Genomic DNA, 672,350 nt, shown 5'->3' with positions numbered 1-672,350 from the left:
AAGGAGCACCTGAAACTCGCGCTGAAAGCCCCCGACCGAGGCGACCTCCGCCACGCCGTCCACGGCGGCGAGTTCAAAGCGCAGGAACCAGTCCTGAAGGGCGCGCAAATCGGCGAGGTCGCGCTGGCCCGTGCGGTCCACCAGGGCGTACTGATAGACCCAGCCGACACCTGTGGCGTCGGGACCGAGCTCCGGCGTCGCGCCGGCGGGCAGTTCGGCCTGCATGCGCGAGAGCGCCTCGAGCACGCGGGAGCGCGCCCAATACTGATCCACCCCGTCCTCGAACACCACGTAGATGAAGGAGGAACCGAACATGGAGACGCCGCGCACGTCCTCTGTCCGCGGCAAGCCCAGCAGCGCGCTCGCCATCGGATAGGTGACGAGGTCTTCGACCAGCTGAGGGCTCTGGCCGGGAAACTCGGTGCGTACGATGACCTGGGTGTCGGTCATGTCCGGCACCGCATCGAGCGGCGTCGACTGGACCGCGCGAACCCCGCCGACCAGCAACACTACCGCGCCGATCAAGACCAGGAGCTTGTTCTGGATCGACCAGGAAATGAGGCCGGCGACCCAGCCCTTGGACGGGTCGCGAAGCCCGGAGTCAGTGGTTTGCATGACCACCCCCGGCGCGCATGGCGTCTTCGCTCATCTCTTCGGCTTGTTCACGCTCCGGCGCGGCTTCCGGCCACGACACCCGTCTTGCGTCTTCATCGCCGTAGGGGTTGAACGGCCGGGCGCTCCCGGCCTCAAGCCAGGCGCGCCCGTCAGCTTCATAAATCGACAGGCCGAGCGCTTCATAGCGTTGCGGCCGGCTCATCAGCCAGGGACGGATGGTCTCCACCAGAGCGTCCAGACCGCCTTGAAGTTCGAACGCGGTCTCCGCCTCGGTCAGATCCTGCAGAGTCGTAACCGACTCTTCCATGATCGATCCCAAACGCCCCGGATAGCGACCTGCGATCATCTCCGCTGCGTCGATCGCAGGCTGGAAGAAGGACGGCTGGACCTCGTAGCCGTCGCGCAGCGCCTCGTGGACGTAGAGCGCCGCGTCAACGACATGATCCACCATGGCGAACTCGGCCTCGGACAGTTCAAGGGCGCTCATGGGCGTGTCTGCGCCTTGCATGCGCGCAAAGCTCTCCCGCAGTCGGCTTTCACTGTCGATGAGGAACTGGCCGGAGGCGACGACCGTCTCGCCCTCCGACAGACCGCGGCTCACCTCGGTGAAGCCATTTTCGCTGAGCCCGGTTTCGATCGCACGTGGCTCGAAACGGCCGCCGCCACGCGCGACGACGACGCGCGCGCCATCCTCGCTGTAGAGCACCGCTTCGCTGGGAACGGCGAGCCGGCGCTCGCTGTCGCCCGCAAACGTGAGGCTGGCGAACGCGCCGGGGCGCAGCGCGCCGGACGGGTTCGGCACGACCACGCGAACACGACCTGTCCGGGTGCGCGCATCAAAGGTCGGATATATGTAGTCGACTGCGCCGCTGACCGCCGCGCCGCCGCGAGCCAGCCGCACATCGGCGCCCTGCCCCTCGGCCAGGTGCACCAGGTCGCTCTGCGGCGCCTCGGCGATCACCCAGACCGTCGAATAGTCCTGCAGCGTCAGAACGTCCGCGCCGACCGGCAGGTAATCGCCTTCCGCGACGTTCATCTCGGAAACGACACCATGGCGTTCGGCGAAGACTGGGACGATGCGCAGGGGCTCGCCGCGCTCGCGCATCCGGGCGATGGCGATCGGCCCCATGCCCAGCGCCTCAAGCCGGCGCAGCGACGCCTCGGCGCGCCGCGCATTGGAGGCGCGCGCCGAGAAGTAATCCATCTGCGCGGCCACAAGCTCGGGGCTGTAGAACTCGAACAGCAGATCGCCGGTGCTCACCTCGTCGCCGACGGCGCGCACGTAAAGCCGTTCGATCCAGCCCGGCGTGCGGGTGGAGACAGCCGACTGAAGCCGCTCATTGGCTGCGATCTGGGCGAACGCTTCGATACGGCCCCCGAACTCAGTGCGCTCGACCTCGGCGATCCGCACGCCCACAGTCTGGAGCATGGCGGGTGAGATGGTCACAGCCGGACGCGCGCCGGCCAAAATCCCACTTTCGGCGTCCGCTCCGCCACTCTCCATCGGCACCAGATCCATACCGCAGATCGGACAGCTCCCCGGGTCGTTCGAGATGTAATGGGGGTGCATCGGACAGGTGTAGCGCTGCTCGCCATCCTCAGACGATCCGGCCTCAGGCGATTGCGCGTGAGCGGCCGTCGCGGCGCCGAAGAACGGGGCCGGCGCGGTGAGAACGGCGATCGCCGCCGAAAGCATGAGCAGTGTGCGTTTCATCGGATCAATCCAGCGTAAGGGCGTGCATACGGGCGGCCGCGCGGTCGGCCTCCAGATCCAGCTGAAGCAAGCGAATCTCAACCTCGAGCGCAGTTGTGCGCGGTTCGAGAACCGGGCGCAGATCCCCATAGCCGGCCTCGTACTCGCGTTGTGCGGCGGCGGCGAGCGCCTGAAGGGCTTCGATGCGCCCTTCCAGTGCGCTGCGCGAGCGGCGGGCCGCGGCGTAGGCCGCCGTCGCCGCCCGAAATTCGTCAAGCGCGCTACGCCGGGCGTCGGCGGTTCTCAGTGCAGCCGCATCGGCATCACGCCGCGCCGCCTCCAGCGCAGGCTGCTGGTTCCACCGCGACCAGAGCGGAACCGAAACCCCAACCCGCGCCGACACCCAATCGTCCCCGTCGAACATCGCCCCCGACTCCCGCTGGAAATAGCTGACCGACACCTCGTAGCCGAGATCGAAATCGCGTTCGCGGATCTCGACGCCCGCCTCGGCCGCGCGCGCCTGAGCCTCGGCGAACGCGACCTCATGGAATCGGAGCTGCCCTTCGCTCATCGGCGGCTCGATGGTTTCAAGGTTTGGCGGTCTATCGACAGCGCCCACAAGGCTTTCCAGACGGCTGCGCGCCTGGGCCGCCATCCGGGCGGCGTCGGCGGCGGTCGTATCGGCGGCGGCGCGGTCGGCGTCGATATCGGCCAATGCAACAAACCGGCTTTCGCCCGCCGCCGCCGCGCTTTCCAGCACTTCGGCCAGATCGTCGTAGACCGCGAGCTGACGGGCGACGAGCTGTTCGATATCCTCAGCTGCGTCGATCTCCCGCAGCGACACACGAAGTGCGGCTTCAAGCTGGTCGCGGCGCATGCGCATCATCGTTAATGCGACGTGCGCGCGCGCCTCTTCGGCGGCCGAGCGGGCCTCACGCAGTCCACGGCTCGGCAGGGCCTGAGTCACCGTGACCGATTTCGAACTCGGCAGGTATTCGTCGAACTGAAGCGGGTCGTTCACGGGTACGTTGTTGACCCCGAGCGCGACGCTGGGGTTCGGCAGACCAAGCCGGCTGCGACCGTCAAGACGGCGAGCCTCAGCCTCGACCGAAAGAGCGGCGAGCGCTGGATGCTCGTCGAGGCGCGCGCTCAACGCCGCGATGTCAGGCGCGGGCGTCGCGGAAAGGGTGGCTGCCACGGTTGCGAGGATCAGCATGAGTAGTCATCCTGTGTGTTTCACTCTCCCCTACGCGCCGGGAGGCGGCGTCCCTCACTCGGCGTGCGGAATAAGCAGCTGGCCGATATAGATGTGAGGGACGACGCGCCGGCGTGCGTATCGTAGGCATGGACATGCACGGGAGCCGCGCGATGACGGATATCGACTGCGTACTCAAGAAGATCGCTGAAGAACCGGTTGAGGCCGACCTCATAACGATGGAGGCCGAGGTCTGGGAGCGCATCGAGAAGGAGCGGTTCTACGCCGAAACAGGGCTGACAGGGTTCTCGGGACCGGTCCGGATTCTGACCAGTCCCGCCGCGGCGATCCTTTCGGCCCTCCTTATTGGCGCGATGATCGGCGCCACTAGCCTTCAGGGTGCAGGCCCGGCCAGCCCCATGAGCGCCTTCTCAGCCTCGACGCCGTACGCACCCTCGACACTGCTTGGAGGCGCGCCGCGATGAGCAAGCTCGGCTTCTACCAGGCGCTCTGCGTAGTCCTCGCACTGGCCGCCGGCGCGCTCGGCGCTTGGTGCGTGACCCATTATTTTGCGCCAGCTGACACAGGTCCCTCTCTTCACCAGATGGTCCATAACGAGCTTGACCTTTCGGCCGACCAGGCCGACGCCATCGCCGGCATCGAGGCGCGCTACCAAACACGGCGCCGCGCCCTCGAAAGCGAAATGCAGGCGGCCAACACCCGCCTCGCCTCGGCGATCGACTCGGACAAGGCCTATACCGAAGAGGTCCAGGCCGCTATCGAGGACTTTCACGGCACCATGGGACGGCTCCAGCGTGAGACCATCGTCTTTGTTCTGGAAATGCGAGAAGTGCTGACCCCCGAGCAACAGGCGCGCTTCGACGCGACCGTCACGGCGACCCTGACCCAGACCGGGCAGTGATGCGCGACGCCGATGCATCGGACGGCGACCTGGCGGCCAGGGCGCTCGCCGGGGAGGACCGGGCGTTCACCCTGCTCATGCGCCGGACCAAGGAGCCGCTATACCGGTTTGCTCGCCGCCATATCGGCGATGAGGACCTCGCCTACGATATGGTCCAGCAGGCGTTCGTTGCGGCCTGGCGGTCTCTACGCAAATACGATCCCGCCTATCCCTTCGAGACTTGGATGCGCACCATCGTGCGCAACAAGTGCCGCGACGAACAGCGAAAGGCGCGCGTGCGCCGCTGGATCAGCCTCAGTCCGGTGTCCAGTTCCGGCGCAGAATGGGACGCGCCGCAAGACACCGCCGACCCGGAACGCGTAACGGTCGACCGAGACCAGCTCAAGCGGGCGAAGACGGCGATCAGTGCTCTACCAGATGGGTTAAAGACCCCGCTCATCCTCACCGCCTTCGAGGGGCTCACTATGGCCGAAGCCGCCAAAGAACTCGGCCTTACGGAGAAGGCGGTGGAGAACAGGCTATACCGGGCGAGAAAGAGATTAACCGCAGCGCTGATCCGCAGAAATTGATTAGCCCTTGTGAGGTTCGGGGTCGCATTCAACGGCCGCTGAAGAGACCCTCGCGTCCTCGCTAGCAAATTTCGTTGCACGCCGCAGCTCTTTTCTGACACTCCGCGCAGCCGGACTATAAACAATCGCAAAAGAAAGCCGGCTCAAAGAGCCCGGTCCTTCGGGTGTAAGCCACCCCTGAAATCGATTTGAACCATATGGGGTCGATCAGCCTCCAAGGAGCTTCGCCGAAATCGCATCAACCGCTGCGGCGTCGGCCTCCGGGTCGCGGAAGAGATAGCCGTAGATGTCGAACGTGACCTGAATCGAGCTGTGGCCCATTAACTCCTGGATGCGCTTGGGTCCCATGCCCTGCTCGATGAAGAGCGCAGCAGCTGCGTGGCGCAGATCGTGGAACCGAAAAGCTGGCTTCTCGACCTTCTTGCCGGTGTTGCCTACGACCTCGGTCGTCAGGCCGACAGCCTTCATCGCCGGAATGAAGACACGTTGCCTGATGTTTGAACCACTTTCGACATTCCCGTTGCCGTTCGGGAAGACGAGGCCCTTGCCTCCGACCGGGCACTGCAGTCGCCACTTTTTTAGCTCGAGACCGAGGACACCACTGATCGGGATGTCTCGATAGCCGCTAGCCGACTTCGTACCCTTCACTGATCCGTCTGAGCGGCTGGCCTTGCGCACACGGATGATGCGCTCATCAAAACGGACATCATCCCATGTCAGAGCGCGCAGCTCGCCCAAACGCATGCCGGTCAGCATCGCGGCCATCAGAAGGACTTGCCCCCGGTCATCCGTGTTCGCGAGTAAGCCGCTCAACTCATGGCGCTCAGGCATCCGCTTTACATACGGTTCGGCGCGGGGAGCCTTGATCGACTTGTCGGCGATGATGTTGCGGCCCACAAGATTTCGGCGCTGGGCATCCTTGATTACCCGGTTCAGCGTGCCAAGCACGCGTTTGGCCATGGCCGCCGACTGCCCTTCTACAATGTCGTCTAGAAATTCTTGGATCATCGGCTCGGTGAGCTTGGTCAACAGCACGTGGCCGAGGTGCGGTTTTATGTAGAGCCGGACGTGCTGCTCGTACTGGTCCTGCGTGCCCGGTTCGAGCGCGCGGACCGAAGCGCTTCCAAGATGCAAGTCTGCTGCCTCGGTGACGGTACAGGTGGCCTTGTCGTGGACGAACGTGCCCTCGCCAAGCTGGCGGCTAACCTCTTCTAGAAAGGCTTGCGCCTCTTTTTTCCGTCCGAAGTTTTTGTATCGCCATTTGCCCTGAGTGTCCTTGTACTTCGCCGTCCAGCGTTTCGCACCAGCGGGGGTGGTGATCGAATAAATTGCCATCAATCGTTCCTTATTGTCAGTCAGTGTTGATTTCCTATTGACGCAGATAACAATGTGAGGCATACATTCCCGCGCCGCCCATCGGTCAGTCCGGTGGGCACGCGGATACATTCCATTGTCTATGAGAGGCGTCAAGATGACTTTGTTGGACAGAGAGAAATTTTCCGATCCCGACTGGGTGGCAGACCAGTTACGGCTGGACTGGCGTGAGCGTCAATTCTTGACCGATGACGAGGCGACCGGCGCACCGCTGAAGGATGTGGCGACGCGCAAGGGCAAGGCAATCGCTCACGGTGGCGGAACCCTGTCTCGGTTCGCGACCGAGGCGGCGCTCAAGCACCTTCAGAGCGCCGGATGGATCACATGCCAGAAGTCTCGCAAGATCGACCTAGACACCTACACGCCGGTACGCGGTTGGATGCGGCTGTGGGAGCTGGATCAACTGCTCAAGGCCGAGATGGTTATGACGTTGGCGGATTTCGCCGACCTCTCGTTCCTGCGGCTTGCTGATCTGCTTGCGGCCGTGCCTGGACCGCAACATGATGAAAACGGCGATCCGATACCGCTGGCGATCAGCCTCGCAGAGCAATGGGTCGATTATGTGCTCTACTGGTTCGGCCTCGACAGCGGTGATGCCGCTGCGCGACGGGAAGCAAAGCAGGGAATCTCTGCAGCCCCTGCGAGCCAGATTGGTGCTGATCGCTCCCAGGACGCCCGGCTTCTTCTAATCGACCGACGCTGGCTTTTTGCGCGAGTACGTGATCTCCCGGACAGTCTTGGCGAGCCTGAGCTTGGCAAGAACAGCGAAAAGCTACTGCCTGGAGACGGCTGGCTTTTGCTCGCCGACATCCGCTCGCTTCGGTCCGCGAATTTCGACCTCGACTGGCTTCTGCACGCCTACCAGAGACATCGGACGGACGAGGGTACGTTTTTCTACACCTTCACAGACCCGCGCTGGGACGAGGCGCAGACCGCTCGCAAGCATGCGGCGGTCCGCATCGAACTAAACTTAGCCGAGCCACTGCGCCGCTTTATCCACCGCAACAGAAAGGAGGCTGAAGAACAATAAGTTACCTACCGCCTTGGCGCTCTGAAAAGAACTCGCGCAAGGATCAAACCTATCTGAAAACCATTATGAAGGGAGCTTCAAAACTCAAATGCTTAACAAGAAAACCATCGACGGCGAGTACATCGCCGCTCTCCTCAACCTCCCCCCCCACCTGGCCCGCGATCTCCAATTGGCGTCGATCAATCATCAAGCCCTTACCGCTCACGAGGGGGAGGTCACCTGATGATCATGACAATGACTACTGAACTGTCCCAGGCCTTGTGCGGTGGCAGCGACTACCTGTGGGGCGCTAAGGCTATAGCCGAGTATCTCGGCCTGTCTGAGCGTCAGGTCCGCTACGCAGAAGAACGTGGCGAGCTGCCCATCGGGCGCTCTTGCGGGAAGCTGTTTGCTTCGAAGCGCTTGCTCGACGGACACCTCGAAGAACTCGCCTCCGGACTGCAAGGGTACAAGGAAGGAGGTGCGGTATGAGTCTCGACCTGAAAGAGCGGATTCGCACGACCCGTCGCCGCATCCATGAGCAACTACGCCCTAACCAGCCGTTCATTGAAGAGAGGCCGCCGAAAGGGGGCGCTCATGAGCGCTTCATGCGTGACAATGATCAAGTGGTGGTCGCTGGTACGGCGATCAATACGAAGGAACGCGCTCACTGGCTTCTGAAGGCCTTAAAAGTTCCCCTTGGCGAAGATGGGCTGCCGCAGCAGGAAACGGATATGGAGGCGAAGCTGAAGCGTGAACGCGCGAGCAGCTGGATCGACAGGAATGGCGATCTGGTCCATGCGCCGCCACGTGCTCGTGATTGCTTCGGGCTGCCGCGGTTCGCCAAGCGGAAGTGGAAGTGCGACGATTGTAGACATAGGGTCACCTGCCAAGACGTTGTCGATGCTCGGCTAACCTTTGGAGGGCGCCAGCAGTTCGACGAACTGCTGGACGAGAACGGTCGGTTCAATCCTATCAATGCCGGTGCTCTCGGGGCTATTTCCATCCTTCGCGGCTGGGAGCCCCAGCTCGGAGACTGGCGCCTTCGTCGCGACGTTGAAGTCCAAGCGCGGTGGCGGCAAAAGATCGAAGAAGATGCGCTCGAACACAAGCTTGCATCCAGCATTGAGCGGCAGAAGCGTAAGGACCAGTTTCAGGCGCTGGTGGCGCAGTCCCTAGACAAAGCCGCAGCTGAATTTGAATCCAAGGAGATCGAGCAGAAGCTCACCCTCCTTGCGTCGTCTGGCTGGGTTCGCAATGCCTCGACCCGCCGCGCACTGACTGACCAGTTCGACCGGACCTGTGCGGTATGGAAAGCGGAAAAGACTGTTGTGTTGGCTGGAAAGTCACCCGACAAAAGGGGCTTCGTCGCAGAGGTCGCCAAAGCTTACGCCACCATCTCCGGTGATAGCCGAACTATGCAGTCTTGCCGCAGCACCGTGCAAGGAGCCTTGAATGCTCTGAACATACTTCGCGAGGCCGGAGAAGATGTGTAAAAAAGCGGAGGGTGAAATGCCCTCCGCACGCCTCCATGGAGATCAAAAACGGTACCGAAAAAGCTTCTTCTTATATATAGTATTATATTATATATAATAATTACTATAATTATATTTATAATTTATTATATAATAAACGAGGCCAGATTCGGTACCAGCCTTATCCACCCAACACTGACTCTTCTTTACAAGGCGCAATACTAAGCCATCCCTCCGGTCGAGACATATCCGGTCATGGCATTCGGTCAAACCAGAGAAGAAAACACCTCATTCGCATTGCAGCGCTCTTGGCTCTCCTGTTCACCCTCCCGGTCTCCGGCTGCCAGAGCTTCGTTCAGAATATCTATGACAAACAGGAGCGCCATGACCTGCCCGGCATCGAGGCTTTGTGAGCTTGCATCCACGGCCAGGAACGCGAACGCATCGAGCGGAAAAACCTGAAATCAGAGCGTGGCCCCTTAAAATGCCGCCATTCGCCCCTCAGAAGCTCACAGAGACGCGTTCTCCGCCCCGGATAGACATACCTACCCGAAGCAAAGAATTGCTCTCAGCGGCCATCTGAGAGCGAAATTTGGGAATTAGCAAAATATAGATTTCCCAAGAGACATTCACATTACTATGAATACACTTTCCTACGCGACGCAAATTTACGCGTTTCTATTTAAAGCTGAAGGAAAACATGAGCAACTCCAATTTAGATCGCCATCAAGACATCAATGACGTTGATGCGAGCTCTGCGCTCGCCGAATGGCTGAACGAGAACCTGAACGAGCGGTCGGGCCTAGCAAACGACGAGATCGCCACAGAGCTTGGCTATAAACGCGCCAACATCTGCGCAATGTGGAAGACCGGAAAGGCCCCCATCCCGCTTCACGCGCTGAAGCGGATCGCCCAGCTCACGAACACGCCGTTGGAACAGCTCTTTCCGATGTGGGTAGAACAATACGCGCAGGAGAAGCGCATGAAGGCAAAGCCCTACAGGGAGATGCTTTCGCGGATCGTCACGCCCGCCGAGTACAAGCTGGTTGAAGCTGTCCGAGGAGGCGGCCTAACGTGCGAACACCTGACCGACGACGAAAAGCACATCCTGTCGCTGATGCTGATCGGCCCGACAAGGCGGGCGGAGCTGTTCAGGGAGGACTAAAGGGGATTACAAGGCCGGAAGCTGAGGAAAGTTGTATAGAAGTATCGGTTTTTTCTCCGCTTTCGGCACTCCTCGGCAACCAGCAGCATCGCCACTCGCACCCTGCTGATCTTGGGCGCGCATTTTGAAGTCACCAGCTGGTCTGAATAGCAAACCGCGGCATGCACCCTGTGAGCCTCTAGCGAGGGTCAAAGGTGTGTAAGTCTGTTTTCTAGATTGCTGTGATGCGCATTCACGCGTCACAAAGCGCTTTATCGTAACGTCGCGTCGTTATTGTCGCCCACACACTCGGGAATCGCATAGTCCTTTAACTCCGCGCTGAGGCTGACCATTGGCCACGCTGACACATGGCGCGGCAACAAACCGAAATCGACGTGCAAACCAAGATTTCGCGCGATAGGGTCCCTGAAAACACCCAATTCGCGAGTCCGCAGACCACATGACTGATAACCTGGCCAGCCTGATCTATTCCCTGACCCCTGAAGATGGCTCCTCCATCGGCAACGGCGCGATGATTGCGCTGAGATTGCAAGCGCCTTACAGGCTTCCCGAAATTGGAGAGTTCCTGCGAGACTTATAATGGCCTGTCTGCAATTAGCGCTTTTTCGCAGACGAGAGGCGCGCTGAAATAGTTTTGCGCGTAAGCTAATCACACCATTCCATGCAGCATCCGTGCAGCACGGAGCAGCCGTCGACGCGTGTAAGTCGTTGGAATCGTGTGGAACCGTGCAGCACTCTGCAGCAGGTAGCGCTCCACATCCCCAACGGGCATCGCAACGCGATAAGCGTTTGATTTTATTTAGGGAAGAATGGCGCGCCGGGGAAGATTCGAACTCCCGACCCCCAGATTCGTAGTCTGGTGCTCTATCCAGCTGAGCTACCGGCGCCTGTTTCGTCGATGGGGGCGCGATGCGTCCCTGTCAGCGAGGCGCGGAAACTAGCCAAGGGATTTGGGCTTGGCAAGCGTCCGGGCTGCGCTTTTCTCACCTTTACTGCAAACGGGCCGGCTGCAGCCGAGACGCGGGGTCCCTTCACTGCCACCGACCCGCTTAAAAGCCTTACGCTGCGCGAACGGCGGAGAGGAATTCGCGCACCCGGCTGGCCAGCCCGCCCGCTTCCTGGCGGACAGTGGCGGCGGTTTCCTGCACGGTGCCGGCCTGACCGCTGGTCTCGTCCGCAGAACGGCTGACCTGTTCGATATTGGCGGACACGCGCTGGGTTTCAGACGCCGCGCTCTGGGCCGAGCTGGCGATCTCGTTTGACGCTGCGCGCTGCTCGTCGATGGCCGCATTGATGGCCGAGGCCACGTTCAGCATTTCCTCGATCACGCCGCGCACTTCATCCATGGCGCTTTCCACAGCGCCCGTGGCGGACTGGATCTGGGTGATCTGATTGGAGATCTGCCCCGTCGCCCGTCCGGTCTGTTCCGCCAGCGTCTTCACCTCGCTGGCCACGACCGCAAAGCCCTTACCGGCTTCACCGGCGCGCGCGGCCTCGATGGTGGCGTTCAGCGCCAAGAGGTTCGTTTGTTCGGCGATGTCGGAGATCAGCTTGACCACCTGGTCGATTTCATTGGCCGCGCTGGTCAGTTGGGTCATCTCCGAAGAGGCGCGCTCCATCCGGTCCTTGGCCTGGCCCGACACATCGCTTGAGCGTTCGACCTGAGCCGCGATCTCGGAGACCGAGGCGGACAGCTCTTCCGCCGCCGAAGCCACTGTCGCCACAGCTTGGGACGCCACGGCGCCGGCGCCGGAGACTTCGCCTGCGCGGCTGGTGGTGTTGGCGGAGGCGCCGACCAGAACTTCAGCGGTTTCCTGCAGCGCGCTGGCGGACATGGTCACCGCTTCCAGCGTGCGCTCCACAGCGGAGTCAAAGTCAGCGGCGAGGCTTTCGATCTTGCGGGCGCGTTCGGCTTCGGCCTCGGTCGCGCGTTGACGCTCTTCCTGCAACTGGAAGGCTTCCTGGCCGCTATTGCGGAATGTCTCGAGCGATTCAACGATCGAGCCCAGCTCGTCAGAACGCTTCAAATGGGTCACGTCGACGGTGTAATCGCCCGCCGCCAGCTTCTGAGTGGCGCTGGCGATGGATTTCACCGACCGGCTGACAGCGCGGCCAAAGCCGAAAGCGACCCCGGTCAGCCCCAGCGCCACCAGCAAGGTGACCAGGGCGAACATCCATTTGGTCTGCACGGCAGACGCCTTCGCGGCCTCCGCGCCGGCTTCCGCATCGGCGACAGCGCGCTCGCTGATCAAAACGATGTCAGCGTTCATCTGCGCGAAGACTTCGTCAAAGGGCTCGACGAAACCCACAGCGCTGGCGAAATCCATTTCCAGCATGGAGCCCACGACCTCAAGGCCGCCGGCGTACAGCTCCAGCTGTTCATCCAAATTGGCGAACACGGCCTGGCTTTCAGCGTCCGCCTCAGCCGCCATCGCGGCGAAGTTCGTGCGCAGCTCGCCCACGCGGGCGATATAGCCGTCAAAGGCGGTGAACACGTCCACCGATTGCCCTGCGGCGACGGCGGTCAGCGTCTGATAGACGTCGGCGTTCAGGGATTCAGTTTCAGTTCTCAGCGAGTCGAGCGCTATGACGCCCGTCAGTCGTTCAACGGTGGCTTCCTGGCTTTTCGCCACCCCGTTGAGGGCGAACCCGCCCATCAGGGCGATGCCGATCAGCGCCAGAACCGCCAGAGCTGGCGCGACGCCGAACTTGAGCGAAAACGGCCAGTCATTAAATCTCAGACGCTTGAACATGATAGCGCGACCCCTTGAAATCTCAGCGCGAGCATATGGTTATCACCAACCTAAGCCTGATAGTTTAATAGGTTATGGATGCTCGTCGTGGCGTTCGCCGCCCCGTCAGAGACGAGGCGGCGACGCAAATCAGGCCTTTTAGAAGTTCGCCCGCAGGCTCACCCAGTACCGCGCCTCGGTCTCATAGACCGGGCTGATCACTTCGCCATCGCCGAAGTTGACGTTCTGGGCCGTCAGGGACAGGTCCAGATTATCAGTCAGGGCGTAGCTGGCGCGACCAGAGAAGGACACGTGTCCATCAATCTCACGCGATTGCGCATTGCCGAAGTTTGGTAAGAAGGGCGACGTGGTGTCGGACGCAAAGTTCACATACCCGTCCAGGCTCAGGCGGTCGCCCGTCCAGCCCACATGCGCGTTGATCAGATGTTCCGGCGTCACGCCTTCAAAATCGATCAGGTGAGCGCTTGGGAAGCCCGGCAGATCATCATCAACTGATTTATAGGTGTAATTGACATCCCAGCTCACAGCCTCGCCGATCATGCCGGACAGCGACCCTTCGAAACCCCACAGCTTGCTCTCGCCATGATTGTCGAAGGTGTAGGACGGCAGCGGCGTGTTCGGCGGGAACAGGTTCGGCGCCGTGCCGAACACCCCTTTAACGTCATCGGTCTGCTGCCAGAACAATGCCGTGCGCAACTGCACGCCATTCGACAGAGTGCGATCATAGGCGACTTCCAAATTGTCCACGATGGACGGCTGGATGTTGGGATTGCCGATCAGGTTGGCGGCGCCGATGTTGAACAGGAACCCCATGTCAAACATGGTCGGGGCCTGGACGCCCCGCGCGGCGGAGAGACGAACCGTACCGCCAAATTCAGGCGTGTAGACCAGCGCAGCATTATAGCTGAGCTCTTCAAAGCTGACATCGAAGTCTGACTGCGCCCAAGGATACAGCGCCGGGTTCGGAGCGCCGTCACGGCTCCAATCCATCATGTCGTAACGCACGGCGAACGTGGTTTCGAGCTTGCTTGAGAACTTGTGGTTCCACATGCCCGAAAACGCCAAGGTGTCGGCGTTCAGGTCCCCAGCGGTCGGGTCCGGGAAAGAGCCTGCGACCGCGCTGCGGAACTCAACAGCCAGCCGGATCGTGTCGTCTGAACCGATTTTGATCAGGTCTTGAATCTTGAAAGAGGTCAGTTCGCCCTCAAGATCGCCAAAGACATATCCGATTTCATACTCGTTACGGTACGCGCCAACCGTGATGTAGCCGAAATCCGTGTCAGCGCCGAACTCGCCCTGATATGAAGTCAGGTCATAAGAGTTTGATGTGCCGCTATAGATGGAGTTGATTTCAAGTACATCCGCTTCAGACTGGGTGTACTCGAAGGTCAGGCCCACCTTGTCGGTGAATTGAACAGAGCCGCCCAGCGCAAAATGTTCACGCTCGAAATCCGGGTTGGCGGCGCGCAGGACGAGTGCATCAGTGACATCATCCTGGGCGTCAAAGTTCCGGCCGTCTGTGCGACCATAGCTGAAGCGCAGGGCGATCTGGTCATTCAGTGCTTTGCCGCCGGCCAGACGGTATTGCTGATAGCCGTTGGTGCCCACTTCCGCCGTGCCGCTGGCGTAGTCGCCGAAAGCCGGGTTGCGGGTGATGATGTTGATCACGCCGGCCACGGCGTTGAAGCCGTAAAGCGCCGACTGGGGCCCCTTGACCACTTCGATCTGCTGGATCTCGTCCAGGGTCACCGGCAGGGTCGACCAGGCGGTGTAGCCATAGCTGTCGAGATAGACTTCGCGGCCGTTCACCAGCACCAGCAGGCGCGGGGTGTAAGGCGTGGCGCCGGAGCGGATGCTCACTTCGCCCTGGCCCATGGAGAAACGGGCCACATCGACGCCGCTGTAATGGCGCAGAATGCCGGGAATGTCGTATTCCGGCGCGCTGGCGATATCGTCCTGGGTGATGATGATCATCGTCGCAGGCACTTCGGTGGAGCGCTGCGGCGCGCCCGTGGCGCCGGTGGTGACCGGCTCGCCGAACATGTCGCCCATCATCTGATAGTCAATGGACTGGGCGTTGGCGGCTGCGGAGGTCGCGATCAGCGCCGCCGCGGAATAAAGCAGGGTATTTTTCATCGTCTCGATTCCTTAGGAGGCAGCGTTAGATTTCTTCGACCATCATGGCGAAAGCGGTGGAGAAGCTGACGGAGGCTGAGCTTGCAGCCGCGTTGTTCACCACGATGCGCACGGAAGGCTCGCTCTGGACGCCCATGACGCAATTGCCCGCCTGCACGCAGGCCATGTCGGTGGAGACCGTCATCACCCCGGCTGACGTCGCGGCCTGGACGGCGCCGGCGTCAGAGGCTGCGCCCCCGACAAACATGGCGGCGTCGACGCCGCTGACCGCCTGGCCCAGCGGGACAAGCTGACCGTTCAGGGTCACGCGGCCTGCGCTGAGACCGCCGGCCATGGCCGCGTTCAGTGCTTCGGCTTCCGCAGCGCTGCCTGGATCAAAGACGATAGCGACCGTCCGGTCGGAGCCGGACGCGCCTTCAAGGAAGCTCAGCGCACGCCCGACGACCGCCAGGTCGCGCTCAGTTGTTTGCGCGGTGGCCGCGCTGTTCAGCAGCAAGGCCAGGCCGGCTGCACTTAAAATGCGGATCATTCTCAAACCCCAACACAAGTATAGTGAACTCATTCACTGCAGGGATGGAGCAAAGCCGTGAACAGCCTCTTAATCGAGTGTTCCCCGTACAGGGGAAATGGGATAAAATCCCTTTAAAAACAATTGTATACAAATATGCTTTTTTAGTTGGTGAGTTATTGCCGCATTCATCAAGGTCGTGCTTGATGCACCGCACGGGCGATTGAACGCGTTAAGCAATCGGCCGCGAGATTCCCCAAACGAGTCAGGGTGATCGGTCGAGGCCCCTCAATTTCTCGCGCACCGCTTGCAAGACCGAACACAACATCGCCATCAACGGGAGCGTGTACCGGCCGAATCGCCCGCGCCAGTCCATCTTGCGCCATCACTGTCAAACGCCGCGTTTCGTCACGGGTCAAAGCCGCATCCGTCGCCACAACAGCCAGTGTCGTTTGCGTCCGCAGGCCGGGATTGAGCTTGGCGGCGCCCCAGTCCTCAAGATCAGCCATCTGGCTGACATCCGGACGCCGTCCGCCATATTCATCGCCAACCTCGAACGGCCAGGCCCAGTAAACATCGTCCTGGCCTGGCATGGTGACCGAGCCGAAACAGTTCACGGCGACCAGGGCCGCCACAGTGATCCCATCCTCTCCGCGCCAACTGGCGGAGCCGACCGCCCCCGGCAAGGTTCCAGCGCTTGCGCCATACCCTGCGCCATAGGCGCCGATCATGACGGGACCGCCCCGATGCGCGTCTTCAAGCGCAGCAAAGCCCAGATCACGATAAGGCGGCGTGCGTCCCCAGTCTTTCCCGCCTCCATTGGCGAGATCATACAGACAGGCCGCCGGCACGATCGGTGACGCCGGAACGCCCGGCATGTCAAACAGGGCGTATCCGCGACCGCCTTCACCCAACGCGGCGGTGACCGCATCCGCCGCCGCCAGGCCATAGACAGACCCTCCAGACAGCACGATGGCGTCGACGGTCTCCACAAGACCGCCCGGGTTCATCACATCGGTCTCCCGCGTGCAGGCGCCGCCGCCGCGCACATCGACCGCCGCAGTGAAGGGCTGGTCACAGAGCACGACGCTGACGCCCGTCTTCGCGCCGCCGTTCTCGGCCCGCCCTACGCGCAACCCTTGAATGTCGGTGATATCGTTTCGGCTGGCCGGTCCGCCCATGGCGCTGGCTCCTGTCGTAGCGACGCACGCCAGGGTCGGCGCAAGCATCATGAAAGAACGTCGATCCAAATGCGGCGCAGGCTCCCCCATAGCGCTCGGCTCGCAACCTGGATACGTTATCTCAGCATAGCCTGAAGACCGACAAAAAAAGACCCCCGCCAGAGCACTCTGACGGGGGCCGCAATCACAAACAGGTGTGCGCTTACCAGGCGTAGCGAATGCGTCCGTAGACATAACGCCCCGAAAAGCCGAACGGGCTGAACCCCGAGAACGGGAAGATGTCCGAGAACGTCCCCGCCAGATTGGGATCGAGCGACGTGGCGTCAGGATACTCGTCAAACAGATTGTTCGCGCCGAAGGACACGGTCAGCCCTTCAAACACATCGGCGGAGAATTCCGCGTCCACAATGGTCTTGGGATCGAGCACTTCATCGCCCGATCCGTCCGCCGCCGAGCCCGGATCGACCGTCTCGCCAAAGCGGGTGGCGCGCAGCACGCCGCCAAAGGCGCCGCGGGTCCAGTTGACCGAGCCGATCAGCTTGTCGTCCGGCTGGCCTTCTTCAAAGCGCGCGATCTCGCGGCGGGCGAACAAGGTGACGCCCGGAAGCACTTCAGAGCTAGGCGCCTGCGTGACCTCGGTGTCGTTGCGGTTATAGCCCAGGGTGAAGTTGAAATCGCCGTAGCGTTCGGTGTCCAGGCCATAAGTCGCCACGATATCGACGCCGCGTGTCTCGGTCTCAACCCCGTTGATGAAGAAGCGCGCGCTGGTGACGCCATTGACGCCCGCCGCCTGCAAGAGGCTCTCCACCGTCGCGCCTGAGAGGTTCTCAGACAGAACGATGCGGTTGTCGATATCAATGGCGTAAGCGTCCACGGTCAGGCTGAACCCGCCTTGGGTGAACACGACGCCGCCTGAATAGTTCACCGACTCCTCGGCGTCGAGCGGCTCTCCGCCCAGCGCTGCTGCGACGGGGCTGTCAGCGGGGAAGGTTCCCACTTCCACAGGCGTCGGCGGCGTTCCGGTGAAGACTGTCGACGTGGAGGTGAAATAGGCCTGCTGCAGCGACGGCGCCCGGAAGCCATTGGAGATCGCGCCACGCAGGGCGAAATTCTCGCTCAGCTCATAGCGCGCAGACACCCGGCCCGTCACGGTTTCGCCGAAGTCGGAATAGGTCTCCGCCCGCACGGCGCCCGTCAGCAAGAGCCGATCCGTGACATCGGCTTCGAGGTCGAGATAGACGCCAAAGGAATCGCGGTCTTCATCAATCGCATTGCTCGGCTGGAAGCCCGGGAAGACCTGGCTGCCGCCCGCTTTGGTCGGATCGCCCGTGATGTAGCTGGCTTCCTCGCCCGCTTTGATTTCATATCCTTCAAGGCGGTATTCAGCGCCAAACGCCACCGAGAGCGGCCCGGCGAACCCGTCAAGGTCATAAGACCGCACGAAATCGAGATTACCGGTGATCTGGTCATAGATCAGCGAACCAGCATCAAACGATGTCGGGCTGGACGCCCCCAGAGAGGTGTTGAGCGAGTTCTCCACGCCATAGGCCAGCTCGTTGCGGCCATAGCCCAGGGACGCGTCCCAATCCCAGCCGCCAATGACGCCGCGTGCGCCGCCAACCGCCGATAAATCCTCGATGTCGGTGGTGATCAGGGGCAGGAAGCCGTCAGGATAGATCGCCGGCACATTGCGGCTGTCCTGAGCGCGGCGATAAAAGCCGGCCGCTTCGCCCTCGCGGGTCTGATAACCCGCCCAGCCGTAGAGCTCGGTGGTCGCGTTAATCGGCAGGCCCGCATTGGCGAAGAAGGAGAACGCTTCCGCATCCGCCAGGCCGAAGCGGTGATTGATGCGATCAAAGGTCTGCTCACGCGGGTCCAGCCCGCCGCCGGACAGGCTGGGATATTGCTGGCGCGGATCGGGACCGGCGCGGTTGGTGGGCGCGCGATCGAGATATTCCGCCGACAGGGTCAGGAACCCGTCTGCGCCCAGCGGCAGCCCCACCCAACCTGACAGGTTGACGGTTTCGCCGTCGCTGGCGCTGCGCTCGCCCGTGGTCAGCGGAATGTCTGTGGCGTAGCGGCCATAAGTGGCGCTGACCTGTCCGCCTTCGCTGGCTTCGCGCAATTGAACATCGATGACACCCGCAATGGCGTCCGAGCCATATTGCGCCGAAGCGCCGTCGCGCAGCACCTGAATTTGGCCGACAGCGGCGGTTGGGATGGTGTTGAGGTCCACGGCCGCGGAGCCGCGTCCGACCGAGCCGCCAAGATTGACCAGAGCGGAGGAATGACGGCGGCGCGAATTGACCAGCACCAGCGTCTGGTCCGGCCCCAGGCCGCGCAAGGTCGCCGGGCGCACATGGTCGGTGCCGTCGGTGATGGAGGGGCTGGGGAAGTTGAACGAGGGCAAGGTGTAAGCAAGCGCCGCGTTGAGCTCGGTGATCCCGGTGTTTTCCAGCGCGCTGACATCAACCACATCGACGGGAGCGGTGGTTTGAAGCGCGGTCCGACCCTCGGACCGGGTTCCCACCACCACGATGGTGTCATCCGTGTCAGCGGATTGTGCGTAAGCCGTCGCAGCCGTCAGCGCAGCTAATGATACGGCGCCTAAAATCTTCTTCATTGTGTCACACCCTTTTGCTCAAAAGACACAAAACCAGTGCACCCCTCAATGCACGCACGACTTCGTCATAAAATATACCTGCTATATCAAATGGCAGATGTACATACGACGATGATGTCGAGCGAAACGCTAAACGATGTCGCAGCGCAACACAATTGAGCAACACTGAAGATGGATTTAGAAAATCTAACTCTTAGCCATTCCTCGCCCTTGCCGCTCAACGCCTTGCGGGCGTTTGAGTGCGTCGCCCGTCACGGAAGCGTGACCCAGGCCGCCGCGGAATTGGGGGTGACGAGCGGCGCCGTGTCTCAACAGATCCGGCTGCTTGAAGAGCTGATCGGAACGAAACTGACCGTACGCGCCGGACGCGGCATGGCGCTGACCGCACAAGGGCGCGCCACCGCCGAAATGGTCCATGACGCCTTTCAGCGACTGCGCGAAGCCAGCATCCGGTTGAGCGCGCATCATGACCCCGGACTGATCCGGCTGGGCGCGCCCGGAGCGTTCGCCGCCCGCTGGCTGTCCTCGCGCATCAACCGCTTTGAAGCCGAACATCGCGACTACCGGGTGCAACTGGTCACCGATCCTGCGCCCGAAAGCCTGCACCGGTTCCAGCTGGACCTTGAAATCCGGTTCTCGGAGACACCCCCGACCGGCGTGCAGTCCCTTGAGCTGTTGAGCGAAAGCCTGACGCCTGCGGTCTCCCCAATGCTTCTGGGATCCGAGCCCGACCTTGTGAACTGGCGCACCGCCGTTGAGACCTTGCCGCTGGTCCATCATGAGCGCACGGGCGGCGAACCGGTGGGTCCCAGCTGGGCGCAATGGCTCGCGCAGCGTGGCGTGAAACGCGCCGACACGCTGAGCGGCGACCGCTATAATCGCCACGACCATGTACTGGAGGCCGCCGCCCACCAGCGCGGCCTGGCGCTGGCGCGTCGCAGTCTCGCCGAACCCGACATCGCCGCCGGTCGACTGGTGTTCTTGATCGGCTCTGGCGTGACCCCACTTGGCTGGGGGTATCATATCGTCTGGCCAGAAGGCCGGGCGCTGCATAGCGCTGCTCGGCGATTGAAAGATGACTTGATGGACGAGGCCCGTCCGTTTGAAACTCCCGGCCTGTAAACCGGCCCAGACGCGAAACCGGCCTCCAAAGGGCTGTGAAAGGACTCCATGACCCGCTTCACCCTGCTGACCGCCGCCTCCGCCTTCGCCCTTGTGGGCTGCAATGCGCCGTCTGAAACCGAGGCGACGCCTGCGCCTGACACTGACGCCCCGGCCGCCGCGACGCCCATCGCCGGCATGGTCGCCGCCGCAAACCCGGACGCGGTCGAAGCCGGGCTCGCCGCCCTGCGCGCCGGCGGGGACGCGGTGGACGCGGCCATCGCAGTGCAGACCGTGCTCAGCCTTGTGGAGCCGCAAAGCTCCGGCATCGGCGGCGGCGCCTTCATGGTCCATTACGAGGCGGATACGGGCGAGGTCAGCGTCTATAACGGACGCGAGCGCGCGCCGATGAGCGCGGACGAAGACCTGTTCATCAATCCTGAAACCGGCGCGCCCTACCCATACGTCCAGGCCTGGCGCTCGGGCCTGTCCACGGGCGCGCCCGGCGCCATCGCCATGCTGCACATGGCCCATGCCGAGCATGGCGCGCTGGAATGGTCGGAGAATTTCAATTTCGCCATAGACCTCGCCGACACCGGCTTTGAGGTCGCGCCGCGCCTGAGCAATATTTCCCAGCGCATGGCCGGCTTCACCGACATGGAAGAAAGCGGCGCCGCCGCCCGCTATCTGTTTGACGAAAACGGCGAGGCCTGGCCCGTCGGTCATGTGCTGACCAATCCCGATTATGCCGACAGCCTGCGCCTGATCGCGCAGGACTGGCGCAATTTCTATGAAGGCGACCTCGCCGAGGCCATCGTCGCCACGGTCAATGAAGCGCCGCGCCCCGGCTATCTGACCGTGGAGGATCTGGCGAACTATGAGCCTGAAAAGGTCAGCGCTTTGTGCTCGCCCTATCGCGGCTATCAGATCTGCTCGGCCCCGCCGCCCGCCTCCGGCGGGGTCGCGGTCGGCGCCATTCTGGGCATGCTGGAAACCTTCGACATGAGCGCGCATGGACCCGAAACCGCGGACGGCTGGACGCTGTTCATCGAGGCGAGCCGCCTCGCCTATGCTGACCGCGACCATTATGTGGGCGATACCGCGTTTGTGGACGTGCCGGTCGAAGGGCTTCTGGATCGCGACTATCTCGCCGCGCGCGCCGGGCTTATTGATCCCGCCCAGGCCATTCCCGCCGTCACCCACGGCACGCCGCCGGGCGCAGACGAGCAGCCCGAAGACGCCACAGACGACCGCCCGGGCACCAGCCATTTCGTGATCATGGATGCGGACGGCGATGTGGTCTCGATGACCACCACGGTGGAAAGCCCGTTCGGGTCGGGCCGCATGGTGGGCGGGTTCTTCCTCAACAACCAGCTGACCGACTTCTCCTTCATCGCCCGCGATGAAGAAGGCCGCCTGCTGCCCAACGCGGTCCAGCCGGGCAAGCGTCCGCGCTCATCCATGTCACCCACCATCGTGCTCGATTCAGACGGCGCGTTTGAACTGGCCACAGGCTCGCCGGGCGGCAATTCGATCATCGCCTACACGGCCAAATCGCTCGTCGGCATGCTCGACTGGGGTTTGAGCCCGATCGAGGCCGCCAGCCTGCCCAATGTGGTCGCCCGCGGCGACACGGTGAATATCGAAGAGGGCTTTGACGAAGCGCTCATGGCCGAGCTGCGGGATCGCGGCTTCACCATCCAGGGCGGACGCGGGGAGAATTCCGGCATCCATATCATCCGCGAGCTTGAAGACGGCACGCTGATCGGTGCAGCCGACCCGCGCCGCGACGGCATCGCCGCCCAGCCTTAGGCAACCAACCCAGACCTAAAAAGGGCCGCGCAGCGCGCGGCCCTTTTTGCATTCAGCGTCCAGCGGACAGGCGTTTTTCAAGCCGGGTCGAGAACCACTCGACGATCGCCTTCCACAGCGCGTCTTTCAGCACCGCGCCTTCGACGGAGTGTTCGAGATTGGGATTGTCATTGATCTCCATGACCATGACCCCCGCCTCGGTCTGTTTGAGGTCCACCCCGTAAAGCCCGTCACCGATCAGGCGCGCGGCGCGCACAGCGGTCTCCACCACCTCTTGCGGGGCGTCTTCAATGGCGAGGGTGGAGGTGCGCCCCGCGGTCATCTTCCCGTTCTCGCCATGCTTGACGATCTGCCAATGCCCTTTCGCCATGCCGTACCGGCAGGCGAACAGAGGCTGGCCGCCCAGCACGCCGATGCGCCAGTCAAAGGTGGTCGGCACAAAGCCCTGCGCGATCAGAAGCGCGGTCTCGCCGAACAGGCGTTTCGCGCCCGCCTGCAGCTCTTCAAGCGTGTTGGCCTTGACCATGTCGAGCCCGAACGAGCCGTCGGGCGTCTTCAGAATCACCGGGGCGCCCAGGCGCTCGAAGACCGTCTTGAGATCAGCTTTCTTGTCGATGATTTCGGTGGGCGGGATCGGCACGCCGGCCTTTTCCAGCAATTCCTTGAGATAGACCTTGTTGGTGCAGCGGATCATCGACACCGGATCGTCGATCACCGGCATGCCTTCCTGATCGGCGCGACGCGCGAAGCGATAGGTGATGTTGTCGATGGCTGTGGTCGCGCGAATGAACAGGGCGTCAAACTCGGCCAGGCTTGGCAGGTCGTTGGTGTCGAGCACCTCCACATCCACGCCCATCTTGCCCGCGACCTCCACAAGGCGGTTGATGTCTGAGGGTTGCGAAGGCGGGGTATGCTCATTGGGATCGACCAGCACCGCCAGCGACCATTTCGCCACGGCCCGCGCCTTGGGCGAGCGCACCGCGCTGCGCGTATAGCCGGCCAACGCCTCCAGGAAGAACGCGCGCTGATCCGCGCTCATCCTGTGAAGCGGGACGGGCCGGATGCGGGTGATACGCGGCGTGCGCTCATGGCTGATCTCAAGCTCCAGCGCCGGCGTGCGGAACCAGTCGCTGACCTCACGCGCCAGGCGCCCATAGCCGGTCTGGGGCGTCTTGGAGAAGGCGATGAAGACCTCCTCCACGGGCGCGACGCCCTTGCCCAGCACATCGGCCAGCCGGGCGTTGAGGTCCGGCAGGGCGTGGGCATAGAGATCCTTGCGCGACAGCTCGACCATGGTCTGCACCGTCGGGCTGACCCGGTGCCCCCGCGCCTCGGCCAATAGCGCCGCATAATACCCCGCGCCCTGATAGGCGTAGGATCGCGCCAGATTGAGCACATAGGGCCGCCGCTCCGCAAACAGGACCGGGCTGGTCAGATAATCTGACACCCGCATCACCTTGTGCGGCGTCTCGGTCTGCTTGAGGTCTGACTCGCTCTCAACAAGGATCAGCCAGTCCGTCATCGTGTCTTCGTCTCCGCAGGTCCGCTCGGAACCTCTTTGTCCATGATCAACGCAGCCGTTCCGTCCGCGTAATGCCCGGGCATGACGCCGCGATCCTCAAACCCGCTTTTGCGATAGAGGCTGCGGGCCGCGGCGTTGTCGGGCCGCACCTCAAGGCTCAAGCGCGCGCAACCAGCTTGCACGACCAGATCGCATGCGGCGTCGATGAGCGCCTTCCCGACCCCTCGCCCCTGAGCAACCGGATCCACCGCCAGCGAATAAATGCGTGCCGTCTGCGATCCCTTGCGGGTCAGCACGACCGCCGCGCCAAGGACCTCTCCCCCTTCCGTCACCGCCACGAGAACGCATCCCTGACGCGCGATAAAACGCCGCCAGCTGCGCGCAGAAATCCGGTCGCCTTCGGGGAAAAGCGTTTCGAGATGCATCAGATCGGGTAGGTCCGCGACCGTCGCGGCGCGGACGCTGACGCCTTGCGTCATGGACGCCAAAGCTCCACAGGCTGGCAGTCTGGTCCGTGCGCCCTCGCGCGGTTCCGCCATGACGGCGGTGCTTACGCCCGAAGACTGAAACCTGCAACTGAAAACAAGGGCAGACCCGACTTTGAAACAATTTGTTTTCAAGCGCCAAAAATCTCCACTTGCCGAAAACAGAGTTCAGTCGCCATCTATTGGACGTGACGCCGCACGCGTCGCGACGCCGTAGCATTCGCCGGCGCCTATCTTGTTATGGAGAGTGTGCGCCATGCGCACGCAGTATCAGTCCTCGATCGCCAGCTCGGCCCGTTCGGCCATGTTTGGCGGAGAAGCCGCCTCTCTTTACAGACCCAGCAGCTCTGACGCCCGCCTTCATCCCGGCGCGGAAACCCCGCGACCGCGCAAGGTTCGCGCACGCGATCTGTGGGCCATGCTGTCCGCCGTCGGCCGATAAGCCCCGACCGGACGCCTCGCGGGCGGGCCGCAGACCCGCCCGTCTTCCAACCCTAAACCTTCAGGATGATCGGCCATGGCCGGATTGAAAAAAACGGGCCCCGCCCAGAAAGCCAAGAAACGTCGCGCGGCGCCGCCGTGGACGCCCAGCTATCCGTTTGAAACGGACCGCTCGGTGCGCTTCAACCCGCATCGGTGGGACACTGTCGAGCACCGCTATGATGCGGAGTATGACGAGCTCTAGGCGCTGACAGAGCGAGAGAACGGACCGGGCAGGATCACCGCCTGTCCGGTCTAGCCGCCCATGGCCGGAAGGCGCACTTCAAACACGGCGCCGGGTTCGGAACTGGTCTTGAGATAGACATCGCCGCCCATGACCCGCGCCAGCTCGCGCACGATGGACAGGCCCAGCCCGGACCCGCCCTTGGACCCTGTACGCCCAAAGGGCTCAAACAGGGTTTCCGCGATCCGGTCCGGCACGCCTGGCCCGGTGTCACACACCTCGACCAGAACATGTTCGCCCTCGCGCGACAGACGGGCGCGGACATGGATCAGGGGAGAATCTGATTTTTCCATCGCCTGCAGCGCATTGCGAAACAGGTTGAGGAAGATGCGGTGCAGATGGTCCGGGTCCGCCTGAACCTGCATCAGCGCATCAATCTCATTGCGCCAGTCCGCCGCGCCCGTGGCCGCAAACGCGTCGCCCGCCGCATCATCGAGCGCCGCGCGCAGCCAGACGGGCTGCAGCTCGGGCGGACGTTCTTCAGATCGGCCATATTGCAGCGTGTCTTCACACAGGCGGATGCCGCGATCGACCGCGCGCACAAGGCGCGCGCCCATGGCCGCGACCCGCTCGTCAGCATTGGTGGAGAGCCGGTCGGAGATCAGCTGGGCGCTGGTCAGAACATTCCTCAGATCATGATTGATGCGCGCCACCGCCCCGCCCAGCGCCGCCAGCCGCTCACGCTGGCGAAAGGCGGTGCGCACTTCATCCTGCATCGCCGCCAGCGCGCTTTCCGCCTCGCCGATCTCGTCAGAGCGGCGAGATAGCGCCACGGTGCAGGCGGGATTGCCGGGGTCTTGCTGGAACTGGGTCATCGCCTGGGCCAGCTTGCGCATGGGGCGCACGAACATGAACATCAGGCACAGATAGATCAGCCCGCCGGTCATCACCGCGATGAAGATCGACAGCCACAGAACCCGGCCTGAATAGGCGTAGAGATCGCGCTTGAGGCCCGCTTCAGGCACCACGACGCTGATCAGACCCACCTCACCCGCCATGGGCTCGTCGATGATCAGCAGATACCGCCCCTCCGGCGCCAGGAACACGCCGATCGTGTTGAAAATGCGCTCGAAGAGGTTCTCCTCCGCCAGCATCACCTCCATCACCGGCGCCGCGCCGATGCCGCCCGGGCGCGCCAGCAGCGGCACGTTCATGCCGTCATACACCCGGCCGACGATCACGGCGTCGGCGCTGGTGAGAAGATTGGCGATCATCTCATCACCCAGCCCCATCTCGTCAGCCGTCTCTACGGCCAGCGAGGCGAGATAGGCGTCATCGGTGCGCTCTGAGAGCCAGTCCGAGCGGTAATTGGCGGCGGAGGGGAAGAAGATCAGGATTTCCGCCAGCAGCACAAAGCCGATGGACAGGCCCAGCAATTTGCCCGGCATGGACAGGACCGCCTTGCGCACGGCCTTGATCGCCTGGATCGCAGCGGCCTGGCGCGCGGCGCCGTGCTGGTTGTTGACCCTGATCTCCACGCCGCCTCCCCAGCCGGTTTCGAGCTTTAATGAAAGGCGCTGAGCACGCTGGCGAGCAGTTTCGCCATCGACCCGAACACCACCGGTTCATAATAGGATCCCGCCGCACGCTTGAAGATTTCGCCGCGGGTCGGATACGGCGCCACCGGGCTTGTGAGGTCACGCACCGTGCCGCCACGCGCCATCACGCCGCCGGCGATCTGGATCAGGTCGTCAGCGCGGGCGCCCGCCGCATGCGCGCCGAGCACCTTGCCGCCCTTGCCCAGGATCAGCTTGACGCCGCCGCGCACATCCGATTCCGCAATGGCGCGGTCGTTATCGTCAAACCCCCAGCGCGCGACCTTGATTTTATCGCCATGCTCAGCGCGCGCCTGCGCTTCGGTCAATCCGACCTGGGCGATGGGCGGATCGGTATAGACCGCGCCGGGAATGGGCTGAGAGGACTGGCCCGTGCTCAGGCCATAATAGAGATTGCGCAGGATGACGCTGCCATGCCAGCCCGCCAGATGGGTCAGACCGCCCTTGCCCGCAATGTCGCCCGCCGCCAGCACGCGCTTGTTGGACGTGCGCAAACGGTCGTCGCAGACAATGCCGCGCGCATCGGTTTCAACGCCGGCGGCCTCCAGATTGAGACCATCGAGCACCGGCTTGCGACCGGTGGCGACCAGGATATGGCTGCCGGTCACGCTCTGACCATCTGACAGAGTGACCGTAACGCCCGTATCGTCATGGCTGACCTTCGTGGCGCTGAGGCCCGCATGCAAGCTGACGCCGTCGCTCATCAGGGCGTCGGTCACCCAAGCCGCATGTTCAGACTCAAACCGCGCCAGCGGCACGCCGGCTTCGATGATCGTGACGTCAGACCCCAGACGCCGGAACGCCTGTCCAAGCTCTGAGCCGATCGGCCCTGCGCCCAGCACGATCAGATGCTCAGGCAGGGTCTCCAGCGACCAGATCGTTTCATTGGTCAGATACGGCGCCGCCGACAGGCCGTCGATCGGCGGGATGAAAGCGCGTGTGCCGGTAGCGACCACGATGCGTTTGGCTTTCACCTCGACGCTGTCTGAGACGATCGTGTCCTCGTTTTCAAACCGCGCGTATTCACGCACCACCTTGACGCCGAAGCCTTCAAACCGCTCCTGGCTGTCATTGGGTTCGATGGTGGTGATGGCGGTCTGGATGGTCTCGCGCACCTTGGCGAAGTCCACGCTGGGTTCGCCGACGGTGATGCCGTATTTGGACGCTTCACGGATGGCGTGAACCTTGTGCGCGGCGGTCAGGATCGCCTTGGACGGCACGCAGCCATAATTGAGGCAATCGCCGCCCATTTCGCCCGCTTCAAACAAGACGACCTTGCGGCCCAGCTGTGCGGCGCCCGAGGCGGTGACGAGACCCGCCGCGCCTGCGCCGATAATGGCGAGATCGGCCTTGATGCGTTCGCGGCTCATGCGGCGTCTCCCTTGGATTGCGTCATCCGGCGATACACCACTGGCAGCACCGCCAGCACAGCGAACGCCACCATGGCGAAAATCAGTTCAGGCGTCAGAAGCGATCCAAAGGACGGCACGCCGGTGTCAGCGGCGCGTTTGATGGTCGCGCCGACGGTCGCATACACATAGGCGCCGGGGATGACGCCCACCAGCGTCCCCAAGGCATAGGCGCGCACCGGAACGTTGAGCAAAGCGGTCGCGATATTGATGCCGAAAAAGGGCAAGACCGGGATCAGCCGCAAGATCACGACATAGGTGAAGGCGTCGCGCGAAAACCCGTCCTGAAGCTTTTTCACATAGCCGGGAAATTTCTCGCGCACCCAGTCAGCGAAGGCGTAACGGGCGGCGAGGAAGATGATCGTCGCGCCGGCGGTCGCGCCGATCACGGCGACGCCGGTTCCCAGATAGGGACCGAACAGGAAGCCCGAGCCGATGGTGAACCACAGCGCGCCCGGCACCGAAATGGCGACCGCGAGCGCGTAGAAGATCATGTACGCGACGAGCGCCAGCACCAGATGGTCCTGAACCCAGCCGTCCACGCCGCGCAAGACGTCCTGTGCGCGCTCCGCATCCAGATATTGCGGCCCGCCCAGCGCGAAAAAGGCGACCAGCCCCGCAATCAGGACGACCAGCGGCGCCAACCGGCGCCAGAGCGGCTTGGCCGGCTTGGCCGCAGCCGGCGCGTCTTCAATGGTGTGCTCGTCCGTTTCCATCGGGAAATCCCTTTTCTCGTCTCAGCGTTGTGACTGCATATAGACCGTGGTGTCGAGTAGGGGAAAACCACATCCCCACGACCGAGCATCACCTTGGTGTGAAAGTTTATTTCAAAATCACGCGCTTATGACGCGGCTGCGTAATTCTACGTGCGCAATGAACCGGATACCGCTCCGCGCCGTCACACGGCAGCTAGGTGCGCACAGGCGGCCTCACCGCCCTTTCCCAACGCGGGCGTGATCGCGCCCTGACACGAAGGACGCGCACCATGTCACATCCCGATATCCAGCTTTTTACCGCAGCCACCATGAATGGCTGGAAACCGCTGATCTTCCTGGAGGAAGCCGGTGTGGAGTATGACCTTGTCAGCGTCGATTTCTCCACCCGCGCGCACAAGGCGCCCGACTTTCTGGCGCTGAACCCCAACGGCAAGATTCCCGCCCTGATCGACCGGGGCAATGATGATTTCGCCGTGTTCGAATCAGGCGCCATGCTGTGGTATCTGGCCGAGAAATACGGACAGTTTCTCTCGACCGACCCCAAAACCCGGTCTGAAACCCTGCAATGGCTGATGCTGCAGATGGGCGGCGTCGGTCCGGCCATGGGTCAGGCCATGTTCTTCGCGCGGTTCGCGGAAGACGCCGGTCAGGCCAGCGCAGCCGCGACTGCGCGCTTCACCGGCGAATCCCGGCGCCTGTTCGAAGTGCTCGACACTCGCCTTCAGGGGCGGGACTGGCTGGCGGGTGACGCCTATTCCATTGCCGACATGGCGATGTTCCCCTGGGTGCGATGCCATTCCTGGGCGACCATTTCCATGGACGGGCTGGACCACCTCGCCGCCTGGATCAAACGCCTGGATGCACGCCCGGCGGTGGCCCGCGCACTGCAACTTCCCACCCCGGCGCCGAAATTTCTGGCCCGGTACGACTGAAAAGCATGCTAAAAGTGCAGTTCATGGCCGCTCTCAAAGGCGGTGGGGCGCTTGACTCAAGCCCCTACCTCCCGTATCCACCGCGGCTCGAATTTTGAAGCGCCGGGGGCCCGGCCGCTGATCCCAATGGGAGCCGAACCGTGAAACGTACATTCCAGCCGTCCAATCTGGTCCGCAAGCGCCGCCACGGCTTCCGTGCCCGCGCCGCCACCAAAGCCGGTCGTCAGGTTCTGGCGCGTCGCCGCGCCAAGGGCCGTAAGCGTCTGTCCGCCTAATTCAGGCGACAGTCGACACGACGATGTATCCAGATCGCGCCGCACGGATCACCGAGCGGCGCGATTTTTTGCGCGCGCGAGAAGCGCCGCGCATCGCCAGGCCATCTGTTGTCATTCAGATGCTTGCGCGCAAGGATGACCCCGACGGGCTGACCCGCGCGGGGTTCACCGCGACCAAGAAAATCGGCAACGCCGTGGTGCGCAATCGCGCCAAGCGCCGGTTGCGCGCAGCAGCGCGCCTGTTACTGCCCCTCCACGGGCGGCCCGGAACCGACTATGTGTTCATTGCGCGCGCTCAAACGGCGAACCGGTCATGGCCGGCCTTGCTTGACGATGTCAAAGCCGCGTTGATAAGCCTCGCGCGGCGTGAGCGTGGATCGACGGGCGATCTGCGGGATCACACGCCCTCAAAGACGTAAGGGATCGTTCCTCCCATGGGTGAGAACCGCAACTTCCTGCTCGCAGCCGTTATCGCGATCGGCATCCTGCTGCTGTATCAGGTGTTCGTGCTGGATCCGATGGCCCGCGACCGGGAGGCCGCTGAAGCGGCCATAGCCGCCAGCCAGGCTGAAACCACCACTACGGACGACGCCCCACAGGCGGAACCCAGCGCCTTCGCGCCCGGCAGCGGCGAGAACGGTCTCAGCCGGACGGACGCGCTCGCCCAATCCCAGCGCATCGAAATTCGCACACCGGCGGTGTCCGGTTCGCTCTCGCTCACCGGCGCGCGCCTCGATGACCTGCAATTGCTGCGGTACGACACCGAAGTGGATTCCGGCGAGGCCGTCACCCTTCTGAGCCCTGAAGGCTCTGACGGGTATCAGTTCGCCGCCTCCGGCTGGCTGGGAGACGCCAACGCGCCCCAGGGCCTGCCGGGCCTGAGCACGCAATGGACCCTGGCGGAAGGCGATGTGCTGACGCCGGACACGCCCGTGGTCCTCGAACACCAGGCCGGCGACCTGACCTTCCGCCGCACCATCACGGTCGACGACAATTACCTGTTCACCGTGTCCGACACCGTTGTGAACAATGGTTCGGCGGCCGTGTCGCTGCGCCCATATTCGCTGGTGCGCCAGCATGGCGTGCCGGAAGATCTGCAAAACTTCTTCGTGCTGCATGAAGGCGCTGTCGGCGTCGTGGACGGCACGCACTTCTCGCGCAAGTTCAAGAAATGGGAAGATGAAGGCCTGATCGAGCGCTCCGGCCCCGGCGGCTGGATGGGCATCACCTCCAAATACTGGCTCGCCGCCGTCGCTCCTCAGGATCAGGGCAATGTGCGCGCCCAGTTCCGCGTGGTCTCGCGCCCGGACCGTCCCGTTTTTGAAGCCAATTATCTCAGCGATGCGCAAATCCTGGCGCCCGGCGCCAGCCTGGAAGCGTCGAGCTATGTGTTCGCCGGCGCCAAGAAACAGCCCATCCTCGCCGCCTATGAAAACGAGCTGGGCATTGACCGGCTGACCATGGCGATCGACTGGGGCATGTTCTGGTTCCTGACCCGGCCCTTCTTCGCCGCCCTGCACTTCTTCTACGGACTTCTGGGAAATTACGGCCTGGCGATCATGGTCGTGACCTTGCTGATCAAGCTGGTGTTGTTCCCGCTGAACAACCGCGCTTTCGCGTCCATGGCCAAGATGCGGTCCGCCGCGCCGAAGATGAAAGAAATCCGCGAGCGCCATAAAGACGACCCCCAGGCCCAGCAAAAGGCCATGATGGAGCTTTATCGCAAGGAGCGGATCAATCCGGTGGCGGGCTGTCTGCCCATCCTGCCGCAAATCCCGATCTTCTTCGCGCTGTACAAGACCGTGTTCATCTCGCTGGACGCGCGCCATGCGCCGTTCTTCGGCTGGATTCAGGACATGTCGGCGCCCGATCCGACCATGTTCGGCAATCTGTTCGGCCTGCTCCCCTACGATCCGTCCGGCATTCCCATGATCGGTCAGATCCTGGCGATCGGCATCTGGCCGCTGCTGATGGGCGTGACCATGTGGGCGCAGCAATCGCTGAACCCGCCGCCGCCGGACAAGATCCAGCGTCAGATCTTCGCGTTCATGCCGATCATCTTCACCATCATCATGGCGCCCTTCCCGGCGGCCCTGATCATCTACTGGTCGTGGAACAACACGCTGACCATCGCCCAGCAATACCTGATCATGCGCCGTCAGGGCGTGGTGACCGAGCTGGACCGCAACTTCTTCAAGGTCCGCGCCAAGCTGACCGGCTCGGCCGTGCCCGCAAAATACCAGGGCGAGGACACCCCGACCGCCACCAATCAGGTGATCGAGGGCAAGGTGGAGAAAGCCGTCACCGAACTGGCGGAAGACGCCAACGCTGACGCTGCGATCACAGACGGCGAAAGCCCGGCGAACACCGAGACCCCCGCCAAGCCCGCGACTCCGGGTCGCCGGGTCAGCTCCAACCCCGCGGCCAAAAAGCCGCGCGGCGGCAAGAAGAAATAGGAGGCGGCCCTGACCGAGCCCTCTCCAGACGCCCAGGCTGAAACGGCGGCCCGCCTCGCGGCGGGCCGCAAGCTGTTCTCCGGCGAGATCGATTTCATGCTGGGCGTGGTGTCCATGGACACCTTGCCGGATTCCGACGTGCCCGAGATCGCGTTTGCAGGCCGCTCTAATGTCGGCAAGTCCTCACTGATCAACGCCCTGACCGGTCGCAAACAGCTCGCCCGCGCCTCCACGGAACCGGGACGCACGCGGGAGCTGAACTTCTTTGACATGCAAGGCCGGCTGCGGATCGTCGACCTGCCGGGGTACGGCTTCGCCAAAGCCCCCAAGGAGGTCGCTGCGCGCTGGACCCGCCTGACGCAGAACTATCTGCGCGGCCGGGTCAATCTCAAGAGGGTCTTCTTGCTGATCGACTCCCGGCACGGCATCAAGCCGTCTGACGAAGCGATCATGAAGGTTCTTGATAGCGCCGCCGTGGTGTACCAGATCGTTCTGACCAAGACTGACAAGCTCAAGCCCAGCGAAGCGCAGAAGCGCCTTGAGGAAACCTCGCAGAAGATCGCCCGGCGGCCCGCCGCTTTCCCGGTGATTTCCGCGACTTCAAGCGCCAAGCGTGACGGGCTGGACGAGCTGCGCGGGGAAATCTCCACCCTGGCCCTGTAGCGGACCGGGACCACGCCCTACTATGCAAAACAGGCGTGTGGAGCGACGGGAGCCTTGAGATGCTGAACCGGATCATTCTGGCCCTGGTGATGATGCTGGGCCTGGGCGGCGCCGCCCAGGCGGGCCAGGTGTGCAACGAGACCAGCTTCATGGTGGAGGCGGCCAAGGCCTGGCGCACGCCATCGGGACTGGCGGTGGAAGGCTGGGCGCGGATCGCGCCGGGCGGGTGCGCCGAAATCGGCCCCGCCACAGACACAGAACAATACCTCTATGCCCGCACGACACGCGCCTATCTGGGCGGCGTGCGCGAATGGCGCGGCAGCCTGGATATCTGCGTGGATGAGGCAGATTTCTCGTTCGAGGGCGTCGCTGATTGCGACTTGCTGGGGCTGGAAACCCGAAAGTTCCGGCAATTGAGCGACGCAGAGCGTGAGAGCGCCGTGCTGGTTGAAGTCGCCGATTTTGGCGACCGGGCCGAAGAAGCGGGGCTGCAGCGCCTTTTGCAATCAGCCGGCTATGACATCAACGTCATTGATGGCTATGCCGGACGCCGCACCCGCCGCCAGGTCGCCGCCTTTGAAGCTGATCTCGGCCGCAGCTTTGGCGCAGAGCGGAGCGAGCTGATCGAAGCGCTGCATCAGCGGGCGCTGGACCGTAATTCCGGACTGGGCCTTCAGGTCTGCAATGACGCCAATCTGCCCGTCGGGGTCGCAGTGGCGCGGGCGGTTGGAGACGGGTTTGAAACCCGCGGCTGGTGGCGCATTGCACCGGGCGGCTGCGCCCAGACGCTGTCCGCCCAACTGACGGGTGACGAGACCTATGTCTACGCCCAGCTGATCGACGGCGACGCGCTGCGCCCGCTGGCGTCCGGCACGGAAGCGTTTTGCATCACGCCCGCGCGCTTCACCAGCCAGACCCGCGGAGAGTGCGAGGCGGCCGGCTTTCAGCCCGCCCTGTTCCGCGCCGCGCCGGCCGCAGAGAACGGCGGCAGCATGATGCGGCTTGATCTTGATGACTTTGAGGAACCCCTTCCGTGAACCGAACCCCTGACCTGCACCATGTGGACACCTGGGTGTTCGATCTTGATGAAACGCTCTATCCCGCCGACGCGGCGGTGATGAGCCAGGTCATCGACAAGATGACGGACTGGGTGCAGCGCGAATTCTCGATGACGCGCGAGGAAGCCCACGCCCTGCAGCAGCATTACTACACCACTCACGGCACCACGCTGAACGGGCTGCTGGTCAACAATCAGGTGAGCGATCTCGCCGCGTTTCTGGATTTCGTGCATGACGTAGATCACTCCGTAATCACGCCTGATCCTGAATTGGCCGACCATATGGCCGCCCTCAACGGTCGCCGCATCGTCTACACAAACGGCTCGCGCAAGCATGCCGAGAAGGTCATCGACCAACTGGGGCTGAACGGCCTGTTTGAAGATCTTTACGACATCGAGGCTGCAGACTTTACGCCCAAACCACACCGGGCCGGCTTTGAGCGGTTCACCGGGCATTTCTCGATCACACCGCAAAGCACTGTGATGTTTGAGGATTCCGTCAAGAATCTGCAAACCGCCCATGAGATCGGCTTCACCACGGTGCTGGTGCATCCGCCCGTGGAAGCGCTGGCGGATGGCGCCGCGCCCGAACCGCTGATACATCCCGATCATATTCACTACGCCGTGGACTGCCTGCGCACTTTTCTGGGTGACTGGCATGTGGCTGCGGACACAGCAAAGAAGACGACGCCATGAACCATGATGCGCTGAAATCGGTCATCGACGCCGCCTGGGATATCCGCGACCAGCTCACCCAACAGACCCAGGGCGAAATCCGCGATGCGGTCAACTCAGCCCTCAACCAGCTCGACAGCGGCGAAGCCCGCGTCGCCAGCCGCGGCGAAGACGGCGTCTGGGCGGTGAATGAATGGCTGAAGAAGGCGGTTTTGTTGTCCTTCCGCCTGAACCCGAACCGGATCATCCCCGGCGGCGCCGATCATGGCCCGTGGTGGGACAAGGTCGCCTCGAAATTTGAAGGCTGGGACGCTGCGGAGTTCGAGCGCGCGGGTTTCCGCGCCGTGCCCCCCGCCGCTGTGCGCCGCGGCGCTTTCATCGGCAAGGGCGTGGTGCTGATGCCGTCCTACGTCAATATCGGCGCCTATGTGGATGAGGGCACGATGGTGGACACCTGGGCCACGGTCGGCTCCTGCGCCCAGATCGGCAAGAATGTGCACATCTCCGGCGGCGCCGGCATTGGCGGCGTTCTGGAGCCGCTACAGGCCAATCCGGTGATCATCGAGGACAATTGCTTCATCGGCGCCCGCGCCGAAGTCGCCGAAGGCGTGATCGTACGCGAAGGCGCCGTGCTGGCCATGGGCGTGTATCTGAGCGGGTCCACCAAGATCATTGATCGGGCGACCGGCGAGATGTTCCGCGGCGAGGTGCCGCCCTATTCCGTGGTGGTGCCGGGCAACCTGCCCGGCGAAGACGGCAAGCCGGGGCTCTATTGCGCCGTCATCGTCAAACGCGTGGACGCCCAGACCCGCGCCAAAACCTCGATCAACGCGCTGCTGCGCGATTAAGTCAGATCCGGTCGGTCAGGCATGGCGCCGCGCGCGAAAACGCCCTAAATCTGCGCCATGCTTGATCTGTCTTCGCTCACCGACCCCATCCCGCTCGCCCGCCGCCTGATTCAGGCGCCCTCCGTGACCCCCAAGGACGCGGGCGCGCTCGACGTGTTGTCAGAGGCGCTTGAGGCGCTCGGCTTTGTCTGCGAGCGGTTCAAGTTTGAAGAGGTCGACAATCTCTACGCCCGGCTTGGAAGCGCCGCGCCGGTGTTCTGCTTCGCCGGTCATACCGACGTGGTCCCGGCGGGTGATGACGCCGCCTGGAGCCGCGGTCCGTTCGAAGCGGAAATCGCCGATGACGTTCTTTGGGGACGCGGCGCTGCGGACATGAAAGGCGCCATCGCCGCCATGGTCGCCGGCGTCGCCCGGCATCTGCAAAGCCAGGGCGCGCCTGCAGGCTCGATCGCCTTCCTGATCACCGGCGACGAAGAAGGCCCGGCGATCAACGGCACCAAGAAACTGCTCAAGGCGATCACCGACAAGGGCGAAAAACTCGATCATTGCCTGGTGGGCGAGCCGACCAATCCGCACGCGCTGGGCGACACGATCAAGGTGGGCCGCCGCGGCTCGCTGAACGGGGTGATCACGGTCACCGGACAGCAAGGCCATGTGGCCTACCCCGAGAAGGCCGAGAACCCGATCCCGATCCTGATCGACCTTTTGAACCGTCTGACCACGCGCACGCTGGATGAGGGCGCGCCGCATTTTCAGCCCTCCAATCTTGAGGTCACAACGATTGATGTGGGCAACGCCCCCCATAATGTGATCCCGGCCAGGGCGAGCGCGAAATTCAATATCCGGTTCAACACCGCCCAGTCCGGCGATGACCTGAAACAGTGGATACGTGAAGAAGCCGCCGCCGCCGAAACCGGCACGTTCTGCGAAATTGCTCTCGATCTCACCGTCACCGGCGACGCGTTTCTGACCAAGACCGGCCCCTTCACCAGCCTGCTCCGCGACGCAGTCAAGGACCACACGGGACGCGAGCCGGCGCTGACCACAGGCGGCGGCACGTCTGACGCCCGCTTCATCAAGGATTATTGCCCGGTGGCCGAGTTTGGCCTGGTGGGCGAAACCATGCATCAGGTGGATGAGCGCGTCCCCGTCAGCGATGTGACCGGGCTCGCCGCGATCTACGCAGATGTCCTCGACCGGTATTTCAAGACGTTTCCATGATCCATCAGGCCCTCAAGGATATGCGCGCGGGCGTCGATGGTGTCTTTGCGCTGCTGGCGTTCAAATCCGATTGGCGCAAGCATTTCGACATGAGCGTGACCGGCGTCGGCCGGTCCTTCATCGGCGTTGTGCTGGGCTTGCCAGCCTTCATCTTCCTGATCTACGGCATCAATTATTTCATCGCCGACAACGCCAGCTATTTCGAAGCGGAGGCGAGCTATTCGCTGCTGGACGCCCTGTTTAGCTGGGCGCGGTTCTGGATAGTCTTTCCTGTGGTCGCCATGGGCATGGTGATGGTTCTGGGCGTGAAAGACCGCTACGCGAGCTGGCTTGTGACCCATAACTGGACGGTCTTGCTGCTGGTCCATGTCCAGGCGCTGATGCTGGCGCTCTACCCCGCAGGGTTGGCCGATGCGGGGGCCATGGGGCAAGTCACCTCGCTTTATAATTTCGTGCGTCTGTTCGTGCATTGGCGCGTCGCGCACGGCGCATTGGGCCTGCCGCCGCTGCTTGCGGCTGCGGCTGCGGGCGTGCCCCTGATCATCGACTGGATGATCATGACCGTGACCTGAGGGCCGCGCCGCGCTAGTTTCCCTCTCAGATCGTCCTGGGGAGGGATTTATGAACCGCACGTTGTCACTGGCCGCGCTGCCCTTGAGCGTTTGCACGCTGGCGCTCGGCGCCTGTTCTGAACCGCTCGACCCGCAAATTGCGCGCCCAGACGCCGCCGACCGGGTGTTCACCGGCGGCCCGATCTATACCGGCGTCGAGGCTAGCCCCAGTGCCGAATTGGTGGCTGTTGATGACGGACGGATCGTCTTTGTCGGTAGCGCCGCGGATGGCGAAGCGTTTATCGGCGAAGACACCCAAACCGTAGACCTGGCGGGCGCGACGCTGTTTCCCGGTTTCACCGACGCGCATGCCCATGTCATCGGCGTCGGACAACGCGAACGGTCCCTGAATCTTGAGGGAACCGCCTCCATCGCCGACCTGCAGGACCGCGTCGCCGAGGCCGCTTCTGACGCCAGCGCCTCGATCATCTCCGGACGCGGCTGGATTGAGACCCATTGGCCCGAAGAGCGCTTCCCGAGCGCCGCCGATCTGGACGCGATCGAAGCCGAGCGTCCGGTGATCCTGGTGCGCGCGGACGGCCATGCGCTGGTCGCCAATACCGCCGCCATCGAAGCCGCGGGTATCACCGCGGACACGCCTGACCCTGAAGGCGGCGCCATTCTCAAAGACGAAAACGGCCAACCCAACGGCATGTTCATCGACACCGCCATGGCGCCCTTCGCGGCGCTGGCGGGCGAACCGGGCGCCGAAGAGCGTGAGACGCTTTATCGGCTGGGCGCTGAAGTGATGGCGTCCCACGGCTGGACCAGCGTGCACGATATGAGCGTGCCCTATGCGGACGTAGACATCATGGCCTCGTTGGCTGAAGAGGGCGCGCTTCCCATCCGCATCTCGGTCTTCGCCAATCCGGAAGATTATGACGCCGTGGCTGCCCAAGCGCCCCGGATCGAGGGCGATGGACGGGTGATCGCGCGCGGCGTGAAATTCTACATGGACGGCGCGCTCGGTTCACGCGGTGCAGCGCTCTTGGAGCCCTATGACGATGCACCGGACACAACCGGCCTGTTCCTGTCTGAAGAGGATCGCGCCGAGGCGATGATGCAGCGCGCGCTGACGGATGGCGTCCAGCTCGCCATTCACGCCATTGGCGATGCGGGAAACCGTGAAGTGCTCAACTGGATGGAAGACAGCTTTGAGGCCGTCCCCGCCGAAGATCGCGCCGTGGCGGAGCCGCGCTGGCGCGTCGAACACGCCCAGGTGCTGCACCCTGACGACATTCCGCGCTTTGGCGAGATGGATGTGATCGCTTCAATGCAGCCCAGCCACGCCATCGGCGATCTGCATTTCGCGGCCAGTCGCATCGGTCTGAACCGGCTGGAGGGCGCTTATGCCTGGCGCACGCTGATCGAGGACGGCGCGATGATCGCCGGCGGGTCAGACGCCCCGGTGGAACGCGGCGAGGCGCGGATCGAGTTCTACGCCGCCGCCGTGCGTCGCGATCTGAACGGCTTCGCTGACGATCACTGGAATCTCGACCAGGCGCTGGACCGTGAGACCGCGCTCAAGCTGTTCACGATCTGGCCGGCCTACGCCACCTTCCGCGAGGATGAGCTGGGTACGATTGAAGTGGGCAAGCTGGCGGACTTTTCCGTCTTTGACCGCGATCTGATGACCGTGCCGGACGCCGATCTGGCAGAGGCCCGCCCGGTGATGACGGTGGTGGACGGCGAAATCGTCTGGCGCGCGGAGTAACTCAGTCCTCAGCCCGGCGCGGTGATGAGGCCGCGCCGGCGAGGATGCCGCCATCCAGATGCAAATCCGTGCCGGTCATGTAGCTGGAGGCGCTTGAGGCGAGAAAAAGCGCCGCATCCGCCACTTCTTCAGGCCGGCCGAACCGGCCCATGGGGATGCCAGCCTCCACATCCGCAATGGCGCGGTCGCGGGCGTCGCCTTCGCCCAGCATATCCTCCCACATGGGAGTCAGCACGGCAGCGGGCAGGATGGCGTTACAGCGAATGTCATAGCCTGCCTGCGCGCAATAAAGCGCCACGGTGCGCGTATGGTTCAGGACCGCGGCCTTTGACGCCGCATAGGCCGCAGCAGCGGGAATGCCCACTACGCCCGAGCGTGAAGACAAATTGATGATCGAGCCGCCTTGGCGCGCCTTCATCAGCTTGATCGCCCATTGGCAGCCCAGCATGACGCCATCGGTATTGACCCGATGCACGGCGCGCCAGTCCTCCAGCGTCACATGCTCGGGGTCGTGAAGGCCCTGCTCCGCCACGCCGAACCCGGTGATCCCGGCATTGTTGACCAGAATATCTAGTCCGCCCCAGCTTTGCTCGACCCACTCCGCCGCCGCTGACCAGTCGGCAGGCTCGCCGACGTCCAGGGTCCGGGCATGCGCCCGCTCCCCCAGTCGTGCGGCCAGAGCCTCGACGCCTGCGCCATTGATATCCGTAAGCAGCACATGAGCGCCTTCACGCACGAACGCTTCCCCGATCGCGGCGCCGATGCCGCGCGCAACGCCAGTGATCAGAGCGGTTTTGCCTGTCAATTGAGCCATGGGCGTCTCCTGTCGTCAGACAGGCTGCTTACCCGGTTCCAGCGCGTTGCGGAACCGGGCGCTCAAGCCAATGACTGAGCGAACGCTGACATTCGGCGCTTACTGGCGCGCTTGGCACTCGCCCTCATGCACGATGCTGGCGCCCGCAGCGGCGGCCGTACACGCATTGCCATAGGTCTCGCCGTCACAGCCGCAGACCGGGCGATATTCTCGCGTACACATTTGCGGGCGCGCGGTGCAAACGCCCATCTGGTCCGCGGCGCCACATTGGGCCGTAGGCGCATACGCGCAATAATTAGCGCCAGCGTCCGCGCCCTCGCACCTGACACCGGCCATGCCGCCGCAGGCTTCACCCAGCCCGACGACACGCCAGTCGCCGCCGTTCACGGGACCGCCATTGATCGGGCCGTCGTCCGGAGTCGCAGCGCTACAGGCGCCCAGCACAAAAATTGCCAGTAAAGTCAGAAAGCTCCGCATCTTATTCCCCTTTGAAATATCTCAGCCTTCGCAGCCTAGCACGGCTTGCTGACCCGCACCTGAACGGCGCGCCATCAGAAAGCTGGCGTCCTGTGATTTGACGCGCGACACTGAAACGCACAGCGAGAGGATAGGTTCATTATGACTGATGATCGCCAGCAGCCCGTCGACAGCCCGTTTCACATGCGCTCCACCGCCGCAGAGGTCGCCAAGGCGGCGGATCTGGCCGGAAAGACCGTCATTGTCACCGGCGGGTATTCCGGCATCGGGCTTGAAGCGACGCGCGCCCTGTCTGACGCTGGCGCACGGGTGATCGTCACCGTCAGAACGCCCGACAAAGCCCGAGCCGCGCTTGACGGACTGCCGGTCGAAACCGTGACGCTCGACCTGATAGAGCCTGACAGCGTAAAGACGGGCGCACAGGAGTTGCGTGAGGTGACGTCGGACGGCATCGACATCCTGATCAATAATGCCGGGATCATGGCGACGCCCTTGCGGCGTAATTCCAAGGGTTGGGAAAGCCAGTTCGCCACCAATCATCTGGGTCATTTCGCCCTGTTCGCCCAGCTCTCCGACCTGCTGCTCAAACGCCCAGGCGCCCGCGTGGTGGCGCTGTCCTCGATCGCGCATCGCCGCGCAGGCGTTGATCTCGAAGACTGGAATTATCAGACAGGCGAGTACGAGAAATGGGAGGCCTATGGCCGCGCCAAAAGCGCCAACGCCCTGTTCGCGCTGGAGCTGAACCGCTGCTATGAAGATCAGGGGCTGAAAGCCTATTCCGTGCATCCCGGCGGCATCGCCACAGACCTGCAGCGCGATCTGGATATGGAAGAGATGCGCGCCTTCGGCTGGTATGATGAAAACGATCAACCACACCCAATGTTCAAAACGGTCGAACAAGGCGCCGCTACCACAGTATGGGCCGCGACCTCGCCGCTATTGGCGGATCGCGGCGGGGTCTATTGCGAGGATTGCAATATCGCTGCGCCCAACCCGCCCGCAGACGCCTATAGCGGCGCTCACCCCCATATCCGTGATGCAGACCTCGCCCAGCGTTTGTGGACGCTGAGCGAAGAGATTACAGGGCTGAAGGCGGTGTAAGGCTTTTACTCCGACGCACTTCGGTCTAGGTGCAGGCCCGTAACCTGACAGCATTGATATTGAGCCATGACCCTACGCCTCGCCTTCATGGGCACCCCTGAATTCGCCGCCGCCTCGCTCGCCGAAATTGTCGGCGCAGGTCATGATGTGGTCGCGGTCTACACCCAGCCCGCCCGTCGGCGCGGACGCGGTCAGGCGACGGTCAAAACGCCCGTGCATCAGCTCGCCGAGTTGTTCGGCCTGACCGTCCATACGCCCGAAAGTTTCCGCGACCCTGAGGTGATCGCTCAGTTTGAGAGCCTTGATCTCGATGCAGCGTGTGTGGTGGCCTACGGTCAGATCCTGCCGCAACAAGCGCTCGATGCGCCGCGTCTGGGCTGCCTCAACCTGCACGGCTCGCTCCTGCCGCGCTGGCGCGGGGCCGCGCCCATTCAGCGCGCCATCATGGCGGGCGACGAGATCACCGGCGTTCAGATCATGCAGATGGAGGCGGGGCTGGATACCGGCCCTGTGCTAATGAGCGAAGTGGTTCCCATTGCGGAGACCGACACAGCCTCCACCCTGCACGACCGGCTGATGAGTACAGGCGCCCAGCTCTGGCCGCGCACCCTCGCCGCGCTCGAGCGCGGCTCGCTCAGCGCAACGCCGCAAAGCGAGGACGGCGTCACCTACGCCAGGAAGATCACCCGCGAGGATGCGCGCATCAATTGGAGCAAGCCCGCCGGCGAAGTCGCCGACCAGATCCGCGGCCTGTCGCCTGTCCCCGGCGCGTATTTCGAACTGGAAACCGAGACCAAGCCGGTGCGCGTGAAGGTCCATTTCGCCCAGCCGGAAAAAGGCGACGGCGAGCCCGGCGAAGTGCTGGACGACGCCTTGCTCATCGCCTGCGGGCGCGGCGCAGTGCGCCTGACCCGGCTCCAGCGCGAGGGCAAGGGCGTGATGGACGCGAAGGCGTTCCTCAACGGCACGGACGTGCCCGCCGGGACGGTTTTGCGCTAATCATGCCGCGCTACAAGCTCACCATCGAATATGACGGCGGCCCGTTCGTGGGCTGGCAACGTCAGAAGAACGGACCCTCCGTGCAGGGCGCGCTGGAGCAGGCGGCGGAAAAGCTTGATGGCGCGCCGCGCGAGATTTACGGCGCGGGCCGCACCGATTCCGGCGTTCATGCCCTGGGCCAGGTCGCGCATGTGGATCTGGACAAGGATTTGCCCGCCGACAAGGTCCGCGATGCGCTGAACCATCATCTCAAACCTCACCCGATTGCGGTGGTGGAGGCTCAGCGCGTCAACGATGACTTTCACGCCCGCTTCAAGGCGAACCGGCGCGGCTATATCTATCGACTGCAAGCGCGCCGGGCGCCGCTGACCCTGACCCGCGGTCAGGTCTGGCGCGTCTCGCAAGACCTTGATGTGGCGGCCATGCACGCCGCCGCCCAGCATCTGGTCGGCACGCATGACTTTACGACATTTCGCGATTCCCAGTGCCAGGCGGACAGCCCCGTCAAATCGCTCGATCAGATCGCGGTGTTTCAGTCTGTCGCGGAAATCCATGTGACGGTGGAAGCGATCAGCTTCCTGCATCGTCAGGTGCGCTCGATCGTTGGGTCTTTGGTGGAAGTCGGCTTCGGCAAATGGACGCCTGAGGATTTCAAGGCGGCGCTTGACGCAGCGGATCGCACGCGCTGCGGTCCTGTGGCTCCGCCGGACGGGCTCTATCTGGCGTTTGTGCAGTATCCAGGCGGGTTTGAGGCCTAGTCTTCGGCGCCCCAGGGCGCGGGCGGGGTCTCGACCGGCTCGGTGAGGTCAAACGCCACTGCGAAATGCCGGTTCGGACGGTCCAGCGCGTAGATGAAGCTGTCTTCTGACAGCGTAATCGACCAGACATTCGCCATGGAAACCGGGATGCCTTCGCGCTCGAACAGCGCCTGGCTTTCGGCGTCCGCCGGGAAATCGGCGCGGATCGCGCCGGCAGGGCCAACCGTATCGCCGCCATACTGGGTCAGCACATCTTCAGAGCCGTCTTCATGACGGTGATCATGCTTGAGGCGCAATCCGCCTTCCGGCAGGCGTGTGATCACCCAGGTGCGCGAGCGGTCCTCGCCCACATGAAACGGCACGCGCAGCTCGGTCTCGCCGCATTCGCGCACATGCATGACAAGGCGCTCAGACGCAAAGTCCGCATCGCGCTCATCTTCTGACGTGACTTCGCCCTCAAACGCCTGACCGCAATAAGCGCTCAAGCGATCAAACAGGTCCGGGTCTGACTGGGCGGCAGGCGCACAAGCGACAAGGGTCAACGGCGTCGCCGCCATCAGAACGCGTGACAGGGTCATTCCGCCGCCTCTGCGGGCGCGCCGCGTTGCTTGACGAGTTTCTGGACTTTCTTGACCGCCCGCTCGCGCTTGAGCCGCGACAGATAGTCGATGAACACCACGCCTTCGAGATGGTCCATCTCGTGCTGGATGCAGACCGCAAACAGGTCTTCGGCGATCAGCTCGCGCTTTTCGCCGTCATAGTCGAGGAACTCGACCTTGACCTTTTTCGGACGCTCCACGCTGTCATAGATATCAGGCACGGACAGACAGCCCTCCTGATAGGGTTTGAGATCTTCTGTCAGCGGCGTGATCACCGGATTGACGAAGAAGCTCGGCGTGGTGCGTTCATCCGTCAAATCCATGACGATGACGCGCTTGTCCACGCCCACCTGGATGGCGGCCAGACCAATGCCGTCCGCTGCGTACATGGTCTCGACCATGTCATCCATCAGGTCGCGAAGTTCATCATCCACCGCGTCGACCGGTTTGGAGACCAGCTTCAGGCGCGGATCGGGAACAGTGAGGATTTCTCGAATAGCCATGTCGCTTAGGTAATCGTGCAAAGGGTTAGGTTCAAGTTTGTCGCGCTGTCTCAGCGCCCCGATCAAACAAAGCGCTGGCCAACCTCGCCGGACGCGATAGCGTCAGACTTCAACTTGAGGGGATCATACCATGAAGGCGCTCATTCTGGCAGGCCTGCTGGCCGCGGCATCATCTACTGCGGCCCTCGCTCAAAGCCCGCAACCATTGTCCCAAAGCGACATCGTCATTGGTGAGAGCTTCGTTCTGGACGCGCCAAGCCTGGGCGATGAGCGGGAGGTCAATGTCTGGCTGCCGCCCTTTTATGACGAGCTGGAAGAGCCTCTCAACGTGGTCTACCTCGTTGACGGCGCGCAGGATCAGGACTTCGTCCATATCGCAGGGCTGGCGCAGCTGGGCGCGCTGAGCTGGCAGTATGAACCGTTCATCCTGGTCGGCGTTCAGACGAAAAATCGTCTTCAGGAACTGACGCGGCCCGCAGCCGATCCGCGCTATCAGGCCCAGTTTGCAGACCAGGGCGGGTCGGAAGACTTCCTCGCCTTCCTCACAGAGACGGTCATCCCCTTTGTCGAAAACCGCTATGAGACGTCTGACCGCCGGGCGGTGATCGGGGAGTCTCTGGCGGGATTGTTCGTCACCGACACCTTCCTGAACGCGCCGACGAGTTTCACCGATTACATCGCCGTCAGCCCGTCATTGTGGTGGGATGAGCAGGCGGCGGGCTTGGCGGCCGCGACCCGCCTTTCCGCCCATGACGACGCCGAGCGAAGCCTCTACCTCACCATGGCCGATGAAGGCGGGACCATGCAGGCCGGCCTTGATCACCTTCTGGAAGCTCTGGAAAACCACGCGCCGGAGGGGCTCGACTGGATCTATGTGGACCGCTCACAGACCGAAACGCATGCCACCATCTTCCATCCGGCGGCGCTGGACGCGTTCCGCACCTTCTTCACCCTGCCGCCCTATGAGTATGGCGAAGCGCCCTGGTATCTGGTCGAAGGCGGCGAACCGCCTGCGGAGGAGAATGCGCCCGATCAGCCCTGATCCGTCTCCGGCGCGGACAGAAGACGCGGCGATTCATCGACCTGGGCGGGCGGCTCCACCAGCTTCATCTGGCCATTGAGCTGGGCCATGTCGCGCGCCTTGGGCAAGACGCGGCTGTCAAACGAGCCCACGGCCTTGTTGTAATTGAGCGTCGCCGTCTTCAGCCCCGCGCCCACGCGGCCCAGATGGTCGGTGAAGGTCGTCAGGCGGCTATACAGCTCATCGCCCAGCGCGGCGACTTTCTGGGCGTTGTGTTCGAGCTTTTCCTGACGGAAGCCGTACGCCACCGCTTTCGCCAGCGCCAACAGGGTTGCTGGCGTGGTGATGATCACATTGGCCTTGATGGCGTCGTCAAACAGGCCCGGATCTTCCTCAATGGCGGCGGAATAAAAGCTCTCGCCGGGGATGAACAGCGCCACAAAGTCGATCGCGCCGTCCACGCTGGCGGCGTACTCCTTTTTGGCGAGCTGTTTGACGTGGGTCTTCACCTGAGCGGCATGGCGGCGCAGGGCGTCGCGGCGGGTGGCTTCGTCCTCCGCTTCCACAGCATCCAGATAGGCGGTAAGCGCCACTTTTGAATCCACCACGAACCGGCCCCCGCCCGGCAGCTTGATGACGAAGTCCGGCCGCAACGCCGCGCCTTCGCTGTCGCGGGTCTGGTGCTGGGCGTCGTAATCAATGTTCTTGGTCAGGCCCGCCAGCTCGAGAATGTTTTCCACCGTGCGCTCGCCCCATTGCCCGCGCATCGTGGATTTGCGCTGCAAGGCGTTCACCAGCTTGGAGGTTTCCTTGTGCTGGTCGTTAAGGCCCTGGGACAGCTTGGTGATCTGCTCGGCGATCGCGCCGGAATTCTGGATCCTGTCACGCTCGAGCTTCTCCACCTGCTGGCGGAACTGGCCCAATTGCTCGCGGATCGGGTCGACGAGCGTCTTCACACCGCCTTCGGCTTTTTCGTGCTGGGCCTTGAAGCTTTGCTGGGCCTGTTCGAGCAGTTTCTTGGAGGACGCGTCCAGAGCCTCGCCGGCCAGCGTCTTGAAACGGTCCTGCATCTCCTGGCTCAGCGCCGTCAGGCGATCACGCTCGGCTTTCACCGCAGCTTCGCGCTCTTCGAGACGTTCTTTCAACGCCCGGAGTTCTGACGAGGCCCGGGTCTCCGCCTGACGGGTCGCCTCAAGCTGCTCTTCCAGCCCGTCCACGCGGGACGCGGTGGTTCGCGCCTCCGCCAGCGCCTTCTCGGCGGCGTCACGCATGGCGCGTTCGCTGGCGAGTTCGGCTTTGAGTTCATCCACCCGCCGCGCCTCGGTCTGGGCTTCGCGCAACTCCAGCTGGGCCTCAGACAAGGCGCCCTGAGCGTCGCTGAATTGAGCGCGCAAGCCATCCGCCTCGCCCCACGCCTTGCGCAGGACCAAAGCGCCCACGATTCCCAAAACGAGACAGGCGCCGCCCAGGGCGATCAAGGCGATTGAAACGGGATCCATGGCGTACCTCGGCGTCAGACCAGAACGAAACAGGACCATACATGAGTCCCGTTCGGCGCGCGCCTTGCATTTTCACCTGCAAGAAGACTTCAGGGGGTGAACATGCGTCTGTTTGATACGCCTTTGTCAGCACTGGGTGTCCGCGATCTCGACCGCTGGCGCGATCTGGCACGGCCGGACGGTCGGCTGACCAGCCCCTATCTCCTGCCCGATTTCGCCCAGGACGTGGACGCCCAGCGCCACGACGTGCATGTCATCATCGCCGAAGAGAACAGCGCCCCGATCGGCTATTTCGCCTATCATGCGCCCCAGGGCGGCATTGCGCGCCCCGTCGGCGCGCCGCTGTCAGACTATCAAGGCTTCGCCGCCATCCCCGGCTTCAAGGTCTGTGAGAAAGCCCTTCTGTCGGCCATGGGCGCGGACGTTCTGGTCTATGACAACTGGCAAGGCGAGGCCCTGGGCCAGGTGCGCAGCCAGACCCGCTCTTCGATCATTGATCTCAGCGAAGGCGTTGACGCCTGGATGGCGCGCAAAGAGCAGACCCAGCACAAGCATTTCAAGAAGCTGCGCCAGCGCCAGCGCAAGGCCGAGCGCGAGTTCGGTCCGATCCGCATCGTTTTCGGCGACCCGCTGGGCGAACGCTTTGAAACCCTGCGCGCCTGGAAAAGCGCTCAATACCAGCAGACCGGGCTTCTGGACCTGTTTGACATCAAATGGGTGGACGCACTGATCCGCACTTGCGCCTCACGCAGTTTCGGACCGTTTCGGGGCCTGGTCGCCTCGCTCTATCTGGGCGACCAGCTGGCCGCGGTGGAAATGGGCATTGTCGCGGGAGACATCTATCATTCCTGGATGCCCGCTTACGACCCGGCCTTTCGCGCCGTCTCCCCTGGCCATCTTCTGTTGCAGGGCATCATTGAAGCCGCGCCTAATATGCGCATCAACCGCATCGATCTGGGTGGCGGCGAGTACGCCTATAAAGACGCCTACACTGATTATGAGACCGTGCTGCAAGGCGGTCGCGCCATGAAACCCAGCACCGCCATGGCGAGCCTGAAGGCGTGGGACAGTGCGGAAGCCGTCTGCAAAATCCTGCCCGGTCCGCTGTCGAAAGCCCCGCTGAAGCTGCGTCGGCGTTGGGCGCATACGGCGGCGGCGGAGCCTGTCCTGTCCCAACGCGTCAAGCGCATGGGCGCAGCCTTCCTCAAGGCGCCTCAGCGACTGACCGCCTGACCCCGCGCTGATTGCGTGTTTCATTTGGCGTCTGATCGCCTATCTTCCCCTCAAGCCAATTAGGGGAGAGCGCCATGATCCGTTTCGCCGCCGCCAGCCTGAGCGTGCTGGCCCTGTCCTGTGCAGCCCATGCCCAGGATGTCATTGAAAGCGAACAAGCCGACTTCATCATCGAAACCGTCGCGGGCGGACTGGAATATCCCTGGTCCATCGCCTTCCTGCCCACCGGCGAATATCTGGTGACCGAGCGCGAAGGCCGGTTGCGGGTCATTGATGCGGACGGCCTGAGAGACGCGCCGGTGAGCGGCCTGCCCGACGATCTTCTGGTCGAACGCCAGGGCGGTCTGCTGGACGTGGCGCTGGCGCCGGATTTCGCTGACAGCCGCATGGTCTATTTCAGCTATGCCGAAGGGATTGCGGGCGCGAACAACACCGCCCTCGCCCGCGCGCAGTTGAGCGAAGACCTGACGGCGCTGGAAAACGTCGAAGACATCTTCCACGTCAACTTTGAAAAAGCCGGCGGGTTTCACTTCGGCGGCCGGATTCTCTTCAACCCGGACGGCACGCTGTTCCTGACCCTGGGCGAAGGCGGCAATTATCAGGACGAAGCCCAGAACCCGGACAATCATCTGGGCGCGGTGGTTCGCCTCAATCTTGACGGCTCCATCCCGGGCGACAATCCGGTGATCGAGAACGGCGCGCCGGGCGTCTACAGCTTCGGCCATCGCAACGCCCAGGGCATCGCCCGCAATCCCGCCACCGGCTCGGTGTGGGAGCTCGAGCATGGCGCGCGCGGCGGCGACGAGATCAACATCCTGGCGGCGGGCGACAATTATGGCTGGCCGGTGATCACCTACGGCATCAATTACGACGGCACCATCATCACCGAGGAGCGTGAGCGCGACGGGCTGACCCAACCGATCTGGTACTGGAACCCGTCCATCGCACCGTCCGGCATGGATTTTTACACCGGCGACGCCTTTGAGCACTGGCAGGGCGATCTCTTCGTGTCCGCTCTGGCGGGCAGCAAGGTCGAACGTCTGGAGATCGACGGCGACCGGGTGATCAGCGTCGAGCCGCTATTGGCGGATATGGGCCAGCGCTTCCGTGATGTGCGCACCGGGCCGGATGGCGCGCTGTACGTGCTGACCGATGATTTTGAAGGCTCTGTCCTGCGTCTGGTTCCGGCCGAGGCTGACTAGGGCCCTCGCCTGTCCTCCTGTCGGGCGCCGATAAAAGAAAACCCCGCCGGTCAGACCGGCGGGGTTTTTTCGTCTCGTCCGGCCTTGGCCTAGAACTGCTTGCGCAGCGTCACGCCATAGGTCCGCGGCTGGTTCGGATAGCCCGAGAAAGAGCCAGCCTGCAGCGTCGTCGGGAAGCCTGACGTGTAGTACTCGTCTTCATTGAGGTTGCGCGCCCACAGGAGCGCTTCCAGACCGTTATCCAGATTCACGCCGACCGCTGCGTTCAGCGTGCCGACCTGACGCGTGATGTTGTCTGGCAGGTTGTCGAGCAGTTTGACTTCTGACTCGTACTGGTAATCGGCGCGAATGAACGCCTCACCGGCAGAGAACTGACGCATATAGGTGAAGCCGAAGGAGCCCGCGAACTCAGGGATCCCCGCCACATCCTGGCCGCTCAAATCGCCTCGGCCGTCAGCAACGCCGTCCGCGACGTCGATATCGCTGCCCGTCACCACAGGTGCGCCGGCATAATCGTCATATTCCGCATTCATCCAGATGCCCGACAGGGTCAGGGTCAGCCCCGGAATGGCGGGCGGGTTGATGGTGGCGTCAAACTCCAGCCCCTGGCTGGATTGTTCACCCGCGTTGATGACGGCGAAGCCCGCGCCCTGGAAGACCGAAGACTGGAAGTCTTCGATATTCTGATCAAAGATCGCCACATCCAGCGACCCCCAGGAGAAGCGCGTCTTGAAGCCGACTTCCAGCGTGGTGGTGATCTCAGGACGTGCAAAGCGCTGATTGCCGGCGACGCCGAGCGCTTCAGCCGTATTGACCACGGTCGGCAGGCCCAACGCATTGTCAGCCGCCAGTTCGCCAGCGGCGCGCAGGGCGGCGATGTCGGCGCTGTCCGGCCGCGTATCGGGCGTCAGGTTCCACGACGAGGCTTTAAAGCCGCGCGCATAGGACACGTACACATTCGTCCGGTCCGTTGCGTCATACGCCAGGCGGAAGGTGTAGGGCACGTCATTGTCGCTGGTTTCGCCCGACTCCACAGAGTTCGGGAACGGCGTCAGCGCGCCCAGCGGCTGCAGCCCCAGCTGGAAGAAGTCCAGCAGCGGGTTGGCCAGAGGCAGACCGGTCAGCGGATCGACCACCACACCGTTCACCAACACGCCGCCATTGTTCAGAGCGACAGAGTTGAACGTGGTCGAGGCATTGACAAATGCACCGAAAACGCCGGGCTGAGCGGCCGCAAATGCGCCCACTTGCGTGGGATCATTGGGATTGACGCCAACGCTCTGCAAGAAGCTGCCCAGACCCAGTTGAACGAAGTTCAGGTCCGAGAAGGGGTTCGTGCGGATGACATTGGTGAAATCGATTTCCTTGTTGGTCTCGAAATACGCAAGCCCCGCAGTCAGAACCAGACGTTCAGTCAGGTTAAAGTCCACCTGGCCGAAAATCTGAAACTGTTCGTCCGTTTGCTCCGCCGTAAATCGCGTGCCGCCGCCTTCTGCATAGAAGGTGCCCGGCGCAAAGCCGAGCGGGGTCTCAAACGCCGCGAGAGCGCCGCCGGTGAGAATGTCCACATAGGCGCGCGAGTCCGCGCCATAGATGCGGGCGTCCTCGACCGTCATGTTTTCGTCGGAATAGAACGCGCCGAGCAAGAAGAAGGCGCGATTGTTCCAATCCCCGGTCAGGCGGAATTCCTGGGTGAAGGTGTCCACATCCAGGCCGCGGATATTGGTGCCCAGAATATCAAGATCGGTGAAGTCGCCTTCATAATCGACGAAGTCTTCATACTGCCGGAAGGCGGTGATGGAGCTGAAGGTCAGACTGTCGCTAAGCTCCCAGTCCGCTTGCAAGGAAATGCCCGAATTCTCAATCTGGTTCTGGTTCGCCACATTCGTCGCGATCTGATACTCGAAATCGGGACCTGCAGAGGTCTGGCCGCCCAAGAGCCCCCGGATGGCCGGGCCTGCCGCCCCGTCAGTGATCCGGTCGGTCCCGCAGCACTGCTCGTCGATTTCGTCGTAATCCACGATCAGGCGCAGCTCGAGATTATCGGTCGGCAGCATCAGAAGCTGACCGCGGACCGCATAGCGGTCGCGATCATTGTAATCGCCGCCCGTGCCGACATTGTCATAATAACCGTCGCGCTGGTTCATGCTGCCGGACAGCGAGAACGCGACATTTTCAGACAGGGGCCCGGTCACAGATCCCTTGAAAATGGACTGGCCGTAATTGCCGAACGTCACTTCGCCCTGGCCGCCCCACTCAAACGCAGGCTGCTCGGTGACGATGCTGACCACGCCAGCGGTGGCGTTCTTGCCGAACAGGGTCGATTGCGGCCCCCGCAAGACCTCAACGCGCTCGATCCCCATCAGGTCAGACAAAACAGACCCTGCACGCGGGCGGAACACGCCGTCGATATACACAGCCACGGACGGCTCGATGCCGGGATTGTTGGCGCCATTGCCCTGGCCGCGAATAATGAAAGTGGCGTTGGAGCTGCGCTCCAGCTGGCTCACCCGCAAGGACGGGACGACAGACTGAAGGTCGATCGCGTCGATGATCTGTGCGTTCTGGATGGTTTCAGCCTGCACGACGGACACCGCGATCGGCACTTCCTGCAAGGTCTGTTCACGCTTTTGCGCGGTCACCGTAATGACGTCAGGCTGCTGAGCTTGAGCGATGCCGGTCAAACCGGCGGCGAGAGCGGTTGCGCCAAGCGCGACCGACCTGATCGAGTGCTTCATACTGTCCTCCCCGTCGCCCGGCAGCTTTGGTGCTGCACACTTTGTTTTGGCGATAGTAAGGTGAGGATAGTAATATCATCATTACGTTAGCAAGCAGGGAGCCCTATAAAAGCTCAAATTTGGGAACAGTGCGCTATTGATGCCTCAGCAGCAGGCGCAGCAAACACACTATGCTTAATCTCAGTGTTTATTGAAAATGCAGGAAGAAACAGCGCTTCGCACTGCACGATCCAATGACGCCGACGCGGATCTCCACTCAAGCGCAAGCGCGCTGACCCGCGCCAAAGTCGCCCCATTAGAGCCAACCCTTGTGGCGGAACCACCAGACCAGTCCGCCGGCCAGCCCCAGACACGACGCGCACACCAGCGCGAAAGCGTAGGGCCAGTGCGCGCCGGGCAGGCCGCCCACATTGATTCCCAGAAGGCCCGTCAGAAAGCCCAGCGGCAGGAAAACAGCGGCGACGATGCTGAGCAGCAACATCGCGGCGTTCATTTCTTCGGCGCGTGCATCCACAATCTGGTCGTTGAGGATGGAGCTGCGCTCTCGGATCATGTCGAGCTCTTCCACCAGACGTGCGATCCGGTCGGCGGTTTCCCGCAAGGTCACCCGCACATGAGGGTGATGCAACGGCCCCACATCCTCGAGAGACAAACGGGCCAGGATATCGCGTTGCGGCGCCAGATAGCGTCTGAGCGCAATGGTGGTCCGTCTGATGTCAGCCAGCTCGCCGCGCAACCGTGACGCCCGGTCCACGCTGCGCTCTTCCAGATCGTCGATCTCATCGACCAGCGCCTCCAGCACCGGCTCCATCCGCACTGTGAGCCCCTGCGCCAGGGCGCACACCAGTTCGGCGGGCGCAGCGGGACCTGAGCCTTCGGCCATGCGGTCAGCGATCTCGGACACCGCCATCAGGCGGCGCATCCGCGTGGTGATCACAAGCCTGTCCGTCACCCAGACCCGCAGCGAGACCATGTCTTCAGGGTCTGAGTTAGGGTTCAGATTGACCCCGCGCATCATCAGGATCATCCCGTCAGCATGTTCAGACATGCGCGGCCGCGTATCCGTGCGCATCAGCGCTTCCGCCACCACCGGATCAGCCTGTTCGGATATCCACGCCAGAGCGCCAGGATCGCTCAGATCCAGATGCACCCAGCGATACCCACGATCCGGCAAAGCCGCGTTCAGATCACGGACGGCGCTGGCGACGCCAGCATCTGAAACATCAAAAGCGTGAATAGGCGTGGGAGCAATCATCAGACATCCTGCCTGGCTGGGAACAGTCCGCGTCGAGGCTAAGCGGCGCACATACAGCCCGTACCATTGCACGTGAAGGGCGCGCACGAAAAAGCCCCGCGCCATAGGGCCCGGGGCTTTTTCAATCAGACCTGTCGAAAGACTAGGCGCTTGCGGCGCTGATCTCGTCAGCCGGATCGCGCAGCACGTAGCCGCGGCCCCAGACCGTTTCGATATGGTGGTCGCCATTGGTGGCCGAAGCGAGCTTCTTGCGGAGTTTGCAGATGAAGACGTCGATGATCTTCAGCTCCGGCTCGTCCATGCCGCCATACAGATGGTTGAGGAACATTTCCTTGGTCAGGGTCGTGCCCTTGCGCAGCGAGAGCAGCTCCAGCATCTGGTATTCCTTGCCGGTCAGATGCACGCGCTGGCTGTTCACTTCGACGGTCTTGGCGTCGAGGTTCACGGCGATGTCGCCCGTCTTGATGATCGACTGGGAATGACCTTTGGAGCGGCGCACCACAGCGTGGATGCGGGCGATCAGCTCTTCTTTATGGAAGGGCTTGGTCATGTAGTCGTCAGCGCCCGAGCCGAGGCCGCGCACCTTGTTGTCGATGTCGGCATTGCCGGACAGGATCAGGATCGGCGTATCCACCTTGGCCACGCGCAGGGTTTTGAGCACGTCAAAACCCGGCATGTCCGGAAGATTCAGATCCAGAAGAATGATGTCATAGTCATAGAGTTTGCCGAGATCGACACCCTCTTCGCCAAGGTCCGTCACATACGTGTTGAAGCCCTCGGACTTCAACATCAGCTCGATACCTTGCGCTGTCGCGCGATCATCTTCGATCAGCAGAACCCGCATCGGTTCCCTCCCATGTCCGACGCACGAATCACCGCCTTCGTACGACGTCACAACCGTTAACCTTGTTCGCTATGAGAGGCGAGAAACCCTTATGGGAAGTTAACGACTGTTTGACTCGACGAGTGGAATCGAGTCCTGCACGATGAGTCGCGCAATAAATCCTATTTTAATCATGAGCTTGGTTTTTTCAGAAAAAACTCACGAATCTTAAAAAAGCGCCCGCGGGAGCACCGCGGACGCTTTTCAAAATCGTGGAAAACTCGGAAAAATTCAGCCCTATTCCGCCGCCTGCAAAAGCGCCGGAGCGAGCGCCGCCAGCAGAGGCGCCCATTTGTCGCCAGCGTCATGAACGCGGCCGTCATAGAGGATGCGATCCTCGTATCCGCTGATCCATAAAGCGTCCGGATTGCGCCGCGCGATGACGATATCGCTCTGACGATCCGAGTATGGCGTGCGGTGCAGTCGGAAGATCACGAGGCCATCCGCCAGCGCCTCGCCCAGCTCGCCGCCCAAGGCGCGCAGACGCTCATCACCGTCGATGACCGAGACCATCTCCATCTTGCCCGCTTCGGTGGACAGGGCGAAGCGCGAGCGCTCGATCCCTGACAGGCCGTGCTGGCTTTCAGCATGCAGCTTCCAGGCTTTTTCCACCGGCACGGCGAAGGCGCGAAAGCCCTCGATCTCGCGACACTGGAAGAAATAATGGTTGTTGACGCCCATGCGCTTCAATTCGCGCTGCATCAGGCGCAAAGCGTCCGCGTCATCATTGACCCCGTCAATGATCGGCGTCTGGTTCTCAAGCGTCACGAAGGGCCGGGATTTGAGCCGTGTCGCCGCGCGCTCCACCAGCGGGTTTCGCAGATAGCCGCCGCGCTCATTGCGCACATACTCGCCCGCATCATTGAGTCGCAGGAATTCATCCGCGTGCGTGAAGTGAACCATGAAGGCGACCAGCACATTGGGGTGCACCTCATGGAAAAGGTCCAGCATCTCAAAGAAGTTGTCGTCAAAGCGCTCGGGGAAGAACGCCATCTCCTTGGTGCCGATGCGGATCACCTCGACCCCGGCTTCGGCCAGGCCGTTCAGATAGTCAAAGAGGTTCCGGTTCGACAAAACCATCGGATCACCGCCCGATAGCAGCACTTCGCGCACCTTGGGTTTGTCGGTGATCTCGCCGCGCTCGACCCTGGCGTTATGGGTCTCGATATAATCCTTCACCTCGTGGATCGAGGCGGTGTCCTTGCCGGTCTTGCCGGTAAGGAAATCGGAGCGGTAGCAATACCGGCACCAGCTTGAACAGGTGCGCACCACATAGACGAGGCACAGCTCGTATTTGTGCAGCAGGCCCGGCATAGGGCTGTATTTGAGCTGGTTGGACGGATCCGCCTCGCCCGACAGATCATCCATCTCCTCGGGACGGGCCTTGATCAGGTTCTTCACCGCATCCGAGCGTTTGGCGAGATCAAGATAATAGCCCGTCGCGCGCGGCGGCAGGCGATCAGACACCCCCGCCTCTTCCAGCGCGTCCAGTTCGTCAGCGGAATAGATCGCGGCGCCGCCCTCGCTGAGATATTTACGATAGCGCGGAAGATCGTGGACGACGTAGCGATTGAACTTGCTCTCGTCGATGCGCGCATAAAGATTGTCTTTGTTTTGACGCGAAACGGCTTTTTTCTTCGGGCGCGATCCTGCGATGCGCACAGTCTTGGCGTTGAGCGACATGTGGCTTCCTCGTCGTCGAATACTCGGCGGCGGCGTCTGCGCCAGCGATGTGAACTAGTGAGAAACGCCGAACGGCGGTCTCTCTCACGCGCGTCAGAGCTTTTCGCAAAAGCCTCGATCAGCGGCGTATCGGCTCGCAATCAGGCGCGTGGTCGCGTCAGCGCGTCACGGCGGCCCCTAAAGCCAAGGGGAACATAGCCATTCGCACTCAAAAGAAAACAGCCCTACGGTAGTTTCTTGCGCATGCGGTTCACGCATTTTCGCATCGACGTTTACGCGGCTGAAACCGCGTTTGGGTTAAGCAGGGGTTCAAGACGGGCAAAACGCCCGCAAGCTAACGCGAGAAGTGCGGTGGATAGCCTGATCGACCGGATCTCCAATCTGGAGACCCGAACGTTCAAAGGCCGCGTATCAGCGGTCAACGGCCTGTTGGTCGAGGCGGAGGGGCCGGCGATGGCGCTGACCCTGGGCGCACGCGCACATCTTGATGGTCCTGTGAAAGCCAGTTTCGAAGTCGTCGGGTTTCGGGGCGAGACCGCCCTGATGATGGCCTATGACGATCTGACGGGCGTCCGCCCCGGCGCCATTGCGACGCTGGACCCGCGCGGGGCCGCCATTCGCCCGCACAAGGCCTGGCTGGGCCGGGTGATGGACAGCTTCTGCCGCCCGCAGGACGGGCTGGGTTTTCTGCCCGAGGGCGATGTGGAGTATGCGCTGAAGGGCCGTCCGCCCAGCGCCCACACCCGCCAACGCCTGGGTGATCGCCTGGATCTGGGCGTGCGCGCCATGAATGTCTTCACGCCGATGCGGCTGGGACAGCGTCTGGGCGTGTTCGCAGGCTCGGGCGTCGGCAAGTCCGTGCTGATGTCCATGCTGGCGCGCGGCAGTGAAGCGGATGTCATCGTCATTGGGCTGATCGGCGAACGGGGCCGTGAAGCGCGCGAATTCGTTGAGGACGTTCTGGGTCCGGAAGGCCGCGCCCGGTCAGTCGTCATTACTGAAACCTCTGACGCGCCCGCGCTGGCGCGGCGCCGGGCCTGTTACACGACCATGGCGGCGGCGGAGTATTTCCGCGACCAGGGTCTGAACGTTCTGTGCCTGATGGATTCAGTCACGCGTTTTGCGCTGGCCCAACGCGAGATCGGCCTGGCCGCAGGCGAGCCGCCGACCACGCGCGGCTACACGCCATCAGTGTTCGCCGAGCTGCCCGGCCTTCTGGAGCGCGCAGGTCCCGGCCCCAAAGGCACCGGCACGATCACAGGCCTGTTCACCGTGCTGGTGGACGGCGACGATCACAACGAACCCATCGCGGACGCCGTCCGCGGTATTCTGGACGGCCATATCGTGATGAGCCGAGCCATCGCCGAGCGCGGGCGTTTCCCTGCGATCGACGTTTTGAAATCGATTTCTCGCTCCGCGCCCGAAGTCTATGCGCCCGAAGAGGCGCCGCTCGCGCGTGAAGCTCGAAAACTCCTCGCCGCCTATGCGGATATGGAGGAGCTGATCCGACTGGGAGCCTATTCCAGCGGATCGAACCCGGAGGTGGACCGGGCCATTGCGGTCAATGAACCGCTTGAAGCATTCCTGGGTCAGGGAAAAGACGAAACCTCGTCCATTGAGGAGAGTTTCGCGAACCTGGCCGGGATATTGGGTGATGGATAGGGATAAGACATGGCGACACGTTCTCACGCACCGCTGATCCGGCTGGCCCGGTTCAAAGTGGAAGAACTACAAAAGCAAATGGCCGAGATCGAACGCGCCCGCGCCTCGATCAACGACCAGATCGACCGGCTTGAGGAAAGCGTTCCTGAAGAGCAGGCGATCGCCGATGAAAACCGCGACGGCTATCTGGCCTATGGCAGCTATGCGCGCTCGGTGATCCAGCGCAAGGACAAGCTGCGCACGTCATTGGGTGAAGTTGACGCCCAGGCGGATGAGCTGCGCGGACGTCTTGAAGCGGCCTTCGCCGATCTCAAGAAATACGAATTGCTTGAAGAGCGGCGTTTGCTGCGCATCCAGGATGCGCTCAAGGCCGCCGAGCAAGCCGAAATGGACGAGATCGCAAGCCAGATGCGTCAACGCGCCCAGTAGGGCCGCTTGCGTTCGGCCTGACTTCTGATTCTCAAAGGCGGCGCACGCCTGACAGGAGAGTTTTAACTTGCCCCCATATGTTACCGAGGTATTAATGCCTTGGGGATGAATGACTTGGGCAGGTCTATGACGGGGCGTCGCATACTGGAGCTGAGTTTGGCCGCCATCATTGGCGGCGGCGGACTTTTTGCGGCTTTTGTTCCAGGGGCCGCACCCGAGACGCCCTCGCACGATCTCAGCTCCGAGCTGACGGGGCGCTCCCTGCCCACGCCGAGGCTCAACCCCGCCTCGCTTCAAAACCCTGATTTTTATCGGGACTTGCGGATTTCTGACACCTCTCGCCGGGTCGCCAATGCGATCATGGCGCCGTCGTCCAGCCCCCAGACCGTCACCAGCAGAACAAGAACCGACGCTCCAGAACTAACCATGGAGGGGTTTGCGGTGTCACCGCGCGCCCAGTCTGAATCCGGTGATGGCTGGTCAGCGACCGCGCTTGGCGTGCAGGTCCGTGTGACGCCGGACACCGGATCAACCGAACCGCAATGGTGGATTGTCGGCGGCGCAGGCCGTGAAAGCTATGCAGTCTCGCCCGGAAGCCTGCGTGAATACACGGTGGCGCCCTTCTCGTCTGAAACCGTGATCGGCGACACCCATCTGGGCGTCGCCGTCAAACTCTCAGACCGCGCCCACGCCAGTTTCGGCTATGTGCGCGAAAAGCGGGAGTTTCACCTTGGGCGCGAAGACTGGGAGGAAGATGAACACTTCCTCGGCGTCGGCCTGCATGCGCGTTGGTGACGAGACATCAGGCGGCGTTGGTCAGCTTCGCCGCCATCGCCGGCTTGGCGTAAAGTCCGCGATGCCCGCTGATCGGACGCAGATTGTCGGTCAGCCCGACAACCGTCTCCGCAGCGCCCAGCAGCAAGAAGCCGTCATCCGCCATTAGAGACGCCAGCCGATCCAGGATTTTCGCCTTGGTCTGGATGTCGAAATAGATCAGCACATTCCGGCAGAAAATCACGTCCATGCGGCCAAAGCGCGAAAAGTCATCCAGCAGGTTGGCCTGCTCAAAGCGCACTTTCTGACGCAGCTGGGGTTTGATGCGCCAGGAATCGCCCACCTGATCAAAGTTCTTCACAAGACGCTGGATCGGCAAGCCGCGCTGCACTTCAAACTGAGTGTAGATGCCGGCCTTGGCCTTCTCCAGAACGGGCGCGCTCATATCGGTCGCCAGAATGTCTGCGTTCAAGCCCGGAATTTCGTCCAGCAGCATGCCCAGGGAATAAGGCTCCTGGCCGGAGGACGCAGCCGCACACCAGATCTTCAGCGACCGTCCCATACGGGCCGACTTCAGCGCCGGAGCAATGACGTTTTCAAACAGATCAAACGGCGTCTTGTCACGGAAGAAGAAGGTCTCGTGCGTCGCCAGGGCTTCGCTGGCGGCCACGCAAATCCGGCTATCGCCCCGCATCATGGCGTCGATCAACGCTTCGACAGACGCAAAGCCTTCCTTCCGCGCAAGCGGGCCCAGCCGACTATCGACCAGATAGGCTTTTTCCTGCCCCAGAACCAGGCCGGAGCGCTTGCGGACATCCTGACAAAGAAAGTCAAACTTATTGGAAGGCAGAGCGCTCATAGCGATCCTTTCAGGCGCCGGGTCAGCTCCGGGCCAATGTCTTTCAGGCTTAAAATCTGGTCTGCGAGTCCCGCTTCGGCCACCGCGCCGGGCATGCCCCAGACCACGCTGGACGCCTGGTCCTGAGCGATCACCTGGCCGCCGGCTTCGCGGATGGTGCGAGCGCCGTCGCGTCCGTCATGACCCATACCGGTCAACACGACAGCGAGGACGCCATTGCCTGCGACCTTGGCGCAGCTGTTGAACAGCGGATCCACGGCGGGACGGCAGAAATTCACGGGCGGGGATTGGTCAATATGGGCGCTGATCACCCCATTGGCTGACCGCAGAGTCATGTGGAAATCACCCGGCGCCAGATAGATGCGCCCCGGACGCAGCGGCTCGCCTTCCTTGGCTTCAGCCGCCGGCATTCCAAGCTTGCTCAGGTGTTCAGCCAGAATGGCGGTGAACAGCTTGGGCATGTGCTGGGTGATGACAATCGGAACATTGGTGTCACGCGGCAGGGCGGCGATGACTTCGCGCAGCGCCTGAGGACCGCCGGTCGACGATCCGATGGCGATCAGGCTGGGCTTGCGCGCAGGCGCGACGGGCCGCGGCGTCGCCGGGCGCACAGCCGCCGGACGCGGCGCAATGCCGGCCGAACGCGGGCTGAGCGCGACCAGCTTTTCGAGCAATTCCTTACGGTAGGCTTCAGCCCCGGCCACGCGCCCGGCTTCAGGTTTGGGCGCATAATCCGCCGCCCCCAGAGACAGGGCGCGCATGGTGATTTCGCCGCCCTTCAGGGTCAGCGTCGACGCCATCACCACCTTGGCCTTTGGGCAGGCCTTCAGGATCTGCGGCAGGGCGGTCAATCCGTCCATGCGCGGCATCTCGATATCGAGCACCACGATGTCAGGCTGCAGTTCAGCCGCCTTGCGCACGCCGACTTCACCGTCTGCGCAAGTCGCCGCCACCTGTAATCTGGAATCGGCTTCAATCCAGCGCGAGACCAGACCGCGCACGACAGCGCTATCGTCAATGATCAGGACGCTAGGCAAACCGCTCCGGCTGGCTGGAGAAGGAGAAACGCTCACGCAAGCATCCGTTCTAGACCAGGCCGGTCTCAGCAAATTTGGATTCGATGATGTCGCCGTCAAACGGCTTCATGACGTATTCGTCAGCGCCCGCGCGCAGCGCCTGGGTGATGTGGGACATGTCGTTTTCGGTGGTGCAGAACACCACGACCGGCTTCTTCCCATTCGGCTCTTCACGCAGTTTGATCAGGAAGTCGAGCCCGTTCATGACAGGCATGTTCCAGTCCAGAAGCACCGCGTCAGGCATGGTTTTCTTGCAGAAATCCAGAGCCTGCTGACCATCGGCCGCCTCTTCACAGGCAAAACCGAGATCCTCGACGATTTTCCGCGCCACTTTCCGGATCACCCGGCTGTCATCCACTACAAGGCAGGTCTTCATACCCATGCTCCTCGATTAAGCCGCAAGACCGGCTTGCCAGGCGATCAGCGCTCTGATGTCCAGAACCGCCAACAGATCTTTTTCCAAGCGGTGCACCCCTTTGAGCAAGGCGCGCCATTGCGGGTCCAGGTGTGCCGGCGTGGGCTCGAGCGTGTCGGGTTTAAGCCGCATCACTTCGCCAACCTGATCCACCAGCACGCCAAACAGCTCGGTGCCCTCCTCAAGACCCAGCGCCATGGCCGAGGCGTCAGGTTCACGAGGCGGCAGGCCCAGACGATGGCGCGCGTCCACGGCGGTGACGATACGACCGCGCAAATTCAAAAGTCCGGCGATCTCGCCCGGAGCCCGGGGCACAGACGTGACATCCTGCGGAGAAAACACCTCCCGGATCTGCTTAACTTCGACGCCGAACAGCTGATCGCCGATCCGGACCGTGACGTATTCGAAGCTATCTTCAACAGACATGCCTGTTCTCCTTTAGGCCGCGCTGCGCGCTGCTTGGTCCAGCGCTGCAATCAGGCCGCCACGATCCCCTGCCGGCATGATGGCGACAAAACCATCACTCGGCGTCGCGTAATCGTGCTCACCCACGCCCAGTCTAGGCACATTGGTGTAAACGCCTTCTTCCTGAAGACGCGCAAGTGCAGCCGGATCTCCGACCAATACGTCGTATTCTGCGCCCATGGTCGCAGCGTCGCGTGCTTCATGCAGACCGCCGGCGACCGTGACGTCATAGCCCGCCGCCGCCAGAAGCGGGGCCAGCATGCGCCGGGAGAAGGCGTCCGCCTCAACCAGCAGCACCGCATTGCGGCCCGTGCCGGTCCGACCCTTGCGTTGCGGCGCGCCAGCCCAGGCGCGCTGCATGTGCCAGGCGATGTCGAGCACTTCAGTGGCTTTGCCCTTGATGATCGCGGAACCGATCACGCCGGGACGTTCGGATCCCATTTCCAGGTCGAGACGCTCTTCCACCACATCGAGGATTTCGTCCACGGCCACGCCCGCTGAGCGGCCGTCTTCGGCGAACACGAGCACCGGCTGGCGACCTTCGGTCTTGAAGGTGTCCATGCCGCCTGCGTGGGCCAGAGGCAACAAGCGACCGCGATATTGCACAACGTAACGACCATCGGTCTGTTCGATCGTGCTGGATTCAAAGTCTTCGAGACGGGTGATGAGGCTGACCGGAACCGCCTTGGGTTCTTCTCCGCCCGCACGCACCAGCAGCAGACGCTGGCGGCCATTGGCCGCTTCGGCGGCTGCGGCCTCGTCGCTTGCGGCTTCGCTCTTCTCTTCGTCTTCGGCGGACGAGGTTTCCTGAGCCAGGCCATTGGGATCAAGGATCATGATCACCGAACCATCGCCCAGAATGGTCGCGCCGGAGAACACGTTGATGCTGCGCAGCGGCCCGGAGAGCGGTTTGACCACAATCTCTTCGGTATCCAGAACGTCATCGACCACAAGGCCGATCTTGCGTCCCGCCGCTTCCAGAACGATCACATAGCCCGTCATTTCCTCAGCCGAGGTATGCGGGGCCGTGTTCAACACTTCGGTCAGCGCGATGACGGGCAGCAAACGGTCCCGCAGGCGGATCATGTTGGCGCCGTTCAGGGTCTCGACCGCCACGGATGAACCCGCGCCGACCCGCACCAGCTCTCGCACGGAGAGCTGAGGCGCTGCAAAGCGCTGTTCCCCCGATTTGACGATCAGAGCGGAAACGATCGCCAGCGTCAGCGGGATCTTGATCGTGAAGGTGGTGCCTTTGCCCTGTTCGGAGAACAGTTCAATGGACCCGCCGATCTGTTCGATATTGGTCCGGACCACGTCCATGCCGACGCCGCGGCCGGACAGGTTGGTGACAGCCGCCGCGGTGGAGAAACCCGGAGCGAAGATATAGCGCTGGATTTGCGCCTCGCTCATGGTCTCAAGTTCGGCTTCCGTGGCCAGGCCCTTCTCAATGACCTTTTCACGGATTTTCGCTGCGTTCAGACCCCGGCCGTCATCAATGATCTTCATGATGATGGCGCCGCCTTCGTGATAGGCGGACAGCTTTACGGTGCCCATTTCGCTCTTGCCGGCGGCCACCCGTTCTGCGGGGGTCTCCAGACCATGATCGCAAGAATTGCGGATCATGTGCGTGAGCGGGTCACGGATCAGTTCGAGAACCTGACGATCCAGTTCGGTGTCTTCGCCCTCTTGCACCAGGCGGATCTTCTTGCCGACTTCCTGGCTGACATCGCGCACGATGCGCGGCAGTTTGCGCCAGGCGTCTCCCACCGGCTGCATGCGGGTCTTCATCACCCCGTCCTGCAACTCCGCCGTGACGGAGGACAGGCGTTGCAGCGGCGTTTTCAGGGCCGAGTCATCGGAATCACGAACGATCTGATGCAGCTGGTTACGCGCCAGAACCAGTTCGGACACCGTCGTCATCAGGTTTTCAAGCGTGTCCACATTCACGCGGATCGTCGCCTGGGAGCGGTGCGAGGTTTGCTGTCCGGCATCGTCATTGGCGGGCGCCTTGGCCGCCGCAGCCGGGGCGGTCGCCGCCTTGGGCGCAGGCTCCGCCTCAGCTTTCACCTCGGCCTCGAGCTCTTCCGCCTCAGCGTCATTGTCAGATTCGGCTTCGGCTTCAGCGTCCGCCTCAAACTCCGGGCCGGGCGTCGACATGAAAGCCGCTTCCAGATCAGCCAGCGAGACTTCGCCCGGGCGCAGATCGCGTCCCAGATCGACGTCAAAGCCCGTCGGCGCTTCTTCAGCAACCACTTCAGGTTCGGGTTCGGGTTCCGGCTCGGGTTCAGGTTCGGGCTGAACTTCCGGCTCTGGCGCAGCTTCAGCGACCGGAGCGGCGGCGGCGCCAGCCTCTCCAGGATCGCCCTTGCCCATGGACAGCGCTTCAAGACGGTCGATCAGATCGCGATCTTCCCCTGCCGGCTCAACGCCGTTCTGTTCGAGGCCGTTGGTGATCTCTTTGATCCGGTCAAGGGATTTGAGGACCACGGTCACCGCCGTGGAGTCCGCAATCATGTCACCGTCGCGGAACTTGCCCAGCAAGGTTTCGCCTGCGTGGGCGATGGCTTCCAGTCTTTCCAGACCCAGGAAGCCGCACGTCCCCTTGATGGTGTGCAAGAGCCGGAAAATATTATCCAGCGTGGCGCGATCCGTTGGATCCGCCTCAAATTTTACAAGCTCTTCGTCAATGACGTCGAGGCTTTCCGACGTCTCTGCGAGAAACTCGCCGATCAATTCATCCATGGTCAGCCCCGGTGTTACAAAGCGGCTTTGTCACCAAGAGTGTCACGACCAGAGTTAACGCAAGGTTGGGAACCTGCGCATTCCGACAAAAGATGTAATGATTTATTCTGCGGCCTGAATCTGACCGCCATCAGGGCCGATCAAAGCCGCCAGTTCAACCCGGTCGCCTTCCAGCTGCGCTTCCGCCCGACCGCCGCTCTCACGTGCGATCAGTCCTGCATAATAGGGCTGCACGGAGCGACCGTCATACCCGTCTTCGGGGCGCTCGCCTCGGATGGCTTTCTGATAGGCTTCGTCCAGCCGCAAACGCGCGCCTTTGGCGATGACCCGCAAACGCGCGCCCCCGTCTGCACTGGCGGACGTTTCAACAATCACTTCGCCGCCGCGTGGCAGGCTGTCCACGCCGATCCAGATCAGGTTCAGCAGGACACGGGCTGCAGTCTTGCTGATCGCGGTGTTCTCTGACGGCCAGACAAGATCAGGGCGTGAATCCTCAAACATGGGATTCGCAAGGGTTTTGATCTCAGACAGCGCGACTTCACCGCCCCGGGAGCCAGCGGCGCCAAAACACACACGTGCATATTCCAGCTTGGCGCGGATCTGCTTTGCGCCCGTGCGCAACAGCGCAATGGCGTCGTCGCGCATGTCCAGCGCACTGTCATCGTCCAGAACGGACAGGGCTGCGCCCATGGCGCTGGTCGGCCCCGCTATGTCGTGACAGACGCGGGAGGACAGCAAGGCTGCGAGTTCGGCGGCGGTGGGGGCGATCTGAGTGCTCATGGCTCTATGCTTAATGCGATTCTCGACGGAAAAAGGGTTAACGGCCTGCGTCAAAATCAGACGCCTCAGGCGCCGTCGTCCAGGTCGTCATGCCCGCTGCGGCTGGAATGAAACACCAGGGCCATCAGCCCCACGCCCAGCCCGACAGTGAAGACGACGCCCAACCCCATGGCCAGCCAGCCATGCCAGCTGATGCTGAACGCAACGTCGCCGCCATCCATGCTGGTCCAGATATAGACAGAGACCCAGACCGCGCCCGCAAGCAGAACGCCCAATATGAGACTGAGGAGGAGAATACTCTTCACGGACAAACCTTTCCTGCGAACCGGCGCGGTGTCGCGCGTTCACTATCTTTGCAACCTGTTAAGCGATGCGCCCTAAATGCGAAAGACAAAGCTAACTCTTTGTCACGTCTTTGCGCGTGCGCCATGCCGAACTGGAATGAAGATTGCAGCTTAAGGCACTTCCAGATGCGTTTCAGGCGCGCTAGCATCCCCGGGCTGCTGGGGAGCAATGAGGGATAATCTGCGTACATGTCCGGATTTGATGTGCACTTGGCCGACGCCCGGCGTTCACGCTCGTTAATCTTTTTTGTCGCCGTTGGTGCAGCGCTTCTGCTGACTGTCGGCTTCCTGATCAGTCGCGATCAGTCTGACCCTCGTCTCTCCGCTCAGGCCCAGACCGAACAGGCTGAGCAGATCGAGACCGCCGCCGATACGGCGCAGCCTGCCCCCAGTTCCGAAGCCACGCCCGAAGATCAGAGCCGTTTTGACACGCCGCAAACGCTGGTGATGTCAGAACACGCCCTGTTCACGAACGCTGACGTCCGCCCCGAAGTTCAAAGCCGGGACGTCACCGTGCGCCGCGGCCAGACCTTCGCCAGCGTACTGGCGGACGCAGGCGCAGACCGCATTGACGCTGCGCGCGCGATCAACGCGCTTGATCCGCTGTTCTCGGCCCGCCTGCTGCGCGCAGGCCAGGACCTGACCTTGTTTTTTGAAACGCCCACAGCCTCAGAACTGCATCTGGCCGCGGCGACTGATGCACCCGCCGCTGAGACGCGCCTGGCGGGCTTCTCCTTCCGTCCGGATCAGGAACGCACGCTGACGGTTTCCCGCGATGGCGAGGGTCAGTTTCACGCCCGCGAAGCCACAGCCAGCCTCCAGCGCGAAGTGGTCCGGGTCACCGGCGAAGTCAGCTCCAGCCTGTATCTGTCCGCCATCGAGCTGGGCGCGACAGACCGCGTGGTGTTCGAGCTCGCAAACATTCTGGGCTTCGCCGTCGACTTCCGCACCGTGCAGCCCGGCGATCCGTTCGACGTGGTCTTTGAGCGCTTTGTGAACAGCCGCGGCGAGACCGTACGCACGGGCGACATTCTTTATGTGGTGTTCGACGGGCGCGGCGATCCGCTGGAATATTTCCGCTACGAAATGGAAGACGGCGAAGTCGGCTATTACACAGGCGAAGGCGAAAGCGCCCAGCGCCTGCTGATGCGCATGCCCATCAACGGCGCCCGCATCTCCTCATCCTTCGGCATGCGGTTCCACCCGGTTCTGAACCGGAATCGTGCGCATAACGGCACCGATTTCGCCGCCCCGCGCGGCACGCCGGTGATGGCGGCCGGCGCTGGCATCGTCGAACGCGCCAACCGGTTCGGCTCTTTCGGCAATTATGTCCGGATCCGCCACAGCAACGGCTATCAGACCGCCTATGCGCACCTGAACGGCTTCGCCAGCGGCATTCGCTCGGGCAGCCGTGTGCAGCAAGGTCAGATCATCGCCTATGTGGGCACCACGGGACGCTCGACCGGCCCGCACCTGCACTATGAAGTGCATCTGAACGGCAATCCCACCAATCCGATGAGTCTGGACCTGCCCACAGGCCGCCGGCTGGAATCTGACGAACTGTCAGACTTCATGAGCGCGCGTGATCAGCTGATCGAGATCCGTGACAGCGCACCGCCTGCGCTGGACGCCGCAGAAAATTCACCCATCCTGACGGCGGACAATGCGGGCGACGCCTAGCGCGCCCTAGCGTTGTCTCTGCAAGCGATGGCTGAGAAACGCCAGCACATCGCGCGCGGATTCATAGGTGGGTTGGCCATCCTCGGCGATCAAATCCTTTGTCAGCACGGCGTGGGGGAACGGATTGCCGTTCGGGTTCTTCGCCTCATCAGGCAGCACCCGCGTCTCCAGCTTGTCGCCCAGCACCGCTTGCAAGGCTGCGAACCGCCCGGCCTTGCAGGACGGATCACCGTCAAAGCGCAGGGCCATCACCTCAAGATCATCGCGCGCTGAAAGCGACTGCGCCTCGTCCGTATCCAGATGGACGGAATGGGCGGCGTTGAACGGCAAGGCCGGCTCACCCGCCACCGCCGCAATGACGCTCGGCTCAACCGCCACCGACCAGGCGAAATTGCCCGTCAGGCACAAACCGATCGCGCCGACGCCGGGCCCGCCGCACTCTTCATGGATCTCGCGCGCCAGCGTGCGCAGCCAGTCCGAGATGGGAGAGCCGCCGGTGCGCGCAAACAGCCGGATTTCCCGGCTGATGCAAGCGCGCGCCATGCCGCCCACCTTGCCATGGACCTGAACCAGTTCTTCGTGCGGCGTGCCGGCCGGGTCATAGAGCGCAGGCGCATAGACCCGGAAGCCCGCCGCGACCAGCCAGTGCGCCAGCCGCCAGAACTCCGGCACGAAGCCCGGCAGTTCATGCATCAACAGGACGCCCGGCCCCTCCCCGGCCACCAGGACAGGATGCGCCATGCCCTGAGCGTCCCAGTCAAACGCTTCAGTGAAGGGCGTCCGGTCATCCAGGGCCAGCACGTCAGCAAACAGGGTATGGCTGAATAGGTCTTTCGCCTGCGACATCGGGGCGCCCCTCCTGATGGTGTCCAAGCCTTGAGTTTGGCCTCTTTCTGAAGCGACGGACAGGGCCGATCCGGGGGCGGTCGCGTTTTACGGTCTATCTGGGTGCTTGACCCGGCGCGACCCAGGGCGTAAATCCCCCGCCGGGCTGGAAGCGCCCGCCGTCCGCGAGACCCTGTGGTCTTTGGTGAAGTCTTCTTTTTTCTTGTGCATGTCGTGCAGCTCATCAAGCGGCGCGGCGGCAATGCGGGCCCCGCCGAACAGGCCGCCTTGATGAAAGGCGCACACCATGACGACTCAAATCCTGCCCGACCTCACCGAGCTGAAGGCTCAGGCCAAACGCCTGCGCGCGGCGCTGGTGGATGACGGCGACTTCATCACCCATTCGGAATCCCTTGAGCTTCTGGCGAAGCAATACGGCTTTCGGGACTGGAACACGCTTCACGCTCAGGTCGGAAACCGCCCCAGCGAGCCCTACCATATGGGCGGCCAATGGGCGGGAACCTATCTGGGACAGCCCTTCACGGGCGTTATTCACGCCTTGAAAAAACTCGATGACGGGGCGCACTACGAGATCAGTTTCGACTTTGACGAAGCGGTGGATGTGGTGAAATTCGACAGCTTCTCCGCCTATCGAAAACGCGTGACCGTCACGATGGACCGCCAGGGACGCTCCCTGCAGAAAACCTCGGACGGTCAGCCTTATCTGACGCTGGCGCGGTGATCGCGCAAAAAAGAGGCGGAGCATGATGCTCCGCCTCTTCTCTTTTTGAGGCCGTCGCAGGCCTATTGAATGACCGCAGCCTTGGGCGGCTGGGCGTTCCGGCTCACGGCCTTGCCGTTCACCGTCAGCGCATCGCCTTCCGTTGAGACTTTCAACGTCTCGCCGTCATGCAGGCTGCCTTCCAGGATCAGCCGGGCCAGCGGGTCCTGCAGCTCTTTCTGGATCACCCGTTTCAGAGGCCGCGCCCCGTAAGCGGGGTCATAGCCCTTGGTCGCCAGCCATTGCCGCGCGCCGTCATCAAGCTCCAGCACCATGCGGCGATCTTCCAGCAGCGCTTCCAGACGCTTGAGCTGAATGTCGACAATCGCGCCCATATGCTCCTCGGCCAGACGACGGAACAGGATGATCTCGTCAATCCGGTTCAGGAATTCCGGGCGGAAGGCGCCGCGCACCACATCCATGACCTGATCGCGGGCGTCCTCGACATCGCCGGACAACAGGAATTCCGAGCCCAGATTGGACGTCATGATCAGAATGGTGTTGCGGAAATCCACCGTGCGGCCCTGGCCATCGGTCAGGCGGCCGTCATCAAGCACCTGCAAGAGCACGTTGAAGACGTCCGGATGGGCTTTCTCCACCTCGTCAAACAGCACCACCTGATAGGGCCGGCGCCGCACGCTTTCTGTCAGCGCGCCACCTTCTTCATAACCGACATAGCCCGGAGGCGCGCCGATCAGACGGGCGACGGAGTGTTTCTCCATGTATTCCGACATATCCATCCGCGTAATCGCAGTTTCGTCGTCAAACAGGAACTCCGCCAACGCCTTAGTCAGCTCGGTCTTGCCCACGCCCGTGGGCCCCAGGAACAGGAAGGAGCCGATGGGACGGTTGGGGTCTTTCAGACCCGCGCGCGAGCGGCGCACGGCGTCAGAGACCGCTTGCAGCGCCTCTTCCTGACCGACCACGCGTTTGCGCAATCCGTCTTCCATGGCCAGAAGCTTCTCGCGCTCGCCTTCCAGCATCTTGTCCACCGGCACGCCGGTCCAGCGGCTGACCACGGCGGCGATCTGCTCTTCGTCCACCACCTCTTTGACAAGGCTTGAGTCATTGGCGGCGCCGTCGGCGGCGTCCTCGGCCTCCTTGAGCTGTTTTTCCAGCTGCGGGATCTGGCCGTATTTCAGCTCGGACGCCTTGCCCAGATCGCCCCGACGCTCGGCGTCGGCGAGTTCAGCGCGCAGACGATCCAGCCGTTCCTTGATCTCGGTCGAAGAGGCCAGCTTGTCCTTTTCCGCCCGCCAGGCGGCGGTCAGCTCGGCGGACCGGCCTTCCAGCTCGGACAGCTCCTTGTGCAACGCCTCAAGCCGCTGCTTGGAGGCGTCATCGCCTTCCTTCTTCAGCGCTTCGGCCTCGATTTTCAGCTGGATGATCCGGCGGTCGAGCTCATCAAGCTCTTCCGGCTTTGAATCCACCTGCATGCGCAAACGCGCCGAGGCCTCGTCCATCAGGTCGATCGCCTTGTCAGGCAGGAAGCGGTCGGTGATATAGCGGTTGGACAAGGTCGCCGCCGCCACGATGGCGCCGTCCGCGATGCGCACGCCATGGTGCACTTCGTATTTCTCTTTCAGGCCACGCAGAATGGAGATCGTATCCTCCACGCTCGGTTCTTCCACGAAGACCGGCTGGAAGCGCCGCGCCAGCGCCGCGTCCTTCTCCACATGCTTGCGGTATTCATCCAGCGTCGTCGCGCCCACGCAATGCAGCTGACCGCGGGCCAGCGCCGGCTTCAAGAGGTTGGACGCGTCCATCGCGCCATCGGTCTTGCCCGCGCCCACCAGCGTGTGCATTTCGTCGATGAACAGGATGATCTGGCCGTTGGCGGACTCCACCTCGTTGAGCACCGATTTCAGCCGCTCCTCGAACTCGCCGCGATATTTCGCGCCTGCGATCAGCGAGCCCATGTCGAGCGCCAGAAGTTTCTTGTCCTTGAGGCTCTCCGGCACGTCGCCATTGACGATGCGCAGCGCCAGACCTTCGGCGATGGCGGTCTTGCCCACGCCCGGCTCGCCGATCAGCACCGGATTGTTCTTGGTGCGGCGCGACAGCACCTGAATGGCGCGGCGGATTTCCTCGTCGCGGCCAATCACCGGGTCGAGCTTGCCTTCGCGCGCCACTTCGGTGAGGTCGCGGGCGTATTTCTTCAGCGCTTCATAGGTGTCCTCGGCCGATTGCGTATCGGCCGTGCGGCCCTGGCGCAGATCATTGACGGCGGTGTTGAGCGCCTGGGGCGTGACGCCGGCCTGGGTGAGGATTTCCTCGGCCTTCTGGCCTTTCACAAGGCTCAGCCCCTGCAAGAGCCGCTCGGCGGTCACATACTGATCGCCCGCTTTCTTGGCGGCGTCTTCTGCGCTTGAGAATACTTCAGCGGTTTTCGGCGCCAGATAAATCTGGCCGGTTGCGCTCTCCACCTTTGGAAGCGCGCCCAACGCGCGTTCGGTCAGATCCACAGCCACATCGGGGCGTCCGCCAGCGGCCTTGATCAGATTGATCGCCAGCTGCTGGTCGTCATCCAGCAGCGCCTTGAGAATATGCTCGGGCGCGAAATGCTGGTTCTTGTTCTTCAGGGCCAGGCCCTGGGCCGCTTGCAAAACGCTGCGAGCCCGGTCGGTGAATTTTTCAAAGTCCATAATCATGTCTCCTGAGTGTCAGCGAGACAGGCGGGGTCGGTGACCTTCTTGGAAGCATCCCCACACCGCCTTGTCACCCTTCGAAGTAGGTGTTGCATATCCAGCACACAAGAGGCCGGGCGGGGAAAAGACGAACGGTCGCAGGGGACGGGGCAGTGGCGTTAGAGCGGGCGAAAGGCTGTTCTTCTCCCCTCCCTGAGGGGAGAGGTTAGGTGAGGGGTGAGCGGCGCTTCAACCGGCAAGCAGAATGCGTACTGAAGCGCACCCCCTCACCCGACCTCTCCCCCTTGGCCAAGGGGGAGAGGGGAAGTGACACCCAAACAAAAAAGGCGGCGCAGTCGCCTGCGCCGCCTCAACTCCGGATGCCTCGCCCTTACGCGATTTTCTCGGCGATATAGGGCGGCAGGGCGAAGCTGCCCTTGTGGATCTCGGGGCTGTAATACTTCGTCTTGATGTCGAGCGCCGCGAAGCGTTCGCGGATCGTCTCGATATCGCGATCAAAGGTCGCGCCGTCATTGGTGGCGAAACCCAGCGCCATGAAGCCGCCCGAGAAGGCCGGCACGCAGATCAGGTAAAAGCCTACGTGCTTGAACAGCGACTTGAAGCTGTCGGAGGTGGATTTCACCGGCTCGGGGTGGATCGCGGCGAGCCCGGACTGGGTGACGATGACCCCGCCTTCGTTCAGAAGCTTTGAGCAGGCGGTGTAAAACTCACGGGTGAACAGCACCGCACTCGGGCCGACAGGGTCCGACGAGTCAATCAGGATCAGATCAAACGTGTCCGTGGTCTCCTCGACATATTTCGAGCCGTCCGCGATCACCACATTGACGCGCGGATCATCGAACGAGCCCTGGGAGACATCCGGGAACCATTTTTTCGAGAACTCGATCACGTCCGGGTCGATCTCAACCAGCGTGATGGACTCAACACTGTCATGCTTGAGCATTTCGCGCATGGCGCCGCCATCACCGCCGCCCACGATCAGCACGCGTTTCACCGCGCCATGCGACAGCAGCGGCACATGGCTGACCATCTCGTGATAGATGAACTCGTCGGCCATGGAGACCTGCACCAGGCCGTCAATCGCCAGCACGCGGCCGTTCTCGGCGTTCTCGAATACGATCAGGTCCTGAACGTCCGACGCTTCCGCGTAGAGCAGTTTGTCAATGCGTAGGCCGTTGCCGATGCCCTCGCTCAGCGATTCCCGGAACCACAGATCGCCATTGGCGTCGCGATAGGTGTGCTTGGGGGTGTCGGTCATGATCGTCTCCTGAAAGTGCGTGCAGGACAGGCGGACGCGCCGCCTTGAGGGGATGGCGCGTTGCTTCGCGCTCCCGGCGTGCAAAGGCAAGAAAAAAGGAAAGGGAGCGGCTCGTGAGAACCGCTCCCATGTCTCAACCCATCGGGCGAAAAGCGCTTACGCGCCCTCGCCGCGCAGGATTTCAGTGACGCGCACCTCGGCGGCCTCAAAGGCCTCCTTGAGGATCGCCACAGCCTTGATCGGCTGGGCGTCGCCGCACATGAACACGTCGAACGCCGCATAATCGCGCTCGGGCCAGGTGTGGGTCGAGATGTGGCTTTCCGCCAGCACCGCCACGCCCGACACGCCGCCATTCGGCTCGAAGACGTGCGTATGGATGTGCAGAAGCGTCGCGCCGCAAGCGGTCACGCAATCGCGGAACGCCTGCTGGATGCGGTCTTCATCGGTCAGGTGACGCGCGCCCATCAGATCGATGATCAGATGGCGACCCGCCACCTGTTTGCCGTCGACCATGATGAAGTGATCAAGATCGTCTTTGGCGTTGGCGTCGACTGGTTCGAAGCCGGTGTTGTACTGGGGGCTGTCCGCCAGGGTCAGTCCGTCCATGAGAAGGTCCCTTCCATGTGGGAACGCGGCGCGTCGGCCGCGCTCAGTCCCGTGTTCTAAAAAGCGTCGTTGAAAAGGTCGGCGAACCGACGGCGGGGGCGCTGTTTCCAGGCGCCGCGGTGATAGACGTCCGAGACGATGACCGGGGCCACAGTGGTGGCTTCGGCGAACACCATCTGCTCCAGCGCCACATCCACCTTGCCCCAGGAACACGCTTCCTTGAGGGTCGAGGACGAACAGGCGCCGTCGCGAACGTCAGCCACGGTGATCTGCACCGCGTATTTGTGCATTTCCACGTCGTCGTGGCCGAGGATTTCTGCGCAGACGACCGTGTCTTGCGCGAAGTTCTTCGGCACGCCGCCGCCCACCATGAACAGGCCGGTCGAGCCCGCCTTGATCTTGATGTCGGTCAGTTCGCGGAAATCGGCGACGGAGTCGATGGACACATAGCCCTCGCCCGCCTTGATCCGGTTCACCTGGTGTTTGACGAGGCCGAACCCGGCCGAGCAATCAGAGAACGCCGGCACGAAGATCGGCACGCCATGGCGATAGCACTCTTCAATCAAAGAGCCCTCTTTCTTGGCGTTGCCGTCCGCGAGCCATTTGCCCATCGCCTTGATGAAAGCGCGTGAGCTGATCGGACCATTGGGCAGGCTGTCGGCGATGTCGCCGAGGATGTGGTCGCACGCCTGCAGGTCTTCCTCGTCGATATAGGTGTCATAAATGCGGTCGATATAGAGGTCGCGCAGCATCCGGTCGTCAGGAATCTCTTTGGCCTGGTAGTGCTTGAAGCCCACCGCCTCGAAGAAATCCATGTCCACGATGGACGCGCCCGTGGCCACCACGGCGTCGACCATGTTGTTGCGGATCATGTCCCGCCACACATGCATGCAGCCGCCCGCAGAGGTGGAGCCCGCCAGCGTCAGGATCACCGAGCAGTCGGGATCTTCCTGAGCCGCCTGCAGGATGCGCGCAGCCCGCGCCGCATCGCGGGAGGTGAAGCTCATCTTCTCCCAGGCGTCGATGATCACGCGGCCGTCAAAGCTCGCAATGTCGATATGTTCGACCGGGCTGGAGAGCAGCTCGGCCTTGCGATTTGAGGTGTCAGCCATCCTCAACGCCTTTTCATGATGCGGTTGCGACGGCGCCGGTTCAGGCGCGGAAAGGACACGACACGATCGCTATCGTCTTCGTGAGACAGTGCAGTATCCGCCACCGGCCGGTCATAGACGGAGACCCAAGGGAAGTCAGACACCATTTCGGTCTCCACCTCGCCAAAGCCATTGAAACGAGTGGCCATGGCGACCCCGTAAGCGCCCATCAGTGCGAACTCGATCACATCGCCCTCAGACAAATCCGCCGGCAACTCGATCGGCGCCGCGACCGCGTCAATGGCGTCACAGGTCGGCCCGTACAGCCGGAAGGCCGCGGTCTGAGCGCTCGGCTCGCCCTTCGGACGGTGCACTTCGATCGGATAGGGCCATTTCATGTGGACCAGATCAAACAACGTGCCGTAGGCGCCGTCATTGAGGTACACCTGATCGCCCTTGACCAGCTCGACGCGGGTCAGGATCGACGTTGATTCCGCACACAGCGCCCGGCCCGGCTCGCACCACAAATCGGCGTTCTCGAGGACCATCATCTCTTCGAACGCGTTTTCGATCGCGGCCACGTACTCAGACAATGGCGGCGGGGTCATGCCGGGATAGGCCACAGGAAAACCGCCGCCCACATCCACAATGTCCACGGTGACGGCCGCGCGCTTGATCAGGCGCGACACGTCCAGCATCGCTGCGCGATAGGCGCTCGGCGCCATGCACTGGCTGCCCACGTGAAAGCTCACGCCCAACTCGTCGGCATAGGTCCGCACGCGCTGGATCAGGTCCACCGCATCATCTTCGGACGCGCCGAACTTGCCCGCCAGCGGCAGGGTCGCGCCGTCATTGGAGACGGCGATCCGCACCACCAGGGTCAGATCCTGGGCATAGCCGGTCTCGGCGAGAATCTTTTCCAGCTCGGCTTCGCAGTCGAGCACGAAAATCCGTACGCCATGATCGAAATAGGCCGAATGGATGGCGCGGCGGCTTTTGACCGGATGCATGAACGCCATGGTCGCGTCCGGGCAACGTGATGCGATCAGCTCAACCTCGTTGAGCGACGCCACGTCAAACCAGCGCATGCCCGCGGCGTACAGAGTATCAATCACCCACGCGGACGGGTTTGACTTGACCGCGTAGAGCACTTCGCCGGGAAAATTGTTCTGGAACCAGGATGCCGCAATCGTCAGTCGATCGGGCCGCGCGCAGGCGACCGGGCCTTCGACAGGCCGAGAGCGGACCAGGTCCAGGGGCGTATGGTAATGAGACAACTCACGGAACCCCCTGCTTGTTGTTAACCCAATCCGGCATCGAGCGGATCGCCTCCGCCGGGACGGCGCGAATTAAATCCTGCGACCCCGCATGTAAAGCCGAAAATCCGTGCGCCTTGATTTTTTTTCGCGGCGGCGTGAGTCGATCCATCCACACATGCATCCATCAGCTTCATAAAGAGGTCACGTAATCAGACCCTTGGGCATTTCAAGGACGGCGCGCGCGCCATCCGCCAGAGTGAAGTCAATATTTGCTTGCGCGCGTGTCATAAAACTGATGCGTCCTTCACGTTAGAAGAACCAACGCTGCATCCGACGATAAGTTCCAGGAGAGACGAGATGCCTCAACTCCGCGCCGATCACCTTCTTATCGCATGCGCCGCGCTAGCGCTTATGGGCTGCGGCGAACCGCGAGAGGACATTGTGCTGCTGGACGAGCCGGCCGCGCCGGCTGCGCCGTCTGACACTGAATCACCCGTTCCAGGCGCTGGCGTCGGCGGACGAGACGGCCTGCGCATGGTGGGATCGTCCACCGTCTTCCCCTTCGCCACGGCGGTTGCGGAAAATTTCGGCGCCAAGAGCACGTTTCCGACCCCGGTTGTGGAAGCCACGGGCACGGGCGGCGGCATGAACCTGTTCTGTGCGGGCGTCGGCCTGGGCTACCCGGACCTGACAGGAGCCTCGCGCCCCATCAAGGCGACCGAATATCAGCTGTGTCAGGACAATGGCGTCGTCGCCATCACCGAAATACCGATCGGCTATGACGGCATCGTGCTGGGCAACTCGATCAGTGCGGACGCAATGGATATTGATCGTGTGCAGCTCTACCTGGCGCTCGCGGCGGAAACCCCAATGCCCATTACGGCCGAGGGCGAGTCGCTTTTTGACGAGCAGGGCGCGTTGAAAGCAGGCCGCAACTTTGGCGAGATCGCCGGCTTTTCATGTCACAGCTTCATCGCCAATCCCTTCCAGCGCTGGTCTGACATCTCGTCTGATCTGCCTGCACAGCGCATTGAAGTGTTTGGCCCGCCGCCCACCTCAGGGACGCGCGACGCCTTTGTCGAGCTCGACATGATCATGGGCGCGCAAGAGGTGGACTGCCTGGCCGCGCTGTCTGAAAGCGACGAGCACGCCTTTGAACGGCTTGCGTCGCGCATCCGCGAGGACGGCGCCTGGGTGGACGCCGGCGAAAACGACAACACCATCGTCCAGACCCTCGCCAACTCTCCGGCAGCCTTCGGCATTTTTGGCTATTCTTTTCTGGAGCAGAACGGCGACCGCATTCAGGCCGCCAGGATCGACGGGATCGCGCCGACTTACGAGAACATCTCCAATGGCGTCTATCCCGGATCGCGGTCCTTGTTCATCTACGTCAAGAACCAGCATGTGGGCGTCGCCCCAGGTCTGCTGCCCTTTGTGGAAGAGCTGACCAGCGAAGACGCTTGGGGTCCGTTCGGCTATCTGGCCGAACGCGGCCTGATCGCCCTTCCCGAAGCGAGCCGCCAGGACGCCGCACGCGATGCGCGCGCGTTGAGACCGATGCAGACCCCCGCCCAATAATCATTGCGTGCAAGGACCGTTTGGACACGCTCTGCGTTTTACACAGGTCGGACCTGCATGGACGCGGCCTCGCCAAGGCTGAGCGGGCGTGTTAGGCCGAAACGCTAGTGTACGGTTCGAACTGGGGACACCTATGGACGCGATGGATCTGAGCCTTTTGACCGCCTCTCTGGTCACATTTTTCGTGGTGATCGACCCGATTGGCGTAGCTCCGATTTTCGCGAGCCTGACCGAAGGCTCCACCCCCACGCACCGCCGGGTGATGGCGATCAAATCCGTGCTGATCGCGACCGCAGTCCTGTTCGGCTTCGCCTATATGGGCGAGTGGCTCCTCAGCGCTTTGCATGTGAGCCTGGACGCCTTCCGCGCCGCAGGCGGCGTGCTGTTGTTCATGCTGGCGCTGGACATGATTTTCGAGACCCGCTCCAAACGTCGCGAAGAACGCGCTGAAGCGCTGAACGAGGCGGATGAAGAGATCGCCGGCACCAATGAAGACATTTCGGTCTTCCCCATGGCCATTCCCATGCTGGCGGGCCCCGGCGCGATCGCCTCCATCATGCTGTTCATGAATGAAGCCGAAGGTCTGGGCGGACAGGTCATGGTGTTCGCCGGCATGGGCGCGAACCTGTTGTTGTGCCTTGGCCTGTTCCTGGCGGTGGGCGCGATCATGAAACTGATCGGCGACACGCTGGCGGCGATGATCACCCGAATTCTGGGCGTCATCCTGGCGGCGCTGGCGGCGCAGTTCCTGTTTGACGGCATACGCGGCGCGCTGCTGGCGGGCTAGTTGCGGCCTCTTACCAATTGTTAGGTGGTGCGGGTGTAAGCTCCCCTTCTGTTGATGTGGGAGCCTGCATTCCGTGTCGTTTCGCCTGATCATCCTCGCCTTCGCGGCGGTCGTCGCCATTGGCGGCCTGCTGGCGGGCGCGCTGAGCCTGATGGGCGGCGCGCTGGATCAGGCCGTGGCCTTCACCTGGCCCGGACTTGCGGGCGCGGTGGCGCTGGCGCTCATGGCCCCAGGTCGCCCCGCAAAATAAGATAGCCGCCTGGCGCTAGCCGCGGTCTTTCCAGACAATCCGGTACAGATCGAACCGGCGGTCGCGCAGATTGCGCACCGTACCCGAGCGCCGCGCCTGCACCAGGTCATCCAGGTGCAGGTCGGCCACCGCGATCGTCTCCACGTTTTCGCTGGTCTCCGCTGCAATGCCGTCCCGCGCAAACGGGAAGTCGCACGGCGTCAGGATGGCGCTCTGGGCGTAGTTGATGTCCATGTTCTCAACGCCCGGCAGATTGCCCACATTGCCCGCCGTCACCACATAAAGCTGGTTCTCGATGGCGCGCGCATGGGCGCAATAGCGCACCCGCAAATGCCCGCCCCGATCATCGGTGGCGTAGGGGGCGAAGATGATCTTCGCGCCTTCATCAGCGAGGCGTCGGGCCAGCTCGGGGAATTCGGTGTCATAACAGATCAGAACGCCGACCGGACCGCAGTCGGTGGGAATGGTGGCGACCGCGTCGCCGCCCTTGATGTTCCACCAATAGCGCTCGTTCGGCGTGGGATGGATCTTCTCCTGCGCATGCACCGAGCCGTCACGCAGGAAGACATAGGCGACGTTCTGGATGTCGCCGTCATCGGTGCGGGTCGGGTGGGAGCCGCCGACAATGTTGATGTTGTAGCGCACGGCCAGCGTGCTCATCAGCTCAACGAAGCCCGGCGTATGACGCGACAGGGCGGCGATGCTCTCCTCGGGCGTCAGCTTGCGCTTTTCGAGCGCCAGCAGCGCCACGGTGAACATTTCCGGGAAGACGCAGAAATCCGCGCGATAGTCGGAACAGACCTCGACGAAATATTCGACGTTGCGCTCAAACTCCTTGAGCGTCTCCATGGAGCGCATGGCCATCTGGATCGCCGCCACCCGCACGGTGTTGGGGGTGGGCCGGTTCACCGGACCATTGCTCTCCACATACATGGGATTGCGCCAGACCATGCGCGCCGCGGCGCCGCCTGAATCCGCATCATCGGGCAGATAGCCTTTCAGGACGCCCGCCGGCTCATACCCCATCCGCATCTGGAAGTTCAGCACCGGGTCGCGCAGCTCATTGTTGACCACGGCGTCGAGATAATCCTGCGGGGTCGGGTATTGCTTGCGCTTTCGGCGAAAGCCCGCCATGCGGCCGCCGAACACGACGCCCTTCAGCCCCCATTCCTCACACAAAGCCTTGCGCGCGTCATACAGGCGCTGACCAATGCGCAGGCGGCGGCGGCTGGGATCCACCGCCACTTCCATGCCGTACACCCAGTCTCCGTCGGGATCATGACGGGCGGCGAACCCGCCCCCGGTGATCGACGCCCAGCTATGGCGCGAGAACGCCGCCTCTTCGTCGATGATGAAGCTGGCGCACCAGCCCACCAGATCGCCTTCATACTCGACCACGAACTGGCCTTCAGGGAAGTTCGCGATCTGGCCGCGGATCATGGCGGGGGTGTCGGGGTCCCATCCCGGATAGGCGCGCTCCTGCAGGTCCAGAATGGCGGGGACGTCAGACAATGTGGCGGTGCGGACCAGAAGCTTTGCGGAGCGGCGGGTCTGGGTCATTCATAATCCCTTCTGGTCACCATAAACGGCGCCGCGCCATCTCGAAGATCGCACTGCGCCGTTGAAATGTGTCATGCCGGCGGAGGCCAGCGCGTATAAGCTTTAACGCACCGGACGCGTGAAAGTTTCCGGGCCTGCGCAGCGCCTAGAGATACAGATCCGGCCGGCGGTCGCGGAAGAAGCCCCAGGCAGCCCGAAACGTATCGAGGTCCTTGCGATTGAACGTGGCGGTCAGAACCCCGGTCTCGGTCCGGCCCAGCTCGGCTTTCACTGCGCCGGTATTATCGGTGATGAAGCTGGTGCCGTAAAACACCTGCCCGTCTTCGTCGCCGATCCGGTTGGCGGCGCCCACGGGGATGCAATTGGACACCGCGTGTCCCTGCATCGCCCGGCGCCAGGCCGCCGCCGTGTCCATTTCCGGCGCCTGAGGCTCCGCGCCGATAGCGGTGGGGTAGAGCAGCATTTCAGCGCCCAGAAGCGTCATGGAGCGGGCGGCCTCGGGGAACCATTGGTCCCAGCAAATGCCGACGCCCACCTTGCCGAATTTCGTATCCCAGACCTTGAAACCGGTATCGCCGGGTCGGAAGTAATACTTCTCCTGATAGCCCGGCCCGTCAGGGATATGGCTCTTGCGATAAACACCCAGCGCCTGTCCGCCGGCGTCCACCATCACCATCGAATTATAATACTGCGGTCCGTCACGCTCATAGATCGAGACGGGGATGGCCACGTCCAGTTCCTGGGCGAGCTTCTGCATGGCGATGACGCAGGGATGCTCCAGCGCCGGATAGGCCGTCGCGAACCAGTCCTCGACCTGGGTCTTGCAGAAATACGGTCCCTGGAACAGTTCGGGCGGCAAGATCACTTGCGCCCCCTGCCCGGCCGCGTCGCGCACCAGTTCTGAAATCGTCTTGATATTCTCGTCCATGCTGGCGTTCAGCGACGCTTGCAGAACGCCCATGGTGAAGGTGTCGGTCATTATCTCATCCGCGCGATCGCATCGTCGACGAAGGCCCCGGGGCCGTCGCCGGTGCGCATATCCATAGCCGTCGGCCAAAGCAGACGCGGCAATCCCACATCCGCATTCCATAACGCGACGAACGCAAAACCGGTTTCAGGCTCAAGCACGACCTGCGAGCCATAGCCGGCCAGCGCGCCGCCATGCACGATCAGCGTGCGCTCGCCCTGCCAGTCATAAATGCGCCAACCCAAGCCATATGACGTGTCCTGGACCCGGCCCAGGCGGCGCAGATTGCGGGTTTCCCGAAGCGAGCGGGTTTGCGGCGTATGCGCGCGCTCCACAGCGCGTGGCGACAAGCCATAGCCTTCAGGATCCATCTGCGCCTGCGCCCAGATGATCAGATCATTGAGGCTGAGCGATACGCCCGCCGCCGCCGGCAAGGTGTCATAATCGGTCGCGGTCCCGCCCAGCCTTTGCCGACGCCCGAAATGCGGTGCGGCATAGCTGTCGGCGCGCGCCAGGTTTTCCGCGCCGAACCCGGCGCTCTCCATCCCGAGCGGATCAAAGAGATAGGTCTGGACCGCCTCGGGATAGCTGAGCCCGGTCGCGTCCTCGACCAGATCGCGCACCGCGTCAAAGGCGACGTTCTGATAGGTGTAGCACCCGCCGGTCCGGCACAGGAGCGGCACTTCCGCCAGTCGCGCCCTCACCGTATGGGCGTCCTGTCCAGCCTCGATCAGATTGTCATAGGCGTTCGGCGGCAATCCTGTCTGATGGCTGGCGAGCTCGCGCCAGGTCGGCTGACGCGGGCCGCTGAGGTCGAGCACGCTCGTCGGCACCCGCGCATCCAGGCTGACCAGACCCGCTTCATCCAGAAGGCCCAGCATGGTGCCTGCGAAGGTTTTCGACACCGACGCCAGGCGGAACACCGTATCCGCCGTCACCGCCTCGCCTGAACCGCGCACGGTTTCACCAGACGTGTAGATCGCCACCGGCTCGCCGTTTTCCAGAATCGCCGCGGCGAAGCCCACCATGCGGTCATGATGGGCCACATCAGCGACTTCAAGCTGGAAGGCGTCCAGATAATCAAGCGCTTGCTCAACAGCCTGCATCGGCGCTTCAGGCTCCGGCGCAGGCGAACTCGCCGTCACATCAGACAGGGCCAGGGTCAGAACGCTGAGCGGTAAAGCGAGTGCAATCAATGTGTCATCCAGCCTGATCGGGTTGGTTACAAGTGACGCAATGGAATGCGCCGCCGCCTGTCAGGATATGGTTTGCGGGGCTGGCGACAACCTCATGATCGGGAAAAGCGTGGGAAAGTGCGCGCACCGCCGCCTCGGAATGCCGGTTATAAGCCGGCATCACCACATGGCGCGGCCCGATGATCCAGTTCATGTGAGACGCTGCGGCCGGGCCGCCATCCTCCCCCATCACAAAACCGGGGGAAGGAATTTCAATCACTGTCAAAGCCCGGCCCTTGGCGTCCTTCGACGCTTTGAGCGCGCGAACCGTGCGGGCGTAGAGCGCGGTGTTGGGATCGCCCGGCCCTGAAGGACGCTGGGTCACAACGACGCCCGGCGCTGCGAACCGCGCCAGATTGTCGATATGGCCGTCGGTATGATCTCCCGCCAGCCCGTCATCAAGCCAGATCACTTTCTCCACGCCGCAAGCGCGCTTCAGATCCGCTTCAACTTGGGCGGCTTTGAGCTTGGGATTGCGATTGGGGTTGAGCACTACGTCGCGCGTGGTGAGCACCGTGCCGTCGCCATCAAACTCCAACGCGCCGCCTTCACAAATCCAGTCGAGCGTCTCGATCTTGGCTCCGGCCTGTTTGGCGATCACGGCGCCGATGGTCTCGTCGCCCGGATATTCGTACTTGCCGCCCCAGCCGTTGAACGTGAAGCGAAGCGCTTTCAGCCCCTCTGAAGAGGTCACGAACACCGGGCCGGTGTCGCGCGTCCACACATCGCCATAAGGCGCGCGCACATAGCGGGCCCTGTCGCCCATGGCGCGTCTCGCGCTCGACTCGGTCTCGGCGTTCGCCACATAGATCGTGAGCGGCTGCGCCTTGCCGTTCGCGCCAGGGGCGGCGGCCAGGCTCAGGAAACGGGCGAATTCCTCGCGCGCGCCATCCAGCGCATCGGCCCAGTCCTTATGATAGGGCCATGCGGTATGAATGACGGATTGAGGGGCGGTTTCGTGGGGTACGGAGCGTGTGGTCATAAAACGCCAATATCACGCACCGCACCCCGGCAATAGCGGATTTATCGCTACGCTCAGACTTCCACCGCGCCGGGTTGTCCGGCTTCGATCACATACTGTTTCTGGTTGCGTGGCGCATACCCATCCCGGCGCGACACATCACCCACCACGCGCAGATCCACCTCGGCGCGCTCCCGGCTCAGACGGATCAGGCCATAGCCTTGCTCGCGGGTGTCGAAATGCTTGATATGCGGGTTATTGGGCAAGAAGGCGGCGGTGCTTTCATAGCCCCCGCGATGACTGGTGACCGCCGTGGTGACAAATTCAGAGGCCACGGTCGCCGAGTTCATGTCCGCATAATCCGCCTTCACATCGGTGACCCAGTAGCAATGCGTGTCGCCGCCCAGAATGATCGGGTTGGCGTTTTCACGGCGCGCCAGGGCGTCGACCAGGCGTTGGCGAGCCAAGGGATAGCCGTCCCACCCATCGGTCCAGACCATGGCTTCACCGGTTTGCGGATTGGAGAAATTGAACGGCGAGAACAAGGTCGGCTGAACGATGAAGCTCCAGATCGCGCCGGATCCGGCGACGCCGCGCGACAGCCAGTTCTCCTGCGAGCCGCCCAGATAGGTGCGGTTCGGGTCTGTCAGCTCCTCACAGCTCGCAGGCACGATATTACCGCCGCGATCGGTTTCGGACGGGCACGCCATCGGCGTCTTGAACTGGCGGCCGTCGGTCATGTTCACTTCCGCCAGATCGCCGAACACAGTCTGCCAGTAAATGCGCATCCGGCCCGACGCGCGCTCCAGCATGGAGCGGCGGCGCAGGGGCATGTTTTCCCAATAGGCCTGGTAGGCGGCGAGGCGACGCGCGCGGAACTCTTCCGCCGAGACAAACGGCTGCTCGCTGATATCGCCCGCGTAATCGTTATCCACTTCGTGGTCGTCCCAGGTCACAAGCCAGGGCGCGATGGCGGCGGCGGCCTGAAGATCGGGGTCAAGGCGATACAGCGCATGCACGCGGCGATAGTCTTCCAGCGTATAGGGCTCGGGCGTCACATGGCGGCGCACCTGCGGTCCCCAGCTGGATTCGTAGATATAATCGCCGGTGTGCACGATCAGGTCCGGGCGCTCTTCAGCCATGTTGCGATAGGCGTGGAAATAGCCCTGCTCGTAATGCGCGCACGAGCACCAGGCGATCTTCATCGCGTCCACGCCAGACCCATAGGCCGGGGCGGTCAGCGCACGACCGGTCGGGCTCGTCACTCCGCCCGCATGAAAGCGGAAGAAGTATTCACGTCCAGCCGGCAGTCCGTAAATCTCGGCATGGACGGAATGCCCCCAATCGGGCAGCGCCCGCTCGACGCCGGAGCGCACGATCAGGGTGAAGCCTTCGTCTTCGGCCAGCTCCCAGCTCACATCGACGGCTTCAGGCGCCATGCCGCCATCGGGATCGAGCGGGTTCGGGGCGAGGCGCGTCCACAGCACGAACCCGTCAGAGGTCGGCTCGCCAGACGCCACGCCCAGAGAGAACGGATCATTGCGAAAGACCGGTGCGGAGCCTTGCGTCACCGGCATGGTGCAGCCCGCCGTCAGGGCGGCGGCGGCGCCGGAAGCGGCGGAGGTCAGGACGAAACGGCGCGTCCATGCAGAAGCGAGAGTGCGGACCATGATCTTTTCCCATGCCAAGAAGCTGTCAGCGTGGGCTTTGCATACCGCGCAGGGGTCACAGTTTTGCGACGACCGGGACGTCGATGAAGGCCTTGCAGGCATAAAAAGAAAAGGGCGGCCCAAAGAGCCGCCCTTTCCCGTAATCCAGCCGTATCGGCGTTGGAGTTCTTAGAACTCGTAACGCAGGCCGATGCGGATTTCGTAGACCGAGTCATTGCGGTCCAGTTCGTTGATGTCGCGGCCCGCCGCCCGGAAGTCGTTATAGCGGTACACGCAAGAGGCCGCCGTGGTGCAGGTGGTGCGGATATCGTCACCACGCAGGGCGGCAGCGCCGTCAACACCGTTCAGAGCCACATCAGCCGCCGACACCAGGTCCGCATCAACTGCAGTGAACTGACCGAAGCCCGGACCATTGGTCTGGGAACCCCAATCAGAGTTCAGCAGGTTCGGGAAGTTCACGATGTCCATCACGAACTCGAAGTTGTTGTCGCCGACGAAGCGATCAACACCCGGAATGCCCGGCAGTTCCTGCGTGAAGCGAAGGTCCCATTGCTGGTTCCAGGCGCCAGAGGCGCTGTTCACCGGCATGATTTCGCCTTCAGACGCGCCTGCACGATCCACGAGGTCATAGAAGCCTGCGGTGTCGAAGCCGGTTGCGTACACAACGTTCGCATCGCCGCCACGGGTCGGGACGTAGATCGGGTTGTTGTCGTACGGGCTCTCGCCTGCGCCGGCGCGGCCGAACAGGGAGTTGGAACCGCTGACGTCGTAGGTCAGGAAGTACGGGGTGCCCGAACGGATCTGGCCGAACACGTCCACACGCGAGGTCAGATCAGAGATGATCTCACGCTCATAGGACAGGCCGATCTTGAAGGAGTGCTCGATCTCCCAGAAGGAGGTGCGCACTTCAGGATTGTTGCGGTCGATCGCAGACAGACCGCGCCAGTTGGAGACGCCGCGCGAAGAGCCGCCTTCAGAAACCCAATCCACATCCTGGTAGGCGTAGCTGGTGTAGAAGCCGAAGCCGTTCTCGTAGTCTTTCTGAACAGCGACGGAGAAGACGTGGCTGTCAGAACCGTCGGCATTGCCGAGCTCGGTCAGGTTGGCGAAGCCCAGATCGTCGAGGTCCGCATAGATGGTGCGGCCATCAGGAGCGACGCCGGTCGGCAGAGCCGCGGCCAGGTCCGTCTGAGCGCGGTTGCGCCAGATGAAGGCGTCTTGCGGGGTGGTGTAGAGCCAGGACGCGGACACCAGGTAACCATCGCCCATGCCGAAACGCTCAAGGTTGAGGTCGTAATCAACACGCAGAGACGCTTTCCAATCGGACGGGATCTCAAAGTCATCAGAGATGATGTCGATCACGCTGCCGGTGGAGCCTGCAACGCTGTCCAGCAACGGCTGGGGCACGGTCAGGCCGGCGGTCGGGGTGCCAGAGCTCTGGCGAGCAAAGCCGGTGGCGCCCTGGAATGCGTTGGAGATCCAGACTTTCGGCTCACCGCCGGCGAACAGGCCGAAGCCGCCCGTCAGGGTGGTGCGATCATTCGGCTCCCAGCGGAAGCTGGCGCGCGGCATAATCAGGTCCAGGCCGTCCAGGTTCTGGCCGGTGGTGCCAGCGCCGTAAGCGGCGTCCACATCCGCGCTGAGCGGCGGAACATCGTCCTGCTGATAGGTCTCGTAACGCACGCCGAAGCCGACTTCGAGATTGTCACGAACCTGCCAGGTGTCCTGGGCGAAGAGGGTGATCTTCTCAAGGCCGAACGCAGACGCGGCGTCATCAGCATTGTTGGTGTTGGCGTTGACGTAATCGATTTGCGGGGTGTTGTTCGCAATCTCGTCAAGCGAACGGTAGATAAAGCGACCGTTGGAGCCCGCGACGAAGAGGTTGAACAGCGAGTAGTCTTCGTACTCGGCGCCGAAGGTGATCAGGTGATCGCCCAGGATGTAGTCGCCTTGTGCGAAGAGCTGCAGACGCTCGTCGTTGAACTCGTTGGCGTGACGGAAACGGTCACAGCCGCCGACGAAGGTTTCTTCGCCGTTATCGATCAGAAGGCCTTCCAGCGGAGAGCCAACCAGATCACCCGGCGTCAGGCGGAATTCCAGATGCGCGGTGTCGGAACCGGCGCGGCAATTCTGACCGCGGATGAATTCCTTGTAGGTGGCGCGAACGGTGGTGGAGAAGTTGTCGCTCCAGTCAGAGAACACCGAACCGGAATAGGAGGTCAGTTCGACAGGAATGTCGTACCAGGCCGATTCAAAGTTCTGACGACCCGTGGAGGTGCCGCTTTCTTCCGTGGACTGGTAGGTGAACGACGCACGGTGGTTGTCGTTGATGTTCCAGTCGATCTTGCCGATCAGGCGCTCGGAGGTCACCGGGTTGGACGCGACGGTCGGACGACCGCCCATGTCATAGCCCAGGTTGTCCAGAACATACTGGTTCAGGGCGCCGTAGAAGTTGCTGTCGATGCCGTCATTGCTGTCGCCGACGGAGTAATCCGTGCCGGAAGCGGATTCAAACTCGTCATAGGACACGAAGAAGAACAGGCGGTCTTCAATGATCGGGCCGCCCAGGGTGATGCCGTATTCTTTTTCGTCAAACTCTGCAGTGGTGACAGGCTGGCCGTCGATCTCGTCGCCGAAATAGCCTTCGTCCTGATAGTAGTAATACAGAGCGCCGTCGAACTCGTTGGTGCCCGATTTGGTGGTGATGTTCACCAGGCCGCCGGTGAAGCCGGACGCGGTCACGGAATAGTCGGACGCCACCAGAGACGCAGATTCAACAGCGTCCAGGGAGATCGGCGAACGCTCGGTTGCGTAGGTGTTCGAACCCAGGCCGAAATCGTCCTGCTGCAGCGAACCGTCAATGGCCAGGCCGTTGAAGCGCGGGTTCACGCCGGCGACGTAGAGCTGGCCTTCGCCGTCAGAGAACGCCAGCGGGTCGCGCACCAGGGTGCCGATGACGTCGCGGTTGGCGGACGGCTGGTTGGCGATGTCGTCAGCGGAGAAGTTCGAACCGACGCCGTTGTTCAGGTCCGTGGTGTTGATGGCCTGGCCGGTCACCACGATCACGTCAGCGGCTTGCGGGTTCAGGGTCAGGGTCAGCGGGGACTGGTTGCCCGGACGCAGGTTGACGCCGTCCAGAGCTTCGCCCTGGAAGCCCGGCGCTGCGACGATGATGCTGTAAGGACCGCCAACGCGAAGACCGGACTGGAAGAACTGACCGGTTTCGTTGGTCACGGCGCGAGATGCGGTGCCAGACGGGCTGTGGATGATGGTGACGGTCGCGCCGGGCACCGGAGCGCCGGACGCGTCAACAATCTCACCACGCAGGTTTGCAGAAGTGGTCTGTGCGTGCACGGCGGCAACCGGCGCCAGCGCAGCAAGCGCGGCTACCGAAGCGCCGTAAGCGAACTTTTTGAACATCGCCATTGTGGAGGGTCCCCTAAAAATCGACCTGATGAAAGGCAGGGGCACTACGCCCTTGCTTCGAGGGGGGCCTTAAAATCCGGTGCTAACGATTGCGTGACGGGTATGTGAACGTTTTGCGACAGCGCTCAGGGCGCAAATCCGTCAACAGAGCGTCCCGTCTACGCCGTTAACTCAGTATTAGCGTGTTCTCGCAAGGAGTTTCAGGATTAGCTTGAAGCCGCATTAACAAAGGCAGGGTCGAAAACCCTGTTTGTCGTGTTTGTTGCTCTGCACCAAGGCGTTCTGGATCGTTGCATATAGGCCACGCTTTTTGAACGGTCCGGGAAGGGCTTTGACAGACCGGCGGCGCAGCCGCATGAAGCCTTTCATGGAAAAGTTCAGCCCCACATCCTCAGATTCGTCCTCACGCAGCTGGAGGCGTTTGACCGCACTCATCCTGGCCGGTCTTCTTGTCCTGCGCATCCTGGCTTTACTGGCTGATCCCAACAGCTTGTACGCGGACGAGACCCAGTACTGGTTGTGGTCGCGCGAGGTGGATTGGGGGTATTTCTCCAAACCGCCCATGATCGCCTGGATCATCGCCGCCACCACAGCCGTATTCGGCGACGCCGACTGGGCGGTGCGTCTGGCCGCGCCCTTCCTGCACACGATCACCGCCGTAATGCTGGGTCTGACCGCCGCGCGCCTCTTTGACGCCAGACTGGGCGCTTTCACCGCTCTGGGCTGGGCGACGATGCCGGCGGTCTGGCTGTCCTCCACCATTATTTCCACGGACGCCGTGTTGATGGCGGGCTTCAGCACGGCGCTTTATGCCCTCGTGCGCCTGCGCGATGGCCCGGACTGGCGCTTCGCGGTTTTGCTGGGCGTCGCCGCGGGATACGCCTTTCTCTCCAAATACGCCGCGATCTATCTGTTGATAGGCTTGGCCGTCAGCGTCGTCATCGACGCGCCGTCGCGGCGCGCGCTGATCTCGCTTCAGGGCGCCGCGGCGTTGGCGCTGTTCGGCATCATCATTGCGGGCAATGTGATCTGGAACGCCCAGCATGACTTCGCCACGGTCAGCCATACCGCCGCCAACGCCAATTGGAGCGGGAGCCTGTTTCACCCAGAGGAGCTGGCGGACTTCCTGTCCGGTCAGCTGGGCGTCTTCGGCCCGGTCTTCTTCTTTGTACTCATTGCGGCGGTCATCGCGGCGTTTCGCGCGACCACGCTGAAATGGGACACGGCGCGCCCCCGCCTGATGCTCGTCGCTTTCAGCCTGCCTGTGCTGATCATCGTCGCCGTCCAGGCCTTCATCAGTCGGGCGCACGCCAATTGGGCCGCTTCCGCCTATCTGACCGGGTTGATCCTGGTCATCGCGTTTCTCTTGCAAGGTCCTGTCTGGCGACGCTGGGCGCTCTATGGCTCGCTGGCGCTTCATACAATCGCGGGGCTGGCCTTGATGGCGTTCGCCGCCTCAACCCCGCTCTCAGACGCCGCAGGCCTCGCCAACGCCTTCAAACGCGTGCGGGGCTGGCCTGAAACCGTGCAGGCGGTCGAGCGCATGGCGCAAGAGCACAGCGTGGCGACGCTGGTCTATGACAACCGCAACGACTTTCACCAGATGCAACGCTATGGCCGGGGGTTTGACGGCCAGTTGTTCATGTGGGTGCGGGCGGAACATGCGCAGAATTTCGCCGAACAGACCTGGCCCCTGCCCGACAGCTATGCAGAGCCGGTGCTGATCATCTCGGAACGGCCCGAAGAAACGCCGTTGATGGATTGGGATTTCGCGCAATTTGAGCAGGTGGACGAGGTTTCGATCCCCTTGGGCGGAGACCGCTATCGCACCTATCAGGTTTTTCTGGCGCAAGGCCACCAACGGCGCGAACGCGACGCGGCCTATGAAGACCGCGTCGCAGAGATGCGCGCCGGATCGAACTAGCGGCTACTCGACGCCATTCCAGATCTGCCGCAAACGCGCATCGCGGCGACAGCCGAAGCGATAGCGCTGATAGCGCGCCGGACGCTCCAGATAATAATCCTGGTGTTCGGCGCCCGCTGGCCAGAACGTGCTCAAATCCTCGACGGGCACGATGATCGAACGCTCAAACAGGGCCTGAACCGATTGGCGGGACGCTTCGGCTGTCGCGCGTTGCTCGGCGTTGGCGGCGTAGATCCCCGGCGCATAGCCTGAGCCGCGATCACAAAACTGCCCGCCCTCATCAAACGGGTCCACATTGCGCCAGTAATGGTCGAGCAGCGCTTCATAGCTGACCACGCTGGGATCATAGATCACGCGCGCCGCTTCGTGGTGATCGCTGCGTCCACGGGCCACGTCATAATAGTCCGGGTTCTGCTGCGTGCCGCCGGCGAAACCGGACACCACTTCAACGACGCCGTCGAGCTTTTCAAAATCCGCTTCGGTGCACCAGAAACAGCCCGAAGAGAACACGGCATGGGCCAGCCCGTCCGGCAGGTCGGCGCCCGACGCCTGGGCTGGGCGGACATAGTCGTCTGACTGCGCGAGGGCGACGCCGGACAGGGCGAACGCGGCGCAAACAGCGGTGAGGACAGCTTTCATCAGGGCCTCCATAGGGGTTGATCCCTATAGAGTTGGGCCAAAGCCGCTCACCGCCAAGTCACGAAGCCGTCAGTTTTGCTGCGGCTCGAAGCCGGGCAGCCCCATCCCCAGACACAGATTCTGCATCGCCTGCACCGCCGCGCCTTTAAGGAGATTATCGAGCGCGCACACCATGACGCCGCGGCGGCCATCGTCACTGAGTGCGAACCCGCCCAGTACGGCGCCCGGATTATGCGCCCCTTCAATGACTTCCGGCGCGTCATCCTGAACCCTGATCAGCGGCTGGTCCCCGAAGGCGTCCTCATAGGCCGCGCGGAACGCGTCCGCCGTCACAGGCTCGCAGAACTCCATCTGCGCCGTCAGCACAATGCCGCGGAAAAACGCCGCCACATGGGGGCTGAAGCGCACTTCATGGCCCAGATGACGGCTCATCTCGCGCTCATGGATATGCCCCATCAGCGCATAGGGCATCAGATTGTCTTTGAGCGCGGTCACATCATTGCGGCGGTTGGGCGTGGTGCCGGCGCCGGAATAGCCCGAAACGCCGAACAGATGCGCAGGGCCCGCCAGAGCTTTGCGCATCGGGGCGACCGCCAACTGCCCGGCGGTGGCGTAACAGCCCGGATTTGAGATGCGCGTCGCGCCCTTGATCATGTCCTCGCCATACAATTCCGGCAGGCCATAGACCCAGGTCTCGTCAAAGCGGTAATCAGCCGACAGATCGACGATGACCGTATCCGGTTTCACCGCCTCGATCGCCGCCACATAGGGCGCGGCCTGGCCATTGGGCATGGCGAGGATCACGCCGTCGCACTGGCGTTGCGCCACATCTTCAGGGCTGAGCGCCTCAAACAGAAGGCCCGCAGGCGCTTCCGGGGAGAGATCAGTGACCGGTTGGCCGTCCATGGCGCGGGAGACAGCGAAGGCGAGCGACAGGTCATCGCGCTCCGCGATCAACCGGATCAGTTCGCGCCCGGTATGCCCGCGCGCGCCGACCAGTCCGAGGGTTTTCATGACCCGCCCTCCTCAAGTGTAGCCGGCAATGCAGCGATCCGTTCGACCCGCGCCGGGATTTTGGACAGATCATCCTCGCCGCGCCAGAACACCGTCCACGGCCCCGACTTCACCGCGCCGTCACAGGTCGCGAAATAGAATTCGTTGACCGGGTTATTGGTGCGCGAGCGCCAGTAGAGCCGCGGCGCATACTCGATCAGACGCCGCCAGACGGCGCCGCCCAGACCCTCGCCGCGCGCTTCATCGAGCACGGCGAACTTGTCGAGATAGACCATGTCGTCCAGGCGCGTGGTGATCGCCGCCGCCCGGTAGTTTTCGGTGACGAAGGCATGGTCAAAGTCGATGCTGTCGAAATATGAAACGACCGGCGCGCGCCCGAAGGCCTGGCGGATCAATTGCCGCGTGCGCTCTTGATCGAGCTGATCCAGCGTTTCGAGTTCCAGCATGCGTTCGCCGCGGCGCACCAGCGTTCCTGACCCGGCATGGGTGAACAGCTCTTTGGCCAGCTGATCAGGCCGGGTGATCGACACCGAGCTTGAGAGCGGCAGGTCATCGAGCAGGCGCTTGATCTCCTGCAGCTTGAGCCGCATGCCGCCCGCCACCCAGTCTGACGCCATCAGGTCATCATAATCAGTGGCGAGGTTGATCGCGGAGATCGGTTGCTTGTTCGCATCCAGCAACGCGCCCGTACCGGTCAGGAAGACCACCTTGTAGGGCTGCAGCTTGTGCACCAGTGCGCGCACGGCGCTATCCGCATTGATGTTGACCAGGCGTCCGTCAGCGGTGTCGCCCAGACAGGTCAGGATCGGCGCCTGACCGGCCTTCGCCGCCGCCGCCACCAGATCCAGCCGCACGCCGGTGGGCTCGCCCACCCGGCCCAGCCCCGCTTCGTCGATCAGCTCGGCCTCAAAAACGCCGGAGGGCACCGCCGCCGCCCGACCGCCGCAATCACGCACGGCCTGCACCAGTCTCACGTTCACCGCGGTCAGCGTGTCACGCACCACGCCAACGGCTTCAGGCGGGGTGATGCGCAGGCCGTCCTTGCGTTCTTCAGGGAAGCCCGCCGCCTCCAGCGTGGCGTTCAGTTGCGGACCGCCGCCATGCACGACGATAGGCGCGAGCCCCACCGATTGCAGGAACGCAAGCGCGGCGGCGAGCGCATCGAGATCTTCCTCGATGATCGCGCCGCCGACTTTCACGACCGCAAAGCGTTCCTGGTCGAGCTCGGAGAAGCGATTGAGATATTCGCGGATTTCCTTGCCGTCGCGCATATTGGACAACAGCTGCACGATGGCGGACCGGACCGGCGCGTTGGCGCCGCCCCGTTCAGGGAAGGATTTCACGTCCGTCATCCGTCAGAATCCTGAACCAGGCGCTCCATCATCGCCTTTTGAACATGCAGGCGGTTCTCCGCTTCCTCAATGCCGAGGAAGGCCGGGCTGTCGACCACGGAATCGGCGATCTTCACATTGCGGCGCATGGGCAGGCAGTGGCTGACGGTCGCATTGTCGGTCAAAGCCATCTTCGCATCATCGATCATGAACCCCGCCCCTTTGGCGCGGTAGGGGGCCTCCCCCTCCCAGGCGCCGTAGAACGGCAGCGCGCCCCAGCTTTTGGCGTAGACGGCATGCGCGCCGGCATACGCCTGTTCAATGTCCGTGGTGACGGAGAAGCGGGCGTTGTTCTCGCCGCAGAAGCGCTCGGCGGCGTCCATATAGCGCTCATCAAGCTGATACACCTCGTCAGGGATCAGCATGCGCACATTCATGCCCATCTTGGACGCCATCAGGATCGCGGAATTGGCCACCGCGGTGTTGAGCGGCTTGGGATGCGGCACCCAGGTCAGAAGGAAATCCTTGCCCGAGACGTCGCCATGCCGGTCCTGCAGCGCCATCATCATCGCCAGCTCCTGACACGGATGGACAATGGTCTCCATATTGATCACAGGCACCGTCGCATGCTTGGCGTAGGCGGTGATCAGCGGATCTTCGCGCTCGGCCTCCCAGTCCTGGAATCTCGGGAAACAGCGAATGGCGATCAGGTCCGCATAGCGTGACAAGACGCGCGCGGCTTCCTTGATATGCTCTTCCGGGCCGCCATCCATGACAGCGCCCTCTTCAAACTCCACCGGCCAGGTCTGGCCCTGAGCATCGAGCACAATGGCGATGCCGCCCAGTTGCTGGACGCCGATCTGGAAACTCGACCGCGTACGGAGCGACGGGTTGAAGAACATGAGGGCGACCGATTTGCCCTTCAGCGCATCGCCCATCGGGCTGGATCGGAGCTCTCGCGCACGATCAAGGATCGATTGCAATTCATTCCGGGACCAGTCTTCCGTCGACAGGAAATGGCGCATGGCTGCGGACCTTTGTCTGAACAAACAAAGTCAGCGGTGTAGTCAGAGACGACGAACTTGGCAAATACCGTGTGTAGACAGGCCGCCCCTGAACGGCTCCGCCTGTCAGGGCGAAGGGACGGTCCCTGCCTCAGCCTCGTTTTCCGGCTCGATCCCCGGCCCGGCCTCCAGCTCGCTCTCCCGCTCGCCCTCGGCGTCCTCGTCAGCCTCGGCCTGCCGCTGCTCGGGCGGGATATACAGCGGCGGGTCCGACAAGGCCGCAACCAGGGCCGCATCACGATCATACACGTCATGAATGAAGCGGATCCGCCCCAGCTCGTCAGACACAGCCGTAAAATAAAGGATATGAACCGGAACGACATTGCGAAGCCGGATCCGCCGCGTCTGGCCTGAGTCAAAGGCCTCGACCACCTCTTGAGCGCTCCACCCCTCGCCCGCCAGAATCCAGATCGCAAGGTCTTCGGGGTTCTGAACCCGCACGCAGCCAGAGGAATCATCACGCTGGGCGTTGGCGAACAATTCGCGGTGCGGCGTGTCGTGGATGTAGACATTATGCACATTCGGGAACAGGAACTTGACCCGGCCCATGGCGTTGTTCGGTCCTGGCACCTGAATGACCCGGTAGCGCCGGTTCGCCCAGTCCGCCTCATAGGGATTGACCCGCGCGCCGGTATCAAGATCCACCAGGCGATACCCCTGTGACAGGGCATAGCCAGGATTGGTGCGGAAACTACGCAGCCAGCGCGAGCCCAGGCTGCTCGGCGTCAGCCAATACGGATTGATCTCGATGATTGACATGTCTTCAGAGAAAATCGGCGTGCGCGAATAGCGCCGCCCGATCATCACCTCATGGGTGCGCACAACCGCGCCATTTTCCCACGCCTCAAGTCCGTAATCGGCGATGTTCACCCGGATATGGCGCGCGCCCAGCTCAGAGGGCAGCCAGCGCCATCGCTCCAGATTGACCCGGATCTGGTTGATGCGGCGGGCGTCTCCGGCGTTCAGCTCCGCCAGGGTGGACGCCCCGGCCTCGCCATCCGCCGCCAGATTGTGGCGGGTCTGAAACCGGATCACCGCGCTTTCAAGCCGTGCGTCAAACGGCGCGCCCGGCGCGGCCTCGCCCGACAACAGCCCCAATTGCCGCAAGCGGGCGCGCAAGGCGTCAACCCGCGGTCCCGCATCTCCCAGGCTTAGCGCTCCCTCGCCAGGGGGCACGCGTATTGGCGCGTCCTGCAAGGCCATGCGGCGCACCAGTTCAGCCCGCAAGGCCTGATAATCGGGATGAGACGGCGCGAGCGCTTCAAGGCTTTCATAAATCCCCGCCCCCTCGCGCGCCTCCGCATAAACCGTCAGCAAGTCCACATCACGGATGGGCGCGGTCCAGTCGGGATCAAGCGCGCGCGGATCAACCACGCCAAAGGCCAGGTCTTCAGCGAGGGCGAACCACACGGCGCGGGCGCGCTCATCTCGGGTTTCGCCATAGGGCAGAGCACGCAAGGCGTCAGGGTCAGCATAGGCGGACGGGTCAAGTCCATGCGTCCAGGCCTCAGACAACGCATATCCCAGCGCATCCACTTCCGCATCGGTCCAGCGCGCCGTCCAGTTGCGGCCGGCCGCCTGCGCCTGGCTGGCGCACAGACACGCCAGCAGCGCCAGACCTGCTATCCAATTTCGCCAGACCATGTCTTGTGCGCCCCCTCAGACGCCTCAGTCTTAACAGGCGTTAACGACTCACTCCAGCAAGCAAGCGTCAAAAAAAATCGCCGCCCCAGCGCGCGAACGCCAAGGCGACGAGTGAGGCAAGCTCATAGCTGAGCTGTGAGGTTACTCTGCAGCCCCGGCCGCGCCTTCGGCAGCCACCGCATGGATATAGTCGCGGCGCGCCTTGGCGGCGTCCACCTGCCCCGTGCGGTCCCCGTCGATTTCCCGGGCGATGCGCTCGTCTTCATCCTGAAGCGCCTGCGGGTCGAGTTCTGCGAAATGCAGCACGCCCATATCTTCGTAGGCGCGCTGGATTTTCGGTCCCCACAGGCCGATATCCTTGACGATCGGGACGATGCGCTGGAACAACATGGTGCGGTAGAGTTTGACGATTTCGGAGTTCTCGGTGAATTCCTGGCACTCTTTTTCGGGCAGACCCAGGACCTCATAGATTTCCTTGGACTGTGTCATGCGATCCCGCATCAGATAACAGGCTTCAACCAGGAACTCCTCGCGCTCATCGCGTTCCTTCTGGGTCAGCTGAGGATAGTAATCGCGCAGCGATAACCGGCCGAAGGCCACATGCCGCGCCTCATCCTCCATCACATAGGCGTTGACCATCCGCGCCAGCGGGTTCTGCGCCAGATCCCGGATGGTGCCGAAAGCGGCGAGCGCCAACCCTTCAATCACCACCTGCATGGCGAGATAGGTCACATCCCAGCGCGAATCTGACAGCGCGTCATTGACCAGCCTTTGCAAGGGATCGGTCATGGGATAGGCGACGCCGAACTTGCCCAGCAGCTTGCGATACGCCTCAACGTGGCGCGCCTCGTCCATCACTTGGGTGGCGGCGTAGAATTTGGCGTCAAGATCGGGCACCGCCTGCACAATCTTGGAGGCGGCGAGAAGCGCGCCCTGCTCACCTTGGAGAAACTGCGAGATATTCCAGGCTTGGGTGTGACGACGCAGCTCGATCCGTTCGGACTTGTTCATCTTGTTCCAGACATCCGAGCCATAAATGGAGACCGCCTCGTCGGGCATCTCCATCGGGTTCTCAGGGTCCAGATCCAGCTCCCAGTCGATGCGGTCCACCGCATCCCACTGCATGTCCTTGCCCTTCTGGTACAGGTGCATGAGCGTGGTGCGGCCTTCGTCGAAGCGCCAGTCGAACACGGACTCAAATTCGTTCGGCACATGCCAGTGCGGGTCGATACCGGGCATGGGATAAAGGTCACGCAAAGCCGTCATCAGGTCCTCCTGCCTGCTGCGAGAGGAGTCTGCGCGCCCGCGGATCAGCGATGAGCCGGACGCGCCAGCTCCACGCCGCCTGCTTGTCTTAGGCAAGCAATGAACGGCGTTCACTTCTCAACATTGGATCAACTGACCCATCCCTGTCCAGCGCAAGACCCGGCATTTTCAATGAAAAAAGGAATTAATTTCGCCGCAGGGCAACATAGTTCTTTCACGCAATTCACGCTGTGCGTTGATCAATATCACTATTCTTACATGCTGCACTGCACGCCTATTCAGCGGCGATGGGCGGATGCTTGTCAGACCGCGACGCCGCGCCGTCGCCTTGCTCTTCCAGCCAGCGGGCCTTCAGCATGGCGGAGGTGTCCCGGCTGCCGTCCGGCGACCAGCCCGGCGGGCCGAGCCAATAGCCCAGCACCTCCCGCGGCGAGCGGGCTGAGCGGACATCCTTTAAAATCCCCCACCATTCATGCAGGCAGATCGTCAACGGGTTGTGGGTGCCCAGATTTCGAACGATGCCATAGCGGATCTCTTCTTCGTCGGTTTCAGGCTCGAACGTGCCGAACATCCGATCCCAGATGATGAAGACCCCTCCGTAATTCCGGTCCAGATAGCGCGGATTGGTGGCATGGTGGACCCGGTGATGGCTCGGCGTGTTCATCAGCCATTCCACAGGCCCGGGCAAGCGCTTGATCGCTTCCGTATGGATCCAGAATTGATAGATCAGGTTGAACGCCGCGACGAAGGCGATCATGGCCGGCGGGAACCCGATCAGAACCAGCCAGCTGCCCAGAAAGATGAACTTCAGGGTCAGCGGGTTCAGCCAGGGCTGACGCAGAGCGGTCGATAGATTGTAGTGCTGGCTGGAATGGTGAACCACATGGTCCGCCCACCACCAGCGCACGGTATGCGCCCAGCGATGGCTCCAGTAATAGACGAAATCATCCAGCACGAAGGCGATGACGAACCAGTACCAGGCCCAACTGATGTCAAAGAGCGCAAACTGTTCGACGAAGACAAACCAGGCCACCACGATCCCGCCCAGCAGGACGCCGGACACCGTATTGCCCAGCCCCATGATCAGACTGCCGGCCGTGTCGCGCGGCTCAAACCGGGTCTTGCCTGTCATCCGGCCATAAATCATCTCGGCGATGACCAGCAGGATGAAGCCGGGAATGGCCCACAGGATCGGATCAGGCAGACTTGGCATAACGCGCCTCATTTCCGGGTGCGCCGCCCGGCGCACGCACAAAGTCTTGCAGACGGTCCGCCCAGTCTGTCGCCTGACCGTCCCGGCCCAGCTCCAGCACCGCACGCGGCAAGGTGTAATCAAAAAGCGCCAGCGTCAGGGTCGTCCCGTTCACCTGCGCCGAGCGCACATCCCCAGGACGCAGCGCGCGCACGACCGCATTGTCACCGCGCGCAAGCACCAGACCGATGCGTCCGCCATCGGCCTCGAGACACAGATATCCGCAACGGTCCGGGGTCAGAATCTGTTCAGTCCCGACTTTGAATCCCATGACGTCGCGCTTGAGAAAGCGTTGCGCCTCACCTTCCGTGTTCAGACGCAAGCGTGTCCAGCCCAGGGCCATGTTCAGCAAGATTATCAGGCCGATGCCGAACGCCGCTCCGATCAACGCCAGAACATCTGTCATGCTTTCATTCATGCCAAAAATTGAACGCCGTTCACCTCAAAAAAGCAAGGGATAAAACAAGGGCTGTCGCACAAAGAAAAACGGCGCCGGAATGCTCCGGCGCCGTCCATCCTGTCATCTATGCGCGCCTCGTTTAGAAGCGGGCCCGCAGGGTCACGCCATAGGTGCGCGGGTCGCCGGGATAGATGTTGAAGCTCGATCCCAGATAACCCACAGACGGGAAACCGCCCTTGGCGTAGTTCTCATCGCCAATGTTGCGGCCCCAGAACTGCAGCGCCCAGCTTTCATCCGCCGCCGACAGCGTCACAGACGCGTTGTACAGCGTGTAGGCGTCCTGATTGGCGATCGCGCGCGGATCCAGGCTCGCCACCAGATTGAAGTCCGAGGTGTGCTGGGCTTCGCCGCGCAGGATCAGGTCCAGACGGTCATTGACCGGATGGGTGTAGGTGCCGGTGAAGGACGCCACCAGCTCGGGATTGCCGCGCTCGACGCCGGACAGATCGTTGAAGGTGCCGGTCTCGCCACGATCATTGGTCCGCGGCGCATTACAATTGGAGAAGGTCGGATCGGCAGGATCCCAGACCGGACCGAACAGCGGCGAGCTGTCCGGGCAAGGCGCGAAGGGATATTCGCCAAACTTGTCGTCCAGCAGATAGGTGCCGCCCAGGGTGAAGAACAACCGGTCGGTAGGCGCATAGCTGAAATCGAACTCGATGCCGCTGACTTCGATGGAGCCGGCATTGTCGAGCGCAAAGCCTGTACCCACGAAGGCCTCGGACTGGAAGTCCTCGATCTCCTGATTGAAGTAGGTCACGGCATAAACGAGCGCGCCGTCCAGCAGCGAACCTTTTGCGCCCAGCTCCCAGGACGAGGCGGTTTCATCCTCGAACTCGAAAATGCCGGTTTCCGCCGCTTCATAGGACAGATTGAACCCGCCCGGTTTGAAGCCGGTGGAATAGCTCGCATAGATGTTGAACGTATCGGTCACATCATAGCTGAGGATGGCGTTGTAAGAGAAATTGTCGTCTGACCGCGAGCTCGGATACTGGCTGGCGTTGACCGGGCTGAAGTTCTGGAACGCCGAAAACCCGTTGAGCAGGTTGAAGGGCGTATTGGCCAGGAACGCCGCCACGGTCGGGTCATACACCACGAACGGATTGGAGAGCGTTGCGCCCGGAATGCCGGAGGCCTGAAGCGCGCCCTCGAGCTGAGCTGCGAGCGTCGGGTCGCCAGCCGCCTGCTGCGCCAGAACCGTGGTCAGCAGGAACGGGCACGAATTGCCGTCCGGGAAAGACGGGCAGAGCGACGCCTCAGGCAGGCGCAGATTCGCGCCCAGATCGGTAAAGCTCAGAGCCGAGATCGGATCATTGATATTGATCCGCGTCTCCATCTCCTTGTCTTCTTCGGTGTAGCGCCCGCCAATCGTCAGGGTCAGACGATCGGTGAAGTTGATGTCAAACTGACCGAAAGCCGACCAGGACGTGGTGTCGTACTGGTAGTTTTCCTGTTCGAGCGCATCACCTTCCTGCAGATAACCGCCGGTTGGCAGCAACGGCACGCCGTTCACGCCCAGCTGGTTGTTCGCGCCCACCAGGAATTCGGTCAGCGTCACGCCGCCCGTACCAGCCGGCAGGCCGAAGGCCGCAGCCAGATCGGCCACTTGATCTGCCGACGCCAGATCAAAGAACGCCTTGGTGTCCGCGCCGTAGACAAGGCGCTGATTGAACTCGAGTTCGTTCTTGTAATAGAAGCCGCCGAACATCCAGTCGATGAATTCGCCGCCATTGGAGGTAAAGCGCACCTCCTGGGTGAAGCTGTTGTATTCGTTGTCGATATTACGCGCGCCCAGCAGGTCGATATCGGAGAAATCCGCATCGATGTTCTGGGATTCGTCATAGGTGCGATACGCGGTGATCGAGGTGAAGGTGAAGCCGTCAAACTCATGATCGATCTGGGCGGACAGGCCCGCCGTATCGAGCTGGGTGTTCACATTGCCGTCGACCGCCATCTGGCCGTCAAACGGGTCTGCAGGCAGGGCCGTGCCGCCGAGCGCGACGATCGCGCCCTGGTCGATCGGGTCGTAATAACCAAACGGCGCCGCGCAGCAGTTTTCATCAATCACGCCCAGATCGGCGATGATGCGCACTTCGGTCGCGTCGGTCGGATACCACATCAGCTGACCGCGATAGGACTGGCGGTCGCGATTGTTGAGTTCCTGGCGCTGCGCCACAGGCGACACATTGTCCAGATAGCCGGTATTGGTGTGCGTGGTCGCATCAACCCGAAACGCCAGCACATCCTCGATGATCGGTCCGGTGACCGTGGCTTTGGCGACGAACTGGCCGAAATCGCCGAACGTCACTTCCGCATCGCCGCCCAGTTCAAACTCGGGCTCTTTGGTGATGAAGCTCACCACGCCCGCCGGCGTGTTGCGGCCGAACAGGGTGGATTGCGGACCGCGGATGACTTCGACGCGCTCAATCGACAGAAGGTCGTTGATGGCCGCGCCCGCCCGCGGACGGTAAACGCCGTCGACGAACACGCCCACAGAGGGCTCAAGCCCCGGGTTGAAGCTCGAGGTGCCGATGCCGCGCAGGCTGAATTCGGTGTTGGTGGACGAGGCGAACTCAGCCACGCGCAAAGACGGAACGAGAGTTTGCAGGTCCGCCGCGTCGCGAATTTGCGATTGCTGGATCGCGGTATCGGTGACCACGGCCACGGACACCGGTGTTTCCTGCAAGGTCTGTTCGCGCTTTTGCGCGGTGACGGTGATCACATCCGGTTGCTGAGCGAACGCTGGCGCAGCGACAACGCCTGCTGCGAGCGCCGTCGCCCCAAGAACGGCTGCTTTGGTCAAACGGTTCATACAGGTCTCCTCCCCTGAGTTGGTCTTGCGTCGCGATATTTTGTCTAGGATCGCTGTCCGCACTTGGTCTTAGCTTATGCAGGCTTTGATAGTTTTGTCATGCAAACTTCTTCTCACGATGACCCAAGCGTTGCGTAAACGTCACAGACACAGCCTGTGCGTGCAGTGCAGCATTTCCACCATGTAACTGAGATAAATAGTGTTTTTTGAGATAATGATTTTATGCTGCGCACAATAGGTCATGCGCCTGAGCATGACGAACAGTCATCGCCGCATCATGCGCCTTGGGACCCTACCGCCCCCGTTCGAATTAGGAATCAGTCTTTTAAGCTGAGGGTTTGGACCGAGGCGGCGCCGTCAGACGCACGAAAACCGCCCCCGCAAAGCCGCCCATGACCGCCTGGGTGAGCAACCCCGCCATGCTGCGCGCGCCCGCAATAACCTGCACGCCGAAAAACACCTCTTTCATCAAGGTCAGCATCACCAGCATGCACACCAGCCCGGCCGCGCCGAACACCCATACGCGCGGCACGGGCAGCAGGCGCCCGGCCAACGCCGCCATCGGCAGGGCGACGGCCAAGCCCAGCGCGATGAAGATCGCATAGAGCGGCCCCAATCCGGTCAGGTCGTCAACGATCATGGAGAGTGCGTCCGCTGCACCGATTTCGGCGCCGACCGCCATCAGTCCCGCCAGCACGAACAGGCTTTGCGCGATGACCGCCAGCGTCACCAGGATCAGCACCACCGCCAGATAGGCGCCGAAAACTCTGAGTATCGTCATGGCCATTCCCCCTTTGCGCGCACCGATTATAGCGCTCATAGTGCTTGGCGCTCGCGATAAAAGCGAGACTGCCGCAAACATACGCGCGAGGGAACCATCATGATCCGGCTGATCCAATCCGTCATCGCACCGAGCGGTCTCGCGCTTGTTCTGGGCGTCGTCAGCGCCTGCTCACAGGCGCCTGAAGCGGCGCCGCCCGCCACAGACCTGGACCCCGCCAGCTATCAGGTCGAACTGATTGCGGACGGCCTGCTCACCCCCTGGGACATGGCCTTTCTGCCCGATGGGTCTGCATTGATCAGCGAACGCAATGGCGGGATCAAACACCTCCGCGATGGCGTGCTCAGCGACGTTCCGGGCGGCCCGGATGACGTCTTCGCCGAAGGGCAGGCCGGCCTGTTCGACCTGGCGCTGAGCCCGGATTTTGAAACCACGGGCGTTATCTATCTCAGCTATGCTTCAGGCACGGCGGACGCCAATACGCCAGCGCTTTATCGCGCCCGTTTCGAGGCGGAGCGCTTGGTGGAGGGGGAGACGATCTTCCGCGCTGAGCCCATGCGCAGCACCAACGCGCATTACGGCGCACGCCTGGCCTTTTTGCCGGACGGCACTTTGCTGATGACCGCCGGAGAAGGCTTCGCCTATCGCGAAGAGGCGCAGGTGCGCAGCAATCATCTCGGCGCCGTTCTGAGGCTGAACCCTGACGGCTCCGCGCCCAGCGACAACCCCTTCGCCGATGAAGGCGGCGCCGCAGCCTATGTCTACAGCTATGGCCATCGGAACATGCAAGGCATCGCGCTGGACGCCGCGACGGGAACGATCTGGACCCATGAACATGGCCCGCGCGGCGGCGACGAGCTGAACGCGCTGAACGCCGGCGCCAACGCCGGCTGGCCGATCGCCACCATGGGGCTCGATTATAACGGCGCGCGCATCTCGCCCTTCTTTGATCATGACGGCTTTGACGCCCCTGAATGGGTGTGGACGCCCTCGATCGCGCCCAGCGGTCTTGCGCTTTATGACGGCGATCTGTTCGAAGACTGGCGCGGCGACCTTCTGGTCTCTGCGCTGGCGGGACAGGCGCTTCACCGGCTGGATCTCGAAGACGGGGTCGTGGTGGGCGAGGAGCGCTTGCTCGCCGAACGCCGACAACGCATTCGCCAGGTGCTCAATGGTCCGGACGGCGCAATCTGGTTGCTGGCCGAATCCCCTGACGGACAGGTGTTACGGCTGACGCCAGCGCAATGAGCGCGCTTTCATCCGAGACAGGAGAAGCCGGTTTTGACTGGCGCTCACTCTCTGAAAGGTGTTCACTCAAGGCTAACTGATTTGCCCGCCCCGCATATTGCGGCGAGATCGGGCGAACATGTTCGGGGAGAGATTGAATGAAGCGTATCCTGACAGCCGTATTGGGCGCGTTAGTTTTGCTCGGGCTCGTGGGCGCAGGCTGGTATTATAGACCCTGGTCTGCTTACGCGCCGGCGAAGATCCGGTCGCTGGACGACCCGGAGCAGTATCCGGTGACCTATCAGCGCATGGACGAATTCCTGCCGAGCACAGGGATCGACGCCGACGCCGCCGCACCCTTCCCGCGCAATGTTCAATCGCTCGACATCACCTATGAGTGGCAGGGGGAAACCAAAACGCTTGGCGAATACCTCGACGAAGCCAAAGTCACAGGTCTGACCGTGCTGTCGCGCGGCGAAGTGATCGCCCAGACCTACGCCTATGAGGCGGACGCCCAGTCTCGCTTCACCTCATGGTCCGTCGGCAAGTCCTTCGTTGCGACCCTGATCGGGAAGGCCCTGCACGAGGGCCTGATCGACAGTCTCGATGACCGGGTGGACCGGTATGCGCCGCAATACGCCGGGACAGATTATGGCGCGACCAGCCTGCGCCATCTGCTGATGATGTCGTCCGGCATGGCGTTTAACGAGGAATACAGCGCGGATGCGCCGTCTGACGTGCGGCCGCTCTTTTTCAACGCCTTCATCATGCGCCGCAATCCCGACGACATGATCGCGCTGATCGAGCGTGATCGCGAGCCGGGCGAGGATTTCCATTATATCAGCCCCAACTCCCATGTGCTCTCCGCGGTCGTGCGCGGCGTCTATGAAGGCCGGCTCGCCGAGATCATGCAGCGTGAGCTGTGGGAACCGCTGGGCATGCGCGATCGAGCCACCTGGCTGCAGCACAAGCCCGGCCCTGAAGGCGTCGCCATCGGCTATTGCTGTTTGCAGGCCAGCAGCGAGGATTATGTCCGTCTGGGCCAGCTCTACCTGCAGGACGGCGTCTGGAACGGCGAACGCCTGCTGCCTGAAGGCTGGGTGGACCTGGTGTCCACGCCGCCCACGCCGTCGCATGAACCGGGCGCAAGCCGATACGCCCATCGCGGCTATGGCCTGCACTTCTGGATTCCGGAAAACTATGACCGCGAATTCTACGCCGCCGGCGTGTTCGGTCAGTATATCTGGATAGACCGGAACCGAAATCTGGTCATCGCCCAGAATGCTGGCGACGCAGACTGGGGCGAGCGCAGCGTGGAGATGACCGCCGTCTTCCGCGCCATCGCCGAGACCGTCGCGCCGCGAGGCGTTTACCAGGAGGTTCAAAGACTGCCGCGGGACGGGGGCGACCAATGAGCCGCGCTGAGGACATGGAGTTTGATTATGTCATCGTCGGGGCCGGCTCGGCCGGCTGCGTTCTGGCCGACCGGCTCAGCCAGGATCGGGATGTAACGGTCTGTGTGCTGGAGGCCGGCGGGTCCGACAACAAGGCCGTGATCAAGACGCCCATGCTGCTGCAGTTCGCCATCACCAATCCGGCGATCAACTGGGACTACTGGACCGAGCCGCAGAAAAATCTCGACGACCGCAAGCTCTACTGGCCGCGCGGCAAGGCGCTGGGCGGCTCCTCCTCGATCAACGCCATGCATTACATGCGCGGCGCGCTTGAGAATTACGACGATTGGGAAAGCACGTACGGCGCTGAAGGCTGGAATGGCGACGCGGCGCTGGAGGCTTTCAAATCTGTCGAGAACAATGAAAATCACGGCGCACCGTTCCACGGTCAGGGCGGCCCGCTGAACGTGAAGACGATCGGCCCGCTCAACCCGTTGACCGAGCGCTATTTCGAAGCCTGCCGCCAGCGCCAGATCCCAGAGAACCATGATCATAACGGCGCCCGTCAGGAGGGCTTCGGCCCCTATCAGGTCACCCAGAAAGGCGGCAAGCGCTGGTCCGCGGCGGACGCGTTTCTCAAACCGGCCCTGAACCGTCCCAATCTCACCGTCGTCACCGGCGCCCTGGCCCATCGCATCGTGATCGAGGACGGTGAAGCCCGGGGCGTGCTGATCGAGGTCGACGGAGAGATGAAGTCCGTCACCGCCAAGCGCGAAGTGATCCTGTCGGGCGGGGCGATCAACTCACCCCATCTTCTGATGCTGTCAGGCATCGGCCCGGCCGACCATCTGCGGGAGCACGGGATCAGCGTCGAACACGATGCGCCCGGCGTCGGTGAGAACCTTCAGGACCATCTCGACATTCTGGCCCGCGCGCGCACGAAATCGGCCGTCTCCATCGGCTATTCGGCGCGCAAATTGCCCGCCACCGCCCGCGACGTCCTGCAATGGGCGCTGACGGGCACCGGCAAGTTCACCGTCAATCCGGTCCAGGGTTGCGGCTTTGTGCGGTCCAGCCGGGCGCGGGATCTGCCCGACATCCAGCTGGTGTTCATCCCCGCTCTGGCCAGCCCTCACGGGCGCGAGACCCTGACCGGGCACGGGATCAGCCTGCACGCCTGCCACCTCTATCCGCAAAGCACCGGCCGATTGCGGCTGGACAGCGCGGATCCGCGCGCGCCGATCCGCATTGATCCCAATTATCTCGACCATGAAGAAGATGTGGAAGTGATGACGGACTGCCTGGAGATCGCTCGCGATCTTCTGCTCAGCGACGCGTTTGACGGCGAATTTGATCAGCTGGATCTGCCTGCGGATCCTGGCGCCAGCCGTTCTGTACTGACCGATGAAGTGCGCCAGCGCGCCGAAACGCTCTATCATCCCACGTCCACCTGCGCGATGGGGAGCGGCCCGCTCTCGGTCACAGACCCGCAATGCCGTGTGCGCGGCGTAAAAAATCTGCGCGTAGTGGATGCGTCCGTCATGCCGCGTATAGTCGGCGGCAACACCAATGCGCCCACCATCATGATCGCCACACGCGCCGCCGATATGATCCGTGCGAGCTAGGAGACAGCCTCATGCCTGACACCAATATGCAGACCGCCACGGACTCCATCGACGCCATGCAGGCGATTTTCGATCGGCAAAAAGCCGCGTTTGAATCCGAGCGCCATCGCCCGCTCTCTGACCGCAAGGCGGATCTGGAGAAGATCGAAGAGCTGGTCAAAACCCGCGGTGACGAGTTCGCCGCCGCCATCGACGCCGATTTCGGCCGGCGGTCCAAGTCTGAAACCGCGCTGGCGGAGCTGGGCTTCACCATCGCCACGGCCAAGCACAGCCGTCAGCATCTCAACAAATGGGCGAGCTCAAAGCCTGTGTCGGTACCGATGACGCTGGCGCCGGGCAAGGCCTATGTGCGGCGTGAGCCCAAGGGCGTGGTCGGCATTGTCTCGCCCTGGAACTATTCCATGCAGCTGGCTTTTGCGCCGCTGGTCGCCGCGCTGGCCGCGGGCTGCCGGGTGATGATCAAGCCCAGCGAGTTCACCCCGCGCACCGCCGCCTTGATCAAGTCCACCCTGGGCGAGCTGTTCAGCGAGGATCATGTGGCGGTCATTGAAGGCGGCGTGGAAGAGGCGAGCGCCTTCACCGCCCTGCCCTTTGACCATCTGTTCTATACCGGCTCAACCCAGGTGGGCCGCATCGTCGCCAAGGCCGCGGCGGAGAACCTGACCCCGGTGACGCTGGAGCTGGGCGGCAAGTCTCCGGCTGTGATCGCGCCGGATTTTGACGGCGCGGAAGCGGCGAAGACCCTGGCCTGGGGCAAATTCCTGAACGCCGGTCAGACCTGCGTCGCGCCAGATTATGCCCTGGTCCCGCGCGGTTCCGAGCAAGACTTCGCCAACGCCGTCATGCACGAGACCGGAGAGATGTGGCCCGATGTCGCCACCAATGGCGATTACACAGCGATCATTTCCGAACGCCATCATGCCCGTTTGAGCGAGATGGTTGAGGAGGTGCGCCAGGCGGGCGCGGACGTGCACCAGCTGGCTTTCAACAAGGCGGACGCCGGCAATACGCGCATCTTCCCGCCCACCGTGGTGGTCAATCCGCCGCTCGACTCCAAACTGATGCAGGAAGAGATCTTCGGCCCGATCCTGCCCGTGCTGGGCCATGACGGACTGGAGGACGCTGCGCGCTTCATCAATGAGCGCGACCGGCCGCTGGCGCTTTATGTCTACGCCAAGTCCAAACAGACCGCGCGCGACTTTCTGGGGCGGACGATTTCAGGCGGCGCGGCGGTGAACATCCCGCTTCTGCACCTGTCGGTGGAAGACCTGCCGTTTGGTGGCGTCGGCGCCTCTGGCTATGGCAGCTATCACGGGGAGAGCGGGTTTCTGACGTTCACCCATGAGCGCGGCGTGTTTGAAGCGCCGGTCTGGCATCCCAGCCGACTGATCCGCCCGCCTTACGGCAAGATGTTTGAGTTCTTCAAGAAACTGCAAGCTGGCTAGTTTGCAATCGACCAGTTGATGTCAGAAATCGCCGGGGCGTCGTCCAGTTGCGGTTTGGAGAAATAATAGCCTTGAAACAGGTGAATCCCCAGATCGAGCAAGGCGCGCGCCTCGGCTTTGACCTCAATGCCCTCGGCGATGATCTTGATGTCAAAGCGCTCACAAATGTCCACCATGGCCGACAGGATCGTACGCTTGACCGGGCTGATATGGACGTTGCGGACCAAGGCCATGTCGAGCTTGATGATGTCGGGCATGACCGCCGCCAGAAGCGCCAGTCCCGCCCCGCCGGACCCGAAATCATCCAGCGCGGTCAGAAAGCCCATATCCTTGTAAGAGCGTACGATCATGGCGAAATGGTCGGGATCGTTGACCGCTTCATGCTCGGTCATCTCGAACATGATGCGATTGATCGGAAAGCCGTTCGCCGACGCCGCCGCCAACGTGGTGCGCAGGCAGGTCGCCGGATCATAGACCGCATTGGGCATCGTGTTGAGAGACAGGAGCTCGGACCGGCCAGACAGCGCTGTGCTTGCGGATTTGAGCGCCTGGATGCGGCAATGACGATCAAAGGCGTGAATATTGTCGGCGGTCACCTTGGACAGGACCGAACCTGCGGACTGTCCCTCCGCGCCACGCACCAGCGCTTCTTGCGCAAAGATGGACCGGGTCTTGAAGTCGATGATCGGCTGAAACGCAAACCGCAGGCGCTCGGGAATCGGCTCGGCGCAGCGGCAGACAGCGTCTTCACAAACAGCGACGGCGGGCTTGGGAACAGTCATGACACACCCTTGGAATTTTTCATGACTCTAACCCACACAACTTAATGAAGAGTATGGCGCTTCAAGAACAGGGCGCCTGAGTTAAAGCATCACGGAACGTCCGACTTTGGCCATGGGGAGGCCCCACATGAACACCTGGATCATTCGCATACTATTGGCGGCGCTGACGCTGGGCCTCATCTGCGTTCTGGGCGTCAGCGCCTGGATGGTGGAGCGGTTTCACGCGTCCAAACCGCGCGAGTCCGGCGAGGTCACGCTGACAGCGCTGGATCACCCCGCCCAAGTGGTGCGCGACGCCAACGGCATCGCCCATATCTTTGGAGACAGCGACGCCGATGTGATGGCGGCTCTGGGCTATGTGCACGCCAGCGAACGTTTTTTCCAGATGGACTTGGCCCGGCGCTATATGCGCGGCGAATTGTCGGCCTTGTTTGGCGAGGATTATTTGCGCGCCGACGCACAGACCCGGACCTATGGCTTCCGCCGCCTGACCGAGGAGATCGTCGCCAACACATCCGAAGACACCCGCGCGATGATGCAAGCCTATATCGACGGCGTGAACGCGCGCCTGGCCGAAGGCTCGGTCGCGCCTGAATACGCCGTATTGCGCACCGCGCCTGAAGCGTGGAGCCTGGAAGACAGCGCGGCGATTGTGGTGCTGCTGGCCCACGACCTGGCCGCCGGCGCTGGCGCTGACATGGATCGCGCCTTGCTCGACGATATTCTGTCCGCCGAGCAGCTCGCGCAGTTCACCATGAACTTCCCCGACTGGGCGCCGACCATGCTGAAGGCTGAGGACATGCGCGCCCGTTTCGGCGACGTGCAGACCCTGCCCCTGAGCGAGCCCGTGCAGCCGGGCGCGCAATCTGACAACCAGCCTGGCTCGAACGCCTGGGTGGTCTCTGGCGAGCGCTCTGAAACCGGCCGCCCATTGCTGGCGAACGACCCCCATCTTGGGCTGAGCACCCCGGCGATCTGGTATTATGTGCGCCTGAACCTGTCGTATGGCCCCGTCATCGGCGGCACCGTGCCGGGGGCGCCTTTCGTCATTCTGGGCCGCAACGCCCACGCCGCCTGGGGCTTCACCAATACCGGCTTTGACGTGATCGACATTCTCGAACGCGACCGCGACTCTGAAGAGATCACGAGCCGCACCGAAACCATCCACATCAAGGGCCGCTCCGAGCCGTATGAGCTGTCCGTCGAGGAAACGCGCGACGGCCCTGTGCTGGACCCGCAATGGTTTGACCTGCGCGGCTTTGACGAGGACGCCATCGTAGTGCGCCGCTCCACCGTGACGGCGCCGGGCAACCGGGTCGCGGACGCCACCCTGGCGATCATGCAGGCGCAGAATTTTGATGAATTTGTCGAGGCGGGCCGCGGCTGGACCGCGCCCATGCAGAACATGCATTTCGCCAGCGTGGACGGCACGATCGGGTACACTACCGCCGGCCTTCTGCCGATCCGGGACGAGACTGGCGACTGGACGGGTTTCATCCCGTTTGAAGAGCTGCCGCGCGTGCGCAACCCCGAAGGCGGCTTCATCGCGTCGGGCAATAATCTGGTGGCGGGACCGGACTATCCCTATCCGCTGCCGGGCTCATACGCGACCTATCGCGCGCCGCGGATCGAGCGTGAACTTGAAGCCCGCGAGCGCCATACGCTTGAGAGCTTCGCCGCCCTGCAAATGGATGTGACCAGCGAGCAGGCGCTGCGCCTCTTGCCGGTGCTGCTGGGCTCCGAGCCTGAAAGCCAGCTGGGGGCGGAAGCCCTGGCGCGGCTTGAAGCCTGGGACGGCGCGCTGGATATGGATGCGCCAGAAGCGCTGATCTATTCAGCCTGGCTGCGCGTGCTCTCGGGCGCGATCTGGAATGATGAGCTTGATACGCTCGCCTCCGCCTTCAATCAGCCTCGCCGCGCCTTCCTTGAAGAGGTTCTGGCGGGGGAGGCCTCGGCCTGGTGCGATGACGTACGGACGGACGCGGTGGAGAGCTGCGCCATCACCGCCGGACTGGCGCTCGACGCCGCCATGGCGGAAACCGCGGACGCGTTTGGCTCTGATATGAACGACTGGCGCTGGGGCGACATGCATGTGGCCGATTTCGACCACCCCTTTGATTCCCTGCCGCTGATCGGGTCGATGTTCGCCAACCGCGTGCCTGTGCCCGGCGACGGCGCGACCATCAATGTCGCGCATTTCAGCTATAACTCAGGCAGTTATGACGTCTATCACGCGGCCTCGCTGCGGGCGATTTACGACCTGTCTGATCTCAACAACTCGCTTTACATGTTCGCGCCGGGCCAGTCGGGCCACCCGCTTTCCCCCCATCATGGCGACCTCGCGCCACGCTGGGCGGCGGGTGAGTATTTCGAGATCCGCGATGACTGGGGCGTTGAAACCGCGCCCGAAGGCAGCCATGTGCTGACCCTGACGCCGTAACAGGACCCGCCATGATCAGCCTTGAAAACCAGACCCTTTTCGTCACCGGCGCCTCCCGCGGCGCCGGCGCCGGCATCGCTCGCCAGATTGCGGAGGCTGGCGGCAAGGTGATCCTGGGCTATGCCCGCAACTCAGACGCCGCCAAGGCCATGGCGAGCGAGCTGGGCGATCAGGCCATCGGTCTGGTGCAGGCCGATTTCTCTGACCCCGACGCCGCGGAGCCCGCCTGGGAGGAGGCGAAAACCCTCGCTGACGGCCCGATCCACGGCCTGGTGCTCAATCACGGCGTTTTTGAAGCAGCGAGCGTGCATGACCCCGCCGATATCTGGCGGCAGAACTGGGCGCGCACGCTTCAGATCAATCTGCAAAGCTGCGCCGATCTGGCCCGGTGCGCGGCTCAGGATTGGGTGGACAGCGCACAGGGCGGATCGCTGGTGGCGATCAGCTCTCGCGCCGCGCACCGCGGCGACGACGCCGACCACCCCGCCTATGCGGCCTCCAAGGCGGGCCTCATCGCGATGATCAAGACGCTGGCGCGCGCCTATTCCGGCCGGGGCCTGCTCGCCTACGCGATTTCGCCGGGCTGGATCGACACGGAAATGGCGCCGCAAGACCCTGACGACCGCAAGGCGGCCCTCGCCGAAGTCCCCTATGGCGATATGGCGAGCCCGGACGAGCTGGGACGCCTCTGCGCCTTCCTGCTGTCCGGCGCGTGCAAAAGCGCCACCGGCGCGACCTTTGACGTCAATGGCGCGAGCTATGTGCGGTAACCCCGATCACGATGTTTTCCACCTCAACGTCCCTGAGTCTCTCCGCCCCATCACATTGCGGAACTTGGGGCAGACACCACCTCTGGACCAAATGGTAGATGGTCTGCCAATGCCAGATAGCTTCGGTCCTACCTATATCGCTGTCCACTTACTGCGCTGGTATCGACGGGTGATCTCCCCAAGGCTGGGGATTCGCTGTGTCCTTGAACCAAGTTGCTCACGCTATGCAGAAGTTGCATTTCGAAATCACGGCGCCATAGTTGGCTTAAAGTTAACAATTTCTAGATTGTTACGTTGCCGCCCTGGAAAGGGGGGCGTTGATACTCAGCACTTGGGGGAGTTCTGATGCAATATTATGTCGAGCCCATCGGCGCTTCATTCGACAAGAAGGCGCGTGATCTTCTGACCGCCACGCTGAATGATCGGGCGCAGCAAGGCTATGAACTGCATACGGTGTTTCAGGTTTCAGAGCCGGGCTGTCTGGGAACGGCGCCCAGCTCCACATATCTGGCCGTATACCGTAAGCAAGACTGATCCGATCTTCTGACGGCCAAAAGGCGGACACCCGCCAACTTATCCGCCCCCTCCCAAAACTGAGCCATACTGTGCCTCGTTCCTTCCAAGGCGGGCGGCCGGCGCGTTCAGGCTGGGAGGGGCGGGATGTCCCGAGCATAAAGGCTGTAACGCGGCCTTTATGCGAAAAGGCGGGGTGTCATCGTACGGTCCAGGGCGGCGGCGTCTGATGAGGCGGCGACTGCACCGGCGGCGCGACAGCGCAGAAGTCTCCGTGCGGTGATCCCGACAAAACATCTCCAGCGCGGGAGCCGGGTTTGGCTTCCAAGACTGCACGCTATCAACACAAACGGCCCGCTCCCGCGCGACCCGTCTTTGGCTTCACCCTGCGTTTGCGCGCGGGGTTGGTGGCGCATGGGTCCCCGGGTCAAGCCCGAGGACCGAGAGAATAGAGCTTCAACATTTCGGCCTTCGGACTTGAGCCGGAGGCCCATTGGAGCGCATCACCCCTACTCCGCCGCCATCGCCTCTTGCCGCCCGGCGCGGACCAGACGCCCGGGACGCGCCTCCGTCACCTCGTCATTACGCACCACGACCTCGCCCGACACGATCGTCGCGCGATAGCCTTCGGCGTCCTGCAGCAAGCGTTGACCGCCAGCGGGCAGGTCCTTGACGAGGCGCGGCGGGTGCAGGCGCAAGCTCTGATAATCAATGACGTTGAGATCAGCCTTCATGCCCGGCTTGATGCGCCCCCGGTCTGACAGGCCCAGATAATCGGCGATGTCGCCGGTCAGCATCTGCACCGCGCGTTCGGGCGCGATGCGCGGGCCGCGGGTCCGGTCGCGGGTCCAGTAGCTCAACAGATAGCTGGGGAAGCTGGCGTCACAGACCGTGCCCACATGAGCGCCGCCGTCAGACAGGCCCGGAATGGCGAGCGGGTGCTGCATCATGGTCAGCACATTGTCATAGCTCAGCTCGGTATAGTTATAGATCGGCAGATAGATCAGCTCACGGCCGTCGCGGGTGATCACCGTGTCAAACAGCTCTTCCCACACCGAGACGCCGCGCGCTTCGGCCTTGGCGCCGATGGCGTTTTCAGGCGGCTGCTCGTAATCGGGGTTTTCCGACAGGGTGAACAGCTTGCCCGCCACCATCTCCATGTTTTCGATCAGAAGATCGGCGATGGGCGGGATCGAGCTGCCGGGACCGGCGAGCTTGTCCGATTTCTGGCTGAGGATCTTCTTGCGGAAAGCGTCGGTTTTCATCACCGCCACGCGCTCATCGAGCGGCAGATCGGCGATCTCCTTATAGGCCGGGAAGCCCATGAAGGGGTGGAAAGTGCATTGCAGCCCCAGGAAGACGCCGATGGCGCGCGGCGCGACCTGGGCGCGCACGGTGAAGCCTTCGGCATCGAGCTTTTCCAGGCCCGTCAGAATCTTGCGCCATTGATCCGGCGCGAAATCGCGCTGCATCAGGGACATGGAGAAGGGCCGCCCGCCGGCGGCGCGGACATACTCCTCGACCACTTTCCACTCCTCCTCGAAGCGGGACTGGTCGCGCTCAAGATCAAAGTCGGAGACGGCCTGGATGACGCCATGATCGCGGCCCTTGAAGGCGCTGGCGATGCCGGTGAGTTCCTTGGTGGTGGCCTCAGAGGCCGGGGTCCATTCCCCGTCTGCGGTGCGGTGCAGATCCGAGCGCCCGGTCGCGAACCCGATGGCGCCGGCGTCCAGCGCTTCAGAGACGAGGTCGCGCATTTTGGCGATCTCCTCGTCATTGGCCTGCTGGTCAAAGCTGGCGCGCTGATCCATCACATAAACCCTGAGCGGGTCATGGCCGACCATGGCCGCCACATCGAGGGTGCGCGGGGTTTTCTCCAGCGCGTCGAGATAATCGGGGAAGCTCTCCCAATCCCAGCTCAGCCCTTCGGCGAGCGCAGTGCCGGGAATGTCCTCCACCCCCTCCATCAGCTTTATGAGGCGCTCATGGTCGCTCTCGCGCACGGGCGCGAAACCGACGCCGCAATTGCCCATAATGGCGGTGGTGACGCCATGCTTGATCGAAGGCTCCATCCGGTCGTCCCAGGTCGCCTGACCATCGTAATGGGTGTGCACGTCGATAAAGCCCGGCGTGATGATGCAGCCCTTCGCGTCGATCACCTCAACAGCGTCGCCCGGCGCCTCGCCCACCGCAACGATACGGCCCGCCTTGATCCCGACATCGCCGATGTAAGGCGAGCCGCCCTCGCCCTCATGGATCATGCCGCCGGTGATTTTCAGATCATAAGTCGCCATGGAAGCCTCCCGAATAACTCGTTGTTTCAAGGCGCCGTTCGGGCGCTCTTGTGTGCGCGGACCGCATCGAGCCCGCGATAAAAACCTGTGAGCAGACCACCGCTGAACAAATGCCAGACCGCCCAGAGCGCGGTGATGGCCGCCGCCCCGCCCACGCCTTCAAACTGGCCGAGCAAGATCACAAGACCGAGCCCGGTGTTCTGGATGCCCACCTCGAAGGTCACCGATCGGCGACCCGCCACGTCATATTGCAGAGCGCGGGCGGACAGCGCCCCGACGCCGAATGCCACGGCGTTATGGATCATCGCGATCACCAGCACGGTTCCCGCCGTCGCGGTGAACAATGACCAATTGGACGAGACGCCGCCCACAACCATCGCCGCCAGCCCGAACAGACCCGCCGCCAGAAAGACAGGTCGCAAGCGGTGGGCGATGCGCGGATAGCGGTGCGCGATGCCCATCCCGACGGCCAGGGGCACGGCCAGCAACACAGTCATCTGGATGACGAAGGGAATAGGCGACACCTCGATCGCATCCACAAGCGCGTCAGCGGGGGCGTAGAGCGAGGTCCAGAACAGGATCGAGAGCGGCGTCAGCAGTGCGGCGGCGAGGCTGGAGGTCGCCGTCAGCGAGACCGACAGCGCGGTGTCTCCTCGCGACAAATGGGTGAAGAAATTGGAGACATTGCCGCCCGGGCAGCACGCCACCACGATCATCCCAAGCGCAATGGAAGGCGGCGGGTTCAACACGTAAAGAAGCCCCAGCGTCGCCAGCGGCAAGCCCAGAATTTGCGCCGCCGCTGCGCCCAGAAACCTGACGGGGCGCTGCTTGACCAGGGCGAAATCCGCCACATGCACATTCAGCGCAACCGCAAACATCAAAACGGCCAGCAGCATCGGCAAGATCACTTGCGATCCGGGCGCGAGCTCAATCTGCACGGCGTCTAACGCAGCTATGTCCATAGCGCGCTGTCTCCTCCCCTGTGACCGGGTCTGCGGGTCCCGGTACGCCCTCGCCTCTCAATCGGGCAAGTGAACGGCGTTCACTTAATCCTCGCATCCTTTGACGCGTCCTGTCGAGGCCTCGTCGTGCCGGGCTTGCACGCGTAGGGGATCAATGCACGATGCAACACAGAGAATTTCTTGTGGGGAGTCACAATGTTACGTTACTTAATAACGTCGAGCTTGGCCGCGCTGGCGATGACCGCCTGCAGCCAGCCCGCCAATACGCCAGCCGCGGAAGAGCAAGCAGAAGCCGCGCCTTCGCAAACGCAAGCCAGCAGCGCCTATCCGGCGCACCAGCCGAGCGACGCAGCCATCACCGAAGCGGATTTCGCTTATCGGATCTCGGCCCTGGCCGATGACCGGTTTGAAGGCCGCGGCCCGGCCTCTGAACATGGCGAGCAGGCGGCGACCTGGATCGCCGAAGAGATGGACGCAGTCGGCCTTGAGCCCGCAGGCGAAGAGGGCTGGTTCCAGCCGGTGCCGCTGATTGAATCCACCCTGGATGAAAGCGCATCGAGCTTTGACATCAGCATTGATGGCGAGGCCATGGGCCTTCAGACCAATGTGGACGTGGTTTTCTGGTCCCAGAACCCTGAAGAACAAGTCAGCCTGGACGCGTCCGAGCTGGTGTTCGTGGGCTATGGCGTGGTTGCGCCCGAATATGGCTGGAATGATTATGAAGGCGTGGACGTCACCGGCAAGACGGTGGTCATCCTGATCAATGATCCGGGCTTCGCAGACCCTGACGCCGGCTGGTTCAACGGCTCGGCCATGACCTATTACGGCCGCTGGACGTATAAATACGAAGAAGCCGCCCGCCAGGGCGCGGAAGGCGCGATCATCGTCCACCAGACCGCCCCGGCCGCCTATCCCTGGGGCACCGTGCAATCAAGCTGGACCGGGCCGCAGTTCACCCTGGCCTCCTCCGCCGGTCAGGAACGCGCCGACGTTCAAGCCTGGATCACAGAGGACAAGGCCGTTGAGCTGTTCTCAGCGCTCGATCTCGATTTCGCAGAGCTGAGCCAAGCCGCTGTCAGCCCTGATTTCACGCCTGTGGATATGGGCCGAGCGACGATGAGCGCGTCCCTCACCAACTCGCTGCGCACCCTGACCTCCAACAATGTGGCCGGTCAGGTCATGGGCTCAGAGCGACCGGACGAATACGTGCTGTTCATGGCCCATTGGGACCATATCGGCGTGCGTCTGAACTTCTCTGGCGACGACCAGATCTATAATGGCGCCATCGACAACGCCACCGGCGTCACCGCCATGCTGGAGCTGGCGGAAGCCTACGCCAAATCCGACACCCCGCCGGAGCGGTCCGTGATCTTCGTGGCGGTCACCGCCGAGGAGCAAGGCCTTCTGGGGTCGGAATACTACGCCCAGAACCCGCTGGTCCCGCTGGACCAGACCGTGGGCGGCTTCAACTTTGACGGCATCCTGCCCATTGGCCGCACCGAAGACATCGTGGTGATCGGCTATGGCGCATCCGAGCTGGAAGACCTGCTGCGCACCGAAGCGGAAGCGGACGGCATGTATCTCAGCCCCGATCCGAACCCGGAAGCGGGCTATTTCTACCGTTCCGACCACGTCACGCTCGCCCGTCGCGGCGTGCCGATGCTGTATGCGGATTCCGGCTCTGTCGCTGAAGAGGGCGGCGCGGAGTATGGCGCGCAGATCGAGGCCGCCTATCGCCTGCAGGCCTATCACAAGCCGGCGGACGAGTTTGACCCGAACTGGGATATGAGCGGCTTCGTGCAGTCCACCGAGCTGGTCTACCGCGTCTCGCGCCGCCTCACCGACTCTGAGGACTGGCCGAACTGGTATGAGGACAACGAGTTCCGCGCCATCCGCGATGCGATGATGGATGAGTAGGCAGTTCTAGACGCCGACAGCAGAAAGCCGGGCGGTCCTCCGCCCGGCTTTTTTATTTGCGCTGCAGCGCTTTAGCGGGTCAGGCGCAGGCGGTTGATGTCGGCGGCGATGGAGGAAAACGCCTCGGCGATGTCGAGATTTTCCACCTGATAATAGTTCTGGGGCTTGTTGGCGCAGTTGCGCATCAGATCGCGATTGGTGTCGCCGCTCAGCTGGAAGGCGATGGTGTAGATCTGCACGCCGTTCTCTTCGGCGACGTCACAAGCCTCGGCCATGTTCTCACGCGCCTGACGCGCCGAGTAAATCTCATAGCTGCGCGTGCCGGTCCGGCTACGGCCACGCCAGTCGTAATAGGTATACTCTTCGGTCCGGTATTGCGCCGTGGCCTCACCGTCGGTCATCACGACGAGGATCTTGATCGTATCACGATCCGCATAGGAGGCTGGACGATCGGAGAAACTACCGCCCAGTTGCCCGCGCCAGGCCGGGTCCAGCGCCCGAGCGCCCCACATTGTCGCCACGTCGAGACCGGTATTGCCACTGGCGCGCAGGGAGTTGATCAGGCCGCGCAAACGCCCCTCATTCTGGGAGAGGAATTCAGATTCCATATTGCTGCGCGGGCAGAACGACGAGTGATTATTGTTCCACTGGATATCGCCATTGTACTCCGTGTACGCCATCTGCCGGTAAGGCAGCTCCATCTCGATCGGATAATCTGTTCCCATATCGACACAGCCTGACCGGCGTCGCTCATTATTGCGCCCGTCAATCAGATCGTCATTCACATCGCTTGGCGTGCGCACGCCGCCATTATAGGGAATGACAGAGATCGACGTGCGTTCCGCCGCATCTGCCGCCAGCACAATTTCCACAAACTCGTTCGCCGCATCGATCAGCGCATTGATCTTGCTGCCGCCCATGGAGCCCGACACGTCGAGCACCAGGGAAATCTCCACATCGCGCACCTGTTCGATAGCTTCGGAGAAGTGTTCCAGAGTGAGAGAGTTGATGCCGACCAGGCCCAGTATGGTGGTCGGCATGGAAACGCTGGCGGTCGCGGTCACGATGCGTGAATTGAGCGAGATGTCCGCATTCACATCCAGCTGAAGGCTCCCCAGCAATTGCGGATGATCTTCCAGCGCGGCTTCCACATAGGCGCGCACCACATCAGCAGGGGCGCGATCCTGGGTCAGGGACGCCGCCGCCAAGGCGCCGGAATCCAATGCGCTTTGCAGTTCAGAGCTGACCGTGGCGCTACGTGAATAATCGAGCGCGCCGCCCACCGCCGTCACCAGAACGCCCGAGCACAGCGCCATGATGATGGCCACATTGCCGCGGCGGTCCGAAGACCAGCGAGAAAGAAAACTCAGGAGCGCCTGCATCTGAACGCCTTCGCCAAAACCGTTCCAAGCCGGAACATGCGAAGGTGGAGCTTGCAACAAACAGACCAAAAACCAGTTAAAACAATGGTTTATGAAAGATTAACGACTCTAGCGCGCCAGACGCAGGCTGTTGAGGTCCGCCGCAATGGCGTTAAAGGCGGAGGAAATGTCCAGGCTCTCGACCTGGTAATAGTTCTCGGTCTTGCTGGCGCATTCGCGCATCAAGGTGCGGTTGGTGGAGCCTGAAACCTGAAAGGCGATGGTGTAAATGTGCACGCCCGCGGTTTCCGCGTCGTCACACGCCGCTTCCATGTTCGCGCGCGCCGTAGCGGCGCTGTAAAGTTCGTAAGTGTACCAGTCGCCTTGCCAGTTTTGCGCCCGCCGATACTGGGCGGTGGCTGCGCCGTCCGTCATCACCACCAGAACTTTCATCGTGGATGTATCGTCATAGGCGGCCGGACGATCCGAAAAATCTCCGCCCAGACGCCCGCGCCAGACAGGATCGAGGGCCCGCGCGCCCCAGGCCGTCGCCAGATCAAGTCCGGTGTTCCCGCCCGCACTGAGCCCTTCGATCAGATCCAGCAAGACCGAACGGGTCTGCTCTAAAAACACCGTGGCCTCAGATTGATCCGGGCAGAATGAAGACGACCGCCAGCCGCGCTGGTCGCGATCCTGCCAGTCCAGCCAGTCATAACCATCAGACGCCAACTCCATCTCGACCGGGTCTGCGACCCCCAGCTCGATGCAGCCGCTATCATTGGGCGTGCCGGGCAACAGATCATTGGTGACCGTCGCCGGCAAGCGCACGCCGCCATTATAGGGGATGACGGACAGGCTGGTCAGGCCGTCCAGATCAGGGTCCATCATCAGAAGGACGAACTCTTCGGCGGCGTCGCGCAAAGCGGAAATCTTGGAGCCGCCCATGGAGCCTGAAATATCAAGCACCAGCGAAATCTCCAGATTGCGCACCCGCTCATTGGCTTCAGAGGTACGGTTGAGCGTCAGCGCGTCATACCCGATCAGCCCCAGCATCAAAGTGGGCACGCTGATCACGGCGTCCGCCGTCACCTCGCGTGAATTGATCGCCGTGTCCGAGCTGACCTGAACGTTCAGTCGCTCCAGCACGCCATTGTGTTCTGACAAGGCGGCGGTGATGTAATTGCGCACGACCGTTTCAGGGTCTTCGCCCTGGGTCAGAGACGCCGCCGCCAGGGTGCCGGCGTCCATCGCCGACTGGATTTCCGAGCCGATGGTGAAGGTGCGTGAATAATCCAGCGCCCCGCCGACGCTGACGACCATGGGCGCCAGCAGCATGGCGAACATCATCGCCACATTGCCGCGGGCATCACCCCAGAATTTCGCCAGCCGACAGCGCATCACCAGACCCTTCGCTGCGCCCTTGCGCAAAACGGATCCAGACTTCGCTCATCCCTGTTAAAACATTGAAAAGAAACAGGGTGAACGCCGCGTTCACCCTGTCCTAATTCAAGGCGTTAGCCCTTGGCGAAAAAGCCTTTGAGCGCGCGCGCCGCCTGACGGATACGCTGTTCGTTCTCCACCACGGCCAGGCGCACATGGCTGTCGCCGCGCTCGCCAAAGCCCAACCCCGGCGCCACCGCCACATCGGTCTCTTCCAGCAGCTTCTTGGCGAACTCCACAGAGCCCAGATGCGCGAAGCTTTCAGGGATCGGCGCCCAGGCGAACATGGTCGCGGGCGGGGTCGGGATGTGGAAGCCGGCGCGGCCAAAGCTCTCCACCAGCACGTCCCGGCGTTTTTTATAGGTCTCGCGCGCTTGCACCACATGATCCTGCGGCCCGTCGAGCGCCGCCACCGCCGCGATCTGGATCGGGGTGAACGCGCCATAATCGAGATAGGATTTCACCCGTTTCAGCGCATCCACCAGACGCGCAGAGCCCGCCGCAAAGCCCATCCGCCAGCCCGGCATGGAATAGGTTTTGGACATGGAGGTGAACTCCACCGCCACATCCTTGGCGCCCTCGACCTCGAGGATGGAGGGCGGCGGATTGCCGTCAAAATAGATCTCGGAATACGCAAGGTCGGAGATGAGAACGAGATCGTTCTCTTTCGCGATCCGCACCGCTTCCTTGTAAAAATCCAGATCGACCACCTGCGCGGTGGGGTTGGACGGGAAGTTCAGCACCAGCGCCGAGGGGGCCGGAATCGAGCGGCGGCAGGCATGCACCGCCTCGCGCAGGAAATCCTCAGGGTCCTTGAACCCCACCGGACGCACCGCAGCGCCCGCGATCAGAAAGCCGAACATGTGTATGGGATAGGAGGGGTCGGGCACCAGGATCACATCGCCCGGCGCCGTGATCGCCTGAGCGAGGTTGGCGAGGCCCTCCTTCGAGCCCAGAGTCACGCAGACTTCAGTGTCGGGGTTCAGCCCCACATCGAACCGGCGCTCATAATAGCGCGCCAGCGCCTTGCGAAGCGACGGCACGCCCTGGCTGGCGGAATAGCGGTGCGCGCGCGGATCGGCGGCGACTTCGGCGAGCTTGGCGATGATGTGCGGGGCGGGGGCGAGGTCAGGATTGCCCATGCCGAAATCAATGACGTCGCGGCCCTCGGAACGATAGGCCTGCTTCATGCGGTTCACTTCCGCAAACACGTAAGGCGGCAAACGCCGCTCGCGGTAAAATTCTTCGTCGTGGGACATCGGTCAAATCGCCCTGCTGTACTGCAACATGCAGCCTACTCCGCCCGCCCCTGAGGGCGTCAATGGGGCGCAGCTGTGGCGATGTGCAGAAATGCACGGACAAAATCACGCAAATCCGGATTTGGCGACTAAAACGCCCCGCCCGCGGGCCGCGTATCGCGCAAGGCGCGCTGACGTCGCCGCTGATCCGGCATCAACTCATCGAGCAAACGATGAAAGCGCGGCGAGTGATCCATCACCAGAAGATGGCACGCTTCGTGGGCGCAAACATAATCAATCAGCCCTTCGGGATAGGCGATCAGGCGCGCATTCATGCGGATCGAGCCGTCAGACGAGCATGACCCCCAGCGCGCCTTCTGTTCGCGCACGCTCACTTTCGGCCGCTTCGCGCCCAGCGCCTCGGCATAGGTCTCAAGCTTGGGCGTCATCAGATCGAGCGCCTCACGCTTGCGCCAGCGTTTCAGCGCGGCCAGCACCGCCTTGCGGCTTTCGGCAGGGTCGAGATGGCGGTCCACGCAAACGACCACCGCCTCCGCCTCGCGCATCACCGTGCTGCGCGCTTTGTCATGGGGGCGCACGGTCAGGCGCAACTCCTCGCCCAGCCAACCGATCATTTCGCCGTCCACGCCTTTCAGCGCCGGCGGCGTACGCGCTTGCCGTCGCTCCAGCCGGTCGATCACCCAGGACGCTTTCTCGCGCACGACGGCGTCCGCCTCGCGCACGCTCACGCGTACGGGCAAAGTCACCGTCAGGCCGTCCTCGCTGACTTTCAGACCGATCGTCTTGCGCCGGGCCGAGCGTTTGAGCGTGTACATCAGCGCCCGGTCGGCCAGCTCGATCTGGCGCATCTGCATGTCCGGCCCGGCCATGCTGGCGACCGCCTAAGCCGTGCGCGGCGCGGTCAACGCCACATAATGAAGCCCCAGCAGCATCACCGCCCCGCCCACATAGAGCCCGGCGAAGGGCGCATAGCCCACCTGCCCGACGATCAGCGCCATCACGGCCATGACCAGCCCGTACACCGCCAGCGCCAGAACCACGATCCGGCCCAGCGCGCGATCTTCCGCGCCGCGCCAGCGCGCCCGCGAGGTCCAGGTCAGAACCGGCAACACCACAAGTGCAAGGCCCAGCGCCAGATAGGCCGGCAAACCCGCGCCCGCGAGCGCGCCTTGGGCCACAAGCCCGCCCGCGCCCGCCAGCATCATCAGAACGCCCCAGACCAGGGGATGATTGATACGTTTCAACATGGAAATGAGCTTAGAGCGTGTCGTCAGACCACGCCAGATGAGGCGTTGGTCGCAGATGGGGAAAAGACGTAGGAGAAACGCCCGCATCCCGTCCTACTCGCTCGAGCGCACCGCGATCCGGTCCTGGGCGCGATCAAGCACGCCTTGGGAAAGCCCGGCCCAGAGCGGCCCCTCAAGGCGGGTTTCGATGATCTCGGCCATGGTCGAGCCCGTGGGCTCCAGATCCTCGATATAGATGATCATCAGCTCTTCGCGCGCGGTGTCGGGGTCCAGCAGATGCTTCATCGTCGCGTTGATCGTCTCCGCCGGCAGGGTGTAGCCCGCCTCGGCCAGCACGGCGCGCATCATGGCGTTATCCGAGCCGGGCTCGGGCGCATCGCTCGCGCCCTCTCCGAAACGGGCCCGAACAAAGAATTCGGCCTCGCCCAGCATGCGCGTTTCCAGATCCGAGCGGTGAAAGTCATAGCTCGCCTCGGGCCGGTTCGGCAGATAGGCCTCAAACTGGATCCAGTAGAGCCGGTCCACGATCCGGTCGGCGTCCGCCTCCACAAACAGATGCATCTCTGCATCCACAACATCATAGAGCGCCCAGCGCCGCCCGCCCGCATAGACCGCGGTCTCGGGCAGCTCAATGCGAGCGTCGGGCTGATAGGGCGAGGAGAGTTTAGCGCCTTCAGCCTGACGCATGGGCGCGGGCCAGGGCGTGTCGCAGTCAGTGGCGGCGCACGCCTGCAGGGCGAAGGTCAAAGCCATGGCGCTGAAGATCATGGGATGGTCCGATGCTGTTCAAGGATCGTAGATACAACCGTCAGCAGACCGGACAGGCTCAGCCAAAGCCAATGAAACATTGGTAAGATCAGGGGTGTGGGGCTCGGGTCAGAACCGGTTCAGCTTGCGCCCGGATACTTTCGCGCCATCACCGCCAAACCCGCAAAGCCGACCAGACCGCCCAGTTGCAGGCTGATGCCGATGACGGCAGGGCCGAAGAGCACGGCGGCGATCACGACGCTGACCAGCGCCGTCGCGAGCGCGGCGAGGCTGGTGCGGGTCCGCCAGAGGGTGGGCGCCGCGCGCCAGCGCTCACGATTGATGAAGCCGACCCCGATCAGCGCTGCGGTGCCGAGAAATGGCCCGAGCAGCGCGCTCCAGTGCGTCGTCACCAGAAGACCCGCCGAGGCGGTCCAGGCGAGACCGATGACGAGCAAAGCCGCCGCCAGCCAGTAAGGGGTCTGCAAAAGGCGTGTCATGGCCAGAGCCTAGGCGGGTTTAAGCCCCGCTTCCAGTGCGGAGGAGTCCGCCAGCGCGCCCATCGCCCAGACGCTGGCGAAGCCCAGAACCAGTTCGATCCCGAATGCAGCGAGCAAGCTGGCATCGGGCATGCCGTCAATGGCGATAGAGACCAAGCGCCCCAGCGCCCAGCCGAGCAGAATGAGGGCGCTCACTCCGCTCGCCGCTCTCATCCAGAGCCCCAAGGCGGCTGAAGCCAGCACAGACCCGCCGCCCAGGGCCAAGGCGCCGCCAGGCGCGCGCAACTCGCTGAGCAGATTGGGATCAAGGCTGAGCGTCACCCCGTTCAGCGCAAACATGGCGTGCGGGTCGGAGATCAGCATCACCCCGATCCCTGTCAGCACCACGCCGTTGATCCCCAGCAGCGCGCGAATAATCCCGTGTGTGTTCATGGCGTTTCTCCTGTCCAAAAGCCGGGAGGAGATTGCGTTCGCCGCTGCGAACAGGCCATGCTCGCCCGTCCGAGAAAATTGACCCTCCGTCCGGGGCTTTCATGAGCACGCCCAACACAGACCCTCGCCCCCGGCCCGATCCGCTGACGGCTCTGCTCGATCAGCTGAGACTGACAGGGACCTTGTATTGCCAGACCGACATGGCGGCGCCCTGGGGCATCGCCCTGCCCGCGTTTGAGGGTTTGACCCTGATCGCCATCGTCCTCGACGGCGCCTGTCAGCTGCAGCTGGAAGGCGAAGCGCCTGTGCGTCTTGAGGCGGGCGATCTGGCGCTCGTCCCCAATGGCGCGCGCCATGATCTTTTCAGCGATGGGGACGCTGAAATGGTCCCGCTGGACAAGCTGGACGTGACGCCGCTGAGCCAGAGATACGAAACCCTGACGCTGGACGGCCCCGGCCCGCGAGCGCGGATCACCTATGGCGTGGTGCGCTTTGATCAGGTGCTGGGCGCGCAATTAATGGCGCATTTGCCCAGGCTGATCGTCTCAAAAGGCGCGCAAGACGAAGACAGCTGGATCACCTCGACGCTGGCGATCATCGCGCGGGAATCCGAACAGCTCTCACCGGGCGGCGAAGCGGTGATCACGCGATTGACCGATGTGCTGGTGATCCAGCTGGTCCGCAGCTGGCTCGCGACCGAAACCCGCGCGCAGACCGGCTGGCTGGCCGCCCTGCGCGATCCGCATCTGGGCCGCGCCCTCACCGCGCTTCCTGACCAGCCGCAACGCGACTGGACATTAGAGGCGCTCGCGCGCGAAGCCGGACTGTCGCGCTCGGTCTTCGCCGCGCGCTTCACCGAACAGCTGGGCCAGTCCGCCATCAGCTATCTGACCCGATGGCGGCTCCTCCTCGCCCGCCGCGCCCTGTCTGACAGCTCCGCTTCGATGATCGAAATCGCCGAAACCGCGGGCTACAGCTCTGAAGCCGCGTTCAGTCGCGCCTTCAAACGCCAGTTCGGACACGCCCCCGGCGCCGTGCGGCGGGACGCTGATCCCGCCTAAGCGCGTTTCTCCTGCGCTTCCATGCCCGTGGCGGGCGGGAAGGGGACGACATGGCGGATGGCGGTTTTGCGGGTCTCCCAATCGTTGAGGATCGCGGCGGCGTGCAGGCTGCCGGTGGCGGCGTAATGATCCTCGATCAGGGCGCGGCAGCGGGCCTCGGCCTCGCCCGCCAGCACGTGAACGCCGACGCTTTCAGGGTTGAGGCGCGGTTCCAGCCGGTTGGCTTCATCGAGCACGAAGGCTTCCCCCCCGGTCATGCCGGCGGCGAAATTGTCGCCGACCTTGCCGAGGATCACCGCGACGCCGCCGGTCATGTATTCACAGCCATTGGCGCCGCAGCCCTCGACCACCACGGTCGCGCCGGAGTTTCGAACCGCAAAGCGCTGACCCGCCCCGCCCGCGGCGAACAGCCGACCGGAGGTGGCGCCATACAGCACGGTGTTGCCGATGATGGAATCGCCGGGGCGATGTTCCTTGCAACCGCCAAAGGGACGAATGGCGATCGTGGCGCCCGACAGGCCCTTGCCCACATAATCATTGGCGTCGCCCTCAAGCTCGATCCGCAAGCCCGTGGCCGAGAACGCGCCGAGCGATTGCCCCGCCGAGCCGCGCAGACGCAGGGTGAGCTGGCCGTCTTCGAGCCCGTCCGGACCGAAGGTGCGCACGATTTCAGAGGACACCCGCGCGCCCACGGCGCGGTCGGTATTTTTCACGTCATAGACAAGCTGCATCTTCTCACGACGTGAGAAGACCGGCTCGGCGTCTTTCAGGATCTGCTCATCGAGCGCCGGAGACACCGGATTGCGCTGGGTGCGGGTCGAGCGCGGCGGCCGCGCCTGCGGGTCCACGCGCACCAGAAGCGGGTTGAGATCAAGATCATCAAGATGATCCGCGCCGCGGCTGACCTGGTCGAGCAAATCCGCCCGGCCGATCACGTCTTCCAGACGCTCCGCGCCGAGGCCAGCGAGAATCTCGCGGGTGTCGCGGGCGATGAAGGTCATCAGATTGACCACGTGGTCGGCCAGCCCTGAGAAGCGCTTTCTCAGCTCTTCATCCTGGGTGCACACACCCACCGGACAGGTGTTGGAATGGCACTGGCGCACCATCAGGCAGCCCAGCGCCACGAGCGAGGTGGTGCCCACCCCGAACTCTTCCGCGCCCAGCATGGCGGCGATCACCACGTCGCGCCCGGTGCGGATGCCGCCATCCGCGCGCAGGGTGACGCGTTCGCGCAGACCGTTGAGCGACAAGACCTGATGGGCTTCAGAGAGGCCCAGCTCCAAAGGCGCGCCGGCGAACTTGATCGAGGTTTGCGGGCTGGCGCCCGTGCCCCCGACGCTGCCGGAAATCAGGATGATGTCGGCATGGGCTTTCGCCACGCCCGCCGCCACCGCGCCCACGCCCGCCGCCGAGACGAGCTTCACGCACACGCGCGCAATGGGGTTGATCTGCTTGAGGTCGTAGATCAGCTGGGCGAGATCCTCGATCGAATAGATGTCATGGTGGGGCGGCGGGCTGATCAGCGTCGCGCCCGGCGTCGCATGCCGCATCTTGGCGATGAAACCGGTGACCTTGAAGCCGGGCAATTGCCCGCCCTCGCCGGGCTTGGCGCCCTGGGCGACCTTGATCTCGATCTCGCGGCACTGGTTGAGATATTCCGCCGTGACGCCGAACCGGCCGGACGCAACCTGTTTGACCGCCGAGTTCATGTTGTCGCCATTGGGCATCGGGTGATAGCGCGCGGGGTCTTCCCCGCCTTCGCCCGAGACGGACTTGGCGCCGATCCGGTTCATGGCGACGTTCAGCGCGCCATGGGCTTCCTGGCTCAAGGCGCCGAGCGACATACCCGGCGTGACGAAGCGCTGGCGAATCTCGTTCACGCTTTCACAGCGCGACAAATCCACCGGCGTGCTCACGGGCCGCGGCTCCAGCAGATCGCGCAGCTGGATGGGTTGGTCCTCATGATTGAGTTTCACCACATAGGCGCGATAGGCGTCGTAATCCTCGTTCCGGACGGCCTTTTGCAACAGGCTGATCGAGGTTGCTTCCAGCGCATGGGCCTCGCCCGAGCTGCGCTGGCGATAGAACCCGCCCACCGGCAGGCGCACGGCGTCGTCATGCCGCCAGGCCCAGCGATGCAGTTCTGCGAGCTTTGATTCAAGCCCTGCCAGGCCAATGCCGGAAATGCGGCTGGTCACCCCGCCCAGATATTCGCTCGCCACGGCGCGGCTCAGGCCCAGCACTTCGAAATTGCAGCCGCCGCGATAAGAGCTGACGACGGAAATGCCCATCTTGGACATGATCTTCAGAAGCCCCGCATCAAACGCGGTCTTCATGTTCTTCGCCTTCTGCTCTGGGCTCATCCCCGACAGAGTGCGTTCGGTGCGCGCGGCCACGGTTTCAAACGCCAGATACGGGTTCACCGTGGTGGCCCCAAGGCCCACCAGCACCGCCAGCGCATGCGGATCGGTGACTTCAGAGGTGCGGGCGTTGAGCGAACAATAGGTGCGCAGACCCTGGCGGGTCAGATGCGTGTGCACCGCCCCCACCGCCAGCGCCATCGGCACAGGCGCAAAGCGCTCGTTCTGGCGCTCATCGGTCAGGATCAGGTGTTGGGCGCCGCCTTCGCTGACCGCCGCCTCGGCTTCAGCGCGAATACGATCAAGCGCCGCTTTCAACCCCGAGCCGGAGCCCGTGGCGTCAGCCGCCGGCAAGGTCACGTCAATCAGCGCGACCCCCTCGCCCAGAATGGCGCGCAGGCGATCATACATGCCGTTGGTCAGAACCGGAGAATTCAGCACGAAGACATCGGTCTGCGCCGCGTCTTCCTCCAGCACATTGCCGAGATTCTTGAACCGTGTTTTCAGGCTCATCACCCGGCCTTCGCGCAGCGGGTCGATGGGCGGGTTGGTGACCTGAGAGAAGTTCTGCCGGAAATAATGGCTGATCGGACGATAGCGGTTGGACAGCACCGCCAGCGGGCTGTCATCGCCCATCGAGCCGATGGCCTCCTTGGCGTCTTCGGCCATGGGCGAGAGGATGATCTCGATCTCTTCCATCGTCATGCCGGCGGCGGCCTGACGGCGGGCGCGTTCGGCGTCTTCAAACAGAAGCGGCTCAGGGCCGGGGCCGACCTCGGACTCGATCTCGCGGACGTTTTTCAGCCAGTCTTCATAAGGATGCTTGGCGGCGAGCTGATCAAGCATTTCGGTTTCGCGCAGGAATCCGCCCTCGGCCAGATCCACCGCGATCAGGCGCCCGGGCGCCACGGCGCCGCGTTCGATGACGCGCGCAGGCTCAAGCTCGGCCATTCCGGTTTCCGACCCCACGGTCAGAAGCCCGTCCTCAGACAGGCTCCAACGCAGCGGACGCAGACCGTTGCGATCGAGCCCTGCAATCGCCCAGCGACCGTCACACGCGATCACGGCGGCCGGCCCGTCCCAGGGCTCCATCACCGAATTGCAATACTCGTACAGCCCGCGCCAGGACCCGGGCATGATCTCGCCGCGTTTCGACCAGGCTTCGGGAATCAGAAGCGTTTTCGCCATGGGCGCCGAACGGCCCGCCCGCACTAAAATCTCAAACACCTCGTCCAGCGCCGCGGAATCCGACGCGCCGGGGCTGATCACCGGGCGGACAACATCCTCGGCGTCCTTGAACGCGGAATGCGCCATGAGGATTTCATGGCTCTGCATCCAGTTTCGATTGCCCTTCAGCGTATTGATCTCGCCATTATGGGCGAGCATGCGGAAAGGCTGGGCCAGCTTCCATTCGGGGAAGGTGTTCGTTGAATAGCGCTGATGGAAGATCGCAAAGGGCGACACGAAACGCGCATCGCGCAGATCGGGGTAGAACTGGTCAATGGCCTCGGCCAGGAACATGCCCTTATAGACCACGTCGCGTGCGGACAGCGAGCAAACATAAAGCTCCGGCACGGCCTCGGCGCGGGCGCGCTGCTCGATCCGGCGGCGCACCAGATAGAGCGTGCGTTCCAGCTCGTCCACGTTCCGGTCGGTCGCGTCCTCAAACAAAATCTGCTCGATCGCCGGACGCGTCGCAGCCGCCTTGGCCCCGAGACAGGACGGATCAACCGGCACCTGACGCCAGCCAAACAGGCGCAAGCCCGCGCGCAGCACTTCGGTCTCGACGATGGTGCGGCCCTTTTCCTGGGCGCCAAAATCGGTGCGCGGCAGGAAGACCATGCCCACGCCGATGGCGTGATCGCTGGGCTCGTGCCCGGTGCGGGCCACCGCCGCCTTGAAGAAATCCTGCGCGATCCCCAGACGCAGACCGGCGCCGTCGCCGGTCTTGCCGTCCGCATCCACAGCGCCGCGATGCCAGACCGCCTTCAGGGCTTTCAGGCCCAGCTCCACGGTTTCGCGGCGCGGTTCACCTTTGATGTCGGCGATCAGGCCGACGCCGCAGGCGGAGCGCTCGCTCTCAAGCTCATACGCGCCGGCGTCGATCAGGCGCTGGCGTTCGGTCAGATAATCAAACTGGCTCATTCGGCAGGCTCCGCAATCGGCTGCGCCTGCGCTGTGCGCGCGCCCGCCATCAGATCGGCATGGATGGTTTCAGCAGCGTCCAGGCCGTCTTTCACAGCCCAGACCACCAGGGAGGCGCCGCGCACGGCGTCGCCGCCCGCATACACGCCCGGCAGAGAGGTGCGGCTGCGATCGGTCACGCGGATCGCCCCGCGCGGGTTGAGCTCCAGCCCCTCCGCACCCAGGGTCTGTGGGAAGTTTTCCGGCTCGAACCCCAAAGCCGCGATCACCATGTCGGCGGCGCGGTCTTCTTCCTGACCGGCCATCGCCACCGGACGACGGCGGCCCGAGGCGTCAGGCGCGCCGAGGGTCATTTTCTGGATGCGTACGCCGGAGGCGGTTTCCGCATCGCCAAGAATGGCGGCGGGGGCGCTGAGCCAGTCAAACATCGCGCCCTCTTCCTCGGCGTGGACCACTTCACGGGCCGAGCCGGGCATGTTCACGCGGTCGCGGCGATACAGGCACGCCACGCTGTCCGCGCCCTGCCGGATGGCGGTGCGCACGCAATCCATGGCGGTGTCCCCGCCCCCGATCACCAGAACGCGCTTGCCGCTGGCGTTCAGGCGGCCGCCCTGTCCGCTCTCATCGCCGAAACCCGCCTTGTTGGAGGCGGTGAGATAATCGAGCGCCGGAACGAGGCCGCGTCCGCCGCCGCCAGGACAGGTCAGGGCCCGGGCCGCATAGGCGCCGGCGGCCACGTAGACCGCGTCATGGCGGGATCGAAGTTCGGTCAGGCTGGCGTCCCGGCCCACTTCGAAATTGAGCTTGAACACCACCCCGCCCTCTTCCAGACGCTGGGTGCGGCGCTCGACCACGGATTTATCGAGTTTGAAATTGGGAATGCCGTAGATCAGCAAGCCGCCGGCGCGGTCCTGCCGCTCATAGATCGTGACCTCGTGGCCATGCTGGGCGAGCCGTTCCGCAGCGGACAAACCCGCAGGGCCCGAGCCGATGATACCCACGGACAGACCGGTCTTGCGCGCAGGGCGGATCGGTTTGACCCAGCCATTTTTCCACGCGGTTTCCGTGATGAAAGTCTCCACCGAGCCGATGGTGACCGCGCCATGACCGGATTGCTCGATCACGCAGGCGCCTTCGCACAACCGGTCCTGAGGACAGATCCGGCCACAGACTTCAGGCATGGCGGAGGTGGCGGAGGAGCGTTCATACGCTTCTTCCAGACGCCCTTCGGCGACCAGCATCAGCCAGTCGGGAATGTCATTGTGCAACGGGCAACCCGATTGGCAGAACGGGACGCCGCATTGCGAACAGCGTTCGGCCTGCGCCTCACCCTGCTCCAGGCTGAAAGGCGCATAGATCTCGTCAAAGTCGGTCCGGCGCTCGTCTGCGGATCGTTTGTCCGGATAGCGCTGGTCCGTACTTGTAAACTTAAGCACAGCCGTCTCCTCATGCATGTCCGCGGCGTCTTTATGGCGCTCTTTGTCCGGACCTTCTTGCTGCATTGCATCATGAGACAGCCCGTCAGCGCAAGCGTGAGCCCGTTCAATCGAGCGTCTATCGCTTCAGATTCCAATGAAACAAGGGCGTTTACACCTGATAAACTTTTGACAGTTGCGCCCTCCGGATCGCCGTTGACACTCATTCGCAAGAATGACTATATTAGTTGCGAATGATTTGCGTACACACTCGCAACCCGCATCACGGATCAGCTCCATGTATGTCTGCCTTTGCAATGCGCTGAAATGCACCCAGTTCAAAGACGCCGCCAAGAACGGCGCCGGTGATGTGCCCAGCGCCTTCAAGGCGTGCGGCGCGAAGCCTCGCTGTGGCCGGTGCTTTGAAGAAGCGGCGCGCGTGATGGGGCATGACCGCGGGGAAGCGGCGGGAGCTGCGGCCTGATCTCGGCCTATTCGGCTGGCAGGGGCGCCGCCTGACGCTCAAGCTTGTCCGCACGATCAGCCAGCAGGGCCAAAGACAAGGGCTGCACCAGCGGCAGTCGGGTCAGCAAGGGCGCAATGAACGGCCCGCTATACCAACGCACGCCCAGCTCTTTCAGCACCATGAAACTGGTTCGCCGCGCAACGGCGGCGGCATAGGTGTCAGCCCCCTGACGCGCGGCGCGAGCAACCAGTTGCGCCAGTTTGTCATGCAGCTCTGATCCGATGGGCGAGCCGCGGGTCAGATCCTTCATGGCGCCGCCGAACGCCTGAACGCCGCACCCTTCATAACATTCAATCTCGAACTCCAGCGTATGACACTGGACCAGACATTTGATCTTCAGCGTCCGCAATGTGCCTGTGATTTCCTGCAGTCGGCTGATGGGCGCGCCGTCCGGCGTTCCGTCGATCCGGATCGTGACCGCCTTGTGCAAATGCTCGGGCAAGGCCCTCAGCCGGGCGTAGTATTCCTGCCTGTCATGAGGGTCGACCAGAGTGCGGTAATGCGGCGTCAGGCAGACGGCGGCGGAATGCCCTTTCGCCCAACACGCCTCAAGCGCGTCCAGCACCAGCATCTGAACGTCAAAATCGCGCTGCGCCGTCACATGCGCCTCAAACGGATATTCATGCCGGTGACCGAACCGCAAGACGCCACCGACATTTCGGACCGGCAGGCAAAACGATGAGATCAAGGCTTGGCGCGTCAGGTCATAGACCGGCTCATAGGCCACACGGGTTCGCAGGGTTTCAGGATGAAGCGCCTGTTCTTCCTTCTGACCTTCTGTATCGCCCGGCTTTGTGTCTGACACCTGATTGACGCCCTGGGCGGCGAAAAAGGCGGCCAGCTCGGTCTGGTCGAGCCGGAGCGCCCGGGAGCTGACCTTGAGCTTGCGGAAAATCTCGTCGCCTACGTAAAACCGGTTGAGCTCTTCAGAGATCCAGGCGGCTTGCGCTTCGGCTGCATTGGCCCGCTCGGTGTCAAAGATGACCAGAAAGCCTTCATCACACCGGAACAACGTATCACTGGGCTGCAATCGGCGCGCGATGAACGCTTCGCTGACATCGAAGATCTTTGACTTGAGATCCTCCCAGCGGCTGCCGGCTACATTCTTGATCAAGTCCAGATTGATGATCTGGAACTGCCCCAGCGCCACACTTTTCGAGCCGCGCAGCTGGTCTCGAATAGAGGCCAGGACATCTGCCGGTCTCGGCATCCGCTTCCTCCTCATCCTCAATCCATGCTGACAGCACGTCTTGCGATGCTCCACGAGTTTTCATTCTCATCGTGAAGAAAGACTGATGCATAGGAACGGCGGAAAGCGCGCAGTGCGACTTAGTTTCAGTCACGAAGATAATCCGTGCAAACCCCTTCCCTCACAGGCCGAACACGCTAACTTCGGGACCCGAATTCAACACGATGGAGACAGCCATGAAGGGCGACCCCAAGGTTATCGAGCACCTGAACAAGGCGCTGCGCCTGGAACTGACCACGGTCAACCAGTATTTCCTTCATGCGCGCATGTTCAAGGATTGGGGCTTCGCGAAGATCGCCAAGGTCGAGTACGAAGAATCCATCGATGAGATGAAGCATGCAGACGCGCTGATCGAGCGCATCCTGTTTCTCGAAGGCCTGCCGAACGTACAGGATCTGGGCAAGGTGCTGATCGGCGAAACCCTCAAGGAATGCCTGGAATGCGACCTTGAAGCGGAGCGCCGCGCGCATCCGGTCTACAAGGACGCCATCGCGTATTGCGAACAGGTCGGCGATTACGGCAGCCGTCAGCTGTTTGATGAAATCCTGAAATCGGAAGAAGAGCATATCGACTATCTCGAAACCCAGCTCGGGCTGATCGAGAAAGTGGGCGAAGCGCGCTATATGCAGAGCCAGATGTCGCCCGGCGAGATGAGCTGAGGCCGCCATTCAATCCAGACGCTGAAACGCCGCCCCTCGGGCGGCGTTTTTGTTTTCTGACCCCTTTTCAGGGGCCAAAAGTCGATCTCACAGCCCAGCGCGCTTGCCCCCTACGGCCACAGCCGCTATCAGAGTGAAACAATATAACACTCGGGTGTCCCGCTTCCGTGTCTGCCGCTTATCTCCTCACACTCAGCCTTGGGCTGACCGCCGCGCTTGTCTGTGCGTTGGCGCTGGTGCTGGTGCATCGCGCCAGCGGTTTCACGCGCGCGAACGCGCCCCTGTTCGCCGCATTCTCGGGCGGCGTGGTGGTGACCCTGGCGCTGGTGCGGCTGATCCCCGAAGCGCTGGTCCTGCATCCCTATGCGGGATGGCTGGTGCTCGCCGGGTTCGGCTTCGGACTGGTGCTGCACGTCCTGGTGGGCGCCACCATGCAAACGCAGACAAGCGCCGGACGCATGCGGGCGCTGGCGCCCGTTCTGGCGATCGCCGTGCATTCCACCCTGGACGGGACCGTCTACGCCGTCACCTCCGCGATTGATCCCTACACGGCGATCAGCACGGCGACGGGTCTGATCCTGCACGAAATGCCGGAGACGCTCATCTGTTTCTTGCTGCTTCAACGCGGCGGCTTTTCTGACCGCGCCGCGACCGTGCTGGCGTTTCTGGCGGCGGGCGCGACCACCCTTTTGTCCGCCGTCATTTCAGGTCCGTTCGCCCTGAGCGTTGATCCAGCCCTGCTGGGCATGTTGTTCGCGGTGGTCGCGGGCCTGCTGCTGCAGGTGGGCGCCTCGCATCTTTTGGGCGAAACCGCGCAGGCGGGCTGGCTCAAGGGCTTGAGCGCCGTCTTCGCCGGCGCCGCTGTCGCAGCGCTCATGACGCTTGGCCATTCAGATGGTCATTCGCATGCGCCCCATGGACACGCCGCGTCGAACCTGCCTGACTTTCGCCATTCCCAGTCCCAAGGAGACCGCTGATGCGTTTGGGTATCGCCTGCCTCACCGCCTGCCTTCTGTCTTCAACCGCTCTCGCGCAAAGCGCGGACCCGATGCGCCAGCTCGGCGCGCATGTGCATGGCGCCGCCCAGCTGGCGGTCGCCGCAGACGCTGACGGCGCGGTGCTGGCCGAACTGACGACGCCCGCCTTTAATCTGTATGTGTTCGAGCACGCCCCCGAAACGCCTGAAGACCGGGCCGTGGTCGCACAAGCGGCGCGCACGCTGGCGGAACCTTCGATGATCGGCCTGTCGCGCGCTGCAAGATGTGAGCTGACCGGAACGCAGGTGGGCGGCGGCCCGGCCGAAGCATCCGACGAACATGAGCATGAGCACGAGCACGAGCATGAAGCGGATCATGAGCACATGCATGAGGATGCCTCCGCCCACCATGATCATAATGACCACCATGACCATCATGATGACCACGATCACCATGACCATGGGGACCATGACGATCACAATGACCATTCCGGTCACGGCCATGCCGATGTGGTGGTGAGCTGGACGTTTGAGTGCGCCCGCCCCGAGCGCCTCTCAGAAGTGGATCTGTCAGGCCTGTTTGCCGCGTTCAACCAGTTTGAAACGCTGGAAGTTCAGTATTTTGACGGCGCACGCGCCGCGGCCCAGGATCTCACTCCGGCCCGCCCGGTCCTGCGGCTGGACTAGGACGCGCACTCTTTTCAGCCTCGTAACTTGCGCTTCAGCATTAGCGAGCGCATTTTGCGGGGCATGATGCGCAATCTTCTTCTCTCCGCCTTTCTGGCTGGCGCCGCGCTGACCGGCGCGACCACAGCCTTCGCCGCAGACCGCGCCGAGGCGCAGTCCACCCCTGAGTTCCTGGACCTGTCCTGGGCTGATCTCTTGCCCGAGGGCGAAGCCGAGCGCATCGCCCAGCTGCAACAGATGCAGGCGGTGCAGAATGGCATGGACCATTTCGGCGCCGAACGGATGCCCCAGGTTCAGACCTTCAACACGGTGACCGCGCTGGACGGTCAGATCGTGCGTCTGGGCGGTTACGTCCTGCCGTTTGACTTTACCGGTTCGCAGGAAATCAGCCGCTTCTTGCTTGTGCCCTATGTGGGCGCCTGCATTCACGTCCCGCCGCCGCCGCCCAACCAGCTGGTCTATGTGCATGCTGAAGAGCCCATCCGCATTCAGGGCTTATGGGACCCGGTCTACGTCAAAGGCGTGATGCACACCGACCGCCATGACAATGACCTGGGCGACACCGCCTATACGATCGAGCTGACTGAACTGCTGCCGTACGAGAGCTAGGACGCACTATTTCGTGTGCGCTTGTCCTAATTTCGGCGCCGTCTCGAACAGTTCCGGACACAGAGTTTCGCGAACGTGTATTGGCTGAGCTGCACGCTCTTTGCGTGTACCAGCTTGGGGCTCGTCTTGCGTGTACCAGCGCGGCACACAATCGTCAGAGGGGGGCGATCGAAGCCTGCGCGACCGCTCGGCGGGTCCCACCCGCGCCCGTGCCTTCATGAAGCGACGGGCCGGTCCCTCCAGTACAGCGTCACGGGCGTTCCGCTCAGGTCCGCCGTTTCCGCACGCCCGAAGCCCAGCTTCTCCGCCACCCGGATCGACGCTGTGTTCTGGTCCTGGATAATCGCGCAGGTCAGCGGCGCCTTGAGCACGTCATCCGCCCAGCCCATCACCGCCTGCATGGCTTCGGTCGCATAACCGCGGCCATGAAAGGCCGGTGAAATGACATAGCCGGCGTCCGGCACGCCTTCGATGGAAGGGGTCATGTCGCGTTTGAAATCAGCCAGACCGGCCTGCCCCACAAAGCGGCCGGTTTCGCGCTCGATCACGGTCCAATAGCCATAGCCCAGCAAGGCCCAGAGCCCCGGAAAGCGTAGCAGCCGCGCCCAGCTGTCGCTGCGGCTCGACGGCTTGCCGCTGATATAGCGCACGACGTTTTCATCACCCCAGAGCGCCGCGCTGGGCTCAAAATCCTCATAGAGCGTCTCGCGCAGGATCAGACGATCCGTCGTCAATGTCGGGCAAGCGGTCGCGGCCATAGAGGTCAGCTCCGGGATTGGCGGAAGGTGAAGAGGAGGACAAGCGGAATCACCCAGGGGAAGATCCGTTCGAACGGATCGCCGGCCACACCGGACAGACGCGACAGAAGCGCCGGAAGACCGCCCATGGACGCGCCATCCACCTGCCCGAAGACGTAAAACACCACAGTCAGCGCAAAACCGGTCAGGATCGAGGCCAGAATCGCCAGCCCTCGCGGCTCCACCGAGCAGACGCGCATCAGGATGACGGGGCCGAAGGCCGCGCCCAGCGCCGACCAGGAAAACAGCACCCGGTCAAAGATCGAAGCGGGCAGGCTGAGGGTGAGAGCCACCGCCAGCGCGCAGAGACCGGACATCACCGAGCGGCTGATCAGCATTTCGCGGCCCGGGAAACGCTGCGCCAGCCCCAGATCATTCACCGCCGCCGCCGAGGCCGCGATCAGCAGCGAATCCACAGTGCTCATCACTGCAGACAAGACGGCCGCGATGACGATCCCCGCCAACACTGCCGGCAAGACCATCGCGGCGATCTGGTAAAACAACGCCTCGCCGTCCGCGGCGTCCATGACGAGCGCCCGTCCAGACAGCGCCAGGATCGCCATGCCGGCGTGGACGATCACCCCCCAGCCGATGGCGATCGCGAAGCCGCGCTTGCGGGCCTTGTCGTCACGCACCGCCATCAGACGCGCCAGCAAATGCGGCTGGCCCAGCGCGCCCAGCCCGATTGAGGCGAGCCCGGTCGCAAAGCCGATAAAGGCGAACAGGCCGCGCCCGCCCATGGGATCAAGATAGGCGGCGGGCATGGTTGCGGACAACGTCGTCCAGACACCATCAATCCCGCCAGCACTGATCAAGGCCAGCAGCGGCAACACTACAGAGATCACCGCCATCACGCCCGCTTGCAGGGTGTCGGTCAGCGACACCGCCCAGAACCCGCCCATCAGCGCATAAATCAGGATCACCCAGGCGCCCAGCAACACGCCTTCCCAATGACTGATGTTGAACTGGCTCTCAAACGCGATCGCCGCGGCGCCGAACTGGGCGGCGATGTAGACCATGAAGGTGAGCAGCACGAGCAAACCCGCCAGGCTTCGCACCCAGACTTTCCAGCGTCCCGCGCCCGCCGCCATATAATCGCTGGCGGTGATGAGTTTGTCCTGTGCGGACGCGGCGCGCAGGCGCGGACCGAAAAACAGCCAGATGACCGCATAGGCGCCCAGAATGCCCGGCACCATCCAGAGGGCGGACACCCCCTGATCATAGACAAAACCGGTATAGCCCAGCAGCACCCAGGCCGAAGAGGTGGAGGCGGCGTAGGACAGGCCCGCCACCCACGGCCCCATCTTGCGGCCGCCCAGAAAGAAGTCGGTTTCATCATGGGTGAAGCGCGACGCCAGCACCCCGATCGAAATCAGCCCCAGCTTGTAAGCGATCAGTGTGATCAACACGACGCCGGCGGTCGATCCTAGGTCATCCATGCACATCCCCCATGCCTGCTCACCAACTATGCAAACTCAAAGCGCTGGCGCACAGCCCCTTTCTGCGCCGCAAGCGTACAGACAAAACTGGACAAGCGCCTAACCGGTCCAGCAAATGACCCGATCTGATTGCACTCACTCCCTGTCAGGCGTTCTCCATGCCGCTTTCCTCGTCTTCGCGCCCGCAAATCCCCGGCGTCGTCGTGCTGGCGGTCAGCGCCGCCATTCTGGGATTCGCGTCCATTCTGGTGAAAGCGTCAGACCTTGGCCCGCAAGCCATCGCGTTCTGGCGTTTGTCGCTGGGATTGCCGCTGCTCGCGGCGCTGCTGGGCCGACGCCTCTGGGCGAGGCGACGCGCGGGCGAACCCCTCCAGCTCAAGCCGCCGGGCTGGCGCGCCCTGGCGCTGGCGGGCGTGTTCTTTGCCGGCGATCTCGCCTTCTGGCACGCCGGAATCAAGATCACCACCGCCGCCAACGCGACCTTGCTGGCCAATCTGACGCCCATTCTGGTGGCGATCGCCGCCTGGTTCCTGTTTCAGGAACGTCCCACGCGCGGCATGTTCATGGCGGGCGTGCTGGCGATTTTAGGCGCGGTGTGCCTGGCGGGCGGCAATGTGCGCTTCGCCCCCGAACGGGTCAGCGGCGACATTCTCTCCGCCCTCACCGCCGTCTGGTACACCGGATATATTCTCAGCATCCGCGCGGCGCGCAAGGCGGGCGCAGCGACCGTGGAGGTGATGTTCTGGTCCGCCTTTGTGGGCGCGCCCATCGCGCTTCTGGTGGCGACAGGATTCAGTGAACCGCTCTTGCCGCCGGACCTGTCAGGCTGGTGGCCGCTGCTGGCGCTGGCGCTGATCGTCCATGTGGGCGGTCAGGGCGGGGTCGCCTACGGGCTGGGCCACACGCCCGCCGCCCTCGCCACCTTGATCATCCTGATCCAGCCCGTGGTCTCCGCCTTCGCAGGATGGGTTTTGTTCGGCGAAGCCTTCACACCGCTGCAATGGATCGGCGCCGCGCTGGTGATGGTCGGCGTTTACGCCGCACAACGCGCTGGCGTTCAAGTCTCGACCCCGGGCGCAGGCGCGGCTAAACCCGACCCATGACCGACACCGCTGCTTCCGCCTCCGCCCGCGCCCCAGGCGCCTCGTCCACGCCCAAGACCGGCGACGATCCGTTCCGCGCTTTGGGCGGCCCGCTGATCCGCGACATCTGGTATGTGGCGATGACGTCTGACGAGCTGAAGGCGGGCAAGCTCTACAAGAAAAAATTCCTGAGCGAACCCATCGTCATGGGACGCGACGGGCGCGGCGCCCCCTTTGCCCTGCGCGATTTATGTCCGCACCGGGCCGTGCCGCTGTCTTCAGGCCAGATGCTGGACGAGCCCGATGGCGGCAAGACCGTGGAATGTCCGTATCATGGCTGGCGCTTCCGCACGGATGGCGGCTGTGCGCACATCCCGTCTCTGGTGGAGGGGCAGCCCTTTGATCTAAGCAAGATCCAGGTGCGCAAATACGCCCTGCGCGAACAGGACGGGCTGGTCTGGATCTATATGCCCACCGACCCGGCGGGCGAACCCGACAACGAGCCGCCGCGCTTTGAAAACATGGTGCTCCACAAGGGCCAGAGCGAAGGCAGGGTGAAGTTCGTCCAGCGCGCCGAGCTGGCCTGCCATCAGGACCACGCCGTGATCGGCCTGCTCGACCCGGCCCATACGCCCTTCGTGCACAAGAGCCCGCTCTGGCGCAGCTCCAAGACCCTGAAGGAAAAAGAGAAGCATTACGCGCCCAGCGAAATGGGCTTCACCATGCTCTCTCACAAGCCGGTCAATTCCTACATTTACAACATTATCGGCGGCGAAATCCGCGTGGAGATTCAGTTCCTGCTGCCCGGCCTGCGCTCGGAATCCATCCGCAACGAGAAGTACGGCTTCATCGGGTTGGCGGCGATCACGCCGATTGACGAAAATCTGTGTGAAATCCGCGAGATCATGTACTGGGACGTGCCGATCCTGAACCTGGTCAAGCTGATCGCCCGTCCCTTCACCCATGCTTTCCTGCAGCAGGACGCCCGGATCATGAAGCTCCAGGGCGAAGGCCTGTCCTATGATCCGCCGCTGATGCAGATTCCGGACGCGGACACCTTGATGGTCTGGTATCGGCGGCTGAAACGCGAGTGGATGAGCGCGAAAGCGGAAGGCCGGGCGTTCAAGAACCCCGTCAAACCCGCCGTCCTGCGCTGGAGAACCTAGAGGCGTCTAGCGCGTCAGGATTCCCTCGATCACCAGGCGGACCCGGTCTTCCAGAGACACCATGGGGCGGTCTTCGAATTCGCTGCGGCGTTTCGCGCGCATTGCTCCCAGAAATTGATCGCTGAGCACCGCAATAATCGTGTCAGGGTTGGCATCCTGTCGCAATTCGCCAGAGGCGATGCCGGATTCAATCACGCGCCGGATAGGGCGCCAGGCCAGTTCCATCTGATCAAATGCAGCTTGATAAGTGGGATCCGCCACCATCCAGCTATGACCGACAGCGGCGGCGAACAGCTCGCTATTGCGCGACTGCGCTTCGAGCATGATCTGCAGCAAAGCGATGATCCGATCCGCCAAACCGCCCGATAGCGCAGCTTCCATCTGCTCGACGGATTCTGCAATGATCTCGACTTCATTGCTCAAAATCGCCATGAGCAGAGCGGCTTTTGAAGGTTCGGCGTTCAGCACGGTGCCCGGAGACACGCCGGCTTCATCGGCGATGGCCTTGATGGTCGCCCCTTCATATCCTTGAGACAGGAAGACTTTTTCAGCCGCTTCAAGTACTGCGGCCTTCGTCGCTTCACGCCTCATATCGCGGCGCGTTACGCGGCCTCCGGCAAGATCACGCATCTCTCTAGTCCTGGCGTTAAATGCATTCATCGATTCGCGGAGTATGAGGGCTTTCCACTCAGATGAACAGGCAGCGCCTTCATTATGCTCGTAAAAGGCGAGTTAGCACTCTCTTATCGCGGAAGTAGTGCGACCCTCTGGCTCACATCGCCCAGCGCCATTGCCTCTCCTGATCTTCCAGCCTACATGAGCGTCATGATCACATTTGTCGATATTCTGCTCTATGTCCTGCTTGCTGTTGTCTTCGTCGTCCTGTGCCTGGGCGTATTCTCCCTGTTCAAGGGCGGAGAGTTCGGCCGGTCCTGGTCCAACAAACTCATGCGGGCGCGCGTGGCGATCCAGTTCGTCGCCATTCTGGTGCTGGTCGCCGGATTCTGGCTGAAAAACCAGATGGGCGCTTAAGGCGTCTCCGCTTCCAGAATTTGCGTCAGCGCCCGCCCCAACACAGGCGACATCTGCTGGATGCGCCCATCATTGACGACGGCGGCCGCAGCGCGGCCTTGCACCGGGTCAATCCGCGCCCGGATCAGCCACATGGTGTTTGAGCCGCTATGCCCCAGCGCGCCCTCTGGCGTGACGCCCCAGCCCATGGCGTAGGCGTCCTCGCCCACCGGCTGATGCAGGACCTCCCAGCTGCGAGCACTCAGATACGGCCCGTCTTCAGCGTCCAGATGCGCCTGAAGAAAATCCAGCACGTCATCAAGGGTCATATGCGCCCGACCCGCCGAATTCAGCACCGGCGGGTTATCGGCCATCTCGTTCGGCTCTTGCGCTGACAGACCGCCAAACAGGCCCGCGCCATGACCGCGCGGCTGGTCGTTCGCGCCCACTTCGCCCGGCGGCCCCCACCCCGCGCTCTCCATGCCCAGGGGTGAGAACACCTCATCGCGCATCAGGATCTCATATAATCGACCTGCAGCCTGCTCCATCATCAATGCGGCGATGACATAACCGGCGTTGGAGTACACGAACGCGCCGCGCGACTGGGTCGGCGCTTGCGCCAGAAGGATTTCAGCGTAGCGCAAACGGTCCTCCTGAACGTCGCGGCTCTCATCTGATCCCAGAAAGCGGATTGTGGAGAACCGCCCCAGATTGGCCGGCAGCCCGGAGCGATGGTGCAGCAGATCCGACAACGTCACCGGGACGAACTCAGCGCTGATCTCAAGCCCCAAGTCTGACAGCGCCTCGCCCAGCGTGGTTTCCCAATCGATCACGCCCGCTTCCACCAGACGCGCCGCTAGCGTCGCCGTCATCGCTTTGGTGTTCGATCCCAGATGCCACAGATCGTCTGGCGTTACTTGGTCGGGCGCACCCTTGCGGCGCACGCCGGCGACCGCGACGCTGCGCGCGCCATCGCGGGTCACTCGCGCCACGCTTGCAGCCGGAGCGCCGCTTTCCGACAGCACAGAATCCGCAACTGACTGCAGCTCTGGAAGGGGCTGGGCATGAGCGACCGACAGACAAGCCAGCGCCGTCGCAGCGAAAACAACTTTCATGACAGGCTCCTCAGACATGTTACGCAAAGGTGACCTTTTGAGTTTTGCCCGCCTGGCTCGACCCCGTCAAGAGTAACTTCTAGGTGACACAAAGAGGCGACAGCCCGCCCATTGTCCAAGTCGGGCCGGCTCGATAGTTTGCCCGTGCAATCAAAGGAGGGCGCCATGGTCCGGCTCACAAAGATTTACACGCGCACCGGTGACACGGGCCGCACCCGGCTGGGCGATATGAGCGAGACCGACAAGCACGACCTTCGGGTCGAGGCCTATGGCGCGGTGGATGAGCTGAACGCGGCGCTGGGCCTGGCGGTGTGCGGCGCAGGAGACGACCACCCGCTCACGCCCGAGCTGACGCGCATCCAGAATGACCTCTTTGATCTGGGCGCGGATCTGTGCGTGCCGGACCGGGGTGAGACGCTCGACTGGGAGCCATTGCGCATGACGCCCGCGCAGACAGACTGGCTGGAAGCGCGCATCGACGCCCACAATGAAAAGCTGGAACCGCTGGACAGCTTCATTCTGCCCGGCGGCGCGGAACTGTCCGCGCGCCTGCATCTGGCCCGCACCATCGCCCGCCGCGCCGAACGCCGGACCGTCGAGCTGGCGAGCCGGGGCGACGTCGTGGGCGCGCCGGCGATCACCTATCTCAACCGGGTGTCTGATTATCTGTTCGTCGCGGCGCGGATCGCCAATGATGACGGCGCGCGCGATGTGAAGTGGATTCCCGGCGCGAACCGCTGACGCTCGAAAACGCCGCCCGCTCACCAACTCGTGAAGCGTTTCCATTCCGGAAACAACGAAATTCACGCCTGACGGGTAGCAAAGGGCGGGCGCCCCTCCCTATGTATCAGCGTGCGGCCCGTCGCCGCAGTTTCGCCGTTCACAAATAGGGACAGAGCATGATGAAGACCGCATACGCCGCCGCCTCGCTCGCGGCCTTCCTGGGCGCCGCCGCCCTCACCCCCACCGCTTTCGCCGATCCGGTCGAGTACGAGTTTGACAAGACCCACACCGCGATCCGCGCCACCTGGACCCATCTGGGCTTCTCTCATCAGGCCATCCAGTTCACCGATTTCGACGGCGTTCTGATGCTGGACTTTGAAGAGCCTGCGAACTCCACCGTGGACGTGACGTTCAACCTCGCGGACGGCTTCTGGGTCGGCGCCGACCAGGACCGTTTCGTGGGCCATCTGAGCTCGCCGGACCTGTTCAACATCGCCGAATACCCGACCGCACGCTTTGTCGCCACCGGCTTTGAAACCGAGGACGGCGAGACTGGCCAGATGATGGGCGATCTGACGCTGCTGGGTCAGACCCATCCGGTGACCCTGGACGTCACGCTGAACCAGCGCGGCCCGAACCCGTTCTCGCAAACCCCGACCGCGGGCTTCACCGCCACCGGCGAAATCCTGCGTTCAACCTGGGGTCTGGGCTATGCCGCGCCGGCCGTCTCTGATGAAGTTCGTATCGAGATCAACACCGAGCTGACTGTCGCCACTGAAGAGTAAGGGATGCGAGCTGGCTCGCATCTCTCACAATGATGAACGGCCGGCCTCCTGATGGAGCGCCGGCCGTTTGCGTCTCTCGCCCGGCTGGGTTGGAGGCGGCCTATGCAGGTGTGAAGTGCTGCGCTGCACCGTCTTGTCCGGACCTTGCCGCATGCCGCGTTGACTTATGGGGGTGGCAAGGGCAGTTTCCGCGCCTAAGTTCAAGCCTGACCATAGTCGGCGCCAGGTCTCGGGAGCAATCGGCTCCCTCGCGCCGAACAGTTCAAACGAAGAGAAACCGGAGCCGTCGATGAAGATCCTCGTCCCCGTCAAACGGGTAGTCGATTATAACGTGAAGGTCCGCGTCAAACCGGATCAGACCGGGGTCGACCTGGCCAACGTCAAGATGAGCATGAACCCCTTCTGCGAGATCGCTGTCGAAGAAGCGATCCGGCTGAAGGAAAAGGGCGTCGCCGAAGAGATCGTCGTGGTCTCCATCGGTCCGGCCCAGGCTCAGGAGACGATCCGCACTGCGCTCGCCATGGGCGCGGATCGCGGCATCCATGTGACCACGGACGCGACGGTTGAACCGCTCGCCGTGGCGAAAATCCTCAAAGGCGTGGTGGAAGCGGAATCCCCCGAGCTGGTCCTTCTGGGCAAGCAGGCGATTGACGACGATTCCAACGCCACCGGCCAGATGCTCGCCGCCCTGATGGGCTGGCCGCAGGCCACCTTCGCCTCTGAAGTCGAAAAGACTGACACAGGCTTCAAGGTGACTCGCGAGATTGACGGCGGTCTGCAGACCCTCGCCATCCCGTCCCCGGCGATCATCACCACCGATCTGCGCCTGAACGAGCCGCGTTACGCGTCTCTGCCCAACATCATGAAGGCCAAGCGCAAGCCGATCGACGCCAAGACCCCGGACGATTTCGGCGTGGACATCACGCCGCGCCTGGACGTGGTCAAGGTCTCCGAGCCGCCCAAGCGTGAAGCCGGCGTCAAGGTCGAGACCGTCGCAGAGCTGGTCGACAAGCTGAAGAACGAAGCGGGGGTGATCTAAAATGACTGTTCTGGTTATTGCTGAGCACGACAACGCGGAACTCAACGACGCCACGCGCGCCGCTGTGACTGCGGCCTCCAAGATCGGCGGCGACATCCATGTTCTGGTGGCCGGCAAGGGCGCGAGCGCTGTTGCCGACGCCGCCGCCAAGCTGGACGGCGTCTCCAAGGTGCTGCACGCGGACTCCGACACGCTCGAGAAGAAGCTCGCCGAAGCCATGGAAGCCGTCGTGGTCTCCATCGCTGGTGATTACGACGCCATTCTCACCCCGGCGACGACCGTGGGTAAGAACTTCATGCCGCGCGTCGCCGCCAAGCTCGACGTGATGCTGATCTCCGACATCACCGCCGTTGAAAGCGCCGACACCTTCGTGCGTCCGATCTATGCGGGCAATGCGATGCTGACGGTCAAATCCAACGACGCCAAGAAGGTCATCACCGTCCGCCCGACCACGTTTGAAAAGGCAGGTGATGGCGGTTCGGCGTCCGTGGAAAGCCTCGACGCGCCTGCGGCTTCCGCCAATTCCGAGTTCGTCTCCGAAGAGCTGTCCAAATCGGATCGTCCGGAATTGACCGCCGCCAAGATCGTCATCTCCGGCGGTCGCGGCATGGGCAATGGCGAGAACTTCGCCATTCTCGAAAAGGTCGCCGACAAGCTCAACGCCGCCGTCGGCGCCTCGCGCGCCGCTGTGGATGCGGGCTTCGTGCCGAACGACTATCAGGTCGGTCAGACCGGCAAGGTCGTCGCGCCTGAGCTGTACATCGCCGTCGGTATTTCCGGCGCGATCCAGCACCTGGCCGGCATGAAGGACTCCAAGGTCATCGTCGCGATCAACAAGGACGAGGAAGCCCCGATCTTCTCCGTCGCCGATTACGGCCTCGTCGCCGACCTCTTCGACGCTGTTCCAGCGTTCGAAGCCGAGCTCGAGAAAGTCGGCTACTAGGCCGCGGCTTCAGCTGAAAACAGAAAACCCCGGAAGCGGCGCTTCCGGGGTTTTTTGTGCTTTCTACCCGCTGAGCCTTAGCCGGCGGAAGCCGCGATCATGCTCACCGTGTTGATCAGCCCGTGCGCGATGACGACCGGCAGGAGATTGCGTTTACCGAACAGGAACAGCAATCCCATCAGGAAGCCCACAATGCCGGTGACCACCAGGCCATAAAGCCCCTGGGAGGGCATATGCATCACGCCGAAGGCCAGAGCGATGATCAGGCTCGCCGCGACCCCGGCCCGGCGGGTGTCTCCCAGCGCCCGCATCAGCGTATTCATCAGAAAACCGCGAAACAAGAGCTCTTCGCCAAAGGCGGCGTTGATCCACATGACCGCCAGCGACAGCGCCAGACTGAGCTGGGCGTTCGGCCCCTCCACCAGAAGCGAGGACGCGCCCTCAGGCGGACTGATCAGCCCGGCCGCACTCAGAAGGGAGACCGGCAGCGCCACCCCGGCCAGGATCAGCGCCCCGCCCACAAGGCCGGTCAGCCCGCCCTTGAGGATCGAGCGCGGACGCGACAGACCCAGACTGTCCAGCGAACCGCGGCGTTTGCACACGAACCCCATCACCCCGAGCGACAGGATCAACGACGCCCAGACGCTCCAGGAAATGGCGTAACCGCCTATGGCGGCATGTCCGAGGGTGAATTTGAGGGCGTAGCCCACGAGGAAATAGCCGCCGATGATGGCGACGATGCTCAAAGCCGCTTCACGCAGCTGAACCTGACCGTTCATGTCTGATCTCGTTTTTCTGTTCGACACAACCAACCGGCTGTGCGAGCTTACCTCGCATCTCTTTGCCGGATTGCGATTTCTTTAAATCGCATTTAAATTTATGTCAATCGAAGTTGGATTCCCAGCATGTCTCGGTCACGTCTTTTGCAAGCGGGCATTCTGCTTTGGGCCGCGCTCGTCCTGCTCGCGCATCTGTCGTACTGGTTGGGCGCCGCGCTCAATCTCGACAGCAGCTGGTTCCAGGTCGTCTACAGCCTGGGCGCGTCTGGCCCGCACCTTGGCCTGAGCGATTTCATCCTGACGAGTCTGACCACGGCGGCGCTACTGACCGTGCTCTGGCTATTGCGCGGCGCGGTCCGCGCCCTCGACACGGCGCAGGAACGCCCCGACGCCGTCATCAGCGCGATCACCCGGCTGGCGCTGGGTCTGGCGGTCTATGCCGGACTGAGTGTGATCGGAGACGTCCTGCTCGCAAGTCTCGCCAACTGGCGCGCGGGCGCCGTTGGCATCGCGCTCGTGCTGGACATGCAGTCCCTGACTTTTCTTGCGATCAGCCTTGTATTGTTTCTGGTCTGTCGTGAGCTCAGACGCGGGCAGGACGCCCTGTCTGAAAACCAGCAGTTTCTGTGACCGCCATGCCCCTGATCATCAATCTCGACGTCATGCTGGCCAAACGAAAGGTGAAGTCCAAGGATCTCGCCAAACATCTGGGCCTCACCGAAACCAGCCTGTCCCTGTTCAAGTCCGGCAAACTGAAGGGCATCCGGTTCAAGAATCTCGAGATGATGTGCGAGTATCTCGACTGCAAACCCGGCGACATTCTCGATTACGTGCCCGGTCCCTCCGAAGAGCCTTCCGACACGCCCCAGGACTAGACGCGAAAGCGCCTCGAACGCGCGCTCTACCGGCGAGCCTTCTGTTTCTGGACGCCAGACTACGGATCGGCCGGCTCGACCATCCCGTCATCCTCGTCTGGCGCAGCTGCGCTGAAGCCGCCCCGTCGCGCCTGTTCCAGAGTGGCCAGGTGCAGGATGTCGCGGGCCATCTGGGCGCCGATATAAGCGTAGGAAATCACACCGGTCACAATGGTCATGAAGGACGCCGCCAACGCGGTGAACGCCCAACCATCAAACTCCGAGGCCGTCTGATATACACCTATAAGCCCGCCCTCAATGATCTGGTTGAAGATCACGAGAACCGTTATCGGCGCCGTGAAATTGACGATGGCCGTATACCGGAACGCCGCCTCGGCCTGCTCCTTGTTCACAACCGCCAGGCCGTTGAAATAAGACAGCCCCGCGGCCCCAAGGCCTGAGAGCCCTTGCGCCAGCATCTTTGACTGATTTGAGCGCCTTAGAGCCTTCACGCGATTATTGCGCGTTCTGGCGTTGAAGCCGATCAGAGCGCCGAGATTAAACGCTGAACGAAGGATAGCGAGTACGCCATTCTGTTTCTGGGCCTGATCAAACAGGGCCTCAGCCGCTTCAATATCCTGAGATGCCGTCATTCTACATCAAACGCCCGTTCAACCGGCCAGTCCGGAGTCTCCGACCGCCAGGCCAGGCTCGCAATTTTCCACACCCCGTCCTGCCGCGCCAGCACGATGGTGTTCACGCCTGTCGCAACCGTCTCATCAGTATCAGCGCGGGTGGCCTCATAGGCGCTGAGGATCGTGGCGAGGCCGCCATAGACATGCGTCTGTCGCCGGGTCTCGGCTTCGGTGAAGCCCATCTCGGATAAACGCTCAGCATTGCGGCTGACATAGTCCTCGATGGTCAGGGTCACAACGCGCTCCCCGCCGTCGGGCATGGGCGCCAGCACGGTCATCTGAGCGCCGTCCAGGAACATCGCGCGGAACAGATCCCAGTCCCGCGCCTCGCCGACCGGGCCGGATATCACGTCATACAGAGCCTCGACGGCTTCACCCGGCGTCTCCTGAGCGTGCGCAGGCATCGCCCAGCCCAGTGCGGCGACGCCCGCGCCAGCGATCAGCAGAGTTTTCATGAGACCGTCCTCCCCAGACTGAAAGCCTCATTGGGGACGCTTCATCGCGCAAAAGGCAAGTGAAGCCGGGTTAATACCGCTCCAGCGCCGCCTCGATAAGCGCGTAGGCTTCGGGGCTGTTCCACTCGGCCTCGCCCGCAACCCGGCCGATCTCGATCCCGTTGCGATCATAGAGAATGGTGAGCGGCAGGCCGCGATTGGCGCTGCCCATCACGCCGAAAGCGATGCTCATGCCGGGATCAAAATAAAAGTTCAGATGATCCAGCTCATGCTCTTCAAAAAAGGCCTGCGGCTCTTCGATCCGGCGATCCATGGAGATGGTCACCACCTCGAACTCGTCCGAGCCGTACGCTCCTTGCAGATCGTTGAGATAAGGCATCTCGACCACGCAAGGCGCGCACCAGGTCGCCCAGAAGTTCACCAGCACGATCTTCCCGCGCTTGTCCGCCAGGGTGATTTCCTCGCCCTCGCCAGTGATCAGCGTATTGCGCGGTTGCTCGGGCGCTTCGGGCACGGTGCGGAACTTTGACATTGCGCCAACGGCATAACTGTCGAGCGGACCATGAGTGGAACTGACAAGCGCGCTGGAAATGACGTATAGGATGCCCAGCACGCCAATCGCGCCGACTGTGAGAATGCCTGTTTTCAAACTCGGCGCTTTCATAGCGACCCTCTTTTCTACCGGTTCCGCTGCAGAACCCCGCCCAAGGACGCATCGCCCATGACCGAAGATGTAAAATCCCAGAACGCAAAAGCCAGCGGCATCTGGGGCGGCCGATTTAACGCCGGACCTTCCGCCGTGATGCAAGCGATCAATGCGTCTGTGGACGTGGACAAACGGCTTTTTGAACAGGACATCGCCGGATCCCTCGCCCATGCCCGGATGTTGGCCGCCTGCGGCGTGATTTCAAGCGAGGACGAGCATGCCATCTCGTCCGGCCTCATCGCCATCCGCGATGACATCATCGCCGGGGATTTTGAGTGGAAGCCCGAGCTTGAAGACGTCCACATGAATATCGAGGCGGCGCTGCGAGAAAAGATCGGCGCGCCTGCGGGACGTCTTCATACCGCACGCTCGCGTAATGACCAGGTCGCGACCGATTTCCGCCTCTGGCTGCGCGGCGCGCTTGATGACGCCGCCAAGGGTTTGCGCGCCTATCAAGAAGCGCTGGTCAAACAGGCCGAAACCCATGCCGACTGGGTGATGCCGGGCTTCACCCATCTTCAGACGGCGCAACCGATTTCTCTGGGTCACCACCTTCTGTGCTGGGTCGAAGCGGCGGAACGCGACCGCGGCCGGCTTCTGGACGCCCGTGATCGTCTGAATGAAAGTCCGCTGGGCGCTGCGGCGCTGGCCGGGACCGCCTTCCCGATTGATCGCAGCATGACCGCCGCCGCGCTTGGCTTTGACGTGCCGATGGCGAACTCGCTGGACGCGGTGTCGTCACGTGATTTCGCACTGGAAGCGCTGGCGGCTGCGGCCATCACGGCGGTGAACCTGTCGCGCTTCGCCGAGGAAATCGTGCTCTGGACGTCGGGCCGGTTCGGCTTCGCCCAGCTGACCGACGCCTTCTCCACCGGCAGCTCGATCATGCCGCAAAAGCGCAATCCGGACGCCGCCGAGCTGGTGCGCGCCAAGCCGGGCCGGATTTCCGGCGCGTTGCAAGGCCTGATCATCGTCTGCAAGGGGCTTCCGCTGGCCTATTCCAAGGACATGCAGGAAGACAAGCAGCTGGTCTTTGACGCGTTTGACGATCTGGCGCTCGCCATTGCGGCGATGACCGGCATGGCGGCCGATCTGAGCTTTAATCGCGAGACGCTGGAAGCGGCGGCGGGGGAATCCTATTCCGACGCCACGGATCTCGCCGACTGGCTGGTGCGCGAGCTGGGCATGCCCTTCCGCGACGCCCACCATGTCTCTGGTTCAGCCGTAAAGGCCGCCGAAGCCAAAGGCCTGCCGCTCAAGGATCTGCCGCTGTCAGACTATCAGGCGATCGAGCCGAAGATCGACGACCGGGTCTTTTCGGTCCTGTCCGCGCGCGCGTCCATGGAAAGCCGCACCAGCTATGGCGGCACCGCCCCGGTCCGGGTTATGGAACAGGTCAAAGCTTGGCAGGAGCATTTCGAGTTTGAGATGGACCTGTATGACACCGGCGATGATGGAGAGATGGCATGAAACGACTGACCCTCGCCTTTCTGGGCTTCGCGGCGGCGCTGGTGCTGTCAGGCTGCGGCATTCGCGGCGATCTTGAACGCCCGCCGCCCTTCTGGGGCGCGGATGAACGCACTGCGGACGAGCGCGCCTATGAGAGCGATGAACCGGCGGAAAACGCCGAAGGCGAGTCCACTGCAAGTGAGCAAACGCGCTAGGCCATTCCCCCGTGCAAAGCCGCCCCTGACGGTCTAGCTTTCTCACCATGCGACGCGCTACCGCCTTCTTTAGAGCCCGCGCCGCGCTTTTATGGGAGCGCGCCGCCCCGGTGCTGATCGGCCCGGCGGCGTTGCTGGGCCTGTATCTGACCCTGGCGGTGTTTGGCGTTTTCGAGCGCTTGGGCGATCCATGGCGCCTGATCAGCCTGGCGCTGGCCCTTGGCGGCGCCGCCGCCTTTATCCGCTGGCGCCTGCCCGCCTTTTCCTGGCCCGATCAGACCGAAATCGAACGCCGGATCGAGGACGATAGCGGCCTGGCGGACCGCCCGTTCGAAGCACTGCGCGATGCGCCCGCTTCAGGGGACCCCGCCCTGTGGGATGCGCATATCGCCCGCATGCAGGCCCGGCTCGATCACGCCCATGCGCGCCGGCCCAAATCGGCCTGGGGCCGACTAGATCCTTATGGTCTGCGCGCCAGCCTGATCCTGGTGCTGATCACCGGCGTGTTCCTGTCCGGCGAGCTGGCGGGCCCGCGCCTGTCGGACGCTTTTGCGCCGCGCCTTCTGGCGGGCGGCGGGCAGGATGCGCGCGTGGATCTGTGGGTCGAGGCGCCGGAGTACACCAATCGACCCGCCTTGTTCCTGCGTGACCGGCGCAGCGCTGAAATCCCTGAAGGCTCGGTGCTGTTCGCCCGCATCGCCGGGCTGAACAGAGCGCCCAGCATTTCCGGCGCGCCGTCGAGCACCGAAACCCTGTCAGACGGCGTGCAACTGGCGCGCATCGAACCTCAATCAGATGGCGTGATCAGCCTGCGCGCCGGGCGCTTGCGCGAAAGCGTTGAGCTGACCCTGATCGAGGATACCCCGCCCCATCTGACCTTCGCGGCCGAACCTGAAGGTGATGCTCAGGGCCGTCTCAAACTCGAATTCGTCGCCGAAGATGATTACGGGCTGGAGACGATTTATCTTGAATACGCCGAGGCGCCGGGCAGCGACGGCGCGACCGTCTCAGACTTCAAGCGCTATGAGATCAGCCCCGGCCAGATCCGCCCCTCCGAGGAGGACGGTCTGAGCCTGGCCGAGATCGACTTGTCGCGCGATCCGCTGGCGGGCGAGCGCGTGGTGATCCGACTGGCGGGCGTGGATGGCGCTGGGCAGCGCGGGCAAAGCGGCGAGATGACGATCACTCTGCCCCAGCGCGTATTTCTGAACCCGCTGGCCCGCTCGGTCGCTGGCGAACGCCGTCGCTTTCTTCAGGTCTCAAACGATTATGCGGCCATGCCCGACGGGCCGCCACGCAATACCGGCTTTCTGGACGACCAGCCGCGCCGCCGTCTGGAACGCGCGCCGGATGAAGTTCAGCGGCTGGCCCTGGCGCTCAACGCGGCCAGCGACGCCCCGCCGCGCTATTTTGACGATCCCGTTGTCTGGATGGGACTGCGCACCGCCTTGATGGAAGTGCGCCGGGCGCGTGAGCTGGGCGAACTTGATCATATGGAAAGCGATCTGTGGGAGATCGCCTTGCGTGCGGAGCTGGGCAGTCTCGCCGATGCGGAAGCCGCCCTCGCCGCCGCTGAACGCGCTCTGGCGGATGCGTTGGCGCGCGGGGCGGACCAGATCGAGATTTCCGCCCTGCTTGATGCGTTCGAGCAGGCCATGGACCGTTATATGCAGCTTTTAATGCGTGAAGCCGCTGAAGCAGGCCGCTTCGCCGAGGGCGGCGGAGGCGGCGGCATGAGCGCGGACATGCTCGAACAGCTGCTTGAAGCCCTGCGCGAAGCGACGGAGCTTGGCGATACGCAAGGCTCGCGTCAGGCGCTGGCCATGCTCGCTGAACTTCTGCGCAACATGCAGGTGACCCTGGGTCAGGGCGATGGCGACGGCGAGGGGGAAAGCGCTGCGGCGCAGGCCCTGCGCGAAGCGCTGGAAGAGCTGAGCGACACCATCACCGAGCAACGTGGTCTGATGGAAGACACGTTCAACGCCCAGCGTGACAGCCAACAGGGCCAGAACGGCGAGTCGGGCCGTGATCCCTTGTCTGATCCGCTGGCGCCGGGCGAGGCCGAGCGCGGCGGATCTGTGGATGACGGCGAACAGAGTTTTGAACGTCAGGATGATGGCGCTGGCCCGGGCCTGCGCGATCTGGCCGACCCTCAGGAAGATTTGCCCGGCGGTTTAGGCGATGTGGACGATGCGTTGCCCGGCGGCGAAGCCGGGGAAGAGGCGCGTCAGGCGCTTGATGACGCCCGCCGCGCCATGGAAGGCGCCGCCCGCGCCCTGCGCGAAGGAAACGGCGAAGACGCGCTGGCCCTGCAGGATGAAGCTCTGGAAGGGCTGCGCAGCACGGCCCAGTCCGCCGCCCAGGCGCTGGAAGACGAGTTGAGCCAGGGCGAGGATGGCGACGGCTCAGATCCGCTCGGCCGCGGCGCCGCCGAGGGTCAGGACACGACCCTGCCCAGCGAGAGCGAGCGCCAACGCGCCCGCGATATCCTGGAAGAATTGCGTCGCCGCGCCGCTGAACGCGGTCGCCCCCAGGAAGAGCTCGATTATATCGACCGCCTGCTGGAACGCTTCTAGGCTTTAATGATGACCGGTTGCATGCGGCTCGGCCTGATGGGGCTCGCCCTGATCTGACGCGCCATGGCCGTCGTCATGTGCCGGCGTATCGTGACCATCGCCCTGCGCGCCATGAGTGTCGGCGCCGTTCTGATCATGAGACGCGGGCGCCGGATGGCTTTCATCTGCAGCGGCATCATGAGCGGCAGGGCCTTGATGCTCAGACACACCCTCTTGCGCGATGATCACCTCCACCCGGACCGCGCCTTCGGGAACGGCCTCGAGATGGGTGTAGAACCGCTCTGCGCCGCCTGCCGGCAGAGCCGCGGAGTCCAGCTGCACCGGCCAGCTGTTCAGAACCGCCCCATGTGAATCAAGCACACGGGCGTTGAGCGGCACGGTCGGGCGTTCCCCGCCTGTGATGTTTTCCAGCACGCCTTCCACATACAGCCCGCCCTCTTCAAAGCTGGCGGTCAGCATGCCCACTTCCAGGCCGTAGGGGTTGATGTCCATGCCCACCGCCGCATAGGCGCCTGCGGTTCGCGGCCAGGTCTCAACGATATTGACGCGAAAAATCACCGCGCTGATCAGGGCGACCGCGACACAGGCGGCGACCCCGGCCCAGCCTGCGCCTTCAACGGCCATGGCTTGCTTGCGGCGCTGCTGTTCGGCGCGGGCGCGCACGGCGGCGGCCGGTTTTTCCCGGATGGAGGGCGCGGGCTCTTCATCAAACTCCGCAGCAGAAGGCTCTGGCGCCGCCTCGTTCACGTCAAGGCTCGGCTCCACAGGTTCGTTCAGCGTCAGACCTTCATCTTCCACGACCCAGGAGTGTGCGCAGGCGGCGCACTTCACCTTATTGCCGCGTGCGGCCAGGGCTGCTGCATCCACGCGATATTTCGCCTCGCAGCTGGGACAGGTCACGATCATGGACGGACGCCTCGCTTGTCCTGCATAGTCGACTTCGAATTCTCGCCAAGCTGCGGTACCCCAGACCCATGAGCTCAGACCCGAACGATATGACGCCCGAAGCTCAAGCCAGTGAGACGACGGTGCGCTTTGATTCCGTGGGCATGCGCTATGGTCGGGGCCCCGAAGTGCTCAGCGACCTTAGCTTTGATTTACCAAGCGGAAGTTTCCATTTCCTCACCGGTCCGTCCGGCGCTGGAAAGTCTTCGCTGTTGCGACTTATTTATCGCGCTGAACGCCCCTCGCGCGGGTTGATCACACTCTTCGGGCGCGACGCGTCGCTCTTGCCGCGCGACGCCCTGCCCACCTTGCGCCGGCGAATCGGCGTGGTGTTTCAGGATTTCCGTCTGCTCGACCACCTCACCGTGTTTGACAATGTCGCCTTGCCGCTGCGCGTGGCGGGACAGGCGCGCGCCGCCTATGCCGAGGATGTGGCCGAACTGCTCGCCTGGGTTGGGCTGGGCGACCGTATGGACGCCTTCCCCTCGACCCTGTCTGGCGGCGAACAACAGCGCGCCGCCATCGCGCGCGCCGTCATCTCAAAGCCGGATCTGCTGATCGCGGACGAGCCCACCGGCAATGTGGATCCGGAAATGGCGCGCCGTCTGCTCCGCCTGTTTGTCGAGCTGAACCGGCTGGGCGCGACCGTTCTGATGGCCACCCACGACCTGACTTTGGTCAACAGCCTGAACGCCCCGGTGCTGGAGCTGTCAGATGGTCGTCTTGTGGGCAAGGTGCGCGCCGCATGAGTGAAAAGCAGAGCAAATCTCCACGCGTCGCCCCCTTGCTGCCCCCCGATTCGGGGCGGGATCGGCCCTTGTTCGCCGTGGCGGCCATTCTGGTCTTTCTCGCCTGTCTCTCCGCCTTTGGCGCGGCGGGCGCCTGGCGCGCCGCGGATGGCTGGACCGATCAGCTGACCGCCGAAATCACGGTTCAGATCCTGCCCGGCGATGGGCGGGACGCCGATGCGGACGCCGTTGCGGCGGCGGAGGCGATCGCCCGCCTGCCCGGCGTAACAGGGGTGACCGCGCTGGACCGGGCTGAGGCCGAGCGCCTGGTCAGCCCCTGGCTCGGCTCGGCGGACCTGCCTGAAGACCTGCCGATCCCGCGTCTGGTCGCGGTTCAGATTGATGCGGAGGCTCCACCGGCCACAGGCGCGATTGAAGCCCTGTTATCTGATGAGCCCTATGAAATTCTGGTCGATGACCATCAACGCTGGGAAGATGCGGTGCAGCGCGCCGCCAACGCCGTGCGCTATTTCGCCCTGGGGCTCGTGCTGCTGCTGACTGTCGCCGCCGCCGCCGTGGTCGCCTTCGCCGCCCGCGCCTCGCTCGCCGCGCGTTGGGATGTGGCGGAAGCCCTGCATCTTGTGGGCGCGCCGGACCGCTATGTCACCGGTCTGTTTCAGGAACGTTTCTTCTTTCTTGGCCTGAAGTCAGGACTGGCCGGCTCGGTCGCCGCAGCGCTCGCCGCGCTGGGCTTGGCGCAAGCGGGCGCGGCGTCGGGCGGTTTGTTCTTTGTTCCCACGCTGGAGCTGGGTTGGAGCGCCTTGCTGATCCCGCCGCTGGCCGCCCTGATTGCGGCGCTGATCGCCGCCCTGGCGGCGCGCTCCGCAGTCTCAAGCGATTTGAAGGCGCGATGGATATGAGCAGTGGCCGGTTCTTGCGCCTCACAGCGTTCATCCTGCTGACCGCCTTTGTGGTGGGCTTCGCCCTGTTCGTACGCCAGGCGCGCACCTTCACCCCCGAGCTTACGGTCAACGCAGAGGCCATCGTGGTTCTGACGGGCGGCCCCAACCGGGTCAGCACCGCCACCGCTTTGCTGCGAGACGGCTCGGGCGGCCGCCTGCTGATTTCCGGGGTGAATCCGGACAGCCCGCCAGCCGACATCGCCGCCGCCGCCGGCGCGTCAGAAGATTTATTCGAGTGCTGCGTGGATATCGGGCTTCAGGCGGCGGACACCATGGGCAATGCGGCCGAGACCGCCGCCTGGGCGCGGTCGCACGGCTATGAGCATCTGATCGTGGTGACCAGCGATTATCATATGCCGCGAGCGCTGCTGGAGCTGCAGGCGGCCATGCCGGATGTGCGCCTGAGCGCCTATGGCGTGCCGGCGCCGGCGCCCTGGAGCGGCGGCCACGAAGCCCGGCGCTGGATGGTTGAGTATGTAAAATACGCCGCCGTCTATGGACGTGAGCGCTTTCGCACGCTTTAAGCCCATCTGAACTATCAAGGAGATGTTTGTGGCCGCACTCAGGTCTGCGATCTTTGTATTCTGGATGTACGGGCTGATGCTGGTGATGGGGATTGCGTGCGCCCCGTTCCTGCTGGGTCCGCGCGCTGGCGTGAAGGCCTGCATGCGGCTCTATCTGAGCCTGGTGTTCGGCGGCCTGCATTGGATCTGCGGCATTCGTTACGAAGTGCGCGGTCGCGAGCACCTGCCTGAAGGCGGCGCGCTGATCGCCTCCAAACACCAGTCCATGTTTGAAACCCTGGCGTTCTGGGCGATCCTCGACGATCCCGCGATCATCTTGAAAAAAGAGCTGTCCTACCTGCCCGTCTTCGGCTGGTACGCCATGAAGCTCAAAAACATCAAAGTGGATCGCGCCGCCGGGGCCAAGGCTCTGCGCAACATGCTCAAGCAAGCGCGGGAGCGGGCTTCTGAAGGTCGACAGGTGGTGATCTTCCCGCAAGGCACGCGGCTGGAACCCGGCGCGCACGACACCTACAAACCCGGCGTGGTTGGGCTTTACAACGCCATGAAGACGCCCTGCATCCCCGTGGCGCTAAACTCGGGCCTGTATTGGCCCCCCCACGGCTTTGTGCGCAAACCCGGCTTGATCATTGTCGAGTTCCTGCCCGCCATAGCGCCAGGGCTTGGCAAAGACGCCTTCATGGCCGAACTGCAAACCCGGATTGAAACGGCGTCCGACGCGCTGTTGTCGGACACCCCCAGGAAAGACGCAGCATGATCGGCAAACCGGCCACCGACACACCGCCGTCAAGGCTTGGCCTCTACGTGCCTTTCGGGCTGCTGGCGGTCGCCATTGTCGTGCATGCCATCTACTGGGTCTTGATGTCCGGCCAGATCCATCAATCGGCGCAAGCCTGGATCGAGGACAGGATCGAAGCGGGATACGCTATCAATTACAGCGCGATGACTGTGCGCGGCTATCCGTTCCGCTTCACCCTGCATCTGTCAGACAATGAGGTCGCCGCGCCAGCGGACGCGGGCGGTTGGCGCATCGCCGTCGATCACGCCACCGCCAGCGCCCAGTTCTACAATCTCAACCACTGGATCGTCGGCCTGAACGAGCGCGTCGTGCTGGACACAGCCGTCAAAGGGGAGCCTGCGCAGTACGAACTGCTCAGCGAGCAGGCTCGGTTCAGCCTGATCACGCGGAACGGCGTCACCCGCCAGATTGGCGCTGAGATCACAGCGCTCCAGGTGCAAGCGCTGTCAGGGCCGCAACCGCTCGCCTCGGCGATAGAGCGGGTCGCCATGACGGGCCGCATCACTGAAACCGGTGAATTTCTGAGCGGGATCATCGTGGAAGGCCTGCGCTTTGACGACTCCCGATTGGACAACCCGCTTCAGGCCGCTTTTGGAGACACCGTCCAGCTCTACCAGCTCGACAGTGTCTTGACCGAGTTTGACACCTTGTCGCTGGCGGGAGATCCGCTGGCCTGGACCCGTGCGGACGGACGTCTGATCATACGCCAGACGCGCCTGGACTGGGGCCCGGCGGCGCTGACAGGGTCTGGCGAAGTGGCCCTGGACCGTCAGATTCGCCCGGCCGGACGGCTGAGCGTTGTGGTGTCTGATCCAGAAAGCCTGATCACCGCGTTGGAAGACGCCCGGCTGGTCTATGACGAACAGGGCGCCGCTTTGCGCCTCGCCGCGATGATGGCGCCGCGACGCGATGACGGCATCGCCCTGCCCTTCCTGCTGCAAGATGGCGGTCTGTTCCTCGGACCCGCAAGGATCGGCGATCTGGGCGCGCTGGACTAAGCGCCCCCGACTTTGCCCCATGAAAAAACCCCGGACGGTGACCGTCCGGGGTTTTTCGCTGGATCAGGGATGATCGCCTAGCCCTTGGCGAAAGCCTCAAGCGCGTCCACGACCGCACGATTGTGCTCTTCCAGACCCACCGAGATGCGAAGAGCGTTCGGCAAGCCATAAGGCTGCACGCCGCGCACGATCAGGCCGCGTTCGGCCAGGAATGTATTGGCGTCATCGGCGGTCTTGCCCGGCGTTTCGGGAAAATGAACCAGCACGAAATTGCACACCGACGGCGTCACTTCGAACCCGAGCCCGCCCAATTGCTGGGTCAGGAAGGCCAGAGACTGGTCGTTATGGGCTTTTGATTTCGCGACGAACTCCGCATCCTGGATCGCTTCAACCCCGGCCTCGATCGCGGGCAGGTTGACGTTGAACGGGCCGCGGACGCGGTGAATGACGTCCACCACCTCTTTGGGACCATACATCCAGCCCAAACGCAGGCCGGCGAGGCCATGAATTTTCGAGAAGGTGCGCGTGACGACCACATTGTCGTACTCATCCACCAGCGCCAGCGGATCTTCATAGTCCGGCGCGTCGACAAACTCGCCATAGGCGCAGTCAATCACCAGCAGCGTGGAGTCTGGCAGGCCTGCACGCAGGCGGCGGATTTCCGAGCCCGGAATCCAGGTGCCGGTGGGATTGTTGGGGTTGGCCAGGAAAACGATCTTGGCGTCGTCGCCCGCCGTCTCGATCAGCGCATCCACATCCGCCGTGTAATGCTTTTCCGGAGCGGAGACGATCTCGGCGCCCGATTGCATCGCCACCAGGCGATAGACCAGAAACCCGTACTGGCTTTGGACGACCTTGTCGCCCGGCGCCAGATAGGCCTTGCCGATCAGCTGCAGCAATTCATCCGAACCGGCCCCGCAGACGATCTGCTCAGCCTTGATGTTCTCCACCTTGGCGATGGCTTCTCGCAGCGCGGTGGCGCCGCCGTCCGGATAGGTATGCAGAACGCTCGCCGACGCCTTGAACGCCTCGGCGGCTTTCGGGCTGCACCCCAGCGCGTTCTCGTTGGAGGACAGCTTCACCGCCCCCTCGGGCGCAGCGGCGCCGGGCACATAGGGTTTGATGTCGAGAAGACCGGGACGGGGCTGAAGCGTCATGATGCGCCTTTCTGCTCATCTGAATGCGAGGTCGTATCTGAGCGAGGAGATAGCGCGGGCCTTGTCGCGCCTTCAAGGCTGTTTCTGCGCACACGCTGCGTCGCGCCGCCCGGACGGACCGCGCCCACATGTTTGACCGCCTCGCTCAGGATCAATCCGCCAAAGGCCGGCCAGAGCCGTTCGCCCGTCGATTCAAACGCGCGCACGGTCTTCGGGCCGCAAGCGAACCGCCAGGGCGGCGCGTAGAGCGCGCGTGACCAGGCGACCGGTTCAAACAAGGCGTCGCTGAGCAAGCCCCCAAGCTGGCTGCGCGAAAACGGGCGGCCATGGCCGAACGGGGTGGAATCCACACGGGACCACAATCCTGAGCGATGCGCGGCGATCACCAATAATCGTCCCTCAGGGGCCATGACCCGCCATACCTCACGCAGCAGCCGCGCCGGATCGGCTGCTTCTTCAAGGGCATGCACCAGGATGACGCGATCAAAGAGGGCTTCCTTGAAACCAAATCTCTGTTCATCGCCCAGCATGGTCAGTCCGCCCTTGCCGACGCCCTGGGACGGCCAGGGAACCGCGCCCTGAGCGGCGGGCATGAAGGCGATGGTGCGTCGCGCGCTGGCTCTGAACGGCTCAAGAAAAGGCGGCGCATAGCCAAAACCCAGCATGTCCAGCCCGTCCACATTGGGCCAGAGCGCCTGGATCCGGCGCTGCACCATGTCGCGCGCCGCCCGACCGGGCGGCGTGCGGTAAAAGCGGGCGATGTCCAGCGCGTCGGTTCGCATCAGTCAGCTCATGGAAACAGGGTTCAGCCCCATGCTAGGCTCTTGCATACATCTGGGTAAGGCTTGGCTCTATTCATAGAGTCCAATCTGTGAAAGGCGGCCTCATGGCGCTCGAAATCCGGCAGTTTCCCTGCCTTCAGGACAATTACGGCTTTCTGGTCCGGTGTTCTGAAACCGGCGCGGTCGCTGTTATCGACACGCCCGAAGCCGATGTGATCCTGGAGGAAGCGCAAACGCTGGACTGGCCCATCACGGCCATCTGGAACACGCACCATCACTGGGACCATGCCGGCGGCAACGCCGCCATCGCCAAAGCCACCGGCGCGCAGATCATCGCGCCGCGCGCCGAACAGGCCACAATTGGTCATGTGGATCAGCCGGTCAGCCCAGGCGACACAGTGATGCTGGGCAATGAGCGCGCGCAGGTGATTGATGTGGGCGGCCATACGCTGGGCCATATCGCCTACTGGTTCGAGGATGCGGGCGTGGCTTTTGTCGGCGACAGCCTGTTCGCCTTGGGCTGCGGACGCATGTTTGAAGGCACGCCCGAGCAAATGCAGGCCGGACTGGCGCGATTGCGCAATCTGCCGCCGGAAACCGTGATCTACTGCGCCCATGAATACACACAGGCCAACGCCCGTTTTGCATTGAGCGTCGATCCCGACAATCAGGCCCTGCAAAGCTATGCGCGCCGCGTGGACGCCCTGCGTGCGGATGATCAGCCGACCGTTCCCACCGTTCTGGCGGCGGAATGCGAGGCGAATCCGTTCCTGAGATGGGATGATGAAGGCTTGCGCGACCGTCTTGGTCTGCAGTCAGCCAGCGATGCGCAGGTTTTCGCAGAGCTTCGTCGGCGCAAGGACGCTTTTTGATCAGGCCGCCTGAGCGTGCGGCTCCAGGCTGAGCGCAGCGTCGAAATCCTCAAGCAGGCTTCGTGCTTCGGCGACCGGCAGGTCGGCCGGTTCCCGGTCCCCGACCCAAAACCGCCAGGAGGCGCACACATGCTGGATGCGGCTCATATCCTCGCCCATCTCGACAAACATGTCCGGCGCCATGATCAGAAATTGCGACAAGGCGGCGCCGTCGCCATCCTTTATGAAGCGCGAAAACTGGTCGTGGTATTGTGACAGGCGGTTTTGCACCCGCGCCCAGCGCTGACCCGCCAGCCGGGCGATGCCGCCCATAGCCTGGCGATACTCATCGCGGTCACCGGCGTTCAGCTGTCCCAGATTGAGCTGCTTCAGGGATGCGATGAAATCGGACAGTTCCGTATTGCAGCTGCCCGCGCGCCAGCAATAGTACAGCGTGCCCTTCCAGCCGTTGACGCCGTCACGATACTGTTCGGGCGACATATTCAGCGCCAGACGCAACACATCGAGCTTGGAGGAGGTATGATCCTCAAACAGGGTCGACGCCAGTTTGCGCGCCTTGGCCAGAGAGCCATCCTGGTCTGAGTTCATCGCCCGGCGAACCAGAAGATTGATCTGGCCGGCCACAAATTCGCTGATGGCGCTGAGCTCACGCTCGCTCATTTCAAAATAGGCGTCAGACACCGGCCGTTTCGCCAAACGAAAGTGATCAAACAAGAGATACGGATCAAAAGACGGCAGCTTCGCCAGCTCGCGCAGGCGCGTGATGTCATCGCGGAAACGCGGCAAGGCGCGCGATACGCCCAGATGGCTGCTCAGTTTCTCATCAAGCGCCGGGTCCTCGACGAAAATACTGTGACCGCCCGTATCCAGATTACGTTCGGAAATCGGGATGATGATCTTGGTGGCGGAGATGCGGGCGCCGCTCAGCTGTTCGCGCTCCCAAGGCCGCAAAGTGTGTTTCACAATGAAGCTGGTATTGAGGCGTTTGGTGTTGAACATGGCGGTCTTGCTGGTCATGCCCAGCGGGCCGGAGCGTTCGTGAACCGACAACAAATCAATCACACGGCTTGTCGAGCCGCCTGATTTGAGCAATTTCAGTTTTCCGAACGTGTTCTGGGCCATGGACCTGTACCTGTTCTACTCTGAGAACGTTTTGCAATATTCAGGCCAAAAGGAAGTGCATCATGACGCAATCCGGCGATCTGGGCGTGAACGAGATCATTCGCATGCTCGGCATGACGCCTCACCCTGAGGGCGGCCATTATGTCGAAACCCATCGCGCCGCGCCGGGTTCGGACGGCCGAGCGCGTTTCACGGCGATCTATTTTCTGCTCGCCGCTGATCAGGTCTCGGCCTGGCACAAGGTCGACGCCTCCGAAACCTGGCTCTGGCAGGCGGGCGCCCCCCTGTCATTAAGCTGGAGCGAGGATGGGGTCACCGCACGCAATCAAAGGCTGGGCCCCAATCTGCGATCCGGGGAACGCCCGCAACACATCATTCCGCCCCACGCCTGGCAGACAGCGGAATCCCTGGGCGCCTGGACGCTGGTCAGTTGCCTGGTCGCGCCTGGATTTGAATTTGAGGGATTTGAAATGGCGCCGAAGGACTGGCGCCCCGGCCCGGACGGCGCGCCCTGACACGCCCTGCTAGCGGTTCTGGCTTTCAAAGCTCTGTCGGATCAGGGCCGAGCTGGGCCGACCGCCATAGCCCATGGACGGCGTGATCGAGATGTCCAGAACCTGTCCGTCATAGGTGACGCGCGGACGCTCGCCCACGCCCAGCCGCACCACTTGCAAGTCACGGACAGTGCGCCGCGGCGCCAGGTCCGCGCCCCGCTGCACCATCCGCATGGCGTCCGCCATATAGGCGTTGCCTTCAGGGTCGAGCGCGGTCAGCTCAGCGCGCACTTCATTGCGCGACAGCTCGGCGAGCGCTTGCGCCATTTCGGTCGCGGCGCGTTCCAGCGCGCTGTCTTCGATAGGCTGGACTTCAAAACCCCGCGCCTGCCCGACCGGCTCCACGATTACGCCGTCAGGTCGGTCCGATGGGAAATAGGTCCAGCCGCCCAGATTGGACTGACGCAACATCACGCGGCCCGTATCGGTCAGCCAGACTTCGCCGCCGCCCGCTGCACGCGCCTGGTGCACGGCCAGCACTTCATCATCGCTGTCCGCCTGGATCAGCGGCATGCGCGCCGAGCGATCAAAAATGAAGCCGCCACGACCGTCGGCACGCTCGAACCATAACGAGCGCTCCACGGTCTGCACCTCCTGCCCCAGCATGCGCCGGAACGGGTTGGGTTGAGCGACGCCTTCTGCAGTCGCCAGCGCGCAAAGCCCGACGCTGACAGCAAGAAGGCCAAAAATACCACGTTTCATGGCGATGGAGTGTAAGCCGCTTCAGGGCGATTTCGAGGCGCAAGCAAGGTGTGTCTGCGACGGATCACAGTTAGGTCAGATACTGGCCGCCATTGGCCGTCAGCGTGGAGCCGGTGATGAACCCCGCATCGTCAGAGGACAGGAACACCACGCAACGCGCGATCTCTTGCGCTTCGCCCAAGCGCCCCACAGGAATTGTGGAGATGATCTGCTTGCGCACATCCTCAGGGACCGCCATCACCATTTCAGTGGCGATATAGCCTGGGCAGATCGCATTGACGGTGATGCCCTTGCGCGCGCCTTCCTGGGCCAGCGCTTTGGTGAACCCAAGATCACCGGCCTTGGCGGCGGAATAATTGGCCTGTGCGAACTGGCCTTTCTGACCATTGATCGAAGAAATCGTGATGATGCGTCCAAAGCCGCGCTCTCGCATGCCCGGCCATACCGGATGGGTCATGTTGAAGACGCCGCTGAGGTTGGTGTCGATCACCTCTCGCCATTGCTCAGGCGACATTTTGTGAAAGGGCGCGTCACGGGTGATGCCGGCGTTGTTGACCAGCACGTCCACAGGACCCAGCTGGCTTTCCACCTCTTTGAGGCCCTCAACGCACGCATCGTAATCGGCGACTGACCATTTGAAGCTTGGAATGCCGGTCTCTTCGGTGAATCCGGCCGCGACTTCATCATTGCCGGCATAGTTCGCGCCGACAGAGTATCCCGCCGCTTTCAGCGCAATTGAAATCGCGCGCCCGATCCCCCGCGTCCCACCTGTCACCAAAGCTGTTCGGCGCATCACGAATTCCCCTTTGTCCTTCAGACCCAAACCGGGTTATGCTGCGCAGCATAACAATGTGGCGCGCGCAGCAATCCAGTTGTGACCGCCACACTCCGACCCCTGGCGCCGCCCCCTTGATTAATGACGTTGAATTGCAGCTGAGTCGAGCCGGATGTTGTGGGACTATCGGAGTACTAGAGGGATCTTAGGGAGGACACCGCGTGACTGAGACCAAGAAGTCTGACGTCGTAACCATCAAGAAATATGCGAACCGGCGCTTATACGACACGTCCGCAAGTCGTTATGTGACGCTGGACCATCTGCGTGAACTCGTTCGGGAAGGCCGTGACTTCAAGGTCATCGACGCCAAGTCGGGAGACGATCTGACGCGCGGCGTTCTGGCCCAGATCATCTTTGAAGAAGAGTCCAAGGGCGAGACGCTGCTTCCGGTGGAGTTCCTGCGTCAGCTGATCTCGTTTTACGGCGACTCGATGCAATCCATGGTTCCCAGCTATCTTCAGATGTCCATGGACACCTTATCGCGTCAGCATCAGGCCATGCGCGACAAGATGACGGGCGCCATGGGGGATGCGATGGGCGGCAATTCCATGGCCATGCTGGAAGAACAAACCAAGCGGAACATGGCGATGTTCCAGCAGGCGATGTCGATGTTCACCCCCTTCTCCACCGGCGCCGCCATGGGCGACGCGCCCCCCGCCTCCGGCAATCCGCGCAGCGATGATGTGCAGTCCTTGCGCGATGAGCTGGAAGCCATGCGTCAAAAGCTTGATCAGCTGGCGGACAAGAACTGATCCGTTCCGTTTTGAAACGCCAACACGGTAAATGGCGCGTTTAGAGACGTAAACGAAGCGTTAAAACTGGCCTGGACCTTGCTCGGTCCAGGTCATGTTTGTTTCTGGCTCCAATTCTCCGCGCCGTCTGGCGCTGCCCGCGCCCGCCGCGTCCCGCGCTGATCAGGTCCAGCCTGCAACGCCGGGCGCGCCAAGCCGGCGTGAGGATCGCCGCACAAAAGGGCGTCCGGACCGTCGCGCCCAGCCTGACGCAGCCCCGGCCCCTCAACCCGCCATCTCGCGCGCAACAAGCGCCATGGGCGTTCAGGTGCAGGCGGACTTCCCGCATCCGCGGCGCGGCCTTCGGGCAGACGCCAGCGAGCGCGCCCGGTACGCCCGCGCCTATGACAGCGCCCAGCAAGGCCTGATCCGCCAGCCCGCCGCACGCGGCGAGGAGCGGTCGGCATGAGCGGCCTCTACACCCTCAATAATCTGCAGGACCGGTTCAGCCCGCTCTGGGACGGCTGTTGGGTGCTCGCGCTATTGTTCGTGATGATCTGAAGCAGCCTGAGCGCTTGATCCCTGATCCCAACAGCTTGCCTGAATCAAAAACGCGTGAAGGCTAGCCCGTGCCAAGGTCGCGTCGGGCCGAGATCGCCGTCACGGTGAAGCCCGCCACAACGTCCAGAAGGCTCATCACGATGAGCAGGAAGAAGGTTGAGGTGGCGAAGACCGGAACCAGCAAGAACAGCAGAATGCCCACCAGCAAGGTCGCCATGGACAGGCCGTGATTGAGCAAGGACGACGTCCCCGAGCTGGCTGATCCCACCATTTCGATGAACAGCATGACCAGAGCCAGCGTCAGGATCAGGTCAGAGGCGGACACCGCCCATTCGTCGCTGGGCAGGCCCAGGGTGAACAGCGGGTTGGTCAGCATGGATGCGCCCTCGCCGCCGAAAAAGGCGTCGCTGTAGGCGACCAAAGCGTAAACCGCCATGGGAATGAGTAATTTCGGAAAAATTGTAAACACGTTGAGCCCCCCGCTCTGTTGTACCTGCGCTTCAGAGCTGGCGAGCCCCACTGCGACACCTGAACCCGTCGGACCGGTCATGACCGTTCTCCTATCCCCGTCGCCCGTCCACCACCGACGCCGAAGACTTCGGGCGCCGGATCAGGCCTCGTCCCAGCCGCCGGGCTGACGCGCACGACTGTTGAGCCACATCATACCTAGCATATCGCTCAAAGAGGCGAAAAGACGTCCCAGGTTGGTATATTTTGATTGGCCGGCGGTGCGTGGCCTGTGGCCCACATCCCGAAAGTCCACATCAAAGCCTTCGCGCTTCATCAAGGCGGGCAGGAATCGATGCTGGTGATCAAAGAAGGGCAGCAGCAAATACGCGTCCCGCCGAAAGGCTTTAAGGCCGCAGCCCGTATCGTCGGCATCGTCATTGAGCAAGGCTTTGCGCACGCCATTGCCCAGCCGTGAGGCGGTTTTCTTCCAGGCGCTGTCCTGGCGTCCCACCCGGCGTCCCGCCACCATGCCGGTGGTCTCCGGCGCCGCCGTCAGGGCGTCGACCAGGGTGGGTATGTCAGCGGGCGGGTTCTGACCGTCGCCATCCAGCATGCAGATCAGCGGCGCCTTGGCGGCCAGAACGCCTGTGCGGATCGCACGCGACTGGCCGGCGTTCTTGCGATGGGTGACGATCCGAAGCGTCGGGATGGTGTCCTTCGCCGCCAGCAGCTCGGCCAACGTCTCATCGGTGCTGGCGTCATTGACCAGAACGATTTCGTGCGAACGGTCTTTCAGAACGCTATAGATTTCTTCGGCAAGACGCGCAGCATTACCTGCCTCGTTATGCATGGGCGCGATAATGCTCAGCTCTGGGCGGGGATCAGTCATGAAACGCTTCGTCTTGGACGGACTTGCTTGAAGAATATCTTGCCGCGTTTCATACCGATTATTCACACAGACGCACGACCTTTTTCTTTTTTCTCTGCGCCCGGGCCGTTCATGTCGTTGCAAGATCGCCTGATAAACACCGAACGGGCCAGCCTGTTCATCGCCGGTCTGGCCCTGATCGCCAGCCTTTTGGGCGTCTTCGCCCTGCCGGTTCTGGACCGCGATGAAGCGCGCTTCGCTCAGGCCAGCGCGCAAATGCTCGAGAGCGGCGATTTCGTCGAGATCCGGTTTCAGGACGAGCCGCGCCACAAAAAGCCCATCGGGATTTACTGGCTGCAAAGCCTGAGTGTCGCCGTGACCACCGGGCCGGAAGCGCGTGAGATCTGGGCCTATCGCCTGCCGTCGGTGCTGGGGGCGATCCTCGCCGCGCTGAGCGCCTTCTGGGCGGGCCGGCGCCTTTATGATCACCGCACGGGCGTTTTCGCCGGGGCGCTGGTGTCCGTCACGCTGTTGCTGGCGTCTGAAGGCGGCATCGCCAAGACCGACGCCCTGCTGTGCGCCATGACCGGGCTGAGCTTCCTCGCCCTTGTCGAGGTCTGGCTGGCGAAAACGGACTCACACCGCCGTCGCTGGGCGATGTTGATGTGGGTGTTCGTGGCGTTGGGGGCGCTGATCAAGGGCCCGGTGACGCCCGCCATGATGGGGCTGGCGGTCTTGACGCTTTGCGCGCTCGAACGCCGCGTGATCTGGCTCAAGGTGTTCTTCTACTGGCCCGGCCCGGTGCTGGCCGCGCTGATCCTTCTGCCTTGGTTGATCGGCGTGCAGCTCGCGACAGACGGCGCCTTCCTGTTTGACGCGCTGGGCGGCGACATGGCCCCCAAGCTCACCTCGGGACACGAAGGCCATGGCGCGCCGCCGGGCAGTCATCTGTTGCTCCTGCCCATTTTGTTCCTGCCCGCGATCGTCAGCCTGCCCACGGGACTGGCGAGCCTCATCAAGGATTGGCGCGACCAGACGCAAGACGCCCAGGCCGCACGCCTGCTGGTCGCTTTCATCGCGCCCGCCTGGCTGTTGGTGGAGCTGATCCCCACCAAGCTGCCCCACTACCCCCTGCCGATCTATCCCGCTCTCGCCGTCATCGCCGGGCTCGGTCTGGCCCGCTGGGGGCGGGTGGAACGCCGCTGGCGGCTTGTGGGGCTGGGATTGCTGAGCCTGGGCGTTGTGGCAGCCAGCGGCCTTCTGATCGCGCTCGCCTGGCGCTTTTCCGGCGCGCAATGGGCGGCGTTCCTGGCGACCGGGATCATGGTGTTTTGCGGGCTCGCCGCGACCTTCGCGCTCTACATGCGGCGCTATGACCTGGCGTTGATCGGCCTGGTGGTGATCGGTCTGAGCTGGCACGGGTTGGGACGCGGCGTGGTCGCGCCGTCCGCCGAAATCCTGTTCCCGTCCGCTCCCGCAGCAGCGGAAGTCGCCGACATGCGCGCGCTTGTGGGAGCTGCAGAGCTCGTGTCCACCTACACCGAACCCAGCTTCGTCTTCCTGACCCGCGGTGCGGTGCATTTGCGCGATGCGGATGAGATCGCTGCAGATCTGGCGGCGGGGCGCCTCGATTTCTCCACCCCGCGACTTTACGTATTTGATCTGAGCCGCTGGAGCGATAACGCAGCGGAGACTCTGCGCCCGTTTGTGCAGCGCGCCTGTGCGGTGCGGCTGGTGGACGGGTTCAACTATTCACGCGGCGACGACACGGTGTTGCTGATCGCCGCCACCGGCTGCGACGCCAGCGCCGCCGAAACCTCTGGGAGCTGACCATGAGCCGTTCCATCGAGATCGTTGAAGTCGGACCGCGCGACGGCCTGCAGAACGACCCGGTCCAGCTTGAAACCTCCGTAAAGCTCGACTTCATCGACCGGCTGATCGACGCCGGGGTCAAACGCATGGAAGCGGCGAGCTTCGTCAATCCCAAAGCGGTGCCCAAAATGGCGGATTCCATCGCCGTGATGGAGCAGGTCCCCCGTGACAAGGGCATGTCCTTCATCGGCCTGGCGCTCAATGAGCGCGGCATGCGCCAGGCGATCGAGTCACGCTGTGACGAGATCAATTATGTCATGGTCGCTTCTGAAGGCTTTGGAAAGCGCAACCAGAACGCCACCCCGCAAGACACCGCCGACCTTCTGGACCGGATCGCGGTGCTGGCCCATGACGCAAGCATTCCCCTGTCCGCCACCATCTCGGTCGCCTTTGGCGACCCGTTTGACGGCGACGTGAACCCCGCGATCCTGGGCGAGCTGGCCGGACGCGCTGCCGCCGCCGGAGCGAGCGAAATCGCGCTGGGCGACACCATCGGCGTGGCGACGCCCTGGCAGGTCAACCAGGCGGTGGAGATCGTGCGTGAAGCCGCACCGAAAGCGCGCCTGCGCCTGCACTTTCACAACACCCGCAACACCGCCATCGCCAATGTCTACGCCGCCGTCGAGGCGGGCGTGGATGTGATCGACGCCTCAGCGGGCGGGATTGGCGGCTGTCCATTTGCGCCCCGCGCCACCGGCAATGTTGCGACCGAGGACGTGGTCTACATGCTGGAACGCGGGGGCTTCAGCACCGGCATTGATCTCGACAAGATGATCAAGACCGCCCACTGGCTTGAGCAGGTCGCGCTCAAACATCCGATCGAATCCGCGCTCAGCAAGGCGGGGCCGTTTCCGCCGCGCTGACCCACAGGCGAAAACCGGAGCGTGCAGAACGGACGGTTTAGAGATCCGCAGCCGGCGCCTCGGCGCTCGCGCGCGCCTGCAAGCGCGACACCAGCGTGCGCGCGAGCGCGCCCACCAGGAAGATCGGCCCCAGCACGAACCCCTGCACCGGGCCGATCAGGCCGCCATGCAGGGTGAAGTAGCGCGCCAAACCCAGCGCCTTGAAGATTTCCACCTTCACCTGGCTGATCTTGGACGTTGAGCCCACATGGGCGATCTCCACGCGCGGCTCGAACACCACCTCGCCGCCCGCATCCCGAGCGCGCTTGCAGATGTCGATATCCTCCACATGGAGGAAATAGCCCTCGTCAAACCCGTCCAGCGCTTCAAATCCGCGACGGGTCATCACCATCGCCGCGCCGGAAACAGTCGGCATCTGAACCGGTTGGCTAGGCAGCGGCTCATGTTCACGATGGAAGGCGCAAGACAGTCCCAAAAACCCCGTAAAGGCGGATCCCAGCGTCAGGGCGCCGCGGCGCGCGCCGCGCTGCTCCTTGCCATCAGGCCCGATCAGACGGGCGCCGATAATGGCGGGCTCGGTGCGGCCCTGCAGGGTTTCGCGCAGACGCGCTGCGTCGCCGGGTTTCACAACAGCGTCAGGGTTCAGGAACAAGAGAACATCGCCCTGAGCCGACTTCGCCCCAAGATTACAGCCTCGGGAGAAGCCCAGATTGGCGCCGGTGTGAATCAGCCGCAATCGCCCGTCATGACGGGCGCGCTGTTCGAGCTGATCGACCATGTCGGATGGATTGTCGTGATTGACGAGCACAAGCTCGTCCACATCGGGCGCGGCCAGCACGGAATCCACGCACTCAAGCAGGACGTCACCCGTACGAAAGGTCACAATGACCGCCGAGATGCCTGATCGGACTGGTTGATCCACGTCCGTTCCCCCACTCATTCACGATCCGGCGTTTCACCCGCCGGATGTATGTAGCCTCGCCTGTCTCGCACTGGCCCCTCGCGCAGCGCCCAGACCTTCCACCACGCCGTCTTCGGGCGCGGCTCCGGGGCTGGATCATATCCCCAGCTGCCGCCAGGACGGCACCGAAGCACTCGTCCAGCCGCCAGCCAGGAACCGCGCCACAACCCTTGTTCACGCACGCAATCGGTTGCGTAGTTCGAACAACTGGGCTGGTGTCGGCAACGCACGCCAAACGCGTAAAGGATCGGAGACAGTCCGATTTGATAAGCGCGCAGCAATACCAGTCCAACGCGAGTCGGCAAGCGTTCAATTCCAGCTCGTCTACACATTAGAAGCCCAGTTCCGCACGTGATCAATCCAAAACTCGTTTCGAAGGCGTCTGTTAAGCCTGGCTGTGAGCGATTGCGGCTTCAAAAGCCTCCACCGCCGCATCAAACGCCAGCAGGATTGATCCATGACGCTGGCGATAGGCGGCGGCGGGTTGCAGGGCGACCAGGGCTGAAAATCGACCTTCGGGCGGCTCAGCCCCGTCCTTCAACATCGCCTTAAGCGCTTCGCGCGCCGCACGAATCTCGTCCTGATCCGCCCCGATCGCAGACCGGGCGAAGACGCTGGCGCTCGCCTGCCCCAGCGCACAGGCCTGCAGCTCGAGCCCAAGCTCGCAAATACGTCCTTCATCGAGCTTAAGGTCCAGCGTCAGCTCGGACCCGCAAATGCGCGACACTTTGTGGGCGCTGCCATGGGGAGCGCTCAGGCGACCGATATGAGGAATATCGGCCGCCAGTTCGAGCAGGGCATTGGAATAGATGTCGCTCATGAGCGTTATGTCCGCTCCCAAGCGGTCGATTTCAAGGCGTCAGCCTTTCAGCCGCCAGGTCGCGCCTTCCGGACCATCATCCACCTGAACGTTTTTCGACGTCAGGATTTCACGGATGGAGTCCGCCTTGGCGAAGTCCTTGGCCTGACGCGCCTCAAGACGCTCAGCGAGCAATTGGTCGATCTCTGCACGCAGCGCTTCATCGACCGTATCAAGGCCGAACCAGGCGTCCGGATCCTGATCAAACAAACCCAACAAACGCCCCGCCGCGAGCAATTCGCCCTTGGCTTGCGCCTGCTCTTGTTCACTCTCGGCCTTGTTGGCGCGACCGGCGATCTCAAACAGGGCGGCGAGAGCCTTGGGCGTGTTCAGATCATCGAGCAGCGCGTCGATCACCGCTTCAGGAACCTCGACCTCCGCCGCCTTGACCGCTTTCAAGCGCCGCAGGACGCCGTACAGACGATCCAGCGAGCGCTGGGTGACCTCAAGCAGTTTGGCGTTCCAGTCCAGCGGCGCCCGGTAATGGCCCGTCATCAGGGCGTAGCGAATGGTCTCGCCCTTCACCCCGGCCTGCAGCAGGTCATTGGGCTTGATCACATTGCCCAGAGATTTGGACATCTTCTCGGACGCCATGGAGAGGAAGCCGTTATGCAGCCAGTAATTGGCCAGCGCCGCGCCGCCATGGGCGCAGACAGACTGGGCCACTTCGTTCTCATGGTGCGGGAAGACGAGGTCGCCGCCGCCGCCATGAATATCGATGGTCTCTCCCAAGGTCGCCTCGATCATGGCCGAGCATTCAAGATGCCAGCCCGGACGTCCCGCCCCGAAAGGCGCGTCCCATTCCGGCTCGCCGGGTTTGGAGGGTTTCCACAACACAAAATCAGCAGGGTCGCGCTTATAGGGCGCGACTTCCACGCGCGCGCCCGCGATCATGTCATCCAGATCCCGCCCCGAAAGCTTGCCGTAATCGGCATAGGCGCTGACGGAAAACAATACATGCCCCTCAGCGGCGTAGGCGAAGCCGTCCGCCATCAGTTTCTCGATCATCGCGATCATCTGCGGCATGTGTGCGGTGGCGGCCGGTTCCAGTGAAGGCGGCAGGATCGCCAGAGCGGCGCTGTCTTCACGATAGATTGCGGCGTATTTGTCCGTGATCACGGAAATATCAACGCCGGCGTCAGCCGCCGCCTTGTTGATCTTGTCGTCCACGTCCGTGATGTTGCGCGCATAGACCACATGGTCCGCGCCATAGATGTGTCGCAGCAGACGGAACAGAACGTCAAACGCCACTGGCGGGCGGAAATTTCCTATATGGGCTTCAGAATACACCGTCGGACCACACACATACATCGTCACCCGCTCTGGATTGATCGGGACGAAGTCGCGCTTTTTGCGAGCGGCGGTGTCATACAGTCGAAGGACGGTCATCTGAGCTTTTCCAAAAGTCTGAGCGCAGCGCAGGGATTTGCGTTGCACCAGTGCGCCGGTCTACAACGTCGATCGCTTTGGAAAAAGACTTCTTACGGCATTGGACATTTCAAATGCCGAAACTAACTAAGCGCTGGACGCGGTGTTCACCGCTTCCCGGAGGAAACCATCTAGACCCGGCGCGCGTCGGCGGCAAAGCTCGTCACGCCCTGCTGGATCCGGAAACCGGTACTTCGTCGTCGTGTCTTGTGTGATGCGGCGGCGCCCGTCAACGAAAGGATCCGCCACTCATGGACGCCATGACTGATAAGAAAAACCTGGTGAACGTCACCGACGACAGCGTCGTCCGCCCGACCCGCGAAGAAGCCGAAGAAGCCGTGCGCACCCTGTTGCGCTGGGCCGGCGATGATCCGCGCCGTGAAGGCCTTCTGGAAACGCCCAAGCGCGTTGTGAACGCCTATAATGACTGGTTCCGCGGCTATGACGAAGACCCGCACAAGATCCTCGGCAAGCGCTTTGAGGACGTGCAGGGCTATGACGACATGGTCATGCTGACCCATATCGATGTGGAGAGCCATTGCGAGCACCACATGGCGCCGATCCTGGGCACGGCCTGCGTCGCGTATCTGCCCGACCGCGCCGTTGTGGGCATCTCCAAGATCGCCAAGGTGGTCGAGGCCTTCTCCAAGCGTCTTCAGACGCAAGAGACCATGACCGCCCAGATCGCCGATGCGATCGAAGACGCGATGAGCCCGCTGGGCGTCGCCATCTTCGTGGACGCCAAGCACCAGTGCATGACCACCCGCGGCGTGCACCACCCCAACGTCTCCACGATCACCACCATGTTCCGCGGCGAGTTCAAGGCCAACGCCGAACTGCGCCAGCGCTTCATGAATTTGTGCGAACAGTCCAAGCGCTAGGCGCGGACCACAGCGCAATCAGGCAAAAGCCCGGGAGTTTCGCTCCCGGGCTTTTTCTGTTGCAAACCGAGTTTCTCGCTATGCTGCCTACGATCTAACGGTGAATCGCGCTGGGGAAAACATGGGCTTCAATATCGGCTGGATCGGCGTTCGGTCGCCTGAGAGATCAGACATCCTGGACCTGCTTGGTGTTCAGGACACGTATGTCCATGACGAAGTGAATGAAACGCCGATGAGCTGGGCCCATCTGCCTACCGGTTGGACTATCCTGTTTTTCAACACGCCCGATGAGCGCTTTGAGCAGGCCTATACGGCCCTGGCCCAGACGTCTGATGTGATCGCCTGCGTCGCGCTGGAAACCACGATGGATTGCCACGTCCTTCGCGCTTGTCGTGGCAAGGCCCTCTGGAGCTTGCTCTATCAGGCCGAGCAAAAGCATCTTGGCGTGCAGGTTGGAGGAACGCCCCCTTCCTGCTTTCAGTTAATCCAGCAGAGTTTGGGTGAGGCTCAGGCTGTCTCTGATGCAAACGGAGACGATGTCGACCATCTGTTCGAGATCCCTCTACAAGTCGCCGAGCAGGAAACAGGCTATGCGTATGGTCGTTCGCGTTTTGACTGGGGCGAACCCCGCTTTACCGAGCTTCGATAGACGGCAAGCAAGACGGCCCGGCTAATCTGCCGGGCCTGTCTCTGGCTCAAAGGCTCGCCCCGAGAGCGCTGGCCCGCTCCAGCGCCGCCTGCATGCTTGCCTGAAAGCGGTCATCGGCGAATTCCTGATACTCCACCCCCACATGCTCGACCCGGTCCGCGCCCAGATAGCCCGACACCGCTTTCACATGACCCACCAGATGGCCCTGCCCGTCCCGCACGCCGCCCGGCTCAAAGCCGAACTCGCCCCAGGCAGTCGCGAGAACAAGCGTCTTGCCGGACAGGATAGGTTTCAAGGGAAAGTCGCCGCGCGCCAGATCAAACGTGAAGGTCTCGTCCTTGCGTACGACGCTGTCCACCCAGGCCTTGAGCCCCGCCGGCATGCCGTAATTATACATGGGGGCTGTGATCAGGATGATCTCCGCCTCGCGAAGCTCGGCGATGGCCTGATCACTGCGCTCCAGCAGCTGAGACTGCGCGGCGCTTCTGTCTTCTCGGGGCGTGAAGGCGGCCGCCACCCAGTCGGACGTGATGATGGAGGGCGGGTTCAGCCCCACATCGCGTTCGGTCAGTTTGACCGTGGGATGAGTTTTCCGGAGAGACTCCATAAAGGCGTCTCCGATTTTCCGGCTCAACGAACCATCCTTGCGGACACTCGCATCCACTCTCAAGACATGCATGTTTTTCACCTCTAGGACTTGCAGGGTTGAAAGAGGCTTATGAATTTCCTCATATTGTGATGTTGCGCTATAGAGATGACTTCATTCAGAGATGAGATTTTCTCATGGCGACTCACATCTCCCATCGCGGATTGCGAGCGTTCGAGGCCGCCGCGAGGCACGGAACCCTGGCGCGCGCCGCTGAAGAGCTGGGCGTGACGCCAACCGCGCTGTCACACGCCATCAAGGCGCTGGAGGCGCAGCTGGGCCTGCCCTTGCTGATCCGGTCTTCGCGGGGCGTGAGCGCCACGGCCGAGGGCCAGCAGCTGGCGGAGCGTCTGGCCGGCGCCTTCAGGGATATCGATATCGCCCTGTCCGAACTCAAACCTCAGTCAGGACGCATAACCCTGTCGGTCACGCCCGCCTTCGCCAGCCTCTGGCTTGCGCCCAGGCTTTCCCAGCTCGAAACGGAGCTTCCCGGTTTGAGCGTCAGGATCGAAACCTCCTATGCGCCTGTTGACCTGAAGCGCGCGACACAGATCGATCTCGCGATCCGCTATGGGCCGGTGAACGAGGACGAAGAGACCCTGGTCGAGGATGAGTTCGGCGCCTTCGCCACGCCTGCCCTACGCGACAAGGTGCTGGCGGGGCGCAGCGTGGATCTGCTCAGCCCAAGCTGGCGCATGCCCATTGGTGCTGCTCCCGCATGGCGAGACCTGTCAGAACATACGGATCTGCGGCTCAAGATCGCGCAGGACCGCGCCTTCGAGGACGAACAGTTCGCTGTTCAGTGTGCGCTCGCGGGACAAGGCGTGCTCTTGGGCAGCCCCCATCTGCTGAGCCTTCTCATCCAGCGCGGCTTGCTGGTCCCGGTGAGCCCCGTCATGCGGTTGAAAGGCCCCGCCTACAAGATCGCCGGTCGGGAGGAAGCGCTTCAGTCCGGAAAGGTCCGCAAATTCCTGCGCTGGCTCCGCTCTCAGTTTCAGGACTGACCCCCAACAAAAAGGCCCGGCTAAACCAGCCGGGCCTTCTCGTAACAGGGGTGCGTCAGCCTATTGGCTGATGCGGAAGGCGTTGCATTCCACGCAGCTGGCGTAAACGCCGTTGGGATCGTTCATCATGTTGATGGTTTCGATCTCGTCCTGCGCGTCGCGGGCCATATCACCCAGCCAACCCGAACCCAGCAGCCCTTCGCCGAACACGGCGAGACGGGCGTCCTGACCCAGCATTTGCAGGATCTGGGCGAAGGGGTCGACCTCGTCGCGGAATTCCACGACCCGGTAATCACCCTCTTCCAGACCCGCGCGCTCGGCGGCGGCGGCGATGGCGTCGTCATATCCGCCGAGGGAATCCACCAGGCCGCGGTCAAACGCTTGCTGACCGGTCCAGATACGGCCCTGAGCCACGGCGTCCACTTCGTCACGGGACATATCGCGCGACTCCGCCACTATGGACAGGAAGCGCTCATACCCCGCCTCGATGGAGCTTTGCAGCACGGTGTCCCATTCCTCGGTCACGCCACCCGTCATGGACGGCTGGCGTGCGATCTCCGTCGTGGCGACGCCGTCTTCAAAGACACCGATCTCGGCCAGAGAGTCCTCGAAGGTCGGAATGAAGCCGAAAATTCCGATCGAACCGGTGATGGTGGTCGGCTCCGCCCAGATCTCATGGGCCGGAGTCGCGATCCAGTAGCCGCCAGACGCCGCCACGCCGGCCATGGAGGCGATGACGATCTTGCCTTCAAGGCGGGCCAGTTCCAGCTCTTCGCGGATCAGTTCAGAGGCGAAAGCCGAGCCGCCGCCTGAATCGATGCGCAGAACAATGGCGCGGACATTGTCGTCCAGGCGCGCCCGACGCACCAGCTCGGCATGCTGATCACCACCGATCACGCCGCCATCGCCATTTCCGTCCACAATGCCGCCGACAGCCCTGATCACGACGATCTTGTCCGCCGGAAGCAACTGGAACTCACGGTTGGCTTCGACATAGTCAAAGAAGTTGCTGGCGACGATGCCGCCGTTTTCGCTATCGCGGCCAAAGCGCTCTTCGAGCAGGTTGCGATAGGCGCCCCGGCCGATCACATGGTCGACAAGGCCGGCGTTCAAGGACACTGCAGCCGTGTCGCCGCCCTGGGCCACCAGAAGTTCCGGGAACTCGTCAGCATGGGTTTGCAAGGCGCCGTCAGACAGGCCGCGCGCGGCTTCGACACGCTCCTGATAGGCGTCCCACAAATCGCCGAAGACGTAGAGGTTCGCTTCGGCGGCCGGTTCCGACATCTCATCGCCCAGATAGGGTTCAAGAGCGGATTTGAACGTGCCGACGCGGTATACGTTCAACGTCACATTCAAACGATCCAGAAGCGAGCGGAAGAATGTGCGATAGACGGCGTAGCCGTTGACGCTGGCGCCCCCCATGTCGTGCAGGTAGACCTCGCTGGCGTGCGCCGCCAGGAAATAGCCGCTCATCGAGAAATTATCGCCATAGACGATGATTTCCTTACCGGCCTCGCGGAAGGCCTCCATTTCGTGAGCGACCTGATGCAGGGCTGCGGGATAACCGCCGCCAAAGCGCTCCAGATTCATCACAATGGCTGTGATGTCATCATCTTCAGCGGCCTGGCGGAACCCGTCGACGACATCGCTGAGCAGCACTTCTTCGCCCGGGCCGCCGCCCAGCAAGGACGCGGTGAAGGCGTCATTGGGCGACAAGGTCGTCGGCTCTTCGACGATCGGGCCTTCGGGCGCGAAGATCAGAACGCCGCTATCGGCCATGTCGAACTCGTCACTGGAGAACAGACTGCCGATGAAGGCGATCAGGAAGAACGCGATCACGAAGATCCCGAAGACGCGCAAAATTCCGTGTTGGAATGCGCCGATATAGCGCCAGATGCGCGCCACAATATTTTCGTCAGACGACATGGGAACCCCTTATTTCACCCCCCGCACGAGCCTTCAAACTGGCCTACGGTCATGGCCCTGTCTAGGCGTATGAACTTTAAATTGACGCAACACCCGGTCAGACGCCGTCCAGTCGCTCGACGGCGGGGACCGCCCCGCCGGACGCCGGCGTCACCCGCCAGCGACTGTCCAGTCCCGCTTCAAACGCCGTATCCTTGATCGTGGAGACCGTCACGAAGTCGGCGACCGCTTCATCCGGCGTCAGGGTCAGCAAGACAAAGCCCTTGGCGTACACGCTGTGGTGGAGGATGTGCGGATTGGCCTGCAAGGTCATCTGACCGAAATCCACGCTGGGCGCATTGACGAATTCATAATCGGACGGGCTGGTCACCGAGGTGACGCCAAACTCGACTCCGACACGCTCGCCGGCGTCGGTCTTTAGATCCACCGTCCAGTAATTATGGCTGTCGCCGGTCAGCACGATGAAATCGGCGTTGGCGTTCCGAGCGGCTTCAAACAGACGCTCGCGTTCCGCCGGAAAGCCGTCCCAGGTGTCCAGCGTCATGGGAACGCCGAACTGGGTCTGACGGGCAAAATCCCAGATGTCGCCGCCCGCAAGCCGCATGCCCCAGCGCAGCCAGAACGGCGTCTGCCTGGTGTAATCCGGCGCTGTGGCCGACCCCATCAGCACCTGATTGGCGAAGATCCGCCACGGCTTGCCAGCCGCGACCGATTGTTCAAGCGTGCGAATGACGAAATCAAACTGTTCCGCGCCCAACAAGGTGCGGTCCTCGCCGCCGACCGTCTCATCCAGCCAGGCTTGCACTTGCGCCTGCACCTCGGGGTCCTCGGGATCGGAATCGAGCGGGATGGGGAAGCCCTCCATCGTCATTTCCTGAGAGCGCGCCAGCAGTCGGCTTTCCAGGAAAATCAGGGTGGCCAGATCGCCGATCTCCAGAGCGCCATAACGCGCCAGACGATTGTCAGGCTCGCGCACCGGCAGCCAGCCATAATAGGCGCGCATGGCGTCATTGACCCGCACAGGCCAAGGCCCCTCGCCTTCATCAGGATCATGATTTTCCGCGCCTGTGCGATGGGCGTTGTTCGCCGTCTCGTGATCGTCCCAGATCGTCAGCCAGGGCGCGGCGGCTTTCAGCGCCTTGAGGTCCGGATCGGCGTTATACTGAGCGTAGCGCAGCACATAGTCTTCATAGCTGACGATCTCATGGGCGGGTTCGACCACCCGGCCCAGGCGCTCATCATCGTCCATGGCGTATCCGCCGCGGCCATATTCGTAGAGATAATCACCCAGATGGACGACCAGATCGATATCGCCGCGCTCGGCGGCGACGCGATAGGCGTTGAAAAAGCCCGCCGGATAGTTCGAGCATGAGAACGCGGCGATCTTGAAGCTGTCTACTGCGCCTTCAGGCAGGGTGCGAGTCTGACCGGTTTCGCTCAGCTCCCCACCGAAGGAAAAGCGATACCAATAGGTCCGGCCCGGCTGCAGCCCGTCCGCCAGCAGCTTGAACGGCGTCATGGCGCGAACGGCCTCTGCGGCGGGCGCGGCCTCGGCGTCGATCAGGACGGACTGGAAATCGGGATCTTCAGCCAGCTGAACCCGCACCGGGGCGTCAAGGCTGTCGGCTGTGATCGCTGTCCACAGCATGATCGAGCTCTGGTCGGGATCGCCGCTGGCGACGCCATGTTTGAAGGGACCCTCTGCGGGCGGGCGCGGCGCAAAACTGGGCGCGGCGTCCTCGCGGCTGCAGGCGGTGGCCGCCAGTCCCAGACCGGCGACGCCCGCCAGCGCCGCCCGGCGCGTGAGTTTCATTTCGTCCGACATGGTCTTCCCCCCAAATTGCGCTCGCCCGCGACGAGTCGCGGAAAAGTAGAGAACAAATAAGAAGGCCGGCGCAAGGCCCCTCTCCTCGCGCCGGCCACAGCCCCGTCCCCCCGGACGAGCCTTTTTCGTTCAGCCGACCTAGAAGGTCGCGCCGACGCGGAAGCCGTAGGTCAACGGCGAACCGGCGATGAAGGTAGGCAGACCAAAGCCGGCGCCGGTATTACCGGCGTCGATCAGGTATTCCTCATCGGTCAGGTTGTTGCCGTAGACTTCAGCATAATAGCCTTCATCGGCGCTTTCGTACCGCACGCGCGCGCGCAGCAAGCCATAGGCGTCCTGGCGAACGCCGACGAAGTTATCATTATCGTTGTCGGTGAAGACGTGCGACTGCCAGGAATAGCTCGGCAGCACGGTCAGATTGCCCCAATCGCCCGCGGCCACTTCCCAGCGTGCGCCCAGTGCGACCGAATGCTCAGGTGCATAACGGAAACGGTTGCCGCCCAGCGCCTGTGGCTGGCCGCCCGACGTGTCGTTGAACTTGGCCATGTTGTAGGAATAGCTGACCATCAGGTCGAACGTGTCGGTGACGCGGAAATCGCCCTGGATCTCGGCGCCGGTCTGGGTGGCTTCACCATTGTTTTGCGGGGTGAAGGTCGCCGTCAGCGGATCAAAGACCGAGGTGCGGAAGTTTTCGTACTCGGAGCGATAAACCGATGCGGTCAGCGTGCCGCGGTCGAGGGTGACGAAGGCGCCCGCTTCCAGCGAGTCCACGATCTCCGCCGGGGAGGTCGAGAACAGGGTCGGTGAATTGCTGTCGAGCGACAGAAGGTCCGGGCTGCGGCCGCGGGCATAGCTGACCCAGGTGTTGATACGGTCGGTCAGCGTGTAGGCCGCGTTCACACGGTAGGTCCAGGCGTCGAAATCGGCGCTGTCGGTGAAGGCTGCGCCGCCCGGCGTCGCGGTCAGGATCAGAGCCTGACCGAAGGTCACGCGGTTCGGGCCCATAGCCGTGCCGCCATAACCGGTCGAGCTCTTGCTCTCATCGGTGTAGCGCACGCCGGCAGTCAGGGTCAGACGATCCGTGACGGCGTAGGATGCGTCCGCGAAGAAATCGAGCGCTTCGGTCGAGCCGGCGTTGGCGGATTCTTCGTAATAGTTCGGACGCAGCGGCACCTGACCCAGACCGCTGGTGAGGGCGGCGATGGAGAACGGGAACGGGTTGGTCACATCGGTGATGGCCGAAACCGGAACGCCGAGAGCGCCGGCGATGACAGCCGGATCACCGAACGAGCCCGCGCCGACGAAGAAGGCCTGCACAGCGGCTTCATTGTAGATGCCCGGAATGCGCTGGGTGTTGGCTTCGTAGAAATAGGTGACGCCGCCGAACGCGGTCAGCGGACCGCCATTGTCAAAGCTGAGGCGCATTTCATGGCTGGTCTGACGGCCGGTGGCGTCTTCAGCAAAGTTCAGGAACTCGATGCCGCCGCCGATCGGATCAAAGATCTCAAGGGAGTCGTATGCGCGGTAGCCGGTGACCGTGGAGAGGTTCCAGCTTGAGTTGATGTCCCAGCTCGTGAGCGCGGTCACGCCCCAAACCCAACGGTCCAGGCCCAGGCCCTGATCGCCGAGAAAGCCGTCGATCACACGCAGATCGGCTGCGGTGTAAGGCGAGGTGTCGCCGCCCACGGGCGCCAGAACGCCGGACTTGAACGAGGTGCCCGGACCGCTGTCCTGCTGCCAGTTGGCGATCAGGTCGAAGCTGAAATTGCTCATCGGCTCGCCCGACAGAACCAGACGGCCCGCCAGGACGTCACGGCCCTGCAGGTCGTCGCCGTCGCCGAGATTGTCGATATAGCCTTCGCGCACACGGTTCACCGCGGCGAAGCGCAGGCCGTAATTGTCGCTGAGCGCGTAGTTTACATGGCCGCCGACTTCATAGGCGTTGAAGTTGCCAAGGCCCGCAAAGCCGCTGGCGGAGTTTTCAAACTCGGCCTTGTTCTGGATGATGTTGATGCCGCCGATCAGCGCGCCGCGACCAAACAGGGTCGGCTGCGGGCCTTTGGCGACTTCCAGACGCTCGATGTCAAACAGCTCCACATAAGAGCCGCGCGAACGCGAGATGGACAGGCCGTCCTGGAACATGGCCACGCGCGCTTCAGCGGTGGCGACGCCGCTATCGGTGGTGATGCCGCGCAGGGAGTAGCCGGTATTGTTCGGGCTCTGCTCTTGAATGACGAGACCCGGGGTGAACAGGGCCATGTCTTCGAGATTGCGGATGTCGAGACGTTCGATCAGCTCTTCGTTAAAAGCCGAGACGTTGATCGGCACATCGGCCAGAGACTGTTCGCGGAACTGCGTGGTCACCGTGATCACGTCAGTGACCTGGGAATTGACCTCTTGTGCGAAGGCGGGCGCGGCGGGCGCAAGCGCGATCAGCGCAGCGCACGCAGACAAGCGAGCTTTGAACGTCATTGTAAGGACCCCTGAACTTGTTACATAGCGTTCACCGAGGCGAACGCTGACCTGGTGCTGTTAGGGGCGAAGTGTGACGCTTCGCTAACGGCTTCATCAAAGAATGATTACGCTATGAAGCAATGCAGCAGATGTCACCCAAAAGCCACTTAATATGCACATACGAATAGGCTCATTCATTTGAAACTGAACGAAAATACGCCAAGAGAACAGGTTGCGGAGCCTGAGGACGCAGGCGCGCGCCTCGATCGCTGGATGGCGCGTGTGTGGGAGGATTTGTCCCGCTCTCGCTGCAAGGCGCTGGTCGAGCAAGGCTGTCTGCAGATGGATGGGGAGAGCTTGACCGATCCCTCCGCCAAGGTGCGCGAAGGCGCCGTGTATCGCCTTGAAGTGCCGGCCCCGGTCGAAGCGACGCCGAAACCCGAAGACATCCCGCTCGACGTTCTGTTTGAGGATGACCAGCTCATTGTCATCAATAAGCCCGCCGGCATGGCGGTGCATCCTGCGGCGGGTCACTGGACCGGCACGCTGGTGCACGCGCTGCTGTTTCATTGCGCCGGATCGCTGTCGGGCATTGGCGGGGTGGAGCGCCCCGGCATCGTGCATCGCCTGGACAAGGACACCTCCGGCGTCATGGTGGCCGCCAAGACCGACAAGGCGCATCAGGGCCTGTCCGAGCAATTCGCGGCCCACACGGTCGAGCGCGCCTATCTGGCTTTCACGCGCGCCGCGCCACAGCCCCGCACAGGGCGGATCGAAACGCGGCTGGCGCGCTCCAGCCATGATCGCAAGAAAATGGCGGTGATCGACAGGCCGGATTCGAACGCCGGCAAGCACGCCATCACCAATTACGAGACGCTGAAGACTTTTGGCCAGGAGCCCGGCAAATCCGTAGGCCATCCCATGTGCGCGTTGGTGCGCTGCCGTCTTGAAACCGGGCGCACCCACCAGATCCGGGTGCACATGGCCCATATCGGCTGCCCGCTGCTGGGCGATCCGGTCTATGGCCGGGGCCGCTCCACCCCGCTGGCGAAACTCGACAGCGGCAAGGACTTCAAGGATTTCCGCCGTCAGGCGCTGCACGCCTCCGTGCTGGGGTTCACACATCCGGTGACCGGCGAGTCTGTGCGGTTTGAAACGGACCTGCCCAAGGACATGCAAAGGCTGGAAGGCTTTCTGGAGCGGATTTAAATGACTTTTGTTTACTGCCGGAAGTACGGAGAAAGAGTTTGCATTTGGTCAGACTTCGTGGTGACCGATGATAACAAAGGAAAAACAGAAGTATTTCCCGGAATGCTAAAATCCATAATTATTAATCACACATGTACAATAGCATTTTCAGGAAATATTAATCATGCAGTTGAGGCAATACAGTCCACAAAAAACATCAATAAAATAACTGACATCAGAAAGATCCTTTTAGATGCTAGCGCAGAAGTTGATTTTATTTTTGTTTACCACGAATCAGGCGCTTTCGTAGAAAAAATTTCTAATGCACAAGTCTATAAAATCGATAGTGAATGCTGGATAGGGAACCCTTCAGCATCAGCACTGTTTTCTAATCCTGACGAGTTAGAAATCGATGAGATACCCGACTTCATAGAAACCCACGAGATCAACATCAATAATTCAATTAGGAAATTTTTCTTCGATAAAGGTTTCAATCAGAATGACGGCTTCGGATACTTTTATTGCCAAACCATATGCTCCCCCTTTGGCCATTGTTACGAGAATTCCGCAATGGTATCTCACTTCGATACAATTGACCTAGATACAGGAATAACAAAACAGCAGGAGCACAACGCAAAAACCGGCGTGACCCAATTATCCATAAATAAGAATGGAGGAAGTAGAGGAAGCCACATATTTGGCGTTTATTTCGAACAAATAGAATTTGCCGTAGTTTACGACATTATGATATATAACTATAATGACAACTGGGGATTTAAGAAATTTAGAGGCTTAAAACTCTCAGAATTCACAAGCCAATTAAAACTCGAAAGCAAAAAATACGAATTAGACGATAATGAAGTTCATTACAGCGTGAGATCAGCCTATAATTTGAGAAAAATCGCGCATACCTTCTAATTCGTCAGCTTCAGCACTCAGTATTCATAGATGCGCCAGCGCATCGCCCTGACTCTGGAGCGGATCTAGCGCGCCATCGCCCGGGCGCGCACAGCCGCCTTTGACCAGCGCCGCGCCCACAGGATGAACACGCCCGCCGTGGCGAACATCATCAGGCCGTAGATCGCGGCGGGCATGGCGTAGTCGATATCGCCCAGCAAGGAACTCGCCACCACAATGGCGAGCGTGGCGTTCTGCAAGCCGCATTCGAGCGTCAGCGCGATGCGCTGGCGCATCTTGAACGCCATCCAGCTCGACACCGCGAACGCCACCGCCATGGCCGCCACATTCAGCGCCAACGACACAGCGCCCGCCTGCGTCAGGCGGCGCAGGGTCTCGCCGAGACCTTCATTGATGATCGTCGCCGCAACAACTGCGGTGAATACCAGGGCCGACATGAAGCGCGAATTGCGCTCAAGCGCCAGAGCCGCACCCGGAGCGACCTGTCGCAACACCATGCCCAGCGCGACCGGGATCACCGTCAGCGCAAAAATCACCACACCCGTGGACACCATGCCCACCTGGGGCGCATCCGGCCCCATGAACAGCGCCAAAGCCACCATCAGAACCAGCGGCACGGTCACGACGGACGCCAGCGACGTGACGGCGGTCAGAGAGACTGACAACGCCACATCCCCGCGCGCCATATGGGTGAGCAGATTGGAGGTGGTTCCCCCCGGACACGCCGCGAGCAACACCACGCCCACTTTCACGATCGGCGGGATCGGCAGGAACGCCACCAGCACGATGGCGATCAGGGGCAGGGAGATGAACTGAAGCGCCGTCCCCACAAGAAACGCCTTGGGCTGCAAAGCGATGCGTTTGAAATCGGCCGGCGTCAGTCCCACCCCGAGGGTGAACATGATGAAGGCCAGGGCGAGCGGCAGCAGAACTTGGGCGAACAGAGTATCCATGCCCACACCCTAAAGCGCTTAAGAGAGCGCATAAAGGCATATTTCAATTGTGGTTTTTGCGGTTCCTCGGGGGCCCTCAAACCGTCAGCGCCAACACCCAGTCATCATAGATGCGCCCACCCACATCAAACTGGCGAACACCGATTTTCTCAAACCCCATACGGTCATAAAAGGCGAGCGCACGGGTGTTGTTCTTGTAGACGCCGAGTAGAAGGCGCTTGGCGCTCACAGCGACGGCATGATCAATCGCCGCGTCCAGAAAACGCCGCCCCAGACCCGAACGATGCAGGCTCGCCAGCACATAGATGCGCTTGATCTCAAGATCGTCAGCGCGTGTTTCAACCGGCAGATCAGGAGCGGTCAGGTGCAGATACCCCACAGGCGCCGCGCCGGGGTCTTGCTCGGCCAGCCAGAGCGCATGGCCGGGCGTTTCCAGCGCCTGCGCATACACCTCCGGCGTATGCCGCTCGGCGCAATGGCGGATGATGGCGCCCCCGTCCACGACGCCGGCATAGCTTTCCAGAAATGTCGCTGCGCCCACCAGAGCCAGCGCATCATGATCGCCCGGACGGGCCTGTCTCACTGAAATAGTCATGCGGTGAGTTTTCGCGAGGCTCGTCCTTCAGGGCAATACATTCTTTCCGCGCCAGGCCTTAATCCGGGCGCCATTTTCTGTTCTAGTCTGCGGGCCCGAAGGATTGTGTTTCAGCCTCACTGGCTTGTGACCCCTGTTAATCTGGAAATGGGCTACCTAAATGAACGCGGCGCTGGTCATGTTGTCGGCGCCAAGGGCTCACTGGGGAGTGACACATGGCGAATATGAAATCAGCGCTGACAATGTCGCCGGAAGCCGGTCTGTCGCGGTATCTCGCGGAGATCCGCAAATTCCCCATGCTGGAAAAAGACCAGGAGTTCATGCTGGCCAAGCGCTGGCAGGAACACGAGGATTCTGACGCCGCCCACCAGCTTGTCACCTCGCACCTGCGCCTCGTCGCCAAGATCGCCATGGGCTATCGCGGCTATGGCCTGCCGATCGCGGAAGTGATCAGCGAAGGCAATGTGGGCCTGATGCAAGCGGTGAAGAAGTTTGATCCCGACAAGGGCTTCCGCCTGGCCACCTACGCCATGTGGTGGATCCGCGCCTCGATCCAGGAATACATCCTGCGCTCCTGGTCGCTGGTGAAAATGGGCACCACCGCAGCCCAGAAAAAGCTGTTCTTCAATCTGCGCCGGATGAAAAGCCAGATGCGCGCCCTGGAAGAAGGCGATCTGCACCCCGATCAGGTCGAGCATATCGCCACCAAGCTGGGCGTCACCGATGATGATGTGATTTCCATGAACCGGCGCCTGTCTGGCCCCGACGCCTCGCTCAATGCGCCGATGCGCGCGGACGGCGAAGCGGAATGGCAGGACTGGCTGGCCGACGACAATGCGGACGATGCTGAGGAAGAGCTGGCGGAATCTGATGAATTCAGCACCCGCATGACTTTGCTTCAGGAAGCCATGGGCGCGCTCAACGAGCGTGAGCAGAACATCATCCAGGAACGCCGCCTGACCGAAGAACCGAAAACCCTCGAAGACCTTGCGCAGGTCTATGGAGTCAGCCGCGAACGCATCCGCCAGATCGAGGTGCGCGCGTTTGAAAAGCTGCAAAACGAGATGAAACGGCTCGCTGAAGAACGCGGCCTGATGCCCGCCTAGGCGGAGACTTCCGTGTTCACAGTCTGAGCTTTCGCCCCGGCCCTGGCGCGCACCACGCCCAGGGTCAGGCACAGCTGCGCAGCGTAATAGGTGACCCAGACGATCACCCCGCCCCAGTCGAGGCTGTCTTCAAAGACCAGTACGTCGCGGAACCAGCGCATCGCGATGACGGAATCTGACACCACGAACAACAGCGCGCCGATGACGATGAGATTGGACGCCTGGACCAGGCCCGCCGCCATCGCCATCACCAGGATAATCCCCAGATAGAGACTGACGGGTACGGTCAACGCCCCCATGCCAGGGCTGAGCCACAGCCACATGGCGACGCCGAAGACGAACAGCCCCCCCGCCAGAACCAGCCCCTCGCGCTTGAGGCCGCCCCCCATCACCATCAGGGCGAAGATGGCGATATAGGTGAGATGCGCCGCACCGAAAAAGCCGATCCCGGCCTCCAGCTGCGGCGGTTTCATCGCCAGCGCATAATCCCCACCCGCTGACAGCATCAGGGCCAGCGCCAGCACGGGCGCACGTTTCAACAGCGCGTAAACACCCAGCAAGATAATGCCCAGGGCCTTGGTCAACGCCAGTCCCGGCATGGAATACGTGGTCAGGTCCAGACCCAGATAAATCACCGACGCCGCCACCGACACCCACAGATAGATGGGCGCCGCCCAGTCCGGAAACAAAGGTTCTGTGCGGGCGTAGCGATCAGAGGCAGGGTCGGTCATAAACGGTCTCGTCATGTTTGGGCGCCAATCAGGTCAAAGGCGTGCCGTTTTCCTGCGCAAGCGTCAAGTCACCGAGCCATTTTGCAGGTCCGGGGGTTTGTCACATTTCGTCGAGTGTGTTTATTTTCCTATCTCTGTCTGGAGTCCGCCGCCGATGATCTTGCCCGCTCTCGCCGCCTCCGCGCTCGCCCTGTCTCCGGCGGAGGGTCTGGAGCCGCCCTATCAGGCGTTGCTGACGGCGGCGGCGGCTGAAGAAGACGATGCGATTTTCACCAATGCAGTGAGCGTGTTGGCGCTGACCCGGTCTGCAGAACGCATTGCAGCGGGGGCCGCGCGCATCTCACACCGCCATGGCGTGACCGCCCGTCGCATTCTGGGCTTGCCAATAGCGCCCGTGACCCCGGCGCCGGAGCCGGCCGTAATCGCCGTCGGGACCGACGCGGCCATGGACACGGCGCAGGCCGCCAAGCGAGACCCGTTCTGGATCGCCGCGCCAGCCAGCGCCGTTCAGCTGATCAGCCGGGCGCAATCTGAACTCTGGACGGGCAAGGTGCGTCTGGGCGTGCGTGCGGATAGCGGTGACACCGAACGTCTGGACTATACGCTGGGTCTGGGCGCGGAGCGCGAACTGGTGGGCTGGGGGTTTGAGACCAGCGCGACCTATTCCTATTCCGAAGTCGACGACAATGTTGGCCGGGACGAATTGATCCTGAAAGCCCGCGGGGAACGGGAAGCCGGCGAGCGCTGGACCCTGTTCAGCAACACCGAATGGGAGCGTGACCAGGTGTCAGGCTTTGACTGGACGGGTTTTCTGGGCGTCGGCGCCGGTTATCGCGCGCTGCAAGGCGACAAGGTGGAGTGGACGCTGCGGGCCGCGCCAGGCGTGCGCTATATCAGCGAAGTCGACAATGGCGACTATCTGGAAGGCGCGTTCGACCTGTTGTCTGACATGGAGCTGCAGCTTAGCGACACCATGCGCCTTGAATCAGAGACGCGGCTTCTGGCCTCCAACAGCGCACGCGCTGACCAGCTATTCCGCCTGAACACGGATCTGGGCGAGCTGTGGTCCTTGGAAGTGCGCTATCGCTTTCGCTATGAATTTGATCCCGAACCCGGGTTTGAGGCCGGTGACAGCCGCACCGACCTCGCCCTGATCCGGGAATTCTAGGCGCGCCCTACTTCTTGACCGGTTCGGGCTTTCCGGGCTTGCCAGGCCCTTGCGGCCGCAAGCCGCCATTGCCGATGCGCCCCGCCGCAAAATCCTCGACCATCGGCGTCCAGCGGTCTGATCGCGCGGCGATGTAGATGAAAGGGCCGTCGGGGTTGGAGCGGAAGTTTGAATCCGTCGCCACAATCCGCCATTCGCCATTGCGCTCGGTCATGAACGGAGAGCCGGAATCGCCCCGTGTGGTGTCGCAATTATGCGCCATCGTATTGTCGTCAAAGACCTCGATGATGCGGCAATCGAGATTGCCTGACAGGTTTGTGCCGGTGTCCCACGAATAGCCCGCCTGGCGGATCGGCGCGCGCAAGGCGGCGCGCGATCCTTGATCATCGATCAGCGCTTCATAACCCACATGACCCAGCTCCGCGCCCAGCGGCTGGTCCAGACGCAGCATCGCCCAGTCGGTGCCATCCAGCGTATCGCCCGCGCTGAACTCCGCCTCATCCCAGTTTTCATCCATCAGATAGTCGATCACGCGCGCCGAACGCGGGCCGTCGGGCAGGTTCTCGCCCGTGTGGAACACGCCAGCCGCGTCGATCCGACCGTCTTCAGAAATGCAATGCGCCGCCGTGATCAGCACATCCTCGCCAATCAGGGTCGCCGTACAGGTTCCGCCTGCATCAAACTCGATATACCCCACCACGCTCCACGGAAACACGCCGGTATCCATCAAAACCCGGTCATCATTGCCGAAATAGTGGTCCTGGATCGTCATCGGGCGCTCGCGGCCAATGCAGTCCGCCCGATCTGAACGCTCTTCACACGCGCCATTGCCGACGCCCGGCTCTTCACAAATGCCGTTAAAGGCCGTGTCACACCGGTCATTGCGAAAGCGCAATTCGATCAGCGGGCCGCAATCGGTGCGGTCGGTGGCCTGAACGCAGGCGCCGGTGCCGAAGCCCGGCTCATCGCACTCGCCGTCATTGGCCCATTGGCAGGAATCGTCCTCGATCCCTTCCATCAATCGCCAGCAATCAGACCGGTCGGTGCCCGCTGTACACGCGCCCGTGCCCAGTCCCGGCTCGTCGCATTCATTGTCATTGGCGTAGCGACAGCTGTCGTCACCAGCCACGGCGCTGGCTCCGGCGACAGGGTTGGCCCCCGGCTTGGTCACCTGGTGCAGAAGGCGCTGATAATCGCGGCTGGAGAACGCGTCAGCCGCGCCTTGCGGCCAGTCGAGCTCCTGAGCCTGCGCGGCGCCCGCAATTAGCATGAGGCCCGCCGCGGCGGCCAAAACGGATTTGATCATATGGTGGTCCCCAGTACGTCTGTGGCGCGCCCCCTTGCGCCTTTGACCGACAGTATCATTCATCTGGTTGAATAGAACATGAAGGCATAGCCCAGCCCGCGTTCAGGTGCGAACCCCCAGAGTGCTCCCATCAGGCCGCCAGGCCAACGATGAAGGAGAGACACCATGCATATGTTCGCCAAACTTGCTGCGGCCGCCGCCTTCGCGGGACTGGCCGCCACCGCAACCCCGGCCGTCGCGCAGACGGCGACCGCCAGCGTCACAACGGCGGCAACTGCGACCGTTCAGGGTTATGGCCGCAATCGCGGACATGAACCGCATCATCGCGGCGGACGCTGGAACGGCCCGGAAGGTCATTTCGTCGTGTACGCCCGGACCTGCCCGGATCTGCGCGAAGACCGTCGCGACCGCCGCTATGACACCGGCTGGCGCGACCGCCGTGAAGATCGCCGCGACCGCCGCGTCATCGACTGCCCGGCGCGGTCATGGGAGTACGTCCCCAGCCGTCGTGAATTGCGCGAGGGCCGCACCGGCGAACGCCTGCGTCCTGATCGCGCCTATCTGGACCGCCGCACGGGCGAGTTCTTTGTGGAGACCCGCTGGGGCCAGGTCCCGGTCCAGGTGGTGCGAGGCCGTCAGGGCCGCGATCACCATGCCCGCGGCCGAGGCCGGGATTGGGATCATAACCGCCGTGGACATGGCCGCGGTCGCCACTAGAGCGCGCTAGATCCGGATGACGCCATCCAGATACCGTTTGGCGGATCCGACCAGCAAGACACGGCCCGCAGCTCCGGCGACCACTTCCAGTGCGCCCGGGCGCGGGCCGACTTGCCGGGCTTTCAGCGCCGTTTTTCCCAAACGGTCAAACCAGTACGGCGCCAGCGTGCAATGCGCCGAGCCCGTCACCGGATCTTCATCCACGCCGCTGGCCGGCCCGAAAAAGCGCGACACGAAATCAGAGGCTCGACCCGGCGCTGTCGCGATGACATTGGTGCGCGTCGCCGCCAGCGCCTTGATGTCGGGATTGAGCCCGACCACGACTGCTTCATCTGCATAGACCAGCATCTGGTAGCGATTGCCGTGCACCCGCTCGATCTCGTAAACGGCTTCGGGCGCCTCCTCCGCGCCCATCGCGGCGATCACAGCGGCGTCGCCCTGCCCTGGCTCGAACCCGATCTGCGGGAAATCCATCTGATACCGGCCAGCCTCCAGCGCGGTGACTTTCAATAGGCCCGACAGGGTGTGAAAGCGCGCCTCAGGGCCGATCACCCGTCCGGTTTCAAACAGCCAGGCGGCCGAGGCGAGCGTCGCATGCCCGCACAGCTCCACTTCCAGCCCCGGCGTGAACCAGCGCAGCGCCCATTGGTCCTTCTCGCCCATGGCCTTCAGATAGGCGGTCTCAGACAAATTGTTGGATTGCGCAACGCCCAGAAGGTCCGCATCGGGCAAGTCGCGATGCAGCAGCACGACACCTGCCGGATTGCCGGTGTGGGGGGCCTGTCCGTCGGGAAAGGCGTGTATCTCGGCGTAGGGAAATTCCATCAGTGCTCCACCCTGTAGCGTTCCAGGAAGCGGCCATCGAGCCAGCGTTTGAGTTTCAAGGCCGGCTTGCCCTGGAACGCCAGATCGCCATAGCGCGCCAGTCCGGTGCCATCGCCCACATCCAGAATCGACAGCCAGCGTGATTGCGGCGTGTAGTGACGACGCGCCTGACGCCCCATCGCGGCGTCGATCAGATTCTGGATCAGAATCGGCGCGGCGCGCACCCCGAACACGCCCAGCTTGGGGCGGGGATGTTTCACCATGCACGCGCAATCGCCAATTGCGAAGACCGCCGCGTCCCTGGTCCAGGATAAATCCGTGTTGATCGGCAAGCCCGCCTCTGACGCATCCAGCCCGTCTGGCACATTGGCGCTGAGGCCGGTCGCCGCCACCAGGATGTCCACCGGCGCGACCTTGCGCTGCCCGAAATGCACCAGGCCCAGCGACAAATCCTGCACGCGGTGGGGGACATATTCCACGCCGCAGCGGGCCATCGCCTCCAGCGCCAGACGCCGCGCCCGATCCGGCCAGCCCGGCATCAGCTCTGGCCCGGCCAGCAAGGTTTGCGGCCGCGCGCCCAGGCGTCGCTGCAAGCTGGCCATGGACAAGGCGATCTCGACGCCCGTCGCGCCAGCCCCCGCCACCGCCAGTCGCAACTGACCGAGATTGGCCTCCAGCGTCGCGCGCAGACCCGCCAGGGCGCTGACAGGTTTGGCCGGTATCGCCCCCGCCGCCAGCAAGGGCGTCTCGGCGATGCGGCTGCCCGTGTTCAAGGACAAGACATCATAGGCGCGGCGTTCGCCGTCCTCCAACGTCACGGTCTTCGCGTGCGGGTCCACCGAAACCACGCGCTGGCGCACATGCTCAAACGGTCCCCCCAGATCGGACGGATTCAGGCGGGCGGCGTCCGGTTCCAGCGCCCCCGACAAGACGCCCGTCGCGGCGCCGGAATACCAGAAGGCGCCCGGATCGATCAGGGTCAGAGACAGACCGGCGTTGGCGAAACGGCGCGCCTGCCTCAGCGCCTCCATATGGGCGTGCCCCGCACCGACCAGCACCACATGGCGTGTCATGGGGCGGGCGCCTCGGCGTAGACGGCGAGAAAGTCCGCAAACTCCTGCGGCCGACGCGAGCGGGCGGTGCGCCAGTCATAGGCGCCGCCGGGATTGATCACGCGGCCGTCGCCATCCGCCACGATAATGGCGGGGGCGCCTTCAACCTTGTCCAGTCCATAGCTGGCCGCCAGATCGATATTCTTGTCATACCGGCCCACATCGATCAGCACGACCTCATAGCGTTCGCTCAGAAAGTCCTGCAGCTGCGGCAAGGCGAGCACGCTGGCGAAGCGGCGTGCATCCGGGCACCAGTCCGCGCCAAACACCGCCAGCACTCGCTTGCCCGAGCGGGCTGCGTATTCAGCGTTTCCGAGCGCGCCCCTGGGATCAGGCGCAGAGCCATACGGCGTCGCCATATCCGCTATGTCAGTCGCGTCAGGCAAAATTGGGCGGTTCATCGGGGCGCTCCGGACTTCAGCGTCAAAATCTGCATCCAAACCTGCGCCCTTCAAGTGGAAAGGTCCAGATTGAGACGGCGCCGCCTGTGGTCACACCTGTGTCAGACGCTGAAAATCACAGTGAAGACGTTACGCCTCGCTTGCCCGCTGGTCGCTCCCTCCGCTACCACCCTCGGCCATGAACGAAGACAGGCCTCGGCCCGGCTGGCCTTGAGGCCGGTGACGGGCCATATAAGGCTGCAAGAGACGAAGAAGGATATCCTCATGGCGGCGAAAGACACCGGCCTCAGCTTTTCCTGGGAAGACCCGCTGCATCTGCAGCAACAGCTGAGTGAAGACGAGCGCATGATCGCCGACAGCGCGCGCAGCTATTGCCGCGAGAAGCTGTTGCCGCGCGTGGTCGACGCCTATCGCGAGGAAAGCTTTGATCGCGCCATCATGACCGAGATGGGCGAGATGGGCCTTCTGGGGGCGACCGTGGCCGAGGAATACGGCGGCGCGGGCCTGTCCCATGTGGCCTACGGCCTGATCGCCCGCGAAGTGGAAGCGATTGATTCCGGCTATCGCTCGGCGATGAGCGTGCAGTCCTCCCTCGTCATGTATCCGATCGAGGCCTTCGGCACCGAAGAGCAGAAACACAAATACCTGCCCAAGCTCGCCAGCGGCGAATATGTGGGCTGTTTCGGCCTGACCGAGCCCGATGGCGGCTCTGATCCGGGCGCCATGCGCACCACCGCCAAGAAAGTCGATGGCGGCTATGTGCTGAACGGCGCGAAGATGTGGATCACCAATTCGCCGATCTCTGACCTCGCCGTAGTCTGGGCCAAGCTCGACGGCGAAATCCGCGGCTTCATCGTCGACAAGGGCACTGACGGTTTTGATTGCCCCAAGATCGAAGGCAAGCTGAGCCTGCGCGCCTCGATCACCGGCTCAATCTCGCTCAATGACGCATTTGTTCCGGAAGAGAACCTGCTGCCGCATGTCAAAGGCCTGCGCGGTCCGTTCTCCTGCCTGAACAAGGCGCGCTACGGCATCGCCTGGGGCGCCATGGGGGCGGCCGAGTTCTGCCTGCACGCCGCCCGCGATTACGCCATGGACCGCGTCGTGTTCGGCAAGCCGATCGCCGGCACCCAGCTGGTGCAAAAGAAACTCGCCGACATGCAGACCGAGATCGCGCTGGGCTATCAAGGCGCGCTGCAGCTCGGGCGTCTCATGGACCAGGGCGCCTGGCTGCCTGAAGCCATCTCCATGATGAAGCGCAATAATTGCGGCAAGGCCCTGGCCATCGCCCGCGAGGCGCGCGACATCCATGGCGGCAACGGCATCGCCGAGGAATACCATATCCTGCGCCACGCCATTAACCTGGAAACGGTGAACACCTATGAGGGCACTCATGACGTTCACGCCCTGATCCTGGGCCGCGCCATGACCGGGCTTCAGGCGTTTTCCTGAGCCCCGCCTTCGCCGTCACAACAAAAAACCCCGGCGCCGAAGCGCCGGGGTTTTTTTATAGGGTCTGTCCGAGGATGAGCGCTTAAGAGCGCGTTTCCCAGTACGGACGCCGTCCCGTCAGGTTCAACGCCAGCGGATCCGGCCGTGTCAGCCGGCCAGTGGCGAACAGGACGACCAGGGTCAGCGCCATGCCGACCAAGGCCAGTAGGCTTGTCACTTCAGCTGACGCCAGACGCGGCGCCAACACAGCAAAAGCCAACCAGGCGGCGATCAGACCCACACCAACAAAATGAGACATGTGGACCTCCATTGATTGCTCACCGTTATAAAACTGTCACTTTACGGTTCGGGTGTCAAGTTTTTTGACAGGACACGGACAATTTTTCTACTCCGGAGACATTACGTCTCACCCCTAGTTTCTTGACGATTCACTGCAATCTGGCGCAAGAAACAATTCAGTTCGGAAAGCGTTCCAGGGCAAAACCATGCACGATGAACCGGTCTATCTCACCCGACACGACGCGGTCGCGTCATTGGTGCTCAATCGGCCCGCCAAGCATAATGCGCTGACTGAGGCGATGTGGCGGGAGATTTCCGAGCTGTTGGCGGAAGCCGAAGCTGACAGCGACATCCAGGTTTTGATTGTACGCGGCAAAGGCGGCGCATTTGCGGCCGGCGCGGACATCTCCGAATTTGAGGACGTCTACGCCACGCCCGAACGGGCAGAGGCCTATTCGCGCGCTATCGGAGACGCGCTGGACGGGCTCGCCCGCTTTCCCAAACCCACAATCGCGTCCATTGAAGGCGCCTGTGTGGGCGGCGGCTGCGCCCTCGCCCTGGCCTGTGATCTGCGTTTCGCCGCTCAGGGCGCGCGCTTTGGCGTCACCCCGGCGCGGCTGGGGCTTGTGTACCCCTTCAATGATACGCGCCGACTGGTGAACGCGGTGGGGTCTGCAGCCGCCAAAGATTTGCTGTTCACCGCGCGGTTGATTGATGCGGAAACCGCGCTGCAGATCGGCCTGATCAACCGGCTGACGCCGTCAGGCATCCTCAAGGAAACCGTCAATGATTACGCCAACCACATCACCCGCGCCTCCAGTCACACCGCCAAGGTGACCAAACAGATGATCGCATTGATTGAGGCCGGGCAGGACCAGGACTGCGAACGGACACGGGCGCTGTTTCTGGAGGCGTTTTCCGGCGAGCATTTCCAGGAAGGCTACAAGGCCTTTCTGGACAAACGGCATCCGGATTTCCCCAAACCCTGATCCTCGTGTTGCCCTGCACCATGCAGGCGCGCCTCGCATTCCTGGATGCAGCGATTATGTTAGCGGCGTCTTTTCAGGCGGGAGAATCCTGTGTCCGATCATTCAGGCGTAGAACCGATTTCCAGTGCGCCGCGCTATATGACGCTGGCGGAAACCCTTCGCTCCGGGATCGCATCCGGCCATCCGGCGGTCGGCGAGCTTTTGCCCACCGAGCACGCCCTCACTGAACAATATGGCGTGTCGCGCCATACTGTGCGTGAAGCGCTGCGCCTGCTGGCCGAGGCGGGTCTGATCGCGCGACGCCGCGGCGCCGGCACGGTCGTCGTCGCGTCCGAAGCGCGCGCGGGCTACGCGCAGCGCCTGGGCAGTGTGGACGATCTGATGCAGTACACGCGCACAGCCCGTCTGAAACCGATCCGTCAGCATACAGGCCCGCTGGACCCGGCGGTCGCGCGCGCCTTCGGCGTGGCGCCGGGCAGCGATTATCTGCATGTGCATGGTTTGCGCGGGCAGCCCGATCGGGCGCCGCTCGCCCTGACTGACATGTATATCCGGTCCGACCTGGCGCCGCCGGTGGACGTGTTCGTCGAGCTGAACGGCGGCGTCACCGAATGGATGGCGACCGAACGCGGCGCGCCCACCGCACGGATCGAGCAGACGATCTCTGGCGGGCTTCTGACCGATACCGAAGCTGAAGCGCTGGATGCGGAAGCCGGCACCGCCGTGTTGCGCACCATGCGGCGCTATTACGACAAGGGCGGGCGCATCATCGCCTTGTCCGACACCGTACATCCGGCGGATCGCTTCACCTATGAAATGACCATGCAGCGCGAAGTGGACTAGCCTATTCCGCCGCCTGGTCCCCATGGGAGTCTGACAGCATTTCATCGAGAATGGCGCGGGTGTCCTCGCCCAGCTTGGGCGCGCGGCGTGTCGGCGTCGGCGCGCCGTTGATCCGGAAGGGATCGCGGATCATTTTCAGCCCGTCTGGCTTATCGGGATGCGGCACGGTCTCGATCATGTGTCGCGCCTGGGGCGAAGACAGCGCGCACGCCATGGAATTGACCGGGGCCACGGGCGCCACGCCGCCCAGCACCGTCATCCATTCCGCCGTCGTTCGCGTCGACAAGAACGCGTCCAGCTCATCCTGCAGCTTCGCCCGGTTCGCCCGGCGCGCCGCCATGTCGGCATAGCAAGGATTATCCAGAAGATCTGGCCGCCCCACCGCCTTGCAGAACGCGCCCCAGAATTTCGGCAGCTGGCACATCACGAAGATCCAGCCATCCGCGGTCCGGAACAGCTGGCTGGGAGCGACCGAGGGATGGGCGGAGCGTTCAAGCCGTTCGGCGCACTTTCCCTCATTGAGAAACCATGTGGCCGAATAGGAGAGCTGGTGCAGGGCCGCGTCAAACAGCGATACATCCACATCACAGCCGCGGCCCGTGCGCTTGGCGCCCAGCACCGCCGAAACCAGCCCCAGCGCCATCATCGTGCCGCCCATATAATCAATCATCGACATGCCAAAGCGCGTGGGCGGCGTGTCCGGCTCTCCGGTCATCGCCATCAAGCCCGCTTCGGCCTGCATCAGATAGTCATATCCTGGCCAGTGCATACGCGCGCCCTGCCGGCCATAGGCGGACAGGTGCGCACAGACGATATCGGGCTTCACCGCGCTGAGATGGGCGTAATCCACCTTCAATTCCGCGGCCTGATCACCGCGCAGATTATTGGCGCAGGCATCCGCGCTCATCACCAGACGATCAAAGATCCTGCGATCACCGCGATCCTTGAGATCCAGCGACATGGAGCGCTTGCCCCGGTTGAAGGTCTGGAAAAACTCGCTGTCATGATCGCCGAGAAAATAAGGACCCGCGAGGCGTGCGCTGTCGCCGCCCACGGACGGGTTTTCGATCTTGATCACGTCCGCACCCAGAGAGGCCAGCAATTGCGTACCGTAAGGCCCTGCGCCGTATTGTTCGAGGGTTAGAATTCGAAGACCGCTCAAAGGCTGATGCATGGGGAACCCACAGTCTCACTTTCCATTTCCCGAAAATGTTAACGGAAAGACAGGAAGTGGCCAAGCACGTCTACGACTTTAGCGTGAATAGTCTCAATATCATCATGTTTTCAGCTGGTTGATTTTGGGTTCGTGCGAGACAGAGGGTCGCATTCCCCCGTTACACAGAGCCTGACAAGGTGGGAGCACGCCTTCAAAAAGAGATATTGAAATGAATCACAAGCACCGCAAAACCCTGCACGCCCTGTTCGCTCACCCGGAGCCCGCCAACCTCTCGCCCGCCGATGTGGAGCATGTTCTGATGGAGCTGGGCGCCGAGATCAGTGAGCGGTCCGGCGCGAAATTCGCTGTCACTCTGGGCGGCCATACCGCCAATTTTCATCACGCCTCTCACGCCCTCCCCAAAGATGAAGTCCGGCAGATCCGCAAATTCATCGAAACGGCTGGCGTGGATCCAGAACGCGACTACCCGCTTTAATCCCGCATGGCGGCCACTGGCCCTGCCCGGCGCAGGGTCAGTCCGCCAACAAGCGCCTGGGGCCGCTGCCCTGTTTGCCCATTTTGTCCCCGGGATTGTAGAGCTGGCAGGTTTCCAGCGACAGGCACCCACAGCCGATACAGCCGTCCAGACGGGTTCGGATGCGCTCAAGCTCTGCAATGCGGGCCTCCACCCGCACCTTGATGCCCTTTGAAATCCGCGACCAGTCCGCCTTGCTCGGCGTCCGTCCTTCGGGAAGATGCTCAAGCGTGCTGCGTATCTCCTCAAGGCTCAGCCCCAATTGCTGCGCAATCAGAATGAAGGAGACACGGCGGATATCGGCGCGCGCAAACCTCCTTTGACCAGCATTGGTGCGATAGGCGTGCACCAGCCCGCCATCGGCGTAATAGCGGATGGCGGAGACGGCGACTCCCGTCCGCGCAGACAGCTCTCCAATGGTGAGAAGTTTTTGACGCGGCGCCATCAGATTGTTTTTCCTTGACTTTAAAACCTTGACCTCAAGTTAGCTTGAGAAATTACGCTTGCCAACATCACAAGTCTGAGTGTTGGAGTTTCCCATGACCGCCGCCCTTGATTGCCCTCAACCGCATGTCCGCAACTGGCACGCGGATCGCGCCTTGTCCCAAGCCGCTGGAAGCGCGTTGAAGACCCGCTCCGATTATCGCCATCATGACGCAGCGCTCGAGCGTCTGGACGCGCTCTCACCGGCGCTGACCAACGGCTATTACAATCATGCGCCCATGGTGGTGGAGGCCTTGAGCGCCATGGGGCAAGGGCGCGAAGCTCTGGCCTGGCTGGACCGCGAACAGGACAGCTTCACCCCGGTGGAGGCTGAGACCGGTCCCATCAATCCCGACGACTGGCCCGACCTGATCGCCGCTCGGGGTCACTACGCGGACTGGCGTGCGTATTTTCAGGACGCCCTTGAGGCCCAACCCTGGCGGGAAGTCGCCGCCGTCTGGGTGAACCGGCTCGCATTCGGCTTTTCAAGCTCGGCCGCTCATGGCGTGCTTCAAACCGCGCACGCCGTGCGCGCCTTGCAGTCTGACGCCACGCCCGCGCGCTTGCGCGCTCTCGCGAACGCGCTGGCGGGATGGGCGAGCCGCCATAGCTCGCTGCCCATCAAGGACCAGCCAAACCAGGGCGTTCTGGATTTTCAGGCGGCTCTGAGCTGGATCAAGCCGTTAAGCGATGACCATGCGCCGGGCGAAGGCGCGATCACCACCGGATACGCCCAACTGGTCCACGCGCCAGGTTTCGCCGAGGAGGTGAGCCTTGTGGATCTGTCCGGCGATCTGAACGCCCGATTTGACGCGCTCATGGCGGTGATGGCGAAACTCTTTCTGTCGCTGGCGCGCACGCCCTACACCGTCATTGTCTTCACCCATGCAGTGACCGGCAGCGCCGCCGCCCGAACCCTGTCGCAGATCGTTCCTGACGCTGTCGGCCGGCAGCTCCTGTTCAGAGCCTTTGAGCATGGCGCGGCGCTGAAAGCGGCGTTCACTGCGCTAGCGCTACAAAGTGAAGCCCCGCGCAAGGCCCTGCCGCCCGGCGACCCCGCCCGGCGCGCCGCCCGGCATGGCGACGATCATATGATCAAGCTGACCGAGGCCGTGCTGGACGCCTACAAGCGCACGCATAACCCTGTGTTTCTGGACGTGATCGCTCAGGCGTTCGCACTTCTGCCGGGAGCGGACGCACACTGACCTGCCGCCCTGACTTGGCGAAACCGCGTCAGAAGGGGATAAGGCGGTATGTCCGCTGTCCTCAGCCCTCTTCTGACCCTGACCTTGCTGGGCGCCCTGATCGCCTTGTCGGTGATTGACGCCCGGCGGTTCATTCTGCCAGACCGGATCACCTTGCCGCTGATTGCGGGCGGGGTGATCGCCGCGGCGCTTCTGGGCGCTCCGGTCTGGCTGCATGCTTTGGGAGGGATCGCAGGGTATTCCGCCCTGGTGCTGATCGAGAAAAGCTATGAGCGCCTGCGCGGACGGCCCGGCCTGGGGCGGGGCGACGCCAAGCTGTTCGCCGCCGCAGGCACCTGGTGCGGCGCGCTGGCCTTGCCGGCGGTCTTGTTGTTTTCAAGCCTGGCGGCGCTGCTGTACGCGCTCACCTTGAAGCTCGTTTTACGCAAGCGCGTCACCGCTGACAGCATGATCGCCTTTGGCCCGTTTCTGGCCTTCGGGATCGCTCTTGTCTGGCTGTTGCAGCGCAGCGGCCTGTCCGGTCCCGCCGGGTTCTAGAGCCGCGACGCTGCGAGACGATCCGCGCCTTGGCGGCACGAATACACGCCGCCCAAAGGCCGCACGGTTTCAGAGCCATCGCTCTCGCGCACCCGCAACAAGACATTGGTCAGTCTCGGCCCGGATCCGGTCTCCTCGGCCACCTCGCCGCTCAGGGTGAAGGTCTGCGCGCTGGCCGAGGTCGTATACACCCGGGAAAAGCTCTGCCCCATAACGAAGGCGCCCGTTTGAGACGCCACGCCCAGCTCATGCACGGCGCCGTCATGAACGATCAGGGCGCGTCTTTCCCGTTCGTTTTCAAACACCACAAAGGGATGGCGCTCACCCACGCCAAACAGGAAAACGCCGCATGCCCCGTCCTGCAGCGATTGCGGCGGCAGGCTGGTCACGCGCTCAGGCGTGCTCTGAGCCGGCGCAGGCGCCGAACTGGGCTGGAGCGGGGTCGCAGCGCAAGCGCTCACCGCCAGCGCACTCAGACCTGCAAGAATCCACCGCATGCTCATCCCTCTCCCATCGCGCCGCTTTCGGCGACCCAGTCCGCACCCTCAGCCTGAAAGCCCAGCAGTGATAGCACCGGACCTGCCGCCGGGTCATGCGGCGTCGCCCGAACACGATATGACGGCTGAGGCGCACTCAGCACGATCATACCGTCCAGATCCAGCGTCGGGCCTGATCCTGTCAGACTGAGCGCCACATGCTCGCCTGCGCAAGACAGCGACATGTCGACGATCGGCAGATCCACATCATAACGCACGCCCAGATCGGCGAGCGCCGGGCTCATCATCGCGCCCTCAGCCGACAGGCATCGCCCGTCTTGATCAAGACTGACATCCACCCCGTCCAGCTGAACGACAGCATCTCCAGCCAGGCTGAAAGCCGGGATGGCGGCAAAGCCCGGCCAGGCGGACAATGCGACCACGCCTTGCGCGTCGCGAATATCGATCCTGTTGGACCCCACGCCGATGACGGCACGAAGCTGAACGCGCGGGTCCATGATCTCGGTCTGCACGCGCATCCCGCCCGAGAGCAGCGCGCCCGGATCAAGCGCGGTCTGCACCCGCTGAAGCTCCAGATCACCGCGGCGCGCCCGAAGCGCCTGCCCGTTCCAGACCGTGCCCTGCACCAGTCCCGCCTGCACGCCAGAGGGGGCAAGCGCGTCATAGACCAGACGCGCCGGCGCAGACATGATGAGCCCGGCGATCAAGGCGATGACGAACAGCACACCCAGAAAAACGCGCATCAATTCGCCTCGCTCACACGGCGCAGCGTCAATTGCGCCCGCACCCGTTCATCGGCCTCGCGATCCAGGCTGATCCGCTCAACCACCACGCCCTGCTCGCGCGCCAGAGCGTCCAGCCAGGCCAGGACGGCGTTGGCGTCCGCCTGCTCCATCCAGACGCCCAAACGACCATCTTCAAGAGGCTGAACGCGACTGATCGCCAGTGCGCGCTCGCGCGCTGTACGATCCGCCAGGGTGCGTAAGGGCTCTTGGTTTTCCGGCGCTGTGACCTGAGCGGCCAACGCGCGATACTCCTCGATCTGAACCAGCAGGGTTTCATAGCCTTCCGCCGAGCGTGAGAACGCTCGCAGCGCATCAGAGCGCCAGCTGATCACCGGCCCCAGAATCCCGAACCAGATCACGGTCAGCGCCAGCAAGGCCGCAAGGCCCGCCAACAGAACCTGCTCGCGCACAGTCCGCGCCAGAAAGGCCCGCCGCAGGGGCGTCAAAACATCTTGCCCGCTCATGGCAGCCTCACCGTAAATTCAGCCGATACGCCCGCCGCGCTCTGGCGCGCGCCGCCATCTTCCAGCACCACGCCGCGGGCTTCAGCCGCGCTGCGCAAACGCTCGAAATCGCCAAAGCCGGAATAGAGCGCGGTCACCGACAACTCGCCGCGGCTGGCGTCATAACGCACCGAATCCACCCGCACATCGTCAACATCGCGCATCATGTCAGCCAGCGCGGACGCCAACGGCAGAAACCCGGTCCCGCCGTCTGCGCCGCCGCGCATCGTATTGAGCGCCTGACGCATTTGAGTCGAGACATTGACGATGCGCGCATCGGGAAACAGCGTGCGGAAGGCCTCAGCCTGCGCCGCCTCATAGCGTTCGGCGCGATCATCCAGATACGCCGCCTGCACCGCCATCAATGCAGTCGCGCTGATCAAGGCGGTCAGCGCCAGCCCGGCCGCCCAGCGCCAGGGTTTGAGCAAACCCGCCCAATCAAGGCTCGTGGCGAACTCGTCGCCCAGCACGCGCGGCAGGCTTTCAAGGTGCGAGACGGTCAGGGCGGCCGCCTCAAGACGCAGATCAGGCGCCTCGATGCGCGTGGCGGAGACAGATGCGTCGCCCTGCGCCAGGGCTGCGAAGTCCAGATCAGGACTGATCAGAATACGACGCGGATTGAGACGGCGCCCGAGCCCGGACAGGACGGGAGCCAGCACTGGCGGCTCAATCGCGCCGCACACCGGATCCGACAACGCCGCTTCCAGATCGCGCGCCGGCGCGCCCTCGGCCCCGGCCAGATCGCCTGTCCGCGTCTTGAACACAATACGATCGCCATAGCTCATGACCGCCAGATCCGCGTCTTGACCCGTCAGCGCCAGGGCGTCGCTCAGCGCATAAACCGGCTTGACCAGAACCCCCGAGAGCATCTCACGCCATGCCTTCAGCGCGGTGCGGTCCACCGCCGTCAGCCAACGTGCGCCATCAGCGCCGACTGGTCCCAACGCGACTTGCACATCTTCAAGAGATTGCGCGAGATGATCTTCGATCAGGAACGGCGCCGCCCGGCGCGCATCGCGTTCAGACTGGCCCGGCACCGGAAGTCGGCGCACGAACACCTCTTCAGCTGGCAGCAACACGACGGCATGGTCGATCTGCACCGTCCGGGGCGGCTCCAACATGTCGCCTGGCGACAGAACGCCTTCAGCGATCACCGCGCCAGACCGGATCACGCTCCAGCCAAGGCCGGTCTGCTGCGCCCTGGCGCGGGGCGGCTGAAGGATCAGCACGTCAGTCATCAAAAGGCTCCAAAGCGCTGGCTGCGGCGGCGCAGATCATTGCTGTCGCGCAGCTCGGCCAGCTGCTCAAGTTGAAATTGCGTATCGGCGAGACGCACGCTCACCTCCATCCGAAACCAATGGCTGCGCAAGCCCAGCCGCGCCTTCGCCTCATCGCTCAGCTCAAGCGCGGCGATCAGGGGATCAGTCCAGACTTCCTCAAGGCTCTCATACCCTGCGGGCGGGCGGCGAAACAGCACAGTCTCAGCGTCGCCCGGGGTCAGACCGGCATCCAGCAGCACCGCCAACAGCACTGCGCGGTCCAGCGACACGGTGTTGATGTTGAGCGGCGGCTGCTCAGTCAGCGGCAGGACGCACAGATAGGGTTGGTAAAGCGCATAAAGCTCTGGCGACATGGCAGGCAGAGCGCGCAATTCCTCCAGCTCGACGAAGCGCTGATTGGCCGCCCGATAGGGCGGCGTGAATGCGGCGTAGACGCGATCTTCCGCGCCGCCCGGCTCTGTGGAGCCATCAATATCCACCCAGTCTATGATCTGGGCGAGCACGCTTTCGGCCTCGCCCGGCCCAACGCCGATTTCAGCAGACAGACGCAAGAAGCCCTGACGCAAATGTTCGGTTTCCAATTGCGCGGCCTCTGTTCCGAGCCGGTCTTCGCCCGAGGTTTCAGGCCGCACCAGAGCGTTGATGTTCAGACAGTTGTTAAGATCAAACACCTGCCCGACCACCTGGCCGTTCTCGAGCGGAAACACCACGGGACCCGCCAGCCAGGCTTCATCTGGGCGCATTATAGAGCGGCCGGGCTCGCCTGCGTTCAGGAAGGCCGCTTCGGCCAGCTCGCGGGCGCCGCGCGCCGTCCACAGGGCCTGGGCGCGCTGATCGATCTGGGCGGTCCTGAAGGCCGCGAAACGCGTCACATCCATCAGCTGCACGGCAACCGCCGCCATCAGCGCGACCAGCAACAAAGCCGCGATCAGCGCCGTGCCGCGCTCAGAGCGCCAGTCTGTCTGCTGCGCGCTCATGCGCCCCGCTCCGCTGCAGGCGACAACACCACATGCTCCATCGGCCCCAGCTCGGCCTGCGTATAGGACAGACGCAGCGCGCGTGGCGCCTGGCTGGTCCCCTCGCTGTTGGGGACAGGCCGAACCTGGACGATGTCGGTCCATACCGCGCCCATCAGCGCCGACAGGCGCAAATCTGAAACGCCCGACGCGATCAGCTGGCGCACCGGGGCCGCGCCGCGCGCCTGATCCGGATAGGCGCCCGCTTCACGCCACAGCTGGTCGCCGTCATAGATCCACGCCACACGCTGCAAGCCAGAACGCGGCTGCACGCCGCCCGGATTGGCCCAGCCTGTACGCGTCAGCACCAGAATTTCTCGCGCCTCGCCCTCACGCGCCGGCGCCAGCGGATCGGCGCCCTCGACATCCAGCGCGAACAGGCGCGGATCGGTCAGCCCGTCTTCATCGCGCACCGTGCGCATCACCATCTGCCCGACATCCTCGGCCATGAGCGCATGAATGCGCTGCACCGCCGCCAGATCGGACAGCACGGCTTCAGACGTCTCCTTCGCGCGTAAAGACGTGGTCAGCAGGCCGACGCTGATCGAACTGATCAACGCAAAAACCATCACAGCGGCCAGCACTTCGACCAGTGAGAACCCCGCTTCACGACGCCCGCTCATGACGTCCTCCGCAGGGTTTCAAGCGCCTGATAGACGGACTCGGTTTCAGGGTCGGAGACCACCAGACGCAGGCGAACAAGATCAGGCTGACCGGTGGCTTCGATCTCCAGCGTCCAGGAGAAGTTCAGCCCGCCCAGCGCATACTCGCCCGTCCGTTCACGCATCTGATCTGGATCTGTGTCGAGGATCTGTTCACTGAGAAGGTTCTGCGCGGCGATCTGCGCCAGGGTCATCTCCCGCGCCAGAGCGGCCGAGCGCGTGGACGTGGTCAGCGCGTTCATCAACGCCACGCCCGCCAGCGCCAGAATGGTCAGCGCCGCCAGCATCTCGATCAGCGAGAACCCGGCTTGCAGACGCCCGGTCATGACGCCGTCCCCGGCGTTTCAGGGTCCATAAGGCTCAGATGCCCCTGCCCGTCCCGCGCAATGCGGCGCACGCCCAGCGCGCTGCGCAACTCATAGACGAAGGGTTGGTCAAAGCCCGTCGGATCAAACCAGACTTCAGGCGCGGGAATGTCAGGAGCGCCGGAGGACAGACCGGTCTCGTCCCGTCTTGCGATCGCGCCGGACTGCACCGTCAGCACCAGATCAGGGTCTTCAAAGCGATGCGCGTCAAAGGCTGGATGGTCAGTGCGCACACGCCAGAGGCCGTCCTCAAACTGGAAGAACTGATAGCCGCGACCGTCAAAGCGCGCCGCAAAACCCACATGCCGCCCCGTCACCAGCGCATCCTGCCGCGCTTCATCGAGCGCACGCATTAGCGCCTCGCCCTCAATCTGTTCGGGCGCGTCTTCAGGGCGCAGCATCACCACGGCCACGCCCGTCACCAGCGCGATGATCGCCAGCGCCGCCAGCGTCTCCACCAGCGAGACGCCCGCCTGACAGGATCGGGGCGCAGTCCGGGTCACTACGACTCTTCAGTCCAGTTGCCGATATCAGCGTCCTCGCCCTCGCCGCCTTCACGACCATCCGCGCCATAGGTCCAGACGTCAAAACGGCCATGCTCGCCGGGATAGAGGTAGAGGAATTCATTGCCCCAAGGGTCGGCCGGCAGATTGTTGATGAAGCCGCCTTCAGGAAACCGGGTCGCCAGACGCGCATCGGACGGCGGGGTCACCAGAGCCTCAAGCCCTTCGTCGGTGCCGGGATACCGCCCCATGCGCAGACGATAGGTCTCCAGCGCCTGCTCAAGCTGGCTGATCTGGGTGGCGGCGGTCGAAGAGTTCGCCTGGCCCAGCATGGGCAGGACGTTCATGGTGATGATCGTGGCCAGAAGCCCGATGATCACCACCACAACCATCACTTCAACCAGGCTCAGCCCGGCTTCGTCGTCCTCGAGACGGCGCGCGTCATGATCGGTGAGCAGCATGTCTCAGTCTCCTTGCTGGCCGCACTATCCCAGCGCGGCGGTGTTCAGTTGCAGGATCGGCAACAGGATCGATAACACGATCCCGACCACCACCACGGCCATGGCGATGATGATCCCCGGCTCCAGAAGGCTCAAACCCACCGTGATGGCGCCGTCCACATCCGCTTCCATATGTTCGGCGGCGCGCTCAAACATCTCCGCAAGACGGCCTGAGCGTTCCCCGGCGGCGACCATGTAGACCATCAGCGGCGGGAACCAGCGCGCCTGACGAAGCGCATCGGCCAGCCCTTTGCCGGTCTCGACCTTGTCGATCACGCTGCTCATCATATCCTGAAAGGGCAGGTTGTCAGACGCCCGGCGCGCCGCGCGCAAAGCTTCCGGCAGCACAGCGCCGGCATTGATCAGGATCGCCATGGTGCGCGCAAACCGCGCCGCCTCGACCTTGCGGGCGAACCCGCCCAACCCCGGCAGCCCCAGTTGCGTGCTCTGCACCGCGCGCTTCACCGGCTCGCGCCGGATCGCGACCGCATAGACCAGCCCAGCCCCCAGAAGCAGCAACAACAGAACCGGCCAGCTCGCCTGCAAGCCATTGGACAGCGTGATCATGACCCGCGTCAGCAGCGGCAAGGTCATGTTCATGGTGTCAAACTGCTCGGCGATCTTGGGCACGATTGCCACAAGAAGCACGCACACCACCAACAGCGCCACGGCGCCCAGGACGCTGGGATAGATCAGCGCCGCGCCGACCCGGCGCTTCAAGGCGCCCGCCTTTTCCAGATACTCCGCCAGCCGGTCGAGCACGCGGCCCAGACCGCCTGCGCCTTCACCGGCCGCGACCATGGCGCGATACACGCCGGGGAAGCTGTCAGGATAGGCGGCCATGGCCTCTGACAGGCGTTCGCCTTCCGTGACCTTCTCGCGCACGCCCATCAGCACGCGCTCCACCTGCGCCTTGTCAGCCTGACCGCCAATCAGTCCGACTGCTTCTTCAATCGGCATGCCGGCGTCGATCAAGGTTGCGAGCTGGCGCGTGACGCCCGTCAGATCCTCTTCAGACAAGCCTTTAGGCTTAAACAGGGTTTTTAGAACGCCGCTCTCTGAACGATCGCTGGCGCGACCGACCGACAGCGGCGCCAGTCGACGACGACGCAACTCCTTGCGCGCAGCGGCTTCGGAGTCCGCAGACAACAGGCCTTTGGTGCGCTTGCCCGCCGCGTCCAGGGCTTCGTACTCAAACGCCGCCATCGCGCTCGCCATCCTCGCGACACACCCGCATCACTTCGGCCAGGCTGGTTTCACCAGCCTTGGCCAGCTCAACGCCGGACCGCCACAGCGTATGGCGTGTCTTAAAGGCGTGGCGCGCAATCTCGTTTTCGCGCGCATCCTCGTGGATCATCGAGGCGATAACGTCATCCACCACTAAAAGCTCATACACGCCCCGACGCCCGGAAAAGCCCGAACCGCCGCAGGCGTCACAGCCTTTGGGCCGATAGAGGATCGCGCGCTCGCCCTCGCCAAGCTCCATCATGCGGCGCTCACCCGCATCCGGCTCATAGGCCTCTTTGCAGGACGGGCACAGCCGACGCACCAGACGCTGGGCCACCACCGCCTTGATCGTGGTGGCCAGCAAATAACTCTCAACGCCCATATCGCGAAGGCGCGTCACCGCGGCGGCGGCGGAATTGGTGTGCACGGTCGACAGAACGAGGTGCCCCGTGAGCGAGGCCTGAACCGCGATCTCGGCGGTCTCCACATCGCGGATCTCGCCCACCATCACCACGTCGGGGTCCTGACGCAGGATCGCCCGCAAACCGGCGGCGAAGGTCATGCCGACCTTGGTGTTGACCTGGGTCTGGCCCACGCCCTCGACGGCATACTCCACCGGGTCTTCCACGGTGAGAATGTTGCGGGTCTGGTCATTGAGAAGGTTGAGTCCGGCATACAGCGTCGTGGTCTTGCCCGCCCCCGTCGGGCCGGTCACCAGCACCACCCCGTTGGGCTGGGCCAGCACGGCCTGAAAATCTGCAAGCTGCGCCGGGGACATGCCCAGCTGATCGAGAGTGAAGCGCGCGCTGTCCTTGTCCAGAAGGCGCAGCACCACGCGCTCGCCATAGCGCGAGGGCAGAGTCGACACGCGCACATCCACGCCCTTGCCCGCGAGCGTCAGTGTCAGGCGCCCGTCCTGGGGCACACGTTTCTCGGCGATGTCGAGACGCGCCATCACCTTGATGCGGCTGATCAGAGGCGGGGCGAGCCGCCCGCTCAGCGACACCATTTCGCGCAAGACGCCATCCACACGCAGGCGCACGGACACCCGGTCTTCAAACGGCTCCACATGCACGTCAGACGCGCCCGACCGCACGGCCTCGGCGATCAACCCGTTGATCAGGCGAATGATCGGCGCATCAGAGGCGCTGTCGAGCAGGTCCGCGGTCTTGGGGATGTCGTTGATGATGTCAGACAGGCTCTCGCCCGCCGCATCCTCAACCGTGTCGGACATGGAATGAGCGAGGCCGTCAAAGGCGTAGATTTCTGACAGGGCGCGATCAAAGGCGCGCGCATCCAGGGTGCGCATCTCGAGTGCGGCGCCCGCCGCCCGACGCGCTTCCAGAAGCGCCAGCGGATCAAAATCCTCGCGCAGCAAGAAGACCGGGGCGTCCCCGGTCTGGAGCGCCACGCCGCGCTCGCGCGCAAACCCGTAATTCAGAGGCTTCAAGACTTACTCCTGCCCCGCATCCGCGTCCGGCAACGGACGCGCGAAGGGGTCGCCGCCGCCCATCATCATGTCCACAATGGATTCAAGGCTGGACTCGCCACCCGTGGCGTCACGCTGCTGGCCGACCGCATAATCATAGCTGCTGCGGGTGACGTCGCGCATGCTCGCCGCGTCCCGCACAATGGTGGGGCGGATGAACACCATCAGATTGCGACGCGTGGTGGAGCGGCTGTCATTGCGGAACAGACGCCCCGCGCCCGGAATACGGCTCAGCCCCGGCACGCCGCTTTCCGCTTCCTGCTCGTCGGTCTCGATCAGACCGCCCAGCACGATGATTTCGCCATCATCGGCCAGTACGGTCGTCTCGATCTTGCGCTGATTGGTGATCAGTTCAACGAAATCTGCGCTGACCGGACCGGCCACCGAGGAGACCTCCTGACGGATCTGAAGCCGAATGGCGTTGCCGTCATTGATCTGGGGGCGGACATAGAGCTGCACGCCGACGCTTTCGCGTTCGATCTGACGGAAGGGGTTGGCATTGTTCGAGCCCAACGCCTCGCCCGTGGTGATCGGGATTTCCTGGCCCACCATCAGATTGGCTTCCTCATTATCGAGGACCATCAGCTGAGGTTTGGAGAGCACGTTGGAATCTGAATCCGTATCGAGCGCATTGACGATGACGCCGAACAGCGAGCCGTCATTCAGCTCGCCGCCAAACCCGAAGGCCCCGCCGCGGGCGTTCACCAGCGAGGACAGCGCCAGATTGCGCAAATTCACATCCGTGCTGCTGGTCGAGTCACCGTCCGATGTCAGCCCGCCGGTCAGAAGCGCGCCGGTCAGCGCCAGAAGGTCCGGCTGCCGGGTCGAGCCGTAGCGGGTATAGGCGAAGGGCGTGGCGTCATCGCCATCACCCGCCAGCAGAAACTGGACGCCCAGATCGCGCGCGGTCTGGTCAGATATCTCAACGACGATCGCTTCCACCTGAACCTGAGGGCGGCGCACGTCCAGGCGGCGGATGACCTGTTCAAGGTCGCGCAGCACGTCCGGATCTGCGTTCATGATGATGGCGTTGGTCGCGGGATGGTGCGCGATGGAGACAGGACGCCCGCCCGTGTCAGACGCGTTCATGGTTTCGGTGAACTGCTCGAGGATCGGCAGCAGATCATCACCGCGAGCATGGTTCAGCGCCACAACGCGGAAAGTCTGGTTGGAGGCGCTGACCGCATCAATGCGGCGCACCAGCGAGACCATCTCGCCCACCGCCGCGGGTTCGCCGCGCAACAACAAGGCGTTCGAGGACGGCACCGCCGCCATGGTGATATTGGCGGGCGCCTCCCTCTCAGAACTTTGAGAGCGCACCTGAAGCCGCCCGATAATCTCCGCCATCTCTTCCGCGGGAACGTTCTCCAGCGTCAGCATTTCGACTGTTGAGGTGTCACGATCCACTTCACGCAACGCCGCCTCGATGGCGCGCACATTGGAGACGAAATCCACGATCACCACCAGATTGCCCGATGCGATGGAATTGGCTGCGCCATACTCGCTGAGCATGGGCACGATCGCGCGCACCGCATCCAGCGCGGCGGCGTTCTGCAGGCGGTACACCGAGCTCAGCACGACGGAGTCAGACCCTGACGCGGACAGAGGCGCGCCCATGCGCACGCCGTCTGTCGCAGGGATGATCTGATAGACGCCCGGCGCCATCGGCAGGGCGGTGTATCCGTTCACCCGCAGCGTGGAGAGAAACACCTGAAAGGCTTCATCAGAGGTCAAAGGCGTTTGCGAGACGATGGACACCCGGCCGCGCACCTCGGGGTCAACGACGAAGGTATAGCCGGTCATCAAGGCCATATCGTCGATCACCGCGCCGATTTCGGCTTCACGGAAATTCAGGGTCTGGCCAGAGGATTGAGCGTAAGCCGGCGCCAGGGCCGCAAACGCTAGAACCATCGCTGTCGCGATGCCGGAAAATGATGTCATGATCGCCTGCATGATGCTTGGCCAGTCCCCTAGAGCGCCGCTAACGCAGCGACGTTTCCACAGTGATTTCTTCGCCGTCGCGCCAGATGCGCACAACCGCCATATCGGCGGATTCCAAAAGCGCGAAAGCGCGCACAGCCGCGGCTTCGCTGGTGAGCGGCGCCGCGTTCAAACTCAGCACCACATCACCGGGCTCAAGCCCCAGATTGGAGAGCTGACCCGTGTCGCCGTCCACGCGCAAGCCGCGCACCGCGCCGTTTTCATAAACCGGCTCAAGGCTCAGCCTCGACAGCCAGCCATGGGCCATTTCCCGTTCGCTCATCTGCACATTCGCGCCTTCAGGCGCGATGGACGCGGCGGCGGCCGGCGGCGCTGCGCCGGACTGGGCGCGGCGGCGGCCCGCATCGGTCAGAAACAGGCTTTCAAGCACGCCCCGGCGATTGATCACCACCCTGTCGGCGTGAACTTCCTCCAGCACGATGTTCGCACTCAGGGTTTCACCTGCGGCGACCCGCAGCTGACCTTCGCCGGGAATGTCGATGATGGCGGATCCGTCACCGGGCGCCGCGCCGACGCGCACCCCGCGCAAGGTGAAGCCGAGCCGGCTTTCCGGAGCGACGGGCGCCGTATTCTGCGCAAGAGGGGCGAACACGCCGCTCAGATCGCCGATTGTGTGCGGCGCAGACGCTGCGGACCGGGCTGCGCCGCTCAAGGGGCTGACATCCGCGCGCAAGGCGTCAGAACCATACAATCCAAACCAGACCGCCTGCGACACGACCAACGCAATCACGATGACCAGCACAGCCTCCACAGCGTGACGCAGCAAGGCAAGACTCGAGTTCGCCTCGGGTCTGCTGGCTGCGGTCTTGCTGGCGTGTGCGGTAAGCATCTGTGCGTTCAGGCCTCTGCGGCGGGATGGTGCATCGTACACGGACGTTGGATCGACGCGAACCCGTGATTTCGCGTCCCGCGTGTACGGCACGCTCTGAAAGCAGAGACAAGCGCGCAGACCATAAGGTCCGCCCGCTTGCATCCGTGTAGGATCGTCAATGTCATGACGGGGCGGCGCAAGGCCGCCCCGTCAATCGTCCTAGAACCGCGCCGTCAGGCTGACAGACACGGAGCGCCCGCGGGCATAGGTGTTGAACTGGGTCTCACCAATGCCTTCGCTGACCTGATACTCGATGTGATCTTCATCGAGCAGGTTGCGTGCATTGATGCTCAGCGACAGGCCCTCATAGATGTAGTTGAGGTCCCGGCGATAAGTGGCGTCCAGGATCACGCCCGGATCTTCCATCACGTCGGGAAGCTCGGCGCCAGGCTGGCTCAGACCCCGTTGCAGAACGCGGTCATCCACCCAGTTGAGAAGCAGGTTGAACTCGTCCTGATCACTCGCCCAGCCCAGCTGTGCGTTGATGATGTTCTCAGGCGTTCCCTGCAGCACAGACCCGTCGAGATTATAGGTCGAGGCCGCCTGCAAGCTCTGGCTGATCGGATCAAAGATCAGATCGCCAGCGCCCGCTTCAACTTCTGAGTCGGTGTAGGTGTAGTTGATGCCGAAGCGCCAATCGCGGTCCGACAGGAAGAAGATGTCGCCCGGAATGTTGAACTGGGTGCGATATTCCAGCTCGATGCCCTGAACGACAGCTTTGGGCGAGTTGATGAAGGTGGTTTCGAACACGAAGGTCGAGGTCGAGAACTGCACTTCTTCAATCGGGTTGGTCAGCTCTTTGTAGAACACCGCGCCGGTGATGAACTGATCGCGGCCCAGATAGTATTCCACACGCGCGTCATAGTTCTTGAACTCGGTGTCCACGAGGCCCGAGTTACCGCGATAGGCGCGGCCGGATTCAGGATCGAAATAGCTCGAACGCGCCAGTTCACGGAACTGCGGGCGTGCGATGGTTTCCGAATACCCGACCCGCAGCTGAAGGTTCTCAGCGAACGTCCAGGTGCCGGTGAAGGCCGGCAGGGTGTAGTCGTTCTCAAGATCGACCGTGCCCGCGCCCAGATTGCCGAAGCGATCAAAGGTCTGCACCGACTGGGTCGCTTCTTCACGACGCACGCCGAAGGTGGCGCGGATATAGTCGGTGAACTCCACATCGGCCTGGGCGTAGTACGCATCCACGTCCAGCTTGCCGGTATAGGAGTCGTTCGTGGTGGACAGTTCTTGCAGGATGAACCGCGTCGGCGCGATGTTGTCCGGCGAGAACAGGAAGTCAGGACGCGCCACACGCACATCGTCGGGCAGCGAGTTGCCGCCCACGAAGCGGAAGGTGTACAGATTGTACTCGCGTTCGGTGCTCGAGGTGTCGAAACCGCCCGAAAGAACCGTGTCCCAACCCATCAGATCGAGATTGTAGACCGCGTCGCCGCCAAAGCTGGTGGCTTCATCGGTCAGATCGCTGAAGCGGATGTCGTAGCTGTTGGCCACGAGATAGCTCGGCTGACCCGTCGCAGGATCGATCAAGCGACGCAGCGTGCGCTCATAAGGCGCGTCGCGGGTGGATTCCGCATAAGCGCCGCGCCAGCTCAGTTCCAGATCACCGAACACGTGCTCGCCGTTCAGCTGGAACATGGTGAGCTCGCGCTCATACCAGCCGGTCTGCTCGTCATGGATCTCACCCGTCGCGCCCGGCGCGTTAAAGTCCGTGCCAGTGGTGATTTCAGAGCGCTTGTCAGTGTCGTGCGAATAGAAGACGAGGCCCTGAACTTCATGGTTGTCCAGACCCGCAGACAGGGCGACCAGAGCGTTCGTGGCGGCTTCAAAACGGCCTTCTGCCGCCGTCTGGTCGTTACCGATGATGCCGCCCAGCACGCGCTGGCGGCTGGCTTCGCGGTATGACCAGTCGCTGTCATAGCCAGCGGTCGCCACAACACCCACTTCAAGCTGGCCCAGCATACGCGAGGCGCCGGCCTCGAAACTGAACGAGCCGGTCGGCAGGTATTCGGTGTTCTGGATGACGTTGACCGGAGAATTGGTCAGGCTCTCGCCAGCGTTTTCGATATAGTCATCGCTTTGGCTGTTGAGCGGCTGGCCCGAGGCGATCAGATCCGACAGCGGAGACGGCATGCTGCGCAGGCCGTCATCATAGCCGGTCCAGTCCTGATCCGCGCCCGCATGGGTCAGACCGTCCTGGAACGTGGCTTCGCTGTTGTAGGACACGCCGGCCTTGAGGCTGAAAAAGTCCTCATCGGGGCGGCGCACGGTGCTCATATTGATCAGACCGCCGCCGAACTCGCCCGGCAGGTTTGCGGAGTAAGTCTTCTGAACCTCGATGCCGTCCAGAAGGTCGGACGGGATCAGATCCAGCGGCACAGTCCGGCGAAGCGGTTCGGGGCTCGGAAGCACCGATCCGTTCAGCAAGGACGAGGAGTACCGGTCACCGAGACCACGCACATAGGCGAAACGGCCGCCGACAATGCTCAGACCGCTGACGCGCGCCAGAGCGGCGGCGGCGTCGGAATCGCCTGTCCGGGCCAGGTCGTCAGCAGACAGAAAGCTCGCAACCTGAGAGGTGCGACGCTGGGGTTCGGGGACGTATTGGTAGCGCACGACCACCACGTCTTCGACTTGGTTGGAGGCGGAGGCCGCCTCCTGATCCGTCTGCTGCGCGAAGGCCGCGGACGGGGCGAGGAGAACGCTCGAGGCGAGCAGCGCTCCACGCATGAGTTTCATCGTATTCATCATCAGAACCTTTTGTCAGGTCGTCACCAGCAGGCTGCAGAAGGCGGGGCCGCCGACGCTTTGCGTCGACGGCCCGCGCTCAAATGCGCTTAGCAGGGAGAGGACGCTTCCAGGCCGCAGGACCAGCCAGCCCACCAGCGGTCAGAGCCGTTCTCGACAGCGCCGATATAGGTGACCGGCTCGAACCAGCTATCCAGAGCGTTGGCGTCGAACACGGTCGCTGCGGTCTCGGCGGTGCCGTTCACGAAGACGCCCGTCAGCGATGAAGCCACAGCGGTGGTGTTGTTGCTGCCCTGATCCACTGCGCCTTGAGCCGCAGCTGCGTCAGAGTTCGAGGTGGCCAGGCCGCCATCGCAATCAAACAGCACGGAGTCAAAGCGCGGATCGTTGGCCAGGGAGTAGCCGGCGACGCCGTCACCCGCGCTGTCCTGGAAGCGGAAGCACTCTTTGCCGTAGTCGACCACACCGTTGAGGTAGCGGCCCACAGTGCCCGTGTTCAGGCGGAAGGCGTTGGTGCGGTTACCGATGAAGGTGAAGTTGGAGATCGTCGCGTTGGACAGCGGCGTAACGCCGTTACCGGCACTGGACGCTTCCACGATGTTGTCGCCGAGGTCAGCGTTCTGAACAACGATCGCGAACTGGATGTTGCCCTGATAGCCGTTATCGGTGTCGATGGAGTCGTCTTTGTTGCCGGTCAGGACCAGGTGACGAACATTGACGTTGCCGCCGAAGAACTCGACGCCGTCATCTTCGTTGTTGTGGACCTGGACGTATTCGACCGTGGTGCCGCGACCAATGCCGCCGAACGTGATGCCGTTCAGCTCGTTGCCCGCGGTGTTGATCGCGAAGCCGGCATATTTCAGCTGCATGAAGCGCAGAGCGCCGGAATTGTCGTCTGCGTCTGCACCGCCGTAACGCGCATCCGGGTTGGTCACGCCTTCAACGATGTTTTCGCAAGCCGCCGTACCCGGGGTCGCCGAGCCGCTCAGGCAGCGGTTGATCGGCGCCTGGCCCAGAAGCACCAGACCGCCCCATTCCGCGGTTGCGGTGTCGGGATCAACCTGGTTGCCGGTCAGATCGTTCTCAGAGGTGAGGATCACCGGGTTTTCACGGGTGCCGTTTGCGAAGATCTGGGAGCCACGGTTGACCACGATGTAGTCAGCGCCGCTGTCGCCGAACAGGGTCACGCCCGATTCGATGGTCAGCACCGCAGTGTCGCCGCCAGCGGCGGAGCCGTCAGCGCCGACATCGATGCCGACATCCACGCGACCGGAGATTTCGTAGACGTTGCCGCGCGTCAGGCGCAGATCGTCGGTCAGAACACCGGAAACGCGGCAGATGGTTTCGCCATTCAGCTCAAGACCGGTATCCGCGGTGCCCGTCGGGCAAGCAGCTTCCGGGAACAGGCCGAAGGTCCAGCCAGACGCCCAGTTGGAGGTCTCGGTTTCAGACGCGCTGAATGCGCCGGCATAGCTGGCCGACTGGAAGAAGGAGCCCAGCGTGGTCGGATCGACCGGCGTGATGCCTTGCTCGACCGGACCCGGGAACAGGCGAGAGGCCAGCGAGTTGGAGCCCAGGAGGTTGTTGCTGTCCGCAGCAATCGCTGCGTCCGGGACGCCTGCGACAGAGTTGGACGTGGCCACGCCCGCGTCGCAATCAAACAGAACCGAACGGAAGCTCGGATCGGTCGCTGCGTTGAAGCTGGTGTTGCCGTCGCCAGCGCTGTCCTGCCAGCGGAAGCATTCTTTGCCGTAATCAACGACGCCGTTCACATAGGTGCCGACGGTGCCGGTGTTCAGGCGGAAGGCGTTCGTACGATTACCAACAAAGGTGAAGTTGGAGATCGTCGCGTCAGAGGCCGGCAGGGCGCCCGGGGCGACGCTGGAGGCTTCCACGATGTTGTCGCCGATATCGTCATTCTGAACAACGATCGCGAACTGGATGTTGCCCTGGTAGCCGTTATCGGTGTCGATGGAGTCGTCTTTGTTGCCGGTCAGAACCAGGTGGCTCACATTGACGTTGCCGCCGAAGAACTCGACGCCGTCATCTTCGTTGTTGTGGACCTGGACGTGATTGACTTCGGTGCCTGCGCCGATGCCGGCGAAGGTGATGCCGTTCAGCTCGTTGCCCGCGGTGTTGATCGCGAAGCCGGCGAAACGGATCTGAAGGTAACGCAGGATGCCTGAATTGTCGTTGGCGTCGTCGCCACCGTAAATGGCGTCAGGGTTGGTCACGCCTTCCACAATGTTTTCGCAAGCGACGGTGCCCGGTGCGGCCGCGGCGCTCAGGCAGCGGTTGATCGGCGCCTGGCCGAGCAGAACCAGACCGCCCCATTCCGCAGTGTTCGAACCGCCAAGGTCGTCGGCGTCAGCAGCGCGACGCTCAATGTCAGCCTGGCTGGTCATGATGACCGGCTGAGTAGCGGTGCCCAGCGTTTCGATCTGCGAGCCGCGGTTCACAACGATATAGTCAGCGCCCGAAGCGCCGTAGACGACTGCGCCCGGCTCGATGGTGAGGCGTGCGGACTGGCCGCCCGCCTTGTTGCCGTCTGCGCCGATATCCGCGCCGACATCAATGCGGCCGTTGATGCGATAAGCGACGCCATCAACAGCTTCCAGGGTCAGGTTCGACAGGATCTGGCCGCTGACTTCACAAGCCGTGAAATCGCCGACAGAACCGGTTTGGGTGAAGCCGGTCGGGCACGAAACCGTGCCGCCATTGCCGCCACCGCCATTGCCGCCGCCGCCCGGAGGCGTGCCAGGGGCCGACGGGCCAGGAGAAGCGATATCGGATCCTTGCGAACACGCAGCGATCACGGCGAAGGACGCACCTGCAAGCAGCAGTTTCAGCTTGGACATTTGAACTTTCATCAGAACCCCCCGAGGGACTTTATGTGGCGCAACACTCAAAACACGCCGCGCTGGCTACAAGCACAGGCGGTCGCTCGGGAGGTGAAAAGACAGCAAGATTGTTACGTAGGGTTCTCAATTGCGTGACGAAGCCGTGACACGCTTTTTGAGGCGGTTCATTCCCGCATCGAACACATGCGCCGCCCCTGAAGAACGCACGCATTCACCAGCCCTGACTGGCGCTCACGCGAGTGTGGCGCCTATGCACGTCTCGTTAAGGCTTTTGTGAAGTTTGGATGACGAAGGGCGTTTTCACCGTTGACGAGAAACGTCTCAGGCTCCGAATCCGTAACGAGTCTCGAACGCGCTGCAGAACGGCGACAGGTCATGTCCCGCCGCTCGCGCCAGAGCGATCACGTCATCCGCCGGTCGGTCTTGCGACTGAGCCAGCGCCCATCCCAGCATGGAACGCGCGCCAGAACGGCAAAAGCCCAGCACTTTTCCGGACGCCTGTCGGGTCATCTGATGAATCTGGGTGATGTCGTCTTCACGGATCTGCGCCCCCTGCATGGGAGCGTGCAAATAGTCCAGGCCCGCAGCACGAGCCGCCGCCTCGATCATCGCTGAAGAGGGCTGCCCCGGCTCTTCGCCGTCCGGCCGGTTGTTGATCAGCGCGGTAAAACCCTGATCGGCGAACGCTTGCACCTGGTCGGGCGTGATCTGGCCCGAAATGAAGAAGTCAGACGTTACCGGAACACAGGCCATCGTCTCGCTCCTAAAGCGCGTCGAAGGGGATTTTCAGATAATGGACGCCATTATCCTCGGCGGGCGGCAATTCACCGGCGCGCATATTCACCTGCACGCTGGGCAAAATCAGATTGGGCATGTCCAGCGTCGCGTCACGCCGTTCGCGCATGGCGACAAAGCTGTCTTCATCTACGCCGCCGCCGACATGGATGTTGGAGTCTCGCTCCTCCGCCACCGTGCTTTCCCAGGCGTATTCATCCCGTCCCGGCGCCTTGTAGTCATGGCACATGAACAGGCGCGTCTCGTCAGGCAGGGCGAAGATTTTCTGGATGGAGCGATATAGCGTACGAGCATCACCCCCGGGAAAGTCGCACCGCGCCGTGCCAAAGTCCGGCATGAACAAGGTGTCGCCGACAAAGGCCGCATCCCCGATGACATAGGTCATGCAGGCCGGCGTGTGCCCCGGCGTATGCATGGCGCGCGCTTCGAGTTTGCCGATGAAGAAGCGTTCGTCGTCTTCAAAGAGATGGTCAAACTGGGAGCCGTCACGCCGGAACGCATCCTCGGCGTTGAACACATCACCGAAAACCGACTGAACGGCGCGGATATTGGCGCCGATCGCCAGTTGTCCGCCCAGCTGGGCTTTCAGATAAGGCGCCGCGGACAAATGATCGGCATGAACATGGGTTTCCAGCACCCAGTCCACATCCAGCCCATGCTCTTTCACATAAGCGATGACGGCGTCCGCGCTTTTATGCGCGGTGCGTCCCGACTTGGGATCGTAATCAAGAACGGAATCAATGATCGCCGCTTTCGAGGTGGCCGGATCTGAGACCACATAGCTGATCGTGAACGTGTCCGGGTCGAAAAAGGCTTTGACCGTCGGATTCAGAGTTGAAGCAGGATCTGTCATCTTTAAACAACGCCTCCTTTGGAAACCTGGGGGCCGAAGGCCTGACACAAGGCCGACACCAGCTTCTGGATGCGCACATCCGCCAGGCTGTAATAGACGTGCTTGGCGTCCCGGCGCGGCAAGACCAGGCCGGCTTCCCGCATGCGCGCCAGGTCCCGCGACAGGTTGGGCTGGCGCACGCCGGTGCGCGACTCGATTTCAGAGACCGAGCACTCGCCTTCCATCAACTCGCAGGCCACCAGCAAACGCCCCGGATGAGCGAGGATTTTCATCAGGCTGGCGACTTCATCCGCGCGGTCGCGCAACTCAACCAGATCTAATTCGGCGCCCATGGATCGGGACCCTTGTCTACTCGATTTGAACTTTCGTATTTTGATAATTGAAATCCTGGCCGCCAGTGACAAGTCTTCCTCACAGTCGAACTTTCTGATCCTATGACGCAGGCGAGCACCGCGTTCGCGTCAATGACGCATTTCCCGTGACCGGAGGTCGCCGAGCCAATGAACCCCATCCTCCTGCTCACCCTCAATCTCGGCTTTGTTTTACTATTATTTTCAGCGCTTTGGACGCTCGCCCAATTCAACCGCGACCCCAGTTTCATTGACGCCTTCTGGGCGTTCTCCATCGTCCTGATCGCGGTTCTGAGCTTCACTCTCAGCCCGGGCGCGACATGGCGACACATGCTGATCGTCGGGCTCACGGGCCTGTGGGGGATGCGGTTGGGCGTGCATCTGTTGATGCGCTGGCGGCATGAAGGCGCAGACCGGCGCTATACCAAGTTGCTCAGTGATGTGCGCGAAAAGCGCGGCTGGAGCTATGCGCGGACCACGGCGCTGTTCGTTTTTGCGCCCCAGGCCGTTCTGTTGTGGCTGACCAGCCTGCCCGTCCAGCTCGGCCAGGCGTTCGCCAGCGAAGCGTCGTTGAGCGCTCTGGGCTATGCCGGAGCGGCTTTGGCCGTGTTCGGAATTGCGTATGAAAGCCTCGCGGACGCCCAGCTCAGCCGGTTCAAACACGATCCCTCCAACACCGGGCAGGTGCTTGAAAGCGGAGTCTGGGCCTGGAGCCGGCATCCCAATTATTTTGGTGAAGCGTGTGTGTGGTGGGGGCTGTGGCTGATCGCGGCGGAAACCGGCTGGGGCGCGCTTGCCCTGCCTGGTCCGGTCTTTGTGACCTTTACGCTGCTCAAACTGTCGGGCGTCACGCTCCAGGAAGCGGACATTGAAGACCGGCGTCCAGACTATGCGCGCTACAAGGCAAGGACCCCAGCGTTTGTGCCGCGTCCGCCCAGATCAAAGTCTTAAATCGAGGAATCAGGTCCGGCGTGTGGGCGGGATGTTGAAGCCGTCAGGCGCGCTTTCAAGGAAGCGCTCCACAAAGCGCACGGCGTCTTCCGCCCGGCCTTGCGACATATCAGAACAGAACCCGTAGAGTGCAGTGCCGCTGAGTGCGAGACTCAACAGGCCGACGCTCGCCATCACTACCAGTAGCCGCATATCGCCCTCCCCGGCGTTTACGGGGAAAGACTAACATTACGCGATGTTCATTAACAAGCGGAAAGGTTCAGGTCAGACCGAATCCCGGTCTTCTTCCTCAAACATGTCGCTCGCAGACGGCGTGGCCATTGCGGAGCTGGCGCTCTTGAGCGCTTGCAAGGCTTCCTGGACGCTCGTTTCCATCAAGGCTGCAGCGCTTTCCACGCGCTGACTGGCGGCGTCATAGCGGTTCACGTCCAGCTGGCCGACCGCAGCTTCAATCCGCTGCGCCGCGCCATCAACACGTTGGCCGATTTCACCGGACAAGGTTTCAAGGCCCGCACGGAAATCCGACAGCGCCGCATCCATGCCGCCCGAAGGAATGGACTGGGCGATCGTTTTCATCTCTTCACGAAACGCGCTCAGTTCAGCTGCGATGTCGACCTGACTTCCAAGGCGGGTCTCATGCAGCGCCGAGGCCGCGATGTCATCAATATCGACCGTATCCGCATTTTCATCCCAGATGCGCGAGGTGGCGTTGATCTCGTCGAGCGCATCTTCCAACACGTTGGCGAGTCCGGCGTCCGGCGCCATCGCATCAAGGTCCGCCGCGTCATCCAGATCATCCCGCGCCAGAACAAAGTCATCATCTTCGCTGTGGTCGAGCGAGCCATTGGCGTCTTCCGGCGCGTCTAAAGCGAACGCACCCTCATCAACGTCCACGTCGTCTGCGCTGTCGTCACCCGCGTCGGCCAGCTCAAACTCTTCTTCCGCGTCAGCGCTCGCTTCATCATCTGCGTCGGTTTGATCCTGCTCTTCGAAATCAGCCTCTTCACCGGTCAGGGACGCGTCTGAAACCTCTGTCTCAGCTTCCGGCTCAGCTTCCGGCTCAGCCTCAGCTTCAGCCTCAAGCTCAGTGTCTTCAGAGCCCTCATCAAGGATCACGACCGGGTCTTCATCTATGGGTTTGACGAGATCCCAGTCATCGTCTTCAGACGCGTCAAAAGCATCAAGATCAATCGTCGGGTCATCCAGATCGAAGCTGTCTTCATCCGGGTCCGCAGCCGGATCTGCGCTCTCGGGTTTTGCGTCGAGATCCCATTCGTGTTCGGCCAGGTCCTGCATCACCGCTTCGCCCTCTTCATCAGACAGCGCCTGGTTCTGAATGCGGTAATCTTCCTGTCGGGGCTGGTCTGGCTGTCGCGCCAGATGGACGGCCTCGCTCGCCGGGTCACCAAACAATGTGCTGGCCAGCTCATCACAGGCGGCGTCCACATCGTCCACATGCTCAGTCGGCGCGCACAACGCCCAGGTCAGAGCGCCAAGCGGGGAAAAGCGCACCTGGTCGCTGACCGCCCGCTCCAGGAACAAAGACGTGAAGCGATCCAGTCCTGAAGCCAGCGCGTCCGCGTTCGCGGTTTCCGGCGGTCGCAATTGCAGAATGAACGCGGCCTCGCCCTCGCGGGGTTGAACAGCATCTGCGGTGGCGAGCTCCATGAGTCCCTTCCCGGAGCGAATCACCCCGGTCCCTGCGTCAGTTAGACTGACACCAGATCGCACTCACCTTGCGAAGGTCTTAACATAGCGTGAAATGGATTAATCGAAGCCTATGGCGCTAGGCAGGCCCTGACCGCCGGGCGACATCGCCACCCCGTCCGCATGAATGATCGCCACGGGATTCTGTCCCAGATGCGCGCCGCGCATGGAGGGCGCATCATCAATGGCGTGCACCACCAGACCCGGCGCGAAGCGCGGCTCCTGGCGTGGAGCTTCCGGTGCGATTTCAGCGCGCGACACCTGCAACAAGGTCAGGTTGGACAAGGCCCGCACGTCCGCATCCACCCCGGCGCCGGTCTCGATGACCAGCCGGTCCGCATACACCCGCAAGGGCGCCTGCGCATTCACGGGCGTGTTGTTGATCGCCAGGAAGGGCCGCTCCACCGGGCCGGAACGACCATTATCGGTGCTGGAGAACACATAGGTGAGCGGCGCGTTGGAGGGCGCGAACAAGGCCAGCGCATCCGCCGTCACACGCGCCATGACCAGCCTCTGCGACGCACTCATCACGTCGGGCAGCCGCACTTCCAGACCGTCCGCAAACCGCTCGGGCAAATGGGTGAAACCCTGACCCGCTTGCGCGCTTTCAAACAGGAGCGCGCTGTCGCTCGCCAGCTGGACCGGATACCGCTGCTGGGAAATCTCACACCCGCCATCATCGCGCTGGCGCTGCAGGGCTATGGCGACATCATTCAAAAGACCCTGCCGCGCCGTCGGCAATTCCACGCGATAGCGGTTCTGGCCCGAACCGTTCAGCCGGCGAGAATCAATCAGCTCACCATTCAGCGCGACATGAGCGACAGTCGTCACCCCCGTCGGACCATCCGGCAGCCGGAAATCAAGTCCCACGGCATCGGCGACCCGGCCTTGCGGCGACTCCGCCAACACATAGCTGAAGCGCCATTCGCGACGGTCCGCGACCTGCTGCACGCTGGTGTCCACGCCCAGCCGGTCAAGCGTCAGCACCGACGGGCCTTCAGCAGACAGGAATTGAACCGGATTGACCGAAATCCCACGGGCGATGGCAGACAGCTCGCTGGTGAGAAAGCGCACGGTGTCGATACGCTCCGCATCCGTGACGGCGACCATGGTGTGCCCGGCGCGCCGCCACAGGCTGGCGCCCGCAGGCGCACGCTCATCCACTGACAGAAACCCTGCGCGCTGCAGGTTTTCACGCGAACCCGCCAGGATCACGCCTTCCGCGCCCGCTTCCACGACCGCCGACGCGTCGGCGAGATTGATCATGGTGACCGCAAAACCGTTCCGATTGAGCCGCGCGCCCAACCGGGTCGCGAGCTCGAACCAGGCTTCGCCGTCATCCATGGCGATCACCACCTGGCGCGGGGTCAAGGCCAGCACATCCCGCACCGACGTGAGCGGTCCCTCCAGCTCGATCTCCAGACCGGAGGTCGGAGCCAGGCTGAGCACAGCGCCCATGGAGCGGTCCGAATGACAGACCTGGGCGGACACGTCTCCTGCCAGCTGCACGCCGACGCGTGCATCCGCGGCGCCTTCAAGCTGTTCGGTCAGGTCAAACACCCAGGTGAAATCCCGTTGGCCTGGCGCCAGCACGCGCTCCATCACGCGTCGGCCATTCACCGTCACCCGCAACGCCGTCACGGCGTCCACACTCACATCCTGACGGCCGCTCAGAACGAGCCGGACCGCACGCGATCGCTGATCGCGCACCAAAGGCAGGCTGGCGGAGGCGTAAGAGGGGTATCCAGACACGACGAGGCCGTCTTCATGGCCCGCGTCAGCCAGACTGATGTCATAAAGACCATCACGGCCCAGCGCGGCCTGCGCGCTGGTCATTCGATCAAAGACCTGGCGCACGAATAATCCGAACTCGCCCTGTCCGGCGTTCAGCTGCCCCGAGACGAAGAGCGTCGCCACGCTGGCGAGCGCGACAATGCCGAGGGATGCAGAAAACCAGGGGAATCTGCGCTTGTACTCACGATTGGTTTTCATGCTGGATTAGCCCCGGACCTGTCGCCGCCCCCGCAGCGATAAAACGCCTCACGACAAGGCCTGTGAGCCTTCGACGCGTTTCTTACCCAACCCTTAAAGACGTCAAGTCGGGCGGCGTCCCGGCGATACTGTGTCATCATTGTGGTGACCGATCATATCCGGAAAGAAAAACCGGCGCGGAAGGTGGCGCCGCCATAATCGCGGGTCTGGATATTGGACTCATTGTCCAGATATCCAGCCGCCACAAACGCGCTGACCCGCTCTGCGATCTGGCGCTCGTAGCGCGCCTCGATCTCAAAGCGCTGATCTGAACGCGCGACCGGCTGAAGCGCCGAAAACGCGTCGTCATAATCGCGGTCACGATAGTCAGCGACCAGAGCTGCGGAGCTTTTGTCGTCGAGCGACCAGATCACTTCACCGCGCAAGCGGGTTTCATCAAAGGAAAAGCGGTCTTCATCCGCTTCGGCCTGTTCGAAATAGGCCGAGATGCGCAGCACCAAATTGTCATCCACAGGCCGGAAAAACTGCTCGAGACCGACCCGCACTCGCTCTGAGTCCAAGCCCTGAAGATCGGCGCGCTCGAAATCATAGGCGTTGGCGCGCACGCGGAAGACGGTTTCAAGTCGCTGATCGCCTTGCGGACGCCAGCGCAGCTGCGCCTCGGCTTCGGGCCGCGTCCAGTGCGCATCGCCATCCCGGCTCAGCGCGCTATAGCCCGCCGCCAGACGCACCTGCAGGCGGTTGTCAGCGGTCGTGTTCCAGTATTGAACCCGCGGCGTGACCAGTACGGAATTGAGTTCGTCCCGGTCAGCGTATCCGCGCACGCGCAGTTGCCCCTCAAACCGAAGCACCTGCCGACCTGAAAGCGGCTGCACGCGGCGCAGCCAGGTGTTTGAGTCAACACCTGTCTCAAGATCGAACACCGCCGGACCTGCGTAGGCCAGCTCCTCATCAGCTGAAAACGGATCAGACCGGGCGATCATATTGGTCGATTGAAGCTCAAAACGCCCCTCAGCCTGAGCGGCGCCGGCGCTGACAACAGCAAGTCCAGCCGCCAACATGCTGGTACGCATGGAATTCGTCATGATGTCACCCGTCTTCACCCGTCAGTCCGGATGAATTGCCCTTCCGAATTCCGACTGTTAATGCTTCGTTAAAAGCTGCAGTCAACCAGTACGCGATCAATTCTGAACGCGCCATGAAGCGGTAGGGCGTCCCGACCATGCTCAAAGACACCGACCCGCCGCTTCGCGATTCCACTCGCAAGGCGCATGCCGCAGACGCACAGACCGAACCGGTCCTGAAACGGGACGCTCCGCAGATACGTCTGGATGATCAGGGGCGTAAGGCGGACTTCTTCCGCTCTGTGGACTCCGCGCCCGTCGGCGTCTCCGTCGCGCGGCCCAGAGAGGTTCAGGACTTCGCCCTCGCCGCGTTCGCTTTCTTCTCCATCATCCTTCTGGCGCTGCCCGAGCTGAGCCGCGCCCTGTTTGACGTCGCCATACCGCGAGACTTCGTCGGCTTCACCGCAGACCGGATGAATGCGGTTCTGCCGGTCCGCACCTTTCTTCTGAGCTTTTTTCTGACCTATGCGCTGTTCGCCTATGGCACGCCGGGCAAACGGGTCGTGCTGGCGATGAGCTTCCTGCTCAAGCTTGCGCTGGCCTGCATTGTGATCGACCTGGCCGCCTGGCTGAGCTGGCGATGGGTGAGTGCGGTCTGGCCGGTCCATTTCCAGCAATTTCTCGCCGGCATGGCCGGGCTGATCATCTTCCCGCACACCCTGATCAGCCAGGCGCGCCTGCCGACCGCTTCAGGAACTCCGGTGCTGCGTGACGGCAAGCTTTACGAATACAGCCTGTTGTTCGTCACCGGCGGCGTTGCGGCGATCGTCGCCATTCTGGTGTCGTCCGTGTTCCAGCCTGAAGCTGATTACTTGCGCTCGATCGCGCTGCTGGGCGGGATGGGCCCCGGCGTGTTCCTGGCCCAGCAAGTGATGGGGGTGCAATTGGCCGTTCTGGGATGGGGACGCAACCAGATCTCACGCCGCCGCGCCTTTTCGCCCCCGGTCGCCGTGATGATCCCGGCGCACAATGAAGCCCACCAGATCCGCGAGACGCTTCTGGCTGTGGATGCGGCGGCGGCGCGCTATGACGGCGATGTGCGGGTGATCGTGATGGAGAACTGCTCGCACGACGACACCGCGCAACTGGCGGAGACGACCCTGGCGCGGTGCGAAAACCTGGCGGGCTGGCGCGTGGACACGAGCACCATTGCGGGCAAGGCCCGGGCGCTCAATCGAGGCCTGGACCTGATTGAGGAAGGCTTTGTCGTCCGCATCGACGCCGACACGGTGATTGCGCCCAACACGCTGAAAACCGCCATGCGCCATTTCGCCCGGAATGCCGTGGGCGGCGTCGGCGGGCTGCCTCTGCCGCATGCGGACGAGGGGCTGTTGTCCAAGGTGCGCGCCATCGAAGTGCTGATGCGCCATGGCTTCGTGCAAGTGGGCTTCGGCGCGTTCGGCGGGGTGTTCGGCCTGCCCGGCATGTTCGTGATCTATCGCAAATCGGCGCTGGACGAGGCGGGCGGCTTCACTGAAGGCATGAATGGCGAGGACACCGACATCACCTTGCGCATGACCTCGCTGGGCTATCGCATGGTCGCGGACCCCAAGGCGAAATTCTACACCGAGACGCCGGACACGCTCGCTTTCCTGCGCGAGCAGCGCACACGCTGGTTCCGCTCGCTCTACCATGTCACCGCGCACAACCGGGACATGCTGTTTCGCAATGGCTCGGTGATCGGCAATGTCGCCTTGCCGTTCACCCTGCTCAATGGCGCGCGGCGCGCGATGATGACGCCGCTGCTGATCTACGGCCTGATCGTGTTCTTCCTGTTTGGCGGCGTGTACGGCCACCCCGGCTTCGCCACTGTCGTGGCCGTGGTGATGGGCATGCCCTTCGTGCTGGCGCTGTTCGTGCTGATCGTCTGGAGACGGCTCGACCTCATCCCGATCCTGCCGCTCTATATGGGCTTCAGGTTCCTGCGCTCGTATTACACGCTGGGATCGACGCTTTCGCTGATCTTCCCGAGCCGGAAGGCCGAGCGCGCCTTTGACGCCCCCAAGCCGCGCCAGAAACCGCCGCTTGTCGGCTAGGCCGCCACCTCGTCATCCTTGATCCTGAAGAACAGGGCGTAGAAGACCGGCGTGGCGATCATGGTCAGGATCGTCGCGAAGGCGAGACCGCAGATAATGGTCACCGCCATGCCCTGGAAGAAGGCGTCAAAGATCAGGGGCGTCATGCCCAGGATCGTCGTCCCCGCCGCCAGCAGCACCGGCCGCAAACGGCTGACCGAGCCCTTCACCATGGCGTCAAAGCGCGGATCGCCGCGCGCAATGCGCTGATCGACCTCGTCCACCAGCACGATGGCGTTCTTGATCAGCATCCCGGACAGCGACAACAACCCTAACAGCGCGGTGAAGGAGAAGGCCACATTGGTGGCCAGAAGCCCCATGCTGACGCCGCAGATCGCCATAGGAACGATCAGCCAGATGATCAGGGGCTGGCGCACGCTCTGAAACAGCACGAAGCTCGTCATCAGCATCACCAGCAAGCTGACGGGCAAGACGCCGCCCAGCGATTCATTGGCTTCGCTGGAGGCTTCGTGTTCCCCGCCCCATTCGACCGAATAGCCATGAGGCAGGTCAATGCCGTTGATCACTTCTGCAAAGCGGGGGAATGCCGAGGCCGCGGTGGTGTCTGCAGATGCGGGATTGCCCTGCACCGTCAGGGTGCGCACCCGGTTGCGACGCTGGATCAGGCTTTCATGGGCCTCCAGTTCGAACCCGCTGACCACCTGGCTGACCGGCACATAGGCGTCCTGGGAGGGGCTCCAGATCAACCGGTCGGTCAGGCTGTCAGGCTGAACCCGCTCATAGTCAGGCGCGCGCGCCACGATGGGGATCAGCAGATCCCCCTCACGGAACACGCCCACTTGCGAGCCTGAGGTGGCGTAGCTGAGCGCATCCGCGACATCCGCGCGGGTGACGCCGATGGTTCTGGCGCGATCAGGCAGGATCTGCGGCACCAGCACCAGCTCGCGATTACGCCAGTCCGTCCGCAGGTCGCGGAACTCGCCCGCCTCGCTGAGCCGCCGTATGGCGTCTTCGGTCAGCGAGCGCAAAACTGCGGCGTCCGGCCCCATGAAGCGCGCCTCCAGCTGGGCGCCGGAAGGCGGGCCGAACACGATCCGCTCCGACCGGGCTTCGAGCTGAGGGTAGGTTTCGGTCACATACGCCATGATGGCGTCCGCCAGCGGCGGAATTTCGTCCAGCGCTTCGGTCTGCACGATCAGCTGGCCATAGGCGGGATTGGGCTGTTCGCTGGAATAGGTCAGCATGAAGCGTGTGGCGCCGCGCCCCACAAACGCATCCACCGAACGGGCGTGCTCCTGTTCGCCGGCAAAGCGCGCCACGTCGCGGATCACCGCGTCTGTCGCCAGAATGTCCGCGCCCTGGGGCATGGTCATGTTCACATAGAACATCGGCGTGTTTGAATTGGGAAAGAAGGCCTGCTTGACCGAGCCGAACCCGATGATGGAGGCCACGAACACCGCCACCAGCGCGGCGACCGTGACGATCCTGTGCTTGAGCGTCCTCACCAGCATATTGCGGTAAAGGCCATAAATGCCGAGCCCATGCGGGTCGTCAGGATTGGCCTTCTCCCCCTTGAACAGATGATAGGCGATCATCGGGGCGACCGTGATCGCCAGAATCCAGCTCAGCACCAGCGAAATGCCGATGACGGCGAAGAGCGAAAACAGGAACTCGCCCGTTGAGTCAGGCGACAATCCGATCCCGGAGAACGCCATGATGCCGATGATTGTGGCCCCAAGCAGCGGCCATTGGGTGGAGGAGACCGCGTCTTCGGCCGCCTTCATCCGGTCGTCGCCACGCTGCACGGACACCTGGATGCCTTCGGTCACGACGATGGCGTTATCCACCAGCATGCCCATGGCGATGATCAGGGCGCCCAGCGAGATGCGCTGCATGGTGATGTCAAAGGCGTTCATGAAGAACAACGTGCCCAGCACCGTCAGCAACAGCACGACGCCCACCGTCACCCCGGCCCGCCAGCCCATGAACAGGCACAACACGCCGATGACGATGGCGACCGACATCGCCAGATTGACCAGAAACCCGTTCGTCGCTTCCGCCACGACCGTGTGCTGCTCATAGATCGGCTTGAGCTCGACGCCGACCGGCAGATCCTGCTCCAGCTCGGCCAGCCGGGCTTCCACAGCTTCCCCCACATCGACGATATTGGCGTCTTCAAGCCCCGCAACGCCCAGGGTGAAGGACGGCTCGCCATTATGATAAATGTAGACATCCGCCCGCTCGACGGGCGCGCGCGTCACGTTTGCGATGTCGGATAAACGCAGCGTCTGGCCTGCATCACGGGGTGAAATCAGCAGGTTCTCGATGGATTCAACGCCGCCGATGGACTGGGGCATTTCAATGCGCAGCAAACGATCGCCCGAAGGCGCTTCGCCGGCTGAGACCACCGCGTTTTCATTGGAGAGCGTGGAGAGCACAGCCTCGACCGGCAGCCCGAGACGCGCGAGGTCTTCCTGTGATATCTCGATATAGATGCGTTCTTGAGTGACGCCGGCGACCTCAACCTTGGAGACCCCGTCCACCACCAGCAATTCACGGCGCAGATCATCAGCGATATCGCGGATTTCACGATCGGAATATCCCGGCGCGGTGACGGCGTAGAGAATGCCGTAAACATCACCAAAATCATCAAGAACCTGCGAGGTTCCAGCACCGGGCGGCAAGGTTGGCGCGGCGTCCCTGACCCGTTTTCTCAGCTCATCCCAGATCTGCGGCAATTGTGAGCCGTCAAATTCATCACGCATGCGCACGTGAATCTCGCTGACGCCCGGCGAGCTTTCAGAGAACACCTCGTCAAGCTGGCTCATCTGCTGGATGGCGGTTTCCAGCCGCTCGGTGACCTCGTCTTCAACTTCCTCCGCCGTCGCGCCGGGATAGGGCGTGATGACGATGGCTTCCTTGATGGTGAAGGCTGGATCTTCCAGGCGCCCGACCGACATGAACCCCTGGATCCCGCCAAACAGGCAAAACAGTATGACAAGCCAGGTCAGAACCGGACGTTCGATGGACAGTCGGGCAAGATTGAACTTGCCGCCGACCCCGGACTGGGCGGTTTCGGTCATGATCAGACGCTCCGTGTCTCGGTCGGTCAGCGATTGCTGGGCGTGATGGGGCGCACGAGCATCCCCTCATAAAGCGCGTTCACACCGGCGGTGACGATTTCATCTCCCGGCTCGAGCCCCGTATGGATGACCACCTGCCCCCCCTCGATCGGGCCCGCGAGCACAGGCTGACGGCTGACGGCGCCGGACTCCGCGTCAAAGACCCAGACCGAGAAACTGCCGTCGGGATTGGACGCCAGCGCGGACAGCGGCGCGACGACGCCCTGCGCCTGGTTTGACAGGCTTTGCGGCAGATTGACCGTCACAGAGGCGGTCATCCCCGGCAGAATGTTGGCTGGCACGGAGTCGGGCAGGGCAAACAGAGCGGTATAGGTCTGAGAGGCCTGATCCGGCTCGGCCACCAGCTCACGATACTCAAGCTCGAAGCTCTGGTCGGGCAGGAACGGGAAGCGCGCAACCATCTCCGGCTCGTCACCGCGGTCCACCTGAGCAATCAGGCTTTCGGGCACCTGAATGGCGACCCGCAGCTCACTGACGTCCTGGATGCGCACCACAGGCTGGCCTGCCGAGACGGTGGTGTAATTGTCTACAAGCCGTCGGCTGATCAGCCCGTCAAAGGGCGCGTTGATCGTCGCGTACTCCAGGTTCTGACGAGCGGTGTCGAGGGCGACGGCGCGCAGATCGTAAGCTGTCTGCGCATCTTCCAGCGCAGCGTCAGACGCGATTCCGCGCTCATTCAGCGTACGTTGCCGATCCAGATTTTGACGCGCCTGTTGCAACTGAACCTGCGTTTCGCGACGGGCGCGTTCGAAATCCTGGGTTTCAAGCTGGGCGACCAGTGCGCCCTGCTCGATCAGCTGGCCTTCCGACACCGGAAACTCCGCCAGGCGACCGCCGACCTGAAAGGAAAGGTCGACGGTGAGGCGCGCTTCCACACGTCCCACGAATTCTCTTTGGTTAGACGTCGCAGCCGCCTGCACGGTTTCAATGCGCGCGGCTCTGGGCGGCGCCTGTTCTTCCGTCTCCGCGGGCGAGCACGCCGCCAGAACGCCCAGGGCGCTCGCTGCCAGCAACAGGTTACGTATGATCATCGGGGAGGCTCCGTCACAAGAGCGATCAGGCGAGCTTCTATGGCTTCGCGCTCATCAGTCGAACAGGTTTCAAGGCCAAGAATTTCCGCGAAATGAAGTCCGTCCGCAGCCAGCATGGCGATGCGGGCGAGCACTGCGTCCTTAGCTTCCGCCAGAATGTCTTCGCGAATTTTCTGATGCACCTGGCTGACCGGTTTGATCAGCTCGGGATTTTCCGCGAGCGCGGCCAGAAGGCCCATATAGACTTGGCGATCCACGCTCTTGTCATCAAAGAACGCCCGGAACAGGGCGGAAGCTGACGGCGCGCCTTGCGCTTGAGCCGCAGTCTTGGCGTCTTCATGCCGCTGCAGGAATCCGTGGGTCATGCGGGCGATCATCCCTTCGATCAGCGCCTGCTTTGACGGGAAATTGTAAAGCACCCCGCCTTTTGAAAACCCGCTTTCGCGCACCACCGCATCAATCGTCAGATGAGCGCCGTCGCGCGCGACTACGCGCTCGGCGGCGTCCAAAATCAAATCCGAGGTGCTGACTTTTTCAGTCGGCGCAGCGTCAGGGGCGGCGTGCTTCAAGACCGGGGCTCCAATTTCACGCGATTATGCTGCACTGCATCTATACCGTCTGGACGGTTTTTCAAGCCCAAACCGACCAGACGGTACACACTTTGTTTCAAAGGGCGCCCGTTTGGACCCTCATGTGACAGAATCTTGAAAAAGACGGCTCCAGCCGATGCTTTGACTTCCCGCATCGCCTCGCCCTTGCTATCGGGTGGCGCACAACAGCGCTCCGGTGCTGCGAGGGGCCTGAACAATTAGGATATGATCTCATGGCGGATCTTGGTCAGCTGGGCGTTTTCGGGGTCCCGCTATTTGGCTTGATAGGCTTTATGTTCGCCGCCTACGCCATCGTGGCGAACGATGTCATCCAGACACTGGGAACATTTCTGGCCTCAAACGCCAAACGCCCCTGGCTGGTGCTCTGGGCCTTCGCCGCCGCCATCATCGTCGCGGTGATGCTCTACGGATATTTCGGCCATGACGGCGATATCGCCTTTGGACGCCTGAACCGCATCCCCTATCCCGAAACCGGCATTCAATGGTGGCATATCCTGCCGCCGCTTGTGTTGTTGATACTGACGCGGTTCGGTATCCCGGTCTCCACCACCTTCCTCGTTCTGACCATTTTCACCCTGACCGGCGGCTCAGCCACGGCGGGCGTGCTGGGCAGCATGATGATCAAATCCCTGCTGGGCTATCTGGTCGCCTTCGGCGCCGGCGCGGTGCTCTTCGCGCTGATCTCACGCATGTTCGAGACCTGGGTGTTCAAGACGGATGTTGAAGACCATGGCGCACCCAACTGGGCCATTCCCATCGTCGCCGGCCTGACGGCGCTGCTTGTTTATCTTCTGGTGAACGGCCCGACCCTGCCGGACCTCGCCAACGCCAACTGGATCGCCACGGGACTGGTCCTTGTCGGCAGCATCGCGGTGGCCCTGGCCACGCATCGCTTCAACACCTGGTACGTTCTGCAATGGCTTTCGACCGGCTTCTTGTGGTCGCAATGGCTGATGCAGGATCTGGCGAATATTTTCGTCTACCTGCCGCGCGAGACCGTTGTGGACCCGGTGTCCGGCGATGTCAGCGTCACCTTCTCGTTCGGACTGCTGATCTTCGCAACCTTGCTGATGCTAGGCCTGCACGCTCTGATCTTCGCGGCCCGGGGCGGCGAGATTCAAAAGATCGTTTTGTCCAAAACCAACACCGTGGATGTGCGCGCAGCCACCGTCGTTGATTTCGCCTTTGGCGTCATCTTGATGTATTTCAAGGAGATCAACGATATCCCCATGAGCACCACCTGGGTCTTCCTGGGCCTGCTGGCGGGGCGCGAACTGGCCATTTCCTGGGTTGCGAAACTGCGCGGCGTTAAAGACGCCGCCTTTGACGTGACCACTGACATTATCCGCGCATTGATCGGTCTTGTGATTTCAGTGGCCATGGCGCTGGGCCTGCCCTTCCTGGCCACAGGCCATCTCCCCAATATCGGCGAGGCTCTGGGCTTCGCACAGGTCGAGTCGACTTCATCTGAGGCTTCCGACCTGGCGCAGGCGTCTGAAGCGAGTGCTGACGTGCGCTGACACCCCGCGCCGGGGTGTCCTTTCAAAGACCCCGCCACCCGGCGGGGTCTTTTTTTGGCGTCGCTTCTCCTCTGAGCTGTAAAAATCGCCATTCAATGATGGCGGGTCTTCAGGTCCGTGCTAAATCCGATCCGGGCAGGATTTATAAGGGGATTGGTTGGGCATGCAGATCTCGACCAAAGAGGATGGGGCCGAGCCGGAGAAATCAGGCTGGGTCGGCTGGATACAGATCGCCGCGATCGTTGCAGTCATCATACTCGCCATGATCATGACAGCGGTCTTATCGTCTGGCGGCGGGCGCGAGCCCCAGGCCGCGCCAGAACGCGCTGCAACGCCCGTGCAGATCATCCGCCCGACGCAAGCCGCCCATCAGGTGGAAATCGCCCTGACCGGGTCCGTCGCCTCCCCGTCTGACGTCACGCTGACTCCGCAAGTCAGCGGACGCGTCATTGAGGTGTCGGAGGCCGTGCGCGCCGGCGCTCACTTTGAGCCGAACGAGGTCTTGTTTCGCATCGATCCACGCGATTACGAAGTTGCGGTGTCCCGCGCACAGGCCAGCCTCGCTGATGCGCGCAGCGCACTCGACCAGCTTGAGGCTGAAGCCGAAATCAACCGCGCTGAATGGCGCCGCCAATACCCTAATCGCGAGATCACGCCCCTCGCCGCCCGCGAGCCGCAACTGGCCGCGGCGCGGGCGCGCGTCGCCTCCGCTCAAGCCGACCTGTCCCAGGCCCGCCTCAATCTTGAACGCACCGCGATCAGTTTTCCCTTCCGCGGCCGTGTGATTGATAGCCGCGTCGAAGCGGGGCAACTGGTCAGCGCCGGTCAGAGCTATGGCTCGGTCTATGACATTTCCCGCCTGGAAATCGTCGCTCCGATCGCTCCTGCTGATCTGGAACGCCTGACCCCGGCTGTGGGACGTCAGGCCGAGCTGTCTGTCGGCGAGAGCGCCGTCACGCTTCAAGGTGAAATTGTTCGAGAGGGCGCCAGCCTGAATGCGCGCACCCGCTTCATCGACCTGTTCATCGAGCCGACGTCCCCAGACGCCCTGCGTCCCGGGCAGTTCGTTGATGTTCGGGTCTCTGGACCGGATCTGGATGAGAGCGTCGTGGCGCCTGCGTCCGCGCTCGCAGGCCTGAACCAGGTTCGGATCGTGCGCAACGGCCGCATCGAGGAGATCGAAGTCGTCGTGCTGGATCGCGTCGGCGATCAGGTCTTTCTGCGCCCCTTCGATTTCGGGCAGGGCGTGATCATCACCCCCGTCCCGGAAAACGCTCTGGGACGCCGCGCCAACATTCTCACCGCTGACGGGGCGGCTCAGTGACCGACCCTGTTCTGCCCCCTTCCGCGCATTCAACCTGGCCCGGCAAAGGCTTGATCACCTGGTTCGTCCGCAATCCCGTTGCGGCCAACCTGTTAATGATCCTGTTTCTTCTGGGCGGCGCCATCACCGCCTGGACCTTGCAGACCGAAGTGTTTCCCACCTTGCAACCGCGCAATGTGCAGGTGGCGGTGATCTATCCCGGCGCAACGCCCGGGGATGTGGAAGATTCCATCACCCGCCGCATCGAAGAAGCGGTGATCGGGCTGGAAGGGGTGGACCGGGTCCGCTCGGTCGCTTCGGAAGGTCGCGGCACGGTGACCATCGAGCTGCAGGACTTCGCCGACGCCCAAGTGGTCAAGGACGACGTGGAAACCGCCGTTTCCGCCATCGCTGATTTCCCGCCCGCTGACGCCGAGCAGCCCCAGATCCGCGTGCCCCAGCCTGTCACCACCATTCTCACCTTCGCGCTGACCGGTACGGTGGATGAAGCGTCCTTGCGTGAGACAGGCTCGCGCATTGAACGCGACATGCTGGCCGAAGACGGCATCTCCACCGTGCGTTTGCGCGGCGTGCGGGCGCTGGAGATTTCGATCTCTGTCTCCGAAGATGCTCTACGCCAGTACGGGCTGACCTTCTCGGAGGTCGCCAACGCCGTGCGCGCGGCTTCCGTCGACCTGTCGGGCGGAGAAATCCGTACCCAGGCCGGCGACATCCTTCTGCGCACCAACGCCCGACGCGAGACCGGCGCCGAGTTTGAAAACATCATTCTGCGCTCGTCTGAAACCGGGGCGCGGGTCCGTCTGGGCGATGTGGCCGAGATCAATGACGGGTTTGAGGAAGACCCGCTGATCTCACGCTTCAACGGTCATCCCGCGGTCTTCATTGATGTCCAGACCCAGGGCTCTGAAGATCTTCTGGGCGTGCGCAACACTGCCATGGCGTTCGCGGACGCCCTGGACTTGCCGCCCGGCGTGCAGATGGAGCTCGTGGTCGATCAGTCCCAGATCTTCCGCGACCGGATCTCCTTGCTGGCGCGCAACGCCATCATCGGCTTCACCCTGGTGTTCCTGCTTCTGGTTCTGGTGCTCGATCTGCGCCTGGCCTTCTGGGTGTCCATGGGCGTGCCCATCTCGTTCCTGGGCGGGTTCGCCCTGTTCGGCATGGCCGGGGTGACGCTGAACTTCATCACCACATTCGGCCTGATCGTTGTTTTGGGGATCGTGGTGGATGACGCCATCGTGGTGGGCGAGAACACCGACCGCGAACGACAGAAGGGCCGTTCTGACGAAGACGCTGCCATCGCGGGCGTCACGGGTGTGGCTGCGCCGGTTCTGGTCGGGGTTCTGACCACCATGGCCGCGTTCGGCCCGCTGATCTTTTCCGGCGGCACCTTTGGCGAGATCACGCGCCCCATCCCGATCGTCGTCATCTCGATCCTGGCGGTGTCCCTGATCGAAGCCTTCCTGATTCTACCGTCCCACCTCGCACACGGCGGTCATTGGTCGCGCGGTCCGCTGGCGCGGATTCAGGAGCGGGTGGCCCGGCTTCTCACCGCCTTCGCTGATGGAACCGTCAGCCGCTGGGCGCGCTTCGCGGCGCGCATGCGCTGGCTGGTGGCGGCCGCCGGCATCGCCATCCTGGTTCTGGTGATGTCGCTGGCCTCCTCGGGGATCGTCCGCTTCGTGTTCTTCCCGGCGATTGAATCAGAACAGATCACCGCCGATATCAGCCTTCCCGACGGGGCGCCCTTCACAGCGACGCGTGACGCCGCCGAACACATGATCGCCGCCGCGGAAAGCATCCAGCGCGAATACGCCGAGAACGGCGAACCGGTGTTCAAATCCATCGAAGCGACCATTGGCGGTCGCACCAGCCTGTTTGGCGGGCCAGGCTCCAGCTCGACCACGACCATCGCGTCCAACGCCGCCCAGATCCAGATTCAGCTGACCCCGTCCGCCGACCGGACCACCAGCTCGTCCGAACTGGAAGCGCTCTGGCGCCAACGCACCGGCCAGCTGGCGGGCGTGGAGCAGCTCTCCATCATCTCCTCGGCGGGTCCGCAGGACTCAGACATCGCCTATGAATTATCCCACCCTGACACCCCGTCTCTGGAAGCTGCGGTGCGCCAGCTCGCGGAATCCCTCGCCCAGCTCGACGGCGTGTCAGAGATCGAGGACGGGCTCGACATCGGCAAGCGCCAGCTCAACTTCACCCTCACCCCGGCGGGCGAGGCGGCGGGCCTGAGCCCGCGCGATGTGGCCCGACAAGTGCGTCAGGCGTTCTTCGGTGAAGAAGTGCAACGCATCCAGCGCGGGTCCGATGAGCTGCGGGTCTTTGTCCGCTATCCAGAGGACGAGCGTGTCGGCCTGTCAGACCTGACCGATCTGCGCATTCGCACCGCAGACGGACAGAGCCTGCCGCTCAGCGTCGCCGCCACCCTCACCGAAAGCCGCAGCTATACCCGGATCGAACGCATTGACGGACGCCGCATCGTTGAAGTGACCGCCGATGTGGACGAAGCGCGCCTGACCCCTGGCGAAGCGCGAGCGCTGGTTGAAACCAACATGCTGCCGCAACTCGTGGAGCAATATCCAGAGCTGCGCTGGACCCTGGCGGGCGCCGGGCGCGAACAGGCCGAGGATTTCGCGAGCCTGGGCCGGGGTCTGCTGATCGCCATCGTGATCATGTACGCCCTGCTCGCCACCCAGCTGCGCAGTTATGTGCAACCCATCATCATTCTGATCGCCATTCCGTTCGGCATTGGCGGTGCGATTCTGGGGCATTTCATCCTCGGCTATCCGCTGTCCTTCCCATCCATTTTCGGCATGGTGGCGCTGTCCGGCGTGGTGGTGAACGCCTCGATCGTGCTGATCGACCGCTATAATCTCAACCTCGCCGAACGCAGCATGTCGTCCGTGGACGCGATCGCCGAAGCCGCCGGCCGCCGCTTCCGCCCCATTCTGGTCACGACGCTGACCACCGCGCTCGGCCTGCTGCCGATCATCGCCGAGCAAAGCCCGCAAGCGCAGTTTCTGGTCCCCATGGCGGTGTCGCTGGGCGCGGGACTGGTCTTCGCCTCCATCTCCATCCTGATGCTGTTGCCGGCGCTGGTGCTGATCATCGACGATCTGCGCAGCGCGCCCCTGATGTCACTGGCCGGGATCGCCGGACTTATCGCCGCGCTGGTCCTGCTCAATGTGGCGGGCGTGATCGGATTACTGGTGCTGGCGGCCGTCGGCGGCGGGATCGGCTGGCGGGTCTGGCGACGCCGTCAGCGCGCCCCGGCGCTCTGACCATCCCACTCCTTGCGCATGCACACAAAAACGCCGGCCCGATGGGCCGGCGTTTTCTCTTGCTGCTACGCGCAGTCTATTCAGGCTTCGGCAAATCCGCGCGTCCCGATTGCTCCTTGGCGATGCGGGCGATCAGGTCTTCGACCTTCATCGTGCCCAGATCGCCATGATCGCGGTGACGCACGGCCACTTCGCCGTTCTCCGCTTCCGCATCGCCGACCACCAGCATGTAAGGAATTTGGCGGTTCTGGGCGTTGCGGATTTTCTTCTGCATCCGCTCAGAGGCGAAGTCCGTTTCGACACGGACACCGGTGTTCACCGAATCCACCTCGGCGAGGAAGAGCTTGTCCTTCACCGCCTGCGCATACTCCTCGTGACGATCCGCAATCGGGATCACCACCGCCTGGGTCGGGCTCAGCCAGGTCGGGAACTTGCCGGCGTAATGCTCGATCAGGAAGGCGGTGAACCGCTCATGGCTGCCCAGCGGCGCACGGTGGATCACATAGACCGGCTTTTTATCGCCATCAGCGGCGGTGTACTGAAGCTCAAAGCGCTTGGTCGCCATGAAGTCGAGCTGGTTGGTGGAAATGGCGTATTCGGTGCCCACCACCGACTTCACCATGAAGTCGACTTTCGGACCGTAAAAGGCCGCCTCGCCCTCCACTTCCTTATACGGATAACCAGACTCGTCCATGGCCTGCTTGAGGATGTCGAGCGCCGTCTTCCAGCCCTCGGCGTCATCGACATATTTATCGAGGTCTTCCATGTCCGGCAGGGACAGGCGCATCCAGAAATCGTCGATGCCGAACAGGCGATAATAGTCCGCATGCATGTGCATCACATCCAGGAATTCGTCCTTGGCCTGGTCAGCGCGACAATAGATGTGCGCATCGTTCTGGCAGAAACCGCGCACCCGCATCAGGCCCGACAGACCGCCGGACGCCTCATAGCGATAAACCTGGCCGTATTCGGACAGACGCACCGGCAGATCGCGATAGGACCATTGGTCATGCGCGTAGATCATGTGGTGGTGCGGGCAGTTCATCGGACGCAGATAGTATTCCTGCTCGTCGATCATGATCGGCGCATACATGTCGTCCGCATAGAACGGCAAATGCCCCGAGCGGTGATAGAGCTCGCCCTTGGTGATGTGCGGGGTGGAGACGCGGCGATAGCCTGCGCGGTGCTCGGTGATGCGGGCGAGCTTCTCCAGCTCGTCCCGGATCACATTGCCCGCGGGCAGCCACATGGGCAGGCCGGCGCCCACTTCTTCCACCAGCGTGAACAGGCCCAGCTCCTTGCCGATCTTGCGGTGATCGCGCTTGGCCTGTTCTTCCAGGCGGGTCACTTCCGCCTCAAGCTCGTCCTTGGTCTCGTACGCCAGGGCGTGAATACGCTGCAGCTGGGCGTTCTTGGCGTCGCCGCGCCAATAGGCGCCGGCGATGGAGCGCAGCTTGAACTCACCCACCTGGCCGGAATGGTCCACATGCGGTCCGCGGCACAGATCGACGAAATCGCCGGTGCGATAGAAGGTGATCTCGTCCAGACCTTCACCCGCGACGGATTCATCACCCGTCTCCTTGGCGATGGCGGTCGAACCCTTGTCACGCAGCAGTTTCAGAAGCTCGACTTTGAAGTCCTGGCCTTCCTTGGCCATGTAGTCGATGGCTTCGTCAATGCCGTGCGCTTCGCAATAGAATTTCTTTTTCTTCTTGCGCAGCTCTTTCATGCGCTTCTCGATCTTGGGCAGATCCTCGACCGTCAGCGGCTCTTCGAGCTGGATGTCATAGTAAAACCCTGTGGCGGTCGCCGGACCCACGCCAAACTTGGCGTTCGGCCAGAGGTCCTTGATCGCCGCAGCCATCAAGTGAGCTGCGGAGTGACGGCGCGTCTCTACCGGGAAGTTATCCTGCGACATGATTTTCAGGCTTCTATGACAAAAAGAGGTTGGGATGAACGTAAGAACATTACGCTCATCTCCGTTTAAATCCTCACTTCGGGCCTGTCCATAAAGCGTGCTGCGCCGCACGCCTTCAAATTCCTAGACCGAGACCGAATGCCGGGCTGCGCTTGAGGCGAGATAACCGTCAAACGCCGCCGCCACGAGCCGCGCCAGCGGACGGTAGGCCGGGTTGACGATGACCCGGCCGCTCTCGATCGTCACCACGCCGGATCGGGTCAGAGCCTCAAGATCCGCCCGGGGCGCAGGCAAGCCATAGCAGGCCGCCACCGCTTCCGGATCAACGCTGAGATAGGTCATCACCTGTTCGATGATCACAGCGCGCATGGCGTCTTCCCGGCTGACCATTACGCCTTTGCCGACAGGCAGGCGCCCGGCCTGCACATCCAGCATCCAGCTGCGCACATCGGCCTTGTTCTGCATATAGCCCTGCGGCGTCTGACCGATGGCGGACGCGCCCAGCGCGATCAGGGTCTCGGCCTTGTCCGTGGTGTAGCCCTGAAAATTCCGGCGCAGGGTTCCGGTTTCAAGCGCCCGCGTCATGGGGTCATCCGGGCGGGCGTAGTGATCAATGCCAATCAACGAATAACCGCACGCCGCCAACGCCGCCTCCATGGCGTCCGCCTGTTTCAGGCGCGCCTTGGCGGCGGGCAGATCCTCATCCTTGATCAGACGCTGATGCGATTTCATGTGCGGCACATGGGCGTAGCCGAACACCGCCAGACGGTCCGGGTTCAACGCCGCCGCAGCCTCCGCACTGGCGCGAGCGCTATCCTCGGTCTGAAGCGGCAGACCATAAAGAAGATCGGCGTTGATCTTCATCACCCCGGCCTCGCGCAGCCTGTTGAACGCCGCTTCCACCACTTCATAGGGCTGAATGCGGTTGATCGCGCGCTGCACCGCCGGATCAAAGCTCTGCACGCCCGTTGAGGCGCGGGTGAAGCCATTGCGCGCCAGACCCTGGGCGTCGTCGCGCGTGAAATGCCGCGGATCGATCTCGATGGCGAGCTCCGCGTCCGCTACAAAATCAAACCGCTCACGGATCGCACTCATCAGGCGGTCCATCTGTGCAGGGGTCAGGATCGCCGGCGTGCCGCCGCCCAGCGCCAGATGCGACACCGTCATCCGGCCCGGCAAGCGATCCGCGACCAGCGTCAATTCCTGCAAGAGGACCTTCAGATACGCCTCGACCGGCCCGTCCTGAGTGGTCGCACGGGTATTGCAGCCGCAATACCAGCACAGGGATTTGCAATACGGCACATGAAGATAGAGCGAGATCGGTTTGCCGCGATCCAGCGTGTCCAGCCAGTCTCCATAGACGTCGGCATTGACGCCCTCATGAAAGTGCGGGGCGGTGGGATAGCTGGTGTAGCGCGGGCTTCGCTCTTGGCCATAGCGCAGCAAAGTATTGATCCGGGACGCCATGACGGGCTCCACTTCTGTACAAGATGGCCCCGCTGTAGCGTGCGAGGCCCGGACAGAGCAGAGGACCGGACGTCGCACGCGGCGACCGGTCGCAGGCCTTAACTGAGGGTGCGGCGCACCGCGTCATGCCAGCCCGCCATCTGGCGCTGGCGCGCGGCGTCTTCCAGCTGCGGCGCGAACGCCCGTTCGGCCTGCCACAGCGTCGCGGCTTCAGACAGGTCCGAGAACATGCTGATCCCAAGCCCCGCCAGGAAGGCGGCGCCCCAGGCGGTGGCCTCGGCGTTCACCGGGCGCACGGTCTCGACCGCGCAAATGTCCGCCAGGCGCTGCATCAGCGCGTCATTGACGGCCATGCCGCCATCCACTTTCAAGGTGCGCACATCCACCCCGTCACTGGCCACGGCCGTCAGAAGGTCCTGGGTCTGGTACACGGTGGAATCAAGCGCGGCGCGCGCGATCTCCGCCCGGCCCGCCCCGCGGCTGAGCCCACACAACAGGCCGCGCGCATCGGGATCCCAATGCGGCGCCCCGAGCCCTGAAAAGGCGGGCACCAGATAGACGCCGCATTCGGGGTCTGCGCTTTGCGCCAGCGCTTCGATCTCAGACGAGCGTGCGATCATCCCCAACCCGTCACGCAGCCATTGCACTGTCGCGCCCGCCGACAGGATCGAGCCTTCCAATGCGAAGGCGGACTGGCCGTTCAACCGCCAGGCCGTGGTCGCCAGAAGCCGGTTTTCAGACCTGACGGGCGTGTCGCCGGTGTTCACCAGCAAGAACGCGCCAGTGCCATAAGTCGATTTCACCTCGCCGGGATGCAGGCAAGCCTGCCCCAGCGCCGCCGCCTGTTGATCTCCCGCCGCAGCGCAAATGGGTATCGCCCGGCCCAGAATGGACGCGTCGCTCTCGCCATACCGGCCCGCGCTGTCCACGACGTCCGGCAGGACCGACCGCGGGACATTGAACAGGCGCAGCAAATCCTCATCCCAGTCCGCGGCCTCTAGCGCGTAAAGGCTGGTGCGGCTGGCGTTGGTGGCATCGGTGATGTGAACACGGCCGCCCGTCAGGCGCCAGATCAGAAAACTGTCCACCGTGCCAAAGGCCAGCTTGCCCGCCTCAGCCTTCACCCGCGCGCCGGAAACGGAATCGAGGATATAGGCGAGCTTTGACGCGGAGAAGTAGGGATCAAGCACCAGCCCCGCCCGGTCGCGCACCAGCGCTTCGGCGCCTTCGGCGCGCAAATTGGCGCAGGTTTTGGCCGTGCGCCGGTCCTGCCAGACAATGGCGTTGTGGATGGGCTGACCTGTCTCGCGGTCCCAGACTAAAGTCGTCTCGCGCTGATTGGTGACCCCAATGGCCTGAACCGTCCACCCTTGGGATTCCGCAGCGCTCATGGCTTTGCGGGCGGTGGACAAGACCGTCGCCCAGATCACTTCGGGATCATGCTCAACCCAGCCCGGCTGGGGATAGCCTTGGGCGAACTCTTCCTGGGCTGTGGCGATCACACGCCCGGTCTCGTCAAAGACCAATGCACGCGACGACGTCGTGCCCTGATCAAGAGCCAGCAATGCAGGACGGGACATGGTGAAACGCTCCGGGCAGTCTATGGTAGAGGTCAAGCTAAGCTGTTCTGACCGGATGGAGAATGCCCTCATGGCGTTTGTTGCGGAAACTTTTGAAAGCCCCACGGGCGCAAGCCTGCGCCTGCATGTGCAAGAGGCCGAAGGCCAACCGCTGGGCGTCATTCAGATCCATCATGGCCTGGCCGAACATTCCGCGCGTTACGCCCGCTTCGCCGCCTATCTGGCGGGCCGCGGCTTTCATGTGGCCGCCCATGACCATCGCGGCCATGGCGAAACCACAGCCGAAGACGCACCCCGCGGCGTGTTCGGCGCGCCCAAGGGCTGGAACAAGGTCATCCAGGACGCGTTGGCGGTGGAAGACCATCTCAAGGCGCGCTTCCCCGGCCTGCCCCATATCGTCTTTGGTCATTCCATGGGCGGGGTCGTGGCGATGAACCACGCCATGGAACGCAAGGGCGAGATTGCAGGGCTTGCGGTCTGGAACTCCAATCTGGCGATTGGCGGCCGGGCGGGCCTGATGCGCGGCGTGCTCAATATCGAAAGCCTGTTCAAGAAACCCCAGTCGGCGTCCACCTGGCTGGAAGGGCTGACCTTCAAAGCCTGGGGCAAGCAGGTCAAAGGCCATCGCACTGACTTTGACTGGCTGTCGCGCATTCCCGAAGAAGTGGACGCCTATATCAATGATCCTGATTGCGGGTGGCCGGCCTCGATCTCGCTCTGGCGCGATCTGATCGAGGGCACGGAGCTGGGTGAAAGCGAGAACCGTTTGCGCGCCATGCGCACAGACCTCGCCATCCATCTGGCGGCGGGCGGCGAAGACCCCGCGACCGACAAGGGCCAGGCGGCGAAAGTGCTCGCCTCGCGGCTTTACAATGCGCGCTTCTCTGACGTCACCATGCGGCGCGATCCGCAAGCGCGGCACGAGACGCTCAATGATATCGGGTATGAAACCGCGCAATCTGACTTCGCCGACTGGGCGGAACGCGTGGCCCGCCAGCAAGGCTAGGAGACTTTCGCCTCTCCCGGCAGTCCAGCGTCTTCGGTCTTTGACTGCGCGCCGGGACCCGTGTTCTCGGAAGGCGAGAGCCCAAGCGCTTCACGGTCCATCATCGCGCCGTCAAATCGCGCCGCATGGGTGGACGCGCCATCAAACGCCGGCAGGAAGGCGCGACCTGTATTGCCGGTAAAGGCGCGCAAATCGGCTGATTTGAAGATGGCGTGATTGAGATTGCAGTCCTTGAAGTTCACACCCTTCAGATTGGCGCCGGTGAAATTGGCGCCGCGCAGATCAGAGCCGGCGAACACAGCGCCGATCAGGGACGCGTTGGAGAAGTCCATGCCGACCGCGCAAACCCCGCGCAGATTGGCGCCGATCAATCCTTTCTCACGAAAAGCCTGACCGAGAACGCGCAGGTCTTCGCCCTCGAAATTACCACGCTGCCCCTGTTCGCCGCGGGAGCGTGTGTAAAGATCGCTCATCTCGAGCATTTTGCGAAGATCATCGGCGCGCGACAACGCCGCCTCAGCCGGGTCACGGACGACCTTTTCCAGATTCGCGCCGTCCAGACGTGTGCCGTTCAGATCCGCGCCCGTCAGGACTGCGCCTTCAAAATTTGCATCGCGCAAATCAGCCTGGTTCAGTTTGGCGCCGTCCAGCATGGCGCCAGAAAAGTCTGCGCCCTTAAGCTTGGCTGCGCTCAGTCGAGCGCCTCTTAGCGTGCAGTCGCGGAAGTCCACGGCGCCATCACGGCCATCACCCTCCGCGTCAATCAGCCAGTCATTGTGCTTGAACTCGGCGTCGCGCTCGTCCTTGTACAGAACCGCCTTGCGGAAGTCCGCGCCGTCCAGATTGGCGCGATACAGATCCGCACCGCGCAAGATCGCGCCCCGCAAATCCGCGCGCGATAAATCCGCGCCTCGCAGATCGGCGCGCTTCAGGCTTGAACAGTAAAAGGAGGCGGTCACCAGCGAGGCCAGAGCAAAGCTTGATTCAGATAGGTCGCAGCCGATGAACTCAATGCCGTCGAGCTTGCGCTTCATCAAGGACGTGCCAGCGAGATCCTGAAAACGGAAATACGCGCGGCAGCCGCCGGCGCGGCCAGCGATGAACGCTTCATGAGCCGCGATGACCGACAGGTCCAATGGCATTCCAGTCTCTCCCAAAATCTCCTTCCAGTCTCAACAGTTGAACTTAATGTTCCGTTCCACGCCTGATTGAAGACCCGCGAAACGGCCACGAAGCGCTTGTCACATCGAAGAAATACGGGAAGGCTATTTGTCAGGACATTGATGGAGAGAAGCGTGATCGAACGGGTTCCCAAACAGAGCGCCGTCAGCATCCGGCGCCTTCTGGCGCGGCACATGGCGCGCACCGCCGGCAAGACAGTGATGTCGCCTGAAAACCCCAGGCAAATCGCCCGCAAGCGCATGGATGCAGGCGCGGACCGTTTGCCCACGCCCGATGACGTCAAGATCGAAAGCACGACACTCGCCGGTCTGAACGCGCTGAGCTTCACGCCCGATGATCATCGGCCCGGATTATTGCTGTTCCTGCATGGCGGCGGATACTGCCTGGGCTCGTCCAAAAGCCACCGCCCCCTGGTGACCCGTCTCGCCAAGGCCCTGAAGATCAAGGCGATCTCTGTCGATTATCGCTTGGCGCCTGAGCATGTCTTTCCCTGCGCCGTCGAAGATGGAACCTCTGCGCTCAACTGGGCGATGTCGCACAGCGACGGCCCCGTCCTGATCGCGGGCGACAGCGCCGGCGGCGGTCTGGCGCTGGCCAGCATGTTGCGACAGCGAGAGCAGGGGCGCCCCATGCCACAAGGCGTCTACCTGATCTCTCCGTGGACGGACATGACGGCCAGCGGCGAAAGCACGCGGACGCGCGCCAAGTCCGATCCGATGCTCAAGCCGGACTGGCTGATGGCTGGCGCTGCGCTCTATCTTGAAGATACGCCCGCGGACACCCCGGAAGCCTCGCCGCTCTTTGCAGAGCTCACAGGATTTCCGCCGGTCTTCATTCAGACCGGGGATGCGGAAATCCTGCGCGATGACTCCATCCGGTTCGCCGAAAAGCTCGAACAGGCGGGCGTTCCCGTTCAGTGCGAGATCTGGGAAACGCTCTGGCATGACTTCCCGCTGTTCGCGCCCCTCCTGCCCGAAGCGGATATGGCGCTGGAGCGCTTGACCCAATGGGCGGAGCCGATCCTGACCGCGTCTGCGGACTAAGGCGCTTCGAGCACGAAAGCGTCTGTGTCCCGCCCCGATAAAGCCAGCGCATACCGGCTTGCGGGACCGGCCCAGTTGCTGACGATAATCCCGTCCGGGCTCTTGTACCAGGACGGGCATTCGCCCGCCCATACGGTCTGGTCAAGACGGTTTTGAAGACTCGCATTGAACGCGGCTTGCGCCTCGGCTTTCACTTCAAGGCTGATCGCATCCGCGGCCAGCAACCGCATGATCTGACGACGGACAAACTCGGTCTGGCGTTCAATCATGAAGATGATCGAATTGTGTCCCAGATTGGTATTCGGTCCATACAGGGTGAACAGATTGGGAAAACCCGACAGGGCCACGCCCTTATAGGCGGTGGGGCTGTCGCCCCAGACGGCTTTCAGGCTCTGCCCGCCCCTGCCCCTGACATCCAGATTGGGAAGAAACTCGGTCGCCTTGAACCCTGTGGCGAGGATCACAAGATCAGCGTCGATGGCCTCGCCGCTTGTCGTCACCACCCCCGTGGATGTGAAGCGCTGCACCCCGTCAGTCACCAGACGTACATGAGGCTGGCTCAGGGTTTCAAAAAAGTCATTGGAGAGCAGGATGCGTTTACACCCCGGCGCATAATCGGGCAGCACCTGGTCCAGCACCACCGCGTCCTCGACCTGAGATTTGATCCGCCGGGTCAGGCGATGACGGGTATAGGCGGCCGCAAGACCGCCCGACCGAAAGGCTGGCCAGCGCAACTCATGCAACGCAAAACTGCCCATACGGTAGAGCCAGTGATACCCGGGCAAATGGCGAAACAGCCATTTCTCCACGCCCGTAAAGGCCCGGTCAGGCTTGGGAATGATCCAGTTGGGCGTCCGCTGGAACACCGCCAGCGCGGAAGACGCCTTCGCCGCATGCGGCAGGACCTGAATGGCGCTCGCGGCGCTCCCGATCATCACCACGCGTTTGCCGGTCATGTCGATGTCCGGCGTCCACTGCGCCGTGTGAACGATCTGGCCCTGGAACTGATCGCGCCCTTCGAACGCGGGCGAAAACGGCTCTGACAATTGGCCCACGGCGCTTATGACGGCGCGCGCGATGAGCGTGTCGCCATTGTCGAACTCGACGCGCCAGACGCCTTCAGGCTCTTCGTAAGTCAGTGCACGGACACTTTTGTCGTACCGGATGTGCGGTTCAAGCCCGAATGCTGCGCTGGCGCGCTCGAAATAAGCCTTGATCTCGGCCTGGGGCGCGAATTTCCGGCTCCAGTCCGGATTGGGATAGAACGAGTAGGAATACAGATGGCTGGGCACATCGCACGCCGCCCCGGGATAGGCGTTGGCGCGCCACACGCCGCCCGGTCCGTCTGCGCGTTCGGCGATGAGGAAATCCTCCACCCCGGCGCGCTTGAGCTGGCGGCCCATGGCGAGGCCGGACATGCCGGCCCCGATAATGAGAACCTCAGTGCGCTCAGGCGAACCCGCCTCAGTCATGGGCTTCGGCATACATTTCGTCCACAAGCGCCTGATTGCGAGCGGTCACCACATTCCGCCTCACTTTCAAGGTCGGCGTCAGCTCCCCCGTCTCCACACTGAGCGGCGCGTCGAGCACCCGGAATTTGCGGATGTTTTCAACGCGGGCATAGCGCTCGTTCATCTCATCGACCGCCGCTTGCAATTGCGCCTGAAGCGCCTCGCTCTGGCGCGCCTCCTCCACGCTCAAGCCTTGCTTTGAAGCAAAATCCGCCAAGGCGTCCTCACTCAAGGTCAGAAGGGCGCTGAGATAAGGACGCGCATCCCCGACCACCACCGCATGCTCCACCAGAGGCGCATTCATCAGATCGGTTTCGAGGTTTGCGGGCGTGATATTCTTGCCGCCAGACGTGATGATGATGTCCTTGATCCGCCCCGTGATGAAGACAAAGCCGTCCTCGTCAATGCGCACCACATCACCGGTCTTCATCCAGCCGTCCCGAGTGAAGGTGTTCTCGGTCGCTTCGTTGTTATTCATATAGCCGGCGAAGACGTTCGGCCCGCGCACCTGAAGCTCGCCCTCTTCGGAGACCCGAGCCTCCATGCCGTCAATCATCTTGCCGACCGAACCGATCCGGACAGAACCGGGCATGCTGAACGCCGTGGGGGCGCTGGTTTCAGACTGGCCATAGCCTTCACAGATCAACAGATCGAGCCCGGTGAAAAAGCGCAGGACTTCGGGGCTGATCGGGGCCGCGCCGGAAATCAGCAAACGCGACTCTTCAAGGCCGAGGGCCGCCTGCACCTTTTTGACCACCAGCGCATTGGCGAGGGGCTTCTGCATCGATACGAGAGGCGAGGGCGAACGACCATCCAGCACGGCTTCATGCCATTGGCGATTCACGTCCATCGCCCATTTCGCCAACGACGCCTTGACGCCAGACGCCTCGGACAGGCGCGCGCGGATGGTTTCAGACATCTTCTCCCAGACCCGCGGCACGCCGAAAAACACGTTCGGGCGACACGCCTTCAGGTCGTCGGCCAGGGTCTCCATGGACTGGGCGAAATGCATGATCGCCCCGCTCATCACATGGTTGTGGACGCTCGATTGCTGCTCCGCCACATGGGCGATCGGCAGATAAGAGAGGGTCCGGTCGCCGGGCTGGGCCTTGAACATCTCGCTGAGCTTGGCGGCGCTCCATGAAATATTGCCATGGCTGAGCATCACCGCCTTGGGCGGTCCTGTGGTGCCGGAGGTATAGATCAGCGAGCCGACGCGGCTCTCATTGATCGCCGCCATGCGGGCGCTGACGGCGTCGTGATGGTCTTCCACGCCCAGCGCCATGAATTGCGCCCAGCTGAGGACGTCCGCATGATCGCCCGCCACGCCATCCATGACGATGATGTGCTCAAGCGCCGGACAGTCCGCTTTCAGCGCAAGCGCCTGCTCCACATGCTCTTCGGTCTCCACCAGCAGCATAGGCGCCTGGGAGTGTTGCAGGATGTAGGCGATCTCGGGCGGGGCGCTGGTCCAGTAGACGCCGGCCGGACGACCGCCCGCCATCATCGCGGCGATCGCCATGATCGTCCATTCAGGGCGGTTATAGCCCAGAATGGCGACGGTCTCGTCTTCGCCCAGTCCCAACGCAACAAGCGCACGGGCGGCGGTCTGGACCTGATCGGCATAATCCGACCACGACGTATAAGCCCAGCCCTCGCCCTGCCGCACGGCATAGGCGGGGTCCGAGCCTCGCGTTTCAGCTTTTTCCAGCAATCGGGCCGGGGTGGACGGATACCAGTTGTCCGCCCCTATACGGGGCAAATCACTCGCGCGCGCCTCCATGCGTCTCCTCCCTAAAGAACATGTCAGGCATGAGCGGTCTCCGCCGCGTTCAGGCCCATAATTTCGCGCGCCTCAGCAGGCGACGCGACCTCACGCCCGGCGTTCCGGGCGCATTGCGCCAGAGCCTCGATCAAGGCTCCGTTGCCCGTGGCGCGTTCGCCATCAGGTAGATAGAAGGTATCCTCAAGTCCGGTGCGAAGCATACCGCCAAGATCGGCGGTCGCCTGATGAACCGGCCAGATCTCCTGGCGTCCGATCAAGGTGGTCTGCCACGGATCGCCTTCGCGCTTGTAATCGAGCAGCAATTTGAGAAGCCGCGCATCCACCGGCATGCCCGAGGCGACGCCCATCACGAAATTATAATGGGCGGACGGCGCCATGCCGTTCTCGATATACATGTTCACACAGCGCACGATGCCCACGTCAAAGCACTCAAACTCAGGGTGCGCGCCCACCTCGGCCATGGCGTCCAGCATGGCCTGAACCTTCTCGACCGGATTATCGAACATCATCGGCGGCCAGGCCCAGGACCCGTCACGCTTGAGCTTGAGATAGTTGAGCGAGCCGGCGTTACACGCCGCGATTTCCGGCTTCACGCGCTTCACACAAGCGGCAGGACCAGACACGTCGGGTCCGACAACGCCTGTCGTCGAATTGATGATCACGCCCGGGCAGGCGGCGCGGATCGCATCCACCATGCTGGCCGCCACTTCAGGGTCCCAGCTGGGGAAATGGCCGTGATCTTCATCCTGCATGCGGTAATGGACATGCATGACGCTGGCGCCGGCGTCATACGCTTCGCGCGCGCTGGCGGCCATCTGATCAGGCGTGACCGGAACGGGATGGGTTTTCGGATTGGTCAGCACGCCGTTCAGCGCGCAGGTCAGAACTGCCTTATCCATCGGTCTACTCCTGCGTTTCTATATTTAGCTCAATCAAAACAGCACCGTTCGCGGCTTGCCCGCCCTGTTGGGCGTTGACGGCGGCGACTTCGCCATCCGCCTGCGCGGTCAGGCGCATCTCCATCTTCATGGCTTCCATCACCATCAGGACGTCCCCCGCCTTCACCCGGTCGCCGGGTTTGACGGTCACCGCCACCACAGCGCCGGAGACGGGGGCTGTGATCCTGGACGGGTCAGACGCCGCGTCCGCGCCCCAGGGCGAGGCTTCTTCCAGCACGATGATCTGCGCACCCAAGGCGATATGAAGCGCGCCGTCCGCCGCGCGCGCCACACGGGCGCGGGCGTCCACGCCGTCAAGACGGTAGGCGATCTCGCCGGGCGTCTCTTCGCCCAAGAGCGCAACCATGCTGGAGGCGTCTTCATTTTCGAACCCGACGCTGACAGCATCCGGTCCCGTCTGCTCCAGCCGCACCGTCAGCGCGTCGCCATTGACCGTCAAAGGCAGATCAAACCGGCTGACAGAGCCGGACCGGATCACGCCCTGAGGCGCTGCGCCCAGAAGCGCGGCGCCGAGCGCGACCGCCCTGCGGTCCGCATCAGGCTTGGTGAAGGGGCCCGCGCCCTCTTCCGCCCATTGATCCAGATCCACCGTACAAATCTCGCCCTTCCGGAAAGGCGCGCCGTCCAGCAAAGCCAGCAGGAAATCACGATTGGTGGTGACGCCCAGAAGCGGGTCATCCATCAAGGCGGCGCGCAGGGATGCAATGGCTTCTGCGCGCGTCGCGCCCGTGCCGATGACTTTTGAAACCATCGGATCGTAATCGGTTCCGATCCGTCCGCCGGTTTCAACGCCAGCATCCACGCGTCCGCCGGCGCTGGAGACATCCCCGTCATAAGACAGGATCAGGCCCGATTGCGGCGCAAAACCGTTATAGGGGTCTTCCGCGTACAGCCGGGCTTCGATGGCCCAGCCGTCCAGCGACACGTCGTCCTGGCTCAGCGGCAGCGGCGCGCCGGAGGCCACCTCAAACTGCCATTGAACAAGGTTGGTCCCGGTGACTTCCTCCGTGACCGGATGTTCCACCTGAAGCCGGGTGTTCATCTCGAGAAAATAATACCCGCCACTCTCATCAAGCAGGAATTCGACCGTACCGGCGCCCACATAGCCCACGGCTTTCGCCGCCGCTACGGCGTCCGCGCCCATCTTTGCGCGCAAATCAGCATCAACCGCCGGGGACGGCGCTTCCTCAATCACCTTCTGACGGCGACGCTGAGCCGAGCAATCGCGTTCGCCCAGATGGATGGTTTTGCCATGCTGATCCGCGAAGACCTGCATCTCCACATGGCGCCCACGCTCGACGAATTTCTCGATCAGAACCGCGTCATCGCCAAAGGCGGATTTCGCTTCGCGGCGCGCCGAAGCCAGCGCGTCTTCAAACTCGGACGCCTGGCGGACAATGCGCATGCCGCGACCGCCGCCGCCCGCGACCGCCTTGATCAGGAGCGGATAGCCGATCGTGTCGGCTTCGGTCTTCAGATTGGCGTCCGATTGGTCCGCGCCCTGCCAGCCCGGCAGGGTGGGCACGCCCGCCTTGATCATCAACTCCTTGGCGCGCGCCTTGTCGCCCATGGCGTCAATCGCTTCGGGCGGCGGGCCGATCCAGACCAGCCCCGCCTCGATCACCGCGCGGGCGAAGGCGGCGTTTTCAGACAGGAAGCCATAGCCGGGATGGATCGCCTCGGCGCCGGTTTTTCGGGCCGCATCCAGCACCGCATCAAAATTGAGATAGCTCTCGCTGGCGAGCGCCGGACCGATGCAGACCGCCAGGTCCGCTTCACGCACATGCAAGGCGCCGGCATCCGCCTCGGAATAGACAGCGATGGCCGTACGGCCGCTATCGCGCGCTTCGTTCAGCACACGGACAGCAATCTCGCCACGATTGGCGACCAGCACGCTGTTGAAGGGCGTTTCAGCCATGACTTATCCCTCTTGAGCCCAGCGGGCGGGACGTTTTTCCAGAAAAGCGGTCATGCCTTCAGCGCCTTCGTCAGACCGCGCCGCCTTGGCGAACGCCGCGGCCGCGTCCTGAACCAGGCTGGCGGGCGCTTCCAGACGCGCCCGACGCATCAACGCCTTGGTCGCTGCGATGGCGTTCGGCGCGCCCTTGCGGATTTGCGCAAGCTCGGCCTCCAACGCCGCATCCAGATCGGCTGCAGGATGCACGGCGTGCACAAGGCCGACATCCAGAGCCTTCGCGGCATCCAGCTTGCCGCCGGTCACCGCCAGGCGCCGCGCTTCTGAATAGCCAAGGCGCTCCACCAGGAAAGGCGCGATCTGGGCCGGCACGATCCCGAGCCCGGTTTCCGGCAAACGGAACAGAGCCGTCTCGGACGCCAGCACCACATCAGCCACGCAAGCAAGCCCGAAGCCGCCGCCCATGACCGCGCCCTCAACCACCGCCACCACAGGCAAGCCGGTGCTGGCGTAGGCCACGCACAATTCGCCGAAGCGGACGTTGACGTTTGCGATGGGGTCGACGCCGTCTGAGACAGGCTGGCCTTGAGCCGCACCCATATCCTTGATGTCGCCGCCCGAACAGAAATGCCCCTCGGCGCCGCGCAGGACGATGGCGCGATCGCCAGCCTGTTCAGCGTCGGCGAGCGCATTGATGAGCTCGTCCACCATCTCAAGCGACATGGCGTTGCGCAGGGCGGGCCGGTTCAGCGTCACATGCAGAACCCGGGCGCGGCGCTCGACCAATAGAGTACGCGGCGCGGACATGGCTATTTATTGCCTTCAGGCTTGCGGCGCTTGGGCAGCGTGCCTTCAAGCTTGGCGATGATGCCGAGCATGATCTCGTCGGCGCCGCCGCCAATGGAGATCAGGCGGCCGTCGCGGAAGGAGCGGCTGACGAGGTTGTCCGCCGTGTAGCCCATGCCGCCCCAGAACTGCAGGCAGCTGTCAGACACTTCACGCGCCAGACGTCCGCATTTGAGCTTGGCCATGGAGGCGAGCTTGGTGATGTCCTTGCCCTGGTTGAAATCATCCACGCAGCGATATGTCAGTGACCGGAGCATCTCGACTTCAGTGCGCAACTCGGCGAGGCGGAAATGGATCGCCTGATTGTCCAGAAGCGGCTGGCCGAAGGCGTGCCGGTCACGGGTGTACTCGATGGTCAGATCGATCTGCTTGTCGAGGCTTTTCAGAGACGACGCCGCGCCATAGATGCGCTCTTCCTGGAACTGCAGCATCTGATAGATGAAGCCTGCGCCCTCATCGCCGATGCGATAGCGCTTGGGCACCCGCACATCATCAAAGAACAATTGCGCGGTGTCAGAACTGTGCATGCCGATCTTGTGGATCTTCTGCTTTTCAATGCCTGGCAGGTCCATCGGCACCATGATCAACGACTTGCTCTCATGAGGCTTGCCGTCGGACGTGTTGGCCAGCAGGCAGCACCAATCCGCCTTCAGGCCATTGGTGATCCACATCTTGGTGCCGTTGATGATGTAATCATCGCCGTCTGATTTCGCATTGGTCTTGACCGCCGCCACGTCCGAGCCGCCGCCCGGCTCGGACACGCCGAGACAGCCCACCATGTCGCCTGCAATCGCCGGCGCCAGGAATTGCTTGCGCAGATCGTCAGAGCCGAACCGCGCCAATGCCGGGGTGCACATGTCGGTTTGCACGCCGATGGCCATGGGCACGCCGCCGCAATCAATCATCCCCAGCTCTTCGGCCAGGACGAGCGAATAGGTCATGTCGAGACCGGCGCCGCCAAACTCCTCGGGATAGCGCAGGCCCAGAAGGCCCAGATCGCCCATCTTCTTGAAGACTTCATGAGAGGGGAACTGGTCGGCCGCCTCCCATTCATCCACATACGGATTGATCTCGTTGGCGACGAACTTGGCGACGGTGTCGCGAAGCTGTTCGTGTTGCTCGTTGAACTGCATGGCGTGTCCTCCCGTTGGTGGGCCGCGTCTTCTCAGAACCGCGCGACTCCGAACGTGTTGGGGTTCAGCTGACGGCGATCCGCCTCAGCACAAATATTCAGGCATTCGATCAGCACCGCGCGCGTGTCGCGCGGATCAATGATCCCGTCATCCCAGAGCCGCGCCGTGGCGAAGAGCGCCTGGCTCTGCTCATCAAGGCTCTGGGTGATCATGGCGCTCATCTGGGCGAGCGCCTCTTCATCGGTCTCCACGCCCGCGCGCGCATTCTTGCCGCGAGTGACGATCTCCATCACCTTCGCGGCCTGCGCGCCGCCCATCACCGCCGTACGGGCGGTGGGCCAGGCGAAGATGAAGCGCGGATCAAACCCGCGGCCGCACATGCCGTAATTGCCGGCGCCGAAGCTGCCGCCAAGCACGATGGTGATCTTGGGCACGCGGGCATTGGCCACGGCCTGGATCATTTTCGAGCCATGCTTGACCGCGCCGGCGCGTTCCGCCGCCGACCCGACCATGTAGCCGGTGGTGTTTTGCAAGAACAGGATCGGGGTTTGCGACTGGTCGCACAGCTGGATGAACTGGCCCGCCTTGGTGGAGCCTTCCGGCTGGATCGGGCCGTTATTGCCAATGATCCCGACCGCCTGGCCGCCGATGCGGGCATGCCCGCACACGGTTTCAGACCCGTACCGCGCCTTGAATTCCAGAAAGTCCGAGCCGTCCACCACGCGCGCGATCACATCACGCACATCATAGGGCGTGCGGTCATCAGCCGGCACGATCCCCATCAGCTCTTCAGCATCATAAAGCGGCGCTTCGCCGCCCCCGGACAGGGTGGCTTCGCTCCAGTTGAGCTTGTCCATGATGTCGCGCGCATAGGCGAGCGCCTGCGCATCATCATCAGCGACGTATTCGCCCAGCCCCGTCACTTCGCCATGAAGGTCGGCGCCGCCCAGAGACTCGTCATCGGCGTCCTCGCCAATCGCGGCTTTCACCAGCGGCGGGCCGGCGAGGAAGATTTTCGACTTCTCGCGCACCAGCACCACATAATCGCTCATCCCCGGCAGATAGGCGCCGCCGGCGGTGGAGCTGCCATGCACCACCGCGATCTGGGGGATGCCCGCCGCGCTCAAGCGCGCCTGATTGGCGAAGCTGCGCCCGCCATCCACAAAGATCTCGGCCTGATACAGAAGGTTTGCGCCGCCCGATTCCACCAGATGGATCATCGGCAGCTTGTTTTGCAGCGCAATCTCCTGCGCTCGCAGGGATTTACGCAAGCCCATGGGCGCAACGGTGCCGCCCTTGATGGCGCTATCGGACGCCGCGATGACGCAGCGTTTGCCCGAAACAACGCCGATGCCGATCACGGCCCCGCCGCCTGAAGCGCCGCGCCCGCCGTCATCATCATGCATTTTCAGACCGGCGAGCGGCGCAATCTCGAGAAAGGACGCATCGCGATCCACCAAGCGCGCCACGCGCTCACGCGGCAAAAGCTGGCCGCGCTCGTCAAAGCGGGACTTCTTGGCGGCGGAGTTGGAGCGCACCTGCTCTTCCGCGTCACGCGCCTCGTCGAGCTTCTCGGCCATATTGGCCCGCGCCGCGGCGAAGTCGTCAGAGCCCGGATTGATCCGGCTTTGCAGAACCGCCATTACTCTGCTCCCTCACCGCGCAACACCGCCGGATCCACCGCCCGGTGAAAGCCGTTGAAGACCTCTGATTTGTCATGCGCGGTCAGCGGATAGTGCCGCTCGCCCAAAGGCGCGCCGCCATCCACTTGCAACTGAACACCCGTGATGAAAGCCGCGCCCGGCGACAACAGATAGGTCACCGCCGCCGACACTTCGGCTTCCGATCCCATGCGTTGCGCGGGCAAGTTCTGCTTCAATAGCGGGATCATCGCCCGGAAGGCGCCGCCATAAGTGTCCATGCCCGAGCTGGCGATCCAGCCTGGCGCGACGGCGTTCACCCGTACGCCCTTGGGCGCCCATTCAAACGCCAGTGTCTTGGTCAGATTCTCCATCCCCGCCCGCGCCGCGCCTGAATGCGCCATGCCCGGCATGCCGTGATGCATGTCGGCGGTGATGTTGACGATGGCGCCGCCATGTTCAGCCATTGAAGCCTTGAAGACCTCGCGGCTCATCAGAAAACCGCCTGTCAGATTGGTCGCGATCACCGCGTCCCAACCCCTTTTGGAGATGTCTTCAGCGTTGGCGGGAAACTGCCCGCCGGCATTATTCACCAGGCCATGGATGCGGCCGTGCCGCGCAGCCATGGCAGAGATGGCCGACGCCACCGCCTCTTCATCGCGAATATCAAACGACGCGGTCTCGCACGAGCCGCCGTCATGGGCGATCTCTTGCGCGACGGCGTCGAGCTTTTCGGGCTTGCGCCCCACCAGAATAGCGTGCGCGCCGAGCGCTGTCAGCTCATGGGCGATGCAGCGCCCGATCCCCGATCCGCCCCCGGTGACGATGATCACCTGTCCTGAAAACAGGTCTGGCCGAAATACGCTGTCATAGCGGGCGTGTGTGGCGTTATCGCTCATTGTGCGCCCGTCTCCTCCCTGACTGGTCCGGTCTGTGTTCGCCGGTGTTGAGGAGAGCTTCGCAGGGCTTAACGTATACGTCAAGTGCATCTTGTTTGCGGCAAGACTTCATCGTATGAAGGAGGCGCATAAGGACAGGCATCATGACTCACGCGCCCGACACCAAGACCCACGACACCCTGTTCGGCATCGCCGAGCTGGCCGATGCGTTCGGCATCACCACGCGGACGATCCGGTTTTATGAAGACAAGGGGTTGCTCAAACCCCAGCGCGTGGGCGGGCAGCGGGTCTACACCGAAGCCGACAAGAAGCGTCTCGCCCTGATCCTGCGCGCCAAGACGATCGGCACCAAGCTCAGCGACATCAAGACCTTCCTCGAGCTCTATGGCCAGGAAGGCGAAGGGCGCGTGCGCCAGCTCGAATTCGTGATCGAGATGACCGCGAAAGAAATCGAACGGCTGGAAGAAAAAAAGGTCGAGATCGAAACGACGCTCAATGAGTTGCGCGTCATTCATGACGGCTCGAAAGCGCGCCTGGCCCAGCGCAAAAGCTCAACAGGCCAGACGCGCTGATCGGTTAGGCGATGCTTTTCGCCGCCTGATCGAGTTTGAACGTCGCCTCTCGCGAGGCTTCGGACGCCTGGGCGATTTCCGAGACATTGCGATTGACGGTCTGCACGCCTTCAGCGGCGGTTTGCATATTGGAGGAGATGTCCGCGGTCACCGCCGTCTGCTCCTCCACCGCTGTGGAGATGCCCGTTGAGATCTCACTGAGCGTATCAATCACCTTGCGGATCTCCTCGACCGTGCCGACCGCCTGACGGGTATTGCCCTGCACGGTCTCAATCTGTTTGGAGATCTCGTCGGTGGCCTTGGCCGTCTGACTGGCGAGCGATTTCACTTCGCTGGCCACGACCGCGAAGCCCTTGCCCGCCTCGCCGGCGCGCGCCGCCTCGATCGTGGCGTTGAGCGCCAACAGATTGGTCTGCTCGGCGATATCGGTAATCAGACGCACCACTTCGCCGATAGACAGGGCTGCGCCTTCCAGCTTGGAGATCACCTCCTGGGCTTCCCCCGACTTTTCGACCGCGCTTTGCGAGATGCTGGCGGCGTCCGCCACCTGGCGGCTAATTTCGGCGATGGAGGAGGCCAGCTCTTCCGCGCCGGACGCGACCGCCTGCACATTCTCGGAGGCGGCATGAGTGGCGCCGGCGGAATCATTGGCCAGCTGAGAGGATTGCACCGAGGCTGCGGCGATCTCGGAAATTTGCTCCGCCATTTCCGCCATGACGGTCTGGCGATGCTGACGCGCTTTGACCGCTTCAGTGACGTCAGTCGCGAACTTCACGACCTTGTAGACCCGCCCCTCATCATCGAGGATCGGCGTATAGGTCGCCTGAATGAAAATGGGCTGGCCGGACTTGGCGATCCGCTTGAACTCAGCCGTCTTCGCGACGCCGCCAGCCAGTTCTTCCCAGAACTCCCTGTACTCTTGTGTGCCGCGCATCTCGGAGGGAACGAACAAGGCATGGGACTGCCCCACAACTTCATCAAGCTGATAATCCAGCGTTTTCAGGAAGTTCTCGTTCGCGTCCAGAATCTCGCCATTCGGCTTGAATTCGATCACGGCCTGGGTTCGGCGGATAGCGTCCACCTGCCCGCGCAGATCACGCTCCCGCCTGAACTGATCGGTGATGTCCGTCGCCAGTTTGACGACTTTGGTCACCTTGCCGGACTGATCGCGCACAGGCGTATAGGTCGCTTGCAGATAGACGCTCTGGCCATCCTTGCGCAGGCGCTGGAATTGATCGGTCTGGGCTAGGCCGTGCCGCAGATCCGTCCAGAACCGTTCATAGGCTTCAGTATCGCGCTCGGCTTCGCGCACGAAGATTGAATGATGGCGCCCGACGATCTCGTTCGCGCTATAGCCCATGGTTTTCAAGAAAACGTCGTTGGCGGTCAAAATACGCCCGCTCGGATCAAACTCGATCACCGCCTGCGTGGCGTTAATCGCGTCTATCATCGCGCCTGAACTCTTGTCTTTGAAGAACATCCTTGTCCCCCCCTGCGTCACGGGGAAGAGCCACGGATGATGCCGTCTATTCGTCCCCAAAAACAGGGGGGCGCAATCACGCTTAATAAAACAATAACTTCGTACTTCCAGAACGTTTTATTAAGACTAAATTACCTGAGGTGGCTCGAAACTCCCCTTGCGGTAGCATATTACCGCCGCGCCGGATGCCGAATCGTTTGTGTCTCCCGACGGGTCAACCATCGCACCATCGGGGCGGGCGAAAACCGCATCAGCCACATCACTCGGCGCATGGCCGCGCCGGTAATCACCTCTGACGCGCCCCGGTCATAACCTTTGAGAATATCAGACGCGACCTCGCCCGCCGTGGTGGCGCTGAAGCTTGAGAAGGTGCGCACATCCTTGGCCGCCGCACGCTCCTTGAACGGCGTGTCTGAGACGGCGGACGGACACACCGTCATGACGCGCACCGCACTGCCGCTCTGCTCCAGTTCCTGGGAGAGCGCGTTTGAATAATGCCGGACGAAGGCCTTGGTCGCCGCATAAGCCGCGAGCCCCGGTGTCGGCACGAAAGCAGAGTTGGACGCCACATTGATGATGGTTCCGCCGCCCGCCTGCTCCATCAGAGGCAGGAAAGCCCGCGTCATTGCGTGCAGGGCGCGCGCGTTGACGTCAATCATGGCCTGCTCGGCCTCGACCGCCATGTCCCTGGACGCGCCATAGACGCCAAAGCCGGCATTATTGACCAGAAGGTCGAGCCCGCCTTCGCCCTGCGCCCATTGCACCAGCCGCGCCACCGATTGCGGATCAGCGAGGTCCATCGCCCGGCCTTCAATCTCGGCGTCGGGATGACGCGCCAAGAGCGATTGGCGTGCGCGAGTTATTTCATCGGCGTCCAGCGACACCCAGAGCAAACGATAACCGCGCTCCAGAAGGCGTTCAGACAGGGCCAGGCCAATGCCGCTGGACCCGCCCGAAATCAAGGCTGTCCCGCTCATTGGAGACGATCGGGAAGGGCATAGGCGTCCACGCCGTCACGCTCCAGCCCCGCCACCCAGATCTGGCCGCGCCACGGGGTCACCGTCGTGACGCCGAAAGGCGCATCATCCGGCCCATACAGCGCATGGACAGGTTCGCCATCGGCGTTGACGGCCATTCCCATAACGGGACGTGGCGGGAAGGGCGGCAGTCCGGCGATCTGGATCCACCGCCAGGCGAGGCGCTTCATGAAGGGGTTGGGATGCAGGCTCTCGATCTGGGGCGAGCGTTGCGACGGCAAGGCGATCCAGATGAGCCCGGTCTCTTCATCAAAGGCGAGATTGTCAGGATAGCCCGGCAATCCATCGATCAGCACAGCGTAATCGCCGGTTTCAGGATCAAGGCTGATCACCCGGCCCGCCCAGGTTTCGTTGACGAAGACGCGGCCCGTGCTGGGGTCATGGTCGACGCCATTGATGAAACCAAAGCCTTCCGCGAGCACCTCATACTGGTCTGGCGCCGTGACCTTGTAGATGACCCCCGTCTGCTCGCCTTCCAGCAAAGAGGTCATGTACTCGCCATAGCCATAGCGGCGCGAGGCGTCGGTCAGGATCACCGCGCCATCGCTCAGCACGGTCAGATCGTCTGTGAAGACCAATGGCCCGCCTTCGCTCTCATCGGCCAGCCAGACATCGAACGCGCCATCGCTCTCCAGCCGCAGCAAGCCCTTGAGCGCATCCGCGACAAACAAGGCGCCGTCCGGCGCGAACGCCAGCCCGAGCGGACGTCCATTGGTGTTGGCGTATTCTGACCAGCCGCCGTCTGTCTCCCGCACCATGATGCGGCCATCGGCCAGGCTGGCGTAAAGCCGGCCGTCAGGTCCGGGCTCAAGGTCTTCCGCCCCGTGCAAATTTGGAACTTCACGGCGCTCAGGCTCGGCGACCGTCTCGTAAAGCTCCATCAATGCAGGATCGGGCGCAGTGGGATCAAACTTGTAAGCTTTCAGCGCGCCCGGCCCGTAGGCGGCGACGACCAAGATCACGACAAGGACGGCGAGGCCGCCCAGAATCCAGCGCAGCATCGCGCCCTCCCCTGATGTTTTTTCTTTTACTCTGGGGGAGAAGCGTGAAACGGGCAAGCGCGATCAAGTCACCGCTTTTTTGGCGAGGAATTTCGGGTCGTCCCATGCGCCGGACTGGATCACATCCGCCAGCGCCTGGGTTGCATCAAAGACTTCTGCATAGGAATTATAGAGCGGGTTGAATCCGAACCGCATCAGGTCCGGCGCGCGGAAATCACCGATAATCCCGCGATCAATCAGCGCCTGCACAATGGCGTAGCCCTGCTGATGGCGCAGCACCACATGGCCGCCGCGCCGCTCGCCCGGACCCGGGCAGGCATGATCCAGCCCCAGCGCCTCCGCTTGCGCGAGCATGATGTCGCCCAGCGCGATGGCCTTGGCCTCCACCTGCGCCATGTCCACGCCGTCATAGGCGCTGACCGCGCCGTCTAGCGCGGAAAGCGCGAGGATGGAGGGCGAGCTGGTGCGCCACCGCACAATGGTGTCGTCGGGCTCGTACGCGTCTTCAAAACCAAAGGGACGTTTATGGCCCAGCCAACCCGAAACCGGATGCTCCAGCGTCTGGATCTGATCTTCCGCGCAATACAGGAAGGCCGGCGCGCCGGGGCCGCCGGAGAGGAATTTATAGCCGCAGCCCACCGCGTATTTCGCGCCCCAGTCAGACAGCTTGAGATCAACGAGACCGGTGGCGTGGCTGAGATCCCAGATAATGCTCAGCCCGCGCGCCGCCGCTTCACGCTCATAGCCTTCAAAGTCGGCGATCTGGGCGGATTTGTAGTGCACGGCGGACTTTATGAAGACCTTCACGCCGTCTGGCAGGTCTTTGGGACGGGTGTTGGGCGCGACCCGGTGCATGGGCGCGCCGGTGATGCGGGAGATTCCCTCCATCACATGGTTATCGGTGGGAAACTCGCCCGCTTCCGCAGCAATGCCGCCGCCATCGCGCGCCTGCAAGGCCGTGGCGAGCTTGAACAGATTGATGGTGACGGTGTCGACCGCAATGACTTCGGAGGCTTTGACGCCCATCAGCCCGGCGAGCTTGGCGCCGAGCGTCAGCGGCAGGTCCATCCAGCCGGCGTCGTTCCACGACCGGATCAGACCCACCGCCCATTCGGATTCAGAGGCTTCACGCAAACGCGCGAGCGCCGCCTTGGGCGGCACGCCCAGCGAGTTGCCGTCCAGATAGATCACGCCCTCAGGCAGCGCGAACAGATCGCGTTTGTCTTTCAGCGGATCAGTCTGGTCCAGCGCCTCGCAGGCCTCGCGCGTCAGCATGTTTTCTTTCCCTTACAGCGGTCCACGCTGGGTGATGCCGCCGTCCACAACAAATTCCTGGCCCGTCATATAGCTTGATGCGTCACTGGCGAGGAAGTGGATTGCAGCGGCCATGTCTTCAGGTTGGCCGACGCGCTTGATGGAGAAATTGCGGTTCATCATGTCTTCAAGGTTCGGATCGGACGTCAACGCCGAAGCGAGCTTGGTTTCGGTCAGACCCGGGCACAGCGCATTCACCCGCACGCCCAGATGGCCGCACTCCTGGGCCAGCACCTGAGTGAGGGAAATGACGGCGGCCTTCGAGATCGAATACGCGCCCTGAAAATACCCCGGGCGAATGCCGTTGATCGAGGCGACATTGACGATCGAGCCTTTGCCCTGATCCTTCATGAAGGTGTTGATCGCAAGGCTCGACAGGAAGAACGGGCCTTTGACGTTGACTTCAAACGTCTTGTCCCAGGCGTCTTCGGGCGTGTCCTTGGCTTCGCCGAAATACGGGCTCGTCGCGCCGTTATTCACGAGCACGTCCAGACGGCCTTCGGTCTCCTTTATGTTGGCGATCGCCGCTTCGCGATGATCAGCTTCGCCCAGGTGCAACACCATGGCGCGCGCCTTGCCGCCCTCGGCCTTGATCTCTTCAGCGACGCGTTCGCAATCGGCGATCTTGCGGCTGGAGCAGATCACCATCGCGCCATTGCGCGCCATGCGCTTGGCGGCGGCTTCGCCAATGCCGCGGCTGGCCCCGGCGACCAGAACCACTCGGCCTTCAAGAGACAGGTCTTTCTCTGACATGATTGTCCTCCCGTTCACGTCACTTAATGCGTTAAGCGCCACGTTAGCGGCGGAATGAGGCCATGGCGAGGGGGCGCCGATGCGGATTTCATATCCTGTCGCCCCGCCAGTCCAAAAAGATAAAGGGAGGCGTTTCCGCCTCCCTTTTCCAGCGCCTTAGTCGGCGTCTTCAAGTCCCAGCCGCTCGGCCAGGTCGAGCTCCGGCGCCGGCGGCTCGCCGCCTTCGCCTTGCAGATAATGCTGCATCCAGCGCTGCACCCGCAGACCATAATCATACTGGGCGGCGGCGCGGCGGTTGCCGTGGCCTTCGCCCGGATAGGTGACGAGCCGCACCGGCGCGTCAGAGGTCTGTTTCAGGATGCGGTAGAGGATGAAGGACTGGCTGGTGTCCACCCGCGTATCCGCTTCACCGTGCAGGATCAGCGTCGGCGTGGTGGAGCCCGGCGCATGATAGGTCGGGCTGTGCTCGAGATAGCTCATCCAGTCCTCCCAGGGCGGCTGCATGAAGTGCACATCCACCATCTCGATCGGAATCTCGGTGGTGCCGTAAAAGCTGATCAGATCGGTCAACGCCACGAAGGGGGCGGCGGCGGCGAAATGCTCGCTGGCCACGGTCGCGCCCCAGGCCGAGGCGAACCCGCCATAAGACCCGCCGGTGACGCCCACACGGTCCGCATCCACGATGCCGGCCTCGGACAATGCGCCGATCGCATCCACCAGATCCCAGAACTCCTCGCCCGGCGCATCCAGATGGTCGAGCTTGGCGAAGCGTTCACCGCGACCGGTCGAGCCGCGATAGTTCGGATAGAAGACCGCAAACCCCTCACCCGCGCCGATATGGCCCAGACGCGAATAGCCGTTCACCCAGCCATTGCTGTCATGAGCTTCCGGGCCGCCATGCACGGTCATGATCATCGGCCAGCCCCCTGCAGGCGCGTCGCCCTGCGGGGTGACCAGAACGCCTTCAATGCGTTCACCGTCACGCGCTTCAAACTCATACACGCGCTGATCGCCCCAGGCGATGTCTTCGAGCTGCGGGTTGTGATTGGTCCACTGACGCAAATTGCGGCGGTCGCCGACAAACAGCTCACGCGGATGGGTCGCCGCATGCACCGTCGCCGCCAGGACCCGGTCATCGCGATCATAATCCATGGACGCGATCACGCCGGCCTCTGTCGGGGTGCGCCGCTCTTCACGGCCATTGATATTGTATTCGACGAGCGCCGTGCCCGTGCCCACGCTGGCCAGGGTCAGCACGGAATTACGATCAATCCAGGCGAGCTGGTTCACATGTTGCTCGGCGTCGCGGGCGATGGCCATGTATTCGCCGGTCTGCGCATCCGCGATGTGCAGCGTGCCTGCCGTGGGGTCGGCGCGGTCGGCGCCCGCGATGAAGGCGAGACGCGACGCGTCCGGCGAGAACGCCGCCATGCCGATCTTGCCCGGCGTCTCGATGGACGAGACCACTGAACCGTTTGCCGCGTCCACGACAGTCCACTGACGCTCCATCAGCGAGTCGTCCACCAAAGTGGTCGGCGCCAGCGCCACGGCGAGGCGAGAGCCGTCTTCGCTCAAGGTCAGCGAGGAGGCGTGACCCGGCAGGTCAAAGCGAACCGGATCGGCGTCGGGTTCGGTCAGGTCGGCGCGCCAGACATAGGAGAAGATGTCGCTCTCTTCATAGACATTGGCCATGAACCCGCGATCATGCAGCGTCTGCTGCATGGGATCGGCCTTGTCGCGTGCAATGAAATAAAGGCTCTGGCCATCGGGCGCGATCACATAGGACTGGATCGACTCGTCATGGCTATAGATCCGGCGCGCTTCGCCGCCATCCGCCGCAATCTCATACAGCGCCGATCCGCTGTCGCCGTCGCGCCGCGCCAGAAAGGTCAGCGCATCGCCATCCGGCGTCCATTCCACACCGCCGACGCCGCCCTCAGTGATGAAGGGGCGCGCAGCATCCGGGCCGGACGCGATAAACAGCGCCGATTGCGGCGTCCCGTCGTCCTCACCGGCCACCACATTGCGCGGCGTGGACACGGTGAAGGCGACATGGTCGCCATCAGGCGAGATGTCGATTCCTGACACCTGGCGAATTTCGAACAGATCTTCCAGCGTCAAAGCGTCTTGCGCCTGCACCTGCGCGCCGAGCGCACAAGCTGCAGCAAAACCCAGAACGCCGGTGAACAGTGGACGGTTCATGGCGAAAGCTCCTTGGTCAACAGAAGGCGCAACCTAAACAAGGCGAGGTTTGCGCGTCGAGGCCCGGCGCCATCAGCGCCGGTCGCAATGCTGCAGGGTTCAGACCCCGCATATTGCATATCCTAACGAAATCTTAATCGCGCTTGGGGGCTTTGGAAAATGCGGCGTATTTGTTCTTCTTCTCGCGCACTTCGTCCGCGCCCTCGATCACGATCACGGCTTCGCCCTTGGGCGGATCGACAAGCCGGGCTTCAAGCTCGGACAATGTTCCGCGCCAGACCCGCTCAAAGCGCTTGGTCAGCTCCAGGCTCAGCGCGGCGCGGCGATCGCCCAGCACGGCGCGGGCGTCCGCCAGGCATTCCGCCAATCGCTGCGGGCTCTCCATGACGATCAGGCTGGCGGGCAGCTCGCCATACATCTCAAACAGCGCCTGTCGCTTGCCGGATTTGCGGGGCGGGAAGCCCAGAAAGGTGAAGCGATCCGTCGGCAGGCCCGAGATCGACAGCGCCATGATCACCGAGGACACCCCCGGCGCAGCGCTGACCGTCAGCCCTGCATCGACCGCCGCCTGCACCACCCGAAAACCGGGATCGGAGATCGCCGGCGTGCCGGCATCACTGACCAGGGCCACCGTCGCGCCATCCTCGATCAGCTTGACGATGCCGGCTGCGCTCGCCGTCTCGTTATGATCATGACAGGCGATCAAGCGTTTGTCGGTGACGCCGCCATGCTCCAGCAATCGGCGCGTCGTGCGCGTGTCTTCGCAAGCGATGGCGTCCGCTTCACGCAGCACATCCCAGGCGCGCGGCGTCATATCCCCCAGATTGCCGATAGGCGTGGTCACAAGCACCAGGCGCGGCCCGGCCTCGGGCGGGGCGTCAAGATCGGCGGATATCGCGGAATCACTCATGTCTGCACCCTAGTCGAGCCGAGCTCAGAATGCAGCGCCAGCGGCTGCGCCTCTACCATGTTCCCGACCGCCAGGCGCGAACGAGATCGGTCCAGCGGGCGGCGCCAGACAGGGTGCGCATGACGCCATCGGCCGGCGCTTCATAAAGCAAAGCCCGCAAGCCCGCCGCCGCTTGGCGCGGGTCGCGCCGGATGATCATTTCGATGCGCGCCGTCGATAACCGTGCGGACAGGGGCGGCGGCGACGGCGCATGCAGGCTGAGCCCATAACTCAACCGCCGCGCCTGTACTTGCGCCCAATCATGCAAGCGGAGCGCCGCCATGCCTGGGGCGAATCGCAAGCCATACGCATCCGCCGGCGCCAAGACGACGCGCCCGCCCTGACGGTTCAAGGCGCGATAGCTTAAAGGCCACACGCCCTGGGCGTGACGCACATCTTCCAGTCGCCCGCCCCATTGCAGCACTGCATCTGCATGCGACTGCGGCGGCAGCTCCGGCGGAGGCGCCAGCACAAAACGCGCCTGCTCATGCACCACTCGGTCCCGGCTCAGGCTTAATTGCTCAAGGCCTGGAGACTCAGATCCCATGAGTTTCAGACAGAACCGTTCTTCATGCCCGCCTTCAACAGGAGCGGTCATCAGGCGAGACAGCTGCACCACCCGGCCCGCCGGCATGCCCACATCCTCGAGCGGTCGCGTGTCGACCAGCCAGCTGGTTCGGACCCGGCCATCGCTGGTCTCCAGCGCCACGTGAGCGCGCCCGGCTTGCACCTGATCAACGCTGACCCCTTCCTCCAGCACCATACGCGGTTCGGCGGCGACAGCGTCCAGCGCCGCCTCCTGCACCGTCTGTGCAGGAATCCGCGCCAGGATCATCCGCTTCAGAGGTCGATGCAGCACGGCGCCGGTCGGGCTCTCCACCTCGAACCCGGTCAGGCGGCTGCTCTCGTATCGGCGCAGCCCATGCTCGGGCGCAGCTGGAAACATCCAGTGTCGCGGGTTCGGCGCAAGACGTCTGGGCTCGAGGATCAAGGTGCGCAAGCGGCGGCCGCTCCGGGCCACCGCGCTCGCCAACGCCAGCCCGGACAGCCCGGCTCCCAGTATGACAAGGTCAAAGCGTTCAGACATGACGTCCTTGATAGACAGGCCGATGCGCGTCACAGGCAGGCGTGAAAAGGTTATTCCACAACATGTGCTTGGCGCGATCACATTAACAGGCTTTAATGTTGGGACGTATCTCGACGAACGACATCCCCATCAGACCGGGACTGAAGACAGGCGAACGAATGAACCTGCCAACGACAAAACGTGCGCGCCAGAAAGCGGCGACCCGAATCGCGGTCTTGCGCGCGGCGCGGGAGGAGTTTCACCGGCAAGGGTATGACCGCGCGAAAATCGTCGACATTGCTTGCGCGGCCAATGTCTCTCCGGGAACGGTGCTGAATGCGGCGCCCACCAAGATCGCCTTGCTGTGTGAGGTGATGGTGGATGATTTCGAACGCTTGCGTGTTGAAAGCGCTGAACTGGCGAGGCGCTGTGACGGCGATGTGGTCACCTGCGTCACAGCCGTGCTGGACTATCATCTGGATCGCCACGTCAACGATCTGGAGCTTTTCCGCGCCGCCATCGGCCATAACTGGCTGACCAATGAAGCCGATTTCAAAGCCCTTCATATCGGCCTGGAATCCGCATGGTCGCCCGTTCGGGACGTATTGACCCGCGCCGCCCATGACCCTGCAGTCGACCTGCATGAATGCCCGGACTTGCTGACGGAAAGCCTGCTTGATCTTTACCTGGGCGTTTTGCGGCGCTGCGTGATCTATAAGTTGAGCCCGCAAGAGGCCCGCAGTCAGATGCACCGCCGGTTGAGCGTGGTGTTCCACTCGGAAACCATGTCCGGGCGCGCGCCAAAAAAATACGGCCGACACGAGGGGGCGTCGGCCGCACAAGGACGCGCTGGTTAATGTCTGGCGCCAGCGCAGGGGAGCCCTTCAGGGCGGCGAAAAGCCCGGCCCGCCGTTAGACGCGCCAGGCCAGCCGCATCAGAAGGGGTATTTCGTGGAAAGCGTGGCGCGGGTGATCGTCCCGCTCTGGCCATTCTCCAGTTCGCGTTCGCCGAACAGGATTTCCGCTCCCATGGTCACAGGACCAACCGGGAAGAAGTAAGCGCCAAAGGCCGACCAGGTGCTCTTGGTCACGCCAGTACCGGTCAGCGTGATGTCATTATCCGCTTCCAGCATCGAGTAACCGACCGACAGTCGGCGACCCTGACCCAGCTGCTGACGCCAGGCCACCAGCCCGCCATAGACCGGAATGGCTTCCAGATCGCCCGACGCCGTCACCACAGCGCCATTCACGGCGTTCAGGCCGATATAGCGGCCGATGCCTTCACCGCCGGTCAGCGAGAAGCGCAGGTCTGAGCCGTCACCCACATTCACGCGGCCGGACCAGTTGACGCCCCAGCCGAACGCTTCGCCATCTACGCCGCCGCCTTCATAAGCGAGATTGCGACCCAGCGCCGAGACGGTCATGGCGCCGAAATCGCCGCTCCAGTTATAGCGCGCCACAACGTCGGGAAGCGCGCCGTCGCCGCCATCGATCCGACCGCCGCCGCCAAACGGGGTGACCGTGGTGTCCGGGTTCTCAAGCGCGAACTGGAAACCGCCATTGGTGTAGCGAATCTGCGCCTGGCGTCCGAACAGCATGCCGTCCGAGCCCACAAGGAAGCTGGCGCTTTCAGGAATCACGGCGGTGTTGGTGAAGGTCGACCAGTCCTGACCCACGCGCCAATTGCCGATCTGGGCCCAGGCGACGCGCATGCGCGGATTGTAGGAGTTTGACACTCGCTCATCCCCGCCGGGCGAGCCCAGGAAGTCAAATTCGATCCGCCCGGTCACCGTGCCGATGTCTGATTCGGTGGATGTGGCGAAGAAGAAGCGGCTGGACTTGGCGGTGAAATCAAAATCGGTTTCGCCATCGCCCGTCCCGCCGACCGGCGTCGCGCCGGAGATATAGAAATCGCGCGCAATCGAGGTCGCCCCGAAATCTCCGTCGCTGAGGTCTGTCACATGAGCGTCCAGATCCACAAACCCGCCATAGGTCACTTGGGTGTTGCCCATGGTGAAGCCGCGATCAGACGACGACGCCGCGGCCGGCGCCGCCGGCGCCGAGGCCGTTCGCTGTTCGATTTCAATAACCCGGTCAGTCGCAGCATCCGCCTGGGCGCGCGCATCCTCCAGCTCATTGCGCAAATCCGCCACCATGGCTTCCAGCGCTGCAAGTCGGTCTTCAAGAGCGGTGACGTCCTGCGCCTCTGACGCCGCCGTCAGAACCAGCGCCGAGGCGGTCGCCGCCAAAACGCTTCTAATACCTAGCTTAGTCATAGAGATGTCCCTCCCAAGGATAGCCATGAGGCCCGTGCCGATTTTTCGGCTTTATTATGAAAGTATCGTTGTACAGGGGGCCCTGCGGTATGGGACGTTCGTCGAAATTTAGGACTTCACATGTGCTACTTTTTGCTCAGACGACGGCCCTGGACGAAGCCCTTTAGACTTCACCTTCAGACGAGGAGGCGTGTGTGATCCCAGACTCCGCGCAAAGCCGGGTCATTCTGGCCGATGACCATCCGCTATTCCGGGGCGCGCTCAGCACTGCGGTCAGCAAAGCTGCGCCTGGACGCACGCTTGTGGAGACCAGCACGCTGGCGGAAACCCTGAGCGCCCTGAAAGACGGTCAAACCGATCTGGTGTGTCTGGACCTGCACATGGCCGACAGCTCCGGCTTTATTGGTCTGGCGGAGCTGCGCAAAAGTCACCCCAGCGCGCCGGTGGTGGTCATCTCCGCCAGCCAGTCGCCGGGCGTCGCGGCGCGCGCGCTGGAGTTTGGCGCATCGGGCTTCATCCCCAAAACCGCCAGCATGGCTCAGCTGGTGGAGGCCCTGACGGCGGTTCTGAACGGCGATGTCTGGGCGCCCGATGAGAGCGGCGACCCCCAGGCGCAGGAGGCGGCGGAAGCGGCGTCGAAAATCGCCCAGCTCACCCCGGCGCAAATGCGCGTGCTGCATGGCCTGGCTGCAGGGCGCCTGAACAAGCAGATCGCTTTTGACATGGGCATTTCCGAAGCGACCGTGAAAGCGCATGTGACGGCGATTTTCAGAAAGCTCGACGTGATCAACCGCACCCAGGCCGTGCTGGTGGCTCAGGCGCTTAACGTCGAACCGCCCGCCGAGCAGTCGGTCTAACCCGCCTCTATTTTTCGTTTGAGCGAAGTGAGGCTGGCGCGCAGAACAGCCGGAGACGCGGGCTTTCGCACCAGATCCAGCCCTGCCGCACGCGCCTCATCCCCGGCGGCGTCATTGCGCTCCGCGGTGACCAGAAGCCCCGGCGGACGTCGCCCCCAGTGCGCGCACAGCGACTCATACAATTGCGGCCCGGTCATCTCTTCATTCAGCTGATAGTCCAGAATCACCAGATCTGGCGCATGATCTGAGACAGCGGCGATCGCCGAGGCGGCGTCCTGGGCACCACGGACATCGCATCCCCAACGCTCCAGCAGCGTGCTCAACGCCTGCAGCACGCCCGGATCATCATCCACACACAGAACGGTCAGCCCCGCCAGGTCGCCGGGGCGACGCCGCGCCTGAACCACGGTCTGCCGGTCCCGCGAGGCCGCGCGCGGCAATATCACTTCAAAGGTCGCGCCTTCTCCCAAGGCGCTTTTCAGGGTCAGCTTGTGACCCAGAGACGCGCAAATCCGGTCCACCACCGCCAGACCCAGCCCCAGACCCTGGTCTTCCCCGGCGTCAACCACGCCGCGGTGGAACTCCCGGAAGATCGCCTGCTGGCGATCGGGCTCGATACCCGGCCCGGTGTCGATCACCTGCAGGCGCACCTGATCCCCCTGACGCCGGACCCCCACCAGCACCTTGCCGCTGGGCGTGTAGCGGATGGCGTTTGAGATGAGATTTTGCACCACGCTGGTCATCAGGCCGCGGTCTGACAAGACGGCCAGCCGGCTCGGGACGACCCGCAGCTTCAACCCCTTCACCAGGGCGCGCGCCTGGAACTGGGCGGCGGTCTCTTCGATCAGCTCATCAATGGCGAACACGCTGGGACGCGGCGCGACGCCGCCCGCATCCAGACGTGAAATATCCAGAAGCGCGCGCAGCAACCGGTCCGCATGATCAATGGCGCGTTCGATCTGATGGGCCAGATTGCGATTGCCTTCAGACCCGCTTTCGCCCAGCGCGCCTTCCAGAGCGCCGGCATAGAGCCGGGCGGCGGACAAGGGCTGCAGCAAATCATGACTGGCCGCAGCCAGGAACCGGGTCTTGGACTGGGTGGCGGCCTCCGCCTCGCGCCGGGCCGCTTCCAGATCCTGCGCCAGCTGCAGCCGCGCCTCGCTTTCCGCCTTCAGCGCCGCCGTGCGTTCCTCCACCCGCGATTCCAGCATGTCGTAGGCACGTTTGAGCCCTTCTTCCGCCTCGCGTCGGGCAGTGTTGTCCTGATAGACGCCAAAATAGCCCACCACCTCGCCGTTCTCGGTGCGGGGCTGGTAGACCACCTGCCAGGAGCGAGCGCGACCGCCGCCCTTGCGGCGTGAAATGTCAAACACCTGGCGCTCGCCATTCAGCGCCGCCTCCATATGCGGCCGACGCAGGGCGTATTCGTCCTCGCTCATGAATTCGGCCAGCGGACGACCAATCACGGACGCATCCAGATCAAAGAAATCCAGATAGCCCTTATTGGCGAAGCGCAGACAGTAATCGCGGTCGGCATAGCTGAGCAGGACCGGCAGATTGTCGGTGTAAAACCGGATCGAGCGTTCGCTTTCCTTCAACCGGTCCTCGGAGGAGCGCAATTGCTCAGCGGTTTCGTCAATCAGCTTGACCACGTCGCCGGGGCTGACGCGAGCGCCACGCAACACACGCGTCATCAGGATGCGGGCGGAGGCTGCGCCCACCGCACGCGCCAGACGCGCTTCGGCCAGCCCGGCCACCGCAGAGGTCAACGCATCTCCCTGCCGCAAGGGTCTGGCGACCGCCCGAGACAGGTCTGATAACGCCAGCGCCGCCTGATGGGCGCCCAGAACCCGCACCAGCACAATTTCGAGATCTGAAATGCGCGAGCCCATCGCGGGCGCGGTCTCCAGCGGACGCACGCCTGTGAAGGCGTCCGCCTGCAATTCATCCACCAGCCCCGAGGACGAAAACGCCACGGCGACAATGAAGGCGATGATGTTCGCGGCGAGGCATATGATGGCCGCGAAGGCGAACGGGTCCACGCCCTGAGGCGCAGGCGGCGGAGCGCCGGCATAGCTGGGGATCAAGATCAGCGCGACCCAGAGCCCGATGCCGGCGCCCATGCCCGCCAGCGCGCCGGCGCGGTTCGCCTTGCGCCAATACAGCCCGAACAACAAGGCGGGGGCGAGCTGGGCGACCCCGGCGAACGCCACCAGACCGATACCGGCCAGCGCCGCCTGTTGATCCAGTCCCAGATGAAACAGATAGGCGAGCCCGACCAGCCCCAGAACCATGGCGCGCCGCCACATCAGGAACCGCTTGGCCAGTCCGCCGCGTTGAACCTCCGCCAGAAACAAAGGTCCCACCAGGTTGTTCACCAGCATGGTGGACATGGCGAGCGCCGTGACGGTCACCATGCCCGCAGCGGCGGAAAACCCGCCCAGAAACACTAAAACCGCCAGACCTTGCGCATCCAGCTCAAGCGGCAAGGCCAGCACATAGGCGTCCGGATTCGGGCCATCCAGCAGCGTGCCGCCCGCCCAGGCGATCGGTGGAACCAGTATGGCGACCAAAGCCAGATACGCCGGAAAGCCCCAGCGCGACAGGTTGGAGTCTCCGGGTTTGGAGGCCTCCACCACCATCATGTGAAACTGACGCGGCAGACACAGCGCGGCGAACGCGCCCAGAACGGTCAACACGACAAACCGGAAATCCACGCCCGGCGCCGTCAGAGGCGATTGCGCCAACGCTTCCAGACGCATTTGCGGCGAAGCGTTCACCCACACCTCGACTGCGAGCCAGCCCACAGCCAGCATGGCCGCGAGTTTCACAAGGGATTCAAACCCGACCGCCAGCACCAGCCCCCTGTGACTGGCCGCGGTGTCGGTATGGCGCTGACCGAACACCATGGCGAAGGCCGCCAGACTGATCGCCACCGGCAAGCCCCAGCCGCGCCCCAGAGGATCGCCGGTCAGAAGGTCAAGCGAGGCCGCCGCACTTTTGAGCTGAAGCGCGATATAGGGGATCAGCGCCAAGAGCAGCGCCAGCGTCGCCAGCGCGCCCACCGCCGCGGATTTGCCATAGCGCAGAGACAAGAAGTCTGCGATCGAGCTGGTGTCGTGCTCCCGCCCCAGCGCCACAAGGCGGCGGATGATGGGAAAGCCCAGCAAGAACACCAGCGCCGGCCCCAGATAGATGGGCAGATAGTCCCAGCCTGCGCGGGCGGCCTCGCCCACCGCGCCATAGAAGGTCCAGCTGGTGCAATACACCGCCAGCGCCAGCGTATACAGAACGGCCCGGCGCTTGGCGGAGCGGTCAAAGCGCGCCGAATGCGCGTCCCCCCAGGCGGCGAGCACGAACAGCAAGGCCACATAGGCGCCAAGCACCACTAGCGCGAGACTGAGCGGCAAAACCTCTCCTCCCTGCCCGTCCGGATTGAGTGTTCTGGATCAGACGGTCTTGAACGATAGACGGATTTCCAAAGCGCTGACCAGCCAGCGCCCCGATCACACACAAACGCGGCGGCTCTGAGAGCCGCCGCGTCCGGTTACAGACAGTGGGTCAGGCTATTCAGCCGGGCCCGCAGCCTTGGTGTGCGTGACATGGGTGACGGAGGACGGCATGCGAATGTCCTCCACCATGTTCTGGATCTCGGCTGGCGGCGCCTTGGTCGCCAGAGCCACCACCGTCGCGATGATGAAACTGATCACCATGCCGACCGAGCCAAAGCCCTCCGGCGACACGCCCAGGAACCATTGATCGGTCGTGCCTTGGGGAATGTTGGGCAAGATGCCGAACAGACCGCCCAGGAAGATCAGTCCGAATACGATCGAACCGATCAGCATGGGCCGGGTCTCCCCCTCCTCCTTGAGGCCGAAATACATGATCAGCAGGATGACGCTGATGATCAGGGCGACCACGCCGAGCACGATCGGGCTGAAGCCGATCTTGAAGTGCACGATATAGGCCGCAGTGATCGACAGACCGACCACCATGCCGGCGATGGCGCCTTCCTTGTTCATGCGTTTCCAGAAAATCCCCAGGAAGATCACCGGGAAGAAGCTGGCGGCGGCCAGACCGAAGGCGAAGGCCACGACCGCGGCGACGAAGCCAGGCGGATTGATGCCCGCATAGATCGCCACGACCACCGCGCCCACGGCCGCAATCCTGGCGACCAGAAGCTCCTGGGTGTCGGTCATGTTCTTGATCAGCACCTTGCGGCACAGATCGTGTGACACCGCCGAACTGATCACCATCAACAGACCCGCAGCGGTGGACAGGGCAGCCGCCAAGCCGCCGGAGACCACCAGACCGATCACCCAGCCCGGCAGGCCGCCGATCTCGGGATTGGCCAGCACGAAGATGTCACGGTCGAGCGTGGTCACCTCGTTCACATCCGGGTCGGCGCGATACTGGATCTGGCCGTCGCCGTTCTTGTCGGTGAAGCCCAGAAGACCGGTGCGCTCCCAGTTGTAGAACCATTGCGGAGTTGCGCCCTCACCCATTTCCGAGGCGCGCGCCTGCTGAGCAGCGACCTCGGTGGAATAGGTGCTTTCATTGACCGTTTCGATGAAATTCGTCCGGGCGAACACCGCCACCGCCGGAGCCGTGGTGTAGAGCGCGGCGATGAAGATCAACGCCCAACCCGCCGATTTGCGAGCGTCAGAGGCGCGCGGCACGGTGAAGAAGCGGATGATCACGTGCGGCAGACCCGCCGTGCCGACCATCAACGCCAGAGTGATGGCGAAGACGTCGATCATGGACTTCTGCCCCTCGAGATAGGAGCTGAAGCCCAGTTCTGACAGCGTCCGGTCGAGATTGACCAGCAGGGGCGTTCCATCCGCCGTATTGCCGATAAAGCCCAGCTGGGGGATCGGCGTGCCGGTGATCTGAAGGCTCAGGAAGACCGCCGGAACGGTGAAGGCGAAGATCAGCACGCAATACTGCGCCACCTGGGTGTAGGTGACGCCCTTCATGCCGCCCAAGCCCGCATAGAACAGCACGATGATCGCGCCGATGATGACGCCCATCTCGATCGGCACGCCCAGGAAGTTGGAGAAGGCGATGCCGGTGCCGCGCATCTGGCCGGCGATGTAGGTGAAGGAGATGAACAAGGCGCAGATCACCGCCATGATGCGGGCCGCCTGGCTGTAATACCGGTCGCCGACGAAATCGGGCACGGTGAATTTGCCGAACTTGCGCAGATAGGGCGCCAGGAGCAGCGCCAGCAGCACATAACCGCCGGTCCAGCCCATCAGGAAGACTGAACCGTCATAGCCCATGAAGGCGATCAGCCCCGCCATGGAGAGGAATGAGGCGGCGCTCATCCAGTCTGCGGCGGTGGCCATCCCGTTGAAGACCGGGTGCACGTCATGGCCGGCCACATAAAAGTCTTCCGTGGTCGAAGCGCGCGCCCAGATGGCGATGCCGATGTAGAGGCCGAAGGTTCCGATCACGAAAAACGCGGTCCAGAACAAGGTGGTGTCGAGACCCAGAATGGTCGATTCCATATCAGCCTCCCTGACCGTTTTCAGTTTCATCGTCGTATTTGCGCTCGATGCGATGCATCAGCGCGGAATAGACGAAGATCAGAATGACAAAGACGTAGATCGCGCCTTGCTGCGCGAACCAGAACCCCAAAGGCGCGCCGCCTATGGAGAAATTGTCCAGAATGTCACGGAACAGGATCCCGAATCCGTACGATACGGTGAACCAGATCGCGAGAAGAATCCCCATCAGGTTGAGGTTTTCCTGCCAATAGCGCTTGTAGCGCTCCTCGGTGATGTCGTGATCCCGGGGCGGCCCTTTTGGCGGCTCGCCCGTGGTCGGATGGTCTGAATCAGCCATCGTGCTCCTCCCTTTTCATCGGGGTTTTCCCCGTATGACCAGAAGGGTGTCAGTCAGACACCGGAGCGGGCAGCCCGACATTGGTCGAAGCCGGATCAATGATCCTGAGGGCTTTCGGGGCGCTCGAACAGCGTAGCAAGATGGAGCGACGTCAGTAGGCGCTTATATTTTTCAGCGCTTTATGACGAGGGACTGAGAGCCTCTAAAATCTCAAAGCCATCAGAGCGGGTTTGCCGCACGCCAAACACTTCGGCCAAAATCTCGTCGCTAAGCGCCTGACACGGGCCGGCGGCGATGCGCAGGCGCCCGCGATCAAGAACGGCGATCTGATCGGCGTGGCGGCGGGCGAGCTCGAGATCATGAAGGGCGCAGATCACCGTCGCGCTCTGATCCGCCTGTCGGCGCAAGACCGCCATGGCTTCCAGCTGATGGCGCGGATCAAGCGCCGCAATGGGCTCGTCCGCCAAAAGGATCGGCGCATTGGACGCCAGCGCGCGCGCCAGATGGAGCCGCGCCTGTTCTCCCCCCGACAGATCATGAACCAGACGGTCTTTGAGATGGCTGGCGCTGGCTTGCTCGAGCGCCAGGTCGACCTGAGCCCGGTCATCGTGAGACAAGCGATCATACGCCGCCCCGCCCCAGGCGAACCGTCCCAACGCCGCCAGATCCCCTCCCGTCATGGACCAGGCCAGACTGCGGTCTTGGGGCAGATAGGCCATGGCCCGCGCGCGCGCCTTCGCAGACAACATTTCAACGGGGGCGCCATCCACCCATACCGCACCGCTCTCGGCCTTCAGCAGACCCAGTAGAGTCTTGATCAAAGAGGACTTGCCCGCCCCGTTCGGTCCGACCAGAGCCGTCAGCTGACCGCGCTCCGCGACCAGACTGACATCGTCGAGCACGCTCACGCCGTGGCGTTTCACGTTCACATGATCCAGAACAATGCTGGTGGTTCCCGCCTCGCTCATCGTCCCATCCCCCGGCTGCGCGCGGCGATCAGGATAAAGACCGGCGCGCCGATCAGAGCCACCATGACGCCCAACCGCAACTCCTGATCAAGCGGGACCAGACGCAACACCAGATCCGCCAAGCCGATCAGGACGCCGCCCAGAAGCGCGCTGGGCCAGACCAGGTCAGACGGGTCATGCCGCACAAAGGGCCGCACAATGTGGGGCGCGACGATGCCGACAAAACCGATCACGCCTGAAATCGCGACGGCGGCGCCGGTCAACAGCGCCGCTGCGTTGATGACCCCGGTCCGGGTGCGTCCCAGATCAACGCCCAGGGTCTGCGCCGTCTCTTCGCCCAGCGCTAAAGCGCGCAGATGCGGCCCCGTCAGCACGGCGAGTATGGCGCCCACGACCCAGAACGGAGCAATCACAACCAGATCATCCATTGAGCGATTGGTGACCGATCCCAGCATCCAGGTCACCATGTCCGCCAGCGCAAACCGGTTCGGCGCCAGATTCATCGCCAAAGCGCCCAACGCGCCGGCGAAACTTGAAAGGCCGACCCCCGCCAGGATCAGCTGCACCGCACTGATCCGCACCATGGCCAGAACACTCAAGACACAGGTCGCCGCCAGCGCGCCCGCAATGGCGAAAACCGGCACGGTGAATGCGCCCAGTGCGCTGATCCCGAAATAGAGCGCGATAATCGCGCCCAGGGAGGCCGAGGCCGACACGCCCAGAACGCCCGGCTCCGCCAGCGGGTTTCTGAGCAAGCCTTGCATCAGCGCCCCCGACGCACCCAGCGCCATGCCGACGCCCAAAGCGGCCAGCGCCCGCGGCAGGCGGATCTCCCAGACGATGATGCGCGAGGTTTCATCGCCGCCCCCCCACAGCGCCGCAAACGCCTGCGTCATGGAAAGCTCCGAGCTTCCCAACAGCGCCGAGGCCAGCATCACCAGCACGGCAAACACCCCCAAGGCGGCGGACAGGGTCAGTCGCGTCATGTCTCGGTCTCGTCCATATCCAGGACCAGCGCATTGGCGGCCTGCCGCGCCCGAAGCGCCTCATCCGCCATGAACCAGGCCCCGCACGACAACGCCGCAGCATCCAGTTCAATGACAGGCGTGGTCTCCATCATCCGCCGGAAAACGGAATGCCGGCTGGCCGACCAGCTGTCGATCGGCGCGGTTTCGCCATCAAAGAACGCCGCGAGAATAACGTCCGGCGCCTGCTCATGCAGCTGTTCAAGCGGCACATTGATCCAGCCGGCCTTGCCCTGCTCGGCGATGATGTTCTCAAAGCCCGCCGCCGCCATGAAAGCGTGCATCAAGGTGCCTGACCCGGTGGTAAGCCCTGACGGCGTCATATACAGCGCGCGCAGTCGCGGCCCTTCAGCGGCGCGCGCCAGCTGGCTGCGCATATGCGCGATACGCGCCTCGCCGCGTTCCAGCTGGCCGAGAGTCTGGGCGGTGCGCCGGATTATGGCTTCCACATCATCAAACCCTGCGCTGAAGCCCAGCTCGAAAGTTTCAAGACCCAAGCGCTGGTAGTATGCGCCGGCGCGGCCGCCCGCGTCATAGCCGCGCACGATCAGGTCCGGCGCGAGCGCCAGAACGTCTTCGGCGTCATCTCGAATTTGGGGCAGACCACGCGCTTGGTCGCGCAGATAGGAATGACGATCATCGGCATGGGTGGAAACCGCCGCGATCGCCTCCCGGTCCGCCAGACCCAACACATACTGATCCGCGCAATAGTCCAGCGAGACCACGCGCGGGGAGAGCGCCGCCGCCGAACTGACGACGGCGCCCCCCAACATCAAGCCGACAACAAAGAGCGCCGCCCGGATCATTACGGACGGAACCGCAGGCCGAGCGTCACCGCACGCGGCGCACCGGCGAACCCGGCGGCGGGTTCATAGGTCTCATTAAAGAGGTTGCGGACGCCCAGCACCAATTGAAGCTTCTCGCGCACATCCAGAACCCCGGTCAGATCGACGGTCTCATAGGACGGAACGGCGCCCGATCCGCTGACATAATACCCGTCATCATCATAGGTGGCGTCCACGCGTTCGCAGACAGAGCGCCAGGTCGCGCTCAGCGACGCGATTTCGATGGGCCGCCAGGTCCCGGTCACCGCCCAGCTGTCTTCAGGACGGCGCAGCAATTGCGCCCCCGTGCTGGCGTTGGTCGCATCGGTATGGGTGTAGTCCACACGCACCGAGGCCTGGTCAACCGGGGCCCATTCGGCGAAGGCTTCATAGCCTTGAATATCCGCTTCACCGACATTGCGGTTCTGGCCGATGAACAACGCGCCGTCATAGACATACTCGATCAGGTCCTCGATCTCGCTGTCATACCAGACCGCGCCAATGCGCAAGGCGTCTTCGCTCCCGAACAGATCAAACGCGCTGTCAAAGCCGATCTCAAAGGTCTCGCCCTCTTCCGGCTCAAGGTCGGGATTGGCGGCGACATAGGCGGAACTGGAAAACCGTTCAGACAGGCTCGGCGCCTTGAAAGACGTGCCATAGCTGGCGCGCAGGCGCGTGTTGAGCACGTCCAGACGATAGACCGCCCCCAGATTGTAGGTGGTCTGGTCGCCGAACGCTTCGTAGTCATCGAGACGGATCGAGCCGGTGACGTCAAACCGCTCCGTCAGTCCCGCCTGCACCGCGGCGTAGGCGGACCACAGGTCCTCGCTGACCGACAAGGGCGCATTGAACGCGGTGGTGGTGTCCGCCTCCTCATCCTGAAAATCGACGCCAAAGCTGATTACAGGCTCGATCAGGGCGGACAGGGCGTCCGGCGTCCAGACATTGGACCACTGGAGGAAATCGCGCGCGCCGTCATACGCATCAGTCGCCGCGCCGTCATTGAAACTCTCAAGCGACATCTCCACGCGGCCCGCGCGCAACCGGCTCTCAAAATTCTGGGCCGGGCGGGCATAGACGAGCCCGAGGCTCCACAGCGTCTGGGAGTCTTCACTGCGCAGATCCGTGTCGTCGGCGCGCTGGAAGCCCGTGGGTCCACCGGAGAACGTGTCGAAATCCACCTCGGACTCGCGATGCCGGATCAGGGCCTCAAGGCTGAGCGTCTGGGTGAAGGCAAACCCGCCATTGGCCGAAAACACGGTGAATTGCGACGGATCCGGATCGCCTGTGCGGGTCGAGATGCGATCCGGCGTCACGTCATAGCCGTCGCTGTCTTGATATTCTGCGGTCGCGGCGAGATTGAACCGCCCCTCGCGCACACCGCCGCCGATCAGAGCGTGATAGGTGTTGAACTCACCCACGGACGCTTCGCCGTAAAATTCAGACCCGCTCTCGGGCGCCCGGCGTGGCAAGATGTTGATCACGCCGCCCACAGCGTCTGAGCCATACAGCGAAGACAGCGGGCCGCGCACCAGCTCGATCCGGCCGGCGTCGCCCACCAGATCAGAGCCGAAATTGAACGCGCCATTGGACGCCGACATGTCATTGAGACGGATGCCGTCATACAGCGCGAGGATATGTTTGGAGTTCGACCCGCGCACAAAAACGCTGGCGGTTGATCCGGCCGGGCCGGACTGAACCACGGCGAGACCCGGCGCAGCGGACAGCGCTTCGACCAGCGTGTTCTGATTGTTCAGATCGAGCGCGGCGCGATCAATCACGTCCAGCGTGGCGGGCAGGCGCTCCAACAGGCTGGGCGCGCGCACGCCGGTGACGACGACGGTGTCCTCGGGCTGGTCTTCAGCGAAAGAGGGAGCCGTTGACAGTGCGACGGCCAGCGCCGCGAGAGAGATTTGGGCTTTCATCAGGAAGCCTCCGTTGGCGCCGGGAGCGTGAGCGGCTCTCGGCGTACAGCGATGCAACGGCGCTTCGCTCCGACGGAATCGGAACGACGCTCGACGCGCCGGTCGTCGCTGCAAACGGAAGGCGTCCGCGTTCTCCTGGTGTGTTCCCGCACCCAGAACGAGCGACCGCGATGGCAGGTCTCCTGGCTTGCGGGTCAATGCGATGCGCCGCCTTCCCAGATCTGACGATCCAGTGGCATGAGGCGCATCCCTCGCCGCTCACAGTTGCGGGTACAGCCCCGGACCAGACGCTTGCGCGTCGCACCGGTGTTCCCTCTTCGCTCCCTCGCGGGAGAACCGTCGCGTAATCAGGGTGTTTAAGCGGGGCTTGGACCCAAGGTCAAGCGCGCTAGCCCTGCTCTTCAGGCAAACGCACGATCAGGCCGTCGAGAGTCGCGCTCACCTTGATCTGGCACGACAGACGTGAGGTCTCCTGAACGTCGCTGGCGAAATCGAGCATGGATTCCTCCATGGAGGAGCGCTCGCCCGTCTTGTCCGTCCAGGCCGGGTCCACATAGACATGGCAGGTGGCGCAGGCGCAGGCGCCGCCGCAATCGGCGTCAATGCCGGGGACCATGTTGCGGATCGCGCCTTCCATCACGGTCAGCCCGTCCTGAACATCAACCTGATGCTCGGTTCCGTCATGCTCGATATAGGTGATCTTGGCCATGGTAGAGGTCTTCCAGAATCTGTGAGGCAGGCTGCGCCCGCGTTTGGGCGCTATTTAGGACAGGAAGTCGCGCATCGCCACTCCGGGATCGCGCAAGCGGTCCGGATCAGGCTCGGCGTTCGCAGCGATCATGCGCTGAGCAGCCATGTATTCAGGGCCGCAATTGACCGCCTCGCAGGCGATCAGGCGTCCGCCCATCAGGTGAAACAGCGCGAACTTGCCCTCTTCCGGGTCGCCGCGACGGATCATCTGGTCCGCGCCCTCGATCAGGCCGGCGATTTGCAGCTTCATGTCGTACTGGTCTGACCAGAACCAGGGCACGGGATCATAATCGACCTCGAGCCCGCATATCGCCTGAGCCGCCGCCTTGCCCTGATCAATGGCGTTCTGCACCGATTCCAGCCGGATCGAGCGTCCATAGCGTTTGGAATGAAAACGCGCGACATCGCCAATGGCGTAAATCCGGTCATCGCCTGTGCGGGCGGTCTCATCCACTAAGATGCCGTTCTCGCACTCAAGCCCCGCGGCGCGCGCCAACTGGTCGTTCACCGTCAGCCCGGCGGCCACCAGCACCGTATCGGCGGTCACGATCTCGCCATCGGCCAGTTCGACGCCGGTGACCTTGCCGTCCTCGCCAGCAATCGCCTTCACCGGCGCCTGAACGCGCAGATCGACGCCATAGCCGCGGTGGATCGCCCCGAACCAGCCGCCCAGAAGCGCGCTCGCCGTGCGCGCCATTGGGCGATCAGCGGCTTCCAGCACCGTCACGTCCAGACCGCGCTTGCGGGCGGACGCGGCGACTTCCAGCCCGATATAGCCCGCGCCGATGATGGCGATGGAGCGCGCGTCATGAAAGGAGGCTGCGAGGTCTTCGGTTTCCGCCAGCGTGCGCAGCACATGCACGCCGGGAAGGTCCGCGCCCGGAATGGGCAGGCGGCGCGCCTCCCCGCCCGTGGCCAGGATCAGACGGTCATAGGCGATGCGTTCGCCGGTATCGGTGATGACGTCGCAGGCGCTGCGGTCGAGGGCGGTGACGCGCACGCCGGTGCGCAGATCAATCTCGGCCTTGTCATACCACTCAGCCGGTTTGAGCCAGAGCCGGTCCACCGGCAGTTCACCCGCCAGATAGGATTTAGACAGCGGAGGGCGCTGATAGGGCGCTGCGGCTTCGCCCGCCAGAATGATGATCGGCTGATCATATTTGCGCTTGCGCAATTCAGCCGCTGCGGACAGGGCGGCCTGGCCGCCTCCGATGATGACCGTTCCGGACACTGCGATCCGCGCTCCCTGTCTGTCTCGTTTCTTATGGGTCCATGGCGCCGCGCCCTTGGGTCCAAGTCAAGCGCCGGACTGCGCAAACGAGGCTACGCCAAGTCTTGCCGCCATGCGCAAGCCGTCCTATCAGCCTCATCATGACCGTCCTGACCCTGACCTTGCCAGACCCTGAAGCCAATGCGCGGTTGGGCGCGCGCCTGGCGCGCCTGCTCCAGCGCGGCGACGCCGTCTTGCTCGAAGGCGGTCTCGGCGCTGGCAAAACCACGCTGGCGCGCGGCGTGATCAAAGCGCTGACCGGCGAAAAAGATGCGCCCAGCCCCACCTATACGCTCGTCCAGCCCTATGAGACCGATCAGGGCCTCATGCTGCTGCACGCCGATCTTTACCGGCTTGAGGATCCCGAAGAGCTTGATGAGCTGGGGATGGACGAAGCGCTGGATCATGGCGCCGCCCTGATCGAATGGCCTGACCGCATGGGACGCTGGCGTCCGGCGGACCGGCTTGAGATAATCCTGACTGAAACCGAGGCTGGCGGGCGCACCGCACGCCTTGAAGCTTTTGGAAGCTGGGAGACACGCCTTGGCGGACTTGCAGACTGACGCCCGCGCGCAAGCGCGCGCCGACTTCATCAAAGCCGCAGGCTGGGGCGATGCGGATGTGCGCGCCTTTCCCGGCGACGCCTCCAGCCGGTCCTATTTTCGGCTGAACCGCGGCGACGACACCGCCATACTGATGGACGCGCCCGGCGGATCAGAAGCCCCCGCCTGCCCGATTGACGCCAGCGACGCTGACCGGCAAGCGCTGGGCTATAACGCCGTCGCGCGCCTGGCCGGCAACAACACCGCTGCCTTCGCCGCTATCGCCAACGCCCTGACCGCGCGCGGATTTTCCGCGCCGCGCATTTTTGAGGCCGACATTGATCAGGGTTTTCTGATTATCGAGGACCTGACCGACGCCCTGTTTGCGCGCCTGATCCCGAGCGTCGCTCATGAAGGCGCGCTCTACGCCACTGCGGTCGAGACGCTGGCGGCGATCTATCGCTCCTCGATTGAGCGCGAACCCACAGCTTTTGGCCATAGCTGGACCCTTCAGGACTATGACGCGCTGGCGCTCAGCGCGGAGACCGAGCTGTTCACCGACTGGTACGCCCCCCATAAGGGTCAGACCCCGTCCGAGGCGGACAAGACGGACTGGCGCAAAGCCTGGGCGCAAGTCCTGCCCGCCCTGAACGCCCATGCGCCGGGGCTGGTGCTGCGTGATTATCATGCCGAAAACCTGATCTGGCTGCCCCAGCGCGAGCATGAGGCCAAGGTCGGGCTTTTGGACTTCCAGGACGCGCTGTTCGGCCATCCCGCCTATGATCTGGTCTCCCTGATCGAGGATGCGCGCCGTGATGTGGCGCCCGATCTGGCGACGCCCTTGACGGACCGCTTCTTCAACGCGGCGGGCCTCAGTGATCGCGAGGCGTTCGACGCTGCGGCAGCCGTACTGGCCGCCCAGCGCAACGCCAAGATCCTGGGGATTTTCGTGCGCCTCGCCCAGCGCGACGGCAAACCGCGGTATCTGGATCTTCTGCCGCGGGTGGAGCGCCATTTCGCACGCGATCTCGCCCATCCGGTTCTCGCTCCCGTCCGGGCCGTCGCCAGCGCCCTGACTCCCGCCCTCTTCGAGAAGGCCTGAGCATGATCCCGACGCCGACCACAGCCATGGTGATGGCCGCAGGCCTGGGCACCCGCATGCGCCCTTTGACGAATGATCGCTGCAAGGCGCTGGTGGAGCTCGACGGCAAACCGCTGATCGACTGGACGCTCGACACGCTCGCTCAGGCTGGCGTTGATGCCGCCGTGGTCAATGTCCATCATTTCGCCGACCGGCTTGAGGCGCACCTTGCAAGCCGCACCGCGCCCAGGATCGTCATTTCCGACGAGCGCGAACACTTGCTGGAGACCGGCGGCGGCCTCGCCAAGGCGGCGCCGCTATTGGGCGAGACGCCGATCTTTGTGGCGAATATCGATTCCGTCTGGCTTGAGACGGGCGGATCGAGCGAATTATCAAAGCTCGCCCAAGCTTTTGATCCCGAGCGCATGGACGTTCTGCTGCTGATCACGCCGGTTGAGAACACGCTGGGTTTTGACGGGCCGGGGGACTTTTTCCTTGAGTCGGATGGCCAGCTGACTCGCCGGGGCGACCGCCCGACCGCCCCCTATGCCTATACTGGCGTTCAGATTCTGCATCCGCGCGTCCTGAAGGGCCTGACCGTCGAGCCCTTCTCCACCAACCTGATCTGGAACACGGCGCTCCAGGCCGGGCGCGTCCATGGCTGCGTGATGGAGGCGTTCTGGATGCATGTGGGCGATCCTGATGCGCGTGAAGCGGCCGAGAATCGGCTACGCTCGCTCGCATGAGCGCTGATCATCTGTTTTCACATCCTTCGCCGCGGGTTTTCACCCTGCCGCCCGCCGCGCCGTTCCTGACCGAACTGGCGCGCGGGCTGAAAGACGCCTTTCCCGATCCTGACGCGCTGAGCCGGGTGACGGTTCTGATCCCCACCCGCCGCGCCGGGCGTGAGCTGGCCGAAGCGTTCACCCGATTGTCGCCAGGCGCGGCGCTGTTACCGATGATCCGTCCCATCGGGGATGTGGACGCGGACGAGCCGCCGTTTGAACCGGGTGAGCTCGCCGACATAGCCCCCGAAGCCGTCTCGCCCGCCCGTCGCCGGTTCGAGCTGGCCAGCCTGATCCTGCAAAAGGAAAAGGCGGTTGGGCGGTCCATGGGCGCGGGCGGCGCTCTGGCGCTGGCGGATGATCTGGCTCGCCTGCTCGATGATCTCGCCACCGAGGATGTGGACGATCTGGGCGCGCTGACCGAACAGATCCGCGCCGCCCTCCCCGCCCATATGCAGGAAGCGGCGCTGTTTCTCGATATCGTGCTGGAGGCCTGGCCCGCGCGTTTGAAAGAGATGCAGCGTGTGGACCCGGCCCGGCGACGCTCGCTTCTACTCAAGGCGCTGGCGGCGCGCTGGCGCGAGACCCCGCCCGCCGATCCCGTCATCGCAGCGGGGTCGACCGGCTCCATCCCCGCCGCCGCTGAGCTTTTGAGCGCGGTTGCGAGCCTGCCGCAAGGCTGTGTGGTCCTGCCGGGCTTTGCGCGCGACATGGATGAAGACGCCTGGGCGGCCATTGATGACGGCCACCCCCAGCGCGCCATGAAAACCCTGATCGAGCTGATCGGCCTTGATCGCGATCAGGTCCGTTTCTGGCCGGGCGCCGAGGAAGGCCGCCAGGACGCCCCGCGCGCCCGCGTGATCGCCGAAGCGCTGCGTCCCGCCGAAGCCACGGCGGACTGGCTGCGCCGGGTGGACGATCTGAAAGAAGCCTGGGGCGAGAACGTCTTTGAAACCGCGCTTGCGGGTCTGAGCGTGATTGATGCGCCTGCGCCCGCAGAAGAAGCGCGCGCCATCGCGCTTATGCTGCGTGAAACACTGGAGACGCCGGGCGCACGCGGCATTCTGGTGACGCCTGACCGGAACCTCTCGCGCCGGGTCATCACCGAAATGGCGCGCTTTGGCGTGACGGTGGATGATTCCGCCGGTCAGCCCTTATCCGACACCCCGTCCGGGGCCTTCCTGATCCGCGTTTTGCAGGCCGCGCTCGACCCCGGGTCAGCGCTGGCGTTTTCTGCGCTGGCTGCCTCGCCGCTGTTTGCGCTGGGCGAAGAACGCGCGCCCTTGCGCGCTGTGCTGGGGGCGATGGAACGGCGCGCCCTGCGCGGTCGCCGTCCGGGCTATAGCTGGATGGCGCTGGCCGGGCATGTGCGTGACGCCGCCGGCGATGATGAAGACCGCCGCGACCGTTGGGGCGGGATTATCGACACGTTGGCGCAGGCGCTGTCGCCGCTGAGCGCGCTTGAGGGCGCGCACACAATGCGCGCCTGGACGCAGGCGCTGGTTGAAAGCGCTGAAGCGCTGGCGCGCACGGACGATATGGCGGGCGCAGACCGCCTCTGGGCGACCGATGCAGGTGAGAACGCCGCGCTGCTGATGCGCGAATTCATGGAAGAGGCCGAGGCGCTGCCGCCGCTGAGCCTGCATGACTTCGCCCGCGCCGTGCTGGAAACGGCCCGCGCCCGTCTGGTCCGGCCCCGCTATGGCGCGCATCCGCGTTTGCAGATCCTGGGGCCGCTCGAAGCGCGTCTGGCGGAAGCCGACCGGGTGATCCTGGCCGGGCTCAATGAAGGCGTCTGGCCCGCCGCGCCCAAATCAGACCCCTTCCTCAGCCGCGGCATGCGGATGGCGGCGGGTTTGTCCGCGCCCGAAGAACGCTTTGGCCTGGCCGCCCATGACTTTGCACAACTGGCCTGCGCCAGCGATGTCACCCTGACCCGGTCCGCCAAGCTGGATGGCGCGCCCACGGTCGCCTCGCGCTGGCTATGGCGCCTCAAAACCCTGGCGCGCGGCGCGCTGGGAGAAGCTTCTGAGCAGGCCCTGACGCCGAAGCGCGATTATCTGGCGCTGGCCGAAGCGCTGGACGCCACCACGGCTCACACCTTCATCAAGCCGCCTGAGCCCGCCCCGCCGGTCGAGGCGAGACCCCGACAATTGAGCGTCACCCAGATCGAGACCTGGGTGCGCGACCCCTATTCGATCTTTGCGCGCAAAATCCTGCGCCTCGACAAGCTTGACCCGCTGGACCGCCCCGCCGGTCCACCCGAACGCGGCACGGCCTATCACGCCGCGCTGGAAACCTGGGTGCGCAGCCTTGGCGATGCCGACACCCTGCCGCGCGATGCGCTGGAGCGATTGCTGAAAGAGGGTGAAAGCGCGCTGATCCAGGCCGGGTTCAGCGACAATGCGCTGGGCGTCGAGATGAAGCGCTTCGAGCGGGTGGCGCAATACATGATCGTCTTCGAAGAAGAGCGGCGCGATTACGGCTTTCTGCCGACCGCCCTTGAAGCGCTGGGCGACATCACGTTTGAAGCGCCCGGCGGGCTGTTCACCCTGACCGCACGCGCCGACCGGATTGATCTCAGGCCCTCGGGCGCGCTCGACATCGTGGATTACAAGACCGGACAGCCGCCTTCAGCCAAGGAAGTCGCCGCAGGCTTCGCCCCGCAATTGCCGCTGGAGGCCGCGATGGCCGCACGCGGCGCGTTTGAAGATGCGCCCAGCCATGAGCCGGGCGATCTCATTTATGTGCGCCTGTCCGGCGGGCGCGTGCCGGGCGAGCCCAAATCCATGGTCAGAAATCCCGATGGCGACGATGCGGGCATTCTGGCCGAGCAGGCTTTGGAACGTCTGGTGAAATGGGTGGCGAATTTTGATGATCCACGGCGCACCTATCCCAGCCAGCCAAGGGTGAAATTCGTCAATAAATGGGGCGATTACGACCATCTCGCCCGCCGCAAGGAATGGGCGAGCGCGCCCGGCGACGATAATGGAGAGGGAGGCGCGTCATGAGCCAGCCCGGATTTGATCCCGCCATCGTCTCTAGCGCCAGCGCGGCGCAATCTTTGGCCGCGGACCCGTCCGCCAGCGTCTTTGTCGAGGCGAACGCCGGCTCGGGCAAGACCCGCGTTCTGGTGGATCGGGTGGCGCGCCTGCTGCTCGCAGGCGCCAAGCCTGACCGCATCCTGTGCGTGACCTTCACCAAGGCCGCGGCCGGCGAGATGCAGACGCGCCTGTTTCGCAAGCTGGGCGATTGGTCGACCCTGCCCGATGACGCGCTGACCGCAGAGCTGGATGCGCTGGTCACCGAAGGCCAGCGCCCGGAGCTGGCTGAAGCGCGGCGCCTGTTCGCCCGCGCGCTGGAAACCCCTGGCGGTTTGAAAATCCAGACCTTGCACGCCTTTTGCGAACGCCTGCTGCGGCGCTTCCCGCTGGAAGCGGGCCTGCCGCCAGGTTTTGACGTGCAGGATGATGCAGCCGGTCAGGCGCTGCAGGCTGAAGCGCTGGATGCATTGTCGGGACTGGCGCACCAAGACCCTGAAGGTGAAATCGCACAGGCGATCGCCGCGCTGATCGACAATGCCGGAGCGGACGCCCTGCCAAGGCTCGCCAGCTTCGCCATGTCCAAACGCCACGAAATCAATCAGGCGCTGGCGCAAGCGGGATCGCTGGACGCTTTGCTGGAACAGGCGAGCGCGCTTCTGGGCGTGGACCCCGAGCTTGATGTGGACCAGGTGCTCGCCGAAGCCTGGGCGGACACCGATGTGGGCGCGCTGGAAGCGGCCTTGAGCGCGCTGCAGACCGGCGGGACGAAAACCGATCAGGCCAGCGCGCAAGCGCTGCTGGAAGTGCTCGATGTGGCCGATGAAGACGCCGCCGAGGCCTTTGATTATTATATCGAGTTTCTGACCACCAAGACCGGCGCGCTGAAAAAGCCCAAATCCATCTTCTCCAAGAAGACCGGCGAGAATTACCGCATCCTGGTGACCCTGTTCGGCGATGAAGGCGCGGAAATCCACCGGGTGGGTGATGAAATCCTGCCCAAGCTGGCCGCCGCCGCCGCCAACCGGATGACCCGCGCCGCCTTGCGACTGGCTGAGCGCTTGCTGAGCGATTACCAGGCGCGGCTCAACCGTCTGCGCCGGGTGGATTTCTCTGACCTTGTAGAACGCGCGCGCCTGTTGCTGACCGATTCCGAAGCGCGCGGCTGGGCGCTCTACAAGCTCGATCAGGGCCTGGACCATGTGCTGGTGGATGAAGCTCAGGACACCGCGCCTGAACAATGGTCGGTGATCAATGCGCTGACCGAGGAATTCTTCGCCGGTGAAAGCGCCCACGCCGATCAGCATCCCGGCGCGCTTCAGCGCACAGTGTTTTGCGTCGGCGACGAGAAACAATCGATCTATTCGTTCCAGAACGCTGATCCGCGCGAGTTCCTGGCCCAACGCCAGCGGCTTCAGACCGAGGCCCGGCTGGCGCGCCTGCGGTTTGAGAGCCCGCCGCTCAATGTCTCTTTCCGCTCCAGCCCCGAAATCCTGGCGGCGGTGGACGCCTGCTTCGCCGCTGAAGCCGCCGCCCTCAGCCCTGAGCGCAAGGATGTGGTGGAAGGGCTCGAAACCAAGCTGTTGATGAGCGACCCTGAAACGCTTGAGCGGCGCGATCCGCTGGCGTTTCATCGCTATGACGGCCACCTCGCCGCTCGCGCAAACGCGCCGGGCTGTGTGGAGATCTGGCCGGCGGTCCCCAAACCTGAAGGCGGCCAGGAGGACGAGCTTGATCTCAGGCCCGTGGACGCCGAGCGCAAGGATTCCGCGCGCAATCAGCTGGCGGAAGCCGTGGCCGCTGAGATCGCCGACATTCTCAAACGCGGCGACGGCGTGTGGGAAGAGGGCAAGCCCTGGCGGCTGCGCCCGGCCCATGCCGGCGACATCATTGTGCTGGTGCGACGCCGGGGCGGATTGTTTGAAGAGATCATCCGGCGACTGAAGCTGAAAAACGTGCCCGTGGCGGGCGCGGACCGGATGACCCTGCCTGACCAGCTGGTGGTGGAGGATTTACTCTCCCTCGCCCGTTTCGCGCTGTTGCCCGAAGACGACCTGTCGCTGGCCGAAGTGCTGAAAAGCCCCTTCTTCCATCCCGTGGACACGCCCGCTCCGCCCATTGACGACGACGCCCTGTTCGATCTCAGCCGCAAGTCCGGCGCGCGGTTGTGGGACAAGCTGCGCCAGAGTGAGGACCCACGCTTCGCCGAGGCCCGCAGCGTGCTCGACAAAGCCCGCGCGCGTGTGGAGACGGACGCCCCTTACGCTTTCTTCGCGCGCTTTCTGACCGAAGCGAGCCCTACAGGGGAAAGCCGTCTGGCGCGGCTTTATGCGCGCCTGGGCGAAGAGGCTCGCGATCCGGCGGAAGAGTTTCTCAACCGTGCGCTCGCCCATGAAGTGGAAGGCGCACCGTCGCTGTCGCGCTTTGTCGCCGAGTTGCAAGCCGATAACGCCCAGATCAAGCGCGAGATGGAAGCGGGCCGCGGCGAAGTGCGGGTGATGACCGTTCATGGCGCGAAAGGTCTGGAAGCGCCGATCGTCTTCTTGCCCGACACCACCCAAATGCCCAAGGACCGCTCGGGCGGCCTGTTCGCCCATGAAGAGGCCGGGCTTCTATGGGCGCCGGACATGAAAACGCCGCCGCCGCTGATGGCGTCCATGGCCGAGCGCAAGGAGCTGGACGCCGATGGCGAATATCAGCGCCTTTTATATGTCGCGATGACCCGCGCCCGCGATCGCCTGATCGTCTGTGGGCATACCCATGGCGTTGCGGGCAAGGTGGATGCGGGCAGCTGGTATGACCGCTGTCAGCGCAGCTGGACCGGCGAAGACTGGCGTCCGGTACGCACGACGCTGGACGCCGTGGCCGAAGAAAACGGATGGACCGTCAGTGAGGGTCTGCGCTTCGGCGCCGATCCCAAACCGCTGGTGGCCAGCTCTGCGCCGCCGCCTGCCCCTGTGACCCTGCCCGATTGGGCGACCAAGCCGCCGCCGGTTGATCCGGCGCCCGTGCGTTCGGTCGCGCCGTCACACCTTCTGGGCGAGGAAGACACAGGGTTTGAATCCGCCTCCCTGTCCCCTCTGGCCGAGGGCGGGCAATCGCGCTTCCGCCGTGGCGAGCTGATCCACAAGCTCTTGCAGACCCTGCCCGATATCGAGGAGAGCCGCCGCGAGGCCTCGGCCCTGCGCTATCTTCAGAACCAGACCGATCTTGAGGACGCCCAGCGCCGCGAGATCGCCTCTGAAACCCTGAGGGTGATTTCTGATCCCGCCTTCGCCGCCCTGTTCCAGCCCGGCTCACGCGCCGAGGCGGCGGTGGCGGGCCAGGCGGCGGGATTGCCGGGCGGCATGGTGATCAACGGCCAGATCGACCGGTTGGTGGTCACCGATCACGAAGTCCTGATCGTCGATTACAAAACCAACCGTCCGCCGCCCACACATGTCGAGGACGTCCCCCGCGCCTATCTGGCGCAAATGGCTGCGTATCGCGCGCTATTACAGGGACTTCACCCCGACAAACCGGTGCGTTGCGCCCTACTTTGGACAGATGCGCCGCGTTTGATGGAACTGCCTGGAGACCGGCTGGACGCGGTGCTCAGCCGCGCCGGGCGCCCAGCGGATGCTTGACCGATGCGCTGGGGCTTCCTAGGTCTCCGGTCAACTTCAAACCCGCAGCCGCGCCGATTCCGGGCGGAGACGGACATTTTGGATTTTTGTTAAGGAGCAAGGCTCATGGCGACCCAAGCGGTGACCGACGACACGTTTGAATCTGATGTTCTGAAAGCCGACGGCCCGGTGCTGGTCGATTTCTGGGCGGAATGGTGCGGCCCCTGCAAGCAGATCGGCCCGGCGCTCGAAGAGATCGCCGCCGACAAGGCAGGCGCGCTGACCATCGCCAAGGTCAATATCGACGAAAACCCGATGGCCCCCAGCAAGTACGGCGTGCGCGGCATCCCGACCCTGCTGATCTTCAAGAACGGTGAAGAAGTCAGCCGCAAGGTCGGCGCCATGGCCAAGTCCAAGATCGAGGAATGGATCAACGAAGCCGTCTAGGCGCTGATCCTTTTTGCGAACACAGAAAACCCCGGAAGCGGCGCTTCCGGGGTTTTTCGTGTCAGGCTTTCGCCATCTCGTCGGCGATCGCTTGCGCCGCCGCGAAGGGATCATCGGCCTGGCTGATGGGGCGTCCGATCACCAGATGCGAGGCGCCCGCCTTGAGCGCGGCTTCAGGCGTCGCCACGCGCACCTGATCACCCAGCGCCGCGCCCGCCGGACGCACGCCCGGCGTGACGATCAGAAACTCATCAGGCACACGGGCGCGAATGGCCTCAGCCTCCTGCGGCGAGGCGACAACCCCGTCCAGTCCGCAATCGAGCGCCTGGTCGACGCGGCGCATCACCAGATCCCGCGCGCCATAGGCATAGCCCATCTGGGTCAGCATCGGATCGTCATAGGCCGTCAGCACGGTGACGCCGAGGATTTTGAGATCAGACCCCTCACGCCCCTCCACCGCCGCGCGCATGACGGGCGGTTCAGCGTGGACGGTCAGAAGATCGGCGCCGGCTTGCGTGATCGAGCGCGTGGCTTTCTCGACGGTGGCGGGAATGTCATGGAGCTTGAAGTCCAGAAACACGTCATGACCACGCGCCTTGAGCGAGCGCGCCAGATCCATGCCGCCAATGGGCAGAAGCTGGAGCCCGATCTTGTAGTGTGCGCAGGCCTCGCCCAGCGTCTCCACCAACGCCTCAGCATCTGAAATGGTGGGCAGGTCAAGCGCAGTGATCAGGCGGCGGTCGGTCATGGTCACCCCTAAGGCAAAGATGGTCGCAGCGACCTAAACCGCTGCGCCAGCATGATCAAGCGTCAGGATGCGGCGTTGGCCTTGGCCTTCGCGACCATGCGCTTTTCCTGCATGCGCATGATCGCCTGCCCCACAGGGTCAGGCAGAACACGCGACACCGCGACGAGGAATTTATACCAGGCGCCCGGCACGCGCAGCGGCACGCCGCGCTCCACCGCGTCATAGCCGGACACGGCCACGTCCTCGGCGGTCAGCATCCAGAAAGACGGCAGGTTGGAAACGGTGCCGCGCGCGCCGTTCACATCGTGAAATTCCGACCAGGTATAGCCCGGCGCCACGGCTGTGACGTGAACATTGCGGTCCTTGAGCTCGAGCCCCAGCGCTTCGGACACCTTGATCAGAAGGCTTTTCGCGCCCGGATAGAGCGTGCCTGAATAGCGGGTATGGGCGTTGGCGGCGGGCAGCAGCGCGGACACCGAAGCGATGTTGATGATGCGCCCAAACCCGCGTTCAGCCATGGGCTTGGCGACCAGATGCATCAGCTTGAGATAGCTGGTGACCATCAGCTCCATGAACTGGGCCTGATCCTCCCAGCTCAGCTCGACAAACGCCCCCGGACGTCCCACGCCGGCATTGTTGACCAGGGCGTCGATCTGACGGCCTGCATCGGTGACCGCCTTGACGATCGCCTCCGGCGCGTCAGGCTTGGACAGGTCGGCTGCGATCACCAGGCTGTCCACGCCGAACTGGGCTTTGAGCTCCTCGGCCATATCCTTCAGCCGGTCTTCGCGACGCGCCACCAGCGCCAGATCCCAGCCCCGACGCGCAAATTCACGCGCAAACGCTGCGCCAATACCGGAAGACGCACCTGTCACAAGAGCGAGACGACGGGCCATGAAATCTCCAATCCGCAGATAATTTTCAGATCAGGAGGGTGACCGTTCCGCCCTGCTCTGTCCAGAACCAAGCGCGAGGCTCAGTCTGTACACGCCTGATCAATCAGGGTCCGGGTTTCCTCGATAAGGATCGCGCGCGCCGCAGGCGACAGCGCATGACCCGCTGCGCCATACTCTGCTGGCGAGCCGGTCTCGCTGTCCTCAAAAATATGATCCACGCCGGGCACGATGACGGTGCGGGTAGGATGGTCGCCGCGCGCCTCGATCAACGCGGCCTGCGCCGCGTCAGGCAGCACCTGCAGATCACGCTCGGCGAACAGCGCCAGGATCGGGCCGTCATACGCGGCGGCCGCAGCGCCGGGATCTGCGTCAAACATGGCGACCGCATAGGGCTGCCCCCAGATCGCGCCCTGCTGCCGGGCGAAACTCTCTGGCATTCCTGCCTCTGTCAGCGCCGACTGGATGGCGCCGGGCGCCTCACCCGGTCCGGCGTTCGCAATCGCCTCAAACACCAGAGTCTGCAGCTGACGGTTCGCCTCGACAGCCGCCTCATCCTGCCCGGACGCCCGGATCAGCGCTTCTGACTGGTCATAAAGCAGCGTCTCCATGTCCTGATGCTGACCGGCGAGCGTGATGATGAAATCGGCATCGGACCTCTGCGCCGCCAGCAGCCCCAGAAAACCGCCTTCGGAATGACCCAGATAGCCGACGCAGGACAGCTCCGTTTCTGCTTGCAAAACGTCCAGCGCCGTCGCGGCGTCCGTCGCCAGCTCGGACGGCGCCTCCGGGGCAGGCGCCTGAGACCCGCCTACGCCGCGATCATCCAGACGCAAGCTGGCCACGCCCGCTTCACTGAGCGCATCGGCGATGGCCGCGTAGAGAGGATGTCCGGCGATGTTGCCGTCACGGTCCTGCGGGCCGGAGCCGCTGATCAGCACCAGGCCCGCGCGGGGCGCGTCCGGCGCGGTCAGCGTACCGGCGAGCCGCCCATCCTGAAGCGGAACGACGAGCTCCCGACCGGGCCCCGGCGTTTCGGCGCGACCAGCGTCAAGCGTTGAGCCATCGGCTTGAAGGGGCTCAAACACCAGGGGCGCGCTCAAACCACCTTGATTGAATGTGCCTGTGATGACGCCGTCTTCGAGCACGCCGTCATACTGCAAGGCCATTCCCGGCGTTGAGATATGCAGCTGCACGCCGTCAAACCGGACGACAGACATGGGCAAGCGGGCGCCGCCCTGATCCACAGAGATCAGGATGACCGAAGGCTCAGCGCCGGACAGGTCAATCTCCAGCTCCAGGCGCAATTGCTCTGCGCCAGCGTCAAGAACCCCGGCCCAATCTCCGGCGAAGCCCGGATCGGCTGGCGTTGCATCCGCCGCCATTTCGCTGTCTGGCTGCGTTTGGGGCGGCGATTGAACAGGCTGGGCATCACAGGCAGCCACCAGCAATAAAACAGGCAACAGGGCGATCGACGTGCGGATCATCAGGGGCCTCCATGATTTGAGGCCCCAAACTTAGCATTGACGCTAATTAGCGTCTAGGCTAAATAAAACACATGAGCGATGTCTTCTCCGCCCTGGCCCATCCCGTCCGACGAGAGGTGTTGCGCTTGCTGCGCGACGGCCCGATGACAGCCGGCGAACTGGCGGCGCAATTCGAGGTGGCCAAGCCCACAATGTCGCGTCATTTCGCAACCCTGAAAGAGGCGGGTCTGATTCAGGCGGAAAAAGTCGGCAACACCATTCGCTATCGGTTGAACGCCAGCGTCGCTGAAGAACTGCTGGGCCTGATGATGGGTTTGTTGCAATCGCCAGACGCCAAAAAGGAGTCCTGAAATGATCCGCAAAGGTTTTCTGTACGCGCTGCCGCCGCTCGCCCTCATCCTGGCGCTATCGGTCTGGGGTTGGGTCGGCATAGGCGAGGCAACGCAAGTCCCCGTGCATTTCGGGATGGACGGAACACCAGACCGCATGGGCGGCAGGCTGGAAGGCTTTGTCTTGCTGCCTGGCGTCGCACTGGCGCTGTGCGGTCTGTTCGCCCTGATGCCGCTGATCGATCCGCGCGGCGACAATCTGCGGCGCTCCGCGCCTGCTGTCCTGACGGTCTGGGCGGGCGTGTTATGGGTGTTGGCGGCGGCGCAAGCGCTGATCACGCTGACCGCGCTCGACCATCTGCAAACGCTGGATAATCCAGGCGTCCTTGTCGGGTTCGCCAGCACAGTGCTCCTGGCGGTCATCGGCAATGTCCTGTCCAAGACCCGGCCCAACTGGCTGATCGGCATCCGCACGCCCTGGACATTGTCGTCGGACAAATCCTGGGACGTGACCCATCGTTGGGGCGGCCGGCTGATGACCCTGGGCGGCGCCCTGTCGGCGCTTTGCTTTCTGTTCGCGCCCACACAGATCGCCTTCACGGTGCTGGGGGTCACGGTCATCACCATGGTCGGCGTCAGCCTGGTGCTGTCTTACTGGGTCTGGAGAACGGACCCGGACCGGGATGTCTACTCCGCGGCTTCGGAATGAGCCTCGTCCAGCCGATCACCAAACATCAGACGCCGCGCGACTTGCGTCGCCGCGCTGAGCGCCTCGCGGTCTTCGTCTGAAAAACGGAAAAACGGCGCAGTGTCCACAATCGCCATGGCTCCAATGGTCTGCCCGTCCGGCGACACCAGAGGCTGACCGCAATAGGCGCGGACAAAGGGCGGATTGACGGCGGCCGGATGCTCGCTGAGCTCCGGGTGGGTGGACAGGTTCAAGAGTTCGACGGGCGCATTTTCGCATACGACTTGCGTACACAGAGACTCGTTCAGCGCCACCTCACACGCATCCAGACCGAACTTGCCGACAAAGTGGACCGCCGTGTCGCTAACAAGCGAAATCACGCAAATCGGCGCCTTGAAGGCGAACGCAGTGAGGCGCGCCAGATCATCGAGATCCTCACGGTTCTCAATCCCCTTGCTGATCAGGGCCTCCAGCGCATTCAGGCGGGACGGCTCGGTGATGATCGAGCAACATGGCTCCTTAGGCGCCTCAGTCACGTTTGAACTCCTGTGTTGTTATACCAGCATGCATGTTCAGCCTTGTGAGTCAGTTAAGCGACTGACGCTTTCGCTGCACCGCCGCAGGGTCTAGATTGCCGCCCGTTTGAAACCTCGTACTCCGGGACGCGCCATGAGCCAGAACATCAAGAAAATCGTGCTCGCCTATTCAGGCGGGCTGGACACCTCAGTCATTCTCAAATGGCTGCAGGACGCCTATCAGGCCGAGGTGGTGACCTTCACCGCCGATCTGGGCCAGGGCGAAGAGCTGGAGCCGGCGCGCCGAAAAGCCGAGAAGGCCGGCATCAAGGACATCTTCATCGATGATCTGCGCGAAGAGTTCGTGCGCGACTATGTCTATCCCATGGTGCGCGCCAACGCGGTCTATGAAGGCCAGTATCTCTTGGGCACCTCCATCGCCCGGCCGCTGATCTCCAAGCGCCTGGTCGAGATCGCCCACGAAACCGGCGCCGACGCCGTCGCCCACGGCGCCACCGGCAAGGGCAATGACCAGGTCCGCTTCGAGCTGGGCGTGGCCGCGCTCGACCCCAGCCTGAAAGTCATCGCGCCCTGGCGCGAATGGGATCTCAATTCGCGCACCAAGCTCATCGCCTACGCCGAAGAGAACGGCATCGAGGTGCCGTCCGACAAGCGCGGCGAAGCGCCGTTCTCCGTCGACGCGAACCTCTGGCACACCTCGTCTGAAGGCAAAATGCTCGAAGACCCCGCCGAAGAGGCGTTCAACGAGGTCTGCCTGCGCACCTGCCATCCGGAAGATGCGCCCGATCAGCCTGAATACGTCACCATCGGTTTTGAGCGCGGCGATGCAGTCAGCATCAATGGTCAGGCGATGAGCCCGGCGACCATCCTGACCAAACTCAATGATTTGGGCGCCAAGCACGGGATCGGCCGTCTGGATCTCGTCGAAAACCGGTTTGTCGGCATGAAATCGCGCGGCATCTATGAGACGCCCGGCGGCACGATCCTGATGACCGCGCATCGCGGCATCGAACAGCTGACGCTCGACGGCGGCGCCATGCATCTCAAAGACGAGCTGATGCCGAAATACGCCAAGCTTGTTTACAATGGCTTCTGGTTCAGCCCCGAGCGCGAAATGCTGCAGGCCGCCATCGACCATTCCCAGCGCCATGTGACGGGCGAGGTTCGCCTCAAGCTCTATAAGGGCAATGTGCTGGTGGTGGGCCGGTCGTCGCCGAGCTCGCTCTACTCGCTCGAGCACGTCACCTTTGAAGAAGATGATGTGTACGACCAGAAGGACGCGGAAGGCTTTATCCGCCTGAACGCTTTGCGTCTGAAGCTTCTGGCTCAGCGCAAGCACCGCTTGGGCGACAACGACTAACACGTCTGGCCAGAATCGATGCGTCCCCGGCTCCCAGAAACCGGGGACGCACGCGCCAGCGGGCTGAACAACGATGCGGTGGAGCGCCCCTCAACGCTCCGCCAGGCATCTACTCCGCCGGCAGGGTCTTGGCGCGGGGCCGCAGCACCGGCGCGATCAGCGCCGTGCCGTGATCCACAAACATGCGCAGCGCTTTCTCCATCGGTCCTTGCTGGAACCGGGAGAGCCACAGATTGCACGTCACGATGATGAAGCCGCCCGCCGGGATCATCAGACCCCACAGGGCGACGCGGTCAAACCGGCCGTAAAGCTCCAGCCCGAACCCGGTGAACAGCCACAGCATCATCAAAGAGCTGCCCATATAGGCGGTCAGCGCCATCTTGCCGACCGGCTCGAAGATCACTTTGCTGATATGAGCGAACAGCTCGGACCGCATGGCCAGCACGAAACCGGCCAGCATGGCGATGACGATGAAGGGTTTGGAAAAGCGCATCACCGGGTGAAGGCTGGCGTCAAAGATGAAACCGGAGAGCGCCGCATGGATCGCCGTGCCTGCAGCCAGCGCCACGCCCACGGCGCCTGAGATCGAGACGACGCGCACCAGCGTTTGCGAAGACAGATTGAGCGCGCCCGAGCGCATCAGCCCCAGACCCAGCAGCATATAGCCGCCTGCTTCCGCAATCCGGCCCAGCACCGAGGCGTTGGTCATCATCATGATCCAGGTCTCAACTGAGGCCTGGACATGAGGCCAATAGCCCTCGGCATGGGCGGCCTGAACCGCCATCATTTCGGCATAGGTCGGGGTTTCGGTGGCGATGTCGCGATAGCCGGCATAGGCCACGACCACCGCCCAGCCCACAGCCGCGAAGGCGAACAGATAGCGCGGCGGCAGCCAGGACAGGATCAGAACGCCCATGCCCGCAACCGCGTAGATCGCCAGAATATCAGAGGACCAGGCCAGAAGGCTCATATGCACGACGCCCAGCACCAACAGGCCGATACAGCGCACCAGAAAACCCGCCCGGCGGGTCAGCATGTCGCCGGAGCCTGACAGGATGATCGCCATGGAGGCGCCGAACAGGCTGGCGAACACGCCGCGCATCACCGCGTCGATGAAGACCGCTTGCGTCCCCCAAAGCCCCATCTCCCAGGGCGTCCAGCCCAGAAGACGCGGATCGGAAAACGCGAAATTCGTCCCGCCCGTGGAGGGGAAATGCGCGATCAACAAACCCAGCACGGCAAAGCCGCGCAGCGCGTCCAGAACCCGAATTCGATCTCGCATTGGCACACCTCCATAAACGCATTCACGTTTCATCAAGGTGTCTGCAAGCGGCGGGCCACGGCAAGTCCAGGCTAAGCGGAACAGAGAGAGACAGACACGCCCATACGCCTCGCGCCCAAGGGGCCGAGGGGCGAACGCGGGAAAGCCGGTCCGGCTGGATAGTCTGGGGTGAACTTGCGAAAGCGCCGATCCGGCCGTCCCTTCGGCTGGCCTCGCCTGTCACACGCAAGGCGTCGCCGACAGCTTGCGCCGCCTCTCCTCGCCCCTCCCGACGGTCGCGATCCGCCCTCTCACAAGCGAAGAGAACGTCAGCATAGAGCAGGATGAACAGGGGGCGGATAAGCGGGATATTCCCCTCTCCCCTCAAGGATGGGAGAGGGGCGCGCACCCGCGTCGCAGTGTTCCAACGCAGGTCGACGCTTTGAAAGAGCCCTAAGCCACGCCGCGCGAATGATAGAGCGGCATGTCGTCGTCGAGATCGCGGGCGATGTCGCCGGCGAGATCGGGCAGGAGGGTGGTCGCCATTTCGTGGCGGATAATCCCCTCGCCGCGCTGACGGCGCCAGTAATTCCAATAGGTCGTCAGATGGGTCAGCGCCGCGACGTCATCGCCGATCCGGCTGAACAGGTTCGGCGCTTTGAGCAGCAGCATCCGCATGGCGATGGGGTCGCCGTCATCAAGGAAGGCCGAGACCACGCGGTAATAATTCTCCCGCCCGGCCTTGAGGTCTTCCCAGCGCAGGCGGATCGAGCGGCGAATACGGCTGATGGGCGCCGCCAGCGGACGGAAGGGCGCGGAGCCGTCTTCCTTTTCCAGGCGCGCCAGATCGCGCAGGAAGCCCGCCAGCTCGTCGGTGATGATGTTCATGCGCCACAGATAATAGAGCAGCCCCTTCCACCCGAAGACGCCGACGGTGAAGTCTTCGGGGTCCATGCGCAGGGCGTTGCGCAAATCCTCACGCTGGGCGTGGCTCTTGGCGTTGAACAGAACGGCGGCGAGGCGTTCGGGGCGTTTGCGCGTGGTGGTCTCGCCCAGGGCCTTGGCGGAGATGTCGGCCATGTGCCGGGCGGCGAACATCTTGAACTCGGCCTCGTCGGCCTTGGCCATGGTGAAATAGCGCGGGTCCAGCTCGCGCTCTGGGAACAGGGCTTCCAGCAGGAAGGGATCAAACGCCGGCGCGGATTTCAGCCGCGACAGCGTGCGAACATCCTCGGAAAACTCTTCTTCGTAGAGATTGCGGTCCCGCCCCAGCGCCTCTTCAAGCCAGGCTTCCAGATTGGGCGCTTCGATAAAGGTCCAGAACGCGCCCGCGCCCGGATCCTTGGGGTCGATGGGCAGAACCAGCTTGGTCACGATATTGCGGCCCGAGCGCACCAGGGAGCGCTCATTACGGCGCAGATTGTGCTTGATCAGGAAGCACCGGTTGAGACCGCGATGGCGGAACAACGGATTGGGGGTCTGTGCGAGATCCGGGAAACGCTTGTGCAGACCACACAGGTCGAGCACGCGCGGCGTTGAGCCGCCACGCATCAGGTTCTTCAGATCATATGGACGGCGGCTGAACATGAGAGCCGGTCTCCTACCCCACTCAACATGTGAGCATGGGCGGAAAACCGGCCCTGGCGCCAGCAAATCCGGGCGGCAGGGTTAATGGCGCGATAAGCCCGTCAGTCCCGGTGTTCAGGCAGGAAGATCTCGCGCTTGCCGGCATGGTCGGCGGGACCGATCATGCCCTCGTCCTCCATGCGTTCGATCAAGGTCGCGGCGCGGTTATAGCCGATCTGAAGACGGCGCTGGATATAGCTGGTGGACGCCTTGCGATCGCGCGCGACCACGGCGACAGCCTGATCAAACAGGTCATCGCCCGAGCCGCCGCCCACAAGATCAAGCGCGCCCTCGCCGCCCTCTTCATCCAGGTCCTCGGTGACCGCGTCGAGATATTCCGGCGTGCCCTGGGATTTGAGGAAATTGGCCACATCCTCGACTTCGCGATCGGACACGAACGGGCCATGCAAGCGCCGGATGCGGCCCCCGCCCGCCATGTACAGAAGATCGCCCATGCCCAGAAGCTGCTCGGCGCCCTGCTCGCCCAGAATGGTGCGCGAGTCGATCTTGGAGGTGACCTGATAGCTGATCCGGGTGGGGAAGTTCGCCTTGATGGTGCCGGTGATCACGTCCACGGAAGGCCGCTGGGTCGCCATGATCAGATGGATGCCCGCCGCCCGCGCCATCTGCGCCAGACGCTGGATCGCGCCCTCGATATCCTTGCCGGCGACCATCATCAGGTCGGCCATTTCGTCGATCACCACGACGATATAGGGCATGGGATCAGGCTCGATGATCTCGGTCTCATAGACGGGCTCGCCGCTTTCCTTGTCAAAGCCCGTCTGAACCGTGCGGCTGAGCACGTCATTCTCTTCACGCGCCTGACGGGCCTTCTCGTTGAAGCCCTTCATGTTGCGCACGCCGACCTTGGACATCTTCAGATAGCGCGACTCCATCTCGCGCACGGTCCATTTCAGCGCTGCGACGGCCTTCTTGGGATCGATCACCACCGGGCTCAGAAGATGCGGAATGCCGTCATAGACCGACAATTCCAGCATTTTCGGATCGATCATGATCATCCTGCACTCTTCAGGCGGCAGCCGGTACAGAAGCGACAGGATCATCGCGTTCACACCCACCGATTTACCCGACCCGGTGGTGCCCGCGATCAGAAGGTGGGGCATTTTGGCGAGATCGGCGGTGAAGGGTTCGCCGCCGATCGTCTCACCCAGCGCCATGGGCAGCTCGGCCTTGGCGGCCTCAAAATGTTTGGACGCCAGCAAAGCGCGCAGGAACACCGTCTCGCGATGCTGGTTGGGCAGCTCAATCCCGATGGCGTTGCGGCCCGGCACGACCGAGACCCGGCAGGCCACCGCCGCCATGGAGCGGGCGATATCATCGGCCAGGTTGATCACGCGGCTGGTCTTCACGCCCGGCGCCGGCTCCAATTCGTACAGCGTCACTACCGGGCCGGGGCGCACTTGCACCACTTCACCCTTTACGCCGAAATCCGCCAGCACGCCGGTCAGAAGCTCGGCGTTCTGGGCCAGGGCGTCCGCATCCACGGTGTCGGCGCGCGGCGGCGCCGGCGACAACAAGTCCAGGCGCGGCAGCTCAAACCCGGACGAATCGCCGTTGAAGGGCAAGGCGCCCTGGGCCTCGCGGGCCTCACGATCAGATTCGCGCACGCTTTTCTTGCGCGCCACCTTCACAGGGCTGGGACGCGCCGGTGCGCCGGTGCTGGGCATGTGAGCATCATCATACCCGTCATCATCGTCGTCAGACACGGGCGCGCGATTGATGCGCGGCGCAGCTGTGTCTGACTTGCGCGCACGCTTTAAAAACGCCGGCGCGGTTTCCGCGCGGCCATCTGGCGAAGCCGGGGTCTGCACCTCGATCTCGCCGCGGCCCCAGGCGCGCGGAATGGCGCCCAGAACCTGATCGATCCAGACCCGGACCGTCGCCCAGACCAGCTCGGCGGCGTCGCGCGCGGCGGTCAGATCACGAACGGTCAGGCCAAAGCAGAAAAACACGCCAAACACCGCCAGCGTCAAACCCAGACCGCCCGCGATCACCCGTCCGCCCGGCGCATTGATCTCTTGGGTCAGCGCCTGGATCAAGCCCAGCAACCCGTCGCCGACCAGCCCGCCCAGACCGGTCGCGAACGGCCAGTTCGCGGGCATGGGCAAAGCCGAAACCGCCATGGCGAACCCGCAGACGCCGAGAAAACCCGAAATGATCCGAAACGCCGAAACGGTCTTTGTGCGGCCGCGCGGGCCCCGAACCAGCAAGATCAAACCCCAGCCCATCAACGCCAGCGCCGCCGCAGCGCCCGCCCAGCCCGACACCTGCAAGACAAGATCAGACGCCACGGCGCCCGGCCCGCCCATCCAGTTTGTAGCGGCCTGGCCCGTCGCCGCGTTAAAGCTGGGATCAAGGGGGTTATGGCTCAGCATGGACACGATCACGAACGCGCCCAGAGCGGTCATCACCGCGCCGATCAATGCGGTGCGGACACGCGCGATCAGCCCCGGTCTGCGTCGCACCGGGGTTTCAGACTCCAAAGAAGGATCGGCCGCCATGGTCATGGCCTCCAGACTGCCTCAAAGAGTCTTCCCGACGGGTTAATCCCCGTTAACCGACAACAGTATTTACGGGATCGGAAGCGCCAGGATCACCGGCGAACGCCGCGGCCCGTCCGGCGCCGCGCCGTCGGCGGGAAACTGGTCCCAGGGCGCATCCGCATTCACAAACAGACGATCATCCGCGATCCGCGCCGTCGTCGGCTCGCCCAGACGCGCATCACCCGTCAAAACCGGCTCAAGCCCGACAAGCTGGTTTGCGTCATCAAACACCAGTTCAAAGACGCCCGCAGGCGCTGCGCCATTGCGCACCACGAACAACCGCCCCAGCCGATCCGCCACCAGACCGTCCATCCCGATCAGGCTGGCGCCGTCCGGGCTGGGTTGCAGATGCGCGACCCGGCTGACCGGATCAATCCGCCACACCCCCACAGCGTAATCGATGACCCACAAAGCGCCGCGCGCCTGAGCCAGACCTTGCAAAGATGCAAAGCGCTCATCCTCGGCATAAAGCTCCAGTTCGGCGCGAGGGCCGTTCAGCCGATAAATCCGCCCGGCGTCAGCATCAGACACGAACACCACGCCGTCGCGCACGGTCAGATCGCCCATGCGCGCGGCGCCCTCGATCGTATGGCGCGCAATCAGCTCCCCGGTTTCAAGGTCCAGCACAAGCAAGGCCGTGCCAGGCTGTTCGCCCGGAGCGAGCGGGGTCTGATCCACCACGCCCTCAACCGCATAGAGCCGGCCGTGCCGTCGGTCCGCGACGAGCCCGAAGATCGAGCCGATGGGCTCATCCTCGCCCGCGAAGACTTCAAACTCATCGGGCGCAAACGGTTCGACGCGATAGATGCGGCGTTCAGCGACCCCGCCCAGATACAGGCGCTCGGTCTCGTTATCGACCGCCAGCGCTTCAATCAGCGCATTGCGCAAGGGCGGCGTGGCCACAGCCACCGCCTGACCGACAGGCGCAGCGTTCTCAGCGAGCGCCTCGCGTATGGCGTTCAATCGCTCAGGGTCAGCGGCCTCAAGCTGCGCCAGATTACGAACCGCCGCCTCCAGGTCATAACCGAGACCAGCGCGAGCGAGGGTCTCTAGCGCCTCGAACTGATGCTCCGTCTGCCCGGCCATGGCCCCCAGCAGCACCGCATTGTTCAGCAATCCCGGATGGCCGGGCTGCAGCTCCAGCGCCGCCGCATTCATGCGATGCGCCGTTTCGAAATCCTCGATCTGAGCTGCCGCCCGCATCTCTTCACGCAGCAAGCGTGACAGATCGAGCGCAGATCGCGATTGAGCCAGAGCGGAGGCCGAGACGCCCAGAAGCAGGGCGCATGCGGCGAGACAAGAGGTTAGCGCTTTCATGAAAACAGTGTGCCTAATCGGGAAGGGCGTCAGCAAGGCGGCAAAGCGGCAAGAGCGTGCAAAAACGTCCCAAAGACCGATCCGGCGCTATGCGGGCTCGATCATCAAGGCCTCAAGCGCCTTGCGGCCCTCTTCGGGGATTGGCGCGGGCTTTTTCCCGTCGGTGTTCACCAGCACGGATTCGCAGGCGCCCACGCATTGGCCGTTTTGAAACAGGCCCTGACCGATCGTGTAACTGGACCCGCCAATGCGCAGAATGCCGGATCCGACCACCAGGTCGCCAGGGTGGAACGCCTCGGCCAGATAGGCGATGTGAACGTCCGCGATCACCATGCGCATCTTGTTGGCCTTGCGCAGATCCAGCGAGAACGCCTTTCGGTTCAGCGCGCCGCGCGCTTCTTCATAAAACGCGCCGATCGCCACATTATTGATATGCCCCAAAGGGTCGAGATCCTGAAACCGGCTGGGAACGGACACCACCAATGGATAAGTCTCTAGGGTAAGGCGATACGCGTCAGGCTTCATGATGATTTTCCGGGAACTGAGTGTGCTGCAGTGCGTTATGCCGTGAGCGACCGGTCTTGAAAAGGCGCGCGCCCTTAAAAGTGGAAGGGCCTTTTACCCATCGGGCTTCGAGGCGTAGAGTGCCGGCATGATCGAGTTTCTGACCGACCCCGCAGTCTGGGCCTCCTTCGCCACGCTCGCCTTTCTCGAAATCGTGCTGGGCGTGGACAACATCATTTTCGTCGCGGTCATGGCCGAGCGCCTGCCCGAGCACCAGCGCGCCCTGGCGCGGCGGCTGGGCCTTTTACTCGCCCTGGGCTTTCGCATCGCCATGCTGGCGGGACTGGTCTGGATTGCGCGCCTGTCCCAACCGGTCTTCGAACTCTTTGATCACGGGTTCAGCTGGCGCGACATCCTGATGCTGGGCGGCGGCGGCTTTCTGCTGGCGAAGTCCACGTTGGAAATTCACCATGATGTGGAAGGCGATAATGAAAGCCATGGCGGCGGGGCATCCGGTCTCTTGCCCATGGTGATCGTGCAAATCGCGCTGATCGACATTGTCTTCTCACTCGACAGCGTCATCACGGCGGTGGGCCTGACCGACCGCCTGCCCATCATGATCGCCGCGGTGATGCTCGCGATCGGGGTGATGATCCTCGCCGCCGACAGCGTCGCAGCCTTCATCGCCCGCCACCCCACCACCAAAATGCTGGCGCTGTCCTTCTTGCTGCTGGTGGGCGTGGCGCTGGTCGCGGACGGGCTCGGCTTCCATATTCCGCGCGGCTATATCTATTTCGCCATCGCCTTCTCACTGCTGGTGGAAGTGCTCAACATCCTCGCCCGGCGCAATCGCAAACCTCAAGGCTGAGGGCTTGCGCCCAAGCGGGTTGGGGGCTATCGCCAGACCATGACCCAAGCGCCAAAGCCCCGTAAAAAGCCCGTCAAACGCCGCCCGCCCGGACTGAACCGGGAGCAGGCCGAGGAAATATTCGCGCGCCTGGCCGAGGATCGCCCGGAGCCGGAGACCGAGCTCAATTACTCAAACCCGTTCACTCTGGTGGTCGCTGTGGCGCTGTCCGCCCAGGCCACCGATGTCGGCGTGAACAAGGCCACCGAGAAACTGTTCAGGGTCGCAGACACGCCCGAAAAGATGCTGGCTTTGGGCGAAGAGGGCGTACGCGAGCACATCAAGACGATCGGTCTGTTCCGCAACAAGGCCAAGAACGTCATCGCCCTGTCCAAAATGATCCTGGAAGAGTTTGGCGGCGAGGTGCCGCAAACCCGTGACGAATTGATCCGTCTGCCCGGCGTCGGGCGCAAAACGGCGAATGTGGTGCTCAATGAAGCCTTCGGCCAGCACACCATCGCGGTGGATACTCACATCTTTCGGGTCAGCAACCGGACACGGCTGGCGCCGGGCAAGACGCCTGATGAGGTGGAGGAGCGTCTGGAACGCATAACCCCGCCGCAATACCTCAAAGGCGCCCATCACTGGCTGATCCTGCACGGGCGCTATGTGTGCAAGGCGCGCAAGCCTGAGTGCTGGCGCTGCCCCATCGCCGACCTCTGCAAGTTCAAGGACAAGACGCCCGCGCCGTAATTGGAAGCCGACAGGCTTTTCCAATTACGGATGATTTTTTGTCCTCCCTCGCCTCCGCTCGGTCGGTCCTCGCTTCGCTGCGGGCGCCCAGTCGCGCTTGCGAACCTCCGGTTCGGGGAGGGAACTTGTTCATGCTCGCGCCCACGAGCCCTAAGGGCTCGCAAGGCCAAAGGCCGCCCGCAGCGAAGCGAGGAAGAACTAGAAAAGACTCAACCGAGCGGAGCGAGGGAGAACAGGAAAAAGACTCCCTACTCCGCCGCCAGAGCCTCCGGTTTGGCGCGTCCGCCGCTCCAGCTTTCATGACGCAATGCGCGGCCCAGGGGCGTTCGGCCCGCCGCAGGGGTGAAATCACCCTGCGCGTAAACCGGCTCACCCGCCACCAGCACAGTGCTCACCACCCCGTCAGAGCGATTGACCATCTGCTCATGACCATAATCCTCGCGCCAGATGAAGGTGCTGCCCGCTTCGGAATCATAACGCGCCAACGCCTCGGGATTGACGACGGTCAGATCGGCGCAATCGCCGATTTCGATGCGGCCGGCCTTGACGCCCAGAAAATCCGCCGGCTCCCGCGTCAGGCGCCGGATCTGGCTCGCCACGCGCTCCAGGCCTTCGTCCTGCGCCAGCTTGAGCGCCCGCAGATTGCCGTCATAGAAGGCCATATTGGTGATATGGGCGCCGGAATCGTTGAAGCCCGGCAAGGTCAGGGGATGGTTGATCAGCTCCCGGATCGTCTCGGGATCGCGATTGGCGGACACCGTCCACCAGCGCAGCCCCAGATCAAATTCTTCAAACAAGGCCAGTACGAAGCCGGCTTCGGTCACAGCGGTTTCAGGCAGGCGCTCAAACACGCTTTGCTCATCATGGGTGCGGGCGAAAGCCGGATCCACGCGCCAGGCCCGATAGCGATCAAAGACCTGCTGGAAGCTCTCGCCTGTCCAGATTTCCGGACCCCCAGAGTGAAAGATCATCTGCTCGAAATCGCGGTCGAACGCCAGGCTCTCCATCTTCATCATGCGCTTGAGACGGGCAGGCCCGAACCCGGTCTTACCGGTCATCCACATCTTCGAGAAGCGCGCCTGGAACGCCTTGTCTTTCAACAAGGCCTTGCGCCCGTCCACATCTTCGAGATCCAGCTCGTTCAGCTCGCGCAGGGCCGGCACTTCTTCGGCCAGAGGATTGATGGGCCCGTCCCAGAACACCTTGAACGGCGCGGCCAAAGCCTGAAACCGAAAATGCCCGTTCAAGAGCGGGGAGTTGAACAGATGGCTGAGGATCATCGCCAGTTTCTTCAACGACCGGTTCGCCGCCACGTCCAGCGCCGCCACCGCCGTCACCTTCAGCGGCCGTCCATGCAAACGCCCTGAGGTCAGAAGGAAATTACGGAACACCGCCAGCGGCTTGTCCTTGGGCGGGGTGGCCTGCCAGATCCGGTCATTGCGGCGCAGGATCGCTGTCAGACGCTTGAGTTCTTTATACTGACCAAACTGGGACGGGATCTTTACGCGGCGGTTCGGATCTTCCGACAAAAAATGGAAAGGAAGGGAGTCAGTGGAGAAGCCCGCATAGCCTTCAGTCATCGCCTGTTCGAGCAAGCTTTCCATCTCGCGCAGATCCGCTTCGCCGGCGGTGCGGCTGACCGACCCGTTCAGCCCCATCACCTGGGCGCGCAGCATGGAGTGCGGGATAAGCGGGATGACGTTACAGCCCAGCGGCAGGTCATCCAAATGGGAGAAATACCCTGCGGAACTGGTCCAGCTGGCGCGCTCGGCGACCTTGCGCAGGACCGGCTTGGGCATGTTCTCGACCCGCGCGAAACAATCCACCAGCGGGTCTTCGCCATTGCGGCGCTGATTGCCGTAAGCGAGCCCCAGCGAGCAATTGGACATCAGAACTGTGGTCGTGCCATGACGCACCACTTCGCGCAGGGCCGGGTCAAACTCCACTTCCAGATCGAGATGGGTATGGATGTCGAGCAAGCCCGGCATCACCCATTCGCCATGAGCCTCGATGACAGTTTCGGCCTGTGTCCGATCCAGATCAGGCCCGCGCGCCGCAATACGACCGTCCTTGATGGCGATATCTTCAACGGCCGGAGGCGCTCCGGTTCCATCAAACACAAGCCCGCCGACAATCACCCTGTCCCATTGATGGATCATGGCGTCCTCCCAATTGAAGGGCCCTGTTATCGAGCCTTGGGCATAGCGGACTGGAAATTCATAAATCCGTCAAGCACAGCCTTGGGGTCTTCCCAATGCGGATAGTGACCCACATGGGGCAAAACGAGAGTATCCGCATTCGGAACAAGCTCGCGGTATCGCTCGACCATGTGTGCGCCCGACACCGGATCGAGACCCCCGTCGATCACTGTCATCGGCAGCGTCGAATGGACGAGCGCCCCCACCCATCGCTCCCGGTAGCGGCGCCGCTCGGTGATATATCCTAGAAGCTTGTGTCCGATGCGCGGCATGCCGCCCTTTTCCTGAGCCAGGGCCCAGAAGGCGTCCATCTCGTCAGGGTCCGGCTGGGTATCGGGGCCGAACACTTCGCCGAGCCCTTTGGCGAATTTGTCCCGAGTCATCAAGCGCGCGAGAAACGGGCCGAGCGGCGAATGGAGCAGTTTCTGCGTCAGTGTGGCGCGATGCTGTTCAGGGAACAGGCCGCCATTGAGAAAACAGATCGACTGAAGCGTCACCGCCGCCGCATCCCCTTGCTCCAGATAGCGCGCCAGCAATTCCTGCGCGACCGTATCGCCATAATCATGGACGAAGAGATGGCACGCCCTGATCTCGAGATGCGCAAAGAAGGCGTCATGCAGATCCGCCTGATCCATGATCGAATAGTCATAGCGGACCGGCTTGTCGGAATAGCCGAAACCGATCATGTCCAGAGCTGCGACCCTGCAATCCCTACACAGATCATCCCAGAGCCGCACCCAGTCCCAGCTGGCGGTGGGAAAGCCATGGATCAGGACCAGAACCGGCTTGGAATCGTCAGACCAGTCGCCGCCGGTGCGATAAAAGATGTCGTGACCGCGATACTTGAAAAACGCGCCCGCGGCGCGCCAGGCTTGCAAACTCGCCTGTGCCTGCATGATCTCTCCCCTTATGCGAACCGCTCTGTTTCCGGCGGCTTGTCTGGGAAGAGCATGGAGCGCGGAGGCGCCAGGTTCAATGAAAACCCCGCCGCAGAGGAGTGCGGCGGGGCTGTTTGACCCTCTCACTGTCGAGCGGTGCTAGCGCATGACAGCGAGGGAAGCCTGCGTAGATGCGGTGTTCAGCTCGGCCCGGTTCATCGGATAGCTGTCTTGCGGAGCGGCGCTGGGATAAGCCTGAGCCAGCAAGGACAGGGCGTCCCGAATGCGTGCGGCGCCTTCAGGCAGCTCTGCGTCGATCATCGCTTCATGGTCTTCAAACGCCGTCTTGCCGGCATGGTAAAACCCATAGCCGTCCAGATACGGCCCATAGGCCGGGTTGTCCTGGGCGATCCGATACATATCCACCGCACGGTCGATCTGGTCTGCGGCGATGCCGGCCGCGATCCGGGCCTGAGAGGCGCCGTCATCGGGCGCCTGGGTCATCGCCTGACGCAAGGTCGCGATAATGGCGTCCGTGCGCGCGACAATTTCGTCATGGCTGGCGTCGTTGAAGACCGCCGCTGACGCGTCCAGAAACTGGCCTTCAAACGGTTCGACGCCCAGTTGCTGGAAGGTGTCTTCCATATCAAACAACACTTCGCTGGCCGGGTGCGCGAACATCTCGCCCGCCGCATCGATCTCACCCACGGCGTGGGCGTCACGGGCGGCGATCACATGCGCTTCCGCCACCGCAAGAGCCGACCCGTAGACCACGGGATCGGATGCGGCGTCTTCCACGACCACGCCGCCTTCACCCTCTCCGGTCATGCCGGGAGGCGTTGCAGAATGCTCAGAGGAAGCGGCGGCGTGCGCGTCATCCGGCGCGGACTGGGTGGCTGGCGCCTGGGCGCCGCCATCAGCGGCGGGCTCGCATGCGGAAACGAGGCCGCCGGTCAGCACAAGGCCCAGCCCCATGGCGGTGACGCGTTTGAACTGCTGTTTCATGGGAACCCCTGTTCACCCCGAAATTGGAAGGATACAGTAGAAACTGCAAATCGTTCGCAGGAAGTCAACATGCATCTGACAATCGGTAGCATCTTAAGTGCAGAGAGTTTGGCGGAGGCCCGCGCCCTGATGGACCAGCTGCGCTGGAGTGATGGCGCCAAGACCGCCGGCCCGACCGCCCGGCTGGTCAAACGCAATCGTCAGGCGGATTTGAGCTCAAAAGCCGGCGCCAAACTCAAATCCCTGCTGGAGAAAGCGCTCGTCACACACGTGACGTTTAACGCGGCCACACGTCCCAAGCGCTTTTCAAAACTCCTGGTCACCGAGACGTCAGACGGCGGCGAGTATGGCGCCCATGTGGACAATCCCTTTATGGGGCGCGGCGATGAGCGCATTCGCACAGATGTCTCCTTCACCCTCTTCCTGTCCGATCCGGAGAGCTATGAAGGCGGCGAGCTGATCATCGACCAGGCCGGCGCCACCCAATCGGTCAAAGGTCAGGCGGGCGACGTTTTCGTCTACCCCTCGACCTATCTGCATGCGGTGTCGCCCGTCACCTCGGGCGTGCGCCGGGTCTGTGTGGGATGGATCGAGAGCGACATTCCCGACGCAGGAGACAGGGAGTTATTGTTCGACCTTGAAAACCTGCACGCCAGCTTGAGCCGTCAGTATACGCCACACTCGCCGGAAATGCTCACTGTGACGAAGCTTTACGCCAATCTCAGCCGACGCCTCTCGCGCTGATCAGGCCGGCACGCGGAAGCGCCGCAAGGCTTCAACGCACTCCGGCAGGCGGCCGCAACACGGTTCGGGATCGAGTGTCTGCGCCAAGGCCTGAGCCTCGTTTAACGCAGCCTGCATCATCGCCTTGCCGCCAGTCGGCGCCGCCATGCCGATCGCTTCAACCTGCCTCCGGTTGCGCCAGGCTCCGGTCGCAGCGTTAAAATTATAGAGCGGCAGGAATTTCGCCCCCTGCTCGGCGATGAACAGCACCGCCGCGATCAGATAGTCGATCTCGGCCTTATCCATCACCCAGTGCAGGCTGAGCCGGCACCAGCCTGGACGCAGCCCGGCATAGCCCGACAGCACCGCCTTGCGATGTTCGCCTGTGGTCTGTTCGTCCAGATCAAGCAAATGATGGGCATAAGGGCCGGCGCAGGAACAACCGGCGCGGGCCTGCACGCCAAACAGATCATTGAGCAAGGTGGCCACAAATCTCGGGTGCAGCATCTCGCCGTCCCCGGACCGGATATTGAACGAGACAATGCCGATGCGCCGGTCTGGATCGCGCGACCCCAAAATGTCGATGGCCGGATCTGCGCTCCAGGCGGCGAACGCCCGTTTCAGGGCGTCCTGTTCGCGATGCTCGATACGGGCATAGCCCAGCTCACCCAGCGCCGACAGGGACAGCGCGGCGCGCATCATCTGCATCACGCCCGGCGTGCCGGCCCGCTCTCGCGCGGCGATGTCGGTGATGAAATCATGACTGTCCGGCGTGACATAGGTGACGGTCCCGCCACCGGGCAAGGTGGGCGGCAAGTCGCTACGGTACAGCGCCGCCTTGAACGCCAGAATTCCGCAAGCGCCCGGCCCGCCAATCAGTTTATGCGGCGAGAAATAGATCGCATCCGGCGCCGCGTCCGCGCCTTCGATCGGATTCATGTCGATCGGCAGATAAGGCGCACTGGCGGCGCAATCGAGACACAAGATCGCGTCATGGGCGTGCAGCAGTCGCGCCAGCCGCGCCACATCCGTGCGCATGCCGGTGACATTGGAGGCGGCTGAAAACGCGCCGATCTTCCGGCGATCAGCAAAAGCGGGGTCTGACAGGGCCTGTGCCAGATGGTCGAAATCCACGCCGCCGTCTGCATCAAGACCGATGCGGACGATCTCGACCTGCGCCTCACGCCAGGTCAACTCGTTGGAATGGTGCTCGTACGGCCCGACGAAGACAACTGGCGCGCGCGCCCTTAACGCAGCCTGGAGTCTGTCAGCCTCAGCCGGCCCCAATATCTCAACAAGCTGGGCCTCGCGCGCGGCTTTCGTCGCGGGCGCTTCGATCACGCCCAGTATCTGTTGCAGACGCTCAACGGCGCCCGTAGCGCCGGAACCGCAAGCGACCACCACATCGTCTTCGCCCGCATTGATCGCGGTCTTCAACAGGGCTTCGGCGCGATGCAGCCAGGCCGTCGCCTCACGCCCGGTGGCGCTGTCATCACTGTGGGGATTCGCGTAAAGCGGCTGCAGCGCGTGAAGCTGGTCTTCAATGCGTTGATCGCCCCGGCCCGACGCCGCGTAGTCAGCATAGACCAGCGGCTTGAGCCCGAAAGGCGTGCGCAAGACGGCGTCCCCGCCGATCAGGGCGTCGCGTGCAGCGTCAATCGGGTCCGGGGTGTGAGCATGTGTCATGACAGGGCCTTTCCATTGCCCCCATGAAACACTCGCTTGCTGAGTGATAATCGCTCAATTCTCTACTATAATGCCTGATATGTAGAGAAATTCACTCCGAAAGGCGATTTTGATGACGCTTGATGACTATGACAAAAAGCTTCTGCGTCTCATGCAGGATGACTCAGACCGGACCGTGCAGGACTATGCGGACGCCATCGGGCTGAGCGCCACGCCCACCGCGCGCCGGATTAAACGGCTAAGCGACGCCGGCGTGATCCGCAAGCAGGTCAGCCTGCTTGATCCGGACGCCTTGGGCCTGAAAACCACCTTGTTCGTCTTCATTCGCACCAGCCGACATGACGGCGACTGGCTGGACGCTTTTTCCAAGGGGGTCAAACGGATGCCCGAAGTGGTGGAGTTTTACCGGATGGGCGGGGATGTGGATTACCTGCTGAAGATCATGCTGCCGGAAATCTCTGACTATGACGCGGTCTACAAACGGCTGATCGCGATCGCGCCGCTGTCAGACGTCTCCGCTTCCTTCGCCATGGAAGCGCTAAAAAACACCACGGAATTACCGCTCTGACGGTCAGATGAAATGACAAGGACGGGCGCTTGGGCCCGCCCTTGCTGCATGCAATCCTTACTGTCCCAGGCTAAGCGGGAAGCGCACATTGAAGCGGGCCGAGTTCGCTTCAAAATCAGATTGTCCGATCCCGGACATTCCCACAGAGACCTGCAAGATGGCTCCATTGCGCAAGATGGCTGAAACTCCGAGTTCGCCGTCCGCGCGGAAATCAGAACCTTCATCCGTGAACAATCCGCTCTCGGTGAGCAGATCCGCCGGCTGGTAATCCCAAACCGCCCTCACGCGCGAGCTCAGCTCCCAGCGGGCGCCATTGCTGCGCTCATGCCGCCAGATCAGCTCAGGTCCGGCGGACAGACGGCCCAGCTGGACGCTTTGACCGGGTATCGTGATCCCCAGGCTGTCGGTATAGGCGTCCTGGCTTTCTTCAAAATGGGTGAGCGTCGCCTGCGGCCGCACCACCCAGGGACCGCGCGCGTACTCGCCGGTCAGATTGGCGCGCACCATCCAGCGATCTGTCTCGAACTCGTCCTCATAAAGCCCCAGCGGGTTGACGGTGTTTGAACTGGTTCCATACATCGCCAGGCCATCAAGAATGACCCGGTCCGCCAGTTTCCAGACCATATAGGGCCCGGCCATCCAGCCTTCGCCGTCAACGCGTGCGCCGGCAATAGCGCCCGCCTCTTCAAAGACCTCCCGAGCGGTTTCATCCATCCAGTCAAACTGGACCATCGCCCCGATCAACACATCATCGGACAGAGCCCAGTCAGCGCCGAGCTGCGCCACCCCGAAATCACTCTCTGCGCGCTCACCGGCGCGATCATCGGTGACGCCGGAAACCTCCGCCGACAGCCAGACATCCAGTCGCCCCTCATCATCGCGCATATGCGAGGGCATGCCGGGCGCGTCCGCATGACGGGACTTGGCCTGATTGCGCGCGCCTGCGAGCGACGCCGTCAGGCTCATATTATACCGCCCACGATCCACATCCGCGGCGTACAGACCCGCACCGCTTTCATTTCGTGCCCCGAGCCGGGTCGACAGATCGGGCGCCGCATCAATGATGCGGTCGGCCCGTCGCAGCATGAAGTTACGGATCGCGCGCTGGGTGGCGAGCCGGACCACATCCTCGTCACGCGCATTCTCGAAGGTGCAGACAAGGGTTTCGCCCGGATCAAGATCAAGGCTCAGAACCCCATTGGCCAGATCGGCCGCGGAGCCGCCATCGAGATCGCCCGCGCAAGTGATCGCTTCAACACGCCATCCCGCCGGAGCGCTCTGGCGGACCTCGTATACACCCTCGTCAAGCTCGACCGACGCGCTTTGCGCCTGACCGTTCACCGTCGACAGCTGCAAGCCGTCAAACGCGGCGATGCTCGACGCATAAACGAAATCTGCATCCCCCGAGACGCCCGCCGGCGTCGTCGAGATCAGCTGCACCGCGCCTTTTCGAGTGGTCAACACCAGAGTGATCGGAAAACGCGCCAGCACAACCTCTTCAACCGCCTGCGCGCGGGACGCCCCCGCAGAAGCGGCTGAGGCCGGACCGCTGACCGCTTCACGCACAATCGTCACCGTGCCGGTATAGGAGCCTGCATTGAGCGCCGCCGCCATGTCATTCACTGCGACCGAGAAATCGATGTCAGACTGCGCCGGGATCACGCCTTCCAGAGGTGTGACGGTCAACCATTCCACATCGACGCTGGCGCGGAACCGAACCAGCTCTGTGCCTGGATTGGTGACCCTGGCGGTCGCCGCGACGCCCACCGGGTCATTCTGGTCAATGTCGACTTCAACCTCGACCTCGACATCCTCAGCCACCGCGTCGACGCGAAGATCAGCGGCCGCGCTCGAATTGCCGGCGTCATCGACACTTGCGCCGGCCGCCAGTGAAAGGGTGATCTCGCCATAGGTTTGCGGAACAATGCGCACCGTAAAAGTCTGGGCGTTGACTTGCGTCACACTCGACGCGGCGCCGTTCTCAACGCTCAAAGCGTTCAAATCCGGTGTTGTAACCGCCTCGTTGAACGCCAGGGTCAGATCAAAAGGCCCGGTCACTTCAGCGGAATCCATCGTCAGCTCCGCAATCGGAGCCGTGTTATCGAGACGAATGGTGGATTCATCTGTACCCGTCGGCCCCTCACCTTCATAGGCAAAGCCGGACAGGTCCTTGATTGAGCTCGAGGCATTGACTGACAAACGCACAGCGCCATCAAGATCCGGCAGCCCGCCGCCCGACGCGATAACCTGATAGTTCGCCCCAGAGCCGGACACCGACAAGACCGCGCCATCGGCGCCCGACACTGAGAAACTGGATGCATCGACGCCAGTCACGACTTCATTGAATTCAACACCCCAGCGCACTGAATCGGCATTGGTGACGAGCCCGGTCTCAGCCGTAATGTTCGTCACGACAGGAGCGCTCTCGTCCACTTGAAGCGACAGGACGTCTGACGCCGGGTTGGGATTGCCCAGGCTGTCCGTCACCGTATCAGACGGCAGAGCAATGCTCAGATCCCCAGATGCGGGCGGCGTGATCAGGACCGAATATGCGGTCTCCGATTGCATGACCAATGGCCCGCTGGAAGCATTCACGATCGACAGATCCGACAACTCGAACCCGGTCACCGCTTCATCAAATGTGATGGTGACGGTAAAGGGTTCGAACACTTCAGCGACACTGCTGGCCAGAGTTGCGACGGGGCCGGCATTATCAAGCAAATACGTCTCCGCACCTGCCGGCGTGCCGCCTGTGAGAGGATTGGAGGCCGTATCTTCAATGCTGGCGCCGCCTGAAAGCGCCAGCCCGACCGTTCCGTTCAACTGGTCCAGGTCACCGCCAGACGCCGTCACCTGATACGCCGCGCCGGATCCCGAAACGCGCGTCACACTCGCGGTCGTACCGGACAGGGCGAAATCCTCCGCCCCGACATTGACCACATCCTCGCTGAACGCGACGCTCCAGATCAACGTGTCTGAATTGGTCAGCGCTTCAACAGGCGTCAGTCGGCTGATCGCGTTGAGGACAGGTCTCGTGGTGTCGACGACAGCAGAATCATCTGTGGTGATCGTCCCCGTCGCCGTTGCATCACCTATTGTGGCGTTGCCCGGATTGGACAGGGTGAGCACCAGGGTTTCGTCCGGCTCGATCACCGCATCGCCCGAAACCGTGACAGTGACCGTTTTGGTGGTCTCGGAAGGCGCGAAGGTCAGCGTTCCGGTGGTCGCCGTGTAATCGCTGGCGCTCAGCGCCGTGCCGTCAGACGTCGCGTAATCCACCGTGATGGTCAGGGGCGAAGCCGGGGACAGAGTGACCGTGAAGTCCAGGTTCGCTGTGCCGGCGTCGCCTTCAACAACGCTGGCATCACTGACGCTCAGTACAGGCTGGGAAACCGTCAAGCTGGCCGAAGCCGTACCGGAATTTCCCAGATTGGAGGTCAGAGCGCCCGTCGTGTTCGCATACGTGTTCACGCTCGCTGAACTGACATCCACCTGCACGGTGCAGCTGGCGCCTGTATTCACAGATCCGCCCGAATAACTGATGGTTCCTGCGCCCGCCACAGCGGTCACACTGCCCCCGGTACATGTGGTGCTGGCGTTGGGGGGCGTGGATATAGCCAGCCCCGCTGAAAGCGTATGGGAAAACGCCAAAGACGATGCAGAAACCAAACCAGCGCTATTATCAATCGTGTAAGTGAGCGTTGACGCCTGCCCCACAAGCGACGTCGTGGGTGAGAACGCCATGGAGAATGCGGGCGGCGTAGCCGATTTGGTCACAGTCGCGGCGGCGGTCTGGTTGGTGACGTTCCCGCCCGCATCCGTCAGCGTGGCGGTCAGCGTCAGGGTTCCGTTCGCAAGCCCGGAAACATCAATCGTCACATCCTGAGTAGCGGTCGTGATGGCCGCAGTGCCTGTCACCGTCGCGGCGGCGCTGTCCGTCACCGTGTAGGCATAGGTGGTCCCAACTTCCGCCGTCGTGAAGCGGATATCGGTCGCCGCCTGATTGGCGGCGGTGATCAACGCGTCCTGCCACGCGATGCCGAACGCGGCGGGGGCGACACTATCCACGGTGTGAACCGATCCGGACGTGTAGGCGTTCGGCCCTGAATTTCCTGACGCGTCCTGAATATCGGTCGACGCATCCAGATCCAGCCGGATCGTGCCGGCGCCGGAAATTGAATTCACCGTCACGGTGACGCTGGTCCCGCTGGATGCAGAAACCGACGCGATCGTGCCCGCCGCCGACCCGGTCGTGGTCAGCGAGAAGTCGTCCGTCGTGATATTGGAGGCGGCTTCGGTGAAGGCGACGGTGAATGTCACGCTGGTCGCATTGCCGGCGGGAGACCCGGCCAGCGTGATCGAATTGATCTGCGGCGCCTGCGCTTCCTTGGTTGTGGTGTCGGTGGCGGCGCTGCCGGCGTTACCCGCCGGATCGGTCAGCGTGACGGAGAGGGTCAGCGTGCCGTCTGGCAAACCGGATACGTCAATGCTCGTGATCTGATCCGTCGCGGTCGCAATCGTGCCTGTATTGGAGACCGAGCCCGCCCCGCCGGACGAGGTGATGGTGTAGCTGTACCCAGCGCCCACTTCCGCACTCGCAAAGGTGAACGACGCCGCACCCTGATTGCCTGAATTCACGGGGTCCTGGTCCAGCGTCACCGAATAGCCGGAAGGCGCGGTGTTATCGAGCGTGTAGGTTTCTTCAGACCCTGGCGTGGTGTTGCTGAGCGCATTGCCCGCCGTGTCGGTGATGTCCTGGCCGCCGGCGAAACCGAGATCCACGGTCGCGTTCAGGCTCGCCATGTCTCCGCCGGAAATCGTGATGTCATAAATGAGCGCGGAAGCCGCACTCACGCCGATGGAGGCGCCGCTGGGTCCGCTGACGCTGAAGTCCGCCGCTCCGACAGCGGTCACGGCTTCGGCGAACGTCACCCGGAATACGACACTGTCGGCGTTGGTGTTTTGACCCGCCGGAGTTTGCCGCACGATGGACGTGACCGTCGGCGCGGCGACGTCAATTGAGATGGCCAGACCGCTGGAGGCGGACGAGACATTGCCGGACGCATCTGTCGCTATAGCGGTGATCGTGTGCGACCCCGAAGACAGAGCCCCGGAGGTAAATGTCCAGTTGCCGGAGCCGTCACTTGTGGTCACGCCCAGAGTCCCGTCAGCGGACGAGCTCACCGTCACGGTCGCATTGGCTTCCGAAGTTCCCGTGAAGGTCGGCGTGGTGTCGGATGTGAGATTGTCAGTGTCGCTCGCGCCGAGATCCGAGGCGGCGCTCATGTCCGGCGTTGAGGGCGCGGACGGGGCCGAGGCATCGATGGTGATGGAGAGTCCCGAAGACGCGGACGACACATTCCCCGCCGCGTCAGTTGCGGTCGCGGTGATCGTCTGAGCGCCAGCTGACAAAGCGCCGCCGGGCGTAAAGCTCCAATTTCCCGCCCCGTTCGCCGCCGTTGTGCCCAGCGAGCCGCTGGCGGACGAGCTGACGGTGATGGTCGCGTTCGCCTCTGACGTGCCTGTGAAGGTCGGCGTCGTATCGCTGGTCAGATTGTCCGTATTGCTGGTTCCCGTGTCCGTCCCGGCCGTCATGTCGGGGGTGGAGGGGGCGCTGGGGGCGTCGCGGTCCACTGTATGCGTCGAGCCGGAGGTGAAGGCGGAAGGCCCGGAATTGGCGGAGGCGTCAGAGATATTGGTGCCGCCGTTGAGGTCCAGCCGGATCACGCCCGTGCCCGTGATGCTGTTCACGGTGACGCTGATCGGATCACCGCTGGAGGCGGAGACGCTGGCGATGGATCCGGTGGCGGAGCCCGACACCGTCGTCAGGGTGAAATCATCGGTGCTGACATTGTTAGCCGTCTCGTCAAAATCGACCGAGAACGTCACGCTCGTCACCCCTGCTGCGGGAGAGCCGGACACGGTGATTGATTGCACGGCAGGCGGCGTGGTGTCCGGCGCCACCGGAACACCAAAGGCGAAGGTGTCCAGAACCCCGGAATTGAACCCGGCGCTCGCCTGAATGATGACATGGTCGACGGAGTTGAAGCCCGAATCCGTCATCGTCAGCGTGCTGGCGCCGGTATAACTGTTGAAGGTGTCCCGGGCGACTTCTGTGCCTGAACTGTTATGGCCGGTGACGGTGATGTTCGTGGCGGCCCCCTGATTGTCATACCAGAAGGAATTGAAGTCGAAATTATCGCCGGAATAGTCGATTCTCAGAGTTTCATTCGGTGTGTCGTCAAATCCGAAAATTCCCGAGGTGCCGCCTTCGCCTCCGCTGCTGTCACTCGCGAAGGTTCCTCCGCTATAGGTAAAACTGAAGCTACTCTCTGAGTAAGGATTTGCGATCGCGCCAGTAGATCCGAAACTGAACGTCACGGTCGTCGGCGAACCCAGATCCTGCGCCTGAGCCGTCGCCACGCACGCCGCCGAGAACGCAGCGAGCACGACGCCGCGCGTTAAGGCTTTGATGAAATTAAACATATTCCCCCCGGAGCGTGCTGGCGACGCCATTCAACCTGATCCTGGCTGAGTTAACAAAGCCCTACACTACAGGAGAGCAGGGCCATAAAAAATCCCCCCATAGGGGATTTTTTTACAGTGAGTGATGATGGGGTGGGTGTGGGTGGCCGTCTGGCGAGTGCACAGGACTGGGAGAGTTCTAGTCCACGCCTAGGTCGATATCGTCATCGCTGTCATCGCGACGCTGGCGCTGTTGCTCGAGCCCCATGCCGACCGCGACACCCGCACCCGCAGCGTCCTGCACGTCTTGCCTCGGTCGTGACTGGCGCATCAGGAAACGGTACAGCACGACAGGAACGAGCACGGCCCCGGCGGCGAGAAGCGCAAAGACGACCCAGCCGCCCAGACCGACCGGTTCGATCTGCAAGAGCACCGCCAGCAGAACGATCAAGATCGCGCCAGACAGAACAAGCGCCAGGAGTCGTGTGAAAAACCGCTTCATGGGTTCACGATAACGCGGTTAACGCCGCAAGGCTTCCGGTTTTTATGACGCTCAGGCGGTTTTCGCCTCATCCGCCTGATAGGTCAGCGCCAGGAAGACGTCTTCGAGGTCCGGCTCTTCGGTGCGCAAATCGGCGATCCGAGCGCCGGAGGCGCGATAGGTTTCGATCATGTCCGCAACCGACGCTTCGCCGAACTTGTAGGTGATGGCGAGCGAGCCGTCAGGGCGGATGATTGCGTCCTGGGCCTCGAACCCGGACGGAATCGCAGCCAGCGGCTCGACCGGTTCGATCACCAGGGTTTTGGAATCCAGACGCTTGAGCAGATCCGCCTTGGGCTCACAGGCCACCACTTCGCCGTGATTGACGATGGCGATCTGGTCGCACAACTCCTGAGCTTCCTCGAGATAGTGGGTGGTCAGAACGATGGTGACGCCCTGCTTGTTCAGCTCGAGCACATATTCCCAGAGCTGGCGACGCAGCTCGATATCCACCCCGGCGGTAGGCTCGTCGAGCACCAGAACCGGCGGATTATGCACCAGCGCCTTGCCCACCAGCAGACGGCGCTTCATCCCGCCCGACAGCTGGCGCACATAGGCGTCGCGCTTGTCGTCCAGCCCCAGCGCAGTGAGAATCTCCTGCGTGCGGCGCTCGGCCTTGGGCACGCCGTAAAAGCCCGCCATCAATTCCAGCGTTTCAGAGGGCGTGAAGAACACGTCCATGTTCAGCTCTTGCGGCACCACGCCGATGGCGGCGCGGGCGCGGCGCGGATCCTTGTCGATATCCACGCCCCAGATCTTCGCCGTCCCTTCAGACTTGGTCACAAGGCCTGCGAAGATATTGATGAAGGTGGATTTCCCCGCCCCGTTCGGTCCCAGCAGCCCAAAGATCGAGCCGCGCGGGATCTGCAGGTCCACACCCTTGAGCGCCTCCTTGGCGGGCGATCCCTTGCCGCCGGGATAGGTCTTTTTCAGGCCATAGGCTTCAAGGGCGAATTCGGGTTGGCTCTCGGACATGGACGGGCTCATGATCTGCAAGCGAAGAGGGCGGGCCGCGCGTGCGCAATTGACGCCTGCACGCCGCGCGCCTTAAGACGGAGCGGACCCTAGCGGCGTGCGCAGGCCTCGTCCACGCCGCGTGGCTGTCTATCTTCTTTCACCGGACCCCTCTCAGACCGGCAGAGCACATCATGACCGACACCGCCAACGCCTCATCCCTGCCCGCCCCCGAAGTGATCGTGGTCGACCAGAAGCGCGTCATGTGCGATGGCGGCGGCGGCGCGCTGGGCCATCCCCGCGTCTGGTATGATATGGGCGAAGACGACTTCGTCGAGTGCGGCTATTGTGACCGCCGCTTCGTGCTGCGCGGCTCGAAATCCGACCCCAAGGCGTAAGCCTCACCGGCAAATGTCATTGAATTATTCCGGTTTCGATTGATCCCGGAAACCCTGCCCCTATACCTGTTTGAAACAACAGACGGGGGAGCATGATGAGCCAGGCCAATGCGTCGGCGATGCGTCAGCGTATCGGATTGATCACGGGATTGGTGCTCGCGGTCGGGCTGCAATTCCTGCCCGTGCCGGAAACCCTGGACCGCTCCGCCTGGCTGCTGGCCTCCCTCGCCTTGATGATGGCGTGCTGGTGGGCGACCGAAGCCATTCCCATCGCCGCCACCGCGCTCGTCCCGCTCGCCCTGTTTCCGGTGGTCGGCATCCTCAGCATGCGGTCCGCCTCCGCGCCCTATGCCGATCCCATCGTCATGCTGCTTCTGGGCGGCTTCATCGTGGCGCTAGCGATCGAGCGGTGGAATCTGCACACCCGGATCGCGCTCAATATCGTGGCGGCTTTCGGCTCGCGCCCGGCCTTGATGATGCTGGGTTTCATGACCGCGACCGCAGTGCTCTCCATGTGGATCTCCAACACCGCGACCACGCTGATGATGATCCCCATCGCGTTGAAGGTCGCTGATGCGCTCAAGGACGAAGGCGTGGACGCAAGTCAGTTCGCGCCCGCCCTGGCGCTGGCCGTCGCCTATTCAGCCTCTGTTGGCGGCATCGCCACACCGGTCGGCACGCCGACGAATCTGATCGCCATGGGCTTCATGCAGCGCGAATACGGCGCGGTGATCAGCTTTCCCCAATGGATGATGATCGGCCTGCCCGCCGCCGCGCTCATCATCCCCGCCATGTGGCTGATCCTGACCAAATGGGTGTTCAAGGTGGACGGCCACGCCCCCAATGAGGCGGGCCGCGAGATCATCCTGCGCCACAAGGCGGAGCTGGGGTCCATGACCACGCCGGAGTTTCGTGTCGCGATGGCCTTCGGAACCGTGGCGCTGTTGTGGATGGGACGCACCCTGCCCGGCTTCCTGATCGGCCAGCCCGAGCTCACCTTCGGCTGGAACCCGCTTCTGACCTGGATCAGTTCGCAGCTCGACTTGCCGATCGTCCTCAGCCTTGGCAATGCGCAGATCGCCATGGCGGGCGCACTCGCCATGTTCCTGATCCCGGCCGGCGGCAAGCTAGGCACAGGAAAGGCGCTGATGGATTGGGACACCGCCAAACGCATCCCCTGGGAAGTGATCTTGCTGTTCGGCGGCGGGTTGTCGCTGGCCGCGGCCATTCAGGCGACCGGGCTTGCAGGCTGGATCGGCGGGCATCTGAACTGGGTTTCCACCCTGCCCTTGCCGCTAACGGTGCTGATCCTCGCCTTCATCGTGGTCTTCCTGACCGAGCTGACCTCGAATGTCGCCACGGTCTCCGGCTTCCTGCCGGTGCTGGGCGCGGTCGCGGTCTCCGCCGGCGTGCCGCCCGAACACCTGATCGTGCCCGTGGCCCTGTCGGCCAGCTGCGCCTTCATGCTGCCCGTCGCCACTGCGCCTAACGCCATCGTCTACGCCTCTGGCGCGGCCAGCATGACCCAGATGATCAAGGCGGGTTTCCGCATCAATCTCGTCGCCGCGCCCTTGATTGCGTTGGTGAGCAGCCTGATCAGTTCGGTCGCGTTTCCGGGGTAGGGAAAAGCGTTAGCAAGGCCGCGACTTCAGGCGTGTTCCGCACTTGCGGACACAGCTCGAGATAACCTGCCCCTTCGCCGAACATGGCTTGAGGCCCGCCTCCAGCCTGCGGGAGCCATTCTGACTGTTGAGCGATTTGGCAGCTGTCCGCGTCAGCGCTTGACCCTCTCAAGGCATGCGCCAAACACAACTGGGCTTGCCTGGTATCTTCCCTCCACTGAGGCCAAATGTACTGGTGTTGCATGTTCGCAGACAGAAGCGCGACCAGATCATTGGCTTCCTCACCCGGTACCTCGCAACCACCTATTTCGGCTTTGAGTCTCAGGCGCGTGAAACGATAGGTCAGCAATTCATTGGCTGGTTCGTAGGATGGGGCGTGGCGCGATGGCGTCGTCAGAGACCGATCGACAAAGTTGACGTCTAGCGCCCCCACACTCCTCCGAGGAGCCTGACGCCTCTCGCCTAATCTTGGCTGCTCGAAGCCTTGTTCACCACGCTGCCAGAAATTCTCCTCACGACGAAGAGTCAGCTCAAGCGCTTCTGGATAATCGCCCCCCAAAACAGCCAGGTCATACTGAAGCCCAAGAATCTCACGACGCTTGTCCAGCTCATCAAGCTGATCCAAGAAGGCATAGGACTGCAGGCACTCGACCAGTGCGCTGGCGCGATCAATATGATCGCTCCTGATCGCAGCTCGCGTCAGCAAAATCAGAATGTCTGACTCAACGACCGAAAACCCTTCCGGGCAATCAAGCGGCAGGCCGCGCGAAAACCGTGAGACTTCATGGCCCCAGAGATCATATTGCTCATTGGCCGACAGCAATGAAGCATTAGCGGCGCCCGTCAGTGGGCGGAACCGGCATTCAAGATCGTTCGTTCCACAGAGGTGATCAGCCCAATACAGATACGCTTCGTAGCGGACCTGTGCATCCAGTCGGCTGATCGCAAAAGAGCGTTCATGCAATGCCATTTGATCCAGGCTACCGAAGTCGAAGCCTTCGTCTTCGGTTATGGACTGCGCGAAGGCAGAACCGCTCACCCAAAGGGCAATCACCGAAACGCCAACTAAAAACGCCTGCATCAAGAACTCTCCGCCCTCAGTTCTCGTAGTAGGCTAACTCAACTTGCCAAGCGGCGTCCAACGCACCCGCCCGATTGCCCCCTCACCCGACGCCGCATAGGGTGACGCTCCCTCGCTGACCTGCCGCCGGAGCGCTTGTTATGGCCGTCACTCGTCCTGTTGATTCATCCAGCCATGTCTATCTGGTGGACGGGTCGGGCTATATCTTTCGCGCCTATCACGCCCTGCCGCCGCTGACCCGGTCTGACGGCACGCCGGTGGGCGCGGTGCAGGGCTTCTGCAACATGCTGTGGAAGCTGCTTGAAGACCTCAAGGGCGAGGACCAGCCCACCCATCTGGCGGTGATTTTCGACCATTCATCCAAGACCTTCCGCAATGAGCTTTACGACCAGTACAAGGCGAACCGGCCCGAACTGCCCGAAGACCTGGTGCCGCAGTTCAAGCTGATCCGCGAAGCCACCCAGGCGTTCGAGCTGCCCTGCATCGAGATGGAAGGGTTTGAGGCGGACGATCTGATCGCGACCTATGCCCGCCTCGCCGCCGAGAAGGGCGCGCGCGTCACCGTGGCCAGCTCTGACAAGGATCTGATGCAATTGGTCAATGACCAGGTGACCATGCTCGATCCGATGAAGTCCAAGCGCATCGGCCATGACGAGGTCATCGAAAAGTTCGGCGTCGCGCCGAACCGCGTCATCGACGTGCAATCGCTGGCGGGAGACAGCGTGGACAATGTGCCCGGCGTTCCCGGCATCGGCATCAAGACCGCCGCCCAGCTGATCAATGAGTATGGCGATCTGGAATCGCTGCTCGCGCGCGCCGAAGAAATCAAACAGCCCAAGCGCCGCGAAAAACTGATCGAGCATGCCGATGACGCCCGCATTTCGCTGAAACTCGTCACCTTGGAGCCTAACGTTCCGATCACGGAAGAGTTGGACGTGTTCGGGGCCGCAGACCCGGATGCGGAGAAGCTCGTGGGCTTTCTCAAATCCATGGAGTTCCGCACCCTGACCCGCCGGGTCGAGGAAGGGCTGGGCGCCCCGGTCGCTGATGAAACCGGCGACGCCACCGCCCCCATCGACCGCTCCAAATACGAAACCGTCCAGACTGTTGAGGCGCTGGAGCGCTGGATCGAGAAATCCAAGGCCGCTCGCGTCATCGCGGTGGATGTGGAGACCGACGCGCTCTCCGCTGTCGCGTCGCGCCTGGTGGGCGTGTCGCTCGCCACCGCCCCGGGCGAAGCGTGTTACATCCCGCTCGGCCATGAAGGCGGCGATCTGGCGGATGGCGGCGGCAAGCCCGAGCAGATCGATGAGGGCGAGGCGCTTGGGCGGCTCAAGGCGATCTTGGAGAACGACGCCATCCTGAAGGTCGGTCAGAACTTCAAATACGATCTGGCGGTGTTCCAGCGCTATGGCGTGCGCGTCGCGCCCTATGACGACACCATGCTGATCAGCTATGTGCAGGCGGCCGGCCTTCATAATCACGGCATGGACGAACTGTCAGAGCGCTATCTCGGGCATAAGTGCATCTCGTTCAAAGAGGTGTGCGGGTCTGGCAAATCCCAGAAACGCTTCTCTGAAATCGATCTCAAGACCGCCACAGAATACGCCGCCGAAGACGCCGATGTGACGCTGCGCCTGTGGGAGCTGTTGAAAGCCGGGCTCGCCGGCAAGGGCCTGCTGACCGTCTATGAAACCCTTGAGCGCCCGCTGCCGCAGGTGCTGACCGATATGGAATTGGCGGGGGTGAAGGTGGATGTCGCCCAGCTCTCGCGCCTATCCTCGGACTTTGCGCAGAAAATGGCCGAGGCCGAAGAAACCGCGCACGGTCTGGCGGACCACAAATTCAATCTGGGCAGCCCCAAGCAGATCGGCGAAATCCTGTTTGGCGAGATGGGCCTGCCGGGCGGCAAGAAAACCAAGTCCGGCGCCTGGTCGACGGACGCCGCCGTGCTCGACGAGCTGGCCGAGCAGGGCCATGATCTGCCCAAGGCGCTTCTGACCTGGCGACAATTTTCAAAGCTCAAATCCACCTATTCAGACGCCCTCAAAGAGGCGATCAATCCCAATACAGGCCGGGTTCACACCAGCTTCTCGCTGGCCGCGACCACGACCGGGCGCTTGTCGAGCTCGGAGCCGAACCTTCAGAACATCCCCATACGGACGGAAGAGGGTCGCAAGATCCGTGAAGCCTTCACCGCCGAGCCCGGCCATGTGATCGTCGCAGCGGACTATTCCCAGATCGAACTGCGCCTGCTGGCCCATATCGCCAATGTGGAAGCGCTGAAACAGGCCTTCCGCGAAGGTCAGGACATTCACGCCCTGACCGCGTCGGAAATGTTCGGCGTGCCGCTGGATCAGATGGACCCGACCACCCGCCGCAACGCCAAGGCGATCAATTTCGGGATCATTTACGGCATTTCCGCCTTCGGCCTCGCCAACAATCTCGGCATCGGGCGCGATGAGGCCAAGCGTTATATCGACAGCTATTTCGAGAAATTCCCGGGCATCAAGGCCTATATGGACGCCATGAAGGAAGAGGCGAAAGCCAAGGGCTGCGTCTCGACCATCTTTGGCCGCCGCATCCATCTGCCCGGCATCAAGGACAAGAACCCGTCCGTCCGTCAGTTTACGGAACGTCAGGCGATCAACGCGCCCATTCAGGGCGCCGCGGCCGACATCATCCGCCGCGCCATGGTCCGCATGCCCGATGCGCTGGCCGAAGCGGGCCTGAAAACCCGCATGCTGCTTCAGGTGCACGATGAACTGGTGTTTGAAGCGCCTGAGAGCGAAGCGGATCAGGTGATCAAGCTGGTCACCGAGGTGATGATGGGCGCCGCCGCGCCCGCGCAATCCCTGTCCGTGCCGCTTGAGGTCGAAGCCAAGGCCGCGAGCACCTGGGGTCAGGCGCACTAGCCTGTCACCTAAAGCGCCGACTCTCAGACGGCCTGCAACGCACGTCCAGCATAGGCTGCAAGCTCTTCCGGAACGCCCCTTGGAAAGGCCTGTTTGAGGCTCTCCAGAAAGGCGGAGACCCGCGCACTGAGCAGTCGCCGGGACGGATACAGCGCCCAGAGCGCAATTTCAGGCGCATCCGCCTCGCCCCACTGAACCAGCGCGCCATCAGCCAGATCATGACTGACCAGAGAGACCGGCAAGCGGCCCACGCCCACACCGGCGCGGACGGCGTCACGCACCATGACAAGGGAAGACAGCCCCATGACAGGCTCTATAGCGAGACTTTCGGGGCCCCCTGAGGTTTTCATTGACCAGGCTGACCCGTCCGCCATTGATCTGACAATGGCCGGAACGGCTGCGCCCTCCTCGGGCCGCCGCAAATCGGGATGGGCCACAATGACGAGGCGATCGCGAAGAAACGCCCGCCCCACCAGGCTCTCATCGGGCGCCGGATTCACCCGAATGACGAGGTCATAGCCTTCCTCGATCATGTCTACCGGCCGGTCTTCAGTCGTCACCTCAAGTCGCACATCCGGATAGGCCTTCACGAAATCCGCCGCAATCTGGCCCAGCGCTGTCTGCGCAAACAGCAGCGGCGCGCTGATCCGCAAGCGCCCTTTTGGCGTCTCGCCGCCCGAGGCGATGGCGGTCGTCGCCTCTTCCATTTCCTGCAGCAGCCGGCTGGTGCGCGCATAAAGCGCCCGTCCCTCTTCGGTCAGCTTGAGCATCCGTCCGCCGCGTTCGAACAGCCGAAGGTCAAGCGCAGCTTCAAGCTCGGCGACCCGGCGCGACAAGGTCGCCTTGGGGCGCCCTGTAGCGCGGGCCGCCCGACCAAATCCCTCGTGGCGGGCGACCAGCGTGAAATCGGACAGTGCGAGCAGGTCCATCAGGGTCAATCCGAAGCTGTTTAGTCGGACGCTGAATGTCTCATGAGTGAGACGAGGCGTCCAGATTGAAAGACTATTGGACAGATTTTGGATCAGTAGATTTCTATTCGTCCCCAGGACGCAACACAAACACAGGAGCTTCCCATGACCATTCTTGTTACAGGCGCCACCGGCACCGTTGGCCAACAAGTCGTCCACAATCTCGTTCAACGCGGCGCGCAGGTACGGGCCTTCGTCCGCGATCCGGAAAAGGCCAACTTCCCGGCCAGCGTCGAGATCGCCAAGGGCGATCTGCTGGACGTGGATTCCATGCGGGCCGCCTTCCAGGGCGCGTCCACCCTCTTCCTTCTGAACGGCGTCGTGCCTGACGAATTCACCCAAGCGCTGGCCGCCCTCGCCATCGCCCGCGAAGTCGGAATTCAGCGGACCGTCTATCTGTCGGTGATCCACAGCGATCTGTACGTGAACGTGCCCCATTTCGCCGGCAAGTACGGGGTGGAGCGGATGATCGAGCAGATGGGCCTGAACGCCACCATCCTGCGCCCCGCCTATTTCATGGACAACGAGATCACGATCCGGGACGCGATCCAGAGCTACGGCGTCTATCCGATGCCGATCGGCGCCAAGGGCCTCGCCATGATCGACGCTCGCGACATTGGCGAGATCGCAGCCCTTGAACTCATCCGGCGCGAAACAGCGGATGCGCCGCTGCCGATGACCCGGATCAACCTGGTCGGTCCCGATACGCTGACCGGGCCTGACGCCGCCGCCATCTGGTCCGACGTGCTGGGCCGAGAGGTCGTCTATCCGGGCGATGACCCCGCCGGGTTCGAGCAAACGCTGCGCCAGTTCATGCCGTCCTGGATGGCGCTCGACATGCGCCTGATGGCCGAAGGCTTCATCAGCGAAGGCATGACGCCTGACGCTGGCGATGTCGAGCGGCTGGGAACCCTGCTGGGCCGCCCCCTGCGCACCTATCGCGACTATGTCGCGCAGATCGCAGGCTGACCTTCATTTCGCGCAGGGGCGCTGCCCCCCAAGGACAAGTATCATGATCTATTCTACCGCCACCGTGCCCGTGAACCCGCAGGGCGAAACACCCTTGAGCCGGGCGCAGGTCTGGGCCGGGCTGGAGTTGAAGGCGCGCGACGCCCGCGAGTTCCTCCCCGCCGGACTGTGCACCCGCTGCGATGTGACAGAGCAAAGTCTTACGCATTTTGTCCGTAAGGCGACCATCGGAGGGACCGATGTTCGGGAGATCATTGCGCTCGAACCCGAGAGAAAGGTCACATTCTTCCAGGCCGCCGGCCCGCGGGAAGGCGTGATCATCAATGAGATCATCGAGGATGATGACGGCCAGCTTCAGCTCAGCTTCTACTGTTATCTCGGACTGCGCGACAGGGCGCCGGGCGCCCCCGAGGAACAGGCCGAACAGGCCCGGTTCGACAGTGAAAACGGCTATAGGGCCGCACTTGACTCGACCCTGAAACGCACCCGGGATCTCGTAGTCGAGGGACGGCTCTGATGGCCATCGCCTGACAGTTTCAGGGGATAGGCCGGGTCTGGGTTGACGCGACATGCCTCGCGCGGCCTTGGCCCGGTCTGACTCGTCACCCAGCCCTAGCGCAGCGGATCGAGGGCGCCGCCGACGCTGGTGTTGACGCGGAACCAGCCCGGAATGGCGTAGCGGGTCGCGTGGGACAGGCGCACCTCGTGCGGGATGGCTTCTGACAGCATCAGCACCAGACCGCCGCCTTCAGGCTGAAGCTCCGCCACGGGCGGAACGTCATCGAGCTGGCTCATATCCGGGCGTCCGTATACGTCCAGCGGCGCGCGCTCCCACACGGCCAGCTGGCCGCCATCTTCACCGGACCAGTCGGAGTTGAGATACGCCACCATGGACACAACGCGCGAGCGTTCGGCCCGTGGTCCCGCGAAGGCGCCCGCGCTGGCGGTGGGCAGGGTGAAAGCGTCCATGTGACGGGCGTAGAACCCGCCGGGCGGATAAACCGCGAAATGCGCCTCGAACTCAAACAGCCCCAGAAACAGGCGGCGGTTCATCGCGACACGCAGGGCGTCCGCCCCGGCCATGAAGCGTTTCTGCGCCTCGCTGGCGCCGTCCAGCCAGGCGATGTGCGTCTTGCGAATGGACAGCGCGCGGGTCTCGTTCTGCGCCCGGCCGACCCGGCCCATATGGGTTTCGCCAGCCTGCTCCAGCGCTTCGGCTTCTGTTCGCAAGGCCGCGACCAGCTCCGGATCAAGCGCACCGGGCGCATGGGCCCAGCCACGCGCCTCAAGATCGGCGATCAGGGACGCCGTCAGATTGTCAGAAAAGAACGGCTGCAGGCAGACATCCATGTCCACAAAAGCGTCTCCGGGCAAAGGGTGCGCGCTTTTGAACCCGGCGCACCGCTTTGGCAAGACAATTCGCGATAGCCCGGCCTCAGCCCAAAATCATCTTGCGCAAAACATCGACGCTGTCGGCGAAGGCCGGCGCCTTGGCCCGCACCGGCGCGCGCGCCGTCACGCCGCCAAACCCGATAAAGCTGTCCGCCGCGCCCTTTTCGAACGCTTCGTAATCGGTCATGCCGTCGCCGATCATGATCGCCAGCGGCTTGCCGGTCAGGGTCTTGAGAGACGCCACGACCGGCGCTTTGCCCCCCGACCGTGACAGCGGATTCTGGCGATCAAACCCGGTTACGTCATCACCGTCAAAGACGAAGCGATTGGCGCGCATTTCGCCCTTGTCAAAGCCCAGATCGATCAAAGCCGGCTCGATCAGGTCCTGAAACCCGCCCGAGACCGCCGCCACGTCATTGCCGCGAGACCGCAAACGCTCGATCAGGTCGGCCATGCCATCGGTCAGCTGACTGCGCAGGATTTCACGCGCCGTCTCGACGGCGTTTCGGGTCAGCCCGGCGATGGCCAGCCGTTCTTCCAAAGAGCGCCGGAAATCGAGCTTGCCGGACATGCCCTGATCGGTCAGCGCCTTCAGGCGCGCGGTCCGCTCGGCCCCATCGGGCGCATGAGACAACGCATGCTCGACCGCAAAGTCGAGGCTCTCGACTTTCAAAAGTGTGGAATCCACATCAAAGACGATTAGCCGACTCATCAGGTCCTCATGCTTGCTGGGCCGTGCATGTACGTCACCTGTGACAGCCTTGGCTATAGGGATTTGCAACTTTGCGGTGGACGAACACCGCGCAATCTCGTCGCATCGGCCCCGGACATGGCCTATGAAGGCCCCATCATGACACAAGAACGCTTTGACATCTTCCTCACCTGCCCTCCAGGGCTAGAAGCCGCCCTCGCCAGCGAGCTGGCGGAAAACGGCTTCGCCAAATGCCGCCCCGGACAAGGCGGCGTCACCATCAAGGGCGGGTGGGGCGATGTCTGGCGCGCCAATCTGCAAATCCGGGGCGCCACCCGGGTTCTGGCGGTGGTGGATCAGTTCAAGACCCAGCATCTCAACCAGCTTGGGCAGCACGCCCGGCAAACGCCCTGGCAAACACTCTTCCACCCCGCAACGCCGGTGAAGGTGGAGGCGACCTGCCGCAAATCGCGCATCTATCATGACGGCGCCGCCGCCGAACGTGTGAGCGACGCCATCGCCCGCACGGCCCTGGCCGAGATCAGCGACGACGCCGAGATCACCGTCCGCGTCCGGATCGATCATGACGACGTCACCCTTAGCCTGGACACGTCCGGGGAGCCGCTGCACAAGCGCGGCTACAAGCAAGCCGTGGCGAAGGCTCCTTTGCGCGAAACCCTCGCCGCGTTGGTGCTGCGTGAAATAGGGTATGACGGGCGCGCGCCGCTGCTCGACCCCATGTGCGGGTCCGGCACCTTCGTCATCGAGGCCGCGCAGCTGGCGGCGGGTCTGGCGCCAGGCCGCGCGCGCAGCTTTGCGTTCGAGCGCCTGGCCAATTTCGACCGCAACGCCTTCATGGCCCTGCGCAACCAAAAGCCCCATGCCCGTTCGCAGGCGATCTGTCTGGGGTTCGACCGCGATCCCGGCGCCATCCGCATGAGCACGGAAAACGCCGAACGCGCCGAGGTCTCAGACCTCACCCGGTTCGCTGAAGGCGCGCTCAAGGATCTGGCTCGCCCCGATGGCGCGCCGGGCTGGGTGGTGACCAACCCGCCCTATGGCGCCCGTATCGGCGACAAATCAGCCGTCTTCAGCGCTTACAAGACGTTTGGCGAGGTGATGCGCGAGCGCTTCAGCGGCTGGCGGGCGGCGTTGATCACCACGGATGACAAGATGGCCAAAGCCACTGGGCTCGCCTTCGACACGATCAGCGCCCCCATTGATCACGGGGGTCTGAAGATCCGGATCTACGTTACAGGCGCGCTGAAATAGCGTTATTGCACCGCGTAAAAGGACCGCGCCAGCGCGCTGGATACGATGGGATGCAACGCCTGCGCCAGGGCTTCATAGCCGCTGATAGAGGACGGTTTCTGGATCAGGCAAGCCACGTTTGAAAACGTGTCCAGCTCCGGATGCTCTGACCGGTCCCCGCTGAAAACGATGACCGGGATGTCTTTGAGAGCGTCATGCGCCAGCATCCACTTGATCAGCGTGGCGCCGGACCCATCCGTCAGTTTGAGATCCACCAGCACGCAGGCGATGTCGGCAGCCGCATTGAGACGGGCTTGCGCCTCCTGAATACGGGTGACGGACACAACCTCACCGCCATACGGCAGGTCAGACAGGTGCCGACGCACAAGAAAGGAATCCTGTGGGTCATCCTCAACAAGCAGGACTCGAGGCGTGAAAGACATCATCATCACCCCTACTTCCTGACCCCAAACGGGTTACAGAGGACAATACCCGTATTGCGTGCATACGGATTTACCCATGTCAACAATTGATTAATATGTGTAAATTGGATTCAGTTGACGGGCTCACTCAAACGCAACACCTGCTGCGCTGTCGTCATTGAACTTGAGCCCATTGCAAGCTACACACTCATCGCGTCCGCACCCATAGCTCAGCTGGATAGAGCGCTGCCCTCCGAAGGCAGAGGTCTCAGGTTCGAATCCTGATGGGTGCGCCATCTTTTGTGCGGGGCCGGATCACGCCGGAGCACAAGAATCCGGTCAATCGCCTTTTGATCGCGGGCTATCGGCCTTTCATCGGTCTTGCGATCCGCCGTCCTGTTGCCGTGCTGCTCGCGGCCGGCCTGGTGCTCGCCAGTGCCGCCGTGCCGTTGTCCCGCATGGGAAGAGAGTTCATGCCGGATCTCGATGAAGGTGACATCCTCTACATGCCGAGTGCTTTCCCCGGCGTGTCGGCGGGCAAAGTCACCGAATTGCTGCAGCAGACCAACCGCCTGATCATGACCGTGCCGGAGGTCCTGACAGTGCACGGAAAGGCGGGGCGAGCCGAGACCGCCACAGACCCGGCTCCGTTGACCATGATTGAGACCACCATCCAGCTGCGACCGCGCGAAGAGTGGAGGCCGGGCATCACAATTGACGACATTCGAGCCGAACTGGATGCCGCTGTGGATGTGCCCAGCCTCACCAATGCCTGGATCATGCCGATCCGCGGTCGAATCGACATGCTGGCGACAGGAATCAAGACGCCTGTCGGTATCAAGATTGCCGGCCCGGACCTGGATGTGATTGCCGAGATTGGCGAGGAGGTGGAAGCCATTATCCGGACACTGGACGGAACCGCATCGGTTTATGCCGAACGGGTTACCGGAGGCCGGTTCGTTGATATCGACGTCAATCGGCTGGAAGCCGCCCGGTTCGGGCTGAATGTCGCCGACGTCCATGATGTCGTTCGGACTGCGATCGGTGGCATGACTGTTGGCGAGAGTGTCGAGGGCCGGGAGCGTTATCCCATCAATCTTCGCTACCCGCGTGACTATCGTAATTCTGTGGACTCGATCCGGGATCTGCCGGTGGTCACGCCGACCGGTGCCGAGATTCCGCTGGGGCGGGTTGCTGATATCTCGATCGCCGATGGCCCTGGTGTGATCCGCAGCGAAAATGCCCGTACCAATGGCTGGGTTTATGTCGATATCAATGGGGTCGATATCGGGAGCTATGTTGAGGAAGCCCAGCAGGCTTTGGCCGAGTATATGGAATTGCCGCCGGGATATTCGATCAGTTGGTCCGGTCAGTTCGAATACATGGAGCGGGCACAGGCAAAGCTGGCGGTGGTCGTTCCGGTGACCCTGGTCATCATCTTGCTGCTGCTCTTCCTGAATTTCCGGAGGCTGACCCCGGTCCTGATGATCATGGGGACGCTGCCGCTGGCTTTGGTCGGCGGGGTCTGGCTGCTCGACATGCTCGGGTATAATCTCTCCGTCGCTGTCGGTGTGGGTTTCATTGCCCTGGCAGGCGTTGCTGTCGAGATCGGGGTGTTGATGATCGTCTATCTGGAGCAAGCGCTCACCCGCCATCAGTCTCTTGCAGATGAAGACGGCCGGCCGCTGAACAGATCGGATATTGACGAGGCGGTGATCGAGGGGGCCCTGTTGCGGGTGCGCCCGATCATGATGACTGTCATTGCTACGATTGCCGGCCTATTGCCGATCATGTTCGGTGATGGAACCGGGTCTGAAGTGATGCGACGGATCGCGGCACCCATGGTCGGCGGTATGACCAGCGCCACCATCCTGACCCTTCTGGTTATTCCAGCGGCGTTCCTGATCTGGAAACGTGTGGGGCTGGCCGGGCCGACACAATCCGCCGCAGTGGCAGGAGGCGTGCAGTGAATGTGAAAGACGTCTCCCGTGCGACCGGCCTGCCCTCGAAAACCTTGCGGTATTACGAGGAGGTGGGCCTGGTCGCGCCGGCGCGGGCGGACAATGGATACCGCGTCTACTCAGAAACAGATGTTCACAAGCTCGCTTTTGTCGGTCGGGCGCGAAGTCTGGGCTTTTCGCTCGACGACTGTCGCGCTCTGCTGTCGCTGTACGAAGACCGATCGAGGGCGAGTGCCGATGTGAAGGCTTTGGCGATGGATCATGTTGCACAGGTTGATCGGAAATTGGCCGAGATGACGATGATCAAGTCAGAGCTGCAACGTCTCGTTCTGGCGTGTCATGGCGATGACCGGCCAGACTGTCCGATCATGAACGGGCTGGCCGGCGATTAATCAGAAACGTGCCGCTTGACCTTCCAGCCACTGGAAGCCTCACAACCGGGAAATCCAAAGGAGGACTGCCCGATGAGTTGTCAGCATTGCACATCAGATAAGGCCGACGAACATATGCATCACCAGCCCGTCGCGACCGATCCGGTCTGCGGCATGGAGGTGCGGCTGGGTGCCGGCAAGCCCAGCTACGAGCACGCGGGAGACGCATACCATTTCTGCTCGCAGCGCTGTCATGATCGTTTCGCTGAGGATCCCGAGCATTTTTTAAGCGGAGCCCATCGTGACGCGTATGAAGACATGCCGGCAGGTACGACATACACCTGTCCAATGGATCCCGAGATCATTCGCGACGAGCCGGGTGATTGCCCGATCTGCGGCATGGCGCTCGAGCCGATGGGGGTGCCAACCGGTCAAGAGGGGCCCAATCCTGAGTTAATCGACTTCACACGTCGCTTCTGGTTCGGTGCCGCCCTGACCCTTCCGGTCCTGGTTCTGGCGATGGGGCCGATGCTTGGTCTCGGCTTCCTGCGCGAAGCCTTGGGTGAGACCCGCGCGGCTTGGGCTGAGCTGGTTCTGGCAACACCTGTCGTCCTGTGGTCGGGTTGGCCTTTTTTCGAGCGTGGCGTGAAGTCAGTCATTAACCGTCATCTCAACATGTTCACCCTGATCGCGATGGGAACCGGTGCGGCCTATCTTTTCAGTGTGGTGGCGGTGTTGGCGCCTGGACTATTTCCGGACGCCTTCCGCCACGCGAACGGTCATGTGGGCGTCTATTTTGAAGCGGCGGCGGTGATTATCGTTCTGGTGCTGCTCGGGCAGTTGATGGAGTTGCGGGCCCGGGAACAGACCGGTTCGGCGATCCGGGCCCTTCTGGATCTGGCGCCCAAGACGGCATTGCGGGTCAATGTGGATGGGGACGACGAGGAAGTGCCTCTCGAGCATATCCGTGAGGGCGACCATTTGCGTGTCCGTCCGGGCGAAAAAATTCCGGCCGATGGTGTTGTGGTCGACGGCCGGTCCTCGGTCGATGAATCGATGATTTCCGGTGAGCCCGTCCCGGTCGAGAAGGTCAAGGGCGAGGCGGTCACCGGGGCGACGGTCAACGGCAATGGGAGTCTTGTGATTGCGGCTCGCCGGGTCGGCAAAGACACGGTGTTGAGCCAGATCGTGGAAATGGTTGCCAATGCCCAGCGCAGCCGAGCGCCCATCCAAAAGTTCGCTGACTTGGCGTCGGGTCGTTTTGTGCCGGCCGTGATCGTCGTCGCGGCGATCGCGTTCATTTCCTGGTCGGTCTGGGGGCCTGAACCGGCTTCGGCCTATGGTCTTATCGCGGCCGTTTCCGTCTTGATCATTGCCTGTCCCTGCGCCCTGGGCTTGGCCACGCCGATGTCCGTGATGACCGCAACGGGGCGAGGCGCCCAGGCCGGAGTTCTGATCAAGAATGCTGAGGCATTGGAACGATTCGCCAAGGTCGATACCCTGATTGTCGACAAGACCGGTACGCTGACCATGGGGCGCCCCGAACTCGCGGCCGTGATCGCGTTCGCGGGTTATCTGGAGGATGACGTCCTGCAAATGGCCGCAAGCCTCGAGCGCGGGTCCGAGCATCCACTCGCGGAGGCCATAGTACAAGGCGCCAAGAGTCGCGGGACGACGATGGAAGTCGCCGACCAGTTCGAGGCCATCACGGGCAAGGGCGTGACAGGCCGGGTCTCCGGAAAGGCTATTGCTCTTGGCAATGCTGCGCTCATGGATGCCGCGGGCATTTCGGTCAGCGAGACCGCAACCGCCGACGCCAATGCTCGCCGGGACGAAGGTGAGACCGTGATGTTTGTTGCGATTGAAGGCCAACTGGCCGGCATGGTCTGCGTGGTTGATCCGATCAAACCGAGCGCGGCCCAGGCGCTTGAAGATCTTCAAAAGCTGGGATTCCGGCTGGTGATGGCAACCGGCGACAATGAGCGCACGGCCAGATCGGTTGCGGCCAGGCTCGGGCTGAACGATGTGCGGGCTGATGTATTGCCGCGCGACAAGGCCCGGATCGTGGAAGAGCTCCAGGCGGACGGGTGCAGGGTCGCCATGGCCGGCGATGGCGTCAATGACGCGCCCGCTCTTGCGCAGGCCGATGTTGGCATTGCCATGGGGACTGGCGCTGATGTGGCGATTGAGAGCGCCGGCCTGACCCTTGTGAAAGGCGATCTGACCGGCATTGTCAGGGCCCGCAAGCTTGCCCTCGCGACTATGCGCAATATCCGCGAGAACCTGTTTTTTGCCCTGGTCTACAATGCTGCTGGCGTCCCGGTGGCGGCTGGCATTCTCTACCCGGTCTTCGGCATCATGTTGTCACCGATGATAGCGGCTGCGGCGATGAGCCTGTCTTCCGTCTCGGTCATCACGAACTCCCTGCGCTTGAGGTCGGTCCGCTTGGGCTGAGGGAAAACTCGTGGACGTGCGTATCTCCATCAAACCAAGGTGGAGATACGCGTGTCCGGATTTCGAATAGGCATGATGGCGGTGTGTGCCATCGTTGCAGCGGTCAGCTTTTCCGCAGGGGGGTGGAGCCATCCGCCTGCGGAACACGATCCGCCCGCTGCCGGACAAGTTGAGCCAGCGACCACGTCACGAGATGCTGAGCCAAGCGTGCGACCCGCGTCCGAACCGGCTGCGATGCAGATGGATGGGTCTGGTCATGTGCATGATGGCGAAGAAGCTCTTCATATCGATGAGCTTGATCACGCTGACGTGTTGTCCACGACGGCGGCCGGGCACGCCCATTGGGGTGAACGGGGCGCTTCGACGCCTTTCGAGCGGGCCATGTCGCGACTCGGGGCTTTCCACTCGGTTGCCGTACATTTCCCGATTGGCCTGATCCTCGCCGCTGCCCTCGCACAGGCACTCACATTGGCTGGGCGTTTGCCCGCTGGAGCGGAAACGGTCCGCTTTCTCGTTTGGACAGGCGCGGCGGCAGGAGCGCTCGCTGCCCTGCTGGGTTGGGCTCATTCGGGGCCAATGGCAGCCGGCGAGACGGGGGTGATGTTAGCGCACCGGGTCATCGGCACCGGCCTTTTGGTCGGCTTGGCCGGGCTTGCACTGCTGGGGGAATGGGCGCGCAAGACTGACAGTCAGACGCCGGCGCTTCTCTTCTCGCTGACGCTGTTCGCACTTGCCGCAGCCCTCATGCTCAACGGCTTTCTTGGCGGGGCGCTCGCCCATGGCGGCTTGCGCCACCTGTTCGGTGGCTGACACGAATTCGAGACCCGCAAAGGAGATTGATGATGCATCGTACTTTGGCTTTGACGATGGTTTTGGCTACGAGCCTTTCGACAGCCGCCCTCGCGAACGAGGTGGACGAGATCGAACAGGTTCTGGAAAACTATTCCGGCGCCCTGTCGGACGAGGATGTCGTGGCGGCCGAACGCTGGGTGATGGCGGACGGAGAAGACTTCACCATTTTCGAGGGAAGTGGCAGTGATATCGGTTGGGCCGTATATCGCGACCACCATCTCGTGCCCGAATTTGCCGCCGAGCACGTGACATTCCATGTGTACGACTGGTCAGGGTATTCTGTCCAAGTTGATCAGGAAATGGCATTTGCGACCTTCGACATCCGGATGGAGTATGAAGTCCGGGGCGAGGCCCGTGAACGGGATGCCCACGGCACCGCTATTCTGGTCCGCACCGGAGATGGGTGGAAGCTTGCCCATCTACACACATCCTGACGGAGGGCTTTGATGTCCGATGAACACATGAATGATGTCCTGGAGCGGATCGCTGCCGATCATACAAGTCTGGACCTCGAGCGCTTCCAGAAGAATGTTTGGGACGGTCTTGAAGCGCCGGCTCGTCGTGTGCCGGACATTTCGGGGCTGTCAACTGGCCTGGCGATCCGTGCCGCACCTGCCGTTCTGGCGCTACTGGTCGGTAGCGTCGTCGGGGTTGACCTGGCTCCGTCTGGCGAACCCGACTTGCTCGCTGTATTTGGCGCCCGTGCCGAATTGCCTTTGACAACCCTAATGGGCGAGGGGACTGAGCTGTGATCTGGCGCGCAGGCGTTACAGCGGCAATCTTGGGGCTTCTGGGCGGTCTGGCAGGCGTGTGGCTGGGCGCGCAGCTTGGCAATCGTCCCGATACCGTGACGGTCAGCCTTCACGCCGTGATTCACGACCAGCTCCATTTGACCCGCGATCAGGAAGCGGAAATCGAGGCCTTGGAAGCGGATTTTGCTCGCGAAAAATCTGCCTTCGACCAACGGCTGGCGGAAGCCCGGCACGCGATCGGCACGTCCTTGATGGAAAGTCGGGAAATGTCACCGGAAGTCGTCGAAGCTGCAGAGGCCCTTCATGATGTGATGGGCGAATTGCAGCTGTCCACGCTCAATCACATCCTCGCCATGCGCGCCGTGATGGACGTCGAGCAGCGCGAAATATTCGATGCGCGCCTGGCGGCGGCCCTTGATGCCGAACGCTGACGCCCCCGGTCTGACGCCCAGCGACGAACAATTGGCTTGCCGGGCGCGGGCGGGCGATCGAATGGCCTTCAATCGCCTGATGCAACGCCACGCGCCCCGGCTGGTGAATTTCCTCGAACGGCAGCTCGGCAGTCGGTCCGATGCCGACGATGTTGCGCAGAACACTTTTATCGCCATCCACCGAAACCTTCACCGCTTCGACGAGACCCGCGCCTTCGTAACCTGGATGTTTGTGATCGCCCGGAACAAGGCGAAGGACCATCATCGCCGCCGCGCGGTGCGCAACTGGATAGGCCTGGAAGAACCTTCGGTGCCCGCGCCAGTCGATCCGACCACACCTGAACGGATCGTTTCTGACCGGGATGAGCTGGCGCGCGTGAATACTGCCATCCAAGCCATGCCCGAGGGTTTGCGGACACCGCTCTTGCTTTCCGTAATCGACGGGATGAGCCACGCTGAAATCGGATCGGTCATGGGCTTGTCTGAAAAGGCTGCGGAAGTGCGTGTCTACCGGGCGCGCTGGCGGTTGCGGGACAGCTTTCCGCCTGAGGGATAACCCGATGGGCTGCGTACGGGACGTTCTGATTGCTCGCAGATCGCCCCGGAGGCCCCCATGACCGTGCTGCTTCGCTGGACCCTTCGCATTCACAAGTGGCTCGCCCTGGTGGTCGGAATTCAGATCGTACTATGGATTGCCGGCGGCGTTGTGATGAGCGCCTTGCCGCTGGACCGGGTTCGCGGGGAACACAACATCGCGGAGTTCACGGCACCGGCGCTCGATGTGTCAGGGGTCCTGCCAGTGCAGGCCGCACTCTCTGACCTCGCGATCGGAGGGGCGCTTGAAGCTATCGATCTGCGCGTATGGCAGGGCCGTGTCGTTTACTGTGTCACCGAACTGAGCGGGGCGAGCGTACTCGTGGACGCCGAGACAGGGGAACGCCTCACACCGATTTCCCGTGAAATGGCGATTGAGATAGCCAGCGCCGATCATGCTGATCGACCGGAAATCGCTGCCGTTCGATTCTTCGATGAACCGAGCTGGGAATACCGTCGCTCCGGGTCGGCCTGGCGGATCGATTTCGCGGATGGCGAGGGCACGCGCATCTATGTGTCTCCGGAGACAGGGATGGTGACTGCGCGCAGGAATGATACCTGGCGCGTCTTCGACTTCTTCTGGATGCTCCACATCATGGACTATGAGGAGCGGGAAAACTTCAACAATCCCCTGCTGATCACAGCGTCGGTGTTTGCATTGGTTACGGTGCTCGCCGGCTTGCTTTTGCTCGTCTTGCGTTTGCAGCGCTTGGTCCGAATGGAATTGGCAAAGCGCCGTTAAGCAGATCGTCGGCTTGAGGGATGCGCGCGTCCTCCGCGTATTCTGGCAAGGGCCGATGGAGGGACTGACATCGCAGGTTTGATAACGATCGGGACGGCATTCGCGGGTCGCGACAATCGGCTCACGCCGATCCGTCTGGTGTTGGCGGCTGCCGTGCTTGCTGAACATGCAATTATCGTTACGCAGGGGCCCACGTTGCCGCCCCCATTGGTCATCAATGGCTGGTCGCTCAGTTATGCGGCGGTAAATGCTTTTTTCGTCCTGAGCGGTTTTCTGATCGCCGACAGTCTCGAGCGTCGATCCAATCCATTCCAGTTCGCCGCGGCGCGCATGCTTCGGATCTGGCCAGCGTTGCTCGCTCTTTCGCTTCTGGCCGTCCTGGCCATTGGTCCAGTTGTAACAGACCTGAGCGCCGCATCTTATTTCGGCTCATTGCAGACGTTGAGCTTTCCCGTCCAAGTACTTGGCTTTCTTGATACGAGCCAGGGCCCCGCAGGCATCTTCTCGGACAATCCTTGGGCGGGCGAGTTCTCGGCGACTCTCTGGACCTTGCGCTATGAGGTGCTGGCCTATGCTGGTGCTGCGCTGATTTTCTTCTCTCCGCTGCCTTGGGGGCGGGGCGCTAAACTTTTCCTTTTTGTCGGAGTGACCGCCGCTTATTTGGTCGTCCGGTCCTTCTGGTCCGATGCGCCGGCCATGATCGAGAGCGGCCTGCGTCTGGCGTCGGCGTTCACTCTGGGCATGCTGGTTCATGTTTGGCGTGAAAAGATTCCGGTTCTTCCTTGGCCGACCCTAATTGTATTGCCGGTCTGGATTGCGTTGGGCAGTCATCCCTTGGCAGAGGTATTTCTCAACCTCACACTGGCGTCCATATTGTTTGCGGTCGCCTTTGCAGGGCTGGGGCGCTGGCCGACCGGCGCCCGCCTGCCCGACTGGTCCTATGGTATTTATATCTGGCATTATCCGGTCATGCAGGTGGTGCTGTACTGGTATCCAGCGGCGGACCCGCTGGAGGTCGCCATTTATTCAATTCCCGTTACGCTTTTGATTTCCGCCGCGTCCTGGTCCTGGATCGAGAAGCCCAGCTTGGCGGGCAAGGCTGGATTGGGCCGCTGGTTGGAGCTGGCTTTCAAGGGGATGCGGCCATCCCCCTGAGGCCGGCATGGTCAGTGGTGTGATAATTCGGCGTCAGCGATCTGGAACCCGTCCGCAGTATTCACGACGGTAATCATCAGGTGTGCACCTGGCCGGAAGAGATCGAAATCCACGGTCTCAGCTACAGAGAAGCGCATCGTCATGGCCGACATGCCCAGCTCGGTAAGAGCTTCATGACTGACGACAGCAGTGCGCCCATCAGCGTCGGCTGTCCGCACCTCCGCCGCGACCGTCGAGCTGGCCTCGGTATGCCCGTGATGGTTTCCATCGTGGCTAGGCTGATCATGGTGGTCGACTGTCGTGAAGATCAGGGCAGACGCGGCAATAAGTGTGATCATGGGGTCTCATTTCTGGGTTGATGAAGGGACTTCAGCATTACGCGCAAACTGGCGTCACCCCTCACGCAAGCAAGCCGCCAGCACGTTGGCCAGCGCCGACTTTACCCCGAGCGTAAGCCCAGCAAAACAAGATATCACCGGCCTATGAGGAAGCGCGCCGCATCACATGGGCAATCTGGCAGCTGCGGGTTTAAGGTGCATTTTGAAATAGTCCGCATCTAGTTGGTTTGGAATTTGCGGGATGCTCGAGTTCTTCCCGTAGCGCCGGGGAAGATGCGCTGTTGGTTGAACGTGTGAAACGCAAGGTGTCCCGGGCAATGACATCCATGTCTACATGAATTGACCCGACAGTGGGGAGATCGCGTTGCCAAATCGGCGCCCGCGCTTCAGCCGGCGTCTTCTTGTCAGGCGACAACTATGGGGCGTCGGTTCGCTCAACTTTCCTGTTGTCACCGCGCCGTTGCCAATTGGAACTTATTGTTTTTCTTGCATTATTGGAATTCTGTGGTATGGTCATCACAACTCTTATTCAGAAAATATGGAGGTCGCCGTTGCGGCTCTTTTGTCTCCGCCTGCCGTCGGAAGAAACGGCTATTGCGTCGCTCAGTGAGTGGGTTGGCCACGCGGGCTCGCCCAGACGCATTCCGGAATGGGTCGGTGGAAAGCGGCAGGCCCTGGATCAGCATTTCCCGTGCTTCTTCGGGCAACCTGGCAGTATCTCCCGCCGCATGGTCCGCTGCGAGCGCTTTCCAGACGATGCCGAGAGTGTTCGCATCACTCAGTCCGAGCCGTACATGCAATCGACGGAGCGGGCAGTCCTAGCCATCGCGGCGATTGAGGGCGATTGTCGTAGTTTTAATTTTGACGGTCACCTGGATGTCACTAGTGCAGAGGGATCTATCTTATTTCTCGCTGGTGAGGTGTACCGCGCCAGGAGCTATGATGCTGATCCGGTGTTCTGGCCTTGTATCGTTCAGTCGCCGGCGGACATTGGTCGAGCGACGCCATGGTTTCCCTTGATCCTGCGCCCATTCGAGCTTTCCGAGTGGTTTCGTCCTACCTACGGTCACACTGACTTGATCCGTGATCTCCCAACTGGTTCGCTACGCGTGAAGCATACGAGCTATACTGCGGAGCGACCGAGGTCGGCTTTTGAAGTGAAGCCAGCTCGCGAGGCATGGGAATCCTTTGGATAGCCTAGCCTAAGCATAGCAGGGTTTCAGCTCTCTCGGGCCCCGGCTGAAGTGGGGCGGGCTTTACGTAGTCGGCCCCACCTAAGCCGACACCTGTTCAATCTGGGTAAAATTTGGCGGGCGCGATCTACCAGCTGTGCGCGAGGCTCGTGGCGCATCGAGCTGGTGGCCGCCCTAGAAGGCTTATTGATTTGCAGGGTTGAGCGTCTATCGAAGGTTTCTGAGCCATTTCGTTGGAGTTTTTAGAACGCCAAGTGGTCTTCCCGTCAGGCGAGGTGCCTGCCCTCCAAAACGCACTAGTAGATGAGTCTCTCAATAGGATTAGATCAGGCGTCGAGAGCTTTGATCAGAAAGAGTGGATGATCAGCTTGATCAGCGACCCAGTCGCCGAGTGCGATCAAATTTAACTGTCGCATCGCGATCACTTCATCGAGCTCGTTTGCTCCCGGCACGTTCTTGTTGAGCTCTGGCGGGCCGTTGTCCGCCCAAGTAATTGAGATAACTTGCTGAGTGTCGCCGAGACCGCTCACGCCCCGTGCGATATGGTCGTGCTCGGAATATTGCGCGAAAAACTCGGCCACTGCTGAGCGTGTCCCCTCTACTTTCAGTGTCGAAGGCGAGTTGATAATAGCAGCGTATAATACGCTCGCCGCTGTTGCTTGGCCCAGCTGCTCACTTTCGCGCGGCGGAAAGCCAAGTGACGAAGCCCAAGCGCGGACCGCGAGAGCCGCGACGGACCTTGTCCTCATTTTTCCACGCGTGCCATCGCTCGGACCTAGGTGCCCTCGGTGTCGCCAGTTCCGTTGACCGTCCATTGCCAAGCTCGTCATTTCCGCAACTCGCTTAGGTCCGTGTAATGTCTCTTCAATTTCGAACTTCATTGCAGCTCTTGTCCTTGCCCAGCCGCGAGCATTAACCATAGACTAAAAAAATTTGTCAACTTCCTTAAATTGACATTGACAATTTTTACTCGTCATCGCAAATTATGGTCATGACCGATAAAGCCACATTCGCGCCGCGGGGAAGCCGCGCTTCAAAATTTCGCCAGCTCGGACTCTATCAAGGCGCGGAGCCCACGAGAACTTGGAAGCCCGGAAAGGTTTGGGTCGCACGCGACGGGATTTTCGCCAAAACTCCCAAATGCCTGAATTCATACGCGCCGTTTGAAAGCCACCTCGAAAGCTTAGGCCACCTCCTTCTTTCGGTAGACCCTCGCATTCAATACTATGTCTGCCAGCCGAATCCGCTCCTCTATTGGATGGAAAGCAATAATAGCGGGCGAGTTAGGCGTGAATACACACCTGATTTCATCGCTTTGAATAAAGACGAACGCCTTTTTGCTATTGACACGAAGGCAAGCTACTTCGCTGAAGCGGACCAATGGGTGTCGCGAGTAGCCGCTATTCGCCAAGCATATCGTTTTGATCACGGCGTTGAATTGCTCGTCTGGACGGAGCGCGACCTTTACGCAGAGCCCAGGCTGTCAAACGCGCGGACGATGTACCGCCACCGGCATGCACCGCAGGATCCGTCGAGTGAATACACGGTGCGACGTACGCTTGAAGCACACGGCGGCGTCTCAAGCATCGGCCAACTCTGCGAAGAAGCATCAATCGAAGCGCGTTGTCAGATGGCCGAGGCCTTTGGCTCGGTAATGCGCTTGGGCCTTGCCGGCGAGGTCGTACTCGCTTCAGGCGCAAAGTATGGGCGCAACACTGAAGTGCGGTTCAATGAGGCCGCTGAATGACCAGTTCTCACCTCAAATCAGTCGAGGTTCCACATGGCAATCTCTATCCCCGGCTGAGACTTGTTGTCGGCGATAGTGTTTGGATTAACGGTGAGGAGCACTTTGTCCAAAAGCGCCAACGCGACAAGTGGATACTTATTCACCTCGAGACACAAGAATTGCTGATCGAAACCGATCTTCGGTTGGTCGACCTCTATGGCTCTGGGAAACTTAAATACCGATCCCGATCATCTATGTGCCCACCCCTTTCTCCGATGGCACCGCACCTGGAAGACCCACACGCGCGAGCCGCCGCGGCGCTCAAACATGACTACGTGAAATATGTGATGCAGCATCCGACCGGATTTCGAACAAGCCGGAAGTGGCTCAAGGATCGGATCGCCGAGAAAGCCCTTGAACGCGGTGAGGAAACCTCGCCCTCGCCTACCTCGGTGCTCAACTGGAAGCGCTTGCACGACGCCCATTTCCAAGAAATCGGCCTCGCCGCTTACGCTCCGCGTCATGACCTGAAGGGAAAAAGGGGCTCAAGGCTCCCCGAAGCGAAAAAGGTCGCGCTTGATCGCGCTGTCGACCGGTACCTTCAGGGCGGTTCGATAAAAGATGCTCACCTCGAGGCACTGAGCTACATCTCTGACGTCAACCGCTCGGCGGAAGGCAAGAAATATAGCGAGTCCGCTCCGCTCAAACACCTCGACGAGAAAGGACTTCTGACGCCGCCGAGCCTGTCGACGCTTGAGCGCGAGATTCGCAGGAAGGTGTCGCCTTTCGTGAAACAGGCGGGACGTATCGGCACATACTATGCGCGTAAGAATTGCCAGAGCTACCAGACGCGTGGGTTGCCTGATCGCCCTTACGGCGAGGTTGAGGTCGATTTTACGCCTGTGGATCTCATTCTCGTCGACGACAACCGCGTCATTCTCGGACGTCCTTACCTTATCGCGTTTCTGGACCGCGCCACCCGCATGGTTGTCGGGTTTTCGATCTCGTTCGACGTCCCGGGCTACGCTTCCGTTCTAGACGGTCTGCGCAATGCAATCTTTCAGAAGCGCATTGACCATATCGATGGCCTCAATGACGAAGACTGGCCTTGTATGGGCCGGATTGAGAATCTCTACATCGACAACGGAAGAGAGTTTGCCAACGGTCACCTCTTGGCCGCTGCTGCGGACCTGGGCTTCAATCTCATTCGCCTTCCCCCGCGTGAACCCTAGCACAAGGGCCTTGTCGAACGCTTCATGCGCGAAGTGGCGCGCTTTAGCCACCGCTTCCCCGGCACGACCCACTCTAACGCGGTTCAGCACCGCGATTACGAGGAGCCGGAGGCGCCTGTTTTGACGCTGTCAGAGTTTCGTGATCTCGCGACCAAATGGATCGTCACGGACTACAATCGGCGGCCGAACCGGGGACTCGGCAGGGCGCCGGGGGTTCCAAGGGCACCGATCGACGCGTGGCGAGACAAGCTGGACCTTCTCGACAGCCCGAGCCTTCCCAGCGAGGAGCTCTTCATCGCGCTCGCTGGGCAGACCGCCGAGCGTACGGTCCAGAAGTACGGCGTTGAATGGGATCATATCAGGTACTGGTCGCCTGACCTGGATCGCATTCTCGCCCATCCCGATCACAGAGGTCAGTCGTCCAAGGCTTGTTCAGCCAAGTACCACGTCCGCCGCGATCCCTACGATGTCTCTAAGGTGTACCTCTACAACCATCACGCCAAAGAGGTCATCGAGCTTCCGGTCGTCGACAAGTGGCGGAAGTACACCAAGGGGCTCTCTGTTTTCCAGCACCGGCTTTGCCGCGAGCACGAGCTGATGCGGGAGGAACACCGCAGCGACCCGGAAGCGCTCTGGAAGGCTAGGGCGGCCCTGATAAATGCAGGGATGGGTGCCCTCCGGTCGGGCCGCCGCAAGCAACTCGAACGCAAGCTCACCCGCTATCTCTACGGCAACCGTGCCCATCCGGGCGTAAGCGAGCTCGTATTCGAGGATCAGTGTGGAGGCGAAGCAGATCTCATACCCCTGACCGCAGTCCACGAAGAGCCTGTGCTTGTGACCTCGGATCCGACCACCGGTTTGGAAACGCCTTCTACCGGCGAAACCCAAATTTCCAAGATCGAAATCAACTCGGCTGCCGGGAGCGACGACATGGACGAGATCCTCATGCTCGCCGCGCAAGTCAATTCAGGGAGTAGAAGTGATGCGTGACTTCAAGGAACGGCTGCCGGCGGATCGTCAGAGGCAGATGACAAACATCTTCGTTGACCATGCCAACCATCAGCAAGCAACGAAGGCCATTAGGCGATTCTTCAAACCCGTCGAAGGTGGAGTGCCGGGTCGGGGCAATATCTGTGCGCTGATCGGCGAAAGCCGGACCGGTAAGACTTACGGCGCATCTGAAGTTCTGGCGGAATACAAGCCGGAGATCGGAGCAGATGGGATTAAGCGCAGCGTTTTGCTGGTCGATTCTCCCATCGAGGGCGGAGCTCGCGCAGTGCTGGACAGCATCGCCAGCGGACTTGGCATGCAGGTCTCGCTGCGGATGACTAACTCCAACTTAATCCTGGCGATCCTGCGGGAACTCCAACGGTCGGAAGTTCAGTTTGTCATCTTTGATGAGGCTCAGGAGCTCTTCCCTGAGAAGAACAGGAAGGTGCTTAGTTTTTCGCGCAAACTGCTGCGCAAGATGCTCAACCTCAATCAGTTCAACATCCTTTGCATCGGACTGCCGGAGACTTATTCGATCATCGCAGAGGATTCTCAGCTCATCGGGCGCGGCGGCCTGCCTTACAAGCGGCTGCGTCCCTACGACTGGACGGACCCCGTAGACTGCCAGCATTTTCGGGTCCTTTGTCACAAGTTCGACGAGGAAATGCCGTTCGAGCTCTCTGATTTTGCCTCAATGGATTTTTCGAGCCGACTCTTCAAAGCGACAAAAGGATGTATCGGCATCCTCAAGGTCTACATGATCGCCGCGGGCGAAATCGCGCTCGAAGCCGGTTCGGATAGGCTGGAACTCTGCCATTTCGCGGAGGCATACGACGATCGCAAGCGCCCCAATGAGGTTTTCAATCCATTCCGCAACGACCCGTCGCTCTCATGACCGCGGCAATGGAAGGAAATAAGATGGTCAGTGCCCATCAAGACGTAGTGGATATCGCTAGGCTTCCCATGTCGAACTGGCCGGGTGAGGTCTATCCGCACGAGCCCGTTTACGGATTTTTGCAGCGGGCAGCGACCGCCAACTACGCGTTCAGTACCGAGGCCTTTCTGCTCTCGCTAGGCCTGAACGGACTAGACTGGGATTTCGACGAGCAGTTGGAGGTTGTGAACCAACTCCCCATCTACGGTAGCGACGAACTCGCCTGGAACACGCCCAGGCGCACGACTCAAGGCTATGAAATCTGCGGTCATCTGCTCCCCAGTCGGACGTTCTCGAAGGGTCGACGCCGGGTCTGCCCGCTCTGCCTGGAGGAAGAGCGCTATATCCGGATTTGGTTCGACATCGTGCCGGTGGCCGCATGCCCCATCCATGACGTGAGGCTGATCGAGGGACTCGACGGCGACCCGATTGATTGGCGGTACCCGGAGGCCGGCTGGACCCAGCGGGGTGTAATGATTGGCCAAGACCACGCCATACCCTACCCCGCCACCGCGTTGGATCGTCACGTCTTCAACAAGGTAACGGGGGTGGAGACGGCAGAGCCTTCTCACTTTGCTGGACAGTCCTTGCATTCCGTTCTCCGGGCTGCGGTCGTCCTGACCAAGCTCCACCGAGGGATAGAATCGCCTTCGCACACACCATGTGAGCTCCGAAATTTGGCGCAGTTCAGTTTTCCGTCACTGCTTGCGGGCCGAGACGCAATCGTGAAATTTCTCGCGGAGGCTAAGTGGCTGCAGCCTGATTCCGATCAGACTCGCTATCACTCGCGCTGCCACTACGCCCCGCAGCTCACTCGCACCATTCCAACGGAAGGCTTGCGTACGCTGGTCAGCGATTGCTTTGGCGAAGTTCGGGTTCGTAGTGGTCTTGCTACTCCCTCCGGCAGGCTGTCTCAACATGACGGCGCGGACGGGGCCTGGACTTTGGAATCAGTCGCTACTGACTTGAAGCTCGAAAGCAAATATCTGCGCAAGATTTTGGAGGCGGCGGCGGTTCCGACTCAGCGATGCGCTCACACACGGGCTTATCGCCTCAGTAGTGACAACATCGATGCTGTCAGGCGCTATATTGCCACCGCTTTATCTTTGGAGCACGTCGCGGCGGAGCTGGGCTGCACAATTGATGAGGTCGACGAGCTGGTCAGCAGGGGGACCCTCAAAATGGACTTCCGGTGTGATGGGCAGCGCTATTTCCAGGAAGACGCGATCAAAGCCTTTATCGCCCGGGCGCACCAGGGGCGGCGCGAGGGCTTCGACCCCAAGGGAATGCCTCTCGCGTCGTTTGCCGCTAAAGTCGGCATCTCGCTCCCCGCAGCCTATTCACAGCTCATTCGGAATAATACCATTGGCCTGATCGATTATGATCAAGATGCGCCGTTCTTCCATGGTGCGAGGGTCGCCTATTTCCAAAAGACACGCCTTCGGCCCGGTGCCCAGATCAAGAACGCAATCACGTTCGCGAAAGCAAAGGCACGTCTCGGAACGGAAACTGACGGTTTGGCCCAGCTGGTTGAGCTTTCTTACCTGAAGATTGTCGAGGATGAATCTGGCCGATCACGGATTTGCGAGGCGTCTCTCGATGCATTCGAGGACGCCTACGCCAGGGCGGCTGATTATGCCCCGTTGTTGAGATGCTCTGCGCGGAGCGCGCTCAAGTTGCTCAGAAAAAAAGGCGTGGAGCCGATCAACGAGTATGGGAAACGTGTAGTTTGTTTCGTCTCTCGGGAACAGGTTCACAGTCTTGTGGGCATTAGGCTAGAGAGTCGCACCGGCTTCCAAGCCCTTGAGGTACTGCGCGATGAACTTACCGAGAAGTTCGCATCGGCATCGGTGCCTGGAACAGCTCGCGTGATTACTGATCCTGCGATTGTAGTGGAGGCGACATCGCGGAATTGGTCATTCAAAGTTACCCGCAAGCCGACACTTGATCGCTATGACCTTGTGGCATTGTTCAGGTCTGTCAATGAGGGCGGCCGTTTGCGGAAGATCCTCGCTGCTGCTGTTGAGCCTGAGAAGATCTGGCCTGGAGCCGAAGTGCGGCGGGAACCTGGTGGCGGCTTCGTACTCGTTGATGGTGTTGGATTCGGTGTTTCGCCGGAGTCTGAAACCTCTCATCTCGTCGACCGAATTGTGGGTCGTGCGCACGAACTTCACCGCTACCTCTAATCGATACAGCCAAATCGTCTAAGGGCCGCCCCCAACTGGGGCGGCGCTTTTTTGCCCGATGAGAGGAAGATCCAACTTGTTCTGCTGAATGAGACGTTTTGTCCAAACTGATTTGACGTTTGGTCTAGCCAAATTGGACGCACGCTTCGGCTAAGATATTGAATGTACTTGCGCAACGTCCAACGACTTGTGACGTCCAACATCTTTTCCAGGACATTCTCGCTAAAGCTGCGGACGGGCATTCGCCCTTGCGAACCCTTTTGGTTCGCATTTTGTCCCTCAGGGCGCGCCAGTTCCCCAATGACGCCGCTCGCCCGCTCAGTCGACCCTGGAAATCGCCGGGATCAGAGGCCTCGGGCGTCATTTTGGTGGTCGAGAAACCATGCATAGGCGTCCTTGAGACCAGCCTCCAACGAGATGGAGGGCGACCAGCCCAGACTGCGAAGCTTGTCGGCGCTCATCAACTTGCGCGGCGTGCCGTCCGGTTTGGACAGGTCGTGCGTCAACGCCCCCTCGAACCCCACCACGTCCATGACCATTTTCGCCAGGTCCCGGATCGGAAGATCCTCGCCCGATCCCACATTGACGTGTTCGGCGCCGGAATAGACCTTCATCAAATGCACCAGGGCGTCAGCGCAATCGTCCGCATGCAGAAATTCGCGGCGCGGTTCGCCCGTACCCCAGATCTCAATGCTGTCGGCGCCCGCCTGTTTGGCGTCATGCGCCTTGCGAATAAGGGCTGGAATGACGTGGGAGGCCTTGAGGTCGTAATTGTCGCCCGGCCCGTAAAGATTGGTCGGCATGGCTGAGATGAAGTCCGCGCCATGCTGTTTTCGATAGGCCTGACACAACTTGATCCCAGCGATCTTGGCGATCGCATACCATTCGTTTGTCGGCTCAAGCGCACCGGTCAGCAGCGCGCTTTCGGTGATCGGCTGCTCAGCGAATTTGGGATAAATGCAGGACGAGCCCAGAAACAGGAGTTTCTCGACGCCAACCGCATGCGCGGCGTGAATGCAGTTCGCTGCGATCATCAGATTGTCGTAGAGAAAGTCGGCTGGATAGGTGTCGTTGGCCAGGATGCCGCCGACTTTCGCGGCCGGCACGAAAACGGCGTCCGGTTGCGCACGCTCCAGCCAGCGCCGCGTCGCAGCCGGATCAATCAAATCCACCTCCTGGCGGGTCACCGTCAGGAGTTCAGCGGGCTGCTCGCGCTCGAGCCGGCGCAGCAAGGCGGAGCCCACCATGCCGCGATGGCCCGCGACCCAGATACGTTTGTTGGCGAGTTGATAGGTCATGACTTACTCGACGCTGAACGGCACGGCCAGGTCATGCTCTCGCAGGAGCGCCACCCGGCGAGCCGCCTTGTGGTCTTCGGCCACCATTTCGGCGCACATCTCCTGAGCTGTGATCTCAGGCGTCCAGCCAAGCACGGCCTTCGCTTTGGAGGGGTCTCCCAGCAGGGTCTCCACCTCCGCAGGACGGAAGTAACGCGGATCAATCCGCATGATCACGTCGCCCGGCTTCAGCGCCGGCGCCAGATCCCCTTCAACGGCGGCGACCGTGGCGATCTCATCAATCCCCGCGCCTGAAAACTCCAGCGTGACGCCTAGATGCCCGGCGCTCCAGATGATGAAATCGCGGACGGAATACTGGACGCCCGTCGCAATGACGAAATCATCGGCCTCATCCTGTTGCAGCATCATCCACTGCATACGGACATAATCCTTGGCGTGCCCCCAGTCCCGCAGGGCGTCGATATTGCCCATGAACAGGCATGGTTCCAATCCCAGCGCGATATTGGATAGGCCACGCGTAATCTTCCGCGTCACGAAGGTTTCGCCCCGGCGGGGCGATTCATGGTTAAACAAGATGCCGTTGCAGGCGTACATCCCATACGCTTCACGGTAATTCACCGTGATCCAGTAAGCGTAGAGCTTCGCCACCGCATAGGGCGAGCGAGGGTGGAAGGGCGTGGTTTCTTTCTGAGGCGTTTCCTGAACCAGTCCGTAGAGTTCAGAGGTGGAAGCCTGATAGAAACGCGTCGTCTTCTCCAGTCCCAGAAAACGGATCGCCTCCAGCAGGCGCAAAGCGCCTGTCACATCCACATCCGCCGTGTATTCAGGCGCTTCAAAACTGACGGCCACATGCGATTGCGCCCCCAGATTATAGACCTCGTCCGGTTCGATATCGCTCAATAACCGTGTCAGGTTCGAGGTATCGGTGAGGTCGCCATAATGAAGCTTGAAACGCGCCTTGTCCGCATGAGGGTCTTCATAGATATGATCGACGCGCGCCGTGTTGAACAATGAAGCGCGGCGCTTAACACCATGCACTTCATAGCCTTTTTCCAGCAAAAACTCCGCCAGATAGGATCCGTCCTGCCCGGTGATGCCGGTGATGAGAGCTTTTTTCGTCATATCTTGTGTACCGTCACGTGGGTGTGGAGCGTCGGGCTGTGAGGATGAATACATAAGCAGGTGAAATAGGACAGCGTCTAATCAAGCGGCGACGTCCTTGCCCTGAAGCCTGGACAAGGGCGCAGCACGGGACCACTGAGCAAGACGGGCTTCGAGCTCTTGCAAGATTGCGTCCTGCCGCCAGACCGCGAGAGCACGCTCGCGTGCTTTGCGTCCGAAGCGCTCAATCGCGTCGAAATCGTCGGCCAGCGCCATGATCGCCTCACTCAAAGCCTGCGGGTCGCCGGGCGGAACGACCGCGCCACACTCTCCAACCTCGTGCGCCAGCCCGGAATCCTCCGGCGTCGTCGCGATCACAGGCCGACCAGACGCCAGCATGCCCGTCAGCTTGCTGGGCAACACCAGGTCTGCAGCGCCTTCAATTTGCGGCAGGAGATGGATATCAGCCGCCGCCAGCAAGGCGGAGAACTGGTCCTTGGGCTGGAAGGGGCCGAACCGCACATTGGCCAGGTCTTTCGCCGCAGCCTCGAATTCGGCCTTGGTCGGTCCATCGCCATAAATCAGGAACACCAGATCTTCGCGATCGCGCAGTCGTCGCGCCGCATCCAGCACAGTTTCCAGCCCCTGTTTGCGCGACAGGGTGCCTGCATACATCAATACGGTCTGATCAGGCGTTATGCCGAGCTCGGCCCGAAAGGCCCCCTCCTTGAACGGGGCGCACTGAATAGCCTCAACATCCGCCCAATTGCGCACCAGCGCGGTGCGGTCTTCGGGGACGCCGAACTGGTCCAGCTTGGCGAGCATCGCGTCGGAGATCGTCGTGATGTAATCGAACCTGCGCATCAAGGTCCGTTCCACCCAGGACGCCATGCTCAACAGAGATTTAGAGCGGATCAGACCTGAAGCTCCGGCCGCGCCGACTTCAAAGTCCTGTACGTGCAGAACAGCGGGAACGCCAGCAGCGCGACCCGCCGCCAAGGCTGCGGGCGCGCCAATCAAGGACGGGGCGATGGACAGGATCAGGTCCGGCGCAAATTCACGGGCTGAGCGAACAAGCGGGCCACGTGAAGCGGCGAGCCAGGACAGATGGTGGCGAATGCGATTGAGCCCTGACGGATTGGCGGGCACATAAATCTGACTGCGCCTGACATCCACGGCGTTGAGCATTTCATGATCGAGCTCGCCGGAGTCATACGGCGCCTCGACACGCCATTGGGGGTAATAGGGCCGCGCCGTGTGAACGCGAACCTGATGACCGCGCGCGGCGAACCATTCCGCCATTTCCGACGTGTATTTGCCGATGCCTACAAATTCAGGCGCATAATTGATGCCGTGGATTAAGAGACGCATTCGATCATCGCCCTGTCACTGCCCACGCATGAAGATGACTTCACGAACGGTACGGACGATTATTACGATATCGCGCCAGAGTGACCAGTTGCGAACATAAAACGCGTCAAGTCGCGCGCGTTCTTCGAACGTGGTCTCATTGCGTCCATTGACCTGCCACATGCCGGTGATGCCGGGCCGAACCCGTGTGTAGGCCTTGAAAGCCTCGCCATATTCTTCGATCTGCGGGACCGTCATGGGCCGAGGGCCCACAAGGCTCATATCCCCCTTCAGCACGTTAATGAGCTGCGGCAGTTCATCCATGTTGGTCTTGCGGATAAACCGGCCGACCCAGGTGATGCGCGGATCCTTCTTGAGCTTCTGGAACGCTTTCCATTCCTGCGCCACGGCCGGATCCGCCTTGATCATGTCGGCCAGCTTCTGTTCCGCGTTCATCACCATTGAGCGAAATTTCAGGCATTCGAAAACCCGGCCGTCCTGGCCGACGCGCTGTTGCCGGAACAGGGCGGGACCGCCGTCAGAACGGATCGCCAGAGCGATCGGGATCAGGAGCGGAGAGAAAAAGACCAGGGCGAGAACAGACAAAACCCAATCGAAGGCCCGCTTGGCCGCGCGCGCAACGCGGCGGTCAAGCGGATCATGGACTTCGATCAGCCCGATGTCCTCGGGAGGAAACTCCAGGATTTCTGCATGATTGGGAACGGGGCCGATCGGCGGCGAGAGGATGAACGGCACGCCCGCCAGCAGCAAGCGCTCAACAATCGTCGATTGATGAGGGTCGCAGATATCTGGCGCGTAGATCACCGTCGCACCCTCGCCATCGGCTTTGCACATCGCCTTCAGCAATTCATCCGGTGACTGATCATTGGTGGTGCAGACGCCGGAAACCAACGCGCCGATCTCATCACGACGATGGACGAGGGCTGAAATTTCAGCGGACCGGGAGACAGCCGTGAACAAAACCGCCGGGCTCGACCAGACATTCGTCGCGCGCAACAATCGCCGCGCCACCATACGCGCCACGATCACGGCCGGCGCCAGCAGCATCCAGTAAGAGAGCGTCAGAACGCGCGAGCCCACTTCAACAGTGGCGAATTGCGTCGTCGCCACGCACATCATGGCCAGGATGGACCCCGCCAGCACCGCGCCCAGCTGGTCGGCTAGCGCTTGCCGGCGGCGATAATGGCCCTTCGTGTTGAACCAGAAAAACAAGGCGCAGGTGAAAGCGCCGATCATGCTCAGGTGCAGCATGATCCCGGACGCTGTCAGGTCCAGCGGATCCAGGCCGACCCAGCGTCGGGCGAAATTCGTGATGGTGAAGGACGTCACAACCGCCAGCAAAGCGGCCGTCATGTCTGCGAAGACAAGGCTTGTGGTCTTGGTGCTGCGTACGGCGCGAGACGCGGGAAGATCAAGCTGCCCGAAACTGTCGATACGCATCACCCCCTCCCCTGGCTGAGCCCTCAGACGCAATTATGTCGCAACGCAATATACGCTGGCGCACAACCTAAATGCAATTTCTTTCTCTATTTTCTGGTGCGAAGCTGAGCGCGACGTCCACGAATTATAACACGCAATCAAAGCCCTTTCAGGACAAGGCGACAGCCATTCACTCGCGCGTAGCCCGCAAGGGTCGGACCAAACGCCGCCGGAAGCCTGCGACAGCGCAACCGAAACGGGCGCAAGAAAATCGCGATTGTGCACCTGCGAACGAGTGGCGCAGGCGTCGCAGATGCGCTAAACCTGAGCTTGTCGGACGTCAGGGCGCTGCAAAGCGTCATACATCTGACGGCTTTGGGGACGAGCGGGGAAACCATTGATGAGCGTGCGCTTGTGAGCCAGACCAGCGGATCCAACGCGCTTGGCCTCACCCGCCAATTGCTGCGGCGCATCAAGGCGCCAGGAGGCGCGGGCGCTGCGGGCCGTGTCGGCGCAGGCATGATCGATCAGGTCATGGCGTCAGCCGGCAATTTTCTGCTTATCATCATCTGCGCGGTCAGCCTTCCCGCCGCCGAACAGGGGCAGCTCGCCTACGCGGTGGCCCTGTCCGTGGCGGCGCGCACCCTGATGCGGCTGTCGGTGACGCAAACCCTGTTTGTCGAAGCGCCCGCCCAGGACCGAGACACCTACAGCGCGACCATGGCGGGTCTTGCTCTGGCGGTGGCGCTGGTCTGCGCCGCGCTGGCGGCGGGGCTGATCAGTTTCATTTTCGCGCCGGGCGTAGAGGGCTGGACGCTCAAGCTCGGCAGCGTCTGCGCGCTGTCTCTGTTCGTGTTCGCCTCTGCGTTGTTTGACTATCAGCGCGCCGCCGCCCTGGCCTTCTCCAGCGCCACGCAGGCCGCCGTCCTGTCCAGCGCCGTCTTCCCGCTGCGCGCGCTCGCTCTGTGGCTGGTCGCGCCCAGCGAACACGGCGCCGCTCTGTGGGTGGCCGCCGGAGTGACCCTGGCGCCGTGCGTGCTGATGGCGCCCGGGCTGGCGCGCGCCGCAGGGCGGGCGCGTCAAACCCTCACCGAGAGCTGGGCCCACCTCAAGCACTCAAGGCACCTGATTGCGTCCATGCCGGGCCTGTTCCTGCGCAATCAATCGCCGGTCTTCTTGCTGGGTGCGTTTGCGGGGCTGACGGCCAGCGGCGCGTATCTCACCGTGCGCAGCGTCATCAATCTGGGCAATGTGGGGCTGGAGTTCCTCAGCACGTTCCTCGCTTCCGGGCTGGGACGGCTGCACGCCGGGGACCGGGCTGCCTATCAACGCCGCATGCGCCTGATCGCGGTGCTGGGCGCCGCCGCCTGGTTCGCAGGCTTCATCGTGCTGATGATCGCCGGACCCTGGTTCCTCGAACGGGTCACCGGCGCGCCGGGCCAGGATCTACGCATGCTGCTGGCGCTGTTATGGGGAGCGATGCTGTTCACCTTTGTGGAGCGCCTGTCCAGCATCCATCTCAGACAAGAGCGGCGCACCGCCGTACTCGGCTGGGGGCAATATGTGGCGGCGGCGGTCACCGTTCTGGTCATCACCCTCCTGGCGGCCGAGCTGCAAGCTCAGGCGGCCGGATACGGCGTTCTCGCGGGCGCGTTGACCATCGCAACGCTTTCGCTCGCCGTCGCCCTCCGCCGTGGAGAGAGGACATGACAGAGCCGATCAAAGTCTTGTTCATTGCAGGCGCAGGGCGGTCGGGCAGCACCTTGCTGGATCGATTGATCGGCCAGTTGGACGGGTTCTTCTCCTGCGGCGAACTCCAATTCATCTGGAAAGCCGGCTATGGCGCCAATCAGCTGTGCAGCTGTCACGCGCCCTTGCGGGAGTGCTCCTTCTGGGGGGCGGCGCTGAAAGAGGCCTTCCCGGGCGATGACCTGGACGCCCTGATCGAGACCGGCGCGGCGCTGACAGATCAGGTCGGGCGCCGCAAAAGCCTTCCGGCCCTGATGGTTCCGGCGCTGCAAACCCCCGGCTTCAAACGCGCGCTCGCCCGCTATCAGGACATGACGCTGGCGTTATATCGCGCGGCCGCAGCACGCGCGGACGGCGCCATGCTGATCGATTCCTCGCTCGATCCCACCCACGCCCTGATCTTGATGGGCATCCCGGAGATCGAGCTGCACACGCTGCACCTGGTGCGCGACCCGCGCGCCGTCGCCTATTCACGCACCAAACCGAAAGTGCGCACTGCGATGGGAGAGGACGCCAAGCCCATGCCGCGCACGGCGCCGCCCGTCACGGCTGTGAAATGGACAGGCGTAAATGCGCTGAGCGAACACCTCTTGGGGCGGACGCGCTATCAACGGATCGGATATGAAGAGCTGGTCCGCGCGCCCGAAGACGCGCTCGCCCGCATTCTCGACCATGTCGGGATTGAGGCCGACATCGCACAGGCGGTGACCGGCGACCAGGCGCACCTGAACACCACCCATACCGCGCTGGGCAATCCCAACAAGTTCAAGACCGGCGATGTCACGCTGGCCGAAGACGCCCGGTGGAAAGACGGCCTGCCAAAGCTGCAGACCGGTCTGGTGAAGGCTTTGTGCGGTCCGCTGATGACCCGCTATCGGTATGACTAGGGAGGGCCGGATGTCCGCATTCGTCAACGGGATCTGGAAGTCCGGCAACAATCTGCTGCTCAAGCTTTGCAACGAGCTGGGCTTGCCGACCGCCAATCGCGGCGTAGCCACGCACCTGTTTTACGGCAAGGGCGCGCGCCTGCGCCGCCTGATCCGCTCAAGCTTTCTGGACACGCCGATCCCGGTCGGACTGGAAACCCCGTTCAATGTGGGCGAGCCCTGGCTGAGACGGCGCTTGCGCGGCGCCGCAGGAACGGCGCTCGGCGGACACGCCGCCTATTCCAGCCGGATGGTCGACGTGCTCCGGTCTGAGGGTTTTCAAGCTTTGAGCATAATCCGCGACCCGCGTGATGTACTGGTGTCATACGCAAGGTGGATACCAACCAGACCAGACATGTATTCCTTTGCTTACTTCAATGCACTTGAAGAACGAGATCGTATCAAGGCTTTGATCACGGGAGGCGCGGGCGGAGGCTTCGTTTTTGACGACTTTGGCAGCGTTCTCGATCGCGCTCAGGGCTGGATGCACGATGACCGAGTTTGTCATGTCAGATTCGAGGACCTTGTCGGCGCTTCTGGTGGTGGAGATACGTCCAAACAGCTCGAAGCAGTGGCAGCCATAGCAGCAGCACTTGACCAAAAAGACGCTGACCTTGAAGCCATTTCAGTTAGACTATTCGGCGGAACGAAGACATTCCGGGCTGGACGGATCGGTGCTTGGACAGATGTGTTTGACGATGAGTTGACCGAGCTTTTCAACGCAAGCATCGGGGCGCGTCGCCTTGCACTTTATGGTTATGAATGACTCCAGGGTGACGAGCATGAACGAGCAGACCAATACTCAGGCGGAGCCTCAGCGCGACATACCCGTCTCGGTCATCATCATGACCAAGAATGAGGAAGCCAACATGCAGGCGTGCCTGTCACGCCTGACCCGGTTTGAACAGGTCTTTGTGGTCGACAGCGACAGCACCGACCGAACCTGCGAGATCTCGAAAGCGCATGGCGCGGAAATCGTCAATTTCTCCTGGAACGGACAATACCCAAAGAAGAAACAATGGTGCCTGGAAAACCTGCCCTTCCGGCATGACTGGGCGCTCTATGTGGACGCCGACGAGCATCTGTATCCCGAACTGGCCGATGAGATCGCGGCGCTGTTAGCCGCGGGCGAGCCTGAGCATGCCGGGTATTTCGTGCGGTTTGACGGTTTTTTCATGGGCAAGATCCTGCGCCACGGCCATTTCAATCTGAAACTCGTGCTGATGCGCCGCGACAAGGCGCGCTTCATCGATGTGGAGGATCTTGACGTCGCCTCCATGTGGGAGGTGGAGGGCCATTACCAGCCGGTGATCGAGGGTACGGTCGGGCAGTTGCGCGGCCGCATGCTGCACCGCGATTTCAAAACGCTCTATCATTATTTCGAGCGCCATAATCGCTATTCAGACTGGGAAGCGAAGCTCAGATTGCGCGACGCCCTGTCCCAACCCGACGAGGCGCAATTGCCTGGACGTCGCACCCTGAAATACATCTTTGACCGTCTGCCGGCGAAGGGGATCGCCCTTTTCATCTTCAATTATTTCGTCCGCCTGGGCCTGCTCGACGGATGGGCCGGGTTCAATTACGCTATGTCACGGTCCATCTATTACTGGCAGATCGAAATGAAGATGACTGAATTCAAGCAAAATAAAGAATAGAAATAAAATGCTTCCCTCAACAGTTTCGATTCCAAAACTAATTTCCTATAGCATTTTTTTAGCGACAGCCACCTTGCTTGTGGTTGGAATTTTATCCCCTTATTCGCACAACATATTACCCGTAGCGCGACTATTTGATGCGATAATTATTTTTATTGCAGCTTTCACGATATACAAAATTAGGATTTCAAATATTGAACTGCTCGCAATAATTCTTATATCAGCATACTTTATATACTACACACTATCATCAACATTGCTCGGAAGCGCACACATACTGGATGTATTCCAGTCTTCGAAATTTATTGTCTATATTATAATATTCATAATGCTGTCCAAAGTTCCCCTAATGAGAGAACGTGAAATTAAGTACTTACTATTCATATCTTTATTCGCTTTTTTTGTAAAGTATGCATACAGTATCACATTAGAATTTACAGATAGCATGTCTAGGCGACCAGGAGTTCTGACAGAAAACAATTTTGAATTGATATATCTAGCTGGGCTATTTTTCTTTGTTAAAGACTCCCTTAAAATTAGGGAGCATGTATTATGTCTTTTGATATTGATCGCGATTATGTTGATGGGCGGATCGAGAAGCGCAATTGCATCATTCATGATTGCTTCTGCGATAATATATGTGAAAGGCAATCCCGTAAGGATGATCGCATTTATTATTCCCGGAATGGCACTATTTAGTGCAGCTTACTTCATATTTGAATCAAGGGGAGGCTTTGACCTAAGCACAATTGACAGATTTAGATTCTTCAATCTATTTATGAATGAAATGAATAATAGAAATGCTCTAAATTGGATTTTCGGCGACTCACAGCTAACACCAATGATGCCATATACGTGCCAAATGCTTTCCTTCTATGAGAAACTATTCAGCTTCAATTACGACAGCACATGCTACTCAGTCATTCTCCACTCATTTCTGTTTAGGGTTATAATTGATCATGGGTTATTCGTATATCTAATGACCATATTTATTTCATATTATGCCATAAAGAAGAATACAGGCGATATATATCTATCACTAGGAATAGTAGCACTTGTAACCGTATCGGGTCTGTCAGTTTCTTCCTTTAATAGTTCAATTGCAGCATTTATGATCTTGCTTGCCATCACATCCGAACAAAAAACTCAATCCACAGAAAGGTATGATACCGTAGATTTGACCATAGAGTAATTACCGGCCTGAGACTCGCCAATATGCAAATTATGATGATGCGGCATGGAATAGTCACTTAATACATAAGATGAGCCGACCGCCAAAGACACTGTATCCAATCCCCAATTCAATTCAGCTTTTAAATCTACGACCTGATACTCGCTCGAAACAGATAATACACTCTCCCCATTATACGTGCCGATCTGGGTGTCGCTATTGCCGACGAAGTTGAGCAGCGAGGCGCCGTTGGGGCCGTCCGTGCCGATGATGCGGGCGGCGACGCGGCCGCGCCGGTGTTCGCCCAGTTCAACCCGCAAGGACCCTTCGCCGAGATCGAGGCCCAGCGCGGCCCTGGGAAAGCTGATCTGATCACGAGTCCGCACCCCCGCCGCGCCATGGGTGGGGATATAGCTGCTGACCCAGTCGCCGGTCTCCATTTGCGGGCACGCCACCCAGACCCGTTCGCCGGGGGCGGCCTCCACCCACAAAAGGTCATTGGCCGACCGCACGCCGCCGGCAAGCCCGTCAGACTGCAAGGCGGTGACGCGCCGATACCCGTCCGCCGCGGTGAAGCCGCCGGCCTGAAGATCGGTGAAGGCCGTGCGCAACCGCCCCGCCCCGCCCCGCACATAGGCGGACAACGCCAAGGGCTGATCGTCGGGTGAGGCGCCCTGGAACTGGATGCGGGCCGGGGTTGTTCCCATTCGATTGTCGAGCATGTAGGCGCGCCCGCCAGTGATCGAATCCAGCCCCGCCGCTTCAAGAGCCTGTCCGTCTTCTTCCAGGCTCAGGGCGGCGGGCCCGGAGCCGCCCGCAATCCGCAGGCTGACCCTGGCCAGATCCAGAGGCGCCGTATAGGCGGCCAACCAATTGGTGCGCGGATCCTCTATGAGCAGGCCTGCATCGCCGACCCGGGGGGCGTCGGTCGGCGTCAGTCGCCCGCCCCGAAAGATCGAACCGCCCGCGCCGGACACGGTCCCGGCCTGAAAGAACTCCGCCTCATTGACCCAGCGCCCATTCAGGCGATAGGACCGGCGCAGGAAGTCCGCCTGAGTGCGCGCCCGGACAGGGCGCGGCTGATTGCGGGCGGACAATCCCAGACCCAGCGCGCCCATCAGACCAACCCCACAAGGCCGGTCGCTGTCGTGCCCGTGGCGCGCACGGCGCGCGCGCGGATCGCGTATTGCACCCCCGGCGCCAGGCTGGGCAGAACCCCTGCAGCCCCGGACAGCGTCACCAGGGCGACGTCGCCGCCTGTCGTGACCATCAATCCGCGGATGGGTTGGGGCAGGTCAGCACTTTCGTCAGGGACGATGTTGAAAAGCCCGATGGGCGGGCTGTCCAGCCCGGACGCGCGGTCGTGAAAATCGGTCATGTGGGTCTCCTGTTGAAGATGCGCCAAGGCTAAGCCCTGCGCATCGCCCGGGGGAGAAACCCGGTCCCAAAAGTCTTGTCAGGCGAAAGTTCTCAGCAAACAGAAAGACTTCTTCGGCTGTACGCTCAACGCCGCCCGTGGATAGGCGACGCTGCGCTGCGCACCTGTCCGCAGAGACGAAAAATCTTGAATTTCCAGCGGTGTTGGCTAGAAGAAAAAGGGGATCTCGCAGATGCGAGCCCGCAGTTGAGGGGCGAGCGCCATGTTTAGATTGTTAGTCATCGCGGTCATCTCCGTTCTGTTCAGTGTTGCGTGCACCACCACGGGCGCGCCGGGCTCCGCCGGACCCGTCGCCGCTTCGGGCGCGACCGGAGCGCAAGCTCAAGCACAGGACCAGGCGGGCGCATTTGAACCCTCCCTCGCTCCCTCCTACCGCCTGGGCGCAGGCGATCAGGTGCGCATCATCGTCTTCGGGGAAGAGGATTTGTCGGGCGAGTTTTTCGTCGATGGGTCCGGCATGGTGTCGCTGCCGCTGATCGGCGAAGCGCCCGCCGCCGGCAAAACCCTGGCGGAATTCCGGGCCGAGCTGGAAGCGCGTCTGTCTGACGGGTATCTCAATGATCCCCGCGTCAGCGCGGAAGTTCTCAATTACCGCCCCTTCTACATCCTGGGCGAGGTGGAGGAATCCGGCGAGTATCCTTACACGGACGGCCTGACGGTGATGAACGCCGTGGCCCGTGCGGGCGGCTTCACCTATCGCGCCAACACACGCGTCGTCTTCATCAAGCGCGCCGACACCGAAGCTGAAGTGGAAGTTCCGCTCACCGCCACTGTGCGCGTCATGCCGGGCGACACCATCCGCATTGCAGAACGCTTCTTCTAGACCCCGCGCGAGCGTCGGCATGCTCCGCTTGCTCTGGCCGGCCGGGCTGATTCCTGTCGCGATCTGGCTGGCCTCTCTGACGCTGGGCGCGGATCAAGCTGCGGCGTCCTTGATGTTCTCCGCGCTGTTGCTGGCGTTATGCGCAGCCGTTCTCGCCGCCCCCGGCTCGCGTCTGACAGGTCTGGGGGCTTTATGGCTGGCAGGAGCGCTGGCCCTGTTCCTTGTCGGGCTTGTTCACGGATGGGCGTCGACGGGCGCCGGGGAATACGCCTCCCTGATAGCGGGCGCCGGCATATTCATCGCCGCCCAGACAGCAGGTCGCCAGCCCGATCGGGCTCGAGCGCTCTGGACGCTGATCCTGGTTCTGGGCGCCGGACTAGGCCTTGCAGCCTTCATCGACTTCTTCATTGAGCCCGACACCGTGTTCGGGCATCGGCGCACATTCGGCTTTAATCGCCTGTCTGCTCCGTTTCTGTCCGCCAACACAGCCGCCAGCTTTTACGGCATGATCGCACTGATGGCGCTCGCCGACCTGCTGCGCGCCTTGCGCAAGGCAGGACGGATCGACGCGCGGATCCAGCGTCTGGCCCTGCCTGTATCGGCCTTGCTCGTCTGTGCGAGCTGTCTTCTGCTGTCCGGCTCACGCGCCGGGGTCAGCCTGTTCATGGTCGCAGCGCTGCTCTTGCTAGGATGGGACCGTGCGGCGGCCTGGCGGCAAGAGCTGGGCGCAAAGCCCGAGGCGGAGCAAGTGCGACGCAATCGGTCACGCGGTTGGCGGCGTTTTGTCGGCCCCGGCCTGCTCATCGCCGCCGCAATCCTCGTGTTCGGCGTGTCAGGCGGACTGTATATCGACCGGATCGAGCATCGCGGTCTGATGGTCGACAATGACGCTCGAAGCGTCATGTTCGCGCGCTATCTCGACGGCGTATGGCTCGCGCCCGTCTTTGGCGCGGGACTGGGCGGCTTCCAGTTCATCAATGACTTTCTGGCGACCGGCGACGCTGGTCGCGTCCTCACCAGCCAGAACGCCGCCCACAACGTCATTTTTCAATGGCTCTTGCAAACAGGCCTCCTCGGCACGTCCGCCGCCCTGGGTGTGCTCCTCCTGACCGTGTCGCGTCTGCGCCAGGGGCTGACCCGGCGTCGGCGACAGCGGTTATTGCTGCGCACAATCCTGATCATCGCCGTCTTCGTCTTCGCCCACGGCATGGTGGACTATGCGCTCGAGATTCCCGCCCTGTTCTGGTTTTTCGCCCTGATGCTCGGACTGGGCGTCGGCATCGCGGACGCCGGGCGCTCACGCCAGTCCGCCTCTGGCCTGCCGGCAATCGCCAAGCCTGTCGGTGTGGCGATCTTGCTGATATCCGCAGGCGCCAGCGTCTATGTCGGGCTCGACCGGAACGCCGCCGTCCGCACTGCAAGCCTCACGGACAGCGCCTTCTCCGCTCAGTATTCCGATCCGAATGCTCTGTCCGGCTCCGCTATTCGCCTCGAGGCCATCGGAGATCGCGCGCTACGCCTGGATTCCCCCGATTTCACTCTTGCCCGGGCAGCGTTCTTCGCCAGCCTGGAGCGCGAAAATCGCGACGGGAAGGTCTGGGCGAAGGCCGCCTACGCCAATTACGCCATCATCCCGATTATCGCCGGCGAAACGGAGGACGCCTTGCGGCGATCATACTATCTCACGCCCTACGCAGAGCGGGGCTTTATCGAATGGCGACTCGGCTTCATGGCCACGATCTGGCCCGGACTGCCCGAGGATTTGCGCAGTGCAGCAGAGCGAGAAGCGCGCATCCTGCCGCCAAGGGACGCGCAAGAATGGCGCGAGCGCGTGAGAGCACAAGCCATTGATAATTAATATTTTTTATTCATACTTGGAGCGTTGCAGGCAGCTTACTCCCTCACAACTTGTGTTGCGCACCCGCAACATCGCCTGAGCGGCGCACAAAAAAGACGAATCTGACTCGATAAATTCCGCAGTATTTGATAGTGTGTTCTTAAGAGTTGTTAACCATTCGGCTGAATGCTCGAGGGGACAGTTATGAAATTCTCAATTTTTAAGAACACCGCATCGGTTCTGGGTGCAGCCCTGCTCGGGTCTATGGCGCTGATCGCCGCACCTGCTGCGGCTACCGCCCAGCAGGCCAGCCAGCCAGCCTCCACAGACACAGCGCCAATTGACGCCACCGCACTGGCTTCGATTGTCCAGGCAACCATCGACGCGCTGCCGGAAGACGCCACGGAAGAACAGATCGAAGCCGCCATCGCGCTGGCTGTTGCGAACTCCGGCGCTGACGCGACGGTCACGGCGCAAGCCATGGTCATCGTCGCCACCAACAACGCGACCAACCCGGCTATTGTGGTTGCAGCGACGAATGTTGCGACCAACCCGCCGAGCCCTAACGGCAATGGCGTCACGGCTGGCGGCGCTCCTGGCGGCAATGATGGTCCAGGCGTTCCTCCTCCTCCGCCTTATAGCGGCGGCGGTAACTCGGATTACTGATCCGAACCAAACCTATGCGTAAAATTGGGCGGGGTGATCATCGCCCCGCCTTTTTCATGACAGATGACCGGCCTGTAGCGCCCGGTGGGGGATTAACCATGATGATGAAACTGGCGAGCATCGCTTTGTTGACCTTGGCCGGAGCAACAGTCACGGCCCAGGCGCAAGCCCAGACAGATCGCAACGACAGCATGTTCGCACGCGACAAGAATGTCAGCGTGCTGCAGCGCCCCCGTCCTGATTATGATGCGGGCGGCGTTCAGAACGGCGCTCTGCTCATCTACCCTGAACTGACCCTGGGTCTTGAATTCACCGACAATGTGTTCGGCACCTCCTCCAACGAGGAATCCGACACTATCGCGGTCATAACCCCGGCGATCTCGTTCGACACCACCTGGTCGCGCCACGCCCTCTCCGGCGACGCTTCGGCCACGCGTCGCGAGCATTTCGACTTCTCCGATGAAAGCGTGTGGAACTTCACAGCCGGCGCCGGCGGGCAACTCGACATCACCCGCGAAGCCAATCTCGTCGCAGGCGCACGGTATTCATCCCTGACTGAGCCGCGCACCTCCGCCGGCGCGGCAGGCCAGGCGGCCGAGCCCATCGAATACGACACCTGGGCCAGCTATATCGGCGGCGAACGCGCCTCCGGTCGGCTGCGCGCGCTGGGTCGCGTGGATTATTCCACGTTTGATTATGACGACGCCCCGCTGTTCGGCGGCGGTATCGCCGATCAGGATTTCCGCGATCGCGAGGAACTGCTCCTGACCGGCCGCGGCGATTATGCCGTGAGCCCTGACACCGCCCTGTTCGCCCGCGTGCGCTACAATGATCGCGCTTACGACCTGTCTCCGCCGGATGTGCCGCTCCTGCGCGATTCTGACGGCTATACGTTCGATATTGGCGCGGATTTCGATATTCGCGGCGTCGCTCGCGGCGTCATCGGCGTTGGGTATACCGAGCAAGACTATGAAAGCCCGGCCCTTCCTGACATTGACGGCCTCAGCGTCGAAGGCCTTGTGGAATGGTTCCCGACCCAGCTCACCACCGTCAGCTTCAACGCTTCACGTTCGGTGCAGGATTCAGCTGTGGCCGGATCAGGCGGCTTCTTCGGAACGAGCGTCGGCGTGAATGTCGATCATGAATTGCGTCGCAATGTGATCATTTCCGCCGGCATCAGCCTGAGCGAAGATGACTATTCAGGCATTGACCGGACTGACGATCGGCTCAACGTGACTGCTGGCGTCACCTATTTCGTGAACCGGACTGCCGGCATTCGCGCCAGCTACAGCTATCAGGATCAGGACTCCTCGGGCGCCGCAGGCAACCAGGACTTCTCCAAGAATGTGATCGGTCTGAGCCTGGTTCTTCGCCGTTAACACCACTCGGCCTTACACATGACCTGGCCCGCCACGTGCAACGCGTGGCGGGTCGTCCCATGCTGAAACATTGACCCATGTCCGATGTAAATACGAATAATCAATCCACGCAAATAGATGATTTGATTGACCTTCGGGAGCTTCTAGCCGTCTTTCAGAGGCGTTTCTGGACCCTGATTTCAGCCGGATTTCTGACCTTTGTGGCGGTGGTTATCTTCACCCTTCAGGCCACACCGCTCTATACGGCGACCTCCAGCGTCGTTCTCAATGTCCGCCAGTCTCAGGTCGTTGATATTGAAGCCGTGCTATCGGGCATGCCGCCGGATTCCGCGATGGTCGACACTGAAGTCGAAGTCTTGCGCAGTCGATCCCTCGCCGCGACCGTGGTCGAGCGCCTGGATCTCGTCAATGTGCCGGAATTCAACGAAGCGCTGCAGGAACCCAGCGGCCTTGGCGCCTTGGCGCAAGGCCTGAAGTCCTTCCTGTCGGCATTGCTTCCCAGCCAGACCAACGCCTCGTTGACCGCTCAGGATCGCGAACAAAGAACGCGCGAAGCCGTCGTGTCCAGCTTGATGGAGGCGCGCAATATCCGTCGGTCTGGAATGACTTATGTCATTGAAATTTCTGCGACATCAAAAACACCTCGTCTGGCGCGCGACATCGCGAACGCCTATGCCGAGGCGTATCTGACCTCTCAACTGGAAGCCAAGTTTGAAGCCACGGAGCGCGCCAATTCCTGGTTGAATGATCGCGTTGAATCCTTGCGTGAAGAAGTTCAGACCCGTGAAGAAGCCGTCGCCCGCTTCCGCGATGAAGCCGGCCTGATTGACGCGGAAGGCGCGACTGTGGCCGAGCAGCAGGTGGCGGATCTGAACAGCCAGCTCGCCATCCAGCGGGCTGAGTTGTCCGAGGCGCGCGCGCGACTGGACGCTGTCCGCAGCCAGCTGGAGCGGGGCGTCGCGTCTGACACGATCGCTGAAGTGCTGGCGTCTGAAGTCATCCGCGAACTGCGCCGCCAGCAAGCCGAAGTCGCCCGTCGACAGGCTGATCTCAGCGGTCGCTATGGCCCTCGTCACCCTGAAATCCTGACGGTCCAGCGGGAGCTGGCGGATATCAACTCCCAGATTGACGCCGAGATCAATCGTATCGTCGCCAGCCTTGAAAATGAGGTGAATGTCTCAGCCCAGCGGGTCCGGTCCTTGCAGGGCAGTCTGCTGGAGGCGCGGAGCGAACTCTCTGACAACAACAGCGCCATCGTCCAGCTTCGCGCATTGGAACGCGAAGCGGACGCGAGCCGGGCGTTGTTTGAGAGCTTCCTGAACCGCTTTCGCCAGACCAATGAAACCGGTGGCTTGACTGAAGCCGATGCGCGGGTCGTGGCTGAAGCCTCAACGCCACAAAATCCAAGCTCGCCGAATGTCATCCTCAATCTGGCGCTCGGCGTCGTGCTTGCCGGCATTGTCGGCGTCGGTCTCGTCTTTGTTCTGGAAATGCTCGATACCGGCGTGCACACCGATGCGGATATCGAAAAGCATTTTGGCCTGGCGCACATCGCATCCGTGCCGCGGCTCAAGGTCGGACTGGCGGACCGGTTTGGCGGCAAGGTCATAGACCCTGCACAGTATGTGCTCGACAAACCGCTATCCGGCTTCTCTGAAAGCTTCCGCACCATACGCTCCGCCATCCGGATCAGCGGCATCGACAATCAGAACACGATCGTGGCGATCACGTCAGCGCTTCCCGGTGACGGCAAGACCACCACTTCACTGTGTCTGGGCCGGATTTCCGCCATGGCGGGATCGCGGACACTGGTCATTGATTGCGACCTGCGTCGCCGTCTGCTGACTGAAGCCCTGACACCTGACGCGGAAAGCGGTCTTCTGGAAGTCCTGTCCAGCGCCGCCGAGCTTGATAGCGTGATCGTCAAGGACGCCCAGACCGATCTGGACATCCTTCCGGTGGCGCAAACCACCTTCACACCGCGTGATGTGTTTGGCTCGTCCGCCTTTGAGGCCCTGCTCGAGCAACTGCGCCAGCGCTATGACCTCATCATCCTGGACACCGCGCCGGTCCTGGCCGTCGCCGACACGCGCGCCATCGTCTCCAAAGTGGACGGGGTATTGCTGGCGGTGCGCTGGAAGAAAAGTGCGACGGGCATCGTCCGCAAAGCGCTTCACGAAGTGCAGGCGTCCAAGGCCAATGTATTGGGCATCGTTCTGAACAATGTCGATCTCGAGGCCCAGGCCCGGTATGGCTATGACAGATCCGGTTATTATTATCGGTCCTATCAAAAGTACTACGCCGACTAAACGCGATCTCGATTGAAAGGCCAAATTGGATAGATGAGATCCATCATCGATCTATTCCGGCGAACGCGTGCTTACGAGCCGCCGTCCCGGACCGTGTACGCCATTGGCGACATCCATGGCCGCAAGGACCTGCTTGAGCGCCTGATCGAAACGATAAAACGCCACGCCGGGCGCACAGATTACGAGCTGATTTTCCTCGGCGATTATGTTGATCGCGGACCGGATTCGGCGGGCGTCGTCGACTATCTCATCCATTCAGAGGCCTTGCAGGGTATTGATTGCACGTTCCTGAAGGGAAACCATGAAGCGACCTTGCTTGATTTCCTCGACAACCCTGAAGTCGGCGCGTCATGGAGCACCTATGGCGGCTTTGAAACCCTTCTGTCCTATGGCGTGCAAGATATCGGGCTGAGCAAGGACGAAGCCCGTTGGGCCACAACGTCCCAGCGGTTTCGTGAACAACTTCCACCCGCCCATCTCGAGTTTTACAGGGCGCTTGAAAGCTTCGCGATACGAGGCGACTACATGTTCGTGCACGCCGGGATCGACCCCGGCAAACCGCTGTCAGAGCAAACTGACGCAGATTTTCTCTGGATCCGCGATGCGTTTCTGAGCGATACGCGCCAGTACGATTACATGATCGTCCATGGACACACGCCGCAGTCTGAACCCAGCCAGGATAACAGACGGATCGGTCTGGATACCGGCGCCTACCAGACCGGTGTCCTGACGGCTGCCGCGATCAACGCCGCAGGCGTCGAATTCATTTCGACGCGCTGAGCCGCCTCACATGTCAGCCTGCCGTATAAACCTCTGCGCTGGATGGCTGCGGCTCATTTGAAACCGTAGACCATTCAAGCAGACTCGGACCGGTTTGAAGCGACCGCCACTGATACCGGGTTTGCCCCACAGTGAGGATATGAGGCGTCGTGTTATCCAGCACGTAATCACCCGCCGCCAGGCGCAAGATCAGCACCGCATGCTCGCCCGTACCCGGTGACCAGGCCGTCGCCATGCGCATACGATCCGCAGGCGCGCCCGCCTCAAGAAGCGCGGCGCGCTTTTCAAGGGCGAAGTCCTCACAATCCCCGTAAGACACGCCCTCAGAACTCAGCGGCAGAACCCAGCGCTCTTCCATGTTCCAGGTCAGCGCATCGCTGCGATAGGAAATCATGGTGTTGATCGAGGCGTTGACCACGCGCGCCATGGCCAGCAATTGCTCGTCAGAATAATCCCGAGCAGACACCGCATCAGCCGTCTCTGACATCTCCACCCCCGCACTCGGGGAAGATTTGCTCAAGTCTTTTGCAGCCGTCTCCGCCTGACCTTGCACAGGACCGCAAGCGTCCTGGTTTTCCATACAGAAGGCGAACGCGCCCACAGGAGGGGCTGTCACCTGATGGGCCACAAGATGAGGCGCGCCTGACGTGGTGGCCGAGCAAGCCGTCAACCAAAGACCTGCCAGGGCAAGGCCAAGAAGAGACAAAAGGGTGGGCCGGGAGCGTCGCTCATTCTGAGTAGACACGTTTATTCTCCTGCGTGCTTCTGCGCACGAGGAGACTGGCCTTTTAACTTATAATATCAGGAATATTTACTTGCTTAACGCACATTTACCCTAACGTTTTATTTAATTTACTTGGAGATAACCTTAATGCATCCTAAACACCAACTTAGATTTAAGATTCTGATTTTTATGAATTATCTGACACCGCCCAATCAACCCGCCCAGGGAAAATGCGCTTTGGCCGCGCTTCAGCTTCAAAGTATAGTCAAATCGCCTGGATTTATAGATAATGAGGCGTTAACCAGGCCTGACGCCTGAGGCTTGCCACCTACGGCGCTGACCGCCAGCGGACAAACGGCCCCGAAACACGCGCCTCAGCTTGCGCTGGAAGCAAGCATGAGGCTCGCACTTTCCGGACGCATTCTTTACACTGCGGCGCAACACAGGGGGCGTGGATGCGTGTACTGGTCGTTGGCGGCGCGGGCTATATCGGCTCGCACATCTGTAAAGCGCTCGCAGAAAGAGGCGATACGCCAATCGTTCTCGACAACTTGTCGAGAGGCCATCGCCATGCCGTGCAATGGGGGCCTCTGGTCGAGCAAGATGTGCGCGATGTAAACGCCGTCGCAGAAGCCCTTACAGAGCATGACATAGACGCTGTCATGCATTTCGCCGCGAATATTGAAGTGGGCGAAGGCCAGCGCGAGCCTCTGGCCTTCTGGGACAATAACGTCGCCGGGGTGGTGTCGCTGCTCAACGCGATGGAGCGCTCGAACGTCCGCCACCTCGTCTTCTCTTCGACCTGCGCGGTGTATGGCGAGCCGCAAACACTCCCCATCACAGAGGATGAGCCCCGCACGCCGGTCAACGTCTATGGCCAGACAAAGCATGTGGTCGAGCTGATGCTGGAGGATGTCTCTCGGCTGGGCGCACTGAAATACGCGGCTCTGAGATATTTCAACGCTGCGGGGGCCAGCCCTGACGGGGAAATCGGGGAGGAGCACGACCCGGAAACCCATCTGGTGCCCAACGCGCTCAAGGCCGCCGCCGGGCTGGGCGGCCCCATGCACCTGTTTGGTGATGATTACGATACGCCCGATGGCACCTGCGTCCGCGATTACATCCATGTGGCGGATCTCGCCCAAGCCCATCTGAAAGCGCTTGATCGCTTACGAGACGGCGCACCGTCTTTCGCCTGCAATCTGGGAACCGGGGCAGGCATCTCGGTCAAACAGATTCTGGACGCCGTCGAAGCGGTCACCGGCAAGCCTGTCCCCCACACCATCTCTCCGCGCAGGGCGGGAGACGCCGCGCAACTGGTGTCTGATACCCGGATGGCGCGAGACCTTCTCGGCTTTGCGCCGACCCACTCTGACGCCAAGACCATTATTGAACACGCCTGGGCGTTTCATGCCCCCCGGTGGGGCGTGTCGGCGACATGAGGCCGCATGTCGGCTTTGATGTTTCAGGGGATTACAGGCTGACATAGTCTTCAGACGGACCGATACTGCATCGACAGGCGGCGATGTCAGGCGGACGCTCTGTCGCGGACCCTGCGAACACCGTTGAAAGGCGATCCAGGCCCATGGCCGACTTCAAACGCTATTTCCCCATTTTCGAATGGGGACGCACCTATGACAGGGGCGCGCTCGGTCATGATCTGACAGCAGCGGTGATCGTCACCTTGATGCTGATCCCGCAATCCCTGGCGTATGCGCTGCTGGCGGGGCTGCCGCCTGAGGCGGGGATTTACGCCTCGATTGTCCCCATCCTTCTCTACGCCCTGTTCGGAACCAGCCGGGCGCTGGCGGTCGGACCGGTGGCGGTGGTGTCTTTGCTGACCGCCTCCACCATCGGTCAGGTGGCCGAATCCGGAACCGCCGGTTACGCCGCGGCGGCGCTGACGCTGGCCTTCCTGTCGGGCGGCTTTCTGGTGGTGCTCGGCGTCTTAAGACTCGGGTTCCTGGCGAACTTTCTCAGCCATCCCGTCATCGCCGGCTTCATCACCGCCTCCGGCGTTCTGATCGCCGCAAGCCAGCTGAAACATGTGCTGGGCGTGCCGGCCGAAGGCCATACGCTGATCGAGATGGTCATCTCGCTCGCCACCCATGCTGGCGATATACATGTGCTGACGGTCGCCATTGGATTTGGCGTGATCGCAGTCCTGTTCGGGGTGCGCTCGGGCTTGAAGCCTCTACTGACGGGGCTCGGCCTGAATGTGCGACTGGCCAATTTCATCACCAAGGCCGGGCCTGTGGTGGCGGTGGCCGCCACCACCGCCCTCGCCTGGGGGTTTGATCTTGAAGCCCGCGGCGTCGCGCTGGTGGGCGCCGTGCCCCAGAGTCTGCCGCCCCTGACGGCGCCGGATTTTTCACTGGAGCTGATGCGCGCTCTGTTCATTCCCGCCGTGCTGATCTCCATCATCGGCTTCGTGGAATCCGTCTCGGTGGCCAAAACCCTCGCCGCGAAAAAGCGCCAGCGCATCAACCCCGATCAGGAGTTGATCGGACTGGGCGCCGCCAATCTGGGCGCAGCGTTCACCGGCGGGTATCCGGTCACGGGCGGATTTGCGCGCTCGGTGGTCAATTTTGACGCCGGGGCGCAAACCCCCGCCGCCGGGGCCTTCACCGCCATCGGCCTGGCGCTCGCCGCCGTGTCGCTGACCCCGCTGATCTATTTTCTGCCCAAGGCGACCCTGGCGGCGACCATCATCGTCGCGGTGCTCAGCCTGGTGAACTTCTCGATCCTGAAGTCGACCTGGCGGTATTCCACCTCCGATTTCATCGCGGTGTTCGCCACCATTTTGCTGACCTTGTCGCTGGGCGTGGAGGTGGGCGTCGCGTCCGGCGTGGTGTTGTCGGTCCTTTTGCACATCACCAAGACCTTCAAACCCCATATCGCCGAAGTGGGACGCGTGCCGGGCACCCAGCATTTTCGCAATATCCACCGTCACGCCGTGGAGACCACGCCCTCACTGCTGACGCTGCGCATTGATGAGAGCCTGTACTTCGCCAACGCCAACTTCCTTGAGGACATGATCCTGAACCGGCTCAGCCGGGACGCCCACACGATCCGGGATGTGGTGTTGATGTGCTCGGCGGTGAACGAGGTGGATTATTCCGCGCTGGAGACGCTGGAAACGCTGAACACTCAACTGTCGGAGATGGGCGTTCGCCTGCACCTGTCCGAGGTCAAGGGACCTGTCATGGACAAGCTCAAGGACACCCATTTCCTCAAAGCCCTGAGCGGCGAGGTTTTCCTCTCCCAGCATGACGCCTGGGCGGCGCTGAGTGGCGAGGCGCTTCAGGCTGATCCAGCCTGAGACAGGCGCTCAACGGCGCCGAAGATCGCCACGGGGCGCCCGCTTTGGCGGCTCTGCAAACAAATCGTTGCAAGGCGTGTGAGCACCTGCGATAGCTGACAGGCGTTCAGGCGCCGAATTGACCATCCGGGGGAGAGCGAACATGACCAAAGTCACGCCCGTCATATTGTGCGGCGGCGGCGGCACTCGCCTTTGGCCCCTGTCCACGCCTCGTACTCCCAAGCAATTCCTGCCTCTGACCGGCCCGCAATCCATGGTCGCGGAAACCCTGGCGCGTGTCAGCGATGACGGCTTGTTCGGCCCCGCAATGGCGATTGGCTCCAGCCGCCACCGTGATGCGTTGCAGCAAGAACTGCCCGGCGTTCGTCTGGTGCTCGAACCGATGGGCCGCAATTCCGCGCCTGCGATCGCCGCGGCGACCTTGCTGGCTGATCCTGACGAAATCCTGCTCATCCTGCCGGCGGACCACCACATCAAGGATGTGGCCGCGTTTCACCGCACCATCCGCAACGCCCAGCCCGCCGCCTGCGAGGGCCAGATCGTCACCTTCGGGATCAAGCCGGACTTCCCCGCCACCGGCTACGGCTATATCGAGGCCCTGCCTGCCGACAGCGCCGCCAAGCCTGTGGCGCGCTTCGTCGAGAAGCCTGATGTAGAGACCGCGCGCACCTATATCGAAACCGGCCGGTTTTACTGGAACGCCGGCATTTTCATGTTCACCGCCCGGGTGATGCGCGAAGCGCTGGCCGCCCATGCGCCCGACATTCTGGAGAGCGTGCAGGCCGCCTTGACCGAGGACGGCCAGCTGGACCGCACCGCTTTTTCCAAATGCCGCTCTGAATCCATCGACTATGCGGTCATGGAGACCGCCAACAATATCTCCGTCCTGCCTGTCTCCATGGGATGGAGTGATGTGGGTGATTTTCGCGCCGTGCACGCCCTGCACGCCGAAGCGAGCCATGATCCGGTAGTCTTGCGCGGCGCCGTGGTCGCGCCCGGCGCCGAGCGGGTGTTCATCCAGTCCTCAGGCCCCAAAGTGGCCGTACACGGCCTGGACGCCATATCCGTTATCGCCACACGCGATGCGGTGCTGGTGTCCAGCCTGGACGGCGCCGCCGGCATCAAACCGGCCGTGTCCGCCATCCAGACTCTGGGTCAAACCCTCTTGCGCGCCGACCAACGCCAGCGTCTGGGCGATTGGCTGTGGAACACCGTGATGCCGGGCTGGGCCGCGCGGGCGATCGATCCCGCAACTGGCGGCTTTGTTGAAGGCCTCGACATGGCTGGCGAAGCCGCTAGCGGCATGCCCCGTCGCGGACGGGTCGCACCCCGGCAATTGTTCAGCTTCGCACGCGCCAAGCAACTGGGCTGGAACCCTGACGGCTCCGCCGACGCCGTCATCGAAGCCGCCATCAAATTTCTGAACGGCCCGGCGCGCGCGCCTCAGGGCGGTTGGGCGCATGGTTTTGACGGCCAGGGCCAGATCAATGATCCCCGTCGTGACTTTTACGACCATGCCTTTGTGGCGCTGGCGGGCGCGGAACTCGCCGCTTTGGGCGATGCGCGCGGGCAGGCGCTGGCGGAAGAAGCCTTCGCCCTGATCGACGAATTGTTCGGCGACAATCTCTATGGCGGCTGGGTGGATCATGAAACGGGCGGCGGCGGCAAGCTGTCCAATCCGCACATGCATCTTCTGGAAGCCAGCCTGCGCTATTACGAGGTTATGGGCGACCCCGCCTCGGCTGACCGCATCCAGACCATCGCCACCCTGTTCGAGCGCTTCATGTTCGCGCCTGAAACCGGCGCCGTGCTCGAACGTTTCGGTCCGGACTGGACGCGCATTCGCGATGACCGGATCGAACCGGGCCATTGCTATGAATGGATCTATCTGTTGAGCGAGACCGACCGCCTTGTGGGCCGCGATTGCGGCAGCTGGCTGCGCCGGATTCACGCCTTCACAGAAAGCCATGGCATCCGCGACGGCATGGCGCTGAACGTGCTGGGCAATGGCGATGTCGGCTATCGACTGTGGCCGCAGCTTGAACGGCTCCGCACCTATATCACCCTGGGTTCGCCCCAGGCGCCGGTGAAAGCGATGATCGACGAGATTCATGATCGCTTCCTCAACCCAGGACCCGCCCATGGCTGGGTGGACCGGCTGGATCAGGATTTCGAACCTGCGGTCTCTCATGTGCCCGCCAGCATGATCTACCATCTGATGACCGGCATCGCGCCCTTCGTCGCACGCCCGACATCTGACCGTTAGACGCTGCTGAATGCGCATCGCCTCCCTGCTCGCCAGCTCGACCGAGATCGTCGCCGCCCTGGGTCTGACCGAGGATCTGGTCGCGGTCTCCCATTGCTGTGACTGGCCGCCTCAGGTTCAGGACTTGCCGTCCTTGACCAGCGCGCTGTTCGAAGCGCAGACCGCGCGCGACATCGACGACGCCGTGCGCGCCAAGCTCCAGGGCCAGGACGCGATCTACGCATTGGACTCGCAGGCTCTGGCCGCGCTCAAGCCGGATCTGGTGATCAGTCAGGCCCTGTGTGATGTCTGCGCGGTCTCCGGCGCCGAGGTCAGCACGGTTCTGAGCCAGCTCAACCCGCAGCCGACGCTCGTCAATCTCGAGCCCTATTCACTGGGCGACATCCTTGAAACGATTACCATGATCGGTGACGCCGCCGGGGTCAGTGATCGCGCCGCGGCGCTCCGCACCAGCCTCCAGTCACGGATTGACGCTGTCGCCGAGCGTACGCAGGCCTTGCCCGGCCCGCGGCCACGCACCGTGCTTCTGGACTGGACCAGCCCGCCTTTCATTGGCGGCCACTGGATGCATGAGCTGATCACGCTGGCGGGCGGCGAGGATGCAGGCAATACGTCCGATCGCCCCAGCTGGACGACCAGCTGGGCGGAGGTTCTCACCCTCAACCCTGAGCGGCTGGTGATCGCGCCCTGCGGCTTTTCCGCCGCGCGCACGGTGGAAGACATCGCAGGCGATCCTGACGCCATCACGGCATTGCGCCAGCTCGAGGCTCAGGGTTGTCAGCTGACCGTGTTTGACGGCAACCGCCTGTTCAGCCGCTCCAGCCCGCGCATTGTCGACAGCCTGGAAGCGTTGGCCCACTGGCTGTGGCCCGAGCATCATCGCGCACCCGATATCGAGCCGGACATGGGGCCCGTTCACCCGCTCTCCGCCTTGGAAAGCTGATCACAGCTCGCCAGCAAGGTCCTGACGCGCCGCAGCGCACGCCTTGAGATGATGGGCGATGCGCGTTGCCGCGGCGGATGGGGATCGCCCGGCGGCATAGTGAAGGAAATAGGCCTGATCGCTGGGCTGGTCGCCATTGGCGAATACCGGCGCCAGTCGCCCGTCGCGGATGGCGTCATAGGCCAAAGGCTTGCGGCCCAGCGCGATCCCGGCCCCCTGTTCCGCCAACGCCAGCGCGGCCTGGGACTCGCTGACTTTCAAGCGCGCTTGGGCCTCAAGCCCATACCCGCCCCGCGCGCTAAGCCAGTCCGTCCAGCTCAGCCCGCTGCGGCTATCCTCGATCAGCGGCAGGGTTTCAAGCACCCCCAGCCCGGCATCCGGCTGCACAAGCCCCGGCCGCGCCAGCGGGGTCAACACTTCATCCATCAATCGCTCCGCCCCGGCAGGCGCGGCGGCGACACTGGAGCGCGTCAATGTCAGGTCCGCGTCCTCGCCTGAGGCGACCAGGCGGATCGCGACGTCGACGCCTGGCAAATCCCGGCTGAGCCAGGCGGTCATGATATCGTGATCCGCCGCCAAGGTGAGGGTCGGCGTCGCCTGCGCAGCCCGCAAGGCCGCGCTCGCCTCCCCCATCAGCTCGAACCCGCGCCGTAACGGCTCCAGCGCCGCCGCTCCGCGCTCGGTCAGGACGAGTTTGCGGCCTTCGCGCTCAAACAAGGGCGCGCCAATCAGCGCCTCCAGCTGACGCACCTGCTGACCCACGGCGGCGGGCGTGACATTGAGCTCCTCCGCCGCGCCGACAAACCCGCCCTGACGGGCGGCGGCTTCAAAAGCGCGCAGGGCGTTGAGAGGAGCGAGACCGGCCACACATCACCATAGAAAAGAATTTCTTTCTATATGACGCAAAAATACTGATTTGTAAAAAGTTCTAATGATGACGAAAGTCGGGGCCGATTTATAAGAGGCCTCTGACTATGGACCAGTTCCTGCCCGCCATCCCCCTCTCCGGCGCCCGTGTGGTGGTGCTGGGCGCCGGCGAACCCGCGCTGAACAAGCTACGCCTGTTTCGGACCGCGCCCTGTGAGCTGATCTGGTGCACGCTGGGTGTGTCGCCGACCCTGCCCTCGGACCTCAACCCGAACACGCGCATCGACACCCGCGCGCGCCCGCATGACGTCTTCAAGGGGGCGAAGCTGGTCTTCATCGGGGTCGAGGATGAAAAGCGCGCGGTGAAACTGGCGCAAAAAGCCCGCAAGGCGGGGGCGCTGGTCAACGTGGTCGACAATCTGCCGCTATGCGATTTTTACACCCCCGCCCTCATTGATCGCGGCGCCATCACCATCGCCCTGTCGTCAGGCGGTGCAGGGCCTGTTCTGGTCCGCGATCTGCGCAGCGCGCTTGAAAGCGTGATCGCGCCGGGCGTGGGCCTGCTGGCGCAAACCGCCAAGGGGCTGCGCCGCCGCGTCATGGACGCGTTCCCCAGCGTCGACGCCCGCCGGAAATACTGGGAGCGCGCCTTGCGCGGCTCCGCCGCCCAGCTCGCCGACGCCGGGGATGAAGACGGCGTGCGCGCCGCGCTTCTGGACGCCCTGAAAGACGATGCGCCCACCCCCAAAGGCGTGGTGCACCTGGTGGGCGCCGGTCCCGGCGATCCTGAACTTCTCACGGTCAAGGCCGCGCGTCTGATCCGGGACGCCGACGTGATCGTGCATGATCGGCTTGTTTCGCCAGAAATCATCGACCGCGCCCGCCGCGACGCGCATCGGATTGATGTGGGCAAGCGCCAGGGCGACCATCCGGTGCCGCAGGAGCGGATTTGCGAAATCCTGATCGAGCAGGCCCGGCTCGGCCGCCGGGTCGTGCGCCTGAAAGGCGGGGACAGCTTCATTTTCGGGCGCGGCGGCGAGGAAGTTGACGCCGTCCGCGCGGCTGGCGTCGAAGTCCATGTGACGCCCGGTATTTCCGCGGCCCTGGCCGCGGGCGCACAAGCCCAGATCCCGCTGACCCATCGTGACGCCGCTCAGGCGGTGACCTTTGTGACGGGACGTCCGAAGCTCGGCGGGCCGGACCTTGATTATTCCGCCCTCGCCGCCGCCACCCACACCCTTGTGGTCTATATGGGCGTCGCCGTGGCCGCGACCCTGTCGCGCCGTCTGGTCGAGGCTGGCCGCTCCCCCGCCACCCCTGTGGGGATCATCGAGAACGCCAGCCTGAGCACCGAGCGGCGGGTTTTCACCACGCTCGACGCGCTGGCGCACACGATTTCGTCTGAAAAGCTCAGCGGTCCCGCAGTCCTCGTGATCGGTGACGTGGTCGCATACGCGCCCGAGCACCTCGCAAGCCTGAGCCAGAAAGCGCTGGAGCACGCCGCATGAAAACCATCACAGCAAACCGCCTCACCGATGGCCGGGTCGTCTATCTGACGCCTGACAATCACTGGACCGAAAGCGCCGACCAGGCCGCCCGTCTGAACGATGATGAGGTCGAGGCTGCGCTCAACGTCGCCCTGCGCGACATCCTGCTCGTGGTCGGCCCCTACCCCATCGAGATCGATGCGGGCGCGGACGGCTTTGCGCCAGCGGGCCGCAAGCATGTGCGCGAGACCATTCGCCTGTCCGGTCCCAGCGCGGGCTCCACCAAGCTGGCCTCGAGCACGGGAGGCCCGCATGTATAAATATGACGAGATCGACCGGGCGGTGCTCGATGCACGCACAGCGGAGTTTCGCGAGCAGGTGCATGCGCGTCTCTCCGGCGCGCTGAGCGAAGACGAGTTCAAACCGCTGCGCCTGATGAACGGCGTCTATCTGCAGCTGCACGCCTATATGCTGCGGGTCGCCATCCCCTATGGCGTTCTGTCGTCGGAACAATTGCGCTCGCTCGCCTATGTCGCGCGCACCTATGACCGGGGCTATGGCCATTTCACCACGCGCCAGAACATCCAGTACAACTGGCCGGCGCTGGTGGATATTCCCGACGTGCTTGATCATCTGGCGGGCGTGCAGATGCACGCCATCCAGACCTCTGGCAACACCATCCGCAACACCACGACCGACCCGTTCGCGGGCGCTGCGGCGGATGAGATCGCCGATCCGCGCCCCTGGTGCGAGCTGATCCGGCAATGGTCCACCACCCATCCTGAATTCACCTGGCTGCCGCGTAAGTTCAAGATCGCGGTCACAGGCTCTCCCGAAGATCGCGCCGCCATCGGCGTGCACGATATCGGCTTGCGTCTGGTGAAGAACGACGCCGGCGAAACCGGGTTCGAAGTGCATGTGGGCGGCGGTCAGGGCCGCACGCCTGTTGTGGCGAAAATCATCCGTGATTTCCTGCCCCAGCGCGAACTGCTCGCCTATCTGACCTCGATCCTGCGCGTCTATAATCTCGAAGGCCGCCGGGACAATCTTTACAAGGCGCGCATCAAGATCCTTGTGGACGCCATGGGGCCGGACGCCTTCCGCGACGCCGTCGAAGCCGAGTACGCCGCGAGCCGTGGCCGCGCCCTGACCCTGCCGGTGGAAGAGATCGAGCGCGTCAGCAGTCATTTTGCCCTCCCCCCGGAAGGCCAGCCCCTGACCGACATCCCGACCGGCACGGCTTTCGCCCGCTGGCGCGCGGTGAATGTGAAGCCGCACAAGGTGAAGAACCGCGCCGTCGTGGTGATCCCGCTCAAGGCGCCCGGCGCAACGCCGGGCGACGCCAGCGCGGATCAGATGGACCTGATCGCCGACATCGCCGACCGGTTCGCCCTGAGCGAGATCCGGGTCAGCAAGGAGCAGAATCTGGTTCTGCCTCATGTGGACAAGGCCGCGCTGGGCACGCTGTTCGCGCTGCTGGATGAGGCGGGGCTCGCCACGCCCAATGCGGGCCGCGCCAGCGATATCGTCGCCTGCCCGGGGCTTGATTACTGCAATCTCGCCAACGCCCGCTCCATCCCCATCGCGCAGGCCATCTCGACCGGGCTGCACCAGGCGGGACTGGATGACGCCACCGGTGATCTGACCATCAAGATTTCAGGCTGCATCAATGCCTGCGGCCATCACCATGTGGCCAATATCGGCCTTCTGGGCGTCGATAAGGCGGGCGAAGAAGTCTACCAGCTCACCCTTGGGGGCGTCGGGGACGGCGCCGCCGCTATCGGCAAGATCCTCGGCCCCGGCCTGTCGTCGGATGACGCCGTCACCGCCGTCATCGCCTGCGTGCGGGTCTATGCCGAGCACGCTCAAGCCCAGGAAACCTTCATCCAGACCCTCAACCGTCTGGGAACAGACCCTTTCAAGGAGGCCGTCTATGGCGCGTGATGCTCTCGCCCGGGTCGAAACCCAACCCGTGGAACTCGCAGGCGACATGTCGCTGACTGAAGCCCAAACCGTCATTTCAGGCGCCGAGCGCGTTGTCATCCGATTCCCGAGCTTCAAGGATGGGCGTGGCTTTTCGCTCGCCGCGCTGCTGCGCCGCTCAGGGTTTGAGGGCGAGCTGCGCGCGGTCGGCCCCGTGCTCCCTGATCAGGTCGACGATTTGTTGCGGATGGGCTTTGACGCGGTGGATATCGAACGCCCCGACGGCCCCGCCCGCAACCGCAATACGGGCGGCGCGCCCTATATCTACCAGCCGGATCCCGGCGCTGTGAGAGCGCGCCCGACCGCCCTGCACATTCGGGCGCTGGCGGCGCGCAAGGCGACCGCCGAAGCTCTGGCGGCGGAGCTGGACGGCGCCTCGCCTGAAACCATTCTCACGCGCGCCGCCGAGGTCTATGGTGGACGCATGGCCATGCTGTCCTCCTTCGGCGCAGAGGCCGCGCTGGGGCTGGCGCTGGTGGCGCAGATCGCATCAGGCACGCCGATCCTGTTTCTGGACACCGGCCTGCACTTTCCGCAGACGCTGCGCTATCGTGATCGTCTGGTCGAGCATCTGGGATTGTCCAACCTGCATGTCCTGACGCCCGATGAAGACGAGGTGCGCGCCCAAGACCCTGACGAGACGCTGTATGACCGTGACGGCCAGGCCTGCTGCGATCTGCGCAAGGTCCGCCCGCTGGGCCGGGCGCTCGATCCCTATGACGCCCTGATCACGGGCCGCAAGCGCTATCATGGCGGTCAGCGCGGCGAGATTCCGGCGGTGGAATTTGACGGTGAGCGGGTGAAGATCAACCCCTTCGCTTTCCTGAGCCCCGAGGAGGTCTCGGCGCGTTACAGGGCGCTCGACCTGCCCCGCCATCCTTTGGCCGAAGACGGCTACGCCTCCATCGGCTGCTGGCCCTGCACCGCGCCCTCTGACGCGCCCGGCTCCCGTGATGGGCGCTGGGCTGGCCAGGACCGCGAAGAGTGCGGCATCTTTGATCCGGTTCGCGCCGCGCGCGCCAAACGCGCTGGCGCTGTCCGCCTGATCTGAGGCGGCTGATCAAAGAGGACGCATCATGACGGCAACGATTGTGGAGCTGATCGGCGATACGCCGCTGATCCGCCTGAAAGCTGCGTCTGACGCCACGGGCTGTGAGATTTTCGGCAAGGCCGAGTTTCTCAATCCCGGCGGCTCGGTGAAGGATCGCACGGCGCTTGGGCTGATCCGTGCGGCGGAAGCGGACGGATCGCTCAGGCCCGGCGGCGTCATCGTCGAAGGCACAGCGGGCAATACCGGCATCGGTCTGGCGCTGGTCGCGGGCGCGCTCGGATACAAGGCGCTGATCGTGATGCCGCGCGGGCAGAGCGCGGGCAAACGTGAAGCCCTGGTCGCAGCAGGCGCGCAGATCATTGAAGTCGACCCTGCGCCCTATTCCAGCGAGCACCATTTCGTCCACACCTCGCGCCGGATCGCCGCCAGCCTGTCCAATGCTGTCTGGGCGAACCAGTTTGACAACCCCGCAAACAAGGCCTTCCACGCCGCCACCACCGGCCGTGAGATCCTTGAACAGACAGACGGCCAGGTGGACGGCTTTATTTGCGCCGCCGGGACGGGCGGATCACTGGCCGGGATCGCCTCCGCCCTGCGCGCGGCCAAGCCGGCCGTCACGATCGGCCTCGCCGATCCCGCAGGCGGCGCGCTCTATTCGTGGTTCACCCAAGGCGAACTCAAATCAGAGGGCGGCTCGATCACCGAAGGCATCGGCGTGGGCCGAATCACCGGCCAACTGGAAGGTCTTGAGGTCGATCACGCCTATCGCATCGAAGACGCTGACTTCCTGCCTGTCCTGTTTGACCTCATCCAGACAGAGGGCTTGTCGCTGGGCGGGTCCGCCGGGGTGAATATCGCGGGCGCTATCGCCCTCGCCAAAGACCTCGGACCGGGCAAGACCATCGTCACGCTCCTGTGTGATTCCGGCGCGCGCTACGCCGGCAAACTCTTCAACCCTGACTTCCTGCGCGCCCGCGGGCTGCCGGTTCCGCCCTGGACGGAACCGGACGCCAGCGCGAACCTGAGCGCCTGACGGAGACTGATATGCTCGATACCGCCCAAGACGCTGACGTGATTGACCAAGGCGCCTTCTTCGCCTGCAAGGTCACAGAGGTGGAGCATTTCACCGATGATCTGTTCCGCTTCCGCACCGCGCGGCCTTCGACCTTGAGGTTCCGGCCGGGCGAGTTCCTGATGATCGGTCTGGAAGGCGAAAAGAAACCGGTTCTGCGCGCCTATTCGGTCGCGAGCCCGAGCTGGGACGACACGCTCGAATTTTACTCCATCAAGGTGGAGAACGGCGCGCTGACCTCGCGCCTGCGCCATATCCAGCCCGGCGACCGCGTGCTGGTGGGACGAAAGCCTACCGGCACGCTGGTGACTGACGCGCTCAAGCCCGGAAAGCGCCTCTACATGCTGTCTACCGGCACCGGCGCCGCGCCGTTTGCGAGCCTGATCCGGGAACCGGGCGTCTATGAACAGTTTGACGAAGTGGTCTTCACCCATACCTGCCGCACCAGCCCGGAGCTGACCTATTCGCGCGATCTGGTCGAGGCGCTGAAGACCGATCCGCTGGTGGGTGAGGCTGCCGCGGGCCGGCTAATCTATTTTGACAGCGTCACCCGCGAGGACGGGCCGCGCACAGGGCGCATCACGACCTTGATCGAGACCGGCGAACTCTTTGAGCTGATCGATCGTCCCGCCCTCAACCCCGAAACCGACCGCGTCATGATCTGCGGCTCCATGGCCATGCTGGGCGAGCTGAAGACCATGCTGGAAGCGCGCGGCTTTGAGGAGGGCTCGAACGCCAAACCGGGCGATTTCGTCGTCGAGAAAGCGTTCGCCGGCGAGGGCGTTTAGGCAACGCCTGCGCGCGCAGCGACCAGATATGGACGCTGGGGACGGCTTGGGGCATGGTCTCGCTAGGAATCAGTCGTCTTTACGAACGGCTGATCATCTCTGCGCGACTTGATCGGCTTCGGTCGTCCATTTTCTGACCTGACGCAGACGATGAGGTTCATAACGCCGTTCGCGCGCCCCTCGGCGTCCCGCGACGGGGAGGGAGACTGCAGGCATGACCTCGCCTGTGATCGTCACCGGCGCCGCCGGTTTCATCGGCATGCATACGGCGGAGCGTCTGCTGGCGCGTGGTGAAACCGTCATCGGAATTGACGGATTCAACACCTATTATGACCCCGCCCTGAAAGAGGCGCGCGCCGCCCGGTTGTGCGCGCACAAGGGTTTTGAGCTGGTCCGCGCCGACATTGCAGACCACGACGCGCTCCATGCGCTGGTCGCGCGCACCGGCGCCAAGCGGATCGTCCATCTCGCCGCCCAGGCCGGGGTCCGGTACTCCATCGACAATCCCTTCGCCTATGAGCGCTCGAACCTCGCCGGGCACCTGTCTGTGCTGGAGGCGGCGCGTCATAATGACGTTGAGCATCTGGTCTACGCCTCATCCAGCTCGGTCTATGGCGACCGCCCCCTGACAGGCGAAGGCTTCAAGGAAAGCGATCCCACCATCTCACCGGTTTCGCTGTACGCCGCCACCAAGCAGTCCTGCGAGCTGATCAGCCAGAGCTACGCCCATCTTTACGGCTTTCCGCAAACGGGATTGCGGTTCTTCACCGTTTACGGCCCCTGGGGCCGCCCGGACATGGCCTATTACAAATTCACCGAGATGATCGCCCGCGGCGAGCCGATCGAGGTCTATGGCCAGGGCCGCATGGCGCGAGATTTCACCTATATCGATGATATCATTGACGGTGTGATCGGCGTTCTGGATGCGCCGCCTGCACGCGGCGCGCACGAAATTTACAATATCGGCGACAGCCAGCCCGTAGGGTTGATGGATATGATCGCCTCCCTTGAGGAGGCTCTGGGCATGAAAGCGGACAAAATCATGCGCCCCATGCAACCGGGCGACGTGACGGCCACCTATGCCGACATCAGCCGGCTGAACGCGAAAATCGGCTATAAACCCAAGGTCATGCTCACCGAAGGGTTGCAACGATATGTGGTCTGGTGGCGGTCCTATAAGGGTCGCCCGGCCTAGTCTTGCCTGATTTTACGTCCATGATTTAGAGCCTGTTAATACTTTGTTTACAACGCTGGTTGGGGCTTTGTTCAGCTTTTTCGACTACCTTCGATAATCATGGAGGAACGTCATGCAGGCACACCGCAAGACTGAATCGTACGCCGGATCCGCCCCTTCCGAAGCCTCGGAGAGCGCGGTTCAAGGCGTTGTTCCTCCGTTTCCGAAAGCTGATCCATCAGCGGCCTACGCCATACCCTCTCCGGCGCACGCCCTGCAGGAGCGTCTGGAAACCGCGTTCGCCGAGCCGGTGGTTGAAAACCGCTGGAGCCCGCGGCGCACCCTCGCCTTTCTGGTCTTCACCTGCGGCGCCTTCTGGGGCGCGATGGTGGGCGGCGCGATCCATCTGTTTGGTTGAACTCCGCAACAGGTGACATCTGTCACCTGCGTCGTATGACGCGCGTCACTCCTATCTCTTGCCCAGGCCTGACAGAATTTGGTTTCAACTGAACCAAGCTGTGAGAGCCCATGACTTCATCCCCCGACATTGCGCCTGTCTTACAGGCGAGCGCGCTGACCCGGCGCTATGGCCGCAAGACGGCGCTTGATGGGGTGGACATGAGCGTGTCCGGCGCCGGCGTTCTGGCGCTTTTAGGGCCCAATGGCGCGGGCAAGACCACGTTCGTTCAAACCGCTCTTGGCCTGGTTCGTCCCAGCTCCGGCGCCCTGCAAGTGTTCGGCGCCAAGCCAGGTGACCGCGCCATCAAGACGCGTATCGGCGTGATGATGCAGGACACAGACCTGGCGCACACATTGACCGGGCGTGAATTGCTGGAGCTGTTCGCCAGCTATTACCCGGACCCGGCGAATCTCGACGCCCTGATCACGCGCTGCGCGCTGACCGATTTCATCAAGCGGCGCTACGGCCAGCTGTCTGGCGGTCAGAAACGGCGCATCCAGTTCGCGCTGTCTCTGGTAGGCCAACCTGACCTGTTGTTTCTGGACGAACCCACCACCGGGCTCGACATCGAGGCGCGCCGCGCCTTGTGGGCTGTCGTCCGCGACGTAGCGGCGAACGGAACCCTGGTGGTGCTGACCACGCATTATCTGGAAGAAGCGGACGCCTTGGCGGACCGGGTGGTCGTTCTGCAAAACGGGCGCATCATCGCCGATGATACGGCGGACGGTCTGCGCACCCGCATGGGCGGCGCGGTGATCAGCTGCGTCACCAGCCTGTCTGATGAAGCGCTTCACGCCTTGCCCGGTCTGATCGCGATGACCCGGTCAGGACGCAAGGTCCGCCTGCAAGTAAGCGAGTCAGTCGCCTTTCTCAAAGCGCTCTTGGACGCTGATCCCGCGCTCAGCGATCTCAGCGTCGCTCAACCGACCCTGGAAGACGCCTTCGAAGCGCTGACGGGCCAACCTGACCCAGAGGGAGCCTGATCTGATGGCGAATGCATATCTGGCTGAAATCAAGGCTGAAGTCCTCAAACTCTCGCGCATGCCCGAGTTTGCGATCCCGACGCTGATCCTGCCGGTGATGTTCTTCACCCTGTTTGGCGTGATCATCCCCGGCAGCCGCGACAACGCACCTTACCTGCTCTCAACCTTCGGCGTTTTCGCGGTGATGGGGCCGGCCTTGTTCGGCTTCGGCGCCGGCGTGGCGCAAGAGCGAGAGCGCGGCTGGCTGACCCTGAAGCGCGCCGTGCCGGCGCCGGCGTCCGCTTTGCTGGTGGCGAAAACCACGGCGACCGTGCTGATCGCCAGCGTGTCGCTGGCTGCGATCTACGCCGTGGCCGCATTCGCCGCCGATGTCAGCCTGCCCGCCGCGGTCTGGCTCGGTTTGCTGCTGGTTCATGTGCTGTCCGCCATTCCCTTTGTCCTGATCGGATTGGCTCTGGGCTTCGTGTTCGGGGCCAACGCCGCCGTCGCGGTCGCCAACATTCTCTATCTGGGGATGGCGGTCCTGGGCGGTTTGTGGATGCCGGTCAGCATCTTCCCGCGCATCATGGGGCAGATCGCCCAAGTCCTGCCGAGCTTCCATCTCGCCGAAATCGCGTTATCCATCAGCGGAGCCGCCGGAGACAAAGCGATGCTGGGCCATATCCTCGCAACGCTTGTGATCACGGCAATCGCAGCGGGCCTGGCGCTTCTGGCCTGGGCGCGTCAACGCTAGACGCTGGCTCTGAGTTGCGGAGCAGGGCAGGGTGAACCCTCGATCCGGCTCCGCCGCTTGCCTACAGGAAACGCGTTCATCATGGCGTCAGAACCGACCCACAAGCCCCACAGAGCGTCCGCTGGCGCCGCATCCCATGATCCAGGGCCGAAATGGACAGGCCGCGTGCGCGGCTTGTCTGAAAGCCCGGCCTTCTACCTGATCTATCTGGTTTTCTATTTCACACCCTGGTTTTTCCAACTGCCGGGGCTGCGCGATGCCCTGATCAGTTTTGCGGCCGTGGGCAGCTTCATCCCCGTCTATCTGTACGCCAACGCCGGCGACCCGTATCGCAATGGCGTGAAAACCCACCGCATTCTACTGGCCGCCGGCTACGCGTCCTTCCTGTCCCTGGCGCTGATCCCTGTGGTGGGGATGAGCGGCAATTTTCATATTTTCGCCGTCACCCTTCTGGCCGGTCTGAGGCCGCAGAAAACCGCTCTGCTGGTTATGGCGGGAGCCAGCGCGTTCTATCTGTGCGCCTCCTGGCTGCTGGATGTGACAATCTTTGAGATGGTGCTGTCGCAATTCATCGCCGTGATGGCGGGCATGGCGACGCTCGCCGGGTATGAATCCGCCGCCCGGGTCTCCACGCGCGAGCGCAATCTGCGCATGGAGGCCGAACTGGCGGCGCTGCGTGAACGCGAGCGCATTGCGCAGGATTTGCACGATCTGTTGGGCCACACGCTGACGACGATCGCCGTCAAATCCGAACTGGCCGCGCGTCTTCTGGATGCTGATGCAGACCGGGCGAAAACAGAGATCATAGAAATCCGCGACGCCGCCCGCATCACCCTCAAGGATGTTCGCGCTGCAGTGGCGGGCATGCATGTCACGACCGTCCATCAAGAACTGGCGCGCGCCCGATCCGCGCTCGCCGCCGCCGAGATCCGGTTAAGCGTCGAGGGAGAGCCGCCCGAGCTCGACCAGGCCGCCCATTCCACGCTGGGTCTGGCTTTACGCGAGGCGGTCACGAATATTATTCGCCATTCCGGGGCCCGGAGCGCCCGTATTCGTTTTGCGCCAGAAGGCGCGCTGGTCATCGAGGATGATGGCTGTGGCGGCGAGCTTCATGCCGGAACCGGACTGGACGGCATGCGTCGGCGTATTGAATCCCTGGGAGGAGAGATGGAGATCGAGAGCCGGGACTCCGGCGTGCGCGTCACCCTCAGCCTGCCTCCCGCCAAACCCGGCCAACAGAGCCTGGAGCCCGTCTCATGATTTCCATTGTCATCGCTGAAGACCAGTCGCTGCTGCGCGGCGCGCTGGCCGCCCTTCTGACCCTTGAACCCGATATCGAGCTACTGGCGCAGGCGCAGGATGGCGAAGAGGCGGTGCGCCTTGTGCAGGACCTCAAACCTGACGTTCTGGTGACCGACATCGAAATGCCGGGCCTGACCGGGATCGAGGCGTCCGAAGCCTTGCGCCAGGCGGGCAGCGAGACCCGTGTCCTGATCGTCACGACCTTCGCCCGCCCCGGCTACCTTCAGCGGGCGCTTCAGGCAGGCGTGCTGGGTTATGTGCTCAAAGACGCGCCCAGCGAGGAATTGGCGAACGCCGTGCGCCGAGTGGCGCAGGGTCAACGCGCCATCGCCGCGGAGCTGGCGGAGAGCGCCTGGAGCGCGCCGGTCATGCTGACTGCGCGTGAACGCGACATTCTCAAACTGGTGGAAGAGGGCAAGTCCAACAAGGACATCGCCCGCACCCTCAGCCTGTCGCCTGGCACGGTGCGGAACTATCTCGCCGACGCCACTCAAAAGCTGGGCGCAGCCAACCGTATCGAGGCGTTTCAGATCGCCCGCGAAAACGGTTGGCTCTAACCCTGACCCCCCAGCGCTCCGGCTAGCTCTTGTCCACAGTCGCCGCCAGCTCACGCAATTGCGTCGAGCAAATCGCGACTTTCGACAGCGTCCAGCCCCCCGTGGCGGAGATTTCCTCCAGCGCCCGGTCAGCGCGCGCCACCATCAGTTTCTGGGCTTCCGCCCAGGCGCTGACGACCTCTGAGGCCCAATCCGCATCCGGCGCGCTCAGATCCTTGACCAGATCCGGCCGCTCCGCCTTGGCGTAGGCCATCATGCCCTCGCAGATCGCCTGCTGGCTGCCATACAGATCCTCGATCAGGCGACGCATGGCCAAGCGGTCCCAGTGCAGGTTGGACGACAGCTGATTGCCCGCCGCTCGCAGCTGGTCAAACATGAAGCGGGCGCCCACAGCGTGATAAAGCCGCCCCGCCGCCGCCAGCGGCCAATCGGCCGTCTTGCCCAGATCAATCACATCCGAAGACGAGGTCAGCGGACGCAGCCGCGCCACATCGCGGGCGATATCCTCAGGGGCGCCGGCCGCCACATAAGACTGGAACCGGCCTTCCAGCGCTTCGCAATCAAACGGGCTGGCGATTTCCGTGACCAGCGGTTTCAACGCGTCCACGCCGGGCTGATAGGCCGCGATCACATCCGCAATCGGCAAAGCGTCCTGCCCCAGCGTCCGACGCGACAGCCAGTAGGTCTGGCGGCGCAGCAGACGGATCACCTCGTCATGAAGCGCGATCTGGACTTCGGCCGGAGCCTTGTTGTCCAGCGCATTGATCCGGTCGCTATAATCCTTGAACCGGAAAATGCTCCGCCCCGCCTCAAACGCCCGCGCGATCGCTGCAATATCCGCGCTGGTGCTTTCGATGGCGCGGTTCACAAACGTCGGCCCGCCCAGATTGACCATGTCATTGGCGAGGCGGGTGGCGATGATCTCGCGCTTCAGCCTGTGGCCCTGCATGGCGTCGGAGAATTTCTCCAACTTGTCAGGGAAGTAGGTCACCAAAGAGCGGTTGAAATGCGCGTCATCGGGCACGTCGGATTCCACCAGCGCATCAAACAAGGCGATCTTGGCGTAGCTGATCAGAACGGCGATTTCCGGCCGCGTCAGGCCCTGGCCCTGATCCTTGAGCTCGCGGATCTGTTCAGGGGCCGGCAGGCCTTCAACCTTCCGGTCCAGACGCCCCGCCTGCTCAAGTCGCTCCATCATCCGCTCATGCGCATCCAGATCTTCAACCGCATGTTCCTTGGCGATGGTGATCGCCAGGGTCTGGTCGTAATTATGCTCCAGCACATGGTCGGCGACCGTATCGGTCATGGATTCAAGCAGCGTGTTGCGGTCTTCGAGCTTCATCGAGCCCTCGCGCATCATCGGGTTGAGCAAGATCTTGATGTTGACCTCATGGTCGGAGCTGTCGACGCCCGCTGAATTGTCCACGAAGTCCGCATTCACCCGACCGCCATTGCGGGCGAACTCAATCCGCGCCGCCTGGGTGACGCCCAGATTGGCGCCCTCGCCGATGACCTTGGCGTTCAGCTCCTTGGCGTCGATGCGCAGTGCGTCATTTGCCTTGTCGCCGACCTGATAGTTCTGCTCGGACGACGCCTTGATGTACGTGCCGATGCCGCCGAACCACATCAGCTCCACATCCGCCTTCAGAAGCGCGCGGATCAGATTGGTGGCCGAAGCGGTGTTGCCGGTCAGCCCGGTCAGTTCGCGAATTTCATCGGACAGTTTGATCGACTTGGCCGAACGCGGGAAAATACCGCCGCCCTTGGAGATCAAGGACTTGTCATAGTCCTGCCAGCTTGACCGGCCCAGGTCGAACAGACGTTTGCGCTCTTCCCAGGTTTTCTCGGTGTCAGTTGGATTCGGGTCAATGAAGATGTCGCGATGGTCGAAGGCCGCGATCAGACGGATCGTTCTGGACAACAGCATGCCGTTGCCGAACACGTCGCCGGACATGTCGCCAACGCCGATGACGCTGAACGGTTCAGACTGGATGTCCTTGCCCATCTCACGGAAATGGCGCTGAACGCTGACCCAGCCGCCCCGCGCGGTGATGCCCATTTTCTTGTGGTCATAGCCTGCCGAGCCGCCCGAGGCGAACGCATCGCCAAGCCAGAAATCATACTCGTCCTGAGCGACGCCATTGGCCATGTCGGAGAAAGTGGCCGTGCCCTTGTCGGCGGCGACGACCAGATAAGGGTCCTCGTCATCCCAGCACACCACATTGTCGGGGCGTTTGACGGCGTCGTCGACAAGGTTGTCTGTGATGTCGAGCAGGCCGCGCAGGAAGGTCTTGTACGCTTCCTGGCCTTCCGCCAGCCAGGCGTCGCGATCGCTACGGTCGGGCAATTGCTTGGGATAGAAGCCGCCCTTGGAGCCCACGGGCACGATGACGGCGTTCTTGACCTGCTGGGCCTTCACCAGACCCAACACCTCGGTGCGGAAGTCTTCGCGACGGTCCGACCAGCGCAAGCCGCCGCGCGCGACGGGGCCGAAGCGGATATGCACGCCTTCCACGCGCGGGCTCCAGACAAAAATTTCACGATAAGGCTTGGGATCAGGCAGTTCGCGCACATCCCGGCTGGAAATCTTCATCGAGATCCACGGCTTGGAGCGCCCCTTGTCGTCGGTCTGGAAGAAATTGGTGCGCAAGACCGCTTCGATCAGGCGCAGCATCCGGCGCAGCGCCCGGTCATGATCCAGGCTCTCCACCCGCTCCAGCAGGATGCGGATGGCCTTGCTGACATCCTTGGCGTGGCTTTCGCGGCTCTCACCCCCAAAATCGAGATCGGGATTGAACTTGGTGTTCACCAGCTCCATCAGGCCGCGTGCGATTTCAGAGTTCTCCGCCAGCGCTTCTTCCTGAATGGCTTGAGACGGATCCAGGCCGGTCTGCTGGCGATAACGCGCCACCGTGCGCAGGAAGGCTGCTTCGCGCCAGCTCACACCGATGCCAAGCACCAGCTTGTTGAAGCCGTCATCCTCGGTCCGGCCTTCCAGCACGGCCAGCAGCGCGTCTTCAAACGCCTCCGCTTCCGTTTCGATTTTCTCGGCGTTCTCACCGCTCAGCGAAGCTTCGAACTCATGCACCCATACCGTGTCATCGCCAGCTTCCGAGTGGCGTTGCACCGAATAGCCCGCCTCGGCCAGCACATGCAGACCCAGATTTTCAAGCACCGGCATGACGCCTGACAGCGCGATGGGATCGCCGCAGCGATACAGCTTCACGCGCAGCCGGTCATCAGCTTCGCCCTCCACACGATAGGCGCGTGCGGCGGTCTCGCCACGCGCGGTCACGCGCTCCATCCGGCCGATATCGGCCAGCGCCTCTTCGGGGCTGAACCGCTCGCGATAGCCGGCGGAATACCCGTCCAGATAGCGCGTCACCGCCCGGCGCAAATCCGCCTCGCCCGAAGCGCGCGCCGCCTGATGCAGCTCGTCTTCCCAAGTGCGCGCCAGTGCGGCGATCTCGCCGTCCAGTTCGGACGGGTCGGGTTCGGGGTGGTTGAACGGATCGAGCCCGATGATGAAATGCACCCGCGCCAGCGGCGCATCGCCGAACTGCGGATAGAACGCCGACAGGCGTCCATTGAACGCCGCCCGAATTTTCTCGCCCGCCAGCTCGCGCACCTTGGAATTATAGCGATCACGCGGCACGAACAGCAGGCACGAGACAAAGCGGTCAAACTGGTCGCGGCGCATGAACAGCTTGGTACGCGGGCGATCATGCAGGTGCAAAATGCCCAGCGAAATGTCCAGCAGGTCCTGTTCGTCGGTCTGGAACAGCTCGTCGCGGGGATAGTTTTCGACGATGTTCTGAAGCTTCTTGGCCGAGTGCGAACCGGGTGCTTTCGCAGCCTTGTCGAGCACGCGACGCACCTTGCGGCGGATCAGCGGCACTTCACGCGCCATCTGGTCATAAGCCTCGGCGGTGAACAGGCCCACAAACCGGGTTTCGCCCACCACATTGCCGTCGGCGTCATACCGTTTGACGCCGATATAATCCATGTAGACCCGCCGGTGCACGCGGCTCTTCATGTTCGCCTTGGCCACGATCACCGGCGAAGGCGCACGCATATACGCTTCAATCGCCGGGGTCAGCATCATCGGCTCTGCGCTTTTACGCAGCACCTTGCGGTCGGGATCGCGCAGGACGCCGCGCCCGGATTCCGACTTCACTTCCGGCTTTTGCGAGGTCTCGCTGTCAGCGTCAAAGTCAAACTGATAAGTGCGGCTGCCCAGAAAGGCGAAATGGTTGTCGCGCAGCCAGCGCAGGAAGGCGACGGCTTCTTCCTGTTCTTCCTTGGACGCAGACGTGTTGGCGTTAGTCAGATGGTCGATGGCGTCGTCCATCTCCGCGCGCATGTCGTTCCAGTCCTCGACCGCATCGCGCACATCGTCGAGCGTGGCGCGGACGCCCGCTTCCAGACGCTCGCGGACATCGTCGCTGAGCAGATCGAGATGCACCTGGATCATGGATTCGTTCAGGCACCGACCGCCTGATTGCACCCGCTCGCCGTTTTCACCGCGACGCACCTGAACCACGGGGTGAAACATCGCCATGACGTCCAGGCCCTGGCTGGCGATTTCACCCATCACCGAATCCACGAGGAAGGGCCGGTCCTGACCGATCACTTCAAGAATATCGCGATCCAGGCTGCGTCCGTCCGCGCCATGGGCGGTGCGCACGCGAATCAGGATCTTGTCCGCGGCGCGCTCCTCGCCATATCGCCAGAATTCCTCGGCCAGCGAGATCGCATCCTGATCGCTCACGCTCGCCAGGTCATCCGCCAGCGCATCGCCCCAGAGCTGGTCCAGGAAACTCTCTGAATCCGGCCCGTTTTCGCCAAACGCCGCTTTAAACCGGCTGCGTGCGGCCTTTAAAAAGGCCTCTCTGTCATAAGCGTGCCTGACGCTGACCACGGCGTTCATAATAGAGGGCTCCTGAAACGGAAAAGTGGTGGACGGTGGACAATGTTCATCGAAAAAGGCTGAACATATGCTTCGCAGCCTACTCCCGCACGCGCTGGGTTCAAGCGGTACTGAGCGGCTAGACCTGCAATCATGGCTGTGCTTGATTTCAGGCTAGAAAAACAACAGATTTCCGTATCGGAGACGACCATGCCCCACGCTCTCATCACCGGCGCCAATCGCGGCCTGGGCCTTGAGCATGTCAGCCAACTTCTTAAGCGCGAATGGACCATCAGCGCCGCCGTGCGCGACCCTGAGGGCGCCGATGCGCTCAAGGCGCTCGATCCCGGCGATGGCCGACTGAACATCCTGGCCTATGACGCAAGCGATCTGAACGCCGCCAAGGCGCTCAAGGAGCAGGTCAAGGGTCCGATCGACATCCTGTTCGCCAATGCCGGCGTCATGGGACCGAAGGAACAATCTTTCGGCGAAGCCGCCAATGACGGCTTTCTGGACACGTTTCGTGTGAATACGCTGGCGCCGCTGGCGCTGGCGGAAGCGTTCGCCGATCAGGTGGCGCAGAGCCAGCTCAAGGTGATCGCCCTGCAATCCAGCCGCATGGGCTCCATCGCGGACAATGACAGCGGCGGCCGATACGCCTATCGCGCCTCCAAGGCGGCGCTGAATGCGATCGGCAAATCGCTGAGCATTGATCTCAAGGACAAGGGCATCGTCGTGCTGACCTTGCATCCGGGCTGGGTGCGCACGGATATGGGCGGGCCGAATGGCCTTTTGACGCCCACCGAAGCCGTCAGCGCGCAGCTTGACCTGATCGCTCGCGCCAATCCGGCGATGAGCGGCCGCTTCTTTCATGTCAGCGGCGAGGACCTGCCCTGGTAGGAAGATCGCTCTTTAGCGACATGAAAAACCCCGCAGCCTGAGGCTGCGGGGTTTTTTTATTTTAAGCGGCGCCGCCGGACGGGGACAGGCATGTCCGGCGGCGCCTGCAGGCCTCATCGGGCAGGCTGGGGGGACGCACTCTGAGGCCTGTAAGGCTCGCTGACAGGTTTCAGCGAATCTCGTTCATTAAGAGCTGATGTAGAGACCATTGCCCGAAGCGCAAGCGGCGACGAGGCTGACAGTCAGAAAAATTCCAGTTGCGATCACCAGTGAAACGGCGCGGGCCATGGTTGAACCTTCTTTCTTTTCTTGTTTTCGGCGTGAAGCCAATTGGCCAAGAACGGCGCGGGGAGGCGAGAAAACGCAGTTGCGTTCCGAAGCCTTCCGGTTGGGGAGGAGACCGATGGGCCCCGTTCCGTCCTTGGCGAATTCACATATGGGACGGGGCCGCCGTCATTGCCACACACCTCAGCTCACGCTTGCGTGAAATGTGTGTTTCCGGATCAGCAACACTCGGCAGAGGGCAAACGTCGCAACCGCCTCCATCAGGCGCCAAGACAAAGCACATCAAGAGATTTTCAATCCGATCAAGCAGTGCTAGTCCGCGTGAATGGCTATGGGTGTCCGCTTGCCTATGACGCGCCTTCTGGCGACGTTCGCAATCGGCCTGCAAATGATCTTGCAGGGCGCGCTTGCTGTGGGGCCGTCACACGGCTTCGACGTCACAAGCCTTTATTGCGCAAGCCCCGACCTGCAACGCGACCCGGATGTGACCGCTGCGCTGCAGGAGCTGGCGATCAGTACGGGGCTTGAACAGCCCGCCGACCAGACAGACTCCGACCATTGCCCCTTATGCGTGCTGGCACATGGCGCGCCTTTGCAGGCTCAACCCAGGCTGATCGCCCCCGGTCGTGCGCTCAGCGCCATCACGACCGCTGTGTACGAGTCAGCGTTCCACACCCTGGCCCAGGGCCCTCCACTCGGCTCCCGCGCACCACCCGCTCTCACCTGAACCTGCGTCATCCGCCCTGACCTTCAGGGCGTTCCGGCCGCGCCTCGCCGCGGCCTGCCTTGTTCTATGTGAGAGTCTCAATGAACGCGTCTATCGCCCTGCGCCTTGCAGGTATTTCCCTTGCGGCCCTGTCCGCCGTCAACTCCGCTCCCGCCCTCGCCCAGTCTTCAGCGTCTGAGGACGTCATTACGGTCACGGGCAGCCGCATCTTGCGCACCGATCTGACATCGGTCGGCCCGCTCACCGTGCTGGACGCCGATTTCATCGACCATTCCGGCGTCGTGAATCTGGAAGACCTGCTGCAGGCTGAACCCTTTTCCGCCGGTTTCGCCGGCAACGCCAATAACGCCTATTGGGTTGGCGGCGGCTGGGGCACGGCCCAGGTCAATCTGCGCGGGCTTGGCGTCAACCGCACGCTGATCCTGCTCAATGGCCGCCGCATTGTCGCGGGCGGGTCAGGCGCGAACGACTCTGTCGATCTCAACATGCTGCCGGTTTCGATCCTCGAACGCGCGGAAATCCTCAAGGACGGCGCCTCCGCGCTTTACGGCGCAGACGCCGTCGCAGGCGTGGTCAACCTCATCACCCGCCAAGACTTTGACGGCTTCCAGATCGAAGCGCGCACCGGCGTCACTGGCGAAGGAGACGGCGAACAATACGGACTGGACGCCAGCTGGGGCGGTCATACCGAACGCGGCGGCTTGCTGATCACGCTGAGCTATCAGGACAATCAGGCGGCGCCCCTGTCGCCGCGCGCGCCCTGTGCGCTGGCGGATTCCAATGGTGACGGTCAGCTGACCTGTACGCCGGGCAGTTCGTCCACCGCAGGCGGACGCGCGGTTCTGCCCAATGGCGACCAGATCAACTTCATTGGCGGCGACGCCTATGAGCCGTTCAGCCTTCAGGCCCACGGTTTCAACTCAAATCCCTATTTCAACGCCTCGAACCCGGTCGAGCGCTTAAGCTTCAGCGCCTTTGGCGATTATGAGATCAATGAGGCCGTCTCGGTCTTCACTGAAGTGCTGTTCAACTGGCGCTCCTCCACCCAGCCCGCCTCTCCCGCCACCTTGCGCGACATCGCCATCGCGGCGAACCACCCCACCAATCCGACGGGCGAGGACCTTGTGGTCCTGCGTCGCCGCACAACCGAGTTCGGCGCTCGCACGTTTGAACAGGATGTCGAGAGCTGGCGCGTGGTGACCGGTCTTGAAGGCGTTCTCGCTGGTCGCTGGTCCTATGATCTGGCGCTCAACTGGGGGCGTAACACCGCCACAGATGCGCTTTTGAACAATATCAACACCCGCCGCTTCGCCCAGACGCTGGACCCGAACCAGTGCGGCGCCAATGGCGTTCCCTGCGCCGATATTCTGGGCGAAGGCGATCTCACCGCCGAGGTCGGCGACTACGTGCTGGTCAATCAACGCGACACGGGCGGCAATGAACAGGTCAGCCTGACCGGCAATCTGTCCGGAACGGTGATGCAGGCGCCTGCCGGCCCGGTCGGGGTCGCTGTCGGGTTTGAAATCCGCGAAGACAAGGGCTGGCTGGAACCTGATTCCCTGCTGATCGCAGGCGATGTGCTGGGCAACGCCCAGGACCCGATCCGCGGTTCGATCGAGGCGCGCGAGGCCTATGCCGAGCTCAACCTGCCGCTGGTGCGCGACCTGCCCTTCGCTGACTACGCCGAGCTGAACGCCGCTGTCCGCTATTCAGATTATGATCTTTTTGGCGGCGACACGAATTACAAGCTGGGTCTGAACTGGCAGGTCATTGCTGCGCTGAAGCTGCGCGGGACATATTCCACCGCCTTCAGAACGCCCAGCGTCCGGGAGCTGTTCTCAGGCGTCAGCCAGGCCCAGCTGCCGACCACGGATCCGTGCTCGAACTATGGCGCGCTCGATCCGTCCAGCGTGATCTATCAGAACTGCCAGGCCGCCGGCGTGCCGCTGACCTATCAGCAATTCGGGTCGATCATCCTGACCAATCAGGGCGGCAATCCCGATCTTGAACCGGAAACGGCGACCACCTTCACCGCAGGCGTGGTGGTTCAGCCCGCGCAGCTTCCGGGGCTGTCCCTGACGCTCGATTATTTCGACATCGAGATCGAGGACGCGATCCGGCAGACATCGGGCTCAGCCAAGCTCGCCAGCTGCTATACGACGCCGGGCTTCAGCCACCCCTTCTGCGCCTCAAGCCAGCACACGCGCAACCCGCTGACCGGGGACGTGAACTTTCTCTCCGCCCAGAGCGCGAACACCGGCGACGAGCAGATGCGCGGTCTGGACTTTGCGCTCATGCACACCGCCGCGTTCGGTCGGTTCGAAAGCACGTTCCAGCTCAAGGCGTCCTATCTGATAGCGTACGAGACCCAGGCGTTTGAGGGCGATACGCCGTTTGACTTCACCGGCGGCGTCGGCTGTTGCGATGGGGGTTATCCCGAATGGCGCGGCCAGGCGAGCTGGACGCTTTCGGCCGACCAATGGGGCCTGACCTGGAACGCCCAGTATATCGGCGAGGCACATGACCTGTATGGCGACCCGGATGCGGTCGGCTACACAATTGATCCGGTCGTCTACCATGATGTGCAGGGCCGCTACCGGATCAGCGAGACGACAGAACTGGCGGTCGGCATCGACAACCTGTTCGATCAGGACGCGCCCTTCGTGCAATCCTGGTCAGACGGCAACACCGATACTCTGACCTATTCATTGCTGGGGCGTTTCTTCTACGCCCGGGCCAGGCTGAGCTTCTAGCAGGCAGGACGGGGTGGCGCTTGCGCCGCCTCGTCTCTCCTCAAGAGAGACATAAGTGATGATGATCCTACGCAATACTGTCCGCCTGCATAAATGGCTCGCCCTGCTGATCGGCTTTCAGGTCTTACTGTGGCTGCTGGGCGGCCTGGTCATGAGCGCTCTGCCCATTGAGCGTGTGCGCAGCGAGCATAACATCGCCAGCCATCCGCCCTTATCCGCTCAGATCGACAGGCTTGTGCCTGTATCGCAGGCTGCACAGGCCGCCGGTCTGACAAGCCTGGATGAGGCTGTGCTGACCGGAATAGCCGGACAGCCTGTCTGGCGATTGCAAAGTGGTGAGACCATCAGCGTCGTATCTGCTGTGGACGCCCGCATCCTGTCGCCGATCACTGCAACGCTCGCTGAGGAAATCGCCAATCACGATTTCTTGCCGCAGAGCGCAATTCAAAGCGTCCGATTACTGGATGCTCCCCCCTCTGAATACGGTCCGGGCGGGCCGGTCTGGCAAATCGTGTTTTCCGATCCGGACAACACCCGGCTGTATGTCGATCCGCAAACGGGTGTCGTTCGAGCTCGCCGCTCAGACACCTGGCGGCTCTTTGACTTCTTCTGGAAGCTGCATGTGATGGATTATGACGACGGCGCGGACTTCAACCATCCGCTGCTCATCGGCGCTGCGTTTCTGGGCGTTCTCGTTTCGCTCGCCGGCCTGATCATCCTGTTCTTCAGAATGCGGCGCAGCTTTGCAGTCTGGCGAAAGACACGCGGGACATGACCGATCCTGGCCTCGCCCCCCGTAAGGATGGGGCGGGGCGGATCAAGCCGTAGGCGGTCCAGAGGGATTGGAGCCGTTTGACGCCTCGGGGGAAGGCTGACGATTGATCCGCCCCGCAAAGTCCATCCTGAAACGCGGTCTGCGCCCGCCCCTGCTGATTGGCAAGAACAGGAGACGCAGCCTCAAACGCATTTCGCCGGCCCACGGGCCGGCGACTGGGGGCTTGTCCGGGCATTACGCCCGGCTGCAGGTACAAGCCTTATGGTCGTCTGAAGAAAATGGAGCGGGCGATGCGATTCGAACGCACGACCCTCACCTTGGCAAGGTGATGCTCTACCCCTGAGCTACGCCCGCTCACTACCTGCGTACAGGGTCCGGCTTGCGCCGAGGCCGGGTATATCGCTTATCGAAGTTCGTTTTGCAAGCCTGTCCTGTACAGCTTTTGCAGTATATGCGCAGCTTGCCTCATCAAACGTGTCCTGCTGAGCTGACGCCATGACCCAAACGCCCCCGCTTCCTGTCCGCCCTGTCTCACGCCAAGCCTTGTTTGAGTATCTGGATGCGCTCGGCATCCGGCATGAAACACATGAGCATGCGCCTGTCTTCACCGTCGATGAAGGCGAGGCCATCAAGGCCCGGATGCCGGGCGGCCATACCAAGAACCTCTTCCTGAAGGACAAGAAAGGCGCGCTGATCCTGATCTCGGCCCTGCAATCCACCCAGATCGCCCTCAAACAGCTTCACAAGACGCTGGAGTGCGGACGGTTATCCTTCGGCAAGGCTGAATTGCTGGAAGAGGTTCTGGGGGTGACGCCGGGATCCGTGACCGCTTTCGCCTTGATCAATGACCCGGAACACAAGGTGCGCTTCATTCTCGATCAGGCGCTCATGGACCACGACATCGTCAATTTCCACCCGCTGAAGAACGACGCCACCACCGCCATTCGCTCAAGCGATCTGGTTCGGTTTCTCACAGCGCTCGGCCGCGCTCCGGAAATTGTGACCTTGGAGGAGTGAGTGGATGCGCTTGCATCGCGGCGCTGAAGCGGCCACCTAAGAGAAAACATTTTCGCTCCCTGCAGGAGACTCCCGTCATGGAAAATTTTGGAACGAACAGTCATCAAGCGCCCGCTGGCGCTGACCTGATCAAGGACGGCGCCGACCAGACCTTCATGACCGATGTGATCGAGCCGTCCAAGGACGTGCCGGTGCTGGTGGATTTCTGGGCGCCTTGGTGCGGGCCCTGCCGTCAGCTGGGGCCGACGATCGAACGCGCCGTCACCAAGGCGGGCGGCAAGGTGAAGCTCGTCAAGGTCAATATCGACGAGAACCCCGGCATTGCGGGTCAGTTGCGCATCCAGTCCATCCCCGCCGTCATCGCCTTCAAGGATGGTCAGCCGGTCGACGGTTTCATGGGCGCGCTGCCCGAAAGCCAGGTCAATGACTTCATCAACCGCATGACGGGCGAAGTCTCTGAAGAAGAGGTGACCGCCCTGGTGGAGCGCGCGCAGGAAGCCCTGGACCAGGGCGATCTGGGCGGCGCGGCGCAAGATTTCGCCACCGCCCTTCAGATGGACAAGGACAACGCCGAAGCCCTCGCCGGCATGGCGCGCGTGCATCTGGCTGGCGGCGATCCGGTGCAGGCCAAGGCCATTCTGGACAATGCGCCCGAAACGCTGAAATCCGCCCCCGCCATCGCCGCCGTGCGCGCTTCCATGGAACTCGCCGGCGAAGCCCAGGACGCGCCAGAGGTCAGCGAGGCGGAAGCCGCCGTTCAAAGCACGCCCAACGCCGGGACCTGGCACGCCCTTGGCCGGGCGCGTCTGGGCGCTGGCGACATGGACGGCGCAGCGGATGCGCTACTTGAGTCGATTGCGCTTGATCGCGATTATGATGACGCCGCCGCGCGTCAATTATTGCTGCGCGTGTTTGAATCCGCTGGCGCCGGGTCCGAGCTGGCCAAGAATGGTCGCCGCCGTCTCTCCTCCATCCTGTTTTCCTGAACCCGCATCTGGGGACTGCAGCGCTCGACTGCGGTCCCGATCGGGCTATCTGGGTAAAGACGACAGCATGAAGAGCGACTTCCCATGTCCCAGATCATCAATCCGCCGAGCGAGATCAAACTCTTCCCCATTCGCGGCTGCATCCTGCCGCCGGGGGAGCATCTGCCGCTGAACGTCTTCGAGCCGCGTTATCTGAACATGGTCGATGACGCCTTGGCGGGCGACAGTTTCATCGGCGTCATCCAGCCTGCGCCCGGCGGCCCATCCGACAAGCCCGCGCTGGAGCAGGTCGGCGGCGCCGGTCGCATTGTCAGTCATCAGGAGACCTCCGACGGCCGCTATCTGATGGTGCTGGAAGGCGTGATGCGCTTCGCCGTCGATGAAGAGCTGGATGTGCGCAAACCCTATCGCGTCGCTCGCGCCGATTACCGCCCTTTCACCCAGGACCTGGTCGAAGCCCATCTCACGCCCATGATCGAAGTGGCGGGTCTTCTGGATCGGTTGCACGCCTATTTCGATCTTGTCGGAATAGAAACCGACTGGCCGGCGCTGGAACAGGCGCCGCTGTCACTGGTGATCAACAAGACCGCCATGGCTGCGCCATTCGATCCTGCCGCCAAGCAACGCCTTCTGGAAGCGAACTCCATCCCCCAGCGCGCGGAGCTGCTCGACAGTCTGATGCAAGACAGCCTCAGCCAGGCCTCAAGCGGCTCCACAGGCTAGACGCCCGCCAGAGGCCCGCGTAAGAAGTTGTGTCATGAGTGATGTGAAATCTGAACATGCCGTTCTGGATCCCAAATTGCTGGAGATCCTGGTCTGCCCGGTCAGCCGTGGCCCGCTCGACTATGATCGCGAGGCCAATGAGCTGATCTCAAAACAGGCCCGCCTCGCCTATCCGATCCGCGAAGGCGTGCCGATCATGTTGCCTGAAGAAGCCCGCAATCTGGACGATTGATCCATGAGTGATCGCCCCTGGCCGACCCGTCTCAGCTTCAAGGCGTCAGACGGCGTGCTGGACATCGCCTATGACGATGGGGCGCGCTACGTCATCCCGTTCGAACTGCTGCGCGTGGAAAGCCCGTCCGCAGAAGTGCAAGGGCACAGTCCCGACCAGAAGAAGCTGGTGCCCGGCAAGTCAAATGTCCGGGTCACCGCCGCCGATACGGTGGGTCGCTATGCTGTCCGGCTGAGCTTTGACGACGGCCATGACAGCGGCATTTTCTCTTGGGACTATCTGCGCGAACTGGGCGAGAACAGCGACGCATTGCTGACCGCCTATAAAGACCGGCTGAAAGACGCAGGCCTGCCGCGCTAGGCGGCTGTGCCTTCTTCCGGCGCGCTCTGGGTTTCAGGCGGCGCCAGCTGCGCCAGCAATTGCTGCACCGCCAGCATTTTCTGCTCCCCGCCCGGCGACGCCGCCGCGACCCGGCCCTCATCGCTCTCCATCATGCGCACCGCACGCGCCTGCGCATCATAGCGGCACCGCCCTTCGGGCAGCACGCCCGTGGCTGCAAGCTTGAGCAGCGCTGCGGCACGGTCGAGCACAGGCGCATTCGAGCCCGCCACCCGGTCCATGACTTTGGTGGCGTCCAGAATCGCCAGCCCCAGCGTATCAAAGGACTCAACCAGTTCACGCTTGTCCGCTTTGGGAAAGCCGCCCTTCATGGCGCGCGCCTGAAGATGGGTCACTTGTGACAGACGTTCGAGCGGCTGGCCCGCCCCGCGCAGGAAGAAATTCACCGTGGTGTTCGCCTGAACCTTGCCGCGGATATAGCTGGCGAGTTTCTTCTTGTTCTCTTCGCCCACCAGATGGTCTTCCATCGCGAACAGGCGCTCGATCTGATCCACCGGCGTGTGGGCGCCCGACAGGGCTTCCTCGATGGCGTCCGGCTGCAACAGCCGCGCCGAGCGGTGTGTGAACGCCTCCACAAGCGCATCGGGATTGAGGTTGAGATTCTGCCCGGCTGAAACGATCAGCCGTTGGGCGAGTTTCCGCGCCAGTTCGATCTCCGCCATCACAGAACGAGGGCGGAACCGTTTGGGCGCGCGCAGTTTTTCCAGGATTTGCTGGGCCAGCTCGTCGTGAGCAGCGGGCAAGGAAGCCTGCTTGATCTGGGTGGCGAGCCGACGCGCGGTTTCCGGCGCCCGGCTGAGATCAGGACTGTCAGGCGCGCCTTCATAAATCCCCGTGAGGCGCAAAACCTCGTCGCCCAGATCCACCGTATCGCCCAGAACCCGGCGCAGAGCGGAATCAAAGGACAGGATTTCAGCCATGAAGGCGTCTGTGTGCGTCGCCGCCAGGGCCCGCGCCTGAGCGTCCTCAGGCAGGTCATCATGCATGTCGAGCAGATGACGGACCTTCTCGCCCATGTCATAGGATTCAGACAGTTGATCCGCGATGGCGCGGCGCATCTGTTTTTCCGGCGCAGATTTGCCGGCCACCAGGATGGCGGTTTCTGCAAAGGATTTGCCGCGAGGCGGCTTTCCGCCCGCTTTGGCTTCCTTGCGAGATTGCTCGATGCCGCGCTGGACCAGTTCGGTGATCAAACGCACATAGGCATGCACCGATGCGTCGCTGTTTTGCGCCCGCGCGATCGCCACTTTCTGAATGGCGTGCTGCAGATCGGTGTCTGATCCGTCCAGCTGTTCGATAAGGTCAGGCCGATGCAGCAACTCCATCGGGCAAACCTGAGAGCGCTCAAGCCAGTCTGATAACGCCCGGCGCAACGTATCGCGCGCCGCAGGCCCTGACAGGTCATCCGGCGTCAGGCACGGAATGCTCGCTTCGGCCGGCTTTTCGTCGCCCGCATATTTTTCCGGGCCGACTTCAAAGATCGAACCGCCCCGAAAGCCGCCTGATTCCGCATCCCAGACTTCACGCACCACGCGGATCGACCCGCTGGAGTGATTGGACTGCAGCTTCTTGGCCAGCCCCATGGCCGCATTACGATCCTTCAGCGCCTCGACCAAGGTCCAGGACGCTTTGACGTTTTTCTTCAGAAAGACCTCGTAATGGACGTCTTCGTGCGCCATTTCCGCCTCATTCCCCAGCAGTTTCGGACAGTAATGCACTACCGGCCTTAACCCTAGGTAACCATGTCTTTGCTTGATCTTGCGCAGCAAATAGTATGAAGCGCTATAGACATCGGTTTGACCGAGAGAAGACAGGATACGAACGATGGCGACCATCGCCCTTGTGGACGACGACGAAAACATCCTCACCTCCGTTTCCATGTTCCTGGAAAACGAGGGTTATGACGTGCGCACCTTCACCGACGGCGCCGAGGCGCTGCCGCATCTGACCGAAACGCCGCCCGACCTGGCGATCTTCGACATCAAGATGCCGCGCATGGACGGTCTGGAGCTGCTGCGCCGCGTGCGTCAGTCCTCCAACCTGCCGGTCATATTCCTGACCTCCAAGGATGGTGAGTTCGATGAAGCGCTGGGCCTTGATCTTGGCGCGGACGACTACATCGCCAAGCCCTTCTCCCACCAGCTGCTGGCGCGCCGGATCAAGGCCGTGCTGCGCCGCGCCCAAGCTGACCCTGCCGGCTCGGAGGATGGCGAGACCGGAGAGCACAAGGTCATCGAACGCGGCCAGTTGCTGCTCGACCCCAATCGGCACACCTGCACCTGGGCTGGAAAGCCTGTGCGTCTGACGGTGACGGAATTTCTGATCCTGCATGCGCTGGCCAACCGGCCCGGCTTCGTGAAAAGCCGCGACAGCCTGATGGATGCGGCCTATGACGATCAGGTCTATGTGGACGATCGCACCATCGACAGCCACATCAAGCGCATCCGCAAGAAGTTCCGCGACGTGGACGACACATTCGACAGCATCGAGACCCTGTATGGCGTCGGCTACCGTTATAAGGAGGCTTAAGGTCGCGCGCCGCGCCGCCCTGCGCCTGTCCTCCCAGCTCAAACCGCTCCTGCTGTCACGCCTGGGCGCCACCATCATCCTGACCAATCTGTTGGCGCTGAGCGTCGTGATCGGCGGCATGTTCGCCATCACTGAGAACAGGCGCGGACTGGTGGAGGCCAAGGTGGATTCACTGTCCGCCCAGGCTGAAATCATCGCCAACATCATCACCGAGACCGCAGTCTACGGCGATGCGCCCGGCCCGGAGATGGATCGCGATGCGGCCCGCGAAGTGCTGAGGCGCTTGTCAGGGCTCTATGTGCCTGACGAAACGCGCGCGCTGCTGCACGCGCCGGGGCCCGTGCGCATTGCGGATTCCGATCTGATCGCAGGTGATGTGGACCAGATCGAACTGCCGCCGATCACTGACCAGTCAGAAACGCCGCTCTCCCAGGTTCAGGGTTTCACCCGCTCTGCACTGGAGCAAATCGGCCAGATGTTCCTGTCCCCACAGGATCGGGCGGCTCTGGATCGCACTCTGGCTGATGAGGTGCGCGAGGCCTTCCAGACCGGTGAGGCGCAATCGGGCGTGCGCCGCGACCCTGACGGCGGGCGCGTGGTGTCAGTGACCATTCCCATCCAGCTCATTCAGGCGGTCGTCGGCACCGTCACCTATGAATCCTATGACCTGGACGCACTGATCGCCCAGGAGCGCGCCGCCATTCTGCCCTATGTGCTGGTGGCGGCGGCTGTGTCCCTGGTGATGGCGCTGGTGCTGACCGTGCAGATCGCCTGGCCGGTGCGGCGCCTGGCGGAGGCGGCGCGCGAAGTGCGTCTGGCCGGCGGACGGCGCGTGCCGCTGCCTGACATGAAAGGCCGCCGCGACGAGATCGGGGATATGGGGCGCGCGTTCACCCAGATGACTAATGCGCTTTATGACCGGTTGGACGCGATCGAAGCCTTCGCAGCGGATGTGTCGCACGAGATCAAGAACCCGCTGACCTCGATCCGCTCCGCCTCTGAAATCCTGCCGCTCGCCAAGGATGACGCCAAACGCGCCCGACTGATCGACGTGATCCAGCACGATGTAAAGCGTCTCGACCGGCTCATCACTGACATTTCAAACGCCTCGCGACTGGACGCCGAGCTGGCGCGTGAAGACCTCGAGACGATTGATCTCGTGGTCTTGCTCAATGATCTCGCCAGCTTGCAGAACGATCCCGACGCCGATGCGCCGCGCGTGAGCGTCAGTCACGACAATGATCGACACTGGGTGCGCGGGCATGAACATCCGCTCAGCCGCGTCTTCATCAATCTGATCGAGAACGCCGTCACGTTCTCACCCGCCCAGAGCGTTGTGAAAATCACTATCGAACGCGGTCCGGGACAAACCCATCAGGTTCGCGTCGAGGATGACGGCCCTGGCATTCCCGAAGACAACCGTGAAGCCATTTTTGACCGGTTCTACACCCAGCGACCGAAAGGCGCGGCCTTTGGGGCGCATTCCGGGCTGGGCCTCGCCATCGCGCGCCAGATCGTGACCGCGCATGGCGGACAGATCGAAGCTGCAAACCGGCTCGATGATCAGGGCACGGTCCTGGGCGCCTGTTTCACGGTGACCCTGCCCGCCTATATTCGATAAGCATGTGTGGCGCGAAAACGGCGCCTGTCATCCTCGTGCAGCAGACTGTTGCACGTACGTCGCACAGGGCTTTCGCCCGACGCAAAACCGGGTTTACATGGGCGGGATACTTTTACGTCTGAGGACCAGTCTCACACCATGATCGGCATTGTCGTCGTCACTCACGGCCGTCTCGCTGACGAACTTGTCGCCGCCACTGAACATGTGGTCGGCCCGCTTGAAGCCTGCAGCGCCATATCCATCGGTCCCGATGATGATATGGAGCGCCGCCGCGATGACATCCGCGAGGCGGTGGAAAAAGCGGATCAGGGCGATGGCGTGATCATCCTCACCGACATGTTTGGCGGCACGCCGTCAAACCTGTCCATCTCGCTCCTGGAAAAAGGACGGGTCGAAGTCATCGCCGGCGCCAATCTGCCCATGCTGATCAAACTGGCTGAGGCGCGCTCCCGGTTGAGCATGAACGCGCTGGCGGAAAGCGCCAGTGAAGCGGGCAAACGTTATATCGCCGTCGCCTCCCAGATCCTGGACGGCGCGGCGTGACCACAGAGCGCACGGTCACAATCTGCAATCAGCGTGGCCTGCATGCGCGGGCCTCCGCGAAGTTCGTCGCAGAAGCCGCCCGCTATGACGCCGACATCAGCGTCTCGCGCGACCATGAACAGGTTAGCGCGGATTCCATCATGGAATTGCTGATGCTCGCCGCCGGGCCGGGCGTCCAAATCACCATCAAGGCCGACGGGGATGACGCCGCAGAGGCGGTCGACGCGCTCAGCGCTCTGGTCGAATGCGGCTTTGATGAAAACGACTAGGTCGATCATGCGCGCATGAAAAACGCCGCCGGGAAATCCCGGCGGCGTTTTTCGTTGTGTATCAGAGGCTGCGCCCCGTCAGGCGTCTTCATCCTCTTGCGACCGGCTGGGCGCGGGCGGCGCCGGCGGAGCGGGCGGCACGACCGGATTGGAAAACAGCGACAGCACCCGGCTGGTCAGTGGCGCGCTTGGCCGCAGCTCGCGCGTTTCACGCGTGGTGGGCTGCGCAGGCGCCAAGCCGTCGCCTTCGCTGTCTTCAGCCGAAGGCATGGGCGGCGGCGACGGCAGCACAATGGCGCGCGCGGCATAGCGCGGATCATTTTTCATCCGCTCGGCTTCTTCAGCCTCCAGCCCGGCGAGCTCCGGCTCAGCTTCCGGCGCGTCACCGGCTTCATCGACGGCGGGGTCCTCCGCTGCAAGAGACAGCGCAGGCTCGAGGTCTTCATCCGCTTGAGCGGTCAGGGCGTCAGCCTCAGCGTCGTTGTCGCTGGGCGTTTCAAGTTCAGCCTCGACGTCATCCGCTTCTTCTGGCGCAGCGTCGCCTGTTTCTGCGTCCGGCTCCGCAACGACGACAGAGGTGTCGACAGAGGCGTCGGCGACGATCTCTTCATCGACCGTCCCCGCCTCTTTCTCAGCTGGCGGCTCAGCCTCAACCAGGGCGGGTTCGACCTCATCCTGATCCGAACTGATGACTTCAGCTTCGGTTTCGGCGTGAACTTCAGGTTCAGCGGCGACTTCAGGCTCGACCTCAGCGTCTTCGGAGACGGCCGAGGCGTCCTCCACATGTTCAGCGTCAGCGCTCGCTTCATCAGCGCCCGGCTCAACCGGCTCAGAGGGCGCCGCGGCTTCTGCGTCTGTCGGCGTTTCCTCGGCAGGCAATATGTCAGCCGACGCGTCCGCTTCGGCGACGGCGACATCCGCGTCATCAGACAGATCCGCCACCGCCTCGTCAGCCGTCTCCATCTGGGCTTCGTCAGCTTGGGTTTCGTCAGTCTGGGGCTCGTCTGCGCTTTCGCTGAGCGCGGCGCTGACCGGGGCCGCGACGGCCGCCATCGACGCATCATCTTCGGTCGTGTCTTCGGCGGTCTCTTCAGGCGTCTCGGCTTCAGTCTCAGGTGCATCCGTGCGCGCAATGGTCTCCTCGGGCGCATGACGCTGCAGGTGATCGGCGAGCAGGGCGATGCGTCGCTCCAGACGCGCTGCATCGCGAATACGATTGATCAAGCCGCCGACAACGAAGAGCACGGCGGAGAGCCCGTAGGCGATGACGGCATCGCCCGGCGCATCGGTGACGCCGCCAAGCCCCAATGCGGCGGCGGCGACCAATCCTACAAACAAAGGCGCCCACAGCAGACGCCAGGATCGCGTGGCGAACACCACCAGCGCAGCCAGACCGGACAGGGCGTAAAACACGATCAGATCGGCTTGTTCCGCCATGGACGGGACGCTTTGCGCAATCAATGCGCTGACTGGACTGACAGTTTGCGAGAAACTCCAATTGCCCAGATCGGGCAAGGCGCTGAGCGCCAGAGCGAAAATGTTGAAGGACGGCGCAGCGCCGAACAGGGACGGGTCCACTTCAACGAGGAAGGTGCGCAGATACGGCCAGACCATCACCAGAGAGGCGAGCGCGAACAGAAGAACGGTGAGGAACCAGTTGACGTTGCGGGCGACGCCGGCGCGCGACAGCATGGCGCTGGCGCCAGGATGGGTGCGCGACCACCCCTGACGGGTGTGATTGACCACGGCGACCGGACGCGAACGACGGGACGGGCCCGTCTGCATGCGCAGGACGGAGGCCTGGTCGCCGGCTTCGAGCGCGAAATCGCGGTCCGTCACGCGCACGGTATGTTTGGCGCCGTCATAATCGGTCAGGCTGTGCTCATCGGCGCGTGCGCGCGGATCCGCTCCGCTCACCTCACCGGCGGCGGCGTAGAAATCCAGCGTCTTGCGTCCAAAATCCTGGCTCGCATAAGCGGTAGGCAAGTTCGCCATTTCAACAGTCCCCTCAGTCCGTCGCACAGGTCCGCCGCCCCTCGGCGTCTCCTGCGGCCATGCCGCACGAACCCTTATCACGGGTCCCGAGCAAAAAGCTTACCACAAAGTTTATACAGATTTAGGACCATTTTAAGAAATGGCGCGTTTTTCCCAGCCTTTTACGATGAACACGCCAGATGGTTTGCCCGTTTTGGCACGCGTGTTAAGAGGTGCGCTGTCTCAAATGGAACCATCAGGCTCTGACCTGATCGAAGTCAAAAACAAGGCGCCTTCCCATGACCCTGCTCAATGCCGCCAACACCGGTGACGACCGCTATGTCAAAGACCTTTCGCTGGCTCGTTGGGGCCGGCTGGAAATTGAGATGGCCGAAATTGAAATGCCCGGCCTGATGGCCCTGCGCGAAGAGTACAAAGGCAAAAAGCCTTTGGCCGGCGCGCGCATCGCAGGGTCGCTGCACATGACCATCCAGACCGCGGTGCTGATTGAAACCCTGGTCGAGCTGGGCGCGGATGTGCGCTGGGCGTCGTGCAACATCTTCTCCACCCAGGACCACGCCGCCGCCGCCATCGCAGAGCGCGGCATTCCGGTGTTCGCCTATAAGGGTGAAACGCTGGAAGAGTACTGGGAATACGCCGACGCCATTTTCCATTGGCCGAACGGCGAAACCGCCAACATGATTCTCGATGATGGCGGCGACGCCACCATGTACCTGCAGCTGGGCGAAAAAGCCGAAGCTGACCCGAACTTCCTGGGCGAGCCGAAGTCTGAAGAAGAATCCTTCCTCTTCCAGACCATCCGCAATCGCATCAAGATGTCCCCGGGTTGGTTCGCCAAAGCCAAGGCCGCCATCAAGGGCGTGTCTGAAGAAACCACCACGGGCGTGATGCGCCTGTATCAGCTGGCCAAGAAGGGCGAGCTGGCCTTCCCGGCGATCAACGTCAACGACTCCGTGACCAAGTCGAAATTCGACAACCGGTATGGCTGCCGTGAAAGCCTGGTGGACGCCATCCGCCGCGGCACCGATTTGATGATGGCCGGCAAGACCGCCGTCGTCTGCGGTTATGGTGATGTGGGCAAAGGCTCCGCTGAATCCCTGCGCAACGCCGGCGCTCGCGTGTCTGTCACCGAGATCGACCCGATCTGCGCCCTGCAAGCGTCCATGGACGGTTTCGCCGTGGTTCGTCTCGAAGACGTGATCGACAATATCGACATCGTCGTCACCGCCACCGGCAACAAGGACGTCGTCACCGTCGACCATATGCGCACCATGAAGCACATGGCGATCGTGTGTAATATCGGTCACTTCGACAACGAGATTCAGGTCGAGGCGCTGAAGAACTTCCAGTGGACCAACGTCAAGCCGCAGGTCGATCTGGTCGAATTCCCCGACGGCAACAAGATCATCCTGCTGTCCGAAGGCCGCCTGGTGAATCTGGGCAACGCCAACGGTCACCCCAGCTTCGTGATGTCCGCCAGCTTCACCAACCAGGTGCTGGCCCAGATCGAGCTGTGGACCCGCGGCGATCAGTACGAGAACCAAGTCTACATCCTGCCCAAGCATCTCGATGAAAAAGTCGCCGCCCTGCACCTGGACAAGCTGGGCGCCAATCTCAGCGTGCTGTCCACCGAGCAGGCCGAGTATATCGGCGTCGAGCAGAAAGGCCCGTTCAAGGCCGAGCACTATCGCTACTAGGCGCTAGTTACTCCTAAAGACGAGAAGCCCCGTCGGAGCGATCCGGCGGGGTTTTTCATGCCTCGACCTTGCCCTTCCCGCCGTCCCGTCACACTGTGCGCGCCATGCGCCAAATCCTGCCTCCGATCTGTCTCGCCCTGCCGCTTGTGCTGAGCGCCTGTGTCTCGCCAGAGGCGCTCAATCCGATTGCCGATCCGCGGTCCCAGCCCTTCATCGCCACCTCCGACATGCCCGTCCCGCCCAATGTGGAGCGGGCGGCGAGTTCGGATCAGTGCGCGGGCGAGCCCCTGCGGGCCATCGACGCCGGCCTGCCCGAGTATCCGGCGCGGGGCTGGTCGCGCGGGCTGCAAGGCTGGTCGATTGTGCAGTTTGACGTGGTGCAAGCGGGCGAGACTGAAAATGTCACCGTCGCCCGCGGCGTGCCCGGCGGCAGCTTTGACCGTGAAGCCCGACGCGCTGTGGAGACCTGGCGGTTTGCGCCCCTCAGCGAAGGCGCGCATTTGATTGGATGCGTGGTCCTGTTTGAATTCACCCAAGGTGAAGTGCGGATTCGCTGAATCTGATTAGTTTAGCAAGTATTGAACTTTAAGCCTTTATTCACCTTGTCCACAACGTAACCCGGACAAAACCGGTTCGGGATTCCACCCCCCATCGCGTCTCAATTCACCTTCCGGTAAGATGTGATTCGCACGTGTGCGCGTTTTCAGCGGGATGGCGCACCAGGCAATTGGGGATATGGCGCGACATGACCGCAGCCGAACCGGTACAACTGGCCACTCTCATCGTCACAGGCGGCTCCGTCGCCTTCGCCCTGGCGTCCTCGGTCTGGGCCTACAGGCTGACCGCCGGCGCCCGCAAAGCCCGCAAGCTCTGGCGCGACCGGATCCTGGCCGCAGAAGACCGCGCCGAACGCAATGACAGCCTGTTCGCCGCCCATCCGGGCGTGGTGGTGGTCTGGGACGGCGCGCCGCAAGCTGACGCCGAGCACTGGTCCGCGCCCAGGCTGTACGGCTCTCCCGCCGCGCTCGCCTCGCTGCTGCAATTTGCAGAGCTGAGCCAGTCTGGTGGTCCGAACGGCCAGATCGCGACCGATATCCTCGACAGCATTTCCGACTTCACCGCGCGCACGGCCAATGGCGACACCACGAGCTTCCGCGATCGCGCCCGCGCCCTGATGTCGGACGGCGCGCCGTTCTCGTTGACCATTTCCGGCCCGTCTGGACGGCAAATCCAGGTCGACGGCCGCCCGGCCGGGCGCCAGCTGGTGATCTGGCTGACCGACACCGCCTTGCGCCAGGCCGAAAACGCCGCGCAGAGCCCGGACGCCATCGGCCATGACGATCCCATCGGCTTCATGGACATGATGGGCCGCAACCCCGTTCCCGCCTGGCGCCTGGATGAAAAAGGCCGACTGACCTGGGTGAACGCCGCCTATGTCAAAGCGGTTGAGGCCAGGGATGTGGCCGAAGTGATCGAACGGCAGGTGCTTCTTGAGCCCAGCTTGGGCGATCAGGCGCGTGATGTGCTCAACGCCGTGGAAACCCGCACCAGCGCCCGCGGCGTGGTTCTGGCGGGTCAACGCCGGGTGATGTCGGTGACCAGCTATCCTGTGCAAGGCGGCGTGGCGGGCTTCGCCGTGGATGTCACTGATGGCGAAGAGGCGAAAGCCGCTCTGAACCGGTTCCGCGAAGCGCATGATCTGACGCTGAACCATATGACCGAGGCGGTCGCGATCTTTGACCGCGCCAAGAAGCTGGTCTTTTACAATCAGGCCTTCAGCCAGATGTTCAATGTGGAAGAAGCCTTCCTCAATGACCGCCCGGCTCATGGCGTATTGCTGGACCGCTTGCGCGAGAAACGCCGCCTGCCCGAACAGGCCGATTACAGCCAATGGCGCACCGCCGAGCTGGCTCGCTATGAAGCCGCGCCGGGCTCGGAAGCCGAGCCCGATGAGCTTTGGGCTTTGCCGGACGGTCGCACCCTGCGCGTGGCGCGCCAGCGTCACCCCATGGGCGGCCTGCTGGTAATCTTTGAAGACATGACCGACCAGCTGTCGCTGCAGGCGCGCTACAACACCCAGATCAAGGTGCAACGCGCCACGCTGGACAAGCTGCATGAAGCGGTTGCGGTGTTCGGCTCCGACGGGCGTCTGAAGCTGCGCAACGCCGCCTTTGAAACGCTGTGGAAGCTCGACCCCGATACGCTGGACGGCGTGCATTTCGATGATGTGGTCACCGCTTGCCAGCCGCTGTACGATAATGGCGAGGCCTGGGGGCAGCTCAAGGCGCGCATCACCGATCCCAGCCCGGAATCGCGCAAGGCGATGACGGGCGAAATTCGCCGCGCCGACAATTCTGTCCTGACCTGGCTGACCCGTCCGCTGCCCGATGGCGCGACCGTCATCGCCTGGGACGACATCACCGACAGCCGCCGCATTGAATCCGCCTTGCGCGATCGCGCCGAAGCGCTGGAAGCCTCAGAGCGCATCAAGACCGAGTTCGTCGAACATGTGAGCTATCAGCTGCGCACGCCGCTCACCACGATCCACGGTTATGCCGACCTTCTGGCGGGCGGGTTTGCAGGCGATCTGTCGGATCGACAGAAAGAGCATATGGGCGCGATCCAGACCGCGTCTGGCCAGCTGGGCAAGCTGATCGACGATATTCTGGACATCGCCGCCATCGACGCGGGCCAGCTGGAGCTTGAGCTGGGAGATGTGAATCTGCACGCCCTGGCCGAAGAATCCTCCGAACTCATCGCCTCGCGCGCCGAGCATTCGGGCATCAAGCTGTCGCTGAACGCCGACGAAGACGCCTCTCTGGTCCGCGCGGACGCCAAACGCCTCAAGCAGGTCTTCTACAACCTGCTGACGAACGCCATGGATCACGTCAATCCCGGCGGCGCGGTGGAAGTGGGCGCAGACGTCACCGGCGAGGATGTCTCCATCTGGGTGGCCGATGACGGCGTCGGCATCGCGCCTGACCGTCAGGCGAAGATCTTTGAGCGCTTTGAACGCGGTGATGGCGGCGGCGCAGGCCTGGGTCTGGCGCTGGTCAACGACATCATCCGGCTGCATGGCGGCTGGGTGGAGCTAGAAAGCGAGCCGGGCGAAGGCACGCGCGTGACCTGTCACCTGCCCCGGATCACCAGTTCCGAGACAGCCCCCGAGCTCGACCTGCCCGGCCGTCATTCGCTCAGCGCGGAATAAGCCGGGCGGGCGTCAGGCGCCCGCCGAGACAGGCTCCGCCTGATCGCCTTTCAAGCCCAGATCAGACAACAGGGACGCATCCGTGTTCTCGTCCGGGTTCGGCGTGGTCAGAAGCTCCTCACCGACAAAGATCGAGCCGGCGCCCGCCAGGAAACACAGCGCCTGAAGCTCGCGTGACATGGTTTCACGGCCCGCCGACAGGCGCACCACGCTTTTGGGCATGATGATCCGGGCCGTCGCGATGGCGCGGACAAAATCGAGCCCGTCGAGCGGCTGGGAGCCTGACAGCGGCGTCCCGTCCACATCCACCAGATGATTGACCGGCACGCTTTCAGGATGAACCGGCAAGCTCGCCAGCTCCGCCAGAAGCCCGATCCGGTCATCCTTGCTTTCACCCATGCCGATAATGCCGCCGCAGCACGTCTTCATGCCCGCAGCGCGCACCTTGGACAGAGTGTCGATCCGGTCATCCCAGGTGCGGGTGGTGATGATCTGCTTGTAGTATTCAGGCGAGGTGTCGAGATTGTGATTGTAATAATCAAGCCCTGCTGCCGCCAGGCGCTCCGCCTGTCCGTCGCCCAGCATCCCGAGCGTCATGCAGGTCTCAAGCCCCATCGCTTTCACACGGCGGATCATGTCGTGGATTTTCGGCTCGTCGCGTTCTTTGAGTTCGCGCCAGGCCGCGCCCATGCAAAACCGGGTGGCGCCTTGATCTTTGGCTTCTTGCGCCTTTTTCTCGACCTCTTCGGGATCCATCAACTTGGACGCCTTAAGACCGGTGTCGAAATGGGCGGACTGATTGCAATAGCCGCAATCTTCCGCGCAGCCGCCGGTCTTGATCGACAGCAGGCGCGATTTCTGGACCGTATTGGCGCGATGCCCAAGACGGTGCAGGCTTTGCGCGGCGAAGATCAGGTCATTGAACGGAGCGTCATGGATGGCCGCGACCTCGGCGCGCGTCCAGTCATGACGCGGGACGGCCAATTGGTCGAGATCGTTGAGAAGTTGGGACATGAGCGCCTCTGGACCTGTACAAAACGACCGCGACTGTAAGAAGCCCGCCTCCAGGCTGCAAGCCATGGAACTCAGTGTTTTGCAGGCAAGACTGGCCTTGCTGATCACCAGCGTCGCGGTTTTCGGGCTGGCGCTTTTACCTGCACACTTTGAGAGCCCCACCCTGTTCGGGGAGGACAAGCTCAAGCATATGGGCGCGTTCCTGGTGCTCACCCTTCTGGCGCGGGCAAGCTGGCCGGCCTGGCCATTATGGCGGCTGGCGCTCGGCCTTACCGCTTTCGGCGTCGCAATCGAACTGGCGCAAGGGCTGAGCGGTTGGGGCCGCACGGCGTCCCTCGCAGACCTTGTTGCGGACCTGATCGGGATCGGTCTGGGCTTTGTATGGCTCTGGGGCGTCCGCAAGGTGCGCGCAAAGAAACACGCATCCGCCGCGTAACCTGCTTTCCGAATACGGCGAAAGAAAACCCCCGGCGCGATGCGCCGGGGGTTCGGGTCCGTCGGATAAAACGATCAACCGATGATCGATTCGCCGCGTTTGACCTTCTCGTCAGCTTCGCGCGCCATGGTGGCCACGACGCCTGACAACAGAAGGATGGAAACGAGGTTCGGGAACGCCATCGACGCGTTCGCAATATCGCCGAAGCGCCACAAGGTGACGGTGTCCACCACCAGACAGCCGGCGAAGACAATCAGCACCCAGATATAGCGGATGAAGTTGTTGACCCAGTCGCCGAAAAGATAGCTGGCCGCCTGTTGAGCGTAATAGGACCAACCGATAATCGTGGTGAAAGCGAACAAGGCCAGAGCCACAGTGATCACGAACTGACCGCCAGGAATGGCGCTTGCGAAGGCCGCTGTCGTGATCGCGGAGGAGTTCAGCGTCGATTGCCATGCGTAAGAGACGACGCCGCCGCCTTCCGCCGGATAAGAGCCCTCGGCCATCAAAATGACCAGCGCCGTCATGGTGCAGATCACGATGGTGTCGATGAAGACGCCGATCATCGCGATTTCACCTTGGGCCACCGGGCTCTTGGTCTGGGCCGCAGCATGCGCGATCGGGGCCGAGCCCTGACCAGCCTCGTTGGAGAACAGGCCGCGCGCCACGCCATAGCGCACCGCTTGCATCACGCCATAGCCAGCAGCGCCGCCGACGGCTTCATGCCAGCCGAAGGCGTGGCTGAAGATCAGTCCGAAGGCTTCAAAAACATGCTCGATGTTGATGATGATAACCACGAAGGCCACGGCCACATAAAAGAGCGCCATGAACGGCACGACCTTGCCGGCCACAGAGCCGATGGACTTGATACCGCCCACGATAACCAGGAAAACCAGCGCCGCCAGAACCAGGCCCACGCCCCAGGTCGGGATGGCGAAGTTCAGCTCGTTACCGGTCTGGATCACGGATTCGGTGATCGAGTTCGCCTGAATCATGCCGCCCGTCGCAACCGCGGAGATCAGGGTGCCGATGCAGAACAGCATGGCCAGCCAGCCAAACCAGCCGCCAAAACCCGCGCGGCCTTTGTTCAGGCCGTTCTTGATGTAGAACATCGGACCGCCATGGATCCGGCCGTCAGGGTGGGTCTCACGGTATTTCACCGCCAGGCTGGATTCCGCAAAGGCGCAGGCCATGCCCAGCAGCGCGGTGATCCACATCCAGAAGATCGCGCCAGGGCCGCCTAGCGAGATGGCGGTCGCAACACCCGCAAGGTTACCGGTGCCCACCTGGCCCGACAACGCCGTTGAAAGCGCCTGCCAAGGGGTGATGTCGCCCGCTTCGCCTTGGGATTTACGACCCGCCCACAACTCTTTTACAGCGGGTACGAACCGTCGGACCGGACGTCCGCCCAGCCGCACCATGTAGTAAAGCCCAGTGCCCAGCAGGACGACTGCCAGGAAGCCCAGAGGCAGCACTTGCGCATCGCCCCAGGTACCGCCCCAGATGAAATTGGAGACGTTATTGATAAGGCCATCAAGGCCAGAAAAAAGATCGCCCACGCCGCTCCCCTTGCGTTGGTTGTGTGTAATCGTTGCGGCGGACTTTAATCGTCTTAATCAAAAGTACAAAGTGCGCAGGCGCCATCGTTATTATGTTTATGCAAAACCGACTTTGTCTGTCCAAACGGGTCCTGTCGCCACGCCGCCGCGCCATCTAGCCGCCCTCGGCGGATTACTGAGCAGGTCAGGCGAGCCGCCGATCCAGAAAATCCACAAACCGGCCTTCAGTCTCCCGGGTCGCCTGAGCGTCATACCGAAGCGTTGAGTCCGGGTGGTGGTCGGGCTCGTCAAACGCATGTGTCACCCCGCCCAGAACAGACCAGCTGATCGGCGCGCCATGCTGACGCGCGCGCATGAACACGACCGAGGCGTCCGCCTCGCTGGCCATGGAATCGCGTTCCACCAGAACTGATTCAACCGGAATGGATGGGAGCCAGTCATTGCGGACCGCCAAAGACGGCCCGCTGACATAGGGATAGACGAGAAACGCGCCCCTCACGCCCGCAAACGGGTGGTCGGGCGCATCCGCCAGCCCATCAGGCGGGCGCTTCATCTGCGCCAGCGTCAGCGCGTCCAGAAGCGTCCAGCCGCCATGGCTCCAGCCCGCCAGCGCCAGATGCTGCGGGTCGATCTTTTGATCGCGGCGCACAAGCTCCAGCGCGGCGTAGACATCAGCAGCCCGTTCACGCCCCCAGAGCCTGTGCCCCGTGCAGACCTGGGCCAGCGCCTCTTCATACGAGATGTTTCGGGCCCGGAGGCTGTCCACAATCACGGCCGCCACGCCGGACTTCACCGCCAGCGCGGCGTAATTTTCGGTCACCTGACGCACGCCGCCGCAACCGTGAAACAACAACACCGCTGGAAACGGGCCATCGCCGGGCGGATAGGACACCCGCACATAGGGCTCGAGAAAGGCGACATGGTCGGCGAAGGGCTTGCGCGCGAGATGTTGCCCGCGCAAGCGCCGGTACAAAGACCAGGCGATGTGCAGCGAAAACGCCAGAACACCGGCGCCGACGACCGCCAGAACCCAGATCAGCTTGTCCATGAAGGCTCGCCCCTGATGATCATGATACAAGACCTAAGACCATCAGAGGCGAACGCCAAGATCACAGCGTCAATCGCGCTTAGTGACGGAAGTGACGCATCCCGGTGAAGACCATCGCCAGACCGGCTTCATCAGCGGCGGCGATCACTTCTTCATCCCGCACAGACCCGCCCGGCTGGATGATGCAGCGCGCGCCGGCCTTGGCTGCTTCCAGCAAACCGTCAGGGAAGGGGAAGAAGGCGTCTGAGGCGCAGGCGGAGTTCGTCGTGCGCGGCTCGTCCCAGCCATTTTCCTTGGCGGCGTCCTCGGCCTTGCGAGCGGCGAGACGCACCGCCTCGACGCGGGAGGTCTGGCCCATGCCGACGCCGGCGGTCGTTCCGCCTTTGGCGAAGACGATGGCGTTGGACTTCACATGTTTGACCACGCGCCAGGCGAACAGCATGTCCGCCAGCTCTTCTTCGGTGGGCGCGCGTTTGGTGACCACTTTCAGGTCTTCAGCCAGCACATGGCCGGTGTCACGTTCCTGCACCAACAGACCGCCGGCCACCGCCTTTGTGGTCCAGCCCGGCTGGGTGGGGTCGGCCAGTGCGCCGGTCAGAAGAACGCGCACGTTTTTCTTGGAGGACAGGATATCCAGCGCGGCTTCGTCGGCGTCCGGCGCGATCACGACCTCGGTGAAGATCTTGGTGATCGCATCCGCCGTCTTGGCGTCGAGCGTGCGGTTGAAGGCGGCGATGCCGCCGAAGGCTGAAATCGGGTCGCCTGCGAACGCGCGCTCATAAGCGGTCGCCAGATCATCCGCCGCTGCTGCGCCGCACGGATTGGCGTGCTTGATGATCACGGCTGCGGCGCGCTCTTCGGGATCAAACTCGCTGACCAGCTCGAACGCCGCGTCGGCGTCGGCGATATTGTTGTAAGACAGCGCCTTGCCCTGAATCTGGCGCGCAGAGACGACGCCCGGACGCTGCTCGGGCGCCTGATAGAGCGCCGCATCCTGATGCGGGTTTTCGCCATAGCGCAGTTTTTCAAGCCGCGGGCCGCCAATCGTGAACCAGCTATGGGCGGGTTTTTCCACTTCCGGCTCGAACCGTGCGGCGATCGCGCTGTCATAAGCGGCGGTGCGGGCGAAGGCCTTGCCCGCCAGATGCCGTCGCATGGCCAGGGTCGTCTGGCCGTGATGTTCGGCCATCACCTCGAGCACCTTGTCGAGATCTCGCATATCCGTGCAGACCGCCACATGATTGTGGTTCTTGGCCGCAGCGCGGATCATCGCCGGACCGCCCACATCAATCTTCTGGATGCAGGCGTCGATATCGGCTCCCGAGCGTGCGGTTTCTTCAAACGGATAAAGATTGACCACCAGCAGATCGATTTGAGGAATGCCATGCTCGGCCATCGCCGCCAGGTCGTCCTCATTGTCCCGGCGCGCCAGCAAGCCGCCATGAATGCGCGGATGCAGGGTTTTCACCCGACCGTCCATCATTTCAGGATATTCGGTGACGCTGGAAACGTCGCGCGCGTCCAGGCCGGCGTCGCGCAGCGCCTGCAAGGTGCCGCCCGTGGACAACAGCTCGACCCCGGCGTCAGCCAGCTTGGCGGCGCGCTCGGCGAGACCGGTCTTGTCGGAAACAGAAATCAGAGCCCGCTTGAGCGGGGCGAGGCCAGAAGCATCCATGGAAACGTCCTCCCATTCGGCGCTCTTCAATCTACGCCAGGAACGAAGACGGCCCCATTATCACGCGTCACGCGCGGCGGGAAGCGTCTGACTGATCGCCGCGACACCCTCTGGCCAGCCGGCTTCAATCACCAGATTTAGCCGGTTACGCACCTGATCGTCATCGCGGCGTTGCGCCGCGGCGATCAATTGCTCCAGTGCGGAGTCCACGCGCGTCAGATCCAGATCCGGCGTTTCTATGCGCATCACCCCCGGCGGGCCGGCAGGAGAAACGCTCTCAAAGGCGTGGGTCAGCGCTTCGTGCAGCTTTTCACCGGGACGCAAACCGGTGAACACGATCTTCACATCGCGCTCAGGCTCCAGCCCACGCAACCGGATCAATTGCCGCGCCAACCGTGAAATCAGCACAGGCTCGCCCATATCGAGCAAGAAGATATCGCCGCCCGACAATCCGACCGCGCCCGCCTGGGCGCCCGCTTCCAGAACCAGGCCTGCGGCTTCCTCAACGGTCATGAAATACCGCGTGGTGTCGCTGTCGGTGACAGTGACGGGCCCGCCTTCGGCGATCTGGCGCTCAAACAACGGCACCACCGAGCCCGCCGAACCCAGCACATTGCCAAAACGCACAGAGGCGAGCTTCATGGGCTCGACCTTGTCGGCGGCGGCGGCCAGATACAGCTCCACCGCGCGCTTGCTGGCGCCCATGATCGAACTGGGGTCCACCGCCTTGTCAGTTGAGATCGAGACCACAGCCTCGACGCCGGCTTCAGCAGCGGATTCCACCACATTGCGGGTGCCCATCAGATTGGTGCGGACAGTCTCAGAGACATTGCCCTCCATCAGCGGCACATGCTTGAGCGCGGCGGCGTGCAGCACCACTTCGGGGCGCTCCTCGGCCATCAACACATCAAGGCCCTTGCGGTCCTTGATGTCGCCCAGAACCGAGCGCCAGCTGGGGGCGTCCTTCAAGGTCTGCAAGACCATGTCGATTTCGTAGAGATTGGGTTCAGCGGAATCGAGCAAGATCAGACGCTCCGGCCCCAGAGCCGCCGCCTGCCGCACCAGTTCGGACCCGATCGTACCGCCTGCGCCGGTGACCAGAACCCGTTTGCCCGCAATCAACCGTCGCGCGCCATCGCGCGACAGCGCGCGGGGCGGGCGGGCCAGAAGGTCTGACGCCTCAACCGAGGTGAACCCCCGCGCGCCATTGCCGCCCCGGGCGCGGCTCAACTGAACACCCGTGCGTCCCGCAACGCGCGCCACTTCATTGACCAAGGTCGCATCAGGCATCGGATCAGCCAGCACGATGCGCACCGCGCCATCCCCCGCCAGACGCTTCACCCGCAACACGGCGCGCGTCAGCTTGTCCGGCCCGCCCTCGATGGGGATTCCATACAGCGCCCGACCGCCCGCCTGGCCTTCGGTTTCCACCAGCGCCCGGAAGCGGAAGCTCGGACCTGATGCGCGGCGCAAATGCGCCTTGAGAACATCCGCCAGATGTTCGCGTGCGCCGACGAGCACCGCCATGGGGGCGCTTTCATCGCCGCGCTGGACCAGCGACCGCAAATCGCCCGACCGCCAGGCCGCCGCCGCCACCCGCGGCGCGACCAGTAAAAAGACCAAGAGGGGTGCGGACAGCGCGAAGGTTGAGCGCGGAAAATCCTCCAGCCGGTTCATCACGAAGAACACTGGCAGGAAGATCAGATGTGACAGCAGGACCGCCTGAATGATCGGCAACAGGTCCGGCATGGACATGTGTCGCCACAGACCCTTGTGTACGCCGAGCCCCAGGAAGACAGCAGCGCTGATCGGGGCGAACACGGCCGTCGCCAGATATTCCAGCGCGCCCGGCGGTTCATTGTACTGAAAAAAATGATACCGGATCACGAGGCTGGCGAACATGGCGCCTGCAGCGGCCAGCGTATCATAGAGCAGCACCAGGCTGGTGGTCAGCGCTACGCCCTTCATCGCGGACGGCGACTGGACCGCCCCTTCGGGTTTATCGCTCATATCGCCGGCTCCCCCCTGCGACAGCGAATTCGATCTGTGATCCGCCCGTCATGTCTAACCCGCCGCCCCCACGCGACCCAAACGCTGAAACGCCCATCTGACCCGGTTGGGAGGGCGTTCGCCGCCGCCATAAGGCTCGGCTTCGCCCGAAACGACGAGCTGGGTCGAACGTTCGGGCTTCCCCCCTGCCGCCAGATAGACAGACCGCTCCAGACGCACCGGGCCGCCATCGGTCCGGAACCGCCATCCATCACCATTACCCGCAACCAGAAGTGCGCTCAAGGAATCCCTTGAAAGCGACGCGCGAACGCTGGGATGAAGATGAAAGCGGATGGAGAAGCGATAGCGCAGTTCGGGATTGTCCGGCGCCCCATCCTCTACAGGTCTGAACAGGCTGTCCTCACCGCGCAGATCCCCGCCGTCAGACGCCAGAAACAGGCGTCGACGCAGCGACAATCCGAACTCGCGCCGATAGCCCTCATGGCTGGCTTCCAGCCAGACGCCCAGGTCTTCTTCATTGCGCCGGGCCTTCACCGGCTCTGGTCCCGATGCGACGCGCGGCCCCAGCAGCGACCGCCGCCAGCCTTGCGCCAGAAGCCGCGTCGAGGAGGTTTCTTCCAGCGTCAGCACTGAATGCGCCGCCGTTGCGCGCACCGCCTCCCGCCAGGTGCGGGGCTGATCCTCTGACCAGCCGCAATTGACCACCAGCCGACCGCCCGGCGCGGCGAATTCAAACGCCAGCGCGCTCGCATGCACATCAGCGGAGTGCGGCCCAGTGGGCGGACCCGCAGAATCCATGATCAACACGGCGCCGCCCGCTTGCACGCGGTTAAACCCGCTGTGCGGCGCGACATTGAAGCCGCGCCCCTCGCCGCCGCCCACATGCTTGAGCGCGGTTTCAATGGCTCGGGAGTCGCCTTCATCGCCGCCATGAAACACGCACAATCCACCGCCCGGCAAACGGCAAAACCGGATGAAGGCCGCCGCCCGGTCCATGGCGCGATTAACCTCGGCCGACAAGGTGACGCCGCGTGCATCCGCCGCCTGATCCAGTACAACAAGGGCGATCAGAACATCTGCCGCCACGCGCGGATTGCGACTGGCGTGACCGCCATCAGGCAAGAGTTGCGCGGCCAGTTCATGGTCCAGCGCCGCCTGCGCCCGCGCTTGCAGCCCCGCTGGCATGTCCAGCGTCAGCACGGCCAGCCGCAAGGTGATCGCCGCAAAGAGCCGCGCCTTGTCCTGCGGCATCAAGGACAGACAACGCGACAGCCGCAGCGTCTGGCGAACCGCGGATCTGAGCCGCTTGGGCGTGTTCTCGTCGTCCGCGGAGAAGAGCGTTTCGCTCGCCATCATCCAGGCCCACAAACGCCCTTCGAGAATATGCGGCTCCCAGCTGAACCAGTTCCATTTGCCAAAACGCGTCAGCCAGTCATCCGCCAGCCGGCGCGCCATCAGCGGCGCTTCAGGGTCCTCGACCGCTAGAAGATCAGCGAGCCAGTCAAAGCGGTGCAGGCTTTCCGCGAAGCGTTTTGAGGGCGCCGTGCGATCCCAGACAGAGTCCTGTTCAGGGATTTCCACGATTTCACCGGCCAGGGCGAAACGGCCGCCCAGCAACGCCGCGCCATAAGCCTTGTCGCCTTTGACGAACGCGCGCGGAGGCTTGCTGAGGCTCTCGGGCGCACGCTGGTTCTGCGTCAGCATGCGGTACGGGGGCGCTGCATTGAGAAGGTCTGACAACTCCCGACGACCGCGCAACGCCAGGGCTGCGGCGAGTTCGCGGGTCTTGGCCTGGCGTTTCATCAAAGCCTCATGCGCCCCGCAAGGCGGCGATGTTCTTGGCGTAGGCGTCCGGACCGCCTTTAAAAACCGCCGACCCGGCGACCAGCGCGTCCGCGCCGGCGGCCAGGCATTGCTGCGCCGTTTGCGGGTTCACCCCGCCATCCACCTCAATCATCGTGTCCAGGCCGCGACGGTCAATGGTCTTGCGAAGCGTGTCGATCTTGCGCAGCTGGGAGCTGAGAAAGCTCTGCCCGCCAAAGCCGGGATTGACGCTCATGATCAAGACCAGGTCGAGCTCGTCCAGCACATAGTCGATGCAATCCAGTGACGTGCCGGGGTTCAGCGCCGCCCCAGCCTTCACACCGTGATTCTTGATCGATTGGACGGTGCGGTGAAAATGCGGCCCCGCTTCGGGATGCGCCGTGATCATGTCCGCGCCGGCGTCAACGAAATCAGCAATGTAGGCGTCCACTGGCGAGATCATCAAATGCACGTCGAAGGGCTTTTCAGACCAGGGCCGCAGGGCTTTCACCACCGCCGGGCCAATGGTCAGATTCGGCACGAAATGCCCATCCATCACATCAATATGGATCCAGTCGGCGCCGGCGGCGTCGACGGTTTTGACTTCCTCCCCCAAGCGGGCGAAATCAGCCGAGAGAATCGAAGGGGAAATAATCGCGGAATGGGCCATGCTGATTGCGTATCAGCGGCCCGCTTTTTGGGCAAGGCGTCCCGTCCGCTTTCGCTTTGATCGCGGCAGTTGTTTCAGTCCGTTCAGAACGCTCTGAAAGGCGGATGGCCAATCCGCCTTTCAGATCCGTCTCAATGATCAGCCGATGGCGCGATGCCCCCGCAAGCGCAGGCAGTCCACAACCATCTGGCGGCGTTCGTCGCGCGTTTCGAGCGCACCGCTCATCCCGCCGACCGCCGCCCCCACAAGAGCGCCCGCCAAGGCGCCTTCCGTATCGGTGACATCATCATCAGCCAGTCCGGCGAGCGCGCCGACCCCAGCGCCGATGGCCATATCGGTTCGCGTGTCGGCGTTCATGAAAGCGCGTTCACGCGCCAATGCCTGACAGGCCTGCAAATCCGCCTGGTAAGCCACCGAGCGGGGTCCATCCACGACCGGTGCGTAATCCGCGCCGCCGCCTGCGCAGGCGCCTAACGCCAAAACTGCAACACCTGCCGCCAACAGGGCGCACCCGCCCCGCAACGCGCACAGAGCCGTGCGCGCAGTCAAACTGCGTTTCATGTTTCTCTCCTGAGGAAAAGGGCCGCCTAATCGGGCCCAGGGTCTTAGACCGCGCGCACTCCGCGCAGCGTCCGTGAGCTGTCCGGGCCGTTTCTCGGCGGACCAGAGACAGCATGCGCAGCGCCGGGCGGCGCTGACGACATCGGGTTGAAGGGCGCAATGAACGCCCGAACTGCCATGTGCGCCATCTCGGCGTCTCCTGCAGTCTCCGCCCTCCCGGTTTTCCGGCGTTCGGGCGAAAGGGTTGACCAACCAGCGGGAGCGAGGCCCCCTAGTAGACGCCGCCCTTCCAATCGAGGCGGGCCGCGCTACGTATTATGTAGCAAAGACTACCGCTACGCTTTCCGTAGCGCAAGTGACCATTTCTGGGAGAAATTGTGGCGAAACTGACCGAAACCTCGCGCCCCGTCCTGGCCCTGTTTGATGTGTTGGGTCAGAAATGGGTGCTGCGCATCATTTGGGAGCTGCGCAACGGCCCGCTGACCTTTCGCGAGCTGCGCGCCCAGTGCGACGAGATCTCGCCCACCGTGCTCAACCAGCGTCTGGCGCTCTTGAAAGACACGCTTTTGCTGGAAAGCACGGATCAAGGCTACAAACCCACCGCCCTCCTTGAAGAGCTGGGGCCTGTTTTGTACGCCTTGCGTGACTGGTCCAATAGCTGGGCGGAAATCCGTGTCGCCCATGGCCATGAGCTGTAACCTCATTTCACGCATCCGCCGCCGGACGGTTCGGGCGAAAGCGCTCCCGGTAAGACCGCACGGTCACCCCCAGATGCTTGTGAAACGCCCGACGCATGCGCTCGGCGGCGCCAAAGCCTGATTTGAGCGCGATGAGGTCAATCGTGTCATCTGACTGCTCGAGCCGCACACGCGCATCCTGAAGCCGGGCCTGCTCCACATAAGCGGCGGGAGTCTCTCCCGTCTCACGTTTGAACTTGCGCGCAAAACTGCGCTCGGACATGCAGGCCAGTGAGGCAAGGTCGGCCACGCTCAGCTCATCGGTGAGATTTGAGAGGATGTGCTCAAGCGTGCGGTTGATCGGGCCGTCATCCACCTGCTGGGCGACCAGCTGGGCGCTGAACTGAGCCTGCCCGCCCGGACGCATCATGTACATGACATTATAGCGCGCCACTTTGAGCGCCATGTCATGCCCCCAGTCGGCCTCAACCAGCGCCAGCGCCAGATCCATGCCCGAGGTGACGCCCGCCGAGGTCCAGTATTTGCCGTCGCGCACATAGATCGCATCGGCGTCCAGCTCGACCGCGGGATAGCGTTTCGCCATCACGGGGCACCACCACCAATGGGTTGCGGCGCGCTTGCCGTCCAGAAGCCCCAGCTCCGCCAGGATGAAAGCCCCGGTGCAGATCGAAATCACACGTTTGGCCTGCTGATCCGCCCAGGCCACGAACTCCATCAACCGGCGGTCCTTGAGCGCGGCCTGGGTTCCATGACCGCCAGCGATCATCAGAACATCGATGGGCAAACCGCTGCCGCGCACCTGCTCAAACGTCATATCAGGCGCCAGAGACAGGCCGGACGTGGTGCGGATCGGGGTCGTCTCAGCGGCGACCAGGGTCAACTCATACCCGCCCACGCCGCCATCGCGGAACAGCTTGACCCCGGAGAGCACCTCCATGGGGCCAGTGATGTCCAGCACATGGGCGTCAGGATACGCCACCATCACCACATGAATGAGCGGCGGCTCGGCGAGCGGAGAAGAAACAGGATATGTCATAGGCTGATAGTGCGCCCAGCACGCGGAATCCGAAAAGCCTGCAAACACGCAGATTCCGCCAAACTGCTCCTATTGCCGTCCCAACAAGATCGGCAGGACGTTTGTGACGCTGCGCAAGAGCGAACCCTTGCCCGCTGCACGCTCCAGATCATCCAGCTCGGCGCGATCAAGCCAGATCCCGTTCACCATCACAGCGTCGGGAAACTCGACCACGGCCACATCGCTCAACGGATCGCCGCTGACCAGCACCAGATCCGCGCGCAATCCCGGCGCGATCCGGCCGCGATCGGTCAGCCCCAGAACCTGCGCGCCATTCGCGGTGGCGGTCTGCAACGCCGCATGCGGGCTCAAGCCCGACATCACCAGCAATTCCAGCTCGCGCGTCATCGACCGGCCTGGAAGATTGGTGAAAATGCCCGCATCCGTGCCGGCGATCAGCGTCACGCCCGCCTCATGCATCATGCCTGTGGCCTGGCGATAGAACTGGCGTCGCGCCTCTTCCCGGACGGCTGGGTCCTGACGCGCCCAATACGCGTAAACATCTGCATCGATGCGCACATAGAGCGGATTGAGGGTTTCAACCCCAGGACGCTCCAGATAGGCGCCGCCGGTTTCCGCCACCCGCACCAGATTGTCATGGGCGATCAGGGTGGGCGTCACGACAACGCCGGCTTGGGCCATCTCGCCCGCCAGCTGCTGCATGCGTTCCGCGTTCAGACGGTCGCGCAGTCCGTGCCAGACGATGGATTCGGTATGCTCTATGGTCAGAAACCCGTCATCGAGCACGCTCGTGAAGGGGATCAGAAAATCGCGCTCCAGCGGAATGCCCGGCTCGCGCACGCCTTCAGGCGTATGGCCCGACACCGTCAGCCCCAGAGCGCGCGCTTCTTCAAGAACGCCGCGATAGGCGTCTTCGGTCAGGTTTGAATACACTTTCAAATGCCGGTAGCCCTGTTGATGCTGACGGCGGACGGCGGCGCGCGCCTCATCACCGGTCATCACCAGAACATGGTTCTGCTGGGCGTTCGGACCCGGCGAGTTCAGAATCGGCCCGGTGGTCAGAAGCGTCGGCCCCAGAAGGGCGCCGTCCTCGATCCTGTCCGCCCAGCGCAAATGCACCGGCAGCCCGGCGACATTGCGCACGCTGGTGACGCCATGGGCGAGATACCCGGCCAGCTCCGGCATATCCCAGACATGCACATGGGCGTCGATCAGCCCGGGCAACACCGTGCGACCCGCGGCGTCAATGTGCTCAGCGCCCTCAAGGCGTGGATCGCCGGCCAGGGCGCCATGAGGGACGCGCGCGGCGATGACGCCGTCGATCACCAGAATATCCTGAGCCTCAAGCGCGTCAGGCTCGCCTGCGACCATGGAGACCAGGCGCACATTTTCGATCAGGATGGCGGGCGCCGGCGCACGGCCGGACATCTCTGACGGCCATCGAAACGCCACCGCCCAGATCAGTCCGGCGAGAACGCCCAGACCGACCAGCACCCCGAAGACAATCCGCATCTCGCTCTCCCGCCTAACACCCCTTCAGTCTGGAACGCAGGCGCGCGAGACGAAAGTGCAGATTCGGACAATCTTGCTGAAAGCTATGCCGAGCGCGCCGGACCTAGTCGCTCAGTCTCGCGCGCAAAGGCGCGGGAGCAGCTCGCCCTCCGGCCCAGACCCCGCCCAGCACCAGAATCACGCCCGCCATTTGAACCGGGCTGAGGCTTTGTCCCAAAAGCAGCCAGCCGATCAGCACCGCCGTCAGAGGGCTGAGAAAACCGAGCGTGGACACTGCTGCCGGATCAAGACGCTGAACGCCGCGAAACCATAGCCCATAGGTCAGCGCTGCTCCGATGAGGCCAAGCCAGAGCAAACCCGCAATCGCCTCACGATCAAGGGACGGCAAAGGTGGCTCAAGCAGCAAGGCGAACGGCAGAAGCAGCATCCCGCCAGCGGCCAATTGCCAGGCGGTGAAGGTCAGAAGCGGAGTGTCGCGCCGCCATTTCCGGCTCAACACCGTACCTGTCGCCATCGACACTGCGCCGCCCAACCCCGCGGCGACGCCAATAGGATCAAGACCTGCGGCTGGCCCCAGGACCAGGCACGCCACGCCCAGCACGCCCGTGATACCGCCCATCACCGCCAGACGCCGCACCGGTTGGTCCAGCACCACTCGCGCCAGTCCAATGACGATCAGCGCCTGAAGCGAGCCCATGGTCGCCGCCACGCCGCCGGGCAAGCGATAGGCGGCGACGAACAGGCAGGCCCAGAAAATGGCGAAATTGACCGCCCCGAGCACCGCCGCCTCGCCCCATTGCCGCCCGACCGGCAGCCGGCGCAGGACGACCAGCAACAACAGGCCGGCGGGCAAAGCGCGCAAGACGGCCAGGGTCAGGGGATAACCCGCAGGCAGCATCTCGGTGGTGACGATATAGGTCGTCCCCCAGACCATGGGCGCGAGCCCGGTCAGGATCAGGTCAAACATACGCGGCATGATGATCCCCTTCCCTAGCGCAGGGGAAAGGCGAGCGGACGCATCGGTGCGGCGTCCGCCCCACGCAGGCGCAAACCGCCACCAATAAAGGCGAACTCATAGACCTGATCGCGCGCCAACGCCTCCAGAAACACAAGCTCGATGATCGGGGCGCCTTGTTCCGCCAAAAGATAGGTGTGCACCGGCACGTAATTGGCCGGATCTTCACTGGGGAAGGCCTCAAAGCTGAGATTGTCAGCGCCAACGATCATCGCCCCGCCCTCCTCAATCAGGAAGCGGGCGGCCTCCATGCCCAGACCGGGCGGGTTCTGCATGTAAGCTTGAGCATCGTCATACACCTGCATGCGGCCGGTTCGGATCAGCACCACATCACCTTCAGCCAGAGACACCTGTTGAGACGCGAGCGCGCCGATCAGGTCCGACCGGCTGATCCGGTACCCGTCAGCGAGCTGATCGACGCCAAGAAACGCCGGCAGATCAATCAGTACGCCGCGCGCAACGATGGGCGGCAACGCCTCAGCCCCGCCCACGCGCCAACCGCGATCTCCAAGATGCTCCTCCGCCGTGAAGCCGTTCCACACTTCGCCATTGAGCCCGAAATGGACCAGGGCGTCGATGTGCGTGCCGGTATGGGTGTACATCGAGACCGCCGCGCCCGTGTAGCTGACATGGTCGTTCATGGCGTGGCCCACCCCCAGCGGGTCATCCACGCCGGTGCCGTGCGGGGTGTGGGTCATCCAGATCCGATAATGAGGATCACCCGCGGCCTGCCAGCTGGGCATGCCGATGAAATACTCCACCGACAGATCATAGGGCGCGCCGCCCGAGATCCGGCCCAGAATGGCGGCCTGGCTGACCGGCGTCATCAGGTTGAGCCGTCCGATTTCATCGTCCGCCCCCCATGGGCTCACGCCGACTTCAGGACGATCCGATTGCGCCGTTGCGACCGCGCACAGGACTGCGGATAAAGCGGCGCCGATCAGCGCCGATGACAGCCGTGTCATAGCATTCTCCGTAAACTGAATGATTGAACGCAAAGGCCTCAGGCAGGCTCTGCGATCTTCGCGCGACCTGCGGCCATACGCTGCGTCAGCTCTGCGACGCGGGCGCCGAGCCGGGCCGCGCTTTCACGGTCCGCGGCGGGCGGGGCGAGGTCCGGTCCCTGGTCATTATTGGCCTGGGCCATGGCGCCCAGAGACGCCCCGATACGATTGAGATCGTCCACGCTGGCGGTCGAGCTGTTATTGCCGGGCAACTGGTTGAGGCTCACCCACAGCATGCCGTGCTGGGCCGCCAGCGTGGCGAGCTGGCTGAGCGTGGCGAACTTGTCGCCGGCCTGCGAGCTGGAAACGGTGAAGCCCGCCGCCAGCTTGTCCGCCCAGCTTCGCGCCAGCCAGATGGCGGAGGTCTGGTCCATGAAGGTTTTAAACGGCCCCGAGACCGCGCCCATATAGGTCGGCGAGCCAAAAATGATCGCATCTGAAACAGCGAGCACAGCCCAGCTCTCAGAGTTCATGTCGGTGACGTCGATCAACTCGGCCCGCGCGCCGGACTGGCGCTCGACCCCTTGAGCGACGGCCTCGGCAAGAACGCGGGTATGTCCGTAGCCAGTATGATAGGCGATTGCGATTTGCGTGCGCATGGCGCTCTCCCGTGTGATGACGGGTCGAACCTTACTGCACGGCAAATTGAAAATAATTCAGGCTTTTGTTGATTTATATTTCACGAAACGTGAAATATAAATCCTAGCTCTGCATCGTCCTGAAATGCTCGACCAGAAAGTCGAGGAAGACCCTCACCTTCCGTGAGACCTCGCGCTGTTCGGGATAGACGGCGTATAATGCCTGCGCTTCACCGCGCCATCCGGGCATGGCGTCGACCAGGGCGCCGGACGCCATGTCCTCACGCACATAAACATTTGGCAGAAGTGCGAGGCCCAGCCCTTGCTTTGCAGCGGCCTTGAGCGCGATCGAGTTGTTGATCCGCAGTCTCGGCTTGACCGGGACCGCTTGCATGCCGTCGGCGCTGAACAGCGGCCAGGTTTCCGGCGCTCCTGACCCGGCGAACACCAGGCAATCATGCGCACTCAGATCCTGAGGGGATGCAGGACGCCCCCGAGCTTCCAGATAGCTCGGCGCGGCGCAGACAATCCTGTCCAGATCCAGCAATTTGCGCACTTTCAGGCTGGAATCCTGCAACAAGCCTCCTCGGATCGCCAGGTCGAACCCTCCGCTGACCAGGTCCACATACTCATCGCTCATATGCAGGTCGAGAAGAATGTCCGGGTACTGACGACAGAAATCTGGCAAGGCCTCAGACAGGGTCGTCAGCCCCATCGACATGGGCGCTGACACTTTCAGTCGCCCACGCGGGCTCGCAGCTTCGGCGCGCACCTGCTCGTCAGCTTCCGCCAACGCGTCCAGCACCGCGCACGTCTGATGATAATAGGCCGCGCCCGCATCGGTCAGGTTCAGAGAGCGGGTGGTGCGCACGATCAACTGGACGCCAAGCCGGGCTTCGAGATCCTTGACCGCCTTGCTGACCGCGGCGTTGGACACGCCCAGATCCCGCGCCGCCGCGCTGAAGCCGTTACATTCGGCCACCCGCCGGAAGACCTCCAGCGTTGATAATCGGTCCATGGCCCGGCCCCTGCTCGATGCGACTCATAGGTGATCATCAATGATCGCCCACTCCTGATGCCGGACTCAAGTCAGCATCGTCAAAGCCGTCAGGAAGACGGCAAAGCTCAATGTCGCTCCCAGGGTCCGGATATGGTTCCAGGCAGTCCAGACGCGCCGATAACGCTCCCAGACATCCTCCGCACCGCCACTGGCCTCCAGCGCCTTGTTCATCGGCACATTCGCCACAAGCGTGACGCCGAAGACCAGCACCGCGTAAACACCGGCGCCCAGTCCCATAAGCCAGCGGGCAGCTGCCGGCGCCGCATCCGGCGCCCACCAGACCAGCCCGGCCGCAAACGGGATGATGAGGAAGAAGCTGGTCAGAAAGACCGATCGCAACACCGTCCGGTTCAGTCCGATCATGCCAGCCGCGCCGGCGCCGGGCGCGGCCTGAGACAGGCCGCGCATGATGAAATCTGAAAACGCCAGGAAAACGCCCGCCGTCAGGCCTGTCGCCAGAACCAGTCCCGCAAGCGCAACGACATACACCGTCATCTCACCCTCCATCATCGCTCTAGACCCGCTCAGCCGCCAGCCAGACGCCGCGAGCGGCGGTCTTGCGGGCGTACGTCTCGAAATCCGTGGCGGGGCGTCCCAGGGCGCGCTGAACGCCGTCACACACCTGGGCGTTGCGGCCGTCAAAGACCGTGGTGAACAGGTAATCCATCAACCACACCACGTCTGACGGCGCTCCGGAGGCTTTTGCGCCGTCCAGAAAGGCCTCATGAGGGATCGCAACGAAGTCGATGGTCCGGCCTGTGGCCTCAGACAGGGTTGCGGCCACATCCTTGAACGTCATCAGACGGGGACCGGTGACCTCATAGATCTCGCCGTCATGACCTGGCTGGGTCAGCGCTGCGACCGCGACTTCAGCGATGTCATCAGCGTCCACGAAGGGCTCAGGCGTGTCGCCAGCAGGCAGTGTCAGCTGGCCGGCGCGCACCATGTCCGCAAACGCGCCCTCGGAGAAATTCTGATTGAACCAGCTGGCGCGCACCACACTCGCTTCCAGCCCGCTATTGAGCACGATCCGCTCGCACGCCTGCGCTTCGGCTTCGCCGCGGCCTGACAACAGGACCAGGCGTTGCACGCCCTGCTTTGCCGCAGCGTCCACAAAGCGCGTGATCGTCGAGACCGCGCCGGGGACCGCCAGATCCGGCGCATAAGCGATGTAGACCGCCTTCACGCCGTCCAGCGCCGCCGGCCAGGTGTCCGGCTGGTTCCAGTCAAAGGAAATGTCCGCCCGCCGCGAGCCCAGACGGATCGGGTGGCCCTGCTCGGCCAGGATTTGCGCCACGCGGCCACCAGTCTTGCCGGTCGCGCCCGTGATCAGAATGGGAGAGGTGCGCGTGAACGCACGGCGGACTGCGTTGAAAATTGTCATGTCATGCTCCTTGCGCCACTTGACGCGATGTAAACTTTACACAGCGTCAAGTACGTGTCTCTTGACACGGTGTCAAGCGTAATCGAAGGTACGCCAACTTTTAGCCCCCGGAGATCCTGCAATGGCCGCCGCAGCGGACACCCGCACCAAGATCCTCAACGCCTGTTACACCCTGCTGGTCAGCGATAACGGCGCATCGACCCGGATGAGCGACATCGCCAAAGCCGCCGGGCTCAGCCGGCAGGCGGTGTATCTGCACTTCAAGACGCGTGCGGAGCTTCTGATCGCCCTGACGCGTCATATTGACGAGGTGGAGGATGTGGCGGGCCGGCTTGCGCCCAGCCGCGCAGCCACGTCCGGCGTTGATAGGCTGGACGCCTTCATCGAGGCCTGGGGCGGCTATATCCCGATCATCTATCCCGTAGCGCGCGCCCTGATGGCGATGGCCCCCAGCGACGAAGCGGCGGACCTGGCCTGGAGTGATCGCATGACCGCCATGCGTCAGGGCTGTGACGCGGCGGTCAACGCCCTCGACAGGGATGGCGATCTGCGCCCCGAACTGGATGCGCAAACGGCGGCGGACCTGCTTTGGGCCTTGTTGTCCGTGCGCAACTGGGAAGCGCTGACCCAAAGCTGCGCCTGGCCGCAAGCAAGGTATCTGCATCACATGAAAGCGCTGGCCCGAAGCTATCTGTGTTCACAGGAAGCCGCATCATGACGACCAATACCTTCACTTTTCGCCGAGCCGGTCGCGACGATCTCGTGGCGATCATCGCGCTGCTCGCCGATGACGATCTCGGGCAAAGCCGGGAACGCGTCAGCACCCCGGTTGATCCAGCCTATCTGTCCGCGTTTGACGCGATCCAGTCTGATCCCAACCAGTATCTCGCCATACTGGAAGATGACGCAGGGGTGGCCGGCTGCTTGCAGCTGAGCTTCATCCCCGGCCTGTCGCGCCTGGGCATGTGGCGCGGTCAGATCGAAAGCGTTCGCATCGCCCGGCGTCGGCGGGGCGACGGGCTGGGCCGCACCATGATTGAGTGGGCGATCGAGCAATGCCGCATCAAACAATGCGGACTGGTGCAACTGACCTCTGACAAGACGCGCACAGACGCTTTGAGGTTTTACGAAAGCCTGGGCTTCGTCAGCAGCCATGAAGGGCTGAAGCTCGCTCTATGACGCGGGCGCATCTGTTGATTCAGGCGTCGTCGGCGGGCCCTCTTTCACATCCTCAAGCCAACGGTCCATCACCACGCAGGCGGTCAGATCGCCGGTGACGTTCACCGCCGTCCGGCACATGTCGAGGATGCGGTCCACGCCCAGCAAAATCGCCACGCCTGCCGCCGGAATACCCATGCCCTGCAAAATCGTGGCGAGGATGATGATGCCCACACCCGGCGTCGACGGGCTGCCGATGCTGGCGCCCACCACAGTGATCACCAGCAGCGCAAACTGGGCGACCGACACCTCGACGCCGAACAGCTGGGCGATGAAAAGCGCAGCGACCACCTGGTACAGCGCCGTACCGTCCATATTCACGGTCGCGCCCAGCGGAATGACAAAGCGCGCAATCGGCGGCGCAATCTTGAGCCGGTCTTCAGCCACCCGCAGTGAAAGCGGCATGGTCGCCGCCGAGCTGGACGTCGAGAACGCCAGCAGCTGCGCATCAACGATCTTGCCGGCGAACGCGAACGGATTGCGGCGCCCCAACACCAGTACGATCACAAGATAGCACGCCAGCAAAGCGGCGAGCCCGATCAGAACCGAGACGATATAGGCTGATAACCCCACCAAGGCGTCAACACCGGCCCGGATGACGAAATCAGAGATCAAACCCAGCACGGCGATGGGCGCCAGGCGCATGGCCCAGCCAATGATTTTCATCGCCACTTCCTGCACGGTCTGCAGCAATCGGCTGAGCGGTTCGGACCGGTCCGGGCCGATGATCGACATCGCCACGCCAATGAACAAGGCGTAGACCACGATTTGCAGCATGTTGCCGGTCAGCATGGCGTTATCGATATTGGCCGGCACCAGATTGGCGATCTGGGCGGGCGCCGACAACAGTTCGGAGGAGCCGTCCAGAAGCGCCTCGGCGGACCCTTCAGCCTCGGCCATCGCGGCGTCTGCAAAGCGCTCGCCGTCAATAAACCGGCCTGGCTTGATCAAGGTCGCCACCGCCGCACCCAACAGAACCGCCAGTGTGGTCGTGCCGACAAAATACGGCGCGATCCGCAATCCCACCTTGCGTAGAAACGCCGGATCTCCCGCCGAGGTCAGCCCCAGAATGATCGAGCTGATGATCAGCGGGATCACCACCATCTGGATGACGTTGAGGAAGATCTGGCCGGGCAGGCGCAGCCATTCCGCCAGTTGCTCCGCGGCGGCGGGATCCAGCGAGAGCGGTCCTTCAGTCTGCGGCGAGAGCAGCAATCCGACGCCGACACCCACGACCATGGCCACAAGAATCTGCGCCCACAGGCGCGATTCGATCAGGCCGCGGATATCGCGCACCCGCAAATTGCGCCGAACATTCATGGGCAAGCTCTTGTCACCTGTCTGAAGCTATTGAGACCTGTGACGTCAAACCTGGCAAGGCTTTGCCAGAAGTCTGCACTGCGTCCGATCACCTCATCAACAGATGGCGCGCCAGTATAGCGGCCGTCTTCGCCGTCACCCCGTCCTGGTCACGGGCGGGACAGAGCTCAACCAGATCGGCGAGCGCCAGACGGGCGCCGGCCTTGGCGAGGACAAAGCCCACAATCTGCTCGATCGTCGACAGCGGTACGCCCCGCGCCGCCGGCGCGCTGACGCCCGGCGCCTGAAAATGGCTGAGCACGTCGATATCAATCGTCAGATACACATGATCATTGCGCGCGATCAGCTCGGATATGGCTTGATTTGCGACCAAAGGATCAGCGATCAGTTCATGATCGCGCACCAGCCCGACGCCCCAGTCCTGCGCGCGCTTCAGGAGCGCCTGGGTGTTCGCCTCCTCGGCATACCCTACGCACAGATAATCAAACCGCTCGGGATCAAGCGCCCGGATCTGGGCGAAGGGCGTCCCGGACGAGCCGCCCGCTTCGCCCGGCAAGCGCAGATCCAGATGAGCGTCCAGATTGATAATGCCGATCCGCGCGTCTCGATGGCGTTTGCGCAAGCCTTGATAAGACGCGAAAGCCGTTTCATGCCCGCCGCCCAAGACCACCAGCCGGTCATGGCGGTGGAGCGCGTCCGCAATCGTGTTCGCTAGCGTGTCCTGTCCCGCCTCAAGCGCGTCGCCCGTCACAGCCACATCACCGAGGTCTGAGAACGCCAGGGCGTTGTGAGGCGCTGCGAGGATCGCCAGCGCCTGCCGCAGGGCGGCGGGGCCGTCCCTGGCGCCGACCCGACCCTTATTGCGCTTCACACCGGCGTCGCACGCAAACCCGATCACGGCGCGATTGGCGTCCGGTTGCACGAGCTGATGCAAACGGATCGCGTCGGGCCCGTCTTCGGGGTCCATGCGGCCGGTCCAGTCCGGAGCTTGAGTGCGGGTGACGCTCATGCGGCGCTCCTAGAGAATGCCGGGCAGATTGAGCCCGTTCTCACGCGCGCAGTCGAGGGCGATCTCGTATCCAGCGTCCGCATGGCGCATCACGCCCGTGGCCGGGTCGTTCCACAACACATTGGCGAGGCGTTTGTCGGCGGCTTCTGAACCGTCACAACAGATCACCATGCCCGAATGCTGGGAGAAGCCCATGCCGACCCCGCCGCCATGATGCAGGCTGACCCAGGTGGCGCCGCTGGCGGTGTTCAGAAGCGCGTTGAGCAACGGCCAGTCCGACACCGCATCCGAGCCGTCCTTCATCGCTTCGGTTTCACGGTTCGGCGAAGCGACAGAGCCCGAATCCAGATGGTCGCGCCCGATCACCACCGGCGCTTTCAGCTCACCGGTGCGCACCATTTCATTGAAGGCGAGGCCCAGACGATGGCGTTGGCCCAACCCGACCCAGCAGATGCGTGCGGGCAGCCCCTGAAAGCTGATGCGTTCGCGCGCCATGTCGAGCCATTGGTGAAGATGAGGATCATCGGGGATCAGCGCCTTCACCTTGGCGTCGGTCTTGTAGATGTCTTCAGGGTCGCCCGACAGCGCCGCCCAGCGGAACGGGCCGACGCCGCGGCAAAAGAGCGGGCGGATATAGGCGGGCACGAAACCAGGGAAATCGAAGGCGTTCGCAACACCCTCTTCCAGCGCCACCTGACGGATATTATTGCCGTAATCAAGTGTCGGCACGCCATCGGCATGAAAGGCCAGCATGGCCTCCACATGGGTCTTCATGCTGGCGCGGGCGGCGGCTTCGACGCGCTTGGGATCGCGTTCACGCGCATCGCGCCAGTCCGCCACGCTCCAACCCGCCGGCAGATAGCCGTTCAGCGGATCATGGGCGCTGGTCTGATCGGTCAGCATGTCCGGGCGCACGCCGCGCGCATAGAGCTCTGGCACGATCTCGGCGGCGTTGCCCAGAAGGCCCACGGACTTGGCTTCACCCGCCCTGGTCCAACGCTCGATCATCTCCAGCGCCTCGTCCACAGAGGTCGCTTTCTCGTCCACATAGCCCGTGCGCAGACGGAAATCGATGCGAGTCTCGTCGCATTCAATGGCGAGGCAGCATGCGCCCGCCATCACAGCCGCCAGCGGCTGGGCGCCGCCCATGCCCCCAAGCCCTGCCGTCAGGATCCAGCGGCCCTTGAGGTCGCCCTCATAGTGCTGGCGGCCCGCCTCCACGAATGTTTCGTACGTACCCTGAACAATCCCCTGGGTGCCGATATAGATCCACGAGCCCGCGGTCATCTGGCCGTACATGGCCAGACCCTTCTTATCGAGTTCGTTGAAATGGTCCCAATTGGCCCAGTGCGGCACCAGGTTGGAGTTGGCGATCAGCACGCGCGGCGCGTTTTCATGGGTGCGGAACACCCCGACCGGTTTGCCGGACTGAACCAGCAAGGTCTCGTCATCCTCGAGCGCCTTCAGGCTCTCGACGATCTTGTCAAAGCTGTTCCAGTCCCGCGCGGCGCGGCCAATGCCGCCATAGACGACAAGCTCGTCGGGGTTCTCGGCCACGTCCGGATGAAGATTATTCATCAGCATACGGAGCGGAGCTTCGGTCAACCAGGATTTGGCGTTGAGCTTGGTCCCCATTGGGGGGCGGATTTCACGGGCGTTCTGGCGGCGATCGGTCATCACACACTCTCCAGGTCTGAGGGCGTCACCCCGGCGGCGTCGAGGATCGCCATGCCGCGCACCAGGCGCGCCGAGGCTTCAAGATCGGGGGCGAGATAGCGGTCCTGCAACAGCGGACGAATGTCGGCGTTGAACACATCAAGCATCGCGCAGAGCGGCGCGCTGGTGTTTAACGGCGCGCGAAAGCGCACGCCCTCAGCCGCGCAGAACAACTCAATGCCCAGAATATGGAAAAGGTTCGCCGTCATCCGCATCAGGCGCCGCGCGCCATGGGCGGCCATGCTCACATGATCTTCCTGATTGGCGGAGGTGGGCGTTGAATCCGTCGAGCAGGGATTGGCGAGATGCTTGTTCTCACTCATCAGCGCCGCGCTGGTCACTTCCGCGATCATCAGCCCCGAATTAAGCCCCGGATCGGCGGCGAGGAAGGGCGGCAGGTCAAAGCTAAGCGTGGGGTCCACCAGCAGCGCGATGCGCCGCTGGGCGATGGCGCCGATTTCCGACACGGCGAGCGCGATCATGTCGGCCGCAAACGCCACCGGCTCGGCGTGGAAGTTACCGCCCGACACGATGACGCCCTCATCGGCGAGCACCAGCGGGTTGTCGGTGGCGGCGTTCGCTTCACGCTCCAGCATGCGCGCGGCGTTATCCAGCATGTCCATCGCCGCGCCCACCACCTGGGGCTGACAGCGCATGCAGTACGGGTCCTGAACGCGTGGATCATCGGTGCGGTGGGACTGACGGATCTCGCTGTCCTCGAGCAGCTCGCGCATCACGCGTGCGGCTGCGATCTGGCCGGGATGGCCGCGCAGGGCGTGAATCTCCTCCAGCAAGGGCGCGGTGGAGGCCATGGCCGCATCCATGCTGAGCGCGCAGGTCACGAGCGCCGTCCTTGCCGCGTGGCGCGCTTCAAACAGGCCCGCGAGCGCATAGGCGGTCGAAAACTGGGTGCCGTTGATCAGCGCCAGCCCTTCCTTGGGACCCAGCACCACCGGGCTCAACCCGGCTTGCTCAAGCGCATCAGCGCCGGACAGCACCTGACCCTGAAAGCGCGCTTCGCCCTCCCCGATCATTACGGCGGCCATATGAGCCAGCGGAGCGAGATCGCCCGACGCGCCGACCGAGCCTTGCGCGGGCACGACCGGCATGACGCCCTTTTCCAGCATGGCTTCGATCAGATCGACGATGTCTTCACGCACGCCAGACGCGCCCCGGCCCAGCGAGATGAGCTTCAGGCTCATCATCAGGCGGACAACGGCTTCAGGCGTCTCTTCGCCCACGCCGCAGCAATGCGACAGGATCAGATTGCGCTGCAGCGCGGCGGTGTCTTCAGGCGCAATGCGGATGGAGGCGAGCTTGCCGAAGCCCGTGTTGACGCCATAGACGGCCTCGGACCCGCGGGCTGCGGCTTCGACCTGCCGAGCCGAGCGGCGCACGCCGTCGCGCGCGACGGGGTCCAGGCGGATCTCTCCGCCCTTGCGCCAGATATGCTCAAGCGTGTCGAGCGTTACGGAACCGGGCGTCAGCACACATCGCCTCCCAGATAACGAGCATGAAGCGGAGCGTCGCCCATGCGATAAGTGAGTTCAGCCGGGTCGGTGACGTCCCAGACCGCGAAATCGGCGAGACACCCCGCCGCCAGTCGCCCCAGCCGGCCCTGATTCAGCGCCCGGGCGGCGTTCACCGTCACCCCCCGCAAGGCTTCTTCCGGGGTAAGGCCAAAGAGCGTCGCCGCCATGTTCATCGCCAGCAGCAGCGAGGTCATGGGAGACGAGCCGGGATTTGAGTCGGTGGAAACCGCCAGGGGCACGCCCGACCGTCGGAAAGAGTCGATCGGCGGTTTCTGGATTTCTTTGAGAAAGTAGAAGGCGCCGGGCAGCATGACGGCGACGCTGCCCGCCTGAGCCAGCGCGCGTACATCTTCATCACTGACATATTCAAGGTGCTCGACGGATTTCGCGCCATAGCGCGCCGCCAACGCGGCGCCGCCCTGATCAGACAATTGCTCGGCATGCAGCTTCACCGGCAGGCCCAGCTCGACCGCCACATCAAAGACCCGCGCGATCTGGGCGGGGTTGAAGGCGATGGACTCAACAAACCCGTCCACCATGTCGACAAGGCCTTCGGCGGCGGCCTCTCTGAGCGTGGGGATGCAGACCGTATCGATATAAGCGTCCGCCTCCATGCCTTTCGGAATGGCGTGGGCGCCCAGAAAGCTTGTCACCACCCGCACCGCGCGCAACTGCCCCAGACGGCGCGCCACGCGCAGCTGTTTGAGCTCGGTCTCACGGTCCAGCCCATAGCCGGACTTGATCTCCACGGTGGTGACGCCGTCTGCGAGCAAGCGATCCAGCCGGGGCAGCGCCTGTTCGACCAACGCCTCTTCGCTCGCCTTACGGGTGGCCGCCACGGTGGAGACGATGCCGCCGCCCGCCTGAGCGATGTCGGCATAGCTGGCGCCGGACTGGCGCATCTCGAACTCACGCGCCCGGCTGCCGCCATAAACCAGATGCGTATGGCAATCGATCAGGCCCGGCGTCACCAGGCGTCCGCCCAACGAAACCGGCGTCAGATCAGCATACCGGTCAGGGAGATCAGAGCGCGACCCGCTGAACGCAATCGCATCGCCCTCCAGCACCAGAACGCCAGCATCTATGCGTCCATAGGGGGTTGGAGCGTCAAAGCCGGCCAGCACAAGATCGGTGAGAAGTTTCATGAAACGCCCATCTGAGTTTCAAATATGTCTATACATATAAAAACTGCGGATCAAGCTAGGCTTTGCTCTTGTGACAAGCGTGCTTAAAACAGCGTCATGCACCCGTATGAAATCATCCGCACCGAGATGTTGCGCCGGATCAACGACCAGACCTGGCCGGCGGGTCACTCCTTGCCGCGTGAGGATGATCTGGCCGAGGAATTCGGCGTCGCCCGCGGCACAATCCGGCGCGCCTTGTCGAGCCTGTCTGAGGCCGGGCTGATCGAGCGCAAGCGCCGGGCCGGCACGCGCGTTGTGGACCGGCGCGGACACAGCTCCACCCTGACCATCCCCATCGTGCGTCATGAGATCGAAGCCCGCGGCGCTGTCTACGGCTATCAGCGCCTGTGTGTGGATGACGGCGCGTCATCGCCGCTGGACCAGACCCTGTTCAAGGGCGCGCCGCTACGGCATGTGCGCTGTCTGCATCTGAGCGACGGCAAGCCGTTCCAGCTTGAAGACCGGCTGATCAATCTCGACACGGTGCCTGAAGCGGCGGAGGCGCCCTTTGAGACGGTCAGCCCCAATGAATGGCTGGTCCAGCGCGCACCGTATTCCTTTATCCGGACCGCGCTGCGCGCCGAGCTGGCGCACCCCATCGATCAAGCCCATCTGGGCTTGCCCGCCAGCGATCCGGTCTTCGTGATCGAAAGGCAGACACGGTTCAGGGATGCGCCCCTGACCTTGGTCCGGCTCTCGCATGCGGCGTCCGCGTTTCAGATCGTCACCGAGACCGGCGACCTGGTCTGATCCAGCAGCCCTAGTTCACATTCACCAGATGGTGGATCCATTGGCGATGCCGCTCATAATGGCGGATCACATCGCGAATGACCTGCATTTTGGAATAGCCATAGATGCAATAGTGCTGACCGCCTTCGGTCAGAAAGACCTCGCCGCGTGAGTTCTGCTGGCTCGGGCTGGCGCCCGGCGCCGGCGCCTCATCATAGCTTTTCAGCTCAACGCCATAGATGAAATCAGGCTGATCCCCATGCTGGATCGTCAGCCAGACGCGATCCTGATCCTCGCTCCACTCCATCCGGGCGCTGAGCCCCTGACGCTCCATTTCGGGGATCACGTCCTGAAAAGCAGGCTCCACGGACTCCTTCATCCAGGCGCGGACATCATCAGGTTTGGGCGTGGAGAACATCAGCTTCAGCCGGGTCCGCCAAGGCACGGCGGCTCCTTCCACCGGCAATTGCGGCGCAGACTTCGCCCCGGCCTGACGCGCCGTCTCCATGGACCAGGCGCGCAGCAGCCCGATGAAGGCGAGGAAAATCACAAACGTGAAGGGCAGCGCCGCGGCGATCGTCGCCGATTGCAAAGCCGCCAGTCCGCCCGTCAACAGCAACACCGCCGCCACGACGCCTTCCAGAACCGCCCAGAAGAACCGCTGCCAGAGCGGCGGGGTCAAATCCCCGCCAGACGCCAGGGTCGCTTTCACCAGCGAGCCGGAATCCGATGAGGTGACGAAGAAGGTGGTCACCAGGATGATGGCGAGCACCGAAGTGATGGAACTGAACGGCAGACTCTCAAGGAAGGTGAACAGAACCAGAGGCGTATCCCCGTCCCGCACCAGCTGCAGCAAAGGCTCGGCCGTGCCGCTCACCGCCTGCAGAAGCGCCGTATTGCCGTAAATCGTCATCCACAGGAAGGTGAACAGAGTCGGGCCGAACAGAACGCCCAGAATGAATTCCCGGATCGTGCGGCCGCGCGAAATACGGGCGATGAACATGCCCACGAACGGCGACCAGGAAATCCACCAGCCCCAGTAAAACAGCGTCCAGTCATTCACCCAGACGCCGTCGCCATAGGCGTCGACATTGAAGGTCAGCAGCGCCAGCTGATCGATATAATCACCGATATTCTGAACATACGCGCCGATCAGGAACAGGGTTGGCCCAGCGATAAAGACGAAAACCATCAAGCCAATGGCGAGAAACAGGTTCAACTCGCTGAGCCGTTTGATGCCCGCGTCCAGCCCCGCCAGAACAGACGTCGTCGCCAGCGCCGTGATCAGCACGATCAGGACCACCTGGACCCAGGGTGCAATCGGTATGTCGAAGAGCGAGTGGAGACCCGCATTGATCTGGCTGACGCCATAGCCGAGCGACGTCGCCACGCCGAACAGCGTTCCCAGGATCGCCACCACATCGACCGCATGCCCGATCGGACCGTAGATCCGGTCACCGATCAGCGGATAGAGTGCGGACCGGATGGTCAAAGGCAGATTATGACGGAAGGCGAAATAGGCCAGGCTCAAGCCCACGATGGCGTAAACCGCCCAGGCGTGAATGCCCCAGTGAAAGAAGGTCAGGACCATGGCCTGTTCAGCCGCCGCGACCGTTTCAGGATCGCCATTGGGCGGCGAGACGAAATGGGTCAGCGGTTCTGCCACCGCGAAGAACATCAGGCCGATGCCCATGCCCGCCGAGAACAACATCGCAAACCAGCCCAGAAACCCGTATTCGGGTTCTGAATCGTCTGGCCCCAGCTTGATCCGCCCCCAGTCTGACAGCGCCACGATGACGGCGGCGACCAGGAATATGCCGACCCCGATCGAGTAAACCCAGCCGGCGTTCTCGGTGATGACGGCGCGGACATCGCCAAACAGGGCTTCCGCCTGATCGCCCGCCAACACCGCGTATGCGACGCCGGCGAAGATCAGAACAGCGGCCGGGATGAAGACGGCGGGTTCAAACTTTTTCATGGGCGAACGGTCTCTCTTCAGGAGCGGACGGCGGGTTCGGTCGGCGCATCCCTGCGCCAGTCGTCTCGTACAGGGCCGAGCGCCTCGCGCAGCGGGTCAAGCCAGGCGTCATACGCCTTCCACTGCTCAAGGCCTTTGGTGTTGATGGGCTGGCGCACCTGCTCGGAGCTGGCGGTGCGCACTTCGCGTTTGGTCTTGTGAAAGTCCACGCAGGCCTGCTCGAACGGCAAGCCGCAATAGTCGAGGATCCGGCGCACCTGGTTCTCCAGATCGCTGACCACATCCTCGTGGATCACCCGCAAAACCTGGCCCGGCATTACGGCGTCCCAATGGTCCATCAGGTCCACATAGCCGCGATAATACGCGCCGATTTCCTCGAGCCCGTAGGTGAACTCCTGGCCTTCGGCGAACAATTGCTTGAAGCCCGACACGCAGCACGCCATGGGATGGCGGCGCGCGTCGATGATCTTCGCCTTCGGCAGGATTTTCTTGATCAGGCCCACATGGCGGAAATTGTTGGGCATCTTGTCGGTGAAGAACGCCGCGCCCTTCCGATGAATGGCGGTTTCATCGAGATAGCGCCGCCCGAGCTTGCCCAGCTGGTCTTCGTCCAGCTCTGACAGGATGCGCGGATACCGCGTCTTGTCGCTGGCGCGATCGCGGCCGCGCAGTCCATGGCTGATCGAGATGATGTTGGGCAGCTCCAGCGTGCCGTCGACCTGACTATGAGACGCCAGAATCTGTTCGAGAAGGGTCGAGCCGGCACGCGGCAAACCCACGATGAAGATCGGGTCAGGCGCCGTATCGCCCCTGGGCGCCTCAGCGCTGAAAAGCGCGGGCGTGCAAAACTGCTTTTGCGCGTCGAACTCCACCATGATCTGTTCGGTGGTGTAGCGCGTCTGGCGGGTCTTGAGCGCGTTGCCGCGCTGATAATGGTCAAACGCCGCCTCAAACTCGCCCTCATCCTCGAACGCTTTGCCCAGCGCGAAATTGAGATTGATCCGGGTCTGAAGCGTCTGTCCCGCCCGCGCTTCTTCTCGCTGCATGACAGTGCGCTCATCAGCGGAAAATCGATAGGTTTTCAGATTAGCCAGGCCATACCAGGCGTCGCCATGAGACGGGTCGGACGCCCAAGCCGCCTGATAGGACTGAATCGCCGGTTCAGACCGGCCCCAGGTTTTCAAGGCATGCCCGCGCGAGGTTAGCGTCGAGGGATCACCCGGCGCACGCTCCAGAACCTCATCAAACAAGGCGACGGCCTGTTCATAATCACCGGTTTGCATGCGCTCGATGGCGAGTTGGGAGGCGAATACCGGGTTCTCTGGGTCGCGCTCATACAGCGCTTGCGCTTCGCCCAGCGCCTTTTCAAACTTCTGGCGCTTTCGCAGGATGCGGATGTAATCAACCCGCAGATCGGCGTTGTCAGGCTCAAACGACACAGCGCTTTCCAGCAGGAATTCCGCATCTTCCAGAACCCCGAGGCGCGAGCCGATCTCGGCCAGCAGCCGCATGCCGGCCACGTCCTTGGGATGCTTTGTGAGCCAGGACCGGCACAGGCTTTCCGCTTTCAGCAGCCGGTTTTCATGCAGATGGTGCATGGCCGCCTGAAGCGCAGGCGGCAAGGTCTTGATCTGTTGAGCTTGAACGCGCGCCAATCGGGCTTCGTCCCCGTGGCCGCTCGTGTCCAGAATGTCAGCTTGCGCAGTCCAGGCGGCATGCAAAGCCGGGTTGGCGCGCACCGCCGCGCGGTAACAGGCCAGCGCGCGGTCCCCATCACCCTGATCGCGATGCAGATGCCCCTCTTCCTGCAATCCACGCCCGAAATCAGGGGCGACCCGCAAGAGATGGTCCAGCGTAGCGCGCGCAGCATCGATCTGTTTGAGATAACGCTGACAGACCGCCGCCATGTACAAGGCGTCCACCATGTCAGGATCTGATTGCAACACCGGCTGCAACGCTATGAGCGCTGCGTCGAACGCGCCGGTTCGCATCTGCGTTTCAGCGGCGCGCAAGGCTGGTGAGTGCGGATCGTCAGTGGACATCACGTCTCCATAAAACACGATGGGCGTCCCATGCCAAATGGGACGCCGCACACGTGAGAACGCCCGGCCTGCGAAACAGGCCGGGCGTCAGAGCCTAGTAGGAAATGCCGAAGCGGATCCCGTAGGTCCGCGGACGCATCACGGTGACGCGTTCACGGTCATTGATGTAATTGTTGGCGAGCTCAGCATTTTCGTTGGTCACATTGTCCACGAACAGCTCAGCGCTCCAGGTTTCAGACGTCAGACCTGTGCGCAGGCCAAGCGTCGCATAACCCTCAACGTCCGCCGCGTTGATCTCGATGATGTCCGAACGGCTGTCGCTCGAATAGATCACCTGACCTTGCACATGGGCGGTCCAGCTGTTTTCAAGCTGCCACTCATAGCGAGCGCGCGCATTGAGCTGCAGGTTCGGCGCATAGGCCAGCTCCTCGCCCACGACCACGTCATTGGTCGGCACGAGCACTTCGGTGATCTCGCTGTCGAGGATCGAGAAGGCGCTCGAGACCGTCAGGCCCGGCACATTCGCCGGCGCCCAGGTCACATCGCCTTCAAGGCCCATGATCTCAGCGTCCGCCGCATTGTCCGAGAAGAACAAGTTGACGATGGACGGATCGAAAATGGTCGTTTGCAGGTCTTCGATTTCAACAAAGAAAGCGCTGCCGTTAAACCGGACCTGATCATCGAACAGGTCGAGTTTCCAACCCAGCTCGTAATTGGTCAGCTCGTCAGAATCGATGGCGAAGGGCACGGTGTAGCCGTTCGGCCCAGGCGCGCCGCCCGGACGGTTCAGCAGACCCGGACGGAAACCTTCCGAATAGGTCGCGTAAAACAGCATGCCGGCCGCCGGCGTCCAGGTGCCGGTCAGCTTGAAGATCGAGCCTTCACTCGCTGCAACGTCAGGCGCACGCGCCGCGTTGAAGATCTGCTGGGCCTGAGCCTGGCTGAGCGCCGGGTCGATCGCCAGAATGTCGGCGATGGACTGGGTGTCGTTATAGGTGATGTGGCGGCTGGTGTCGCACGTACCCCGGAAGGTGTACTGACCGTCTCCGTTATACAGGTCCGAAATGTCGGTGCCGAACGCGTTGGCGTCGGTCCCGCCGGAGTTACAGAACGACGCGTTCGCGCTGCCGGCCAGATCCACTTCGATATCGTAGTACCGCGCACCCGCCGTCACCGCAAAGACGCCCGGAACCAGGTCATAGCTGACCTCGCCGAACAGACCCATCTGCTCATCGGTGCGTTTGACGTCATTGCGGAAGATCACAGGCTCCGGGAAGGGCCCGCCATCAGACGTAAAGCCGGTCTGGAACGGAAAGTTCGGCGCAAACGGACCAAACGGATCAGCGTCAACGCTGCCGTAATAGGTGAAATCGTTGCGCTCTTGCACTTCGGTGCTGGAGTAGAAGCCGCCCGCCGTCACACGCCAGCGCTGATCCTGCGGCGTGTTGAAGCGCAGCTCATGGCTTTCAACCTGGGTGTTCGTGGTGGAAGCCACGACCGATTCCGGGCTGTAGCAGGTGCCCGACGGCGCTGCCGCGCCCGGATAGGTCACTGAGCCTTCACAGGTGTAGTACGGGAAGTACTGACCCACGAACATATACTCGGTGTAGTCGATGACCTGCTCGGAATCACGGTCGGTGAAGGCGCCGGTATAGACCACGTCCAGCATGGCCAGACGGCCTTCGAGCGTCCAGGACGCGTTGACGAAATCATCTTCCAAGAACTCGTCATTATAACGCTGAACGTCATAATCCTCGAGTTCGGGATCCTGGAAGAAGACGCCGTCGGTATCGAGCTGCTGGCTCATCGCCGAGACGGTGAGACGCCAGTCAGGATTGAACTCGTAACGGCCCGAAACCCGGAAGCCGGCATACGTGGTGTCGTTGAAATCATCTTCGACGAGCGCAGAATTGTCCGCGTCGATGAAGGTGACGGCCGACAGATCGGCGCCGGCCTGGAAGCCGCCGCGATTGGCGTTCACAGGCACGCCGTTGGAGCGCACCGTGCCGGACGGACGGAAACGTGCGGACTCAGACGTGTTCACCGTGCCGGCGACATTGTCGATATAGCCGCCCTGATGATCCCAGAAGCCCACCAGACGGAGCGCAAACTTGTCGCTCACCGGCACGTTGACCATGAGATCTGTGGAATAGCTCGCTTCACCACCCTCGGTGAAGGACAGGCCGAAATTGGCGGCCGCTTCATAAACACCCAGCAAAGGCTTGTTGGTGATCATGCGCACGGTGCCGGCCTGAGAGGACGCGCCGAACAGCGTGCCTTGCGGACCGGGCAGCACTTCCACGCGCTCAAGGTCCACAGCGTAAACGTCAAGATTCCGGCCCGGCTGCGCCAGCGGCTGTTCGTCGAGATAGAACGCCACGTTCGGCGCGAGGCCGGCGACGCCCGCCGTCGTCAGGTTCGGCGTGGTCGATGCGACGCCGCGGATGTAAATCGTGTTCTGGCCGGGGCCGCTACCGCCGGCGGTCACGCCGGGCAGCTGGACCAGATAGTCGGCGAAGACGTCCACATCGAGTTCAGCCAGATCATTTGCGCCGATCGCGGAGACGGCGACAGGGATGCTCTGGGAATCCTGCTCGGTCTTGGTCGCGGTGACGACAATGCGATCCACCTGCGCGCTCGCCATGCCGCCCATGGCGACGCCCATGGCTGCGGACAACATGGTGCTCGCGAGAACTCGTTTTTTGAGACTCATCTTTTAGCGCTCTCCAATTGATTATGATTATGCCGATCTAGACAAACCATGAGGCGCTGACCAGAATTACTTTCAACCGTAAGCTTTTGGCGTCTTGCCAAGTTGTCCGCATGACATTTGATTGAGTTTTTTTATAACAATAAATCAACTACTTGTATGAAAAGTGGCCGAAAAACAACACAACTCTAAAGTTCCCATCGCAAGCAAGTCCGAAGTCACACCCCTGGCGATCGCTTCCAATTGAAAGTTTCTGGATGCGGTATCCATGAGCCCGATCCTTGAAGGTTGCAGCATGCCCCCTGTCCGCTCCACATCTCTGGCCACCACGATCCTGATCACCTCAATCGTGCTGTCGGCGTGCCTGTCAAAGCCGCACTCGCAGATGGAAACCTCCCTGGACGAGTCTTTTCCTGACAGCGTGAACGCCTTCGGCGACGGCTTTCCTGACGCTGGCGCACCCTGCCGTCGCCTGGGCGAGTCCTCCGCCACGTCCGCATATCTCGATCACACGCGGACGCTGGCGGGATGCCTGTCTCGATCAGACGCCGAAGCTCTGGGAGGCGAGATTGTGGGACATCTTGACGGGGTGTGGCTGATCTCAATCCCGAACGAGCGCCCAACCCCTTGACGCAGCTGACGCCCCGGCGCTGAAAACGGCTATGCGCTGACTTGGAAACAACGCTAGCATCAAAGCGGCGAAGGGGGCATGCGGCCATGATGAAGACTTCTGTGCTCTATGGCGCAGGCGATGTCGCGTTCGTCATATTCTGGCAGGGCGCAGCGCTATTTCTGCTCTATTTCTATACCGACATTGTCGGCTTGCCCCCCCTGCTGGCAGGCGGCGTGATCTTGCTCGGCCTGATCTGGGACGGCGTCACCGACCCCGTGTTCGCCGCCCTTGCGGATCGCAAAATGGCGCAAGGTTTCGGCTATCTGAAAATGATAAGCCTCATCGCGCCCATTATCGGGATCAGCTATGTCTTGTTATTCACCAGCCTGGACGGCCCCCTTTGGCTGAAAGCAGGCTGGGCCTTGCTCACCCATTTGGCGTTTCGGACCGCTTTCGGGCTCGCGAGCATGCCCTATAACGCCCTGCCCACCCGATTGAGCCTGCAATCCTCGCATCGGGATATGCTGACGGCGGCGCGCGTTGTCGGCGCCGGTCTTGGCGGATTGAGCGTGGCCATCGCAACCCCCTTGATCGTCGCCGCATTCGGGACTGGCGTGACTTCATACACGCTGGCGGCGGGACTGTTCGGCGTCGTCGGAACAGGCGCGCTTCTGACGACGGGGCGCGGACTGACCGATCCTGGCGTCGCGCCCCTCACGCCCGAAGCCGACACGCCGGTCCATCTGGCGCTGCTGGGACTTGTTCGCTCTGTAAAAGCGAACCGCCCTTTCCAGCTGCTGCTGGGCGTGATGGTGACCGCCATGCTCGGTTTCGGGGCGTTTACGACGTCACTGGTGTATTTCGTCAACGCCTCGCCCATGATGGCCGATCTGGCGCCGGCGGCCCTGGCCGCGCCGACACTTGCGAGCATTCTCGCCGCCCCTGTCTGGCCGGTGATCGCCCGGCTGAAATCCAGGCGGGCGGCGCTGGTGTCCGGCATCCTCATCGCCGCCATCGCCCTGACCTCTCTTCTGGCGGCGAACTCCGCCTTGATGGTTCTGACGGGACTGGTCGTGGCGGGCGCCGGGCTGGCCGTAATCCCGGTGATGTTATGGTCCATGACAGCCGACACGGTGGATCACGGTCATGTGCTCACCGGGGAGCGTGTGGAGGCGCGCGCTTTCGGGCTGATGACCCTGGTTCAGAAAATCGCGAGCGGCATTGCGGTGCTTATCGTGGCGGCGGGTTTCACATTTTTTGAGCCTGCAGCCGTACAGGCTGAAACCCCGGCGCTCATCGCGCGGGTGTTCATCAGCGTGTTCCCCGCAGCCTGTCTGATCCTGACGGCCTGGATCGCCTCACGCTATCCGCTTGAGGCCAGAACCCATGCTGATGCGGTGAAAGCGCTGCAGCCCTAACCGAAGCACCCGCCCATTAGGGTGATTGCAGAGCGGGTTCGGCTTGGACACACTCCAGACTGCGCCTGATCGGCGACATCCGAGCTGCGAAAGAGAGCCATGTCCGACACTCCTCCGACCGCAGATCGTGATATGCGCGCCCATTCCACAAAGCTGCACCTGGCCCAGGCCCGGCTTCTGTATCAACGCAACACATCATCATGCCTGATCGTGGAAGCGGTCATCGTGTATCTCGCTGTGCTGATGATGCTGGCGGGAGATTTCGCCTATGGCGCGCTCTGGTTTGTCAGTACGTCCATAATGGTCGGGGTGGTCTGGCTGCACTCCCATCTCACGACGCGAAACGGGCTCACAGATACAAACGCCCGGGCCTATTTGAATCGACACACGCTTATCGCCGCTGCGACAGGCCTGACCTGGTCTGCGCTGGCCATAGGATACCTTGATCAGGACTCGCTGCTGCGCCTGTTCATCACCTTGAACATCGTGTGCTCCATCACGCTGGGCGGCATGGCCCCCAGCGCAGAGTACCGCCCTGCTTTCGTCAGTCTCTCGACGGCGATGATAGTCCCGTTTTCGCTCTATTGGCTTGTCGCGCTGGACGGACCTGTCAGAGGGATCGGGATTGGCCTTCTGTTCTTTTACGGATTTGGCCTGCTCGTCAGCGCCCGGGCTGAAATCCAGACCCGAGAGACCCTGGCGGCGGAACGTCAACGCAAACTCAGCGCACGCTTGCAGGCCAAGACCGAGGAATTGGAAAAGGCCAATTTCGCCAAATCGCGCCTGCTCGCGGCGACCAGCCATGACATGTCCCAACCCCTGCAAGCGCAAGGGTTTCTGATGACCGCGCTCCGAGCCTATCTCGACAAGCCCGAGCAACACGACATGCTGAACCGGATCGAGGCGGCGTGGCGGAGCCAGAAGGAATTGCTGGATGCGGTTCTGGAAGGCGCCCGCCTGGAAGGCGGCGCCGTACGCGCACAGAAGCACTCCGTCGCCCTCACCCCTCTGCTCGATGACATCTGCTCGGTGTTTGAAAATGAAGCCGCCCGGCGCGGCGTCAGCTTGCACCGTTGCGGGTCAGACATGGCCGCCTACACAGACCCCGCGCTGCTGGCGCGGGTGGTGCGCAATCTGACCGCCAACGCCGTCAAATTCACACCGTCCGGCGGTCGCGTCGAGATCTGGTCGCGCGAGAACGGGGACGAGGTGATTGTCGAAGTGATCGACAGCGGCCCCGGCGTCTCGGAAGCGGACCATGCGCGCATCTTTGACGCCTATGTCCGCCTTGCCCCTGAAGGCGGCGAAGGATTGGGACTGGGCTTGTCGATCGTGGAAAGTCTCGCGGCCGCGCTTGAAGCGCCGTTGCATTTCATCAGCGCGCCCGGCGCCGGGACGCGTGCGGGCCTGACGCTGCCGTCCACGCCGCCGGTCACGGTGCAGACCATGGAGGCCGCGCCAGGCGAGACCCCTGACGCTCTCAGCGGCGCCCCGCTTGTTCTGGTGATCGAGGATGACGACGCCGTGCGCGACGGCCTGTCCCATCTGCTGACCGAATGGGGCTGCCGCGTCATCGCGGCTCAGAGCGCCGAGCAAGCCTTGACCTTTGTCGCCCTGCTGGCGACGACGCCGGATTTCGCCGTCATCGACAAGAGGCTTGGCGATGGGGCCGATGGCGTCACCGCCCTGAGTCAGGTGCGCGAGGCGGTTGGACAGAGCTTTCCGGCCGTGTTGCTGACAGGTGATTTGACGGGGTTTGACGCCGCCGGGACCGAGGCGGGCTTAAGCGTCCTGGCCAAACCGGCTGATCCTGACCAATTGCGTGCGCTGATCGCCAGCGCGACCACGCAAGCCAGCCAGATTCGCGTCTAGATCAGGCCGAGCTGCTGCGCCTTGCGGACTGCGCCCGTACGGGTATTTGCGCCCAGGGTTTCATAAAGGGCGCGCAAATGAGACTTCACCGTGTTCTCGCTGATGCCCAGCGTTTCAGAGATATCCCGGTTCGTCGCGCCCTGACCGATCAGGGCCAGAACCTGTTGCTGGCGCGCCGCCAGCACCGGGGCCTGGAAATCCGAGGCGAGACCCTCCGCGTCTTCCGCGGCTTCGAGGTCAAACAGCGTCCCGCCCGCCAGCAAGGTCTCGATGGCGTCCAGAAGATCATCCTGACCAGCGCTCTTGTGCAGAAATCCGTTCGCGCCAAGCGCCCGCATTTCCGCCAGCGGCGGCGCATCCGCCATGCCCGACAGCATCAGGACAGGCGCCTTGGAGCCATGCTGTCGCAAGGCTGACAGCAGCGCCAATCCGTTCATCTGCTTCATCACCAGATCCAGAATGAACAGATCGGGCGACAGGCCGTTCGCCAAAGCCTTCAGAAACACCTCTGGCGCGTCATACACGTGAATGTCGTAAGGCCGCGCTGATGCATCATTCAGCGCGACGAAGCCGTCTGCGAACATCCGATGATCGTCGATAATGACGAGCCTGGCGGGTCTTTGAGCCATTGTGTGCGGCGTCCAGGCGCGCCTGGATTCTCCTTATGAAGATGAGTGGACCATAGGTGGCGCAGGCCCCGTGTCAACGCGGTCATTTGGCCCCCACTCACCCGAAAGGGTGAGGCGAAACGGACACATAGGCAGAAGTAAACAGCACGTTAACCATCTGATGCGCCTTACGAACCGCTCACTCACCCGAACGGGCGATTGCGCGGTTCCGCCCCCTGATCATTGTCGCCTGCATATCGAAACAGGCGTTGATCCGCAGAACCTTGACCGGGCCTGCGGGCGGCGTGCGGTCCGCCCGCCCATCGGGCGCCGCCGCCAGCCATTGGGGGGAGGGCGTCATGCTTTCTAGACTACATCGCACAATCGCCACAGGCGCTATCGCCAGCTTGATCGCGCTGACCGGTACAGCCGCCAGCCTGGCGCAGCAGGTCTTTTCCGTGACGCTGCGAACCGAAGGATCATGCACGGCCTCGAACCCAACCATATTCGACGTCAGAGCCTATATTCCGACCTCCACCACCAACGACACAGGCGATGGTCGCGATCTCTGGCACTATTACCTGCTGGACCACAATAAGACGGTGCTGGGACGCAACAGCATCGCGATCACCATTCCTTATGCGAACCCGAACGCAATCCGCTCTGTGGCGACCAACGCCGACCCGGCCGTCGGTCTATTCACGGTCATGTTGCGTAACGAAGATGCTGGCTTTGATCTGAATGTGGGCGACACCGCCGACACCACCGCCTCGCTGGTGCGCGCCTTGTATCAATTTAACGCCTCTCTTTACGACTCTGATTGCCCGGGCTTGCCCGACACCACCGCCCCGAGACCCACCTCCATCGTCCGGCAGACGCCTGCAGCCGAAGCGACCAACGCGGACTCCCTGACCTGGCGGGTCAGCTTTGACGAAGCCATGCAGAATGTGGACGCTGCCGACTTCGCCGTGACCGGCACGACGGCGTCTTTGTCGATCAACCCGGTTTCCACGTCTGTCTATGATGTCACGGCTTCGGGCGGGGATCTCGCTGATCTGAGCGACTCCGCCTCCCACACCACCGTTTCCCTGGGCTTTTCAGCCGGTCGGGATCTGACCGACCTGGCGAGCAACGCTCTGTCGAGCACGACGCCCAGCGGCGCGCACGAGCACTATAACGTGAACAATCTGGCGCCCGTATTGGCCGGCATCACGCGCGCAGCCCCGTCCCAGGAACTCACGAATTCGGACGCCCTGATCTGGGAATTCGAGTTCTCACAGATCCCTGACTCGATGAGTTTGACGGCGGCGGACTTCACGCTGACCGGAACCACGGCCAGCCTCGTCGTCAACCGGTATCCAGATGGATTCAATGTCACCGCCACCGGCGGAGATCTGGCAACCCTGAACGGCACAGTCTCCATCAGCCTCAAGGATGGCTTCGTGACCGATTACGGCAACGCCATGGCGACAGGCGCGCCGTCCGGGACCAATGAAAACAGCTTTGTCGTCGACAATGCCGCCCCGACGGTCACCAGCATCGACCTGTACTCGGGCACGACCACTCCCACGGGAGCCGATGTCGTCTCCTGGCTGGTCACCTTCAACGAGGCGATGAACCCGAGCTCCATCACCAGCGCCGATTTTCAAGTGTCCGGCACCACGGCCACTCCCACTGTCAGCCATGTGACGGATTCCACTTATGAAATCTCGCTCGCCAATGGCGATATCGCTACGATGAACGGTTCGGTCGCGCTGAGCTTCGCCACTGGAGCGGTCATGAGCGACACAGTGGGCAATGCGCTCGTCAGCACGACCGTCAACGGGACGAACAACAACACCATCCAGATGGTCAACGACAGCCTCGCGCCGACCGTCACCTCCATCGTGCGCTCCACCCCGGCCACCGAAAACACCAACGCGGATTCTCTGACATGGCGTGTGAGCTTTAGCGAAGTGGTTCGGAATGTCTCGGCAGACGATTTCACGGTTAGCGGCACGACCGCCACAGTTACGACAGTCGACACGACAAGCTCACCAAGAGCGTTTGCGTCTCCGGCGTCTGCGTCGCCCAGCGGGTCCCGTTCAAGCGCTTCCTATCTTGTCACCGCATCGGGCGGCGATCTGGCTTCTGTCGCAGAAAGCACGGTATCGCTCGGCCTCTCCAGCTCCCATAACATAACAGACGACGCGTCCAACTCCCTGACCGTGACCACACCCGGCGGCGCGAACGAGAGCTATAATGTCCGCAATGCGGCGCCGGTTCTGGCCAGCATCACGAACAACACGCCCACGGCGTTGGTGACCAATGCCGACAGCCTGACCTGGGACTTCCAGTTCTCCGAGATTTCCAGCTCGATGAGCCTGGCGCCGTCTGACTTCACGCTGACGGGAACGACTGCAACACTCAGCGTCACGCGGTATTCCATCGGATTTTATGTCACAGCTTCAGGCGGCGATCTGGCGGACCTGGATGGCATCGTCCGGATCGTGCTCAATAACGGCATTGTTGATGAGTACGGCAACGCCATGGCCACGGCCGTCCCGACGGGAACCTACGGTAACAGCTATATTCTCGACAACACAGCTCCGACGATCGCCAGCGTTGACCTGGATCCCGGAACAGTCTCGCCCACGGACGCCGACACGGTCTCCTGGCGTGTGACGTTCAGCGAAGAACTGTCTCAAAACCAGCTCACAGCAGCAGATCTTGTGATCACTGGCACGACCGCCACCCCGACCATCACCTATACTCTCAGCAAGCCGGAATATTATCTGGTCACCCTCGCCAATGGCGATCTGGCCAATATGAACGGCACGATCTCTCTGGCGGTCGCGCCGGGCAACTCCATCACCGACGACGCCGGGAACACTCTGCCGAGCACCCGTGTGACGGGTGTGAACAACAACACCATCGTGATGATCAATGATGCGGACGCGCCGAGCGTGACCCTCTCAAGCAGCGCCAGCGGCGATGTTTCAGGCGCTTTCCCTGTAACCGTCCAATTCAGCGAGGCCGTCAACGGCTTCAACGCCAACGACCTCTCCGTCAGCAATGGCGTGGTCTCCGGCTTCAACGCCGTCAGCACATCGCAATACACCGCCGAAATCACACCCGACGGCGACGGCGCTGTGACTGTGAGAGTTCGAGCCAATGGCGCGTCTGACGACGCCGGCAATGGCAACACCGCCTCAAATACGCTCTCCATGACGGCGGACACTGTCGCGCCCACCGCGGTTCTGTCCGCTTCTATCGGTAAGGTGGCGTCAGGCCCCTTCGAATTGTCTGTCACCTTCTCGGAAGCCGTCAGCGGCTTCACACTCGATGATCTTGAGGTGACCGGGGCCGTCGCAAGCGATATGGCCGGTTCAGGCGCAGCCTACACGCTGGTGCTCACCCCGGATAACGCCGAGATCGTCACAGTCCGTATGGCTGCGGGCATGGCGGCGGACGCCGCCGGCAACACCAACCAGGCGGCTGAGGACTTCTCCATCAAAGTGGATGCTGACTCGCCGTCCCCGGTTCTAAGCGGCCCCGGCGAGACCGTCGAAGGCTCCTTTGACCTCTTCATCGACTTTGGCGAACCCGTCACCGGGTTCAGCATGGACGCCCTGGTTCTCAGCAACGCTGACGCCACTGACCTCGTCACCCTGGATGACGGCCGCTTCAGCGTCACCATCACCCCGCGCACAGTGGGACTGATCGACATCCGTCTGCCGGTCGGCGCCGCCAAGGACGCCGCGGGCAATGACAGCCTCGAAGCCCGTCTGGGCGTTGAAACCGTCGCCCCGCCCACTGAAGTGGTTGTGGAAGTGACCGCAGACACACCCGATCCCACAACAGTCTCCGCGCAAGCGAGCGTGACCAATCCAGGCTCCCAAGCCATCCCGTTCCGCGCCTTCGCCGATGTGAGCTGGCTGATCGTCACGCCTGACAGCGGCGTCGTCCCGCCGCTGGGCGAAATCGACTTCACGGTGGAAGTCACCAATGCGGTCAATGACCTGCCGCCGGGCGATTACACCGGCACGGTGACGGTTGTCCGCGAGAGCGCCACGGGGACCTCCAGCGTCAGCGCGCAGTCCGCCACCATCCAGGAAACGATCATCATCGAAATCCCCATCTCCCTGTCGCTGGAACCGCGGTACGGCTCGGTGACTCTGGTCGCCAAGACGGCCTCTGGCCTGTCAGGCGACACCGGCTTTAGCTATTCAAGCGACATCACGGAGTTTGACGGCCTGACCCTGACCCCGCAGACGGGTTCAGCGCAGGCTGCGATCTCCGAGCTGATGTCAGGGACCTACACGCTCACCCAGAGCATCCCGCAAGGCTGGCGCGTGGAGTCCATCAGTTGCGCAGGCGATCTGGATGGCGGCTCCAGTTTTGACGCCGAACAGGGCGTGGCGGTGATTGATCTTGATCCCGACGAAGCCCTGGTGTGCACGTTTGAAAACGCCCGTGATGAAGACCTGGTGCGGCTGGCCACCCAACGCGCCATCCGCAACTTCATGCTGCGCCGTGCTGACCGCCTGATTGAAGCCGCGCCGGACCTGTCACACCGGTTTGAAGCGCGGGAAACAACCCAGCGCGGCGCCTTCGCCGCTCAAGTGGAAGGCTCCGGCCGCTATCAGATGAGCCTGGCCGGTTCTTTGGCGGGCGCCCGCAACGCCGCAGCGCAGACGCCGTCCGGCATGAACGGCCCCGGCAACCCGGAACGCCCCGTGCTTGAAAACTGGGATGTCTGGTTCGCCGCTGAACTGTCCGGCGTGTCCGACAACCGGGCGGGTGAACGCGCGAACAGTGATTTCGGCGTCGCTCAGCTGGGGGCTGATTATCAGCTCTCTGACGATCTGATCATCGGCGCCCTGCTGCAGTATGACTGGATGGATGAGCGTGCGGGCGAAATCTTCGCCGAGGCGGGCGCCCTTCGCGGCGCACGCACCGAAGGTCAGGGCTGGATGGTCGGTCCTTACACCGTCTGGCGCATGACCCAGTCCCTGACGCTCGACGCGATGGCGCTGTACGGCCAGTCCGACAACACCGTCGACCCGCTGGGTTATTATCAGGACGATTTCGAGACCGACCGGTTGATGGTCCGCGCCAATCTCAGCGGCGAAGTCGCCAAAGGCCCGTGGCGCCTGCGTCCCCAGGCCGGGATCACCCATTTTGAAGAGCAGCAGAAAGGCTATGTGGACTCTCTGGGCTTTGACATTCCCGAGCAAAGCGTCGCCCTGGGCCGCTTCCGGGCCGGGCCTGAAATCGCCTGGCGCCGTGAAACCTCTGACGGCGGCTGGGTGGAAATCAACACCAGCGTGGCCGCGGTCTGGGATTATCGCTCAGCCGAGCTGATCAATGAGCAAGGCGGCTTTAATGGCGGAGATGCGCTCCGGGCCGACGCCCGGGTGGGCATTGCGGCGCAGACGGGCTGGGGCGCCAGGGTGCGGCTCGAAACCGGGCTGTCCGGCCTGGGAGTCGGCGAGTTTGAAGCTCGAAGCGCCCGGATCGAAGTCCGCATTCCCTTCGGCGCACGCTCCGCGGGCGGCGGCGGCGGAACGCGCTTCGCTCAGGAAGGACCGCCCGCATTCAACGAGGCTTGCCTGAACGTCCAGTCCGGATTCGAACAGGCTGTCCGCGGACATGCAGGCTGTCTCTGACGCCTGCACCCACCCGCCCGGAGGCTGCAGAACTCTACGGGCCCATGCAGGCGGGCGCCTTGAACAAAGGCGCCCGCCTCAATCGCCTGAGAGCACGAGTGAACGCAAGGTTGGGTCCTGGCCCAGCTCATCAATCAGCCAGCGTTCAAATGCGGCGACTTTCTCCAGCCCGCGCTTGGCGTAAGGCGTCGCGAAATACCAGTTTCCCGGCAAGGCGGTGCGCCGATCCGGAAACAGCTCCATCAACGCGCCGCTTTCAAGTTCGGCTTCTGCGAAGGGTTCGATCGCCAGCGCGACGCCCATTCCGCCAACCGCCGCGTTCAAAGCCAGGTCATAACTGTCAAACAGACCTTCACCGGCCGGACTGACCCCCGACAGGCCGGTCGCCGTCAGCCAGGTCGACCAATCATCAGCAGACGGATAAACCTGCAGCAAGGGATGGTCGCGCAGGTCTGACGGTTCCGAGATGGGGCCGAACCGTTTGACATACTCAGGGCTCGCCACCGGAAACACCTGGGAATTGAACATCGGCCGATAGGCGACTTGCGGGTCTTGCGGGTGCCCGATCATGATGCAGGCGTCCACCGCATCCACATTGAAATCCACATCGCTTTGTGAGGTCACCAGGCGGATGGGTTTCTGTCCGGTCGCCCGGCTGTACTTCGCCAGACGCGGCACAAGCCAGCGAATGGCGAAGGTGGAATAGGTCTGCAAGGTCAGACAATTGCCGGTGTCAGACAACAGGTCTTCGGTCGCTTCCAGAATGCGTTCGATTCCGCGCATCACGCCAAACGCATAACGCTCGCCTTGCGCGGTCAGGACCACGCCATTGCGGTCACGCTGCATGAGGCGGCAATTGAGCTCGCTCTCCAGACGGCGAATCTGGTGGCTGATGGCGGAGGGCGACACATTCAGCTCTGCAGCGGCCGCCTTGAAGCTGCGCAGGCGCACCACGGCCTCAAAGGCGCGAAGAGAAGCGAGGGGCGGCAAGCGTCGCTGCATGAATAAACGTCTGACTGGCTTGAAAAACGAACAGATAGTCGTGCTTGATGTCCCCTCGCGTCAAACACAAACATCGGAGCCTTTCATGACTGCAGCCCGCTCACGCCCGCGGCCGACCCTGGCCGGACGAAGCGGCCGCACCTTGGCGTCCTGGGTGGAACGTGAACCGCAGGCCGCACTCGCAGCGGCGCAATCAGAGCGCCTGAAGGCGCCTGAGAACCTGCTGGCGATGCATGTGGAAGTGGAGGCGACGCGCCGGATGGGCGACCCGAAGCGGGCGCTGGAACTGGCGGATGCGGCCCTTGGCCGACATATCGGACACCCCGCGCTGACGCTTGAGGCGGCGCGGGCCCTGGCGGAGCTGGGACAGCTTGCAGACGCGATCAACCGCGTTGAAGCGCTGACGAACGCCGTACCGGACTTTGCGCCAGCCTGGCGCACGTTGGCCGAGCTGCGCGAGAAAGCGGGCGACAAGGCAGGCGCGCTGGACGCCGCACGGCGCCAGGCGGAGGCCAGCGCACGCCCGCCTGAATTGATCGAAGCCGCCGAGCTGATCCAGGCCGGAAAGCTGGGACGCGCCGAACACCTCCTGCGCAGCTTCGTCAAGGCGCATCCGACCGATGTGTCCGGCATTCGCCTGCTTGCGGACGTCGCCCTGCGGCTGGGCGTGCTGGAAGACGCCAGACGGTTGCTGGAACGCGCGCTGGAGCTGGCGCCGGACTTTCACATGGCGCGGCATGATTACGCCAATTGCCTGATCAAACTGCAGAAGTTTGATGAAGCCGAGCAGGAGCTGGCCGCTCTCGCCCAAGCGGAACCCGATCACCCCGGTCACAGGGTCCTTTTGGCGCTGCTCCGCGTCAGAACCGGCCGCCATGAAGACGCTTGCGAGATTTATGCGCGTATCCTGGCTGACAACCCGCATCAGGCCCGCATTCAAATGAGCTATGGCCACGCCCTGAAAACCATTGGTCGACGCGATGACGCCATCAAGGCTTACCGCGCCGCGATCGAGGCGGAGCCGACGCTGGGCGAGGCGTATTGGAGCCTCGCCAATCTGAAGACCGTCACCTTTGACGACGCTGACATCGCGCGTATGCGCGAAGCGCTCTCTCAGGGTGAGATCAATGTCCAAGACCGCTATCATCTTCAATTCGCGCTCGGCAAAGCGCTGGAAGACAAAACTGATTTCCCTGACGCTTTCAGGGCCTACGAAGCCGGGAACGCGCTGCGCCGCAAAACCGTGCTGTATGACGCCGACCGCACACGGGCTGAAACCGATCGCGTGACGCAATTCTTCACAGCAGCGTTTTTCGAAGCGCGCAAGGATTGGGGCGATCCGTCGCCCGACCCCATTTTCATTCTCGGTCTGCCGCGCTCCGGCTCGACCTTGCTTGAACAGATACTCGCCAGCCACCCCGAGATCGACGGCACGTTCGAGCTGCCCGACATCATCTCCATCGCCCGCCGTTTGTCAGGCAAGAAACATCGAACCGATGAGTCCGTGTATCCCGGCATCCTGGAAACGCTTGGCCGGGACGAGATTCGTGCGCTCGGAACCGAGTATCTTGACCGTACGGCGACGCACCGGCAGGGCGCGCCGTATTTCATCGATAAAATGCCCAATAACTGCATGCATGTGGGCCTGATCCGGCTGATCCTGCCCAACGCGAAGATTATCGATGCGCGCCGGCATCCCCTCGCCTGCGGCTTTTCGAACTTCAAGCAACTCTTCGCCCGAGGGCAGAACTTCAGCTATGATCTGAAGGACATAGGCCAGTATTACGCAGACTATCTGCGGGTGATGCGAGCCTTTGACGCGGCGCAACCGGGGGCGGCCTTACGGGTGATCTACGAAGATCTGGTCGCAGATTTCGAGCCCAGCGTGCGCCGCCTGCTCGCCTATGTCGGTGTTGAGTTCCATCCAGATTGCGTGAACTTTCACTCAACAGATCGTGCTGTGCGCACCGCGAGTTCAGAGCAAGTGCGGCAGCCCATTTACCAAAGCGGAACAACTCAGTGGCTAAATTTTGAGGACCAACTCGGCCCCTTGAAGACTGTCCTGAAATCCGAGCTGACCCCCCAGAGAAACTGGGACAGGTGAATTTGATTCACCTATACGCGAGATTTTTCCGGTCGTCGGCCTGACCGTCCCTCCCCTATGGTCTGAGAGAAATGCGCATGAAATGACGCATCGTTAGATCGAGGGAGGACGCACAATGGCAGGTTCTGAAACGGCCCTGAACCCGCGCGCCAAAGGTGCGCGCGCAAAATGGTTGATGACCACCACATGCGCGGCTGCGCTGGGTCTGCCCGGAGTCGCGCTGGCCCAGACGACCGCTGAGTCTGACGCTGCGCCCCGCCGGATCGAAGTGATCACGGTGACGGCTCAGAAGCGCGAGGAAAGCCTTCAGGACGTGGCCTTGAGCGTTCAGGTGCTCGACAACACCTTCCTCGATCAGCAACAGATCACCGACTTTGAGGAATACGCCCAGCTCCTGCCCAGCGTCTCGTTCAACGCCGTCGGACCGGGCTCGGCCCAGATCTACATTCGCGGCGTCTCTGACGGCGGCGACGGCAACGCCTCGGGCTCCCAGCCCAGCGTGGGGCTTTACCTCGACGATCAACCCGTCACCGCCATCGGCCGCAATCTCGACGTTCACATCTACGACGTGTCGCGCATCGAAGTGCTGGGCGGCCCGCAAGGCACGCTGTACGGCGCGAATTCGCAGGCCGGCACCCTGCGCATCATCACCAATGCGCCGGACCGCAGCGGTTTTGAAGCGGGCTATGATCTGTCCACGGAAAGCGTCAGCGAAGGCGGCGTGGGATATTCCGCCGAGGGCTTCGTCAACCTGCCGCTGGGCGACCGCGCGGCGCTGCGCCTGGTCGGCTGGCATGACCAGTCCGCAGGCTATATCGACAATGTCCCCGCCACGCAGACCTTCTCACGGTCCGGGATCACCGTGGACAATGCAGCCTATGCGGAGGAGGACTTCAATGAAGAGACCACGTCCGGCGCCCGCGCCGCGCTGCAGATCGATCTCGACGACAACTGGACCCTGACCGCCCGCGCCCTGCATCAGACGCAGGAAACCGAAGGCGTCTGGGATCATGACCCTGAAGATGTGGGCGATCTGGAAGTCGCGCGGTTTTTCAATGACCGCTCCGAAGACACCTTCACCCAGGTCGGCGCGACCATCGAGGGCAATATCGGCGGCGTGGACCTGACCTATTCGGGCTCCTATCTCGATCGCGAAGTCGAGTATGACAATGATTATTCCGCCTATGCGGAATATTCGTCCTTCATCGACTATTACACCTGTTATTACGCTTATGACTCAGCGGCCGGCGCGTATGATTTTTACGCCTGTGAGGATCCGCGGATCCAGTATCAGGACCGCAGCCAGTATACCCGCGACAGCCATGAATTCCGCATCGCGACGCCCCAGCAAAACCGCCTGCGCCTGATCGCGGGCGTCTTCTACCAGCGCGCCGAGCATGATTTCGACTTCGACTGGAACATCCCGACCATCAAGCCGGGCATGGCGGTGGACGGCGGCACGGCCTATTTCACCACCAATCAGGTGCGCGAAGACACGGAAGCCGCCCTGTTTGGCGAGCTCTCCTATGACCTGACCGACAGGGTCACCGCCACATTGGGCGGACGCGTGTTTGACACCGAAAGCTCGATCCAGGGCTTTGTCGGCACCGTGTTCACCGCCAATCCTGAAGTAGATGTGGAGCAGTCTGAATCGGGCAGCCTGTACAAGTTCAATCTGACCTGGCAGCCCAGCGCCGACCGCCTGTTCTACGCAACAGTCTCTGAGGGCTTCAGGCCTGGCGGGGTCAATCGGGCCTCGACCTCCAACATCCCCGGCACGTATGACTCCGACCTGATCACCAATTACGAGTTCGGGTGGAAGACGACGCTGGCGGATGGGATCCTGCGCTTTAACGGCTCGGCCTTCCTGATGGATTGGGAAGATGTCCAGTTCACCCGCTTTGATCCGTCTGAATCCCCGCTGGGACTGACCCAGAACGCGGGTCAGGCGCAAGTGCTCGGCCTTGAAGCGGATGTCAGCTGGCTCGCGACGGACGCGCTGACCCTGACGGGCGCGGTGACGCTCTTGCAGGCGGAGCTGAGTGAAGACTTCACCCAGAACATCAACGCGGCGACGCCCGATGCGCCGGACGGTACGGAGCTTCCGTACATTCCGTCCGTCAAAGGGTATCTGAACGCCCGTTACGAGTTCGCCTGGCGCGACTTTGACGCGTTCTGGAACGTGCGCGGATCCTATGTCGGCAAATCCTACAATGACCTGTTCATCGCCTCGCGGTCCGAGCAGGACGCTTACGCCTTGCTGAACCTGTCGGCGGGGCTGAGCCGGTCGAACTGGACCGTCACCGCCTATGTGCGCAACGCCACGGATGAACGCGCCGAGCTCTATCGCAACGCGACAGATTTTGACAGCCGCATCACGACCAACCAACCGCGCACCTTCGGGCTTAGCCTGTCCCAGCGGTTCTAGTGCTTGGCTCTGACGAGCCAAAAGAAGGATCGACAATGACCCAAGACAAACCGGCGGCGCCCAAAGGCGCCGCCGCTCCGGTCGCTCTTGTCACCGCCGGCGCCTCGGGCGTCGGGCGCGCCATCGCCAAGGCCTATTATGATGCAGGCTGGGCTGTTCATGTGTGCGATGTGGATGAGCGGGCGCTGACGGACTTTCTGGAAGCCTATCCCGGCAGCGGCGCCCGGCGTGCGGATGTGTCAGACCCCGCAGCAGCCGAGTGCGTCGTCAAGGAAGTCCTGGCCTCCTATGGTCGTCTGGACGCTCTGGTGAACAATGCCGGGATCGCAGGTCCCACAGGCCCTGTCGAAGACCTTGATGCAGAAGGGTTTCGCCAGTGCCTGGACGTCAATCTCGTGGGCGCTTTCAACTTCATCAAACACGCCGCGCGGGCGATGAAGGAAGCGGGCTCCGGATCCATCATCAACATCGCCTCCAACGCCGCCCTGTTCGGCTTTCCCTTCCGCACGCCTTATGCGGCGTCCAAGTGGGCGCTGATCGGAATGACGAAAACCCTGGCCATGGAGTTGGGACCGTACGGCGTTCGCGTGAACGCCATCTGTCCCGGTTCCGTCGAGGGGCCGCGCATCGAAGGCGTCATCGTGCGTGAAGCGGCCAGCCGCGGGGTCAGCCCCGACGAGGTGCGACGCACCTATCAAAGCCAATCCTCGATGCAGACTTTCGTTCGCGCTGAAGACGTCGCCAATATGTGCACCTTTTTGAGCTCCAAAGGCGGCGAACGCATTTCCGGTCAATCCATCGCTGTTGATGGGCATACGGAATCCCTGTCCTTCCCGGTCAAATGAGGCGGCCATGAAAGCCATTTATTTCGAAGCGTTCGGCAAGCCTGAAGACACGCTGATTCTGGGCGACAAGCCTGTCGGCGAACCCGGCCCCGGCGAAGTGCGCGTCAAGATCGCCACCAGCGGCGTGAACCCGTCTGACGTCAAGAAACGCCTCGGTTCTTTCCCGAACCTGCTTGATGACGGCTATGTCATCCCGCACAGCGACGGCGCAGGCGTCATTGAAGCGGTCGGAGAGGGCGTCGACCCGTCACGCGTCGGCGAAAAGGTCTGGCTCTATCAAGCCCAGTACGGACGCCGGTTCGGCACCGCCGCGGAATACGTGGTGATCGAGGAAACGCGTGCGCCGGCTCTGCCGAACGGCGCCAGTTTCGAAGTCGGGGCCATTTACGGCATTCCGGTGATGACGGCCCATCGCTGCGTGTTCGCCGAGGGCGACCCCAGCGGCAAACTCATCCTTGTGACGGGCGGCGCTGGCCGGGTCGGCCATTACGCCATTCAATGGGCCAGCCGCGCAGGCGCGACCGTGATCGCCACCGCCAGCAACCCCGAAGACGAAAAAGCCTGCCGGGAAGCGGGCGCCGCCCATGTGGTCAATCACCGTCAGGATGGCTGGAGCGCTGAAGTGCTGAAAGCCACAGGCGGACGCAAGGTGGATCAGGTCGTCGAGGTCGAGTTCGGCGCCAATCTGGGCGAAGTGCTTGATTGCATCCGCATCGGCGGTGCGATCTGCACCTATTCCTCAGCCCAGGACATGAGCCCCACATTGCCGTTCTACCGCATGATGTTCATGGATCTGACCGTACGGATGATCATTGTTTACGCCATGCCGGAAGACGCCAAAGCTCAGGCCATTCAAGATATCGCCCGCGTGGAGTCCAGCGCCAAGGACGGGCTGATCCACAGGATCGCCGAAACCTTTCCGCTGGCTGAATGCGCCGCCGCTCATGCAGCGGTGGAGGCAGGCGACCGCCGCGGCGCGGTCATCGTCAACGTGCAAGAGGTATGATCGGTTGAAGGTTCGAAGTCTCATCACCGGGGCGGGTTGCGCCCTGCTGGCCCTGAGCGCCTGCACCACGCAGACGTCAGGGCCCCCGCGTGTAGAGACACAATCAGGCCCGCTGATCGGCCTGACCTTTAATCGTCACCCGAATGGCGGGGTGTTCAAGGGCGTGCCCTTCGCCGCCCCGCCTGTGGGCGCTCTGCGCTGGAAAGCGCCTCCCCCCGTCGAGGCGTGGAGCGTGGAGCGCCCGGCCCAATCCTTCGCCCCGGCCTGCATGCAGACCCGATCAAATGTTGATTGGTACGCCGATATCGCGGAAAGCTTCGGCCAGCCAAGAGATCGCGCCCCTGAACCGCTCAGCGTGAGCGAGGACTGCCTCTACCTCAATATCTGGACGCCGGATCTGCAACCGGGCACGAATGCGCCGGTCATGGTCTATATTCATGGCGGCAGTTATACGGGCGGCTGGTCCTACGAGCCCGATTATCACGGGAACGTCTTTGCGGACCATGACGTGGTTCTGGTCTCCATCGCCTACCGTCTTGGCGCCTTCGGTTATCTCGCTCCGGATACGCCCGACGGCACGGCGAACGCCGGATTGCTTGACCAGATCGCGGCGCTTGAATGGGTGCAGGCCAACATCAACGCATTTGGCGGCGACCCGGACCAGGTGACGATTTTCGGCGAAAGCGCCGGGGCGGCTGCGGTCGGCGCACTGATCGCGTCACCCGCCGAAGACGGCCTGTTTCATCGCGCCATCAGCCAGAGCGGCGGCTTTGAGTATGCCGCCGACCGTCCAGCCAGGACCGCCCACGCAGCTTTTGACCGTCTGGCGGAGGCGCTTGAGGGTGATCCGCTGGACGCTTCCGCTGAAGACGTGCTGCAAACCGCAGGCGAGGTTTTGCCTGACTATGATTTCGGCCCGGTCTATGGGCCCTCAGAGCTGCCTGTCTCTCCCGGAGACGCGCTCCGGCAAGGCGCGCTCAACGCGGTCCCCCTGATCATCGGGACGAACCGGGACGAATGGCGGATGTATGTGGACGCCGACCGGCTGGACGCGACGCTTGAAGGCTGGCGCGAACAGGTGGGCGACGCCGCCGTTCAGAGGCTAATCGCCGAAGAGGGCTCGCAATTGGGCGCTGTTGACCGGCTTGAGACGGCGCAATGGATGCGCTGCCCGGGTCAGGCGCTCGCGCGCGGGGTCTCGGCCCAGGGCGCGCAGGTCTATCTTTACCGGTTCGAGCGTGTGCGTGACGGAGCAGACGACGCTTTGCGCGCCTATCATGGCGCCGAACTGCCTTATGTTTTCAACACCCATGACGCCTGGATACCGACCAACACGACCGACCGTGCGCTTAGCGCATCGATGAATGAAAGCTGGGCGCGGTTCGCGCGCACTGGCGATCCGAACCCCGTTACAGAAACGACGACCTGGCCTGAATATTCAGCAACAGGCGCACTCCTGATCTGGGATGAAACAATAACCGAAGGTGCACCGCTGGACGGGGCTTTATGCCCGCGTCTCGGCTGGGAGGATGCACAATGACACAACGCGTACGCACGGACTGGATCGCTTTCAGCGTCAGCGCCGGAATTGTCGGACTGGTCTGTCTGGGCCTGATCCTTGATCCGGACGCCGGCGCTGTGTTGCTGCCGCAGATTTATGGCTTCGTCGCAGAAACGATCGGACCGCTCTATCTTATTCTGGGCATGATCCTGATCGCGTTTCTGGTCTGGCTGGCGCTGAGCCGGTTCGGCGCGGTGCGTCTGGGAGACCCCGACACGCCCGAGGAATTCAATACGCTGGGCTGGGCGTCCATGTTGTTTTGCGCCGGGATCGGCGCGGGACTGATGTATTGGGCCGGCATTGAATGGGCCTATTATTTCCAGACGCCGCCCTTCGGGCTGCCGCCCGGAACGCCTGAAGCGATTGAATGGGCGTCCGCCTATGGCCTGTTTCACTGGGGGCCGTCCGCCTGGGCGTTCTACTGCCTGCCGACCCTCGCCATCGGGTACGCCTATCATAATCGCGGCATTCCTCTGCTGAGGCTCAGTACGGGCTGCGCCGGGGTGCCCGGCTTCGGCGCGCACCAACCGATGGGCCGGATCGTGGACACCATTTTCATGGTCAGCCTGCTCGGCGGCGCCGGCACTTCGCTGGGGTTCTCAACCCCGATGATCGCCGCCCTCGCCGCCCGGATCATGGGCGTCGAAGCCAGCTTCGGGCTTGAAGTCGCAACCCTCGTGGTCACCATGGTGCTGTTCGCGCTCAGCGCCGCCGCAGGCCTGCGCAAGGGCATCCAACGTCTTAGCGATCTGAATGTCGGACTGATCTTCGCCTTTCTGGCGCTTGTCTTCATCGCCGGGCCGACCGGCCTGTTCATCGAGGCCGGCGTGACCGGCTACGGGCTGGTGGCCCAGAATTTCCTGCGTCTGAACAGCTGGGCCGAACCCTTTGGCGACACCGGTTTCGTGATCGACTGGACGATTTTCTACTGGGCCTGGTGGATCGCCTACGGGCCTGTGGTCGGCCTGTTCGTGGCGCGCATCTCACGCGGCCGGACCATCCGTCAGGTGATTTTCGGCATGATCGGCTATGGCAGTCTGGGCGCCGGACTGTTCTTCGTGATCCTTGGCAATTACGGGCTGAACCTGCAGCTGACCGGCGCGGTGGACGTGGTCGAGCGTCTGAACGCGGATGGCGGCGCCCAGGCGATCGTGGCGATCATGGACGCCTTGCCGCTGGACGTGTGGGCGATGGGATTGTTCGCCGTCGCCGCTGTGGTGTTTTCGGCCACCACCTATGACAGCGCCTCCTACATTCTCGCCTCGAGCGCGACCCGGTCGCTGTCGCCGGGCCAGGACCCCGCGCTCTGGCAACGCCTGTTCTGGGCCGCCATGCTGGGCGCCCTGCCGATCACGCTGTTGTTCGTCGGCGGCCTGCGCGTGGTGCAGACCGCCGCGCTGATCGCGTCCGCCCCGGTCGTCCTGATCGGTCTGGTGATGGCGCGATCGCTGATGGCCCAACTGATTGAAGACCAGCCTCCCCAGGGGAAGGACCGTTCTGGCGTTCCCCGCCCGCAACCACCGGAGTGATGTATTGACCGTTCAAGATCAAAAGCTGAACCGCAATGTGATCCTGACCTGCGCTGTGACAGGTTCAGGCGAGACGGCCGGCAAGACGCCGCATGTGCCCGTGACGCCCGAAGAGATCGCCAAGGCCTCCATCGAGGCCGCGAAGGCCGGCGCCGCCATCGCCCATATTCATGTGCGCGATCCGCAAACCGGTGCGCCCAGCCGTGATCCGGAACTGTTCAAGGAAGTCGTCGACCGCATCCGCGAACACGACACCGATGTCATCATCAACCTGACCACCGGCATGGGCGGGGATTTGTTCCTGGGGCCTGATGACGACCCCACGAATTTTGACCGCAAGGACACCGATTGCGTCGGTCAGGTCGAACGCATGGAGCATGTGGAGATGCTCCTGCCGGAGATCTGCTCGCTTGATTGCGGCTCGTTCAACTACAACGTCCCCAACTATGTCTACGTCTCCTCCATCGGCATGTTGCGCATCGGCGCGGAGCGGCTGCAGAAGATCGGCGTCAAACCCGAGCTCGAAGTGTTCGATCTGGGCCATATCTGGTTCGCCAAACAGCTGATGGCGGAAGGCCTGCTCGAGCAGCCGCCGCTGTTCCAGCTCTGCATGGGCGTGAAATGGGGCGCAGAAGGCCTCACCCGCAACATGCAAGCGATGGTCGACAATCTGCCGGAAGGCGCCAACTGGGCCGCCTTTGGTCTGGGCGCCAATGAGATGCCGATGGCGGCGCAGGCGGCCCTGATGGGCGGTCATGTGCGCGTGGGCCTCGAAGACAATCTCTATCTGGCCAAAGGCCAGCCCGCGACAAACGCGCAGCTGGTCGACCGCGCCAGCTCCATCGTGGAAATGATGGGCGCCAGCATCCAGACGCCTGAAGAGGCGCGCAAGACGCTTGGCCTGCGCAAGCTCGAAGAGATGAAAAAGCTGCGGGCGGCGGCATGATCGCCCCGTTCCGCGCCGTCGCGCACCCCTGGCTTTGCGATGTGATGGGGCATCTGACGACCCGCTATTACATGGCGATGTTTGATGACGCCTCCTATCACGCTCTGAACGCCGTGTTCGGCTGGTCTGGATCGGACGCCGAGGCGACCGGGACCGGGTTCGTCGATGTGCGTCATGAGCTCGATTATGAAGCCGAGGTGCGCGCCGGCGACCTGCTGGAGATCAACGCCCGTCTCGAACGGCTCGGCGGCAAATCCGTCACCCTGGTCTATGACATGATGATCATCGGCCGGGACCAGCGGGCCGCACGGATGACCGCCGTCTCGGTCTGTTTCGACACCCAGGCGCGTCAGGCCGTCTCCCTGCCAGCAGACTGGCGCGCAAGAGCGGAACGCCTTCTTCAGGCCAACGCGCAAGACTAAACGACGCGCGTCAGTCTCGGCCCGGCTTCAAGAAAGATTGACGCCGACCTGCGGTCTCAGGCACACGCGAAAGCGTATGGCGAAGGAGCCGGCCCATGACGGATCTACAACAGACCGGGGAGCGCAGCTTGCTGGGCGCTGTCGTTCAGCTCTGGGCGCTCCTGCTAGGGATCGCGCTGCTTCTGGCCGGCAACGGCTTGCAAGGCACGCTTCTGGGCGTGGTGGCCGAGGACTCCGGCTTTTCCGCCACCCTGACGGGCCTGGTGATGACCAGCTATTTCGCTGGGTTTTTCGCCGGCTCCGCCAGCGCCGAACGCCTGATCGCCAAGGTCGGTCATGTGCGCACCTTCGCCGCCCTGGCCTCGATCGGCTCTATCGCGATCCTGGTGCATGGGCTTCTGATTGATCCCATCGTCTGGTCCGGCATGCGCTTTCTGACCGGTTTCAGCTTTGCTGGCCTGTATGTGGTGGCCGAAAGCTGGCTGAACCGTGAAAGCTCCAACACCTATCGCGGGGCCTTGCTGGCGATCTACATGATCATCACCCATGGCAGTCTCGCCATCGGGCAGGGGCTGATGAACACCGCGCCCACAGCCAGCCTGACGCTCTACGTCCTCTCCTCCATCATCATTTCGGGCGCGCTGGTGCCCATATTGCTCAGCTCGGCCCCGCAGCCGCACTACATTCTGGAGGTGGAGCGCCTGACCCTGCGCAAGCTGTTCGCGATTTCTCCGCTCGGACTGACGGGCAGTTTTTGCGCCGGCGTCGCCAATGGCATCATTCTGGGCATGGGCGCGGTCTATGCGCGCCGTATCGGGCTGGAGATCAGCGGGGTGTCGTTGTTCATCGCCGCGACCCTGGTGGGCGGCGCCGCCCTGCAATGGCCCATCGGGCGGTTGTCTGACGCCATCGACCGCCGTGTGATCATCGGCGCTGTCGCTTCCGCAGCCGCCGTCGCCGCGGCGCTGCTGCCCATGGCGGCTGAGATGGGCCTGATCGCCCTGACCATAACCGGGTTCTTCGCCGGCGGACTGACCATGACGCTCTATCCGCTATCCATGGCGCACACCCATGACTGGCTTGAACCTGACCAGATGACGGCGGCGTCGAGCGCGTTGGTCATGGTTTACGGCGCAGGCGCGGTCATGGGGCCAATCGGCACAGGCGTTCTGATGGGGCTGATCGGCCCCAGCGGCTTCGCCTATTACCTGATCGGCTTGTGCCTGCTGCTCTCCGCCATCGCGGTCTACCGGATCACGCGCCGTGACGCCCCTGACGCCACCGAGGATTATCTGATGGCGCCGGCCGCCATGGTCGGCGGCGAGTACTGGGCGGAAACCGCCGTCGAGGAAGCCGCAGACGCCGAGAGCGATCCCGCCTGACGCGCAATACCCCAGGCGATGTGATCCGGTCGGCGCCGGACTGCGTAGACCGGGGCATGTTCAAACGCTTGATGGTCTGTCTCGCGGCGACTTGTGTCGCCTCTGCCTGCTCGCAGGAGCCCTCTGCCGCCTCCGGTCCATCGGACGCGGAAGGGGAGCCCAGAGGCGTCGGCGTGATCGCCGAAGAGGTGACCGTGGAGCGTGAAGCCGAGCGCATCGAGGTGCTGGGCACAGCCCGCGCCCGCGCGAACGCCACGATTTATCCTGAAACAGCCGGACAGGTGGAGGCGGTCGCTTTCTCCGCTGGCGAATGGGTGGAGGGGGGCGCGACTCTGGTGCGTCTGGAGGCAGACCAGGAACGCCTTGAAGTGCGCCTGTCCGAAGTCGCGGTCCGGGAAGCCGAGCAGCTTCTGGCCCGCTATCGGCGCATCGAAAACACCGGCGCAGTGTCAGACAGCCAGATCGACGAGGCGGAAACCGCGCTGGATGCGGCGCGCATCGAACTTGAACAGGCGCGCATCGCCCTGGCCCGCCGCACGGTCCGTGCGCCGTTTTCAGGATATCTGGGCCTGACTGATATTGACGCCGGCGCCCGCATCACGCCCAGCACCGCCATCACCGAGCTGGATGACCGGTCAGTCCTGTATGTGGATTTCGACCCATCCGAGCAGGTTTTCAGCCGTATCTCTGTCGGCGACCGCGTGCAGGCGACGCCCTTCGCCGGCCCCGAGCAAACCTATTCCGCCCGCATCATCAATGTGGACAGCCGGATCGACCCGACCTCGCGCACCTTCACCGTCCGCGCCGAAATCGACAACCAGGCCGACGCCTTGCGTCCGGGCATGAGCTTCCGGGTCGGCTTCGAGCTGCTCTCCAACGCTCGTCCGGTCGTGCCTGAAGCCGCGATCAGCTGGGGCAGCGACGGCGCTTATGTCTGGCTGGTCCGCGAGGGGCGCGCCGAGCGTGAAGCCGTCACGCTGGTCCAGCGCCGGCAGGGCCGTGTTCTGGTCAGCGGTGATCTTTCAGCCGGCGAGCTTGTGGTCGCCGAAGGGGTCCAGCGCATGCGCGAAGGCGCAGCTGTTGAACTTCTTGATATCCGCCGCCGTTCTGAAAGCGAGACACGCACATCCTCCGGCGCCGCTGCTGTGAGCGACAGCGGGCTGGCGCAATGAAAACACCCGGATCCGATCTTCCCGCCCTCGCCGTCAAGCGCCCCATTCTGGCGGTGGTGCTCAATCTGATGATCGTGATCGCCGGCCTCGCCGCTCTGCTGGGCGTCGAAGTGCGTGAATTGCCCGATGTGGACCGGCCCATCGTCACGATCACCGCCGCCTTTCCCGGCGCCGCGCCCGAAACAGTCGATGCGGAAGTCACCAGCGTTCTTGAAGGCGCCGCGGCGCGGGTGTCCGGCGTCCGTGAAATCCGCTCGTCCAGCGAGGAAAACTCCACGCGCATCCGTGTCGAGTTCAATGCGGGCGTGGATCTGGATTCCGCCGCGTCCGACATCCGCGAAGCGGTCAGCCAGGTCAGCCGCCGCCTGCCCGACCGGGTCGAGCAAGTCACGGTCGTCAAGGCCGACAATGACGCTGAATCCATTCTGAGCCTGGCCGTGCTGAGCGACGTATATGACCAGCAGGAACTGACGCGCCTGGTCGAAAATGACATTGTTCCTGAAATCACCGCCGTGAACGGCGTGGCCGCCATCAATCTGTTCGGCACGCGCGAGCGCCAGCTGCGCGTGGTGATCGATCCGATCCGCCTCAGCCGGTTCGGCCTGACGGTCGGCGATGTGGCGGACGCGCTGCGCCAGGCGCCGTTTGACGTGCCGGTGGGCAGTTTTCGCTCTGAAGACCAGCAATTGATCGTCCGCGCCGAAGCGACGGCCGCGACCCCGGAACGGGTCAAGGACGTGATCATTGAGGGTCAGACCCGCGTCGGCGATGTGGCGGAAGCCTTTTTCGCGCCTGCTGACGCCTCCAGCTTCACCCGCCTCAATGGCCGCAACATCATCGGCATGGGCGTGATCCGTCAGGCGCGGTCCAACACCATCAACATCTCGGACGCCGTTCAAGCGCGGGTCGAACAACTCAACGAGCGCTTTGACGACCTTGAGATCCAGGTCACCTCCGACGATGCGCAATTCATCCGCATTTCCGTGCAGGAAGTCATGCTGACCCTGGCGCTGACGGTTCTGATCGTGGTCAGCGTCATCTGGGTGTTCCTGGGCAAATTCCGGGCGACGCTGATCCCGTCCGCCGCCATTCCGGCCGCCCTGATCGGCGCCATCGCCGGGCTCTGGGTCTTCGGGTTCTCGATCAACCTTTTGACCCTGCTAGCGCTGGTCCTCGCCACCGGCCTGATCGTCGATGACGCCATCGTGGTTCTTGAGAACATCCACCGCCTTCAGTCCAAGGGTATGGGACGGCGCGCCGCGGCGGTGATCGGCACGCGCCAGGTCTATTTTCCCGTGGTGGCGACCACCGCGGTCCTGGTCGCGGTTTTCGTCCCGATTTCCTTCCTGCCCTCCACCGCCGGGCGCCTGTTCCGCGAATTCGGCTTTCTTCTGGCCCTGGCGGTCATCATCTCATCCTTCGTGGCGCTGACAGTCGTGCCTGCTTTTGCGGCGCGTCTGAACCTGACCGCCAATGATGACAAGCAAGGCCCGCTGCGCCGGATCGGCGGGTATCTGGATCGCACCTATGGCGTCGCGATCCGGGGCGCGCTGAACCATCCCTGGATCACCGTCGGGATTTGCGTCCTGGCGGGCGTCGGAGCCTGTTTCGCCGCCTTCGCGCTCGACCGCGAGCTGACCCCGGAGGAGGATCGCGGCGTCATCTATGTCTGGGCCGGCGGGCCGGACGGGGTGGGCCTTGATTATATGGATCGCCAGACCGACGCCATTGAAGCGGTGCTGCAGCCTTATGTGGACGATGGCACGATCCAGTCGCTGTTCACCGTGGTGGGCCGCTGGGATCCGAACCGGGTCTTCATCACGGCGCCCCTCGCCCCGTGGGAAGACCGTGACATCAGCCAGCAGGAGCTGGTTGAAGCCCTGCGCGGTCCCTTGTCTGAAATTCCCGGCGTGCGCGCCAGCCCGTTTGGACGCGGCAGTCTGAATGTGGGCGGCGGCCAGCGCAGCGGCATCGAAGTGGCGCTGACCGGCGGCGATTATCTGGAGATTTTCGAGGCGGCGCGGGCGCTGGCGGACGCGATCAACGCCCGGTCCGACATTCTGGAAAATCCCGACATCAGCTATGAGCCGACCCAGCCCCAGCTCTCCATCCAGATCGACCGCCGCCGGGCGGCGGATCTGGGCGTGCCTCTGAGCGAGCTGGCGGTGACCCTGCGCGCCATGGTGGACGGCGATAATCTCGTCGATCTGAACGTGGACGACCAGGCCATCCCGATCATCCTTGAAAGCGAAAGCGGCGCAGTGCGCGACCCTTCCGACCTGCGCAATCTCTATGTTCGGTCAAACACGGGCGACCTGATTCCGCTGTCCGCGCTGACCACCATCATCGAGGAAGGCGTGGCCGCCGAGCTGGATCGCACCGAACAACGCCGCGCCATCGAGCTGGAGGCTGACATTGTCGGCGGCGCGACCATCGCCGAAGCCGTGGATGAAATGCGGCGTCTGGGCGACGAGACCCTGCCCTCAGACATCGAAATGCTGTTTGCAGGCGAGGCGGAAACGCTGAACCAAGCCACCCGGGATCTGGCTTTAACCTACGGCTTTGCGCTGATCATCGTTTTCCTCGTGCTGGCGGCCCAGTTTGAAAGCCTGACAGGCCCGATCGTGATCCTGATCACGGTGCCGTTCGCCCTGGCCGCCGCAGTTTATGCGCTGTTCTTCACCGGTACGTCGCTGAATATCTTCTCCCAGATCGGGCTGGTCATGCTGATCGGACTGATGGCGAAAAACGGCATTCTGGTGGTGGAGTTCGCCGACCAGCTGCGCGCCGAAGGCAAATCGGTGCGCGCGGCGATCGAGGAAGCGGCGACCCTCCGCTTGCGCCCCATCGCCATGACGCTGATCTCGACCGTGCTCGGCGCCCTGCCCTTGATCCTCGCGACCGGAGCGGGCGCCGAAGCGCGCGCCTCCATCGGCTGGACAGTGTTCGGCGGGCTGGGATTGGCCGCCGCCTTCACCCTGTTTTTGACGCCGGTGGTGTATCTGGGGCTGGCGCGCTTCGGCACGCCGCGCATCGCCGCCGAGCAGCGTCTGGCCGAAGAACTCGACACGGCTGAAAAAGCCGGGATCGAGCCGGGGCCTGCGCAATGACCCTGATTCAGAAACTGTCCCCCGCCTTGCTGACGCTCCTGCTCGCAAGTTGCGCCGTCGGTCCGGACTATGTGGCCCCGCCCACCCCCGAACCGTCGCAATACAGCCGCACGCTTGAACGCGAGGCCGTCCGCCCGCTTGAAGACGCCTGGTGGACCGGCTTTTCAGAGCCGGAACTTAACGCGCTTGTCGAAACTGCCCTGACCCGCAATCTCGACATTCGCCAGAGCGCAGAACGCCTGGCCGCCGCCGAGGCGCTCGCCGGAGCGGCGCGATCAGATTTCTTCCCCACGCTGGATGCGGGCGCAGACGCCAGTGTGCGGACGTCCGGTCGGGATACAGCCTCCGCCGGCCTGAGTTTCAGCCAGATCGTGGATGTGAACGGGCAGTTGCGCCGCACCGTTGAACGCGCCCGCGCCAACGTGCTGGCCACGCAGTTCGAGCTTGCGGACATCCAGCGCCTGACCGCCGCCACAGCAGTGTCTCTCTATGTGGACGCCCGCCGCGCCCGGGCGCGATTGACGCTTCTGGACACCTCGCTCGAGCTTCAACAGCGCACGCTCAATATCGTCGAGCGTCGCGCCGAGGCGGGCCTGTCCGCCGATCTCGACGTGCGTCGGGCCACCGCCGACCTGGCGCGCACCCGCGCCCAGCGCGGCGCCTTGCAACTCCAGGAAGTCCGGGCGCGCAATGCGCTGGCGGTGCTGTTAGGGCAAGCCCCCGGCGGCGTGCTGGACGCACTGAGCGCACGCACCGACGCCCCCAGTGACGCGCTGGGCCTGTCCTATGACGCGATGATACCTGTCGGCGTTCCCGCCGATCTGCTCCGCCAGCGCCCTGACTTGCGCGCCGCCGAGGCGCGATTGATCGCGGCGACTGCAGATATCGGCGTGCAAGAGGCGGACCTCTATCCGGCCTTGCGTCTGCCCGGCGCCGTAACCGCAGACCTGTCAGACGGTCCGGGCGATGCGATCGCCGCCAGCCTGTCTGCGGTTCTGGACGTGCCGCTATTTGATTTTGGCCGCCGCCAGGCCGAGGTCGACGCGGCGCAAGCCCGCGCGGCGGAAGCGGCTTTGGCCTATCAGCAGGCCGTGTTGGGCGCTTTGGAAGAGGTCGAAACCGGTCTGGTCGCCATTGAGAGCGTCGAAGCGAGGCTCACCGATCTGGAGATCGCGGTGACCGAGAGCGAGCGCGCTTATGACCAGCTCAACGCGCTCTATCGTGAAGGTCTGGCGAGCTTCATCGACGTTCTGGACGCCCAGCGCACCCTGATCGGCAGCCGCGAGGCGCTGGTGGACAGCGAAGCGGATCTGGCGGACGCGATCATCGCCCTCAATCTCGCATTGGCCTCGCCTACGGCCTGACGTCGCGGCTCTTCATGGAAGACCTCAAATCGAGGGCGGAACCGGGGTGCACCGCAGTCCCGCCCTGATTGGATCTAACGGTCTTCGTAGGTGGCGATCTGACGGGCGGCGAAGTCGATCAGATCCCCCATGGCCACATGCATGTCCACAAGGTGCAGGCCCCAATCCTCCAGCACCTGACCATTAACCACCACATCGCCGACCAGCACGTCGGTGCGCGGATCCTGCGGGTCGGCGTTCACCGTCACAGAGAGGTATTGCGCGCCGCCTTGATCAAGGCATTGCGCGGTCAGGAAGCCCGGAAGCTTCATGAACCGCTCCTCGACCCTCGCAGTCGCCGCATCGCCTTGCTCGCCATAGGCGTCCGGCAGATTGCTCAGATACGCTTCAAGCGGAGCGGCCTCAGCCGAGCCCGGCGCCGCCGGATTGACGCAGGCCACCGCCATGCCGTCCGTCCCGCTGCGGCCAAACCGCGTGCTCGCAGGCGGCGGGACGTCATCGCGGAAGGATACGTAAGAGAGAATGCATCCGGCTTCGTCGCCAGAGGTGCAGACCGGCATGACGGAGAAATCCCCGCCTACGGCTTCGCCTTCTGGCACCAGCACATTATAGCCGATCAGATAGGCGCCGATGACCTGATCCACCGCTGGTCCCGTCTCGATTTCCTGCGCGATCAGGGTTTTGAGCATGCGCGCGCCCTGGCTGTGACCCACCAAGATGACGCCGCGCCCATCATTGTCATGCGCCATGTAATGCCGCCAGGCCTCGCGCACATCGCCATAGGCCAGCACGCCGGCGGCCATCGTGTCGCCCTCGCCGGCCATGGCGGCGCGCAAGGCGGGAATGGTCACCTGACGATACAGCGGCGCAAACGGTCGGCAGACTTCGCTGAAGCGGGCGAACTGGGCGGCGACGACCGCATGCTCTTCCGGGCCGGCCTCAAGATCGCTATTGGCGCCGGGATCGAGGGATACGGTCGGATAGACGTAAAAGCAGTCGACAGCCGGTGCGCTCGCAGCTTGGTGGGTCTCGATCGCCACGGATCCGTCCGTGGCGATGATTGCGGCGGTCAGATCAATGGCGCAGGAATCCTCCCGGCCTGGCCGGCACAGCCAGGTCGCGCCGTCATCATAATCAGGCGCGGCGGCGACGCCCTCTTGCGCCAAGGCGGGACCTGCAGCGCCCAGAACAGCGAACACAGCTGCGCTCGCCAGCGTTCTCATCACAGGTTGAAGCTTGGTTCTCATACGGGTCCTCCCCAGGACTTTTGTTATTTGAGTATGCATGAGTGTGGTTGATGGCATTGATAATGTCGACCATAAAGAGAGCCATATTGAGCCCTGCGCGCGATTGCGTCATAAGGCTCCCGAAAAAATAGAAAAACTGGTATGGCGAAACGGGGCTTGCCCTGACGCCCTTGAAAGGACCCGCCATGGCGCGCGAAGCCGTCATCGTCTCCACCGCCCGCACGCCCATCGGCAAAGCGCATCGCGGCGCCTTCAACGCTACCGCGCCTGACCGGCTCGCCGCCCACGTGATGAACGCAGCGGTGGACCGGGCCGGGATTGATCCTGACCGGATCGACGATGTGATCTTTGGCGTCGGCAACCAGTACGGACCGCAATTTTACAATCTGGCGCGCATGAGCGTCTTCACCGCCGGTTTGCCCAAAACCCTCCCCGCGACTTCAATCGACCGCAAATGCGCTTCAGGTCTGACCGCTATAGCCTTCGCGGCGCGCTCGATCCTGTCCGGAGACGCCGATATGATGCTCGCTGGCGGGGTTGAATCCGTCTCCTCGACCCGGTTGCCAGGCCTGCCGGACGCCAGCTGGCGCTCTGACAGCGTGCTCGAAGCGGCTCCCGACGCCTATATGGCCATGATCGAAACCGCCGAAATTGTCGCGCAGCGCTATGACGTCAGCCGTGAAGCGCAAGACCGCTACGCCGCCGAGAGCCAGCAACGCGCCGCGGCGGCCATCGAGGCGGGGCGTCTGGACGCGGAGATCGTGGCGCTGGAGACTGAAAAGATCGTGCGCGCCAAGGATGGCGGCGACGCCGGACGAGAAATCGTCCGATTGACCGCCGATGAAGGCGTACGCCCCGGCACGACCTATGAGGCGCTCTCGGCCCTGAAGCCGGTGTGGAGCGGCGGCGAGACCATTGCTGAGGGCGCATATGTCACAGCGGGCAACGCCAGCCAGCTCTCTGACGGCGCAGCGGCGCAAATCCTGATGGATCGCGCTACGGCCAAGGCCGAAGGCCGCGAGGTGCTGGGCGTGTTTCGCGGGTTTCAGGCCGCTGGCTGCGCGCCGGACGAAATGGGCATCGGGCCGGTCTTCGCCATTCCCAAGCTTCTGGACAGGGCGGGCCTGACAATCGGCGATATCGGGCTGTGGGAAATCAATGAAGCGTTCGCCAGTCAGATCGTTTATTGCCGTGACCGGCTGGGAATTGATCCCGAGACGCTTAATGTCAACGGAGGCGCAATCGCCGTCGGGCATCCGTTCGGCATGACCGGATCACGCCTGGTGGGCGCGGCCTTGCTGGAAGGACGTCGGCGCGGCGTGCGATATGTGGTCGTGTCCATGTGTGTGGCTGGCGGCATGGGAGCGGCCGGACTGTTTGAACTGGTCGACCAATAATAGCGGGAGGAGACCATAATGGATCTCGATTTTACCGAAAAAGACGAAGCCTTCCGCGAGGAAGTGCGCGCATTTCTCAAGGACAAGCTGCCTGCGCGGCTGTCTGACAAGGTGCGCCAGGGTCAGCACCTGACCAAGGCGGACATGGAGGAATGGCACGCCATCCTCAATGACCGCGGCTGGCTGGCCCCGCACTGGCCTGAAGACCGCGGCGGCACCAATTGGAGCGTGGTGCAAAGCTTCATCTTCGAGACCGAAACCGCGCTGGCGCATGCCCCGCGCATCGTGCCGTTCGGCGTCTCCATGCTCGGCCCGGTGTTGAACAAGTTCGGCACCGAAGAGCAGAAAAACCACTGGCTGCCCCGCATTCTGGACGGCACCGATTGGTGGTGTCAGGGCTATTCCGAGCCGGGCGCCGGCTCTGATCTCGCCTCCCTGAAGACCTCCGCCGTGCGTGAAGGCGATCATTATATCGTCAACGGGCAGAAGACCTGGACCACGCTGGCCCAATACGCGAACAAGATTTTCTGCCTGGTGCGCACTAGCAAGGAAGGCAAGAAGCAAGAGGGCATCTCCTTCCTGCTGATCGACATGGACACGCCAGGCCTGGAAGTGCGCCCGATCAAGCTTCTGGACGGCGACCACGAGGTCAACGAGGTCTGGTTCTCTGATGTGAAGGTCCCTGTCGAGAATCTCGTCGGCGAAGAGAACAAGGGCTGGACCTGCGCGAAATACCTTTTGAGCTATGAGCGCACCAATATCGCCGGGGTCGGCGCCTCCATGGCCGCGTTCGAGCGGCTGAAAGAGGTCGCGCGGACCACACGTCGCGGCGACGCCGCCTTGATCGAAGATCCGCTGTTCGCCGCCCGCATGGCCGAGATCGAGATTGATCTGGAAAACATGCGCACCACCAATCTGCGCGTGCTGGACAGCGTGGGTCGCGGCCAGACGCCGATGGCGGAATCCTCCATGCTGAAAATTCGCGGCACGGAGATCCGCCAGAAAATCACGGCCCTGATGCGTCGCGCCGCCGGGCGCTACGCCCAGCCCTTCCTGGAGGAAGCGCTGGAAGGCGGCTTCAATGGAGAGCCGGTGGGCCCGGACTGGGCGGCGCCGGTGGCCTCGCAATACTTCAACTATCGCAAACTTTCGATCTTCGGCGGCTCCAACGAGGTGCAGCGCGAGATCATCGGCAAATCGATGATGGGGCTCTAGGACATGGATTTTTCCTTGGGTGACGATCGCCGCATGATGGCGGATTCGCTGTCACGGTATTTCTCCGACACGCTGGACTGGGAGGCGCGTCAGGCGGCCGCTCACAGCGAAGACGGCTTCAGCCGCGACATGTGGTCAGGCCTGACCGAGCTCGGCGTGCTGGGCATGCTGTTCTCTGAAGAGGCGGGCGGTTATGGCGGCTCGGCGTTTGACGCCGGCGCCGTGTTTTCAGAAGTCGGCAAGGCGCTCGCCACCGGCCCCTTCCTGGCGACGCTGATGGCGGGCAAGGTGCTGGAAGCCGCGGGTGACGCGGACACTCTGGCGGATCTCATCGCCGGATCGCGCATCATCACCTTCGCCGACGAGCCTGCCATCAATGCTGACGGAAGCGTGGTCGCTCCGGTCCGTGCGACCCAGGACGGCGACACCTGGCGACTGAGCGGCGCGAAAGGCGTCGTTGACTATCTGGGCGCGGCGGATCTGATTGTCGTGACCGCTGAAACCGATGCAGGCCCCTCCACCTTCCTGATGGACTCCGATGCGGACGGCCTCAAGCGCCGGTCCTATCGGCTTGTGGACGGCGGCGCAGCCGGCGAGCTGACGCTCGAAAACACGCCTGCGCGCCTGATCGGCGAAGCGGGCGGCGCACAAGCGGTCATCGACGCAGCCCGCGCCATGGGCCTTGTGGCCACGGTCTGGGAAGCGGTGGCGATCATGGAGGTCCTGCGCGACGCCACGATCGACTATCTGGGCACCCGCAAGCAGTTCGGCGTGCCGATCGGCGCGTTCCAGGCGCTCAAGCACCGCATGACCACCGTCGCGCTGGAAATCGAACAGGCGCGTTCGTCCGCCATCAACGCGGCGGCGTACTTCGCCAAAGAGCCGGCGGTGCGCGACCGCTTCGGCTCCGCGGCGAAATACACCATCGGCAAGGTGGGCGCGCTCACCGCGGAAGAAGCGATCCAGATGCATGGCGGCATCGGCATGTCGTGGGAAATGCCGCTTTCGCATTTCGCCAAGCGTCTGATCATGCTCGACCATGTGCTCGGCGATGAGGACGCGCACATGGCACGCTATCTCAAGCTCGCCGCGTCCTGACGGCAGGACCGTCGGCGGCTCAGACGAGCACGCCGGCGGTCACCCCGCCGTCAATCACCATCATCTGCCCGGTCATCCAGGCCCCCGCCCGCCCGGCCAGATAGACCGCGGCGCCAGCGATATCGTCCGGCTCGCCAAGCCTCCGCAAGGGCGTCCGCTTTGACACAGCCGCTTCGGCTTTCGGATCTTCCCAGAGCGCACGGGCGAAATCGGTTTTCACCACCCCCGGAGCAATCGCGTTCACCCGGATATTCTGAGGTCCGGCCTCCAGTGCATAATTGCGCACCAGCTGAAAATCCGCCGCTTTGGAAATGTTGTAAGCGCCGATGGTTTCAGACCCGCGCAAACCGCCGATGGACGAGACGACGATGATCGACCCATCCTGTTTCGCGCGCATGTCGGGCAAGGCCAGCTGAATCAGCCAATGGTTCGAAATAACGTTGTTGTTCAGCACCTTGCGGAACTGCTCGTCACTGATCGTGTCCATGGAGCCGTAATGCGGATTGCTCGCGGCGTTGCACACCAGAATGTCCACCGGACCGAATGTGCTGCGGGTCTGCGCGAACAGGGCTTCAAGATCAGAATTTGACGAAATGCTCGCCGCCATCGCCATGGCGCGCTGCTCTCCATGGGTGTGGTTGATGGCGTCCGCCACCGCATCACAATCAGACTGGGTTCGGCTTGAAATGACCACGCGCGCGCCCTGCCGGGCCAGCTGCTCGGCTATGGCGCGGCCGATGCCGCGAGAGGATCCGGTGATGATCGCGGTCTTTCCGGTCAGATCAAAGAGGGACATGTCTGGATTTCCTGTTGCATCGAGTCAAAAAAAAGAGGCCGGGACTCGCCCGGCCTCAGGGGGAGATTTCCAAGACCCGCTAGAAACGCGCGGTCAGCCCCAGCCGGTAGACCCGCCCCAGCGGGTTGCCGATATAGGGATCATAGCTCAGCTCGAGCCGCGCGGCAGGCGGATCGGTGTCGAACATGTTCTCCACCCCGACCTGCAATTGCAGATCCGCCCCAAGCGCTGACAGATCCACCGAGCCCGTAAGATCGTGCTGGGTATAGGACTCCACCGTTCGCGCGAAATTGGTGTCTCCAAACTCCGGCGTTTGCGTACAGGCCGCGTTCGACGGGCAGCGGTTATCTTCCACGCCGTCGATATAGGTCACACTGTAGGTCGCATTATACCGACCCCGGCTGAGGCTGGCGAAACCGCTCGCCCGCCAGGGCGAGACCGTGCCTGGCGCGCGGTTGTAGTTTGCAAAGCCGGCCGCATCATACGCCCCGTCAAAGGTCAGGCCCTCATAGACGAACTCGCCAAACTCGTACTCGGCCGTATAGGTGGCGTTCAACCCGCCGGAAAAGGCGTACGGACCGATATCGCCGGTATAATTGAGCGAGAAATCGAACCCGTTCGTGGTCACGTCCGGACCGTTCACCACCTGCACGAGAATGCGCGAGATGTCGTTGGCGGTGGTGCTGGCGTCGCAAACCCCGCCAGCGAACACGACGAACTCGACGAACGGGCTGGCGCAATTGACCGCCTGAGTGCCGTCCGTCACCGGGCCGGGCGCGACCGCGCTGGCGATCGCCTGGACCGGCAGTTCCGTGAAGCGGCCTTCAAAGTCATAGTTCCAGTAATCGACGCTGGCGCTAAATCCGCCCGCCTGGAACAGCACGCCGAAATTATAGGTCAGCGCCGTTTCAGGCGAGAGGTTCTGATTGCCGGCGATCTGGTTGGCCTTGAAGGCGCCGCCCGCCGCATCAATGCCTTCCACAAGGGTCAGGCCGTCGCCTTCAAGATCGCTCGGCAACGGAGCGCGGAAGGTGTCGCCGACAGAGGCGCGGAGCGCCACGCGTTCGGTGACCTGCCAGCGCGCGGAGAGCTTGGGATTGAACGTGGAACCCACCGGATCGCCATAATCCTCGTACCGCACCGCGCCAGTCACCTCGAACCCGTCAAACGGTTCGATCAGGGCTTCGGCGAACAGGGCGTAGACGTCCTGCTCCACATTCACGGTGGAGTACTGCCCCAGGAAGATGAACGGACCGATCGGCAGGTCATTGTCATTGGGGTCATCCAGGCAGGTCCTCACGCCCTCGACGGCGCACGGATAGCCTTCCGGATCGCTAAAGACGTTTGCAGGCAGGGATTCATATTCGGTGCGGCGATACTGGGCCCCGAACGCGTAATCCACCTGCTGGCCGAACACCGTGTCATAGCCGCTGAAGATCAGATCAAGGATGAACTGATCCTCGGTCTGATCGGTGCCGCTGGGTTGATACATCCAGTTGATCAGATCGAGATCGTTCTCATTGCCCGGCACATAGGCGGGATTATCAAGGCCGAGCGCGGGATGACCCGGCGCGGAATTGATGAACGGGTTGAAGTACAGGCAGCCATTGGCCCCCGGCGTCGTCCCGGAGCACTCTGCTCCGCCCAGGCCATTGAGCGCGCGTTGCAGACGATCGCCCACAAAGTCGCGCACCGCATTCTTGCGATTGGAATGAATGACTGTGGCGTAGAGCTCCGCACTCAGGCTCTCGGAGAAATCATGCTCAAACCCGGCAGACAGACGCCAAGCCTCGTTCTCCGCTGACCCCAGGCCTGCGCCACGCTCATCCAGCGGATTGCCGCCCAGCGCGAAGGGACGGAAGAACAGGATGTTGGAGAGCGAGGACAGATAGGCGGGCGAGCCCGCCGGAAACGTCTGCGACAGGAAGGCGGCATAGCCTGGATTGCTAGCCGGCACGCTGAACGCGTTGGCGCTGCCCGGCCCCAGGGGCCCTTGCACCGGCGGATAGCTGGGCGAGCCGGCATAGTTGATCATCTCCATGCCGGCATAGATCGCCTCGGCATGGAAAGAGGTGGCGGGCCCCAGATCCATGTCGATCTGGCCATAGATCTGATAGCGGTCCTCTTCCTCCACCAGGTTGGTGAAGTCGACATAGGAATACCGGCACACCGGATAGGCGGTGGTCGGCGAGACCGGGAACACCCCGTCAAACCCGCCCAGCGCGTTGCAAGTATCCAGTTGCGCGCCGTCCACGCCCAGTCCGACCACGCCGAAGCCCGGGATGATCGGCAGATACGTTCCCGGATTGGACAGAAAGGAGTACCCCGTCGGGTTCACGGCGTAGTCGGCTTGTGTGAAATCACGCTCGGTGTTGGGCAATTCATTGCGGCGCTGCCAGCCTGCGCCCACCATCACGTCCACGGCGCCGAAGCGGTCACCGGCAAGCACGCTCGCCTGATAGTTTCCGTCTGATCCGTCGACGAAATTATAGCTGCCGGACACCTCGACGCCCTCAAACGCGTCATAGGTGACGAAGTTGGCCACGCCCGCGATGGCGTCAGAGCCATAGGTGGACGCCGCGCCGTCCTTGAGCACCTCGATCCGCTGGATCGCAAAGAACGGAATGAGATTGGTGTCGGTCGACCCTGTGCCGGGGCTTGAGATCGTACGGCGGCCATTGAACAGGACCAGCGTGCGCTCGCGTCCCAGGCTTCGAAGATTGATCGAGCCCACCCCCTGTTCCGTACCGGCGGCGTACTGGTTGGAATCGCCCATCACCGGCCCCACGGACGGCAATGTCTTCATGAATTCAAGCGGACTATCGATGCCGCGATTATCCAGTTCCTGAGCCCCGAACACATCCACCGGCAGCGCGCCGTCCTCGCCGCGGCCGCGGATATAACTCCCGGTCACCACAATACGGTCTGCATGGCGGGTTTCGGACTGTTCGCCCGCCGCTGCGTCTTGCGCAGTTGCAGCCGCCGTCAGCATCAACGGGACGCACACGGCGCTCAGCATGAGCTTCGCCTTGGTCTGCATATTGATCTCTCCTCCCGACCTACGTTGAGGTCTTGTTCGCCGCATCATTGGCGGCCTGCGCCTTTTCGGCGCCTTATCCTGATGGTCTGGCCGCTGAGCGCTTTCGCGCGCCGGTTGTGGCGCTTCCTCAACACTTGAGAAGGTCTGCCCCTGTGCGGCGATCCGGCTGCTGTGCTCCCCCAAAAGCCTCCATGAGGGAAACGCTACAGCTTCCATGATTGCGTTCAAGAAAAAAATAGAATGACCGGTATGTTCAAAATTCCCATACAGGGCGCCGCAATCCGCGTTTATGCTGATCCGGTTTGAACTACGAGTTTGCCATATACATATAACATGCGGCGCGCACAGCTTGGCTGTGAGCGCACGTCAGGCTCTCAAACAGTCTGGTTTTCAGACGTCCTGGATGATCCCGCGCGTAATGATCGAGGCGTAGGTCTCGATGGCCACGTCAGGAGATTGATCGGCCGCCCAACGGCGCATCTCAAACGCGGTGTTGAGCGTCGCCATGACCATCTGGGCGGCGATCAAGGGGTCTATCGCCTTGATGGAGCCTTCAGTGATGCCGTCAATCAGCACACCGGCATACCGGCGGGCCATACGGTTGGAGCGTTCGATGACGCCCGCTCGCACATCGGGCGGCAGCGCGTAAAGCGCCGTGGTGCGCAATAAGGGAGACTCGCCGTGAAGCTGCAAATCGAGCAACGACGCCACTGAGGAGCAGAGCTTGGCATGGTGGTCGCCCTCGATCCGCTCCGCCGCGCGCTGCGCCAGCGACACCCGTGCATAGCTCAGATCAAAACAGGCCAGCACCAGATCATCCTTGCTCTGCAAATGATGATAGAAACTGCCCTTGGTGACGGAGAGCTCGGCGGCGATTCGATCGACCGAGGCGCCGCGATATCCCCATTCATTGATGGTGATGGCGGCGGATTTGAGAAAGGCGATATTCATCTCGCCCAGCCCTTCAAGGGTCTCTGGGCGGTCCACCGTCAGCGCAACCGGATCCCAGCGAGGCCCCTTGGCTGACACCCCATAGGCGAGGACTTCGCTGAAACGATGGGCGACGCGTTCGAAATCCCCAAGAGAATAGCGCCGCAGCCAGGCCTGGGCCCAGAACAGGTTTTCCAGCAACACATGAGTTTGCGCCGTGGCGAGCGTCTTGCGAGCGGGTTCATCGCGATCAAAGAAAGTGCGCACCCGGCGAAACAGGGCGATGTATTTGTCGCTCAGTTGCGAACGCAGGGGCTCTTCCAGGCTGCGGATGTGTGAGAGGTTCGCCACCGGCGGCGCATCGCCTGAACGGATCGCCGCGAACAACTCCAGCACCGACCAGACCATGCAATGCAGCTTGTCATAAGGGTCGCGCTCCAGCGCAGCGCGCTCAACGATGTCTGAATAGCGCTGGATTGCGTCCGACAGGATCGCCTCGGCCAGCAAATCCTTGCGCTTGAAGTAATAGGTGATGCTGGTGGTGTTCAGATCGATGGCGTGCGCCACCTTGGTCAGGGTCATGCCCTTGAAGCCAAGCTCGTTCATCAGCTCGGTCGCGGCGGAGACTATCTGGTCGCGCTTGCGATCAAAGCGACTGGCGACGGCTGGGGGAGCGATCTCGTTCATTTCGACAGCTTATAGCGCGTCTCGCGCAAGGTCACCGCTCTAGCCCCCTTCACGTTCAGGCCGGGCGTCGCCGGACCGCCTCAGCCGCCAGGATCCGGCGCACCTCAGCCTTCAGGATCTTGCCGCTGGCGTTGCGCGGCAAGGGCGCGTCATGAACCTGGATAAGCACCGGCGTTTTAAACCCTGCGAGCCGCTCTCGCACGAAAGCCTGAAGCGCCGGCTCGTCTACCGACGCGCCATGCGACAGCGTGATGAGCGCCGCCGGCTCTTCTCCCAAGATCTGGTGCGGGATCGCCGCCACCGCCGCATCTACAACGGCGGGATGCTCATACAAACGGTTCTCCACCTCGACCGGATAAATATTCTCGCCGCCGCGGATGATCACATCCTTGGACCGGTCGACGATGTAGCAGAATCCGTCCTCATCCAGACGCGCGACATCCCCGGTGCGCACCCATCCGTCGATAAAGGTTTCGGCGGTGGCGTCAGGTTTGTTCCAATACCCCGTCACCACCATCGGCCCGCGCGCCCAGAGCTCGCCGACTTCGCCGACTCCAAGCTCGCGAGTCCCATCCAGACTCATGATCTTCAGCTCCGCCACCGCCACGGGCGGGCCGCAACTGTCGGGACGGTTGAGATAATCTTCTCCGTCATGCCGAGTGACGGTGCCGCTGGTCTCCGTCATGCCCCAGCCCGTGCCAGGCTCGCAGCCCAGATCCTCATGAAGCCGACGCACCAGCTCGGGCGCCGCCGGCGCGCCGCCATAGGCCACGCCTTCAAGCGAGGAGAGGTCAAATTCACCACGCTGAGAATGCTCAAGAAGGCTCCAGGCGATGGCGGGCACGCCGCCTGTGTAAGCGATCTTTTCGCGCTCGATGATCCTGAACGCCTCCAGCGGGTCCCATTTGTTCATCAGAACGATTTTATGGCCCACATGAAGGCTCGACAGCATGCGCGCATTGCAAGCGGTCACATGAAAGAGCGGGATCGGCAAGAGCGAGGCGCGCGGTTGCGGCTCGGGAATCGGCTCACCCCGCCGCAGCGCCGCGAACGCCCCGGCATAGGCGGTGGCCAGCACATTGCTCATTGAACTCCGGTGCGTTCCCAGAGCGCCTTTCGGGCGGCCTGTGGTGCCTGAGGTGTAAAACAGGGTCGCCGGATCATCCGCCGCGATGTCCACATCCGGCAGGGATTGATCAGGCAGAGCCGCCCAGTCGTTCGGCGCGCCGATCACGTCTTCAAGGCGATCTGCATCGACAGGGGCGTCCGCGCGGCACACCAGCGCATCCAGAGACAGGCTTGCGTTGGCGAGCACCGCCCAACGCTCAGCATCGCAGATCAGGCTTCGCGCGCCGCTATCATCTAGCGCATAGGCCAGCTCGTCCGCCGTCCACCAGGCGTTCAAGGGCACGATAATGGCGCCGACCGCGGCGGCGGCGAAAAACGCGACCGGAAACTCGGGCAGATTGCGCATGGCGATCGCGACCCGGTCGCCCTTGACCACGCCCCGCGCGCGCAGTGTTTGCGCCAGCACGGCCGCGGCGTTGCAAAACGCGCGGAAACTCACCCGGTCATCATCCAGGACCAGAAATTCGCGGTCGCCATGACCCGCCGCAGCTCTCACCAGGTCAGGCAGGGTTTGCGGGCCGTTCTTCCACACGCGCACCGGCGCGCCATTGATATCACGCACTTCAAATTCGAAAAGAGACCCCGGCTCGCACAAGCGTCGCCGCGCTTCACTCACCGACAGGACCGGCCACGCGGTTCCGCCCATCATCCACCTCCCTTTTTTATTGTATGTATTGTTTTTCTCACGTTATCCGAACCCGCAAGACCCGGCAATCGCCCCCTGTCGGCGGGCAAGTCTTGACCCCCGCGATACAGGCAATAGAAAACCGGGTATGACACTAGTCTGACAGAAGGAAGAGCGACGATGAGCGTGAACACACACATCACCAATGGCGTCCTTGTGGTGGTCTCCGACAACCCGCCCGTGAACGCCCTGTCTCACGCCGTGCGCTCTGGCCTGATGACCGCCATCGAGACCGCGCGAACCGACCCGGCGATCAAAGCCGTGGTGATCGCCTGCAACGGCCGCACCTTCCACGCCGGCGCGGACATCACCGAATTCGGCAAACCGCCGCAAGCGCCTTCGCTGCCTGACCTGATCGAACAGATCGAGGCGCTGGACAAACCCGTGGTCGCCGCGCTGCACGGCACGACCCTTGGCGGCGGGCTGGAAGTGGCGCTTGGCGCGCACTACCGCATCGCCGCGGCGGGATCGAAACTCGGCCTGCCGGAGGTCAAGCTGGGACTTCTGCCCGGCGCTGGCGGCACCCAGCGCCTGCCGCGCCTTGTGGGCGTCGAAGCGGCGCTCGGCATGATCGCCAAGGGCGATCCGATCAGCGCTGAAAAAGCCCAAGGGCTGGGGCTCGTCGACAGACTGGTCGCGCCGGAAGACTTGCGCGAGAGCGCCATCGCCTTTGCGCAAGAGAAAGTCGGCCAGCCGATCCCGCGCACGGGCGCTCGCACAGACAAGCTTTCGACTGACCGGGAAGCATTTGACGCGTTCGCCAAAGCCAATGCCCGTCGCTTCCGGGGCCTTGAAGCGCCGCAGGCCTGCATCGAGGCCGTGAAGGCCGCGACTGAACTGCCGCTGGAAGACGGGCTGAAGACAGAGCGCGCCCTGTTCACCCGGCTGATGACCGGGGACCAGTCCGCCGCCCTGCGCCATTTGTTCTTCGCCGAACGCGCCGCCGCCAAGATCTACGACGTGCCCAAGGACACGCCGCGCATCCCGGTGAAAGCAGTCGGCGTTATCGGCGCCGGCACCATGGGCGGCGGCATCACCATGAACTTCCTGTCCGCCGGCATACCGGTGACCCTGGTGGAACGCGAACAGGACGCGCTGGACCGCGGCGTCGCGATCATTCGCAAAAACTATGAGGCCAACGCCGCCAAGGGGCGACTCACCGAAGCGCAGGTCGAACAGGCCATGGCGCTGCTGACGCCGACGCTGGAGATGGAGGCGCTGTCAGACTGCGATCTCGTCATCGAGGCGGTGTTCGAGCTGATGAAGATCAAGAAAGAAGTCTTCAGCCGCCTTGATTCCATCGTGAAGCCGGGCGCGATCCTCGCCACCAATACGAGCTATCTCAATGTGGACGACATCGCGGCCACGACCGAACGCCCGGAGGCGGTGGTGGGGCTGCATTTCTTCTCGCCCGCCAACATCATGAAGCTTCTGGAGATTGTGCGGGGCGCGAAAACCTCTGACTCCGTGCTTGCCACCGCCATGGATCTGTCGCGCAAGATCGGCAAGGTCGCGGTCGTCTCAGGGGTATGTGACGGATTCATCGGCAATCGCATGCTCGCCCAGCGCCAGGCCGAGGCCAACAGCCTGATCCTGGAAGGCGCCAAGCCCTGGGATGTGGACCGGGTGCTTGTGGAGTTCGGCCTGCCCATGGGCCCCTTCCAGATGGCGGACCTCGCCGGTCTCGACATTGGATGGGATCCGGAAACAACTGCGTCCTCCACCGTACGCGAGATCCTGTGCGAGGAAGGTCGGCGCGGACAAAAAACCCAGGCCGGTTTCTATGATTACGACGCCAACCGCCGCGGCGTTCCCTCCGCCCATGTGGAAGAGGTGATCGCGCAGTTCGCCGAAAAAGCGGGTTATGTCCGCCGCAAGGTCGAAGACCAGGAAATCCTTGAGCGCCTGCTCTACCCGATGGTGAACGAGGGCGCGAAAATTTTGGAAGAAGGGATCGCCCAGCGCGCCTCCGACATCGACGTGGTCTGGGTGTACGGCTATGGCTGGCCCAGCTATCGCGGCGGTCCGATGTTCTGGGCCGACCAGATCGGGGCCAAGACGGTGCTCCAGGGTCTGGAGCGGCATGCCGATCGCCTGGCCGATGGCTTTGAGATCAGCGCGCTCCTGCGTCAGACGGCGGAAACGGGCGGCGCATTCAACTAGCGCCGCCCGCGCGCCTTACGCCACCAGATCCTGCTTGAGCTTGCGCGCGCACAGCACGAAAAAGCCTGCCGCGACAATGTAGATCAGGGCGATGGTGACCATCGAGTATTCCGTGCTCGCCGCGTTCGCCTCGACGCAGAACCCATAAAGCGCATCCGACGCTCCCGCGCTGGCCTCCCCGGCCAGCCGGGCGGCGTTTGCGGCCGTTTGCGCGGCGTCGCACGCCGCCCTGTCCACCGCAAAACCCAGATCCGCCGCACCGCGCATGCGTGTGAACCAGAAGTCACTCACCACGCCGGCGAACAGCGGGCCCAGGCCATAGCCCAGCAAATTCACCACGAACAACAGGATCGCGGTGGCCGTCGCGCGCACCCGCGTGCTCACAACGCCTTGGCCAATCGTGTATTGCGCGGCGAGATAGCCGTATTTGATGAAGCCGCCCAGAGACAGGGTGAGCACGCACAGCCAGGCGATCTCCGTCGTGAAAGCGACCAGATAGAAGGGCACGGACAAGGCCAGACCGCCTGCAGCGAGCCAGGCGATCGCGGCGGCGTTGCGCTTTTGCAGGCGCGTCGCCAGCCACCCCAATGCAAAGGTGCCGATGGCGCTGGCCAGCGCCGCGGGCGCATTGAAGTACACCGCCGCCTGCCCTGTGGTCAGCTCAAAGCTGCGCACCACGTACAGCGTCAGAAAGCTCGAAATGCCGTATCCGCAGAAAGCGGCGACCGTCGCGCCGGCGGTCATGGTCCAGTAGGACGGCTTGGCCAGAAGCTCTTTCATCGCCGCGCCGAAATCGGCTTTCTCAGGACGCGGCGCGTTCGGCGGATCGGTATAGCCACGCGGCGGCTCCTTGATGGTCAGCCACAAAATGGCGCCGATGGCGATTCCCGGCAGACCGAGGATAAAAAAGGCGGCGCGCCAGCCGAACGCATCCGTGACCGGGCCGCCGATCAGGCTGGCGAGCATAGAGCCGAGCGTTACACCCATGGCGTAATAGCCGAGCGCCGAGGAGCGGTTTTCCGGCGCATAATAATCAGCGAGCAAGGAGTTGGCGGGCGGCGTGCAGCCTGCTTCGCCCAGCCCGACGCCGATGCGGAACAGCAAAAGCAGCCAGAACCCGCCGATGACGAAGCCGAAAATCGTCACATCCATGGCCAGGCCGCAGACCGCCGTCATGAGCGACCAGAACGCCACCGAGACTGCAATGATGATGACCCGGTTCTTGCGTTCCGCCAGTCGGGCGATGGGAATGCCCGCCAGCGTGTAGAGCATGGCGAAGCCAAACCCTGTCAGCAGGCCGAAGCCGGTGTCATCGATCCCCAAATCCGCCTTGATCGGCGCTGCGGCGACCGCCAGCAAGCCCCGATCCACAAAATTCAGGATGTAGACCACGAGCAAGGCGTTCAGGACATAAAAGCGATAGCGCGGCGTACCGTAGTTTCGACCCGCCTCACTTACACCGCCGCTAACGGCTTCGCCGTCTGCATCATTCGCCATGTATACCCCCTGTATGCGCTCGTTTTCGTGCGGCGCTTATTTGGTTCATGACCATACCGTAGTTTCTGATCATTCGCGCGCAAGAGCGCCCAAGGGAATTTCAGGCGCAGGTTCGACGATCTGCGGTCCACAACGCCAAGACGCCCTCACAAGAACAACTGAGGCGAAGGCGCGCGCTCGCGACAGCTGACGCCCTCAAGAGCGCCCTTGAGAAAGTCTGCACCTACCAGTCGCATTTCAAAGCGCTTATAAGAGGATGCATGCTGACTCTGACCTGTCTAGGCGGTGCTGGAACCGTCACCGGCTCCAAGCATTTGCTGACCCATGAGGGGCGGCGGATCCTGATTGATTGCGGCCTGTTCCAGGGCTTGAAGAATTTGCGTGAGCTGAACTGGACGCCGCTGCCCATTGATCCGTCCAGTATCGACGCGGTCGTACTCACCCACGCTCATCTGGATCATTGCGGGTATCTGCCGCGCCTGATCGCAGACGGCTTTGAGGGGCCGGTCTTCGCCACACCTGCGACGTGCGACGTCGCCGAACTGATCCTGCGCGATTCCGGTTACCTTCAGGAGAAGGACGCCGAATACGCCAACCGCAAGGGCTTCTCACGACATTCGCCCGCCTTGCCGCTGTATGATCTTGAGCAGGCCGAACACGCGCTCGATCACTTCACCCCGACCGGGTTTGGAGAGGTCACGACCCTGCCGGGCGGCGCAAAGCTCTTGTTTCGCCGCGCGGGCCACATTCTCGGCGCAGCGACGGCCGAAATCGAATGGGGCGGTCGGCGCATCGTGTTTTCAGGGGATCTCGGGCGCTATGGCGACGGCATGATGGTCGACCCGGAACCTGTGGAACGCGCAGACTATGTCGTGATTGAATCCACCTACGGCGATCGCTTGCACACGCCGGGGGATCCGATCGAACAGCTGGGCGAGATCATCGAACGCACCCTGAAGCGTGGCGGCAACGTGTTGATTCCCTCTTTCGCCGTGGGGCGGGCGCAGTTGCTGCTGTATTATCTGTGGCGACTGAAGCAGGCAGGGCGCTTGAAATCAGTTCCCATCTATCTCGACAGCCCGATGGCGATTGACGCGACCGGTCTGCTGCACGCCCATATCGACGATCACCGCCTGGACCGCGACAGCTGCCGGAAAATGTGCGCCATCGCCGAATATACGCGCAGCGTCGACCAGTCGAAGGCCGTCACGGCGAGCCCCTACCCCAAGGTCGTGATTTCTGCGAGCGGCATGGCGACTGGCGGTCGCGTGCTGCATCACCTCAAAGCCCTGGGCGGGGATCATCGCAATACGATTCTCTTCGCCGGTTACCAGGCCGCCGGCACCCGCGGTCGCGCCCTTCTGAACGGCAAGCGCGAGGTGAAAATCCACGGCGAGTGGCTCGCGATCGAGGCCGAGATCGCTGACCTGTCACAGCTCTCAGCCCATGCCGATAGCGATGAACTGATCCGCTGGCTGTCCGGCTTCAAGACCGCGCCCAAAGAGGTGTTCGTCGTGCACGGAGAGCCTGAATCCTCTGACGCGCTTCGCGTACGCATCAAGCGTGAGTTCGGCTGGGACGCCCGAGCGCCGCGGCAAGACCAGGTCTTTGAACTGTAGCCAGTAAACAGGCTGACGTCTCAACGCACAGCCATGGCGGCGTTGGCGATCATGACCGCCAACGCCGCAGTCTTGGCCTCAGGCCGCGGACTTGATCTCGACCAGTTTCAGATCGAAATGCAGGTCTTCGCCCGACAGCGGATGATTGCCGTCAGCGGTGACCGTCTCGGCGCCGACTTCGGTAATGGTGAGATTCACCGTCGAGCCGTCAGGCTGGGCCGCCGTCAGGGTCATGCCCGGCTCGGGCGAATTGTCGCCCGACAATTGTGCGCGCGGGATCTCGACGATCAGGTCTTCGCGGCGCGGACCGAACGCGTCGGCGACGCCGACGGTGACCGATTCTTCGTGACCGACTTCCATGCCGTCGAGAACCGCTTCCACAGCCGGGAAGATCTCGGCGCCGCCAATGGTCAGCGCGGCGGGCTCGTTGTCATCGGTCTTTCCGACGACCCGGCCGTCAGTGGTGCGAACGACGTAATTCACCAGGACGGTGTCGCCCTTTTTTGCTGTCTGCATGATAGAACCCTTTGTGAGGGTGAACAGGACAGACGCATCAGCGAGCTGCGTTACGGGCAGCTGCATGCACGCCTACGGCCTGCTTTGGTCGCAATCTGTGCGCTCAAAGTCAAATCGTGCGGTCAGACCAATACTGACCGCCAGCGGCAGGCTCGATAGAGATTGAATAAAGAATGGCGCTGAGAATTCGGCGCTCGCGCCCCAATAATTCCCAATCAAATTACCCGAAATCTGGGCGCCCTGATCTACCGAGGCTGCACGCTTAGACTCACGCATCGCCCCGTCATTCTTGGAAAATTTCATGCCGTCAAAGAAATCCATTTAAAGCGCCTGAATCTGCGAGCGTTTCCAAACGCGGACGCCCCAACCGCGACCATTCAACAGTTGCCCTGAATTTAGATACGTTGGAGAACACGAGCAATGTTCGACACGTTTTCGACAATCGCCTACGCCATCGCAACCGGGTCCATCGGCTTTGCGCTCGCCATGGCGCTGACCCATTCAGGTCAGCGCGTCGACCGGGTCTTGTTCTTCTGCATGCTTCTGACGGCGCTCTTGGCGCATGTGCTTGGTCAGCTGCTCATTGTGTCGGGCCTGTATCGGCTCGCGCCGCATCTTGTCGGCGCCGACCTTGCGATCAAGACGCTGCTTGGACCAGCGGTCTTCTTCTACACTCGCGCCCTGGTCTCTTCTGACAAACCCGGATTCGGCGGCCTCGACTGGATGGCGCTTGCCGGTCCGGCGCTGGTCATTCTCGCAAGCCTTCCTTTTGCGGGTTTGAGCGCAGAGGAGAAACTCGCGCTTGCGGACCCGGCGACCCGAAATCCCGACCACTACAGGATCGCCATTTTCACCTGCACCGCGTCGCTAGCCATTTTCCTCGCCTCGACCGCGCTCTACCTCGTCGCCGCCTTGAGGCTGCAACGGAAGCACAGGCGGGAAATGATGGCGCAGTTCGCCAATATCGAGCGGCGATCCCTGGATTGGCTTCGCAACATCCTGTTCGTATTCGCCGCGGCCTGGCTGTTTTTCGCCGTCAAGCAAGCTCTGTGGGTGAGCGGCGTCTCGATACCGGCTTTCAACATCACTCTGGCGTTTACAGAATCCCTGGCGATCGCGGCCCTCGCCTATCTGGGCATGCGCCAGCCTGACCTGACGTCTGACCCGGCGCCCAAAGTCATGACGCCGGCCCGACGCCCGATCCTGTCCGAGCAGCGGATGGATCGAACCGCCGCCAAGCTGGTGGACGCGCTCAACACCAACAGGCTCTATGCCGACAGCGACTTGTCGCTTCGCAAGGTTTCCGACATCACGGGCGTCACCAAAAACCACATCTCGGAGACGCTCTCCCAGCATCTGGGCGTCAACTTCTTTGACTTTGTGAACAGCCACCGGACCGCTGAGGCCAAACGGCTGCTGGCGGAGACGGACCTCAGTATTCTTGAGGTCGGACTGGAGGTGGGATTCAACTCCCGCTCAACCTTCAACGCGGCGTTCAAAAAGCATGTGGGCTCACCCCCGAGCACATATCGCACGCACATACGCAACGCCCCTCCAAATGACGCTGCGAAACCCGACAGAGTGAGCGTGACGACGTCCGAATAGCCCCATCCGGACGACGGACGACTGGATCGGCGCCAGTCTCGTCTCGCCGGTGCGCGTTGCCGGCCTGGATCATTCATCGTTCTAAGGGGCCGCTCACGCCATGTCCGCCATAAACCCAGCCGAAAAATCCGCCAGCCGCATGGCCCGATTGGCCGGCTTGTCCTACGCCCTCTACACAGCAGCAGGGCTTTACATCACCTTCGGGCCGATCCCGTCCTTCAGCCGCTTGGCCGATCAGGGGGCGGAGACAGAGACGCTCGGCTTCCTGTTCCGCACAGGACTTCTGGCCGAGGTTCTGCTCTACACCTTCGTCATCGTTTCAGCGGCCGCCATGTATGTCTTGCTGAGATCTGTAAGCCAGGGCGGCGCTTTGATCGCCGCATTCTGCCGCCTCATCGAAGGCGCGATGGGCGCAACCTTCATCATCTTCAAATACGCCGCTTTCGCGGCGGTGATGAACCCGGAACTGACCCCGGCCTTTTCAGGCGAGGAACGGGTTTCACTGATGCTGCTCCTGCGGGACGTCACCAGTTCCGCGCTCTATTTCCTGCTCATTCCGATGGCGTTCGGCGGGGTCATCTTTTTCGCCCTGTTTTTCCGGTCCCGCTATATCCCGCAATGGCTGTCAGGCTGGGGCATGCTCACCTATTTCATCGTCGGAACGCTGGCCGCCTCAATCATGCTGTATCCGTCCCTGGAACAGCATGTCATGCTCTTTTTCCTGCCCGGCGCCCTGTTTGAATGGGTCCTCGCGTTCTGGCTCATCTTTGCTGGCGTCAATACTCAAAGACTGAAGACCCCGTCACCAGCCGCCGACTAGAGTCTGGCTCAGACGCCCTGCCGCAATCCCGGACCATGCCCGCGCTCAGCTTCACTGAGCGCGGGCGCAATCAATCCGGATCGGACAACGTTTCGATTGAACGCTTGCGTCATTGCGGAACGCGATCGGCGAAAGGTTCTAAGATCGCAATCAGACCAGCGTCCGCCATCTGCGGCAGAGCTTGCGGCGGCCCGCCTCTGCAGCGTCAGGCATGCGCGCCCTCTCAAGCCGCTCCGCCTTGCGGATCAGCCGCCCTCAGCGGGCACGAGCAACGCCATTGAAAAGGGAATGGCGGTGAGGGTGGGACGTACCGTCATTTTATTTTCAGCGTCATTATGCATATAGGTAATTGACCAATATGATGAAATGCGGCTCCTTGCGTCACACAATTTGTCACACATGACGCGACACAGAAATGCCCAAGAAGATTCCCAATACCATCGTCCGAAACGGTGTCTACCAGTTCAAGAAACGGATTCCCGAGGCTCTGCGCACGACCCGCGTTTTCGGAGGGAAGCAGTTCATACAGAGATCGCTCGAAACCGGCAGTTATGAGTTGGCGGTGAGGCGCGTGAATGAAGCCTTGAGGGAGTACGACGGCAAAGTCCGACTGGCGGAACTTGAGCTGGCTGGTAGTGGCCCGCGCTCAAATGCTGAAGAGGCCGAATGCTACCGCCCCACGCTGATTGATCAGACCGCCACACTTCCATCGGAGGTCATCGTGTATCGCGCTAGTCGTCACTGGCAAGCGCTGGTCGGTATTGATGCTAAGTATAGGCGAGCCGCTAGCCGCGACCCTGATGGTCTCGGTGGGGAGTGGCTTGAAGAATGGGATGAAAACCGCATCGGCATTGACAACGTTCCAACCTATCTTGCCCTCAAGAAACGCGATTACAGTGCAGTGAAGGAAGATGTTCGGTGGGCTATGAACGTCGAAGGCATTTCCGACCCGGATAGCCACCCTCAGTTCGATGATTTCTGTGAGAAATTCCTAGAAGCGACAATTGACGCCTATGAGGTGATCACAAACTTTCACCAGAAAGGGCGGCTAGAACCTCCGCCCACCCGAGAGTGGCTGCGGGACGCACCTGAAAAGCACCCAATCAGAGAAGCAATGAAGCTTCATGATCTAATGGATCGTTATTCGAAGACGATTGATTTCAGCACGGACTGGGCGAAGAAGCTCAGACTTGCAGTGGACAGCTTTATTGAACTCCACGGAGACCTGCCTGTACAGAAGATCGAGCCTAGGCATGTCCGGGCTTGGGTCGATAGCCTTTTAAAACAGGCGGCTTATCAGGGCCATCGAACAGGTGAGACTGACACAGAAGCCAAACGGAAATTATCACCGGCGACTGTTAGAGACGGTTATCTCGCGGCATTACGTCGATTGCTGGCACATGGGGTCTTCATCGGCGAAATTGAACGAAACCCCGCCGAACGCATCCAAGTCCCTCAACCAAGATCGAGAGGCGTTCGCCCGCGTCGCCCCTTTACTACAGACGAACTCAATGCCCTGTTCAGGCTTCCCGTTTTCACAGGATGCCAGAGTACAAAAAGAATAAATCAACCCGGATTGGTTCTACTTGATGACCATAGATATTGGGCACCAATTATCGCGCTTTACACTGGCGCTCGGGCTTCTGAAATTGCTCAGCTAACACTGGATCGCGTCAAGGAAAGCAGCGAGTATCCACACCTTCGGATTGATCTCGACCCTGCCGATGCTAACAGCTCTCTGAAGACAGTTGCAGCTCACAGGCTGGTTCCAATTCATCCGGACCTGCTCGAGCTAGGCTTTGACGACTATGTGAAACGGATCAGAAAGAAAGGATCGGCACGCCTATTCCCTGACTGGAAGCGGGCTAGCAATAAGCGGTACTCTGACAGCCGCAGCCAGCGGAACTTCAACGAGAAGCTCTGCACCGCAATCGCTGAGTACCAGCCCGCGCCGAGCTTCCACTCTTTCCGCCACCACATGAAAGGCCTGATGATGCGCTATAGCGTCCCGACACAGGTCCAGAACTTTCTCCTCGGGCACGAGCAGTCCGGAATGGACAAGACATATCTTCATCAACCGGGCATCGAGGAACTAACACCGCACATGCGCGCTCTAAAGTTTGAGGGAATAGACCTTACCCACTTGCTCCCTGAGAGCCGCCAGATAGCGAAGTCTTAGAAAATTCGCGCCTCTATAACCCTGATCGCTTCAACGTAAACCGCTTCCCAAAATGACTATGCCCATAGAAGTCCCGGACTTGGGCGGCATTAAACGCCGCATCTCTGACCTTCGCAGGTCGTCTGAGTTTGATTGCAATGCGCGGCTGAAAGCAGCAATCGAAGCGCTTGAAACGAGCTACGGAGATGAAGGGATCGCGGCTGCGGGAATCCTTCAAAAACAGAATCTCCTAGCTACTACGATTGATGAGCTGGCGATCCGCTATCTGCTTCCTCTGCGCCTTCACTCTCGGAAACACGATCCAAACGCGACCGGTTTCAGGAGAAAGCTTCAAAACTCCCGTCCGTCATGGCGTACACTCGCCTTCAGTATTCCTAAGAAGTCCAGTCAACCCGGACCGGATAAGCAGGCGGCATTAGATCACCCGGAATTCCTGACGAAGCCTGAACATTGCTCGGCGCACGCCTTCACGCTCGCAAATGCGACTATCTCAGAAATCGCGATGGACCTAGCCGAGGCGTATGACGCAGCGCGCAGAACTACCCGCTATTTGAATCAAAGCCGGAGCCTTGAGCTAGACGACATTGTCGTCGCGCTCGGAACCGAATTGCTGAATTTTGCGAAAATATCGCCACCAGAAGGCATCGAGAAACACCGCAAGATCGCAAATGCCTACAGGCGCTTTGAAGAAGTATCGGAAGCGGTGCGCGGGGAGGCTCTAGTTATAGAAGGAAGGAAGGCATTTGAATCAGAAGAAGAAGAGAAACATGAAACGGATGTCAGAGAGATTGTAGGGGTAAACGATAAGACCGTTTCTACTACACAGATCAGGCAGTTTATTCGGACACTAGGAAATCTTCCTGCCTATGGAACATGGGACAGGAGTGAACTTCCATCTCGGACTATAGCAATGGCAAGAGCGGTTCAGGGCCTAGGGTTCGAAGGTATCACTTTCACCCTGAACCTACACGCGGTGAACTTTGGACGGTTCCTAGGGGCATCACGCAAGACCCACTCGGCCATTCAAGATCAGCTCTATAAGAGCCTCAAGAAGGCCTTCGGTCATCCGGTGGAATTCTACTTCGTGCTGGAACAGGGCGTAGACGAATCCCCTCACCTCCACGGCGCTATCGCACTGGCCCCGGTCAAGGCAAACATCGAAGCGGTGAAAGCGTGCCTCAAGAAACTTGGACGCGCCAACCAGAAACGCAGGGCACCGGAACGCCTCGTGAAGGTTGATCCGCTCTACACTCCGGGGCGTTGGGGTGGATACGCGGTCAAGGCATCGAACGTGAGCGCGATCCGGTCTGGCGTTCAGAATACCCTCTGCGCCACGCAGGGCCTGAAGCGACAGGCCAAGGTCGAATGGGAATTGATGAGAGCCGAGCAACGCGACGCAAAGAAGGTGCTTCGCGAGACCCGGACGGCGGCATAGCCGCCAATCGCTCTCAGAAGCTCACTGGCGCGCGTTTGAGGGTCAGGCTAGGCACACCTACCTGAAAAGCTGTATCGAGCTGTACGAGCGCCATAGAGCGATTTACGAAGAGCAGAATCCTTACGTTTCCCGCGAGACCCCCTACTCATCCTGAATACACTCTCCTTCATGACGCGATTTAAAGCGTCCAGATCAACAGATGAAGGAGAAACCATGAATAAGACTGGCCCCGGACGCCCCCAGACCTCTGTGAACACTGGATCGAGCTATGCGCTTGCGGAGTGGATGAACGAAAACCTCAACGAGCTGTCCGGCATGACCAACTCCGAGATTGCTTCTAAACTAGGATATGCACGGCCAAACATCTGCGCCATGTGGAAGACTGGAAAGACTCGCGTCGCACTCCACGCTCTGAAGGGCATCGCCCGGCTTACGAATACGCCGCTGGAAATGCTCTTCCCCATGTGGGTCGAGCAATACACGCGCGAAAAAGGTGTATCTGCTCAGCCCTACCTCGAAATGCTGTCGCGGATCATTACTCCTGCCGAGTTCAAGCACATTCAGGCGATCCGGGACGCCGGTATGACGTGTGAGCACATGACCGAAGATCAGGAACGTATCATGTCGCTGATGTTGATCGGTCCGGAGGGGCGAGCGAAGCTTTTCGAACCATCTTGATTGGCCCCGCCTACACGCAATAAGCTAGTGCGCATCTACTTTGAGGAGCAAGCAATGAGCAGCAAGCTGAAAATGCATCGCGTGGCCTGGGACGGCCCACAGGATTCGTATGGTAATCCGTCGGAGTATCTCAGCTTGCTGTTCTTTGTCTCGCCAGTGAACGGAACGAACGAGAAGCAATTCATAGTGACTGTAATGACCATTGCAGCCAATGGCGTACCCGCGATCCACCGCCATATCCCGGTTGACGCTTCAAACGCTCACGACGCACTGAAATCCGTGAACGAGAAGATCGAGGCGGAATACAAGATTCCCAAAAACGGATTCCAACACATTGAGCCGCTTCAGAACCTCACTGATTGAGCGCCTCGCCTGCCCCTGAAGGTCCCAAGAAGCGATACAGCGTCGCCCGCGACACCCCTAGCTGCTGTGCGATCTGAGGCATGGAGTGCTTACCACTCGCTCTCATAGCTCGCGCCATCTCAACCTGAGCTTCAGTCAAAGCCGTTGGACGGCCAAGTTTGCGCCCCCTAACCTTGGCAGCCTTCAACCCTGCCTTGGTGCGCTCCCTTATCATCTCGCGTTCAAACTCTGCGAGCGCTCCGAAGATGTGGAAAACAAGCTTTCCACCCGGTGATGTCGTATCAATCCCCTCGGTTAGCGAAATAAAACCTATCCCGCGCTCCTGAAGGCCTTCTACCGTTTCAATCAATTGACGAAGTGAACGCGCAAGACGGTCCAGCTTCCACACAACCAGCACGTCTCCGGGCCTGAGATATTCGATTGCCTTCTGAAGTTCCGGACGCTCCCGCTGTGCTCCAGAGGCCTTCTCTTCGAAAATCCGCTCACACCCGGATTCAGTCAGTGCATCTGTTTGAAGGTGCGCTTCCTGATCCCGCGTACTTACCCGTGCGTATCCAATTTTCATCACGAACTCCGTCTCAGAAACCCATACCCATAATATTGAGACGGCATTGAGTTTCAAGACTATTTTTGAGACGTATTTTAGTTAGTCAGAAGTTCACCGTAAGTTGCTCGGAATTCGGTCTCAAAAACGTTCGTATATGAGACTCTCAGCGCCTCCCCTTATAGAAGCCGAGGCCGTGGTCTATGGTGAGGGGACAAAGAAGCAGCGAATCGAGTAGCCAGACCGAGAATGCCAAAGCCAGCCCAGACCGTGCTTGACCTCTTTTGTGGCCCCGGTGGACTTTCGACTGGGTTCGAGATGGCTGGTTTTGAGGTCATCGAAGCGTATGACTACGAACGGTCAGCCGTCGAAACATTCTCGGCAAACCACAAAGCCAACGCGACACTCGCGGACCTCGGGCAGTTCGACATGTCTGAGATGCCAACCGCCGACATCATTCTCGGCGGTCCCCCATGCACACAATTCAGTAGCGCCAAATCCAATAAGACGCGGAACGTGCTTGAAGGCTTGCTACTAGTTCAAGCTTTCCTCCGCTGCGTATACCTTAAGAAGCCTCGCTACTGGATCATGGAGAATGTGCCGACCATCCAGAAATATTTGCCGGACTCGATTCCTCTTCGCTGGATCGGGATAGATGAAGATGGTGACCTAGAAATTCCGCAACGAGTCGAGCTGATCGCTAGCGACTACGGAGTCCCGCAAAAGCGACGCAGGTTTCTGATAGGATGCTTTCCAGCACCCAAGCCGACGCACACGGCCCGAAGCGAGACTGCTGACCTCCTAGACGGCGACCTGCCACCATGGAAAACGCTTGGCAGCGTGTTGAATGCTCTACCGTCTCCATCCGGGGCTTCGACCGGAATGGTTCGCGACCCGAACTATGGCTACCAGATCGACGCCGACGATCTGACGGACCACTTCTACGATGCCTCGCTGAGCAGCCATGAGGCTCGCTCCATCAAGCGTGCGAAACTTGAGCATCCTTACATGGGCAAGCTGGCCTGGCCGGACAAACTCGATGAACCAGCTCGAACGGTAGTTGCCACCCAGCTCGGTCGAGAAACGCTTATCATCGCGGACAAGAGCCGATCCGGCGATACAGAAGAGGGCTTCAGGCGCGCCACTGTTCGTGAATGTGCGACCCTTCAGTCATTTCCAATCACCTACCAGTTTCATGGCTCATCATACACAAGCCGGTATAGGCAGGCAGGTGACGCGGTGCCGCCCATGATGGCCTATGCAATTGCACGTGAGATTGCTTGCTCAGAAGGACGCGCCGTATCGGCGCCGCTGGTCCAGTCAGAGGTGAAACAGAAATCGATAGCGCTCGGGCCAGTGTTCACCAACAAGCGCCGCAAACCGAACTTCCGCCGAAAAGTCCGCCTCATGTTGCCCGGCAAAGAGGTCCGTGGCTACAGAGCCGAACTACTTGTTCAGGAGTTCACCGATTTATCCGTTGATTGGGGAGGCTACAAGTTCAACGCACCGAGGTGGACGAACCATCTTATCCTTGGTGAAGGAAAGTCAGACACCCAACTTTATCACCCGTCGCCAGCCCTACTAGCGTCGATCCGGCAACGTCTATGCAGAGACACACTTGGAGAGCAGGCTTGGGCGAACTTTGAAAGCGAGTTTGATGACATTCTCGCATCTATTACCGACCCCGCTAGCGTGTATGCGGCGCATGTCCTTGATCGGTACGAAGGCTCGCCTCTTTGGCTTGCGGATCAGTTTTCAGCGGTCGTAGATTTCTACCTGCCGAAGCAGAAATTCTCTGAAAAACTTCTCGATCTCTCCGACATGATTGAGCACCCACGCGCGACGCGCATCCGGGTGCGGGTCGCTGTAGGTTTGATCTTGGCGGACCGCAGCGCAAAGGCACTCAACGCTCTATGGATGGCGAAAGAACGTGCGGCCAGCTGACGTGCGACCTTCAATGTACACAGTGCCCTCGATTTCGGTTGCACCGACCTCTTCAATCGTAAAGAGCTTTCCATCTTCACCAAGGTAGGGCGCTTCGTCCGAGAAGCCGTCTGGCGCGAAGCCTATATCAAGCGCAAGGTGTGAGCGTAGCTGATCATAGCGTCGAGCGAACAGCTCTTCGAACGAACCGTTTCGATTGGAGACGGGCCATATACGAGTCGAACAGTCTCGCTTGTTCAAACTTGTGATGAATACGCCTACATCGATTTCGTCAGAAACACTTAAGAACTGAAGCTTCTGAATCGCTCTGAACGAACTCGCTATGTTTCCAGTTTCAAATTCAAGTCCAACGCGCACTCGTGGCCTGCCGGACTTCACTTCGAAGCGCTCTCTGACCGTGTTGAGAAATGCAGGCATGTAGAACGCTTCACGAGTGACGAAATCGCGAAAAATCTCAGATGCTTTCAAGCCATAGGTAGCTTCGCCGCGATCTTTCAGTTCGGACAAGACACTGATGAAGCGATCTTCTCGCAACGAAAATAGCGTCACATCGAAGTCCGGAGATATCTCGGTGTAAGCGTCTATCGTTTGCCCTCCGAGAGTCTTCTCAATACTCCACCCTTGCGCTTTGAGGTCTTCTTGGAAGGCTCTAGATATATACTTTGCAGAGTTCACAACAGCGGGCTTTGGCCGACCAAGCTGGTTCTTAGCATACCAAAGCGTTGGATTGACGATGAACTCGTTTCCGCTTGTAACGACGCTCTGAAGAGCGGCCTCTACGGGCAACCGTACTAGGGACGCTATCTCATCAACTAGCCGCTCGTCTTCGTAGACCGTTTCTATCCGCACACCATAGCCCCCTTCGTTCGCTCGGAGGGTAAGTGGCGAATCGCCTACACGCCAGCGGAGAGTTGATGATGCTTCAGCTCATGACACGTTGGACAAAGGACTAAGAGTCGCCCGATCCTGCCATTTCGCCCTCGGCGCGCGTTCAACTCCGGTATCGGAGCTTCGGAATGCGTTTGGACAAGCACCGGCCAGTCTCTTCCCATCAGGTCTACGAACTTCTCTCCGCAGCCATCACATGTCTCATTCCAGCCCTCGTAAACACGACGGGAGACAAGTCTCTGCGCACGCCTCGGATCAGTCTCCAAGGCACGGTGCAGAGCGAACGGAAGCCGACCGAATTGACTATCGCCTGCCTGATTAAAAACGAGTCTCAAGTCCTCAAGCGTGAACCACTCAAGCGCGATGTGCCGGATCAACGCAGCGACCTTCTCAAGAAGCTCAGAATTGCCCCCGAAGGTCGCGATCACCTCAAGTTCAATAGGGTGAGGCGGCTCTGAAAGCACGCGCCCAGCCGCAAGGTCAGAAAGACGCCGCAGTTTCGAAGCACAAGAGGACTCGGTCCTGAGACTTGGGTGACCAGAGGCCAGCCTCGGCCACAAAGAGCGAAGCTCTCGCGACAGAGCTACCGCTGCGGCTTCGATTGACGGGTATTCGCCGCGTTCAAGGTTCCGGAGCGTCGAAAGCGCTAGGATGAACTCGTCTCGTTGCCAGTGGAGTGTCATCGCCATGAAGCTCGCGTCACACAATCAACGACACGGCGCGTCACACAGCGGCCAGATAAAACCCCTCAAGCTATTGATTTTTATAACTTGAGAGATTTATGGCGGTGAGGGTGGGATTCGAACCCACGAGACGGTTACCCGCCTACACGCGTTCCAGGCGTGCGCCTTCGACCACTCGGCCACCTCACCGTAAGGCGGCGGAAAGTAGCCAATACGCCGCGCCAGTCAAGGACCTAACGCTGCTCTATCTGCGCGAAAAACCGGTCACGGCGTCTTGCACCCGAAGCGCGGTATTCCCAATTGCTGCCCCACGCATATTTCAATCTCAAACGGACGGACGGCCACACGCCGCGCCGACCCCTCACACGACGCAAAGGTCCGCCATGTTTGACGTAAACAAAATCATCACCGCCCTTCAGACCGATCCCAACGCTCAGCGCACCGCGCTGGCGGGCGGCGGAGGCGTCGCAGCAGGCTTCGCCGCCTCCATGCTGATGGGAAAATCCGGGCGCAAGATGATGGGTAAAGCAGCCAAATACGGCGCCGTCGCCGCCATTGGCGGCCTCGCCTATCACGCCTGGCAAAAGAGCCAGCAGAACAAGCAAGGCCAGGCCGCAGCGCCCGCCACGCAGGCAGCGGCTCAGGATGCGGACTTCACGCCGGCCCCGGAGAACTCCGCCTTTCTGCCCGCCCCGTCCGATGAAGCGGCGGTCGATCAGCTCGGCAAAGCGCTGGTGCGCGCCATGATCGCGGCGGCCAAGGCGGACGGCAAGGTCGACGCCGAGGAGAAAGAGGCGATCTTCGCGCGCCTCAACACCATGGATCTGAGCGCTGAAGACAAGGCGTTCGTGTTTGACGAATTGTCAGCGCCGTTTGACATCAACGCCGTCGTCGCCGCTGCGGATACGCCCGAGCACGCCGCCGAGATTTATGCGGCGTCGCTGGTGGCGATCGAAGTCGACACCCCCGCTGAGCGCGCCTATCTGCAAATGCTGGCGGCGCGGCTGGAGCTCGACCCCGATCTGGTCAACGAAATCCACAAGGCTGCGGACGCTCAGCCCGCCTGAACGTCCAACAGGAAGATCGCCCGTCCCTAGAACCGGGCGGGCTCATCTTCCAGAGCATGCGCCAGGTGATCGGCCAGGCGTCGGGCGGCCAGTCCAGCGTCCGCCGCGGTCAGCAACACCGCTTCGGCGTCATCGAGCGGCGGCATGCGCGCGCCTTCATCGATCGCGAGGTCATCCGGCGCAAAATCACGCGGCAGCACAGCAACGCCGAGCCCCGCTCGCACCGCCGCCAGCGCCCCCGCTAGAGAGCCGCAGACATAGGCGGCTCTCGCCCGACCGCCGGCCCGACCCAGCGCTTCCACTGCGCGCTTGCGATAGACGCAAGGCTCGGGGCTCACCACCAGCGCCGTGACGCCGTCCGCTTTGAACACGCTGTCATTGGCGCCGACCCAGACCAGGGGCTCTGACCAGACGCGCTGGCCGTCCACCGCTGCGCTCGGTTCGCGCTTGACCAGCGCCACATCCAGACGTCCGGCGTGAAACATATCCATCAGGTTCAGCGTCAGGTCGCAGGTCACTTCAAGCTGAATGCCCGGATGGGCGCGGGAGAATTCCGCCAACGCCTTGGGCAAATGCGCCGTGGCGATATCTTCAGGCGTTCCCAAACGGACATGGCCGCGCGCCTCGCCCTGACGAAAGGCCGACAGCGCTTCGTCATTCAAGGCCAGCATGCGCTCGGCATACCCCATCAATCGCTCACCCGCCGGCGTCAGGGTGACCCGCCGCGCCGTTCGGCTGAACAGGCGCTCACCCACGATCTGCTCAAGCTTGCGGATCTGCAGCGAGATCGCCGACTGACTGCGAAACAACAGCGCCCCGGCGCGGGTGAAGCTTTGAGATTGCGCCACCGCCACAAAGGCGCGGAGCAGATCAAGGTCCAGACGGTCAGTGTGCATGCTATGAGTTTCTCAAATGCATGGACGCATGACAATCAATTTTTCAAATTCATCTGACTTGCTAAAACCTGCCTCACACAGCGACTGATCGCGTCCACCCGCGCCCGTCGTCTGCTCACTCACGCTGGAATGAGGAAACCCGAATGAACGTCCACGTCTCCGCCTCGAACGCCGCCTCCATGGCGACCCGCACCCCCACCCCGATCACCGTCGCGTACGGCGATGGCATCGGCCCGGAAATCATGAAAGCCAGCCTGAAAGTGCTCAACGCCGCAGGCGCAGCGCTCAAACCGGAGCCGATCGAGATTGGCGAGCAGGTCTATCTCAAGGGCGTGAGCGCGGGCATCGAGGACAGCGCGTGGGACTCCCTGCGCCGGACGAAAGTCTTCTACAAGGCGCCGATCACCACGCCCCAAGGCGGCGGCTTCAAATCGCTGAATGTCACCGTACGCAAATCGCTGGGTCTGTTCGCCAATGTGCGCCCCTGCGCCGCGCTGTCGCCTTTCGTCGCCACCCGCCATCCCGACATGGACGTGGTGATCGTGCGCGAGAACGAGGAAGACCTCTACGCCGGCATCGAGCACCGCCAGACCGATGAAGTCGTGCAATGCCTGAAGCTGATTTCACGCCCCGGCTGCGAACGCATCGTGCGCTATGCGTTTGATTACGCCCGCGCCAATGGCCGCAAGAAAGTCACCTGCTTGTCGAAAGACAACATCATGAAGCTGACCGATGGTCTGTTTCATGAGGTGTTTGACGAGATCTCCAAAGAGTATCCCGACATCAAGACCGATCACTGGATCATTGATATCGGCACCGCCAAGCTCGCCGACGCGCCGGAACAGTTCGATGTGATCGTCACCTCAAACCTTTATGGCGACATCATTTCCGACGTCGCCGCCGAGATCACCGGCTCGGTGGGCTTGGGCGGCTCCGCCAATATCGGCGAGCACTGCGCCATGTTCGAGGCCATTCACGGCTCGGCCCCGATGATCGCCGGCCAGAATGTGGCGAACCCGTCCGGCCTGATCCTCGCGGGTGTTCAGATGCTGGTCCATATCGGTCAGGCCGATGTGGCGGAAAAGGTCCATAACGCCTGGCTAAAAACCCTTGAGGACGGCGTTCATACCGTCGACATCGCCTCTGAGGGCATGACCAAGCAAAAAGTGGGCACGGACGCCTTCGCCGACGCCGTGATCGCGCGTCTGGGCCAGGAGCCGACCCATTTCACGCCCGTGCGCTACAACTCCAAAGCTGGCGGCGTCGCCATTGCGCCCTACAAGCGCCGCGAGCGCCAGACCAAGACGCTGGTGGGCGTGGATGTCTTTGTGGACTTGCCGACCCAGAACCCCGACGAACTCGCGAGCAAGCTGAACCTTGCAGCCGGCGGCGCGGCCTTGTCCTTGAAGATGATCACCAATCGCGGGGTGAAGGTGTGGCCGCAAGGCTTGCCCGAAACCTTCAAGACCGACCATTGGCGCTGCCGCTTCATGGGCGATGGCGTGCGCAAGAACGCCGACGTGGTCGATCTTCTGGCCCGGCTTGAAAAAAGCGGCGTCGACTTTGTGAAAACCGAACAGCTCTACGAATTCGACGGCAAGCCCGGCTACTCGCTGGGTCAGGGCCAGTAAGGACCACATCCAACACAAAACCCCGGCCCGCATTGCGGATCGGGGTTTTTCGTCACATCCAAAGAAGAGACTTACGCCTTCACCAGCCTTGCGATGTAAAAGCCGTCCATGCCGCCGCGTTCATCCCACATATCGGGACGGGTGCGGACGGCGCCGTCCGGGCGCAGCGCTTCTTTCAGGCCCGGCAGCTCGTCCGCCGTCACCGGATCAAGGCGCGCGTCCGGTGTGCGCTTGAGGAAGGCCGCGATCTGGTCTTCGCCCTCTTCAAGCTCCAGCGAGCAGGTGCAATAGACCAGCCGCCCGCCCGATTTGAGCTGGGCGAAGCTGGCGTCCAATAGTCGGCGCTGAATGTCGGCCAGATTGGCGATGTCGCCGGGCTCTTTCGCCCAGGCGGCGTCCGGACGACGGCGCAGCGTGCCGGTGGCCGAGCAGGGCGCATCGAGCAGAATCGCGTCCATGGGCTCCGGCGCCGTCCAGTCCGCCACATCGGCGGTGACGATCTCGGCTTTGAGTTTGGTGCGTTCGAGATTTTCCGCCAGACGCTTGAGGCGTTTCGGCGAGGCGTCGACCGCGATCACCGACGCGCCTGTTGTGGCCAGCTGCAAGGTCTTGCCGCCCGGCGCCGCGCAGAGATCGGCGACCTTTTCACCGGGTTTGACGTTCAGAAGGCGCGCCGGCAGAGCCGCGGCCACATCCTGAACCCACCAATCGCCCGCTTCAAAGCCCGGCAGGCCGTCCACGGCGCCAATGTCCGGGCGACGGATCGTGCCGGTCTCCAGAACCTTGGCGCCGATTTCGTCGGCGAAGCCCTGAGCGTCAAAGCCCGGCTTGGCGGTGAGATCGAGCGTCGGCGGGACCGAGCGGGCGATAGCGATGGCGCGCGCGACCGGCTCGCCATACGTCTCCACCCATCGCTCGGCCAGCCAATCGGGCAGGTCTTCAAGCGGATCTGAATCCAGAAACGCGCCTTTGCCCTGATCAACAACGCGGCGCAATACGGCGTTCGCAAGGTTCTTGAACCGGGCGGTGTTGGGGTCCTGCGCCATCAGGCTGACCCAGGCGTCCACGGCGGCGTGGGCCGGGGTCTCAAGGATCAGGCGCTCGGCCGCGCCGCAGCGCAGGATCAGATGCGCCTTGATCTCTTCATCCGGCAAAGGCTTGTCGAGCACCTGCATGAGGGCCGCGTCAAGCGCGATCGGGCGACGGATCACGGCGGAGGCGATGGCGCGCGCAAAGGCGCGATCGCGCGGCTCCATGCGTTTCCATTCCGGGCGACCGGCCAGAGCGCCGTCGAGCGGCACGCCCTTGGCGAGCACGCCTTCGACCGCGCCGAGCGCGGTGCCGCGAGGCATCAGGTTCTTGGTGGAGGATTTGGGTTCGGGCCGATGCGGCCCTTTGCGCATCTCAGTCATGACGAGGCGGTAGCACGCATAGGCCTTTCAAGAAAGCGCATCCCGCACGGTCCGGTCTAAAGCGCAGGCTCTTCGCCGCGCCTGAACCAGCCCGTAATCGCGTAGCGTGCGCCTTTAGCGAAGGGAGAAACAACACTGACCAGATGGGGTTGAGGCACTTTGAACAAGGTGAGTCGGTTGAACGCCGGCGTCAGTCCTGCGCGCACATCCCCCGCTTCATCGAGAAGATTGAGCACGCCGCCATAATCAGCGCACCAGTCCCGCGTGAGATTGAGGACGAAGGCGGCGCTGCGGTTCTTGCCCTGCACGCCGTCATCATGACGGGTGAGGAAATGCCCCGGCCTGTAACGGGTGAGCTGACAGTCGGCGAACGTGATCGCCTCATCCCCGGTCAGCGCCCGTCCCATTTCGATGAACGCGGCGGAACGGGTCAGCTCAAAAGCCGCCTTGAAGACGGCGTTGGTTAAACGCCCTCTCATGCCAGCGTCATAGAGCGGCACATTCTCAAAGAGATAGCCGAAACCCGATTGAGCTTCGCGCAGGACCAGCTGATCAAATGGGGCACGGCGCGCGGGCTCTAGCCTATCCATCTCAGCGCCGACGAAATCGCGATGCTGGCCCTCTATCAGGGCGACAAGATTCCACTCAGCCCAGTCTGACGCCGCCTTGTGCAGTCGGCGGGCGTCGGGCGTGACCAGCACGTCGTTCACCGCTGCAAAACCGGACCTGGCGTAGGCTTGCGCAGCCTCCGAACACTCAAGCTCGGGATTGAGTTTGATTGGTAAAGCCATGATCTGGCGGTACGCGATCAGACGGCGAGACGCAAGTCGCCATAGGCCTGTGATCGCCCCGAACCCTCCCTGACCTCAAGGCTTAATCCTGAGACGCCTGATCTTCCTGGTCGGCGTCTTGTTTCGCTTCAGCTTCGCGTTCCAGACGTCGGCGTTCACTGGCCCGAACTTTCTGGCTTTCGCTTTTCAGCTGTCCGCAGGCGGCGAAGATATCGCGGCCCCGCGGCGTGCGGATCGGGCTGGCGTAACCGGCCTTGTTCACCACATCGGCGAAGGCTTCGATCTGATCCCAGTCCGAGCATTCATACGGGCTGCCCGGCCAAGGGTTGAACGGGATGAGATTGATCTTGGACGGGATGCCGCGCAGCAGTTTGACCAGCGCCCGCGCCTCGGCGAGGGAGTCGTTCACGCCTTTCAGCATCACATACTCGAATGTGACGCGCTTGGCGTTGGACAGGTCGGGATAGGCGCGAATGGCGTCCATCAGCTCCGCGATCGGGTATTTCTTGTTCAGCGGCACCAGTTCGTTGCGCAGCTCGTCATTGGTCGCGTGCAGGCTGATCGCCAGCATGGCCTTCGTGCGTTCACCCAGCTCAGGAATTTTCGGCACCACGCCGGAGGTCGACACCGTGATGCGGCGGCGGCCGATGCCGATGCCTTCATGATCGGAGATCACGTCGATGGCGTCCGACACCGTATCAAGGGTGTAGAGCGGCTCGCCCATGCCCATGAAGACGATATTGGTGATCTGGCGGTCCTCATTGGAGGTCGGCCATTCGCCCAGATCATCGCGCGCTATCATCACCTGGGTGACGATTTCAGCAGCGGTCAGATTGCGCACCAGCGGCTGGGTGCCGGTATGGCAGAAGGTGCAGTTGAGCGTGCAGCCCACTTGAGAGGACACGCACAACGCGCCCGAACGACCGACGCCGGGGATGAAGACGGTCTCCACCTCGATGCCGCTTTCCAGCTTGATGAGGTATTTTCGGGTGCCGTCCACGCTGACCTGGCGTTCGGTGATCTCGGGACGGGCCAGCGTGAACTTCGCCTTGAGCGTTTCGCGCAAGGTCTTGGACACATTGGTCATCTCATCGAAATCGGTGACGCCGTGATGATAGATCCAGCGCCAGAGCTGCTCGGCGCGCATCTTCGCTTTTTTCTCTTCCACCAGGTCATGCGCGATCAGCACGTCGCGCAATTGCGCGCGCGTCAGACCGGCGAGCGGAACCGGGCCGGACATCTCTGGCCGGTTGGAAAAAGACAGGTCGAGTGTTTTCAAAGGTGCGTTCATAGCGCCGTCGTATACTGGAAAACTGAACAAACTTCGAGAGGCGAGAACGCATGGCGGGCTTGCGCCTGCAGACACGCTTGTTTGTTCGCTGTCCCGAGCCAGCCTCATCCGGACCGATTGTCAGCGTCAGCCGCCGTCGAGCGCCTTATTTGCGCACCAGCGGCCAGAGCAGCTCGCGACCGGCGCTGACCGGCGCCATGCCTTCAATACCGAAGGTTTCGGGATAGCGGCGGGTGATTTTCGCGGTGCCGAACAGCACGTCCCAGAAGAACAGCAAATTGCCGTAATTGCCCTTGTAATGGGTGACGCCGTCCTCTTTGTGCAGGCCATGATGGGCGCTGTGGGTGGCGGGCGTCGAGATGACGCGTTCCAGCACCCACATCACCGGGGCGAAGACGGGAATTTTGTATAGCGCCGCATCCCAGCGCCAGGATGAATGCGCGCCGAAAATCACCGTCATCTTCACCACCAGATACACGGCATAGACCGGGTAGAACCCCAGATGCACCAGGACGGCGGCGATCCACAGCCCCGGCATGAACAGGTAATAGAAGAGATTGTTGCGATAGGCGGTGCGGATCGACAGATAGGCGCCGGAATGATGCGCCCGGTGCAGGTTGTAGAGCATGGGGAAGGTGTGGCTGGCGCGATGCCACCAGTATTGGGTCATGTCATCACCGACCAGCAAGATCGCCACCATCAGATACCAGGGCAGAAAGGCTAAAGCGTCTTTCGAGCCGGGCCGGGTCACCTCCACCAGCATGGGCGCCACAGCGAAGATCACAGGCACGGTGACCAGGACGATGGTGAGCGAGGACAGCACCTCGATGATCACGTCCCGGCGCGAACCGCGCTCTTTTTGCAAGAACCGACCCGTCACCGCCTCCAGCACGATGAAACCGGCGAAGATGGCGGGTACGAGGATTTTTTCGTTGATCATGGCGAACGCCTCCCGCACTCAGCCTCACGGGTTCATGGCATAACTTCCAATACAAGTTTTGCATTCTTCCATAACCAATGGCTATATTTAAGCATGCTCAGCCTGCGCACCGCCCGCCTGTTTCTCACCGCCGCCGACGCCGGCACGCTGACCGCAGCCGCCGACCGCCTGCATGTGAGCCAGCCTGCCGCCAGCAAGGCGTTGGGCCAGCTTGAGAGCGATCTGGGCGGCGCCTTGTTTGATCGCGCCGGGCGCAAGCTGGTCCTGACCGCGCTGGGTGAAGCGCTTTTGCCTCGGGCGCGCGCCCTGATCCAGCAGGCCGAGGACCTGAAAGCCGAAGCGGAGCGCTGGCGCGCAGGCGAAGATGGGGTTCTGAGCGTGGGCGCCGGCCCAAGCGTCACCTATCGCCTGCTTCCCGAAGCCGTGGCGCGCTTTTACCGGGCTGGCCGGACGGTTCAGCTGACCGTGCGCGCGGGCGCAGCGGGGACATTGGTTGATCAGGTGCGCCGCGGCGCGCTCGATCTGGTCGCCGCAGACATGGGGGACGCCATCAATGATCCGGAGCTGGTGGTGCATCCCCTGCCCGAAGAAGGCGTGACAGCGCTGGTGCGTCCCGATCACCCCGCGCTGAAAGGCGAAGCGCTTGCCGGGTTTCCGCTGGCGACCGCCACGCCGCCCGAACGCCTCAGCCGGCAGCCTCTGCCCTGGGGGCGGGCGCGCCCGGGGCTGGTATGTGATGATTACACCGTGCTGGCGCTGGCCTGCTCAGCCTCTGATCATATCCTCGCCGCGCCGCGGTCTGTGGTGGACCGGCTGACCGCCGAACATGGCCTGATCCCGCTGGCGCCCTCCTCACCGGATCTGGTGGTGCGACCGGCGCTGATCTATCGCGCCAACGCGCCGCACAGCGCCGCCCGCCAGCATCTGTTTGAGTGTTTCGAGGCCGTCGCGCGACGCGCCTAGCCGCACAAATCGTCTACTTGCTCAAGCGCCGCCGTCACGCCCAGAAGTGAAAACGTATAGGCCGTGGCGGTCCCGCGAGCGCTGGTGGCCTCCACGCGCATATTCGAACCCCGGCGCATGGCGCGCACAAGCTGGCTTTCCTCGCCCGGTTGTTCCAAGAACCCCTCCTGTTCAGACACGAACATCTCAAACCGGTCCGAGCCGACCCGCACGCGGGGCGGGCTGTCAGGGCGCAAGGCGTATCCGGCGAGGAAGCTGGGCTGGTTCTCGGCGGCGCCGCTTTGCCAGCTCGCGACCAGGAAAAACACGTCGCCATGGTCCACATTCGCCGGCAAGGCTTCCTGAGGGCGGCTGAGCGCGTAACACACCTGACCGTCACCAGAGCCGCGCGTGAAGACGCGCCAGTCACGGTGCGCCCCCTGAAATTCAGGTTCGGACGCCTCCTGCGCCTGCACAGGCGACAGTGCGGAGACGGTCAGACACAGGCTGGCAAATAGAACGCGCATGTGGATTTCCATTCAGATATGAGCGGTTTGACGCTGGCTTGGTCGACTGGCGCCGATCCGTGTTCCTGTTTAAAGCGGTCTGAGACGGCAGTTTCAAGGCAGGATCTGGCTTGATCGTCATGTGTGCGGATGTGAGAGTGATCTGCAACGAGCTTCAAGGGTGAAACTTGCCTGACGCCCCCTTTTCCACTGGCGCAAAGCCGGATCGTGCGACCCTGAACTCGCTTGTGCTGGCCACCGCACAACGTGACCGGCAGGCGTTCGCGGCGCTGTTCAATTTCTATGCGCCGCGGGTGAAAGCCTATCTGCTGCGCCTGAACGCGCATGACAGCCTGGCTGAAGAACTGGCGCAGGAGATCATGCTGACGGTCTGGCGCAAGGCCGAGCAGTTTGATCCTGACCAGGCGTCGGCCTCCACCTGGATTTTCCGCATTGCGCGTAACCGCCGCATCGACGCGGCGCGGCAAGCCAACAAACCTGCGCTCGACGGCGAGGATCCCAGCCTGCGTCCGCCTGACATCCAGCCGCCCGACGACGCCGCTCATGAAAATGATCGCGATGACCGGGTGCGCGAAGCCATGCTGGATCTGCCAGATGAACAGGTGGCGCTGCTGCGTCTGGCGTTTTTTGACGGCCTGTCCCACCGCGACATCGCCGACCAGCTCGGCATGCCGCTGGGCACTGTGAAATCAAGGCTTAGACTGGCTTTTGACAAGCTCAGACGGGTGCTTGATTCTGAAACCTTGTAAGAAATAATGCACGCACGCGCATTAAAAGACGTTCCATCACTTGACGTCAGACTGAACTGATCAATATCCGCCACGCTGTACCAGACGCCGACTTAGAAGAAGACCATGACGAACCATCCGCTGGGTGACGAAATTTACGCCGCATACGCTTCGGGCGCCCTGTCGGGTCCGATGCGCCTGCTGCTGGACGCGCAATCGGCTGTGAATGTCGAGGTTGCGCGCGCGCGTCAAACCGTCGAGGCCGCCGCCGGCGTCTTGCTTGAGAGCGAAACCCCCGCCGAGATGGCGCCGAATGCATTGGCGACGCTGTTTGACATCATCGACACCGAAGAAGCGGGTCTGGGCGAAGCCGGTCCGGCGCGTTTTACCGCTCGCACCGGGTCTGAAACCTCTCGCAACGCCGCCCAGAAGGCCGGCCAGGCGATTGATGAACTGCTGGATCTGCCGGGCTCCGTCCGCGATCTGGCGCTGGAAGCTGGCGGCTGGTCTTTCGCCGGCCCCGGCGTCCGCACCATGCCGCTGATGACCGAAGACGGCGCGAAAGCCGAGCTGATCCGCATCGAACCGGGCCGCGGCGTGCCCCATCACGGCCATGACGGCACGGAATTCACGCTCGTCCTGTCCGGCGGCTTCAGTGACGGTCGCGGCAGCTATGCCCCCGGCGATGTGTGCATGGCCAATCCCGACACGATCCACAAACCAATCGCCGACGAAGGCGAGGTCTGCATCGTGCTCGCTGTCACCGACGGCCCCCTCGCCTTCACCGGCGCCCTCGGCTGGATTCAGCGCGCGCTGAGCCGGTAGGCTCCCTGCGGCGCCGCGCCGCTTTCTTTCGGCGGGGGCGTTGTTATCTTAAGCCCCATGAGCAAACCGATCTTTTCTGGCGATGTGGTGATTTCCGGCGGCGGGCTCGCCGGTCTCACTCTGGCGCTGGCCCTGCATAAAGCCGGGCTGGCTGTGGCTGTTGTGGACGCGATGGAGCTGTCTGATCAGGTCGCGCCTGAGCATGACGGTCGCTCCTCGGCGCTGGCCTACACCTCCATGCGCATGCTCGATACGGTCGGCGCCGGCCAGCATCTGCGCCCGCATGTGCAGCCGATTGAAGACATTCTGGTGGTTGATGGTCGCCCCTATGATGGGCTCAAACCCGGCGGCCCCGGCCCGGACCAGCTGCATTTTGACCGCCGCGAAATCTCGCCCGAGGATGACGGCGAAGCGCTCGGATACATGGCCGAGAACCGCTGGACGCGCGTGGCGCTGGCCAAGGCCGCCGATGAGGCGGGCCTGACCGTGTTCGCCCCTGAACGCGCCAGCCATATGGAAACGGACACGACGCCCGGCAAGAACCGGCTGGTGCTCGAAAGCGGCAAGGTGCTGGAAGCGCCGCTGATCGTGGCCTGCGAGGGTCGCCAGTCCGGCCTGCGCCGTCAGACGGGCGTGCGCACCATGGACCATGCCTATAACCAGAAAGCCGTGGTGCTGACCGTCGAGCATGAACACAGCCATGAGGGCGTGGCCTATGAATGCTTCATGCCCACCGGCCCGTTCGCCATCCTGCCCTTGCCGAACAACCGTTCAAGCCTGGTCTGGTGCGAGAAGCCCAAGGCGGCGGACGCGCTGAAAGACATGGATGACGAAGGCTTCCAGGAAGCGCTGGAAGCGCGCTTTGGCGATTTCCTGGGCTGGGTGAAGCCGGTCAGCCCGCGCTGGACCTATCCGCTGACGCTGAAATTCTCCGAACGCTTCATCGATGACCGGCTGGCGCTGGTGGGCGACGCCGCACGCGGCATTCACCCCATTGCCGGACAAGGCTTCAATCTGGGGGTCCGCGACGCAGCGGTGCTGGCCGATGTGCTGGTGGACGCCAAACGCGCCGGGCTCGATCTGGGCGCCCCCGCCACCCTGCAGCGCTATGAGCGCTGGCGGCGGACGGATTCCGTCGCTGTGGGGCTGGGCTCGCACGTGTTCACCTGGCTGTTCTCCAATGATCACAGCCTGATCCGCACCGCGCGCGGGCTGGGCGTGTCGATCGTCGATCAGATTCCCATGGCGCGGCGCTTTTTCATGCGCACAGCGGGCGGTGAAGTGGGCGATCTGCCGGCGCTGCTGCGCGGAGACAGCCTGCACCTTTAGCGGTCAGGACGACGGGTTTCGCGCCACGCCCCAGAACACCAGCTCCCAGATCAGGCTGGCGTTTGCGGCCTGCCGTTCCGCCTTCAGCCGGGCGTCGAGCCCCTCGATGCGCTCGGGGTCATCATCGACGACGCCCTGCGCCACCAGCCTCGGCCAGACGGCGCGAACGATCCCCTCGATGGGATAGTCTGTGGCGGGCGTCAGAATATTGGCCCGCGCCTCGATACGCTCGACCTCCAGTCCGGCTTCAACATACGCGGCGTAAAGATCATGCCCCATGGCGAGATGTGCGTGCTCGGCTTCCAGCATGGCGCGCAGCCAGGACCGCACTTCTCGATGCAGCGGCAGGTCTGCGCGGGGGTCATCCGCCATCGTCATGTCATGCTCGTGCAACAAGACAGCGCCGCCTGGACGCAAGGCAGCGCGCAAGGCCGACAGCGCCGCCGCCGGCTCGGCCTGATACATCAGGACGCGACGCCCCATGACGCCGTCCCATTGCCCGCCATCAAGCGGAGCCGCGTCAAACCCGGCTTGCTGGAAGGAGACGCGGTCGGAGAGGCCGTTCTGAGCAAACCGATCCTGCGCCAGCGCCAGCATGGACGGCTCGATATCGGCGCCGCACACATGTCAGTCCGGGCCGACGCGCTGCGCCAGCATTTCCGTGACGACGCCGGGGCCGCAGCCGATATCGAGCCAGCATTGCCCTGGCTCAGGCCCCGAAGCGTCCAGCCCGTCACATGTGATCTGATCGACGATAGTCACGCCACGCTCCGTTATAATATTACAGAGCAACCCTGCGGCCTGCTATCTGTGGCGTCAAGCGGGCTGACGCCAGAACCGTCAGGTGCGCTTCTTGGGCGCGCCCCAGATGTGCGCCTTGTCCTCCAGCGGCCCCCCCGGCATGACCGGGCGCTCTGGGTAGCCGCCCAGACATAGCGTGCGGTCATACAGCGCGATGGCGGCGGCGACCGACAGGTTCACGCAGAACTTGGTGGGGATTTTCACCACATGTGAGCACCGCGCGAGCATGGCCGGGCTGAGATCGCCACGCTCCTTGCCCAGCACATAGGCGGCCATGCGCGGATGGCGGAAGCTCGGCAGTTCGACCGCATCATCGGTCAGCTCCACCCCGACGATCTGGCAGCCGCGCGGCAAGAGCATGTCGTCCACGCTCTCCCAGTCGTAATAGGGCAGGTTCTGGGTGGTTTTTGCGGTGTCGGTCTGAAACATCTCGCGCGCGCGGTTGGCCGCGCCCACGGTGAACACGAAGCTGCCGCCAAAGGCGTGCGCCGTGCGCATCACCGCACCCAGATTGCGCGCCTTGGAGATACCCTCGACGCCGACTGCAAAATAACCTCTCATGAAAAGGGATTTAGCCGCGTCCACGAGCGGAGGCAAACCGCTCTTTACACACAAAAACGCCCCCTGCGCGAGCAGAGGGCGTTCGTTCAGGGATAAACCGAGCCTTAGTGTACGCTGACCGGTTCAGCGCCGTGATCGCGCGCAGCCGCAAAGGCCGCCTCGCGGTCAGAGAACACCGCCATGCGCTGGCCGTTCTCGTCGTGAATGGCGTACAGCGTGGCGTCAGAGTCCAGTTTGACCCCGGCGTTCGCCGCCTGCTCCATCACTTCAGACGCGTCGATCGTACGCACGTACACTGTCGGCGTCGTATCCAGTGTCAGATCTGTTTCCATATCCATCCAACGCCTCATGCATAGTCATCTTGGAATATCACATGGGTTTTCTTGTCAAAACGTTCAAGGCATGCGTCTGCGGTGTGATCGCGGCAAAGAAAAACCCCCGCGCGCAGCGCAGGGGTTCTTTATTTGGTGGAGCCAGACGGAATCGAACCGACGACCTCTTGCATGCCATGCAAGCGCTCTCCCAACTGAGCTATGGCCCCGAAACGCTTTACGATGCGGGCGGGATAGGGACCCCGCCGTTTCGAGAGCGCGGACGTTATCCGCGCCTTTGACTGCAATCAAGCCTGTTTTCAGCACTTGGCGCAGTCAATGACAGTCGCTCTGATCAGACGTCGTCCTCGTCATCCTTGAGCGCGATGTCGTCATCCAGATCGTCATCATCATCGCCGAGAAGGACGCTGTCATCATCGTCATCCTCGAGATCGGCTTCATCATCAGAGAAGCCGTCCAGATCGTCATCGGCGGGCGTGGCGCGCTTGGCGACCGGCGCCTCGTCCTCATCCTCATCGCCGCCCAGATCAATGGGCTCTTCATCGAGTTCTGGAGCGTCGTCGTCTTCATCCTCGTCAGAGGAATCATCGGCTTCCGGCTCGGCCTCTTTCTCTTCTTCCGGTTCAGGCTTGGGGGCCTTCTTCGTCAGAGTCGCGGAGACTTCCTCGTAGTAGGAAAGCGGATATTCCATTCCCGTGAACGGCGACACAATCGGGTCTTTGTTCAGGTCGTAGAACTTTTTTCCGGTTTCCGGACAAACGCGCTTGGTGCCAAGTTCAGCTTTCGCCACGAGTCCAAATCCTTTCACAGAGAAGGGCGATAAATCGGCGCGCCAGTTGCCATGTTCTGGAGCGGCTGTCAAAACCCGATTGAAGCCTTCCCACATCTGCACACTTGCGGAGTCCGCATGACCCACGCCACGCCCACACCGTCCTCAGCCGCAAACGGGCCAAAAACCGCCCGGCCTGTCAATGCCCTGAAAGGACGCCTTCAGGCTGCAGCCGATAAATCATGCTCGCATCGCGCACTGATATTTTCTGCGCTGGCGGATGGGCAAAGCCGCATTGAGGGCCTGCTGGAGAGCGAAGACGTGCTGGCCACCGCCGGCGCCGTCGCCGCCCTGGGAGCAAAGGTGGAGCAAGACGGGCCCGGCGCCTGGCGCGTCATCGGGCGAGGCCGCTGGACCAGCCCGGCCCAGCCTCTTGATCTTGGCAATTCAGGCACGGGCGTGCGTTTGCTGATGGGCGCTGCGAGCCGGTTTGACCTCAAGGCGGAGTTTGTCGGCGATGAAAGCCTGTCTTCGCGCCCCATGGCGCGGGTGCTCGATCCGCTGGCGCGCATGGGAGTCAAAAGCCAGGCCAGCGATGGCGGGCGCTTGCCGGTGACCCTGCGCGGCTCAAACCACCTCAATCCAATCGACTACACGCCGCCCGTCGCCTCCGCCCAGGTGAAAAGCGCAATCTTGCTGGCCGGGCTTGGCGCGCAGGGAGAAACGATCGTGCGCGAGCCGCGCGCCACCCGCGATCACACAGAAATCATGGCTCCGGTCTATGGCGCGGAAATGAGCATGGAGCGCGAGGGGGCGGGGCTGATTGCCCGCGTGCGCGGCGGCAAGACGCTGACCCCGGCGAACGTCTCCATCCCCGGCGATCCGTCATCCGCCGCCTTCCCCCTGGCCGCCGCCCTCGTCACGTCCGGCAGCGAGGTCACGATCACCGGCGTCATGACCAACCCCGCACGCTTCGGCCTGTATCAGGTGCTGAAGATGATGGGCGCCGACATCCGTTTGACCCCGGCGGGCGAACGCTGCGGCGAGCAGCTGGTGGACATCCGTGTGACGTCTGGCGCGCTCAAGGGCGTGGAAGTTCCGGCCGCCCTCGCCCCGTCCATGATCGACGAATATCCGATCCTGTCCGTCATCGCCGCCTTTGCGGACGGCGTGACGGTGATGAAGGGGCTGGAGGAATTGCGGGCCAAGGAAAGCGATCGCCTTGCGGCCAGCGCCGCCCTGCTGGAAACCAATGGCGTGAAGATCGAGCTGGGCGAGGACAGCCTGATTGTTCACGGCTGCGGCAAAGACGGCGTTCCGGGCGGCGGAAGCGTTAAAACCCATCATGATCATCGTCTTGCCATGAGCGCCCTGGTCATGGGCTGCGGCGCGCAGGCGCCGGTCGGCGTCGATGATGTCAGCATGATCGCCACCAGCTATCCTGACTTTTTCGATCACATGGCCGCTCTGGGCGCTGAGATCGGCGCCGTTTGAGTCAGCATCATGGGGCGGCGCGCCTTGCTCTGACAGCAAATTTGCGGTAAGTCCGCGCGCGATTGTCTTACTGCGCCCTCAAGGCGTCAGCAGGCTGATCGTTCGCCGGGCGGGCGATGTTCCGCGGCCAGGCGTGCGCATCCTTCATGTTTGTCGGTTCAGACCCTCGGCACGATGTGCGCCGCCCTGTCGTTTCGCTCCGCTCATTTTGAAAGCGTATTCCGGCCGTTCGCGGCTGCTTTGGAGATTTCCAGCCGCTGCGTGCGGCAAGACCGCCGGAACCAACCGGCCGGCCGGAAACGACGACAACCCCTGGAGCCATCCTCTAATATGTCTGACACCCAAACCTCGGCCCCGAGCCGCGATGATTTCGCGTCAATGCTGGAAGCGAGCCTTGCCGGCCGCGACCTGATGGAAGGCGCTGTCGTGCGCGGCACCGTCACCGCCGTGCTGCACGACACCGTCGTCATCGACGTCGGTCTGAAAACCGAAGGCCGCGTGGCCCTGCGCGAATTCACCGGTCCTGGCTCGGAAGCGCCGAAACTGGGCGAACAGGTCGACATCTACCTTGAGCGCATCGAAAACGCGCTCGGTGAAGCCGTCCTGTCGCGCGACAAAGCCCGTCGCGAAGAAGCCTGGGACCGTCTGGAGACGACGTTCGAATCCAAAGAGCCGGTCAACGGCGCGATCGTAGGCCGCGTCAAAGGCGGCTTCACCGTGGATCTGGGCGGCGCTTCGGCCTTCCTGCCAGGCTCTCAGGTGGACATCCGTCCGGTGCGCGACGTCGCGCCGCTGATGAACAAGGAACAGCCGTTCGCGATCCTGAAAATGGACCGTCCGCGCGGCAACATCGTGGTCTCCCGCCGCGCTGTCCTGGAAGAATCCCGCGCCGAACAGCGTGCTGAGCTCGTCGGTCAGCTGGCCGAAGGCGAAGTGCGCGAAGGCGTCGTCAAGAACATCACCGATTACGGTGCGTTCGTGGATCTGGGCGGCATTGACGGCCTGCTGCACGTCACCGACATGAGCTGGTCGCGCGTTGGCCATCCGAGCGAAGTGGTCGAAGTCGGCCAGACCGTTCAGGTGCAGATCATCAAGATCAACAAAGAGACCCAGCGCATCTCGCTCGGCATGAAGCAGCTGCAGTCCGATCCGTGGGACGGCGTGGCGCTGAAATACCCGAACGGCGCTGTGTTCAAGGGCCGCGTGACGAACATCGCCGAATACGGCGCGTTCGTGGAGCTGGAGCCGGGCGTCGAAGGCCTGGTGCACGTCTCCGAGATGAGCTGGACCAAGAAGAACGTCCATCCGGGCAAAATCGTCTCCACCTCTCAGGAAGTGGACGTGATGGTGCTCGACGTGGATCCGGACAAGCGCCGCGTTTCGCTGGGCATCAAGCAGACCCAGCGCAATCCGTGGGAAGTGTTCGCTGAAGCGCATCCGGTCGGCTCTGAAGTCGAAGGCGAAGTCAAGAACATCACCGAATTCGGTCTGTTCATCGGCGTCGACGACGAAATCGACGGCATGGTTCACCTGTCCGATCTCGACTGGGATCGTTCGGGCGAAGACGCCATCCAGGACTACAAGAAAGGCGACTCCGTGCGCGCCAAGGTCCTGGACGTGGATGTCGAGAAAGAACGCGTCTCCCTGGGCGTCAAGCAGCTGGGCGGCGATCCGATGGACGAAGGCGGCTTCAAGCGCGGCGAGACCGTGACCTGCACCGTCACCGAAATCACCACCGGCGGCGTGGAAGTCAGCCTGGGCCCGGACAACCTGGTCAAGGCGTTCATCCGCAAGTCCGACATCTCCCGCGATCGCGCCGAGCAACGTCCCGAGCGCTTTGCGGTCGGCGACAAGGTCGACGCACGCGTCACCAATATCGACAAGGCCTCTCGCCGCGTTTCCGTGTCCATCAAGGCGCTGGAAATGGCGGAAGAGAAAGAAGCCGTCGAACAGTACGGGTCTTCTGACTCCGGCGCGTCCCTGGGCGATATCCTGGGCGCCGCACTGAAAGGTCAGGACGAGGAGTAATCCTCTGACCGGCTGAACCTCCCCGTCTGAGGGAGCTGGAACCCCCAATGCCCTGCATTGGGGGTTCTTTTTTGCCTGCAACACGGGGTTGATGATTGACGTCGCTCTTGTGGTGTTCCTACACTGATCATATCCAAGGGGACTGCACCATGATCAAATCCGAACTCATCGAGAAGCTCGCCGAAGACAATCCGCACCTCTACCAGAAGGATCTGGAGCGGGTGGTCAACACGGTGCTGGAAGAGATCACCCAGGCGCTTGAGCGCGGCGATCGTGTGGAATTGCGCGGCTTCTGCGCCTTTTCCGTCCGCAACCGTCCGCCGCGTCAGGGCCGTAACCCACGCACCGGCGACCCGGTGTCGGTGAAGGAAAAGCACGTGCCGTTCTTCAAGACCGGGAAAGAACTGCGCGAACGCGTGGACGGCAAGGCCTAGGCCTTAACCCGCATTACCAAAGCTTTAAGGGTTGTGCTCCATTCTCTCCGGCAGGTTGTATCTGTCGGGATGATCCATGGCGCTTTCGCCCGTGAGCTTGGGCGGCGCCGATCCGGCCTACACAGGCGGACCGGGCGTCGCCTTCCCAACGCGTGAGCTGACCGCTCAAGCGAACAGGCTGACTCCATCCCCTGATCGCTCCACGGCTGCGGCTTCGCCCCGCACGGCGATCAATGATCCGGTCTCCCTGTCCGCCGCCGCTCAACAACTCAGCGACCCAGCCTCCGCCGCACAATCCTCCAGCGCCGCCAAGGCCTCGCAGCCGGGGGAGCAACTCTCTGACGCTGAGCAAAAACAGGTCGCCGAATTGAAAAAGCGCGATCGTGAAGTGCGCCAGCACGAGCAGGCGCACCAGGCGGCCGGCGGCCAATACGCCAGCGCCCCGTCTTACAGCTTCCAGCAAGGCCCCGACGGCAAGCAATACGCCGTCGGCGGCGAGGTGCAGATCGACGCCAGCCCCATTCCCGGCGACCCGGCCGCCACCATCGAGAAAATGCGCGTGGTCAAGGCCGCCGCCCTGGCGCCGGCTGAACCGTCTGGTCAGGATCGCAAGGTCGCCGCCGCCGCTGACGCCGCCGCCCAGCAAGCCCGCGCCGAGCAGGCCGCGCAGGACCGTGAAGAACGCGAGGCCGTCGCGCGCGGGGATGCGCCGTCCGATCCGTCACAGCCTTCGACAGGCCCGCAATCGCCAGATACCCAGAGTCCGTTCGCAGGCCCAAGCGCCGAACAGGCGGACGGACAAGCTGCGCCCTTCGGGTTCAGCGGCGGCGCCCAGCCCGCCCAGATCAATCAGGCCAATGGCGCTTATTCCGCTACGACACGGGCTCAATCGGTCAGCCAGCTTGTGGGTCTGGTCGCCTAAAGCCAACACACAGTCCTGACTTGGCGGGACCGCGCTTCAGCGCTACATCCGGCGCATGACACAGACGCGCACGCCCCTGATCAAGATTTGCGGCCTCAACTCCGCCGACGCCGTGGACGCCGCAGTGGACGCAGGCGCGGATTATCTGGGCTTCATTCATTTTCCCAAAAGCCCGCGCCATCTCTCGCTTGAGCAAATGGGCGCGCTCGCCAGACGCAAAGGCGCCGCCAAATCGGTCGCCGTGCTGGTGGATCCCGATGAAATGCTGATGGGCGAGGTGCTGCGCCATATGCGGCCCGACTTTATCCAGCTTCATGGCGGGGAGAGCCCGATGCGGTGCCTGGATGCGCGCCATTATGCCGAAATCGGGGTGTGGAAGGCCTTGGGCGTCTCCACGTCAGACGACCTTCAAAAAGCCCTGACCTACAAAGACCATGTGGACGGCTTTGTGTTTGACGCCAAGCCGCCCAAGGACGCGGACCGGCCCGGCGGGCTCGGGCAAGCGTGGGACTATGGCGTGCTCAAGGATTTTGATCCCGGCCAGCCCTGGCTGCTGGCGGGCGGACTGACGGTTGAGACCGTCCCCGACGCCATCTCTCAATCCGGCGCGCCGGGGGTGGATGTGGTATCGGGCGTCGAAGCTGAGCCGGGCGTAAAAAGTCTAGACAAAATCAAGGCGTTCATCACTGCAGTCAAAGCGCTCTGACGCCTTGCGCCGCCTCGCTTTACCGGCTTCTCTGAAGCTGACCTTTAGAACCTGTCAGGGCTGCGCGCCTCGCGCCCCTGAGCGTCGTGAAAGACCGCTGTCATGACCCAACCCAACGCCTTCTCCCAACAGCCTGATGCTGAGGGCCGTTTCGGACAGTTCGGCGGCCGCTATGTGGCCGAGACGCTGATGCCGAACATTCTGGCGCTGCAGGAAGCGTATGAGCACTACAAGACCGACCCTGATTTTGTGGCCGAGTTTGACGAGTTCAGCCGCGATTTCATCGGCCGTCCGAGCCCGCTCTATTTCGCCGAGCGCCTGACCGAGGAATTTGGCGGGGCGAAAATCTGGTTCAAGCGCGACGAGCTCAACCATACCGGCGCGCACAAGATCAATAACTGCCTGGGTCAGGTGCTGCTGGCGAAACGCATGGGCAAGACCCGCATCATCGCTGAAACCGGCGCCGGCCAGCATGGCGTGGCGACCGCGACCGTGGCGGCTCGCTTCGGCCTGCCCTGCGAGGTGTTCATGGGCGCGACCGACGTCGAGCGTCAAAAGCCCAATGTCTTCCGCATGAACTTGCTGGGCGCGAAGATCCACGCCGTCACCTCCGGGCGCGGCACGCTCAAGGACGCCATGAACGAGGCGCTGCGTGACTGGGTCACCTATCCCGATGAGACCTTCTACGTGATCGGAACGGTGGCGGGCCCCCACCCCTATCCGGCGATGGTGCGTGATTTCCAGTCCGTCATTGGTCGCGAAGCGCGCGAGCAGATGCTTGAACGCATCGGACGCCTGCCCGACGCCGCGGTCGCCTGCATTGGCGGCGGATCGAACGCCATGGGCCTGTTTTATCCGTTCCTTGAAGACGAGGGCGTGCGCCTGATCGGCGTGGAAGCCGCGGGCAAGGGCCTTGATACGCCTGACCATGCCGCCAGCCTCAATGGCGGCCGCCCGGGCATTCTGCACGGCAACAAGACCTATCTTTTGCAGGATGCGGACGGCCAGATCACCGAAGGCCATTCCATCTCCGCCGGTCTTGATTATCCCGGCATCGGGCCGGAACACGCCTTCCTGCATGATGTGGGACGGGCGGAATACCGCTCGGCCACCGACGCCGAAGCGCTTGAGATGTTCCAGCTCTGCTCACAGAAAGAGGGCATCATCCCCGCGCTTGAACCCGCCCACGCCCTCGCGCGCGTGCGCGGTCTCGCGAAAGAACTGGGCAAAGACGGCGTCATCTTGATGAATATGTGCGGCCGCGGTGACAAGGATGTCTTCTCCGTCGCCGATGCGCTCGGTGTGGAGCTTTAAGACCATGACCCGCCTCGCCCCCACCTTCGCCGCTTTGAAAGCTGACAACCGCGCCGGGTTTGTCGCCTATGTCATGGCGGGTGATCCCGATGCCGACACCACGCTCAAGATGATGCAGGGCCTCGCCGATAAAGGCGCGGACGTCATCGAGCTGGGCGTGCCCTTCACCGACCCCATGGCGGACGGGCCGACCATCCAGCGCGCCGCGATCCGCGCGCTGGCGGGCGGCATGACGCTTCGCGGCGTGCTGGGGATCGTCAAACGCTTCCGCGAAACCCATGCCGACACGCCCGTGGTGCTGATGGGCTACGCCAACCCCTTCTTCTCTTACGGCTACGCTGAGTTCGCTGCTGACGCCGCCGCGGCGGGTGCGGACGGGGTGATCTGCGTGGACATCCCGCCCGAGGAGGACACGGAGTTCCGTAGCGCGCTGGACGCCAACGGCCTGTCCTTTGTGCGCCTGGCCGCCCCCACCACCGACGACAAGCGTCTGCCGCAAGTGGTCGCACACACGTCCGGATTTGTTTATTACGTATCCACAACGGGCGTGACCGGCGCTGGATCGGGCGCGACCGGAGATATATCTGCGGCTGTGGCGCGGGTGCGCGCCGCGTCGGGTTTGCCGGTGGCTGTGGGCTTTGGCGTCAAGACGCCCGAGCGCGCCGCCGAGATCGGCAAGGTGGCGGACGCGGTCGTGGTCGGTTCGGCGATTGTCGAGGAACTGGCGCAAAACGGCGTGGACCAGGCCTTGCATCTCGCCGGATCCCTGGCGGACGCCGCCCATTCCGCACGCTAGCGGGTCGGGCGCTCAGCCGGGTGTTTTAGAACGTGTTTGAAGAGGTGTGACGCGATATGAGCTGGCTTCAGAAACTGACCCCGCCGGGCGTCCAGAAAATGTTCGAAAAGCGCGACACCCCGGAAAATCTCTGGGTGAAGTGTCCGATTTCCGGCGAGATGGTCTTTAACAAGGATCTGGAAGCCGCCCAGCACGTCACCCCCGCCGGCCACCATATGCGCATCGGCCCGGCCCTGCGGTTCAAATACACGTTTGACGGCGATTACACCGAAGTGGAGCTGCCCGAGGTCGCCAAGGATCCGCTGAAGTTCAAGGACGACAAGCCCTATACAGGCCGCCTCGCCGCTGCCCGCAAGAAAACCGGGCGCGAAGACGCGATGGCGATCGGCGTGGGCTCGATCAAATCCATCGAGACCACCGTGCTGGTTCAGGACTTCTCCTTCATGGGCGGCTCTCTGGGCATGGGCGCAGGCGAGGGCTTCCTCAAGGCTTGCGAAACGGCTGTCGAGCGCCGCACCCCGCTGGTGGTGTTTACCGCCGCAGGCGGCGCGCGCATGCAGGAAGGCGCGCTGTCGCTGATGCAGATGCCGCGCACCACGCTGGGCGTTCAAATGCTTAAAGACGCCAAGCTGCCCTATCTCGTGGTCCTCACCGATCCGACCACGGGCGGCGTCACCGCGTCTTACGCCATGCTGGGCGATGTGCAGATCGCAGAACCGGGCGCCCTGATCGGCTTCGCCGGTCCACGCGTGATCGAGCAAACCATCCGCGAGAAACTGCCCGAAGGTTTCCAGCGGGCGGAATACCTTCTGGACAAGGGCATGGTGGACAAGGTCGTGCATCGTCACGAGCTGCGCACCGTGCTGGGCAATCTGATGCGGACTCTTCTGAAACGTCCCGCCGCCGCGGACAACACCCCGGCGCGCACCGAGTAAGCGGAGAGAGCATTTTGGCGACCGCTGAAACCATTGAGGCGGCGCTGCAACGCCTCTCGCGCCTGCATCCCAAAAAGATCGACCTGTCGCTGGGCCGGATCGAGCGCCTGCTTGACGCGCTCGGACGTCCGCAAGACCGACTGCCGCCCGTCATCCATGTGGCCGGCACCAATGGCAAAGGCTCCACCTGCGCCTTTCTGAAGGCGATTTCTGAGGCCGCCGGCGAGCGCTGCCATGTCTATACCTCCCCGCATCTGGTGCGCTTTAACGAGCGGATCGTGCTGGCGGGCGAGATCGTCGATGACGCCCGGCTTGAAGACGCGTTCGCGCGGTGTGAAGCCGCCAATGGCGATCACGAGATCACTTTCTTTGAAATCACCACGGCGGCGGCCTTCTTGCTGTTTTCCGAAACGCCAGCCGAGCGCCTGATCCTTGAGACCGGCCTTGGGGGCCGGGTGGACGCCACAAACGTTCTGGCCAAGCCCCAATGCACGGTGATCACCCCGGTCAGCCTCGATCATCAGGACTTTCTGGGCGACACCATCGCGGACATCGCCGCCGAGAAAGCCGGGATCATCAAGCCGGGCGTACCGGTGATCGTCGGGCCGCAAACGTCAGACGCCGAGGCTGTGATCCGCCGGGCCGCCGAGCGCCTCAAGGCGCCGCTCTCGATCTGGGAGCAGGATTTCCGCGCCTACACCGAACACGGTCGGCTGGTGTTCGAGGCCGAAGACGAGCTGTGGGACCTCAACCCGCCCAGCCTTGCGGGGTCGCACCAGATCACCAATGCGGGCGTCGCCGCCGCCACGGCCCGTGCGTGCGGCTATAGCCCTGAAGCGGTCAGCACGGGGCTTGAAACCGCGCGCTGGCCCGCGCGCCTGCAGCGCCTGACCGAAGGGCCGCTGGCCGGGATCGTCTCCGAGGGCGAAGGCGCGCTCTGGCTTGATGGCGGGCATAACCTCTCGGCCGCAGAATCCCTCGCCTCAAGCCTAGGGGAGATGGAAGCCGGGCGCGAGCGTCCGCTGGTGCTGATCTGCGCCTTCTCCAACAACAAGGACGCGACCGGTTTTCTGGCGTATTTCGAAGGTCTCGCCGCCCGCGTCATCGCCATTGATTTTCAAGGCGGACGCGACGGCGCGCAAAGCCCTGGCGCCGTCGCGGAAGCCGCCCGCAACGCCGGTCTTCCCGCCCAGACCGCGTCTGACCTTACAGAAGCAGTGCGCGACGCCATCAGCGATTATCCGGGCGCGCGCGTGGTGATCTGCGGCTCGCTTTATCTCGCCGGTCAGGTGCTGGCGCTGAATGAAAACGGATCGGTGCAGACCACGCCGGGCTAGTCATAGGCTTTTTCGATCAACTTGATCAGAAGCATTCATATGACAAATGGAATACGGCTCTCTATCTTCCTTCTTGCGAACAGTTCGCATAAGGAAGCGCGTGATGACCGAAATTCTGCAATCCATTCCCCGGACCGCCCTGCCGTTTGAGCTGCCGGTGCGGGCATTCAAGCCAGTGACCTACGGCCTCATGCACCTGATCGTCGCGATCAGCGTGGCCTATGCGTTGACACAAAACTGGAAAGCGGCGCTGGCGATCGGCCTGATCGAACCAGCGGTGCAAACACTCGCCTATACGGTTCACGAACGCGCCTGGAGCCGGTCAGGCGTCTAACGGGGGCGCGATTGCACGGGACCACTGACTTGCGCCGGTCGGCACCAGGGGCCGTCTTCGCCATAGGGCACGGCCAAATCCGCCGCCAGCAAAGCGTCCGACAAGCCCGCAGGCTCTGACCCCGTCGGCGCCTGTGCGCGCAGGTCGGCGATCACCCGGCCAGCGAAACTGCCCAAACGCACATTATGCAAGCTGATGTCAGGGTGAGCGTCCAGCCAGGCGCGCGTAAAGGCGGTCGCTTCATGGCCCGCCGAGCGCTCGGCTTCGCACTCAGGCCTGCGGGTTTCGGGCGTGTCCACCCCATCAAGACGCACCCGCGTCTCCACATAATGACCCGGCCAGATATGCGCCCTGACCGCAATTGTATCCCCGTCGATCACCTCAACGAGTTCTGCGGCGACAGGCCCTGCAACCTGGCTTGCACCCTGAAGGTGCATTGAAGCGTACATGCTCGCAGTAAGGGCGACAAATCCGATCATATCGCCAGTATAGGAAAATTATCTGAGTCGGAAAAGCGACACTGCCGCCTGTCCCGCAATCAATCCGTCAGACATTCAGGGCGCTTTAGTACGCGCGGCGCTCGGTCCAGTGAGGGCGGTGATGGGTGCGAACCACGATGATCCGGGGCGGAGCTTGCTCGACGCCGCCGGTCAGCGGACCGTAAAAGAACCCAGCGTCCAGCCGGATCGGATCACCGGCCTTCACGCGATCAACGGCGTCATCCGGCGCTGTCACGGCGCGCGTCTGACGCCCATAGGCTGAAGACTGATAGGTGTAAGCGCTCCCATGATGCTCCTGAACGACGCGGGTCTGAACGCGCGCCACCTCCGGTCCGCCCAGCAAGGGCGCGGGATCGGTGACGATCAGGGCGAGGGCGAGAAGACAGCTCATTGTTCCAATATAGCACACAGGGCGCAGCGATGAAGCGACGAAGAAAGCGCCTCAAAAATCGTAGGTGATGCCTTTTTTCTCCCAATCGCCAAAGCGGGTCGGCTCCGGCCCTTTGGGACCGCCAAGCTCTTTGGCGCGTTCGGCCTCCGCCTCCGCCTCGCGGCGGCGCTCTTCGGCCTCAGCCAGGGCGCGTTTCGCCGCCTCGCTCAACGGCTTGCGAGGGGCCTCGTCTTCAGGCGCTTCTGCATCGCTCATCTCTTGCAGTCCTTCTTGTCTACGCCCAATTACCTAAGTCGCGGAGGCCGCTCCGCCAAGACAGGTGACGCCATCAATGACTGCTAACACGCTTCGCACTTTCGTTCTGCTCGCCGCGCTGAGCGCCCTGTTCATGGGCGTGGGGTATCTGATCGGCGGACCTGGCGGCGCGATGATCGCGCTGGTCCTGGCCGGCGCCATGAACCTGTTCGCCTATTGGAATGCGGACAAGATGGTGTTGCGCATGCATGGCGCGCGCGAGATCACGCCTGATGAACGCGATCCGGTCTTGCGCCAGTTCGCGTCTGACACGGTGGGCATGGCTGACCGGGCCTGCCTGCCCTATCCGCGCGTTTATGTGATCGAGAGCGATCAGCCCAACGCCTTTGCTACCGGACGCGACCCGCAAAACGCGGCGGTCGCGGCGACCACAGGGCTTCTGAGAACGCTGAACCGGCAGGAAGTGATGGGCGTCATGGCGCATGAGCTCGCTCATGTGCGCAATCGCGACACCCTGACCATGACTGTCACCGCGACCCTGGCGGGCGCCATCGGCTTCCTGGCCAATTTCGCGCTGTTCTTTGGCGGCGGACGCGACCGCGGCGGGTTTATCGGCGCGCTCGCTCTGGCGATCCTGGCGCCGATGGCCGCTGGCCTGGTGCAGATGGCGATTTCGCGAGCGCGTGAATATGACGCGGACAAGGGCGGCGCCGAGATTTGCGGTGATCCGCTCTGGCTGGCCTCGGCGCTGGAAAAGATCGAACGCGGCGCGCGTCAGACGATGAATGTCGCCGCTGAGCGCAACCCGGCCACCGCCCATATGTTCATCATCAACCCCTTGAACGGACAGGGCGCAGACAATCTGTTCTCGACCCACCCGGCCACCGCGAATCGCATCTCGCGGCTGCGCCGTATGGGCGGCGCTGCGCCGTCATCGGCTACGGGCCCCTGGGGGGATTTCGGGCCCTGGAGCAACACCGGATCAGACGAACCCTCTTCTGGGGGGAAGTATGGCGGCCCCTGGGGTTGAATCGGACAAGACCTCAACCAGTGCTTAACAATATTGGCGCATCCCTGAATGAAATCATTCAGGGAATCCGACCATATGGCGAAGCGCCTTCCACAAATCTGTCTGGGCCTGATGGTCGCGTTGATCACCACTGTACCGGTGACCGGCGCCATCATGGACGCCCCGGATCAGGGTCAGGCTGCTGTCTTCCTGGATCCGCGCCTGAGCCGCTCTGAACAGCTTGTCCGCATCGCGGAGGCTGGCGCGGAACTGGTGCGGTTCGGCGCCGCGCCTGGCGCCGTGATCGTCAACATCACCGACACATCCAGCCCCGCATCGCTGCGCGCCGCCGGGGCCTGGATCATTGCGGATCCAATCATTCTGGGCGGATGTTCCGTCAGCGGATCCCAAACTGGGGGACTCTCCTAAATGACCCGTCTCGAAGCCCTGCAAGCCAAAGCGATGATGGTGCTCGTCGGCATCCAGGTCGCCGCCATTCCTGTCTATCTCGCCAGGGCGCTGTTCCTGGACGGCGGCAAGGCTCTGTTCGGCGCGATTGTGCTTGCCCTGATTGCGGGTCTGTCGGCCTTCGTCTGGAAAACCGCCCCGCGTGAGGCGTCCAGCCGCATGGTCGTCGGGGCCGGCATGGTCGGACTGCCCGCCGCCCTGACCTATATGATGGGTGGGCAAGCCTGGCAGATCGACATGCACATGACCTTCTTCGCCGCGCTGGCGATGGTCACCTTGTTGTGCGACTGGCGCGCTCTGGTCGCGGCCGCCGGCGTCACCGCCGTGCATCACCTTGGCCTGAACTTCATCCTGCCCTCCGCGCTCTTTCCGGGCGGCGGCGATGTACTGCGCGTTATCTTCCACGCGGTCGTCGTGGTGGGTGAAACCGCCGTGTTGATCTGGCTGGCCCACGCGGTGTCCAAAGCGCTGACGGACGCCGATCAGGCGATCACCGAGGCTGAAGCCGCCAATATTCAGGCGCGCCAATTGTTTGAGGCCGACAAGGAACGACAGGCGCAAAGCGATCAGTCGCGCGAAAACATCTCCCACATCGCCAATAATTTTGAGCAGACGGTCGGCCAGGTGCTGGATCGCCTGCAGACCGCATCGGGTGAGCTGAGCGAACTGGCGGGACAATTGCGCACGGATTCAGGCGCGACCGCGAGCAGCGCCGGCTCCGCGTCGGATCAGGCCCATCAGACAAGCGGACATGTGGAAGCTGTGGCGTCCGCCGCTCAGGAGCTGGCGGCGTCCATCGCAGAAGTGACGCGCACCCTTGAAACCTCTGATGAGATTTCTGTCCGCGCCGAGTCTGAAGCAGGCCGGGCGGACGGCTCCATGCAGGAGCTTCATACCGCCGCACGCGAAATCGAAGACATCGCCAAGCTGGTGAGCGATATCGCCGAGCAGACCAATCTGCTGGCGCTGAACGCCACGATCGAGGCCGCGCGCGCCGGCGAAGCGGGCAAGGGCTTTGCGGTCGTCGCCAGCGAAGTGAAGGAGCTGGCCGACCAGACTGGCAAGGCCACCGAGGACATCCACAAAAAGATCAACGCCATGCGCAGCGCGGCGGAATCGGCCAGCTCTGCGCTCAACCAGATTGGTTCGACCATCGGCGATATCCGCGACGCCTCTTCCAGTGCGCGCGACGCGTTCAGCCAGCAAGCCAGCGCCACAGACGAGATCGCGCGCCTGGCGGCGGACGCCGCCCAGTCCACCGGACGGGTCAGCGATGAAGTCACAGCCGTGTCCGGCGCCGCTGAGCGCGCCAACCAGGCGGCGGGTCAGTTTGATGAGGCTGCGGAAGGTTTGCGATCTGCGGCTCAACACCTGTCAGAAGAACTTGGCAAATTCCGCACGGATCTCGATTCAGCGGCCTGATCCAGACCCGACCGCGACACCCTTCTGAATAGATGCGGCGTTGAGAAAATCCCCAAAAAAGGGAATTTTTAGTTGCAGTGAGGCGTCCGTCTGTCACTCTCCCTAACTCAAAAGGGAGGGACGTATGGACGCCTATATTTCAATGATCACCCCGTTCGGATGCAATTTCATCATCCGCAATTGGGGCGCCTGCGCCGGCGGCATTATCGCCATCAGTCAGAATAACGCGTTGTTTTCACTGATCAGTGATTTCTATGGCGGCGATGCGCGCACGACTTTTGGACTGCCTGACTTGCGCGGGCGCGCACCCGTAAACTTCGGGACCGGTCCAGGCTTGAATCCTGTCAGTCTCGGGCAAAGGGCTGGTCTGGAATATACAAGCATCGGCACTCATAATCTGCCGCCACACAATCACGCATTCAACGCTACGGGCGCTACGAGTAGCGAGGTGACCTACTTGCCTGTTTCGGCAGATCCTGCGTTCAGCACCGACCCGAACGGCAACTATCTGGGCATGACCCCCTCAAGCACCCGGATTTACGCCACCACACTCTCCACACCCCCTGGTGAGATGGGTCCGATCCCCATCCCGTCCCAGTCTGTTTCAATGTCCGGCACCACGTTCAATACCGGGCTCGGAGACGATCTCTATGTGCGGTCCCCGTATCAGGGCGTGAACTTCCAGATTTGCATGTTTGGCCTCTACCCCTCGCGCAGCTAGCGCTCACCCGTTCCGTCAGCCTTTCTGACGGGGCTCAATAGCGCCTGACAGCAAGGCGAACTCCTGTGAATGGAGACTTCCATGAACACATTCATATCGATGATCTCGGCGTTCGGCTGCGGGTTCATCATCCGCAACTGGGGCTATTGCGGCGGCAACCTGCTCTCAATCGCGCAAAACTCCACACTCTTTTCGCTGATCGGCACACAGTTTGGCGGCAATGGCCAAGTCACTTTCGGGCTGCCTGATCTGAGAGGGCGCGAGCCCGTCAACCACGGCGCGGCGCCGCCCTTTAATCCAGTCCTCATGGGACAAAGGAGCGGGATTGAAAACACCCAACTGACTCAGCTGGATATGCCGCCTCACGCCCATAGCTTCCAAGCAACCGGGCAGACGACGGGCGGTTCAACGACGATGCCCGTCTCCAGCGACCCTGCCTTCGGCACGTCGCCTGACAACGCCTATCTGGGCGTTACTTCATCGAGCACCCGAATCTACGCAACCACCATGTCCGACCCAGCCGGAATGATGGCCCCCATTCCCGTCCCTCCCCAGCCATTTAATGTGAACAACATCACGGGGACGACTGGCGATGGAGATCCGCTCTATGTCCGCTCGCCCTATCAGGGCGTGAACTTCCAGATCTGCATGTACGGCCTCTATCCGTCGCGCAGCTAATCAAGAAAGACCTGATATGACCACGATCGAAAAGCTGACAGCAGACGTTTTCAAACCGCTTGTGGGTGAAACCTTTGACATGGAAGGCCGCAGCCTGACGCTGAAGACCGTCACCGAAGGCAAGGCGCCGACGCCGTCCCTGCCGGCGCCGTTCACGCTGGAATTCAGCGGACCGGAAGACTTCCACCCGATGAGCGCCTATGCGCTGAGCCATGATGCGATCGGATCGCACGATCTGCTGATCCATAGGGTCGGACCGAGCGACGAGCCGCTGTTCGAAATCATCTTCGGTTAAGTCGGTGCATTACGGGGATTGCGCCGGACCATGGCGCAATCCCAAAGCTCTGAGCTAAACAGGATTCCCATGTCTGCGCCCCAAACCTCACGACCGGATGTCAATCCGCTCGACATTCACTTGCGCCCCGCTCAGGCCCGGGACGAAGCCTTTTTACGCCAGGTGCATGATGCGGGTCGGGCCTGGGAGTTTGAAATGTTGCGCGGGCAGGTGGACGATCATTTGCTCGCAACCGTCTACAAACAGCAATACGGCGCGCAACATGACGCCTATTTCAACGCCTTCACGCTGGCCAAATACGCTGTGATCGAATGGTGCGGCGCCCCGGTCGGGCGCGTATACGCCGACTTTCGAGATCACGAGATCCGTCTGCTCGACATCAACGTCCTGCCCGCCTATCGCGGTCGCGGGATTGGTGAAATCGTCATTCGCGGGCTCTGCGGCGCCGCTTCCCAACAACGCGTTCCGCTGACCCTGCAAGTCAATCCGCTCAACCCGGCGCGTGCGCTTTACGTCAGGCTGGGCTTCATCTCTCAAGGGCTCGCAGGCGAGGGTTCGCCCGGCGCCGGGGCCTTTATCGAAATGGCCTGGCGCGACCCGCTGACGACGCCTGATCAGACTGAAATCAGCCCAGGCTGACGCTTTGCGTCGGGCTGCTCAATCGGGAAACAGGATCGCGCCGACCCGCTCGGCGATCACAGAATTGGATTCGCCAACCACATCCTTGGCTTCTTGCGCGATGATCCGATCGGTCAGTGCGGGCTCCATCACGGAACGAGCGACACCCAATGCGCGCGGCGCAGCCAGAATGATCAGCTCCCCAAAACGCTTCGCCTCGGCCTCAGCGTTCAAATGACGAATAAAGTCGCTGACAAACTCGGTCTCGGCGAGATCATGCGCGCTGGCATGCTCGACGCTGGACGCGCCAACCGCCACGCCCTTTGGCAGCCCGGCGCCGCCGCTGCGCCCGGCGCCGTCCGCGAGACGTCCCGGCGCGTCACTGACCTGATCGCGATCCGGCGGATTTTCGATCTCGAACTCCGCTCGCACAGCCAGATCTGGCGCCGTGCGGGGGCCGGTGTTTTCAAAGATCCTCGCCTTGCCGCCATCAAACGCAGCGACCCAGAGCGGCTCCTTGTGCAAAGACATCGGTCTGTCCTCCCTATCAGGATGGGAAAACCAGTGTATCGAAAACGCAGAGAACGCCCAGCGGGCGAAAAGTCGCGGCGCTGATCAGCTGGATGAGGCGACCGGCGCAAACGTTTGCAGGCAAGCGTCCGACAGGCGCCAGCCATCAGGGCCTTGCTGATACCGGCAAGCGATAGAATCGAGCCCCGGCCGACCACGCTCCAGCCCCTCAAGGTCAGGATTCTGCAAGGCCTGGAATCGCGCTTGCGGGAACACATAGCTGATCCGCTCGCCATTGCTTTCAGGCCCGTCGACAACGCAAAGCGGCGGCTGCATCAGCACCGTACGCACTGCGGCATCGCCCATGCGAACGCCGAAAATCTGCGCTTCCACGCGCGGGTCCAGAGCGCGCACCCGCTCCGCGCCAGGGCCTTGCGCCATCAATTGCGCCAGACGCGCTTCATCATGCGCGACCAGAGCGCCAAAAGCGGCGCGTTCGCCCATCTCCGCCGGACGACACACTGGCTCGGAGGTGGCGCAGGCGGTCAGGGCGAGGCCGGATGCGGCGCACAGGACAAGCGAACGGATGATCATGGGCGGCTCCGGGGCAGGCGGTGAAACTTCAGGCACTTTGCCCAATGCCGCTCCGCCCGCCAAGCCCTAAACCCCGAGCGCTCAGCCGCAGCCGCCGCTCATCGCGTCAATCCAGGCCGCGATCAGCGCCACACCCTCATCATGGCTGAGCGCGCGGCCAAGCTCTGGCATCATCACATCAGACTGCACGCTGGCCAGACGGTGGCTGAGAATGGACTCCTCTGACGCGCCCGGCACAATGTCATAGCGGCGATTGCCTGTACCGCGGCCCGCCGCGATCGGCAGCTTGCACACCCCCAGATGGGGCCCCACAGGCTCTGACGCCTCCAGATACAGGCCCGACGTGTCACCCGGGCCTGTGCGTGAATGGCAATGAGAGCAATTGATGTCGAGATAGGCGCGCGCCGCCTCATCAAGAGCGACGCCCGCCAGCGGCAGCTCGCCATGCCACGACGCATTGCGCGGCGCGTCTTGTGATGCTGGCGCACCCGCCAGCAAACCCAGCTCAGACCAATGGTCAATCTGGTTCGCCACACCGTCAAAATACTCAAAATCGGTGTTCATATGCCGCGCCCGGGGGCCGATCGGGCGCGCGCCGACGCCGTCAGTGGTATCGGTCTCATGGCAGCCTGCGCACTGGTTCACATTCGGCACCAGATAGCCCAGCGCTTGCTCGCCCGCTTCTGAAACCAGCGTCAAATCAACGAACGCCCCGGCTCGCGACAGGCGCGCCTCGGTCTGATCGTCATTCCACACATAAGGCAAGGTTTCCCAGCCGGTCTCGCGATGCACCAGCACCCGGGTTTCGATCAGCCGGACGGCGTCCAGATCGATCTGCCGTTCCGAATAGTGCGCCATGCCGGGCCCGGCCTTGAGCACACGCTCAAAACCCCCCGTCGCGCGCGGATAATAGAAGGTCTTGGTGATCACCGTACCCACGGGGAAATCAAAGGCGACCTCCGGATCATACCCGGCCGGCCCGGCGCTGGCGGGAATCCAGACCGTGCGCAATTTCTGGGCGTAGTCGGTGAACAGCCCTGTGGCGAGCGTATAAGGCGTCACCTGGTCGCCCAGCACCAGCACCCCGCCGCCGACAGCCAGCTGACCCCAGTCCGACAGCATTTCAGGGCGACCGTCGGCGATAAAACTCGGTTGAGGCGGCGCGGGCGGCGCCTCCTGTGCGCAAGCGGCCAGAAGGACGCTCACACACAGGCTCAGGACAAAACGTCTGATCACAGATCAAGCTCCACCGCGGGGCGCGGATCATGGCTGCAGTCAAACAGGGCGGCGTCCGCCATCTGCGGGCTGGAGAAATCGTTCGGCGCGTCCGCATTCAGCACCTCGGCGTCGGTCACGCACAGGCGCAGGTCGTCAGGAAGCGAACCGTCGACCATCTTGGCCTCATCCACATACCCATCCCAAAGCACGCCCGGCAGTCGACCGGTCGGGCCGAACAGCGCAACCCGCAAAGCCTGCAGGTCCAGGCCGTCAGGATTGCCGCCGCCGCCTTCATAAGAGTTGGAATGGATGTGGATGGTCTCAGGGTAGGGATCAAAGCCTTCGGTGACGCCGAGATCTTCATAGCCGGAGGTATAAAGCGAAGAGATGATCACATGGGCGGTGCGGTTATCGCGCAGCCGGTTGTTGAAAATCTCCACATCATCATTGGAGTTGATCAAGATGCCCGAGCCGGCGGGAACGCTGGCCACCGGTGTGCCGGCATGGCCGAAATTGCCGGTGTTGTTCTCAAACACGTCATTGTCGAACACCCGCGTGCCAGCGCCGGGACGCGGCAGATTGGGCATGTTGAAAATCAGGATGCCGCCGGTGTTGTTCGTCGCCACATTGCCGTAGACGTCAGCATTGTTGCAGTTCTCGATCTCGATGCCGGCCACATTGTATTCGGCGCGCGAATTGCGAACGATGACGTTTTCAGACTGGCCCACATAGATGCCGGCGTCCGACGCCCCGATCGCCACCGCGCCCTCGATCAACACATTGCTCGACTGGACCGGGTAGAGGCCGTAAGCGCCATTGTCCGTTGACGGACCATTGGTCCATTCCACGCGAACATTGCGGATCACCACGTCTGTGGAGTCCGAGATTTTCACGGAATCCCCAACCGTGTCCTCAAAGGCGAGGTTTTCCAGAGTGAACCCGTCCACCCCGGACACCAGAAGCCCTTCTGCGCCCTGGCGCTGTTCGGCGAAGGAGAGCACGGTCTCCTCCATGCCCGCGCCGCGCAAGGTGACATTGTCCACGGTCAGCGACAGGCCGCGCTCGATGATGAACTCGCCCGCCGGAATGTCGATGACGTCGCCGGGCTGGGCGTCCAGAAGCGCGTTCATCAACGCGGTCTGGTACTCCCGGTCAAAACCCGAGACATCCCGGCTGTCTTCAGGACCGCCGCACGCCGCCAGGGTGAGAATGCTCGTCGCGATCAGGATTGATTTGAACTGTTTCATGATTTCGTCCTCTTAGGGGTCTAGTAGCGAATCCGAAGATCCACGCCCCACATGCGCGGCGGAGTGATCTGGGCGTGCGTCGTACCGAACGTGTCCGCGGTCAGACTGCCCACGCCGTCGAGATATTGCTCATCAAAGACATTGTTGACGTAGGCGCCAAGCTGGAACCGGTCCGCGCTGTCGCGCCAATAGGCTCGCAGATCGAGCCGCTGCTGGGCTTCGCCATTCTGAATGCCGGCGATCACCGCACAGCCAAGCTGCTGGCGCGCTTCCTCATTGCAGCGGTTTTCGCTGGTGTAAGCGTAAGCGCCGAGCACTTCGAACTCGGAGCCGTTTGACAGCGACCAGGTCTGGCTGGCGCCCGTGGAGATCGACCATTCCGGCGTGCCGGTGGGCTGACCGGACAGATCCAGTCCCGACCGGGTGATCCGCTCGTCAAAGGTGACGTCGATATATTGCAGGTTGAGGTAAGCCTCGAACCCGGCGAGCGGCGCCCAGTCGACCTGGAAGTCCACGCCCGTCCCGCTCTCGTCACTGGTCTCCACCACATATTGCGGCACGCCCGATCCGCCCACATTGGCCACCAGGCGCACGGCCTGTTTGTCCTTGTACAGATAGTGGAAGATCGAGGCGGCGATGCGCATGGAGCGATCCGGAGCGGTCCATTTCAGACCGGCTTCGAAATTGTCCACGTCTTCATTTTCAAAGCGCGATCCGACCTCGACGCTGTTATAGCCGCCGGCCTTGTAGCCTTGGGTGTAGGACGCAAAGAGCAACAGATTGTCCATGGCGTTGAAGTTCGCCACCAGACGCGGGCTGATATCATCCCAGCTGTCTGAGCGTTCGCACAGAACGCCCTCGGCCACGGTTACGCCGTTATCACAGGCGAGCCCGGCGGCCCCGGCCAGATCAAACACGATATCGAACCCGAAATCGGACGGGCTGACGCCGGCCAGACCCAGCACGCCCAAGGCGTCCAGCTCAGCCAGCGCCTGATCCAGATCCGGCGCGACACGCGGGCCGTTGAGCCAGGAGAAAGTCTTCTCGTCACGCGTATAGCGCGCGCCGCCGATCAGGGAGAAGCGGTCGGTCAAACGCAATTCCACGTCGGCGAAGGCGGCGAAGGCCGAGAAATCACCGCGATTGTACATGGACTCGGTCCATTCGTGCCCCAGCAGGCGCTGCGGCAGGTCGAACGGGATCAACAAGCCGTTCTCAAGATCGCTGAAGGGCGTACCCGCCCCCAGATTGAACAGGGCGGTTTCGATCGAATTGGTGAACGCGCCGGTTTCGCTGACCTGGGTGGCGTTTTCATCGTAATAGCTGACGCCGGCGACCCAGTCGAAACGGTCATTGGCGCCGGACAGGCGGAATTCCTGATACCAGCTCTGGTTCTGCTCGATATTGTTGGTGTCGAAATAGAGCTCGATCCGGTTGGTGCCGTCCTCATCCTGACGGTTGGAGGTCTCGAAATACCGGAAGGCGGAGATGGATTGCAGGGTGAAGGCCCCGAAATCATGGGTGACATGGATCGAGGCTTCATCCAGATCACGCTGTTCCAAATTCGGTGAGACGTCATTGTAGATCGGCGTCTCGAACGGGTTGAGCAGAACTGAGACATCCACGGGCACAGCCGGACGACCAGGCGCTGCAGGCAGCGGCGTGATGCCGATGGCGGGACGAGCATCCTCATCCAGCTTTTCACGGGTGTAGCGGAAAATCACATCGGTCATCTCGGTCGGGGTCCATCCGACCGCCGCCCGCACCGCCCAATTGTCCTGGCGGTCATAATCTTCGCCGGTGGCGGCATCGGTCAGAATCCCGTCGCGCTTGTTGACCACCATGTTCAGGCGCAGGGCGAAATCCTCGGCGAAGGGAATGTTCAGCAGACCCTCGAAACGCCGCAGATTATTTTCGCCCATCCGCAAGGCCAGCTCGGCCTCCACCTCATCAGAAGGCGCATTGGACGTGATCGAAATTGCGCCCGCGGCCGAGTTGCGGCCAAACAAGGTCCCTTGCGGTCCCTTGATCACCTCGACCCGGCTGACATCATTGAAGGCGAGCAAGGACGCGCCCGAGCGCGCCGCATAAATCCCGTCCACATACACGCCCACCGCCGGGTCCGTGCCGACGCCGAAATCGGATGTGGAAACGCCGCGAATGGCGAAACGCGGCTGGGTCGGACTGCCGCCGCTGACATTCAGGCCCGGTACGAACTGGTCAAGATCGCTGAGATTGGTCGCGGCGATGGCGTCGATGTTTTCCGCCGTGACCACTTCGATCGCCAGCGGCACGTCTTGAATATCCTGGGTGCGTCGCTGAGCCGTAACGGTGATCGTGTCCACGCCTGTATTGGACACGCCTTCCTGGGCCACAGCCGACGTCATGGGCGCCGCCAGAACGAGCACACTGGCGGATACGCCGATAAAGAGCGCATATTTCATAGTTTTTCTCCCCCTAGAGACCGGCGGGGTTTTTCCCTCTGTCCGGTATCAGAAACAGAATACTATTCTCATTTTGCAAAACTGATCAAGCCACACTAGTTACTGGCGTCAAACAGCAAGGATCATCTCGTGCCCGGAACACCCGCCAATGACATAGCGCCGCGACAAACCCGGTTGCGCGACAAGCCTCAGCAACGCCGTGCGCGGCAACGGCTCGACGCCCTGTTGACCGCCGCAGAGGCGCTGGTGGAAGAGATGGAGGCGGAAGCGATCACCACAAACCTGATCGCGGATCGCGCCGGCGTGCCCGTCAGCTCGGTGTATCGCTATTTCAAGAACGTCTCGGCGGTCTTCGCGTATCTGTTTGAAGACCTGAACGAGGAAATCATCGCCGTCATCGAGGACGCCCTCGCCCAGTCACAACCGGGATGGGATGACTGGCGCGAGGTGACCGGATCGATCATCACACGGCTGCATGGCTTCCTGATGGATAATCCCAGTTACTGGAAACTCTTGCTGGTGATGCAATCCAGCCAGGAATTGCGCGACGCCAAGGCCGCCATGATCGACCAGGTGGCCGGCATGTTGAGCGCCCGCTGGGCGCGCGGGCTGGACGGATTTGCGGGGGGCGACCCGTCGCTCGTCGGCCGGTTCACCGTCGAGATTTTCATGTCCATCGAGACGCGCTGCGCCCAGCTGCAAGACCCGGCGGACGTCGAGGAAATGTTCGTCGAACTGGTGAAGGCGCTGGAAGCGTATCTGTCGCTCTACCTCAACAAGGTTCCGCCGGGCCCCGATGGACGCCCGGCGGACTAGCCTCGCCTAGCCGGACGCCAGCACCAACAGCACGTAGAAGACAAACGGCAGGGCCAGAAGCGCAGGAATCACCAGCACGGTGAAGCCGAACAGCGCCACCAGAACCCCCAGCAGCAGCGCCAGGTTCAGGAGCAAGAGGGGCACGCCGCGATGCGGATCGCGCCCCGCCTCGCGCAGCAAGCCGCCCAGCAAAGGCACATAGAGCAACAGACGGCCCAGCCCCATCACCGCGCTATCGAGCCATTCACCGGGGCGCACATGCAGCACCGCCGAGCGGGTGGGACGCCGCGCCGCGACCATCACGCCCGCCATCATAAGACCGCCCAGACCCACGGCCAGCGCCGTGATCCAGCCCTCGCCTGACTGCTTGAGGAAAGCCACCGCCAGCACGGACACGACCAGCGTCAGCGGCGCCATGGCCCGCTGCACCCAGCGCGCAGGGCCCCAGACCGGCAGGACTTCACCGGCCTGACCGCTCATGGAATTGGCCACAAAGCCCAGCCCGGCGATGTAATGAAACAGCACCAGCGGCAGAGAGACCGCCACCAGAGAGGCGGTCAGCGGGGCATCGGTGATGCCGGGTTTGTCGCCGGGAAAGGCCATGAAAAGACCGGCCCAGAGCACGAAGGGCAACAGCATGAAGCCGCCGACCCAATAGGGGAGATATCGCATGAGGTCGTCCGTTCTTATGGTTTTGATGCGCTGTATCTAGACGCAGAACGACCGCGCCGGGATGCGACCCTGGCGCGCTTAATAATTATAGGAATATGAGAAGTAGGGTTATGGGGGCATGAACTGCGTCCATGCCCCTGGCTCTCTTACAAGAACATGCCGCCGGAGGCCTCGATCCGCGTCCCGGTGATCCAGCGCGCCTCATCCGAACACAGAAAAGCGACCACCCCGCCGACATCCTCAGGCACGCCCACCCGACCCAGCGCGGTCTGGGCGGCCAGCGCCTGGTTCAGATCCGGAGTGTCGCGCACCGCACCGCTGTTGAAGTCAGTCTCGATAGCGCCCGGCGCCAACACATTCACCCGAATGCCGCGGGCTCCGAGGCTTTTGGCCATGTATTTGGTCAGGGTTTCCACCCCGCCTTTCATCGTGGCGTAGGCGTCATAACCGGGATAGCTGAAGCGAGTGAGCCCGCTTGAAATATTGACCACGCCGCCGCCATTATTGAGCAACTCCAGCGCCCCCTGGGTGAGGAAGAACGCCGATTTGAGATGCACGTTCATCATCAGGTCGAAGTCCTCGACCGTTGTTTCCTGGAACGGCGTGTTGAGACCCACGCCGGCATTGTTGACGAGATAGTCAAAACGCTCGGCGTCAAACACTGAACGGAGCGCGGCGCGCACGGTTTCAAAAAAGGCCGGGAAAGCCTGTGCGTCCGCCACATCAAGCGGCAACGCATGGGCGCGACGTCCCAGAGCCGTGATCTCGGACACAACAGTCTCCGCCGCCCCGGCGTTGCTGACATAAGTCAGAAGAACGTCATGGCCAGACTGCGCCAGTTTCAGCGCCATATCCCGGCCCAATCCGCGGCTGCCGCCGGTTACAAGTGCGATGCTCATTGTCTTGCTCCTGAAAAGCTTGCGATGACCGGGTTGTAAATCGGTCGACTTTTCAGAAACAGACAGGCAAATTTGTCTTCACTTGTCGAAAATAGCGAACAATTAAATGGACCGTATTCGTCAGTACCAGATTTTCATCCAGATCCTTGAGAGCGGGAATTTCACACGCGCCGCCGAAGCGCTCGGCCTGCCTCGATCAACCGTCTCCACGACCTTGCGCCTGTTGGAAGACAGGCTGGGCGAGCAATTGCTGCACAGGACCACAAGGCAGGTCAGCGCCACGCCGCAAGGTGAGCAATTCCTGCAGATCGCCCGCGAACTTGTGGAGTCTGTAGATATTGCCGAGAGCCTGTTTGACGCCAGCGGCGGCCCGGTCAGCGGACGCTTGCGCGTCAACATGACCAGTCAGCTCGCCACTCAGATCGTCTTGCCACACCTGGCCGCGTTTCAGACCCGACACCCCGCCCTGGAACTGGAGCTGAGCGCCAGCGACCGATTGATTGATCCGGTCTATGAAGGGGTGGATCTGGTGGTGCGGGCCGCGGAGCTGACGGATTCAGAGCTGATCTGCCGCAAGATCGGCGATATCGCCATGGCCAGTTGCGCGTCGCGCGCCTATCTCGATCAGCATGGCGTCCCGGAAACGCCGGAGGATCTGAGCCGTCACTTCATCGTCGGCTACGGACCATGGGGCGGCGCGGACACCCATCTCTGGGAGGGGTTAGGGCCGAACGGGCGCGTGGCGTTGACGATGAAGAGTCTCGTCACGGTCGACAACACCGAGGCCTATTCCGCCGCAGCGCTTTATGGTCGGGGCATCGTGCAGATTCCGCGCTACCATCTGGCCCTGAAGGCGCAGTCCGGCAGCCCGCTCGTCGAAGTGCTCGCCGATTATCCGCCGCCGAACCTGCCGCTTTCCTTCGTCTATCCACGCCGACGCACGGTTTCGCCGCGCCTCACGGTCTTTATGGACTGGTTGAGCGCGCTGGTGAGGTCAGAAGGCTTCATCACCCCCTGACCTCACGACAGATCAGACCTGACCGGTCGAGATCTTGTGACCTTCGATCAGGTCATCGACCACGCCGGGATCGGCCAGAGTGGAGGTGTCTCCGAGTTTGTCATATTCGCCCTCGGCGATCTTGCGCAAAATCCGGCGCATGATCTTGCCCGACCGGGTCTTGGGCAGGCCGGGCGAGAACTGGATCACATCCGGCGTGGCGACCGGCCCGATCTCCTGACGCACATGGGCTTTGAGCGTTTTCTCGGTCTCGCCCGTCGGCTCCAGCCCCGCCACCAGCGTGACATAGCAATAAATGCCCTGGCCTTTGACGTCGTGGGGATAGCCGACCACCGCCGCTTCGGCGACCAGATCATGAGCCACCAGCGCGCTTTCGATCTCGGCGGTGCCCAGGCGGTGGCCGGACACGTTCAGAACGTCATCCACCCGTCCGGTGATCCACCAGTATCCATCCGCGTCACGGCGCGCGCCGTCGCCGGTGAAATACATGTTTTCATAGGTGGAGAAATAGGTCTCGACGAACCGTTGATGATCGCCATAGACCGTGCGCATCTGTCCCGGCCAGCTGCCCAGCAACACCAGATTGCCTTCCTGCGCGCCTTCATCGGGCAGAAGATTGCCCTCAGTGTCCACCAGAGCCGGCTGCACGCCGAACATCGGGAAGCTCGCAGAGCCCGGCTTGAGGGCATGCGCGCCCGGCAGCGGCGTGATCAGATGCCCGCCGGTCTCGGTCTGCCACCAGGTGTCGACGATCGGGCAGCGCTTGTCGCCCACCACCTCATAATACCAGCGCCACGCCTCGGGGTTGATCGGCTCGCCGACCGAACCCAGAAGCCGCAAGGACGAACGGTCATGCTTGCTGACCGGCTCATCCCCCTCGCGCATCAGGGCGCGAATGGCGGTGGGCGCGGTATAGATGGTGGTGACCTTGTGCTTGGCGACGATGCGCCAGCACCGGTCCGGCCCCGGCCAGGTGGGCACGCCTTCATACATCAAGGAGGTCGCGCCGTTCGCCAGCGGGCCATAGACGATATAGGTGTGCCCGGTCACCCAGCCCACATCGGCGGTGCACCAGAACACGTCGTCCTCGCGATGATCAAACGTGTATTCATGGGTCATCGACGCCCAGACGAGATACCCGCCCGTGGTGTGCAGCACGCCCTTGGGTTTGCCGGTGGAGCCTGAGGTGTAGAGGATGAAAAGCGGGTCTTCCGCCTTCATCGGCTCGGGCTCGCATTTGGCGTCCACTTCCAGCGCCAGATCATGGTGCCAGAAATCGCGACCTTCGACCCACGGCACCTGGGCGCCGGTATGGCGGATGCAAAGCACCGCCTTGACGCCCGGCGCCTGCTCGAGCGCCTTGTCCACATTGGCTTTCAGCGGCACGCCCTTGTTGCCGCGCACGCCCTGATCGGCGGTGACGACGAACTCGGACTGGCAGTCATTGATCCGGCCCGCCAGCGCATCGGGACTGAACCCGCCAAACACCACCGAATGCACCGCGCCGATGCGCGTACAGGCCAGCATGGCGTAGGCGGCCTCGGGGATCATCGGCATGTACAGCGTGACCCGGTCGCCTTTCTTGACGCCGATCTTTTTGAGCTCGTTGGCGAAGCGGCACACATGATTGTGCAGTTGGGCGTAGGTGATGGAATGGTGAAAGGCCGGATTATCGCCTTCCCAGATCAGCGCAACCTTGTTGGCGCGCTTGGGCAGGTGCCGGTCAATGCAGTTATAGCTGACATTGAGGACCCCGTCCTCGAACCAGCTGATATGCAGGCTGTCCTTGGCGAAGGACACGTCCGAGATTTTCGTAGGCTCGGTGTACCAGTCCAGACGCTTGGCCTCATCGGCCCAGAACGCGTCAGGGTCGTTGATCGAGCGCGCATACATCTCTGTGTAGCGCTCAGCATTGATCTTGGCGTCCGCAAAGCTTTGCGGCACTCCGATGATGGTCTCGGACATGGTCTGCTCCTCCCTCGGGATTAGTCTTTTCCCTAGATGTGCGCCACGCGCCGCGTCCTCGCAAGACAGACGAACGTGTTACGCGCGCTTGTGAACGGGCGGCGTCTGGTATCCAGTCCTGTGACGCATCGTCTTGTCCGGAGTCTGTTTCATGCTGTTGCACACCGCCGCCTGGCCTGAAATCGAAGCCTATCTGAAAACCAGCACCGGCATCATCATTCCCATCGGCTCAACCGAACAGCATGGCCCGAACGGGCTGATCGGCACGGATGCGATTTGCCCGGAAGTGATTGCGCGCGAAGCCGGCGACGAGGCTGGCGTCCTTGTGGGACCCACCTTCAATGTGGGCGTCGCCCAGCATCATCTGGGCTTTCCGGGCTCGATGACCTTGCGGCCGACCACCATGATCGCGGCGCTCAATGACTGGATCGACTCCCTCGCCCGGCACGGATTTGAGAAGATCTATTTCCTCAATGGTCATGGCGGCAATATCGCCACCATCGGCGCGGCGTTTGCGGAAAGCTATTCCAACTGGTCGTTTGACGGCGAAGCCTGCCCCTATGAGCTGATGCAGCGCAATTGGTGGGATCTGCCCGGCGTCATGGATGTCTGCCGGTCGCTGTTTCCGGTGGGAGAAGGCAGTCACGCCACCGCCTCTGAAGTCTCGGTGACCTATTACGCCTATCCCGAACACGTCAAAGACGTGGCGATGGATCCCAAGATCGCCCCCAATGGGCGCTTCACCGATGCGGATAATTACCGCAAGACCTTCCCCGATGGCCGGATCGGGTCCGACCCCGCCCAGGCGACGCCGGAAAAGGGCGCGACCATCGTTCAGGCAGCGCGCAAGGCGGTGATCCAGGATGTGACGGCGTTCTTCAGCCGCTAACCGCGCCTGGCGTGTTCAGGCCGCCACCACCTGACCATCCACAACTGTCACCGCAACCGGTTTCAGGACGGATTTGCCAGCCGGCCCGCCGACGCAGGCGCCTGTGGCCACGTCAAAGCTCGCGCCATGAAACGGGCAGACGAGATACCGGCCTTCGCTGACCAAGGTCTTGCCCGAGGGCAGAGAGAACGGCCGGCCCGCATGCGGGCAGACATTGAGATACGCCGTCACCGTCTCGCCCGTTCGCAGGATGACGATAGGCGTCGGCGCGAAATCCGCCGGCAAGCCGCCCGGATCGGGAATATCGCTGAGTGTTTTGAGCACCGTGCCCGGCGCGGGCAGAACGGTTTCGGTCTCGTCGGACATCTAGAGCCCCTCCGGCGCCTTCACGGTCCATTTGAACGGAATCCAGAACACGTCTGAAAACAGATCCGCCTTGGCGTAAGGGTCGGTCGCCAGAATATCGCGCAACGCCGCTTCATCCTCAGCCTCAACAACGAGAAGCGAGCCGACGGGATCCCCCTCAGCGCTCAGCAAAGGCCCCGCCATCTTGACGGGCGAGTCCTCTCCTGACGCCCAGAGCAAGTGCTCGGAGCGGTGCTTCAGGCGCATATCCAGCGCGCCCAGACGGTCGGTGCAAGTTACGGCAAACAGCATAAGTCTTTCCCTGATCAGTCAGTTTCAGGCCCGAACGGGCGATTGAGCAACGCCTGTATCGCGTCATCGACGCTGATGCGCCCCGCCAGCACGGCGTCCACGGCGGCGCAAATGGGCATGTCGACGCCTTGGGTCTTCGCCATCGCCACCACGGCCGGCGCCGTCGCGACGCCTTCAGTAACCGCCTTTCGGGCGCCCAGAACGCTTTCCAGCGTCTGGCCCTGCCCGAGCGCCAGTCCACACGACATGTTGCGCGATTGCGGCGAGGAACAGGTCAGAACCAGATCCCCAAGGCCGCACAGCCCGGTCAGGGTTTCGCGTTTGGCGCCCAAAGCCAGCCCAAGGCGGGTCATTTCTGCAAAGCCGCGCGCGATCAGCGCCGCATGGGCGGACTTGCCAAGGCCCCGGCCTTCCACGATGCCGGCGGCGATGGCGAGCACGTTCTTGACTGACCCGCCGACTTCCGCGCCCACAAGGTCACCCGACCAATAGGGGCGGAAGGTTTGCGAGCCCACAGCCTCCATCAGCGCTTCACCGGTGTCGCGATCCTCGCACGCCAAAGTCACCGCCGTCGGCAGGCCTTTCGCCACATCAATCGCGAAGCTGGGACCAGACAGAACCGCCGGAATTGCGTGCGGGACGGTCTCACGCAAGACGTCCGTCATCAAAGCCAGGCTCTCGCGCTCGAACCCCTTGGCGCACAGCAAAACCGGCGCGCCTTGAGCAATGTGCGGGGCGAACCGCTTCAGGATGCCGCGGGCGTGCTGGGCGGGCGCCACCATCAAAAAGGCGTCGCAGTCCGAAAGGTCTGACGGATCGGAACTGGCGGTGATGGCGGGATTGAGCGGCGCGCCGGGCAGGAAGACCGTGTTTTCATGAGCGGTGTTGATCGCCTCGACCACCTCCGGCTCATACGCCCAGATTTTCACAGAGCGGCCCGCCTGAGCCGCGGACTGGGCGAGCGCGGTGCCCCAGGCGCCCGCGCCGATCACGCCGATGGTTTGATAACTCGCCATGTCCGTCCCCTTCATTCGCGCGCTTACGCTTTTGGCCCTTTTCGGCCCGACCCGCTGGCGGGATCGTGTGCGGCGGCGTCCTGATCCAGCGGCCAGCGTGGCCGCGCGGGTGCGTCGAGCCCGTCTGTCAGACCTAACGCCAGTCGCTCCGCACCGGCCAGCGCGATCATCGCCGCGTTATCGGTGCAGTATTTCAGCGGCGGCGCAATCAGCTCGAACCCATGGCGCTGCGCCTCGGCCTCCAGCGCTTCGCGCACGGCGGTGTTTGACGCCACACCGCCCGCCGCAACCAGCGGCAATGGGCTACCCAGAGACTCAAAGCGGCTTTTGAAAATCTCCATCGCCCGACCCGCCCGCTGCGCCAGATGACGCGCGATTGCGGCCTGCATGGACGAGGCGAGGTCGGCGCGGTCCTGATCATTGGGCGCATCCAGCCCGTCCCAGTGTCGACGCGCCGCAGTCTTCAGGCCCGCGAACGAAAAATTGCACGATGCGTCGCGCGCCAGCATCAGCGGCAGGGGAAAACGGTCCGGCGCTTCGGCGTCTTGCGCAAAGCGTTCAACCGCCGGGCCGCCGGGAAAGCCCAGCCCCATGACCTTGGCGGTCTTGTCGAACGCTTCGCCCGCCGCATCGTCAAGCGTGGAGCCGAGCCGCGTCATCCGGCCCACGCCTTCCACGATCACCAGCTGGGTATGCCCGCCCGAGACCAGAAGCAGCAGATAGGGAAAGGCCAGAGCGTGGGTCAGGCGCGGCGACAGGGCGTGACCTTCCAGATGATTCACCGCCAGCAAGGGCAGGTCAGCGCCCAGCGCGATGCCCTTGGCGGTCATCAGCGCCGCCATCACCCCGCCGATCAGGCCCGGCCCGGCTGTCGCGGCGACGCCATCGAGATCAAATGGGCTCAGCCCCGCCTCGTTCAGCACGCCTGCAGCCAGACCGTCCATGCGCTCGGCATGAGCGCGAGCGGCGATCTCGGGCACCACGCCGCCAAATGGGGCGTGGGCGCTATTTTGTCCCACCACCGCTTCGGCCAGAATTTCGATGCGGCCATCACCATGACGGCGCAGCACAGCGGCTGCGGTGTCATCGCAGCTCGATTCCAGACCGAGCACGGTTAAAGCGCCCTGCGGCGCCGCGCCCGGTTGCGGGTGGACTTGATCATGGGATAACGCCATGACCTTGCAGTACCCTCGCTGGCGTTTCGGCGCAATCATCAGCCTCTGCTGGCGAGATCTTGAAGCGCGTGAAGGAGTGCGTCTGTCGTGAACCTGTTCAATATGCCGATTGCGACCCGCACCTCGCCCCTGGCTCTGGCGCAAACCCGCGATGTTCAGGCCCGGCTCGCCCGCGCCCATGGCGAAAAAGAGCCCGAAGAGAGCTTCCCGATTCTGGGACTGACAACCACGGGCGACAAGATCACCGACCGCGCATTGTTGCTGGCGGGCGGCAAAGGCCTATTCACCAAGGAACTTGAGCGCGCGTTGCTGGACGGCAAGGCGCGTTTCGCCGTGCATTCCATGAAAGACGTGCCGACCACCTTGCCCGACGGCCTCGAGATCGCTTGCGTGCTGGAGCGCGAGGATCCGCGCGACGTGCTTTTGACCCGCGACGGGATCAGCCGGATCGAAGACCTGCCGGAAGGCGCGACGCTGGGCACCGCCTCGATCCGGCGGCAATCACAAGCGCTGGCCCTGCGCCCCGACCTCAATATCGTCCTGTTGCGCGGCAATGTGGACACCCGGCTTGAAAAGCTGCGCTCGGGCGAGATGGACGCTACTTTTCTGGCGCGCGCCGGTTTGCGGCGCCTGGGCCGCGAACAGGGCGAGCTGCCGCCGCTGGAGCTGTCAGCCGTCATCCCGGCGCCGGCCCAGGGCGCGGTCGGGATCGAGATCTGCTCAGATGACGACGAAGCGCGCAAAGCACTGGAGCCGCTCAATCATCTGACCACCCAGATCTGCATCGCCGCCGAGCGCGGATTCCTGCAAGCGCTGGACGGGTCGTGCCGCACCCCCATCGCCGCCCATGCCAGCCTCGACGGTCTGGAAATCCATCTGCGCGGGGAAGCGCTGACGCCGGACGGCTCCAAGCGCTGGGCGAATGAAACCCGCACGCAATTGCCTGAGCTTGATCCCGGCGCCGCGCGATTGCTGGGCTATGAGCTGGGTCTTGAGGTGAAACGCGCGGGCGGTGATGCGCTGGCGCGGATCGTCGCCGAGACGGGCTGACGTGTGAGCGCCGTGTCCAAACCCTGCGTGCTGGTCACACGGGCCGAGCCCGGCGCGGCGCGCACCTGCGCGGCGCTGAGCGAACGCGGCTTTCAGACGATCAACGCCGCAACCGCCCATCTGACGGCGCACCCTGTCACGCTGAACCTTGAAAGCGTCGGCCTGATCGCGGTCACCAGCCCGTTTGGCGCAACCTGTCTGGCGAACGCCACATCTGATCGCAGCACTCCTGTGATCGCTGTCGGCGACGTAACGGCGGCGCGGCTTCAGGAGACAGGCTTTGAGCATGTCACAAGCGCCAGCGGCGACGCTCGTGACCTGCTGGCGATGATCCGCGAGCACCCGCCGCACGGCGAGGTCCTGCATGTGCGCGGGTTCGATCAGACCGGTGATCTGAGCTCTGAGCTTAACGCGCACGGCCTGAGCGCCCGCTCTGAAATCTTCTACGCCGCCGAGCCCGTAGCCGGACTGCCGGACACAGTCTGGCGAGCTCTTGAAACCGGGGCGAGCGTGCTGATCCACTCCGCAAAAGGCGCGGAACGGTTCTGGGCGTTGGCGCAGACCGCAGGTCAAACTGAAACGCTGCGCGCTGCGCCTGTCATCGCAATCTCAGAGGCGGCGGCTGAACCTTTGCGCCGTCACGGCGTTTCAAGGCTGAGCATCGCCGCGCGACCCGATGAAAGCGCGCTGTTTGACGCGCTGGAAAAGCAGTGCGGCGAAACGCGCTGATGGTGGCGTCGCGACACGACGCAGCCTAGACTTGCCGACACGTAACAACTGGCCCCGCGCCCCCGAGGACATCATGAGCGCCGACACTTCCCGCCCAGACGCTGCAGAGCCGGTCGACGCCGAGTTCGAGCCCGCGCCGGATAGCAGCGGCTCACGCGGAAAATCCAAGCCCAAAAAACCAAAAGCCGCCAAGTCGGGCGGCGGCAAAACGCCTGTCCTCGCTTTTCTCGGCCTGACCGTGCTGGCGGCGAGCGTGGGCGGCGGCTCAGGCTGGGTTCTGGGCCGGTATCTGCCAGCGCCCGGTGAAGGCGCCGCGGACCCCGCCCTGATCAGCCGGATCGAGGCGCTGGAAGCCCAGACCGCCTCGGCGGACCAGCTCGCTGCGTTTCAAAACCGACTGGAAACCGTCGAGGAAGAGACCGCCGGCGCACCGCTGCGTACAGACGCGTTTGAGCAGCTGATCCGGGACGTGGCGACCCTGCGCAGCGAGCTTGAAGCGCTCGAGCCGGGCGCCGAGGGCGGCGCGGGTCTCAGCGATCAGATCAATACGCGTCTGGAGAGCCTTGAACGCCAGCTCAGCACCACCGCTGACGACGCGCAGACGGCGCTCGCCGCCGCTCAGACCGCGCAATCGGCCCTGCAACAAGCGCTCGCTCAACCTGATGACCGGGCGGCGACCCAGACGACCAGTGTTTCCTCGGACGCCCTGTCCGCGCTCCGTCTTGATCTTGCAGCCCTTCAAAGCGCTGTGCGCGACCTGCAAGCCGGAGCGGGCGATACGCAGGCTTTGGCGGCGCGGATGGATGCGCTGGAAAGCGTGATTGAAGGGCTGGAAACGCAAACCGGCCAGACGCAAACCGCCTCGGTCTCTCTGGCGCGGCAGGCGCTGGCTTTCTCAGACCTCGCCGAAGCGGCGGCTCAGGCCCAGCCCTTCGCCATGGAATACGCCATGCTGAGCCAGATCTGGCCCAATCGCGCCCATCTGATCGCGCTGACCGAGCCTGCGCGCACGGGCGCGCCCACGCTTGATGATCTCACCGACAGCTTCCCGGCCCAGGCGGTGCGCGAAGCCCTGGGCCAGACCCAGCGCTTTTGGGGCGTGATCGAAGTGCGCCGCGCTGGCGATGACCACGGCGCCGCCGACCGGATTGTCGACCTGCTGGAGCAAGGCGCGCTGAGCCAGGCGATCCGGGAGACCGAAGCGCTGGACGCCGAGGCGGCGCAAGCCCCGCTGGAGAGCTGGCTGAACGAAGCGCGCAAACGCGAAGCCCTGAACGCCGTGCTGGATGATATGCGCGGCGCCCTGAATCGGCAGGCCGAGCAAGACGGAGCGCGATAAGCCATGATCCGCCTGATCCTCACCGTCATCTTGTGCGTGCTGACCGCCATGCTGGCGGTTTTCCTGACGCTCAATCCGGGCGTCGTGACCATCGACTTTCTGGGCATGAACGCCCAGGCGCCCTTCGCGCTCGCGATAGGGGCGCTGCTGGTCGCCACCTTCCTGCTGGTCGTCGCCTGGTGGGTCATCGCCAAGCTCTGGGCCGCGCCGGACGCGTGGAAACGCTTCTCCCTGCGCCGCCGCCGCGATCAGGGTTTTGACGCGCTGGAACGTGCGCTGATCGCCTCCGCCGCTGGTCAGGGCGATCTGGCCGTCCGGCAAGCCTCGCGCGCTGAAGCCTTGCTGGACCGTCCCGCCCTGTCGCGCCTTCTGGCGGCGCGCGCGGCAGAAGCGGCCGGCGATCTGGAAAGCGCACAAATCCATTACGAAGCCATGCTCAGCGACGCGAAAACACGGCTGGTCGCCCAGCGCGGGCTGGTGGGCATCGCCCAGAGCCGGTCTGATTCTCAAGCCCTGCTGACTCATGCCGCAGACGCCTTTGATCAGGCAGGACAGGCACGCTGGGCCTTTGACGCCTTGTTTGAAGCCCAGGTCAACGCCGCCCAATGGGCGAAGGCGGAGACCACGCTGAGCGAAGGCGAACGCCGCGGCCATGTCGATCGCGCCGAAGCCGCCCGGATGCGCGCGGTGCTTTTGACCGCCGAAGCGCGCCGGATCGAAGCCACGGACCCTGAGCTGGCCGCAAAACTCGCGGATCGCGCCGCGACGGCTTCGCCGGGTTTCGCGCCCGCCGCTGAGCTCGCAGGGCGATTGCTCGCCGCGCATCGTCGCCACCGCCGCGCCGCAGACGTTCTGGAAACCGCCTGGGAGCACGCGCCGCACCCGGCGCTGGCGCGCGCCTTCGCCAATCTGCGACGCTCGGACACCAAGGCGAAACGCGCCGAACGCCTGCGAGAGCTGGCCGCGCTCAATCCTGATCATCGCGAGAGCCAATTGCTGCTGCTGGAAATCGCGCTCGACCAGGGCAATCGCGAAGCCGCGCACGCCGCCCTCAAACCGGTTCTGGAGACCGGGCCCGTCTCCGCGCGCGCCTGCGCCCTGGCTGCACGCCTCGCCAAGCTCGAGGATCAAGACGCAGAGGCCCAGCGCTGGATGGCGCGCGCCTCCCATGCGCCCGCTGAAGCAGACTGGTCTGACATCAACGAAGACGGTGAGGCGTTTCTCTACACTGACGCCGACTGGAAACGGATGGTGGACAGTTGGGGACGGCATGCCGTGCTGATCCATCCGCGCCATGAGCGTTATGAAATCGCCGCCGCCGCGGCGCCCGAAGCCATGCTGATCGAAGCGCGTCCCACTGCAAACGATGCGAGCAAGCGCAGTGAGACGGAGGACAAACCGGGTCCGAACTTTTATGTACCCGGACCCGCGCCGGATGATCCCGGCGCCTCTGATCGCGACATCTAGGGTTTCTCAGCGCTCATGACCGCATCTGCTTCAGCTCGCCCGCGCCTCATCATCGGCGTGACCGGAGGCTCGGCTTCAGGCAAGACCGAAATCGCGCGCTCCGCCGCCCGCGCAGCGGCCCCGCTGAGCGCTCTGGTCCTGTCAGAAGACGATTACTACGCCGATCACGGCTCCAAGCCCGATTTCGACCCGTCAGACTTCAATTTCGACCACCCTCAGGCGCGCGACCATGCGCTGTTGGCCAAGCATCTGGCCGCACTGAAGACCGGCAAGAACATCAAAGGGCCCATCTACGATTTCACCATCCACCGCCGCCGCAGCGATACGCGCACCATCGCGCCTGCGGATGTGATCATCGTGGAAGGCATCCATTTGTTCTGTGACGCCGCCGTTCGCGATTGCCTGGACCTGAAGGTCTATGTCTCGGCGCCCGACGATATCCGTCTGGCCCGCCGTCTGTTGCGCGATGTGAACGAGCGGGGCCGGACCTCGCACTCGGTGGTGCACCAGTATTTGCGCACGGTGCGGCCCATGCATCATGAATGGACCTCGCCCAACAAGGAATACGCCGACATCCTGATCCGCAATGACGCGGCGGCCGCCCGGCCGGCCGATCATCTGAGCAGTTTTTTCGACACCCTGGCGGCGCCCATCGTCGACAAGGTCAAAGCCTTCGGCAGAGCCTGAGCCAGACTCATTCCAGCTGGCAAAACCGGCTTGCCCCCATCGCCGTTCAAGGCTAGTTTCCGCGCCCTCTGAGGCAGGCTTTCGCCTGGTTCCGGCGCCGCATTAGCTCAGTTGGTAGAGCACATCATTCGTAATGATGGGGTCAGGTGTTCGAGTCACCTATGCGGCACCACTTTTTTCCTGGTCTTCCTCGCCTCCGCTCGGTCGATCCTCGCTGAAGGTTCGGGCGCGACGCCTGCTTTCCCTCGCCTCCACTCGGTCGATCCTCGCTAAAGCTGCGGGCGGCCTTCGGCCTTGCGAACCCGACAGGTTCTGGGTCAGGCGGGATGGGAGTGTTTCAGACAGCGTTCACAAGCGGCGATCAACTCATCCTCGATAATGGGTTTGGGAATGTAGTCATCCATGCCCATGGCGAGGAAACGTTGACGCTCGCCCTGTCCGGCATGGGCGGTCAGCGCGATGACAGGCACGTGCGCGCCCGCCTCATTCAGGGCGCGCAAACGCTTGAGAGTTTCTTCGCCCGACATGACCGGCATGCTGGCGTCCAGCAGCACCAGATCAAAGGGATCGTCAGCAAACAGCCGCAGCGCCGCAGCGCCGGACGCGGCTTCAATCACCTCCGCGCCCGTCGGCTCCACCATATAGCGTGCGACCATGCGGTTGATGTCGTTATCATCCACCAGCAAGACACGCGCGCCTGACAGCAAAGTTGCGCCGGGATGGGCCGCGTCCGCCTGTGATTGCGCCGCCAGAGCGACCGTATTCTGCACATTGACGCCAGCCGTCAGGGTCAGCGTAAAACACGAGCCTTCGCCAGGCTGGCTATCAAGGGTCACATCACCGCCCATCCGGCGCGCCAGCTCGCGCGTGATCACCAGTCCGAGGCCCGACCCCGCGCTTTTCTGGCCATTGGCCTCTCCTGGTCCCTGCTCAAATCGATGGAACAATTTGTCGACATCAACGCGATCAATGCCAGGCCCTGTATCCTTGATGGAGACGGTGATGCGGCACTGACCTCGGGGCAGAGACTGGGCGGACGCCTTCAGGCTGACGCCGCCCGTATCGGTGAACTTGATGGCGTTGGACAGAAGATTGAAGACGCACTGGCGAAACCGAGTCTCGTCCAGCTCCACGCTGGCGGGCAAGGCTTCGATCTGTTCTTCGAGGATCAACCCTTTTTGTTCGGCGCTCGGCCGGAACAACATGGTGATTTCGGTCAGTATCCGTGTCGGATCCGTTGCGGCGGGTTCAAGCTGGAACCGGCCCGCCTCAAGACGCGACAGGTCAAGAAGATCGTTCAGGACACGCAACAGCTGGTCGCCCGTGACATTGAGCAGCTCGACCTTGTCGTGCAGCGCCGGCTCAAGCTCCGCTTCAGACAAGACCCGCACCAGCCCCAGCATGCCGCTCAACGGAGTCCGCAGTTCATGGCTGACATTGGCGACGAATTCAGTTTTCGCCGCACTCGCCCGTTCAGCCGCGCTTTGCGCGTCGCGCGCGCTTTGCGCCAGGGTGCGCGCGTTCAGCACCAGCTCGGCGACGACGATATAATTGGCCAGCGCATAGATCAGCGCCAGTTCTTCAGGGGTCCATTCATGATGTTCGCCCTTCAGGCACACGCTCAGTACGCCACTGACGCCATGCTCTTGCAAGATCGGAGCGGCGAGCACGGCCCCTTCTGAAACAGTATGAAGCGCCTGCCCCAATGATCGGGCGTCCTCATGCGCCATGGCGATATCTGAAGACTCGATATAGGCGCCGCGGCGAGCAAACCGAAAAGCGAGCGGGGCGGCGTGTTCCGTCACGCGCGGTGCGTTGAACACTTCACCTTCCGTGCGGCTCCAGACGCAATGCGGACGCAGCGCACTCTGATCGTCTGAGAACAACCACAAGCCCGCTTCCTGCACGTCCAGCGCTTCGATGAGCCGCTGAACCACCTGGCGCGTCATGTGATCATAATTCCACCCTTTTGTGAGGTGGTCTTGAGCCAGTTCGCGTTTGATCTGATTGAGCTCGCGGGAGCGATCTAGGGTTCGCAGCAAGCTTTGCTCGGCCGCCTGACGCGCCGTGACTTCGCTGTCGATGCGGCGCAGAAGCGGCAGCCACCGGAAAAACCCGACGCTGATCAGAAGCAAGCCCAAGGCGTCGCCGATATAAGACACGCCTTCGATCCAGTCATAAACCGGCTCGAGCTGGCCTAGCGTATACGGCACGAAACCGTTTGAGGCGTCGATCAGGGCCGACACGCCGATCACCAGCAATCCGCCGACGATCAGCTGACTGCCCCGTCTCAACCGCGTCATGTGACGCAGATTTAAAAACAGGATCGCACCCGCCGACAGGCTGGTTATGGCGATCAGGATTTCAAATAGCCCGCTCACGCGTCCCCTCCGTAATACGGGCATACAAGCAAATCGAGGTAAAGATCGGGTTGTCGACTCAGGCTCAAAACACCTCAGGACGAGCCGTCTTGCATCCAGTCTAGGGAGTTCCCCTTACGCACAAAAACGAATTATGCGAGCGGCGTCCGCTGCGTATCTCTTGTCCCAGAGCAATCATCCTCCTCCCCCCGGAGACGTCCTTGCTCGCAGATAAAGGATACGGACCATGCGTGCTTATAAAACCCTCTCCCGCACCGTGCTGACGGGCGCCGCCGCCGGCGTCGCGCTTTTCACCGGCCAGGCTCTGGCGCAACTGCCCGATCCGGGCATGCAGATCGAGCGCGGCGTCACAGCTCTGGTCGTCACTGACCCGCAAAACGACTTTCTCAGCCCGGATGGCGTCACCTGGGGCGTCGTCGGCCAGAATGTCACCGAAAACGGCACGGTGGAGAATATCGGCCGCCTGTTCGAGACCGCCCATGAGGTCGGCATGCCGGTCTTCGTCTCGCCGCACTATTACTACGAGCATGACCATGAATGGCGCTTTGAAGGCGCTCTGGAAGCGCTGATGCACTCCATCGGCATGTTCGATCGCGCCGGCCCGCTCGATCTTGAAGGCTTTGAAGGCTCGGGCGCAGACTGGCTGGAAGAGTATCGTCCGCATATCGAGCATGACCACACCGTGGTGACCTCGCCGCACAAGGTCTATGGCCCTGAAACCAACGATCTGGTCCTGCAATTGCGCAAACAGAATGTGGATCGCGTGATCCTGGCGGGCATGTCGGCCAATCTGTGCACCGAATCCCATATGCGCGAACTGATCGAGCAAGGCTTTGAAGTGCTGGTCGTCACCGACGCCACCGCCGCTGCGCAAGTGCCCGGATATGACGGCTACGCCGCCGCCATGACCAATTTCCGGATGATCGCCAACCATGTGGGCGACACCGACGAAACGGTCAGCGCCATCACGGCGGCCTACAGCCGCTAACCCGATCCCCGTCCTGAATGTCTGCCCCTCCACGAGGGACGGGTCCTAAGAGGGTCCGGCGGTCGTCCCCCATCGCCGCCGGGCCCTCATTTTGGCTCCAGAACACAAGAACAGATAAGAAAATGGCCACCCAACTTCTCCCCCCGTTCACCGAAGAGACCGCCCGCGCCAAGGTGCAATTTGCTGAAGACGCCTGGAACAGCCGCGACCCTGAACGCGTCGCGCTGGCCTATTCAGAAGACTCCGAATGGCGCAATCGCGATCAATTCTTCAAAGGACGCGCCGCCATCAAGGCCTTCCTGCGCGAAAAATGGTCCGTAGAGGACCATTACAAGCTCAAGAAAGAGCTGTGGGCTTTCACCGGCAACCGCATCTCCGTCGCGTTCTTTTATGAGTGGAAACAGGTCGAGACCGGCCAATGGTTTCGCTCGCACGGCAATGAGCAATGGGAGTTCGACACGGACGGCCTGATGCGCCGTCGCGAATCCAGCGTCAACGATATTGCGATCAAGGAGGAAGAGCGGCGGCTCTAGCCTCCGCCTCCCCCGTTTCCGGGAGTAGATCATGACCCGTCCCGCCCGCCCGACCGACACCGAATTCGAGCGCACTTACCGGCGCTGGATGCTGATGCATGGACTGACCCTGCCGCTGGCCGGGGCGCTCTACGCGTTGGTGTTGATCGCGCTGTACGCCATGGGCGTCGAGACCCGCACGGCGGTCCTGAGCGCGGCGTGCGTGGGCGGGCTGGGCCTGTCCCTGTCCGAAGGCGCCGTCTGGCTCGAAACCCATAACGGGCTCGATCGGCTGTTTCGCCGGGTGAACATGCGCGCCTCCATCGCGGCGGAGCGCCTGGCCCGCGATGACGACCAATACGTGATCGAAGGCGTACAGGACGTGGTGTTTGAATGGCGCCATGTGGAAGTGATCCAGCGTGACCGCGATTGGGCGGGCCTGTCTCTGGCTGCGCTGAACCTGCTGAGCCTGGCCGCCGGACTGGCGCTGAGCGCCGGTCTGATCCGGTTCTGGGGCTGGGTGACTGTCGCGCCCTTCAGCCTTCTGACCCTGGCGTCCGCCGCCGCCGGCTTCGCCCTGGCGCGCAGCGTGATGCGGTATCACTGCTTCACCGACCGCAACTTCGACCCCACCGACATTTTGCAAACCCGGCTTCTGGACCTGCTGTCCGAAGTCAAAGCCCTGCGTCGCGCCGGCGTGCGCAGCTCGGCCTGACCCCACACACATTGCGAGACTGACCCATGACCCATCATTCAGACCTTCTGGTTCTCGGCACTGGAAACGCCGGCATGGCCGCCGCCGGAATCGCTCATCGCGAAGGCAAATCCGTCACCTTGGTTGAATCGCGTGATGTGGGCGGCACCTGCGCCATTCGCGGCTGCGTGCCCAAGAAAGTGCTGGTCGCCGCCGCCGCCAGCCTCGATGTCATCGCCCGCGCGGGCGAACACGCCATCACCACAGGCGGGGTCCAGCTCGACTGGCCAGCCCTGATCCGGCGTGAGCGCACGTTTGTGGACGGCGTGCCGGACATGTTCAAATCCTCGATCCTCAATCGCGGCATGACGCTGGTCACGGGCAAGGCGGTGTTCATCGGCCCGAACGCCGTCGAGGTGGAGGGTGAAACCTATACCGCCGACAAGATCGTCATCGCCACCGGATCCGAGCCTGCAACCCTGCCGATCAAGGGCTGGGCTCATACCGTGACCAGTGACGACCTTCTGACGCTGGAGACCCTGCCTGACGAAGTGGTCTTCATCGGCGGCGGCGTCATCGCACTTGAATTCGCCCATGTCCTGATCCGCGCCGGCGCACGGGTGACAATCCTGGAAGCGGCGCCGCGGGTCCTGCCGCGTCTCGATCCGGACATGGTGGATACGCTGGTGGACTACACCCGCAGCCTGGGCGTCACGATCCATACGGGCGTCACGGTCCAGTCCATCGAGCGAGACGATGAGGCCTTTGTGGTCGAAACCGTCATCGGCGATGAAACCATCTCGTTGAACGCCGATCTGGTGGTCAACGGCGCCGGGCGTCGTCCAGCGGTTGAGGCGCTGGATCTGGAAGCAGGCGATATCAAAGCTGATCGTGGACGGATCGAGGTGGACGCCAATTTGCGCAGCGTCTCCAACCCTTCCGTCTATGTGGCTGGCGACGCGCTGGCCACCTCGCCGCAGCTCAGCCCCGTCGCCAGTTATGAAGGCCGTATTGCGGGCGAAAACGCCATTATGGGCGCAGACGCTACGCCGGATTATTCAACAATCCCGTCAGCCGTTTACACGGTCCCCGCCATCGCCAGCGTCGGTCTGGACGAAGCCGCCGCCAAGGCGGCGGGCTATGATCCGGTCGTGAAGGTCAATGATCTGCGCGACTGGCGCTCCGCCAAGACCTATGCCGAAGCCGTCGCTTTCGCCAAGGTGCTGATAGACCCTGACACCGGTCTGATCCTGGGCGCGCATCTGGCCGGGCATGGCGCGGAAGAGGTGATCCATCTGTTCACGCTGGCCATGAAGACCGATTTGACCGCAACCGATCTGGCGACGATGACCTATGCGTACCCAACCTTCTCGTCAGACCTGAAGTTTCTGGTCTAGAAAGACCGTCAGAGGGGAAAGACTCGCGCATGTCTGACACACACCAAAGCTCCGGCGACAATCCGGCTGACCTGTTCCGCCGCCAGCGCGATCTCATCTTGATGGCGTCTGGCGACGGGATTTACGGGATTGACGCACAGGGGGTCTCCACGTTCGTGAACCCCGCAGCGGCGCGCATGTCAGGCTATTCGGTGGAAGAGATGCTTGGGCGCAACCTGCATGAGCTGGTGCATCATTCCCATGCCGATGGTCGGCATTTCCCCAGTGTGGAATGTCCCATCCACGAGGCCACGCGCGACGGCAAGATACACCGCATCTATGACGATGTGTTCTGGCGCAAGGACGGCACGTCTTTCCCGGTGGAATATGTCAGCACGCCCATCTGGGATGACGGCCGGATCGCGGGCGCCGTGGTGTCGTTTCGCGATATCACCGAACGCAAACGCGCCGAGCAGGAATTGCGCGATAGCGAGCAGCGCTACCGCGCCATGTTTGACGGCTCGAACGCCGCCGGTTTCCTGATCGACGCCGAGACCTGCTTCGTTCTCGACGAGAACAAGCGCACGTGCGAATTGTTCGGCTATAGCGAAGCGCAATTACGATTGTTGCGCGCCGAAGACCTGTTTGTCGGCGCACCCGGTGAAATCCCGGCCTTCTGGAGCAAGGTCCAACGCGAGGGCGCCGCGGAAACCGAAACCCCTTATGCCGTCACAGCCGAGGGCGACCGCATTCCGGTGCGCTTGTCCGCCAGCCGCATCCGCTACGCCAACCGGACCGGGCTTCTGGTTCTCGCCACGGATCTGAGCGTCCGTCGTGAGATTGAAGCGCGGGCGCGGGCGCTGCAAAGCGAGTTGCACCATGTCTCCCGCGTCAGCGCCATGGGAGAGATGGCCTCGGCCATGGCGCATGAGCTGAACCAACCCTTGTCGGCGGTGATGAACTATCTCGCCGCTGCGCGTCGGCTCTCGAAAACCGAGTTTGACGGCGAATCCCGCACCCTTCAAATGGTCGAGAAGGCGATCTCGCAGGCGTCCCGGGCCGGTGAAATCATCCGGTCCTTGCGCACTTTCCTCGACAAAGGGGAATCAGAAACCGAATTCGCCAGCCCCTATGACGTGATCCATGACACCCTGCCGCTGATCGAGCCGGCGGTCGCCGCCGCCGGATTGTCCCTGTCGTGCGAGCTGGATCCGGACGCGCCGCACACCTTGTTGCAGCGGGTCAACATCCAGCAGGTGTTGCTCAATCTCATCCGCAACGCCGCCGAAGCCATGAGCGAGCAGGGGCGGGGCGTCATCAATGTGGCGTGCTGGAGCAGCAATGAGCAGATCTGGGTCGAGGTCGCCGACCAAGGCCCCGGCCTGTCGCAAGCCCAGCAGGCGAAACTGTTTCAGCCCTTCAACACCAGTAAATCCGATGGCATGGGCGTGGGTCTGTCGATCTGCCATTCCATCATCTCAGACCATGACGGCGAGATCTGCGCAGAGAACCGCCCCGATGGCGGTGCGGTCTTTCGCTTCTGCCTGCCCGTCATTACGCCAGGAGACAGAGCATGACCGACATATCCCCCCTCGTGTACGTCGTTGATGATGACGCCGCCGCCCGCGAATCCCTTGAGGCGTTGTTGCTCTCTGCCGGTCATGAGGTGAAGACCTTTGACAGCGGCGAAGCCTTCCTGGCCGAGTATGCGCCAGACTGGGCGGGCTGCGCGGTTCTGGATGTGCGGATGCCGGGCCTGTCCGGGCTGCAGGTTCAAGAAGAACTCAGCGCACGCAGTTCCACCCTGCCTGTGATCATTGTCACCGGACACGGGGATCTACCCATGGCCGTGCGCGCCATGCAGGCTGGCGCGCTCGACTTCATTGAAAAGCCGTACGAAGAAGAGCGCCTGTTTGAAAGCGTCGAGCTGGCGCTGCAAGCGGGCCAGGAAAAAGCCGAAGCCAGCCAGGCGCTGGCCTCCCTGGCCGAGCGGTTTGAAAATCTCACCCCGCGTGAATCCGAAGTGCTGATCGAAGTCGCCGCAGGTCACCCCAACAAGGTGGTGGCGCACAAGCTGGGCATCAGCGCCCGGACGGTGGAGATTCACCGGGCGCGCGTGGTGGAGAAGATGCAGGCGCGAAGCCTGTCGCATCTGGTGCGGATGGCGATGCAGCTGGGCCTGCTCAAAGACGGCCTCAGCTGAACTCCGAAATCAGATCCAGCGGTTTGTGACGCACCAGACGACTGTCGAGCACGGCGGCCTGACGGTGCGGTACGGCTTCGCCCTGGTAGACGGGGTCGGTCACCATCTCCAGAAAAGCAGCGGCGTTGGGATAGGCGGCGACGAAAGACAGATGCCAGCTTTCGTCTGACGGACCGATCAAGGTGAGTTGCGGCGCGCCGCGCCAGACAATCGTACCGCCCACACGTTTGAAAATCGGGCCTGAGGTCTGACCATAGGTCTTGTAGGCTTCGAACCCGCTCACATCCCGGCCATCGGGGTAGACCGCTTTCTCACGCAGCCGCAACAGGTTGAGCATCTGAATCGGTTCGTCGCGCGGCAAATCCTTGAACAGCGCGAACGCCTCGCGTGCGGGGTCGATGTGTCCGGTCATGATGTCCTCCCTGACTTCGTGAGACAGGGAGGAAAACCCCTCTGGAAGAAAAGCTCAAGTGCTTAAGGGTCGATGATCTCGCCGGCCCAGTCAAAAACACAGCCGCTTTGCTCCGCCGTCGCCTGATCCAGAACTTCCAGCAAGCGCGCCGCGCTATACTCGGCGGTAAACAGCTTGTCGTCTGGCACATTGCCTTGAAACGGCTCTGACAAGGCGGTGTCCACAGTTCCGGGATGCAATCCGATGCAGGCGGCGTGCGGGCGTTTGCGCGCGAGCTCGATGGCGCAGGTTTTCAAAATCTGGTTCAAGGCCGCCTTGGACGCCCGATAGCTGTGCCACCCGCCCAGCCGGTTGTCCGATATGGAGCCCACACGCGCGGACAGGGCCGCGAACACAGCTTTCTGGGGCGCGGTCTTGTCGCCTTTCGCCAGCTTGTCCAGCGCGCTGCACGCCACCAGAGCCGGGCCGATTGTGTTGACCTTGAAAACCTCAGTCATGTGCGCGGCGTCAATCTGTCGCCAGGACTTTTCCGGTCCACGCCCTTCGCCATCCACCAAAACCCCGCTGGCGACGACCACCAGATGAAGCGGACCATCCTCAGCAGCCGCCATCACCGCATCTTCGACGGATCCCGGGTCATCAAAGTTGATGGACAGGGGCTGAGCGCCAGCGATATCGACTCCGGATCGGCTGGCGGCGAACACCTCTGCACACCTTGGATGATCCACAAGCTGCGTGGTCAGAGCTCGCCCCACGCCACCGGACGCGCCCACGATCAGGGCGCGAAACCCGTCTGGAAATGTCGCTAAATCAGTCATGGACCGGCAGATAGGCTGCGCGCCTTCCAGGTCCAGCGCGAGATCAGATCAGATCTCGTAAGTTCCTGATGAATCATCAAGAACAACATTTTCACTTGGGCCCTGGGCGGTGCTTTTCACCCAGAACAGCAATTCATGGCTCTTCTCGTCGATATCCTTGTTCAGGAAATCATTCTTGTCGAGGAACTTCACCTGGTCGCCCGTGCTCTGCAGGTCGACACCCGCAGAACCGCTGAGCACCAGGATCGGCGTGCCCTTCGCCTGACGCTCCAGCAAGCTCACCGTTTCACTGGGCTGGGTGGAATCGGGCAAACGAAGATCAGCGATGATCAGGTCATACGTCTTGCGCGAGAGCTTGAAGCGGGCGTCACGCAGGGTCCGGACGACCTGCAGCTCCATGTCATAGCCTCCTGCATCACACAGCGCATGCTGGAGCAACATCGCGTCCGCGAAGTCATCTTCAATATGAAGAACCGACAAACTCTGCGGCATGACTCTCTCCCGTTCGGACTAAACTACTGGATGCATGATTAAGCAGGTTTTAACCCGGCAAAACATCCTTGAGGCTGTCCGGTACAGATACGTTAGCACGCCTGGCTGCAGCGGCGACCGTGTTCGCCAGCAACATGGCGATCGTCATCGGACCCACGCCCCCGGGCACAGGCGTAATGAAACCTGCGGTTTCAATGGCCTGATCAAAATCCACATCGCCCACAAGACGGCTTTTGCCCGCCTCGCCCTCAACGCGATTGATCCCGACATCGATGACACAGGCGCCGGGTTTGATCCAGTCGCCCTTGACCAGATTGGGTCGGCCGACCGCCGCAATGACGATATCCGCCTGTCGGCACACCCCGGGAAGGTCCTGCGTGCGCGAATGGGCCAGAGTGACCGTGCAGTTTTCAGCCAGGAACAACAGCGCGGCCGGCTTGCCCACCAGGATCGAGCGTCCGATGACCACGACGGACTTGCCCGTCAGGTCGCCCAGCGCCTGTTTGGCCAGGAATACGCTGCCTGACGGCGTGCAGGGCCGCATGCCGGGCGCGCCCAGCACCAGGGCGCCGGCGCTTTGAGCGGTCAGCCCGTCCACATCCTTTTCCGGGCGGATGGTCTGGACGACTTCAGTTTCATCAAGCCCCTTCGGCAACGGCAACTGGACCAGAATGCCGTCAACGCCGTCGTCCGCATTCAGGGTCTGCACCAGAGCGACGACGTCGCTCTGACTGACGTCGGCGGGAAGGCGGTGCTCCACCGAGCGCATGCCCGCGGCTTCGGTGCGGCGGCCTTTATTGCGCACATAGACCTGGCTGGCGGGGTCATCCCCCACCAGAACAACAGCCAGGCACGGCGGACGGCCCAAAACGGCTTCAAGCTGACGCGCGCCGTCTGCGGCGGCGGCGTCAACGGCGGCGGCGGCGGCCTTGCCGTCAATCAGCTTGGCGGCCGCGTCGGAGGACGTGATGATGTCGGTCATGGAGCGGGGTCATGAAGCATGGCCGTAACGGCGTCAAGCAGCGCCTTTGTCTCATCAGAGGCCACCCACAGGGTTTTCTCACGCTGGGTGGAGCCGCTGACCACGCTGACTGCGGATTTGGCTACGCCGAACGCTTTGGCCGCCATCGCGCACAGTTCTGAATTGGCCGCGCCCTTGTCGGGCGCGGCGCGGACTTTCGCCGTCAGACGCACCCGACCGTCGGCGCCCTCTCGCACGCCGCCAAACCCGGCGCGCGACGCTTTGGGCTGAACCCTGACGAACAGGCGCACGCCGCCATGTCCGAGCTGAGCGGGCAGGCCGCTAGGCGAGGCGGGGGAAGATTTGTCCAAGGATCAGCCAGTTGCGCACGAACATGATCAACAACAGCAGCACAAGCGGCGACAGGTCCAACCCGCCCAGAGGCGGCAGGAAATTACGGATCGGACGCAGCAATGGCTCGGTGATGGTGCTGGTCAGACGCCAGATGGTGCTGACAAGCTGGTTGTGCGCGTTGACCACGTTAAAGGAGATGAGCCAGCTCAGGATCACCCCCACAAAGATGACATAGACCAGCAATTGCAGCGGGATCAGGAGGAACAGGTAAACCAGGACCTGCGCCAGAGACATGTGTTCCATGGATATCAGCGCTCGCGTTCAGAACTCTTTTCACTGGGTGCTGGTCTAGCCTTCACCGGCCTGCGCTGACAAGCGGCTTCGGTCAGACTCAAGGCGCAGCAGGCAGCGTGAACACAAACCGCGCCCCGGCGTCATATCCGGGATCATGCCAGATTCGCCCGCCAGCAGCCTCGACAATCTGTTGGCAAAGCGCCAGTCCCAGCCCGACGCCCTCTACCGGACCGGAGGACATGCGGAACAGGACGTCGAAGATCATTTCGCTCTGGCGCGGATCAATGCCAGGACCTTCATCCTCGATAACGATCTCCACCCACCCGTCTTTGGCGTCCCGCGCATAAATCCTGATGACCGGCGGATCCTTGGAGAATTTCAACGCGTTCTCGACAAGGTTATGCAAGACCAGCGCGACAAGCTGCTCATCCGCCCAGACCGACGGCATGGGCGCGACTTCGATCACTGCTTTATGGCTCTCGATCTCAAGCTCGAGTTCTTTGCGAACCGAGGCGAGAATGTCGCGCAACTCAAGCCGGGCGGGGGCATGCGTCGCACTAATCGCGCGCACATACTCCACAAGGGCGTCCGTCAAACTCTGCATCCGTATTACGGACGTGTTCAGACGGTCCAGATAGTCACGACCGGCGGGCGTGAGCTGGGCGCCTTCCTCGCGCTCGATCAGGCCTGCGAACACCGAAATATGCCGCAGCGGAGCGCGCAGATCATGCGACGCAGCCGTGGCGAAGCGCTGCAGTCCTGCATGGGTTCGATCCAGCTTCGCCTGTAAAGCCTGATAATCGGCGCGACTGACCATGTTGACCGGCGTCAGTCGCCGCTCCTGCGCCATGGCCAGCATTTGCGGCAGCCAGTACCAGAGCAGGATCGCGCCACACAAACCAAACGCCGCGCTGAGCAGGTGCACCACGGCATCCAGACGTGGATGCGGCATGCCGACCGACAGAAGACCCGCCAGGTGCGCAAGCCCCGCCAGAGACGCCAAGACGATCACAATGCGCACCATTTTCAGGCGCAGCAGTTTCTTGTTTCGACGGATTTGCCAGATCAGCGTGCCAGCGATCAGGGTATAGGCGCTGAAGACCAGGGCGTGAGTCAGCATATGGAAGATGAGCGGTTCTGCGCCATCTCCCATACCGAACTGGTGAAGCAACGCTTCACCGGAATTCCCTGTCCCCTCACCCATGGCGCATGTTTTATAACGAAGTTCCGTTTACGCAAACGTCAATCATCCGCGACCTTGGTCGCAATCCTTGACAAGGCCGGGCGAGGCTCTTACCTCACGCCCGCTCTGGAACGGGGCCGTAGCTCAGTTGGGAGAGCGCGTCGTTCGCAATGACGAGGTCAGGGGTTCGATTCCCCTCGGCTCCACCAGATCCTTGCCAAGCCCGATTAATCGACATATCGGACCAGCGCCTTGATCAAAGGCGCAGATCGGTTTTCTCCCGGCGCCCTTTCAAGCACAAGTTCGAACCGGCAGTGATGACCGTCAGGCGTTACGACTGTGAGATCATGGTCATCGGCGGCGGACGCCATCTGGTGCCGCGCGAACTCAGGGCCAAACTTTCGCGGCGGCAATTGGGTGCTGATCAGCGCCTCAATGCGCTCAGCGCCGGAAACATCCCCATATGGCGAGGCGGTCGACCAGATCCCGTCGGGATGAAACAACGCCGCCGCCGAACGCCCGTCGCGCCGGTCGACACAGTCGAGAAATTGCATCAGCAACGTCCGTTTGGAGCGTCTCCCGGCATAACGGGTATGGAGCAAGGCATGTGCGGCGGCTGAATTGGGACGCCCCAGCTCTTCAGCGTAGAGCGCCTGCACATCGGGATTTTCAAACGACCGGCGACGCGGCGCTTGTCCATCCACCTCGTAAATCGCTCGGGCGCGTTTGGTCAGCACGTCTGGATCCATGGACTTGGGCTCGCCGCCGCCGCCGAGACAGCCGCCGACGCACGCCATGACTTCAATCGCGACATACTGATCGCGCCAGTCCTGCGTCTGCAGCAAGCGCTGGGCGACGGCGATGCCATTGCAAACGGCGACAGCGCCGACGCCAGGAACCTGTGCGGTTTTCACCCCTGCATTCACGCCGCGCAGCTGACGCCAATCAATCGCCGGCGCCGAGTCCGGGTCCACAAGATGCGCAGCCGTGCGCGCCATCGCCTCCATCACGCCGCCCGAAGCGCCGAAAATTTGCGCCGCGCCAGTGCTCTCACCCAGCGGGTTATCGAACTCGCCATCCTCGTCCAGGGCGCCGAAGGCGATGCCGCGCGAGCGGATCATCCGGGCCAGCTCGCGCGTGGTCAGCACATGATCCACATCGCCAGACTGACCAGGCCGTGCAGCCTCGTCTTTCTTGGCCGTGCAGGGCATCACGCTGACCACATAGGGCTCTTTGACGCCGTCGGCGTACTCAGGTCCCAGCGAGCGGGCGAACCGGCTGCGCTTGGACAGGGCGCCGTGCATCTGCTGAGGCGATTTCGTGGTGCTCAGATGCGGCAGCAGGTCTGGCCGGTGCAACTCCACCCAGTTCACCCAGCCCGGACAGCAGGAAGTGAACAGCGGCAGGTTCGTCTGGGCCTTCACCCTGGCAAGAAGCTCTGACCCCTCCTCCATGATCGTGAGATCAGCCGCGAAATTGGTGTCAAAGACATAGTCAAATCCCAATTGCCGCAAAGCGTTGATCAGCCGGCCGGTGCTGACCGTCCCCGGCTTGAAGCCGAACTCTTCGCTGATCGCGATCCGCGTCGCCGGCGCCACCTGAACCACAGGGAATCGAGCCGACTGAGCACCTCATGCCAATGCGGCGCCTCGATCAGCGCTCCGACCGGGCAAACAAGCGTGCACTGACCGCACGAAATGCAATCGGTCTCACTCAAGGCCTGATCAAAAACGGTGACCGGACGACGTTCCTCACCGCGATCGGCGAACCCGATCACATTCAGTTGCTGCCCCGGTTCGCCGCACGCCTCTGCGCACAGACCGCACTCAATGCATTTGGACAGGTCTCGCCAGATGCTCGGCGAGGTATGGTCGGTCAGGTCCGGGTCATGCGCGTCAGGCGCCCGGCCAGCGGATGCAGGCCAATGGGTCTCCCATTCATGCTCGCGCACCAGGCGTTGGAACTGGCAACCACCATTCACCTCGCAATGCAGGCAATCATTGGGATGGCGCGCCATCAGCCATTCAGCGTTGGTCTGGCGGAACGCGCGCAGGGCGTCCGTTTCTGTTTCGATGCTGTCTCCGTCTGTGATCACGGTGACGCAGGCTGGCTGTGGCTTGGGATCGCCGTTGATCTCCACAAGGCACATGCGGCAGACCGCATGGGAGGGCAAACCCGGATAGCTGCAGAGCGTCGGAATTGAGACGCCAGCCACGCGCGCCGCTTCAAGCGCGGTCGCCCCCGCTTCAAGCTCAACAGGACGCCCATTAACAGTCAGCTTGATCATTCGGGCCTCAAGACCGCTTCATAAAAACCCTTCTCAGTGTAGGGGATTGAGCCTGCTTCCGCCATGCCTTCAGTCTGGCGAAGCGGTCTGCATACGAAAACGCCCCTGCAGACGCGTCTGCAGGGGCGAGTATAACGGCCTGAAGCCTGTTTCTAGAACCGCCGTCCCAGCGCCAGACCCAGGAAGACCTGATCCTCACTGCCGCGCTCGGTCACAATCGGGCTGTCTGCGTAATCACCCAGAAGCCGCGAATAGCCCGCCACGCCCGTCACAGACCAGTTGCGCGAGATGGAGACGTCCACAATTGCGGTCAGACCCACATCCCGGACACCGCCTTCAGCGGTATAGAGCGACAGGCCCGTCGCGGCGGCGTCTACCGCGTCCACCGAGAACAGGGTGTCGGCGTAATCATCGGAGAAACCGCTGGCGGACAGCGACAGGGCTGCAAACACGCCGCGCGAAACCATGACGCCGTAATCGGCGGAAGCGCTCCAGGCGAGCCCGTCAAAATTACCCAGCGCGTCCACGCCCAGATCCACGCCGATGCCAAACCGGTCACGTTCGGTCAGAACGCCTTCCGCAACCGTCAGGCGCGCATACCCGCCCGCAATCAGGGAAGAGTCCACATCACGCATGCGGTCGACGATTTCATCTTCCACATCATCGCGGCCGCCCGACCAGCGCACATAGGCGCCAAATTCCCAAGGCCCGGTCTCGTAGAGATTGGCGGCCAGGCCTGGTCCTTGAGTGCGGAATGAAATCCCGCCCAGTTCAAACCGCGCCGCGCCAAAGGGGATGACGCGATAATCGTCAGAGCCAGCGTAATCGGGCAGCATCGCCGCACCGGCGGCGATGTAGTTGGTCGGCACGGGGCTGGCTTGCGAGCCTTCCGCAATCTGGGCCTGAGCTACGCTCGTTCCGGTCAGGGCCAGTGCGCCCAGAACCAGCGCCGACGAGATAATTTTATTCATTTCATTCCCCCTCAGGGCGTGAACGCACACAACTCCGGCAGCATGCACGCCAACTCATACAACCATACTGTTTCTTTACCTCGATGTGTCATTACGAGGGTATGAAAGTTCTGGATCATATCCTGCGGTTACTCGCCGTTTGCGCCCTGCTCTGCGCTGCGCCCGCCCATGCTTTGGGCGGCGGCGGAGGCGGTGGCGGCGCGCCGGCGGCCGAGGCGGCGCCCGAAGAGGCGCTCGGCCGCTCGCTCAGCCATGCGAACAGCTATGTGCGAATCGAGCCGATCCGGGCTTCGGTGCAAGCCGATTACCGCATGCGGGGCCTGTTGCAGGTCGGCCTGGCGCTCGATGCGCCGCACAGCCGAACGCGTCAGACCATCGCCGAACGTCAGCTCTGGCTGCGCGACGCGTATTCCCAAGCCATGCTGATGTATTCAGGCCGAATGTATCGCTGGGGCGACATTCCCGACGCGGACGCCATCGCCCGCCTGCTGCAAGCGGAAACCGACCGCCTGATCGGGCCGGGACAGGCGACTGTCGTGCTCGACACCGTGATCATTCACGCCAACTGATCGCCTGGGCGTCAGTCTCAGGCGTTCAGGATCGCCGCGCGCTCTTCGATGAACCGCGCCAGCTCCACATCCAGTTCGGTGACGCCGTCGGCGTCATGCGTAGACAGCGTCACATCCACAGTGTTGTAGACATTGAACCATTCTGGATGGTGGTCCATCTGCTCCGCCTTCATCGCGACCTGGGTCATCAGGGCGAAGGCGCTTTTAAAATCTGAAAACTTGAAGACTTTGCGCACGGCGTCGCGATCTTCCACCGCCGTCCAGCCGTCAAACTGCCTGAGAAAAGCGTCTGCGCCGATCTTGTCCGCCATGATGTCCTCCTGAGCTGATGTGGGGGAAGCTGGCCGCAATCGGTCCGCGCTTCAAGGGCCAGACCCTGCGTTTACGAAAAATGAGGGGGTCAGGGCGTAAGCTTAACCTCCTGATTGCAATTCACGGAGGCGGACATGACGCGCTATCTGGTGTCGCACGAAAACCCGACCGGCCGAAAGCTGGAAGACATCCTGATGGAGCTGCGGGCGGACGTTCTCATTCGCTGCACCAAGATCTCCAGCGATGAACGCCCCGAAGCCCTGCACGTTCTGGCCAATAATGTGAAAGTGCTGGAGCACCTCACTGAAGCCATTGAACTGGCGCAGGATTCAACCCAGCTTCTGAACCGCGCCTTTGGCCCCAGCGAAGCAGACAAGGGCGGCCCGCCGCGCATCGGCGAAGCCTAGGCCTGCGTCCATTCCGCGGCGACGTCTGGATCAGTCTCCGCGTCGCTGCGCTGCGCCTTCTCAAACGCAAAGCGCTCGGCGTCCAATCGCCCCAGCGCCCAGATCGCCGCGCCGCGCACCAGTTCTGACGGGTCGTCGAGCAAGGCAGCGGCCTGCTCAGCCAGCGCTGGCTCGCCAGAATTGCCCAGAGCGATCAATACATTCCGGACAAAGCGGTCCCGGCCGATGCGCTTGATCGGCGAGCCCCTGAAGAACTCCCGAAATCCCGGATCATCAAGCTGAACCAGCTTTGCGAGCTTGGGGCCAGTCAACGCCTCGCGCGGATGAAACGCGGCCTCGGAACTGGCCTGCGCGAACTTGTTCCACGGACAGACCGCCAGACAATCGTCACAGCCATAGATCCGGTTGCCCATGGCGGCGCGAAACGCCTTGGGGATCGGGTCTTTATGCTCGATCGTCAGATAGGAGATGCAGCGCCGCGCATCGATCTGATAGGGCACGGGAAAGGCGTTGGTCGGGCAGATATCAAGACACGCCCGGCACGAACCGCAATGATCGGTCTCCGGCTCATCGGGCGTCAGCTCGGCGGCGGTCAGCATCACCCCCAGAAACAGCCAGCTGCCATGGGTGCGGCTCACGAGGTTGGTGTGCTTGCCCTGCCAGCCAAGCCCGGATTTTTGCGCCAGGGGTTTTTCCATCAAGGGCGCAGTGTCCACAAACACCTTCACCTCCGCGCCGGTTTCGCGATGAAACGCGCCGGCGAAACGCTTGAGGCGTTTTTTCAGGACGTCGTGATAATCCTTGTTCTGCGCATAGACGCTGATCGCGGCCTCATCCCGGCGCTCGAGGATCTCCAGCGGGTCATGATCGGGTCCGTAATCAAGCCCGACCACCACCGCGGATTTCGCATCCGGCCACATGGCGGTGGGGTGAGAGCGTCGCTCCAGCGTGTCTTCCATCCACGCCATGTCGCCATGGCGTCCGTCATCGACGAATTCACGCAAGCGCGCGCCAGCCTCCCACGGCTCATCGGCGCGGGTGACGCGCACGACAGAAAAGCCGGCCTCCAGCGCCAGCGCCTTGACCCGCTCAGCCTGGTTGTCAGGCGCTGACATGCTCAGAAATCCAGATCCTGATAGCCGTCCACGGGCGGGCAGCCGGGCAGGCGATCCGCCAGGACGGCGCGAAAGGCGGGGCGGCATTTGATGCGCTGATACCAGGCCTTGGCGGCGGGAAAATCATCCCAGGGCACATCGCCCAGATAATCCACGCACGACAGATGCGCTGCGGCGACCAGATCGGCCAGCGTATAGCGCGGCCCGGCCAGACCGTCGCGCTGATCCAGAAGCCCGCACATATAATCCAAGTGCCAGCGCAAGGCGTCTCGCCCGATGCGGATCGCCTCCATATCCGGCGCGCCGAGGGACTGCACCCGCTTTTCGAGCTTTTCGTGCAGCAGATAGGCGTTCACCTCGGCGGAGAACTTCACATCAAACCACGCCGCGAGCCGCCGCGCCTCGGCGCGGTCCGCAGGGCCGCCCGGCAACAAGGCAGGCTCGGGATGGGTTTCCTCAAGATATTCCAGGATCGCCCGGCTTTCGCACAGGGCGGTGCGGCCCTTCTCGGTCTCTTCGACCAGAACGGGCGGCAGGCCTGTGGGGTTGAGCGCCAGCAAGTCGTCCGGCGCATCCCAGAAACGTTGGTACTCGGTCTCGAAATCGAGCTTTTTCTCCGCCAGGGCGAGGCGGACCTGTCGAGACCAGGGGTCTAGGGGCCAATGGTGCAAAATACGCATGATGACACCCTAACGCGGTTCGCGATACGGCTTAAGCCGGTTCATCGGCTGGACCTGCACTCGAAGCGGCGTCCTTGTCGAAATAGGCGTTGCCATGAGGGGCGGCATGCCCTCTCGGATCCGGATGAATCAGAACATCGGCCGCCGGATAGGCCGCCATGACGCGCGCTTCCGCCGCCACCAGAATATCGTGCGCCTGGGTCAGGGTGAGGTCGGGATCAAGCTCCATATGCATCTGGATATGGATGAAGGGACCAGAGGCGCGGGTACGCAGATTATGCACGCCCAGCACTCGGGCGTCGTCGCCCGCAAGCGTCATGATCTGGCTGCGTTCTTCATCGGCCAGCTCTCGATCCATCAGCGATTCCACGGCTTCACGACCCACAGTGTAGGCCGTCCAGAACAGCCAAAGCACCACGACAAATCCCATGATCGGGTCAGCGCGTTCAATCCCGACCAGCGCCAGAACGAGGCCGCCGACCACGACCATGTTCGAGCTGAGGTCTGCGAAATAGTGCGCGCGGTCGCCCGTGACCGCCAGCGAGCCTGTCTGTTTGACCGCGCGGGTCTGGGCCCAGACGAGCCCGAGGGTCAGGGCGATGGACAATCCCATCACCGACAGGGCGATGGCGCCCGCATCCAGCGGCTGGGGGTTGGTGAACCGGTTCCACGATTCATGAATCAGATAACCTGCCGACAGAGCGACAAGGAGCGCTTGCAACAAGCTGGCCAGGGCTTCCGCCTTGCCATGGCCGAACCGGTGCTCGGCGTCTGCAGGGCTGGCGGCATAGCGGACGGCGAAGAACGTCGTCAGCGAGGCCACGAGGTCCAGAGAGGAATCCGCCAGCGAGGCCAGCATCGCCACCGATCCCGACATCAGCCAAGCAATCAGCTTGGCCACGACCAGCGTGGCGGCGACGGCCACCGACAAGCGCGTCACCTGACCAGTGATTTTTCGGGCTTCGGCAGGCTCGACCTTGCCCGGGCCGGCGTCCAGCGCATCATGCGCCATGGCGATCTTCCCTTATATGTTTTCCAAGAGGAATTTGCTCTTGGCGATCCGCTCAATCACGCGCACTCTGCCGCCACTTTCTGACGGGGAAATGACACGCGATGGGCCTTCTTCATCTCATTATTCTGGCGATCGTCCAAGGGATCACAGAGTTTCTGCCCATCTCATCTTCCGCTCACTTGATCCTGGCGCCTCAGGTTCTGGGCGACGCGGATCAGGGACCGCTGATCGATGTGATGGCCCATCTGGGCACCTTGTTCGCGGTTCTCGTGTATTTCCGATCTGATGTCACCAATATCGTCACCGGAAAGCTGGCGCTGCTGCAAGGCCGGATCACGTCGGGCGGCAAGCTGGCGCTTCTGATCGCGGTCGCCACCCCGCCGGTGCTGATCGCGGGCGGCGGGCTGTATGTCTCCGGCATGGCGGATGCGTTGCGCGCGCCTCTGGTGATCGCCTGGGCGACGTTGATTTTGGCGCTGCCGCTTTGGCTGGCGGACCATTTCTGCAAACAGACAGTGACGACCGAAACCCTGAGCTGGCGCGGCGCCATTCTGATCGGGCTGGCGCAGATGTTCGCCCTGATCCCCGGCTCCAGCCGGTCGGGCGTGACCATGACCGCCGCCCGCGCCCTGGGCATGACGCGCAGCGAGGCGGCGCGCTTTTCCATGTTGATGGCTGTGCCGGTGATCGCCGCGTTCGGCCTTCTGGCCGTGATCGAGCTGGCGCGCGGGGCGGACACCGCCCACTCGTTGACAGACGGGCTGATCGTCGCCGTCCTGTCCTTCTTCGCCGCGCTCGCGTCTATCGCGGTGCTGATGCGCGTGGTGGACCGGTTGGGCTTCCTGCCCTTCGTGATCTACCGGCTGGGGCTGGCGGCCTTGCTGTTCTGGTGGGCGCTTTAACGCCTAGCGGCCCCGGCGGCGGCGGTCGCCGCCCATCACGTCTTCATCATCAAGGATGAACTGGCGCGGGCTGATGCGCACGCCGGTTTCGATCTCGCTGAGGCGCACTTCGGTCATGCCGCCCATGGCGTCCACCGTGTACCAGCCCGCCAGCATCATCTGAGCCGGCGCTGCGTCAGGATCCGCATCGTCAAACACCAGGGTCAGACGGCCCTGAATCTCGCCATCAGGATCTTCCAGGGTCACATAGAGCCGGCCATCATAGCGACCGGCGTCCTGAACCACGCCTGCGCCGGCCAGATTGAGCTCGTCTTCAAGCAGAAACCGCAAGGGCGTCGCGCCGATGGGTGCGCGGTCAATGGTCTCCAGGTCAAAGTCGGCGATGGCGACCGTGGACCCGTCCGCGACGACCAGAACCGGGTTGGGATCATCATAATCAAACCGGGCGCGGCCGGGACGGTCGATCTCAAGCACGCCGGAGGTTTCAGAATTGTCCGCTGCGATCTGGTCAAACCGGGCGCGCAGGGTGTCGAGCCCTTCCAGCCAGGCCTGAGCGCGCGCGGCGCCCGCTTCGGGGCTGATCTGGCCCGGCGCGGCCTCGACCGCTTGCGGTTCGGGCAGCGCCTCTTCCACGGCGGCAGGCGCTGGCGTTTGCGTTTGAGCAGCAGCGTCCACAGGAGCTTCGGTCGCTTGAGCGCCTGTGAACAGGCTCAGCGCGGCGGAGAGGAGAAGTGCGGTCGTGTTCATGCCCTCTGTCTAGACCCTGAATTAGGCGTGAGAAAGGCCGGAGCATTCAGATTCACGTCAGATATCAGCACCTCGCTTGCACGCCCTGGCGGAACCCGGTCTTATGCCGCCCCAATTGAACGGCGTTCACTGCGACAGGATTCCGCCCATGTCCCTGGCTGAAATAATAACCGAAGCCCGTCCCACCGAGGCCGGGTTCACGCTGGATGTGCCAGACAGCTGGAAACAGGGGCGGACGGTCTATGGCGGGCTCTCCACAGCGCTCTGTCTTCATGGGGCGTTGCCGCATGCGGGCGGGCGCCCGCTGCGCAGCGCGCAAATCAGCTTTGTCGGCCCCAGCGAGGGCGAAGTGGAGGTGACGTCGGAGAAACTGCGCGAAGGCCGCACGGCGTGTTCGGTGCGCAGCCGGCTCACCAGCCAGGCGGGGATCGGGCTTGAAACCGTCTTCACCTTCTGTGGCGAGCGTGAGTCTGCGCTGTCGCTCGACCCGGCGCCCATGCCCGAACGCGCCACGGCGCCGACCGAGGCGAGCGAGCTTCTGACCTTCCCCAACGGCGCGCCGGGCTTTACCCGAAATTTCGATTTCATCTGGGCGGGCGGCGGCATACCGTTCCTGAATTCGGGCAAGGCGGTGGTGCGCATGTGGGCGCGCCATCAAGACAGCGCCTCACGCTCGCATCCGCTCAGCCTGATCTGCATCGGCGACGTTCTGCCGCCTGCGCTGACCCCGATGCTGAGCAAGCCCACCCCGCTATCATCGATGACCTGGATGATGGATCTGCTGACTGATACGCCTGAGACCCGTGATGGCTGGTGGCTCCTGGAATGCCGCGCTGACCATTTGCGCGGCGGGCTGTCGACCCAGGACATGACGATCTGGAACACGGACGGAGCGTGCGTGGCCAAGGGGCGGCAGATGGTCACCGTGTTTGCCTGAGTTTTTGGGTCCCTTCGCCACCAACTGGCCAAGGCTGACCCTGCGCCCTATTTTGACAGGTATGGAACGTCGCCGGATTTATGAAACCTGGCCTGCAGACCCTTCAGCCCCGCCGCTGGCTGAAGACGAAGCGCTGTTCATGGACGCGCAGGTCCGCCCCAACCGCTCCTTGCCCAATCCCGGTTTCATCGCCCTGATGATCGCCATGGGAGTGGTCAGCTTCTCCGCCGGCATCGGTTTCATGCTGATGGGCGCCTGGCCCGTACTGGGCTTTTTCGGTCTCGATGTCTTTCTGATCTGGCTGGGCTTCAGGCTGTCCTATCGCGACGGGCGACGCCTGGAGACGATCAAGATCACGCGCCGCGAAATCCGTATCACACGGCGCTATCCGACCGGCCACCGCACCCAGTTCGTGCTGCCCAGCGCCTGGACCCGGGTGAGCGTGGAAGGCGAGGGCGAGCCCGATGTACAAGCGCGGTTGAGCGCCATGGGCAAAAGCCTGATCATCGGCAGCTGGTTGTCGCCCAAGGAGCGTGAGACCCTGGCGGACGCGGTTCGCACTGCTCTGGACGATGCGCGTCGGGCGCGCGGCCCGCAGCTGGCGCAAGAATCAGGTGGCGGCGCCTGAACGCGGACTGCACTGTGCGCTCATGACGACTGATTTGACGCTTCCCGCTGATGTTGACGGCCTGCAGACCCGCGCTGCGGATTATGAGCGTGTCACCGCTGCGCTCGATTACCTGTCTGAGAACTGGCGCGAACAACCCGACCTCGCCGCCGCCGCGCAAGCCGCCGGCCTGTCCCCGCATCACTTCCAGCGCGTCTTCACCCGCTGGACGGGCGCCAGTCCGAAAAAGCTGGTTCAGGCCCTCACCCACGCCAGCGCCCGCAAATTGCTGGTGGACGGGGCGAGCGTTCTGGACGCGGCGCTCGAGACCGGCCTGTCAGGTCCGTCGCGCCTGCACGATATTTTCATCGCCGAGGAAGCCGCAACGCCCGGCGAAGTGAAAACCGGCGGGTCCGGGCTCGATTTCAGCTATGGCTTTGCGCCTTCGCCCTTTGGAAGCGCAGTGTTCCTGATCGCGCCTCGCGGTCTGTCGGGGCTGGCCTTCTGCAATCGTGGGGAAGAAGACGAAGCCTTTGATGATCTCGCCCGGCGCTTTCCCGAAGCGCGCTTTCTGCGTGATGACGCGCAGGCGCGGGACTGGGCTTGCCGGGTGTTTGACGCCGCTGCCGGAGAAACGCGCCTGCCGCTGGCCCTGTATGGTGCGCCATTCCGCCGGCAGGTCTGGCGGGCCTTGCTGGCGATTCCCCCAGCCCGCACAGTCAGCTATGGCGATATCGCCCGCGCAACCGGGCGCGACAAGGCGGCGAGAGCCGCCGGCGCAGCGGTCGGCGCGAACCCGATCAGCTGGCTTATTCCCTGTCATCGCGTGCTCGCCGCAGACGGTCGATTGACGGGGTATCACTGGGGGCTCGATCGTAAGCGCGCAATGCTCGCCTATGAGGCCGCGACGGGTTAAAACCCGTCCCATGTTTGATCTGTCGCTATACATTCTCGGGGGCGTTTTCGTCCTGTTCATCCTCGCCAGCCTCAGTCGCTGGGCCTTCGCCGTGCGCGGACTGACCCAGGAAGCGACGGAGGAATACCAGACGCGGTACGCGGAAAAGCCCGCCAGCGTGCGCGGCGTGAGCCAGGACGAGTTCGTCCGCCTGTTCGTCACCTGCTTTCAGCCGCGCTGGACGCTTTACGCCGCCGCCGCCGCTGCGACCGCCATCATCGTCAGCCCCGCCGCCCTGCTGGCGGTGCCGGCGCTCTATGACGTGATCTGGCGCGCCAACGGGGCGCCCGATTGGGGCGGACGCACGGGCTATGTCTTCATGTTCTCGCTGTTCTTCGGCGTGGTGTTCATCTGGGCGGCGCTGGCGGCCTTCATCGCCCGCCTGCATCATCTGCGGGCGCCTGAACCGTTCAACCACGCCCTGGCGCGGGCGCGCGGCGAACCGATTGAAGACACCGGATGGCGTCCGCGACCCAAATGGGCGCGCAAGATCAAGATCGACGACGATTCAGAGACCGACAGTTAAGCCCCTCAAAAGGAGCCTCACATGCACTTTCTGCATTCCATGGTGCGCGTCACCGATATTGACGCCTCACTGAAATTCTATTGCGACGGTCTGGGCCTCAAGGAAGTGCGCCGCAGCGAGAACGAGGCGGGCCGTTTCACCCTCGTCTTTCTGGCCAGCCCGGATGATATCGCCAAATCAGGCGTGAATGCGGACTCCAAGCTTCTGCCCAGCGGCGCGCCGATGATCGAGCTGACCTATAACTGGGACCCTGAACCCTATTCCGGCGGCCGCAATTTCGGCCATCTGGCCTATGAGGTGAAAGACATTTACGCCCTGTGCGCACGCCTCGCCGCCATGGGTTATGTCATTCATCGCCCGCCGCGGGACGGCCGGATGGCGTTTGTCAAAAGCCCGGACGGCATCTCGGTGGAGTTGTTGCAGCAAGGCGAGGCGCTGGAGGCCTCAGAGCCCTGGGCCAGCATGGAAAACACCGGCAGCTGGTAAAATCCTCTGCGCTCAAAGGCCCGCCCGCATGGCGGGCCTTTTTGCAGACCTCTTGACGTTCCACAATGTTCCGCTTATGTTCTACTTCATAAGGAGTGGAACAATGGCCTATGCAACCAAGTCCGCAGGGTATGCGCGCAACGCCGGCAAGCGCTGGCGCGGCGAGGATGTAAAACTGCTCAAGGCGCTGGCGCGCCAGGGCGCCAGCCTGCGTCTGATCAGTTTGAAACTGGGCCGTCCCGACAGCGCCATTCGCACCAAAGCGGCTGCCTTGGGCCTGACGCTCAAAGCGCCCGCTCCCATGGTCGCTCCGCCGCCAAGCCGCACGCTCACCCGTCTGCGGCGTCCCGCCCAGCGCATGGATTTTGAAACCCTGACGCGCCAGCCGGATTTGTTCGGTCACGCCTGAATTCAGGACAAGCGGTTGAGCACGAGCTCCGCCGCCGCCGAGCCGAACCAGGCCAGGACCGGGATAAAGCCATAAAGCGCCAAACGCCGGGTCACCGGCGCGGAAATCGGCCAGACCGGCAGTTTCTCAAGCCAGGCTTCATAGGCGATCAGCTCAGAGACTGGCGCCGCGTCGTTCGATGTCTCAGCCATCATGGCGCTGGCGCGGGCCTGAATGCGCTCGCGCACAGCTTTGAGCGCGTCATCGCGCACGCTGGAGCATTTGCGCACCACAGGCCCTATCGTACTCGCGAAGGCGTAGCCTGCCGCAAGCAAAGCGAGCCCCAGCGCCGTCGCCGAGATCGGAATGGGTGTTGAATCCACAAAGAACAGCAAGATGACCGCCGTCATCACCAGCCAGGCCAGGGCTCCGCGCAAAGCCAGCCGTCCAAACACCTGATTGCGTTCCAGATGCGCAAGATCAACCTGAAGATGGTTTTCAACCAGGCGCTTCATCTCGCGATCTTCGTAACGGACCATATAGGCGCCCCGCGCCGCGAGCCCGAACACCACCGTATTCATGATGGCGAAGAAGGGTGAGATGGAGGTCCAGTAGTCGCGCCATGGCATGTTGGGCGGGTTCAGCAGCCAGATATTGACCAACAAGCCGACAATCGCCCCGATCGCGAAAGCTGCAAGAGACGTCCGCGACTGTCGCCGTGTCGGCCCGATGGCGATCTGTTCGGATTTGTTCTGTCCTTCCGCATCCAGGACCGCATGCAATTGAGCCAGGGAAGCGCGCCATTGCGCTTGCGTGATCGCCGGCATGGTCGTGGCTACGCCGAAGATCAGGCAGATGACCAACGCCGCCCAGGCCGCCGGGTTAAACCGCACGCCCTGCTCCGCAGGCTCGATGATCGGCTGGCCCACTTTCATAGAGAGCAACAGATACAAGCCATACAGACAGGCGCTGACCAACAGCCCGTTCAGCACGGGGGGCAAAGGCGACATCTGGTGCAGCCGAACCTCGAGATATGGTCCGCGCAGCGTGTCAGCCGTCTCAGTCACCCAGAACGTCCTGCATGCAATACAGCCCCGGCGCCTTGCCCTTGATCCAGCGCGCCGCTTCCAGCGCGCCCTGGGCGAAGATGAACCGGTCATAGGCCTTGTGGGAAATGCTGACTTCTTCAAACGCCGAGAGGAAACGCGCTTCGTGCTCGCCCACGACGCCGCCGCCGCGAATGGCGGAAAACCCGATAGCGCCCATCGGGCGATGCCCGTCATGGCGCGGCCTGTTGAACTGGGCGACGTCCTCAAGCGCCACGCCGCGGGCGCGCGCCGCTGTTTCGCCCAGGCTCAAGGCTGTCCCCGACGGCGCATCCGCCTTGCGCTTGTGGTGCGCCTCAATGATCTCGATATCAAAATGTTCCGCCGTCAGCGCCTTGGCCGCCTGTGCGAGCAGACGTTCCACCAGCGCCACGCCGAGCGAGAAATTGCTCGCCTGCAAGACAGGGATGACCTCGGCGGCCTGATGCAGAGCCGCCTGCTGCTCATCATCCAGCCCCGTCACGCCGGTGACCAGGGCGCGATGGCCCATGGACGCCAGTCGCGGCGCGATCGCGCTTGTCACTTTGGGCAGGGACGCGTCGATCAGGACATCCGCCTGATCCGCCGCTTGCTCGAGGGAGACCACAGCCTCGATGCCCATGAACCCGGCGGCGCACATCTCCCCCAGGTCTGCGCCCAGATTGGGAGAGTCAGAGCTGACCATGCCGCCGACCAGCGACAGGTCATTGGCGCGGATCACTTCTGTCGCGATGGCGCGCCCCAACCGGCCAGAAATGCCGGTGACTGCGATATGAATGCTGGATCCTGACATGACGCCCCCTCACAACCTAACGATTGGTCATCGCGCGATTGCGTGAAGAAAGCGTAACGCCCCTTAAGCAAAGAGATCAGGCTTCGGGGCGCTGGCCGTGCTCGTCTTCGCCGTTGAGGTCATCCCAGAAGCGCCGAACCTTGTTAAAAAACCCGTCGCTCTCAGGATTGCAGCCATCGCCGGAGATCTCGCAGAACTCGCGCAGGATTTCCTTCTGCCGCTCGGTCATCTTGCGCGGGGTCTCCACAAACAGCTCCACATACATGTCGCCGCGGGCGCCGCCGCCATTGAGCTTGACCATGCCCTTATTGCGCAAACGCATGCGTTCGCCGGTCTGGGCGCCTTCGGGAATGCGGATCTTGACCTTGCCGCCATCAATGGTCGGCGCGTCGATCTCGCCGCCCAAGGCCGCTGTCACCATGGACACAGGCGCGCGGCAGTACAGATTGGGGCCGTCACGCTCGAACAAGTCATGCGCGCCGACAGAGACGAAGATGTAAAGATCGCCCTTGGGGCCGCCGCGTGCGCCCGCCTCGCCTTCTCCGGCCAGACGAATACGCATGCCGTCTTCAACACCGGCCGGGATCTGGACGCGCAGATCGCGGGTTTTGCGCACCCGCCCCGCCCCGTCACATTCCTGACAGGGCGTTTCCACGTAAGAGCCGCGGCCGCCGCAGGTGGGACAGCTCTGCTCCATGGTGAAAAAGCCCTGGGTGCGGCGAATCCGACCCGCGCCCCCACAGGTTTCACACGTGGTGACGCCCGTGCCCGGTTCAGCCCCGTCGCCTTCGCAACGCTCGCAGGTCACGGTGGTCGGCACGCGGATATTGGCGTCCTTGCCGTGATAGGCTTCTTCCAGGCTGATCTGCATGTCATAGCGCAGATCAGAGCCGCGCGCGGGTCCGGACCGACGCCCGCCGCCGCCGCGGCGTCCGCCGCCCATGCCAAAGGCGTCGCCAAACACCTGTTCGAAAATATCGGCGAAGTCCGCCGATCCGGCGCCGCCGCCAAACGGATGGCCGCCGCCAGCGCCGCCTTGCTGGAAGGCCGCGTGTCCCATGCGGTCATAGGCGGCGCGCTTGTCCTCTTCAGACAGGACAGAATACGCCTCGCCCACTTCCTTGAATTTGGCTTCGGCTTCGGCGTCATCCGGGTTCTGATCGGGATGGTATTTCATCGCCAGCTTGCGATAGGCCGATTTGATCGCCTTCGCGTCTGCGTCCTTGGCGACGCCCAGAACCTCGTAATAATCGCGTTTGCTCATGCGTAGGGTCCGCTTGCTTGACGTTTAGACAGAAGCAGCGCGGCCCCGCCCCGGGTGCGGGACGGGGCCGCGCGCCGCGTCTGGATCAGACTTAGGCGCTCTTCTTGTCGTCGTCGTCGTCTTTCACCTCGGTGAATTCAGCGTCGACCACGCCTTCTTCGGCATCAGAATCCGCTTTCGCAGCCGCTTCGCCGCCATCAGCCTGCTGAGCCGCATACATGGCTTCGCCCAGCTTCATGGCCGCTTGCATCAGGGCCTGCGTCTTCTGCTGGATGGCTTCAGGATCTTCGCCGTCCTTGACGCCTTCCAGTTCCTTGATCGCATCTTCGATCGCGGATTTGTCTTCCGCGGACACCTTGTCGCTGAACTCCTCGACCTGTTTCTGGGTCTGGTGGATCAGCGCTTCAGCGTTGTTTTTCGCGTCCACGAGCTCACGGCGCTTCTTGTCAGCATCCGCATTGGCTTCCGCGTCTTTCACCATCTGGTCGATGTCGCTGTCGGACAGACCGCCAGAGGCCTGGATGCGGATCGCCTGTTCCTTGCCGGTGGCCTGGTCTTTCGCCGACACGTTCACCAGACCATTGGCGTCGATGTCGAAGGTGACTTCGATCTGCGGCATGCCGCGCGGCGACGGCGGGATGCCCACCAGATCAAACTGACCCAGCAGCTTGTTGTCCGCCGCCATTTCACGCTCGCCCTGGAAAACCCGGATCGTCACAGCGGTCTGGTTGTCGTCCGCGGTGGAGAAGGTCTGGGACTTCTTGGTCGGGATGGTGGTGTTGCGGTCAATCAGACGCGTGAACACGCCGCCCAGGGTCTCGATGCCCAGAGACAGCGGGGTCACGTCCAGCAGCAGCACGTCCTTGACGTCGCCCTGCAGCACGCCCGCTTGGATCGCGGCGCCCATGGCGACCACTTCATCGGGGTTCACGCCCTTGTGCGGCTCGCGGCCGAAGAAGCCTTTCACCGCTTCTTGCACCTTGGGCATGCGGGTCATGCCGCCGACCAGCACCACATCGTCAATTTCAGACGTCGAAACACCGGCATCCTTCATCGCAGCCTTGCACGGCTCGATGGTGCGCTTGATCAGGTCCTCGACAAGGCTTTCCAGCTTGGCGCGGGACAGCTTCATGTTGAGGTGTTTCGGGCCAGACGCATCGGCGGTGATGAAGGGCAGGTTCACTTCATAAGAGGTCGCGGACGACAGCTCTTTTTTCGCTTTTTCAGCCTCTTCCTTCAGACGCTGCAGGGCCAGCTTGTCCTGGCGCAGGTCGATGGAGGTCTCTTTTTTGAACTCGTCAGCGAGGTAGGAGACGATGCGCATGTCAAAGTCTTCGCCGCCCAGGAAGGTGTCGCCATTGGTGGCTTTCACTTCAAAGACGCCGTCGCCGATTTCCAGCACGGACACGTCAAAGGTGCCGCCGCCCAGGTCGTAAACGACGATGGTGCGGTTATCACCCTTGTCGAGGCCATAGGCGAGCGCCGCAGCCGTCGGCTCGTTGATGATGCGCAGCACTTCAAGACCGGCGATCTTGCCGGCGTCCTTGGTGGCCTGACGCTGGGCGTCGTTGAAGTAAGCCGGCACGGTGATGACGGCCTTCTCGACGGTCGCGCCCAGATAGCTCTCGGCGGTTTCCTTCATCTTTTGCAGGATGAAGGCGGACACTTCGCTCGGCGCGTATTTCTTGTCGCGGCCTTGGACCCAGGCGTCGCCATTGGGGCCTTCCACGATGCCGTAAGGCACCATGTCCACGTCTTTCTTCACGGTCGGATCGCTCATGGTCCGGCCGATCAGGCGCTTGATGGCGAAGAAGGTGTGATCCGGGTTGGTCACAGCCTGACGCTTGGCCGGCTGGCCGATCAGGCGCTCGCCGTCCTCGGTGAAAGCGACCACGGAGGGGGTGGTGCGCATGCCTTCGGCGTTTTCGATCACTTTCGCCTGGTCACCGTCCATGACGGCGACGCAGGAGTTGGTGGTCCCAAGGTCAATCCCGATAACTTTGCTCATCGCGTGCGTCTCTCCTGTTTAGCGGCGGGGCGGGGCGGGGTGGTGAGAAGCCCGAAGCGCTTCCCTCTCGCCGGAGCCGCCCCCCTATTTGCTCGCGTTCAAATTTTCAACAACTTGGTCCTCAAGCAACTGCTCTTGGACCGCTTTGATGGTCTTCACTGTCACGGCTTTGTGAAAAGCCATGCGTGTCATGGGGCGATTTAGGAAGGCGGGTGCGGAGGCGCAAGGGCTGCTTACGCATTCAGGCGGTTATGTCGCCCTATCCGATGCAGCGCCAGCATGGCGGCATGGGCGAGATTCAAGAACTCACAATGTCGCTGAGAGACGCAGCGGAGCTCAGCCTTCAGTCTCCACCTGCGGATAAGGCATGATCTCATCAAGCGGCCGGGTCGTCCCGTCCGCGCCCACCACGCGCACATGCTTGCGTTTGAGGGCGCGGGGCTCGGGCACGCCGCACGAATGCGCGATCATCTCCACATCCTTGATCATCGCCTTGGCGTATTCCGCCGCCTTCACCGATTTCTGCTTGGGCTGAAGTCCGCGCTGAAGCGATTTCTTGTGCGTGGTCACACCGGTCGGGCAGGTGTTCTTGTCGCATTTGAGCGACTGGATGCAGCCGATCGAGAACATGAAACCGCGCGCGGAGACCACCGCGTCCGCCCCGACCGCCAGGGCCCAGGCGACCCCGGACGGGGTGATCATCTTGCCCGAGACCACAATGCGTATCCGGTCCTTCAGTCCTTTGCGGATCAGGATGTCGCACACCAGCGGCAGAGCTTCGCGCACCGTCAGCCCCACATTGTCCATCAGCGGCATGGGCGCGGCGCCCGTCCCGCCATCGCCAGAATCAATGGTGATGAAGTCAGGCGCGCTCTCAATGCCGCGCTCCCAGATCAGATCACACAGCTCCTCCAGCCATCCATAGGCGCCGATCACCGTCTTGATGCCCGTCGGTTTACCGGTGACGCTGCGCACATGGGCGATGAAATCGAGCAGCGAGCCATTATCGAAGATTTCAGGATGACGATTGGGCGAGACAGAATCCTTGAACGGCTCGATGCCGCGAATCTTCGCGATTTCCCGGTTGACCTTCTCGCCCGGCAAAAGGCCGCCCTTGCCCGGCTTGGCGCCCTGAGCGAGTTTGACCTCGAACATCCGCACGGTGTCGTGGGCGGCGATCTCGCGCAGCTTGTCGTCCGACATCAGCCCATCCTTGTCGCGCACGCCGTATTTGGCCGTGCCGACCTGGAAGACGATGTCGCACCCGCCTTCCAGATGCATGGGACTGAGCCCGCCTTCGCCAGTATTCATCCAGATCCCGGCCTTCGCCGCGCCCAGCGACAGCGCGCGCACTGCGGGTTTTGACAAAGCGCCATAGCTCATGCCGGAAATATTGAAGACAGAGGGCGCCATATACGGCGTGTCGGCATAGGCGCCGAACTCGCAGGGCTGGGTTTGCGCCACATCCTGTTCCAGCACCGGATAGGGACAATTGACGAACAACACCGTGCCCACAGGCGTCAGCAGTTTGGTCGAGCCGAACGGGATGATATTGCCATGCCCCTGGCTCATCCGGTTCACCGCTTCACGTTCGGCGCGGTTGAACGGCAATTCCTCTCGGTCGAGCGCAAACATATAGGTTCGGAAAAACTCGCCCAGCCGGATGAACAGCGAGCGGAACCGGCCAACAACCGGATAATTGCGGCGCACCGCATCGGCGCGTTGATTGGAATCAATAAGCCAGAACAATACGATCAGAGCAGCGATGGCCCCGACCAGGACGATGAAGAGCTGCGCCATCACCCCCAGAACATCCAGCACCCAGGACGGTATCATGTCTTCCCCCGCAATAAAGCTGATCCAGCCTAGACCGGCGGGCCGCAAAGCTGAACCATGCTGGCGAAGTCGTGACGGGGATGTGATCACGCCATGATCGAGACATCAGACGGTTTCGCCCTTCACACGGGCTGGTTTGATCGCGACGCGCAACACGCGCTGGCGCGAGAGATTTTAGAACGTGTCGCGCGCTCACCGCTATACCAGCCCACCATGCCGCGCACCGGCAAACCCTTGAGCGTGAAAATGACCAATCTGGGTCCGCTGGGCTGGATGACCGACAAGCAGCGCGGCTATCGCTATCAGAGCTGTCATCCGGTCACCGATGAGCCCTGGCCCGATATTCCCGAAACGCTGCTCGCCTTGTGGGACGCCGTTTCAGGCTGGCCCGATCCGCCCCAGGCCTGTCTGGTGAACTGGTATGGTCCCGATGCGCGCATGGGGCTTCATGTGGATGCGGATGAAGACGCGAAAACCGCGCCGGTCGTGTCCGTATCCCTGGGCGATTCAGCCCGTTTCCGTCTGGGCGGTCCGACCCGTAAAGGACCGACGCGCTCGCTGCGCCTCAACTCGGGCGATGTGGTGGTGCTCGGCGGGGAAAGCCGCCGCTTTCATCATGGCGTGGACCGGATTTATGCGGGCGGCTCGACGTTGCTGCCCCCGGACTGGCGGCCGGGACGCCTCAATCTGACCCTGCGCCGGGTGAACTAGAAATTTCAACAAACAGACACGTCAGGGCCTTGTTTCCGCCCAGCTTGTCCTGACATGATCCAATATAGCGTCCGGCTGGGAATGGGCGCGAGCAAAGGAGTTTGCGCCATGAATAAAAAGCTTATCGCTGTGATGATCGCTGCGCCGCTGGCGCTGACCGCTTGTGCGACCAACCAGGGCGTTCGCGGCGCCGGTGTGGGCGCAGGCGTCGGGGCGGTCGCAGGCGCGATCATCGGCAACAATGTGGGCTCGGGTAACGCCGAAACCGGCGCGCTGATCGGCGCGGGCGTGGGCGCCGCAGCGGGCGCGGTCTATGGCTGCACCCGTCCGGGCGGCTGCGGCTATAACGCCAACAACCCCAACCATTCCGAGCTGATCTATGATCAATACTCCAACCGGTATTATTATACCGATTACCGGACTGGCGACACATTCTGGCAAAACGGCGAGCCGCGGACCCGCGCCCCGCGCCGCTAGGCGGATCAAACCTCTAATCGCAAAAGGGCGGCTCGATGAGCCGCCCTTTTTTTGTCGCCCGGCAAACCCCCTCGAAACGGGTACTATTTTTATTCACATTCCCCCATGGGTTGATATTCTGAGGCCCTCAACCAGCTCTGGGGGCGTTCATGATCCGAGTTCTTTTCAGTCTTGCTGCTGGGGCCTGTCTGACAGGCTGCAGCTCGTTCAGCGACGCGGTTGACGGGATGCCGCAATGGCGGCCCTTGACGCTCTCCGCTGACACAGCGCGCAGCCTTGAGATCAACCATACCGGCGACGAACCGCTGGAGGCGTCGGCTGTTCTGGCCGCCCGCGCCAGCGCGCCGCGCGACGATCGTCTGGACCGCGCCACGGCCATGCTGCTGATTTCGGAATCCGACCGGCAGTGTGACGAGTATTTCGCCTCCATCACCACCACAGCCAACACCACGCGCGCCTCGCTCAGCCTGGTGGCGCTGGGAACTTCAACGGCGGCCGGCCTGTCCGCGCCGCAACGCAGCGCCAACTTGTTGGCGGGCATCTCCACCTTCTTCACCGGCGCCCAAAGCACGCTGGAAGACACCATTCTGGAAAGCCAGTCGACGCGCACGCTGCAAAGCGCCGTGCGTTCACGGCGCACCGAGATGCGCACTGAACTCAGCCAGCGCATCCTCGCCAGCGACGGAGAGGGCGCGCTGACGCTGATTTCAGGCCATATCCAGGATTATCATGCGCGCTGCGGCCTGGCGTACGGCCTCGACGCGGTGTCTGAAGTGGTCACGGAATCCGTCAACACCGCCGAGGATCGCGGGCAGGAAGCCGCAGACGTGGCGGAAAAGAACGTCAGAATCTTGCGGGACGAAGCATCGCGCTAATTCCTTCACGCCAAGAAAAGGGAGGCTCTACGAGCCGCCCTTTTGCTATTGCGCCATTGTTCATGCCAAGAATTGAGACCACTCCCAATGGTCAGGACCGATTCACGCACTGTAGATGACAAACCTCTCATGACATGAAGTTCACTTGTTCGTCTTACGATTACTTATAGCGTTCTGTTGAAAATGAATTTTCAGAGGACGTTATGTTTTCCACGATCCTGACCAGCCTGGCGCTGGCTTCAACCACGCTTTCGCAGTCAGACGCTTCAGACATTTCAGATGCCTTGAGAACTGAAATCGAAACCATGAGAGCGGCATATGGCGTCTCGGGTCTCGCCGTCAGCGTCGTCAGTGGAGACGATGTCATTCTGTCCGAGGGCTTCGGGTCTTTCGAAAACGGCCCGGTGACGGCTCAGTCGCAATGCGGGCTTTTCTCAGCCACCAAGGCCTTGACCGCTTTCACACTCGCCTCGCTGATCGAAGATGGCGACGTCAATCTGAACGCCCGTCTGGGGGAGCTGCTGACAGATAGCCCGGAGGCATGGCGCGATATCCCGCTCTGGCGTCTTTACAACCATACCAGCGGACTCGCCATGATCGTCACGCAGGAGGCGTTCAGCGGCATCGCGGATGATCCCGAGGCCGGCAACACCGCCATCTATGAAATCGTGCGCGAGTTGCCGCTTGATTTTGAACCCGGCGCACATTCCCGCTACCAGCAAAGCGGATACGCGGTCTCCGAAATGATCGTCGAGGCCAGATTGGGGCAGCCCTGGCCTGCGCTCGTCGAGCAGCACCTCACCGGCCCGGCGCAATCAAATGACACGGTTTATGCCCAACTCACTAACGGCTCGAAGTCCGTGCCCATGATCAGCTCGGCCGGCGGTTATGTCACAACATCGTCAGACATGGCGCGGATCTTTGAGGCCCTGAACACAGGTCTGATCGCAAATCGCGACTTCCTGACGGACCTACTGTCGGACCCGGCCTATGTGCAAGACAATTATGGGCTCGGCGTCATCCTTGAAGATGTAGCTGGAGAATTGACGATCGGCCATCGCGGCGGAGGCGCACGGGCCAATCTGCGCTACGCACCTCAAGCGGGCCTCGGCGTGATGGCCTGCACCGACCAGGTCGGCAATCGGGACCTGACCATTCATGTTGGCGAGATGGTGATGCGTGCGCTGTTGTCAGGCGAGGCTCCGCGTCCTCACATCGCCAGCCTTCTGTACGGATCAGAAGACGCGTCTGCGCAAAGGCTGGTTAGCCTTTTCGAGCGTGAGTGGAACAAGTCCGACACGCGCTATGGCTTTGAAGGCTCAGAAACTGTGCTCAATGCGCTCGGCTACGACCGCCTTGAGCAGGCGCCGGCCGAGGCGCACACCTTGTTCACCCTCAATGCACGCCTCTATCCAGAGTCGGCGAATGTCTGGGATTCGCTGGCGGACGCGCAGCTGGCGCTTGGCGAAGAGACCGCCGCGCTCGACAGCATGCGGCGCGCGCTCGACCTGCAACCCGGAAATCCATATTTCCAGCGTCGGGTGGCCGAACACGCACCGGATTAAAGCGGCAATCAGGCGCTGACGTCGACGCCGCCTTCGGCCTCACCACCTTCAGGCGGGGTGGCGGGGCCGGCGCTGACCACCACCATGGCGGCGCGCAGCGTGCGATCACCGATCTTGTAGCCAGGCTGCATCACATGGGCGATGGCGCCCTTGGGCTGATCAGCGGGAATCTGGGCGGCGGCCTGGTGCATGTTGGGGTCGAGCGCATCGCCGGGGGCGGGCTCGACCTTCTTCACGCCATGGCGTTCCAGAGACGACAGAAGACGACGCTCGGTCATCTCCACGCCTTCCAGCAGGGTTTTCAGCGCTTCGCCGGCTTCGGACTTGGCCTCGTCGCTGATCGACTGCAAAGCGCGCGACAGATTGTCGGCCACGTCCAGCATGTCGCGGGCGAAACCGGTCACAGCGTAAGCGCGCGTGTCCTTGACCTCGCGCTCGGCGCGCTTCTTGGTGTTTTCCATCTCCGCCAGCGCGCGCAGCAGCTGGTCCTTGAGGTTGGAAATTTCCTCAGCCGGATCGGGCTCTTCAGACGCGGAATCTTGCGCTTCGGCATCAGCGGCTTGTGCAGCGTCAGCCTCGGCGTTCAGGTCAGCGTCTTCGGTTTCAGGTGTCTGGTTTTCGTTGCTCATACGTGCGGTCATTCAAGGCTAGAGGGGCGGGCGTCAACCCAAAGGTTCACCAAGACGGGTGATTATCGCGGCCCGGACAAAAGTCGGCCGACCATTTGGGCGGTGTAATCAACAATGGGGATGACACGGGCATAGTTCAAACGCGTGGGACCGATCACGCCGATCGCACCGATGATCTGGTTCTCGCGATTTCTGTAGGGCGCGACGATCACCGACGATCCTGACAGCGAAAACAACGGGTTCTCGGACCCGATAAACAGACGGACGCCCTGCGCCTGCCGCGCTTCGTCCAGAAGCGACAACAGACCTTCCTGACGTTCGATATCATCAAACAGTAGCCGGATGCGTTCCAGATCCTCCGCCGCCTCGACGCTTTCCAGCAACCGCGACTGGCCGCGCACGATCAAGGTGCGTTGCTCAGGCCCCGCCCAGTCGGCGAGACCGGCCTCCACAAGCGCGGACGCTGCGCCGTCAAGCTGGGCCTGCTTGGCGGATATCTCTTCGCGAATGGCGCTCAGCGCTTCGGCCAAGGTGCGACCGCGAAGCCGGGCGGAGAGATAATTGCCCGCTTCGATCAGCGCGGCCGGCGGCAGACCGGGCGGCGGGCGCATCAATCGGTTCTCGACATTGCCGTCTTCAGTCACAAGGACCGCCAGCACTTCAGTGGGCGACAGGTTCACGAACTCCACATGGCGCAAGGGCGCGTCATGGGCAGGGCTCGCCACCAGACCTGCGCCGCCCGCCAGGCCCGACAGAAGGTTTGAGACTTCTGACAGAACATCTTCAGGACGGCGTCCCACAGCGGAGACGCGAGTGTCGATCGCGGTGCGGTCATCCGCCTCCAGGTCCCCCACCTGCAGCAAGCCGTCCACAAACAAGCGCAAGCCGGCATGCGTGGGCATGCGGCCAGCGGACACATGCGGCGAGGCCAGCAAGCCCGCCGAAGTCAGATCCGCAAGCGTATTACGGATCGAGGCCGGCGACAGGTTGAGCCCGGAGGTCTTGGACAGGGTGCGCGAGCCCACCGGCTCGCCGGTATCAAGATAGGTCTCCACCAGATCGCGAAAAATCGAGCGCGAGCGCTCATCAAGCGCCATCAGGCCAGAGGAAGAAGACGTTGGATGGGTCATCACGCTTTCAGAGTTAGTGTCGCTCCCCGTTCGGCGCAATCACCAAGATTGCACGCAAAGCGCTTTGCGCCTTCGCGTCCGCTCGGTTAACACGAGAGCCACAGACACACGAACATCCGGAGATGACACATGCGCCCTGAAGGCCGCCAACCCGACGCCTTGCGCCCGCTCAGTTTTGAAATGGGCTGGTCGCCTTACGCCGAAGGCTCCTGCCTGATCAGTTTCGGCAACACCAAAGTGTTGTGTACGGCGTCCGTGGAAGAAAACGTGCCGCCCTGGCTGCGCGGCCAGGGCAAGGGCTGGGTCACAGGCGAATACGCCATGCTGCCCCGCGCCACTCACCAGCGTAATCGCCGCGAAGTGCAATCGGGCAAACCCTCTGGCCGGACGCAGGAAATCCAGCGCCTGATCGGCCGCTCGCTGCGCGCGGCGGTCGACCTCAAAGCGCTGGGCGAACGTCAGATCGTGGTGGATTGCGATGTGCTGCAGGCCGATGGCGGCACCCGCACCGCAGCGATCACCGGCGCCTGGCTCGCCCTGAAAGCGGCCGTCGCATACCTGATGGAAGAAGGCGTTCTGAAAACAGATCCGGTCATCGCCCAGATCGCCGCCGTCTCTGCGGGCGTGGTGAACGGCGACTGCGTGCTTGATCTCGAATATGAGGAAGACCGGGTCGCTGAAACCGACGCCAATTTCGTGCTGACGTCCAATGGCGGCGTGATCGAGGTGCAGGCCACGGCGGAAGACACCCCGATGACCCAAAGCCAGTTCGATCAGATCTTCGCGCTGGCGCGCCGGGGCGTGACCGATCTATGCGCGGCCCAGCTGAAAGCGCTCGGTCAGTAAGGTCGGAGGTCAGGCGGACGGCTAAGCGCTGTCCGCCGCCTCATCTTCGTCTTCAAACACAAGAAGATCAGCGGGCTGGCAATCCAGCTCGCGGCACAAGGCTTCAAGGGTTGAGAAGCGCACAGCCTTGGCCTTGCCGGTTTTCAGGATCGACAGATTGGCCATGGTGATGCCGACGCGGTCGCAGAGCTCTGTCAGCGACATGCGGCGGTCCAGAAGCATACGGTCCAGGGTGACGCGAATGGGCATGTGTGTGATCCGCGCTCCCTAAATCGTCAGTTTCTGCTCTTCGCGCATACGAGTGCCTTCGCGGAAAATTTCCGCCAACACAAGCATGGCGAGCACAGCAAACCAGGCGCCTAGATTCAGGCTGAATTCGGGAACGACGCGGGCGCCGCCTTCTACGGGGCGGCCCAACAAGGTGATCATAAGCGACAGAACGCCATGCGCGCCGTAATGCAAAAGCTGATAAACGGCGATGCCGATGGCGATCGCGCGCAAATGATTGGAGTTTTCTTCAACGAACGGGTCACCGGCGATCAAGGTCGCCATGATCCGGCGCAACCGGTCCACCACGAAGGTGACCGCCGCCAGCGCGGCGATTGCGAGCGGCAGGGCGAGCACCACATCCATCGCCAGAAACTGGCGGATGCTGAGCGGCAGATCAGAGCCAAAGCCCAAAAGGCGGGAAATCCCGCCAAACACAATGAGCACGATAATGAGACTGGCGAGTCCCAATACCGCCCACAGTAGATAATAGACGATGTCGAGGAGGACCTTCAGCAATGAAGCCAGCGATCCCTGACCCAGCGTCTTCATACATCCCCCAAGGGCTTGTTGGCTGGATCGTCGACCGGGCGGCGAGACATCTTCCGCGAGGGGAGGAACGGCGTGTCTCGTCTCACCCGGCCTTCGATCCGGACATTCATTAACCGACCAGCGAGCTGACCGCAGCGGCCATACCGGCGAAAACGCCCGCCACCAGAGCCAGATTGATCACCATTGCGATTGCGCTGTGACCGGCATTGTTTTTGGACCTGACCATCTCATACTCTCCTAAGTCTCTTGTTCGACCAACCAGTTTCCGAAGCCGTTCCGATCCTTTATCGCCGGGGGTCTTCGGTGTGGTCCGGGGTGTTTCCCCCTCGCCACGAGTATCTATGTAGACCACGTCCTATCGCTTCGCAACAAAAAAATATCGAAAATCGATATGAATTTTTCGAAAGGCGATATGTACGGATGAAAGGACGCCCACCCATGACCCTTTTCTCAACGGCTCCCAAATGGGCGATCGCCAGCCATAATAAAGGTAAAATCAAAGAGATAGCCGAACTGATCGCGCCTTATGGACTGGTTGCGGAAGGGGCGGATTCGCTGGGTTTGCCAGAGCCTGAAGAGACTGAAAAAACTTTCACCGGCAATGCGCTTCTCAAAGCGAAGGCCGGCGCCGAGGCCTGCGGGCTGGTGTCTCTGGCCGATGATTCCGGGCTGGAAGTCACGGCGCTCGACGGCGCGCCAGGCATTTATTCCGCCCGCTGGGCCGGCGAGCCGCGCGATTTCGGCGCAGCGATGGACAAAATCCGCACAGAGCTTGAAGCCCGCAAGGCGACAGATTACAGCGCCCGCTTTGTCTGCGCGCTGGCGCTGGCGCACCCTGATGGCGAGACCCGCGTCTATGAGGGCGAGGTCCGCGGGCATCTCAGCTTCCCCCCGCGGGGCGACAAGGGCTTTGGCTATGATCCGATCTTCATACCTGTCGGCCATGAGCTGACCTTCGCCGAGATGGACCCGGCGATCAAACACGCCATGAGCCATCGCGCCCACGCCTTCCGCCTGCTGGTTGAGGATGTGTTCGGCGCATGAGCCCCGCGCCCGATCGCCTGGGTCTTTATGTTCACTGGCCCTATTGCGCGCGCATCTGCCCGTATTGCGACTTCAACGTCTACAAGGCCGCCCATGCGCAGCCTGAGGCGTTGCTGGCCGCCATGCTCGATGATCTGACGCACTGGCGTGACAGGCTGGGCCCACGCGCGATCCACAGCGTGCACTTTGGCGGCGGCACGCCCTCTTTAATGGAGCCGGCGGCGATCGCCGCCATCCTGGAGCGCGCTGACGCCCTGTTCGGGCTGACACCAGGGTGTGAGATCGGCCTGGAAGCCAATCCGATGGAGCATGAGCGTTTCGCCGGCATCGCCTCCGCCGGGGTGGAGCGAATGTCGCTCGGGGTGCAGGCGCTCGATGACGCCAGCCTCAAACGTCTCGGCCGCGATCATGATGCGCGCACGGGGCTTCAGGCGCTTGAGAGCGCGCAAAACCTGTTCAAGCGTGTGTCGCTTGATCTCATATACGCCCGTGAGCACCAGAGCCCCGACGACTGGCGCACCGAGCTGGAGACAGCCCTTGGCTTCGGGACTGGTCATATGTCGCTTTATCAGCTGACCATCGAGCCCGGTACGGCGTTCGAGCGCAAACTCAAGCGCGGCGCGCTCACCCCGCCCACGGACGACGCGGCGGCGGACATGTATGCGCTGACGCAATCTGTTTGCGCGCAAGCGGGCCTGCCCTCTTATGAGATTTCCAACCACGCCCGGAGTCGGAGTGATCAGTCGGTGCATAACCGGCTCTATTGGGAAGGCGAGGACTGGATCGGAATCGGGCCGGGCGCGCATTCCCGCACGGGCGGGTTCGATGACGGCGGACGAGAAGGCGCGGCGGCCCGACTGCGCCCGGACGCCTATATCAAGAGCGTCGCCGCGGGAGATGGCCATGAGCGCGAGCGGCTGGACGCCGAGGCGGAGCTGACAGAACGGTTGCTGATGGGCATCCGGCTCACCGAGGATGGTCTGGACCTTGATCGCCTGTTCGCGCGCACAGGGCTGAGACCTGACCCTGACGGACTTGAGCGCATGACCGGCCAGTCGCTGATCACGCAACTCGGATCAAGGCTCATCCTGACAGAGCATGGACGCGCATTCGCCGATCATGTCGCCGAAGCGCTGATCCCCGATTTCGACGCCTAGAAAGCCGGTTCAGAGACCGGCTTGTCCATCATGTCCGCGCCAGACATGTCATCATCAGACATGTCGGCCGGGCCAAATCGTTCCGGCGCCGGGTCGAGAACCCGGAAGCCCCCGCCGCGGACGGTATAAACGGCGAGGCCACGCTCGATCGTGCCGTCTTCGCGGAAGCGGAACAGGCCGTCCACGCCGACAAATCCGTCCGCTCCGGTGAGACGATCCGCGCCATAGCCGCCATCCGCCAGCAAGGCCGCCAGAGAAGCCGCGTCGTACCCCAGCCCTGCAAGGCGAGAGGGAGTCGCGCCGTAATACTCTTCAAACACCTGCTCAAACCGGATGCGCGCCTCAGGGTCGGGACCGGCGAAATAGCCATGCGACAGCGCCGGTTCCCGCGCCAGAGACTCATCAAGCCATTGGCCTGTGCCGACAAATTTCACCAGAAGCGGGTCGATATCCTGATACAAAAGCACCGGCGCCAACATACGCAGCTGATCGCCACCTTCAGGCAACAGCACGACCTGGAAGGCGGATCCCGGAGACGGCGCCCAGTTTGCGCCGCTCATTCTCGCCGCCTCAGCGGGGTCAAGCTCTTCGACCCCCACAGAGGCCAGACGGGCCGCAGCTTCAGTCATCGCCGACACGCCGCCATCATAAAACTGGCTGGAGACCAGACCGGTGTCGAAGGTGCGTTCTACTCGAATGGTGTTCGCATCGTCCTCGTCAGAAACCGGTTGTTCCAGCATCACCGTTTCCGGCAGAGGAAACTCGCCGAGCAGGTCTTCAATGGTTTCAGCGTAGGCGGCCTGGGTCACCTGGCCATAGGCCGAAGCCGGGCCGATGAACGCGAAGCGGGTCGCGCCCAGCGCACCGACATATTCCGTCACCCGGCGCACTTCTTCATCCGGCGGGAAGCTCAGCTGATACACGCCATCGCCGGCCACGGCGCTGGAAGAGGACAGGCTGAGCATCGGCACGCCTGCGTCACGGGCGGCGCGACCGGCTTCAGCGACGGCGTCCTGAAACAACGGCCCAATGATCAAGTCCGCGCCGTCTGAAATGGCGGATTCAGCGGCGGTGCGCGCTCTCTCAGGATCACCGGCCGTATCCTTGGGCAACAGCACGAGATTGCGTCCGCCGCGTTCAAACACTGCAAGCTCTGCAGCGCGCAGCAATTGCGCCGCTTCATTTCTGGCCGCGGACGATGACGCGCTGAACGGCAAGAGAAGCGCCACCCGCACAAGATCAGGCTCGCCCTCCAGAAAAGCGGGGGTGTAACCGCGATCCGCCAGCTCGACCGGCAAGGTTGCGGGCGCCGGAGGCGCGCCGACCACGGGGCGGTCTGGCGCGGTCTGGACCGGAGCACTGGGCGTCGTGGCCGTACAGGCGCTGAGCACAAGCGCAGCGCCGAGCGCTCCAAGCGCGGCGCCGACTCGCGTCTTGCCCGCTGCAGGTGTACAGTTTTCAACCATGACGGCCACCTCTTCCCCCCGATCGGCGTATTGCAACGCCGCCCTTGTCCGCGCTGAAGCTAACGCCCGGCTGCGTCAGGGGCAAGCATGCGCGCAGCGGGCGACGTGCTGATGACACAGGCCCGGCGGAACGCTGAACGCCGCGGACGGCGCAGCGAAATGCTGAGCGCGCTCTGGCTGCAGCTCAGAGGCTGGCGAATTCTCGATCAACGGGCCCGCACCGGGGCGGGGGAGCTTGATCTGGTGGCGCGACGCGGACAGGTTCTGGCCTTTATAGAGGTCAAGCACCGCGCCAGTCTCGACGCTGCGCTGACCGCTGTCACACCCCATCAGAAACGCCGATTGCTACGCGCCGCCAGCCTGTGGCGCAGCCGAAATGGCGCGCTGTCAGAGTTACAGCCCCGCTTTGACGTCATCGCCTGGCCCGAACAGGGCTGGCCGCGTCACATAAAAGGCGCCTTCATGGTCGAGACTGATGATCTGGCCGGATTGATCTGACCCGTGCGGATCACTGCGGCGGTAACGCCTGGTTAACCCAATTCTCACGCGTCGCGCCTACATTGACCCTCTGCGTTTCACACAGAAAGACAAATCCCATGACCTCGATCCGAATTGTCCTTCTTGTTCTTGCGACTGTGACCCTGACGAGCTGCGCCGCGTTTCAGCCAGGCCGCTCGGTGGGGCGGCAGGTCGATGACTTCAACGCTTCGGTCTCGCTCAAGTCAGCCATGTTGCGCGCCGAGGGCTACGCGCTCAATGGCGTGGATGTGGAGATCACTGAAGGCGTTGCGCTGCTGACAGGTCACGCCCCGCGCGCGGAAGACCGGGTGTACGCCGAGTGCCTCGCCTGGTCCGTGCAGAGCGTCCGCTCGGTCTCCAACCAGATCGAACTGGGCGGGCGGCGCGGCATAGCAAACGCTACGCGCGACAGCTGGATCACCCAGCAAGTGCGCTCGCGACTGGCCTCCGACAGCGCCATCCGCAGCCTCAATTTCAACATCGAGACTCATTCCGGCGTCGTTTATCTGCTCGGCTTCGCTCGCAGCTCGGAAGAAAGCGACCGCGCCGCCGCTCACGCCGCCCTGGTGGAGGGCGTTGAGCGCGTGGTGGTCCTGACCCGGGCCCCTGATGTGGCGCCCGACTTGCCTGCACGCGGCGCGCAACAGGCTCAAGCGTGTGATTTAGCCGGCGAACCTGACGCTTAACCGGCCTTCAGACCTCTTAACTTTTGGGTTGCAGATATAACCCAGAACGCGTTTTATAGAATAAATTTCCCCAACAGGTTGACCCTCTCTCGTCATTTATTCTATTAATGTTCTTGTTTTGAACATCTCTGTTCCGGACAATGTGGATAACTCGCGTTAACCGTGTTGTTTGATTGATCAAGTTCATTGAATGAGGGCGCCATGGGCATCCGCACATACTCCGCCGCTTTCGACGGCGCGCAGGCGCGACTGGTGGATGTTCAGGTCCAGATCGCTGGCGGCATGCCGAACTTCATGATTGTGGGTCTGGCGGACAAGGCGGTCGCGGAAAGCCGTGAACGGGTCCGCGCCGCGTTCGCCGCCGTTGGTCTGTCACTGCCCTCCAAGCGCCTGATCGTCAATCTCGCGCCCGCCGACCGCCCCAAAGAGGGCGCCCATTACGATCTGCCCATCGCGCTGGGCCTGATGGCCGCAATGGGAGTCTTGCCGGTGGATATGCTGGCCGAACATCTGGTGATGGGTGAGTTGGGGCTCGATGGCGGATTGTCGCCCTCGCCCGGCGCCCTGCCCGCCGCCATGCTGGCGCAAGAAAAGGATCTGGGCTTCATCTGTCCGGAAAGCTGCGGGCCGGAAGCCGCCTGGGCCGGCGGGGAGCTGCCCATTCTGGCGCCGGCTTCACTCATCCAGCTGGTCAATCATTTCAAGGGCGGACAAGTGCTGTCCCGGCCCGCGCCCGGCGATCTCATAGAAGCCGATCCCTGCCGGGATTTGCGCGATGTTCGCGGACAGGAAACCGCCAAGCGCGCGCTCGAGGTCGCCGCCGCCGGCGGACACAATCTGCTCATGGTCGGGCCGCCCGGCGCTGGAAAATCCATGCTGGCCTCGCGCGCGCCGGGCCTGTTGCCGCCCCTCACGTCTTCGGAATTACTGGAAGTGTCGATGGTGCAATCTGTGGCGGGTCTGCTGGAACGCGGGCGCCTGTCGCGCAATCGCCCGTTTCGCGCCCCGCATCATTCCGCCTCCATGGCGGCGATGGTGGGCGGCGGCACACGCATTCGCCCCGGGGAGGCGTCCCTGGCCCATCACGGGGTTCTGTTCCTGGATGAATTGCCCGAGTTTCATCCCCAGGTGCTCGACAGTCTGCGCCAGCCGCTGGAAACAGGCGAAATCGCCGTGGCGCGCGCCAATGCCCGCATCACCTACCCCGCCCGGTTTCAACTGATCGCGGCCATGAATCCGTGCCGATGCGGCTGGGCCGGCGAGAACGGACAGGCCTGTGCGCGCGGCCCCAAATGCGCCCAGAGCTATCAGGCACGCGTCTCCGGCCCGATGATGGACCGGATCGACCTGCAAATCGACATACCCCCCGTCACGCCTGCGGACCTGGCTTTGCCGCCTGCGCCTGAAGGCACGGCCGAAGCCGCGGCGCGCGTCGCCGCCGCCCGCGCCATCCAGAACGAGCGGGGCGCGCTGAACGCCCATCTGAGCGGCGAAGCCTTTGATCAATACGCCAGCCCCGACGAACCCGGCCGGGCGTTGCTGTTGCGGGCGTGCGAGGCGATGGGGCTGACCGCGCGTGGCTATCACCGCGTCCTGCGCGTGGCGCGCACCCTCGCCGACCTTGATCAGTGCGAACAGGTCCGCCGCATCCATGTGGCCGAGGCGCTGAGCGCCCGGCGCGCCGCTTCGCAGGGACAGGCGATCTCCACCCCCGCCGCGCTGAAAAGCGCCCCTTCGGTTTCGACGCTTCGTTAACGCGCTGCGCGTAAACAGGGTTCATGGAGCGTGAATGGGACACCGCAGCCGAAGACCCCCATCACCAGCGCAGTCTTCTGGACGCGATGGCGGAGCTGGTGCTTGCACGGGATTCATCAGGGCGGGTGACCGAAGTCAACGCCGCGTTCCTCAAGGCGTTTGGCGGCGCCCGCTCTGACTGGATCGGACGCTGGTTCGCTGTCGCTCCAGCCCCCAGCATGCCAGGTCAGGCCCGCCGCTATGACGCCGCCATGCGCACGCGGGCTGGCGCAGCCTGGATTGAATGGTCGGAAACCACGCTGGAAAACGGCGGCACGATCGCGATCGGACGCGATGTCAGCGACGAACGCCGCGAGCGCGCCGAAGCCAGCGAGGCTGCAGCGGGGAAATCGGTCTTCTTCGCTTCGGTCACCCATGAGTTACGCACGCCATTATCGGGCGCGCTCGGGGCCGCGGCGTTGCTCAAAGACAGTGGTCTGCATCCCGATCAGGCCGCCTATCTGGAAGCGGTTCGGTCCAGCGCCCAGCATGCGCTGAACCTGATTGACGATATTCTGGACCTGTCGCGTCTGGAGGCCGGACGCCTGACCTTGCGCGCCGAACCGGTCGATTTGCGCAGCCTGATCGAGGATGCGTGCGAGATTCTCTCCACCCGCGCTGCGGAAAAAGGCCTGGCCCTGGCCCACGCCATCAGCGCGGACGTTCCGGCTGAAATTCGCGCCGACCCCGCCCGACTGCGGCAAATTCTGTTCAATCTGGGCGGCAACGCCGTGAAGTTCACGGAAGACGGCGGCGTGCTGGTGCAGGCGAACTATCATGAGGGTGAGCTGAGCCTCGCCTTCAAGGACACAGGGCCCGGCATCGCCAAGAGCGAACAATCAAGCCTTTTCAAACATTTCGAGCGTGGCGCAGCCGAGCACAACGCCACGCCCGGCGCCGGGTTGGGCCTGGCCATGGTCAAGCGCCTGACCGAGGCCATGGACGGGGATGTGGGCGTCAGCTCTGAACCCGGTCAGGGCGCAGTGTTCTGGACGCGGTTTCCCGCGCCCGCCCTGTCGCCGCCGCCCAGCGAGCGCCCATTGGCCGGCCGCACCATCATCATCGCCTCCGCCTCCAGCATTCGCCGCGAAGCGTTGACCCTCAAGGCGCAAGCCCTGGGCGGAGACACCCGGGAAACCGCGTCGATTTACGCCATCTCCGATCTGGCGTCCCAAACTGACGACGCCGCCACCTTGATCCTGGATGCGGACTGGGCCGACCAGGCCCCCGCGCTCAAAGCGCAGGCGCCTCACCTTCGCATTCTGGTGCTGGCTGAACCGCGCACCAAGGACCGCTTCACACACAAGGACGGCCCGCCCGGCATTGACGGCTGGCTGGTCTCGCCCGTCCGGCTCAGCTCGCTGGCCGCTTACGCGCAGGGCCTTGAGATCGAGCCTGAAGAGCCCGTCGCCCCCAAAACGCCCGACCGCGCGCTCGAAGGCCTCAATATTCTGGTGGCTGAAGATGACCCGGTGAACGCCATGATCGCGCGCACGGTCCTGACGCGTCTGGGCGCGGACGTGTCGGTGGTCGATACGGGCCGCGCAGCATTGGAAGCCGTCGCGGGCGGCCAGTTTGACGCCGCGCTTCTGGATATGCGCATGCCTGAAATGGGCGGGCTGGACGCCGCCGCCGCCATTCGCAGCCTGAAAAGCCCCGTCGCGGCGCTGCCTTTGATCGCGCTGACAGCAAACGCCACCGAAGACGACCGCGAAGCCTGCCTGACGGCCGGCATGGACGCGTTTCTGACCAAGCCCTTGCAGCCCCAGGCGCTGATCGAGACCCTCGCCGGCTTGTGCGCCCCGCAAAACCGGGCCAGTTTCGGCTAGGACCAGACGAGGGACAGCCATGACAATGGAAACAAACCCGCCAGCGCGCAGCTGGGCGCAGACCGTGCGGGTGTATTTCACCCCAGTCATGCTCTCGATGATCGTGCTGGGCTTCGCGTCCGGCCTGCCGCTCTACATGGTGTTCCAAAAGCTGTCCTACTGGCTGCGTGACGCCGGAATCGAGCGCTCCACCATCGGCTTTTTCTACTGGGTGACCCTGTCCTACACCCTGAAATTTCTCTGGGCGCCGATCATTGACCGGGTCCAGATACCGTTTCTCGACAAATTGCTGGGTCCACGCCGCTCCTGGATCGTCACCGCCATTTCCGGCACGGTCATCGCGCTGGTCATTATCTCCCAGACCGATCCCACCCAAGGCCTCGCGCCGGTCGCGATCGCCGCGTTTTTGCTCGCCTATTCCAGCGCTACGCTGGATGTGGCCATCGACGCCTGGCGTATTGAAAGCGCCCCCAATGACATGCAGGCCAATATGGCCGCCGCCTATTCGCTGGGATATCGCGTCGCCTACATGACCTCAGGTCTGGGGCTCGCCATTTCCGAATGGGCGGACTGGAACTGGTCGTTCCTGGCCATGGCGGCGGCCATGGCGCTGTCCGCCGGCCTGGTCTTCTTGATGAAGGAGCCCGCCACCGGAACCTATAAACACGCCCTGACCGGCTCCCTGCCCCAGAAAATCGTCAAGGCGGTGGTTGATCCGTTCAAGCAATTCCTGGGGCGTCTTGGCTGGTGGCTGCTTCCGGTCCTGTTGCTGATCACGCTCTACCGGATCAGTGATTTCACCATGGGGGTGATGGCCGCCCCGCTCTATTCCGATCTGGGCTTCGCGCGCGACGCCGTCGGCGGCATTCAGGGCGGACCCGGCCTGATTGCGACCATGACAGGGTTGTTCCTGGGCGGGATCGCCAGCATGCGCTTTGGCATGATGCGAGCGCTGGTGATCGGTCTCGTGATCACCCTGATCACCAATGGCGCCTATGCCTGGCTGGCGGCCACGGCAGGGCCGGACGATCTGGGCAAGCTGACAATTGCTGTCGTGGGCGACAATCTGGCCGGCGGCTTTGTGACGACGGTGTTCATCGCCTATCTGTCGAGTCTTGTGGACCCTGAGAACGCGGCGACCCAGTACGCCATGCTCAGCTCGTTTTACGCCCTCTTGCCCAAATTCATGGCCGGGTTCTCCGGCGTGCTGGCGGATTCTGTGGGCTGGGTGTGGTTCTTCATTCTGACGGCAAGCTGGACCATCCCCGCCGCCATCTTGCTGGCGCTGGTGCTGGGATGGGGGCCGACGGCGGCGAAGGGTCAGTTCAAATTCGCCGAACGCCGGACCACCGAAAACAGCCCTGAAGAGCCTGAAGGCGGCAAGGCGGAGTAATCACTCCGCCGCCTTCTCCGCCCGGTCCTCTGACAAATCATGCGCCGCCAGCGCCGCGAGCGTGAGGATGTCGTTCACGCTGGCCCCCAGGCGGGCGATCTGCACCGGCTTTTCCAGCCCCACCAGCATCGGCCCCAACACGGTGGCGCCGCCTGCGGCCCGCATCAGCTTGGTGGCGATGGAGGCGGAGTGAATGGCGGGCATGACCAGCACGTTCGCGGGGCCGGTCAGGCGCGAGAACGGATAGAGACGCCGATGATCGGGATCGAGCGCCACATCGGCGTTCATCTCGCCCTCGTATTCAAAATCCACGCTCCGCGCATCCAGATAGCTGACCGCTTTCTGGATCGCGTCCGCCCGGTCGCCGGACGGATTGCCGAAGGTGGAGTAGGACAGGAAGGCCACGCGCGGGGTGACGCCGAAGCGCTTGGCCGCCGCCGCCGTCTCCACCGCAATGTCCGCCAGCGCTTCAGGGCTCGGGAATTCAGTGACGTTGGTGTCGGCGATAAAGAGGGTCCGGCCGCGTGACAGCACGAGACTCATCCCCATCACGCGCTCGTTTTCAGCCGTGTCGAGCACCAGCTTCACATCGCCCAGCGCCTGGGCGTAATTGCGCGTCACCCCGGTGACCATGCCGTGCGCATCGCCCAGCGCGAGCATGCAGGCGGCGAAGACGTTGCGATCATTATTGACCAGGCGCTGCACGTCGCGGCGCAGATAACCCTGACGCTGCAGGCGATGGAACAGGAAGTCGGCATAGTCGGCGTTTTTGTCTGACAAGCGCGCATTGACGATGCGAATGGCGTCCGACTGAACGCCCAGAAGCCTCATATTCGCGTGCACGGTCTCTTCACGCCCAATCAGGATGGCTTCGCCCAGACCCTGGTTCTGGAAAGCGTAGGCGGCGCGGATGACAGACGGCTCCTCGCCTTCAGCGAATACAATCGTCTTGCGCTCGCCCGCTCGCACATCGTCCTGGATGGACTGAAGGATTGCGGCGGTGGGATCGAGCCGCCGCGCCAGCGCCGCCTTGTATTGCTCCATATCGGAGATCGGCTTGCGCGCCACGCCGGACTCCATCGCCGCTTGGGCCACATAGGGCGGCACATGGCTGATCAGGCGCGGATCGAACGGGGCGGGGATGATGTATTCCTTGCCGAAGGTCGGGCGGGCGCCGTGATAGGCGGCGGCGACCTCATCGGGCACGTCTTCGCGCGCCAGCTCGGCCAGCGCCTTGGCGGCGGCGATCTTCATCTCTTCATTGATAGTGCGCGCACGCACATCCAGCGCGCCGCGGAAGATATAGGGAAAGCCCAGCACATTGTTGACCTGATTGGGGTAATCAGACCGGCCCGTGGCCATGATCGCGTCCGAACGCGCCTCACGCACTTCTTCCGGGGTAATCTCTGGATCGGGGTTCGCCATGGCGAAAATGATCGGATCAGCCGCCATGGAGCGGACCATTTCCTTGGTCACCGCGCCCTTGACCGACAGGCCGATAAAGCAATCCGCCCCGTTCATCGCCTCATCCAGCGTCCGCGCATCCGTGTCGGCGGCATGGGCGGATTTCCACTGGTTCATGCCGTTTTCGCGGCCCTTGAAGATGACGCCCTTGGAGTCACACAGGATCGCGTTGTCGTGCTGAACGCCCATGGCCTTGAGCAATTCAAGCACGGCGATGCCGGCGGCGCCGGCGCCGTTCACGACGACTTTCAGCGCCTTGATATCCTTACCCGACAGCTCGCACGCATTGATGATCCCGGCGGCTGAGATGATCGCCGTGCCATGCTGGTCATCATGAAAGACCGGGATATCCAGAAGCTCGCGCAGCTTCTCTTCGATGATGAAGCAATCGGGACCCTTGATGTCTTCCAGATTGATGCCGCCGAAGCTGGCGCCGAACCGGCGCACGCATTCGATGAAGGCTTCAGGATCGTTTTCATCCACCTCGATATCGATGGAATCCACATCCGCAAAGCGCTTGAAGAGCACCGACTTGCCCTCCATCACCGGCTTGGACGCCATCGCGCCCAGATCGCCGAGGCCCAGAATGGCGGTGCCGTTGGAGATCACGGCGACCATATTGCCCTTGGAGGTGTAATCGTAGGCGAGGTCGGGATCCTCGGCGATCGCCTTGACCGGCGCGGCCACGCCCGGGCTGTAGGCCAGCGACAGATCGCGCTGGGTCGCCATGGGTTTGGTGGCGGTCATCGCCAGTTTTCCGGGCTTCGGGAAACGGTGGAAGTTCAGGGCTTCTTCGTCATCGACACGGGAGCGGCGGTCAGTCATGGCGGATCCGGAAAAAAGGGCGGTGGACAGGTGTGGACCTGCACACTAGCCGCTTCGCGGCGTACAGCAAATCACGCGCTGTCACACTTGCGGCGGACGACGGCGCGGTTACCTTGCGCCCATGACGTCACACGCCGATCCAACCGCCCTGAACGCCCGCGCCTTCCCGACCCCTGAGGGCGGGACGCCGATGATGGTGCAGTTTTTGGAGCTGCGCGCCGAAGCGCCGCTGGACGCCTTGCTGTTTTACCGCATGGGCGATTTCTACGAGCTGTTCTTTGACGACGCCGTGCGCGCCTCCGAAGCGCTCGACATCGCCCTGACCAAACGCGGCGAGCACCAGGGTGAACCCGTGCCCATGTGCGGCGTGCCCGTCCACAACGCCCCCGTCTATCTGTCGCGTCTGATCAAGGCGGGCTTCAAGGTCGCCGTCGGCGAGCAGATGGAAGACCCCGCCGAGGCTAAAAAGCGCGGCGCGAAATCAGTCGTGAAGCGCGGCATCACGCGCATCGTCACCCCCGGCACGCTGACCGAGGATGACCTGCTGGAAGCGCGCGCCGCCAACCGCATCGCCGCCATCGCCCGCCTCGCCACAGGCGAGTGCGCCCTGTCCTGGGCGGATGTGTCAGACGGTGAGTTCGCCAGCATGCGCGTCGGCAATGACGGGCTGGAGGCGGAACTGGCCGCGCTCAACCCGTCTGAAGTGCTGTGCTCTGACGAGGACGCCAAGCTGGCGTCAGAACTGGCGCCCCATGCGGTGATCACGCCGCGCGCTCGGGCCAAGTTTGATTCAGCCGCCGGCGACCGCCGCCTCAAGCAGCGCTTCAATGTGCAAAGTCTAGATGGGTTTGGCGCCTTCACAAAGGCCGAGCTGTCCGCCCTCGGCGCGCTTCTGGATTATCTCGAGCTGTCGCAAGCGGGCGCTCCGGCGCGCCTGCGCCCGCCGCTCAGCCTGCCGTCCGGCGCCGCGATGGTGATTGATCCTGCGGCCCGGATGAGCCTTGAGATCGATCGCACGCTGCAGGGCTCGCGCAAGGGCTCGCTCATCGACGCCATCGACCGCACTCTGACGGCGCCCGGCGCGCGTCTGCTGGCGGACCGGCTGGCGCGCCCGTCCATGTCCCTGACCGAAATTCAGAACCGGCTCGACGCGGCGCACTTCTTTTTGAAGAACCGAAGCTTGCGCGAGCAGACGCGCGACAGGCTGAAAGCCGCGGGAGATCCGGCGCGCTGCCTGTCACGGTTGCTTCTGGGCCGCGGCGGGCCGCGCGACCTGGCGCAATTGAGCCGGGCGCTGAAAGAAGGCGAAAAGCTGATCGCCGGATTCGCCAAGGATCCGCTGAACGCCCCGCCAGCGCCGATCAACCGGGCGCTCGACGCCCTGTCGCTGGCGCAAAATCCTGAATTGGCGCGCCTGGTGCAGGAGACACAACAAGCTCTCGTCGCAGAGCCGCCGCTTCTGGCGCGTGATGGCGGCTTCGTCGCGCCGGGCTGGACCCCGGCGCTCGATGAAGCGCGCGGACTGAGAGATGAATCGCGCCGCGTGGTGGCGGGTCTGCAAGCCACTTACGCCCAGCAGTCCGGCGTTAGCGCGCTAAAGGTGAAGCACAACAATGTGCTGGGCTATTTCATCGAGGTCAGCGCGAAAAACGCCGACGCCCTGATGGGTGACACGGCTTTCATCCACCGCCAGACCATGGCGAACGCCGTACGCTTCTCGACGCCTGAGCTGGGCGAGCTGGAAGCGAAAATCGCCCAGGCTGGCGAGCGCGCCCTGGCGATGGAGCTTGAAATCTTTGACGCGTTTCGCGCGCGCGTTGAAGCGCTGGATGCGCCCATCCGACGCGCGGCCGAAGCTCTGGCAAGCCTGGACGTCGCCGCCGCCACCGCCCATTGGGCCGAGGAAACCGGCGCGGAGCGCCCACAGGTGGATGACAGCCTCGCCTTTGATATCGAGGGCGGCAAACACCCTGTCGTCGAACGCGCGCTGGAACGATCCGGCGAGGGACGCTTCACCCCCAATGGCTGCCATCTGAACGGCGCAGGCGGGGATCATCCGCGCCTGATGCTGGTCACCGGACCGAACATGGCGGGTAAATCGACCTTCCTGCGCCAGAACGCGCTGATGGCGATCCTGGCGCAGGCGGGGCTGTATGTGCCCGCAAAATCAGCGCGGATCGGGTTGGTGGACCGGCTGTTCTCGCGCGTCGGCGCAGCCGATGACCTGTCGCGCGGACGCTCGACCTTCATGGCGGAGATGATCGAGACCGCCGCCATTCTCAACCAGGCCGGGCCGCGCGCTTTGGTGATCCTCGATGAAATCGGGCGCGGCACCGCAACCTTTGACGGCCTGTCCATCGCCTGGGCGGCGGTCGAACACCTGCACGAGATCAATCGCAGCCGGGCGCTGTTCGCCACCCATTACCACGAGCTGACCCGTCTGGCCGACGAGCTGGACGCGGCGGGCAATTGCTCGCTCAAGGCCAAGGAATGGAAGGGCGATCTGATCTTCCTGCATGAGGTTCAGAAAGGCCCTGCGGATCGCTCCTACGGGGTGGAGGTCGCCAAACGCGCCGGCCTGCCTCAGGCGGCGGTGAAACGCGCCACCGAGATACTCACACGGCTGGAAAGTGATGACGCGCCAGCAGCGGCGCTCGCCGATTTGCCGCTGTTCTCAAGCCTCGCTCCTGAACCGGAATTCCGGCCCAGCGCCAGCGATGAGCGCCTGAAAGATATCGATCCTGACAGTCTGACGCCGCGCGAAGCGCTGGACGTGCTGTATGCGCTTAAAGCCTTGAGCCAAAACTCTGGCTGACGCGCCGGTCGCCCTCGCGTAGAATCAACGCCATGAGACCCACAACCCTCCCCGCCAGTCTTGATGGGCTGCGCTTGCGCGCCGAACTGTCCGCCGCCACCCGCGACGGCTGGGACAAGCCCGCCAATCGCCAGCTGGCGATGACTCGTCTCAAACGCTATCTCGAGAAAGGCCGGGCCCTGGCCCAGACGCGCCTCAATGGCGCGGAAGGCGGGCTGGAGGCGGCGCGCACCTGGTCAGGCGTGATGAACGCGGCGCTGCGCGCCCTGTTTGATTCCATCACCTCTGATTACACCGACGATCCGCTGGACGGCCTCGCCCTGTGTGCGCTGGGCGGCTATGGCGCGGGCGAATTGGCGCCGCAATCAGATATCGATCTGGTGTTTCTCACCTCAAACACGCCCCCCGACTTCGCTCAGGCGATTATCGAGCAGACCCAGTACGCGATCTGGGATAGCGGCCTGCAAATCGGCGGCGGCGCGGTGCGTACCCTCGATGAAGCCATCGCGCTCGCCCAGGACGATCTGTCTGAACGCACGGCCTTGCTCGACCTGCGCTCCATCTCGGGCGATATCCGCCTGGTGCGCCAGATGCATACGCGGTTTGACGAAGAGATCCGCATCAAGAACGACGCCGAATTCGCCGCCGCCAAACTGGCCGAGCGCGATGAGCGCGTGGATCGTCAGGGCGATAGCCGCTATGCGGTCGAGCCCAATATCAAGGACGGCAAGGGCGCGCTGCGCGACCTGCAGACCCTGCGCTGGCTGGCGCAAATCCTTTACGGAGACGATGCGCTGGAACGCTGGGTGGTGGCGGGCCTGTTCTCCATCGACGATGTGAAACGCTATCTCAGCGCGGCGGATTTCTTCTGGACCCTGCGCTTTCACCTGCACACTCTGGCCGGGCGCAAGGATGACCGGCTGACCTTTGACCTGCAGCCTGAAATCGCCCGCCGCATGGGATTTGAGGACACTGACGACCAGCTGGGCGTCGAAGCCTTCATGCGCAGCTATTTCCTGAAAGCGATTGATGTGGGCGCCCTGACCCGTCTGGTCTGCGCCAAACTCGAAGCTGAAGAGCTCAAAGACCCGCCCGGCGGGCGCTTCCTGCCTGCGGACGGCAGCGCCAGCGAAACCGAACTGACAGAGCGCGGCTTCACCTTGCATGCCGGACGGCTCGACTTCACCGATCCGCAAGCGCCGGAAACCGATCCGGTGATGATGCTGCGCCTGTTTGAAAAAGCCGCCGCGCGTCATCTGGATCTGCACCCTGACGCCGTCGCCGCCATCAGTCGCGGCCTGCGCCAGATCGATGACCGCTTCCGCACAGACCCGCGCGCCGCGCGCAGCTTTTTTGCGGTGCTGATGGACGCCGATGACCCACGCATCATCCTGCGCGCGATGACCGAGGCGGGGCTTCTGGGCGCCTATATCCCCGAGTTCGGCGACATTGTCGCCCGCACCCAGTTCAACATGTATCACCGCTTCACGGTGGACGAGCACACGCTGAACGCGCTGGGCCTGTTACGGCTGCTCGAACAGGGCAAGCTCAACGCCGACCATCCGCTGGCCAGCAAGCTGGCCCCGGAAATCCTGCATCGCCGGGCCTTGCATCTGGCGGTGCTGCTGCACGACACCGGCAAGGGCAAGGGCGATCAATGCGTTGAGGGCGGCGAGAACGCCCGCCAGGTCTGTCCGCGGCTGGGGCTTGATGATCACGAAACCGATCTCGTCGCCTGGCTGATCGAGAACCATCTGGAAATGAGCGATGTTGCCCAGCGCCGGGATCTGTCGGATCCGCGCACCGTGCTCGATTTCGCCCAGAAAGTCGGCACGATGGACCGGCTGAATCTTCTCACCATCCTGACCGTGGTGGATATTCGCGCCGTGGGTCCGGGCGTCTGGAATGGCTGGAAGGCCCAGCTGCTGCGCGATCTCTATCAGGCGACCGCCGCCGTGTTGCGCGGCGGCGAGCGCCGCGACGAGGCCGAAGCCCGCGCCCGCCTCGCTGAGCGCGCCGCCATTGCGCGCGATCACTTTCATGACGCCCTGTCGCGCATTGATCCTGAGTTCACCCGCATCTGGACTGAAGTTCTGGATACCTCGTATTGGCTGGCCTTTGGCGAAGATGACCGCTTCCGTCACGCCGCCTTCGCCCGCGCCGCCTTTGAGCGCGGACAGGCGACCAGCGTCGGCGTGCGCACCGACAAACGCCGCTCGGCCACGGAAGTCATGGTGCTGACGCCCGATCGCCACGGATTGTTCGCTGACATCGCCGGCGCGCTGTCCAGACAGGGCGCCAATGTGGTGGGGGCGCAAGTGACCACCACCTCCGACGGTCGCGCCTTTGACGTGTTCTACATTCAGGAACAGGGCGGGCGGCCCTTCGGTTGGTCAGACAGCTTCATCCAGGACCGCTTGCGCGACAGCGTCCAGGACGCCGCCGAACACGGCCTGTCTGAAGATGATGCGCGCCCGGCGCTCAAGCCGCTCAGGCGGCGCGAAGCGGCGTTCACTGTCACGCCCTCGGTCAATCTCGATCTGGAGGCGTCCGACACCGCGCTGGTCATCGAAGCGACCGGTCGTGACCGGCCTGGCCTTCTGCATGCGCTCGCCAAAACTCTGTCTGACATCGGATTGTCTCTGGAGGCCGCGCGGATTGACGGCTATGGAGAGCGCGCCGTCGACACCTTCTACGTCACTGAACAGGGCGGCAAACCCTCTGGCGACGCCCGGCTTGTGGGCATCAAGGTGCAGTTGATGAACGTTCTCTCCGACGCTGAAGACGCCGTCGCCATGCACCGCGCCAAGCAAGGCCTGGTCGCCACGCCCGCCAGCGCAGGGCGCTAGAGGATGCGATTGCTGCGCTCCTCTGCTGTTGTTGGCGGGTTCACCCTGCTCAGCCGGTTCTTCGGGGTGGCGCGCGATATCCTGCTGGCCGCCCGCCTGGGCGCCGGCCCCTTGACCGACGCCTTCTTCGTCGCCCTGACCTTCCCCAATCTCTTCCGGCGCATCTTCGCCGAAGGCGCGTTCAATTCCGCCTTCATCCCGCTCTATGCGCGCCGGCTTGAGGGCGAAGGCGCTGAGGAAGCCGATCGGTTCGCCTCTGAAGTCCTGTCGGTTCTGACTCTTTCGGTCATGGCGCTGGTCGTCCTCGCCCAAATCCTCATGCCGTGGCTCATGTATCTTCTGGGACCGGGATTCATCAGCGATCCGGGTCTGTTCGGCTTCGCCGTTCTGATGACCCAGATCACAATGCCGTACCTCTTGTGCATGTCGATGGCGGCGATGATCTCAGGCGCGCTGAACACGCACGCCCGCTTCGCCACCGCCGCCGCGGCGCCGATCCTGTTAAATGTCGTCCTGATCAGCACGCTTCTGGCGGCGCCGGGGTCGCGGGAAGATCTGGCGCTCTGGCTTTCAATGGGCGTCACCGTCTCGGGCGTGCTGCAAACCGCCTGGCTGTACTGGGCCTCTCGGCGTGCGGGCATCAAACTGACCTTTCAGGCCCCCCGCCTGACCTCGGGCGTCAAACGCCTGATCGTGCTCGGCGTGCCCGGTGCGGCGGCCGCAGGGGTGACCCATATCAACCAGCTTGTTTCGGGATCCATTGCGACGCTTCAAGAAGGCGCGCGGTCCTGGATCTACTATGCCGAGCGCCTGTATCAGCTGCCTCTGGGCGTCATCGGCATCGCCATGGGCGTCGCGCTGTTGCCCGCCCTGTCCAAGCGGCTGCGCGCCGGGGACGACGCGGGCGCCATGGGCGGCCAGAACCGGGCGATCGAGATTTCCATGGCGCTGACCCTGCCCGCCGCCGCCGCTCTGCTGGTGATCCCTGATGCGGTCGTTGCGGGCCTGTTTCAGCGCGGCGCCTTTGAGGTGTCGGACACGGCGCGCACCGCGCTGGCGCTCGCCATTTATGCGGCGGGGCTTCCGGCCTTTGTCCTGATCAAGGTCTTCTCGCCCGGCTTTTTCGCCCGCGAAGACACGCTCACTCCGATGAAATTCGCCGCCGCTTCGATGGCGGTGAACATGATTGTCGGGGTGATGCTGTTCTTTGGTCCCATGGGCTATGCAGGGCTGGCGCTGGCCACAACATTGGCGGGATGGCTCAACGCCGTCCTTCTGGGCTTCACCTTGATCCGACGCCGGCAATTCATGCCAGACGCCCGTCTCACGCACCGTTTGCCGCGCATCATTCTGGCCTGTCTGGTGATGATGGGGGCGTTGTGGGCGCTCGTCGCATACGGGGAAGCGCCCATTCTGGCCGCACTCCAAGCCTGGCTGCCGACCCCGTTGATCGCCCTCGTCTGGATGGGGCTGCTCGTGCTTTGCGGCCTCTTTGTCTTCGGCGTCAGCACGCTGGCCTTGGGCGGATTGAGACCGCAGGAGCTAATGGGCGCGCTCAAGCGCGAGCCTGCCCCAGCGGTGACCGATCAGGCCTCAGACAGCACGGACGCCTAGCGAAAACTCTAACGAACGCCTTGCGGGGAATTAACGTGCATAAACGTGGAAGGCTTTCTAGATCATATTTCGCAACATATTGCGAACTTGATTGGAAACCTCACATGCCCTCTTTTTTCTCCCGTTCATGTTGGATCAGCGCCTGCGTGGGCGCCCTTCAGATCAGTCTGGCGCCGCAGGCACACGCTGATGAGCTGGACACGGTTCTCGACCAGCTCAACAGCGCCCTCCACGCGCACTATGTCTATCCAGAGAGAGTCGATCAGGTGACGACCGAGGTCGGCGAAATCCTGAGAGCCCTTCCGGCTTCGGAGCGGGACACCCCGGAAGAACTCGCGGACGTCATGGGTCTGGCCCTGGTTGAAGCCACAGGCGACCTGCACTTTGCTCTGGGTGCGGACCGCAACTGGGTCGCCGCCTATCGCGATCAGGAGACCGGCGAGGACGAAATCTACCAGCAAGACCTTCAATGGGAGCGCAGCACCAATCACGGGCTTCACACCCTTTCAATCCTCGAAGGCAATGTCGGCTATCTGCGGTTTGACTATTTCGCCGACCCCGAGAAGGCCTATGACTCCCTTGTGGCCAGCATGCAGTTTCTCGCCCATGTGGACGCGCTGATTATAGACCTGCGCTATAATCGAGGGGGGTATATGGAGACCGGTCAGCTTCTGAGCAGCTATCTGTTTGAGAGCGATGACACCGCGACCTTCCTTGAGTTCTTCTACAATGAAGACGGTGAACGCATAGAGCGCAGCCATTGGGTGCTGCCCGCTCTGCCTGGCGAACGCCACCCGGACACGCCCGTGATGATCCTGAACGGCGCCACGACCTTCTCCGCCGCTGAATGGATGGCCTTCAGCCTTCAAGAGCTGGGCCGCGCGACCCTTGTCGGCGAAGTGACCGCCGGCGGCGCCCATCCGGTGGACCGCTTTGTGTTGAACGACGAGCTGTGGATCCAGATCCCTATCGGGCTGGTGAGCAGCCCTGTCAGCGGATCCGACTTTGAAGGCGTCGGCGTTGAGCCAGATATCGCCGTACCCGGCCGGGATGCGCTTGAGGTCGCCCATTTGCGGTTGCTGCGCGCGCTGGCCGAAACGCAGGACGAGCCGGCGCTGACCTGGCTGGAGCCAATCCTGCAAGCCCGGATCAATCCGGTTACGCTGAACGCTGAACACCTGGACCGGATTGCAGGTCGCTACGAGGGACGCGAGCTGTATCTTCAAGACGGCGATCTGTTGTATCGCTGGAATGACAGGTTCACGCTCGAATTGACGCCGCTGTCTGACACCGTCTTCGCCGTCGAAGGCGGGGATGGGTACCGGATTGAGATTATTGAGCAGAACAATGAGGTGACCGGGCTGCGCCTGGTTCAGAAAACAGGACAGACCGCCGTCTATGACCGACTCCCCTGATCTGGAGCGCGCCCTGAAAGCGCTTGACCGCACGGCCTTCATCGGACGTCGCAGTGAAGCGCTTTCGGACCTTATCCAGGACCAGTCGCAGGCTGTGTTTGACTTGGCCGGGATCACCATCCCGGTCAAATCCTGCTCGCTGATGATCGCCATCAAGGCCATGGGGCCTGCCTCGATCACCGATCTGGCCGAGGCCTTGTCCCGGTCCCACCAGGTGCTGCTGCAGAAAACCCCGCGCCTGATCAAGCTGGGACTGATCGAGAGCCGGCCCGATCCGGACAACCGCAGACGCAAGCTGTTTGAGGCGACCGCGCACGGCGCTGAACAGCTTGAACGCCTTCAAGAGATTCTGCCCCGTATCGAAGCCGCTTATGAGGATTTGGTATCTGAAACCGGCGAGATCGCAGGCGTGCTCAAGGCGGCTCTGACTGCGCTTGAAAAGACGGACCTCAAAACGCGCATGGGGCTCTAGGCCGCAATAGAACAGGCTTGCACTTGAGAGGGGGCGCGCCTCGGTCTATCACCGCGTCTTCATTCTCTGTTCTCTAGCGGAAACTCCCATGACTGACGCGACGCCCGTCTATTCCGGCCCCGAACGCATTCTGTCCGGCATGCAGCCCTCTGGCGGCCTGCATCTGGGCAATTATCTGGGCGCGCTGAAGAACTGGGTGCCGCTGCAGGATAGCGGCAAGGAGTGCTTCTTCTGCGCCGTGGACATGCACGCCATGACGGTGGAGTACGACCCCGCCGTGCTGCCTGACCGGGTGCGCGGTGTGGCCGCCGCCTATATCGCCGCCGGCGTTGACCCCAAGCGCAGCGCGATCTTCGCTCAGTCCGCCGTGCCTGAGCATGCGGAGCTGAACTGGGTGCTCCAGTGCGTGGCCCGCATGGGCTGGATGGAGCGCATGACCCAGTTCAAGGACAAGGCCGGGTCCGGCAAGGACGCCGAGCGCGCCAGCGTGGGCCTGTTCACCTATCCCGTGCTGATGGCGGCGGACATCCTGGTCTATAAAGCAACCCATGTGCCCGTCGGCGACGACCAGAAACAGCATCTGGAGCTGTCGCGCGACATCGCCGCCCGCTTCAACCGCGACTTTGGCGGCGACCAGATCATCCTGCCCCAGCCTGAACCCGTCATCATGCCGACCGGTGCGCGCGTGATGTCGCTCAAGGACGGCACGAAGAAGATGTCGAAATCCGACCCGAGCGATAATGCCCGGATCAACCTGCACGATGACGCGGACACGATCGCGCGCAAGATCAAGAAGGCGAAGACCGATCCCGAGCCCCTGCCCGAAACCGCTGAGGGTCTTAATGATCGCCCGGAAGCGAAGAACCTTGTGGGTCTGTACGCCGCGCTGACCGGCAAGTCCGTGGCCGAGGTTCTGGGCGAGTTTGGCGGCGAAGGCTTTGGCGCGTTCAAACCGAAACTGGCCGAAGCGGCGGTGGAATACATCGCTCCGGTAAGCGAGGAATACGCGCGCCTGCTTGATGACAAAGCCGAGATCGACGCAGTGCTGAAAGACGGCGCCGAGCGCGCCCGCGCCGCTGCGCAGCCTGCCATTGCGGAAATCCGCAAACTTGTGGGCTATTGGGGCGCGTAAACGCCGCAGGCTGCGCGCTTGCGCGAACGCGCGCCACGCGCCAAATCTGAACACGACCGGTTTCGGGCGGCGCCATCGGCGTCGCCCGTCTCATATGGAGAGATGACATGCTCAAACGCGCCCTCTACGCCCTCGCCCCCTTAAGCGTTCTCAGCCTCGCCGCCTGCTCGCCCGCTGAAGAGGCCCCGGCCAGCACCGAGCCGGCCGACTACGCCGTGATTGAAGGCTGGGTGCGCGCGCCTCTGGGCGGGCGGGACGTGACCGCCGGCTTTGTCACCCTCACCGCAGGCGCGCCGGGCGGCCAGCTGGTCAGCGCGACGACCGGGGAAGCGGACGCGATCGAGCTACACACCATGGCCATGGATGGCGCAGTAATGCGCATGCGCCATGTGGACGCCATCGACATTCCCGCCGGCGGCGCGGCGAGCCTCGCGCCCGGCGGCGACCATCTGATGATCTTCGGCGTGAACCCGGCTGAGCTCGAGGATGGTGAAATGAGCCTCACCCTCACTTTCGCCGACGGCGAAACCCTATCCGTCACCCTGCCTGTGCGCGACACCGCCCCAGAGCTTGATCCGGAGATGGGCGCGATGAGCCATGAGGGTCATGATATGGCCGAAGACGGTGAAACCGGAGCGTCTGAAGGTGACGGTCACTAGCGACGATATCCGGTCCTGAATGCAAAAGCCCCGGCCGATGGCCGGGGCGTAGTCGTGCCCTGATTAAAAATCAGAACATATCATGAATCTTTCCTGGACTGCGTGGCCGTATGCTGTCAGATTGACAGAAACCGTCCCAGGATAGAGCAAGTGTCTGATTCCGATTTCAAAACCCTTCGCGAACGTATTCCACTCGACGTCACCGAAGCCGCCAGATTCTTGCAGGTTTCGGAAGCGACGGCCTATCGCTATGACCGCGGCGAAACCGAGCCACGCTTCAGTGAACTTGAGCGTCTCAAAATACTCGCAGGTCCTTCACCCAGGTCTTCAGACAGGCCTGCAAAATTCAAATTCATTGATCTCTTCGCCGGGATCGGTGGTCTGCGCCAGGGATTTGAATCCATCGGTGGCGAGTGTGTGTTTACGAGCGAATGGGATAAATTCGCGGGCCAGACCTACAAGGCAAACTTTCGCGATGATCCCGAAACGCACACATTCGTCGGAGATATCCGCCCATACAGCGCATCCCCGGAATTGATCCCAGCTCACGATGTCCTGCTGGCTGGGTTCCCCTGTCAGCCATTTTCCATCGCTGGCGTGTCCAAGAAAAATGCGCTCGGCAGGGCACACGGTTTCGAATGCGAGCAGCAGGGCAATCTGTTCTTTGATGTACTCAGTATCCTCAAACACCATCGTCCTAGCGCCTTTATCCTTGAAAACGTCAAGAATCTCGAACGGCATGACAAAGGCAGGACCTTCGCGATCATCAAGGATCGGCTGGAAAACGAGCTTGGCTACAAGATCGACTGGCGTGTGATTTCTGCGCGTCCCTGGGTCCCGCAGAAACGCGAACGCATCTTCATCGTCGGCTTCCGCGAAGAGCAGGGCTTCAGCTTTGATGATTTTGACCGGATGATCCCGCCAGAGCATGAATGGCCCGTGCTTGGCGACATCCTCCAGTCCCATAACGAGGTGGATTCAAAATATACCCTGACGGCCCACCTCTGGGGATATCTCCAAGCGTACAAGGCAAAGCATAACGCCAAGGGTAATGGATTCGGCTTTGGCCTGTGTGGCCCGGAAGATGTCGCACGCACCCTGTCTGCCCGATACCACAAGGACGGATCGGAAATTCTTATCAAACAGCCGACCGGGGATCGCCCCCGGCGGCTCACACCCACCGAATGCGCTCGCCTCATGGGTTTTGAACGCGACGGGAAGGAATGGAAAATTCCTGTCTCCGATACACAGGCCTATCGCCAGTTCGGCAACTCGGTCGTTGTTCCCGCGGTTGAAGCGGTCGCCCGATATGTCGAGCCTTTCCTGCTCCGGGCCCTGGAAACTGGCCCGGCGTTCGCTCAGTCAGACAAACAGGACGAACCCATCCGGGCGCATGGCTGATATCGTTTCCAAAGCCAAACGCTCCCGGATGATGTCCGGTATCCGGGGCAAGGATACCAAGCCCGAGCTTATTGTCCGACAAGGGCTTCACGCGCGTGGTTATCGCTTCCGGCTCCACCGAAAGGACCTTCCTGGAAAGCCCGATATAGTCTTGCCGAAATATCGCGCTGTGATCTTCGTGAATGGCTGTTTCTGGCACGGCCATGATTGCCATCTCTTCAAATGGCCGAAGACGCGAGAGGAATTCTGGCGGGAGAAGATTGACCTGAATCGCAAACGAGACGCTACAAGTATCTCGGATTTACTCTCCCGAAACTGGAGAGTTCTCGTGGTATGGGAATGTGCGCTAAAAGGACGCCTCAAACAGGAACCGGATGCATTCTGGAACCTGACATCGCAGTGGCTGGACAACGGCACGCCATTCCTCGAGATCCGGAGCCCGGAACACAAAGATGATGGACAATACCCAACTGCCTATGATGGGGCGTGAAGCGGACCTTCTGAATGAGCTCTTCAAAAAAGCAGACAGAATTCTTGTAAAAAAGCTTTCAAAAAATGACCGAGACTGGGCCCGTTACAAGAACAAGCATCAGGGCGGTGTATACATTCCTTATGAAAACCGTGATGGCGGTTTCTTCCCCACCCTGGAACAGATGAACCGTGCTGATCCCACAGCAAAGCCGATCTGGCACGTTCACTTCCAAACTATCTGGCCTCAAGCCGGGCCTGTGCCAGTCACCAAGAAAACGCGCCTTGTGAATTATACCAGTAAGGGTGAAGAAACACACATGACGGGTCTGCCGCCGTCCGTGTTGTCGGAGCTGCTTCCTGCATCCTTCCTTATCATGGGTCGAATACAGGACGATAGCGAAACGGCATATGAGTGCCTGACGATTGACTCTGCCAGTGAAGAGGCCGCTTTGCTGGCAGAGATGTTTGATATTGGTCCGGATTTCCTGGTCGACGAGTTCAACCCGAAAGAGATCACGCAATCTGAACATGACCGGGTTCTGGACTTCGCTGAGCAACTCATAGCCGCCTGGCATGATGGGCGTATTGACCTGTTCGCGCGAGATCATGCTGCCATGCCTGCTACAATTGATCTCGCCAATCTCGCCCGGCAAGAGTATCTGACAAAGCAAGGCCTGACCTCACTGAACCCTTTTGAAATCGACGCCCCAGGTGATGCTCTCAGAGACATCAGCCGCAGCATCGAATGGGAGCTTTTCAGAAAGTACCAGCGCAGGGAGCGGGCCGTCGCTCTCGTCAGACTTGTCCTTGGTGACGAGCCCGTGAGCATCAGCCTGTCAGACGTCATCCGCCGGCTGGTGGATACACTCCCGGCTATTGATGCTCTTATGCTGTCTGCCACCCAGCAACGAAAAGCACGGGCTGGTTATTCATATGAACATCACATCGAAGCCATGCTGAATGATGGAGCGATACCTTTCGAAAAGCAGGTCGTTATTGCCGCAAAAAAGCGACCTGATTTCATTCTTCCATCTCTGAGTTTCATGGAAAATGAAACCCATGAAAAGAAAACCGCGCTTATTCTCAGCGCCAAAACGACGTTGCGAGAGCGCTGGAAACAGGTCGAACGGGAAAAAGCTGACCGGAACCTCTATCTAACGACGGTAGATGAGAACATTGCCGGAAATGCCATTGAGGATATGGCGTCATTCGGCGTTTGGTTGGTAATCCCCGAAGCCCTCAAGGATTCCAAAATGGCTGAATACAAAGGCCATGAAAATGTCCTGAGTTTCAGAGAGTTTTGCGATTCAGTTCTCGCGCCCAATCTTGGGGATTGGCCTGCAACTACGCTCCTTTGAATGACAAAAGCCCCGGCCATCGGCCGGGGCTTTTTCGTGTCGTCAGGGCGCTTGAGGCTTAATCGTCGTCCATTTTCAGCGCAGCGATAAAGGCTTCCTGCGGGATTTCGACATTGCCGTACTGGCGCATCTTCTTCTTGCCGGCCTTCTGCTTGTCCAGAAGCTTGCGTTTCCGGGTGGCGTCGCCGCCATAGCATTTGGCGGTCACGTCCTTGCGCATGGCGGACAGGGTTTCGCGCGCGATCACACGGCCGCCGATGGCGGCCTGGATCGGGATCTTGAACATGTGCCGCGGGATCAGCTCCTTGAGCTTCTCGCACATGGCGCGGCCGCGCATGTCGGCGCGCGAGCGGTGCACGATCATCGACAGGGCGTCCACCGGCTCTTCATTCACCAGGATCGACATTTTCACGAGGTCTTCCTCGCGATGCTCGATGAACTGGTAGTCAAAGCTGGCGTATCCCTTGGACACTGATTTCAGCCGGTCATAGAAGTCAAACACCACCTCGTTGAGCGGCAATTCATAGACCAGCATGGCGCGCGAACCGGCATAGGTCAGCTCGAGCTGGATGCCGCGGCGGTCCTGACACAGCTTCAGCACGCCGCCGAGATACTCGTCCGGCACCAGGATCGTGGCCTTGATCCAGGGTTCTGAAATATTGTCGATCTTCACCGGATCGGGCATGTCGGCGGGATTGTGCATGTCCAGCTCGGACCCGTCGGTCATCTCGATCTTGTAGACCACCGACGGCGCGGTGGTGATGAGGTCGACATTGTATTCGCGCTCGAGCCGTTCGCGGATCACCTCAAGGTGAAGCAATCCCAGGAAGCCGCAGCGGAAGCCAAAGCCCAGTGCAGCCGACGTCTCCATCTCATAGCTGAAGGACGCGTCGTTGAGCGCCAGCCGCTCCACCGCGTCGCGCAGGTCTTCAAAATCGGCCGCATCCACCGGGAACAGGCCGCAGAACACCACCGGCACCGCCGGCTCAAAGCCTGGCAGCATGGAATCCGTGGGGCGTTTTTCCTCGGTGATGGTGTCGCCGACGCGCGCATCGCGCACCTGCTTGATCGAGGCGTTCAGGAATCCGATCTCGCCCGGACCCAGCGTATCGCGGTTTTCCTTGGCGGGCGTGAACACGCCCACCCCGTCCACGCCATAGCTCGCCTCGGCGCCCATCAGGCGCACGCGCATGCCCTTTTTCAGCGTGCCTTCGATGATGCGCACCAGACAGATCACGCCCAGATACGGGTCATACCAGCTGTCCACCAGCAGCGCCTTCAAGGGCGCGGTCGGATCGCCGGATTTCGGTGCAGGCAGGCGGGTGACGATGGCTTCCAGCACATCCTCGATCCCCAGGCCGGTCTTGGCGGAAATCTCGATGGCGTCAGACGCGTCGATGCCGATCACGTCCTCGATCTGGGCTTTCACCCGGTCAGGTTCGGCGGCGGGCAGGTCGATCTTGTTGAGGACCGGCACGATCTCGAGATCGACATCAATGGCGGCGTAGACATTCGCCAGCGTCTGGGCCTCAACGCCCTGGGCGGCGTCCACCACCAGCAGCGCGCCTTCGCAAGCGTACAGCGAGCGGCTGACTTCATAGGCGAAGTCCACATGGCCGGGCGTGTCGATCAGGTTCAGCGCGTAGGTCTGGCCATCCTTGGCGGTATAGCTCAGACGCACGGTCTGCGCCTTGATGGTGATGCCGCGTTCGCGCTCGAGCTCCATATTGTCGAGCACCTGTTCCTTCATCTCGCGGTTGGTCAAACCGCCAGTATGCTGGATCAGGCGATCGGCCAGGGTGGATTTACCGTGGTCGATATGCGCGACGATGGAGAAATTTCGGATCAGGGACGGATCTGTGCTCATGCCGCGGGAGTTAGCACTGGCAAGCCTCCGCGCCAAGCTTATTGGCAGCAAAGCCAGCGTGCGGGCTGCGTGTTTACGCAGCGTTTACCCTTTCGCCTCACCGAGGCCCTAATTGACGTTCAGCGTCCGGCGCATGAAACCGGTCAGACAAGGCAGGCGCACCATGATGACACGATCGCTCATTTCCATAATCGCTTCGACAGCCCTGGCGCTGGCGCTCGGCGCCTGTGCGAGCCCGGGCGGAGCGCAGACCGCCTCTCGTGCGGACGACCCTGATTACGGTCAGCCGAGCGAGTACCAGTCCAATATCGACACCTATTCACGGGAAGAGCTGGTGGAGGTCACGGCCGACTTCTTCGGCGTCACCGCCGAAGCCGCCGCCTCCGCGCTGGAGCGCGTGTTTTCAGACCTCGGTCGACCCGTGGGCTATATCGCCGGTGAGGAAGTCTCCGGCGCCGCCGGCATCGGACTGCGCTATGGCGAAGGCTATCTGAGCCTGAAAGGCAGCCCCGACCAGCAGAAGGTCTACTGGCAGGGTCCCAGCATCGGGTTTGACGCCGGGGGCAACGCCAGCCGGGTGTTCACGCTCGTCTATCGCCTCAACGACACCGACCGGCTCTATCAGCGCTTTCCCGGCGTCGAGGGCTCGGCCTATTTCGTGGCGGGGCTGGGCGTGAATTATCAACGCGCCGACGGCATCACCCTGGCGCCGATCCGCTCAGGCGTCGGACTGCGCGCCGGGGCCAATGTGGGCTATCTGGCCTATTCGCGTCAGCGCAACTGGATCCCGTTCTAAGGGTAAATCCCGATTAACCATTGCTCGCATCCGTCACCAATTGCGGCTAGACTCCCCATGAACCTCAGCTTTCAGGGCCGGGGTTCAGAGGGGGGCCTCGAGCATGGACGGATGGATGACTGTCACTGGGTTTGTAACCGGGCTGGCCGCTGGGCTGTTTCTGGCGCTGATCGCCTATGGCTTGCGCCGCTACGCCTCCCGGCTGGGCGCCGGGCTTTTGCGCGGCCTGTCCTTCCCGTTCCGACTGGTCTTGCGCCTGTTCGGGCTCGGCAAGAAGGCCACGCCCAGCCGCGCCAGCGAAATGGGTCCCGGCGCCTGGGCGGCGGCGGTGTCAGGTCACAAAACCCTGCTGGAAGGCGCGCTGGGCGATGATTTCGACCATGAAGAGAGCTTCATTTCCCGCCAGGGCCTGATTTTCAAATGGATGGCGGTGCGCGTGGGTTTCATGCGCATGCCTGAAGAGATGACGGACGCGCTGGCGAAAGACTATGCCGAGCTCGCCGACCGGTTCCTTGGCGCGCAGGTGCCCATCGCCTCTGATCCGCGCGCCCTGTTTGAAGATGTGGAAGGCGCGGTGATCGCCCGGCAATTCGCCGACAGCGAGCATGGCCTTCTCTACATGCTCAACGAGACCCGCAAGCTGATGAACGCCAATGTGCGACGCCTGTCGATCTGGTTGTCGGCCATTCTCTCCATCGTGCTGATCGCCAACGTGCTCTTGAATGCTGTGGGCGTGGTGGACGCGTTCGGTCCGCTGCATGGCGATCTGTTCGGGGAAAGCACGGCGGGGGCGCTCAACTCGCTCCTGTTCGGGGCGGGATCGTGCGTGCTGGCGGCGCTGGTGATGTGGGCGCTCTATTATGCGGAATACAGCCCCTATCAGCGCAATACCGCACGCGAGATGGCGAACTTCCTCACCCGGTATTGCGCGCGCCTCAACGATCATTACCGCACCGCGATCGGCCGCGCGAAATCGGTCACCGTGGGCGAGGAGCGCGATTCCAAACAGCTGTCCGCCGAAGCGCGCCTGTGGACGCTCAACATCAACTGGATCGCGCTGCGCGTGTTCTTCATCGAGAGCTATGTGCGCAATGTGGTGTTCCAGATCACCCGGAACTCCAGCTATTACCTGCTGTTCGTGCCTGCGGGCTTCATCCTCGCCGGCACCGCGCTGTTCGGGCTCGCCGCCGCGCTCGGCCTCTTCAACCCCTTCGCCACCATTGTGGCGCTGGGCTGGGTCTTCCCGGTGCTCTTCATCCTGATCGCCATGCTCTACGCCTTCTTCCTCAGCAATTCCATGAAAGCGCTCGAGGAGATCGATCAGGGCGAATGGATCAGCTTTCACACCCTCAAGCTCAACCAGGTGCTGGGCGAGGTCGTCGGCAAATACGCCGAAGATGTAGGCTATTGGAAAAACCGCGTCGGCGGGGGTTTGTAGGGATAAGCTCTCAAGTCTCATCCCGGACGCCTTAGGCGATCCGGGATGAGACTAACGGGAAATCTCAGGCCACAGGTCTTTCCACCCCGGATTGGCCGTCTCGATCAGGTCGAGTTTCCAGTCCCGCCGCCAACGCTTGATCCGCTTCTCTCGCGTGATCGCGGCCTCTGCGTCCTGGTGCATTTCAAACCAGACCAGTTGTTGAGCGTCATAGCGAGTGGTGAAGCCCTCCACCACACCTTCGCGGTGCTGCCAGATGCGCCCGACAAGATCGCTCGTCACGCCCGTATAGAGAACGCCTCTGGGCCTGTTGGTGAGGATGTAGACGGCGAACGACTTCATCCGCCTAGTCTCCCCTCACCTCTCTATCTTGTCATCCCGGACGCGAAGCGATCCGGGATCTACCGGAATCGCTCTGTTCTGATCACAGAGACGCCTGCAGTAGATCCCGGCTCAAGGCCGGGATGACAGCGAAAAGAATAGACCAAACACCGCCATCCCCGCCTTCAAAAGGCGAGGGTATGAGCAGGGCGCGCGGGAGCAGTCCGGGCGAATATCGGGTCTGGTGTTATGTGTTATGGAGCCCGAAAAGGCTCCCGCGCGCGATGGTGTTTTCTACGGCCTCGACCGGCTTGCTGACGCCATTTCTACGCAGCCTGCCCAAGCTGGACGGTTGTCAGTCGTCCGCCCAAGGGATTCCTGCCCCAAGGGCACGGCTCCAACAGGATCGCCGGAATGTACGAAGTCCCGCCTTTTCGCTGCGACGCGGTGCGTTAAACCGCGCCCGCTCGGGACACCACCACCCCTCCCGAACCCAACGCGCCGGCCGCCCGCTCTGGAGGAGTGGGGAGAGTATGGGGGGAGGTTGAGAGGGTGGGGATAAGTGCTGCTCTATCCACACATCGTCATCCCGGACGCCATAGGCGATCCGGGATCTACCGGAACCGCTTTGTTCTGATCACAGAGACGCATGCAGTAGATCCCGGCTCAAGGCCGGGATGACAAAGTGAGAGGGTGACGCAACAGCCCCCACAAACAAAAACCCCGGCCAAGCGAGCGCCGGGCCGGGGTTCTGATCAGATCGTAGAACGCAGACGCCTAGGCATCCACCTCCGCTTCCAGAGCGAATTCCTGGATGAAGTCGCGGCGGGGTTCGACCACGTCGCCCATGAGCTTGGAGAACAACTCGTCGGCCACATCGGCTTCGGTGACGGACACGCGCAGCAGCGAGCGCGCTTCGGGATCGAGGGTGGTTTCCCACAGCTGGTCGGGGTTCATCTCGCCTAGCCCTTTATAGCGCTGGATTTTCAGGCCCTTGGCCCCAGCGGCTTGCACCGCGCTGACCAGTGCGTTCGGGGAGAAGATCTCGGTCTCTTCGCCCTTGCGGCGGAAGATGGCGAGGCCCTGGTAATCAGCTGCGATCGCGTCGGCGCGATCAGACAGGCGCTTGGCGTCGGGGCTGGCGAGGATCTTGTCGTCCAGCGTGATGGATTCCACCACGTCGCGCACGGTGCGTTTGAACACCATGCCGCCTTCGGGCAGAAGCTGACCCACCCAGCCGTCTTCGCCTTCATCAGACTGCGCGGCGAGGCGGCGCGCGGCGGCGTCCACCTGGTCTTGCGTGGCGTCGGGATGCAGCGCGCCGGTGAGGGCGGCGGCTTCCAGCGCGAATTTCGGCGCCCGCGCCGCGAGACGATCGAGCGACAGGGCGATGCCGCGCGCGGCCTTCACCCGTTCGGCCAGATCCTGGCCATAGACTTTTTCGCCGGTCGCCAGCTCCAGAACTGCTTCGGAGCTGCCTTCCTCGATCAGGAAGGCGTCCATTTCGGCCTGGTCGGTGAGATAGCGTTCGGACTTGCCGCGCATCACCTTGTAGAGCGGCGGCTGAGCGATGAAGAGATGACCGCGTTCGATCAGCTCGGGCATTTGCCGGTAGAAGAAGGTCAGCAGCAAGGTCCGGATGTGCGCGCCGTCCACGTCAGCATCGGTCATGATGATGACCTTGTGGTAGCGCAGCTTGTCATAGTCGATCTGGTCGCGGCCGATGCCGGTGCCCAGCGCCGTGATCAGCGTGCCGACCTGATCAGATGACAGCATCTTGTCAAAACGGGCGCGCTCCACATTGAGGATCTTGCCCCGCAGCGGCAGCACGGCCTGGTTCTCGCGATGACGGCCCTGCTTGGCGGAGCCGCCGGCGGAGTCACCCTCCACGATGAACAGTTCGGATTTCGCCGGGTCCTTTTGCGAGCAGTCCGCCAGCTTGCCGGGCAAGGAGGTGATGTCGAGCGCGGATTTGCGCCGGGTCAGCTCGCGCGCTTTGCGCGCGGCTTCACGGGCGGAGGCGGCCTCGACGATCTTCGTCACGATCTGGCGCGCTTCGGCGGGGTGTTCCTCAAACCATTCGGTCAGCGTGTCATAGACCGCGCTTTCGACCGCCGGACGCACTTCAGACGAGACCAGCTTGTCCTTGGTTTGCGAGGAGAATTTCGGATCCGGCACTTTCACCGACAGAACGCAGGTCAGGCCCTCGCGCGCATCATCGCCGGTGATGGACACCTTGGCTTTGGTCGCAATGCCCGAATTGCCCGCATACTGGTTCACCACACGCGTCAGCGCGCCACGGAAGCCCGCCAGGTGCGTGCCGCCATCGCGCTGGGGGATGTTGTTGGTGAAGCACAGAACGTTCTCGTGATAGCTGTCATTCCACTCAAGCGCGGCTTCGACGGTGACGCCTTCGCGCTCGCCGGTGATCAGCACCGGGTCAGGGAAGATCGCGGTCTTGGTGCGGTCGAGGTGTTTGACGAAAGCGGCGACGCCGCCCTCATATTCCAGCACTTCTTCAAAGGGTTCGGCTTCGCGTTCATCGCGCAGCACGATTTTCACGCCGGAATTGAGGAAGGCCAGCTCGCGCAAGCGATGCAGCAGCCGGTTTCGCTCAAAATCAATGTTGGAGAAGGTTTCCTCAGACGGCATGAAGCGCACCTGGGTGCCTTTTTTACCGCCCGCATCGCCCACTTCGCGCAGATCCTGACCGTTTTCAGGGTCGCCGCGCCTAAAGCGCATGGTGTGTTCGCGGCCATTGCGCCAGATCGTCAGGTCGAGCCAGTCAGACAGCGCGTTCACCACAGAGACGCCCACGCCGTGCAGACCGCCGGACACCTTGTAGGAGTTCTGGTCGAATTTCCCGCCCGCGTGCAGCTGGGTCATGATGACCTGCGCCGCCGACACGCCTTCTTCGGCGTGAATCTGGGTGGGAATGCCGCGTCCGTCATCGGTCACGCTGGCGGATCCGTCGGCGTGCAGGCACACGGTCACTTGCGTACAATGCCCGGCAAGCGCCTCGTCGATGGCGTTATCCACCACCTCATAGACCATGTGATGCAGACCCGAGCCGTCATCGGTGTCGCCGATATACATGCCGGGGCGTTTGCGCACGGCGTCGAGGCCCTTGAGGACCTTGATCGACTCCGCGCCGTATTCCTGATTCGGTGTCTCTGACATGACATACTTTTACCGCGTTCGCGGCGTTGTCACCATGTCTGAACGCACTGCAGGTGTGGACTTTTTTGAACGCGGCTCTATCGCGCCAGCAGCAAGATCGCCACAGCCGTCATGATCACCGCCGTGACGAGGTCCGCCCAGCGTTTCACGCCCTTCTCACGCAGCCAGCCGCGCGCGCTGTGCGCCAACCCCACATAGATGAAAGCGAACAGCACAAACATCGCGCCCATGACGGCGATCATCGCCAGATAGCTGAGCGGTCCGACGACGGTCAGGTCAAAAAACGCTGGCAGGAAGGTGAGATAGAAGATGATCGGCTTGGGGTTCGTGAGCGGCATGGCGACCCCCGCCGCATAGGTCACCGCCAGACCCCGCTTGCTGACCGGCGCCAGGGGCGCATCCGCCGGCGCCGGGTTTCGCCAGCCCTGAAAGGCGCCCCAGGCGAACCACAGCAAGATGCCCGCGCCGATGATCTTGGCGATCCAGAAAAACTGCGCGTACTCGCCGGCGACCTCGGCGGCGGCGGCCAGACCGAACACCGCCAGCGTCAGCCAGAAAATATCGCCGGTCAGAATTCCCAACCCATAGGTCACCCCATGGCTCGGCCCGGCGTCCAGCGTCCGGCCCACCATGGCGATGTTGCCCGGTCCGGGGGTGAGAAACAGGATGAAAATGGCGCCGGCGAACGCGGCCAGGGTGATCAGGCTCATGGGCGCGGGAGGTAACGCGGAACTCACCTCAGGGAAAGCGCGAAGATGCAGGCTTCAATCATGATTGACGTATACGTCATCCATATTACCATTGGGGAAAATAGACGTTCGGGAGATCCTCATGTCCAACGCCCCCACATCCGCCCTCGCCCGGCCCTTTGACACGCCCGAACGCAAGGCGTTCCGCGAGAGCGTGCAGGGCTTCATCAATCGCGAGATCGAGCCCTTCGCCAATGACTGGGACGAGGCGGGCGATTTTCCCTGGGACTTGCACGAGAAAGCGGGCGCGCTGGGCCTGTTCGGCTTCGGCATCGACGCAGACTATGGCGGCAACGGCTTTGAAGATGCGCTGATGCGCGTCGATGCGGGCATCGCCATGGGGTATGCGGGCGTGGGCGGGGTGAACGCTTCGCTCGGCTCGCGCGGGATCATGACCGGCCCGATCCACACCCTCGCCACAGATGAGATCAAGGCGGAAGTCTTGCCCGGCATCGTGACGGGCAAAACCGGCGGCGCCCTGGGCATGACCGAGCCGTCGGGCGGCTCGGACCTGTCGCGCATTCAGACCAAGGCCCGCAAGGATGGCGACGACTGGCTGATCAATGGCGAGAAGACCTTCATCACTGGCGGCATGAAGGCGAGCTGGTTCGTGGTCGGCGCGCGCACGGGCGGCGAAGGCTTTGGCGGCATTTCGCTGTTTCTCGTCCCCGCAGAGGCGCCGGGCTTCACCCGCACCGAAATCAAGAACAAGATGGGCTGGTGGTGTTCAGACACCGCGACCTTGCATTTTGACGAGTGCCGCATCCCCGCCCGCTATCAGCTGGGTCAGGAAGGGCTGTGTCTTTTGGCGATCATGGACAATTTCAACTATGAGCGCCTGTCCCTGTCGGCCGGGTGTCTGGGGATAGCGAAACGGTGCCTCGATGACGCCATCACCTACGCCCAGGCGCGCGAGACCTTCGGCAAGCCGCTGATCAAGCACCAGGCGATCCGCCACAAGATCGCGGATATGTCAGGCAAGATCGACGCGCTGGACGCCTATCTGCAAATGGTCGCCTGGCGGGTGAACGAAGCGACCGACAACGGCGCCGCCATGCCCGCTGCAGAGCTGGCGAAAATCAAGGTGTTCGCGTCCAAAACCGCCGAGTTCTGCGCCAATGAGGCCATGCAGATCCTGGGCGGCGCGGGCTATCTGCGCGGCTGCGCGATCGAGCGCATCTATCGCGAAGTGAAGGTGATGGCCATTGGCGGCGGCTCGGAAGAGATCATGCGCGACCTGGCCGTCAAGCAAATGGGGCTTTAGGGGTTAAACCCGCGAAATCAGGCCCTGACAGCCTTTTTCGATCAGGTCGAGCACGCGCTCGAATTCGGCTTCGTCGCCATAATAGGGATCGGGGATGGAAGTGCGCGCCAGACCCACTGACCAGTCCATCAGCAGGGATATCTTGGTTTCGGGGAGTTGTCGGCTGCTGCGCGCCTCGGCCAACCAGCGCCGATGGCCCTCATCCATGGCCACCAGATGGTCAAAGCGGATGAAATCATCATCGGTGACGGCCCGCGCGGATATGCCCGACAGGTCATAACCGCGCGCCTGCGCCGCCTGAACAGCGCGTGGATCGGGGCGTTCGCCCACATGCCAGTCGCCCGTACCCGCAGAATCAAGCACCAGATGCTTCTCAGCCTTTTGCGCCAGAGCCTTTGCGACCGCTTCCGCTGTGGGTGAGCGACAGATATTGCCCGTGCACACAAACAGTATCGATGTTTCGCGCGACATCTTCCCCTCCTGACGCTGCGGGCAGGGTCGCCCCGGACCCGCAGGGCTCAGAAGACCGCGTTCCCCGTGAAGCTGACGTTAACGACCGCCTCAGGCGGCGGTGATCCGCGCCGGAACGCTGAATTGCGGCGCGATCTTGAGGTTTTGCGCCCAGCGCAGCTTCTCAAACACCAACAGGACCGTGCCGTTATAATCGAGCAGACGGTTCATCAGCCCGCGGCGCGGCAGGTGCAGCGCGCTGACCGGCTCGTCATGGTGATGATCGTGAAACGCCTCGCCGCCCGTCAGGATCGCCAGCAGGTAATCCGCCCAGAGCGGGGTTTTGAGGTGACCGAACACATTCACCCCGAGGATTGTGGCGTGAAACTGGATTCCTCGCGCCGTCACCGCCGCGGCGTGCAGGATGAAGGTCAGCAGCAGCGAGCCGCCCAAGCCCCAGACCGTCAGATAAATAACCGCGGGCAGCACCAGATGCACCAGAAGCGTGATCAGCGAATAATGCCGGTCGAGAATCTGCACCGTCTTGAGATCCTTGAGCCACATGGCGGTAGGGCGCTGAAGATCGTTGGGATCGCGGAAGATCAACCAGCCCATCCACGCCCACATCTTGCTTTCATGAGGGTTGTGCGGGTCACCGGCCTTGTCGGACAGGCGGTGATGCTGGCTGTGATAATTCACCCAGTCCTTCAGCCGCCCCTGCATGGCGATGACGCAATTGAGCGCGGTCAGGATCTGGGCGGGGGCTTTCAGCTCGCCCGCCTTGTGCTGCCAGACCCGGTGCAGAACGCCGATGCCGAAATTACAGATCACCAGCGTCACGGCGCCGACGAACAACGCCAGAACCGGATACCACCAGTAAAGGGTCAGCCCGTTCAGAGCCAGTCCGAGCGTGAAGGCGGTGATGAGCCCCAATACGCCCAGGGCGGGGTAGATGATGGCGGCGAAAACGCTCGCCCAGTCCAGAGTGCTCCAGCGCTTCTGGATCGCCACGGAGCGTGGCGTCGGAGTGGCTTTCATACGTGTCCTCAATAGTCCTGATCCGCAATCGGCGCCCGTTCGGCGCTTGATCGCCGACCCTTTGATAGTCTGACATGAAGGCAAAAGTTTAACCAACGCCAAAACGCTGTGACGGCGATCACGCTTCAGTCAATCTCGACACCCCCGCCCGGTGTGCGCTATCAGCGAGCCCTGACACCGGGCGCACCGCACCGATATGCGCTGCGCCGTCCATCCAGTTTGCGCCTGATTGAACGGCGCCACCGCATAAAGAAGGGGACGGCCATGGCCGAGACCGAGTTTCCGACCGGCACGTTGATGAAGGGCAAGCGCGGCCTGATCATGGGCGTGGCCAACAAGAACTCCATCGCATGGGGCATCGCCCAGCAATTGCACGCCCAGGGCGCCGAGCTCGCCTTCTCCTATCAGGATGAAGCGCTCGAGAAACGCGTGCGCCCGCTGGTGGAGAGCCTGGGCGACGAGCCCTTCATGGTCACCGCCGACGTCAGTGATGACGCGTCCATGGACGCCTGCTTCAAGACGCTTGAAGACAAATGGGGCAAGCTCGACTTCCTGGTTCACGCCATCGCCTTCGCCGGCAAGGACGAGCTGCAGGGCAGCTTCACCCACAACACCACGCGCCTGGGCTTCCAGCGCGCCATGGACATTTCCGCCTTCTCCTTCGTGGACGCCGCCAAGCGCGCCAGCGCGCTGATGCCGTCCAAGGAAGACGGCGGCGGCGCCATGGTGTCGCTGACCTATCTGGGCTCTGAACGCGTCGTGCCGAACTACAATGTCATGGGCGTCGCCAAGGCCGCTCTGGAAGCCTCCACCCGCTATATTGCAAGGGATCTCGGCCCGCTCGGCATTCGCGTGAACGCCATCTCGGCCGGCCCGATGCGGACCCTCGCCATGGCGGGCATTTCCGGCGGCCGCACCTTGATGAAGACCGGCAAGGACTGGTCCATGCTGAAAGAAGACACCACCATGGAAGGCGTCGCCGGTTCCGCGCTGTACCTGCTCAGTGATCTGGGCAAGTCGTGCACCGGTGAAATCCTGCACGTGGACGCCGGCTTCCACGCCGTGGCCGTGCCGGATATCGAAGACTAACTCATCCGCGCTGAAAGGCGCGAGCCAGGATCGGTCGAGGGCCAGACAGGCCTTGGGCATTCGCGAAGACCTACAAAGCCGACGCAACCCGAGGAGCCTCCCCCATGACCGATCTATTGGCTCGCGCCTGGCGCGGGACGCGCCTCGGCGTCTTTTTCGCGACCGCCGGATTTTGCCTCGGGTTTTGCGCACTGGCGGTGTTTGACCTCGGCGCGTTGTCAAACTGGGTGGATGCGGGATCAAGCCTCGTCGCCCGCGGGTTCGGGCTGTACTGGCAGATTCTGCTGCCTGCGATCTTCCTGATCGCTCTGGTCATTGCTCTCTCACCCGCTGGCAAGGTCCGTCTTGGCGGTCGTGACACGCCCGAATTTCCCTATTTCCAATGGTCGGCGATGATCGCTTGCACTCTGTTGGGGGCCGGCGGCGTGTTCTGGGCGGCGGCGGAACCGCTGGCGCATTTCCTGACCCCGCCTCCGAACGCTGATGTGTCAGGCGGCGCAGAAACGGCAGTAGATGTCGCGCTGGCGCAAAGCTTCCTGCACTGGGGTTTCCCGGCCTGGGCGAGCCTCGGCGCGCTCAGCGCGATCCTTCTGATGTATTACGAGCAAACCAAGGGTTTGCCGTTGGCGCCGCGGACGCTGCTGTATCCGGTATTGGGCCGCAAGCTCACCGACGGCCCGCTCGGCGGGGTGGCGGATACCTTTGCGCTGATCGGCGTCATCGCGGGCACCGTCGGACCGATCGGCTTTCTGGGGCTACAGGTCAGCGCCGGCCTGTCCAATCTGTTCGGCTTTCCTGAAGGTCTGCCGACCCAGATCGGCGTGATCATCGCCCTGGCGTCAATCTACATCACCTCCGCCCTGACCGGCCTGTCGCGCGGCATCCAGATCCTCAGCCGCTTCAACATCATCCTGACGGGCCTCTTGCTGGTCTTCATTCTGGCGGCGGGGCCGACCGGCTTCATCATCCGGCATTTCCTGTCGGGGATGGCGCACTACCTCGTCAATTTCTTCCCCATCGCCCTGCAACGCGACGGGGCGGGCCTGTTTGGGGAAAGCGGGTGGCTGAACGGCTGGACCCTGTTCTTCTGGGCCTGGTTCATCGGCTATGGGCCGATGATGGCGATCTTCATCGCGCGCATCTCACGCGGCCGCTCGATCCGGTCGATCATCCTGACCCTGTCGGTGGTCGCCCCTCTGGCCACCCATTTCTGGTTCACCATTCTGGGCGGCAGCGGGCTGGCGTTCGAGCTGGCGGAGCCGGGCTCGGTGTCTGGCGCCTTTGAAGGCTTTGACCTGCCCGCCGCTCTACTCGCCATCACCCAGAGCCTGCCGCTGGCGCTTCCGGTCTCGATCCTGTTTCTGATCCTGACCACGGTGTTTGTCGCCACGACGGGCGATTCCATGACCTTCGCCATCTCCAGCGCGCTCAGCAAAGAGGGCGAGCCGTCCGGCGGCATGCGCGCCTTCTGGGGACTGGTGATGGCGGCCATGGCCATTGTTCTGGTCAGTGCGGGCGGCGGCGGGGGCGCCGTGGGCAAGCTGCAGCAATTCATCGTCATCACCGGCGCGCCGGTATCGTTGATGCTGCTGCCCTCGCTGTGGGACGCCCCGCGCATCGCTTTCAAGCTGATGCGGGAGACACAGAGCTAGCCCGCGGAGACCGCGCGCAAGATATCAACCGCTTGCTGAGGGTCAGCGCATGGGAAGCTGGCGTCCATGACTCCGCCTGCGCTTTCGCTATGAGACCGTGAGCCGTCGGCGAACACTGTAAAGCCGATCTGCTCCATCGCCTCATACCGATAGATCAGGGCGAACGCCCCGTCTTCCGCCAGAAGGTCTCTCCAGCTCAGCGGCGCGCGGTAATAGGTGATCTCTCCATGTTCCGTGGCGCTGTGAACCGTCGCCAGCGTCAGATAGAGCATCGGCTCGGACGAGCCCGCCAGGCTCTCCCCGGACATGTCATGATAGATCGCCTCGCCAAACCGAGCGTCCATGTCGAACTCCGCTGCAATCAGGGTCGTCCGGTCATCCTCAAGCGGAACCGCGCCGCCCGCGGGCGCGCACGCCTCGACCAGGCCGTCCACGCGCGGATAGACCCAGTCTTCATAGCCGTCCCCGACCACAAAGGCGTTCAGCCCCGACCGGATTGGATCCACCCTCGCGCCGGACGCTGCGAACTCGGCGTTCAGCGCATTGGCCGCCGCAGAGGCGTCGTCACAGGTCAGCGCGATCCGGGCGCGTTCCAGCAAGGGCTCGGTGAAGATCACTTCGCCCGCGTCATCGAGCACAAAGGTCCGGCTGTTGAAGGCCCCGTCTCCGGTTTGCACGAACAATTCGCCGTATTCACTATAGGCCACCAGAGTGTCAGCCGACGCAGTGAAACTGCGCAGCACATGACCCTCACCGGGTTCCGCGCGGTAAATCCCCAGAGCGCCGGGCGCATCGCCGACATACCAGAACCCGCTCTCGCCCGCAGACAGGGACTCGCCAAAGCCGCACGCCGCATTCGCGGCCGCCGCCCGGTTTTGTAATTCCGAAGCCTGAATGAAGCGATCAAACGGCGTCGTGGCTGGCGCGACGGCGGCAGGCGCGCCCGCCTCGCCCGGTTCGGGCAGATAGCCGGCGTCGCGCAAGGCTTCCGCCCCGAACACCGCAGCCACGCCGCCCGCAAGCGACACGCCCAGTACAATAGCGGCTCGTGATAAAGCGCCCATAGTCATCTCCCCCCAGAAAAGCCCGACCAGTTAAGCGCTTATGCGAAAAGAGTCGAGCTGTTCCGGGAGAGCCGAGACCTAGAGCTTCAATCCAAACACCGGCCTGAGCGGCTTGATCCGCCGGATGATCTCAAACCCGGCGAACGCGCCGCCATAGGTGATGAGAGTGACCAGCGCGAACTCGGTCCAGACGTCAAAGCCCATCCGGGTCAGCATATACCCCGCCGAGACCGTGATCGTCTGGTGCAGGATATAGACCGGGAAAATCGCCTCGGTCAGATAACGCCGCACCGGGCCGTCCGTGTTCAGAAACCGCCGCGCCAGACCCAACAGCGTCACGATCATGGTCCAGGCGTAGAGCACGCGACCGGCGCGTGCGAGCCAGAGCACGACCTCATGCTCGGCCACCTGATCCCACCAGAGCGCCCAGACCGGGGTCAGCACGACGCCCAGGACGACCGTCAGCCCCAGCGCCAGCGGCAAGGCCCGGTCAACCGCGGACCAGAACCGCTCGGATTTGGCGGCGAAGACGCCATAGAGCAGATAGGTGAAACTGATGGCGTGGTTCGCCCAATCCCAGGTCAGATTGTGTGTGGTTTCAAAATGGGGAACCAGAACAATGCGGTAGATCATCATCGGCGCAAAGCCGAGCACGATCAGCCAAAGCGGCCCGAAGCGGCTGTCCAACACCTGACCCAGCAGGGCGCCCGGGCCGCGTCCAAAGGCTTTCAGAAGCCCCATAACCGGCGCCAGGAGCAACGCATAAACAAAGAGATAGACCACGTACCACAGATGGTTCCAGGTCGGCACGGCGATGCCGGCGATCTCCCAGTCCATGATGTAGTGCGGCCAGAAGGCCAGAATGCCCGGCTCGATCTCGCCCATCTCACGCAGCTGGAAATAGGTCTGCGGCATCACCACCACGAGCATGCCGAACACGATCACCGGCAAGAGCCGCCAGGTCCGCTCGCCTGCGAATTTGAGGGCGCCGGACTTGTCATGGAGATAGCGGAACGCCACGCCTGAAATGAAGAAGAGCAGGGAGAGCCGCCAGGGATTGAGCAAGCTCATCAGCGGCTCGGCGCCCGGCCCCGCATGCACGCTTTTCACGTGCCAGCCCCAGGGCACGTAGAACATGCCGACATGATACAGCACCAGAAGGCCGAACGCGATGATACGCAGCCAATCCAGGTCATATCGGCGGGTCGGGGACGCGCTGGCGCGCGGGCCGGTTTCAGTCATCTCAGTCTCCCAATCGAACCAGCGGCGAGACTGACCTCAACATCTCATGAAGGCAGGTCTGAAAGGGCGAACGGCGGACCGGCGGGACCAATACCGGCGCCCAGGGACGAACCGCGGCTTAAACGGGATGAAACACGGCGCCCCAAGCTGGCGAGGCCAGACGCATCAGGGCAAGATCAGGCCATGCACACGCCCGATCTTGAACGCCGCGTCCTTCGAGGCGCCTTTCTGTTTTATCTGATCGCCTCGCTGGGCTTCTGGCTGGTGAACGGTCTGTCCCTGGCCGAGGAATGGCGCCGGGCGGGCGAAGCCGGCGTCTGGCTGCGCGCCCTGACGCTGGAAGGCACCAGCAATCTGGTCATTCTGGCCCTGTTCGTACCCGTCGCCTTGCTGGAGCGTCGCTTCCCCGTTTCACTGGAACGCTGGCGCACTGCGCTACCGGTTCATGCGCTGGGGGTCACGGCCTTCTCACTCGTGCATGTCGTGAGCATGGACAGTCTGCGCGCCTTGCTCTGGCCCCTGCTCTTCGGGTTTTCCTATGAAACCTATGGCGGTCCGTTCGGCGAGTTTTTCTATGAATTTCGCAAAGACGTGCTGAGCTATGGCCTGATGCTCGCTGTGCTTGCGATCATGCGCGAGCTTGAAGACGCCCGCCAGCGCCTGCGGGCCGCCCGAGAAGACGCCCGCGCTGATCATGTGATCACTCTGCGCAGCGGCGGGCGGGAGATTCGCTTGCCGGCCCGCGAAATCATCAGCGCCAGCGCAGCGGGCAATTATGTGGAAGTCATCACGCCCACCGGCGCGCATCTGGCGCGTATGACGCTCACCCGATTGATCAGCCTTCTGGAGACCGCGGGCGCAGAGCCGGTGCGGCTTCACCGGTCTCACATGACCGTGCGGCCTGCGATCCGCGAACTGGTTCCTACCGGTGATGGCGACGCTGAAGCGCGCCTGTCTGACGGCCGCAGCCTGCCGGTCAGCCGAGGGTATCGCAGCGGCGTGTAGCGACTCTCTCCCCCTTAAAGGCTTCATTAACCCCATAAGTATTAGGCCCATTCAGATAGAGCGCTCGGGACGGCGCCTCACTTAAATTGATTGGGGACACTCATATGAAAATCGCATTGATCGCAGGCGTCAGCCTGCTGTCGCTTGGCATGGCCGCTCCGGCGCTGGCTGATGACGACGCCCGCATTGAAGAGCTGGAGGCCCGCCTCGCACAGCTGGAAGCGACAAACCGGCAATTGATGAATGTGCTGGCCGCCCAGGGCCTGCTGCCGCAGTCGGACGCGCAAAGCTCGCCCGCCGCCATGCCGCACCATCCCGCGCCCGCCCAGGCGGACGCGCCGATGCACACCGCGTCCCATGACCATCACGCCGAAACCGGCTCGCATGGCGCCCATCATGGCGATGACTTTCACCAGAACCTGGTCGGTGTCAGCCCCGAATACGGCTATCAGGTCCTCGATCATGCTGAAGGCGTGAACACGCGCGCCCTGACCATTCTGAACGCCATCGAGACCGGCGATCTGGATCGCCGGGTGACCCTGAGCGGCAATGTGACGGCGCTGGGCGATTACCAGGAAAGCAACTCCAACACCAAATTCGGCTGGCTGATGCGTCACCCGACCTCGGCCAACCAGATCGGCGAGACGGTGTCTGAATTCATCGTGCATTCCGCCCAGCTCGCTGTCACAGGCCGGATGACGGACAACATCACGCTGTATTCAGAGATGCTTTATGATCCCGAGCAGAGCTTCGGATCCGGCACGCTGACCGATCTGAACCGGAACCAGATCCAGCTGCGTCGCGCGTTTGTGCTGTTCGGCAATCTGTCAGAGCGCCCCTGGTACGCCGCCATCGGCAAGATGGACACGCCGTTCGGCCTGAACGACACCGTCAGCCCGTTCACCAACTCCACCAGTTGGCACGCTTTCGCCGGTCTCGCGACAGGCGGCATGGTCGGCTATTACAATAACGGCCTGCATGTGCGCGCCATGGCCATTCAGGGCGGCTCGCAATTCCGCGCCCATAACGCCCCGGTCGAGGACACGAACGTCCCCAGCCGGGTCAACAATTTCGCCGTGGACGTGAACTACACGGCCGCATTGTCTGAAGGCCGCACACTGATGGCGGGCGCGAGCTACACCGAAGCCACCGCCTATTGCCAGGCCTATCCGGTCTTCCACTTCAATCCGTGCGACGAGAGCAATCCGGGCTGGGCGATCTACGCCCGCGCCGATCTGGGGCGTCTGGAGCTTCTGGGCGAATACGCTTCAACGACAGAAGACTGGGCGGGCACAGCCTCGCCGGTTCCGATCTATTCCGCGTTTGAAGCGGTGGCGCCGAACGCCTTCACCCTGGGCGGGCGCTACTGGTTTGACCTGCAATCGAGTGAAGACTTCGCGCTGTCGTTTGAATTCAGCCGCTTCGTCTCTGGTGATAGCGGCGCGCCCTGGGAGAAACAGGACCAATGGGTTCTGGGCGGGTCTTACTTCATCAGCCCCTCGGTCAATCTGTTCGGCGAGCTGATCCGCACCGAAGGCTGGGTGCCGCTGAACTTCCTCTCAGGCGGCAATCTGCCCACCGGAGAAAGCTGGTCGGAACGCGATGCGAGCACAAACGTCCTCGCGCTGGGCGTTCAGGCGAGCTTCTAGGCTTCCCCCCTTGGACACAGAAAACCCCGCCGGATCGCTCCGGCGGGGTTTTTTTAATGTCGGCTCTAGGGTCTAGGACGCTTTATCGAGCGTCGCACCCCGCTCAAGCTCATTCAGCTTGGCCTGGGTGGACACCACCACGCGAGCGATCTCGTCGGTGGATTTGGAGGACCGGTCCGCCAGTTCGCGCACTTCAGTCGCCACCACAGCGAAGCCCGCGCCATGCTGGCCGGCGCGCGCCGCCTCGATGCTTGCGTTGAGCGACAGAAGGTTTGTCTGTTCGGAGATGTCGCGCAGGCTTTCCGCCATATGGCTCACCTGCTCAAGCACGCCGCCGACAATGTGCCGGGTCTCTTCACTGGCCTTGCGTTGGGCTGTGGAGTTCGTGGCGTACATGGTGAAACGCTCCACCTGTCCGCCAAAGCCCATGATCACCTGAACAGCGCCGGACAACCAGGCCACATCACGCCCGCCTTTCAGGGAAATCTCATCCGTCACGGTTTCGCCGCGCTTCATCCGCACCACCTGGTCCGCACTGAACAGGGCGTCAAGCGACAGCGCTTTGCGATCAGGCAGCGCGATCTGATCAAGAACCTTGTTCAGATTGTCATTGCCCTGAACCAGCACGCCGTCAGGACCCCATTCCATCACCACATTGGACTCGGTGATGGCGGCCATGCGGGTTTCAAACTCCTTGGCCTTGAGTTTCACCTCGGTGATGTTCGCCTGCACGGAGACGAAACGGATGAGCTCTCCTGCATCATTGCGCACCGGGTTGATGGAGAGCGAGATCCAGTAGGGCTCTCCCGCCTTGGTGTAATTGAGGATCTCGTCATAGAACGGCGCGCCGCGATGCAGTTTGTCACGGATCTGCGCGCGTGTTTCAGATGACGTCTCCGGGCCTTGCAGGAAATCGCCCGGCTTGCGGCCTATCACCTCGTCCGGCGTATAGCCGGTCAGGTTGCAGAAACCCGGATTGACGTATTCGATCAGACCGGTCGCATCGGTGATGATCACCAGATTGTCGGTTTCGTCCGCCACCAGAGACAAGAGTTTGAACTGCTCGCGATTGCGGACCTCCTGGTCCACATCCTTGACGAAAGCGGTGTAGGAAATTTCTCCGTCCACATTGATCTTGGACAGCGACAAGGCCCCCCAGACGCGCTCCCCGTCGGCGCGTTCAACCAGAACCTCACGCGATCGACCGACGATCTTGTCGACGCCCGTCGTCCGGTTGGCGTTCACAAAGTCATCGTGCTTGCTGCGGATTTCGCCGGGCACCAGCATCTTGACGTTCTGTCCCAGCACCTGATCAGCCGAATAGCCCCAGAATGTCTCCGCGGCCTTGTTGAAAAAGATCACTTCATTGCGCGCATTGATCGTGACCACCGGGTCGATCGCCTGTGACAGGGTCTGGCTGATGGTTTCCCGGCTGCGGCGCTGTTCGGTGATGTCCTTGACGAAGGCGGTGTAGAAAATCTTCTGTCCGGAGCGCACTTTGGACAGGGACAGATTGGCCCAGACCCGCTCACCGTCCTTGCGCTCGATCTCCACATCACGCGAGGTCCCGACAATCTTGTCCTGACCCGTCTCGCGATTGGCGTTGACGAGGTTGTCGTGATTAGGGCGGAACTCGCTGGGAACCAGCATCTTGACGTTCTGGCCTATCACCTCGTCCGCGTCATAGCCCCACAATTGCTCGGCGGAACGATTGAAATAGGTGACGATATTGGCCTCATTGATCGACACCACGGCGTCCAGCGCCTGATCAAGGATCTGCCGGGTGGTTTCGCGCGCCTCTTTCTCGGCGCTGATATCCTTCACGAAGGCCGTGTAATAGAGCTTGGAGCCCGCCTTCACCCGCGAGAGGGCCAGATTGACCCAGACTTTCGTACCGTCCTGACGCTCAAGCTCGATATCACGCGAGGTGCCGGTTGGCGTTGATCAGCCCGTCATGCCCGCTTTGTATATGCGGCGGGACAAGAATGCGCACATTCTTGCCGATCACCTCGGCGCGCTTGATATTCCAAAGCCGCTCCGCCGCGGCGTTGAAGAACACGATCCTGTTTTGAGGATCGATGGTCACCACGGCGTCTACTGATTGTTCAAGAGCTTGTTTCTCAAGTGAACTGCCAAGCAGATTCAACATGAAGGTCTCCCGGGGGCTTGCGCGTATGCTTAACGCCACCTTGGCGAGCATTCGCCTTAACAGGCGTTGAAGCATGCGCGTCAGTCCCGACGCATCCGTGTTGAACTCTCGCCAATAAAAAACGCCCCGCCGGCTGTGCCGGCGGGGCGTTGATTGGAAGGAAACCGGAAGCTTTACTCGACTTCGCGTTCACCCTGGTCCGGCGTATGCGGCACCATGGGTTCCTCCGGCTGCACATACGTATCAAGCCAGTCAATGGATTCCGCCAGCACATGCAGAACGCTCTCACGGGCGCGGTAGCCATGGCTTTCATAGGGCAGCATGACCAGGCGCGCCGTGCCGCCATTGCCTTTGACGGCCGCGAACATGCGTTCGGACTGAATCGGATAAGTCCCCGAATTATTGTCCATCTGACCGTGGATCATGAGCATGGGCTCATCAATGTCATTGGCGTGCATGAAGGGCGACAGCTTGTAATAGGAGTCAGGCGCCTCCCAATAGGTGCGGCGTTCGGACTGGAAACCGAACGGGGTCAGCGTCCGGTTATAGGCGCCCGAACGCGCGATGCCGGCGCGGAACAGATCCGAGCCCGCCAGAAGGTGCGCCGTCATGAACGCGCCATAGGAATGGCCAGCGACCGCCACGCGCTCGCCATCGCCAAATCCGCGCGCCACGCTGTCGGCGATGGCGGCTTCGGCTGACATCACCAGCTGGTCCACGAACGTGTCGTTCACCGTCAGCGGATCATCGCCCACGATCGGCATGGTCGCCCGCTCCATCAGCGCATAGCCCTGAGTCACCATGAAGCGCGGGCTGGTGCCTGACACGCGAGAGAAGCGGTATTGCGAGCCGCGCACCTGACCGGCGTCGGACGCGGAGTTGTATTCAAGCGGATACGCCCAGATCAGCAAGGGCAGGGTGTCGCCCTCTTCATAATCGGCGGGCAGATAGAGCGTCGCCGACAGCGGCACGCCGTCCTCGCGCTCATAGGTGATCAGCTCCTTGCGGATGTCGTTGAGCTGGGGGTGCGGGTTTTCAAAATTGGTGATGCGGGTGACCGTCTCGCCGTCATGACGCTGCACGTTCGGCGGCGTGGTCGGATCCTCATAAGAGGTCAGGAACACCGAGCCGTCTTCAGCCAGCACATCAATGACGCGCTCATAGTTCTCACCCGAGTTACGCCACAGGATCTCGGTGTCCAGCGTGTCAAAATCCACGCGGCTGAGGAAGGGACGATCCCCGTCGGCGCTGGCGCCGTCGCCAGTGAAATACATCGCGCCGTCCACCACGGCCGCTACCGACCGGCCATACGCGTTGCGCACGCTCAGGGGCGAACCGGGATCGGCGTAATTGTCCTGGATCGAGCGCTCATTGAGCAAGCGCGGTTCTGCGCCGGGGGCCGCAAAATCCACCAGCCAGGACCGCACCACGCGGGTGTCGCGGTCATATTCGGTCGCGATGCCGATCTGGCCTTCAGAGGTGAATTCGGTCCCGTAATAGCGGTCCTCAAACCGGGCGATCTCCATCGGCTCGCCGTCAAACGGCGCCTCAAGCGCCCAGGCGCTGTCGCGCTCGTCGGTTTCCACCCGCGGATCACCGCCATCCAGCGCTTCCGCCCAGACCAGGCGCGCGGCCGCAGAATCCTGCCAGGTGATGGAGCGGCGTCCTTCGATCACGCCGCCGATCGGCACGCCGTCAGCGATGTCATGGCTGGCGATCTCCGCAACCACATCGCCGTCAAGCGTCCAGACTTCGCTGGTTTCCGCAAAACGCGACCAGGGCACGTCATAGGAGAAGGGCTGCTCAAGCGATTCCACCAGCAGATACTCGCCGCCCGGCGCCGGGTCGACGGAGTAATAAAGGCCCGGCTCGCCAATCTCACGCACGCGCACACGGCGCGCGGTGACGTCCACGGACACGATCTGGCTTTCTGCCAGCCAGGCGAACAGCGCCGCATCATCCGCGTCAGCGAGCAAATCCTGATAGGTGCGCACCGGCGCTTCATAACCCGCCGCTTCCTGGATCACCGGGCCGGTAGGCACGCGCGCGCGTTCCGGGCGCGGGCCGCGCTCATCACTGGTGAGGGTGACGAGCAAGGTCTCGCTGTCGCTCATCCAGTCGAGCGCGGAGAACACCGCGTTGACGCCCTCGTCGATAATCTCACGCGCCTGAGCGCGCTCCATGTCGGCGACCCAGACGCCGATCGAGTCGTCATCGGTCACCAGGAAGGCGGCTTTGGAGCCGTCCGGCGACCAGGTGAAACCTGACAGGCCCACATCATCAGGCGTGGAAATCATGGTTTCCTCGCCGGTCTCCAGATCAATCACCGACAGGCCGATCACCGAGCGCGGGCCATGACGACCATTGGTCTCGGCGTCGAGACGCAAACCCGCCAGACGCTCCATCGGGCGCGCCATTTCAGAGATCGGCGGCAAGCCTTCGCGATGCAGCAGCAGCAAATGGCGCTTGTTCGGCGACAGCGTGGTGTAGGGCGCGTTCGGCGCATCCACGATATCGACGATCTCTTGCGGCGGCAGGCGATACGCCTCCTGAGCCGTCGCCGCGCCAATGGTGACGCCTATGCTCAGCGCGCCGCCCAGCGCCGCACGAATAAGTATGGACATAAAGCCCTCCCCGGATTTGCGTTTTCGCATTCGGGACAGAGCATAGCGGAGGAATGCTGGCCGGGGGATGACGGATTGGTAAGGTTATAGAATTACGTCAGGCGTTCAGGCGCCGACACAGCCCTTGGCCCGGCTCGCAATCGAACCGCTCCAATAGTCTCAAGTTGCATCCCGCCATCTTTACCCTCCAATATGGGAATTGGAGTTTAGGGGCGATCCTCTGGGGGGCGGATATGTTGCGCGCGATCAGTACTGTCAGCCTGATGCTGCTCGCCGGTGCGTGTTCACAACCTCAGCCCGCCGCGCCCGAACCGATTGTCCTGCCCCATTGGCGCGCTTGTCTGGAATTGTATGGCGGCGATGTTCATCAAATGGCGGATGCCGTCGATGAAGGCGACCCTGACGCTATCGTATGCACGCTCGCCCTTCACGAAGGCCGGTATGTGGAGAGCCACAGGCGAGAACTGCTCTATCGCTATTACCGCGCCACAGGGCGCGAACCAGAGGGCCTGGACGCCTCCATTCGTCAGCTGGACAGGCAAGAACTGGCCGCGAGCTTGCGCACCATTCATCGCTTCAGCCCCGAGCTCGACATGTTTGAGTCAGATTTCCGGGGCTGCCCGGTCTATGACTCCATTGCACGGGAACTCTTGATGCGCGTCGAAGCGCCGGACGACACGCACTGCCTGCCTAGACGCTGGTGGTGGCGCTAACCCGTAGGGATTACAAAAAACCCCGCCGGCTTGCGCCAGCGGGGTTTCTTTTGATCTCGCGATCAAAGGGGTGAGGATTAGTCCTCGCCGCCTTCTTCGCTGATCTCTTCGCCGGTCTCCTGGTCGATGATCTTCATCGACAGGCGCACCTTGCCGCGATCGTCAAAGCCCAGCAGCTTCACCCAGACTTCCTGGCCTTCGCTGACCACGTCCTTGGGGTGACCCACGCGCTCGTTCTTCAGCTGGGAGACGTGCACGAGGCCGTCACGCGGGCCGAAGAAGTTCACGAAGGCGCCGAAATCGACGACCTTGACCACTTTGCCTTTGTAGATCTTGCCCACTTCCGGCTCGGCGGTCAGACCGTTGATCCAGTCCAGAGCCGCCTTGATGGAGTCGGCGGACACGGCGGAGACCTTGATCAGGCCGTCATCATTGACGTCCACTTTCGCGCCGGTTTCCTCGACGATCTGGCGGATGACCTTGCCGCCCGAACCGATCACGTCCCGGATCTTGTCGACCGGGATCTGGATGGTTTCGATCTTCGGCGCGTGCTCGTTCAGAGCCTCACGGGTGCCCGACAGCGCCTTGTTCATCTCATCCAGAATGTGGATGCGGCCGCCTTTGGCCTGATCCAGAGCGGTCTGCATGATGTCTTTGTTGATGCCGGCGATCTTGATGTCCATCTGAAGGCTGGTGACGCCCTCGGAGGTGCCGGCCACCTTGAAGTCCATATCCCCGAGGTGATCTTCATCACCGAGGATGTCGGACAATACGGCCACGCCTTCAGGATCCTTGATCAGGCCCATGGCGATGCCGGACACCGGACGGGTGATCGGAACGCCTGCATCCATCAGCGCCAGAGAGCCGCCGCACACGGTCGCCATGGAGGACGAGCCGTTGGATTCGGTGATCTCAGACACAAGACGCACGGTGTAGGGGAAGGCTTCCGCATTCGGCATCACAGCCGACAGCGCCCGCCAGGCGAGCTTGCCGTGACCGATTTCACGACGGCCCGGGGCCAGACGGAAGCTGGTTTCACCGACCGAATAGGGCGGGAAGTTGTAGTGCAGCAAGAAGCGTTCTTTGTAGGTGCCGGTCAGGGCGTCGATGAATTGCTCATCTTCGCCGGTGCCCAGCGTCACAACGCACAGCGCCTGGGTTTCACCGCGGGTGAACAGGGCTGAACCGTGGGTGCGGGGCAGAACGGTGGCTTCCGACACGATCGGGCGGACCTGATCGAGCGAACGGCCGTCAATGCGCTTGCCGGTCTTGATGATGCCGCCGCGCACGACGCTGGCTTCCACGCTTTTGAGAACATCCTTGAGGACGGCCATTTCGGCGCCGTCAGGATTGTCTTCGGTGGCCGCGAGCTCTGCGACAGCTTTCTCCTTGGCGGCGGAGACAGCAGCCTGGCGCTCGGTCTTGTTGGTGATGGTGTAGGCCTTGGCGATCTCGTCGCCGACCAGACCGCGCACCTTGGTTTCGAGCTCGGAATTGTCGACCGGCACGAAATCCCACGGATCTTTTGCGGCTTTCTCGGCCAGACGGATGATCATGTCGATCACCGGCTGGAACGCCTCATGGCCGGCCATCACGGCGCCGAGCATGATTTCTTCCGACAGCTCTTTCGCTTCGGATTCCACCATCATCACGGCGTCAGACGTACCAGCGACCACGAGATCCAGCTCGGACTCGGTCAGCTCGTCGACGGTCGGGTTGATGACGTAACCGCCATCCTTGTAACCCACGCGCGCCGCGCCGATGGGCCCCAGGAAGGGCAAACCGGACAGGCACAGGGCTGCGGAGGCGCCGACCATGCCGACCACATCGGGATCATTTTCCAGATCGTGGCTGAGCACGGTGAGCATCACCTGGGTGTCGTTCTTGAAACCCTTGGGGAAGAGCGGACGGATCGGACGGTCGATCAGACGCGAGGTCAGCGTCTCTTTATCGGTCGGACGACCTTCACGCTTGAAATAGCCGCCCGGGATTTTACCGGCGGCGAAGTATTTCTCTTGGTAATTGACGGTCAGCGGGAAGAAGTCCATTCCCGGCTTGACTTCTTTCTGTGCGACCGCCGTCGCAAGAACAGTGGTCTCGCCATAGGTGACGAGCACTGCGCCATTCGCCTGGCGCGCCATGCGGCCGGTTTCAAGGGTCAGCGTACGGCCGGCCCATTCAATCGTTTCGGTTTGGATATCGAACATTTATCTCTCGTTCGTACGGTCATGTGCGGCGCCGCCGGATTGCGGTCGCCGGATATGAAAACGCCGGCGCGCCCCGTGGCGGCCGGCGTTTCATCGGGAGCGCCTAGCGGCGCAGACCCAGAGCAGCCACAATCGCCTTGTAGCGGGCTTCGTCGATTTTCTTCAGATAATCGAGAAGGCGCCGACGCTGGGACACCAGCTTCAGCAGGCCACGACGGGAGTGGTTGTCTTTTTTGTGCGTTTTGAAGTGCTCGGTGAGGTTGGCGATACGCTCGGTCAACACAGCGACTTGCACTTCAGCAGACCCGGTGTCGTTTTCGCCACGGGCATGCTCTTTGATCAGTTCGGCTTTACGTTCTGCCGTAATCGACATCGTCTAATCGGGCTCCTAATCCCATTGAAAGACACGAACAGGCGAAAATTGACCCGCGCGTGCTTCGCCGATCGCCACGGCCCGGTCCGACCCCATGGCCACGACAGCCTTCGAATAATCCTTCCCCGCGATGTCGCGAGGTTGGCGAAGATTGCGCAGCTCTGAAGCTCGCCGGGGAGGCAAGACGATCGACCGTCCTTGCCTCAACTGAAACGCCTCGTCCTCGGTCACGGCCGTCGCCGGGATGTCGTCCAGCGCGGTCTCGACCGGAAGCAGGGCCTCCAGCGCGTGGCCCTTATGGACCAAATCCTCAAACGCGTCCAGCGAAACGGCCTGTGCGGCGCTGAACGGGCCGACCTTGGTGCGGCGCAGCGCCGCCACATGTCCTTCAGCGCCCAGAGCCGTCGCCAGATCGCGCGCAATGGCGCGCACATAGGCGCCCTTGCCGCATTTCATCTCGAGCACCGCCAGATCAGAACTCGGCGCATCCAGAAGCGTCAGATCGTCAATGCGCACAGGGCGAGAGGCCAGCTCGACCGTTTCACCGGCCCGCGCCAGATCATAGGCGCGTTCGCCATCCACCTTGATGGCGGAGAATTTGGGCGGCACCTGTTCGATCTCGCCGATGAACTGGCCCAGCGCGGCTTCTATGGCGTCACGGTCCGGGCGCACATCGCTTTCGCCCGTGATCTCGCCTTCCGCGTCCAGCGTCGTGGTGGAACTGCCCCAGCGCAGGGTGAACTTATAGGTTTTCGAGCTTTCCTGAGCGAAAGGCACGGTCTTGGTGGCTTCACCGAACGCAATCGGCAAGACGCCCGACGCCAGCGGATCCAGCGTGCCCGCATGGCCGGCCTTCTGCGCCTTCATGAGCCAGCGACAGCGCGACACCGCCTGGGTGGAGGTCATCTCCAGCGGCTTGTCGAGGATCAGCCAGCCATGGATTTTCTCGCCCTTCTTACGGCGCGCCATCAGTCCTCGCCCTCATCATCGAGGTCGCGCTTGACGGTGGGACGATCAAGAACCGCGTCCACCTGGGCGACATCCTCGATGCGGTCATCGACGGCGAAGCGAAGCTTGGGCGTGAATTTGAGCTCGATCTGCTTGCCAAGCTCGCGCTGGATGAAGCCCGAAGCGTGGTTGAGCGCTTCAGCCACCGCATTGCGATCGCCGCCGCCCAGCAGGTCGACATAGACGGTCGCGTGGCGCAGATCCGGGCTGGTGCGCGCTTCGGTGATGGTCACAGCCGCCGTGTTCACATGGGGATCATGGACGCGACCTTCGCGAATAATGTCCGACACCGCGCGACGCACGAGCTCGCCGGCGCGCAGCTGGCGTTGGGATTGGGCTTTCATGAATTCCTCTTGGGTCGCCTGGACGCGTCCGGAGTCCAACCGGGGCGCATCGAGTTTGCGAAGGGCGGGTGTGTACGGCGCCCAGCCCTGATATGCAAGGGCGGCGCGCCTAGTGGTTGACCACCAGCCAGGCTCCGACGCTGAGAAAGCCGGCGCCCAGAACACGCAGCAAGGTCACCGACCGTTCCTCGATCCCGAACAGACCGAAATGATCAATCGCCATGGCCGCGATCAGCTGGGCGGCGAATAGAAGCGCAAAGAACGACCCCGTGCCGATCTTCGGCGCCGCCCAGGACGCGGTGGTCACAAACACCGCGCCTAACGCCCCGCCGATGACAAACAGGTGCGGCGGGGTGTTGGTGATGCGCTCAAGGCTGGGCCAGCCGGCGCGATAGGCCAGCACCGACACCGCCGCCAGCATGATCAGCGCCCCGGCGGTGAAACTGACCAGCGCCGCGCGCAAGGGCGACCCCAGATGCCCGGACAGCTGACCGTTGAACGCCGGTTGCGCAGCGACCATGGCGCCGGCGATGACGGTGAGAATAAACGGGGCGAGCGTGTTGATCGGCATGGATCAGCCTCCTTCACGGCTGGGTCAGCGCATCCAGAAGCGCGGAGTCAGGACATAGAGCGCGACTAAAATCTCCAAACGCCCCAAAAGCATCTGCAGGCATAAAATCCATTTCGCCGGATCGGGCAGCGTCGAGAAATTCCCAGCCGGGCCGATCACCTCTCCCAGGCCCGGCCCCACATTCGCAATGGCGGTGGCCGAGGCGGTCACCGCGGTCAGAAAATCGAGCCCGAAAGCGGACAGGGCGACCGCCCCCGCTGCGAAGCACACCACATACAATCCCGCAAACAAGGCCACCGAGGCGCTGTCCGCCGGCGTCAGACGCCGACCAGCATGATGGGCGACCGTGATGGCATGAGGCGAAGACGCGGCCTGCAGGCTGGCCCAGGTCGATTTGAGCATGATCTGGATGCGAAAGACCTTGAACCCGCCCGCTGTGGACCCGGCGCAACCGCCCAGAAAGGTCAGGAAGAAGATCGTGACCATCGCCAGCGGGCCCCAGAGCTGGTAATCGCCCGCCGCATATCCCGTGGTCGTGAGCACCGAAACCGCATTGAACAGGGCCAGACGCACTGCGTCGGGATGCTCTGGCGGACCACCCAGCTCGGCGGCGAACAACAAACCGCTCGCCAGCACTACGATCGCAAGCAGGCCCATAATCTCTTCGAACGCGCCCGGCCGCCGTCCCTCATGACGGCTGACCGCCCGGACATACGCGAGAAACGGGATGGCGCCCGCGAGCATGAAGAGGATCGCCACCCATTGCGCGCCGGCGGAAAAGCCGCCCATGGACGCATCCGTCGTGGAATAGCCGCCTGTGGAGACGGTTGTGAGGGCGTGCAGCATGGCGTCAAACCCGCTCATGCCGGCGAACACATAGCCCAGAGCGCACAAACAGGTCAGGGCCAGGTAGAGCCCTGCGATCACACCGGCCAGATGTCCCGGCCGGGCGATCAGTTTTTCAGGCGATCGGTCAGAGGATTCCAGATGAAACAATTGCATTCCGCCTGAGCGCAACAAAGGCAGGATGGCGATGGACAGGCCGATGATCCCGATCCCGCCAATCCATTGCAGCAAAGCGCGCCAGACCAGCAAGGTGGGCGGCTGCGCCTCCAGATGGCTGATCACTGTGGAGCCGGTCGTGGTGAGCCCTGAGACCGTTTCAAAGATGGCGTCGGTGATGCTCAGCCCCACCGCTTCTTCATGCAACGGGATCGCCATCAGCAAAGGCAGACCGAACCAGGCGCCCAATGTGAGGATCACCGCGCCGCGAAACCCCAACCGCGCGCGCTCTCCCAGCCCGACCAGCGTCAGCACGCCGCCCAGAAAGCCGGAGATCAACATGCAAGCCGCAAAGCCTTCGCCCGCCCCGTCATGAATCACCAGGTGAGAGGCCAGCATATGCAAGAAAGCCAGAGCGGCGAGGCCCAAGCAGAGAACGCCCCAGATCAGAGCGACGTTTCGGATGTGACTCATCATGCGCGCACCTCCAATGCCCGTCCGGAAACCCCGGAGGAACGGCAATGTCACGATAAGGCGGCGTCTCTATACCTGTGACCGATGAGGTTCAAGTCACTCGCGGCTTCTGCCTGTGTCCGGCCCTGGACTTGTATTTGAATTGAATTCAATTCAGACTTTGGACAGGAGGCGATCATGAGCACCGCACCACCCTTGAAGGCCCACCAGTCCGACATTGTGACAGCGCCAACCCTGCGGGGTCGGCGCACACGGGAAAAACTGATTGATGCGGCCCGGGGCGCCCTGATTGAAGGCGCAGGCGCGGCGGAGATCACCGATATCGCCAACCGCGCCGGTGTCTCGGCCGGGCTCGCTTATCATCATTTCGGCTCCAAGGACGGTCTTGTCGCTGCGGTGGTCGAGGATTTTTATGAGCGATACGCGCAGATTGCGAACCAGACCTTCCGTGGCGAGACCTGGGCCCAGCGCGAGGTGCAGCGCGTGCGCGCTGTCGTCCGGTTTTTTCTCGAAGAGCCATTCACACGCACCCTGTTCGGCCCGTTGGGCCGATCCAGCAGCGTGATGCAGGCCGAAAGCGCCTGCATGGCCATGCTGATCGAGCGCGGCGCCCGCAACATCGCCCAAGGCCAGATGGACGGGGACTTGCCCCGGCAGGCCGACCCCCATATCGCCGCCGCTTTCGTCCTGGGCGGGTTGAGGCAATGCATGTCGCTGGCGTTGTTTAAAGCCGCCAATCCGGATGTGGACCAGCTCGCCCACGCCATCTGGGTCCTGATCGCCCAGAGCGTCGGTCTCAGAGAGGGCAGTAAATCATGATCAAAACTCAAACCCTTGAAAGTCAGAACGACCTATTCACGGCGGATCTGGCCGGCAAGCACAAACAGACTGCGGTTATCGGCCATCCACCCTCCAGTGATCTGCTCAAGGCGTATGATCGCGACGGCTATGTCATCATGAAGGGGCTCCTGAGCGATGAGGTGCGCGAGACCGCGGAGGCCGCCTTGCGTGCTCTGCTCGGGCCGACCGGTCGCAATGATTTTGAAGGCTTCAACACCCAGCGCGCCTATGCCTTGCTGGCCAAGACACGCGCCCTGGACCCGTTGATCGCACATCCGCAGATCTTGGGGATTCTCAAAGCGCGTCTTCATGCCCAGCCGCTGCTGTCCGCCAGTCTTGCGATCAATATCGGTCCCGATGAAACCGCGCAGCTGCCCCATGCCGATGACGGGTTTTATCCCGATATGCGGCCTGACGCCCGCCATGGCCTGTCTGTCATCTGGGCGTTTGATCCCTTTACGGCCGCGAACGGCGCCACACGCCTCTGGCCTGGCAGTCATCGTTGGCTGGCCAAGCGTCGGCCAGGTCCCGAAGACCCCTGGACACCCGGTCTCATGCAACCGGGCGACGCCCTCGTATTCCATGGCGGGCTCTGGCACGCAGGCGGGGAGAACACCACGAATGCGGGCCGACTGGCGCTGACCGCGCAATATTGCGCCCCCTGGCTGCGGACGCAGGAAAATATGAGCCAGGCCGTGCCGCCAGACGTGGTCAGATCCCTCAAAGCGCCCTTACCCTCGCTTCTGGGCTACCAGATCCTTCCACCCTTCATGGGTCATGTGAACGGCATGCATCCGAACCGGCTATTGGAAGAGTGAAGCGAGACGCCTGACACCAAACAAAAAGGGCGGCTCGATGAGCCGCCCTTTGTCTGTTCAGAGAGGATGAGGCTTACAGCGAGCGCTGGATTTCCTCGACCTCGAAACATTCGATCACATCATTGACCTGAATGTCCTGGTAGTTCTCGAACGCCATGCCGCACTCGGTGCCGGCGCGCACTTCAGGCACTTCATCCTTGAAGCGGCGCAAGGTCGACAGATGACCCTGGTGGATCACCGTGTCGTCACGCAGCAGACGCACGCCACAGCCACGCTTCACCACGCCTTCGGTCACGCGGCAACCCGCCACGCGTCCGGTCTTGGTGATGTTGAAGACTTCCAGCACCTGGGCGTAACCGATGAAGGTTTCGCGTTTCTCCGGCGCCAGCATGCCTTCCAGCGTGCCTTTCACGTCGTCGATCAGATCGTAGATCACCGAGTAATAACGGATCTCCACGCCTTCTTTTTCGGCCAGATCGCGCGCCTGCTTGTTGGCGCGGACATTGAACGCGAAGATCGGCGAACCCGAGGCCTGAGCCAGCAAGACGTCGCTTTCCGACACGCCGCCTGCGGCCGCGTGAACGATCTTGGCCTGGACTTCCTCGTTGCCGACTTTTTCCAGGGCGCCGATGATCGCTTCGGCCGAGCCTTGTACGTCCGCCTTGATCAGCAGCGGCAGCTCCTGAACCTCGTTGGACTTGAGCTTGGCCATCATCTGCTCAAGCGATGCGCCGCCGCCCGTCCGGGCCGCCGCAGCCTTGTCGCGCTTGACGCGTTCACGGTATTCCACCAGCTCACGCGCACGCGCTTCGCTGTCGACCACGGCGAAGACTTCACCGGGCTCCGGCGCGCCGTCCAGGCCGAGAATTTCGGCTGGCAGGGACGGACCCGCCTCTTTCATTTGCTGGCCGCGTTCGTTGACCAGAGCACGCACCTTGCCCCATTGGGCGCCGGCCACGACGATGTCGCCGCGCTTGAGCGAGCCGCGCTTGACCAGACAGGTCGCGACCGGGCCGCGGCCCTTGTCGATCTGGGATTCGATCACGACGCCTTCCGCAGAGCGGTCCGGGTTGGCTTTGAGCTCGAGAATCTCAGCCTGAAGGTTGATGGCGTCCATCAGCTCATCAAGGCCGGTTTTCTTCAGCGCCGACACCGGCACCGCCTGAACATCGCCGCCCATGTCTTCCACGAACACTTCGTACTGAAGCAGTTCCTGGAGAACTTTCTGCGGATCGGCGTCCGGCTTGTCGACCTTGTTGACCGCCACGATCATCGGCACGTTCGCCGCCTTGGCGTGGCTGATCGCCTCGATGGTCTGGGGCATGACGCCGTCATCGGCGGCCACAACCAGGATCACGATATCCGTCGCCTGAGCGCCGCGCGACCGCATGGATGAGAAGGCCGCGTGCCCCGGGGTGTCGAGGAAGGTGATCTTGTCACCGGATTTCAGCTCAACCTGATAGGCGCCGATATGCTGGGTGATCCCGCCCGCTTCGCCAGCGGCCACATCGGTGGACCGCAAGGCGTCGAGCAGCGAGGTCTTGCCGTGGTCGACGTGACCCATGACCGTCACCACAGGCGGGCGCGGCTTCTGGCTGTCTTCTGGATCCTCATCAGAGATGAAGCCGGTCTCCACGTCCGCCTCGGCGACGCGTTTCACGGTGTGACCGAACTCCTCGACGATCAGCTCGGCGATGTCGGCGTCCAGCATGTCGTTGGCGCGCACCATCTGACCCTGGGTCATCAGGAACTTCACCACGTCGGCCGCACGCTCGGCCATACGCTGGGCGAGGTCCTGCACGGTGATCGCTTCAGGCACAACCACTTCACGGGCCACTTTATCCCGCGACTGGCCGCCCTGGCTGCGACGCTGTTTTTCACGCTCACGCGCCCGGCGCATGGACGCCAGAGAACGCTGACGACCTTCATCATCCTCAACGAGGTTCTGAATGGTCAGCTTGCCCTGACGGCGCTTGGGCTCTTTGGCGCGCGAAGGCTGAGCCTTGTCGCCGCCCGGCGCGTCTTTCTTGGATTTCACCCGGCCGCCCATGGACTCAAGGATGTTGCGCTTATCCTCGGCGTCGCCGCGATCCGTCTTGTCCTTGCCCTTGTCGGCCTTGCGAGACGGCGTCTTGCCAGACGGCTCCTCGGGCTGCTCGATGTCAGCGGGCGCAGATTTCTTGGCCGGCTTGGCGATCTTGGCCTGTTCGGCGGCGAGACGCGCAGCTTCCGCTTCAGCCACAGCGCGACGCTCGTCGTCTTCACGGCGCTGGCGCTCTTCCTTCTCGCGCTGACGCATGTCCTCCAGCGCACGGCGTTCTTCGTCTTCGCGCGCCTGGCGGGCCTCAGCTTCGACTTTCTGCTTGGCGGCGCGCTCTTCTTGCTCGGAGCGGGCGCGCAGAATGGCCTGCTGGCGCTTGATCAGTTCTTCTTCAGACAGACCCAGCTGCTTGGCCTTGGCGGCTAGCGCCGCGCGCGCCTTGTCCTTCTGGGTCAGCGGCGCGCCGGATTTGCCCGTCGCGGCGTCCTTGCCGGCAGGCCCGGGGCGCTTGCGCTTCTTCTCCACCACGACAGACTTCTGGCGTCCGCGCGCAAAGCTTTGCTGCACGGTTCCAGAGGAACGTCCACCGAGGGAGAGAGGCTTGCGGCCCGAATTGTTGCGTTCGTCAGCGTCGCTCATAAGCGTCCTTGCCGCGGCTTTAGACATCTTCGGGCGGAACCCGGCCGCCGCGTGCGCCAGGGTCCGTCATCTGTTCAGGTCGCCTCCGGGAAGACCCGGCCTGAAGGCCCGCTAAACTAGCCAGCTTCCAAGGCGTTTCAACTCTTCTGTGCGTCTTGGGCCGCAGGATCGAGGTTAACGAACCCTGCAAGCTTCAACGCAAGGGCGGAAATCCCCGCCGCTTCCGGTCCTTGGGCCAAAGCCCCGTGAACCGCATTTCCCACGCCAAGCGCCCGGCTGAGCGTGTCGGCGTCATAACATCCCAGCACCGGCGCGTCGCTTTCGATCGCCTTCGCCAGATGGTCCAGCTTCTTACGCCCGTCAGGGGCGGCGTCGCTGGCTTCCAGTCTCCATGCCGGACCCGGTTCGGTCTGCAGCGCCAGACGCACCGCATCACTTCCCAGCTCCAGTCGGCCAGCGCGTCTCGCCAGCCCCAAAAGGTTCAGAACGCGCGCTTTCAGCAGCGCTTCGAACTGATCGGCCAGATCGTCAGGAGCCTCGACCGGCTGCTCGAACGCCCGATTGAACAGACGCTTCTTCACAGCCTTGTCGACCAGGGCCCTATCCGCTGTCACCCAACCGCCTCGGCCAGGCAAGCGCGCAGCCACATCCGGGGTTACGCGCCCTTCAGGGCTCAGCGCCACGCGGAGGAGGTCCTCCTCCCCCTTCACCTCTCCGGTGGCGACGCATCGGCGTTCGCGCACCGGTTTGGATCGGCCATGTCGCGCCCCGCGGCTCACGACTTCTCGTCTTCCTCCGTCGTGTCAGCGTCCAGGAGGTCAGCCAGATCAACACCCAGCTTTTCCGCTTCCGCTTCCAGATCGGAAAGATCGATGTCTTCCAGATCGACATCGGAAGCCTCTCCGTCAAGGGCTTCAGCCTCAACCTCTTCAGCTTCGGGCTCGACTTGCGGCAGATCCTCTTCGGAAATCCAGCCTGCGATCACACGGGCTCGCATGATCAGCATCTCGGCGTCTTCCGCCGACATGTCAGAGCCTTCCAGGATGCCCGGCTCGCGCACGCGCTCGCCGTCGCGGGTCTCATACCAGCCGCGCAGATCGTCCGGGGTCAGACCGGCGAGATCCTCAATGGTGCAGATCTCGTTTTCGCCGAACTTGACCGCCATCGGCAGGTCGACGCCCTCGACCTCCATGACCGCATCTTCCACGCCCAGCTCTTTACGGCGTGCATCGCGTTCAATGTCACGCTTGTCGAGATATTCGCGCGCCCGGGTCTGGATTTCCTGGGCCGTGTCATCGTCAAAGCCTTCGATCACAGCGATTTCATCGAGATCGACAAAGGCGATATCTTCCACTTCGGCAAAGCCTTCCGTGGCCAGCAATTGGGCGATGACCTCGTCCACATCCAGCGCGTCCATAAAGGTGCCGGTGCGCGCAGAGAATTCTTTCTGACGGCGCTCGGATTCTTCTTCCTCGGTCAGAATGTCGATGGCCCAGCCGGTCAGCTGGCTGGCCAGACGCACATTCTGGCCGCGACGGCCGATGGCGAGCGACAGCTGATCATCAGGCACGACCACTTCAATGCGCTCGGCTTCGTCATCAAGCACCACTTTGGCGACTTCCGCCGGCTGCAGCGCGTTGACGATGAAGGTCGCAGGATCAGGGTTCCACGGAATGATGTCGATCTTCTCGCCGGCCAGCTCGTTGACCACCGCCTGAACCCGGCTGCCGCGCATGCCCACGCACGCGCCGACGGGATCAATGGAGCTGTCATTGGAGATGACGGCGATTTTCGCGCGGCTGCCCGGATCGCGGGCCACGCGCGGAATCTCGATCACGCCTTCATAGACTTCCGGCACTTCCTGAGCGAACAGGGCGGCCATGAAGTCCGGATGCGCGCGCGACAGGAAGATCTGCGGACCGCGGGTCTCTTCACGCACGTCATAAATATAGGCGCGCACGCGGTCATTGACCTGCAGGCTTTCGCGCGGAATGCCGTCCGAGCGACGGATGATGGCTTCCGCCTTGCCCAGATCGATGATCACATTGCCGTATTCGACGCGCTTGACGATGCCGTTGACGATCTCGCCGATGCGATCCTTGTACTCGTTGAACTGGCGCTGGCGTTCAGCTTCGCGCACTTTCTGCGTGATCACCTGCTTGGCGGTCTGCGATGCGACGCGGCCAAACTCGATCGGCGGCAGTTCTTCTTCGTAGAAGGATCCGATTTCGGCTTCGGGATCGCGTTTCTTGGCCTCATCCAGCGTGATCTGGTGCGCTTCGTTCTCAACCTCTTCGACCACAGTCGTGCGGCTGGTCAGACGCATCTCACCGGTCTTGGGATTGATGTTGCAATGGATGTCGAGCTCCGCGCCATAGCGCGAGCGGGCCGCCTTCTGGATCGCCTCTTCAATGGCTTCCAGCACGATCGACTCGTCGATCATCTTCTCCTGCGCCACCGCGCGGGCGATTTGCAGGATTTCCAGCTTGTTGGCGCTGACCCCGATGGCCATATCCGCGTTCCTTCTCGTTCTACTCGTCGGCCTGACCGTCTTCGCCCTCGATGGGACCGCGGGCCTTCAGGCTCGCCTCCACCAGAGCGTCGGTCATCACCAGCTTGGCGTCCGCAATCCAGTCAAACGGGATGACAGCCGTGTCTTCCTCGCCCGCCAGATCCATCAGCACATTCTCATCCTCGACACCGGCCAGCATACCACGAAAGCGCTTGCGCCCTTCCACCAGCCGGTCCAGCTCGATCTTGGCTTCAAAACCTTCCCAGCGCTGAAAATGCGTCAGCGCCGTCAGAGGACGGTCGATACCAGGCGAAGAGACCTCAAGATCATACTCGCCAGAGACCGGATCCGCCTCTTCAAAAACGTCAGACAAGGCGCGCGACAAGCGCGCGCAGTCTTCAACGACCATGGTCCCGTCATGACGCTCGGCCATGATCTGGACCAAGGTCTTCTTGCCGCCCATTACCCGCACGCGCACAATCTCAAGATCCAGCGTCTCGGCGATCGGTTCTGCGATCTCGAGGATCCGCTGGTCTTGGGGGCTGCGTGCTTTCATGGGCGTCAAATATCTGTGTCTGGACCGGACTGCGAGTACGAAAAAAGCGGCCCGGATGCCGAGCCGCTCGAACATGCCGTCCGGCATATCGAACATTTGCCCGTCTTATACGGGCCAAGCGCCACAAATGCAATGGGGGGCTTCATGCCCCGCCTCTTCGCCGATCCCTCGTCAGGGTCAGCCTTTCACAAAATCAAAGAACACCGGCTCGATGTCTCCAAGGTGCTTGGACTGGTAGCGGGTGACGATGTGATCAGACGGGTTTTCGCGCCAGTCCGACGCCTGTTCGCCCGTCCAGGTCAGCCCCTCCGTATTCATCAGGATCGGCAGGGCGTGATCGGCGTAGGCGCGCACATCCGTCGCCACGCGCAAACGTCCGCCCGGCTTCAGAAGCCGGGCAAATTCCGCTGCAGTGTCAGGCTGGACGAAGCGACGCTTGGCGTGGCGTTTTTTCGGCCAGGGGTCGGGGAAGAGCAGGTAAATCTTCTCGAACGCGCCGTCCGGCATGCGGATCATCTCATCACGCGCATCCGAGCGCTTGACGCGCACGTTCTTGAGATCGTGATCGTCGATGCCCACCAGCGCTTTCGCCACGCCGTTCAGAAACGGCTCAATGCCGAAAAAGCCGGTCTTTGGCGCGCGTTGCGCCTGACCGATCAGATGCTCGGCGCCGCCAAAGCCCACTTCCAGCACGTAAGTCTCAAAACCAGGAAGCAGCGCCTTGGGGTCCAGATCCCCCTCGTCCGGCCATTGCAGAGCCCGCAGGCGCGTCTCCACCAGGGTTTGCTGACGCTCGGTCAGTTTGTGCCCGCTTGCGCGGCCATACAGGCGCCGGTTCTGGGGACGGTCTTGAGATTGGGCGTCGGGTCGAGTCTGGGTCATGACGGCCCTTTAACGGGCCTGCACCAAAAAACAAAGAGCCGGGCTGAAACAACCCGGCTCCCTGCACATTCCGTTCGAGACGCTTACGCCAGCGATTTCAGCGCGTCGACGAGATCGGTCTTCTCCCAGGAGAAGCCGCCATCCGCGTCCGGCGTGCGGCCAAAATGACCATAGGCCGACGTGCGCTCATAAATCGGACGGTTCAGCCCCAGATGGGTGCGAATGCCGCGCGGGCTGAGATCGACCAGCTCGCGCAGGCGATTTTCCAGCTTGGCTTCATCCACATCACCCGTGCCATGAGTGTCCACATAAACCGAAAGCGGCTTGGACACGCCAATGGCGTAGCTGAGCTGGATGGTGCATTTGCGCGCCAGGCCCGCCGCCACGACGTTCTTGGCGAGGTATCGCGCCACATAGGCCGCCGAGCGGTCCACTTTCGTCGGGTCCTTGCCGGAAAAAGCGCCGCCGCCATGGGGCGCCGCGCCGCCATAGGTGTCCACGATGATCTTGCGGCCGGTCAGACCGGCGTCGCCATCGGGTCCGCCGATGACGAACTTGCCGGTTGGGTTGACGTAGAACTCGTCCTCGGGCGGGAACCAGCCCTCGGGCAGAACCGATTTGACGACCGGACGCACCAGCTCGCGCACATCGTCCAGGCTCACGCCATCCTTGTGCTGGGTGGAGACGACCACGGAGGTCACGCCCACCGGACGGCCGTTTTCATAGCGCAAGGTCACCTGGGATTTGGCGTCCGGCTCGAACTCGGGACGTTCGCCAGACTTCCGCTGCCGCGCCATTTCCTTGAGGATCTGGTGGGAATAGGTGATCGGAGCCGGCATCAGCTCCGGCGTCTCGTCACAGGCGAAACCGAACATGATGCCCTGATCGCCCGCGCCTTCATCCGCGAAAGACCCCGAGCCTTCATCCACGCCCTGGGCGATGTCGACGGACTGTTCGTGCAGATAGTTCTGAACGTCAGCGGTCTCCCAATGGAAGCCGTCTTGCTCGTAGCCGATATCGCGCACGGCGCGGCGCGCCGCGGCTTCGATCTCGTCATCCTTGATCGCGCCGGCGCAGCGCACCTCGCCCGCCAGAACGATACGGTTCGTGGTCGTCAGCGTTTCACACGCCACACGCGCCACCGGATCCTTGGACAGAAACAAGTCCAGAATCGCGTCGGAAATGCGGTCGCATACTTTGTCCGGGTGACCCTCGGACACGCTTTCGCTGGTAAAAAGGTAAGACGAACGGGCCAACGGCGTGCTCCATATAAAGCGATCTTTATATGGCTGGCTTAAAGCCTATTGGCGCACGGAAAGCAAGACCCGTCCGGTCACGCTTGAGTCAGGATGCAGCCTCGGTGGCGGTCGCTTCCGCTTCTTCAGCGGCCAAAGTCCGCACCAGCTCAAGAATTCGGCGACGCACCTTGGAGTCCTTGATGCGCGCAAACGCCTGCGCCAGCGCCACACCGTCAGCCGATTGGATGAAATCATCCACGATCGGAGTCTGGTCGCCTTCAGAGAAGCCAGGCTGACCTGCGCCCTCATTCACACCGTCATAGAAAAACGAGACCGGCACATCGAGCACGCGGGCGAGATTCCAAAGGCGCCCTGCGCCAACCCGGTTCGTCCCACGCTCGTATTTCTGAACCTGCTGAAAGGTCACGCCGAGCTCTTCGCCCAGCTTTTCCTGGCTCAGATTCAGAAGCTGACGCCGCAGCCGGATGCGCGATCCCACATGGCGATCAACCGCGTTCGGACCTCTCGGATTGGCAGTCATCTCAAATTCCTTATCTGCGTAAGCATACAACCACAGTTTGGGTGAATGCGATACGCTCAACGCCCCTCAGCAGATCGCGTCTCTCTACCTGAATACGTAAATGACGCAACCGTTAGACAATGCATGAGTGCAGCTAAAATTAGCAAAGCAATCACCCAGAGTGCATTTCCATACATCCCATACGGCGTATCGTCTAATCCTTCAAGCAATGTAATCAACAATACTTCAGTTGATCTTGATGGAATGGATTCAATGAGCCGACCATAAGGACCGATCTGACCTGATATACCTGCAGCGGCGACTCTAACCAGAGGCAGTCCTTCTTCTATTGCGCGATATTGTGTTTGGTTAAGCAACTGTTGAGGGCCAGCAGAATTCCCGTACCAAGAGTCATTTGAAATATTCAACAACCAAGCGGGTCTATTTAACTGTCTTGGTGAATACCTGGAGTACACAGCCTCATAGCAGATCATTGGCGCCACATCCGGCAAGCCATCCAGTTGTAGAGTTCGGGCTCCATTTCCAGGACTGTAATAGGGCGCAAGCTCGGACAGACTTTCAAAGCCCATCCAATCAGTTAGCGATAGAAACGGGTTACTCTCGCCAAACGGCACCAGCCGCGATTTATCGTATTGTGCCTCAAGAACCGGGCGATTATTTTCTAATTTCAGTGAGATGAGCGAATTAAAATATGCGTGGGGCCGCCCGCTCAGCCCTCGATCAACGCGGGCCGTGCCTGTGATCAATCGCATGCCATCCGGAAGCGAATCCGCAATCTCCGCCAGAAGGTCAGGGGATTCCAGCAGCATCGCCGGTATTGCGCCCTCGGGCCAGATAATCGCATCCACATCCGTCAGATTGGACGACAGCGCCAGATATTGATCCAGAATCTCGTGACGCGCGGCATAGCGTTTCTCCTCCTGAGGCAGGTTGAGAGACACCAATTGCAACTGATAATCGCTTTCGACTAAAGTCTGGGCCTGACTCAGCCTGAACTGCCCGAATCCCCAACTGGCGGCGATCAGAACCAGCCCGCACATCATCGGAATGGATCGCGACAGGCGCGAGCCTGGACCACTGAACGCCGCCGGAGCCGAGAACAGGCATAGCGCCACGACTGACAGGCCATAGGCGCCGACCAGCGCCGCGCTCTGGCTGATTGCGCCGCCGGCCTCGAAGACATGACCGGGCAAATTCCACGGAAAGCCTGACAATACGGTGCTGCGCAGATACTCCACCGCCATCATGAGCAAGAGAAAGACTGCGATCCGGCCCGCATGCGACGGGGCGCGCCGCACATAGACCGCGCCGGCCAAGCCCCAGAACAGCGCCAACCCCGCCGGTAGAACGATCAGCGGCGCCCAGATCAACCAGGCATGGTCGCCCGCACTGACGAGAAATGCGTTCGCCACCCAACCGGTGCCAGCCAGGAATTGTCCGCTGGCGAACCACCAGGCGCGCGCAAAGCCGCTGCGCAAGGGTTTCGGGCGGCGCTTGGCGTCGTCGAGCGTCAAGACAAGAGCGGTCAGCGCCACCCCGTAAGCGGGCCAGATGAAAAACGGCGCATGGGCCAGCACGCCGAATGCGCCCAACCCGAATAGCAAGGCGAAGAGCCGCCAGCCCGACAGGGCTCGATATCCCGCCCGAAGCCGGCGCAAGCGGGGCAAGACGCCGGTCATGCTCTAATCCGGACTGACGGCGCCAGCGGCCATCCGGCTGGCTTCATCGCCCGCCAGGGTCGAACCGGCGCCCGGCTTCACACGCAGGCGCTTGATCCGACGCGGATCAGAATCGAGCACTTCAAACTCAAAGCCGGAGGGGTGCGCCAACACCTCGCCGCGCTCTGGCACGCGGCCCGCCAGGTGGAAGACCAGCCCGCCCAGCGTGTCCACATCGTTTTCTTCTTCTTCGGTGGCGATCTCGCAGCCCACCACCTCTTCGAGATCCTCGATCATGGCGCGCGCGTCCGCTTCCCAGCAATTGGGACCTTTTGCGAGGATGTTGGGCGTCTCCGCCTCGTCATGCTCATCCTCGATATCGCCCACAATGGGTTCAATGAGGTCTTCAAGCGTCACAAGGCCATCGGTGCCGCCAAACTCGTCGACCACCAACGCCATGTGCATGCGCCGCGACTGCATCTTCAACAGCAAGTCAAACGCGCGCATGGAAGCGGGGACGTAGAGCAGAGGCCGGCGGACGGCGGGAAGAATGCGCATCTCCGCCCAGGAATCCGGGCCGCCCTCAGAGCCTTCTTCGGCGAAGCGCGACATATAGCCCAGCACGTCCTTGATGTGCGCCAGACCCACCGGGTCATCCAGGGTCTCGCGGTAGACGGGCAGGCGCGAATGCGTGGCTTCGCCAAAGGTGCGCGCCAATTCCTTGAGCGGGGTTTCAATATCGACAGCGACGATGTCGGCGCGGGGCACCATCACGTCATCCACGCGCATGTCCTGAAACTCACGCATATTCACCAGGAACGCCCCAGCGTCCATGGGATCAGGCGCGCCGTTCACAATCGGCTCAGCGTCCTGAATTTCGGGGCGCCCCCCGCCAAAGGCCCGTTTGAAACGGGCCAAAAGACTTCGCGAAGACGGATCGTCGTTCATGCCTATTCCTGTACGAGGTAGGGATCTGACATCCCCAGACCGGTCAGAACCGCCGTCTCCAGCGCTTCCATCTCAGTCGCCTCGTCTTCCTCCTGATGGTCAAACCCGTTTAAATGCAGAACGCCATGAAGCGCCAGATGCGCTGCGTGAT

591 protein-coding genes, 7 tRNA genes, 2 pseudogenes and 1 riboswitch (1 of these 601 cut by a window edge) are annotated in these 672,350 nt (G+C 62.7%); of the genes and pseudogenes, 292 read left to right on the top strand and 308 right to left on the bottom strand.

Translation table 11 applies throughout. From position 1 onward, the window contains the following. From ACTIGF_RS09490 to ACTIGF_RS09480, 3 genes are all read right to left on the bottom strand, one after another. On the bottom strand, window positions 1-615 hold a 615-nt coding region (locus ACTIGF_RS09490; protein ID WP_439636627.1), incomplete at its 3' end, for an efflux RND transporter permease subunit. Continuing rightward, entirely contained in the window at window positions 602-2,329 is a 1,728-nt protein-coding gene (locus ACTIGF_RS09485) for an efflux RND transporter periplasmic adaptor subunit (RefSeq protein WP_439636626.1), read from the bottom strand. The genes ACTIGF_RS09485 and ACTIGF_RS09490, both read right to left, overlap by 14 nt. Before the next feature lie 4 nt (window positions 2,330-2,333). Continuing rightward, a complete protein-coding gene (locus tag ACTIGF_RS09480; RefSeq protein WP_439636625.1) occupies window positions 2,334-3,524 on the bottom strand; it encodes a TolC family protein in 1,191 nt (396 codons plus the stop codon). A gap of 152 nt (window positions 3,525-3,676) precedes the next feature. On the opposite strand from ACTIGF_RS09480, the gene ACTIGF_RS09475 reads away from it, so the two are divergent. Genes ACTIGF_RS09475 through ACTIGF_RS09465 form a run of 3 tightly spaced genes read left to right on the top strand, consistent with a single transcriptional unit; the run spans window position 3,677 to window position 4,994 of the window. Then, complete coding sequence (locus tag ACTIGF_RS09475) at window positions 3,677-3,988, top strand: hypothetical protein (RefSeq protein WP_439636624.1); 312 nt, start codon at window positions 3,677-3,679, stop codon at window positions 3,986-3,988. Beyond that, entirely contained in the window at window positions 3,985-4,425 is a 441-nt protein-coding gene (locus ACTIGF_RS09470; RefSeq protein WP_439636623.1) for a Spy/CpxP family protein refolding chaperone, read from the top strand. Before ACTIGF_RS09475 ends, ACTIGF_RS09470 begins: the two co-directional genes overlap by 4 nt. Continuing rightward, complete coding sequence (locus ACTIGF_RS09465; RefSeq protein WP_439636622.1) at window positions 4,425-4,994, top strand: RNA polymerase sigma factor; 570 nt, start codon at window positions 4,425-4,427, stop codon at window positions 4,992-4,994. Before ACTIGF_RS09470 ends, ACTIGF_RS09465 begins: the two co-directional genes overlap by 1 nt. A 207-nt stretch (window positions 4,995-5,201) precedes the next feature. Here the strand turns inward: ACTIGF_RS09465 and ACTIGF_RS09460 are convergent, their stop codons facing one another. After that, a complete protein-coding gene (locus ACTIGF_RS09460) occupies window positions 5,202-6,329 on the bottom strand; it encodes a tyrosine-type recombinase/integrase (RefSeq protein ID WP_439636621.1) in 1,128 nt (375 codons plus the stop codon). Window positions 6,330-6,465: 136 nt separating this feature from the next. On the opposite strand from ACTIGF_RS09460, the gene ACTIGF_RS09455 reads away from it, so the two are divergent. The 5 genes from ACTIGF_RS09455 (at window position 6,466) to ACTIGF_RS09435 (ending at window position 10,597) form a co-directional block, all read left to right on the top strand. Next, entirely contained in the window at window positions 6,466-7,398 is a 933-nt protein-coding gene (locus ACTIGF_RS09455; protein ID WP_439636620.1) for a hypothetical protein, read from the top strand. Between the two features lie 222 nt (window positions 7,399-7,620). Next, window positions 7,621-7,869 carry a hypothetical protein gene (locus ACTIGF_RS09450; RefSeq protein WP_439636619.1) on the top strand — a complete coding sequence of 83 codons (249 nt, stop codon included), beginning with the start codon at window positions 7,621-7,623 and terminating at the stop codon, window positions 7,867-7,869. Further along, window positions 7,866-8,873 carry a hypothetical protein gene (locus ACTIGF_RS09445; protein ID WP_420331962.1) on the top strand — a complete coding sequence of 336 codons (1,008 nt, stop codon included), beginning with the start codon at window positions 7,866-7,868 and terminating at the stop codon, window positions 8,871-8,873. Before ACTIGF_RS09450 ends, ACTIGF_RS09445 begins: the two co-directional genes overlap by 4 nt. Before the next feature lie 679 nt (window positions 8,874-9,552). After that, a complete protein-coding gene (locus ACTIGF_RS09440; protein WP_439636618.1) occupies window positions 9,553-10,017 on the top strand; it encodes a hypothetical protein in 465 nt (154 codons plus the stop codon). Between the two features lie 439 nt (window positions 10,018-10,456). Next, on the top strand, window positions 10,457-10,597 hold the full coding sequence (locus ACTIGF_RS09435) for a hypothetical protein (RefSeq protein ID WP_273146872.1): 141 nt from the start codon (window positions 10,457-10,459) through the stop codon (window positions 10,595-10,597). A gap of 230 nt (window positions 10,598-10,827) precedes the next feature. On the opposite strand, the gene ACTIGF_RS09430 is transcribed toward ACTIGF_RS09435, so the two are convergent. From ACTIGF_RS09430 to ACTIGF_RS09405, 6 genes are all read right to left on the bottom strand, one after another. Then, window positions 10,828-10,904: transfer RNA gene (locus tag ACTIGF_RS09430), tRNA-Arg, on the bottom strand. Window positions 10,905-11,075: 171 nt separating this feature from the next. Further along, entirely contained in the window at window positions 11,076-12,770 is a 1,695-nt protein-coding gene (locus tag ACTIGF_RS09425; protein WP_439636617.1) for a methyl-accepting chemotaxis protein, read from the bottom strand. 138 nt (window positions 12,771-12,908) lie between these two features. Continuing rightward, window positions 12,909-14,906 (bottom strand): TonB-dependent receptor plug domain-containing protein, encoded by a 1,998-nt coding sequence (locus ACTIGF_RS09420; protein WP_439636616.1) that lies wholly within the window; start codon window positions 14,904-14,906, stop codon window positions 12,909-12,911. 25 nt (window positions 14,907-14,931) lie between these two features. After that, on the bottom strand, window positions 14,932-15,435 hold the full coding sequence (locus ACTIGF_RS09415) for a hypothetical protein (RefSeq protein ID WP_439636615.1): 504 nt from the start codon (window positions 15,433-15,435) through the stop codon (window positions 14,932-14,934). Between the two features lie 170 nt (window positions 15,436-15,605). Further along, window positions 15,606-16,646: a P1 family peptidase gene (locus ACTIGF_RS09410; RefSeq protein WP_439636614.1), complete on the bottom strand. Its 1,041-nt coding sequence runs from the start codon at window positions 16,644-16,646 to the stop codon at window positions 15,606-15,608. A gap of 151 nt (window positions 16,647-16,797) precedes the next feature. Continuing rightward, complete coding sequence (locus ACTIGF_RS09405) at window positions 16,798-19,218, bottom strand: TonB-dependent receptor plug domain-containing protein (protein ID WP_439636613.1); 2,421 nt, start codon at window positions 19,216-19,218, stop codon at window positions 16,798-16,800. A 171-nt stretch (window positions 19,219-19,389) separates the two neighbouring features. Between ACTIGF_RS09405 and ACTIGF_RS09400 the strand changes: the two genes are divergently transcribed. Together ACTIGF_RS09400 and ggt are read left to right on the top strand one after the other, a co-directional pair. After that, window positions 19,390-20,340 (top strand): LysR substrate-binding domain-containing protein, encoded by a 951-nt coding sequence (locus ACTIGF_RS09400; RefSeq protein WP_439636612.1) that lies wholly within the window; start codon window positions 19,390-19,392, stop codon window positions 20,338-20,340. A 48-nt stretch (window positions 20,341-20,388) separates the two neighbouring features. After that, window positions 20,389-22,131: a gamma-glutamyltransferase gene (gene ggt / locus ACTIGF_RS09395; RefSeq protein WP_439636611.1), complete on the top strand. Its 1,743-nt coding sequence runs from the start codon at window positions 20,389-20,391 to the stop codon at window positions 22,129-22,131. Window positions 22,132-22,183: 52 nt separating this feature from the next. On the opposite strand, the gene ACTIGF_RS09390 is transcribed toward ggt, so the two are convergent. Next, the gene (locus tag ACTIGF_RS09390; RefSeq protein ID WP_439636610.1) at window positions 22,184-23,653 is read right to left on the bottom strand and encodes a RimK family protein; all 1,470 of its coding nucleotides are present in this window, start codon (window positions 23,651-23,653) and stop codon (window positions 22,184-22,186) included. Further along, window positions 23,650-24,132 (bottom strand): GNAT family N-acetyltransferase, encoded by a 483-nt coding sequence (locus tag ACTIGF_RS09385; RefSeq protein ID WP_439636609.1) that lies wholly within the window; start codon window positions 24,130-24,132, stop codon window positions 23,650-23,652. The genes ACTIGF_RS09390 and ACTIGF_RS09385 overlap by 4 nt, the downstream gene beginning before the upstream one ends. Before the next feature lie 262 nt (window positions 24,133-24,394). Here ACTIGF_RS09385 and ACTIGF_RS09380 point away from each other — a divergent pair, with 262 nt between their 5' ends. Together ACTIGF_RS09380 and ACTIGF_RS09375 are read left to right on the top strand one after the other, a co-directional pair. Beyond that, window positions 24,395-24,580, top strand: coding sequence for a hypothetical protein (locus ACTIGF_RS09380; protein ID WP_022701440.1), 186 nt, complete (start codon window positions 24,395-24,397; stop codon window positions 24,578-24,580). Window positions 24,581-24,655: 75 nt separating this feature from the next. After that, entirely contained in the window at window positions 24,656-24,823 is a 168-nt protein-coding gene (locus ACTIGF_RS09375; RefSeq protein ID WP_439636608.1) for a hypothetical protein, read from the top strand. Between the two features lie 50 nt (window positions 24,824-24,873). On the opposite strand, the gene ACTIGF_RS09370 is transcribed toward ACTIGF_RS09375, so the two are convergent. From ACTIGF_RS09370 to ACTIGF_RS09360, 3 genes are read right to left on the bottom strand one after another with little or no spacing between them, the layout of a single operon-like run. Next, a complete protein-coding gene (locus ACTIGF_RS09370; RefSeq protein ID WP_439636607.1) occupies window positions 24,874-26,340 on the bottom strand; it encodes a sensor histidine kinase in 1,467 nt (488 codons plus the stop codon). A 26-nt stretch (window positions 26,341-26,366) separates the two neighbouring features. Beyond that, the gene (locus ACTIGF_RS09365) at window positions 26,367-27,788 is read right to left on the bottom strand and encodes a dihydrolipoyl dehydrogenase family protein (protein ID WP_439636606.1); all 1,422 of its coding nucleotides are present in this window, start codon (window positions 27,786-27,788) and stop codon (window positions 26,367-26,369) included. Continuing rightward, window positions 27,785-28,543 (bottom strand): TVP38/TMEM64 family protein, encoded by a 759-nt coding sequence (locus ACTIGF_RS09360; RefSeq protein WP_439636605.1) that lies wholly within the window; start codon window positions 28,541-28,543, stop codon window positions 27,785-27,787. The genes ACTIGF_RS09365 and ACTIGF_RS09360 overlap by 4 nt, the downstream gene beginning before the upstream one ends. Before the next feature lie 269 nt (window positions 28,544-28,812). Here ACTIGF_RS09360 and ACTIGF_RS09355 point away from each other — a divergent pair, with 269 nt between their 5' ends. From ACTIGF_RS09355 to ACTIGF_RS09305, 11 genes are all read left to right on the top strand, one after another. After that, on the top strand, window positions 28,813-29,475 hold the full coding sequence (locus ACTIGF_RS09355; protein WP_439636604.1) for a glutathione S-transferase family protein: 663 nt from the start codon (window positions 28,813-28,815) through the stop codon (window positions 29,473-29,475). 140 nt (window positions 29,476-29,615) lie between these two features. After that, a complete protein-coding gene (gene rpmH, locus ACTIGF_RS09350) occupies window positions 29,616-29,750 on the top strand; it encodes a 50S ribosomal protein L34 (RefSeq protein ID WP_022701434.1) in 135 nt (44 codons plus the stop codon). Between the two features lie 23 nt (window positions 29,751-29,773). Further along, complete coding sequence (rnpA, locus tag ACTIGF_RS09345; RefSeq protein ID WP_439636603.1) at window positions 29,774-30,169, top strand: ribonuclease P protein component; 396 nt, start codon at window positions 29,774-29,776, stop codon at window positions 30,167-30,169. A gap of 15 nt (window positions 30,170-30,184) precedes the next feature. Then, window positions 30,185-32,206 (top strand): membrane protein insertase YidC, encoded by a 2,022-nt coding sequence (yidC, locus tag ACTIGF_RS09340; RefSeq protein ID WP_439636602.1) that lies wholly within the window; start codon window positions 30,185-30,187, stop codon window positions 32,204-32,206. A gap of 96 nt (window positions 32,207-32,302) precedes the next feature. Next, on the top strand, window positions 32,303-32,869 hold the full coding sequence (gene yihA / locus ACTIGF_RS09335; protein ID WP_022701431.1) for a ribosome biogenesis GTP-binding protein YihA/YsxC: 567 nt from the start codon (window positions 32,303-32,305) through the stop codon (window positions 32,867-32,869). Between the two features lie 59 nt (window positions 32,870-32,928). Then, window positions 32,929-33,906 (top strand): DUF1036 domain-containing protein, encoded by a 978-nt coding sequence (locus tag ACTIGF_RS09330; RefSeq protein ID WP_439636601.1) that lies wholly within the window; start codon window positions 32,929-32,931, stop codon window positions 33,904-33,906. After that, window positions 33,903-34,622 (top strand): pyrimidine 5'-nucleotidase, encoded by a 720-nt coding sequence (locus ACTIGF_RS09325; protein WP_439636600.1) that lies wholly within the window; start codon window positions 33,903-33,905, stop codon window positions 34,620-34,622. The genes ACTIGF_RS09330 and ACTIGF_RS09325 overlap by 4 nt, the downstream gene beginning before the upstream one ends. Then, window positions 34,619-35,449 carry a 2,3,4,5-tetrahydropyridine-2,6-dicarboxylate N-succinyltransferase gene (gene dapD, locus ACTIGF_RS09320; protein ID WP_439636599.1) on the top strand — a complete coding sequence of 277 codons (831 nt, stop codon included), beginning with the start codon at window positions 34,619-34,621 and terminating at the stop codon, window positions 35,447-35,449. Before ACTIGF_RS09325 ends, dapD begins: the two co-directional genes overlap by 4 nt. 57 nt (window positions 35,450-35,506) lie before the next feature. After that, window positions 35,507-36,670, top strand: a complete 1,164-nt coding sequence (dapE, locus tag ACTIGF_RS09315) for a succinyl-diaminopimelate desuccinylase (protein ID WP_439636598.1) — start codon at window positions 35,507-35,509, stop codon at window positions 36,668-36,670. Next, window positions 36,667-37,242, top strand: coding sequence for a hypothetical protein (locus ACTIGF_RS09310; RefSeq protein WP_439636597.1), 576 nt, complete (start codon window positions 36,667-36,669; stop codon window positions 37,240-37,242). The genes dapE and ACTIGF_RS09310 overlap by 4 nt, the downstream gene beginning before the upstream one ends. Before the next feature lie 49 nt (window positions 37,243-37,291). Continuing rightward, on the top strand, window positions 37,292-38,995 hold the full coding sequence (locus tag ACTIGF_RS09305; protein WP_439636596.1) for an amidohydrolase: 1,704 nt from the start codon (window positions 37,292-37,294) through the stop codon (window positions 38,993-38,995). A gap of 1 nt (window position 38,996) precedes the next feature. Here ACTIGF_RS09305 and ACTIGF_RS09300 read toward each other — a convergent pair whose 3' ends face one another. Both ACTIGF_RS09300 and ACTIGF_RS09295 read right to left on the bottom strand, forming a co-directional pair. Then, window positions 38,997-39,809: an SDR family NAD(P)-dependent oxidoreductase gene (locus ACTIGF_RS09300; RefSeq protein WP_439636595.1), complete on the bottom strand. Its 813-nt coding sequence runs from the start codon at window positions 39,807-39,809 to the stop codon at window positions 38,997-38,999. Window positions 39,810-39,908: 99 nt separating this feature from the next. Continuing rightward, on the bottom strand, window positions 39,909-40,286 hold the full coding sequence (locus ACTIGF_RS09295) for a Kazal-type serine protease inhibitor domain-containing protein (protein ID WP_439636594.1): 378 nt from the start codon (window positions 40,284-40,286) through the stop codon (window positions 39,909-39,911). 141 nt (window positions 40,287-40,427) lie between these two features. On the opposite strand from ACTIGF_RS09295, the gene ACTIGF_RS09290 reads away from it, so the two are divergent. The 3 genes from ACTIGF_RS09290 (at window position 40,428) to truA (ending at window position 43,144) form a co-directional block, all read left to right on the top strand. Beyond that, window positions 40,428-41,387, top strand: coding sequence for an oxidoreductase (locus ACTIGF_RS09290; RefSeq protein WP_439636593.1), 960 nt, complete (start codon window positions 40,428-40,430; stop codon window positions 41,385-41,387). A 66-nt stretch (window positions 41,388-41,453) separates the two neighbouring features. After that, window positions 41,454-42,386 (top strand): methionyl-tRNA formyltransferase, encoded by a 933-nt coding sequence (gene fmt, locus ACTIGF_RS09285; protein WP_439636592.1) that lies wholly within the window; start codon window positions 41,454-41,456, stop codon window positions 42,384-42,386. Between the two features lie 2 nt (window positions 42,387-42,388). Continuing rightward, on the top strand, window positions 42,389-43,144 hold the full coding sequence (gene truA, locus ACTIGF_RS09280) for a tRNA pseudouridine(38-40) synthase TruA (protein WP_439636591.1): 756 nt from the start codon (window positions 42,389-42,391) through the stop codon (window positions 43,142-43,144). Here truA and ACTIGF_RS09275 read toward each other — a convergent pair. Both ACTIGF_RS09275 and def read right to left on the bottom strand, forming a co-directional pair. Then, the gene (locus tag ACTIGF_RS09275) at window positions 43,141-43,722 is read right to left on the bottom strand and encodes a hypothetical protein (protein ID WP_439636590.1); all 582 of its coding nucleotides are present in this window, start codon (window positions 43,720-43,722) and stop codon (window positions 43,141-43,143) included. The genes truA and ACTIGF_RS09275 overlap by 4 nt on opposite strands. Then, window positions 43,719-44,246 carry a peptide deformylase gene (gene def, locus ACTIGF_RS09270; RefSeq protein WP_022701418.1) on the bottom strand — a complete coding sequence of 176 codons (528 nt, stop codon included), beginning with the start codon at window positions 44,244-44,246 and terminating at the stop codon, window positions 43,719-43,721. Before def ends, ACTIGF_RS09275 begins: the two co-directional genes overlap by 4 nt. Before the next feature lie 130 nt (window positions 44,247-44,376). Between def and ACTIGF_RS09265 the strand changes: the two genes are divergently transcribed. After that, window positions 44,377-45,288 (top strand): alpha/beta hydrolase, encoded by a 912-nt coding sequence (locus ACTIGF_RS09265; RefSeq protein ID WP_439636589.1) that lies wholly within the window; start codon window positions 44,377-44,379, stop codon window positions 45,286-45,288. Here ACTIGF_RS09265 and rmuC read toward each other — a convergent pair. Beyond that, the gene (gene rmuC / locus ACTIGF_RS09260; RefSeq protein ID WP_439636588.1) at window positions 45,279-46,805 is read right to left on the bottom strand and encodes a DNA recombination protein RmuC; all 1,527 of its coding nucleotides are present in this window, start codon (window positions 46,803-46,805) and stop codon (window positions 45,279-45,281) included. The two genes, ACTIGF_RS09265 and rmuC, sit on opposite strands and share 10 nt — an antisense overlap. Window positions 46,806-46,868: 63 nt before the next feature. On the opposite strand from rmuC, the gene ACTIGF_RS09255 reads away from it, so the two are divergent. Together ACTIGF_RS09255 and ACTIGF_RS09250 are read left to right on the top strand one after the other, a co-directional pair. Further along, window positions 46,869-47,999 (top strand): GNAT family N-acetyltransferase, encoded by a 1,131-nt coding sequence (locus ACTIGF_RS09255; RefSeq protein ID WP_439636587.1) that lies wholly within the window; start codon window positions 46,869-46,871, stop codon window positions 47,997-47,999. A gap of 74 nt (window positions 48,000-48,073) precedes the next feature. Then, entirely contained in the window at window positions 48,074-49,201 is a 1,128-nt protein-coding gene (locus ACTIGF_RS09250) for a PQQ-dependent sugar dehydrogenase (protein ID WP_439636586.1), read from the top strand. A gap of 89 nt (window positions 49,202-49,290) precedes the next feature. Here ACTIGF_RS09250 and ACTIGF_RS09245 read toward each other — a convergent pair whose 3' ends face one another. The 4 genes from ACTIGF_RS09245 to ACTIGF_RS09230 form a co-directional block, all read right to left on the bottom strand. Beyond that, complete coding sequence (locus ACTIGF_RS09245) at window positions 49,291-51,939, bottom strand: TonB-dependent receptor (RefSeq protein WP_439636585.1); 2,649 nt, start codon at window positions 51,937-51,939, stop codon at window positions 49,291-49,293. 295 nt (window positions 51,940-52,234) lie between these two features. Next, a complete protein-coding gene (locus ACTIGF_RS09240; protein WP_439636584.1) occupies window positions 52,235-53,194 on the bottom strand; it encodes a zinc transporter ZntB in 960 nt (319 codons plus the stop codon). Window positions 53,195-53,336: 142 nt separating this feature from the next. After that, entirely contained in the window at window positions 53,337-54,038 is a 702-nt protein-coding gene (gene ctrA, locus ACTIGF_RS09235; RefSeq protein ID WP_022701410.1) for a response regulator transcription factor CtrA, read from the bottom strand. Between the two features lie 276 nt (window positions 54,039-54,314). Further along, window positions 54,315-55,760, bottom strand: a complete 1,446-nt coding sequence (locus ACTIGF_RS09230) for a KamA family radical SAM protein (protein WP_439636583.1) — start codon at window positions 55,758-55,760, stop codon at window positions 54,315-54,317. 351 nt (window positions 55,761-56,111) lie between these two features. On the opposite strand from ACTIGF_RS09230, the gene fliI reads away from it, so the two are divergent. The 3 genes from fliI (at window position 56,112) to ACTIGF_RS09215 (ending at window position 58,646) form a co-directional block, all read left to right on the top strand. Then, on the top strand, window positions 56,112-57,422 hold the full coding sequence (fliI, locus tag ACTIGF_RS09225; protein ID WP_439636582.1) for a flagellar protein export ATPase FliI: 1,311 nt from the start codon (window positions 56,112-56,114) through the stop codon (window positions 57,420-57,422). 9 nt (window positions 57,423-57,431) lie between these two features. Further along, window positions 57,432-57,851, top strand: a complete 420-nt coding sequence (fliJ, locus tag ACTIGF_RS09220) for a flagellar export protein FliJ (RefSeq protein WP_022701407.1) — start codon at window positions 57,432-57,434, stop codon at window positions 57,849-57,851. A gap of 126 nt (window positions 57,852-57,977) precedes the next feature. Then, window positions 57,978-58,646: a hypothetical protein gene (locus ACTIGF_RS09215; protein ID WP_439636581.1), complete on the top strand. Its 669-nt coding sequence runs from the start codon at window positions 57,978-57,980 to the stop codon at window positions 58,644-58,646. A gap of 7 nt (window positions 58,647-58,653) precedes the next feature. On the opposite strand, the gene ACTIGF_RS09210 is transcribed toward ACTIGF_RS09215, so the two are convergent. The 7 genes from ACTIGF_RS09210 to ACTIGF_RS09180 form a co-directional block, all read right to left on the bottom strand. Then, entirely contained in the window at window positions 58,654-59,484 is an 831-nt protein-coding gene (locus tag ACTIGF_RS09210; protein WP_439636580.1) for a CheR family methyltransferase, read from the bottom strand. Then, the gene (locus ACTIGF_RS09205) at window positions 59,481-60,557 is read right to left on the bottom strand and encodes a protein-glutamate methylesterase/protein-glutamine glutaminase (protein WP_439636579.1); all 1,077 of its coding nucleotides are present in this window, start codon (window positions 60,555-60,557) and stop codon (window positions 59,481-59,483) included. The genes ACTIGF_RS09210 and ACTIGF_RS09205 overlap by 4 nt, the downstream gene beginning before the upstream one ends. 13 nt (window positions 60,558-60,570) lie before the next feature. Beyond that, window positions 60,571-60,936, bottom strand: a complete 366-nt coding sequence (locus ACTIGF_RS09200) for a response regulator (protein ID WP_375549939.1) — start codon at window positions 60,934-60,936, stop codon at window positions 60,571-60,573. Between the two features lie 15 nt (window positions 60,937-60,951). Continuing rightward, entirely contained in the window at window positions 60,952-61,401 is a 450-nt protein-coding gene (locus ACTIGF_RS09195) for a chemotaxis protein CheW (protein ID WP_439636578.1), read from the bottom strand. Between the two features lie 12 nt (window positions 61,402-61,413). Next, on the bottom strand, window positions 61,414-64,182 hold the full coding sequence (locus tag ACTIGF_RS09190) for a chemotaxis protein CheW (RefSeq protein WP_439636577.1): 2,769 nt from the start codon (window positions 64,180-64,182) through the stop codon (window positions 61,414-61,416). 102 nt (window positions 64,183-64,284) lie between these two features. Then, window positions 64,285-64,962, bottom strand: a complete 678-nt coding sequence (locus tag ACTIGF_RS09185) for a histidine phosphotransferase family protein (protein WP_439636576.1) — start codon at window positions 64,960-64,962, stop codon at window positions 64,285-64,287. Window positions 64,963-65,027: 65 nt separating this feature from the next. After that, the gene (locus tag ACTIGF_RS09180; protein ID WP_439636575.1) at window positions 65,028-65,267 is read right to left on the bottom strand and encodes a hypothetical protein; all 240 of its coding nucleotides are present in this window, start codon (window positions 65,265-65,267) and stop codon (window positions 65,028-65,030) included. 228 nt (window positions 65,268-65,495) lie between these two features. Between ACTIGF_RS09180 and ACTIGF_RS09175 the strand changes: the two genes are divergently transcribed. Further along, entirely contained in the window at window positions 65,496-66,986 is a 1,491-nt protein-coding gene (locus ACTIGF_RS09175; protein WP_439636574.1) for a peptidoglycan DD-metalloendopeptidase family protein, read from the top strand. Window positions 66,987-66,992: 6 nt separating this feature from the next. Here the strand turns inward: ACTIGF_RS09175 and ACTIGF_RS09170 are convergent, their stop codons facing one another. Then, window positions 66,993-67,832: a dienelactone hydrolase family protein gene (locus ACTIGF_RS09170; RefSeq protein WP_439636573.1), complete on the bottom strand. Its 840-nt coding sequence runs from the start codon at window positions 67,830-67,832 to the stop codon at window positions 66,993-66,995. Between the two features lie 286 nt (window positions 67,833-68,118). Between ACTIGF_RS09170 and ACTIGF_RS09165 the strand changes: the two genes are divergently transcribed. Next, on the top strand, window positions 68,119-68,553 hold the full coding sequence (locus tag ACTIGF_RS09165) for a glyoxalase superfamily protein (RefSeq protein WP_439636572.1): 435 nt from the start codon (window positions 68,119-68,121) through the stop codon (window positions 68,551-68,553). Between the two features lie 62 nt (window positions 68,554-68,615). Here ACTIGF_RS09165 and clpB read toward each other — a convergent pair whose 3' ends face one another. The 5 genes from clpB to ACTIGF_RS09140 form a co-directional block, all read right to left on the bottom strand. Continuing rightward, a complete protein-coding gene (gene clpB / locus ACTIGF_RS09160; protein WP_439636571.1) occupies window positions 68,616-71,237 on the bottom strand; it encodes an ATP-dependent chaperone ClpB in 2,622 nt (873 codons plus the stop codon). 373 nt (window positions 71,238-71,610) lie between these two features. Beyond that, window positions 71,611-72,498, bottom strand: coding sequence for a polyamine aminopropyltransferase (gene speE / locus ACTIGF_RS09155; RefSeq protein WP_439636570.1), 888 nt, complete (start codon window positions 72,496-72,498; stop codon window positions 71,611-71,613). Between the two features lie 156 nt (window positions 72,499-72,654). After that, window positions 72,655-73,104, bottom strand: coding sequence for an adenosylmethionine decarboxylase (speD, locus tag ACTIGF_RS09150; protein ID WP_439636569.1), 450 nt, complete (start codon window positions 73,102-73,104; stop codon window positions 72,655-72,657). Window positions 73,105-73,160: 56 nt separating this feature from the next. Beyond that, a complete protein-coding gene (locus ACTIGF_RS09145) occupies window positions 73,161-74,216 on the bottom strand; it encodes a 1,9-bis(guanidino)-5-aza-nonane synthase (protein WP_439636568.1) in 1,056 nt (351 codons plus the stop codon). A 2-nt stretch (window positions 74,217-74,218) separates the two neighbouring features. Beyond that, the gene (locus tag ACTIGF_RS09140; protein ID WP_439636567.1) at window positions 74,219-75,472 is read right to left on the bottom strand and encodes a type III PLP-dependent enzyme; all 1,254 of its coding nucleotides are present in this window, start codon (window positions 75,470-75,472) and stop codon (window positions 74,219-74,221) included. A 339-nt stretch (window positions 75,473-75,811) separates the two neighbouring features. Here ACTIGF_RS09140 and ACTIGF_RS09135 point away from each other — a divergent pair, with 339 nt between their 5' ends. The 3 genes from ACTIGF_RS09135 (at window position 75,812) to ACTIGF_RS09125 (ending at window position 78,069) form a co-directional block, all read left to right on the top strand. Beyond that, window positions 75,812-77,032: a substrate-binding domain-containing protein gene (locus ACTIGF_RS09135; protein ID WP_439636566.1), complete on the top strand. Its 1,221-nt coding sequence runs from the start codon at window positions 75,812-75,814 to the stop codon at window positions 77,030-77,032. A gap of 133 nt (window positions 77,033-77,165) precedes the next feature. Then, on the top strand, window positions 77,166-77,819 hold the full coding sequence (locus tag ACTIGF_RS09130) for a MarC family protein (protein ID WP_439636565.1): 654 nt from the start codon (window positions 77,166-77,168) through the stop codon (window positions 77,817-77,819). A 73-nt stretch (window positions 77,820-77,892) separates the two neighbouring features. Then, window positions 77,893-78,069 carry a hypothetical protein gene (locus ACTIGF_RS09125; protein WP_439636564.1) on the top strand — a complete coding sequence of 59 codons (177 nt, stop codon included), beginning with the start codon at window positions 77,893-77,895 and terminating at the stop codon, window positions 78,067-78,069. Between the two features lie 15 nt (window positions 78,070-78,084). Here ACTIGF_RS09125 and ACTIGF_RS09120 read toward each other — a convergent pair whose 3' ends face one another. The 6 genes from ACTIGF_RS09120 to ACTIGF_RS09095 all read right to left on the bottom strand — a co-directional run bounded on the left by ACTIGF_RS09120 (window position 78,085) and on the right by ACTIGF_RS09095 (window position 87,888). After that, window positions 78,085-79,629, bottom strand: a complete 1,545-nt coding sequence (locus ACTIGF_RS09120) for a bifunctional GNAT family N-acetyltransferase/carbon-nitrogen hydrolase family protein (protein WP_022701387.1) — start codon at window positions 79,627-79,629, stop codon at window positions 78,085-78,087. 145 nt (window positions 79,630-79,774) lie between these two features. Beyond that, complete coding sequence (aguB, locus tag ACTIGF_RS09115; RefSeq protein ID WP_439636563.1) at window positions 79,775-80,608, bottom strand: N-carbamoylputrescine amidase; 834 nt, start codon at window positions 80,606-80,608, stop codon at window positions 79,775-79,777. Continuing rightward, window positions 80,608-81,792, bottom strand: coding sequence for a serine hydrolase domain-containing protein (locus tag ACTIGF_RS09110; protein WP_439636562.1), 1,185 nt, complete (start codon window positions 81,790-81,792; stop codon window positions 80,608-80,610). The genes aguB and ACTIGF_RS09110 overlap by 1 nt, the downstream gene beginning before the upstream one ends. A gap of 4 nt (window positions 81,793-81,796) precedes the next feature. Then, the gene (locus ACTIGF_RS09105; RefSeq protein ID WP_439636561.1) at window positions 81,797-82,813 is read right to left on the bottom strand and encodes an agmatine deiminase family protein; all 1,017 of its coding nucleotides are present in this window, start codon (window positions 82,811-82,813) and stop codon (window positions 81,797-81,799) included. A gap of 53 nt (window positions 82,814-82,866) precedes the next feature. Then, window positions 82,867-84,462 (bottom strand): alkaline phosphatase D family protein, encoded by a 1,596-nt coding sequence (locus tag ACTIGF_RS09100; protein ID WP_439636560.1) that lies wholly within the window; start codon window positions 84,460-84,462, stop codon window positions 82,867-82,869. A gap of 168 nt (window positions 84,463-84,630) precedes the next feature. Continuing rightward, window positions 84,631-87,888, bottom strand: coding sequence for a TonB-dependent receptor (locus tag ACTIGF_RS09095; protein ID WP_439636559.1), 3,258 nt, complete (start codon window positions 87,886-87,888; stop codon window positions 84,631-84,633). Window positions 87,889-88,309: 421 nt separating this feature from the next. Between ACTIGF_RS09095 and ACTIGF_RS09090 the strand changes: the two genes are divergently transcribed. Further along, on the top strand, window positions 88,310-89,812 hold the full coding sequence (locus ACTIGF_RS09090; RefSeq protein WP_439636558.1) for an ArnT family glycosyltransferase: 1,503 nt from the start codon (window positions 88,310-88,312) through the stop codon (window positions 89,810-89,812). 3 nt (window positions 89,813-89,815) lie between these two features. Here the strand turns inward: ACTIGF_RS09090 and msrA are convergent, their stop codons facing one another. From msrA to ACTIGF_RS09040, 10 genes are all read right to left on the bottom strand, one after another. Further along, window positions 89,816-90,451, bottom strand: coding sequence for a peptide-methionine (S)-S-oxide reductase MsrA (gene msrA / locus ACTIGF_RS09085; RefSeq protein WP_439636557.1), 636 nt, complete (start codon window positions 90,449-90,451; stop codon window positions 89,816-89,818). A gap of 69 nt (window positions 90,452-90,520) precedes the next feature. Next, window positions 90,521-91,465 (bottom strand): N-acetyl-gamma-glutamyl-phosphate reductase, encoded by a 945-nt coding sequence (gene argC, locus ACTIGF_RS09080; RefSeq protein WP_439636556.1) that lies wholly within the window; start codon window positions 91,463-91,465, stop codon window positions 90,521-90,523. Beyond that, entirely contained in the window at window positions 91,462-92,817 is a 1,356-nt protein-coding gene (locus tag ACTIGF_RS09075; RefSeq protein ID WP_439636555.1) for an acetylglutamate kinase, read from the bottom strand. The genes argC and ACTIGF_RS09075 overlap by 4 nt, the downstream gene beginning before the upstream one ends. Next, window positions 92,814-93,821 carry an N-acetylornithine carbamoyltransferase gene (locus ACTIGF_RS09070; protein WP_439636554.1) on the bottom strand — a complete coding sequence of 336 codons (1,008 nt, stop codon included), beginning with the start codon at window positions 93,819-93,821 and terminating at the stop codon, window positions 92,814-92,816. Before ACTIGF_RS09070 ends, ACTIGF_RS09075 begins: the two co-directional genes overlap by 4 nt. 105 nt (window positions 93,822-93,926) lie before the next feature. After that, on the bottom strand, window positions 93,927-95,504 hold the full coding sequence (locus tag ACTIGF_RS09065; RefSeq protein WP_439636553.1) for a L,D-transpeptidase family protein: 1,578 nt from the start codon (window positions 95,502-95,504) through the stop codon (window positions 93,927-93,929). 141 nt (window positions 95,505-95,645) lie between these two features. Then, entirely contained in the window at window positions 95,646-96,770 is a 1,125-nt protein-coding gene (locus ACTIGF_RS09060; RefSeq protein ID WP_439636552.1) for a ferritin-like domain-containing protein, read from the bottom strand. 274 nt (window positions 96,771-97,044) lie between these two features. Next, entirely contained in the window at window positions 97,045-97,983 is a 939-nt protein-coding gene (locus ACTIGF_RS09055; RefSeq protein WP_439636551.1) for a sterol desaturase family protein, read from the bottom strand. Next, a complete protein-coding gene (locus ACTIGF_RS09050) occupies window positions 97,967-98,428 on the bottom strand; it encodes a hypothetical protein (protein ID WP_439636550.1) in 462 nt (153 codons plus the stop codon). The genes ACTIGF_RS09055 and ACTIGF_RS09050 overlap by 17 nt, the downstream gene beginning before the upstream one ends. Before the next feature lie 133 nt (window positions 98,429-98,561). Then, the gene (locus tag ACTIGF_RS09045) at window positions 98,562-101,294 is read right to left on the bottom strand and encodes a TonB-dependent receptor (protein ID WP_439636549.1); all 2,733 of its coding nucleotides are present in this window, start codon (window positions 101,292-101,294) and stop codon (window positions 98,562-98,564) included. 325 nt (window positions 101,295-101,619) lie between these two features. Then, window positions 101,620-102,075 carry a hypothetical protein gene (locus ACTIGF_RS09040; protein ID WP_439636548.1) on the bottom strand — a complete coding sequence of 152 codons (456 nt, stop codon included), beginning with the start codon at window positions 102,073-102,075 and terminating at the stop codon, window positions 101,620-101,622. A 99-nt stretch (window positions 102,076-102,174) separates the two neighbouring features. Here ACTIGF_RS09040 and ACTIGF_RS09035 point away from each other — a divergent pair, with 99 nt between their 5' ends. From ACTIGF_RS09035 to ACTIGF_RS09020, 4 genes are all read left to right on the top strand, one after another. Beyond that, a complete protein-coding gene (locus tag ACTIGF_RS09035; RefSeq protein WP_439636547.1) occupies window positions 102,175-103,323 on the top strand; it encodes a PQQ-dependent sugar dehydrogenase in 1,149 nt (382 codons plus the stop codon). A gap of 137 nt (window positions 103,324-103,460) precedes the next feature. Further along, a complete protein-coding gene (locus tag ACTIGF_RS09030; RefSeq protein ID WP_439636546.1) occupies window positions 103,461-104,717 on the top strand; it encodes a serine hydrolase domain-containing protein in 1,257 nt (418 codons plus the stop codon). Further along, complete coding sequence (locus ACTIGF_RS09025) at window positions 104,714-106,321, top strand: GMC family oxidoreductase (RefSeq protein ID WP_439636545.1); 1,608 nt, start codon at window positions 104,714-104,716, stop codon at window positions 106,319-106,321. The genes ACTIGF_RS09030 and ACTIGF_RS09025 overlap by 4 nt, the downstream gene beginning before the upstream one ends. A gap of 11 nt (window positions 106,322-106,332) precedes the next feature. After that, window positions 106,333-107,766, top strand: coding sequence for a coniferyl aldehyde dehydrogenase (locus ACTIGF_RS09020; protein WP_439636544.1), 1,434 nt, complete (start codon window positions 106,333-106,335; stop codon window positions 107,764-107,766). Here ACTIGF_RS09020 and ACTIGF_RS09015 read toward each other — a convergent pair. Further along, on the bottom strand, window positions 107,763-108,548 hold the full coding sequence (locus ACTIGF_RS09015) for an EAL domain-containing protein (RefSeq protein WP_439636543.1): 786 nt from the start codon (window positions 108,546-108,548) through the stop codon (window positions 107,763-107,765). The genes ACTIGF_RS09020 and ACTIGF_RS09015 overlap by 4 nt on opposite strands. A gap of 127 nt (window positions 108,549-108,675) precedes the next feature. Between ACTIGF_RS09015 and ACTIGF_RS09010 the strand changes: the two genes are divergently transcribed. The 4 genes from ACTIGF_RS09010 to ACTIGF_RS08995 are packed head-to-tail and all read left to right on the top strand — an operon-like array spanning window position 108,676 to window position 112,292. Beyond that, complete coding sequence (locus ACTIGF_RS09010) at window positions 108,676-110,988, top strand: penicillin acylase family protein (protein ID WP_439636542.1); 2,313 nt, start codon at window positions 108,676-108,678, stop codon at window positions 110,986-110,988. An 11-nt stretch (window positions 110,989-110,999) separates the two neighbouring features. Continuing rightward, a complete protein-coding gene (locus tag ACTIGF_RS09005; protein WP_439636541.1) occupies window positions 111,000-111,758 on the top strand; it encodes an SDR family NAD(P)-dependent oxidoreductase in 759 nt (252 codons plus the stop codon). After that, window positions 111,640-112,104 (top strand): membrane protein insertion efficiency factor YidD, encoded by a 465-nt coding sequence (gene yidD / locus ACTIGF_RS09000; protein ID WP_439636540.1) that lies wholly within the window; start codon window positions 111,640-111,642, stop codon window positions 112,102-112,104. Before ACTIGF_RS09005 ends, yidD (ACTIGF_RS09000) begins: the two co-directional genes overlap by 119 nt. Continuing rightward, the gene (locus tag ACTIGF_RS08995) at window positions 112,104-112,292 is read left to right on the top strand and encodes a hypothetical protein (RefSeq protein WP_439636539.1); all 189 of its coding nucleotides are present in this window, start codon (window positions 112,104-112,106) and stop codon (window positions 112,290-112,292) included. The genes yidD (ACTIGF_RS09000) and ACTIGF_RS08995 overlap by 1 nt, the downstream gene beginning before the upstream one ends. Window positions 112,293-112,780: 488 nt before the next feature. On the opposite strand, the gene ACTIGF_RS08990 is transcribed toward ACTIGF_RS08995, so the two are convergent. Together ACTIGF_RS08990 and ACTIGF_RS08985 are read right to left on the bottom strand one after the other, a co-directional pair. Then, window positions 112,781-114,565 carry an N-acyl-D-amino-acid deacylase family protein gene (locus tag ACTIGF_RS08990; protein ID WP_439636538.1) on the bottom strand — a complete coding sequence of 595 codons (1,785 nt, stop codon included), beginning with the start codon at window positions 114,563-114,565 and terminating at the stop codon, window positions 112,781-112,783. Window positions 114,566-114,591: 26 nt separating this feature from the next. Continuing rightward, window positions 114,592-115,527 (bottom strand): bile acid:sodium symporter family protein, encoded by a 936-nt coding sequence (locus tag ACTIGF_RS08985; RefSeq protein WP_439636537.1) that lies wholly within the window; start codon window positions 115,525-115,527, stop codon window positions 114,592-114,594. 195 nt (window positions 115,528-115,722) lie between these two features. On the opposite strand from ACTIGF_RS08985, the gene ACTIGF_RS08980 reads away from it, so the two are divergent. Then, window positions 115,723-117,444 (top strand): M28 family metallopeptidase, encoded by a 1,722-nt coding sequence (locus ACTIGF_RS08980; protein WP_439636536.1) that lies wholly within the window; start codon window positions 115,723-115,725, stop codon window positions 117,442-117,444. Window positions 117,445-117,515: 71 nt separating this feature from the next. Here the strand turns inward: ACTIGF_RS08980 and ACTIGF_RS08975 are convergent, their stop codons facing one another. The 8 genes from ACTIGF_RS08975 to ACTIGF_RS08940 form a co-directional block, all read right to left on the bottom strand. After that, window positions 117,516-118,826 (bottom strand): pilus assembly protein TadG-related protein, encoded by a 1,311-nt coding sequence (locus tag ACTIGF_RS08975; protein ID WP_439636535.1) that lies wholly within the window; start codon window positions 118,824-118,826, stop codon window positions 117,516-117,518. Window positions 118,827-118,934: 108 nt separating this feature from the next. Next, window positions 118,935-120,203 carry a pilus assembly protein TadG-related protein gene (locus ACTIGF_RS08970; RefSeq protein WP_439636534.1) on the bottom strand — a complete coding sequence of 423 codons (1,269 nt, stop codon included), beginning with the start codon at window positions 120,201-120,203 and terminating at the stop codon, window positions 118,935-118,937. 116 nt (window positions 120,204-120,319) lie between these two features. Then, entirely contained in the window at window positions 120,320-121,504 is a 1,185-nt protein-coding gene (locus tag ACTIGF_RS08965) for an LL-diaminopimelate aminotransferase (protein WP_439636533.1), read from the bottom strand. A gap of 128 nt (window positions 121,505-121,632) precedes the next feature. Continuing rightward, window positions 121,633-122,373: a M48 family metallopeptidase gene (locus ACTIGF_RS08960; RefSeq protein ID WP_439636532.1), complete on the bottom strand. Its 741-nt coding sequence runs from the start codon at window positions 122,371-122,373 to the stop codon at window positions 121,633-121,635. A 12-nt stretch (window positions 122,374-122,385) separates the two neighbouring features. Next, a complete protein-coding gene (locus ACTIGF_RS08955; RefSeq protein WP_439636531.1) occupies window positions 122,386-122,751 on the bottom strand; it encodes a hypothetical protein in 366 nt (121 codons plus the stop codon). Between the two features lie 93 nt (window positions 122,752-122,844). Beyond that, complete coding sequence (locus tag ACTIGF_RS08950) at window positions 122,845-123,519, bottom strand: hypothetical protein (RefSeq protein ID WP_439636530.1); 675 nt, start codon at window positions 123,517-123,519, stop codon at window positions 122,845-122,847. Between the two features lie 119 nt (window positions 123,520-123,638). After that, on the bottom strand, window positions 123,639-123,998 hold the full coding sequence (locus ACTIGF_RS08945) for a hypothetical protein (RefSeq protein ID WP_439636529.1): 360 nt from the start codon (window positions 123,996-123,998) through the stop codon (window positions 123,639-123,641). A gap of 9 nt (window positions 123,999-124,007) precedes the next feature. Continuing rightward, window positions 124,008-124,430 (bottom strand): DUF4345 domain-containing protein, encoded by a 423-nt coding sequence (locus ACTIGF_RS08940; protein WP_439636528.1) that lies wholly within the window; start codon window positions 124,428-124,430, stop codon window positions 124,008-124,010. Window positions 124,431-124,531: 101 nt separating this feature from the next. Between ACTIGF_RS08940 and ACTIGF_RS08935 the strand changes: the two genes are divergently transcribed. Continuing rightward, entirely contained in the window at window positions 124,532-125,491 is a 960-nt protein-coding gene (locus ACTIGF_RS08935) for an AraC family transcriptional regulator (RefSeq protein ID WP_439636527.1), read from the top strand. On the opposite strand, the gene gltB is transcribed toward ACTIGF_RS08935, so the two are convergent. Beyond that, window positions 125,488-129,996: a glutamate synthase large subunit gene (gene gltB / locus ACTIGF_RS08930; protein ID WP_439636526.1), complete on the bottom strand. Its 4,509-nt coding sequence runs from the start codon at window positions 129,994-129,996 to the stop codon at window positions 125,488-125,490. The two genes, ACTIGF_RS08935 and gltB, sit on opposite strands and share 4 nt — an antisense overlap. Further along, window positions 129,993-131,450, bottom strand: coding sequence for an NAD(P)-dependent oxidoreductase (locus tag ACTIGF_RS08925; RefSeq protein ID WP_439636661.1), 1,458 nt, complete (start codon window positions 131,448-131,450; stop codon window positions 129,993-129,995). Before ACTIGF_RS08925 ends, gltB begins: the two co-directional genes overlap by 4 nt. Window positions 131,451-131,709: 259 nt before the next feature. Here ACTIGF_RS08925 and ACTIGF_RS08920 point away from each other — a divergent pair, with 259 nt between their 5' ends. Then, window positions 131,710-131,895, top strand: coding sequence for a (2Fe-2S)-binding protein (locus tag ACTIGF_RS08920; RefSeq protein WP_439636525.1), 186 nt, complete (start codon window positions 131,710-131,712; stop codon window positions 131,893-131,895). Between the two features lie 7 nt (window positions 131,896-131,902). On the opposite strand, the gene ACTIGF_RS08915 is transcribed toward ACTIGF_RS08920, so the two are convergent. Continuing rightward, window positions 131,903-133,147 carry a hypothetical protein gene (locus ACTIGF_RS08915; protein ID WP_439636524.1) on the bottom strand — a complete coding sequence of 415 codons (1,245 nt, stop codon included), beginning with the start codon at window positions 133,145-133,147 and terminating at the stop codon, window positions 131,903-131,905. A gap of 215 nt (window positions 133,148-133,362) precedes the next feature. On the opposite strand from ACTIGF_RS08915, the gene bfr reads away from it, so the two are divergent. From bfr to ACTIGF_RS08895, 4 genes are all read left to right on the top strand, one after another. Then, entirely contained in the window at window positions 133,363-133,845 is a 483-nt protein-coding gene (gene bfr, locus ACTIGF_RS08910) for a bacterioferritin (RefSeq protein WP_439636523.1), read from the top strand. A gap of 167 nt (window positions 133,846-134,012) precedes the next feature. Beyond that, entirely contained in the window at window positions 134,013-134,822 is an 810-nt protein-coding gene (locus ACTIGF_RS08905; RefSeq protein WP_439636522.1) for a ZIP family metal transporter, read from the top strand. Next, on the top strand, window positions 134,822-135,508 hold the full coding sequence (locus ACTIGF_RS08900) for a ZrgA family zinc uptake protein (protein WP_439636521.1): 687 nt from the start codon (window positions 134,822-134,824) through the stop codon (window positions 135,506-135,508). Before ACTIGF_RS08905 ends, ACTIGF_RS08900 begins: the two co-directional genes overlap by 1 nt. A gap of 63 nt (window positions 135,509-135,571) precedes the next feature. Further along, window positions 135,572-136,117: a DUF3299 domain-containing protein gene (locus tag ACTIGF_RS08895; protein WP_439636520.1), complete on the top strand. Its 546-nt coding sequence runs from the start codon at window positions 135,572-135,574 to the stop codon at window positions 136,115-136,117. 215 nt (window positions 136,118-136,332) lie between these two features. Here the strand turns inward: ACTIGF_RS08895 and ACTIGF_RS08890 are convergent, their stop codons facing one another. Beyond that, window positions 136,333-136,875: a GNAT family N-acetyltransferase gene (locus ACTIGF_RS08890; RefSeq protein WP_439636519.1), complete on the bottom strand. Its 543-nt coding sequence runs from the start codon at window positions 136,873-136,875 to the stop codon at window positions 136,333-136,335. Window positions 136,876-136,880: 5 nt separating this feature from the next. Beyond that, window positions 136,881-138,353, bottom strand: coding sequence for a sodium/proline symporter (locus ACTIGF_RS08885; RefSeq protein WP_439636518.1), 1,473 nt, complete (start codon window positions 138,351-138,353; stop codon window positions 136,881-136,883). 158 nt (window positions 138,354-138,511) lie between these two features. On the opposite strand from ACTIGF_RS08885, the gene ACTIGF_RS08880 reads away from it, so the two are divergent. Together ACTIGF_RS08880 and ACTIGF_RS08875 are read left to right on the top strand one after the other, a co-directional pair. Further along, window positions 138,512-139,456 carry a DMT family transporter gene (locus ACTIGF_RS08880; RefSeq protein ID WP_439636517.1) on the top strand — a complete coding sequence of 315 codons (945 nt, stop codon included), beginning with the start codon at window positions 138,512-138,514 and terminating at the stop codon, window positions 139,454-139,456. Further along, entirely contained in the window at window positions 139,453-140,601 is a 1,149-nt protein-coding gene (locus tag ACTIGF_RS08875) for a Rieske 2Fe-2S domain-containing protein (protein ID WP_439636516.1), read from the top strand. Before ACTIGF_RS08880 ends, ACTIGF_RS08875 begins: the two co-directional genes overlap by 4 nt. Before the next feature lie 6 nt (window positions 140,602-140,607). Here ACTIGF_RS08875 and ACTIGF_RS08870 read toward each other — a convergent pair whose 3' ends face one another. Next, window positions 140,608-141,231 carry a TetR/AcrR family transcriptional regulator gene (locus ACTIGF_RS08870; protein ID WP_439636515.1) on the bottom strand — a complete coding sequence of 208 codons (624 nt, stop codon included), beginning with the start codon at window positions 141,229-141,231 and terminating at the stop codon, window positions 140,608-140,610. Between the two features lie 195 nt (window positions 141,232-141,426). On the opposite strand from ACTIGF_RS08870, the gene ACTIGF_RS08865 reads away from it, so the two are divergent. Beyond that, the gene (locus tag ACTIGF_RS08865) at window positions 141,427-141,633 is read left to right on the top strand and encodes a twin transmembrane helix small protein (protein ID WP_439636514.1); all 207 of its coding nucleotides are present in this window, start codon (window positions 141,427-141,429) and stop codon (window positions 141,631-141,633) included. Here the strand turns inward: ACTIGF_RS08865 and ACTIGF_RS08860 are convergent. Beyond that, window positions 141,630-142,727 (bottom strand): serine hydrolase domain-containing protein, encoded by a 1,098-nt coding sequence (locus ACTIGF_RS08860; protein ID WP_439636513.1) that lies wholly within the window; start codon window positions 142,725-142,727, stop codon window positions 141,630-141,632. The genes ACTIGF_RS08865 and ACTIGF_RS08860 overlap by 4 nt on opposite strands. Before the next feature lie 165 nt (window positions 142,728-142,892). Between ACTIGF_RS08860 and ACTIGF_RS08855 the strand changes: the two genes are divergently transcribed. The 4 genes from ACTIGF_RS08855 (at window position 142,893) to ACTIGF_RS08840 (ending at window position 146,217) form a co-directional block, all read left to right on the top strand. Continuing rightward, window positions 142,893-143,468: a cob(I)yrinic acid a,c-diamide adenosyltransferase gene (locus tag ACTIGF_RS08855; protein ID WP_160093234.1), complete on the top strand. Its 576-nt coding sequence runs from the start codon at window positions 142,893-142,895 to the stop codon at window positions 143,466-143,468. Window positions 143,469-143,626: 158 nt separating this feature from the next. Beyond that, entirely contained in the window at window positions 143,627-144,235 is a 609-nt protein-coding gene (locus ACTIGF_RS08850) for a YceI family protein (protein WP_439636512.1), read from the top strand. A gap of 289 nt (window positions 144,236-144,524) precedes the next feature. Further along, on the top strand, window positions 144,525-145,274 hold the full coding sequence (locus tag ACTIGF_RS08845; RefSeq protein ID WP_439636511.1) for an electron transfer flavoprotein subunit beta/FixA family protein: 750 nt from the start codon (window positions 144,525-144,527) through the stop codon (window positions 145,272-145,274). Window position 145,275: 1 nt separating this feature from the next. After that, entirely contained in the window at window positions 145,276-146,217 is a 942-nt protein-coding gene (locus tag ACTIGF_RS08840) for an electron transfer flavoprotein subunit alpha/FixB family protein (protein ID WP_439636510.1), read from the top strand. Between the two features lie 77 nt (window positions 146,218-146,294). Here ACTIGF_RS08840 and ACTIGF_RS08835 read toward each other — a convergent pair whose 3' ends face one another. Beyond that, window positions 146,295-146,996: a lysostaphin resistance A-like protein gene (locus tag ACTIGF_RS08835; RefSeq protein WP_439636509.1), complete on the bottom strand. Its 702-nt coding sequence runs from the start codon at window positions 146,994-146,996 to the stop codon at window positions 146,295-146,297. 126 nt (window positions 146,997-147,122) lie between these two features. Here ACTIGF_RS08835 and ACTIGF_RS08830 point away from each other — a divergent pair, with 126 nt between their 5' ends. Beyond that, on the top strand, window positions 147,123-147,626 hold the full coding sequence (locus tag ACTIGF_RS08830) for a hypothetical protein (protein ID WP_439636508.1): 504 nt from the start codon (window positions 147,123-147,125) through the stop codon (window positions 147,624-147,626). A gap of 5 nt (window positions 147,627-147,631) precedes the next feature. Then, the gene (locus ACTIGF_RS08825; RefSeq protein WP_439636660.1) at window positions 147,632-147,871 is read left to right on the top strand and encodes a helix-turn-helix domain-containing protein; all 240 of its coding nucleotides are present in this window, start codon (window positions 147,632-147,634) and stop codon (window positions 147,869-147,871) included. A gap of 59 nt (window positions 147,872-147,930) precedes the next feature. Here the strand turns inward: ACTIGF_RS08825 and ACTIGF_RS08820 are convergent, their stop codons facing one another. From ACTIGF_RS08820 to ACTIGF_RS08810, 3 genes are all read right to left on the bottom strand, one after another. After that, window positions 147,931-148,503, bottom strand: a complete 573-nt coding sequence (locus tag ACTIGF_RS08820; RefSeq protein ID WP_439636507.1) for a hypothetical protein — start codon at window positions 148,501-148,503, stop codon at window positions 147,931-147,933. Then, window positions 148,500-149,000: a hypothetical protein gene (locus ACTIGF_RS08815; protein ID WP_439636506.1), complete on the bottom strand. Its 501-nt coding sequence runs from the start codon at window positions 148,998-149,000 to the stop codon at window positions 148,500-148,502. Before ACTIGF_RS08815 ends, ACTIGF_RS08820 begins: the two co-directional genes overlap by 4 nt. A gap of 70 nt (window positions 149,001-149,070) precedes the next feature. Beyond that, the gene (locus tag ACTIGF_RS08810) at window positions 149,071-149,664 is read right to left on the bottom strand and encodes a TlpA family protein disulfide reductase (protein WP_439636505.1); all 594 of its coding nucleotides are present in this window, start codon (window positions 149,662-149,664) and stop codon (window positions 149,071-149,073) included. A 57-nt stretch (window positions 149,665-149,721) separates the two neighbouring features. Between ACTIGF_RS08810 and argH the strand changes: the two genes are divergently transcribed. From argH to ACTIGF_RS08795, 3 genes are read left to right on the top strand one after another with little or no spacing between them, the layout of a single operon-like run. Then, on the top strand, window positions 149,722-151,176 hold the full coding sequence (argH, locus tag ACTIGF_RS08805; RefSeq protein WP_439636504.1) for an argininosuccinate lyase: 1,455 nt from the start codon (window positions 149,722-149,724) through the stop codon (window positions 151,174-151,176). Beyond that, on the top strand, window positions 151,173-151,370 hold the full coding sequence (gene lptM, locus ACTIGF_RS08800; RefSeq protein WP_439636503.1) for an LPS translocon maturation chaperone LptM: 198 nt from the start codon (window positions 151,173-151,175) through the stop codon (window positions 151,368-151,370). The genes argH and lptM overlap by 4 nt, the downstream gene beginning before the upstream one ends. 47 nt (window positions 151,371-151,417) lie before the next feature. Next, window positions 151,418-153,946: a DUF4175 domain-containing protein gene (locus ACTIGF_RS08795; RefSeq protein ID WP_439636502.1), complete on the top strand. Its 2,529-nt coding sequence runs from the start codon at window positions 151,418-151,420 to the stop codon at window positions 153,944-153,946. 3 nt (window positions 153,947-153,949) lie between these two features. Here ACTIGF_RS08795 and ACTIGF_RS08790 read toward each other — a convergent pair whose 3' ends face one another. Beyond that, window positions 153,950-154,852: a zinc-ribbon domain-containing protein gene (locus ACTIGF_RS08790; protein ID WP_439636501.1), complete on the bottom strand. Its 903-nt coding sequence runs from the start codon at window positions 154,850-154,852 to the stop codon at window positions 153,950-153,952. 68 nt (window positions 154,853-154,920) lie between these two features. Between ACTIGF_RS08790 and ftsE the strand changes: the two genes are divergently transcribed. From ftsE to ACTIGF_RS08765, 5 genes are read left to right on the top strand one after another with little or no spacing between them, the layout of a single operon-like run. Then, window positions 154,921-155,640, top strand: a complete 720-nt coding sequence (gene ftsE / locus ACTIGF_RS08785) for a cell division ATP-binding protein FtsE (protein ID WP_439636500.1) — start codon at window positions 154,921-154,923, stop codon at window positions 155,638-155,640. Next, window positions 155,637-156,539, top strand: coding sequence for a cell division protein FtsX (locus ACTIGF_RS08780; protein ID WP_439636499.1), 903 nt, complete (start codon window positions 155,637-155,639; stop codon window positions 156,537-156,539). Before ftsE ends, ACTIGF_RS08780 begins: the two co-directional genes overlap by 4 nt. Next, on the top strand, window positions 156,530-157,105 hold the full coding sequence (locus ACTIGF_RS08775; RefSeq protein WP_439636498.1) for a YdcF family protein: 576 nt from the start codon (window positions 156,530-156,532) through the stop codon (window positions 157,103-157,105). Before ACTIGF_RS08780 ends, ACTIGF_RS08775 begins: the two co-directional genes overlap by 10 nt. A 28-nt stretch (window positions 157,106-157,133) precedes the next feature. Further along, window positions 157,134-157,862, top strand: coding sequence for a lysophospholipid acyltransferase family protein (locus tag ACTIGF_RS08770; RefSeq protein ID WP_439636497.1), 729 nt, complete (start codon window positions 157,134-157,136; stop codon window positions 157,860-157,862). After that, on the top strand, window positions 157,859-158,902 hold the full coding sequence (locus tag ACTIGF_RS08765; protein WP_439636496.1) for a DUF2125 domain-containing protein: 1,044 nt from the start codon (window positions 157,859-157,861) through the stop codon (window positions 158,900-158,902). The genes ACTIGF_RS08770 and ACTIGF_RS08765 overlap by 4 nt, the downstream gene beginning before the upstream one ends. Window positions 158,903-158,979: 77 nt before the next feature. Here the strand turns inward: ACTIGF_RS08765 and hisC are convergent, their stop codons facing one another. Both hisC and ACTIGF_RS08755 read right to left on the bottom strand, forming a co-directional pair. After that, window positions 158,980-160,059 carry a histidinol-phosphate transaminase gene (hisC, locus tag ACTIGF_RS08760; protein ID WP_439636495.1) on the bottom strand — a complete coding sequence of 360 codons (1,080 nt, stop codon included), beginning with the start codon at window positions 160,057-160,059 and terminating at the stop codon, window positions 158,980-158,982. Further along, the gene (locus ACTIGF_RS08755; RefSeq protein ID WP_439636494.1) at window positions 160,056-160,841 is read right to left on the bottom strand and encodes a class I SAM-dependent methyltransferase; all 786 of its coding nucleotides are present in this window, start codon (window positions 160,839-160,841) and stop codon (window positions 160,056-160,058) included. Before ACTIGF_RS08755 ends, hisC begins: the two co-directional genes overlap by 4 nt. A 104-nt stretch (window positions 160,842-160,945) precedes the next feature. On the opposite strand from ACTIGF_RS08755, the gene gloB reads away from it, so the two are divergent. Then, window positions 160,946-161,713 (top strand): hydroxyacylglutathione hydrolase, encoded by a 768-nt coding sequence (gene gloB, locus ACTIGF_RS08750; protein WP_439636493.1) that lies wholly within the window; start codon window positions 160,946-160,948, stop codon window positions 161,711-161,713. Here the strand turns inward: gloB and ACTIGF_RS08745 are convergent, their stop codons facing one another. Beyond that, window positions 161,714-162,835, bottom strand: coding sequence for a hypothetical protein (locus tag ACTIGF_RS08745; RefSeq protein WP_439636492.1), 1,122 nt, complete (start codon window positions 162,833-162,835; stop codon window positions 161,714-161,716). Window positions 162,836-162,897: 62 nt separating this feature from the next. On the opposite strand from ACTIGF_RS08745, the gene ACTIGF_RS08740 reads away from it, so the two are divergent. Next, window positions 162,898-163,350 (top strand): cupin domain-containing protein, encoded by a 453-nt coding sequence (locus ACTIGF_RS08740; protein WP_439636491.1) that lies wholly within the window; start codon window positions 162,898-162,900, stop codon window positions 163,348-163,350. A gap of 9 nt (window positions 163,351-163,359) precedes the next feature. On the opposite strand, the gene ACTIGF_RS08735 is transcribed toward ACTIGF_RS08740, so the two are convergent. Together ACTIGF_RS08735 and ACTIGF_RS08730 are read right to left on the bottom strand one after the other, a co-directional pair. Continuing rightward, window positions 163,360-164,091 (bottom strand): DUF4908 domain-containing protein, encoded by a 732-nt coding sequence (locus ACTIGF_RS08735; protein WP_439636490.1) that lies wholly within the window; start codon window positions 164,089-164,091, stop codon window positions 163,360-163,362. A gap of 70 nt (window positions 164,092-164,161) precedes the next feature. Then, window positions 164,162-164,884 (bottom strand): beta-ketoacyl-ACP reductase, encoded by a 723-nt coding sequence (locus tag ACTIGF_RS08730; protein ID WP_439636489.1) that lies wholly within the window; start codon window positions 164,882-164,884, stop codon window positions 164,162-164,164. Between the two features lie 203 nt (window positions 164,885-165,087). Here ACTIGF_RS08730 and phaR point away from each other — a divergent pair, with 203 nt between their 5' ends. Both phaR and ACTIGF_RS08720 read left to right on the top strand, forming a co-directional pair. Next, the gene (gene phaR / locus ACTIGF_RS08725) at window positions 165,088-165,678 is read left to right on the top strand and encodes a polyhydroxyalkanoate synthesis repressor PhaR (RefSeq protein WP_439636488.1); all 591 of its coding nucleotides are present in this window, start codon (window positions 165,088-165,090) and stop codon (window positions 165,676-165,678) included. 94 nt (window positions 165,679-165,772) lie between these two features. Beyond that, on the top strand, window positions 165,773-166,126 hold the full coding sequence (locus ACTIGF_RS08720) for a hypothetical protein (protein ID WP_439636487.1): 354 nt from the start codon (window positions 165,773-165,775) through the stop codon (window positions 166,124-166,126). Window positions 166,127-166,279: 153 nt separating this feature from the next. Here ACTIGF_RS08720 and ACTIGF_RS08715 read toward each other — a convergent pair whose 3' ends face one another. Both ACTIGF_RS08715 and ACTIGF_RS08710 read right to left on the bottom strand, forming a co-directional pair. Beyond that, the gene (locus ACTIGF_RS08715) at window positions 166,280-166,768 is read right to left on the bottom strand and encodes a hypothetical protein (RefSeq protein ID WP_439636486.1); all 489 of its coding nucleotides are present in this window, start codon (window positions 166,766-166,768) and stop codon (window positions 166,280-166,282) included. A 60-nt stretch (window positions 166,769-166,828) separates the two neighbouring features. After that, entirely contained in the window at window positions 166,829-167,557 is a 729-nt protein-coding gene (locus tag ACTIGF_RS08710) for a glycosyltransferase family 2 protein (RefSeq protein ID WP_439636485.1), read from the bottom strand. A 111-nt stretch (window positions 167,558-167,668) separates the two neighbouring features. Here ACTIGF_RS08710 and ACTIGF_RS08705 point away from each other — a divergent pair, with 111 nt between their 5' ends. Both ACTIGF_RS08705 and ACTIGF_RS08700 read left to right on the top strand, forming a co-directional pair. Next, a complete protein-coding gene (locus ACTIGF_RS08705; protein ID WP_439636484.1) occupies window positions 167,669-169,366 on the top strand; it encodes an ArnT family glycosyltransferase in 1,698 nt (565 codons plus the stop codon). Window positions 169,367-169,368: 2 nt separating this feature from the next. Continuing rightward, window positions 169,369-170,271: a hydroxymethylglutaryl-CoA lyase gene (locus ACTIGF_RS08700; protein WP_439636483.1), complete on the top strand. Its 903-nt coding sequence runs from the start codon at window positions 169,369-169,371 to the stop codon at window positions 170,269-170,271. 37 nt (window positions 170,272-170,308) lie between these two features. Here the strand turns inward: ACTIGF_RS08700 and ACTIGF_RS08695 are convergent, their stop codons facing one another. From ACTIGF_RS08695 to cysS, 4 genes are read right to left on the bottom strand one after another with little or no spacing between them, the layout of a single operon-like run. Then, entirely contained in the window at window positions 170,309-171,211 is a 903-nt protein-coding gene (locus tag ACTIGF_RS08695) for a glycosyltransferase family 2 protein (protein ID WP_439636482.1), read from the bottom strand. Next, window positions 171,208-171,564 carry a membrane protein insertion efficiency factor YidD gene (gene yidD / locus ACTIGF_RS08690; RefSeq protein ID WP_439636481.1) on the bottom strand — a complete coding sequence of 119 codons (357 nt, stop codon included), beginning with the start codon at window positions 171,562-171,564 and terminating at the stop codon, window positions 171,208-171,210. Before yidD (ACTIGF_RS08690) ends, ACTIGF_RS08695 begins: the two co-directional genes overlap by 4 nt. Before the next feature lie 53 nt (window positions 171,565-171,617). Continuing rightward, on the bottom strand, window positions 171,618-172,052 hold the full coding sequence (locus tag ACTIGF_RS08685; protein WP_439636480.1) for an iron-sulfur cluster assembly scaffold protein: 435 nt from the start codon (window positions 172,050-172,052) through the stop codon (window positions 171,618-171,620). A gap of 39 nt (window positions 172,053-172,091) precedes the next feature. Continuing rightward, a complete protein-coding gene (gene cysS / locus ACTIGF_RS08680; protein ID WP_439636479.1) occupies window positions 172,092-173,480 on the bottom strand; it encodes a cysteine--tRNA ligase in 1,389 nt (462 codons plus the stop codon). A 290-nt stretch (window positions 173,481-173,770) separates the two neighbouring features. On the opposite strand from cysS, the gene folE reads away from it, so the two are divergent. Together folE and ACTIGF_RS08670 are read left to right on the top strand one after the other, a co-directional pair. Further along, a complete protein-coding gene (folE, locus tag ACTIGF_RS08675; protein WP_439636478.1) occupies window positions 173,771-174,400 on the top strand; it encodes a GTP cyclohydrolase I FolE in 630 nt (209 codons plus the stop codon). Window positions 174,401-174,521: 121 nt separating this feature from the next. Next, window positions 174,522-175,049, top strand: coding sequence for a hypothetical protein (locus ACTIGF_RS08670; RefSeq protein WP_439636477.1), 528 nt, complete (start codon window positions 174,522-174,524; stop codon window positions 175,047-175,049). A 46-nt stretch (window positions 175,050-175,095) separates the two neighbouring features. Here the strand turns inward: ACTIGF_RS08670 and ACTIGF_RS08665 are convergent, their stop codons facing one another. Then, window positions 175,096-175,728 carry an FMN-dependent NADH-azoreductase gene (locus ACTIGF_RS08665; protein ID WP_439636476.1) on the bottom strand — a complete coding sequence of 211 codons (633 nt, stop codon included), beginning with the start codon at window positions 175,726-175,728 and terminating at the stop codon, window positions 175,096-175,098. 104 nt (window positions 175,729-175,832) lie between these two features. Here ACTIGF_RS08665 and ACTIGF_RS08660 point away from each other — a divergent pair, with 104 nt between their 5' ends. Beyond that, window positions 175,833-176,699 carry a LysR family transcriptional regulator gene (locus tag ACTIGF_RS08660; protein WP_439636475.1) on the top strand — a complete coding sequence of 289 codons (867 nt, stop codon included), beginning with the start codon at window positions 175,833-175,835 and terminating at the stop codon, window positions 176,697-176,699. 60 nt (window positions 176,700-176,759) lie between these two features. Here the strand turns inward: ACTIGF_RS08660 and sppA are convergent, their stop codons facing one another. From sppA to ACTIGF_RS08645, 3 genes are all read right to left on the bottom strand, one after another. Next, entirely contained in the window at window positions 176,760-178,625 is a 1,866-nt protein-coding gene (gene sppA / locus ACTIGF_RS08655) for a signal peptide peptidase SppA (protein ID WP_439636474.1), read from the bottom strand. Window positions 178,626-178,722: 97 nt separating this feature from the next. Further along, window positions 178,723-180,450, bottom strand: coding sequence for an alkaline phosphatase D family protein (locus ACTIGF_RS08650; protein ID WP_439636473.1), 1,728 nt, complete (start codon window positions 180,448-180,450; stop codon window positions 178,723-178,725). A gap of 138 nt (window positions 180,451-180,588) precedes the next feature. After that, window positions 180,589-182,922 (bottom strand): TonB-dependent receptor, encoded by a 2,334-nt coding sequence (locus ACTIGF_RS08645; RefSeq protein ID WP_439636472.1) that lies wholly within the window; start codon window positions 182,920-182,922, stop codon window positions 180,589-180,591. 186 nt (window positions 182,923-183,108) lie between these two features. Here ACTIGF_RS08645 and ACTIGF_RS08640 point away from each other — a divergent pair, with 186 nt between their 5' ends. Next, window positions 183,109-184,113 (top strand): RluA family pseudouridine synthase, encoded by a 1,005-nt coding sequence (locus ACTIGF_RS08640; RefSeq protein ID WP_439636659.1) that lies wholly within the window; start codon window positions 183,109-183,111, stop codon window positions 184,111-184,113. Next, the gene (locus tag ACTIGF_RS08635; RefSeq protein ID WP_439636471.1) at window positions 184,114-185,010 is read left to right on the top strand and encodes a hypothetical protein; all 897 of its coding nucleotides are present in this window, start codon (window positions 184,114-184,116) and stop codon (window positions 185,008-185,010) included. A 65-nt stretch (window positions 185,011-185,075) separates the two neighbouring features. On the opposite strand, the gene ACTIGF_RS08630 is transcribed toward ACTIGF_RS08635, so the two are convergent. Then, a complete protein-coding gene (locus ACTIGF_RS08630) occupies window positions 185,076-185,963 on the bottom strand; it encodes a bile acid:sodium symporter family protein (protein WP_439636470.1) in 888 nt (295 codons plus the stop codon). A 76-nt stretch (window positions 185,964-186,039) separates the two neighbouring features. After that, the gene (locus ACTIGF_RS08625) at window positions 186,040-186,558 is read right to left on the bottom strand and encodes a GNAT family N-acetyltransferase (protein WP_439636469.1); all 519 of its coding nucleotides are present in this window, start codon (window positions 186,556-186,558) and stop codon (window positions 186,040-186,042) included. 215 nt (window positions 186,559-186,773) lie between these two features. Here ACTIGF_RS08625 and rpoH point away from each other — a divergent pair, with 215 nt between their 5' ends. Next, window positions 186,774-187,664, top strand: coding sequence for an RNA polymerase sigma factor RpoH (gene rpoH, locus ACTIGF_RS08620; RefSeq protein WP_439636468.1), 891 nt, complete (start codon window positions 186,774-186,776; stop codon window positions 187,662-187,664). Here the strand turns inward: rpoH and ACTIGF_RS08615 are convergent. Then, the gene (locus ACTIGF_RS08615) at window positions 187,661-188,395 is read right to left on the bottom strand and encodes a lysoplasmalogenase (protein ID WP_439636467.1); all 735 of its coding nucleotides are present in this window, start codon (window positions 188,393-188,395) and stop codon (window positions 187,661-187,663) included. The two genes, rpoH and ACTIGF_RS08615, sit on opposite strands and share 4 nt — an antisense overlap. A gap of 154 nt (window positions 188,396-188,549) precedes the next feature. Here ACTIGF_RS08615 and ACTIGF_RS08610 point away from each other — a divergent pair, with 154 nt between their 5' ends. After that, complete coding sequence (locus ACTIGF_RS08610) at window positions 188,550-189,563, top strand: DUF481 domain-containing protein (protein ID WP_439636466.1); 1,014 nt, start codon at window positions 188,550-188,552, stop codon at window positions 189,561-189,563. A gap of 7 nt (window positions 189,564-189,570) precedes the next feature. On the opposite strand, the gene ACTIGF_RS08605 is transcribed toward ACTIGF_RS08610, so the two are convergent. Next, entirely contained in the window at window positions 189,571-190,869 is a 1,299-nt protein-coding gene (locus ACTIGF_RS08605) for a trypsin-like serine peptidase (RefSeq protein WP_439636465.1), read from the bottom strand. A 165-nt stretch (window positions 190,870-191,034) separates the two neighbouring features. On the opposite strand from ACTIGF_RS08605, the gene ACTIGF_RS08600 reads away from it, so the two are divergent. Beyond that, on the top strand, window positions 191,035-191,586 hold the full coding sequence (locus ACTIGF_RS08600; protein ID WP_439636464.1) for a hypothetical protein: 552 nt from the start codon (window positions 191,035-191,037) through the stop codon (window positions 191,584-191,586). A gap of 6 nt (window positions 191,587-191,592) precedes the next feature. Here the strand turns inward: ACTIGF_RS08600 and ACTIGF_RS08595 are convergent, their stop codons facing one another. From ACTIGF_RS08595 to ACTIGF_RS08585, 3 genes are read right to left on the bottom strand one after another with little or no spacing between them, the layout of a single operon-like run. Next, on the bottom strand, window positions 191,593-192,411 hold the full coding sequence (locus ACTIGF_RS08595; RefSeq protein WP_439636463.1) for a PhzF family phenazine biosynthesis protein: 819 nt from the start codon (window positions 192,409-192,411) through the stop codon (window positions 191,593-191,595). Beyond that, the gene (locus tag ACTIGF_RS08590) at window positions 192,411-193,484 is read right to left on the bottom strand and encodes an NAD(P)/FAD-dependent oxidoreductase (RefSeq protein ID WP_439636462.1); all 1,074 of its coding nucleotides are present in this window, start codon (window positions 193,482-193,484) and stop codon (window positions 192,411-192,413) included. The genes ACTIGF_RS08595 and ACTIGF_RS08590 overlap by 1 nt, the downstream gene beginning before the upstream one ends. Beyond that, window positions 193,481-193,924: a thioredoxin family protein gene (locus ACTIGF_RS08585; RefSeq protein WP_439636461.1), complete on the bottom strand. Its 444-nt coding sequence runs from the start codon at window positions 193,922-193,924 to the stop codon at window positions 193,481-193,483. The genes ACTIGF_RS08590 and ACTIGF_RS08585 overlap by 4 nt, the downstream gene beginning before the upstream one ends. Before the next feature lie 264 nt (window positions 193,925-194,188). Between ACTIGF_RS08585 and ACTIGF_RS08580 the strand changes: the two genes are divergently transcribed. Then, window positions 194,189-195,376, top strand: a complete 1,188-nt coding sequence (locus ACTIGF_RS08580; protein ID WP_439636460.1) for an acyl-CoA dehydrogenase — start codon at window positions 194,189-194,191, stop codon at window positions 195,374-195,376. Window positions 195,377-195,458: 82 nt separating this feature from the next. Here the strand turns inward: ACTIGF_RS08580 and ACTIGF_RS08575 are convergent, their stop codons facing one another. Then, entirely contained in the window at window positions 195,459-195,674 is a 216-nt protein-coding gene (locus ACTIGF_RS08575; RefSeq protein ID WP_439636459.1) for a hypothetical protein, read from the bottom strand. A 187-nt stretch (window positions 195,675-195,861) separates the two neighbouring features. Between ACTIGF_RS08575 and ACTIGF_RS08570 the strand changes: the two genes are divergently transcribed. Next, the gene (locus ACTIGF_RS08570; RefSeq protein ID WP_439636458.1) at window positions 195,862-196,644 is read left to right on the top strand and encodes an enoyl-CoA hydratase/isomerase family protein; all 783 of its coding nucleotides are present in this window, start codon (window positions 195,862-195,864) and stop codon (window positions 196,642-196,644) included. 90 nt (window positions 196,645-196,734) lie between these two features. Beyond that, window positions 196,735-197,487 carry a GntR family transcriptional regulator gene (locus ACTIGF_RS08565; RefSeq protein WP_439636457.1) on the top strand — a complete coding sequence of 251 codons (753 nt, stop codon included), beginning with the start codon at window positions 196,735-196,737 and terminating at the stop codon, window positions 197,485-197,487. Between the two features lies 1 nt (window position 197,488). Here the strand turns inward: ACTIGF_RS08565 and ACTIGF_RS08560 are convergent, their stop codons facing one another. Next, the gene (locus ACTIGF_RS08560) at window positions 197,489-198,661 is read right to left on the bottom strand and encodes a CaiB/BaiF CoA transferase family protein (protein WP_439636456.1); all 1,173 of its coding nucleotides are present in this window, start codon (window positions 198,659-198,661) and stop codon (window positions 197,489-197,491) included. 211 nt (window positions 198,662-198,872) lie between these two features. Between ACTIGF_RS08560 and ACTIGF_RS08555 the strand changes: the two genes are divergently transcribed. Continuing rightward, window positions 198,873-199,139 carry a hypothetical protein gene (locus ACTIGF_RS08555; RefSeq protein WP_439636455.1) on the top strand — a complete coding sequence of 89 codons (267 nt, stop codon included), beginning with the start codon at window positions 198,873-198,875 and terminating at the stop codon, window positions 199,137-199,139. A 37-nt stretch (window positions 199,140-199,176) separates the two neighbouring features. Here ACTIGF_RS08555 and soxR read toward each other — a convergent pair whose 3' ends face one another. After that, window positions 199,177-199,623, bottom strand: a complete 447-nt coding sequence (soxR, locus tag ACTIGF_RS08550) for a redox-sensitive transcriptional activator SoxR (protein ID WP_439636454.1) — start codon at window positions 199,621-199,623, stop codon at window positions 199,177-199,179. A 94-nt stretch (window positions 199,624-199,717) separates the two neighbouring features. On the opposite strand from soxR, the gene ACTIGF_RS08545 reads away from it, so the two are divergent. Together ACTIGF_RS08545 and ACTIGF_RS08540 are read left to right on the top strand one after the other, a co-directional pair. Further along, a complete protein-coding gene (locus tag ACTIGF_RS08545; protein ID WP_439636453.1) occupies window positions 199,718-200,866 on the top strand; it encodes a questin oxidase family protein in 1,149 nt (382 codons plus the stop codon). A 48-nt stretch (window positions 200,867-200,914) separates the two neighbouring features. After that, window positions 200,915-201,403 (top strand): prepilin peptidase, encoded by a 489-nt coding sequence (locus tag ACTIGF_RS08540; RefSeq protein ID WP_439636452.1) that lies wholly within the window; start codon window positions 200,915-200,917, stop codon window positions 201,401-201,403. Here the strand turns inward: ACTIGF_RS08540 and ACTIGF_RS08535 are convergent. The 18 genes from ACTIGF_RS08535 to ACTIGF_RS08450 all read right to left on the bottom strand — a co-directional run bounded on the left by ACTIGF_RS08535 (window position 201,400) and on the right by ACTIGF_RS08450 (window position 220,700). Next, window positions 201,400-201,900, bottom strand: coding sequence for a hypothetical protein (locus ACTIGF_RS08535; RefSeq protein ID WP_439636451.1), 501 nt, complete (start codon window positions 201,898-201,900; stop codon window positions 201,400-201,402). The two genes, ACTIGF_RS08540 and ACTIGF_RS08535, sit on opposite strands and share 4 nt — an antisense overlap. A 2-nt stretch (window positions 201,901-201,902) precedes the next feature. Then, window positions 201,903-202,643, bottom strand: a complete 741-nt coding sequence (gspN, locus tag ACTIGF_RS08530) for a type II secretion system protein N (RefSeq protein ID WP_439636450.1) — start codon at window positions 202,641-202,643, stop codon at window positions 201,903-201,905. Continuing rightward, on the bottom strand, window positions 202,643-203,149 hold the full coding sequence (gene gspM / locus ACTIGF_RS08525; protein WP_439636449.1) for a type II secretion system protein GspM: 507 nt from the start codon (window positions 203,147-203,149) through the stop codon (window positions 202,643-202,645). Before gspM ends, gspN begins: the two co-directional genes overlap by 1 nt. Then, on the bottom strand, window positions 203,146-204,426 hold the full coding sequence (gspL, locus tag ACTIGF_RS08520; protein WP_439636448.1) for a type II secretion system protein GspL: 1,281 nt from the start codon (window positions 204,424-204,426) through the stop codon (window positions 203,146-203,148). Before gspL ends, gspM begins: the two co-directional genes overlap by 4 nt. Continuing rightward, complete coding sequence (gene gspK, locus ACTIGF_RS08515; protein ID WP_439636447.1) at window positions 204,426-205,445, bottom strand: type II secretion system minor pseudopilin GspK; 1,020 nt, start codon at window positions 205,443-205,445, stop codon at window positions 204,426-204,428. Before gspK ends, gspL begins: the two co-directional genes overlap by 1 nt. Then, window positions 205,442-206,107, bottom strand: coding sequence for a type II secretion system minor pseudopilin GspJ (gene gspJ, locus ACTIGF_RS08510; protein WP_439636446.1), 666 nt, complete (start codon window positions 206,105-206,107; stop codon window positions 205,442-205,444). Before gspJ ends, gspK begins: the two co-directional genes overlap by 4 nt. Next, a complete protein-coding gene (gene gspI / locus ACTIGF_RS08505; protein WP_439636445.1) occupies window positions 206,104-206,472 on the bottom strand; it encodes a type II secretion system minor pseudopilin GspI in 369 nt (122 codons plus the stop codon). Before gspI ends, gspJ begins: the two co-directional genes overlap by 4 nt. Then, a complete protein-coding gene (locus ACTIGF_RS08500; RefSeq protein WP_439636444.1) occupies window positions 206,469-207,014 on the bottom strand; it encodes a GspH/FimT family pseudopilin in 546 nt (181 codons plus the stop codon). The genes gspI and ACTIGF_RS08500 overlap by 4 nt, the downstream gene beginning before the upstream one ends. Beyond that, window positions 207,014-207,475 carry a type II secretion system major pseudopilin GspG gene (gene gspG / locus ACTIGF_RS08495; protein ID WP_439636443.1) on the bottom strand — a complete coding sequence of 154 codons (462 nt, stop codon included), beginning with the start codon at window positions 207,473-207,475 and terminating at the stop codon, window positions 207,014-207,016. Before gspG ends, ACTIGF_RS08500 begins: the two co-directional genes overlap by 1 nt. Before the next feature lie 24 nt (window positions 207,476-207,499). Then, window positions 207,500-208,720, bottom strand: a complete 1,221-nt coding sequence (locus ACTIGF_RS08490) for a type II secretion system F family protein (protein WP_439636442.1) — start codon at window positions 208,718-208,720, stop codon at window positions 207,500-207,502. After that, on the bottom strand, window positions 208,707-210,191 hold the full coding sequence (gene gspE / locus ACTIGF_RS08485) for a type II secretion system ATPase GspE (RefSeq protein ID WP_439636441.1): 1,485 nt from the start codon (window positions 210,189-210,191) through the stop codon (window positions 208,707-208,709). Before gspE ends, ACTIGF_RS08490 begins: the two co-directional genes overlap by 14 nt. 3 nt (window positions 210,192-210,194) lie before the next feature. After that, window positions 210,195-212,171, bottom strand: a complete 1,977-nt coding sequence (gene gspD / locus ACTIGF_RS08480) for a type II secretion system secretin GspD (protein ID WP_439636440.1) — start codon at window positions 212,169-212,171, stop codon at window positions 210,195-210,197. A gap of 40 nt (window positions 212,172-212,211) precedes the next feature. Next, on the bottom strand, window positions 212,212-213,060 hold the full coding sequence (locus ACTIGF_RS08475; protein WP_439636439.1) for a type II secretion system protein N: 849 nt from the start codon (window positions 213,058-213,060) through the stop codon (window positions 212,212-212,214). Between the two features lie 201 nt (window positions 213,061-213,261). Next, window positions 213,262-215,862 carry a TonB-dependent receptor domain-containing protein gene (locus ACTIGF_RS08470; protein ID WP_439636438.1) on the bottom strand — a complete coding sequence of 867 codons (2,601 nt, stop codon included), beginning with the start codon at window positions 215,860-215,862 and terminating at the stop codon, window positions 213,262-213,264. Window positions 215,863-215,948: 86 nt separating this feature from the next. After that, window positions 215,949-218,729 carry a hypothetical protein gene (locus ACTIGF_RS08465; RefSeq protein WP_439636437.1) on the bottom strand — a complete coding sequence of 927 codons (2,781 nt, stop codon included), beginning with the start codon at window positions 218,727-218,729 and terminating at the stop codon, window positions 215,949-215,951. A gap of 312 nt (window positions 218,730-219,041) precedes the next feature. After that, on the bottom strand, window positions 219,042-219,473 hold the full coding sequence (locus tag ACTIGF_RS08460) for a TIGR01244 family sulfur transferase (RefSeq protein WP_439636436.1): 432 nt from the start codon (window positions 219,471-219,473) through the stop codon (window positions 219,042-219,044). 10 nt (window positions 219,474-219,483) lie between these two features. Next, window positions 219,484-220,368 carry an MBL fold metallo-hydrolase gene (locus tag ACTIGF_RS08455; RefSeq protein ID WP_439636435.1) on the bottom strand — a complete coding sequence of 295 codons (885 nt, stop codon included), beginning with the start codon at window positions 220,366-220,368 and terminating at the stop codon, window positions 219,484-219,486. 2 nt (window positions 220,369-220,370) lie between these two features. Then, window positions 220,371-220,700 carry an ArsR/SmtB family transcription factor gene (locus tag ACTIGF_RS08450; RefSeq protein ID WP_439636434.1) on the bottom strand — a complete coding sequence of 110 codons (330 nt, stop codon included), beginning with the start codon at window positions 220,698-220,700 and terminating at the stop codon, window positions 220,371-220,373. Between the two features lie 168 nt (window positions 220,701-220,868). On the opposite strand from ACTIGF_RS08450, the gene ACTIGF_RS08445 reads away from it, so the two are divergent. Next, window positions 220,869-221,669 carry a DUF1295 domain-containing protein gene (locus tag ACTIGF_RS08445; protein ID WP_439636433.1) on the top strand — a complete coding sequence of 267 codons (801 nt, stop codon included), beginning with the start codon at window positions 220,869-220,871 and terminating at the stop codon, window positions 221,667-221,669. Window positions 221,670-221,678: 9 nt separating this feature from the next. Here the strand turns inward: ACTIGF_RS08445 and ACTIGF_RS08440 are convergent, their stop codons facing one another. From ACTIGF_RS08440 to ACTIGF_RS08425, 4 genes are all read right to left on the bottom strand, one after another. Next, complete coding sequence (locus ACTIGF_RS08440; RefSeq protein WP_439636432.1) at window positions 221,679-221,861, bottom strand: hypothetical protein; 183 nt, start codon at window positions 221,859-221,861, stop codon at window positions 221,679-221,681. Window positions 221,862-221,933: 72 nt separating this feature from the next. Beyond that, complete coding sequence (locus ACTIGF_RS08435) at window positions 221,934-223,337, bottom strand: hypothetical protein (protein ID WP_439636431.1); 1,404 nt, start codon at window positions 223,335-223,337, stop codon at window positions 221,934-221,936. Between the two features lie 99 nt (window positions 223,338-223,436). Further along, the gene (locus ACTIGF_RS08430; RefSeq protein ID WP_439636430.1) at window positions 223,437-225,368 is read right to left on the bottom strand and encodes a hypothetical protein; all 1,932 of its coding nucleotides are present in this window, start codon (window positions 225,366-225,368) and stop codon (window positions 223,437-223,439) included. 152 nt (window positions 225,369-225,520) lie between these two features. Then, window positions 225,521-226,441, bottom strand: coding sequence for a hypothetical protein (locus tag ACTIGF_RS08425; RefSeq protein ID WP_439636429.1), 921 nt, complete (start codon window positions 226,439-226,441; stop codon window positions 225,521-225,523). A 149-nt stretch (window positions 226,442-226,590) separates the two neighbouring features. On the opposite strand from ACTIGF_RS08425, the gene ACTIGF_RS08420 reads away from it, so the two are divergent. Then, window positions 226,591-228,528, top strand: a complete 1,938-nt coding sequence (locus ACTIGF_RS08420; protein WP_439636428.1) for a glycosyltransferase — start codon at window positions 226,591-226,593, stop codon at window positions 228,526-228,528. Here the strand turns inward: ACTIGF_RS08420 and ACTIGF_RS08415 are convergent. The 3 genes from ACTIGF_RS08415 to ACTIGF_RS08405 are packed head-to-tail and all read right to left on the bottom strand — an operon-like array spanning window position 228,525 to window position 233,271. Continuing rightward, window positions 228,525-231,611: an efflux RND transporter permease subunit gene (locus ACTIGF_RS08415; protein ID WP_439636427.1), complete on the bottom strand. Its 3,087-nt coding sequence runs from the start codon at window positions 231,609-231,611 to the stop codon at window positions 228,525-228,527. The genes ACTIGF_RS08420 and ACTIGF_RS08415 overlap by 4 nt on opposite strands. A 26-nt stretch (window positions 231,612-231,637) precedes the next feature. Then, entirely contained in the window at window positions 231,638-232,702 is a 1,065-nt protein-coding gene (locus tag ACTIGF_RS08410; RefSeq protein WP_439636426.1) for an efflux RND transporter periplasmic adaptor subunit, read from the bottom strand. After that, a complete protein-coding gene (locus ACTIGF_RS08405; RefSeq protein ID WP_439636425.1) occupies window positions 232,699-233,271 on the bottom strand; it encodes a TetR/AcrR family transcriptional regulator in 573 nt (190 codons plus the stop codon). Before ACTIGF_RS08405 ends, ACTIGF_RS08410 begins: the two co-directional genes overlap by 4 nt. A 254-nt stretch (window positions 233,272-233,525) precedes the next feature. On the opposite strand from ACTIGF_RS08405, the gene ACTIGF_RS08400 reads away from it, so the two are divergent. The 3 genes from ACTIGF_RS08400 (at window position 233,526) to ACTIGF_RS08390 (ending at window position 239,450) form a co-directional block, all read left to right on the top strand. After that, a complete protein-coding gene (locus ACTIGF_RS08400) occupies window positions 233,526-234,833 on the top strand; it encodes a hypothetical protein (protein ID WP_439636424.1) in 1,308 nt (435 codons plus the stop codon). A 163-nt stretch (window positions 234,834-234,996) separates the two neighbouring features. Then, the gene (locus ACTIGF_RS08395) at window positions 234,997-236,157 is read left to right on the top strand and encodes an efflux RND transporter periplasmic adaptor subunit (protein WP_439636423.1); all 1,161 of its coding nucleotides are present in this window, start codon (window positions 234,997-234,999) and stop codon (window positions 236,155-236,157) included. Beyond that, window positions 236,154-239,450, top strand: a complete 3,297-nt coding sequence (locus tag ACTIGF_RS08390) for an efflux RND transporter permease subunit (RefSeq protein ID WP_439636422.1) — start codon at window positions 236,154-236,156, stop codon at window positions 239,448-239,450. Before ACTIGF_RS08395 ends, ACTIGF_RS08390 begins: the two co-directional genes overlap by 4 nt. 76 nt (window positions 239,451-239,526) lie before the next feature. Here ACTIGF_RS08390 and thrS read toward each other — a convergent pair whose 3' ends face one another. The 3 genes from thrS to glpK all read right to left on the bottom strand — a co-directional run bounded on the left by thrS (window position 239,527) and on the right by glpK (window position 244,415). Further along, window positions 239,527-241,368: a threonine--tRNA ligase gene (gene thrS, locus ACTIGF_RS08385; protein ID WP_439636421.1), complete on the bottom strand. Its 1,842-nt coding sequence runs from the start codon at window positions 241,366-241,368 to the stop codon at window positions 239,527-239,529. A gap of 123 nt (window positions 241,369-241,491) precedes the next feature. Next, window positions 241,492-242,835: an oxygen-independent coproporphyrinogen III oxidase gene (hemN, locus tag ACTIGF_RS08380; protein ID WP_439636420.1), complete on the bottom strand. Its 1,344-nt coding sequence runs from the start codon at window positions 242,833-242,835 to the stop codon at window positions 241,492-241,494. A 98-nt stretch (window positions 242,836-242,933) separates the two neighbouring features. Further along, a complete protein-coding gene (gene glpK / locus ACTIGF_RS08375; protein ID WP_439636419.1) occupies window positions 242,934-244,415 on the bottom strand; it encodes a glycerol kinase GlpK in 1,482 nt (493 codons plus the stop codon). 70 nt (window positions 244,416-244,485) lie between these two features. Between glpK and ACTIGF_RS08370 the strand changes: the two genes are divergently transcribed. Then, window positions 244,486-245,421 (top strand): alpha/beta fold hydrolase, encoded by a 936-nt coding sequence (locus tag ACTIGF_RS08370; RefSeq protein WP_439636418.1) that lies wholly within the window; start codon window positions 244,486-244,488, stop codon window positions 245,419-245,421. Here the strand turns inward: ACTIGF_RS08370 and ACTIGF_RS08365 are convergent. Next, the gene (locus tag ACTIGF_RS08365) at window positions 245,418-246,563 is read right to left on the bottom strand and encodes a pentapeptide repeat-containing protein (protein ID WP_439636417.1); all 1,146 of its coding nucleotides are present in this window, start codon (window positions 246,561-246,563) and stop codon (window positions 245,418-245,420) included. The genes ACTIGF_RS08370 and ACTIGF_RS08365 overlap by 4 nt on opposite strands. Before the next feature lie 153 nt (window positions 246,564-246,716). Between ACTIGF_RS08365 and ACTIGF_RS08360 the strand changes: the two genes are divergently transcribed. Beyond that, a complete protein-coding gene (locus ACTIGF_RS08360) occupies window positions 246,717-247,646 on the top strand; it encodes an alpha/beta hydrolase (protein ID WP_439636416.1) in 930 nt (309 codons plus the stop codon). On the opposite strand, the gene ACTIGF_RS08355 is transcribed toward ACTIGF_RS08360, so the two are convergent. From ACTIGF_RS08355 to ACTIGF_RS08320, 8 genes are read right to left on the bottom strand one after another with little or no spacing between them, the layout of a single operon-like run. Next, complete coding sequence (locus tag ACTIGF_RS08355; protein WP_439636415.1) at window positions 247,643-249,130, bottom strand: flavin-containing monooxygenase; 1,488 nt, start codon at window positions 249,128-249,130, stop codon at window positions 247,643-247,645. The genes ACTIGF_RS08360 and ACTIGF_RS08355 overlap by 4 nt on opposite strands. Beyond that, window positions 249,111-250,940 carry an AMP-dependent synthetase/ligase gene (locus ACTIGF_RS08350; protein ID WP_439636414.1) on the bottom strand — a complete coding sequence of 610 codons (1,830 nt, stop codon included), beginning with the start codon at window positions 250,938-250,940 and terminating at the stop codon, window positions 249,111-249,113. Before ACTIGF_RS08350 ends, ACTIGF_RS08355 begins: the two co-directional genes overlap by 20 nt. A 23-nt stretch (window positions 250,941-250,963) precedes the next feature. Further along, on the bottom strand, window positions 250,964-251,842 hold the full coding sequence (locus tag ACTIGF_RS08345; RefSeq protein ID WP_273021161.1) for a 3-keto-5-aminohexanoate cleavage protein: 879 nt from the start codon (window positions 251,840-251,842) through the stop codon (window positions 250,964-250,966). A 4-nt stretch (window positions 251,843-251,846) separates the two neighbouring features. After that, window positions 251,847-253,820, bottom strand: coding sequence for an acetyl/propionyl/methylcrotonyl-CoA carboxylase subunit alpha (locus ACTIGF_RS08340; protein WP_439636413.1), 1,974 nt, complete (start codon window positions 253,818-253,820; stop codon window positions 251,847-251,849). Between the two features lie 3 nt (window positions 253,821-253,823). After that, window positions 253,824-254,624 (bottom strand): enoyl-CoA hydratase/isomerase family protein, encoded by an 801-nt coding sequence (locus ACTIGF_RS08335; RefSeq protein ID WP_439636412.1) that lies wholly within the window; start codon window positions 254,622-254,624, stop codon window positions 253,824-253,826. Window positions 254,625-254,626: 2 nt separating this feature from the next. Beyond that, entirely contained in the window at window positions 254,627-255,796 is a 1,170-nt protein-coding gene (locus tag ACTIGF_RS08330; protein ID WP_439636411.1) for an acyl-CoA dehydrogenase family protein, read from the bottom strand. 32 nt (window positions 255,797-255,828) lie between these two features. Beyond that, complete coding sequence (locus tag ACTIGF_RS08325) at window positions 255,829-257,439, bottom strand: acyl-CoA carboxylase subunit beta (protein ID WP_439636410.1); 1,611 nt, start codon at window positions 257,437-257,439, stop codon at window positions 255,829-255,831. Then, window positions 257,439-258,335, bottom strand: a complete 897-nt coding sequence (locus ACTIGF_RS08320) for an SDR family oxidoreductase (protein ID WP_439636409.1) — start codon at window positions 258,333-258,335, stop codon at window positions 257,439-257,441. The genes ACTIGF_RS08325 and ACTIGF_RS08320 overlap by 1 nt, the downstream gene beginning before the upstream one ends. A gap of 143 nt (window positions 258,336-258,478) precedes the next feature. On the opposite strand from ACTIGF_RS08320, the gene ACTIGF_RS08315 reads away from it, so the two are divergent. After that, window positions 258,479-258,907 carry a MerR family transcriptional regulator gene (locus ACTIGF_RS08315; protein WP_439636408.1) on the top strand — a complete coding sequence of 143 codons (429 nt, stop codon included), beginning with the start codon at window positions 258,479-258,481 and terminating at the stop codon, window positions 258,905-258,907. Between the two features lie 4 nt (window positions 258,908-258,911). Here the strand turns inward: ACTIGF_RS08315 and ACTIGF_RS08310 are convergent, their stop codons facing one another. The 8 genes from ACTIGF_RS08310 to ACTIGF_RS08275 all read right to left on the bottom strand — a co-directional run bounded on the left by ACTIGF_RS08310 (window position 258,912) and on the right by ACTIGF_RS08275 (window position 268,730). Then, complete coding sequence (locus tag ACTIGF_RS08310; protein WP_439636407.1) at window positions 258,912-260,357, bottom strand: methyl-accepting chemotaxis protein; 1,446 nt, start codon at window positions 260,355-260,357, stop codon at window positions 258,912-258,914. Between the two features lie 200 nt (window positions 260,358-260,557). Further along, window positions 260,558-261,364, bottom strand: coding sequence for an SDR family NAD(P)-dependent oxidoreductase (locus ACTIGF_RS08305; protein ID WP_439636406.1), 807 nt, complete (start codon window positions 261,362-261,364; stop codon window positions 260,558-260,560). Beyond that, window positions 261,361-262,425, bottom strand: coding sequence for an SMP-30/gluconolactonase/LRE family protein (locus tag ACTIGF_RS08300; RefSeq protein ID WP_439636405.1), 1,065 nt, complete (start codon window positions 262,423-262,425; stop codon window positions 261,361-261,363). The genes ACTIGF_RS08305 and ACTIGF_RS08300 overlap by 4 nt, the downstream gene beginning before the upstream one ends. 63 nt (window positions 262,426-262,488) lie before the next feature. After that, the gene (locus ACTIGF_RS08295) at window positions 262,489-263,700 is read right to left on the bottom strand and encodes a kynureninase/PvdN C-terminal domain-containing protein (RefSeq protein WP_439636404.1); all 1,212 of its coding nucleotides are present in this window, start codon (window positions 263,698-263,700) and stop codon (window positions 262,489-262,491) included. A gap of 12 nt (window positions 263,701-263,712) precedes the next feature. Beyond that, on the bottom strand, window positions 263,713-264,492 hold the full coding sequence (locus tag ACTIGF_RS08290) for a glucose 1-dehydrogenase (RefSeq protein ID WP_439636403.1): 780 nt from the start codon (window positions 264,490-264,492) through the stop codon (window positions 263,713-263,715). A gap of 156 nt (window positions 264,493-264,648) precedes the next feature. Then, complete coding sequence (locus ACTIGF_RS08285; protein ID WP_439636402.1) at window positions 264,649-266,694, bottom strand: S9 family peptidase; 2,046 nt, start codon at window positions 266,692-266,694, stop codon at window positions 264,649-264,651. 133 nt (window positions 266,695-266,827) lie between these two features. Continuing rightward, window positions 266,828-267,604, bottom strand: coding sequence for a 16S rRNA (cytidine(1402)-2'-O)-methyltransferase (gene rsmI / locus ACTIGF_RS08280; protein ID WP_439636401.1), 777 nt, complete (start codon window positions 267,602-267,604; stop codon window positions 266,828-266,830). Between the two features lie 52 nt (window positions 267,605-267,656). After that, entirely contained in the window at window positions 267,657-268,730 is a 1,074-nt protein-coding gene (locus ACTIGF_RS08275) for a lycopene cyclase family protein (RefSeq protein ID WP_439636400.1), read from the bottom strand. Window positions 268,731-268,888: 158 nt separating this feature from the next. On the opposite strand from ACTIGF_RS08275, the gene ACTIGF_RS08270 reads away from it, so the two are divergent. Further along, window positions 268,889-269,566 carry a TetR/AcrR family transcriptional regulator gene (locus tag ACTIGF_RS08270; protein ID WP_439636399.1) on the top strand — a complete coding sequence of 226 codons (678 nt, stop codon included), beginning with the start codon at window positions 268,889-268,891 and terminating at the stop codon, window positions 269,564-269,566. 78 nt (window positions 269,567-269,644) lie between these two features. On the opposite strand, the gene ACTIGF_RS08265 is transcribed toward ACTIGF_RS08270, so the two are convergent. Beyond that, window positions 269,645-270,985, bottom strand: coding sequence for a DcaP family trimeric outer membrane transporter (locus ACTIGF_RS08265; protein WP_439636398.1), 1,341 nt, complete (start codon window positions 270,983-270,985; stop codon window positions 269,645-269,647). A gap of 194 nt (window positions 270,986-271,179) precedes the next feature. Here ACTIGF_RS08265 and ACTIGF_RS08260 point away from each other — a divergent pair, with 194 nt between their 5' ends. Next, entirely contained in the window at window positions 271,180-271,842 is a 663-nt protein-coding gene (locus ACTIGF_RS08260) for a response regulator (RefSeq protein WP_439636397.1), read from the top strand. Here ACTIGF_RS08260 and ACTIGF_RS08255 read toward each other — a convergent pair. From ACTIGF_RS08255 to ACTIGF_RS08215, 9 genes are all read right to left on the bottom strand, one after another. After that, window positions 271,839-275,252 (bottom strand): ATP-binding protein, encoded by a 3,414-nt coding sequence (locus ACTIGF_RS08255; RefSeq protein WP_439636396.1) that lies wholly within the window; start codon window positions 275,250-275,252, stop codon window positions 271,839-271,841. The genes ACTIGF_RS08260 and ACTIGF_RS08255 overlap by 4 nt on opposite strands. 156 nt (window positions 275,253-275,408) lie before the next feature. Next, window positions 275,409-277,352: a sodium:solute symporter family protein gene (locus ACTIGF_RS08250; RefSeq protein ID WP_439636395.1), complete on the bottom strand. Its 1,944-nt coding sequence runs from the start codon at window positions 277,350-277,352 to the stop codon at window positions 275,409-275,411. A gap of 1 nt (window position 277,353) precedes the next feature. Continuing rightward, complete coding sequence (locus tag ACTIGF_RS08245) at window positions 277,354-277,689, bottom strand: DUF4212 domain-containing protein (protein ID WP_439636394.1); 336 nt, start codon at window positions 277,687-277,689, stop codon at window positions 277,354-277,356. Between the two features lie 179 nt (window positions 277,690-277,868). Continuing rightward, window positions 277,869-278,657, bottom strand: coding sequence for an ABC transporter ATP-binding protein (locus tag ACTIGF_RS08240; protein WP_439636393.1), 789 nt, complete (start codon window positions 278,655-278,657; stop codon window positions 277,869-277,871). Then, the gene (locus tag ACTIGF_RS08235) at window positions 278,654-279,643 is read right to left on the bottom strand and encodes a FecCD family ABC transporter permease (RefSeq protein ID WP_439636392.1); all 990 of its coding nucleotides are present in this window, start codon (window positions 279,641-279,643) and stop codon (window positions 278,654-278,656) included. The genes ACTIGF_RS08240 and ACTIGF_RS08235 overlap by 4 nt, the downstream gene beginning before the upstream one ends. Continuing rightward, window positions 279,640-280,455, bottom strand: a complete 816-nt coding sequence (locus tag ACTIGF_RS08230; protein WP_439636391.1) for an ABC transporter substrate-binding protein — start codon at window positions 280,453-280,455, stop codon at window positions 279,640-279,642. The genes ACTIGF_RS08235 and ACTIGF_RS08230 overlap by 4 nt, the downstream gene beginning before the upstream one ends. A gap of 32 nt (window positions 280,456-280,487) precedes the next feature. After that, on the bottom strand, window positions 280,488-282,431 hold the full coding sequence (locus tag ACTIGF_RS08225; protein WP_439636390.1) for a TonB-dependent receptor domain-containing protein: 1,944 nt from the start codon (window positions 282,429-282,431) through the stop codon (window positions 280,488-280,490). Window positions 282,432-282,586: 155 nt separating this feature from the next. Beyond that, a riboswitch (cobalamin riboswitch) is annotated at window positions 282,587-282,787 on the bottom strand. Window positions 282,788-282,819: 32 nt separating this feature from the next. Continuing rightward, window positions 282,820-283,140, bottom strand: a complete 321-nt coding sequence (locus ACTIGF_RS08220; protein ID WP_439636389.1) for a 2Fe-2S iron-sulfur cluster-binding protein — start codon at window positions 283,138-283,140, stop codon at window positions 282,820-282,822. Between the two features lie 54 nt (window positions 283,141-283,194). Further along, window positions 283,195-284,412, bottom strand: coding sequence for an NAD(P)/FAD-dependent oxidoreductase (locus tag ACTIGF_RS08215; protein ID WP_439636388.1), 1,218 nt, complete (start codon window positions 284,410-284,412; stop codon window positions 283,195-283,197). Between the two features lie 140 nt (window positions 284,413-284,552). Between ACTIGF_RS08215 and tsaE the strand changes: the two genes are divergently transcribed. The 6 genes from tsaE (at window position 284,553) to trxA (ACTIGF_RS08185) (ending at window position 293,952) form a co-directional block, all read left to right on the top strand. Further along, window positions 284,553-285,014: a tRNA (adenosine(37)-N6)-threonylcarbamoyltransferase complex ATPase subunit type 1 TsaE gene (gene tsaE, locus ACTIGF_RS08210; protein WP_439636387.1), complete on the top strand. Its 462-nt coding sequence runs from the start codon at window positions 284,553-284,555 to the stop codon at window positions 285,012-285,014. Further along, entirely contained in the window at window positions 284,995-286,095 is a 1,101-nt protein-coding gene (locus ACTIGF_RS08205) for an aminoglycoside phosphotransferase family protein (RefSeq protein WP_439636386.1), read from the top strand. Before tsaE ends, ACTIGF_RS08205 begins: the two co-directional genes overlap by 20 nt. A gap of 2 nt (window positions 286,096-286,097) precedes the next feature. Next, a complete protein-coding gene (locus tag ACTIGF_RS08200; protein WP_439636385.1) occupies window positions 286,098-286,820 on the top strand; it encodes a nucleotidyltransferase family protein in 723 nt (240 codons plus the stop codon). Continuing rightward, window positions 286,817-289,870: a double-strand break repair protein AddB gene (addB, locus tag ACTIGF_RS08195; RefSeq protein WP_439636384.1), complete on the top strand. Its 3,054-nt coding sequence runs from the start codon at window positions 286,817-286,819 to the stop codon at window positions 289,868-289,870. Before ACTIGF_RS08200 ends, addB begins: the two co-directional genes overlap by 4 nt. After that, window positions 289,867-293,526: a double-strand break repair helicase AddA gene (addA, locus tag ACTIGF_RS08190; protein ID WP_439636383.1), complete on the top strand. Its 3,660-nt coding sequence runs from the start codon at window positions 289,867-289,869 to the stop codon at window positions 293,524-293,526. Before addB ends, addA begins: the two co-directional genes overlap by 4 nt. A gap of 105 nt (window positions 293,527-293,631) precedes the next feature. Beyond that, the gene (trxA, locus tag ACTIGF_RS08185; protein ID WP_375550130.1) at window positions 293,632-293,952 is read left to right on the top strand and encodes a thioredoxin TrxA; all 321 of its coding nucleotides are present in this window, start codon (window positions 293,632-293,634) and stop codon (window positions 293,950-293,952) included. Between the two features lie 61 nt (window positions 293,953-294,013). Here the strand turns inward: trxA (ACTIGF_RS08185) and pyrF are convergent, their stop codons facing one another. The 3 genes from pyrF to ACTIGF_RS08170 form a co-directional block, all read right to left on the bottom strand. Continuing rightward, on the bottom strand, window positions 294,014-294,700 hold the full coding sequence (gene pyrF / locus ACTIGF_RS08180) for an orotidine-5'-phosphate decarboxylase (RefSeq protein ID WP_439636382.1): 687 nt from the start codon (window positions 294,698-294,700) through the stop codon (window positions 294,014-294,016). A 62-nt stretch (window positions 294,701-294,762) separates the two neighbouring features. After that, complete coding sequence (locus tag ACTIGF_RS08175; RefSeq protein WP_439636381.1) at window positions 294,763-295,596, bottom strand: SDR family NAD(P)-dependent oxidoreductase; 834 nt, start codon at window positions 295,594-295,596, stop codon at window positions 294,763-294,765. Window positions 295,597-295,676: 80 nt separating this feature from the next. Continuing rightward, window positions 295,677-297,080, bottom strand: a complete 1,404-nt coding sequence (locus tag ACTIGF_RS08170; RefSeq protein WP_439636380.1) for an alpha/beta hydrolase — start codon at window positions 297,078-297,080, stop codon at window positions 295,677-295,679. A gap of 71 nt (window positions 297,081-297,151) precedes the next feature. On the opposite strand from ACTIGF_RS08170, the gene ACTIGF_RS08165 reads away from it, so the two are divergent. Then, a complete protein-coding gene (locus ACTIGF_RS08165) occupies window positions 297,152-297,430 on the top strand; it encodes an autorepressor SdpR family transcription factor (RefSeq protein ID WP_439636379.1) in 279 nt (92 codons plus the stop codon). Between the two features lies 1 nt (window position 297,431). After that, on the top strand, window positions 297,432-298,118 hold the full coding sequence (locus ACTIGF_RS08160; RefSeq protein ID WP_439636378.1) for an SdpI family protein: 687 nt from the start codon (window positions 297,432-297,434) through the stop codon (window positions 298,116-298,118). On the opposite strand, the gene ACTIGF_RS08155 is transcribed toward ACTIGF_RS08160, so the two are convergent. Beyond that, window positions 298,097-298,633 (bottom strand): GAF domain-containing protein, encoded by a 537-nt coding sequence (locus ACTIGF_RS08155; RefSeq protein ID WP_439636377.1) that lies wholly within the window; start codon window positions 298,631-298,633, stop codon window positions 298,097-298,099. The genes ACTIGF_RS08160 and ACTIGF_RS08155 overlap by 22 nt on opposite strands. Before the next feature lie 133 nt (window positions 298,634-298,766). Here ACTIGF_RS08155 and ACTIGF_RS08150 point away from each other — a divergent pair, with 133 nt between their 5' ends. Continuing rightward, window positions 298,767-299,993, top strand: a complete 1,227-nt coding sequence (locus ACTIGF_RS08150; RefSeq protein WP_439636376.1) for an argininosuccinate synthase — start codon at window positions 298,767-298,769, stop codon at window positions 299,991-299,993. A 109-nt stretch (window positions 299,994-300,102) separates the two neighbouring features. On the opposite strand, the gene ACTIGF_RS08145 is transcribed toward ACTIGF_RS08150, so the two are convergent. The 5 genes from ACTIGF_RS08145 to ACTIGF_RS08125 form a co-directional block, all read right to left on the bottom strand. Beyond that, window positions 300,103-301,275 (bottom strand): DUF418 domain-containing protein, encoded by a 1,173-nt coding sequence (locus ACTIGF_RS08145; RefSeq protein ID WP_439636375.1) that lies wholly within the window; start codon window positions 301,273-301,275, stop codon window positions 300,103-300,105. Between the two features lie 432 nt (window positions 301,276-301,707). Further along, window positions 301,708-302,841: a hypothetical protein gene (locus tag ACTIGF_RS08140; RefSeq protein ID WP_439636374.1), complete on the bottom strand. Its 1,134-nt coding sequence runs from the start codon at window positions 302,839-302,841 to the stop codon at window positions 301,708-301,710. A gap of 101 nt (window positions 302,842-302,942) precedes the next feature. Beyond that, the gene (locus ACTIGF_RS08135) at window positions 302,943-305,408 is read right to left on the bottom strand and encodes a DNA translocase FtsK 4TM domain-containing protein (protein WP_439636373.1); all 2,466 of its coding nucleotides are present in this window, start codon (window positions 305,406-305,408) and stop codon (window positions 302,943-302,945) included. A gap of 63 nt (window positions 305,409-305,471) precedes the next feature. Then, window positions 305,472-306,761 (bottom strand): SMP-30/gluconolactonase/LRE family protein, encoded by a 1,290-nt coding sequence (locus ACTIGF_RS08130; RefSeq protein WP_439636372.1) that lies wholly within the window; start codon window positions 306,759-306,761, stop codon window positions 305,472-305,474. Window positions 306,762-306,848: 87 nt separating this feature from the next. Beyond that, window positions 306,849-307,286: an acyl-CoA thioesterase gene (locus ACTIGF_RS08125; protein WP_439636371.1), complete on the bottom strand. Its 438-nt coding sequence runs from the start codon at window positions 307,284-307,286 to the stop codon at window positions 306,849-306,851. A 127-nt stretch (window positions 307,287-307,413) separates the two neighbouring features. On the opposite strand from ACTIGF_RS08125, the gene ACTIGF_RS08120 reads away from it, so the two are divergent. Both ACTIGF_RS08120 and nth read left to right on the top strand, forming a co-directional pair. Next, window positions 307,414-308,133 carry a TerC family protein gene (locus ACTIGF_RS08120; protein ID WP_439636370.1) on the top strand — a complete coding sequence of 240 codons (720 nt, stop codon included), beginning with the start codon at window positions 307,414-307,416 and terminating at the stop codon, window positions 308,131-308,133. Window positions 308,134-308,172: 39 nt separating this feature from the next. Continuing rightward, entirely contained in the window at window positions 308,173-308,865 is a 693-nt protein-coding gene (nth, locus tag ACTIGF_RS08115) for an endonuclease III (protein WP_439636369.1), read from the top strand. A 248-nt stretch (window positions 308,866-309,113) separates the two neighbouring features. On the opposite strand, the gene ACTIGF_RS08110 is transcribed toward nth, so the two are convergent. The 3 genes from ACTIGF_RS08110 to ACTIGF_RS08100 form a co-directional block, all read right to left on the bottom strand. After that, window positions 309,114-311,024 carry an N-acyl-D-amino-acid deacylase family protein gene (locus ACTIGF_RS08110; RefSeq protein WP_439636368.1) on the bottom strand — a complete coding sequence of 637 codons (1,911 nt, stop codon included), beginning with the start codon at window positions 311,022-311,024 and terminating at the stop codon, window positions 309,114-309,116. A gap of 26 nt (window positions 311,025-311,050) precedes the next feature. Continuing rightward, on the bottom strand, window positions 311,051-311,959 hold the full coding sequence (locus ACTIGF_RS08105; RefSeq protein ID WP_439636367.1) for an alpha/beta fold hydrolase: 909 nt from the start codon (window positions 311,957-311,959) through the stop codon (window positions 311,051-311,053). A gap of 141 nt (window positions 311,960-312,100) precedes the next feature. Beyond that, window positions 312,101-312,946 (bottom strand): hypothetical protein, encoded by an 846-nt coding sequence (locus ACTIGF_RS08100; protein ID WP_439636366.1) that lies wholly within the window; start codon window positions 312,944-312,946, stop codon window positions 312,101-312,103. A gap of 69 nt (window positions 312,947-313,015) precedes the next feature. Here ACTIGF_RS08100 and ACTIGF_RS08095 point away from each other — a divergent pair, with 69 nt between their 5' ends. Beyond that, a complete protein-coding gene (locus ACTIGF_RS08095) occupies window positions 313,016-313,690 on the top strand; it encodes a Fe2+-dependent dioxygenase (RefSeq protein ID WP_439636365.1) in 675 nt (224 codons plus the stop codon). Here ACTIGF_RS08095 and ACTIGF_RS08090 read toward each other — a convergent pair whose 3' ends face one another. Further along, window positions 313,691-315,355 (bottom strand): aminotransferase class V-fold PLP-dependent enzyme, encoded by a 1,665-nt coding sequence (locus ACTIGF_RS08090; protein ID WP_439636364.1) that lies wholly within the window; start codon window positions 315,353-315,355, stop codon window positions 313,691-313,693. A 109-nt stretch (window positions 315,356-315,464) separates the two neighbouring features. Here ACTIGF_RS08090 and ACTIGF_RS08085 point away from each other — a divergent pair, with 109 nt between their 5' ends. Next, window positions 315,465-315,923, top strand: a complete 459-nt coding sequence (locus ACTIGF_RS08085; RefSeq protein WP_439636363.1) for an Lrp/AsnC family transcriptional regulator — start codon at window positions 315,465-315,467, stop codon at window positions 315,921-315,923. A gap of 57 nt (window positions 315,924-315,980) precedes the next feature. On the opposite strand, the gene ACTIGF_RS08080 is transcribed toward ACTIGF_RS08085, so the two are convergent. The 3 genes from ACTIGF_RS08080 to ACTIGF_RS08070 form a co-directional block, all read right to left on the bottom strand. Continuing rightward, entirely contained in the window at window positions 315,981-322,409 is a 6,429-nt protein-coding gene (locus tag ACTIGF_RS08080) for an Ig-like domain-containing protein (RefSeq protein WP_439636362.1), read from the bottom strand. A 178-nt stretch (window positions 322,410-322,587) separates the two neighbouring features. After that, entirely contained in the window at window positions 322,588-322,890 is a 303-nt protein-coding gene (locus ACTIGF_RS08075) for a hypothetical protein (RefSeq protein WP_439636361.1), read from the bottom strand. A gap of 51 nt (window positions 322,891-322,941) precedes the next feature. After that, window positions 322,942-323,904 (bottom strand): ABC transporter ATP-binding protein, encoded by a 963-nt coding sequence (locus ACTIGF_RS08070; protein ID WP_439636360.1) that lies wholly within the window; start codon window positions 323,902-323,904, stop codon window positions 322,942-322,944. 173 nt (window positions 323,905-324,077) lie between these two features. Between ACTIGF_RS08070 and ACTIGF_RS08065 the strand changes: the two genes are divergently transcribed. Next, entirely contained in the window at window positions 324,078-324,281 is a 204-nt protein-coding gene (locus ACTIGF_RS08065; RefSeq protein WP_022701180.1) for a zinc-finger domain-containing protein, read from the top strand. 95 nt (window positions 324,282-324,376) lie between these two features. After that, window positions 324,377-325,903: an SLC13 family permease gene (locus ACTIGF_RS08060; protein ID WP_439636359.1), complete on the top strand. Its 1,527-nt coding sequence runs from the start codon at window positions 324,377-324,379 to the stop codon at window positions 325,901-325,903. Here ACTIGF_RS08060 and ACTIGF_RS08055 read toward each other — a convergent pair. Continuing rightward, complete coding sequence (locus ACTIGF_RS08055) at window positions 325,878-326,984, bottom strand: hypothetical protein (protein ID WP_439636358.1); 1,107 nt, start codon at window positions 326,982-326,984, stop codon at window positions 325,878-325,880. The two genes, ACTIGF_RS08060 and ACTIGF_RS08055, sit on opposite strands and share 26 nt — an antisense overlap. Before the next feature lie 140 nt (window positions 326,985-327,124). On the opposite strand from ACTIGF_RS08055, the gene polA reads away from it, so the two are divergent. After that, window positions 327,125-329,899 (top strand): DNA polymerase I, encoded by a 2,775-nt coding sequence (polA, locus tag ACTIGF_RS08050; RefSeq protein WP_439636357.1) that lies wholly within the window; start codon window positions 327,125-327,127, stop codon window positions 329,897-329,899. 23 nt (window positions 329,900-329,922) lie between these two features. Here the strand turns inward: polA and ACTIGF_RS08045 are convergent, their stop codons facing one another. Then, the gene (locus tag ACTIGF_RS08045; RefSeq protein ID WP_439636356.1) at window positions 329,923-330,828 is read right to left on the bottom strand and encodes a LysR family transcriptional regulator; all 906 of its coding nucleotides are present in this window, start codon (window positions 330,826-330,828) and stop codon (window positions 329,923-329,925) included. Between the two features lie 144 nt (window positions 330,829-330,972). On the opposite strand from ACTIGF_RS08045, the gene ACTIGF_RS08040 reads away from it, so the two are divergent. Continuing rightward, window positions 330,973-331,836 carry an SDR family oxidoreductase gene (locus ACTIGF_RS08040; RefSeq protein WP_439636355.1) on the top strand — a complete coding sequence of 288 codons (864 nt, stop codon included), beginning with the start codon at window positions 330,973-330,975 and terminating at the stop codon, window positions 331,834-331,836. A 43-nt stretch (window positions 331,837-331,879) separates the two neighbouring features. After that, window positions 331,880-332,353, top strand: coding sequence for an AtaL-like protein (locus ACTIGF_RS08035; RefSeq protein ID WP_439636354.1), 474 nt, complete (start codon window positions 331,880-331,882; stop codon window positions 332,351-332,353). 95 nt (window positions 332,354-332,448) lie between these two features. On the opposite strand, the gene ACTIGF_RS08030 is transcribed toward ACTIGF_RS08035, so the two are convergent. Together ACTIGF_RS08030 and ACTIGF_RS08025 are read right to left on the bottom strand one after the other, a co-directional pair. Beyond that, window positions 332,449-333,186 (bottom strand): 2OG-Fe(II) oxygenase, encoded by a 738-nt coding sequence (locus ACTIGF_RS08030; protein ID WP_439636658.1) that lies wholly within the window; start codon window positions 333,184-333,186, stop codon window positions 332,449-332,451. 85 nt (window positions 333,187-333,271) lie between these two features. Beyond that, window positions 333,272-333,940, bottom strand: coding sequence for an HAD-IB family phosphatase (locus tag ACTIGF_RS08025; protein ID WP_439636353.1), 669 nt, complete (start codon window positions 333,938-333,940; stop codon window positions 333,272-333,274). Between the two features lie 138 nt (window positions 333,941-334,078). Here ACTIGF_RS08025 and ACTIGF_RS08020 point away from each other — a divergent pair, with 138 nt between their 5' ends. Beyond that, window positions 334,079-335,191 (top strand): THUMP domain-containing class I SAM-dependent RNA methyltransferase, encoded by a 1,113-nt coding sequence (locus ACTIGF_RS08020; protein ID WP_439636352.1) that lies wholly within the window; start codon window positions 334,079-334,081, stop codon window positions 335,189-335,191. 2 nt (window positions 335,192-335,193) lie between these two features. Here the strand turns inward: ACTIGF_RS08020 and ACTIGF_RS08015 are convergent, their stop codons facing one another. Continuing rightward, the gene (locus tag ACTIGF_RS08015; RefSeq protein ID WP_439636351.1) at window positions 335,194-335,619 is read right to left on the bottom strand and encodes a response regulator; all 426 of its coding nucleotides are present in this window, start codon (window positions 335,617-335,619) and stop codon (window positions 335,194-335,196) included. Between the two features lie 192 nt (window positions 335,620-335,811). Here ACTIGF_RS08015 and ACTIGF_RS08010 point away from each other — a divergent pair. The 11 genes and pseudogenes from ACTIGF_RS08010 to ACTIGF_RS07960 all read left to right on the top strand — a co-directional run bounded on the left by ACTIGF_RS08010 (window position 335,812) and on the right by ACTIGF_RS07960 (window position 344,904). Then, a tRNA-Arg gene (locus ACTIGF_RS08010) sits at window positions 335,812-335,888 on the top strand. Continuing rightward, window positions 335,865-337,562 (top strand): annotated as a pseudogene (locus tag ACTIGF_RS08005) (efflux RND transporter permease subunit); the annotation flags it as partial. The gene ACTIGF_RS08010 and the pseudogene ACTIGF_RS08005, both read left to right, overlap by 24 nt. Further along, entirely contained in the window at window positions 337,559-337,945 is a 387-nt protein-coding gene (gene cueR, locus ACTIGF_RS08000) for a Cu(I)-responsive transcriptional regulator (protein WP_075189177.1), read from the top strand. The pseudogene ACTIGF_RS08005 and the gene cueR, both read left to right, overlap by 4 nt. A 114-nt stretch (window positions 337,946-338,059) precedes the next feature. Further along, window positions 338,060-340,378 (top strand): heavy metal translocating P-type ATPase, encoded by a 2,319-nt coding sequence (locus ACTIGF_RS07995; protein ID WP_075189176.1) that lies wholly within the window; start codon window positions 338,060-338,062, stop codon window positions 340,376-340,378. Between the two features lie 51 nt (window positions 340,379-340,429). Then, complete coding sequence (locus tag ACTIGF_RS07990) at window positions 340,430-341,188, top strand: DUF2231 domain-containing protein (RefSeq protein WP_439636350.1); 759 nt, start codon at window positions 340,430-340,432, stop codon at window positions 341,186-341,188. Between the two features lie 29 nt (window positions 341,189-341,217). Continuing rightward, window positions 341,218-341,664, top strand: a complete 447-nt coding sequence (locus ACTIGF_RS07985) for a nuclear transport factor 2 family protein (RefSeq protein WP_083634986.1) — start codon at window positions 341,218-341,220, stop codon at window positions 341,662-341,664. A gap of 12 nt (window positions 341,665-341,676) precedes the next feature. Continuing rightward, window positions 341,677-341,982, top strand: a complete 306-nt coding sequence (locus ACTIGF_RS07980) for a hypothetical protein (RefSeq protein ID WP_075189173.1) — start codon at window positions 341,677-341,679, stop codon at window positions 341,980-341,982. 29 nt (window positions 341,983-342,011) lie between these two features. After that, window positions 342,012-342,413: a periplasmic heavy metal sensor gene (locus ACTIGF_RS07975; protein ID WP_439636349.1), complete on the top strand. Its 402-nt coding sequence runs from the start codon at window positions 342,012-342,014 to the stop codon at window positions 342,411-342,413. Beyond that, a complete protein-coding gene (locus ACTIGF_RS07970) occupies window positions 342,400-342,969 on the top strand; it encodes an RNA polymerase sigma factor (RefSeq protein ID WP_439636348.1) in 570 nt (189 codons plus the stop codon). Before ACTIGF_RS07975 ends, ACTIGF_RS07970 begins: the two co-directional genes overlap by 14 nt. A 57-nt stretch (window positions 342,970-343,026) precedes the next feature. Further along, on the top strand, window positions 343,027-343,749 hold the full coding sequence (locus ACTIGF_RS07965; RefSeq protein WP_121211483.1) for a PepSY domain-containing protein: 723 nt from the start codon (window positions 343,027-343,029) through the stop codon (window positions 343,747-343,749). Window positions 343,750-343,887: 138 nt separating this feature from the next. After that, window positions 343,888-344,904, top strand: a complete 1,017-nt coding sequence (locus ACTIGF_RS07960; protein WP_267896459.1) for an acyltransferase family protein — start codon at window positions 343,888-343,890, stop codon at window positions 344,902-344,904. Between the two features lie 11 nt (window positions 344,905-344,915). Here the strand turns inward: ACTIGF_RS07960 and ACTIGF_RS07955 are convergent, their stop codons facing one another. Then, complete coding sequence (locus tag ACTIGF_RS07955; protein ID WP_121211487.1) at window positions 344,916-345,242, bottom strand: copper-binding protein; 327 nt, start codon at window positions 345,240-345,242, stop codon at window positions 344,916-344,918. Window positions 345,243-346,761: 1,519 nt separating this feature from the next. Continuing rightward, a complete protein-coding gene (locus ACTIGF_RS07950) occupies window positions 346,762-347,016 on the bottom strand; it encodes a hypothetical protein (protein ID WP_047158062.1) in 255 nt (84 codons plus the stop codon). Window positions 347,017-347,426: 410 nt separating this feature from the next. Here ACTIGF_RS07950 and ACTIGF_RS07945 point away from each other — a divergent pair, with 410 nt between their 5' ends. Genes ACTIGF_RS07945 through ACTIGF_RS07925 form a run of 5 tightly spaced genes read left to right on the top strand, consistent with a single transcriptional unit; the run spans window position 347,427 to window position 353,503 of the window. After that, window positions 347,427-348,182, top strand: a complete 756-nt coding sequence (locus ACTIGF_RS07945; protein ID WP_147422681.1) for a hypothetical protein — start codon at window positions 347,427-347,429, stop codon at window positions 348,180-348,182. After that, window positions 348,179-349,393, top strand: coding sequence for an integrase catalytic domain-containing protein (locus ACTIGF_RS07940; RefSeq protein WP_439636347.1), 1,215 nt, complete (start codon window positions 348,179-348,181; stop codon window positions 349,391-349,393). The genes ACTIGF_RS07945 and ACTIGF_RS07940 overlap by 4 nt, the downstream gene beginning before the upstream one ends. A gap of 24 nt (window positions 349,394-349,417) precedes the next feature. After that, window positions 349,418-350,383 (top strand): Mu transposase C-terminal domain-containing protein, encoded by a 966-nt coding sequence (locus tag ACTIGF_RS07935; RefSeq protein WP_439636346.1) that lies wholly within the window; start codon window positions 349,418-349,420, stop codon window positions 350,381-350,383. After that, window positions 350,376-351,278: an ATP-binding protein gene (locus tag ACTIGF_RS07930; RefSeq protein ID WP_121211494.1), complete on the top strand. Its 903-nt coding sequence runs from the start codon at window positions 350,376-350,378 to the stop codon at window positions 351,276-351,278. The genes ACTIGF_RS07935 and ACTIGF_RS07930 overlap by 8 nt, the downstream gene beginning before the upstream one ends. Next, the gene (locus ACTIGF_RS07925; protein WP_121211496.1) at window positions 351,275-353,503 is read left to right on the top strand and encodes a TniQ family protein; all 2,229 of its coding nucleotides are present in this window, start codon (window positions 351,275-351,277) and stop codon (window positions 353,501-353,503) included. Before ACTIGF_RS07930 ends, ACTIGF_RS07925 begins: the two co-directional genes overlap by 4 nt. Window positions 353,504-353,847: 344 nt before the next feature. Here ACTIGF_RS07925 and fcl read toward each other — a convergent pair whose 3' ends face one another. From fcl to ACTIGF_RS07905, 4 genes are all read right to left on the bottom strand, one after another. Then, window positions 353,848-354,801, bottom strand: coding sequence for a GDP-L-fucose synthase (fcl, locus tag ACTIGF_RS07920; RefSeq protein WP_439636345.1), 954 nt, complete (start codon window positions 354,799-354,801; stop codon window positions 353,848-353,850). 3 nt (window positions 354,802-354,804) lie between these two features. Continuing rightward, complete coding sequence (gene gmd, locus ACTIGF_RS07915) at window positions 354,805-355,923, bottom strand: GDP-mannose 4,6-dehydratase (RefSeq protein ID WP_439636344.1); 1,119 nt, start codon at window positions 355,921-355,923, stop codon at window positions 354,805-354,807. Window positions 355,924-356,004: 81 nt separating this feature from the next. After that, window positions 356,005-357,273, bottom strand: coding sequence for a WcaI family glycosyltransferase (locus ACTIGF_RS07910; protein ID WP_439636343.1), 1,269 nt, complete (start codon window positions 357,271-357,273; stop codon window positions 356,005-356,007). A gap of 15 nt (window positions 357,274-357,288) precedes the next feature. Beyond that, window positions 357,289-358,713 carry an exopolysaccharide biosynthesis polyprenyl glycosylphosphotransferase gene (locus tag ACTIGF_RS07905; RefSeq protein ID WP_439636342.1) on the bottom strand — a complete coding sequence of 475 codons (1,425 nt, stop codon included), beginning with the start codon at window positions 358,711-358,713 and terminating at the stop codon, window positions 357,289-357,291. 393 nt (window positions 358,714-359,106) lie between these two features. Here ACTIGF_RS07905 and ACTIGF_RS07900 point away from each other — a divergent pair, with 393 nt between their 5' ends. From ACTIGF_RS07900 to ACTIGF_RS07880, 5 genes are read left to right on the top strand one after another with little or no spacing between them, the layout of a single operon-like run. Next, the gene (locus ACTIGF_RS07900; protein ID WP_439636341.1) at window positions 359,107-360,402 is read left to right on the top strand and encodes a lipopolysaccharide biosynthesis protein; all 1,296 of its coding nucleotides are present in this window, start codon (window positions 359,107-359,109) and stop codon (window positions 360,400-360,402) included. Then, on the top strand, window positions 360,399-361,328 hold the full coding sequence (locus tag ACTIGF_RS07895; RefSeq protein ID WP_439636340.1) for a hypothetical protein: 930 nt from the start codon (window positions 360,399-360,401) through the stop codon (window positions 361,326-361,328). Before ACTIGF_RS07900 ends, ACTIGF_RS07895 begins: the two co-directional genes overlap by 4 nt. A gap of 10 nt (window positions 361,329-361,338) precedes the next feature. After that, window positions 361,339-362,133 carry a hypothetical protein gene (locus ACTIGF_RS07890; protein WP_439636339.1) on the top strand — a complete coding sequence of 265 codons (795 nt, stop codon included), beginning with the start codon at window positions 361,339-361,341 and terminating at the stop codon, window positions 362,131-362,133. Between the two features lie 16 nt (window positions 362,134-362,149). After that, window positions 362,150-363,022, top strand: coding sequence for a glycosyltransferase family 2 protein (locus tag ACTIGF_RS07885; protein ID WP_439636338.1), 873 nt, complete (start codon window positions 362,150-362,152; stop codon window positions 363,020-363,022). Window positions 363,023-363,029: 7 nt separating this feature from the next. Continuing rightward, complete coding sequence (locus tag ACTIGF_RS07880) at window positions 363,030-364,214, top strand: hypothetical protein (RefSeq protein ID WP_439636337.1); 1,185 nt, start codon at window positions 363,030-363,032, stop codon at window positions 364,212-364,214. Here ACTIGF_RS07880 and ACTIGF_RS07875 read toward each other — a convergent pair. Together ACTIGF_RS07875 and ACTIGF_RS07870 are read right to left on the bottom strand one after the other, a co-directional pair. Beyond that, window positions 364,169-365,311: a hypothetical protein gene (locus ACTIGF_RS07875; RefSeq protein ID WP_439636336.1), complete on the bottom strand. Its 1,143-nt coding sequence runs from the start codon at window positions 365,309-365,311 to the stop codon at window positions 364,169-364,171. The genes ACTIGF_RS07880 and ACTIGF_RS07875 overlap by 46 nt on opposite strands. Beyond that, window positions 365,311-365,571, bottom strand: coding sequence for a spike base protein, RCAP_Rcc01079 family (locus ACTIGF_RS07870; protein WP_439636335.1), 261 nt, complete (start codon window positions 365,569-365,571; stop codon window positions 365,311-365,313). The genes ACTIGF_RS07875 and ACTIGF_RS07870 overlap by 1 nt, the downstream gene beginning before the upstream one ends. Before the next feature lie 262 nt (window positions 365,572-365,833). On the opposite strand from ACTIGF_RS07870, the gene ACTIGF_RS07865 reads away from it, so the two are divergent. From ACTIGF_RS07865 to ACTIGF_RS07840, 6 genes are all read left to right on the top strand, one after another. Then, window positions 365,834-366,454 carry a polysaccharide biosynthesis/export family protein gene (locus tag ACTIGF_RS07865; protein WP_439636334.1) on the top strand — a complete coding sequence of 207 codons (621 nt, stop codon included), beginning with the start codon at window positions 365,834-365,836 and terminating at the stop codon, window positions 366,452-366,454. 19 nt (window positions 366,455-366,473) lie between these two features. After that, a complete protein-coding gene (locus ACTIGF_RS07860) occupies window positions 366,474-368,312 on the top strand; it encodes an O-antigen ligase family protein (RefSeq protein WP_439636333.1) in 1,839 nt (612 codons plus the stop codon). 183 nt (window positions 368,313-368,495) lie between these two features. Further along, a complete protein-coding gene (locus ACTIGF_RS07855) occupies window positions 368,496-368,957 on the top strand; it encodes a hypothetical protein (RefSeq protein ID WP_439636332.1) in 462 nt (153 codons plus the stop codon). A gap of 98 nt (window positions 368,958-369,055) precedes the next feature. Continuing rightward, window positions 369,056-370,336 carry an outer membrane beta-barrel protein gene (locus ACTIGF_RS07850; RefSeq protein ID WP_439636331.1) on the top strand — a complete coding sequence of 427 codons (1,281 nt, stop codon included), beginning with the start codon at window positions 369,056-369,058 and terminating at the stop codon, window positions 370,334-370,336. Window positions 370,337-370,413: 77 nt separating this feature from the next. Then, complete coding sequence (locus tag ACTIGF_RS07845; protein ID WP_439636330.1) at window positions 370,414-372,645, top strand: polysaccharide biosynthesis tyrosine autokinase; 2,232 nt, start codon at window positions 370,414-370,416, stop codon at window positions 372,643-372,645. 33 nt (window positions 372,646-372,678) lie between these two features. After that, window positions 372,679-373,425, top strand: a complete 747-nt coding sequence (locus ACTIGF_RS07840) for a metallophosphoesterase family protein (protein WP_439636329.1) — start codon at window positions 372,679-372,681, stop codon at window positions 373,423-373,425. A gap of 13 nt (window positions 373,426-373,438) precedes the next feature. On the opposite strand, the gene ACTIGF_RS07835 is transcribed toward ACTIGF_RS07840, so the two are convergent. Beyond that, the gene (locus tag ACTIGF_RS07835) at window positions 373,439-373,912 is read right to left on the bottom strand and encodes a transglutaminase-like cysteine peptidase (protein WP_439636328.1); all 474 of its coding nucleotides are present in this window, start codon (window positions 373,910-373,912) and stop codon (window positions 373,439-373,441) included. 692 nt (window positions 373,913-374,604) lie between these two features. Here ACTIGF_RS07835 and galE point away from each other — a divergent pair. The 4 genes from galE (at window position 374,605) to ACTIGF_RS07815 (ending at window position 380,680) form a co-directional block, all read left to right on the top strand. Continuing rightward, window positions 374,605-375,591 (top strand): UDP-glucose 4-epimerase GalE, encoded by a 987-nt coding sequence (gene galE / locus ACTIGF_RS07830; protein ID WP_439636327.1) that lies wholly within the window; start codon window positions 374,605-374,607, stop codon window positions 375,589-375,591. 143 nt (window positions 375,592-375,734) lie between these two features. Beyond that, entirely contained in the window at window positions 375,735-377,471 is a 1,737-nt protein-coding gene (locus ACTIGF_RS07825; protein WP_439636326.1) for a SulP family inorganic anion transporter, read from the top strand. A gap of 142 nt (window positions 377,472-377,613) precedes the next feature. After that, window positions 377,614-379,737 (top strand): sugar phosphate nucleotidyltransferase, encoded by a 2,124-nt coding sequence (locus ACTIGF_RS07820; protein WP_439636325.1) that lies wholly within the window; start codon window positions 377,614-377,616, stop codon window positions 379,735-379,737. A 10-nt stretch (window positions 379,738-379,747) separates the two neighbouring features. After that, a complete protein-coding gene (locus ACTIGF_RS07815; protein ID WP_439636324.1) occupies window positions 379,748-380,680 on the top strand; it encodes an ABC transporter substrate-binding protein in 933 nt (310 codons plus the stop codon). Here the strand turns inward: ACTIGF_RS07815 and ACTIGF_RS07810 are convergent, their stop codons facing one another. Further along, window positions 380,681-381,547, bottom strand: a complete 867-nt coding sequence (locus ACTIGF_RS07810; protein WP_439636323.1) for a LysR family transcriptional regulator — start codon at window positions 381,545-381,547, stop codon at window positions 380,681-380,683. A gap of 107 nt (window positions 381,548-381,654) precedes the next feature. Between ACTIGF_RS07810 and cysG the strand changes: the two genes are divergently transcribed. The 12 genes from cysG to ACTIGF_RS07750 all read left to right on the top strand — a co-directional run bounded on the left by cysG (window position 381,655) and on the right by ACTIGF_RS07750 (window position 393,137). Further along, on the top strand, window positions 381,655-383,055 hold the full coding sequence (gene cysG, locus ACTIGF_RS07805) for a siroheme synthase CysG (protein WP_439636322.1): 1,401 nt from the start codon (window positions 381,655-381,657) through the stop codon (window positions 383,053-383,055). Beyond that, window positions 383,052-383,354: a DUF2849 domain-containing protein gene (locus tag ACTIGF_RS07800; RefSeq protein ID WP_439636321.1), complete on the top strand. Its 303-nt coding sequence runs from the start codon at window positions 383,052-383,054 to the stop codon at window positions 383,352-383,354. Before cysG ends, ACTIGF_RS07800 begins: the two co-directional genes overlap by 4 nt. Next, window positions 383,347-384,978, top strand: a complete 1,632-nt coding sequence (locus ACTIGF_RS07795) for a nitrite/sulfite reductase (protein ID WP_439636320.1) — start codon at window positions 383,347-383,349, stop codon at window positions 384,976-384,978. The genes ACTIGF_RS07800 and ACTIGF_RS07795 overlap by 8 nt, the downstream gene beginning before the upstream one ends. After that, window positions 384,968-386,068 (top strand): phosphoadenylyl-sulfate reductase, encoded by a 1,101-nt coding sequence (locus tag ACTIGF_RS07790; protein ID WP_439636319.1) that lies wholly within the window; start codon window positions 384,968-384,970, stop codon window positions 386,066-386,068. Before ACTIGF_RS07795 ends, ACTIGF_RS07790 begins: the two co-directional genes overlap by 11 nt. Window positions 386,069-386,093: 25 nt before the next feature. Then, complete coding sequence (locus tag ACTIGF_RS07785; RefSeq protein WP_439636318.1) at window positions 386,094-387,101, top strand: cysteine synthase A; 1,008 nt, start codon at window positions 386,094-386,096, stop codon at window positions 387,099-387,101. Window positions 387,102-387,112: 11 nt separating this feature from the next. Further along, window positions 387,113-387,928, top strand: a complete 816-nt coding sequence (locus tag ACTIGF_RS07780; RefSeq protein ID WP_439636317.1) for a ferredoxin--NADP reductase — start codon at window positions 387,113-387,115, stop codon at window positions 387,926-387,928. Between the two features lie 214 nt (window positions 387,929-388,142). Then, window positions 388,143-389,123: an NAD-dependent epimerase/dehydratase family protein gene (locus tag ACTIGF_RS07775; protein ID WP_439636316.1), complete on the top strand. Its 981-nt coding sequence runs from the start codon at window positions 388,143-388,145 to the stop codon at window positions 389,121-389,123. A gap of 112 nt (window positions 389,124-389,235) precedes the next feature. After that, complete coding sequence (locus ACTIGF_RS07770) at window positions 389,236-389,520, top strand: hypothetical protein (protein ID WP_439636315.1); 285 nt, start codon at window positions 389,236-389,238, stop codon at window positions 389,518-389,520. 110 nt (window positions 389,521-389,630) lie between these two features. Next, entirely contained in the window at window positions 389,631-390,545 is a 915-nt protein-coding gene (locus ACTIGF_RS07765; RefSeq protein ID WP_439636314.1) for an ABC transporter ATP-binding protein, read from the top strand. Between the two features lie 4 nt (window positions 390,546-390,549). After that, window positions 390,550-391,278, top strand: a complete 729-nt coding sequence (locus ACTIGF_RS07760) for an ABC transporter permease (RefSeq protein ID WP_439636313.1) — start codon at window positions 390,550-390,552, stop codon at window positions 391,276-391,278. A gap of 81 nt (window positions 391,279-391,359) precedes the next feature. Further along, window positions 391,360-392,538: a sensor histidine kinase gene (locus ACTIGF_RS07755; RefSeq protein ID WP_439636312.1), complete on the top strand. Its 1,179-nt coding sequence runs from the start codon at window positions 391,360-391,362 to the stop codon at window positions 392,536-392,538. Next, a complete protein-coding gene (locus tag ACTIGF_RS07750) occupies window positions 392,535-393,137 on the top strand; it encodes a response regulator transcription factor (RefSeq protein WP_439636311.1) in 603 nt (200 codons plus the stop codon). The genes ACTIGF_RS07755 and ACTIGF_RS07750 overlap by 4 nt, the downstream gene beginning before the upstream one ends. A 22-nt stretch (window positions 393,138-393,159) precedes the next feature. Here ACTIGF_RS07750 and ACTIGF_RS07745 read toward each other — a convergent pair whose 3' ends face one another. Next, window positions 393,160-398,067, bottom strand: a complete 4,908-nt coding sequence (locus ACTIGF_RS07745; protein ID WP_439636310.1) for an NAD-glutamate dehydrogenase — start codon at window positions 398,065-398,067, stop codon at window positions 393,160-393,162. A 189-nt stretch (window positions 398,068-398,256) separates the two neighbouring features. Between ACTIGF_RS07745 and ACTIGF_RS07740 the strand changes: the two genes are divergently transcribed. The 4 genes from ACTIGF_RS07740 (at window position 398,257) to ACTIGF_RS07725 (ending at window position 403,486) form a co-directional block, all read left to right on the top strand. Beyond that, entirely contained in the window at window positions 398,257-398,946 is a 690-nt protein-coding gene (locus ACTIGF_RS07740) for an SDR family oxidoreductase (protein WP_439636309.1), read from the top strand. A gap of 634 nt (window positions 398,947-399,580) precedes the next feature. Next, window positions 399,581-399,958, top strand: coding sequence for a DUF2946 family protein (locus tag ACTIGF_RS07735; RefSeq protein WP_439636657.1), 378 nt, complete (start codon window positions 399,581-399,583; stop codon window positions 399,956-399,958). An 80-nt stretch (window positions 399,959-400,038) separates the two neighbouring features. Next, window positions 400,039-402,711: a TonB-dependent receptor gene (locus ACTIGF_RS07730; RefSeq protein WP_439636308.1), complete on the top strand. Its 2,673-nt coding sequence runs from the start codon at window positions 400,039-400,041 to the stop codon at window positions 402,709-402,711. 58 nt (window positions 402,712-402,769) lie between these two features. Further along, the gene (locus tag ACTIGF_RS07725) at window positions 402,770-403,486 is read left to right on the top strand and encodes a PepSY domain-containing protein (protein WP_439636307.1); all 717 of its coding nucleotides are present in this window, start codon (window positions 402,770-402,772) and stop codon (window positions 403,484-403,486) included. A gap of 279 nt (window positions 403,487-403,765) precedes the next feature. Here the strand turns inward: ACTIGF_RS07725 and ACTIGF_RS07720 are convergent. After that, window positions 403,766-403,840, bottom strand: a tRNA-Gly gene (locus tag ACTIGF_RS07720). 141 nt (window positions 403,841-403,981) lie between these two features. Here ACTIGF_RS07720 and ACTIGF_RS07715 point away from each other — a divergent pair. The 5 genes from ACTIGF_RS07715 (at window position 403,982) to ACTIGF_RS07695 (ending at window position 406,804) form a co-directional block, all read left to right on the top strand. After that, the gene (locus ACTIGF_RS07715; RefSeq protein WP_439636306.1) at window positions 403,982-404,503 is read left to right on the top strand and encodes a prolyl-tRNA synthetase associated domain-containing protein; all 522 of its coding nucleotides are present in this window, start codon (window positions 403,982-403,984) and stop codon (window positions 404,501-404,503) included. A 77-nt stretch (window positions 404,504-404,580) separates the two neighbouring features. After that, on the top strand, window positions 404,581-405,489 hold the full coding sequence (gene trxA / locus ACTIGF_RS07710) for a thioredoxin (RefSeq protein WP_439636305.1): 909 nt from the start codon (window positions 404,581-404,583) through the stop codon (window positions 405,487-405,489). 84 nt (window positions 405,490-405,573) lie between these two features. Next, window positions 405,574-406,212, top strand: a complete 639-nt coding sequence (locus ACTIGF_RS07705) for an LON peptidase substrate-binding domain-containing protein (protein ID WP_439636304.1) — start codon at window positions 405,574-405,576, stop codon at window positions 406,210-406,212. 34 nt (window positions 406,213-406,246) lie between these two features. Continuing rightward, complete coding sequence (locus ACTIGF_RS07700; RefSeq protein WP_439636303.1) at window positions 406,247-406,444, top strand: Trm112 family protein; 198 nt, start codon at window positions 406,247-406,249, stop codon at window positions 406,442-406,444. A gap of 3 nt (window positions 406,445-406,447) precedes the next feature. Then, window positions 406,448-406,804, top strand: a complete 357-nt coding sequence (locus ACTIGF_RS07695; protein WP_439636302.1) for a gamma-butyrobetaine hydroxylase-like domain-containing protein — start codon at window positions 406,448-406,450, stop codon at window positions 406,802-406,804. Here the strand turns inward: ACTIGF_RS07695 and ACTIGF_RS07690 are convergent. After that, window positions 406,801-408,522, bottom strand: coding sequence for a hypothetical protein (locus ACTIGF_RS07690; protein WP_439636301.1), 1,722 nt, complete (start codon window positions 408,520-408,522; stop codon window positions 406,801-406,803). The genes ACTIGF_RS07695 and ACTIGF_RS07690 overlap by 4 nt on opposite strands. Before the next feature lie 145 nt (window positions 408,523-408,667). On the opposite strand from ACTIGF_RS07690, the gene ACTIGF_RS07685 reads away from it, so the two are divergent. The 4 genes from ACTIGF_RS07685 to ACTIGF_RS07670 all read left to right on the top strand — a co-directional run bounded on the left by ACTIGF_RS07685 (window position 408,668) and on the right by ACTIGF_RS07670 (window position 411,805). Further along, window positions 408,668-409,372 carry a response regulator transcription factor gene (locus ACTIGF_RS07685; protein WP_439636300.1) on the top strand — a complete coding sequence of 235 codons (705 nt, stop codon included), beginning with the start codon at window positions 408,668-408,670 and terminating at the stop codon, window positions 409,370-409,372. Further along, window positions 409,341-410,993, top strand: a complete 1,653-nt coding sequence (locus ACTIGF_RS07680; RefSeq protein WP_439636299.1) for a stimulus-sensing domain-containing protein — start codon at window positions 409,341-409,343, stop codon at window positions 410,991-410,993. Before ACTIGF_RS07685 ends, ACTIGF_RS07680 begins: the two co-directional genes overlap by 32 nt. A gap of 138 nt (window positions 410,994-411,131) precedes the next feature. Continuing rightward, a complete protein-coding gene (locus ACTIGF_RS07675) occupies window positions 411,132-411,536 on the top strand; it encodes a PTS sugar transporter subunit IIA (RefSeq protein WP_439636298.1) in 405 nt (134 codons plus the stop codon). Further along, window positions 411,533-411,805 (top strand): HPr family phosphocarrier protein, encoded by a 273-nt coding sequence (locus ACTIGF_RS07670; protein WP_022701092.1) that lies wholly within the window; start codon window positions 411,533-411,535, stop codon window positions 411,803-411,805. Before ACTIGF_RS07675 ends, ACTIGF_RS07670 begins: the two co-directional genes overlap by 4 nt. Window positions 411,806-411,883: 78 nt before the next feature. Here the strand turns inward: ACTIGF_RS07670 and ACTIGF_RS07665 are convergent, their stop codons facing one another. Next, window positions 411,884-413,800, bottom strand: coding sequence for a hypothetical protein (locus ACTIGF_RS07665; RefSeq protein ID WP_439636297.1), 1,917 nt, complete (start codon window positions 413,798-413,800; stop codon window positions 411,884-411,886). 278 nt (window positions 413,801-414,078) lie between these two features. Between ACTIGF_RS07665 and ahcY the strand changes: the two genes are divergently transcribed. From ahcY to ACTIGF_RS07650, 3 genes are all read left to right on the top strand, one after another. Continuing rightward, window positions 414,079-415,497, top strand: a complete 1,419-nt coding sequence (ahcY, locus tag ACTIGF_RS07660) for an adenosylhomocysteinase (protein WP_439636296.1) — start codon at window positions 414,079-414,081, stop codon at window positions 415,495-415,497. A gap of 104 nt (window positions 415,498-415,601) precedes the next feature. Further along, window positions 415,602-416,054: an energy transducer TonB gene (locus ACTIGF_RS07655; protein ID WP_439636295.1), complete on the top strand. Its 453-nt coding sequence runs from the start codon at window positions 415,602-415,604 to the stop codon at window positions 416,052-416,054. Window positions 416,055-416,242: 188 nt separating this feature from the next. Then, window positions 416,243-418,705 (top strand): ATP-binding protein, encoded by a 2,463-nt coding sequence (locus ACTIGF_RS07650; protein ID WP_439636294.1) that lies wholly within the window; start codon window positions 416,243-416,245, stop codon window positions 418,703-418,705. A gap of 12 nt (window positions 418,706-418,717) precedes the next feature. On the opposite strand, the gene bioB is transcribed toward ACTIGF_RS07650, so the two are convergent. After that, window positions 418,718-419,719, bottom strand: a complete 1,002-nt coding sequence (gene bioB, locus ACTIGF_RS07645) for a biotin synthase BioB (protein ID WP_439636293.1) — start codon at window positions 419,717-419,719, stop codon at window positions 418,718-418,720. Between the two features lie 64 nt (window positions 419,720-419,783). On the opposite strand from bioB, the gene ACTIGF_RS07640 reads away from it, so the two are divergent. Next, window positions 419,784-420,155 carry a hypothetical protein gene (locus ACTIGF_RS07640; protein ID WP_439636292.1) on the top strand — a complete coding sequence of 124 codons (372 nt, stop codon included), beginning with the start codon at window positions 419,784-419,786 and terminating at the stop codon, window positions 420,153-420,155. Between the two features lie 74 nt (window positions 420,156-420,229). Here the strand turns inward: ACTIGF_RS07640 and ACTIGF_RS07635 are convergent, their stop codons facing one another. The 7 genes from ACTIGF_RS07635 to ACTIGF_RS07605 form a co-directional block, all read right to left on the bottom strand. Then, window positions 420,230-421,714: an alanine/glycine:cation symporter family protein gene (locus ACTIGF_RS07635; RefSeq protein WP_439636291.1), complete on the bottom strand. Its 1,485-nt coding sequence runs from the start codon at window positions 421,712-421,714 to the stop codon at window positions 420,230-420,232. A gap of 184 nt (window positions 421,715-421,898) precedes the next feature. After that, a complete protein-coding gene (locus tag ACTIGF_RS07630; protein WP_439636290.1) occupies window positions 421,899-422,762 on the bottom strand; it encodes a dienelactone hydrolase family protein in 864 nt (287 codons plus the stop codon). A gap of 79 nt (window positions 422,763-422,841) precedes the next feature. Beyond that, a complete protein-coding gene (gene purH / locus ACTIGF_RS07625; RefSeq protein WP_439636289.1) occupies window positions 422,842-424,437 on the bottom strand; it encodes a bifunctional phosphoribosylaminoimidazolecarboxamide formyltransferase/IMP cyclohydrolase in 1,596 nt (531 codons plus the stop codon). 60 nt (window positions 424,438-424,497) lie between these two features. After that, window positions 424,498-426,447, bottom strand: a complete 1,950-nt coding sequence (locus tag ACTIGF_RS07620; RefSeq protein ID WP_439636288.1) for a polysaccharide biosynthesis protein — start codon at window positions 426,445-426,447, stop codon at window positions 424,498-424,500. A 54-nt stretch (window positions 426,448-426,501) separates the two neighbouring features. Continuing rightward, complete coding sequence (locus tag ACTIGF_RS07615; protein WP_439636287.1) at window positions 426,502-428,250, bottom strand: heparinase II/III family protein; 1,749 nt, start codon at window positions 428,248-428,250, stop codon at window positions 426,502-426,504. Between the two features lie 7 nt (window positions 428,251-428,257). Then, on the bottom strand, window positions 428,258-428,920 hold the full coding sequence (gene rpe, locus ACTIGF_RS07610; protein WP_439636286.1) for a ribulose-phosphate 3-epimerase: 663 nt from the start codon (window positions 428,918-428,920) through the stop codon (window positions 428,258-428,260). 138 nt (window positions 428,921-429,058) lie between these two features. Further along, window positions 429,059-429,481: a glycine zipper family protein gene (locus ACTIGF_RS07605; RefSeq protein WP_439636285.1), complete on the bottom strand. Its 423-nt coding sequence runs from the start codon at window positions 429,479-429,481 to the stop codon at window positions 429,059-429,061. 377 nt (window positions 429,482-429,858) lie between these two features. Between ACTIGF_RS07605 and ACTIGF_RS07600 the strand changes: the two genes are divergently transcribed. After that, entirely contained in the window at window positions 429,859-430,179 is a 321-nt protein-coding gene (locus ACTIGF_RS07600; RefSeq protein ID WP_439636284.1) for a winged helix-turn-helix transcriptional regulator, read from the top strand. Window positions 430,180-430,186: 7 nt separating this feature from the next. Here ACTIGF_RS07600 and ACTIGF_RS07595 read toward each other — a convergent pair whose 3' ends face one another. From ACTIGF_RS07595 to ACTIGF_RS07560, 8 genes are all read right to left on the bottom strand, one after another. Continuing rightward, on the bottom strand, window positions 430,187-431,215 hold the full coding sequence (locus tag ACTIGF_RS07595; RefSeq protein ID WP_439636283.1) for a GlxA family transcriptional regulator: 1,029 nt from the start codon (window positions 431,213-431,215) through the stop codon (window positions 430,187-430,189). Between the two features lie 69 nt (window positions 431,216-431,284). Then, complete coding sequence (locus tag ACTIGF_RS07590; RefSeq protein ID WP_439636282.1) at window positions 431,285-432,727, bottom strand: amidohydrolase family protein; 1,443 nt, start codon at window positions 432,725-432,727, stop codon at window positions 431,285-431,287. A 103-nt stretch (window positions 432,728-432,830) separates the two neighbouring features. Further along, window positions 432,831-433,703: an EamA family transporter gene (locus ACTIGF_RS07585; RefSeq protein ID WP_439636281.1), complete on the bottom strand. Its 873-nt coding sequence runs from the start codon at window positions 433,701-433,703 to the stop codon at window positions 432,831-432,833. A 14-nt stretch (window positions 433,704-433,717) separates the two neighbouring features. After that, the gene (locus tag ACTIGF_RS07580) at window positions 433,718-434,707 is read right to left on the bottom strand and encodes a cyclase family protein (RefSeq protein ID WP_439636280.1); all 990 of its coding nucleotides are present in this window, start codon (window positions 434,705-434,707) and stop codon (window positions 433,718-433,720) included. Between the two features lie 38 nt (window positions 434,708-434,745). Continuing rightward, the gene (locus ACTIGF_RS07575) at window positions 434,746-435,345 is read right to left on the bottom strand and encodes a flavodoxin family protein (RefSeq protein WP_439636279.1); all 600 of its coding nucleotides are present in this window, start codon (window positions 435,343-435,345) and stop codon (window positions 434,746-434,748) included. Window positions 435,346-435,448: 103 nt separating this feature from the next. After that, window positions 435,449-436,342, bottom strand: coding sequence for a LysR family transcriptional regulator (locus ACTIGF_RS07570; RefSeq protein ID WP_160093073.1), 894 nt, complete (start codon window positions 436,340-436,342; stop codon window positions 435,449-435,451). A 66-nt stretch (window positions 436,343-436,408) separates the two neighbouring features. Next, complete coding sequence (locus ACTIGF_RS07565) at window positions 436,409-436,879, bottom strand: anthrone oxygenase family protein (RefSeq protein ID WP_439636278.1); 471 nt, start codon at window positions 436,877-436,879, stop codon at window positions 436,409-436,411. A gap of 19 nt (window positions 436,880-436,898) precedes the next feature. Next, window positions 436,899-437,768, bottom strand: a complete 870-nt coding sequence (locus tag ACTIGF_RS07560) for an NmrA family NAD(P)-binding protein (protein ID WP_439636277.1) — start codon at window positions 437,766-437,768, stop codon at window positions 436,899-436,901. 121 nt (window positions 437,769-437,889) lie between these two features. Between ACTIGF_RS07560 and ACTIGF_RS07555 the strand changes: the two genes are divergently transcribed. Both ACTIGF_RS07555 and ACTIGF_RS07550 read left to right on the top strand, forming a co-directional pair. Beyond that, entirely contained in the window at window positions 437,890-438,486 is a 597-nt protein-coding gene (locus ACTIGF_RS07555) for a TetR/AcrR family transcriptional regulator (protein WP_439636276.1), read from the top strand. After that, window positions 438,483-438,947, top strand: coding sequence for a GNAT family N-acetyltransferase (locus tag ACTIGF_RS07550; RefSeq protein ID WP_439636275.1), 465 nt, complete (start codon window positions 438,483-438,485; stop codon window positions 438,945-438,947). The genes ACTIGF_RS07555 and ACTIGF_RS07550 overlap by 4 nt, the downstream gene beginning before the upstream one ends. On the opposite strand, the gene ACTIGF_RS07545 is transcribed toward ACTIGF_RS07550, so the two are convergent. The 5 genes from ACTIGF_RS07545 to hutI form a co-directional block, all read right to left on the bottom strand. After that, window positions 438,942-440,306, bottom strand: a complete 1,365-nt coding sequence (locus tag ACTIGF_RS07545; RefSeq protein ID WP_439636274.1) for a dicarboxylate/amino acid:cation symporter — start codon at window positions 440,304-440,306, stop codon at window positions 438,942-438,944. The genes ACTIGF_RS07550 and ACTIGF_RS07545 overlap by 6 nt on opposite strands. A gap of 88 nt (window positions 440,307-440,394) precedes the next feature. Beyond that, entirely contained in the window at window positions 440,395-441,315 is a 921-nt protein-coding gene (gene hutG / locus ACTIGF_RS07540) for a formimidoylglutamase (protein ID WP_439636273.1), read from the bottom strand. Window positions 441,316-441,324: 9 nt separating this feature from the next. Beyond that, window positions 441,325-442,992, bottom strand: coding sequence for a urocanate hydratase (gene hutU, locus ACTIGF_RS07535; RefSeq protein ID WP_439636272.1), 1,668 nt, complete (start codon window positions 442,990-442,992; stop codon window positions 441,325-441,327). Then, window positions 442,992-444,521, bottom strand: coding sequence for a histidine ammonia-lyase (gene hutH, locus ACTIGF_RS07530; protein WP_439636271.1), 1,530 nt, complete (start codon window positions 444,519-444,521; stop codon window positions 442,992-442,994). The genes hutU and hutH overlap by 1 nt, the downstream gene beginning before the upstream one ends. Continuing rightward, window positions 444,515-445,708, bottom strand: coding sequence for an imidazolonepropionase (hutI, locus tag ACTIGF_RS07525; protein ID WP_439636270.1), 1,194 nt, complete (start codon window positions 445,706-445,708; stop codon window positions 444,515-444,517). Before hutI ends, hutH begins: the two co-directional genes overlap by 7 nt. A gap of 96 nt (window positions 445,709-445,804) precedes the next feature. Here hutI and ACTIGF_RS07520 point away from each other — a divergent pair, with 96 nt between their 5' ends. Further along, window positions 445,805-446,497 carry a GntR family transcriptional regulator gene (locus ACTIGF_RS07520; RefSeq protein WP_439636269.1) on the top strand — a complete coding sequence of 231 codons (693 nt, stop codon included), beginning with the start codon at window positions 445,805-445,807 and terminating at the stop codon, window positions 446,495-446,497. Window positions 446,498-446,507: 10 nt separating this feature from the next. On the opposite strand, the gene ACTIGF_RS07515 is transcribed toward ACTIGF_RS07520, so the two are convergent. The 3 genes from ACTIGF_RS07515 to ACTIGF_RS07505 form a co-directional block, all read right to left on the bottom strand. Beyond that, window positions 446,508-448,454: a BCCT family transporter gene (locus ACTIGF_RS07515; RefSeq protein WP_439636268.1), complete on the bottom strand. Its 1,947-nt coding sequence runs from the start codon at window positions 448,452-448,454 to the stop codon at window positions 446,508-446,510. Between the two features lie 17 nt (window positions 448,455-448,471). After that, window positions 448,472-450,496, bottom strand: coding sequence for a tetratricopeptide repeat-containing sulfotransferase family protein (locus tag ACTIGF_RS07510; RefSeq protein WP_439636267.1), 2,025 nt, complete (start codon window positions 450,494-450,496; stop codon window positions 448,472-448,474). 94 nt (window positions 450,497-450,590) lie between these two features. Then, a complete protein-coding gene (locus ACTIGF_RS07505; RefSeq protein ID WP_439636266.1) occupies window positions 450,591-453,209 on the bottom strand; it encodes a TonB-dependent receptor in 2,619 nt (872 codons plus the stop codon). A gap of 265 nt (window positions 453,210-453,474) precedes the next feature. Here ACTIGF_RS07505 and ACTIGF_RS07500 point away from each other — a divergent pair, with 265 nt between their 5' ends. The 3 genes from ACTIGF_RS07500 to ACTIGF_RS07490 all read left to right on the top strand — a co-directional run bounded on the left by ACTIGF_RS07500 (window position 453,475) and on the right by ACTIGF_RS07490 (window position 457,109). After that, the gene (locus tag ACTIGF_RS07500; RefSeq protein ID WP_439636265.1) at window positions 453,475-453,837 is read left to right on the top strand and encodes a hypothetical protein; all 363 of its coding nucleotides are present in this window, start codon (window positions 453,475-453,477) and stop codon (window positions 453,835-453,837) included. 86 nt (window positions 453,838-453,923) lie between these two features. Then, window positions 453,924-455,237 carry an MFS transporter gene (locus ACTIGF_RS07495; protein ID WP_439636264.1) on the top strand — a complete coding sequence of 438 codons (1,314 nt, stop codon included), beginning with the start codon at window positions 453,924-453,926 and terminating at the stop codon, window positions 455,235-455,237. Between the two features lie 99 nt (window positions 455,238-455,336). Beyond that, a complete protein-coding gene (locus ACTIGF_RS07490) occupies window positions 455,337-457,109 on the top strand; it encodes a hybrid sensor histidine kinase/response regulator (RefSeq protein ID WP_439636263.1) in 1,773 nt (590 codons plus the stop codon). Here ACTIGF_RS07490 and ACTIGF_RS07485 read toward each other — a convergent pair. Then, window positions 457,106-457,738: a response regulator gene (locus ACTIGF_RS07485; RefSeq protein ID WP_439636262.1), complete on the bottom strand. Its 633-nt coding sequence runs from the start codon at window positions 457,736-457,738 to the stop codon at window positions 457,106-457,108. The genes ACTIGF_RS07490 and ACTIGF_RS07485 overlap by 4 nt on opposite strands. A 338-nt stretch (window positions 457,739-458,076) precedes the next feature. Here ACTIGF_RS07485 and ACTIGF_RS07480 point away from each other — a divergent pair, with 338 nt between their 5' ends. Next, entirely contained in the window at window positions 458,077-463,368 is a 5,292-nt protein-coding gene (locus ACTIGF_RS07480; protein WP_439636261.1) for an Ig-like domain-containing protein, read from the top strand. Window positions 463,369-463,446: 78 nt separating this feature from the next. Here the strand turns inward: ACTIGF_RS07480 and ACTIGF_RS07475 are convergent, their stop codons facing one another. Next, complete coding sequence (locus tag ACTIGF_RS07475; RefSeq protein ID WP_439636260.1) at window positions 463,447-464,370, bottom strand: LysR substrate-binding domain-containing protein; 924 nt, start codon at window positions 464,368-464,370, stop codon at window positions 463,447-463,449. An 85-nt stretch (window positions 464,371-464,455) separates the two neighbouring features. On the opposite strand from ACTIGF_RS07475, the gene ACTIGF_RS07470 reads away from it, so the two are divergent. From ACTIGF_RS07470 to ACTIGF_RS07415, 12 genes are all read left to right on the top strand, one after another. Beyond that, window positions 464,456-466,474, top strand: a complete 2,019-nt coding sequence (locus tag ACTIGF_RS07470; protein ID WP_439636259.1) for a tetratricopeptide repeat-containing sulfotransferase family protein — start codon at window positions 464,456-464,458, stop codon at window positions 466,472-466,474. Between the two features lie 115 nt (window positions 466,475-466,589). After that, window positions 466,590-468,902 (top strand): TonB-dependent receptor, encoded by a 2,313-nt coding sequence (locus ACTIGF_RS07465; RefSeq protein WP_439636258.1) that lies wholly within the window; start codon window positions 466,590-466,592, stop codon window positions 468,900-468,902. A 35-nt stretch (window positions 468,903-468,937) separates the two neighbouring features. Continuing rightward, the gene (locus tag ACTIGF_RS07460; RefSeq protein WP_439636257.1) at window positions 468,938-469,747 is read left to right on the top strand and encodes an SDR family oxidoreductase; all 810 of its coding nucleotides are present in this window, start codon (window positions 468,938-468,940) and stop codon (window positions 469,745-469,747) included. Window positions 469,748-469,754: 7 nt separating this feature from the next. Continuing rightward, on the top strand, window positions 469,755-470,753 hold the full coding sequence (locus ACTIGF_RS07455) for an NADPH:quinone reductase (protein ID WP_439636256.1): 999 nt from the start codon (window positions 469,755-469,757) through the stop codon (window positions 470,751-470,753). A 4-nt stretch (window positions 470,754-470,757) separates the two neighbouring features. Then, window positions 470,758-472,293, top strand: coding sequence for a carboxylesterase/lipase family protein (locus ACTIGF_RS07450; protein ID WP_439636255.1), 1,536 nt, complete (start codon window positions 470,758-470,760; stop codon window positions 472,291-472,293). Next, the gene (locus ACTIGF_RS07445) at window positions 472,290-473,843 is read left to right on the top strand and encodes a BCCT family transporter (RefSeq protein WP_439636254.1); all 1,554 of its coding nucleotides are present in this window, start codon (window positions 472,290-472,292) and stop codon (window positions 473,841-473,843) included. The genes ACTIGF_RS07450 and ACTIGF_RS07445 overlap by 4 nt, the downstream gene beginning before the upstream one ends. 25 nt (window positions 473,844-473,868) lie before the next feature. Next, window positions 473,869-474,789 (top strand): 3-keto-5-aminohexanoate cleavage protein, encoded by a 921-nt coding sequence (locus ACTIGF_RS07440; RefSeq protein WP_439636656.1) that lies wholly within the window; start codon window positions 473,869-473,871, stop codon window positions 474,787-474,789. Continuing rightward, window positions 474,786-475,211 (top strand): acyl-CoA thioesterase, encoded by a 426-nt coding sequence (locus tag ACTIGF_RS07435; RefSeq protein WP_439636253.1) that lies wholly within the window; start codon window positions 474,786-474,788, stop codon window positions 475,209-475,211. Before ACTIGF_RS07440 ends, ACTIGF_RS07435 begins: the two co-directional genes overlap by 4 nt. A gap of 95 nt (window positions 475,212-475,306) precedes the next feature. Continuing rightward, complete coding sequence (locus ACTIGF_RS07430; RefSeq protein WP_439636252.1) at window positions 475,307-476,593, top strand: MFS transporter; 1,287 nt, start codon at window positions 475,307-475,309, stop codon at window positions 476,591-476,593. A 173-nt stretch (window positions 476,594-476,766) separates the two neighbouring features. After that, a complete protein-coding gene (locus tag ACTIGF_RS07425; RefSeq protein ID WP_439636251.1) occupies window positions 476,767-477,765 on the top strand; it encodes an efflux RND transporter periplasmic adaptor subunit in 999 nt (332 codons plus the stop codon). Next, a complete protein-coding gene (locus tag ACTIGF_RS07420; protein WP_439636250.1) occupies window positions 477,762-480,875 on the top strand; it encodes an efflux RND transporter permease subunit in 3,114 nt (1,037 codons plus the stop codon). Before ACTIGF_RS07425 ends, ACTIGF_RS07420 begins: the two co-directional genes overlap by 4 nt. After that, window positions 480,872-482,239, top strand: a complete 1,368-nt coding sequence (locus tag ACTIGF_RS07415; RefSeq protein ID WP_439636249.1) for an efflux transporter outer membrane subunit — start codon at window positions 480,872-480,874, stop codon at window positions 482,237-482,239. The genes ACTIGF_RS07420 and ACTIGF_RS07415 overlap by 4 nt, the downstream gene beginning before the upstream one ends. Window positions 482,240-482,313: 74 nt before the next feature. On the opposite strand, the gene ACTIGF_RS07410 is transcribed toward ACTIGF_RS07415, so the two are convergent. Continuing rightward, window positions 482,314-483,486 (bottom strand): DUF3089 domain-containing protein, encoded by a 1,173-nt coding sequence (locus ACTIGF_RS07410; RefSeq protein WP_439636248.1) that lies wholly within the window; start codon window positions 483,484-483,486, stop codon window positions 482,314-482,316. 185 nt (window positions 483,487-483,671) lie between these two features. Here ACTIGF_RS07410 and ACTIGF_RS07405 point away from each other — a divergent pair, with 185 nt between their 5' ends. The 3 genes from ACTIGF_RS07405 to ACTIGF_RS07395 are packed head-to-tail and all read left to right on the top strand — an operon-like array spanning window position 483,672 to window position 487,196. Then, window positions 483,672-484,883 carry a thiolase family protein gene (locus ACTIGF_RS07405; RefSeq protein ID WP_439636247.1) on the top strand — a complete coding sequence of 404 codons (1,212 nt, stop codon included), beginning with the start codon at window positions 483,672-483,674 and terminating at the stop codon, window positions 484,881-484,883. Between the two features lie 18 nt (window positions 484,884-484,901). After that, window positions 484,902-486,098: an acyl-CoA dehydrogenase family protein gene (locus ACTIGF_RS07400; protein WP_439636246.1), complete on the top strand. Its 1,197-nt coding sequence runs from the start codon at window positions 484,902-484,904 to the stop codon at window positions 486,096-486,098. Window positions 486,099-486,101: 3 nt separating this feature from the next. Beyond that, the gene (locus ACTIGF_RS07395) at window positions 486,102-487,196 is read left to right on the top strand and encodes an acyl-CoA dehydrogenase family protein (protein ID WP_439636245.1); all 1,095 of its coding nucleotides are present in this window, start codon (window positions 486,102-486,104) and stop codon (window positions 487,194-487,196) included. A 19-nt stretch (window positions 487,197-487,215) separates the two neighbouring features. Here the strand turns inward: ACTIGF_RS07395 and ACTIGF_RS07390 are convergent, their stop codons facing one another. The 4 genes from ACTIGF_RS07390 to ACTIGF_RS07375 form a co-directional block, all read right to left on the bottom strand. Further along, entirely contained in the window at window positions 487,216-487,992 is a 777-nt protein-coding gene (locus ACTIGF_RS07390; protein WP_439636244.1) for an SDR family NAD(P)-dependent oxidoreductase, read from the bottom strand. Window positions 487,993-488,071: 79 nt separating this feature from the next. Then, entirely contained in the window at window positions 488,072-491,032 is a 2,961-nt protein-coding gene (locus tag ACTIGF_RS07385) for a TonB-dependent receptor domain-containing protein (RefSeq protein WP_439636243.1), read from the bottom strand. Window positions 491,033-491,422: 390 nt separating this feature from the next. Continuing rightward, window positions 491,423-492,649, bottom strand: a complete 1,227-nt coding sequence (locus tag ACTIGF_RS07380) for a TetR/AcrR family transcriptional regulator (protein ID WP_439636242.1) — start codon at window positions 492,647-492,649, stop codon at window positions 491,423-491,425. A 55-nt stretch (window positions 492,650-492,704) separates the two neighbouring features. Beyond that, the gene (locus ACTIGF_RS07375; RefSeq protein WP_439636241.1) at window positions 492,705-494,423 is read right to left on the bottom strand and encodes a class I adenylate-forming enzyme family protein; all 1,719 of its coding nucleotides are present in this window, start codon (window positions 494,421-494,423) and stop codon (window positions 492,705-492,707) included. Between the two features lie 159 nt (window positions 494,424-494,582). Here ACTIGF_RS07375 and ACTIGF_RS07370 point away from each other — a divergent pair, with 159 nt between their 5' ends. Further along, window positions 494,583-496,625, top strand: coding sequence for a 3-hydroxyacyl-CoA dehydrogenase NAD-binding domain-containing protein (locus ACTIGF_RS07370; protein ID WP_439636240.1), 2,043 nt, complete (start codon window positions 494,583-494,585; stop codon window positions 496,623-496,625). A 15-nt stretch (window positions 496,626-496,640) separates the two neighbouring features. Here ACTIGF_RS07370 and ACTIGF_RS07365 read toward each other — a convergent pair whose 3' ends face one another. Then, entirely contained in the window at window positions 496,641-498,122 is a 1,482-nt protein-coding gene (locus ACTIGF_RS07365) for a spinster family MFS transporter (protein ID WP_439636239.1), read from the bottom strand. 260 nt (window positions 498,123-498,382) lie between these two features. Here ACTIGF_RS07365 and ACTIGF_RS07360 point away from each other — a divergent pair, with 260 nt between their 5' ends. Next, on the top strand, window positions 498,383-499,741 hold the full coding sequence (locus ACTIGF_RS07360; protein WP_439636238.1) for an MBL fold metallo-hydrolase RNA specificity domain-containing protein: 1,359 nt from the start codon (window positions 498,383-498,385) through the stop codon (window positions 499,739-499,741). Between the two features lie 78 nt (window positions 499,742-499,819). On the opposite strand, the gene ACTIGF_RS07355 is transcribed toward ACTIGF_RS07360, so the two are convergent. Both ACTIGF_RS07355 and ACTIGF_RS07350 read right to left on the bottom strand, forming a co-directional pair. Beyond that, entirely contained in the window at window positions 499,820-500,257 is a 438-nt protein-coding gene (locus ACTIGF_RS07355; RefSeq protein WP_439636237.1) for an FKBP-type peptidyl-prolyl cis-trans isomerase, read from the bottom strand. A 72-nt stretch (window positions 500,258-500,329) separates the two neighbouring features. After that, window positions 500,330-500,578 carry a hypothetical protein gene (locus ACTIGF_RS07350; RefSeq protein ID WP_439636236.1) on the bottom strand — a complete coding sequence of 83 codons (249 nt, stop codon included), beginning with the start codon at window positions 500,576-500,578 and terminating at the stop codon, window positions 500,330-500,332. Between the two features lie 99 nt (window positions 500,579-500,677). On the opposite strand from ACTIGF_RS07350, the gene ACTIGF_RS07345 reads away from it, so the two are divergent. From ACTIGF_RS07345 to ACTIGF_RS07320, 6 genes are all read left to right on the top strand, one after another. Beyond that, a complete protein-coding gene (locus ACTIGF_RS07345) occupies window positions 500,678-501,862 on the top strand; it encodes a helix-turn-helix domain-containing protein (RefSeq protein WP_439636235.1) in 1,185 nt (394 codons plus the stop codon). A 100-nt stretch (window positions 501,863-501,962) separates the two neighbouring features. Next, window positions 501,963-502,682, top strand: coding sequence for a DUF4386 domain-containing protein (locus tag ACTIGF_RS07340; protein ID WP_439636234.1), 720 nt, complete (start codon window positions 501,963-501,965; stop codon window positions 502,680-502,682). 415 nt (window positions 502,683-503,097) lie between these two features. Beyond that, window positions 503,098-504,861, top strand: a complete 1,764-nt coding sequence (locus tag ACTIGF_RS07335; RefSeq protein WP_439636233.1) for a tyrosine-type recombinase/integrase — start codon at window positions 503,098-503,100, stop codon at window positions 504,859-504,861. Window positions 504,862-504,940: 79 nt separating this feature from the next. After that, a complete protein-coding gene (locus ACTIGF_RS07330) occupies window positions 504,941-506,296 on the top strand; it encodes a hypothetical protein (protein ID WP_439636232.1) in 1,356 nt (451 codons plus the stop codon). A 213-nt stretch (window positions 506,297-506,509) separates the two neighbouring features. After that, window positions 506,510-506,974, top strand: coding sequence for a hypothetical protein (locus ACTIGF_RS07325; protein ID WP_439636231.1), 465 nt, complete (start codon window positions 506,510-506,512; stop codon window positions 506,972-506,974). 54 nt (window positions 506,975-507,028) lie between these two features. After that, the gene (locus tag ACTIGF_RS07320; RefSeq protein WP_439636230.1) at window positions 507,029-507,337 is read left to right on the top strand and encodes a hypothetical protein; all 309 of its coding nucleotides are present in this window, start codon (window positions 507,029-507,031) and stop codon (window positions 507,335-507,337) included. On the opposite strand, the gene ACTIGF_RS07315 is transcribed toward ACTIGF_RS07320, so the two are convergent. After that, the gene (locus tag ACTIGF_RS07315) at window positions 507,327-507,902 is read right to left on the bottom strand and encodes a recombinase family protein (RefSeq protein WP_439636229.1); all 576 of its coding nucleotides are present in this window, start codon (window positions 507,900-507,902) and stop codon (window positions 507,327-507,329) included. The two genes, ACTIGF_RS07320 and ACTIGF_RS07315, sit on opposite strands and share 11 nt — an antisense overlap. Before the next feature lie 228 nt (window positions 507,903-508,130). On the opposite strand from ACTIGF_RS07315, the gene ACTIGF_RS07310 reads away from it, so the two are divergent. Next, window positions 508,131-509,825, top strand: coding sequence for a DNA cytosine methyltransferase (locus ACTIGF_RS07310; RefSeq protein WP_439636228.1), 1,695 nt, complete (start codon window positions 508,131-508,133; stop codon window positions 509,823-509,825). Here the strand turns inward: ACTIGF_RS07310 and ACTIGF_RS07305 are convergent. Further along, complete coding sequence (locus tag ACTIGF_RS07305; protein ID WP_439636227.1) at window positions 509,793-510,674, bottom strand: hypothetical protein; 882 nt, start codon at window positions 510,672-510,674, stop codon at window positions 509,793-509,795. The genes ACTIGF_RS07310 and ACTIGF_RS07305 overlap by 33 nt on opposite strands. A gap of 167 nt (window positions 510,675-510,841) precedes the next feature. Between ACTIGF_RS07305 and ACTIGF_RS07300 the strand changes: the two genes are divergently transcribed. Next, the gene (locus tag ACTIGF_RS07300; RefSeq protein ID WP_439636226.1) at window positions 510,842-511,171 is read left to right on the top strand and encodes a hypothetical protein; all 330 of its coding nucleotides are present in this window, start codon (window positions 510,842-510,844) and stop codon (window positions 511,169-511,171) included. 324 nt (window positions 511,172-511,495) lie between these two features. On the opposite strand, the gene ACTIGF_RS07295 is transcribed toward ACTIGF_RS07300, so the two are convergent. Continuing rightward, window positions 511,496-511,585: transfer RNA gene (locus ACTIGF_RS07295), tRNA-Ser, on the bottom strand. Window positions 511,586-511,779: 194 nt separating this feature from the next. Between ACTIGF_RS07295 and ACTIGF_RS07290 the strand changes: the two genes are divergently transcribed. Next, window positions 511,780-512,463, top strand: coding sequence for a tellurite resistance TerB family protein (locus ACTIGF_RS07290; protein ID WP_439636225.1), 684 nt, complete (start codon window positions 511,780-511,782; stop codon window positions 512,461-512,463). A 26-nt stretch (window positions 512,464-512,489) separates the two neighbouring features. Here the strand turns inward: ACTIGF_RS07290 and ACTIGF_RS07285 are convergent, their stop codons facing one another. Then, window positions 512,490-513,359: a LysR family transcriptional regulator gene (locus ACTIGF_RS07285; protein ID WP_439636224.1), complete on the bottom strand. Its 870-nt coding sequence runs from the start codon at window positions 513,357-513,359 to the stop codon at window positions 512,490-512,492. 143 nt (window positions 513,360-513,502) lie between these two features. Between ACTIGF_RS07285 and ACTIGF_RS07280 the strand changes: the two genes are divergently transcribed. Continuing rightward, the gene (locus ACTIGF_RS07280) at window positions 513,503-514,990 is read left to right on the top strand and encodes an NADP-dependent isocitrate dehydrogenase (RefSeq protein WP_439636223.1); all 1,488 of its coding nucleotides are present in this window, start codon (window positions 513,503-513,505) and stop codon (window positions 514,988-514,990) included. A gap of 71 nt (window positions 514,991-515,061) precedes the next feature. On the opposite strand, the gene ACTIGF_RS07275 is transcribed toward ACTIGF_RS07280, so the two are convergent. The 4 genes from ACTIGF_RS07275 to ACTIGF_RS07260 form a co-directional block, all read right to left on the bottom strand. Next, entirely contained in the window at window positions 515,062-516,402 is a 1,341-nt protein-coding gene (locus ACTIGF_RS07275) for an RsmB/NOP family class I SAM-dependent RNA methyltransferase (RefSeq protein ID WP_439636222.1), read from the bottom strand. A 56-nt stretch (window positions 516,403-516,458) separates the two neighbouring features. After that, window positions 516,459-517,193, bottom strand: a complete 735-nt coding sequence (locus ACTIGF_RS07270; RefSeq protein WP_439636221.1) for a 2OG-Fe(II) oxygenase — start codon at window positions 517,191-517,193, stop codon at window positions 516,459-516,461. A gap of 82 nt (window positions 517,194-517,275) precedes the next feature. Further along, entirely contained in the window at window positions 517,276-518,484 is a 1,209-nt protein-coding gene (gene rlmN, locus ACTIGF_RS07265) for a 23S rRNA (adenine(2503)-C(2))-methyltransferase RlmN (RefSeq protein ID WP_439636220.1), read from the bottom strand. A 145-nt stretch (window positions 518,485-518,629) separates the two neighbouring features. After that, window positions 518,630-519,424, bottom strand: a complete 795-nt coding sequence (locus ACTIGF_RS07260; RefSeq protein WP_439636219.1) for a sterol desaturase family protein — start codon at window positions 519,422-519,424, stop codon at window positions 518,630-518,632. 93 nt (window positions 519,425-519,517) lie between these two features. Here ACTIGF_RS07260 and ACTIGF_RS07255 point away from each other — a divergent pair, with 93 nt between their 5' ends. Further along, window positions 519,518-520,387, top strand: coding sequence for a LysR family transcriptional regulator (locus ACTIGF_RS07255; protein WP_439636218.1), 870 nt, complete (start codon window positions 519,518-519,520; stop codon window positions 520,385-520,387). Here ACTIGF_RS07255 and ACTIGF_RS07250 read toward each other — a convergent pair. Then, on the bottom strand, window positions 520,384-520,893 hold the full coding sequence (locus ACTIGF_RS07250) for an invasion associated locus B family protein (RefSeq protein WP_439636217.1): 510 nt from the start codon (window positions 520,891-520,893) through the stop codon (window positions 520,384-520,386). The two genes, ACTIGF_RS07255 and ACTIGF_RS07250, sit on opposite strands and share 4 nt — an antisense overlap. A gap of 167 nt (window positions 520,894-521,060) precedes the next feature. Here ACTIGF_RS07250 and ACTIGF_RS07245 point away from each other — a divergent pair, with 167 nt between their 5' ends. The 3 genes from ACTIGF_RS07245 to ACTIGF_RS07235 all read left to right on the top strand — a co-directional run bounded on the left by ACTIGF_RS07245 (window position 521,061) and on the right by ACTIGF_RS07235 (window position 523,775). Continuing rightward, window positions 521,061-521,642, top strand: coding sequence for a sigma-70 family RNA polymerase sigma factor (locus ACTIGF_RS07245; RefSeq protein WP_133724258.1), 582 nt, complete (start codon window positions 521,061-521,063; stop codon window positions 521,640-521,642). Between the two features lie 105 nt (window positions 521,643-521,747). After that, window positions 521,748-522,446, top strand: a complete 699-nt coding sequence (locus tag ACTIGF_RS07240; protein WP_439636216.1) for a ChrR family anti-sigma-E factor — start codon at window positions 521,748-521,750, stop codon at window positions 522,444-522,446. 57 nt (window positions 522,447-522,503) lie between these two features. Continuing rightward, window positions 522,504-523,775 carry a UbiH/UbiF/VisC/COQ6 family ubiquinone biosynthesis hydroxylase gene (locus tag ACTIGF_RS07235; protein WP_439636215.1) on the top strand — a complete coding sequence of 424 codons (1,272 nt, stop codon included), beginning with the start codon at window positions 522,504-522,506 and terminating at the stop codon, window positions 523,773-523,775. A 3-nt stretch (window positions 523,776-523,778) separates the two neighbouring features. Here the strand turns inward: ACTIGF_RS07235 and ACTIGF_RS07230 are convergent, their stop codons facing one another. From ACTIGF_RS07230 to ACTIGF_RS07205, 6 genes are all read right to left on the bottom strand, one after another. Continuing rightward, complete coding sequence (locus tag ACTIGF_RS07230) at window positions 523,779-524,399, bottom strand: methyltransferase domain-containing protein (protein WP_439636214.1); 621 nt, start codon at window positions 524,397-524,399, stop codon at window positions 523,779-523,781. 3 nt (window positions 524,400-524,402) lie between these two features. Further along, entirely contained in the window at window positions 524,403-524,537 is a 135-nt protein-coding gene (locus tag ACTIGF_RS07225; RefSeq protein ID WP_439636213.1) for a hypothetical protein, read from the bottom strand. A gap of 78 nt (window positions 524,538-524,615) precedes the next feature. Further along, window positions 524,616-525,137, bottom strand: coding sequence for an RNA methyltransferase (locus tag ACTIGF_RS07220; RefSeq protein WP_439636212.1), 522 nt, complete (start codon window positions 525,135-525,137; stop codon window positions 524,616-524,618). Between the two features lie 104 nt (window positions 525,138-525,241). Then, the gene (locus ACTIGF_RS07215) at window positions 525,242-525,475 is read right to left on the bottom strand and encodes a DUF1150 family protein (RefSeq protein WP_022701004.1); all 234 of its coding nucleotides are present in this window, start codon (window positions 525,473-525,475) and stop codon (window positions 525,242-525,244) included. Window positions 525,476-525,602: 127 nt separating this feature from the next. Then, window positions 525,603-525,678, bottom strand: a tRNA-Ala gene (locus tag ACTIGF_RS07210). Window positions 525,679-525,803: 125 nt separating this feature from the next. Further along, complete coding sequence (locus ACTIGF_RS07205) at window positions 525,804-526,259, bottom strand: TIGR02300 family protein (protein WP_439636211.1); 456 nt, start codon at window positions 526,257-526,259, stop codon at window positions 525,804-525,806. Between the two features lie 117 nt (window positions 526,260-526,376). Here ACTIGF_RS07205 and aroA point away from each other — a divergent pair, with 117 nt between their 5' ends. The 10 genes from aroA (at window position 526,377) to ACTIGF_RS07155 (ending at window position 536,538) form a co-directional block, all read left to right on the top strand. After that, window positions 526,377-527,732 carry a 3-phosphoshikimate 1-carboxyvinyltransferase gene (gene aroA / locus ACTIGF_RS07200; protein ID WP_439636210.1) on the top strand — a complete coding sequence of 452 codons (1,356 nt, stop codon included), beginning with the start codon at window positions 526,377-526,379 and terminating at the stop codon, window positions 527,730-527,732. Window positions 527,733-528,062: 330 nt separating this feature from the next. After that, window positions 528,063-529,760, top strand: coding sequence for a 30S ribosomal protein S1 (rpsA, locus tag ACTIGF_RS07195; RefSeq protein ID WP_439636209.1), 1,698 nt, complete (start codon window positions 528,063-528,065; stop codon window positions 529,758-529,760). A 149-nt stretch (window positions 529,761-529,909) separates the two neighbouring features. Next, the gene (locus ACTIGF_RS07190) at window positions 529,910-530,194 is read left to right on the top strand and encodes an integration host factor subunit beta (protein WP_439636208.1); all 285 of its coding nucleotides are present in this window, start codon (window positions 529,910-529,912) and stop codon (window positions 530,192-530,194) included. Window positions 530,195-530,270: 76 nt separating this feature from the next. Beyond that, complete coding sequence (locus ACTIGF_RS07185; RefSeq protein ID WP_439636207.1) at window positions 530,271-531,116, top strand: putative metalloprotease CJM1_0395 family protein; 846 nt, start codon at window positions 530,271-530,273, stop codon at window positions 531,114-531,116. 55 nt (window positions 531,117-531,171) lie between these two features. Then, window positions 531,172-531,822: a phosphoribosylanthranilate isomerase gene (locus tag ACTIGF_RS07180; protein WP_439636206.1), complete on the top strand. Its 651-nt coding sequence runs from the start codon at window positions 531,172-531,174 to the stop codon at window positions 531,820-531,822. Between the two features lie 102 nt (window positions 531,823-531,924). After that, window positions 531,925-533,136 (top strand): tryptophan synthase subunit beta, encoded by a 1,212-nt coding sequence (trpB, locus tag ACTIGF_RS07175; RefSeq protein ID WP_439636205.1) that lies wholly within the window; start codon window positions 531,925-531,927, stop codon window positions 533,134-533,136. Then, window positions 533,114-533,932, top strand: a complete 819-nt coding sequence (trpA, locus tag ACTIGF_RS07170) for a tryptophan synthase subunit alpha (RefSeq protein WP_439636655.1) — start codon at window positions 533,114-533,116, stop codon at window positions 533,930-533,932. The genes trpB and trpA overlap by 23 nt, the downstream gene beginning before the upstream one ends. A 56-nt stretch (window positions 533,933-533,988) precedes the next feature. Beyond that, window positions 533,989-534,867, top strand: coding sequence for an acetyl-CoA carboxylase carboxyltransferase subunit beta (locus tag ACTIGF_RS07165; protein ID WP_439636204.1), 879 nt, complete (start codon window positions 533,989-533,991; stop codon window positions 534,865-534,867). A 14-nt stretch (window positions 534,868-534,881) separates the two neighbouring features. Beyond that, window positions 534,882-536,204, top strand: coding sequence for a bifunctional folylpolyglutamate synthase/dihydrofolate synthase (locus tag ACTIGF_RS07160; RefSeq protein ID WP_439636203.1), 1,323 nt, complete (start codon window positions 534,882-534,884; stop codon window positions 536,202-536,204). Window positions 536,205-536,307: 103 nt separating this feature from the next. Further along, a complete protein-coding gene (locus tag ACTIGF_RS07155; RefSeq protein WP_273144116.1) occupies window positions 536,308-536,538 on the top strand; it encodes a DUF2061 domain-containing protein in 231 nt (76 codons plus the stop codon). Here the strand turns inward: ACTIGF_RS07155 and ACTIGF_RS07150 are convergent. The 3 genes from ACTIGF_RS07150 to ACTIGF_RS07140 form a co-directional block, all read right to left on the bottom strand. After that, window positions 536,535-537,017 carry a thermonuclease family protein gene (locus ACTIGF_RS07150; protein ID WP_439636202.1) on the bottom strand — a complete coding sequence of 161 codons (483 nt, stop codon included), beginning with the start codon at window positions 537,015-537,017 and terminating at the stop codon, window positions 536,535-536,537. The genes ACTIGF_RS07155 and ACTIGF_RS07150 overlap by 4 nt on opposite strands. Before the next feature lie 85 nt (window positions 537,018-537,102). Beyond that, window positions 537,103-537,429 carry a hypothetical protein gene (locus tag ACTIGF_RS07145; RefSeq protein ID WP_439636201.1) on the bottom strand — a complete coding sequence of 109 codons (327 nt, stop codon included), beginning with the start codon at window positions 537,427-537,429 and terminating at the stop codon, window positions 537,103-537,105. A gap of 51 nt (window positions 537,430-537,480) precedes the next feature. Next, the gene (locus ACTIGF_RS07140) at window positions 537,481-537,684 is read right to left on the bottom strand and encodes a DUF1674 domain-containing protein (RefSeq protein WP_430431163.1); all 204 of its coding nucleotides are present in this window, start codon (window positions 537,682-537,684) and stop codon (window positions 537,481-537,483) included. A gap of 76 nt (window positions 537,685-537,760) precedes the next feature. On the opposite strand from ACTIGF_RS07140, the gene htpX reads away from it, so the two are divergent. From htpX to ACTIGF_RS07105, 7 genes are all read left to right on the top strand, one after another. Further along, window positions 537,761-538,714, top strand: coding sequence for a zinc metalloprotease HtpX (gene htpX / locus ACTIGF_RS07135; protein WP_439636200.1), 954 nt, complete (start codon window positions 537,761-537,763; stop codon window positions 538,712-538,714). 75 nt (window positions 538,715-538,789) lie between these two features. Further along, window positions 538,790-539,122 (top strand): hypothetical protein, encoded by a 333-nt coding sequence (locus ACTIGF_RS07130; RefSeq protein ID WP_439636199.1) that lies wholly within the window; start codon window positions 538,790-538,792, stop codon window positions 539,120-539,122. Beyond that, window positions 539,123-540,583 carry a methyl-accepting chemotaxis protein gene (locus tag ACTIGF_RS07125; RefSeq protein WP_439636198.1) on the top strand — a complete coding sequence of 487 codons (1,461 nt, stop codon included), beginning with the start codon at window positions 539,123-539,125 and terminating at the stop codon, window positions 540,581-540,583. 124 nt (window positions 540,584-540,707) lie between these two features. Further along, a complete protein-coding gene (locus tag ACTIGF_RS07120) occupies window positions 540,708-541,304 on the top strand; it encodes a phage tail protein (protein ID WP_439636197.1) in 597 nt (198 codons plus the stop codon). Window positions 541,305-541,385: 81 nt separating this feature from the next. Then, on the top strand, window positions 541,386-541,982 hold the full coding sequence (locus tag ACTIGF_RS07115) for a phage tail protein (protein ID WP_439636196.1): 597 nt from the start codon (window positions 541,386-541,388) through the stop codon (window positions 541,980-541,982). 16 nt (window positions 541,983-541,998) lie between these two features. Further along, on the top strand, window positions 541,999-542,277 hold the full coding sequence (locus tag ACTIGF_RS07110; RefSeq protein ID WP_439636195.1) for a DUF6916 family protein: 279 nt from the start codon (window positions 541,999-542,001) through the stop codon (window positions 542,275-542,277). A gap of 69 nt (window positions 542,278-542,346) precedes the next feature. Beyond that, window positions 542,347-542,916, top strand: a complete 570-nt coding sequence (locus tag ACTIGF_RS07105; protein WP_439636194.1) for a GNAT family N-acetyltransferase — start codon at window positions 542,347-542,349, stop codon at window positions 542,914-542,916. A gap of 18 nt (window positions 542,917-542,934) precedes the next feature. On the opposite strand, the gene ACTIGF_RS07100 is transcribed toward ACTIGF_RS07105, so the two are convergent. The 5 genes from ACTIGF_RS07100 to ACTIGF_RS07080 all read right to left on the bottom strand — a co-directional run bounded on the left by ACTIGF_RS07100 (window position 542,935) and on the right by ACTIGF_RS07080 (window position 548,908). After that, a complete protein-coding gene (locus ACTIGF_RS07100; protein ID WP_439636193.1) occupies window positions 542,935-543,426 on the bottom strand; it encodes a baeRF12 domain-containing protein in 492 nt (163 codons plus the stop codon). An 84-nt stretch (window positions 543,427-543,510) separates the two neighbouring features. After that, window positions 543,511-543,999 (bottom strand): hypothetical protein, encoded by a 489-nt coding sequence (locus ACTIGF_RS07095; RefSeq protein WP_439636192.1) that lies wholly within the window; start codon window positions 543,997-543,999, stop codon window positions 543,511-543,513. An 81-nt stretch (window positions 544,000-544,080) separates the two neighbouring features. Continuing rightward, window positions 544,081-545,235 (bottom strand): SO2930 family diheme c-type cytochrome, encoded by a 1,155-nt coding sequence (locus ACTIGF_RS07090; RefSeq protein ID WP_439636191.1) that lies wholly within the window; start codon window positions 545,233-545,235, stop codon window positions 544,081-544,083. After that, entirely contained in the window at window positions 545,232-546,464 is a 1,233-nt protein-coding gene (locus ACTIGF_RS07085) for a parallel beta-helix domain-containing protein (protein WP_439636190.1), read from the bottom strand. The genes ACTIGF_RS07090 and ACTIGF_RS07085 overlap by 4 nt, the downstream gene beginning before the upstream one ends. A 20-nt stretch (window positions 546,465-546,484) precedes the next feature. Further along, window positions 546,485-548,908: a TonB-dependent receptor gene (locus ACTIGF_RS07080; RefSeq protein WP_439636189.1), complete on the bottom strand. Its 2,424-nt coding sequence runs from the start codon at window positions 548,906-548,908 to the stop codon at window positions 546,485-546,487. Window positions 548,909-549,037: 129 nt separating this feature from the next. Here ACTIGF_RS07080 and ACTIGF_RS07075 point away from each other — a divergent pair, with 129 nt between their 5' ends. Next, entirely contained in the window at window positions 549,038-549,724 is a 687-nt protein-coding gene (locus tag ACTIGF_RS07075; protein WP_439636188.1) for a TetR/AcrR family transcriptional regulator, read from the top strand. A gap of 6 nt (window positions 549,725-549,730) precedes the next feature. Here ACTIGF_RS07075 and ACTIGF_RS07070 read toward each other — a convergent pair whose 3' ends face one another. Both ACTIGF_RS07070 and ACTIGF_RS07065 read right to left on the bottom strand, forming a co-directional pair. Continuing rightward, the gene (locus ACTIGF_RS07070) at window positions 549,731-550,396 is read right to left on the bottom strand and encodes a hypothetical protein (RefSeq protein ID WP_439636187.1); all 666 of its coding nucleotides are present in this window, start codon (window positions 550,394-550,396) and stop codon (window positions 549,731-549,733) included. A 146-nt stretch (window positions 550,397-550,542) separates the two neighbouring features. Next, window positions 550,543-551,295, bottom strand: coding sequence for an SDR family NAD(P)-dependent oxidoreductase (locus tag ACTIGF_RS07065; RefSeq protein ID WP_439636186.1), 753 nt, complete (start codon window positions 551,293-551,295; stop codon window positions 550,543-550,545). 106 nt (window positions 551,296-551,401) lie between these two features. Between ACTIGF_RS07065 and ACTIGF_RS07060 the strand changes: the two genes are divergently transcribed. Next, window positions 551,402-552,313 carry a LysR family transcriptional regulator gene (locus ACTIGF_RS07060; protein ID WP_439636185.1) on the top strand — a complete coding sequence of 304 codons (912 nt, stop codon included), beginning with the start codon at window positions 551,402-551,404 and terminating at the stop codon, window positions 552,311-552,313. Between the two features lie 12 nt (window positions 552,314-552,325). Here the strand turns inward: ACTIGF_RS07060 and acs are convergent, their stop codons facing one another. Next, the gene (gene acs, locus ACTIGF_RS07055) at window positions 552,326-554,278 is read right to left on the bottom strand and encodes an acetate--CoA ligase (RefSeq protein ID WP_439636184.1); all 1,953 of its coding nucleotides are present in this window, start codon (window positions 554,276-554,278) and stop codon (window positions 552,326-552,328) included. A 151-nt stretch (window positions 554,279-554,429) separates the two neighbouring features. On the opposite strand from acs, the gene ACTIGF_RS07050 reads away from it, so the two are divergent. Then, window positions 554,430-555,167, top strand: a complete 738-nt coding sequence (locus ACTIGF_RS07050; RefSeq protein ID WP_439636183.1) for a creatininase family protein — start codon at window positions 554,430-554,432, stop codon at window positions 555,165-555,167. Between the two features lie 15 nt (window positions 555,168-555,182). On the opposite strand, the gene ACTIGF_RS07045 is transcribed toward ACTIGF_RS07050, so the two are convergent. Genes ACTIGF_RS07045 through tsaD form a run of 4 tightly spaced genes read right to left on the bottom strand, consistent with a single transcriptional unit; the run spans window position 555,183 to window position 558,015 of the window. Then, on the bottom strand, window positions 555,183-555,533 hold the full coding sequence (locus ACTIGF_RS07045) for a Rieske (2Fe-2S) protein (protein WP_439636182.1): 351 nt from the start codon (window positions 555,531-555,533) through the stop codon (window positions 555,183-555,185). Further along, window positions 555,534-555,824, bottom strand: a complete 291-nt coding sequence (locus tag ACTIGF_RS07040; protein ID WP_439636181.1) for a YciI family protein — start codon at window positions 555,822-555,824, stop codon at window positions 555,534-555,536. A 14-nt stretch (window positions 555,825-555,838) separates the two neighbouring features. Then, on the bottom strand, window positions 555,839-556,840 hold the full coding sequence (locus ACTIGF_RS07035) for an NAD(P)H-dependent glycerol-3-phosphate dehydrogenase (protein WP_439636180.1): 1,002 nt from the start codon (window positions 556,838-556,840) through the stop codon (window positions 555,839-555,841). A 23-nt stretch (window positions 556,841-556,863) separates the two neighbouring features. Then, window positions 556,864-558,015: a tRNA (adenosine(37)-N6)-threonylcarbamoyltransferase complex transferase subunit TsaD gene (gene tsaD / locus ACTIGF_RS07030; RefSeq protein ID WP_439636179.1), complete on the bottom strand. Its 1,152-nt coding sequence runs from the start codon at window positions 558,013-558,015 to the stop codon at window positions 556,864-556,866. A gap of 102 nt (window positions 558,016-558,117) precedes the next feature. On the opposite strand from tsaD, the gene hemC reads away from it, so the two are divergent. From hemC to ACTIGF_RS07000, 6 genes are all read left to right on the top strand, one after another. Continuing rightward, complete coding sequence (gene hemC / locus ACTIGF_RS07025; RefSeq protein ID WP_439636654.1) at window positions 558,118-559,065, top strand: hydroxymethylbilane synthase; 948 nt, start codon at window positions 558,118-558,120, stop codon at window positions 559,063-559,065. Window positions 559,066-559,077: 12 nt separating this feature from the next. Beyond that, on the top strand, window positions 559,078-559,794 hold the full coding sequence (locus tag ACTIGF_RS07020) for a uroporphyrinogen-III synthase (protein ID WP_439636178.1): 717 nt from the start codon (window positions 559,078-559,080) through the stop codon (window positions 559,792-559,794). A gap of 73 nt (window positions 559,795-559,867) precedes the next feature. Beyond that, complete coding sequence (locus ACTIGF_RS07015) at window positions 559,868-561,133, top strand: hypothetical protein (RefSeq protein ID WP_439636177.1); 1,266 nt, start codon at window positions 559,868-559,870, stop codon at window positions 561,131-561,133. 3 nt (window positions 561,134-561,136) lie between these two features. After that, complete coding sequence (locus tag ACTIGF_RS07010) at window positions 561,137-562,600, top strand: heme biosynthesis protein HemY (protein WP_439636176.1); 1,464 nt, start codon at window positions 561,137-561,139, stop codon at window positions 562,598-562,600. Between the two features lie 15 nt (window positions 562,601-562,615). Continuing rightward, window positions 562,616-563,287 carry a uridine kinase gene (gene udk / locus ACTIGF_RS07005; RefSeq protein WP_439636175.1) on the top strand — a complete coding sequence of 224 codons (672 nt, stop codon included), beginning with the start codon at window positions 562,616-562,618 and terminating at the stop codon, window positions 563,285-563,287. Between the two features lie 96 nt (window positions 563,288-563,383). Next, a tRNA-Thr gene (locus ACTIGF_RS07000) sits at window positions 563,384-563,459 on the top strand. 145 nt (window positions 563,460-563,604) lie between these two features. On the opposite strand, the gene ACTIGF_RS06995 is transcribed toward ACTIGF_RS07000, so the two are convergent. Next, window positions 563,605-565,668 (bottom strand): ATP-binding protein, encoded by a 2,064-nt coding sequence (locus ACTIGF_RS06995; protein ID WP_439636174.1) that lies wholly within the window; start codon window positions 565,666-565,668, stop codon window positions 563,605-563,607. 226 nt (window positions 565,669-565,894) lie between these two features. Here ACTIGF_RS06995 and ACTIGF_RS06990 point away from each other — a divergent pair, with 226 nt between their 5' ends. From ACTIGF_RS06990 to ACTIGF_RS06965, 6 genes are all read left to right on the top strand, one after another. Beyond that, the gene (locus tag ACTIGF_RS06990; protein ID WP_439636173.1) at window positions 565,895-566,656 is read left to right on the top strand and encodes a cysteine hydrolase; all 762 of its coding nucleotides are present in this window, start codon (window positions 565,895-565,897) and stop codon (window positions 566,654-566,656) included. Between the two features lie 122 nt (window positions 566,657-566,778). After that, on the top strand, window positions 566,779-567,189 hold the full coding sequence (locus ACTIGF_RS06985) for a nuclear transport factor 2 family protein (RefSeq protein WP_439636172.1): 411 nt from the start codon (window positions 566,779-566,781) through the stop codon (window positions 567,187-567,189). 31 nt (window positions 567,190-567,220) lie between these two features. Continuing rightward, the gene (locus tag ACTIGF_RS06980; protein WP_439636171.1) at window positions 567,221-567,883 is read left to right on the top strand and encodes a hypothetical protein; all 663 of its coding nucleotides are present in this window, start codon (window positions 567,221-567,223) and stop codon (window positions 567,881-567,883) included. 26 nt (window positions 567,884-567,909) lie between these two features. Then, window positions 567,910-569,259: a dihydrolipoyl dehydrogenase family protein gene (locus tag ACTIGF_RS06975; RefSeq protein WP_439636170.1), complete on the top strand. Its 1,350-nt coding sequence runs from the start codon at window positions 567,910-567,912 to the stop codon at window positions 569,257-569,259. Window positions 569,260-569,288: 29 nt separating this feature from the next. After that, entirely contained in the window at window positions 569,289-570,815 is a 1,527-nt protein-coding gene (locus ACTIGF_RS06970; protein WP_439636169.1) for a PAS domain-containing sensor histidine kinase, read from the top strand. Continuing rightward, window positions 570,812-571,441 (top strand): response regulator transcription factor, encoded by a 630-nt coding sequence (locus tag ACTIGF_RS06965; protein WP_439636168.1) that lies wholly within the window; start codon window positions 570,812-570,814, stop codon window positions 571,439-571,441. Before ACTIGF_RS06970 ends, ACTIGF_RS06965 begins: the two co-directional genes overlap by 4 nt. On the opposite strand, the gene ACTIGF_RS06960 is transcribed toward ACTIGF_RS06965, so the two are convergent. The 7 genes from ACTIGF_RS06960 to ACTIGF_RS06930 form a co-directional block, all read right to left on the bottom strand. Then, the gene (locus ACTIGF_RS06960; RefSeq protein WP_439636167.1) at window positions 571,434-571,853 is read right to left on the bottom strand and encodes a DUF1330 domain-containing protein; all 420 of its coding nucleotides are present in this window, start codon (window positions 571,851-571,853) and stop codon (window positions 571,434-571,436) included. The two genes, ACTIGF_RS06965 and ACTIGF_RS06960, sit on opposite strands and share 8 nt — an antisense overlap. Before the next feature lie 62 nt (window positions 571,854-571,915). Then, complete coding sequence (locus ACTIGF_RS06955) at window positions 571,916-572,671, bottom strand: SDR family NAD(P)-dependent oxidoreductase (RefSeq protein WP_439636166.1); 756 nt, start codon at window positions 572,669-572,671, stop codon at window positions 571,916-571,918. 48 nt (window positions 572,672-572,719) lie between these two features. Further along, window positions 572,720-573,163 (bottom strand): response regulator, encoded by a 444-nt coding sequence (locus tag ACTIGF_RS06950; protein WP_439636165.1) that lies wholly within the window; start codon window positions 573,161-573,163, stop codon window positions 572,720-572,722. Between the two features lie 49 nt (window positions 573,164-573,212). After that, window positions 573,213-574,145: a bifunctional methylenetetrahydrofolate dehydrogenase/methenyltetrahydrofolate cyclohydrolase FolD gene (folD, locus tag ACTIGF_RS06945; RefSeq protein ID WP_439636164.1), complete on the bottom strand. Its 933-nt coding sequence runs from the start codon at window positions 574,143-574,145 to the stop codon at window positions 573,213-573,215. Then, entirely contained in the window at window positions 574,142-574,495 is a 354-nt protein-coding gene (locus ACTIGF_RS06940; protein WP_439636163.1) for a DUF167 domain-containing protein, read from the bottom strand. The genes folD and ACTIGF_RS06940 overlap by 4 nt, the downstream gene beginning before the upstream one ends. Then, window positions 574,467-574,781, bottom strand: coding sequence for a YggT family protein (locus tag ACTIGF_RS06935; RefSeq protein ID WP_375547708.1), 315 nt, complete (start codon window positions 574,779-574,781; stop codon window positions 574,467-574,469). The genes ACTIGF_RS06940 and ACTIGF_RS06935 overlap by 29 nt, the downstream gene beginning before the upstream one ends. A gap of 88 nt (window positions 574,782-574,869) precedes the next feature. Continuing rightward, window positions 574,870-575,976, bottom strand: coding sequence for a sensor histidine kinase (locus tag ACTIGF_RS06930; RefSeq protein ID WP_439636162.1), 1,107 nt, complete (start codon window positions 575,974-575,976; stop codon window positions 574,870-574,872). Window positions 575,977-576,088: 112 nt separating this feature from the next. On the opposite strand from ACTIGF_RS06930, the gene ACTIGF_RS06925 reads away from it, so the two are divergent. Then, window positions 576,089-576,164, top strand: a tRNA-Ala gene (locus ACTIGF_RS06925). Between the two features lie 18 nt (window positions 576,165-576,182). Here ACTIGF_RS06925 and ACTIGF_RS06920 read toward each other — a convergent pair. From ACTIGF_RS06920 to ACTIGF_RS06910, 3 genes are all read right to left on the bottom strand, one after another. Next, window positions 576,183-577,553, bottom strand: coding sequence for a [Fe-Fe] hydrogenase large subunit C-terminal domain-containing protein (locus ACTIGF_RS06920; protein ID WP_439636161.1), 1,371 nt, complete (start codon window positions 577,551-577,553; stop codon window positions 576,183-576,185). Further along, entirely contained in the window at window positions 577,478-578,242 is a 765-nt protein-coding gene (locus tag ACTIGF_RS06915; RefSeq protein ID WP_439636160.1) for a 2Fe-2S iron-sulfur cluster-binding protein, read from the bottom strand. Before ACTIGF_RS06915 ends, ACTIGF_RS06920 begins: the two co-directional genes overlap by 76 nt. 152 nt (window positions 578,243-578,394) lie before the next feature. Then, window positions 578,395-579,213 (bottom strand): MipA/OmpV family protein, encoded by an 819-nt coding sequence (locus ACTIGF_RS06910; protein WP_439636159.1) that lies wholly within the window; start codon window positions 579,211-579,213, stop codon window positions 578,395-578,397. 101 nt (window positions 579,214-579,314) lie between these two features. On the opposite strand from ACTIGF_RS06910, the gene ACTIGF_RS06905 reads away from it, so the two are divergent. Continuing rightward, window positions 579,315-579,782 (top strand): hypothetical protein, encoded by a 468-nt coding sequence (locus tag ACTIGF_RS06905; RefSeq protein WP_439636158.1) that lies wholly within the window; start codon window positions 579,315-579,317, stop codon window positions 579,780-579,782. A 17-nt stretch (window positions 579,783-579,799) separates the two neighbouring features. On the opposite strand, the gene ACTIGF_RS06900 is transcribed toward ACTIGF_RS06905, so the two are convergent. Next, the gene (locus tag ACTIGF_RS06900) at window positions 579,800-580,093 is read right to left on the bottom strand and encodes a 4a-hydroxytetrahydrobiopterin dehydratase (RefSeq protein WP_439636157.1); all 294 of its coding nucleotides are present in this window, start codon (window positions 580,091-580,093) and stop codon (window positions 579,800-579,802) included. A 135-nt stretch (window positions 580,094-580,228) separates the two neighbouring features. On the opposite strand from ACTIGF_RS06900, the gene ACTIGF_RS06895 reads away from it, so the two are divergent. Beyond that, on the top strand, window positions 580,229-580,501 hold the full coding sequence (locus tag ACTIGF_RS06895) for a histidine kinase (protein WP_107713611.1): 273 nt from the start codon (window positions 580,229-580,231) through the stop codon (window positions 580,499-580,501). On the opposite strand, the gene queG is transcribed toward ACTIGF_RS06895, so the two are convergent. From queG to ACTIGF_RS06880, 3 genes are read right to left on the bottom strand one after another with little or no spacing between them, the layout of a single operon-like run. Beyond that, entirely contained in the window at window positions 580,498-581,616 is a 1,119-nt protein-coding gene (gene queG, locus ACTIGF_RS06890) for a tRNA epoxyqueuosine(34) reductase QueG (RefSeq protein WP_439636156.1), read from the bottom strand. The genes ACTIGF_RS06895 and queG overlap by 4 nt on opposite strands. A gap of 2 nt (window positions 581,617-581,618) precedes the next feature. Next, window positions 581,619-582,296: an FtsZ-binding protein FzlA gene (gene fzlA, locus ACTIGF_RS06885; RefSeq protein WP_439636155.1), complete on the bottom strand. Its 678-nt coding sequence runs from the start codon at window positions 582,294-582,296 to the stop codon at window positions 581,619-581,621. 31 nt (window positions 582,297-582,327) lie between these two features. Continuing rightward, window positions 582,328-583,308, bottom strand: a complete 981-nt coding sequence (locus tag ACTIGF_RS06880) for a cation diffusion facilitator family transporter (RefSeq protein WP_439636154.1) — start codon at window positions 583,306-583,308, stop codon at window positions 582,328-582,330. A 101-nt stretch (window positions 583,309-583,409) separates the two neighbouring features. On the opposite strand from ACTIGF_RS06880, the gene ACTIGF_RS06875 reads away from it, so the two are divergent. Continuing rightward, entirely contained in the window at window positions 583,410-584,210 is an 801-nt protein-coding gene (locus ACTIGF_RS06875; RefSeq protein WP_439636153.1) for an undecaprenyl-diphosphate phosphatase, read from the top strand. Window positions 584,211-584,213: 3 nt separating this feature from the next. Here the strand turns inward: ACTIGF_RS06875 and ACTIGF_RS06870 are convergent, their stop codons facing one another. Next, window positions 584,214-584,957, bottom strand: a complete 744-nt coding sequence (locus tag ACTIGF_RS06870; protein ID WP_439636152.1) for an outer-membrane lipoprotein carrier protein LolA — start codon at window positions 584,955-584,957, stop codon at window positions 584,214-584,216. A gap of 148 nt (window positions 584,958-585,105) precedes the next feature. Here ACTIGF_RS06870 and ACTIGF_RS06865 point away from each other — a divergent pair, with 148 nt between their 5' ends. From ACTIGF_RS06865 to ACTIGF_RS06840, 6 genes are all read left to right on the top strand, one after another. Then, the gene (locus ACTIGF_RS06865) at window positions 585,106-585,894 is read left to right on the top strand and encodes a thioesterase family protein (RefSeq protein ID WP_439636151.1); all 789 of its coding nucleotides are present in this window, start codon (window positions 585,106-585,108) and stop codon (window positions 585,892-585,894) included. Beyond that, a complete protein-coding gene (locus ACTIGF_RS06860; RefSeq protein ID WP_439636150.1) occupies window positions 585,887-586,522 on the top strand; it encodes a DUF2244 domain-containing protein in 636 nt (211 codons plus the stop codon). Before ACTIGF_RS06865 ends, ACTIGF_RS06860 begins: the two co-directional genes overlap by 8 nt. A 34-nt stretch (window positions 586,523-586,556) precedes the next feature. After that, the gene (locus ACTIGF_RS06855) at window positions 586,557-587,417 is read left to right on the top strand and encodes a methylated-DNA--[protein]-cysteine S-methyltransferase (RefSeq protein ID WP_439636149.1); all 861 of its coding nucleotides are present in this window, start codon (window positions 586,557-586,559) and stop codon (window positions 587,415-587,417) included. A gap of 10 nt (window positions 587,418-587,427) precedes the next feature. Then, window positions 587,428-587,982 (top strand): hypothetical protein, encoded by a 555-nt coding sequence (locus tag ACTIGF_RS06850; RefSeq protein WP_439636148.1) that lies wholly within the window; start codon window positions 587,428-587,430, stop codon window positions 587,980-587,982. 21 nt (window positions 587,983-588,003) lie between these two features. Further along, window positions 588,004-588,468, top strand: a complete 465-nt coding sequence (locus ACTIGF_RS06845) for a VOC family protein (RefSeq protein WP_439636147.1) — start codon at window positions 588,004-588,006, stop codon at window positions 588,466-588,468. 103 nt (window positions 588,469-588,571) lie between these two features. Next, entirely contained in the window at window positions 588,572-588,877 is a 306-nt protein-coding gene (locus ACTIGF_RS06840; protein ID WP_375547723.1) for a hypothetical protein, read from the top strand. A gap of 2 nt (window positions 588,878-588,879) precedes the next feature. Here the strand turns inward: ACTIGF_RS06840 and ACTIGF_RS06835 are convergent, their stop codons facing one another. The 5 genes from ACTIGF_RS06835 to ACTIGF_RS06815 form a co-directional block, all read right to left on the bottom strand. Beyond that, a complete protein-coding gene (locus tag ACTIGF_RS06835; protein WP_439636146.1) occupies window positions 588,880-589,923 on the bottom strand; it encodes a hypothetical protein in 1,044 nt (347 codons plus the stop codon). After that, a complete protein-coding gene (dapB, locus tag ACTIGF_RS06830) occupies window positions 589,916-590,734 on the bottom strand; it encodes a 4-hydroxy-tetrahydrodipicolinate reductase (RefSeq protein ID WP_439636145.1) in 819 nt (272 codons plus the stop codon). The genes ACTIGF_RS06835 and dapB overlap by 8 nt, the downstream gene beginning before the upstream one ends. A gap of 76 nt (window positions 590,735-590,810) precedes the next feature. Continuing rightward, on the bottom strand, window positions 590,811-591,998 hold the full coding sequence (dnaJ, locus tag ACTIGF_RS06825; RefSeq protein ID WP_439636144.1) for a molecular chaperone DnaJ: 1,188 nt from the start codon (window positions 591,996-591,998) through the stop codon (window positions 590,811-590,813). Between the two features lie 91 nt (window positions 591,999-592,089). Further along, complete coding sequence (gene dnaK / locus ACTIGF_RS06820) at window positions 592,090-594,006, bottom strand: molecular chaperone DnaK (RefSeq protein WP_439636143.1); 1,917 nt, start codon at window positions 594,004-594,006, stop codon at window positions 592,090-592,092. Between the two features lie 336 nt (window positions 594,007-594,342). Then, window positions 594,343-595,842, bottom strand: a complete 1,500-nt coding sequence (locus ACTIGF_RS06815; RefSeq protein WP_439636142.1) for an FMN-binding glutamate synthase family protein — start codon at window positions 595,840-595,842, stop codon at window positions 594,343-594,345. 93 nt (window positions 595,843-595,935) lie between these two features. Between ACTIGF_RS06815 and ACTIGF_RS06810 the strand changes: the two genes are divergently transcribed. The 4 genes from ACTIGF_RS06810 to ACTIGF_RS06795 all read left to right on the top strand — a co-directional run bounded on the left by ACTIGF_RS06810 (window position 595,936) and on the right by ACTIGF_RS06795 (window position 599,470). Then, on the top strand, window positions 595,936-596,553 hold the full coding sequence (locus ACTIGF_RS06810; protein ID WP_439636141.1) for an alpha-ketoglutarate-dependent dioxygenase AlkB: 618 nt from the start codon (window positions 595,936-595,938) through the stop codon (window positions 596,551-596,553). Window positions 596,554-596,661: 108 nt separating this feature from the next. Further along, a complete protein-coding gene (locus ACTIGF_RS06805; protein ID WP_439636140.1) occupies window positions 596,662-597,030 on the top strand; it encodes a YMGG-like glycine zipper-containing protein in 369 nt (122 codons plus the stop codon). Window positions 597,031-597,179: 149 nt separating this feature from the next. After that, entirely contained in the window at window positions 597,180-597,905 is a 726-nt protein-coding gene (locus tag ACTIGF_RS06800) for a hypothetical protein (RefSeq protein ID WP_439636139.1), read from the top strand. A gap of 203 nt (window positions 597,906-598,108) precedes the next feature. Then, the gene (locus ACTIGF_RS06795) at window positions 598,109-599,470 is read left to right on the top strand and encodes a serine hydrolase (protein ID WP_439636138.1); all 1,362 of its coding nucleotides are present in this window, start codon (window positions 598,109-598,111) and stop codon (window positions 599,468-599,470) included. A gap of 8 nt (window positions 599,471-599,478) precedes the next feature. Here ACTIGF_RS06795 and grpE read toward each other — a convergent pair whose 3' ends face one another. Then, on the bottom strand, window positions 599,479-600,099 hold the full coding sequence (gene grpE, locus ACTIGF_RS06790; protein WP_439636137.1) for a nucleotide exchange factor GrpE: 621 nt from the start codon (window positions 600,097-600,099) through the stop codon (window positions 599,479-599,481). A 62-nt stretch (window positions 600,100-600,161) separates the two neighbouring features. Next, window positions 600,162-601,229: a heat-inducible transcriptional repressor HrcA gene (hrcA, locus tag ACTIGF_RS06785; RefSeq protein WP_022700921.1), complete on the bottom strand. Its 1,068-nt coding sequence runs from the start codon at window positions 601,227-601,229 to the stop codon at window positions 600,162-600,164. A gap of 129 nt (window positions 601,230-601,358) precedes the next feature. On the opposite strand from hrcA, the gene rph reads away from it, so the two are divergent. After that, window positions 601,359-602,075, top strand: coding sequence for a ribonuclease PH (gene rph / locus ACTIGF_RS06780; protein WP_439636136.1), 717 nt, complete (start codon window positions 601,359-601,361; stop codon window positions 602,073-602,075). A 21-nt stretch (window positions 602,076-602,096) separates the two neighbouring features. Here the strand turns inward: rph and ACTIGF_RS06775 are convergent, their stop codons facing one another. Beyond that, window positions 602,097-602,324, bottom strand: coding sequence for a helix-turn-helix domain-containing protein (locus ACTIGF_RS06775; RefSeq protein WP_133724333.1), 228 nt, complete (start codon window positions 602,322-602,324; stop codon window positions 602,097-602,099). A gap of 18 nt (window positions 602,325-602,342) precedes the next feature. Then, complete coding sequence (locus ACTIGF_RS06770) at window positions 602,343-602,894, bottom strand: DUF2975 domain-containing protein (RefSeq protein ID WP_439636135.1); 552 nt, start codon at window positions 602,892-602,894, stop codon at window positions 602,343-602,345. A gap of 438 nt (window positions 602,895-603,332) precedes the next feature. Here ACTIGF_RS06770 and rdgB point away from each other — a divergent pair, with 438 nt between their 5' ends. Then, a complete protein-coding gene (gene rdgB / locus ACTIGF_RS06765) occupies window positions 603,333-603,938 on the top strand; it encodes an RdgB/HAM1 family non-canonical purine NTP pyrophosphatase (RefSeq protein ID WP_439636134.1) in 606 nt (201 codons plus the stop codon). Then, entirely contained in the window at window positions 603,935-605,095 is a 1,161-nt protein-coding gene (gene hemW / locus ACTIGF_RS06760; RefSeq protein WP_439636133.1) for a radical SAM family heme chaperone HemW, read from the top strand. The genes rdgB and hemW overlap by 4 nt, the downstream gene beginning before the upstream one ends. Here the strand turns inward: hemW and ACTIGF_RS06755 are convergent. Continuing rightward, entirely contained in the window at window positions 605,092-606,561 is a 1,470-nt protein-coding gene (locus ACTIGF_RS06755) for a penicillin-binding protein activator (protein WP_439636132.1), read from the bottom strand. The genes hemW and ACTIGF_RS06755 overlap by 4 nt on opposite strands. An 87-nt stretch (window positions 606,562-606,648) precedes the next feature. On the opposite strand from ACTIGF_RS06755, the gene ACTIGF_RS06750 reads away from it, so the two are divergent. The 5 genes from ACTIGF_RS06750 to ACTIGF_RS06730 all read left to right on the top strand — a co-directional run bounded on the left by ACTIGF_RS06750 (window position 606,649) and on the right by ACTIGF_RS06730 (window position 612,782). Beyond that, window positions 606,649-607,059, top strand: coding sequence for a YraN family protein (locus ACTIGF_RS06750; RefSeq protein ID WP_439636131.1), 411 nt, complete (start codon window positions 606,649-606,651; stop codon window positions 607,057-607,059). Window positions 607,060-607,157: 98 nt separating this feature from the next. Next, a complete protein-coding gene (locus tag ACTIGF_RS06745; RefSeq protein ID WP_439636130.1) occupies window positions 607,158-607,766 on the top strand; it encodes a BON domain-containing protein in 609 nt (202 codons plus the stop codon). A 201-nt stretch (window positions 607,767-607,967) separates the two neighbouring features. Then, window positions 607,968-609,521 (top strand): YifB family Mg chelatase-like AAA ATPase, encoded by a 1,554-nt coding sequence (locus ACTIGF_RS06740; RefSeq protein WP_439636129.1) that lies wholly within the window; start codon window positions 607,968-607,970, stop codon window positions 609,519-609,521. Window positions 609,522-609,544: 23 nt separating this feature from the next. After that, window positions 609,545-611,389, top strand: coding sequence for a response regulator (locus tag ACTIGF_RS06735; RefSeq protein ID WP_439636128.1), 1,845 nt, complete (start codon window positions 609,545-609,547; stop codon window positions 611,387-611,389). Between the two features lie 19 nt (window positions 611,390-611,408). Next, window positions 611,409-612,782, top strand: coding sequence for an AmpG family muropeptide MFS transporter (locus tag ACTIGF_RS06730; RefSeq protein WP_439636127.1), 1,374 nt, complete (start codon window positions 611,409-611,411; stop codon window positions 612,780-612,782). Here ACTIGF_RS06730 and ACTIGF_RS06725 read toward each other — a convergent pair whose 3' ends face one another. Further along, window positions 612,783-615,071 (bottom strand): NADP-dependent malic enzyme, encoded by a 2,289-nt coding sequence (locus tag ACTIGF_RS06725; protein ID WP_439636126.1) that lies wholly within the window; start codon window positions 615,069-615,071, stop codon window positions 612,783-612,785. 121 nt (window positions 615,072-615,192) lie between these two features. On the opposite strand from ACTIGF_RS06725, the gene mutS reads away from it, so the two are divergent. From mutS to ACTIGF_RS06675, 10 genes are all read left to right on the top strand, one after another. Beyond that, window positions 615,193-617,886 (top strand): DNA mismatch repair protein MutS, encoded by a 2,694-nt coding sequence (mutS, locus tag ACTIGF_RS06720; RefSeq protein WP_439636125.1) that lies wholly within the window; start codon window positions 615,193-615,195, stop codon window positions 617,884-617,886. A gap of 32 nt (window positions 617,887-617,918) precedes the next feature. Continuing rightward, a complete protein-coding gene (locus ACTIGF_RS06715; protein WP_439636124.1) occupies window positions 617,919-620,735 on the top strand; it encodes a [protein-PII] uridylyltransferase in 2,817 nt (938 codons plus the stop codon). Between the two features lie 3 nt (window positions 620,736-620,738). Further along, complete coding sequence (gene murJ / locus ACTIGF_RS06710) at window positions 620,739-622,349, top strand: murein biosynthesis integral membrane protein MurJ (RefSeq protein ID WP_439636123.1); 1,611 nt, start codon at window positions 620,739-620,741, stop codon at window positions 622,347-622,349. A gap of 104 nt (window positions 622,350-622,453) precedes the next feature. Then, complete coding sequence (locus tag ACTIGF_RS06705) at window positions 622,454-623,764, top strand: S41 family peptidase (protein WP_439636122.1); 1,311 nt, start codon at window positions 622,454-622,456, stop codon at window positions 623,762-623,764. Further along, entirely contained in the window at window positions 623,748-624,236 is a 489-nt protein-coding gene (locus ACTIGF_RS06700) for a MarR family winged helix-turn-helix transcriptional regulator (protein ID WP_439636121.1), read from the top strand. The genes ACTIGF_RS06705 and ACTIGF_RS06700 overlap by 17 nt, the downstream gene beginning before the upstream one ends. An 88-nt stretch (window positions 624,237-624,324) precedes the next feature. After that, complete coding sequence (trpS, locus tag ACTIGF_RS06695) at window positions 624,325-625,368, top strand: tryptophan--tRNA ligase (protein WP_439636120.1); 1,044 nt, start codon at window positions 624,325-624,327, stop codon at window positions 625,366-625,368. A gap of 107 nt (window positions 625,369-625,475) precedes the next feature. Continuing rightward, window positions 625,476-626,027 (top strand): copper chaperone PCu(A)C, encoded by a 552-nt coding sequence (locus ACTIGF_RS06690; RefSeq protein ID WP_439636119.1) that lies wholly within the window; start codon window positions 625,476-625,478, stop codon window positions 626,025-626,027. A 150-nt stretch (window positions 626,028-626,177) separates the two neighbouring features. Next, window positions 626,178-627,428, top strand: a complete 1,251-nt coding sequence (gene dcm / locus ACTIGF_RS06685) for a DNA (cytosine-5-)-methyltransferase (RefSeq protein WP_439636118.1) — start codon at window positions 626,178-626,180, stop codon at window positions 627,426-627,428. Next, window positions 627,421-627,918: a very short patch repair endonuclease gene (locus ACTIGF_RS06680; protein ID WP_439636117.1), complete on the top strand. Its 498-nt coding sequence runs from the start codon at window positions 627,421-627,423 to the stop codon at window positions 627,916-627,918. The genes dcm and ACTIGF_RS06680 overlap by 8 nt, the downstream gene beginning before the upstream one ends. After that, window positions 627,881-629,257, top strand: coding sequence for a type II restriction endonuclease (locus ACTIGF_RS06675; RefSeq protein ID WP_439636116.1), 1,377 nt, complete (start codon window positions 627,881-627,883; stop codon window positions 629,255-629,257). Before ACTIGF_RS06680 ends, ACTIGF_RS06675 begins: the two co-directional genes overlap by 38 nt. A 58-nt stretch (window positions 629,258-629,315) precedes the next feature. Here the strand turns inward: ACTIGF_RS06675 and lepA are convergent, their stop codons facing one another. After that, complete coding sequence (gene lepA / locus ACTIGF_RS06670; protein WP_439636115.1) at window positions 629,316-631,124, bottom strand: translation elongation factor 4; 1,809 nt, start codon at window positions 631,122-631,124, stop codon at window positions 629,316-629,318. Window positions 631,125-631,287: 163 nt separating this feature from the next. On the opposite strand from lepA, the gene ACTIGF_RS06665 reads away from it, so the two are divergent. Both ACTIGF_RS06665 and ACTIGF_RS06660 read left to right on the top strand, forming a co-directional pair. Next, the gene (locus ACTIGF_RS06665) at window positions 631,288-631,920 is read left to right on the top strand and encodes a DUF1134 domain-containing protein (RefSeq protein WP_439636114.1); all 633 of its coding nucleotides are present in this window, start codon (window positions 631,288-631,290) and stop codon (window positions 631,918-631,920) included. A 115-nt stretch (window positions 631,921-632,035) separates the two neighbouring features. Further along, window positions 632,036-633,358, top strand: a complete 1,323-nt coding sequence (locus tag ACTIGF_RS06660) for a hypothetical protein (protein WP_439636113.1) — start codon at window positions 632,036-632,038, stop codon at window positions 633,356-633,358. Between the two features lie 51 nt (window positions 633,359-633,409). Here the strand turns inward: ACTIGF_RS06660 and ACTIGF_RS06655 are convergent, their stop codons facing one another. The 3 genes from ACTIGF_RS06655 to ACTIGF_RS06645 form a co-directional block, all read right to left on the bottom strand. Continuing rightward, the gene (locus tag ACTIGF_RS06655; RefSeq protein WP_439636112.1) at window positions 633,410-633,700 is read right to left on the bottom strand and encodes a GIY-YIG nuclease family protein; all 291 of its coding nucleotides are present in this window, start codon (window positions 633,698-633,700) and stop codon (window positions 633,410-633,412) included. A gap of 756 nt (window positions 633,701-634,456) precedes the next feature. Continuing rightward, window positions 634,457-636,859 (bottom strand): DNA topoisomerase (ATP-hydrolyzing) subunit B, encoded by a 2,403-nt coding sequence (gene gyrB, locus ACTIGF_RS06650; protein ID WP_439636111.1) that lies wholly within the window; start codon window positions 636,857-636,859, stop codon window positions 634,457-634,459. A gap of 77 nt (window positions 636,860-636,936) precedes the next feature. Continuing rightward, complete coding sequence (locus ACTIGF_RS06645; RefSeq protein ID WP_439636110.1) at window positions 636,937-637,569, bottom strand: LysE family translocator; 633 nt, start codon at window positions 637,567-637,569, stop codon at window positions 636,937-636,939. A 121-nt stretch (window positions 637,570-637,690) separates the two neighbouring features. On the opposite strand from ACTIGF_RS06645, the gene ACTIGF_RS06640 reads away from it, so the two are divergent. Further along, the gene (locus ACTIGF_RS06640; protein ID WP_439636109.1) at window positions 637,691-638,872 is read left to right on the top strand and encodes an acyl-CoA dehydrogenase family protein; all 1,182 of its coding nucleotides are present in this window, start codon (window positions 637,691-637,693) and stop codon (window positions 638,870-638,872) included. Between the two features lie 3 nt (window positions 638,873-638,875). Here the strand turns inward: ACTIGF_RS06640 and ACTIGF_RS06635 are convergent, their stop codons facing one another. Together ACTIGF_RS06635 and ACTIGF_RS06630 are read right to left on the bottom strand one after the other, a co-directional pair. Further along, entirely contained in the window at window positions 638,876-639,343 is a 468-nt protein-coding gene (locus tag ACTIGF_RS06635) for a low molecular weight protein-tyrosine-phosphatase (protein WP_439636108.1), read from the bottom strand. A gap of 90 nt (window positions 639,344-639,433) precedes the next feature. After that, window positions 639,434-640,360: an acyl-CoA desaturase gene (locus ACTIGF_RS06630; RefSeq protein ID WP_439636107.1), complete on the bottom strand. Its 927-nt coding sequence runs from the start codon at window positions 640,358-640,360 to the stop codon at window positions 639,434-639,436. Between the two features lie 264 nt (window positions 640,361-640,624). Here ACTIGF_RS06630 and ACTIGF_RS06625 point away from each other — a divergent pair, with 264 nt between their 5' ends. Then, window positions 640,625-641,449 carry an enoyl-ACP reductase FabI gene (locus ACTIGF_RS06625; RefSeq protein ID WP_439636106.1) on the top strand — a complete coding sequence of 275 codons (825 nt, stop codon included), beginning with the start codon at window positions 640,625-640,627 and terminating at the stop codon, window positions 641,447-641,449. A gap of 104 nt (window positions 641,450-641,553) precedes the next feature. After that, entirely contained in the window at window positions 641,554-643,101 is a 1,548-nt protein-coding gene (locus ACTIGF_RS06620) for a BCCT family transporter (RefSeq protein ID WP_439636105.1), read from the top strand. On the opposite strand, the gene ACTIGF_RS06615 is transcribed toward ACTIGF_RS06620, so the two are convergent. Together ACTIGF_RS06615 and ACTIGF_RS06610 are read right to left on the bottom strand one after the other, a co-directional pair. Further along, a complete protein-coding gene (locus tag ACTIGF_RS06615) occupies window positions 643,098-644,165 on the bottom strand; it encodes a hypothetical protein (RefSeq protein WP_439636104.1) in 1,068 nt (355 codons plus the stop codon). The genes ACTIGF_RS06620 and ACTIGF_RS06615 overlap by 4 nt on opposite strands. A gap of 78 nt (window positions 644,166-644,243) precedes the next feature. Next, window positions 644,244-645,407, bottom strand: a complete 1,164-nt coding sequence (locus ACTIGF_RS06610) for an acyltransferase family protein (RefSeq protein WP_439636103.1) — start codon at window positions 645,405-645,407, stop codon at window positions 644,244-644,246. 183 nt (window positions 645,408-645,590) lie between these two features. On the opposite strand from ACTIGF_RS06610, the gene ACTIGF_RS06605 reads away from it, so the two are divergent. Then, on the top strand, window positions 645,591-646,412 hold the full coding sequence (locus ACTIGF_RS06605) for a LytTR family DNA-binding domain-containing protein (RefSeq protein ID WP_439636102.1): 822 nt from the start codon (window positions 645,591-645,593) through the stop codon (window positions 646,410-646,412). Between the two features lie 104 nt (window positions 646,413-646,516). Further along, a complete protein-coding gene (locus tag ACTIGF_RS06600; RefSeq protein ID WP_439636101.1) occupies window positions 646,517-648,061 on the top strand; it encodes a hypothetical protein in 1,545 nt (514 codons plus the stop codon). A gap of 72 nt (window positions 648,062-648,133) precedes the next feature. Here ACTIGF_RS06600 and ACTIGF_RS06595 read toward each other — a convergent pair. Beyond that, a pseudogene (locus tag ACTIGF_RS06595) lies at window positions 648,134-650,210 on the bottom strand (PAS domain S-box protein). Between the two features lie 173 nt (window positions 650,211-650,383). Further along, window positions 650,384-652,834 carry a prolyl oligopeptidase family serine peptidase gene (locus ACTIGF_RS06590; RefSeq protein WP_439636100.1) on the bottom strand — a complete coding sequence of 817 codons (2,451 nt, stop codon included), beginning with the start codon at window positions 652,832-652,834 and terminating at the stop codon, window positions 650,384-650,386. A 233-nt stretch (window positions 652,835-653,067) separates the two neighbouring features. Here ACTIGF_RS06590 and ACTIGF_RS06585 point away from each other — a divergent pair, with 233 nt between their 5' ends. Continuing rightward, a complete protein-coding gene (locus tag ACTIGF_RS06585) occupies window positions 653,068-653,547 on the top strand; it encodes a hypothetical protein (RefSeq protein ID WP_439636099.1) in 480 nt (159 codons plus the stop codon). 77 nt (window positions 653,548-653,624) lie between these two features. Here the strand turns inward: ACTIGF_RS06585 and pnp are convergent, their stop codons facing one another. From pnp to ACTIGF_RS06555, 6 genes are all read right to left on the bottom strand, one after another. Beyond that, a complete protein-coding gene (pnp, locus tag ACTIGF_RS06580) occupies window positions 653,625-655,754 on the bottom strand; it encodes a polyribonucleotide nucleotidyltransferase (protein WP_439636098.1) in 2,130 nt (709 codons plus the stop codon). A 103-nt stretch (window positions 655,755-655,857) separates the two neighbouring features. Then, entirely contained in the window at window positions 655,858-656,127 is a 270-nt protein-coding gene (rpsO, locus tag ACTIGF_RS06575; RefSeq protein ID WP_022700791.1) for a 30S ribosomal protein S15, read from the bottom strand. 15 nt (window positions 656,128-656,142) lie between these two features. Beyond that, window positions 656,143-657,096 carry a tRNA pseudouridine(55) synthase TruB gene (gene truB / locus ACTIGF_RS06570; protein ID WP_439636097.1) on the bottom strand — a complete coding sequence of 318 codons (954 nt, stop codon included), beginning with the start codon at window positions 657,094-657,096 and terminating at the stop codon, window positions 656,143-656,145. Continuing rightward, on the bottom strand, window positions 657,096-657,518 hold the full coding sequence (gene rbfA, locus ACTIGF_RS06565) for a 30S ribosome-binding factor RbfA (RefSeq protein WP_028284601.1): 423 nt from the start codon (window positions 657,516-657,518) through the stop codon (window positions 657,096-657,098). The genes truB and rbfA overlap by 1 nt, the downstream gene beginning before the upstream one ends. Window positions 657,519-657,588: 70 nt before the next feature. Then, entirely contained in the window at window positions 657,589-658,050 is a 462-nt protein-coding gene (locus ACTIGF_RS06560) for a DMT family transporter (protein WP_439636096.1), read from the bottom strand. Between the two features lie 24 nt (window positions 658,051-658,074). Then, window positions 658,075-659,529 (bottom strand): TrkH family potassium uptake protein, encoded by a 1,455-nt coding sequence (locus tag ACTIGF_RS06555; RefSeq protein ID WP_439636095.1) that lies wholly within the window; start codon window positions 659,527-659,529, stop codon window positions 658,075-658,077. A gap of 174 nt (window positions 659,530-659,703) precedes the next feature. Between ACTIGF_RS06555 and ACTIGF_RS06550 the strand changes: the two genes are divergently transcribed. Next, window positions 659,704-660,345 (top strand): TetR/AcrR family transcriptional regulator, encoded by a 642-nt coding sequence (locus tag ACTIGF_RS06550; RefSeq protein ID WP_439636094.1) that lies wholly within the window; start codon window positions 659,704-659,706, stop codon window positions 660,343-660,345. Beyond that, complete coding sequence (locus tag ACTIGF_RS06545) at window positions 660,342-661,184, top strand: phytanoyl-CoA dioxygenase family protein (RefSeq protein ID WP_439636093.1); 843 nt, start codon at window positions 660,342-660,344, stop codon at window positions 661,182-661,184. The genes ACTIGF_RS06550 and ACTIGF_RS06545 overlap by 4 nt, the downstream gene beginning before the upstream one ends. Window positions 661,185-661,257: 73 nt before the next feature. Here the strand turns inward: ACTIGF_RS06545 and infB are convergent, their stop codons facing one another. The 10 genes from infB to ybeY all read right to left on the bottom strand — a co-directional run. Next, entirely contained in the window at window positions 661,258-663,864 is a 2,607-nt protein-coding gene (gene infB / locus ACTIGF_RS06540; RefSeq protein ID WP_439636092.1) for a translation initiation factor IF-2, read from the bottom strand. A 137-nt stretch (window positions 663,865-664,001) separates the two neighbouring features. Beyond that, entirely contained in the window at window positions 664,002-664,643 is a 642-nt protein-coding gene (locus ACTIGF_RS06535; RefSeq protein WP_439636091.1) for an RNA-binding protein, read from the bottom strand. Then, entirely contained in the window at window positions 664,640-666,376 is a 1,737-nt protein-coding gene (gene nusA, locus ACTIGF_RS06530; RefSeq protein ID WP_439636090.1) for a transcription termination factor NusA, read from the bottom strand. The genes ACTIGF_RS06535 and nusA overlap by 4 nt, the downstream gene beginning before the upstream one ends. A gap of 19 nt (window positions 666,377-666,395) precedes the next feature. Beyond that, window positions 666,396-666,932 (bottom strand): ribosome maturation factor RimP, encoded by a 537-nt coding sequence (rimP, locus tag ACTIGF_RS06525; RefSeq protein ID WP_439636653.1) that lies wholly within the window; start codon window positions 666,930-666,932, stop codon window positions 666,396-666,398. A 177-nt stretch (window positions 666,933-667,109) separates the two neighbouring features. Then, window positions 667,110-667,814: a tRNA (guanosine(46)-N7)-methyltransferase TrmB gene (gene trmB, locus ACTIGF_RS06520; RefSeq protein WP_439636089.1), complete on the bottom strand. Its 705-nt coding sequence runs from the start codon at window positions 667,812-667,814 to the stop codon at window positions 667,110-667,112. 83 nt (window positions 667,815-667,897) lie between these two features. Further along, entirely contained in the window at window positions 667,898-669,070 is a 1,173-nt protein-coding gene (gene metK, locus ACTIGF_RS06515) for a methionine adenosyltransferase (RefSeq protein ID WP_439636088.1), read from the bottom strand. A gap of 88 nt (window positions 669,071-669,158) precedes the next feature. Continuing rightward, window positions 669,159-669,593, bottom strand: a complete 435-nt coding sequence (locus ACTIGF_RS06510) for a helix-turn-helix domain-containing protein (RefSeq protein ID WP_107713617.1) — start codon at window positions 669,591-669,593, stop codon at window positions 669,159-669,161. Between the two features lie 56 nt (window positions 669,594-669,649). Beyond that, window positions 669,650-671,272 carry an apolipoprotein N-acyltransferase gene (gene lnt, locus ACTIGF_RS06505; protein WP_439636087.1) on the bottom strand — a complete coding sequence of 541 codons (1,623 nt, stop codon included), beginning with the start codon at window positions 671,270-671,272 and terminating at the stop codon, window positions 669,650-669,652. 3 nt (window positions 671,273-671,275) lie between these two features. Next, window positions 671,276-672,199 carry a hemolysin family protein gene (locus ACTIGF_RS06500; protein ID WP_439636086.1) on the bottom strand — a complete coding sequence of 308 codons (924 nt, stop codon included), beginning with the start codon at window positions 672,197-672,199 and terminating at the stop codon, window positions 671,276-671,278. A 2-nt stretch (window positions 672,200-672,201) separates the two neighbouring features. After that, window positions 672,202-672,350, bottom strand: the 3' portion of a protein-coding gene (ybeY, locus tag ACTIGF_RS06495; RefSeq protein WP_439636085.1) for an rRNA maturation RNase YbeY. 328 nt of this gene lie beyond the right edge of the window; the window shows 149 of its 477 coding nt (coding positions 329-477); its start codon lies off the right edge, out of view — the gene reads right to left on this strand; its stop codon occupies window positions 672,202-672,204.

The sequence above is a fragment of the Oceanicaulis sp. genome (assembly GCF_051859625.1).
Classification (GTDB): Bacteria; Pseudomonadota; Alphaproteobacteria; order Caulobacterales; family Maricaulaceae; genus Oceanicaulis.
Note: the sequence above shows the minus strand (reverse complement) of the source record. Positions and strands in the feature narration are given on the sequence as shown.

What these genes read in the sequence shown, in the direction of transcription:
- ACTIGF_RS09485 (WP_439636626.1), bottom strand. Translation starts at nt 2,329, where the DNA reads ATGAAACGCACACTGCTCATGCTTTCGGCGGCGATCGCCGTTCTCACC.
- ACTIGF_RS09480 (WP_439636625.1), bottom strand. Translation starts at nt 3,524, where the DNA reads ATGCTGATCCTCGCAACCGTGGCAGCCACCCTTTCCGCGACGCCCGCG.
- ACTIGF_RS09475 (WP_439636624.1), top strand. Translation starts at nt 3,677, where the DNA reads ATGACGGATATCGACTGCGTACTCAAGAAGATCGCTGAAGAACCGGTT.
- ACTIGF_RS09470 (WP_439636623.1), top strand. Translation starts at nt 3,985, where the DNA reads ATGAGCAAGCTCGGCTTCTACCAGGCGCTCTGCGTAGTCCTCGCACTG.
- ACTIGF_RS09465 (WP_439636622.1), top strand. Translation starts at nt 4,425, where the DNA reads ATGCGCGACGCCGATGCATCGGACGGCGACCTGGCGGCCAGGGCGCTC.
- ACTIGF_RS09460 (WP_439636621.1), bottom strand. Translation starts at nt 6,329, where the DNA reads ATGGCAATTTATTCGATCACCACCCCCGCTGGTGCGAAACGCTGGACG.
- ACTIGF_RS09455 (WP_439636620.1), top strand. Translation starts at nt 6,466, where the DNA reads ATGACTTTGTTGGACAGAGAGAAATTTTCCGATCCCGACTGGGTGGCA.
- ACTIGF_RS09450 (WP_439636619.1), top strand. Translation starts at nt 7,621, where the DNA reads ATGATCATGACAATGACTACTGAACTGTCCCAGGCCTTGTGCGGTGGC.
- ACTIGF_RS09445 (WP_420331962.1), top strand. Translation starts at nt 7,866, where the DNA reads ATGAGTCTCGACCTGAAAGAGCGGATTCGCACGACCCGTCGCCGCATC.
- ACTIGF_RS09440 (WP_439636618.1), top strand. Translation starts at nt 9,553, where the DNA reads ATGAGCAACTCCAATTTAGATCGCCATCAAGACATCAATGACGTTGAT.
- ACTIGF_RS09435 (WP_273146872.1), top strand. Translation starts at nt 10,457, where the DNA reads ATGACTGATAACCTGGCCAGCCTGATCTATTCCCTGACCCCTGAAGAT.
- ACTIGF_RS09425 (WP_439636617.1), bottom strand. Translation starts at nt 12,770, where the DNA reads ATGTTCAAGCGTCTGAGATTTAATGACTGGCCGTTTTCGCTCAAGTTC.
- ACTIGF_RS09420 (WP_439636616.1), bottom strand. Translation starts at nt 14,906, where the DNA reads ATGAAAAATACCCTGCTTTATTCCGCGGCGGCGCTGATCGCGACCTCC.
- ACTIGF_RS09415 (WP_439636615.1), bottom strand. Translation starts at nt 15,435, where the DNA reads ATGATCCGCATTTTAAGTGCAGCCGGCCTGGCCTTGCTGCTGAACAGC.
- ACTIGF_RS09410 (WP_439636614.1), bottom strand. Translation starts at nt 16,646, where the DNA reads ATGATGCTTGCGCCGACCCTGGCGTGCGTCGCTACGACAGGAGCCAGC.
- ACTIGF_RS09405 (WP_439636613.1), bottom strand. Translation starts at nt 19,218, where the DNA reads ATGAAGAAGATTTTAGGCGCCGTATCATTAGCTGCGCTGACGGCTGCG.
- ACTIGF_RS09400 (WP_439636612.1), top strand. Translation starts at nt 19,390, where the DNA reads ATGGATTTAGAAAATCTAACTCTTAGCCATTCCTCGCCCTTGCCGCTC.
- ggt (WP_439636611.1), top strand. Translation starts at nt 20,389, where the DNA reads ATGACCCGCTTCACCCTGCTGACCGCCGCCTCCGCCTTCGCCCTTGTG.
- ACTIGF_RS09390 (WP_439636610.1), bottom strand. Translation starts at nt 23,653, where the DNA reads ATGACGGACTGGCTGATCCTTGTTGAGAGCGAGTCAGACCTCAAGCAG.
- ACTIGF_RS09385 (WP_439636609.1), bottom strand. Translation starts at nt 24,132, where the DNA reads ATGACGCAAGGCGTCAGCGTCCGCGCCGCGACGGTCGCGGACCTACCC.
- ACTIGF_RS09380 (WP_022701440.1), top strand. Translation starts at nt 24,395, where the DNA reads ATGCGCACGCAGTATCAGTCCTCGATCGCCAGCTCGGCCCGTTCGGCC.
- ACTIGF_RS09375 (WP_439636608.1), top strand. Translation starts at nt 24,656, where the DNA reads ATGGCCGGATTGAAAAAAACGGGCCCCGCCCAGAAAGCCAAGAAACGT.
- ACTIGF_RS09365 (WP_439636606.1), bottom strand. Translation starts at nt 27,788, where the DNA reads ATGAGCCGCGAACGCATCAAGGCCGATCTCGCCATTATCGGCGCAGGC.
- ACTIGF_RS09360 (WP_439636605.1), bottom strand. Translation starts at nt 28,543, where the DNA reads ATGGAAACGGACGAGCACACCATTGAAGACGCGCCGGCTGCGGCCAAG.
- ACTIGF_RS09355 (WP_439636604.1), top strand. Translation starts at nt 28,813, where the DNA reads ATGTCACATCCCGATATCCAGCTTTTTACCGCAGCCACCATGAATGGC.
- rnpA (WP_439636603.1), top strand. Translation starts at nt 29,774, where the DNA reads ATGTATCCAGATCGCGCCGCACGGATCACCGAGCGGCGCGATTTTTTG.
- yidC (WP_439636602.1), top strand. Translation starts at nt 30,185, where the DNA reads ATGGGTGAGAACCGCAACTTCCTGCTCGCAGCCGTTATCGCGATCGGC.
- yihA (WP_022701431.1), top strand. Translation starts at nt 32,303, where the DNA reads ATGCTGGGCGTGGTGTCCATGGACACCTTGCCGGATTCCGACGTGCCC.
- ACTIGF_RS09330 (WP_439636601.1), top strand. Translation starts at nt 32,929, where the DNA reads ATGCTGAACCGGATCATTCTGGCCCTGGTGATGATGCTGGGCCTGGGC.
- dapD (WP_439636599.1), top strand. Translation starts at nt 34,619, where the DNA reads ATGAACCATGATGCGCTGAAATCGGTCATCGACGCCGCCTGGGATATC.
- dapE (WP_439636598.1), top strand. Translation starts at nt 35,507, where the DNA reads ATGCTTGATCTGTCTTCGCTCACCGACCCCATCCCGCTCGCCCGCCGC.
- ACTIGF_RS09310 (WP_439636597.1), top strand. Translation starts at nt 36,667, where the DNA reads ATGATCCATCAGGCCCTCAAGGATATGCGCGCGGGCGTCGATGGTGTC.
- ACTIGF_RS09305 (WP_439636596.1), top strand. Translation starts at nt 37,292, where the DNA reads ATGAACCGCACGTTGTCACTGGCCGCGCTGCCCTTGAGCGTTTGCACG.
- ACTIGF_RS09300 (WP_439636595.1), bottom strand. Translation starts at nt 39,809, where the DNA reads ATGGCTCAATTGACAGGCAAAACCGCTCTGATCACTGGCGTTGCGCGC.
- ACTIGF_RS09295 (WP_439636594.1), bottom strand. Translation starts at nt 40,286, where the DNA reads ATGCGGAGCTTTCTGACTTTACTGGCAATTTTTGTGCTGGGCGCCTGT.
- ACTIGF_RS09290 (WP_439636593.1), top strand. Translation starts at nt 40,428, where the DNA reads ATGACTGATGATCGCCAGCAGCCCGTCGACAGCCCGTTTCACATGCGC.
- fmt (WP_439636592.1), top strand. Translation starts at nt 41,454, where the DNA reads ATGACCCTACGCCTCGCCTTCATGGGCACCCCTGAATTCGCCGCCGCC.
- truA (WP_439636591.1), top strand. Translation starts at nt 42,389, where the DNA reads ATGCCGCGCTACAAGCTCACCATCGAATATGACGGCGGCCCGTTCGTG.
- ACTIGF_RS09275 (WP_439636590.1), bottom strand. Translation starts at nt 43,722, where the DNA reads ATGACCCTGTCACGCGTTCTGATGGCGGCGACGCCGTTGACCCTTGTC.
- def (WP_022701418.1), bottom strand. Translation starts at nt 44,246, where the DNA reads ATGGCTATTCGAGAAATCCTCACTGTTCCCGATCCGCGCCTGAAGCTG.
- ACTIGF_RS09265 (WP_439636589.1), top strand. Translation starts at nt 44,377, where the DNA reads ATGAAGGCGCTCATTCTGGCAGGCCTGCTGGCCGCGGCATCATCTACT.
- rmuC (WP_439636588.1), bottom strand. Translation starts at nt 46,805, where the DNA reads ATGGTCCTGTTTCGTTCTGGTCTGACGCCGAGGTACGCCATGGATCCC.
- ACTIGF_RS09255 (WP_439636587.1), top strand. Translation starts at nt 46,869, where the DNA reads ATGCGTCTGTTTGATACGCCTTTGTCAGCACTGGGTGTCCGCGATCTC.
- ACTIGF_RS09250 (WP_439636586.1), top strand. Translation starts at nt 48,074, where the DNA reads ATGATCCGTTTCGCCGCCGCCAGCCTGAGCGTGCTGGCCCTGTCCTGT.
- ACTIGF_RS09245 (WP_439636585.1), bottom strand. Translation starts at nt 51,939, where the DNA reads ATGAAGCACTCGATCAGGTCGGTCGCGCTTGGCGCAACCGCTCTCGCC.
- ACTIGF_RS09240 (WP_439636584.1), bottom strand. Translation starts at nt 53,194, where the DNA reads ATGATTGCTCCCACGCCTATTCACGCTTTTGATGTTTCAGATGCTGGC.
- ctrA (WP_022701410.1), bottom strand. Translation starts at nt 54,038, where the DNA reads ATGCGGGTTCTGCTGATCGAAGATGATCGCGCGACAGCGCAAGGTATC.
- ACTIGF_RS09230 (WP_439636583.1), bottom strand. Translation starts at nt 55,760, where the DNA reads ATGTCGCTCAACGCCAAGACTGTGCGCATCGCAGGATCGCGCCCGAAG.
- fliJ (WP_022701407.1), top strand. Translation starts at nt 57,432, where the DNA reads ATGGCGACACGTTCTCACGCACCGCTGATCCGGCTGGCCCGGTTCAAA.
- ACTIGF_RS09215 (WP_439636581.1), top strand. Translation starts at nt 57,978, where the DNA reads ATGACGGGGCGTCGCATACTGGAGCTGAGTTTGGCCGCCATCATTGGC.
- ACTIGF_RS09210 (WP_439636580.1), bottom strand. Translation starts at nt 59,484, where the DNA reads ATGAGCGCTCTGCCTTCCAATAAGTTTGACTTTCTTTGTCAGGATGTC.
- ACTIGF_RS09200 (WP_375549939.1), bottom strand. Translation starts at nt 60,936, where the DNA reads ATGAAGACCTGCCTTGTAGTGGATGACAGCCGGGTGATCCGGAAAGTG.
- ACTIGF_RS09195 (WP_439636578.1), bottom strand. Translation starts at nt 61,401, where the DNA reads ATGTCTGTTGAAGATAGCTTCGAATACGTCACGGTCCGGATCGGCGAT.
- ACTIGF_RS09190 (WP_439636577.1), bottom strand. Translation starts at nt 64,182, where the DNA reads ATGGATGAATTGATCGGCGAGTTTCTCGCAGAGACGTCGGAAAGCCTC.
- ACTIGF_RS09185 (WP_439636576.1), bottom strand. Translation starts at nt 64,962, where the DNA reads ATGAGCACTCAGATCGCCCCCACCGCCGCCGAACTCGCAGCCTTGCTG.
- ACTIGF_RS09175 (WP_439636574.1), top strand. Translation starts at nt 65,496, where the DNA reads ATGTCCGGATTTGATGTGCACTTGGCCGACGCCCGGCGTTCACGCTCG.
- ACTIGF_RS09170 (WP_439636573.1), bottom strand. Translation starts at nt 67,832, where the DNA reads ATGTCGCAGGCGAAAGACCTATTCAGCCATACCCTGTTTGCTGACGTG.
- ACTIGF_RS09165 (WP_439636572.1), top strand. Translation starts at nt 68,119, where the DNA reads ATGACGACTCAAATCCTGCCCGACCTCACCGAGCTGAAGGCTCAGGCC.
- clpB (WP_439636571.1), bottom strand. Translation starts at nt 71,237, where the DNA reads ATGGACTTTGAAAAATTCACCGACCGGGCTCGCAGCGTTTTGCAAGCG.
- speE (WP_439636570.1), bottom strand. Translation starts at nt 72,498, where the DNA reads ATGACCGACACCCCCAAGCACACCTATCGCGACGCCAATGGCGATCTG.
- speD (WP_439636569.1), bottom strand. Translation starts at nt 73,104, where the DNA reads ATGGACGGACTGACCCTGGCGGACAGCCCCCAGTACAACACCGGCTTC.
- ACTIGF_RS09145 (WP_439636568.1), bottom strand. Translation starts at nt 74,216, where the DNA reads ATGGCTGACACCTCAAATCGCAAGGCCGAGCTGCTCTCCAGCCCGGTC.
- ACTIGF_RS09135 (WP_439636566.1), top strand. Translation starts at nt 75,812, where the DNA reads ATGCCTCAACTCCGCGCCGATCACCTTCTTATCGCATGCGCCGCGCTA.
- ACTIGF_RS09130 (WP_439636565.1), top strand. Translation starts at nt 77,166, where the DNA reads ATGGACGCGATGGATCTGAGCCTTTTGACCGCCTCTCTGGTCACATTT.
- ACTIGF_RS09120 (WP_022701387.1), bottom strand. Translation starts at nt 79,629, where the DNA reads ATGACCCAGACCCGCCGCTCCGCAAAGCTTCTGGTCCGCACCGCCACA.
- aguB (WP_439636563.1), bottom strand. Translation starts at nt 80,608, where the DNA reads ATGACCGACACCTTCACCATGGGCGTTCTGCAAGCGTCGCTGAACGCC.
- ACTIGF_RS09105 (WP_439636561.1), bottom strand. Translation starts at nt 82,813, where the DNA reads ATGACCACACGCTCCGTACCCCACGAAACCGCCCCTCAATCCGTCATT.
- ACTIGF_RS09100 (WP_439636560.1), bottom strand. Translation starts at nt 84,462, where the DNA reads ATGGTCCGCACTCTCGCTTCTGCATGGACGCGCCGTTTCGTCCTGACC.
- ACTIGF_RS09095 (WP_439636559.1), bottom strand. Translation starts at nt 87,888, where the DNA reads ATGGCGATGTTCAAAAAGTTCGCTTACGGCGCTTCGGTAGCCGCGCTT.
- msrA (WP_439636557.1), bottom strand. Translation starts at nt 90,451, where the DNA reads ATGAAAGCTGTCCTCACCGCTGTTTGCGCCGCGTTCGCCCTGTCCGGC.
- argC (WP_439636556.1), bottom strand. Translation starts at nt 91,465, where the DNA reads ATGAAAACCCTCGGACTGGTCGGCGCGCGCGGGCATACCGGGCGCGAA.
- ACTIGF_RS09075 (WP_439636555.1), bottom strand. Translation starts at nt 92,817, where the DNA reads ATGACGGACGTGAAATCCTTCCCTGAACGGGGCGGCGCCAACGCGCCG.
- ACTIGF_RS09070 (WP_439636554.1), bottom strand. Translation starts at nt 93,821, where the DNA reads ATGCGCCATTTCCTGTCGACGGAAGACTGGTCCCGGAATGAATTGCAA.
- ACTIGF_RS09065 (WP_439636553.1), bottom strand. Translation starts at nt 95,504, where the DNA reads ATGGTCTGGCGAAATTGGATAGCAGGTCTGGCGCTGCTGGCGTGTCTG.
- ACTIGF_RS09060 (WP_439636552.1), bottom strand. Translation starts at nt 96,770, where the DNA reads ATGACGGCTTTGCGTGACCTTTATCCCATGCCCGGTATCGACCCGCAC.
- ACTIGF_RS09055 (WP_439636551.1), bottom strand. Translation starts at nt 97,983, where the DNA reads ATGCCAAGTCTGCCTGATCCGATCCTGTGGGCCATTCCCGGCTTCATC.
- ACTIGF_RS09050 (WP_439636550.1), bottom strand. Translation starts at nt 98,428, where the DNA reads ATGACAGATGTTCTGGCGTTGATCGGAGCGGCGTTCGGCATCGGCCTG.
- ACTIGF_RS09045 (WP_439636549.1), bottom strand. Translation starts at nt 101,294, where the DNA reads ATGAACCGTTTGACCAAAGCAGCCGTTCTTGGGGCGACGGCGCTCGCA.
- ACTIGF_RS09040 (WP_439636548.1), bottom strand. Translation starts at nt 102,075, where the DNA reads ATGACGATACTCAGAGTTTTCGGCGCCTATCTGGCGGTGGTGCTGATC.
- ACTIGF_RS09035 (WP_439636547.1), top strand. Translation starts at nt 102,175, where the DNA reads ATGATCCGGCTGATCCAATCCGTCATCGCACCGAGCGGTCTCGCGCTT.
- ACTIGF_RS09030 (WP_439636546.1), top strand. Translation starts at nt 103,461, where the DNA reads ATGAAGCGTATCCTGACAGCCGTATTGGGCGCGTTAGTTTTGCTCGGG.
- ACTIGF_RS09025 (WP_439636545.1), top strand. Translation starts at nt 104,714, where the DNA reads ATGAGCCGCGCTGAGGACATGGAGTTTGATTATGTCATCGTCGGGGCC.
- ACTIGF_RS09020 (WP_439636544.1), top strand. Translation starts at nt 106,333, where the DNA reads ATGCCTGACACCAATATGCAGACCGCCACGGACTCCATCGACGCCATG.
- ACTIGF_RS09015 (WP_439636543.1), bottom strand. Translation starts at nt 108,548, where the DNA reads ATGACTGTTCCCAAGCCCGCCGTCGCTGTTTGTGAAGACGCTGTCTGC.
- ACTIGF_RS09010 (WP_439636542.1), top strand. Translation starts at nt 108,676, where the DNA reads ATGAACACCTGGATCATTCGCATACTATTGGCGGCGCTGACGCTGGGC.
- ACTIGF_RS09005 (WP_439636541.1), top strand. Translation starts at nt 111,000, where the DNA reads ATGATCAGCCTTGAAAACCAGACCCTTTTCGTCACCGGCGCCTCCCGC.
- yidD (WP_439636540.1), top strand. Translation starts at nt 111,640, where the DNA reads ATGGCGATATGGCGAGCCCGGACGAGCTGGGACGCCTCTGCGCCTTCC.
- ACTIGF_RS08995 (WP_439636539.1), top strand. Translation starts at nt 112,104, where the DNA reads ATGCAATATTATGTCGAGCCCATCGGCGCTTCATTCGACAAGAAGGCG.
- ACTIGF_RS08990 (WP_439636538.1), bottom strand. Translation starts at nt 114,565, where the DNA reads ATGGCGACTTATGATCTGAAAATCACCGGCGGCATGATCCATGAGGGC.
- ACTIGF_RS08985 (WP_439636537.1), bottom strand. Translation starts at nt 115,527, where the DNA reads ATGGACATAGCTGCGTTAGACGCCGTGCAGATTGAGCTCGCGCCCGGA.
- ACTIGF_RS08980 (WP_439636536.1), top strand. Translation starts at nt 115,723, where the DNA reads ATGTTACGTTACTTAATAACGTCGAGCTTGGCCGCGCTGGCGATGACC.
- ACTIGF_RS08975 (WP_439636535.1), bottom strand. Translation starts at nt 118,826, where the DNA reads ATGCAGGCGCTCCTGAGTTTTCTTTCTCGCTGGTCTTCGGACCGCCGC.
- ACTIGF_RS08970 (WP_439636534.1), bottom strand. Translation starts at nt 120,203, where the DNA reads ATGCGCTGTCGGCTGGCGAAATTCTGGGGTGATGCCCGCGGCAATGTG.
- ACTIGF_RS08965 (WP_439636533.1), bottom strand. Translation starts at nt 121,504, where the DNA reads ATGTCCCACGACGAAGAATTTTACCGCGAGCGGCGTTTGCCGCCTTAC.
- ACTIGF_RS08960 (WP_439636532.1), bottom strand. Translation starts at nt 122,373, where the DNA reads ATGGCCGGGCCGGACATGCAGATGCGCCAGATCGAGCTGGCCGACCGG.
- ACTIGF_RS08955 (WP_439636531.1), bottom strand. Translation starts at nt 122,751, where the DNA reads ATGTTGAAACGTATCAATCATCCCCTGGTCTGGGGCGTTCTGATGATG.
- ACTIGF_RS08950 (WP_439636530.1), bottom strand. Translation starts at nt 123,519, where the DNA reads ATGATCTTCAGCGCCATGGCTTTGACCTTCGCCCTGCAGGCGTGCGCC.
- ACTIGF_RS08945 (WP_439636529.1), bottom strand. Translation starts at nt 123,998, where the DNA reads ATGACACGCCTTTTGCAGACCCCTTACTGGCTGGCGGCGGCTTTGCTC.
- ACTIGF_RS08940 (WP_439636528.1), bottom strand. Translation starts at nt 124,430, where the DNA reads ATGAACACACACGGGATTATTCGCGCGCTGCTGGGGATCAACGGCGTG.
- ACTIGF_RS08935 (WP_439636527.1), top strand. Translation starts at nt 124,532, where the DNA reads ATGAGCACGCCCAACACAGACCCTCGCCCCCGGCCCGATCCGCTGACG.
- gltB (WP_439636526.1), bottom strand. Translation starts at nt 129,996, where the DNA reads ATGAGCCAGTTTGATTATCTGACCGAACGCCAGCGCCTGATCGACGCC.
- ACTIGF_RS08925 (WP_439636661.1), bottom strand. Translation starts at nt 131,450, where the DNA reads ATGCATGAGGAGACGGCTGTGCTTAAGTTTACAAGTACGGACCAGCGC.
- ACTIGF_RS08920 (WP_439636525.1), top strand. Translation starts at nt 131,710, where the DNA reads ATGTATGTCTGCCTTTGCAATGCGCTGAAATGCACCCAGTTCAAAGAC.
- ACTIGF_RS08915 (WP_439636524.1), bottom strand. Translation starts at nt 133,147, where the DNA reads ATGCCGAGACCGGCAGATGTCCTGGCCTCTATTCGAGACCAGCTGCGC.
- bfr (WP_439636523.1), top strand. Translation starts at nt 133,363, where the DNA reads ATGAAGGGCGACCCCAAGGTTATCGAGCACCTGAACAAGGCGCTGCGC.
- ACTIGF_RS08900 (WP_439636521.1), top strand. Translation starts at nt 134,822, where the DNA reads ATGCGTTTGGGTATCGCCTGCCTCACCGCCTGCCTTCTGTCTTCAACC.
- ACTIGF_RS08895 (WP_439636520.1), top strand. Translation starts at nt 135,572, where the DNA reads ATGATGCGCAATCTTCTTCTCTCCGCCTTTCTGGCTGGCGCCGCGCTG.
- ACTIGF_RS08890 (WP_439636519.1), bottom strand. Translation starts at nt 136,875, where the DNA reads ATGGCCGCGACCGCTTGCCCGACATTGACGACGGATCGTCTGATCCTG.
- ACTIGF_RS08885 (WP_439636518.1), bottom strand. Translation starts at nt 138,353, where the DNA reads ATGGATGACCTAGGATCGACCGCCGGCGTCGTGTTGATCACACTGATC.
- ACTIGF_RS08880 (WP_439636517.1), top strand. Translation starts at nt 138,512, where the DNA reads ATGCCGCTTTCCTCGTCTTCGCGCCCGCAAATCCCCGGCGTCGTCGTG.
- ACTIGF_RS08875 (WP_439636516.1), top strand. Translation starts at nt 139,453, where the DNA reads ATGACCGACACCGCTGCTTCCGCCTCCGCCCGCGCCCCAGGCGCCTCG.
- ACTIGF_RS08870 (WP_439636515.1), bottom strand. Translation starts at nt 141,231, where the DNA reads ATGCGTGATCTTGCCGGAGGCCGCGTAACGCGCCGCGATATGAGGCGT.
- ACTIGF_RS08865 (WP_439636514.1), top strand. Translation starts at nt 141,427, where the DNA reads ATGATCACATTTGTCGATATTCTGCTCTATGTCCTGCTTGCTGTTGTC.
- ACTIGF_RS08860 (WP_439636513.1), bottom strand. Translation starts at nt 142,727, where the DNA reads ATGAAAGTTGTTTTCGCTGCGACGGCGCTGGCTTGTCTGTCGGTCGCT.
- ACTIGF_RS08855 (WP_160093234.1), top strand. Translation starts at nt 142,893, where the DNA reads ATGGTCCGGCTCACAAAGATTTACACGCGCACCGGTGACACGGGCCGC.
- ACTIGF_RS08850 (WP_439636512.1), top strand. Translation starts at nt 143,627, where the DNA reads ATGATGAAGACCGCATACGCCGCCGCCTCGCTCGCGGCCTTCCTGGGC.
- ACTIGF_RS08845 (WP_439636511.1), top strand. Translation starts at nt 144,525, where the DNA reads ATGAAGATCCTCGTCCCCGTCAAACGGGTAGTCGATTATAACGTGAAG.
- ACTIGF_RS08840 (WP_439636510.1), top strand. Translation starts at nt 145,276, where the DNA reads ATGACTGTTCTGGTTATTGCTGAGCACGACAACGCGGAACTCAACGAC.
- ACTIGF_RS08835 (WP_439636509.1), bottom strand. Translation starts at nt 146,996, where the DNA reads ATGAACGGTCAGGTTCAGCTGCGTGAAGCGGCTTTGAGCATCGTCGCC.
- ACTIGF_RS08830 (WP_439636508.1), top strand. Translation starts at nt 147,123, where the DNA reads ATGTCTCGGTCACGTCTTTTGCAAGCGGGCATTCTGCTTTGGGCCGCG.
- ACTIGF_RS08825 (WP_439636660.1), top strand. Translation starts at nt 147,632, where the DNA reads ATGCCCCTGATCATCAATCTCGACGTCATGCTGGCCAAACGAAAGGTG.
- ACTIGF_RS08820 (WP_439636507.1), bottom strand. Translation starts at nt 148,503, where the DNA reads ATGACGGCATCTCAGGATATTGAAGCGGCTGAGGCCCTGTTTGATCAG.
- ACTIGF_RS08815 (WP_439636506.1), bottom strand. Translation starts at nt 149,000, where the DNA reads ATGAAAACTCTGCTGATCGCTGGCGCGGGCGTCGCCGCACTGGGCTGG.
- ACTIGF_RS08810 (WP_439636505.1), bottom strand. Translation starts at nt 149,664, where the DNA reads ATGAAAGCGCCGAGTTTGAAAACAGGCATTCTCACAGTCGGCGCGATT.
- argH (WP_439636504.1), top strand. Translation starts at nt 149,722, where the DNA reads ATGACCGAAGATGTAAAATCCCAGAACGCAAAAGCCAGCGGCATCTGG.
- lptM (WP_439636503.1), top strand. Translation starts at nt 151,173, where the DNA reads ATGAAACGACTGACCCTCGCCTTTCTGGGCTTCGCGGCGGCGCTGGTG.
- ACTIGF_RS08795 (WP_439636502.1), top strand. Translation starts at nt 151,418, where the DNA reads ATGCGACGCGCTACCGCCTTCTTTAGAGCCCGCGCCGCGCTTTTATGG.
- ACTIGF_RS08790 (WP_439636501.1), bottom strand. Translation starts at nt 154,852, where the DNA reads ATGATCGTGACCTGTCCCAGCTGCGAGGCGAAATATCGCGTGGATGCA.
- ftsE (WP_439636500.1), top strand. Translation starts at nt 154,921, where the DNA reads ATGAGCTCAGACCCGAACGATATGACGCCCGAAGCTCAAGCCAGTGAG.
- ACTIGF_RS08780 (WP_439636499.1), top strand. Translation starts at nt 155,637, where the DNA reads ATGAGTGAAAAGCAGAGCAAATCTCCACGCGTCGCCCCCTTGCTGCCC.
- ACTIGF_RS08775 (WP_439636498.1), top strand. Translation starts at nt 156,530, where the DNA reads ATGGATATGAGCAGTGGCCGGTTCTTGCGCCTCACAGCGTTCATCCTG.
- ACTIGF_RS08765 (WP_439636496.1), top strand. Translation starts at nt 157,859, where the DNA reads ATGATCGGCAAACCGGCCACCGACACACCGCCGTCAAGGCTTGGCCTC.
- hisC (WP_439636495.1), bottom strand. Translation starts at nt 160,059, where the DNA reads ATGACGCTTCAGCCCCGTCCCGGTCTTCTCGACATCAAACCCTATGTG.
- ACTIGF_RS08755 (WP_439636494.1), bottom strand. Translation starts at nt 160,841, where the DNA reads ATGCGAACCGACGCGCTGGACATCGCCCGCTTTTACCGCACGCCGCCC.
- gloB (WP_439636493.1), top strand. Translation starts at nt 160,946, where the DNA reads ATGGCGCTCGAAATCCGGCAGTTTCCCTGCCTTCAGGACAATTACGGC.
- ACTIGF_RS08745 (WP_439636492.1), bottom strand. Translation starts at nt 162,835, where the DNA reads ATGGCCCAGAACACGTTCGGAAAACTGAAATTGCTCAAATCAGGCGGC.
- ACTIGF_RS08740 (WP_439636491.1), top strand. Translation starts at nt 162,898, where the DNA reads ATGACGCAATCCGGCGATCTGGGCGTGAACGAGATCATTCGCATGCTC.
- ACTIGF_RS08735 (WP_439636490.1), bottom strand. Translation starts at nt 164,091, where the DNA reads ATGAAACGTGGTATTTTTGGCCTTCTTGCTGTCAGCGTCGGGCTTTGC.
- ACTIGF_RS08730 (WP_439636489.1), bottom strand. Translation starts at nt 164,884, where the DNA reads ATGCGCCGAACAGCTTTGGTGACAGGTGGGACGCGGGGGATCGGGCGC.
- ACTIGF_RS08720 (WP_439636487.1), top strand. Translation starts at nt 165,773, where the DNA reads ATGTTTGTTTCTGGCTCCAATTCTCCGCGCCGTCTGGCGCTGCCCGCG.
- ACTIGF_RS08715 (WP_439636486.1), bottom strand. Translation starts at nt 166,768, where the DNA reads ATGACCGGTCCGACGGGTTCAGGTGTCGCAGTGGGGCTCGCCAGCTCT.
- ACTIGF_RS08710 (WP_439636485.1), bottom strand. Translation starts at nt 167,557, where the DNA reads ATGACTGATCCCCGCCCAGAGCTGAGCATTATCGCGCCCATGCATAAC.
- ACTIGF_RS08705 (WP_439636484.1), top strand. Translation starts at nt 167,669, where the DNA reads ATGTCGTTGCAAGATCGCCTGATAAACACCGAACGGGCCAGCCTGTTC.
- ACTIGF_RS08700 (WP_439636483.1), top strand. Translation starts at nt 169,369, where the DNA reads ATGAGCCGTTCCATCGAGATCGTTGAAGTCGGACCGCGCGACGGCCTG.
- ACTIGF_RS08695 (WP_439636482.1), bottom strand. Translation starts at nt 171,211, where the DNA reads ATGAGTGGGGGAACGGACGTGGATCAACCAGTCCGATCAGGCATCTCG.
- yidD (WP_439636481.1), bottom strand. Translation starts at nt 171,564, where the DNA reads ATGTGTAGACGAGCTGGAATTGAACGCTTGCCGACTCGCGTTGGACTG.
- ACTIGF_RS08685 (WP_439636480.1), bottom strand. Translation starts at nt 172,052, where the DNA reads ATGAGCGACATCTATTCCAATGCCCTGCTCGAACTGGCGGCCGATATT.
- cysS (WP_439636479.1), bottom strand. Translation starts at nt 173,480, where the DNA reads ATGACCGTCCTTCGACTGTATGACACCGCCGCTCGCAAAAAGCGCGAC.
- folE (WP_439636478.1), top strand. Translation starts at nt 173,771, where the DNA reads ATGGACGCCATGACTGATAAGAAAAACCTGGTGAACGTCACCGACGAC.
- ACTIGF_RS08670 (WP_439636477.1), top strand. Translation starts at nt 174,522, where the DNA reads ATGGGCTTCAATATCGGCTGGATCGGCGTTCGGTCGCCTGAGAGATCA.
- ACTIGF_RS08665 (WP_439636476.1), bottom strand. Translation starts at nt 175,728, where the DNA reads ATGCATGTCTTGAGAGTGGATGCGAGTGTCCGCAAGGATGGTTCGTTG.
- ACTIGF_RS08660 (WP_439636475.1), top strand. Translation starts at nt 175,833, where the DNA reads ATGGCGACTCACATCTCCCATCGCGGATTGCGAGCGTTCGAGGCCGCC.
- sppA (WP_439636474.1), bottom strand. Translation starts at nt 178,625, where the DNA reads ATGTCGTCTGACGAAAATATTGTGGCGCGCATCTGGCGCTATATCGGC.
- ACTIGF_RS08650 (WP_439636473.1), bottom strand. Translation starts at nt 180,450, where the DNA reads ATGTCGGACGAAATGAAACTCACGCGCCGGGCGGCGCTGGCGGGCGTC.
- ACTIGF_RS08645 (WP_439636472.1), bottom strand. Translation starts at nt 182,922, where the DNA reads ATGACGTTCAAAGCTCGCTTGTCTGCGTGCGCTGCGCTGATCGCGCTT.
- ACTIGF_RS08635 (WP_439636471.1), top strand. Translation starts at nt 184,114, where the DNA reads ATGACTTTTGTTTACTGCCGGAAGTACGGAGAAAGAGTTTGCATTTGG.
- ACTIGF_RS08630 (WP_439636470.1), bottom strand. Translation starts at nt 185,963, where the DNA reads ATGGATACTCTGTTCGCCCAAGTTCTGCTGCCGCTCGCCCTGGCCTTC.
- ACTIGF_RS08625 (WP_439636469.1), bottom strand. Translation starts at nt 186,558, where the DNA reads ATGACTATTTCAGTGAGACAGGCCCGTCCGGGCGATCATGATGCGCTG.
- rpoH (WP_439636468.1), top strand. Translation starts at nt 186,774, where the DNA reads ATGGCGAATATGAAATCAGCGCTGACAATGTCGCCGGAAGCCGGTCTG.
- ACTIGF_RS08615 (WP_439636467.1), bottom strand. Translation starts at nt 188,395, where the DNA reads ATGACCGACCCTGCCTCTGATCGCTACGCCCGCACAGAACCTTTGTTT.
- ACTIGF_RS08610 (WP_439636466.1), top strand. Translation starts at nt 188,550, where the DNA reads ATGATCTTGCCCGCTCTCGCCGCCTCCGCGCTCGCCCTGTCTCCGGCG.
- ACTIGF_RS08605 (WP_439636465.1), bottom strand. Translation starts at nt 190,869, where the DNA reads ATGATCAAATCCGTTTTGGCCGCCGCGGCGGGCCTCATGCTAATTGCG.
- ACTIGF_RS08600 (WP_439636464.1), top strand. Translation starts at nt 191,035, where the DNA reads ATGCATATGTTCGCCAAACTTGCTGCGGCCGCCGCCTTCGCGGGACTG.
- ACTIGF_RS08595 (WP_439636463.1), bottom strand. Translation starts at nt 192,411, where the DNA reads ATGGAATTTCCCTACGCCGAGATACACGCCTTTCCCGACGGACAGGCC.
- ACTIGF_RS08590 (WP_439636462.1), bottom strand. Translation starts at nt 193,484, where the DNA reads ATGACACGCCATGTGGTGCTGGTCGGTGCGGGGCACGCCCATATGGAG.
- ACTIGF_RS08585 (WP_439636461.1), bottom strand. Translation starts at nt 193,924, where the DNA reads ATGAACCGCCCAATTTTGCCTGACGCGACTGACATAGCGGATATGGCG.
- ACTIGF_RS08580 (WP_439636460.1), top strand. Translation starts at nt 194,189, where the DNA reads ATGGCGGCGAAAGACACCGGCCTCAGCTTTTCCTGGGAAGACCCGCTG.
- ACTIGF_RS08575 (WP_439636459.1), bottom strand. Translation starts at nt 195,674, where the DNA reads ATGTCTCATTTTGTTGGTGTGGGTCTGATCGCCGCCTGGTTGGCTTTT.
- ACTIGF_RS08570 (WP_439636458.1), top strand. Translation starts at nt 195,862, where the DNA reads ATGCACGATGAACCGGTCTATCTCACCCGACACGACGCGGTCGCGTCA.
- ACTIGF_RS08560 (WP_439636456.1), bottom strand. Translation starts at nt 198,661, where the DNA reads ATGCATCAGCCTTTGAGCGGTCTTCGAATTCTAACCCTCGAACAATAC.
- ACTIGF_RS08555 (WP_439636455.1), top strand. Translation starts at nt 198,873, where the DNA reads ATGAATCACAAGCACCGCAAAACCCTGCACGCCCTGTTCGCTCACCCG.
- soxR (WP_439636454.1), bottom strand. Translation starts at nt 199,623, where the DNA reads ATGGCGCCGCGTCAAAAACTTCTCACCATTGGAGAGCTGTCTGCGCGG.
- ACTIGF_RS08545 (WP_439636453.1), top strand. Translation starts at nt 199,718, where the DNA reads ATGACCGCCGCCCTTGATTGCCCTCAACCGCATGTCCGCAACTGGCAC.
- ACTIGF_RS08540 (WP_439636452.1), top strand. Translation starts at nt 200,915, where the DNA reads ATGTCCGCTGTCCTCAGCCCTCTTCTGACCCTGACCTTGCTGGGCGCC.
- ACTIGF_RS08535 (WP_439636451.1), bottom strand. Translation starts at nt 201,900, where the DNA reads ATGCGGTGGATTCTTGCAGGTCTGAGTGCGCTGGCGGTGAGCGCTTGC.
- gspN (WP_439636450.1), bottom strand. Translation starts at nt 202,643, where the DNA reads ATGCGCGTTTTTCTGGGTGTGCTGTTCGTCATCGCCTTGATCGCCGGG.
- gspM (WP_439636449.1), bottom strand. Translation starts at nt 203,149, where the DNA reads ATGAGCGGGCAAGATGTTTTGACGCCCCTGCGGCGGGCCTTTCTGGCG.
- gspL (WP_439636448.1), bottom strand. Translation starts at nt 204,426, where the DNA reads ATGACTGACGTGCTGATCCTTCAGCCGCCCCGCGCCAGGGCGCAGCAG.
- gspK (WP_439636447.1), bottom strand. Translation starts at nt 205,445, where the DNA reads ATGAGCGCGCAGCAGACAGACTGGCGCTCTGAGCGCGGCACGGCGCTG.
- gspJ (WP_439636446.1), bottom strand. Translation starts at nt 206,107, where the DNA reads ATGAGCGGGCGTCGTGAAGCGGGGTTCTCACTGGTCGAAGTGCTGGCC.
- gspI (WP_439636445.1), bottom strand. Translation starts at nt 206,472, where the DNA reads ATGACCGGGCGTCTGCAAGCCGGGTTCTCGCTGATCGAGATGCTGGCG.
- gspG (WP_439636443.1), bottom strand. Translation starts at nt 207,475, where the DNA reads ATGCTGCTCACCGATCATGACGCGCGCCGTCTCGAGGACGACGAAGCC.
- ACTIGF_RS08490 (WP_439636442.1), bottom strand. Translation starts at nt 208,720, where the DNA reads ATGGCGGCGTTTGAGTACGAAGCCCTGGACGCGGCGGGCAAGCGCACC.
- gspD (WP_439636440.1), bottom strand. Translation starts at nt 212,171, where the DNA reads ATGACATCATTTTCCGGCATCGCGACAGCGATGGTTCTAGCGTTTGCG.
- ACTIGF_RS08475 (WP_439636439.1), bottom strand. Translation starts at nt 213,060, where the DNA reads ATGCTTACCGCACACGCCAGCAAGACCGCAGCCAGCAGACCCGAGGCG.
- ACTIGF_RS08470 (WP_439636438.1), bottom strand. Translation starts at nt 215,862, where the DNA reads ATGATGAATACGATGAAACTCATGCGTGGAGCGCTGCTCGCCTCGAGC.
- ACTIGF_RS08465 (WP_439636437.1), bottom strand. Translation starts at nt 218,729, where the DNA reads ATGAAAGTTCAAATGTCCAAGCTGAAACTGCTGCTTGCAGGTGCGTCC.
- ACTIGF_RS08460 (WP_439636436.1), bottom strand. Translation starts at nt 219,473, where the DNA reads ATGGCCTGTGTTCCGGTAACGTCTGACTTCTTCATTTCGGGCCAGATC.
- ACTIGF_RS08455 (WP_439636435.1), bottom strand. Translation starts at nt 220,368, where the DNA reads ATGACAGATCCTGCTTCAACTCTGAATCCGACGGTCAAAGCCTTTTTC.
- ACTIGF_RS08450 (WP_439636434.1), bottom strand. Translation starts at nt 220,700, where the DNA reads ATGGGCGCCGAATTAGATCTGGTTGAGTTGCGCGACCGCGCGGATGAA.
- ACTIGF_RS08445 (WP_439636433.1), top strand. Translation starts at nt 220,869, where the DNA reads ATGAACCCCATCCTCCTGCTCACCCTCAATCTCGGCTTTGTTTTACTA.
- ACTIGF_RS08440 (WP_439636432.1), bottom strand. Translation starts at nt 221,861, where the DNA reads ATGCGGCTACTGGTAGTGATGGCGAGCGTCGGCCTGTTGAGTCTCGCA.
- ACTIGF_RS08435 (WP_439636431.1), bottom strand. Translation starts at nt 223,337, where the DNA reads ATGGAGCTCGCCACCGCAGATGCTGTTCAACCCCGCGAGGGCGAGGCC.
- ACTIGF_RS08430 (WP_439636430.1), bottom strand. Translation starts at nt 225,368, where the DNA reads ATGAAAACCAATCGTGAGTACAAGCGCAGATTCCCCTGGTTTTCTGCA.
- ACTIGF_RS08425 (WP_439636429.1), bottom strand. Translation starts at nt 226,441, where the DNA reads ATGCGTACCAGCATGTTGGCGGCTGGACTTGCTGTTGTCAGCGCCGGC.
- ACTIGF_RS08420 (WP_439636428.1), top strand. Translation starts at nt 226,591, where the DNA reads ATGCTCAAAGACACCGACCCGCCGCTTCGCGATTCCACTCGCAAGGCG.
- ACTIGF_RS08415 (WP_439636427.1), bottom strand. Translation starts at nt 231,611, where the DNA reads ATGACCGAAACCGCCCAGTCCGGGGTCGGCGGCAAGTTCAATCTTGCC.
- ACTIGF_RS08410 (WP_439636426.1), bottom strand. Translation starts at nt 232,702, where the DNA reads ATGATCATACGTAACCTGTTGCTGGCAGCGAGCGCCCTGGGCGTTCTG.
- ACTIGF_RS08400 (WP_439636424.1), top strand. Translation starts at nt 233,526, where the DNA reads ATGGCGGATCTTGGTCAGCTGGGCGTTTTCGGGGTCCCGCTATTTGGC.
- ACTIGF_RS08395 (WP_439636423.1), top strand. Translation starts at nt 234,997, where the DNA reads ATGCAGATCTCGACCAAAGAGGATGGGGCCGAGCCGGAGAAATCAGGC.
- thrS (WP_439636421.1), bottom strand. Translation starts at nt 241,368, where the DNA reads ATGTCGCAGGATAACTTCCCGGTAGAGACGCGCCGTCACTCCGCAGCT.
- hemN (WP_439636420.1), bottom strand. Translation starts at nt 242,835, where the DNA reads ATGGCGTCCCGGATCAATACTTTGCTGCGCTATGGCCAAGAGCGAAGC.
- glpK (WP_439636419.1), bottom strand. Translation starts at nt 244,415, where the DNA reads ATGTCCCGTCCTGCATTGCTGGCTCTTGATCAGGGCACGACGTCGTCG.
- ACTIGF_RS08370 (WP_439636418.1), top strand. Translation starts at nt 244,486, where the DNA reads ATGGCGTTTGTTGCGGAAACTTTTGAAAGCCCCACGGGCGCAAGCCTG.
- ACTIGF_RS08365 (WP_439636417.1), bottom strand. Translation starts at nt 246,563, where the DNA reads ATGCCATTGGACCTGTCGGTCATCGCGGCTCATGAAGCGTTCATCGCT.
- ACTIGF_RS08355 (WP_439636415.1), bottom strand. Translation starts at nt 249,130, where the DNA reads ATGCCGAAGCCCATGACTGAGGCGGGTTCGCCTGAGCGCACTGAGGTT.
- ACTIGF_RS08350 (WP_439636414.1), bottom strand. Translation starts at nt 250,940, where the DNA reads ATGGAGGCGCGCGCGAGTGATTTGCCCCGTATAGGGGCGGACAACTGG.
- ACTIGF_RS08345 (WP_273021161.1), bottom strand. Translation starts at nt 251,842, where the DNA reads ATGGATAAGGCAGTTCTGACCTGCGCGCTGAACGGCGTGCTGACCAAT.
- ACTIGF_RS08340 (WP_439636413.1), bottom strand. Translation starts at nt 253,820, where the DNA reads ATGGCTGAAACGCCCTTCAACAGCGTGCTGGTCGCCAATCGTGGCGAG.
- ACTIGF_RS08335 (WP_439636412.1), bottom strand. Translation starts at nt 254,624, where the DNA reads ATGTCCGCGCCGCGTACTCTATTGGTCGAGCGCCGCGCCCGGGTTCTG.
- ACTIGF_RS08330 (WP_439636411.1), bottom strand. Translation starts at nt 255,796, where the DNA reads ATGCAGTTCAACGAGCAACACGAACAGCTTCGCGACACCGTCGCCAAG.
- ACTIGF_RS08325 (WP_439636410.1), bottom strand. Translation starts at nt 257,439, where the DNA reads ATGGCGGTTCTGCAAAGCCGGATCAATCCGGGCTCTGACGACTTCGCC.
- ACTIGF_RS08320 (WP_439636409.1), bottom strand. Translation starts at nt 258,335, where the DNA reads ATGAGCGATAACGCCACACACGCCCGCTATGACAGCGTATTTCGGCCA.
- ACTIGF_RS08315 (WP_439636408.1), top strand. Translation starts at nt 258,479, where the DNA reads ATGACTCACGCGCCCGACACCAAGACCCACGACACCCTGTTCGGCATC.
- ACTIGF_RS08310 (WP_439636407.1), bottom strand. Translation starts at nt 260,357, where the DNA reads ATGATAGACGCGATTAACGCCACGCAGGCGGTGATCGAGTTTGATCCG.
- ACTIGF_RS08305 (WP_439636406.1), bottom strand. Translation starts at nt 261,364, where the DNA reads ATGAGCGGGACAGCCTTGATTTCGGGCGGGTCCAGCGGCATTGGCCTG.
- ACTIGF_RS08300 (WP_439636405.1), bottom strand. Translation starts at nt 262,425, where the DNA reads ATGCTGCGCTGGATTCTGGGCGGCCTCGCCGTCCTTGTCGTGATCTTG.
- ACTIGF_RS08295 (WP_439636404.1), bottom strand. Translation starts at nt 263,700, where the DNA reads ATGCTGACGCGCGAGGCCTGCGAGGCGCTGGACCAGACTGATCCGCTG.
- ACTIGF_RS08290 (WP_439636403.1), bottom strand. Translation starts at nt 264,492, where the DNA reads ATGTCAGAGAAAGACCTGTCTCTTGAAGGCCGAGTGGTTCTGGTCGCC.
- ACTIGF_RS08285 (WP_439636402.1), bottom strand. Translation starts at nt 266,694, where the DNA reads ATGAACCGTCCACTGTTCACCGGCGTTCTGGGTTTTGCTGCAGCTTGT.
- rsmI (WP_439636401.1), bottom strand. Translation starts at nt 267,604, where the DNA reads ATGAGTGATTCCGCGATATCCGCCGATCTTGACGCCCCGCCCGAGGCC.
- ACTIGF_RS08275 (WP_439636400.1), bottom strand. Translation starts at nt 268,730, where the DNA reads ATGTCTGAACGCTTTGACCTTGTCATACTGGGAGCCGGGCTGTCCGGG.
- ACTIGF_RS08270 (WP_439636399.1), top strand. Translation starts at nt 268,889, where the DNA reads ATGAACCTGCCAACGACAAAACGTGCGCGCCAGAAAGCGGCGACCCGA.
- ACTIGF_RS08265 (WP_439636398.1), bottom strand. Translation starts at nt 270,985, where the DNA reads ATGACTAAGCTAGGTATTAGAAGCGTTTTGGCGGCGACCGCCTCGGCG.
- ACTIGF_RS08250 (WP_439636395.1), bottom strand. Translation starts at nt 277,352, where the DNA reads ATGGAATCGACCATTCTGGGTCTCGACACCACCTTGTTCTGGACCGCG.
- ACTIGF_RS08245 (WP_439636394.1), bottom strand. Translation starts at nt 277,689, where the DNA reads ATGGCTGATTCAGACCATCCGACCACGGGCGAGCCGCCAAAAGGGCCG.
- ACTIGF_RS08240 (WP_439636393.1), bottom strand. Translation starts at nt 278,657, where the DNA reads ATGAGCGAGGCGGGAACCACCAGCATTGTTCTGGATCATGTGAACGTG.
- ACTIGF_RS08235 (WP_439636392.1), bottom strand. Translation starts at nt 279,643, where the DNA reads ATGACGCGACTGACCCTGTCCGCCGCCTTGGGGGTGTTTGCCGTGCTG.
- ACTIGF_RS08230 (WP_439636391.1), bottom strand. Translation starts at nt 280,455, where the DNA reads ATGTTGGGGGGCGCCGTCGTCAGTTCGGCGGCGGCGCTCTCCCCGCGC.
- ACTIGF_RS08225 (WP_439636390.1), bottom strand. Translation starts at nt 282,431, where the DNA reads ATGAAAGCCCAAATCTCTCTCGCGGCGCTGGCCGTCGCACTGTCAACG.
- ACTIGF_RS08220 (WP_439636389.1), bottom strand. Translation starts at nt 283,140, where the DNA reads ATGGCCAAGATCACCTATATCGAGCATGACGGAACCGAGCATCAGGTT.
- tsaE (WP_439636387.1), top strand. Translation starts at nt 284,553, where the DNA reads ATGACCGTCCTGACCCTGACCTTGCCAGACCCTGAAGCCAATGCGCGG.
- ACTIGF_RS08200 (WP_439636385.1), top strand. Translation starts at nt 286,098, where the DNA reads ATGATCCCGACGCCGACCACAGCCATGGTGATGGCCGCAGGCCTGGGC.
- addB (WP_439636384.1), top strand. Translation starts at nt 286,817, where the DNA reads ATGAGCGCTGATCATCTGTTTTCACATCCTTCGCCGCGGGTTTTCACC.
- addA (WP_439636383.1), top strand. Translation starts at nt 289,867, where the DNA reads ATGAGCCAGCCCGGATTTGATCCCGCCATCGTCTCTAGCGCCAGCGCG.
- trxA (WP_375550130.1), top strand. Translation starts at nt 293,632, where the DNA reads ATGGCGACCCAAGCGGTGACCGACGACACGTTTGAATCTGATGTTCTG.
- pyrF (WP_439636382.1), bottom strand. Translation starts at nt 294,700, where the DNA reads ATGACCGACCGCCGCCTGATCACTGCGCTTGACCTGCCCACCATTTCA.
- ACTIGF_RS08175 (WP_439636381.1), bottom strand. Translation starts at nt 295,596, where the DNA reads ATGGCCCGTCGTCTCGCTCTTGTGACAGGTGCGTCTTCCGGTATTGGC.
- ACTIGF_RS08170 (WP_439636380.1), bottom strand. Translation starts at nt 297,080, where the DNA reads ATGATCCGCACGTCGATCGCCCTGTTGCCTGTTTTATTGCTGGTGGCT.
- ACTIGF_RS08165 (WP_439636379.1), top strand. Translation starts at nt 297,152, where the DNA reads ATGAGCGATGTCTTCTCCGCCCTGGCCCATCCCGTCCGACGAGAGGTG.
- ACTIGF_RS08160 (WP_439636378.1), top strand. Translation starts at nt 297,432, where the DNA reads ATGATCCGCAAAGGTTTTCTGTACGCGCTGCCGCCGCTCGCCCTCATC.
- ACTIGF_RS08150 (WP_439636376.1), top strand. Translation starts at nt 298,767, where the DNA reads ATGAGCCAGAACATCAAGAAAATCGTGCTCGCCTATTCAGGCGGGCTG.
- ACTIGF_RS08145 (WP_439636375.1), bottom strand. Translation starts at nt 301,275, where the DNA reads ATGCGAGATCGAATTCGGGTTCTGGACGCGCTGCGCGGCTTTGCCGTG.
- ACTIGF_RS08140 (WP_439636374.1), bottom strand. Translation starts at nt 302,841, where the DNA reads ATGTTCAGCCGCCGTCCATATGATCTGAAGAACCTGATGCGTGGCGGC.
- ACTIGF_RS08135 (WP_439636373.1), bottom strand. Translation starts at nt 305,408, where the DNA reads ATGACCATGGCGGCCGATCCTTCTTTGGAGTCTGAAACCCCGGTGCGA.
- ACTIGF_RS08130 (WP_439636372.1), bottom strand. Translation starts at nt 306,761, where the DNA reads ATGAAAGCGCTAACCTCTTGTCTCGCCGCATGCGCCCTGCTTCTGGGC.
- ACTIGF_RS08125 (WP_439636371.1), bottom strand. Translation starts at nt 307,286, where the DNA reads ATGAAGCCTGACGCGTATCGCCTTACCCTAGAGACTTATCCATTGGTG.
- ACTIGF_RS08120 (WP_439636370.1), top strand. Translation starts at nt 307,414, where the DNA reads ATGATCGAGTTTCTGACCGACCCCGCAGTCTGGGCCTCCTTCGCCACG.
- nth (WP_439636369.1), top strand. Translation starts at nt 308,173, where the DNA reads ATGACCCAAGCGCCAAAGCCCCGTAAAAAGCCCGTCAAACGCCGCCCG.
- ACTIGF_RS08110 (WP_439636368.1), bottom strand. Translation starts at nt 311,024, where the DNA reads ATGATCCATCAATGGGACAGGGTGATTGTCGGCGGGCTTGTGTTTGAT.
- ACTIGF_RS08105 (WP_439636367.1), bottom strand. Translation starts at nt 311,959, where the DNA reads ATGCAGGCACAGGCGAGTTTGCAAGCCTGGCGCGCCGCGGGCGCGTTT.
- ACTIGF_RS08100 (WP_439636366.1), bottom strand. Translation starts at nt 312,946, where the DNA reads ATGAAACAGCAGTTCAAACGCGTCACCGCCATGGGGCTGGGCCTTGTG.
- ACTIGF_RS08095 (WP_439636365.1), top strand. Translation starts at nt 313,016, where the DNA reads ATGCATCTGACAATCGGTAGCATCTTAAGTGCAGAGAGTTTGGCGGAG.
- ACTIGF_RS08090 (WP_439636364.1), bottom strand. Translation starts at nt 315,355, where the DNA reads ATGACACATGCTCACACCCCGGACCCGATTGACGCTGCACGCGACGCC.
- ACTIGF_RS08080 (WP_439636362.1), bottom strand. Translation starts at nt 322,409, where the DNA reads ATGTTTAATTTCATCAAAGCCTTAACGCGCGGCGTCGTGCTCGCTGCG.
- ACTIGF_RS08075 (WP_439636361.1), bottom strand. Translation starts at nt 322,890, where the DNA reads ATGAAGCGGTTTTTCACACGACTCCTGGCGCTTGTTCTGTCTGGCGCG.
- ACTIGF_RS08070 (WP_439636360.1), bottom strand. Translation starts at nt 323,904, where the DNA reads ATGTCCGAGAGCCAACCCGAATTCGCCCTTGAAGCCTATGGCCTGAAA.
- ACTIGF_RS08065 (WP_022701180.1), top strand. Translation starts at nt 324,078, where the DNA reads ATGACCGACACCGCCAACGCCTCATCCCTGCCCGCCCCCGAAGTGATC.
- ACTIGF_RS08060 (WP_439636359.1), top strand. Translation starts at nt 324,377, where the DNA reads ATGAGCCAGGCCAATGCGTCGGCGATGCGTCAGCGTATCGGATTGATC.
- ACTIGF_RS08055 (WP_439636358.1), bottom strand. Translation starts at nt 326,984, where the DNA reads ATGCAGGCGTTTTTAGTTGGCGTTTCGGTGATTGCCCTTTGGGTGAGC.
- polA (WP_439636357.1), top strand. Translation starts at nt 327,125, where the DNA reads ATGGCCGTCACTCGTCCTGTTGATTCATCCAGCCATGTCTATCTGGTG.
- ACTIGF_RS08045 (WP_439636356.1), bottom strand. Translation starts at nt 330,828, where the DNA reads ATGGACCTGCTCGCACTGTCCGATTTCACGCTGGTCGCCCGCCACGAG.
- ACTIGF_RS08040 (WP_439636355.1), top strand. Translation starts at nt 330,973, where the DNA reads ATGACCATTCTTGTTACAGGCGCCACCGGCACCGTTGGCCAACAAGTC.
- ACTIGF_RS08035 (WP_439636354.1), top strand. Translation starts at nt 331,880, where the DNA reads ATGATCTATTCTACCGCCACCGTGCCCGTGAACCCGCAGGGCGAAACA.
- ACTIGF_RS08030 (WP_439636658.1), bottom strand. Translation starts at nt 333,186, where the DNA reads ATGGATGTCTGCCTGCAGCCGTTCTTTTCTGACAATCTGACGGCGTCC.
- ACTIGF_RS08025 (WP_439636353.1), bottom strand. Translation starts at nt 333,940, where the DNA reads ATGAGTCGGCTAATCGTCTTTGATGTGGATTCCACACTTTTGAAAGTC.
- ACTIGF_RS08020 (WP_439636352.1), top strand. Translation starts at nt 334,079, where the DNA reads ATGACACAAGAACGCTTTGACATCTTCCTCACCTGCCCTCCAGGGCTA.
- ACTIGF_RS08015 (WP_439636351.1), bottom strand. Translation starts at nt 335,619, where the DNA reads ATGATGATGTCTTTCACGCCTCGAGTCCTGCTTGTTGAGGATGACCCA.
- ACTIGF_RS07995 (WP_075189176.1), top strand. Translation starts at nt 338,060, where the DNA reads ATGCATCACCAGCCCGTCGCGACCGATCCGGTCTGCGGCATGGAGGTG.
- ACTIGF_RS07985 (WP_083634986.1), top strand. Translation starts at nt 341,218, where the DNA reads ATGATGCATCGTACTTTGGCTTTGACGATGGTTTTGGCTACGAGCCTT.
- ACTIGF_RS07980 (WP_075189173.1), top strand. Translation starts at nt 341,677, where the DNA reads ATGTCCGATGAACACATGAATGATGTCCTGGAGCGGATCGCTGCCGAT.
- ACTIGF_RS07970 (WP_439636348.1), top strand. Translation starts at nt 342,400, where the DNA reads ATGCCGAACGCTGACGCCCCCGGTCTGACGCCCAGCGACGAACAATTG.
- ACTIGF_RS07965 (WP_121211483.1), top strand. Translation starts at nt 343,027, where the DNA reads ATGACCGTGCTGCTTCGCTGGACCCTTCGCATTCACAAGTGGCTCGCC.
- ACTIGF_RS07955 (WP_121211487.1), bottom strand. Translation starts at nt 345,242, where the DNA reads ATGATCACACTTATTGCCGCGTCTGCCCTGATCTTCACGACAGTCGAC.
- ACTIGF_RS07945 (WP_147422681.1), top strand. Translation starts at nt 347,427, where the DNA reads ATGACCGATAAAGCCACATTCGCGCCGCGGGGAAGCCGCGCTTCAAAA.
- ACTIGF_RS07940 (WP_439636347.1), top strand. Translation starts at nt 348,179, where the DNA reads ATGACCAGTTCTCACCTCAAATCAGTCGAGGTTCCACATGGCAATCTC.
- ACTIGF_RS07935 (WP_439636346.1), top strand. Translation starts at nt 349,418, where the DNA reads ATGCGCGAAGTGGCGCGCTTTAGCCACCGCTTCCCCGGCACGACCCAC.
- ACTIGF_RS07930 (WP_121211494.1), top strand. Translation starts at nt 350,376, where the DNA reads ATGCGTGACTTCAAGGAACGGCTGCCGGCGGATCGTCAGAGGCAGATG.
- ACTIGF_RS07925 (WP_121211496.1), top strand. Translation starts at nt 351,275, where the DNA reads ATGACCGCGGCAATGGAAGGAAATAAGATGGTCAGTGCCCATCAAGAC.
- fcl (WP_439636345.1), bottom strand. Translation starts at nt 354,801, where the DNA reads ATGACCTATCAACTCGCCAACAAACGTATCTGGGTCGCGGGCCATCGC.
- gmd (WP_439636344.1), bottom strand. Translation starts at nt 355,923, where the DNA reads ATGACGAAAAAAGCTCTCATCACCGGCATCACCGGGCAGGACGGATCC.
- ACTIGF_RS07910 (WP_439636343.1), bottom strand. Translation starts at nt 357,273, where the DNA reads ATGCGTCTCTTAATCCACGGCATCAATTATGCGCCTGAATTTGTAGGC.
- ACTIGF_RS07905 (WP_439636342.1), bottom strand. Translation starts at nt 358,713, where the DNA reads ATGCGTATCGACAGTTTCGGGCAGCTTGATCTTCCCGCGTCTCGCGCC.
- ACTIGF_RS07895 (WP_439636340.1), top strand. Translation starts at nt 360,399, where the DNA reads ATGACAGAGCCGATCAAAGTCTTGTTCATTGCAGGCGCAGGGCGGTCG.
- ACTIGF_RS07890 (WP_439636339.1), top strand. Translation starts at nt 361,339, where the DNA reads ATGTCCGCATTCGTCAACGGGATCTGGAAGTCCGGCAACAATCTGCTG.
- ACTIGF_RS07885 (WP_439636338.1), top strand. Translation starts at nt 362,150, where the DNA reads ATGAACGAGCAGACCAATACTCAGGCGGAGCCTCAGCGCGACATACCC.
- ACTIGF_RS07880 (WP_439636337.1), top strand. Translation starts at nt 363,030, where the DNA reads ATGCTTCCCTCAACAGTTTCGATTCCAAAACTAATTTCCTATAGCATT.
- ACTIGF_RS07875 (WP_439636336.1), bottom strand. Translation starts at nt 365,311, where the DNA reads ATGGGCGCGCTGGGTCTGGGATTGTCCGCCCGCAATCAGCCGCGCCCT.
- ACTIGF_RS07870 (WP_439636335.1), bottom strand. Translation starts at nt 365,571, where the DNA reads ATGACCGATTTTCACGACCGCGCGTCCGGGCTGGACAGCCCGCCCATC.
- ACTIGF_RS07865 (WP_439636334.1), top strand. Translation starts at nt 365,834, where the DNA reads ATGTTTAGATTGTTAGTCATCGCGGTCATCTCCGTTCTGTTCAGTGTT.
- ACTIGF_RS07860 (WP_439636333.1), top strand. Translation starts at nt 366,474, where the DNA reads ATGCTCCGCTTGCTCTGGCCGGCCGGGCTGATTCCTGTCGCGATCTGG.
- ACTIGF_RS07855 (WP_439636332.1), top strand. Translation starts at nt 368,496, where the DNA reads ATGAAATTCTCAATTTTTAAGAACACCGCATCGGTTCTGGGTGCAGCC.
- ACTIGF_RS07850 (WP_439636331.1), top strand. Translation starts at nt 369,056, where the DNA reads ATGATGATGAAACTGGCGAGCATCGCTTTGTTGACCTTGGCCGGAGCA.
- ACTIGF_RS07845 (WP_439636330.1), top strand. Translation starts at nt 370,414, where the DNA reads ATGTCCGATGTAAATACGAATAATCAATCCACGCAAATAGATGATTTG.
- ACTIGF_RS07840 (WP_439636329.1), top strand. Translation starts at nt 372,679, where the DNA reads ATGAGATCCATCATCGATCTATTCCGGCGAACGCGTGCTTACGAGCCG.
- ACTIGF_RS07835 (WP_439636328.1), bottom strand. Translation starts at nt 373,912, where the DNA reads ATGTCAGAGACGGCTGATGCGGTGTCTGCTCGGGATTATTCTGACGAG.
- galE (WP_439636327.1), top strand. Translation starts at nt 374,605, where the DNA reads ATGCGTGTACTGGTCGTTGGCGGCGCGGGCTATATCGGCTCGCACATC.
- ACTIGF_RS07825 (WP_439636326.1), top strand. Translation starts at nt 375,735, where the DNA reads ATGGCCGACTTCAAACGCTATTTCCCCATTTTCGAATGGGGACGCACC.
- ACTIGF_RS07820 (WP_439636325.1), top strand. Translation starts at nt 377,614, where the DNA reads ATGACCAAAGTCACGCCCGTCATATTGTGCGGCGGCGGCGGCACTCGC.
- ACTIGF_RS07815 (WP_439636324.1), top strand. Translation starts at nt 379,748, where the DNA reads ATGCGCATCGCCTCCCTGCTCGCCAGCTCGACCGAGATCGTCGCCGCC.
- cysG (WP_439636322.1), top strand. Translation starts at nt 381,655, where the DNA reads ATGGACCAGTTCCTGCCCGCCATCCCCCTCTCCGGCGCCCGTGTGGTG.
- ACTIGF_RS07800 (WP_439636321.1), top strand. Translation starts at nt 383,052, where the DNA reads ATGAAAACCATCACAGCAAACCGCCTCACCGATGGCCGGGTCGTCTAT.
- ACTIGF_RS07795 (WP_439636320.1), top strand. Translation starts at nt 383,347, where the DNA reads ATGTATAAATATGACGAGATCGACCGGGCGGTGCTCGATGCACGCACA.
- ACTIGF_RS07790 (WP_439636319.1), top strand. Translation starts at nt 384,968, where the DNA reads ATGGCGCGTGATGCTCTCGCCCGGGTCGAAACCCAACCCGTGGAACTC.
- ACTIGF_RS07785 (WP_439636318.1), top strand. Translation starts at nt 386,094, where the DNA reads ATGACGGCAACGATTGTGGAGCTGATCGGCGATACGCCGCTGATCCGC.
- ACTIGF_RS07780 (WP_439636317.1), top strand. Translation starts at nt 387,113, where the DNA reads ATGCTCGATACCGCCCAAGACGCTGACGTGATTGACCAAGGCGCCTTC.
- ACTIGF_RS07775 (WP_439636316.1), top strand. Translation starts at nt 388,143, where the DNA reads ATGACCTCGCCTGTGATCGTCACCGGCGCCGCCGGTTTCATCGGCATG.
- ACTIGF_RS07770 (WP_439636315.1), top strand. Translation starts at nt 389,236, where the DNA reads ATGCAGGCACACCGCAAGACTGAATCGTACGCCGGATCCGCCCCTTCC.
- ACTIGF_RS07765 (WP_439636314.1), top strand. Translation starts at nt 389,631, where the DNA reads ATGACTTCATCCCCCGACATTGCGCCTGTCTTACAGGCGAGCGCGCTG.
- ACTIGF_RS07760 (WP_439636313.1), top strand. Translation starts at nt 390,550, where the DNA reads ATGGCGAATGCATATCTGGCTGAAATCAAGGCTGAAGTCCTCAAACTC.
- ACTIGF_RS07755 (WP_439636312.1), top strand. Translation starts at nt 391,360, where the DNA reads ATGGCGTCAGAACCGACCCACAAGCCCCACAGAGCGTCCGCTGGCGCC.
- ACTIGF_RS07750 (WP_439636311.1), top strand. Translation starts at nt 392,535, where the DNA reads ATGATTTCCATTGTCATCGCTGAAGACCAGTCGCTGCTGCGCGGCGCG.
- ACTIGF_RS07745 (WP_439636310.1), bottom strand. Translation starts at nt 398,067, where the DNA reads ATGAACGCCGTGGTCAGCGTCAGGCACGCTTATGACAGAGAGGCCTTT.
- ACTIGF_RS07740 (WP_439636309.1), top strand. Translation starts at nt 398,257, where the DNA reads ATGCCCCACGCTCTCATCACCGGCGCCAATCGCGGCCTGGGCCTTGAG.
- ACTIGF_RS07735 (WP_439636657.1), top strand. Translation starts at nt 399,581, where the DNA reads ATGACGCGCCTTCTGGCGACGTTCGCAATCGGCCTGCAAATGATCTTG.
- ACTIGF_RS07730 (WP_439636308.1), top strand. Translation starts at nt 400,039, where the DNA reads ATGAACGCGTCTATCGCCCTGCGCCTTGCAGGTATTTCCCTTGCGGCC.
- ACTIGF_RS07725 (WP_439636307.1), top strand. Translation starts at nt 402,770, where the DNA reads ATGATGATCCTACGCAATACTGTCCGCCTGCATAAATGGCTCGCCCTG.
- ACTIGF_RS07715 (WP_439636306.1), top strand. Translation starts at nt 403,982, where the DNA reads ATGACCCAAACGCCCCCGCTTCCTGTCCGCCCTGTCTCACGCCAAGCC.
- trxA (WP_439636305.1), top strand. Translation starts at nt 404,581, where the DNA reads ATGGAAAATTTTGGAACGAACAGTCATCAAGCGCCCGCTGGCGCTGAC.
- ACTIGF_RS07705 (WP_439636304.1), top strand. Translation starts at nt 405,574, where the DNA reads ATGTCCCAGATCATCAATCCGCCGAGCGAGATCAAACTCTTCCCCATT.
- ACTIGF_RS07700 (WP_439636303.1), top strand. Translation starts at nt 406,247, where the DNA reads ATGAGTGATGTGAAATCTGAACATGCCGTTCTGGATCCCAAATTGCTG.
- ACTIGF_RS07695 (WP_439636302.1), top strand. Translation starts at nt 406,448, where the DNA reads ATGAGTGATCGCCCCTGGCCGACCCGTCTCAGCTTCAAGGCGTCAGAC.
- ACTIGF_RS07690 (WP_439636301.1), bottom strand. Translation starts at nt 408,522, where the DNA reads ATGGCGCACGAAGACGTCCATTACGAGGTCTTTCTGAAGAAAAACGTC.
- ACTIGF_RS07685 (WP_439636300.1), top strand. Translation starts at nt 408,668, where the DNA reads ATGGCGACCATCGCCCTTGTGGACGACGACGAAAACATCCTCACCTCC.
- ACTIGF_RS07680 (WP_439636299.1), top strand. Translation starts at nt 409,341, where the DNA reads ATGGCGTCGGCTACCGTTATAAGGAGGCTTAAGGTCGCGCGCCGCGCC.
- ACTIGF_RS07675 (WP_439636298.1), top strand. Translation starts at nt 411,132, where the DNA reads ATGATCGGCATTGTCGTCGTCACTCACGGCCGTCTCGCTGACGAACTT.
- ACTIGF_RS07665 (WP_439636297.1), bottom strand. Translation starts at nt 413,800, where the DNA reads ATGGCGAACTTGCCTACCGCTTATGCGAGCCAGGATTTTGGACGCAAG.
- ahcY (WP_439636296.1), top strand. Translation starts at nt 414,079, where the DNA reads ATGACCCTGCTCAATGCCGCCAACACCGGTGACGACCGCTATGTCAAA.
- ACTIGF_RS07655 (WP_439636295.1), top strand. Translation starts at nt 415,602, where the DNA reads ATGCGCCAAATCCTGCCTCCGATCTGTCTCGCCCTGCCGCTTGTGCTG.
- ACTIGF_RS07650 (WP_439636294.1), top strand. Translation starts at nt 416,243, where the DNA reads ATGACCGCAGCCGAACCGGTACAACTGGCCACTCTCATCGTCACAGGC.
- bioB (WP_439636293.1), bottom strand. Translation starts at nt 419,719, where the DNA reads ATGTCCCAACTTCTCAACGATCTCGACCAATTGGCCGTCCCGCGTCAT.
- ACTIGF_RS07640 (WP_439636292.1), top strand. Translation starts at nt 419,784, where the DNA reads ATGGAACTCAGTGTTTTGCAGGCAAGACTGGCCTTGCTGATCACCAGC.
- ACTIGF_RS07630 (WP_439636290.1), bottom strand. Translation starts at nt 422,762, where the DNA reads ATGGACAAGCTGATCTGGGTTCTGGCGGTCGTCGGCGCCGGTGTTCTG.
- purH (WP_439636289.1), bottom strand. Translation starts at nt 424,437, where the DNA reads ATGGATGCTTCTGGCCTCGCCCCGCTCAAGCGGGCTCTGATTTCTGTT.
- ACTIGF_RS07620 (WP_439636288.1), bottom strand. Translation starts at nt 426,447, where the DNA reads ATGAGCGATAAACCCGAAGGGGCGGTCCAGTCGCCGTCCGCGATGAAG.
- ACTIGF_RS07615 (WP_439636287.1), bottom strand. Translation starts at nt 428,250, where the DNA reads ATGAAACGCCAGGCCAAGACCCGCGAACTCGCCGCAGCCCTGGCGTTG.
- rpe (WP_439636286.1), bottom strand. Translation starts at nt 428,920, where the DNA reads ATGGCCCATTCCGCGATTATTTCCCCTTCGATTCTCTCGGCTGATTTC.
- ACTIGF_RS07605 (WP_439636285.1), bottom strand. Translation starts at nt 429,481, where the DNA reads ATGAAACGCAGTTTGACTGCGCGCACGGCTCTGTGCGCGTTGCGGGGC.
- ACTIGF_RS07595 (WP_439636283.1), bottom strand. Translation starts at nt 431,215, where the DNA reads ATGACATATCCTGTTTCTTCTCCGCTCGCCGAGCCGCCGCTCATTCAT.
- ACTIGF_RS07590 (WP_439636282.1), bottom strand. Translation starts at nt 432,727, where the DNA reads ATGCGGATTGTCTTCGGGGTGCTGGTCGGTCTGGGCGTTCTCGCCGGA.
- ACTIGF_RS07585 (WP_439636281.1), bottom strand. Translation starts at nt 433,703, where the DNA reads ATGCCGCGTATGTTTGACCTGATCCTGACCGGGCTCGCGCCCATGGTC.
- ACTIGF_RS07580 (WP_439636280.1), bottom strand. Translation starts at nt 434,707, where the DNA reads ATGACACGGCTGTCATCGGCGCTGATCGGCGCCGCTTTATCCGCAGTC.
- ACTIGF_RS07575 (WP_439636279.1), bottom strand. Translation starts at nt 435,345, where the DNA reads ATGCGCACGCAAATCGCAATCGCCTATCATACTGGCTACGGACATACC.
- ACTIGF_RS07570 (WP_160093073.1), bottom strand. Translation starts at nt 436,342, where the DNA reads ATGGACCGATTATCAACGCTGGAGGTCTTCCGGCGGGTGGCCGAATGT.
- ACTIGF_RS07565 (WP_439636278.1), bottom strand. Translation starts at nt 436,879, where the DNA reads ATGACGGTGTATGTCGTTGCGCTTGCGGGACTGGTTCTGGCGACAGGC.
- ACTIGF_RS07560 (WP_439636277.1), bottom strand. Translation starts at nt 437,768, where the DNA reads ATGACAATTTTCAACGCAGTCCGCCGTGCGTTCACGCGCACCTCTCCC.
- ACTIGF_RS07555 (WP_439636276.1), top strand. Translation starts at nt 437,890, where the DNA reads ATGGCCGCCGCAGCGGACACCCGCACCAAGATCCTCAACGCCTGTTAC.
- ACTIGF_RS07550 (WP_439636275.1), top strand. Translation starts at nt 438,483, where the DNA reads ATGACGACCAATACCTTCACTTTTCGCCGAGCCGGTCGCGACGATCTC.
- ACTIGF_RS07545 (WP_439636274.1), bottom strand. Translation starts at nt 440,306, where the DNA reads ATGAATGTTCGGCGCAATTTGCGGGTGCGCGATATCCGCGGCCTGATC.
- hutG (WP_439636273.1), bottom strand. Translation starts at nt 441,315, where the DNA reads ATGAGCGTCACCCGCACTCAAGCTCCGGACTGGACCGGCCGCATGGAC.
- hutU (WP_439636272.1), bottom strand. Translation starts at nt 442,992, where the DNA reads ATGACCGATCGCCGCCAGAACGCCCGTGAAATCCGCCCCCCAATGGGG.
- hutI (WP_439636270.1), bottom strand. Translation starts at nt 445,708, where the DNA reads ATGAAACTTCTCACCGATCTTGTGCTGGCCGGCTTTGACGCTCCAACC.
- ACTIGF_RS07520 (WP_439636269.1), top strand. Translation starts at nt 445,805, where the DNA reads ATGCACCCGTATGAAATCATCCGCACCGAGATGTTGCGCCGGATCAAC.
- ACTIGF_RS07515 (WP_439636268.1), bottom strand. Translation starts at nt 448,454, where the DNA reads ATGAAAAAGTTTGAACCCGCCGTCTTCATCCCGGCCGCTGTTCTGATC.
- ACTIGF_RS07510 (WP_439636267.1), bottom strand. Translation starts at nt 450,496, where the DNA reads ATGTCCACTGACGATCCGCACTCACCAGCCTTGCGCGCCGCTGAAACG.
- ACTIGF_RS07505 (WP_439636266.1), bottom strand. Translation starts at nt 453,209, where the DNA reads ATGAGTCTCAAAAAACGAGTTCTCGCGAGCACCATGTTGTCCGCAGCC.
- ACTIGF_RS07500 (WP_439636265.1), top strand. Translation starts at nt 453,475, where the DNA reads ATGAGCCCGATCCTTGAAGGTTGCAGCATGCCCCCTGTCCGCTCCACA.
- ACTIGF_RS07495 (WP_439636264.1), top strand. Translation starts at nt 453,924, where the DNA reads ATGATGAAGACTTCTGTGCTCTATGGCGCAGGCGATGTCGCGTTCGTC.
- ACTIGF_RS07490 (WP_439636263.1), top strand. Translation starts at nt 455,337, where the DNA reads ATGTCCGACACTCCTCCGACCGCAGATCGTGATATGCGCGCCCATTCC.
- ACTIGF_RS07485 (WP_439636262.1), bottom strand. Translation starts at nt 457,738, where the DNA reads ATGGCTCAAAGACCCGCCAGGCTCGTCATTATCGACGATCATCGGATG.
- ACTIGF_RS07480 (WP_439636261.1), top strand. Translation starts at nt 458,077, where the DNA reads ATGCTTTCTAGACTACATCGCACAATCGCCACAGGCGCTATCGCCAGC.
- ACTIGF_RS07475 (WP_439636260.1), bottom strand. Translation starts at nt 464,370, where the DNA reads ATGCAGCGACGCTTGCCGCCCCTCGCTTCTCTTCGCGCCTTTGAGGCC.
- ACTIGF_RS07470 (WP_439636259.1), top strand. Translation starts at nt 464,456, where the DNA reads ATGACTGCAGCCCGCTCACGCCCGCGGCCGACCCTGGCCGGACGAAGC.
- ACTIGF_RS07465 (WP_439636258.1), top strand. Translation starts at nt 466,590, where the DNA reads ATGGCAGGTTCTGAAACGGCCCTGAACCCGCGCGCCAAAGGTGCGCGC.
- ACTIGF_RS07460 (WP_439636257.1), top strand. Translation starts at nt 468,938, where the DNA reads ATGACCCAAGACAAACCGGCGGCGCCCAAAGGCGCCGCCGCTCCGGTC.
- ACTIGF_RS07455 (WP_439636256.1), top strand. Translation starts at nt 469,755, where the DNA reads ATGAAAGCCATTTATTTCGAAGCGTTCGGCAAGCCTGAAGACACGCTG.
- ACTIGF_RS07445 (WP_439636254.1), top strand. Translation starts at nt 472,290, where the DNA reads ATGACACAACGCGTACGCACGGACTGGATCGCTTTCAGCGTCAGCGCC.
- ACTIGF_RS07435 (WP_439636253.1), top strand. Translation starts at nt 474,786, where the DNA reads ATGATCGCCCCGTTCCGCGCCGTCGCGCACCCCTGGCTTTGCGATGTG.
- ACTIGF_RS07430 (WP_439636252.1), top strand. Translation starts at nt 475,307, where the DNA reads ATGACGGATCTACAACAGACCGGGGAGCGCAGCTTGCTGGGCGCTGTC.
- ACTIGF_RS07420 (WP_439636250.1), top strand. Translation starts at nt 477,762, where the DNA reads ATGAAAACACCCGGATCCGATCTTCCCGCCCTCGCCGTCAAGCGCCCC.
- ACTIGF_RS07415 (WP_439636249.1), top strand. Translation starts at nt 480,872, where the DNA reads ATGACCCTGATTCAGAAACTGTCCCCCGCCTTGCTGACGCTCCTGCTC.
- ACTIGF_RS07410 (WP_439636248.1), bottom strand. Translation starts at nt 483,486, where the DNA reads ATGAGAACCAAGCTTCAACCTGTGATGAGAACGCTGGCGAGCGCAGCT.
- ACTIGF_RS07405 (WP_439636247.1), top strand. Translation starts at nt 483,672, where the DNA reads ATGGCGCGCGAAGCCGTCATCGTCTCCACCGCCCGCACGCCCATCGGC.
- ACTIGF_RS07400 (WP_439636246.1), top strand. Translation starts at nt 484,902, where the DNA reads ATGGATCTCGATTTTACCGAAAAAGACGAAGCCTTCCGCGAGGAAGTG.
- ACTIGF_RS07395 (WP_439636245.1), top strand. Translation starts at nt 486,102, where the DNA reads ATGGATTTTTCCTTGGGTGACGATCGCCGCATGATGGCGGATTCGCTG.
- ACTIGF_RS07390 (WP_439636244.1), bottom strand. Translation starts at nt 487,992, where the DNA reads ATGTCCCTCTTTGATCTGACCGGAAAGACCGCGATCATCACCGGATCC.
- ACTIGF_RS07385 (WP_439636243.1), bottom strand. Translation starts at nt 491,032, where the DNA reads ATGCAGACCAAGGCGAAGCTCATGCTGAGCGCCGTGTGCGTCCCGTTG.
- ACTIGF_RS07380 (WP_439636242.1), bottom strand. Translation starts at nt 492,649, where the DNA reads ATGAACGAGATCGCTCCCCCAGCCGTCGCCAGTCGCTTTGATCGCAAG.
- ACTIGF_RS07375 (WP_439636241.1), bottom strand. Translation starts at nt 494,423, where the DNA reads ATGGGCGGAACCGCGTGGCCGGTCCTGTCGGTGAGTGAAGCGCGGCGA.
- ACTIGF_RS07370 (WP_439636240.1), top strand. Translation starts at nt 494,583, where the DNA reads ATGAGCGTGAACACACACATCACCAATGGCGTCCTTGTGGTGGTCTCC.
- ACTIGF_RS07365 (WP_439636239.1), bottom strand. Translation starts at nt 498,122, where the DNA reads ATGGCGAATGATGCAGACGGCGAAGCCGTTAGCGGCGGTGTAAGTGAG.
- ACTIGF_RS07360 (WP_439636238.1), top strand. Translation starts at nt 498,383, where the DNA reads ATGCTGACTCTGACCTGTCTAGGCGGTGCTGGAACCGTCACCGGCTCC.
- ACTIGF_RS07355 (WP_439636237.1), bottom strand. Translation starts at nt 500,257, where the DNA reads ATGCAGACAGCAAAAAAGGGCGACACCGTCCTGGTGAATTACGTCGTT.
- ACTIGF_RS07350 (WP_439636236.1), bottom strand. Translation starts at nt 500,578, where the DNA reads ATGGATTTCTTTGACGGCATGAAATTTTCCAAGAATGACGGGGCGATG.
- ACTIGF_RS07345 (WP_439636235.1), top strand. Translation starts at nt 500,678, where the DNA reads ATGTTCGACACGTTTTCGACAATCGCCTACGCCATCGCAACCGGGTCC.
- ACTIGF_RS07340 (WP_439636234.1), top strand. Translation starts at nt 501,963, where the DNA reads ATGTCCGCCATAAACCCAGCCGAAAAATCCGCCAGCCGCATGGCCCGA.
- ACTIGF_RS07335 (WP_439636233.1), top strand. Translation starts at nt 503,098, where the DNA reads ATGCCCAAGAAGATTCCCAATACCATCGTCCGAAACGGTGTCTACCAG.
- ACTIGF_RS07325 (WP_439636231.1), top strand. Translation starts at nt 506,510, where the DNA reads ATGAATAAGACTGGCCCCGGACGCCCCCAGACCTCTGTGAACACTGGA.
- ACTIGF_RS07320 (WP_439636230.1), top strand. Translation starts at nt 507,029, where the DNA reads ATGAGCAGCAAGCTGAAAATGCATCGCGTGGCCTGGGACGGCCCACAG.
- ACTIGF_RS07315 (WP_439636229.1), bottom strand. Translation starts at nt 507,902, where the DNA reads ATGAAAATTGGATACGCACGGGTAAGTACGCGGGATCAGGAAGCGCAC.
- ACTIGF_RS07310 (WP_439636228.1), top strand. Translation starts at nt 508,131, where the DNA reads ATGCCAAAGCCAGCCCAGACCGTGCTTGACCTCTTTTGTGGCCCCGGT.
- ACTIGF_RS07300 (WP_439636226.1), top strand. Translation starts at nt 510,842, where the DNA reads ATGCGTTTGGACAAGCACCGGCCAGTCTCTTCCCATCAGGTCTACGAA.
- ACTIGF_RS07290 (WP_439636225.1), top strand. Translation starts at nt 511,780, where the DNA reads ATGTTTGACGTAAACAAAATCATCACCGCCCTTCAGACCGATCCCAAC.
- ACTIGF_RS07285 (WP_439636224.1), bottom strand. Translation starts at nt 513,359, where the DNA reads ATGCACACTGACCGTCTGGACCTTGATCTGCTCCGCGCCTTTGTGGCG.
- ACTIGF_RS07280 (WP_439636223.1), top strand. Translation starts at nt 513,503, where the DNA reads ATGAACGTCCACGTCTCCGCCTCGAACGCCGCCTCCATGGCGACCCGC.
- ACTIGF_RS07275 (WP_439636222.1), bottom strand. Translation starts at nt 516,402, where the DNA reads ATGACTGAGATGCGCAAAGGGCCGCATCGGCCCGAACCCAAATCCTCC.
- ACTIGF_RS07270 (WP_439636221.1), bottom strand. Translation starts at nt 517,193, where the DNA reads ATGGCTTTACCAATCAAACTCAATCCCGAGCTTGAGTGTTCGGAGGCT.
- rlmN (WP_439636220.1), bottom strand. Translation starts at nt 518,484, where the DNA reads ATGAACGCACCTTTGAAAACACTCGACCTGTCTTTTTCCAACCGGCCA.
- ACTIGF_RS07260 (WP_439636219.1), bottom strand. Translation starts at nt 519,424, where the DNA reads ATGATCAACGAAAAAATCCTCGTACCCGCCATCTTCGCCGGTTTCATC.
- ACTIGF_RS07255 (WP_439636218.1), top strand. Translation starts at nt 519,518, where the DNA reads ATGCTCAGCCTGCGCACCGCCCGCCTGTTTCTCACCGCCGCCGACGCC.
- ACTIGF_RS07250 (WP_439636217.1), bottom strand. Translation starts at nt 520,893, where the DNA reads ATGCGCGTTCTATTTGCCAGCCTGTGTCTGACCGTCTCCGCACTGTCG.
- ACTIGF_RS07240 (WP_439636216.1), top strand. Translation starts at nt 521,748, where the DNA reads ATGACGAACCATCCGCTGGGTGACGAAATTTACGCCGCATACGCTTCG.
- ACTIGF_RS07235 (WP_439636215.1), top strand. Translation starts at nt 522,504, where the DNA reads ATGAGCAAACCGATCTTTTCTGGCGATGTGGTGATTTCCGGCGGCGGG.
- ACTIGF_RS07220 (WP_439636212.1), bottom strand. Translation starts at nt 525,137, where the DNA reads ATGAGAGGTTATTTTGCAGTCGGCGTCGAGGGTATCTCCAAGGCGCGC.
- ACTIGF_RS07215 (WP_022701004.1), bottom strand. Translation starts at nt 525,475, where the DNA reads ATGGATATGGAAACAGATCTGACACTGGATACGACGCCGACAGTGTAC.
- aroA (WP_439636210.1), top strand. Translation starts at nt 526,377, where the DNA reads ATGACCCACGCCACGCCCACACCGTCCTCAGCCGCAAACGGGCCAAAA.
- rpsA (WP_439636209.1), top strand. Translation starts at nt 528,063, where the DNA reads ATGTCTGACACCCAAACCTCGGCCCCGAGCCGCGATGATTTCGCGTCA.
- ACTIGF_RS07190 (WP_439636208.1), top strand. Translation starts at nt 529,910, where the DNA reads ATGATCAAATCCGAACTCATCGAGAAGCTCGCCGAAGACAATCCGCAC.
- ACTIGF_RS07185 (WP_439636207.1), top strand. Translation starts at nt 530,271, where the DNA reads ATGGCGCTTTCGCCCGTGAGCTTGGGCGGCGCCGATCCGGCCTACACA.
- ACTIGF_RS07180 (WP_439636206.1), top strand. Translation starts at nt 531,172, where the DNA reads ATGACACAGACGCGCACGCCCCTGATCAAGATTTGCGGCCTCAACTCC.
- trpB (WP_439636205.1), top strand. Translation starts at nt 531,925, where the DNA reads ATGACCCAACCCAACGCCTTCTCCCAACAGCCTGATGCTGAGGGCCGT.
- trpA (WP_439636655.1), top strand. Translation starts at nt 533,114, where the DNA reads ATGCGCTCGGTGTGGAGCTTTAAGACCATGACCCGCCTCGCCCCCACC.
- ACTIGF_RS07165 (WP_439636204.1), top strand. Translation starts at nt 533,989, where the DNA reads ATGAGCTGGCTTCAGAAACTGACCCCGCCGGGCGTCCAGAAAATGTTC.
- ACTIGF_RS07155 (WP_273144116.1), top strand. Translation starts at nt 536,308, where the DNA reads ATGACCGAAATTCTGCAATCCATTCCCCGGACCGCCCTGCCGTTTGAG.
- ACTIGF_RS07150 (WP_439636202.1), bottom strand. Translation starts at nt 537,017, where the DNA reads ATGATCGGATTTGTCGCCCTTACTGCGAGCATGTACGCTTCAATGCAC.
- ACTIGF_RS07145 (WP_439636201.1), bottom strand. Translation starts at nt 537,429, where the DNA reads ATGAGCTGTCTTCTCGCCCTCGCCCTGATCGTCACCGATCCCGCGCCC.
- ACTIGF_RS07140 (WP_430431163.1), bottom strand. Translation starts at nt 537,684, where the DNA reads ATGAGCGATGCAGAAGCGCCTGAAGACGAGGCCCCTCGCAAGCCGTTG.
- htpX (WP_439636200.1), top strand. Translation starts at nt 537,761, where the DNA reads ATGACTGCTAACACGCTTCGCACTTTCGTTCTGCTCGCCGCGCTGAGC.
- ACTIGF_RS07130 (WP_439636199.1), top strand. Translation starts at nt 538,790, where the DNA reads ATGGCGAAGCGCCTTCCACAAATCTGTCTGGGCCTGATGGTCGCGTTG.
- ACTIGF_RS07125 (WP_439636198.1), top strand. Translation starts at nt 539,123, where the DNA reads ATGACCCGTCTCGAAGCCCTGCAAGCCAAAGCGATGATGGTGCTCGTC.
- ACTIGF_RS07120 (WP_439636197.1), top strand. Translation starts at nt 540,708, where the DNA reads ATGGACGCCTATATTTCAATGATCACCCCGTTCGGATGCAATTTCATC.
- ACTIGF_RS07115 (WP_439636196.1), top strand. Translation starts at nt 541,386, where the DNA reads ATGAACACATTCATATCGATGATCTCGGCGTTCGGCTGCGGGTTCATC.
- ACTIGF_RS07110 (WP_439636195.1), top strand. Translation starts at nt 541,999, where the DNA reads ATGACCACGATCGAAAAGCTGACAGCAGACGTTTTCAAACCGCTTGTG.
- ACTIGF_RS07105 (WP_439636194.1), top strand. Translation starts at nt 542,347, where the DNA reads ATGTCTGCGCCCCAAACCTCACGACCGGATGTCAATCCGCTCGACATT.
- ACTIGF_RS07100 (WP_439636193.1), bottom strand. Translation starts at nt 543,426, where the DNA reads ATGTCTTTGCACAAGGAGCCGCTCTGGGTCGCTGCGTTTGATGGCGGC.
- ACTIGF_RS07095 (WP_439636192.1), bottom strand. Translation starts at nt 543,999, where the DNA reads ATGATCATCCGTTCGCTTGTCCTGTGCGCCGCATCCGGCCTCGCCCTG.
- ACTIGF_RS07085 (WP_439636190.1), bottom strand. Translation starts at nt 546,464, where the DNA reads ATGAAACAGTTCAAATCAATCCTGATCGCGACGAGCATTCTCACCCTG.
- ACTIGF_RS07080 (WP_439636189.1), bottom strand. Translation starts at nt 548,908, where the DNA reads ATGAAATATGCGCTCTTTATCGGCGTATCCGCCAGTGTGCTCGTTCTG.
- ACTIGF_RS07070 (WP_439636187.1), bottom strand. Translation starts at nt 550,396, where the DNA reads ATGCGATATCTCCCCTATTGGGTCGGCGGCTTCATGCTGTTGCCCTTC.
- ACTIGF_RS07065 (WP_439636186.1), bottom strand. Translation starts at nt 551,295, where the DNA reads ATGAGCATCGCACTTGTAACCGGCGGCAGCCGCGGATTGGGCCGGGAT.
- ACTIGF_RS07060 (WP_439636185.1), top strand. Translation starts at nt 551,402, where the DNA reads ATGGACCGTATTCGTCAGTACCAGATTTTCATCCAGATCCTTGAGAGC.
- acs (WP_439636184.1), bottom strand. Translation starts at nt 554,278, where the DNA reads ATGTCCGAGACCATCATCGGAGTGCCGCAAAGCTTTGCGGACGCCAAG.
- ACTIGF_RS07050 (WP_439636183.1), top strand. Translation starts at nt 554,430, where the DNA reads ATGCTGTTGCACACCGCCGCCTGGCCTGAAATCGAAGCCTATCTGAAA.
- ACTIGF_RS07045 (WP_439636182.1), bottom strand. Translation starts at nt 555,533, where the DNA reads ATGTCCGACGAGACCGAAACCGTTCTGCCCGCGCCGGGCACGGTGCTC.
- ACTIGF_RS07040 (WP_439636181.1), bottom strand. Translation starts at nt 555,824, where the DNA reads ATGCTGTTTGCCGTAACTTGCACCGACCGTCTGGGCGCGCTGGATATG.
- ACTIGF_RS07035 (WP_439636180.1), bottom strand. Translation starts at nt 556,840, where the DNA reads ATGGCGAGTTATCAAACCATCGGCGTGATCGGCGCGGGCGCCTGGGGC.
- tsaD (WP_439636179.1), bottom strand. Translation starts at nt 558,015, where the DNA reads ATGGCGTTATCCCATGATCAAGTCCACCCGCAACCGGGCGCGGCGCCG.
- hemC (WP_439636654.1), top strand. Translation starts at nt 558,118, where the DNA reads ATGCCGATTGCGACCCGCACCTCGCCCCTGGCTCTGGCGCAAACCCGC.
- ACTIGF_RS07015 (WP_439636177.1), top strand. Translation starts at nt 559,868, where the DNA reads ATGAGCGCCGACACTTCCCGCCCAGACGCTGCAGAGCCGGTCGACGCC.
- ACTIGF_RS07010 (WP_439636176.1), top strand. Translation starts at nt 561,137, where the DNA reads ATGATCCGCCTGATCCTCACCGTCATCTTGTGCGTGCTGACCGCCATG.
- udk (WP_439636175.1), top strand. Translation starts at nt 562,616, where the DNA reads ATGACCGCATCTGCTTCAGCTCGCCCGCGCCTCATCATCGGCGTGACC.
- ACTIGF_RS06990 (WP_439636173.1), top strand. Translation starts at nt 565,895, where the DNA reads ATGCGTGCTTATAAAACCCTCTCCCGCACCGTGCTGACGGGCGCCGCC.
- ACTIGF_RS06985 (WP_439636172.1), top strand. Translation starts at nt 566,779, where the DNA reads ATGGCCACCCAACTTCTCCCCCCGTTCACCGAAGAGACCGCCCGCGCC.
- ACTIGF_RS06980 (WP_439636171.1), top strand. Translation starts at nt 567,221, where the DNA reads ATGACCCGTCCCGCCCGCCCGACCGACACCGAATTCGAGCGCACTTAC.
- ACTIGF_RS06975 (WP_439636170.1), top strand. Translation starts at nt 567,910, where the DNA reads ATGACCCATCATTCAGACCTTCTGGTTCTCGGCACTGGAAACGCCGGC.
- ACTIGF_RS06970 (WP_439636169.1), top strand. Translation starts at nt 569,289, where the DNA reads ATGTCTGACACACACCAAAGCTCCGGCGACAATCCGGCTGACCTGTTC.
- ACTIGF_RS06965 (WP_439636168.1), top strand. Translation starts at nt 570,812, where the DNA reads ATGACCGACATATCCCCCCTCGTGTACGTCGTTGATGATGACGCCGCC.
- ACTIGF_RS06960 (WP_439636167.1), bottom strand. Translation starts at nt 571,853, where the DNA reads ATGACCGGACACATCGACCCCGCACGCGAGGCGTTCGCGCTGTTCAAG.
- ACTIGF_RS06955 (WP_439636166.1), bottom strand. Translation starts at nt 572,671, where the DNA reads ATGACTGATTTAGCGACATTTCCAGACGGGTTTCGCGCCCTGATCGTG.
- ACTIGF_RS06950 (WP_439636165.1), bottom strand. Translation starts at nt 573,163, where the DNA reads ATGCCGCAGAGTTTGTCGGTTCTTCATATTGAAGATGACTTCGCGGAC.
- folD (WP_439636164.1), bottom strand. Translation starts at nt 574,145, where the DNA reads ATGACCGACATCATCACGTCCTCCGACGCGGCCGCCAAGCTGATTGAC.
- ACTIGF_RS06935 (WP_375547708.1), bottom strand. Translation starts at nt 574,781, where the DNA reads ATGGAACACATGTCTCTGGCGCAGGTCCTGGTTTACCTGTTCCTCCTG.
- ACTIGF_RS06930 (WP_439636162.1), bottom strand. Translation starts at nt 575,976, where the DNA reads ATGGGTGAGGGGACAGGGAATTCCGGTGAAGCGTTGCTTCACCAGTTC.
- ACTIGF_RS06915 (WP_439636160.1), bottom strand. Translation starts at nt 578,242, where the DNA reads ATGATCAAGCTGACTGTTAATGGGCGTCCTGTTGAGCTTGAAGCGGGG.
- ACTIGF_RS06910 (WP_439636159.1), bottom strand. Translation starts at nt 579,213, where the DNA reads ATGAATAAAATTATCTCGTCGGCGCTGGTTCTGGGCGCACTGGCCCTG.
- ACTIGF_RS06905 (WP_439636158.1), top strand. Translation starts at nt 579,315, where the DNA reads ATGAAAGTTCTGGATCATATCCTGCGGTTACTCGCCGTTTGCGCCCTG.
- ACTIGF_RS06900 (WP_439636157.1), bottom strand. Translation starts at nt 580,093, where the DNA reads ATGGCGGACAAGATCGGCGCAGACGCTTTTCTCAGGCAGTTTGACGGC.
- ACTIGF_RS06895 (WP_107713611.1), top strand. Translation starts at nt 580,229, where the DNA reads ATGACGCGCTATCTGGTGTCGCACGAAAACCCGACCGGCCGAAAGCTG.
- queG (WP_439636156.1), bottom strand. Translation starts at nt 581,616, where the DNA reads ATGTCAGCGCCTGACAACCAGGCTGAGCGGGTCAAGGCGCTGGCGCTG.
- fzlA (WP_439636155.1), bottom strand. Translation starts at nt 582,296, where the DNA reads ATGCGTATTTTGCACCATTGGCCCCTAGACCCCTGGTCTCGACAGGTC.
- ACTIGF_RS06880 (WP_439636154.1), bottom strand. Translation starts at nt 583,308, where the DNA reads ATGGCGCATGATGCGCTGGACGCCGGCCCGGGCAAGGTCGAGCCTGCC.
- ACTIGF_RS06875 (WP_439636153.1), top strand. Translation starts at nt 583,410, where the DNA reads ATGGGCCTTCTTCATCTCATTATTCTGGCGATCGTCCAAGGGATCACA.
- ACTIGF_RS06870 (WP_439636152.1), bottom strand. Translation starts at nt 584,957, where the DNA reads ATGAACACGACCGCACTTCTCCTCTCCGCCGCGCTGAGCCTGTTCACA.
- ACTIGF_RS06865 (WP_439636151.1), top strand. Translation starts at nt 585,106, where the DNA reads ATGTCCCTGGCTGAAATAATAACCGAAGCCCGTCCCACCGAGGCCGGG.
- ACTIGF_RS06850 (WP_439636148.1), top strand. Translation starts at nt 587,428, where the DNA reads ATGTTTGATCTGTCGCTATACATTCTCGGGGGCGTTTTCGTCCTGTTC.
- ACTIGF_RS06845 (WP_439636147.1), top strand. Translation starts at nt 588,004, where the DNA reads ATGCACTTTCTGCATTCCATGGTGCGCGTCACCGATATTGACGCCTCA.
- ACTIGF_RS06840 (WP_375547723.1), top strand. Translation starts at nt 588,572, where the DNA reads ATGGCCTATGCAACCAAGTCCGCAGGGTATGCGCGCAACGCCGGCAAG.
- dapB (WP_439636145.1), bottom strand. Translation starts at nt 590,734, where the DNA reads ATGTCAGGATCCAGCATTCATATCGCAGTCACCGGCATTTCTGGCCGG.
- dnaJ (WP_439636144.1), bottom strand. Translation starts at nt 591,998, where the DNA reads ATGAGCAAACGCGATTATTACGAGGTTCTGGGCGTCGCCAAGGACGCA.
- dnaK (WP_439636143.1), bottom strand. Translation starts at nt 594,006, where the DNA reads ATGAGCAAAGTTATCGGGATTGACCTTGGGACCACCAACTCCTGCGTC.
- ACTIGF_RS06815 (WP_439636142.1), bottom strand. Translation starts at nt 595,842, where the DNA reads ATGATACCGTCCTGGGTGCTGGATGTTCTGGGGGTGATGGCGCAGCTC.
- ACTIGF_RS06810 (WP_439636141.1), top strand. Translation starts at nt 595,936, where the DNA reads ATGATCGAGACATCAGACGGTTTCGCCCTTCACACGGGCTGGTTTGAT.
- ACTIGF_RS06805 (WP_439636140.1), top strand. Translation starts at nt 596,662, where the DNA reads ATGAATAAAAAGCTTATCGCTGTGATGATCGCTGCGCCGCTGGCGCTG.
- ACTIGF_RS06800 (WP_439636139.1), top strand. Translation starts at nt 597,180, where the DNA reads ATGATCCGAGTTCTTTTCAGTCTTGCTGCTGGGGCCTGTCTGACAGGC.
- ACTIGF_RS06795 (WP_439636138.1), top strand. Translation starts at nt 598,109, where the DNA reads ATGTTTTCCACGATCCTGACCAGCCTGGCGCTGGCTTCAACCACGCTT.
- grpE (WP_439636137.1), bottom strand. Translation starts at nt 600,099, where the DNA reads ATGAGCAACGAAAACCAGACACCTGAAACCGAAGACGCTGACCTGAAC.
- hrcA (WP_022700921.1), bottom strand. Translation starts at nt 601,229, where the DNA reads ATGACCCATCCAACGTCTTCTTCCTCTGGCCTGATGGCGCTTGATGAG.
- rph (WP_439636136.1), top strand. Translation starts at nt 601,359, where the DNA reads ATGCGCCCTGAAGGCCGCCAACCCGACGCCTTGCGCCCGCTCAGTTTT.
- ACTIGF_RS06775 (WP_133724333.1), bottom strand. Translation starts at nt 602,324, where the DNA reads ATGCCCATTCGCGTCACCCTGGACCGTATGCTTCTGGACCGCCGCATG.
- ACTIGF_RS06770 (WP_439636135.1), bottom strand. Translation starts at nt 602,894, where the DNA reads ATGAAGACGCTGGGTCAGGGATCGCTGGCTTCATTGCTGAAGGTCCTC.
- rdgB (WP_439636134.1), top strand. Translation starts at nt 603,333, where the DNA reads ATGACCCTTTTCTCAACGGCTCCCAAATGGGCGATCGCCAGCCATAAT.
- hemW (WP_439636133.1), top strand. Translation starts at nt 603,935, where the DNA reads ATGAGCCCCGCGCCCGATCGCCTGGGTCTTTATGTTCACTGGCCCTAT.
- ACTIGF_RS06755 (WP_439636132.1), bottom strand. Translation starts at nt 606,561, where the DNA reads ATGGTTGAAAACTGTACACCTGCAGCGGGCAAGACGCGAGTCGGCGCC.
- ACTIGF_RS06750 (WP_439636131.1), top strand. Translation starts at nt 606,649, where the DNA reads ATGCGCGCAGCGGGCGACGTGCTGATGACACAGGCCCGGCGGAACGCT.
- ACTIGF_RS06745 (WP_439636130.1), top strand. Translation starts at nt 607,158, where the DNA reads ATGACCTCGATCCGAATTGTCCTTCTTGTTCTTGCGACTGTGACCCTG.
- ACTIGF_RS06740 (WP_439636129.1), top strand. Translation starts at nt 607,968, where the DNA reads ATGGGCATCCGCACATACTCCGCCGCTTTCGACGGCGCGCAGGCGCGA.
- ACTIGF_RS06735 (WP_439636128.1), top strand. Translation starts at nt 609,545, where the DNA reads ATGGAGCGTGAATGGGACACCGCAGCCGAAGACCCCCATCACCAGCGC.
- ACTIGF_RS06730 (WP_439636127.1), top strand. Translation starts at nt 611,409, where the DNA reads ATGACAATGGAAACAAACCCGCCAGCGCGCAGCTGGGCGCAGACCGTG.
- ACTIGF_RS06725 (WP_439636126.1), bottom strand. Translation starts at nt 615,071, where the DNA reads ATGACTGACCGCCGCTCCCGTGTCGATGACGAAGAAGCCCTGAACTTC.
- mutS (WP_439636125.1), top strand. Translation starts at nt 615,193, where the DNA reads ATGACGTCACACGCCGATCCAACCGCCCTGAACGCCCGCGCCTTCCCG.
- ACTIGF_RS06715 (WP_439636124.1), top strand. Translation starts at nt 617,919, where the DNA reads ATGAGACCCACAACCCTCCCCGCCAGTCTTGATGGGCTGCGCTTGCGC.
- murJ (WP_439636123.1), top strand. Translation starts at nt 620,739, where the DNA reads ATGCGATTGCTGCGCTCCTCTGCTGTTGTTGGCGGGTTCACCCTGCTC.
- ACTIGF_RS06705 (WP_439636122.1), top strand. Translation starts at nt 622,454, where the DNA reads ATGCCCTCTTTTTTCTCCCGTTCATGTTGGATCAGCGCCTGCGTGGGC.
- ACTIGF_RS06700 (WP_439636121.1), top strand. Translation starts at nt 623,748, where the DNA reads ATGACCGACTCCCCTGATCTGGAGCGCGCCCTGAAAGCGCTTGACCGC.
- trpS (WP_439636120.1), top strand. Translation starts at nt 624,325, where the DNA reads ATGACTGACGCGACGCCCGTCTATTCCGGCCCCGAACGCATTCTGTCC.
- ACTIGF_RS06690 (WP_439636119.1), top strand. Translation starts at nt 625,476, where the DNA reads ATGCTCAAACGCGCCCTCTACGCCCTCGCCCCCTTAAGCGTTCTCAGC.
- ACTIGF_RS06680 (WP_439636117.1), top strand. Translation starts at nt 627,421, where the DNA reads ATGGCTGATATCGTTTCCAAAGCCAAACGCTCCCGGATGATGTCCGGT.
- ACTIGF_RS06675 (WP_439636116.1), top strand. Translation starts at nt 627,881, where the DNA reads ATGATGGACAATACCCAACTGCCTATGATGGGGCGTGAAGCGGACCTT.
- lepA (WP_439636115.1), bottom strand. Translation starts at nt 631,124, where the DNA reads ATGAGCACAGATCCGTCCCTGATCCGAAATTTCTCCATCGTCGCGCAT.
- ACTIGF_RS06665 (WP_439636114.1), top strand. Translation starts at nt 631,288, where the DNA reads ATGATGACACGATCGCTCATTTCCATAATCGCTTCGACAGCCCTGGCG.
- ACTIGF_RS06660 (WP_439636113.1), top strand. Translation starts at nt 632,036, where the DNA reads ATGACTGTCACTGGGTTTGTAACCGGGCTGGCCGCTGGGCTGTTTCTG.
- ACTIGF_RS06655 (WP_439636112.1), bottom strand. Translation starts at nt 633,700, where the DNA reads ATGAAGTCGTTCGCCGTCTACATCCTCACCAACAGGCCCAGAGGCGTT.
- gyrB (WP_439636111.1), bottom strand. Translation starts at nt 636,859, where the DNA reads ATGTCAGAGACACCGAATCAGGAATACGGCGCGGAGTCGATCAAGGTC.
- ACTIGF_RS06645 (WP_439636110.1), bottom strand. Translation starts at nt 637,569, where the DNA reads ATGAGCCTGATCACCCTGGCCGCGTTCGCCGGCGCCATTTTCATCCTG.
- ACTIGF_RS06640 (WP_439636109.1), top strand. Translation starts at nt 637,691, where the DNA reads ATGTCCAACGCCCCCACATCCGCCCTCGCCCGGCCCTTTGACACGCCC.
- ACTIGF_RS06635 (WP_439636108.1), bottom strand. Translation starts at nt 639,343, where the DNA reads ATGTCGCGCGAAACATCGATACTGTTTGTGTGCACGGGCAATATCTGT.
- ACTIGF_RS06630 (WP_439636107.1), bottom strand. Translation starts at nt 640,360, where the DNA reads ATGAAAGCCACTCCGACGCCACGCTCCGTGGCGATCCAGAAGCGCTGG.
- ACTIGF_RS06625 (WP_439636106.1), top strand. Translation starts at nt 640,625, where the DNA reads ATGGCCGAGACCGAGTTTCCGACCGGCACGTTGATGAAGGGCAAGCGC.
- ACTIGF_RS06620 (WP_439636105.1), top strand. Translation starts at nt 641,554, where the DNA reads ATGACCGATCTATTGGCTCGCGCCTGGCGCGGGACGCGCCTCGGCGTC.
- ACTIGF_RS06615 (WP_439636104.1), bottom strand. Translation starts at nt 644,165, where the DNA reads ATGGGCGCTTTATCACGAGCCGCTATTGTACTGGGCGTGTCGCTTGCG.
- ACTIGF_RS06610 (WP_439636103.1), bottom strand. Translation starts at nt 645,407, where the DNA reads ATGACTGAAACCGGCCCGCGCGCCAGCGCGTCCCCGACCCGCCGATAT.
- ACTIGF_RS06605 (WP_439636102.1), top strand. Translation starts at nt 645,591, where the DNA reads ATGCACACGCCCGATCTTGAACGCCGCGTCCTTCGAGGCGCCTTTCTG.
- ACTIGF_RS06600 (WP_439636101.1), top strand. Translation starts at nt 646,517, where the DNA reads ATGAAAATCGCATTGATCGCAGGCGTCAGCCTGCTGTCGCTTGGCATG.
- ACTIGF_RS06590 (WP_439636100.1), bottom strand. Translation starts at nt 652,834, where the DNA reads ATGTCCATACTTATTCGTGCGGCGCTGGGCGGCGCGCTGAGCATAGGC.
- ACTIGF_RS06585 (WP_439636099.1), top strand. Translation starts at nt 653,068, where the DNA reads ATGTTGCGCGCGATCAGTACTGTCAGCCTGATGCTGCTCGCCGGTGCG.
- pnp (WP_439636098.1), bottom strand. Translation starts at nt 655,754, where the DNA reads ATGTTCGATATCCAAACCGAAACGATTGAATGGGCCGGCCGTACGCTG.
- rpsO (WP_022700791.1), bottom strand. Translation starts at nt 656,127, where the DNA reads ATGTCGATTACGGCAGAACGTAAAGCCGAACTGATCAAAGAGCATGCC.
- truB (WP_439636097.1), bottom strand. Translation starts at nt 657,096, where the DNA reads ATGGCGCGCCGTAAGAAGGGCGAGAAAATCCATGGCTGGCTGATCCTC.
- ACTIGF_RS06560 (WP_439636096.1), bottom strand. Translation starts at nt 658,050, where the DNA reads ATGCCGATCAACACGCTCGCCCCGTTTATTCTCACCGTCATCGCCGGC.
- ACTIGF_RS06555 (WP_439636095.1), bottom strand. Translation starts at nt 659,529, where the DNA reads ATGATGAGTCACATCCGAAACGTCGCTCTGATCTGGGGCGTTCTCTGC.
- ACTIGF_RS06550 (WP_439636094.1), top strand. Translation starts at nt 659,704, where the DNA reads ATGAGCACCGCACCACCCTTGAAGGCCCACCAGTCCGACATTGTGACA.
- ACTIGF_RS06545 (WP_439636093.1), top strand. Translation starts at nt 660,342, where the DNA reads ATGATCAAAACTCAAACCCTTGAAAGTCAGAACGACCTATTCACGGCG.
- infB (WP_439636092.1), bottom strand. Translation starts at nt 663,864, where the DNA reads ATGAGCGACGCTGACGAACGCAACAATTCGGGCCGCAAGCCTCTCTCC.
- nusA (WP_439636090.1), bottom strand. Translation starts at nt 666,376, where the DNA reads ATGGCCATCGGGGTCAGCGCCAACAAGCTGGAAATCCTGCAAATCGCC.
- rimP (WP_439636653.1), bottom strand. Translation starts at nt 666,932, where the DNA reads ATGAAAGCACGCAGCCCCCAAGACCAGCGGATCCTCGAGATCGCAGAA.
- trmB (WP_439636089.1), bottom strand. Translation starts at nt 667,814, where the DNA reads ATGACCCAGACTCGACCCGACGCCCAATCTCAAGACCGTCCCCAGAAC.
- ACTIGF_RS06510 (WP_107713617.1), bottom strand. Translation starts at nt 669,593, where the DNA reads ATGACTGCCAATCCGAGAGGTCCGAACGCGGTTGATCGCCATGTGGGA.
- lnt (WP_439636087.1), bottom strand. Translation starts at nt 671,272, where the DNA reads ATGACCGGCGTCTTGCCCCGCTTGCGCCGGCTTCGGGCGGGATATCGA.
- ACTIGF_RS06500 (WP_439636086.1), bottom strand. Translation starts at nt 672,199, where the DNA reads ATGAACGACGATCCGTCTTCGCGAAGTCTTTTGGCCCGTTTCAAACGG.